This window comes from Pectobacterium nicotianae, assembly GCF_023272715.1.
In the GTDB taxonomy this organism is placed as follows: Bacteria; Pseudomonadota; Gammaproteobacteria; order Enterobacterales; family Enterobacteriaceae; genus Pectobacterium; species Pectobacterium brasiliense.
This window is the reverse complement of record NZ_CP096821.1, coordinates 1,211,104-2,133,849: the sequence shown is the minus strand read 5'-3', so window position 1 is coordinate 2,133,849 and position 922,746 is coordinate 1,211,104. Positions and strand designations below refer to the sequence as shown.

Genomic DNA, 922,746 nt, shown 5'->3' with positions numbered 1-922,746 from the left:
GCCAATCCGCAGAATCCGCTGGAGCTGCTCACGCCGCTGTCTGGCACCATTAGTGAAACCTACCTGCAACCCAATCTGGGCGGCGATATGGCCGCCGTGCGCGGCATGGTAAAAGCGATGCTGGAAACGCATCGCCAGCGCCTGTCCGCTGGGGAAGCGGGCTTATTCGATCAGGCTTTTCTGTCTACGCATACCCAACAGGTGGATGAGTACCTTGCGGTGGTTGATGCCACAAGCTGGCAGAAAATCGAACAGCAGTCCGGCCTGAGCGAAGCGCAGTTGCGCTATGTGGCAGCGATTTATCAGCAGTCGCCGCGCGTGATTTGCACCTGGGCGATGGGGATTACCCAGCACAAGCATTCCGTCGCCACCGTGCGGGAAATCGTGAATCTGCAACTGCTGTTCGGGCAGCTAGGGAAACCGGGCGCAGGGCTGTGTCCGGTACGCGGCCATAGCAATGTGCAGGGCAACCGCACCATGGGGATCGATGAGAAACCGACGGCTGCGTTTCTCGATCGTCTGGCCGCACATTATGACTTCACACCGCCTTACGCCGCAGGCCACAACACGGTAGAAGCGCTGGAAGCGATGCTACGCGATGAGATAAAAGTGCTGATCGCGCTGGGCGGTAACCTCGCCGCCGCCGCACCGGATTCGGCACGCACCGAAGAAGCACTCAGCCGCTGCGACCTGACGGTGCACATCAGCACCAAACTCAACCGCAGTCATCTGGTGACCGGCAAAGTCGATGCATTGATTCTGCCGACACTCGGCCGTACCGATCTCGATATGCAGGCCAGCGGCGCGCAGTTTATTACCGTCGAAGACTCTTTCAGCATGGTGCACGCGTCACAGGGTGTCGGGCAGCCGCTTTCGCCGTTGCAGCGTTCGGAAACCGCGATTGTTGCTGGGATTGCCAACGCGGTGCTCGGTCATGAAAAGCTCGACTGGCTGGCGCTGGCGGACGATTACTCACGTATCCGTGACCATATCGCCGCGACGATTCCCAACTTTACCGATTTTAATGCCAACTGCGACCTGCCGGGCGGATTCTATCTCGGTAACGCCGCGGCTGAACTGCACTTCAATACCCTCAACGGGAAAGCGCAATTCAGCTATGCCGCGCTGCCCGATACGCTGTTTCCGCAGCTACAAGGCAGCGATGTACCCTTTACGCTGCAAACCCTGCGCTCACACGATCAGTACAACACTACGATTTATGGTCTGGATGACCGCTATCGCGGCGTGTACGGGCAGCGAGAAGTGCTGTTCATGCATCCGGATGACATCAGCGCTTTGGGGCTGGAAGACGGCGATCTCGTCGATATCGAAACGCTGTGGAACGATGGTATTACCCGCGTCGTCAACGGCTTCAAGCTGGTGAGCTACGCGATTCCGCGTGGCAATCTGGCGGCCTATTACCCGGAAACCAACCCGCTGGTGCCGTTGTCCAGCTTTGGGGATGAGACGCATACGCCGACCTCTAAGTCTGTGCCGGTTGTCGTTCGTCGCAGTATGCAAGCGGAGTCTCTGTTGCGTATCGCCTAAGAACCTGCTCAGTAGGCTATTTTATTTGCCATTTTGAACCTGGGCAGTGCTCAAAATCCTCACGTACTACGTGTACGCTCCGGTTTTTCCGCGCTGTCCGAGTCCAAACTGGCTGCACCAATAACGCCTACTGAGATAGGTTCTACATCATAACTCGCATTGCAAAACCAATGGCATGCACGGCAGGTGGATACACTCCAATCAGCGTTGACTTTACTCGGATTTATCCGCGCTTCTGCTGCCGTTCGGCACCCACGCCACCCCCGATTATTCTTGCCGCCAGCACCCGATTCGAGTAAAACTGTGAGTTGCTAATTGAGCTACTCACAACCGTATTTCTGGACGCTATGTTTCAAGATAATCCGCTGCTTGCACAGCTAAAACAGCAACTTCACTCTCAGACACCGCGTGTTGAAGGTGTCGTCAAAGGCACCGATAAAGGATTTGGCTTTCTTGAAGCTGACGGACAAAAAAGCTATTTCATTCCCCCTCCGCACATGAAAAAAGTGATGCACGGTGACCGGATTACCGCCACCCTGCATACGGAAAAAGAGCGGGAAATTGTCGAGCCAGAAACGCTGATCGAACCCTTCCTTACCCGATTTGTTGGGCGCATCCATAAAAAAGACGACCGCTTATCCATTACGCCTGACCACCCGCTGCTGAAAGATGCCATCCCTTGCCGCGCCGCGCGCGATGTCACGCACGATTTTCAGGAAGGCGATTGGGCCGTAGCCGAAATGCGCCGTCACCCGTTGAAGGGCGACCGTGGATTTCATGCTGAACTGACGCAGTACATCACGACGGGCGATGACCCGCTGGTGCCGTGGTGGGTGACATTGTCACGTCATAATCTGGAGCGTACGGCTCCAGAGGTTGAAGCGACGGAGCGCCATGATGGCGAACTCGTCCGTGACGATCTCACCGCGCTGAGCTTTGTCACTATCGACAGCGCCAGCACTGAAGATATGGACGATGCACTATACGTGCAGGACAACGGCGATGGTTCGTTGCAATTAACCATCGCGATTGCCGATCCGACCGCGTATGTCGCGGCGGGTAGCGAACTGGACAACATTGCACGCCAGCGCGCCTTTACCAACTATCTGCCTGGCTTCAACATCCCGATGCTGCCGCGCCCGCTGTCGGACGATATCTGTTCCCTGCGCCCGGACGAGCGTCGCCCTGTCCTCGCCTGTCGCGTGACGATTGCCGCCGACGGTGCGCTGGGTGACGACATTCACTTCTTTGCCGCCTGGATCGAGTCCAAAGCTAAGTTAGCGTATGACAACGTCTCTGACTGGCTGGAAAATCAAGGCGAATGGCAGCCGCAAAACGACGCGATTGCTGAACAAATTCGTTTGCTGCACCGCCTCTGTCTGGCTCGTAGCGAATGGCGCACCACCCACGCGCTGGTGTTTAAAGATCGCCCGGATTACCGCTTCCTGCTGGGTGAGAAAGGCGATGTGTTGGATATCGTGGTTGAACATCGCCGCATCGCCAACCGTATCGTTGAAGAATCCATGATTACGGCCAACGTCTGTGCGGCCATTGTGCTGCGCGATAAGCTGGGCTTCGGCATCTATAACGTGCATAACGGCTTCGATCCTGCCTCGATCGAACAAGCAGTTGCCGTGCTGGATACCCACGGCGTTCAGGCCGATGCGCAAGCGCTGTTGACGCTGGAGGGCTTCTGTACGCTGCGCCGCGAGCTGGATGCCCAACCGACGCAGTTCCTGGACAGCCGCATTCGCCGCTTCCAGTCTTTCGCGGAAGTCAGCACCACGCCGGGGCCGCACTTTGGTCTGGGGCTGGAAGCTTACGCTACCTGGACATCGCCAATCCGTAAATACGGCGACATGGTAAACCACCGTTTGTTGAAAGCGGTTATCACCGGACAGGCTGCGGAAAAACCGCAGGACGACGTCACGGTACAACTGGCCGAACGCCGCCGCCTTAATCGTATGGCTGAGCGTGATGTTGGCGACTGGCTGTACGCTCGCTACCTCAGCGACAAAGCGGGTACCGACGTGCGCTTCAATGCGGAAATCATTGACGTCACACGCGGTGGCCTGCGCGTTCGCCTGCTGGATAACGGCGCAGTGGCGTTTATCCCGTCCTCCTTCATTCACGCCGTGCGCGATGAACTGGTGTGCAGTCAGGAAATGGGCACCCTCTCAGTGAAAGGCGACGTGGTTTATCGTCAGGGGGATACGCTGGACGTGGTCATCGCTGAAGTGCGTCTGGAAACCCGCAGCATCGTGGCAAAACCTGCCGCCTAAATGCCATGCCGCCGAGCCATCTCGGCGGACATGCAACCCTCATCACAGGAGTGTTCCCGATGAAGAAAATGACAATCGGTACATCCGCGATACAGGCTTCCAACATTGCGTTGGGCTGTATGCGAATGGCGAAGAAAAGCACGAGTGAAGCGGCTGACATCCTCAATGCTTCCGTCGAAGCAGGCATCGATTTCTTCGATCACGCCGATATCTATGGCTCAGGATTGTCAGAAGAGATTTTCGCCGCTGGTTTACAGAAGACCGCCATCCGCCGCGAATCCATTTTTCTGCAATCCAAATGCGGCATTCGTCAGGGCTTTTTTGACTTCTCTAAAGCGCACATCATCGCGTCCGTCGAAGGTAGTCTGAAACGCTTAAAAACGGACTATCTTGATACGCTCCTGCTGCACCGCCCGGACACGCTGTTCGAACCCGATGAAGTCGCGGCCGCTTTCGATGAGCTGGAAAGCAGCGGAAAAGTGCGCCATTTCGGCGTCAGCAATCAGAACCCGTTGCAGATTGAGCTGCTGAAGCAATCCGTACGTCAACCGCTGATCGCCAACCAGTTGCAGTTCAGCATCATGCACACGGGCATGATTGATGCTGGCTTTAACGTGAATATGACGAACCCGGCATCGGTGAATCACGATGGTGCGATTCTGGAATACAGCCGTCTGAATACCATGACGATTCAGGCCTGGTCGCCCTTCCAGTACGGCTTTTTTGACGGTGTTTTCCTCGATAACGAGAAATTCCCTAAGCTAAACGCCACCCTTGATCGCATCGCTGAGCAACATCGCGTCACCAATACCGCGATTGCCACCGCGTGGATCTTGCGTCACCCTGCCGCGATGCAGGTGATTATCGGCACCATGAGTCCAGAACGTATCCGTGACATCGCAGCGGCGTCTACCCTGTCGCTCAGCCGCGAAGAATGGTACGAAATTTACCGCGCCGCCGGAAACGTTCTGCCTTAAGAAAGATTTTGCCTTCAACACACGAGCCCTGCTTATCCCTTGCAGGGCTTCACATTTTTACCGCTCCAGCACGTTAGCCCTTGTTTGGCCTTTAATTTTCTTTACAAAAATTCACCTTCGCTCACATTTTCTCATCCATTCCCTTCTCTTCGCCATTAAACCCACTATTGTTAAATTGCATTAACACCCGCGCTATACCTTTTCTGAATAACGAAGGAGCCGTTGTTATGAGTAACGTAAAGAGCATTGTGATCTGGCTGCTAGTCGGCCTGGCGGGCGCCTTTTCGTTCGCCACGCTGGCGCTAAGCCGCGGTGAACACGTGAATGCCGTGTGGTTGGTTATCGCGGCGGTATCGTGTTACAGCATCGCCTATCGGTTTTACAGCCTGTTTATCGCCAAAAAAGTGTTTGAGCTCGACGATCGCCGGCTGACACCGGCGGAGCGTCATAACGACGGTCTGGATTACGTTCCCACCAATAAATGGGTCCTGTTCGGCCACCACTTCGCCGCCATCGCCGGAGCCGGGCCGCTGGTCGGGCCGATTCTCGCCGCACAGATGGGCTTCCTCCCCGGTACGATCTGGATTTTGGTCGGCGTCATGCTGGCGGGTGCCGTGCAGGATTTTCTGGTGCTATTTATTTCAACCCGCCGGGACGGTCGTTCTCTGGGGGAGATGGCAAAACAGGAGCTGGGCACGTTCGCGGGTATTATCACCATGCTTGGCGCGCTGGGCGTGATGATCATCATTCTCTCGGCGCTGGCGCTGGTTGTCGTTAAAGCGCTGGCAGAAAGCCCGTGGGGATTGTTCACCATTGCCGCCACCATCCCTATCGCGCTCTTCATGGGCGTTTACATGCGCTTTTTACGTCCGGGCAAAATCGCTGAAGTCTCTATCATCGGCTTTGTACTGATGATGCTAGCGATTGTGTATGGCGGTAACATCGCCGCACACCCCTACTGGGGGCCGTTCTTCACATTGAAAGGAACCTCGCTCACCTGGATTCTGGTGATTTACGGCTTCGTGGCCTCAGTCCTGCCCGTCTGGCTACTGCTGGCACCGCGTGATTATCTCTCTACGTTCCTGAAAATCGGGGTTATTGTCGGGTTGGCTTTCGGTATTGTGTTCGCCATGCCGGAAATGAAAATGCCTGCCGTTTCTCGTTTTATTGACGGCACCGGCCCGGTCTTCTCCGGTACGCTGTTCCCCTTCCTGTTTATCACCATCGCCTGCGGCGCGATTTCCGGCTTCCATGCGCTGGTTTCCAGCGGCACCACGCCGAAGCTGGTTGAACGGGAAAGCCATATCCGCTTCATCGGCTATGGCGCAATGTTGATGGAATCCTTCGTGGCGATTATGGCGCTGATTTGTGCCTCGGTTATCGAACCGGGTATCTACTTCGCCATGAACTCACCCGCTGCCTTGATCGGTACCACGGTTGAGAGCGCCTCGTTAGCCATCAATAACTGGGGATTTGTGATTACCCCACAGGAATTGAGCGCCATTGCCAATGACGTTGGCGAAGCCTCTATTCTTTCCCGCGCCGGCGGTGCGCCGACCTTCGCGGTGGGCATGGCCTACATCATCACCGAAATCTTTAACAGCCGGGCGATGATGGCATTCTGGTATCACTTCGCGATTCTGTTTGAAGCCCTGTTCATTCTGACTGCCGTTGACGCCGGGACGCGCGCCTGTCGTTTCATGGTGCAGGATCTGGTCGGTATTGCGATTCCAAGACTGGCGAACAGCCACTCCTGGCTGGGGAATTTGGCCGGTACAACCGTTGCCGTTTCCGGTTGGGGATTCTTCGTCTATCAGGGCGTGATCGATCCGCTAGGCGGCATCAACACGCTCTGGCCGCTGTTCGGTATCGGTAACCAGATGCTGGCTTCGATGGCGTTGATTCTCGGCACCGTGGTATTGTTTAAGATGAAGAAACAGCGCTATGCGTGGGTGACTATCGTGCCTACCGTCTGGCTGTTTATTACGTCGATGACGGCGGGTTGGCAGAAAATCTTCCATGAAAAACCGAGCATCGGCTTTCTGGCTCAGGCAAAACGCTTCGCGACGGGTATTGAACAGAACACGCTGATTGCACCAGCCAAATCAATTAAAGACATGGAAACCATCGTCTTCAGTAATCAGATCAACGCCGCACTGTGCGGGTTCTTCATGCTGGTGGCGGTGACAATGCTGATTTCAGCCTTCTTCGTCATTCGTCGTGCAATGAATAGCGATGTCCCAACGGCAAAAGAGAGCCCGATTGTCTTACGAGACGGCGCTCAGCCTTAAACGTCATCGGCGTAACCCCTTCGATCCCTCCCTCGCGGAGGGATTTTTTATGCCTAGCCCCCGTTAGGCTGGGGGAGCGTAAAGCTTTCAGCTATACATTAGGTTATAAAACCTCTTTCGATTTTTTTAAAATACCTTGCGTTCTAGCAAATGCAAAAGCTAAACAAAAAATTGAAAGAGGGTACCAATGGGGAACGAAAAGAGCTTGGCACTCACATGATGGAACTGTAAATATCACATAGTCGTTGCGCCGAAATACCGAAGGCAGGTGTAGAAGCACTTAGAATACGGATGCATTGTGGACATCTGGACGTCACTAGTACCCTTTAACGGATTGAGAGAAATCACATCAGGCAAACACTTCAAAGCGAAGTGCGCATACACCATCCTTTGTGCAATTTTCATGTAATCTAAGATCCAATGAAGTGTAATAATGTTTCCTCCATTAATCATAAAATATATCGCAAAAGAGTAGCGTAGAACATGAGTCGCTTGTCCCAGTGGTAATAAACCAACCAGTACGATGAATAAAGACAAATCTTGATAGTTTTTAATTAAACCGAATATTACTGCTGGGGTAATATTCGGTTTGTTAGTTATTTGAATTTTATTTTATCGATCATACAATTAAGAATATTATTGCTTTCAATTTTATTATGATAGTATTCTTTTATGTATTTATTAATGATGTGTACTGAGCTTGTGTAATTTTCATAAGCTTTTTCAAAAATGGCATCATAATCGTCAATGTATCTTTTTGTTGAAGATATTTCAATGATTACATTGAGTGAGCCCTTATTTATTAGTTTCTTATTTCGAGGATCATCTTTAGGCAATGGCTTGATAATTCCGTTGCGAACAAGTCTAGCAACTTTCCCCCCATTAACCATCATTATATTATGACCCAAGATATCTAAGGAATGTTCAAATCGTGTTGTCGAAATGTAAGTGGAAATTCTTTCTATTTCATGTATTTGCTTCCAAGGCCCTATACGTTGAGCAGCTAAGGAGAAGCACCCTATATTTTCTAAATCAATTTCTAATATCCATAACTCTAAATGATGAACGAAGTCTTTTTTTGGCAATGTTATTATCAAATTATCCTTGAGGCATTGTGCTTGATCTAATACCTCAAAAATATACAACTTTATAAATGAAAAACTATCAAGATAGCTTAACATCAGCATGAAACTACTACCTAATTGATATGATTCCATTTTACTGTAGTTATTGTAAATATTTTCCTTTGCAGAATCATCCATTGTAGAGACGCACTTCGCAGCAAAATACTCTTGAATTGATTTATGTATGTAAACATAATTATCATACCCATCCTTAACGAGAATGTTTGTCCCGCCTATAATATCGTCTGCAATATCCTCAGGCAATTTCTCAACTTTCAAAGCAGTCGCTGATTTCGCAAACAATTCATTTATTTCTGCTCGCGAGAAATCTCCTTTAGAATTCATGAGAGAGAAGAAACTAAATAGTGAGAAACATTTCTCTAATATTCTATCAGGCAAGTTTGATTTTTTTACTCTAGTAAGGTTTTTGATAAGGTCATGACGATGAAGTAAGGCTGTAAATAAACCATCGTAGTAATCACTGATTGAATTGGGATCCTCCCTTAATGCTGTTGAAGTGATGACGAAGATATCTAATAGAATTGGAGTTCTAATACTCTCCATTAGAAAATCTTTAGACTCCAATAAATTTATTATGAAGTCATGAGCATCAGCATCTGTAACTGTATTCTCAAGTATTGCAAGAATATCATCTCTATTAAGAAAATTAACGTGATAAGTATCATAACCTGCAGAACGTGTTATTTCAGTTTCTGGCCTAGTAGTTACAGTGACTGGGCATCTGTAGCACTCATATATTTTGTTGATCGTATCAAGAGCAAAAACTCTCTGACTAAATGGTATTTCATCAAAACCATCAAAGTAGAATGATATTTTCTTACTTTTACATAAGTAAATGACATCTTTAATTTCGCAGTCAATGCCATTTAAAATCAAATGTTTGTGCAACAACTCTTCACAAGAAAGAGATTCATAGTCTTTAACTTGGCGTAGGCTAATGAAAAAAGGCAGAGATTCTTTACGGATAAGTTCTTCTAAAAACAACTTTCTCATTACAGTTGTTTTTCCTTGTCCAGCAATACCTACAATGCAAACCGGGCTATGGGTAGGAAGTTTCGTTTTTTCTGTTACTTCAATGGAAAGATTACCATCGTTATGTTTCAGTTTTAATGGATAGTAAACTTCGTCTAGGTAAACGTTTTTGTCACCATGAATTAAAGTTCTGAAAACAAAAACTCTATTCACCGCATTTTGAGCATAGTGATCCAGTATTTTGTCATTTGTCAATGCTTGAAGGATTTTATTTGATTGCCATTTTATAGCCCCAACTCCTGCGTCGATTAGCTTTTTAGCGATTGATTTAACAGTAGTGGTGATTAAAATTTCACTGAGCATAAAGCAGCCCTTTTTTGGAATTGTGGTTTTGAGATTTAGAATCCGTTTATCGTGCATTTTTTCGCATGGATTTCATCATGTTTTTACATGGGTGTGAAGCTTGTCACGTCTTGTGAAGCTGGACTAACCCAGCAGAGTTCAAATCCACCTATCGAGCGAGCAGGCGAGGAGGGAATAACATTTATTTTTGTGTGCCATCATGCATCTTGCGGTGATGGTATCAGACGCACTTAGTGTGCTCTGAGAGGATGCTACCCAGCGGCATTCTTGCAAGAGGTTATTCAGATTCGAGGCTGTAATCCTAGGAGCGAATCGCATCCATTCCTAGCCAGCGTTTTACGGTGCTAGCACGGAGCTTGTGCCGTTCAGGAGCGAGGTCATCAAGCCCCACAAATAACAATAGCGCCGCATTGGCGGCGCTATTGGCTTAAGAGCATGAGGAAGGAACCGCTGCGGTTTATTGTCCGTAATACGCGTTCTTGCCGTGCTTGCGTAAGTAGTGTTTATCCAACAGCGTTTGCTGCATCTCACCCAATTGAGGTGTTAGCTGGCGTGAGAAAATCCCCATGTAGGCAAGCTCTTCCAGAACAACCGCGTTGTGCACTGCGTTGTCTGCATCTTTCCCCCACGCAAAGGGACCATGCGAGTTAACCAATACGGCAGGAACATCCACCGGCGAAATGCCACGCTGGCGGAAGGTTTCGACGATCACCCTGCCCGTTTCCCACTCATAGCGTCCGTTGATTTCCGCATCTGCCATCAGACGTGTACAGGGAATAGAACCATAAAAGTAGTCCGCGTGCGTCGTTCCCCAGGCGGGGATATCTTTGCCCGCTTGCGCCCAGATCGTGGCATGGCGGGAATGGGTATGCACAATACCGCCGATCTCGGCAAATTCCAGATACAGCACGCGGTGGGTATCGGTATCTGACGACGGTTTCTTCGTCCCCTCCACCACTTTGCCGCTTTCCAGCTCAACGACAACCATATCCTCCAGCGTCATGGCTGAGTATTCCACGCCGGAAGGTTTGATCACCATCAGGCCGCGCTGTCGATCGACCGCGCTGACATTTCCCCAAGTAAACGTCACCAGATTGTGCTGCGGCAAGGCCAGATTGGCTTCCAACACCTGTTTTTTTAGCGTTTCTAACATATCAGCCTCCCCTCTGCGCGATGACACCATTTTCGCGACCTGACGAGCTGGTCGCTATGGGCTAAATCGCTAAAGACCTAGCGGTGTTCTGCTATGGGAAAAAGAAAGAGACACCCCACAGAATTGGACAAAAAACAGCCAAATTTATCAATTATTGCTATCGTTAACATAACGCTGGGGAATTAAGAGTTTTTACCTGTTGCAGTTTTTTCCGATGATTATACTTGTCATCAAGCAGTAAAAGGCCGGTTTCTTTATTTAATACCGTAAAAAGCATATTGTTCGATATTTTCCTCACAAGAAACGTGAGACCAAGAGCAGAAAGGGGAATAAAATGAAATTAAACAAACGTTTTGCGACAGCCGCGCTGGCCATTACGCTTGCTGTAACGCTCGCGGGCTGTTCAAACATGTCCAAACGTGACCGTAATACCGCGATTGGTGCCGGTGCGGGCGCAGTCGGTGGGGCTATCTTAACGGATGGCGGAACATTAGGAACGCTGGGCGGTGCCGCTATCGGCGGGCTGATTGGCCGTCAGGTCGATAAATAACGAATTCGTGAGCAGCAGGTTCACGGGAGTAAACCTGCTGCTTTTATCTTTATATCCTTTAGCCACCAGCCAGCTTAACCTTCATGCCTTTCGCTTCCAGAAGCTGTTTTAGCAGGTCGCGTTTATCTCCCTGGATTTCGACCACGCCATCTTTCACTGAACCGCCGCAGCCACATTTCTTCTTCAATTCGGCCGCCAGCTTATCCAGTGCAGCATCGTCAAGATCGAGACCGCTAATCAGGCATACGCCTTTTCCTTTACGTCCACTGGTCTGACGCTGGATACGCACGATGCCATCACCTTTTGGCCGAACAACGCGTTCTTCTTCCGGCTTAATTCGTCCGGTTTCCGTGGAGTAAACCAGTTGGCTATTCTCGTCGCGACGCAGGCTCATAATGCCGCACCGTTTAACAATGAAGCGCGAATCTCACGCAGCGTCTGTGCCGGATCCGCCGATTGGGTGATCGGACGTCCAATCACCATATAATCGACGCCAGCCTGCTGTGCCTGAACTGGCGTCATGATGCGGCGCTGATCGCCAACGTCGCTGCCAGCGGGACGAATGCCCGGTGTGACCAGCTTAAATGCCTGTCCGCATACCTGCTTCAGCCGCTGCGCTTCATGCGCGGAACACACCACGCCATCCAGCCCGCTGTTGTGCGTTAACACCGCCAGTCGTTCCGCCTGCTCCGCCGGGCTGACGGTAATGCCGAGCCCGCGCAGATCGTCTTCGTCCATGCTGGTTAACACGGTCACGGCAATCAGCAACGGCGCATCGTTACCAAACGGCATCAGCGCTTCTTTCGCCGCTGTCATCATGCGTGAGCCACCGCTGGCGTGGACATTCACCATCCACACGCCGAGATCGGCGGCGGCCGCAACGGCGTGAGCGACAGTGTTCGGAATATCGTGGAATTTCAGATCGAGAAACACATCAAAGCCGCGCTGTTGTAGCGTCTGCACGAACTGTGGGCCAAATAAGGTAAACATCTCTTTGCCTACCTTCAAACGGCAATCCTGCGGATCGATACGGTCAACAAACGACAGCGCCGCCTGCTGACTGGCATAGTCCAGCGCGACCACAATCGGGGAGGATACCGTTTGATTCTCTTGCTGTAGATTCTCGTTTTTCATTCGTCACCCAGTCTCTTGCGAAGCCAAAATTCCCGCCGCATTCTACATGCCCCGCCCCTGAAATCCCAGCCGCCTGAAGACCAATGCGATTAAAGACGCTGGCTGGCACCGAAATCACATGTAGTTATTAGTATGTTGTAACTAAAATGCACTAAAACAACATCAGCTCGATATCGTGAAACGTTACTGGCCGTCGAGCCCACGGATCGGCTTGATGCTAGCCCAGGTGCGGCAGGAAGGACATTGCCAATAGAGCGATTGCGACGTGAAACCACATTTGCGGCAGCTATAGCGGGGCTTAGTGCGAATCTGTTCGCCGACCATGTCACGCAATCCCTGCAGATTCTCTTTTGTTCGTCCGTCTTCCGCTTCATGCAGGTGAAAATCCATCAGGCGATGGAACACGCGCATCGTGGGGTGGCGTTGAAGCTGGCGGTTAATATAAGCCTGTGCCACCTCGGCCCCCTCTTCTCTTTCGAGGATGTCGGCCAGCATCAATTCCACCGTCGCACCGGTATTTTCTTCTACGCAGCGTCTGAGGAAATTCGCCCAATCCAAAGGCTTATCTAAATGCTGATAGCACTCTTGCAGCATCGGCAGCGTTTCGCTAACCAGCTCTTTATCCTGCTCGAGAACCTGTCGCAAGGCTTCCACGGCGCGTGAATAATCCTGCTGCGCCATGTAGATGCGACCCATCATGATAGACGCACGGGCACACTGACTGTCCGCCGTCGCCCCTTTTTTCAGGAGCGTTAACGCCTTATCCAGATCGTCGCTGCCCATCGCCAACAGCGCCAATTCACAGTAAAAATGTGCGATGTCCACGCGAAGCTGGTCTTTTCCCATCTTGACCAGTTTTTCCGCCACATCAATCGCCGTCGGCCAATCGCTGGTCGCCTGATGGATCTGCAAGAGCTGCTGCAAGGCGCTGCGTCGAAAATCTTCTTCATCCACCAACTGGTTGAAACTTTCTTCGGCGCGGTCATACAGCCCTGCGGCCATATAGTCACGGCCCAACTGCTGCACCGCCAGCAGGCGCTGCTCAAAGGTTAACGATGCGCTTTCGGTCAACGCCTGATGGATGCGAATCGCACGGTCAACTTCGCCGCGCGAACGGAACAGGTTGCCGAGCGTGAGGTGGGCTTCAAAGGTGTTGCTGTCATCCTTGAGCATGTCGAGGAACAGCTCAACCGCCTTATCCTGCTGATTGGACAACAGGAAGTTAACCCCGGTGACATACTCTCGGGACAGGCGGTTGGATTCCTGCTCTTTGTCCTGCTGCGCACTTCTGCGACCCATGTACCAGCCGTACGCGGCGGCCACAGGCAGCAACAGAAACAGCAGTTCTAACATAGAGAGAATTCCTTAGTGGGTGACCGTCTGCACTGGCGCCACGTTCTCCTCGGTGGAGGTAGAAAGCTGTTGTTCCAGACGCTTGATTTTACGTTGTGCACGGCCAAGCGCAATGCGCTGACGCAGATAAAACAGACCACAGATAACCCAGCCAAGGGCAAAACCCAGGGCAAACAGCGTGGCAAGCAGTGTGGAGATACGATACTCCCCCTGTGCCAGCAGGTAGTTAAATGTCACAACCTGATCGTTGTGCGCACCCAGTGTGACAGAAATGATGAATATCGCCAGCACGAGTAAAAAAATCAGCAAATATTTCACATTGTCCTTCCTGTGATATCCAGTAACCGGATGAATTATGCCAAATTTTGGCGACAAACCCCATTAAATTACCATGTCCGGCGCGGACAGGGAAATCAAGAACCGTGCCCCTATGCCGTCTGCGCTTGTTATTTATTCTGTGCTGAATAAAAATGACAGCAGCAAGTCAGCAAGGGGAAAAGTCATGTCAAAGCAGGACGAACAGCGATTATTGGTCAAGATCGCTACGCTCTATTATAGCGAAGGGATGAAACAAGCAGAAATTGCCGCCTCACTCCATTTGTCACAGTCTTTTGTCTCCCGCGCTATCACGCGCTGTGTTAAAGAAGGTGTGGTCAAAATCAGCGTAATTCAACCCCCGAACATGTTCATGGGGCTGGAAGCGGCGATTCAAAAGCGCTACGGCATCGATCAGGCTATCGTGGTGGATGTCGCCGATAACGCCACGCTGGCGCAAATTAAGCAGGCGATTGGCTCTGCGGCCGCGCACTATGTCCAAACCAGTATCCGCCCTGACGACCTGGTTGGTATCTCGTCCTGGAGCAGCACGCTACGGGCGATGGTGGACAGCCTGCATCCGCAAAGCGTCAAGGCTCAGGGCGTCATCCAACTGTTAGGCGGCGTCGGGCCAAATGGCAATGTGCAGGCGACGATCCTGACGCAAACCTTAGCCAATCAGCTCAGTTGCCCCGCTTACCTTTTGCCCGCGCAGAGTATCGAACGCTCGGTGGAAGATCGCGCCCGTTTGGTGACCAGCGATGAGGTTTCCAGCGTGGTTGATAAATTCAGCGAGGTGAGTCTGGCACTTGTCGGTATTGGCGTGCTGGAGCCCTCACAACTGCTGAAAAATTCCGGTAACTACTATCACGAAGCGATGTTGCAGCAGTTGGCCGAACGCGGTGCCGTAGGCGATTTATGCCTGCATTATTACAACGCGGAAGGCGAACCGGTGTTGCAGGACGATGAAGATCCGGTGATTGGTATGGCGCTGCCACAGCTGCGTCAGTGTCCGCGCGTGGTGGCGTTAGCGGGCGGCGTCGAGAAAAGTGCCGCGATTCGCGGTGCCTTAACCGGGCACTACGTTGATGTATTGATTACCGATCGATTAACCGCTGAGACGTTGATCTAACGTACTCACCACTCGTGGTGAGCAATAAGAGTAAAGTCAGGCGCGGAATGCTTCCCCTGCTCCGTGCCTGACGAATCGTGGCGTGATTACTCGTTAACGTTAATGGATGACAGCAGCGCATCCTGCACAATCCGCTGCGCCTGTAACGGATTCTGCGCTTCCTGCGCCGCCTGAAGCGCTGGGATATCCAGCTTGTCCAGCGCGCGATAGATGTGTTTCAGGAAACGGATAGACAGCTGTGCCGCCTCAACGTGGTTCTCACGGAACGGGAACTGATCGAGCTGCCAGACCCCCTGCCAGTTGTTGATTTTCAGCACGTAGAAGAATTCGAAGATCTCGGTCATATGCACGGTGCCGACCACCAGATCGTCATCCCAGCCGCGCAGGTTGTCGTTCACATCCATGCCGAACAAGCGGCCGCGATCGATAATCAATTGGGCAGAGTCGGCCGGTGATTCGCCGCCATACAGCGCATGTCCGAAGTCCAGCAGCACGCCGACGTTATCCAGTCCGATATCTTCAATACCCAGCAGCGTTCGCGCGGCAGAATCCCAGGTCATTTTCACGCGCGGCTCACGCGGTTTGTACTCGATAGCGAATTTCACATCGGGGTTAGCCCCCGCCAGATCGCGCATGCCGTCCACCGCCAGCTTCCACAGGTTTTTATGGCTGACCTGGAACGGGTAATCCCAGCCATCCTGACCCGGCCAGACTTTGACATAATTCGCACCAAGTTCGCGCACAATGCCCGCAGATTCGTGCATTAATTCAAACGCCGCCGCTCGGGCCGCAGGATCGGGGTTGGTAAAAGCACCGCGCGACCACTTTTGCAGATAAATTTCCGGCGTGATACCAATCGCCTTCAGTCCCGCATCTTTCAGCGCATCTTTCACTTCGCTGAGCGTCACGCCCGGCGTGAAGGGATAAGGCAAGTCGACATAGGAAAGTTCGCCGACCTCTTTCGCTGCTTTGATCTGATCAATCGTGCTCAATGCTGGGCCGTAGCCATCTACCGCGTAGCGGTCGATATAATTCGCAAAATGCCACAAACCGGCACCAAATTTAGGGTAGTTATACGTTGCCATAAAAGTCACCTCATTGATTTCTGATGGTATTGAGCTGCTTATCTTTTCTTTCGTATCGGATAGGTTCGTACTGCTAACATTTCTTACTGCTAAAAATGCTTATGACTCGGGCCGCAGACGTGCACGTGCCACCGCCGTACGCCAGTGTTGATAGCCCTCCAAAATCCCGTGGTTGGTCGTCGACGGTTCGATGACCTCCACTTCTCTGGGCAGCGCGGCGATCTGTTCGTTGTGCTCCCACCACCCCAGCATTTTCCCGCCCAGATAAGCCGCTCCCAGCGCCGACACTTCCGCGTTATGGTTGCGAATCAACGGGCGCTGCAAGAGGTCGGCCTGAAACTGCATCAGCCAGCGGTTTTGTGTCGCGCCGCCGTCAACGCGTAGCGCGGGTAATGCGGCCTGCGATGCCTGTTCCATCGCAAAGAAGACGTCGGCAATCTGGTACGCGATGGCTTCCAGTCCCGCGCGGGCGATGATGGCGGGCGTGGTGGCATCGCATAATCCACACAGCAGGCCACGCGCTTGCACATCCCAATAGGGCGCGCCCAGCCCGGATAGCGCAGGAACAAAAAAGACGCCTTGATTAGACTCGGCACTAAGCGCCAGCTCAGTAAGTTGCGTAACAGAAGGGATGCCCAGCATCTGACCAATCCAGGCAAATCCCGACCCCGTGTGGGTAATGTTGCCTTCCAGCGCGTAGCGCAGTTCGCCATCGTGCCAGGCGATCGTGGTGCTAAGCCCTGCGGCCTGTTGATGCGGCGTGTTGATGGTAGTCATCAGCGACGAGCCGGTGCCGTACGTCGCCTTGATTTCACCGCTTTGAGTGATGCCCTGCCCGTACAGCGCCGCATGAGAATCGCCAATCAGTGCCATAATTGGTACGCCAGCGGCAAGGCCACTGATGCCCGTCACACCAGTGTGACCATGTAACGCCGAGGACGGCGTAACGGCAGGCAGGCACACGCTGGGAATCCCGAACAGCGCCAGTAGATCCTCATCCCAGCAGCCGCGGTGGATATTGAACAGTTGGGTTCTTGCCGCGTTGGAATAGTCGGTGGAATACGCTCGCCCACCGCTAAACTGCCAGTTAAGCCAGCAATCCACTGTTCCGATGCACAGCTCCCCCTGCATCGCCCGGGCGACACCGTCCGGCAGTTCCGCCAGCATGGCGTGCAGTTTGGCGGCGGGGAAAAGTGGATCGACCTGTAGCCCGGTACGGGATTCGATCAGACGCGCCTCTGCACTGCCCTGCAAGGCCTGACAGAATTTCTCGGCACGGCGATCCTGCCAGCTGACCAGCGGCGTCAGCGGCTTTCCGGTTCGCCTATCCCAAATCAGCACCGACTCACGCTGGTTACTGATCGCCACACCCACCACTTGAGCCCGATGTAATGACGACAGACAGGCTTCTGCCGCCTGACAAACCGCATGCCAGATCGCCATCGCGTCCTGCTCGGCTCTGCCCGGCTGCGGGTGCGTCACCTGCAAAGTGACTGCCGCTTTAGCCAGAATGCGCCCCCGCTCATCGACGGCAATCGCCTTGGCGTTCGTCGTCCCTTCATCGATTGCCAAAATAACCGGCGTAAACATCATCAGCCTCCCGGGCAAAGACGCAGTGCTGCGTTGACAATGCCCTTCGCGTCCAGCCCGTGATGCGCTCGCATCGCGCTCCGATCGGCGGCAATCGCGTATTGACCATCGGGAATTCCCAACCGCACAAGAGGAATTCCGCTGCCCGCTTCCGCCAGCACTTCCGCTACCAGACTGCCTGCACCGCCGTTGACGTTATGTTCCTCGACTGTGATGACTCGAGGTGTTTCACTCAGAATTTCAAGCAATTGCTGAGTATTGCACGGGCGGATAGAGGAAAGATTAACCACCGTAGCGGAAAGTCCTTTTTCTGCTAATAATTCAGCCGCCGTCACAATTTCATGCACGGTCGACCCCAGCCCGACCAGCGTGATATCGCGACCTTTGCGCAGCACATCGATCTGCCCCGGCACAAAGTGATACCGCTCATCGTGCAAGGCAGGCAGCGGTTTTCCATCAAGGCGGATATAGACCGGCCCCTGATGTTCAAACGCATAATCGATAATCTGACGGCACTCTTCCGGGCTGGACGGCGCATAGATCTCAATATTGCCAAACCCTCTCAGCACCGCGATGTCGTCAATACTGTGGTGCGTGCTGGCGAGCGGGCCATAGCTACAGCCCGCATTCAGCCCGAATAGCTTGACGTTGCTGTTGTTGTAACAGACGTCGACTTTGAGCTGCTCATTCGCACGGGAGATCAAAAACGGGGCTGCGTTACAGGTCACTGCAATCTTGCCGCCGATGGACAGCCCTACCGCCGTCCCCACCATGGTTTGTTCTGCGATTCCCACGTTGACGATACGGTCGGGGAAACGCTGTATGAACGGTGAAATCTTCGCCGTAGAGGTCGAATCCGCCAATACCGGAACTACATCAATCCCCTGTTCGACGGCCTTGATGAACTGCTCGACCATGACGGTTGCCAGATGCTCTGCGTTACTCATCTTTTAGTTCCTCCAGCGCCAGTGCAATTTCCTCGCCTTTCGGCACCCGGTGATGCCATTCAGCCCGCCCCTGAATAAACGACACGCCTGCGCCTTTTTCCGTATTCGCAATCACCACATTCGGTTTGCCGTTGCGCGGCAGGTTCTCCAGCGTTTCCACCACCGAGCGCATGTCATTACCCGCACATTCTGTGACCTGTAGGCCAAAAGCCTGCCACTTTTCCGCCAGCGGATCGGTGTTCATGATGGAGCAGGTCGTTCCCGCCAGTTGCAGCTTGTTCTTGTCGTTGATGATGATCAGGTTATCCAGTTGGTAATGCGCCGCCGCCAGCGCCGCTTCCCAGTTACTGCCTTCCGCCAGCTCACCATCCCCCGTCAGGACAAACACCCGACGCGGGCTGTTATCGCGCTTCGCCGCCAGCGCAATGCCGACGGCAACCGGCAACCCGTGCCCTAGCGCGCCGGTGTTCAGTTCAATCCCCGGCGTTTTGTGCTTGACCGGATGCCCCGGCAAATGCGAGTCGGGGTGCTGATAGGTCTCCAGCCACGCTTCTGGGAAATAGCCCGCTTCCGCCAGACAGCAGTAATAACCGCCGACCGCATGACCTTTTGACTGGATGTAAATATCCCGCAGCGGATCCTGAAGGCGATCCGGTGCACAGTTCAGAATGCGAAAATATAGCGCCGTCAGTATCTCAACCTGTGACAGATCGGCACCCGTGTGCCCGCCAGCCGGGCTATTGGCATTCAAATGAATAATGCGGCGACGAATGGCGCGGGCTTTGTGCGTCAGCGCCTCCACCGACAATGCGTACGGATTCATACTTCACCTCGCTTGAATTTTTACTCAAAAACGAATATTTATTCATGTCAAATCAAAAAAAATTGCGCTCAAATCGGGCCTCGGTATACCTACCGACATCGTTCTCGCCACAACTCAACGCCCCGTGCTCGTTACACTTAACCTGCTGCTATCTACGCTTAAACTATGCCCCTTCCGCCGCGGCCTTCTGTGACACAATGGCGGCCTTGTGCTGCATACGGTTTTGCATCTGGTCGATAATCACCGCCACAATGATGACGATGCCTTTAATCACCATCTGCCAGAATTCACTTACGCCCATCATCACCAGTCCATCGGCAAGAATCCCGATAACAAACGCGCCAATCAGCGTGCCCAGAATCGTGCCGCGCCCGCCTGCCAGCGACGTTCCACCAAGCACCACAGCAGCAATCGCGTTCATTTCAAAAGCAGTGCCGGTTGCCGGATGGCTGGCGACCAGTTGAGAGGACACCACGATGCCCGCGATAGCGGCGCAGAAGCCGGAAATGGTGTAAACCCAGACTTTGACCTGACGCACTTTGACGCCGGAAAGCTCAGCGGCACGTTCGTTGTCACCAATCGCATAGACATGACGGCCGAACGGCAGGCGGCGCGCCACGTAGGCAATCACCACGGCCAGCACCAGCATCAGCCAGATGGCCAGCGGTAATCCCAGGATCGTGGCGGAGCCAATCAGTTCAAAACCGGTGTTGCCCAACTGCGGGTTACCGCCCAAGCCGGGGAACGTTTCCCCACCGGAAATCAACATCGATGCCCCACGCACGATGTACATTGTTCCGAGTGTGCAGATAAAGGGCGCAACGTTATACCGCGTGATGATCCAGCCGTTGATGGCACCAATGAGCGCGCCAATCAGCAGCACAACAGGCACGATGACCCACACGCTGGGGAAAATCGCGACGCCGAACATGGGCAGCACAATTCCCTGAGTAATCATGTAGCCCGCCACCATGCCGCACAGCCCTAACGTGGCACCGATTGACAGGTCAATCCCGGCGGTGATGATGACAAACGTGATCCCCAGCGCCAGAAACGCATTGATGGCAATGTGCTTCACCATGATGATCAGGCTGCCTGTGGCCAAAAATCCGGGCACCGTGAAGGCAAAGAACCCCAGAATCAGGAACAGCGCGATAAACGTGCGCAGCCTGAGAATCAACAGCAGGATGCTCTCTCGTGAGCGTACAAACTTACCCGGTGATAGCGCGCCTGACGCCGCCGGAAGGTGAGTCGTTTTCATGTCAGAACCCTTGTGCACTTGCCGAAACCAATGCCGACTCGCTGGCCGACTGACGCACGATATTTGCCGTCAGCTTGCCATTCGACATCACCAAAATACGGTCCGATACCGCCATAATTTCTTTCAAATCCGAGGTGGAAAACAGCACGCCGATGCCCTGTTCCGACAGCCCGACCATCATTTCAAATACGTCGGCTTTGGCACCCACATCGATGCCTCGCGTGGGTTCATCCAGCAGCAGCACCTTGGGGCTGGTCAGCAGCGAGCGACCAATCACCACTTTTTGCTGATTGCCGCCGCTGAGCGCCTGAATTTCGACCTCGGGCGAAGAAACTTTGATCGCCAGTTGCCCAATCGTGCTGGCAACCACTTCCTGCTCTTGCCGCTGGAAGATCGCCATGCCGTATTTCAGCCGCCGCCACAGGCTGGCGATGGTGAGATTGGAAGCCACCGACGAGAGCGGAAAGATGCCGGTTTTCTTGCGATCTTCCGGCACCAGACTCATGCCCATACGAATGCGCTGCGCGGTAGAGAGCCGCGGATTAACCGGTTTGCTATCGAGATAAATCTTGCCCAGATAATCATTCTGAATACCCAGCAGACACTCGAAGAGTTCGGTACGACCCGCCCCCATCAGCCCATAAATGCCGACGATTTCCCCTTCACGCACCATCAGCGACACATCATTGACCACCTGATGCCCGGCATCATTGAGGCAGGTAAGGTGTTCCGCTTCCAACACGGGCGCTCCAAACGTTCTGCCCGGATGCAGAAAGCTGGTGACAGGGTCACCGCCGAGCATTTCCCGCACGATCCACGGCACGTCGATGTCGCTAACGGCCGCCTCTGCCTGAAAACACCCGTCGCGCAGGATGGTGATGTAGTCACCAATCGCCATCAGCTCTTCCAGCCGGTGTGAAATGTAGATAATCGACACATTCTGGCGAGTCAGCTCGCGGATCACGCGGAACAGAATCTCGACCTCGGTTTTGCTCAACGCGGAGGTGGGTTCGTCCAGAATCAGAATGTCGGCCTGATCCGCCAGCGCTTTGGCGATTTCCACCAGTTGCTGCTGACCGACTTTCAGGCTGGCAACCTCGGTACGCGGTGAAATATCCTGATCGAGACGCGCCATCAGCTCCGCCGCAATTCGCTCCTGCGCCAGATAGTCGATAGGCGCAACGCCCTTTTGCAGCTCCCGCCCCAGGAAGATGTTCTCCGCCACGCTCAGATTCTCGGACAGGTTGAGTTCCTGATGCACCATGCCGATGCCTTTTGCCGCCGCATCACGCGTATCCACGATGCGCACCGCTTCGCCATTCAGCAGAATCTGGCCGGACGTCGGCTGCTGCACGCCGGCCAGAATCTTCATCAGCGTCGATTTACCCGCCCCGTTCTCACCGATAATCACGTTGACCTTGCCGCGATACACGTTGTAATCGACGTTATCCAGCGCTTTGGTACCAGGAAATAGCATGGTGATGCCGCGGGTCGCCATCACGATATCGGGTCGGTTCACCGCGTTTGATTGCAGAGAAGTGTCTGGTTTTTCCATCATTGCAACCCTCCACCGCTCGTTTCGGTCAGGTTTAACGTCATCGGCACCGCTTCGCTGATACCCTGTTTGGTCACCACCAATGCCGCCAGTACGTTAACGGGCTTACCCTGTACACCCGCATCCAGCTCCGGCAATGACGCGAGCGCTTTGTTATTCAGCGCGCGAGCCAGTTGGGCAAACTGCACCTGATTTTTGAAGTCATCAAAGCGAATAAACCCAGCCGCATCGCGAATGGCATTGCCTTTAACGATGGGCCCAAGTTGAAGCGTGACGGCGTCACCTTGCACATCAAGCGTCAATTTTCCTTCGCGACTTTCCCGATCAATCCCGCTGACCGTGCCCTGAAGCCGTGCGTAGACAGCTTTACGCGCCGAACCCTCCAGCGTTGCCTGCGTTTTCTTCACGTCATCCCAGGACAGCGCCTGCTGCTGCGCAATTGGGAGCAACTTCGGCTGCCACAGCGCTGTCGCGATGTTCTCTGGCGTCATGGTGCTATAGCCCGGCGTAGCCGCTGGGTCGACCGGAATGATCGGTTTACCGTTTTCATCCAGATCGACCACCGTACAGGCCGACAGCAGCAAGGCGCAGAGCCCAATCCAACTGGCGCGGTATCGTTCATCGAACAGCATAACGACTCCTTTATCAGCAGGAGCTGACGCTCCTGCCGCCTTAATTACGGTTTCAACGCAAAGGTGTTGAGTTTGGTCGCGTTAGATTCGTCGATCAGAATGCAGTCCATCAGCTGTTTCTCTTCATGCTGTGCCTTGCCGTTCTTCAGGTAGTAATCCGCCTGTTCGACCGCCATCTGCGCCTGTTGCCAGCCGGGTTGCAGCACCGTGGCCTTAATATTGCCTTTATTGATGATGGAATCGCGCACGTAGTCGCTGCCGTCAAAGCCCACTACAATCACGTCGTGACGCCCCGCCGCTTTCAGCGCGGCTTCCGCCCCCAGCGCCATGGTGTCGTTGCCGGAAATGACGCCAGTGATATCCGGGTTTGCCTGCAAAATGGCTTCCATGCGGGTAAAGGCTTCCGTCTGGCTCCAGTTCGCCGTTTGTCTGGCGACACGCTTCATGTCGCTATATTGGTCGATCACATCGTGATAGCCCTGCGAACGGACGTGCGCATTGGTGTCTGACTCGCGGCCAATCAGCTCGACGTATTTGCCTTTGTGCCCCATCAGTTCGACGAATTTCTCCGCACCAAGCTGCGCGCCCTGATAGTTATTAGAAACGATCTGCGCTACGGCCACGCCGGTTTCATTGATTTCACGGTCGATCAGGAAAGCGGGAATACCGGCTGCTTTCGCTTTTTTCAACGGGCCAATGGTCGCATCAGCTCCAGCATTATCCAGAATGATGGCTTTCGCCTTGCGGGCAATGGCGGTTTCAATCAGCTGATTTTGCTTGCTGACGTCATCATCATGCGACGCCACCAGCGTGGTGTAGCCCAGTTCGATGGCTTTGGTTCTGGCACCTTCGGCTTCGGCTTTAAAGAACGGATTGTCGTGTGAAGGGGTAATTATGGCGATCAACCCGTTATCTGCGGCGAACGCACCGGCAGAGAAGGAAAACATGACGGCCAGCAGGGAGGATTTCAGACGGTAAGGTTTCATTGTTATTCTCCTGTTTGAATATATATTCAATATTGAATTAACATTCAGATGAAGTTTTACAACCAACCGAAAAATTGTCCAACAGCAAAAACAGGAATAGCGAAGCAGCTCACAAATTGTTTACATTTTGCGCGAGGCGATAGCGGTGAGAGTCGGGAAAAAACAGAGACAAGAGAGATAAAAAATTTCCGAGAGGAATTTTTAACGTTGCGTCAGCAACGGCACGCAGGGTGACGGACAAGGCGGCGTTATAAAAATGCGGATGACCGAGGTCATCCGCAGGGTACGCACTACAGGGGATTATCTATGGAGTACAACCTAAAACAGGAACGGCAACTCAAGGGCTACGAGGATTTATTTTCGGCGGCATCCTCCTCCGCCTGTTCTTTGATTTCTTCATACTGGAGCGATAGCGGGCCGCACCAGCGCTGCGCCAGCCAGCTGGCGACCACCACCAGCAACCAGCTAATTAACGTCGCCACCACCAAATCCTGCGGCCAATGCATGCCGAGTACCAGGCGGCTGCCCATAACGCCGCTGGCCCAGAGCATCAGGATCACCACCGTTTTATAATGCCGACGCGCCCACAGCAGCCCGACGCCCAGCAGCGCCCAGGTTGCAGCAAACATGGTGTGCCCGGAGGGGAAAGCAAAGCCGGTTTCAAACTGCCAGTGGCTGCGCAGCCATTGTGGAATCTGCGTTTGGTCCTGCAACTGCGTTTTCACCAGTTCCGAACGCTCCTTACGCGGCAGCGAATAGAAATAGCTGTCGTCCACCTGATGATTTTTCTCCAGCCAGACCACATAGGGCCGTGATTCCTGCACCCACTCTTTAATCGCCGATTTGATTCCCTGCCCAATCAGCACCGTAATCGCCATGATGACCAACAGGCCGAGCGCAGGTTTCAGGCGAAAACGCAGACACCAGAGAAACCAGATACTGAGGACGATGCTGGTCAGAATGCCCCACGGCGATGTCACCGTTTCTGTAATCCAGAAGAGTACGCGTAACCAGAGTCCGTCGTACTCCGGTTGCCACTGCCAACCGCTCATCCAGATAATCATTGGCATAATCAGTAATAGCGCTGCACCAATGGTTGTTCGTTTGGCAATTTCGTACATAATTTCTTCCCATAATTCAGCATGATGCTATGCAACAAAACTTTCACAATTCTATCAGAAAATCCGACACGAACTGTCAGTATGGCGTAAAATAGCGCTCAGTTCTGTCAACGAACCTGAAACCAGACGGCGGTCTGGACACGTTGTAATTCAATTTTTGTGACGTTCTTAGACAGGCTTTTTTGCTGGTCAAGCGCGATGGGTCGCAGTAGGATTCGCCCCAGCACTCTTGTTTTTTTGGAGGCAGTCTTTTGGACACAGCGTTTTTGGATACAGATTTTTGGAGAAAAATATGCAGCTAAAACGGGTGGCGGAAGCCAAGTTGCCCACCCCGTGGGGCGATTTCCTGATGGTAGGTTTCGAAGAGATCGCCACGGGTCACGATCACCTCGCTCTGGTTTATGGTGATATTTCCGGTTCAGTTCCCGTACTCGCCCGCGTGCACTCCGAGTGTCTGACGGGGGATGCCCTGTTTAGCCTGCGCTGCGACTGTGGTTTCCAGCTTGAAGCGGCACTGAGCCACATCGCCGAAGAAGGTCGCGGCGTGCTGCTATACCACCGTCAGGAAGGCCGTAATATTGGGCTGCTCAATAAAATCCGCGCTTATGCGTTGCAGGATCTGGGGGCTGATACGGTGGAAGCCAATCATCAACTTGGGTTCGCCGCCGACGAGCGTGATTTCACGCTGTGCGCCGATATGTTCAAGCTGCTCGACGTTGATGAAGTTCGCCTGCTGACCAATAACCCGCAGAAAGTGAAAATACTCAACGAAGCGGGCATCAATATCGTTGAGCGTGTGCCATTAATCGTCGGGCGCAACCCGAAGAATGAGAACTATCTGGCGACCAAAGCTGCCAAAATGGGGCACCTGCTGGATATGAAGTAACGATCCCGCTTCACGTCAGGATCGTTTCTTTCCATGCTGACAGCCGGTTTTTAACCGGCTGTTTTATTGGGATCAGTGCTTGAGGATGTACATGTCTTGCGTGTAATAATCGCCACGCACGTTGGGGGAAAAACCACCGATGTAGGTCTTAACCATCTGCGGCTGGACATAGTAGTAGATGGGCAACAAAGGGACGTTGCTATCTAAAATATCCGAAGCTTGTTGATAAATCGCCTCTTTCTCCTGCTTATCCTTCGCCGTCAGCGCCTTTTTCAACAGCGCATCATATTGTGCATGACTGAATTTACCATTGTTGTTGCTGTCATTCGTTTCCAGCGTATTCAAGAACGTACTGGCTTCGTTGTAATCCCCAGTCCAGGACTGCCTGACCACCTCAAAGTTACCGGTACGTACGGTATCCAGCATCGTTTTCCATTCCTGATTTTGCAACGTCACTTCCGACCCAAGATTCTTCTTCCACATTGAACTGGCGGCAATTGCCACGCGTAAATGCGACTCGGAGGTGTTGTAAAGCAGGTTGAATTTCAGCGGATGCTTGTCATCAAACCCAGCCTCTTTCAACAGTTTCTTCGCTTCGTCATTACGCTGCTGCTGCGTCCAGTTTGCCCACTCAGGATCCTTGCGCTGGAAGCCCCCTATATTTTTGGGAATCAGGCTGTAAGCAGGCGTCTGCCCCATACCTAGCACATTGTTTGCAATGATATTTTTATCCAAACTCAGATCCAGTGCGCGACGGACGCGGGGATCGTCAAAAGGGGCTTTTTGCGTATTGAAGCGATAAAAATAGGTTCCGATCTGTGGTGATACCTTCACCTCCTGCGGATACTCTTTTTTCAGCGATGCAAATTGAACGGGCGACAAAATGCCCGTGACATCAATTTCGCCGGATTTATAGCGATTCAGCTCCGCCGCCTGCGAGCTGATCGGCAGATACGTCACTTTGTTAATCACGGTATTCACGTTATCCCAATACTGGCTATTGCGCTTGCCGACGATACGTTCGTTAACCACCCATTCGCTCAGCGTATAGGGGCCGCTGCTGACGAAATTCCCGACCTGCGTCCAGTTATCAGGGTGTTTTTCGAGAACCGCTTTCGGCAGCGGGACCAGAATATGGTACGCCGACATTTCCAGGAAATACGACAGCGGGTGTTCTAACGTGACTTCAACCGTGTGGCTGTCCAAGGCTTTCACACCCAGCGAATCCGGCGTTTTTTTGCCCGCCAGAATATCCGCCGCGTTCTTCACATACATACTGGCGACGTAGGTGCCGTAAGGCGACAGCGTTTTAGGGTCACTAAGGCGTCGCCAGCTGTACACCACATCATCAGCGGTAATCGGTGAACCATCGGACCATTTGGCATCAGGCCGCAGGTGGAACGTCCACACCGTGTTGTCTTTATTCTCCCAGCGCTCGGCCAGTCGCGGCTGAATGGTGCCGTCATCGCCCACGCGTACCAGATTATCGAAGAAGTCGTTAATAATGTGGCCTTCTACATCGCTTTCCACCTTATGCGGATCCAACGACGCAGGCTCTGAACCGTTACCCCGCACCAGCTCTTGTTTATCCGCCAGTTCCACACCAGCAGGAACCTGAGCAGCAAAAGCCGATGTCATCGCGCCTGTTGCACACAGCGTGAGAAACAGCAGCGAGTGTTTAAAACGTTTTTTGATCAACTCATTCATATAACCTCCTGTTATATCCCCGGCATTCTTCAAGCGGCATTGGCGTCGTATTCGGGGCGTGGCTGGGCAATAGTTTTTACTTATTCCCCATGTAGTTAGCATCACAATAACCTAACCACAATTCACCAGAGGATTCGAGTCTTTCATGTGGGAAAACGTGCGCTGGTGCAGATGAAGAAGGTGCACCAGCGCAGTAGGTCTGAACAGGAGTGGCGTTACAGCATATTGCGGATAACGTAGTGCAGGATACCGTCGTTCTGGTAGTAGGTCAGTTCGTTACGGGTATCGATGCGACAGCGGGTACTGATGGTCTGCGTGTTACCGCTGCTATCCGTGATGTTGACCTCAACCGTCGCTCCCGGCGTCAGCTGATTTAGCCCCGTAATCGAAATTTGCTCGTCGCCGGTTAATTGCAGCGTTTTACGCGTCACACCGTCAGGAAACTCCAGCGGCAGAATCCCCATCCCGATCAGGTTAGAACGGTGAATACGTTCAAACGATTCGGCAATCACCACGCGGACGCCCAGCAAGCGCGGGCCTTTCGCGGCCCAGTCGCGGCTGGAACCGGAGCCATACTCTTTACCAGCAAACAGTGCCAGCGGGACATTTTCGTCCTTGTAGCGCATCGCCGCATCATAGATCGTCATCTCATTCTGCGACGGGATGTGGCGGGTATAGCCGCCCTCTTTACCGGGCACCATTTCATTGCGGATACGAATGTTGGCAAACGTCCCGCGCATCATCACTTCGTGGTTACCACGCCGTGAACCGTAAGAGTTGAACTCCGCAGTTTCGACGCCGCGCTCTAGCAAATATTTCCCTGCCGGGCTGTCGCGCTTGATGTTGCCTGCCGGAGAGATATGGTCGGTTGTCACCGAATCGCCCAGCATCGCCAGAATCCGCGCGTTGTGGATATCCTGAACCGGCTCAGGCTCTTTCCCCATATCCAGGAAGAAAGGCGTCTGGCGGATATAGGTCGATTCTTCCGGCCATTGATAGGTAGGATTGTTGTCGACCTCAATATCTTGCCACTCCTGCGTGCCTTCAAACACGGCGGCATACTGTTTGTGGAACATGCCTGCGCTGACGTTCAATACCGCGTCCGCCACCGCTTTCGTCGACGGCCAGATATCTTTCAGGTAGACGGCTTTTCCGTCACGATCTTCACCCAGCGGTTCTTGCGTCAGATCGACGTTCATATTCCCCGCCAGCGCGTACGCAACCACCAGCGGCGGCGATGCCAGCCAGTTCGTCTTCACCAACGGATGAATACGGCCTTCAAAGTTACGGTTGCCTGACAGTACTGCGCCGACCGTCAGATCGCCGGCTTTGATCGCGGCTTCAATCGCATCCGGCAGCGGGCCTGAGTTACCAATACAGGTGGTACAGCCGTAGCCCACCAGATTGAATCCCAGCTCGTCGAGGAACGGTGTCAATCCCGCTTTAGCATAGTAATCCGTTACGACCCGCGAGCCCGGTGCCAGCGAGGTCTTGACCCACGGCTTGGTTTTCAGACCGCGCTCTACGGCATTTTTTGCCAGCAGTCCGGCCGTCATCAGCACGCTCGGGTTAGAGGTATTGGTACAGGAGGTGATCGCGGCAATCACGACGGCCCCCTGCTGTAAACGGTGCGTTTCGCCTTCCAGCGTGAATTCTTCATAGTCAGAATGGTTCTTCACCGCACTGACTTCCAGTTCCCGACTGGCCTTAAAAGCTTCTGGCACGCCCGCTAAAGGCACGCGATCCTGTGGGCGTTTCGGCCCTGCCAGACTGGTTTCCACCGTCGACAAATCCAGCGCGAGCTGGCTCGTAAATACCGGCTCATCACCCGTATTGCGCCACAGCCCCTGCTGCTTGCTGTAGGCTTCCACCAGCGCGATCTGTTCTTCCGCGCGGTTGGTCAACCGCATGTAATCCAGCGTGATTTGATCGATAGGGAAAAAGCCGCAGGTCGCACCATATTCCGGTGCCATGTTGGCGATGGTTGCGCGATCCGCCAGCGGCAGCGAATCCAGTCCATCGCCGTAAAATTCCACAAATTTACCGACCACGCCGTGCTTACGCAGCATCTGCGTGACCGTCAGAACCAGATCGGTTGCCGTGATCCCTTCGCGCATCTTGCCGCTTAGCTTGACGCCGACCACGTCAGGGATCAGCATCGACACAGGCTGCCCCAGCATCGCTGCCTCGGCCTCTATCCCGCCGACGCCCCAGCCGAGCACACCTAAACCGTTAATCATTGTGGTATGCGAATCGGTTCCCACCAGCGTATCGGGATAGGCAAACTGTTTGTCGCCCTGCTTTTCGTACCAGATGGCCTTGGCGAGATACTCCAGATTCACCTGATGGCAAATTCCGGTTCCCGGCGGCACGACGCTGAAGTAACTAAAGGCATTTTGCCCCCAGCGCAAAAACTCATAACGCTCACGGTTACGCGCCATTTCCAACTGCGTGTTATCCACGAGTGCCTGACGATCGCCGAAGTGGTCAACCGTCACCGAGTGGTCAATCACCAGATCGACCGGCGACAGCGGGTTAACCTTATTCACATCGCCGCCCAGCCGTTTCACCGCCGCTCGCATTGCCGCCAGATCGACCACGGCAGGCACGCCGGTAAAGTCCTGCATCAATACACGCGCGGGACGATAGGCGATTTCCCGCTCAACATGGCCCGTCTTCAGCCAGTCTACGACCGCCTGAAGATCGTCCTGCTCTACCGTGTCGCCGTCCTGATGACGCAATAAATTCTCCAGCAGCACTTTGAGCGACTTCGGTAATTTATCGATATTCCCAAGCGTTTGCGCCGCCTTCGGCAGGCTGTAGTAATGGTAAATCTGCTTCTGTACCGTCAGTGTGTCCAGACAAGTGTCGCGAAGGTGTGATGACATGCTTCCTCCCAAATTAACTTGCTATACCCGTCATACTTCAAGTTGCATGTGCGTTGGCTGCGTTTAGTCACCCGAATCACTTACTTGAGTAAGCTCATCGGGATGCCTTCTCTTGCCGCCTTCCTGAAACTCGAATTATTTAGGGGATATTCGTTATTCTGCATCGGGCGATTAATCAATAACCAGCCTGAGCTTGCGGTCTTATTTAAAGATAACACAAACAAAAAATAACGTTTTTGCAACAATGCGATATGAACGCAGCGATAGCCGTTAGCTATTGAAAAGAAGCAAGTCAGAATAAACACCAATGGGAACGTGAAGAGGATGGAAAACGGTCACAGCCGCGTGCGGAGGAGAGCGAAGAGAAAAACGGCCCGAAGGCCGCTTGTCTCAGTGTATTAACCTGACGTTAATTTAGACATTCCCAGCAGCCATCACGGGTGCTTCTTCGTCGGCATGCTCATGATCGGGTTCTTCCAGATCGTGGTTTCGCTCGAGCTTGGCTACAACTGCGGTCGCCATGCCGTTACCAATCACATTGGTCGCCGTGCGGCCCATATCCAGGAACTGATCGATACCAATAATCAGCAAAATGCCCGCTTCGGGTAAGCTGAACATCGGCAAGGTGGCTGCTACTACCACAACCGCGGCGCGTGCCACGCCAGCCATGCCTTTACTGGTGATCATCAGCGTCAGCAGAATCAGGGTCTGCTCCGTAAAGCTTAAGTGGATATTGTAAGCCTGCGCGATGAACAGAATGGCAAAAGCCTGATAAATCATGGAACCGACAAGGTTAAAGGAATACCCCAACGGGAGTACAAAGCTGGTGATTTTTTTGGGAACGCCGAATTCGCTCAGCGCTTCCATCGTTTTCGGATAGGCCGCTTCGCTGCTGGCGGTGGCAAACGCCAGCATACTGGGTTCGCGCAGCAGTTTGATCAGACCCCAGGTTGCTTTCTTGCCGAGGAACAGTGCACCAGCCCCGAACATAAGCCCCCACAGCAGCGCCAGACCAAGGTAGAACTCACCAATGACTTTACCAAAATCGAGGAGCAGTCCCAGCCCTTCAGTCGTAATAGACGACGCCAGAGAGGAAAATACGGCCAGAGGCGCTAACCGCATGACATAGTCCGTCACCCGGAACATCACTTTCGCCAGTTCCTCAATCATCGATTCCATCGTGACGGCATGTCTATTCTGGCCTTTCACAAAAGCCAGCGCGGAACCGAAGAACATCGAGAACACCAGAATCTGCAATATTTCGTTATTCGCCATCGCTTCGACGATGCTGCGTGGAAATATATGGGCAATGAAACTTTTCAGTGTAAATCCACCGGTATTCACGCCGGTCTCTACCGCTATTGGCGTACTTGGAATAGCGAGATTCATTCCGACGCCAGGCTCAAAGATGTTTGCTAACATCATGCCAATAAAAAGAGAAACCACGGAAGAACAAATAAACCACACCATCGCCTTCAGCCCTATTCGGCCAACGGAAGAAGAGTTCCCCATGCTAGCAAGACCAGAAACCAATGTGGCGAAGACCAATGGCGCAATAATCATTTTTATCAGGCGCAGAAAAACATCGGTCACTAAGTTAAAATAGGATACGACCTCTTTGGCCTCCTGCTCCGTTAATAAAGAATGACAGGCGCCGCCGACAATAATCCCGAGAAGAATAGCCAAGGCTATAAAAAATAATAACCTGTTCTTTTTCATAGTAACCTCATGATAATGAATAGAATCAGACAATACGCACCATTAGCAAACATGAGCCACCTAACGCACAGGCGTAGGCAACCTACGGCTTATCCGAATTTTATCGGCGTATTCTCTGTGTCTTGATGTGGTGATAATGTGTTTTGATGTGATGATAATAGTTACTCGGGAAGCGTGTTTGCTTTTCCATCACTGATAGAAAAAATGTCGACGAGATGTAACGTATAATTGGAAACGTCGCTGCTCATTAATATTGCACGCGCGCTACGAAAACCATTGGTCATAACTACCCCTCCTTTATTACATGCGATAAATAAAGGGGTAGTTTAATCAACGTCGCTTTGAAATAGTTCCCCTTCATACCTTTTCCTATTTATGTTTTTGAATATCCATTAGACGCTCACCATGGGGAAATAACTTAAATCGACGGTATCATGAAAAATACGAAACTTGTCACTAATGAAATTTTTCTTATCAACAGATTTAGTAATGATTAATTAACCGCTATAAATCATGCGTCGAAAAACGCCGCCCAGATCTTCCCTTTCTTCCACCTGCCTATCGCGATCTTGCAAACCCAGAAGTCGCCCTCACAATCCGTAATGCTGCGGTTTCTGTCCCAGACAAAAGTGGCCTCTGTCACACACGATGTGGCTTTACCGATCGCCGCCGTTAGAACCCATAAGGTCGCCCTGGAATAACCTATTAAAATTTGATTTTGCACCGCCAAAATCGCCCAAATTTCACGCAAAAATCATACATAAGGAGTATTTTGCAAGAGGCCTCACACTCTCCCGTTACGTTTTGTTGTAAAAAAACGACATGTCGTTATTCAACAATCATCAGCGCATGTGTTGATGGAAAAATAATAATAGGAAGGGGTTTCCATGAAACTGTTTTACAAAGCTGAAAGCAGTTCTCTTTTTACACACATTGTTTTGATCGAATCCAAATTGGAATTCAAGCTGGAGAAGGTCAATCTGCGCACGAAAAAGACAGAGCGTGGCACCGACTATACGTTCATCAACCCGAAAGGGATGGTGCCAGCGCTAGAGCTGGATGACGGGTCTATCCTGACTGAAGGTGTCGCTATCGCCGTATACATCGCCGATCTGGTTCCGCACTGTAACCTTATCGCTCCCACCGGGAGTATTGCACGCTACCATACGGTCGAATGGCTGAACTACATTTCTGCTGAGCTACACAAAACGTTTACACCGATTTTTCGCCCCGGCACGCCGGAAACGTATAAAGATCTGCTGATGGAATATCTGCAGGTTAAGTTCCGTTATATCAATCTGGTGTTGAGTGAACAGAACTATCTGGTCGCCAACCGTTTCGGTATCGCCGATGCGTATCTGTTTACCGTGATGCGCTGGGCGCAGTCGCTAAAACTGGATATGTTCCGCTACCCTGCGCTGGCAGCTTACCTCGACCATATTGCCGAACGCCCTTCCGTCGTTACCGCGCTTAAGGTTGAAAGGTTGAAAGGTTGAAAGGTTGAAAGGCTAACATGCAATAACGCCCCGGTATTCGGGGCGTTATACGTTTTACGACAGGCGAATCGCCTGGAAGTGATGACGCGGATTGGCAATCCCATCCTGAGCCGCAACCAGCTGTAGCTCATACTCATTCATCTCTTTCGTCACCAGCATGACTTCATAGACTGCCGCCGTAGTGTGCTCTAGCGCTTTATCCAACGCCACGCCCTTCAGCAAATTCACCAGCAGTAATCCACTGGTTAAATCGCCCACGCCGACAGGTTGACGTTCAAACTCTACCAGCGGGCGGCTGATGTGCCAGGCATCCGTCGGCGTCACCAGCAGCATTTCAAAGCTGTCTTCACGCGTGGCTGCACGACTCAGGTGTTTTACCAGAACGATTTTTGGCCCTTTTGCACACAGGGCACGTGCGGTCTCTACAGCTTCGGCCACGTTATGCACGGTACGGCCACCCAGCAGTTCCAGTTCAGGCAGATTCGGCGCGATAATGTCGGCCGCGAGCAGCGACTGCTGGCAGTGGAAATCAGATACACCGGGCGCGACGATACAGCCTTTCTCCGGCGTCCCCATCACCGGATCGCAAAAGTACAGCGCATCAGGATTAGCCTCTTTCACCTGACGAACAATACCCAGAATATGTTCCCCTTGTTCGGCGGAGCCGATATAGCCGCTCAACACCGCATTACAGGTCTTCAGTTTGTCGATGTTCGCAATTCCCTGCACCACCTCGGTCAGGTGGCTGGCGGGCATCACACACCCCGTCCAATGACCGTATTGGGTATGATTGGAGAACTGCACCGTATTCAACGGCCAAACGTTTGCGCCCATCCGACGCATCGGAAACTCTGCCGCACTGTTACCGGCATGACCAAAAACGACATGTGACTGGATGGAAAGTATATTTTTCATTAGCTATGACTCAGATCCTTGCCAGCGCCTGTGCGCCTCAACTTACAAGAAGAAAGGGAGCTAACGCTCCCTTATCGGTAATGCTTATGCTTTCCAGCAGATCAGGCAGTAGTGCTTTTTGCCGCGACGCAGCAAGGTGTAGCGATCAAACAGACGGTCGGCATCGCTGAAGGTATATTCAGGGTCAGCCTGTTTTTCGCCGTTAATGGTGACCGCATTCGAAGAGATCATCGTACGAGCCTGACCGCGTGACGGCACGAGCTCAGCGCTGACCAACGCCTGTTGCAAATCCGCACCGTTTTCCAGTTCGATAATCGGCATACCATCCTGCGCCAGCTGCGCAAAGTCGTCCTGCGTCATATCCTGCAATGCGCCAGAGAACAGGCTTTGAGTAATGCGACGAGCCGCTTCCAGACCGGCTTCACCGTGAACCATACGCGTCACTTCTTCCGCCAGCACATACTGCGCGCGTGGAGCTTTGCCACTGTTTTTGTCTTCTTCTTCCAGCGCATCAATATCTTCGAGGCTCATGAACGTGAAGAATTTCAGGAAGCGGTACACGTCGGCATCCGCCGTGTTGATCCAGAACTGGTAGAATTTGTAAGGGCTGGTCTTGCTGGCATCCAGCCAGATCGCGCCGCCTTCCGTTTTACCGAATTTTGTCCCATCCGACTTGGTGATCAGCGGCACAGTCAAACCGTAGACCTGTTTCTGGTTCATGCGGCGCGTCAAATCGATACCTGACGTGATGTTGCCCCACTGGTCAGAACCACCGATTTGCAGCTCGACATCATGCTGCTTGTTCAGCGAGGCAAAATCGTATCCCTGCAACAGGTTGTAGGAAAACTCGGTGAACGAAATGCCGACGTCATCACGGTTTAAACGCTGTTTGACGGCTTCTTTGCTAATCATCTGATTAACGGAGAAGTGCTTGCCGATATCACGCAGGAAATCCAGCACGTTCATACTGCCGAACCAATCGTAATTATTAGCCGCAATAGCGCTGTTTTTGCCGCAGTCAAAATCCAGGAATGGGGAAACCTGACGACGAATCTTCTCTACCCACTCACCCACGGTTTCAGCCGTGTTTAACTTACGTTCTGTGGCTTTAAAGCTTGGGTCACCGATCAGCCCCGTGGCACCGCCAACCAGCGCCACCGGCTTGTGGCCAGACAGCTGGAAGCGTTTCAGGCAGAGCAGCGGCACCAGATGCCCCAAATGCAAGCTGTCGGCGGTGGGATCAAAGCCGCAATACAGTGCAATTGGCCCTTGCGCCAGCCGCTCTGCTAACGCTTCCTCATCCGTCACCTGGGCAATCAAGCCCCGCTCTTGCAATTGTTTAATCAGGTTACTACTCGCCATCGATAACTCCATTTTTATAAAAAACAGGCTGTTACGTTCCCGTTGGGTTTACGCACAACGCCGTGAGAGATGCGCAGCATACCTGCCTGCTGTCGCATGATGATTTCGCTGCTACATGACTTTATGCAACAGGCGATGAACGCCATATCGCCGCGCAATGCCCAGTCAGCGCGAAACTTCATAGGATAAAGTGCTGATGATAGGAGCGCCAGCGTTTAACACGGATATTTCGCGATTAGGGCGCTAAACGATCGATCTGCCAGCCCTCGTCCTGCCGCTGGTAGAAAAATCGGTCATGCAGACGGTGTTCACCGCCCTGCCAAAACTCGACAGAATCGATAACAACGCGGAAGCCACCCCAGAAGCTCGGCAAAGGCACCTCGCCATTCTGGAATTTTTGCTTCAATTCCAGAAATTTGCTTTCCAGCACGCCGCGCGCTGAAATCCGGCTGGACTGCTTTGATACCCACGCGCCAATCTGGCTGTCTTTCGGGCGACTGTGGAAATATTTCAGCACCTCAAGCGCCGGCAGTTTCTCTACGCGCCCCAGCACGATGACCTGCCGCTCCAACATATGCCAAGGGAACAGCAGGCTGATACGTGGATTGTTTTCCAGATGATGGGCTTTGCGGCTGCCCATATTGGTATAAAACACCATGCCTTTCTCATCATAGTGTTTCAGCAGAACGATACGCTGGTAAGGCTGCCCGTGCTCATCCACGGTCGCAACAGACATCGCGGTAGGATCGGCCAGTTTTGCGTCGCAGGCCTGCTTTAGCCAGCGTTCAAATAAATCCAGCGGGTTCGCGGGAAGATCGCTACGACGAAGCCCGCCACGCGTGTATTCACGGCGGATGTCAGCAATATCGGCGGGTTGAATAAGAGGAGAACCGTCAGAAGGGGAGCGTTCCTGAGTCATAATATCCTGCTGTCGCAATGTCGGGCCAGAAGCGGGCGAAAATCCCATTTTGCTCCCGTACCCGAAAAATCGCAATCAGCAGCGACATCACTAGCGTGCGGCGTCAGCTACATCGGTGCCAATACGCAGTCGTCTACGATAACCCGTTCACCCCGTTGGATAAATGCACGATCGCCTTTGCTCCAGAATGTGTAGGTGTCATTGCTGTATCTGACGCCAGAAGCAGACACCACTTGAGGGAGTGTGAGACGTTCACCATCCAGCAGGAAACTCACCTGCGGAGTCGCTTCACCGCCCTGCTGTAGCGTCACAGTTAGCGGCATTGTCCCGCATTGATAATGCAGCGTTTCCACCGTCTGTTTATGACCAAAATAACTGCATCCACTCAGCAGAATCAGCGCTGTCCCTGTCAGCAATCGTTTCATTCTTTTCTCCTGTCATTCTTGTCGATGGCGGCAACTGACGCTGCCGCTCGCTTAAGTTTAACAAGAGGATAGCGATGAACCTCTCGGCAAAATCTGATTAATCCGCGTTGACCGGATAAATCGCGCCTAACACCGTTTCCTGGCTCGCTCCCGTGACAGACGGCAGATTGCCCGGCAGCCCTGATAGCGTGCGTGACGCCAGCCAGGCAAATGCCAGCGCTTCCATATCATCGCCGCTCACGCCGCACTCATCCGTCGTGCTGACTTCGATACCCGGCAGCAGTGCCGAAAGACGCGCCATAATGAGCGGATTACGCGCGCCACCGCCACAAACCAGCAAGCGTTCACACCCACCGACCAACAGCACCTGTTCAGCGATGCTCACCGCCGTTAACTCAACCAGCGTCGCCTGAACATCCTGCGGCGCTATCGGCGGCAGGCCCGCCAGCATTCTTTCCAGCCAGCCCAGATTGAAATACTCACGCCCGGTGCTTTTGGGCGCTCGCAACGCAAAATAAGGATCGGTCAGCATCCGGCGTAACAATAGCGGATTCACCTGACCGCTCATCGCCCACGTGGCATCTTTATCATACGGCTGCGCGCAGTGCCGCCAGATCCAGGCATCCAACAGCATATTGCCGGGACCGGTGTCGTAGCCACGCACGGGCGCACCCGGCACCAACAGCGACAGGTTGGCGATGCCCCCAATATTGAGCACAATACGTCGTTCGACAGGATGCAACAGCAACGCATGGTGGAACGATGGCACCAGCGGAGCGCCCTGCCCGCCATAAGCCAAATCGCGGCGGCGAAAATCCCCTACGGTTGTGATGCCAGTCAAGGCGGCAACGCGGTTATTATCGCCGATCTGCAACGTACAAGGCGCATCGCCCGTGGGCTCATGCCAAACCGTTTGCCCGTGGCAGCCAATCGCGGTGATATCCTGCGCGCCCAACTCCGTCTCTTTAAGCAGCGTCAGCACAGCTTCGGCAAACAAAATGCCCAGACGGGTATCCAGCTGTCCCAGCGCCGACAGCGTCACCGCCTGCCCCTGACACATGCCCAGGATGGCCATTTTGATGTCCTGCGGTATCGGGTGACAGTAGCTGGCCTGCTGAGCAACCGTATGTTCGTCAATCGCGGCTAGCACAACATCCACACCATCAAGGCTGGTGCCGGACATTACGCCAATATATCTGCCTGATCTCATTATATAGCCTTTGCCCCTGTGGGATAAAAAGAGAACACCGATAACAACCGTTACGTTGAGAATAAAAGTAGCACGTTAACACGCTGAATTATTAAATTTTTTACGTTTTTGCCACACGGGTTAGGTTTTAACCAAATATCGGTTTTTGATAATATTTGCTACAAAAAATGCCCTTTCTCGTACTATTTATTCCTCTGTTTATACGCAATTTAAGCGCACTATTATATTCTGAAAAAAAGAGTAAAAAGAGTGGCATGCTACACTGAGCCAGACCATAATTTATTGGTATAACACTGCGTCGGCCGAGGCTGAGCCAGCCCGACATATTCGCTATTAAGGAGTTTGTATTATGATGAAGCGTTTGCTTGTGGTTACCCTTGCTGGTATCACGCTGGCTGGTTGTGCTAATACCAGTACGCTTTCAGGTGATGTTTACAGCGCATCCGAAGCTAAACAAGTGCAGACCGTGACCTACGGTACGATTGTTTCTATGCGTCCGGTTCAAATTCAGGCGGGAGAAGACTCTAACGTGATCGGCGCGCTGGGCGGCGCTGTGTTGGGTGGTTTCCTGGGCAACACTATCGGTGGCGGTTCCGGTCGTAGTCTGGCGACAGCAGCTGGCGCAGTAGCCGGTGGTGTAGCAGGTCAAGGCGCTACGGGTGCGCTGAACCGCACACAGGGCGTAGAATTGGAAATTCGTCGTGATGATGGCAGTACCATCATGGTGGTACAGAAACAAGGCGATACGAAATTCAGCGCAGGTCAACGCGTTGCCATGGCCAGCAATGGCCGCAGCATTACCGTTTCCCCACGCTAATGCTGTGTGACGATCGCCACGTTCTGCGGCGATCGTCACAACGAATAATCAACTCCCGGAATAAATAACCAATAATCGATACCGGTAATCTTGCCGGGATTTAATTCTCCCTCTGCGTAACCCAAATTTAGCTACGCTTGATTCTCATGTAATGCCAATATATTTTTCTCAAGACGCGAAACCAGCAACGCTAATTCATCAACCTGCTCCGGCGTAATACCAAATAAGACTTCACTACGTGTATGGCTAATTACACCATTGACTGCTTGTATGATTGGCTCTGCTGATTCGGTCAGCATAATACGTTTTGCCCGACGATCGTGCGCACAAACGTGGCGAGTGATTAACCCTTTTTCCTCAAGCTGATCCAGTGTTCGGACTAATGAGGGTTGCTCAATACCTATCGCTTTGGCGAGTTGAATCTGCGACTGCCCAGGGGGTAGATGGTATATGTTATGCAACGTGACCCAATGCGTCTGAGTCAGTTCAAGTGGTTTTAATCGATGATCGACCAGCGCACGCCATACGCGCACCAGACGGGCTAAATCAGATCCTAATGGCAATTCCATCACCTCTCCTTATTGTTAGCACGCTAAGTTATATCCCTGGATTGCAATCAACTCTGATTTATAAGAATAAAAAATGACTTTATTGTTGTAAAAATAGCTCCATATGAAATGGATTCTATCAAATAAAAGTCTTTTAAAAATGATCTCAGGCTTATTTTATTCAATCGAACGCTCCTGCGTTGCTTAAACAAAATTTCACGTAAATAGATCATCTAAGACAAGGTAACTTAGAACAGCGATGGCTGACGGGACTCTGCTGGTGTATCGGATTTCTCTGAACGCAGTGAACGTTTCATTCTCTGCCGACACAAACGCAGCACATCCTGTTTCTGCGCATCACTCATTTGGCCCCAACTAAAGCGCTCATTACGACTGCGAAAGCAACCGCGACAATATCCGCCTTCATCCGCCTGACAAATACCACGGCATGGATTAGGGACAACAAAGAGTTCAAGTTGCTCTGGCACAACACCTCCTGCTACAACTCTATTTATTGAAGCCCTGTTCTTTACCGCTGGCAAGCCCAAACGGACAGTCACAATGAAAATAATTAGGTAACCATTGTAATAACTGACGATTTTTTTACACGTCAGGCAGCCTAAAATTGCCCCAACGCGCTATTTACCCCTCCTGAGAGTACGTTTTAACACAAACCTCACTGTAGTGTCGCATTTTTAGCATCATCCCAACAGCTTGGACTCGGTAGCGCCACAACGCTATACTTCCCTCTTTGTTGCATTTTTTAACGAGGACACTATGCGCTTACTTCACACCATGCTGCGTGTTGGCGATTTACAACGTTCTATCGATTTCTATACCCAAATCCTGGGCATGCGCGTGCTGCGCACCAGCGAGAATACCGAATACAAATACACGTTGGCTTTCGTCGGTTATACCGAAGAGAGCGAAGGCGCGGTTATCGAACTGACCTACAACTGGGGCGTCGACAGCTATGATTTGGGCAACGCCTATGGTCATATCGCGCTGGGCGTTGACGATGTTGCCGCAACCTGCGAGCGTATCCGCAAAGCGGGTGGCAATGTAACGCGCGAGGCGGGCCCGGTCAAAGGCGGCACAACCGTGATCGCGTTCATCGAAGATCCGGACGGTTATAAAATCGAATTGATCGAAAACGCCCACGCCGGTAACGGCATCGGCCACTAATCTCCCGCATTCTACAGGTGCTGCATCAGCACCTGTTCTCCCCCCTCTTCTGCTATCTCCGCCGTTTGAAACAGCACGGGCATGCTGCATCTCCGGTCAAAATTTGCAATAATGCGCGCTGCGTTTTGCTAACAATTAAGAGAAAAATGGCTGATAAAAGTGATCTGAACGCCCTGAGCGGCCGTTTTCGTGGGTTTTACCCGGTAGTGATTGATGTTGAAACCGCCGGATTTAATGCGAAAACCGATGCCTTGCTGGAAGTTGCGGCGGTAACATTAAAAATGGATCAAGACGGTTGGTTACAGCCAGATGAAACGCTACATTTTCATGTCGAACCTTTTGAGGGCGCGATTCTGGAGCCCGCCGCACTGGCGTTTAACGGCATTGACCCCACCAACCCGCTGCGTGGTGCCGTGAGCGAATATGATGCGCTGCATGAAATTTTCAAAGTCGTGCGTAAAGGCATTAAAGACCAAGGCTGCAACCGCGCGATTATCGTGGCGCATAATGCCACATTCGATCATAGCTTTATGGCCGCAGCAGCCGAGCGCTGTAGCCTGAAACGTAATCCCTTCCACCCTTTTGCTACTTTCGATACCGCAGCACTCAGCGGGCTGGTGTTAGGCCAAACAGTCCTTGCTAAAGCCTGTATTACCGCCGGTATTGCGTTTGATTCCAGCCAGGCGCACTCCGCGCTGTATGACACCAACCAGACGGCATTACTGTTCTGTGAGTTGGTTAACCGCTGGAAACGTCTGGGCGGATGGCCGATTGCACTGGAAGAAAATTCGCTGGAAGACGCGTCAGCCGAAGACTGAAAAGGCTGAGATCAAAAAACGGGTGCCATAAAGGCACCCGTTGGCAGGACTTACGCTCGCAGCGTAACAACATTTGACATCGTCATCACGCCAGACGAAAGCATTACTCTTGATCAGCCTGCTGCGCTTTGTATTTGTCTGCAGTCTCTTTGATCAGCGGCTGCAGTTCACCGCGCTGAAACATTTCAACCACGATATCACAACCGCCAATCAGCTCACCATCAACCCACAGCTGTGGGAATGTCGGCCAGTTCGCGTATTTCGGCAGCTCAGCACGAATGTCTGGGTTCTGCAAAATATCAACATACGCAAAACGTTCGCCACAGGCAGACAACGCCTGAACAGTCTGTGCGGAAAAGCCGCAGCTTGGCAATTTCGGGGAGCCTTTCATGTACAGCAGAATCGGGTTTTCAGCAATTTGGCGCTGAATTTTTTCAATTGTCGGTGTCGTCATCTTCTTGCTTCCTTAATTCTATAGGATGGCTAACGTCCAAAACGCTAGCCATGAGCCGCCGTCAGAGGTGCTACGACAGCGACATTGACTCAGTGATATTGACTCAGTGATATTGTACCGATGCCACTAGCCACAAAAAAACGCCATTTTTTGTAGGGTTATTTTTCCCTGAAGGTATTCATCATTGATGAAATCAACGCCAGAAAACGCTGATAAATCAATCGAAAAAATAACTATTAACGTTTTTTCACTATTCTGTATGAATAAAGCGACCGTGCCCACTTTTTTATGACGCCGTTTTCAGGAATACTGTGCGGATTGAGCGAGTTAAGGATTATGTTCGGTCACTGTTATTATGCGCTTATTTATTACCCTTTTTATATTATTTTTCAGTAATCTATCCCTGAACGTGGTTCAGGCTGCGCCGCATACCCCGCATTCTGCCCCGAAGAAAAGCGCCGTGGTAGAAACGAATAAGAAAAGCCGCCAAACAAAGGGTAATGCTAAATCACCGACGCCGATCAAAAGCAAAAAACCAGAACCTACCGCAATCAGCAATAAAACCAAATCCCGCACCGCGAGCAAAGTGGCAGAAAAAAAGCCGTCACGGACGCAAAGCAGCACGCCCGCGCTCGTGAAAAAAAATCTTAAAAAGCTGAAGCCTGAAGAAGAGAAACAAACCACCGCACAAGCCAGAGTCAAAACCGGACTGAAGAAGGCCGCACTCAAGGGGAAAGCGGATAAAAATCCGGCGCCGACAGAAAAAGGAATGGCGCTAAGCGCAGCACATAAAAAACGCTATCAGCATGCCAAAACGACCGCAATGAATAAATTGATGAGCCAAATAGGTAAGCCTTACCACTGGGGCGGTTCCTCTCCCTTTACCGGATTTGACTGTAGCGGACTGGTTTATTACGCCTACAAAGATGTCGTTAAGATCCAAATTCCACGCACCGCAAACGAAATGTATCACCTGCGTGACGCCGCTCCGATTAAAAAGAGCGAGCTGGAAAGTGGCGATCTGGTCTTCTTCCGCATCAATAATCGTGGCGCAGCCGATCACGTCGGGGTTTATCTGGGTGAAGGGAAATTTATTCAGTCGCCGCGTACAGGCTCAGATATTCGTATCAGCAAGCTGAGTGAAGATTATTGGCAGGAACACTACGTTGGCGCACGTCGCGTGGTGACGCCGCAGACGATTCGTTAAGAGACAGGTGTACGTAGTAGAGAAAAGCGCTGTGAAGAGATGCGATTCAGACACGTTTTATGCATCATCAACGTGTCTGAATACCTAACCCGCCCAGAGGCACCGTTCGGTTAGTTCAGCACCGCAATAAAACTAAACGCGATGATCACAGCCAACGAGCCAACAGTTGTCAGCAAAGACATCTTCAGATCTGTATCCATGAATTACTCCTTATTAACGAACGAATTTTATCTGAAAGCTTCATCTGAAAAGACACCACCGTTCACAGCCAAACCCGTTTAGGTAGTAAAAGCCACAAATAATAGGGTTATTACGATTCTTTCATAATTGTAGCGAAAAATCTCGGACGAATGCATCACTAATAGTATAAATTAGCCCTTTCACTTTCATGATAAATCGGACACAATCCGCTGTTTATGAAAGCGCTGCGTATCAGTCGAAAAACGTCAACCCAGATCCCTTCGGTATAACATTCGGCATTCTCCTTCTGAAATCCTGTTTTTTAGCTTAGAAGAAGAACATTAAACGTAGGCAAACGATTAACAATATACTTACGTCTGTAACAGGTAAGTTCAGGAGTCATTTTTAGATGGCAACGATTAAAGATGTGGCAAAACGTGCTGGCGTTTCCACCACAACCGTATCGCACGTGATCAATAAAACACGTTTCGTCGCCGAAGAGACTAAGGCAGCCGTCAGGGCGGCAATCAAAGAATTGCACTATTCGCCCAGCGCCGTCGCCCGCAGCCTCAAAGTTAATCACACCAAATCTATCGGTTTGCTGGCCACATCCAGCGAAGCCCCCTATTTTGCCGAGATCATTGAAGCCGTTGAAAACAGCTGCTATGCCAAAGGCTACACGCTGGTGCTGTGTAATTCACATAACGACATCGGCAAACAGCGAGCCTATCTTTCCATGCTGGCGCAAAAACGCGTCGATGGCCTGTTGGTAATGTGCGCTGAATACCCACCAGAGCTGTTGTCGATGTTGGAAGATTATCGCAGCATTCCGATGGTCGTGATGGACTGGGGACAGATGCACAGCGATTTTACCGATACGATTATCGATAACGCCTTTGAAGGCGGTTATATGGCTGGTCGCTACCTGATTGAACGCGGCCATCGGGATATCGGCGCCATCCCCGGCACTCAAGAACGCAACACCGGCAGCGGGCGCTACCTCGGCTTTTTGAAAGCATTGAAGGAAGCCGACATCACCGTACGCGACGAATGGGTAGTTCGAGGCGATTTCGAACCGGAATCCGGCTATAAAGCCATGCATCAGATCCTCGCACAGAAACAGCGTCCAACGGCCGTATTCTGCGGCGGCGATATTATGGCGATGGGGGCTATCTGTGCGGCTGACGAATTGGGTCTGCGTGTGCCGCAGGATATTTCGGTGATCGGTTATGACAACGTGCGCCACGCGCGTTTCTTTACGCCTGCGCTGACGACCATCCACCAGCCAAAGGAGCGTCTGGGTCAGTCCGCTTTCGCAATGCTGCTGGATCGCATTACCAGTAAGCGGGAAGATGCACACGTCATTGAAGTGCACCCGACGTTGATTGAACGCCGCTCGGTTGCAGACGGCCCCTACCTCGACTATCGCCGCTAGCCGCAGCCATTCTGTACAGCCGATTTTCTTATTCCTGCTGCTTCCCCTCCCTGCTTCAGCCAATTCTCTTGTATGCTGGCTGAAGCAGTTTTCAATTTAACACCGTGTTTCATTTTCTCTGGTGACAGCCGAGATCTCGGCTGCGATAAGTGTTGTCCAGGTATGTTTTACGATACTTTTACATAAAGTTAAGGAGACATGATGGGTTTACCTTATACAGAAGAATGGGATCCTAATACCGCGCCCTGGTTCCACATCGTGCAAGACATGCTGGCCACCGCGGATATCACCATCAACGGCACTCGCCCTTTTGACATCCGCGTGACCAACCCCAATTTCTTTAAACGTATCCTGCGTGAGGGATCGCTGGGGCTGGGAGAAAGCTACATGGATGAGTGGTGGGAATGTGAACGGCTGGATATGTTTTCCCATCGCGTCCTGCGTGCGGGGTTAGAGGCCAGGCTGCCCCGCCGTCTGCACGACCTGACGCGCGTCGCCCTCTCCCGCGTCACGAATTTACAATCCCGCCGACGTGCTCAGGTTGTCGGTAAAGCGCATTACGATTTAGGTAACGACCTCTTTACCTTGATGCTGGATCCCTATATGCAATACTCCTGCGCCTATTGGAAACAGGCACAGACGCTGGAACAGGCGCAGGAAGATAAACTTGCCATGATCTGCGAAAAGCTCCAGTTAACATCAGGGATGACTCTGCTGGATATCGGCTGTGGCTGGGGCGGGTTGGCCGAATTCGCGGCACGCCACTACGGCGTCTCAGTGTACGGCATCACTATTTCCAGAGAGCAACAGGTGCTGGCACAGCGACGTTGTCAGAATCTGAACGTCACCATTGAATTACAGGATTACCGTGATCTCGATCGGCAATTCGATCGCGTGGTGTCAGTTGGCATGTTTGAACACGTCGGGCCACGCAACTATGACAATTATTTCCGCGTCGTGCGGCGTAATCTAAAACCCGATGGGCTGTTTCTGCTACATACCATCGGGGCCAATAAGACCAATCCGCACATCGATCCCTGGATTCATAAATACATCTTCCCCAACGGCTGTATTCCCTCCGTACAGCATATTGCGCAGGCAAGCGAGCCTTATTTGGTGATGGAAGACTGGCATAATTTCGGTGCTGATTACGATCGTACCTTAATGGCCTGGCACACTCGCTTTCAGCAGAACTGGCCACGGCTTTCCACACGCTACACCGCCCGCTTCCGCCGGATGTTCAGTTACTATCTTAACTTTTGTGCTGGGGCTTTCAGAGCAAGAGAACTTCAGCTCTGGCAGGTCTTGTTCAGCACGGATGGGGTCGACGGTGGATTGCGCGTTGCGCGCTGACAACATTGTGTGTTGACAGAAAGTCGTGTGCTGACTGAAAAGAGAAACCGGACGATATTACTCGTCCGGTTTACCAGAATGCGCAACGTAGGAATTACTCTTCCTTGCCGAGCTCGCTCGCGTGCTTGCTAGCCAACACGCGCTCGACCGTATCGACCACGGCCTGTGTCTGTGGGTCGATTTCTATATTAATGCGATTGCCCAGACGCTTCTGCCCCAGCGTGGTACGGTTCAGCGTTTCTGGAATTAAATGCACGCAGAAACGTCCACGGGTCACTTCTCCCACCGTCAGGCTGATACCGTCAATCCCAACGAAGCCTTTATGCAGCACGTATTTCATCAGCGCTTCATCTGCCAGACGGAACCAAATTTGATGGTTATTCTCTGAAACCTGAATCTTAACCACTTCCGCCGTACACATGATGTGGCCCGACATGACGTGCCCACCGATCTCATCACCGAATTTCGCGGCTCGCTCAATATTCACGACATCACCTTCATGAATATCGCCCAGATTCGTTAACCGCAGCGTTTCCTTCATGAGATCAAAACTGACACGATCGCCGTCAATAGCGGTTACCGTCAGGCAGCAGCCGTTGTGCGCCACCGAAGCGCCGGGCACAAGCCCTGGCAACAGGTCGGGCGGGAGCTGGACAACGTGCGTGCGAAAGTTGGATTTTTCTTCAATCGACACCACCGGCGCGGTGCCCTGAACAATACCGGTAAACATGCGGTTTGCCTCTTAAAAACAAAGAAATGACGTTGTGCAGTGTGCCCGATATTCCGCGGAAAACCAAACCGGAATACGGTACGTCAGACGTTATCGAAACCGCAGCGTAACAAAAAGAATATATTCTCTTTCAAGCTGGTTTACTTTTATTAAGTCGTTACAATAACGTTCTCGTTTTATTCTTGACGTTTTTCATATCCAGATTATTCATTCCGCTAGCAAAATTAAGTCATTCAAGGAAGGTATCCGTGCAACAGTATCTGACAGAAGCGCGTAAATTATCGGTGCTTGCTGTTCCTGTCATTATTGCGCAAGTGTCCCAAACGTCGATGGGTGTGGTTGACACCATCATGGCCGGTGCTTATAGCGCCACCGATATGGCCGCCGTCGCCGTGGGAACCTCTATCTGGCTACCCGCCATTCTTTTTGGCCATGGCCTGCTGTTGGCGCTGACGCCCGTTGTCGCACAGCTCAACGGTTCCGGCCGACGCGATCGTATCTCTCATCAGGTGCGACAGTCCTTCTTCCTCGCCGCCATCATTTCGGTGCTTACGATGCTGGTGCTGTATCAGGGGGAATACGCCATTAACCTGATGAGCGACGGTTCGCCCGAGCTGGCAGCGAAAGCCATCGGCTATCTGCATGCGCTACTGTGGGGCGTTCCCGGCTATCTGTTCTATCAGGTTTTACGCTGCCAGTGTGAAGGACTATCCAAAACCTACCCCGGCATGATGATTGGATTCATCGGGCTGTTAATCAACATCCCGATCAACTACATCTTTATCCACGGTAAATTTGGCATGCCCGAACTGGGCGGCGTTGGCTGCGGCGTGGCTACCGCCTCGGTTTACTGGATCATGATGTTATTGATGATGCTTTATACCCGACACGCTTCCTGGCTACGCGATATCCGCCTGCACCGTCCCGCATTCCGCCCGGACGTTGCCGTGCTGAAGCGCCTCTTTGGCCTCGGTTTACCTATCGCGCTGGCATTACTTTTTGAAGTGACACTGTTTGCCGTGGTGGCGCTGTTGGTGTTGCCGCTGGGCGTCGTCGATGTGGCGGGTCACCAGATTGCCCTGAACTTCAGCTCGCTGATGTTCGTTCTTCCGCTCTCGGTGGGGGTCGCCACGACCATTCGCGTCGGGCATCGCTTAGGAGAAGGCTCGGTTGAGAACGCCCGCATTGCCGCGCACACCGGTATCATGGCGGGTGTGGCCTTAGCCTGCTGCACAGCCATTTTCACCACGCTACTGCGTGAACCTATCGCCCTGCTCTACAATCAGGATCCGCTGGTTGTGGCGATGGCTTCTCAGCTCATGCTGCTGGCCGCCGTTTATCAAATTTCCGATGCCGTTCAGGTGATCGGCACTGGCGTTTTGCGCGGCTATAAAGATACCCGTTCAATTTTCTATATTACCTTTGTCGCCTATTGGGTATTGGGGTTACCGAGCGGCTACCTGCTGGCGTTGACGGATATTATCGTGCCGCGCATGGGGCCTGCGGGCTTCTGGTGTGGTTTCATCATTGGCCTGACGGCAGCGGCCGTGATGATGGTGACGCGGATTCGTTTTCTCCAGCGCCAACCCGCCGCACGGATTTTAGCGCGCGCCGCCCGCTAGATAACGTTTCACCCTGTCTTCTACCCTAAATAATTCAAGTTGCGTGACAAAACGTTAGCGTTTTGAACAACGCAAAGCGTTGGCCCTTTAGGGCAAGGCCCATTTATGAGCCTTGTAACGCGGCAATCGAGCGAATCCCCAGGAGCTTACACAAGTAAGTGACTGGGGTGAGTAAGGGCAGCCAACGCACAAGCAGCTTGAAGTATGACGGGTATCGTCGAAAAAAACAACGGAATGGACACAACCCCAGCAATCGCACTGGCAAGAGCACAAAATTGCATTTTTCCTCTTGCCAGTTTTCCCCTCGCTCGCTACTATTCGCCTCGCTGTCAGACAGGCAGTTCGGTATCTCAATGCGTTCATAGCTCAGTTGGTTAGAGCACCACCTTGACATGGTGGGGGTCGTTGGTTCGAGTCCAATTGAACGCACCATTACTTGTTTTCAAAATATTTTATTTCCACTATTCCCTACTGAAAGTAATCTGTTCAATCCTCTGTTGAATCTGCATTGATTATCTTCCCGTAATCTCAATTTCATTCCGTCTACATCCACGTTCGCTACATCTATTTGATCTGACTCAAAAGCAATGCACTGAATTTCCACCGGTTTATATAGACACCTCGGCGGTTATGATAGAATCCTTCCGCGAAAATGATATTGAAAGAGTAGATTGCAATGGATTGGTTACGTGATTACATACCGCTACTTCTCATTGGCGGTGGAATATGGGAAATTTTTCACGTCTATAACGGATTAAAGTCAGGCGTATTGGTTGAGAGAATTAATAGAAAAGACGTGACCTTTCATCGTGGTGAATTTTGTTTTAATTTTTGGATCGTCTTTCATATTATTTTTTCAATGGGAACGTTCGCCGTTAGCGTCTTCCTCATCAAAAAATATTTGCTCCTCCCTGACTGGCTGCACGTGTATGTCTCTCACTTTTATTCACTCTGACAACCCCTGCGTCAACAACGTCTCAATGTGACTTTGCATGGTGTCCACACTTACCACAGGTCATGTCACGCCAGATCGCTACTCTGGCGCAAAGGCAAGCGCTCCGCCACTCTTTCTACCCTGCTTAACCGTCTGGAAAAACAGGGCTCAACCCCACATGCCACTTGAAGTATGAAGGGGATATACGACAGAGCGCCGCCGTTATTCCGCTTGTGATTCGATCACCACCACGCACTGCCCCGCGCGAACGGATGCGCCGGGCTGACAGCGGATCTCCCGCACCGTGCCACGCTGCGGCGACACAATCGGGATTTCCATTTTCATGGATTCGAGAATCATCAGCGTTTCCCCCTCGGCTACCGTTTTGCCGATCTCCGTCGTCACCTGCCAGAGGTTACCGGAAATCGGGCTTTCTACGCCGACCTGTCCCGGCAGGATCGGTGCTTCGCTCGCCTCTTCAATCACCACGTCCACGCTATCCGTCACCGATTGACCGGCAATACGCCAGCGCTCGCGCTCTGCCTCAAACGCGGCCCGCTGACGCACGCGGAATGTTTCGATCGCTTCCGCTTCCCGCGACAGAAAATCCTGATAGGCGTTTAGCGCCAGTTCGCTTTGCTCGATCCGTAACGGGTAGCGCCCTAGCGGGAAATCCCGTCGGATCGATAACAACTCGTCGGCCGACACCGGATAGAAGCGAATTTGGTCAAAGAAGCGCAGCAGCCACGGCTTACCGTCAAATGCGCCAACGCCGCGATAGCGATCCCACATTTGCAGCGTGCGTCCGACAAACTGGTAGCCGCCCGGCCCTTCCATGCCATAAACGCACAGGTACGCGCCGCCGATGCCCACCGAGTTTTCCGCCGTCCAGGTACGCGCCGGATTATATTTGGTGGTGACCAAACGGTGGCGCGGATCCAGCGGCGTTGCCACCGGTGCACCGAGGTAAACATCGCCCAGCCCCATCACCAGATAACTGGCGTCAAAGACCGTTCGGTAAACCTCATCAAGATTATCCAATTCGTTAATACGTCGGATAAATTCAAGGTTGCTCGGGCACCAGGGCGCATCGCTGCGTACCGTGGTCATGTATTTTTGGATCGCCAACTGGCAGGCGGGATCGTCCCAGGACAGCGGCAGATAAACCACTCGTGATGGCACTGTCAGATTCTGCTGGGTGCAAACGTCCTGCCATAGCGTAGAAAGCACATCCAACAGGTGCTGTAACGAAAGCATTTCGGGGCGATAGTGCACCTGCAACGAGCGAATGCCCGGCGTCACGTCAATGATGCCATCGAGCGTCTGTTGCTCCAGCGCCAGCATCAGCGCATGGACGCGAAAACGCAGCGCGACATCCAGTTCCGCCGCCCCCACTTCCAGCAGCAAATGGGTATCGCCGGACAGCCGTGCAACCAGCCGTTTATCCTCCTCACCGGTATCCAACACCACCGGAGAAATAAGCGCAGCAGGCGACCACTCGATAGCGATCGGGGCAAGCTGTTCCACCTCTGCATGACGTGCCTGCGCCAATGCGCGCGCCGTCGGGAGATCGACAGGAATAAAGCGCACACGGTCGCCCGCATTCAGTTGCCCCAGCGCCCACAGGTCGGCTTCGATTATCGTCACCGGACAGACGAATCCACCCAAACTCGGGCCATCCGGCCCCAGAATAACCGGCATATCGCCAGTGAAATCCACCGCGCCGATGGCATACGGGTTATCGTGAATATTCGAAGGATGCAGTCCGGCCTCTCCGCCGCTGTCGCGCACCCACTCCGGCTTTGGCCCAATAAGACGGACGCCCGTCCGGCTGGAGTTAAAATGCACTTCCCACTCGGTGGTCAGGAACGTTTCCATATAGGCAGGCGTGAAATAGTCCGGTGCCGCATGCGGGCCGTAAATCACGCGCAGTTCACGCACCGTAGACAACGTGGTGCGCAATGCGTCCGGCAGGCTGTCTCCAATACGTCGGTCAGTCAGCGGCGCAAGGTGCAAGACGTCACCCGCCCGCAGCGCCCTGCCCGCATGACCGCCAAATTGCCCCAGCGTGAAGGTACTTTTACTACCGAGATAATCCGGCACATCAATACCGCCACGCAGGCAGAGATAGCTGCGAACCCCTTGCGCACTCGCCGCACCTAACCGCAGCGTGCCACCCGCCGGTATCGCAAATACGCGATCCATCGGCACAGGTTGACCGTCCAGCTCGATAGCGATAGCCGAACCGGTAACTGCCGCCACAGCGTCCGTATTAAAACGCAATGTCGGCCCGTTCATCGTGACTTCCAGCGCCGCCATTCCTGCCGGATTTCCCACCAGACGGTTGCCTAAACGCAGCGCGCGATCGTCCATCGGTCCCGATGGCGGTACGCCGACCGACCAGTAGCCGAGACGTCCGGGATAATCCTGTACGGTGGTCTGCGTACCGGCGCTTACCACTTCGCAGGTTGTCGCCTGGTAGACCAGCGCATCCAGACAGCGCGTCCACGGCTGACCGCTGGCAAACGGATCTGCCGCCAAAATCTGACGCAGATAGTCACGGTTGTGCTCCACACCGTAGAGTCGCGTGTCCGCCAGCGCCCGATCCAGCCCCGCCATCGCCTGTTCTCGGGTGGACGCACAGGCGATGATCTTAGCCAGCATCGGGTCGAAAAACGGGGGAATCTCGCACCCGGCCGTCACCCAGGTATCGATACGCAGGCTCTGTCCTTCTGCGGCGGGGAACGCAACTTCCGTCAATAATCCCGGCGACGGCTGGAACTGTTTGCCCGGATCTTCCGCGTACAGACGCGCCTGAATCGCATGCCCCTGCGGCTTCAATCCGGCAGACAGCTCGCGCAGCGGTGGTAAATCCCCTGCGGCCAGTGCGATCATCCAGCGCACCAGATCCACGCCCCAGACCTGTTCCGTTACGCCGTGTTCCACCTGTAAGCGCGTATTCACTTCAAGAAAGTAAAAACGGTCCGTCGCGCTGTCATAAACGAATTCCACCGTTCCGGCGCTGCGGTAATTTACCGCCTGTGCCAGACTGATCGCCGCCGCACACAGCGCATCGGCGACCCCGTCCGGCATATTGGGCGCGGGCGTTTCTTCAATCACTTTCTGGTTACGACGCTGTACCGAGCAGTCGCGTACCCCCAGCGCCAGCACGTCGCCCTGTCCATCGCCAAAAATCTGTACCTCCAGATGTCGGGCCCGTTCGATATACTTTTCGATGAATACGCCCGCATCGCTGAAGTTGTTCTGCCCCAGACGCTTTACTGTTTCAAACGCGTCGGACAGTTCCGTGGCGCTATAGCAGACGCGCATCCCGATCCCACCGCCTCCGGCCGTGCTTTTAAGCATGACCGGATAGCCGATTGCCGCCGCCGCACCGAGGGCCGCATCAATATTTTCCAGCAGCTCGGTGCCTTCCAGCAGCGGTACGTTGTGCTGCTTCGCCAGCGCGCGCGCCGTGTGCTTTAAACCAAATACCCGTAACTGCTGCGGCGTCGGCCCGACAAAGGCAATCTGCGCCGCTTCGCAGGCTTCGGCAAACGCCGCATTCTCGGACAGAAAACCATAGCCGGGATGAATGGCCTGCGCGCCGCTATGCCGAGCCGCAGAGAGAATTTTGTCTACATCCAGATAGGTGTGCGCCGCCGCGCCCTCTCCCAGGCTAATGGCTTCATCGGCATCCTGAATATGCAGGCTACTGATATCGGCATCAGAATAGACCGCGACGCCACGGACGTTCATCTCACGTAGCGAACGCAGAATACGGCACGCAATCGCGCCACGGTTGGCAATCAGAAGTTTGTCGAACATACGCTAGACTCATGCAAGGGCGGGTCGTCCCGCCAAAATGCGATCCGCATGATGGTCGTCCATCGCGGTAACAGTCAGGTCGTGCTGAAACAGATAATGCTGAAACGGGCTATCGCGCCGGAATCATAGGGTTTTATCCGACTGGGCACGATGCGGCAGGTAATAGCGATTCGCCCTTGCCTCCAGCGCGCTCACCAGCCACGCTTTCACCCGCTGCCAGCGCGTGCGTTTTTCACCACCGCGATCCGACGTCAGTTCCATATCAGCACCTCCGCTGGCGTTGGGTTCCAGCCGTTGCACGGGTTATTCAACTGCGGACAGTTAGAAATCAGCACGATGACGTCCGTTTCAGCGCGCAGCTCCACGTATTTCCCCGGTGCGGAGATGCCGTCTTCAAAGGTCAGCCCACCTTCTGCCGTCACCGGCACGTTCATGAAGAAGTTGATGTTCGCACCGATGTCCTTTTTGTTCAGGCGGCCATCGTGCAGACAGGCGCAGAGAAAATTATCGCGACAGCTATGCATGTAGCGTCGATCAAGCGCATAGCGCACGGTATTGCTCTCCTGCGCACAGGCTCCACCCAGCGTGTCATGGCGACCGCAGGTGTCAGCGACAATCGTCAGCAGCGGGTTGCCAAGATTGGAATACAGCACGCTGCCCGCCGTCAGGTAGACGCTATTCTGGCGGCGCAGAGTGCGTTGCGGATCGTAGCGTTCACGTGGGTCATCGACGCGATAGAACAGCGTATCCACCGCCTGATTGCCCTCCAAATCCAGCAGTCGCAGCGTCTGTCCCTGTTTCACCTCAAACAAATAAGGTTCACCGGCAGGGATTACATGGCGGAATACCGCGTCCTCGGGCGTTTTATTGCTGGCAATTAAGGTCATGTCCGGCCTCCTTACAGGTAAAAGCGTTCGGTATTGTGAAACGCACGCGCATTTTCCTCACGGAACGCACGGCAGTACGCAGCGACATCCTCGCCTTCCGCCCGGCTCCAGGTGAGTGCAATCGGGCGCGGCGCATACGCTGGGTTAGGATCCATCGGGTGTTGCAAGGCGGTCAGCACCACCAGCGTATCCATCGGCGCGTACAGCTCGATGTAGTCTCCCGCCTGAGAATGATTGGCGTGAAAGTGAAACTGGCCCTGCGCATCTACCGTGACTTTGCTGAACAGGTTGATCGTCATCAGCAGATCTTGCAGATTGAGGTTCCATTTCCCCATCTCGACCAGCAGGTTATCCATGCCGTTACGGAAAAAACCGTTGCGTAATTCCTGATAGCGCCCCTGCCCATATTTCTCCTGCACTTCCTGCGCATTGAGCACGCCACCAAAGCTGTCGTGCCAGCCGCACGTGTCGGCAACAATCGCCGCCAGTACGCGTCCCATATCGGAATAGAGGCAGTGCCCGACCGTCAGTCTGGCGGTATGTTGCCCTTTCAGGGTATCCGGCAGGTTCAGGCGTTCGCTGGCCTGGTGGGCGTTGAACAGCAGCAGGCCCACATTGCCGCCACCTTCCACATCTTCGATACGCAGAATCTGTCCACGCTTGAGGATGAAAGAGGTATGTCCTCCGCCCGGCACTATTTCTTCATCAAACGTCGTTCGGCCTGTCGATGTGTTTGTCGATGTCTGTATCGCTGTCATAACCGAAAGCTCCTTAAATAGAGGATGTCGCCACGCTGACTACAGGAGGTACCAGCGTAAGCGCACGCTGGCGTGTGGCAAGACGCTCCTGATTAAGCGGGATGTCATAGGTAATGCGTGCGCCATAGGCTTCCGGCGCATGCGGATCGATGCGCACTTTGTCGAACACCAGCAAGCGCGTGCCGAGGTGGAAACCTTCCGGCAAATCGTGGGTGACCATAAAGACCGTTAAGCGGGTTTCCCGCCACAGCTCCAGCAGCAGCGTGTGCATATCGCCGCGAATACCGGGATCCAGCGCCCCGAATGGTTCATCGAGCAGCAGGATGCGTGGCTGGACAATAAACGCCTGAGCAATGGCAAGCCGTTGCTGCATGCCGCCGGAAAGCTGGTTAGGGTATTTGTGCATGGCGTGTCCCAGCCCGACGCGCGCCAGCATCCGTGCGGCATCGTCTCGCGCCGCCTGCTTGCGTTGCCCAAACAGCCTGCCGAGCCAAGGGGAACGCGGTATCTCCAGCCCAATCACCACGTTTTCCAGCACGGTTAAATGTGGGAAAACCGAATAGCGTTGAAACACCACGCCGCGACTGGCATCCGGTTCGGCTGGCAGCGCTTTCCCTTCGAGCCGCACTTCGCCACGGCTGGGCGTTTCCTGCCCCAGCAGTAGACGCAGAAAGGTCGATTTACCGCAGCCGGATGCCCCGACCATCGTGCAGAATTCCCCTTCCTCAACGTTCAGGTTGAGCCGTTCCAACACAACGTGGTCGCCGTATTCCTGCCAGATGTTATCGATCTCAATAAAACTCATGCTTTGCTTTCCTCTGACCACGGGAACACGCGGCGATGTAGCCAGCGCAGCGCCATATCCATGAGCCATGCCAGCAGCGTGATCCACACGACGTAAGGCAGAATCACATCCATCGCCAGATAGCGGCGTACCAGAAAGATGCGGTAACCGAGCCCTGCCGTTGCCGAAATCGCTTCGGCAGAAATCAGGAATAGCCACGCCGCGCCCAGCAGCAGCCGCAGTGAAATCAGCAGTCGCGACAGCAGCTGTGGCAGGATGACGCGCAGCACCACGACCCAGCTGTTAGCTCCCAATGTCTGGGCTTTAATCAGCATTTCCTGCGGTATGTTGCGGGCGCGCTGTTCGAGATCGCGCGCCAGCATCGGCGTAACGCCAATCACGATCAGCATCACTTTCGAGAGTTCATCCAGCCCAAAGACGATGAAGAGAATGGGCAAAATCGCCAGCGGCGGGATCATCGACAGCACGGTCATCAGCGGCGAGAGCGGCGCGCGAAACAGCGGAAAAGCCCCAGCCGCAATCCCGAACAGCAGGCTCAACAGGCTGGCGATCCCCAGCCCCAGCGCGAGACGCACCAGACTGGCCTGCGTATCCAGCCAGAACAGGTAATCACCGCTGCGTTTATCCTCGGTGAATGCCATGCGCTGAATCGCCTCGGCCATTTGCCCAAGACTCGGCAAGAGTTTGTCATTGGGGTTAGCCTCCAGCCGCAGCACCGACCCGATGAGGTACAGCACCAGCAGCACGACAAACGGCAGCAGGACCAGCAACAGCCGTCCGCCCCGACTGGGGTAGCGATTGATCAAGCGCACTATAGTCTCTCCAGTTTGCGGGTCAGAGTTTGTTCTCTGCGGCCAGACGCACGAAGGTGTCGTCAAAGCGCAGTTTCACATTGGCGCTGTCGCCCAACGTGACCTGTCCGGGGAACGTCATACCGATAAAATCCGCGCTCTGTGCGCCAGTGCCGAGCAGCCCTTTATCGAAGGAGAAATCGGCCACTCGCTTCATGGTGTTAGGAAGATCCGAGTTGGTCAGAAACGCCAGATTGTCCTGCGCGGAATAAAACAGGTGGGTGGTTTTTAATTGCGCCTGATAGCCGGCTAAATCGGTACCGGAAGCGGCAGCCATGGACTCCAGCGCCGGTTTGTCGCCCGCTTTCATCAGCGCCATCATTTCAAACCAGGCACCGGCCAGCGCTTTGCCCAACGCCGGGTTGTCCTGTAGCGTTTGCGTGTTCACGACCATCATGTCGATCAGTTCGCCGGGGATCTGACCGGACTGGAAGACTTCCGTGGTGTCCGGCTGACTTTTGATTGCAGAGAGCTGAGGGTTCCAGGCAACGGCGGCCTGCACGCTGCGGGTGGCAAAGGCGGCGACAATATCGGCATCCGACGTGTTAACAACGGTGACATCCCGCTCCCGTAATCCGGCCGTTTCCAGACCGCGCACCAGCAGGTAATGGGAGACGGAGAGTTCAGGCAGGTTAACCTTCATCCCGCGCAAATCCTTCAGCGTTTTCCCTTTGCCTTTGAGCACGATGCCATCGTTGCCTGCGGAGAAACTGCCGAGCAGCAGCGCCGTGGTATCCACACCGCCCGCCGCCGGAATGGTCAGCGCATCCATGTTGGTCATCGTGCAGCCGTCAAACTGCCCAGCGGTGTATTGGTTGATCGATTCGACGTAGTCGTTAAGCTGGGTGACCTTAATCTTGATGCCGTACTTGTCGGCCCATTTATCGATAATGCCCTGCGTGCCGATGAAGCCCCACGGCATCCATCCGGCATAGATCGTCCAGCATACGTTGAATTGCGTTTTAGGCGCAGCCTGAGAAGGGAAACTCAGCAGCGCTGAGAGACTGAGGACGCAAACGCCCAGTAAACGAGATAGGTTCATGCCAGACCTCCGGTTGAGTAGGAAAAAAGCGGGAACAGCGCGACACCATGGGTGTTGCTGTCTCCCGGGCTTTTGTCCCGCCGTGTAACCTCAACTGGAGGTCGCCAGCTCTCGGACCAGACATCCATAGGATATGGATCGGAACCCTAGCCAGCTATTCAGGTTGTTCAGCGCCATGCGTGGTGCTGTCCCGAATAGAGAAAAGCAAAAGGCGTGCCAGCACCGAAAGTGCCAGTCCGGCTGTCGTTTATAGGGAGAATTATGCGGGGAAGCTCGCCGCTATCGCGCTATCTCGGTGCAGTAGCACAGCGAGTACGCTTCACGGTAGTGCAGCGGAAGTTGGCGGAAGCGGGGCTTAGTGTGCAGAACGGCTGGCCGCTATTTTTTCCAGCAGCGCACTAAACGTGGCTTGTTCTTCAGGGGATAGCGCCTGAAGCATCTGCGCCTCAATCTGCTTTTCCTGATGCAGAAAAACCTGCGTAAACGCGACGCCTTTATCGGACAAACTGAGCCACACGCTGCGGCCGTCATCCGGGTTATCGATCTTGCGGACATAATCGCGTTTGACCAACTCCGCGACCATGCGGGTGATCTGCGCTTTATCCCGACAGACCCTTTTCGCCAGCGACTGGGGCGTAATGCGCCCTTCCATCGCGATGATCTTACATAACCGGACGTGCACCACATCCAGACTAATGTCGTGCGCTTTCATCTGTTCCTGCATCTGCGCCTTATAGCTTTCCAGTAAGGCAAAAAGAGCTTTCATCATGCTTTATTGACTCGGTCAACCAATGATCATATAGTTGATTTTATCAACTATCCATCACGAGTTCAATTTACCGAGGCCACAATGGGAAACGTCTATCAGATTACGGTGGAAGAAAAAGCCGAGCAGCAGCGCACGCTGTCGTTTGAATGCTCAATCCACGATGATTTGTTCAAGATTCTGGAAAAAGTCGATGGCAAGATGGACATGACGCCGGAACAGACTCAGGCCTTTATTGTGGGTTTGAAACTATTTAGTGAAGTGATGATGCAGAATAGAAAGCACCCACTGTTTAAGGAATTCGCCGCCCCGTTCAGAGAATTCATGCTTAATCTCAAGAAGCAGTGATATAGAAGGCCGCGCAGCAAAAATGATGCTCCCCGCGCCGTGAAAACACCGGCGCGGGGAGCGTGACGCCTTACTCTGCCAGATCGAAGCGATCCGCATTCATCACTTTCACCCAGGCAGCAACAAAGTCATTCACAAACTTCTCTTTGCTGTCGTCCTGTGCGTAAACCTCGGCGTAGGCGCGCAGAATGGAATTGGAGCCAAAGACCAGATCCAGACGCGTCGCTGTCCATTTAACTTCACCCGTTTTACGGTCGCGGATTTCATACAGGTCTTTACGGTATGGCTTCCACGTGTATTTCATATCAGTCAGGTTGACGAAGAAATCATTCGTCAGTGCGCCTTCACGATTCGTAAATACGCCGTGTTTGGTGCCACCGTAGTTGGTCCCCAGCACACGCAGGCCGCCAACCAGCACCGTCATCTCTTTCGCCGTCAGCCCCATCAGCTGGGTGCGGTCAAGCATCAGCTCTTCCACGCTCACGGCATAGTCTTTCTTCAGCCAGTTACGGTAGCCATCGTGGATAGGTTCAAGGACGTCAAAAGACTCGGCGTCGGTCAGGGCATCGGTGGTGTCGCCACGTCCCGGAGCAAATGGCACAGTCACCTGTACGCCAGCCGCTTTCGCCGCTTTCTCAATCCCTACATTACCCGCCAGCACGATGGTATCAGCCACGCTGGCCCCCGTTGCAGCGGCAATACTTTCCAGCACGACTAACACACGCGCCAGACGCTCAGGTTCGTTCCCTACCCAGTCTTTCTGCGGGGCGAGACGAATACGCGCGCCGTTGGCACCGCCGCGCATATCGGAACCACGGAATGTGCGGGCGCTGTCCCAGGCGGTTGCGACCAGTTCACTGATGGAAAGGCTACTTTCTGCAATGCGTGCTTTGACAACATCAACATCATAGTCGGTACGCCCCGCCGGAACCGGATCCTGCCACAGTAAGTCTTCCTGCGGCACATCTGGCCCCACGTAGCGCGCTTTCGGCCCCATATCGCGGTGCGTCAGTTTGAACCATGCTCGGGCAAACACTTCGGAGAAGTACGCCTGATCCTGATAGAAACGCTCGGAAATCTTGCGATATTCCGGGTCAACTTTCAGCGCCATGTCGGCATCGGTCATCATCGGGTTGTAGCGGATAGACGGGTCTTCAACGTCAACCGGTTTGTCTTCTTCTTTAATGCTGACGGGCTCCCACTGCGATGCACCGGCCGGGCTCTTTCTCAGTTCCCATTCGTGATTCAACAGCATGTGGAAGAAGCCGTTATCCCATTTCGTCGGATGCGTTGTCCAGGCGCCTTCCAGCCCGCTGGTGACGGTATAGCGCCCCTTGCCCGATCCCGTCGGGTTATGCCAACCGAGACCTTGCTCCTCAACATCCGCACTTTCTGGTGCCGCACCCAGCAGGCTGGCATCGCCATTACCGTGGGTTTTACCCACCGTGTGCCCACCCGCCGTCAGGGCAACGGTTTCTTCATCATTCATCGCCATACGGGAGAACGTCACGCGCATATCCTGTGCGGTACGCAGCGGATCGGGATTGCCATCAACACCTTCTGGGTTAACGTAAATCAGCCCCATTTGTACGGCCGCCAGCGGGTTTTCCAGCGAGGTACGATCGTCGCTGCCATAGCGTCCGGTGCTCTTCGCCAGCCACTCTTTTTCCGAGCCCCAGTAGGTGTCTTTTTCCGGGTGCCAGATGTCTTCACGGCCAAAGGCGAAGCCAAATGTTTTCAGTCCCATGGATTCATACGCGATATTACCCGCCAGAATAATCAGGTCCGCCCAGCTAAGTTTATTGCCGTATTTTCTTTTGATGGGCCACAGTAAGCGGCGCGCTTTATCGAGGCTGACGTTATCCGGCCAGGAGTTAAGCGGTGCAAAGCGCTGGTTACCCGTTCCGCCGCCGCCGCGACCATCAGTCGTACGGTAGGAGCCCGCCGAGTGCCAGGCCATACGAATCATCAGGCCGCCGTAGTGACCCCAGTCCGCTGGCCACCACTCCTGGCTATCGGTCATCAGTGCATGCAGATCTTTTTTGAGGGCATCGACATCGAGGGTTTTGAGGGCGTCGCGGTAGCTGAAATCGCTGCCTAACGGGTTGGTCTTGGTATCATGCTGATGAAGAATGTCGAGATTGAGGGCATTTGGCCACCAGTCGGTGTTTGATGAGCCAGTAGAAGTGTTTCCGCCGTGCATAACCGGACATTTGCCGGCTGGTTTCGTTTTATTCTCGTCCATCGTTATCTCCCAGTATGTTGCATTGCCTTAATCGCTGCGCAAGAAGGTGGATCGTTCTCCGATAGCCTTGCCTTATGGCAACAGAGCGCTTCACCGATTCCTTCTTCTTGATGCAAGACAGTGCCAGAGTCTCCCTATAATTTATAATTGTATATGCTAACTTCTGCGATAGCTTAACCTGATGAAAAGCGGTTCAATCGCACATTTTTCCTATCTGCATCAATAATCTCGCCGATAGCACAACTTGCGATAATGAGTCCGCTTGTCATCGCGGCCTCTTTCAAGAAGCCGCGGGGTCTTTTGCTACCTTAAAAACTACAGCGACAAACTACAGCGACGGCGAACGGAGTATGAACTGAGTAATCTCGGCACGTTTCCCTAAGCGGATCGGAAAGCCGTTCCACAGACCCGCGCCATTGCTCACGTACAGATGCATGCCATCCACGTCATAGCTGCCGGACACATAGCCTTCATTCGCCATCTGCGTCACCCAATGCATGCCTAGCACCTGACCGCCGTGCGTATGGCCGGAGAGCTGTAAATCCGCTCCAGCACGCGCATTCTCTTTCGCTCCCGTTGGCCGATGGCTGAGCAAAACGACAGCGGTATCCGGCGCTATTCCGTTGAGCGCAGCGCCCGTATCTGGCAGCAGCTGTTGAAAATCAGCGGCGGTACGGTCGGTGATCCCTGCCAGCACAAACGCGGCATTATCGCGACCAATCGATACATTTTCATTAAGCAACAGGCGCAAACCCAGCGCATTCAGTCGCTGCACCCATTGCGTATATTCCACGTAATATTCATGGTTGCCCACAATGGCAAACACACCGTGTGGCGCGGTCAGGTTACGCAGCGGTTCCATGTCATCATGACGGGCATTCACAGTGCCGTCGGCCAGATCGCCCGTAATTACCGTCAGGTCGGGTTTAAGCGCGTTGGTTTTTGCCACTACGGCTTCCATCCAGGGGCGCTGTAACAGACGGCTGGCATGTAAATCCGTGAGCTGCACCAGCCGGAAGCCATCCAGCGCAGGCGGCAGTTGTTTCAACTCGACTTCGACCGTACGTACTTCAGGAACGCGCACCGCTTCCCAAACGCCTATCGCCGCCAGCCCCATCGCCACCACGGCAATGCCACCACGCAGCGTCATATTGTTCAGCAACACATTCCCAACCGAACGGGATAACAGACGCCCCACGACGCCGAACAGATCGATAGCCAACAGCAGGAATGCGGATATCAGCAGCGCGCCAAACGCCCATCCCAGAAGCATCAGGACAAATGCGGGCACTTCCGGCGACGCCATCGTGCCAAAAAAGGTGCGCGTAATCAGATGATGCTGCGAAGCCAGCAGCACTAACACCGCCAACATGCGCTTTACAGGCATACCGACACGCAAGCGCCAGACCAGACGCCAGATAACATAGAGGGCGATCAGCCCGGTAATGACATGAAACACGGCTATTTTTCTCTCTTTATCGGTGATGTCGGTATAGTAACGCGTAAATTTTACACCATGACTCACGCATTGCAGATCAACGCGGTAGAGGTGTTGTGTTGCCAGAAGGTGCAGATTAACATGGCGCAATTCCATGCTGTACACATCATTGACCAGAATGAAGCCTGCTCGCTGGCGGCAGGTTGTGCATCATTTTGATTAACCAAGGACATATATGTTCGATTACACCGACTTTCCCGAGCAACGGCAATCCAAAATCAGGCAGATCCTCAGCGAGGAAGGCAAAGTCGTCTGCGCCCAGCTCTCACGTGAATTGAACGTATCCGAACACACCATACGGCGTGACCTGAAAGAACTGGCGCAATCCGGTGCCTGCAAGCGCGTCTACGGCGGTGCGGTTAGTATGCCGCCAGAGGCCATCGATTTTGCCAGTCGAGCGAGTATTGACGCTGTTCAGAAAGACCGCATCGCTCAGGCCGTTATCCCGCTGATAAAGCCTAATGGCTGCGTCTTCTTTGACACCGGTACCACCAATCTGGCCGTGGCGAAGCAGCTCCCGCAGGGCCTGAAGTTTACCGCCGTGTGCAATTCGCCCATTATCGCAACAGAGCTGATGCAACATCAGGATGTAGAAGTGATCTTTCTTGGCGGAAGGATCCAGAGAGAGGTCGGCGGCGCGATTGGTATCGATACGCTCAGGCAGCTAGAGAAGATGTATTTCGATCAATGCCTGTTGGGAGGCTGTGCCTTTGACGCCAATGAAGGCCTGACCGTTTTTGAATATGACGATGCAGAGTTCAAAAAGTGCCTGGTCACCCGCAGCAGCGAAGTGATCGTCGCGCTGACCGCCAATAAGATCTCCGCTTTGGCTCGTTATAGCGTGGCTGCATGTGATGAAATCACCACGCTGGTGACCGATGATGAAATCTCACCTGCCTGCCAGAGCGCATTAAGCGAAAAAAATCTGGAGCTGATTGTTGCCCGATAATGCGACGGTAGCCCCAGCGGCTGCCGGTTTGCCTCATGCCGTTCACTTTATGAAAGCAGCAGCTTTATCGTTTTCAGTACCCCATCGTCATCATTGCTCTGGGCAATAAAATTCGCCGCCGCTTTGGTTTCCTCAAACGCATTGCGCATCGCAAAGCTGTAAGCCCCGCGGCTCATTAGTTCAATATCATTGAGCCCGTCGCCGAACACCATCGTTTCCTCTGGCGTAATCGCCAATTTCTCCTGAAGGATGTCTACGGTGTGCCCTTTGTGTACGCCGACATCAGCAATGTCGATCCAAGACGCTTCAGAGACCACGATATAGGCATGATCGTGAAACGCATCAAGATACTTCGCCGTCTCGTGGCAGTGTCCTTCTGGGTCATAAACCGTGATTTTCACAAAATCATCGGTCACGGCAGCAAAGCTGGAGATCAACGTCACATTGGTGTACGACTTTTTCACCTTTTCCAGTAAGGCAGGATCGATCGTTTCCTTCACCATCGCACCGTGTGGGGTACAACCGATGACTACGTGCCGATCGTCTACGCTTTCCAGCACGCCAATCAGGCTCAAGGCAAGACGGTTTTTAATAAGTGACTGGTAAACGTACTCTCCCTGATACTTGATGCGTGTCGCGCTGTCTCCCAGAATCCAGATGTCTTTCGCATCATCGCCAAAAAGCGCTTCGACCCGCTCACACTGCTTGCCTGTGCAGACAGCAAACCGCACGCCTTTCTCTTTCATTAGCGCATAAACGTCGGCAAACAAGGCTCTGTTGTAATCGCCATCGCTGTGAAGAAACGTGCCGTCCAGATCGGTAATTACCAACTTGATCATTCCACTCCCCTTTCAGATTGTACGTACACAGATAGCCGCGAGTCAGGCCGTAACCTGCCTGAACCAAGAGATATCGTTTTTGTGCGGTGTGTTAGATGACTGACGTGATGATTAATCGCCAATGCTCGATTTAGCTCGATAAAGCAAAAAACACACTAAAAAGAGCATGTAACGCGCAATAACAATCACTTTACGCCAAGTTCATTGAGATATTACGCAGAAATCAGCATAGCATTTATTGACAATAAGCAACAAGAAGCAAAATCAACCAATAATGAGCAGTAAGGGAGTGAGAATGAGAGGAAGTGGCAGAGTCAGGTGACGATGGCTCTGCCACACGCCAGATGATCAAATGAAGACGAACCTGACGTTCAGACGCAATGTGTTATTCAAAAACTATATATACCCTAAATAATTCGAGTTGCATGACAAAACGTTAGCGTTTTGAACAACGCAGAGCGTTGGCCCTTTAGGGCAAGGCCAATTTATAGCCTTGTAACGCGGCAACCGCGCGAGTCCCCAGGAGCTTACTCAGGTAAGTGACTGGGTTGAGTAAGGGCAGCCAACGCACAAGCAGCTTGAAGTATGACGGGTATATACGCTATGAGGACAGCTTCATCAGGATCAAGCCGCTGACGATCAACAGCGCAGCGATAATCCTCATCGCATTTGCGGGTTCATTGAGGAAGACCAATCCCACCACAAACGCCCCTACCGCGCCAATTCCTGTCCAGATGGTGTAGGCCGTGCCCAGAGGAAGAGATTTCATCGCCATGGATAACAGCGCAAAGCTGATAATCATGGCGACAATTGTGACAACCGATGCGCCTACTTTCGTGAAGCCATCAGACAGTTTCATGCTGTAAGACCAGACAATTTCAAACAAACCGGCAAGCGCTAATAGAAACCAGGCCATACCCTGCTCTCCTTAAACATCGAATAGGGGTCGTCCCGTGAATCCTTTTCGCGTCAGGGGTCGTCCCCTGTCAGGATGCTATGCCGCGATACGATAGCGTTGTGCTATCAGGGAGTAAAGCCAATATGTCCTTAACCGTCCCGGGTCTCGCGAGTTTTGCTTCAATTCAGTAAATAGTTAACCTCAGGACGCAAATCCGGCTAAACATTCGACACTTGGAAGAACATGATAAACAAAGCGCTTGCCACCAGCGCCGGAGCCGTCCATAATAGCGCCCACTCCAAACGCTGGAATGAAGAAAAGCATTCTAATCAAAACGTTACTGATTAAGATGTTATCTACTGTACGACCGTAGCTCAGTTGGTTAGAGCACCACCTTGACATGGTGGGGGTCGGTGGTTCGAGTCCACTCGGTCGTACCAATTCATGTTCTATAGATGTATGCTAATGTCTATAACACATTGAAAAGAAGAAAATTTCCATCTTCTCTTGTTCCAGTAAAATCTATCAAAATCTACTCATATCTAATGGTTTTAAGTACATTTTTAAGTCCATGTGAATACGGGTAACCTCACTTCCAGATTGTTACTGTTAAACAACACTACCGAGAACCAAAATCCAGCTCTGATCTTAATCAGGAGCGACGATCATGGTACTTTCTGCTATAGCGGTTCGCCATGCAAAAGCAATTGGCAAAGCCTATACACTCCCAGATGATAATGGCCTTTCTCTTTCCGTCTCACCAAACGGTGGGAAATCTTGGCATTTCCGCTATTACTGGCTAGGTAAACAAAAACGCCTATCTCTTGGCACCTACCCCAAAGTGTCACTGCAAGAAGCCAGAAACCTGCGAGATGAAACGAAAGCTTTGTTAGATGCGGGAATAAACCCTCAGTCTGCTCGTAAGCAAAAACGCTATGCTATACAGCTAGCTGTCGAAAATGATTTTGAATCCGTGTTCAAAAAATGGGCTGAATATAGATCTTTAGAACTCAAAGAGGATAAAAAAGGAACCCTTTCCCAAATTCAGCGCACATTTAATAACGACATCTTACCCCAAATTGGCAAGATGCCTATTTATGACATCCGTCGTATAGATCTATTAAAAATCTTATCCAAGATTGAACAGCGAAGAGCATTTACAACAGCAGAAAAAGCGCGCAGTTGGCTTGGGCAATTATTTCGCTATGCTGTGGTAAAAATAGATGGTCTTGATGTTAACCCTGCTATGGATCTGAAAGAAGTTGCGCTACCAAAACCGCCAGAAATTCACAATCCATTCTTACACATGTCAGAGTTACCGTCATTTTTAAGTAAATTGCGTAAATACTCAGGTAATGAAACTACACAACTTGGTATTCGCTTACTTTTTCTTACCGGGGTTCGCACTGGCGAATTACGTCTCGCTACACCAGAACAGTTCGATTTAGAGCGTGGTCTTTGGCTTATTCCTCCCGAAGAGGTGAAGCAACTACAAAAAAGCATGCGAAAAAATAGAAAACGGCCACAGGATATCCCTCCTTATATTGTTCCTTTATCTGCACAGGCAATTGAAGTAATCAGGTACTTGATAGATAAAGTTAAACCAGCCCAGCACTATTTATTGCCACATTACTATAACTTACAAGAGCGTATAAGTGAAAACACTCTCAATAATGCTCTGAAACGTATGGGATATAAAGATAAACTCACAGGCCATGGTATACGTGGCACAATTTCAACAGCACTGAACGAAATTGGTTACCCTAAAGTTTGGGTAGATGCCCAGCTTTCTCATGCTGATCCAAATAAAGTTAGCTCTGCATATAACCATGCTAGCTATGTAGAGCCACGTAGACGTATGATGCAAGATTGGGCTGACAGGCTCGATTTATTAGAGCAAGGATTTGTTGAATCAGCAATGAAGCATTTGACTATCTATATCGCTGGAATTCCCACTATGCTGGATACAGATAGTAATTTACCTATACCACCAGTAACAACAACTCCTCCAGCAGCCACTTCAACTTCTATAGTTGCAACAAATGATGAAAATAACAACAACCAAACATTCCAACGACTTTCACCTCTACCACCAAAATATAGTGGGAAAGACGCATCCGAAAAAATCATCACAGAAATACAAAAAAAACGCATAGACATGCTTAACATATATGAAGAACCGCACAATCTATCAGTATCCCAATTTGCTAAACTGGCTGGTAAATCTCGAGACCAAATTAACCGGGAGATAAAATCGAATAAATTACTAACAATAAACATCGGCAATCGTGGGCAACGAATTCCAGATTGGCAACTCGATCCTATAAAGAAAAAATTGATTCAGGCGGTACTTAAATCATCAGATAAAGCAGACTCATGGACATTTTATCAAGCTTTATCTAATAGAAATAAAACATTAGATAACCAATCTCCTATTGATGTAGTTAATTCCAAAAACCTAGACATGATAGTTACAATAATTAATAAAGTTACAAGCACTCACCTCTTTTAGAGGTGATATATCATAGAATTAACTGAGTTAAACATTTCATTAAAACCCGCAATGCCATGCGGGTTTTAATATTTCTGAAAAAATTCATCAGCGTGATTTATCATAAATCTATATTGCACGGCACTCGCACTATTGAAATTAACATCAGCAGTTCCGCAGGTGATTTATTAGAAAAAAGATCAACATCACACCCCCTATAATTGACGGTATCTTTACTTTTTCCTTCGCGTAATATTCACCTGAAATCTCATTGAGTTGCATCAGTGAAACCATCACAGAACAGGGAATGGATCATTAACATCAGATAACCAAAACAAGTTAGTCCTTCTGTTGTTTCAGAACCCCAAAGTTACTTGTAAAAAGGAGCAATAAAACATGAGGATCCGTCACTTACATTATTTTTTGGTTGTTGCAGAAGAACAGAGCTTCGCAAGAGCCGCCGCCAGAGTCCATATAGAACCATCACCACTATCCCGTGCGATTAAGGAACTGGAACAACAGCTTGGGGTTCAATTGCTGCACCGTAACAAAGGCCGTATTCGACTGACATGGCCTGGGGAGGTATTCCGCGAGGAAGCTCAACGTATTGTTAACTTTATCGAAAACGCCAAAACACGTGTACATGCTGCAGCGAAAGGTTACAGAGGCAGGCTCCGTATAGGCCTATGCGACAGCCTGGCTCAACCTCGGCTGACACAATTACTTGCCCGATGCCGAGAAGAAGAACCACGTACAGAAATACGTATCACCGAGATGTCCGTCAACGAAATGCTTCAGGCTCTGGCTCACGACCAAATAGATGCAGGGTTCACTATTGACGATATCAGCCTCTCTGGCTACACCAAACAACCAGTCTGGAGTGAACGTCCTGCTGTCGCCATTCCACGTAATCATCCCCTCCTTTCTCTAGAGTTTATTTCTGTCGCCGAAGCATTTCGCTATCCTCTAGTCCTCTGCCATCCAGAACGATGCGCAGGGGGATATAACGTCATCCGACGCTGGTTTAATGACGCATCATTATCACAACCTAATATTGCCGAGTACATTTCCGGCCACGAATCGATGCTCATGCTGGTAGCTGCAGGATACGGTATCGGCATAGGTCTTGAGTCACAACTCTCATTATATAACCATCCGAATGTAATTATACGGGCAACGTCTTACGATATCCCAGACTCATCGACCAACATCATCACGACGGAAAAATATTATTCACCAGAGCTAGAACGCTTTATCAACCGTGCGCTTGAAATTGGCGAATTGCAGTCTGCTCACATGTCGACAGTCCCTACAGAACTACATTCAGATGGGTAAGTTGCACCAGTTAATGTCTTACTTTATTTGTCTGCCGCATGACAGGCACAGTTAGTGTCTGTTACCTCCATTACCCCCTCAATTTTCTGATGCTCTCCATTCAATATCAACCAATCAAGCGAATAATAAGCAATCATATAATTTACATTGAGCCTGACATTTTCAGTCTGGTGAACGACATAATAGAGCCCATTGAACTGGGTTCTATTTCATGCGTAAAAACACCGACAACAGAAACACTGTACCGCCATTTATTCTTCATAAACATTGCCGGACGAAGAGCCGGATAAGCGCTGACGAATATACCCAGTAGTCTCTGTCTTTCAGTCAGCTAAAAAACCGTAACCAGCACATCCCTATTGTTTGATGAAACGGAATGATGAGGTCTTTTTAATAGTCATCACACCTCATGAACGCTACCAAACACCAAGGAGTGACAGTAATGAACGCTGAGAACACGACACCACTACCAGAGCACCGTATTTTGCGTCGCCCCGAAGTTGAGGCTAAAACCGGGTTCAAACGCGCCCATATCTATAACCTAATGAAAGAAGGTCGCTTTCCTAAGCCAATACGCCTCGGTGTACGAGCAGTAGGCTGGGATTCGGTCGAAATTGATCGGTGGATCACTGACCGTCTCAAAGAACGCATCTGACTGCTCTAGTCATACGATAAGGAGCAACTCATGCAAACATCAACAAAAGGTGGTATCAGCAAAGCCACCGTCCACTGTACCGGTTTAGCGGTCGCACTACCTGCATTTAGACTCATCTGGATGATGACCAGTAATTTATGGCATCCCGAATTCTACTACATTACCGGAAAAAACCATGGAGGGGCCTATCATGTCTCACCTCCATGAATTAGCTCGGGGCCACAAGCAACTACTACCGCTGATCGAATACGCACTGCAAGAAGGCTGGGAGGTTGTGCGTACCTCTGGTGGGCATTTGAAGTTCACCAAGCCCGGTATGCCACCGATCTTCACCAGTTCGACAGCTAGCGACTATCGTGCCGGGCGTAATGCGCGCGCCTTACTACGGCGAACACAACACCAGTTTGCTACTGACGAATCCTCTCCTGACAAGGGAGGCCACCATGCCTGATATTTCCGTACAAGACCTTGCCGGCAAACTTCTGAGCGAAGGCTTCACGAGCAAAGCACCCATTGCAGAGGTGTTGAGCGCACCTATTGCAGAAACGGCAATGGTTATCACGCTTGATGAGCTATCACCGTATGAGCTTGATCCACGACTAACGCGCAACCCGCTCTACGACGAGATCAAAGCCTCAATACGCGAGCGCGGACTCGACTCACCGCCCTCCATCACTCAGCGCCCAGGGGCAAAGGGCTATATCATTCGCAACGGAGGCAATACCAGACTCTCGATCCTGCGCGAACTCTGGACTGAGACCAGAGACGAACGCTTTTTCCGCATTCCATGCCTGTTCCGCCCATGGCCGGAACGCGGTGAAATCATCGCATTAACGGGGCATCTGGCTGAGAACGAGCTGCACGGTGGCCTGTCATTTATTGAACGTGCCCTGGGCGTCAATAAAGCACGGGAGCTTTATGAAGAAGAGACCGGGAAATCACTGTCACAGTCAGAGCTGGCCCGCCGACTCAAGGCCGATGGCTACCCTGTCCCCCAGCCCCATATCAGTCGCATGCAAGAGGCCATTCAATACTTGCTTCCGGCCATCCCTACTGTGCTTTATGCCGGGCTGGGAAGGCATCAGGTAGAGCAGTTGACCAGCCTGCGGCGTGCTGCTGAACGGGCCTGGTCCGCTCGCAGCACCAACACACACCACCACATCGACTTCACCACCTTGTTTCAGGATGTGTTGGTGATGTTCGACAGCACACCGGGCAATTTCAGTGTCCAGCGCGTACAGGATGAGTTGATTGGACAAATGGCCGATCTGCTGGAGATGGAATACGACACGCTGGCATTCGAGATCACCGACACCGATCGGCGTTGGCAGTTACTCAGCAATGAAGCACCATCGGCTGAGCCTGGGGCATCGACGCTGCAAGAGAAGACGCCATTACCCGTCACGCCGCCCGGCGTTACATCGGAATCCACGTCGCCCAGGAACATCGAGCCATCAACGACCAGCAAGGCGTCTACACAACCGGCACAGCCCCCTTCTGAACCTGTTGGCCGCGCCTCACAAGACAAATCTGCGACAGGAAACGACGAGCATGCCACGCTACTGCAACAGCATGTTGTTTCTCCTGCTGGCACAACCGAACGGCTGCAGTCGATTCAGCGGCTGGTCGCTGACCATACTGGCGAGACCCTGCCGGACTTCGAACGCAATATCTTGCAATCCATCCCTATCCAGGCCGATAGCCTGTATCCGATCACTGATATCTGGCACATTGAAGCATCACTGGATGAACCTTCTCGACTACGCACCCATATTGCGCAGTTTGCCGCAGAAATCGCCCATGAAGTCGGTGCACAAGATGCTATTGAGCCCTACGAAAATGGCATCGGATTCAGTTGCAAATGCGCCGATGACCGTGTCAACACAGATACGTCAGCATCCATGGTGCTGGCGCTGCTGCACGCTCTGAGCGCCCCCTATCTGCCCGCCACACATCCGTTTTCAGATACCACGTCTTCGATCCGGTTTGGGCTACTCGGGCATTTGTTGCAGGGGATACTGGACGCGAGCAATGACGCCAACGATGCACCACAGCGGCTCAATGACAGCGCACTGGTGAAGCTGTTCCGATTGCTACGGCTGACCCGCAGGCTGATCGACATTGAGAACGGCACACAGGATGACGGCGACGTCATTCCCGGATCATGAGGAGCACAGCCATGACCGGTCCACACCCTCTCAATCAGGCTGTCATCGCACAGGCACTGCATGATCTGCGCAATGGCCAATTGCGCAGAGCCAAGTCCATGGGATTCGATGACACCGACCTTGACGCACTGAAACATCCTGCCATGGCAAGTGTGCTGGCCAACGCTAACGTGTCCTGGTGCTCCGTCGTGGTCAATCGAGATGTACTGCGTCGCCTCCTGCATCAGGTCGACGATGTAACCGAGGAAGTCGCCAGAATCGACCGGCTTCTGCGCCTGGGTGCCAGTACCGAACTTATCAGCAAGTTCTTCGGGCTCACCCATCAGGAAATCGCGTTGCGCCGCAGCGTGATCGGATTGCCAAAAAGGAAAGGTCGCCATCCGGTTCTGACCGAAGAGCAGGATACCAATCTTTGGCACCGCTGGTCTGCCGCAGCCAAGTCACAAAAAGTGGCACTCAATGACGATATGGCTATGCTGGATATCGCAGCGGAGCTTGCCGAAGCCACGGATCTGCCGCTGTCCGTTATCTGGAGTGCCATACGCGGATGGATTGATGAAGGGCAGACCAGATGACGGGTGGCCAGCCACGCACAAACGGCCCCATCCGGCTGAATGAGTTGTTCGACCAGGCGTTCTCCCGTCTGCAACCGCAATCTGCGAAGCCGGTTCAATCCGCCTCATCGCCTGCGGCAACGGATGGTTTCCTCTTCAGCGGCAATCACCACGACAGTGTGCCACGGGCACTACTGATGGACGGGCGGCTCACACCGCTTGAACGCAACGGCTGGCAAGTTTTCCGGTTGATGCTCGCAGAAGATGGTATCACCGCGATGCCAACGTACGATCAGCTCGCCCCCTGGCTCGCTTCCATGCCGTGCGCGGCCAAAGCGTCTCACGAAACAGTCGCACGCACCCTGACGATGCTGCGCCTGACCCGATGGATCAGCCTGGTCAGGCGCAGACGTGATCCACGCACAGGCCGCATTCTGGGCAACCTCTATGTCCTGCATGATGAGCCACTCACGCCCTATGAGGCAATCCAGCTTGACGCCGACTACCTGGCGCTGGTCAGCCAGTCTCTGGTTCATGCCAGCAAATCTGTCCAGCGTGTCGGCATGTATACGCTACAGGAGATGTCCCAGGACTCGATGCTCAGCGGCCAGGTACTGCCAACCCGATTGCAGGTGCTGACGCAGCGTCTGGCCGCACAGGGCTGGCGCATGGATTCACGTTACCCACAGGATATGAACGATCACAATTCCGAAGAAGGGATAACGCCCCCTCTTCGGAATAATGGCGACCTGACTTCGGATTCCAAATCAGGCCTGAGCGCCAGCAAAATCAACCCACTTCGGAATCCGAAGAGCATAAGTACAGTACATATAAAAGAAAATAATAAAAAAATACTTACAGTACCGCGTGCGCAAGAGCTTGGAATGCTGAGTTTCCCGGAGCGTTTTATGGCACTCAAGGCTGAGCAGCAATCCGGTGCGCTGGCCGCATTACAGTCGGTTGAACCCGGTTTGCACCAATCCGTCCTTGACGAATGGGATGCCCGTTGCACGACAACCACCATTCGCAATCCTGCGGGCTATCTGTTTGGCATCATCCAGAAAGCCCTGCGTGGTGATTTCCGAGCCTGGGCTGGGCAGAAGGACAACACACAAATAACGCCTGCCACCAAACCACGTGAAGCGCCTCCTCCACCGCAGCCGCCTGCGGCAAACAGAGATGTCGCACTGGCCCATCTGGCACGGTTGCGCAAATTGCTGGATGCCCCCTGAATTCGACATGTCCACAATCATCCATAGTCGTCTATACCCTGGGTATAGCTGCATACATAGCCTTCCAGACGAGATGCACAGACTCACGCAGAAATAGCCATGCATCGTCCACTGACGTCCACAGTCGCCTATACCCTGGGTATAGCTGCACACAGCCTTCCCTCGCAGGCCGTCCGGCGCTTCGCAAAACAGGCTGACCAGCAGTGCGGTTTCATGACTGACGGCCTTCCCGTTGCAGCCGAAGCTGACGACTCGTTTCACTACAGAGAGTCATCACTATGGCCCACGAAAACAATGCCACTGAATCCTTGCAATTGAACCTGGGGTCATTGCGCAGTGCGATGTCACTGACCCTGCATACTCACCACGCATCGCGTATCTGGCACGGACGCGCAGCCGCAGAAGGCAAACCCAGCATCGTCGGCTTGAACGGATTTGTCTCCATCATGAACAAGCTCAAGCGCGGGGCCGAGCAGGACGATCCCTACTCCGACTGGTGGATGTTGCGCATCGAAGACAAGCTGGCGCTCACCAAAGAACAGCTCCAGAGCTTGCGCCAACAAGTGGATCAGGCACTGGCAGACGTACCGTCCGCGCTAAGCCTTGGAGAAAACATGAATGTGCAACCCGTCAAGCTGCCACTGTTCGTCTCCTCGCAACTGGGCTTTATGGCGGTCTATTTACTGGCAGACTACGACGATCTTGCCCGCCGCCTGATCCTGGCCCACCACACCGCATTGATCGACCGATCAACTCTCGAACGTTGGCTTAACGACGGTGCCCATGCCCTGCGCAGTCTCTTCAGTCTGGCACAGCAATACCGCTACTCCGGTACCCAGCGTGACGACTTTGCCGCCAACAATGCCGCAGCCCGTGCCGCAGTGGAAAAGTTCGGAGAACTGCCGCAGGACGTACTCGAAGGCGCGCGCCGTTCACGCTTCGCACCACCTTTGATCCGTCGTGGACAAACGCATATGGCGCACTCAGGCACCACGAATCAAACACCCTCACACGAGGACGAGCCTGCGGATGCCCCTGCCAGCGCCAGCGAAAAGCCAACCGAAGGTGCACAAAATAGCGAGGATGACCACGCATGAGCACATCGACACGTTTCACCATGCTGGAACAGACCGCCTTCCAGCAGTTGGAACATGCAGGCTACCTAAAAGGCCTTTTAAAACCTTTTAAAGGTAAAGGGGCACTCGAAGTCTGGGCCAGCCAATGCGAGGCACTGCGCGACGGCCTGATCGTGCTGGCGCAGCGGCAGGTTCTGGCGCAGGCACGCAGCCATCCCTTCAACCTGCTACCGACGCAACTGGCCCAGCAAACCACTGGCGCAGGCACCACTTTTCTGCGCTGGCGCAACCTCGACCGCAGCAGCATGGGCGTGGCCCTGTGGCAAGAAGTGATGGTCAACCCAGCCACGCCACCCGGACTCATCAGCGATTTACATGCAATGGAAGTCCAGCGAGCCGTGCTGAACATGCAGGTTAGCCTGTTGCACACACTCACACGCCAGGCCAGGGACTGCGCCAGCAAACTGGTTCATGCCGACGAAGTTTATCTGCGCCGGACAGGCCATCAGGCAGATCTGAGCCAGCCACATCCAGGTGAAGACCGCATGATATATCCGGCATCGGTACAACGCCGTTGACGGTTTCCGCCTGCATTGTCTTTCCAGTGCGGGCCTTTCACATCAAGCAGGAGTCATCAATATGAGTACACATTTCAGCGGCGAGGGAAATATCGGCTCTGCGCCAGAATTCCACGAATATCCCAACGGTAACGAAGAACCACGTCGGGTGCTGCGCCTGAACGTCTACTTCGACAACCCCGTCCCCGGCAAGAGCAGTGCCTTTGAAGATCGCGGCGGCTTCTGGCGGCCGGTTGACTGGTGGCATCGTGACGCGGAACAATTCGCCGAGCTGTTCCAGAAAGGCATGCGAGTCGTGGTCAGCGGACGTGTAGAGCGAGATGACTGGACCGATGAGAACAACAATCCGCGTACGACTTATCGAGTCAATGCACGCAGTGTTGGTATCCTCCCTTACCGGATCGAGGCTATCATCCTGAGCCCCAAGCCGGGGGCCGCAGATCCGGTGTCTCAGGCCGAGTAACACATTGCACTTCAGGACGATCACCGACAGCGGTCGTCCCCTATTCCACTGATGTCTATTGCGTTTCGCGCGCTCCAGCACAAGAAGTTGGCTGCGTAAACGAGCCGTGCCCAGTGTAGGCCTTTCTCGACACCTAAGCCGCCGCAGGCGCACTCTTGATACACCTTCAGCCTGGATGCGAATGGTGTGCCATTCACCGATGATTGGCATCAAACTCGAAAATCAAATACGTTGGCTCGCAATCCGCATTCTTTATCATTTTAAACGCTCCAACCGGGAATACTCGACGGCATGATTCACGTGCCGAGAGAATTCTATGAGGCTATTTCTGTGCGAGAAGCCCTCTCAGGGCAAAGATATCGGACGTGTACTGGGGGCCACCCAAAGAGGTAATGGCTGCCTCGCAGGTTCAGGTATCACCGTAACCTGGTGCATTGGTCATCTCGTTGAGGCCGCCCCCCCAGAAACCTATGGCGAACAGTACAAACGCTGGTCTATCGAGCAGTTGCCCATTATCCCTGAGCGCTGGCGTGTCGAAGTCAAATCAAAGACCGCTTCGCAATTCAACGTCGTCAAAGATCTGCTGAGCAAGGCAACCGAGCTGGTCATCGCGACGGATGCTGACCGGGAAGGCGAGTTGATCGCACGCGAGATCATCGAACTGTGCGGTTATCGCGGCCCTATCCAGAGGCTCTGGTTATCGGCACTCAATGACGCGTCGATCCGCAAAGCACTGGCAACGCTCAGGCCATCAAGCGAAACCCTGCCGATGTACTTCTCGGCCCTGGCCCGTTCCCGCGCAGACTGGCTGATCGGCATGAACCTCAGTCGCCTGTTCACCGTCATGGGGCGGCAGGCCGGTTACGACGGCGTACTCTCCGTTGGCCGGGTACAAACCCCAACGCTGAAACTGGTTGTCGATCGCGACCGCGAGATCGCTCGCTTTGTCTCAGTGCCGTTCTGGACAGTCGAGACCGTGCTATCAAGCGCAGGTCAATCTTTCACTGCAGGCTGGCTGGCACCAGATACAGCAACAGACGATGCGGGCCGTTGTCTGCAGGAGCCCATAGCCCGACAAGCGGCCGAACGCATGCGTATTGCTGGCAGCGCACAGGTCACGTCTGTCGAGACGGAACGCCTGCGTGAAGGCCCACCGTTACCCTTCGATCTGGGCACTCTGCAGGAAATCTGTTCCAAACAACTAGGCCTGGATGTGCAGGAAACCCTGGAAATCGCCCAGGCACTGTACGAGACTCACAAAGCCACGACGTACCCGCGCTCAGACTCCGGCTACCTGCCTGAAAGCATGTTCGCCGAAGTGCCTACAGTACTCGACAGTCTTCTCAAGACCGATCCAGGCCTGAGGCCGATCGTTGACCAGCTAGACCGCAATCAGCGATCACGTGCCTGGAACGACAGCAAAGTCACAGCGCACCACGGCATCATCCCCACACTCGAACCCGCTAATCTCACGGCGATGAGCGACAAAGAGCAGGCAGTCTATAAACTGATCCGTGCCCACTATCTGGCGCAGTTTCTGCCGCAACATGAATTCGACCGTACCACCGCGCGCCTGTCATGCACGGGCGAAACACTGCAAGCGGTCGGCAAGCAGATCGTCGTCATCGGGTGGCGACAGGTGCTCACTGAACCCAGGCCAGATGAGGATGGCGAGACCACACTACGCAGCCAGGTTCTGCCAGCGCTGCATGAAGGATTGTCCTGCCAGATAACTGGCATCGACTGTAAAGCACTCAAGACATCGCCGCCACGTCCTTATACCCAGGGCGAACTGGTCAAGGCGATGAAGGGGGTAGCCAAACTGGTCTCAGATCCGCGCCTCAAACAAAAGCTGAAGGACACCACGGGTATCGGTACTGAGGCGACTCGCGCCAATATCATCAAAGGGTTACTTGACCGTGGCTACCTGCTGAAGAAAAGCCGTTCAGTACGCGCCTCCGATGCGGCCTTTACACTCATCGACGCCGTTCCCGGTGCCATTGCCGACCCAGGCATGACTGCTATCTGGGAACAGGCGCTGGACATGATCGAAGCCGGTCAGCTCACACTCGATGTCTTTATCGACAAGCAGTCAGCCTGGATCACGCAATTGGTGCAGCAGTATCGAGGGGCATCTCTGTCTATCAAGGTGCCACAGGGACCCGCATGCCCCGAATGCGGCACCGCTATGCGTCAACGCACCGGCAAGAGCGGGCCATTCTGGTCTTGTCCTCGTTACCCCGACTGTAAAGGCTCTCAGCCTATCGACAGTGGTAAACACACACGCGCCATGCCGCGCAAGCGTAGCCGCAGCTCCCGGGAGCCCTGAGTCGCTCTGAACCCAAAGAGCCATGTCACGTCTTCTGTGATGACATGGCCTCTCCCCCCGCGCCCGTGCGGGAATCCCGGCGCGCCAGTCTTCTGCTAAACCGTGCGCACCTCGCCATGCTCCGGCGGCGAGGCAAGAAGGCAACTCATCCATGGACGCACCAGACGCGTTCCCCCTTCTCCGGTTCTTCCGCCCTCCATGAAGGGTTTCCTGATGCTTTGCTTGAGAGGCCAGGCATCAGGAAACCCTTCGGGGATGACGGTATTCATTGCCGCGCCCAACGGCGAAAAACTGGGTTCCCTTTGTGTGTGGATACATGCCAGAGGATTCCGGCCACAACCACGATAACGGCCGGGTGCGATTGCTGCGACAGCGAACGGTTTTGACGACGACTGCATCCTGAAACAGCCCACAGGTGGTTTCTTCCTACCGAGTCGGAGGCCAGCAGGTCCCCGACACTTTTTCTCCTGATTTACGGCATATCCGGTTGGGCCTGTGGCCTTGAACCAAACAAACAGGAGACACAATGAGCACACAACCCCTACCCCATGCACTGCAGTTCGGCAGTGTTTGCAGCGGTATTGAAGCCGTCAGCCTGGCCTGGGAACCACTCGGTATGAAAGCCGCCTGGTTCTCGGAAATCGATCCCTTTCCGTGTGCCCTACTCGCACACCGCTACCCCCATGTCCCCAATCTCGGCGACATGACGCGCATCGCCAACCAGGTACGCGTTGGTGAGGTCACCGCCCCGGACATTCTTGTTGGCGGAACGCCTTGCCAGGCATTCAGCATCGCCGGTGCGCGGCGGGGGCTGAAAGATCCTCGTGGTGCCTTAACCCTCAGCTACGTGGAGCTTGCCAATGTCATCGACCAAATCCGTCTCAAAAATCATCAGTCCCCCACCACGATCGTCTGGGAAAACGTCCCTGGCGTGCTCAGTGACCGCTCCAACGCCTTTGGCTGCCTGCTGGGCGCACTGGCCGGAGAAAGCCATGCGCTCAACCCGCCAGGGGAAAAATGGGCGCACGCAGGTCACGTGTCTGGACCCCGCCGTCGCCTCGCGTGGCGAGTACTCGACGCCCAACACTTCGGTGTCGCCCAGCGCCGCAAGCGTGTGTTTCTTGTGGCAAGTGGTCGAGACGACCTCGATCCCTGCGAAGTACTTTTTGAGCGCGACAGCGTGCGCGGGCATTCTTATGCGAGCAGCTCGCCGTGGCAAAAAGCTGCCCGCGCTGCTGGAGCAGGCCCTGCGACAGCAAGCGACTATGCCGGACTGAGCCCCTATGACAAGGTGGTCACGACATTCAGTTTCGCTGGCGGTACAGGGCCAGTCAACGTGGCGGCCTGCCTGATGGCAGCCGGTTCCAAACATGACATCTGCACCGAGAACTTCCTGGTGCAGTCGATGGCAGGCCCCCTCAGCCATACACTGAACCCGGCAACGCATGGCAAAGACTACAGGGAAGATGGTGCCAACAAAGGTATCCCGATGATGGCCTTTACCGCTCAGGACTATGGCGCGGATGCCGTAAAAGACGTCACCCCGACATTGCGGACCAGGGCCTGGCCTGCCATCGCCTTTGCACAGAACGGGCGTGGCGAACTGCGCTTGGAATCGGGTCACGGCCAGATCGCTGGCACGCTGCTCGCCAGCGGCGGAAAGCCCGGTCAGGGCATGCCAACCGTGTTCAGCGTCACCCCGCCTGACGCGCACTTCCATTACACGTCGCTTGAGCATGATGGAGAAAACTGGCAGCAATGGAGGGTCAGGCGGCTAATGCCCGTCGAATGCGAACGCTTGCAGGGCATGCCGGATGGCTGGACGCTGGTGCCATATCGCGGCGGCAAACCTGCTGCTGATACCCCCCGCTACAAAGCGATCGGCAATTCTATGGCCGTACCATGCGTAGCCTGGCTGGGTCAGCGTCTGCTCCAGGCATTGCAGACACCCGGGTGACATCGCGCTAACCAATACGTGCACTTCCTGATGCGTGTTGTTCCACACACACGCACCGTTGCCACGTCATGCTGAATACATGTTCGCCGGTGTAGCTGGCAACATCCCAGGCAGTCAAGGCCATCAAGACTGCGACACGCTGACGGTGTGTTGGCTTTCGTTATTTTCTCATTCCACCCATAGGGGCTTTCCTCCCTTGTGGCTGGGGAGCTCCTTTTTTTGGAGACTTTCCCATGGATCATCAAACCATTCGCAATCAGATGCAGTCATTGGTGCGTGACCACGTTCCTTCCAATGCCCGCAGTTTCAGGTTCAACATTTTTGACGGCCAGCCCAAGGTTTCGACACTGGGCTTTCACATTGATCCCAAGCCTTTTGAAGGAAAGATCATCGCCAGGACGGAGGATGCCATTGTCGTCAAGACGGGTCGAATCGAGTTCGCCGTGCTTGACCGGACGCTCGTGACCGACGATCCAGACGAAGGAGCCAAGGTGCAGGTCGAACCCTACGCACGGCATCGCTTCGACGGTCTTCGCGCAGACACCCCCGAAGAGCGCACCGAATACACCGCTGATGGCAAGCCCTACAAGCTCCAGACGTATGTCCTCGGCTCCGCCCCCGCCAAGCTTCCGATCCCGCAACCCCGCTGTCCGGAGTTACAGGAACTGATAAGGCAACTGGAGGAGCTGCCGGCACCGGATGGTTTTCGTCGGATTACGCACCTGCTGGTTGATGCGGGTGCGCGGGATTTCACCTGGATTGATCCACTGCCCAAGGACATCATCGCTACACCACCGGCTATCAGCTTCAACACAAGCACGGCGAAATTCAATGGCCGCGTCACTGTGCAATACGAACGCGCCGACGACCTCTATGCCGTAGTGCTGAGCCACGATGGAGAGTTGGTTGAACGGGTTGACGGTGTGTTCTTCGATACCCTCGGAGACGTACTGTTCAGGCTGATCGACGATGGCAGTTGGCGTCGCATACGTGTGCGCACCATTCAAAAGCCGCTGCGACGCAAGTCATGACGCTACAGACAACCCGTCTATACGGTGGGTTATCTGACCAGCATCGTTTACTTATCGCACCTCGACTGGGATACGCACCAATCCCCCGCCCCGGACAACACTTCTTCACTGTGTTGCCCGGCATACCATCCTCTCAGGAGTAACGTGTATGACTTTACGCTTCAAAGGAGCCGAATTGCGGCCCGTCATCGCAGAAGCTGTTGCCAATCAGTGCCGCATCATCCTGGTCAAGGATCAGGGTGTTTACTGGCTCGCCGAGCATGGTGAGCGCCATCCCGATGGGCGTCAAAAGCTGATCGCCTACGCAATTGGCTGCAACCCTGACGTTGCGCCCTTCGACGACTGGTGGGAGCGTTCACGCGCCGAGTTCGGTGGCGATGATTTTGGTGAGTTTTTCGAGCCTGGCGACAGGGTGTTTACCGGCATCCTGGATGGTGCTGGTGATCTCGAAGTGTCCGCTACCGCAACACAGATTTTCCTGCAAGTTGTCGCGACAAGCCCCGATAGCAACTGAGCCTCGTCCTCCATAGTCCCCTCATGGGGGCTTCTTTCCTCTCGCGCCAGCACCTCCACCGCTGACACGCATTCGTCTCAGCCCACTACAGGCCATTCCACCAGCGATACTCTGGAGACGCCCACATGCGCGACCCGTTCAAGATTGACTCCCCGACCTGCATCAGTTTTTCCGGTGGCCGCACCAGTGCCTATATGCTGTGCCGCGTTTTACAGGCCAACGGCGGCCTGCCTGCCGATACCGTAGTCTGCTTCGCCAACACGGGCAAAGAAGTAGAAGCTACCCTGCGCTTCGTGCGTGACTGCGCCACACATTGGAAAACCCCTATCCACTGGCTCGAATATCAGGACGCTGCACCAGGGTTCAAGCGGGCCGATTTCACGACTGGCAGCCGTCAGGGTGAGCCTTTCGAGGCGTTGATCCGTAAACGCCAATACCTGCCCAACCCTGTTGCTCGCGGCTGCACCACCAGCCTGAAAATTCGGCCGATGCATAAATACCTGCGCAGTCTCGGTTGGACAGAATGGGATCAATTCATTGGCATCCGCGCCGACGAGCAACGGCGTGTCGCCAAAATTCGGGCGCGCGGTCACTCTACGGAATCAAGCCATGAAATGATGTGCATGCCATTGGCCGATGCAAACATCAGCGTATACGAGGTCAGTGCGTTCTGGCAGGTGCAGCCTTTCGATCTGGAACTGTTGACCGTGAAAGGCCGCACACTCGAAGGCAACTGTGATTTGTGCTTCCTCAAGCCACAAGGACAGCGCCTGGCCCTCATCAAGGCCAGACCGGAAGCCGCCATATGGTGGATTCGTATGGAATCACTGAACCTGGCCAACAAGCCCAGTGGCACACGGTTTCGTGTTGATGGCCCCAGCTATGCCGATCTGGCACGATTTGCCGCAAACCAGGGTGATCTGTTCGACCCAACCGAAGAAGCGGTCGCCTGCTTTTGTGGCGATTAAACCGCGTCGCAGGAGAGATTTCACCTGATTGATTGCAGTCTGTTCTGATCAGGTGCCGCTTTGGATAACGGTCAAGACAGCAGTAACTGCTCCTGAGTTTTGCCCGCTGCAAGCGCCTCCTTGAACCAATTCGGCTGCTTGCCTCGACCACTCCAAGTCAGACTTGGGTTGTCGGGATGTGCATATTTGGGAGCCACAGGATTTTTTACCCGAGGACTCGGCTTTGAGTTCGGGAAGACCTGCTCCAGCTCCAGATTTTCACCTTCCAGCAACTGCAGAATTTTCTCGCGAACGGCCTTGACTCGTTCACGTTCTCCCTTGACCAGTTGATCCTGTGCGGATGCGATCAGGTCCTTCAATTCGGCTGCGGACAGCGCCTGCAAATCAATCGACATTATTTCTCCCTCCGTGGGTGATGCAGAAAGTCGTTAAGTACGCGTTTGTACCACGACAGCCATTTCCAGAGGAATGGCATCTCGAAAATAGGGAACGACTCCGGTTCATATTTCTCGTCGCGCCAGCATTGAGGCACGGGCAGTCTGTCGGCATGTTTTGCTGACGTTGTCAGCGACATGCCACGCAACCACGGTCTCCAAGGTTGCGGTGCGGCAAAAACCGCATGACCGAGCCAGTTCGCCCAGCATCCTCACGCGAACGACCACCGGTTTATACCGGTAGTGGATGCATCCGCCTTATAAACCCATCGCGGGGTGACACACCCTCGCCATCGGGCCTGGTGTGTCTCCGCTTCATTTTCAATGGAGATTTCACCATGAGCCATTCTACCTCAGGCGAAAAAGCCTATTTCGATCTGCACACCGAAGGTTACGGTCGTCTGCAGCGTGTGCGGGAAGTTCCCGTACGCGGTGGCCGACGTGCTCAGCCCTTTCTGGCTTGCACCATCGCCGCGTTGGTCGGCTCTGTCAAAGAACCGGTCACCCGCTATTTTGACGTCAAGGTCTCAGGTGCCGAGGCTAAAAAACTGGTCGAACACTACGTCGGCATGGATGATCCAAAGCAGCGCCCGATGGTCAAGTTCCGGCTGGGGGATCTGTGGAGTGATGCATTCATCCGCCCCAGCGGTGAACGCAAGGGTGAGCCAGCAGCCAGCCTCAAGGGGCGACTCCTGAAGGCTGAACTGATCGACCCTGCCACACTGGCGGCTATCGAACAGTACGAACTGATCACTCGGGGCATTGGCTACCTCAATCGGCCCAAAGACGTTACACCGAAGGAGGGTGACCCATTCCTCGCGTGCACCATTGGTGCTCTGGCCGGGCCTGTTGAAGAGCCGGAATACCGGTACATCAACACCATCGTGACCGCGCCGGAGGCTCAACATCTGGTACGCCGTTGCGTGCAGGCCATCGAGGCTGAGCGCAAGGTATTGGTGGCCTTTCGTCTCAACGACATGAAAGCCGATCCGTACCTTCGCACGAAGGGCGAGCATGCCGGCGAGCCGGCTGCGAGTCTGGAGTCCAAACTGATCCATATTGGTCTGATCAAGATCGATGGCCAATTGGTCTATCCCACTGCCAACCAGCCCCCCTCTTCTGGGCACGCTACGGTGGCATCCACTGCGTCAGAAAGTCCTGATAACAGCGCGGATATGCCTTCTACGACGTCTGGTACAGCCGGGCCTGAAGCGCAATCCTCGGTAGAAGAAGAGCCCGCTCTCGTCACTTCACTCTAAGCCGATCGGCAAGACCTCACATTGGGGTCTTGTCTCTTTTTCCAAGGTTATCGGTAGTACAACGCATCCCAGGAGATTATCCATGGCTACAGCAGCCGTTCAATCCGCTCCCCCTATCATCGTTCGCGGTCAACTCGCAATCCGCACAATATCCGGTCGTAACGGCCGGTTCACAGTCGGTCGTCTCACCACACACCTTGGGTTGTTCCATGTCAAAGATCCCGAACTGGAGCAGTATCCCGAGGGGAAGTATGAGGGTGAATTTGCGATTCGATATATTTATCCGAAAGCCTATCCTGTCGGCGACGGCATGCGATTCGAGATCCGGGCCAACCTGGATGGCATGACCTTGTCTGGTATCGACAAACTCAGCAAAGCAGAGGCTCGCGCCTTCGCCACGCAGGATGTCGATCCGCTTGATGAGGAATCGGGTACACAACCGGTGCCTACGCCAACCGCAATGCCCAAATCCAAGGCCAGGTCGGCCCCTGTGCAAGCTTCCAAGGACCCACTGGTCGACACCACGCCATTCGGCGTCGATGCGCCTTCCGCTACTGTGGCGGCCTCGGGCAATCTCGATAGTGACGACACCTTATTGTTCGGCATCCTCTGGCCGCTGGGTGAGTCGGTAAAGCTGGACTCGACCATTGACCGCCGTACCTTGCGCCTGCAAATCGGGCGGTTGAACCAGTTGGGCTATGCGTTCGACGCTACGGCCCAGCAGTGGAACCGCCAGTCTGAATCTCTGGCGACCTGATTCATACAGCTACCACTGCACGCTTTTCCAATCCTTCGGGGCAACTCTGCCCTTCGGGTGATGTTGCCCCTCAATCTCATAGAGGACACCACCATGCCCGAATCTTCATTACCGCAACCGTTGTTCCGTATCGACGAATGCACTGACCTGATGGTCGATGCCTGCGTCTGCCGCGAGAATGGCGATCTGGTCTTTGTCTCAATCTGGGCGCGGGATACTGCCGTCCAGCAATTTATCGCCCGTCTCACACTGGGTCGCGATGAGGATGGATTGAACCAGTTTCACCTCATCACAGAACACGGCGGCTCCGTGCCTGTGTTCATCCCCTCGGTCGAGCGCCTTGAAAAACGCCTGACCCGCAACTATCGCCGCACGCTGTTTGGATCGCTCACCAATCTGTGGCTGTTCGACCAACGCTGCATCTGCCCTGACAAGAGCACAGCCAGCGCACTGGCGCTACTACCGCGATCTGCCGCTGAACCCACTGTTCGCTTGTGGCAACTCGTCAAAGACACATGTCCGCTGCCACTGCTCGACCACTGGCAAATGCCGGTGCTGGAGTTGCTGCGCAGCCGCGACATGCTCCATGAGCTACCGGTCGCCCTCGGGCCGCTGCGGGGCTTTCGCCTTGGACTGGACGTGCCAGCACTCACCGACGCGCTGGGCGGGCTTATTCGTAACGGCGCTCTCACAGCCTATCCCTATCCGTCACAGATCTGCACCTCGCAAGCGGCGGTCTGACCATTCCACAGCAGGCGCACCTTACCAGGCACCTGCACTTTCTTTCATCACCGCCAGACAGGAGATTCCTATGGCACTCATGTTTCCCCGGCTCGCCAGAAATTTTGCCAAAAATGGCTATTACCCTACCGATGAGTCCACGCTTGAACGGACACTCGCCGCACTGGCACCCAGCGATGAGCCCATGTGCATTATTGATCCTTGTGCCGGCGAAGGCGTTGCGATTGCCGAAGCCGCCCATGCCCTCGGGCTTGCTCACACCCGGTCGTACGCTATCGAATACGATCAGGTGCGCGCCAGTCATGCACGGTTGTTGGTCGAACACTGTATCCATGCCGATTTGATGGACACCATCATTTCGCGTCAGGCATTCGGCTTGCTTTGGCTCAACCCACCGTACGGCGACTTATCCAGAGATGCCAACGGCAATATCGGCTACGACGGTAAAGGCCTGCCCCGACTGGAAAAGTTGTTCTACCAGCGGACGCTGCCCCTGCTGCAGTACCACGGCATTCTCGTTTTCATCATTCCGTCCTATGTACTCGACCAGGAAATGGTGGGCTGGCTCACGCGCCACTTCGCCGACCTGCGTGTCTTCCGTGCGGTAGATACACAGTTCAAACAAGTGGTGCTATTTGGTCGTCGCGCTCGCCAGCGCGATCTGGCGAGTGAAGACGTGAAGTCCACCCGCGCCCGATTGTTGCAAATCGGGCAGGGAGAACAGGAAGCAGCAGAATTGCCGTCCAAGTGGACATCGTTGCCGTATGTCGTTCCAAGCGCCCAGGCTGAACCCGAACATTTTTATCGCATCAGCATGGAGCCGATGCAGTTCGCCGAAGAGGTACAACGCCTGCGAGGTTTGTGGCCAGCGCTCGAGACTCACCTCGGTGCCGCGCAGCAGTCGCTGCGTGCGCCTGCGCGTGCGTTATCTGAATGGCACCTGGCATTAGCCCTGGCGGCGGGTGCTATCTCCGGTGTCGTGCAGTCCCCAAGCGGTCGCACGCTTGCAGTCAAGGGGGATACCTACAAGCAAAAAGCGACGAGCACCGAGTATTGCGAACGCGATGACGGCTCCATCGCCGAAACGCGCATCCTCACCGATAAGTTCGTGCCCGTCATCAGAGCATGGGACCTGTCTCCTGACTCAGCCACGCTGGGACAGATCCTTACCATCCATTAATCCCCGCAGGGGGAAGCAGCATCACCCACACACCGCTGGCCACTGAACCCGAGTTCAACGCCAGTCCATTTCACTCACCCACCGGGGTCATGACACCCCACTGGGCATGCCATGACCCCTTGTTTATTCAAGGAGCTATCTCATGGCAATCGAGGCACTTTTCTCAGCACTGTGACCAAACTGCGCTTTTCACCAGGGGCAATCATCATGACCTCCGGCATCACCAATCTGGTCGAACAAGGGCATCTCAATCCAGCCGCTTATCTGAACCGCCATCTCTGCGGCGACTGGGGAGAACTGGAGGAGAATGACCGACGGCAGAATGACCACGCGCTCGCGTCAGGCGAAGACCGTTTATTTTCCTCGTATCAGGTCAACCCTAATCTGAAAATCTGGATCATTACTGAGTGGGATCGCAGCGTTACTACGCTGTTGTTACCCAGCGAATACTGACCTTCCAAAAGGCGGCGCTACGGCGTCCACTTTTCTTCCCCCAGGGGCATACATCGCCCCTGGGGTGGTGCATGCCCCATTTTTTGGAGCATCTCCATGACCATGCAAATCGAAGCGGCATCTGCCGTCACTCACTCATCTGCAACAGACGATCTGTTCGACCCTGCGAACGACGAACTCTCCATCAGCATGCAGGATTTTGTCAGCGAGTTCGGGGATGAATTGCTCGATTCTCTCAATCGGGCTAATCCACCGGTCTACAACGGCGTGCCACGTGTAAACCGACAACGTATTCTGGCCAATCTCAAGCGACAGTTGTTCCCCGCCCAGGCTGAGGTCGTGCATGCAGCGGCCGAGTTGCTCGTCAATCAGGGCGAGCGTGCGGCTATCGTCAATGGTGATATGGGGACGGGAAAAACCACCGTCGGCATCGCGCTGGCGGCGGTGCTCAATGCGGAGGGCTATCGCCGCACTCTCGTCCTCAGCCCGCCACACCTGGTCTACAAATGGCGCAGGGAAATTCTCGAAACCGTCACAGGGGCCAAAGTCTGGGTGCTCAACGGCCCGGACACGCTGCTCAAACTGATCAAGCTGCGCGAGCAACTGAATGTGCCAGCCGATGGACAGGAATTTTTCATCATTGGCCGTGTGCGCATGCGCATGGGATTCCACTGGAAGCCCGCGTTCGTTCGCAAGCGCACCCGTCACGGCACAGTTGGGCTTTGTCCACACTGCGGCACCATGGTTCGCAATCTTGATGGCGAACCGGTCAACGCACTGGAACTCGACGCGGAGGAAGTACGTCGCAAGTGTAGTTTTTGCGAGAGTGCCCTCTGGACACTGATGCGACCACGTAGTTTGTCAGGCAGCGATCAATCCGCAGCGGTACTGCGGGCGCTGAAACGTATTCCAACCATAGGTGAAGCCACTGCGGCCAAACTGATGAAGACCTTCGGCGATTCATTCCTGGCATCGATGCTGGGGGATAACTTCCACCAGTTCATCAACCTGATGGACAACCGAGGGGAATTGGTCTTTTCAGACAGGCAGGCTCAGCGCATGGAACGCGCCATGTCGAGTATGGAGTTCGGCTTCGGTGAAGGCGGTTATCAACCCAGCGAATTTGTGAAGCGGTATCTGCCGCAAAGCACGTTCGATTTGCTCATCGCCGACGAAGCCCACGAGTACAAGACAGGCGGTTCCGCGCAAGGTCAGGCCATGGGTGTTATTGCGGCCAAAACCCGCAAAACGCTGCTGCTCACCGGCACGCTGATGGGAGGCTACGCTTCCGATTTGTTCTATCTGCTGTTCCGGGCGCTGCCCGGACGTATGATCGAAGACGGCTACCGACCAAGTGCCAGCGGCAGTATGAACGCTGCAGCCATGGCATTCATGCGGGAGCACGGCGTCCTCAAGGATATCTATTCCGAGAGCGATGGTCCGTCCCACAAGACCGCCAAAGGCTCGAAGGTTACCGTCAGGACAGTCAAAGCGCCGGGGTTCGGCCCCAAAGGTGTGCTTCGCTGCGTTCTGCCCTTCACGATTTTCCTCAAGCTCCGGGATATTGGTGGCGTACTGCCCCCGTATGACGAAGAGTTCAGGGAAGTCGAGATGGACGCTGAGCAAAGTGATACCTACAGCAAGCTCGCTGCCAGCCTGACGACTCAGCTCAAGGAAGCCCTGCGAAAGCGGGACACTACCTTGCTGGGCGTGGTGCTCAATGTGCTGCTGGCCTGGTCTGACTGCTGCTTTCGTACTGAAACCGTGCGCCATCCACGTACGCGAGAAGTACTGGCTTTCACCCCGGCCCAGTTCAATGAGCTGCAGGTGATGCCCAAGGAGCGGGAACTGATCAATATCTGCAAACAGGAGAAAGCAAAAGGTCGCAAGACTCTGATCTATTCCGTTTACACCGGTACGCGAGACACCACCAGCAGGCTGAAGATGTTGCTGGAGCAAGAGGGCTTCAAGGTGGCGGTACTGCGTGCGAGCGTAGATGCCAGCCGACGCGAAGACTGGATTGCCGAACAACTCGACAGAGGAATTGATGTCCTCATCACCAATCCCGAGCTGGTCAAGACGGGGCTGGATCTTCTGGAATTCCCAACGATTGTGTTCATGCAATCTGGGTACAACGTGTACACGCTGCAGCAGGCCGCACGTCGTTCCTGGCGTATCGGACAAAAGCAGCCTGTGAAGGTGATCTACCTGGGGTATACGGCCACGTCGCAGATGACCTGCCTGGCTCTGATGGCGAAGAAAATTCTGGTCTCTCAGAGCACGTCGGGAGACGTGCCTGAATCAGGACTGGATGTGCTTAATCAAGATGGTGACTCTATTGAAGTCGCTCTGGCCCGACAGCTTGTCGCGGCGTAGTTCACACGATAACGCCAGCATCCTCTTTGGATGTTGGCGTTTTTTTAACTGGTAGTAAACCATATTCGACATCTGTTCAATACCTACTGCCGTAAACCAGCCTCACGCATCCGCCCCTCCAGCTCATCCAGAAATGGGGAACGCCCCTGACGCATCGAGCCGTAGCGACCATCAACAAAACCAGAATACAGCATATGAACCTCATCCCGTGCTCGAGTTAGCCCCACATAGAAAAGGCGACGGCTCTCACGCAGCTTTTCTGGCGTCTCACCACGCCACGGCAGATTGCCCAGATCCAAGCCGACCATAATGACCACGTCGTATTCGCAGCCTTTGGCAGAGTGGAGCGTCAGCAGATTAAGGTGATCAGGTGAGCCATCACGCCCACCCAAACTCACAATATCCAACGCCGCCAACGCACCACCTTCGGCAAGCGCTGCAGACATGCGATTCAATTGCTCAGCCTGATCTGCAAGCACCAGCTCAGTGCCCAGCAACGAATCAACGATACCATTGCGCAGCGACGTGACAAAATCACGCGCAGGCTGTTGGTCGGCGCGTAGAGCCCAAAGCAGCGCGGTTAGCCTCTGCCCCTCACGTCGAGCTTGCGCATCATCCAATCTCGTCCGATGAAACGCGAGGTAGCGGTCTATTAGCCCACGCAATTGCGGACGACCAACACGCCAGCCACCGGCGCACCATGCGGCGCAATCTTCCACCCAGCTGGTCAAGGCAACCTTGCGATAAGGTGCTGCGTTATCCACACGGATATAATCAAAACCACCAGCGGTCACCGCATCAGCCACAATATCTCCGGCACGATAGTCTCTGTACAGAATGGCAATATCACCAAGCGTCCGTCCTGGTTTAGCAGCCAAAGCAGCAGGGATGATCTGTGCAATGGCATGAGTCGCTTGATCCGCCATCCCCTCAGGACACAACACAAACTCAATAGTCGTCTGACGGTTTGGATCATTCGCGCGATAACCACGAGCCTCACCCAGCGCCATCTCAGAAGCACTGACGATACCCGCACCTGAACGATAGTTTAATTGGAGCCTAACTGTTTCAACGCCTTCACTGCCTGCCAGCTCCATGAGCAACGCACCATTGGCCCCAGTAAAACCGTATATCGACTGGTCTGAATCACCCACAGCGAACAAGCGCACGCCCCCCTCAAAAACCAGACGCTTGACCATACGATGGAGCGCCACCCCCAAATCCTGATATTCATCCACCGCGAGGACCGGAAATTTCGCCTGAACTAAGGGCAAAACCCAATCATGCTCGACGATCAGACGCTGGCCGAATACCACCATGTCGTCGTAGTCGATTAGCCCATCCTGCCGTAATGCCGATTCGTAAGCCTCGGTCCAGGCAGCGAGTTCCTCCTCTGAACGCCAAGCAGTGCTGTTGCGGTCCAGCACTGAACGGCGATGCCGCCCGAGATCAATGGCCTTATGGGGATGACCTGAGCCAAAGAGCTGATCACCAGATTGTCGCAGTAACCGATCACTCACACGCTGAGAAGCCACCGACAGCGGAAATGAGATCGGCAGATCGGCCAATCGCCCATAAGGCATCAACAGATGACGCAAACAGAACCCATGAACGGTTCCGACAAAGAGATTCGGTGCCTCTCTGAGCCCCAGCGCTTCAAGACGACGTGTCAACTCACGCGCGCATTCCTGGCTATATGTGATGCATGCAGCACCACGCGGTGCCTGAACATCCTCGGCCAAGATACGGGCCAGTTTCAGTACAAGTGTCTTGGTCTTGCCACTTCCAGGCCCGGCAAGCACAACGCAATGCCCCAGGGAGTTATACGCGGCTAACTGACCAGGATTTCCAGCCAACTCGGAAGCCTGGGCTAGGTAGGCTGCACTTACACTACGCGACGGCATCGCGGATATGCTCCAGTGCTTCACGAATGTAATCCGGGCAAACATCCTCCGACACCGAGGAGGCCAGCGCATGAGCGAACCGCCCTTTGCCAATTCGCTCAATTAGCTTCAACAACCGACCTTGATCGACTTCACCATCGTCCAGCCATTGCTGCAATGTATTTAGAGTCTCTTGCTTCAGTTGTGGAAGTTCCTGTCGGATTACATCTATCATCTCCTCAGCCAGTCCGCTTTCGAACAGTTCAGTTTCAAGGGTATTCTCATTAACGAAATACCCGTAATCGTTGGCAAGTCCGATCACATCTTCAGCATCCATATTTTCGTAGTCGCGGTAGTGCTCATATTCAACCAATTCAAGGAGACTGATGAACCGTCTGCGAACACGTGGATGCCTGCCGTTCACTGGATCACGGTCTGTCAGAATCACATGAGGAATATCAAGCCCTTGTGGCCCTAGGAGTTTCACATACGGGGTGAAATTAGTTCCACCGACCGAACACACAGTGATCCCAAGCATGTCGAGCGGGATACCCAGTGCATCAGCGAAAGCTGGGACAAGGAAACGCTCAGCATCGCCCTCAACAAGGACAACACCTCGCGAAAAAAATATTTCGCCACGAGTGACATCAATATAGCGCTGTAGATCATCCTCATCCCGCTGCGTGAATGGTGCATTTACCGTTGAAAGAGCAATTGTCTCCTCTTCCTCCGGGTCATGACGCAGCAGAACGATGGATCTGATTGGCGTAACGCTGGCGATATGTGGGGAATGGGTGGTCAGAATCGTTGTCAGCGGAGTACTTTCATCACGATTATCTCCATCAGTGCCCAAGAAGTAACGATAGACAAGGCGCTGCACATGCGGATGTAGGTGTGCTTCTGGCTCCTCGACGACGAAAAACGTATGGTCTCGTTCTCCGTCATCAACAAGACGATCAAGCTCGAGGCTTTTCAGGGCAAGGAAAATCAGATTGGCCGTCCCAAGGCTGGCATCACCAATGCCACGGATACCATTGTCGAGCAACAAGCGTAAGCTGCGTAGCAGAGCATCAACGCGAGCCGGAGCAAGCCCCAGCGATACTGGAACGGCATGTTGATCACCCGCGATAGCTACCAACCGTTCGCTAATTCGTTCAGCTGTCGCCACTACGTCATCATGACCAGCCAGCTCCCGTTGAGCCTCGTCGATCTGAGTCTGAATTTCCTCACGAGCATCATCATCTAGCGACGCGGTGAGCTCCTCAATAAGTGGTCTCAATGGTGAATTGCGCCAGCTTGAAAGATCCTTCTCAGCATCACGCAACGCGCCCTGAACATCTATGGGTAACATACGGCGAAGCGCTCCGCCAATATGCATATCGGGATCAGTACCACCGAAGATCACATACTCATAGTCTTTTAGCGATTCAGGGGCACGATTTAACTCGGTTTTTGGCTGAAAGCGATAGGTAAGACGAGCCACCATGGGTGGTCCTGGATTAACAACACAATCATTCAGATGAGCCATCAATCGGGGATCGTCAGTAAAATCAGTAAGATCCACTGAAATTTCAATCGTCTCCCCCAATTTTTCTTCGCCTAATCCATCCCAAAAATGTTCAAAGCCCAGTTGCCGATCGCGCTCGGACAACCCAGGGTCAAGAATCAACTGCAAGCCGCGAATAAAATTGCTCTTACCTACTTTGTTCTCACCGACAATAACAATGCTTTCACCCGTTTCAACATCAACGTTGGAGAAGTTGGCGAAATTAATTAACCGGACTCGAGAAATCCGCATTGCTACCTCCCTATCTTTTTATTTATCTTCCAAAAAATAATAGTAGCACTCAAACTGTAAGATACTGCCTGGCGCTACCAAATCTGCGAAGTAGATACGGTTGAGATCAAAACGGCTCATGCTCATTGCGCATTCTTTGCTGATCAACCCCACGCCTCAGACGAAGGTAACAGCTCATCGCTATAGAGAGCTGAACCATGTCACCAACACATTCAATCCGGCGGCTGTTTGTCAGTCACCTGCTGATCATTGCAGCCTTGAGCAGCGGATGCACAACAACCACTGCCCAGCTCCCCTCTCCGCCCATCAAAGCGGTCACCTCGGTTCCCGACGCTACGCCGGACTTCATTCCCGTTGTACGTTACGGACGCTATACCCTGGTTGAACTGGCTCCCGATGCGGCGCAGCGTAATCTGTTGTTGCAGGTGATTGACGTATCAATACCCGAGCATTCCCGCGCTACCGTGGGTGACGGCCTGCGGCATGCGCTCAAGCGAAGTGGCTACCAGCTCTGCGAAACAGCCCAGTCTGTTATTGAACTCTATTCACTGCCACTGCCCGTTGCGCATCTGCACCTCGGCCCGATGACCTTGCAGGAGGCATTGCTTACCTTGGCCGGGCCGTTCTGGGCGCTGTATGTCGATAACCGTACGCGACAAGTGTGCTTCAAACGCTCCGATATCGACGCTGGCACTGACACAGCAAATGACGACACCCGAGTCGCCGGGGCGGTTAAGCCCCTCCCTCCTGCTGGAGGGCAACCATGAACAACACTGCCATCACGTTGAGGCACACCTCAACCATGATCATCCGACTCCTGGTCTGGGTGTGGCTGGGTGTACTGACTGCTCTTGCCGTCCTGAACTATCGCGCAACAGCCGATCTGGTCAAACGCGAACAGGCGGATGCCAGCCTGCAACAGATTCAGGTACTGGAAGGTCTGCTGACAGAGCTGGCCGACAGCATACAGGCCCTTGAAGCACGCCCGGACCCAGCCAGTGCAACAGCCTTACGAAGCATGCAACACAGTCTGGAAACGCGTATCGCTCAGATGGAGCAAACGCAGGAAAACTACGCCTCCACACAAGTCGTGCAAACGCTTCGTGATGAGCTGGCGCAACTCAAGTCTCAACAGAAAGCAGCCATTCAAAGCGCCCCAACCACCAGCCGCACCACCAATCCTGCTGTTACCACGCCCAAGAAAATGCCATTCCCGTTTCGCATCCTGGGTCTGGAGCTGCGCGCTGGACAACGCATGGTATCGATTGCGCCGGCCAGTGGAGAACCCGCACCTGAGCAAATCCAGCTTGTATTACCTGGTGAAGCCGTGAGCCAGTGGCGACTGGAAACCATCGATGGCGACACCGCAATTTTCAGCCGTGCCGGGCAGACACGACGCCTGACGATCCCCTGATGGAGAAGACAATGAAACGTCTGATGACGATCCTCCTCACTACCACACTGACCACTCTGACAATGTCCGCGATGGCACAGCCCTCCACCACGATGCAATCCCGTATCGTACCGACCCAGGTCGAACAGCTCCGGGACGAACGCCTGGCGCAGGACTGGGGCTTGAACGCTGACGAATGGTTACGCTATCGCGAACTCATGGAAGGGCCCCTTGGCACTTACTCACCCAACCTCGACCCACTATCCGCACTGGGTATTGAGGCCCGCAGTGACGACGAGCGACAACGCTATGCCGAACTACAAGTACAGGCAGAAGCACGTCGTGTTGAAAAACTTCTGGCCTATCAGCGAGCGTACGACGAAGCCTGGCAAAGACAGAATCCCGACCTGTTGCGGGTAAATTTGCCTGATGCCGGACTCAACAGAAACACAGTAACTGGAAACGGACGCACGGCGGTGTTCGTCAAGGAGAATTGCCAGCCATGCACCCAACTTGTGCAGCGCTTACAGGCCTCCAGCACGCCCTTCGACCTGTATATGGTCGGTTCACATCAGGACGACGTGCGCATCCGGAATTGGGCCAGACACGCACAGATTGACCCAGAGCTGGTACGCAATAGCACCATCACACTGAACCACGACGCAGGTCGCTGGTTGTCTCTTGGGCTGTCCGGAGACCTGCCCGCCAGTATCAGACAGGTAAATGGTCAATGGCAGCGTCAGCCCTGACATCCATGCAACGAAGTTGGACACTGCTGGTAAGCATACTGATGGCCAGTCTGGCTCAAGCCCAGGAGATCCCCCCACCGGCCTACCAGTTGGCGGCTCAACGCGCGGGTATTCCCTCTGTCGTCCTTTATGCGGTGGCGCTGCAGGAAAGTGGTGTGCGCCGTGCAGAACGTATCGTGCCGTGGCCGTGGTCGCTGAATGTGGCAGGCCAGTCTCGCCGATACACCAGCCAGGCGCAGGCCTGTGCAGGAATACACCAGGCTCTGCAAGACATACCACTTACCCGCATTGACGTAGGCCTGGGGCAGATCAATCTCGGTTGGCAAAAGCACCGCTACCGCCAGCCCTGCGACTTACTCGATCCGTACAACAACCTGACGATCGCGGCACAGATCCTCAAGGAGCAGCATATTCCCGGCGAGGACTGGCTGCTGGCAATGGGTCGCTACCACCGGCCTGCTGGCGGTGCGCCTGCGGCACGCTACCGGCGCAGTGTGTCGCAACACCTTCAACGCGTATTGGGGCCGCAGCAAACTGTCCCCACCATTCTCAGCAAGGAAACCACCCCATGATGATCCATATTAAGACGTCATACAGCCTGTTCCTGACACTGGCCACCGTATCGCCGTTGATTCACGCAGCACAGCCGCCGATCGTGGTGGAAGACCACGGCGGGGCATCTGCGCTGCCGTACTACGAGGCGCTCAACCTTCAGGTACGCTCACCCGATACCCCACGCCCTCCCATTGCCATGCCACCGATGCAGGTAAATCCAGCAACCGAAGCAGACATGCTGCCAGTACGCAGCCCGAAGCTCTCCCCTGGCACCGTAACACGCAGGGTCATCGATGCACCGGGCCTGCAACCGTTCTTTCTGGTCGGCGACGATGAGGCATCCTATGCATGGCTGCAGCGCCAAAGCGTATTACTTCACGAACGAGGTGCCATCGGCCTGGTGGTCAACGTCGAGACCAAAGACGGCCTGGCACGCCTGCGTGCTATCGCACCAAATTTGCAGTTCGCGCCAGTGGCGGCCGATGACCTGACTGAGCGACTTGGCCTGCGGCATTACCCCGTGCTCATCACCAGCACGGGAATTGAGCAATAACACAATGGCACAGTCTCAGCCAGTCGAGGTACTGCTGCGTCCACCCGTAGAACTCTATACCGTTGCGGTTTGTGCCGGAGCCGCATTGCTGTGCCTGACGGCACCATGGTCTCTCGCGTTGAGTCCGGACATAGGCATCGGCAGCGCACTGGCCTTCGGGATTTTTGGCACACTGCGCTGGCGCGATGCACAGGTGATCCTGCGCTACCGACGCAATATCCGTCGCCTGCCACGTTACGTGATGACCAGCCGCGACATGCCAGTCAGCCAACAACGCTTGTTCATTGGCAAAGGATTCCGTTGGGAGCAGAAACACACTCACCGGTTGATGCAAACCTACCGACCTGAGTTCAGGCGTTATGTCGAGCCGACATCCGCCTACCAGTTGGCCCGACGTCTGGAGGAGCGGCTGGAGTTCGCACCATTCCTATTATCGCAACTACCCCGTCTTACGACCTGGAATATGCCGCTCAATCCGGTACGGCCATTACCGCCCGTTGGCGGCTTACCGCGTCTGCATGGCATTGAGCCTGACGAGGTGGACGTCAGCCTGCCCCTAGGTGAGCGTGTCGGCCACTCCCTGGTACTGGGCACCACGCGCGTAGGCAAAACGCGGCTGGCTGAATTATTCATCACCCAGGATATTCGTCGAAAGAATCACCTGGGCGAGCACGAAGTGGTCATTGTTTTCGACCCTAAAGGCGACGCGGATCTACTCAAGAGAATGTTCGTCGAGGCCAGACGTGCAGGCAGAGAGAATGCGTTCTACGTGTTTCATCTGGGGTGGCCGGAGATCAGCGCTCGTTACAACGCGGTGGGACGTTTTGGTCGCATCAGCGAAGTCGCGACCCGCATCGCAGGGCAGCTTTCCGGAGAGGGTAACTCTGCTGCATTCAGAGAATTTGCCTGGAGATTCGTCAATGTGATTGCACGCGCATTGATCGAGCTGGGGCAACGACCGGACTACCTGCTGATCCAGCGCCATGTCATCAATATCGACGCGTTGTTCATCGAGTACGCCCAACACTACTTCGCCCGCACAGAACCGAAAGCCTGGGAGGTCATCGTCCAGATTGAAGCCAAGCTCAACGAGAAGAACATTCCCAGGAACATGATCGGTCGCGAAAAGCGCGTGGTCGCCCTTGAACAATACCTCAGTCAGGCCCGCAACTACGATCCCGTACTGGACGGACTGAGATCAGCGGTTCGCTACGACAAAACGTACTTTGACAAGATCGTCGCCAGCCTGCTGCCTCTGCTTGAAAAACTCACCAGCGGCAAAATCGCCCAGTTGCTGGCACCGAACTACTCGGATCTGAGCGATCCCAGGCCGATTTTCGACTGGATGCAGATCATCAGGAAACGCGCGGTCGTCTACGTCGGACTCGATGCGCTCTCCGATGCCGAAGTCGCCGCTGCGGTGGGCAACTCGATGTTCAGCGATATGGTCTCGATGGCCGGACACATCTATAAATTCGGCATCGACGATGGCCTGCCCGGTGCATCGGCTGACACCAAAGTACCAATCAATGTTCATGCCGATGAATTCAATGAACTGATGGGCGACGAATTCATCCCGATGATCAACAAAGGCGGCGGTGCCGGCATCCAGGTCACCGCTTACACTCAGACACTGAGCGATATTGAAGCCCGCATCGGCAATCGCGCCAAAGCCGGTCAAGTCGTCGGCAATTTCAACAACCTGTTCATGCTGCGCGTGCGCGAGACAGCCACCGCCGAACTGCTCACAAAACAGTTGCCCAAGGTGGAGGTCTACACGACGACCGTGGTCAGCGGCGCGACAGACAGCTCCGACATCCACGCCAAAACCGACTTCACCAGCAACACACAGGATCGCATCAGCATGTCGAGCGTGCCGATGATTGAGCCGTCCCATGTGGTTCAACTTCCGAAAGGGCAATGCTTTGCTCTGCTTCAAGGCGGCAACCTGTGGAAAGTCCGCATGCCCCTGCCCGCCCCCGATCCAGATGAAATCATGCCGACGGATCTTCAGCAATTGGCAGGTTACATGCGTCAAAGCTACACCGATACCGGTCAATGGTGGCAGAACCAAGGCTCGCCTACGCTACAGGAGCAAGCGCTACCGCCTGAACTGCTTGATGAGGATGCCGACCATATTATCGACGAGAGTAAAGCGCCATGAGCGATCCAGCGGCCACGGCACAACATCAGCAGACACGCCGGAAAAGCCTGCTGGCCAGTTTCATCACCTTGCCATTCAGGTTAGTGGGTGTGCTGATTGGCTCATTGCTGATTTCAATCATCGTGGAATGCGCTGGAATGCATCTTTTCTGGAAAGACCAGGGCTGGCAACACTCGCAGGCGATGCTGCAGTACGAATTGGGACACCTGTCGAATAACTTTATCCGCAGCGTCATCGTGCAGGAGCCGGGCCGCACGGCACACCAGATTGTCGATACCGGATATGAATGGATGTTCGTCAAAACCGGACTGCTTGAGCGCATGAAGCAGACCGCCGAGCGTGCGCGTGTTCCCAGCCAGATACCCAGACGCGACTTCCGCTACTTTGTGAGCCAAGTCTATGTATGGTCGGAAAACTATTTGATCGCCGCAGCCTTCACCACGCTGACGTTCATGGTGCGCTTGCTGGTGCTGGTACTGACATTGCCGCTCATTGTCATGGCTGTGTTTGTGGGCCTGGTTGATGGCCTGGTACGGCGTGATGTGCGCAGGTTTGGCGCGGGCCGGGAATCAGGCTTTGTTTACCACAGGGCAAAGGCCGCGTTACTGCCGCTGGCTGTGCTGCCCTGGGTAACCTATCTGGCACTGCCGGTATCGGTTCATCCGCTGATGATTCTGCTGCCCGGCGCTGCATTGCTGGGCGTTGCTGTGGCGCTGACAGCGAGTAGTTTCAAGAAATATTTGTGAGGACGGCAAAAGAACCAGTGCAGGTGCTATCGCAACGAAAAATACCTTATTCGTCTTAAATTAAGACTGCTCGATCAACCCTCGTTGCGAACGTGTAATAGGTCCTGCCCCTCAATAGACAAGCCCCTACGTCCAACCGGACAAACACGACACAGCAAACGGCAGAGCCAAGCCAGCCAAAAGGGTTTGGCTGGCAATTATTCCGGCCATAAGTGGGGCATCCCCTCCAAGTTGGCGCGCCATGATGTATGACGAAGAGGCAGTGGGTAGCGTCTGAAAGAGCAAGGCAGCCACAGCGGCCGGTCCTTGCAGGTCCAAGGCATAGCAAGCACCCAGAGTTGCCAATGGCATGAGAACAAACTTTGCCAGGGATGAAAGCAACACTGGACACACCCATTTTCGAACCGAGGAGAAGTCCAAGGCTGCCCCGACGCATAGCAAGCCCAGAGGCAGGGAAGCCTGCCCCAATGCTTTAAGAGCAGGTTCAATGCCACCCGGCAGCCCCCAGCCTGTTACCTGCAGGATGATACCAATGAGGCACGCTGCCACTAGGGGATTGCTCATGAGTTGCTGTATTATGCTTTTCACAGAAAAGAAACCACGATTGCAGTAGCGCGCAAAAACGAGCACACACAGAATATTGACCGTTGGCACAATCGCCGCATTGGCGACCGCTGCCAGCGCGATCCCCTGGGCTCCGAACAGCCCTGCTGCGACCGATACGCCCACATAGTTATTGAATCGCACTCCTCCTTGGAACACGGAAGTGAAAGCGGGGTCAGTCACTGGCAGCCACCGGCGAAAAATCACTATAAGACTTGCCACAGCCACGGTCGACAGCACCAGGGAGCTCACCATTGTCAGCACAGGCAATCCAGACAGGTCCGCCGTCGCCAATCCATGAAGAAAGAGTGAGGGTAATAAGATGTAGTAACCCAGTCGCTCTGCCTGCGGCCAAAACGTTTCCGCGATGAATTCATACCGCCGAACTCCTGCCCCAAGCGTAATCAGTAGGGCAATCGGTACCAAAGCCAGCAACATGGAGGCAATCATTTCATTTCCGATTCGTCAAGGAAACGCCCACTGCGGACAATGCGCCGCCGATCAGCATGGAAATGAGAATTGGCTCCTGAAGCAATCCAGCCGATAACAACACGCCGAAGGCAGGAACGAGATTGGTGAATACCGCAGCCCTTGATGGGCCTACCGCCTTGATTCCCTGGTAATACCAAATAAACGCGACCACCGTTCCCACTGCACCGAGGTAAAAAATAGAGGCCCAAACAGACCAACCTAGGGAAAGCCATTGAATCGAGCTCATTTCTTTTACTGAGGCCATAAGAAGGAAAAATAACCCCCACAAGGTGGCATAGGTTGTTGCGGCAACGGGCGAAAGAGACTCCATCGCCTTTCGTGAAATTAATGTATAGGCAGCCCAGCTTAGTACGGCACACGACATGAGCATTTCCCCGATCCCAAATGACCGACTGATGTCGTGTAAAGCGCCTAGAAAGTCGCCCCGCGTAATCACTATCATTGCCCCAGCCAAAGCTATACCGATACCAAGCCATCTCTTCGCACCAAGACGCTCTCTGAATATAAAACTGGCAGCAATAGCAGTCACAATTGGATTTAGGCTAACAAACAATGCGGTTCGCCCAGCGGGAATCTGTGCCAAGGCACCAAAGAAAAAAACGCTGTATAGAAATATTCCTGTCAACCCCAGCATCGCTGTCGTAAGCATTTGGGAACGATTCAGGCGGGGTAATCCACCTTCTAACTTTAATGACAGCAGAAGCAGCAGCACAGCGGCAACAAGGAAACGACAGAAAGCCGCAGTCATAAGAGGCATAGACAGGGCCAGCACCCGACCCGCTATGAAGGTCCCCCCCCAGAAAAATGCAACCAAGGTCAACTTGGCCCCCAACATGGGACTTAAGGAGGGCCGCTCTGCAGTCGGCGAAGTAGTGGCTGTTGAAGTAGTCATGGGAGAATCCGTAGTTTATTGTTTTGTCACTGGTCTCAAATGCTATTACTCATTTAATATAATAGTAAAATGAGCAATAACTCATGACAAAATAGGATTATTAATGACCTTCACTCAACTGGAAATATTTGCCCTTGTGGCGAAACTTGGCAGTTTCACGGCAGCCGCAGGGGAACTGGGTATAAGTCAGTCGGCGGTTTCCCATGCTGTCAAAAATTTGGAGAAAGAATGGGGTCTGACATTGCTTACACGAGGACAGGCAACTATCGAAGTCACCACCGTAGGCCAAGGTATTCTAGTCAGAGCACGGGAGATTCTTAGTATTTCAGAAGCCATGCACCAAGAGATATCCGCTATTCGAGGAGTCAATCAGGGCATACTAAGAATCGGCTCACTTGGCATATCATCATCATTGCAGTTACTTCCTAAAATTCTCCAAAAATTCAATGAAATTTACCCAGGAATTGACGTTCTGGTAGAAGAAGGAACAGATAGCGAAGTTAATCAATGGATAACCGAACGGCATGTGGACATAGGTTTTGTTGTTCTGCCCAGTGACCACTTTGATACTATTTCACTGGTGGAGGATCAGTTTGTGGCGTTGGTGCCTACTGATCATACGCTGGCTAAGCGCCAGGCCATTCACTTATCAGACCTGTGCAAAATACCATTTATCATGACCCTTGCCGGTAGTGGGAGATATGTCGAGGAAATTTTCTCCGCAGGAAACTTTCACCCAATGATCAAGCACAAATACTCCCAAATAATCACTATTGTAAAAATGGTGGAAAGTGGCGCGGGTGTTTCAATCGTTGCAGACCTTGCCGTTCCAGCTCAGATTATGGCCTTATGCCCTGGAGTAGTAAAACGGCCGCTAACCCCCAAAGCAAGAAGGTTTATTGGCTTGGCTGTTCCCAACAAAAATCAGGCCAGCCCAGCAGCAAATGCCTTTTTGAAAGTAGCAAAATCTATTTTGAGATAATAAAAAAGAAAACCAGCACTTCTACCTCCTATTTACTAAGGCAATTAATGCTGGTGCAGGAGCTACTCGATTGAGACGCTACACTACATTTATGTTTATAAAGATAACACTACCACCGCATTACTTAGCGCCCACTAGTGAGCATGGCAGAAATCTGTAGGGCCAGCCATGCGATCCACAATTGCAGTCCCACACAGAAGGTCGGATCATCATACGTGAGCCTCCTGCTGGTTGCTTCCTGACTTGCCCATCCCCTATTAAATCGCTAGTGATGACCGACACGGTACAGACGACGGGTTACCCGCACAGCGATGTTCTTGTCGATCATGTGCTTTAGAATAGCTCAGCCATCGTCTCTGACATGGCATTCCCTCCAGTTATGATCATGCCAAAAGATACGTGCATGTTACAGACAGAAATGTCTACATGAGATGGAAGAAATATCTACCTGCAGGTGAAAACTTGTGTGATCTGGAGTGTTACTGCTTTTTCCACCAATATGGACACTATTCAGTTCTCATTGTTTGCAGACCTGCCCCCCCTACATCGTCACGATCACTCCATTGTTGATCTAACGAGGATATAGCGCGATGGCACTGTCAATCCATCCCTGCTCTTTGCGCTGCGGCGCACCGTTGCTACTCGCTGCCCTACTAGTGAGTATCCCGCTGACAACTCAGGCCGACACACCAGCACAACGTCAGGAACTGGCTACTGCGCTAAGGCAACTCGACGCACTGGAACGCCTCGTCGTGCAGAGCGCATCCAGAACACCCGCAGAGCCAAGCGAACGCTATCACTTCGACTACCCAAGGCTACGCGATGACCTTGCTCGCATACGCATCGGTATCCAGGCTCATCTCACACCATCCCGCGCCCAGCCGCGCGACCCTACCGAGCTGAATGGTAACTACCGCCAGGAATCGACAGCAAAACACGGTGGCACCTTCCTGAAGGACCAGCCATGACTGCCGCACAAATCAACGCCTTCCAAGCCAATAGCGGTATTACACCTGCGGCAATGTCCGCCGTTTTCATCGGCGTCGTATTCGCAGTACTGCTGCTTTGGGGCGCGTGGGCCATCCGAACCGCCTACGTCGGCTGGGCAGAAAACCAGCTCAACCAGCGTCAGTTCCTTGGTGTCATCGTACGCTTTCTCGCGATGTACCTAGTGCTGACGTTTTTCCTGCTCTCGTAACCAGAAAGGGGCAACCCCATATGAAACACCTCCTCTCTCCCGCTCGTCTCGCACAACATGCAGTACTGGCCATGGATCTTGCTACCTTACCTGCGCTGTCTTTCGCCCAGGGGTTGCCGCAACTGGAAAACCCGTCTCGGGGCACAGGTGGCGGCATTATGGAAACCATTCGCAATTACGGCTACGACATCGTTCTGCTGGTGGCGTTGCTGGTGGTCGCAAGCATGTTCATCGGCGTGTGCTATCACGCCTACGGCACCTACGCCGAAATCCACAACGGCAAGAAAACCTGGGGCCAATTCGGCCTGACAGTCGCCGTTGGGGCAGTGCTGCTAGTGATCGGCATCTGGCTGCTCACCGAAGCCACCGGCATTTTGTAAGAGGTACTGGGCATGTCAGAGCCTCAACATGTCCGTACGGACGGCACCATCACGTTCCTGCCACATCGGCTTAATCGACATCCGGTGGTGGTACGCGGCCTGACGGCTGATGAGTTGTGGATCTGCTGCGGCCTGTCCGGTTGCACCGGGCTGATTATCGGCGTGCCGCTGTCCTGGTTACTTTCAACCATCGCTCTGGCACCGACCTGCATTGTGCTGGGCATCGCCTGCGGCGTGTTCATCGGTGGCGGCTTCCTGCGACGACAGAAACGCGGCCGGCCTGATACCTGGCTGTACCGTCAGTTGCAATGGCACATAACGACTCGCTACCCGCTGCTCACAGGCTGGGTTGGCGGACACCTGCTGATCACGCGTTCAGGCTCCTGGTCGAATAGAAGGACAACGCGATGAGCCGATTCAAGAACGAAGTCACGCATCTACAAGCGCACATCAAGACCCTTCGCATAGGTGCCAGCGCATTACTGCTGGTGGCACTGGTCATGGGTGCCGGTTGGTGGAACGCACCGCGCGATCTGACGATCCATGTCCCCCCTGATCTGCGTTCGGGGAGTTCCCGGGCCTGGTGGGAAGTGCCCCCCGAATCGGTCTATGCCTTCACCTTCTATGTGTTCCAGCAACTCAACCGCTGGCCGACTAACGGAGAAGAGGACTACACGCGCAACCTCCATGCACTATCACCGTATTTCACCCCGGCATGTCGCGCCTTTCTGCAGGCAGATTACGACTATCGCCGCAGCACGGGCGAACTGCGGCAACGTGTACGCGGCGTCTACGAAATTCCCGGTCGCGGCTATGGCGATAACCCTACAGCACGGGTACGCGTGGTCTCTGACCGCGATTGGGTCGTCACACTCGACCTCAGCGCCGACGAGTACCACGGCCCGGAGCAGGTCAAACGCGCTCTGGTGCGCTATCCAGTGAAAGTCACACGTGCAGATATCGATCCAGCCCGTAACCCGTTCGGTCTCATGCTCGACTGCTATGACGGTGCACCGCAGCGCATCGCAGCCCCGGCACAGGAAGCCCCCAGTCGTGGCGGCCTGGGCACACAAGGAGAAACCCCATGAAACATCGTCGTCTCTGTCTCATCTGGCTGGGGCTGATGGCCTTGGTACAGACTCCTGCGCTCCATGCCGTGGAAATCCTGCGCTGGGAGCGGCTGCCACTTGCCGTGCCACTTTATGTTGGGCAGGAACGCATTGTGTTCGTAGATCGCAATGTCCGTGTCGGCGTCCCGGCCAGCATCGGCGACCGTCTGCGTGTACAGAGCGCGGGTGGAGCCATCTACCTGCGTGCCAGCGAGCCTATCGAACCCACCCGATTGCAGTTGCAGGACGCCGACAGCGGTGCGCTGCTCCTGCTCGACATTGCGGCCACACCAGCCAAAGACGGCGAGCCAGCACTTGAGCCGATACGCATCGTTGAGGGTAATGCCACCCCACCCCACTATGGTCAGCCGCCAGACAACGCAACCCGCGCCCCCACGACAGACCATGCCAGGCCGGCGCAACGTGAAACACCTGTGGCCGTGGTACTCACACGTTACGCCGCACAAAGCCTGTACGCGCCATTACGCACCCTAGAGCCTGTGCCCGGCATAATGCGCATCAGCCTGCACCGCGACCTGCCACTGGATACGCTGCTGCCGACACTGCCTGTAGAGGCAAAAGCGCTGGCCTCATGGCGATTGGAAGATCAGTGGGTCACTGCCGTGCGACTGACACATACAGGCAATGGCTGGATTGAACTCGATCCACGCGCACTACAAGGTGATTTCCTCACCGCCACTTTCCAGCATACGGCGCTCGGCCCACGCGGCTCTCCCGAAGACACCACGGTACTGTATCTGGTTACCCGCAAGCATGGACTGCCGCAGTCGCTACTGCCTACCATCCAGCGCTTTGATCCTGCCATGCACTTGCCTACCACCACGCCCCCGACAACGGAGGTACACCATGCGCAGTAACGGTCTGTTGAAATGGCTGATGATCCCCGTCGCACTGCTGGTACTGTTCGTTGGCATCCGCCTGTTCTCTGGTGGCGGCACACAGTCCCCTGCCACGGCAGAAACGGGCAGCCAGCTCACCCCGGAGGAAATGAAGGCATTGGGCATCGAAGGTGACACCCCACGCGATACTGTCGCGACGCTGGTGGCCCAGGTTCGGCAACTGCGCACTGAGCTACAAACCGCCACCACCGACAACCGGGCACAACGAGAAGAAAACCAGCGTCTGCGTCAACGTGAAAGTGCCATTGACCAGCGTATCAGTACCACACTGGAATCCGAGCGGGCCAGCCTTCGCCGCGACCAGGAGCAACTCAACAACGAGCGCCAACAAACTGAGGGCCTGCTGGCAGATTTGCAACGGCGGCTGGACAGTATCGGCAACGCCGGTCACGGCGACCTGCCAGTCGGCCTTGGCCTGCGAGACGGGGATGTTGAAGGATTCAGCGACGAGACCACGATCCGCTGGGTAGAGCCTGACGATGCCAGACAAACTGATGGCCGTCATGGCAACACTGCGCTGAACTTTCCGACACGTTTCGGGCCCGCCCAGAAGACGCTGGACACCACGGTCGAAAGCGTCACCAGTACCCGTACAAACGCGACCGGAGCCAACCCCGCCAGGGCCGTCTACACCGTACCCACCAATTCAACACTGATGGGTTCAGTCGCGATGACAGCCTTGATTGGCCGCGTACCGATCGATGGCACCGTCAATGACCCCTACCCCTTCAAAGTCTTGGTCGGCCCCGACAATCTGACGGCCAACGGCATCGATATCCCCGATGTGGCTGGCGCTGTGTTCAGTGGCACCGCGTCCGGCGACTGGACGCTCTCATGCGTCAGGGGACAGGTACGCTCAATCACCTTCGTTTTCCACGACGGCACCATCCGCACAATTCCGGAAGACAGCGAACGCAGTAATCAGCAAAGCAATGACCAGAACGGTCTCGGGTGGATCAGTGACCCCTACGGTATCCCGTGCGTGTCCGGCGAGCGCCGCAGCAATGCCCAGCAGTATCTCGGTACACAGGCTTTGATCACCGCAGCAGGCGCAGGCGCGGCATCCCTCATCGATTCGGACAGCGGTCAGATGTCCTACGCCAGTGCCGACGGCTCCATCGGCACCGTGGGCATCAGCAGCAACGAGGCTGTGGGCCGCATTCTCGCCGGCGGCGTACGCGACATGTCGGACTGGGTCAACAAGCTCTATGGACAGGCCTTCGCAGCAGTCTATGTGAAGCCAGGCGCACACGTCGCCGTTCACCTCGAAAAACCGCTCGCCATTGACTACGACACCGAAGGCCGCAAGGTCGACCATCGTACAGGAGAAAGCCATGCGCTCGAACTGGACTAAACCGCTGACAATCATGCTATCCGTGACCGTATTGACCGGCTGCGCCACGAGCAAGGAAGACTTGTTACCCCATGGGGGGCGAACCATGCAGGACATCTGGCAGCAAGAGAGCGGCAATACGGGGCGAGTGGGACAGATGGTCTATCGCCAACTGCTCGATGCCCGTCAGAGCTTGCGCCGTCCACTCAGCCATGCGGATGGGCAAGCTGCTCCTGCAGAACAGGCACACTACACGCGTACCGCCGCCAATGAAGTACGCAGCCAGTTTCAGCGACTGCCCAACCCCGACCTGCTGATGTATGTGTTCCCGCATCTGGCGGGGACGGACCCGGTTCCTGTACCGGGTTACACCACCATCTTCCCCCTCTACCAGCGTGTGCAATACGCGATGCCGGGCGAACGTACGGAGGATTACTGATGGTCTGGTCGCTTCCCTGGCGCAAACCCACTGTGCCGACCAAAGGCGAACAGCCGGACGGCTGGCAGCGCCACATCGATACACTACAGCAGGCAGGCATTCCCGAACCCGGTACCAGCGTAAGGGGGAACCGCCCCGCCACCCAGGCCGATGAGCAGGCCTTGTACGAGGTTGCCCCGTCGTTTGTCGCGTTGCTGCCCTGGGTCGAATATTTGCCCGAATCACAAAGTATGCTGCTGGAGGATGGTGTCTCAGTCGCCGCCTTCTTTGAACTGACTCCACTGGGTACAGAAGGCCGTGAGCCGGTCTGGCTGGCTCAGGCACGGGATGCGCTGGAAAACGCGCTGCAGGACAGCTTCGACGAGCTCGACGACAATCCCTGGGTACTGCAACTCTACGCTCAGGACGAGACCAACTTTGATCAGTACCTGCAGACCCTCAAGGGCTACATCCAGCCACGTGCGCAGCGCTCACACTTTACCGAATTCTATCTGCATTCGATGGCCCATCACCTGCGCGCAGTAGCAAAGCCGGGAGGCCTGTTCGAGGATACGACGGTCACGCGTCTGCCCTGGCGAGGGCAAACTCGACGGGTACGCATGGTCGTCTATCGCCGCACCGCAGGCAGCACGACGCGACGTGGTCTGATGCCCGAACAGGCTTTGAATGTGGTTTGTGAACGCCTGAGCGGTGGTCTGGCCAACGCAGGTATCCGCGCACAGCGTCTGGACGCACCGCACATCCACAACTGGCTGCTGCGCTGGTTCAACCCACACCCCACGCTGCTGGGCCCCAGCGCCGAAGACCGCGAACGCTTCTACCAGTTGACCGCCTACCCGGACACCCACGACGTCAACGAAATCGAGCTGGCCTCTGGGTGCGATTTCAGCCAGAGACTGTTCTTCGGCCAGCCACGTTCAGATACGGCCCGGGGCGAGTGGTACTTTGACGGCATGCCGCATCGGGTGATGACGACCGACCGCCTGCGCACACCGCCCAGTGTGGGTCATATGACAGGCGAGAATCGTAAAGGCGACGCCATCAACACCTTGTTCGACCAGATGCCGGAAGACACGATGATGTGCCTGACTCTGGTTGCCACACCACAAGACGTACTCGAAGCACACCTGAATCATCTGGCAAAGAAAGCCGTTGGCGAAACGCTGGCCTCCGAACAAACCCTGGCGGATGTGCAAGAGGCGCGCTCACTGATCGGCAGTTCCCACAAACTATACCGTGCCAGCCTGGCCTTTTACCTGCGTGGCCGGCATGAAGAAGAACTCGACAGCCGGGGGCTGCAACTGGCCAACGTGATGCTGGGCGCAGGCCTGCAGCCGGTACGCGAAGAGGACGAGGTCGCGCCGCTCAACACCTATCTGCGCTGGCTGCCGTGTATGTACAACCCGGCGCAGGACCGCAAACAGTGGTACACACAACTGATGTTCGCCCAGCATGTGGCCAACCTCTCACCGACCTGGGGACGTAGCAGGGGTACAGGTCACCCGGGGATCACTGTCTTCAATCGTGGAGGCGGCTTGATCACGTTTGATCCCTTCAACCGCCTGGATCGGCAGATGAACGCGCACCTTTTCCTGTTCGGCCCTACCGGATCGGGCAAGAGCGCCACCCTCAACAACCTGCTCAATCAGGTCACCGCCATCTATCGTCCACGGATCTTCATTGTGGAGGCTGGCAATTCCTTCGGGCTGTTCTGCGAGTTCGCCCGGCGTTTGGGGCTGACTGTCAACCGTGTCAAGCTCGCTCCAGGTGCTGGCGTCAGTCTCGCACCGTTCGCCGATGCCCGCAGACTCATCGAAACCCCCAGTGATGTACAAACACTCGATGCTGATGAACTCGATGACGAGCCACAGCGCAAGGAAGCCGAGGCCGACGAACAACGCGATGTGCTGGGCGAACTGGAGATCACGGCACGCCTGATGATCACGGGGGGTGAAGACAAGGAAGAAGCCCGCATGACCCGCGCCGATCGCTCGTTGATCCGCCAATGCATTCTGGACGCCGCTCAGCGCTGCGTCGCTGCCAACCGTACCGTGCTGACCCGCGATGTGCGCGATGCGCTACGTGAACGGGGTCATGACACCACGTTGCCAGAAATCCGGCGTGCCCGTTTGCTGGAGATGGCCGACGCAATGGATATGTTCTGCCAGGGCAGCGATGGTGAAATGTTCGACCGCGACGGCACCCCCTGGCCCGAGGCCGACATCACCCTGGTCGACCTGGCAACCTATGCACGCGAAGGCTACAACGCACAACTGTCGATCGCCTATATCTCGCTGATCAATACCGTCAACAACATCGCCGAGCGCGACCAGTTCCTGGGCCGCCCTATCCTCAACGTGACGGACGAAGGTCATATCATCACCAAAAACCCCTTGCTCTCGCCCTACGTCGTGAAGGTCACGAAAATGTGGCGCAAACTTGGGGCATGGTTCTGGCTCGCAACGCAGAACATCGACGATCTGCCAAAGGCCGCAGAACCGATGCTCAACATGATCGAGTGGTGGATTTGCCTGTCGATGCCGCCCGACGAAGTCGAGAAAATCGCACGATTCAGGGAGCTGACACCCGCGCAGAAAGCGTTGATGCTGTCCGCACGCAAAGAATCCGGAAAATTCACCGAAGGCGTCATCCTCTCCAAGAGCCTGGAAGTGCTCTTCCGTGCCGTACCGCCCAGCCTCTATCTCGCCCTGGCGCAGACCGAGCCCGAGGAAAAAGCCGAACGCTACCAACTAATGCAGCAGTTCGGGATTGGCGAGCTGGATGCCGCGTTCAAAGTGGCCGAAATGATTGATCATGCGCGTGGTATCACGCCCCTTGTGCAGAGGTGATCAGCGGAGCACTCAGCATCGCCTGATAAAGGATTTCAACGGTTTCGGATTGTTGCTCTACTCAGCTACCTGTTCATGTTCAACTCAAGCATCAATATGCACAACATTCAGCCGGGAACTTCAATGAAAACAACATCTGCTATCCACACCACGAATACTTAACGCCCCCTGAATTGTCTGCTGGTGTCGCCAGCAACAAGCCCAGGTAGCCAACAGTCTTCGAGGCTACGGCACGACACCCGCCGTGCTGACTGTATCCCGTTCCGCTTCGCATCAATTACGCGGATATCCGCCAGCTTCAGGCGGAGGATGCACTTTCCATCACATTGGGGGAACCGTCCTCCAGGAACGGCACCTCCATTTGTTCAAGGAGGCAAATAATGTCTACATCTGTTGTTCTCAAAAACAGCGCCAGATTATTCAACATACTGGACGCTCAGCACGAAGACTGGATTATCGCCCGCGCTATGGAAATCGTGGAACGTAGGATGTTCCGTGGCGGCCAGACACTACAAAACTCGGCTGCCACTATGGATTTTCTTCGTACCAGACTGGCACAGGAGCCTAACGAGGTCTTCTCCGCACTGTTTATGGATAACCAAAACAGAGTCATCGCCTATGAAGAGTTGTTCAAGGGTACGGTAAACAGCACGTCAGTGTATCCCCGTGTCGTGTTATCCAGAGCACTGGCGCACAATGCCGCAGCTATCATCTTCGCACATAATCATCCATCAGGACTCACTGAACCCAGTAATGCAGACAAGTTCATTACTTCCCGCCTGAAAGGAGTACTGGACGCTGTTGACGTGCGCATGTTGGATCATGTCATTGTCGGTCAGGGGCGGCCCTTTTCCTTTGCTGAAATGGGGCTACTTTGACCATCCTGTTCTTCATGGCATCGAATGGTCCCTTTAGGACAACTCGATGCCTTTTTGCTTATTCTTCCCTAAAACCGGAGATCAGCTCTTCCCGATTGTTTGTCGTTTCCTGACGCAGATTGGAGTGGACTACCGCCATGATCAATTTCGTGGTGCTCCGATATGCTGTCTCCCGCTCTCACCTCTTCCCTCTGGCGGCATACGATTGCCGCTGGCTTTCTCATTGTGTTGCTGGCTTCACCAGCACAGGCCACAGAGGTTCTGGCCGTCACTGACACTCGACACCCGATGCAAAACCTGGGCAATACCCAGCTCATCGAGCTGGACCGCCCCTCCCGCATCGAAGCTGAGCTAGCAGCCAACCTCCCCCAAGACCCCGTCCGCGCTGCCATCATCGTGCAACAACGCCTGAAAGAAGGCGGCACAGCTCTGCAGCAACGCATCAACGAAGCCTATCAGGATGTTGTCAATGCCTGGAGCCTGGGCATTACCACCCTTCCGGCCGTCATTGTCGCTCAACGCTATGTGGTTTATGGCGAACCTGACGTCGCCAAAGCAGTGGCGCGTATCAACACATACAGGAAGGCTCAGCCATGAGACTCCCCCACCGTCTGCGCGTCAGCCTTGCCACCGTTTTGCTCACGGCAGCCAGTTCCTCGTTTTCCCTCAACACCGCTGCCATCATCTCCTCATCATTATCCCCTGATTGCCTGGAATACCGGGTCACCGGGATCTGCTACTGGCTGCTTTGTACCAAATTCGGATGTACGGTTCGTACCTCCGTCAAAGTCAGGCACTACGTCCCCGACGCCGTGGTGTCGAGCTACGGCAACACTGGCGAGAATCCATGGCTTGAAGTACGCGCCATGAGCCAAACCAACACCACGGCCCGGAGCGGTGGTGACGGCACCAGCAACCATGGCAGCGAGAACAACCTATCCAGGTTCCGTAACGCAGACGTGATCGGCCATCCCGGCGGCCAGGTGTTCAGTCAGTTTGCATCATCATCAGGCACCATCTGCGACGGTGCTGGCACCGCCTTCATGCCGTACCTGTTGAGCACACTCGATACCATCGCATGGCGCTACAACATCCCTGAATCGGTGTACCCCGAGGCACTGATCCCCGGTATGCGCGAGATCGGCGCACGCACCGCACTGAACCTGTGGGGCAACGTCTATCCGCGCGGCGGTTTCCTGCACCAGGTGGACAGCTACAAGGCCAGCGCCGTGGTCGCCCAGCGGGTAGGCGATATCGTGACCCGCCGAGGGCAACTGCACGTATACCAACCCCTGCTCGCCAATGCACGCGACGGTTACTGGCCGGCAGGCGCACTGATGGAAAGCGATGCTGCAACCGGCAAATGGCAAGAATTGGCCCCTCACCCCTCCTCTTCCTGCACGGTCTTCCCACACAACGGAACACGCACTCAGGCACAGCAAGACAACTACGCCTGGGCACTATGGCGACCCTATAGCTGCTGCCAGCGACGCGGCCAGACCTTTCTCGGCAGCGTGGATTTCAACTGAGGACATGATGATGAAACGTCTCGACCCGAAAGCGTTTTCAATTCTTGCACCGCGCCAGTGGCAACACACGCTATGGGTTGCTGCACTGACGCTGAGCAGTGGCCTGGCTCTGGCACAGGACGGAGGCTTCCAGAACAGCGGAGCCGTCATTGGTGATGAAGTGATGTACTCCATCGGCGGCGGTAACGCCGTATCAATGAGCGGTGCGGCCGGCATGCGCTCGATTGGTGTCGGTGTAGGCTGGAACAGCAACCTGATCTGCGGTGACATGAACATCAGTACCACCATCCAGAATCAGCTCAATGGGCTGACCAACGGCTTTCAGAACATCATGGGTAACGTGATCCAGAGCGCCACCAGCGCCGTCGCCTCGTTGCCCGCACTGATCATCCAGCGGGCCGATCCGGGCCTCTATAACCTGCTGACCAATGGCGTTCTGCAAGCCCGACTCGACTTTGATCGCTCCAAACTCACCTGCCGAGCGATGGCTGAAAAAATGGCAGACACCGCAGGCGGCCAGCTCGGCTGGAGCCAGATCGCCGAAGGCATGGCGCTGCGCCAGGCCGTCGCCAGCAGCGACGCTGTTTCAGCCATTGAACTGGCCGAAAAAAACCGGGGTAACGACGGCGTACCGTGGGTGGGTGGCAGCAATGCCGGCGGTACAGGTCAGCGCTCAATCAAGGTCGTCGGGGACGTAACCCGTGCAGGCTACAACCTGGTCAATGGCCGTGGGGTAACCGACACCGCCCCCATCGACCCGGCAAATTGCCAAAGCCTGTCCTGCCAGACGTGGGCATCCCCCCAGCAAGCCATCGACTTTGCCACGCGTGTGCTGGGCGAACAGGAACAACGCACCTGCGAAGGCTGCACCAAGACCGAGACCTTGCCTGGCGTCGGATTGACCCCGGTCATCCAGGACGAATACGACACCAAACTGGAAGCGCTGCAAGAGCTGGTCAGCGGAGCACGCAACACCACGTTCGAGAACCTTCGCAAGGCTGGCAGCACTTCACTGCCCATCACCCGTGGCGTGATCGAGGCACTGCGTGACGAACCTGATCAAGACATACTGGCCCGACGTCTGGCCTCCGAAGTCGCGCTGGCATCGGTACTGGAAAAAGCCCTGCTGCTGCAACGTACGCTACTGACCGGCAGGAAAGAGCCAAACGTCGCCGCCAACCAATTGGCAGTCGCCGCCGTCGATCAGGAAAGCAACACGCTTGACCGCGAGATCCTCAATCTCAAAACCGAGCTTGAACTACGCCGCGAACTCGCCAACAACTCGCCGATGGCCATCATCCAGCGCCACAGCGCACGCGCGGCAGGCTCACGCGGCATTTATGAAGGTGATCCCGTACCTAACCGTCTTGACCAGTTGCAACGCCCCAACCCCGGAGGCACGCCATGAGTCTTGCCTGGTTGCGATCACACCGTCTGTTCCGTTGGCGTACCGTCAGAGTCCTCCTGTGGACGGTGGCGTTGCTGATCATCACCGTCACAGCCAACGTCCTGGGCATCTACTTCGCTGGCAGCATCGCTGGCTGGGAACACTGGCTGGCCGATGCAGCCAGCTATTTTCTGTTGTGGCGTCTGTGCCTGTACGGGGCCACCGTTTATGGCTGGCTGTGGATGCGCCGCCGCCTGCTCCTGCGCGATACCCGCTCCGACGCCCGGCGCAGGCTCATTCGTGCCGAGATTTCCGGTATCGCCGCACTGCTGGTACTGGAATTCAGCCTGTTGGTACAGGACGTATAGGGGATATAACCATGACGCTTTTCACCACCGATTATCTGGAGTATTACCTGACCCTAGTGAGCTGGGTCGTCCACAACGGTATTTGGGCAGTATTGGTTTCCAGCGGTGTGTTCGTCCTCCCCTTCGTGGCCATCATCATCGACGAGTGGCTGAGATCCCGTACCGAGGGTGCCGACGAAGGCAACAAGGGCATTCTGTCTTCAATGCGCATTGAAAACCGGGTATGGGTGGCGATCGTGGTGGTGATGTTCGCCGGTATTCCGTTCATTGATGTTGACCTCAACACGATCAGGTACGATCAGGCGCGTTCGGCACAGTGCCAGATCAGCGTGCCACAGCCCGAAGACACGGGCTGGTCGCAATCCTTCAGCACCCTCAACAACCAGAGTGCAAAAGTGCCAGTATGGTGGGCCTTCATGCATGCGCTCTCACGCGCGATCACGGGTGCCTCGGTGTCGGCTATCCCATGCGGCACCGACCTGCGACAAATGCGGATGGAGATCAATGCCACCCGTATTGATGATCCCCTACTGGCTCAGGAAGTCGCAGACTTTACCCACGACTGCTACGGCCCTGCACGCGCCAAACTGTTCATGAGCCGTCCTGATCTTGATGAAGCACAAATGCACGACGTGACCTGGATCGGCTCGACCTATTTTGTCAGCACCGGCGGCTTCTATGACACCTACCGCGCCAAGACACCACGTGAGGGCTGGGCTTACGACAGCAATCGTGACGCTGGACTGGCTCAGGTGCCAAGCGGTGCGGGCTACCCAAGTTGCCGACAGTGGTGGAGTGATGGTGGCAACGGTTTACGCGCGCGCCTGCTGGCACAGGTCGATCCCAGTCTACTCAGTCGCATCGCCAACTGGGTGGGATTCATCAGCCGAGCAGAGGTAGATGACTCCGTCATCAGGGCGCTTGCTTCTCCCCGCCAGCAAAAACTCAACCAAGGCAATGTCTACACAGACTATGGCGGTCAAATCGACAAAACCTTACCGAATATCGTCACACGTGCTGCAGGAGACATCGGCATGACCATTGGAGGGATCGCCGCATTCCCGGCATTGGACGTCGTACGCCAGGCACTGCCGATGGTGCTTGCACTACTGAAGATGGCGCTGGTGATCTGTATCCCTCTGGTGCTCCTGGTCGGCACCTACGACCTGAAGACCGTTGTCACGCTCAGCATCGTGCAATTTGCGCTGTTCTTTGTGGATTTCTGGTTCCAGCTTGCACGCTGGCTCGACAGTACGATCCTCGATGCGCTTTACGGATGGGGATGGGGCTGGAATCGGCCGCATAACAATGTTGATCCGCTTGTAGGCATGCACAATACCTTCGGCGACATGTTGCTGAACTTCGTTATGGGCTCGATGTTCATTGTACTACCCACATTCTGGATCATGGCGTTGGCTTGGGCAGGCATCCGCGCCGGCAATGTTCTTCAAGGGCTTGCGGGAGCGACCAGTGATGTCAAAACAGCAGGAGGCAAAGGGGGTGGCATGGCACTTAAATCCGTATCGAAAAAATAAGCTCTTTTAATCGTCGTCAATATGCGGATCAATACGAAAGCCATCGTAGGTATACAGCCCGAATCCTGCAGGGCCGTTACGCCACTCTGGCTTTGGAGGCTCATCGCCGAACCCAGCAGCATTAGCCATCAGGGCAGCAGCGACAACAAAAATAAGCAAGAGAGCCAACCAGAATGCCACATAAAGCAATAGTCCCAGAAGAGCCAGTTTGATAATCCACAGCAGAGTAAACACACCCTTCGCAGACATTCCCTGATCGACAAGCCAGCATGATATCTGTTGCTCACAACGCACATAGCCACGCCAGCCTTTGCCAAGCCAACGGCCAAAGCGTTCTGCAATACTGTTATGGCTCGTGCTATTCATGGTCATCATTTGCCTGCATCACCTGTTTGTACCGAAAGCCCACCTTACAGCGATTGATACGCGATGTGGTTATAGAAATCGCCTTGTCTACTTAGCTTAGAGCAGAAATACCATACATCAAATATCTAGTTTTTCGGGGGGGAGAAAAACACTCGGCAGCGGGCAGTTTCAAGAATGGCTTTTGAATGGAATTACTCTGTCCAAGGAATACGCCAGGTACTGCCATCTCGTTCGTTTGTGTAGAGCTTCCCACCATGCCCACGCTCATCAGTCCGGAAACATTTTTTGTCGCCGTCGCACGTGGTCCATGTTAGACGGGAATTTTTGATCTGCTCATTAAGAGATGACAGTTCTGTTCGGCGTTGCTGAATCTCGTCTAACGAAGGCACCAAAAATAAAATAGATGCGATAAAAATCAGCATCATTACAATCTGTGGACCCAGAATATAAAGCCAGTTCTTAAATTTGAGATTTTCTGCCGCTTCCTGGTACTGCTCTGTTGCTATTTTAGCTGCATCATTTGCCTGCCGAAACTTGGCACTCAGTAGCTCCGCAGCCCGGGTTGCGGTTGTTTCCGCTGAATCAGCTATCTTGTGGGAAACACCTTTTTCCAAAGTTTGAAGGTGGATGCTCATACTTTTAACAAAAGATTCCAAAGTCGCCGTTGCTTCTCTGGCTTTCTCACCATCGCACTCCGCTGCCTCCCTCAACTTTTTAGCCGCGTCAAAGAACAACTGGACATCATGATCTGTCAGGCGTCTATCCATGTTATCTCCCATAGCTCCGTCCTAGCTCCTTTTGCAGCTCTTTTTTCTTAAGCCCCGTTTCCAATGCTTTTTCCATCTTCAATTCCTGATATTGCCTATACGCCATCCATTTTTGATAGGACATGTTCAGCGCCATCAAATCCTCCAGCGCAACAAATTCTATGCCACCACCAGAACCCACAATCACAATCAGCGCACCCGCACCGGTTTCCCCCGCGCCCTGAAACCAGCGCACAAGCTTCAGATAGTCTTTCTCCAATGCATCCCGCTCATCGTTCTTCGACGAAACCGCGTCATCCGCCACGGATTCAATGAACCTCTCCAGAGCAAATGGCTGTTTCGCAGGTTTTTCTGTCTCGAATACATCAAGATAAGGAGAAAAGAATGCTTCAACACCTTTCAGAGCAGAGGGTGCCGTTTCCACATACCAGTGAACTCTGCGAGAGATACTCAGCATTTCCGGCGAACCTTCTATAGCCGGTAACAGATTCTTGTACCGAGAGAGTTCTTTTTTAGAGTAGTTCCCCTGTGCTTTGAACTCGATAAGACGTAACGTGCCTGGAAAATCGAGCAGAACATCACCTAGCGCCTTATCTTCCGGAGTCTGCTGCAACAAACTGACAGCACTCGGAAGGTATCCGGATTTAAGACGTCCTCCTATGGAAACACCCAATCCATAAAGAAAATTACCAATCACCACGTTTTCATAAAGTTTCACGTTCGTCCTTCCACTGCTCAATAACCATGTAACATCCATTTCCCATACATCTTATCTGAAAATATCTTTTACCATGAAGCACTCTGCCTCATTACCCCATACATTATTTATTTTTATCAGAAGCATGATCGTTAGAGCCACGCGAAGCCCCATTGACACCTCTGAGACACAAGACCTTCATATAACCATCCATTTCCCAACACAAAAAGAATTCCCCCCTACCGCATTGATACTCGATGGCACAGACAAACAGCGCTATATCAAAAGGCTCCAACAAGGGCAAAACAGGTAATGGAATGGGTTAAGGGGAAAGGCTCTACCCAGAAAAGGAAAAGGCCCGTGACCCCGCACCTGAGGCACCACAATGTTTACTCTGTTCCAGCGAAAAAAGCCCACGCCAGCCCAGCCAGATCTTGTCATGCCAGAAAAAGGGCTACTCCAGCCAGAACCCGCTGCGTCCTTGCTGGACACGCCTCGTCGGCAAAAGCTGCTGGAACATATCTGGCAACGCACCTCACTCTCTCGCAAGCAATTCATCACACTTTACCGCAGACCTCTGGAGCGCTACGCAGAGTTGGTACAGTTGTTTCCCGCCTCGGAAACGCATCATCATGCTTACCATGGCGGCATGCTCGATCACGGACTTGAGATCGTCGCCTTTGCATTGAAACTGCGACAATCCCACCTGCTGCCGGCAGGCACACCTCCGGAAGATCAAGCCACGCAATCAGAAGCCTGGACAGCAGCCATCGCTTATGCAGCCCTGCTCCACGACATCGGCAAGATCGCCGTTGATCTGCACATTGAGCACGAGGATGGCAGCCTCTGGCACCCCTGGCATGGACCGCTGAAACAGCCCTACCGCTTTCGCTACCGGGATGACCGTGAATACCGCCTGCACGGAGCCGCCACTGGCTTGCTCTACCGGCAAATACTCGATGGCCACATCCTCGACTGGCTTAGCAGCTACCCTGTCCTCTGGACTTCGCTGCTGTATGTGCTCGCTGGCCAATACGAACACGCCGGCATGCTGGGCGAACTCGTCATCCAGGCCGATCGCGCTTCAGTGGCTCAGGAACTGGGCGGAAATCCCAACCGCGTCATCCTGGCGGCTCCCAAGCAGGCGCTACAGCGCAAGTTACTCGACGGGTTGCGTTACCTGCTCAAGGAAGAATTGAAAATCAACCAGCCCCAGGCTTCGGATGGCTGGCTGACAGAGGACACGCTTTGGCTGGTCAGCAAGACCGTCTCTGACAAATTGCGAGCTCATCTGCTGGCACAGGGGATCGAAGGCATTCCATCCAATAACACGGCTGTGTTCAACGTGTTGCAGGAGCATGGCGTACTGCAGCCAACCCTAGATGGCAAGGCAATCTGGAAAGCCACCATCAGCAGCGCATCCGGTTGGTCACACAGTTTCACTCTGTTGAAACTCTCTCCGGCATTGATCTGGGAAACATCCGAGCGCCCGGCCCCCTTCACAGGAACGGTGACGGTAGACATCAGCCCCGCCGATAGCAACGACTTAATACCTGACGTCACTGAACCAGCAGTATCTGCCTCGTCCACCACACTTGGCATTGCAGCAGCGCAGGCAGCAACAGCGCAACACGCTGTCATGGAAGACATGCTTGCCATGCTGATCCCAACCGAAGCACCTCACACCGCACCTCCAGACAGCAACGCATCAGATGCTGATGAGCTAGCCTCGACACAGCCCTTGAATACACAATTCAATCCTGAGCCTACCAAACAACCTTCCGCCGATCATTTCATGATCTGGCTGCGAGAAGGGGTTCAATCCCGTAAGATCATCATCAATGATGCAAAGGCCCTGATACATAGCGTGGACGATACGGCTTTTCTAGTCAGCCCTGGCGTTTTCCAGCGCTATGCGCAAGAACACCTGCAAGTCGGGGCGTTTGCAAAACAGGAGAAAATTCAGGACTGGCAGTGGATACAGAAACGCTTTGAACATCTGCAAATCCATCGTAAACAAACCAACGGCCTGAACATCTGGGCCTGCACAATCAGTGGACTACGCAAATCACACCGACTGAACGGCTACCTGTTATCCGATCCCGAGTTGATTTTTGACGAAGCGCTGCCAAACAACCCGTATCTCTCACTTATATCATCTGCATCAGGATCGTGATTTGATCGCGATATATTCCCTTTTTTCAGTCCTGGCGTAAAATAGAGCTTCGCCTTTCTTCTCTGTCAAAAAGGTTCGTGCACTTGAAAGTGGTGATATGAAAATGAGGAAATTAGCACCCAAAGATGAATGCAATGACTTTGCAACTGATTTATATTAACTGCAATTTAACATCTACTAAAAAGCAGAGACAGACAAGATATTTCCGTCCCTGCTTTGGAATAAAAACCAAAAAATATTACTAAAATAATCCTAGAGCATATCAACTATTTTTTATTTGCTTGACTGCATCCAGAACTTTAGTCGAATAAGTTAAAGCGGCACCAGCATTCATATTGATCGCCACGCCTAAAGCCTCAGCTATTTCTCCTTCAGACGCGCCTGCTTTAACCGCACTTTCTGAATGAACAGCAATACATCCTTCGCAGCGGGTGGTCACCGCACAAGCGATCGCAATAAGTTCTCGCGTCTTCTCATCAAGGTGCCCTGTTTTTGCACCAGCGCCAGCCAAAGTCATTACTCCTTTTAGCGTATCTGGTGAGAGTTTCCCAAGGTCTCCAACTCGCTCAAGTAACCCAGCGCGCATATCTTTCCAATCAGTTACAGCCATATTTAACTCCTAATTGTCGTCAGTGGATTTATTAGTTTCAAGAGAATATGATCATATCTTCTTGAGATTATCCTGATATATAGAGGTGCTTCTTAGTACTCGCGACACAATACTTGCGCCTTCAAATGTACCAATTATTAGCCAAGCAGCTTTAAGTGGTAAAATATTTGGTGCAAGCTCGCCAGTTCGCTTTGCTGCAAGTAAAATTTTATTCAACCAATTGAGTTGAATATTAAAATAATCTGCGGTTAGTTCCACAATATTTTCTGGCAGACTTCAAGTTCAGAAGACAGTGCACAACATAAAGAAAGCTGACCGGAACTCTGCCCTTCCCAAAAAATTGCCATATATGCTTTAATTCTTTGTGTGAGACTACATTGTTCCCTGAAAATGGACTTGAGACCAAGAGCCAACATTTGTAGCGATTGCCCCATAACCTCTTACTCCAGCATTTCTTCAGAGGGAAAGTGATGATGTATGCAGGCCTTACTTATTCCGATTTTTGTTGCAAAATCAGCATAACTAAAGGAGGAGTATCCTTTCTTCCTCATCAAGATCATCGATTCTTTTACCAAGGCCTGTTTTGTCAATTTTTTTCAGAAACCACAAAACTATCTACTAGTAGGTAGACTTTACAGCCTTAAAAAATTAATCGCAATGCCTTTTTAAAGTATTACCGCAGGCTATCAAATTTTGATTTCATGAAGCCATTTTTCAACAATTCTTGGTGAAAGACCAAGAAGGGTCTGAGCGCTTGTGTGCGTGTCGATGGCTAAATCACGAGTTTTGGCTTTGGCTTCACAAGCATCAGCGACTTCCCTGCCATTGCGAAATCCAGCAGTGAAAGAGGAATCGGTGCAGAGCCATGTTTTGATCCAAAAATAGAATGATTCAAGAGTAACAATTCCTCAAAATTAACTAAGGGCCGCATCAATATCGCAGTAATGGTGACTATTTCATTGATTAATTTTGAAGCTATAGGAGCGGTAGCCAGAGTGTCATAGCCCGTTGCTGTTATTATGGTGGAATCAGGAAATCTCGCCGTAAGGCAAAAGGTCAGTTTTCGATGAAATCGGGTCATTTATCGATAAAATGTAGATAAATTTCATCACGGATAGGACTACGATCTCATTATGAGAATTCACCGGAAAGGGCAACACTCACCTAAAATCGGTAAATACGGTTACCGGTTTGACACATGTCGTGAAGAAAACCAGAAATAAGCATAACTAAAACGGCATTGCCTATTCTGACAACGCCGGGAAACAACTGGCGACGCTCCTGTGATAGAGCGAACACCAGCAGGCTGGATGGTATGGAAGGATATAACGCTTGTCAGACGGAAAGGTATGCTTCTGTTGACTTCACGGGACCATATCCAAACTCAAATGCAGCCATCATCGCCGCATGCACATGAGCAGCGGGAACCGTTACGCCGCCGAAGGTGAGGTCAAGCGTGGCACAAGCGTCATGCAATACCGTAACTAGGTAGCCCATATCAGCGGATGCCCGCACACACGCATCTACACACATATGGCTCATCGCACCAACAATGACCACTTCCTCAACCCCATGCGTATCGAGTTGCTGTTTGAGATCTGTTTCACGAAATGCATTAATGTAATTTTTGACAATGACTGGCTCTCCAGCCACCGGAGCCACAGCAGGCTGAATCTCTACCCCTTCAGTGCCCGGCACAAACACAGGAACCTCTCCATTAGCAAATTCATGACGAATATGGAAAACAGGCATCCCCTTCTGTCGTGCATCGGCAATCACTCTTGCTGCATTTTCTGCGGCGGCCTCAATCCCTGAAAGAGGCAGTTTGCCGTCCGGTAGATACTCATTCTGAAGATCAATAACGATTAAACCACGTTGTTTCATGATGTTTTCCTGTTTGCGCTTTTAATGAACACTATTATGGCAATAGGGTAACAACCAAAACAGTGGCACTGTCGACATTAAAAGCGCCAAAAACGACAAAACGAATTTTCTCAAGGCTTTTGTTGAAACGGTAATACTGCAGATTGCTTATTAATGACTGTTAGTTACACACCAGTTTCTGTGTAATACAAATCTGCTGATCAACAACACTTAAATAACGACTAACCCCTTAGAAGGGCATATGACCACTCATCGCTTAATGAGAAATCCGCGGAGAGATCGTAAGTACCACAACTGGCGGGCATAAATTCGCTTATTCTTCACCAGAAGGGCACTCATCGATGTGGCTTTCCATATTAACCAGAATACCCCTGACATGATCATCATCAATTTCGTAAAAAATCTGTTTTGCCTTTCGTTCACCTCTGACCAGTCTTGCCCCTCTGAGCAATCGCAGATGATGGCTGACTAGTGCCTGAGAAATATCAAGCCCCTCGGCAATGTCCCCTACCGCTCTGGGACCTGACAGACAAAAGAAAAGAATCCTTAGTCGAGTGGTATCACCTAGCAGACGGAACGTCTCTGCCAGGATGGTAATATCATGTAATAACATAGATTTATGACGGTTCAAAACTGCCTCTTGTTTTCTTCAGTGCTGGTGTTGCCCATGGTGGTGATGTTCGTGGTGACCGCTGACAGAAGCAGGTATCTGGCTAAGACTGCACGATGAGACCTCATCAGTCCAGTCAACAGCAACCGTGACATGCTCAATATTGAATCGAGATTTGAGTGCATCTTCAACCAGTTGCGTCACTTCTGGAATGCTCGCATTCTGTTGTGGTCGGATATGCAGGGTTGCCGCCCTGCGACCAGAGGTGATCACCCAGACATGAATATGGCTAACGGAGGAGATCCCCGCAACAGAATCAGAGATAAATTTATCTATCGCTGCTGGAGTCGCATCTTCTGGGGTTCCCTCAAGAAGAATATGCAATGATTTCGTCAACAGTCTCCACGCACTACGTAAAACCAATAATGATACAAGCACAGACAGAATGGGGTCTATTGGCGTCCACCCCGTGAAATGGATAATAATTGCCGCCAGCACCGCCCCTACCGAACCCAGCAGATCCCCCATAACATGGAGCGATGCCCCTTTAATATTAACGTGTTCACTGTCGCCACGAGTCAGGATCCAGAACACAAGCACATTGATCCTACCCACGTAATGTGGACACAGCCTTAAGCGAGGTTCTTGTTTTCAAATTGTTCCGGGCTGAGACCACCACAAGCACTGTGGCGTCGCCACCGATTGTAATCACACTCGATATAATTAAACACCGTTGTTCGCATTATTTCCCGGCTGATAAAGCGTTCCCCGTGGATGCATTCCACTTTCAGTGAATGGAAAAAGCTTTCCACACAGGCATTATCGTAGCAACAACCCTTTGCACTCATGCTGCCATGCAGATTATGCCGTTTCAGCAGAGTCTGGTAATCCGCTGAACAGTACTGTCCGCCACGGTCGGTGTGGACAATAACGTTTTTCGGTCGCTTACGACGCCAGAGCGCCATCTGTAACGCATCGCAGGCCAGTTGTGCCGTCATTCGTGACGACATCGACCAGCCAATAACGGCTCGTGACCACAGGTCAATGACCACTGCGAGATACAGCCAGCCCTCGTCCGTGCGAAGATACGTGATGTCGCCTGCCCACTTCTGGTTCGGGCCGCTGGCGATGAAGTCCTGCTTCAGCAGGTTTTCCGATACCGGCAGACCATGTTCACGGTAGCTGACCGGACTGAATTTACGGCTGGCTTTCGCCCGCAACCCCTGACGGCGCAGGCTCGCAGCGATGGTTTTGATGTTGTACTCCGGCAACTCATCAGCAAGACGCGGTGCACCATAGCGCTGTTTTGCCCCAGCGAATGCCTTACGGACAGCCTCATCGCAAATGAGCCGGAAATGCTGGCGCGGGGTTATCTGACAACGACGCCTGTGCCAGACATACCAGCCGCTGCGGGCAACCTGAAGCACCCGACACAGGGTTTTGATGCTGAACTCTGCCTGATGCTTTTCGATAAAGACATACTTCATTTCAGGCGCTTCGCGAAGTATGTCGCGGCCTTTTGGAGAATAGCCAGTTCTTCATCGCGCTCCGCCAGTTGGCGCTTCAGGCGCGCATTTTCGGCAGCCAGTTCATTCTCTCGCTCTGATGAGTTCATCTGTTGCTGTTGTTTACTCCGCCAGTTGTAGAGCTGGGATTCATACAGGCTGAGTTCACGGGCAGCAGCAGCGATTCCAATACGCTCGGCCAGTTTAAGGGCTTCATCGCGAAATTCGGGCGTGTACTGTTTGCGGGGCGTTTTACTGGTTGGTACTGGTTTTGTCATGAGTAATCACCTCTGGTTGAGAGTTTACTCACTTAGTCGCGTGTCCACTATTGCTGGGTAGGATCACATTCACGATCAGCCCTGCAATGGCGACCCATAGCATGGGGCCAGCAAGAATTTCCTGAGGATCCTGAAAACGCCTCAAAGCTTCATAACAAATCCAAGCGACAATAAAAAACATAATTATGGCATTAAAGAATCCGGCAATAACTTCAATTCGCAGGAACCCATATGTTCGCTTTGGATCAGCCATGCGCCGTCCAAAACGGAATGCGGTATAAGACAGCGCAAGCGCTGCGGCATCGGTCAGCATATGTCCGGCATCAGCAATCAATGCCAGTGAACCCGACATAACACCACCAATAACCTCAATAATCATGAAAGAAAAAATAAAGAAGAAAGACAATAGTACCTTTCGCTCATTTGCACTACTGACGGTGGGTACATGCGAATGGTTGTGGTGCTCATTGGAATGAGAATGTGACATAAAAACCTCCAGCGTTTGATATTATCATATAAATACATGTTTATATGTTTATATGTTTATGTAAAATACTGGACAGTATCTTTTTTGGAAGGTTTATCTCATCGAGCGACATGTATAGATAATGCTAAAACGGCCCCCCGAACACTGACTAATAGGACAACTATCCATCAACAAGATAAGCACGGGCAAACTTCCGCCTGATGTGTTGATACCTTTCCTTCCTTTGTATTCAAAAGGTTTCCCTAGAGCCTGCGCTGAAACGACGCCGATATTCGCCGGGTGAAAGCCCCACAATCCGAGTAAATACCTTACGGAAAGCCCCAGGGTCGAGATAACCGACGTCCCATGAAACACGCTCAATGGATGCAGTCTCAAACTGCAACAATTCCCTAGCCCTACCGACCCGAAGGCGCTGACAATATTCCGTACTCGTCATCCCAGTCGCTTTCTGGAAGCGACGCAGAAATGTTCTCTCTTCAAGACCAGCATGTGCAGCGAGTATAGAGAGTCTGATATCTTTAGCCTGAGTCGCCTGCAACCAATGCTGCACTTTGAGAACAGCAGAATCACCGTGAGTCAGTATTGGAGAAAAAACACTGTAATACCGTTGCTCGCGGCCCGGAGGATCAACTAACAGCATCCGTGCAGTTTCGACCATAATCGTTGGTCCCAGAAGACGGTCAACGAGCCTAAGTCCCATGTCTGTCCATGACATCAGCCCACCCGCAGTGATGATATCCCCATCGTCAATGATCAGTTGATCTGCATCGACAAGCACTGATGGGAAACATTGTTTTAAGAGATCTGCATATACCCAGTGCGTGGTCATTCGGCGGCCGGCCATAAGGCCCGTTGCGGCCAGTAAAAATGCGCCTGCACACACAGACCCCAGAACCACTCCCTGGGTATGTTGGCTACGAAGCCAATTTGTCATTTCGTCAGCTACATTAACATTTACGGGATCAGTAAGTGTCGGTGGAATGACCATTGCAGAAATCACCGAGGTAGTTTCCTCGGAACCAGTATCAAAAACACGCACCGGCTCAGAGGAGATTTCTTTCTGTTGCCAGTGCGATACCCGCAAAATTTTCCCACTATTCTTCTTGCAGGTAGACGAAAACTGGTTTGCAACACAAAACAGATCCGTCAGACCAAGTACTGCCGCCTGCTGAACTCCAGGATAAAGCAACAACCCAATCTCTTCAGTGAACACATCATCCATTGTCGTTATTACCTGTAATTATGTCGATAATGACACTTGTCACCTTAGCATTTCAAGCAGAAGCTAGGTAGTGAAAACTATCACTGTATGAAAGAGGGAATAATAACAACGTTGACACTCGACTGGACGGGTTTAACTCAAGGTTCAGGTATTATCGAATCTGAGGAAATGAAACTTCCCGTAGCTATTCCACAGCACTTTGGCGGCACTGGAAAGGGAGCCAATCCTAAGGATCTGCTGGTAGCATCCGCTGCATCATGTTATTTAATGACTCTTGCAACCATGTTACAAGGCCACAACATTCCAGCATCCGGTATCACACTTCGTTCAGAATTAACTGGCACACAAAAAACGAACATGAAAATCGTGCATAATGTGGAAATTGCACTCAATGAAGAAACCACACAGTCGCAATTAAAAAGTGCGCAGGCACTGGTAGAGGACGCAGACAAATCATGCATGATTGGGAATCTACTGAAAGATGCTGGGGTACACATTGTAGTATCCGGTGATGCAGTATTAACTCAAAAAAACACCCAACCAATTGTAAATATTAAATTTTTTCATGTATGTTTAAGCAGGGGTATACTTATGGAATACAAAATACTTCTATCACATCTGAGTACACAGCTCTCAACTTTCACATCATATTTCGAAAAATTGTGCATTATGGCGTATAATAGAAAAAGGTAGATTGCTTAACCGATAACCTTTTTTCAACGAGTTACGGCATTACAATACACCAGCATCATAAAGCAGTCTGCCTTGACAACCGTTCTACACGGTGGTAAAAGCAAGCAAGTAAATCAATAGAGGATGAGTAATATGAAACTCTTAAATACCTACAATCCACAAGCTGAAGATGTAGATTTTTTCTAAAACGAATTTTATAAATGCAGGATGAGATCCTGCATTTTTTTGGGTAATTTTTAATGAATTTAATTGTATTAACTACTCAATCACTCTCATCGCATATTTCGTCTTCCGAATGGTTTCTTAAAAACCTACCAGCAGCAACTCCTGTGATTGCTTTTTCCGCTGCAATTATTGCATATTGTGGATATAGGCGACAAAGAAGATTACATCAAGAAAAATTATCTTATGATTTTGAGCATTTCTATCAAAATGATAAAGAGTTGAAGGCACATAGAGATAATCTAAATACTCTCTTTAAAAAACACCGAAGAGAAAATATGGATTTAACGGTTTTCGCTGGCTTAGACTCAGAGAATGATTATGGAAAGTCGATCATGTTTGTTCTCAATAATTGGGAAAAATGTGCTCATGCAATTAAAGAAGAACTTTTGGATGAAGAATATTTATATAATGTATTTCACATCGTAGCTTTGCGAGCATATAGCTTATTAGAAGGTTATATCGACCAAAGAAGGAAACTTCCAGGTAACAGTGATGCCTATCTAAATTTCAGATGGTTAGCTGAAAGATGGAAGTTAAAGCGATTAATTGAAAGTGAAACAAAAAACTCAAAAACGATTGAAAACTTAGTAATTAATGCATCCGATTTACATTTTAAAAATAAAAAAAATAAAGATTTAGGCTTGAATTGTGAAATCGGTGATTTGAAAAAAATGCATCTAACATTGACTTACCACAATAAGAAAAAAGGATTATTCAGATGGATAAAATATCAATTACGTCAAAAATTTTGAACATTTATAATAAAGAGCAGTATCCAACTGAGATAGAAATAATCGCTCTAATATCTGCTTTGGGTAATATAAAAAATGATGAAGCCGTAGAGATAATTTTAAAAACATACGAGCAATCTAATAAAACCAGCGGTATTAGAATAGCCACTATAACAGCTTTATCTCATTGCTGTGATTGACTTATTATAACCAAAGCAAGGGCTAACACAGAGAAGCTATGCTTCTCTGTGTTGCCTTGCTTTTCCGCTCTACGATTGAAAAGAGCATCAATGGAAATATGATTAAATAATAAAACACTCATTCTGAAAAAAATAATTCTTTCAAGAGACCTTAGAGCATCAAGATAATATTACTTATCTTTATTAGCTGTTCAATAAAGAAGGGGGGTTTATTAACCATATAAGTACAAATACTGCTATAGCCCCCGTTGCTCTTACAGAAAAACGTTGGAACCTTGTTTCAACATTCAGAAGCCCCGGTATGATTGCTGCGATGGCCGCAAGAGATATGGCAATCAGCCCCCTGAAAGTAAAAATCTGGAAAGGTGTTGGATTAGGGATAATTACAACAAGAGCTAAAATTATCAGCGAAAAAACCAATCCTACGCATAATCCTGTAACAAGCTGCCATCTTGGAGTTTCTTTCAAATCCTTTGCCCCTTCATATTTAAATCCTGAGGTGGGAAGATTGTTAATGGCAAAAAGCCCTTCTAATTTCTTCCAACTTTCATTTTGAAGATATTCTTTTGTCATCCTTTGCATATTTGCATAAGCATTTTCATCAGGTCTGTTAATACTTGTTCCCAAAACCTCAGAATGACTTCGCAGGAAATTATGATGAACAATGATAGCCATCAAAACGCTATGACAGTTTTCAGCAAAACCAGTAACCCATTTACCATTAACATGAGCTCCTAGCAAACCACTACTTCCAACAAATGACTCTACAAAATTAAAATAATCAGCACCTAATTGCTGACACTGAAGTAACTCTGATAGAGAGAGATCTGCTCCTTTGCTCTGCAGCCTAAGAACTATTGGGGTCATATGAGAAACATACTTTTGCTTCAAAAGTGCAATTTTAGCTTCTGCATCAATAACTGCTTGCTCATTTGTCATCATCTGAGTTCGTCTTGGTTGCAAGTAAAAGTAACGTAGTTAGATCAGAGTTATCAACTCCTTCTAAACCCGCAACATTTATAGACCCCAGGACTTCACAAACTAAGCTTTCGATGTTAGCTCGTGTAGGTTCCCCATCAAACTCTTTTAATCTTTTAGCAATCTCCTCCAACTGAGAATTTGTAGGAGACCAGTTTTTGATCCGCAGTGCTACTTCAATTTCTTTTTTAAAATTATCAAGACTCATTATAAATGTTCCTATTTTTTAGTTGCCAATTGTAATAGTGTAGTTAAATCTGAGTTATCAATTCCGCTATAGGAATACCTTCCAGTTCTAGGACAGTATCTCCTTACCACCTCAAACCAATCGTTAACTGTAGGCTCAAGACCTTTAGCTAACAATGCTCTAATGTCTTTTTTAATCAACTCAAGTTGATCAGGTGTTGGACAATCAGGTGCTGTGCCAAATTTAATTTTCAAACACTGAGCTAATTTTTTATCATTGGTATCCATGTCATTCCTTTTCGATCTTTAAAAATTAATGTCACTAAGAGAGAATACAACAAAAAACTAACATCCCGCAACATTCTTTAACCTTACTGACTTATTCCACGGTATTTCTTATTTTACTATTTATCATCTGAGATACACAAATCAGAATTTTCAATCAAAGTCATTAAAAACCAACAATTTCCACTAGCATATTTTCAATGCCTTAAGGTAAATTAAAGAGATTAAAACCATAAATCAACATAAAATAATAAATTTAGAGCAATACCTAGAACCATTCCGTCATATTTACTTTTAAAACCGATAGAATATAAACAATATATAGCATAAGGATTATGCGAAATATTTAAAACAAAGGAGTTTATATGGAATTAAACCCATCAATGACTTGCATTGTAAAAAGAATCCCCTCCGAAATAAAACAATCCTCAAACCTGATACCAGAGACACTCAAAACTCACTGTGTCAGTGTTCGTCTGAATAACGCAGAATTGAGAAAACTAAACACATTGAGAGGAGATTATGCAAAAGGCGAATGGTTACGAATGGCTTCGTTACAGAAGCTGCCAACGGTTGTGCCTCCTGTAAACATCGATACCTGGAAGACCCTAGGTGAGATCAATCAGAAGCTAAACCGTATTGCTCTTAAAATCTTTCTCCCCCTTTCGTCATTATCTTTTTAACTAAATATTCACTCTTCATTGTTACCCCATAATTTAATTTTTATTTATAGGTAACATAATTTTTTAGCAAGTTACAAATTTATTTTCCATTATTTTCAACAACCTTATTAATTGCGGCTCCAATAACGAATCGGCCATATATTCACCTTAGTTAGTAACTCATTGATATAAAATGGATAATAGAAAAGTGTAATTTATTTTGTAAAGCACGAATAAGAAATTAGCAAATATTTAAATGTACGGTGTACGGAAACTTAACCAACTATGTTAATGACAACTATATGATGATAAAATTACTCATCTAACGATCTATATTATATGAGTAATGTTTCATGGGACGAAAAACCTCTGCAATTTTAAAGATAATAGGAGTTATAGGTTCTTTATGTGGGATTATTGCGACAGCATTCACAATCTATGCGTACTACAACCCGGCCTCCCCTTCTACTCAGCGATATGACAGTATTGTAGGAAGCTGGCAATCTGATTACTCTTACACTGTAAAAGGTAATACCGTTAGGGTTAATGGCAAAACGACCTTCTTCTCTAATGGAAAATACAACTTTCATGGCAGTATCTCTATTGACTCTTATGCTCCAGGTGACCATATATTAATAGACTATCTTTCTGATGGTGCTGGTGATTGGGAACTATATGATAATGAGTTAATTACATCATTAAATAGCCTAAAAACAAAACCTATGAAGCTGGCTTTAAATAACGAAGATCTTGATCCATTGAAAATAGAGGTGATAAAAAATAAAAAGTTACCAACTATTGAGGAGAATATGGCAGATGGGAAAAACCAATCCTATAAAATAATAAAATCTTCAAAAAGCCAGTTAACATTGGAGGTTATTAACGAAATCGGAGGCAATTTCAATTTTACTATGCAAAAAACAAAATAAAAATGATGGCGATCTGAAATCGCCATCATTTTTCAACCTTGATAATCTTCAGCCTCGATACCACAATAAGTTATCATGTTTGTTATTAACGGTATTTCATTACAATTCTGCTTGAAAGACCTGCCATAACTATTGTTTCTTATTTTACAACGAGTCATTAATACTTCTTCAATGGCTCTTGAAAATGCCACAAAGACTGTTTTTTGATTTTCTATTTGCTCTTCTTCTTTACCAAAATAGGCACCAGGTTCAAGACCCACAACGATGACCTTCCTGAACTCTAACCCTTTACTTTTATGGATGGTCATAAGAGGTATCGTTTTATTGCCAAGTAATAAATCAACGGCTTCTGATGTGTTTTCTTTTACATCTAACTTATCGAGGTGGCGAGAAAGTAATTCTATGCTATATTCTAAACCATTCCCACTCATATACTGCGGAAAGTAAGACTTTATTTTATCGACACCAAATATACTTAATAATGAATACAAATAATCGAAAATTTCTTCTTTAATTACCCGATGAGATTTAATAAACTGGCTAAGTTCTTTTTCTAACCGTGTAACATCACCTCTTTTACTTACTCCTCTTATATTACATAGAAGCTCCATTGTAGTGGCCCAGCTTTCTATGGATTTCCTATTACAGACAAACATTAGCATTTGTAAAAGTAACTGTACTACAGCTTCATTTAACAGATCCTGATACTCGTTCTCAAGGCGACATTGTATTTTCAAATATTGCAATGCTGAAATGATATCGTCTGTATATTGTTTAGCCGGGTTTCTTAGCAGTATGCATATATCTCTTTCATTTACCCCTTCAGCAATCCATTGCTGGATACATAATGCTATATATGCCCCTTCAATACTACTTTCGTCAAATTGTAGTAACTTAGCTGAACCTTCATTTTTAATCAACATCATATCAGGCTTTATATCAGCATGATTCATGAAAGCTTCCATCATGCGTTGATAATTAATGAGGTTTTTTAATGATCTTCTATTGCTAACTAATTCATTAGGTTGTTCGATTCCAAAATCTTTTTTAAACACATCAAAAGCATTGTGCATTGCACCTGCCCAACCCATTATTCTTTGTTTTGTATCACCGACTGCCGTTATTTTTATTTTCTTACCCAAGAAAATGCTCTTAAAAATCTCATATTGCCTGTATGTTGTGTCCTGAAACTCATCGATAAAAGCATAGTCATATGTTGAATTTATAGCATTAGATAAATATCGATTCCTACTAATAATATAATTAGCAAGAAAATTAATCATCTTGAACGAGATCCTTGATTTTGGTTTTAATAAGTGTAACCACACAAAACGTCTTATCCTACCATCAACAGTATGTTCTATTGCTTTATCATAAGGGGTTACTATATAATTCTCTTCAAAGTTATAAGGTTGTAATTTATTCAATTCTTCAGATGTTAATCCTTCAAAGGCGACTGCTTCTCTTTTAACTTCTTCAACAAAATCTTTATTATTCGGAAATATTATTTCATAGTCATCTGATGGGCGATAAGCTTCCGGAATAGTGCTTTTAAACCGATCTACGATACTTTTACAAAATGCATCAAATGTGGTTGATTCAAATTTATTTCTATATTTTGAATCAAGCCGTGAGTTTACTCGATCTTGTAAGTTTTTTGCCGCATCTTTTTTGAAAGATAATGCGATAATTTTTTTCTTACTACATTTTCCTGTCTCAATTAAAAAACAGGCTTTCTGGGCTAATAATTCAGTTTTGCCTGCACCAGGACCAGCAAGAACGAGATTATGAGCTATACTGTTTTGTATCACCTTCATAGCCTCGTCTTCTACTTCTTTGATGTCCTTTAAAACCCAATCAACATCTTTAATTGTTGGCATTAAAGTAATCCTCTCACTGTTCCGATAAGCTCATTAAGTGTTTCAGGGCTATTATCTCTTAATCTGTCATCGTCCATTTTGGATAATACATAATTATGCGATAATGGTTTCCCTCTACCTAAAAACAAATAACGATACCAAAAATATTTTTCATAATCATCGAAGTCATCAACATTAATTTCGTTTTCTTCTTTTTTCAGAACAGCAGCAACTGCAGCTTTAATTTTCTTGTTATATTTAGGATCATCATCTTCAGGAATGTTTGGACCACCATTTGGAGGGATGAATGTCTTGTAATCATCAAAGAAAGCATTGAGCATGAGCCAATCTAAATCATATGGGTATGAAAAATATAGATTATATTCAACCAGTGATTCTATCCAAGCGAGTTCTTCCGTTCGCTCTTCATCCCAAGTGTGCATTTCTTTTAAATCTTGGTCAGACAATACTCCATCACTTAATGCAAGCAATTTATCCTTATCCACGCCAATGGAAATAAGTTGGTTTAATGCATATTTGATTCTTCCCCAACCACCGCCACCTCTTCTAAAATCATAATCAAGAAGAGTCACATGAGGAATTGAAAGGTGATTAAGCAGTTTCCAGAAGTGATTTACATACCGCCCCCCTAAAGGAGCAAAAGTTATCAATGAAGTATCAAGCTCTATTCCATTCACTTGAGCTATCTTAGGTATAACTATTTCTTCACTATCTCCTTCACCAAGAATGACAACTTTTGCAAAATAAATTTCTGGATATGCCTTCACTGCTTCCTTAACATATGTAAAGGTATCAATAGTATCAACACCATTTCCAACTTGACTCGGTAAAATGATCTCTTTGACAATTGTATTTTTATTTTCTTGCAATCTGAAATATCGAATATCTTCAGGTTCTACTCTATTCAATAAAGCTGGCGCATGTGTAGTCAATATTACCTGTGCTCGATCATTTTCTGATATCTCTTCACATAGCTTAACTATTCTTCCTAAGTATTGCGGTGAAAGGTGGTTTTCGGGTTCTTCTATTAATATTATCGTTAAATTTGGAGGATCTAATGCTTCTACTGATATCGATAATTTTTTGCCATCAGAATTTATTATCTCATCTTCAATATCAAATGCAGATTTAACTAAAGATAAATAAAATAATGATTTCATACCATCACTCAATCTTTCAGTTGGTAAAGGTTGAGTATCTGGGCTGGGTAAAAAGACAGTATCGATATGTTTTAATACATCTTCAATACCATTCACTACTGGCTTAATTTGGAGTTCTTCGAAGTAACCACCAGTGAAAAGGGATTTCCAATTTCTGCCTAATGAAGATGTTATTGTCTGGACTCCTACTTCTTCTTGGAACTGATTTCCGATTGAAACAGCAACCTCATCAACTGTTGCCCCCATTTGTTCAGACCATTCGACTGCATTTATCAAACGGTGCATGATGGTTCCGGCTGTTTGCTTCAGTTGTTGGGCAGGATCTCGGTAAGCAGGGACATAGTGGACATGAATTTTTGATCTTTCATATGCCGTTATATTTTTTTCAGACTCCCCTATTTCCCATACCAGATCGCTTTCTATATCGCCTTCAGCAAGATTAGTATTTGTCCATTTTGCTTTTAATTTTGCTATACAGAATGGGATCTCTCCTGCTTCACTTGAAATTAAATGCTTAAAGAAATCTGCAACCGAATCGTCCTCACCGTCTTTTAGGTCTGCAAATTCGAATTTTACACGAACTGATAATTCTCTTTCATCTTGAGTATCGATTTCATCTCCAGGAGGAACATAAAAATCATCAACTTGAATAATTCTATCGGAGCTTTTAACACCAAACATCCTTGTCAATGCGAGGAGAACAGCCGTTTTACCTGTTCCATTCCCTCCAATTAAGCTGGTAAATGAATTTATATTTATAGTTTGTCCTACATTATCAAAGCTCTTAAAGCCTTTGATCTCCATTTGTGTAATTTTCATTATCACCTCAATTGCTGTTTTAAAAAATTATAATCACTAATTACTTCTGCATTTGTAATGATTTCTTGTGAACACAGCTTAAAACATTCTAAAAATATATTTTTATTATCGTTATATCCCCAATGTTTTTTCAAAGCCTCTTCAATTGAAATCCAGATAACTTGCAAGTCGTTATTAGATATTTGGCTTGTTAAAACTGTTTCTTCCACACAGAGTATATGCCCTAAGATGACATCATCGTATATGTCAGTATCTGAATCTATAACTCCTAACCTTTTTATTTTCCTTTTTTGGATGATTTTATTTTTAACAATAAAAGGATGTTCTTCTATAAAATCGGTCAATGATGTAAAAGCCAAACCACGAACCTGAGCACCATGCATTGAACTACTTACTTTATGGATATCTCTCCAAACTCGCAGATCACCTAACACGTAGAGTACCCGCTGATTTCTCGCTTTCGTATCTTCTGCTTGGTACTGGATATAAGGTGGGCCTCCCCCATTTTGTCTATATCGGGCAAGGGTTTTGATGCTTATGCCAAGAAAGACAGAAGCAAGCTCACTATTTACAGTGGCAGAATCAGGCATTTGACCAAATAGTTTCCATACCTCTGAATACTCCCGCAAAACTTCCACCACACTCATCTTCACTCCCTCGTTTCAGGTAATGGAGGATACTTAGCCGAAGCAAGTAGTACATTGTATAATTTAGGAGCAGTCATTAGCATATGCAACTCAATCCTTTGTAATGCTTAAAAAATCCGTTCTTGATCAGGTTCTGCATACCTTTCGGTTGGATCTGTTGTATTTCTGTGATTGAGCAGTCTCTTAACGACGGCATATGAAACAAGTTCTTCAGCAACCCTACCAAATGTCCTTCGTAGATCATGCATACCAAGCTTCAGGATTCCCGCCTCTTGGCACAAGTATTCCCGCAAACTTTTACTGTCAGAGTAATGCCCGATTTTGCTTCTTTTAGAACGAGCAGGGAAAACCCACTTCAGTCTTTCTGGACGAGTTTCTGTTTCCTGAACAATGTCTCTTCGATCTTCCAAAATTCTTTTGACAGCATCACAAATCGGAAGCTCGTGATCGTTTCGATTCTTAGTGTCGTAAAAACGGATAGTTCTGTTACTCTGTAAGTATCCCCGCAAAACGGACCATTCACTTTTAGAGATCTTCCGACATACTGACTATGTCCTTTGAGGAGATCACCTGCGCAAAGCCCGATTCACCGAACACCAGATCATTGCCGTTCTGAAGTCCGTCGAAGCCGGACGTACCGTCAAAGATGTCTGTCGCGAAGCGGGAATATCCGAAGCCTCGTACTACAACTGGAAAGCGAAGTTTGGTGGGATGGAAGCCTCTGATATCAAAAAGATGAAAGACCTAGAGGACGAAAATCGCCGCCTGAAGCAGATGTTTGCCGACCTGAGTCTGGAATGCCGGGCGCTGAAAGATGTCATCGAAAAAAAGCTTTAAAACCAGCGATAAAACGTGAGCTCGTCAGCTATCTGACCGTGCAGTTTACGATGAGCATACGCCAGGCATGCAGGACGTTATCGCTGAGCAGGACGGTTTTTCGCTATCAACCGGACACGCGACGTGATGAACCGGTGATCCAGGCTTTGATTGAACTGGCTGAACGCTATCCCCGCTACGGCTTTAAGAAGCTTTTTCAGGTGCTTCGCAGGCAGGGGCATGTCTGGAATCACAAGCGGGTACACCGGATTTACCGCCTGTTGAAACTGAATTTTCGGCGTAAGGGTAAACAACGTCTGCCGGTGCGAAATCCGGCTCCGCTGGCCACGCCGGAAGCACTCAACCAGAGCTGGTCGATTGATTTTATGCACGATGCACTGACATGTGGGCGACGTTTTCGGACTCTCAACGTCGTGGATGATTTTAACCGCGAGGCTTTGGCGATAGAAATTGACCTGAATATCCCGGCTCAGCGGGTCGTTCGGGTACTGGACAGGATAGTAGCAAACCGTGGATATCCGCTGAAAATGCGGATGGATAACGGGCCAGAGCTAATATCACTGGCGCTGGCACAATGGGCTGAAGACCACGGTGTGACGCTGGAATTTATCAAGCCAGGTAAGCCAACGCAGAACGCCTTTATTGAACGGTTTAACCGGACGTACCGGACAGAAATCCTGGATTTTTACCTGTTCAGAACGTTGAACGAAGCACGGGAAATCACGGAACGCTGGGTGACGGAATACAACAGCGAGCGGCCTCATGAATCCCTGAATAACCTGACGCCGGAAGAATACCGGCTGATGGCCGAGAAACCGGAAATATCAAAAAGTGTGTGGAACTAAAACAGGTATGCTTACACCGCAACCTGAGACATCATAATTTCCGCCTGCTGCAGACCACCCAACTTATGCTTTAGTGCTTCTTTATAAGATAGAGGTACCTTGTTGTCTGCAATCCGAAAGCTGTGATGCCGGACAATAATCTTGTCCTTGTGCTCAAATGCTGCCAGTCCCTTTTCAAAACGTTTTTTAGCGATCCAGCACCATGGACAGACAAGATCGGACCAGACATCAATTTCAATAGTAGGGTGCAGCTCTTTCATAAATACCTCTGATTAATTGGTAGTACACTGGCTGAAAATTTCCTCTGTATTAACAGGAATAGAAAGTTTTAGAGATCACAAACCAGCTAATGGAATAACCAACAGCCAGATTATTTGTTATCTGCACATGCAGGCCGTATGACCAGCCCTATTCCAGAAAGTACAGCGATCATGGCTATGCTCATTCTCCAAGTAAGTGCCTCTCCTAGAAATAGAACACCTCCGAGCATGGCGATACAGGGCACACTCAGTTGAACTGCACTGGCAGTAACTGACTCTATTCGTGGCAACAGTGCGTACCAGAGGACATAGGCCCCGGCAGATGCGACAGCTCCAGACAAAATAGCCAGACCAGCACCAGTAAAGTCGGCACGGATAGAAACGCCAAAAAAATAGGCAATAAGAAGAGAAAACGGCACTGCAAGCATGAAGTTTTTGGCAGTGGCTTGTGCCGGGGAAACTGTTGAACGACCCCTGATTGAATAGGCTGCCCAGGCAAGGCCCGATACCCCCATTAAAACGGCGCTGGCAAGTGGCGGAGCGCTGCTTGCTCCGGGGAGTAAAAGCAAAGCCATACCGACAAGCGCCAGTGTCAATCCTACTGCCCTCGCAATAGTGAATTTCTCTCCCCGCAGGAGACCGTAAATCACCATGGTTAACTGCACCACACCAAAAAGCAGGAGAGCACCGGTTCCTGTATCCAACTGAATATAAGCAACGGAAAAAAAGACGGCATATATCATCAACAGAAAACTGTTAATTACATTCAAACGAGAATGAACATGACCTACTTTGCGCCGCAAGAAAGGAAGCAGCACAAGAGCGCCGCTAATGAGACGAAGATTACTGAAGCTGACAGGATCAATATGGCCTCCTTTCAGGGCAAGACGACATAATACTGAGTTGGCAGCAAATGATCCTACCCAGCAATAGTGGACACGCGACTAAGTGAGTAAACTCTCAACCAGAGGTGATTACTCATGACAAAACCAGTACCAACCAGTAAAACGCCCCGCAAACAGTACACGCCCGAATTTCGCGATGAAGCCCTTAAACTGGCCGAGCGTATTGGAATCGCTGCTGCTGCCCGTGAACTCAGCCTGTATGAATCCCAGCTCTACAACTGGCGGAGTAAACAACAGCAACAGATGAACTCATCAGAGCGAGAGAATGAACTGGCTGCCGAAAATGCGCGCCTGAAGCGCCAACTGGCGGAGCGCGATGAAGAACTGGCTATTCTCCAAAAGGCCGCGACATACTTCGCGAAGCGCCTGAAATGAAGTATGTCTTTATCGAAAAGCATCAGGCAGAGTTCAGCATCAAAACCCTGTGTCGGGTGCTTCAGGTTGCCCGCAGCGGCTGGTATGTCTGGCACAGGCGTCGTTGTCAGATAACCCCGCGCCAGCATTTCCGGCTCATTTGCGATGAGGCTGTCCGTAAGGCATTCGCTGGGGCAAAACAGCGCTATGGTGCACCGCGTCTTGCTGATGAGTTGCCGGAGTACAACATCAAAACCATCGCTGCGAGCCTGCGCCGTCAGGGGTTGCGGGCGAAAGCCAGCCGTAAATTCAGTCCGGTCAGCTACCGTGAACATGGTCTGCCGGTATCGGAAAACCTGCTGAAGCAGGACTTCATCGCCAGCGGCCCGAACCAGAAGTGGGCAGGCGACATCACGTATCTTCGCACGGACGAGGGCTGGCTGTATCTCGCAGTGGTCATTGACCTGTGGTCACGAGCCGTTATTGGCTGGTCGATGTCGTCACGAATGACGGCACAACTGGCCTGCGATGCGTTACAGATGGCGCTCTGGCGTCGTAAGCGACCGAAAAACGTTATTGTCCACACCGACCGTGGCGGACAGTACTGTTCAGCGGATTACCAGACTCTGCTGAAACGGCATAATCTGCATGGCAGCATGAGTGCAAAGGGTTGTTGCTACGATAATGCCTGTGTGGAAAGCTTTTTCCATTCACTGAAAGTGGAATGCATCCACGGGGAACGCTTTATCAGCCGGGAAATAATGCGAACAACGGTGTTTAATTATATCGAGTGTGATTACAATCGGTGGCGACGCCACAGTGCTTGTGGTGGTCTCAGCCCGGAACAATTTGAAAACAAGAACCTCGCTTAAGGCTGTGTCCACATTACGTGGGTAGGATCAAAACGCCGTCATGACAATTATCACCTGAAAAACCATCGAACGACTGGGCATTGAGCTAACTCCACATTGAAACACAAACCAAATATACCTACTAGATGGTAGCCTATCAATACAACAACGAAAATCGATAGCCCCACCTTTTATGATTCAGTAAGAATGTGATTGAAGTCGAATAGAAAAACTACAACGAAGATAATCTCCGTGAGGTTGACTGGAAAGTGGAAAGAAAGCGTAGACGTCGCTCGTTTTCATACCCTAAATACGCACCACTCGCGCCAGCGCGTGCATATTTAAGGAGTTTAGGCCGGTCTGGATGAGACTCTTAGCACCAAATACATCAGTACTGGTATATATCACCAGAGCTTTCAATTCGTTATGAAACCGGGGTCTGCCAACCCGCATCATGCATCCTGACGGGAACGTACTTAAACAAATTAATGCTGTGACAGGTTTTTCAGACTACCGTAATGCGTTTGAACAGGTCACTACGATACTCATTCCGGTCAAGCAGTGTAGGCTCCATTAGCTGTTAATATAAAAAGGATTTGCTCTAGGCTGTCCTCGAAAATATTCGCTTTGTGCGTAGCCCGAGCCACGACACTGGCCCCTTCACAGATATTCAGTATGATGAGTGCCGTTCTATCGGGATCAAGTGATTGTGATACTTCACCGGAGGTGATCCCCACAGAAATAATCCGAGTCAGCCAGTTAATCTGGAAATCGAAGTAGGAAGTCGCCTGTAACTTGATATTGTCAGGCAGATTAGCCAGATCGGCCGAGAGTGCACAGCACAGTGGTAACAGGTACGTGCGATAGCCTTCAGCAAAAATTTCCACATAGTCTGTCAGACGATCACGAACCGACGCAGACTTGCTCTCAATACTCGAAAACACCACGCTACTTTCTTCAATAGCCCTAGCTACCACGGCTTCACCAAGGATATCCTTGGTCGCGAAATGATGATGGATACTCGCTTTGGTAATACCGATTTTTTTGGACAAGTCGGCGTAACTAAAAGCCGAATAACCACGCATACGCATCAGCAGGTTGGCCTCGTTCAGAAGCCTGTCACGAGTCAACAGGGACATTTCAAAACCTCAATATCTATAAGTATGATAAATTTTACATTCCTACATCTCTCCCTACAAGCATTCTTAAAACATCGTCCAGAACGCATACATCCAGGTAGAAAATGTAGTGCTCAATAAAACTGGCCATGGTTTTAGCGTTCTTCCAGAACAATTGTTCTGATTCATTCGGCGTCAATCTGTCATTATACTGATGGGGATGGAGCTGACTGTAATAATCATTATTGAATTAATAACTATCAACACTAGGCATTGCTATTAACTAAGTAGTAATCTGAAGTCACAGTTAAATTCGATTAATCGCGAAGATGAAGCCAAATAGCAAAGAAAAACTATTATCATGATTATGGTAGACATAAGATGAATGGTATTGATAATACATAGACCAACGTCATCCTAGGCATGCTTATACATAACGCTCACAGGCGAACTAAATCAATGAGAAAAAAGCTGACCCAGAATGAAAAGCGAAGGCAATTATGGGCGTTAGAGCACATCAGGAAATAAATCGCTCACGTTCGCCAGAATAGACAAGTCCATAGCTCCCCTAACAATGATGTTACTTGTCAGCTCAAAAAACCAAATACATTTATTTTTATACGGGAAAATATAAATTTCGCATAATTTTTAAATGTAAATGGTGTGATTAAATCATCTAATCAAGAACCTTCTGCTTTTTAAATGGGCATACGTCTGTCAATTTTTTCTCCGCTATAGAGCCAGAGATATCGGGAAATTGCGATAAGTCTTCATCAGGAACCGAGTCTCCCCACTCTTTCATGGCTTCCAGAACAGTGTTCAATTTTTTTCCCATGTCAGTAAGCTCGTATATTACTCTTGGTGGTGTTTCAGCAAAAGCAGTGCGCGTAACTAGGTAATGCTTTTCAAATTTTTTTAAGCGATTGGTTAGTGTATGGGCACTGATACCGGGAAGTGCGTCACGTAGCTGGGTAAACCTCTTGGGCCCAGTAAGGAGCTCGCGGACGATGAGTGTTGCCCAAGGGCCGTCCAGCAATTCTAAAAAACGAGCAACACCACAGCATGGTTTTTTTTGATTTCCCACTTAAAAATCTCCATTAGTGCATTTGACGTAACTGATGCAATCATAGCACTATCATAAATTCCAAACACTACTGATAAGGTATGATTTATGAAATTTATCATTCATGGCGCAACAGGTGCTCAAGGTGCTCCGTTATATAATATGTTGATTGCAGAAGGGAAAAATGCGGTTGCTGCTGTACGTAACCCTGCAGATATCGCAAACGGGCAAGCGGTAGCAGTAGATATGTCATCCGTAGATTCTCTTGTTAAAGCGTACACAGGTGCTGATGGTGTGTTCGTTCATTTACCATTAGGGTCAGAAGACCAGCGTCTTCATTATGCACACACTATCGCCGAAGCTGTTGGTAAGGCGCGACCAAAACGAGTGGTTATTTCCACAAGTGGCTGGAAGCTGGAAAGCAGCAGCGATAATAGGGCTTTGCCTGCATTGGTAAGTGGGATTGAAAATACTGGCATTTCTTTAGCTATCGTTGCCCCCGTTCAATACCTTGAAAACTTATTGCTGCCGATTGTCACTGAAGCAGTAAAACAGGAACATAAACTACCTTATCCACTCAGGGATGACTTTCCTGTTTCATGGTGTTCCCATCTGGATATAGCAGATGTTGCAGCAGCCTTGCTGACTAATTTTTCATTAACAGGTGTTATCAGTGTAGGTATATTGCCAGCCGTCACTGGTACAGAATTAGCTTTGGCTTTTTCCAATCACTATGGTTATGAAGTTAAATATGAAAGCCAGACACCGGAAGAATTCGGTAAAAAGCTATCAGTATTATTTGGAGAAGCTGCTGCTGCTGAAGTCGCCGCTGCTTATGAAGCAAAAGCTAAAACAAAAAATGCTGCAATTGATCAAAAAACAAGTTCACAGGAACGACTAGGCTTACCAATTCGAACTGTTGAAAAATGGTTGAATGATATTGGAGCATAGACTATTAATGATAGTATCCTTATAAAAACTGAATGTATATTTATACTTATATGGCATATTCTTCAGCAAAAATATGTTATATAAAGAGGTATTGATTTAGTAGTGATATTTCTTATGATAATATCACTACCTATTCATACAATATCTATTAATAAAATACATCTTATGCATTAACACACCAGAAAATATGCCTTTCAGGTAGCCAAATAACTCACTCTTGATCAAATTTCGGGGATAGCATCATGTCTGCTGCTGCCTGACGATCGCCACCGAACTGCCGCTGCCATTCATAGACAATCGCGTTCTGCCTAGGCTTCGAACCTTGCAGGAATCCATTCTACATCAACTGGTGTTGAGCCTAACTGCTATAGCGTTTCGAGCAGCTTGGTCACCAACAGTGCTACATGACGGGAATCATCCAACGCTCTGTGGTACTGACCTTCCCAAGTGATTTCTAATGACTCCACGGCTTTCTTCAAATCCGGCGCCGGTGTATCGAAAACATTACTGTAGAACAAATCAACAGGCAGATGCTTGAGGCCATTGAGAGATGATTTAACACCGAGCCTTACGCAGTCACGTTTAATTTGGTCAGCATCGTAAGTGCCCCAAGAGCACCAAACCACACCCTCTATTAAAAACGGCTGCAGCAAAGTATCCACCATCTGGCTAACCTTCGAAAATGGTTGGGCACTATCTACATCATTCTGTTTGATCCCAGTGAGTGCCTTACAAAACGGTGTCAAATCAGGGTGAATAATTGGCTGGACAAACTGAGAGAAATTGGTCACTACCTGGTAATGCTGTCGTAAGTCCAGTGCAACAATCCCAATCTCAATAATTTCCATTTCCTCGGGAGTGACCAGTAATGAATGGCCTACTCTATCAGCAACACTCATGCTTTTTGGGTAGTCGTCACAAGTTGCCTCAACATCGAGACAGATCAGATAGCGCGATCCAGATAACTGATCTCGAAATATCTCAACTGCTTGTCGTTTCTTAAAGTTCATATCTAATCTCCGTTGGCTTGCCGCTGTCCTATCCAGAGTCCCCACACTACTTTGTCGTAGCCAAACAAAGCGTTGTTGAGCCGACTCCTTCCGTGATTTCCAGCGCAGGTTGAAATTTCATCGCTTGAATAGCGGAGATGCGCTGTTTACACTTAACAGCCAAATAGTATGTTCTTACAAGTCAAGTGCTCGATTTTTTTATATTTTGGTGCCTATATACCGCCACCTTATTATGGATGCAGAACTTGGGTTGTGGGCATGCCGATCTGCTAACACCCATAATACATAAGGATTTGAAAATTGAGCATCGCTGAAAAATTCCAGACGTTTCTGGAAAATATAAAAATTGATAACGGCGAACAGATAAGCGGAAAATACGGTGACATTACGTCTTGCCTAAATAAACGATTCAGGAACACAGATTCCTGCACTGCCAATAATCTGCAGGTAGGATCCTATGGCCGTTGGTCAGCCATACGCGGTATTTCAGACTTGGACATGATCTATATCATGCCTGCAAGCAAATGGGATGATTACAACATAGACGGTGGTCAATCAAAGCTGCTCACCGCTGTCAAAGACGCCTTGAAGGCTAGGTATCCCAGAACAGATATCTATGTGGATAGCCCTGTGGTAAGGGTGCTGTATACCAACTTCCATGTAGAGGTACAACCTGCATTTGAACAAGACGATGGAAGCTTCAAATTTCCTGATACGCGTAAAGGTGGAACTTGGAAGATAACCAAGCCTCGAGCCGAAATTAAGGCCATGGCGGACGCGAATGCCGAAAAGAACAGGAATCTGCGTAGATTATGCAAAATGGCAAGAGCCTGGAAAAATAAACACGGCGTGGCGATGGGTGGTCTGCTGATCGACACCCTGGCACACAACTTTTTGAATTCCACTACCGAATACGATTCCAGAAGTTACTTTTATTACGATTGGCTGAGCCGAGACTTCTTCAAATACTTGGCAGATGAACCAAAAAAAGAACGTTATGCAGCCTTAGGTAGCGGGCAGCATGTCAAGGTTAAGGAATCTTTCCAGACCGCTGCCAGCAAGGCTCACCAACTTTGCCTCGAGGCTATTGATGCCTCAGGAACCGACGGCGAAAACGCAAAATGGCAGAAAGTCTATGGCAACCGATTCCCAGCATCAGAGAAACAGATTGCTAAAGCATCGGCACGCTCCTTCCGCGAGACTGAAGAGTTTGTGGAAGATCGCTTCCCGATCGATATTCGCTATAAGCTTAAAATCGATTGTGAAGTCACTCAAGCAGGATTTCAACCGGGCAAGTTGCGCTCTATGCTGCGGAGAAACTTCAAACTGAGTCCTAAAAAGTCCCTAAAATTTGAAGCAATCGATAACACAGTACCGGGTAACAGCCAGATGTACTGGAAAGTTCTGAATCGTGGCGAGGAAGCCGAGCGCCGGGACTGTTTGCGCGGCCAAATCGTAAAGGATAGCGGCCACTCTACAATATCGGAGCACACCAATTTTGCTGGCGACCATATCGTGGAATGTTACGTCGTCCAAAATGGGGTCGTTGTGGCCAAAGACCGCATTCACGTTCCAATTGAGTAGGGCTGTATGAATAGAGAAGCATTTCTGAAATCTACTGCTGAAATCGGCTACAACGTTGGTATCGGTTGTAAAAAGCACTGGGCCACTCTGGATATCGTAGATAAAGTTCCGGGCTTTATCGGATTCATTTCAATGGCTGTTGGTATATTTGCATTAGTTATTGACGAGCTGAGTGCAAAAATTCCGTCTGCCATAATGCTGATATTCGGTATCTGTGCGATCTATATATCTTACTATGACCATAAGAAACCTGATTATGAAAAGGCTGCCCAGTATTTAACAAAAACTCTCGAAAAACTGCGTGACTTGTATAGAGAGGTGCAGAGCTCTAATAGCCCACCGACCACTGCTCAACTAAAACGACTAGATGATCTTCGTAACGAATACTATCAGCACTGCTTGAGCAAGCAGATCCTGTTCAGTGACTGGTACGCGCATTATAAATTCTTCTGGCAGCATCAGATCAGTTGGATGGATGAACAGCTGAAGTTTAGATTTTTCCGCGACAAGCTACCACTCTCGCTTATGGTTTGGTGCGTGATCGGGTGTATTGGCACCGTTTACTACCTGCAGGGAAAAACTATTCTTCTTGTCGATAAAGAAAACAGCTTATGTGCTATGCAACAGCACCAACCACCTGCTCTACCGAAAGATGTAGCTGAAAAAAGAAAGTTACCAGTCCTGACGATACCGACAGGCCACAAGAGCGTTCACGACCTACAATTTAGTGCACATGATGACAACCTTTGCCATCTTTTTCCACCATATTAACGGAGTTTCAGTAGTGGTGAACTAGACGGTATTCGGCGTAATTTAGAATGCACTTAATATGCTAACACTATAGATCCAGTTGCTCCCAGCCCTTATGTTCCCCCAGTCAACGTCGCGGTGGTGCCGTACCCCAGCTATATGGCCGCCGCCCAACAGGTATTCCTCATAGGTCCTGGCCACAGCGTTTAGCGATGATCCACCCTAACAAATCATAGTCGCTCAATCGGTATGTCTACCCCCTAAGCTGGTTACGTATTAAAAAGACAGATTTATTAAATAATTTTGACTATTCAAAAAATCTGCCATTTTTCATTTAATAATCACGATATTTACGAAATAATAAATTCTATGCCATTTGAATTTTACAGAAAACTCAATTCTTCGACATTTTATTCAAGTAAAAATCAAGGTATTTTTTAGGTCGTTCCTGAAAAGCTCTTTTCTTTCCGTAGCTATACGCATCATGAAAATGTTTATAAGCCATATCATATTCTTCTAACTCATAGCAAACCATCCCAAGATCAATTAACGGAGCCGTATCTATATCTGACCCTCTGGTTTGCAATGCAATTCCTGCCCATTTTTTAGCCTCATGAAAATCCTCCATGTCGAAATATGCACTATATATACACGCAGAAATCCAACTGGCAATTTCCCAATCTAGCTTTGGTTCAGGGAGTAATCGCCAAGCTTCATTATATTCTTCTAATGCCTGCCCATAAGATTTTTTATCATGAAGGTGATTACCCTTTTCGACTACAGATACTATTAATTCCTCTAGCTCTTGACTTACATCAGAAAGAATCTTCATTACGCACCTATTTAATCATAGAAAGTATTGCGAGATTTCCGCAGGCCCAATAAAATCACTTGGATTTCTATATCTATCAGGCAGGCTTGCACCCTGAGAACGGTTATGTCCAAAATACTCTAACTCATAGTTTTTGGGGTCCCGCATAAAGGCTCTGACTTCTTTAGACTTCGCCCCATAGTACCCACCCTTTTGATTCCAATATTTAACAGCATCAGTTAAATGAGCCATATCAGCATCCTGAATACGATACCACTTACTATCAGTTGAACTTTTAAATTGCATCCTATCACCAGAACCACGAATGCGACCTTCTCCACGCATTCGCTCAATAACAGCTCGCCCTGTTTTAGTCTTTTTACCTGGAGTTCTTCCCATATAAGTAAGACGGCAAGATGCCAACCCAAACGGATCAACCCAACAGGTCGGATTCTGGACGTAACCGTAGTTATTCTCTCCCCCCGCTATCCCTATCGGGTCTGGCGAGATATAACCACCACCACTTGGATCATAATAGCGGAACCTGTTATAGCATAAGCTACTTTCAGCGTCACGGTACTGCCCCGCAAAGGCCAGTCCCGGATCAAGACTTTCAGTATTATCTGTATAACGCTGGCCCCATAAGTTGGTGTACGGAGCCTGCCAGCGAAGCTCGCCTTGCGGGTTAAAGACTGCCTGCGGTTCACCATTATGGCCGCTGGTGACAAAATCCGTTTCCCAATTCCCCTCCACAGTTTGGCGCTGCTGCACCAACAACTCCCAGCCGTTATGCACCCAGTGACGGCGGCTGATAAGCTGATTGTCGCGATAGTGCCGTACTTCGGCAATCTGGTCGCCGTCCCACAGGTAGTGAATATCTTCAGCTTTCTGGTCACAGCGTTTGCCAATGCGCCGCCCGAACGCGTCGTAGTTGTAGAGCCAGCGTTCGCCGTTCGGTGTATCGACTCCCCGTAACTGATTACGGCTGTCCCAGCGGTAGTGCCATACCTGCGGCCGATAACCCGGCTGTACCACCTGTTTGCGTATCAGCCTTCCGGCCTTGTCGTACTGGTAGTGAGTGTTGTCCTGCTGAGTCAGTCGTCCGGCCTGCCATTCGGTCAGCCTTGTCGTGTCCTGTGGCAGCCCGTTACGGGTGTAGCGGTATTGTTCTTCGGTGTTAACAGTGCGACCCGCGCCACCGCTCAGTACAGACAGTACCCGCCCGCTGGCATCGAGTTGATAGCCTGCCGCCTCGCGGTTGCGCCGGGTGCCGGTCAGATTGCCCGCGCCGTCGTACAGGTATTCCCGGGTCTGTACCGGTTGCAACCGACCGTCAGCCATCTGGCCGCTCATTTCCCGCGTCAGCCAGCCCATGGCGTCGTATTCACGCTGCTGCGTAAAGCCGACCTTGCTGTGGCGGATAGATTCACGTCCAGCGGCATCATGCGCCAGTGTCAGCTCCGCCCCGTCCGGTAGCATGACCTGATGCAGTTCGCCTGTGGCGCGGTAATGGAAGGTGCTGGTGAGTGCCGCGCTGTCTTCTTCGCCTTTCCATGTCAGTGTCCGAGTCACAGTGTGTACAGTATCGTCAAACAGTCGGGTGATAACTGTGCCGTTCAGCCACTCCCGCACTACTCGGTCACGGAGGTCATATTCCAACTGGATATGGTTGGTCGCAGACGTCACGTCGATAAGCCTGCCTGCCGCATCGTAGCGGTAGTGCAGCATATCGTCTGGTGCCGTTTCTTTTATCAGTAATCCGCGCCCGTCGCACAGGAAGTGGCGGATTTCTCCTTCGCCATTGCGAACGGCGATGCAGTGGCCGTCTTCGTCATAGCCGTAGTGGGTCTCCGTACCCGCCATGTCCCGTTCGCGGATAACCCGCGCATCGGCATCCAGCCACCACTGCCACTGGTTACCGTCCGGTGCCGTGACACACACCAGTTGCTGACTTTCCTTGTCATACTCGTACTGCCAGGTGCGACCTGCCGCATCGGTACGTGACGTCAGCAAATCAAACGCGCCGTAGGTTTGTCGCCACACCGCACCGTTGCCGTCGGTATAGTTCAGCAGGTTGTTGTGTTTGTCATACTGGCGCTGCTCTTGTTTGTCATCCGGACGCAGCAATTGCTCCGGCAGCTTCCAGCTTGCACGACGATAACCCAGCCGATAGGTTGATCCATCCGGTCGTGTCCAGGTGGTCAGCCTGTCCTGCTGGTCATAACGCAGTTGCTGGGTACGGGACTCCGCATCCGTGGCACTCAGCAGGCGCTGACGGTGGTCGTAAAACAGGCTGGCCTGTACCTGATCGTTATGGTCGCTGACTTCAGTCAGCAGGCCGTAGCGATTCCAGGCAAAACGCACTTCGCTGTTGTCCGGTCCGGTCAGACTCTGCGGGTTGCCATTGCTGTCGTACTGCCATGCCCAGTGGCGCCCGAGTGGGTCAGTAATACCGATAAGCCGCTCATGGTCGTCGTAGGCGTACTGCCATTGGTGGCCGCTGCCGTCGGTGAAGGTGCTGACCAGTCCGGTATCCTCCAGATAGGCAAATTCCACCACCCGACCCGCCGGGGAGATTTCCCGCAGCAGGTTGCCCACATCGTCATACTCATAGCGGATGATATGGCCGAGCGGGGATGTCTCCCACGCCATCAGGTGCAGGTCATTGAAGCCATATTCACTGCGTTGGCCTAGCCCGTCAGTCATCACCACACGATCGGCCAGGTACTCAAACTTCGCCGTCAGGTAGCCGTCGGCACAGGTGGTGTAGATGCACCTGCCTTGATGGTCATACTCATAACGCGCCCAGGTTTTGTCGTTGTCGTGCCAGCGAGTCAGACGATGATGGTTGTCATACTCGTAGAACAGGTGATAAGCATGGGAGGCATCTGCCTCGACCAGTCGGCCTTGCTCATCCTGACGGTATTCGGCCAGCACCGTTTTCTGACCACCGTCAATGCGCTGCACCTGGCGCAGAAATTCCCCCTGCCATACCAGCAGCAGCTCGATGCCGTCGCTGTGCTGTATCTTGCGCAGGTAGCCTTTGGGGTCGCGGAGAAAGTCGATTCGGTTCTGGTGGTTGTCGGTAATGACCGACAACAGCAACTGGTCACCCTGTTTGACGGTAAAGGCACGCCAGGTCTGGCTGTCGCGGTGCCACAGGTGAAAACCGTTATGCCGTCGCAGCAGCTTGAATTCGGGGTATTCGGCGCAGTACACCACGGTAGTACCGAGCCCGAAGGTGAAATCAATGTCATAGCCCTGTGCCAGCGTGATAGTGACATGGATGCCGCCCTCATCCTGACTGACGGTAGCGACCTCGCTCCAGCTATCCTGCCAGCCACGGCCTACTAATCCGGCATGTAAAGAAGCGGTACGATAAGTACGTTCGAACACCAGCGGGATAGTCTGCCCCAACTCGATATCGGTGCGGCTTTCAATCACCTCACCGCTGGCGACATACACCGGGTCTTTCTTGAAGGCTTTGGCCGCTTGTGTCACCCGCGCCCGGCCCTTGTTCGCCTTAAATGCACGGGTGGCGCAACGTGTCTTTTGCCTGAGACGCTTACCTGCCCAAAGTGCACCAGCGCCCAGTCCTTTCATCACCGCTTTGGGGCCGCGAAAGAATAACTTCCCCAACCCGCGAAACAGGCCACGTGTCGGCGGCACCAGAAATTCCACCGCAATCAGCAGCGCTTTCTGCCAGCCGCTGAACTCGTCCTGTATCTCCAGTACGGTAGCCTGACCGGAGCCAAAGAACACCGTCGATGCCCCCTCCTTGATGGTGGCACCACACACGGTTTTATCACCAATCCGTGCAGCCGGATGACCGTTCACAAAGACGGTCTCGCTGCCCTGCGCAATCAGTTGCGGACCGTTGTGTTTGGTGCAGAGAACGACATCGACTTCAGCACGGGAAACCGGATTCCCTTCCACCGACACATTCGGTGAACCGCTGTCCACTTTCCCCGCAGGGGGGGAGGCGCTGTCCACCATAGCGGATACCCGACCACTGACCGCCGATATCAGGCTTCCCGCCCCCAGCACCGCCAGCCCACCGACCACGGCAATCGCCAGTCCACCGGTGACGCCCACCAGGGCAACGGCCACCGCCGCGACCGCAGCAGCGACCAGCGCCCCGGCAACGGCACCGAGCAGCGCCCCCAGAAAGCTGCTGTGCTTGATAGGCTTACCCGGCGAGGTAGGTGGTGAGCCGCTACCAGGTGTCGGTAAGTCGGGGGGCAGCGTGGGCCGATTGCCCGCGTGCATAGCGCCGACACGCGCAATGCGGGCCAGAATTTCATCACGCATCGCCGCTCTCCATCCCCTCCGATGCGGTAGGCTCAGCAGCGTTGAAGGTCTCGATCACCGCCAATAATGCTTTTTTACGTTCATCACTCAGCACGTCAGCGGCAGTAATGGTGAACGTCAGCAGTAGGTTGCCACGTACCTGCATCACCACCACCTGATGCATCTGGCCTTCCGGTGACTGCCAGGTGTATTCCAGCGCCGGGGCTGGTGCGCCCGACAGTGTCAGTTCCCACGATTGCACTTCTTTATAACCATTGAGATGGGTAGAGAACTGCTCCAGCGTTTTCTGATACACCACATCGGGTGTCTGACCGGGTTCGGTCGGGGTGCGGTTAACCACCAGGTTAGTGGTTTCATCCGGCAAGACAAAAACGTGCAGGGATTCATCGCGCCACTGCGCAGGAATGGCCAGGGTGCCTTCGTTCATCTGGTACATGTTCACGTGTCCTTGTTGTTCTTGTTATTCAGTTCAGGTCGATTTGCTGGCCGTTGATGACAATGTGGGTACCCTTGATATTGATGACCCCGTCAGCGCCGATACCAATAAACCCCTTGTCAGTGGCTATCAGTATGTCCCCCTTCTGCGACTGGATAGCGATGTTGTTTTTCACCTGAAGGCTGTCGTTGTCATCCACGACCGTGTTGCGGTTTTTGGTCACGGCGATACTCTGCTGCCCCTGGATTTCAGTGGACTGGTCTTTCACTACCGATACCGCCTGATTGCCACCGACGCTTTCGGTGTGGTCAGCGGTCACCGTCGTACTACGGTTATTCAACACCACGGTGTTCATGTCTTTCTGGGCATGGATAAACACCTCTTCCTGACCGGCCTGGTCTTCAAAACGCAGCTCATTGAAACCCGCGCCCTTGTGCGTTGACGTACGCAGCGAGGTACGTGTCTTGTTCGCTGGCAGTGGATACGGCGATGGATTGGTGGCGTGAAAGGTTCTGCCTGTCACGATAGGCTGGTCCGGGTCCCCTTCGAGGAAGCTGACAATGACCTCATGGCCGATGCGCGGGATGGCAATCAGGCCGTACTGACCACCGGCCCAGCCCTGACTGACGCGCACCCAGCAAGAGCTCTGGTCATCACTGGCGCCGTAGCGGTCCCACGGGAATTGCAATTTGATGCGACCGTATTCGTCGCAATAGATTTCCTCACCAGCGGGGCCCACCACGGTGGCAATCTGCGGACCATCCACCATCGGTTTGTATGGCAGGTCGGCACGCCAGGTACTTTTGGCACTCATCACCTCGAAGCTGTTGCTGTAGGTGGTCGGTTCACCGCCGCTTTCTTCTTCCAGCGCCTGCGGCTGCTGCCCGCTGTGGGTGATGGCAACCATTTGCCAGCCACTATTCAGCGTCGGATTAGGATGTTCGGTTAAGGTAAAACTGCTGCCCGGCATCAGCATCGCGGCATTGGATTCACCTGAGCCGGTCATGGCATTCGCGCGTAACGCATCCAGCCGATAGCTGGTAAAGGCCTTGCCGCTCGGGTCTTGTTTAAAACGCCCGGGATAATCGAAGTGCTGATAGCTTTCACGCTGGTTCGCCAATTCGCCGCTCATCTTGCTGTGCAGCAGGCCGTAGGCGGGGGTTTTGAAGCTGTAATCCTTGAGGGCGACTTCGGCGGTACTGACGGCTTCGGCGTAGCGGAAACGGCGGACATACTCGCCTTCGCTCAGTCCCTGCGTGGCGAGGTTGAAGAATAGCTCAGGGCCTTTGCTGAGCGCCCCGGCATCATCCGCAAAGACGACGCGGTGCTTGCCGTCTTCAAACTCATGGAAGAAGTACAGCCCTTCTTCCGCGGCCAGACGGGTGACAAACGCCAAATCACTTTCGCGATACTGTACGCAGTATTCGCGCGGGGCGTGGTCGTGACGCAGCGCAAAGGCATAATCGGTAATGCCAGACTCTTCCAGCAACGTACCGATAATGGCCTCCGGCTTTTGTGCCTGAAAGATACGAGCATTGGTACGCAGCCCCAGCCGCCACAGTGCTGGGCGAACCTCTGCCTGATAGCGTGTGCGGCGAAAGCCGGTGTCGCCCTGTGCGAAGGCACTGATAATCCCGCTGACGCGCCGTTTCAGTTCGCCTTCGTACCACACCAGCAGCTCACACGGCTGGTCGAGCACGGCGCCAAAGTCGATCCCCGGTAGGGCACTCGCCAGATTCAGCGACAGGGCAAATGGCTGGTTAAGGGCCTCGCTAAGCTGAAAATCCACCACGGCAAAGGTCGAGGCGGGCAATGCACCGACCTTTACCGTGAACTGTAATCCTGTACTGTTTGCCACGTTTATTCCCTCGCTTCCCGTGATGAACACCGTGTTGTCTGCACTCAGGTCTGGGAGAATCAGACCTCAGGGCAGTGCACGCAGAAAACCCGGGACAAGCCCGGGTAAAAAAACAGAAAGACTACGCTTCGACCGGTGTACGCCAGTCGTCAGAGCCGGAGGTACCGGCAACCGTGTGTTCCCAGTCAACCTTGCGGTAGGCCAGCGACACTTCGATTAACTGGGTGTAATCCAGTTTGGACGGGTCCTGGCAGTGCGGCATCTGGCAGTTGATGTCGACGATGGTGGCGTCGGTCAGCACAGTAGAGAAGAAGTGCTCCTGCTTCCCTTCAACCGACGTGCGGTACCACTTCAGGGTGACGGTCGGCAGCATTTCACCTGAGGCCAGGGCGTTGTACATCAGCGGAACCGCTTTGTTCAGCGCGACAGTGAACTTGAACGGCTTGTGTACGCGCTGGCCGGATGGCTGACCAGACTGTGGGTCGGTTGGTACGGTGACGATGTGTTTGAATTCCTGCACCAGCATTTCATCTTCGTGGCCTTCCACATAGATGTTGCCGACAGAATCAGACGTGAAAGCCCCTGCGGTGATGTTGCCCTGCGTTTTACCTTCGATGCTGATATAGCATGGAGTTGGCATAGTTTTGCTCCTTGTTGTTGAACGTGATGAGTAACTTCACGCTCTGCATAGCAATTCGCATGCCAACTTCTATCTCATTGTTTTTACTAAATAATCACTTAATCCAAATTTTCCCTAAGCAAAATTTGAGCAAGAAGTTGCGCAGACCTCGTGAAAAAACGGCATCCATTGCGCAAAAAGTGATTTACACCAGAAAGTGAGCAAGAAGTTGCGCAGAATGCGCAGTTATGCTGAAAGTTTGAATTAGGAATATGAGATGACCATCTCTTTGAAGAAAATGATCGATTAATTTCTGTCTATCGCCTTTATCAGGGCATTTATTGTCTGCATCCTCATTGAAACTTGCAGATACAGAACCAGCCAATTCATCCACTATTTGATTTGAGAATGCTGCAAATTTCACTTATCTTAGTTATGCCTTTGGCAAAATCCATTGGCGGGGATTTGCAGCCCCAAACCATGTTTCCCATCAGCGTTCACGCGCTGGTGTGCTTGAGTACGTCTGTTATGGCGGTTCAGGCAGGGGAGGATTCGTCCTCGCCGGAACTTGGAAACATGGCCGGTACTGCAAACCCTGTCTGAATCGCCACCAGCAGTAAGACTCAGGGTTAATTCTATGACGATGAATAAGCAGGACTGGCACAACGCCGATATCATTGCAGGCCTTCGTAAAAAACACACCACACTGGCTGCTCTATCCCGACAAGCAGGACTCAGTTCCTCTACCCTCGCTAACGCACTAACGCGATCCTGGCCAAAAGGTGAACGACTGATAGCAGATGCGCTCGGTGTGGAACCTGCTGAGATCTGGCCCAGCCGGTATTTCGATGACGATGGCAATAAACTGGAAAGAAAAACCAGAAATAGTTGATTGACTTGTACTCCACGCCAAGGAAGCAGTCACTCCGCATACCGTGGGGAGTGACTCTAAAGAAGTACCGCTAACACATACTTCATGAAAAATTAACCGGGACATAAAATTGAAAATCAGCCACTACCATACGAATATTTAAGATTGTATTAGGCCAAAAACTAAAGGACGAGACATGTTTAATATCCTGATCAGCGCAAATAAAACGGCTTGGGAAACCGAGTCTTGGATGCAAATCCTTAAAGAAAGATTTAAAGAATATAGTGGTTATGAATGTGAAGAAATTTCCTTGGACAACCCCAGCGATCTTAAATCATTGGAAAAACTGCAAACATTTCTTCTGTATGAGCATGGCATGGAAAACACATCAAAAAAGATCCGTGTAGGCCACATGAGGGACATAAAAATAAGAGAACCATACATATGCTTTCGTTTTTCAGAAAACGGTTATATTTCATCTGAAAGTTTTGAAGAATTAAAAAATGGGCTAAGAATATCCAGAAGTGAAATGGGACGTACTCACTGGGCAATTAAAGACGGAAGTGTCCCACAAAACATAATGGCAAAAATTCACCCCACTCCCAAGGCATACGATGTCGTACTCTCATTTGCAGGAGAGGATAGAGCATATGTCGCCCAAGTAGCTGATTACTTAGCAAGCAAGGGGGTAGATACTTTTTATGACGAATACGAAACCACAACACTCTGGGGCAAGGATCTAGTTGAGCATTTGGAAAGTGTTTACCGTCGACAAGGGCGGTTCTGCATAATGTTTATTTCAAAACATTATGCTAAGAAAATGTGGACCCGCCATGAAAGAAAATCAGCGCTATCTCGTGCAATTGAAGAACGGGCAGAGTACGTCCTCCCTGTCAGGTTTGATGACACAGAGATACCAGGATTACTCCCTACAATAGGGTATCTGGATTTACGTCAACGTTCACCTGAATATCTCGGGGAGAGAATTCTTGAGAAATTAGGCCGCTAATCAGGAATACTTACTTTATTCGGAGCAGAGTGCCACTCAACCATAGGCAATTTTATGGAGTGCATTCAGATTTAATGTTTAGCACCTGCACCGAAATCTATAACAAAGAACCCCATATAAAAACCCTTACCCCCATCTATCCTCTTGAAGGTAATAAAATTAGCAACTTGGATTTCGATCTTTAACAGCGATCATTAAATGAAGAAACACACTCCACCGTGTAAGGTTTACTTTCATACCGCACTGCTCTAATCTCATGAATGACAATTGAATCCCGCCGCAATGATAAAGCAGGGCTCAACAGGCGATACCCGTACCAATTTTCATCTCTATCCTTGAACAAGATGGCAGGGTGAAACCATTTCTGAGGACCATCTTCCTCATACTCCCACAGTGCAATCTCTGCAGTTTCGCCACTCTCCTCCGCGTCCGCGACCTCACTGGCCTTTCGGAACAACACGACGTTATCACCAACTGGTGGTTCATCTGGACGTGTACTTTGTGCTGAAGGGTAGATAATACCGTCAAGATTTAATCGGCAATGTGCTGCAAGATAATCAGCGACGACTTGTGTGACGAGGTAGTCTCGATCCTGCAGTTCAGGTACAACTGGTGCCGAGAGACGATGGCCCAATGTTCTTAGGAAGTCTCGCCGCTCCACCGCCGGACGTGTCGCAGCATCAAATAGGCTTGCCCCCGACTGTAGGTCTACAGCCATCAGCCTGCGGAGATCCAAGAGGCGTAATGGTCGAATGACATCAAAAGCAGCAAGTGCAATCCGACTCCCCACAGATGGACGCACCTCTGCAATGCAGAGCTCTGGCGCTGTAGCTCCATAAAACGCGGGCTGACCCTGCCCATTCATGCGACCAGCAGCGCCAATTCCTGCAATCGGAGAACCAAGAAATCGTTCTGGCCACTGGAGCGCAGCTGCCAAAGCCTCCTCCGTTTGAAACACCCGTCCCCGATATAGCGTATCCAATGATTTTCCTGGGCCAACCTCCACCACAACAGGCTGCCCATCCTTATCACGATCGCTGTTCAACTCACCGAAAATCCTGTCAAGCAGCTCAATTGCCTTGGGGTTGAAATAGCGGACGTCAGAACGCAAACTTTCTTCCATCTTCTGCCAAGCATAACCAAGCTGTTCAGCTATCGAAGACCTGAGCACAAACCAAGGGTCATCATCGCCATAACGAAACTCTTCCAAATCGTCGTCATACCAAAAACTGTTCAAATATTCTATAACGACATCAACAGCTTCTTTCGGCATCCTGGTCAAATTTGAAATTGTCGTATGAAGATCATATCCAGCAGGAGTACGGTCAAAGTGAATGACTGCCATGGTGTTGCTGGACAGTTCAAAAAATGTATCAATAATGTTTTCGCAGCGTTGCGCAACCATCCAAAGGTCTGAGGCTGGCTCGTCACTATTGCAGTACTCGCAGGTATTTTCGTGTGTTGCCGCATCTCGCACCAAACGCTGTAAATATTGCTCTCCCACACAATCCGCGCATATAAAACTCATAACTCCTCCTTTATAAAGACTCCGACCCGAATCATATCAACCGATAACACGCACTCAGCCATATTTTATTAACCAATATATTCTTTATAAGAAAAAATAAATTATTATCAAGACGAAAAATAAATACCTAAGATCCAATAACATTTCAAATAGAGCAAGTAATTAGGGAGTTAATAATGACAATAAAACAGGCTACAACTGAAGAAACAGAGGCTGATCTGGAGGCTCGTATCCATGCGGCAATCAATACGGCATTCCCATCTCTTCCCTGCGGCACAATCAAGCATCAGATAAAATTCAGCTTCAAATTCGGACGGCAGACACTGGTAGTGGATAACGGAAAATCCCGTGCTGAAGCCAAGCTTGATATCCTGCTCGAACACAATGGGACCCCTCTAGCTGTCATGGAACTAAAAAGACCTGGTGTCGTGCTGAGCACCGAAGATGGCGCTCAGGGTTTGTCTTACGCTAGATTGGTGCAGCCCCCTGCTCCACTCGTGGTAGTCACTAACGGTACAGAGGTTACATTTCTGGAAACTGCCACGGGAACTCCCTGGCAGCCGGAAACTCCAAGCGAGGAAAGCTTCAAAAAACTCATAACACAAGCCAGCCGTGTAGCCAAAGCTGACATTCGTCATGCAGTCAATACTCTGATGGGCACATCACCAGAAGTATGGATGCAAGCTGTCAGGCATGTTTCCTCTAGCTTAATCAATGAACTGACAGCATCTAAAGATGAGCCAGCCCGTCCGTTTAATAACGATTTTCTCATCCCACGCAGCGCCACCAATGAGTTATGGCTGAATCTGATCGCAGGGAAACGCTTACTTGTCCTTGAAGGGCCGCCCTTGTCTGGCAAGAGCAACGTGCTGCGAGAGCTGTGCCAGCGTACAGAGTACAACAACACCATCGCTACACTTTATGTTGAGGCAGGTAGCGGGCGCGGCGCATTGCAAACACTTGCCGATGCTATCTCACACTCTCTAGATTGGCCTGTGTCACCCACAGAGGCACGCGAATGGCTCATTCGGGTTTCGCAACATGAGGATACACGACTCGTTCTGGCATTTGATGGCATGCAGGCAACTGATGAGACAACAATACGAGAAATCGAAGACTTTTCGTCCGCCACCTTTGGGTCATCCTTGTCAGTGGTCATAGCGATGGATGAACCAGCAGCACAAAGCATTCTCGCATCGCCCAACCAGCGCTCACAATCACCTCTGGGCCGCCGAGCAAAAACAGTGTATGTAGGGTATTTGGGCGATAACGAGTTCAAACTTGCCCAATCGCTTCTTGGTAAACACCGCGTATACCTTATGAAAGGTGCCGATATGGCACCGGAGTACCGAGACGCCTGGGTACTAAGAGCAGTTTGGAATACTGCACAGACCCAGCTAGCAGATAAAGCAGAAAATCAGGCTCTATATTCACCGTCGCTATTGGGGCTACAACTATTTGAACTTGTGCGTGAGCGGTTCTTTGGCAATCATGAGTTGCGCCGGAGATTCAGAAGTCTGGCTCGCTCGATGCTGACAGATGCTCAGGACTCAACCCGCCCCTATGAGCTTGTGCTTCAGCAAATTGAAATGGGAATCATCCGCCGCGAGGCAGCCAACGCAGAACTGGGATCTGATGACCTACAGTGGCTAATCACACATGGCTATGTTCGCCCTGGCATGGACGAAGTAGCTGGCGCAACGATTCTGGTTCGACTTCCTGAGTTACTAGCAAGCGAGATGGCGTATGCACTTGCAGATGAACTGACCGCACATGTCAAAGTCGGCTTAGATGAAGCTGCAGCCTGGATTGCTGGCGCAGCAAGCAACCTGCCACTGGGTGAAGTAGTAGCGGCACAAGCCATCATTGATACCGCCAAACGCTCAACAGGGCTACCCATCGGTCTAATCAGTGCATTGTTGAAAACCCAACCAGAGAGAGAAACTCTTAGTGTCGGTAGCCGCTACACGATGATGCATCCCAATGGCATCATGATTGATGTAGAGATCAAGTCCAATACCAAGGGGATTATTGTTCTAGACGGCGAGCAGCATGAAATCGATCTTGATGACGAAGATCTCGTAACATACAAGAATATCTATCCTTGGCTAATCCTATCTCATATTGCATCCATACCCTTCGAGATTCAAGATGAACATGGATCAACACGAAAAGATCCGAATCTGCTGCTCCAAATTGGAACCTCCCCCTTACCACTGCGAGGAAATCGCGGGCCACAATCCCTCCGAATGATTCCAACCATTGACATGCCAGAAGGCGTGTCAGTTGTGGATTCCGATGCAGGCATCATTGAGCCCATTACGCTTGGCATCCTCAACTATCTATCCAGCACCGAAGCTCAAGCGGACGACTGGATCACAGCAGCCACCAGTCTCAACTCGATTTCCTTATTTTCTCGTGTAAGTACAGCGCTCTGGATACTAGCCGAGTTCGACACACACGAAAGAAGCGATTGGGCGAAAACCAAACTTCAAACAATCGTTCATCCAAAACTGAGAGAGGCCATATCCAATATATAAAAATATTCGCCACTGAGCTGCTCGTAATTAATCAGCATTTCTAGCAAAGTCCATAGCGCTGCTCAAAAATCAGGTCATAATCTGTAATAACTTTTGATTGAGGGCGGAATTGAAGAATCCGCCCTTCATCTAGATCAGGCTAGGAAGCTCTCTACATTGTCACTCTTCTAACCAATCGTCTAACACTTTCGCGAACAGAATTGGAAATATAAGGCAATGACACATTGCGCTCTGCATCCGTATATTGTTGCAGAAGCAAGGCCTGCACCACATTTCCCATATTAGCAGACGTAACGATGTCGATAGCAGACCTGTTTCCCCATTGATTAATACACCATAATACTTGAGAACATCGTTCTGCATAGGGCAACCTCTGGGTTGCTCTACCATCAACTTCCTGATGTACATATTCTCAACTAACTGAGTGATTCCCCTTCGCTTCAGCAATCACGGCCTTCTGTATTCGCGGAAAGCTATGAACATGCTATCTGACCGGAACCATTCTGGTAGAAACGCTTACTGCAACCTTGCTATAGCTTTAAAATAAGTCCACAATGAAGTCCACTAGTTGTACTAGTGATAGAATAAATTTTGTTAAATCAAAGAGTCAGATACTGGATGTTAGTCCACTCGGTCGTACCAATTCATGTTCTATAAATATTACCCTACGCCCGTAGGTTAATGAATGTGAATTGAAATTCTCCCTACTCGTATCTTGTTAATTTCATAATAACTAGTTTAATTTCAATTTTTCACATATTTTAAACATTCCTTAGCATGGGTAAAAACTACCACTTCTAAAAAATATTTATCTAAGCCAACAATAAAACCTCATAGAAATACAAACCATTTCTTGCTAATTCTTTATTTTATAACCTGTTACACATTTAATTCATCACCATTTCTAACACAACCGAGAAGAAATTTGTTGATTTGTCAAAAAATATTGGATAATGTTATTTTTTCAAAAAAATATAATTTATACTGTATGAAGATTAGATAGCTGGCAATAATCCCTAAAAAATCATTCGTCATAAAAAATTAATTTTTTCTTAGGTATAATTCCAGCCTAAATCGAAAATGAATTTAACAGATAAAATAAAGGATCTCTCTGAAATGAGGAGAAAATTTGGTGTCACAACTCTTGTTGCATTTATAATAACAGTACCCGGAATTATCACACCAATAATCTGGGATTATTACAATGGGAAAAAGGGCATCTCTTTAACTTTAGTTTCTTATAGTAAGATAATTTCTCCTATGACAGATGTTGACGGTTTGGAATTTATATACAAAAATAAGAAATTGAATGCTCTATCGAAGGCAACCTTCTTAATTGAGAATACTGGAAGTACTCCAGTACTTGAGTCTGATATTGTCACACCAATCAAGATTAAATTCCCATATGGAGGGAACATTCTTGATACAACAATCGACTCAATGATTCCAAGCAATCTTGATTTTTCCTTGATGAAGGACACTCAAGAAGTAATAATAAATTTCTCGTTATTAAACCCCGGAGATAAAGCATTTATCAGTTTGCTTACAGATTCAAAAGAAATTAATTTTGAAGCTTCAGCGAGAATAGTAGGTATAAATGAAATTAATATTAACTATGAGCCTCCTAAGACTTTAACTATCTGGGCTTTTTTTTGGATTCCTGTAGGTTTTTCATCTTTAGTTTTACTCTTAGCTTCATTAAATGGATTTTACCAATATCCGAAAGAATTTAGAATAAAGAAACTTTTAAGAAGAAATCAATTCTTAATCCCTAAATTTATTTCATATGAAGATGCCTATTTGTGGGTTGAAGAAAACTTTGACTTTGCAACAAGTGATGAAATAGCATCAATTATTCAATATTTGAAAGGGATAGAAGAGAATAACGGCGACATTAATAATAATTCTCTATTATCCGTCATACGTAAATCAGTTCTAAACAGCCTCAATAATCTAATAGTAGGTTTAATTGTTTTTTCCATCGGCCTCTTTGGGATTTATTATTCATTAATCTCAATGGGGTATTTATAAAATATCTAACCACATAGCAACAGAAAGGAAAATATCATGCCAATTAAGAAGCACGATTTGGATAAAATGAATGAAGCGATAAAAAATGGTAGCACAATATCCAATTTAGCAAAAAAATATCAAGAATATGACTATTGGGAAATCTACTGGGAAGTCAATGATGCAAGTTTTCTCGGTAAGAAACGTACGATAACAAACCGGATAAAAAAACTGATTACTACTAAAACAATAGCAGAAAGGGAAATCCTAGCTGAAGAGGCACAAGCGCTATTGGATGAGCTATACGATAATCTTAAAAACAATAGCAAAAAACTTATAGATATAGATCGCATCCTTAGAAAATAGAAAAAAATCCAGCCACGAAGATGGTTTTCTATTTTTAAATTACACATGAAGGAGATATGCAGTGAAATCTTCATTACGTCAAGGTCATGCCCATATCAATGTAGGGTACAATGACGGAGATTATTCAAATAACATTTCTGGAAAGAATTTTGAAATTGAACATGATTCATCCATTACTCGAATACACATAGATATTGAATCAAATATAAAAGTTAGAAATAAAAACAACAACTCTTACGAAGATACACAGGATCTTATCCTGAAGTCAGAAAAGGTAAAATCCGTTCAAATTAATGAGGAAAAAGTAATTAAGAATATATTAAATTATTATAAAAAGCATCCTAATAAATCTTGGGAACTTGAGCTACATACTGGACAAAATACATCATTAAAATATACAGTAAAATTATATTCTGAGCTAGAGAGTTTGTTTTTGGTGGTGATTGAAACATAACAGTTACAATCACCCCATCAAATAATACCAACCCAGATAAAGCATCTTGCCATCTTTCAGATAACAACACCGCGGCCTTACTGGCCGCGCGTTTCCAGATACAGCACCGTGGCGGCGACGCGGGAGCGTACGTTGAGTTTGCGCAGCATGTTGCGGATATGCACTTTTACCGTCTCTTCTGAGATATACAGTACACTCGCGATTTGCTTGTTGGATAGCCCAGAGGCCACTTCCTGCAACACATCCAGTTCGCGCTCCGTCAATACGGTAAAGGGCGACGGCGTGTCCTGTATGGCGATACGGTGGCGCAGCACCTCCCGCACCTGTTCGCTGAAAGCATCACCGTTACGAATGGCATCCAACAAATGTTCCGGTGCACTGTCTTTAAGCAGATAGCCATCGGCTCCCGCATCCATCAGCGCATAAATATCGCTGGGCGCATCGGAGACCGTCAGCACAATGACGCGGGCGCAGATCCCATCGCGCCGCAGCGCGTGAAGCGTATCCAACCCGCTCAATCCTTTCATGTTGAGATCGAGCAAGATGATATCGGGCGAATCCCGATTCGCGAGGCTCAGCGCCTCCATGCCATTACTGGCTTCCCCGATCACATCAAAAATGGCATCGGTTGCCAGTAGCTGACGGATTCCCCGGCGCATAAGCGGATGATCGTCGACGATCAACACACGATAAGATGGTTTTTCTGACATGCCCAGCCCCAATGTAATATGGATCTTATTATTTTTATTTATGATTTATCCCCTTCATACTTCAAGCAGCCTGCTTCCCACTCGACTTATTCAGGGTAGAGATTGTTCGTGTTGTCACGTTCACGCGCGGTCGTCGGCGTCGAAAAACAGACGCTAACCTGCGTCCCCCCTTCAGGATGAAGGCCGATAGATAACTTTCCGCCTAACCGTTCGGCGCGTTCCTGCATAATATTTAAGCCGTAATGTCCCGCAGGTTCCTCCTGATTGATAATGCCGCAGCCGTCATCACGAATATCAACACAGTGACGACCATCGGGCTGCGTACGGCAGTTGACGGTAATCGCCGTCGCCTGCGCATGTTTAATGGCGTTCAGCACCGCTTCACGGATGATTTGCAGCAGGTGAACCTGCTGTGATGCATCCAACGCCTGCGTAGGGATTCTACAGTCAATTGTAATGGTCGCCGGGGTCTGCGCACGCAGTGGCTCAATCATTTCCTGCATCGCCGCTGGCAAATCGGCCTGTTGCAGCGTCAGTCGGAATGTGCCCAGCAGTTCACGCAGCTGACGATACGCATCGCTGAGCGCCTGCTCGAAATCAGTGATGATCTGCCGGGCCTGCGCATTTTCTTCCGCTACCGAACGCTTTAATAGCGTCATCTGGATATTCAGATAAGAAAGCACCTGAGCCAGCGAATCATGCAGTTCACGCGCAATCGTGGCACGCTCTTCCATCAGTAACAGCTGCTGGTAGTGCTTCTGTGCCTGATTGAAATAGAGGCCGCGACCCAGCATATTCGCGACGCTTTCCATCAGCTGCGCCGACGGCTGCTGCGTTGATGACTGCCACCGTAGTTGCCCAAACTCAACGTCTTGCAAACAGATGGGCAAGGCCTGCCACGCCGTCTGTTCATCTGGCTGGCCTTCACATAACCGCCAGTTCTCCCCGACCCGCATTTCCAGACAGCCGACCGTTTCATAGCGGCGAACAATTTGCAGAATCTGCTGAAAACAATGTCTGTCGATCGTACTGACGTTCATCGCCTGAGAACAGTTGTACAGCACCTTCAGCATGCGGTTCACTTCCTGCAAGCGCAGCGTTTTCTGCCGAACTTTGTCTTCCAGAGAACGATAGAGCTTTTGCAGTTCGTCAGTCATGCTACTGAAGGTTTGCGCCAATAATCCCAATTCGTTAGGCAGATTGACGTCCAGCCGCGAATGGGTGAAACGCCCCTTCTCAATGGACGCACAGGCCGCCATCAGCTTATTCAACGGCACGACCACCTGACGACGAATGCGACGCAGCGTAAAGAAGATCAGTATATAGATAGTGATCGAGCCAATTATTGATGTCACAACGACTATCATCATCTTGCGTTCGGAATAATGCTGCAACGCTAGTACAAAGCGATCGATCTGCGTGACGTATCCGACAATATTGTCCTGATACCACACGCGATCCCCCGCGTTCAGACGCTCGTCCATTGTTTTCCAGCTCTGCAATAGCGCCGCATAACGATCGCGCACATCGCGTGGCACATACCAGCGATCCAGCAGATGAAAAACCGGGGAATCCAGCGTTTGCGCATAGAGGCGGCGATGCGATGCTAATTCTGCACGATCGCCCTGTAGGTCATACCCCATACGATAGCTTTGCATTCGCATGGAACCGGCAACGTTGATCGCTTCTGCATCGCGTAAACCGCTGGCTAACGTCAGTAGCGCAATGCCCGTCGTCAGAAATGAAAGCAGCGCGATATAAAAAAACGCGCGAGCCAGGCTGGTAGAAACAGGACGTTTAACCATCACGACGAATAATCCTCTTTGGCATCATACAGACTCTAATACCCTAAATAATTCGAGTTGCAGGAAGGCGGCAAGAGAATGAGTCCCGATGAGCTTACTCAGGTAAGTGATTCGGGTGAGTGAACGCAGCCAACGCACATGCAGCTTGAAGTATGACGGGTATTTACTATCACGATCCCCACACGCTCCCGCAAGCCAATGAGACGCGAATCCCACATAAGCTTGATCCGGCACCACCATTTACCTCTAAAGGGTGATTATCGCATACAGCCTAAGAGGAATAGTGTAACCCCTACAAAAACAGCGTGTTTTTTATTGGATATTTCATTGCGTGCCAGAGCGAAAAACTGCCATGACTAACCTTTCCCGGCGTTCCTTACTAACTGGTGGCCTACAGCGGGCAGATAACGCGTTGCGTCCGCCGTGGAGCGGTGCAGAAAGCCAGTTCCTGAGCCAGTGCACGCGCTGCAACGTCTGCGTAGATGCCTGCGGATCGGGGATTATCCAGCGTGGTTCGGGCGGTTTTCCCACCATCGATTTTCAGCGCGGCGAATGCACGTTCTGCTACGACTGCGCACGAGCCTGTCCACAAGCGCTATTCGCGGAGAGTCACACCACGCCGTGGGAATACCACCTGACGATTCAGGATGCCTGTTTATCACTGCATCAGGTGGAATGCCGCAGCTGTCAGGATGCATGTGAAACAGGCGCGATACGATTCCGGCCCACCATTGGGCGCGTTGCCGCACCGTCCATCGACAACGACGCCTGTACCACCTGTGGTGCATGCATTTCCGGGTGCCCTGTCGGTGCCATGTCGATGAAAAAAATCACCGCGGGATATCACACCGCGCCAGCGCGTCTCCCGACGCAACAGGAAAACCGATGAGCACAGTCTGGCATGTTTGCAGTGTAGTGGTTCACGTCAACACGGCGCAGATGGCAGCCGTTAGCGAGGCGTTAGCGACGCTGCCCAATGTAGAAGTGGGTGCCAGCGATAGCGATACCGGAAAAATGGTCGTGGTGCTGGAGTCAGATTCAGAAGACACGCTGTTAAAACAAATAGCGTCAATGCGCGAGCTTACAGGCGTACTGGCGGTTTCGCTGGTTTATCACCAGCTTGATGAACCGTCTTGTGATGAACAATCTTTTGCTTTCGATGAACAACCTCTTGATCAACAAGCTCAGGGTGAGGAAATACCATGAAACTCAGTCGACGACACTTTATGAAGGCGAACGCGGTCGCAGCGGCAGCCGCGGTCGCAGGCATCACCATACCCACCGCGGTTCGTGCCGTGACCGAACAGTCCGATGCTATCCACTGGGATAAAGCGCCTTGCCGCTTCTGTGGCGTAGGGTGCGGTGTGCTAGTGGGAACGCAAAACGGCCGCATCGTCGCCAGTCAGGGCGATCCCGAAGCGCCGGTTAACCGCGGATTAAACTGCATCAAGGGCTATTTCCTGCCAAAAATCATGTACGGGCAGGATCGCGTGACCCAGCCTTTACTGCGTATGCGTGACGGAAAATTCGATAAAGAAGGCGAATTTACTCCGATCTCCTGGGATCAGGCGTTTGACATCATGGCGGAGAAATTCAAAACCGCCCTGAAGGAAAAAGGCCCGAACGCGATAGGAATGTTTGGCTCTGGGCAATCGACAATTTGGGAAGGCTATGCGGCCGCCAAACTGTTCAAAGCGGGCTTCCGCTCCAACAATATTGACCCCAACGCACGCCACTGCATGGCATCAGCGGTCGTCGGCTTTATGCGTACCTTCGGTATGGATGAGCCGATGGGCTGCTACGACGACATCGAGCAGACCGATGCGTTTGTGCTGTGGGGCTCCAACATGGCGGAGATGCACCCGATTCTCTGGTCACGCATCACCGACCGCCGCCTGTCGAACAGCAATGTTACGGTCGCCGTGCTGTCCACTTATCAGCACCGCAGTTTTGAGCTGGCGGATAACGGCATGGTGTTTACGCCACAAACCGATCTGGCCATTCTCAATTATATCGCCAACTACATTATCCAAAACAATGCGGTGAACGAGGCCTTCTTTACCCGCCACGTGAACCTGCGCCGAGGCGTGACCGATATTGGCTACGGCCTGCGTCCGACACACCCGCTAGAAAAAGCGGCGAAAAATCCGGGTTCCGATGCGTCTGAGCCGATGAGTTTTGAAGAATACAAAGCCTTTGTCGCCGACTATACGCTGGAAAAAACGGTCGCGATCAGCGGCGTTCCCGCCGATCAGTTAGAAGCGCTGGCAAAACTCTACGCCGATCCGAAGAAGAAAGTGATCTCCTACTGGACGATGGGCTTTAACCAACACACGCGCGGCGTCTGGGCGAACAATCTGGTTTATAACATCCACCTGCTGACGGGCAAGATCTCTCAGCCGGGCTGCGGACCGTTCTCATTAACCGGTCAACCTTCTGCCTGCGGCACCGCGCGTGAAGTCGGCACTTTCGCCCACCGCCTGCCTGCGGACATGGTCGTCACTAACGAGAAACACCGCGCGATAGCGGAAAAACTGTGGCAGCTACCGACAGGCACAATTCCTGAAAAGATCGGCCTGCACGCCGTCGCACAAGATCGGGCGCTGAAAGACGGCACGCTGAATGCCTATTGGGTGATGTGTAACAACAACATGCAGGCCGGCCCGAACATCAATCAGGAGCGTATGCCGGGCTGGCGCGATCCGCGTAACTTTATCGTCGTATCCGACCCCTACCCGACGATCAGCGCATTGTCCGCTGACCTGATTTTGCCTACTGCGATGTGGGTGGAAAAAGAAGGTGCCTACGGCAACGCCGAGCGCCGGACGCAGTTCTGGCGTCAGCAGGTTAAAGCACCGGGCGAGTCAAAATCAGATCTGTGGCAGGTGGTGAGCTTTGCCAAGCGCTTCGCCGTAGAGGAAGTATGGTCGGAAGAACTTCTGGCGCAGAAACCCGCCTACCGTGGCAAAACGCTCTACGACGTGCTGTTTGCGAACGATGTCACCACGCGCTTCCCGCTCAGTGAATTAGCGGAAAATCAGCTGAACGACGAATCCCGTGACTTCGGTTTTTACCTGCAAAAAGGCCTGTTTGAAGAATACGCTGCGTTTGGCCGTGGGCACGGTCACGACCTGGCACCGTTCGATGACTACCACAAAGTGCGCGGGCTACGCTGGCCGGTGGTTAACGGTAAAGAAACGCAGTGGCGCTACAGCGAAGGGAACGATCCTTACGTCAAAGCGGGAGAAGCCTACCGTTTTTACGGTAAACCGGATGGCAAAGCGGTGATTTTCGCGCTGCCGTACGAGCCTGCCGCCGAAGCGCCGGACGAAGAATACGATCTCTGGCTCTCCACCGGTCGTGTTCTGGAGCACTGGCACACCGGCAGCATGACGCGTCGCGTACCGGAACTGCATCGCGCCTTCCCCGAAGCCGTGCTGTTTATGCACCCGCAGGATGCCAAAGCGCGCGATCTGCGTCGTGGTGAGAAAGTCCGCATTATCTCGCGCCGTGGTGAAGTCGTCTCGATTGTTGAGACACGTGGCCGCAATAAGCCACCGCGTGGGTTGGTGTATATGCCGTTCTTCGACGCTGCGCAGATGACTAACGTCCTGACGCTGGATGCGACCGATCCGCTGTCGAAAGAAACGGACTTTAAGAAATGTGCCGTCAAGCTGGCTAAGGTATAACGCGCATGGCACGCCCGGAGAATTCATCACCCGCTCGCCGTCGCTTTCTGCGTGACGCCGTCCGTGCCGTTGCTGGGTTATCAGCAGCGGTGACGGTTCTCGGCATTCAGCAGCGGCGCGCTCAGGCCGACGAACTCCGGCTGCGGCCACCGGGTGCGCTGTCTGAGGCGGCGTTTTCCGGTGCCTGCATACGCTGTGGCCAATGTGTTCAGGCCTGTCCGTACGACACGCTGAAGCTGGCAACGCTGGTCTCCGGTTCCGCAGCCGGTAGCCCTTACTTTGTCGCGCGCGATATCCCGTGCGAGATGTGTGAGGACATTCCCTGCGTGGTCGCCTGCCCCAGCGGAGCGTTACAGCCGCTGGAGGCTATTGATGACGCCCGCATGGGATTAGCGGTGCTGCTCGATCAGGAAAACTGCCTGAACTATCAGGGGCTGCGTTGCGATGTCTGCTATCGCGTCTGTCCTCTCATCGATAGCGCCATCACGCTGGAGCCAGAGCGCAATACCCGCACCGGAAAACATGCCCGTTTTCTGCCGACGGTGCATAGCGATGTCTGTACCGGCTGCGGCAAATGTGAAAAAGCCTGCGTGCTGGAACAGCCGGCGATCAAGGTCTTACCGCGCGCGCTGGCAAAAGGCGAACTCGGACATCACTACCGTTTCAGTTGGCTGGAGGCACGCGATGGCAAATCGTAAGCAGGACGCCGGACGAGAAGCCCGGGCGAAAAAAGGCTGGTGGCGCAGTCACCGCTGGCTGGTCTTACGCCGTCTGAGCCAGTCTCTGGTGCTGCTCATGTTCCTCAGCGGCCCGCTCTTTGGATTTTGGATCCTGCACGGCAACTACAGCGCCAGCCGCTTGCTCGACACCGTGCCGATCAGCGATCCGCTGATGGTGCTGCAAAGTCTGGCTAGCGGTCATCTGCCCGCCACGCTCGCGCTGGTCGGTGCGCTGATTATCGCGCTGAGCTATGCGCTGGCAGGCAAGCGCCTGTTCTGTAGCTGGGTCTGCCCGGTTAATCCGCTTACCGATTTAGCCGCCTGGCTACGTCGTCGTTTCGGCATCACTGCCTCGGCAACGATCCCCCGCAATCTGCGCTATCTGCTGCTGATCCTCATTCTGGCAGGAAGTGCGCTGACGGGCGGGCTGCTGTGGGAATGGGTCAACCCGGTTTCACTGATGGGTCGCGGGCTGATTTTCGGGTTTGGTGCAGGTATCTGGCTGCTGCTGGCGCTATTTCTGTTTGATTTGTGGGTCGTGGAACACGGCTGGTGCGGACACCTTTGTCCAACCGGCGCGCTGTATGGTGCGCTTGGCGGTAAAGGCGCGCTGGCTGTGGATGCCACTGAGCGTGAACGCTGTACGCGTTGTATGGACTGCTTTCATGTATGTCCAGAGCCACAGGTGCTACGCGCCCCCTTGCTTGATAAACACAGTCCGGCACAGGTTACTGACCGAGACTGCATAACATGCGGACGCTGTATTGATGTCTGCGCTGAAGACGTTTTTAAAATAACCCTTAGATGGAAATCGGGAGCAAAGTCATGAAAAGCCTGAGAATGGGATGGTTTCGCTGGATCACCGCCCTGGCGATAATGGGCAGTACAATAGTAGGTAGTGCAATCGCTACTGCACAGGTCGATTTAAGCCAATCGCCAGAAGTCGCCGCGACACAGCCGGGAAATAGCCGGATGCCGAAGCAGCAGGAGCGTATGGCGCTCAACTATGTCAACCAGCCACCGATGATCCCGCATAGCGTGGATGGCTATCAGGTCACCCCGACCTTTAACCGTTGCCTACAGTGTCACGGCGTGGAGAGCTATCGTTCCACCAGCGCCCCGCGCGTCAGCCCGACCCATTTTGTCGACAGAGACGGCAAGGTGCTGAGCAATGTCGCCCCTGCGCGCCATTTCTGTCTGCAGTGCCACGTGCCGCAGGCGGACAGCTCGCCGATTACCGGCAACACGTTCGCCCCTTCTAAAGGCTTTGGTCAGTGAGGTTTGCTATGAAACAACCAGGAAAAGTGGGACGGTTGTTGCGCCAGCTGTGGCAATGGTGGCGTCGCCCGAGTCGGCTGGCGCTGGGAACGTTGCTCATTATCGGCTTCGCGGGCGGTATTTTCTTTCTGGCAACATCCCAGAAAGGCATGGAAATGAGCAACAGCGAGGCGTTCTGCATCAGCTGTCATGAAATGCGCAATACCGTTTATCAGGAATATATGGAAACCGCGCACTACAGCAACCGCAGCGGCGTGCGCGCCACCTGCCCGGATTGTCACGTTCCGCATGAATTTGTGCCGAAAATGGTGCGTAAGATTCAGGCCAGTAAAGAGCTGTACGGCAAAATAATGGGCACGATTGATACGCCACAAAAATTTGAAGCTCATCGGCTGACAATGGCGCAAAGTGAATGGCGGCGCATGAAAAATAACAATTCTCAGGAATGCCGCAACTGTCACAACTTTGACTACATGGACTTCTCAGGGCAAAAAACCGTCGCGGCGGAGAAACACAGCGAAGCGATAAAACTCGGTCAAACCTGTATCGACTGCCACAAAGGCATCGCCCACAAACTGCCGGACATGCACGGCGTCAAAAGCGGGCTATAACCCGCCCCCTTCGTAACACTCGGGACGGCGTATGCCGTCCTATCGTTGCTGACAAAGTCCGGCGAGCGGGAGTAACGGATAGATCGTAAAGACGCTGTGAATACGTCCATGTACGCTCGGATTGCGCCATCCCTGGCGCAAACGCTTTACTCTTCTATTCCGTTACTCCCGTTTTCATTCTGCAAATAGAACGGTATAAGGACGGCATCCCCTTCAACATGAAGGCCGTCCACAGAAATCCTCCGTGCAGGCGGAGGAATCCCTTCACAAATAAAGATGTGCTAGGTTCAGTCTTTTGGTTTTATGGGGTTGGCTCGCGTAAAAAATCGCGCAGAGGTGTACATGACCGCCGGATGAGCGGCATGGACGCCGCGAAAGCCTGCGCCGCGTCTGGAGCGCGTCGCAGGCGGTCCGAACAGCGGGCGTGAACACCGAAGGCACCGCGAAGCGGCGCGATTTACCGCGAAAAGCCAGGGGTCGCGGGGCGACGGCAATTGAGCCGCCCCGCGTCGGGCGCGTGCTGCAACGGTTGCAGAAAAAACCGTAGGTAATGCGCACGAAACCTTCACACTACTGACAGAAACGACTGAGATTCCAAATCCATATCCGTGATAAACCATCCGAGTCTGAACGGAAACAACGAAGTTGGAAGAGATAAATTGTCGGATAACAAAAGGGCGATATATCGCCCCTCTGCTATTGATGATGAAGATAAAAAGAGGACTCACTTGCCGGTGGTTGCCTGCACCGACAGCGATGCTTTCGCCTGTCCGACGCTGCGCTCGATAACCGCACGGCGCGTGTCGTTTTGCGGGAGCAGTTTCAGCATCATTTGCCAGGCATCAATCGCATCCTGATAGCGCTGGGCTTCATAGGCATTGAAAGCCAGCAGGCTCAGCACGCGCACATTGGTCGAGCCGGAATTCATCAGTTCACGCAGCATCTCACCACCGCGCTGGCTATCACGCGGGTCGGTAGATCGCGACAGCAGATCGGCATAGTCCAGCGCCAGATCCGTATTTTTCGGATCGAGCTGGAACGCCTTGGCAAACGCCTGTACGGACATGTCGTAGTTATTCAGCAAGCCCGCAATGCGCCCCAGCATCCACCAGTCTTGTGGATTGTCCGACTGCGTCTCCAACTGGCTACGCAATCCCAGACCGAGACGCGCGACTTCTTCAATGGTCAGCGGTTCGGCGTCAGGATCCAGCGCTCGCTTCATCAGCTCCGGCGTTAACGCCACAACCTGCTGCAACTCCTGCACGCGATTAACCGCCGAGGTTTTCCAAAACACGCCAAGGCTGACAATGACCAACAGCAGCACGCCCGGCAGCAAAAACCAGCGGTTTAGCGGACGCTGTTGTGCCTTCGCGCCGCCGGGAATATCCTGCAATAGCGTATGCTGGAGTTCTTCAACCAGTTGAGCATGCTCCTGCTCATTGGCAACATCTCCATTAAGTTCACGCAGACGGTCGCGATACAGCGCCTGATTGATCGCATCGCGATCGTATTCGCCCCGTGACGACCACGGTGCAAGCAGGAGCGCAGAAAGCGCAATCAGCGATAGCACAATGACGGTTGTCAGTAACATCATTCCGATTTCTCCTCACGCCCTAACAGCGTCTGCAAGCGCTTTTTATCCTGTTCGCTCATCGGTTCTTTGGCGCTTCTGATGCGGCGTGCACGCCGGATAATCATCCACGCTCCTGCGGCCAGAAACAGCGCAGGCAGCAGCCATAATAGAATGGTAAACGGCGTGATCGGCGGTTCATACGTCACAAAATAACCGTAACGATCCACCATATAATCGACAACCTGCTCTTTCGTTTGCCCCTGCTGCATCAGCTCGTACACTTTTTGCCGCATATCCGACGCAATCATCGAATTGGAATCGGCAATACTGTTGTTCTGGCATTTCGGGCAGCGCAGCTGCATCGTCAACTCACGAAACTGCTGCTCCTGCGCGTCGTTGTCAAAACGCAAGACTTCGGATGACGCCAGCACGCTGAACGACAGCAGCAGCGCACCAAGGAAACTCAGCACTCTCATGCGCCGCCCTCCTTGCTGTATTTTTCCCACAGCGGTTGCAGCGTTTCTTGCCATACCTGCAGGTTGAGATCGCCCGCATGGCGATAGCGAATGATGCCTTTCCCGTCGATCAGGAAGGTTTCTGGCGCGCCGTACACGCCCAGATCCAGCCCCAGCATGCCGTCGCCATCAAATAAGCTCATTGCATAGGGGTTGCCCAGCGTCTTCAGCCATTCAACCGCTTTGGGGCGTTCATCTTTATAATTCATGCCCACGACGCGAATTCCCTGCGCCGCCAGCGTGTTGAGAAACTGGTGCTCCGCGCGGCACGTCGGGCACCAGGTCGCCCAGACGTTCAGCAGCAGCGGTTTGCCATCGCTCAGCTCAGATTGGCTATAAATCTTTCCCGGCTGATCCAGCGATTCCAGCCGAAACGCGGGAATCGGTTTACCGATCAGGGCCGACTCCAGCCGCATCGGATCATCACCGTCGCTGTTACGCACCAGTTGCCACAGCAAGGCAACGGCCAGCAGTAAAAATAGGGCGAGCGGGATTAACAAGATTTTGCGACTCATGATGCTGTCTCCCGAACGGCGCGACGCAGGCGATAGCGCGGGTCAAACATGCACAGGATGCCGCCTAACGCCATCAACCCCCCGCCGTACCAAATCCAGCGGATAAACGGTTTGTAATACAGCCGCACCGCCCAGCTACCGTCATCCAGCTTTTCACCCAAGGCCGCATAGAGATCGCGCGTCACGCCTGCATCAATCGCCGCTTCCGTCATGATCGCACCGCTGGTGTTGTAGAAGCGTTTTTCCGCCTTCAGCGTCGCTTCCGGTTTGCCGTTACGCGTGACCTCAATCGTCCCTTTCGCGCTTTGCCAGTTAGGCCCCACGACATCACGCACGCCTTGAAACGTAAAACGGTAATCGTGGATCGCAATGCTGTCGCCAGCCCGCATCCGCACATCCCGCTCAACGCTATAATTCTGGCTGAAGGCGATGCCTACCACCGTCACCGCCAGCCCAATATGACCGCACACCATGCCCCACTGGCTCAGTGAGAGCTTGGTCAAACCGCGCAGCAGACCATGACGACGGGTGGAACTGGTATGCAGCTCGTACATCGTTAAGAAGAACACCCACAGCGCCATCGACAGGCCAACCACCGTCATGGCAACAACGGCATCCTGTAACAGCCACGGCAGCAGCAGCGACAGCGCAGCAGTCACGGCCAGCGCAATCAGCAGCAGCTTACGCAGCTTTTGCGGTTCATCGCGCCGCCAGCGAACCAGAGGCCCCACACCCAGCAGTAGGGCAAACGGTGCCATTAACAGGGTGAACATGGTGTTGAAGAACGGTGCGCCAATCGAGATGCTGCCTAAGCCCAGCTGTTTATGCACCAGCGGCAGCAGCGTTCCCAGTAGCACGACGAGCGTCGCCGCCATCAGGATCAGGTTATTGCCGAGCAGGAACGTTTCACGTGACCAGATCGAGTTCGTGACCCGCGCCCGTACCCGGTTGCCTTTGATGGCGAACAGCAGCAACGAGCCACCGATGACAATGACCAGAAACGCAAGAATAAACATGCCGCGCGCCGGATCGGAGGCAAACGCGTGCACCGACACCAATACGCCGGAACGCACCAGAAACGTCCCCAGCAGGCAAAGCGAGAACGCGCCGATAGCCAGCAGTACCGTCCAGGCCTTGAAGCTGCCGCGCTTTTCTGTGACCGACAGCGAGTGCAGCAACGCCGTGCCCACCAGCCACGGCATCAATGACGCATTCTCCACCGGATCCCAGAACCACCAGCCGCCCCAGCCGAGCTCGTAATACGCCCAGCCCGAACCCAGCACGATACCCAACGTCAGGAATGACCACGCCGCCTGCGTCCACGGTCGGGACCAGCGAGCCCATGCGCTGTCCAGCCGTTCCGCCAGTAGCGAAGCGACCGCAAACGCAAACGCCACGGAGAACCCGACATAGCCCATGTAGAGCAATGGTGGGTGGAAGATTAACCCGACATCCTGCAACAGCGGATTGAGATCGCGCCCATCAATCGGGTAGTCCGGCAGCGTACGCGTAAAGGGATTCGACGTCAGAATGATGAACAGCAGGAAGCCGACATTAATCATCCCCATTACGGCCAGCACGCGGGCGACCGCATCCAGCGACATTCCACGGCTGAATACTGCCACCGCGAAGGTCCAGCCGCTCATCAGTAGCACCCAGAGCAGCAGCGAGCCTTCATGCGCACCCCACGCCGCCGCCACGCGATACCACACCGGCAGCGCGCGGTTCGAGTTGTTGGCTACATAAAGGACGGTGAAATCATTGATCACCAGCGCATGCACCAACACGAGGAAGGAAGCCAAAATGCATGCAAACAGTGCCCAGGCAAGAGGACGCGCCAGCGCCATCAGACGCGTATCCTGACGCGACGCGCCCCACAGCGGATACACGCTGAGCAACAGCGCGACGCCCAGCGCCAGACAGAGCAGATAATTGCCTACTTCAGGCATCATAACCGTTTACCCTCTGTGCCCGCTGCCGTTGCATGACCGTTTTGCCCTTCCATCGCCGCCTTAATTTCCGGTGGCGTGTAGTTTTCGTCATGTCGGGCAAGCACTTCTTTCGCCATGATGTGATCGTCGGTATCCAGAATGCCCTGCGCCACAACCCCTTGCCCCTCGCGGAACAAATCCGGCAGCATTCCGTTATAGGTCACATCCACGGAGCCCTGCGCATCATAAACGGTGAAGCGAACTTCCAGACTTTGGCTGTCGCGACGCACGCTGCCCGGCATCACCATGCCGCCGACGCGCAAACGCTGCCCGATCGCCGGCTTTTCCTGCGTTTCGTTCTTGCCGTAAAGAATTTCGCTGGGCGTATAAAAGAGATCGATATTTGAGCTCAGCGCATAGAGCGTCAGCGCTACCGTCAACACTGCGCCGCAGACGACGGCCAGAATGGCATAGAGGCGAGTTTTACGCGGGGCACTCATTGCGCCACCTCCATCGTTTCCGACTGGCGAGCCGTATTCTTGCGCTGCTCACGCGCCTGCTGGCGACGAATATCACTCAGCAATGCGCGACGATTCAAGAGGGTATGACCGACCAACGCACTCAGCGGTAACAGCGTTAGCACCACGGCCAGCCAGACGTAAAAGGCATAGCCGCCCATCGCAAAGAAATCCTGCCAACTCGTGAAAGCGATGTTCATCGGGCTATTCCTCCTTTATTAAGCAGCGCAGCCACCCAAGGGGCACGGCGCTGCTGTACCAGTATCAAGTTACGCAACCGCATAAGTGACAACGTCACGAACAAGCTCATAAATCCTAACATCATGATTCGCAGCGGGAGACGCATGGCGGGATCGATCGTTTTCTGCATTTTTGTCGATGCTTGATGCAGGGTATTCCACCACTCGACCGAGAAATGGATGATGGGTAAATTCACCACGCCCACCAGCACCAGAATCGCCGCCGCACGACCGGCAAGACGGCGATCGTCAAACGCGTTGTAGAGCGCGATGATGCCCACGTACAGAAACAGCAGAACGAGTTCCGACGTCAGACGCGCATCCCAAACCCACCAGGTTCCCCACATCGGTTTCCCCCAGGTGGCGCCCGTCGTTAACGCTATAAAGGTAAACACCGCGCCGACCGGTGCCATTGCTGCCACGGCAAGCTCCGCCGTTTTTGACTGTCGAATTATCCCGATCAGCGCAAATATCGCCATCACGGCATAGACGCCCATCGACCACACGGCCGCCGGCACGTGCAGGTACATGATGCGATACCCTTGCCCTTGCTGATAATCCGCGGGCGCAAATCCAAATCCCAGCAGGCAACCGCCGATCAACAGCGCCGCGCTAAGCAGGGCAAACCAGGGGATAAGCCTGCCGCAAAGGCCATAGAGGCGATCCGGCTGCGTAAGCTGATAGTTCTTTTTCAACATAACGTGTGCTCACTCTGCGTAAAACTCATCCCAGCGGGACGATGAAGGCGATCCTGAGATCGGAAAATTACTGTATGCTCACCCGCAACGCCGCCGCCGTGGCAAACGGGCTCAGGGTGGCGCTGCCCGCCAGAAAAGCACCGAGGATCGCCAGATACCCGCCCACCGGCAGTTGCATCATGGCGGCCTCGACCGCCGCCGTCGCAAAAATCAACAGCGGTATGGTGAGCGGCAAGACCAGCAGGCTTAACAACACGCCGCTGCGGCGCAGCCCGACCGTTAATCCCGCGCCAATGGCTCCCAGAAAACTGAGCGTTGGCGTGCAAAGCAACAGCGTGAGCGCCATTACCCGCCAGCCGTGGCTGTCCAGCCCAAACAACAGCGCCGCCAGCGGCGAAAGCAGTAACAGCGGCAGCCCACTGACCATCCAGTGCACCACCACTTTCGCCAGCACCACTAGCGGCAGCGGCAACGGCAGCAGCGTCAACTGTTCCAGTGAACCGTCCTGATAGTCATCGCGGAAAAGACGATCCATCCCCAACAGAGAAGCGAGCAACGCCGCCACCCACACCACGCCGGGGGCCACGCGCATCAATAGCTGCGGCTCTGGCCCAATAGCCAGAGGGAACAAAATGATGACGATCAGGAAGAACCACAGCGGGTTGAGAATTTCCGCGTTATTGCGCAACGCGACGCGCAATTCTCGGGCAATCAGACGCTGCATGATGGGGTTCCCTCACTTGGAGTCAGCGAGATACAGCGAATGCGCTGAGCGAACGGACGCAGCGGCTGATGGGTGGTTAAAATGATGATGCCGCCGCGCGCAGTATGATGTTCCATACGCTGCGTCAGCATGTCGACGCCCGCCACATCAAGCGCGGTCAGCGGCTCATCCAGAATCCACAGCGGGACGTCGGTGAGCCACAAACGCGCCAGCGCGACGCGACGCTGTTGCCCTGCCGAAAGACGCGCCACAGGCACGTCCTCATAACCTGCCAGCCCGACTGCGGCCAGCGCCTGCCAAAGTGCATTCTGCTGCTGGTGCGGATAGAAAAAGCGCAGGTTCTCTTCACCGGTCAGGGCGCTCTTGATGCCCGGCTGATGGCCTAACCACAGAAGCTGCTGATTAAACTGTTCGCGCATACGGTTGATGCGTTGCCCTTGCCAGCAGATTTCCCCTGATTCAGGCGTCGCCAGACCGCTTAACATGCGCAACAGCGACGTTTTTCCCACCCCGTTGGCACCGGCAATCTGCACCATTTCTCCCGCGCTGGCCGTAAACGACAACGCGCTGAACAGCACATGCTCATCGCGTATGCAAACCACATCGCGCGCTTCTAACATCAGGGGTGTACTCCTACTTTCTAATGCCATATACCCTAAATAATTCGAGTTGCAGGAAGGCGGCGACGCAGTGAATCCCCAGGAGCTTACATAAGTAAGTGACTGGGGTGAGCGAGAAAAGCCAACGCACATGCAGCTTGAAGTATGACGGGTATAGAATAACATGGTGCCCTTACTCCCCCTCTCGGGGACCCTAACCATAAAGAGTTAATCTGTTTTATTGAGATCAATAAAACCGGTGATTCCGGTTATTCTCGTCATTATGACGGTGCAAAAAGCTGCGCTTGTCCCTCTGATTCAAGGGGTATCGCGCACTATTTCTGGCTGTTCTTTAGCAGCGTTGCCGTGTTGATTGCTTCGATCAACTGAACGCGATTAACCCGCGGGCTGTATGTATCCAGCAAGCGCTGCCAAATCGTAATCGCGCGCGCATAGTCCGCTTTCAGGAACGCATCAGACGCCAGCAGCATCAGCGCCGTCACTTCATTGGCATCCAGCGCCAGCGCTTTATCGACCATCTCTTGCATAGGCGGCGTGACGACCTGACCCGCCTGGTAATACAGCACCGTTGCCAGCGCCGAATACAGCTCAGCACTGTCGCCCTTCAGCGCAATCGCCTGCCGATAAGCACGCAGCGCGTTGTCGTAGGCGTTACGGTAAAGATAATATTCACCCAGCTCAGCCCAGAGGACGCTGTTACCCGGTGTTTTACGAATGTTGTCCTGCAAGGTAGCAAGCTGTTTTTCCTGCTGCTGTGCGTCGCTAAAATCATGTAGCGGATCGGCCAACCGCTGGCGTTCCGCCTGAACCAGCACAGCACGCGGACTTAGCATGTAGAACGTCGCACTGCCCAACAGGATAGCGACGATCGCGGCCACAACGGCGATGACAGACATCGGGCGCGGTGCAGAAGAAGAGGATGACGTTAACGGCAGGTCGTGAGACAGTTCGCGCCCCAGCATCCTGGCTTCATGTTCAGAAAGGTACTTCCCTGCCTGCTCGCACTGAAAATGCCAGATGCGTTCGGCTAAACGCGGTAGCTTGTCATCCCCCTCCGGCTTGCGCAGGGGCAATAGCGGCCATAACAGTCCGACAGCCAGAACGACAACCGTGATGGCGACAAACACCATGCTTAATACGTTCAGGTCCAACAGGTTCACGCTTAACAGGCTCATAGGCGCGCCCCTCGGTTCTGCCGCCGCATCACCCGCCACGCGATAACCGCAATCGCTAATAGCAAAAGCAGCGGCGTAAGCCAGAGGATGCCGGTTTGCATTTTCATCGGTGGGTTGTACTGAACAAAATCGCCATAGCGCTGATTCATAAATGCCATAATGTTTGACTTGCTCTTGCCCTGCTCCACCATGGAAAAGACCTCATGGCGCATGCTGACCGCCACGGGCGAATTCGATTCCAGCAGACTTTGGTTCTGGCATTGAGGACAGCGTAACTCACCGGCAATCGCCATCGCTTCCTGCCGCTGTGCCTGACTGGAGAACGCCCAGGTATCGACTACCTGAGCCGGCACAGAAACAGCCAGCAACATGAAAAGGAGCGCCAGGTATTTAGTCATAGGCCCGTCTCCCTCTGAACCATCCCAGCAGTGCGCCCGCGATCATCAGTAAACCGCCACCCCACACCCAGCGAACGCCGGTTTGCACATAGAAACGCATCGCATAGCGGTTCTCGCCCGTTTTCTCTCCCATCACGGCATACCATTCTCTGATCGGCCCCCAGGCAATGCCCGGCTCAACCATCTGCTGTTTGCGTGCGTTGTAGTAACGGCGTTCCGGCATGACCTGAGCGATCGGTGAGTCGCCGCGATAAATCGCAATCACAGCCTGCTCTGCGGTGTAGTTCTGTGCCGCTACTAACTCCAGCTGTAAAAATCGGAAATGGTAGTCGCCCAGCGTGACCTGTTCTCCCTGACCGACATTGGCGCTGATTTCCTGCTTGCTGCCCGCAGAGAACACAATCCCCAGGGCAAATAGCGCCACACCCGTATGCGCCAGCAGCGCAGGAAGTTGCTGACCTATCGCCGACAGCGGCTGTAACCACTGCGCAGCCATAGCCCAACCGATCAGACCCGCAGCCAGTGCAACGGCGTACCCATACGGCCATAAGACCAGAGCAGTAATAACGCCGACGGCCAGCGTCATTCCTAAACGCCGGACGGGCCATCGAGTGCTACGTTTCCAGTAGCCTCCCGCCGCTACCCCGATGAGCAGCAGCATCAGACCACCGAAGGGCAAAAGCACGCGGTTAAAATAAGGCGCGCCTACGGAGATTTTCCCCCAGCCCGCCAGCCCATAGATCATCGGGTAAAGCGTGCCGAGCAGTACCACCAGCGCGACAGCGCTGAATAACAGCAGTACCAGCAGTATCGCCATTTCCCGCGACCAGCCGGAGAAACGGGCAGCAGAGCGGACAAGCTGAGCACGCCAGCCATAAACCGCCAGCGCCGCCATACTTAAGCAGGCAAACAGGATAAAGAGAGGCACTGCGCGATCATGTTCGAGGGCGAAAGCATGGACGGAAACCAGTATCCCGGATCGCACAATCAACGTGCCCAGCAGGCATAAAATGAACGTCAGCAGCGCCAATATCAGCGACCAATGGCGGAATATACCGCGCATGCGGGTGACAGACAGGCTGTGCAGTAATGCGCTGGCCGTAAGCCACGGAAGTAGCGAGGCGTTCTCTACCGGATCCCAGAACCACCATCCTCCCCAGCCCAGCTCGTTATAGGCCCACCACGACCCGAGGATGATCCCCAGCGTTAACAGGCTCCAGGCGGGCAGCGTCCAGCGCCAGCAAATCCAGGCGGCTGGCGCAGTAAACGCACCGTGAATCAGGGCGGCCAGCGCCAGCGCCGCACTCACGGTTAACCCGCCATAGCCCAGATAGAGCAGCGGTGGATGGAGGATGAGGCCAATGTGTTGCAACATGGGATTGAGATCCCTCCCCGCCACCGCTGGCGGGAAGAGACGCACAAAAGGATCGGAAAAGAACAGAATGAACACCAGCAGCGCGGTCGAAATCACGGCCAGCATCGCCAGCGTCAGTGGAAACAGATCGCTCGTCGCCTTGCGATAGCGGCAGGCAAGCATGGCACTCCAGCCAGTTAAACATAACAGCCACAGCAGCAGCGATCCTTCATGCCCGCCCCAGACCGCCGCAATTTTTAGCCCCAGCGGTAAATCACGATGGCTATGCTGGGCAACGTAGTTAACGGAGAAATCATCCTGCACCACGCTCAGCGTCAGCGCGATAAACGCGAACAGCACAAGGCCAAACAGTACTAACGTCCAGCACCGCGCCAGCCGGTAAGTGCCCGACCAGCGCAGGGAGTAGCCTGAAAATGTCAGCAACGCCGTCGCCACACCGACGCAAACCGCCAGCGACAGCGCGACATACCCAAATTCTGGCAATAACAACATCAACGGGCCTCTTGCTGGGAATTAGACAACGGTTAACTGCCCCGCATAGAGGATAAAGAAACGCAGTAGCAAAACGCCCACCAGACTCAGGCCGCACACCGCCAACACGCCATAAGGTGAATGCTGTCGGCTAGCCCATGACTTGAGCAGCAAGGGAATAACTAATCCAATCCCTACTACGCCCAGCCAGAACCACACGGCCCAGAATCCCCCGCCCACGGCGGCCACCAGCGCCCGCTGCTTCCCATCGTCCCCTAAAGCAAGGCCGATAAAGAACGCGAACAGTAAGAAGATCTCTAACCACACGACTGGCGTTTCGACACGATGGATAAAGTGCGCTTCTTCACTATGCGGATTGCGGCGATAGCGGCAGGCCATGGCGATCAGCGCCACGGCCGCACCGGAGGACACCCCTGAAAACAGGAATAAAGCCGGCAAGATCGGGTTATTCAGCAGCGGATAGGTTTTCAGCGCGGAGAGTAAAAATCCGGTGTAAGCCCCTAACATCACCGCCAGCAGCAACATCACGATATCCAGCGATTTCTGCAGCGGTGCCAGCCAGCCGAGCACCTTGGGAACGAGGGTCAGCTTCGGTAGCCAGCGCTGTTGCAGCACGATAACCTGCTCGCTGAAAATGTTGACCAGCCAGACCGCCAGCGCCGCCATATAGACCTGAAACAGCATGACCCCAACGGACATCACCGAGGTAAAGCTGTAATGGAACATCAGTTTCCAGAACGTCCAGGGGCGCGTCAGGTGGAAGATCAGAATCAGCAATCCAAAGATGATGGTGCACGGTGCAAGAATCAGCGTTGTGCGCATGAGCGTACTGTCGGCGGTTGCCTGCTCGGGGTGGTAGCGCCGCAGCAGGGCCGCCAGCGTCACCAGCCCCGCAGAAATGCCCACCAAAAACAGGTAAATCGCAATCGGCCAGTCCCAGACTAACGAATCAAAATGGAATGCGCTTGAAGACACGGGCGTCATTGATGAACCTCCCCGTATTTAAACGGTACGCGATAAACCTTAGGACGAGTGCCGAGCGCGATTTTGTAGCGATACGTCGGCTGTTGACGAAGCAGGCGGGAAATCTCGCTGTCAGGATCGTCAAGGTTGCCGAACGTCAGCGCGTTAGTCGGACAAGACAACACACAGGCGGGCAGTTTTCCGGCCTTCAGGTTGGTCTTGCGGCAAAAATCGCACTTATCCGCCGTTTTCGTCTTCGGATGGATAAAGCGCACTTGATAAGGACAGGCAGCAAGACAGTATTGGCACCCTACGCACAGGTCGGGATTCACATCTACAATGCCGCTCGCCGCATCACGGTATGACGCCCCAGTAGGACACACGTCAACACAAGGTGCATGATCGCAGTGCTGACAAGAGTGACGGAAAAAGCGATATTTCACGTCAGGAAACGTCCCGATTGGTTCGCTGCGAACGATCGTCAGGCGCGAGACGCCCTCCGGCACCTGATTGACTTCCCGGCAGGCATCCATGCACGCCGTACAGCCGATACAGAGCGATTCATCGTGGATCATGCCGTAGCGGACGCCGTTGATATTCAGCGTCTGTGCGACGACCTGCCCCGCCGTACTGGTGATGGCAATCAGCCCCCCCATACGGGCAAGAAATTGACGACGAGAGCAACTCATGGCTGCCTCTTATTACCCAGATGAACTGAGGCTGGGTTGAAGTCTGGGTTATTGCGCTGATCGCTATGGCAATCCACACACAGTTTGATGCGACTCTTGTCGTTCAGCGTCTGCATACTATCCTGCGTGGGGTGCAGTTGATGGCAGCTGGCACAGGCCACTTTCGCGACGTGCACATCGTGTGGCCAAAACGATTTCTGCAGCTGTTCCGGCGTATGGCATGACATACAGACGCTGTTTTGCTCTTCCACCTTGTACATCGGGAAGTTAAAGCGCATGACATCTCTAACGCCTTCGCGGTGCATCGGCGATGGCTTGCCGTGACAGTTGATGCAGGTCAGCTGTTTTTGATTATGCGGGTTGACGGCGGAGGCATGCTTGCCTTGCATGCCATCCTCTTCCGGTTTATGGCACTGTAGACAAGCCTCATCGGGATTGCGCTGCGGCATGACCTCCCAGCGCTCTCCTTTTTCCGCCTGAGGTGCGGGCTGCGTCAGCCCTGGCAATGCCCAAAGCATGCCTGATACCAGCACCCCGGCAGTCAATAACGAACGTAATACGCTCATATCCACTCCACTTTATGATCGCCCGCGTCCACGGGCGATGAGGGGTTATTAGTTCAGTCGTCCCGCTTTACGCGCTTGCTCATCCCACTGCGGCACTACCGTGTTCAGGAAATCCTGTTTTTCGGCGTTGATTTGCTGCATGTTGAGCCCAATTGCCTGCTGCGCTTTCTCTTTCGTCGAGATATCCGGCAGCTTGATTTCTCCTGTTATTCCTTTCTGGGCCAACAGGCGCACCAGCTTGGTTCTCGCCTCGGCGGATTTACTCAGCGAAGTGCCAAGCATCCGTAAGCCTTCATCCGGCGCATGCATGTGAATACCGTGAGAGGCAACCGCCAGATCCCAGCGCCATTGCGCATGGCGGATATCCATCAGAATCGGCTGCATTTCTGCTTCGGTTGCACCGGCATCCCAGGCCGCTTTCGCCTCAAAGTGCGCGTGAACCAGTTGCGCTTCTGCTTTCAGTTTTAAGTCCTGAATGGCCGTTTTACGTTCAGCAACAACCGCCTGCATCGCCGCTTTATCCTGCGTGTGGCAATTGGTACAGGTTTCGCCGTAATTGTCGAAAGGGTTACCTATCTTGTGATCGGTATACAATTTACCGTCCGCGTTTTTCACTTTCGGCATATGGCAGTCGATACAGGTCACGTTGTTTTTACCGTGAATACCAATGCTCCAGGTTTCATATTCTGGATGTTGGGCTTTCAGCATCGGTGCGCGGGAAAGGGAGTTGGTCCAATCGGAGAAGGAGATCGCGTCGTAGTATTTTTCCATGTCTTCGACTTTGGTGCCGTTATCCCATGGAAATTTCACCGCCTTGTCTTTACCGGAAAAATAATACTCAACGTGGCATTGTCCACAGACCATAGATTGCTGGCCAAACCGACTGGATTGATCAAATGGTTTACCAATCGCTTCCATTGCGCGCTCAGCGTAAGGACGGGACAGCGTCAGCGCCGGTTTTCCCTGAGCGAAATCCGGGGACGCGGTATCATGGCAGTCTGCACAGCCGAGATCGTTAGTAATCTCCGGCCCGCCTCGTGCCCATTTGCCTTTGAAGTAACCGTCCTCACCTTCCTGTTGAATCAAGCGGGCGACGTCCGGGCTTTTACAGCTCCAGCACGCCATCGGCAGAGGGCCATCTTCTGCCGTCTTTGGTGCGCCGGTACGCAGCGTTTCACGCACATCCGTTATGGCATAGGCGTGGCCGCGCGGCTTGTTATAGTCTCTGGAGAAGGGATAACCCGCCCAGAGGATCACCATCATGGGGTCTTCTGCCAGCGCATCGTGACGCTCAGATTGTTCACTGGTCGCTTTCCACGAGTTGAACTGATCGGGGTGTTGATTGGTGAATACGGAGTTTCGTGCTTCTATCGGGGCGGGAGGGGGTGACGCCGGAGCATCAGCGGAATAGGCTGGCATCATTAGAAAGAGACTGGCTACCATGCCCCACAGATAGGAGACTGACATGCTTATCCTGACCATGCGTTTGTGTCCAAATTAAGCCGCCTACTGGCGGTCATTTTAGTTATCCATTTGACAGAAACCACAACAACTGTCGTGACATTACTCACCCTATGAATAACAAAAAGATGCATTCAAAATATTGTTTTCGATCAAAGGTAAAGAAAAGTAATGAATCGTATCGAAAGTTATATGAGGCGTATCTCAGTCATGGAGAGTGGGCATCACCAGGTGAGATGAGGGACTTAAACGTTGATGGCTTTAAAATCAATCACTTAAAAAATGGGTATTTACGTATCAAAGTAGGTGGCGAAAACACTGGGATAACGTGTCCATATCGGCCGTTCATCCCAGTGTATTTGCTGATAAAGCGTGGCGTTTTGCCTGATAGAAAAAATTCAGGAGCTCAATAAGTGGGGCTTAAGTGAAAAATATTGCCCCAGAGTACGCACTTCTGGGATTTTTATTTCCCTTGGCCATAGACCAACGCCAGCTTGGCGTAGAAATCTTCCAGCGTGAAGCGGGCATCAACCGCGTTATACACCCGAATCTGACGCGCATTGTCCTGCGGTGCATAGGTCAGATCGTCGTTTAACTGCGGTGCGTTGACCAGCGTATAGTGGTATTCGTGGTCATCCAGCAGCAGCGAAACCGCGGGGTTATCACCCAAGACCCAGACTTCACTTTTCGGCCAGGGAACGTCTTTGATGGTTTCGGAAATCGCACGGTTAAACTCGATCAGCTGTTGCCATAGGTACTCCCCGACTTTCCCCTGCGGCTTAACGCGCACGGCAAGTTCAGACAGCGAGACGCGCACGGACATATAGACATTATGCGGAACCTGCCACAACGGCACCTGAGACTTGAATACGCTGTTCGCCGCAACCGGATCGTTGAACATATTATATTCCCAGCCGCCTTTCGGATAAGGCATGCCGCCAATCCACACCACCGTCATTTTGCTGGCGATCTTTGGTTCAGCCTGCAATGCAGCAGCGATATCCGTAATCGGCCCCATGACTAACACAAACAGCGGATGCGAGTCGTCTTTTAACGCTTCCTTGATCAGCATTTGCGCCCCTTCACTCAACGCAGGCGCACCACCGTCGGCTTTCAGGGCGTGTGTCGCACCGCGATAAACAGGAATGTCCGTTTTTCCCATCACGTTCATCAGGCGCTGAAGCTCGTGGTAGCTTTCCATCATGCTATTTTCGCCATCACGTTTCATCAACGGCGCGGTACGGGAGTAATGGGCAGCAATCAGCCCTTTCACCTGCATCGTCGGCGTCAGTACCGCATGAGCCACGGCAAAATCATCGTCAGCCTCGTTTTTAGCATCGGCGCTAATAATGACGCGAATCTGCTTATGGTCAGCAACGTCAAAAGGGGAATTTTGAGCCTGTGCGCTGAACGCACTGAGGAAAGGCAATGCCACGATCAACAGGGCAAAACGGGAAAAGTATCTGCGAATAGACATGATTATCCTTAACACTAACGGTGCTTGGCCGTCGTTGATATGGCAGCTCAGCGATTCGGGCTGCCATCAGAGAAGCGGGCATGCGACGACGCGGCCCGCAGCATGAAGACGCTATTTAAAAAGCTTCTGAACAAACTCACTGTAGGCTGGTCGCCAGACATCCATTTCATGGCCGAGATTCGGATAATGGCGGTAGTCAAACCGGATATTTTTCTGCTCCAGTGCCGTTTTCAGACCCGCAATATCCTTACCCGTGATGTTGTCAGTTTCGCCAATCACCACCGTGAAGTTATTCAGTTGCTGATTAATCTGCTCCGGCCGCTCAAGCTGTGCAGCAACGGCCGTGTTCGGCACCGTTTCGGTGGTCACGCCGCTGAACGTCGCCAGCCAGCCGAAATGATCTAAGTGACTCATGCCGGATACCAATGCCTGATAGCCGCCCTGCGACAACCCGGCCAGCGCCCTGCCGTTTGCATCCTGACGGACGTTAAAACGTTTGCCGATCTCGGGGATGATGTCATGAATGAGTTCCCTGTCCGCCGCTAATGCATTGCGCGGATAGAACACCTTGCGGCGCTCCTGCGGGGGATACTCTTCCGGGATAATGCCGGGAACGTCCGTTTCCGTATCAGGAATGACGACCAGCATCGGCTCAATCTTTTTCTCCGCCAGCAGGTTATCCATCATCTGCGGTATCCGCCCCTGCACCACGGCTGATGCGCCCGTATCGCCAAAGCCATGGTAGAAGTACAGCACCGGCAGCGGTTTTGACGATTCGCTATAGCCCGGCGGCGTCCAGACATACACCTGACGCTCTGATTTCAAGGCTTTCGAGTGGTAGGTCAGCGTTCTCAGCTCACCGTGTGGTGCCTGACGCACGTCCAGAATACTTCCCGGCACCAGAATCAGGCTGGTATTCACCTGACGCTGCGGTTTGGTAAACGCCGTGCCGGTATCAATGGTGCGAAAACCATCCACACTGAAGAAATATTCATACAGGTTCGGTGCCAACGCTGGCGTTTTGAACGACCATACGCCAGATTCATCTTTCGTCATCGCATGGGACACGATGCTATCGGGCGTCGAACCGGTAAAAACACTGACCTGCTTCGCCGTTGGCGCAAACAGGCGGAAAGTAATACTGCTATCCGCGTTCACCGCCGTGACGTATTCACTCACAGGGACAGTTGCCGCGGGCATAACAGGAAAATCGGCAGGGAGCGCAGAAGCGTTGACAGAAACACCCGTCAAGACACCCAGAGCTAATAATGATAAAGATATTTTCTTCATGTTCATTCGCATAATTCCATCCCGAATATCACGTTATCGAGTCTGTTTTTGCTAAATGTAGCGGCACCGCCGAAGCGATGCCGATGTGGTGACAGCGATTACCACCAAACTTCCGCTTGAACACCCACGGAGAATTGATCGCTCTTACTGTCGTTAAAGGTGGCTTTACTGATATCGTTATCTTCAATTTTCAGGTAAGAACCATAGAACCGAATCTCTGGACGAGAATTCAAGATACTCGTGTCAACTTTAAGCGCATGGTACAGCGTGGTTTTATAACCTGACTCGTGATAATTCACACCATTGGCCTTATTGGTTTGGTTAAAATATGCCAATTCGACCCCAGTCTGGTTAAATTTATCCCAAATATAAGCAGGACGTAATACCGCACGGATGCTGTTGAAATCGGTATGCGCTCCCGTGTCATAGCTGTATATGTCATTACCTTGTGAATAAACCAGCGCATTCGCCATAATGACATCATCACGCAGATACATTTCTCCTTGCGAGATCGCGCGGAAGGCATTACCTGAATGATTACCATAGTAGTCACCATTACGGCTATACGTCGGGTTAGCATCAGAGATATTAGCAAAACCGCTGGCAATAGAATTACTCGCACCTTGCACGGTGAATTCATTAAATCCACCGTTATATAATCCTTGACGTAAAATGACACCCGCGGTCCAGGCATCTTTCAATTTATACGATAAACCATCGATTTCATTATTATTCTGCACATTGCTCTTATTGGCTTTCGCATATTTACCAATCAGAGACAGTGTTGCATTATCCCACAGCGGAATGCCTTTATAACGGATATCAACCGCATTGGTATTGACCTGATTTTTATCTTTCTTCGGATCATTATATACAAATCGCCGCGCGTTAACGTCTTCACGGTTCAAAGAGACATCAAGTTTACCCACGCCCAGTTGCCAGTTCTCAATACCTACACCGCCCGCCGCTTCTGAACGGTGGCTTTTCCAGTCAAGCATCTGAATTTCATAGACTGGCAGGGTATTTTTACCTACCCAAAAATCAGCCTCTGGGGCGAATGGCAAGAACCCTTTTGTATTGACGTACATCTGGGAGAATTGCAGTTTATTTTCATTATCGGCGTCTTCGCCAAACCAGGCGCTGTTGTACTGCATACCCACGTTACCATCCAATTGGATGACGGCGTCGACACGTTTATTCCCTTCTGCATAAACTTTTTGGCTCAGTATGAGATCGAACCAACCACTGTGCTCATTACCAAAACGCCCTAATGAACCAATCGCATACGATTTTGGTGCGCCATGATCGGCCGTGGCCCATCCAGAACGGAAATACCCCGTATAGCTAAAGCCAATATCATCCTTAACGAACTTACTCACTTCAGCTAACGTTAATGGTTTCTGTTCTGCACTTGTCGCCGCATCAGTCGTATTTGTGGCGGGTTGGACAACAGGCGCAAGAACCACCTGATTAGCCGATGACGTGCCAGAAGATGCAACAACCAGTGGTTTATCTTTTGCCGCAGAGTTTGCAGCAAGACGTGCTTTATTTTCTGCGTTCGTCTTATATTCACGAAACTCTTTTTTCGTTGACTGCAATTCGGCTTTATTTGCCGCCAGTTCTTTCTCCAATAGCTCCAATCTTTCCTCTACGGTCAACTTCGCGGCCATAGCACCATTAGACAAAAACACTGACGACATCAGTAATACCATCATCTTTACAGGGAATTTTTTACGCATATTTATTATCCGAGTAGGGTACATTATTAGATTTAAAACGAAACCATTCCGACGCCAGCCGATGGCTCGTCTATTTATAAAAAGCTTTTTGAAAAATCCACATAACCGTTTATATAATTTAATGGCTAGTCCATTTCCTCCGCTTCATCTTATTTCCTCGCCATCTTTCCCATGGGTAGTAAAAAAAATAGAGTTCGCATTCATTCCAGAGTTTATTTTCCTGAGAATGAATGCGTAAATGATTCATCAATGCGGTGCTTTACTTCAACGTTTCGCCATTAGAGGAAATGACCTCTTTATACCAATAGAAACTTTTCTTACGCCGACGTTCTAACGAACCGTTCCCTTCATCGTCACGATCGACATAAATGAAGCCATAGCGTTTTGACATTTCGGCTTTTGATGCACTGACCAGATCGATAGGGCCCCAGCAGGTATAACCCATCACCTCAACGCCATCTTCCAGCGCTTCACCCACTTGATACAGGTGATCGTTCAGGTATTTGATGCGATAGTCATCGTTAATGCTGCCATCGCTTTCGAGTTTATCTTTGGCACCCAGACCATTTTCCACAATGAACAGCGGTTTTTGGTAACGGTCATACAGATAGTTCAGGATATAGCGCAGCCCTTCCGGGTCAATCTGCCAGCCCCACTCCGAGCTTTCCAGATGCGGGTTCGGCACCATATTCAGAATATTGCCGCGAGCTTTCTGGTTCACTTCTTCATCGGTGGTTACGCAGCCCGTCATGTAATAGCTGAAAGAAATGAAATCAATCGTTTCCTTCAGCGACTGGCGATCGTCTTCCGTTACCGTCAGCGTAATACCGTGCTGTGCAAAGAAGCGCTTCATGTACGCCGGGTAGTATCCTCGGGCTTGGACATCACCGAAGAACAGCCAATCACGGTTCTGCTGCATCGTTTCCATGACATCCGCGGGTTTGCAGGTTAATGGATAGAACATGGAACCCAGCATCATATTGCCGATTTTGGCATCAGGGATGATGTCATGACACGCCTTCACCGCTTTCGCACTCGCAACAAGCTGGTGATGAATCGCCTGATAAATATCCTGCTTACTACTCTCGGTAGGTAAACCAATCCCTGTAAACGGTGCGTGCAGCGCACAGTTAATTTCGTTGAACGTCAGCCAATATTTCACTTTGTCTTTATAGCGCTGGAATACCGTGCGAGCGTAACGTTCGAAGAACGTAATCGTTTCACGGCTTCCCCAGCCGCCGTAATTCTTCACCAGACCATACGGCATTTCATAGTGGGACAGCGTCACCAACGGCTGAATCCCGTACTTCGCCATTTCATCAAACAGGCGATCGTAAAATGCCAGCCCTGCCTCATTCGGCTGGGTTTCATCGCCCTGCGGGAAAATGCGCGTCCAGGCAATAGAGACTCTCAGGCATTTGAAGCCCATTTCAGCAAAGAGCGCGATATCTTCGGGGTAGCGGTGATAAAAATCGATCGCCGTGTCTTTGATTCCGCTGTCGCCCGGCGTACGCGTGACGATCTCGCCAAAAATACCCTGTGGCTGTAAGTCGGACGTTGATAACCCTTTACCGTCCGTTAAGTACGCACCTTCAACCTGATTGGCTGCGATCGCGCCGCCCCACAAGAACTCTTTCGGAAACTGATGGCTCATATTTTCTCCTCCCAATTGGGTCGTAAATTTCAATGTCAGCGAATTAACGTCAGCAACGCGCCCTGCTCTTGCACGGTGTCTCCGGCAGTAGGCAGAACATCAACGTAATCTTCGCTATTGGTGATAATGACGGGCGTTGTGGTGTCATAGCCGGCTTTCTCAATCGCCTGATAATCAAACTCCACCAGAAGATCACCCTGCTTCACGACATCGCCTGTCTTGATGTGTGCAGTGAAATACTGACCGTCCAATTTCACCGTATCGATACCAACGTGAATGAGCACCTCGGCTCCGTCTTCCGATTCGAGCCCAATGGCATGATTGGTTTTAAACAGCGAAGCAACCGTACCGTTCACCGGAGAAACCACGCGCCCGGCCAGCGGTTTAATCGCAATCCCTTTTCCCATTAAGCCACTGGCAAACGTTTCATCGCCGACTTGTTCAAGTGGCAGAACCATACCGTCGATCGGGCTGTTTATCTCTTGCTTGCGCATTGCATCATTCTGACGCTGTGTGGCTTGTGGTGCCGCCGCAGGTGCATTTGCGTCTGTCGCTTTTTCTTCCGCGGGAATCCCAAATGCCCAACTCGCGGCGGCAGCAAAGGTAAATGAAATCACCGTACCAATAATGGCGGCCCAGACCGTGTTATCGACACCGGTCGGCGGGATAACCTGAGTAAAGGTAAAGATGCTCGGGAAACCGAAGGAATAGATAGTGGTATGGAAGTACCCCAGAATGGCGGCGCCCATTGCGCCCCCCACACAACCAAAGATGAAAGGACGTTTCAGCGGCAGCGTGACGCCATACACAGCAGGTTCGGTAATACCAAAGATTGCCGCCGAGAACGCTGAACCAGAAATCCCTTTCAGCTTCATATCACGGGTACGCAGCAACACGCCCAGCACCGCCCCTGCCTGCCCTAACACCGCAGGAACTAGTAGCGGCATCATGGTGTCATGCCCCAGCACGCTGAGGTTATTGATCATCAGCGGCGTTAAGCCCCAGTGCAGACCAAAAATAACAAACACCTGCCACAGCGCCCCCATCAACGCGCCTGCAATCATGGAGTTCAGCCCGTAGATCAGTTGGTAACCGCTGGCCAGCATGTGCCCAAGCCAGGTTGCCGCCGGACCAATCAGCAAGAACGTGACGGGAACGGTAATGCAGAGGCACAGCAGCGGCGTGAAGAAATTGCGGATATTGATATGCAAAATAGCATTCAGCGGTTTTTCCAGACGTGAAGCAAGCCAGGCCGAGAAAATAATCGGAATAACAGAAGAGGCATAATTGATGAAGGTAATCGGAATACCCAGGAAATACAGTTGTTGGTAACCTGCATTTTGCATGGCACCAAATTCAGCAATCATGGAAGGATGCACTAGCGTGGCACCAATCACCATAGTAACAAATGGATTACCACCAAATTTCTTCCCTGCGGTATAGCCTAATACTACCGGGAAGAAAAAGAATAATGCATCGCTTGCTGCAAACAGAACTTTATAAGTTCCGCTGCTTTCAACCATCCAACCACAGGCCAGACTGAGTGCCAGAAAACCTTTTAAAATACCCGACGCCGCCATTACTCCAATTAGCGGCGTAAATATCCCAGAAATAATATCAATGAAGCGAGAGAAGATATTTCCTTTTTTCTCATCGCCGTCTTCATTACCTGATGCGTCAGCCTGATCCGTCAGTCCAGCAATATTCTGTAAACTGCCATAGACGTCACTGACATGATTGCCGACGACGACCTGAAATTGTCCGCCACTTTCAACCACCATGATCACGCCTGAATTATTTTTCAGCGCAGCGGCATCCGCTTTTTTGTTGTCTTTTAATTTAAAGCGTAATCGGGTTGCGCAATGCATCACGCTAATGATGTTGCCACGTCCGCCGACACCATCGAGTATCTCTGTTGCTAATGCTTTGTATTCCATCGTCTATCCTTAATACTAAACAGACTTAAATATCAATAATTTAAGATTGCCAGATCTGTTTGAGACAAAAAAAAACCTAAATCGCTTTTCCCAATAAGCATTGAGAAAACGATTTAGGTTTTGCCTGCCCGCCTAGACTAGCCTGACAGTAACAATCCTGCTTGTTTGTCGGCACAGTAGTCGTGCTGACAATAAAACCAACTTCATCTGATAATTTACTTTCCACATACTCTATGCTTTAACTTTCACCGTACGCAAGGACATTTATCTTGTCATGCTGTTATTTTGTGACGAAAAGCAAATTAACAGAAATTACTCTCCATCACCTGGTTCTATTTTATCCTGACCTTCTGTCCGTACGCGTTCGATATGAATCGTTAAGAACATCAACTCTTCTTTCGTTAACGTATACTGATACTTTTGAATAATATGAACCTGTATTTTCTCTGCACAGCGATAAGATAATTGATACCTTTCCTTCACGACATCATGTAATGATTCATCATCACTAAATACCGTGCTTTTTCCTATTAGCCGCTGCGCAAAAAATTTCAAATGCGTCACAAAACGATGATAACTTAACGCCTGTTCATTATAATCCAGACTCAGCTGATATTTTACAATGTTCAGTATTTCCTGCATGATTTTGGTAATCTGCAAGACTTCCGGCATTTCGCTGTCGAGCTGCGCATTCACCAAATGCAGTGCAATAAACCCCGCCTCATCTTCCGGTAACCGCACGGCCAAACGCTGCTCAATAATATCCAGCGCCTCCAGACCAACCGCGAATTCCTTTGGATACAGGCGTTTTATTTCCCATAACAGCACATTGCGGATATCCACCCCTTGCTTATGGCGCTCTATCGCAAAGTGACAGTGATCCGTTAAGGAGATGTAGACGCTGTTTTGCAGTTTTCCGGGCAAACGGTCTTTTGCCAGCAGAATGATCTTGTCTGCCGTCGTGATGACATCCATCGGAATCTCTGACAGCAACTCCTGTAGACGCGATGTCAGCTCGCCGGATTTCATCACAAACACACGTTCAATCAGCGTTTCGTCCAGCAGGTCGCCAGAGTGCTTTTTGAAGCCCAGCCCTCGTCCCATCACAACCGACTCATTATTGTTTTCGTCGATTACGGTGACGACATTATTGTTGAGTATTTTGGCAATCTTCATTTTTCAAACCCTGGAAACAAAAAAACCAGACACCCGTAGCAAGAACGAGCATCTGGTTTTGCCTGCTTACGCAGTAACAATCCGCAATGGCAGGTAAACTACCATTTGCATTCCTCTTCTCAAGGAGAATGACACAAAAACGTGATACGGATCGACAGAAAAACGTGCCGCTTACACGCGTTTTCTTTATTTATTGTGTGCCGTTACAAGAATCAACCACTTGCAGCCCGTTGCCGTCATACCGTATTGATACGGTGGGTTTCTTAGGCAGTTGCGCAACAAAGTTAGGTAAAAACACCAAATCGATCAGTTTTTTGCGTAAACACGACAAAATATTCAATTTCATCCCTTTTACCACCTTGTTTCTCGTCGCTTAATAACTATAATACGGAACGTCGTTTCAATTGAATGGTTTCAGCTAAACAACGTGCCACTATCAATAACATTATTATCAACGGCATCGCCAACGCGACTCCCGCAGATCTTATGCGACGAGCAGTTGCGCACTTCATCACCCATTCACGACGACCATCTATACTTACCTCCTATACTGTTTCCTCATACATTCTTTCCAGCGGCCTGTCTCGCCTCGCCACTGGATCACTCGTTTTTTAATCCATCACAACTTGTAGAAACTATCGTATGAAAAAGACAAAAATTGTTTGTACCATCGGGCCGAAAACAGAATCGGAAGAAATGCTTGGCAACCTGCTGTCTGCTGGCATGAATGTTATGCGCCTGAATTTCTCTCACGGGGATTACGCAGAACACGGTCAACGCATCAAGAATCTGCGTGCCGTCATGGAAAAAACCGGCAAGAAAGCCGCTATCCTGCTTGACACCAAAGGCCCAGAAATTCGTACCATGAAGCTGGAAAACGGCGCTGACGTCACGCTGACCGCTGGTCAAACGTTCACGTTCACCACCGATCAAAGCATCGTGGGTAACAAAGATCGCGTCGCAGTAACCTACGCTGGATTTACCGAAGACCTCAGCGTCGGCAACACCGTTCTGGTTGATGACGGCTTGATCGGTATGCAGGTTACCGCAATCAACGGTAACGACGTCGTTTGTAAAGTGCTGAACAATGGCGATCTGGGCGAGAATAAAGGTGTCAACCTGCCTGGCGTTTCCATCCAGTTACCTGCTCTGGCTGAAAAAGACAAACGTGACCTGATTTTCGGTTGCGAACAAGGCGTCGATTTCGTTGCGGCATCCTTTATTCGTAAACGTTCTGACGTTGAAGAGATTCGCGCTCACCTGAAAGCACACGGTGGCGAGCATATCCAGATCATCTCCAAAATCGAAAACCAGGAAGGTCTGAACAATTTCGACGAAATCCTGGAAGCGTCAGACGGCATCATGGTTGCTCGTGGCGACCTGGGCGTTGAAATCCCGGTTGAAGAAGTGATCTTCGCACAGAAAATGATGATCGAAAAATGTAACCTGGCACGCAAAGTGGTGATCACCGCGACGCAAATGCTGGATTCCATGATCAAAAACCCACGCCCTACCCGTGCTGAAGCTGGCGACGTGGCGAACGCCATCATCGACGGTACCGATGCCGTTATGCTGTCTGGCGAAAGTGCGAAAGGTAAATACCCGCTGGAATCCGTTACCATTATGGCGACGATCTGTCAGCGTACCGACTCCGTAATGAAAAGCCGTCTGGATACCATCAAGACGCCTCCGGTTCTGCGTATCACTGAAGCGGTCTGCCGTGGCGCAGTTGAAACTGCAGAGAAACTGGATGCACCACTGATTGTGGTTGCGACCAGCGGCGGTAAGTCTGCCAAGTCTATCCGTAAATACTTCCCGAACGCCCGTATTCTGGCACTGACGACGAACGACGTGACTGCACGTCAGCTGCTGCTGAGCAAAGGCATTGATACGCTGCTGGTGAAGGAAATCGCTTCTACTGATGATTTCTACCGTATTGGTAAAGAAGCGGCGCTGAACAGCGGTCATGCGCAAGCTGGCGATGTTGTGGTTATGGTATCTGGTGCACTGGTTTCCAGCGGCACAACCAACACCGCTTCCGTACACCGTCTCTAATCCCAACGATCAGATCGGTAAAAAGCGCCTTAATGGCGCTTTTTTTATATTCTGAAACGACTTTCTACAGTGCGATAACCTAATTAATGCGTCTGTGTAACACGTCATTTAATAGCCTAAAGCCTCAGAGTTATCCGATAAAAATAGCACTGTTTTCCTTACTTTTTTAATGAATATGTAAAACTCGCTGTTTCTTTGAGCGAACGATCAAAATTAAGCATGTTCTCATCAAAAATTTATTCTCATTAGAAAAAAGTTTGTGTAATACTTGTAACGCTACATGGAGATTAACTCAATCTAGAGGGTATTAATAATGAATCGTACTAAACTGGTACTGGGCGCGGTAATCCTGGGTTCTACTCTGCTTGCTGGTTGTTCAAGCAACGCTAAAATTGATCAGCTGTCTTCTGACGTTCAGACTCTGAACGCTAAAGTTGACCAACTGAGCAACGACGTGAACGCAATCCGCTCTGACGTACAAGCTGCTAAAGATGACGCAGCTCGTGCTAACCAGCGTCTGGACAACCAAGTTCGTACTTACAAAAAGTAATCGAACTGGTTAAGTAGTGAAAATGGCGCACACTGTGCGCCATTTTTTTGCCTGCGTTTTACCTTTTCTGCGTTCTCTTTCAATCCCTTTTTCGCTTTGTCAGGTATCTTCATCCTTCTGCCCTATCCCTGGGCCAGCACAGATGCGCCTAAACGCATCTGACCGATTTATTTCAGTATTACCGAGCGGTGGTACTGATCGCCGTGATCGGCGCAACCTGATGCGTTTGAGGCGCTTCTGGAGCAGACTCTACCGGTGGCTGGTAAGTATTGATGTCTTGCCCTACGCTAACCACGATTGGCATGCCTGAACGACGCACAATTGCATCAGCAACCGCTTTACTGTCCGTCTCCGCATCCTTAACAAACTTCTGCGTCTTCGCCGTCAGTGGAATCGGCATGGTTTGTGGGTCGTCCTTATCGGTTTTCGACAGAGGCTGATGCACTTCAACGTAGCGTTTGCCGTCTGGTTCAACGGACGTTTTAATCGCATCGTTAACAATCTGCACTCGCGTGCCGACTGGCACGTTGTCGAATAACGCCTTGATATCATCCGGACGCAGACGGATACAGCCGGAACTTACGCGCATACCGATACCGAAGTCCGCGTTCGTACCGTGCAGCAGATAAACGCCGCCGTGCGCTGACAGACGCAACGCGTGTAACCCCATCGGGTTATCTGGGCCAGCCGGAACGACGGCAGGCAGTTTAATGCCCTGCTCTTCAAGATAATGCTTACGGATGTTCGCCGTTGGCGTCCAGGTCGGATTTTCACGCTTCTCGCTAATGCTGGTCGTCATCAGTGGCGTATTGCGCCCCAACTGACCAATGCCGATCGGGTAAACGATGACGGTATTCTTCCCTTTCGGGTAGTAGTAGAGGCGCAGCTCCGCCAGATTGACCACAATGCCTTCACGCGGGGTATCCGGCAGCAGCATTTGCGTTGGGACCGTGAGCGTGGAACCCGCTGTCGGCAGGTAAGGATCCACCCCTGGATTCGCTTCCATCATGCCCAACAGACCAATCTTGAAATCCGCAGCGATAGCCTCCAGCGGACGACCATCATTGGGGACCGTATAAGCGATGTTTTCGCCAATAAGTCGGCTATTGGGTGGCGGTAGCAGGTATTCCGTCGCTTTAGCGGCGGTGCTGGCCAGATATGCCGCGAAGGCCATACCAAGTAAAGTTAACGCGCGTTTCATATTAGGTTCCCTACATCACAACTAACATAAGTAATTTATCAACAACATCCGGTTCTGTACCCAGAATGCAGTATCCGGCTGGCTATACCCTGTTTACCCCGCCATGCCTCAAGTTGCCTGCGCATTCGCGTTTCTGCAACCTGAATGGTTCGGGGATATCTGGTGTCAATGCGGCTATTGTTGCCCCTTTCCACCGAGCGTGGGTATATATTAGCATTGTTGTAACAAAAGAATATTTTATTTAAAAATCAAAGCATTGATATTCAATTCTTTACAAAGCAGAGCCAGCATAAAATTTAATGGGAAATAAATATACGGGACGAATTCTGAAATATCAGCGAGTTAATAAATCTGCCAAAAACAATAACGTGCTGTTGGTAAAAATCAGTAAATGAAAAAACAAAAAAGCGCTGGACGTTTTTTCCGTCACAGCGCTTTTTTATACTTCAGGAAAGCAGAAAACAGGGAAGAAAATTAAAGCAGTGCCGCAGCATGTGCGCGAATCGCGCGCAGCATCGCCTCAAGCCCCTGAGAGCGGGATGGCGTCAGGTGTTGATTCAACGCCAGCGATTCGAAGAATGGCCGCACATCCAGCTCAACAATCTCCTGCGCTGTCAGCCCCTGATACAGGCTGAAAACCACGGCAATCAGCCCTTTCACGATGGCGGCATCGCTGTCGCCGTGTAGGGTGATAATGCCCTGTTCATCGGGCTGTGTCACAATCCAAACCTGGCTTTGGCACCCCGAAATCAGATTCTCTGGATTACGCCATTCGTCGGGCAGAGGGTCAAGACGCTCCCCTAACTCGATGACATAAAGATATTTTTCTTCCCAGTCATTACAGCGCGCAAAATTGCGCGCCAGTTTCTGCGGTTCTGGCAGACTCGCCATGTTTTCCTCCCCGGACAGATCCGCGCGCGGCGCTTAGCTGCCCAGCAATCGATGGATACGTTGCAATCCGGCAACCAGCCGGTCAATTTCTTCGCGTGTAGTATAAACGGCCAGCGAGGCGCGGCACATACTAGGAACACCGTAGTGTTCCATCAGCGGCATCGCGCAATGGTGGCCGGTGCGAATCGCAATACCGTACCGATCGAGGAAACTTCCAACGTCATAGGCGTGGTGCTGCCCAAGATTAAACGCGATAACACCGTGGCGTTCAGCAGGCCCGTACAATGTCAGATCGGGCACCTGCGTGAGCGCTTCCAGCGCATACTGCATCAGAGAAGACTCATAACGTTGAATCTCTTCACGTCCCAGCGCCGTCACGTAGTCCAACGCAGCGCCTAAGCCCATGATACCGCCCGTGTTGGGCGAACCAGCCTCAAAGCACCACGGTGAATCGGCATAGGTGGTGCCCGTACGCAGGCTCACCTGACGAATCATCGCCCCACCGCCTTCCCACGGCGGCATGGCCTGAAGCAGATCACGTTTGCCGTACAGCACGCCAATACCCGAAGGGCCATAGATCTTATGTCCTGAAAAGACAAAGAAATCACAGTCCAGATCCTGCACATCGACCGTCTGATGCATAATCGACTGCGCACCATCGACCAACGTAACCGCGCCAGCGGCTTTTGCCTGTGCGATCATGGCCTTAACTGGGTTTAGGGCACCGAGTACGTTAGAGATTTGCGTTACTGCCAGCAGGCGAGTACGTTCGTCCAGCAAGCCGGGAAGCTGCGCAACATCCAGCGAGCCATCTTCGGCCAGCGGCAATACGCGAACCTCAACGCCACGCGCTTCCGCCAGCATTTGCCAGGGAACGATATTCGCGTGGTGTTCCATCTCGGTGATGATCAGGTTATCGCCCGGCTGGATAAAGGTGCGGCCATAGCTGTTAGCCACCAGATTGATGGCCTCCGTCGTCCCGCGAACAAAAACAATCTCTTCTACTGAGGCCGCATTGATAAAGGAGGCAACCTTCTCGCGCACGGCTTCCATCGCGCTGGTCGCCTGCGCGCTCAGCGTGTGAATGCCGCGATGCACAGCAGCATATTCATGGCGATAGAATTCGGCTTCGCGATCGATAACCGCGTGCGGTTTTTGCGCACTCGCGGCGCTATCAAGATAGGCTAACGGTTGACCGTTAACCTCACTTGCCAGCAGCGGGAAATCGGCACGAACCCGTTCAATAGGATAACTCATCATACCGCCTTGCCGGCATTTGCCAGCGCGTTTGGCAAACGCTGCGCGATACGTTCCAGAACCACATCTCGCAGAGACTCGTTTTCAATCGCTTCTGTGACTTCCGCCGCAAAGGCGAAGATGATCATCTGTTGTGCATCCTGCTGCGTAATACCACGAGAACGCAGATAGAACAGCTGTTCTTCGTCCATACGGCCAATCGTGGCGCCGTGACTGCATTTCACGTCGTCTGCGTAGATTTCCAACTGCGGCTTGGTATCAACCTCAGCCAGTCGACCCAGCAGCAGGTTGTTGTTAGTCATCTGCCCGTCAGTTTTCAGCGCATGTGGCGCAACTTTGATCATGCCGTTAAACACCGCTCTGGCGCGATCGTTGACGATGACTTTATGCAACTGGCGGCTTTCGCCATAACCCTGATTATGCTCCAGATAGGTTCGCGTATCGCACACTTCGCTGCCAACCGGCAGGATCAGGCTGTTCATGGACAGATTGGTGCCTTCGCCATTCAACTGGGCGCTGGTGTTATGACGCGTCAGACCCGCCCCCAGCAAGAAGCTGTGGCTACGAACCCGAGCATCACGCGCCAGAACCAGATCGTTATGCGCGAAGTGGTAGCCCGCCGCCGCTTCAAACGCCAGCTTATAATGGCTAACCTGGCTATTTTCTGCCGCATTCACCGTCAGACGTGCGCCAGTAAAGTGCGCATGCTCATCCAGACTGACGTAGTGCTCGATAATTTCCGCACTCGCGCCACGCTCAACGTTCAGGTGATGACGATGGTGAACCGTGTTCAACGCGGCTTCCTGGCTGCTGCTAATGTGCAACAGGTAAAGCGGTTTTTCCGCCTGCTGTCCGGCAGCCAGATGAATCAGCGTACTTGTGCTAGCCAGACTTTCGGTCAGGTGCAGGAACACTTCAGACTGGATGGCCGCAGGCAACACGCCATGCGCACGCGCCGCTTGTACGTCAACCTGATAAGGGCCCCAGGCGCTGTCGCTGAGTTCTGCGTTGAATACGCCATCGACAAACACCAGACGCCAGCTATCTACCGCTAAAGCCAGAGCGTCTACCGCTGCACGATCGAGAGACGATGCCTGTGGTGCGACAAATTCGTTGCTCAGCAAGCCATCCAGCGGCGTGTATTTCCAGTGCTCATGCTTACGGTGCGGTAAGCCAAGGCGCACCACGTCCTGCCAGTGCTGGTTCGCCCCTTCAGAACGGCGCGATGCATCGCGTTCAAACAGACCATGCCATTGCTGCAGCGCCTGCTCTTGTTTCTGTGCGATGCTGGTTTTACCCGCCGCGTTATCGCTCGTCACCTTATTGCTCGTCGGTAAGCCAGCCATAGCCTTGCTCCTCCAACTGTTTCACCAGCGAGAAATCACCGGATTTCACAATGCGCCCTTGATACAGAACGTGGACGTGATCCGGTTTGATGTAATCAAGAATACGCTGGTAGTGCGTGACGATGATGAACGAACGTTTGCCGTCGCGCAGGGAGTTAACGCCGTTAGAGACGATTTTCAGTGCATCGATGTCCAGGCCAGAGTCGGTTTCATCCAGAATGCACAGATCCGGCTCCAGCGCCGCCATCTGCAGAATATCGTTACGCTTTTTCTCACCGCCGGAGAAGCCCACGTTGACCGAACGGGTCAGCAAATCTTCCGGCATATTCAATAACTTGATCTTTTCTTCGATAAAGTCGGCGAAGTCAAAGCGATCCAGCGGTTCCTGCTCGCGGTATTTACGCACCGCGTTAACGGAGGTTTGCAGGAAGAACTGGTTGCTAACGCCGGGGATCTCGACAGGGTACTGAAACGCCATGAAGACGCCTTCGCCCGCACGATCTTCTGGAGACAATTCCAGCAGATCTTTCCCTTTGAAGTTCACCGCACCGTCGGTCACTTCATATTCTTCGCGTCCAGCCAGCGTCGCGGAGAGCGTACTTTTTCCTGAGCCATTCGGGCCCATAATCGCGTGAACTTCACCCGGCTTAATGGTGAGATTAAGCCCTTTGATGATCTCTTTGCCTTCTACGCTGACTTTTAAATTTTCGATGCTTAACATGCTTATTCCTTCCAACGCCCAATGTGGCGAGCGCTTAATGAATTCCGGGACCGATGATTCTCATTATTCTCTGTGAAAATCCCGGTAACCGCCGAATTAACCCACGCTGTGTTCCAGGCTAATCGCCAGTAACTTTTGTGCTTCTACCGCAAATTCCAACGGCAATTCAGAGAAGACGTCCTTACAGAATCCGTTCACGATCATCGAGATGGCATCATCTTCGCTGATACCGCGTTGCAGACAGTAGAACAGCTGGTCTTCGCCAATTTTCGAGGTCGTCGCTTCGTGTTCCAGTTGCGCGGTATTGTTGCGCACTTCCACATACGGGAAGGTGTGCGCGCCACATTCGCTGCCGATCAGCATGGAGTCACACTGGGTGAAGTTACGGGCGTTGGTCGCGCTCGGCATGATCTTCACCAGACCGCGGTAGGTGTTCTCACTGCGTCCGGCGGAAATCCCTTTAGAAATAATGGTCGAACGGGTGTTTTTACCGATGTGAATCATCTTAGTGCCGGTATCGGCCTGCTGACGACCATTGGTCAACGCGACAGAGAAGAATTCACCGACGGAGTAGTCACCGCGCAGAATGACGCTCGGGTATTTCCAGGTGATCGCGGAGCCGGTTTCTGACTGCGTCCAGGACATTTTCGAATGCTCGCCTGCACACAGCGCGCGCTTGGTCACGAAGTTCAGAATCCCGCCTTCGGCGTCATCTTTACCGGAGAACCAGTTCTGCACCGTGGAGTATTTCACTTCGGCATTCTTGTTGATGATGACTTCCACCACCGCAGCGTGCAGCTGGTAGGTGTCACGAACGGGCGCGGAGCAGCCTTCGATGTAGCTGACGTAGCTGTCATCATCGGCGATCAGGATCGTACGCTCGAACTGACCGGTTTTCGCCGCGTTGATGCGGAAATATGTCGACAGTTCCATCGGGCAGCGCACGCCTTTCGGGATGTACACAAAGGTGCCGTCGGAGGCGACCGCCGAGTTCAGCGCCGCAAAGAAGTTGTCATTCGCTGGGACGACTGTACCGAGATACTGGCGCACCAGATCGGGATGTTCCTGAATCGCCTCGCTGAATGAGCAGAAGATAATGCCTTTTTCAGCCAGCTCATGCCGATACGTGGTCGCAACAGAGACGGAGTCAAAAATCGCATCGACCGCCACTTTCTTGCCTTCACGGACAGGAACGCCCAGCTGATTAAACGCGTTCTCTACTTCGCTGGTCAGGTAATTATTCACGTCCGTAATCCCGGATTGCTGCTTGGCGCCGGGCTCAGAGCCGCAGCTGTCGTCGCAGTTACCGCAGGAAGGCGCGGAATAATAGCTATAGTCCTGATAGTCCAGTTTCTCGTAATGGGCTTTCAGCCAATGCGGTTCTTCCATCTCCAGCCACGCTTTGTAGGCGTTGAGACGGAATTCCAGCATCCACTCAGGTTCGTTACGCTTCGCCGAGATCGCCCGAACGACATCTTCGTTGATGCCGTGCGCCAACTCATCGGTTTCCAACTGCGTGAAGAAACCTTCTTTATAGCGTCCATCACCCATCCAGATCTGGACATCATCAGGTACATCTACCGTGCTACGTGCCATAATTTTTCATCACTTAAATGCCAAAGCTTTCGCCACATCCACAAGCATGCTGCGCTCTGGGATTATTAAACTTGAATATCTGATTCAGCCCTTCACGGACGAAATCAAGTTCTGTGCCGTCAATGAAAGGCATCGCTTTCAGTGGGACATACAGTTTTGCACCATCACGTTCGAATACCAGATCGTCGGTCTCGAACTCCTGTACCAGATCCAGCACATAGCCAAATCCCGCACAGCCTGATTGTTTAACGCCGAGCCGTAGTCCTTGCACGGCTTCATCCTGCTTCATCAGATTCTTAATCTGCTTCACGGCGCTGTCGGTCAGCGTCAATCCTTGCCAGACATTTTCATCCAGTGAAAACGTCCCTACATTTTCCGCTTGCATATGGAATACCTCATTGCGTGTGGTACCAGTTTTAGGCTGGTTTCCCCTAATGTTAGTGATAATGAAACTAGCTTCAACCTCTTGTTTCGCAGGGCTATTCGTAACATTTCGGTTTTTAGCGAGCCAATAGCGCTATTTTACACGTCTCTGACGCGCCAAACAATGCGGCAATAAATCAACTAACCAATTGATAATAAATGAATTAATAGCATCACCTCGGTCCCTTTTGGGAAGGCGAAAATTATCATCTCGTTATCATTATTATAACATTTATCGGCGATACCTATTTGTAAAACAGGGAAGGTATATGAAGATTTATGTGATTTCCGATCGGACTTTTGACGTTAAAGCACGTTTTGCCCATTGATCATGACCTTTTTTATCAATATGATAATGATTATCATTTCATGTTCAGGATCGATAACCATGCTTTCCGTGAATGCCTGGCTGCACCATCAAATTGACGAATATAAATTTCAGATTCGCGATGCCACCGTTGATTTCTATATGGCGGAAGCTCGCTTAAACCGTCCGGGAAGCAATATTGACCATTTACGTCGCTATCATAACGCCTGCATGGACATGGTTGAACTCTGTCTGAGAAATGGCGATGACGAGAGCTATCTGCATGCGCTGGTCAAGCTGCACAATCGGTTGATTAAAGAGATTAATAATGAAGGGCGTTGCCACCTGTTTCGCGTGCAAAGCTACTACTTTGCCCGTAACACGCTGAAATCGATTTGCCATCAGTTAAGCATGCAGGGCTCATGGGATAAAGCCACCGCGTTTCAGACCGACTTCGTTAAGCGCGTGCCGTTTCTCCCCTAAAGAACTATCGATTTACCAACAACGAAACCAGACCGGCCAGCAATCTGGTTTCGTGCTTCATGCTTACGGCGTAATGACCGATGTCGTCAGACGTGAAATGCAGCACAGGCGATTCTGATTATCAAAAATCTCAATCTGCCATACCTGACTACGGCGGCCAACGTGAAGCGCCCGGCATACGCCCCGCACTTCCCCTTCACGCACGGCTCGCAGATGGTTGGCATTGATTTCAAGCCCCACTACCTGCTGATCGTCTTCAGAACACAAATAGCCCGCGACGGAACCCAACGATTCCGCCAGCACAACGGAGGCACCGCCGTGCAATAAGCCAAATGGCTGACGCGTGCGAGAATCCACTGGCATCACCGCTTCCAGATAATCCTCCGCGATATGGGTATAGCGGATACCGACATGGCCCACCATACACGTTTGGCTCGGTTCGTTAAGCTGCTCAAGCGTAACCTGTCGTTTCCATAGCATCAGATAATCTCCAGCAAGGCCTGTAGCGGATGGCGCAATGCGCTGCCTTCCATGCGTTTCACCTGACTGCGACACGAATAGCCGGTAGTCAGGCAGCGTTTCTGCGGTAACTTCTGCAACACCTGCTGCCAGGACAGCGCATAGATTCCCTGCGAGTTGGCGAGGTTCTTGGTTTCATGTCCGTAGGTTCCCGCCATGCCACAGCAGCCGACGCTGACATTCTCCAGTTTGGCACCAAAGCGCGAGAAAATGTCGGACCACTGTTTCGTGCTGATCGGCAGCGCCGTGGTTTCCGTACAGTGCCCCAGCAGATACCAGGATTCGCCAGTGGCAGGCTGCGGCGTGCTGTCTGCCAATGCCGTCACCAGCCATTCATGCACCAGCTGCACCTGGAAATCGCCACGCTTCTCGCCCAAAATTTCACGATATTCGTCGCGATAGCACAGCACCAGCGCCGGATCGACGCCCACCATCGGCATCCCTAATTTAGCGACGCGGTTCAGGAAATCTGCCGTCTTCGACGCCGTTTTGGCAAAGCGTTGCAGGAAGCCTTTAATGTGCTGCGCCTTCCCGTTCGGCGAGAACGGCAACAGGACTGGCTTCAGCTTGAGTTTTTCGATCAGATGGACGAAATCAGCCACCACTTGCGCATCGTAATAGCTGGTAAACGGATCCTGCACGATGAGCACGTACTGCTGGCGCGCCGCTTCCGGCAACTGTTCCAGCTGTTCCAGCGTGGTGTTGACGCCGCTATGCTCGGCAAACTGCTGGCGCAGCGACGGCGATGACAGCAGAGGCAAATCGACCATGCCGATCTGGCTGCGGCTCAGGTTATTCAGCAGCGGCATTTTCAGGAAGAAGTTAAACGTCTTCGGGCTGCGCGCCATCAGCGGCGCATAGCTTTCGACACCAGCGACCAGATAGTCACGCACCGGACGCAGATAGCGCGTGTGATAAAGTTGCAGGAAGCGAGAGCGGAAACCGGGCACGTCAATCTTGATAGGACACTGCGTTGAGCACGCTTTACACGCCAGACAGCCCGACATCGCATCTTTGACTTCGTGCGAGAAATCGTAATCGCCTTGCTTCGCCTGCCAGGTATTACGGGTCTTCTGGATAAAGGCGCGCAGGCTCAGCTTCTGCTGCGGCAACGCGTTCTCCAGCGCGACGGGATCGACGCCCTGCTCCGCCAGCAGGCGTAACCATTCACGCACCAGCGTCGCACGGCCTTTCGGGGAATGAATACGGTTGCCGCTGATTTTCATCGACGGGCACATTGGGCTACGGGCATCAAAGTTAAAGCACAGACCATTGCCGTTACATTCCATCGCGCCACGGAACGCCGTGCGCACCGTCAGCGGGATCGTGCGATCGAACGTGCCGCGCTTGACCGCATCAACTTTCATCATCGGCGCATCCACGTCCAGCGGCGCACAAATCTTCCCGGGATTAAGTCGGTTATCAGGGTCGAACGCGGCCTTGATGCGGCGCAGCTCGGCATACAGTTCCGGCCCAAAGAATTCGGGGCTGTACTCAGCGCGGAAGCCTTTCCCGTGCTCTCCCCACAGCAGACCGCCATATTTGGCCGTCAGCGCGACAATCTGGTCGGAAAGCTGTTTCATCAGCATTTCCTGTTGCGGGTCGCACATATCCAGCGCCGGACGAACGTGCAGCACTCCTGCGTCAACGTGGCCGAACATGCCGTACGTCAGATTATGGCTGTCTAACAGCGCACGGAACTCTTCGATGTAATCGGCCAGATGCTGTGGTGGCACGCAGGTATCTTCCGCAAACGGAATGGGCTTCGCCTGCCCTTTGCTGTTGCCCAACAGCCCGACGGCTTTTTTCCGCATGGCATAAATACGCTCGATGCCGGCCAGGTCGTTACAGGTTTGATAACCAATTACTCCGCCTTCTCCGTTTGCCAGCAGCGTATCCAGCCGCTGACAGAGCGCGTCGACCTGCCCGTTAATCAGTGCTTCATCATCACCCGCGAATTCAACAATATTCAGACCAAGCATTTCCTGATTAGGCACATCGGTAATCAGTTCGCTAACGGAATGCCAGACGATATCTTCGCGAGCAAGGTTTAAGACTTTGGAATCCACGGTTTCAACGGACAACGCCTTCGCTTCCACCATGAACGGCGCATTGCGCAACGCGGAGTTGAAGGAGTCGTATTTGATATTGACCAGACGACGGCTCTTCGGCAGCGGCGTGATATCGAGCTTCGCTTCGGTGATAAACGCCAGCGTGCCTTCCGCCCCGGTCAGAATACGCGTAAGGTCAAAGGTCTGGAGATCGTCGCTGAACACATGACGCAGGTCATAACCCGTCAGAAAACGATTCAGCTTAGGGAACTTGTCGATAATCAACGCACGCTGTTCGCGACAGCGGTGCAGCACCGTATGGTAAATACGGCCGATAGCGGAATCTTCTAACGCCAGTTTCTCTGCCAGCTCTACCGGCATCGCCTGCGTATCCAGCATTTCGCCGCCCAGCAGAACCGCACGTAGCCCCAGCACATGGTCTGAGGTTTTGCCGTACACCAGCGAACCTTGCCCTGAGGCATCGGTATTGATCATGCCGCCCAGCGTCGCCCGGTTACTGGTCGAGAGCTCGGGTGCGAAGAAGTAACCATAAGGCTTCAGGTATTGATTAAGCTGATCTTTAATAACGCCCGCTTCGACACGCACCCAACCTTGCTCAGGATTGATCTCTAGAATGCGGTTCATATAACGCGACATATCGACCACGATGCCGCGATTCAGCGCCTGCCCGTTCGTTCCTGTCCCGCCACCGCGTGGAGTAAAGGTCAGCCCTGAAAAACGCTCCTCGCCCGCCAGCCGCGAGAGGATCGCGACATCGGCGGTTGAACGGGGGAAAACCACCGCATCCGGCAAAAGTTGATAGATGCTGTTATCCGTTGCCATCGTCAGACGATCGGCATAATTAGTCGCCGTATCGCCCGTGAATCCATTTTTCTTCAATGCTTCCAGAAAATTAAGCACCGGCTGGACCAGCCCGGGAGATTGCGTGATCTGTGGGATCATTATTTTTTGACCCTGTTCGTACATGATGTGTTTGCCAATATGTCGTGATATGCCTGTGAAGAGCCCGATATAGCCGTTCTGTCATCGGGGACATCACGTTTTATCACATTTCGCAATCGTGTGCGCTCCCGGATCGGCAAAAACATACAGCGTGTTGGCTAATGGCCGTTTCACCAACAAAATGTTCAATAGGCTGTCAAAACCCCCGGAAATATCTCATGATGACGGATGACTACATGGTTTCACCCAAGCGACCTCGCCTAAGCCCTTTCTTTTGCTATTGAGGAATGATTCATTGAGCAAATATTCCCAGCCACCACGATTTGATCTGGCCAGAATCCTGTTCAGTCTGGTGTTTATTACCATCATGATTATTGCCTGTTTTTGGGTGGTACAGCCTTTTATTCTGGGATTCGCCTGGGCGTGTATGGTGGTCATTGCCACCTGGCCGCTTCTGATTAAATTTCAGGCGTTATTATGGGGGAGACGTTCTCTGGCCGTGCTCGTGATGACGCTGCTGCTCATCCTGCTATTTATTGTCCCGATTGCCGTTCTTGTCAGCAGCGTGGTGGAGAACAGTTCGGCGCTAATGAGCTGGGGAGCCAGACAGGAAAACTTTTCGCCGCCAACGCTGGAGTGGCTAACGTCCATTCCTTTAGTCGGTGAGAAATTGTTCAACAGCTGGCAGGCGCTGTTACAAAGCGGCGGCAGCGGTTTGTTCGCCAAGGTGCAACCCTATTTTGGTAAAACCGCAACCTGGCTGGTTGCACAGGCGGCGCATGTTGGGCGTTTTCTGATGCACTGTTCCCTGATGCTTATTTTCAGCGCCCTGCTCTATTACAAGGGTGAAGCCGTCGCGAAGGCTGTGCGGCATTTCGCTATCCGGCTGGGACAGGAACGCGGCGATGCCGCGGTGATTCTGGCCGCGCAGTCAATTCGCGCCGTCGCGCTCGGCGTGGTGGTAACGGCCATCGTGCAATCGGTATTAGGCGGAGTGGGTCTGGGGCTGTCTGGGATTCCTTACACCACGCTATTAACCGTTCTGATGTTTCTGTGTTGTCTGGCACAGTTAGGGCCGCTTCCAGTATTGATTCCTGCCATTATCTGGCTGTATTGGACGGGCGATAACACCTGGGGCACCATTTTGCTGGTCTGGAGCTGCGTCGTTGGCACCATCGATAACGTTATCCGCCCGGTATTAATCAAAATGGGTGCCGATCTTCCTATGTTGCTAATTCTTTCCGGCGTGATTGGCGGCTTGCTGGCGTTTGGCATGATAGGGATATTTATTGGCCCGGTCGTCCTCGCCGTTTCCTATCGTTTGCTGTTTGCCTGGATGCGTGAAATCCCCGAACCGCAAAACATCCTCTCCGTTAATACATCTAACACGCCAGATAAAGAGTAAGACCGACAGTCACCGTTTTCTCTTCCCGTGGGCGGTACGCCGCCCACCGCATCCCTCTCTCGGCATCGCTTCTTCGGTATTATTTTTCGGCGCTATCATTCCCTTACTTTTTCAATAGGTAAAAATAGCTAATGATTAACCCTCTATTCTTAGGGATTAGTCCTAAAAATTTTGATATCATTTCTCTAATGCATCAATATTATTGACAATACAAAAACTCTGAGAGGCCAATCCTTAAAAGATAATTAACTATTAGGATGATTCTTAATGACTGAATAGGGCATAATCCATAGGATAAATACCGGAGCTAGTATTAACCTACTGTTTGTCAATGAGGTTTCCTCCTCGTCAGAGTTAGTAACGAATTGCTGTGTGTAGTCTTTGCCCATCCCCTGAGATGGGCCTTTTTTTTCCTTTCATTTGTCTTCCATTCAATTACGCTTCATCCCTTTTTTGTTACTCTCCTGTCTGCCTACCCTCAGTTCAGTTTTTCAGGAGTTTTTCATGATGCCTCTTGCCGCGAAGAGATTGCTACTCTGTGGTTTATTCAGCCTTCTGACAGCCTGCGATAATCCAACGCCGACGACACAGCGCCCTTTGTTGACCATTGAAGGCAAAACCATGGGGACGTTTTACAGCGTAAAAATTAGCGGCGACATCACCGAAGACAAACAGCAGTTGCAACGGGAAATCGATGTTCTGCTCGAGCAGGCCAATGACGAGATTTCCACCTACCGTGACGATTCAGTCCTGTCGCGTTTTAATCAATACCGAGGAACGGATCCCCAGCCCATCAGCAATGGCATGGCGGATATCATTCTGGCCGCGCTGCGTATCGGTAAAGCCACGAACGGTGCGATGGATATCACCGTCGGCCCGTTGGTTAATCTCTGGGGATTCGGCCCGCAGAAGCAGCCTACGCGGGTTCCCAGCCAGCAGCAGATCGATGTAGCGCGGCAAAATGTCGGGCTGCGTCACCTGAAGCTGATCGGTGACGAAAAAGGGGAATGGATTCAGAAAGATCTCCCGGATTTGTATGTCGATCTCTCCACGCTGGGCGAAGGGTACGGCGCAGACGTTCTCGCGCAGTTAATGACGCGTAAAGGGATCACCAATTATCTGGTTTCCGTCGGTGGCGCGGTTTCCAGCCGTGGGGTGAACGCTGAGGGAACGCCGTGGCGCGTGGCGATACAGAAACCCACTGACCAGGAAAATGCAGCACAGGCGGCGGTAAATTTGCAGGGGTATGCGATCAGTACTTCCGGCAGCTATCGGAATTATTTTGAAGAGGACAGCAAGCGCTATTCTCACGTTATCGATCCCGAGACGGGCAGACCCATTACTCATCAGCTAGTTTCTGCGACCGTGATTGCACCGACAGCGCTGGAAGCGGATGGCTGGGATACCGGTTTGATGGTGTTGGGAACAGAGAAGGCGTTAAAACTGGCAGAACAGCAGGGGCTAGCGGTTTATCTGATTACCAAAACGGATAAGGGCTTTAGCGCGGTAATGACGCCACAGTTTAAAGCCTTCCTGATTGCGGCACCGTAATATGAAAAATATGTTTTAGTACCGATTGCGATCAACTGCTGCCGAGCGGTGGTAATGGAATAGAAGAGTAAAGCGTTTGCGCCAAGGATGGCGCAATCCGAGCGTACAGGGATGTATTCACAGCGTCTTTACGATCTATCCATTACCACCGTTCTCATTTCGTAAATACGGTTTTAACAGTCTAAATGCCTGATGACTACACATCAGGCATTCACCGTACTAATTACTTGTGCTCAGCCAGATTCAGCCAGGTTTGCACCACGGTGTCCGGGTTGAGCGACAGGCTATCGATGCCCTGCTCCATCAGCCAGAGCGCGAAATCTTCGTGATCTGACGGGCCCTGACCGCAAATACCGACGTATTTACCCTGTTTCTTGGCGGCCTTGATCGCCATCGACAGCAGCGCCTTCACCGCATCGTTACGTTCGTCAAACAGTGACGATACCACGCCGGAGTCGCGATCCAGACCCAGCGCCAACTGCGTCATGTCGTTTGAACCGATAGAGAAACCATCAAAGTGTTGCAGGAATTCATCGGCTAACAGCGCGTTAGACGGAATCTCGCACATCATGATGATTTTCAGGCCGTCTTCGCCACGGCGCAGACCTTGATTCGCCAGTTCAGCCACCACCGCTTCCGCTTGTGCCACGGTACGAACGAACGGGATCATGATCTCGACGTTCTTCAGCCCCATCACGTTACGCACGCGTTTGACCGCTTCACATTCCAGCGCAAAACAGGCTTTGAAGTCCGGCGATACGTAACGACCCGCACCGCGGAAGCCCAGCATCGGGTTCTCTTCTTCCGGCTCATAACGCTCGCCACCGACCAGATTGGCGTACTCGTTGGATTTAAAATCGGACAGGCGGACAATAACGCGCTTCGGCGAGAATGCGGCTGCCAGCGTCGCGATTCCTTCCGTCAGACGACCGACGTAGAATTCCACCGGATCGTCGAAGCCCTGCATCAGCGTCTTGATCTCACGTTGCACCTCAGGGGCTTGCTGGTCGAATTCCAGCAACGCACGCGGGTGCACGCCAATCATGCGGTTGATGATGAATTCCAGACGCGCCAGACCGACGCCATCGTTTGGCAGGCAGGCAAAATCAAACGCGCGGTCAGGGTTGCCCACGTTCATCATGATTTTCAGCGGCAGTGCCGGCATTTCATCAATCTGTGAACTCTTCACGGAGAAGTCCAGAAGATCCTGATACACGTAGCCCGTGTCGCCTTCCGCACAGGAAACGGTCACTTTCTGCCCCTTGCGTAAACGCTCGGTTGCATCGCCGCAGCCTACGACGGCCGGAATGCCCAGTTCGCGGGCGATAATCGCCGCGTGACAGGTACGTCCGCCGCGATTGGTGACAATCGCCGCCGCTTTCTTCATGATCGGTTCCCAGTCTGGGTCGGTCATGTCGGTCACCAGCACATCGCCTGCGTTGATCAGGTGCATCTCGCTGATGTCCTGAATCACTTTCACTTCGCCCGCACCAATGCGGTGGCCGATCGCACGCCCTTCCACCAGCACCGTACCGCTGGCTGGCAGGTGGTAACGCTCCATCACCTGACCGTTGGAGCGAACCGTTTCCGGGCGCGCCTGCACAATATAAAGCTTGCCGGTGTGGCCATCTTTCGCCCACTCGATGTCCATCGGACGACCGTAGTGTTTCTCAATCAGCAGCGCCTGACGCGCCAGTGCCTGCACTTCATCATCCGTCAGGCTGAAACGCGTCGTTTGTTCTGTCGGCACATCTTCAATCCGCACCTGCTTGCCATGTTCCTGGCTCGCGGCATACACCATACGGATTTTTTTCGATCCCATATTACGGCGCACAATCGCAGGTTTGTTGTTCTGCAACGTTGGCTTGTGAACATAGAATTCGTCCGGGTTCACCGCGCCCTGTACCACCATTTCACCCAAACCGTAAGCCGACGTAATGAACACCACCTGATCAAAACCGGATTCGGTATCAATGGTAAACATCACGCCCGCAGAGGCCAGATCGGACCGCACCATGCGCTGCACGCCCGCCGACAGCGCCACGCCACGGTGGTCATACCCCTGATGTACGCGATAGGAGATCGCACGATCGTTAAACAGCGATGCAAATACGTGCTTCACAGCCACCATCACGGCATCAATGCCCTGCACGTTCAGGAAGGTTTCCTGCTGACCAGCAAAGGACGCATCCGGCATATCTTCTGCCGTAGCGGAAGAACGCACGGCAAACGAGGCCTCTTTCTCACCGTCGGCCAGTTGCTGGTAGGCGTCACTGATTGCCTTCTCCAGCTCCGGCTGGAATGGCGTATCAATAATCCACTGGCGGATCTGCGTACCGGCGCTCGCCAGTTGACTCAGATCGTCAATGTCGGTGCGATCGAGCAGCTCATAAATGCGCTGGTTAATCCCGCTTTGATTAAGAAAATCATTAAACGCCTGCGCCGTTGTCGCAAAGCCGTTGGGAACGGCTACGCCCAATTCTGAAAGGTTGGTGATCATTTCACCCAAAGAGGCATTCTTGCCTCCCACCCTTTCAACGTCGTGCATACCGAGCTGGTTATACCAAAGGACATTACGCAAATCAGGGCCGTTATTGGACATCGAAAATAATCCTTTCTGCATACAATTAGGGTATGGAAGAGTTCGGTTGAGAATCGCCTCAACGCAATCAGGTTAGCATAGCGTTTTGATGAACATGGACAGGTGAATCGATCAACCTATGAAAAAAAACTGATTTCACGGCGAATGATTGCTTAACGCAGTAAAAATCCAATATCGTAGAAGATTAGTATTCTTTATCATGAAGATAATGAAATAGCGTTTTAATAAAAGTATTCTTGAAACGCAATTTTTGACGAGGTTAACGTGTTCGAGCTATCGGAAATATCACGAGGGGGTTATGTGGAAAGAAGCGTATTTTATGTCTCGGACGGTACGGCCATTACGGCAGAAGTGCTGGGTCATGCGGTGCTGTCCCAGTTCCCTGTGAACACGGTTAGCTATACCTTACCTTTCGTAGAAAGTGAAGCGCGCGCCAAAGCGGTGTGCGAGCAAATTAATACGTTGTATCAGCAAACCGGTGTGCGTCCGCTGGTGTTTTACTCCATCGTCACACCGACCGTACGTAACATTATTACCAGCAGCGAAGGGTTTTGCCAGGACATCGTACAGGCGCTGGTTGCCCCCTTGCAGGAAGAATTGAACACGCCGCCGACACCGATTGCCAACCGCACTCACGGTTTGACGGCCAATAACCTGAGCAAATACGACGCCCGTATCGCCGCTATCGACTATACGCTGGCGCACGATGACGGCATCTCGCTGCGCAATCTCGATCAGGCACAGGTTATTCTGCTGGGCGTGTCGCGCTGTGGTAAAACGCCGACCAGCCTGTATCTGGCAATGCAATTCGGCATTCGCGCCGCCAACTATCCTTTTATTGCCGATGATATGGATAATCTGCGCCTACCCGACGCGTTGAAGCCTTTCCAGCACAAGCTATTCGGGCTCACCATTGATGCCGAACGGCTGGCGGCCATTCGGGAAGAGCGCCGGGGCAACAGTCGCTATGCGTCGTTACGCCAGTGCCGCATGGAACTCAGTGAAGTGGAAGCGCTATTTCGCAAACACCAGATTAAATATCTCAATACCACCAATTATTCCGTTGAGGAAATTTCCGCCAAAATCATCGACATTCTTGGCATGAGCCGAAGAATGTACTAGTACATGATAGATTTTTATCCTGATGCGGTTGTAATGTGCGCCAGTTCGTTTATTGTGTGCTCCATCACTTCCCGGCATTTCGCCGCTGCGAAGCAACCTTTTAGTCGGAAACATAGCCTGAAAACGCTGCCTGAACACACTGTTATGTCCATACATTTCAGTGACGGCAGGTTTTCGGCTTGACCGTATTCAGAGATAAAACATGCTGCAAACAGATGAACTGCGGAGCACGCGCATCGAGAGTCTGGTTACGCCTCAAACGTTACTCGCCAGACTCCCAATTACCCCTGCCGTCGCCGAAAATGTCACCTCGTCACGCCAAAAAATTGAAGCCATCCTAACCGGTCAAGATCCCCGCCTGCTCGTCGTGGTTGGCCCTTGTTCGATCCATGACACCGACAGCGCGTTAGATTATGCACGCCGTCTGGCTGCGCTACGCACGCAGTATCAGGATCGACTGGAAATCGTCATGCGCACCTATTTTGAAAAACCGCGCACGGTGGTGGGCTGGAAGGGACTCATTTCCGATCCCGCACTCAATGGAACGTTTCAGGTGAATGAAGGCCTGGAAATTGCGCGCCGCTTGCTGCTAGACGTCAATCAGCTTGGCTTGCCGACCGCGACAGAGTTCCTTGATATGGTCACCGGCCAGTATATCGCCGACTTGATTAGCTGGGGTGCGATTGGCGCGAGAACCACCGAAAGCCAGATCCACCGGGAAATGGCTTCTGCGCTGTCCTGCCCTGTCGGCTTCAAGAACGGGACAGACGGTAATACGCGTATCGCCGTCGATGCCATTCGTGCCGCTCGCGCCCAGCACATGTTTCTCTCGCCGGATAAGCAGGGCTTTATGTCGGTCTACAAAACGCAGGGCAACCCGTTCGGCCACATTATTATGCGTGGCGGGAAAAAACCGAACTACCACGCGGAAGATATCGCTGCGGCCTGCGCTCACCTGCGTGAATTCTCTCTGCCCGAACATCTGGTGATCGATTTCAGTCATGCCAATTGTCAGAAACAACATCGCCGCCAGCTCGACGTAGCCGATGATATCTGCCAGCAAATTCGCACCGGTTCACGCGCCATCGCGGGCATCATGGCGGAAAGTTTCTTAATCGAAGGCAACCAGCCGGCAATCAACCCTCTGGCATTGACGTATGGGCAATCCATTACCGATCCTTGCCTGAGCTGGCAGGACACCGAAACGCTGCTAGCTCGTCTGGCGGACGCCGTCGACAGTCGTTTTTAATTCGATATACGCTGGCACACTCACCTTCTCCGGTCGTGTGCCAGCTGTTTTCCCGCCGCTTATCCCACACTCTCGCAGCACGTAAATACCTCTTACAATTCCTCTTATTCCACTTATTAAGAAAACTTCACTTGAGGTTGCGTTTTTGTTACATGAAAATGATTCTCATTCATTGCTATAATTAATACGACAACGATTAAGGGAACGAACGAGATGCAGACGTCCATTTACCAACAATACCTTCAGGCGAAAGTTGAACATCCGCGTAAATACGCCCGCGATTTGGCTGCGCAACTCGGCATCAGCGAAGCGGAACTGACCCACGCTCGTGTCGGACACGATGCGCAGCGCCTGCAGGGTGATGCCAAAGTCTGGTTAAGCGCACTGGAGCAGGTTGGTAATACCAAGTCGATCACACGTAACGAATACGCCGTGCATGAGCATACTGGCTACTATCAGAACCAGACGCTTGATGGGCATGCCGGCCTTATCCTCAACCCGCGCGAGCTGGATCTGCGTTTGTTCCTTTCTCAATGGGCTTCCGCCTTTGCGCTGCGTGAAAATACCGCACGCGGTGAGCGCCAAAGCATTCAATTTTTCGATCATCAGGGTGATGCCATTCTGAAGGTCTACACGACCGACACCACGGACATGGCCGCCTGGCAGCTATTTGTTGAGAAATTTACCAGCAGCGAAAATCCAGCCTTGGCACTTCGTCCAGCAAACAGCGCGACAGTTGAGCAGATCGTTGCCCATAATCCTCAGTTTGAAGCAGACTGGCGCGCGATGACGGACGTGCATGATTTCTTCATTCTGCTGAGGCGCCATAACCTGACGCGTCAGCAGGCATTTAACTCGGTCGCTGACGATTTGGCCTACCGTGTAGAAAATGATGCACTGTCGCAGATTCTGTTTGCCGCGCGTGAAGATCAGAACGAGATCATGGTATTCGTCGGTAACCGTGGCTGTGTGCAAATCTTCACCGGTACGCTTGAGCGTGTAGAGCGTATGGAGCAACATGCAGAGTGGATTAACATCTTTAATAAAGATTTCACCCTGCATCTGATTGAAGGCGCGATCGCTGAAAGCTGGATCACGCGTAAACCGACGGCCGACGGCATTGTGACCAGCCTCGAACTCTATGCCGCAGACGGCTCTCAAATTGCACAACTCTTTGGGCAACGTACCGAAGGCACGCCGGAACAGCAGCAATGGCGCGACCAGATCGATGCCCTGAAACCGTACAAGGATCTCGCCGCATGAAAAACTGGCTATTCCCCCTGCTATTGACACTCCCGCTGGGGGTGTCTGCTGCCGAGCGTATCGTTTCTATCGGCGGCGACGTCACGGAAATCATCTATGCGCTGGGCGCGGAGAAAGATCTGGTTGCGCGTGATAGCACCAGTCTGCACCCGGAAGCCGTGAAGAAACTGCCTGACGTGGGCTACATGCGCCACCTCAATGCGGAAGGTATTCTGGCCATGAAACCGTCTCTGGTTCTCGCCAGCGATCTGTCCCAGCCATCGCTCATCCTGCAGCAGGTGGCGGACAGCGGCACAAAAGTGGTTCATGTAACCGCCGAGCCATCGCTGGATGCGGTGCCGAAGAAAATCGGGGCCATCGCTCAGACGCTAGGGAAAGACGCAGAAGGTAAAAAACTGACGGAAACCTATCAGCAGCAACTGGCGGCAGTCAAAACCTCACCGCTGCCGGTTAACGTGCTGTTCGTTCTCAGCCACGGCGGCATGACCGCGCTGGCTGCGGGTAAAAATAGCCCGCCAGACACGATTATCCGCAGTGCCGGATTAAAAAATGCCATGCAAAATGTTGAGCGCTACCAGCCATTGTCACAGGAAGGCGTGATTGCCAGTGCGCCGGATCTGATTCTGATTTCCAGTCAGGGGCTGAAAACGTTGGGTGGTGAAGCACAGGTCTGGAAATTACCCGGTTTAGCACTGACGCCTGCGGGTAAAAACAAGCGTCTGTTAGTGGTCGATGACATGGCGATGCTGGGCTTCACGCTCGAAACGCCAGCGCTGATGGCAACGCTGCGTCAGACAGCCGAAGCGATCAAATGACGTCACGCTTTCACCCGCGCACGTGGTTGATCGCATTGCTGTTACTGATGGTGGCACTGATGGTCGGTGCCGCCAACATGGGCGCGCTGACATTATCGCTCAAGATGTTATGGCAAACGCCGCTTGACGATCCAATCTGGCATATCTGGTTGAATATCCGCGTACCCCGTGTGCTGCTGGCAATCCTCGTCGGCGGCGCGTTGGCTTGCTCTGGCGCGATTATGCAGGGGTTATTTCGCAATCCACTCGCCGATCCCGGCCTGCTTGGGATCAGCAGCGGTGCCGCACTCTGCGTCGCACTAACCATTGTGCTGCCGCTTGGCCTTCCCCCGCTGCTGGCGCTTTACGGCCCGATGTTTGCCGCTTTCGCGGGCAGTCTGGCAATTACGGCGATTATTTTCATCCTCAGCCGCTCAGAACAGGGTGGATTAACGCGATTATTGCTGGCAGGCATCGCGCTCAATGCGCTGTGCCTTGCCCTCATCGGCGTGTTGACCTACATCAGCACCGATCAGCAGCTGCGCCAGTTCTCACTGTGGGGAATGGGGAGCCTCGGCCAGGCACAGTGGCCCATGCTGCTGGTTGCCAGCACGTTGGTTATCCCTGCCACGATCGCCACGTTATACTACGCGCACCGTCTGAACGTGTTGCAATTAGGGGACGAAGAGGCGCACTACCTTGGCGTCAACGTGAAACGCACCAAGTACACGCTACTGCTGCTCAGTTCGCTGTTGGTTGGCGTAGCAGTGGCGGTCAGCGGCGTAATCGGGTTTATCGGGCTTATCATTCCACACCTGATGCGCATGCATCTGGGTGCCGACCATCGCTGGCTCATTCCCGGTTCTATCCTCGGTGGTGCCTGTCTGCTGCTGTTTGCCGATACGCTGGCACGTACGCTGCTTTCTCCGGCAGAAATGCCCGTTGGGTTGTTAAGCAGCCTGATTGGCGGGCCGTATTTCTTATGGCTGATCGTTCAGCATAAAGGACGGGGGCAATGACTGACTCAGCACACGATCGGACGTTAGTCGCACGCCATCTGCGTTTTCAGGCCAACGGCCGTTATCTGACGGACGACGTTTCTCTGGAACTTCACAGTGGGGAAATCGTCGCAATCATCGGCCCCAACGGCGCAGGGAAATCCACCCTGCTCCGTTTGCTGACCGGTTATTTAACGCCAGATGAAGGCGAGTGCCTGTTAGCCGGACAGCCTTTCTCACACTGGCAACCCGGCGCGCTCGCCAAAACGCGTGCGGTGATGCGCCAGCATAGCGGCATGGCGTTTGCGTTTAGCGTGCGGGATGTTGTTGCGATGGGGCGTTCCCCTCACGGTCGCTACCCGAAAAACGATGACGTCATTCAGCAGGTCATGGCGCAAACGGGCTGTCTGGAACTAGCGACGCGCGACTATCGTCAGCTTTCCGGCGGGGAACAGCAGCGCGTGCAACTGGCCCGCGTGCTGGCACAGCTGTGGCATCCAGAACCGACGCCGGGCTGGTTGTTCCTTGATGAACCCACGTCGGCGCTGGATCTGTATCATCAGCAGCACCTCTTGCGGCTGCTCAAGCAGCTTACACGCGAACAGCCGTTATCCGTGTGCAGCGTCCTGCACGACCTGAATCTGGCAGCGCTGTATGCCGACCGCATCCTGCTGTTGCACGAAGGGAAGCTAGTTGCACAAGGCACGCCCGCGCAGGTATTACAGGCAGACACATTGACCCACTGGTATCGCGCCGATCTCAGCGTCGGTTCACACCCTGACTACACCATTCCGCAGGTTTATCTGCGGCAATAGCCAAGTCGCCCCCCTGCTCCGGCTCAGCTGGAGCAGGAAATTTCCAGATGTTTGCCCCACTCTGGTGGTAACGCCGCCAAATCGTTCTTCTCGGGCTGTTCGTCAAACGGCTGGCACAACGTCTGATGCAGACGCGCCAACACGCTGATGTCGTCGTTTTCCGCCCGTTCAATCGCCATTTGCGCCAGATAATTACGCAGAATATATTTCGGGTTCGTCGCATTCATCAGCCGACGACGTTCCTCATCGCCCTGTTCTTCCTGCATCAGCCTCTGGCGGTAGGTCGCAAACCAGCTATCAAACGCTGTCCTGTCGATGAACTCATCACGGAGCGGCGAATGCGATGCCTGCTTTTCGCTGTCTGCCAGCAGGCGGAACGTGCGAGTGTAATCGCTGCCTTCCTGCTGCATCAGACGCAACAGCCCGACCAGCACGTCATTATCTTCCGCGTTCGCGGTAAACAAGCCCAGCTTGGCGCGCATCAGCGTACCATAGTGCTGCATCAGCGCCGGTTCATAGCGGGCAAGCGCGCGCTCCAGCGTATCAGTGTCCATCAGCCCCGACAGCGCCTGCGCCAGACGATGTAGATTCCACAGTCCCACGGCGGGCTGATTGTCAAACGCGTAGCGCCCGCGATGGTCGGAGTGATTACAGATGAAGCCGGGCTGATAGGCATCTAAAAAGCCATAAGGGCCGTAGTCGATGGTCAGTCCCAGAATCGACATGTTGTCCGTATTCATTACGCCGTGCGCAAATCCGACGGCCTGCCAATGTGTAATCAGTCGAGCGGTACGTTCTACCACATCGCCGAACCACAGTTCATAGCGACGCTCGTCGTTCTCCCACTGCGGCCAGTGGCGAGCGATCACATACTCCGCCAGCTGACGTACTTTTTCCGGCTCACGGCGATAGTAGAAGTGCTCAAAATGACCAAAACGCACATGGCTTTCCGCCACGCGCAGCAGCATGGCGCCCTTTTCTTCCTGCTCACGCTGCACCGGATGTGTGCTGGTGACAATCGTCAGCGCCCGCGTGGTGGGAATCCCCAAATGGTGCATGGCTTCCGATGCCAGAAATTCGCGTATCGCCGAGCGCAGCACGGCGCGACCGTCACCCATGCGCGAATACGGCGTCAATCCCGCACCTTTGAGGTGCCAGTCCATAGTACGGCCATCCGGCAGCTGTTGTTCTCCCAGCAGGATGCCGCGCCCGTCACCCAGTTGACCAGCCCACATGCCAAACTGATGGCCGCTATAAACCTGCGCCAGCGGCTCCATTCCCGGCAGCAAACGTTCGCCGCTCCAGACAACATCCTGTTCTGGCGTAAACCAGTCGGAAGATAGCCCAAGCTCCGCGGCCAACCCCTCGCTGTGATAAAGCAGGCGAGCGCCATGCAGCGGCGTAGGCTGTAGCGCGGTGTAGAACCCCGGCAACTGGTGAAAATAGTGATTATTGAATAACGGTGTTTGCTGCATCCTGTCTCCCTAATACCACTCTGTTCAAGTGAAGAGAGCCACGCGCTCATCACACAACGACTCATGAGTAAGCAGAAAGTGTAGAGGGATGGTAATGAAATTAACACGGAGGAAACGCAGGGGTATTATTTCCATCACTCATATTCAGGAAAGAACCTTCCCTCCCGAAAGCAACAAGTCTATTGAATTAGCCGATAAGCCACGTGCGCTGCTCAAGCTGTTCGAAATGCACCGCAGGCCACATCTGTCCTTGAACAGCATCAACATTCAGTTGGCCAATTTTATTCAAAATCGCCACATTATTTATTTCCTTGGCGATAATACTGATATCCGAATAGCTGTTTTTAATCGTCCGTAATAACGGTTCCATCATCAGCGTATTGGTCGGCCGTGATAAAAGCTGCCCGATAAACTGACGATCCAGCTTCACACCGCGCACTAGCCCATCATGCAAAGGTTTCAACGTTGCCTTTCCAGAACCAAAATTATCTAACCACAAAGGAACGGATTGACTCAGGTTCAGTAGTGCAGCGTTTTCTTTTCCCTGTGATAGCTGCGGAAAAAATTCATTAATTTCCAACAAAACAAAATTGAGGTGTGTGATTTCACCACGCAGTACGTCGGATTTAATTAACATCTCTGTTATCTGGCGTCCTACCTTTAACACCAGTTGAATGTGATTATCGATAAACCATGCGGATTTTTCTTGGATGAAAAGAAACTGCTCATGAACAAAATCATATTGTTGCCGCGGGCTTAACTGCATGAGAAGAAGATCGGTGGGCATACTCAATTTACCCGCAAGACCGTTAAAATGGCTGATCATTTCAACAGCCAGCAACGACCCATCCAGCCTGAATATCGGCCAAAAAACGTAATCACTGGTGTAATCAACAGCAAGATGGATGCGCATGATCCTGTACTGCATAGCGAACTATAATAATCACATTACGTTATTATTATAGTTGAATCTACAGCGCTTATTCGCATAACGCACGAAAAGCGCTTTTCTGCCATGCGGTCAGTTTATCCAAAGTTCTACTTTACAATCTAGCGTAGGTTTTGCGCCAGCCAATCAGCCAGTTCATTGCTCCATTTCCTTTAAACTGTACCAGGCTAAACGAGACACCCAGTTTCTTACTTCTAAAATTTTTACGGTTGACACTCTTGTTCTTACCCAAGACTGGTGAGCAACGGATTTACCATAGCTGGACTGTTTGACAATCGCCAGATAATTGAGTATTAACTGTATTTTTTGCTGAAAAACTGTTTCTATTTTATTTATTTTTTCGCTACAACTAACTATTGAATAATGAAATTATTCCCAGAACAATACGACACCGAAACTACAAAAAACATGTTCATGAGTATATTAAAAATGCTTGAACCACATTGCGCAGAGTGTAAGTTAAATGACTAAAAAAGCTAATAATGTGCTAAAAGCTCTACAAAATCCCTGTTGCACCTATAGATTACAGTTAGTACTAGACGATTTAATATCAATACAGTTATGATTAAAAAAAGCAAGCATCGCGATGAATAACGAATAAAACTATATTAATATCAGTATAATTAATATAGTTTTATGTAAATGAAAAAAACCACCAACTTGTAGTTATTTAAAGGGTTTTTAATGAATAAATCAATTGAAATATATGAATGGGAAGAAATAAAGTGTTATTTCTCTGGTTTCATTCTTCTTGGAAATGGTGCAAGCATCAGCATAGATGAACGATTTAGATATAAATCATTATTTGATGAAGCATGTAAAGAAAATTTTTTATCTGATGAAAGTGTAGAGCTATTCGAAAAATTCAAAACATGCGACTTCGAATATATATTACGAATGCTATGGCATGCACAATTAGTAAACAAATCACTTAAAATACAAGAAAATAAAACCATAAGACATTATAACGAGATCAAACTTGCATTGATAAAAATTGTACGAAAGATTCATCCTTCCTATAAAGAAATTATGCCTTTTTTCAAAAACGCTGGTAATTTCTTGAAGAGATTCGATGTGGTATTTTCTCTAAACTATGATCTAATAGTATACTGGCTTATGCTTTATAATAATAATTGCGATAGGAGTCATGCATTTAAAGATTGTTTTAAAGATCATATTGATACCTGCTCGTTTACTGATAATTGGCGGAAATATCGAGTACCAATTAATCAACAAAGAAAGTCTACTTTAGTTTTCTATCCACATGGAAATTTAATTCTAGCACAGAAAAACGACGCAGAATACAAACTAAAAAACAGTATAGATGAAAATTTATTATTAGAAAGAATACTAGCAAAATGGATGTCTGACGGTTACATCCCACAATTTATTAGCGAGGGAACTTCGCAGCAAAAAATAAACGCAATAAATAGAAGTCATTATTTAAATACTGTATATTACGATATTTTTCAAACATGTCATGATAACCTAACAATATATGGATGTAGTTTCTCAGAAAACGATAATCATTTATTTTCAGTGTTAAAAAGCAAAAAGTTCAATATTGATAAAATAGCGGTATCAGTATATGGAGAAGATAACGAAATTCAGCAATATTGCAAACATGTAACTTCAGTGATACATCAATTATCTAACCGTCAGGATATTAAAATATATTTTTTTAAAAGTAATAGTGCTAATTGTTGGATTAATTGACATGGAATACTGGGATCATTTAGATCTCAGTATTTCTCCCTCAGCCTGCCAGAGCCGCACTGGTACGCAGTTTGTATAACTCAATGGCTTTATCGCGTGTCACACGTAACTTAGCATCTGACATGACGATCCCCAAAATTGTACCGTCTTGCTGCATATAGAAGCTCCGCATGGCTTCAAGGTATGAATCGCGGTACTTGATCCAGGCAACTTGTGACTTCCTCAAGTTGGCTTTGAATTCTTCTGATTGGTCAGCTAAGAGTAACTTATATTGCTTGTTTAACTCGGTATCCCATGCCTTCAGGCCGATGTTGAAGCAGTCATTTGTAGCTAACGTGTTTTCAGCCTTGTTAGTACAAGCCGTCAGTTGGTCATCTAAGCCCTTGATGAAACTATCATTGGCATAGGTTACCGATTGTTAATAACAACGCGGTAAGTAGTGTCTTCTTCAACGCATATCCCCTGATTCTAATAGCAGTGCTATTTATTCCTAAAAATACCGTTCTGCCGTATTAGCGCAGACTCTGCGCCAGCCAATCGGCCAGTTCCTGCAATTCGTTTTGCTGTTCGGGGAAAGCGCTAATCAGTGCCTGGCACGCTGCCGCCAAGGCTTCCGGGCGATATGCCGTTCCCTGCAATGCGGAGGCAAGTGCTTCTAACGGTGCGGGGTTCAGGCTATCGGTATAAATCTGCGCGCGGACGATCACGCCACGCTCCACATCGAAATGTAATTCAACCCCGCCCCAGGTAAAGCGGTTATCGAGTAAATGCGAGAAATCCGGAGCCTGACCGAAGTTCCATTCCCAACTACTTTGACGCGCAAACTGTTCGCTGAATCCCGGTAGGTCTGGGTAGGCGGAAGGCGAGATAATTTCCGGTTCGCACTGTTCGCCGAAATAATCAAAGAAGGCCTGCGTCACCGCCTGACTAATGACCTGATGATCGACAGAGGGCAGTAATTCCACCAGATTGGCGACGCGGGAACGTACGGACGTAATCCCTTTTGCCTGGAGCTTCTTAACATCCGGGTTCAAATAGTCCGCTAAGCGGCTGAGATCGGCGTTCAGCAGCAGCGTACCATGATGAAAGCCGCGATCTTTGGTTTCGCGATAGGCAGAACCGGATACCTTGCGCACGCCGTCCGCGGTTTCGACCACCAGATCGTTACGGCCCGAGGCGCTAGCTTTTAACCCCAGCGAACTAAGTGCATCCAGAACAATCTGCGTTGAAACGCTTTTATCGTATTCCGGCTTGCCCGCCATGAAGGTAAAGCAGGTGTTGCCGAGATCGTGAAAGACCGCCCCGCCGCCGCTGCTGCGCCGTGCCAGCTTGATGCCATCCTCTTCCATCCGCCGCGTATTGCACTCTTTCCACGGGTTCTGGGCACGGCCAATAACTACGGTTTCCGCATTGCGCCACAAAAATAGCACCCGCTGCGTGGTGGGCATCTGGCGGAAGATGCACTCCTCAACGGCCAGATTAAACCAGGGATCGTAAGAGTCAGAGATGAGTAAACGCAGAGAGGACATGAGCAGCTCCGTGCTGTAAGCATAATAAAAGAGGGGAAATTAGATGCGGCGGGCCTGCCAGTACGCCCGTTTCCAGTACACGTTATCCAGCGACGAGCGGATTACGCCCTGACTGGTGGAGGCATGAATAAACTGGTCGTCTTTATCATAAATTCCGACGTGCAGCCCACTGCTGCCGCTGCCGGTTTTGAAAAAGACCAAATCACCCGGTAACAGGTTTTCACGGTCAACGCGTTCACCCAGTTCGGTTTGTGCTTCCGTGGTGCGCGGCAACTGCATACCAAACCTATCGCGGAACGTCAGGTAGACGAAACCGGAACAATCGACACCGTTACGATCCAGTCCGCCGTAGCGATAAGGCGTTCTGTACCATTGCCCCAGTTGATCGTTTAGCTGCACCATCACCATAATTGAATCGCTCAGACGCGCATTCGGCGGCGGATTATTATGCCGACTACTGCTACAGCCGACCAAAATCAGGCTGGCGAGGATCAAACTATATCGTAGGATCGCTCTATATTGTAACGTCAACCCCTGTCGTAAACGTATCATGCGCGATTACCATAAAACCGCCGAGGCCATAGTCCTCTAGCGTTTGAAAATGCTAGGTATTGGATTAATTTAGCGTTTAATCGGGGTAGCTGGCAAGTAAAGGCGATTTTTCCTATTTTCTGACGACGCCATTTTCTCACAGCGCTAGGCACTGCGCGTGATGATCCAGTTTCTGCCATCAACCACGTGCCGCTGAAACTCGACACCAAATACAGGAGACAGCACCTCCGGCAGCATGACCTCCGCCGTCTCGCCCTGCGCCACCAACATCCCCGCCGACAGCAGCCACACGCGATCCGCATGATGGGCACTGTGGTTCAGATCGTGTGCGCAAACCACGACGGCGATACCCAAACGACAGAGTTCACTCAGTAACGCATCCAGTGCCACCTGCTGAGCCACATCGAGGCTATTGGTCGGTTCGTCCAGCAGCAGCAAACGCGCGTGCGGATTGAGGGTCGGCCAAATCTGCAACAGCGCCGCCACCAGCCGAACGCGCTGCCACTCGCCTCCCGACAGCTGAGTGAGCGGGCGCGCCAGCTTATCGGTTAACATCAGGCGTTCCGCCAGAAAATGCACCACCTTTTCGACCGCGTCTTCCTGAGCCAGCGGCGGTTGATGCCGTTGCCAATACTGGAATACCGGCATCAACGCGAGAGGCGGTTGCTGCTGTGCCAGATAGGCGCGGCGCACAGCCAGATCCGCTGCCGTGTACTGCGACAACGGCGTGCCAGCCAGATAGACCTCGCCTTCTCCCGCCAGCAAACCCGCGGCTCTTGCCAGCAACGTGCTCTTTCCGGCCCCGTTCGGGCCGATGATATGCAGCAACTCACCGCGACGGCACTCTGCACTCATCGGCGACAAACGCGGCGAGGCACCAGCCTGCCGCAGCTGCAATACCGGGGAAGTCTGCTGCGTCACTTATTTTGCCAGCGCTTCTTCGATCGCTTTCACGATGGTGTCATGGTCAGGTGCCATATCCGGCGCAAAACGATCAATCACGCGTCCTTCGCGATCCACCAGGAATTTTTCGAAATTCCACAGAATATCTTCCGGGTTTTTAGGCTTACGGCCTTTATTGACCAACCGCGCAAAAAAGTCACTTTTCCAGGTCCCGTTGGCTTCCGGCTGCTCGCGAATCAACACGTGGTACAGCGGGTGACGGTTCTCGCCATTGACTTCAATCTTGCTGAACATCGGGAACTGCACGCCAAACGTCCCACGGCAGAATTCCTGAATTTCTTCTTCCGAGCCCGGCTCCTGTCCTGCAAATTCATTGGAGGGGAATCCCAGCACGACCAGACCTTTGTCGCGATGAGTTTCGTAGAGCTTTTCCAGCGCGTCGTATTGTTTAGTCAGGCCGCACTGAGAGGCGACGTTAACGACTAAAGCCACCTGCCCTTTAAACGCCTCAAACGTTGTCGCTTTCCCATCAATGGTGGTCAGCGGAATAGCATAGATTTCAGTGCTCATCGTTTTGCTCCCTTCAGTGATAAAACAAGAATTGATAAACAAAAGTGGATAGAACAAGACATATCGCTACAGTCGATTACGTAACAGTAGCCAGATAAACCATGGCGATCCCAGCGTAGCGGTAACCACGCCTATCGGCAACTCGGCTGAACTCAGCGCAACACGCGCAACGGTATCCGCCAGCAGCAGAACACCGCCGCCGGCCAACGCACATCCCGTCAATAAATAGCGCTGATCGGTCAGCCCGCACAGCCGCAACATGTGTGGGATCACCAAACCAATAAACGCGATGATGCCGGCCAGCGCTACGCTCAACCCAACTTGTACGCCCATCACCAGCACGAGAATCGTGCGCCAGCGATAGACCGGAATGCCCAACTGACGCGCCTGAATCTCACCGAGCGTCAACCCGTTCAGTACCGCACCCTGACGACTCAGCCACAGCAGCAGCGGCAAAAGCGTCAGCATCAACCAGCCATGTCGCCAGTCAATGCCGCTGAAGCCGCCCATCATCCAATACATCAGTTGGCGTAAGTCGAGGCTGGTACTGAAGTAGACGGCCCAGGTCATCACCGCGCTACAGATAATCCCGAGCGCAATGCCGATGAGTAATAAGCGGGTGTTGGAAATATGACGACGGGCAAAATGGAGTAACAGAAAGGTAATCAGCAGCGCGCCAGCAATGGCGCTCAGACTTAACATCCAGACAGGCAGCAATCCCTGCCCCAGCAGTACCGTCAGCACTAAGGCCACGCCTGCGCCGTTGGCGACGCCCAGCAGCCCCGGTTCTGCCAGCGGATTATCAAAGACGGCCTGCATCACCGTGCCCGACATCGCCAAACTCGCCCCCACCAGCATCACGGCCAGCGTTCTGGGCAAACGTAGCTGCCAGACAAAGAGCTGCTGAGCGTCATCCAGCCAGCCCGTCGGCCAAATCCAGCGCTCACCGGCGCACAGGCTGACGACCAGCGTAAGCGCGAGAAACGCCAACAGCAGTATCAGACTCCGGCGATCGCGTCTGCACTGCTGTTGTTTTAGCTGGCTGTAATGGGGTAACTGCGTCGCATGCTTTAGCGGGATATCACCCGGCGATAATGGCTGCATTGTTCACCGTAACAAGGAATCCAGCGCGATAAAAAAGCGCAGTTAAGATAACGTATTGTCACGTATGTTAAACGATTTCGCCTGCCTTACACGCTTTTTCCTTGTTACCGCGACGCAATCAAAATGAATGCGGCCATTACTTAGTGCTGCATACCGCAATATAGTTAAGCTGGTTTCGATTGCGGCGGAAAGTATGAAACATGTTGAAGAACATGCTGCGATTTTCTTTTTTCAGCGCATTTTTTACGATGCGTGCCGCCCCCGCTACACCCTCATCATAAATCAGCCCTTGTGGCGTCAGCAGCGTCATTGCGCCGTTATCGTAGCTGACCTTGCTAAAACCACATTCCTGAAACAGCGTCACCCAGCGCTCACGCAGCATCGGTTGAGCATGCACGTTGATCGCTTTGTGCATCTGTTCCACCGCCTGCAAGGCCCCGGTATCCTTCTCGGAAAGCAGCATGATGTCATGGGTAATCAGGCGACCACCCGGTTTCAGCACGCGATAATATTCGGCAATAATGCGGCTCTTGGCCTTGTCGGCATACATCGTCAGCATGGCCTCATTAATCACCACGTCAAAGTGATTATCGGGAAACGGCAGCTCCAGCGCATTCGCCTGCATAATCGTGACCTGCGATGCCAAGCCGTTTGCTGCAACATTCTCCTGCGCTTTCTGTAGCGCCACTTTATCCATATCCGCGCCGATGACCTGACAGCCAAAACGACGCGCAATCTCCATCGCCGTGGTGCCCATATTGCAGGCGACTTCCAATACTACGCTGTCCTGCCGGAACCCAGCCTGACTGAGCAGCCATTCAGTTGCCTTTCTGCCGCCGGGGCGCAGACGTTTTTTCCCCAATCGGGCTAAAAATTTATGTCCTGCTTCATGATCGCTCATACTGTCACTCCTTAATTCGGTGTTATCGCGGTAGCCGTGTAGCGCTTAATGGAATAGCGCTTAGTCGGTTTTCAGCGTCTTCAACATGGTCAGCAACATGCGTGACGACTGCTGAGCATCCACGGCATGCGGGATATTGGCGGGCATACGCACCAGCGTGCCGGGCTGCGCGACGACGGGTTCGCCACCGATCGTCAGCAATAGTTCACCTTCAAGTACCATAACCAGTGCATCATAAGGGGCACTGTGTTCACTCAGTCCCTGCCCTTGGTCGAAGGCAAACAGCGTGACATTGCCGCCGTCGGTACGGGCCAACACGCGACTGGCGATACCGTGCTCGGTTGGGGTAATCAATTCATGGAGAACCAGCGCCTGTGCCGCAGGAAGGATATTTTCTTTCATGGAAACTCTCCGTTATTCTCGATTCAGCGTGCCGTGATTTTGCTTGCTGAATTCATGCAAGTGATTATTATTTTCATTTACTAGTTTGATGGTAATACCAGCCTCTGGGAGGGCAAATGACATTTGTCAAAAAAGCGCTATCGCCCGATGAATACGGTGACGTGCTGTTTCAGCATGACTGGATGCGCGGTGAACCCAGCGAAGTGGTGTGTGAACTATTGGCAAAAAGCGAGCGTCTGTTTTTCCAGCAGGATGACGTTCTGTTTCGCGAAGGCGACAAAATGCAGCACTGTTTGCTGGTTGAAGCAGGAAAGTTGCAGGCTTTTCGCCATACCTATGGCGGAGATGAAAAGATTTTCGGGCAGTTTGAACGCGGAGAATTTGTCGCCATCGCCGCGGTGTTTATGGATCATGGCCGCTTCCCGATGAATATCCGCGCGCAGAGCGATGGCCACACGCTGATGATCCCACGGCAGGATATTCATCAGTTTTGTTTGCAGCGCCCGGAACTGGCGCTGCGTTTGCTGAATTATCTGGGCAAAAAACTCTACTCGACGATCAACCAAATCGACTGGCTGACGTCCAGTTCCGCACCGCAGCGCCTGGCAGATTACCTGCTGCGCCAGCACCACATTCAGCAAACCCAGCAATTGACATTACCGGTGAGTCGAGGCCAACTCGCGACGTCATTAGGGATGCGCGGTGAAACATTGAGTCGATTGATGTCCGACTGGAAACGGCAAGGCCACATTACCTATCGGGGTCATCAAGTGGAATTGTGCGATCTGAATTACCTGAAAGCACTGGCTGCCGAAGCCAGACGGACATTCTGATCGTTCTAAGCCTTTGTCGATTCAGGCATGACGGGTGGATAGAACAATTTTGGATATACTTTTTGACAATTGTCATTCCCCCATCATCACATTATCAACTACGCTTAGCTTACATTGATGAGAATCACTCTCATTAACATAATTATCTCATGCCTATCGTGATGAGATACCGTGAGGGTAACGCTATGCTGGGCTTTTTCCGACGAACCTTATCTTTTCATGGAACACGGTCTCTTCATGGAGCTTCGTCACACCATGACAGCCAACAGCCGCCACATCCGCAGGCGGACGCGCCGACAGAAACTGCTGCGCATGCTCGCTGTAGCGAGAGTGAATATTGTTTCTTTAATCACGCCGCGATGTTGCCGTTCGATCAGCTTGACGAATGTTGCTGCGGCAACGACCGGAAAGAGAAAACGCCGTCCTCATACGATTCATGACGTTTTCTCTTTTTGCGGGCGTTTAATACTTTTTGCGGACGCTTAAAACTTGATGCTTTGACCGCGCGTCAGCCAGGCAGCGACAAACTCTGGCACTACGGTGCTGGCGGGGCCGTAAATTTTTTCATCAAACTGGCTTTCTACCTGGCTGGGTTCCAGATTCAGCTCCAGCGTGTAGGCACCGTGCGAATGGGCCTCATGCACAAAACCGGCAGCCGGATAAACATGGCCCGACGTGCCAATCGCAATAAAGTAATCGGCCTGCGACAGCGCATGGTAAATCTTGTCCATGTGTAGCGGCATTTCACCAAACCACACCACATGCGGGCGTAACGGCGCGGGAAATTGACAGCAGTGGCAGCGTTCGCCAGCGGCGAGATCGTCTGTCCATTCAACGATCTGTCCACTTTGGCTACAGCGTGCTTTCAGTAACTCACCGTGCATATGAATGATGCGCTTGCTGCCAGCACGTTCATGCAGGTTATCGATGTTTTGCGTAATCAGCAGGAAGTTATCTTCCAGCATCGCTTCCAGATTCGCTAATGCCAGATGCGCGGCATTCGGTACAATTTCCGGCTGCTGTAGCTGACGACGACGGGCGTTATAAAATTCCTGCACCAGCTCGGGATTACGCTGAAAGCCTTCGGGCGTCGCGACATCCTCGACGCGGTGCTCTTCCCACAGGCCATCGGCTGCACGAAAGGTACGAATGCCCGATTCCGCTGAAATACCTGCGCCCGTCAGTACTACCACGCGCGGTTTTTTCACTTCGCTTGCTGCCAGATAATCACGATGGAAAATACGCGCACGAAGACGCTGCTGCCGCATACGCTTTCCCTTATGAAACCGCCCTAATCGTTGACGCGTATACATACCTTCTCCAGCTAGTTATCCATTAAGTGTAGCAACGCCGCACCACGTACGCCGCCCGCATCGCCATGACGCGCTTTCTCTATACGTGGCAGTTTCGCAATCGGTAAAAGTCGTGGAGGAAGGCGCGTCGGCAGAATTTGATAAATCTCATCAAAATTCGACAGGCCGCCGCCCAACACCAGCAGGTGTGGATCGAACAGGGTCAGCAGATTGCCCAGACAGGCCGCCAGCAAATCCATAAAACGATCGACAAACTCCAGCGCTTTTTCTTCTCCGCCGCGATAGTGCCGGATGATGGTCACGGCAGGCAGCGCTTCGCCATACAGATGTTCGTACAGCCATTCAAAACCGCGACCAGAAATATAGTTCTCGATGCAGCCTGATTGACCGCAGCCGCACTTCACGCGGGGAATATCCACGCCGATGATATCCAGCGCGTCGGACGGCAGGCGAAGATGGCCGAACTCGCCTGCTATGCCATTGCGCCCGTCGACCGGACGTCCGTTAATCACCAGACCACCGCCCAGCCCCGTGCCTAAAATCATACCCAGCACGACAGGATAGGAACGAAATTCCGCGTCCCAGGCTTCCGACAGCACAAAGCAGTTAGCATCGTTGCTGATGCGAATCTCTCGCTGCAAACGCTGCGACAAATCCGTACGCAGCGGTTTTCTCATCGTCGCAGGCAGGTTAGCGGTGAAGAGCGCGCCGTCGTTCCCCGTCTCCATGCCCGGTACGCCGAGACCCACTTTCCCCTGCATGCCAACCTGCGCATCGGCTTCATGCACCAGATCGACCAGCGTCGTGAGCAGGTCATCATAATTAGTGCGCGGCGTCGGCACCCGCTTTTGCCACACTTTGTTCAACTCTGCGTCGAACACGCCCAACTCAATTTTCGTGCCGCCCATGTCAAAACCGTAGTACATGACTGCTCCTTAGGGTGTGATCGCTTTCCCACACGATAGGGATTATCCCCGTCATCTCTCAAGCCGCATGTGCGTTGGCTTGGCTTACTGTCCGCTCAACACGCGGGCAGGATCAATCCGGCTGGCGCGTCGCGCCGGATACCAGCTGGCAATCAGGCTCAGCACCAGTGATGTGCCTAGTACGATCAAGACATCCGTTACATGCAGTTCAGATGGCAGGAAATCGATGAAATAGATGTCGCCGGACAGCAGCTTATGGCCGATGAGGGATTCAATGCCGTGAATAATCGGCGTCAATTGCAAGGTCGCGATCACGCCAATCACAACGCCTATCACGCTACCCAGCAGCCCAGCCAATAGCCCGTACCAAATAAAGATAGCCCGAATCAGCCCGTCTGGGGCTCCCAGCGTACGCAAGACCGCGATGTCGCTACTTTTGTCTTTCACCGCCATCACCAGCGTTGAAACAATATTAAAACAGGCCACGCCAATCACCAGGATCATCGCCAGATACATGATGGTTCTCACCATCTGGATGTCCCGGTACATATAACCATAGGTGCCAATCCAACTGCGAATAGTGACATAAGCCTTCGTGACTTCGCCCGCATCGCGCACCAGTTTATTGGCGGAGAACACATCGTTAGCCTTGATGGCGATCCCCGTGACGCTCTGCCCCATGTCCAGATACTGCTGGGCATCCGCCAACGGAATCAGCGCTAAGCCATGATCGAGCTGGCCGCTCAGCTGTAAAATACCGCTGACGTGCAGCCGGATGCGTTTCGGCTGCATCAGCCTCATTTCCGGGTCGCTGTTCGGGATCATCACCGTGACCCAGTCGCCTTCCACCACATTCAGCGCCTTTGCCACGCCCTGACCAATGATGACCTGCTGTTCACCCGCGCGGAAGCGCTGCCAGGCATCATTCAGCACATAGTTGGGCAGCGCGCTAAGACGTTTCTCCTGCTGCGGATCGACGCCTTTTACCTGAACCGCCTGAAGCTTGGCGCCGTTCTCCAGCAGCCCGGTGAAATTGATATAAGGCGCCGCGGCCGCCACGCCAGGCACCTGTTCGATTTTCGGAAGAATGTCCTGCCAGCCGTCGAAAGGCTGATTGACCGGTGCGATCTCGCCGTGCGGAACCACGGCCAAAATGCGGTTGTTCAGCTCGCGCTCAAAGCCATTCATCGCGCTCAGGCCGAGAATCAACACCGCTACGCCGAGGGCAATCCCGAGCGTCGAAATGACCGAAATCAGCGAAACCATGCCGCCACGCCGACGGCCGCGACTAAAGCGCAGGCCAATCAGCAACGAGAGCGGAGGAAATCTCATTGCCGCGCTCCCATCAGGGTCAGTTCCTTCTGCAACTGACCGTCACGCATTTCCAGTTGACGGTTCAGTCGGCTAGCCAGTTGCAGGTCATGCGTCACCACCAGAAAGGCGGTGCCCTGCCGGACGTTCAGCTCTCCCAGCAGTTCAAAAATGGTGTCTGTCGTACGCTGATCGAGGTTACCGGTTGGCTCATCCGCCAGCACCAGCGACGGGCTGTTAACCAGCGCTCTGGCAATGGCGACACGCTGCCGTTCACCACCGGACAGCTCCGATGAACGGTGGTGGCTGCGTGCTTCCAGCCCAACAGCCGCCAGCATTTCACGGGCTTTATCCTGTGCCTGTGACGTCGGGACTTTGCCAATCAGCAACGGCATTGCGACGTTTTCCAACGCGGTAAAATCCGGCAGCAGATGGTGGAACTGATAAATAAAGCCCAGCTCGCGATTGCGTAAATCCGATTTTGCCGCCGCTGAGAGCGTATTCAGCGGCTGGCCTTTAAAGATAACCTCACCTGACGTCGGCGTATCCAACCCGCCCAGCACATGCAGCAACGTACTTTTGCCCGAACCCGAGCTTCCGACGATGGCCATCATCTCGCCGCTGTTCATTTCAAATGAGACATCGCGTAACACGTCGGTAGACAGCTTGCCGTCCTGATAGCGCTTCGACAGGTTAGTACACTGCAATAACGGTAAATCACTCATAACGTAAAGCCTCAGCGGGTTGAACGGCGGCAGCGCGCCATGACGGGTAAAGTGTTGATAAGAGGGCAATGACCATCGCAGAAATGGCGATCGTCACGACCTGCATGGGATCAATATCTACAGGCAACGCAGCTCCATCCAGCAATACGCCCAGTATCGGCATCAGCGTATTCAGTTGGCTGGCCAATAGCGTCCCCAGCACTGCCCCTAACAGCGCGCCAATAACGCCAGCGCTCCCCCCTTGCACCATAAACACCGCCATAATCTGACGTTGAGTCAGCCCCTGCGTTTGCAGAATGGCGACTTCTCCCTGTTTTTCCATCACCAGTAAACCCAGCGAGGTAATAATATTGAACGCGGCCACCGCGACGATCAGGCTGAGCAACAGCCCCATCATATTTTTTTCCATGCGTACGGCCTGAAACAGCTCACCTTTACGTTCACGCCAGTCTTTCCAGACCGTGCCTTCCGGCAGCGTTTGCGTGCTCAGCGTATCGACCGACAGCGGCTTTTCCAGCCACAAACGCCAGCCGGTAATGTTGTTCGCTGGGTAGCGCATCAAGCGAGAGGCATCCTGCTGGTTCACTAACAACTGGTAGCTATCGACTTCGCTGTTCGCAGCAAAGGTGCCGGCGACGGTAAAGATACGCTGGCTGGGGATACGCCCCATCGGCGTCAGCTGGCTGGCGCTCGTGACCATCATACGAATTTGATCGCCGGCTTTAACGCCCAGCTGTGCGGCCAGTGTCTCGCCCAAAATGGCCTGATACTGACCGGATTGCAGCTGCTGCTGTTTGACGTTAACCAAATAGCGTGACAGCGGCTCCTGTTCGTCAGGATCAATGCCTAACATCACGCCCACCGCGACGCTGCGGGCGCTTTGCAGCACCACATCGCCCGTCGTCAGCGGCGCAACGCGCGTTACGCCTTCCAGCGAGTTTAGGGTGGAAGCGGGAATCAACGCCGGGTTCAGCGAACCTTGCGGCGTGGAGATGACCGCCTGAGGCATCACGCCCAAAATATTGCCTTCCAGTTCGCGCTCGAAGCCATTCATCACGGAAAGCACGGTGACCAGCGCCATCACGCCCAGCGTGATGCCAATGGCGGATAACCAGGAGACAAACCGGCCGAAGCGGTCTGATGCACGCCCGCGCATGTAACGCAGGCCAATAAATAAAGCGACAGGTTGATACATGAAATCCGTCTGGATAAGGTTGCCAAAGCAAAGTGATCAAGGATAATAAAGGGTAGTACTGCTTTATGGAACCCTAACACCCTCACTCTACGGCTTTTTCTTATTCCTGGCCGGATGCAGGGAGGCGAGACCCGATAATCAGATGATGCCTGAAAATTACCGTTATTCGCTGCCGCCCAAAGCGGGTGAGCAGCGCCTGCTGGGCCAGTTAACCGGTGCTGCCTGCGCCGTTGAATGTGCAGAAATCATTGAACGCCACGCCGGGCTGGTGGTGCTTATCGCGCCGGATATGCAAAACGCTCTGCGATTGCGTGATGAGATTCAGCAATTTACCGACCAGCATGTCACCACCCTGCCTGACTGGGAAACGCTGCCCTACGATAGTTTTTCTCCGCATCAGGAAATTATTTCGACCCGCCTTTCCACGCTCTATCAATTGCCCAATATGACGCGCGGCGTCCTGATTCTGCCGGTCAACACGCTGATGCAGCGCGTTTGTCCGCACAGTTTCCTGCACGGCCATGCGCTGGTGTTGAAAAAAGGCCAGCGCCTCTCGCGTGATAAGCTGCGTTCGCAGTTGGAGCAGGCGGGCTACCGCAGCGTCGATCAGGTCATGGAACATGGTGAATATGCCACGCGCGGCGCGCTGCTGGATCTGTTCCCGATGGGGAGCGAAGAGCCCTACCGTATCGATTTCTTTGACGACGAGATCGACAGCCTGCGTCTATTCGATGTGGATACGCAGCGCACGCTGAACGAAGTACCGCATATTAATCTGCTGCCCGCCCACGAGTTCCCGACCGATAAAACCGCCATCGAACTTTTCCGCAGCCAGTGGCGCGAACAGTTTGAGGTACGACGCGATGCAGAGCACATTTACCAGCAGGTCAGCAAAGGTGTCTGGCCCGCCGGGATCGAATACTGGCAGCCGTTATTCTTCAGCGAACCACTGCCGTCGCTGTTCAGCTATTTCCCGAACAACACGTTGATCGTCAACACGGGCAATATCGAACAGAGCGCTGAGCGCTTCTGGCAGGATATTCAGCAGCGTTTTGAAAGCCGCCGTGTCGATCCGATGCGTCCACTGCTGCCATCAGATTCACTCTGGCTGCGTGTAGACGGTCTGTTCACGGAGCTGAAAGCGTGGCCGCGCGTGCAGTTGAGAACCGATACGCTGCCGGAAAAAGCCGCCAACGTGAATCTGGCCTATCTGCCGCTGCCGGAGCTGGCAATTCAGCATCAGCAGAAATCCCCGCTGGATGCGCTGCGTCGTTTTATCGAACAGTTTGAAGGCCAGATCATTTTCTCCGTCGAGAGCGAAGGCCGACGCGAAACGCTGCAAGAGCTGCTGGCGCGTATCAAACTGAACCCGACGCTCATCAGCACGCTGGAGCAGGCTCAAGATCGTGGCACTTACCTGATTATCGGTGCCAGCGAACACGGTTTTATCGACACGCTGCGTCAGCGCGCGTTGATCTGCGAAAGCGATTTGCTGGGTGAACGCGTCAGTCGCCGCCGTCAGGATAATCGCCGCACGATTAATACCGATACGCTGATCCGTAATCTGGCAGAACTGCGGCCGGGGCAGCCTGTCGTTCATCTCGAACACGGCGTGGGCCGCTATGCAGGGCTGACTACGCTAGAAGCAGGCGGCATCAAGGCCGAATACCTGATTTTGACTTATGCAGGCGAAGACAAGCTGTACGTTCCCGTTTCCTCGCTGCATTTGATCAGCCGCTATGCGGGCGGTGCCGATGAGAATGCGCCGCTGCATAAACTGGGTGGTGATGCCTGGTCACGCGCGCGACAAAAAGCGGCAGAAAGAGTGCGCGATGTCGCCGCCGAGCTGCTGGATATTTATGCCCAGCGTGCGGCGAAAAGCGGTTTTGCGTTTAAGCATGACAAAACGCAGTACCAGCTTTTCTGCGAAAGTTTCCCCTTCGAAACGACGCCCGATCAGGCGCAGGCCATCAACGCCGTGCTGAGCGACATGTGCCGACCGCTGGCGATGGATCGTCTGGTGTGCGGCGATGTCGGCTTTGGGAAAACCGAAGTGGCGATGCGCGCCGCGTTTTTGGCGGTTGAAAACCATAAGCAGGTTGCCGTTCTGGTACCAACAACGCTGTTGGCACAGCAGCATTTTGACAACTTCCGCGATCGCTTTGCCAACTGGCCGGTGAAGATCGAAATGATCTCCCGCTTCCGCAGCGCGCGTGAGCAAGCTCAGGTGCTGGAGGAAACGCAGGAAGGCAAAGTCGATATTCTGATCGGCACCCATAAGCTGTTGCAGAGCGACGTACGCTGGCGCGACTTAGGGCTGCTGATTGTGGACGAAGAACACCGCTTCGGCGTGCGCCATAAAGAGCGCATCAAAGCGATGCGGGCGGATGTCGATATCCTGACGCTGACCGCTACGCCGATTCCACGTACGCTCAACATGGCGATGAGTGGGATGCGCGATCTGTCGATCATCGCCACCCCACCTGCTCGCCGTCTGGCGGTAAAAACGTTCGTGCGCGAATATGACAATCTGGTGGTGCGCGAAGCGATTCTGCGTGAAATTCTGCGCGGCGGACAGGTGTATTACCTCTATAACGACGTCGAAAATATCGAGAAAGCCACCCAGCGGCTGGCAGAGCTGGTGCCGGAAGCGCGCATCGCGATCGGCCACGGCCAGATGCGCGAACGCGAACTGGAACGGGTCATGAACGACTTCCATCACCAGCGTTTTAACGTGCTGGTGTGTACCACGATCATCGAAACGGGGATCGATATTCCAAGCGCCAATACCATCATCATTGAGCGTGCTGATCACTTCGGGCTGGCACAGCTGCACCAGTTGCGTGGTCGCGTGGGGCGTTCACACCATCAGGCTTACGCTTACCTGCTGACGCCGAATCCTAAAGCGATGAGCACCGATGCGCAGAAGCGTCTGGAAGCTATCGCCTCATTGGAAGACCTCGGTGCCGGTTTTGCGCTGGCAACACACGATCTGGAAATCCGTGGCGCAGGTGAACTGCTCGGGGACGATCAGAGTGGACAGATGACCAGCGTCGGTTTCTCGCTGTATATGGAACTGTTGGAAAGCGCCGTTGATGCCTTGAAAGCAGGTCGGGAGCCATCGCTGGAGGATCTGATCAACAGTCAGACCGACGTCGAACTGCGTTTGCCCGCCCTGCTGCCCGATGATTTCATTCCCGACGTCAATACGCGCCTGTCGCTATACAAACGTATCGCCAGCGCGAAAACCACCGCCGAGCTGGATGAGCTGAAGGTCGAACTGATCGATCGCTTCGGCCTCCTTCCTGATGCAAGCCGTTATCTGTTGCAGATTGCTGCCCTGCGTCAGCAGGCACAGGCGCTGGGTATTCGCCGTATAGAAGGGAATGAGAAAGGGGGATTTATCGAATTCAGCGAGCAAAACCGTGTCGATCCGTCCCACCTTATCGGCCTGCTACAGCGCGATCCGGGCACCTACCGTCTTGATGGCCCAACTCGCCTGAAATTCATGAAGGATTTGAGCGACCGTCCGCAGCGCATCGAGTTTATCGGCTCACTGCTGGGGAACATGGCGCAGCATACGCTGGCGGCGTAACTTGCTTTCAACACAGTAAACGGGAACCTTCGGGTTCCCGTGAGGTTGCTAACAAAATCCGTAGAGCGGGAATAACGGATAGATCGTAAAGACGCTGCAAGTACGTCCATGTAAGCTCGGATTGCGCAGATATGAATCTCATCCCTGAGATTCACCCTTGCAGGGCCGTCGCTAGCGACGTTCAAAAACGTTCCTGACGTTTTTGTCCCTGGCGCAAACGCTTTACTCTTCTATTCCGTTACTCCCGTTTTCATTCGGTAAATAGGTTTGTCAACAGTCTGACAGGAATCTGCGGGTTCCAACCTCATCAGCAAACATGTTAACTTCATCCGCCTTTACAAGCACCATCGTAACGCAGTAAAGTCGCCACCTTTTTTTATGGCATGGGGCACGACGATGTTTATCGGTTTTGACTACGGTACAGCCAACTGTTCAGTGGCGGTTATGGATGAAGGTACGCCACGGCTCCTGTCGCTGGAAAATGGCTCGCCTTATCTTTCTTCCCTGCTGTGCGCGCCCGTGCGCGAAGCGGTTAGCGAGTGGTTATGGCGACACCATCAGGTCAATGCTGAGGGTGAAAATGCGCTGCTGCTGAAGCGCGCCATCAGCTACAACCGCGAGGAAGATATTCGCGTGCAGGCTGATAGCGTGAAATTCGGACGTGATGCGTTGCGCCACTATATGGATGACCCGGAAGAGACGTGGTTCGTTAAATCACCGAAGTCCTTCCTCGGTGCCGTCGGGCTGAAAGCCCAGCAGATTGCGCTGTTTGAAGATCTGGTCTGCTCCATGATGCTGCACATCCGCACGCAGGCAGAAAGTCAGCTTGACCAGCCTATTCGTCAGGCCGTCATCGGTCGCCCGATTAACTTTCAAAGCATCGGCGGCGAAGAAGCCAACCAGCAGGCGCAAGGCATTTTAGACCGTGCGGCACACCGTGCCGGGTTTGAAGATGTCGTTTTTCAGTTTGAACCCGTCGCCGCCGGGCTGGATTTCGAATCCACGCTGACGAAAGAAACGCGCGTGCTGGTCGTGGATATCGGCGGCGGCACCACCGACTGCTCCATGCTGCTGATGGGCCCAGAGTGGCATAAGCAGCAAGAACGTTCGCAAAGCCTGTTAGGACACAGCGGCTGCCGCGTTGGCGGTAACGATCTGGACATCATGCTCGCGTTCAAACAGCTGATGCCGCTGCTTGGTATGAATAGCGAGACAGAAAAAGGCATCGCCCTGCCGATCATGACCTGGTGGAATGCGGTCGCGATTAACGATATTCCGGCGCAAAAAGAGTTTCATAGCACCGCCAGCCGCGCGTTAATCAACGAAATGATCCGCGATGCCCGTCAGCCCGAGCTGGTGAAAAGACTGCTGACCGTCTGGCAACAGCGCCTGAGCTACCGTCTGATTCAATTAGCGGAAGAGAGCAAAATTGCGCTGTCCAATCAATCGGAAACGGCAGCTGATTTGCACTTTATCGAATCGGGTCTGGCAACGCGCATTCATGCTGATGAACTCAATACCGCCATCGATAATCCGCTCATGCGTATTCAGCAGCAGGTGACGCTGGCGCTAGAAACCAGTCAAACCCGGCCGGAAGTGATCTACCTGACTGGCGGTAGCGCACGTTCTCCCCTGCTGCGTCAGACTATTCAGCAACTGCTTCCTGATATTCCTATCGCCAGCGGCAACGATTTTGGCTCCGTTACCGCCGGACTGGCGCGCTGGGCAGAGATTATTTTCCGCCGTTAAGCCAAAGACGGGACACCAACCACGCGTCTCGTCAGGCTATTCTTTTGATCGCTACCGTGGCTCGACTAACAGCCCACGCAACAGCAATTCCAACGCGGCAACGCCTTGTGCCAGCCGCGCATTTCCATCCTCTCCGTCCGCTATCCAGAACGCCGCCTCGGCCAAACTGCCGTAGATTAACGATGCCAGCGCCTGTGGATCGGCGTCAGCGACCACGCCCTGTCGGATCAGATTGTCGATCAGCCGCTGCATCGACTCAACGCAATGGCGTTGTGAATCCGGCGACGCGCCCCCCAAAACCGCCCGCGCATCACGCAGCACGATACGCTGAATCTCCGGCTCCAGCGCCATTTCCAGATAAGCGCGGCAGCGATGCCGAAAACCGTCCCAGGCATCCTCCGCGGTGTCGGAGATGACCTGCAGCCGTTCATCCATCTCGGCGTCAATCTGCTCCACCACCGCCGCCAACAGCCCTTTTTTGTCACCGAAATGGTGATAAAGCGCCCCGCGGGTCAGGCTCGCCTGTGCGGTGAGATCGTCCATTGAGGTGTCGGCATAGCCGCGCTCGCTAAAGACCTTACGGGCAGTCGCCAGCAGCGTAGCGCGGGTTTCTTCCATTTCAGCACGGGTACGACGAACCATCGGCACATCCTTACATACACATCGTATGATTATTTACATTCACTCCGTATGAATATATGCTTTTATTCATACGCTCTGTATGTATTGTCGCTGTGCCGCCACGTGGTGGCAAGTGGATTCACTTTGGAGAATGAGATGGTTAACCCTTATCGAGAACTTTTCGCCGCGCCCGGCACCAGAGGCTTCGCGCTGGCTGGCGTGTTGGCGCGGATTCCACTGCCCATGACGGGCATTGGCATTATCACCATGCTGTCGCAACTGCGCGGCAGCTATGCGCTGGCGGGTGCCGTCTCCGCCACTTTTGTGTTGACCTACGCACTGCTGTCACCGCAGATTTCCCGTCTGGTCGATCGCCACGGGCAAGGCCGCGTGCTGCCGATAGCAACCACCGTCAGCGCGATCGGCATGCTGCTTCTGCTCGCCAGCACCTGGTGGCAAGCACCTGACTGGAACTTATTCATCGGTGCTTTGCTGGCTGGTTTTATGCCCAGCATGTCCGCGATGGTGAGAGCACGCTGGACGGCAATCTATCGCGGCCAGCCTCGCTTGCAGACCGCCTACTCACTGGAAACCGTGCTCGATGAAGTCACGTTTATCGCCGGGCCACCGCTGGCTGTCGGGCTGTCCGTCGCGGTGTTTCCTCAGGCTGGCCCGCTGGCCGCGGCGCTCTTGCTGATTATTGGCGTGTTTGCGCTGGTGACACAGCGCGGCACCGAACCACTAGTAGAAGTGCAGAATGTCCGTACAGACCGTTCGGGCTCGGTGATCAAACAGGTGAGCGTGCGTTTGCTGGCGCTGCTGATGGTCGCGATGGGCGTTATCGTCGGAACCGTGGATATCGTCAGCGTCGCCTTCGCTGAACAGCGTGGTCAGCCAGCCGCGGCCAGTCTGGTGTTGTCGGCTTATGCGGTCGGCTCTTGTCTGGCCGGGCTGGTGTTCGGCGCTCTCAAACTGCGAACCGCATTGCACCTGTTGTTATTGCTGGGCGGTTTAGCAACGGCTGCAACCACGTTGCCTCTGCTGCTGGTTGGCAGCATTCCCGGGCTGGCTGCGGCCGTGCTGATCGCCGGGTTGTTCTTCGCCCCCACCATGATCGTGGCAATGTCGCTGGTCGAACGTCTGGTGCCCGAGCACCGCCTGACCGAGGGCATGACCTGGCTGCTGGCGGGGCTAAATGTCGGCGTGGCGCTGGGCGCAGCGGTATCAGGCTACGTTGTTGACAACAGCGGTGCCCGAGCCGGATTCGCCGTTGCGCTATGCGCTGGCGTGTTAGTACTGCTGGTTGCGCTGTGGGGATACCAACGCCTACGGACGACGCCTTCTCCTCTTCCCCATAGCGTTTGACGGTTACACATCGCCTGCTTTCCCCTGTTAAGGACTGAACCATGAACACGTATTCCTCTATCCCTATAGGTGCTGCTGCACAGCATTCCTGGCTGGCCGTTGTCGCCGTCGGCCTTGCAACCTTCTCTGTCGTCACGACGGAAATGCTTCCGGTCGGCTTGCTAACACCGATTGCCGATACGCTACATACTTCTACCGGAACCGCCGGCCTGATGATTTCACTCCCCGCGCTACTGGCTGCGCTATTCGCCCCGCTGGTGGTGATCGCATCCGGCGGCATGGATAGACGCAGGATCCTATGCGGACTGCTCACGCTGCTGGTTATCGCCAACATTGCTTCGGCACTGGCACCGGACATCGGCTGGCTGCTGGCTGCGCGCGTGCTGGTCGGTTTCTGCATGGGCGGTATCTGGGCGATTGCCGGTGGTCTGGCGGCCCGACTCGTTCCCGAACACGCCATCGGCCTGGCAACATCCATCATTTTTGGTGGTGTCGCAGCGGCATCCGTGCTGGGTGTGCCGTTCGGCGCACTGATCGGCGATCTCGCCGGGTGGCGCTGGGCCTTCGGCTGCATGGCCGTGTTTAGCGGGCTGGTGCTAGTGCTTCACCTCGCGGTTATTCCTGCCTTGCCCGTTGCCCATTCCGTCACCGTGCGCCAGTTCGGTGAGCAGTTGAGCAACCGTAAGCTACAAATCGGGCTAATCCTGACGCTGTTGCTGGTGGCCGGACACTTCATGGCCTTTACCTTCGTGCGGCCGCTGCTGCTCTCGGTATCGGGATTCGATGCGCGATGGATAGGCGTACTGCTGTTCGCCTATGGCCTGGCAGGCATCGTCGGCAATTTTCTGGCGGGCATCATCGCCGCGCGACGCACGGCGTTCACCTTGATAGTCATCGCGCTGGGGCTATTGTTGACTCCGATACTGTTCCTGACCATCGGCGGTTCGCATTTCGGCGGCGGCGTGGCGCTGCTCGTCTGGGGACTGGCCTACGGCGGCGTGTCCGTCGGTTTGATGACATGGATGATGAAGGCCGCCCCGCGCGCCGTGGAGATCGCCTCCGCGCTGTATGTTGGCATTTTCAATGTTGGTATCGCACTCGGATCGTGGGTCGGTGGTCAAGCCGTCGATAGTTCAGGCCCGATCGCGACACTTTGGCTGGCGGGGGGATTCGCTGCGGCCGCCTTGCTGCTATCCCTTAGCATGAAGCTAACCGAAAGCAGGAAGAGCCTATAAGCAGAAAGAACAGAGAATGAAAAAACCACGAGCACCTTCTTCAGGTGTCTCGCGGTTTTTAGAGAGGTGTCAGCGCAAACCGTAGACGTTAGAGGTCAGTTAACTCTGCTGATTCAGGATTAATTGCCCGTTTCGGTCTACTGGAATTTGTGAACCAGGATCGCGATCCATGCGGATTTTACCCTGCTGGTCGCCGATTTTATAGGTGACATCATAACCCAGAACTTTTTGTGATTTGTCGTACACCGTCTGACAGCGCTGTTGCTGCGTCGTGTACGTATCATTTTCCTGCATACCGCTTTGTACACGGTTGCCGGCATAACCACCTGCCAACGCGCCCGCTACCGTCGCGATATCTTTACCGCGTCCGCCACCAATCTGGTGACCCAGAACACCACCCGCGACAGCACCCAGCACCGAGCCAGCAATCTGGTTTTCATCCTGTACCGGACGACGATGCGTCACGCTCACATTACGGCACTCCTGACGAGGCGTTTTGACCGTTTCTTTAATTGGTGTTGCTGTTAGCACCTGTGCAAACTGAGGTTTAGAGGAAAATACATCCATACTCGCCACCGCCGCCACACCCAATGCAGCAGCCACACCAATACCTACACCCGCTAACATTGATTTGTTCACAGGATACCTCCCGAATCTATTCTCACGCATTCCCCACCTGCAATCCTGCCGTAAATCTTGTTTTACGCCAGCTCGCGTTTAACGCGATGAATCCGGTGGTTCCTTCTGAATATCAGCATTCAGAATTTTCGGCGTGCGTGCTACGCCATCTGTAAACAGTGGAAAGTCTGCACAATGTTTCGCACTCTCGCAATAAGACTAATTGACCAAAAGTGTCAGATTCGTAACATAAAAGCGTCATTTGGGAATTATCTTAACTGGAATTGGTAATAGGACGATATTTTATACTGCCATATCAGCGAAGTAGCCTATCTGATTAGAAGTGAGATAAACAATTAAGAGAATCTGAGATAAATGGGATTTAGTGAGACCAGTGGGGATTTATCGGGATAGATTACAGTAATTACCTTTCACATACTGTAAAAGAGACAAGGGCAGAAAATTTAACTCTTCTGCCCTTAATTTTACTCTTCGCTGTCGAACAGATCCAGATTCGGTTGGCCGCCACACAGCGCGAACTGACGAAAATTGCTGTCACGCTCAATCAGACGGGCTTGAATCTTTCGTTTATTCATAGTGTTCCCGTTGGGCTATTGTGTACTCAATGTGTTTAATTGCACCTACGCAAAATGCGTATATCAAGGAATAGATCAACAAAATGAGTATGAGGTTGTCATATCTAGGTTAAAAGAGATTTACGGCACTCCTAGTGATAACGCGCTATGCATTCAAATTGGTGTGAGCCCTCAGACGCTTAGCAGTTGGAAATCAAGAAACAAAGTTACATACGCAAAATGCGTAGAAACCAGCAAAGAAAAAGGAATATCGCTAGATTGGTTATTGACAGGAACTGGCTCAATGCTGAGAGGCTCGGTGGATAGCCAAGAGTCAACTGTCAGTAGAAGTGATTTAACTTTGCTTGAACTTTTAAATCAGCTAGACCCAGATGTACGCAGGGACTTGCTGCGAGGCGCTGAGGAAAAACAGCGCTTGATTGATATGGAAAAGAAACTTCAAGAATTATCCGACGAGCTTGAACGGGTTAAAAAAACGGGCTAATTTGTTCTCATTAAGAACGTTTATACCTATAACTATTAGGGTTGTTGATGTTGAACTTTCCCCCTATGTTGCTAACAGCTCCATTTTCTCCTGCTATTACAAAAATTATGCAGGAAGATCGGCGTATGCGCATTCTTCAGATACTGATTGTTTCTCCAGCGCAGCTAACGAATGAAGATGTCCTCAAGAAAGCCTTACTAGCGGTTGGGCACGCTACTTCATCGGATTTATTACGTACTGAAATTATGTGGGGAACAGAGCAAGGTTTGTTGGAGGCATGGTCTGAAAATGAGCTGTACATCGTGAAACTTACCCAAAGAGGTGAGGATGTCGGACAAGGGGTAGCGAATGTTCCTGGCGTGGCACGAGTTTCGTGTGAAACATAACAATTAGATTTTATTTGGATTTATTAACACAGCAAGGAGTTGGAAATACGTTATCTCTGGGTGAGTACGATAGCTTTCGCATTATCAGGGTGTGCAGCCGTAACGGATATGTCGGCCACTGGTGGTAGCCGTGCTGACGGCATCGTTGAGATGTCTTATCAATATATGCCTTTCCAACAAATAAAGATCGATAAAACCAAGGCTCTCCAGCCAGCGACCAAGCGTTGTCAGTCATGGGGATATCAGTCTGCTGAATCGTTTGATGATGGCCTACAATCTTGCGTCGAACGAGACATGTTTAGCTGTAACCTTTATAGGGTAACAGTGCGGTATCAGTGCTTGAATGCTCAATGAGACAATTAAGGATATATTTAAAATGAATGATCATACGAAGCAAAACCCACCAAGTGGAAACAGCAGAAGTCGTACTGGCCAAGCTCGACCTGTGGGGGAAAGTACCAAAAGAGATAGAGGGGGAGTCAGTCTTGGTGATGGACTTGAACAACTAAAAGTATCAAATACATTTGCTCCACCAAACCCAATTGACAAGAAAGGGGATAGAAATGGAGATAACGGACAGTGAACTAACCCAAAAATGGAATAATTTGCTCTTTGATGTCCGCCGTTCAGTTCGGTACCACAACCGTCGCAGAGCTTTTTACGACCGATTAGATCAGATAAGTAATATGCTTACGGTGATGCTTGGTTCGACAGCGATTTATGGAATGCTTTCCGAGTCATCAAAGACAGTTGCTCTGATCGGTTTGGGGCTGGTTACGGGGTTATCAGCCATTAATCTAGTGCTAGCATCATCTCAACGAGCACGTATGCATTTTGACTTAGCTCGTCGATTTGTTGAGTTAGAAAAGCTGATGATAAAGGCGGCATCTAGTGAGGAAATGCTTGCTGAATTCATCGAAACAAGATTAACCATTGAAATGGATGAGCCACCGGTACTTCGGGTATTGGATGCTTTATGTTATAACGAGCAAGTTCGATCTATGGGGTATCCAGATTCACAATTGGCTAAAATCGGGTGGTTACAGCGTCAGTTGGCTCCTTTTGTGGATTGGAACAGTGATAAAATGAAACCACCTACACAATAGTCTCCTCAACAAAATTAGATATTCATGTGTATTAAGCCCAGATCAAATGATGCTGGGCTTTTTTCTGTCCGAGGGCAAATTACATCCCGCTCGTACCCGATCACAATGTCCCTGTTTGTTGTAATTTCTTTCAACACCAAGGAATCTCATCATGTTCATCATGTTCATCATTAATAAAATTTTTCCAAATCGTCTGCGTAGCTGGATCCTCCTATCCGTCTTGTTACTTATCGTTATTGCGCTGGTTTCGCCCGCCCAACTCAGCGTCACTATCTATAAATTGTCGCTGGTCTCGGTCGCTGTGGTGCTGGGTTATCACCTCGACCAGGCCTTGTTCCCTTATGCCAGCCCCGGAAGTTATCTGATTTACGATGTGTCGATAGATCACGTATCCTTGTCAAACATTAAGAACCAGGCGCTGTTTGCCAAAGATGTTCGCTTCTTGAGCGTTGATCGATTATTCGCTTCCTCTTCGGCTGGAAACCTAACAACAAACACTAACTTTGTTGAAATAACGCCAACTGTCACATGCCCCGAACTATCTCGCATCACCCTGACAGGGCAATATAATACTGGTGGCTTTGCGGGAGCTGTTTTGTGGAACAATACGGGCCCGATAAAGGCCCGTCGGTCAATGATGCGCTGCGTGGAGTTAGGATCAGGAAAACCAGCGTCACTCGATTGATATCAGAAGCCAAGGATGGTTTTTTGTAAAAGTCTTACATGTATAGAAAAAATTTCAAACTGAATTTATCTCGCTTTTTTGTTCTAATTTATCTCGCGGCGCATCACCTATCGCGCTACGGCACAGAAACAGGAGGTTGTGAGTAGATCGACGGAAAGCGAGGGTTACTGAGTAAGAATAAGATGGCCGCTGGCAGAAAAGAATACGGGCATGAAATTGCGTTCATGCCCGTATCAGAAAGAGGTCAGCAAAGATGAATTAATGCAGCTTCAGACGCGGGCGAATCACCCGGTTGATCCCACCGACCAGCATCATCAGGCCTGTTTTAACATAGCCATGCAGAGCAACCTGGTGCATGCGGTACAGGGAGATATACACGAAACGTGCAATCCGTCCTTCTACCATTACGGAGCCCCGCATCAGGTTCCCCATCAGGCTGCCAACCGTACTGAATTTAGACAGTGAAACCAGCGAACCGTGATCTTTATAGACGTAAGGCTTCAGCGTTTGCCCGTTCAGCAATGCGATGATATTGCTGTGGCAACGTGATGCCATCTGGTGAGCGGCCTGCGCGCGCGGTGGTACAAAACCGCCGCCTTCCTGCGGGCAGGAGGCGCAGTCGCCAATGGCGAAAATGTTGGGATCGCGCGTCGTCTGCAGCGTCGGCTCAACCACCAACTGGTTAATCCGGTTCGTTTCCAGACCCGCAATCTCTTTCATCGCATCCGGTGCCTTGATGCCCGCCGCCCAAACCATCAGGTCGGCTTCGATAAATTCACCGTCCTTGGTATTCAGACCGCCACTTTCTGCGCTGGTCACCATGGTTTTCGTCAGCACACGGACGCCAATATTGTTCAGTTCCTGATGTGCAGCCGCTGAAATACGTGGCGGCAGCGCAGGCAGAATACGTTCGCCCGCTTCCACCAGCGTCACATTCAGCGTTTGGTTATCCAGCCCGTCAAAGCCGTAGCTGTGCAGCTGTTTCACCGCGTTATGCAATTCCGCAGACAGTTCGACCCCTGTCGCGCCGCCGCCCACAATCGCGATATTCACGCGCTCTTTTTCTTCCTGATTTGCCGTAAATTTCAGGAACAAATTCAGCATTTCATTATGGAAACGACGGGCTTGTTTCGGATTATCCAGGAAAATACAGTGATCTTTCACGCCCGGCGTACCGAAGTCATTTGAGGTACTGCCTAATGCCACCACCAAAATGTCATACGGGATACGACGCGCGGCAACCAGCACATCGCCTTGCTCGTCACACACTTCAGCCAGTTGAATCTGCTGCTCTTCACGATCGATATCCGTCAGCATGCCCAGTTGGAACTGGAAATAGTGATTGCGGGCGTGCGCCAGATAGCTCAGCGCGTCCATATCGTCGTCCAGCGAGCCTGTCGCCACTTCATGCAGCAGCGGTTTCCACAGGTGGCTATGGTTACGATCCACCAGCGTAATCTCCGCTTTTTTCTTGCGTCCTAACTTGTGGCCCAAACTCGTTGCGAGTTCAAGTCCGCCAGCTCCCCCGCCGACAATGACAATTTTTTTGGTTGGTGATGTCAAAATGACCCCCTAAAATGTGAACCAATCGTTAATAAAGAGTAAAAAATAATATCCTTATATAACATAGGGTTCGCGTAAGTTAAGCCTGATATCTGCTGCAAGAATAGCACGCTAGGTTATTTGGTCATACCAAAATTGATATATATCAATTTATTTTGTCAGGCAGATTTTTAGCGAGAAAATTCCATCTTTATTTCAGTGAATTAGCAGAAATCCGCGCGAAGAGAAAATGCTGAATCGTGCGCATCTGCGCCGCTGGATGAACTAAGGAAAGTAAATAAATTGCGTCATTCCTCCTGTTCCCCCTCAAATAAGGGTATCAGAAGGAACGACAGCCGCGATGAACAGGTCCTCGCTAACGCAGGGTTAACCGAGCGTTTTGAAGGCTTTTATTCGCTGCAAATGGGGGGAGATGCTTTTGAATTTATGCGTCTGAATATCGTCCCAGACGATCTCGTAATACGTTCCCAACGTCTGCGCGCTACGCTGGCTGTCGAGCATTTCATCCTGACGGGAAAGCATCACCATGCAGCGATCGCGGTTCTTTTCGCGAAAGTTCGCCACGCACTTCGTGGCGATATCCAGATACTCTTCTGGGCGATCGATTTTCCCGCTCATATTTTCCTGGGGGAAAAGGTTAGGATTAACGATGACTTGTCGTATATCACACAGGAAACCGACGCGTTCGGCCCAGAAGCCCCCCAACCCCACGCCACAGATCAGCGGACGATCGTCATCAGACTGCTGAATCGTCTTATCTACCTGCTTTAGCAGATGTTGCATATCATGACGCGGATGCAACGTGCTGTAGCTAATCAATCGTACATCTTCATCAATAAACTGAAGCTGTAGGACCTTTTCATGGTTGCCGGGGCTGGTCGAGTCAAAACCGTGTAAATAGATAATCATCTTTCATCCTCACCGCAGACTAGGTTGCCTATTTCTCGCCATTTTTATGCGCCTGCCAGCGCTCGCTGAGCAATGTGAGCGCCTGATTCGCCTGCTTCCAGCGTGGCGAATCCAGCAGTTCCCGACGAGAAAACGAACCCTGATGATATAAGCGCGTCAGTTGATCCGCTTTGACCGGGGACAGGTTATCCAGCACGCTAACCGCCCCTTCGCGATGATTGCAAACCAGAATCATGTCACATCCCGCCTGCAACGCCGCCTGCGCCCGCTCGGGATAACTGCCCATCACAGCGGCACCTTCCATCGAGAGATCGTCGGAGAAAATGATGCCATCAAAACCCAGCTCTTCACGCAGCACCGTTTTGAGCCAATAGGGCGAACCACTGGCTGGATGCGGATCGGCCTCCGTATAAATCACGTGGGCAGGCATGATGGCATCCAGCTGTTGGCGCTGGATCAGTTCTTTAAAAATTAGCATGTCATGTGCGCGAATTTCTGCAAGCGGACGCGGATCGCGCGGGGTTTCTTTATGTGAATCAGCGCTGACCGCACCGTGGCCGGGGAAGTGTTTACCCGTAACCTTCATACCCGCGCTATGCATGCCGCGAATAAAGCTTTGCGCTACGGCCAGCGCCGTCTCTGGATTGGCATGGAATGAACGCTCGCCAATCGCCGCGCTCTGGTGGCCGATATCCAGCACTGGCGCGAAGCTAATATCGATATCCATGGCGATCATTTCTGCCGCCATCAGCCAGCCGCCCTCTTCCGCCAAACGCAGGGCTTCTGACTCGCTGTTTAATGCAGCGAACGCCTGCGCGGCAGGCAGACGAGTAAACCCGTCACGAAAACGCTGAACCCGTCCGCCTTCCTGATCCACGGACACCACAAGGCGCTCGCGCGACGCCGCGCGGATTTGACGCACTAACTCACGTAACTGCGCCGCATCATGAAAATTACGGGTAAACAGAATCACGCCGCCAACCAGCGGATGTTCCAGCACTTCACGATCTTCTGCATCCAGCTCATAGCTGGCAACGTCTAACATTACCGGACTCACAAAAACCTCATTCTTTAAAGTGTACTGCTTAATGAAACGATCTTTACCACACAAGCCATACCGTCAGCCTGGCTATAGCCGATAGCATGACTATAGCCAATGATATTGTTGTAGCCGATGATAGAGCGCGGGAATTTCCGCTAAAAATTCAGGGTTCTTCGTTTGCTGCCAGCGAACCTCAAACCACATCAATACCAGATAATCGACCCAGGGGAACCACTGCATCATCTGTTGCTGGAGGCGGTTCACGGAAAACCCTCGCCGATGTCGCTGGTAGCTCTGTAGAAAATGCGTTTGCGCCATGCTTTCCATCTGACTGGCTCGCACAATGAACGCCAGTTCAAAGGCAATATCACCATCTGAGGCATATTCCCAGTCAATCAGCATCGTTTCTTGTGGAGTAATCAGCAGGTTTTCAGCATGCACATCGAGGTGGAGAGGAGCTAGCGCCAAAGGCGTGGGTAGCGCCGCACGCTGAAAATAATGGTGGGCACGCAATAACGCGGGCGAACGGCGGCGCGGATCCATCAACTGCCAGTGCTGCGCGAAGAGCACTTTGAGATCGAGAGGATGACCGCTACGCGGCTGGCGATGAAGCTGAGACAACAGGCGAGCCACTTCGCCATTAGCCAGCATCATCAGGAACTCATCAGAGGTGGCAATGCGTCCCGGTACCCACTCGACGATCAGCCAGCCGTCACGCCACAGTCGCGGCCGTGGCGCAAGACCTATCGCCGACATCTGCCGCAGCAAGGCGAATTCGCGCTGGCGATCGACGCCCATTTTCCGCTCGGTTGGCGACTGCCGACGCGCAAGCCATTCGATGTCCGGCCCACGGATACGCCAGCTTTTACTACTCAGCCCACCCACCAGCTCAAAGCGAATATCCGCCATCTCCACAGCCGGGAAATGTTTCTGGATCGTCGCAGTCAGCTGCCGGATGCCTGCCTGCTTAATGCTGAACGGCGCCATTACCTGACCACACAATTTCACCGGTCTGCACCAGCATCAGTTGCATGTCGAGCTGCGGCGATTTCACATCACCACTGACATCGCTGTACAGCACATACTGCGCGCTGACATAACGCGCCAGACCAATCGCCTTGCTGCGCGATCCTAAGCTGTCATCAACCGACAGACCCAGCGTTTGTTTCGCCGCAGCCAACTGCTCACGTGGCACCAGTGTAAATGCTTTACCGGAGGATAACGCGCTGTACAACGCCCCTGTTGCTTTCGCTATCGGTAGTGAGCCGTTAGTGTTATTTTTCACGCTATCCACCAGCAGGATGCTACCCGGCGTGACACCATCGGCTTTCAGCATTTGCGCTACCAGCGGATTAATGCTGGCTTCCCAGTTCAACGTCTGGATTTTTGGCGGTTGCGGTACAGATTCACCCGGCGGCGGCGTTGGCGTAGTCGGCACTTGAGGCTCAACGGGCTCAATCGTCGCAGGCGGTTCGGTCGGTTCCGGCGGATGGCTGGGGCACCCTGTCAGTACCAATGTCGCCAGCATCACCCCTAGATACTTTTTCATATATTCTCTCTCTGCACACCATTACAAAAACAGATGAAGACGAACCTGACGCGCATTGGGACTGCTGCGCGTGGAAAAAACCGTCATTTCCGTCTGTGGCGGGATTTCAATGGACTGTACCTCTTCAAAAGGCAGCACATCCAGCCCGTTTTCATCATACCAATAGAAACGGTAATGCACGGTCACCGCGTGTGAAGCGTCGTTGCTGACGGCGGAAGACGCGCGCAGCCGGCCATTTTCTGAATCCAGCGACGGGTTCCCCGCGGTAATACCGGCCGATAGCACAGGTGCATCTAGTACCAGCGTTTGCCGTTCATTGATGGTCAGTACCTTTGGCGCGCTACAGCCCGCCAGCAGCCCAGCCATCAAACACGCGGACAGAAAAAGCATCGGGTTACGCATGATGTTCTCGCATGATGGTTTTCTCGCGCGATAGTCTAACCACGACTATCGAACCTGGTTCTATAGGGTCTAGTTTTATAAGATCTAGTTCGCCAGCAAAGGCCCTAATGCGCGACCACCCAGCAAATGCATATGGATGTGATAAACCTCCTGCCCGCCGTGTCGGTTGCAGTTAATGATCAGGCGATAGCCGTCTTCTGCAATACCTTCCTGCTGGGCAATTTTACCCGCGACCGTCACCATACGTCCCAGCGCCGCTTCATGCTCGGGAGCCGTGTCGTTAACGGTCGGGATCAAGACGTTCGGGATGATCAGAATATGGGTTGGCGTGCGAGGCGCGATGTCACGGAAGGCGGTGACCAGTTCATCCTGATACACGATATCGGCAGGAATTTCCCGGCGGATGATTTTACTAAAAATGGTTTCTTCAGCCATGATTGATTTCCTTGTTAAAGCTGGCGTTGAACGACGTCATGTAGGCAGTATGAGTGACATATTCCATTTCTTTCAACCTTCTTCGTCTATTTCTGGTGCGGGTGGTCAAAATACGACTCCCAGTAAAAACCAGAAATACGCCCGCCTTCTCCCGAAAACAGCGACGCTACCGCCCCTGCGGTCAGGATTTCGCATCATCCATCGAAAATTCGTGTGTGGGCTTTCTCATCAACTAAGAGACCGCTGCGTTCTCACCAGCATCAGCAACAGGATGCAAACCAGCAGCGCAGCAATCAGGTTGTAGAGCATTCCCGCCACAAAGGCTGCAACGTATTGGCCCGCTGGTAAAACCGTACCATCGCCTGTCGCCAGTGCAGTACCAAACAGGATGCCCACCACGGCCACACCCAGCGCCGCCCCAATCTGCTGAACCGTCGAGATCACGCCCGATGCCATACCCGCCTGAACCTCATCCACAAAGCCCAACACCAGATTCAACAGCGGCGTCATGATGAAGCCCTGACCTGCCCCGACCACCACCAGCACAGGGATCAGCCGAACGGCCGCCAGATCGGCCCCCGCGAGCTGCACCTGCATAATCAACAAGCCGATCGAGACAGCATAAACCAGCGCCCCCGCGACGATAGCAGCCGTGCCCCAGCGGGCAACCAGACGTGGTGCAGCCAGCGATGCCAGAACGAAGCCCACGCTGCACGGCGCGAAAATACTTCCTGCAAGGAAAGGATCAAGTCCCAGCCCTGTTTGTACCAGCAAAGCAAAACACAGGAAAAATGAGCTGGATGTGGAATACACCAGCAGCACCAATAACACACCCAGCAGGAAACGGCGCTGTACGAGCAGATGCATATCCACCAGCGGAAGATGCCCCGCTCGCTGTCGACGTTCCTGCTGACGGTAAAACATCGCTAACAAGAGCGTTGCTGTGGCCAACATCCACAGGCTCCATGCTGGCCACCCTTGTCCCGGCCCTTCAATCAGCGGCACCAGCAGCAGCGTCAGCCCAACGCTGACCAACGCCACACCCATCCAGTCCAGCGAAGGGCGCTGCGGCGTCCGGGACTCAGGGATAAATCGTGCAGCCGCGATAGCCAGCAGGCCAATGGGTACATTGATAAGAAAGATACTGCGCCAGCCCAGCCCGAATAGATTGGCATGCACCAGCCATCCCCCCAGTATCTGACCCGCGATAGCGGCGAGCCCTAGCGTCATACCCAACAGACCGAAGGCACGGCGACTGTCATTCCCATCGAAATTAACGCGGATAGAAGCATAAACCTGTGGAAACAGTAAAGCGGCCGCAAGTCCCTGCAAAATGCGAGCACCGATCAGAAACCCCGCACTGGGCGCTAAACCACACAGCGCAGAGGCGAGCGTAAACCCGGCCATGCCCACCACAAACAGGCGACGTCGACCAAATACATCTCCCAGCCGCCCTCCTGTAATCAGCAATACGCCGAAAGCCAGTTCATAACCCGCTACGATGAAACCAATTTGCGCGAAGCTAGCGCCCAGATCGGCCTGCATGCTGGGAATCGCGATATTGACCACGAACAGGTCGAAGATCGTGACAAAACCGGCCATCAGCAGCACAGAGAGGCCAAGCCATGGCGGGCTGTTGACGGCTGGCGCAGACAATGCCGACGCGCGATAGTTTGAGTTCATCTTGTGTCTCCTTGCATATCGAGAAGTTGCGTATCGAAAATAATGACGCCGCCATTCTCAAATCCTTTTTAAACAATTACAATTTAACCACTTATGCTATTACTAAAAGCAATGCGGTAAACGATGCGAACACTGGAAAGAACTCGCCACGATCTGGCTGCATTTTTGCGCGCGCGCCGTGAACGGGTGTCACCCGCCGACGTAGGCTTGCCTAGCGGAGGAAGACGGCGCACGCCGGGGTTAAGACGCGAAGAAGTGGCGGCATTGGCTGGCGTTGGCCTGACGTGGTACACCTGGCTCGAACAGGGACGCGATATCGGTGTGTCGGCGGCATTTCTGGACAGCCTGGCACGGGTGCTAAAACTCGATGCCGCTGAACGTCGCCATCTGTTCCTGCTGGCACATGAGCGGCCGCCTGCCGAACCGGGTAAAACGTGGTGCGTCGTGCCGCCGCTGGTACGGCGTCTAATGCACGATCTGGCTCCACATCCGGCCTATATCCTCAATCTGCGCTGGGATGTGCTGACCTTCAATGAATCGGCGAATCAGCTTTTCAGCTTCGACGCCCATCCTTCCGAAAGACGTAATCTGCTCTGGCTCTTGTTCACCGACCCGTTACTGCATGAGCGATTCATCGGCTGGGAGCAACAGGCTCCACAGATGCTGTCGAGTTTTCGCCGCGATTTCGCACGTGCGACGCAGGAAGCGGACATTCATGAACTGGTGGACGAGCTGGAACGGGTATCGCCAGATTTCAAAACGTGGTGGCGGCAGCATGAGGTACACGCCCCATGTAGCGGCGTACGGCAACTGATGATCGACGGCAAGGCTGAAGCTTTCGAACATACCTCGCTGACCATCGATGAAGATCGCCATCTGCGTCTGGTGGTTTACGCCCGTCAGTCTCAGGAAGAGGAATAAGGCGGTTCTGACCATAAAAAAAGGGGCTTTCGCCCCTTTTTACCACTCCCCAACAACACATCAGTGGTTACGGATGTAGTCGTCCATGTCGGTTTTCAGGTTATCGGATTTGGTACCGAAAATGGCCTGAACACCGGAACCTGCTACAACCACACCTGCTGCACCCAGTTTTTTCAGGCCAGCCTGATCAACTTTAGCCACATCGCCTACGCTAACACGCAGACGGGTGATGCACGCATCCAGATTAGTGATGTTTTCTTTACCACCAAACGCGCTAACCAATGCGGCAGCCATTTCAGTGCTGTCCTGTGAGGTTTGCTCAGAGGCGCTATCTTCACGGCCCGGCGTTTTCAGATTCAGTTTGGCAATCAGAACGCGGAAAATGGTGTAGTAAATCAGCGCATAGCACAGGCCCACAATCGGGAACAGCCACAGGTTGCTACCGTTGCCGCTCAGTACCACAAAGTCGATCAGACCGTGAGAGAAGCTTGTGCCATCACGCATACCCAACAGGATACAAATTGGGAATGCCAGACCCGCCAGAATCGCATGGATCACATACAGAATCGGCGCAACGAACATGAAGGAGAACTCAATTGGCTCAGTAATACCCGTCAGGAACGAGGTCAGCGCCGCAGAGATCATGATGCCGCCCACTTTCGCGCGGTTTTCTGGCTTCGCTGAATGCCAGATAGCAATAGCAGCAGCTGGCAAGCCGTACATTTTAAACAAGAAACCGCCGGACAGTTTACCCGCCGTCGGGTCACCCGCGATGTAACGTGGGATATCACCGTGGAAAACCTGACCCGCCGCATTGGTGAATTCACCCACCTGCATTTGGAAAGGTACGTTCCAGATATGGTGCAGACCAAACGGTACCAGAGAACGTTCAACGACCCCATAAATACCGAATGCCAACATCGGGTTCTCATTCGCAGCCCAATGTGAAAACGTTTGGATAGCGCTACCGACCGGTGGCCATATGAAAGACAGCACAGCACCAGTAACGATCGCCGTCAGGCCGGAAATAATCGGCACAAAACGTTTACCGGCAAAGAAGCCCAGATACTCAGGCAACTGAATGCGGTAGAAACGGTTAAACATATACGCGGCAATCGCACCGGCAATGATCCCGCCCAGAACACCGGTATCCGCCAGATGCTTCGCCGTAATCTCGGCAGCCGGTAGATTAAGAACCAGCGGTGCAATCGCGGCCATGGTTTTGACCATGATGCCATAAGCCACCACCGCCGCCAGTGCGGAAACACCGTCGTTATTAGTGAAGCCCAGGGCAACACCAATAGCAAAAATCAACGGCATGTTGGCAAACACCGAGTCACCGGCCTGTGCCATGACGCTGGAGACAATTTCAGGCAACCAGCTAAAATTGGCCGAACCGACACCCAGCAGGATACCTGCGATAGGGAGTACGGATACGGGCAGCATTAGCGACTTACCTACTTTTTGCAGGTTTGCGAATGCATTCTTGAACATAATTGAGTGTGCTCCTGAGTAATAGTGCTTTTACTTCTGATACTTCATATAAGCAAAGACGGGGAGGATGGCCTTTGCGAGTTGGGGTGTCTTAGCCCCCTTTAATTTTTACGCAGAGTAAAATAAATAGCGTTCACAATGTTTGATTGCTATCACGTTTCCACAAGCCAACAGGCTGAGGTCGAACAGATATTGCACTTTTCTGTGATATATCGCTAAAAAACACGTCCCCCTGAAGAGGAAAAACCTAATCAAGGGGATGATGAAGCGCTATTAATTACACGGATAAAAAAAACTCGGCTATTTTCAGCCACTATTGCGCGGCGGTCAACCGAGCCGGATCGATGTGAAACAGGCGGGAGAAGTTTTCTGTCGTGGCGGCAGCGAGGGTTTCCAACGATGTGCCTTTCAGTACAGCGAGATATTCTGCTACATCGCGTACGTATGCGGGCTGGTTTTCCTGACCTCGGTACGGAACCGGCGCGAGCCAAGGGGAATCCGTCTCAATCAGCATCCGATCCAGCGGCACGTAACGCGCGACGTCACGCAGTTCTTCTGCATTGCGGAACGTGACGATCCCAGAAAACGAGATATAGAAGCCCATGTCCAGCAGCGCTTTTGCCGTGATCAAATCTTCCGTAAAACAGTGCAGAACGCCGCTGCATTTCTCCGCCTGCTCGTCACGTAGAATTGCCAATGTATCTTCACGGGCAGCACGCGTATGCACGATGACCGGTTTGCTCAGGTCATTGCCTATACGAATGTGTTCGCGAAACGACGCTTGCTGCTGGGCTTTCGTCTCCTGCTGATAGAAATAGTCCAGACCCGTTTCCCCCATTGCCACCACACGGCTGTCGCTGGCTAGCTCACGCAGCTCGGCATAATCATAAGGGGCTTCCTGATTGAGCGGATGAACGCCGCAGGAAAAGGCCACGTTATCGCGCTCGCCGATTAACTCCACCATGGCACGATAGCCGGGCAGCGTTGTCGCCACCGCCAGAAGGAAACCGACATCACGGCTTTTCGCTTTATCCAGCACGTCGGAGACGTCTTTATGCAATGACTCATAATCCAAACCGTCAAGATGACAGTGGGAATCCACTAACAACATGATATTTACTCGATAGTAATTAAACAGAAAAAGGGGGGATGTCGCGCTTAACCGATGAAGCAAGCGTGCGCTCTCCATCAAGCAGGCGTTCCGTCAGCAGCAGTTCACGATTTACCCCCGTGACGGTCAGCAATTTTTGCCGACAAGCCAGCCACTGTTGCAGCTCATACTGCAAATGTGCGGAAGGTTCGCGCGCCAGACGCTCAACCAGTTCAATCTGATCCTGATTCACTAAATGCTCATTCGCGCCCTGCTGCCATTTCATGGCATCCAGCAGTAGCGCAGCCAACCAGTGAATACGAACATCCGCATCGTCATGATTTAGCTGTGATATCAATGAGAGCTGATCTCGCGAAGTTAGCGCAGCAGAAAACGCCTGACACAGCGCGCTACGCTGTTTCCAACGCTCTGGCTGCAATAACGCTTCGGCGGCTAGCGGCGCGCCCGATTGCAATCTCAATGCCGTGCGCAATGCCTTGCTGTCATGGCGATGGCGAGCATTCAGCCACAGCACGCTCTGCGTCTCATTTGGAACATCCAGATAATGATACAAACAACGGCTGCGCAAAGTAGCCAATAACCGGGCTGGTTCGCGGCAGCCAAATAAAAAGAAGGTATTCTGCGGCGGTTCTTCCAGCGTTTTCAGCAGCGCATTGGCGGCAGCCTCTGTCAGTTGCTCAGCGGCAGCCAGCCAGATCACTTTTGCTCCGCCCTGTCGGGAGTGTTGATACACTTTTTCCACGACGTCACGCACGGGATCGACGCCCAGGCTTTGCTTGCCTTTCTCTGGGCTCAACACATGCCAGTCTGGATGTGTTCCTGCGGTCATCAGGTTACAAGAGTGACACTGACCGCAGCTTTTCATTCCATCAGGCTGTTGGCAGATCAGCCAACGGCTCAGCGCATAAATCAGCGACTCATCGCCCATGCCCGGCAGCGCATGCAGCAATACCGCATGATGCCCCCTGCCAGCCTGATATTGGCCGATAAGCTGCCGATAGGATGCATTCAGCCACGGATACCAATCCATCAGCCCTGCCCCTGCGCAACAGGCTGCAACCCTTGTTGCTTCAACCACTGCTGTAACGTCGCCTGAATATCCGCACTAACGGCATCAATAGGCTGTGAGGCATCGATCGTCAGGATGCTGTCATCTTCCGCCGCCAGTTCCTGATAGCGGGAACGGGTACGATCAAAGAAAGCCAGCGACTCCTGCTCAATCCGATCCAGCTCGCCCCGCTGGCGCGCGCGCTGCAAGCCGATGGCTGGCGGCAAATCAAGATAGAGCGTCAGGTCAGGCCGAAAATCACCCAGCACGGTATCGCGCAGTGAGCGGAGAAGTTGCTGATCGATCCCACGTCCACCGCCCTGATAAGCTTGTGAAGAGAGATCGTGACGATCGCCGATGACCCAGTTTCCATTCGCCATCGCTGGTTTGATGACGTTGTCCACCAACTGTACTCTGGCCGCGTATAACATCAGGACTTCTGCTTTGTCAGTGACCTTCTCATCGGCTATACCTTGCTTGATAAGCTCACGCAGTTTCTCTGCCAGCGGCGTACCACCTGGCTCCCGCGTGAACACCACGTCTTTCACACCATGTGACCGCAACGTTTCCACGACGATATTGCGTGCAGTGGTCTTCCCTGCGCCTTCCAATCCTTCAATGACGATAAATTTACTGTTCATCCCGTTCCTTTAACGCTGAGCGGTATACCCTCACAGCACGATTATGGTCTGCAAGGTTAGTGGTAAAACTGTGTCCGCCTTTTCCATCTGCCACAAAATACAGGTATGACGTTTTGGCAGGATGCGCAGCCGCATCCAATGAGGCTTTCCCCGGCATCGCAATTGGCGTCGGCGGCAAGCCGGAGATGACATACGTATTGTAAGGCGTCGGCGTGTCTAATGCTTTACGGGTTATCACGCCTTTATAGTCATCACCCATGCCATAAATCACTGTGGGATCGGTTTGCAAGCGCATACCAAGCCGTAAGCGATTGACAAAAACGGAAGCGACCTGAGTACGTTCTTCATTGATCGCCGTTTCTTTTTCAATGATTGACGCCATCGTCAGTAATTCGTCCGGTGTCTTATACGGCAATCCTTCTTCGCGCCCTTTCCAGACCTCATCCACCGTTTTTTTCATGCGCTGATGTGCACGCTGCAACAGGGCGATATCGCTCGTACCTGCCGTGTATGAATACGTATCAGGATAAAACCAGCCTTCCGGATTCGACTTATCTTTGATTTCCAACTGATTGGCGACGTCTTGTTCGGTTTTATCGGCCAATGAATGCTTGATATAAGGTGCTTGTTGCAGCGTGGCCAGCCACTCTTTCAAACGTGAGCCTTCGACAAAACGGATGGAAAATTGCGCTTCTTTTCCGCTGGACAGCAGCGCCAGCATCTCGCGCACGGTCATGCCCGAAGTCAGGCGATACGTACCCGCCTTGAATTTTGCCAATTCAGGTTCAAAACGCAGCAGCCACGGAAAAAATGTGTCATCAGTAATAATTTTCTGATCGAGAAGCAGCGTTTCCAGCCCTTCTCTTCCCGTACCAGCCGGAAGCGTAAAGATAGTTTCCTTTTCGATAGCCAATGGAGAATCAGCAAAACGCTGCATTTTCTGCCATGCGACCAGTAATATCAGCACAACGGCAGTGATAATCAGCAAACCAATTTTCTTTTTCTTCATAAATCAACCATCTACTAGCAGTCAGGACTTAGAAATTGATAAAGCTCTCGGGAGTGATAACGCCAGATGTGCGCCTGATTTACAGGGACGATCGGCATTAATGCATTGCAAACCAGCACTTCGTCCGCATCTGACAGTGCAATCAAGGGTTCGCTGACGATCTGTAGCTCGAAATCAGAATCTGCCAGCAAGGCAATAATATGCTGTCGAGCAACGCCATCCACTCCGGACTCGGATAAATCCGGCGTATAGACCCGGTGCCCTTTACGCCAGAATAAATTCGCGGCACAGCATTCCACTAGCGTACCAGAGGTGTCAAGCACGAGGGTCTCATCAGCTGAGGTCTGGTCAAGATGCGCGCGGATCAGCACTTGTTCGAGCCGATTCAGATGCTTTATTCCCGCCAGTAGCGGATTTTTAGCTAATGCCACAGGGCTGAGATTCAGGCTAATACCCTGCTCACGCCAGCCGGCATAGTGCGCAGGATAGCTTACCTGCATGACGACCCGGGTTGGTTGCGTGCAGCCTTGGGCACTATAGCCACGCCCACCGACACCCCGCGTGAGCATCACTTTCACTACACCGTCCGCTCGTCCCAGTGCTGCCTGTTTCATTTCAGCGATCAGACTTTCCCAATCAAGCGTAGGAAATAATAAGCGCGTAGCGGCCTGTTGCAGACGCGCGACATGTCGATCAAGCCAGACAATCTCGCCATCGCATACTCTGGCCGTCGTAAAACAGCCGTCACCGTACTGTGTACCCCGATCGAGTACCGAAAGCTGTTCCTGTAACTGACCATTAATCCACAGCATAATAAGCTCCGCATCATTCATCGTCGTCAGCTTGCCAGCAAAGCGGCGTTGCAGACAAGCAGGCGTGTCTGATTTTACGCAGGCAAAAAAAAACCCGGAGACCGGGTTTTTTTAAAACGCTATCGCAATCAAACTTTACGGAAGATCAGAGAACCGTTGGTTCCACCGAAGCCGAAAGAGTTGCAGAGTACGTATTCCAGGTTGCTGACCTGACGCGCCTCATGCGGCACGAAATCCAGATCGCAGCCTTCATCTGGATTGTCCAGATTGAGCGTAGGCGGAACAGCCTGATCGCGCAGAGCAAGAATACTGAAAATAGACTCTACCGCGCCTGCCGCACCGAGCAAGTGACCCGTCATGGATTTTGTCGAGCTCACCAGCACACGGCTGGCGTCTGCACCAAATACGGATTTCACTGCCTGTGTTTCAGCTTTATCACCCGCAGGCGTAGAAGTACCATGCGCGTTGATATAACCGATCTGGCTCGTTGACAGACCCGCGTCACGGAGCGCATTTTCCATCGCCAGCGCAGCACCAGAACCGTTCTCCGGCGGAGACGTCATATGATACGCGTCGCTGCTCATGCCAAATCCAACAATTTCTGCATAGATTTTCGCACCGCGCTTTTTCGCGTGTTCATACTCTTCCAGCACCATGAGGCCAGCACCGTCACCCAGTACAAAACCGTCACGATCTTTATCCCACGGACGGCTTGCCGCCTGAGGATCGTCGTTGCGCGTAGACAACGCACGGGCGGCACCGAATCCACCGACGCCCAATGGCGTACTGGCTTTTTCTGCACCACCGGCCAACATCACATCCGCATCGTTGTAAGCAATAATGCGAGCGGCCTGACCAATATTGTGCACGCCAGACGTACAGGCCGTAGCAATAGAGATGCTCGGGCCACGCAGTCCGTACATAATAGTAAGATGCCCAGCCACCATATTGACGATGGTTGACGGCACGAAGAACGGGCTGATTTTACGCGGGCCACCGTTCACCAGCGCAGTATGGTTCTCTTCAATAAGACCCAGACCACCGATGCCGGAACCAATCGCCGCACCAATACGCGGAGCGTTCTCTTCCGTTACTTCCAAACCGGAATCCTGCATGGCCTGAACGCCAGCAGCAACACCGTATTGAATAAAGGCATCCATTTTGCGAGCTTCTTTACGCGAAATGAATTCCTCAGAATTAAAATCCTTTACTAAGCCAGCAAAACGCGTTGCGTAGGCACTAGTATCGAAATGGTCGATCAGGCTGATACCACTCTGACCGGCAAGAAGAGCACTCCAGGTAGACTCAACTGTATTGCCGACAGGAGATAACATGCCCAGTCCGGTCACAACTACTCGACGCTTAGACACGCTTATCCTCCAGGGAGGGAAAAAAGACACTGCGGGACAAAAAAACTTAGGCGGTCGAATGACCGCCTAGATATGTTCGCTTACTGCTGGTTAGCCTGAATGAAATCAATGGCTGCTTGAACAGTCGTGATTTTTTCAGCTTCTTCGTCTGGAATCTCAGTATCAAATTCTTCTTCCAGAGCCATTACCAGCTCAACAGTGTCAAGAGAATCAGCGCCGAGGTCGTCAACGAAAGAAGCATTGTTTACGACTTCTTCCTGCTTAACACCAAGCTGTTCAACGATGATTTTCTTAACGCGTTCTTCGATAGTGCTCATACTCTTAAATTTCCTATCAAAACTCGCTTTCGCGATGGTTTTCGTAGTGTATAAAATGTTTGAAAAGATGCAACAAAATCTCGGCTGGTCGAACCACGATTTTGTGCTATTTTGCGGTTATCACCGCAAATAATGCAAATAGTTTTCGAGCTTTTTAGATCATATACATGCCGCCATTGACATGCAATGTTTCGCCAGTAATGTAAGCAGCTTCATCAGAGGCTAAAAATACAACAGCACTGGCGATTTCTTTAGCATCACCGAGTCGGTTAGCTGGAACCGACGTCAAAATGCCTGCTCGCTGTTCTTCTGTCAATGCCTGAGTCATATCTGTTTCGATAAAACCAGGCGCGACAACGTTGACCGTAATACCACGAGAAGCCACTTCACGCGCGAGGGATTTACTGAATCCAATCAGTCCCGCCTTCGCTGCCGCGTAGTTAGCTTGTCCTGCATTGCCCATCGTTCCCACAACGGAACCGATGGTAATGATCCGGCCAAAACGTTTCTTCATCATGGCACGCATCACTGCTTTAGACATGCGGAATACCGACGTTAAATTGGTATCCAGAATATCGTGCCACTCATCATCTTTCATACGCATCAGCAGGTTATCACGGGTGATGCCCGCGTTATTGATAAGAATATCAATTTCCCCGAATTCTGCGCGAATTTCTGCTAATACGCTTTCTACTGATGCTGCATCAGCAACATTCAGCATATAACCTTTACCGTTCTCACCCAGCCAGCCGCTAATAGCTTCAGCACCTTTTTCGCTGGTTGCGGTACCAATGACTTTTGCCCCGCGGGCAACCAACGTCTCGGCGATGGCACGCCCAATACCACGGCTTGCACCGGTAACCAGTGCAATTTTCCCCTCAAAACTCATTGTCTTCTCCGTTCTTATTTCTCAATCGCCGCTGATAGAGAAGCAGGATCGTTCACCGCAGCTGCTGTCAGGGTATCGACGATTCGTTTGGTTAAGCCAGTCAATACTTTACCCGGCCCGACTTCTAACAGCGACTCAATGCCCTGAGAAGCCATAAATTCAACACAGTCAGTCCAGCGTACCGGGCAATGAAGCTGGCGCACCAACGCATCGCGAATGGCTTCCGGCGTGGTTTCGATGCGTGCATCAACATTATTGACAACGGGGATGGCCGGAGAATTAAACGTAACAGATTCCAGCGCAACAGCGAGTTTCTTCGCTGCTGGCTCCATCAGCGCACAGTGTGACGGTACGCTGACAGGCAGCGGCAGCGCACGCTTTGCCCCCGCCGCTTTACACGCAGCACCAGCACGCTCAACGGCGTCTTTATTGCCCGCAATCACCACCTGACCCGGTGAATTGAAGTTTACTGGAGATACCACCTGCCCCTGCGCGGATTCTTCACACGCCTTGGCAATGGCCTCGTTATCAAGCCCGATAATGGCATACATCGCACCCGTGCCTTCTGGCACGGCTTCCTGCATCAGTTTGCCACGCAGTTCAACCAGACGGACGGCCTGTTGGAAATCCAGCACACCCGCGCAAACCAATGCGGAATATTCACCGAGGCTATGACCAGACATCAGAGCAGGTGTTTTTCCTCCCTGTTGCTGCCAGACACGCCAGATAGCAACAGAAGCGGTCAGTAATGCAGGCTGCGTCTGCCAGGTTTTATTCAACTCTTCAGCCGGCCCTTGCTGGGTAAGCTGCCACAAGTCATAACCTAACGCTTCAGAAGCCTGAGCAAACGTTTCGGTGACGATCGGGTATTCTGCTGCAAGTTCAGCTAACATCCCTACCGTCTGCGATCCCTGACCGGGAAATACCATTGCAAATTGCGTCATATCACAATCCTGTTTAATTAAAAACGAACCAGCGCGGAACCCCAGGTAAAACCGCCACCGAAGGCTTCAAGCAGCACCAGTTGCCCTGGTTTAATGCGCCCATCACGCACCGCTTCATCAAGCGCTGAAGGCACAGAGGCCGCGGAGGTATTACCATGACGATCTAGCGTCACAACCACCTTGTCCATCCCCATACCCAGCTTTTTCGCCGTGGCGCTAATGATACGCAGGTTAGCCTGATGAGGCACCAGCCAGTCTAATTCACTTTTATCCAGTTGAGCCGCTTGCAGCGTTTCTTCAACGATATGTGCCAGTTCAGTCACTGCCACTTTAAAGACTTCATTACCCGCCATCGTCAGGTAAGCAGGCGTATCGGTATGATTACGATCCTGATGCGGCAGCGTCAGCAGTTCGCCATAACGGCCATCGGCATGCAGGTGGGTAGAAAGAATCCCCGGTTGCTCTGACGGCGTTAACAGCACGGCACCCGCACCATCACCGAACAGAATCAGCGTGCCGCGATCTTCAGGATCCAATGTACGCGACAACGTATCAGAACCGATCACCAGTGCATATTTCACCGCACCACTTTTAACATATTGATCGGCAACGCTCAGCGCGTAGGTAAAACCTGCACACGCAGCGGCCAGATCGAAGGCTATCGTATCTTTGATCCCTAGCAGTTGCTGAACCTGACAGGCGGAGCTAGGGAAAGCATGGCTTGATGATGTTGTAGCAACAATCAGAAGACCGACTTCAGAAGGATCGACATTCGCCATTTCCAGCGCTTTCTGCGCGGCACGGTATCCCATGGTTGCCACGTTTTCATCCGGCGCAGCAATACGGCGCTCACGGATTCCAGTACGTGTGACGATCCATTCGTCCGTCGTTTCCACCATCTTTTCTAAATCAGCGTTCGTCCTGATTTCTTCAGGCAGGTAGCTGCCCGTTCCGATTATTTTTGTATACATGTACGCTTAGTCACTCTTGGGTAATACCGCTTCTAGACGAGCGGCAATCCGCTCGGGAAGCTGCCGCCGTACCGTCTGCATTGCCTGTTCAATAGCAACCGCAAACGCTCTCTGGTTTGCTGCACCATGGCTTTTGATTACAGTCCCCCGTAATCCTAGCAGGCATGCGCCATTATATTGATCGGGATTCAAATGACCGAAACGCTTTGATAAGCGTTTTTGTAACAAACGCCCTAGCCATTTCAACCACCAGGATCGCTTTTGTTTTTGCCCGGGGCCTGAAGCTGGAGATTTCAGCAGTGACAGGAACATCCTTACCACGCCTTCCACCGTTTTCAGTGTGACATTCCCCACAAAGCCGTCACAGACCATCACATCCGTTTTCCCAGTCAGCAGATCGTTGCCTTCCAGATAACCGATGTAATTGATTGATGGTGCCTCTTTTAGCTGTGCCGCTGCTTCACGGATAGTGCTCAGCCCTTTGCTTTCTTCTTCACCGATATTCAACAACGCGACCCGAGGATTTGCCAGTTCCAGCACTTCTTCTGCCATCACTGAGCCCATCACGGCAAACTGAACCAGCATCGTGCTGTCACAGTCAACATTCGCCCCCAGATCCAACACAACTGTCTTTCCGTGTTGCTGGTGAGGTAATACTGACACTAACGCGGGTCGCTCAATTCCTTTCAGTGGCTTAATCAGGAGCTTGGCTAGTCCCATAAGCGCGCCCGTGTTGCCAGCGCTCACACAGGCCTGTGCCCTACCGTCTTTAATCAACTCAAGCGCTATACGCATTGAGGTACCACGGCTCGCACGAATAGCCTGCGATGGCCTCGCATCACTAGCAATAACCGACTCCGCCGGAACAATCTCTAAGCGGGAAAGTAAATCAGAATCGACTTTGGCAAGTAATGGCGTTATTGCAGCAGGATCGCCGACTAATAACAAATTGAGAGCTGGATTAGAAGCCAGTGCCTGCAATGCAGCAGGCACTGTTACGCAGGGACCAAAATCCCCGCCCATCGCATCTAACGCCAGAGTTAGGCGTGTCAAGGTATTGCCTTGCAAATAATTCGCAAGAATTACTTAGCAATGACCTTGCGACCGCGGTAGTAACCATCCGCAGTGATGTGGTGACGCAGGTGAGTTTCGCCAGAAACTTTATCTACGGATACAGAAGCGGTAGTCAGCGCATCATGTGAACGACGCATACCACGTTTGGAACGGCTAGGTTTGTTTTGTTGTACGGCCATGGACCTTACTCCTTAATTACTTACGCTTTAAACTGGCTAATACGGCAAACGGATTCGGTTTTTCCGCCTCTGCAGGCAGTTGACCAAATACCATATCCGCTTCGGACACTTCACAGTGTTCAGAATCATGCACCGGGGCGATAGGCAACATCAGAATTATTTCATCTTCAATCATTGCCAGCAGATCGACTTCGCCAAATTCATCAACGCCGATCGGTTCATACGCTTCCGGTAACGCTTCGGCCTGCTCATCATTGACGACCGGGCTGAAACAGAATGTCGCATGGACTTGATGTTCAAACGGCTTGCTGCAACGCTGACACATCAGTGTGACCGTAACGTCAGCGTTACCGTCAATCACCGCCAGACGCTGATTATCAATATTGAAAGATAAAGAGGCCTGAACATCACTATCCACACTCACCACTGATTCGGCAACACGCTCTACTTGTTCAGCTGAATAGATACCAACGTAATCTAAACGCTTCTGAGCAGTGCGGACCGCATCAAGGGTTAAGGGTAATTTTACCTTTTGCATAGGGCGCGCATATTAACGTCGTAACGACATAGAGTCAAAGAAAAAGGCAGTGATGCACCACCTTTCACCAATATTCGCTTCCAGAGCGGCGCACAGTTTAAAATGCCTTTCATCATTACGCTACGGTTTATCAAAAAATTATGCAGCAGATTATTCTCGCCTCAACCTCACCTTATCGCCGGGCCTTGTTGGAAAAGCTGGCGATCCCCTTTATTTGCGCATCGCCGGACATCGATGAAACTCCTTACCCCGGCGAAAACGCCGTTGATCTTGTGATCCGTCTTGCTGAAAGCAAAGCGCAAACACTGGCCGCGCACTACCCCAATCACCTGATTATCGGTTCCGATCAGGTTTGCGTTCTGGAGAACGCCATAACAGGAAAACCACATAATAAGGGTAACGCAACACGCCAGTTACAGCAGGCCAGCGGAAAGTGTGTTTCCTTCTTTACGGGTTTAGCGCTCTTCAATAGTGCAACTCAGGAAATGCAGAGCATTGCTGAGCCATTTGACGTGCATTTCCGTACGCTAACGGAAGCGGAAATTGACGGTTATCTGGAGAAAGAACAGCCGTGGAACTGCGCGGGCAGTTTCAAAAGCGAAGGATTGGGTATTGCCCTCTTTGAACGATTATCCGGGCGCGATCCTAATACGCTCATTGGATTACCATTGATCGCGCTAACGCAGATGCTACAAAAAGAAGGCGTGAATCCGCTGACGATGTAAATTGACGATGTAAAGTAAATCGGGATAGCCCGATGAAGCGGCTATCCCGACAGATAAAAGTATGTAGGTATATGTTGTTATGCTTTTGTCTTGCGCAACACCTGCAGACAGCGACGCAGTCCGCTATCCAATGGGGCTTCAACTCTCAGTGTCTCACCCGTGTTCGGGTGTTCAAAACGTAGCGATTGCGCATGCAGGAAGAGACGTTTTAAGCCCGTGTCAGCCAGTTGTTGATCGAATTCGCGATCGCCGTAACGGTCATCGAACGCTATCGGATGCCCAGCATGTTGGGCGTGTACACGAATTTGATGCGTACGTCCGGTAACAGGGCTCGCCCGCACCAGCGTCGCGTGTTCAAAACGTTCTTCTATTTTAAAACGCGTTTCTGACGGTTTACCGTCGCTGTTTACCCGTACGATGCGCTCACCGCTTTGCAGGATATTTTTCAACAGCGGTGCCTGAACAACCTTGCAATGAGACTGCCACTGGCCGCGAACCAACGCCAGATAGTCTTTTTGCATACCTTTCAGCCGCAACTGTTCGTGCAGAGAACGTAAGGCCGAGCGTTTTTTTGCGACCAGTAAAACGCCAGAGGTATCGCGATCGAGACGGTGTACTAACTCAAGAAAACGCGCTTCCGGGCGTAAAGCACGCAGCCCTTCAATCACGCCGAAACTTAGACCACTGCCGCCATGCACGGCAGTACCCGAGGGCTTATTTAGCACCAACAGGTAGTCGTCTTCATAAATAATGCACTCGGCCAACGCCGCCACTTTACCAAGACTGGCAGAAACAGGGGTTTCATCGCGTTCTGCCTGTCGAACGGGCGGAATACGGATGACATCACCATCGAGCAATTTATACTCAGGTTTGACCCGTTTCTTATTTATCCTTACCTCACCTTTTCGCAAGATACGGTAAACCATGCTTTTAGGCACACCCTTTAAGTGGGTATGCAAAAAATTATCGATGCGCTGCCCCGCTTCATCTGCGGAGATCGTCACAAATTGTACTGAAGGATTATCTGTTTTCATGATGCGCGATTCTAAATAGAGCAACCCGATAGCGCCACTTCTTTTTCTGTGCTTAACTGTGTGTCTGACTTATGAAGATATTGTTGCATTGTCGAGTAAGTGGACGGGTGAGTTGGGCTATAGCATCAAACCCTGTCCGTTTTGGTGATAACAACAGAACTATCTTTATACAGACAGGCAAAGTCACCTTGCTATAACGGTATCAGCAGTGGAATAATGCTTTTGCGTTTCCCACGCGGATTTCCGATAAAACAAGGGGAAATTGCGGAATTATTAAATTTGCCTGATGACGCACACACGCAGCAATGGCGTAAGACGTAATGTGAAATCAAGCAGTTAGCGGGCTGCGGATTGCAGCTTGGCCGGCAAATGGAATCAGATCTGGCGACATAATTCAGAAGCTGTTCCCTCAGTAAATGCGCTGTTTTCCATCAGGAAACACAGGCTACCGAAACATGCGTCTCTATGCAGGCGACAACCGGGAGGTTGACGTCCCTGCGATAAGCCACGAGACCATCGGTTCACTCCGGTCATGCGGTTCTTTTGTCCGCAGCTCTATCAATAATGCAAGTAAAAATAACGAGTAAGTTGAAGATGAAAAGAATGTTAATTAACGCAACTCAGCAGGAAGAGTTGCGTGTTGCCTTGGTTGATGGTCAACGGCTGTATGACTTGGATATCGAAAGTCCGGGTCATGAGCAGAAGAAAGCAAATATCTACAAAGGTAAAATCACTCGTATCGAACCTAGTCTTGAAGCGGCTTTTGTTGATTACGGCGCTGAAAGACACGGTTTCCTCCCTCTTAAAGAAATCGCCCGCGAATACTTCCCTAGCAACTATTCTTCCCACGGTCGTCCTAACATCAAAGACGTGTTACGTGAAGGTCAGGAAGTCATTGTTCAGGTAGACAAAGAAGAGCGTGGCAACAAAGGCGCTGCACTGACCACCTTTATCAGTCTGGCAGGCAGCTATCTGGTCTTAATGCCAAACAACCCTCGTGCAGGCGGTATTTCACGCCGTATCGAAGGTGACGATCGTACCGAGCTCAAAGAAGCGTTGGGATCGTTGCAATTGCCCGATGGCATGGGGCTCATTGTTCGTACCGCTGGTGTGGGCAAATCCGCTGAAGCGCTGCAATGGGATCTGGCTTTCCGTCTGAAACACTGGGACGCGATCAAAAAAGCCGCCGAAGGCCGCCCTGCACCGTTCCTGATCCATCAGGAAAGTAACGTGATCGTCCGCGCCTTCCGCGACTATCTGCGCCCAGACATTGGCGAAATCCTGATCGACAACCCAAAAATTCTCGATCTGGCGAAAGAACATATTTCTGCGCTGGGTCGCCCTGATTTCAGCAGCAAAATCAAATTGTACAGTGGTGAAATCCCACTTTTCAGCCACTATCAGATCGAATCGCAGATCGAATCGGCTTTCCAGCGTGAAGTTCGCCTGCCGTCCGGTGGTTCTATCGTTATTGATACGACCGAAGCGCTGACAGCAATCGATATCAACTCCGCCCGTGCGACGCGCGGTGGTGATATTGAAGAAACCGCGTTCAATACCAACCTTGAAGCCGCAGACGAAATTGCCCGCCAGTTGCGCCTGCGTGACCTCGGTGGCCTGATCGTTATCGACTTCATCGATATGACTCCGGTTCGTCACCAGCGTGAAGTTGAAAACCGCCTACGTGACTCTGTACGTCAGGATCGTGCACGTATTCAGATCGGCCGGATTTCCCGCTTTGGCCTGCTGGAAATGTCGCGTCAGCGTCTGAGTCCTTCACTGGGTGAATCCAGCCACCACGTCTGCCCACGCTGTAGCGGTACCGGTACGATTCGTGACAATGAATCACTTTCACTGTCTATTCTTCGTCTGATCGAAGAAGAAGCGCTGAAAGAAAACACCAAAGAAGTCCACGCGATTGTTCCAGTCCAGATTGCGTCTTATCTGCTGAACGAGAAGCGTGATGCCGTTAACGCCATTGAGAAACGTCAAGGCGGCGTGCGCGCGATCATCGTGCCACACGACGGTATGCAAACGCCGCACTACTCCGTTGTTCGCGTCCGTAAAGGCGAAGAAAAACCGACGCTCAGCTATTTGCTGCCTCAGCGTTTGGAAACGGAAACGCAGCAGTTGCAAGACGAACAGACTATCGAGCGTAAACAGCCTGAACAACCTGCGTTAGCAACGTTTAGCATGGCTGAAATGCCAGAGGAAACTGCACCATCGATTGCCAAAGCAGCGCCTGCGGCGGCGAAACCGGCGGAAGTCGCTCAGCCAGGCTTCGTTAGCCGCTTGTTCAGCGCCTTAAAAAGCGTCTTTGCTTCCGAGCCTGCGGTAAAAGCAGCGGATAGCGTTGACGATAAGAAGGCCGAAGAAGAGAAATCCACTGAAGGTCAGCGCCCTGAACGCCGGAACTCACGCCGTCAGGGTAATAATCGCCGCGATCGTGGCTCTCGTGACAATCGTGACAATCGTGACAATCGTGAACAGCGTGATGAGCAGCGCCGTAATAAGCGACAAAACGAGGAAGCGGTTACTGACACCCGCGCTGCGGAAAATGCGGAGAAGTCCAATTCGGAAGAGCAGCCGCGTCGTGAACCACGTGCTGAACGTCAGCGTCGTCGTCAAGACGATCGCCGTCAGGCTCCAGCTGAGGCAAAAGCACAGTCAGTTATTGATGATTCTGATGACAATGCCGAGCAGGATAAACCGACTCAGGTTATGCCGCGTCGCCAACGCCGTCAGTTGACGCAGAAAGTACGCGTTCAGTCCGATGCTCAACAAGATACCCTCTCCGATAGCACCGCACCTGTCGCTGCACCATCTGAGCAGGTTCAAGCTTACGTCAAGCCAAGTGATGCTGTAGTAGACAATAACGAGGTCGATAACGAGCAGAACGATGCAAATCGTGCCAATGGCGAGAATGGCGGTATGCCGCGTCGTTCACGTCGTTCTCCGCGTCACCTGCGTGTTAGCGGCCAGCGCCGTCGTCGCTATCGTGATGAGCGTTACCCGTCTCAGTCACCAATGCAGTTGGAGTTTGCCGCCGCATCACCGGAAATGGCATCAGGAAAAGTGTGGGTTAGCTATCCTCTTGCACAGCCACAGCAGGCTGAAAGCCAACAGCAGGACGAGAACGTTGCAGCAATTGAAACACCGCTGTTACCTGCCGTTGTCGAAGCCGCAGTGACTGCGCAAGCTGACACCGCGGAATCCAATACGGTTGAAAACGTTGCGATTACTGAAGCCGTGGTTCAGGAAGAAGCCGCTGTAACCGCTACAGCACAATCTGCCGACGTTATCCAAGATAGCAATGTAGTGGATGTCGAGGTGAGTACCGCAGGCGAAGAAACCGTCGTCGAGCCAGTTACTGAGAACACCGCTATCGATGATGCTATCGCTGCAGTTGCTGTGAATGCCGTTGAGGAAGCACAACCTGCTGATACTGCGGCAACTCAGGTTGCTGAAGAAACCGTTGACGCTGTTGCCTCTGAAAATACAGTGGCTGAAAACGTAGCTACCGAAGCGGTCGCAGAAGAGCCGCAAGCAGATAGCATCGCTGATTCAACTGAGAAAGCAGATCTGGCAGAACCGGTTTCTACCCCTGCGGTTTCCGCAGTACAGGAAGTCAGCCCGCCACAACGCATTCAGGATGAACCAGTATCTACTATCAGCGCACAACCGATTGTGGAAGCACCTGTATCGAGCGTAGCAAAAGCAGCAAACGTTGCTGAGCAACCTCGTTATAAGCTCCATGCGACAGCGCCAATGACTAAAGCGCCAGCGCCAGCATATCAGGCGGAGCCTGCTCGACACAGCGATTGGGTTCGTCCTGGCTATCCGTTCTCAGGAAAAGGTTCGGCAGGTGGTCATGCCGCAGTTAATCAGTCAACTGCGCCAGCAACCAAACCTACACCGGCCAGCGAGTAATTCTGGTTTCTATAGACAAAACCCGCCAATTGGCGGGTTTTTTTATGAATAGCACTTTGTTAGCCTAAAAGATTCAATAGCTTGATATCTACACTGTCCGTTTTGCCATCCAACTCCGCCAGCAGATTTTTGAAGTGATCGCTCTGCTCATGTGATGCCAGCGCATCTCGATCTTTCCAGCGTTCGAAAAACACAAACGAACCGGATTTATCCACGACTTCATGCAGATCATACTGCACATTACCTGCTTCCTGTCGGCTAGGTGCCACCACGCGTTTCAGCGTTGCGGTAACGTCTGCAACGAACTCTGCTTTTGCCTGAATGGTAGCGACAATACGAATTTCCATATACATCCCTTATTTATCAATGAAAAGATAATGCTATCAGATGCCAATCTACGGTTAATTTCAAGCATTCATCAACAAACGGATGCATTCAAATGGCTTTGCGCTTATCCTTATCCCCCGCCGTATCAGTCCCAAAACCAACCGAAAGATGCTGTTTTTCTACTGACCGCCGGAGCGCAATTCCATGACCGCACAGCCCACTATTCTTAAAATCCGTCGCCCTGACGATTGGCACATTCACCTGCGTGACGATCGGATGCTGGAAACCGTTCTCCCCTATACCAGTCGTTTCTTTGGCCGTGCGATTGTTATGCCTAACCTGACGCCGCCGATTACCAGCGTAGCCAGCGCGATAGCGTATCGTCAGCGCATTTTAGCCGCGGTCCCACAGGGTGATGATTTTCATCCGCTGATGACGTGCTACCTGACCGATGCACTTGATGTCAACGAAGTCGTGAGTGGTTTTGAGCAAGGCGTCTTTACCGCAGCCAAGCTCTATCCGGCCAATGCCACAACAAACTCCAGCCATGGGGTCACCAGCGTCGCCAATATCTCTGGCATTCTGGAACAAATGCAGAAGATTGGCATGCCGTTACTCATCCACGGCGAAGTGACCGACTCTGCCGTCGATATTTTCGATCGAGAAGCACGCTTCATCGAAACGGTGCTGGAACCATTGCGCCAACAGTTCCCTGAGCTGAAAGTCGTCCTCGAGCACATTACGACGAAAGAAGCCGCGCAGTATGTTGTTGAAGGTAATGATTATCTCGCCGCAACCATTACACCGCAGCATCTGATGTTTAACCGTAATCATATGCTGGTTGGTGGCGTTCGCCCTCACCTATATTGCCTGCCTATCTTAAAACGCAATACGCATCAGCAGGCGCTACGTGAAGCCGTCGCTAGCGGCTGTGACCGGCTTTTCCTCGGCACTGACTCCGCGCCGCATGCAAAACACAGAAAAGAGTCCAGCTGTGGCTGTGCCGGTGTATTCAATGCTCAGGCCGCATTGAGTACCTACGCCACCGTTTTTGAAGAAATGCACGCACTGGATAAACTTGAAGCATTCTGCTCCCTGAATGGCCCACGTTTTTATGGCCTGCCGGTGAACGACAGCTGGATTGAGCTTCATCGTGAAACCGTCACGTTCCCTGAAGAAATCGCTCTCGGCGACGAGTCGCTAATCCCCTTCCTGGCCGGACAAAGCCTCAACTGGTCAGTCCGTTAACCGACAAGCCCATCCGCATTGTGCCGATGGGCTAAATTTTATCGCCTGTCTTGTTCTCCACTTGCAATAACTGTATAAATAAACAGTTTAAAATTTGGAGGTCAGCATGCGCGTAGAAATCACTCTTGCAAAGACAACGCCTTTACCCGCCGGTGCAGTCGAAGCACTCAGGCATGAGCTGGAAAAGCGTATTCACAAAATTTATCCCGACACGCCCATTCAGGTGCGTTATGCGTCCGCAAATAACCTGACAGTCATGGGGGCTGGCAAAGAGGACAAAGATCGTATCTCTGAAATCTTGCAGGAAACGTGGGAAAGCGCCGACGACTGGTTTACCGTCGAGTAATCTAAAACTTGAAAAATAACGAAGATATAGGCTGTAATGGCAGCTTAAAGCGGCATTTCGCCATGTGCTATGACCGAGGGTATCTGTTATGACGGTAGAAAAACCAGAAGAGGCAATGACATTTGGGGAATTGCTGGAGCTGATTGGCGAGCAACAACGCAAGATCGACGCTCTGGAACTTGCCTTTTCGTCGCTGGCATTCTGCCTTGATGAGAAAGCAAACAAGCTGATGATTCACAATCTGGCACTCGAATCTCAAAATGAGAATCGGGATCCAGCGATGAAAAAATACCTTGCCCGACTTGCTGCCGCATTGGAGAAAAATGCAGGATTTGGCGTGGAATAATGCTCTGCCATCTCTGTTAACACACCTTCGGGATGAAAATCTATTCGTCCCGATATTTCATCTGACGCATCCCTTAGCCATACCTGCCTGTGTAATATTTTTTACGAAAAATTGAAAATATTTCCCATAAATTAAATAAGCAGCAGTATACTGATAATGTTCATTTAAAAAAAATGAACTACCTGAAGCCTCATTAGTCACTCATGTTAGTAACTAGTCAATAAGGGGTATTTATGGATAGAAAAAATGAAGTTATTCAGACACATCCTCTTGTAGGTTGGGACATCAGCACCGTTGACAGTTATGACGCCATGATGATCCGTTTGCACTACTTATCCACCTCGGACCAGGCACCAGATGAAGCACATGTCGACCGGACGCTTTGGCTAACAACCGATGTTGCAAGGCAACTGATACACATACTCGAAGCCGGTATTGCAAAAATCGAATCAACAGACTGTGACGCCAGTGATTATCGAAAACATTAGTAATTGATAACGTTATTAATATTATATTCAATACCCATTAAGTTTCTTAAATAGTAACAACACCGCCAATAGCGCGGTGTTGTTATTTTAGGGCTATTCTCATTTCTTTTTATATCCATCAATAAATGAAGCCGCGCCTATCTTTTTTATACTCTCACCGCCCTGATACTAATAATCACCCGCTATATCATTATTCAACTAATAGAGCCGCTTTCCAGTGCAATTAATTTATCTCACTGCCGTCTTTATTCATCTTTCGCCTGAAAACAGGCATTAGAAATATCTATTTCCAGTAAAGAACTTCCATAACCAAACTGAATAAATTATGAATTTAAATTCAAAAAAATTGTTCATGTTTATGATAATGTTACAATTTGAAAGTTTATATTGATTTTATGTTTCTTCCTGTTAAATTTCGCCGAATTGACTGCGTTACCGATCTGATAAGGAGTTATCACCATGCTTTGGCGTAATACCTCTTCTCGTTATGGCCATATCAGCATTCTTTTGCACTGGATTGCAGCGTTAACCGTTTATGGCATGTTCGCTTTAGGACTGTGGATGGTCACATTAGGGTACTACAATATTTGGTATCACCGTGCCCCAGAGATTCACAAAGCCATTGGCGTGCTGTTCTTTGCCATCTTAATCTTTCGCGTGGTATGGCGTTTTATCTCCCCACCGCCTCCGCCGTTGAAAAGCTACTCCACATTAACCCGCGTCAGTGCGACGCTGGCTCATATTGCGCTTTATGTCATTCTTTTCGCCATTCTCATTAGTGGATATCTCATTTCCACTGCCGAAGGGCATTCCATCTCAGTTTTTGGCTGGTTTTCTGTTCCGGCCATTGTCAGCGGCTTGACGGATCAGGCCGATATAGCAGGCGACGTGCATCTTTATCTTGCATGGGCGGTGGTTGCCTTATCAGCGCTGCACGGTTTAGCCGCATTAAAACACCACTTTATCGATGGTGATAACACGTTGAAACGGATGTTGGGTCGCAACGTTCCTTAACTTTCTGGATTTATGGAGAAATACCAATGCTGAAGAAAACACTACTGAGCCTGACCGCAGTATCCATGCTTGCCTCTGCCGGTTCTGCACTGGCGGCAGAATACAAGTTCGATAAAGAAGGCCAGCACGCGTTTATCGAATTCCGCATTAAACACCTCGGTTACAGCTGGCTTTACGGCAGCTTTAACGACTTCGATGGCGCCTTTACCTTTGATGAGAAAAACCCATCAGCGGATAAAGTGAATGTCACAATCAACACCAACAGCGTTGATACCAACCACGCTGAACGTGACAAGCACCTTCGCAGTGCAGAATTTTTAAACGTTACCAAGCATCCGCAAGCAACGTTTACGTCCACTGAAGTGAAGAAAGACGGCGAAGATTACGATATTACCGGCAACCTGACCTTAAATGGCGTCACCAAGCCCGTTAAGCTGGATGCCAAACTCATCGGTCAGGGTGATGACCCGTGGGGTAACTATCGTGCAGGGTTCCAAGCCGAAGGCACTATCAAGCTGAAAGACTTCAACATTACGACCGATTTGGGTCCAGCTTCACAGGATGTAGAACTGATTATCGCCGTTGAAGGCGTTCGCCAGAAATAAGGCAGCACCACGCATCAACACGACACAGCCCTTTCCGTTGGAAAGGGCTTTTTATTGCACGATGAGCCGTTCGCTATTCAGCCTTATCTTTCGCTGCAGGGGCAGGAATCTGCAACGTTGACTGCAATAGTCCTTTGGATTTATTGAAGATTTTCATTCCATTCTCACGCCCGCTGCGTATCGCCCTTTGTTCTTCCAGCGGCAGCTTCATCTCGTCCTGACACTGCGTACTGCAACAGCCTTCATATTTTGCGGCACAGCTAGGACATTGGATAAACAGAAGATGGCACCCTTCATTACGGCAGTTAGTGTGGCTATCACACGACGCTCCGCACTGATGGCAATGCGCGATGACGTCATCAGAGATACGCTCTCCCATCCGTTCATCGAACACGAAATTCTTACCGATAAACTTCAGCGGTAAGCCTTGGGCTTTGGCCTGACGCGTATACTCAATGATACCGCCCTCGACGTGATACACGTTCTTAAAGCCGTGATGCAGCATGTAGGCACTGGCCTTTTCGCAGCGAATACCGCCCGTGCAGTACATGACAATATTTTTATCACGCGCCTCGTCCAGCATTTCAACCGCCATCGGTAGCTGCTCACGAAAGGTATCCGACGGCACTTCCAGCGCATTCTCAAAATGTCCGACTTCGTATTCGTAATGATTACGCATATCGACAAATACGGTATCAGGATCGTCGGCCATCGCATTGACCTGATCGGCTTTCAGGTATTGCCCGACATTCGCAGGGTTAAAAGTAGGATCGTCAATGCCATCGGCGACAATCCGTTCGCGTACTTTCATACGCAACACCCAGAACGATTTCCCGTCATCTTCCAAAGCGATGTTTAATCGAATCTGATCGAGTACCGGATGTGCACTGAACAATGCGGTTTTAAAGGCATCGAACTGATTATTAGGTACGCTGATTTGGGCGTTAATCCCTTCAGTAGCAATATAGATGCGTCCGAAGACCTTATATTGCTCAAGCTGAATATACAGACGATCGCGAAAGGCTTTTGGATCGTCAATCGCAAAATATTTATAGAAGGAAACTGTGGTACGCGGCTCGGTTTCCGCAAGCATACGCGCCTTCAGTTCCTCATTAGAAATTCGGTTATGTAACACTGGCATGGTGTACGTTCCTATCTTCATTGAGGTTAGCGTGTGGCGTTCATCATCAAGCTATAGCTCGACATACTGAATCGCCCGGCATCATACCTGATAGCGCTGAAGCTGTCAGGGCATGAAATGAATAGCGTAACGAGAAAGAGTGATCTACCGTAAACCCACGACCTCTGGGATTCATTTTCGCTTTCATGAAGTATCATCATCGAAGGATCTGTCATTATGAGTCAGCTTTTCTCCCCGGTATCGCTGGGTAAACTCGAATTGCCCAACCGAATCATCATTGCCCCCATGTGTCAGTATTCAGCAGAGGATGGCAAGGCGACAGCCTGGCATACCATGCATTTAGGTAACCTGTCACATTCTGGCGCTGGGCTACTTATTATTGAGGCGACCGCAGTCTCACCAGAAGGGCGGATTTCCCCACACGACCTTGGTTTGTGGGATGACGCGACGGAGCAGGCTCTTGCTGGTGCGGTTCACGCAGTCAAAACCTATTCAGCCATGCCTCTCGGCATACAGCTCGGGCACGCGGGTCGCAAAGCATCAACAGGCGTGCCGTGGAGCGGGCGAGCATTTCTGCGCCCGGAACAGGGCGGTTGGCAGACTATTGCACCATCGGCTGTTCCTTATAATGACAGTGATGCGCCACCGCAGGCCATGTCAGAACCGCAAATCCGTGCGCTAATTGACTCGTTCGTTGACTCCGCTAAACGTGCGGATCGTCTGGGCTTTGATCTGATAGAGATTCATGCTGCCCACGGCTATTTATTGCACCAGTTCCTCTCACCACTGACAAACCAGCGCACGGACGGCTACGGCGGATCGCTTCAAAATCGGATGCGTCTGGTCATTGAAACTTATCGTGCGATACGCGACGTTTTCCCTGAACGTAAAGCCGTCGGCGTACGTATTTCTGCAACAGATGGTGTGGAAGGCGGTTGGGATCTGGAACAGTCCGTACAGCTCAGTAAAGCGCTGCACGAATTGGGCTGTGATTTCATCCATGTCTCCAGCGGCGGGCTATCGCCGTTACAACAGATTCATCCTGCGCCGAATTATCAGGTGCCCTATGCACAGCGGATTAAGCAAGAGGTGGGTATTACGACCATCGCCGTTGGATTGATAACCGAACCGGAACAGGCAGAAGCGATCGTTGCAACCGGTGAGGCAGACGCTATCGGGCTGGCTCGTGCGATACTCTTCGATCCTCGCTGGCCGTGGCATGCAGCCGCCAGACTGGGCGCACAGGTCTCCGCCCCTGCACAGTACTGGCGTAGTGAACCACGCTACGCCAGAGGTATTTTCAAGCAGTAACGATGAATACGATGTGTCAGGCGATCCTATCTGGGTCGCCGCTTCCCCCTCTCACCACGCGGTATGCCAACAAAGGTTAAAACTCATTCTCTGAAGATGGTACGATCAAATCCGCTTTTTGCATAAAAATCAGTCAATAACACAGCGGTAATTTGTTTTATTGGCAAAGCGCCGCAATAATCTATCTTGCAGTTGACCATTAACTCGTTTTTTAACGGTTCGCGTGCTGACCAGCACCAAAACATTGATACTGAGGCCATGACACAAATCCCTTCTTTTAATCGTTCATTGCTACATCCGCGCTACTGGCTCACCTGGTTGGGCATCGGCATCCTATACCTTATCGTTTTGCTTCCCTATCCCGTTATTTATCGTATCGGTACCGCACTTGGCTATCTGGCTATGCGTCTGCTGCCAAAGCGCGTCAAGATCGCCGCCCGCAACCTTGAACTGTGTTTCCCCGACATGCCACAGGCTGAACGTGATGTGTTAGTCAGGAAGAATTTCGAATCTGTCGGCATGGGCGTAGTTGAAACAGGCATGGCCTGGTTTTGGCCGAATTGGCGTATCGAGCGCTGGTTTACGGTGACAGGCGTTGAACACATCCTTCCTGAGAACGAACGGAAGCAAGGGGTACTGCTCATCGGGCTGCATTTTTTAACATTGGAACTCGGTGCGCGAGTTTTTGGCATGTACAATCCGGGGATCGGCGTCTATCGTCCGAATGATAACAAGCTGATTGACTGGTTACAGACGTGGGGAAGAATGCGGTCTAATAAATCCATGCTGGACCGAAAAGATCTGAAGGGCATGATTCGCGCTCTCAAGCAGGGCGACATTATCTGGTATGCCCCAGACCATGATTATGGCCCACGCAGCAGCGTATTCGTTCCTCTGTTTGCCGTAGATAAAGCAGCGACAACCCGCGGTAGCTACATGCTGATAAAAACGGCACGCCCGGCAGTCATCCCTTTTGTACCTCGCCGACTGCCTGACGGCAAAGGCTATGAACTACTGATCCAGCCAGCGGAACAGGATGCACCTGTAGATAATGAAACTGCGACTGCCGCTTGGATGAACAACGTGGTTGAACGGAACATTCTGCTCGCACTGGATCAATACATGTGGCTGCATCGCCGTTTTAAAACGCGCCCGGAAGGAGAACCGTCCCTTTATTAACGAATGCACTCCTGTAGTTTCGGAGCTGCGACACCTTATGACAGACGAAAAAAAAGCAACGGCATTGATTGCCGTTGCTTTATCTTTCACACCACTCATTTTCTACACTACAAGCAGTTAGCTTTTGATATGAGGTGCGGGAAGTTTCTGGTAAGACTCAACCCACTCAGCATACGTTTCCGGCTTTTGCCACACATGGTAGTGCAGGCGCGAGATCGTCACAGGATCGCTAAGCAACGCCAGGCGCTGATTATTGCTCACCTCTTCCGGCTTGCGATTCAAGGCATCACGCACATTCTGCTCACGTACGTCTTCAATCGCTCGGCTGAAGCGATGGCGCGCCGTCGCCATTGCACTGGCAAGGGCGTTAATTGACGGATCAAAGACAGCCTGCATAAACCCGTTATCGAGTCTACGCTGGTGGTTCAACCGGCAATATTCATCCGTAGCGACCAGTTCACGCGGCGGATTAAACTCTTCCGGTATCATCAACAGCTTGGCACGCTTACAACCCAGCCCCAATGACGCGCGGCTCGAATAAACCGAAACGAACGGCGACAAAATCAGCGAGAAGACAATCGGAGCCAGCCACCACAGGAAGCGCAGATCCAGCCATGCCATGCCAATCGCCCAGACCAGACCCAGAATCAACTGAGAGCCGTGGCGCACAAACGCCTCACTCCACGGGGTCGCATCGTCGTCACGCTGTGGAGAATTCCACTGTACCGACCAGCCGAGAAACGCACTGACAACAAATACCGTGTGGAACAGCATTCGAACCGGAGCCAGCAGAACCGAGAACAGCATTTCCAGCAGCAGAGAAAGGAATACCCGGACAGCGCCGCCGTACTCTTTTGCCCCTTTCGCCCACACTAGAATCACACTCAGCAGTTTTGGCAAGAACAGCAAGACCAATGTCGTCGAGAAGAGCGCGATAGCCAGTTCCGGCCGCCACTGTGGCCAGACGGGGAACAGCTGTCGAGGCTGCAAGAAGTACTGTGGTTCCATCAGCGTATGCACAACCTGTAACGCTGTAGAGAGCACCAGGAACATAAACCACAGTGGTGCAGACAGATAAGACATCACACCGGTAAGGAACACGGCACGGTGAACCGGATGCATACCTTTAACCAGGAACAACCGGAAATTCATCAGGTTACCATGGCACCAGCGGCGGTCACGTTTCAGTTCATCCAACAGGTTAGGCGGCAGCTCTTCATAGCTTCCCGGTAGGTCGTATGCAATCCATACGCCCCATCCAGCACGGCGCATAAGCGCAGCTTCAACGAAGTCGTGAGACAGAATCGCACCAGCGAATGACCCCTCACCCGGCAGCGGTGCCAAAGCACAGTGCTCGATGAACGGTTTAACGCGGATAATAGCGTTATGTCCCCAGTAGTGCGACTCACCCAGTTGCCAAAAATGCAGGCCCGCAGTGAACAGCGGCCCATAGACACGCGTTGCAAACTGCTGGCAGCGTGCATATAGCGTATCCATGCCCGATGCTTTCGGCGAGGACTGGATGATACCGGCGTTCGGATTTGCTTCCATCAGTCTGACCAGAGACGTCAGACATTCACCGCTCATCACGCTATCGGCATCCAGAATCACCATGTAGCTGTACTGATTACCCCAACGGCGGCAGAAATCATCGATATTACCGCTCTTACGTTTGACGCGACGGCGACGGCGACGATAGAAGATGCGCCCTGCTCCGCCAACATCACGGCACAGCTCCATCCAGGCTTTTTGCTCTGCTACGCAGATATCAGGATCGTTACTGTCGCTCAAGACGTAAATATCAAAATGCTCAAGGTTGCCCGTCGCTTCAACCGACTCATACGTCGCACGTAATCCTGCAAACACGCGTTCTACGTCTTCGTTACAAATCGGCATGATTAACGCCGTGCGATGCTCGGGATTCAGCGCCTCGTTACCCACTGTCGTGGAAGAGATACTGTATTTATCTCGACCAATCAGCAGTTGCAGGAACCCCATCAGCGCGGTCCAGAACCCGGCCGACACCCAACAGAACAGCACCGCGAACAGAACGAGTATGCCGCTTTGCAACACATAAGGCAGCAGTTGCATCACCGAGCGCGTCCACGGCTGACCCGCCATTTCAAACGGATCGATCAGCGCCCACCCCTGATAAGGGAGGATGGTTTTCATGTACCAAGTGGCGATCGCCGTCTGGAACAGCGTCAACACCAGCAGAATATAGCGGCGGATTGTGCCCACCAGACGCCAGCGGTTTTCGGAAATTTTCTCTTCCGGGCTGTAATGAGGACGAGGCGGCACGGTACGGCCCAGCAGACTTTCCCACCAGCGAATCAGTGGGTTCGTCCGCCAGACATCAGGGAACATCGAAGCGCGGGTAATAACAGGCATCGCTTTTAATGCCGTCCGCCCTTCCCTGTCTGTGCCGAGCTGCTTACCGTTGTCCAGACCATCAGCCCAGGCCATTTCAAGACGAGCCTGCACGGAATGCAGCGCAACATCGTCTTCTGCCTGAACATTGACCCGGCTGCCTTCAGACTGGCTACCTTCAGACAACGCCTGATGCAAAACGGCCTGATCGTTCCAGGCCGCTTGCGGTAATTTTTCGCGAAGAACCTCTGCCTGCGGAGCAGGCAGAGGTAGTTTCTCAATATAATCGAGAGAAGAAGTTGACTTATTCATTAGCAGGCAGCTGATTGCTCCAGGTTTCAGTCAATGTCGTCTCGCCATTAACCAACGCAGCTCTCATTTCAGTCGGCTGTTTCGCATCCTTCACACGCAAACGCAGCGTCAGACGCCAGCCATGAGTTACCGGGTTATAGCGAACATTATTTTCTACAATCTCGCCGTTGTCGCCAATGCTGACCTGAGAAGCGACCGGAGTGCTCTCATCCAACTCTTTTAAATTCGGTCCAACAAAATCCACAATGTAAGCGATCGTGCCGTCAGGCTGGCGGATCAGGTTAGATTGTTTAACATCACCGGCAGAACGGCGAGTCTGTTGAACATAGGCAATGTCCGGGGAATGCAGTTGATCTTCGTCGCGCGTAAAGTGCAGACGATATTTAATATCCAGCGGTTTGCCCGTTTCTGGCAACACATCCGGTGTCCAGAAGGCAACGATATTGTCGTTGGTTTCATCCGCGGTAGGGATTTCAACCAGCTCAACTTTTCCTTTGCCCCACTCGCCTTTTGGCTCAACCCAGCCACTTGGACGCAGATCGTAACGGTCATCAAGATCTTCGTAAGCGGCGAAATCACGGCCACGCTGCAGCAGACCAAACCCTTTCGGATTTTCCACCGCATAAGTGCTCACGGACAGGTGCTTAGGATTATTCAGCGGACGCCAAATCCATTCGCCATTGCCGGCATGAATTGACAGACCGTTAGAGTCGTTCAGCGCTGGACGGTAGTTCAGCGTTGGCGACGGCTGGTTCGGGCCAAACAGATACATACTGGTCAGCGGAGCGATACCCAGCTTGCCCACTTTGTCGCGCAGGAAGACTTTAGCCTGAACGTCTACGACGCTGTCACGCCCCGGATAAACGGTAAAACGGTAAGCCCCTGCAGCACGTGGCGAATCCAACAGCGCATAAATCACCAGATGTTTATCATTTGGTTTTGGACGTTCAATCCAGAACTCACGGAAACGCGGGAATTCTTCACCAGAAGGCAACGCCGTATCGATCGCCAAACCACGCGCAGATAAGCCATAAATCTGGCCTTTACCGACCACACGGAAATAGCTGGCACCCAGCATGCTGACAATTTCATCGTTCTTATCGGCTTTATTGATCGGATAGAGAACTTTAAAACCGGCAAAGCCGAGATTTTTAACCGTTTCAGGATCGTGATTGACGGAGCCAAAATCAAAATACTCAGGAGAGTATTTAATCTCATCAACCGTTGTCGCCGTCACTTCATTAATTTTCACCGGGGTATCGAAATACATGCCCTGATGGTAAAACTGGAGTTTGAAAGGCGTCTGTACATTATTCCAGTATGATTTGTCGTTATTGAAACGAATTTGCTGGTAGTCCGCAAATTTCATATCACGGAATTGCGCAGGAAGATTACTTTTCGGCGCTTCAAAACCCTTTTCAGCCAGCTTTTCGGCCTGCTGTGCTACATCATCAATAGAGAATGCCCAAGCTGGCACTGCGCTCACTGACAGCATAACGGCGGCGGACAGCCAGCGAAGGCTAGCAACCCGCTGTTTAAACCCAAATTTATTATCCAGCACAGCTCCCCCTGTTCGTGTGCTTCAATCAACTAAAATCCATATTAATGGATAAGTTAGCTTTCCGACAACTTGATAAAGATATTGTTCATCATAATAGGTCAGCGTTTAAACAACGAGAACGCTAAAGCATGATAAACCGGGTTGTCAAAATGGAAAACAGCCACGGACTATAGCGAATATCGCCCTGCGCGGGCGTAGGATTATTCCGTTTACGCCCGTGCAATTTCCTGACGTGTCATTGATAGAAATCGGAACGGATAGCAACAGCACTTCACATGTCACTGGCAGTATGCCGAGTATAAACATTTGTGTAACAATGCAGGGACAAGTAAAGTACACTCCTTGGCTGAACCCGGTATTGTTGAATTAAGACTGCTATGCTTTTGTCCGCACTACGACGGCGAAGTTTCCCAGCCTGGGTCGGCATCTTCGCTATTTTGACCATCTTCATTGCCCCAGTGATTTCACAAACACTGGTGCTTCATGGGGCCCATGCTCATGAAAATGGTACAAACACGCATAGCTCGACTGTACATACTAGTACTACTGCACATACGGCCGACGCGCATGATACCGCCGCGTCCACCGGCCACAGCGGCAGTATAGCCGAACCGCACCATAATCATACCGGACATCAGATATCCGGGCATCACGCGACGCAATCACACCATTCTCCCTCATCGCCATCCATGATGATGGACCATGCTGCTTGCGGTTACTGCGTACTCTTTTCGTATACGCCGGCGCTGTTCGCAACAGGCACTCCCAATCCCATACTGACTGCGTCTTTATCGGAAGCGCTGGTTATTCATTTTATTTCCCGCATTGTCCTTCCTGAGCGTTATGCTTCTCCTGTAGTCCGCGCCCCGCCTTTCTGAATCACGCATCATCATGCTCATGTGCATTTATAACGCATCGCGCTATACCCTTTCAGGTGTGGCGTTTGATCATTTTTTTGCTAAGTGATTTCAGAGGGGTCTATGTCACACCCTAATCAGGCATCAGCCACTGCCGCCGCCTCCGGCTCACGCCCAGCCGGAGAAAAGGCGTCGGATAAACACGCGATGGATAACGTATCGCCACGTGCTGCGATCGTTGCCCTGTTCATCCGGCTTCATTTCTATATCGGTATTTTTGTCGGTCCTTTTATTTTTGTCGCCGCTCTGACAGGAACGCTGTATGTCCTGACACCGCAGATTGAAAACCGGCTGTATTCACACCAGCTTTTCACCGAGAGTCAGGGCACGCCACATTCTCTGTCTGAGCAAATCCATGCGGCACAGGCGGGGCTCGCTCACCGTCAGGATGCAAAACTGCTTGCGATCCGCCCTGCACCAGTAGCCGGAGAAACTACCCGCGTCATGTTTGCCTTGCCGGAATTGGGGCCATCGGAAAGCCGCGCCGTTTTCATCGATCCGGTTTCGCTGGAAAATCGTGGCAGTGAGATTGTTTACGGCACCAGCGGCATTCTGCCATTCCGTACCTGGCTTGATTACCTGCACCGCGGGCTGCTGTTAGGCGACGTCGGGCGTAATTACAGCGAGCTGGCAGCATCCTGGCTGTGGGTTGCAGCACTGGGCGGCGTTGTTATCTGGTGGTCAACTCGACATCTGTCGTCAGCGACCAAGCGTCGGAAATTGAAGAACAGCCAGACGACAACAGCCAAGACGCAGCGTCTGCGCCACTGGCACGCCACGATGGGGCTGACTCTTGTGCTTGGTTTGCTCTTTTTCTCCGTAACGGGGTTAACCTGGTCGCAATGGGCGGGAAGCAATATTTCTGTCGCGCGTACCGCACTAGGGTGGCAGACCCCATCGGTGAACACGCAGTTGCCCACACCGATGTCTCATCACGACATGATGCACGGTCACGATATGGCGATGACTACGGATGAACATGCAGAGCATCATGCGTCGATGCCAATGGAGGATGTCGAAGCCGCTTCACCCGCGTTATTTGATGAGGTGCTGGCTGCCGCGCGCAATGCTGGGATTGATGCTAATAAAATCGAAATCCGCCCTGCCACCAAACCGCACCGTGCCTGGACCGTCAGTGAGATCGATCGTTCCTGGCCAACGCAGGTTGATGCCGTGTCGGTTAACCCAGATACGCTGGAGATTATAGACAAAACTGATTTCAACACCTTCCCGCTTGCCGCCAAGCTCACCCGCTGGGGAGTGGATGCACATATGGGCGTGTTATTCGGTTTACCAAACCAACTCATCCTCGCGGCATTTGGTCTTGGGCTCTGTACGATGATTGTATGGGGTTATCGGATGTGGTGGATACGTCGTCCAAAATCTCGCCATAACGCTAATCCGCTCAACACGCTGACGGCGGCATTGTTAAGGGTTCCACTCTTTCAGCGTGTGTTGATTGCGCTTATTACGCTGCTGCTGGCAGTGAGCTTGCCCGTCATGGGTATCAGCCTGCTCATCTTCCTGCTCATTGATGTTGTTCGATGGTATATGAATCATCCTAAGCAAACTATCGCTAAAAGCTGATTTCCGTCCTGTCATCATTGCCCGACACGGCAATAAAAAACCGCCATTGTGGTACACAACTCGTGCACACAATGGCGGTCAATCAGCAATACCGTTTAACGACAAAACGTTAGAACGTGGTCCAATCCGCTAACTCACCTTTGGCTGCTGTTTTTTCTGTACGACCATTTTTAGGGGCAGCCAGCGCGGGCGTTTCTGCTTTTCTATTTAATGTCGCACTTTTGTACGATGCACCAAGATTGAATACGCTGACCGTACGCGCGAGGCTATTGGCCTGATCCTGCAAAGAGAGCGCAGCGGCGGCAGATTCTTCAACCAGCGCGGCATTTTGCTGGGTTGTCGTATCAATCTGCCCAACGGCCAGGTTGATCTGGTTGATTCCATCACTTTGCTCACGGCTGGCCTGCGCAATTTCGCTGATGATTCCCGTTACGCCCTGCACATTCGTCACCAGTGAGTTCATCGTGATGCCAGTTTCTTCTACCAGCCCCATGCCGTCCTGCACTTTCTTGAACGAGTCATCAATAAGCTCTTTGATTTCTTTTGCCGCCGTAGCGCTTCGCTGAGCCAGCGCACGTACCTCACTGGCGACAACAGCAAATCCTCTGCCCTGTTCACCGGCACGTGCCGCTTCGACGGCCGCATTCAGCGCCAGAATGTTAGTTTGGAATGCAATGCCATCAATCACGCCGATAATTTCCGCCATACGCTGTGACGAATCACGAATACCACGCATTTCCTGCGTTACTGTTTCCATCATGGCACCGCTTTTTTTCACGGTTTCAGACGCGCTAGCCGCAAGATCTGTCGCCTGCGTCGTGTTATCGGCGGTATTTCTTATTGTCGACGTCAATTGTTCCATTGATGACGCCGTTTCTTCCAGCGAGCTTGCCTGTTCTTCCGTTCGGGCAGATAAGTCCTGGTTCCCCGCAGCGATTTGCGATGCGGCACTAGAGATCGTTTCTGCCCCATCGCGCACCTGGCTGACAATCTGCCTTAAGCTGCTGTTCATATTATTCAAGGCGGATAACAGCTGGCCGGTTTCATCTTTACGATCGGTATAAATTTCAGAGGTCAGATCGCCTTTCGCGACATTTTCGGCCACGCCCAGCGCTTCCTGTATGGGCTGAGTTACGCTACGGGTAATCAATGAAGCAATAATTAATCCAGCCAGCGCACTGATGATAATGATCGTAGCGAGGACCATCAGCGCATTTTTATAGCTTTCACCCACCTCTTGCGCTGAGGATGACATCTTATCATCCTGTATATCGATGAACTCGTTGACTTTGCTGGTATATTTCGCCTGAGTAACACGCGTTACGTTAAAGTATTCCTCTGCAGCCGCGTCGGTGTTCCCTGCTGAGACCAGTGCAGAGAGTTTGTTCGCTGAACCAAGGAAATCACGTCGGATATCGCTAATATCACGCAGCACCGCAACAGATTTATCATCATTTACCGACTGGTTCAGATACTCCATGAGTTCAGATATTTTCCCTGAACGCTCTTTGTTCAGCGCCAACTGTTTGTTAATTTCACTTTCTGATTTAAGGAGTAACAGCAATTGCTGATTATTGAGGTAACCGTTCAGCTCATCAATGAGCTTGTTACTTTTGACGGTGAGTGGATAGTTTTGCGAAACAATCTCATCCATTTTTTCGTGAAAATCACTTAGCTTTGAAATTGCAACGCTGCCAATTACCAAAAGCATTAATACCAGAAAAGAAAACCCCGCCCCTAATCGATATCCTATACGCCAGTTGGACAAACTCATTAACATCTCCTTAATTAATTTTCTCTATCTGTATAAAAATATATAATTAAAAAATTAATATTTATTTAATAAATACAGATAGCTCCAATACTCTTTTTCATAACAAAAAATACACATCTCTGGACAGATTATTTATATGCCCTGGTGAGAAACATAAACAATATGTAGATAGACATGCTCATCGAACCACATCCATCACAGTGCGGTCGAATGGGTCTAGCCAGATACGGCGCTCGGTACAAGACATCTGCACATACTGGCAGTGAAAAAAACGTCATCCTTTCCCCCTCATCTTTCACCGCACGCTCTCGTCCATAGCTGATTTTTTACATTCCCATATGCTCGATAAAACCCAGGAGCATTACCGCCACTAAAATTAGGGTTAAATAGCAGCGATAAGGGTGAATAAAAAACCAGAACACGCCTTCTTTACGCCGAAGGTGGTATCGGCCTTTTGTAGATAATCTTTATATTTTCTAACTTATGGCATTAATATCTATTAAATCGATCATTTTCTTATAATCTATCTATTTATAAGATATGTGTTTTTTCAGGGAGGATAAATATTGCATTTAGGATGTAACAACAAACTCAAAAACAAAAGGTAACAATTCATTATAAAATTAAATAAACACAATCTGAATTTATATTATGGCGATCGTGGAGAGTGGGTATATATGGGATTAGACGAATAAGTTGCAATAGTATACTTTCAAGTGATTTTCACTTTCTATACTAGCAGCATTACAGGCAGGATGCTTTGAGCAAAGAAACGCACCCAGAGGTCTTTTTATCAAGACCTCTGGGTGATTTAATTTTATTATTTACTTTTTGAATCAATCAGAGATTCAACGTCACATTTCAGTATTACTTTTTCTTGGAAGCCGCTTTGGATTTACCTTTCAGCAATTCCCGAACTTTCTTTAGCTCTTTCTGCGTTAACGGCGCTTCTGCTCCGACTTCTTCTGTACCCTGACTGTCCACTAATTCAGAAGACAACTCAGAGGTCTGGTGGCTTTCATCAAAGCTTCTCAGTAATCGGGCGCTGACTTCTGCACTGATAGATACTTCGTTTTCCAGGGCAGCCGCTTTGATTTTTTCTTTCAGCTCTGGGGAAATCTTCAGGGACAGACTAGATATCTCACTCATTTTATTACCTTTCTCATGGGGTAAAATAGTAAGCTATGACAGCCTGCAAGCAATGTCCATACTGAAATAAAAATTTAATATTTCTGTCACAGAAAAAGCGCAATCAGACTCTTAGCAAAGAGATTATTATTTCGCTATTTTTATTTCCCTGCCGAATACTATCTATTTCCGTTTTTCATTCTCCAATCGTCAATCATTTTCCGAGTCACTTCGTCTTTGTAACAGATGGGCGAATATCCTCCTGCCCGACTCCATGCGCTACGCTTACCGCACTTGCTGCCATTACGTGCTGAATTATAAGGGCAAGGACAATTACCAGAATAAGACGAAATCGATTCCTGAATGATCTGTTCTTTGATCTGCTCATCAGAAATTCGGACATTTTTCGCCATACTAGGCGTAGAAAGAGAAAACAGGGCCACAACACATACCATCGCAACAGCCAGCGTTGTTTTCATACCAAGGGTCTCATTTTAACCAGAGGATAATAACTGCTGTACAAGATACGTACCGCAGAACAATGTCACTCAACTACCCATTAAGAGTTAAAAAATTGATCGTAAAATATTAACAACATAAAATGCAGGTGCTGCGAGGATAAAAGGAAACAAACGTGCCACATCATTCCCCATGGGAACTCATTAAACTGACCTACATGATCGGCTTTGTCGTTTCCCTGATCGTGACGTTCTTGTTAAGTAAAGACAAATCCCTGCTCATCCGATTTTTTGCTTCGTTGATAGTCGGGCTAACCTGGCCGTTGAGCTTTCCCGTTGTCCTGCTGTTCTCCATTTTTTAAAGCGGCCTCACCGTAAGATTGCTGCCCCGTCACTAACCTCAGACGAGGCAGCAGCGTTATGCAAAAACTAGCGGACAACTAAGACTGACATTTTTGCATGGCGAACGATTGCTGCGGCATTTGAACCAAGTAGGTAGGTTTTCACATTCGGTCGCCGCGAACCAATGACAATTAAATCTGCATTAATCTCTTCCGCCAGCGCTAACACTTCGTCTCTGGCCGAACCAAAACTGACGCTACATGACAAACGCGAGGCAGGAAGGTCGATCGTTTTCATCAGTGATTTCAGCTTGTCATTCGCTTTCACCACTGCCTCATTCTCCAACTCTTTTATGCCAAAAGAATAAGCAGATAAAAACGCCGACGCATCTGGGAGGGAATGAAAGAGGTGGATTGCGGCACCCGACATTTTGGCCAACCTGACTGCATGCGTAAGCGCGTGTTTGGTGAGTTCATCTTCTTCTATATCTACTGGCACCAGAATGCTCGTGTACATAATCACCTCTCCCCTACGTGGATAACTGATTACCTGTCAGTCTGTAAGAAGCGTAGTCTGCCCCTCGTCAGCAAAATATGATCCCGTTCACTTTTACGCATGTTGCCTGCAACTTTTAACCCAATCGGCGCACAAAGTAAGCCGTTAGCTCACCTGTGGTTTTCCTTTAAAGCGATCGTGAATAGATACGTGACGATTCACCCCAGGGGTGATAGCCCATTCCGGTAAAGTGAAATCCATACCGTTCATAAAAACCGAGTAGCTCGGTGCATAAATGCAATGCAGAAAAACCAGCACGGCGAGCTTCCTGAGCAAGATGCTCAATCAACCGCCCCGCATAACCTTTGCCACGATAGTTCTCTTCAACGTAAAGCGCGCACAGCCAGGGATAAAGATCCATGCGGCTGATGAAATCATTGGTAATTAACCCTGCACCGCCAATAATTTGCCCATCCTTCTCCAGCAGATACCAATCTGGCAATGGGTTTTCCGCATCAATACAGTGACTGATACAGTCTTCGTAAAGCATCATCGTCTCATCTGATGCCCAGTGGCGTTGGAAGTACTGGATCGCCTGCTCTTTGTATTCGGGGCAATTTCTGACAGAAATAATATTCAGCATGGAACTAACGACTCATCTTCCATGAAGCAACGATGTGCTCCGTAGTTTCTACCGTAATCGTGTTGCCCGGAATAATAAAATTCCGCCACACGTCGTTGTAATGCGTGACGAGCTGTTCGGCTTTCAGTTCGCCGCGATTCGCCGTCGTGTGCGCATCGGCTGCAATCGTCAGCGCATAGCCTCGGCTGGCTGCATTCTTAATGGTTGCATCAACGCAATAGTCCGTCGCGCATCCGCAAATCGTTAGGTGGTTAACACCCAATTCAGCCAGCACATCGGCTAACGACGTGCGGTAAAATGCATCGCACGCCGTTTTGGTGATAAACAGACTTCCCTCTGGCTGATGCAGTTCAGGTAATAGCTGCCACCCATCGCTGCCAGACAACATGCCGTCTTCTTCATGCTGAATAAAAATCGTCCGATCTGCTGCATCTGAAAGCTGGTTTATCAATGCGACCGTCTGCGCTTGTCGCGCTCTTGGCGTTGAAAACACCGCATTTTGCATATCAATCACTATCAAAACCTGCATCTTTTTTTCCTTATTTCGATGCTTAACATCGGCACGGATTATCATTACGGATCAACGGCATGCCATCATCCCCACCAGTCAATTCCGACTAGATCATGTCCACTATACCATGAGGATAAAACTTGATTTCCCCTGAGCGCAGCAAATCAATATCAAACCAGCGGGTCACGATCGGAACACCGTTTGTCTCTATACCATGAATGATATCTTGTTGATAAAGAGACTCATCCTGAAATCTGGCCTCATAGACAAAGACAATCTCATGACCCGGCTTGCCATTGTAGGAGAAAATATTCTCTGAAACGCCCAACAGCGAAAAGTCCTTGGTCGCCGCACTGATTTCCTCCTGAACTTCCCTCTCCGCCGCGGCCTGCGACAGTTCGCCAAAATCGATGCCTCCACCGAGCGGCAACACATAGTGCTCATCTTTTATCGGGTCATGCCCTTCGGCTAACAGAATTTTGCCATTATTGCGGAAAAGACAAACTGCTTTTGCTCTGATCTTTTGCATGCCAACGCTCCAGGTAAACTACAGTTCTCTTTTGATAAAAAGACATTTTGATAAAGAGATACTTTTTGGGTAAACGGACAATTTTTGACAAAAAGACATTTATTGATAAACAGCATGTATCACAGATAAAATGTCATCTTCTTGTACAGATCAAAATCTTATAGGTCGTAATCAAAATGCATTAATAGTCTTTATGTTCAGTTAATGTTTTTCCCTGCCTCCTTTCCTCTCGTTATGTTTAACTTATTGAAGTTATGTATCTCGCATAATTATTTCAGACATAATATTGGTGGGAAACAAACAATTCATATTTATCCGCCTGACCATTGATCCCCGTCATCCTTTCACGTTTGGAAGCATTGCTGAGTAACGCTGTGTTTATTTATCTTATCGACTGGTTTTATGCGTATGATCGACTAAAGTTAAGTAACGATTTCTTCATGTCTGGCGGATAGCGCGTTCGTGCTGTCTGGCAAGACGTGCATTCACCCTGTCAGAAAGCGCTAAAGGGAGGAAAAGCAATGCATTCAGAGGTACCCCAAAACGAGCTCCCGATATCTGATGTTCTCAGTCTTGACTCTCAGATCAGCGATATGGAAATGCTTGGCAACATTGTGGAAGAGATCATTCAATCTGGTCATTCCGTCAGTAACAAGGCCATCATCGCTAAATTAGTCCACAAGATTGAAACAGAGGCCAATGCCGCTTTTCAGGAAAAATATCGCACATTGCTCGATCTGGTTGTTTATAAAACTCAGGATGATTTCCTGATTTAATCTGTAGTCAATACATCAATTTATCGTTTTCAGTCACATGCATGTTTTCCAGTTCAGTGCTTTATTTAATGTACGCAAGGCCGAACAGGAATAGGTAAGCAATAAATAACACCGGTATTTATATTGTTATTATTGAGCAATAATTATCGATTTATTAATAATAAATAACGCGATGCTTATTTATTTTTTACCAATCGTTAGTATTCATTTCTGAATGAATAGGTGATGGGAAAAACTCGCTTCGTGTCTTCACTACATGTTTCAACATGCTCAGCGCAGAAGTTGTTACGGACAATCGCCACATCAGCGCCATAAGGTAAAAAACGATTCTGGGATTTCATAGCACAAACGAAAACGGGCTAGCCTAAGCTAACCCGTTGAATTTTGTGGCGGAGGAGTAGAGATTCGAACTCTAGAACACTTTCGCGTCGCCGGTTTTCAAGACCGGTGCCTTCAACCACTCGGCCACTCCTCCGCAATGACGCGAACTATAAACAGTGTGTGAGATCTTGTAAAGCATCACAGCGCTCAATCGCCTGAAAAATAGCCTAACGCAGTGCAATTGGACGCAAAACCGTCACGCAGCAGATAAAATAGTGCAATTTATCTCCGATATCACACCACTTGCCGAACAAAACACAAGCGCTGGCAGAAAAATGAAAAATTTCAGCGTAAAGAAGGGTAAACCATCTTTAATAACGTCATGAAACTATTTACTCTTTGACATTGGATAATAGCACCCTGAAGAGAGAGTCGCTGATATGGATCGTATTGTTGTTTCTTCTACCCGTGAAAGCTCGCTACTCAGCACGCACAAAGTGCTGCGCAACACCTATTTCCTGCTGTCGCTGACACTGGGTTTTTCAGCCGTTACCGCCACGGCAAGCACCGTACTCAACCTGCCTGCCCCTGGCTTAATTCTGATGCTGGTTGGGTTTTATGGTCTGATGTTCCTGACGCACAAGCTGGCTAACAGCCCTGCAGGCATTCTGGCCGCGTTCGCACTGACCGGATTCATGGGCTATACGCTGGGCCCAATTTTAAGCTCGCTGATTTCCACCGGCGCAGGCGACATTGTCATGCTGGCGCTCGGCGGCACGGCGGTGGTGTTCTTCTGCTGTTCAGCTTATGTCTTAACGACACGTAAGGATATGTCCTTCCTGTCAGGCATGATGATGGCTGGATTTGTTGTCCTGGTTGTTGCCGTTATCGCCAATCTGTTCTTGCAGATTCCGGCTCTGCATCTGGCAATCAGCGCCCTGTTTATTCTGTTCTCTGCGGGTGCCATCCTGTGGGAGACCAGTAACATCATCCACGGTGGCGAAACCAACTACATCCGGGCGACAGTTAGCCTGTATGTCGCGATATACAATATCTTCGTTAGCCTGTTGAGCATTCTGGGCATCATGCGTAACGACTAAGCCCCATCTATCGCCGCACCAAGAAAGCCCCATCTGGGGCTTTTTTTATTCCGGTGCAGATAGAAAAATTTGGTAAACTGCGGGCTGAACTATCGCAGTCGGAGAGAAGATGTTGGAGTTTGAAGGGCGGACAATCGCAACTGACGCACAGGGTTACCTGATGGACAGCACCGCATGGAGTGAAACATTGGCTCCCGTGTTAGCTGAACAGGAAGGCATTGTGTTGACTGAACCGCATTGGGAAGTCGTCCGGTTTGTGCGGAATTTTTATCAGGAGTTCAATACGTCACCCGCGATACGCATGCTGGTTAAGGCAATGGCGCAAAAGTATGGTGAGGAGAAAGGAAATAGCCGCTACCTGTACAAACTGTTCCCGAAAGGGCCAGCCAAGCAGGCAACTAAAATCGCCGGCTTACCCAAACCGGTGAAATGCATCTAGTGTCACTCAGGTTCAATAGCGGATCGTAAACCCTTCATAGTCCGCCTTGCCATGTGGCTCAATAAGCACCTTATCCACTCTGGCGCTTCGTGGGCCTCCTTGCTTCAGCCACTCAATCAACGCTTCTACCGCATGAGGTTCACCGCTTGCTACCACCTCCACGCTGCCATCATCACAATTGCGTGCATATCCATTGAGCCCAAGCTGCCTAGCCTGATGCTGCGTGCTGTAACGAAATCCAACGCCCTGAACCACACCATAGACATAGGCGACCGTCGCTATCTTTGCCATCTTCTTCCCCCCCCTTTCCTACCCTGCAACCACACAACATTTCATTAGCAGACCTGTATCTTCTAAAAATTTACACCATACTGTTAATAATGTGTTCAGCCAGCGATTCATCAACGAGCACATGACTTGAAAAACGCTGTACGCTAAAAGGCGTTATCGGATGCGGTTATTTTTCCTTCACGCCATCCGCAACGAGTAGAAAGTGTAATCTATTTCCAGGGGGGTGATATGATCATCTGTAAATTTGGTATCGGACAACAGATTCGTCATAAACAACTGGGATTTCCGGGGGTTGTGATTGATATCGATCCCGAATACTCATTAGACACGCCCACCTGGGAAGAAATTAGCGGCAATGACACGCCGCGCTCCGAACCGTGGTACCACGTTGTGATGGAAGATGACGAAGGCCAACCGATTCATACTTATCTGGCAGAAGCGCAGCTGATGAAGGAAGAGATTTCTGAGCATGACCACCCTTCGCTAAACGAATTAGCCGAGGTCATTCAACGCCGCGCGCCACAGCTGCGCCATTAGTTTTTCACTAACAGCAGATGCAATCACCAAAGGCAGGCATTGGCGATGTTGTGATATTCAGCATCGCCTATCTGCAACTTATTTCTCCAACCCCAGCCGCGGGATTTCAATTTTCGGACAGCGATCCATTACGACTGTTAGCCCGGCATCGTGAGCCAAAATTGCAGCTTGCTCATTAATGACACCAATCTGTAGCCACAGAACGGTAGCGCCGATGGCGATGGCCTCTTTGGCAATCTCATAGGCCGCTTCCGGCTGGCGAAAAACATCGACCATATCAACTGGTTTAGGAATATCCTCTAAGCTGGCATACGCTTTTTGACCTAAAAGCGTCTGACCGGCCAGTTTGGGGCTAACAGGGATAACGTCGTAGCCCTGCTTAAGCAAATATGCCATCACGCCATAGCTCGGACGGGATGGATTATCGCTGGCCCCCACTACCGCAATGGTTTTTACCGTTTTCAGTACAGACTCAATCTCTCTGTCATTCATGCTATTCAACCTCTCTTGCGTGATTGATTACAGTGTATCGCACATTCTACGAATAGCATGAAATGGCTTAAGGCCACCTCCATCTGCGCCCTATAGCGCGAAAAATGCCATAACAGCCTGTTTCAAATTGAAACCTTTGACACATTCAGACAATTCCTCAACAATACTCGGATTACGTTCCATCTGGGAAAATTATGAAATTCGGCTTCATCACTGTCTGCCTTGTTATTGCAGGTTTAAATACCTCTGCAATGGCGGCAACAACGTTGAAATTAGATCAGAAAATCGATCTCCTTATGGTTGACGGGCAAAAGATGTCAGGCTCGTTGCTGAAAGGTGCCGATAGCCTCGAACTTGGCAGTGGTCAACACCAGATTCTGTTCAAAGTCGTCGATACTGTCGATGCCCAGACCGGTGCGCCAGCGACCTATTTCCCTTCAACCTTTATTGCGACCTTTAACACGGAAAAAGTGGCATCGGTGTCATTCAAGCTACCACCGTTGCAAACCCTTCAGGATCGCAAAAATTTTACCGCCCAGCCTCAATATCAATTGCTTGATGAAAAAAACCAGGCTATCCCCGTGCGTACAGATGCGTTTGTGATCGCAGACAATGAGCTACTCGATATAGAGCGAAAAATGTCAGAGTACAACGCGGCGGCGAACGGGGCTTCAGTTGCGGGCTTTGCTACCGCACTGAATGAATCCGTAAGCTGGTGATTTTACGCGCAGTCACATCTGATTTTTGATACCCGTTCGCCTTTTCCTGCTTTTATCGCTTTGCACTGAAACTCCGTTTCCGTAATCTGTCTGTACCCTAGCGTCAGCTTTACTACACCAGATTGAAGGACGTAACCATGGAGTTCACCACCCGTACCATCCCCGCGCAAAAACATATCGCGCTGGTCGCACACGACCACTGTAAACAATCTTTGCTGGATTGGGTTGGTACGAATAAACAACAGCTCACAGAGCACACGCTTTACGCTACCGGAACCACCGGCAACCTGATTCAGTTGAACACGGGCCTGCCCGTAAAAAGCATGCTAAGTGGACCGATGGGGGGTGACCAGCAAGTTGGCGCACTCATTTCCGAAGGGAAAATCGATTTAATGATCTTCTTTTGGGATCCGCTTAACGCCGTACCACACGATCCCGATGTGAAGGCGCTGCTGAGACTGGCTACAGTTTGGAACATTCCTGTTGCTACCAACCGGGCAACGGCGGATTTCCTGATTAACTCAGCGCTATTTAAAGAATCCGTTCAAATCGCCATTCCTGATTATCAGCGCTACTTGCAAGATCGTCTGAAATAATATCAGTGCATCACAATGGACCAGCGGCGTACTACGCTGTCGACGCTGGTCTCTTCTGTTCTACTTTTCTCTTTTCGTTATCCCGGCTTACGCTGCGTCGGTACACCTAAACGATGGAGATGTTCAATAAACACCGATGGATTCGCCACATCCTGTAGCAACCACACGCGATGTTTCGCCCTTGTCAACGCCACATAGAGCAAACGCCGCTCTTCCGCATCGGGGAAGTCCTCCGGTTCAGGTAACAGCACCGCCTCAATCACAGACTCTCTTGCCGGCGCCGGGAAGCCGTCCTTCCCTTCATGCATGCCTACGATAATGACATATTCCGCCTGCTGCCCTTTACTGGCATGCACCGTCATGAAATCAATGTGCAAATTCGGCCATTTGGTTGCCGCCTTCTCCAAAATCGCCGGGCGTAAATGGTGATAACGCGCAAGCACGAGAATGCGTTCATCAGCTTTCACAAAACCGCTCAGTTTATCCAGAAGTGGCTCAAGCTGCTCCTGAGGCAGAATAGTCACCGCTTTTTTATCTCCCTTACTCAGGCTATTAAGCGGTTTCTTCAACTGATACGGGTTTTGCTGTATGAACGTGTTGGCGATTTCACCAATGCGTTCATTAAAGCGATAGGTCGTATCCAGCGCGCATTGCTCGCCTACGCCGAAATGCTGTTCAAATGCCGTCGTCAACGCCAGCTCAGCACCGCTAAAACGGTAAATGGCCTGCCAGTCATCCCCGACGGCAAAAAGACAGGTACGGCTATTTTGTCGACGCAGAGCTGCAAGCAAGCTCGCACGCTGTGGCGAAATATCCTGAAATTCGTCCACCAGAATGTGCTTCCAAGGGCTTACAAAGCGACCTTTATCCAGCAAGTTCACGGCCTGATGGATAAGGCCAGAGAAGTCGACGGCGTTCTCGTCCTTAAGCGCTTTTTTCCAGGCTTTCAACAGCGGTGCCATCAGGCGAATGCGTTGCTGAAACTCCGCCCGAATGGATTCTGGTGCCTGCTCAACCATTTCACTCTGGCTGCCGCCGTGCATACGCATCAATCCCAACCAGCGCTCAAGTCGCCCGGCCAACCGCCCTGCCAGCTTCGGGTCGTTCCAGAAATCGCCTTCTGGTACATCCCATTCCAGCTCTTCCGTTAACCAGCGTCGCCACCCGTTAGCCTGCGTTTTTTTCTCTGCACACTGCTGCTGCCAATGAGAAACCAGCAGTTCGCGACGCTGTTTCGCATCACTTTCCAGTTGGCTTATCATCGGGGCCTTGCGGCTAGCCTGCTGAATAATGTGCAATGCCAGCGCATGGAACGTCTTAGCCTGAATCTCATCCGTATGAAGCCGCTCCCGAATGCGATCGTTCATCTCTTCTGCCGCTTTACGACCAAATGCCAGTAGCAAAATTTGATCGGGCGTGGCCTCCTGTCGGTGCATTAACCACGCCGCTCGGGCCACCAGCACGGAGGTTTTTCCGCTGCCTGCGCCCGCCAGTACCAGTACGCCTTCTTCGCCATTGATCACCGCTTTACTCTGCGACACATTTAATGGCGAACTCTCCACCGTTTCAAAGAAAGGCTGCTCTGCCGCCAGTGTGCGATCCATCCATGCCTGATTCACCGCAGTGCGCATCTCATCACCCTGCTCAAGCCAGCGTAAGCAGTGCCAGTAGTTATCACGGCAATTATCAAAAGTCTCAAGACGAGAAACAGGCAGGGGCAAAGCCCCCAGCGAATCGCGAATGGCATTCTGCAACGTAGTCAGAGCCTGACGGCTAAACCATTTGTCCTGCTGCGTCAGCGTGTGAATAGTGTCCGTTTGGCGCTGTAAAACTTCAGCGCTGATCAGACTCATCTCCTCACTCCAGTCGAGCCAGGATTTAAGAAGATGGCGGTAAAAAGCCTGCGTTTCCTGCCACTCTGTTCCATGCAGGCGCACCACTTTTCCGGCTGGCAATTCAAATTCCAGCTCTCCCCACACCAGGCCTCTTTTACAATGAATACTCAGTAACTGATTAAAGGGGATCAGGTATTGATGTTTATCGCCACTCACTTCGACACCGGCATTCAGTAACCGCACCCGATTGTAAGGATGCTGGGCCAGATGTTTACCTAACGAGGTAGATTTCAGTTCCATGATGTTCGCGCCATGACTATGTGAGAGGTTATTTGTCCATTTTTTGTCGTTTATCTGTTCCCTAGTTTACCCGTTATCGGACTTCACGCTCTAGCCTTAAAAACAGGTTAGGATATCCTGATGCTTAATGTGATAATTCTTTTACCATCAGCGAGTTTGGGACGTTATCTGGTTACCTTACAAGTACAGGAGAGACTATGCGTACTGTGTTGAATATCCTTAATTTCGTATTAGGTGGTTTTTTCACCACGTTAGCCTGGCTTCTGGCAACAGTCGTCAGCGTGCTGCTGATTTTTACTTTACCGCTAACGCGTTCATGCTGGGAAATCACCAAGCTGTCGCTCTTACCTTATGGCAATGAAGCGATCCATGTTGATGAGCTACGCCCAGATGAAAAGAGCGCAATTCTCAGCGCTGGCGGATCGCTACTGAATATCTTCTGGTTCATTTTCTTTGGCTGGTGGCTTTGCCTGTCGCACATCATTACAGGCATCGCACAGTGCATTACGATCATTGGCATTCCTGTTGGCATCGCCAATTTTAAAATTGCCGCCATCGCGCTGTGGCCAGTAGGGCGTCGCGTGGTTTCCGTCGAACTGGCGCAGGCAGCCAGGGAAAACAATGCCCGCCGCCACTTTCGCTAACGGCATCTAAGGATATTACGTTGCTCACCTTCGCCTCAGGAATTCGCCGCTATGTGTATAACAGCAGTTGGCTGTATACCATTCGCATCTTTATTGCACTGAGTGGTGCGGCGGCAGTTCCCTGGTGGCTGGGTCAGCCAACATCGACAATCCCCGTAACGCTTGGCGTCGTCGCGGCCGCCCTCACCGACCTTGACGATCGCCTCACCGGGCGTCTGCGTAATTTGTTCATTACGCTGGCCTGTTTTTTTGTCGCTTCCGTCTCGATCGAACTGCTTTTTCCCCACCCCTGGCTATTTGGTCTTGGTCTGGCGGTATCGACCTGCGGCTTTATTCTGCTCGGCGCATTAGGGCAACGCTATGCAACCATCGCATTCGGCGCATTGCTGATCGCGATTTACACCATGCTGGGCATATCCCTTTACGACAATTGGTATCAGCAGCCCATCATGCTGCTGATCGGGGCCTCGTGGTACAACCTGCTGACACTATTCGGCCATGTGATTTTCCCCATCCGCCCGTTGCAGGACAACCTCGCACAGTGTTATCAGCAGTTGGCACGCTATCTGGATGCCAAAGCCAACCTCTTCGATCCCGATATTGAGGAAGAAACTGACAAGCCCTTAATTGATGTCGCGATGGCAAACAGCCAACTGGTTGCGACACTCAATCAGACCAAGTCATCGCTGTTAACTCGCCTGCGGGGCGATCGCGGCCAGCGTGGAACGCGTCAAACGCTGCACTACTATTTCGTCGCACAGGATATTCACGAACGGGCCAGTTCATCGCATGTTTACTATCCGCAATTGCGTGAGAAACTGCGTTATAGCGACGTCCTATTTCGCTTTCAGCGCCTGCTGAGTAGGCAGGCCAAAGCCTGTCAGCAGCTATCGCAATCCATTCTGCTGCACCAAAAATATCAGCATGACGGCCGCATTGAGCGGGCTTTCGTACATCTTGAATCCGCTATTGCGCGTATCGCTGCCAACAACATGGCAGATGCCTCGCAAATTAAGGCACTCACTTATCTATTAAATAATTTACGCGCCATTGATGCCCAGCTAGCGACTATCGAATCCGAACAGGCCATTGAGCAAGAGAACAACCCGGAAAACACGCTGGCAGACGACAAAATCACGGGCTGGAGTGACATCCGCTTACGTATTAGCCGCCACCTGACGCCGCAGTCAGCACTGTTTCGTCATGCTATCCGTATGTCCGTGCTGCTCTGTAGCGGCTACGCATTAATTCAGATAACGGGCTTGCAACACGGTTACTGGATCCTGCTCACCAGCCTGTTTGTTTGTCAGCCCAACTATAATGCCACTCGGCGGCGACTGACGTTGAGAATCATCGGGACATTGACCGGTATTTTGCTCGGCTTACCCATCCTGTACTTCGTTCCTTCGCTGGAAGGACAGCTCACGTTGATCGTTATTAGCGGCGTACTATTTTTCGCTTTTCGCAACGTGCAGTACGCCCACGCGACCATGTTTATTACGCTGCTCGTCCTGCTCTGTTTCAACCTGTTGGGTGAAGGCTTTGACGTTGCGGTGCCACGCATCATTGATACGCTACTCGGGTGTGCCATCGCCTGGGCGGCGGTGAGTTTTATTTGGCCGGACTGGCGCTTTCGCGGTCTGCCAACCGTCATCAATAAGACACTGGACGCTAACTGCCGTTATCTTGATGCGATCATGGTTCAATATTATCAGGGGAAAGATAATAGCCTGCCTTATCGTATTGCCCGCCGCGATGCGCATAACTGCGATGCCGAACTGGCATCCGTTGTGTCGAATATGTCTTCAGAACCTCATGCGACCAGAAGCAAGCTGGACAGCGCATTCCGCTTTATGTGCCTGAATCATACGTTGCTAAGCTATATTTCGACGCTCGGCGCACACCGCGGGAAAATTACCTCAACGGAAACGCTGCAATTGCTGGATGATGCCGTTTGTCATGTTGATGGTGCGCTACACTGTAGCGAAGAGGAAAGTTTACGTATCAATCAGGGATTGAAAACCATTACCGCCAGTCTTCAATCCCTCTCACCCGAGTCAGACAGTAAAGAATCATTAATTATTCAGCAAATCGGCCTGTTGATCGGTCTCTTACCTGAACTCGTACAGCTAAAAAATGACATGATGACACAGTGAAACAGACGCATCCCTCAGTGCTTTGGCCCTTTGGAAACCGCATTGCTTTTATACCATTCCAACAGTTCATTGCGGATACCGCGAGGGAGTGCCGCCTGATGTGTGCCACAAATGGCGCCAGCAAGCGCCAATAGCACGTTAACACTCAGATTAGCGCGAACCTTCCGCAACTCGAGATAGCTGTTTTTGGCACCATAATGCTGTAATTCATCGACATTCTTGATCCCTGCTTTCCACAGCAGCCGTTCGATATCGTGGTTAAGATTCGGAAGATCCTTTAACCGCCCGTTGGTACTTCTGACTGCCTTATCATACTGCGCCCCTCCCAACGCCAGATGGGCGAAATACAATAGCTGCTCAGATTCTTGCCATAATGCTTCATCGACAAGAAAGTAATTCAACGGAACGGGCATACCGCGCTTGGTATAAATCAGATTAGGCATATCACGCTGCTGAAAATATTTTTCATCCTTCTTACTGGCGCGAAGATAAAGCTCCCCTTCCGACACCAGTCCAAAAATCGTTTTATTTGCTGCGATGCTGTAGCCACCAAATTGGGAACGTGAAGTGATGTCCCCCAAAGATGAAAAAGACTGCTGAGATTGCAAAATCCTTTTTTTGCATAATTGCTTCATTGCCATAATCCTTAGTATTGAAATGATCTCGTCCTGAACAATTAAAAATATCTGTAGCAGGAACAAATAATTAACCACAGCCCCGATGCGGCTTCAAACAGTAAATGTGTTTACTGTCTCTTGCATAAGGAATATGCGAAGCGCTTTCAAAAAATCAGGTTGATTTTCACGCACACAGCGGATACTGTATGTTCATACAGTAACACTATGGGTAGAACTCATTATGCGTACGCAATCAATCCGCTCTCACAACATCGAGCCGTCATCATTTTCTGCAAATCAACACGCTGCGGAGCCCTCGGTTGCCACAGGTGGAATTATCAGCGAAATCGTGTATAACGCCGATCAGCCCATAGTCACACACCTGTTATTACCGCTCTTACAGCAGCTAGGCACGCAGTCTCGTTGGCTGTTATGGCTTTCGCCGCAGCAAAAATTGAGCCGCCCTTGGGTCCAGCAATCTGGGCTGCCGTTGGATAAAATGGTGCAACTCCACCACATCAATCCGCTGTTTACCGTTGATGCCATGGAAAGAGCTTTGCTGACAGGGAATTACAGCGCTGTTTTATGCTGGTTACCGCACGAATTGACGGAAGAAGAGAAGGTTCGGTTACGGCACGCCGCACAGGCAGGAAATACGTATGGCTTTATTATGCGGCCAGAAAGTGCTGGCGCTGACGCCTATAGACTGTTTCCTAGCCTTAAAATTCATTCGACATTGTATCATTAAGTAAATTAAGAATTTTCTCAGCCCATTCAGGTTATATGTCTTATCGATCGCCGCAGAGCGGTATTCTGCGGGCTTTTTGGATATATTTGATACAGCTAAAAGGCGTAAGATCTGTCAAAAGCATCTACTATTTGTTAGCAAGTATGTATGAATCGTGCGATTTTCTTATGACGCAAATCACATCATACTTGTAACTTTCTCATCACGTTGTAGACTTTAACTCGCTGGAGTTGCTCTTTTATAACGTCAGTTGACTGACAGTGAGTCATAAATAAGGGCAAAGTCTCCGACCAAAGGATTTTAACCAAAGGTTTATTAGCCCTCCGGGTTAATTGCCGATTTGGATGATAATGAGGCGTAAAATGAAAAAAACAGCTATCGCAGTTGCAGTGGCACTGGCTAGCTTCGCGACCGTCGCGCAAGCAGCTCCTAAAGACAATACCTGGTACACCGGTGGTAAACTGGGTGTGTCTCAATTCCACGATACTGGTTTCTACGGCAATGGTTACACCGGTATCAATAACAACCCGATCAAAAGCAAGTTAGGCGCTGGTGCATTTGTTGGTTATCAAGCCAACCCGTACCTGGGCTTTGAACTGGGCTACGACTGGCTGGGCCGCATGAAGTATGCAGGTTCTACTGCTAACGCAGCAGACAGCGCGAGCTTCAAAGCACAGGGCATCCAACTGGCTGCTAAACTGAGCTACCCAGTTCTGCCTGATCTGGACGTTTATAGCCGTCTGGGTGGTATGGTATGGCGCGCAGACAGCCACGCGGCTATCGGCGGCGGCGACATCAACAACGACGACACTGGCGTTTCTCCGCTGGCTGCAGTTGGTGTTGAATACGCTATCGACAAAAACTGGGCTGCACGTGTTGACTACCAATGGGTAAGCAACATTGGTGATGCTGGTACCGTTGGTGCCCGTCCAGACAACCTGCTGATGAGCGTTGGCCTGTCTTACCGTTTCGGCCAAGATGACCGCGTAGCACCAGTTGTTGCTCCTGCTCCAACTCCAGCTCCGGCTCCAGTTGTTGAAACCAAGCGTTTCACGCTGAAATCTGACGTCCTGTTCAACTTCAACAAAGCAACGCTGAAAGCAGAAGGCCAGCAATCACTGGATCAACTGTACACCCAGCTGAGCTCTCTGGATCCGAAAGACGGTTCCGTTGTTGTTCTGGGCTTCACTGACCGTTTAGGTTCAGAGCAATACAACCAAGGCCTGTCCGAAAAACGCGCACAGAGCGTCGTTGATTACCTGGTTTCTAAAGGTATCCCTGCGAACAAAGTCTCTGCTCGTGGTCTGGGTAAATCTCAACCAGTTACCGGTTCTACCTGTGACAACGTGAAACCTCGTGCTGCGCTGATCGACTGCCTGGCACCGGATCGTCGCGTAGAGATCGAAGTTAAAGGCATCAAAGACGTTGTAACTCAGCCTCAGGCTTAAGTTATTAACGAAAAAAAACCTCGCTTCGGCGAGGTTTTTTTTATGAAGAACATCCTTGTCTGTCACCCTTCGGGCCGTTGGTACGCAACGTTGAAAAACGCTCCCTGCGTTTTTTATGCATGTTTGTCAGCGCGATAAATGACAAAAACACCGATCACGTCTCGTCTTTATTCAGAATGGCTTTAAGATCCTGTTTAAGCAGCGACATCTGGCTGGCATATTTTTCTTTGTGCTCAGCGTCTTCGATTAACTGTACAATCGTTTCTGATAAGGTCACCCCACGTCTCTGAGCCAGAGCCGCAAGGCGCTGCCAGACCAGGTATTCCAGATCGATAGATTTCTTGCGTGTATGCTGGTGCTCTGCGTTGAAATGACGTTTACGCCGTGCACGAATCGTTTGCTTCATCCGGTTTTCTAAAGAGGGATTCATACACTGTGCAATCCACTCCAGCACTTTCACCGGCTGATTTTCCATTTTAAGCAATGCCTGTACGGCGTCATCCGCAGCACTTTGCTCGAGAAAACGCGTAATCTCTTCTCCCTCCCGATGCTTCTTCACCAGGTATTTCCATTTCCACCCGCACTCAAGATTTTCTAGTTGTTGATATTTCATATTAAATTCTTCAGTGACCGCGTAACGTGACTTTCAGCATAACAGTTTTCCCTGATTTTGACCGCTTTCTGGCGGCTTTCTGACAGCTTTTAAGATGATTAGCCAAACCTGGTCTGAGCTTCAACGTATGAAAGATGACGGAGAGATGACTCTCCTTATGCGAAGTCTAGATTATTCTTGTATAATCACGCTTTTCCTTCAGACGATTACATTGATACTTTGACCAGTAACCGACTCTCATGGCAGCATTTACTGCCCAATAATACGCCTTATCAAACGCTATTCACTCAGGCAGCTCAGCTTGCTCCTGCTGAATTCTCCGCTATTCAGTCGCGTCTGGCAGACAGCCTGACGCTCTTTTGCCACCCTCGTTCCCCTTCCCGCTTTATGCTGTTGAAAGCGCAAGAGAATGATGAATATATGGCATTGATCGCCCGTGCGCTAAGCGCCATCAGGCCAGACTCCGGGGCGATACATGGCAGTAAATATATCATTGAGGGTCGTCATATCCGGGTCGAACCCGCCACACAGCCTGCAGATAATTTTGCCGCACAGCAGCTCTGTGGTTATCAGGAATGGATTGAACCTGAACAACTCTTCGGCTGCGTACGCAGTTTTCACGATGAAATCACGCTGCATCCAGGACTGATTCATCAGCTCAACGGCGGCACGTTGATCCTATCAGCCAGAACGCTGCTGGCTCAGCCATTGATGTGGCTGCGTCTGAAGCAGATTATGGCTGAAGGTATTTATCGTTGGCAGTCACCAGACGAGCGCAAGCCACTTCCTGTTGATGTGCCACCGATGCCGCTTGATATTCGCCTAATCATTCTCGGTGACCGTGAAAGTCTGGCAGATATTCATGATATGGAGCCGGAATTAGGCGAACACGCTATTTATGGCGAGTTCGAAGCACAATTGCAGTTGATTGAAACGGATGACATGGCGCGCTGGTGTTCCTACATCAACGCACTATGCAGCGAAAATCAACTACCGTTGCTGGACGCCGATGCCTGGCCGGCATTAGTGAACGTTGCGATACGCTACAGCGGCGATCAGGGTAATTTACCATTATGCCCACGCTGGCTAATCGGTCAGTTAAAATATGCGTCGCTATATGCCAGAGATGGCCAAATCACGGAGCAGGCGCTGGTTGACGCCGTTGCCGCTCGCCAATGGCGTGAAGGCTACCTTCGTGAACGTATGCAGGATGAAATAGAATTAGGCCAGATCCTGATCGAAACAGAAGGCGAAGTCGTCGGCCAGATTAATGGACTTTCAGTATTGGAATTCCCAGGCTACCCCGTTGCCTTTGGCGAGCCGACACGTATCAGCTGTGTGGTTCACGCTGGCGACGGTGAATTCACCGACGTTGAACGCAAAGCCGAACTTGCTGGCAATTTACACGCCAAGGGTATGATGATTATGCAGGCTTTCCTGATTACGGAACTGGAGCTTGATCAACAGCTGCCTTTCTCGGCTTCCATGGTCTTCGAGCAGTCGTACAGCGAAGTTGATGGCGACAGCGCCTCACTGGCAGAGCTGTGCGCGCTGGTTAGCGCCCTCTCCTTGCGGCCAATCAATCAGCAGTTCGCTGTGACCGGCTCCGTCGATCAATTTGGTAACGTGCAACCCATTGGCGGCGTGAATGAGAAAATTGAAGGTTTCTTTGAGGTCTGCCAGCGTCGTGGATTGACGGGAACACAGGGAGTGGTTTTACCTGCGGCTAATTTACGCCATCTCTGTTTACAGGAAGATGTCGTTGAAGCGGTACGCGAAGGGAAATTCCACCTTTTCCCGGTAGAAACTGCGCCGGAAGCGTTGTCATTATTGACCAATTGCGCTTATGACGATGAACAGCAGCCAAACCTGCTGTCCGCCATTCGTGAGCGAATTGGGCAACTGACACCGCAAGAACGTAGACGTTTCCCTTGGTTTTTCCGTTAAACCAACTGGTTCAACCAGACGCAACAGACTTGCCCAGCGTACAGGTGTACGCTAACCTGCGTGCTTCATTAAAACAAGGCTTACAGAGACCATGGTAGATAAACGCGAATCCTATACAAAAGAAGACCTCCTTGCCTCCAGTCGTGGCGAACTGTTCGGCCCGAACGGCCCTCAGTTGCCTGCCCCTAACATGCTCATGATGGACCGCGTCGTTAAAATGACGGAAGACGGCGGTAAGTATGGCAAAGGCTATGTGGAAGCCGAATTGGATATCACGCCTGACCTATGGTTCTTCGGTTGCCATTTCATCGGCGATCCGGTGATGCCAGGTTGCCTCGGTCTGGATGCCATGTGGCAGTTGGTCGGCTTCTATCTGGGCTGGCTGGGTGGCGAAGGCAAAGGCCGCGCGCTCGGCGTGGGTGAAGTTAAATTCACCGGACAAGTGCTGCCAACAGCGAAGAAAGTAACCTATCGCATTCACTTCAAACGCGTGATCAATCGCCGTTTGGTGATGGGGATTGCTGATGGCGAAGTACTGGTTGACGGTCAGCAGATCTATACCGCTGACGAACTGAAAGTCGGTCTGTTCAAAGACACCAGCGCTTTCTAAGCATCAGATAGCACTGCGGGCGAAAAACCTTTCGCCCGCATTACCCGTTTATTTCTCCGACATTATCTCACCATCGCTTAAACCACTCGCCCTACTATGATGGACTTTTCAGTTCATTGGTGATCGACTGCCGTACATCTTGCGGTATCTTCAATTCGGTCGCTAACGCATCCAGATAGCTTTTCTCCATGAAGTGATCAACATCAATGACCGCGCAGCTCAAGAAGTAGACCTCAAGCGCCTCTTCCTCATTTTTCACATCTTTCGCCAGCAAAATTGGATCAAGCGGTTGTTCTATGGCTTCCTGCACCCAGCGCTGCGCTTCACTGCCCAGTTGCAGCTGCTGAATATTTTCATCAATACGCTGTTTCTCAGTCGCATCAATATGGCCGTCACTTTTAGCAGCAAAAACCAGAGCCTGAATCAGACGACGGGCACGAATATTGTCACCCGAGGACTGAGTGCCAAACTGCGGATCGTCCTGATGCGTATCGCGAACACGTTTTTTGTACTGGTTCCACAACACCACGCCCGCCGCAGCACTGCCACCAATGATCAACGCATTTTTACCCAATGAACCCATGATTTTCCGCGTGGACTTATTCGATAACAATACGCCCGCCAAACCGCCCAGCGCAGCAGGCTTTAGCATATCGCCCAAATTGCCGTTTTTACCCCCTTGATGCTGATTCCCCTGCTTGCTACCGGAGCCCAATAAGCCCTGAATCTGTTGCAGCCAATTATTCATTTTCATTCCTCAAGGAAAAGTGACATCACTGATGGTGTTGTCACCCATAGTAATGGTGCGGAAGGCGTTTGTTTGTCAGATTGTGTATAGCAATGAAAAGTATGGACCGCGCTTTCTCTGCGGTCCATCTGGCTATGCAGGAAGCGTCACGAAACCGACTTCAGCGGCGCTTTTCTCACTGGGGTATTTCCGGAAACATAGTAGCGCGCTTTGCTGCGCGGAAGCGGCTGACGGCGGCGGATTCGGTCGGCAATTTTCTCGGCAATCATGATGGTTGTCGCGTTCAGATTACCGGTAATAATCTGCGGCATGATGGAAGCATCCACCACGCGTAGCCCTTCCATACCGTGAACCCGGCCTTGCCCATCGACCACCGCCATCTCATCCTCTCCCATCTTACAAGAACAGGAGGGGTGGAATGCTGTCTCAGCATGAGTGCGGATAAACTCGTCCAGTTCCTCATCAGTCTGAACCTCCAGCCCAGGGCTGATCTCTCGCCCACGGTATTTATCCAGTGCGGGCTGCGCCATGATTTCACGCGTAATGCGGATCGCATCGCGAAACTCCTGCCAATCCTGCTCCGTCGACATATAGTTGAACAAGATGCTAGGGTGCTCGCGGGCGTCTTTGGATCGCACTTGTACACGCCCCCGGCTGAGTGAACGCATGGAGCCGACGTGCGCCTGAAATCCGTGCTCTTTCACCGCATTACTGCCGTTGTAATTAATGGCGACGGGCAAGAAGTGGTATTGAATATTCGGCCAGGCGAACTCATCCCGACTGCGAATAAAGCCACCCGCTTCGAACTGGTTGCTAGCCCCAACACCAGTGCCATTGAACAACCATTCCGCGCCGATTTTAGGCTGGTTAAACCACTGCAGCGCTGGATACAGCGATACCGGTTCTTTGCAGGCATATTGCAAATACATTTCCAGATGGTCCTGCAGATTCTCGCCGACGCCGGGCAAATCGTGTACCACGGGAATATCGAGACGCTGGAGCAAGTCTTTCGGCCCCACGCCAGAACGTTGCAAGATTTGCGGCGAGGCGATTGCGCCCGCACACAGCAGCACCTCGCGGCGTGCCTTCGCCGTCTGCGCACTTTCCCCTTTAAAGTAAGCCACGCCAACGGCACGTTTTCCGTCAAAGAGAATCTTGTCAGTTAAGGCATGCGTCACGATGGTCAGATTTTTACGGCCTTTTGCCTGATCCAAATAGCCTCTCGCGGTACTGGCTCGACGCCCCTTCGGCGTGACGGTTCTATCCATCGGACCAAAACCTTCCTGCTGATAGCCGTTAAGATCGTCCGTACGCGGATATCCGGCCTGTACGCCCGCTTCAACCATCGCGTGAAACAGTTCGTTGTTTCCCATCTTCGGCGTCGTCACTGAAACAGGACCGCTCGCGCCATGGTAGTCATTCGACCCCACGTCTCGCGTTTCTGCTTTACGGAAATACGGCAGGCAGTCAAGGTAACTCCAGTCTTCCAGACCCGGCATGGTCGCCCAGTTATCAAAATCCATCGCATTGCCACGGATGTAGCACATACCGTTAATCAGCGAGGAACCACCCAGCCCTTTGCCGCGACCACATTCCATACGGCGATTATTCATGTGAGGTTCTGGGTCGGTTTCATAAGCCCAGTTATAGCGCTTCCCCTGCAATGGGAAAGCCAATGCGGCGGGCATTTGCGTGCGAAAATCCAAACGATAGTCCGGGCCGCCCGCTTCGAGCAGCAGAACGCTTACGTCGCTTTCTTCTGTGAGACGCGTTGCCAGCACGTTTCCTGCCGAACCGGCTCCGATAATGATGTAATCATATTCCATTAGGCTTTCTCCCCTTCGTTTAAAATACCGAGCGGAATTCACCCAGTTCAACCTGTACAGACTTGATTTGCGTATAGTGTTCCAATGTTGTTATGCCGTTTTCACGTCCGACACCTGAATGTTTGTAGCCGCCCACAGGCATTTCAGCCGGAGACTCACCCCAGGTGTTGATCCAGCAAATTCCGGCCTCAAGCTGATGAATCACCCGATGTGCCCGATTCAGATCGCGGGTCACGATGCCAGCCGCCAGCCCATACTCGCTCTCATTAGCGCGGCGGATAACCTCATCCTCATTCTGATACGTCAGAATACTCATGACCGGGCCAAAGATTTCCTCGCGCACAATCTTCATGTCGTCCCGGCAGTCCGTGAACACCGTTGGGGCAACAAATGCACCTTGCGCATACTTCTCGTCAGTCATCGGTTCGCCGCCCACCAGCACGCGGGCACCTTCACGCTTACCGCTTTCGATATAGCGCAGTACGGACTCTCTGTGCGGGAAGCTGACCAGCGGGCCAAAATTCACCAGCTCGTCAGTCGGGTCACCAATACGAATGCGCTGAACGCGCGCCAGAATTTTTTCCTCAAACTGTGCCTGCAATGCCTGCGGGATAAAGACGCGTGTACCGTTAGTACACACCTGTCCTGAGCTGAAGAAATTCGCCATCATGGCGATATCCGCTGCCTTATCCAAATCGGCATCATCAAAAATGATCAGCGGCGATTTTCCACCCAACTCCATCGTGACCTCTTTCAGGGTCGAACCTGCGGCATTGGCCATTACCGTTTTCCCGCTGGCAATCCCACCGGTGAAAGAGACTTTGGCAATCCCCGGATGCGTGGTTAGCGCCTGACCAACCGACTTTCCCGTCCCCGTCAGCACGTTGAATACGCCAGCCGGCAGCCCAGCCTCGGTATAGATTTCCGCCAGCTTCAGCGCGGTGAGCGACGTGACTTCACTGGGTTTGAAGATCATCGCATTGCCTGCCGCCAGCGCAGGGGCAGATTTCCACAATGCGATCTGAATGGGGTAGTTCCAGGCACCGATACCCACGACCACGCCAAGCGGTTCACGGCGGGTGTAGGCGAATGAGGTATCACGCAGAGGGATCTGCTGACCTTCCAGCATAGGAATCAGCCCTGCGTAGTACTCCAGAACATCCGCGCCGGTCACGATATCAACAGTGCGGGTTTCCGAGAGCGGCTTACCAGTATCGTGCGTTTCAAGCAAGGCGAGTTCATCATTGCGCTCACGCAGGATATCCACGGCGCGACGTAAAATGCGCGAGCGTTCCATCGCCGTCATCGCCGCCCATACTTTCTGCCCTGAGGTTGCTGCACTGACCGCCCGATCTACGTCAGCAGCAGTGGCCGACTGAATGTGGGCAATGATGTCGCCATTCGCGGGGTTAATCGCCTCAAACGTATCGTCACCCGTGCTATCGACATAAGTGCCGTTGATATAAAGCTGTTGTAAACCGTAGTGAGACATAAATTCTCCTGTCTGATGGCTGCCCGAACAAACGTTCAGGGCAGAAAAGGCAAAAATGATAAGGAAGGATTACGCGCGGACGAGCTGCTGTTCGATATAGTCGTAGGTAATGCTCAGCGCTTCTTCGCGGTTGAAGGCCTCATGGCTTAGCGCACCACGTAGCCACAGCCCATCAATCAACCCCGCCAACCCTTTTGCTGCAACACGCGCGCGATCCTTCGGCAAACAGTGGCTGAATTCGACACACAGGTTGGAGTAAAGTCGCCGATCGTTAACCTGCTGTAGCCGATGGAGCATGGGGGAATGCAGGCTACTGGCCCAGAACGCTAGCCAGGTTTTCATCGCTGCGCTATTCGTCTGGCTATCATCAAAATTCCCCTGAACAATCGCCCGCAAGCGTGCGCGAGGCGTATTTTCTGCCAGATTCAGCAACCTTGATTTCACCGCCAGCCCTAGATGACTAATCAGATAACGCATCGTCGCTTCCAGTAAGCCATTTTTATCGCGGAAGTAATGGCTGATGATTCCATTCGACACGCCCGCACGTCGGGCAATCTGTACGATTGAGGCATCATGCATCCCCACATCGTTAATCGCGGCCAGCGTCGCTTCGATGAGTTGCTGCCGTCTGATGGGCTGCATTCCGACTTTAGGCACCGCACTTCCCCTTCATTTTCTCCCCTTCATTTTTGCGTGATGAATCACGGTAAACGACGGTGATTCATGATCCGATTTGTCCCATTAAACTTTTTTTTGATTGAACGTTCAATAAAAAATGAATATCTTTTATTGCTGAAAGGTTAAAAATCTGTATCAATTATCATGAAAAATGGTGTGAGTTCAGACGATAACTCCACCTTAAAAAGAATAATTTCTTTTTTGTTCTGACGACCTTCTTCAACGGAAAGCGTACTCAGCGGATGTCCTGCGCCGTATTCTTGATATGCGCTAAGCGCGCTTCGTGGAGAGAGGAATCAGAGTATCTGTTCACGTCACGCAAGGGATAACCATGCCAGCATCAGAAACGACCACCCAACAGGATCGCCTGAATCCTGTCGTGTTCTACACATCCGCGGGATTAATCCTGACCTTCTCGCTGATGACCATGTTGTTTAACCAAGAAGCAAATGCCTGGATTACCCACGCGCTCAACTGGGTTTCTGCCACATTTGGTTGGTACTACCTGCTAGCCGCCACGCTCTACATCGTTTTCGTCATCTTCATTGCGTCATCTCGATTTGGATCGATCAAGCTCGGGCCAGAACAGTCGAAACCTGAATTTAGCCTGATGAGCTGGGCAGCGATGCTATTTGCGGCGGGGATCGGTATCGATTTAATGTTCTTTTCCGTTGCGGAACCGATCACGCAATATATGATGCCACCGGAAGGACAGGGCCAGACGATAGAAGCGGCACGGCAAGCCATGGTCTGGACGCTGTTTCACTACGGGTTAACCGGCTGGTCAATGTACGCGCTGATGGGCATTGCTCTGGGCTATTTCAGCTACCGGTATAATCTGCCGCTGACGATTCGCTCTGCCCTGTACCCTATCTTCGGTAAACGTATTAATGGCCCGATTGGCCATAGCGTTGATATCGCAGCCGTACTCGGAACCATCTTCGGTATCGCGACCACGCTGGGCATCGGCGTCGTTCAGCTTAACTACGGGCTGAAAGTCCTGTTCCAGATCCCAGAAAATCTCACCGTTCAGGCCTCGCTTATCCTGCTTTCCGTAGTCATGGCGACCGTTTCCGTGACGTCTGGGGTCAATCGCGGCATTCGCTTCCTCTCCGAGCTTAACGTCCTGCTCGCACTGGGCCTGATTCTTTTTCTGCTTTTCTGGGGTGATACTGAGTTTCTGCTAAACGCGCTCGTGCTTAATGTCGGGGATTACATCAATCGCTTTACCGGTATGACGCTCAACAGCTTTGCGTTCGATCGCCCAACTGAGTGGATGAATAGCTGGACGCTGTTCTTCTGGGCATGGTGGGTCGCATGGGCGCCGTTTGTTGGGCTATTTCTGGCACGTATCTCGCGCGGCAGAACGATTCGGCAGTTCGTTGTCGGCACGTTGATCATTCCGTTTGTCTTTACGCTGCTGTGGCTCTCCATTTTTGGCAACAGCGCGCTTTATCAGGTGCTCCACGGTAATCTGGATTTTGCCAATGAAGTCATGCAGCACCCGGAGCGCGGATTCTACAGTCTGCTAGCGCAGTACCCCGGCTTTAGCTTAAGCGCCTCTGTCGCGACCATTACCGGCTTGCTGTTTTATGTCACCTCTGCCGATTCCGGATCGCTGGTCCTGGGCAACTTTACCTCTCGCCTTGGCGACATCAATAATGATGCGCCAAACTGGCTGCGAATTTTCTGGTCAGTCGCCATTGGCCTGCTGACGTTGGGTATGCTGATGACAAACGGTGTGTCAGCCTTACAGAACACCACCGTCATTATGGGCTTACCGTTTAGCTTTGTGATGTTCTTTATTATGGCGGGATTGTACAAATCACTGCGGGTTGAGGATTACCGTAAAGCCAGCTCCTTACAAACCTCAGCCCCAATGCCAATCTCCGGCGACGATCGTCTGAACTGGAAGCAACGCATCTCACGCGTCATGAATTTCCCCGGCACAACACATACGCAAAAAATGCTGGATAACGTCTGTAAAGCCGCCATGGAAGATGTCGCGCGCGAACTGCGCCTGCGAGGTGCCAGCGTTGAAGTTAACGACTTGCCGCCTGTTGAAGATGAGCGCTTGAATCATCTCGAACTGTTGGTTGATTTGGGTGATGAACAGAACTTTCTTTACCAAATTTGGCCACAGCGCTATAGCGTCCCAGCGTTTACCTACCGGGCCCGTTCAGGTAAATCAGATTATTACCGCCTTGAAACCTTCCTGTTGGAAGGGAGCCAGGGGAATGACCTGATGGATTACAGCAAAGAACAGGTGATTAACGACATTTTGGATCAGTACGAACGACACCTGAATTTTCTTCATCTTAATCGAGAAGCGCCGGGCAATACGCTGACCTTCCCTGATGCCTAACCCCCTCCCCTATGGCGCTGAAATACAGCGCCATTTTCAATACGTTATGCTTTTATTCTCCCTTTTCCTTGTATCGTATTTTTCCTGAATCTATGGGCTGTGCCGCATTCTTTGCTTCCACGATTTGCGCTTTATTTTTGAAACGGTATACTGCACACATCAAATTGAAATACAGTTTTAAAAAATGTATTTGTCCGTCACAGAAAAGGAACGAACATGAAAATTGCACTGATTAACGAGAACAGCCAAGCTGCCAAAAACGCCATCATCGCCGAGTCTCTGACCAAAGCGGTTGCACCGTTGGGCCACACTGTACACAACTACGGTCAATACGCCGTTGAAGATGCAGCGCAGCTGACCTACATCCAGAACGGTATTCTGGCAGCTATCCTGCTGAACTCCGGCGCGGCTGATTTCGTTGTTACCGGTTGCGGTACTGGCCAGGGCGCAATGCTGGCTTGTAACTCTTTCCCAGGCGTAATTTGCGGTCTGGTTGTTGACCCATCTGATGCTTACCTATTCTCTCAGATCAACAACGGTAACGCGGTATCCGTTCCTTACGCTAAAGGCTTTGGCTGGGGCGCTGAACTGAACCTGGAAAACCTGTTTACCCAGCTGTTCAAAGAAGAAGGCGGCCGTGGCTATCCAAGCGATCGCGTTGCTCCTCAACAACGCAACAAGAAAATCCTGGATGCCGTAAAAGCAGTGACCTACAACGATCTGATCACCATCCTGAAAGGCCTCGATCAGGATCTGGTTAAAGGCGCGATTGCTGGTCCTAAATTCCAGGAATACTTCTTCGCTAACAGCAAAGACGAAGCACTGACCAGCTACATCAAAACGCTGCTGGCATAATCGTCAATAGCTGAAAAAGAGAACCACAGGCCATCGCGGTCTGTGGTTTTTTTATGCCCATTACCCGTTCATTTTGCCTACATTTTAATGACAGGGTTACGTGGACTATCCGTTACCGTTCAATGCTTAGCCATACGCACCGTTCGCACTAAATACTGCTTGACCGAAGCTAAGCGACTCCCTATAGTAGCGCCCCGTTGCCCCTTGTAGGCAACCCCCGGTGAGGTGTCCGAGAGGCTGAAGGAGCACGCCTGGAAAGTGTGTATACGTGAAAACGTATCAAGGGTTCGAATCCCTTCCTCACCGCCATATAAAAGAAAACGCCCTTAACGCAAGTTAAGGGCGTTTTTTTATGGTGAGTCATAGGAACGTTCATTCCCATGCCACACAAACATCAGCCGTAGGCATGGAGCGTACGCTGGCACAGCGCCGAGCGCACGCAGTCTTCTTTACCGAAAGAGACCACGCCAATCATGTCATCCTCAACGAAACGCTCCAGTGCGTCGCGCAGGCCGGATTTAACCCCAGATGGCAAATCACACTGCGTGACATCACCATTGACGATAACCGTGACATTTTCGCCTAAACGCGTCAGGAACATTTTCATTTGGTTCACTGTCACGTTTTGCGCCTCATCCAGAATCACAACTGCATTTTCAAATGTCCGCCCGCGCATATACGCAAAAGGCGCGATTTCGACTTTGGCGATTTCCGGCCGCAAGCAGTACTGCATGAAAGAGGCCCCCAGTCGACGCAAAAGTATGTCGTAAACTGGGCGGAAATAAGGCGCAAACTTCTCCGCAATATCTCCGGGTAAAAAGCCAAGATCCTCGTCGGCCTGCAATACTGGCCGCGTAACAATAATACGCTCAACCTCTTTATGGATTAGTGCCTCCGCCGCTTTCGCAGCGCTCAGATACGTTTTACCGCAGCCAGCTTCGCCTGTGGCAAAAATCAACTGTTTGTTTTCTATCGCAGACAAGTAATGTTCCTGGGCGACAGTGCGAGCTTGAATAACGGAATTATCACGATTTTCACGCGCCATTCCGATTGCTTCAATCCCGCCCATCTGTACCAGAGAAGTGACCGATTCTTCCTCACGCTGACGATGGCTACGCGACTCACGACGGATAACGCGTTTGGCTTCACGACGAGCTTTGATCACTGCTTTTTGTCTTCCCATAGTGGCACCTTACAGTTTGTTTCACTTACCGCACTGCTCTACAGTGCGTGACGTTTAACTCACTAACGAGGTTAGGCTTCCTTATTAAGCCAATAGCGGACAGAGAATACGCATTATTCATCCACGAACAGAGTGAAAAACGGGTCGAGTGCTCATGGATAGAAAAAGAAAATATACGGAGAGTTTGGGTAACAAGAGAATGGCGCAGTGTTGAAAATAAGTGGGAGGAAAATCCCTCGCATCGGCGAGTCAGCGTCGTAGAATCTTGGCATCGACTACAAAGTCCAGAAAAGGACATTACCATTCGCGTTCCTCACTGTGACAACGACTATTCCACTGAATAATGATTGATCGCATCGTAGAACTACTGCTAACCATTGCCTAAAAATTAGTGCCGAATGATTTCAGTAGTATGACAGTGCAATAATTTGCCTCTGCAATGCAAGCATTTTTTACACTGTCATAACATTTACGTATAGTCAGTATCCCATGGTTTGGCAATGTCAGCCTGAGAATGACGCATGATGTGCGTCAGAAATGCCGCTGCCAGTCCAGATATTGATCGTATTTTCGTAAGGCGCTGCGGTAAATATTTTGCTCAATACCGGGAAGGTAATCACATACGCGCTGCTGTACCCCATCGCGGTGCCGGGAAAAAGTTTCTGCGGGATAATTATTAGCGGCAAGCAGCTCATCCAGGCGCCGCAAGCGAATGACATACTCGCGCATTGTGCTATGGCGGACTTCAGTCTGCTCAATCAGATACTGTGTGAAAGCTTTAATATCGAAATAGCTAGCAGTGGTATTGCATAATATTTCGCTACAAAAGCGGCAAAGTGGGATTAATTCTTGTTGCAGACTGGACCAGATGTCGTCGTCAATAAGCCGGTCGATGCTGCCGATCGATTTTTTATTGATGAGCTGATTGCGAAATACCAGTGAAACGCGGTCGAGCTCTTTATCACACTGGGAACAGTTAGTTTGTCTGTGTTTGAAGTCTTTCAGATAACGGCTTAGGAGCTGTTTCTTCCGAATTGATGGGTGCATGAATCCATTCCATGACAATATATAACTTCAATGTGAAGCGATAGCATCGTTCATTACACCAGAGAGCCTGGTATGCTAAAAACAGGTGAGATGAATCATGCAAATACTGATGCAAGACACGCATCAATATTCAAACATGGTCATAGCCCTGCTACTTCAGTGACTGAAGATATACTTTGATAACAGTATTCCTACGCAGCGCAATTAAACATCATTCATTAATTTCACGCGCAGGCGCTTTATCGCCTGGCTATGCAACTGACTGACTCTCGACTCTCCGACTTCAAGAACGGCACCGATCTCTTTCAGGTTCAACTCTTCCTGATAGTAAAGCGTCAATACCAACTTCTCACGCTCTGGCAGGCTTTCAATCGCATCCATTACACGATGACGCAAATTGCCTTCCATCAGTTGATGCAATGGATTCGCATCTTCATTGCCTTCCAGTAACGCCTCTGCGCTGTCACCATGTTCTTCACGCCATTCATCGTAAGAGAAAAGCTGGCTGTTATTCGTATCCAGCAATATCTGACGATAATCCTCAAGCGTGATATTCAAGGTCTGCGCAACTTCCTGCTCCGTTGGAGTACGACCGAGCTGCTGTTCAGCCTGTTGCATTGCTTGTGCCACTTCCCGCGCATTACGCCGTACACTGCGTGGAGCCCAATCACGACTGCGTAATTCATCCAGCATCGAACCGCGAATTCGTTGGACGGCATAGGTGGTAAACGCCGTACCTTGTAACGAATCATAACGCTCAACTGCGCTTAGCAAGCCGATACCGCCAGCCTGTAGCAGATCGTCAAGCTCAACACTCGCGGGGAGACGAACCTGTAAACGCAAGGCTTCATGGCGCACTAGTGGTACATAGCGCTTCCAAAGGGAATTTTTATCCATTGTGCCTTCGGCGGTATACAAATCGCTCACAGTGACAAATACCTACGATGATAATGTTATCGACACTATTATGCTTTTAGGTAGGGTAGCCAATCGTCTGAATAGCGTCAAAAAAGGAGGGTTATTCATGCTATGCATGACAGGACTGAGTAAAGAGTCTGCGGAGAGAAACACAAACGGCATCTATAGATGGTGTAATGCGACAGAAAATCTGTGATGTATATCTCTTTCGGAGGGAGATGATTCTAGCGCAGACCTCTGGCAGAGGAAAGGCCGTTTTATGGAAAGGAAATGCTGCTTTGTGGCCAGTCTGAGTACAGCAATTACAAATTTTATTTTGCGCTTAGCTTAGTAGTATTGCCTGGCAATGCCAAAATCTTGTCACCATAAGCCAATGGCACTGATAACAATTTTAGACGGTCCTGATAAATGATACACAGCTTAACGTCTGCGAGCGGAACAACACTGTTGATCATTGCAGGAAACCAGAATTAATCAATAGGTTATTCCGCCTGCCAGAATCAGGCCACATTGAGGAGGTTAAGCGCTTTGTCTAAGTTTAAAGAGGGGATGCGTCATTCCTGTTTTATATTACTGAAATGACACAAGTATTCTGACAACTATTAATTGCTAGTATATTTATCAATAAGATACTTTTTATATGAAGAATATTTTCCTTCAACGTTTTTCATCGTTGTCACCACCCACATGAATGAATAATCGGTATGACTAATATCACAGACGAATGATGAATTAATCCTGAAGACAACACTTTTATCTTTTACATAATCAAGAGCAGCAGAAAGCGCAACTTGATCTAAAAACCACACATTATTGTTGCTCACCAAGTTAGTATGAATAAATGATGCAACTCTATTAATATAGTCCTTTGACGTACTCCCGCCACCTAAATAAACAAAACCTGCCGATACATTCTCCCAAAAAGGCGCATTTTCAGTAGTAGTCAATATCAAGTCAAACTCTTCTACATGAATTGATGACAGCCAATCTTTTCTTAACAAACAGTCAGCGTCTAGAAGTAAGACAGGTGTATCTAATGCATTTAAAGCGTAGTCAGCAAAAACAAAACGCCTTAATGTATATTGGATAATCATGCCTGAAGGGGTAGAAAAGCTTTCCGATGTGCAAGAAATATTTAATTCAGGAAGTTGTTCATTCTTTCTTTTAATATCGGCAGATGTTTCTTCATCAATATTGTAAACGTGAACATGAACATTAAAATTCTCCTTATTTGTTTCATATATTGAATACAATGCTGGAATAGTATGCTCATAGTAATATTTAACATCACAAGCTATAATGATAGTTGTTTTTTTGTTCTGATGGTTTTTTCTTATTATCCAATCATAGTTATCATCAGGAACAGAGAAAACTTTATTGTCTAAAAGCGAAGAAAAATTAATATAAGAGTCAGGATACCCGCCAAGCTTGTAAATTGCACAAACCACCATTAATAAAGTCATTAAATCTTCACCTATCAAATGCTGACTAGATGTCATTTCTCTTACTAAAGGCAATGCAAGTTCATAGTCTTCTTCAATGATACAAATCATCAACAATATTCTGAAGGCTGCGGGAGAATTTTTTAATGCAGAAAAGTTATTATTTATTAAAGCAACCGATGAATCAACATCACCAATCCTAAATAAAATTTGAATGGCTATGACAAGGTATTCTATATTTGGATTTAACTTCAATATCCCAACTAATGAATCGCGAATACCTGAAACATACTCATTAGGCAATTTTTTCTGATAGCCACCCCATTTTTCATCAAAGATGAAATTAGCCTGAGCAATTGTCACAAGTAGTTGTTTTAATGCATTATCACTATCTGGTGGCAGACCACTATCATATAAAATTAATTCTCTGGCAACAAACAAAACATCGCAATTAAATTCTTTAATCACACTATCAATGATTCTCAGGGGAATATTACCAGTATTGCCAAGCTCAAGTTCTCTTGTAAATACATCCCGATAAAATTGATGCGCAGCTTTTGCACGAATGTAGTTTTGCATAATGTCCTTCATTTCCATTAGCTACTTAACAAGTATAATTTTAAAAAAATATACAAATCAAATACTAATTACTTTCTCTCACACAGCAAAAATATACTCGAACAAAGATCAGGATATTGTTGACCAAGCTGATAGCAGCCTTCTAAATACTCATCTGATATAATATCAGTTTGCAATAATTTGTCCCATTGGAAATTAGCCAACGCTTTAAAGAAAATACCTGATCGATAGGCAACGTGTAACCCAGCATGGCTTGCATCGCGCTCAAGCGTGTCCAGTGCGTACGTACAACGGTGCCCATGCTCAAATTCTGCTTCAGTCACCGCTGAATTATGGGAAATAATTCCCATTTTTACTGCTATCTGACGGGAAGCTGCATTAGCATTAGGACAAACGAGGAATAAACGCCCACCCTCGGCTAACCATTCGTCGTTAATACGCTTAAGTAGAGCAACTGGATCGTCAATATGTTCAAGCACATGCGTCAGAATAATATTGTCATAACGACGAGGCAATTGAACATCTTCAAAACGTGAGTGGATATAGGTAATTCCGTCTTTTAACCGGCCTTGAGCATGTGAAATAGCCTCTGCAGAAGCTTCAACGCATGTGATATCGTTGAAATGTTCCTGTAGCCGTGAAGTGAAATCACCTTTGAAGCTCCCCAATTCCAGTAAATTTCCTGGCCGAAAGAAAGGGGTAAATGCACGTACCATAAAAGGATGCATCACATCAAAGTCAAAACTATAGGCGTATTTATGGCCTGCTGCATCCTTAATTTCCTGATCATAATTTCTGTTGATTGTCATGTTCTCGTCTCACAATGTCGGATCATTTGCAGGATATTGCCGCTCATTCCTGACTGAATAAAAGCGTGTTTTAGATAAAAGTATCTGGCGACCTGATTACTTTCTTCAACTTCCAAACGTATTTCTGTCGCACCTAAAGTTTGCATTTTCGCTATACACTGTTCCAACAGAATGCCGCCAGAACCTACGCCCTGAGCTTCCGCTAATACAGAAACATTAGTAATAAAGGCAATTCTTGTTTGTGCATTAAAATATGCAGCAACAAGGCCGACCAAGCGTTCGTCTCTCCATCCTTCAATGCAATGAGCAAGGCGAGCTATCTTATCGGCATAGGCTACTATTTCAACTCGTTGCTCCAGCGCACGGACAAATACATCATCACAGGCACGCAGATGTGATGCGATCTCCTCAGCTGTGGCGCTATTCTGACGTATAATCATTCGCTGCATGCGGTCAACTCAGCCAAACCGAAACCTTCTTTTCCGAATGCGTTGCCGTTATAGAGCAAATAAACCTTCTCATTGCATTGGAAAAGGTGAGGATAACATTGCATTTCACTATCCCACTCGCCTGATTCCGAAATGGCAGGCACCTGAGTATCATCTCTATGCCATGTAATAAGATCATCTGACCAGGCATAACCAAGACGATATCCACGCCCGGCACCTAAGCGGAAATCGAAGCACTCGCGATAACAAAAAATCATGTGATAGCGATTGCCCACTTTGATCACCGTAGGCAGCGCCTGGCATTCATCATCACCGAGCCGATCGGCAATAATAGGCTTACTCTCTCGCACCCAGTCGATGCCATCATCAGAAACAGCATGTGCAATTTTATAAATACGGTCTGGTGGGGAATCAGACTGTTGCTTTTTCCAACCCACACCGTAGATGTACCACATATGGAAGCGCCCTTCGATATGCAGAACAAAAGCGTCCCCGACCAAGTAAGGTTCGTGCAAAGAGGCTGACATCACAGGGCCAGTCGCATGTCGTTGAAACGTATTACCGCCATCACGGCTAATTGCCAAACCTATCGAAGTATCCACAGAAACAGAGACCCGGCGATTCCACCCTGTCGTCCAAGCCATCACCACATCATTGTGGCGCAAGACGTTAAAGGGGAAGATACCATGTTCATCAAACGTGCCTAATTCAGCGTGGGCAATGACAGGTGCCAGGCTGACTTTAAGGATTTCCTGCAGATTTTTATCCATATCTACATAGGCAACTCGGCTGATAAATTTATTATTTCTCTCATCTATTTCGCGAGTAGAAAAATAGATACGAACAAAGTCATCATATACTAAGGCCTGAGGGGATTGGGCATACCCTGCCCCACCAATCAAAGGTGGATGCGCCTGAGGTGAATAGATGAGCCCATGTTTACGCCATGTCAGCATTAGCGCAATTCTCCTTCTAACTGTGCCAAACCAAAACCATAGCGCCCAACTTGATCGCCTAAATATGCCATATAGACTTTGCCATCAAGCTCAAACACATGGGGATAGCTGATCATTTCCGAGTCCCATCCTGTTTCAGACACGTCAATTCCTGCCTTTTCATCATCACGGTGCCAGTCAATAAGATCGGAGCTCCATGCGTATCCAATACGGTACCCATGCTTTTTCCCTCGATAATGTTCGCTATAGCGGTAGCAAAAAAACATATGGTACTTACCGTTCGCATAAAACACATCCGGACTCGCCTGCGCTTCATCCTCTTCAATTCGACTGCTTATTAAATCTTTATTTAACTTCCGCCAATTTATGCCATCGCTCGATACCGCCATGCGGATTTTATAAACAGGCTCTGCGCGACCATCAACGAGTTTCCATCTACGACCGGCAATGTAGAATAGCTGCCATTCACCATTAAAGCGGCGAACTTTTGGCCCACTCATAACAAAGGGTTCTTCAGGGGAATAGCTAATAATTGGCCCTGGTCCAGCTTTGCGGAATACGTCCCCATCATCACTAGTAGCCATACCAATAGCAACATTGAAAGGTACTGATTCACATCGGGTCCATCCAGCATAATATGCGCGAAAAATATTTTCATCGCGAACGACGGACACGGGATAGGTACCAAATTCGTCAAACTCACCTGATTGCCCCAGCGGTAAAATAGGGTTTTCAGAAACACGTAATACTTTGAATAGGTTATTGCGATCTAGATCAACCCAGGCTGAATAACTAACATACATACCCTGTTCATCAGCAGGTGGGCGACAAGAGAAATAAACACGAACAAAATCATCAAAGACAAGCGTTGCAGGTGCTTGTGCAAATTCTTTAAGCCAAAGGCGATCATTAACATCTTGCGGGGTAAAAACCTTGCCTAGCTTTTTCCACTTAAACATACTTATATCAACTCATATTCATTAGTAATAAGGTGCAATACCTCATCACTGGAATTAAACATCATGACATCAATGATTGATAACCAAGCCACAAAAGGTTCATCAAATTGTTTATAAATAATATTATTTGGCTGGATAAAATTCAGAGTCATTCCGTGCAAAGAAAAGGCCTCTTGGGAGTACAGAGAAATACCACCTGGTGGATTGCTATACGATTTCGCACCAAGGGCATTCCCGAAGGCAAGAACTTTGTCTTGAGATTTTAGTGAGTGGTCGATGTTAATAGAAGATGATACTTTTATATCACATGTTAAACCAAGATATTCCTTAATACTCCCCAAGGAATATAATATATAATTAAACAAATTATCATCCCGATAATTTATTATATTTTCCAGCAATGGGAAAACATTTTTAAAGTAAGGTGCGCGCCGATAAGCCCCGCGAATCTTGTTGATTAAATCATCTCTATTAAATGTCTCTGATAACACTCTATCTTTAACATCTAAAAAATCAGAATCTTTCTTCAATGGTAAGCTAAATGTACTATCCTTCCCATTTAATAAAATGCGATTTCGATTTATCCATCCCTTTTTAGTATATTTTATATTATCGTAAACCACAAAAACGTCTACTTCGGCCATCAACTGAAAATAGCCAATGTAAGGAAAGAAATAAGGTTGCATTACCGCATATTTTATCAACGCTATCTCCTGATAAAACTAAAACACTAACTAAGATAGATTTCGCATTGTAAATTAAAAATTATATTTTACTGAAAATAATAACTCACTTTATTACTTCCTTCGGCCTAAAATACTTTTCAGTTTACACAGTCAGAAATACACCTAACAACATCCAATATACTTTCATCTGACAAATCAGGGTAGATTGGAAGACAGAGGACATTGTCGGCGATATGAGATGCTGTGGGTAGCCCACCTTCTTTAGCTGAGTCTAACCCTCGATACATAGGGAATGTGCTAATCAGAGGATAAAAGTATCGACGAGCATATATATTATTTTCCCTCAGGATATCGTAAATCTCGTCCCTTTTCTTAGGGAAAGTATCAGAGAAAAAAATAGGGAAATAGGCATAATTCCAGGTCACATCATCAGGAATACTCAACACCTTAATTCCTGATATGTTTTTCAAAAGATCACAATATCTTGAATAGATATTTTTACGCTGATTTAACGCTGAATCAATATGTTTTAATTGAAGTAATCCAAATGCGGCCTGGACCTCATTCATTTTTGCATTAATACCAGGAGCAACAACTGTCACTTCATCAACAAAGCCAAAGTTCTTAAGATAATCAATTCTTTTTTTCGTTTTTTCATCTTGAGAAATAATCGCACCACCTTCAATAGTGCTAAAAACTTTCGTTGCATGAAAGCTGAGGATAGAAAGATCCCCATGATTTAGTATGCTGACATCATCCTTTTTAACACCAAAAGCATGAGCCGCATCATAGATCACTTTTAAACCATATATATCAGCGATATTTTGAATTCGGTCAACATCCGCAGGCAATCCATAACAATGCACGGGTAAAATGGCAGATGTTGCTGGCGTAATAGCCTGTTCTAATTTCGAGGGATCAAGATTGCATGTCACGGGATCGATATCAACAAATACTGGTTTTAATCCATTCCATAGTAATGTATGCGATGTCGCCACAAACGAGTAAGGTGTAGTAATTACCTCACCGGTGATACGTAACGCTTGCAAAGCAGTGAGTAATGCCAGCGTGCCATTAGAAAACAAACTAAGATACGGAACGCCCAGATACTCAGCCAAAGCTTGCTCTAAACGCTGATGGAAGGTGCCATTATTCGTCAGCCACTTATTTTCCCATATTTCTTCAAGATAAGGAGTAAATTCATCCAAAGACGGTAATAACGGGCTTGTTACATACACTGGTTTTTTCATTTCACCATCTTCCGCTTATAGATTATTCGCAATCAACGCTACCGCCCTTGACTCGCAGCTACCAAAGCGCTGAAACTTCACCCATATTAATGATATAAAAAGAAAATGTTCAGGTTTGGCTTCGTGCTCCTGACAACAATAACAATGCTACATTCTCTTTCTATAATATCGCAGCCGACTTCCACTTATTCGGCAGTGCGTTTGAACATCAACTTTTAGAGATAATGGCATAAACATAAATGCCATTATCTTATCCATTTACCAATCAACCCGGTGACATTCATCTGTGACAAACTATCACTTACATGACATCAGTTAGTGGCCTATCGAATAACTTTTAGGCGGCTCACCAGCACAGTAGGCTTTCCATACCGTTCTTAACGCTTGTTGAAAATACGTTGAAGACGTTACGTCAGCAGTATCGATATCATGCTCCATTTTCTTGCGTAAACTATGGCGAATTTGATTCAGTTCATCCAACCGGTTATTCCAGGAAATGGCCTTGTCGATATAGTCTGCTTCTGAATCTGCAATAAACTCATTCAAACCAGCCTGACCAAGGTTTACCACCCCTTGGCGAGCAGCATAGGTTTCACCGGCCAGCGTCAGAGTCGGCACGCCCATCCACAAAGCGTAGTTCGTCGTGGTTCCCCCTGTATAGGGGAACGTATCCAACAACACATCGATTTCCTGGTGCATAGCGAGATAATTCATTATGTTGACGCGTTCACGGAAAATTAGCTGCTCGGGCTGAACGCCCTGTGCCTCTAGCTTTTTACGTATATGTTCCCTTGTCTGCATGCTAGGCAACGCACCAATAATCATCTTGCTTGTTGGCAACTGAACGAGGATCTTTCCCCATGCCGATAATACGGTATCGTTAATCTTCGTCGGCCTGTTAAAGCTAGCGAAAGTGAGATAACCGTTTGTCAGTGCGGGAAGATCGTTGACCTCAGGACCATTGACCACGGGCTCAAACTGTCGGTCAAATAGCACGTACAGTAATTTTTCAGTAAATTGATGAGCTAAAACCTCTGGGTATGGGGCATGGTTCATAACCAGATAGTAATCCATCGCCTTTAATCCAGTCGTTCCCGGATAACCAATCCAGCTAATTTGGATCGGTGCAGGCTTCATAGCAAACATCGATAAACGGTTGTCGCCAGTATGGCCGGAAAGATCGAAAAGAATATCTATCTCATCCCGTTTAATTAACTCGAATAATTCAGTATCGCTGCTACTCGCTACGTTACGCCATGCCGTTGAACTTTTTTCCAGCATGCGAGTGACATCATCATAATGATGTGATGTGGAATAGGCATAGAGGGAAAAATGCTGATGATCGATGTCATTCCATACAGGCGATAAGAATTTGCTGACTGGGTGTGAATATAAATCGCCAGACACAAAGCCAACGCGCAGCACTCTATCGGGATCTTTATTTTGCAGATAATGCACTGGAGCAAGTGCGCCATTTCGTTTTTCTACTACTTCACCATATAACAAGTGTTCAGCAAAAATCTCTGAAGCAGGAATCTTAGCATTATGCAGTAAAGCGAACAGAAGATTGCTGTATAAACTTAAATCTTCAGGAGCATTAGTAACGGCCTTGCGATAGTACTCAATTGCACTTTCGACATCAGATTTTTTATCCAACACCATCGCCATTGCATTTAATACCGCCGCATCGTTAGGTAGAAGTTTTATTGCTTTTTCTATGCATACTTCTGCACCGGCCATATTTTCAAATTTTAAATAAACGAGCGCCACCACATTCCAGGCAACAGCAACATTTCCATCGCAGCGAATAATCCTGTAGGCCAGGTTAATTGCTTCCCAGTAATGATATGTATTATGCAATAGGCTGGCCAACTCACTGTAGACCAACCATGCATTGCTATGCATAGAAATGACTTTTGCTAACGAGAAAATTGCCGCATCTTTATCGCCAGTGACGAAGTTGATTCTTTCTAGCGTGATCCAATTTTGCAGATTATTCGGTTGTTTTACCGTCAATTCTTCAGCCAGAGAGCGCGCTTCATCGTATTTCTGTTTCTGTAATAAATCATATAATTGACGCTTAACTTTCGCATCAATAGGATCGTTAACGAATTCTTTTCTACTTTTCTCAACTTTTATGACATCACTAGCCTTGAATAACCCCCCACCGCTCGCATTACTGGAATACATAATCAGCGGGTTTACATTGTGGATAACCTCGTTAACATCCTTGGCTAGTTCCATACGTTTTTGGAAATAACGCTGCCATGCCAACGCACTTCCAATCATCAAACCTTTATGGTGCAATTCATCTAACAGCGCTAATGAGCCCTCTTCCTGCTCATCCAGTAAGCCCATTGGGATTTTCAGCCCCTGAGCCGCTAATGGCAGCGTGAAAGACTCATACCAATAGTTAAATGCAGGATAAATATCCCCACAGTTCGGTAATACTCGCAGTGCGCTGAATTCACTTTTACGATAAGCACATTCACCGACGCAGAAATGAATGCTCGACATTCCCTGCTTTAATAAAGCATAAAGAGATTCACGCACATTGTTTTCATGTTCTTGCTCATCGTTTTCTCTTTCAGGAAAATGCGTATTGAATATCAGTTGCTTAAAGGAAACACTCGCTGGCCACGCATTACCTAAGACATCCAGAATTTGCTGTGTCAGTTCGTGATCGGTCGATATCTGTATACCGGTATTGGTAACATACGAGTTAGACGCCAACCCTTTATTCAACATTACACGGCGGAAGCTACCGGCCCAAGACAGTTTATCCAGTCGCGAGACATCAATTTCCGATTCCAGCTTTTCCGCGCGTTCAGCAGCGACCAGCAGACTAAATCGACGTTTGCGCCCGACGTTAAAATCTAGATACTGCTGTTTTAATATCTTATTGCCAGCTGGACAGATTGTGCGCAGTAAGTTATCTACCTGCTCACCATAGTGAGAGGCAATCTCCGTGTGAGGCTCAATTTCGCCAACATAAGCCAAGCCTTCTTGCGTAATCTGCGCATTAAAGTCGAGCAGATAGCAGGGTTGATTCAGGCCTTGTAAATAGTTGAGCGCGAGTGACACATCTCCCAGTTGTTCAGCTTCTTCAACCAGGGTCGCAATAGCGGTTCTCTGAGGATTACCTGCTGACATACCCAGCGCTAAGTAACTCAACATGGCTCTGGCGCTGGCTTGCTGTTGTTCCGGTGTTTCTGCCAGGCTAGCATGCAGATTTAAGGCATCCTGCAGGATTTCTTCTGTCTTCCCACCTGGATAAGTCGAATAGGAAAAACACACCACACCTTTTGCACTTAAGTGGCGTTGACAATATGCCAGCAACATCGAGCGCGCTTCGCCGCTGATCAGTCCAAAAACACCATGAACAATAATATAATCAAATTTGCCAAGATCGCTGTCCAAAAGCGATGCCAAATCCATTGCCTGAAGTTGCAGATTGGTTAGCCCGTACTGCTGTACCCACATCTGCCCTTGAGCAATTTTTTCCTCATCAAGATCGATACCAATAGCCTGTGCCTGCGGATATGCAGTGGCAAATGGCAGCAGATTCGCGCCACTCATGCATCCCAGTTCCAGTACTCGCGCCCTGTCAGGGTCCGCTGCCACAATGCCATGCAAGTATGCCACGGCTTGCAAATGCGTCGGTGAGGTATAAGGCAAAGGACAACGATCAGCCGCGCTCATTGTTGGATGGCTGGCAGCAGTATCTAAAGTCATCAGAAGGGAAAACCTTTCATGAGAGGAAAAATGAATTACTACTATCGTATCAACTATTAAGATACGCAATCTTATAAATAGAGGGAAATATTAGGCGTATAACATACGTTAGGGAGAGGTAGTACGGTTTCACAACAGCATTAACGCACAGAACGTTTGCCATAAAAAAACCAGTCCCGGAGGACTGGCTTATGATATAAGTTACAGCGTTTGTCTGGCTGGGGATTAACGCAGCAGAGACAGAACAGTCTGTGGAACCTGGTTTGCCTGGGACAGTACAGAAGTACCAGCCTGCTGCAGAATCTGGCTACGGCTCATGTTTGATACTTCAGTTGCGTAGTCAGCGTCTTCAATACGGCTACGAGCAGAAGACAGGTTGTTGATAGAGTTGTTCAGGTTAGTAATGGTAGATTCGAAACGGTTCTGAATCGCACCCAGGTTACTACGTGCAGCATCAACAGCTGACAGAGCAGTATCCAGAGAAGTGATCAGAGCCTGAGCTGCTGAGTTAGCAGAACTACCGGTAGCAACAGCGCCCAGAGAAGTGATTTTAGCTGCAACATCACTCATTGAACCAGTACCGCCAGTGGTGGCGTTGATCAGTGCGGTGCTGTCGATGGTAATAGTTTCAGTTGCACCAGTGTTAGCGCCAACCTGAATGATGATGCCAGCACTTGCAGAACCGTCCAGCAGTTTAGTACCGTTGAAAGAAGCGCTCTGAGCAACACGGTTAACTTCGTTAATGCGCTGAGTCATTTCCTTGACGATAGAGTCACGGTCAGTTTTACCGTTAGGATCGTTCGCTGCTTGCGTTGCCAGTTCACGGATACGTTGCAAGTTGTTGTTGATTTCGTTCAGGTTGCCTTCAGCAGTCTGAGTCAGGGAAATACCATCGTTGGCATTACGTGCTGCCTGAGTCATACCTTTAACCTGAGCGGTCATACGGTTAGCGATCGCTTGACCAGCTGCGTCATCTTTCGCGCTGTTGATACGCAGACCAGAAGACAGACGCTCAATAGCGGTACCCAGAGCAGACTGAGATTTGTTCAAGTTGTTCTGAGTAGTCAGAGACATGATGTTAGTATTAATTACTGCCATGATAGCGTTCCTTAATCAGTGGTTATCGGTTTCGGGTTAGACCCACGGGTTCATCCCCGTCGCTAACATTTATCGGAACGCTTTCCAGAAGCTTTAACTTTTTTTTTAGCCTAAATTCATTTTTATTGTTCAGAAGGCAATTTTAATAGCCCCCTCTTCTACAACACTAACTAGCAATAAAGATGACTATTCTTTACTGCTAAACTTATTTTCTATCCTGCCGATAATGGCTTCATAGCTCATCGAACTCTGAATAAAAGGATTCTATCATGGCAAGCGTTTCTTCATTAGGTGTAGGTTCAGGTCTGGGTTTAAACGAATTGCTCACGCAGCTTAGAACCGCTGAAAATCAAAGACTTGTACCAATAACAACTCAGCAATCCAGCTTCAAGTCACAGCTAAGCGGCATCAGTGCCCTCAAAGGCGCCCTTGATAAACTTAAAACAGCGAATGATGCTTTAGCCATCTCTGAATCTTTCGGCATCGTTAAGGGTTCGATTGATGGTATCACATCAACCAAAGTCACCAGCACGAATAAAGCGTTTACGACAACCACTGACAGTAAAGCCGTTGCCGGCACCTTCAGTATTGAAGTGAAACAATTGGCACAAGCACATTCCATAACGTCAACAGCCAAAACCAGTGCAACAGAGCCCTTAAGTGCAACAGATACAAAACTCGTTATTGCTCAGGATAATGGTAAATTCACCAAAGTGGGTGATGACTACTTAAAATATCTGGAAATAGACATTAAAGCGGGTGAAACCTCATTAAACGATGTTCGTGACGCGATCAACAAAGTTAATGGCACCGTGACGGCGAGCGTCGTCAAAGCGAAGGATAATGAGTACTACCTGATGCTAACCGCAAAGAACAGCGGTACTGAGAGTAAAATCTCCATTGGGGGAGACGACACAAACGTCTTTAATGGCGCGCCAACAGAAAAGGTAGCAGCCAAAAACGCGCAAATCACGGCGAATGGTATTGATATAGAAAGACAAAGTAATTCTATTTCTGATGCTTTTGAAGGTGTAACGATCAATCTTCTTACCCAAACTGAGGCAACCAAACCGGAAACCCTGACGATTGAGCAGGATATCACCGGAATGAAGGATACGATCAAAGCCTGGGTTGATGCTTACAATGCGTTGCAAGATACCATCGCAGCTCAAACAAAGTACACTGCGGTTGAGGCGGGCGAATCCCAATTAAGTAGCAATGGTGCGTTGCTGGGAGATTCTACTGTTCGTGGTATCCAGAATAAACTCAAGGCGCAGCTCACAACGGTACAAAGTGACAGCGATGAATTCCGTATTCTGGCGGATCTTGGTATTACACAAAACTTCAAAACCGGGAAGTTGGAAATCAGTGATACCAAGTTAGACAAAGCGTTGAAAGAAGAACCCGGCAAGGTTCGGGCGTTTTTTGTTGGTGATAACGACAAAACCGGATTTGCGACCCAAACACGTACATACCTGAAAGAAATCCTCGATACGAGTGAGGGTCTAATCAAAACCAAGGAAGATGGTATTAATAGTACGCTGAAAAAGTTGGATTCTCGGGCAACTCTCGTCAAAAATGGCATAGAAGATACCATTGCCCGTTATCAAAAACAGTTTGTTGAACTGGATAAAGCCATGAGTGAAATGAATAGCACCATGGGCCGTTTAACGAGCATGTTCTCTAAACTCTAAATTTTCGCTGAAAGAAAGATAGGTAACGTGATGTACAACATGAAAGGCAGCCAAGCCTATGCTCAAGTAGGCCTCGAAAGCAGTGTGATGAGCGCAAGCCCTCACCAGCTTATCGTCATGCTGTTTGATGGCGCGCGCAGTGCGATGGTGCGCGCGCGCATCCTCATGGAGCAAGGCGACATCCAGGGTAAAGGTATGGCGTTATCTAAAGCAATCAACATTATCAATAACGGACTAAAAACCGGATTGGATATGGAAGGAGGGGGCGAACTTGTTGAAAACCTGTCTGCCCTTTACGACTACATGTCTCAGCGTTTGTTGATCGCCAATTTACATAACGATCCCAAAGCGATAGAAGAAGTTGAAGTGTTGTTGGAAAATATCGCTGATGCCTGGCGGCAAATCGGCCCTAATTACAAACCAGAGCAGGAAGTACGTTAATGGCCTCCCCCCATCGGCTTCTAAAAGATTACCAACAGCTTTTGTCTCTGAGTCAAAAAATTCTCCATTTGGCCGTCAGCGGCCAGTGGGATACGTTGGTTGAGCAAGAGATTGTTTATGTTCAGTCCGTTGAAGGCTTAGTTAACACGCCAATTCCTGACGAAATTGACAGCGTGATGCGTTTGCATCTGCGACAGATTTTGCAGGAAGTGATGGATAATGAAGCGAAAGTAAAACAACTTCTGCAGAAGCGGATGGACGAGTTAAGTTCGTTAATGGGGCAATCACTGAAGCAAAAGTCAATTAATACGACTTATAGCGAATTTGCAGGACAGCGACTGCTACCAGGTGAACCCGCTCCCGGTGAGCCAGGTTCATAATTTCATTCTCGTTATATATGATACTCGCGCCCCTATCTTCACCTGATACGGGCGCGTTTTTTTACCCACAAGCGGTGCTTTTACTCTGCATGCTCAGACTATCAGTATAACGAAATGAGTACGCGTTAAGAATGTGAAGATTAGAGGGCGTGGAGACAAGGAATAGACACAATCGGGAAGTCGGGAAAAAATAAAGATTGTGCGTAATTTCATTGCATTAGCAGTGAGATTACGCACAATGGCTTTGCTAGTTGCAGGTTGATGTCATTAGACGACATCAAACAGACATATTCATCACTTCCTGGTACGCAGATACCAGTTTATTACGCACCTGAATGCCCATCTGCATTGAAATGGATGATTTCTGCAAATCCACCATCACATCATTCAATGCCACGCCCGGCACACCCAAGGTAAATTTTTCAGCCTGCGTACGAGCCGTCTGCTGCGTGTCGCTGATCTTATCGATCGCGGCCTTCAGCTCACTGGCAAAACCAGGTTCTACCGATGGTCTGGCTATTGGCGTGTCAGCAGCCTGCAGAGCTTTGACCTGCATTTGCTGTAAAACACCATCAATACCTTGAACTGACATAACACCTCACTACATCATACAGAGTAGACTACTTATGCATTTTCTATGACAGCATTACCCTATCACACAGCTTTTCAGATAAATCGCACAATTAGCGCGAAAAATGCCACCTTATCGACCCATCGATTTTTCTTTTACGGAAAATAATGACATGCCCACAAATGTAGGCGAAATGTTTTATTGATTGCGCAATCAGGGAGTTCTGTTTTGTCACGTCACAACGTTAAGTATATCGTTCAACAACCAAGCAGAGATAGAGTATGAACGCCTCATTCACCGGAACCGCTACCGGTAAAAATAGCTTTGGCGAAATACTCAACCGGTTACGCGCCAATCCGAAAATTCCGCTATTGATCGCAGCTGCTGCGACCATTGCAATCGTCGTTGCGTTGACGCTATGGGCCAAAGGTCCAGACTATCGAGTGCTTTATAGCAATATAAATGACCGTGACGGTGGTGCGATTGTCGGCGAATTAACGAAGCTGAATATCCCTTATCGCTTTGCAGAAAATGGCGGGGCGATCATGATTCCCGCAGCAAATGTCTATGAGACCCGACTCCGACTTGCTCAATTGGGGCTGCCAAAAGGCGGCGCAGTTGGCTTTGAATTGCTCGATCAGGAAAAGTTTGGCATCAGCCAATTCAGTGAGCAGATTAATTATCAGCGTGCACTGGAAGGTGAACTGTCCAGAACGATAGAAACACTCGGCCCCGTTCAGAATGCGCGAGTTCACCTTGCTATACCTAAGCCTTCACTGTTCGTTCGTGAACAAAAAGCCCCCTCTTCGTCCGTCACCCTGACATTACAGCCGGGTCGTGCATTAGATGAAGGGCAAATCAATTCCATCGTTTATATGGTTTCCAGCAGTGTTGCTGGCCTGCCACCAGATAATGTTACGGTCGTCGATCAGACCGGACGCCTGTTAACCCAGGCTGGCGGCAGCGGCCGCGACCTGAATGCTGCGCAACTGAAGTACAGCAACGAAGTCGAGGCAATGTACCAACGCCGCATAGAGTCAATTATCGCGCCGATGGTTGGTATGGGCAACGTACACGCCCAGGTCACCGCACAAATCGATTTCTCTGCTCGTGAACAAACTGATGAGCAGTATCAACCCAACCAACCGCCAGATAAAGCGGCAGTTCGCTCTCAGCAAACCAGCCAGAGTGAGCAAAGAGGAGGCCCGAACGTCGGTGGCGTTCCTGGTGCATTAACCAATCAACCCGCACCGGCTCCTACAGCGCCTATCGCAACGCCGCCAAATAATGCTAACGCTAATGCCAATGCGAACAATCAGGCTGGCCAGCAGAACCAAAACAATGCGGCAGGTGCGCAAGCTAATGCGGCAAATGCGAATACCGTTATTCAAACATCAAATGTTCGCAATGATGCAACAACCAACTATGAAGTCGACAAGACGATTTTACATACCAAACACAGCACGGGTGGTGTGAAACGCTTGTCTGCGGCCGTTATTGTTAACTACCAGCCTCCTGGTGAGGATGGCAAGCCGGTTGCACTCACGGAAGAGCAGATCAAACAGATTGAAACAGTAGCACGCGAAGCGATGGGCTTTTCTGCAGAACGCGGCGATACATTAAATGTCGTTAATACGCCATTTATGGACAGCACCGACGGTTCTGGCGAACTCCCGTTCTGGCAAAAACAGGCATTCTTCGATCTCCTGATGGAAGCTGGCCGCTGGCTGCTGGTTCTGATCGTTGCCTGGATTCTGTGGCGTAAGCTGGTTCGTCCGCAATTGCAAAGAAAAGCACAACAGCAAGAAGCGGCACTGGCGGCGGCTGCCCTGTCTCAAGGTGCAGACAGCGATGTTATGGTCAACCTGAGTAGCTCGGAAGTTGAACAGCAGAGGAAATCGCAGCAACGCGTCAATGCAGAAATGCAAAGTAATCGCATACGTGAAATGGCAGAGAACGATCCACGCGTTGTCGCTCTGGTAATTCGTCAATGGATGAGTACTGAACTATGAACCTGACAGGAACAGAAAAAAGCGCCATCTTATTGATGACCATTGGTGAAGACCGTGCGGCAGAAGTGTTTACTCATCTTTCGACGAAAGAAGTACAACACCTTAGTTCTGCAATGGCGAACATGCGACAGGTCTCACAACAGCAGTTGCTCGAAATCCTGAGAGAATTTGAGGCTGATTCAGAGCAATATGCCGCGCTCAGTGTGAATGCGGGTGACTACCTTCGCTCAGTGCTTGTCAAAGCCCTTGGTGAAGAGCGAGCGTCTAGCCTGTTGGAAGATATTCTGGAAAGCCGCGACTCTACGAGTGGAATGGAAACACTCAACTTCATGGAGCCGCAGATTGCCGCAGACCTTATTCGCGACGAACATCCACAGATTATCGCAACAATCCTGGTGCACCTGAAGCGAGCTCAAGCTGCCGATATCTTAGCCCTGTTTGACGAACGTCTTCGTCATGACGTTATGCTACGTATCGCGACCTTCGGCGGTGTTCAGCCTTCTGCACTGGCAGAATTGACAGACGTTCTGAATGGCTTGCTGGATGGTCAGAATCTCAAACGCAGCAAAATGGGTGGTGTTCGTACTGCAGCTGAAATTATCAACCTGATGAAAACCCAGCAGGAAGAAGCGGTTATCGATGCAGTACGCGAATTCGATGGCGAACTGGCACAGAAAATCATCGACGAAATGTTCTTGTTCGAAAACCTGGTGGACGTGGACGACCGCAGCATCCAGCGCCTTCTGCAAGAAGTCGAGTCCGAGTCTCTGCTGTTGGCATTGAAAGGTGCCGAAGAGCCTTTACGCGAGAAATTCCTGCGCAATATGTCTCAGCGTGCTGCGGAAATTCTTCGCGACGACCTCGCAACTCGCGGTCCAGTACGTATGTCGCAGGTCGAAAACGAACAGAAAGCCATTCTACTCATTGTCCGTCGACTGGCAGACAGCGGCGAGATGATTATCGGTGGCGGCGAGGATGCTTATGTCTAACGCCCCCAAAAACCTGGCCTGGCAGCCTTGGCAACTCAACGACCTGGCTGAACCCGTTTCAAAGCCCGCTCCGGCCTATCAGGTCAATAATGAGCCTGAATTGTCAGACACGGAGCGTTTTCCTGAGGAAAACGCCCTTTCTGCCGCAGAGGACGAGCTCGCATCTCTGCGTGAAAGCACGATGCAACAGGCGCGAGAAACGGGTTTTACGCAAGGCCATCAGCAAGGTTATGACGCCGGCTATCAGGAAGGTTTAGCCAAGGGGCAACAGCAGGGTTTGCAGAACGCCTTACAGCAGCAGCAACCGATTATTGAACAGATGCAACAAATGGTCACCGAATTCCAACAGACGCTGGATACACTCGACAGCGTGATCCCAGCTCGCCTGATGCAGTTGGCTTTGACCGCAGCCAAGCAGATTCTGGGGCAACCTCCGGTATGCGATGGTAATGCGCTGCTTGGTCAAATACAGCAATTGATTCAGCAAGAGCCTATGTTCTCAGGGAAAACGCAGCTGCGCGTTCACCCTTCAGACCTGGAACGTGTTGAGCAATATTTGGGTCCGACACTCAGCTTGCATGGTTGGAGATTGCTTGCCGATAGCCAACTTCACCCTGGTGGTTGTAAAGTCAGCGCAGAAGAAGGCGATCTGGATGCCAGCCTGGCGACACGCTGGCATGAGCTTTGCCGTTTAGCCGCACCGGGAGAGCTATAATGACTTCACGCCTCGGACGCTGGCTTTCTTCTCTCGATTCATTTGAGAAGCGCATTGATGACACGCCTTCGGTGCGTCGTTACGGCCGCTTAACCCGGGCGACAGGTTTGGTATTGGAAGCAACAGGGTTACATATGCCACTGGGCGCCACCTGTCTCATTGAACGGCAGAATGGTTCGCAGGTTGAAGAAATCGAAAGCGAAGTTGTCGGTTTCAACGGGCAAAAACTCTTTCTTATGCCGCTGGAAGAAGTTGAAGGTATTACCCCTGGAGCGCGTGTCTACGCCCGCGTCGGCCAGGACAGTAGCAGTCAAGGAAAGCAATTACCCTTAGGCCCTGAACTACTTGGGCGAGTGCTGGATGGTAGCGCAAAACCGCTGGATGGTTTACCTGCGCCAGATACAGGCTATCGCGCGCCCCTGATTACGCCGCCGTTCAACCCATTACAGAGAACGCCAATCGAAAGTGTTCTGGACGTGGGTGTTCGAGCCATCAATGCCTTGCTTACCGTAGGTCGGGGGCAGCGAATGGGCCTGTTTGCAGGTTCAGGGGTGGGTAAAAGTGTGCTGTTGGGGATGATGGCACGCTATACTCAGGCTGACGTCATCGTTGTTGGCCTTATCGGTGAACGTGGCCGGGAAGTGAAAGACTTTATCGAGAATATCCTGGGCACCGAAGGACGAGCACGCTCTGTCGTTATTGCCGCCCCTGCTGATGTTTCTCCTTTATTAAGGATGCAGGGTGCCGCGTATGCCACGCGTATTGCTGAAGATTTTCGCGATCGCGGGCATCACGTTCTGCTCATCATGGATTCGCTCACGCGCTATGCTATGGCGCAGCGTGAAATTGCGTTAGCCATTGGCGAACCGCCGGCGACCAAGGGTTATCCCCCTTCTGTCTTCGCTAAATTACCCGCGCTAGTAGAGCGCGCAGGTAATGGTATTCATGGAGGTGGTTCAGTCACCGCCTTCTATACTGTTCTAACAGAAGGTGACGATCAGCAGGATCCTATTGCTGACTCCGCTCGTGCCATCCTTGACGGACATATCGTGTTGTCACGTCAATTAGCTGAGTCTGGCCATTATCCGGCAATTGATATTGAAGCATCGATTAGTCGTGCGATGACAGCGCTGATCGATGAAGGGCATTATGCTTCTGTAAGGCAGTTTAAACAGTTACTATCCAGTTACCAACGTAACCGTGATTTAGTCAGTGTTGGTGCCTACGCCGCAGGCAGCGACCCTATGCTTGACAAAGCAATCCGGCTTTACCCGCATCTGGAAGCCTTTTTGCAGCAGGGTATGTTTGAACAAAGTAACTATGACGAGTCCTGCCAGGCGTTGCACACTATTTTCCCTCGTAACGAGTAGGAGAGCAGATGAAAACCCAGTCACCGCTGGTTACACTACGCGAACTGGCGCAGAAGGACGTTGAGAAAGCAGCAGGCCAGTTGGGGCAAGTGCGTCAGGCACATCAACAGGCCGAGCAGCAGCTCAATATGCTGTTAAACTATCAGGATGACTATCGTCAAAAATTGAACTCGACGATGTCCTCTGGTATGGCGAATAATAGCTGGCAAAATTATCAGCAGTTCATCCGAACGCTGGACAGTGCAATTGAGCAACATAGACAACAGCTCTCGCAGTGGACATCACGTTTAGATTTAGCAATGAAGACCTGGCAAGAAAAACAGCAGCGCTTGAACGCATTTGAAAAACTGCAGGATCGCGAACTGACAAGACAGCTTGCCAAAGAGAATAAAATAGAACAAAAACAAATGGATGAATTTGCCCAACGGGCCTCACAGAGGAAAACAGAATCATGAATCTGTCCGCATTACCTATAGCTACCACTGCCAGTGATACAAGCAGTTCTTCTGCTTCATTACTGACACAGGGTGAGCTGCCAAAAGATTTTGTTGATCTGTTGAGCAAACGCATATCACAAGTAGCCGATACTTCGGGTAAAAAAACGCTCGATAAAGTAGACGAAGAAGCCCTGTTAAGCGCATTAGGGAAAGATAATGCTTCGCTTAACCGTGACGATTTAAATGCCCTGCTTTCTTCTTTCAGTTCTCTTACGGGAGCAACGATTACAGCAGGTAAGCAAAACCCAGAAATTGTAGGGCAGGCGAAGTTTAAGAATCTGGATAAAGAAGAGAGTGGCAGCAAGACAGATGACGCTATCGCCATGCAGGCTCTGCTTGCCATGTTGCAGACAACGCCGCTTTCTACACAACCTGCCACTGATAATATTGCAGCGAACGCCGTAAACGCAGGGTTAACGATTCCAGGACTCATTGACGCTAAACGCCAGAATGAGGCATCCGCATCAGTACTAAACAATACGGGTGAAAGTGCTAAAGGCACACTGGCAAAATTGCTCGACGCTTCAGTGACCTCAGATAAAGATGCAGGCATATCACGCGATCTGCATCATGCAGCCAAGCAAACCTCATCAACAACAACCGAGTCTGCTGATGAGGCTGCAAAGTTTGCGCTAACGACGCCAAACTCCCTTGCGGGCGATCGCAATGTGTCTGAATCAGTCTCTGCATTGGGCAACGGCGCGTCTCAAACAACGCCACCGGTCGCACAGGCTATGCATATTCAGCCGGCATCAGTGGGAACGACCACGCCAGCCCCTCAGGCAGCGAGTGCTCAACTGAACGCACCATTTGGTTCACCGCAATGGCAAGACACATTGGGCCAGCAAATCATTATGTTCAGCCGTAATGGTCAACAGACCGCAGAATTACGTTTGAACCCACAGGAATTGGGTGCACTGCACATCAGTCTAAAAATCGATGATAACCAGGCTCAAATTCATCTGGCTTCAGCAAACAGTCAGGTTCGCTCAGCTTTGGAAGCTGCGCTGCCCCACCTGCGTAATGCGATGGCAGAGAGCGGAATTAACCTTGGCCAGAGCAGCGTAGGCAGTGATTCTTCTGCCTGGCAGCAGCAAATGGCGGGTAATAACAACGATGGCAATAACCGTGGCCCGTCTTACCAACAACAATTTGGCCATTCATCAGAAAGCACAAGTGAATTGTTAGACGTACCAGAACAGTTAAGATCAATGGCATCATCCGTCAACGGCGTTGATATCTTTGCCTGAAAGTGAAGTAAACGAATAAGTTAGCACGATTTTCCCTGCCTATTCTCTGTATTGAACATTGCAATAGGCAGGATAATCATCGACATTACGCATTTATTTATTGTTGGTTTAATCCGGCAGTAAATATCGATAAGTAACGGGAACTATCTTTGGCTATGTCTGATATGCAAGTTCGACCAGGACGTAAACGGTCTATTTGGCTAATACTACTGATTATCGTTGCTCTCGCTGCAACTGGTGCTGCGGGCGCCGCCTGGTGGCTATTAAATCAGAAAAACGCAGCAACGGCTGAGCAGGAAGCACCGCCACCGCCAGAGCCTGTTTTCATGCCACTGGATACCTTTACCGTTAATCTCGTCAATGCAGATAATGACCCTGACCGCGTGTTGTATGTGGGATTCACGTTGCGTTTACCAGATGAAGCCACGCGTACACGGTTTACTAATTATCTGCCAGAAGTTCGCAGCAGACTGTTATTACTGCTTTCTCGTCAGGACGCGATTGCGCTTGCCAATGAGCAAGGTAAACAGAAGCTGATAGAGCAAATTAAGCAAGTGCTAAGCCCACCATTAGTTCCTGGTCAACCTAACCAGGTCGTTACTGATGTTCTGTTCACGGCCTTTATACTGCGGTAACCATTATGGGCGATAGCATTCTTTCACAAGCAGAAATTGATGCATTATTAAATGGCGACAGCGGCGATAGCGACGCTGATGCGAATGCGTCGTCAAAAGCGGATGGGGGCGTCAAGCCCTATGATCCGAATACTCAACGACGTGTTATCCGCGAGCGTTTACAGGCATTAGAAATCATTAATGAGCGTTTTGCGCGTCAATTCCGTATGGGATTGTTTAACCTGTTACGCCGTAGTCCTGATATCACTGTCGGTGCGATCAAGATCCAACCTTATCATGAGTTTGCCAGGAACCTTCCCGTACCGACAAACCTGAATCTGATTCACTTAAAACCGCTACGTGGTACCGCATTATTTGTATTTTCACCAAGCCTGGTATTTATCGCCGTAGATAACCTATTCGGCGGTGATGGGCGCTTCCCGACAAAAGTTGAAGGGCGTGAATTTACCCATACAGAGCAGCGTGTCGTTAAGCGTATGTTGCGCCTTGCTCTGGAGGCTTATGGTGAAGCCTGGAATGCGATTTACAAACTTGACATCGAATACGTGCGTTCAGAAATGCAGGTCAAGTTTACCAACATCACGACGTCACCTAATGATATCGTCGTGACGACACCGTTTCATGTTGAGATCGGTTCGCTGACTGGTGAATTTAACATCTGTATTCCTTTTTCAATGATCGAACCACTGCGTGAATTGCTCGCGAATCCACCATTGGAAAACTCACGTCAGGAAGATCAGAGCTGGCGGGACACCTTAGCCAAGCAGGTACAGCATTCCGAATTGGAATTGGTTGCAAGCTTTGTTGATATTCCGCTGCGACTCTCCAAGATTCTGAAGCTACAGCCCGGTGATGTCCTACCGATCGACAAACCTGACAAAATCGTTGCTCATGTTGACGGCGTGCCCGTGCTGACCAGCCAATATGGCACATTAAACGGGCAATATGCCCTACGTGTTGAACATTTGATTAACCCTATATTGAATTCTCTGGATAACGAGGAACAGCCCCATGAGTGACACCAAGAAACCGTCCGACGACAAGGAATCAGTGGACGATCTGTGGGCTGATGCATTTAACGAGCAGCAGGCTGCAGAAAAACCGGCCGCGACAACGGAAGGCATTTTTAAGTCGCTAGACGGGCATGATCCGCTGGGTGCTCTGCAGGATATCGACCTGATTTTGGATATTCCTGTCAAACTCACCGTTGAGCTTGGCCGGACCAAAATGACGATCAAAGAGTTACTGCGGTTGACTCAGGGCTCCGTTGTTGCACTTGATGGCTTAGCAGGTGAACCGTTGGATATCCTGATCAATGGCTATCTGATCGCCCAAGGCGAGGTTGTTGTTGTATCTGACAAGTACGGTGTCCGTATTACAGATATCATTACGCCATCCGAACGTATGCGCCGCCTGAGTCGTTAATGGCAATAGCCTCGATATCATCTCCGGCCCCAGTAGCAAGTCAGCAGTCAACACTTGTTACTGAGCCACCACTTACCGGCAGCATGTTACTGACACAGGTTGGTAGCGTGCTAGCTGGTATTTTATTATTTATTCTGCTGATTGCCTGGCTGGCTCGCAAACTCGGTTTTGCTCCCCAAGCCAAGCAAAACAAGTTGTTAAAAGTCGTATCCAGTTGCCCTGTCGGGCAGCGTGAACGTGTCGTTATTGTAGAAGTTGATAATACCTGGTTGGTGTTAGGTGTTACGGCTCAGCAAATCACGCCGCTGCATACGCTTCCAGCACAACCAACCAACGACAGTTCCTCAACTGGTGACACCAAGCCGGTAGATTTCAATCAACTGTTAAAGAAAGTTTTAAAGCGTCCGGAAAAATCGGAATGAGTGCCTTGCCTAATTATTTTCGTATCACCGCCCTGCTTCGCACACTGCGTTACGGTTTAGCCATCGGTTTATTGTTCATGGCGCCATCGGTATGGGCACAGCTTCCCGGTATTGTGACGCAACCTCTGCCTAACGGTGGACAGAGCTGGACGTTATCCGTACAGACGCTGGTTTTACTCACGTCATTAACGTTTATTCCTGCTGCATTATTAATGATGACCAGCTTCACCCGAATCATCATTGTACTGAGCTTGTTACGTAACGCTCTGGGTACCCCAACCGCACCACCGAACCAGGTATTGCTAGGATTAACGCTTTTCCTGACATTTTTTGTCATGTCGCCCGTATTAAACCGCGTTTATGACGAAGCTTATCTTCCCTTCAGTCAGGATCAAATCAGTATGGAAGTCGCCATCGAACGTGGCGCGGAACCCGTGCGTGAGTTCATGTTGCGGCAAACCCGGGAAACCGATCTGGCGTTATTTACCCGACTGGCAGAAATCCCAGAGATTCAGGGACCTGAAGCGGTGCCCATGCGTGTACTTCTCCCCGCATTTGTGACAAGTGAGCTAAAAACTGCTTTCCAAATTGGTTTCACCGTGTTTATCCCTTTCCTCATCATTGACCTCGTTGTTGCCAGCGTATTGATGGCGCTAGGGATGATGATGGTTCCTCCGGCAACTATTTCATTGCCTTTTAAACTCATGCTTTTCGTATTAGTCGATGGCTGGCAGCTGCTACTCGGTTCATTAGCCCAGAGTTTTTATAGTTAGACGAATAGAGGAATGCGACTATGACACCAGAATCGGTGATGGCGCTTGGCTATGAGGCAATGAAGGTAGCATTGGCGTTGGCGGCGCCTCCGTTGATGGCAGCACTGCTCAGCGGGCTGCTTATTAGTCTCCTGCAGGCAGCCACTCAGATAAACGAAATGACGCTATCGTTTATCCCTAAAATCCTAACGGTCTTCTTCACCTTAGTGATCGCTGGCCCTTGGATGTTAAACCTCATGCTGGACTATATGCGTACGCTATTCGGCCAGTTACCTAACATTATTGGGTAAGCATGCTGACGTTTAACAGTTGGGACATGGTGAATTGGGTTAGCCAGTTTTTTTGGCCCTTTGTCAGAATTCTTGCGCTGATCAGTACCGCACCTGTCTTTAACGAAAGAGCGATTGGTAATCGGGTAAAGATCGGTCTGGGCGCGCTGATTACCCTACTCGTTGCGCCTTATTTACCGTTAAACACTACGCCTATTTTTTCCGTCGCAGGTGTATGGCTCTTAATACAGCAAATACTTATCGGCGTTACGCTCGGTCTGTCAATGCAGTTAGCATTTGCCGCTATTCGCCATGCTGGCGAACTCATTGGCTTACAAATGGGACTCGCTTTTGCGACCTTCTTTGATCCCACTGGCGGCCCGAATATGCAGGTAGTCGCCCGTTTCCTGAATATTCTCGCAATCCTACTGTTCTTAACCTTTGATGGGCACCTCTGGATGATTTCGCTATTAGCAGATAGTTTCTATACTCTGCCCATCAGCGCCAACCCTATCAACAGCCATGCATTTCTCGCTCTTGCGCGTGCCGGCGGGTTAATTTTTATTAATGGATTGATGCTGGCGCTGCCAATCATAACCCTATTGCTGACCATCAACCTGGCATTAGGTATGCTTAACCGCGTCGCCCCCCAACTCTCGGTATTTGTCGTTGGCTTTCCTATTACCCTTACGGTGGGAATCATGACGCTAGGTTTATTACTTCCACTGGTCCCCCCCTTCGCAGAGCATTTATTCAGCGAAGTATTCGATTTACTCGCTGATATTCTCACTCAGCTAGCAAGCTCTTAGCCGTTCCCTATATAAATCCGTAGTGGTCGAAGTGAGGCCAATACGATACCAGGCGCATATATTTATTCCCCATTTAACATCCTTACAGTTTGCTACTGTAGTTCGTCGTATGGCTATATGAAGCTGTAATTTTTGCCAGATCGCGCCAGGAAAGTGCATCAGGCTGCGATGTACTAAAACAGTCCATGCACTAAAACAATAGGTGTTATATAAAAGAGAATGTCAGAGGGAATTGAGGATGTTGGGGGAATAAAAAATGGCATGTCATCCATTCAATATAATGAAAGGAGTGACACGCCTAAAAAATACGCCCGGTTTAAGCGTATTCAAACCGTAAAGTAGTATAGAAAAATATCGTCTATGACTACTATCTCATCTGGAATAACGACATTCCTTGCATATTCTGGAAAGCCGTATAAGAGGCCTGCAAAGAAGACTGCTGCATGATGTAGGATGAAATCGCCTCATACCAGTCAGTATCTTGTAATTGCGACAGCGCTGTCTTATTCGCTACATCACGGTCTTTACCCACTGCATCGAGATTATCAATCTCATTGAGCTGGATACCCAACTCTGCACGAACGGCTGAAATATTATTAAATGAATTGTTTAAACCGCGGTTTGCAGTTTCTAACGCCGCTGCAACACTGGCTTTTGTTGTATCATTCGCACCATCGAGCGGGGTTTCAAGCGCTTTAATTGCAATGTCTAGTGTTTCAAATAAGTCGGACTGAATACTACCATCCGGCTCTTTCTTAGCATCGCCCGTCACGCCATTGAAGACCGTAGAGCCAACATGGCTAACCGTCATATCTCGAGCGGCATCGACACGCTGTGAAATGGCCTGATATCCGCCCTTATATTCAATACCTGCGGCACCTTCAACAAAGGGGACCTTATCCGTTTCATAGCCAGAAAAAATATAGTTACCATTACCATCAGTACTGTTAGCCATATTCAGCAATTCGGCTTTCATACCGCGAAGGGCAGTCGCGACCGATTTCCGGTCATCATCATTCAATACACCGCCACCTTTGATGACTTCGGTCAATGCGCTGCTAATGGTGTTAGTACTTTTACTCAGAATAGATTCTTCCAGAGACATACTTTGCTTGGCAAAGGTACGCGCCAGCGTGTACTGACCATTCTCCGACTGTGCCTGGCCAAGCATAATCGCACTGGCCGCGGCTATCGGATCATCTGATGGATTTACAACGCGTTTGCCGCTTGACAGCTGCTCACCCGTTTTTTGCCACGTGGCCTGACCATTAATAATGCCTTGCATATTCTGCTGGTACATCATGCTAGTACTTAAGCGCATGGTATCAATTCCTCTTTCTTAAATGGTCAAACTAGCTACGGGCCGCTAAAAGGGCATCAAATATGGATTGTGCTGTTTTGATGACCTGAGCATTTGCCATGTAGTATTGCTGATAACGCATCAGATCGCCGTATTCTTCATCCAGGTTCACACCGGATACGGACTGTTGTTCTGCTGTCAGTTGCTTAACAACGTTTTGCTGAGATGTATTATTTATCTTCAGGGTGCTGGTTTGGTTACCAATCGCACCGACCAGGCTGGCATATGCCCCGGAGACGCTGGCCTTTCCACCCACAATTTTCTCATTTTGTAGGGCAAGTAGAGCCTTGGCGTTGGTATTATCACTCACGCCGCCAAACACGGGATTACCACTTCCATCCAAAACTGGGGCACCATTTTCATCAAGCTTAACGGATGCCGCCGCAATTTTATTAGGATCGGAAACAGCTACTGCCATATCGATAATGACATCATTAACTGGCTTAAGCAGGAAGCTGTCATTCGTTGCAGGTGTGCCTGTGATAGCCATTTTGACGCCATCAAAGTTCAGGCTGTTATCTGAGGTATCCACCGCCGCCGTGAATTTTGAATTATCAGACAAGCGTGTTACTTGCCAATTAGCGCCATCGTATTTAATCGAATAATTAGTTGCCTGCACATCTTTAGTATCGGTGTAAGACGGAGTTAACACCGCGTTACCCGCATTTTTGCTGTCGTTCAGAACTACAGCCTTACCAAAGGAGAAGAAATCGCCGCCTTTAACACCATTACGATCATAACCTTGCTGATGCTGAGTATTAAACGCATCAGCAAATGCCAGCGCTAGCTGCCCTAACTGGCCACGAGCTTCATCTAGCGTTTCAGTACGGAAAGAAAGCAAGCCGCCTAATGAACCGCCAGTTAACGTACTCTCATTTAATGAGACCACATCGTTTGTCTGGTCTTTATATCCAATAGTCAGACGCGTTGGATCATTGCTTGAACCGATGGCTACAAGCTCATTGCTTGTTCCAGCCTGAACCAGATTGGTACCATTTTTCAATGCTACGTTATAGATGATTCCATCCTGAACGGTAACCTCAACGCCGACCAATTTGTTCAGCTGATCGACAAGAACATCACGTTGATCAAGCAAATCATTAGGCATTGTGCCGCTATTCGCGCCCATTAGCTTCGTGATTTCATTATTTAAAGACGCAATCTGATCGGTATACGTATTAACTTGACCGACAATACTTTGAATCTGAGTATTCAGCCCGCTGTCCATGTCACGCAAATATTTATCTGTGACTTTAAATTGGTTTACCAACCCTTCAGCTTTGCCCAGTACGGTCTGGCGAGTCGACGAGTCGCCCGCGTTGCTGGTAAGGTTTTGCAGGTTCGAAAAGAACCCCTGAATCGTTGATGACAGGCTCGTTGTGCTGCTAGCCAACAGGTTATCAATCTTGGAAATTTGCTCGTAGTAAGCAGAAACCGAGCTGCTTGTCGTTTGCGCCGCACGCAGCTGATTGGTAATGAATTCATTGTACTGGCGATTAATGCTAACAACATTGACACCGTTACCAATATACCCAGCAGATGTGCTGCTGCTAATAGCCTGCTCAAGTATCGCATTCTGCCGACTATAGCCAGTGACAGCCTGATTACTAATGTTGTTACTCACTGTACTCAGCGCAACCTGTGCACCTTTTAAGCCACTCATCGCGGTGTTAATTAAATTGGACATAGGGTGTTGTTCCTTTTACACAGGCTTTTTTCGCCCTGCGCGATTAACCAAATGCTGAAAGCAGCAAATACGCTACATAAGTTAATTACTTTATCGGTCAGGATGCGCAAATCTTGAATAAAAAATTAAAATAGCCGACTCAAATCGTGAGTGTAAGCTTTCGCCACTTTCTCACCAGAACTCTTCATTTGCTGGATCATACTAACCAGCTTCTGGGCATATTGTGGATCCGTTGCATAACCTGCCTTTTGTAAGGCATGAGCCGCTTGCTCAGCCGTTCCAGCGCTCATCACCGCAGAGTAGCGTGGGTTATTGGTGAGTAACTTCACATAGTCGCCAATAGCCTCAATATAGGAATCGTATACCCTGAAGCTGGCTTTTACTTTTTTGGCTACGCCTTGCTCATACTCTGTCGTCGTTATCTCCGTTGTCGGCCCATTCCAGCTACTGCCAGCTTTGATACCGAACAGATTATGACTTGGACGCCCGTCCTCGGTAGGGATTTCACGTTGGCCCCAGCCAGATTCAAGCGCTGCCTGAGCGATGATAAGGTGATGAGGTATACCGCTATGCTGGCTGGCAATCTGAGCAGGTAAGGAAATCTGAGACACAAAATTACTATTGGATAGCGGTAACGCTGAACCCGTAGTGGGCAATTTGGGCAGCGCTTTACGTACCATCTGTTCCACTGCAGCCGTTGGCATGCTTTTGAGCACATCACCATCGAATGTTAATGGAACAGAGGGAACAGCAGCTTTAGCCGCCGTAGCCTCTGGGGATTGTCGGGTCAATTGCTCAACCATAACATCCGCGAGCCCAAGCCCCTTGCCCTTAGTTGAGATCTCTTGAGCAATTTGCTGGTCATACATTGAGGTATACAGACGCGTCTGATCGCTGTTGAAGAGCCCGTCCTGCGGAATCGCAGAACGCATGCTTTTCATCATCAATTGTACAAACACGCCTTCCATTTGTTGCGCAACCGCTCTAATACCCTCTTTACTTTGAGGATTACCTGAAACCTCACGTTTCAGCGTGTTTAGAGACTGCGCATCATAGGCCGCATTATTCAGCGTCTGTATATCACTCATCAGATAATTTCCAGTTTGGCACGCAAGCAACCTGCGCTTTGCATCGCCTGCAGAATAGACATCAGCTCCATCGGTGTCGCGCCCAGAGAATTCAGTGCACGCACGACATTGTTGAGGTTGGCGCTGGAATTGACTCGTTGCAAAGCACCGCCTGCTTGCTGAACCGAGATCTCTGTCTGCGGTGTTACAACCGTCTGACCACCACCAAATGGGGTATTAGGTTGGCTGACGTTGGCCTGCTGATTGATTGTCACAGAAAGGTTACCCTGGGCGATAGCACAGCTATCCAGCGTAACATCGCGATTCATCACGACAGAGCCGGTACGAGAATTAATAATGACCTTGGCATCTTGAATACCGACGTTGACTTCAATATTTTGGATATCGGCCAAAAAACGAACCTGAGAGCTGTTGCCGTGTGGGGCAAGAACCTGAATAGTACGAGAATCAAGCGGGCTTGCGGTACCGCCGTACCCAGAGCGGTTGATCGCGTCACTCACCTTCTGCGCCATCGAAAAATCGTCGTTTTTCAACTGCAGCATTATCGTATTTGACGTACCAAACGTGCTAGGCAACTCTCTCTCGATGACGGCACCATTGCTGATTCTGCCGCCGGCAAGCTGGTTAACCTGAACACTGCTTCCACCGGCAGAAGCGCCAGCACCACCAACCAAAACGTTACCCTGAGCAAGGGCATAGACCTGGTTATCGACCCCTTTCAATGGGGTCATTAACAGCGTTCCGCCGCGCAGGCTCTTCGCGTTACCGAGTGATGACACCACGACATCAATATTTTGGCCTGTTCTGCCAAAAGGCGGAAGTTCCGCCGTTACCATCACCGCCGCCACATTCTTCAACTGCATGTTGGTTCCAGCAGGAACGGTAATTCCCAACTGGGAAAGCATGTTAGTTAAGCTTTGCGTCGTAAACGGCGTCTGCATGGTCTGGTCACCAGAACCATCGAGACCAACGACTAAACCATAACCAATTAACGCATTACCGCGTACGCCCTGGATATTCACCAGATCGCGAATTCTCTCTGCCGACGCAGGAGCAATATTCAGCGTCAGTAACGTCAGCAGTACAGTGAAAAATGATGCAATCCGCATGGCAGGCCTCTTAAGCTTAGAACGGAGAAACATTGAGGAAGAACCGCTGTAACCAGCCCATGTTTTGCGCTTCGTTAATATAGCCATTACCGACATATTCAATGCGCGCATCCGCAACCTGGGTTGATGGTACCGAGTTGTTACCGCTAATGGTTCTCGGATTAACTACCCCAGAGAAACGGATAAACTCTGTTCCCTGATTAATTGCAATTTGTTTTTCGCCAACGACCTGTAGATTGCCATTAGCTAATACCTGACCAACCGTAACGGTAATCGTACCACTGAAGGTGTTGTTCGCATTCGCACCACCTTGCCCAGTGAAGTCATTCGTTCCTGTCGCATTCAGCGACGCACGATTATTACCCAACGGCCCGTCAAGATAACGCGGTACCACGGTTGCACCGAACGTTGACGAACCATTACGAGCAGCATTGGCTGACGAGCTTTTACTGGCGCTCACATTTTCCTGCAGCACAATCGTCAATGTGTCGCCAATATTACGTGGGCGACGATCCTCAAACATCGGCTGGTAGCCATAATTCATCGGCTGTACAGTTTGGAAAATAGAGCCATTAGGACCCGCTAATACGGGCGATCCAGGCTGAGCAGTCGTAGGCCCAGTGACAACTTTATCATGCGGAATATAGGCGCAACCGTTAAGTGCTAACATCGCGATCAATGCCAACAGACGGTGTCGGCGGAGTGGTTTGATAACCGACTTTGCATTCATTATCACTGCGGATATCGCCTTAAATTAATCTATTTCACATATTCACGGGGTAAATCAAAACCATACTAGCCCACTCATCGGGTGCTTATGGTCATCATTACCCCGTTAAACACTGTCTACATTGCTACTATCAGGAGCCAGAACACCCGCTCCTGAAATTAGCGGGTTACCCATTACAGTTGGGTCAATTTCTGCAACATTTGGTCAGAAGAAGAAATTGCTTTACTGTTGATTTCGTAAGCACGCTGAGTCTGAATCATCGATACCAATTCCTCTGCCACGTTGACGTTGGAGGTTTCGACATATTTCTGATACAGCAGACCTGCGCCATTCAAACCTGGGTTCGTTTCATTTGGCGCACCAGAACTCGCCGTTTCCAGGTACAGGTTCTCACCAATGCTTTCAAGGCCGCTATCGTTAATAAAGGTTGTCAGCGTCAACTGGCCAATCTGGTTTGTTGCCGCCTGTCCCTGCACTTTAACGCTGACAATACCGTCACGGCCGATATTCAGTTCTGTTGCATTCGCCGGAACAGTAATAGCAGGCTGAACCTGATAACCGCTAGACGTTACTAACTGGCCGTTACCATCAAGCTGGAAGGCACCGTCACGCGTGTAAGCCGTTGTCCCATCAGGCAACTGGACCTGAAAGAATCCCTGACCTTTAATCGCAACGTCTTTAGAGTTGCCCGTTTCGGAAAAGGTCCCTTGAGTATGAATACGCTCTGTTGATACCGGACGAACACCCGTACCTAATTGCAAGCCGGACGGTAGCATGGTTTGCTCTGAAGATTGAGCTCCGGGTTGACGAATTGTTTGATACATCAAGTCTTCAAATACCGCACGCTGACGCTTGAAACCATTGGTGCTGACGTTTGCCAAGTTATTGGAAATAACGTCCATATTGGTTTGCTGAGCATTCAAGCCGGTTTTTGCAATCCACAAAGAACGGATCATTTATTCACTCCTGTGCGCACTCGGCGCTTAACCCATTGCTAATATCTGATTAGCGCGTTGTGCATTATCGTCGACGCTGCTAATGATTTTCATCTGCATTTCAAAGCGACGAGCATTGGCAATCATATCGACCATCGTATCGACCGTGTTCACATTACTGCCCTCGATCACACCCGGCATAATACGCACGGTAGGATCGTTTTGCAGAACATTACCACGTTGTTGCTGAGCCTGTTGCGTCAAGCGGAATAATCCGTCATCGGACCGCTCAACTTCTTGTCCGGTAGCCTTAACAAGCTTCAAACGCCCCAACTGGGCAATCGTATTCGGAGGATCCCCAGCATTAAGTGCAGAAATCGTACCATCAGGAGAAATGCTGATCTGAGCCTGCGGCGGCACATCAATCGGCCCGCCATCGCCCATCACAACACGCCCCTGAATAGTCAACTGCCCATCAGCGTTGATCTCCATATTACCATTACGGGTGTACGCTTCACCGCCATCAGCTGTTTGTACTGCCAGCCAACTCTCTTTCGGTAAAGCGACATCCATTGCACGGCCAGTATAATTCATCACGCCTTCAGTCATATCAGCGCCAGGCGTTGAAGCGACAACCAACGTTCGGGTAGGCAGTGTCAACCCATTTACCGGTACAGCACGCAGTGCGGAAAGCTGTGCCCGGAAACCCGGCGTTGAGGCGTTAGCCAAGTTGTTCGCAGTAATTGCCTGCTTTTCCAATGACTGACTCGCGCCACCCATTGCCGTATAAATCGCGTGATCCATGCAATGTCCCCGTTAGGATAATTAACGCAGGCTAACCAACGTTTGCAGAATGGAATCCTGCGTTTTGATAGTTTGTGCGTTTGACTGGTAGTTACGCTGCGCAACAATCATGCTGACCAGCTCTTTACTCAGGTCAACGTTTGAACTTTCGGTAGATTTGCCGATCAGTTTACCCAGACTTCCGGTACCTGCCAGACCAATGACAGCCTGACCAGAGCTCGCAGTTTCAGACCAGGCGTTATCCCCTTCAGGCGATAAACCTTCTGGGTTGGCAAAGCTAGCCAGCAGGATCTGACCCAGCGCCTGCTTCTGACCGTTACTGTAGTTACCTTCGATCGTGCCGTCGTCATTAATAGCAAAACCTGTCAGCGATCCTGGAGCGAAACCGTTCTGGGTTGGGCTCTTATAGCTGTATTCCGTGTTTTGCTGCACGCTACCAGTCAAATTGAGGGTGAATGTGCCTGTAGCAGCACCATTCGTCCCAACAAGGTTGATAGTAAAAGGCGTGTGGGCGGTCGCACCAGTAGAACTTAATGCACCGTTCGCTCCAAAATTCAACGTCCCCGCATTTTGATACGTGGCTGGAGTTATGGAGTCATCCTTAGCATACGTCTGCCATGTATTGTTTGCCGTTTTAACAAAATACAGGGTGAAGTTATGCACGTTACCCTGGCTATCATAGGTTGTTAGTGCAGTTTTACTGTTGTAGGTGCCTTCCGCACCAGGCGTTGTAGCCCAGGCGTTTGTGGGAATCGGGTCTGAAGATTTCAGGTTAGCCTTAATTGATGCAACTGTCGTTGCGCTCGCCAGCATGTCTCCATCAGGAACAGTCAATGGTACTGGATCGGCACCTGTTTGCACCGTTGGCGGCGTGCCAGCGACCGGATAACCCGTCAGTTGCATACCTTGTGCGTTGACGATATTACGACCGTTCAGCATGAACTGACCATTACGGCTGTAATAAGTCGAGCCATTGGTGTCTTGCAGACGGTAAAAACCACCGCCGCTAATCGCAATATCCAGGTCTCGTGAGGACGAAGTCACAGTACCGTTACCAAAATCCTGCAATACAGATGCAACCTTCACACCCATACCGACTTTAGAGCCCGCAAACATATCAGCAAATGTGACGGTCCCGGATTTAAAACCCACTGTCGCTGAGTTAGCGATGTTATTACCAATAACATCCAGGTTATTAGATGCCGCGTTTAAACCACTGACCGCCTGAGAAAAACCCATGTCGCTCTCCAGAGAATTGATTAAGTCATATTCCAGATAGTGAGTTTTACTGGAATAACATGAAATTTATACCGTTACAGAATCTGCCGGACATCGTCCATAGTGGCTCTGCCGCGCAGTCCTAAATCCAGCAATGCACCGTTCTCGCCGCGAACGACACTATTTACAACCGCATAGCTCAGTGGCTGAACAACTTGCTGTGCGCCGCCGGTACTGGCAGCAACAGTGAAGGTATAAGCCCCATCAGGCGCAACCGTGCCATCAGAAAGTTTACTATCCCAGTTGAATGAGTGAACCCCAGCTGAAAGCGTGCCCAGTTCGATCGTGCGAACAGCTTTACCTGTTGCATCGTTAACGGTGACGGTAACCGTCTCTGCTGCTTTTTCCAGTTCCACGCCAAAGGGGGTACTGGTTTCTTTACCAACAAGAATGTCTTTTCCAGGGATCATGACACTGTGACCAATCAGCGTTGTTGCCTGCATGGATTGGTTGTTATTGATCTGACCAGAGATAGAGCCCAATGTGGTATTTAACTTCTCAATACCGCTGACCGTATTAAGCTGAGCAAGTTGGCTGACCAACTGATCGTTGCTCATCGGATTTGTCGGATCCTGATTCTTCAACTGTGCAACCAGAAGTGTCAGAAACTGATTCTGTAGGTCAGCACCGCTGTTTTTCTCTACCGTCGTTGTCGGCGAAGTACTCGACGTGCTCTGTGTTCTCGTTGCCGAGGACGTATCATTAATTGTTACAGACACTATTTCGTCTCCCGATTATTGCCCGATCGTTAACGTCTTCAGCATCATCGATTTTGTCGTATTCAACACTTCGACGTTTGCCTGATAACTGCGCGATGCAGAAATGGTGTTTACCATCTCAGCCACTGGGTCAACATTCGGCATGCGAACGTATCCCTGCCCATCAGCCAGCGGATTGCCCGGTTCGTAAACCAGACGAGCAGGTGATGGATCTTCAATAACATTGGAAACGCGTACGCCACCTGTAGACTGCCCCGGAGCGGCATTCACTTCGAATACCACCTGTTTGGCGCGATAAGGCTCGCCATCAGGGCCCGTCACGCTGTCTGCGTTAGCCAGGTTACTGGCGCTCACATTCAGACGCTGAGATTGCGCAGAAAGCGCGGAGCCTGAGATTTCGAATATATTTAATAACGACATGAATCTTTACCTTCCTATCGCGCTACGATCACGAACCTGACTGCAGGACTGACATCATGCCTTTAATCTGTCCACCCAGAACGGTCAGGCTGGATTGATATTTCAGGCTATTATCGGCAAAATTAGTGCGTTCGCGGTCCATATCGACCGTATTGCCATCCAACGCAGGCTGATCGGGTACGCGATAAAGCAAATCAAGTTCCGGCGGCTGAAAATTCTGTGCCGGTATATGCCGTACAGATGTGGTCTTCAGCGCGATACCCGTACCGTTCACCCGCCCTTGCTCCATCGTTTTACTGAGCTGGCTGGCAAAATCGATATCCCTGGCCTGATAGCCTGGCGTATCCGCATTAGCAATATTCGCGGCCAGAATTTCCTGCCGCTGGGCACGCAAGTTCAACGCTTCCTGCTGAAACCGCAACGAGGCGTCTAATTTATCAAGCATGCTCCCTCCGCAAGTTAGAATTTGGAGTGAGTAGGATAATTCTCATGATGACTATGCCATCGAACGAATAGACACCAAATGCAGCGCTATTTATTGCCTTAACCTCACGCTGACATCGTTACACTTAATGCCCGATATAATCAGGATCAGGAGAGCCGAACAGGAATGAAAACAATACATTATTACTTCTATCTGGCGGCGTCCTGTTTTATCACCCTTTGTGCCCCTGTCAATGCGAACGACCTTCCTGCACAGATCAATCAATTTTTTGCCTCACGCTTTCAGGGAAGCACGAATACCGTAAACGTTGTGGTAAAATCGCCAGAATCGCAATGGCCACAGTGCGAAGCGCCGCAAATCACGCTGCCTGGAAATACAAAAATGTGGGGTAATGTGAGCCTGTCCGTGCGTTGCGGACAACAGCGTCGCTTCATTCAAACAGAGGTTCAGGTAACTGGGAATTATGTCACCAGTGCACGGCTTATAAATCGTGGAACCACGCTGACGGAAAAAGACATTCGTTTGACAAAAGGCAGGCTCGATTTATTACCGTTGCGCCCTATACTGACGTTACCAGGCGCAGAGGGCGCAGTCCTTTTGCGCGATCTTACACCCGGACAGGTTATTACCGCGTCTATGATCAGACGTGCCTGGGTCGTAAAGGCCGGTCAGTCAGTGCAAATTATCGCCCAAGGGGAAGGCTTCACAATTAATGGCGAAGGGAAAGCCATGAACAACGCGGCAGCCGGACAAGCGGTCAGAGTCAGAACGGCAAATGGACAAATAGTCAGCGGAATCACAAACGAAGATGGGATTATTCTGATCTCACAGTAATTAATTAAAGATTTGCTCATGTTTGCCGATGATAGTTACAGAGTCATTACTGATGACGTTTTAAAATTGAACACCGATGTGATGAACATTCTGTAACACATTGATGATTAACCATTTATCCTCAAATCAGAGGGATGTATTATGAGTATTGATCGCACCCAGTCACTGAAGCCGGTCAGTCAAGTTCAGCAACGCGAATCTGCCGATGTCGCTAAAGCTAAACGTAAACAAGCTGAAGCTCAGTCTGAAGTTAGCGCAACACAGGTAAAACTGAGCGACGCGCAGGCAAAATTGATGCAACCGGGTACGCAGGACATCGACATGAACCGCGTTGAAACCTTAAAGCAGGCAATTCGTGATGGCTCACTTAAAATTGATGCCGGAAAAATCGCAGATGCGCTGCTTAAAGAGACGCAGGATTTTTTAGCAGGTAATTAATAGTTATGGAAAATCTGCAAGCGATTTTAGATCAACTGCTGAGCAACCTACGTGAGCTCGATGTTGTTATGTCCGAAGAGCAAACCCTACTTTGCGCTGGCCATATTAATAGCATCGCGCTGCAACAGGTAACAGAGAAGAAAACGTCTTTGCTGGCGACGATGCAGCATTTGGAAACGCAGCGTCATGCAACTGAATCTACTCTTAAGCTACAAGCCCCTTATGACGGTATTGAAAAGCTGTCGACTTACTGGCAGCAAGTGCAAGAGTTAACCAGACGTTTGAATGACCAGAATCAGCACAATGGTCTTCTGCTTAGCCGGCATATTGCCTACACGAACGAAGCCATCAACATATTGAAGCCCCGTCATGGTCAGGGATTGTATGGCCCAGACGGTCAGTCGAAAGGTGTAACAGTTGGCGGTAGGAAAATAACATTCTAAAAGTCTCTGCGCTTTAGGCAGAGACTTTTGTTTATCTAAACAGCCACTTAGAAAACTACTTATAATTCACCGCAATATCGATCGTACGCACACTGAAAGTGTGATTAACACGGCCATTCCCTTCAATGTAGTATACAAAACGAAACTCATTATTAGCCGCTAATCCGTCAAATGCTTGAGTTTGCCCGTCACCACTTCCGTCTAAGTCAACACAGCGCTGCGGGGATTGTGAACACAATTTCACAACAAGCCCTACTGGTATCGCTGAATCAATCACTTGCCGCCAATATATTGTCGTAATCATTTCATCTGGATTAACGGCTATGTTAGGAACAAAAGCTGACGTCGTAACCATTTCGCCACGATGATCAAGTTTTATTCCCGGCATACTTCCGTTCCAACTACCTGGCGTCGCGATAGCACAGAGCGGGAATGCCAGCACGACTGCAGCCAGAGAATGCATCGTCTTCCTCACTTCTGAGCTTCCCCTATCACTGATGTCATACGAATCTGGCGATGATCGCTGATTTCTAAATTAGAAAGTACGGCCATGTTTGGCAGGCTACGGTGCAGGAATCGGGCAAGTAAAGCGCGCAAAGCATGGTTCACAAGCAGAACCGGTGGAGCACCCAACATTTCCTGCCGCTGTAGCGCTTGTTTCGCCTGTTCAAGCAAGCGATCGGCAAGACCCGGCTCGAGGCCACCGCCGCCTTGAAGCGCCTGTAACAGAAGGCGTTCCAATGAACCTTCCAAACCGATAACCTGAAGTTCACTGTCTCCTGGGAACCACTGCTGGGTAATCGCACGTCCCAGAGCAACCCTAACCACTGTAGTGAGTTCATAAGGATCTGGTTGCACCGGCGCATGTTCAGCCAATGTCTCCATGATGGTACGCATATCCCTAATCGAAACCCTCTCGCTAAGCAAATTCTGCAAGACCTTATGCAAGGTCGTTAACGTCACTACGCCCGGAATGAAATCTTCTGTCAGTTTTGGCATTTCCTGCGCAACGCGATCCATCAGCTGCTGAGCTTCCTGCCGTCCAAACAGTTCACTGGCATGCAATGCAATTAAGTGGTTCAGGTGCGTTGCTACTACGGTACTTGCCTCTACGACCGTGAACCCTTGAGCTTGAGCTTGATCTTTGAGAGCATTATCAATCCAGACCGCCGGCAGCCCAAACGCCGGATCCTGCGTGATATCTCCAGACAAAGAGCCAACCGCATTGCCTGGGTTGATCGCCATCCAACGACCAGGATGAGCCTCACCGCTACCCACCTCAACACCTTTCATCAATATGCGATAGCTGGCAGGCTGAAGTTCCAAATTATCCCGGATATGAACCACTGGCGGTAAGTATCCCATTTCCTGGGCAAACTTCTTCCTGATACTACGAATCCTGCCCAGCAACTCGCCATCTTGCTGCGCGTCAACCATTGGGATTAATCGATAGCCAACTTCCATACCCAGCGGATCTTCAAGCTGTACGTCAGACCAGCTGGCTTCAACAACCTGATGCTTCTCCATTGATGCTGGTATAGGTTGCATCACGGGTTCTTTCTGCTGTTCTCCACGCATCCACCAGGCAAGCCCTAACAAAGATGCTGTAAATAACAGAAAGACAAAATTGGGCATTCCAGGAACCAGACCAATAAGTCCAATAACCGCCGCACTCAGCACCATCACTCGTGGGTTATTGAATAGCTGGGTGACCATCTGCTGGCCAACGTCCTGATCGGTACTCACACGAGTAACAATGACACCCGCTGCGGTAGAAATAATCAGAGCAGGAATCTGGGCAACCAAACCATCACCGATAGTAAGCAGCGTATAGCTTTCTGCGGCCTGCCCTACCGGCATGTTGTGCTGGACAACACCGACGATTAATCCACCAACGATGTTGATGACCATGATAATCAGTCCGGCGACAGCGTCACCGCGCACGAATTTACTGGCACCGTCCATTGAGCCGTAGAAGTCTGACTCTTGGGTGACTTCAGCACGGCGCTTTTTCGCTTCTTCTTCACCAATGATCCCAGCATTAAGATCGGCATCGATCGCCATCTGTTTGCCTGGCATACCATCCAACACAAAGCGGGCACCGACTTCAGCAATACGTCCAGCACCTTTGGTGATAACCATGAAGTTGATTAAGACAAGGATGATAAAGACTACGATACCAATGGCAAAATTTCCGCCTACCAGAAAGTGACCAAATGCCTCAACAACTTTACCTGCGGCGGCCGTCCCCGTATGTCCTTCCAGCAAAATGATACGGGTAGAAGCAACGTTGAGCGAAAGACGCAATAACGTAGAAAACAGCAGAATCGTAGGAAACGCAGCAAACTCCAGCGTCCGCTGCGTAAACATTGCAACCAGCAATACCATGATGGACAGTGCAATGTTAAAGGTAAATAACAGATCCAGAATGAATGGCGGCAGCGGCAATACCATCATGGAAAGTATCAGCAGGATCAGTATTGGTCCGGCTAATATTTGCCATTGGGTACCTTTCATATTACTCGGTAAACGAAGCAAAGAGGCCAAATTAGCCATCAGTAGTATTCTCTTTAGCAAAATCCAGTGCATCCGGCACTGGTAGATGTTTCGGTTTTCTAGGAATTAATCCACCTTCCCGCTTCCAGCGTTTCAGTTGATAAACCCAGGCTAAGACTTCTGCAACGGCGGCATATAGCGCAGCCGGAATATGCTGTCCGACCTCTGAATGGCGAAATAGCGCTCGCGCCAACGGAGGAGCTTCTAAAATAGGAACGCGATGTTCGGTCCCCAACTCACGAATACGCAACGCGATCTCACCAGCCCCTTTAGCCAACACTTTCGGCGCATTCATTTTTTTCTCATCATAACGTAATGCTACCGCATAATGCGTCGGGTTAGTGACTATCACATCAGCCTTAGGCACATCAGCCATCATTCTACGCTGAGCAATGGCTCTCTGCTGCTGACGAATACGGCCTTTAACATGCGGGTCACCTTCGCTCTGTTTATGCTCATCACGAATTTCCTGCTTGCTCATTCGTAACTTTTTGATGTGGCTCCAAACTTGCCAAAACACATCAAAAGCGACCATAGGAATGAGCCCCATGATGATAAGAAAACCACACATCACGGCCAGTTCCAGCGCATCCCCCATCGCCGCAATCGGCGCTTCGGATACCAGATGCAATATCGTCGGCCAGTTATGAATCAAGAACAAGGTACTAATGATCCCGACCATGACTGACTTCAATATTGCTTTGAAGAGCTCAGCCAGCGATTGGGCAGAAAACAATCGTTTCAGCCCGGAAATAGGATCTAATTTTTTGAAGTCAACCTTTAATGATTTGGTGCTAAATAATATCCCACCAAGCAGTAAAGGCGCAGACAACGCAACCAACACAGCCCCTAGCATAATGGGTATCAGCGCCGATGCAGCCTGACGCAGTAATGAACCAACATGCCGTAACATTTGGGTATCATCGCCAATCGTTGCGTAATCAAAATTTAACGACTGCGAGACAATTCTGGCCAATCGACCGGCCATGACTTCGCCTCCCATCCACAGAATAGCCAGGCCTGCGACCATCATCAGAACAGAAGTCAGCTCTCGCGATCGCGGGATCTGCCCTTCTTCACGCGCCTTCTCCTCTTTTTGGGGAGTGGGGGCTTCTGTTTTTTCTAGATCGCTATCTTCAGCCACTATGGCGTTCCTGTTACGACTTTCGGGATAGGAATTTGCTGCCTAGCATGACAAATACGAGAAAGTTTTATGGCTGGAACAACGAGAAAAACCCATGCTTCTTTAACGCATAGTAAGAATTAAGGGGAAGGGAAAAGCGAATTTAGCTATTTATGGCCATAAACCCTGGCCATAAATAACCGAGTGATGGTGTTCGTCATCTTTTCAAGAAAGAGAGTAACGTCCTTTCTTGAAGAAAGAGTCATTAGAACCCAAGACTATCCAGAAGATCATCAACCTGATCCTGATTGGCAACAATACCTGCGGCACCTTTATCCAACTGAGGTCCATTAAGCAGACCATCATTTGCACGCTTAGGTGCATCTGGTTTTTCTGGAATATTTTCCAGCAATACCATCAGCAGTTGTTTTTCAATCTCCTGGACAACATCCATCATACGCTTGATTACCTGACCAGTAAGGTCCTGGAAATCCTGCGCCATCATAATTTCCAACAACTGAGCATTGGTAAACGAGGTATGCTGCGGGACATCCTCAAGATAGCTACGCGTATCCGTCACTAATTCACGCGCATCTGCCAGTTCAATTGGATTTTCAAACCATTCATCCCAACGGGTTTTCAGGGATTTAGCATCCGCTTCTAGTTGGTTTTGACGTGGTTGTGCAGCCTCTACACAGCTCAGAGCACGCTCTGCCGCTTGCGCAGTCATCTGGACAACATAGTCAAGACGATCGCGGGCATCAGGAATAGCCTCTGCTGCTTCAGCTATCGCATTATCCAGACCCAACTCTTTCAAACTGTCGCGCAGCATACGAGTCAATTGGCCGATACGCGAAATGATCTCGGTTGCTGAAGCTGTGTCGTTCACGGACGGCATATGTGGCGTCATAAGATCCCCTTACATACCCAGTTTTTCGAAAATCTTACTCAGTTTTTCTTCAAGGGTAGCTGCAGTAAATGGTTTAACTACATAGCCGCTAGCACCTGCTTGTGCCGCAGCGATAATGTTCTCTTTCTTCGCTTCTGCCGTTACCATCAGCACGGGAAGGCTGGAAAGCGCGCCGTCAGCACGAATAGTCTGTAATAGCTCCAGTCCATCCATGTTGGGCATATTCCAGTCAGAAATGACGAAATCAAAAGCACCGGCGCGCAGCTTGTTCAGTGCATCTGCGCCGTCTTCTGCCTCTTCTACGTTATTAAAGCCCAGTTCCTTCAGCAGGTTACGGACAATTCGGCGCATCGTCGAAAAATCATCCACTACTAGAAATCTGAGTTCTTTATCGGCCATACCTACTCCTAAAATATTTATTGCTCACCGAGAGCTGCTTATATACGTAATGCCTGTCCGGCAGAGATTTGTGCCAACATACGCTGGCTCACCTGGTGCAAATCCACCACTTCATCGACGCCACCCATCGCAATCGCTTCACGTGGCATCCCGAAAACCACACAACTTGCTTCATTTTGGGCCAGAGTATAAGCACCAGCCTGATGGAGTTCCAACATACCGGCAGCCCCATCATTCCCCATCCCAGTAAGGATTACCCCTACAGCATTTCGCCCGGCGTATTGCGCAACCGAACGGAATAACACATCGACTGATGGACGATGCCGATTGACGGGAGGTCCATCATTTAAGCGTACTTGATAGTTTGCCCCACTACGAGCCAGTTCAAGATGGCGTGCGCCTGGTGCAATGTATGCATGGCCAGGAAGAACACGTTCCCCATCTTCTGCTTCTTTCACCGTAATCTGACATAACTTGTTCAAACGCTCGGCGAAAGACTTCGTAAAGCCAGGTGGCATATGCTGCGTGATCAGTAATGCAGGGCTTGTCGGCGGCAGGGGCTGTAATACATGCCGTATCGCTTCCGTACCCCCCGTTGACGCACCAATCGCAATCAATTTCTCACTACTTAACAATGGCGTATGCTGAATAATTTTTGTCGGCTCTGCCCCAGCGCTACGTTGCGGCAGACGCGCCTTCGCGGCCATACGAATTTTTTCCGCAATCAGTTCGCTGTATGCCAGCATCCCTTCACGGATACCTAACTGAGGTTTGGTGACAAAATCAATCGCACCAAGCTCCAGCGCACGCAACGTAATTTCTGAGCCTTTTCCCGTCAGGGACGACACCATGACAACAGGCATCGGGCGCAAGCGCATAAGCTTCTCAAGAAAATCCAACCCATCCATACGAGGCATTTCAACATCCAGTGTTAATACCTGGGGATTGAATTTTTTAATCAAATCACGAGCAACTAATGGATCTGGCGCGGTTGCGACAACTTCCATATCAGAATGGCTATTAATTATTTCAGTCATGATCTGACGCATTAGGGCAGAATCATCAACACATAATACTCTTATCTTGCTCATTATCTTTCCTTAGCCAGCCCATATACAGTTTGCCCACGCAAATAGAACTCACGACTGATCTGGCTGAAATTCTCTGAATGCCCGGCAAATAACAATCCTCCCGGCTTAAGCATCGGGACGAATCGACGGAGAATACGCTCTTGAGTTTCTTTATCGAAATAAATCATTACATTACGACAAAAAATAGCATCAAATGGCGCGGGAACGGACCAATCAGGTGCGAGCAGATTTAATTGTTGAAAATGCACCATTGACGCAAGCTCAGGGCGAACACGGACCAAACCACTATGTGGCCCAGTACCGCGTAAAAAAAACCGCTGTAGTTGCTGTGGAGAAAGAGAGCGCAACTCTTCCTGACGATAGATGCCAGCCGTTGCCTTTTCTAATACCTGAGTATCAATATCGCTGGCCCATACCTGACAACCGCTCGCTTTATTACCTAAGACTTCTGCAAGTGTCATTGCCAGCGAATAAGGCTCTTCCCCTGTAGAGGCGGCCGTACTCCAGATGGTGTAGCCATTTGGACGTTTCCTGGCATGCTCAGCCAATATGGGAAAATGGTGAGCTTCACGGAAAAACGCTGTCAGGTTAGTGGTTAACGCATTAACAAAGGCTTGCCATTCTGCACTGTTAGGATCTGACTCTAACAATGCTAAGTACTGACCGAAATCATTGATTCCAAGCAAACGGAGACGTCTAACCAAACGGTTATAAACCATCTCACGTTTGTGATCGGCCAGAACAATGCCGGCACGCTGATATATTAGTTGACTGATCCGCCGGAAATGAGTGTCCGACAACGGCAATCTGTCAACCATCTGCGTCAGAATAGAGGCAGATTCAGGGCGATTTTGTGACGGTGTACTTTTCATATCAAACCGCTCGAATAGTGTTTTTTGCTATGGTTTTTTTCAATCTGAACTTTCCTTTACAGCTAACGCAGGTTTTTATTGTCATTCGTCAGTTACTCATCGCATTACGATTAAAACTGACACTGTATTGGTAATACACCCCGCAAGTTCTGCAAACTGAACAGGTCAGCGTGTTCGTTCTACCAAAGCCACATGCTGTCGGGTGGCGTTGTCCCTCTCATCACAGCTGTGCTACCTGCTTTATTATTTGGCTTTAATACCAAAACCAGCCTCACCCCATCATATCCATAACATAAGTTACAGATTGAACAATATCATGAATTACCCTGCTTCAAAGCACCAAGTGCTGTATTACTCACCAACCTTAAGTGTGCACTGATCAATTACTCGCATCTTCATTCTTCTAAATTATGGCGAGTCAACAATCACCCAACTGCCTACATATCAGCAGTTGGGGATTAGCTCAGTGTCCCTACAGCTTGGGTTACTTATAGCCTATATCACGATTCTGATCAGAACGTTTCCCAATTATCATTTGATGAACCTTCTTTTGCTTTCTTACCGCTATTCGCTGATGAAGCTAGCAATGCAGGTTTTTGGCCCGCTGTCGCCGGTGTCATCCTTCTAAACGAACCCGCATCTTCAGAGAGGCGGAATACGGCAACAGCCTGATTCAGCACTTTCACTTGTTCTTCCAATGCAACAGCCGCAGCGGCAGACTCTTCAACCAAGGAGGCGTTTTGCTGCGTAACCCGATCCATCTCAGTTACAGCCTGGCCGACCTGATCAATACCTTTGCTTTGCTCATCAGAAGCCGAGGCGATTTCACCCATAATATCCGTTACACGAGTGACAGCACTGACGATTTCTCCCATCGTCTCGCCCGCACTTTCAACCAGTACAGAACCTTCATCGACTCGGCTGACAGAATCTTCAATCAAACTTTTAATTTCTTTCGCAGCCTGAGCACTACGCTGTGCCAAATTACGAACTTCACCCGCAACAACCGCAAACCCACGGCCTTGTTCTCCTGCTCTGGCTGCTTCAACCGCCGCGTTCAGCGCAAGAATGTTGGTCTGGAAAGCAATACCATCAATCACACTAGTAATATCGGCAATTTTTTGCGAACTTCCAGCAATATTGTGCATGGTTTTGACGACATTATCGACGACCTTGCCCCCCTTCTGCGCCGTCTCTGAGGCACTCAGCGCCAACTGGCTGGCCTGACGAGCATTTTCCGCATTCTGTTTAACTGTTGCGGTCAACTGTTCCATGCTTGCTGCCGTTTCTTCTAATGAAGCAGCCTGTTGCTCGGTACGCGATGAAAGATCGTTATTACCAGCGCTAATTTCTGTAGCACCAGTATAAATGGCATCAGCACCTTGTCGAACCGCACTAACCGTTGAAACAAACTCACTTTGCATATGGCGAATACTGTCAGCCAAAATGCCCATTTCATTGCTGCTGTGAAAGTGAGTCGTTTTTGTCAGATCGCCTTTCGCAATATGACGAATATGTTCAACAATATTATTTAGCGGCCTTATTAATAGCTGTTGAATACCAACCCAGGAAATCAGCGCTAGCGCAAAAACCAACACGATAATGAAGCCAAGGATCCAGAGCGCCGAGTCATAAGCAGCATCATTTTTAGCTATACCAGCCTGATAAAGTTTATCGTTTTCTGCTTTGTAGACGTAATACGCTTTTTCAAAATTATCCTGAAAGCGCTGAGTTGGTTGCTCAATAAATTTCTTAAATTCCCCTGCATTCAAAAACTGAATCAGTTCAGTCAATGCAGCATTCAGAGCGACATAGTTTTCTTTTACACCACGAGAAATACTGTCATCCTGCCGTGCATCCTGAGGCATTTTTTCATATCGAATGAAATAATCATTTGCCACTGCGAGTTGCTTTTCAGCAGATGTAAGAAGCTCTTTACCGCCAACGCCGGCCCCCGTACCGCTTGCATCGAGTGCAAAACGTGTGCCCGCGCGGTTAAGCGTATTACGAGTCTGTAATAAATATGACCATGCTGAATCAAGCTCGGAACGCTTTTGGTTAATAATCTGCGTTGAACTGAAGATATCCTTATCATTTTTTAATGCACTAAAGAATAAACCACCAGAAATAAGCTGAAGTGCTCCAAACAGCACTAGTACAAGCATCAGACCTGTAACAACTTTGATACGGTTAAACATATAACGCCTTTTGAGTAGACCAACCACCGATGATATCGGCATTATTCTGGATATCTTTACGAATTTCTGAACTGACAAGGATATAACTAAGGAAGGTTTTCGGGGCCACTTTCGTAGCCCCTGGAGGCCGATAGATTAGACTTTCAATACGCTATCAACCAGCGCCATTTCTTCGCTACTCAACAGTTTCTCGATATCAACCAGAATCAGCATTCTCTCGCCCAGAGAGCCCAAACCAGTCAGGTACTCTGTTGACAGCGTTACAGCAAACTCCGGTGCGGGACGAATTTGGTCTGCGGTCAATGACAACACATCAGACACGCCATCTACAACAATCCCGACAACACGCTGACCAAGGTTGAGAACAATAACAACCGTGTTGTCATCGTATTCAACATCCTGCTTGGCGAATTTAATGCGCAAGTCAACGATAGGTACAATGACACCGCGTAGGTTGGTGACACCTTTAATGAAGGAAGGTGTGTTGGCAATACGCGTTACCTGGTCATAACCGCGAATTTCTTGTACTTTTAAAATATCAACGCCGTACTCTTCGTCACCCAGCGTAAAAATCAGGAATTCCTGTCCTACTGTTTCGCCAGTTAATTTCGTGACGCTTGCAAGTCCAGTCATGTTTTCCACCCTTTATTAACGATCTGTTTTATTAAGCAGCAGTTTCAACCGCACGCTTTTCACGATTAAGCGCTTGTAACGCTGAAACATCCACAATCAGCGCAACGCTGCCATCACCAAGGATAGTAGCGGCTGAAACGCCTGGCACCTTGCGATAATTACTTTCCAGGTTTTTGACAACGACCTGATGCTGCCCAATCAGCTGATCGACCAGCAAGGCATAACGTCGACCCGCACTTTGCAGAATAACGACAATACCCTGAGTAGCATCCGTCTTAGCGCCATCCACATCAAAGATATGGAACAGTTCAACGAGAGGTAAATATTCACCACGAACCTGCAATACCCTTTCTCCGCCAGCTAACGGATACAGGTCTTCCGACTGCGGCTGCAAGGATTCCATCACAGCGTTAAGCGGTAGAATAAAGACTTCGTTGTTAACTTTAACGGACATGCCATCAAGGATCGCAAGCGTTAATGGCAACAGGATTCTGATCGTCGTGCCTTTTCCAGCCTGGAAGTGGATTTCGACATGACCACCCATTTCCTGAATATTTCTCTTCACCACGTCCATGCCGACACCACGGCCAGAAACGTCCGTGACTTTCTCAGCGGTTGAAAAGCCTGGAGCAAAGATCAACATGCCCACTTCTTCATCAGACATCGAGTCATTCACAGCCAAACCTTGAGACAAGGCTTTAGCCAGAATTCTCTCGCGGTTGAGCCCTGCCCCATCGTCGATAACCTCAATACAGATGTTACCACCCTGATGTTCTGCAGAAAGCGTCAAGTTACCCACTGCAGACTTACCTGCAGCTACGCGTTTATCTGGAGATTCGATACCGTGATCGAGGCTGTTACGCACCAGGTGCGTCAGAGGATCGATAATACGTTCAATCAAACTCTTATCCAGCTCAGTCGAACTCCCCATCAGCGTTAGTTCAACCTGCTTATCCAATTTCGCAGCCAGGTCACGAACCAATCGAGGGAAACGGCTAAATACATATTCCATCGGCATCATACGGATGGACATAACCGATTCTTGCAGATCGCGGGCGTTACGTTCCAACTGCCCCATACTGTTGAGCAGATCGCCGTGTGCCACAGGGTCGAGTTCGCTTGAGCGCTGCGCCAACATGGACTGCGTAATCACTAACTCACCAACGAGGTTGATAAGCTGGTCAACCTTCTCAACTGCTACACGAATACTGGTATCACCGGTTTTTGCTTTATTTTTTCCATTTTCCGGTGCAGCTTGCGGTTTTGCAGCAACTGGCGCAGACGGGGCCACTGGAGCGGCGGCGACGGGTGCTTCAACTACAGCCAATGTCTCTACGACTTCTGCGACAACAGGTTGGCTGGCCACAGCAGATTTGAAGCTGATTTGCTCAGGTTCAAGTACAAAACACAGTACCGCGCTAATATCGTCTTCGCTTTCAGACGTGACCAATGTCACTTCTACGCTAGTGTCAGTCTGGTGAGGATCTTTAACCGTCCCAAGATTGCCAAGCTCTTCCAGCATCTGAGGTATTTCCTGAGACTTCAGGCCAGTTAATGCGATACGCATTTCACCTTTACCTACACCGTTAGATGCAGGGCTAGCAGAGGGCGGTGTTGCAACCGACGCATCAGGCTGTGCTGCATCACCATCGGCTTTAGACTCCAGAGCAAGCTGGCGCAAGGCCTGACAGATATACTCAAAGCTTTCAGCATTGGGTTCCTGTGCGGTTTTATAAGCGTCCAACTGATCCTGCATAATGTCTTTTGTTTCCAGAAACAGGTTGATGATATCAGTGCTAAGACGCATTTCGCCACGTCTTGCCCCATCGAGTAGGTTTTCTAACAGGTGCGTAGTTTCCTGCAATACTTTAAAACCGAATGTGCCAGCGCCTCCTTTTATGGAGTGGGCTGCACGGAAAATCGCATTCAATTGCTCGGTGTCGGGTTCTGACGGATCTAACAACAATAAGTGTTGTTCCATATCGGCCAGTAATTCATCTGCTTCATCAAAGAATGTTTGATAGAAAGCACTCATGTCCATGCTCACGTGGTCACCTCTGCTGTGAATCGCGGCTTATTGAGAAGGCGTCGCCTGGCTATCGGGCGCAGCAGGCAACGCGGTGGTTGGCTGCTGACGCTCTGGAGCAGGAACTCCATTAGTTGGTTGTGGCGATGCCCCACCACTTCCACTCGTATTGTTGTTATCACTATTTTCGGCAGCCGGAGTGGTAGGTTTAGGCTTATCCAACTCCATATTTTGTAAATTTTCCACCTTGTCTATATTTACAGCAGAGCTTTCTGCATTTTCTTCTTCAATATCCTTTTGAGCTTGTCTGCTCAATACCAGCAAACTGATGCGTCTGTTAATCGCATCGTTTCCACCTGTCGCCTGTTTGAGGTTCATTGTCGCAGCCATACCCACAACGCGCAAAACTTTTCCATCAGACAAGCCCCCAAAAATAAGCTCTCGACGTGATGCATTAGCACGATCTGCGGACAATTCCCAGTTACTATAGCCACGTTCCCCTGTCGTATACTGAACATCGTCGGTATGGCCTGAGATACTCAGCTTATTAGGGAAATCGTTCAGGATAGGGGCTATCGCACGCAGAATATCTCGCATATAGGGCTCAACCTGCGCGCTCCCGGTTTTAAACATGGGGCGATTTTGACTATCGATGATTTGGATGCGTAACCCTTCATCAATCATTTCAATTAACAGATGTGGACGAAGTGCGCGTAAGCGAGGATCGGCCTCAATTAACTGATCCAGACGTTCACGCAATCTATTGAGTCGAACCTCGTCCAGTTTCTTTTCTACATTATCTGTCTTGATGGCCTTTTTCACTTCACCATCTTGCTGAGTGGGATCATTCCCCCCGCCGGGAATCGGGCTGGAACTGTCGCTTGATTTAGAACCTGAAGTTAATGCAACCTTCAATGGAGTACGGAAGTACTCTGCGATTTGGGCTAGCTGCATTGGCGTAGATATTGCGATAAGCCACATTACAAGAAACAATGCCATCATTGCTGTCATGAAGTCAGCGTAGGCAATCTTCCAGGAGCCACCATGGTGGCCCCCATGTCCAGACTTACGCTTTTTGCGAATAATGGGATGCTGATGTTTCATGCGTTACTGTCCGACGCTTGCTGAGTCGGCGATTTCACACGACGAATGTGTTCTTCCAATTCAGTAAAGGAAGGACGCTCCGTTGAGTACAGCGTTTTACGACCAAATTCAACGGCAATTTGCGGAGCGTAGCCATTAAGGCTCGACAGTAAAGTGACTTTAATGCACTGCAATACTTTGATTTTTTCTGCATTTTTTTGACGCAGCAACGCGGCCAATGGGGAGACAAAGCCGTAAGCAAGTAAAATCCCCAGGAAGGTACCCACCATGGCGTGAGCGATCATCATTCCCAACTCAGCTGCAGGCCGGTCAACATAAGCCAGTGAGTGAACAACCCCCATCACGGCAGCGACGATACCAAATGCAGGAAGACCGTCACCCATCATCGTCAAGCTGGACGCTGGCACTTCACTTTCATGTTCAATAGTCTCGATCTCTTCATCCATCAGCGTTTCAATCTCAAACGCATTCATGTTGCCGCTGACCATCAAACGCAAATAATCGGTAATAAACTCAACAACGGTGTTGTCAGCAAGAATATTCGGATAGCTCGAGAAGATTTCACTCTCGCGAGGATTATCAATATCAAATTCCAGGGAAAGCATGCCTTGCTGGCGGGATTTGGCCATCACTCTAAAGAGTAAGGCCATGAGGTCCATATACAGTGCTTTATTGTACTTGGAACTTTTGACCAAAAGAGGTAGTGCACGTAGCGTTGCTTTTATCGCCTTTCCATTGTTACCAACGATGAAAGCACCTACCGCCGCACCACCGATGATCAGCAGCTCCGAAGGTTGATAAAGCGCACCCAAGGCCCCACCGACCATGAGATAACCGCCGAGTATCGAGGCCACAATTACGATATAACCCAATATAACCAGCACAAGAAATCCTTATAATAAAAAAGGTGGGCGGAAAGAGAGATAAAACTGCGGAGCCGTAGCCAGGACGTTCTAGAGGAAGAAATCTATCACCGCCTTCACAACCAACAGTGATAGATTCACAAATCGCTACAGGCTCAGACTGCGTGTTTTACCTGTTCATCCAGCAGTTGAGGTATTATATCGGCAAGATTTTGCGAAAGTTTACGCCTTTTTACCGCTCTGGAAGGGGGTTGGCACAAACTACAAACAAAACTGTTTTTAGGTTGATGAGCGTGAGTAATGAACATCCCTTTGCAGCAATTGCATGACGATAGTTGCAGCATACCGCTGTCAACAAAACGGACTAATGTCCAAGCCCGCGTCAATGCCAACAGTGGAGAATCGCTCTGAGGCGCACACTGTTCCAGGTAAAGTCGATAAGATTTAATAACCGCTTCAACACCGCTGCACTGCCCATTCTTGATTAAAAAACTGTAAGCGTTGTAGAACATTGATGAATGAATATTCTGTTCCCAGGTCATAAACCAATCCGTTGAAAAAGGTAGCATTCCCTTGGGCGGCGGACTTCCTCTAAGTTCTTTGTACAGTTTAATCAAACGTCCGCGACTTAACTGAGTTTCACTTTCCAGCATCTGTAAACGAGCACCGAGCGAAATGAGCTCCATCGCCAATTGGATGTCTTTCGCCTCCTGAACAATACTTTTCTCCGCCATTACTTATGCCCTTTTCTTAGGCAGGTTTTCTTCTTTCGAAGTTAACTGTTGTAATAAATGACTCGACAACAAAATCCCCGTATGGATTTGTTGTAAATCATCCACACGTGATTCCTGAGTCAAGACTTTGATTGTATTGTGATCGTTAAAACGAAAATGGCATATCAGTTGGTTAGTTTCTGCCAATTTCACCATCTGCGGTAAAGTCAGTTGCATCAAGATATCTGCCATCTCGTCATTGATTCCAAGACGAAACATCGCAGAAGCTTTTTCATCATTAATTAAGCGTTGCGCCAGTAACAAATAAGACAGATTAATGTCATAAATGTGTTTGAGTAATTCAGAGGTACCCATATTTCCCATCCCGACAGGCTATGTTTAAAACATAAGTTAGGTGATAGACCATATCGCCCAGTTCGAAAATCACTCTCCATTGATGGCATAAAAAACTATCGGTGCCAGATACTGCGAGTTACTACTTTATCATTTCTTATTCGGGCAATCGTTACTTGCCAACTTTGCGCATCACGCTGAGAATCCGTTCATCCGTTGCTTTTTAGTTCCACCCTGAAGACTCGCTTCAACCAAAGCATAGGATTAATCCTAAAACAGCGCAACTGTACCGCCTAATCCATAGCACATACAACGCGACGGAAGAATGATTTTGGCCATTATGTGACACAGATCACACAAATGAAAGCATTATGAGCTAAACCCTGTCTGGTCAGATCACTTTTATGCCTATTTTTCCGCCAAAATCGCACACTAAACGTTACAAAAAAGAGCATTGAAAATAATAAAAAAGAAACAATTTGCTTGCTATATAAATGATAGATATACAAAAAATCCCTTGAGCCCAGAACACACTCCGTTATGTAAGTTTATACCTTTCACGAAAAACTTACACTTTTTACCCAAAAAACTCTTAACCACATGTTATGAAGCAACATTTATCTATCCTCTGCCAGTACACAGTCGCAACGACGACAAAGCATACCGTTCTCGCCGCAAAAGGTGGTTAAACATTACTGTATTGATATTAAAGAAATTAGTGATTGTCTGGGATTCAGTACAAGCACTACAGCATGACGTTACTCGCGGCTTCAACGATCTCAAACATCACGCTACAGACAGTACCTTTAGGGGGATAGGTGAGCTGGGGCACAGAGGCATTTACCGATCGCTTTTAACAATTCGATTAACCAGCCAAATACCTGAGCATACCAGGACCAGTGCAAAGAAATATTTCCACTCCAGAATGCTTTCATTAAGAAACAGTGCTGACAACAGCGTACCAGAAACCGGGATAAGGAAATTAAATGGTGCGACCATACCGACCCGATTATATTTCAGCAATTGGCTCCATAATGAAAAAGCGACTGAAGAAAGCAAAATAAGGTAGCCTAGCATCAGTACAGCTTTCCAATCAGGTATGATGAGTGTCCCGCCAGTACAGTACCCTGATATCGTTAAAATGATCCCGCCAATAGCCAGTTGGTAACCGGTCATTACGGTTGGATCCATCGTTTGTGATATACGCTTACCATATATAGTAGATGCAGACAAAATAAATGCGGCAATAACAACGAACCCATCACCTAACAGCGTAAAACCAATATTCATTCCGTTGCTGTTGATATTAACAACCATTACACCGGCAAAACCTAATATACAACCAATTAGCTTGTTGATATTTAATTTATCATTTTGGTATAAATAATGAGCAAGCAGTACACTGAAAAAAGTACTGGTTGCATTCATGATCGAACCTTTAACGCCGGTGGTATAAGCCAAACCGATGTAGAAAAAAACATATTGTAACGATGTCTGGAATATTCCCAGTGTGGTCAACTGAACTAACTGCCCACGCTGAAACCGCCCGATGGAACGTCCGCTTAACACTGCGAGTACCAAAAGCAACAGCCCAGCGAACGCGAACCGGTAGCCTGCAAAAACGAGTTTCCCAGGAATATCATTATCTGCAATGTGAAACAGCTCATAGCCATTTTTAATTGCCGGATAAGCACTTCCCCAGAGCAAACAGCATAATGTGGCGATAAAAAAAACAACTTTTTTATCAGAAAAAAAATGCGTGCGCTTTTCCAAGAAAAATCCCTCCGAAGATAGATTCGCCATAATAGCGTTGAACCTCAAACAAATAAAGTTAGGAGGTAGACTCTTTATTTTTTATTATCAATCTGTATGATTTCGCATCACGTATTTCTCTTTTCTTTTTAAAGAGTTAAAAACGTGATCGGGATCGCATCGAATTTGATTAAGGTTTCTCAATATATGCCGATTATCTTTTACATTGGTTGTTTAGCTAATGAATTGTCATTAATGTAGACACTAAAACCTAAACGCCAATGCCGCAGCGAGTGGCATGGTAAATCATAAATTCCTGAGAATGAGCGAATGGATATGAAAATAACGTCAAGGTCTGAGCAGCACGCCGAGGCCGGCATGCTGAGCAATTTACGGCTAGTTCCCTTATTCATCATTATTCTGGGTGGTATCATGCTGTTATTTGCAGCATCTATCGGCACATCCAGCTATTTTCTACAAAGCAGCAATCAGTCATTAGACGACGTCACACAAGAAATCGATACCCGAATGGGGATCTCAAACAGTTCCAACCACCTTCGCACCGCACGTCTGCTGCTCATTCAGGCCGCAGCGGCTGCTCGTATTGGCGACTCTCAGGTCTTCAATGACAACCTGAAACAGGCTGAGCAGCGTCTGGAACAATCAAAAAAAGCCTTCCTTGTCTATGAACAACGCCCGGTTAAAACACCTCAGGATATGGCGTTGGACGGCGATCTGCGTAAATCCTATGACGCTTATGTCAATCAAGGCCTTATGCTGATGCTCACAGCAGCAAAAGAAGGGCTGTTTGAAGAGGTCATCACTCTCGAATCCGAAGAAACCCGGGTTTTAGATTTGGCCTATAACAAATTTTTGCTAGAGGCTGTCGCTTACCGCACGCAAAGAGCGAAAGAGTTAAACGAAACAGCGCATAAAAATGCACTGCTTGGATATTCGTTGATGGGCGGCAGCTTTGCGCTGGCCACCATTTTAACGCTTCTGACGTTCTTCCTGCTGCGCAGTATCCTCATCAAACCAATAAATCAATTGGTCCTGAGAATTCAGCGTATTGCGCAAGGCGATTTGACTCAAATATCGGACCGTTATGGCAGGAATGAAATTGGCACGCTAGCCAGCAACGTTCAACAAATGCAGTCTTCTCTGGTCACTACTGTCACTACCGTTCGGGAAAGTGCAGACTCTATTTATCAAGGTTCTACGGAGATTTCATCCGGTAACACCGACCTTTCCTCGCGAACCGAACAGCAAGCCGCAGCGCTTGAACAAACTGCGGCAAGCATGGAGCAATTAACCGCAACCGTGAAGCAAAACTCGGAAAATGCACACCATGCCAGCCAGCTCGCGGCAAATGCTTCAGGAAAGGCCAAACAAGGCGGTGAGATCGTTGCAAACGTTGTGAACACGATGAACAGTATTTCAGGTAGCTCAAAGAAAATATCTGAAATTACCAGCGTTATTAACAGCATTGCTTTCCAAACGAATATTCTCGCACTCAATGCGGCGGTTGAAGCAGCCAGAGCGGGAGAACAAGGTCGCGGTTTTGCCGTCGTAGCGAGTGAAGTTCGCAGCCTCGCACAGCGCAGTGCACAAGCCGCAAAAGAGATAGAAACGCTGATTTCTGAATCGGTAAATCTGGTCAACAGTGGCTCTGTTCTGGTTGATAACGCGGGTCAAACCATGAAAGAGATCGTCGATGCCGTCACTAACGTCACCGACATCATGGGGGAGATTGCTTCTGCTTCTGACGAACAAAGTCGGGGAATTACTCAGGTCGGTCAAGCGATATCCGAAATGGACAGCGTGACACAGCAGAATGCTTCGCTCGTGCAGGAAGCCAGTGCTGCAGCGGCATCGTTGGAAGAGCAAGCAGCATTGCTTACGCGTGCCGTTGCGACATTTAAGTTATCCAGCCATTTATCAAATAACCATTCAGCTCCTGTTCGGCCAAACGCTCTCGCCACTAAGGACCGTTCATCACTCGCCCTGCCCCGCCAGGCTAATACAGAAAACGGTAACTGGGAAACGTTCTAATACAGGGGAAAGCAGCAATCGAATGCCCCGGAAGCTTACTCAAGTAGGTGACCGGGGTGAGTAAGAGAAGCCAACGCACATGCAGCTTGAAGTATGACGGGTATAACAGCGAGCATTGTTCAGCGGGACAATGCTCGTATATCGGCATGTTTCCCTTTACTCTTTTTCTGGCAAGATCTTTGGCTCAACAAACGTCCCATCTTTGCTGTCAACCTCATTAAAAAACCAGATGCCAGCAGGGTAATCTTTTAATGCAACTAAATACATAATCCCTTCTTGAAACGTTTCTACAGCAAGAATCGTCCCTTCCCGGCGCGTCTTTCCATCAGTTTTAACCGTAACCAGATCATTAACTTTCATAAATTTATCTCAAAATAGCTTCTAACATCAAAAAAACAGCATTATCATTTACGACTACGGTAGGAATAGTACCTGCATGAAATGATTAATTTTATTTGTTTTTAACAACGCCATATTGACCCTCTCTGTCATTACATATCAATTATTCAGGCAAAAATTGATCGTTTCTATCCTAGTACATCCGACATATTCGCAAAAGAGATTAAAAGTTGAACGAACTATTGAACGTTAATGAACAGAGAGATAACGGTGAGTCAGACTACAATCAAGTCATAACATCAGAATGGATGCAATTGATAGCCACAACCTCACAAAAATCTTTTAATCTACTGCGAACCCTCGCCGATCAGAAAGCCTCCGACTTTGCTGACGCGTTCTACTCCTACATGCTCCAAGATCAAGATGCTTCCCTGTTTCTTTCCAGCCAGCAAGTCCACGATCGACTCCATGGTTCGATGAGCAAATGGATAGTGGATATTTTAACGAATACCGGAGATCGCCTGGCTGACCTGATTAATCATCAAAAGAAAATTGGCCAGATTCATGCGCGTATTGGTATTCCCGTCGATCTGGTTGAGCGCGGAGCCCGGCGTTTAAAATGGCACCTTTATGAAGACATCGCACAGGTGGCAGAGGATAAAACGCTATGCTTTGATGCCATGCGTTTTGCCTCTATCTCTATGGATATTGCCATTGAGATAATGAGCAAAACCTATTCACAGTCGCACGATCTGGCAGCCAAAAATGAAGAATCCTATCGGCTATTTTCTATTCTGGAAAATGCCAGCATGGAGAGAGAGCGTCAAAATGCATCGCTGCTAAATTGGGAAAATGCCTTTATTTTTAGTGTCGCCACTGGTACGCCTCTTTCCAGTATCCAGGACCTGAGTGATTCGGAGTTTGGCCTGTGGTTTAACCATAAGGGAAAATCCAGTTTCAGTAATATTCAGGGTATACGCACTATCGCCTCAATCATGACGGAAACGGATGACTACATTCGCGGCCATAGTACTACCACACTACTGACACAGCAGGATTACGCCCCGCTACTTAAAACGGTCAGAAGCAAAATTTATAAAATAAATATGCTGCTGGGATCGCTATTTGACGAAGTCCAAAAACTGGAAAGCGGTAAGGATACGTTGACCCTTCTGTTAAACCGTCGCTTCCTGCCAACCATTCTTAGACATGAAATATCGCTGGCAATGCACTCAAACACCTCGCTCAGCATCGCCATGATTGATATTGACCATTTTAAAACCGTGAATGACACATATGGCCATGCCGCTGGCGACAGTATCCTGAAAAGGATTGCAGAAGTGCTCTATGAGAGCACGAGGAACAGCGACTATGTTTTCCGTTACGGCGGCGAAGAATTCATGATCGTGCTTATTGAAACGCCTAAAGTCGCCGCCCACACCATCATCGAGCGGCTGAGGAAGAAAATCCAGGATCACCCTATTTATCTTCAAAACGGTGAAAGCGTTACAATGACCATAAGCGCAGGCATCGCTGTCTATAGCGGTCATCCCGATTATGAATGCTTGATAAAGGCAGCAGACGATGCGCTCTATCAGGCCAAGGCCAACGGCAGAAACAGGATCGAATACGCGCCGGAAGAATAATCATTTTATCTCGTTGCAAACCTGCGCTTCAGGCCATAGCTGAAAAGAATAGCCCGCTATTCATCATCGCAGGTTTGCACCATTCCCTCACCAAACAGATGAATTCCCCTTCATTGAACAAATTCACAGCATGAAAACGATAAACCAACGATTTTACTAACCAACTCACCAAAAATTTGATACATATTCAATAAATAAGCATGATCGTCGACAATATGTCATGCAGTGAATCTTTTTATAGTTTGATCTTATTTTGCACAAGGGAGGAACGAGCATTGCAGCGACAGCAGGTTTTATCGTCACGAATTTATTCCATTGGGTACGATCCAAAGACGCACAACCTTGAGATAGAATTTCATAATAAAGATATCTATCAATATGTTGGCGTGCCTGAGTCTATCTATAAAAAATTTATTTCTGACGCTGTCGTCTCTAAAGGCCGTTTCTTTGATGGCGTGATAAAAGATAAATTTTTGTGCCGTAAAATCAGATAGATAAGAAATAGCCAATAACAACGCTGGGATTTGTCGCCGTTCCTTAACGGCGATGTAAAACGTCGCTTTACGCCACATCGATTTGCTAGTTAATCTCTCGCCGCCTTCCCGTTCCACTATCACAACTAATCCGGTGAATTAAACATACATCCAGGTGGTATCTTTTCGATAACATCCCTTCAGACTATGTGAGTATCTATCCTGTCTAACTATGGAGAGTTCATATGATCACATCGGATATTCAGGGGGCGAATCTTTTATTTTCCCAGACCAGTAAGCACGCTATTGCGCCAAGTGAAGATACTTTCAAAATGGCACTTGAGAAAGCAAAGGATAGCGGGCAAATCTCCAGACACGAACCCAGCGCTAAAGTTGAGCCTCAACGCTCGAAAGCAGCACAGGAGTTTATGGACTGGGTCTCCATGTCTCATGAAGAAAGATTATTCTTCTCCGTACTCGCCTCCATGGGAATATCCAAGGAGCAATACGAGGCAATGCCAGTAGAAGAACGCATGGCATTGGATCTCAAAGTACAAGAACGTATAAAAGAAATGGCGGAACAAGGTCAACAGCTCGCGTAATGACAACAAACACGCCTGTTACAGAGATAGGGTTAGCCTCTTAGCACCATAAATCTAGCCGCTCGACAAGTCATTAAGCAAAAAATCCAGTAACGTACGTGTGCTGGTAGGTAAGTATTTGCGTGAACAATATAACGCATAGACCCCCAACTCAGGCAATGCGTAGTCTGTCAGAACGCGAACCAGTGCGCCGGTACGAAGGTAAGGGTCCGTCGTAAAAGCGGGTAAATGAACAATGCCCTCACCCGCGAGCGCGGCATGCAGAAGCACCATACTATCATTCGCTGCAAAGTTGCCCGTAACGCTCACGTCATCCATTACCAGATCTACACCGTCAGCCGATGGGGCTTGGAATCGCCAGACACGACCAAAACGCGTGTGGTACAAGCAGTTGTGTTGCCTGAGATCGTCTGGCCGTTGGGGCGTTCCGTTACGTGCCAGATAATCGGGCGCGGCGCAAACGACAGAAGCACAGCGGCTCAACTGGCGTGAAATTACCGTCGGATCGAGTTTGTCACCAACATGAATAGCCAGATCAATACGCTGTTCCACCAGATTCACTGACGCATCCTTTAACACCATCTCAATGGAAACTTTAGGATATTGGGCGGAGTAGCGCCTCAGCGCATCGGCCAGATAGGATTGGCCGAATGAAATATTACTAGCAACCCGGATCAAGCCATTAGGCTCTTGGCTTTTACTCTCAAGAGCAGCACCAATATCATCATTCAACGCTAAAATTTGTCGACAATAGGACAAAATCTCGCTTCCGGCACTCGTCAATCCCAAACTGCGACTGGAGCGATGCAATAGACGAACGCCGAATGCTTTCTCCAATGATGCGATATAGCGCGTAGCCATGGCACGCGAGATGTCCAGCTTGTTCGCTGCGGCAGTAAGGCTCCCTAACTCAACCACATCTACAAATACCTGCATGGCAACAAAGCGGTCCATAAATCCTCGTATTGTTCGAAATATGCAACGTTAGTTTGCATTAATTCGTATTTATTCGTCCGAATTTCGCAACTATAGTCTGGGCTTTACTATCTAGACAAGAGATAAAGAATGAAGAACCAACGTCTTACACCTCTGGCTACTTTCTTACTTTTATTCAATATGGCTGCTACGGCTCACTCGCTCCCTTCACCGGATGCAGAAATAAATAGCACCACCATCCCCACACTTACAGGATGCGGTCCATCATCAACCATCAACCAACTTTTCAGCCAATTTGGCAGCAGCGGCAAAATGCCTGCGGAACTTGGACGTTGGCTGAATGATACAAAGGCACAGACTGTCGAGCCCTACCAAGCCTTCGACAATGTTTATTATGTCGGCATTTGCTGGGTCTCAGCCTGGCTTATCAAAACCAGTGAGGGCCCGGTACTTATTGATACGCTGTATGGTGAATTTACGGATCAGCTAATCGATAATATTAAGAAAATCGGCGTCGACCCGGCAGAGATCAAAATGGTACTGCTGACACACGGGCATTTTGATCATGTAGGTGGCGTTTCTAAACTCAAGGCGCTAACCAATGCACGCTTTGTCATGTCTGAGGAAGGTTGGAAGGAAGCACTGCTGGATGCGAAAAATACACAGGGCAAACCTAACGCGTGGACGATACCTGCTCCTGCTGCCACAGATATTTTGGTGAAAGATGGTAGCGCGTTAACCATTGGTGATACGACATTTCACGCCTACATGACGCCCGGTCACACTTGGGGAACCACATCTTATGTATTCGATGTCAAAGAGGGAAATAACACTTACCGCGCTATTACCATTGGTGGATTAGGTCTAAACGCTATCGATAGTCCACAGCAGGTTGAAGCCTATATTCAAAGCATCGATCGCATCAAAGCAATGGTAAAAGACACCAAACGCCCCATTACAGTCCATCTCACCGCACATCCTTTCAGTAACGGTCAAATTGAAGTGCAAAATCAGCTAAAAGTACGTCAGCCTGGCCAGCCTCACCCTATGGTGGATGCAAACGGATTGCTCGAACAGCTCGCTACGCTCCGCGCTAATGCTGTAGAAAGACTCGCGGTTGAACAAGCTCAGATTAAAAAGTAAACGTTTAGAGGAAAGAAATAGCCCTTCTAGATAAGGGAGATGAGCCGAAAAAAGAAAAGATTAAACTCCTGACCATCAGCCAAGCGAGATAATACCTGCCGTCAAATTCCGATGATTGGTGGTCAGAATAAAAAGCCCAAATAGTGCATATCTAGCACTAATGCAAAAAACATATTAGGAAGAATATTAGGAAAGGGATTTTCAGGCACAAAAAAACCGCCTCTCGGCGGTCTACGACATTGCACATAAGTGCTTGTTTTAATTCTTTTTAAATCAATGGTGCCGGGGCGGGACTTGAAAAACATGCCATCAGCATTGTATTTAAAGGATTTACCTTAAAATATAACTAGCATGTACCCGCATTTGTACCCACAGCCTACATTGCTTCATTCCCTACCCTGCCGTTCGCTACGATACCTAGCAGTGACGCCAGTTGTTGAACTGCGACAGCATATTACAAAGACTGGCTATTGTCAGCCTATCTACCGACCCAGTTTTCTACGCGCAATCCTGGCACACGCTCAAACTCACGCACATTGTTCGTTACCAGTATCAAACCTGCTGACCGAGCATGACCCGCTAGCATGGCATCATACGGGCCAATGGGTGTTCCTTGTCTTGCCAGTTCCGCACGAATTTGCCCAGTATGCACGGCAGCGTCAAAACCGTAGTTTTGAACTTCGAGACGCGCAGAAAACCCTTCAATCACGGCAAGATTCTTTTCTGGATTTACCGATTTCTCCGCACCATAAATCAGTTCCATCAATGTGATAGAACTGATAGCAAACTGCCCGTAATGGCGGTAGAAAGCATCCCTGACTTCTTGCGGTTTGTTCTTGATAGTGTAAATACAGATATTGGTATCAAGTAGATATTTCAGCATCAAAAATCTTCCCTGACCTGCTCATCGGGTTGCTCTCTGGTGATCACGAAGTCAGGTGTTACGCTCTCCCCTTCAAACCAACTATCCCAGCTTTCGCCTGCCGGAGTAATGATACGTGTGCGACCAATCGCAACGATATCAACCTGCTTCACATCATCCGGCAGTGCAACAGCTTTAGGGAGTCGTACCGCCTGACTGCGATTGCTTTTAAATACTGTAGTTTTTTCCATGGCAGTCTCCTTGGAGAAATTTTGTGCTATCGATAGCATAGAATATTGATGGGATATGTCAATGGGATATACCTATGTGACATGATTGGTTAATCACCTCGCAGCCAACATCCCTGGATAATGTTTGGCGATAATGTCGTTCATCTGATCGATCAGGTCGGGGCGTTTAAAGGTGAGATGCCCCGTGCCTTTCTGAAAGTAACGCACACTGAAGAACTCATCCTCGTATTCCTGCTTGTGAGGATTATCGCGGATATGGTCCATCAGCCGGATGGTGACATCGCCTCGGTTGTCGGGGATCGGTTTGCCATCCAGCAGATACAGCATACGCTCTAGATCGGCCAGTTGATCGCGTCGCCAGCCCCAGTTCAGACCAAAGCCCCAACGGTTGTAGGTCACCAGATTGTTGATAATGATTCTCTTGCCGAAGTAACAAGGGTGATTGGTCTTGTAATCCCACGATAACCCTTTGAATACGTTAATCACACCTCGCTCAAATACCTCCTGCTTGCTCTGGTGAAGTTGCTCAAAGGTTCTGAGAATATTGGCTTCGCTGATAGTCGGTAGCTCCCCCTCATCCAGATTTTTGTGCCACTGGCTGCGGGCTTCGGCATCCATCAGCGACAGCATGCCGGATTTCAGCATCAGGTCGCGCCAGATATTGCGATCCAACGTGCGGGTGATGGCTGGCATCGCCTTGTTGGGTGCTTCTGTTAGCCAGCAGTCGTAGCGATGCCCCTGCTTTAACGCCCAGTCTTCAGCGGTGCCGCCACCAATAGTCGCTGTTAGTGTTGAAATAACCTGTAGCTGGTTGAGGAGCTGTTCTATCTGTTGCAGCGCGGTATCACGTCCGGTAACGATACGTTCGATATTGGTCGAGCAAATCAGCTCGGTGTGTTCGGTCAAAACCTCGGGTTCAGTTTGCATAGTTTGTGGTCCATACATAAAAGCAAATGCACCAGCCGATAAGGGCTGGCGCATTATGCATCGGGGAGAGGAATAAATAGATTTGGTGCGATGTGACTGGAAAGCCGCTCGCAATCTTTATGCCTTGAGCAAGCCGGTAGCACGTCTGGCACGGAGAACATCCACGGCGGTAAGAAACGGCGATTGCTCCTGCCAGTTAAAGCCGTTGCGATCGATACGCACCAGTTCGTATTTTTCCACCAGAAAATTGACGGCATTGACCAGCGTGACGCCAGCATCGATATGCGCCTGAATCACGTTCTCCTCGCCGAACGGTGTGTCATTCAGCGTGAGGCCGTAGTGCTTTTCCAGCAGGTAGGTCAGCAGTTGTTGCCAGACGGTTATAGGTGACGGACAGGGGTTATCCTCCCGTGGCGGGATTGCAGGTGTTGTTTGCATGTGAATACTCTCTTCAGGTTAAGTCGATAAAATCAGGGAAATGTTCAGAATGGGGAAAGAAACTGCGGGTTATTGTGTTGCCGCTGAAGAGGGATAAATAGCAATATACACGTAGCCAACACTGCCCAGCGTATCGGCTTCACAGATCCATTCGTTGCAATGCAGCGTGACGCAGTTCTGCTGACGAGGATTCAGTTCACCCGTGCGTAGTTTCCGCTCCAACTGCTTAATCTGCTCAGGGAAGACGTGTTCCAGATTACGGGCTTCTGCCTTGCTAAACGTACCGATAAAGCTGGCCCGGTCTGCCAGATAGTGCAGACGGTTACCTTCCTGCACCAGTCTGGCTCCGAATCGCGGCGTGACAGCACACTTTAATCCCCATTCCGAGGCCTCTATTGATGACATAATGTTTTCCTTATAAGAGTTCAGCGGTAAGAGTGATCATCACAACCAGCCACGTTCAGCAAACGACACAACTTCAGCGCCGCCGACAACCAGATGATCGAGGACTCTGACGTCGAGTTGTGACAGTGATCCCTTCAGCTTGTCGGTGATATGGCGGTCAGCCTGACTGGGCTCGGCACAGCAGGAAGGATGATTGTGTGCCAGTATCACGGCGGCGGCGTTATGACGCAGCGAGGCTTTGAGGATTTCACGCGGATGCACTTCGGTACTGTTGATGCCGCCCAGCGCGATAATTTCCTTTTCTATCAGACGGTGTTGGTTATCCAGGTACAGCACTATAAAGACTTCGCGCTCCAGACTGCTGAGTTCCAGCATCAACCAGCTTTTGGTGTCCTCAGAGGTTTTGAACTGTCGCGCATTTTTACGCACGCGTTTTTCCAGCAGGCACAACGCCATCTGGATGATGCGCTGCTCTCTGGACGCAACGCTGCCTGCCAATGAATTACATGACATGATGATTCCTTATCTAAACGATGGATGATGAAAAAGAAGGATGAAATGGATGACAAGAGCACAATAAATACAATGCCCCGCGCAGGCGCACGAGGCATCAGAACCGTGAATAAGGTCAGTCGTTATTCCACCTGGAATTCCCATATGCCCTGATCGGTCTCGACAATGATTTCAAGGACATTACAGGCGGCTCCCCAGTTTTTTGACTTAAACGTTGTTTCAAAAGTGCTGCCGAAGCGGAGTCGAACGGGCTTCCAGGATTCTTCGGAAAGGTGCTGGCAATTTCCCCGATTAACCGCAATGTCTTTGACGACGACAGAATCTGCCAATGCCGTCACGGATATCCTTGGATAATAGGGACCGGCATACCAGTTCCCTGAGGCAATACGGGTTTGCACTCTGACAGGCGCTTTTTCTGCAAAAACGCTTAGCGAACACAATCCCAGACAGAGCGCGACAAATGCTTTTTTCATGATATTTTCCTTTATTCGACAGGCTCGGAGCCTTCCGATGACCAGAGGCGGTACACTCAACGATGGCTGAATGTCAGCGTGTCCTTTTTGCCGTTGTAGTGAGTGAGGTTAAGCGTGGTGGTGTTGGCATCATGGGTACTGTCAACCTTCACTATTTCACTGCAATCCTTGAGGTCAATCGCCTTGATCTCAGGTGTGGGGTTCGTTTTATTGACGGCATACCAGTTCCCTGCCGGGCAGGCCATCCCGGCACTTTGCGCCAGAAAGGCGTAATACGGCGTATCGGTCAGACGGGTATAAAGGCTGGCGGTATCCGCGCCCTGAACCAGCACATCCTTACCGCTGTCACCGCAATTCCGGCAGAAAAGCTGGTCCTGCGTGTTTCTCAGTATATGTGCCTGATACGCCAGAACCTGGTTATTCATCTGGAAACGGTTTTTCTCTCCATTCTTCCAGGTGACAGTGAGCAGCGTGTTGTTTTTGTTTTCCGTCACAGACACCTTCGCTACAGCCGATAAATCAGAGCGGTCATCGTCAAACTCAATAAAGTGAACGGTGGGCGACACGGCATATTTATCGATGTAATAAAAATCGGGTGTCCGGTTAGCGGTGTAAGCAGGAATGGCATCATTCAGTAGGATGGTATAGCGCGTCATGTCCCATAACTTGCTGTACTGATCCGTTTTATTTTTATAGCCCTGTGGATAGTCAGAAATAAAGAAACTGTCTTTCCTGTCGGGTCCACAGAGATGGCAGACCATATGCCCTTCGCTGTCGGTGATAATTTGCGGTTCATTGTCAGCAGGCTTTGCCTGTACAGACAGAATGGGAAGAACCATCAGGGAGGCCAGCAGCATTCCACTGCATGGCAGTGCAGGTTGTGTTTTCATTGTGGTTTTCCTTCGGAAGGGCTCTCGGTTAAAAACCGGCCCATCCGCCAACGGTATTGATGATAAAAAGCAGGCAGGCCATAAAAATCACCAGCGTGATATACCAGCGCATAAAGCGGCCAAACAGCTTCAACAGCGTTCGCATATTATTTTTCTCTGCAAATCAGGTAATACAACAATCCGGCCAGTAACGGGTCGATGACCATACCCAAAATGAACCAGCCCCAGAATGAACGACCGCTGCTGGATGCCACGCATCCCAGCACGATTGCCAGCCCCACCCAAAGCAGTAACAACGGCATCATTGCCCTCCAGACGCATACGCGTTACATGAACATGTTATTGATTCATAAAAGTAAAAAAGTCTCAGAATGGAATGTCGATTTTATAGCGGGGAGAAATGGCGGTATAACAAATCAATTCGATCGGTTCGATCGACAAAATCGATCGGTGACGATAAAGAAAACTGATGGGAAGCAGCAAAAACGTTAGTCGAAGAAGAAAGACCACACGGCATTTGCCACTCTGGCAACGGAATGGGTGACGCCATGCAGCACCTGTTTTGCTACCTGAGGCAACGGCGCGTGGTCAATAACCCAATCCACCGCACTGACTACCGTGTCCGAAAATCCAGCCCGGGCCTGCTCTATCGCGCTTTCGCTTTTGTGCTCAGCACGTAAATGCGGAATGACCGGACTGCGAGCCTGCTTTGGGAGAAGGGTTATCATGGCCTCCACCATCTTTCCCAGTTGATAACGGCCTTTAACGGAAAGCGGTAAAATGTTCTCTGCCACGATACCGAGTTGTTGCCCGATAGCCACCCGCTTTTGTGCCATATGTTCCCGTTGCCTGGATGATGGCTGCGCAGAGGCCCAGTGCCATTCTTCACTCGGTTCAATCTTGTCGACCTGATTGAGCAGCCAGAGTATCGGCGTGTGCTCACCGTTCACGGAGCCGAACACATCCCGATAAAACTGCTCCTCGGCAGAATAGGCGCGGTCATCCGCCTTCAATACCCACAGCACCATATCCAGCTCCGGCAACAGGGATTGATACAGTGCGCAATATTCCTCATCCCGCTGCTGACTTTCACCGACACCCGGTAAATCAACCAGCGTAAGATAATGACGCCCAAAACGCAGACGAATGCGTTGTGGCTCACGGGTACAGGCTGCGACAGCATTCACTGCGCAGACTTCGCTGCGAAACAGCGCATTACATAAGCTCGATTTTCCGACGCCGGTTTTGCCCATAATGCCAATCACTGGTTCATAGGTGACCAGTTGGGTCAGCTCCTGCATAAGAGCGTGACGTAACGAACGGGGATAGCGCCGCAGATGGCGGCGGATCAGGGAATAACCTGACGATTTTTTCATATCAGCCTCAGAATGAAAAAGGCCATCCGGGATGGATGGCCTGATGAATTGAAATAGAGGTAATTCAATGAGGTGATATATAACTGAGATTTTTTTATTTTTTATCCTTTAACTGTGAATAGCCCCATGCCCTTACGCCAGGGATTGAATGCATACTCAATCTGAGTGACCCCAGATAGCTCAAGAACAACGTCGGATTGTCTGAATTAATTTTGAAGTTAGCTGTACCACCGCACAGGTCATTAAATATGAATGCAGCACTCTGGCTCCCGGTATAACCATCGAGAAGAGCGTGATTGCCTTTACAGAATTGCTGATTACCCAATTCAAGGTTGTAATTGAAGACAACCGGATAACCGGGCCATCCTTCTTTCAGGCTCGCTTTTTCCACCGAGCGGCTCCATAACTCCCCCAGACACTCCGCAATTTTATCGGCACTGGCGCTCTCAGCTATGTAAAACAACATGTAAATATAGGGCAGATTTGTGCGCTTTTCGTTGCACATCAGCCATGAATACCCGGCAACGCACTTCCCGTATTTAAGCACCCGCATGTGATTCAGAAACAGCTTCAGTGCAAAGTGAACCTTTCTGGCATGCTCAGGTCCTCTGTCGTCAGAATAAGCACTTTTCCCATCGAGAGGTGTTATCACAAACGAGAATTTCAGCGCTCTCACTGCCTCCCTGGCAGAGAGATTCCGGAATAACTCCCTAAACGATTTGTCTATGTTTTTCGCCTGACGAGCAGAGTAATAGCTGTTCATTTTTAAAACATACAAGTTATGTAAATAAACATACATTTTATAACAAAAACATTATAGGTCAATCAGTTACTAAAAATCCCTAATTGTGCGAAATTCATACAAAACCCCACTACCTACAGGCGTAGTACTACTTGTATTGAAACCTTAAACAGGGAACACTTTAGTGTTCTGAACGGTGTGTTTCTCAGAACGGCGAACATTTAATTAAGGTATTTAATGATATTTTATAGAGAAGAGATTTCGTAATTATCCACCGCCCTCCAGATCGATACCTCAGGCGGAGTGATCATTACAGTTCCACGAACTCGCCTTCATTTCAAAATTGATGCCCATGCCCATTCCCATGACGATTACACTCACATGGAGATTCAGACATGGCTTACCACGACATTACCGATATCAATCTTAACTACGTTCAGCACCGTACTCTGAAACGTAAGCTGCAACATCACCAGAACCAATTATTTGAGCGTTATTCCAAGTTGCTGATGCTGCGGGTGGACTTCTCCTACAAACGGGACAGTGATTCAAGGATTGAAGGCGATATTCATTCCACAGTGGCAGATATAACGCTATTGCTGCAAAGGTGCCAGGACATCAACGGGCTGGTGGGCTACGCATGGGTACTGGAGCATACCGAGCAGCATGGCTACCACATTCACGCTGCATTCTACTTGAATGGTCAGAAACGTCGCCGAGCTTGGGGAGTCTTTGAAGCGCTGAGAGATACCTGGAAGTACGTGACCTGGGAGGAAGGTTATTCATATCGTTGCGAGTCTAAGGAGCATTACAAAGTACGCGGAGAATGGGTGACGGCACATGACGATATTAAGGGACGTAAGGGCATGCAGTACATCCTGAACTATCTCAGCAAGCAGGATCAGAAAAGTCAGGGCGTTATTTGCCAGTTGAGTAGTATTCCTGCTGCACACGTATCTGGCAGGCGGCGAAAGACCAGTTAAAGCTCTCGGTTAAAAAATTACGCCAAGTCCTTATCGTTTGAAGGAGTTCGCCAATTTCCATTTTCCGGCTTCTTCTCCCATTTATTCAAGGAGAAAAAACGATGAGCACCACTACCGATTACCGCCTTCTTAACGACCGGTTCGTGGATATGACCTTTATCACCCAGTTGACCGGATTAACCGACAAATGGTTTTACAAGCTGATTCAACTGGGTGAATTTCCGAAGCCGATTAAGCTGGGTCGCAGTTCCCGCTGGCTGCAAAGTGAAGTCGAAACCTGGTTACAGCAACGTATCAATCAGTCTCGCCAGTAGCTACACGTTCTAAACACGACTCATATTCCCGCTAACAGCGTTGGGACAATCTCTTACGCTCAGCTCGTTATCGTCAGGAATGGAATCAATTTATGCGCTTTCTAAAATGCTATCTGGCTAACAATGCCAAAAATCGTTTTGTTAATGCAACTGAGGCTAGCCGCCAGCCCCAGGGTCACTGGACATGTACATCCTGTGGTTGCAGGTTAACTCTGCATAACGGATCGCAACATGAAGAAGCCTGGTTTGAGCATGATCGGTTCAGTATAGATTCAAGAAAACTGAAGGCATGTGCCTACCGGGACCCCGAAGAGAAAGAAGAAGAGAGGATTAAAAAACTACGGGAGAAAGTCTGTGCCAGCTACGTTCTTCCTAAACCGAACACCTGGTATTGCGTGTTGTGCCAAAACCACTATACAGGAAAGAAACTCTGCCCGGCGTGTAAAGACGGAATCTACAGTGTAGTCGTTGAAGATAATGGCTATGTACCTGAAGAAGAAGGTCATCGGAATAGTTAATTCAGGGCCGCTGCTCGTATCCCATCATTCCAGCCAGAAACAACACCTTTCAGTTCACTCTTCTTAATTAATTATTCCCTGAATAACAGACCGCTATCCGATTCCACGGAGGACACCGGCTGTCTGTTATTCAGCATGTTGGAGGCTTTCTAAATGACATGTAACACGACGCTATCCACGTTGCTGGATAAGTACCAAAGCCATCTTGACGACAGTGCTGCGCACGCCGTTCATCAGGGTATCAGTACGAGAAAAATTCATACTTTCCATCGGTTGAGATTGACGGCAGTTTCACTGCCAGACCAGCATAAGGCTCATCTGATTGTCCCCGCGAAACTAATGCAGACATCAAGAGTATCGCGTATTGAGGTTGCCAGCAGAGCCATTCTGCCAGTGGAAACCAGCCGCTACCTTCAACGGTATCCACTGCTGGGCGGTATTCTGATCAGTGAATGTGACCGGCTGCATCTGGATGAATTGGGTGACAGCCTTCAGCGGTTATTTGATCAGGAAAATGAACCCGGCATTCAGGAAACACTAACACTACTGTGCTGGTCTGAACTACTTAACGGCCTGTCTTATCATGAATGGACATCACTGGCTGATAAAACCGACAGACAGATTCAGGGGTGGATTAAGACCCGCCTACGCACTCAGCCAGCGCGTCGGGCAATGATTGACGAATACGTTTTCTTCGCCTGCTTTGGTTACTGGGCAGACTACCGATCTGCTTAATTTTCATACCGTTACGTGAACACTGATTCAGAGCGCTTTTGATCGGTAACGCCGATCGATATGATCGCATCGATCTATCAAAACGATTATCTTTTGATCGCCACCGTCGATAAGCTATTGCCGAGAATAACCATAACGTAATGTTTTATCTGTTTTTATTTCCATTATCGGGAAGGGCTGACTATTGCCTGTTATCCGGTAAATCAATAATCAGCAGATAAAATCCATCCCGTTGTTTTTGCCAAATCAGGACTGATGCGCAATGACCCCGATTACCTCTCTTCATTTAACGATACGGAATCAACAGGATAAATCGGCCACCCGATTGAGCCAGGCGATTGAACGGCTTTCATCAGGTCTGCGCATCAATGGCGCGAAGGATGATGCCGCCAGTCAGGCCATTGCCAACCGGATGACCGCCAATCTGAATGCCAACAGCGTCATCACTAACGGCATGAAAGACGGTCTCAGCCTGATGCAAACGGCCGAGAGCGGGCTAAGTGCCATCAATAACCTGATACAGCGCGGCAGACAGCTCGCGGTGCAGGCGGCAAACGGTACGCTGTCAGATAGCGACCAGACCAGCCTGAACGGTGAATATCAGCAGATTAGGGAAGAGATCGACCGTATCGCCTCATCGACTCAAATTTTTGGTCGTTATCCGCTGGCCCCCACTGAACCAGGCCCCCTGCCTGCCAAACTGGGCGACACGTTGCCACTGGCTGAAAAATTTCCTGTCCCCAATATCAATCATCAATTTCCTTCTGGGGTGATTTCGCTGGCTTACATTCCTGCTGGCGCAAAAAATATTACCATCACCATCGACTCATTAAGCGCCGATGACGATATCCAGCTCTTTGCGCGAGATGGCAGGCATCTGGCCGGTACGCCCGCAGAAGGCGCAGACGCCGATATTGTCTGGTCAGCAAACGGCGTAACGGATGAAAGCACCATGAATACCGCCGTGATTACGCAAGATAACGGCTTTTTACCCAATGCCACCTACTCGGCAGATTCGCTGCTGCAAGCCGGGGAATACAATATCAACACAGGGGCGCAGACCACTTATCAGGGTATGACCATCACCTACAGTGGTGATGGTGACCGCTTTGAAGATGCCAACACCGGGGGATTTAACGATGGGAATGTGGGGGCAGCAAACCGACTGGAAAAAATTCACATAGATGAGGGGACGGAAGATCTGATTATCATTGTGGTTGGCAGCGGCGTATTTAATAGCAGTGCAAGCTGGGATGAACTTCCCACACCGACAGAGCCTGCACCGCCACTGCCGCCCTCAGTGCCGATCAGCAAAGAAACGACGTTTGTCGTCGGGGCGAATTTTGGTGATGCATTGCAAACGGTCACCCTCACCCCAACGCCAGTAGATAGCCAATCGCTGGGACTTTCCTCTGTCATGCTGGGCACACCAGAGCAGGCCAGTGCGGCATTAATCACGTTCGATAATGCATTGAAAACGCTGGACGGTTACCGCAGTGAATACGGCAGCCAGATGAACCGCTTCGAATCCGTCACTACCGTGCTGTCACAGGAGAAAATTGCTACCACTGCCGCCCGCTCCCGCATATTGGATGCGGATTATGCCCTTGAGGTTTCCGCAATGACAAAAGCCCAGATCCTACAGCAGGCATCGATGGCCGTCTTGTCGCAAGCCAATCAGCAGTCGGGAAACGTATTAAAGCTGTTACAGGGATGATGCGTCGTCAGATATCACTTTGCTATTTTTCTACTGAACCACTATCGCCATGAGCATTGAAATATTCAGCCGCTGCCCTTTCACCACGGCGGCGTTTACCTGTCTGGGAAATAAGGATGGCGGTAATGTACCCATCACTGTTGTTGATATTGAACACGGTATCGACATGACGCTACTGACGCACATCATTACCGACCGTCAACGGGCATTCATTATTATTCTAAATAACCGTAAACATACACCCGTGATGGTGGCTAAAAAGGTATTGCTGTTATCAAAACACGCATCGATGAGTACGATTAAAAAAGTGATCTCTGCCCTGTCATCGTTCAGAGAAATAAAAGGCAAGACGATATCGTTATCACCGAATGAGAAAATATTTTTCGGCTATTGGCTGGACGGAATAGCAATAAAAACCATCGCAAAGAAAATGGCGATAACCCATAAAACCGCCAACAATATGAAAAATAATATCTACAGGAAATATGGCATAAAGGATCTGCTCACCTTTTTACTCATCGCCAGAATCTCACATATGCAAAGTATTACTGACGCCGAAAATCACAGGGTTATCTACGTTGATAAGGTGGCATGATACAAGGTTCTGAGAGCAACAAGACGCTTGAACCCCACTGATTTTGCGAGCATTATCGCAATATATTCCCTTTTAGTTTGTATTGCGTATGCCATCTGTCCAGGAACTTCAAACCGCAATTTCCAATATGTCTATATGGCGTAAAGGTGATCAACGTGCGCCTCATAAGCCATTGTTGCTGCTTTATGTTCTATCGGCCTACCAACAGGGACACCCGCGCCTGTTTCACTATGGCGACGAAATCCGTCCGCAGCTCTTGGCACTTTTGAACAGCTTTGGGCCACAGCGGCGTGCTCATTACCCTGAAATGCCTTTCTGGCGGTTGAAGGGAGATGGCTTTTGGCAGTTGCAGAACGACGAGCATTGTTCACCGCAGAAAGGGAGTAAAGAGCCGCCAAATCGTGAGCTGATTCAGCACGGTGTCATGGGGGGATTTGATGAAGTCAGCTATCAACTATTATGCAAACAACCTCAACTTATCGATAAACTCGCTCAGCAGATTTTAAGCGAGCATTTTCCTGAAAGTGTTCAGGAAGTCATTGCCAACCGTCTGGAACTATCGCTAGATGATGTACGCAAGTCTCGTGATCCTCATTTCCGTCAAACGGTACTACGTGCGTATCAATACCGCTGTGCGGTCTGCGGTTATGATTTACGGCACGATACAACGCCTGTCGGCCTCGAAGCGGCACACATCAAATGGAAACAATACGGTGGCCCTTGCACCGTGACCAACGGGCTTGCCTTATGCTCGGTACATCATTCTGCATTTGATATTGGCGTTATCGGTATTGATGACAGTATGAAGTTGATGGTTTCTGAAGGTGCGAATGGCAGCAAGATCGTCGAAAGGCTATTCTGGGATTTCGAGGGAAAATCGCTGTTTCTGCCTAAAAAGCGGGAGTATTACCCGCTTGAGCGGTTTGTGGAATGGCATCGGGGTCAGGTTTTTAAAGGTATCTGAGTTGTTTTAGAAAAGGAAATAGTACTGGCAAACCAAAATACTACAGCATCAAACCAGTCCATTTTGGGCTGCCTTGACATAAAAATATGTGTAGTATTCAAATTACCATTTATAAAAATATGTTACCTAAAACACGACATCTCTAATTTATTTTTTGGATAATAATTAAAGAGCTATGATGGCCGAAACTTCTCTCAGCAATGATATTCTCCGCGCTTGGCAGCGTATAGAGTTTTTCCAGCCTTATACACTGGAAGAAAGAAAGAATAGTTTGCAAATATCGTTTAAAGAGCTTAGCCAGAACAAAGATACGCAACTTCCTTGGCTTTCTGCTGATCTATGTAAACAGCATGAAATCCCACCGAAAGCGTCATACTGCATCCACATCGGACTGTTCGATAAAGGAATAGCCAATACTGTTAGCCAGAAGGTGTTTGGGCCAGATACCGAACTTAATACAGAAGAGCAAGAGCAAAGGTTAGATCAGGAAGGAACCACCTGTTTTGCTAAACTCCAGTTGGACCCAGAAGGTGTGCCTGTGCTGGATAAGTTATCTATAAGTTCTCTTCCATGGGCACTCGGACATTTGGAAAAAGAACGCTTTCAATTAATTAATTCTGAGTCTTTTGCTACGGGGTGCCAGCAACTTGCTAGTACGCTTAGAAACTTTAGCGCGACATTAAAACCGGTTCGTGAGAATGGCCCCGGAGTACTGCGGGCTGATGACATTTTCACGCTGCTCACGGCGCATTTAGTTGCATGGGCAGACTTTGAACCCAAATGGGAATATGTTTTACAAATCGACTGGTTTGAGAAAAAAGGTAACATATCCGAAGCACTGCAGGAAGAAGAGGATGAAACGGAAGAAGACGTTAGTGAAAACGATAAAAGCTTAGTACTACCGATCTTAAACAGCTTCTTCTTTGAAGACATTGAACTCGTCATCGCGGCTATAAAACGAAATGATGAGTGTAAAGCACTCAGAACTTACCTTGCAGACAATGCGCCGCGCAATGCCGATCTGTACTCACAAAATGGCCTCGCCTCGATCATTGATAAATTGCAACCAGCGAACATGCCTCATGGTCGCTGGCCCTCTCCTCCTGAACATGCTATGTCATTAATGCAGCAGTTTGCAATTAACACCGCAATAGAAGAGCTTGTTGATGGCGGCTTGCTTTCTGTCAACGGCCCTCCTGGGACGGGGAAAACAACTCTGCTACGCGACTTGATAGCACATAATGTGGTTGAAAGGGCAAAGAAACTATCTCGATTTAAAGACGTTGATGACACTCTAAATAGTGACGGTTTTATTGTACACGCACTCACCGGTTTTGAAATGGTTGTTGCCTCCTCGAATAATTCTGCGGTAGAAAATATATCGAAAGAGTTACCGCAGAAGAAATCTCTGGCCGAAGAATTTCGCTCGCTGAGCTATTTAGCGCCAACGGCAAACCAGATCGCGGCAAAGTATCGCCCCAAAAGTGAACATAAAAAAATCAAAGAAGGGCCGAGAAAAGGAAATTTTCATCATCTTTTCCAACCCCTTAAGGATGAAGCTCAATGCTGGGGAATCATCTCCGCTGCGCTCGGGAAAAAAGATAATCGAACTAAGTTCACTCAGCGTTTGTTTTTTGATGAGCATTTTGAACGCGGCACTCAGTCTGAAATATCACGTCCTAATAATGAGGATTTTCTCAGCCTATGGCGCTGGAAGCATTACCATGCCTCGATATCTTTTGCTGAAGCTAAAAAACAATTCATCAACTGTGTCAAACAAACAGAGGCATTACAACAACAGTTAATTACCTATGCCATTCTACTCAGCAAGCAACCTGACGATACTCTTGACACCTTATCTCTGAAATTGGCTGAAATTACAAAGTGTCATGAGGAACGTCTACGTGAGTTAGCGCTTACCGAAACACAACTGTATGCGGCAGATACACAGATTCAATGCCTAGAACAGCAGCAAAAAGACTTCGAAAGTAATAAACCGGGCTGGTTAACTCGCTTAATAAACCGCAAACGCTTTATTCATTACCAGAATTCACAACATGCGATAACACTTGACCTATTAAAGCAGCGAGAGATACAGGCCGGGTGTGTCCAGAAAGTAGCTGAACAGCTCAAGTGGTGTACTGACATTGAAAAAACAAAACGAGGTATTGAGCAAGATATTGCCAATATTGTCCAGCAACAGAGAAACGATCAGGAAACGTTGCTCTCATTGAAGGCACAATTTCCCGATATCGTGCTACCGGCCCACACTCAATCGATTGATGATGCTACTTTGCAACGCACAGCATTCTGGCAGAACGAGCAGATAAACCGTCAACGTTCAGCATTATTTGTTGCCGCAATGGAACTACATCAGGCCTGGCTTTACGAAGCATTGGGAATTAAGCGTTTTCGAAATAGAGTTTATAGTATTAAGGACTTTCTGGCCTCCCCCCACACGGAGACAACGCCCATACTCTGGTGGCAAACGCTATTTATGATAGTACCCGTCATTTCCACCACTTTTGCCTCAATTGGCCGCATGTTCCATGGTGTAAAAAACGAAGAACTCGGCTGGTTGATGATCGACGAAGCTGGACAAGCACCGCCACAGCAGGCAGTTGGTGCTATCTGGCGCGCTAAGCGCGTTTTGGTGGTTGGCGATCCATTGCAGATCGAACCTGTATTCACTACTCCGCAACCGTTGGTTGAACGCCTTTGTCTGGATGTACTTCAGGAACATGCTAAAGATTGGAATCCGGGCATGCTTTCAGTACAACAAGTTGCCGATCGTGTTAATTCATGGGGATGCGAGTTACATGTAATGAATAGGTCTATATGGATAGGTATTCCCTTATGGGTACATCGACGCTGTATTGAGCCGATGTTCAGCCTGTCTAATAAGATGGCCTATGATAACAGGATGATTCATGGGGTTGATACTGACAAAATTGTTAGCCAATCGATAAACAATGTAATTCACAATCATTGGCTGGCTTCTACTGGTGGTCAAGGAGAAAAACAGTATCGTGATAGCCACGGTAATGATTTCCTTATTCTTTTAGATCGCTTGCTGGCAGAGAACGTGCAGCTCAATTCTATCTATGTCATTACACCGTTCAAAGCAGTTAAAACGGGCATTTTACAACTGGTCGAACAGCGGAGTATAAAAGTTTGGAGACAGCATACTCCTCTGATAAAGCAGCAAGAAATCAATGATTGGAAGAGTAAATGTATCGGTACTGTCCATACATTTCAGGGTAAGGAAAATGATATTGTTATTTTTGTCCTAGGCTGCGACGAGAATAGTGACGGTGGCGCTAAATGGGCGGCAAGTAAGCCAAATCTGTTAAATGTGGCCCTTACGCGTGCTAAAAAAAATATCTTTGTAATCGGTAATCCAAATGTATGGCATGGATTACCTTGGTTTCAGGATCTAGCGAATAAACTACCAACCGAGTACTAAGATACTGAGTAAATACCATATCTAAGGGCATATTCTTTAAACGGGAGGACATATGAGGCTAGAGCTGGCAAAAAGTTTGGAGTTGAAAAGAGACATGACAGCAGTAGAGGCCGATAAATTATTTACGCAAGGCCTTGTCACATCCAAACACCTTTTTGAATGTCCAGAACCGAATTGTCATGCCCAAGTTACATGTGCCAATCTTGATCGGCCTAAGCGGCTGCGTAAGCGTGACCCCTATTTCAAATTTGTCTCTGAACATACTCGTGGATGCCGGCTGGAAGAACAAACTGACGATGAGTTTCGCCGGGTGCAGCACACGAAAGATGATCCCGAAGCCCTGCCCTTTATCCGTGATGATGTTGTTGAACTTGTTTTATCTGCGCCCAATAAGCGCATTACACATGACCTTACATCAACTGAGGATAACGAAGGCTCAATAAAACGTGCAAAGCGCATGGGGATAAACGAAGATGATGAAAATCAACAAAAACGACGCTCCCGAAAACGCTTGTCTGGATTAGCGGATGCCTTTATTGCTAAAGAAAATTTCTTCCTAGAAACGGCTGAAGGAAGAATTCATTTAAGAGATTTTTTTATTCGAGTTGATGATAGAAAAGATCTGAGCGAACATCCGGATGAACCGAGGATTTATTTTGGGAAAGCGTGGATAAATAAAAAAGATGACTATTATTTAGTTCGTTTTGCAAACGAGATGAGATCTGGTGATGTAAAGTGTAAACCAACTTTTTTCATTCCTGCTCGGCTCGTTGAACGCTCAGATTATCAAAGAACATCCAGAGAGGCTTTAGACAAAATAGCAATGAGCAATCCATCAAAGCCACTTTATTTATTCATTTTCAGCGAACTCCCACCAGTTAAAGATAATAATGCTAATTATATCAATTTTAAACTAGATGACCTTACGTATCTTTATTACCGTCTTTGGGGGAAAGGTAAAGCTTGATATGCTTATTGATTAAAAAACATACCACTCACTAAAAGTACGTAATGACTCTATAGACAGCCACACGATAAGTTATAAATCAGAAGTAAGACGATATGCCAGGAAAATACTGGCCGGGAATCCTCATTGGCGGAGGTACTAAAACCTGTGGGACTACAGCTCTATCACTACTAATTCAAGGCGGCCCATAACCACCAAAATAATATTTAACGAACTCTGGACTGACATCGCGGTTAACAGATAAAGTAATCCGCTTTTCACCGTTTATTTGGTTTACCGATATGGATTTGGTAATGTCCAATTTCTACGAACACCAAGATTTATATCACCCGTAGTCCGCTCTTTACGGATGAAATACGCATTATGCAATCAGTATTGATGAAAAAGACGTTCAACACGGATTTTATACTCGGACGGCAAAACATGCTAAAAGCCAACCGGTAGCTACACCACTCTAATGAGAGATAAAATGAATACCGCTGAGGACTTCAACCGGCTTTATGCCGATGTAGGGCGTAACATTGAGCAAACATTAGCTGATATTGCAGGGCTTCATGTCGAGAACGAAGATGGCAAAAAGCAGCTTAATGCGATGACGGCGCAACTACAGATTCTGCAGGATACTTTCAACCAGAAGTTGGCCTACCTGCAGCAACATGCCGAGTGGGATAAATTTACCCTCGCGTTTTTTGGCGAAACCAATGCGGGCAAAAGCACTATTATCGAATCTCTTCGGATAGTGTTTGATGAAACCTCCCGCCGACAATTGCTGCAAAACAATAAAAACGATTTACAAAAAGCCGAGCAAGCACTGCGCGATAATTTGACGCAATTACGAAGCGATTTAGGTCGAGTTTACAACGAAGTGGCCGATAAAATTAGTGCTATCAGTTTTTCTGCCATCCAACTGCGGCAAATCATTGCCAATGAAAGCGCCTTACGACTAAAAATGGAAGAAGAGGCGAATAAATCACGTCAGTTGCTAGAACAAAATGAAAGCCAGTCACGCCTGCAAATTTTGCAACAGCAAACAAGTAGTAAGGCGCGTGCAACCCTGTTTGTCACCGCAGTTGTGGGGATAATCGTTGGCGCTGGAGTGGTGGTGCTGACTAATCTGCTGGTGGGGCACTGGGGATGAGTGATGCACTGTATCTTACAGAAGATAGTTCTGAACAGCTGGTTGATGCAGGCCCCAGCGAACGTAAATCGGCGCTCAACATTCAGCAGTTGTTGGAGCAAAGTTTGTCTCGTCTTATCAAGTCAATCATTCATACGGAAAAATTAAAAAATACGGCAAAGCACGTCGATGGGTTGATTATTGGCACTGGTGAGTCGGATTTTACCAAAGGTAACACCCACTACACCTTACATATTGCCGAGCATTATGGTTTGAGTGCACTGCATTCGCTGGCAGAAAGTGCAGATCCATGGGCTCAGCTCTTCGCGCTTGCGGCAAGCCAGCGCAAAGGAGGCCAGTCGGATCTGATTCCCTACTGGATTTTTGAAGAAGGGACCTCTCGCGTCGAACGCCGGGTTCCCCTGCTACCGTACAGCAAAGAAAGTATCAAGTTTAAAAGCCTTAAACGGGATCTGGCACTCTACCGCATTGTCTTCGGTCAGCCGCGCCAGGAAGATTTGCTGTGCGGCCTGAAACACAGTGGCTATGAGTCTTTAACGGATATGGCGCAGTGGCTTATTTCTCTTGAACCACCAAAGGTATGATGCTCCTGAGCGTGAAAAACTTTACCCCATAACCTCATTCGTACTCTTGATACCATGGCAGTTAACCAGTCGGCATTGTAAGCGCACTAACTACGGGTCTTCATAGCAGACGAGTCAACAATACAATGGCTAGAACTCTTGTACTCATGAAAGTAAAATAAGATACCTATCTTCATACCGCCCTATCTGAATGGTATAAAAAATGTATTCAAGTCATCAACGTCACTATCTGGCGCACTGGTTAACGTTAAGCGGCAAAGCCGAAGACTCACTGACGCAGACCATCGCCAGCGCGCGGGTTGATATGAACCCCCATCAGGTAGAAGCGGCGATGTTTGCACTAGCATCTCCTCTGTCTAATGGCGTTATCCTTGCCGATGAGGTGGGACTAGGGAAAACCATTGAGGCCAGCCTGATTCTGGCGCAGAAATGGGCAGAACGACGTCGGAGACTATTACTTATTGCTCCTGCAACACTGCGTAAGCAGTGGAGTCAGGAACTGGAAGAGAAATTTTCATTACCTTCACGCATTATCGAAGCAAAAAGCTTCAATCAAATGATCAAAGAGGGATGTGGTAATCCATTTGACATTGAAAACGCGACTGGGGAGGCTGCGATATGTATTTGTTCATACGAATTCGCTTCCCGTAAAGAACATGAATTGGCACGTATCCCATGGGATCTGGTCGTCATGGATGAAGCCCATAAACTGCGAAATATCTACAAGAGCGATGGCGCGAAAACGGCCAAAAAACTCAGTAGTGCATTATCTGGCAGGAAAAAAATTCTGCTCTCCGCTACGCCGCTTCAAAACAGTATCCTTGAGCTTTATGGTCTGGTTTCCGTTATTGACCCACATTTCTTCGGCGATTTGGCCTCGTTTAAGGCCCGTTATTCTAGGCAGAATATTGACGATGCAGAATTAGCGTTATTAAGGGTACGTCTGAATAAGATCTGTAACCGCACGCTTCGCCGACAGGTTCAGCAGGAGGGGGGGATCAGTTTTACCCGCCGTCATTCAATAACCGAAGATTTTCGCCCGACGGATGAAGAAGAAGCTCTCTATAAACAGGTTTCCTCTTATTTGCAGCAAGACGATCTACTGGCAATCAAAAGTGGTGCACGTCATCTAGTAACATTAGTCATCCGCAAAATTCTGGCCTCATCGTCCACTGCGATTCAGGGAACGCTGGAGACTATGATTCATCGTCTAGAAAATAAAATGCCGGTCTTAGATGCCCTGACTGATTATGAAAATTATGATGATTACAGTGATGAAGAAGGTATCGAGGATGAAGATACCATCGATCCTCGGGCTCTACAGGCAGAAATCGATCAGTTAAAAAGTTATAAAACGTTAGCGGCATCTATAACTAAAAACGCCAAGGCGGAGGCATTGTTAAGCGTTCTTAGTCGGGCTTTCGAATTCACAGTAGAACTGGGTGGATTGCGTAAAGCGGTCATTTTTACCGAGTCCGTGCGCACCCAAACCTGGCTAGCGCAACTGCTTTCAGACAATGGGTATGAAGGCGAAGTCGTGTTGCTCAACGGCAGTAACAGCGATGCGGCGTCTAGAAAGATTTATAGCGACTGGTTGGAGAAGCATCAAAACTCTGGCCGGGTTTCCGGTTCGCGTACGGCGGACATGAAGGCGGCGCTGGTCGAAAAATTTAGGGACGAAGGCACTCTGATGATATGTACCGAGGCCGGTGCAGAAGGTATCAACCTTCAGTTCTGCTCTCTCTTAATCAATTATGACTTACCTTGGAACCCGCAGCGGGTTGAGCAACGTATCGGGCGTGTTCACCGTTACGGACAAAAGCACGATGTTGTAGTGGTCAATTTCATTAATAAAGGCAACCGGGCCGATCAGCGTGTGTTTGAACTATTGAGCCAGAAATTCCAGCTTTTTGAAGGCGTGTTTGGTGCATCCGATGATATCCTGGGATCGATAGAATCGGGCGTTGATATTGAACGGCGTATCCATGAGATTTACCAGCACTGCCGCTCCGACGAGCAAATAGAACAGGAGTTTAATCAGCTCCAGGATGAACTCAAAGACCAGTTGGAAAACCGGGAGAATGAAACCCGGCGTTCCTTATTTGAACATTTCGATGTAGATGTCGTCAGAAATCTAAAAACTCGACGCACAACGACCCTCGCACAGTTAAACGATTATCAGGAAAATCTGCTGCTGCTAGCGGAAATGTTTCTAAGTGACAATAGCGATTTCCAGCACTCTGAAACTGGTTTTCGTTCCTCGGGAAAGTATTATGACGTTAGCTGGCCTGTTGCGGATGAAAAGGATGCAGAATTTTTCCGACCTAATCAGGGATATGGAAAGCAACTGATTGATGTGGCCCTACATGAGGGAAAAGACCTTTCCACATTGCCAGTTTGTCAGAAACTCCATTTCATCTACCAACCCAAGGCGGGACAATTGGCTGATGTAAAATTGCTTTGCCAACGATCAGGGCAGTTGTTACTAGCAAAAGTCAGTATCGGGAATCAAGAACAACAACGAGAGCAGCTACTTGTCGCTGCCGTAACGGAAAATGGTGAGGTAGTGGCGGAAGAAACCGCATCCCGTCTGCTTCGCTTGCCGTTGTCAGAGGTAACATCAATCGAAGAACAGCCTTTGTTACCCACTTTAACCGCACAATGTGAGGTTTTACGGAATTCTTTTATCCAGCAGGTCGAACGTGATAACGAACTTTATTACAATGAAGAAGTAGAAAAACTTGAACGCTGGTCAGAAGATCGTCGCATCGCGCTGGACCTACGCATCAAACAGCTAGATGCAGAAATTAAAGAAGCGCGTAAAACCGCCCGCCAACTTCCTTCGCTGAAAGAGAAGATGGAAGCTAAACGCTCGCTAAAGGCACTAGAACGCGAGCGTGACAACATCATGTTGCAGTATCATGATGAAAAGAAAAAAATTGAGCAGGAAGAAGACCGCCTGCTGGAAGAGGTTGAACAAAAGCTGGCGACAGAGATAACGTCCAGCCAATTATTTGCGGTGAGCTGGACATTGAATTCACCTTCCGCATGAAGTGTTGTTGTTTCAGGAGTCAATAATGGCTAACGGTAAAGTATTAAGACAGCTGATAAAAGCGGGCGCGACGGGCGACACTGCTACGTTCCGTCGCGTTTCAGAAGCCATTATTGATGAGGAACGTCAGAAACAGCACCATCTTCTGGCTAACGATCTGGAGCATATTCTTTATGGCGATCACATTGTTCAGGCTTCGCGTTCACCTACGTTGCCTCCGGCACCGGTAGATAAAGAAAGGGGGCTGCCACTGTTGGACCTACAGCAACCGCAGCGCAGCCTCGATGAAATGATCCTTCCAGCTACCAGCGCTACAGTGATTGATGAGCTCCTTGAAGAGCACCGGCGTAGCGATGTATTGCATAGCTATGGGATGAAAGCAGCCAGTAAGATCATGTTTTTCGGGCCACCAGGCTGCGGTAAAACACTGGCGGCGGAGGTCATTGCCTTTGAGCTGGACATGCCGCTGGCAATTGTCCGCCTTGATGTACTGGTATCCTCGTTTCTGGGTGAAACAGCCGCCAATCTGCGTAAAATTTTTGATTTTATTGCCCAACATCCGCTGGTGGTCTTGTTCGATGAATTTGATGCAATAGGTAAAGAACGCGGCGACAGCGGAGAACACGGCGAATTACGCCGGGTTGTCAATGCTGTGCTGCAAATGATGGATGCTTATCAGGGCAAAAGTCTAATTCTGGCGGCCACCAACCATGAACATATTTTGGACAGCGCCATTTGGCGTCGTTTCGATGAAGTGATTGAGTTTCCTCTGCCAGATCAGACGCAGTTACGCGAGTTGCTGGCGTTAAAGCTACGTGGCATTCGCCGACAGTTTGAACTGGACGATAATGAGTTGTTATCCTTGCTTCATGGTAAAAGTGGTGCAGATATCGAACGCATTGTTCGCCGGGCCACCAAACACATGATCCTGCGTCATCAGGAATTCCTGACGCTGAAAGATTTAAAAAACGCGATGCAGCGAGAAAACGCCAGAACTCACCGATAAGGGACTGCCATGACGGCGAATTATCAGCATCTAAATATTTTCAAAGCCCCTCTTCAGAACGACCGACGGACCCGCAGAGTCAATATGCCTCGTATTCGCAGAGGCGATTTACGTCAGCATGGGCAAATGTTATTGAACCAGCTCCAGACTCTGCGCCCGATGCTGACGCAGGGACCAAGCAGCGCCGATGATGGTCGATATATACTCAAACTGAACTACAGCGGCACGATGAATTTTTCGGCATTGATACATCATGGCGTAGAGTTTGTCAGTCAGGAAAATAAACAAGTATGCGTAGTCTTTAGTGACGAGCAAGGGCTGGCTACATTTGCAGAACATCTGGCATCCCTCGGTCTAGATAATACAGAACTAACTTACAAACAGATCCTAGAGGCACTTGACGGTATTGAGGGCTGGTCGGCAGAAGATCGCAAAAGTTGGGCTCTCAAGCGTTATGGTCTCCCTGTAGCAGAACGCTTTAAACTGGATGTGGAGCTCTGGCCTATCGAAGTTGCACATCATCCCAAACGTATCGATCTGTATACACGTTTTGAGCACTGGTTACAGGTGCAGGGTATTTCCAGGCGGGATAAAGTCAATCTGGACAGCCTGTTGATGTACCGGGTCGAGGTTTCACTCGCGCAAGCGGAACACCTGTTAGCTCATCGGGACGTTAGGTTTATTGATTTGCCACCGTCTAGTGGCATTAGCTATCAACAAATTAACCGGGACATCAATACTCTTCCGGCTCGCCTGAGCTCGCCAGCGGAAAATGCGACCAGGATATGTATTCTGGATAGTGGTATTAATACCAACCATCCTTTATTAAGCACTGCCATTGCTGAAAGCGCCAGCTTTATTCCCGATCAGGATGCGTTTGATGAACATGGACATGGCACTGCCGTTGCCAGTATTGCGCTGTATGGTGATGTTGAGGCTTGTAACCAGAGCAATTTCTGGCAGCCTCAACTATGGCTGTATAATGGAAAAGTACTGAACGAGCAGGCTGAATTCAATGCCGAAACTATTGAAGCTACTCTTGCAACCGCGGTTGCGTATTTTGTCGATCTTGGTTGCCGCATTTTCAACCTGTCATTGGGAAATGCAAATGCGCCCTACGATGGCAAACATATCCGCGGTATTGCGTACTTATTAGATACATTGTCAAGGCAGTACAATGTGCTCTTTGTTGTTTCTGCAGGGAATTTTGCTGGTAGTGATGAACCTCCCGTACCGCAGAATAGCTGGCGGGATGAGTATCCTGATTACCTGTTGCATGAGGTAAGCGTTATCATCGATCCAGCTCCTGCACTAAATGTACTGACAGTGGGCAGCATCGCCAGACATAACGCTACGCAAGATGCGCAACGGAGGCGTGAGGATATTCAACACCTATGCCCAGCCACAGAAAACCAACCTTCGCCTTTTACCCGACATGGTCCATCAGTAAAAGGTGCGTTTAAACCCGACGTCGTGGCGCACGGTGGCAGTGTCGCTTCCAACGTTCGTCAAGGGCAATGGCAGGCGCATATGCGTGGTTTGGGCGTATTAAGCTGCCATCACCAGTTTCAGGGCACTACCCTATTTAAAGAACTCAGTGGTACTAGCTTTGCCGCACCGTATATCACGCATCTGGCAGGACGTCTGTTAAATGAATACCCGGATATGTCCGCCAGTATGCTACGGGCAATGCTGGTTAATCATGCATCTGTCTCTCAGGCGATGACGGAGGCTTTCCCGCTGGCGATGCGGGAAAGTTATAAAAACACGCCTGCTACGAGAAACCGGGAGATAGAGCGCGATGTAACGGGTTACGGCATTATTGATGAGGATGCGTTATACCGCTCTTCAGAATATGTTGTAGTCATGCAATGTGAAGAGCAGATAGAAAATAACGCCCATCAGTTTTTTGAACTGCCCTTCCCGGCTTCTTTTTTAAGATCGCAGCGATCAACCCGTGAAATTCGTGTCACGCTGGCTTACTCACCTGCTGTGCGTACAACCCGGATGGATTATACCGCCACGCGGATTAGTTTCCGGCTGGTTAAAGGCCGCTCGCTGGATGAAGTGCAGGCCAGTTTTAATCACCAGACACAGAGTGAAACGGAAACCCGCTCCGATGATGCCCAAACTAGCCGTGTTGTATCAGCACAGCAGCGGGAACGCGGTACAGTACAGTCGTCGGTATGGACTTTCCGCCAGCGTAACCCGAATGAAAAATGGTTTGTCGTTGTAACCCGTCAAGACAGAGATTGGGGCGAAGCATTCAGCAGCGAGCAGGAGCCTTACGCACTGGTAGTGACCGCGACCGATCGCGATAATGAACAGGCGCAGCTTTATACACAAATTCAGGCGCAGATCCGTGAACAGGAACGCGCGCGAGCACGTATTGGATAAAAATAGATTATGTCAATGAAGCAAAAATTAGAACTTAACTGGATTGGTAAACATAAGCGTCCTCGTCTGGAGCCGCGTATTCTGCTTGAAGACAAGGCGTTGTCTTATGGTGATGCGAATAATGAGAATCTGCTAATTCACGCGGATAATTTGTTAGCATTAAGATCATTGGAGCAACAATATGCGGGTAAGGTTAAGTGTATATATATTGACCCCCCTTACAATACTGGACAGGCTTTTGAACACTATGATGATGGATTAGAAGCTTCAATATGGCTATCATTAATGCGTGATAGATTAGTTCTTTTAAAGAACTTATTAAAACCAGATGGAGTCATTTTTGTACAAATTGATGATAATTATTTCTCTCATCTCAAAATCATTATGGATGAAATCTTAGGGCCCTCATCCTATATAAATACAATTGCAGTGAAAACTAAGAATAGCTCAGGGGCTAGTGGTGGTGGCGAGGACCGACGCCTGAAGAAAAACATCGAGTTTATATTAGCTTACGGCGGAAAGGATTTTGACAAATTTAATAATTACTATAATGAGATTGAATTATCTAAATATCTCGAGCTTATGAAAATAGAAGGGAAAAGCTTCAAATACACATCCGTACTATATAAGAAAGGTGAAAAAAAATACTATTCCACTATCAAGGATGGCTCTGGAAATGATATGCATTTATATAAAATTGAAGATTATGAAACAAGAAGCATATCTAGAATCGCAAAAGATGAAGGTATCTCTGAGGTAGATGCCATATATAAATATTATGATTTAGTGCATACTACTGAAAATGCCCAAACATCTATAAGATCAAGAGTTCAAGATGCTACCGATAATGGAAATAATTTATATTGCCTAGAATATAGACCGATCTCTGGGAGAAATAAAGGTCAATTAATAGAAATATTATTTATCGGCCCTCAAAAACGGCTTGTTAGTTGGTTCAAGAATGTAACTTGTTTAAAAGATACGAAAATATTAAAAAGAGAAAAACTAGGAACGTTCTGGGAAGAGGTAAACTGGAACAATGTAACGAGAGAGGGAGGAGTGCGATTTCCTAATGGACAAAAACCTGAAAAACTCGTTTCGATTTGCCTTGAACTAGCAACAAAACCAGGCGATCTAGTACTAGATTCATTTCTTGGTTCAGGAACTACCGCTGCAGTTGCGCATAAAATGAGAAGAAAGTGGATCGGTATTGAACTTGGAGAGCATTGCAGAACTCATTGCTTTGAAAGATTAAAATCTGTAGTTGATGGTAGCGATCAAAAGGGTATTACTAACGAATATAGTTGGCAAGCCGGTGGTGGTTTTCGTTATCTACGTTTGGCACCTTCACTCTTGAAAAAGGATCATTGGGGCAACTGGGTGATAAACAAAGACTATAATGCGGAAATGCTGGCAGAAGCCATGTGTAAACATATGAGCTTCACCTATGCACCTAGTCAGACTCAATACTGGAATCATGGATACAGTACCGAAACTGACTATATCTACGTCACTACCGGCTCTTTGGCTTACGAACAACTTAAAACACTGAGTGAGGAGGTGGGAAGCGAACGCACATTGCTGATCTGCTGCAAAGCCTTTATGACTGAAGGCGCAGATTTCCCTAATCTTACACTGGTAAAAATTCCACGCGCTATTCTGAGCAAATGTGAATGGGATCAGGATGACTACAGCTTCACATTAAACGTTCTCTCTGATTCAGAGCAGCCTGACGATATTGACTATGACGAGGAAAACGAAGGCGAAGAACAATTATGAGTCAGAATAACTCCGTTAAAATTGCTAATCGCATTAGTGCACGACTATCACTGCGTGATCCGCAGGAAGAATCGTTACGTATTTTGTGTGACGTGTTGGAACAGATGGATCTCAGTAAAGATCCCGATCTTAATCTCTGGATTGAATTACTGCGTCAACAGCATCCCACAGTAAAAGGATTTGAACGAGCCTTCCCTTCACTCTGCTTTGCACTGGCTACGGGTGTGGGTAAAACTCGCTTAATGGGGGCAATGATTGCCTGGTTATACTTAACCGGACGCAGTCGTCACTTCTTCGTACTAGCTCCGAACTTGACCATCTATGAAAAACTTAAGATGGATTTTTTACCCGGTTCGCCAAAGTATGTTTTTCAGGGCATTCCTGAACTGGCACAAACACCGCCGGTACTAATTACTGGTGATGACTATCAAGAAGGGCGAGGCGTTCGTCTGGATTATGCGATTGCCGAAAGCAAAACGGGTGATCTTTTTGGCAGCGAAACCGCTCCGCACATTAATATCTTCAATATTTCTAAAATCAACGCACTGGAAAATGCTAAAGGTGCGGCTAAATCCAAGGTCGCTAAAATTCGACGCATTCAGGAATACGTCGGGGAATCTTATTTTAGCTATCTTGCAAGCCTGCCCGATTTAGTTGTTTTGATGGATGAAGCCCACCGTTACTATGCCAGCGCGGGTGCGCAGGCACTTAACGATCTGAATCCAGTATTGGGTATTGAATTAACCGCCACGCCGAAAACCGTGGGCGCAAACCCGCGTGATTTTAAAAATATTATTTATCATTATCCTCTTTCGCGAGCATTAAAAGACGGATACGTCAAAATTCCAGCTGTTGCCACGCGCAAAGACTTCCGTGCCGCAAATTACTCTGAAGAACAGTTGGAAAAAATAAAGCTGGAAGATGGTATCCACCACCATGAATATGTGAAAACGGAACTGACCAGCTTTGCCAATAATACTAGCAACAAACTGGTTAAACCTTTTATGTTAGTCGTAGCGCAAGATACCGATCATGCAGACAGGCTAAAAGTACGCATTGAACACGACGATTTCTTCAATGGCGCATACAAAGGTAAAGCAATCACTGTTCACTCTAACCAGTCAGGTGAAGAATCAGAAGAAACTATGCAGCGACTTTTGGCCGTTGAACATGACAAAGACACTGAAATCGTCATTCATGTCAACAAGTTAAAAGAGGGATGGGACGTTACTAATCTGTACACTATCGTTCCATTACGTGCTTCTGCCTCTGAAATCCTGACTGAGCAGACCATAGGCCGAGGACTACGCCTGCCCTACGGCAAAAGAACCGGCGTCGAAGCCGTCGATCGCCTGACGATCATTGCCCATGACCGTTTTCAAGAGATTATTGATCGTGCCAATAACGATGACTCGATTATTAAGAAAGTTCTTTATATCGGGTTGGATGATGATGAGAATGGTATTCCAGAAGTAAAACCTCAGCAAATTATCGTACCATCAATGGCTGAATTTCTATTGGGAAATCAAGTCATTGATAATAGTAGTTTGCAGGTTTGTGAGCCTAGAGCAATATACCAAACAAATTCCACATCAAAGTCGGTACTCACCACTGAAACAGAACGTAAAGTTGCCGAACTTACGTTCAAAGTGGTGTCAGAAGAAGCTAAACGATTGACTAGCAGTCAACAACTCAGTGCACCAGAGGTGAAAGCAAGCGTAACTCGACGAGTTCAACAAGCCTTACGTGAATGGGAAGTAACTCAACATCAAATCTCATCCTCTACGGAGCAACTCGATCTGACGGAAATGATTGGAGATCAAGTTGAACAGCAAAGTTTCCTTACAATGGAGGATACGGAAGTTCAGGAGTTGGTCGGGACGATCACCGAAAAACTGATGGAGTATACTATTGATATTCCCCGGATCGTGGTTTTGCCAGAACGCGAAGTCAATTACGGATTTAACGATTTTGACCTTTCCGGGTTGGATCGCATCGCGCTCAAACCCGGTAGTAAAGAGCTCTTACTCACACATCTTGAGAATAACGAACAACGGACAATCAGTTGGCAGGAGGGGGGAGAAGAGGAAGAACGACTTGAAAATTATCTCATTCGTTATCTGCTCGACCACGATGAAATTGATTATGACGAACACGCCGATATGCTATATAAACTGGCCGGACAAATGGTAAGCCATTTGTGCAGTTATCAACCGCAGGAAGAAGCAGAATCCGTTCTGAAAAATGCTGGTCGGCAGTTGGCAGAGTTTATATGGGCGCAAATTAAACAAAATATGTGGACAACACCAACGGGCTATACCGGACGCATAACACAGGGTTTTGATGTAATACATCCAGCCACGTTTAATTTTGCCGGTAATGAAAAACCGAGGGATTTCCGCATTGCAATTCCCGCAGGTGAAAAAAACAAAGTCCGCCAAATGATTTTCACTGGTTTTACTAAATGCTGTTACCCTTATCAGAAATTTGACTCTGTAGATGGGGAGCTCCGCCTCGCACAAATACTGGAGAATGACGCTTCAGTGATTCGTTGGATGAAACCGCGCCCAGGTCAGTTTCGCATCGAATATGCTAATGGTAAAAACTATGAACCTGATTTTGTTGTTGAAATGGACACTGGCTATTGCCTCATCGAGCCGAAAAAAGCGACAGAAATCGACACGCCGGAAGTTCAGGCCAAAACACGAGCGGCTATACGGTGGTGTGAGTTTGCAAACCAAAATGCAGATAAACTTAAAGGTAAATTGTGGCAATATGCCATCATTCCCCATGATGAAATTGAGTTAAGTCGTTCAATTTCTGGACTGATGGCGGATTTTAGGATAAAAACCAATTTATCTGCATAATAAAAATCTTAGGACACATAATCAGGCCCCTTAGACGGTAAGGGTACCGTCGGGGGCTCCGGCATAAGTAAAGAGAGAAAATGAAGTCTGATAACAACATTCCCAAAAAGCAGAGTGTCTATAAAGGTATGTGGTATTTAATCACCAGCACCGAACGATTCGTATCAATCGCAGCCGAAAATTCAATGGCATTTGAACTTGAGAAAGAGGAGTATCAACGAAAGCTCGAGCAAGGAAATTACAGCCTTGATCCAAAAAATCATATTCACTCTCATACTCAGAGGCTAAAAGAATTACGAACTTTGTTACTCAAGACAACAGTCTATATTTTTAGCATCATTATATTAATAGCAGGCATTGGTTTTTATACAGGAGCATTAAACATAGCATCCCATCTATCATGGAAAAATAGTGCCAGTGCATTAGGTATTATTTTGATTTCATGGGCTACATTATTTCAATTAGGCTGGGGAAATGGTTCATGGAGTGGAACGTGTCTGGACGAATTGGTAAGACATTCTCTTTTTCGTCATTTTTTTAGCATTGGTGTATTTTTTAGTTTATTGCATTTCGTTTTTCCAGAATAACTATCCCAGCCTCTCCCTACCAAATCTGTGATTTATTCACAAGGAGCCAATAGTGTGTGCATTGCCCTAAAAGGCATAAATGATAGTTATCTCTACCAATAGCGGCACTTTTGGCTCAATACGGGCGACGTTTAATGCCGCCCCAATATAAAGCCATTCAAAAATTTGAATGATAATCACGTTTTATTATTGGTTTTCCCAAAATCAAACGGACTAACCGCCCTCTTCCGATTCGCATCAAGAAAATCTGCCCACCATTGCAGCATCAGTTTGCGCTCATCCAGATGTTCAGCTTTATGGATGTACGCCGCCCGGACACCATTACGCTCCTGATGACTCATCTGCCGCTCTACCGCATCCCTAGACCACAATCCTGACTCAATCAGTGAACTACAGGCCATGGTACGAAAGCCGTGACCGCATACTTCCGTTTTCGTGTCGTAGCCCATCGTTTGCAGCGCTTTGTTTACCGTGCCCTCACTAACGGGTTTTCGTGACGAATGATCGCCAATGAATACCAGCTCACAATGCCCGCTCACTTCTCTGATCTTTGTAAGGATCTCCAGTGCCTGACGGCTTAGTGGCACAAGGTGTGGTGTGTGCATTTTTGAACCGCGTTCGGAGAATTTCACTCCGGGGATTAGTTCACGTTCTGGGGGAATCGTCCACAACGCTCGCTCAAAGTCGATTTCCGGCCAGCGGGCAAAACGGAGTTCACTGGAGCGGATAAAAATTAGCAGGGAGAGATTAATAACCCACTTGGTAAACTCACGACCTTTATAGCCATCTATACGGCGAAGAAGCTCAGGCAAGCGTTCAAGCGCTAATGCCGGACGATGTTCAACTTTGCCAGGCATTATCGCCCCTGCCATATCCTGCGCCGGATTATAGTCAATCAGACCGTTTTGTACGGCATAGGTCATGATGGCAGTCACACGTTGTTTTAGACGCTTAGCCACTTCTAAGCGTCCAGAGCGTTCGACACTTTTAATCGGTGTCAGCAAATCGCGTGTTTTCAAATCTGCGATATGTGTGCTGCCAATAGCGGGGAAAATATTGTCGCTCAGACTTTTCAGAATACGTTCGGCATGGGATTCCGACCACTTCTTATTATCAGTATGCCAAGCACGAGCCACAGCCTCGAAGGTTTGCTCATCATCTTGTTGCTGAGTTTTGACTGCTTTTTTATGCTCGTTAGGATCAACGCCAGCAGCAATAAGTTTTCGCGCTTCATCGCGTTTCTGACGCGCTTCAGAAAGGGAAACCTCAGGGTAGACACCTAGCGCCAACGTCTTTTCTTTGCCATCCGAACGATAGCGTAAGCGCCAATATTTAGATCCATTGGTATGGACCAAAAGAAACATACCGTTTCCATCGGTAAGTTTATAAGGCTTCTCTTCCGGTTTTGCTGAACGTACCTTGATATCCGTGAGTGCCATAATGCTTTTCCTTCAATAAATGCGTTATTGAGGGTACAAGGATTTACCATACTGAAGTATACCCGCAATTGTACCCGCACAAGCAAGTTGATGTCAGTTGAATTGTGTTGACGTAGGAAGAGTATGGAATGAAGGAGAAGCCAGTAAAACCGTGGGTTTTAGGCAAAAAAATAGACGTCGGTTGACGTCTATTGATTTATCAATGGTGCCCGGGGCGGGACTTGAACCCGCACAGCGCGAACGCCGAGGGATTTTAAATCCCTTGTGTCTACCGATTTCACCACCCGGGCTTAAATATTGGAGGCGCGTTCCGGAGTCGAACCGGACTAGACGGATTTGCAATCCGCTACATAACCGCTTTGTTAACGCGCCAAAATATTCAGGTCTTAGTGACCAACATCCGCAATTGCCGATGTTTTAAATTGGAGCGGGAAACGAGACTCGAACTCGCGACCCCGACCTTGGCAAGGTCGTGCTCTACCAACTGAGCTATTCCCGCAACACAGAACTCACTGATTCTCTTAACTTCTTACAAACCAGCGTTGCTGTTGATGCGGTGCATTCTACTGACCTGACGCAATGAGTCAATAAAATTATCAAGCAACTGCGTTCGTTTGCTGATTTTTACGGCGCTTCGATCAAGGTTCAAGCAGATCGTGTCTCGCGGCGTTCAAATATTGAAACATGGACCAGAAAGTCAGTACAGCGGCGATGTACAACGCCACAACGCCAACGCCTTCAACAATGCGTTCTGGGCGCCACAGCAAAGCAAAAAGCGCCATCATCTGAGCCGTGGTTTTAACCTTCCCTATCCACGACACGGCAACGCTACTTCTCTTACCAATTTCAGCCATCCACTCGCGCAATGCTGAAATGATGATTTCCCGCGCGATCATTGTCGCGGCAGGCAGCGTAATCCACCAGGAGTGATAGTATTCCGCAACTAGCACCAACGCGACAGCCACCATCACTTTATCCGCAACAGGATCGAGGAAGGCACCAAAACGCGTGGTCTGTTTCCAGCGGCGGGCAAGGAAACCATCAAACCAGTCCGTAATGGCAGCAAACACGAAAATCAACGCGCAGAGCAGCGGTGCCCAGACGAATGGAAGATAAAACGCCAGCACAAAAAACGGAATAAGAGCAACACGAAACAGGGTAAGCAACGTCGGTATATTAAATTGCATAGCGCTTAGGTAACTATCTGGCTGGAGTGGATACTAAGAGTATGTTGCAACATTGTCCCTAGTGTTTCAATGCATGGAAGATTTTTTCTGCCAATGCATGCGAAATTCCTGGAACATTTGCAATCTCCTCAATACTGGCATTCATCAAAGGTTGCAGCCCTCCCATGTATTTCAACAGGGTTTGGCGCCGTTTAGGGCCGACACCTTCGATAAGCTCCAGCGTACTGGTATTTCTTACTTTTGCTCTCTTCTTACGATGTCCGCCAATTGCATGATCATGCGAATCATCGCGAATATGCTGGATAACGTGCAATGCGGGAGAATCAGGCGGTAGTGCCATGCCCTCGCCCGTCGACTCAAAAAACAGCGTTTCCAGCCCAGCTTTACGATCGCTGCCTTTCGCGACACCAAGTAGCAGAGGCTTGTTTTTATCCCACGATACCTGCAGCGAGTCAAACACGTCCTGAGCCTGGCCGAGCTGCCCTTTTCCGCCATCGATCACAATGACATCCGGTATTTTGCTGTCATCCAGCGCTTTACCATATCGACGTCGGAGGACTTGCGCCATGGCGGCATAATCATCGCCTGGCGTAATGCCACTGATATTATAGCGGCGATATTCCGAACGTAACGGACCATTGGCATCAAATACTACGCAGGATGCCACAGTCTGTTCGCCCATCGTATGACTGATATCAAAACACTCCATCCGATGGATTTCTGGCAACTGCAACACGTTAGCTAACGCCGCCAGTCGCTGGTGAATGGTGGACTGCTGAGACAGTTTTGTGACCAGCGCTGTGGCAGCATTTGTCCGCGCTAATTTTAAATAACGTGCCCGATCGCCGCGGGGTTTCGTTTGAATCTGTACTTTTCTTCCCGCAACTGCCGTTAGAGACTCCGTCAGCAAATCTTTATCGGGCAGAGTGAAGTCGAGCAGAATTTCTGTAGGAAGCGTTCGACCTAAGCTTCCCTGCAAATAGAATTGCCCGACAAAAGTCTGCACGACCTCCCCCAATTCCGTACCGCCAGGGACTTTGGGGAAATAGCTCCGGCTGCCAAGCACTTTTCCCTGTCGGATGAAAAGGACATAGACGCAAGCCATGCCAGCATCAAAGGCAACACTGATAACATCCAGATCTTCGCCGTCGCCGGAAACAAATTGTTTTTCCGTCACACGCCGAACCGCCTGGATCTGATCGCGTATCCGAGCTGCATCTTCAAAATGCAGATCGCGACTGGCCGCTTCCATCCGGGAGATGAGTTGATTCAGTACTTGCTGGTCTTTACCAGACAAAAACAGGCGAACATAGTCAACCTGCTGTTGATAATCTTCTTCGCTAACCAAACCGCTAACGCAAGGCCCGAGGCAGCGACCAATTTGATATTGCAGGCAAGGACGAGAGCGATTGCGATAGACGCTATTTTCACACTGGCGAACCGGAAACAGCTTTTGCAGCAATATTAGCGTTTCGCGCACGGCATTGCCGTTGGGAAACGGGCCGAAATATTCGCCCTTCGCATGCTTAGCGCCACGGTGAACAGCCAAACGTGGATGCGCATCACCGCTCAGGAAAATCATGGGATAGGATTTATCGTCGCGCAACAAGACGTTATAACGCGGCTGATAAAGCTTGATGTAGTTGTGTTCCAGCAGTAGGGCTTCAGTTTCCGTATGCGTGATCGTGACATCAATATGCTTGATGCTTTTGACTAATGCCTCGGTTTTACGGCTGGCGACATGACTGCGGAAATAGCTGGCAAGTCGTTTTTTTAAGTCTTTTGCCTTACCGACGTAGATGACCGTATTACCGGCGTCATACATCCGGTAGACGCCAGGCTGGCTCGTTACCGTTTTTAAAAATGCCGAAGCATCGAAACTCTCACTCACTACTTAACAATGTCTCCGCGGTAAAAAGCCCATGCTTGATAGCCAGATGAGTCAACTCTACATCGCCGTTGATATTCAGCTTGCTGAACATACGGTAGCGATAGCTGTTCACTGTTTTAGGGCTAAGATTAAGCTGATCTGAAATTTCAGTCACTTTCTGTCCCTTCGTTATCATTAGCATAATCTGTAATTCGCGTTCAGACAAACACTCAAGCGGCGCATCGGTCTGCGGCTCCAACTGGCTTAATGCCATCTGCTGAGCAATATCAGAAGCAATATACCGTTTACCAGCATGCACAGCGCGAATGGCGGAGATCACTTCCTGAGGAGCGGCAGCTTTACTCACATATCCCGCGGCACCGGCCTGCATCACTTTAGCAGGTAGCGGATTCTCAGTATAAATAGTGAGCATAATGACTTTTATATCTGGCGTAAAACGCAGGATCTTGCGCGTTGCTTCAAGCCCACCGATGCCCGGCATGCTCATGTCCATCAGGACAACATCTACATCATTGCTTCGGCACCATTTGACAGCATCTTCACCACAGCATGCCTCACCAACCACTTTCAGACCTTTGATATCGTCAAGAATGCGTCGTATCCCTGCCCGCACCAGTTCATGGTCATCAACAAGAAAAACGCTAATCAAAGAATAATTCTCCAAAAAAGGGAGTAACACTTACATAAAAAGTTGCTTGCAGGTGATACTACGTTGGTTTCAAAAAATAATGAACACAGATTTATATGAATATGTATTTTAAAATATACCGAGAAGGAATAAAGCACGTTCCCGATCATAACAATATATCGTTAACCTGATGGTGTATGTTGATCACATTCTTAACATTTCAAATACGCCACACAGTATAAACACGTCAGTGGCACAAAATGTATAAAAAACAATGCAAATCAAATGGCATGCAATTGGCTTTACATCTTGAATGTCAATAAAAAGTCACTATTGTAATCAGGATGTGGTTAGAAATTTTATCATCGTCTGCCACGATATTATACAAATAATATATTCAGTGAAAAACGTCCATAGTGAACATCATATGTATTAAACAAAACACATCTATAGCCTTTACCACCCAAAAACATCCAAAATATAGACGCTATTTAAATAAGTTAAATGCATAAAAAACAGTCACTAAAATGGCTTTATCCGCGAATAATATCAATCCACAATATGCTTTATGTTATACTCCCGTCCATCTGGTTCTGCCTGTCGCGTCAGCGGTAACGCCCGCAGCAGGCGAAGGAAAACATCTTTTTCTTGTTGAGGACAAAACATGAGCAACGCAGATTTTTCTACTACTGCATCCGCTGAAACACTGGCCCACGAGGTTACCTGCCTGAAGGCTATGGTTACGCTGTTATTAAAAGCAATCGGCCAGGCAGATGCCGGTAAAGTTATCATCAATATGGAAAGATATATTGCTCAATTGGAAGATGCCGAGCAAGCCGCTGTCTTTGATAACACGATTAAACAAATCAAAACCAGCTACCGTAAATAGCACTATTTGCTACACCGCCATCTTAATAATTTGATCTGGCGGTGTAGTAATATTTAGCATTGTCTTCCTGATTTAAAAAATAGAGACGCTCGTCTATTTATTCCCGATGCTGATGAGTTTCAAAAGCAGTGCCTCTTCTTTCTTTTTATAAAGCGTTAATTCCATCACCAACGCTTTATCCAGGAGCTGTTTTCTGGAAAGTGCTTTTCTTTCATCAACCAGCTCCCTCAACTCAGTGAAGCATTCATTTATTTTGTACTCTTTTGAACTTTCCGTACAAATTATCTCATGGATTGCCTGGCTCAGTTCAGACAATGAGATAACCGATTTTGGATCCTGGTGACTTTTTTCTATGACAGCCAGTAATTTTTCGAATCCCATATGAACCTCCGAAATCAAGCAGAAACTTGCTTATGGCTAACCAGGAAACTCCAGCTACCTCTAAACGCCGCCCCAGTGGATATGAACACAACCCTGTGCAAACAACTCGTCACATCATAAACGATCTGTCAACGATTCCATCTGTTAAGCATAGCACCTTCTCGCCACTCTTCAGGACGATTGAGGCACATTCTCGCCATCAAAAGTGATAACGTTCAGCGATATCATCAGACACCTTATGTATCCACCTGGCATGACAGCAGAATACCAATAAAACATGATCGAAAAGTCACGACTATTAAGCAAGGGGATTTGTTATGAAAGTGATAAAAATAGAATAAAACGGGGAAAACCAACGCAGAAAATACGGTTAGCGTTAAGAACGGATATAATTAAAAATAAATTAACCAAAGAAAACAAAAATAATAACAAACTGAAATTAATATCATAACTCATTGAAATTGTTGGTGGGTCGTGCAGGGTTCGAACCTGCGACCAATTGATTAAGAGTCAACTGCTCTACCAACTGAGCTAACGACCCAACGGCGAGGATTATTCTCCTCCCCAGCGTGCCTGTCAAATACTTCATATTAATTTTTTATGCCTAATAATAGGATTGTTAGCAATTGGTAATTTTGTTAACCTGCTCAGCCTATTTATCTCTAGCCTCTCATCATTTTATATCCTCTTCATTTTAGGGCGAAAAACATACAGCGTTATCTTACATCATTAACTGCCCTCTTTACGCCTGGCTATCTCAGACATCCGCTGTAATAAGTACTGCGGTTGCGCTATCTTATTCGTTTCGATTTTCGTAAACGAGAGCCGCCAAAGAGCTCAAAAAAACATCACAGACAGAAACAGGAAAGTGTACTTACATGGTCGAACAATCAAAAGAAGCCGCAGACCTTGCCTCTGAACAGGGAGAGGGACTGCAACGGAATCTGACTAATCGTCATATTCAGCTCATCGCCATCGGCGGAGCGATCGGTACTGGGCTATTTATGGGCTCGGGCAAAACAATCAGCATGGCGGGTCCTTCGATCATCTTCGTTTATATGATCATTGGTTTTATGCTGTTTTTTGTCATGCGCGCAATGGGAGAACTATTACTCTCCAACCTCAACTATAAGTCATTCAGCGATTTCGCTGCTGACCTCCTTGGGCCATGGGCAGGTTTCTTTACCGGCTGGACGTATTGGTTCTGCTGGGTCGTAACCGGGATCGCCGATGTCGTAGCCATTAGTGCCTACTCGCAGTTCTGGTTCCCTGATTTATCGCAGTGGGTCTCTTCCCTGCTTTGCGTTCTGCTATTACTGACGCTAAACCTGGCAACCGTGAAGCTGTTTGGCGAGATGGAGTTCTGGTTCGCGATGATCAAAATTGTCGCTATCGTTGCGTTAATCGTGGTCGGTGTCACGCTGGTGATGATGCAATTCTCTTCTCCATCAGGAAACGTCGCTTCCTTTACCAATCTTTGGAATGACGGTGGCATGTTCCCTAAAGGGATAAGCGGATTCTTTGCCGGATTCCAGATCGCCGTATTCGCATTTGTTGGTATCGAGCTGGTTGGTACAACGGCCGCTGAAACTAAAAATCCGAAAGTCGTGCTGCCCCGTGCAATTAACGCCATCCCGATTCGCATCATCATGTTTTATGTTTTTGCGTTAATTATGATTATGTCCGTCACCCCGTGGAGCGCAATTACTGCAGATCGCAGTCCTTTCGTGGAAATGTTCGTACTAGTTGGCCTACCTGCAGCCGCCAGCATGATCAACTTTGTCGTACTGACGTCGGCGGCATCCTCGGCGAATAGCGGCGTATTCTCCACCAGCCGTATGCTCTTTGGCCTGGCGAAACAAGGTGATGCACCGAAAAGTTTCGGCGTGCTCTCTAAACGCGCGGTTCCGTCGACTGGGTTGATGTTCTCCTGTATTTGTTTGCTTTCGGGCGTGGTGCTGATCTACCTGATTCCGAACGTGATGACGGTCTTTACACTGGTGACCACCGTCTCCGCGATTTTATTCATGTTCATCTGGAGCATCATCCTGTGCTCTTACCTGACATACCGTAAAAAACGCCCTCAGCTACATGCCGAGTCATCTTATAAAATGCCGTTGGGTATTTTCATGTGCTGGATATGTCTGGCCTTTTTCGCTTTTGTTATTGTACTGTTAACATTACAGCCAGATACACGGCAGGCGCTTATTGTCACGCCGCTGTGGTTTATTGTTCTGGCTATTGCTTATCAGTTTATTCGTCGGAAAAAGCAGGCTGTTGATGTGAAGTAAAAGGTATAAACGCAAGAAAGGCGCGGACAGACGTCGGCGCCTTCAATTTTTTTCAGCAAAATCACGCATAGCACAAGTATTCTCTATTATTGGATATAAACAATTCTCAATTGGATATACGAAAATTAATATGCGAACAATTAATGTCGTCACCATTGATATATAAGAAAGTTATTCCCGCAATGAAACGGTTGTGATTCGATTGATGTTTTTTGCCAATAGTTCGAGAGCTAAGTAATTATGTTCATCCTGCCGCTGTGAAGCATCAGCAACGACACCTTCTATCTTTCTATTTAACTCATTGATTTTATTGTCATCAAGTGTTGAAACAATAGCAGAAATCAGCATCTCTAACGATTCAATCTTCGCGTTAAGCGCTTTTTCTCCAACTTCTTTTTCTGCCAACTTTATTAAAAGATGAGAGAGGATATTATTCATTTGAACTCCTTAATCAAAAAAATAACCGTCATACACCCATAAGGCAACACCTGTTCTTGGTGCACAGGATTAGAGAAAACATAACGAAGATTAATGTAACACTGTGAATGGCCTGACCGCTAGTGTCTATTATCATTTTAAGGAAATCATAGTCACACGGCAGCAATAAAATGAAGTTGCAGATAAATAAACCAAATAAATAAAAAAACTAAAAACCCATTTTATTTTTAAGAGCAAAAATCCCTGCTTTGAGGAAGCTAGATAATGCTATGAGTTGTGATAGTCTTCACAAAAAAATAAGAAAGAGTGCCATTTTTATCGAACATCTGACACAAAAATCTGATGAGTAGCCAGCCATCGGGAAATGGCTGGCTCTATGGCTAACGCTTACGCACTCATTGATTGTCGTGCGCCACTCACCGCATCCTTTGCCTGTTCGCACTGTGACAATATCGTCTGTGCATGAGAATAAAGAATTTTCCCCGCCTCGGTGGGCGTCACACCACGCCGGCTCCGTACCAGCAGCTGTTTTTCGAGTTCACTCTCCAGCGTCGCGACCTGCTGGCTCAGCGCCGGTTGTGCAATATGCAACAACTCAGCAGCCTGTGTCAGGCTACCGATATCAACGATTTTCACAAAATACTTGAGCCGTCTAAGATTCATGTCTGCCTCCTGAGTAGTTACCCTAAAGAGGTAGCAAAAAGCGCGCCATATTATGTTTCTATGCCTAAGAAAAAGTGATACCTCATTGATAAGCCACAGGTAAAATAAGGAAAAGCAATGATTCTGCTAACCAAAACGCCTGATTCTGTTTGGGAAACCCGTCATCAAGCCCATACCAACCTGCACCATCTTAAAGCAACCCCTGCTATTTTAGGGTGCAAACCCGCCCGCGACTCAGCGTATTTCATTGCTTTCCAGTGCTCAACTTGAGCAATAATTTCAATATGTTGGTTATTAGTTCGGCAATCAAACGCACCAAGCGATAACAGCCTTTGACAACCCGAAACGCTCCCGCTATTATCCATCGCACTTAACCGATTCCTCTGTAGTTCAGTCGGTAGAACGGCGGACTGTTAATCCGTATGTCACTGGTTCGAGTCCAGTCAGAGGAGCCAAATTTAGAAAATCCCGCTTAAGGAAACTTAAGCGGGATTTTTGTTTTTATCATCTTATTCAATGTCTTCGCCTGCAAAAGTCTTTCCGGTACACACTCTGTTTTCCCTCTGCATCGGGAGAATCTGGTGGTCAGATTTGGGGTCTTTCCGGTTCGATGACGGAGTGACCCCCAAATGTCTCTTAACGACGCAAAAATCCGCAACTTAAAACCATCCGCAAAACCCTTCAAAGTTTCCGATTCACACGGTTCACCCCTTCTTTAAACCGCAGCTCAATAGACTTTCTGTTGCCATTGAGGCCGTAATGAATATCTGATATTCATCGACGCGCGTTGAACGAAAAAACCTCATCAAACACTTGCTAAGGTTAACAAAAATGCGCCATCACTCTATAGCCAGCTTCATCAGAGTAACCGTCATTACTGCATTGTTTTGTCTCTCCTTTTCTTCCATCGCCACACCAATAAATGCTTCACTAAAAAACCAGCAATTCGAAGGCCTAATCAGGGAACCACTTTCGTTGCAGGTCACACTGGATAATGGTAAACCCGCCGTACTCGATGCCTTCGTCACCCGACCAGTCAGCCAGACAAAGCTCCCTGTGGTGGTGATCACAAATGGCACCGTGGGTACTGCCGAATTTGATCGCTGGGACATGAATCCAAACCGCGAATCGTCAACGGCGCTTGCCTTTGCGCGCCACGGCTATGCCGCGGTGACCGTTTTACGGGAGGGGTACGGTTATTCAAGCGGTGGGGCTGAATATTCAGGTGGTTCCTGTAAGCAACCGCTGCATAAGCTGGCAGGTGAAAAAGACGCCCGAGATATGCTGGCCGCGCTTGAGGCTATAAGGCGCCAGCCCTGGGCCTCACCGGATAAAGCAGTGCTGGCAGGAATGTCCGCAGGCGGTTTTGCCGTGCTGGCAACCAGTGCGACCAACCCTCCCGGCGTTCAGGCTATCATCAATTTTGACGGAGGCAGAGGTTCCATAGACGGTAAATCACTTTGTGACAAAACAGGTTTGATTAACGCGTTCGCCACGTATGGCCTCACTGCACGCATCCCTTCCCTGTGGCTCTATTCCAGCAACGATCAATCTTTCACCCCGGAAATGGGCAGAGCATTTTATGACGCCTATCGCAACGGTGGTGGTAAAGCGGAATTTATCGAAATGCCCGCTTTTGAAAAAAATGGGCACGTCTTTATGGATACCGCACCAGAAAGTTTCTGGTGGAAAACCGTGGCGGGATTCCTTGCGCAGCAACACTTGCCAGTCGAGGAAGTCGTGACCTTACCGGTAACACATCTTACGCCCCCCGCAGACCTGAATAACCTTGCAGGCAAAAAGGCATTCAGACAATACGAAGCGGCACGACTTTACGAGAAAGCGTTTGCGACAAACAAGGACGGGGCCTGGGGTACGGCATACTGGGCGCGAACCGGCCATGAGGCGGCTGACATCGCCGTTAAAAACTGTGAAAAATTCCAGCACAAAAAGGCGGTGAGTTGCACGGTATATGCCATCAATGATGAGGTGGTAACAAAATAGATCTGCCATGGAATCGGAAACTCCTTCGGGGGTTTCCGTATCAGTTTAATCAAGCCTGCCGTCTTTCTACAGAATCACGTTTCTGAGCCTCTATTCAACCGCGCGCGTGCGTGACTGCAAAACAATACCAGTGCTATCAGACAGGCCGTCACCTGTATACCGCCCAGCGTGGTGACAGCGGGAAACGTCAGTACCGAGCCCAACCAGGTTGTTATCGCCGCCATTCCCATCGTCAAAAACCCAAGCAGCGCGGATGCCAAACCCGCTTCTTTCCCGAAAGGCCCCATCGTAATGGCCGTTCCCAGTGGATTGGCTAAGCCCATTCCCCAAAGGAAGACGATCATCGACAAGGTATACCCACTGAGGCTTGGCGCTTCCGGCCCAAGCAGTAGCAAACTCCCACCGGCTAACGCGGTAGCGAGCCCCACCGACGCCACTCTTCTCGAACCATAGCGGCGCGCCAGTCGCGGCGCAGCCATTCCCGCCCCGAAGACAACGAACACGGTGGAGGCGAAATAGAGTCCGGCCTGGAATGACGATAGGCCAATACCCTCCATCAGAATCGCCGGTGCGGCACCGAAAGAGGCAAACAGGCCGCTCATCAACAGACTCATCGACAGTGCCGGAAGGATAAACTTCCCATCAACAACCAGCTTGCCGTACGCCACGATGACGCTCGGAATGGAGTACGGTGCGCGACGCTCAGCGGGATGCGTTTCCCCCAGCCCGTGCGCATAGAAGACGGCGATGACAAAGGCGGCCAGCCCCACCAGGATAAAGATCGCGCGCCAGCCCAATGTCGTCGTCAGCACGCTTCCCACCAGCGGTGAAAATCCGGGGGCCGCCGCTGTCGCGATCATCGTCAGCGATAGCGCCCGCGCCAGCGTTTCACCGTCAAACAGATCGCGTGCAATTGCGCGGGCTAACACTGCCGCAGCGCAGATGCCCAGCGCCTGAATGACCCTTCCGACGATCAGCGTTTCAAGTGAACCAGCAAGGCCGCCGACAACGGTGCCAACGATGAAGATGGAAAGCCCTCCCAGAACGAGCGTCTTGCGTCCATAACGATCCGATAACGGGCCGACAACCAATTGGGCCAGCGCGAACGTGATGAAAAAACTGGATAGCGTCAGACCAAGTTCACGGGGGGATGCCCCAAGCTGCTCTCCGATATCGGGGAAAGCCGGAAGAATAATGTTTGTAGACAAGATGCTAATCGCCGAAAGGCCAGCCAATAACGCGACAATTTTTCCGGTCAATCGCGGGCTTTCGAAGGAATGCGTTTTCGCCATAATGACAGTGCTCATGGTGATTTTAATGACAATGACGACGTGGAAATATGGCCACGCAGCAGACTGGATAACGCTCGCCACCCTGTGTGACGAGCGTTTTCATATCAATGACGGCTTACACCGCGGCGGGTTTATCGACGTGCTTCTCATTCTCTGGACGTATCTTGAACCAGATAGCGTACATCGCAGGCAGAAACACCAGCGTGATGATGGTGCCGCCAAACGTCCCGCCAATCAGCGTGTATGCCAGCGTGCCCCAGAAAATAGAATGAGTGAGCGGGATGAACGCCAAAATGGCGGCCAGCGCGGTCAGCAACACAGGTCGGGCTCGCTGCACCGTCGCCTCCACCACCGCATCGAATGGCGAGAGTCCTTCCTGCTCGTTGTGATGGATCTGCCCTATAAGAATCAAAGTATTACGCATCAGGATACCGGATAGCGCAATCAACCCCACAAGCGCATTGATACCAAACGGCTGGTTGAAGAGCAGCAGCGTTGGCACCACGCCAATCAGCCCCAGCGGTGAAGTGAGAAACACCATCACCATTGCCGACATTGACCGCACCTGTAGGATGATGATCAGCAGCGTAATAGCAATCATGATAGGAAACAGCGGTGCCATCGCCTGAGTGGCTTTTCCTGATTCTTCAATCGGGCCAGCCTGCTCAATACGGTATCCGGCCGGAAGTGTATCGATGATGGGCTGTAGCTGTTTCAGGATCGCTATAGAGACATCCGGCGGCTGCAGGTTTTCGGCGATATCACCCCGTACAGTAATGATCGGTGTGCGATCGCGGCGGCGCAGGATAGGATCTTCCATCTTCACGTCGACTTCCCCTATCTGCGACAGAGGAATACGCTGACCGGCAGACCCCACGAGCGTGAAGCCCGCTATTTTTGCTGGATCAAGCCGGATATCCCCGGCAGCACGTCCCATGACCTGTACCGCGCGGATATCTTCACGCACCGACGTGATCGGAACCCCCGAGAGCAGGAACTGAAGTTGCTGCGCGACCGCATTCGATGTCAATCCCACCGCCTGCAAACGGTCCTGATCGAGCGTGAAATGCAGCGTCGGCACCTGCGGCCCCCAGTCGGTATTGACGGTCCTCATCATGGGATTTGCCAGCATCACCGTTTTCACCTTGTCTGCAATCTCACGCAGCGTGGTCGGATCCGGCCCCATAACACGGTAGGCCACCGGATAAGGTGAATTGGGTCCAAACACCAGCTGAGTCACCCGAACAAGCGCTTCCGGTGCCAGGCCATTGGCCGCCGCTTCACGAAGCCGAAACTTGAGCGCCTCACGCGCTTCCTGGCTGTCCGTCAACACGACAATTTTTGCAAACGACGGATCGGGCAGCTCTGGCGACATAGCCAGAAAAAAGCGCGGTGAACCTTGCCCAATGTAAGACGTAACAATTTTTGCCTCTTCCTGCTTCTTCAGCCAGTCCTCTACCTTCGCCGTTGCCACGCTGGTCTGCTCAATGGAAGTCCCATAGGGCATCTGCACTTCTACCAGCACTTCAGGACGATCGGAGGTCGGGAAGAATTGTTTTTTAACCAGCGCCATACCTAAGATCGCTACGGTAAAGGCAGCCACCACGGTACCTGCCACGATCCATTTCCGCGAGATAACACGCGTCAGTAAACGGCGAAATTGGTTGTAATGGCGGGTGTTGTAGATGGCGGCGTGTCCCCCCTCTACGGTTTTGATTTCCGGCAGCATTTTTACGCCCAAATAAGGCGTGAAGACCACCGCAACGACCCAGGAGGCAATCAGGGCAATACCGACGATCCAGAACATGTTGCTGGTGTACTCACCGGCGGTGGATTGCGCGAAACCGTTAGGCATAAAACCCACAGCGGTGACCAGCGTACCTGCCAGCATCGGGGCAGCCGTGTGGCTCCAGGCATAGGCGGAGGCTTTAACACGGCTATAGCCCTCCTCCATTTTCACCACCATCATCTCGATGGCGATAATCGCATCATCAACCAGCAAACCCAGCGCCAGAATGAGAGACCCCAACGTAATTCGGTCAAAGTTTTTACCGGACGCTTCCATCACCACAAAAACGATAGCCAGCGTCAACGGCACCGCGGCGGCAACGACAACCCCCACGCGCCAGCCCATGCTGATAAAGCAAACAACCAGCACGACAAGCAACGCGACGAAGAATTTGATCATGAATTCGTCAACAGACGAGCTGATATTCACCGACTGATCGGTGACTTTCGTTAACGTCATGCCAAGCGGCATGCCTTCATTGATTTTGGCCGTTTCGGCATCCAGTGCCTTCCCCAAATCCAGACCATTCCATCCTTCACGCATCACAATGCCCAGCAACAGCGCCGGTTCTCCCTGATTGCGAACCAGAAAGGTCGCAGGGTCTTCATAGCCACGCTCAACGGTTGCTACGTCTGAAAGCTGTAACGTCCTACCCTGTACAACAATCGGCGTTTTACGGATCTTGTCCAACTTATCAAAAGCGCCATCCAGACGAATAAAGACCTGCGGCCCGCTCGTATTAATCGAGCCGGCAGGCGTCAGTTCGTTCTGGCTATTCAGCGCGGAGAAAATGTCCTGAGGAGCAATACCCAGCGTCGCCAGCCGGTCATGCGAGAACGACACAAAAATACGTTCAGCCTGTTCCCCGATGATATTGACCTTCTTCACGCCCGGCACATGCAAGAGACGCTGACGCAGCGATTCGGCATCACGGACCAGTAAACGTTGCGGCTCGCCTTTCGCCTTCAGCGCAAAGAGCGCAAAGGTCACATCGGAGAATTCGTCATTAACCATCGGCCCAATCACGCCTGCCGGCAGGTTCCTGGCTTCATCGCCGAGCTTTTTACGCGCCTGATAGAACTCCTCCTGTACCTGTGAAGGCGGCGTACTGTCAAGCAGTGACAGCATGGTAAAAGCGAGTCCAGGACGCGTGTAAGTCTCACTGCGGTCATACCACTTGAGTTCCTGCATGCGCTTTTCCAGCGGTTCAGCCACCTGATCCTGCATTTCCTGAGCGGTCGCCCCCGGCCAGACAGAAACAATGGTCATCTGCTTGACCGTAAACGGTGGATCTTCTGCCCGCCCCAGTTCAAAGAACGAGAGAATGCCCGCGACGGTAATCAGGATGATGAGAAACAGCGTGATGGAGCGCTCACGGACAGCAAGCGCCGAAAGATTGAATCTTCCCTCGCTCATGGCTGGCTCCCGGCGACGCTGGCATCGCGCTGTTCAATCACTCGGACCGCCTCGCCGTCATGCAGCAAATGCGTCCCCAAGGCAACAACCTGCTCTCCCGGTTTGAGATTCCCGGTCACCTTTGCCCTATCGTCGCTAAGGCCAGACATCTGAACGGGTTGCCATGATACTTTGGCGGGATCGCCTGAAATACGCCAGACACCCGGCCCTTTCCCTGGATCATAGATTGCCGCTAAAGGCACCTGTAGCATCTGGCGGGATACGTCATCTTGCGCGATATGGAGCGTAACGGTGGATCCGAGCGGTGCACTCGCCAGCTCACCTTCAAGCACATACCTCGCTTCGAAGGTGCGCGTCAACGGATCGGCCGCATCGGAGAGCAACCGCAGTTTCGCTGGAACACGCTGTTCTCCTGCGCCATAGCGCATTGCCTGCGCTTCGCTTCCAACCGCGGGGCGTAGCGTTTCGGGCAGTTGTACGATGGCTTCCCGCTGCCCCGCGCGCGCCAGCCGAACAACAGCCTGCCCTGCACTCACCACTTGACCGGGTTCAGCCAGTGTATTCATTACCACGCCGTCGGCATCGGCCAGCAACACGGCATACTCCGTCGCATTGCGTGCTACATCAGCCTGAGCCTGTGCAGCGCTCAGTTCCGCTTTCGCCGTCTCGGCAGCCGCCTTTATTTGATCGTAAGCCGAAGCGGATACCGCACCTGCGGCAACCAGACCACGATAGCGAGCTTCGTCATCGGTCGCCTGTCTGGCACGGGCACGGGCCGCGGTAACGGCCTGCTGCTGGGCTTGTGCCTGTAAGTTGAGATCGATAGGGTCCAGACGCATCAAAGGCTGGCCGCGTTTCACGGTCTGGCCGGTATCAACCAGACGTTCAAGGATTTTGCCTTGCACCCGAAAACCCAAGTCGCTTTGAACTCGTGCGACAACCACACCGGTGAAGGCGCGAGAAGCGTCAACAGCACTCACCACGGTAGCCGCTCTCACCAGAGGAGGCTGATTGCGTGGATCGTCGACATCGGAAGCGTCGCCACACGCCACCAGGGCGAGAGGCAACAGGCAAACAGCAAGAGTGGTGGATTTTAGCCGAAGCATGGGTTCCCTTCTTAAATGAGCAGGACAGAAACCGCATTCTCCAACTAGTGACCAATATTGTCAATGGTCACTATTTTTAAGGTGCCAGGCTACGCAATATTAACGACGGTAATAACACCGCAGCGGACGCTGACGAATCCAGGTTGTATTGCAGTTGAATAGGGCAAGCATAAGGACGCATGACCAGATAGATGGCCTCTGCCGCCTCATCCAGCGGCGTCTTGCGCTCAAATTCCCCGGACTGTCGCCCCTCAAGAAGAATTTGCTGAACAAGCTGACGTAGTTTTTCTTCATAAGCAACGGCTGAAGGCCAGCGTTCGCGCGAGGATACCGCAGCGATCTCATAAAGCTTGCGATCGTGAAAAAATAAATCGCTGCCCGCTTCTATCAAGGCTTTATACAGGCGCCTCAGCTTTTCTGAAGCCGTTGGCGCATTCACCAGCTCCGCGTTGACAATATCCATAATCATTGCCAGTCGGTTAGTACAAATCATCTCACCGATGGCCTGTTTGGAATCAAAAAATTTGTAGATGTAGGCCTTAGAAAAACCAATCGCTTTGGCCAGATCGGACACGGTGGTCTTCTCATAGCCAAAGTGTCCGAAGTGCTCAGTCGCCGCTTCAACAACCTGATCTCGAACGCTGTGATCCGACGGCCCGCGTGGGGGATGTGTATTCATGTGTTTAGTCATTACTCAAGCTTAGCTCACCGAGCGCTGATTGACAACGAGTGACCAATACGTAATATGGTCACAACCTTTTTGACTCAAGGAATTCCTATGTTATCCCTCCGTACCCTTTCCTTGGTGGTGACCACGAGCTTAATGGCAGGTTGCGCCGTTGGGCCGGATTATCACCGTCCGGACGCGCCACTCGCGGATCGTTATCAGGCGAAATCCGTTATAAAACCGTCTGCAGAACAAGAAAGCGCAGCTCAGGCAGCCAACCTTGCGGTCTGGTGGGAAAGCTTTAATGATCCCTTACTGAGCCAGTTAGTTTCAAGGGCACTTGCACAGAATCTTGATTTAGCTCAGGCGTCCGCACGGATGAGTCAGGCGCGTGCCGGGCTTGGCGCAGCAACGGCGGCGCTGCTGCCCTCGGGCAACATCAGCGGACAAGGCACTCGCGCCTACCAGTCAATTGAAACGCCACAAGGTCAGCTACTCAACTCGGTTCCTGGCTATAGTCGCTACGGCAATGCTTATGAAGCCGATCTCAACGCCAGTTGGGAGCTTGATGTATTCGGAGGCCTGAGACGCGGTCGTCAGGCGGCACTGGCTGATTATCAGGCTTCCGAGGCGGGCGTCGCGGCCACACGTCTGGCCGTCGCCGCTCAGACTGCCGATATTTATATCACTCTGCGCGGGTTACAAACGCGTCTGGCGATCGCCAACAGTCAGGTCAAGACACAGTAAGAGCTGCTGGATAAGGTACAGCTGCTCCACAATAAAGAGCTCGCCGCAGAATATCAGGTTCGTCAGACGGAGGGCGCGCTTTCGCAGGTTCAGGCAACCGTGCCCGCTCTCCAGACCGGAATCGATGCCGCGATGAACGCATTGGACGTTATGCTCGGCACACCTCCCGGCACGCATCGGACCCAGTTGTCCAGCTCACAGGCCATTCCACAGCCTCCCACGCTCATAGCAACAGGGACACCCGCCGACCTGCTGCGCCGCAGACCCGATATTATCGTGGCCGAACGCCACCTCGCGGCGTCCAACGCACGCATCGGGGTAGCCATCAGCGAGTACTATCCTACATTCTCGCTCAGCGCCTTACTCGGTAGTGCAACGTCGGTGTCGAGCGGCAATCTGTTCTCCAGCGGTGCCAGCCAATCGGCGGGCGTATTAGGGCTGCGCTGGCGACTCTTCGACTTCGGCCGCATTAACGCCCAGATCGATCAAGCGAAGGGACAAGAAGCCGAAGCGCTGGCGGCTTACCGCCTGTCGGTACTCCGCGCGACCGAAGACGTTGAGAACGCCTTCTCGGCCCTGGTCAATCGCGAAACGCGGTCTGCAACGTTAACCGCCGGTGAGACCGCGTTAGCCAGCGCGCGGCAGTCGTCTTTCATCGCCTACCAGAAAGGAACAAGCAGCCTGATTGACGTTCTTCACGCCGATGAAACCCTGCTACAAACCTCCGATGCCAGGGCTCAGGCTCAAACCGAATCGGCACGCGCAGCCGTCGCCACATTCAAGGCGCTCGGTGGTGGCTGGCAGCCGCCAGAAACCACTGCGAAGGCACAATAAGATGCGCACGAACCTGAGATCATTCAAAAGGTGGACACCGCAACACTAAACGAGGTGTCGCGGCGGGGAGCAAAGCCTGCGGCAATACGCCGTTACGAAAACAGAAGTAATGCTTACGGATGAGTGTGGTTAGTGACACTTGTGTCGAGGGTTGTCTGTATATTCTGACGTGTTGCTGCATTATTACTCTAAGAGAGGTTGCACGATTTCATGGTGGTGCCCGACAACGATGATTCGGTTGTGATGTTACGGGCCTGCTTTCGATACGTCTCTATACCCTAAATCATTCGAGCTGCGGTGTGATGGGTATCTCTCTTATGGAACAGTCACATGGTCAATAACAGAACGCAGGCATCATCCATACTGGTGATGTCGAGAGTCATGGTGTTGATGATCGGTTCCGGTGTGTTGAGTTCATGCGCTCACACGCCTCGTGAATGCAAAGATATTAGCGGGTTACTACAATCGCACGGCGTCACTGACACGTCCACGGGTCTCCCCGTACCCGACAAAAGCATGGAGCAATGGAAAGCGGAGCTGCGCCAGGCGGCACTTTCTCAGGGAATCACGGCAGATACCTTTGATAACGCGTTGGCCGATCTGACGCCGGACACCGACGTGGTAGCCGCCACACAAAAACAGCCTGAGTTGGTCACCCCTGTGTGGACCTACCTTGAACAGCGGATCACGCCGGAAAATATTGCGCAGGGGAAAACGCTGCTTAAGCAATACGCGGACGTCTTGACGCGCATCAATCAGCGCTATCAGGTGGATCCGCCACTGCTGTTCGCCTTTCTCTCCATTGAAAGTCATTATGGTGCCAATACCGGCGACAAAGCGGTCATCCGCTCACTGGCCACGCTGGATTACTACAATTATCGTCGCGCGTTTAACCGGCAGAATCTGATTGCGGCGTTGCGTATGATTCAAAACGGCAATGCGCGGCCAGAGCAAATAAAAGGATCCTGGGCCGGAGCAATGGGGATGCCTCAGTTTATACCGACCTCTTACCTGCAATATGCCGTTGATTTTGATGGCGATCGTCACCCGGATATCTGGACCTCTTTCCCAGACACGCTGGCGTCGGTGGCAAACTATATGCAGCAGGCTAAATGGAAGGCGGGCGTCCCTTGGGGGTTTGAAGTGAATCTGCCCACCGGTTTTGATTATTCTCTTTCCGGTATGGATAACCAGAAAACCGTCGCTGACTGGCAGGCGCTCGGGATAAAAGCCGCGGTGCCCAGAGATCTGGCAGCGCTGTCTTCGGAGAAAGCCTCGATATTGCTGCCGACAGGGAAGAATGGCCCGGCGTTTCTGGTGATGGGTAATTTCCGCGCCATTCTGCGGTATAACAATGACGTTTCCTATGCACTTACTGTCGGCTTGCTGTCGGATAACTACCAGCACGATACGCCGGTACGCAAACCTTGGCCGCGGCAGGAAACGCCGTTAACACGCAAAGAACGCGAGGCGCTGCAAATTCTGTTACAGGAAAAACAGCTCTATCAGGGCGCGATTGACGGCAACATTGGCCGCGGCACCACGCAGGCGATCCGCACTTACCAGCAACAGGAAGGGTTACCGCCGGATGGCTACCCCGACCATGCCTTGCTTGACAGGCTGCGCTGCCAGTAAACACGGGCGCTCAATGTGAGCGGGTATCGCCGAGCGCATGGCACACGACTGGCGGCGGAATGCCGTCAATCGAGCAATCATTTTCGGGGAACCACCCACATCAGCATCATGACTTGCCGCCGCAAAATAAAACGCGCTATCATCGCGGCGGCTATTCACTTTTACATCTTTTGATTTTCATCTTCGCTGGATTTTTTCAGCGCGAATTTCTCTGTCTGTTCTCAACGTCACACGCGATACCGAGCCAGACATCATGATGTGAAAGGCCTTTTCTATGTGTACACCTCAAATTCGTAATTTCTGCATTATTGCCCATGTCGATCATGGCAAATCCACCCTCGCCGACCGCTTTATCGAACTGACTGCAACCGTCGCCCAACGTGACATGCGTGAACTGCTGCTGGATTCAATGGAGATAGAACGGGAACGCGGCATCACCATCAAATTGCAAACCGTGCGCATGAGTTATCGGGATGAGAAAGGTCAGCAGTATCAGTTCAATCTGGTGGATACGCCGGGGCACGTCGATTTTTCTGCAGAAGTCTCCCGCAGTCTCGCCGCCTGTGACGGTGCGATTCTTCTGATCGACGCCACACAGGGCGTTCAGGCACAGACAATCGCCAACCTCAATCTCGCACGACAGCAAGGGCTGACTATTCTGCCCGTCCTGAACAAAATCGACAGCCCACAGGCTAACGTACCGCAGGTGATGCAGCAGTTGGCGACGATTCCCTCGCTGGATATCAGCACCGTGCTGACGGTCTCTGCCAAAACCGGTGAGGGCGTGGCCGAGGTACTGGACGCAATTGCCCACCATTTCCCTGCACCAACAGGGTTCGCCGATGCCCCGCTGCGCGCGCTGGTGTTTGATTCACATTACGATCCCTATCAGGGGGCCATCATGCATGTACGCGTGGTGGATGGCAGTATTCAGGCTGGTGCAACGCTACGTTTCATGTCATCAGGAACACGTTTTGAGGTCACCGAAACCGGCGCTTTTTTCCCCCATCGTCAACCTTGTACCGCGTTAGAAAACGGTGAAGTCGGTTATCTCGCGGCGGGACTGAAAGACGCCGCCGCCATCCGGGTGGGCGATACGCTGACGTCAGCCGAACACCCCGCGACAGAGCCGGTTGCTCGCTATCAGGACATGAAGCCGATGGTGTTTTCTGGGCTCTATCCCGATGCGGACGACGATCTAAAAGGCTTGCGTAACGCCATGAATAAGCTGTCACTTAACGATGCGGCGTTGCACTGGATTCCCGATGTTTCCGCCTCACTGGGTGCCGGTTTCCGCTGTGGTTTTCTTGGGATGTTACATATGGATATTGTTCGTGAACGGCTCAGGCGCGAATACGGCATCTCCGTGATTGCCACCGCGCCCAGCGTGGAATACCGCGTCACGTTACATAACGGCCAATGCCTGACGATCGATAATCCGGCACATTTCCCCGGAGAGGACGTGTTGCACTTCGTCGAAGAACCCTATGTTATCTGCACAATTAACACACCGGACGCCTACGTCGGCACGTTGATGGAGTACTGCGCCTCGCGCCGTGGGGAGTTTATCGACATGCAATATCTCGATAACGGCAGCGTGACCTTACACTGGGAGCTGCCGCTCAACGAGATGATCTTCGGCTTTTTTGATGCCCTGAAATCGCTCACACAAGGCTATGCCACGCTGGATTATGAACCCGGTCGCTACCGGCGTTCCGATTTAGTACGCTGCGACATCTACCTCGATAGCCAGTTGATCGATGCTTTTTCCTTCATTATCGCCCGTCATAAGGCATGGGCGCGGGCAACCGAGATCGTGAAAGCGTTGAAGTACGTGATTCCGCGCAAGCTGTACCCCGTTCCTGCTCAGGCAAAAATCGGTAATCGCGTTATCGCGCGCGAAGATATTCCCCCGCTGCGCAAAAGCGCATTGGCGCAGGGTTTTCAGGGCAGCCTGTCGCAGAAACAGCGACTGATCCGTAAACAGCGGGAAAATAAAAAGCACAACGTTGGGTTCTCAAAACGAGACATTCCACGCGAAGCGTTTATGGCCATTCTGGCGATTGATTCCTAATTCCTGACGGAGAAAACACAACGAGCGGGCGGATAAGGCGACGCGTTAGCCGCCCCTTCGTTTTCCTACTGACTTTTCCTTGCCTGCCGATGACGGACAGTATCTTTTATACTGCCGATAATTTATCCTCTCCCGCCTTTCGTCATCGACCGATAAATAAGAAAAAGTAAGAGCCTGCACCTATGATCTCATCACCCGACGCAACGCCGACGTCAGCGCCCTCTGCCACGTCAACGCTTGCTGTATTACGCTCGCCCTCGCTGCTGATGCGCGAGGTTTTGGCGGGCACCATCACCGCACTGGCGCTTATCCCAGAGGTGATTTCCTTTTCCATCATTGCGGGGGTTGATCCCAAAGTCAGCCTGTTCGCCTCCATCGTATTGTGTTTCACCATGTCTTTTCTCGGTGGCAGACCGGCGATGGTTACGGCGGCGGCAGGTGCCGTAGCGCTGGTTATTGGCCCGATGGTACACGCACACGGCGTGGCCTATATTTTGCCTGCGGTGATCATGGCAGGGATCGTTCAGATTCTGTTTGGATTGGCAGGACTGGCGAGGATGATGCGCTATATCCCCCGTTCGGTAATGATCGGTTTCGTCAATGCGCTGGGCATCCTGATTTTTGCCGCGCAGGTGCCGCATATTTACGGGCAATCCTCGCTCGTCTGGCTGCTGTTTGCGCTGACGCTCGCGATTGTTCTGCTGCTGCCTTATGTGGTGAAAAGCATTCCCGCGCCGCTGGTTGCCATTGTGACGGTGACCGCGATTGCCATGTTTACCGGCATCACGGTGCCTAACGTCGGCGATGCTGGCCCCATGCAGCCCGGATTGCCGGGTTTCACCCAGTGGCTGGTGCCGTTCAATCTTGAAACGCTGCACATCATCTGGCCGACCGCGCTGAGTATTGCCTTTGTCGGGCTGATGGAATCGCTGTTAACCGCCAAACTGGTCGACGACATCACGGATACGCCGTCCAGCAAGCGTCGCGAATGCTGGGGGCTGGGCATTTCCAATCTCTTCGCTGGGTTTTATGGCGGCATTGCGGGGTGTGCGATGATCGGGCAGACCGTCGTCAACGTGGAGCTAGGCAAAGCGCGCACGCGCATTTCCACCCTCGCCGCCGCGCTGGTGCTGTTGCTGCTGGTGACCGGGCTGAGCGAAATCATGACGAAGATTCCGATGGTGGTGCTGGCGGGCATTATGATGATCGTCGCGCTGAAAACGATGAACTGGCACAGCCTGCACCCGACGACGCTGAAGCGTATGCCGCTGTCGGAAACGCTGGTGGTCATCGTGACGGTTGTCGCGACCGTCTCGACGGGGAACCTCGCTATCGGCGTGGCGGGCGGCGTGATCTTTGCCATCCTGCTGTTTGCCCGCCGCGTGGCGCACGTCATTCACGCAGAGCGTCAGGTGAGCGAAGACGGGCAGTCGGTGCACTACACCGTGCGCGGGCCGCTGTTCTTCGGCAGCAGCAACGATCTCTTCGAGCACTTTCTTTATGCGCAAGACCCGCAAAACGTCACCATCGATCTGACGCACGCCCAAATCTGGGATGCCTCCAGCGTGGCGGCACTTGACGCGATTGAAACCCGCTATCATCGCTACGATGCGAAGGTCACGATTATCGGGCTGGATACCCATAGCACCAAAATTCACCAGCGCCTGTCCGGGCATCTCTAATCACGTCCATTCCCTTGGCTACGGCCAAGGGAAAATGTCGGTATATCTCTTCTGTGGATATGAATACCAGGAATCAAACTAAAGCGTGACGGGCAGATGCTTTATCTTATTTCCTCATAGAAAGGAGGAAAGCATGCCTGCAACACTTATTCCGCAAGAAAGCTCCCACATATTAGCTAGCGCATCAGAGAATGGCGATGTCCGCTGATACACCGTCCACCCACTTCGTATTGATACACGGTGCCTGGCACGGCGGCTGGTGCTGGTCGCGAGTGACCGAACGGCTTAATGCTGCGGGTTTCGCCGCCACTGCCCCGACGCTGACGGGGCTGGCAGAACGCCGTGACGCGCTCTCACGCGGCATTAACCTCTCCACCCACATTAACGACATTATCGCCGCTATTCAGCAACAGGGCTGGCATAACGTCACACTGGTCGGCCACAGCTACGGCGGGTTTCCCACGACGGCTGCCGCGTACCACTTGCCTGACATCGTGAGTCACCTGATCCTGCTGGACGCATTTTTACCCGCGCCGGGTGAGAAGTTGCTGGACCACGCTCCCGATCTCATCGCAGCCTACCAGACGCAGGCGGCGCGCGATCCCACATGGCACATCCCTGCGCTTCCATCGCTGCTGTTTGGCGTGAATGAGGCGGATCGCGACTGGGTCGATGCCCGCCTGACGCCGCAGCCGGTGAATACCTATTTTGAACCGATAGCCTTACCGCCCGCGCCACCGACGCTTAAAAAGACCTACATCCGCTGCACTCGTGCGGCAGGCAACTATCTCACCACCTCGATACAGCGTGCCCAAACCGATCCAACCTGGCGTTTTCTCACGCTCGACAGCGACCACGATGCGATGATCGATGCGCCTGACGCGCTCACCACGCTACTGACATCATCGTTGACAACGCGCACGCCTCTGTGATTAGACTCAATCCTAAGCAGGCTAACTTAAGGAAAGGGTTGATGAAAATTACCGACGTGCGCGTGATTCTCGCGAATCGATATATGTTTGTTGAGGTCACCACTGACGAGGGGCTGACGGGCATTGGCGAATCCGGTGCCTGGGGATTTCTCGATGCCTCTAAAGGTGCCGTCGAGGCATTGCGCACGTATCTGATTGGGCAAGACCCGCTGCGTATTGAACATCACTGGCAGTATATGTACCGCTGCTGGCATTTCCGCGGTGCCGCCATCATGGGTGCGATTAGCGCCATCGATATCGCCCTGTGGGATATCGCAGGCAAGTATTACGATACGCCGGTTTATAACCTGCTGGGCGGACGCTGCCGCGACAAAGCCCGCGTTTATGCCCACGCGGGTGGTCGCACTACCGAAGAAACCATCGCCAACCTGAAACAGGCCAAAGCAGACGGCTTCACCGCGATTGGTCATTTGACGCCTTTTCTGGATGAATCGCGCGATACCCCCTATTTCACTACTCACGCCAAAGAGATCGGCGAAGCCATCGAGCGCATCGGCCTTTATCGGGAAGCGGTTGGTAACGATGTCGATCTGTGTATCGAAGTCCACCGTCGTCTGAAACCCGCCGATGCCGTGGTGTTCGCTCGCGGCATTGAACCGTTTTATCCCTATTTTATTGAAGACCCTATCGGCGCAGATAACTTCGATTCAATGGCGGAAGTGGCCGACAAAATCAATATTCCTATCGCCACCGGTGAACGCCTGAATAATCCACAAGAGTTCGCGATGCTGATTCGCCGCAACGCCGTCGCCTATGTGCGCCCTGACGTCTGCATGTGCGGCGGGATTACCGGTGCGAAAAAAGTGGCCGCGCTGGCAGAAGCCAACGATTTGATGGTGGTGCCGCATAACCCGCTTAGCCCAGTGTCTACCGCCGCCTGTTTGCAGATCGCCGTCAGCATTCCCAACTTCGCGCTGCTGGAATATCCGGGAGATGACCAACCGGCGCTGTCGGAAAAATTTGGTGCGACCGGTGTAGAGAACGGCGTGCGGAAGAAAGACGTGGTGAAGAACACCTTCAAATGCGTGGATGGCTTCATGGAGATCCCGACGCAGTCCGGCATCGGTATCGAGCTGGCAGACGATCTGGAGAATCGCTTCCCTTATCGCCGTCGCGGCCTGAAAACCCGACTGCACGTCGACGGTTCCGTCGTCGATCAATAACCGCGTTTCGGCAGGCCGTGGCGACCAGATATCGCGCCACGACCTCCCGTGTTGATCTTAAGGCGGTGTCTGATTTGCCATTTTCCGCCCTTCCCACTGCATAAGCAGACTCAGCGCCGCAGGCAGGGCAAGCAATGTCAGCAGCGTCGCCACCATCAGCCCGCCGATAATCGCGTACGCCATCGGCCCCCAAAACACCTGATGCGCAATCGGGATCATGCCGAGAATCGCCGCCAGCGCCGTCAGTATAATCGGACGTGAGCGATGGCTGGCCGCATTCACGATCGCCTCCGTCGCAGGCTGTCCGTTTTTCACGTTCAGATCGACCTCACCAATCAGAATCACCGCATTACGAATGATCATCCCCGCCAGCGCAATCGCCCCCAGCAGCGCCACAAACCCCATCGGCGTACCCGTCGGCAGCATGGCCGCGACAATACCAATCAGGCCAAACGGCGCGGTCAGGAATGCCAGCACCATGCGGGAAATACGCTGTAGCTGAATCATTAACAGCACCAGCATCACCAACAGCGTCACCGGCAGCACCGCGTACACGGAGTCATTGCCCTTGTCGGATTCCTCCGCAACGCCGCCTTCCGTGATGTGATAACCCTCCGGTAACGCGGCACGATAGCGTTCAATGTCGGGTGCCAGTTTTTCAGACAGCGCAGGTGCCCGCACACCCGGTGCGACATCCATTTGTACCGTAATAAACGGTTCGCGCTGACGCCGCCAGATAATCGGATCCTCAACGCCATACGCCACGGTAGCAATCTGCCCCAGCGGGACGGAGCGCCCCTCCGCAATCGGGATTTGCAGATTGGCGATCGTCGCAACGTCTCTACGCTCCTGCGGCGTGCCGCGAATCACCACGTCCACCAGCCGATTGCCATCGCGTACCGACGTCAGCGTCGAACCGGAAAATATCGCCGCCAGCATACTCGCCACATCCTGCGAACTGATGCCAACGGCGCGGGCTTCCGTCTGATTCAGCACCACGTTCACCGTGCGTTCAGGTTCACCCGCCGTCAGATTCACCTCACGAACGTCGGCTTGCTTCCCTACCAGACTGGCAAGCCCCTGCGCGATGTCGCGTACACGTTGACTATCCGGTCCCGCCACCCGGTATTTAAGCGGCCAGCCCACTGGCGGCCCGAGTTCCAGTGCCGATACCCGAGCGACGATGTTACTAAAATCCCGCTCCAGCACCTGATTCAACCGTGCTGACAGCGCATCCCGCGCCTCCAGATTTTTTGCCACCACCACCAGCTGCGCGATATTTTCGTGGCTCAGCAAGACATCCATCGGGAGATAAAACCGCACCGCGCCCGACCCCACATAGGTAGAAAAATGGTCAACATCGGGATCGTTTTTCAGCACGGCTTCCAGCCGTTTCGCCTGCGTTTCCGTCGCCTCCTGTGAGGCATTCGCCGGTAGCGTCAGGCTAACCAGCAGCTCCGGCCTGTCGGATGCAGGAAAAAACTCGCCCTCCAGTCGGGTAGCGCCAAACAGCGAAATAACCAGAAGAATGAGAGTGATAACCAGCGTCATTCCCCGGTTCGCCAACGCGTGCTGGAGCCACTGGCGATACATGCGTCCCAACCGTCCCGGCTCGTCATGATGGTGGCTAAACGTTTTTGGCAACAGCCAGACACCGAGCAGCGGCGAAAAGAGAATCGCGACAATCCAGGAACTCAGCAACGAAATCAAAACCACGACAAAGAGCGAAAAGCAGTATTCCCCCGCGCTGGATGCAGCAAACCCCACCGGAATAAATCCGGCGATCATCACCAGCGTCCCCGTCAGCATCGGAAATGCCGTGCTTTCATAGGCCCAGGCCGCCGCGCGTTTGCGATCCCAGCCCTGCTCCAGCCGTGACACCATCGCTTCCACCGTAATCATGGCATCATCCACCAGCAGCCCCAGCGCGATAATCAGCGCCCCCAGCGAAATGCGCTGTAGCCCGATACCGGTGATTTCCATACCAATAAAGGTCATTGCCAGCACAATCGGGATAGAGGCGGCCACCACGAGTCCGGCGCGGCTGCCGAGCGACACAAACGACACCGCCAGAACAATGGCAACGGCTTCCAGCAGCACTTTCACGAAGCCGCCGACCGCACCTTTCACCACCTCGGCCTGATCGGCCACACGCGTCATTTCGATCCCATGCGGTAGTTGCGCAGAGAGCGTATTCATTTTGTCGCGAATCGCCTGACCGAAAGTGAGCATGTTGCCGGTGGGAGCCATCGAGATCGCTAGCCCAATGGCCTTCTCGCCATTCACCCGAAACGTCGGCGACGGCGGCTCGGCCGTTTCACGGTTAATCGTGGCGATATCAACCAGCGGAACAAACTTGCTGCCGATGCGCAACGTAATCTGACGCAGGCTTTGCTCGGAGGTAAACGCCCCGCTGACGCGCACGGCGATCTTCTCATCGTCGGTGCGAATAATACCGGCAGGCGTGACCGCATTCTGCGCTTTCAGCGAATCGATAACCTGCTGTGCATCAATCCCTAATCCGGCGAGACGTCGGGGAGAAAACGTCACCACAATCTGCTCTTCTTCCACCCCCAGCATGTCGACCTTACCGACATCCGGTACGCTCAGTAACGCCGAACGAATATCCTCCACGCGATCGCGCAGCTCTCGCGGCGAGAATCCCTCGGCAGTGAAGCCATAAATCGTCCCAAACGTATCATCAAACTCGTCATTAACGGCGGGCGGACTGACCCCATCGGGAAGTGAGCTGGAAATGTCCGTCATTTTCTTACGCACCGTATACCAGATATTCGGCACGGCAGACGGCGGCGTGTCATCACGCAGGTTAACGAAAACGACCGACTCCCCGGCTCGGGTGTAGCTCTCGACATAATCGAGGTACGGCGTTTCCTGTAATTTTTTCTCCAGCTTATCGGTGACGAAATTGACCGTATCGCCCACCGTCGCGCCCGGCCAGGCGGCAGACACCACCGCGGACTTGATAGTAAACGCCGGATCTTCGTTGCGAGGCAAACGTTGATAGCTCATCACGCCCGCCGCCATAATCACCAGCATCATAAAGGCGACCAGTTGCTGATGCGCTAATGCCCAGGCGGACAGGTTAAAGCGTGCCGCCGATTGCGGTTCTTGTGCCATTAGCGACGCCCCTCTTCATCCAGCCGAATTTTTTCATCCGGCCGTAGCTTGCTGACGCCGGCGATCACGACGCGATCGCCCTGTTCCAGTCCCCCGGAAAGGAAGATCGCCGTGTCGCTATAGCGGGCAACGGTAACTGGCTGTAAACGTACCGTCTGAGTCGCAGAATTCACGACATAGACAGCAGGTTGATCGCCCTGCCGGGTGAGCGCAGAAGCTGGCAGCTCAATAACGGCCGCATCGGACTGCTGTATCGCGCCATTCACGCTGGCACCCAATACCATCGCAGCGGGCGGCGAGGTTAACGTGACTCTCACTCTGAACGTTCGCGTAACGGGATCGGCCTGCGGACTGATATCCCGCACGCGTCCCTCAGCCTGAACGTTCGGCTCAGACAGCAGCGAAACGCGGATAACGCGCGAGGCAAGTGACTGATTGACCAGACGCTCCGGTACGTCAAACACCGCGTCGCGTCCGCCCAGAGAGGCGAGCTTCACCACCTCTTGTCCGGCGCTCACTACCTGACCGGGATTGGCGCTGACCGTCGTGATGACGCCGTCCTGCGCGGCCGTGAGTTGCGTGTAGCCGAAGCGCTCCTGCGCACCTTTCACCGTCGCCTGCGCGCTTTCACGACGGGAAGCCGCTGCGTCCCAGTTTGCCTGCGCTTCATCAAGCTGTACCCGCGCAATCGCCCCGCCCGGCGCCAGCGCCTTCATGCGGGAAAAGTTGCTTTTCGCCAGCCGTTCCGCCGAGATGGCGCTGGCTAAATCCGCTTGCGCGCTGCGCAGCTGATTTTCACTGTCGCGCGCATCGAGCGTCGCAATCACATCACCCCGCTTCACCGACGCCCCCACATCCACCAGACGATTAAGGATGCGGCCATCCAGCCGGAAACCTAACGCCGTTTCTTCATGTGGGCGAACTTCCCCCGTTAACGTCACGGGTTCCCGGTTCATCGCAGGCATAACCACCAGCGTTTTCACCGGCCTGACGGGCGGCGACGCAGGTAAATCATCGGCGCTGTCGCAGCCGCTAAGCAGCAGCGCTGACAGCAGACAGAAGGCAAAACGACTGACCATCATCGCATCCTCTCACTCATCAGATAACATCAGAACGCATACAGAACGGCCAGCGTGGCGCTGGTATCATTCCGGCGTTCCACCACCTGACTATCGGCAACCTTGTCAGTGAGCCAGGTTGAGGTCACCCCGACGTTCGTTGACCAGGCGGGGCTAAATTGATGCGTCCAGTTCGCCCCCAGCGCATAGCCGTAAATGCCTTTTCCTGCATGATAGGCCGCGAACCCAGAGCGAAGACTCTGCTGCGGCGTCACGCCATAGTAGGTTTGATTAAAGCGGGCATCCCCCATCAGCACGTCCGCCGACAGCGCCAGCACATCGTCTTTTTCCACGGACTGCCATACCGTGCTCTTTGCTCCGACGCGGTACTGGTTTCCCCTTTTTGTCTCACTCAGCGCAAATTCGCCGCTCGCTTCCAGCGCCAGCCACGGCGCAAACTGATACCCCGCCGTTACGGTGGTCGTTACCGCGCCTTTCACCTTGCCCATTCCTTTCAGTCGGTTTGAGCCTGCGCGCCACTGGCTGTTTTTGTCATCCCTTCCCAGGTCGTAGCCAATCGCATGATCCAAATAGAAACCGGAAGGCGACTGGTATTGCCAGCCAATACCGCGTGTGGAATCGAAATAGAGTGGGCCGCGCTGAACGGTCAGCACAGGCAGCGCGGTGGTTTGACGATTTTTGCTCCCCATATAGCGCGGTGCATTCAGGACGGCGACACCCACGGTCACATCCGTGTGGTCACCCAAGAGCGAGGGCAATGATACTTCTGGCTCCGCGGCGAATGCCGTGCCAGATAGCGCGATAGCAGACAAGCTGGTGGATAAAATAATTTTTGTTATGTTCATACATCCCCTCTTTTACGCGGTAATCTTGCACCGTGACGTTTCCCGACAGGCGCAGCGTGATTGGTGTTGGCTTTTCAGCGTCGCGGCGGATTATGCTGACGTTTAGTCAAGAAACGCTTTGTGGTTTTTTAAGATTTCATCAAGAGGGTGCGATGGCAGAAAAACGGGTGTTAATTATTGAAGACGACATGGACGCCGCCAGCGTGCTCGAAGCTTATCTGCGACGCGATGGCTATCAGGTTTCTATCGCGTCTGATGGACAAAAAGGTCTGCACATGGCGCTGACCAGTAAACCCGATTTGATTTTGCTGGATGTGATGTTGCCGAAGATGAATGGCTCTGAGGTGCTGTCCGCCCTGCGGCAGCGCAGTAATATTCCAGTGATTATGGTCACCGCCATCGGTGACGAACCGGAAAGGATCGGCGCGCTGCGCTACGGCGCGGATGATTATGTCGTCAAGCCCTATAATCCGCAGGAAGTGGTGGCCCGCGTACAGGCCGTACTGCGACGCACTGGCTACGCCATTCGGGAAGAGGCGATCCTGACATTCGAAAATTTATCCGTTGACCCGACCTCTGTCACAGCAAGCATCGCGCTATCGCCATCCGAATCCGTGGTGCTCGATCTGACGCCGACCGAATTCAACATTCTGGTGACGCTGCTCAAAGCGCCAAACCGCGCCTTTACCCGTGGTGAACTGCTGGAAGCCAGCCTGCCGGAAAGCGACGCGCTGGAGCGTGTGGTGGATACCCACGTTCACAACCTCAGGAAGAAGCTCAATCAGTACGACATCATCAATGTGCTCGTCACCGTCCGCTCCGTCGGCTATCGATTCCGGTGAACCAGATGAAAAAATCGATCTTTCTGTCAGAAAAAATGTCGCTGTGGCGCTGGCTATGCTTTCGCATCATTTCTCTGCTGCTCGCAACCCTGCTCATCATCGCTACCCTGATGTGGCTGCGCTTCGCCGTCAACAATGTCTACGTCGAACAGCAGATGCCGGACGCTGTGCGGGCTGAGTTTCAACAGTTAAGCAAACAGGAAGATTACGGTAATCCTCGCTACCAGCAGATTATCAATCAGTATTACGGCCCGGATTTCTTTGTGCCGAATATTGCCAGCAGCGACTGGCTGGTGTTGGCAATTATGGTGCTGATCGCTCTACCCACCATGGTGGTCGTGGTGCTGTGGCGCGCGCGACCGCTGTCACAGCAATTTTCCAATATTGCCAGCGCCGCACGCGACGTCGCTCAAGGGAAATTCGATACCCGCACGCCGCTTGTCGAGCAGGCACCGATGGAGCTGGTAACGCTGGCGGACGACTTTAACAACATGACCGCACAGCTGGAGCGCTACGAACGGGAACTGCGCGAATCCAGCGCGGCGCTGGCCCATGAACTGCGTACGCCGTTAAATGCGGCGATGGGCCGCGTTCAGGGCATGCTTGATGACGTCTTCCCGCGTGATAAAACACAGCTGACGATGGTCATCAAACAGCTCGAACAGCTCAATCACGTCATTCAGGATCTGCACTTCCTGTCACTCGCCAGAGCCGGACAGTTGCAACTGGTCCAGACCCCTTTCTACTTCGACGAACTCATCACCGAGCGACTAACCTGGTATCGACCACAGCTAGAACAAGCTGGCTTCCAGACGCATACGCATATCGAACAAAGCGACTTTTGCCTTGCGGACCGCGAACGGTTAGGACAGGTGTTCTCGATTTTGATTGAGAATGCCTTAAGTTACGCCAGCGATGGCGGCTATCTGGCGGTTGATGTACGTGAAACGACGCTACGTGAAAACACGCCGTGCTGGCAGATTACCGTCTCCGATCGCGGGCCGGGCATTGAGCCAGAATCGCTGCCCCTGCTTTTTGACCGTTTCTGGCGCGCCGAGCATTCCCGCGGACGACACTCCGGCGGCAGCGGGCTGGGGCTATCCATCGCCTCAGCCATTATCACCGCACATGGCGGCACTATTTATGCAGAACACGGCAAGAACGGCGGACTTGTCATCATAATGACGCTGCCTCGTCGTACCTGAAAGAACAGTACCTGAAAGAACGGTGCATGATTAGTAATTGCCAATAGTTAAAAAGCATAGCGAAATTATTGCTATGCCCTGCCGCAGGGGGAAAGCAAGGAAAATAGCGGCCACATTCATCGACTACCTGATGAGATAAACAAGACAACCCCAGACGCCGCGCCCTACCGCGAGGCAGACCGTACGCCAGCGTGATTTTTCTCTCAATGAATCGTTATATTTATCTGGAATGAGATAAGGCGAAAAGAACTAATTTCGCTATAAGTATTTCGCTACTCTGCATGAGCGAAATATATCGCCTCGATTAAAACTCAATCACCAAGGTAATGATAATGAAACGTTCACTTCACCAGGTATTCATGGCGATCACGCTGATTAGCGCCTCCTTTTTCAGCCAGGCCGCCGACACACAAACCTCGACATGGCAACACATCAAACAGACCGGTGAGTTACGCATCGGCGTGGCACAGGGCGAACCCTGGTATTTTAAAAATCCATCAACCGGCGAATGGGATGGCATCGGCTATAACATCGGTAAAGAGCTGGCAAACGATCTGGGGGTCAAGCTGGTGACGGTGGAAACCACCTGGGGTAATGCCATCGCCGCCTTACAGACTGGTCAGATCGATACCATGCTGGTGCTCGACCCAACGGAAGAGCGGAAAAAAGCGGTCGATTTTCCTGAGCAACCCTTCTTTTGGTATGCGCAAGGCGTGTTGATTCGTGATGGCATTACGGTGACCAACTGGGACGACCTCAATCGGGAAGATGTTAAAATCGGCGTCACGCTGGGCTCCAGCCCGGACCTGATTCTGACCAAACGTCTGCCAAAAGCGCAGCTGGTGCGTTTCCCGAATATGGATGAAGGCGTGGCCGCGTTCTATGCGGGTCGGGTCGATGCGCTGTCCTATTTCCACCCTGCTCTGGCGCTGCAACAGGCTAAAGTCGGCAAGGGCAATCTGATTCTGCCGAAGCCGATTATTGAAGTCAGCACCAGCGGGGCAATCCGTAAAGAAGCCGATCAGACCTTCCATAACTTCCTGAATGACGAGTTTGCCAAGCTGTATCAATCCGGCAAGACGCAGCACTACTATGAGCAGGCGCTCAAACTGCGCGGCGTGGACGTCAGCAAAGTGCCGTCGGTCATTAAAGAAGACTGGAAATAAGTCGGAAACGGTTAAAGCGACAGCCCTGAACGGAGTCAGGGCATCTGCATTAGCGGGGTCAGCAGCGCGGCGACATCCTGACAGTGTTCCAGTTCGGATAACGCCGCCGTTGCCTCCGCAACCGTTGTTGGGGCAAGCCGGGACGAGAGATTCTCCGCAAATTTCGCCATGATGCGGCTTTCCGCCAGCGGGTGTTCTGCGCACCCCAGCGGAAACGCAATGCGCTCACCGCTCACCACCTTTCCCTGCGTGACAACGTCAACCTGCAGCACCGGCCGGCGCGCCTGCGCCATAAGCTGCTCGAGTTCGGGAGACACCTCAACGTCAACCTTATCGGCCAGTGCCAGAAGTTCCGGGTTAGTTAGGGTGTCGTCCGCACTCCAGCGATGGCGCGGAATCCGATAAGCCAGACAGGCCAAAGCAAACGGCAGACTGAACTGCGCATCTGTCGCATTTTTCGGTCGTGTATCCATGAAATCAGCGGCTAGCCTCTGGCTGCCTTTGACCCGAATCCGATCAATAGCCTGCGGCGACAGCGCCAGATCGTGCTGTACGCGTTCGAAGGATTCCAGTGCGGTATGTATCCAGCGGCAGGCCGGATACGCCTTAAAACTGGCGTGCTGGATCGCCCACGCCTCTCCCAAGCCAGCAATCAATGCCGCTTCATCAAAGCGATCAGATCCCATCATGCGCCAGAATCCCTGCTCGCCGGACAGCACATCTCTTGGGCCTATAATCCCGCCGCGATGTAGCTCGACACCACGGACGCCCGCTTCTGCGGCTGGCGCGTTGTAATCCTTAAAGGAAACCAGCGGTCGCTGCTGCCAGTTATATTTGTGCAAGCTGGGCAATGGCGTCAGCGACGCCGCCAGACCGATGGCATTCTCTAACCCTGCGGCATCACACCCTGCGAGTAATCCGTAGGCCACTGCCGCCCCGATAGATTCGTGCTGACACACGCCATAAACCTGCTGAAAACGCGCCGGACTCGGCTGCTGAGACTGAATGATCCGGCCATTAATCTCATACGCCGCAGCCAGCGCACAGATCAGCGTTTCGCCGTCGATCGGACGCGTACCGACTGCCGCCAATGCGGCGGCAACCAGCGAAGCGCCGGGGTGCCCCATGCCGCGTCCGGCAACCTCATAACCATCATCGTAATCCAGCGCATTGATCGCTGCCGCATTCAAAAACGCCGCGCCGATGGCCGCCAACGGCGCGCCGCCATCCAATACCGGGCAATTGCCCGCCGCATAGTGCAGGCGGGTGACACGCGCGCAATCCCGCACTACCTGGCTACTCGCACCGGCAATGCCGCAGCCCAGACTGTCGATAAAATGCAGCACGATTTTTCGTCTTAACGCGGCGGGAATGTCCTGAATCGTCAGTCGGTGGGCAAAGGTCGCGAGGCGCAACGTCAGAGGGAGTTCAGCAGCGTGAGGCATCGGCATTCCGCCATTCTTTTATAAATAAAAGGAATATTAGCACCACGTTTTATTATTTATTTATCATTTTTTCGACCTGCTAAGATGCATCGGTTCTAACAAAATAAGAAACGTATTTCCTAATTAGGTTGTTTCCAGGGGCGCTATTTTATGTCTTATCAGTGGGATTTTTCCGCCATCTGGCCCTATCACCAGCTGCTGCTGGAGGGGCTATGGGGAACGATAAAGATCGGTGCTACCAGCATCCTGATCGGGATGGTGGCAGGCATGGTGCTCGCCGCCATGAAAATGTCGGCCCGTCGGCTCTTGCGCCTGCCCGCCGCGATGTTGATTGGCTTTTATCGTAATACGCCCGCGCTGGTGCATTTTTTCTGGATTTACTACGCCCTGCCCGTCATTACGCCCTTAACGTTTTCGCCTTTTACCGCCGCTGTCATCGCGCTGTCCGCACAGTCCGGTGCCTTTTATGCCGAAGTTTACCGTGGCGCGATCTCTTCTATTCACGCGGGACAATGGGAAGGGGCAAAAGCACTGGGCATGTCGAAATCAACCGCGCTGCGTCGGGTTATTCTGCCGCAGGCGTTACGCCGGATGATCCCGCCCTTTATTGAGCGCTCGTTTGAACTCATCAAATCGACATCGCTGGCGTCCTCTCTGGCCTACAGCGAGCTGCTTTATCAGGCAATGCAGATAAACAGCCAAACCTACCGACCGCTGGAAGTCTACAGTCTGGTGGCTGTGATGTATTTCACCCTGCTGCTGCTGATTAGCCTGTTCAGTCAACATATTGAGAAACGGCTGTCGCTGGCAGACCGTCGGCTCGCGTAAGGAACATCATGCACTATCAATGGGATTTCTCGCTAGTCTGGGACAACCTTCCCGTGCTGCTGAAAGGCCTCGGCGTCACACTCGAACTCTGGCTGCTGGCCGGTGTGCTGGGAACCGTGCTGGGGCTGGTTTTCGGTCTTTTTCGCGTATTTGGCAAACGCTGGCTGTCGCTGCCCGCCAGATGCTTTGTCGAAATCTTCCGTAATACGCCCGTCCTGATCCAGCTGATCTGGTTTTATTACGCCTTTCCGGTTCTGGTCGGTGTGCAATTCAGTACCTTTGCCGCCGCCGCGCTGGCTCTGACGCTGTATAGCGCGGCGTACTGTACGGAAATTTTCCGCGCGGGGCTGCAATCCATCGACCACGGGCAGTGGGAAGGCGCGAAAGCGCTGGGCATGCGACAGGCGGTGATCCTGCGGCGCGTGGTTCTGCCACAGGTATTGCGCAACATGTTGCCCGCGCTCACCAACCGGATGATCGAGCTAGCCAAGGTGACCTCGCTGGCCTCCATACTGGCCGTCAACGAATTGATGTATCAGGGGCGGCTGCTGAGCAGTACCTATTATCGTCCGCTGGAAATCCTGACGGTGGTCGCACTGCTCTATTTCATTTTGATCTGGCCGGGGAGCTACCTTGCCGCACGACTTGAACGTCGTTTCCGTTCAACCCCCTAGCCCCAGCGCCACAGGATTGCTATGAGTGAAACTATTACCTTGAATGAAAACAGTACTTTGAATGACGATATCGTCCTGCGCATTCGCGGGCTCCAGAAACGCTTCGGTGCCGTTGAGGTCCTGAAGGGGATCGATCTGGATGTACGACGCGGCGAAAAAATTGCCATCATCGGCGGCAGCGGGTCAGGAAAAAGCACCCTGCTGCGCTGCCTGAATTTTATGGAGATCCCCAGCGCCGGTACCATCGAGCTCGATGGCGTGGTACTGGGAAAAACCAATGCACAAAGCCAGCGCGATTATCCCGAAAAGCAGCTGTGCGCCGTGCGGGAACGCGTAGGCATGGTGTTTCAGCAATTCAATCTGTTTCCCCATCTGACCGTGCTGGAAAACGTGCGTGAAGCGCTGGTGTCGGTGAAGAAAATGTCGCGACATGACGCCGATGTCATCGCCAAAGCGCAGTTGGAAAAAGTCGGACTGAGTAACAAGCAAGACGCGCGCCCCGGTAGCCTGTCCGGCGGTCAGCAGCAGCGGGTGGCAATTGCCCGTGCGCTGGCGATGTCACCGGAAGTCATGCTGTTCGATGAACCGACATCGTCACTGGATCCAGAACTGGTGGGCGAAGTACTGCACACCATCCACGCGCTCGCGGAGGAAGGCCGTACCCTGCTGCTGGTCACCCATGAACTGGGATTCGCCTATCACTTCGCCGACCGCGTTATCTTTATCGAAAATGGCGTGATCCACGAAATGGGCAGCGCCGAGCAGGTGCTCAAAAATCCGCAGCAACCCCGTACCCAAGCCTTCCTTGCTCGTTTTGCCGAGCGAGCGTTTTAACTCATCATTCAGGAACCGCACGATGCAACCCACCTTATCCAGCCAGAGCAGTCAGGCCTATTTGCAGGACCCACGTAACAACGACGTACAGGTATATGTGAATGGGGAATTTGTTCATCGCGACAACGCGGTGGTGTCGATTTTTGATTCCGGCTACGTGTGCGGCGACGGCGTATGGGAAGGCTTGCGTTTGGTTAACGGTCGCCTGATTGCGCTGGACGCACATCTGGATCGCCTGTTTGACGGTGCCGCCGCGATCCAACTGGATATAGGCCATAGCCGGGAAGAACTGACTGCTATTCTCTATCGAACGCTCACCATCAACGGCATGACCGATGGTGCGCATATTCGCCTGATGATTACCCGAGGGAAAAAGCATACGCCAAATCAGGATCCCCGCTTTATTATCGGCGGTGCGACGGTGGTGTGCGTGGCGGAGTATAAAGTCGTCGATACGGCGGCGAAAAAACGCGGGCTGACGCTGTTTACCTCCACCTACCGCACCAGTACGCCAGACGTCTTCGATCTGCGGCTAAATTCGCACAGTCGACTTAATCTCATTCAGGCGCTGCTACAGGCGTTGCAGGCGGGAGCGGATGAGGCGCTGATGCTGGATCCACACGGTTTTGTCGCCAGTTGCAACTCCACCAACTTTTTTATCGTCCGCCGCGGTGAACTATGGACGTCGTCGGGACGCTACTGCTTCAACGGCATTACCCGCCAGACCATTATCGATCTCGCGCAGGCCAACGGACTCACGGTCAAGGTGCAGGATTTTACGCTGGCAGAAGCCCTCACCGCTGATGAAGCCTTTGTCACCGGCACGCTGGCGGGCATCACCCCGGTAAAAGCGCTGGATGGCCGCCCGTTTAACGCCGAACATCGTCCGGTTACCGAACAGCTCAGCCGCTGGTATGAGGCGTATCTGCACGCGCAGTGATTGAGGCGCTACGTTCAATAACGAATTGATTCAACGAAATATTAACCGTCAGAAACATTTCATGTAACCTAAGCGCCACTTTTTCAAAAGAGCAGGTCAGGGAATGAAAGCCGTAAAGTTACTGTTTGGCATCCTACTACTGAATATGGTCATAGGGGTCAGCACGGCTATCGCCGCCCCGGACGATACCCCACACCCTTTTTACGCGGGTAAAACGCTGGCGCATCCGATTATTTCGGGCGCACGCGACAGCAGCGCCCTTCTGGTTTTCATTCAGGAAAACCAGGCGGTCAAAGGCTATTATTGCTTCTGTAGCGAAGAGGATCACAGTGTCGATCACCTTCCCCACCTGCTCGGTACCTTCCCCGATTCCACCATTGAATCCGTGTTTTATGCCGACATGGACCAGGCGGGTCAAATCACGCTGGTGTTGAGTAAAAGCCACGGCAAGTTCGCCCTGCGCGGTTGGCGTTACATCGAAGACGGCAGCTATATTCCGGTGCTGAGTTTACAGCCGGTTCTGGACAAGCTGGTTCACGAGAATAAGGATCTCAATGCAACGTCGATAAAACGCGCCCTCGCCAAGCTTCCACCTTATGACTACAGCGCGCAGTACCCGAAGTTCGATAATCACGATTTCGATAACATCGACTTTACTCAGGGCGACGTTGTCGGCTGGTATCTTGACGATGGCACACCTTCTCATGCTGCGAAGCAGCCAGCAGACAACGTCTACGCCTATAAAAAAACCTTCGCGGAAAAAGACGGTTTATTTCTTACCGTAACCTTCCGTCGCGTGGAAGACAGCGCAACACCCGGATTTCGCGCGACAGCCATCAGTTGGCAAGCTGACCCGGCTAAATTCAGCGGCAGCGAGAATGGGCCTTATGCCTATTACTCGCCGCAATATGGCTTAGTAAAAGGTTTTTTCCTACATGGCGTTCCTGACGGAAAATGGACCACCGTCGGCGAGAACTTCAGCAGTTCAGGTGGCTATGTCGCGGGACAACAGCAAGGCCAGTGGACCATCAGCGATGGGCAAGAAACGGCAACGGGGTTGATGAAAAACGATGAACGTGAAGGCCGCTGGGAGATCGCCGACGGCATGGATGGCAATACACCAGAGCTAAGTGGCTTCGATACTTACCTCAATGGCCAGCGTCATGGCCCCAGCGAGCGCCATCTGGCGGGCGTGCTGCGCTCGAAGGGCGATTATGTTGATGACCAGCCTGAAGGTATGTGGATCACCGAAAACGGCGAAGGTCCGTTTGTGAAAGGCGTGGCTAACGGGATGTGGAAACTCAAGACAGCTGACGGCGAGATCCAGCAGGTCGAACTGATCGCTGGCGTAAAGCAGGGAGAACTGCGCTGGAGTGATAAGCAAGGTCGCCTGACACAAATCATTAATTATAAAGACAATCTTCCTCACGGCTTGTACCAGAAGTTCAACGCTGCCGGAAAAATGGTTTATCAGGCTGACTATGTCATGGGCAAACTGGAGGGCCGTGAAATCGAATATTATGACGACGGCACCACTGTGCGCGCCGATCGCGGCTACCGAAATGGCGAACTCGACGGCCCGAATATCTATAATTTCCCCGACGGAAAACCGAAGTCCATATCAACCCTTGACCGCGGTTATGAAGTCGGACTGATGCAGGAATTTACCGCCACTGGCGTCAAAATTACCGAACGCAATTACTGCCCTCTATCGATGAGCGGTCGCGGCTACTGCGGTAAACAGCAAACCTTCAACCCTGACGGCACGCCCCTCACCGAAGCCGATTACCTGTTCAACCGCCAGCAAACCAATAATACCTGGTATGCGAACGGTCAGCGTCAGGATGAAACGCGTATCGGCACCGATGACAGCTACACCCAAATCAGCTATTACCCTAACGGCCAGATGCAATGCATTAGTCGCGCGCAGGGTTTCAAGCCGTTGGTGGTTGATGGCAAAGAGTACAAAGATTATCAGGGCGCGCTGCGTCAGGGTGAAAGCGCCTGTTATTACCCCGATGGCAAAGTCAAAAGCAGCGGAATCTGGAAAGACGGCAGACTGACCACAGGCTGTGAAACCCGTTTCGATGAGAACGGAAAACAGACCGCCCCCGGCCCTAAAGGCTGCGTGATTCCGAAATGGGAGTATGAACAATGAGATCCCACACAGGAGAAACGCTCAGTAATTGATGATTCTGCACGGGTGTGCGGGTAATTCATATCCTTTCGAAAGTGGCACCGCATTGAGTGAGGTTATATGGAGGCAACTGCTTTCCAATACTCACTCAATGGGATAACGATAAGCCCCGACGTCTGCTTGGGGCGAGGAGCGGACAGCAACGGTGAATGCTTGACGGATGTTTTACCTCGAAGCTATTAGCAAAAAATCTGCCAGCGAGTATGCGTCCGCTTTGACTGCGCTTGTTAGCTATTTATTCCATTGCCGATAATCAGTTGTAAATCCGTCGAATGAAGTATCTGGAAGATGAATGCGGCAATTAAGTTTTACTCCTGAATAGTTCTCCGTAAATGAAAACTGTGTAGTTGTTATTGCATCGTTTCTCATTATACGAGGATTTTTTGATCTATGATTTACTATAAAGGTCCTATCACGTATGCGTTCAAAGGCCCTGTGCAATCCGCTATCTGCGCCTAAATAAAAAGAAGCATTCATTAGTGCTTCAACTTGATTAAACGAATATGTTTGAACCGGATTATTCACAATGTACTCAATAGCAGCTTCTAACCTTGAAATACCTTCAGGAATTAGCTCCGCCTCTCTCATTAACTTTAGAGCGTAATTGCAACCTATTGACACTCCTTTTGCTTCATCATTATTTCTCATCATAAACTAGCGTGAATATTTCAAGCTCCCCAGTTTTTTTCTCGATGGCGTTATTTTCTTCATAAAGACCTATTGCCTCATCCCCTTGGTAGAGGACTTCAACTTTTACTTTCATAACGTTTTTCTCCGTAAACTATGTTTATAGAAAATGGCGGTGCATGGGAGCGAATAACTAATTAATTGATTGAGGGGTTTTAGCCGCAAATCAAAAATTTCCACGTCTTCGTTCACGATTTTATCTCAGACCAAACTAACGCCGAAGCACCTCTAATTCAACAGTTTTTTCTAAAATAAATAACCGTGGTACCGCCCAAATTCACACAGCAAGTACGCAAGTTATCCTTAATTTTCTCAAGAGAGATATCAGCTAAATTAACCTGTAGTCGGAGCAAATAAATAACAGAGGCTTATTGCTCTGATGGATGCCGCCCCTAGCACAAAGCAATCATTGCGAACGTGGTACGATCCGCTTTGAGCGGGAGCGGACATTCATAGCGCTGGCACGAGTGCTTCATAGAATAGTGGCAACCCAGTCTGCAAACGCGCGAACGGCCGGAGAAAGAAAACGCTGATGTGGGTAAAGTAATGTGACCGGAACTGATGGCGGCTGCCAGTCAGCCATAACCTCAACAAGTCTCCCTTCCTGAAGATTCTCAAAGACGATGCTTTCAGCAAGCTGTGCCAGCCCAAAACCGTCAAGACACATTTTAATATAGAGTCCCGTTTCGTTAACGGCTGCATTTCCCTTTACTGGCACGGACAACGTCTCAGTGCCACGCAGGAAATGCAGTTCATCCGCGCGCCTGGCAGAGCCGGAAAAGTAGTGAATGGCCCGATGCTGTGACAACGCTTCAGGGCTATCCGGAATACCATACTCCCTGAGATAGTCCGGTGAGGCGCAAGTGATCCACCGAAAACGGCCAAGCGGACGGGCCACAAGCGTAGAGTTATTCAGCTCCCCCGTCCTGATTACGCAGTCCACGCCCTCCTGAACGAGATTGACCTGTCGATCGCTTACTCCAATCATCAGGTAAATATCCGGATAAAGCCGGTAAAAGTCTTTCAGGTTTGGCATAACGATGAAATGCGCGATCCCACCCGGCATATCAACTCGCAGACGCCCCTGTGGTCGCCTGACGGAATCCTTCAGGCCGGATTCCGCATGTTCGATTAGTGAGAGAATTTCCCTGCACTCACTGAGATACTGAAAACCTTCCGGGGTAAGGCTGACCCGCCTCGTTGTCCGGTTAAGCAGGCGCACCTGCAGATATTTCTCAAGACTTTTAATCGTACTGGTAACCGTTGAAGCAGGCAGTGAAAGCGCTTCTGCCGCCCGCACGAAGCTTCCGGCTTCAGCTACCCGGATAAAGATCTGCATAGCCTGTATACGATCCATTTTTTCCTCTCCCCGGCAGTCAGTGAATCTTATTATTCGCAGATTATGAATTATGAAAACGGTTTGGACACCTTTTTAAGGTTAATTGGGTGACGTATCGTTTTCCTGATTTTCAGAAAAGAGGCTGTATAAATGACCGATTACATCAGAAACATTGTTAATAACCAGGTTGTAAACCCGCCTGTAACGCTGATTCGGGGTGCAACAATCCTGAGCATGGATGACAGCGTGGGTAACATTGAACGCGGCGACATTCTTATCAGTGGTTCAACCATTACCGCCGTAGGTCAGAACCTGAACGTACAGGATGCGCACGTAATAGATGCCACGAACATGATTGTCATGCCGGGGATGGTGGATTCTCATCGTCACGCATGGGAAGGTCAGTTGCGCCGCATCAACCCAAATGCCACCTGTCTAGACGACTACAGCAACGCCACGCACTTCTCTTTCGCCAAGTTCTACCGCCCTGCCGATATCTATGTCGGTAACCTGCTTACCGCTCTGGGGGCTATTGACGCGGGTATCACTACCGTCATTGATAATTCGCACAATAGCCGCACCGCTGCGCATTCGGACGCCGCCGTAGAGGCCCTGCTTGATTCGGGTATTCGCGCCATCCACGCCTCCGGTGCACCGATCTCGGGCGAATGGGACAGTGCGCACTGGCCGGGCAACTGGCAACGTCTGCAGGAGAAGTATTTCAAAAACAATCCCGAAGGGCTTGTTACTCTTGGCGTCATGGCACAGCTGGAGCCGGAGTTGTGGGCCGAGGCGCGCAGGCTGGGACTGCCAATCGTCACTGAATTCTTTGGCGCTGAAATGGCCTCTGAGCTTGAATCGCTGCATCAGCAGGGGCTTCTTGGACCGGACAATATTTTCAATCACTGCACGTCACTGCCTGACGAGGGATGGAAGATCCTGCGGGAAGCGGGTGTTCGCGTGAACGTCTGTCCCCGCTCTGATGCGCACTATGGCATCGAAGACGGTATGTATGCCATTGAGGCTGCGCATCACCACGGCATCAGCCCGGGACTCAGCGTTGATAACGAAACGTCCTACAGTACCGACATGTTTATGGAAATGCGCGTGGCATTTTACCTGCAAAGGGTTATGGGCATGCACCAGCAGCACTGCTGCGATCCCGCACATTCGCTCAAATCGCTTCCAGCAGCACAGCTCCTTAAAGCAGCGACCGTCGACGGTGCGGCCTGTGCAGGGTTGCAGGACAAAGTGGGCAGCCTGACGCCGGGCAAGCAGGCCGATCTGATCCTGATTAACGCCGGCGACATCAACCTCTACCCGTCGGGGAATGCCTTTGGCACGGTGGTACATGCGACGGAGCGCAGCAACATCGATACCGTCATGATCGGCGGACGCATCGTCAAGCAGAACGGCAAAGTCCTGGGCGTGGACAGCACGCGTCTTCGTGCAGCCATTGATGAATCGCGTGAGCATCTGTTTGCCGCCGCCGGATATGAGCCTGACATTTTTGCGGAAACCTTTCTGCCCCTGAAGCAAGCACACTGACAGGTAAACGCATGAGCATGATTTATTACACCATCGCTTTTGCAGCAGGTCTCGGGATCACTCTGCAGACCACCCTGAACAGCCAGCTGGCGCGAGGGCTCGGGGGCGATCCTGTCACCGCCGCGTTGTTTTCCTTCGCTGCCGGAGCGTTCAGCCTTGGGATTTATTCACTGCTGCGCGGAGGATTATTGACTTCGCTTGCGGCCATTCCGTCACAACCGTTGTGGAGTCTGGCGGGAGGCCTGATCGGGGCCTGTGCTCTGTTCAGCTATGTCGTACTCGCGCCAAAAATCGGATTTTCAGCCCTGCTCGGGTTGGCGATTGTCGGACAGTTACTTTCATCACAGATGATTGACCATTTTGGTCTGCTGGGTGCCATACGAAGGCCGGTTTCGTTGCTCAGACTGGGTGGAATGCTGGTCATGCTGGCCGGACTTGCCGTCATGCTCTTTGGCGATCGCCTGTCACAACGTTTTCTGAGCTGACAGAGAAAACGCATACGCCCGTGGCGTCAGAAACTAATCCACTTTACGGCAGGGAATCCCTGCCTCTCTAAGGTAATAAACAATGCTTACTATTGCAGCTTATGCCAGCAATGAACTGGGAGAATGTCCCCTCTGGTGCGAAAGGACACGTCGCCTGTACTGGACAGATATTGAGAGGAGTGAATTACTCGCTATCCAGGAAGACGGTGAAGAAATCAGCCGTTGGCCCTTACCGAAACGCCTCGGCTCATTTGCGCTGACAAATGAAGAACACATACTGCTGATGGGGTTTAAATCCTGCCTGGGCTATTACGATTTGCAGAGCAATACGTTTACCCTGGTTTCCTCCTCACCCGGTGCACCCGGTACGCGTATTAATGACGGCCGCTGCGATCGCGCAGGCAACTTCGTATTTAGCACGATGCACGACGGCTATCCGGTGGAGCCCATCGGTAAATTTCACAGGTTAAATTCTGTCAGTCTGGAAACGGAAACACTCGACCTGCCCGCTGTTGCCATTCCTAACAGCATCTGCTTCAGCCCGGATGGGGGCACGATGTATTACAGCGACTCCATGCAGGGACGAATCTTTTGCTGTGATTATCCTTCGCTCGACAATCAGCGAATCTTTACGGAAGTCGAAGGCGGCGGCGCGCCTGATGGTTCCTGCATTGATGCACAGGGTTATCTGTGGAACGCCGAATGGGGCGGCAGTCGGGTTGTTCGTTACAGCCCAGAGGGAGAAACGCACAGTATTCTGTCTGCTCCTGCCATCCAGACTACCTGCCCGGTGCTCGGCGGTTCGTCACTGAACACGCTTTTTTGCACCAGTGCTCGTGTTGGACTTACTGAGCCAACCACATATGACGGTGCACTGTTCAGTATCCGGTCACCATTTTTTGCCGGATTGCCAGAAAGCCGCTTTGGCTTAATCTCATCCAGGCGTTGCAGGCGGAAGCGGATGAGGCACTGATGCTGGATCCACAATGCGCGACTGATTTCTCAAGTAATAAGGAAAAGGACAACATTGTGTTTTCCTTCAGACGGAACTGTGGTGTGGAAAGTCAACCGTTACCATGAGCCCGCCTTCTGCAGACGTACTTAGGTATACGTTGCTGTTGTGTTGCTGCGCAACTGCTTTGACAATTGCCAGTCCCAGCCCGCTCCCGCTTTGCATCTGATTGGGATCGCGAAAAAATCTATCGAACACGCGCTCCCTCAATTCAACTGGAATACCGGGCCCTGCATCTGAGACACGTAACTGCGTGGATTTATCTAATGATCGTACCTCTACCTCAACCCGCCCGCCTTCAGGACTGTACTTCACGGCATTTTCAATGACGTTGTCAATCAGCGACATCAGGCGTTCCCTAACAGCGGTAATCCAGATTTCATCATGGGAGTAAAATTCAAGTTCAATCCTGCGCCCAGCCGCTAGCGGTGCCAACGCGGCCATTCGCTCTTGTATAAGCGTCGTCAGCGGCACAGGCTCCATAACCGTGTCAATGCGCGCTTCGCTGTGCATCAACAGCAGAAGTTGATTGACGAGACGAGCAGCACGGCTATTGCTGCGAATAATCCCTGCAAGCAACGCCTGTTGATTATCGCTGCTTATATAGGACTGCAAAGCCTCAACATTGATTCGCATCGCAGCCAGAGGGGTACGCAGCTCATGAGCGGCATCTGCAATGAAAACCCGTTCCCTTTCAGCACTTTCTCGCACCCTGGCAAGAAATATATTAATAGCGTCCACCATTTGGCGAAGCTCCCTGTGCTTTGGGACTTCTTTTAAGGGAGAGAGATCTTCTGGAGTGCGTAAGGCAATTTCATTTACCACCTTGTTCCAAGGTCGCATTGCAATGCGGATTGACAGCCACGCGGGAAAAAGAAGAAAAGGAATGCAGACCAGCAGCGGCAATATGTAGTATCCGCGCGAGTTCAGGTATATAAAGAAGTTCCAGCCTCCGGCTGGGGTGACCAGCGTGACCTCCGCGTCGGAGTTCCCGGACTTTAGCGTACGGCTAGTCCAGGTGCGGCCGTCGCTCTGAATGCTCTGAATTTTCCCATATCGGGTGTTTGTCACCCCTGCCGGCGCGCCATCAGATGAATAAATTACCTCTTTATTCTTCCGAACGATTAGGCTGATTGACAGCTCTGGATCTTCCCCCCCGCCATAACCTTCCTGCAACGCCTTGCTGAACTTTTCCAGCACATCGGTTAGATCCTGCGGACGATCCCCCATACGATCAACCAATGTAAGAATGGTTTCGTAAGTCTTGTTGCCCAATAGCATAGAGGGGCTACGCAAGTTCTCCCATAAAATGTAGGTCAGAAAAAGACACCAAAGCAGTGTAAGCAATAGCATTTGGGCGATCATAATTCTCCGCACGAGCGTTGGGATTTTTAGGTGGCACCAAAAATTACGCATCAACCTGCCCCCTTCTGAATCGGTACGGTATCAATGACATACCCTACGCCCCTCACCGTTCGCACATAGCCCTCGCCGATTTTGCGACGCAAATTGCCCATATGCACATCGAGAGGGTTGCTCATGTTTTCTTTTGCACCGAATATCTTTTCTTCCAGAAACCGTCGTGTAAGCACGCGGTCAGTGCGCAACATTAACGTTTCAAGCAGAGCATATTCACTTGCCGTCAAATCAACATTACGAGCCCCCACTGTCACGCGTCGCGTCGGCACATGGAGAGATAATCCTCGAATTTCTATCACCTCATTCTGAAAACCGTAACTGCGCCGCGCAAGTGCTCTCACTCTGGCCAACAATTCAGCGAGAACAAAAGGTTTGACGAGATAGTCGTCTGCACCGGCATCCAGCCCAGCCAGACGATCTTGCAGAGTGCCTCGGGCAGTCAGGATGATAACGGGGATTCCCTTGAACTGCTGACGCAGGCTCGCCATCAGGCTCATGCCATCACCGTCGGGCAGGCCGAGGTCGAGCAATACAAGTTCTGGCACGCAGAGATCGAGTTGATGCAGCGCATCCACTTTACGGCGCACCCATATAACATCTAATCCTTGATCTTCAAGGGCAATACGCACGCCATTGCCGAGATCGAGGTCGTCTTCAATTAGGAGAATGTTCACAATAGTTACTTTATCAACAGTGCATGAAGAACGTCTGAAGAAAAAACGGTATCAGGAAATCTATCAGATTTGCAGCCCGGTGCTTGCTTCAGTATTTCTTCATTTTTGGCTCATGAGAACTTCAGGGTGAGAATTCAAACTGGGCGTTCTGGTGTTTAAAACCGCTTGTATCGTAATCAGTTGAATCCACAAGGACTTCTTTAATGAGAAACATCGACCTGCATCATAAGTTCCTCCATTCGCTCTCGGGGCGTGCCCTGAAAAAACTATTGTCGGGCGCTGTCCTGGCATTACTGGCTACCCCGACGCTGGCAGCAGAACAGAAACAGGGCAACGAGTTGGCTCTGGGGGGAAGCGTGGATGTTGCGCCACGTTATTCGGGTTCGGATGAAAGCCGCGTCACGACTGCCCTGGTGATTGATTACTCTATGGTAAATGGTTTCTTCGTCAGCACCACGCGTGGTATCGGTTACGGTAACAGCATCGGCAAGTTGGATTACAGCGCTGCGCTGAGCTATCGCGCAGGCCGTAAGGATCGTGACGTGGACAGCGACTCGATCAGCTACGGTAGCGACCACTTGCGAGGTATGGGTGACGTCAAAGGATCGGCTGTCGGTGTGCTTGGTCTGGGGTATAAGGTGACGGACTGGCTTAATTTACAAGTGCAGGCTGAGGTGCCGGTTTCTCAACGAAGCAATGGTGGAGCCCTGCATTTTGGCATTATCAGCCCGCTCTATACGTCATCGAAAAATTCCGTCACGCTGGCGCTGACCAGCAGTTGGGGGACTAGCGAGTACATGCAGACTTACTACGGGGTAAATGCATCCCAGTCGACCGCATCGGGGTTTACCCAACATGATGTCGGATCTGGGATTTATGCCTATTCACTGAATGCTGACTGGACGCACAAGTTCAACCAAAACTGGAGCATGATTGCCGCAGCAGGCTTTACGCAGTTGACTGGTGATGCACGCAATAGCCCAATTGTTCAACGAAAAGCATCGCCTACCGGAAGCCTGAAGGTGACATATAGCTTCTGATCGTTGTTAGACGTGTGCTTTCAGGCAGATTGTGGCTATACACCGTCAATTAATACACATTCGAACCGCCCCAGTTCAGATGATGGGGCGGTACTCAGCTCACCCACTCGCCCTGCTTATGCCCTGTAACTCAGAGCATCTGCCTCATCTCAGGGTTCCCATCAAAATGATGGTTTTCTGAATAGATTCATCTGATGACCTGAAGTCACGCTTTCTGTCGGAAGTGTTAGTCTCCCGTCAAACCGCCCCATCCAGCTTTTGGCAAATCGGATCTTACTCACCGTGATGTTCACAGCGTCTGTTTTTGGCGCGAAGTGGCCAGACCGAGGGGCTGTCAGGTCTGCTTTGAGCGAGGAGCGGAAGTTGGTTTTCCGGAAGATCTCTAAAAGTGAATGGTCCGGTTAAGCGGGCTGTTTACAGCTGAGCTGTATAGAATTTTTTTCAATTCGCATTGATTTCGCTGAAAAAATTTTTATATTTCCCCTCACTACTTTTATCCAAGATAATGAGGTTCTCAATAGATCGCGTGATCGATGTATAGATAACCTCAGGAGTATCTTTGTCATCCATAATATAAAACACGGTTTTAGACTCCAGACCTTTAAAACTATGTATCGTGGATAGTTTGATCAATCCACTATTCAGATAAAAATGATTTTTCTTTGTCCTTCTTACCCGCTCAATATCAGATTTAATACCAGTATGTCGCTTAATAAAATCACGCAACTCCTCTTTTGTGAGCAATTTTAATCTATTGATATCGTAATACTTCTTTCCTTCCGGTAGGAGTTCAATTAGTTCTTCATATGTTTCAAACATACAGGTGGTATTTTCAAATTCAGTCAACCTTTCATTTAATCGACGAACAAGAAAAATATTAGACGACAGAATAACAATATCATTTGGATTGAAACTATAATTTCTGATGTAACTTTGAATTTTTTCAAAGCATTTATTTTCCCAGTCGGATGGAAAGAAATGATATTTGATAATATCAAAATTCATTTCTGACTGGATATTTTGTTGTTCAAATAAGTCTATATCTGCATGTTTTTCGACCAGATACTTCAATTGATAATCTTTAAAAATTCGATTCAAAGGCGAGTCACTGCTTGTACGATAGGAACGACTTAATTTCTTCCACTCACCAAATCCCTGCACGATGACGGCCGCTCTTTTGCTATCTCTTTCATAAATATTTTGTGATTCGTCACCAAACAGAATCATTTCACCCTCGTGATTGAGGAAGTTGTCACGAATAATTTTTACCCATTCATTTTCAAAGTCCTGAACTTCATCAATCAAAATTGTCCGATACTGACTAACAGAAAAACCGCTGAATAAATCACGGTTAAATAATTCATTAAATCCATATTTTTCAATTAATTCACTGACATCCTGTTCTGTCTCAATCAATTGAGACATGAAAAACTGATGATAATTTGTCACTGCGAAATGTTGATCGTCTCGATAACCAAGAACATCGCTGATTCGGTCTTTAATGAGGTTTTTTAGTGTAATATTGAAAGTCAGAATCAATACAATATCATCATGCCGATGAAATGCATTTACCGCTCGATTTGCAATGATAGTAGTTTTGCCACAGCCTGCTACACCCTTAATCTTTTCTTTTCCAGACACGCTTATTGCCAACTTACTCTGACGCTTATCTAAGAAGATTTTTTTCCCCTGTTTTAAAGTATGGTCGCTTGGCATCAAGCGTCTTTTAAAATCGTCATACACACGATCGTCGAACAGGACATGTGGCTTAAAGCTTTTAATTTTATTAACGAGTTCTTTTATTCGATCAGCGCCGTAAGCCATGGACTTATCTCTAGTTGACTTTCTTTTTAGTCGCGATATTTTGTCTGCCTGTTGATTGTATTGCTCTATAGAAATTTCTTTATTCCTGTATTGTTCATCAATATACCTAGATCGCTCCATCAATTCACTCTGGGCGTGGGAATATAACGAATCTATATTAGCTTTATTACCTTTGTGTAAGTAAACAAACGGCTGGGCAATGTTAAAAAAATTGCGATTTTTTAGATAAGACAGACCTAATACTGGTAAATGTAGATTATATAAATTTGACTTGTACCTGAAAGCTTGTGATTGAGGTGATGAAATCTTCGACACCCCTTTTTCAGAACTAACTTGCCATTTATTAAAAGCATCCACACTATAATTAACTAGGTTATAGTCCTTCACTTCAACAATAAAAATTGCCGTGTGTTTTTTAAGAATGATAAAATCAGGGCGATCCCCATCAATAAATGGATTAAAGAAAATTTCGTAGCTATCATCCAAGCTCTCCGTAAGGTGATTTAACAAGTGAAGCTCACCGGGAGTGGGTGCAACCTTTAAACGGAGTATGTTTTCCAAAGTTGGATGAAGGATAGACACGCTAACACTCTCTTTATAATGAATAACCATCTATAATTTACTACATGATCTAAAAGAAACAAGGATGACATAACAGATTGACCTATTCCCTTTAAATTTACACAGATAACAATATTGGCTACTTCCGCTCCTGGCAATGCTGCCATGCCAAAAAGAGAGCAGATCTCCTATGAGCGAAAACGAAAATTTTCGTCCCCAGTGAGTGAATCTATTCAGTAGAAACACTCAAAGCCAGATTAGAACTCGCTTGGGGTTGTCCCTATCACTGAACGAAATGCAGCAGAAAACGCGGCAGGACAGGAAAAGCCGAGCTGGTAAGCGATCTGTTTAACGGATACATCATTAGATAGAAGGTCTAATGATGCATATATTCTGGCTCTCTGTTTCCACATTCTGAAGCTGAAACCTGTGTCATGTAAAAAACGGCGGGAAAAAGTACGTTCCGACATATTCGCAATATCAGCCATGTCTATTAAGGTCGCCTCCCACCGATGGCTGAGCATCAGTTCTCTTGCGGCACGAAATAAACGTTCATCACGCGGCATAGGGAGTTCCGCAGTCACAGATGGTGCTTCACTAAGAATTTCCAGTAGTAAAAGCGCCATTTTTCGCTTAGCCGCACCGTGGTATTCATCAGTAAACAGACCCGCGATTAACGCCTTCAGCAGCACTGTCGCGTTAATGACATGAACCTGGCTGTTCTTCGTAAAATTTGTGCACTCCGCAATAAGGCTGCGACTGACATAGATAGCACGTAATTCTGTATGGGACAGAATGCTGTAAGAGTGAGTCATCAACGGTGGGATCCAAAGCGCACGCTGAGGAGGGATAACCCATCGCCTGTCTGCCGTTTCAACAAGCATAACCCCTTTAGTGGCAAACAAGAGTTGCCCTTCAAGATGGTAATGCGGGGGATCGACCTCTCCACGCTGATAAGATATGGCAGTCCCGGACCACCCCGTCGCCTCATCGTGTCTTGGCGCTTTATCTATGCAAACTGACATCTCAGATTGATCCCCTTTGTTTACCATGGTTCAGCTAACACTGCCCGGCTGATCATTTTTGGCAGGGTAAAGCGTACTGAATTAAGGTTGTAACAAGCATTACAGGAGCATACGCCAATGCGAGTACATTTTATTGTGCATGAAAGTTTCGAAGCGCCCGGCGCTTATGAAACCTGGGCCATGAGTCGTGGTCATGAAATAACGTTTTCCCGTGTTTATGCGGGCGAGAAACTGCCGCAAGATGCCCGGGACATCGATTTGTTGATCGTGATGGGCGGTCCACAGGATCCTGCCTTCACCCTAGATCAATGCGCCCATTTCGATTCAAAAGCTGAGCAAGCGCTGATCGCCTCTGCAGTGAGTTTCGATAAAGCCATCATTGGTGTCTGTCTGGGCTCTCAACTGATTGGCGAAGCGCTGGGGGCTCCGTTTGCTCACAGCCCAGAAAAAGAGATAGGCGTGTTCCCCATTTTTCTGACGGATACAGGCACCCAGAGCGAGCTGTTCTCTCACTTCGGAAGTCAGCTCAACGTAGGTCACTGGCATAACGATATGCCTGGCCTGACGCCTGAGGCTACAATTATCGCCTACAGCGAAGGATGCCCACGCCAGATAATTGCTTATTCCGAATTGGTTTACGGGTTTCAATGCCACATGGAACTCACGCCGGATGTCGTCGAATTATTAATTGCACACTCAGATAAGGATTTAAGTCAGGCCGCAAAATATCGTTTCATCAACACCCCAGAAGAACTACGGGCTCATGATTACAGTGAAATGAATAGGGTTTTATTCGCGTTCCTCGACAAACTGGAATCATGCTACTGTCGGTCAAAAGCGTAGCGAAAATAACCTCATCCGAATGACATCAGTAGTGCGATAAATAGATGCCGTCATTTTTAAGTTGAGAAAAAGCCCCCGGCTGAGACAGTCATCGGGGGCTTATCGGAAGAATATGTAGAACGTTACAGGCCCAGCTCCGACAGACCGGGATGATCATCCGGACGACGACCCAGTGGCCAGTGGAACTTGCGTTCACTCTCTTTAATAGGCATGTCGTTGATACAGGCGAAGCGGCGATGCATCAGGCCATCTACTTCAAATTCCCAGTTTTCGTTGCCATAAGAGCGGAACCAGTTACCCGAGTCATCATGCCACTCATAGGCGTACCGCACGGCGATGCGATTGTCAGTAAACGCCCACAACTCTTTAATCAGACGATACTCAAGTTCTTTTTTCCACTTCCGCGTGAGGAAACCTTTGGCTTCTTCACGATTGGTTGCAAACTCGGCGCGATTACGCCATTTGGTGTCCAGCGTGTAGGCCAGCGATACCTTTTCGGCATCTCGGCTGTTCCAGCCATCTTCAGCGAGTCGCACCTTCTCAATCGCCGTTTCGCGAGTGAAAGGAGGAAGTGGCGGGCGAATCTGTTTATCGGACATAGTAGAGCCTCCAACATTTGGATATATCAATAGAACGGGATTTTTTGAAACTCAGGCCTTAGTGAGAGGCCTGTTTCAACAACAGTTGCGCCACTTCTCTTGCGCTATCGGCGGCGCTGTAATCGCCCATCACGTGTGACATGGTGATAGCGCCCTCCATCAGAATCAGCAGCTGTCTGGCCAGGGCTGACGGTTGCTCGATGTTTAATTGCCCGGTGAGTTCCAGCGTGTAATCCAGCAATTTTTGTTTATGCAATTTTGCGATTTGGCGAACGGGATCGGCAGGGTCACCGACTTCTCCAGCCGTGTTAATAAAGGCACAACCACGAAAGCCCTCTGACTCAAACCAGCCTCTGAGTACAGTGAACATATTCAGGATGCGCTCCTGAGGGGTATCGCCTTTATCACATTCCGTTCTGAACCAGTGCATCCAGCGTTCATCACGTGCATTCAACGCGGCGGCCGCCACGTCATCCTTGGTCGCGAAATAGCGATAAATACTTTTCCTTGCTACGCCAGAGGTCTTGACCAGAAGGTCCATGCCGGTGGCATGAATGCCGTTCTGATAGATAAGTTGCTCGGCGGTCGCCAGGATTTTTTCTCGGGTGTCGTTTAGTTTTTTGTTCATGAATAAATGGTAGAACGATCGTTCTACCTAGTCAAGCGTTAGCCTGAAAAAATTTTTCAAAAAACGAAGAGTGCAGTCCGTTTGGGAGAGCGAGTCCCCCTCCCCTAAATCAATAGACCGAGACATAAGCACGCTCGTTTCTGGCACAACGTTGGGCAAATAAAGAAGGGTGAAGTCGGTTAAGCGAAAGGAGGCATGACGTTGCAGCCGCAACAGCCATGCCGAAGAAAATTCAGTTCAGTTGATTTCAGCGGGAAGCACGATCTCAATACAACTTCCCCCCAAGGCACTGTCTCTGCAACTTACCTGACCGCCATGCGCCCTTGCGATAGCATTCACTACGGCCAGCCCAAGCCCTGAGCCATCTGTTTTCGCCGAGCACACAGTATCAGCGCGATAAAACGCGTCGAATATCGCCGTCATATCCTGTGGCAGAATGCCCGGCCCTTCATCTTCTACCGTAATACGGATGTCGCTATTTACCCAATGACAGGTAATGAGAATTTTACCGGCAACAGAATATTTAATGGCATTACTCAGCAGCGCTGATAAAACCTGACTGATACGGATTTTGTCCACAAAACCAGTGAGTTGATCCGCCTCGATAGCGGGTGTCAGGCCTTTCTTCTCAAGTTCATCACGAAAGAGTTCGACGCTGGTTACGATCAACTGATCCATCTGTACGGTTTCACGATACAGGTAGAGCTGGCCGCTATCGGAAAGGCTTAACACCCTTAAATCATCGATAAGTCTCGATAAACCTTCAGTCTGGTTGAGCAACAGCAAAAATTGCCGGTCGTCTTTCTCAAATACGCCATCCAGAATGCCCTGAATCCTGCCTTGTAAAATGGTAACGGGTGTCCTCAATTCGTGAGCGATAGCGGCATTCCATTTCTTCATTTCACTGGACATCACTTCCAGTTTACTGGCCATCGCATTGAAATCATCGACCAGTAATGCCGCCTCCCGGATTTCCCGAGCGCTATGTGTTGCTCTTGCGCTAAGCCGGCCTTCCGCAATCTTGCGGGCGCTTTCGGCCACAGCATTCAATGGAATAATGATTTTTCGCGCAAAGGACCAGGCAAAACCCAACGCGACCACGGAAGATAACAAACCAGAAATCAACGTCAGAACCCAGTCATGGGTAGTGGGTATCCAGCTATATTCATCCCGCACATCAGCAAAAGTGATGATATAGATGCTGTAAACCAAGGACAGGAGGATGAGCGTACTGAGCGCCACTTTAGACGTCAGGATGAAGAGCTGATAACGAATGCCGGTTTTCACCATCTTAGTCTCCAAGCCGATAGCCAAAGCCACGAATGCTCTCAGGTACAGAGGATAACCCCGCCTGTTCAATTTTCTTCCTCAACTTGCTGATATGGCTGTCCACCGTTCGTTCACTGGCTTCGCCCTCCGGCAGGCAATACTCCAGGATCTCCTGACGTGAAAATACCCTTTTTGGATAGCGAATAAGATGGAGAAGAATTTTGAACTCCGTCGACGTGAGCTGGCTGCCAATATCGGTATGGGTATTTTTAATCACGACCGTGTGATGATTGACGTTCAGATCGATATGACGCGTGCTGAACGAGAGTGGGTTTTTATCGGTGCGGTGAAAAGACATGCGCCTTAAAATGACGTGAATCCTTGCGATTACCTCGGCAGGGTTGAAGGGTTTAACGATGTAATCGTCGGCTCCTGTCCGCAAAGCCTGAATCTTATCGATATCCGCATCCAGCGCGGTTAGCATCATGATCGGCACATCATTATCCCGCCTGATTTCACTCAGTACCTGCCAGCCATCCACATGCGGCATTCGAATATCCAGGATCACAAACGAGGGAGATTCAGCAAAAAAAAGTGAAATCGCTTCAAGGCCATCTTTCGCTCTCACCACAGTAAAACCTTCTTTCACCAGATAAGCGGTTAGAATTTCTGCAATTTCGTTTTCATCTTCTGCCAACAGGACTTTGATGTTTTTCATTTTTGCTCCAGATATCCGCTCATCTTTATTGCTCTCCACACCATCTCCACACAACCTACACTTAATGTAAACATATGAATTATATAATCATTCTAGCATGTGATATCTATTTTAAATATCAGGAAATGACGAGAATGATGCTTAACAGAACGACGAAAATAAGTGTGTTATCCCTCTTCTGGCTTTTATCAGCCTGTGATTCAGGTTCCGAAACCGCCACACAAACCGAAGAGATGCCGGCCATCGTGAACGTGGAGATACTCACCGCAGAACCGGTGTCTCGTGAGCAAACTTTTCCGGGACGGGTGGCCGCTTTTCGTATCGCACAAATTCGACCTCAGGTGAGCGGTATCGTCACTGAAATGCAGTTTAGCCAAGGAAGTGAATTAACACCGGGGCAGGCATTATTCCAGATCGATCCCGCACCGTTTAAAGCTGACGTAAACAGTGCGGCTGCCGCGTTGCAAAAAACGCAGGCCAGTTACAGACAGCTGCAAGCTAAAGCCAGCCGCCTTGCGAAGATAAGGCATTCAGGTGCAGTCAGCGACCAGGATTACGAAGAAGCGCTTTCCACTGCTGAGCAGGCAAAAGCGGCTATCTCGGAGGCGCGTGCCATTCTCGAACGCAAACAACTGGACCTCTCCTATTCAACGGTGAAATCCCCCATCGGTGGGCGGGTTGATCAAAATTTTATTACTGAAGGCGCGCTGGTCAGTGCCAGTGACAGTCAGGCTCTCGCAACGGTCCAGCAGATCGACAAAGTGTATGTTGATGTTCGACAGCCTGCCGCGCAAATGAACGCACTGCGCGCCGCCGCAGGCACAGGAGTCAGCGGTGAAAATGCGGCGTCCGCCGCCATTGTCTCTGCTGATGGAACGCCCTATAGCAACAAAGCACAAATCCTGTTTACCGGCGTCAGCGTTGATGCGGGTACGGGGGACGTGGTGATGCGTCTGCTGGTTGATAACCCGGACAGAACCCTTTTGCCGGGCATGTATGTTCAGGCAAAAGTCTCACACCTGCTGGACAAAGAAGGCCTGATGGTTCCACGTGAAGCTGTGGTACGTGAAGGCACTAAAACGCATGTCTGGCTCAATGATGAAGGTAAGGCGAAATCTGTCGAGGTTGAGCTGGGAGAGGCCGTTGGCGCTAAGTTCTCAATCACAAACGGCCTTAAGGCTGGCGACCAGTTAGTTATCAAGGGGATGGGTAGATTACAGGACGGAATGTCTCTGCAACTGGCACAAGGTACACACCCGTAACCCCACCCTCACTATTATTCAGGATTTCCTATGCCGCAGTTTTTTATTAATCGCCCTGTCTTTGCCTGGGTTATTGCCGTGTTTATTGTGCTGTTCGGGATGATCGCCATCCCCAAACTGCCTGTTGCTCGCTATCCTTCGGTGGCCCCACCCAGTGTCAATATCTACGCCACTTATCCGGGCTCTACGCCTGAGATGATGAACAACAACGTCGTGTCTTTAATCGAGCGTGAGCTGTCTTCGGTTAAAAACCTGCTCTACTTTGAATCGTCCAGTGATACCACGGGACAGGCAACCATTACCGTCACCTTTAAGCCCGGTACCGACCCCGAACTGGCTCAGGTTGACGTGCAAAACCGTATTAAAATCGTCGAGCCAAGATTGCCCCAGGTGGTACGACAGAATGGCCTCAATGTTGAAGCATCATCCTCAGGCTTTCTGATGATTATTGGGCTTTCCTCGAAGCAGGGACAGATGTCGGACAGCGATTTAAGCGATTATTTCTCCCGTAATATGCTTGAAGAATTACGTCGGGTTGAAGGTGTGGGGCGAGTCCAGCTGTTTGGGGCGGAAAAAGCCATGCGCGTGTGGATCGATCCGGTCAAACTCAATCAATATCGCCTGACAGTGAACGATATTAGTCAGGCGATCACCGCAGAGAATGCCCAGATATCCCCTGGCCGAACCGGCGATTCCCCTGCCGTGCCGGGCCAGCAGGTCACTTATCCTTTACTGGTGAAAGGCCAGCTCAGTTCGCCTGAAGAGTTTGGCAATATCACACTGAGATCGAATCGGGACGGCTCGCGGGTGGTACTTTCTGATGTTGCCCGTCTGGAGCTTGGGCCACAAAGTTATACCTTTTCAACCCGGGAAAATGGGCAGATTTCCACCGGTGCGGCAATTCAGCTTGCCCCGGGCGCGAATGCGGTCAGAACAGCAGACCAAATTAAGTTGCGCCTTGATGACCTGAGTAAAGCGATGCCGCCAGGCATGCAATACACCATTCCGTTTGATACCACTCCGTTCGTAAAAATTTCGATTGAGAAAGTGGTGCACACGTTCATTGAGGCAATGGTACTGGTGTTTCTGGTGATGTATCTGTTCTTGCAGAATGTCAGGTATACCTTTATCCCCGCCATTGTTGCCCCCATCGCGTTGCTGGGTACGTTCACAGTCATGCTGATGTCAGGCTTTTCCATTAACGTGTTGACCATGTTCGGCATGGTTCTGGCGATAGGCATCATCGTGGATGATGCCATCGTGGTCGTGGAAAACGTCGAGCGCATCATGGCCGAAGAAGGATTGGGCCCGAAAGAAGCGACGCAGAAAGCGATGAAAGAGATAACCGGGGCGGTTGTCGGCATCACGCTGGTGCTCAGTGCCGTGTTTATTCCCATGGCGATGGCTACGGGGTCGGTCGGGACCATATACCGACAGTTCACGCTGTCGATGGCCGTTTCGATACTGATTTCTGCTTTCCTTGCGCTTAGCCTGACGCCCGCGCTGTGCGCCACGCTCCTGAAACCGATTGATAAAAATGTCCATGAGAAACGCGGCTTTTTCGGCTGGTTTAATCGCAAGTTTTCGGCGATGACCGACCGCTACGAAAGCGGCGTTACCCGAATGCTGAAGCGAGTTGGACGGTCGCTGGCTGTCTATGCGGCGCTGTGCGTTGTCCTGTTCTTATCGATGAGGAGCGTTCCCTCCTCCTTCCTGCCAGAGGAAGATCAGGGATATTTCCTGACCTCAATTCAGCTGCCTTCGGATGCCACGGAGGAGCGAACCTTAGGCGTGGTGAAAACGTTTGAAGATACTGTGCTGGGCAGAGAAGGCATCGAAGCCAACCTTTCCATCATGGGATTCAGTTTCTCCGGTTCAGGGCCAAACTCGGCGATGGCCTTTACCACGCTAAAAGACTGGGATGAGCGTAATGGTGCGACCGCAGCGTCCGAGTCCGGCCATGTGTTAGAGGCTTTATATGGCCACCCTGAGGCTGAAATCTACAGTCTGATGCCTCCGGCGATTGATGAGCTTGGAAACTCTTCCGGCTTTGCCATGCGTCTTGAAGACCGGGCGGGTAAAGGGTTCGCCGCCCTCAAAGAAGCACAAAATAAACTTCTGGAGCTGGCAGCGGGCAGCAAGGTCGTTCAGGGCGTCTACGTTGACGGTTTGCCCGACGGGCAAGTGATTAACCTGCAAATCGACCGCCAGAAAGCCTTCGCATTAGGTGTGGCATTTGATGAAATTAGCCAGACGTTATCTGGAGCCGTGGGTTCTTTGTATGTCAATGATTTCCCTAACGCTGACCGTATGCAGCAAGTCATCATTCAGGCAGATGCCCCGTACCGTATGCAGCCAGAGGATATTCTCAAACTGTACGTACGTAATGGCAGTGGCGGGATGGTTCCGCTTTCCGAGTTTGTTCAGGCTAAATGGGAGAATTCGCCGCTGCAACTGGTGCGTTATAAAGGCTATCAGGCCATTAAGATTACCGGCAGTGCGGCGGCAGGCTATTCAAGCGGGGATGCCATAAAAGAGATGGAGCGACTGGCAGAACAGCTGCCAGAAGGGTTTGCCGTTGAGTGGACGGGTCTGTCATTGCAGGAGCAGCAGTCTGCCTCAGAAGCACCGATGCTGATGGTTCTGTCAATGCTGGTCGTGTTTCTGGTCCTGGCGGCGCTTTATGAAAGCTGGGCCGTTCCACTGTCCGTCCTGATGGTTGTGCCGTTGGGCCTGTTAGGCGCCGTGCTGGCTGTCATGATGAGAGATATGTCGAACGATGTCTTCTTTAAGGTCGGGATGATTACCATCATTGGCCTGTCGGCAAAGAACGCGATCCTCATCGTGGAGTTCGCCAAACAGATGCATGAGGGCGGCAAAGGTTTGCTCGAGTCCACGATTGAAGCCGCGCGGATGCGCTTGCGACCTATCCTGATGACTTCTCTGGCATTTACCCTGGGCGTAGTCCCCCTGATGATTGCCAGCGGAGCCAGCGCAGAAACCCAACATGCCATCGGTACGGGCGTATTTGGCGGTATGGTCAGCGGAACGATACTGGCAATATTCTTCGTCCCTGTCTTCTACTTCACAGTCATGAAAGTGGTCGAGAAATTTACCCGTAAGGCTTAATTTTTAGTGAGGGGCGTATCCTATGATGCGCCCTCGTTTATGGGGGGCACATGTCATCAATATATACTTACCATCAGGGCATTATTGATGAACTGATCCGTTGGATAGCGCAACAACACGACAACCCTGTCACAACCGCTATGGTTGCGGAACGCGCAGGTTTTTCTCGCTGGCATATGCAGAGAGTGTTTAAACAGCGGACAGGGATTACGCTGGGCAAATATATAAAAGATGTCAAACTTGGCAAGGCGGTGCTTGAGTTAATTAGAGGGAATGAACCGGTTATTATTACTGCGATTCAGAACGGTTATGAATCCCAACAAACCTTTACCCGTGCGATAAAAAATTATACGGGCCTCACTCCGGGGAAGATTAAGCGGTTGCCTGACGAGCAAAAGATGAACTTGCTTGAATGGGTACGACTAGCGGACGTAGCATCAATGCCACAAAGAAATTAATCAGCAACTACAGGCGGCAAAGGCCGCCTGTAATCGTGAGTCGTAATTAATAACGTTCCAGCCAGTGGGCGTAAGGCGTTGGCAGCGTCCACGAGGCGCGATCGATGCCCAGTTCGCGTGCAGCCTGATAGCTCCAGTGCGGGTTCGCCAAATGCGCTTTTCCTACCATCACCAGATCCAACTGACCCGATGCCACAGCCTGCTCGGCCAGCTCCGGCGTGCCGAAGCCCCAGGCAGAAGAGACAGGAAGATCGGCCTGCTCGCGTACCTGCTGCGCAATCGGTCCCATAAAGGCAGGTGCCCACGGAATGTTCGCCGTCGGCGTAGAGAAACCAATGCTAACGCTCAGCATATCCAGCCCAGCAGCTTTGAAGCGACGCGTAAGCTCAATCGATTCCTGCAACGTTTCTTCATCGCGACCATCAAATTCAATCACGCCGAAACGGGCGGTCAGCGGCAGATGCTGTGGCCACACATCGCGAACGGCAGCCAGCGTTTCGAGCAGAAAACGGCTACGGTTGTCGAAGCTACCACCGTACTGATCGTTGCGTTTGTTGGAGTGAACGGAGAAGAAACTCTGTGCCAGATAGCCGTGAGCAAAGTGCAGCTCCAGCCATTCAAACCCAGCGTCCAACGCGCGGCGAGCGGCAGCAACAAAATCATCACGCACGCGGGCGATATCTTCCAGCGTCATTTCCTGCGGCTGCTTGGGCAAATTCGCACCGAAAGCTTCTGCGGAAGGGGCAATAGTCTGCCAGCCGCGTGCATCCCCTTCTGGAATATGGTCATCGCCTTCCCAGGGAATGTTGGCGCTGGCTTTGCGTCCGGCGTGTGCAATCTGAATACCCGGCACGGAGCCTGCATCTTTAATGGATTTAGCAACCTTGGCAAACGCCTGCGCCTGCTCGTCATTCCAGATTCCGGTACAGTGCGGAGAAATGCGGCCCTCGGGGGAAACCGCTGTTGCTTCTACGATAACCAACCCGGCACCACCGCGCGCCAGAGAAGCGTAATGCACCTGATGCCAGTCATTGATCAGGCCATCATTCGCGGAATAGGTACACATCGGTGGAACGGCAATACGGTTGCGTAACGTGATGTCTTTCAGTTTGAAGGGTTGAAACAGTGCGGACATAATATTTTCTGCCTTGTCTGGTTACTTCGATATTTCGATATTATTCGAATAATAGATTTTAGACAACCCTGACGCTATAATTCGCTCATGAGACCTTTTAAGCACCCTACCCCCGAAGAATTTACTCTTGAGCGCGTCCTGTATGCCTTGAGCGATCCGGTACGCTTATCCATTGTGCGTTGTTTATCCGTACAAGAAGAAGCAACGTGTAGCGAGCTTGACGGCGGTCGGCCAAAATCCAGCGTATCCCACCATTTTCGCGTGTTGCGCGACTCGGGTCTGCTGCATACCACCAATATCGGCACTACGCACATCAACCGACTGCGCCGCAGTGATATGCAACAGCGTTTCCCCGGCCTGCTCGACGCTATTCTGGCCCAATCCGCCGAGTAAATTTTTAGCATTAATGGCGGTCGTTCCGCCATTACACACGCCCGTTCATTCCCCCTTTCCCGCTATTCCAACATTGCTGCTTTGCTTTGCATTTCTATGAATATAGCGGCCACCATTTTTCCATTACTCTGATGCTGATACGGGTTTTACGAGGCAGGGTCAGAACCACATGGATTACTACATTGGCATAGATATCGGGACCTCAAAGGTCAAATCGGTGCTATTCGATGCCGATTTCAATGAACTGCTGATTGCGTCAGCCAACACCGTGACCTATTCCCCGCAGCCCGGCTACGCCGAGCAAGAGATGTCTCAGGTGTGGGACGCCGTGCTGTCTACCCTGAAAACGCTGGCTACCTCGCCGCAGCGAGAACAGAGTCGCGTACGCGCCATCGGGCTGTCCGGACAGGGTGAAGGCGTCTGGCTGAGCGATCGCCACGGGCAACCGGTACGACAGGCCATTCTCTGGAGCGATACCCGAACAGCGGAACAGGTTCATCAGCTTAAACAGCGCCCGAATCTGGAAGCGACGCTCTTTCCCGAAACCGGTTCTCCCCTGCTCCCTTGTAACAGCGCGCAGCAGTTACGCTGGCTGACACAACATCAGCCGGATGCGCTGAACGATGCCGATTACTTCTTTTTTGCCAAAGACTGGGTTCGCTTTCGACTGACGGGACAGGCTAATCTGGAACTGACCGATGCCGGTACGTCGCTGCTGGATCTGCATAGCGAGACGCTGTCAAAAACCGTGCTGGATAAGCTGGACTTACAGGCGATTAGGCCGCTTTTTCCGCCGTTGCTTTATCCCGATGATATCGCCGGCACGCTCAGCGACGCCGTCGCCGCACAAACGGGTCTGCCAGCGGGAATCCCTGTCTGTGCAGGCGCACTGGATGTGTCTGCCGCCGCGCTGGGTATCGGCGCTATTCACGACGGCGACATTTTCACCATTCTCGGCACCACCTGCTGCACTGGCATTGTGTGCCGTGGTTTAACGCAGGTGAGCCTGCAAACCCGGTTTGTCGCACACGCCTGGCCGGGCCATTATCTCAATCTGTTCGCGATGCAGTCCGGCACGCCCAATATTGACTGGGCGCTGAGCACGCTGAGCACGCTGACCGACGATGCCGATTTTCAGACCATCAACGCACGCATTGCCCGCGTGCCGCCTGGCAGCGGCGGCGTTTTCTATCAGCCTTACCTCAATGGCGAGCGCGCACCGTTTTACAGCACCTCGGCACGAGCGGGATTTTTTGGTATCGAGCAGTCCACAACCAACGCGCATTTACTGCGCGCGGTCTTTGAGGGGCTCGCGTATGCGATTACCGATTCGCTCAGTGGCTACCCTACTCACGGCGATCTCTACATCGCTGGTGGCGGTGCCGCCTCAGCGATTTGGCTGCAAATCATCGCGGACTGCACCGGACGGCGGGTGATCGCCAGTTCGGTCAAAGAGCTGAGCGCATGCGGTGCCGCACGCCTTGCCGCCCTGTCCATCGGAGAAAGTGCCAACATCGTTCCCGCCGTCAACGCACAGGCGTCAACGTTTCTCCCTGATGCCGACGCCCATCGGCAGTATCAGACACTGTTTCCGGTTTTTCGCCAACTGCGCGACCAGCTACAGCCGCTCTGGCAGGCTCGGGCTCTGGCACTTAATGCACTCGACAATCACAACGCGGCGCGTTCGCACACGGCTCCTACCTCACAGGAAAGTCTTGCCTCATGAAGATCGTATTTACCGCCGAATATGGCGGCAGCCTTGATGCCTTTCAGGCACTGGGGGAATTGGTGGTAGACGGCTGGGCCATCGGCCAGCCCAAACTAAGCGAAGCGGCGCTGATTCGACTGGCGGAGAACGCCGACGTCATCGTCACCAGCTATGACGATATTACCGCCCGCGTCATTGAGGCTTGCCCCCACCTGCGGCTTATCGCCTGTACTCGCGCCAACCCGGTCAACATCGATATCGATGCCGCACGCCGCCGAGGTATTCCGGTGCTTTACACACCCGGACGCAATGCCGATGCCGCCGCAGAATTAACGCTGGCGCTGATGCTGAATGCCACCCGCCACATCCCTCAGGCCCATAGCGCCCTAAAGCGCGGCGAATTCACGCGTGAAACCGACACCGCGTTACAAACGCAGGACGGGCTACGACAGGATGTGGTGTGGGACGTAGACAAACACAGCCCGTATGAGATTTTCAAAGGTGGCGAACTGCGTAATAAGACGCTCGGCATCATCGGCTATGGCAGCATTGGTCATCGGGTCGGGAAACTGGCGCGCGCCTTTGGGATGCAGTTGCTGATTGCGGATCCGTATGTCGCCGCCGAAGAGATCGACGAACCGGGCATTCGCAAGACTACGCTGGACACGCTGTTTTCGCAGTCCGATTTCGTCAGCCTGCACCTGAACAGCACGCCGCAAACCAAAGGGCTGGTCAACCTCGACAGACTCAGAACCATGCGCCCCTCAGCCTATCTGATCAACACCTCGCGCGCTGCCGTTATTGTCGAAGCCGATCTGATCGCGGCGCTACGCGAAAAGTGGCTGGCGGGTGCCGCACTTGACGTTTACGACAGCGAGCCGCTCTGGCGTCATCACCCGTTCATTACCGAATTTGATAACGTGGTACTCACGCCGCACATTGCCGGCGCGACGCGGGAAACGCTGGTGAAACATACCGCGATGATCGCCGCCGACCTTCAGCGGTTTATTCGCGGCGAACCGCTGCTTTACGAATGGAAATAGACGCGGCACTGATCTTTACTCTAAATAATTCGAGTTGCAGGACAAAACGTTAGCGTTTTGAACAACGCAAAGCGTTGGCCCACAGGGCGAGGCTCATTTATGCGCCTCGTAATGCGGCAAGAGAAGGAGTCCCGATGAGCTTACTCAAGTAAGTGATTCGGGTGACTGAACGCAGCCAACGCACATGCAGCTTGAAGTATGACGAGTATAATAGGTAGGCGCTTCTGCCATAAACTTCAGCGTATGCTCCCAGTCAATCACACCCGCATCGGACCCCAGACCGGTGGCGACCAGCCCTGAAACGGCCGAACCGAGCTGGCAGGCTTGCTCCAGATCCCAGCCTTTTGCCAGACCGGCAATAAAGCCACCGCAGTAGCTGTCGCCACAACCGGTCGTGTCCGATACCGCCACACGATAGGCGGGAATGTGCAGCGTGACATCCTGACCGAACACGTAAGACCCGCTCGCACCGGCCTTGAAAATGCAGGTGCCGACGCCGCGATCGAGGAAGAAAGCCGCAATCTCCTCTGGTGTAGTCAGGCCGGAGATAAACGCGGCTTCGTCCAGCGATGGCATAAAGTAGTCGACATCCGGCAGCAGCGGCGTCAGCAGCGACAGCGTCTCCGCATTTGGCGCAATCAGATCGAAGCTGGTCGTCAACCCCTTCGCTTTGGCATGTCGAAGCAGACGCGCGCTCTGTCCCTGATCCATTTTCGCCAGCAATCCCGTGCCGCCGTGGTGTAAAAAGCGGGCATTGCACACGGCATCAAAGTCCTGTTCATCGATGAACAGGTGATCTGACGCCCCGCGATAGTGCAGAGCCGGACGCTCGCCGTCCGGCCGAATGGTCAAAATGGTCGCGGAGGTCGATGCCGCCGTCGTTCGCTGTATCAGAGAACAGTCGATGCCTAACTTGCGATAGGCTGCCAGAATAAAATCGGCTTTCTCATCTTCACCGAGGCAAGCTGCCGTCGCGGTGCGGATACCGAGTTTGGCGGCATTCATCGCCGCACCGCTGGCTGTACCGGCGGGATTAAGGCGAATTTCATCGATAAAATGGACGCCGCCGCCTTCAGGCAAGCCGGTTACCGGCCGACCGGCAACATCCAGAATGGTTAATCCAACAAAAACCGCATCAAATTGGCTCACGCTCGCTCCTTCTTCACATTCTGTTTTTTTTATTCGTGGTCGATTCATTATTGCCGCTGACGCAGTCGTCCTTGCAGGAAAGAGAGCGCCAGCGCCAGCACTAAAATCACGCCGCTCAGCGCATCTTTGACGATGAAGTTCAGCCCCATCAGGTTCAAGCCGTTGGCGATCATACCGAGAAACAGCACGCCAATTAGCGTCCCCGCCACGTTGGGTCGCCCCTGCGCGTGGAACGCGGTGCCGATGAACACCGCGGCAATCGCGTCCATCAGGTAAGCCTGTCCGGCCAGCGGCGTAAACTGCCGCAGATTGGCGGATAACACCACGCCACCGATAGCGCATGTCACCGACGTGACAATCAGCAGCCAGAACATCGTGCGCCGCACGTTAACGCCGGCAATCAGCGCCGCTGGCGCATTCAACCCCATCGCATGAATACGTTTACCAGCAATCGTCCGTTCAAAAAACAGGTAATAGGCAAGCCACAGCACCGCCACAATCACGATCGGCACCGGAATACCCCACAGATCGCCAACGGCCAAATCATGATACTGCGGTGCCATCCGACGGTAAGCAATCGGTCCGCCGCCCTCGGTGTAAATGCGTTCGATGCTGCTACCGATAAACCACGTCCCGAGCGTTGCCAAAAACGGCTTAATGCGGCAGTGAATAATCAGCACCGCGTTAAGCAAACCAATCAGTGCGCCTCCCGCTAATGCCGTCAACACCGCTGCCTGCCACGGCAGGCCATAGACTTTGAGTGCCACCAGCGCGAAGGCGGCACCAAAATCCAGCGCAACGCCCACGGACAGATCGATTCCGCCTGCTGTCACCACCAGCGTCATTGCCAGCGCCACAATCAACAGCACCGCACTGCCCTGCAGCAGATTCCCCCAGTTACCTAACGTCAAAAATATCGGGTTTTGCAGCGAGAAAAACACCAGAAAAGCCAGCAGAATGACCAGAAAACCATAACGAATAAAGAACGACAGCCCCAGTCTGCCGCCCGGCAGCGCAGGCTGCACCGCCAAAGAAGAAGGTTTCACGCGTGACTCCTTTGCCTGCGTAGCGAGGCGGCGGCGAGCACCACCAGAATCAGCACGCCCTTAATCGCACCAACCCAGAAGATATCAACTCGCAGCAGCGCCAGACCGTTCGACAGGGCGTTCACCAGTAGCGTACCCAGCAATGCCCCCCAGATGGTGACCACCCGACGGCGTGAAAACGCCGCGCCGAGAAACGTCGCCAATACCATCTCCAGCAACAGCGGCTCTGCCGTGCCGGGAGAACTACCCGATCCTTGCGCCACCAGCGTCAGCGAGGCCAGCGCCGCCGCCAGCGCCCCTAGCAAATACGAACCGATAACCAGCGGCGTATGGGAAATGCCTGACAGCTGCGCCGCTTCGCGGTTTCCGCCCGCGGCCTGCAAATGCTGCCCCCAGCGGCTATGGTGAACGAGAAATTGAAACAAGAGGAAGACCAGCAGCATGAACCAGACCGCCAGCGGCAACCCAAGCAGGCTGCTATCACGAAACGCCACAATTACTGGATCGCTCACGCTGATGCGCCGCTGCTGAGTCAGCAAATTGGTGAGCCCGATAACCGCCACGGAACAGGCTAATGTCGCTAGTAGCGGCGGTAGTCGAATCGCCACCACCAGCACGGCATTCACCGTACCCGCCAATAGCGCAGCCCCCACCACCAACGCAATCAACCACGGATAGCTGAACCCTGCGTTCGTCAAACCGTCGCTGATTATCGCCACGGCAAGTACCGCAATCGCAGGCAGCGAGAGATCGATACCGCCGGAGACAACATCGTCACCGCCGCCCGTAATGACGCAGACCAGCCCGAAGCACAGGATCGCTAGCGGCGCACTTTGGCGTAAAATAATGGTGATATTTTGCCAACTGAGAAAATAAGGTGCGCTCAGGCAGAGGAACAGCAGCAGCGCCGCAAACAGTACTAAGGGAATGTGATTGAAAAAACCGGCTAAACGCGGCGTTGCTCGGAGGGATTGTAAGGCACGAGTCATACCGCCTCCTGCATGCGACCGCTGCTGGTCAACGCCAGCAGGCTATCCAGCGAGAGGTGTTCCGTCGGTACATCAGCGATAAGTTCACCACGCCACATCACCAGAATGCGATCGCACAGCCCCAGAAGTTCACCATCATCGCTGGAAGAAACGATAACGGCCCGCCCTTCTGCCGCGAGCTGCCGGGTAAGCTGATAGATTTCTGCTTTCGCGCCAATATCAACCCCCAGCGTCGGTTCATCAAGAATAAGCAGCCGGGTATCGGTCTTTAGCCAGCGCGCCAGTATCACCTTCTGCTGGTTACCGCCGCTTAAATTGCGCACGGGCACGCTGACATCGCGCGGCCGGATATCCAGCGTCTGCGCCAGATGGTTCGCCTGTGCTACAGCTTGCTTACGCCGCAGCCAGCCGCGCCAGGCGACAGCGGGCAAGGAAGCCAAATTGATATTGTCCGCCACGGATAGCGGTAAAATCAGCCCATCGTGACGACGATCGCGCGGCACCAGCGCCATCCGCTGCGCGATGGCCTGCACTGGAGAACGCGGGCGCAGCGTCTGACCCTCGATCGTAATATGTCCTTCACGGGCGGGCGTGATGCCATAGAGCGCATCAATCAGCGCCTCACGTCCCGATCCTAACAGCCCCGCAATGCCAACGATTTCTCCCGCCGCCACCTGAAAACGGATCGGTTGGAAATGCTGCCGATCTGTGAGCTGTTCAACCTGTAGCAGCGGCGTACCGCTTTTCTCTGCCTTGCGTTTCCCGTCAAACAGGCTGGCAATCTCTCGCCCCACCATCAGACGAATCATTCCATCGATATCCTTCGTCTCAGGATCGTCCAGCGTCGTCACACCCTTACCATTACGTAACACGGTGACGCGATCGCAAATATCCGCAATTTCATTGAGATAGTGAGAGACATAGATAATCGCAATACCGCGCTGTTTCAGCGTCTGGAGCGTATGCAGTAGCTGCGTAGCTTCCCGTGCTTCCAGCGGTGCCGTCGGTTCATCAAACACCACCAGCCGTGCCTTGCCGTCGATCAGCGCTCGTGCGACCTGCACCAGTTTGCGTTCCGCCAGACTTAACTCCCGGATGAGCCGATTGGCGTCTATCGATAAATTGAATGTGTGCTGAAAAAACTGTTCCGTTTCACGCCGCATCGCCCGACGATCGACGCCTCGCCAGCGGTTCACTCGTTCCTGACCGAGAAACACCGATTCCGCTACGGTAAAATGGGGAATCAGATGCAGTTCCTGATGGATAAAACGAATGCCGTGCGCGTGGATAACCGCGGGCGTCACAGCGCCCAACCGTTGCCCATCGACAGCGATCTCGCCGCCGTCTACGGCATAAACGCCAGCCAGTACCTTGATTAAGGTCGATTTCCCCGCGCCGTTTTCCCCGATCAGGCCGAGAATTTCTCCCGGCCTAACCGTTAGCGAGACGTTGTCCAGCGCAGGAACCCCTGCAAACTGCTTGCTGATGTGCGTCATTGCCAGACCGCCGCCGGACGGCGACGGGGCTGAGTGATATCCCACCATAGGTTATTTCAGTTCGCCATAGCCAAGCTGTTTATAGACCGCCTTGGCTTCCGCCTCCCCTTTGACAGGCAAGACGGGTACAAACGTCTGCGGCAGCAGTGTGGCACCCGCGAAATAACGCGCGACGTTTTTCGCCGATGTGGTGCCAATCAGACGCGGCTGCTGCGCTACGTTGGCAACAAACGGACTGCCTTTCTCCGCCATAATTTCCAGCGTTTCTGGCCCGGCATCAATCGCCGTGACCTTCACGTCCTTATCGCGCCCGGTTTCTTCCAATGCCTGCACCACGCCGATGGCTGGCTGATCCCAGCAGGCAACGTGGATTGCATCCAACGTGCCTTTCGGGTACTGGCTCAGCAGCTCAAGGGTTTTCTTACGCGCATCTTCCGGCGAGTTGGAATATTGTTCGGCCAGCTCAGGCTGAATGATTTTGATCCCCGGATAATCCTGCAAAACGTATTTCCACAGGTCATAGCGAATACCGCAGATGCGCAGCGCGTTAGAGAAGGCGTTGAAAACCGCGATGTTCCCTTTTCCGCCCAGCGCATCCGCCGTATAGCGCCCGATCGTCGAGCCAATCGCGTAGTTATCTGACGTCGTGTTATTGATGGAGTAAGACGAGACATGATCGACGGTAAAAACCGGAATCTTTGCCTCACGCAGCGCTTTAAACTTCGGCTCTACCGCGCTGTCGCCAAGAATACTGATCACGGCATCGACCTTGCGCGCCAGCAGAATATCGTGATTATTGGCATGAACCTGATTATCACGCCCTCCATCCACGCCCACGACTTGCCCACCAAGTTTCTCAATTTCTTCGGTCGCCCCTTTGTAGGCCTCACGGTCCCAAAAGTGCTGTGTTCCCACTACGGCAACGCCAATGGTTTTTCCCTTCAATGACAGTGTCTCATCCGCTGCCTGAACAGAGGTCATTACCCCTGTAGCGAGCACGCACGCAGCGAGACGAGAAAAGCGAGTTTTCATCATTTTTATCCCGATTTTTATAAAATTATTAGCAGGGAAAGAGATTAGCAACGGGAAAAGTTAAATCGAAATAACAAAAATGATAATGGCTAGTGATTAAATAGAAATAGCATTGATAAACAGATGTAGCGATTTTTACTTATTGAATTTACAGGAATAAGTTATAAAAAATGCATCTTGTTTTTTGTCCCTATAAAGGGAATGGTTAAGGTTCTTCTATACCCAAGGGAAAAGCAGACATGACAACGCTAGCGATTTACCACCGTCCACAGATCACGCAACCCGTCCAACAACTCACCACGTTTACTGACATCGCTTCCCTGCTCGCCAGTGCCGGGATCCAGCTAGAGCACTGGCAGACCGATGCACCACCGTTAGACGCCAGCAACGAAACCATTTTGGCTCAGTACCAGGCCGACATTGAACGTCTCAAGCAGCAGGAGGGCTACACCTCTGCCGACGTGATCAGCCTGACACCGGATCATGCTGAGAGACTGGCACTGCGGGAAAAATTTCTTCAGGAACATACCCATAGTGAAGATGAAGTGCGCTTCTTCGTGCGTGGCAGCGGAAGCTTTTTTGTGCCGATTGGCGAGCAGGTTTTCCAGCTTACCTGTGAGGCAGGCGACCTCTTACGCGTTCCCGCCAACACGCCGCACTGGTTTGACTGCGGCGAATTCCCTGATTTTGTCGCGATCCGCATTTTTACCAATCCAGAAGGCTGGGTTGGACACTTTACCGGACGGGAGACGTTTCACTAATTCCACGATCGTTTCTGCATTTCTCCGCCGTTCCCTTTATACTGTGCGTTTTGTACCAAGACGAACGGCGAGACCCCTTCCGTAATGATGAATAACGATGTCCTGCGCAGCGTGCGCTATATGCTGAATTTGAATAATGACCACCTGCTGAAGATCCTGGCACTGGTGGAGATGACCGTCCCTCCCCAGCAGTTGGCGAGCTACGTCAAAAAGGAAGGGGAAGAAGGTTATCAACCTTGCCCAGACATCGTGATGAGTTATTTCCTGAACGGGCTGATTCTGCAAAAACGTGGACAAGATGAAAACCAGCCTGCGCCGCAGTTTGAGCGCAAGATGACCAACAATATTATTCTGAAAAAGCTGCGTGTCGCGTTTTCATTAAAAACGGATGATATTCAGGCGATCCTGCTGGAACAGAATTTCCGCATCTCAGTACCGGAAGTCACCGCGATGATGCGCGCGCCCGATCATAAAAACTATCGCACCTGCGGCGATCAGGTTATCCGCTACTTCCTGAAAGGGCTAACGGCGCGAGTACGCAAAGGCTAAAAGCGCCGTTAACGAAAGACGTGAGCGTTGCCTGACTGACCTTTTCTTATAAAGGCATCAGCAACGCTCGGTTTTGAGTACGGCATCTTTTAATACGGTATTGTTTAATACAGTATCAATGCTGTGTGTCATGCAGGATAGCGGTGACCAGCTGCTCCAGCTCTTCGTTTTCAAGTCGGGTAATTTGCCGCACTTTTTCCTTATCCATACCTGTTAACAACAACTCTCGGGCAATTTGTCTGGCACTACTTTTCATCCCTTGTTCAATGCCCTGCTCCAATCCTTGCTGAATACCGCGTTGGATCCCTTCCTCGAATCCCATTTTTTTCAATTGTTCTGCAATCGTCATAATGTCCTCCTGACCGGTTGATAGCGGTGCTGCCAGTGCGTCAATGAAATCTGCGGGTTTGGATGTGTTTCCCGCTTGTGCAATATAAAATAACAGCGCCCGACGTTGCGTCAGCGGCACCGACCAGCGTTCAAATAGTAACCCAATCTCACGCGCCAGCTCCAGCATATCACGGGTACGAATATGCTTCTGTACCAGTTCCAGTAACGCCATACGTCGATGCGTGCGAATCTCATCATCCGAAATAGCAGTTAAATCCACCAGTGGGAAAGGCTGTTCATACAGCGCTTGTGCCAGTAAGGGATCGGCGAAGCTGTCCAACCAGCGGAGGCTGTAAGGATAAGGACGCACTCTGCCATGGTAAAACAACAGCGGCACCACCAACGGTAAACGATCGTGTCCCTGATCCAGATGTTGCTGCATAGCAGCCAGACAATAGCGTAGCAGCCGGAAAGCCATCTGTTTTTCCGGGCGGCTTTGATGTTCAATCACACAGTAAATATACCCTTTGCCTGCGGTGGTATGCAGTGAGTACAGCACGTCCGATATCCGCGCGCGCAGCTTTTCATCAATAAACGACGCGGATTCCAATTGCAGCGTGCTGAAATCACAGCGTTTGCGGATTTCATCCGGCAGATGAATCATCAGAAAATCCCGTGCGACCGCGATATCGCTTAAAAACTGTTTGAAGATCGCATCATGCGATGGCATCTCATCCTCTTCCCTGTAGACCATGACTGAAAATTCAGTAGGGAGGGTAACGGGGACACGACAATAAAGCAGAAAACCGCGTAGAAAGTGGAAAGCGCCTCGAAGAAAAACCGGTTTATGTCGAGGCACTGGCTGTAAGCAGAGAGCCGTTGCCGTCAGGCGGCTTCATGCTTTTCCATCATCAAGCGTGCAGGAGCAGCGTCAACGTGCAGCGCAGGATGACGGCAGAAGCGGACGACGTCACCGACCACCAGCAGGCTAGGCGACTGTGGCTGATAGCGCGCCAGCAGTGCCGGTAAGGTCGCCAGTGTTGCAGTTAATAACCGCTGATCCGGCTGGGTGCCGCGTTCGATAATCGCGACGGGCGTCTGCGCGGACAGCCCGTGCTCGATCAAGCGCTGACACAGCCGGCTGCTGTGGCTCAGCCCCATATAGAACACCAACGTTTGCTGGCTGTCCGCCAGCGTCGGCCAGTCCAATTGCGGTTCGCCATCGCGCGAATGACCGGTCACGAAGCGCACCGACTGCGCACAAGCCCGGTGCGTCAGCGGTAGCCCCACTGCTGCCGCACAGCCTGTCGCGGCGGTAATACCGGGTACGACGTGGCAGACAATTCCGGCCTGCTGGGCATAATCCATCTCTTCGCCACCGCGACCAAAAATAAACGGGTCACCGCCTTTCAGACGAATCACCCGCTGTCCGGCCTGCGCCAGTTCAACTAACAGCTGATTGATTTTTTCCTGTGACAAACGGTGACAGCCGCGCGTTTTCCCGACGTCGATGCACAACGCCTGCTCCGGCACCAAATCCATAATCTCCGCCGACACCAGCCGATCGTAGACCACCACATCCGCCTGCTGGATTGCCCGCAGCGCCTTCAGCGTCAGCAATTCTGCATCACCCGGCCCTGCACCTACCAGCCAGATTTCACCGCCGAGTACAGGCTGACGCCGTTGGCCCTGCGCCAATATTGATTGTGTTGTCATCATGTCACACCTCATTACGCCGTGGCGCTCAACCAGCTTTTTTCAATTCATTGACCGCTATCGGCACATGCTGGCTCAATAACGCTTTCAGTTCGGGGATACAGGAACCGCAGTTGGTCCCACATTTCAGCGAGCCGCCTAACGCTGCTACGCTGTGACAGCCTTTACGAATCGCGCCGACGATGATCGCTTCACCGACGCTATAGCAACTGCAAATCGTCGCCCCTTGCGTCACCTGCCCCTGCGGTGCCTGCCCCGCCAGCAGCGCATGGCGCTCGTGCGGTCGCTGAGGTGGAGTGACAAACGCCTGACGCACCGCATCGCTGTCGATACGCAGCGCCTGTGCACTGACATAGCAGGCCAGTACCACGCGGCCATCACGCCAGCCAATCAGGTGAAATACGCCGTTACCCTGTGCAATCTGACACTGCATGTTTTCCAACCCATAATGCTCGGTCAGCCATGCCTGCCAATCGTCTACCGGCACGCGGTCGGCAAACAGATACTGCGTCACGCCCTCATGAGGCACTTTGCTCCAGTAGGTGGCGGGCGGCGGCAGAACGTCATGCTCTGCGGGTAACGTTAATGGCGCGGTAGGTGGCTCGTCAGCAAAAAACAGCGTTGCCTGCCAGGCGGTATGCCAAGGTTGGATACGCACCCGGCTGTGCTTGCTTTCCGGCTGGCCGGAATACGGATCGGTAATCGGCGCCACTAAACTGTCAGCCCGCGCCTGAGCGCTGAACTGCTGATTCCAATGCATCGGCACAAACACGCTACCGCGTACCTGTCCGGCGTCAATCCGCGCCCGCGCCAGCATCCAGCCGTGCACCGACGACAGACGCACTAAATCGCCCGCCTGAATATCATGCGTCTGCGCATCCTGTGGATGCAGCTCGCAGTATGGTTCGCTGATATGACGCATCAGCCGAGCCGCTTTGCCCGTACGCGTCATGGTGTGCCACTGATCGCGAATACGCCCGGTGTTCAGTACCAGCGGATACGCCGCGCTCCACGGGCTTTGCGGCAGCGACGGCGTGACCGCCACCAGACGCGCTTTGCCATCGGCATGCCAGAATCGGCCATCGTCACCCAGTCGGGCGCGCCCGTGTGGGTATGTCGCATTCACCGGCCACTGTATCGGCTCCAGTTGCTGCCACTGCTGATTGCTGAGCGTCGCCAGCCCGCTGATATCAAACGCGCGGCTGCCGTTATTCTCAAATCCGGACAGCGCCGCATGTTCACGAAAGATCTCCGCCGGATGCTGATAAGCAAATGCCTCAGCAAACCCCATACGCTGCGCCACCTGACTCAACATCCACCAGTCGGCTTTGGCTTCCCCCGGCGCAGGCAGAAAGGCTCGCTGACGAGACACCCGACGTTCGGAATTGGTTACCGTGCCGTCTTTTTCTCCCCAGCCCAACGCAGGCAGTAAGATATCAGCGGTTTCTGCGGTATCGGTGTGGCGCATCACTTCGGAGACGATCACCAGCGGGCAGCGTTCCAGCGCCTGTTTCACCCGGTCAGCATCCGGCATCGACACCACCGGATTGGTGCCCATAATCCACACCGCTTTAATATCGCCGCGTTCAACCGCGCGAAACAGCTCCACCGCATTCAGGCCGGGCTGCGTCGCCACATTATCGCTCTGCCAGAAGCGCCCCACGCGCTCGATATCCTGCGGCGTAAAGCCCATATGGCTGGCAAGCTGATTGGCCAGCCCGCCAACTTCCCGCCCACCCATCGCATTTGGCTGTCCGGTTATCGAAAAGGGGCCGGAACCCGACACGCCGATTTTGCCGCTCAGCAGGTGAGCATTGATGATCGCGTTACATTTATCACTGCCCGAGGACGATTGATTAACACCCTGCGAATAGAGCGTGACCACTTTGTCGCTCATGCTAAACAGGTGATAAAAACGTGCGATATCGGCTTCATCTAACTGACAAAACTCCGCCACCTGCGCCACCGACCACGCCTGTGCTGACTGTAATGTCTCTTCTACACCGGAAAAACGCTCGGCCAATTCGGCGCGATCGATACGTGGATCTTGTGCAATCCACTGCAGCAGGCCGTTGAACAGCCCGGCATCGCTACCGGGTTGCAGCGGTAAATGCAGATCGGCAATGTCACAGGTTGCGGTACGTCGAGGATCGATCACCACCACCTGCATCTGTGGTCGCTGCTGCTTCGCCTGCACCAGCCGCTGATACACCACCGGGTGCGCCCAGGCCGTGTTAGAACCGACCAGCACCACCACATCCGCCAGTTCGATATCTTCATAGTTGCAGGGAACGGCGTCTGCCCCCAGCCCGCGCTTGTAGCCGATCACCGCAGACGCCATGCACAGCCGCGAATTGGTATCCATATTGGCGACGCCAATAAAGCCCTTCATCAGCTTGTTGGCGACGTAGTAATCTTCCGTCAACAGCTGACCTGAACCATAAAACGCCACCGACTGCGGGCCGTGCTGCTGCATCGTCGCCAGCAGCCGTTCGGCTACCGTATCGAGAGCCTGATCCCAGCTAACGCGACGCCCTTCCACGAGCGGCCACAATAGCCGGCCTTTCAAATCCAGCGTCTCTCCCAGCGCGGAGCCTTTGACGCACAGCCGACCCAAATTCGCCGGATGGGCGGGATCCCCGCTAATCTTTACCGCACCTTGCCCATCGTATTCTGCCAGCACGCCACAGCCGACGCCACAATAGGGGCAGGTTGTCCGACAGACGCGCGCGTTCATGATGCTTTCGCCATGGCAGTGTCTGCCAGCACGACGCCTTCAGGCACGGCTAACGGTTGACGGCATACCCAAATCTCGTCGTCTTCCACGCGTACCGGCCAGGCACGTACGTACAGCGCGCTGTCATCCGGGCTCACACCATCCCGCAGCTTGAAGCGTTTCTTGTACAGCGGTGAAATCACCACCGGTTCACCCGCCACGTCACCGATCAACCCACGCGACAGCACATTCGCTCCACTGCCCGGCTCGTGGTTTTCCAACGCGTACACCTGCTGCTCACTACCCGGCAGGTGGAACAGCGCGATCTGCTGCTGTCCGAGGCGCGCCGCCATGCCGGCATGGCGCGGAATATCGCCCAGCGTCGCCACCTGTACCCACTCCGCCTCATGCGCGGCGGGTTTCAGAGCAACCGGTTCTGGCGAGACCGCTTTTTCATGATCCTGCGCCGGACGAATCTGTCCGCGCTCCGGCACCATCACCACCGCTTCATCCGGGCTATCGCTGTTCAGGAAACCGCGGAATAGCGCCAGACGTTCCGGACTTTCCAGCGTGGTTTGCCATTCACACTGGTAGGCATCTACCACGCGCTGCATCTCTTTATCTAACTCTTCACCGATATTCAGGCTGTCTTCCAAAATCACCTGACGCAGATAGTCGATACCGCCTTCCAGATTATCCATCCAGGTGCTGGTACGCTGGAGACGATCGCCGGTGCGGATATAGAACATCAAGACCCGATCGATGGTGCGCAGCAGAGTTTCCGTATCCAGATCGCTGGCGAAGAGATCGGCATGGCGCGGTTTCATCCCGCCGTTGCCGCACACATACAGATTCCAGCCTTTATCTGTGGCAATCACACCGATATCTTTGCTTTGCGCCTCAGCACATTCACGGGTACAGCCGGAAACCGCCATTTTGACTTTATGCGGCGAACGCAGCCCCTTGTAACGGTGCTCCAGTTGGATCGCCAACCCGGTGGAATCCTGCACGCCATAGCGGCACCAGGTCGATCCCACACAAGATTTCACGGTACGCAGCGATTTACCGTAGGCATGGCCGGTTTCAAATCCGGCATCGATCAGCTCGCGCCAGATCTCTGGAAGCTGCTCCAGGCGCGCACCGAATAAATCCACGCGCTGACCGCCGGTGATCTTGGTGTACAGGTTATAGCGCTGTGCCACCTGACCGATCGCGATCAGCCCTTCCGGCGTGATCTCCCCTGCCGGCACGCGCGGCACGACGGAATACGTACCGTCTTTTTGGATGTTGGCAAAGAAACGATCGTTGGTATCCTGCAATGGCAGGTGCTGCGGTTGCAGCAGATAATCATTCCAGCAGGACGCCAGCATCGACCCCACCAGCGGCTTACACACTTCGCAGCCTAAACCGTGGCCGTAACGCTCAAGGAGGCTATCGAACGAACGGATCTCATGCACGCGAATCAGGTGGTACAGCTCCTGACGCGAATAGGCGAAGTGCTCACAAATGTCCTTCTTCACTTCAACACCCAACTGCGTCAGTTCATACTCCATCACCTGTTTCAGCAGCGGCACACAGCCGCCGCAGCCCGTTCCCGCTTTGGTGCAGGTTTTCAGCGCGCCCAGTTCGCCGCAGCCGCCTGCCACCGCCGCCGAGATATCGCTTTTGCTAACGTTATGACAGGAGCAAATCTGTGCGCTAGCCGGTAATGCCGCCACGCCCAATCCTTTCGGCGCATCGCCAGAACGCGCAGGCAAAATCAATCCTTCCGGCTGTTTAGGCAACGGCATATCGTTGAGCATCATTTGCAGCAGCGTACTGTAATCGCTGCTGTCGCCGATCAATACCGCCCCCAGTAAACGCTTGCCGTCGGCAGAGACGACAATTTTCTTGTAGACCTCGTTCGGGCCGTCCGTCCACTGGTAGCTTTGGCTCCCCGCCGTGCGCCCATGTGCATCGCCAATCGAGGCGACTTCAACGCCCAGCAGCTTCAGCTTGGTGCTCATGTCCGCGCCGGTAAATGGCGTATCGCGCTGTGCCAGCGTATCCGCCACGCTGCGTGCCATCTGGTAGCCCGGTGCCACCAGCCCAAAAATTTGGCCTTTCCACAGCGCACACTCGCCAATAGCAAAAATTGCGTCATCGGAGGTCTGGCAGCGGTCGTCAATCACGATGCCACCGCGCGGCCCTTTCTCTAAATCGCAGCTATCTGCCAGCTTGTCACGCGGGCGAATCCCGGCAGAAAACAGCACCAGATCGGTTTCCAATACGCTGCCGTCAGCAAAGCAAAGGCGATGCAACGCCTGCTCGCCGTCGGTGATCTCGCGCGTTTCTTTACTGAGATGAATCTGTACGCCCAGCGCCTCAATTTTGCGCCGCAGCATCGTAGCTCCGCCGTCATCCAGCTGCACCGCCATCAGACGCGGTGCAAACTCCACCACATGGGTGTCCAGCCCCAACTGGCGCAGGGCGTTTGCCGCTTCCAGCCCCAGCAGGCCACCGCCAATCACCACGCCAGACTTGGCCTTTTTCGCCTGTGCGGCAATCGCATCCAGATCGTCCAGCGTGCGATAAACCAGACAGCCGGGGCGCGTATTGCCGGGAATCGGCGGAACAAACGCATAAGAGCCGGTCGCCAGTACCAGCTTGTCGTAGGCGGTTTCCCTGCCCTGCGCGTCGCACACGCATTGACGTTCACGGTCGATCGCCACGATCTCACTGGCGCTGCGCAGCTCAATGCCGCTCTCGGCAAAAAAGCCGTCTTTTACCAGTGACAAAGAGGCGGCGCTGCGGCCGGAAAAATACTCGGAAAGGTGAACGCGGTCATAGGCTTCATGACGTTCTTCACCAAATACGACAATGTGGTAATGCTGATGCAGGTCGCGTTCAACCAGCTGTTCAAGAAAATAGTGGCCGACCATACCGTGGCCGACGACCACCAAAATAGGTTTGCTCATGACAGGAATCCTTACAGCTTCAGGCTGTGGGTCAGAATCAGGGGAAGAAAGGCCGAAAAGCAGCGAGGCAGGCGGAATCATCTCGCCCGCTGTCGTGCTCTCCATCGCGGCCAGCAGGCGCTGGCTGTCGTCAGTGTCGCCATACAGCAGGACACCGCTCAGCCGCCCGTCGCGCAGTAGCAGACGGCGGTAGTGCTGCGTCTGCGGATCAAAAAGGGTGTACACCTCATCATCCGGTGCCACGTTAATATCGCCGCCGCTGACCACGCCAATTCCTGTGACTTTCAGCCGCGTTGCCGCCTGTTCACGCTGATAGTCTTTCGGTGTGTGCCCGGCAAGGCGCTGTGCCACCAGCGCGGCATGGGTGAAACACGGGGCAACCAGCCCGAAGGTTTCGCCATTGAGTTCACAACATTCGCCGATTGCGCTGATATACGGGTCGGCAGTTTGCAACTGTCCGTCCACCAGCACGCCGCGGTTACAGGGTAAGCCGCAGTCGCGCGCCAGCTGGCTCGCGGGAATCACCCCCGCCGTTACCACCACCAGCCCGGCCGGAATCGTACGGCCATCTGCCAACGCAACAGCCGTTACGCCTTTTTCATCGCCATGCAGCGCCACCACCTGCACATCCGTCTCACAGGCAATACCACGAGCACGCAGGCTGTCGCACAGCAGGTCACTCGCCGTGGCGTCCAGTTGGCGCTCCATCAGAACCGGAACGCGATGCAGCAACGTGACGTCAGCCCCGCGCAGTTGCAGCGCCGCGGCGGCTTCAATACCGAGCAAACCGCCGCCAATCACCACCGCAGGAACGGAGCGGCGAATCGTCGCCAACATCAGCTCGACATCATCCAGCGTGCGGAAGCCGCACACGCCAGCCAGATCGATACCGGGCATCGGCGGCATAAACGGCGTGGAACCGGTCGCCAACACCAGATGATCGTAATGCAGCTGCCGTTGCGTCGTTGTCACCTCACGCTGCTGGCGATCGATGTGCGTGACCCGCTCACCCAGGAGATAATTCACCGGCAGCGCCGCATCGTCGTCGATAGCCGCAGGCGTCAGCAGCGTATCCGTAAACGCTTTCTCGCCACTCAATACTGGCGACAGCAGGATGCGGTTATAGCTGGCGCGCGGTTCATCACCAATCACGGTAATGCGGTAGCGCGTTGCGGCCAGTTGGCGTAGCACATCGACGAATCGCGCACTCGCCATCCCGTTACCAATCACAATCAGATGCGGTTTCATCATCGTTCCGGCCTCGCTGTCAGGCTGCTTTAGGCTGTTTTTCATATAAGAAATGCAGCACCTGCTGACGGTAGTGGTGGTAGCGTGGATCGTCAGCCAGCGTGACGCGCGAACGTGGACGTTCCAGCTCGACTTTCATGATTTCACCGACCGTCGCCGCGGGACCATTGGTCATCATCAGCACGCGATCCGACAGCAGCACCGCTTCGTCAACGTCGTGCGTAATCAGCACAATCGTGGTTTGCAACCGCTGCTGAATCTCCATCACCGCATCCTGAAGATGTGCGCGGGTCAGCGCATCCAGCGCGCCGAACGGTTCATCCATCAGCAGTACTTTCGGCTTCATTGCCAGCGCGCGGGCAATCCCTACACGCTGCTTCATCCCGCCGGAGATCTCATTCGGCCGCTTATTCAGCGCGTGCTCCATATGCACCAGTTCAAGATTGTGGGTAATCCATTCGTGCATTTCGCGTTTGCTCATCTGACCGCGAAACACCTGGCGTACCGCCAGCGCGACGTTTTCGTAGGTGGTCAGCCACGGCAGCAGCGAGTGGTTCTGAAAGACCACGCCGCGCTCCGGCCCCGGGCCGTCGATTTCACGGTTGTCACACAGCAGGCCGCCGCTGCTCGGCAGCGTCAGACCGGCAATCAGGTTCAATAACGTGGACTTGCCGCAGCCGGAATGGCCGATCAGGCTGATCGTCTCACCCGTGTGAATATCAAAACTCACCTGATCCAGCGCCAGAAACTCACCGCTGGCGGTATTGAAACGCTGGCTCACCTGCTGCACTTGAATAATCGGTGTTGTACGCATCGTCGGCTCCTTAGCGGTTGTCATAGCTGAAACGGTTAGCAATCCACACCAGTCCCTGCTCAAGCAGCAGACCGATAACGCCAATCACCACGATGGCGATGATGATGTTTTCTACATTCAAGTTGTTCCACTCATTCCAAATCCAGAAGCCGATACCCACGCCGCCGGTCAGCATCTCCGCCGCCACAATCACCAGCCAGGCGACGCCAATCGACAGGCGCACGCCGGTCAACACGTTAGGCAGCACCGCAGGCAGCAGAATCTTGCGCATGATGGTGAATTCGGAGAGTTTCAGGACGCGCGCCACGTTCAGGTAATCCTGCGGAATACGGCGCACGCCTTCGGCGGTATTGAGGATCATCGGCCAGATGGAGCAGATAAAAATGGTCCAACTGGATGCCGGTTCGGCGCGCTGGAACAACAGCAGGCCAATCGGTAACCACGCCAGCGGGCTGACCGGGCGCAGCAGCGAAATGATCGGATTAAGCATGTTAGCCAGAAAGGTAAAACGACCAATCAGGAAGCCAGCGGGAATGCCGACCAGTGCTGCCAGCCCGAAGCCGATACCCACGCGTTGCAGCGAGGCCAATACATTCCAGCCGATGCCCTGATCGTTCGGCCCCGCGATGTAAAACGGGTCGGCAAAGAGGCTGAGCGCCGCAAGCCAGGTCGTCCACGGCGTCGGGAAGTTTTCGCTGTTGAGCGCGGCAATCTGCCAGACCGCAACCAGCAGCCCCAGTCCGAGAACCGCAGGGAAAAGTTGCTGAAACAGCTTACGCAGCAGCAAGCGGTAGGCAAAAGCAGGAGCTGCCGGCGCTTTTGCGGGCGTTACGGGTTTAGTTGGCAGCGGCGTAATATCGGCGCTGCGTACGGTTTCCGGGGCGTTATCCGCGGTAATTGGAATGACTTGGGCCTGGTTTTTCATCATCAACCTCACTTATTTCTTCACGCTAAAACTGTTGGCATAACCCGCTGGATCGCTACCATCCCAGCGACGGCCATCGATGAGCACGCTGCTGCGCATGTCGCTACCAGGCAATGGCACGTTCCCCACGGCATCGGCCGCCTGCTTGTAGATATCAACGCGGTTAACCTGCTTCGCGACGGCCAGATAGTCCGGCTCTTCGGTGAGCAAGCCCCAGCGTTTGTGCTGAGTGAGGAACCACATGCCGTCGGACAGGTACGGGTAGTTCACTGAACCGTCGTGGTAGAAACGCATCGCGTGTTCGTCTTTCCAGCTTTTCCCCAGTCCGTTTTCGTACTGGCCCAGCATGCGTCCGACGATGGTTTCTTCTTTGGCATTGATGTACGCGCGTCCGGCAACGACGCCTGCCGTTTCGCGGCGGTTGTCGTCCGAGGCATCGATCCAGCGCGAGGCATCGAGAATCGCGGCGGTCAGCGCGCGGGCGCTATGCGGGTTGGCGTTTACCCAGTCAGCACGGGTACCCAACACTTTTTCCGGGTGATCCGGCCAAATGTCTTGCGAGGTGGCGGCGGTAAAACCGATTTTTTCGCTGATGGCACGCTGGTTCCACGGCTCGCCGACGCAGTAGCCGACCATGTTGCCAATCTTCATGTTCATCACCATCTGCGGCGGCGGCACCACCACGGTGCGCACATCGTTCAGTGGATGAATTCCGGCGGAAGCCAGCCAGTAATAGAGCCACATGGCGTGCGTACCGGTTGGGAAGGTTTGCGCGAAGGTATAAGTGCCCGCCGGACTGGCGGCGATATATTTTTGCAGCGCGGCGAGATCCGTGACGTTGGCTTCACGCAGCTGGTTTGCCAGCGTGATCCCTTGTCCGTTCTGGTTGAGCGTCATCAGCGCTGCCATGTTGCTCTGCGCCCCGGACAGCCCCATTTGCAGACCGTACAGTTGGCCGTACAGAATGTGGGCCGCATCCAGCTCGCCCGACACCAGCTTGTCGCGTACTGCTGCCCAACTGGCTTCTTTGCTGGGAACGATTGTGATGCCGTATTTCTTATCGAAGCCTTTCACTGCGGCCATCACGACCGAGGCGCAGTCCGTCAACGGAATAAACCCGACCCGAATTTCCTTTTTCTCCGGCGCGTCGGAACCCGCGGCCCAGGCGCTATTCATCAACCCCGGCAGCATCAGGCTGCCGCCCAGTGCAGCACTCCCCAACAGAAACTGGCGGCGAGAGACGGTCATGCTTTTGGTTTTGGAATCACTCATCAACGACACCCTTGCGCAAAACACCTTTTCAGGCGGTAAAAACAAAAACGGCGTCCACAAGCCCATGCAGAATCTGCACGCTTATGGACGCCGTTGTCCGATTAACACCTTCCGCACCGCCGTTGGCCCGAAACGCATTATGAATGTTTGGTTGTTGCTAATGAGTTAAAGCAAGGTTTGTGCCAGTTATCACAGTTTTACATATTGCCGAGGGGGATGGATTAACCAAGAGGTGAATTGAAATTTCGATAACAATATGTAATTTAAGGTTATTATTTCGTGCGCCAGAATATTGCCATTTCTATGCTACGTCGTAGCACGCGCCCGACACGGGGCGCTCAGTCGCCGCCGCCCCGTGACCCGCGGCTTTCCGCGAGAAATAACGTCGCTACGCGATACCTTCAAAAAAAACAGCCTCTTAACGGACCGCCGTTGACGCGTTCCCGACGCGGCAACGGCTTTCGCGGCTTCCCTGCCGCTCATCCTAAGCCTGTTTTTCCTTCAGCGTTATTTACGCTCATCACAACACAACGACAGCGAGAACCCGCTACGCACGAAACCACTTCACCCCCTCAGTTACTCCGCTATTGACGCCACGATTTCCCACTCACAAGACGGCGTCTTGCACCGCGAGCAAGCAGAACACGCACAGTTCATGTGCATATACCTCTTAAGGGGTATCTCCGAATACATCTGCCACCGCGAGCATCGCCGTCGCGATGTCAATCAGCTTTTTATTCTGACTCATCGCCATGCGACGCAGGGTTTTGTAGGCCTCTTCTTCGCTTAATCCACGGTGCTGCATCAGCAAACCTTTCGCGCGATCGATCTGCTTTCTTTCATTCAACGTGGCTCGTAGCGCAGCCAGTTCATGATCCTGCGCCTGTAAGCGCCGCGATTGTTGCTGCACCAGCGATAACAGCGATCGTCCCAGCTGTGGACTGACACCATCGCTATTCAGCCAGCCGGGAGGGACGCTCTGCCCTTCCACGTCATGACCAGCGATAAATATCGAATAACCGGGATCGTCATGCTCCTGCTGCACCATCAGCGCGTCGAGATCCGCGCGCTGATCGCTGCACGCCTTCTCCGCTGCCGCAATACGGGTACGGCAGCGCTGCATCAGCGTCTGCTCCAGCTCATCTTCCATCTGCTTCATTTCGTCGATGCGCCGCGTGGCAATCGAAAACCAGTGCAGACTATCCGCTTCCGACAGCTTTTCTATCGGGCTGCGGGTGCACACAATGCGACGCAGGCGCTCAAATTCGCTGTCTAATGCAATAGCACGCCAGCGCTGCTGGTTTTCTTCATCACTAAAATTCAGAAAGGTATCGAAACAACGCTCCTGCCGCTCGATCAAATCCAGCAGCTTTTGCCGGGTTTCCTCATCGACGCTGCCCGCCGCATAGGCCGCGGCGCCGATCGCCCGCTCCTGCCCCGCCAGCTCTTTCCCCTGCATAAAGCTGAACATGGCAATCAGCGCGCGGGAAATTCCCGGATCGGCAGCCGTATCCGAGACCTCAAAAACCAGCGCCAGCAGATTACGGATAATGTCGTTGAAAAACGTCATCGCCTGCGGCTGAGGCAGCAAACGCTGGCGAATCTGCTGACGCAGCGCGGGCAATAGACTTAGCGCATAAACCACGCTGGCAACGCGGCTGAATAAACGGCTCGCCTGCGGTAACTCCGCCGTCATTTTTTCCAACCCGGCCAGATGCGTCATCAAATGCGTCTGCGCCACCTGCACATCTTTCTCACGTAGCGCCAGCTCGTCAGCGAACAGTCGGCCATCGGAGCACAGAAACAGGTTGGCTGTTCCCCGTTCGCGCTGCAATAGATGGACGAGCTGGCTAATTTTGCCCACCAGCTCACCGCTTTGCAGCAGGTAGCGCAGGCTGTTCAGCTCACACTGGCGCGAGGCAAGTAAAAATCGAATTGTCGTTGAAGGCTCCGCCACCATTGCACTCTCTCCTGAAAAGACCACAATCAGGACTATGCAATTAGCGCGCCATTTGCATCAGCTCACAGTTATCAGGAAGCAAGGACATCACATCCGTACGGTGACTGCCGCTTCCGCACACGTTTCACCTCAATTTTTAAACTCCGTTGCTAAACCCTCGCCATCTCAGAAGGTACGCTCTGCATCGTTACTAACACTGTTTTATAGCCTCAGGAGCGCATGAGCGTGGCGAATTTATCTGAACAAGAAAACTGGGTTGATGGGATTTATCAGCTTGAAGTAGCGGATCGCGTTATCGCAGGTCCAGGGGGAATTTCCAACCGTCAGGCAGAACAGTTAGCCAGCCGCACGGCTTATCTGAAAAAAATGCAGGAAGCGACTGGCGATAGTTTGCAAACCCATCTCGCCGCCAGCGATCCGCATTCACAATATGCCCCAAAAAATAGCCCGGCGCTGACAGGAACGCCCACAGCGCCAACGGCTGCATCCGGCTCTAATGACACACAATTGGCGACAACGGCCTTTGTGAAAGCCGCCATAGCCGCATTGGTTAATGGTTCTCCGGCGGCACTGGATACGCTGCAAGAGCTGGCGAATGCATTAGGTAATGACCCTAACTTCAGCACAACCGTATTGAATGCGATTGCTGATGTGAAAACTGACGCGGCCAGTAAGCTGAATGCTCATACTTCCATCCTCGATGCGCACCCTCAATATGCCCCCAAAGCGAGTCCGGCATTAACAGGAACACCAACCGCACCGACTGCTGCATCCGGTTCTAATGACACACAATTGGCGACAACGGCCTTTGTGAAATCCGTCGTAGCAGCATTGGTTAATGGTTCTCCTGCGGCGCTCGATACGCTGCAAGAATTGGCGAACGCATTAGGTAATGATCCGAACTTCAGCACCACGGTGTTGAATGCACTAGCGGGTAAGCTGGCAAAAGATCAGAACGGTGCAGATATTCCGAATGCTGCATTGTTCCGCAAGAATATCGGCATAATTGAATCGGCATGGGGCAGCAAAGCCGTGCAAATAAGCCGCGTCAATATTCTTGATTATTTTAAGAGCAATACGGCATCAAATTTATATCAAGCCGATCCGAACAATGTCACGGGGCTACCTGTTGGTTTTGGCCCAAGCATCATGGAATGGAAATCATCGACGGATGGGTTTGGTGTACTGAGCGTCGTCGATGTCACTAACCCATCAAAATCAGCATGGGTGGTATTGAAAGGTGGCAGTTGGCAAGGGTGGGTAACGCCCATTTTTTCTCATGCACACGTCACGCGTATCCCATCCAGAATTATAGAAATCCATGATCCTGATTCATACGATGATTATGTGATTGAATACGGTTCTGTTAATGGAAATCCATCGCATTGTTATATTGACTTTCATACCGATGGAAAAAGCGATACAGATTATAACTCACGTCTGGCGGTCATCCCGCCCGCGCCCGGCGAGACGTTGTCAGATGTTATTTTCCTGTCGAAAAAGTTACAGCACAACTATCACGACGTGTGGACGACAGGGAACCTGACGCCATCCGCGATTGGCGCTGTGCACACATCTGAGCTGGCAGGCATGCCGCAACTATTCCCCGGCGCCGTCGCGCCAGAAGGCTGGTTGAAATGCAATGGCCAGGCATTTGATAAATCACTGTATCCGATTTTAGCGTCCCGCTATCCGTCATCTTTCCTGCCAGACCTGCGCGGCGAGTTCGTGCGCGGCTGGGATGACGGTCGTGGGGTTGATGCTGGGCGTGCGTTGATGTCAGCACAGGGCGATGCAATTCGAAACATAACGGGCAGCTTATTTTATGGTTATGACGCGGATGGAAAAATAAAAACAAACTCGTCAGCAGGTGCGTTGTATTACGACGAGAGTGAAAAACTACGCGATACTGATATCTATCTGAGTGTAGTGAATAGCAGCGATGCAAACGCTTGGTATCGCTCAAAATTAGACGCATCACGCGTCGTCCCAACAGCAAACGAAAACCGTCCCCGCAATATCGCCTTTAACTACATCGTGAGAGCCGCATAATGAGCAATTATTCAACACAAATTAAAAACGCAGAACTGAACGAGCACGGCTTAGCCATCAATACAGGCTGGATTACGGTTTATCACGTGAACCCGGCTACGCGGGAATATCAGAGCGCCAGCTATGAATATGTGATGCAAGGTGTTGGTCTGCCCGCCGACAGCTACGCCGACGAACCGCAATTGCCGCCTGCCGGCCAGGCCTTGCGCCGTAGTGCAGACGGTAAGGCATGGGAACAGGTGCCAGACTATCGCGGTCAGACGGTTTACAGCACAGAAACCCGCCAGCCACAGACGGTTATGCAATTCGGCGAACTGCCTGAAAATATGACCTTTCTGGCTCCATCAACCGAGTTTGATCAATGGGATGGTGCGGCATGGGTGACAAATCAGGAGGCGCAACAACTTGCCGTAACCAAAAACCTACAGCAGGAGCTGGCGGCACGGCGCGCGACAGCAACTACCCAAATTGCCGAGCTGAGCTACGCAGTGGACTTGGCTATTGCCACGGATGAAGAGCAAGAACGGCTAACCCAATGGAAAATTTATCTGGTTACGTTGAACCGTATTGACCTCACGGCTGCATCCGTCGTGTGGCCAGTAGCGCCTTCCGTGTAATCGGTGTAACCCGCATCCCATTACATCAATAATGGTGTGCCGTATTTTAGCGTACGGCACACACATCTCATCTCCCTCTCTTTGAGCAGGATATTCTGATAATTCCTAATTATTTTTATCGCCAAATGTAAAATTAAATAAAAAATGAAACTGTTATATTTATGCATCTCAAATCTGTACTATTTTAATTAGTTTCAAATCTCAGCACCGATAAAACTTAAGAATAATAAGCTGATAATTACATTTTAATAAAATTAAAAACCAAAAAATAAAGTCAAATTAAAATATAAAAACAAAATAGTGGTATTAGCGATAAAAAATCAAATCAACAAACTGTACTATTTATCCTTCCATTTTTGCACGCTATAATCCCTGCACGTTTTACCCACTACTTATTCTTATCTCACTTCAATCAGTGAAGTTAATTTCGGACGGATGCAAATACCGTCGGCGGTAATTTATTTTCGTTTTATTCGTCACGATTTATTCCGGCAAGCATCGGAATAACAATATGGCGTGCATTTTCCTGCCTGAAGCTAGGAGCCTAACATGTTTGATGTCGTTGAGCTGTCGCGGCTGCAATTTGCCCTGACTGCCATGTATCACTTTCTTTTTGTCCCACTGACGCTGGGATTATCTTTCCTGCTCGCCATTATGAACACCACGTATGTGTTAACCGGCAAGCAAATTTATAAGGATATGACCAAATTCTGGGGCAAGCTGTTCGCCATCAACTTTGCGCTGGGCGTGGCAACCGGTCTGACGCTGGAATTCCAGTTCGGCACCAACTGGTCTTACTATTCTCACTACGTGGGCGATATTTTTGGCGCGCCGCTGGCGATGGAAGGACTCATGGCGTTCTTCCTCGAATCTACACTCATCGGCCTGTTCTTTTTCGGCTGGGATCGCCTGACCAAAGTCCAGCATATGCTGGTGACCTGGTTCGTCGCGCTGGGCTCCAACTTTTCCGCCCTGTGGATTCTGGTCGCCAACGGCTGGATGCAAAACCCGATTGCCGCTGAGTTCAATTACGAAACCATGCGCATGGAAATGCTGAGCTTCGCCGAACTGGTGCTGAACCCGGTCGCGCAGGTGAAGTTCGTCCACACCGTGGCAGCGGGCTACACCGCTGGCGCGATGTTCGTCCTCGGGATCAGTTCTTACTATCTGCTGAGAGGCCGCGATATCGCCTTTGCCAAGCGCTCATTCGCCATTGCCGCCAGTTTCGGTCTGGCCTCGGTGCTGTCCGTGATCGTACTGGGTGATGAATCCGGCTATGTCATGGGCGATGTGCAGAAAACCAAGCTGGCGGCGATCGAAGCCGAATGGGAAACACAGCCCGCCCCCGCGTCTTTCACGCTGTTCGCCATCCCCAATCAGGAAACGATGCAGAACGATTATGCGATCCACGTTCCCTACCTGCTGGGGCTCATCGCTACGCGTTCACTCGACAAACCCGTCGTCGGCATTAAAGACCTGATGGAGCAACATGAGATTCGCATTCGTAACGGCATGACGGCCTATGGTCTGCTGGAGGAACTGCGCTCAGGTAATACCGACCCCGCCGTTCGTGCCCAATTTGAGGCTGCCAAGCGCGATCTTGGCTACGGCCTTCTGCTTAAGCGCTATACCGATGATGTCGCCAACGCCAGCGAAAACCAGATTCAGCAGGCAACCAAAGACTCAATCCCGCGCGTCGCGCCGCTGTATGTCGCTTTCCGTCTGATGGTTGGCTGTGGCGTGCTGATGCTCGGCATTTTTGCGCTGTCGTTCTGGAGCGTGATACGCGGCCGCATGGGCCAGCGTAAATGGCTACACCGCGCAGCGCTGTACGGGATTCCCCTGCCCTGGATCGCGATTGAATCCGGCTGGTTCGTCGCCGAGTACGGTCGTCAGCCGTGGGCAGTCGGTGAGGTCCTGCCTACCGCGATCGCCAATTCGTCTCTGGAAGCACACGACATCCTGCTGTCGATGGGGTTGATTTGCGGACTGTATACGCTGTTTCTGGTCGCGGAAATGTATCTGATGTTCAAGTTTGCCCGACTGGGGCCAAGCAGCCTGAAAACCGGCCGCTACCACTTTGAACAACCGACGACACAACCCCTTGCGACACCTGCAAAACCATAACGGGAGCCATAATAATGCTGGATTATGAAACATTACGCCTGATTTGGTGGGGATTGATTGGCCTGTTGTTCATCGGCTTTGCCATCACCGACGGCTTTGACATGGGCGTGGGCATTCTGCTGCGCCTGCTGGGCAAGAACGATACTGAAAGGCGGGTCATGATTAACGTGATAGCCCCGCACTGGGACGGCAATCAGGTCTGGCTGATCACCGCGGCGGGCGCACTGTTCGCTGCCTGGCCGATGGTTTATGCCGCCGCGTTTTCCGGTTTCTACTTCGCCATGATTCTGGTGCTCGCCGCTCTGTTTTTCCGCCCGGTTGGCTTTGATTATCGCTCCAAGCTGGAAAACCAGCGCTGGCGCAATATGTGGGACTGGGGCATTTTCATCGGCAGTTTCGTCCCCACGCTGGTGTTCGGCATCGCATTAGGCAACCTGTTGCAGGGCGTGCCGCTGAGCGTCGATATGTATTTGCGCCTCACCTACCACGGCGGGTTCTTTGGCCTGTTGAATCCGTTCGGGCTACTGGCAGGCGTCGTGAGTGTCGCTATGATCGTCACACACGGTGCAATTTACCTGCAAATGCGCACCACAGAGGCGCTTCAGCGTCGCGCGCAAAAAACCGTCCTGATCGCCAGCGCGCTGATGAGCCTCACCTTCTTACTGGCTGGCTTTTGGGTGCTAACAGGAATCGACGGCTACGTGATTACCTCCACGCTGGATAAAGCCGCCCCGTCTAACCCGCTGAATAAAGAGGTGGTCCAACAGGCCGGGGCGTGGTTAACCAACTTTACGGCACACCCTACGCTGTGGGCGATCCCCGCATTAGGTGTGGTTCTGCCGTGGTTCACCTGCCTCTTCTCTCGCGTAAACCGCTGCGGCTGGGGTTTCCTAACCTCATCACTGACGATTGTCTGCGTGATTCTGACGGCAGGAATTACGCTGTTCCCCTTCGTGATGCCTTCCAGCTTCGATCCCAACGTCAGTCTGACCATCTGGGATGCCACGTCCAGCCAGCTTACGCTTCAGGTGATGACCATTCTGGCCTGTATTTTTGTCCCCACCATCCTGCTTTATACCAGCTGGTGTTATTACAAAATGTTTGGCCGGATTGATGCCCGCTACATCGAAGCCAATAAGCATTCCGTTTACTAACAACTTGAGGAGAAAGAGCATGTGGTATTTCGCCTGGATACTCGGCACGTTGCTGGCCTGCGCGTTCGCGCTGGTCACCGCGCTGGCAGTAGAGAACCATGAAGCGGGCAAAGACGCTTCCTGAGAAAACGAAGCGCCTCACCGGGCGCTTCATCATTCTTTACTGAGACAGCATCGCTGAAACAATTGTCGCTGATGCCGTCATCAGGGCAGACGAAACCCGCCAAGGGCGCTAGAATGCAGACGCTGCGCCCAATCAGATGCCCTCTTTAACCTGAAATCAGACGACAACATGACAACACCCAGACAGGACAAAACACCGTGGTGGAGTCAGGGGAAAACCCCGGACTACCGTTTTTCATTAGCGAATGAGCGCACCTTTCTGGCGTGGATTCGCACCGCGCTGGCGTTTCTTGCCGGCGCGGTGGGTATCGATCAATTTACCGTGCACATCGATCCGCTGTTGCGTCAAGGGCTGTCGCTGTTGCTGGTCGTTAGCGCGGCACTGCTCGGTGCGTTGGCGTATCGTCGCTGGGTGAGTAATGAGAAAGCGATGCGTCAGGAAAGCGACATGCCGTATACGCCAATGCTGCTGATCGTGACGCTGTTCATCACCCTCATTGCCATCGCGCTTGCCGCGATGATTCTGTTCGGGTAGCGCATGGACACGACTCGCGATCCGGGGTTACAGCCACAGCGAACCGGCATGGCCTGGTCACGTACGCTGTTTGTGATGCTGATCAACAGCCTGCTGTGTTTTCGTCTGAGCATGGTAAATGACAGCCGAGTAGTGTTTGCCTGCGCCATTCTGCTCTTGTGCGTTTCTGCGTTGATGTCGGTGCTGGCGATTCTGCGCTACCGCTTTAACGCCTATTGCCAACCGGTGCTATCACGCGCCAGCCACGGGCTGATCGTGCTCACGTCAGCGTCAATTGTGCTCACCGCGCTGGTCTTGCTGCTGCATTTCAGCGGCGTGTGGTAAGCCCCGATTTTCTGTCATTTTTTCTGAAAAGAAAGGTTTTCTGAAAAGAAAGACGGTGAAGCCCAAACGCGCTTCACCGATTAGACGGATTATTCGATCGAACTTTCCGGGAACAGGAACGGGTTGATGCTACTGCGAGAAAAACCTTCTTCCTCCATTTTCACATCCAGCACCAGCGAAGCCAAATCGTCGGCGACGGCTTCCACTCGGTGGTCTTTTTCCTGATATAGCAGCTTCAGATACGTGCCACAGTGGCCACAGCTTTCCGCTTTGATGGCGGAGTTTTCGCTATCCAGCGACCAGTAATTCAGTTCGCTCGATTCTTCACAGTTGCTGCATTTCACCCGCACCATGTGCCATTCGCTTTCGCACAGATTACAGTGCAGATAACGCAGCCCGCTGGACGTACCTAACTGCACCACGCCCGAGACCGGAATACTGCCGCACACGGGGCAAAACTGGCGATGTTCGCCGGGTACGGCACGCGCTTTACCGGGCAGTTGGCTTGCCATCTGCGCCCAAAACAGCGACAGCGCCGCCCAGATGAACGGGGCTTTATCATTGCTCTCGGCACGAAATTCGTGTTGCAGCAGCGCCGTTGCCTGTTCTTCCAGCTCCTGCTCTGAGGCTTTTTCCAGATTCTCCAGCGTGGATAACACCTGCCCGCTGGCATCCGGCTTTAATTCTTCGATCAGCGCACGCAGCAGCGTGTGCCAGTGCGCATCACGCGGGAACACCGTGATATCAAGCGGCGGACGTTCACCAGACTGTTTCAGCACGTCACTCAGGTCAAGCTTCAACGGATGATCGTGCAATACCTTCTGCTGGGCTTCCACCACGCCTGCGGCGAAAGTGAGATAGTCCCCCAGCGGGTGATCTTCAGCTAACTGACGCAGACGCTCCGCGCGACTGCTGTACAGGCTTTTCAGATTGGCAAAAAGCAACGGAGGAATATTCCCTTCCGGCATCGATTTTTCGTTCTGTTCTAACTGTTCCTGAGGAACAATGCGAATACTCATCAGGGGAATTTTTCCTGTTGTTTACGTTGTCTATCCGATAGATTTCGGGGTGCAGGAAGGCCGCCAGCGCGGTCCGAAAGATAGCGGGTATAGCTCACCTTTAGTCGGCATTATACGCATCGTGACTAGCGACTTTCTGATTTCCGGCAAGGTTATGGCTGTTTTTCGCCATCCATTCAGTCACCTTCCGCTATGACGGAAACAGTAGCAGAAAAGCGGCAAACATCTCCACACCTCTAAAGGGGTGATCGCGCCAGACGCTCGCTTATCTGCGATCGAATCAGCGCTGCCAATACGATCACGCTTTGTTCGCAGCGCTCATCCCATTCATAGGAGGCGTTGAAGCGAAAATAGCGATCGTATTTGTCGCCGGTCGTGAACATTTTCCCCGGTGCAATACTGACGCCCCGCTCCAGCGCGCGGCGGTATAGCTCCGTGCTACTGACGCCCTCAGGCAATTCCAGCCAGAGAAAATAGCCACCTTGCGAATGATTAATGAGGACGTCGCCCGGGAAATGCCGGCGTAGCGACTGTAATGCCGCGTGTTTACGCTGTTCCAACGCTCGGCGCAGGCGGCGCAGGTGGCTGTCATAGCTGCTGGTCGCCAGATAATCCGCAATCGCCAACTGCATGGGTGCGCTGGTTGATAAGGTACTCATCAGTTGTAAACGCTGAATGCTGCCCGCATAGCTTCCGGCCGCCACCCAGCCGATGCGGAACCCTGCTACCAGATTTTTAGAAAACGAGGAGCAGTGCAGAATCGTGCCTTTTTTATCCAACGCTTTTGCGGGCAACGGACGCTGCAGGCCCGTATAAAGCTCGCTGTAGACATCATCCTCTACCAGCCCGACGCCGTGCTTTTCCAGCATCGCCACCAGCCGCTGTTTCTTCTCCCAGGACAGCGTGCAACCGAGCGGATTATGAAAATTGGTCATCAGCCAGCAGGCTTTTATCGGATAGTCGTTCAGCGCCTGCTGCAATGCATCAAGATCGATGCCCTGCTGCGGATCGGTTGCAATCGCAATCGCTTTGAGTTTGAGGCGTTCGATCGCCTGTAGCGCGCCATAAAAAGCGGGAGATTCGATCACCACATAATCGCCCGGTTCCGTCAGCGCCTGAAGGCTGAGATTAAGGGACTCCATCGCGCCCGCCGTAATCACAATCTCATCGGGCGAGACGGCAATCCCCTGCAACGCATAGCGCTGAGCGATGTTCTTCCTCAGGCTTTCATTACCCGGCGGCAAGTTATCCAGCGCGCTGTGTGGCTGCATATGACGCGCCACCGAGGCCAACGAGCGCGTCAACTGACGCTGTGGGAAGAGCTGTGGATCGGGAAACGCCGATCCGAACGGCATGACCGCCGGATCTTTGCTGGCCTGAAGCACATCAAAAATGAACGCGTTGACATCCACGTCTTCGGTCAGTTGAACGCGCTCCTGCCCCACGGGCGAATGCAGGCTGTCTGCTGGTAGCGTGGACAGCTTTGGTGCCGCGTAATAACCCGACTGTGGACGCGACACAATCAGCCCCTGACTTTCCAGCAGCTGATAGGCGTGCAGCACGGTCATCAGGCTCATACCCGAATGCAGTGATTTTTCCCGCAGCGAGGGCAGTTTGTCGCCCGGCTGCCAGATCCCTTCCTGAAGCTGCTCACGGATCTGGTGAGCGAGCTGTTCAAACTTTGCCATAGCGCTACGGTTTCGGTGGGTGAGTCTGTCATTATTTTTAGCTCGATCACCACCGACAGGTCATGATCGAGAAGGATGCTTTATCGAGAACAACGCGCTGTTCGAGGACTATGTGCGAGGACTATTTCGCCGCGTAGCGTTGTACAAAATCCAGCAGAATCTTGCGCGCCCAGACGGGTTCCTGCGGAATATCCATCATCCGATCGACATCCCAGCCGCCCTGTCGTAGCGCCGCTTCATTATGACGCAGGCACGTCAGCATGATGTCCGCGCTGAATTCCGGGTGAAATTGCACGGTCAGGACTTTATCGCTGTAGCGGATAATCTGGCAGCCATCCATCTCTGAACTTGCCAGCACCTGTGCACCTTCCGGCGGTTCCAGCACGGATTGCTGATGGGTCAGATAAGCGCCGAACTGCGGCGGATAATCACGCAGCAAGATGTCTTGCGCCGCGGCTTCATGGGTTGTCACAACCTGAACGCCCACTTCCTTGCCGTTCGGGTTATCTCCTACTTTACCGCCCAGCGCATCGGCGAGCAGTTGGTGCCCATAGCACACGCCCAGCAGCGGAACATCCGCGTAATACGCTTCACGCAGCCAGCCTGCGGTGTATTCGCTCCAGTCCAGTCGATCGGTGACCATCGACCACGAACCGGAGATCACCACCGCCGCCAGCGTATCAAACGACGGCAGTCGCTCTCCGAGATCGGGACGGACCACCTGCACCGGCTGCATGTTCCCCTGCACCGCATCGGTAAACCACTTCCCCTGTTGCCCAACCTGAGACGCAATGCCTTCCGGCGGTTGGCCCAACTGAATCACCAGCAATACCTTTTCGCTCATCGTCCTGTTCTGCCCGTATTTGAAAATCACAAATTTGAAAAACCATTCGGTTGAAAAACTACAAGCCTATAACGCCCTGTGTCTTCAATGAACGTAGCACTAACGTAATACGATTCCTACCCATGTCATGCGCTAGATATGTACATATGCTGGATATGTGTATGCGCTGGATAGTAAAAGGCCACCTTAACAACAGGCGGCCTTTTATCAACGCTTATCGCTTCAGAAGCAACACATTATGCCTCGATCACGGAAGCCGATAGGCAACAACATAATCTCCGCGATCCGGTGAGTTACGCGCGCCGCCTGCCGAAATAACGACATACTGCTTACCATCAACCGGAGACTTGTAGCTGATGGGCGTGCTCTGGCTTCCCACTGGCAGTCGCGCTTTCCATACCTCTTTACCCGTCGAGCTATCAAAGGCACGCAGATAGTAATCCTGTGTGGAGGCGATAAATACCAGACCGCCCTGAGTGGCCAGCGTGCCGCCAATCGTTGGCATACCAATCGGAATTGGCAGTCCCATCTTAATACCGAACGGTCCCGTATCTTCTACCGTTCCCACCGGAATCTGCCAGGCGATTTTCTGCGTTTTTAAATCCACCGCCGTCAGCGTGCCAAATGGCGGTTTCTGGCAAGGAATCTCAATAGGTGACATGAAACGCACTTTCGCATTAACCGAATACGGCGTGCCATCCAGCGGTACCGGACGATCAATGCTGGCCGCTTCGTTACCATCACTTTTCTTACCTTTATCCTCAGCCGAGGTCGGTACAAGCTGAACCTCAAGCCCCACTCTCATATCGTTGACAAACAGGTAGTTATTCACCGGATCCGTAGAGAGACCGCCCCAGTTCATGCCACCTAAAGAGCCTGGCAGGTTGAGTGACGGATCGTGTCCCGGCGGGGTAAACAGCCCATTGTAACGTTTAGATTTGAAGTGGACGCGGCAGAGCAACTGGTCGAACGGCGTAGCTCCCCACATATCGGACTCTTTGAGAACATCCGCGCCAATCTGCGGCATACCGACGGAAACAGGCTGAGTCGGCGAATACACTTCACTCGGAATGTCACCCTGCTCGACGTTCCTCTCTTCGACTTTCGTCAACGGTTTTCCCGTCATCCGGTCAAGAACGAAGAGCTGGCCTGCTTTGGTGCCAAACACCAGTGCGGGTACGCTTTTGCCATTTTCGCCTGGGAAATCGACGAAGGAAGGCTGCATCGGCACATCAAAGTCCCACAAATCATCATGGACAGTCTGGTAGACCCATTTGACCTGTCCCGTAGAAGCATCAACAGCCACCATTGACGCGCCAAATTTACGATCCAGATCGCTACGCTTAACGCCCCACAGGTCAATCGCGGCACTCCCCGTCGGCATGAATACCGTATTTGACTGCGGATCGTAGGACATTGGTGCCCAGACATTCGGTGTCGAACGCGTATAATCCTGACCTTGTGCTGGTTCTGTCGTCTCTTGCGGATTGCCGGGATCAAATGCCCAACGCAGTTTGCCAGTAATGACATCAAACCCGCGAACGACGCCGCCGGGCATATCGATACTGACGTTATCCGCGACCCTGCCGCCAATAACGATAGTCGTCCCTGCCAATGTGGGCGCTGACGTCGGATAATATTGCCCCTTATCGCTGCCCTTACCCATGTGATCGCTGAGATCAACCCGGCCATTGGTGCCAAAATCCGGACAAAATGCCCCGGTATCTGCATCCACGGCGATCAGCTCTGGCGTTACGCTATTCATCAGAATACGACGCTGACAGACTGCACCAGCAGGCACAGAAACCTGCGCCACTGGCGTAGATCCCGGAACGACAGGCTGCGCTAGCGGCTGTGTAGCATCAAAATAGGCCAGGCCACGACAGCGCATCCACTTTTTCTGGTGCGCGCCGATTTCCGTTTTCCACAACTGTTCACCGCTTGTGGCATCCACAGCAATGATGTTGTTATGCGGGGTACACAGGAATAACCGGTTACCGACTTGCAGCGGAGTCTGCTGATCTTCAGCGCCACCGCCACCCGGACTTTGTGGCACATCACCCGTGCGATATGTCCAGGCAACCTGGAGATCTTTTACGTTATCACGCGTGACCTGATCCAACGCGACAAAACGCGACGCACCAGAAGTGTTACCGTAATTGCTCCAGTTTTGCTGTTCTTCACCGGGCTTAACAGGAACGAGCGGCAGTTGATCACCGGAAGAAGGCACCGGCGCATGGGGAACGAACATCCCGGCGACGGTGGCAACAAAGGCCAGCGCCAGTACGCCAGCAGAAAGTCCAGCAACACGCCAAGCAGGTTGCTTACCCGCGGAGTTACGCAAGAGAGGTAATGACAGCGCAACCAGAATGGCAATCCCTGTCAGCGTGAGCAAACGCGATACCAACGGCCAGAAATCCAGCCCCACGTCCCACAATGCCCAAATAACGGTTCCCAACAAAACGGCACCGTATAAATAAGCACCGAAGACGTTTTTACGCCAGAGCAGTACGCCGGAAATCAGCAGTACCAAACCGGATACCAGAAAATAAGGGCTCCCCCCCAAACCAATCAGTTTGGCACCATAATAGGCAAAAAAAGCACCTATCGCCGTTACGATTAACCCCAAGATTAGCAGCCAGATACCCTGCAACCTGGACACAAGTGGTTTTGCCATAGAAAATTCCATCAATATGAGCAAACCTTGTCTTCACATCATTTCATTTGCCCCACATCTAACACAATGATGAAGAAAGGAATGCATTACGTTAGTGTTTTAGAAAAGCGAGAACGAGGATCGAGAACCGCATAAATATGCTGGATATATCGTTTCCGCCCCACTTACATAGCGTAGATGTTTTTTAAAGGGTCACAATCATATTGCATTTTCTTAATAAGAAAATAAAATTTCTATAACATTTTATTTAATAAGGATTTACCTTGGTCGGATGAGATATCCGCAAGGAAAATAGAATAATAAAAGTTTCTTATTGTGATGATATATAGAGGGAATATAAACGACCGTTATTTTATACCCGTCATACTTCAAGTTTCATGTGCGTTGGCTACGTCCAGTCACCCGAATCACTTACCTGAGTAAGCTCATCGGGATTCCTTTCCTTGCCGCCTTCCTGAAACTCGAATTATTTAGGGTATATAAGGCAGGCTGTTTTATATCGTTCAGGCAGAAGGTTGCTTGCGGTAGGCTAGCGAGAAAACATCGTAGAAATCAACGTCACCTTTCGTACGTCGAATTTGCTCTATCCCTGCTTTCACGGCTGATGGCACCTGCTCGTTGCGTAGCAGCTTATCCTGCGTGTCCTGTGATACATGGCGGACCGTAAACCACTCGCCGTTATAACAAACACGGAGATCCAGCGTATCAATGTCTTCAAAGCGATAGGTCGGGTTGATATCTACCGAGAGCGCCAGCGTCATCACCAGCAGGAAAACCGTGAAACCGATCAGATACGGTAAACCAAAATAAGGGGCATAAAAGAGGATGATCGCGACCGGCACGTAGCTCACCAGCATCGCAGCAAACAGATAGGGGTGTGACTGCATGAATTTACGGCTAAAACGTATTTTATTGTCGCGTTTTTCTTCCCGATTAATACGTTCGATCTCTTCGGTCAGAAGGCGTTTTACTTCATCCATCGTCATCACCATCGCGCTTGAGGAATACAACACTGCTGGCATCGATTAGAACATAGCCCCATGAGAGATAACAGATACAGTTTTCGACAGATTAACTATAACAGTTTGCCTGTTGCCGGGATGAATTACCCCGGCAACTTCGGTGACAAAATAGTGGAGATTACGGAATGGCGGGCATCGTGAGATCGGGATCGATCAGATTGTAGATGTGATTGCCAAACACGGGTTGCTGCAACAGCTGATCAACCGCCAGCGCGACATCCCAACGTGACACCAATCCCAGCGTAGCAGCACCCTGCGTCAGTTTTGCATTGTGCGTCGCAACCACGTCCAGCAGACCGCCGGGACGAACAATACAGTGATCCAACGTACTGCTTTGCAGCCAGCTTTCTGCCAGCGATTTCTCACGCACCGCGAAGCCAAACGCGGCTCTGGCGCGTGGCGACAACAGCGGCCAGCTATCGCCGCAGCCCAGTGATGTCACCAGCAACATACGTTTAAGACCTGCCTGTTCAGCACCATCGATCACCGTGCGATGCCCCTGATAATTTACCGTGCCGCCGCCCATTGTCGATACCACAATGGCAGAAGGCCCCGCCACACGACAGGCTTCCGCGACCGTTTCCGGGTCGCAGGCATCGCCTTCTACTACCGTCATTCCCTGCTCACGCCAGTGTTTGGCCTGTTCAGGATTACGTAATACGAGTACGACCGCCTGCTCGCACTCAATAGCGCGCTGTAATAAGCAGGCGCCGACTCCATTGCCTGCGCCGAAAAGTAACCACGTCATACCTGCTCCGGTTGTAATTCACTCGCCAGCGCACGGAACGCCTCAACCTGAGCGCTCAGCAACTGGCGGTGGCTGTCTCGTCCAAGGAAAATTTTAAACATCGCCGCACCGCTGGCATTAAAGAACACCACGGACGCCGTGTCCATCCCCATGAATTTACGTTCAATAAACGCAATGTGCTGACAGCTCGTTGCGCGGATATGTCCGCTCAGGCCATTTTTGCCGCGCAGGTTAAAGTAACCGTGGCGATGCGTACCGGTTGGCAGCTCGCTCTTGAATTCCAGAATCGCGTCCGCCGTGTGGCTGATTAGCGTCACTTCACCCCAAGTCGCAATCGTGTCCCAAATGTGATCGAAACGATCGCCCGTCGCCAGCGTACGCTGCGCCGCAGGCAAGGCCTCTACGACAGCAAACAACGAGGTATTATATTTTCCGGCAATCTCTTCCAGCGTGCCATCAGGGTTGGTTGCCAGTAATTCATTCAGTGTCATAGTCATGGTTGCGTCTCCGGTTAGTGCGCATGCTCTTCGGCATTAAGCTGGGGGATAATTTGTTGTAATGCCTGCATCAGGTTGTTCGCCCAGAAGCGGCCATCGTTGGTCAGGCGCAGGCAGGTGGAATCGTCACAGGTCAACCCGGCCTGATGCCACTGGCTAAGCAACGGCTGAAGTTCACGGGCATGTCGGGTCAGTTGAGGCAACTTGATACGACCGACCTCAATACCTGCCTGAAGCTGATGCTGCCACGGCCCGGTCGGACTGGCTGGCGTCATCATCATGATCGGTTTTTGCCCTTGATCGATCTGCTGGTAGTAGCGCTCCAGGCTGCGTTCCATCATGTAGGCTTGCCCGTTTATATTGCCGCCCGCGCCGCTGCCCATTGCCAGACAGTCCGCGCCTTGTTTAATCAGCAGGTTATACAGGTTACGTTCACGCGTAGTGCGCGCCCAGTGGCTATTGCTAAGCTGGTGCCAGCCAGCATCGGCCAGAAATGCCGCGCCAGTCCGGTAAAAATCACGACGGGCAACCACATCAGGCAGCGCCACACGCTGGTTTTCAGCCGCTTTCGCCAGCGGCGTGGTTGGTAACAGATTCAGCGCATACAGATCGACGCCATCTAACGGTAAATCGCTGACGATGGCCAAATCTTCGCGCCAGATTTCCGGCGTTTGCTCCGGTAGACCGAACATCAGATCGCACACTACGGCGGCTCGGTCGCGCTCACACAGACGCTCAAGGAAGCGAATTGACTGCTGCTTATCCGACGTACGCGCCATACGCTGACGAATACGGGTATCGAACGTCTGAATCCCGATAGAGAAGCGGTTCGCTCCGGCATCCAGACAGGCATCGATCCGCTCATCGTCAAAATCCATCGCCCGCCCTTCTACTGTGATTTCACAGTCCGGTGCCAGCGGCAGAGACGTACGGATCGCGCGAATGATCTGCGACAGCTCATCGGCCGCCAGCGCCGTTGGTGTACCCCCACCAAAGTACACCGCATGAATCGGCGCAGACTGATGCAGCGGGCTGTCCGCTTCCATCGCCAATTCCTGTAACAGATAACGGGTATAGGTCGCCGTGCTGTCATCACGCAGTTTGTTTTGATAAAAACCGCAGAACGTGCAGTGCGTGGCGCAGAAAGGAATGTGCAGGTAGAGCAGGCGCTTACGCGCAGGCACTGTCTGCTGCTTCAACGTCTGCCAACCGGCAGGAATCTGTTCTGGTGAAAGCGGCACATGGTTGCGCCAAGGCATTGCCATACGTCGGGCGCCAAAAGGCTGCTCACCGGGCTCGGCATAATACGGCGTCAAATCGATGTTCATTAACGGCCCCCAAATAATCAATAAAATAAATTAAATGATAATTATTTTTATTTGGCAACCTGCCCAGCAGGCAGAAAGGAGGCGGGTTATTCTTTTCGCGTCATTTTCTCTTTAAATTAACCGATTTGCTTATTTTGGTTAAAATTGCAGATATAAATAAATACGGTTATTTCTCATTACTTTCATAGTATTAATCCACTACACCCACTTTAAATGTTAAATAAATGAAAACAAAAATCACTACATTAAAATTCGTTAATTTAACAACCAATAAAATATTGCAAGTCCTTATTTAATAATAAATGAGATTGCAGTCACATTTTTTAATATTCATTCAAATTTAATTATCGCCGTTCTCGCCCAAATGATAACGTTAATGATAATCATTAACTTTTCAGAGAAAAAGCCATGAATAAAAAGGCCACACACTGGGCTCTCTTTATGCTGCCTGCTATTTATAGCGGCGCAATTAATGCAGCTCCAAACGATTCATCTACAAATCATTCGACCACAAACAGCGATGAAATAACCGTTATTAGTGCAGGGAGAACGGAACAGAATTTATGGGAAAGCCCGGTTACGATGCAGGTTATCGATAATGAAAAGCTGAATAAATATACGGGTGATTCTATTGCTGAAGCACTGCGTGATATTCCCGGCGTCGATATTACCGATACCGCATTGGCCGGTCGGAAACAAATACGTATTCGCGGCGAAGAAGCCTCACGCGTATTAGTGCTAATTGACGGACAGGAAGTCACCTATCAACGCGCGGGCCCCAATTACAGCCTCGGATTATTAATCGATCCTTCTTATATTGAACGCATTGAAGTCGTGAAAGGCCCGCATTCGGTATTATATGGCTCGCAGGCTATCGGCGGCGTGATCAACTTTATTACCCGCAAAGGCGGAGATAAACCGCTGAGCGGCAAAATCAAAGCCGTTTATGACAGCGCGACCGCAGGCTGGCAGGAATCGGGTTTAGCCTACGGCTCCATCGGTAATTTTGACTATCGCCTCAGCGGCAGCTATAGCGATCAGGGCAACCGCAGCACGCCGGATGGCCGTCTGCCGGATACCCACTTCCGCAACAGCGGGCAGTCCGCCTGGCTCGGGTATCGTCTTGGCGATCATAAATTCGGCCTGTCGCTGGACAGCTTCAAGCTCAGCACGCAGACCTACACCGACTCGGATGAATACGACAGCTTCAGCGTGCGCATTCCTGAACTGGAAAGAAAGAAGGTCGGCCTATTTTATGACTGGCAGATCGGCGGCGATGTGCTGAAAAACCTGCATCTGGATGCCTATCAGCAAAATATCAAACGCGAATTCCGTAACGATCTGTCGCAGAGCGGTAACCCACTTCGCTATAACGGCATGGCGCTTTATCAAGGCAAAATGGCGATGAGTACAGGAACCGGCGACAAACAGACCAGTCGGGGATTGACCTTACAAGCGGATATCACGCCATTAGCCGGACACTCGCTGATCGCTGGGGGACAATGGCTCTCCGATGTCGTGAAGCAAAATGCCTTCTCCGATGTCCGGGTAACGGGATCGTTATCGCCCATGGGAATGCCTTCTCTGTCGGTTAACCCAAGCTCAATATCCAATAACCACTGGCGACAGAATAGCTGGGCGCTGTTCGCACAGGATGAATGGAAAATAACACCGGACTGGACGTGGACACTGGGCGCACGCCAATACTGGGTTGAATCACTCTCCTACGGTGGCCAGAAGACAGGCACCGTGAGAATGAACGGTATGGTGATGCCGAACAACAGTACGTCCGCCGCCGCGAAGGAAAGTGACAGTACATTAGTCACCGCCAGCAGCCTGCGCTATTCCGGCTTTGATAATATCCAGTTGCGCGCCTCCTTTGCGCAAGGTTATGTCTACCCTACCCTGACGCATAAGTTTTACGACACGGCGGCCGGCGGGAGCACCACTTACGGCAACGCCAATCTGAAAGCGGAAAAGTCGGATAACTATGAAGTCGGCATGCGCTATAAAGACGATAGCTGGCTGCTGGACAGCGCGATCTACCATTCACGCGCCAAAGACTACATCACCACGCTGAACTGCGCCGGTAACGCCGTCTGTTCCGGCAGTACGGACAGCAGCAGCCGCTACTACGCCAACGCCAACCGTGCGACTACGTACGGGATGGAAATGTATGCGGAATACCTCGGCTGGACGCTGTCTCCTTACGTTAACGGCAACATCATCCGCCGTGAGCTGGAATTGCCGACTCGCAGCACCTATCGCACGGGTGAACCCACCTTTACTGGCCGCGTCGGGGTCAAAAACATCATGCTGTTCGAACGTATGGAGCTGGAGTCTGATCTCTACCTCCGAGCGGCCTCACGTGCGAAGGATGAAACGGCAGATACCGCCGTCCAGCACAGCGGTTGGGCAACGGCTAATCTGGAATTTACCAGTACCTTCGGTAGCGAGAATCAATACCAGGTCACCCTGGCGCTGAATAACCTGCTGGATAAGCGCTATACCACCGCGCATGAAAGCATTCCTGCATCCGGCTTCAGCACCGCGATTGGCGCGGCGTTCTCATTCTAAGCATCATGATGATGAAGGCGATAATCGCGTTAATGCTCTTCGGGCTGTCTTCCTTCACCTGCGCGGCTGAGCCGCGCGTGGTGATTGCCGGTGGCTCGCTGGTGGAAATCGTTTATGCGCTCGGCGCAGGCGATACGGTGGTCGGTGTGGATCAGACCACCACCTATCCGCCACAAACAGCAACGCTGCCAAAGGTCAGCAACTGGCAACAGTTGACGAGCGAAGGCATTTTGTCACTGCACCCAACGCTGTTGATGACCTGGCAGGATGCCAACCCGCCACAGGTGCTTAATCAGCTTGAGCAAGCAGGTGTAACGGTGGCGCGTTTCACCCGCACGCCCAGTACGCCAGCGCAGTTGCTTAGCAATATTCGTCAGGCTGGTGCGCTGCTCAATCGCACGGAAGCTGCCGAGCAGTTGGTCACTCGCCTTTCTCAGCAACTGAGCGCGGTATCAGAACGGCTGGCAACGCGAAAAGATCGCGTCAGCGTCGTGTTTCTGCTGAGTGTCGGCAGCAGTGCGGCGCAGGTCGCGGGGAAAAACACCGTGGTGGATAGCCTGATCGCGCTGGCAGGCGGAAAGAATATTGCCACGCATAACCAGTATCGTATTTATGGCGGCGAAGCGATGATTGCGGCGAATCCTGAGGTGGTAGTGGTGACGACGCAAAGTGTGGAAAACGGCGTGGAGGCGCTGGCGGCAGTGCCGGGTTTAACGCAAACCGCAGCCTGGAAAAACCAGCGTATTATCGCGCTCGATCAGGCGATTTTACTGGGAATGGGGCCGCGCGTTGCCGAGGCCGTGGAAGCGCTGAATCGCGGATTTTATCCTTAACAAAACGAATACATCCCCAAAATAATACGGCCTCATGATTGAGGCCGTATCACACACTTACTGAATACCCTGACTGCGCAGGTAATCTTCATAGTTGCCGGTGAAATCGATCACTTTATTTGGCGTAATTTCCAGAATACGGGTCGCCAACGAGCTGACAAATTCACGGTCATGAGAGACGAACAGCAGCGTCCCTTCATACATTTCCAGCGCCATATTCAGCGATTCAATGGATTCCATATCAAGGTGGTTGGTTGGTTCATCCATCACCAGAATATTCGGACGCTGCATCATCAGTTTACCGAACAGCATGCGGCCTTTTTCACCACCGGATAACACCTTCACTTTCTTCTTGATATCATCCTGGCTGAACAGTAAACGGCCGAGTATGCTACGCACGGCTTGCTCGTCGTCTTTTTCCTGTTTCCACTGGCTCATCCAGTCAAAAACGGTCAGCGTCTCATCGAATTCGTATTCATGATCCTGCGCGTAGTAGCCAATTTTTGAGTTTTCAGACCATTTCACCGTACCGCTATCCGGCTCCAAATCACCGACCAGCGTTTTCAGCAATGTCGATTTACCGATACCGTTGGCACCCAGAATAGCGACTTTCTCACCCACTTCGACCATCAGACCCAGCTTGCTAAACAGCGGGCCATTGTCAAAACCTTTGCTCAACGCTTCAACTTCCAGCGCATTACGGAACAGTTTCTTATCCTGATCAAAACGAATAAACGGGTTTTGACGGCTGGACGCTTTCACTTCATCCAACTGGATTTTATCGATCTGGCGTGCGCGTGATGTTGCCTGCTTGGATTTAGAGGCGTTGGCGCTAAAGCGGCTGACGAACGATTGCAGTTCGGAAATCTGCGCTTTCTTCTTGGCATTATCGGCCAGCAAACGCTCACGAGCCTGCGTCGCTGCTGTCATGTACTCATCATAGTTGCCAGGGTAAATACGCAGTTCGCCGTAGTCCAGATCCGCCATGTGCGTACAAACCATGTTCAGGAAGTGACGGTCATGCGAGATGATGATCATGGTGCTGTTACGCTCGTTCAGCACCTGCTCCAACCAACGGATCGTATCGATATCCAGGTTGTTGGTCGGTTCGTCGAGCAGCAGGATATCGGGATCGGCAAACAGCGCCTGCGCCAACAGGACACGCAGTTTCCAGCCGGGAGCAATCTCACTCATCAAGCCATAGTGCTGCTCAACGGGAATTCCCACGCCCAGCAACAGTTCGCCCGCACGCGATTCTGCGCTGTAGCCATCCATCTCACCATACTGCACTTCCAGATCGGCAACTTTGTAGCCGTCGGCTTCGCTCATTTCAGCCAATGAATAGATACGGTCGCGCTCTTCTTTTACCGCCCACAGCTCACCGTGGCCCATGATGACGGTATCCAGCACGCTGTATTTTTCAAAAGCGAACTGATCCTGACGCAGTTTACCCAGACGTTCATTAGGATCGAGGAAGACGTTACCGCCACTCGGCACCAGATCGCCGCCGAGAATCTTCATGAATGTAGATTTGCCGCAGCCATTTGCGCCAATCAAACCGTAACGGTTGCCGCCGCCAAATTTAACGGAAATGTTTTCAAACAACGGCTTGCTGCCGAACTGCATGGTGATATTGTTGGTACTTAACACAGCACTTATACTCGAGTCGGAATGTGATTTGGCGCGCATTATGCCACAAGCGCGCGATAGGATCGCGGTTAGTTTTGAGTAATATTTAAGCGATAGCGCATACAGGAGAGAAATGCGATGCCGATAGTACGTCGTTTCAAACAGGTCGACGTTTTCACCCAGCAGTCTTTCAAGGGCAATCCGCTTGCCGTCATTATGGAGGCGAAGGGATTAACCGATGCGCAAATGCAGGAGATCGCTCGCTGGACAAACCTGTCAGAAACCACGTTTGTCCTGCCAGCCACCGATCCTTTAGCGGATTACCATGTTCGTATTTTTACGCCAGAATCGGAAATGCCGTTTGCCGGACACCCGACGCTAGGCACCGCACATGCCGTGCTGGAAGACGGATTGCGCCCTAAATCCCCAGGTCAGTTAGTGCAACAGTGCGGCGTTGGCTTAGTGCCCATTAATATTAATGATGACGGCAGTCTGGCTTTTCACGCGCCGCAGGCCACCATGGTTCCGTTTGGTGATGAGTATGCGCCACTGCTGGAAAAAACGCTGGGTATTACTGGTTTGGGTAGTGCTGCTATCGATAACCGCTACCCGCCCACCGCGGTACACATGGGCATTCGCTGGCTTGTGATTCGCGTCGACAGCGCCGACACCTGTCTGAACATCACACCCGATGCAGACGCGCTCTCAGCCGTGCAAGGCCTCAGCCAGACTAACGGCATCGCCATCTATGGCCCGCACGATAATGCGACGCCAGCCGATTATGAAGTTCGTGCGCTCTACATTGAACGCGGTCATCTCAAAGAAGATCCGGTTACTGGTAGTGCCAACGCCTGTCTGGCAGCGCTGCTTCGCCAACAGCATTCTATCAATAACGTCACCGCGCCACTCAGCTACCTTGCGCGACAGGGCACCATGCTGCAACGCGATGGCCGCATTACTGTCACTTACCTGAACGATGAACCGTGGATCGGCGGGCACAGCGTCACGATCATTGACGGTACGTTGCAGCGGTAAAGGGAGCGATTTTATGGAAGCGCCATTTGTCGATACGTCATTTACAGATGCACTGTATGAATTGCGTCATCAGCCCCACCTGCGCCTAGCGATCCAGGAAGAACGCGATGCCGATGCGCTCTTTACTCTGATTCAGCAGGAAAAAGCGCGCTTACGGCGTACTTTACCCTGGCCGGATTCCGTCAAGAGCGTCGATGACACGCGTGACACCATTCGCGCCAACCGAAAGGCCTTCTTCGACAAAACGGCCGCCGTGTACATGATCCGCTGGGACGACGCGCCGGCTGGCATTGTCTCCTTCAATACGATTCAGGATAAAGAAGGCACCATCGGCTATTGGATCGCCGAAGCCTTTGAAGGCAAAGGCATCGTTTCTCAGGCTGTCAGTACACTGATAGCCGCCTATACCGATGCCAACCTCGTTGAGCGCTGCGTCATAAGAGCCTCAACCGCCAACACGCGTAGCAACGCTGTCGCTCAACGGCTTGGCTTCCGCTTTCACCACATGGAGAAAGATGCCGAGCGGATTGGCGAGCAGTGGTTCGATCACAATATTTATCACTATCCCGCCTGATATTACCTCGCATGCTTTCCACCACCTGATGCACTGGCCTTCCGGCTGCGCATCAGGTTCTTTCGTTCCACGATGTGTTTCATTTATCGTGTCGTTATATTTTTGTGACTAACATCACAAAAATGTTGAAATCCGATCTCATCTTCGCTACCATTAAAAACGTGATGAGCATCACACTTAACTAACCCGTTAGAGGAGTCTGATAATGAAAACTTTTCGTAAAATCAGCAAATTCTTTAAAAGAATGGGAGATGTTTATGTCAGTTACTGTGAACGTATTGGGTCAATCATCAGCCCGTTCTGATTGTGATATAAACAATCTCTAAAGCCGCCTCCTACAGGCGGCTTTTGTTTTTTCAGCCTTTCTAGCACCCTGGTCATCCCCCTTTCCTTTTTGTCTACCCACACGTCGCAGATTTGTGCAGCACGCCGCATGCCTGAACATTCTCTTTTAAAAACAGCTCAATGCATTTTCCTTTCACAGCAAAACCATCGTTAACAGACTATGCTTTTCTCTAGCTGTACTTGCTTCGCGTCCCCGACGTCTGCGCTAAAAGATAAAAAGGACATGACTATGAGTAAAGTTAAACAACAGGATATTGACCGTCTGATCGAACTGGTCGGCGGACGTGAGAACATCGCGGCGGTAACGCACTGCATCACTCGTCTCCGCTTCGTCTTGCACGACTCGTCCAAAGCCCATCCCAAGAACATCGAAGAGCTGCGTATTGTTAAAGGGTGTTTTACCAACGCCGGACAATTTCAGGTCGTGATCGGCACCAATGTGGATGAATATTACAAGGCACTGCTCGCCACCACGGGAAAAGGCGAGATGAATAAGGAAGAAACCAAAGTCGCCGCTCGCCAGAACATGAGCTGGTTTGAACGTAGCATTTCACATTTTGCCGAGATCTTTTTTCCGCTGCTTCCCGCGCTCATCAGCGGGGGCTTGATCCTCGGGGCACGTAACGTCATTGGCGATATCCCGATGCGCGACGGGCAAACGCTGGTACAGCTCTACCCAACCTGGCAAACCATCTACGATTTCCTCTGGCTGTTGGGTGAAGCCATCTTCTTCTATCTCCCCGTTGCGGTCTGCTGGTCAACCGTACGCAAAATGGGCGGCACGCCCATCCTCGGCATCGTGCTGGGCATCACGCTGGTATCGCCGCAGCTCATGAACGCCTACCTCATCGGCCAACAAACGCCTGAAGTGTGGAATTTCGGCTGGTTCACGATTGAGAAGATAGGCTATCAAGCACAGGTCATTCCGTCCGTCCTGGCCGGGATGGCGCTGGCGATAATCGAGACACGGCTGAAAAAAATCGTGCCGGATTACCTCTATCTGGTGGTCGTGCCCGTAACCTCACTTATTCTGGCCGTGTTCCTGGCACACACGTTGATTGGCCCGTTTGGTCGTATGATTGGTGACGGTGTCGCCTGGGCCGTTAAAGCAGTAATGACTGGCAGCTTCGCCCCTGTTGGCGCAGCGCTGTTTGGGTTCCTGTATGCGCCGCTGGTCATCACAGGCGTGCACCAAACGACGTTAGCGATTGATATGCAGATGATTCAAAGTATGGGCGGCACACCCGTTTGGCCGCTTATCGCGCTGTCCAACATTGCACAGGCGGCTGCCGTCGTCGGGGTGATTCTCGTCAGCCGGAAAGCCAACGAACGCGAAATTTCGGTTCCCGCGGCGATTTCCGCTTTTCTTGGCGTGACCGAACCGGCGATGTACGGTATCAACCTGAAATACCGTTTTCCGATGCTGTGTGCCATGATCGGCTCCGCCGCTGCCGCGCTCATTTGCGGCCTGTACGGCGTAACGGCAAATGGCATCGGCGTAGGTGGATTACCGGGCATTCTCTCCATCAAGCCACAGTTTTGGGGAATCTTCGCTATCGCCACGCTGGTTGCCACCGTCATTCCGATTGTGCTGACGTCGCTGGTCTATAAGCGTAAAAGTCGCAATGGTTCACTCGACCCTGCATAGCAGTGACATATAATTATTATCTCAACTCAGGCCGTGTAAACACGGCCCACTGTAATAAAGGAGCGACCTCATGACGATGAACGCCTCGCTTCCCTGGTGGCAAAACGGCGTGATTTATCAAATCTATCCGAAGAGCTTTCAGGACAGTACCGGAAATGGTATTGGCGACATCGCTGGCGTCACCGCCCGACTCGATTACCTGCAGCAGTTGGGTGTCGATGCGATCTGGCTGACGCCGGTTTATCTTTCTCCCCAGGTTGATAACGGCTATGACGTCGCCGACTACTGCGCCATCGACCCAACCTATGGCACGATGGCCGATATGGAAATGTTGATTGCGGAAGCGCATCAGCGCCGTATCCGTGTCGTCATGGACATGGTGTTCAACCACACCTCGACGCAGCATCACTGGTTCCTGAACGCGCAGGATCGCCGCAGCCCATATCGTCATTTTTATATCTGGCGTGATGGTAATGACGGTGCGCTGCCCAATAACTGGCGGTCAAAATTTGGTGGGCCAGCCTGGCAGTGGCACGCGGAAAGCAAACAGTATTATCTGCACCTTTTTGCCACCGAACAGGCCGATCTGAATTGGGAACACCCACGCGTACGGGATGAATTAAAACAGGTCTGTGAATTTTGGGCGCATAAAGGCGTGGACGGGCTGCGGCTGGACGTCATCAATCTGGTCTCCAAGCAGCAGGACTTCCCGTCTGATACTCAGGGCGATGGACGTCGTTTCTATACCGATGGCCCCCTGATTCATGATTACTTGCAGGAATTCAGTCAGGATGTTTTTCAGCCCCGCGGCTTGATGACCGTCGGTGAAATGTCATCTACCTCGCTGGAGCACTGCCGCCGCTATGCCGCGCTGGACGGCAGCGAACTCTCCATGACGTTCAATTTCCATCATCTGAAAGTCGATTATCCCAATGGGGAAAAATGGACGCTGGCGGAACCTGACTTTGTCCAGCTCAAGCAGATCTTTAATCACTGGCAGCAGGGAATGCACAACCACGCCTGGAATGCGCTGTTCTGGTGTAATCACGATCAGCCGCGCATCGTGTCGCGTTTTGGGGATGAGGGCGAATTCCGTGTACAGTCCGCCAAGATGCTGGCAATGGTGCTTCACGGTATGCAGGGAACGCCCTATATCTATCAGGGCGAGGAACTGGGTATGACCAATCCCGGCTATACGCAGATTGAACAATACCGCGACATTGAAAGCCTGAATCAATTTGCTGAACAGCGCGATCGCGGCCAGCCAGAGTCACAAACCTTAGCAATCCTCGCCAGTAAGTCGCGCGATAACGGTCGCACGCCGATGCAATGGGATACCAGCAAACATGCTGGATTTACGAGTGGTACACCGTGGATAACATCATGCCAGAATTTCACTCACATTAACGCGGAACAGGCGCTGGCGGATAAAGAGTCCGTCTTCTACACCTACCAACAGCTTATCGCTATGCGTAAAGCGCTTCCGCTGCTGACGCACGGAGACTATCAGGATCTGTTGCCAGACCATCCTACCGTCTGGTGCTATCAGCGTATCTGGGAAGGACAGCAGCTTCTGGTTCTGGCAAACCTCAGCAAGCAGCCCCTGCTCTGGCAGCCTCCCATTGATACTCATGACCGCCGCTGGCGACTATTACTCAGCAATTACCCTGACGCCCAGCCTCAGCCCGCAATCCTGGAGCTACGCCCGTTTGAAGCCATCTATTGGGTACAAGGAATGCCGGAGAAAGAGGATAAGATTCAGGACTAGAGGATATCGAGAGATGTAGCGGGTAACCCCGCTACATTATTCCCAGAAACTACATTACCAGAAATTAGATTGACAGAAACTAGCGCTTAGCCAGCAGTAATCCTAACACCAGCCCCACGGTGGCACCGATACCGATACCGTGCCAAGGTTTGTCATGCACATAGACGTCGGCTTTGTCGGCCACCTGCTTGGCGCGTGCATAATAGCTGTCAGTTACGCCAATACGGGCTTTGACTTCCAGCAGCGCTTTTTCAGCGCCCTTCTTCAAATCAAGGTAGGCTTGGTCTGCCTGATCGCCCGTATAGCGCAATACCTCATCCAGCGTTTCAGACAGAAGTTTTAAATCATCATCGACACGAATTTCTTCAGGCTGTTTTTTGGTCGCTGCCATAAAGTGCTCCCTTCTGTTATGAAAAGTCATTAGTTATAAATCGTTGCCTGATTAACTATAGACAATTTTGCGTCGTTCCTACGGCTTCAACAGACCAGATCATTCCTAAAACGTATTTTGCTTCCATAAAAAAACGCACGTCGCTTGCGACGGCCCAAAGGGTGGCGAGCAGGAAGCTCGCCATAAAAAAACGCCGTTGATTCTCATCAACGGCGCTTCATTACTCAAGCAGACTCTCGTCAGTGGTTACATCATTGGCTGCGCCAATTGCACCAGAGAGATAAGCGGCTGCGGATACAAACCAAAGAACAGTACTGCGATGGAGGAGATCAATACGACTACACCACCAGCAGTTAAAGCCCAGTTGTTTGGCGTATCACGCTGCAACACCTGCGGCGCATTCAGGAACAAGCTGACCATCACGCGCAGATAGTAGTACAGGCCAATGGCGCTACCTAGCACGACCGCACCAGTCAGCCACCACAGCTCAGCGTTAACACCGACAGCCAGCACGTAGAATTTACCAAAGAAGCCCAGCGTCATCGGGATACCTGCCAGAGACAGCATCATCACCGTCATCACCGCAGACAGGATCGGTTTATGCCAGAACAAACCACGGTAAGAGAACAGTGAATCAGCATCCGGACCACGGTACGGGCTGGACATCAGGCTAACCACACCAAACGCGCCCAGGCTGCTGAACAGGTAACCCACCAGATACACGCCTACGGTTTCCAGCGCCAGTTGATGGCTCTGAACCGCAATCAGGGCAACCAGCAAATAGCCCAAATGCGCGATGGAAGAGTAGCCGAGCAGACGTTTGATGTTGGTTTGCGATACCGCCATCACGTTACCGAACAGGATCGAGGCGAATGCGATGACGCCCAGCACGATTCTGACAGACTCGCTGTCAGCCATCGGCGCATACAGGAACAAACGCATAACTGCACCGAAAACGGCAATTTTACCGGCCGTCGCCAGAAACGTAGACACAGGTGCAGGCGCGCCCTGATACACATCAGGCGTCCACAGCTGGAACGGAACCAGAGACAGTTTGAAGCCCAGACCGACAATCATCATCCCCAAGCCTGCCAGCAACAGCGGCTCATGGATTTGGTGATCGCTCAGGCTCTTACCGAGGCTGGCAAAGCTCATATCGCCTGATTCAGCATAAATCAGCGCCATACCAAACAGCAGGAAGGAAGACGCCGCCGCCGACAGCAGCATGTATTTAATACTGGCTTCCAGCGAACGTTTTAGACGGAAGGCATAGCCGACCAGACCAAACAGCGGGAGAGAAAGCAGTTCAATCCCGATGAACAGCGATGCCAGATGGTTAGCGCTCGCCAGCAGGATCCCACCTAACGCAGCAATCAGAACCAGCAGGTAGAATTCATCACGGTTGTCCGGGTAGCCTTGCAGCCACGGATAAGCAAACGTGCTGGTTGCCAGACTGGCAAGCAGAACCAGTCCGGTATAGAACATCGAGAAGCCATCAACACGCAGCAGCGGCGTCACGTCCGTTGGGCCAACCTGACCGACAAAGTACAGTGACAGCAACGCAATATTCAGGCCGATAACCGTCATGGTTGCGTTGACAAAATGGTTGCGTCGCCACGCAATGCACAGCATCACAACCACTACCGTCAATCCGACGATCAACAGCGGCGATAGCGCAATTAGTTGTTGAAGAGTTATTGTCATGGCGAATTACGGCCTTGTTGTTGAAATAATTGAATCTGGAGCAGACGACATAAACCACTGCTGGATATTTGACATCGCGGCACTGGAGGTATCCAGAATCGGTTGCGGGTAAACCCCTAACAACACCAGTAATACCACCAACAGCATCACGATAGACAATTCGCGGAGCGACATACTCTTCAATGGCTCATCAGATTTAGGCGCGCCGTAGTAAGCACGCTGCATCATGATCAGTGAGTAGACTGACGCGAATACCAGACCGAAGGTTGAGATCACCGTAATCACCGGCACAACCTGATAGCTGCCGAACAGAATCATGAATTCGCCGACAAAGTTACCCGTGCCCGGCATACCCAAGGTTGCCACAGCAAAGAACAGAGACAGCGCAGGCAGGAACTTCAGACGCGACCACAGGCCACCCATTTCACGCATGTCACGGGTATGCAGACGCTCATACAGCTGACCACACAGAATGAACAGACCGGCAGCGGACAAGCCGTGTGCAATCATCTGAATCACCGCGCCCTGATAAGCCAGTTGATTACCGGAATAGATGGCAATCATCACGAAGCCCATGTGAGACACAGAGGTATAAGCAATCAGACGCTTGATATCCGTCTGTTTAAACGCCAGCCAGGCACCGTAGAAGATACCAATCACACCCAGCCACATAGCAATTGGAGCAAAGGCATGGGAAGCGTTCGGGAACAGCGGCAGGCTGAAACGCAGCAGACCATAGGCCGCCGTTTTCAACAGGATCCCTGCAAGGTCAACAGAACCCGCCGTTGGTGCCTGACTGTGTGCATCCGGCAACCAACCGTGCAACGGCACAACAGGCATTTTTACAGCAAACGCGATGAAGAAGCCCAGCATCAGCAGATATTCAACACCATATGACATCGGCGTCTTCAGCAGGTCTTCATAGTTGAACGTCCAGACACCGGTGGCATTGTGATGCACAAAGACCAGCGCCAGAATCGCGATCAACATGATCAGGCCACTTGCCTGGGTATAAATGAAGAACTTGGTTGCCGCCGTAATTCTGGTTTTACCGTCGGAGCCTTTATGCCCCCACAGTGCAATCAGGAAGTACATCGGTACCAGCATCATCTCCCAGAAGAAGAAGAACAGGAACATGTCGATGGCAAGGAACACACCGATAACGCCGCCCAGAATCCACAGCAGGTTCAGGTGGAAGAAGCCCTGATAGCGCTGAATTTCATTCCAGGAACAGAGGATTGCCAACACGCCCAGCAGCCCCGTCAGCACGACCATCAGCAGCGACAGGCCATCCAGCGCAAGATGGATGCCGATGCCGAAGCGTGGGATCCATGGCACATAAAACTCGGATTGCCATTGTGGCACGCCTGTCGGCGCCGTCAGAGAGTAACCGCCTTGCAACCACAGTTGCAGAGACAGTGCGAGTGTCAGCCCCATTGCAATCAACGCTATCCAGCGCGGTACTTTCGTACCAAAACGCTCTAACTGCCAGCACAGCAGACCGCCGATAAAGGGGAGAAGAATTAGCCAAGGTAGTAGCATGGCGTTTTGTGTCCCTAAATTAAAGAAATCTGAAAACTTGCCGTGGCGGGCATCCCTATCTGCAGAATGCCCTACCTTTTATACGTTACCGGATACTGCCTTAGACCAGCAGTAACAAGGCCAGCACCAGCACGGCACCAAAGCCCATAGAAGCAACGTACCAGCGCAACTGACCATTCGCACTGAGCGCCAGCCCACGGTTACCCCAACGGGTAATCGTAGCCGGAAGCGTCATCAATGCATTTAACGGATCACGCTGCAACAGCTTCGCGATAGCCAGATACGGTTTCACAAAGACATGGTCGTACAACCAGTCGAAGCCCCACGCGTGGAACCACCAGGTCGAGAAGAAACGACCTGGAGCACTCTTCGCGATGCTGCTCACCGCCTGACGTTTACCCAGCCACAGCACAGCAGCAAGCAGAATACCGGCAATCGCCACCACGCCAGAGGTAATTTCCAGCGTCATCAACTGGCCATGTTCAAGCTCTGTCGTCGCTGGCAGTACACCGTGCAACGGCGGAACAATCATCGCACCAATAAAGGTGGACAGAATCATCAGCACAACCAGCGGTAAGTGGTGAGAAATGCCTTTTCCTGCATGCGCTTTGGTTTTCTCTTCACCGTGGAACACGATGAAAATCATACGGAACGTATACAGCGAGGTCATGAAGGCACCGGCCAATCCAGCCACCATCAGATTGACGTGACCATTTGCCCATGCGCCAGCCAGAATCTCGTCTTTACTGAAGAAGCCTGCGGTAACCAGCGGCAGTGCAGCCAGCGCCGCGCCCCCAACCAGGAAGCAAACATAAACCAGCGGAATCGTTTTACGCAGGCCGCCCATCTTGAAGATGTTCTGCTCGTGGTGGCAGGCCAGAATCACCGAACCAGAAGAGAGGAACAGCAGCGCTTTAAAGAACGCATGCGTCATCAGGTGGAAAATCGCGGCATCCCATGCCTGAACGCCCAGCGCCAGGAACATGTAACCAATCTGGCTCATGGTAGAGTAAGCCAAGACGCGCTTGATGTCGGTTTGAACCAGAGCGGCAAAACCCGCCAGTACCAGCGTTACTGCACCCACAATCCCTACCAGATGCAGAACATCCGGTGCCATCAGGAAGAGGCCGTTTGTACGCGCAATCAGGTAAACGCCCGCGGTAACCATCGTCGCGGCGTGGATCAGTGCAGATACCGGAGTTGGACCGGCCATTGCGTCCGCCAGCCAGGTTTGCAGCGGCAGCTGTGCCGATTTACCGACCGCACCACCCAGCAACATCAGCGTAGCCCAGGTGATTTCCGGTGAACCTTCAGCCAGTTTCTGCGGTGCCAATACCATCAGCTCGCGGAAGTTAAGCGTACCCAGTTCTTTGTAAAGGATGAACAGGGCAAAGGCGAGGAAGACGTCACCCACACGCGTAACGATGAAAGCTTTCATCGCCGCCGCGCCGTTCTTCGGATTGGTGTAGTAGAAACCGATCAGCAGGTAACTGCACAGCCCCACCCCTTCCCAACCGAGGTACATCAACAACAGGTTGTCCGCCAGTACCAGAATGACCATACTCGCGATGAACAGGTTGGTGTAGGCGAAGAAGCGGGAATATCCCTCTTCCCCACGCATGTACCAGGAGGCAAACAGGTGGATAAAGAAACCAACGCCCGTTACAACGGACAGCATCGTCACTGAAAGGCCATCGAGCGTCAGCGTTACGCTGATGTCGAAGTTGCCAACGGCCATCCATGTCCACAAATGCTGATTAAAGAAAGTCACGCCACCGTGCTGCTGGCCCATGAAATCGACCACAATCCAAGCGGTAACCAACGCTGCCAGACCAATCGAGCCAACACCGACAGTCGCGGACGTATTTTCCGACCAGCGACCGCGAGAAAATGCCAGCAACAGAAAGCCGAGCAGCGGGAAGAGTATTGTTAAATAGAGTAAGTTCATCCGCGCATCTCACTGACTGTATCAATATTCAGGGTCTGACGACGACGATACATTTGTAGCAACAGAGCCAGACCAATACTGGCCTCAGCCGCTGCCAGCGTAATCGCCAGAATGTACATCACCTGACCATCCGGCTGCTGCCAGTAACTGCCAGCGACGACAAAAGCCAGCGCGGCAGCATTGATCATAATTTCGAGACTGATCAACATAAACAGCAGGTTACGGCGAATCAACAGACCAGTCAGCCCCAGAACAAACAGGATAGCGGCTAAAATTAACCCATGTTGTAACGGAATCATGCGCGTTCCCCCGTTATTTTCTTCTCAACGTCCTGGTTCGCGCCTTCTTTACTGACAACGTCACCACGTTTATCTTCACGACCAATGTGGAAAGCGACAACCAATCCCGCCAGCAGCAGCATTGATGCCAATTCAACGGCCAGAACATAAGGACCAAACAGGCTGATACCCACGGCTTTCGCCTCAACTGGTGTACCCGTGATGCCCTGCTCTTTCAGGCTAAGGATGGCATTGACAACAATGACCAGTAATGCCAGTGAAAGGATACTCGGACCGATCCAGACGCTAGGCTTCAGCCAATTCCGCTCTTGTTCTTCTACGGAATTACCGAGGTTGAGCATCATGACCACGAACACAAACAGCACCATGATGGCACCTGCATACACGATGATGCTCAGCGCGCCGGCAAAATTAGCCCCCAGCGAGAAAAATACGCCCGCAATCGCCATAAGCGAGGTGACCATATACAACAATGCATGCACAGGATTGGTATGCGTAATGACGCGCAATGTCGCCAGTATCGCAATCAAGCCTGTGGTATAAAAAGCGAATTCCATGCTAGCTCCTTAGGGCAACAGGCCTTTGACATCAATGGGTTTGGCTTCGTTTTCAGCTTCGCCTTTGTCTTTCCCATCGATTGCCATACCAGCCATCCGGTAGAAATTGTATTCCGGATATTTACCCGGCCCCGATATCAGCAAATCTTCTTTCTCGTACACCAGATCCTGACGTTTGTAGTCGCCCATCTCGAAATCCGGCGTCAGCTGGATAGCGGTTGTCGGGCAGGCTTCTTCACAGAAGCCACAGAAAATGCAGCGCGAGAAGTTGACGCGGAAGAACTCCGGATACCAGCGACCATCTTTGGTTTCCGCTTTCTGCAATGAGATACAGCCGACCGGACAGGCCACCGCACACAGGTTGCAGGCAACGCAACGCTCTTCACCATCAGGATCGCGCGTCAGCACGATACGACCACGGTAGCGCGGCGGTGGATTCACAGGCTCTTCTGGATACATTCTGGTTTCGCGCTTCTTAAAAGCATTCGATCCCACCATACAGATACTGCGTATCTGGGTGCCGAAACCAACCACTAACTCTTTCAATGTCATGGTTTATTCACCCCTTCTTAAGCGTTGTACAAAATGACGGCCGCTGTCGCCAGCAGATTCAAAAGCGTTATCGGCAGACAGACTTTCCAACCGAAAGACATCACCTGGTCATAACGCGGACGGGGTAACGAAGCACGAATCAGGATGAACATCATCATGAAAAAGCCTGTTTTCAGCGCAAACCAGACAAACGGAGGCAGGATTGGACCATGCCAGCCACCGAAGAATAAGGTCACCATCAGCGCGGAAACAGTCACGATCCCGATATATTCCCCGACAAAGAACAGACCGAATTTCATACCGGAGTATTCAATGTGGTAACCATCTGCCAGTTCCTGTTCAGCTTCAGGCTGGTCAAACGGGTGACGGTGACACACCGCCACGCCTGCGATGGCAAACGTAATAAAGCCGAAGAACTGCGGGATCACGTTCCACAGGTGTTCCTGAGAATCGACGATGTCACGCATGTTGAACGAGCCCGCTTGCGCGACAACCCCCATCAACGACAGGCCGATGAACACTTCGTAGCTTACGGTCTGAGCAGAAGCACGTACCGCACCCAGCAGCGAGTATTTGTTGTTACTTGCCCAGCCAGCAAACAGCACGGCGTAAACGGCCAAACCTGCCATCATCAGGAAGAACAGGATACCGATGTTCAGATCGGCGACACCCCAGGTTGGCGTGATCGGCACAATCGCAAAGGCAATCAGCATTGACGTAAACGCGATCATTGGTGCCAGCGTGAAGATCACCTTATCGGTGAAATTCGGCACCCAGTCTTCTTTGAAGAACATTTTGATCATGTCAGCGACAAGCTGCAATGAACCGCCCCAACCTACCCGGTTCGGTCCATAACGTCCCTGGAAGAGGCCGAGTAGTCGACGTTCACCCATACTCATGAATGCGCCACAGGTCACCACAACCAGCAGAATCACGATCGCTTTTCCGACGGAGATCAGAATCTCGATTAATTCCGGCGTTAACCAACTCATTGTGCGGCCTCCCGCAGATTTTCAACGGTTGCACCCGCCAGCACCGGTGCAATACCCGGTAAGCCCAGCGGTAAACCAACCTGTCCCTGACTCAATGCCGCACTTAAGCGCAGTGGCAGACGTAACGTTTGTCCTGCACAGGTCAACTCCAGCAACGCACCGGCGTTCACGCCCAGCGTTGCCGCATCAGCCGGGTTCACCATCACGTAAGGCTCTGGCATACGCTGCTGAATCACGTCAGAACGCTGTGACATTTCATCACTACCAAACAGGTGATAATACGGCGCAACGCGCCATTGACCCGCTTGTGGGACGAAAGCCGCAGGAATGTTATCGAAATACGCCAGCGAACCTTCTCCGGCTTCGATCATACGCACACCCGGATCGCCATGACGCAAATGTCCGCCCACTTCGTCCTGGAATTTGTTCCAGGCTTGCGGTGAGTTCCAGCCTGGTGCCCAGGCAAACGGAATTTGCTGACGATTAGCTGTCGGGCTGTTGTTCCCTTCCATTGAGAAGGCAAACATGGTGTCTTTATCAACCGGCTGACGCGGTTCATGCACGCTGATATTGGCACGCATCGCAGTACGGCCACTGGAGCGAATCGGTGAACGCGACAGTTTCTGGCCACGAATACGGAACGAGGCGTCAGGCGCGGCATCTTTAATTGCAGCCAGCTGCGGCAATTCAGCAACACACGCATCAATCACGTTATCCAGTTGCGTCCAGTCAACCTGACGGCTGTTATAGGTGATATACAGCGAGTGCAGCCAGCGCCAGCTTTCCAGCATCACAATTTTGTCGTTGTAGTACGTTGGGTCATAAACCTGGAAGAAACGCTGAGCGCGGCCTTCCTGATTCACCAACGTACCGTCGCTTTCAGCAAAGCTGGCGGCAGACAGAATGATGCTGGCCTTATCCATGATGCGAGTACGCTGATGGTCAACCACAATCAGGTTTTCCGCTTTTTCCAGCGCCGCGTCAACGCGAGCGATTGGAGCATGACGGTAGAGATCGTTCTCCAGAACCACTACGCTATCAGCGTCGCCGTTTTCCAACTGCGCCAGCGCGTCATCCAGCGAACCGCCCCCCATGATTGACAACCCGATGCTGTTAGCAGCAGGAGCAACAAAGGTGATGCCGACGTCAGAACCGCGATTTTTCAGCGCCTTGGCAACGTTTGCTGCCGCAGAGATCACTTCCTCGCTACCTGAATTGGTACCGGAGATGATGAGTGGTTTTTTCGCACCGGCCAGCGCCTGTACGATGATATCGACTTTCTGGTCGAGGCCGGCAGCCAGATCGGTAACTGCTGGTGCGCTGCTATCCAGACCGTGTGCAATGGCAAAACCAAGACGAGCCTGATCGGCAACCGGCGCACGGTAGTTCCATGCGGCGATGTCGTCCAGACGGGTGTTGTCGACGTTGGTGACAAACAGCGGGTGCTTAGCATGCTGACCGATGTTCATGATCGCCGCAATCTGCCAGTCAGCCACTTTCTGTGCGGCTGCCATTTCGCGAGCTTTACCTTTAACAGCCTGACGAACAGCCAGTGCGATACGCGCACCCGTCTGCGTCAAATCTTCACCCAGAATCAGAACCGCATCGTAGCCTTCGATCTCACGCAGCGCCGGTGTTCTCACACCGCTTTCGCGCAGCACTTTCAGGATCAGTTGCAGACGATTTTGTTCTTCCTGTGCGATACCCGTATAGAAGTTTTCTGCACCCACCAGCTCACGCAAGGCGAAGTTGCTTTCAATGCTGGCACGCGGTGAACCGATACCGATCGTTTTCTTCGCCTGACGCAGCACATCCGCCGCACCTTGCAATGCCTGATCGGCATTCAGCGCGATCCAGTCATCACCACGACGTTGCAGTGGCTGGTTCGGACGGTCTTTCTGGTTGACATAGCCGTAACCAAAACGGCCGCGGTCACACAGGAAATAGTGGTTTACGCTACCGTTGAAACGGTTTTCGATACGACGCAGTTCGCCATAGCGTTCACCGGGGCTGGTATTACAGCCGATGCTGCACTGTTGGCAGACGCTCGGTGCAAACTGCATATCCCATTTACGGTTATAACGCTCGGAGTGCGTTTTATCGGTGAAGACACCGGTAGGACACACTTCAACCAGGTTGCCGGAGAACTCGCTTTCCAGCGTGCCATCTTCCGGGCGACCGAAGTAGACGTTGTCGTGTGCGCCGTAAACACCGAGATCTTTTCCATCAGCGTAATCTTTGTAGTAACGCACGCAGCGATAGCACGCGATACAGCGGTTCATCTCATGAGAAATGAACGGCCCGAGATCCTGATTGCGGTGGGTACGTTTGGTGAAGCGATAGCGACGGAAGTTCTGTCCCGTCATCACCGTCATATCCTGCAAATGACAGTTACCGCCTTCCTCACACACCGGACAATCGTGCGGGTGGTTGGTCATCAGAAACTCAACTATCGTCTTACGGAATAGCTTCGCTTCTTCATCTTCAATCGCGATGAACGTTCCTTCGGTTGCCGGTGTCATACAAGACATCACCAGACGACCACGGGTGTCTTCCGCGTTTTGGTACTGTTTTACCGCACAGAGGCGGCAGGATCCGACGCTCCCGAGCGCGGGGTGCCAGCAAAAGTAAGGAATATCAAGTCCCAGAGTCAGGCAAGCTTCCAGAAGATTGTCTGCTCCGTTTACTTCATACTCTTTGCCGTCTACATGAATAGTAGCCATAGTCAGCATGCTTCCATAATGGCCCGTGTTACCACGAGCGCTAATCAAAAATTCTGTATACCCTCACTTTCAAATCGCAAATGCGTTGGCTACCTGCGCCTTGAAATCTATTGGGTTTATGAGGGTGGCTTATTTGCGCCACCCTGCGGATACATTCACTGCATCTCGCACGTGTTGAGCGATAGCTTACCAGCGCTCTTTCAACAGGTTAGGCTGAATACCGCCAATCGCTTTGACATTGCCTAAATACTGTTTAGAGATACCCGCTTCGAATTCTTCCCGGAAATACTTGATGGCACTTTGCAGCGGCTCGACCGCACCCGGCGCATGCGCACAGAAGGTGTTACCCGGTCCGAGGAAACGGCAAAGTTGCTCCAGCGTTTCGATATCGCCTGGCTGGCCTTCGCCCTTCTCCAGCGCACGCAGAATCTTCACGCTCCAAGGCAGACCATCGCGGCACGGCGTACACCAGCCACAGGATTCACGAGAGAAGAATTCTTCGAGATTGCGCGTCAGCGAAACCATATTGATTTCGTGATCGACGGCCATCGCCAGCGCGGTCCCCATACGGCTACCCGCTTTCGCAATGTGCTCAAAATCCATCGGCAGATCAAGATGGCTTTCCGTCAGGAAATCCGTACCAGCACCACCCGGTTGCCAGGCTTTCAGCTTCAGACCATCGCGCATACCGCCGGCGTAGTCTTCCAGAATTTCACGCGCAGTCGTACCGAACGGCAGTTCCCACAGGCCCGGATTCTTGACGCGGCCGGAGAAGCCCATCAGTTTCGTGCCTGCATCTTTACTTTTACCCGCAGACAGCCCCTGATACCACGCCGCACCGTGCTCGATAATCGCCGGTACGTTACACAGCGTTTCCACGTTGTTAACGCAGGTCGGTTTGCCCCACACACCCGCAGACGCCGGGAACGGCGGCTTAGAGCGAGGGTTAGCACGACGGCCTTCCAGTGAGTTAATCAGTGCTGTTTCTTCACCGCAGATATAACGCCCAGCGCCCGTATGCACGAACAGCTCGAAATCAAACCCGCTGCCCAGAATATTTTTACCCAGCAGGCCAGCCGCTTTCGCTTCTTCGATTGCGCGACGCAGGTGAACGGCAGCTTCGATGTATTCACCGCGCAGGAAGATGTAGCCACGGTAGGCTTTCAGCGCAAAGGCGCTGATCAGCATGCCTTCAACCAGCAGATGAGGCTCTTGCTCCATCAGCAGGCGGTCTTTATAAGTACCGGGCTCCATCTCATCCGCGTTACACAGCAGGTAGCGGATATTCATGCTTTCGTCTTTCGGCATCAGGCTCCACTTCAAGCCCGTCGAAAAGCCCGCGCCGCCACGCCCTTTCAGGCCAGCGTCTTTAACCAGTGAGACCACTTCATCCTGCGCCATGCCGGTTAACGCTTTTTGCGCGGCGGCATAGCCGTTTTTGCTGCGATACTCATCCAGCCACACCGGCTGTTTGTCTGCACGTAAACGCCAGGTCAGAGGATGCTGCTCAGCAGTCAGAACAATGTCTTTACTCATTGATACTGCTCCAATAACGATTCAATTCCTTCCGGCGTCACATGGGTATGGGTATCTTCGTCAATCATCATTGACGGCCCCTTGTCACAGTTCCCCAGGCAGCAGGTCGGCAACAGCGTGAAACGTCCATCGAACGTTGTCTGTCCCGGTTTGATGCTGAGCTTACGCTCAAGCGCGGCCTGAACGCCCTGATAGCCATTGATGTGGCACACGACGCTGTCGCAATAGCGAATAACATGACGCCCGACAGGCTGACGGAAAATCTGGCTGTAGAACGTTGCCACGCCTTCCACGTCACTAGCAGGGATACCCAGCAGTTCGGCAATCGCGTGGATAGCCCCATCCGGTACCCAGCCGCGTGCTTTCTGCACAATTTTCAGTGCTTCGATTGACGCGGCGCGTGCATCTTCGTAGTGATGTTTTTCGTGCTCAATGGCGTCACGTTCGGCGTCACTCAATACAAAAGCATTGTCTTTTGTCAGCGAATCGGCAGCAGGTTGTCCCTGAGCGTCAATATGATCGTGATTGTTATGATCATGCATAATTAGCGGTCCACATCTGACATTACGAAATCAATACTGCCGAGGTAAACGATCAGGTCGGATACCAGACACCCACGAATGACAGAAGGAATCTGTTGCAGGTGCGCATAGCTCGGCGTGCGAATACGGGTACGGTAGCTCATCGTGCCGCCGTCGCTGGTCAGGTAATAGCTGTTGATACCTTTCGTTGCCTCAACCATCTGGAATGATTCATTGGCAGGCATCACCGGTCCCCAGGAAACCTGAAGGAAGTGGTTGATCAGCGTATCGATATGCTGCAACGTGCGCTCTTTTGGCGGCGGCGTCGTCAGCGGGTGATCCGCTTTGAACGGGCCTTCCGGCATGTTCTTGAGGCACTGATCCAGAATACGTAAGCTCTGACGCAGTTCTTCGACTTTCAGCATAACGCGGCTATAGCAATCGCTGATGCCGTCGCCTACTGGCACTTCAAAGTCAAAGTTTTCATAACCGGAATACGGACGCCATTTACGCACGTCAAAACCAATACCAGTGGCACGTAGACCCGCACCCGTTACGCCCCAATCCAACGCTTCTTTCGCATTGTAGGCGGCGACGCCCTGGGTACGGCCTTTCAGAATGGTGTTCTGCAGCGCGGATTTGACATAGGTGTCCAAACGAGCCGGCATCCAATCAAGGAATTCACGCAGCAGACGTTCCCAGCCGCGTGGCAGATCGTGCGCCACACCGCCAATACGGAACCACGCCGGGTGCATACGGAAGCCGGTAATCGCTTCAACCAAATCGTAAATTTTCTGGCGGTCAGTAAACGCAAAGAACACCGGTGTCATCGCACCGACGTCCTGAATATAAGTACTGATATACAGCAGATGGCTATTTATACGGAACAGCTCAGACAGCATTACGCGAATCGTCTTGACGCGATCCGGCACCTCAATACCTGCCAGTTTTTCAACGGCCAGTACGTACGGCATTTCGTTAACGCAGCCGCCGAGGTATTCAATACGGTCGGTATAAGGAATGTAGCTGTGCCAGGATTGGCGCTCGCCCATTTTCTCCGCACCGCGATGGTGGTAACCCACATCTGGCACGCAGTCGACGATTTCTTCGCCGTCCAATTGCAGGATAATACGGAAAGCACCGTGTGAAGACGGGTGGTTCGGACCGAGGTTGAGGAACATGAAGTCCTCATTTTCAGTACCGCGCTTCATTCCCCACTCTTCCGGTTTGAACGTCAGCGATTCCATCTCCAGATCTTCTTTCTGCTTGGTCAGCTCGAAAGGATCGAATTCGGTCGCACGCGCCGGATAATCTTTACGCAACGGATGCCCTTCCCACGTCTGCGGCATCATGATGCGCGTCAGGTGCGGGTGACCATTGAACGTAATACCAAACATTTCCCACGTTTCACGCTCATACCAGTTGGCGTTCGGGAACAGTTTGGTCACGGTCGGTACATGCAGATCGCTCTCGGATAACGCGACTTTCAGCATGATGTCGCGGTTACGCTCGATGGAAATGATGTGATAAAAGACGGAGTAGTCGGCAGCAGGTAAACCTTCACGATGGGTGCGCAGGCGCTCATCCATACCGTGCAGGTCAAACAGCATCACATAAGGCTTCGGCTGTTTTTTCAGGAATGCGACAACATCCAGTAATTGCTCACGTTTGACCCACACAACAGGGATACCTGTGCGGGTTGCCTGTACAGTAAATGCATCTGGTCCAAAACGGTTACACAGTTCGCCAACGACCGGATCGTTAAGGTGATCGCGGGTTTGCCAGCCTGGCTGAGCGAGATCGTGTGTCGTTAAATCTGTCATAAATATGTCACCACATTAAATGTGCTATTTCTGTAGCTGATAATGACCGCACACTATTATCGAGGTATTACACGGTCACCGGGTTTATCATCTACAGGTCAAATCTCATCAGGCGAACGCAGGTTAGTCACAGCGATTCGTTCGCCGCGTTTGCGCTCACGCTCAGATTGCATGTTGGCGCGGTAAACGCCCTGTTCACCCACCACCCATGACAGAGGGCGGCGTTCTTTACCGATGGATTCTTTCAGCAGCAACAGCGCTTGCATGTAGGCTTCAGGACGCGGCGGGCAGCCCGGAATGTACACATCAACAGGCAGGAATTTATCTACGCCCTGAACAACGGAATAGATATCGTACATACCGCCGGAGTTAGCACATGCACCCATGGAGATAACCCATTTAGGCTCCAGCATTTGCTCGTACAGGCGCTGAATAACGGGGGCCATTTTGGTAAAACAGGTTCCCGCTACTACCATGAAGTCGGCCTGACGTGGCGACGCACGCAGAACTTCAGCACCAAAACGCGCCACGTCATGAACGGCGGTAAATGACGTCACCATTTCTACGTAGCAACAAGACAGGCCGAAGTTGTACGGCCACAGGGAGTTCTGACGCCCCCAGTTCACCGTATCGTGTAATGCATGTTCCAGTTTGCCCATATAGACACTGCGGTGAACATGTTGCTCCAGAGGGTCGGAAACGATCTCCTGACGTTGCAGGGGATAACGGTCATTCTCACCGTCCGGCTCTATGCGGGTGAGCGTATAGTCCATCTTAAAATGCCTCGCTGTTACTGCGGATGATTGTTGGTAGTGTTGATGATGTCTGATTTAACGACTTGTCTCTTGGAACGTACCGGGGTCCAGTCAAGTGCCCCAACGCGTACCAGATAAATCAAACCAGCCAACAGCACCAAAATGAAAATGGTTGCTTCAATGAAGCCAATCCAGCCGCTTTCTTTGATAGACACAGCCCAAGCGTAGAGATAGAGGGCTTCAACGTCGAAGATTACGAAGAACATAGCGACAAGATAAAATTTAGCAGACAGGCGTAACCGCGCTGAACCTACGGAGTCGATACCGGATTCATAAGGTACGTTTTTGGCCCTGCCTTTTGCTCTCCCCCCCAGCAAGAATCCACCGGTCAGCATGAAGACACAAAGGCCTACGGCAATGATAAGGAATAGCCCAAATGCCCAATGATGGGCGAGGATTTCAGTAGTTGTTGACATTCTCTTTGCTTACTCATCAAAAGTGGCGGGTAACATCCCTGCTCTATTATCGGCAGTTAATGCGCCACATCGATTAAAAGGAAGGATTAATAACCACAAAAAAGCATGGAAACGTATCAGGTAAGCCTTGCTTGGTATGGTTGAGCCCCTAAATTTGTAACCTTTTTTTCAACCTTACTAAAAATAACAGTACATTACTTTACATGCACGCTGTTTTGTTAACATTTTGTGTTCTCACCCGCAGCTAAATCGAGTCAGTACTTTTATCAGTTAACCAGGTTGCAGCAGCACAGGAAGCAAGTTCACCGCGTCACTATACCATTTTCACAGAAAATGCCTGTTCCCCCATGTGGTTATTAGGGGTATTTTTTGATCCAGCACACATTTTTACCAATTTAGTTAGTAAAAAAATCAAGATGATGCTGGATAAGATTTGATGTCATTTTCCATAACATTATTTTAAAAAAATAGAACCGACGTTTTATAAATTGGAAGAAATCATTAATCTCGCCACGCCTAGCCTATTGATGTGAAATGGAAAACGCAAAGTGGGATCGGCGGGAGGAAATCAGGCCAGGAAGGCGCTGCCGATGCGGGTTTAACACCTTAGTCATAAATCATCATCATTCGGGGTGCGTCCCTACCCTCCCCGAATGATAGTTAACTACCCATTACGATTAGATCGCATCCTTCAGCGACGGGTCGGAAGACAATGTTTCATTCGTGCTGTTTGCTAACATGCTGACAGGCATAATGTGAGAGGGCTTCCCTGATTCAATCACATTGAAAATTGCCGTTGCCAGCTCATTCTCCTGATTAGGATTCTGGCAGAGGAAATAACGTGTTTCAGGCAATCTCGGCAACCCTTCCTCTTCGCCCAACACCCGTAATTCCGGGCTCATCATTTCCACTGACCGCACGGTAATCCCCATGCCAGCCTTCACCGCAGCGCGCACAGCAGAAAGTGTTGAAGCCACATACGCAATTCTCCAGGGGATCCCAGCGGCCGTCAGCTGTTGTGTAGCCAACGTCCGGAAAGGACTCGGCTCATCCAGAACAACCAGAGGGACAGGTTCTTGCGATCGGAACTGATAATCCGCCGCGCAATACCATAACGTTGGAGAACTGCGTAATAACACATGAGGAAACACCACACCGTTCATTGTGGTAATAACCAGATCTATTTTCCCCTGATTCAACATTTCCATCATTTCAGCGCTGCGTTTTACGCTGACATTGACGGAGAGTTTAGGAAATACGGATGTCACCCGATGCAAAATATAAGGAAGGATGGTGTCTGCGGTATCGTCAGACGCCCCGATGGTTAGCGTACCCTGAATATCGCTGTACATTAATGAAATACAAGCTTCATCATTGAATTGTAATATTTTTCTGGCATAACCCAAAAACTGGATACCATGTTCGGTCAGCAATTTATTACGCCCGTGCCGGGCAAAAAGCTCCTTTCCGATGAGTTGCTCCAGCCGCTGCATCTGCTGGCTGACAGCCGATTGGGTTCGATTGACTGCGGTTGCCGCTGCTGCAAATGTATTTAAATCTGCAACGGCAACAAACGTCCTCAGTAAATCAAGATCGAGATTAAGTACTGGTCGATTTGCACTGGTCATACGATTTTTCACTTATCTATTTTAATTTTAACAAAATATTCCTGGTGTTTTATTACATGTACAGGTAATGACCGATACATTTAAAGACACTATCGCAGACGCACGATAAGGGCAAAAAAATACTTATATTTCGTTACCACTATCGCCTTTCCATTGGTAAGACATCATGTAATTAAATGACTCACCAGCCTTAATCCTTAATTCAATAACAACGGCACCTTCCCTTTATTTCAACTTGCGAAATAAATACGCTCCACACTTAAATAAACACGATCTCCCTGTCACCCTATTCTGGCGCTAAAAAAGTGCGGCATGAACAGTTGTCCGCCCCCTACCATATCGCACCATCCAACGAGTACACAACCATATAGTGCAGATGCGCAACCATTTGCAGCAAAAGCGATAATCATTCTTCAAAAGGTACTGCAGGAAGAGTACATTAAGCAGGTTATGCTATTCCGTCTGGGAATATGCGCTCTCTGCAGAAGGCTCGTACTATTTATGTCTCCGATTGAAAAATCCAAGAAACTGGAGAACGTATGCTATGACATCCGTGGCCCAGTCTTAAAGGAAGCCAAGCGGCTTGAAGAAGAAGGTAATAAAGTCCTTAAACTGAACATCGGCAACCCTGCCCCTTTCGGCTTCGAGGCACCGGACGAAATTCTGGTTGATGTCATCCGTAACCTGCCGACCGCACAGGGCTACTGTGATTCCAAAGGCCTCTATTCCGCCCGTAAAGCCATCGTTCAGCACTATCAGGCGCGGGATATGCGCGATATTACAGTTGAAGACGTCTATATTGGTAACGGTGTTTCCGAACTCATCGTGCAATCCATGCAGGCGCTGCTGAATCCGGGCGATGAAATGCTGGTTCCTGCGCCGGACTACCCGCTTTGGACCGCCGCGGTTTCCCTGTCTAACGGCAACGCCGTTCACTATCTCTGCGATGAATCCTCCGATTGGTTCCCCGATCTGGATGATATCCGCAAAAAGATCACGTCCAATACTCGCGGTATTGTCATCATTAACCCGAATAACCCAACGGGTGCGGTCTACAGCAAAGAGTTGCTGTTGGATATCGTGGCGATTGCGCGCGAACATAACCTGATCATTTTTGCCGACGAAATTTACGACAAAATTCTGTATGACGATGCGCAGCATCACTCGATTGCCGCACTCGCGCCGGACCTGCTGACAGTCACGTTCAACGGACTTTCCAAGACTTACCGCGTGGCGGGTTTCCGTCAAGGCTGGATGGTACTCAATGGCCCGAAAAAACACGCCAAAGGGTACATTGAAGGGCTGGAAATGCTGGCCTCTATGCGCTTGTGCGCGAATGTGCCGATGCAGCATGCGATTCAGACCGCGCTGGGCGGCTATCAGAGCATCAGCGAATTTATTCAGCCCGGCGGACGCCTGTACGAGCAGCGCAACCGTTCCTGGGAACTGATCAATCAGATCCCCGGCGTATCGTGCGTAAAACCACGCGGCGCGCTCTATATGTTCCCACGCATTGACGCCAAGCGCTTTAATATCCACGACGACCAAAAACTGGTATTGGACCTCCTGTTGCAGGAAAAAGTGTTGCTGGTTCAGGGAACCGCATTTAACTGGCCTTACCCAGACCACGTACGCATCGTCACGCTGCCGCGTATTGATGAGCTGGACATGGCAATCCACAAATTAGGGCGTTTCCTGGGGCACTATCACCAATAACCCAGCAGTCATCGAGCCTATCCTCGCCGGGCAATCACCGCCCGGCGAATACCTCACCTCCGTTTGCATAATCTCCGGCATGTGCCCACAATAGATGCCCACGATATTGCTATTTCACCGCGCTGTTGTCTGAGAGATCGCCATGAATCAGAGCCACTTTTTCGCCCATTTATCTCGTCTAAAACTCATCAGCCGTTGGCCGCTCATGCGCAACGTGCGCACGGAAAACGTCTCCGAACACAGCCTTCAGGTCGCCTTTGTCGCCCACGCGCTGGCAGTCATCAAAAACCGTAAATTCGACGGTAACCTGAACGCAGAACGCATCGCGCTGCTGGCGATGTACCATGATGCCAGCGAGGTGCTGACTGGTGATATGCCGACGCCAATCAAGTACTACAACGCGCAGATCGCACATGAGTACAAGAAGATTGAGAAGATTGCACAGCAGAAACTGGTTGAGATGTTGCCGGAAGAACTCCAGCAGGATTATCGAATGCTGCTGGATGATAACTACACCAGCGAAGAAGAACGCGCTATCGTTAAACAGGCAGACGCCCTATGCGCCTACCTGAAATGTCTGGAAGAATTATCCGCCGGCAATGCGGAATTCACACTTGCCAAAGCACGACTGGAAAAAACATTGCAGCTGCGCCACAGCCCGGAAATGGATTATTTCATGACGGTCTTCGTGCCCAGCTTTAGCCTGTCGCTTGACGAAATCAGTCAGGATTCTCCGTTATAACGAGTGTCCGCTATAACGGAAAGACACCGTCAGAACGGATACAGCCACGGTACCATCACTACGCTGACCAACATCACCAGCACGGTAAAGGGGACGCCAATGCGCACAAAGTCCCCGAATTTATAACCGCCCGGCCCCAGTACCAACGTATTCACCGGTGACGACACCGGGGTCATAAAGGCGGCAGAGGCTGCAATCGCGATGATCATCGCAAAAGGATAAGGCGACACGCCCATTTGCTTCGCGGCAGCAATCGCAATGGGTGCCATCAGCACCGCCGTCGCCGTGTTGGAAATAAACAGACCGATCACGGCACACAGTACGAACAAGCACACCAGCATCACATGCGGCCCGGCGTTCCCGGCAACATCCATCAGCCCCTTAACGATCAGCGCCACACCACCGGTTTGCTGCAACGCTAGCGCAAACGGCATCATCCCGACGATAAGAATAATGCTCGGCCAGTGAATAGCTCGATAAGCACTTTCCATGTCGATACAGCGGAATTTACCCATCAACAAACAGGCGATCAACGCAGCGACCGCATTCGGTATTTCATCCGTCAGCATCATCGCCACCATCAGCGCCAGACAAAACAGCGCGTGAGGTGCCTGACTTACCGCGGGCGCAACGTCATCCACTTCAGCAGGGAGATTAAGTAAAAGGAAGTCGTTTTTCTGCGTGTGTAGCTGTCGAATCATGCGCCAGTCCCCCATCACCAGCAGAATATCACCGAGCTGGAGCGGCTCATCGGCGAGGATACCTTCCATCGCTTCACCTGACCGGCGAATCCCCACGACACTCAGGCCGTAGCGGCTACGAAATCCGACGTCGTACAGCGTTTTCCCCAGCAGCTCGGAATCGGGAATCAACGAGACTTCCGCCATTCCCACATCACGCGCCTGCTCGGAGAAATACTCACCGCGCAGCACCATCGGTTCAAGCCGCTGCGCGGTGCAAAATTCACGTAAATCCACCTCAGAGGCCGACATGTCGATCAGTAAAACATCATTCAGGCGAAGTTCGGTATTTCCCGCCACGCTGATCATCACACGGCGAAACTTACGCCAGCGCTCAATCCCGACCACGTTCGCCCCAAAACGCTGACGCAGGCGTAAATCATCAAGACGGTGACCGATAAAAGGCGATCCTGGGCGAATCGCCAACCGACGCGCCCTACCCGTCAGCCGGTAATCACGAATTAGATCGCGAAACGTTCTTCTCTTCCACATCTCTTTTGCTGTTGCCGTCTCGGCGTCGCCAAGCCAGTAACGCGCGACCATCATATACGCCACGCCCAGCAGCAAGACCACCATCCCTATCGGCGTCACGCTGAAAAACCCAAAACCCGCAACACCTTCGCGCATCAGTTCGCTGCTCACCACCATATTTGGCGGCGTCGCTACCAGCGTCATCATGCCGCTAATCAACCCGGCAAAACTCAGCGGCATCATCAGCCTTCCGGGGGAAATTTTCATCCGTGCGGAGACACTCAGCACCACGGGAATAAAAATCGCGACAACGCCAGTGGAGCTCATGAAAGCCCCCAGCAACGCAACAGTGACCATCAGTAAGATCAACATCTTCATCTCACTGCTGCCCGCCACGCGAACCAGCCAATCACCGACCTGATAAGCCACGCCGGTACGAACCAACCCCTCACCAATCACAAACAGAGCAGCAATCAATATCACGTTAGGATCGCTGAACCCCACCAACGCTTCAGATAGCGTCAGCGTGCCGCTCAGTACAAACGCGATAATGACCAACAGCGCTACGACGTCCATGCGTAATTTATTGGTGGTAAACAACACAATGGCGATCAGCAACAGGGATAAAACCCAGAGAAGTTCGCTATTCAAAACGGTTCCCCTGACGGAAAAATGCATATTGAGAGGTGGAGGTTCAGCATGCCATAAAAAATGCAGGCGCATTTTTCAACACCGCACAGCGGTGGCCCAAAGGGTGGCAGACAGGGATAGTCTGCCATAAAAAAACCTCGCGGATGCGAGGTTTGATCATATTTAGTCACAGTTTTGTCATTATGTTACAGACGACCTACTGACGCAGAAGTACCTTCGCGCCGTTCGGTAATTGTTCTATTTCTATCTGCTCCAGCGAATCAAGAATCAGATCGACCTGATCCAGCTTTGGCGTATCCGCAGGAGCCTTCACCGCAATCACCTTGCAGCCGGCCGCCAGACCCGATAGTACGCCCGCGGGCGCATCTTCCACGACGACACACTCTTCCGGCTTTAACCCTAGCTGCTGTGCGCCAAGGAGATAAGCATCAGGAGCAGGTTTGCCTTTGGCAACCTGCTCCGCGGTAATAAAGACACGAGGAGCAGGCAGCTCTCCACGGTGATGACGTGCGCTGGCAATCGGCACCGTACCGGATGTCACAATCGCCCAGGGGATATCCAGTGCATCCAAACGTTCCAACAGCGCCTTCGCCCCAGGCATGGCAACAATGCCCTGCGTATCAGACGCTTCAGTTTTCTCCAGCGCATCAAACTCTTGTTGAATCGTTTCTTCGCTTTGCCCTTGAAGAAAGTGACGCAGGGATGTGATTGCCTGCTTGCCATGAATAAAATCCAGCACTTCCTGTGGTTCAATATCGTGATCCTTTGCCCAGTTAATCCACGCACGTTCTACAGCAGGCAGTGAATCAACCAGCGTACCATCGAGGTCGAACAGAAAACCTTTACACTCCACAGAAAGCCCCTTTTTCATTAATCAGGCGTTGATGATCTGTGCGATCTCAACCGCACTCAAGTGATACTGGCGTGGGCAGGATTGCCAGACAGCCAGCATTCTGTTGTATTTGTCCCACATTTTTGTCTGAGCGTTAAACCCATGCGTGCCCGCATCAAAATGGGGGTAGCGACCTTCGACATGTACCATAAAGCGAACAAAGCCGAGGTAGCGCGCTTCCGTTGCGGCATCAAAGCCCAGGAAGGTCAGGCGGCGTTCATCCAAATCCTGCTTATCTTTCAGATTGGTCCACGACACCTGCAAGGCATGATGCATTTCCATGATGTTAATAATGGTGCGGCAAACCTCTTCGGTCAGCTCACCAAACTCACGGTCCAGTTCGCGCATCTGCAAACCATAACCACGCTCGATAATCGTTTGTAACCGGCGATAGCGCTCGGCGTTGTCGGGATCGAGCATCGTCATCATTTTATATTGATTTGAAAGGATCAATCTCTGGGCATTTGTCATTTCCATGTTGCTCTCCTGAACCCTTTTTGGGGTAAGCCAATATCGCTAAATAGGTATTGGCCTCAGAATCGCATACTGAATCGTGTCACGGTAGCGGTAGCCACCGCTTCTTTGATTTGAAACAGGGGAAAGAACAAAATAGCCATCAACCCGCACACAGCCTGACGCCGATCACAAATCATCCAGGAAGGTTTTATCAAGCTGGTTAAACGCGCGCTTCAGCACATCCGCCAACGTTTGGTAAGTTGGCGCTTCTTCCAGGGGGGCTAATGCCTGTCCTGACTCCAATAGCTTATGGCGAATCTCATGGAACCACTGTGCCAGCGTCGGCGGTAAAGGCGTCACAGAACGGCGACCAAGCCACCAGAGCCCCTGCAACGGCAGGCTACAAGCAAACAGCGCGGTGGCGATGGCCGGGCCAAGCTGACCACCGAGCGCAATCTGCCACGTTAAAGTAAACACCGCCAGCGGTGGCATGATGCGGATACCGAACCGCGTCGCTTGCGCCACGCGGTTTTCAGGAAACACGGGTGCCAGCCGCTTTTCTGCTGGCCACGTTTTCATGTAATGCTGCCCACGTTGGAGTAGCTGTAGCCAACTGATTCTACTGTCTGGTTTCGTCGCCATAGCCACACCTCAACTTTACAGATAAAAAATAAAACTTTTGCACAAATCAACAACTCAAGTTGATAAGGTTAAAATATATTTTGTGTTTAGCCTACGCTATCGGTATCCTAGATCGGCCTTTTGGCCGCTGTATACCTAAAGTAGTATGACTACACGCAAGGAGTATAATTCCCTTCGCGACATAAGCGCAGCCAACGGCCATAACGCGGTTATCCATCGCTTTAAAAGCTGCGGTTTACATCAGGTCGATGTCACGTTGTTGTATCGATTATCCGATATAACCTACGTCATAGTATCGACCCTATTTCACCATTGTGTCTGGTGTATCACACCAAGGTATGATGTTAATCATAAATGCCAGCGGCGGCATGCGATACGCTATGCCCTGTATGACATTTTTTTAACCATGTATAACAAGTAGGTACTTCCATGTCGAGTAAGTTAGTACTGGTTCTTAACTGCGGTAGTTCATCCCTGAAATTCGCGATCATCGATGCGATTAACGGAGAAGAGTACCTGTCTGGTTTAGCCGAATGTTTCAACCTGCCTGAAGCCCGCATCAAATGGAAAATGGACGGCGGTAAACACGACGCCGAACTGGGTGCCGGTGCAGCTCACAGCGAAGCGCTGAACTTCATCGTCAATACCATTCTGTCTCAGAAACCAGAGCTGTCAGCTCAACTGGTTGCTATTGGTCACCGTATCGTTCACGGCGGTGAGAAGTTCACCCAATCCGCGATCATCACTGATGATGTTCTTCAGGGTATCAAAGATTCCGTACCTTTTGCACCTCTGCACAACCCGGCGCACCTGATCGGCATCGACGAAGCACTGAAATCTTTCCCGCACCTGGCTGATAAGAACGTCGCTGTTTTCGACACCGCGTTCCACCAGACCATGCCGGAAGAATCCTACCTTTATGCACTGCCGTACAAACTGTATAAAGAAAACCACATCCGTCGCTACGGCTTCCACGGCACCAGCCACTACTTTGTTTCTCGTGAAGCCGCTAAAGTGCTGAACAAACCAGTAGAAGAGCTGAACGTTATCACTTGCCATCTGGGCAACGGTGGTTCCGTTACTGCAATCCGTAATGGCGAATGCGTTGACACCTCTATGGGTCTGACGCCGCTGGAAGGTCTGGTGATGGGTACGCGCTGCGGCGATATCGACCCGGCTGTGATTTTCCACCTGCACGACGCACTGGGCATGGATATCGATCGCATCAACACCCTGATGACCAAAGAATCTGGCCTGCTGGGTCTGACTGAAGTGACCAGCGACTGCCGCTACGTTGAAGATAACTACGAGACGAAAGCAGATGCTAAACGTGCAATGGACGTTTACTGCCACCGTCTGGCGAAATACATCGGTTCTTACGCTGCACTGATGGAAGGCCGTCTGGATGCCGTCATCTTCACCGGTGGTATCGGTGAAAACGCCGCAATGGTTCGTGAACTGTCGCTGAAAAAACTGGGCCTGCTGGGCTTTGACGTCGATCACGAACGCAACCTGGCTGCGCGCTTCGGTAAAGCAGGCAACATCGCTAAAGATGGCACCCGCCCTGCGCTGGTTATCCCGACCAATGAAGAGTTGGTCATCGCCGAAGACGCTTACCGTCTGACCGCGTAAAACACGTAACTCCCAACACCGTCAGCCAAGGCTGACGGTGTTGTTTTTGACTAACGAGCAACCGTAAAGAGGTTCGGCCGTGTCCCGTATAATCATGTTGATCCCAACTGGCACCAGCGTTGGTCTGACAAGCGTCAGCCTGGGTGTCATCCGCTCCATGGAACAGAAAGGCGTTCGCCTGAGCGTGTTCAAACCTATCGCCCAGCCGCGCAGTGGCGACAATACGCCAGATCAAACGACCACCATTATTCGTGCTAATTCCGCCATCAGCGCCGCCGAGCCGCTGGCGATGAGCCGCGTTGAAGCTCTGCTGAGCTCCAACCAGCAAGACGTGCTGATGGAAGAAATCATCGCGCGCTATCACGAAAATACTAAAGACGCTGAAGTCGTTCTGGTTGAAGGTCTGGTTCCTACCCGTAAGCACCAGTTTGCTAACGCATTGAACTACGAAATCGCCAAAACACTGAACGCAGAAATCGTCTTCGTACTGGCGCTGGGTAACGATTCCCCGGCACAGCTGAAAGACCGCATCGAACTGGCGCGCTCCAGCTTCGGCGGCAGCAAAAACAAAAACATCACTGGCGTGATCATCAACAAACTGAATGCGCCGGTAGACGAACAGGGACGTACTCGCCCTGACCTGTCTGAAATCTTTGATGACTCCACGAAAGCCAGCGTTGCCAACATCGATCCGAAGCAGCTGTTTGCTAACAGCCCGCTGCCGGTATTGGGCTGCATCCCATGGAGCTTTGACCTGATCGCAACGCGCGCCATCGATATGGCGAAGCACCTGAATGCGCGTATCGTCAACGAAGGTGATATTCAGACGCGTCGCGTTAAGTCTGTAACCTTCTGCGCACGCAGCATTCCTCATATGCTGGAACATTTCCGTCCGGGTTCACTGCTGGTGACCTCCGCTGACCGTCCTGATGTTCTGGTTGCCGCCTGTCTGGCTGCCATGAATGGCGTGGAAATCGGTGCCCTGCTGCTGACTGGCGGCTACGAAATGGATCCAAGCATTGCCAAGCTGTGCGAGCGCGCCTTCCAGACTGGCCTGCCTGTATTTATGGTCAACACCAACACCTGGCAGACCTCACTCAGCCTGCAAAGCTTCAACCTTGAAGTACCGGCTGATGACCGTCAACGTGTTGAGAAAGTGCAGGAATACGTTGCACGCCACATCGATACCCAGTGGATCGATTCCCTGAGCGCAGAGTCTGAGCGTTCACGTCGTCTGTCTCCACCAGCATTCCGCTATCAGCTTACCGAGCTGGCGCGTAAAGCAGGCAAACGCATCGTTCTGCCAGAAGGTGATGAACCACGTACCGTTAAAGCCGCGTCTATCTGTGCTGAACGTGGTATTGCTCACTGTGTGCTGATCGGTAACCCAGAAGAAATTCAGCGTGTTGCTGCCGCTCAGGGCGTAGAACTGGGCAAAGGCATCGAAATCGTCGATCCGATTGTCGTACGTGAGCGCTATGTTGCGCGTCTGGTTGAGCTACGTAAGAGCAAGGGCATGACCGAAGTGGTTGCGCGTGAACAGCTCGAAGACAACGTGGTGCTGGGTACGCTGATGCTGGAACAGGGTGAAGTTGACGGTCTGGTTTCTGGTGCCGTTCATACAACAGCTAACACCATCCGTCCGCCGTTGCAGCTGATCAAAACTGCTCCGGGCAGCTCGCTGGTGTCTTCTGTGTTCTTCATGCTGCTGCCTGAGCAGGTTCTGGTTTACGGCGACTGCGCCATCAACCCAGATCCAACGGCAGAGCAATTGGCTGAAATCGCTATCCAGTCTGCTGATTCCGCTACCGCCTTCGGTATCGACCCACGCGTTGCGATGATCTCTTACTCTACCGGTAACTCCGGTGCGGGTAGCGATGTTGAGAAAGTGCGTGAAGCGACTCGTCTGGCACAGGAAAAACGCCCTGATCTGGTTATCGATGGTCCGCTGCAGTACGACGCCGCAATCATGGCTGACGTGGCACAGTCCAAAGCGCCGAACTCGCCAGTTGCGGGTAAAGCCACCGTGTTCATCTTCCCTGACCTGAACACCGGTAACACAACGTACAAAGCGGTACAGCGTTCTGCCGACCTGATCTCCATCGGGCCAATGCTGCAAGGCATGCGCAAACCGGTTAACGACCTGTCTCGTGGCGCACTGGTAGACGACATCGTTTACACCGTTGCCCTGACCGCCATTCAGGCTACACAGCTCTAATCTATATCCTAAATAATTCGAGTTGCTTGAAGGCGGCAACTGCGCGAATCCCCAGGAGCTTACTCAAGTAAGTGACTGGGGTGAGTAAAGGCAGCCAACGCACAATCAGCTTGAAGTATGACGGATATATTCAGATTAATTCTGTTATCTTCTATGCCAGCCTCAGCGCTGGCATTTTTTATTGCTCTCCGCACAAAAAACCACACCGCGCAGGCTCAAGAATAACCATAAACAGGGTCTATGGATGACGGTAATACGACTATTGGATCAACACTTTCAGCAGCAGTTGGAAAAAGGGATTACGCCTTCATCACCAAAAGGGTTAACCCGTTTTTTGATTGAATTTCTCTATTTCGGTGTCAAAGAAGCCCGCGCCTGTCTCTTCGTTGGCCTGTTCTTTCTTGCCGTGTTTAGCGTGCCGAAAGCTGGCTGGTTTTCTATCCCACGCTATGATTTGTTGCTGATATTCGCCATTCTGATTCAGGGATGGATGGTTGCCAGCAAATTAGAAACCTGGGATGAGTTAAAAGCCGTCACGCTGTTTCACCTTGTGGGTTTTGCGCTTGAGGTGTTTAAAACCTCATCGGGTATTCGTTCCTGGTCGTACCCTGATTTCGCCTACACCAAGGTACTGGGTGTGCCGCTGTTCGCCGGATTCATGTACGCCTCTGTCGGTAGCTATATCATTCAGTCCTGGCGGCTATTCGATCTTAAAATTCGCCATCACCCGCCCTACTGGCTGGCAACGCTGGTCGCGCTGCTCATTTATGCCAATTTCTTCACCCACCACTACATCGGCGACTACCGCTGGTACATTGCTGCACTGGCCGTCGGGCTCTATGCACGCACCACCGTCATCTTCACGCCTTACGATCGAGAACGACGAATGCCGCTGTCATTGGCCTTTATTCTGATCGGCTTTTTCATCTGGCTGGCTGAAAACATCAGTACGTTTTTCAGTATCTGGAGCTATCCGGAACAGCTCGGAGCCTGGTCGATGGTTCACGTAGGGAAATGGAGTTCGTGGGCTTTGCTGGTGATCATGACGTTCACCATCGTGATTTACCTGAAGGACATCAAGAAGAGTATTCATGTTCCCGAGTGATGAATTGCGGGCCATCATTCGGAAAAAATAGACGCCGCTGCGGGAAAAGCAGCGGCGAGATAGGTGCGGTATTATTTCTGTGAATCAGCGTCTGATGAGGTGACAACGCTGCTGTCGTTTTCATCATGACTGTTTTTATCATTAACAGCAGATGTTGCAGCGGCTTCGACTGCCTCGTTCAGCTTACGTGAAATCGGCTTGCCATATTCCTGATCGCTATGGCGCGTCAGCCACAGCGACAGGGCTTTCAGCGAATCTGGCGTAAACTCATCGCAGCGTGCGGTGATCTCTTGCGGCGTCAGCCAGCTGACCTCATCAACCTCTTCTTCCTGTAGCGCAAACGGCCCGTGGGTGACGCAGCTAAACAGCCCGCCCCAAACCCGGCAATTCTCGCCTTCGTAATAGAACAAGCCGTGTTCTGCAAACGGCACGCCCGCAATGCCAAGCTCCTCTTCCGCTTCACGACGTGCGGATTCCAGCATTTGCTCACTGCTTTGCACTACGCCGCCGGCGGTCGCATCCAGCCAGCCTGGATAGAAATCTTTGATTTTCGTCCGGCGCTGCACCAGAATTTTACCCATTCCATCATGCACAACAATGTAAGTAGCACGATGACGAAGACTCTGCGCACGCATCTGCTGACGACTTGACTGAGCAATTACCTCGTTGTTTTCATTGACGATATCAACCCACTCTGTGCCTGCTGCCTGACTTTGTTCCGCCATCCTCTGAAACCCTTTAGTATTGGCACGTTGCTACGCGCGTCTGTTTTAAATGATCGAACTTTGCTGTGAATCTTCCCTGCTGCCTTGCCGTTATTCAAGGTCAAAAACAGGGTATACGCTAAATTAGTGCCTAATCGCGACCTGTGCAATAGGTTCGCCGCCGTGTAACGGCAGAACCCGCAGCTCGCCTTGTTCAAGTAAACCGTAGCTCGCGGAGTATCCCCCTTTCGGCAAGCTCACTGAACCGGGATTGAAAAAATAATATTCACCGCGTTGCTCAGCAACCGGGATATGGGTATGACCATATACCAATACATCCCCCGCGTGTAGCGGCGGCATATTCTCTGGATGATAAAGATGACCGTGCGTCAGGAAAAGGCGATTCTGCGGCAATAGCACATGTTGCCAGGGTGCCGTTATCGGAAAGGTCAACAGCATCTGATCCACCTCGCTGTCGCAGTTCCCTCGCACGGCAATGATGCGTGATGCATAGGCGTTCAATCGGGCAGCCACTTCCGCAGGCTGATATTTTTCCGGCAGCGGATTGCGCGGGCCATGATTGAGAAAATCGCCCAGCAAGATAAGCCAGTCGGCATGACTCTGCTCAAAGATCTCCAGCACGCGATCCGTCGCGCTGAGAGAACCGTGTATATCGGACGCAAACATCAACTTCATCGTTATCTCCACAGCGTTTATATCAACCATGCTACACCTACAACACCCGCATCCTTTATCGGACGTAGTCTACCAAAGTTGGCAACGTGCTTCCGGTAAAGATCGCTCAACGGCGTGCGTCATCGCTTATTTTTCACGCGCAGAAGTGGTAGGGTAAGAGCCCGTTCCTCAATTCGCTATTCTGACAGCGCGTCGCTCTCTGAAGCGATCACCTGCCATACAGTCCATGATGTTTTTCTGAATTAAAACGGAGACTTGATTCATGATTGACCTGTATTACGCACCAACCCCTAACGGGCACAAGATCACCCTGTTTCTGGAAGAAGCTAATCTCCCCTACCAGCTCCACCGCGTGAATATCAGCAAAGGCGAACAGTTCCGACCGGAGTTTCTGGCTATCTCGCCTAATAATAAAATTCCCGCAATTGTCGATACGCAGCCTGCGGAAGGTGACACGCCGATTAGCCTGTTTGAGTCCGGCGCTATCCTGCTCTATCTGGCGGAAAAACACGGCGTGCTGCTGAGCACCTCATTACGTGAGCGTACAGCCACGCTGCAATGGCTATTCTGGCAGGTTGCTGGTTTCGGACCGATGCTGGGGCAGAATCATCATTTTAACCACTACGCGCCTCAACCAGTGCCTTACGCCATTGAACGCTATCAGCAGGAGACGCAACGCCTGTACCGCGTGCTGGATAAACATCTGCAAGACAGCACTTGGCTAGCAGGAGAAAATTACAGCATCGCCGATATCGCGACCTACCCGTGGGTGGTTTCTTATGCTCGCCAGCGCGTCGACCTTGATGACTACCCAGCGGTGAAGGCATGGTATACGCGTATCAGTGAGCGTCCGGCAACGCAACGGGCTTACCAGCTCGCCGAGCAATAAAATTCTGGCATCATCTCATTCGGCCTTTGGGTATCTTCTGCTATGGTAATCAACATATTGTCGTTAACGATACCCCCTGACGCTGCGGTTTAGTCGCAGTAACAGAAGCAACCGAGGGCCGAGCAATGCCACATCACTATTCTGACGCCATTATTCGTATAAAAAATCTGCGGCTGCGCACCTTCATCGGTATCAAAGATGAAGAAATCACGAATAAGCAGGATGTGATCATCAACGTTGTGATTCACTACCCAGCAGAACAGGCACGCAACAGCGAGAATATCGCTGATGCGCTGAACTACCGCACCATCACCAAAAGCATTATTCGCCACGTGGAAGATAACCGCTTCGCTTTGCTGGAAAAATTAACGCAGGATGTGCTCAACATCGCCAGCGATCACGAATGGATCACCTATGCTGAAGTAGAAGTCGATAAACCGTTTGCCCTGCGATACGCCGATTCGGTTTCCATGACCCTGCGTTATCACAAGGCATAAATAATATACTCTAAATAATTCGAGTTTCAGGAAGGCGGCAAGGGAAGGAGTCCCGATGAGCTTACTCAAGTAAGTGATTCGGGTGAGTGAGCGAAGCCAACGCACATGAAACTTGAAGTATGACGAGTATAAAGGGAGGGGGGAGATGCAACTACTTATAACCGGCGGAACCGGCCTTATTGGTCGCCATCTTATCCAACAATTACAGCAGCTTTCCCATCACATTACGGTACTGACACGCGATCCGGAGCGCGCTCGAGGCGTTCTCGGCAATCAGGTGGAATATTGGTCCACGTTGAGTAATATCACCTCACTGAACGGCTTTGACGGCGTCATCAATCTGGCGGGTGAACCTATCGCCGACAAACGGTGGACGCCACAGCAAAAGCAGCGTCTGGCAAAAAGCCGCTGGAATATCACCGAGCAACTTACCACGCTGATAAAAGCCAGCAGTGAGCCACCGGCCGTTTTTATCTCGGGTTCCGCTGTCGGATATTATGGCGATCAGGGGGAAGCGCTGGTCACGGAAGATGAATCCCCGGTCGATGAATTCACCCATCATCTGTGCGCCCGCTGGGAAGCGCTGGCACAGTCCGCCGAAAGCGATAAAACCCGCGTCTGCCTGCTGCGCACTGGCATTGTTCTTTCAGCACAAGGGGGCGCGCTGGCAAAAATGCTGCCGATCTTCCGCCTCGGGCTTGGCGGACCGATGGGTTCCGGCAAGCAATATATGCCATGGATTCATATTGATGACATGGTGAACGGCATTATTTATCTGCTGAACCAGCCGATACTGAGCGGCCCCTTCAACATGGTTTCGCCCTACCCGGTTCATAATGAACAATTTTCCGCTACGCTGGCACACGTATTAGATCGCCCCGGTTTTCTGCGAGCACCCGCTTTTGCGATCAAACTACTGATGGGAGAAGCTTCGACGCTGGTACTGGGCGGACAGCGCGCCATTCCACAGCGGTTAGAGGCCGCAGGCTTTAATTTCCGCTTCCTTGAGCTGGAAGAAGCCTTACAAGACGTCATCAAAAAACCGAGCTGACTCAGTGCTGAGAGAAACGTATGGGGCTGATAGCCATCAGCCCCAAAACCTACTTCAATGCCCCTGACAAAAACTGCTGCAAACGTGCACTTTTCGGGCTCCCGAACAGCTGATCCGGCGGCCCTTCTTCTTCAATTACGCCCTGATGCAGGAAAATAACGTGGCTGGAAACATGACGGGCAAACTCCATTTCATGCGTCACCACCACCATCGTTTTCCCTTCCTCCGCAAGCTGCTGCATGATGCGTAACACCTCGCCGACCAGTTCGGGATCGAGCGCTGACGTAGGCTCATCAAACAACAAGACTTCCGGCTCCATCGCCAGCGCCCGTGCAATGGAAACGCGCTGCTGTTGGCCACCGGAGAGGTCCGACGGATATTTCTGTTGGGCAGAATCGGTGATTCCGACCTTGTTCAGGTAGAACACCGCCCGCTCACGCGCTTCCGCTTTACTGAGTCCTAACACTTGAACCGGCGCTTCCATCACGTTTTCCAACGCCGTCATGAAGCTCCACAGGTTAAAGTGCTGAAACACCATCGTCAGACGCGTCCGCAGCATCTGAAGCTGCTTTTTATCAAAAACTTTCAGCTGTCCGTCAGTATCACGCACCATGCGAATTTCCTGATCGCTGACGTAAATCGCCCCTTCACAGGGTTTTTCCAGAAAATTAATACAGCGCAGTAAGGTACTTTTTCCCGAACCGGACGATCCAATAATTGAAATAACGTCACCCGCTTTCGCCTGTAATGAGATCCCTTTCAGTACCTCATGCTGGCCATAGCGTTTACGCAGTTCCGTCACCATCAGTTTGTTATTCGACATGCTCTTTTTCCTGCGTTTAATGAGATGAACGGGTATAAAGATGACGTAACCAGCGCCGTTCCGCCCTTCTGAACAGCCCGATTAACACAAACGAAATCGCCAGATAGATAACCGCCGCGATGCCAAATGCATAAAACGGCTGGTAGGTTGCCGCGTTGATATCACGGGCAATCTTCAGAATATCCGGCACCGTTACGGTAAAGGCCAACGCCGTTGAATGCAGCATCAGAATCACTTCGTTGCTATACGCGGGCAGCGCAATACGCAGTGCACTTGGCAAAATAATGCAGCGATACTGCTTAAAGCGGGAGAAGCCGTAGGCTCTGGCCGCTTCAATTTCCCCATGAGGTACTGAGCGGATTGCTCCCGCGAAAATCTCTGTCGTGTACGCACAGGTATTCAGCGCCAGCGCCAAAATGGCGCAGTTTAGCCCGCTGCGAAAAAAGGCATTCAGCATGTCGGTGCCGCGCACAATCTCCAGGCTATACACGCCAGAATAGAACACCAGAAGCTGTACGTAGAGCGGCGTGCCGCGGAACACATAGGTGAATAGCCAAACCGGAAAGCTGAACCGGCGTCGCGGCGACACACGGGCGATCGCCAGCGGCAGCGCCATCAGCCCGCCGATAACCACCGAAGAAATGAGCAGCCAGAGCGTCATCGCCAGCCCGGTCAGGCGGTAACCATCGCTCCACAATAGCGGCTGCCAATATTGTTGCAGGATCTCACTCATAGTTTACTTTTTTGACTCCCTGCGAATAGTGCCTTTCCAGCCACCACAACACGCCGTTAGAAACGGTGGTAAAAATCAGGTACATCGCCCCAGCAACCAGCGCAAAATAAAACGGTTCGTGTGTGCCCTTACCGGCCAGTTGCGTCGCCTTAATGACATCGTTCAGGCCAAGCAATGACACCAGCGCCGTCGCTTTCAAGATCACCTGCCAGTTATTGCCGATACCCGGCAGCGCGAAACGCATCATGGAAGGAAACAGAATACGGCGGAACACCTTCATCGGAGAGAAGCCGAACGCGACGGCAGCTTCGATTTGCCCGCGCGGCACGGCAAGATAGGCTCCACGAAAGGTTTCCGTGAAATACGCGCCGTAAATAAAGCCCAGAGTAATAATCCCCGCGGTCAGAGGATCGATATCAATCTGATCCAGACCGATCGATTCCGTCACGCCGTTTAAGACTATTTGCAGACCATAGAAAATCAGCAGCATCAGCACCAGATCGGGAATGCCACGAATCAGCGTGGTATAGCAGGAAAAGCACCCCGCCAGCAGACGGTTGGAAGACAGTTTCGCCGACGCGCCAATCAGGCCAATAGCCAGTGCCAGCAGTAACGAACTTGCTGCCAGCTCCAGCGTCATGATGGCACCATCCAGAATTAGCTGGGAATAGCCATAGAGCATCAATGATATCCGTTGAAATAGCGGTTAATGGCACGCTGCGTCATCAGTCAGGAACACGACACGGGAGGAACGATCCCGTGCCGCATGCCCTACGATCCCGCTACACATGTGATAAAGAAATGAGCGTCACCTTGGCGACATTAGCCGCCGTAGACGTCAAAATCGAAGTATTTTTTCGCGAAGGTATCGTAGGTACCATCTTTACGCATTTCTTCAAAGGCTTTATCCAGCGCGGCTTTCAGCTCGGTATCCGCTTTGCGCAAGCCCATACCCGTACCTACACCGAAGAATTTGTCATCTTTTACCGCCGGGCCGGCAAACTCATAGTCTTTACCTGCGTCCAACTTCAGGAAACCTTCACTTGCTGCAACTTCATCCTGAAAGGCTGCATCAATACGGCCTGCGGCCAGATCGGCATAAATCAGATCCTGATTTTGGTAAGCGACAACGTCAACGCCTTTAGGCTGCCAGTTAGCATTAGCAAAGGCCTCCTGTGTTGATGCCTGCAATACGCCAACACGCTTTCCGCCCAGAGAAGCCAACGTAGGTTCAATGCTCGTCCCTTTCTTCGCAATCAGGCGTGAATTGGCCGCATACAGCTTCTCGGTGAAAGCAATTTCCTGCTGGCGTTTTTCGGTGATAGACAGAGAAGAGATGATGGCATCGATTTTTTTCGCTTTCAGGGACGGAATTAACGCATCAAAGTCACTTTCGACAAACGTGCAGTTAGTCTGAATACGCTTGCACAGTTCTTTCGCCAGATCGATATCAAACCCAACCAGTTCGCCGCTGGCGTTTTTGGATTCAAAGGGAGCATAGGTAGGATCGGTACCAATTTTAATATTCTTAGGAATCTCCGCCATCGCGCTACCCGCAGCCAGAATGAGTGCCAATGGCAAGACTTTGATCAGTTTCTTCATATTGCTACCCTTATCATGAGTGATTGATGTCATGTGTCGTCAATGTCGGAATTATTTAGAGTGAATCACTTTAAAAATGAACGATGTGAGTGCTATTTGTTTGCTGCGCCGACTATTACCGTTTTTGTAGCAGTTTTCATGCCACAATGAACGTAGGGATGTCGTAAAAACCCCATGAACGAAGCGCGCAGAAAATAAGGGTTAACCATTTGATTCTGCAATATTTTCAAAGGGAATTTTTTGGCGCGTAACAATAAGGATAGATAACATTGGCATGAATACAAAAACTCAAACGCACCATTTTGGTGCTTTTGCGCACAAAATTAGTGCAATGTGATAAAAAGGCACAAAAAAAGGGCAGTAAAAGTTTACCGCCCCGAGAGAAAAAAATAGCGTGTCTGGGTCTCTATCCTGCTAGGACGCACCTTGCCAGCGGATAAAGAGATCTTTTGGCAGGTCGATGTCAAACTGGTCCAGAATACGATTCACCGTCTGATCGACAATATCCTGCACACTTTCTGGGCGATGATAAAACGCAGGCACCGGCGGCATGATTATCGCCCCCAGCTCAACGGCGGTGGTCATCAGCCGTAAATGCCCTAAATGCAGCGGCGTTTCACGCACTCCCAGCACCAGAGGACGACGCTCCTTCAGCACCACATCAGCCGCACGGGTCAATAGATTGTCGCTGTAGCTGTGCACAATGCCGGAAAGGGTTTTTATCGAACAGGGTAAAATCACCATCCCCGCCGTTTTAAACGACCCCGAAGAGACGCTGGCGGCAATATCACGCGTGTCGTGTACCACATCGGCCAGCGCCTGCACGTCACGCAGGCTAAAATCCGTTTCTAACGCCAGCGTCTGCCGGGCGGCCTGACTCATGATCAGATGCGTTTCGATACCTTCCAGCGTCTGTAAAACCTGTAGCAGCCGGATGCCGTAAATGACGCCGCTGGCACCGGAAATTCCTACAATGAGTCGCTTCATTCATACTGCCTCTGGCTGGCCGCGTAAGCAGAAACGCGGAAAAATCATCTGCGCAAACTTTGCCGCATTGATTAGCGATAAGCAAGAATAAGCACCGAAACCCTGTTTTCTCTATGCAATTTTTCTCTACATACAAAATTTTTCGCTACATACAATAAGGGGGAGGACACTTTCGCGTCCTCCCCCTTCAATACAGCCTTAATGTGCGACTAGCTGTTAACCTTCGTTGTGCAATTCCAGATCTTCAACTTCATTCTGGCTACGCAGCGCTTTGGCATCGTCATTGCGCAAGACTTCCAGATAATCCAGATAACCTTGATCGACATCCTTCGTCACGTAAATCCCGTTGAACACCGAGCATTCAAACTGAGCGATATCCGGGTTATCTTCACGTGCAGCTTCAATCAGATCGTCGAGATCCTGGAATATCAGCTCATCGGCACCAATAATCTTACAGATTTCATCCACTTCACGACCGTGGGCAATCAGCTCATTGACGCTTGGCATATCGATGCCGTACACGTTAGGGAAGCGGATTTCCGGTGCCGCTGAGGCCAGATAAACACGCTTGGCTCCTGCTTCACGCGCCATCTCTACAATCTGCTCTGACGTTGTACCACGCACGATGGAGTCATCCACCAGCAGCACGTTCTTGTCACGGAACTCAGCACGGTTAGCGTTCAGCTTACGGCGTACCGATTTCTTACGTGCCTGCTGCCCCGGCATGATAAACGTGCGGCCAACATAGCGGTTTTTCACAAATCCCTGACGATACGGCTTGTTGATGATGCGTGCGATTTCCAGCGCGATATCACAAGAGGTTTCAGGAATCGGGATCACGACATCAATATCGAGATCTTCCCACTGGCGCGCAATTTTCTCACCGAGCTTCTGGCCCATGCGAACGCGTGCGCTGTAGACCGAGATTTTATCAATGAAGGAATCCGGGCGAGCGAAGTAGACATATTCGAACAGGCACGGATTGCTCTTTGGATTCTCTGCGCACTGGCGGGTAAACAGCTGCCCTTTTTCCGTAATGTAGATCGCTTCTCCCGGCGCCACATCGCGTAAAAATTCAAAGCCCAGCGTATCCAGCGCGACACTTTCTGACGCCACCATATACTCGCTGCGGCCATCTTCCAGATCGCGCTTACCAATCACCAGAGGACGAATCCCATTAGGATCGCGGAAAGCGACCATACCGTGACCGATAATCATGCCAACACAGGCATAGGCACCGCGAATTTGCTGGTGCGTTGCGGCAACAGCCGCAAAAATATTATCGGCTTCCAGCGGATAGTGTTGGAAACGGTCCAGCTCTCTGGCGAAAATATTCAGCAGAATTTCAGAATCAGACGTGGTGTTAACGTGGCGACGCTCCTGCTCGAACAGCTTTTTACGCAGTTCGTGGGCGTTAGTCAGGTTACCGTTGTGAGCCAGCGTGATACCGAACGGAGAGTTCACATAGAAAGGCTGTGCTTCCGAGGCGCTGGAACTACCTGCGGTCGGATAACGCACATGACCAAGCCCCATGTTGCCCTGTAGGCGCTGCATGTGCCGCGCTTCAAACACATCTTTCACCAGGCCATTGGCCTTACGCAGGCGAAAACAATTAAAGGCATCGATGGTCACAATACCCGCAGCATCCTGCCCACGGTGTTGCAACACCGTTAACGCGTCATAAATCGACTGGTTGACCGGTGTAAAACCGGCGATACCGACAATACCGCACATGGTGTCTTTTCCTCATCAGCGCTACCGCAGCGGTAAATGCTGCGGCAAGAAACTTGACGTGCTTTGCAGGTAGTCAAAAAACCACCTGATAATATAACTGAACTGCGGGATTAACTGGGACTGCTTCCAGTCATCACTTTGTGAAAAACCGGTGAACGTATCCAGAAAGAATAGCAGTGCGGAAACGATCAGCACCCCGCGCAGCGCACCAAAACAGATGCCCAGAACGCGATCGGTGCCGGATAATCCGGTACGTTCAACCAGTGAACTAATCACATAGTTGACGATAGCTCCCACAATCAACGTTGCAATAAACAGAATGGCAATCGCAATGCCGTTACGCACCAGCTCATCATCAAAACGGGTGAAGTAGACCGCGAGGTAAGCGTAGTAATGGCTGGCAACAAAAAAAGCACATCCCCAGGTTACTAACGACAGCGCTTCGCGAACAAACCCCCGGATCAGGCTAACCAAAGCCGAAAATCCGATGATGCCAATAATGACGTAATCAACCCAAACCATGAACTATCCTAATAATGAACGATGCTACCGATAAGCCGCTACGTCATCCTGTTCGCGGCGCATTCTAACAGAAAAAGAAAACGTTTGCGTAGCGTATTTCCGCCGATTTCATCGATAGATAATCAGGCGAAAAAACCGACAATACGTCATGCCTGATTCTATTCACTCTCGGCATCTCAAAACTCACAGCAGGCATCTTAAAACAGATGCGGGGCGGAGTATCACTGATGTGAACCTCATCCCCGCTGCCTGCTTTTGCTTATTTACGTAACCGGCTGCGAGCCAGCCATCACGTCATCATCACGCTCGACGACCTTAACGAACGGAATGTGCTCGCACCTGCCCGCTTAGCCCGCTGAGCTGTTTCAGCTCACCCAGTGAAGACTCTAGCTTCTGCTTCGACGCATCCGGCCCCACGTAAATGCGGGTGATTTCGCCTGAAACCGGCGTTGATGGCACGGTATACGCGCGGTAACCAGAAAGACGAAGCTTGGCGACAATCTCGTTCACCTTATCCGCGTTTTTCAGCGCACCAAGCTGCACAATATAAGCTTGTCCGACAGGCGCTTGCTGCGTCGGCTGCGTTTCAGGCTTCACTTCCGGTTTGGGTTCCGGTTTAGGCTCTGGCTTCGGTTTCACTTCTGGCTTCACCTCAGGCTTTGGCTGAGGTTTCGGCGTCACTGGTGCTGGCGTCTGAACCGGCGGACGCTCAACCACCACTGGCGGTACCGTCATGGCTGGCGTATTCGTGCCAGAATGGGACGATGGCGGCGTCTGCGTCGTGGTGTCAGGTGCTGTAGATGATGCAGACGATCTCGCTTCAGCGGCTTCGGCTTCCGCGCTGTTTTGCATCGCCGCTTCCGCCCCTTCCGGCGGTTGACTCGGCAGCGACGGGTTCAGCGCAGGCAGCGCTTCCATCTCATTGCTGTCACCCGGTTTAGGGATCAGCGGAATCGACGCAAACTCGTCTTCGTAGTGCTTTTTCTTGCCGTCCAGCAGGCCGGGTAAGACGATCACGCCCAGCGCGACCAGAATAACCGTGCCGACCAGTCGATTCTGAAATTTACTCGCCATTCGCCTTCTCCTCATCCAGCGCTTCCATCACATGCGCTACCGTATGAAAAGATCCACACACAATGACGATATCCTGCTCCGTCGCCTCGGACATGGCTTGCTTCCAGGCGGCAACGACATCGGGGAACGATTGGCTGCGCGTCAGGTGCTCGGCAATCTGTTGCGCCGTGGCACCACGCGGCCCTTCCAGCGGTGCGCAATACCACGCATCCACCAACGGCGTTAAGTGAGCCAGCGTACCGGCAATGTCTTTATCCGACAGCATGCCGATGACGGCTCGCACTTTTCCGGTTTTCGGCAACTCAGCCAAACGGTTTGCCAGATATGCCGCCGCGTGAGGATTGTGTGCAACATCAAGAATCAAACGCGGTGACGCCTGCACGGTCTGAAAACGGCCGGGTAATGCGGCGTGCTGCAAACCTTGTCGAATCGCCTCTTCACTCACGTTCAGTGAAGAATAGTGCAATGCAGCCAGTGCCGTGGCGGCATTAGCTAACGGGACGTTGGGTAACGGCAGCCGTGACAGCTCGCGCTGTTTATCCTGCCAGCTCCACGTCTCACGCTGCATTGAATACTCCCAGTCGCGACCACGGCGGTGCAGCTGCGCGCCTTTCTCAGCGGCAACGTCGGCAATCGTTCCCGGCATATCCGGTTCACCAACAACGGCTGGTCTACCCTGTCGGAATATCCCGGCTTTCTCGCGGCCAATGCTTTCCCGATCGTTACCTAACCAATCGGTATGGTCGATAGCAATGCTGGTGACCACGGATACATCCGCATCCACAATATTGGTGGCATCCAGACGCCCGCCTAGTCCTACTTCAAGAATGACGACATCCAGATTCGCCTGCTTAAAGAGTTGCAGCGCCGACAGCGTACCGAATTCAAAATAGGTGAGCGATACCGCCCCTCTCCCTACCTCGATATCCGCAAACGCCTGCGTATGCAGCGCTTCAGGCAATTCTTTGCCCTGAATACGCACCCGCTCGGTATAGCGCACAAGATGGGGAGAACTGTACACGCCCACCCGCAGCCCGGCGGCTAACAGAATGGATTCCAGCGTACAGCAGGTCGTTCCCTTGCCGTTCGTCCCCGCGACGGTGAAAACCGTTGGGGCAGGCTGGAGCAGTTGGAGATGTTCAGCAACCTGCTTAACGCGCTCCAGGCCTAAATCAATGGCCTGAGCGTGCAGGTGCTCAAGATAATGAAGCCACGTGACCAAAGGTGACGTGGCTTGAGGTGTTTGAAGTGTATCCATGAGTCCCGTTCACTGGCTTACGGTTCATTGCGGGCAGAGCGTGCATTACGCACTCGGTCGAGTACCACACGCCCTGCCCATCATGTCAATTATGCGTCATCCTGTGATGATTCAGACGGCGCATCGCTGCGGATTTCCACGTCATCGTTGCCCGGTTCTGGATGGTTCGTCAGTTTGGCAAGAATAGTGGCCAGCTTGTAGCGCATTTCCGGACGACGAACGATCATATCGATCGCCCCTTTCTCAATCAGGAATTCACTGCGCTGGAAGCCCGGCGGCAGTTTTTCACGCACGGTTTGTTCGATAACGCGTGGGCCGGCAAAACCGATCAGCGCTTTCGGCTCGGCAATGTTCAGGTCGCCCAGCATCGCCAGACTCGCGGAAACACCACCCATGGTTGGATCAGTCAGCACAGAAATGTAAGGCAAACCGCGATCGCGCATTTTTGCCAATGCCGCACTGGTTTTCGCCATTTGCATCAGCGACATCAGCGCTTCCTGCATACGCGCACCGCCACTGGCAGAGAAGCACACCAGCGGACAACCGTCTTCCAATGACTGCTCAACGGCACGCACAAAGCGCGCACCCACAACAGACGCCATTGAACCGCCCATGAAAGAGAATTCGAAGGACGCGACGACAATCGGCATGCCGTACAGCGTGCCTTTCATCACGACCAGCGCGTCTTTCTCATCGGACTGTTTCTGTGCAGAAACCAGACGATCTTTATATTTTTTGGAGTCCCGGAATTTCAGGACATCCTTCGGTTCCAGTTCGCTTCCCAACTCGACAGTGTTTTCTTTATCCAGAAAAGCCTGTAGACGGGCGCGCGCGGAAAGGCGCATATGGTGATCGCACTTCGGGCAGACACCCAGATTGCGCTCCAACTCAGCACGATAAAGAACCTGACCGCAGCTATCACATTTTGTCCAGACCCCTTCAGGGATGTTCGCTTTACGGGTCGGTGTAATATTGCTTTTGTTAAGAATTCGTTCAATCCAGCTCATTGATAACCTTTCTGCTTGAACCTGGCAAATGCCAGTCCGCTGTTCATGTTATTCCCTGACAACATTGCCAATCAAAAAATGCCTGAGACGCACGACAATCGCGGTACAAAGGCATCGGCACCAAGGGTGTTCCCAAGAACAGACCATAAATGCTGCCCATTAAACCATAACGTTCCGGTACTGTGGATAAAAAACTGGTCAAACCGGATGTTAAAATACTTCACTTATTTCACATTGCCGCGCGAGGCCGCTCTACGATGACGGGCAATCTCAATAATGCCCGGCAGGATAGAGAGGAAAATAATCGCAACAATCAGTAATTTCAGATTTTCCTGCACCACCGGCAAATCGCCAAACAGGTAGCCCGCATAGGTGAATGACAACACCCACAGCAGCGCACCAATGACATTATAGGCCGCAAAATGCCGATAGCTCATGTGCCCCATCCCAGCGACAAACGGCGCAAATGTTCTCACAATCGGGACAAAGCGCGCCAGAATTATCGTCTTGCCACCGTGACGCGCGTAAAACGCATGCGTTTTATCCAGATAGCTGCGGCGGAAAATCTTTGAGTTCGGGTTGCTAAACAGCTTCTCACCGAACAGTCGTCCAATCGTGTAGTTCACTGCATCGCCCGTAATCGCGGCCACGATCATCAGGAACACCATCGTGTGCACATTCAGATCGTTCGACGGCAACGCCGCCAGCGCCCCTGCGACAAACAGCAGCGAATCCCCCGGCAGAAACGGCGTTACCACCAGCCCGGTCTCACAGAACAGAATCAGGAACAAAATGGCATAAACCCAGACACCATATTGCGCCACCAGTTCCGCCAGATGAACGTCAATGTGCAGAATAAAATCAATAATAAACTGTATAAATTCCATCACAACTTCTTCTCCCAAAATGTCTATCGAACGCACGCGGTCGATATACGCAAGGCAGCCGCACTAGCCGTGTTGCCTTGCGTATAGCACGCTGAATAGCCTCGTCCTTAATACGCATCGCACCCTGCCTTTTGGCCTACGACCATCTGGCAGCGTGCAACAGGTAAAAGACGCACTCGTTATAATCAAAAACGTCAATCTGCTAAAAAGAGCGGCCCCATCGTAGGCTGCGGCAAAGCAAAACGCGCGGGATAATCTACCTTCACCAAATACAGCCCTTCGGCTCGGGCTGTTGCGCCAGCCAGCGTACGATCTTTGGCTGCCAGCAGCTCGGCAATCCACGATTCTGGACGATTGCCACAGCCGACCTCCATCAGGCTGCCAACGATATTACGCACCATATGATGCACGAACGCATTGGCCTTAATATCTACCACGATATAGTCACCGTGACGTGTAACCTTTAAATGATTTACATAGCGCCACGGCGTGCGCGACTGGCACTGCACTGCACGAAAAGAGGTGAAATCATTCTCCCCCAACAGGCATTGCCCGGCTCGCTCCATGCGTTCCACGTCTAACGGGTGATAAAAGTGCGTCATACCGCGCGAAAGCACCGCAGGACGATAGCGGTGATTGTAGATGACATAACGGTAGCGTCGTGCCGTAGCGCTGAAGCGCGCATGGAAATCCTCATCCACCGTTTTCACCCAGCGCACCGCGATATCCGGCGGTAAATTTGCATTCACGCCCATCGTCCAGGCGGCGTCTTTTCGGATCGCGTGTGTGGTGAAATGCACAACCTGCCCGGTTCCGTGAACGCCAGCATCGGTTCGCCCGGCGCAAAACACCTCTATCGGCTCATCCGCCACTTTGCTCAGCGCCTTTTCAAGACAGGCCTGCACGCTAGCGACATCACTCTGACGCTGCCAGCCATAATAGAGGCTACCGTCGTACTCAATGCCTAGCGCGATTTTCAGCGGGGCGCGTTCGTTTTCCGCAGCGGCATCGGCCTGAGTAGCCTCCGCCTGAGTGGTTTCCGACATTACCCGAGATACTCCTGCACCAGACATTCTGCCGTTTCCACCGCCATCAGCGCGCCGCCAAAGCGAGCGTTATCGGCGACCGACCAGAATTGCAGCAGTTCAGGAATGCCGTAATCATTACGCAGACAGCCGACGCTCAGTTGCCCATTACCGGACGCATCACCCACCTGCGTCGGGTAATCCTGCTCGTCGCTTACCTCAATATTCCCCGCATTGAGCAGTTCATCGCGTGCTTCTTCCGCAGACAGCGGACGCAGTGATTCAAGATGAACAACCTGCGCGTGACCATAGAACACAGGGGACTGAATGCAGGTCACTGAAATCGGTAATCCGTCGTCCTGCAAGACTTTACGCACCTGATCGACCAAACCGCGCTCTTCGCGCACGCTGCCCGCATCATCGGGCAGTAAAGGCAACAGATTGAATGCCAGCTGTTTCGGGAAAAGCCCGGCCTCAGGCGGAACACCATTCAGCAGACGGGCACTTTGCCCCGCCAGATCGTCTATCGCCGCTTTACCGAGTGCGGAAACGGACAACATATTGACGACATGCAGGCGCGAGAGCCCAGCCGCATCGGTCAACGGCTTAATCGCCGTCAGCAGTTGGCTGGTCAGGCTGTCGGCCACCGCGACAATATTACGGTTACGATAATCTGCCAGCGTATGCGTATTCACGCCGGGCACCACCAGCGGGACATCCGGCTCCAGCGCAAACAGACCGCTGCTGTCGATAACCAGACAGCCCGCGTCCCCCGCCTCTTCCGCATAGCGGGCGCTGACATCCTGACCGGCGACAAAAAACGCCAGCTGTGCCTGTGACCAGTCAAAATCCGCCACATCGGTGACCAGGCAAGATTTGCCGTTAAAACGTATGGTTTCACCCGCGCTACGTTCACTGGCCAGCGGATAAAATTCACCCACCGGGAATTCGCGTTCCTGCAATAATTCCAGTAACGCCGTGCCTACTGCGCCCGTTGCGCCCAGCAGAGCAATATTCCAGCCGTCAGACATTTGGTTCTCTCCCAAATTTTGAATGAAACACAAATCATGAATGGAACCGACAGACGATAGCGACACCGTCTGTCAGTTCATGAATAAAAAAGTGATGCTCGCGCGAAACGCCGTTAGCGTGCGTCCCGCACTGACGCCGTGAATCCCAGCGCGTTCAGGCAATCTGCGCTGTCAGCATCGGCGCAGATAACATGGAGTGACGACCATTCGCGTCGTTCCTGATAATGTTTGCGCAGACGATCGAACTCGCCTTCCTGATGCGCAACGTGGCGCAACAGTGCATCATCCCGGCGCACATCATACACCAGATGCACCAGACGTTTTAGCAACGCCTCATCCAGCGGCGCGGTCAATGTGACTTCGGCATACTCTGGTGCAGGCAAAAGCGACGAAAGCGCGACCTGCTGCGGGGTTCCGATAAACTCACTCCACGCCTCAAATACCTGCGTGGTGCCGCGCGCTTTCCCTTCCAGCGTATAGCCAGCGATATGCGCCGTGCCAATGTCTACTCGAGCCAGCAGATCGGTCGATAAAGCAGGTTCTGGTTCCCAGACGTCAAGAATGACGCTGAGTTTTTTACCCTGTTGCAGCGCCTCAAGCAGTGCGGCATTGTCCACCACCGGGCCACGGCAGGCGTTAATCAGAATACGTCCGTCCGCAAACGCGTTCAGTACGGCGGCATCAACCAGATGATGAGTACGGTACGGGCCGTCGAGATACAGCGGCGTATGCAACGTCAGAATGTCGGCATCACGCACCAGCGTTTCGAGCGGCAGGAAATCACCCGCCTCACCGCGATCGGCACGCGGCGGATCGCACAGCAGCGTGTTAACGCCCCAGGCTTTCAGACGCGCATCCAGACGCCTGCCAACATTGCCCACGCCGACAATCCCGACGGTTTTATCACGCAGTTGGAAGCCATCACGTTCGGCCAGCATCAGCAATGAAGAAAAGACGTACTCCACTACCGCAATGGCATTGCAGCCGGGGGCAGCAGAAAACGCGATCCTGTTCGCGCTAAGCCAGGTGTCATCGACATGGTCGGTGCCTGCTGTCGCGCTGCCGACAAATTTTACCGCCGAACCAGACAGCAGATCCGCGTTCACCTTCGTGACCGAGCGCACCATCAACGCATCCGCGTCGGCCAGCAGCTCGCGCGGCAAAGGACGTCCCGGCACGGCCTGAACCTCACCCAGACGGCTAAATAGCTCGCGGGCATACGGCATATTCTCATCAACCAGAATCTTCATTGTCTTCTCCGACATCGGTAGCCAGCCAAAAAAAGCGGGGAGATATTTTGCCACCGAATGGTGCAGAAACCCAAGGCAATTACGACGCGATATCTTTCCGTTACCGGTTCCCGCCGATGAGGATCATACTAGATGGTCGTCATAGAAAGCCGACGCCATACAAGGTTGATCGTCGTCACATGGCTCTGTTATGTTGTTTGCCATTGCCGCACTTGCCCCATTTTTATCGACCAGACTGGTAATTGGTGCGTTTTTAGTCTGGTCTGTTATGAGAAACCCAACGTTGAACGCCCTCTTTCCCACTATTGCCGTCCTGATCTGGTCAATTAACGTCATCGTCAACAAGCTCTCTGCAAGCGTTATTGACCCAGCCGCTATCTCGTTTTATCGCTGGCTGCTGGCGTTCCTCGTCATGACGCCGTTCATGCTGCCAACGCTTCGTCAGCACGCAGCGACCATTCGTCAACACGCCTGGAAACTGCTCGTGCTGGGTCTGCTTGGCATGGTGCTGTATCAAAGTCTGGCCTATTACGCGGCGCACTCGATCAGCGCCGTGATGATGGGGATCATGGGGTCACTTGTACCGCTACTGACCGTCCTGCTCAGCATTCCGCTGCTGCGCCTGGCTCCCACGCTGGGCGTGCTGCTCGGTAGCCTGCTGTCGCTGGTCGGAATTGTCTGGCTGATCGGTGAGGGTCATCCCGAACAGATTCTGGCGCAGGGCATCGGCCCCGGTGAACTCATGATGTTTTGTGCGTCGCTGTCCTATGCGCTCTATGGCGTGCTGACCAAACGCTGGAGCATCCCGTTGCCCAACTGGGTGTCGCTCTATGTGCAAATTGCCTTTGGCGTAGTCGTGCTGATTCCAAATTTCCTGCTGACGGACAATGTGCAACTCAATGCCGACAATCTGCCGCTGGTGATTTTCGCTGGCATCATGGCCTCAATCCTTGCGCCTTTTCTGTGGATTCAGGGGGTTATGCGCCTCGGGGCCAGCAAAGCCTCCATCTTTATGAACCTGACACCGATCTTTACGGCGATGATCGCAATTGGCTTTTTGCACGAGCCGTTACATCATTATCATCTGGTTGGCGGGGGCATCACGCTACTCGGCGTGATCCTCGCACAGCGCCTGCGCATCCCACTAGGACGTCGCTCATAAGCCACCCCATAAGATTCGTGCCGTTTTAAGTGACGTCTGACTATCGGCCGTCACGGGAGATTGCTATGATTCATCTCAATCATGACGGCAGTGAGGATAACCGATATGCAACCTGTAAGCGGCCCTGGTGCCCCGCTGCCCGGCGAACGTTCGGTGACGCCGACCGCCACATCGTCAACCTCTACCTCATCCGCTAACGCTGCGGGTTCCTCCGCCAACGGCGATCGACCACTGACGCTGGCGCAGCGCACGACGCTGGAAAATCTGGTGCTTAAAGTTGCCGCACTGACAACGTCAAAGGCGGCGGAAGTCTGGACAACGGTAAAACAGGGATTAGGGCTGGCAGAAAATAATGAACTGCTGTCCCGCCATTATCAGCCTGCCGAGCAGATACTCCAGACGCGTTTAACGCAGGCGCAAGATAGCGGTGGACGTCAGCAGCTGCTTCAGCGCCTGACAGATATGCTGTCTCAGGGAAATAACCGTCAGGCGGTCAGCAATTTCATCCAGCAACAGTTCGGTAGCACCACGCTAAGCGCGCTGACTAAAACACAGCTACAGCAGGTGGTTACGCTGCTGCAAAACGGGCAAATTCCGCAGTCAACGGCATCAGCCACAGCATCGCAAACCGCTCAGGCCGCCAACTCGCCCGATCGTCCGCTCTCTCCTGCTGAACAGCGCGGTTTGAATCAGTTAGTCACCCGATTAGCGACCATGACCGGGGAACAGCCTGCAAGAGTGCTGAACAATCTGATGATGATGCAGAATCTTAGCCCGGGTGACGCCATCCCGTTAAAACATCTGCCGCTGATCACGCAGTTCCTGCAAGCACAGGTTGAGCTGCAACAGACACAAACGCTACTGCGCGCCACCCCGTCAGCGCAGCAGGGAGCACCGACCAATACAGGCACGACAGGCGCAGCGTCAGAACCGCTGGTAGCCAACACAACCAATACGACTAACGCGAATTCGTCATCCGCTACGAATCTGTCATCACAGCCGCTACCGACACAGAACGCGCTGCTCTCCCCGAATCTCGCCCCGTTACAGGCTTTGCTACAACAGCCCATGACCGCGCAGGAACAGCACTTATTGATGGATTACACGCAGAATCGCTTCAATATCGGATTACAAACGCCACTGACGCCGATGCAGGTCAGCGATCTGCTGACGTTCCTGTTTACGCAGCGCATTCAGCGCTCACAGGAAACGGACTGGACCACGACCTCACAGCTGCTGCATCCGCTGTTTAACCCGCTGATTGCTTCGCTACCGCTCAGTTGGCAATCCCTGTTCCATAAACCAATGTTTTTGGTGATTGTCAGCACCTGCGTGGCTGCATTTCTGCTGTGGGTATTAATCTAGCGTCAATACCGCTCATAACCATTATCAACCAAACCCGCACAAACAAAAAACCCCGCGGCTTGCGCCAGCGGGGTTTTTGTTTCTTTGAATGATAATGTCTGTGTAAGAAACCGATTATTTATCGAGTTTTCTCATTACCAGCGTCGCATTCGTACCACCGAAGCCGAAGCTGTTAGACATCACCGTGGTCAGTTTACGTTCCGTCGATTCAGTCACGATGTTCAGGCCAGCAGCCTGCTCGTCCAGATTTTCCACGTTGATACTCGGTGCAACGAAACTGTGCTCCAGCATCAGCAGTGAGTAAATCGCTTCCTGAACGCCAGCCGCGCCCAGAGAGTGACCGGTCATCGCTTTGGTCGCAGAAATAGCTGGTGAGTTGTCGCCAAACACTTCACGAATCGCACCCAGTTCCTTCACATCGCCAACTGGCGTAGAAGTACCGTGAGAGTTCAGGTAATCGATCGGCGTATCCACACCGTTCATCGCCATCTTCATACAACGGACAGCACCTTCACCTGATGGAGCAACCATATCCGCGCCGTCAGACGTCGCGCCGTAGCCGACCACTTCCGCGTAGATATGTGCGCCACGCGCCAGTGCGTGTTCCAGTTCTTCTACAACGACCATACCGCCACCGCCTGCAATGACGAAACCATCGCGACCGGCGTCATAGGTACGGGACGCTTTTTCTGGAGTCTCATTGTATTTGGTTGACAGTGCGCCCATCGCGTCAAATTCACAGGCCAGTTCCCAGCACAGCTCTTCCGCGCCACCAGCGAACACGATGTCCTGTTTGCCCATCTGAATTTGCTCAACCGCGTTACCGATACAGTGTGCAGAGGTCGCACAGGCGGAGCTGATGGAGTAGTTCACGCCGTGGATTTTGAATGGCGTTGCCAGACACGCGGATACCGCAGAACCCATGGATTTGGTTACCACATAAGGGCCAACGGCTTTCAGGCCGCGCGGGCTACGCATCGCGTCAGCACCGAACACCTGATAGCGCGCAGAGCCGCCGGAACCGGCGATCAGGCCAACGCGTGGGTTATTCTGATAAACCTCATCAGACAGCCCGGAATCTTGAATCGCCTGCTCCATGGATAAGTAGGCATAAATCGATGCATCACTCATAAAACGCACAATTTTGCGATCGATGAGGCCAGTGGTGTCCAGTTTGACATTCCCCCAGACGTGACTACGCATGCCGGAATCTTTCAGCTCTTGAGAGAAAGTAATGCCCGAGCGGCCTTCCCGCAATGATGCCAGAACTTCCTGCTGGTTATTACCGATGCTTGATACGATCCCCAGGCCAGTAATCACTGCACGTTTCATTTAATACCTCTTCTTCCACTTATAGAGTTTGGGATTTCGCTTCGCACTTTAGCGTACAGTTGTAAGCTGAACAAGTCCGATCAGCCAAACTATCGCGAAATCATTGCTAAATTTGCGCCACAATATTCAGCCCGATAGAATCTCATCATCACTTGAATAATGAGCTTTTTGTCGTGACCAACCTCCCCATCCAACACGCGTCGTTAAGTTGGAACGCTCAGGGTACACCTGTATCGCAACAGTTTGATGACGTCTATTTTTCGAATCAGGATGGGTTGGCAGAAACCCGTTATGTGTTTTTAAAGGGCAATCAGTTTCCTGAGCGTTTCGCCACGCACCCGCGCGCAGCCTGCGTGATAGCAGAAACCGGCTTTGGTACGGGTCTGAATTTTCTGACGCTGTGGCAGGCGTTTGCCGACTTTCGTCAACAGCAGCCACAGGCGACATTGCGACACCTGCATTTCATCAGCTTCGAGAAATTTCCCCTGCGTCGGCATGATTTGGCTGCGGCACACGCCCAGTGGCCGGAGCTGGCCGCCTTCGCGGATGAACTGCGAGAGCAATGGCCGCTACCGCTGCCGGGCTGCCATCGTCTGATTCTGGCGCAAGGCACTATTACGCTCGATCTGTGGTTCGGTGACGTTAACGTCTTACTGCCTGAGCTGGATGATACTCAGAATCATCAGGTCGACGCCTGGTTTCTGGACGGCTTCGCGCCTGCCAAAAACCCAGATATGTGGACGGATAATCTGTTTCAGGCAATGGCTCGTCTGTGCCGAAAAGAAGGGACGTTCGCCACCTTTACCGCAGCAGGCTTTGTGCGTCGCGGTTTGCAACAGGCGGGGTTTAAGGTCAGTAAAATTAAAGGATTTGGTCAGAAACGGGAAATGCTGAGCGGCATGCTTCCTGATGCGCTTCCCGTCACCTCGCCAACGCCGTGGTATGCTCGCCCTGCCGCCAGCACGACTGACGATATTGCGATTATCGGCGGTGGCATTGCCAGCGTGCTCACCGCACTGGCGCTGCAACGGCGCAGTGCAAACGTCACGTTCTACTGCGCGGAAGCACAGCCTGCCACGGGCGCATCCGGCAATCGTCAGGGGGCGCTGTATCCTCTGTTGAATAACCGGCACGATGCGGTATCCCGCTTTTTCTCCCTCGCCTTTGACTTTGCCCACCGCAGCTATACCGCGCTGGCGCAGCAGGGTCTGGAGTTTGAGCACCAATGGTGTGGCGTCAGCCAGCTCGCCTGGGATGAAAAAAGTGCGCGTAAGATCGAACAGATTCTGCAAGGCGAATGGCCGGAAGAGCTGGTCGTTAGCGTGGATGCGCAGCAACTGGAAACGCAAAGCGGCCTGAATATCGGCGTAAATGGCATCACTTATCCTGACGGCGGCTGGCTGTGCCCGGCAGAACTGACGGCTTCTGCGCTGAAACTGGCACAACAAAACGGTCTGTCGGTGCAGATGAGTACCGCCGTTTCCGCATTGGAGAAAACGGACGACGGCTGGTCACTCACCTTGAGCACCGGCCAGCGGGTAAATCATGCCGTCGTGGTGCTGGCAAATGGTCATCACATTACCGACTGGCCACAGACATCCCATTTACCCGCTTACGCCGTGCGCGGGCAGGTCAGCCATGTTCCGACCAACCCGGTGCTAGGTCAGCTCAAACAGGTGTTGTGCTACGACGGCTATCTGACGCCGGTGAGTCCGCAGCATCAGACGCACTGCATCGGGGCAAGCTATTTACGGGGGGAAACACACTGTGTTTATCGGGAAAACGAGCAGCAAGAAAACCGCCAACGGCTGCTGAATTGTTTGCCTGACGCAGACTGGGCGAAAACGATCGATGTCAGCGATGCGCAGGCACGTCAAGGCGTCCGCTGTGCGCTACGCGATCATCTGCCGCTATTAGGCGCGGTACCGGACTATGAACAAACGCTGGCCGAGTATGAAGATCGGTTGCACCCTCAACACCGCGCCGACGCGGTACCAAGCGCACCCTATTGGCAGGATCTGTTTATTATCGGTGCATTGGGCTCACGCGGGCTCTGCTCCGCCCCACTCGCGGCAGAAATTCTGGCCTCACAGATGTATGGCGAACCGCTACCGCTGGACCACGATACGCTCGCCGCACTCAACCCAAATCGTTTCTGGATAAGGAAACTGCTGAAAGGCAAACCTGTAGCTCAGGATTAACTGAGAATAGCGAAGGATTAATCGGGAAGAAAACGTGCTGGCTTGACTGAGCCAGCACTGACAGAGTGGCGATTAGCCCACAAGGAAATCAGTGGGTGCTATTCCGCGCCTGCTGGAACAGACGTTCCCACATCCCGTTAACCAGTACCTGATCCGGCGGTGACAGTTCACCGTTTTTGATGGCGTTATTGATGCTGTCGCTAACGCGCAGATGCAGTGCTTCAAGCGTGTGTTCTCCATGCTCTTCCGCTTCTGCCACCGACACCGTCAGATGACCACGCAAATAGCCGCCGGCAAACAGTTCATCGTCGCTGGCATGCTCTACCATGTCATCAATCAGCGCCAGAATGCGCGTTTCAAATTCTGCGATCATTTCTTATCCTCAAATTTTTGCGGTTCCCGTGCATCACAGATCGGCTGGATACGGGAAGCTCGCCGCCGTCAGCGGTGGCGTATTGTAAAACGATTGTAATGCACGAATAAAGCTGGCAGGACGCGCTGGAATCCCCTCTTCCAGATATTGCATCACTTGCGCATGCACGCGTCGCTGGAAATCAATGCGGTCCGGCTCGCAATCGCCGTTCAGGTTGTCGCAGCTGACGTTAAACGGAAAGCCCGCGGCGGCACAGAACAGCCAGTCGAAGGCCTGCGGTTTGATTTCCACCACCTCAAACTGACTTTGCGTCGAGGCATCGCGGCCATCCGGGCAGTACCAGTAGCCAAAATCGACCTGCAAGCGTCGCTGGGCACCGGCAATGCACCAGTGAGAAATCTCGTGTAGCGCGCTGGCATAAAAACCATGGGCAAACACAATCCGGTGATACGGAATGTCATCATCCGCTGGCAGATAAATCGGCTCATCATCGCCTTTTACCAGACGGGTATTGTATTCATCGCCAAAGCAATCATTAAAAATATCAATCAGCTGTTGATAGTGGTGCGTCGTAGTCATGTTATCTGTTGTTATCATAATTTGTTGTCATAGAAACTGTCCCAGCCAAACGGCAATCTCATGCCCGTGGCTGTCATAAATCAGCTTGCCACTCATGATGGCGGAAACCAACACCAGCATAGGACGAATCAGCTTTTGCCCTTTCGTCATCACCATTTTGGCTCCCAGCCGCGCACCGAGGATCTGCCCGATCAGCATAACGCCGCCGACCACCCAGACAACCTGACCGCCCAGAATGAAAAACAGTAGCCCGCCGAAGTTGGAGGTAAAGTTCAGGATCTTGGCATGCGCCGTCGCTTTTGCCAGATTGAAGCCATACAGGGTGACAAACGCCAGTGCGTAAAACGATCCGGCACCGGGGCCGAAGAAGCCGTCATAAAAACCGACACAACAGCCTGCCACAATCGCAAACGGAAGTGGCGACAGGCGACGCTGCCGATCTTCATCACCGATTTTGGGCGTTAATAAAAAATAGAGGCCAATGCCAATGATCAGCACCGGCAGCAGTTGGCGTAGAAAATCGGCGTGAATTTGCTGGATCAGCCAGGCACCAAAGGTCGAACCGACAAAGGTCAGCGCAATCGCCAGCTTCTGCTCGCCCAGATTCACCGCGCGGCGGCGGATGAAATACAGGCTGGCGGAAAAAGATCCGCCAACGGCTTGAAGTTTATTCGTTGCCAGCGCCTGCGCCGGGGATAAACCCGCCGCTAGCAAAGCAGGGATCGTCAATAAACCGCCCCCGCCCGCAATCGAATCAATAAATCCAGCCAACGCCCCGACAAAAAACAGCACGGCCAGCATATCTGGCCCAAGAACTAACCAGTCCATAATTATTTTTTATCTCGCGACATAGTTATTCGTTATCTCGCGGCAAAATGTCTGTCGAGCAGTGCCTGACAAGACGGAGGCAACGGCGGCGGCGTGGTTTTTTCCGGGGCTTCGGTACTCGGCTGTTTTGGCTGGAACCAGCTGGTTAACTCGGCACCGCATCCGTCACCGACAGGGGGTTCGTTCTGATCCTGACACTCAAGACTGTCCGCCGGGCAGCGCAGGCGCACATGCATATGCGCGCGGTGTGCAAACCAAGGGCGAACTTTGCGCAGCCAGTCACGATCGTGGCCTGCTTCAGCACACAGCTGTTTTTTAATCGCCGGATTAACGAAGATGCGCGTTACGTCGCTATCCAACGCAGCGGTTTTGATCAGGGTGGTGATTTCCGGTCGCCAAACACGTGGGTTAACGTTCAGCCCACTGGCGTTAACCAAATCGATAGGCTGCGGTTTCAGCAATTGCTGCTCGCTCCAACGCTGTCTGGGCAATTGCAGCCAGATGTCGACATCCAGCCCGGATTGGTGACTGGCGTGGCCGCTGCTGAAACGTCCCCCAACAGGCATGCCCATATCCCCCACCAGCACATTACCGGAGGTCGTACGCTTAACCTCGTTGCTCAGGCGGTGAATAAACGCCAGAAGATCGGGGTGACCGAAATAGCGGCGCTGATCGATGCGCATCACCTGATAATCCAGCGACTGCAATGGCAGCGGCTGGGCACCAATGATACAGCCATTGGAAAAACTACCAATTGACTGCGGCGTACCCGCAACCGGATGCGCGATCTCCTGCCAGGGCGTTTTCGCCCACGCGGCGTTCGATAACAGCGGCGCGCTCAGTGCCAGCGCGAGAACCCCGATTAACCCTTGTTTCATTATTTTTTACCAGCGAGGAACCTGACTGTTCACATCCCCACACTGTGCGCGTTGGCGCAGCAGGTGATCCATTAACACAATTGCCATCATGGCTTCGGCAATCGGCACCGCACGGATGCCCACACACGGGTCGTGACGCCCGCGCGTCACCATTTCAGTCGCTTCGCCCTGACGGTTGATCGTTTTCCCCGGCACCATAATGCTGGAGGTCGGCTTCAACGCCAGATGTGCAACGATGTTCTGACCGCTGCTGATCCCGCCCAAAATGCCGCCAGCGTGATTGCTTTGGAAACCGTCCGGCGTGATTTCGTCTCGGTTTTCACTGCCACGTTTGGTGACAACCGCAAAGCCATCGCCAATTTCGACGCCTTTCACGGCGTTGATGCTCATCAGTGCGTGAGCCAAGTCAGCATCCAGACGATCAAAAACCGGCTCGCCTAATCCGACAGGCACCGATTCCGCCACGACGCTGACCTTCGCGCCAATCGAGTCGCCCTCTTTTTTCAGCGCCCGCATCAGTTCATCCAGGGCTTCCAGTTTGTCGATATCCGGGCAGAAGAACGGGTTTTGCTCAACCTGTTCCCAATCTTTCAGCTCGCAGGTGACATCGCCAATCTGCGACAGATAGCCACGTACCTTCACACCATGTTGCTGTTGCAGGTATTTCTTCGCAATCGCGCCAGCGGCAACGCGCATTGCGGTTTCACGCGCGGAAGAGCGGCCACCGCCACGGTAATCGCGCAGGCCATATTTTTGCTCATAGGTGTAATCGGCGTGGCCCGGGCGAAAGACGTCTTTAATCGCACCGTAATCCTGAGAACGCTGATCGGTGTTTTCAATCAACAGACCAATGCTGGTTCCTGTTGTTACGCCTTCAAAAACGCCGGACAGAATCTTGACCTGATCGGGTTCACGGCGCTGCGTCGTATAGCGGGAGGTCCCCGGACGGCGGCGATCCAAATCGTGTTGCAGATCCGCTTCCGTTAGCGGGATCCCCGGCGGTACGCCGTCAACAATACATCCCAGGGCAATACCGTGGGATTCACCAAATGTAGTGACGCGGAAAAATTGCCCAATACTGTTGCCTGCCATCACAACTCCTTCGCATGTGTTCTGTTTCTGCCTTACCGTCTACACGGTAAGGCGAATATATATCGTTATGACCGCTTAATCACGGCTGCTGACAGAGGTCGTTGAGCGGTAGTAACGGATAGATCGTAAAGACGCTGCAAGTACATCCTGTAAGCTCGGATTGCGCCATCCCTGGCGCAAACGCTTTACTCTTCTATTCCGTTACTCCCGCCCTCACTTCGCAAATAGGTTTATCAGCTATCCGAATCACGGTAAGCGCTGAAATGCGCTTTGCAATCGACCAGTTGTGATTGCGTTAGCATAAACACGCCGTCACCGCCGTTATCAAACTCCAGCCAGGTGAACGGGATGTCTGGGTATTGATCGATCAGGTGCACCATGCTGTTGCCCACTTCGCAAATCAGCACGCCGTCGTCGCTCAGATAGTCTGGCGCACAGGCCAGAATACGACGCACCAGATCCAGACCGTCGTTACCCGCCGCCAGCCCCAGTTCAGGCTCAAAACGGAATTCCTGTGGCAGATCGGACATATCTTCTTCATCCACATACGGTGGATTAGTCACGATCAAATCATAGCGAATCGCAGGTAAATCGCGGAACAGATCAGAGCGAATCGGCGTCACGCGGTATTCCAGACCGTGCTGCTGAATATTCTGTTCGGTTACCGCCAACGCATCACTGGAGATATCCACGGCGTCAACTTCCGCTTCAGGGAATGCCTGAGCGCAAGCTATTGCAATACAACCGCTGCCCGTGCACAGATCCAGAATATGGTTTGGCGTTTTTGGTAGTTGCTCATCAAAATAGTTATTGATCAGCTCACCGATGGGAGAGCGCGGCACCAGCACGCGTTCGTCCACGTAGAATTCCAGGCCGCAGAACCAGGCCTTGTTGGTCAGATAGGCAACCGGGATACGCTCATTGACGCGGCGGATCACGCGTTCAACAATGCGTTGCCGTTCGCTGGTGATCAGACGCGACGTGTACATATCTTCAGGAATATCGAGCGGCAGATACAGGCTAGGCAATACCAGCTGTATGGCTTCATCCCAGGGATTATCCGTCCCGTGACCGTAATAGACGTTAGCTGCGTTAAACCGGCTGACAGCCCAGCGCAACATATCCTGAATGGTATGAAGTTCACTGACGGCCTCATCGACGAAAATTTTGTCCAAGGGTGTCCTCCGCAGACTGTTCTGAATGGGAAATTGGCGCTTAGTTTGCCATGAAGCCCGCGACAAATCAGCAGATATAACCGACTGAACGCGCCTCGATACAGACTTTTATTTAGCGACAGCGGGGAGACAAGGTAAACTGATCGAATGTTGACGCAAGATGAATGAAACATGAGTAATAAATATTCGCTGAATGACGACGAATTACAGCTTTTTCGCACGTCAATCACTGGCACAAAAAAGTTGCGTCAGGATACCTATACCCACAAACCGCTGCGCAAAAAAACGGGTGAATTACCCGCCAAACGGGCATTGCAGGAGCAGGTTGATGCCAGTTTCTATTTTTCGGATGAATTTCAGCCACAGCTGGATGCAGAAGGCCCGACACGCTATGTCCGCCCGGGTGCCAGCCACTATGAATTGAAGAAGCTTCGACGGGGAGATTATTCACCGGAGCTGTTTCTGGATTTGCATGGCCTGACGCAGCTTCAGGCGAAGCAGGAACTGGGCGCGCTGCTAGCGGCCTGTCGGCGGGAGCACGTTTACTGCGCCTGCGTGATGCACGGGCACGGCAAACACATACTTAAGCAACAAACGCCGCTCTGGCTGGCACAGCACCCTGACGTGCTGGCTTTTCATCAGGCTCCGAAAGAATTTGGTGGGAATGCCGCGTTACTGGTGTTGGTGGCGCTAGAGGCGCCTTCGCTTGAATAAGCTCGCTCTTCTTCAAAAAACGATGAGGCATGTAAATTCATTACATGCCTCATCGCGTATGAATTCAGGAGTTTGATGAGTCGTATCAGGATTTCGCGTTCAACTGGGCCGGGCTGACTTGCCAGTGCAGAGCGCCATGACCAGACTCCGCTTCCACCTTCACGCAGGCAATAGCGGATGTGGCGAACATCGGCGCAGTTTCATTCTGGCATAATTCGGCAACCAGATAGCCCACCAGTGGCAGATGCGACACAACCAGAACCGCACCCACGCCTTCTCTTGCCAGCGTTTGCAGATAATAGCTAACAAGCTGGGCATCCCCGCCGGGCGTCAGCTCATTCAGGCAATCCGCTTCTTCCGGCAGCGGCAACGCTTTTTTCACCACCTCGAGCGTTTGCTGGGCGCGCAAATAAGGGCTCACCAGAACGCGCTCAATATCGATATTTTGCTCATTCAACCAACACGCCATCTGACGAGATTCATCACGACCAGCGTCGCTCAATGGCCGAACAGCATCACTCGCTGCATCAAGTACCGCATCACCATGACGCATTATCAACACTTGCATATTACACCGCTATGTTAATGAAATATATGATATATCCTCATACTTAATGCTGTATGAGCATTGGCTTTGCTGCCGCTTTGGCATACCTGCAATGTAGCCATATATAAGGTAGATACCCCAAATCATTCAAGTATGACGGGTATAACCGCTTTGTTATTGTAGGTTACCTGAATTGCTGTAGGTTACCTGAGTTTCTCGCTATGTAAACTCACCTGAGGTCAGGTTTAGGTAGAAAAGTTATCATGCCGGCTTCCCAGCCACAGGCTACCCACTGAGATCTGCCGTGAAGGCGGCCCAATACTGTTATAACATTAACCATTCTCAAAACGCGTTTTTAGCGTTCCGTCACCAACGAGTCAATAATCGTAATGTGTCAGCAACGTCACCAGGCTCGTCCGCTCTTATTTTACATTGTTAATCACATGATAAATAAAAACTTTATAGACACACGACAGAATCTACCCACTCGAAACACATAACCATATCTTTATAATGGTCATTATAATCGCTTACAGTAAAATCAAAAAATAAGAGACAGAATTCAAAAAACAACAAAAAATCAGCATAAAATACTGATAAAATCAAAAATGTCGATTTCTTGCACTTTTTTAACGCATATCAATTTTTGCGACATTGTTAAACAAGCACTCTGGTTCTATCTTTATCTTAAATAGCACTTTTCTTTACTATTCATGTTTTATAAACAAGGTAATTACACAGAATATAACGTCATATAATAAAAATAGATTGCTCTTCTATTTATGGACGAATATGCAATTCAGGATAAATCCCGAAGAACGTCTCTGTTATTTATATGCCCGCCATTATTCACACCACGGAAGATAAAATTAGTTATACGTTTTCTTTATAGCGTCATCTTCACCATACGGAACGTACTGAAAGTAGTAGCGATATATTTCAGTAATGCGACATTTTAGTGTCAATGGTTCTGCCAATCAGGAAAGAGAATAAACCCTCTGTATTTTCCCGGTCGGTTAATCTATGCCATATAAATATCCGTACTGATTAAAACGACTCGTTATGATTACTTTTGTAATAGTCATTCTTGACGAGCTGTTTTCACGAAAACCGATGTACTTTCGTGAAGACATTTTCGATGAAAATAAGTAAGAGGCATATAAAGGAATCGTTATGAATTCTAAACGTATAGCATTATCTATTCTGGCCACACTATTCACCACATTCGGCCTATCCCCCACCGCCAACAGCGTGACGATTAATGGTCAAATCCCCGTTTCTCTGACCATTAGTGCGGCCTGTACGGTCAACAACGGAGGAGGCGCAGGCACCACATGGGGAACAATCAACTTTGGCCCCCATAATGACCTAACGCAGAGTATTGATGCCCAGGTTACCAGCATCGGGGGCAACGGGATTACCGTCAGTTGCTCTGTTGGCACACCGGCGGCGTTGTATATCGGTGCAGGTGCAAACGCCACCGCCTCGCTACGCCGGTTAGCGCCAGGCACGGGAACCTACAACGTTCCTTACCGTTTATACAGCGATTCAACCCGCACGACCGAAATCCCACTCAGTAGTGCAACTGGCATTGCCATTGTTGCAACGGGTAACCCACAGCTGGTTCCAGTGTATGCCCGTATCCTGCCATCAGATCAGACCGTGCTATCACCCACCGCTGGGGCTTATACCGACACCGTCACTGCTACGATCGAATGGTAATTTTTTACAGGCTGGCATGTTCGCATGCCAGCCTTTTTAGGGTCATTGATCCACAAGAAGTTGATCCACAAGAAAAGGAGCCGTTATGTCACCACATCTCATACGCGATTTCGCGTTTGCTGCCTGCGCCCTGCCTTCCCCTCTGGCTTTGGGCGTTTCCCGTGCCGACATTCAGGCTCGATAGCCGCGGGTATTGCGATGCGTTTTCCATCGGCATTGATTTTGTCACTTTTGCTGTCTGGCTCCATCGTCCCCACGGTGGCGATGGCGCTCACCGTAAGTAGCACATTCGATGTCACGGCAACGATACAAAAAGGCTGTGTTTTTGGCACCAACACGGCAAGCAGCCAGCCCAACATGGGCACGCTGAATTTTGGGACGCGCAGCGCCACGGCAACCAACGTGGATATCGCCAGCACCAGCGGCGGAGGGTCGATTGTCGCGACCTGTACGCCAGGCATTAGCGCCGTTATTGAACTGAGCTATGGCACTAATGGCGGTAACAGCACACAGCGTTATCTGAAAAATGCAGCAGGAACGCGCCTGTTGGCTTACCAGCTTTACCGCGATGCGGCACGCACACAGGTATGGGGAACGGGAGGTCTGGCACTCAACATCGCCTCCTTTCCCGCCACATCCCAGACCTACACCGTTTACGCCCGCTATTTTGGCGGCACACCGCTGCCTCCCGCAGGGGTTTATACCGATAACGTAACCGTCAGCCTGACTTATTAAAAACAAAACAGGGTGAATACAAAATGAAAAGGAAAATAACGTTTTTTATTCGGGCAATGGTCTTTTTATTAAGTGGTTTTGGCTCATATTGCTTTGCTGCCAGTTCTATTCTCGTTTGGCCGATTTATCAGGTTATTGAGTCCGATGAGAACAGCTCTGCGCTATGGCTGGAAAATAAAGGTACGGCGCCCGTCGGTTTGCAAATCCGTATCATGTCCTGGAAGCAAATCGATTTTCAGGATCGTTATGCCGAACAAAGCAACGTGATTGCTACCCCCCCGTTCATGACGCTGGAGCCGGGTAAGCGCAATATGGTGCGTCTGATTCGCGTCAACCCAACACCCGCCAATACTGAGATGGCTTACCGCATCATTGTTGATGAAATTGCCGCGCCCTATCAACAAGATGCCCCGCAAATGGGGCTGCAATTCCAGATGCGCTATCTGCTGCCGCTGTTCCTTGATGGTGCCGGCGTCTGGACGCATATGCGCCCGGAAAAACGACGTGCCAACGCCGAGCCTACGCTGCCTGCGCTCAGTTGGCGAGTCAGCGCGGTTGGGGGGAAAAACTATCTTTATGTCCGCAATCGTGGCGTGGTCCATGCCCGCCTGAGTAACATCTACTGGTCAGCCGACCAAAATGGAAAAGGGAGCCGCCGAACAACGATCACCGACGGCTTTTTAGGCTATGTACTACCGGGACAAGAGATGCGTTGGCCGCTGCCCGCGGGCGTATCCACACCGGGTGCAGGCATGCAGCTCTTCACTCACCTGATCGATATCCACGATCCTATCTTGATTAAACGCGAATGATGGCTCGGTTAGCCGCAGAAGCGTGTTTATTGACCGCGTGAGCATGGTGAGGTCAGGCATGAAGAGCAAAACAGGCGTGCTTCCCCTGCTCATCTGTACTCCATTTGCGCTGTTGTATTCTGCGACGATTTTCGCGGAAGATTATACCGATCTTCCCGCGCCCCCCAGCGCCATGCCCTCACTCAGCGAGTCCGTTTATTATTTAACGATCTCCGTCAACGGGCTGAGCGATAATCTGGTCGTGCCCGTCACGTATCGTGCGGGGAATTATTATGTGGATGCAGCAACACTGCGTTCTAATCACGTCCGTCTGCCGGACCAAAGTGTGGGGCTGGTGAATGTCAATGCCCTGCCAGAGGTCACCACCGATTACGATCAGGCCATACAGCAGCTAAAAATCACCGTGCCTACACTCTGGCTACCCGAGCAATCGGTTGAAGGCGGCGGGCAGGACCTGACGCGTTTCCCCGCCCGCAGCAGTCCCGGCTTATTGTTCAACTATAACCTTTATTACACCTCGCCCCGTGCCAATTCAGATTCGCTCAGCAGTTGGATGGAACAGCGTTTTTTTAGCCCTTACGGAACCTTATCCAATACGGGGATCTACTATTTCACCTCGGGCAGCAATACCGCGCAGCAAGATGGCTATCAGCGTTTCGATACCTATTGGCGCTATAACGATAACGACCGCATGATCACCTATCAGGTTGGTGACCTGATTAGCAATTCTCTGACGTGGAGCAACTCGGTGCGTATGGGCGGCCTGCGTGTCGCCCGCAATTTCGGTCTTCGCCCGGATATCGTCACGTATCCGATGTTGCAATATACCGGTACAGCCGCCGTACCCAGCACGCTGGATCTGTTTATCAACGGGTATAAAGCGAACAGCACCAGCCTGAATGCTGGGCCCTTCACCCTCACGAATACGCCTTACCTGAACGGCGCGGGGGAAGCCACCGTCATTACCACTGACGCCCAGGGGCGGCAGATTTCTACCACGATCCCGTTTTATGTCTCCAACGCCTTGTTAAGAGAGGGATTAAGCGATTTCGATCTATCCGTTGGCGTGTTACGTCAGGACTATGGCATAAAGAATAATGCCTACACTGACGATCCCGCTGTCAGCGGCATCTATCGCTATGGGTTGACCAATAAGTTGACCGTGTCAGCGCATGGCGAAGCCGTACAGGGTCTCTATCTGCTCGGTGCGGGAGCCGATTTTACCATCGGCCGCTGGGGTACGCTGAGTTCGTCCTACAGTCAGAGCGAAAAAGAAGCCACCGGACACCAGTACACCACGGGCTACTCTTATTACACTTCCGCGTTTGGCCTGAATGTTCAACATGCCAAACGCAGTAAGGAATACCGCGATTTAACCGCCGTACTCACGGAAGGCCGACTCAGCCAAGAAAGCTATCAGGCAACGCTCAGCAGCCAGCTGTTCGGCGAAGGCAACGGTTCATTCGGCGTGGGGTATTTCGATATCCGCGCGTACGATTCAACCCGGACTCGCCTGCTGAACTTGTCTTTCAGCCGCCAAATCTGGCAAGACAGCTCTATTTATCTCGCCTTTAACAAAGCGCTGGGAGAAAACGGCTACAGCGCCCAGATCCAGTTCGTGATGCCTTTTGGTACAAACGGCAGCATCAATGCCGGCGTTCAACGCGACAGCAATGGCGATTATTCACCGCGTGTCGGGGTGAACCGTACCGCGCCGATAGACGGAGGATTAGGCTGGAACGCCGCGTATGGCGCAGGAAAAAATCCTTATCACCAGGGCTCGCTGAACTGGCGCGGTCCTTATGCCACGCTTGCTGGCGGAACCTATGGCAATGAGGGAAACACTACGCAATGGGGGGAACTGAGCGGCTCGCTGATCTATATGAACGGAGGGGTTTTCGCCAGTAACCGCATCAACGACGCCTTTATTGTGGTCGATACCGAAGGATACCCTGACGTCCCGGTAAAATATGAAAACCAGATAGTAGGGAAAACCAACAAACGCGGCCACTTGCTCGTGCCGTGGGTCGTGTCTAATTACCCCGCGAAAGTGGAAATCGACACACTACAACTGCCAGCCAACGTCACCACGCCACAGGTGGAATCGCGCGTGTCGGTCAAAGAAGGCAGCGGCACTGTCGTCACATTCCCCGTTCATGCCATGCGATCCGCCAACATTAAGCTGCGCAATACGGATGGCAACTCGCTCACCATTGGCACCTGGATAACAAACGAGGTCAGCGGCGACACCACGATCAGCGGCTACGATGGCCTGGTCTATTTCACCAATCTGGGAACCTCGAACCGCTTACGCTTTAAACAAGAAGACGGGCAACTTTGCCGGGTGGAATTTTCACTACCGGAATCACAGACCATGATGGCGACCATCGGCCCGCTTACCTGCCAGACTGACTCAAAAGGATAAAACGATGCTGACCCCGATACTGAAAATCCAGCACCTCTTCTCCGCCAACCGGCGAGTTGCCCGTTCGCTGCGTCTGGCCTTCCTGCTGATGACGATGTATTACGCGCCTTATAGCTATGCCGACTGCACTATTGCTTCGCCAAGTAACACCACATTGGGCCCTTATGCCTCTTCCGTGGTCGGAGTTAACGGTACGCCACAGGTTGTGGCATCGGGAAGTGGGTTTCGCTGTACGGGAAGCATATTAAGCCTAAACAGTACCAATACCATTACCGCCACAATACAAAGTGACAGTAACCCCAGCGGCACCACAATGAGAATGCGCAGAGGGACAAGCACAGACTACGTTCCTTACAACCTGTGTATGGATTCAGGCTGCGGTACGCTCTATAACATCAACTCGACCTATACCTGGTCGCAAACCACCTTTCTGGGAGTATTAGGTTTATTCAACTCCGCTGACGGCTCGATGCCGATCTATATCCGTACCAGTATCGGCAACAACGTGGCAGCAGGCACCTATACCGATGTAGTGACCATTAAATGGGATTATCGGCTTTGCTCACTAGGGGTGACGGTATTAGGGGTGACAGTCTGTGTATACGAAGAGGGGACAAGGATTTCAACCCTCAATATCACCATGAACATTACCAACGATTGCCAGATCACCAGTGCGCCGAATATCAGTTTTGGCGTTGCGGCCTTCCCCGCCGATTTCGCGGCGGTCAATAACAGCCTCGGCGTTCGCTGTACGCTGTTGGGGGCGTATACCGTCAAGCTGGTCAGCCCCCATCCCGACGACGCTAACTGGCGCAGAATGACCGCCACCGTCGGCGGCACGCCTTACTATTTGCAATATCAGCTTTATCGCACCGGGAACGTCGCCTGGACTGAAACGAACGATTACAGCGGGACGGGTACGGGGATTACGCAGAGTATCCCGTACACCGCCCGCATTAACGCCAGTCAGGCTAGCAAGCCAGAGGGGGCGTATAAAGACACCGTCACGATTAACGTCACGATCAACTAGCGCTCTGATCTTCAGAGGTTGGCGGATAAAACGTCCGTCGACCTTCCCGCATCGCGAGCAGACGTTCACAGGGTGCGAACCGATCGCCATACTGCTGTTGCAGCACCAGCAGCGTTTTCACGACCGTTTCCACGCCCAGACGATCCATATAGTGGAACGGCCCGCCGAGGAAAGGTGGGAAACCAATGCCAAATACCGCGCCAATATCACCATCGCGGGCGCACTGGATCACGCCTTCATCCAGACAACGCGCTGCCTCATTCAGCATCATCATCACGGCACGCTGGCTGATGAGCGCGGGGTCGATATGGGCTTTCGCCGTCACATCCAGCAGCGGATAAACCGAGCTATCCACCTCTCTGCCCGCCTGCCAGAAACGGCGCGTTTTATTGTATCGATAGAATCCTTTCCCATTCTTGCGCCCTTTGCGTCCATCTTTCAGGATCGCATCAAACGCGGGTGGAGAGGTGAAGCGCTTGCCCAGTTCTTCACTCAGCACCGGTACAATTTTGGTCGCGACATCAATACCGACCTCATCAAGCAACGCCAGCGGGCCAACGGGGAAGCCAAAGCGCACCAGCGCATAATCGATCGATTCGATCGGCTCCCCTTCCAGCAGGCAATAAGCCGCTTCGTTGATATAAGGCGCTAATATGCGGTTCACATAAAAACCAGCGCTGTCGCCTACGACGATCGCGGTTTTCCCCTGCTTTCTCGCCAGCGCCACCGTCGTCGCCACCGTCTCTGCGCTGGTGTGTGCGTGAGGAATCACCTCAACCAGCGGCATTTTGTCCACCGGGCTAAAGTAGTGCAGACCCACAACCTGTTGCGGACGGCGCGCGCCCTCTGCAATCTGATGGATCGGCAGCGAGGAAGTATTCGATGCAAAAATCGTGTGCGGCGCAGCGTGCTCTTCAATCTCCGCCACCATCTGCCGCTTCAGCGCCAGATCTTCAAAAACGGCCTCAATGACGATATCCGCATGTTCAAAACCGCGATAGTCCGTACTACCGGAAATCAACGTCATCAACCGCTGGCGCTCCGTCGGCTTCATCCGCTTACTCTGAACGCGTTTAGTCAGCAACTGCCAGTTGTACTTCAGCGCATGGTTAATGCCCTGTTCATTGATATCTTTAATACGCACCGGTAACTGCCCGCGCGTCGCTGTCACGCTGGCGATCCCACCACCCATCAGCCCACCACCGAGAATACCGACGCGGTGGATCGGCTTCGCTTCAGAGTCCGCACCGGCGGTTTTCTTTAATGCATTGGAGGCAAAGAACAGATGGCGTAGCGCGGCCGATTCCGGCGTCATCACCAGTTTGCCAAACGCTCGCGCCTCGTGCCGATACCCTTCCTCACGACCTTTTTCTATGCCCCGACGCACCACCTGAATGATTTTTTCCGTGGCCGGATAGTTGCCGTGTGTTTTCGCTCGCGTTTTGCGTTTCACTATTTTGAACAATACATCGCGAATACCTGGGCTACTCAGCAAACGCGAACGCCAGCCCAGCGGCACGGCTTTGCGTTTTCCTTTTTTGAGAATTTCGACCGCCGTCTCCAGCAGGATATCGTGCGGGACGGCCTCATCAACCAGCCCTTGTCGTAACGCCTGACTCGCACGGAGGTGGCGGCCGGTCAGAATGAGATCCAGCGCGCTATCCAGACCAATCAGCCGTGGCAAACGCTGCGTTCCGCCTGAACCGGGAAGCAGGCCAAGCTGTACTTCCGGTAGCCCCAGTACCGTTTTTTCATCCAGCGAGCAGACGCGATAGTCGCAGGCCAATGCCAACTCCAGCCCACCGCCCAAACAGGCACCGTGGATCGCAGCCACTACGGGGAACGGCAGCGCGGCTACCTGATCGAACGTTTCCTGCCCTTGTTTCGCCAGATTTTCTGCCTGTTCGGCACTGCTGCACTGGTTCAACATGGTGATATCCGCACCGGCGATAAACGAATCAGGCTTGGCGGAAATAAAAATCAGCCCCCTGAGTGTCGCATGCTGCCGCGCCTGCTCGAAGACCGAAAGAATCTGTTCTGCAAATTCGCTCTTTAGCGTGTTCACCTTCTCGCCGGGAACATCAATGCAAATAACACCGATATTGTCCGGCCGAATCGTTAGGGAAAAGGCAGAGGGGCTTGCCGTCACAGACGATGTTGTTTCCATTGCAGACGATGTTGTCACGGAGAAAGGCTGTTGATCGTTCATGGCGTCACCTCCAGTACCATTGCCGCACCCAGCCCGCCAGCCGCGCAGGCGGTGGTTAACCCCAGCCCGCCGCCACGACGGCGCAGTTCATTCAGCGTTTGGGTAATCATCCTCGCGCCAGTGGCAGCAAAGGGATGTCCATAGGCAATGGATCCCCCCAGCACATTGAACTTGGCGCGATCGACCTCGCCCAGTGCGGCATTTCTACCCAGTTGATTCCGGGCAAACTCATCGCTGGCAAACAGTTTGAGATTTGCCAACGTCTGGGCGGCAAAGGCTTCGTGCATATCAATGAGCGTCAGATCGGCCAGCGTCACGCCAGCCCTTGCCAACGCCAGCGGGGAGGCATAAGCCGGCCCCAGCAACATATCACGCTGTACGCCGATAGCGCTGAATGCATAGCTGCGCAGGTAGCCTAGCGGCGTGATCCCCAGACTTTTCGCCTTGGATTCACTCATCATCAACACCGCTGCCGCACCATCCGTGAGCGGCGTACTGTTCGCCGCCGTGACCGTACCGTGTCGGCGATCGAACGCCGGGCGTAAGCGGGAATACTGCTCCAGCGCGGAATCATGGCGCACGTTGTTATCTTCACTCAGCGCCTTGTCATAAGGTGGGACGTAAGCCGTCATCACTTCATCGCGCAGCACGCCGGATTCCCAGGCCTGAGCCGCCAGCTTGTGCGAACGGTGCGCCAGCTCATCCTGCTCTTCACGCGTGATGCCGTAGGTTTTTGCCATTTGTTCGGCGGTATCACCCATGCGCAGCCCGGTGGAATACTCCGCCACGGCGGGCGCAACCGGCAGTAGATCTTTCGGACGCAGGCCGCTTAACAGTTTCAACTTCTGGCTCAGCGTCCGGGCCTTGTTCATATCCACCAGCGTTCTGGCCAACGCTTTGCTGACGCCAATAGGCAGCACGGAAGAGGAATCCGCCCCACCGGCAATGCCGACATCCACCATACCCGCCATAATGCTTTCCGCCACGTTGGCGACCGCCTGAAAGCTGGTGGCGCAGGCGCGCGACACGCTGTAGGCATCGGTATGCACGCTCATGCCCGTGCCGAGCACGATCTCTCTGGCGATATTCGGCGCTTCGGGCATTTGGACCACCTGCCCAAAGACCAATAGCTCGATCAACTCAGGATCGATCCCAGTGCGGACCAGTAATTCGCTGGTGACGAGCTTCCCTAATTCGATGGCAGGTACGCCATGATAGGCCGTTGCCTGCCGGGCAAATGGGGTGCGTAATCCGCTCACGAACGCAATGCGATCGCCACGGCGGGTTATCAGAGGTAATACCTCGCTCATAAACGCTCCTGTTAACCAAAAATAAAGTACGCACACAACAGGTCAGACCTGATTTCATTGTTAACCAGATAGTTACATTACGCAAAGCTGCGCAACACAAAAGTGTGAAGAACATGCCGTTGTCAGCCCCGATACCATTAACATTATTTACGCAAAGGTATTTGCCAACAAAATACATTAGCGCTAATGTATTTATTCCAACTAGGGAGGAAATATTGAAAATTAAACCTGGATTGGGCGAACTGCTGAGGTATACCGCCGAGCTGGTTGATAAAGGTTCGGAGGCAAACTACCGCGCCCTGTCACTCAATTATCGTCCACGATATACCCCTATCCTGCGTGCAATGGCCGCAGGCGCTCAGACCGTGCAAGACATCACTGAGTCCACGCACCTGACACAAGGGGCGATCAGCCAGTCGGTCGCGTTAATGGAGCAGGACGGCATTCTTGTACGCGAACAGCTCAGTGATGGGCGCAAATTTGCCCTCAGGCTGACGCCAGCCGGCATTCAACTTGTTGCTCAGCTCGAAACCTGCTGGGAAGCCATTTTCCTCGCCATTGAACAGCTTGAAAAAGATGCCGGTTGGCCGCTGATGAAAGGGCTGGAGGAGCTGGCGTCTGCGTTGGAACAGCAGGACTTCGAGAAACGTATACAGATAGCGCGTGCAGAGTTACACGCCTCAGGTGATAAAGATGACTAACACAACCGAAGAAAACAGAAACTGGTTTTCCTCAGGTGGGGAGAACTATGCTCGCTACCGACCGCACTATCCACCTGAACTGGCAGAATACCTTTCCAGTCTCGCCCCCAATACCCAAAACGCGCTGGATGTAGGGTGCGGAACTGGGCAGCTTACGCGACAGCTGGCTGAACATTTCGACGCTGTAAAAGGTATCGATCCCAGCGTGAGTCAGCTAGGCAACGCCGTTGCACATCATCGTATCGACTACGCGTGCTCCCCCGCAGAAATACTGCCCGAACAGCCACTCACGTACAGTTTGATTACCGCAGCGCAGGCCGCGCACTGGTTCAAGTTGGATGCGTTTTATCAGGAAGTCCGCAGAGTGGCAGTCCCTCAGGGAATACTGGCCCTCATCAGCTATGGCGTTATGCAGCTTGATGACGATCTGAACGACAGATTTCGTCAGTTTTATTACGAAGAGATTGGTCCGTTTTGGCCTGCCGAACGTCAGCTGGTTGATAACGGATATCGGGATATCCCCTTCCCTTTTGATGAGATCGCCGCACCGCCTCTTAACATCCGGCTTGAATGGCCGTTAGACGCCCTTATTGGTTATATTTCGACCTGGTCTGCCGTCGCCAGCGCCCGAGAAGCAGGACGAGAGGAAATGCTGTGCCGTTTTTATGACGACATCGCGACGCTCTGGGGAACGCCAACAACATGCCGACCGGTTCTATGGCCGATTAACATGCGAATAGGAAGAGTTGAAAAGTGACGACACCACCGACAGTGGTGGATAGAAACAACGAAGGGAAATAAAGCGAGTCAGGCAGGCGATGCGATAACGCAATGCCTGCCAAAGGAAGATTTAACGCAGGCCGAGCTGGAAAATCATCGTTTCAGCCTGGCAGCTGAACGTGAAATCGATGTCCAGTTTAATGCCGCCGTCTACCTCTTCCAGCGTGCTGGCGATTTCGCAAGGTTCAGACTCTACCGCACGCGCTTTTTTCGTCAGAGCGGCCAGTGCCGCTTCCGCCTCAGCACGATCGCCGAAAACGTTGCTGTAAGACGCCGTGCAATCCGTGTTATCCATAATTGTGCCAACATCGACACAGCAGCAGGCTGCGGTTTCTTCAGCACTGCATTTGTTGATTACGTTCGTCATGCTACTTTCCTCTTGAGGCTTAGACGCGGGAGATTTGATCCAGTTCAAATATTTTTATCTTCCTTATATTTTACTCCCTCATCCCAAAACAGTGCCAGCACTTCATGCTGACCAGTAATTTTAGTGATATCAATCACATTACGGTGTTATACAGCAGTAAAGACCGCGTAATATCTCTTCACACAAATTAACCAAAACGTTAAGCAGATCTAAATTTTGCATCATTTTAGAAATATTTTTAATACACAGACGCAACATTGTCGTATTCCCAACTTATACTTTGGCAACTGGTCTGATTTGTCAGGCTGAGTGCGCCCCCTACAATGCGCGTCCCTTGTTACCCCGTGTAACAACGTTAAATAACAAGCATATAAAGAGGTTTTGGTCATGAACCAGAAAAACCTGTTCAAACAATCCACAATTGCTGTTGCGGTGGCCCTGTTTTCAGCAAATGTGTCAGCAGCTGGTTTCCAGCTAAATGAATACTCGTCATCGGGTCTGGGACGTGCGTTTTCTGGTGAAGGTGCTGTAGCCGACAACGCGACTTCCGGTAGCCGTAACCCAGCGACCATGACCATGTTTGACCGCCCGTCCTTCTCCGGTGGTGTCACCTATATCAACCCGGATATCGATGTTCAGGGGAAAAATTCCCTGGCAGGGCAAAATACCAGCGCCAAAAACATCGCACCGCACGCCTGGGTGCCGAACCTGCATTTCATTATGCCGCTGAATGAGCAATGGGCAGTTGGTGCTTCTGCCACCACCAACTATGGCTTAGCAACGGAATTCAATGATAACTATGCGGCAGGTTCTATCGGCGGAAAAACCGACCTGTTGACATCAAACCTGAACCTGAGCGCCGCTTATCGTCTGAACCAGCATTTCAGCTTCGGTTTAGGGGTTAACGCCGTCTATGCCGATGCGAAAATCGAGCGTCGTGCTGGTGAACTGGCTGCAGGTGGCTTACAGCCGTCTTCTGAGTTAGTACACATGGAAGGCAAAGAATGGGGCTACGGCTGGAACGCAGGTCTGCTGTATGAAGTCGACGAAAACAACCGCTTCGGCTTTACCTACCGTTCAAAAGTTAAAATCGACTTTGATGGCGATTATCATAGTGCCAGACCGGCTATCGCCCCAGGTCTACCTGTTGGGACAAATGGCGCAACGATCCCTGGCAAGTTGACGCTGAATCTGCCGGAAATGTGGGAAGCCTCTGCCTACCACCGCGTGGCACCGAAGTGGGCTGTTCACTACAGTCTGACCTATACCAGCTGGAGCCAGTTCCAGGAACTGAAAGCAACAGGCAACAACGGCCAGACTCTGTTCCATAAAGATGAAAGCTTCCGTGATGCTTACCGTATCGCACTCGGCACCACCTACTATCACGACGATAACTGGACGTTCCGTGGCGGTATCGCGTTTGATGACAGCCCGGTACCGGCTGACAAACGTTCGATCTCCATCCCCGATCAGGATCGTTTCTGGTTAAGCGCAGGCACCACCTACGCCTTTAATAAAGACGCGTCTGTGGATGTTGGCGTGTCCTACATGCACGGCAAACAAGTCGATATCAGCGAACCGATCTCTGATGTCGCTGGTTCACCACGTTACAACTTTACCTCTAAAGGTAAGGCCTGGCTGTACGGCGTGAACTTTAACTATGCGTTCTAAATAAAGAATGGCGTTCTAAATAAAACACGCGTTCTCATTGCTATCGGTCAGAACGTGATAAAGCAGGTAAGGCAACTTACCTGCTTTTTTATTGCTCATCACAAAGCACTTGCCTCTGTCTTACTGGCGTAGTGATTAGCTAATGATGAACAATTTACGAACATCGTAATGTCGGATCAGTCGTTCAAGAGACGCCCGCCATCCACGACGATCTCACTACCGATGGTCCATCGGGACTCATCTGAAGCCAGATACAACACCGCCTTGGCAATCTCCTCCGCCGTGCCGAAACGGCCTGAAGGGATGCTCTTGACGATCTCCTCATTGACTTGTTTGCGATAGCTATCGGGAATGCCAAGTTTGTCATACAGCGGGGTATCTATAGGACCTGGGCTGACCGCGTTGATGCGAATACCACGCGCCATCAGTTCACTCGACAGCGTCTTTGACAGGCTAAGAAAAGCCGCTTTGGTCGCCGAATAAACGGAGGAGCGGCTCGATCCTACATGCGTACTAATCGACGTGTTGAGCACGACTGAAGCGGGATTGGCGAACACCGGCAATAGCGACTGGATCAGAAAATACGGACCCTTGACGTTAATGTCGAAGGAGCGATCAAACATGTCCTCTGTCCATTCTTCGATCGGTTGCCAAACGGAAACACCCGCGTTAAGGAAAACGACGTCAACCTTTCCATAATGCGCCTCCACGGCCTGCGCCAGTTCATTCTGTGCACTCACGCTGGCCGAGTCGGCACGCAGCACCAGCACTTCGCTACCAAGTTCGGCTTTTGCCGCGGCAATAGAATCGGGGTTGACCCCAGTAACGATGACGCGAGCTCCTTCCGCGAGGAACTGCTTTGCGGTTTCCAGCCCAATGCCGGAGGTGCCTCCGGTAATAAGGGTACGTTTGTTGTGTAAGCGAGACATAGGGAACTCCTGATAATCATAGCGGGATGCAGCAATGTGCTGCCGGGGACAGCGCTAATCATATGGGTATGCATAAATGATGATAAGATCCCTATTTCGCATATAATTTATTCCATTACTGCATTAATTGAGGCACCTTTACGTGGATCGTTTTCTGCTCATGACCTGTTTTAAACGGACTGTCGAAACAGGCAGTTTTTCTGCGGCAGCACGCGACCTGAATATGGGGCAACCCAACGTAAGTCGATACGTTGCTGCTTTAGAAGAACATCTGGGCGTCAGACTACTTCAGCGGACAACACGCCAGCTTGTGCTGACACCTGAGGGCGAGCGGTACTACGCAGATGTCAGCCGAATTCTCGATGCGGTTGCAGAATCGGAGTCATCCTTGAGCGATGAGACGGAACCCACTGGACTCCTGCGAGTGGCCTGCCCAACCGCCATGGCCCATACCTTCCTGATACCACAGATCCCTGCTTTTCTCGCCCGCTACCCTGGGTTGTCGCTGGATTTGCAACTAAGCGATCGTTTCGTCGATCTGGTGGAAGAAGGTGCCGAGTTAGCTATCCGAATCGGTCATCCTTCCGACAGTGCACTACGTGCGCGCCGAATTGGCCTTTTCAGACGCGTGTATGTAGCTTCGGTAGACTATCTGAGTCGTCGTGGCATACCGCAAACACCAGAAGATCTGCGCGATCATGACTGTATTCTGTACTCGCTGTTAAACACGGGTAGTACGTGGCATTTTCGAGATACCGAGATCAACGTTTCGGGGCGATTCCGAGTCAACTCACCCCAGGCCGTACAGGAAGCCGTCATCGCCGGCCTTGGTATCGCCAGCGGCCCCAAATGGTTATACGAGGATGGATTACAGAGCGGCAGGCTGTGTCAGGTACTTTGCGACTACGAAGCACCGCCGGTGCCAATCCAGTTTCTCTATGTCGCCAATCGCCTGCTACCGAAGCGAGCCATTGTATTCATGGACTTCATTGCAGAAGCATTTTCCAGGATCCCTGGACTCAATACCGACAATCGCTAGTTCGCACTGGGCTTGAAGGCACAAAAAAGGCCGCTTTCGCGGCCTGACATCGTGACTTCCAGCTAACCCCGATTACTCAGGCTTAACCTCAATATAGTCCAGGTCCAGCGTGCTGCTGGTGTAGCTGCGGATTTTATTGGTCATTTCAATATTACCGTCCAGCTTCTGACCATAAGAGGGAATGATCTCTTTCAGCTTACCCTGCCATTCTGGCGTAGCGACTTTATCTTTAAACACTTTTTCCAGCAGGCTCAGCATAATCGGCGCGGCGGTAGATGCGCCCGGAGAGGCACCCAACAGCGCGGCAATCGAACCATCCTGAGAGCTGACGATTTCCGTACCCAGTTTCAGCACGCCGCCTTTGTCATCGTCTTTCTTGATAACCTGAACGCGCTGGCCAGCAATCGCCAGTCTCCAGTCTTCTTTCTTCGCGTTAGGGAAGTATTCCTGCAGCGAGGCGAAACGATCGTCGTCATCCATCATGACCTGACCAACCAGATACTTCACCAGATCGAAGTTATCCAGACCGACGTGCGTCATCGGCATCACGTTGGAGAAGGTTACGGAACCGATCAGATCCCACAGCGAACCATTTTTCAGGAATTTGCTGGAGAAGGTGGCAAACGGCCCGAACAGCAGAACGGGTTTACCGTCAAAAATACGCGTATCCAGATGAGGAACCGACATCGGTGGCGCACCGACGGAGGCTTTACCGTAAACTTTCGCCATGTGGCGCTTCACGATTTCCGGGTTTTCTGTCACCAGGAATTCGCCACCAACCGGGAAGCCACCGTACAGATCGGCCTCAGGAATGCCGGATTTCTGCAACAGCGGCAGCGCCGCCCCGCCCGCACCGATAAAGACAAACTTCGCCTTAATCACGCTTTCTTTCTCGCCGTTCTTCAGATCGGCGTAAGTTACGCTCCAGGTGTTATCCGCATTACGCTTGATATCACGCACTTCTGAATTCAGGTGCAGCGCAAAATTAGGTTTGGTTTTCATCGCGCCAACCAGCTGACGCGTGATTTCACCGTAGTTCACGTCGGTACCGATAGGCATGCGAGTCGCCGCAATCTTCTGCGCCGGATCGCGACCTTCCATTACCAGCGGCGCCCACTCTTTGATCGTATTGGGATCGTCAGAGAACTCCATGCCACGGTACAGCGTACTGTGCTGCATCGCGTCATAACGATGTTTCAGGAAAGCGGTGTTCTCATCGCCCCAGACAAAAGCGATGTGCGGCACGCTATTGATGAAAGAGTGCGGATTATTCAGCACGCCATTTTTCACCTGATAGGACCAGAACTGGCGCGAGACTTCAAACGCTTCAGTGATTTCCAGCGCTTTGCTGATGTTGATGGGGCCGTCGGGATTATCCGGCGTGTAGTTGAGTTCCATGAAAGCCGAGTGACCCGTACCGGCATTATTCCAGCCGTTCGAGCTCTCTTCCGCCACATTATCCATCCGCTCAACCATGTCGATAGACCAGTCTGGTTGCAGCTCCTGTAAATACACGCCCAGCGTAGAGCTCATAATGCCCCCGCCGATCAGTACCACATCCGTTGTCTTCTCTGTCGTTTTAGCCTCTTCAGCCATCGCCAGTGGGGCGCTAACCACCACGCTCAGGCAGAAGAACATAGCAAGTAGTTTTTTCATGCTTATATCTCTATTTTTTATAAGTGCAGGTAAATAGAATTCTGGGCATTCATTAACACACGACCACGCCATCATCCGTAAAAGGCATCATTCTTATGACCTTTTTGTTAATCACCTTGCTAACAAAAAAATCAGCGTGCAGACACATTTCAACCAGGATGGGCAGCGGTAGCGGTTAACGACGTAGCATTATTGTTATCTGACGAAAGGAAATAAATTTTAGTAAGTAAATAAATGGACAACAAAGTAATAACTTTTAAGAAACAAACCACAGAATCATCATGGTAAAAGTAAGTTTAGCAGTGTTTTATAAAAGCAAAAGGCACCCGCAGGTGCCTGTGAAATGAGCGATGTGACGCGACACTATTTCGCTGAATCGATCTCGTCGAGCGAGTCTTCAATCGCTGCCGCATTCGGGTTCTTCTGCGGGGTAAGTTGTCCATCACTGGCAAGGAAATCATGCCGCTGGAAGTAGGCTTCACGCATCATCAGGTAAGGATCGGAAGAGTTACGCAGCAGACCGTCGGAATCCAACAGCTGTGCTCGCGTTTCCAGCCCTTCGATAGCCCATTTACCCGCGGACATCCAGAACGTCAGATAGCTCAGCATCGGATACAACGTATCCACTACGCCACCGCCGTCTTCACGAGGTGTCACGCTGCCGTAGCCGGGTACCACCAGATAAGGCCCGTAGCCCACGTCATAATGACCCAATGTGCTACCAAAGCGACGAGACTCTTCTTTCGCCAGTTTCGGGTTCGCCATTGAGGCCACGTCAATCAGGCCGCCCATCCCGAGCAAGGTATTCAGGAAGAAGCGGTTAAAGTGAATCATCGCTTTATACGGCTTACCTTCAACGAAGTAGTTCACCATCGTTGCAGGCTCTTCCAGGTTGCTGAAGAAGTTCCCTAGTCCGTTACGCGCGGGCGTCGGCACATAATCGCGCCAGGCCACAGCCGCAGGACGCACCAGATAAGGATCCAGAACGTCATAGTTAAAGCTGAACATGGTACGGTTAAAGCCTTCAAGCGGATCAGAACGTCCTTCTTGAGCTCGATCCCCGGAACTGGCGCAGCCGATCAGTAACACGCTGGCAAACACCACCCCACTCAGGCGGTAATTCATATCTGTTCTCCCTGATTTATAGTGTGCTATACCCGCGACCGAAAATGGGTATTCCCAGTATCAGCCCCAGCCTATCAGGCTGAGCGACAAGGACGGGATATCGGCCAACAGTGTAACATTTTATCGCTCCATCGCTACGTTGGCTTACGTATTACTGCATTTTCAGAGGTTTGCCATTTTTCTTATGGGGACAATACGCGGCATCGTTGCGACACACGCTCCAGCGTGGGCGACAGTACGGTATTCCCTTGTTCCCCTCACAGCATAGCACCGCCAGCCTAAACCAGTGAGTCGCGCCGCGCCATCCCATGTTGTAAAAACTAACTACGCTTATCATCGGGGTTGTCGGTGATTGCCCCTCAACGTCAGTACCGTTAGCCAGACAACAACCAGCCCACTCGTCGAGAGAATCACTATGAATCCACCTTCAGAATCCAGACAAATCCGGTAAGAGAAAGACAAGGACGTGGCGGTAGAGAGTGAGGAAAGCACGCAGGGAAAAGCGATCGATGTAGATGAAGATCGCTTGCCTTCCCCCGCCGCGGCGATCCATGAAGAGATTCGTCAGGAAGGGCAAAAGGAGCTGGAACGTGATGCAATGGCGTTACTGTGGTCGGCGATTGCAGCAGGGATCTCCATGGGAACCTCATTCATGGCGGTCGGTATGCTCCACAACCATCTGGTTGGCGTACCCGGCGGCTTTCTGCTGGAGTGCTTCGGTTACACCATCGGCTTTGTGATTGTCATCATGGCACGCCAGCAGCTGTTCACCGAAAACACCGTCACGGCCGTACTTCCCATCATGCATAAGCCCACGCGCAGCAATGTCTACCTGCTCGGTCGATTATGGTTTGTCGTGCTGGCTGGCAACCTGATCGGCACAGCCTTGGCCGCCCTCGCCTTTACCTACATGCCCGTTTTTGATGGCGAAACGCGGGAAGCGTTAGTCGACATCGCCATGAAAGTCATGAAGCACTCACCAACGGAGATGTTCGCCAACGCCGTCGTCTCTGGCTGGATTATTGCCACTATGGTTTGGATGCTGCCGCGCGCCTACTCCGCCAAGCTGTGGATTATCATCATCATGACCTGGATGATTGCCTTCAGTAACCTCACCCACATCGTGGCCGGTGCCTCAGAGATTTTCTATCTGGTGTTTATTGGCCACATACCGTGGCATGACTTCATCTGGCCGTTTGCTCTGCCCACGCTGGCGGGGAATATCATCGGCGGTACCTTTATTTTCGCACTCATCAGCCACGCACAAATCCGCAACGACATGAGTCGTTCATCGCACGGTAAACGTCAAAAGGCGCATGAGAATGAGGGAAAAGAGCATCGGCAGAAACGCTGATTGCCGACACTTTGAGCAAACGCGCCGTTAAGTGCTTATTCTCAGAGCGAAAATGCGTATAATAGCGGGGCTTCATGTCTCCATAGTTAAATGGATATAACGAGCCCCTCCTAAGGGCTAGTTGCAGGTTCGATTCCTGCTGGGGACACCATTCACATGTCTCGAAGCGCCTAGAGAATCCAACTTTTCCTTATAAAATCATAAAATTAAATCATTCACACTGTTAGCTACAAACGACGATGTCGTACCAACATCTGCGCATATTTGTTGGTACAGCACCGAGCCAACAGGAAATAGTGATGTGAGCAACAGCGGCAGGAAGTGAAGCGATGGGCGATATGCAGGCATTTGAGGGTTGCCTGCATAAGAATGCAGCTTATCGTCGGGTTGGGCCGGGAAAGTTATCGACGAGTCTAATTTCGAAATCAGGGTGAACGTCGACAATTTTAATCTTAAAATCAGGAAAATTATCAACAATTTCCCATTTCCCCGGGCGGTTAGCGAATGCGGTGACTTCCTGCACTCTTAGGTGCTCGCGCGAGTCGACAATCCGCACTCTATAGTCTTCGTTATAATCAACAATTTGAATTCTGCCATAAACTGTAGACACATCGACGGCAAGGGAAAATGGCGAGAAAATAACCGCGCAACAAACCAGCGTTAAACCTAAATACCTCATACTTATTTCCTTGATTTATATGTATTCCTGAAGATTATTTGATGGTACTTACCTGATTTTGTCAATATAGAGGGGAATACTCACACAACATTCATCTCACGATACGGAGGCTATATGGAATGGCGCAATATCACGCTTCGTCCAGCTACGCCGGAAGATGAACAGTTCCTGTTCAAACTTCGTCGTGCAACGATGGACGAGCACCTTCACAGGGCCGGCGTTATTGCTGATGATTCGGCGCACTGGCAGCGAATCAAATATCATTATAACGACGCGTATATTGTGCTGATGGGATCTGAACGTATGGGGTTATTCAAACGGTACAAAGGCGCTAACGAATGGACCATTATACAAATCCAGATTTTGCCAGCCTATCAGGGACAAGGTATCGCGGCGTGGCTATTACACACATTCCTGCGGCAGGCGGACGAAGCCAACGTCCCCGTGACGCTGAGTGTTTTGAACGGCAATAGAGCAATAACCCTCTACCAACGCGTAGGTTTTAAGATCGTTGATAACGATGATATTGCATTAAAAATGAAACGCCGCCCCGTAAAGCGCCAACAACCGTTTGAATAACAAACAATATATACTTACAACCATGAATAACCTTATAATATCAAGAGGATTTATTCACTATTTGTAAGGAATGCGTGTTTATTATGAAACGGAGTTATATAAAAAGCGTCATTTTACCTTTTCTTTTCCTTCCTCTCGCCAGCGGAGCATATGCGCAAGATTTCCCCATTTTTGTGACAGATTTCACCAATGTGTTGCAAAAAAGTAAATTATCACAAAAAGACTATAACCAATTTATTGAACTCACTAATTCCTATTTTATTCCCGCTAGCTATGGTGTAAGCATAGCGAAAAAAGATAAAGTCAGTTATAAAAACAACGAAATAATGCCAAAAATGGAATCTGACGCCAGCTTTATCTTCAATGGTTCAAATGGAAAAGCGGCTTTTATTTCATTTCTGCAAGAAATAAAAAACCTACCGCCGTCAGAAAAATATTTTGAAAAATCCTACACGGATGCAGGATCGGTCTTCGTCATGAATTATTATATGTTGTCATCAGGCATCATTAATATACAGATGGACATCGTTTCTCCTCCTGGCCTCAAAGGGCTAGTCACAAAACTCATTAACCAAGAGACACCAGACCTTGAACAAGAAGCAGGTGAGCGAACCTATATCTATCAATTCTCAAATATAAATGGCGGCTATAAGATGGTCAGTGCCAACGCCTACTCATCTTCAGATAAACGAATCTGCGCGTCCTGCTGACATGATTTCAATGGAATTGAAAATGATAAAAATCATAATAAAATCGCTATTGTTGATAATACTTTCATCACACTATGTTAACGCAAATAATCTTGTGTGTCGTAGTCCACTTGTTATTCAGTCGTTAATCAAAGAAGATCAAGAGAAAGCACAACCCATCAGCGATCGCGTATCTTTAGAGACAATTAAAAGAATTGAATTTGAATATGACATCATTATCACAAAGCTTAAAACAAAAAATAACTTAAGCTGCTTTGGCAAAGCCAAGATAAAAATCCCATCCGACGTGTTAATTTTTTTAAAATATTATCCTATTCTGGAAAATGGAGATCCTAAAGCAAAGAGCATTTACCTTCTTAACATCCCCCCACACAAAAAAGGCGATGAATACATCGCATTAGACCGTGTTTATTATAATGTTCATATTGCTGATAATCAGCAAGAAACCAATATTATGTATCCACACGATGAGTCAGTCTCACGCACACTTTATGGCTTGGCCTGGTTACAAGAAAATGCCGCAAGACTGGAAGAACAATCACCACGTTTTAAATATATTAAAGCCATTGTCGAATTCAGAGAGGCTGATAGTGCGCTAAATGCTTACTGGAGTAACCTGCCTGATTATATTAAGGGGCAGTTGAAAGAAGATGCACGGCAGTGGATAAAAAACAAAAATAAAAAATGCGGTGCAATAGAAACTGTCGCGAATAACAACCGTTCATTGAAAGATCAAGCAACAATTTATACCTGCCAACAGCAGATGACCAGGGAAAGGCTGGTACAGCTTGGGTTGACTGAAAACAAGGACAAGAAATGAAAAAGCTCATCTATGTCATGATTGGAATTATCCTTACTTGTACGTCAGCGTATGCAAAGGACGACTTTCAATGCAGCGATCCCAACGCGGTTGAAGCCGTTAAAAAAACGTTTGCCGATCGTGCAAAAGAAATGTTCTATAAGTCCCCTTCTCAATCTGTTGATACGGTGAACGTGATTTATTCTAAAATATCAACTCAGCCACGCTGGGGAAAAGCATTCTCGTGTAGCCTGCGGGTTGAAATTCCCGTAAGTCAGGAGATCATCGACATCATTCTTAATGAAGACGATCTTTTGTACACAAAGGTTGAAATGGATAAAATTAGCAATAACCTTTTTACTAAAACAGGGGAAAGCAAAGGTAATAGGCTCAGCGATGACAAGATCGTCATTCCGTCCTTTGCCTACGATATCAGTATTCTCGAGCATGAAAAGGAAATAAAAGTAGAAAAAAAATCCTATGATGCCCTATCCAGAGCGATTTATGCCGTTGCCTGGCTCAGTGAAAATGCCGAAAAAATCACAAAAACCGCACAAGAGAAAACGCTTGAAAGTGAAAAGGAACAATATCTTTTCTTTTTCACCGACGTCTATGGAATATTAGAAGACGCACCTGAAGACATAAAGAGTAAATTCCACGCATCTCAAGCAACATGGGTTAAGGAAAGAAATAAAAAATGCGGCAATGCCGAATCCTTAGAGACGAATAATCTTTCACTTAAAGAACAGATTCATACTTATCGCTGCCATAATGCAACGATGAGTGAACAAATATCCAGTTTAGATCCAAGTGAGGGGTGATAGTCACACCGATATTGCTTCAGGCTATTGACTACTGTTTTAGCAATGGCCTGACTATAAACCTCTCGCTCAGTTTACCCGACGTGACCCAGCCAAATCGTCAGCGAATCAGCTATCACTTGGCTGTACAGGGCGCTCAAGATAGGTAGACAGCACAATATACGAACGCGTTGAGCTCACGCCCGGCACCGCGTAAAGCTGAAACAGGAGCTTTTCCAGCGACTGCGCGTCTTCCGTGCGGATCTTGAGGATCAGTGCCGCATCGCCAGCAACCGAATGCACCTCTTCAACATCAGAATTGCGCGTTATCTCCATCAGTTCTGATGAAACGCCCCAGCCGCTGGTGTCAACGTGCACAAATGCCAGAAGATTCTTTTTTATCGCGACAGGATCGAGCAACGCGACTGTTTTTCGTATCACGCCGTCGCGCCGAAGCCGCTTGACCCGTTCATGCGCAGCGGGCGCTGAAAGCGCAACCTTTTCCCCCAGTTCGGCATAGCTCAACGTGGCATCATCAACCAATTCCCTTAATAATCTTCGGTCAGTTGCATCAATATCCCGTGTAGGAATGACTTTTTGCTTAATGTCATCTTTATTTATTTTCATTCTCTCATTCCTTGTTTAAAACGAATTTTGTTTGGTTAATAGTATTTTCCCCGAATCATATTAAGCAAAAAGTGAAATTTCAATGTCACAACATCAACATGCCGAATGTCATGCCAACTCGCGTACGCTTCGTGTCCCTGGTGCGGCTTATGTCCTGACGTTTTGTATCGGCGTGATTGGATCCAATTCGTTACTCCTGGGCCCCATCGCTCCCGAGATAGCCACATCGTTCAAGAGCACCGCACAATCAGTCATGCTGGCGTCGGCCGCATTTGGTCTGGGAACGGCGCTAAGCGCCCTGTTTCTGGCACGATATATCGATCGATTCGGCGCTTTTAGGATGTTAAAGAACGCGATGCTCCTGCTGGTCGTTGCCTTGCTTTCCAGCGCGAGTGTTTCTTCCGTCGAATGGCTGATAGCCAGCCAGCTCATTGCCGGTATTGCATCCGGCGTGGCGATTCCGGCGATTTACACCACCGCCGCGGCTATCGCTCCCAGAGGGTTGGAAAGTAAAACAACGGGCGTCGTTCTTACCGGTTGGACATTAAGCCTTGTCGCTGGCGTTTCACTCGCGTCGATTCTGGCAGAACAGTTTCACTGGCGTGTCGTTTATCTGGGGATCGGCGCACTTGCCGTTTTGGCTATCGTCATCCTTTCCCGTCTGAGTAACCAAGATGAAAATATCACGCGGGTCTCATTATCGCCGCTTGTAGCTCTGGGCGTGCCCGGCGTGAAACCGTTATTGGCTGCGTGCAGCGGGTTCATGACCGCCTTCTATGGGGTTTACGGCTATCTAGGGGATTATCTCTATAATGAACTGCATCAGCCGCTCAGTGCTAACGGCCTGATTGCACTTTGCTACGGTATCGGTTTTGGCTCAGCGGCTTTTCTGGATGCGATGATAAGCAAAGTGAATCCCAAAGTGGCTATGCCAGCCTCATTCCTTACGGTAGCCTCGGTGTACCTGGCTTTCGCTCTGTCAGGAAATAGCCTGCCCGTTATCTGCATCCTGATGCTTTTTCTTGGCACCGCTAACCACCTCTGTGTCAATTTACTGATCACCGGATTAAACACAACCGATACGTCGAAACGCGGTGCAATCATGGGGCTTAACAGTGCGGTTACCTATTTAGCCGTCTTTATCGGGAATACGCTTTTTGGTGCACTCTACCTACATTGGGGTTATGCAACCGTGTTATACGCGGCGGTCGGTTTCGTGGTGGTTTCCATCCTGTTCACAGTACAAATTCGAATAACCAGCAAACGCTGAATAGCATTAACACATTTCCATCTTTTATCCTGCAGGATATTTTTTGTAGCGGCACACTGAATGTGTGCCGCCAGATAAGGTCAGTCAGCCCCCGGTACGACTTCCACGATACTAATATCGCATGGATTGACACTCAGCTTGCCCACCTTGATAAACCTTCTATTCGCTGCACCTACAACTGCGCTCAATATCCGCATGGACGTTGGGAAATATCTTAATACTATACCGATTCGATGAGCGTCCAAAAGAACGGCGAAAATACACGCCTAGTTTATTTGGGGAAACAAACATCAAGTAATGCCAAGCAGTAACTGCATGATAGAATAGCTAAACTGGCATCTAGGGTCGTTCCAAAAGCCGATACCTCGTCGGTTGGCGCCAGTTGAAAAATAGGGGGGAAGGTAACGGGGAACACCTTTGTCAAAGTTGAACAATTTACGGAAATGGCTCAGTCTCGACGAGTCAGCGAAATACCTCGAAAGAAAAATTAATGAGCAAGTGGCCATAACAGATATTTTACGATTTGCTCTGGATGGGCATCTGATTTTATCAGTAAACCTACAGTCACCTAAGATCGCCAAAAAGGTTGAAATAAAAAGAGTAAAAATGGCTGAAACTGCTACGAATGTGGAAGTGTATGTGCGTGAAAACTGGGGGGTGTATATCGGTGAATCATTCTCCCCAGATCGTGAAATAGACTTTGCTATCGCAACAAGCAATGAGATAACAAGCCTGAGTGGGGTCCAAGACACGCCACTGTTAGGTATTGAGCGCTTATTTGCTGAAGAACAATACTGTAAGAGCCTTGGGCTTCCCAAGCCATCAAGAAAGCAGAACCTCATTCGAGGTGTAACCATCTCTGCTGGCCCATCAGGTCTTTACCAGCTCCAGCATTTTATCGATGTTGACGATGAAATTGAGGAGCTTTACCGAGCCGCGGAAGCCGCCGGGGATGCCAATCATCCAGCCTTCAATAGCATTATCGACATATTCAAAAAACTCAGCACGATTAGCATGTGGGATGCAGAGGCCCACATGAGATATATCCCCGCGCCATCCGTGCCAGATGATATCTATTTTGTTGCACGAACGGCCAACCTGGATAAGTTAGTTGAGGTGCTCAATGCGACTCCAGTGACAAAAACACCAAAACAGTCAAAGAAAACTGAGAATGCTCAAGCCAAGTTTATTAAAAATCTCCTCACGGTGATGTATGGCGTGGATGTCGCTGAAAATCCAAGAAAACATATCGATGGAAAGATGGCACAAATTAGAATCGATCTGGAGGCAAAAAGCCTTTACTGTCCTAGCGGAGTCACCATCGAAAACTGGCTGTCCGAAATAGAATAAATCGTAATATTGCATTTTCTCTTTGTAAGATTACCCCACCAGCGACTTAGCATTGACACAATTCTCCTGTAGACCGCAACCCCCTACAGGAGATAGTAAATGACTCACCCCTCTATAGTTCTTTCCTCTCAACTCACCGCGCCTATCGGTATCGTCAGCGATATCCATGTTGAAGCCCGCGAATCGTTGGAACAGGAGGCAGGTAAGTGAAGAAAGGGATCGAAGTAAAACTGACCATGCTCCGTGGAATTATTGATCTAATGACCAGTTGCGATGATTCAACCGAACTTGAAACCCTCCGCAATGTTGCACTAACAGCACTGGTGATCGTGGACGACATCAATGATGAATATTGCCATGAACAGTTCGACGAGAAGCGAACAAAAAGCTAAACGCATCACCGTATAAAAATGCCCATATCACCGGAATAAAAAGGTGAACCTTATATTTTCCTGAATGGATGATGCACGCTGAATGTCCTAATATAAAAGATAGTGTAATGAGGTTGGCATCATTCCAAGGACAAGTAGAGAGAGGTATATATGACTATACCTCTCTTATGATAATTATTTCGACGCGGTTAGACTGGCAGCCGTAAATTCTGGATAACCGGCCGGTCGGCCATTATTCAGGTTAGTCAGGAAATTACTGTCTTTAAGCGGAATCGAGGCAGAACCGTAGTCAAACGCATTTAATCGGTTACGCAGCTCTTCGTTACTGATACCGTCACCCGACATCGCATACCAGCTGACAATATCCGGCGTCACAAAGTTGCCGTAAGGGTTTTCTGCTTGTTCATTCGTTTTGGCAAATCGGAAAGCATGCGTCAACGCTCCGTCTTTATGGTACACGAATTTCAGGCGGCCGCCTTGCTTATCGATATTCGCTGCGGCTTCTGTCGTCAGTTTGCCGTGCGCACTGAAGCTACCGTGTGTTACCGCCCCGTTTTTAGTCCAGATGGCAACATGCTCCCAGTCATGACGATGGCCGGTTTTCAAACCACCCAACACCTGATCTTTTAAGAAATAGAGCGCATAGAAGCTACCACAATAGCGAGCACCACCGGAATCAACACAGGCATATCGGTGTAATGTATTTGACGACTCGAGAAAGTTACCCCATCGGCACCCACCCGTCAGGCTTCCTGTCGGCTTCAAGCCACCGTTTTGTACCCCACCTCGGCTAAACCCGGCACTGGGCAAACAACCATCACTGTCGAAATCAAATACCGGCGCAATCGCAAGCGCATTAATACCTGACGGTAGCGCTTGATCCAACTTAGAGAAATTATCCGCATGCGCAGAAAAAGCGACACATAATATGGATATCGCCATGATCGTTTTCTTTCCTGAAAGCATTTTCACTCCTTTAGCAGAAAATAGCCCTTTTATGGACTCGTACCCTTGCAGTTACAATGAAGATAAAAAACAATATTGATAAAAAAATGAAGGCGGGATTATTTTTAACAAGAAAGGAGTGGAAATAAAAATCATTTATTTCCAACAATGAACACCAATATATTTAGCCTGCAAAATAATGCAGAGAATTTATATATTAAAAATCGCTAACGATCCTAATCCGTTAGAATTTTTACTCGCCGACTACATCATAACGCTGGCTTGCCGCATCAAAACGGTATTCCAGCAGAATATCGCCTCCGCCATGGGAATAGCAGTTCAGCATGATGCTGCGATTATCTCCGCCATTTTCAATATTCATATAAACCGGAGTCATGAAAAAGCCAAACTGGCATTGTTGAAAATCAGGCTGGAGAAGCTGATCGACATTGCCGCTCTTCTTGTTAATCGCCTTGATACCCTCAACAACCATGCCTGTATCACTGTTTTGATACACGCCGACAAAACTGTGAGTCGCCGTTTGCCCCCAGAATGGAATATCGACCTGCCCTTCGACTTTGGCGGGCTGCTCGCTATCGTCAAAGGATGCCACGCGCCGCAGGCTAACATCATAACGCGCCTTTCCGTTTGACCACTCGCCGCGGAGTTCGTCCCCCACCTCAGTCAATTTAAACGGGCAGTGCGTCATATCGATGTCGGACTTAACGCCCTGAACGATATATTTATCATAGTCCTGCGGGGTATGGATTTCGCAGATTTCAAGCGACGTTTCCGAGAGCCTTCCATACAGAGGGATCGGCGCTCTGTATTTATCGTAAAAGTAGCTCCCAAGCAGATTCTTATCCTGGTCAATACTGTATTTCTGCAATGAAAAATGCACCGGATAAGGTCCAATGTGACCTTCGTAATTGCTCACGACATACCAGCCGGCTTGCACTCCCCATGCTGCCGTCCATAGTCCACAGGCTATTAAGGTTGATACCGCTGCTCTCATACATTCACCTTGTCTACCCGTCATACGTCAGGTTGCTTATGCGTTGGTTTGTCTGCAACTCACGTTGTGTTTTTAGCGTGTCAATCATGAAGTCGAATCATTCAAAAAACGGCTTAGCATATCAGGCTAATCATGGTGGCAGCAGGGACAGATTTCCACCTCTGACACCGCCATGGCTGTTGTACCTTCGCAATCCCATTCGACACGCACGGCCTGCGCTTCTCGCCCTGAGTGGTGTAAATACTTCTCGACAGGGCTTTCCGTCATCCCGGTAATCACCTCGGTGGCAATGAGCTCATCACCAACAAAAACGCGGGCTGTTGCCTGTGAGGCTTCGCGCGTTTCACCGGATTGCCGATACAAATAGTTAACCGTCAGTTTAATACTGGGCATAACGCTTCTTAACAGAGGAAAAGACAGGGAAAACAGTGTATCGCGTTCCCCCGCACTTGTAAGCACATATGGGCTAAGGGTCATCACTGCCTCACGCTAATACCCTGATAGTTTTCTGTTTTTTAAAAATGGAGAGATTTGGTCACATAAGTTCGCACGATTGGTAATCAAAAAGTTAAATCTTATGCCTTTTGGATATTAATGAAGCAGAAAAAACAGCCGATACCTTTTGCGATAGGGTGTTTTTTAATGCAATTGCATTTTGCATAAATAGTGTTTGGCATAAATACTGTTTTACATTAACCGTGTTCTCACTGAACCATTTCGTTAACGCCATATTGTTGAATAATAGGAAGTTATCCCCAGCAGATTGATCCGTCTTCCCAGGAAGATAATTATCCTGCTTGTGTTGGTGACCTCAATTTCAACGATTGCGGTATTAACGTATGTGGTTTTAACACACTGAAGTAACTCACTGGTAAAACCATTACCAGCATTAAGTAGATATAAGAAGGAGTTATACTGTGGTGATTCCAGATATTCAACTCGTGAATGCGACAACCCCGGCAACCATGCCTTCTATTGGCGCGGCGGCTAACCCGACTGTGGTTGCCGCTATCAGCCCGGGGAATAAAACCGACACGTCAACAAACTCAGATTCTCAAAATATGCCGGGCTCGAGCGAGAGCACCAAAGTCACGCTATCTTCCCAAAAGAAACGTGCAGCTGCAGAAAACGATACCCAACCGTCTGAACAAGTCAAAGCACAGCAGAAAGCCGCAGCCGAATACTCGCTGGCGACGACGGGCATTCCTCTATACAACGGCAAGCTCATTTCCGTGATTAAGTACCCGGATGGAAATTCTGAAATGTTTGATGCCTTTACCGGACAGCGCATCACGCAAGAAGATCTGGCATTAATAAGCGCACTTCATGGTTCAGATGGAGAACAGGTATTACATTTCGAGAGCAAAACGTCATATAGCAATTTGTCTGCCGCCGAAGTTTATCAGCAGATTCAGGAAATGCTGCATGGTTCAGGCGATCAGGAAGAGCTGGCTTAATAAAAAATAGATGCCAAGACAACGCTATTCATTGCCCTGGCATTAAAGAGAAATATAACGTTATCTTAATATTGTAATATGACTATTTGATGGAAACTGGCCGATTAACGATTAGCAACGAGTGCTTCCGAAAACTCAGTTAATCTTGTCAGGCCATATTCCCAGGGACCAAATCCCGCTTCTGCATTAATATGCCCCGCCTCACCGACATCAACCAGTTCACTGTTCCACGCATGCGCCCAGTATTGGGCGCGAGTGAAACTCATCAGCGGATCGTTATGACTGGCAAATGTCAGCGATGGAACCGACAGAGATACAGCCTGAATGCGATCGTCAATCTCAAAGCGCATCGGCTCAGCAGGAGCCACCAGCATCACACCAGCGATCCCTTCCTGACCCTGCTGCACCACGTGACAGGAAGCCAGCGCGCCAAAGCTGTGGCCGATCAGAATCACGGGCTGAGTACAGACGCTAAGCTCACGGCGGATCGCCAACACCCAACGATCCAGATCGGCCTGATACCATTCCCGCTGGCGTATACGATGCCAGTGAGGGAAACGCCGTTCCCAATGGCTTTGCCAGTGTTCGTCATCGCTGTCCCGCAATCCCGGCACCAGCACCATCGTTAGCTTCTGGCTCACTTCCGTTAGCCGCTGCTCGATTTCTGTTATCTGCATCCGCCCTTAACACCCCTGTCAGTTACCCGAGCCCCTTCTGTCTGGTATATCAGCCATCGATTATTTTAACAATCTGGCCTTGCAGCTTTTTCCTTTGATTTTGCCTTTCTGGAGCTGCTGCAACGCGCGCTTAGCGCTAGCTTTACGGATAGCGACATAAGCATGCATCGGAAACATATCAATTTTCCCGACTTCCGCTGCCGTTAGTCCTGCATCACCGGTTAACGCCCCGAGGATATCGCCGGGACGAATTTTGGCTTTTCTGCCACCATCAATGCACAGCGTCATCATCTCTGGTTCGAGCGCAACCTCACCACTGCGACTAATTTCATCCGCCGATGTCCATTTAATGCGCATACCGAGATAGTCTTCAATCAGGTTAGCGCGGTTCATTTCCTGTGGTGTACACAGGCTGACAGCAAGACCTTTCGTACCCGCGCGACCCGTTCTGCCAATGCGGTGAACGTGGACTTCAGGGTCGAAAGCCAGCTCAAAATTCACCACCAGCTCCAGCTCTTTGATATCGAGGCCGCGAGCGGCAACGTCGGTTGCTACCAGCACACGGCAGCTGCGGTTAGCAAAACGCACCAGAACCTGATCGCGATCGCGCTGTTCCAGATCGCCATGCAGCGCGGATACGCTAATCCCGCGCATGTCCAGCGCGTCAAATACGCTCTGGCAGTCACGCTTGGTATTACAAAACACCACGCAGGACGCAGGCTGATAATGGCCCAAAATGGCAATCAACAGCGGCAGACGCTGATCTTTCGTCGTCTCATAGAAACGTTGTTCAATAGCCGGCTCTTCCACACCATCTGCAATCTCAAAACGTTGCGGCTCACGCTGAACGCGCGAGCTGATCTGTTCGATCTCTTCTGGATATGTAGCGGAAAATAACAGAGTTTGGCGATCGGACGGCGTATAGGAAATAACATCATCAATGGCGTCAGTGAAGCCCATGTCCAGCATGCGATCCGCTTCATCCAGCACCAGCACTTTCAGGCTATCCAGAGACAGCGACTGCTTGCGCAAATGGTCCTGAATACGTCCCGGTGTCCCGACAACAATATGCGGAGCGTGAACCAGCGAATCGAGCTGTTGCCCCATCGGCTGACCACCGCACAGTGTCAGAATCTTAATGTTTTGTGCAAAACGAGCCAGACGGCGCAGCTCTTTGCTGACCTGATCGGCCAGCTCACGCGTCGGGCACAGCACCAGCGCCTGCGTGGTAAAGTCGCTCACGACAATACGATCCAGCAACCCAATGCCGAATGCCGCCGTTTTACCGCTACCGGTTTTCGCCTTGGCCCGCACGTCTGCGCCGCTCAGAACGGCCGGCAGCGTCGCCGCCTGAACGGGCGTCATGTCGGTATAGCCCAGTTCATTAAGATTGGATAACTGCTCTGCGGGCAGCGCGAGGGAAGAAAAAGAGGTTGTACTCACAGTGATTACTCTACCAAGGACGAGATAACGAAAGGTGACGCCGCGCTAAAAAGCGGCGCAGATATGCCGCAATCATAGCAGAGTTCGCCATCGTTGACCGATTTACCTCCCGTTCTGCAACGAAAACCGCGAGGCAAATCCTTTGCTCACCAGAAAGCCTTGTCCTTCCGGTGATAAAAGGTAGTTTGCCAGCAGCCGCGCCTCACGTCGGGCAGGCTTCATGACAGCCAGCATGTACTCGGCATCAATGCGATAGGGATCGGGTAAATGAACCACATGTAGATCCGGTTGATTGAGCAATAACGGCAGATAGCTGACATAGCCAATGTGCATATCGCTCTGCCCAGTCCGAATCAGGTAACTTCCCGCCGTCATGCCAGCCGGAATGGCATGTTCGAGCCCGCCGCCCACCAGCGGTTTCGCTTTGTCGCGCAACTGATTTCCCCAGCCTCGATGCAGACGTTCGATGCGATCAAAGAGCTCAAACGCATAATCCCCACCAGGATCGCTGCCAGGCGTCGAAGTTGAAAGCACAAAACGTGGGTCAAGGAGCGCCATCAGCCACGATTGCGTGGTGAGTTCCGGCACATTACGCATCACAATACAAAGGTGGTTGCGCGTAAACACGCGGGTTTCTTCCGCCAGCCCCAGTGCTTTCAAGCGTAAAGGGTGCGCGCAGTTTGCCGAGGCGAAAATATCCACCGCGTCACCGTGCATCACTTTTTCACTCAGTAGCCCAGCCGGGCCAAACGTCGGTATCACGTCCACCGCATAACGTTCGCTGAACGTCGCCAACAGCGGAGCAAATGCAAGACGCAGGCTGCCCGCAGCATACAGGCGAAGGGGATCGGTCATGGTGGCTCCGTCATGGTCAATATCGGTATCAGCGCATAATAGGGTTGTGCCACGGCTTCCACGCACACCTGCCGCATCGGAATACCATACAGCTGCGACAGGTTATCCTCCGTCACAACCTCATCACTGCGGCCATAAAGATAGTGTTGATGATCCATCAGCAGCAGCGCCCGATCGGCAATGGCCAGCGCATGCGAAGGATCGTGCGTAGTGAGCAGGATGCTCAAGCGCTGCGTTTTAGCCAGATGCGTCAATAACCGCAGCACCTGCGCCTGATTTTGCACATCAAGCGCCGCCGTCGGCTCGTCCAGAATCAGCGTCTGGCACTCCGAAGCTAACGCTCGCGCGATTAAGACGAGCTGCCGCTGCCCGCCGGACAACGCGCTAAACTCACAATCGGCAAGGGGTGCAATTCCCAGCATAGTTAGCGCGTTCCGGGCAACGGTAATGTCATGTGCAGAAGGCATGGCAAACAGCCGAACACGTGCCGCACGCCCCATCAGTACCATATCCAGAACGCTATAAGAAAACGGCGGTGTGAATATCTGCGGCACAAAACCAATGTGTCCATCGCGCTGGATCGTCCCAGAAAGCGGCGATAAATGCCCCATCAGCGTATTCAGCAGCGTCGTTTTCCCCCTGCCGTTCGCGCCCAGAATCGCCGTAATTTCCCCTTCCTGACAGCGCAAATTCAGCGGTGAAAAAAAGCCCTGCCCCCGTTGGTAGCCATATACCAATTCTTCCGTCGATAGCCTGATGGTCGGCATGCTAGCGTCCTCTACTCTGCCGCTGTGTTTTATACAGCAGCACGGCAAAAAGTGGTGCGCCAAGTAGCGCCGTCAGAATACCCAGCGGAATTTCCGCTTCACTGAGATTGCGCGCCAGATCGTCCACCAGCACCATAAATCCGCCTCCCAGCCACAGCGACACCGGCAGCAGACGACGATGATCGGCACCCACCAGCATGCGTGCAACATGGGGAATCACCAGTCCAATCCAGCCAATACTGCCGCTGACCGCCACCTGCGCGGCGACTATCGCGGCACACAAGCTCAAAATCAGCCAGCGCAAGGGCTGCACAGCGACACCCAGTGCACGCGCGTCCTGCTCGCCCATCGACAACACATTGATGTGCCAACGCAGCCGCAGCAGCAGTCCGCCCGCAAGGGCTAACGGCACCGCCATGGTCATCAGCGAGTTCCAGTGTGCGGTAGCAAAGCTGCCCAGCAGCCAGAAAACGATGCTCGGCAACTTCTCTTCGGTATCCGCCAGATATTGCATCAGACTGACCAGTGCGCCAAAGAAGCCGCTGAGGATGACGCCTGCCAGAATCAGGATCAGCACGTTCTGTTTGCCAAATGCGGCGGCCATCATGAAAATCAGCAAGAGCGCGAGCATGCCGAACGTAAACGCAGACAGCAGCAAAAGCAGCGGCGTCCAGCTTAATAGAATCGCCAGCGTGCCGCCGAAGGCCGCGCCAGCGGACACGCCGATAATATGCGGATCGACCAGTGAATTACGGAAAACACCTTGCAGCGTGGCCCCGCTCAGCGCTAGCGCCGCGCCGGCACACCAGGCTAATAACACGCGGGGTAAACGCACGCTCCACACCACTTGTCGTTCGATATCCCCAAGAATCGGGTTGTTGCCAGACAGCGGCTCGACAAGGATCTGGACAATGCGCCACGGGGATAAGCTAAAACGCCCTATCCCCAGTGAGCACACGGCAATCAACAGCGTGGACACCACCACCGTTAGCAGCGTGACCCGGTAGGTGCGATAACTCATTGCGCCGCAGAGGCGTCCGCACGGTAGTCCATACGGTAGAAACGTTGGTAATACGCATCAGCGGCTTTTTGCATATCGATATCGGCAAAGCGTTCAGGGTACAGCTTTTTCGCCATCCACAGTTCGCCAATCGCTAATGCTTCCGGCATCGGGTAACCCCAGGCTTTGGCGTATTCCGGCATCAGATACACTCGATGCTGTTTCACCGCCTCAATCGCCTGCCAGGCCGGATCGTTAACGATCTGTTTCACGACATCCGGATAGCGATCCTGCACGAAAATTACCTCTGGATTCCAGGCCAGCACATTTTCAATCGACACCTGTTTGAAGCCTTTTATCGATGCCGCCGCCACATTCAGCGCCCCTGCGTGTGACATCATCAGGCCGGTATATTTTCCTGAACCGTAGGTTGTCAGATCAGGGTTAGCCATATACACGCGGATTCGTTTCTCTTCTGGAATAGACGCCAGACGTGCACTCACGTTTTGCCGCTGCGTAAACGTATAGTCGATCAGCGCTTCCGCCTGTTTCTGCTGCTCAACGACGTCACCAATCAGCCGGATCCCTGCCTTAAGCCCTTCGTTATACGCCGTGTTTTCATCACCCATCGTAGGATTGATTTTGTCGGCTTCTCCCGGCTGATCCTGACGCAGCGAGATCGCCACAACGGGAATACCCGTCCGCTCAATCTGCGCAATCATTTCCGGCGGCGCATAGTTAGCGACAAAAACCACCTGCGGCGACAGCTTCAGCAGGCTTTCAATATTGACCTGCGTGAGATCGCCCGGCATTGGCAAATCCGCCAGACGCGGAGCCAGCCGCATATAATGCTCGCCCAGCTGTTTCTTCCAACTGGAAAGAACACCCACGATGTTCTCTTGTGCATCCAACTGCACCAGAAGGTTTAAGGTTTGATGTTGCAACACCACCACGCGATTAACGTGGTCGGGAATCGTTACAGTGCGCCCGAGTTGGTCGGTCACCTGACGCGCCGCCCAGGCGTTAGAAAACACCAAAAACAGCCCGGCAACCCACAGCGTGTAGCCAAATTTCTTTATCATGTTGGTATCCTGATTTTCGCTATATATAAAATGATACAGCGATAGCGACAAAGAAAATACTGATCTCGCTCATAATAATATTTAGATACCAATTTTGGGGTAGATCAACCCGGATTGGGTTTTCTGCTAAATAACCAGCGGCGATTTATTCTTCAAAACATTAGTCAGATAAACTGAATTATTACGTTAAAAAAATGATATTTATTCTCACTATTAATCGCGTAGAGTGCTTCTATTAGTGATCTATATACCCTTGCTGTGCAGGACGAATAGGCTAAATATTTGTCTGAATATAAGGATAAGTACCCTATGAAAAAGATTGGCTTTTTATCATTCGGCCACTGGGCTCCGTCGCCGCAGTCTGGTACACGTTCCGCGGCTGATGCACTACTACAATCTATCGACCTTGCCGTTGCCGCTGAAGAGTTGGGGGCTGACGGCGCCTATTTCAGGGTGCACCATTTTGCCCGCCAGCTAGGTTCACCTTTCCCACTGCTGTCCGCGATTGGGGCGAAAACCAAAAGCATTGAGATTGGCACCGGCGTCATCGATATGCGCTACGAAAACCCGCTGTACATGGCCGAAAACGCCAGCGCCGCCGATCTGATCTCTGGCGGACGCTTGCAGCTCGGCATCAGCCGTGGCTCGCCAGAACAGGTGATCGATGGCTGGCGCTATTTTGGCTATCAGCCGACAGAAGGCGAATCGGAAGCGGATATGGCACGGCGTCATACCGAGGTGCTGTTGGATGTGCTGCGTGGCGAGGGGTTTGCAAAACCGAATCCGCAGCCCATGTTCCCGAATCCACCCGGCCTTTTGCGTCTGGAGCCTTATTCTGATGGGTTACGTGAACGAATCTGGTGGGGTGCCGGATCGAATGCCACAGCAGTATGGGCAGCGAAGCTAGGCATGAACCTGCAAAGCTCCACGCTGAAGGATGATGAAACAGGTGAGCCTTTTCATATCCAGCAGGCACAGCAAATTCGTGCCTATCGAGCCGCCTGGGCTGAGGCTGGGCATACACGCACGCCACGCGTCTCCGTCAGCCGGAGCATTTTTGCCCTGATGGATCACCGCGATCGCGCCTATTTCGGCGGAAGCAGTAACGATAGCGACAAGGTGGGTTTTCTGGATGAAAACACGCGCGCGATTTTCGGCCGCAGCTATGCCGCCGAGCCGGACGCACTCATCCAACAGTTAAAACAGGATGAAGCGATCGCCGAAGCGGATACGCTATTGCTAACAGTGCCGAATCAGTTGGGCGTGGATTACAATGCGCATGTGATCGAATCGATCCTGAAATATGTTGCCCCTGCGATGGGGTGGCGAGCGTAGTCCTGTAACCTAACGCATTCAAGCCTATCCAATAGGTGCCAAACCAACGATAGCACCATCAAAAATCGGGAAGATTTAAGGGCTATTTTCACTCGAATCCTCCCGGTTTTCCCAGCCTCTGAAACGGTTCAACGCTTTTTAATGCTATTTTGAAAATATAGTTTCTGGACCTCTTGAATTCCCCCCCTCACTCGGCGTAGATTTAGCGCCGATCCCGTCATAACTGGTGTGACTCTGGTGATGACAACGGGAAAGATTACCCTTCGGTGATATCACCGGCAGCGTAATTATTTCCTTCCATAATAAAACGCACAATCGGGATCGTTGCTGGCGTGGTTTCTGCTGGAGAATAAATCGGTGAAGTATTTTTTTATGGGTATCTCATTCTGTTTAGTCGTTTGGGTGAGTACCTTTATGCTGATGGTAGAATAACCTGTCATTTGCCCGGCAAAGATTTATTCATTGAAGGGCACACACAGATAAAGATAAAAAAGGCTGATGGTATTTATACCCTCAGCCTATTTTTATGCCTGCCGATCTATGTTCAGCCGATGACTATTCAGTCGATGATTCGTATTACCTTTGTCATTTTCTACAGATTCAATCCGTTCATTATCACGCCAAATACCCCGCCCATTGCCAGCCAGGGGCCAAAGGCCAGCGGTTTAGCCGTATCCTCTTTACGCAATCCGCGCCAGACGAGAGTCACGACCAACCCGCTCAGCGCCGCCACCAGAACCAGATTCGGCAATGCCTGCCAGCCCAGCCAGGCACCCAGCGCAGCCAGCAACTTAAAATCACCGTACCCCAGCGCCTCTTTGCCCGTTACGTATTTGAATACCCAATAAAGCAGCCACAGAGATAAATAACCGGCCATCGCGCCGACGACGGCATCATTCAATGGGACAAATGTCTCCGACAGATTAAACAGCAGCCCTATCCACAGAAGCGACAGCGTAAGCACATCCGGCAGCAGCAGCGTTTTTATATCAATAACGGTCAGCACCAACAGGAATGACAGCAGAATCAACGCCCCCCACAGCGCCATACCGGGTAGCCAGAGTAAACCTGCCGTCAGAAAAGCCAGCATGGTGATGACTTCCACTAACGGATATTGCACAGATACTGATTGATGACAGCAGCGGGAGCGGCCACGCAACCACAGCCAACTGAATAGCGGGATGTTATCCTTCACCGCAATAGCCTGCTGGCAGTGTGGGCACGACGAAGGCGGCCACCACAGGTTGTAGCGCTTATCAGGATCGGAATCGGCCATGCCCGTTTCAAGCTCGATGTCCTGCCGCCAGCGACGCTCCAGCATAATCGGCAAGCGGTAAATCACCACGTTCAAAAAACTGCCAACAATCAATCCCAGCACGCCCAGCGATCCAAACCACCATGCCGGAAACAGCTGTGCAAATTCCCTTAAATCGTCCACGTTAGTCCCTGATTGTTGATAAAGAAATGGTATGAATGAGCGGTTTATTTTTGCAATTGACGACACAGCAATGACAACGAACGTTTTTTCTTACAACGATCATGTCTATTACAGCAAGCGCCCTTGAAAATTCAGCGTTCTGGCACCCTGTTCATCGGCTTTACCGGTGGTTGCCAGCAGCTTTTTCATCGTCGCGGGTAAGTCATTTCCGCTACTCAACCGCCCCGTGAAACGATATTCGCCTTTCGGGGTGACGCTGCCTTTGCCAGACAATTGCAGATGTGAGGAGGTCTGCTGCAGGCTCGCTTCTAGCGCGCCTTGCTGGCAGCGTAACGTGGCCTGAGGCGTAGCGAGCACCAGCCCGCCCAGCGGCGTTTTCACCCGCGCCCCCGGCCAGGTTATATTGGCATCCAGCGACTGGCAGCCTGAGCGGTCTATCGTCGCCTCTTGCAGATTGAGCTGCACGTTTCCTTCTGCGCCGATTGGCACGATAAAACGCAGGTGGCTGAATAAATAGCCCGCCGGCACAGAAAGCTGCCATTGATAAAACTGCGGCTGATGCCAGCCGCGAATGATCCCACGACCTGCAATGCCTTCCGGGTTTTTAAACGCGATTTCCAGCGCGGGCATAAAATCCGAGAAGGTGATATTCCAGTGCACATCGTCCAGCGTTAACGTGCGCCAGCTAAACCGCTGCAGGTTCCCCTGCCATAGCGTTCCGCTGGCCTCTGCAACCACCATTCCAGTTGGCAGCGGCACGGCGGTGAGCAAGCGGGCAGGCGCATAGCTCGCCAGGAACAGCCCGTAGGCCAGAACCATAGCGATACCTGCGCCAATGCCGGATTTAAACTTCATCCGCCCGTTCCAGCATCAGTCTGGTAACATCCACCATTCCGGGGCTTTGCTCGACGGCATTCACATCCAGCGACATCACTTTTACGCCATTTTTCTGTTCCAGTTCGCCAAGCCAACGCAGCAGACTATTAAAATCACTCTGCCCCAGCGTCACCGATGCCTGACTGCCCTGCGGCTGCAAACGTACAACGCTGAGTCCATAACGCTTGGTGCTTTGTGAAATCAAAATCGGCAGACTGACGTCGCGCTGACTATTGTCCCCCTGCGCCTGATTGCCCTGCGGAATCGATGAGGCCTGTTTCTGCATCCAGTTAACGGTCTGCTGCTCGCGGGAAATCGTACGCTCCCACAGATCTTCCCGCGCCTGCCAAGGCTGGATAATAGCGTAATACACCAGACAGAGCAGAAGCAGCGCCGCGCACACGACCATAAGCTGACGCTCGCGCGGGCTCATCGCCTGCCAGCGTTGCCGTAATTCATTCATTGCTGGCTCCTTAACGTTAAGCGGCCTTCAACCCGATCGTTTTCCTGCCGCATCTCTCCCGCCTGTACCTGATAATAAGCGGCAGCCTGCTGCTGAAATTGCTCGAGCTCCTGATATGACGTGCCCTGCAACGCCAGCCGGAATTCACCCGCAGCGCCGTCGTAAGATAGCGACTGAATTTTGATCGCGCTATTCTGTGTCATGAGCTGCTGTAAGGGATTCAATTGATCCAGCAGCGCTTTCCCTGCGCCTCCGGCTGTCGTACGTTGCAGGTGCTGCTGCATCTGCGCGCGCGGGTTAACGACATTCGTCTCGGAAGGGAAAATCTGCCGATAGACGCGCACGCTTTCCTGTCGCCAATGTTCAGACTGTTGATAAAGCTGGTAATGCGCCCAGCCAGCATCCGCCACAACCAACAGCAGGTAACAGGCAAACGCGATCCCAACGCCGCGCCACGGCAGCAGGGTGTTTTGCCAGGCTTTCTCCGGCGCATAGTCACCTTGTCGCAGATCGACCGAGGCAGGTAAGTGCGCCGTTGCCGCCAGAGTGAAGAGATCCGTTTCCGGCTGCGCTTTCCATTCGCCCTCTTCCTGCCATTCATACTGCGCAAGCTCACCGCCGACCGATGCGGCGCTGTAACTGTATATCGCAGGCAGCGGCATAGACGCTTTCAGCAGATCACTGCACCAGGAGGACTCCGCCGCCATCGCATGGCCCGTCGGCTGGCGAAACAGCCACATGTCATCATGCTGCAACGCGCTCCAGCCATCCTGATGTTTCGGCAATACGCGGGCGTCAGGCAATAACGTATCAACGCTGAGGCCCAGCGCATCACACTGTGCCAGCCAGCGCTGCATCCGGTTTTTTTCCACCACGGCAACCGTGCCATCATCGCCATGAATTTCCAGCACGGCAAAATGCAGCTTTTCAATTTCCGTCGCTAGCTGATCTTCCAGCATAAACGGCACGACCTGCGTCAGCTGACGCCGAGCCTGCCGGGGCAGCGTCAGGGTATAAAACGTCACGTCAGTGGCCGGAACCAGAACACGGGTAAATGCCACGGACGGATAGGCCGCTAGCGATTGACGAACCTGTTCGACGCTACCGCGTCCCTGACTCAGTAAATTTTCCCCATTAGATGAACGCACCTGCCATTCGATCTCTCCCAGCTCTTCTACAGGAAGACGAACAATGAGGCACGGATGTCGAGCGACCGTTCCTCGATTTAATGGGGCTTTTGCGGCTTTTCGCTTCCATTTTCCCGCTATTTTCATGGATTCACCGTCCTATATCCTCCATATTGCCGCTGCACGACCTGTACCTTTTGTCCACTCAGATGAAGCAAGCTACGTTGATGAAAGTCGCTGTCGCCGACACGCACCTGAAGTTTTACAAAGAACCATTCACTTTTTACTGCCAGTACTCGCTGCGCGGTATTTTTGCTATTCGGGGGCAATAACCCGGTTTGTTGCAGAACCTCCATACTTGCCCACCCCATACGTGGCCGCTGCTGTACCAGCGCTTTTGCCTGCGACATCGTCATTTCGTTCAGGAACACGGCAGATAACAGCGGGGCATCAAATTCGGTTAGCGTGTTGATATTAATGGACATCGCATCCACAGGCAGCGCACAGACATAGGGCAGTAACCGACGATAGAGATCGCTATCAATGCCATACACTGAACGTAATTCACTGATTTCACTCATTCTCTGATTCGCGGTACGATAAGGCACTGGCAACGCAGCATAGACTTCATCTTCTGCGCCGTTCGCCGATGGATAGTTATCCGCATCAATCCAGTCACGCACCGCTGCGGTAATTTTTTCTGCACGATCCGTTTCTTCACCCAGATTTTTCAACAGCAACCGAAAAACCTGTGCCGGATAAGGCGTCTTCACCAGCGTGCTTTCGTTATCCACGCCTTGGTTGATCGCATTTACGTTAAAGCAGGTACGCGCATCAGTAATCTGGCCAGTGATTTCGCCACCGTCCACGGGGAAACGCAGCCCCGACTGCGACCAGTTCTGTCCGGCAAACGTGCGCCCCGGCATATTCCGCGCATCGCGCTGTAATATCTGTCCGCTTAGCGTTTCCGCCCCTAATGCGTACCATTTCGCCTGCTGACGGCTCAAATGACTTTCGGTGCGCAAAAACGCTTTGCCTGTGCGTTCCGTAATCACCGCGGCAATCGTCACCATTAATGCCAGAATCAGGAGCACTACCAGCAGTGCCGCGCCGCGCTGACGCGACCTCATTTAACCGGCCCGGTGGTAATCAAGAACATGCGCGACATTTCTCCGTAATCCCTTAAGGTCAGCACCACTTCGATTCCTTGTGGCAATTGCGTAGTGTTGTCCCAGCGATCGCGCCAGGTTTTATTGCTGAAAAAGCGCAGGCGGAAACCATCGACCTCGGTGAGAAGCGGTTTTACGCCGGGATCGAGCCCTTCAATCGGGTCGGGAGTCACATGCGTTAACCGTTCCAGCGTGTGTTCCCGCAGTCGATAGGCCACAGGCTGAAGTTCAGAGCGCGGCAGAATGCCAAACGGGTTCTGCCACCCATTGCGCATAAAACTGACGCCCCAGTCATCACTTTTTAACTGATCGCGACCGGCGTAAAACATCGAGGTACTTCCTCTGCTGCCGCGAGCGATCATCTGAGAAAAATCGTTGTCCATTTGTGAAAATGCGCGCTGTATTTCAGCCAGACGCTCGGCTTTACGCTGCGAAATCTCATCATTACGCATCACGCCGTTCAGCACCTGAAACGCGCTGAGGCTCAGCGCCGCAAAAATAGCGATCGCCAGAATCATCTCCAGCAGCGTAAACCCCTGCTGGCGTTTCTGTCGCGCGGGCTCTCGTACCCTTTTTGTTTGGCTGCACATCCTTGTCTTACTAAACATTATTGCTTCACCACATAAGTGCGCAGGGAAGCATCGGCGGCAAAGGCATCTTTATTACGTCGCACTTCCACATCCAGCGCTTTGGTCTGAGGGTCACCGGTCTCTACGCCCTGCCAGCGCCAATGCCAGCGCAGGCCAGCGAACTGCGTCTCGCCTCTCACCCACGACGCTTCCGGCCAGCGTTGTTCCAGTCGCAGTTGAACCTGCTGGTTTTCCGCCACCCAGCCTGCAAACGTCTTCTCTTCCAGTCGGCTCAGGCTGCTTGCCTGTCTGGCTGTCGTTTGCAAAACAGCAATGCCTGCCAGCGCAAAAACACTCAGCGCGACCAGCACCTCCACCAGCGTCATCCCTTTCTGTCGTCTCATCGTTTCTTACCCTGACTCATCGACGTCACAAATCGTCCGGTGTTATCCACCTGGAGCCAATTCGAGAGCGCTTTGTTTTCAGATTTAACGAGGAGACGGAAAGGCGTAATTTCGCCACCGGGCAAAATCAGGATATCGGGATCGTCACCACTCTGCGTTTTATCCACTTTTTTCCCATCGGCCTGCAGTAGCTCAAGCCGTAATGCCTCGGGCAGCGTCGCCGAGGCGCTCACCCGATGCGGTTGCCACGGCTGCCACTTGTAGCCCTGCCAGCGATCGCCGCTCGGGATCGGTATCCCTTCTGATGCAGCGGGTCGCTGGAGTTGATAAAACTGCCAGCGATCGGGATGAATACGCACACCCAGCATGTATTCATTAACCTGACTGCTTTCAGCGGCAAATTCTAACTGCGCCTGAAAACGAGCCAACTGCCAGGCGCTGTCATTCTGGCGCTCGGGAGGAAACGCCATAACCACCATGCCAGCGGCAATGCCAGCCAGTAACACGACCAGCATCATTTCCAGCAGGGTAAACCCCTGCTGCTTCCTCGTTGACCGCTTCATTGCGCTTTTGCCGTCCTTTTCCCGCTGCCATTGATAGCAACTACCCACAACAGTCATCCACAGCCGTCATCAATAAAGACAGGCAGAGCACCGCATGCCTTTATTTCTTATCAAGATTCCAGTTGCCGATGTCATCTTCCGTTCCCGGCATGCCATCAGGCCCCAGAGAGAAGATATCGAGCTTGCCGTGCTGGCCAGGGTTCAGCAGTTGATAGTCCGTGCCCCACGGATCCTGCGGCAGGCGGCGAATATAGCCATCGGCTGGGTAGTTACGCGGTTCAGGCTGTACCGTCGGCTTCGTTACCAGCGCCTTCAGCCCCTGCTCGGTGGACGGGTAACGGTTGTTATCCAGCTTGTACATGTCGAGTGCGCTTTCCAGAGACACGATATCGCTGACGGCTTTTTGTCGATCCGCCTTTTCCTTATTCCCCATCAGATTGGGCACCACCAGACTCGCCAGTACGCCGAGAATGACGATGACCACCATAATCTCCAACAGGGTAAAACCACGCTGACGATTACCGCTCTGACCATAACTATTTTGTCCACAACCACGCTGAGACTGTTGCATCCTTACTTTTCCTCATTCAATTGTTGGTTCTCTTACGAACTCATTAACGTATTCAGTTGCAGAATCGGTTGTAAAATCGCGAGTACGATAAACAACACCACCGCCGCCATGCTGACCACCAGCAGAGGCTCAAATAGCCCCAGCGCCAGCGTCATCTGCGAACTGAATTCCCGATCCTGATTATCCGCCGCCCGCTCCAGCATGCTGTCCAGCTCGCCGCTGCGTTCACCGCTGGCGATCATATGGCGCATCATTGGGGGAAAGAGCGCCGTCTGTTCCAGCGCTTTGTGCAGGCTGACGCCCTCTCGTACCGCATCCGTCGCCAGCGAGAGCCGATGGCGGGCATAGTCATTACTCATGACATCGCCGCTAATGCGCATCGCCTGTAGCAACGGCACCGCACTGGCGTTAAGAATACTGAGCGTCCGCGCGTAGCGTGCCGTATTTAAGCCACGCGCTATACGGCCGATCAGCGGTAAATGCAGCAGACGGCGATGAAAACTGATGCGCCGCTTTTCCTGCCGCAGCATCACGCGGAACGCCATAAACCCAGCCAGCAATGCCAGCAACATCCACGGCCCAAACGTACGCACGGCATCGCTCATCCCCATCAACACTCGGGTTGAAAGCGGCAGCGCCTGCTTCATATGAATAAATTGCTCGACGACTTTCGGCACCACGACGGACAGCAAAATGCTGACCACGGCAATCGCGACCACGGTTAATACGCACGGGTAAATCATCGCCTGCTGAATGCGGCTACGCATCTGTTGGCGCTGTTCGGTGTAGTCCGCTAATCGGTTCAAAACGGCATCAAGGTGACCGGACGTCTCGCCTGCGGCGACCATCGCGCAATACAGCCGTTCGAAGCTGCTGGGGAAGCATTTCATGGCATCGGCCAGCGAGTGACCTTCCATGACCTTGCTGCGCACCGCCGCCATCAACTGGCTCAGCTGTGGCTTTTCACTCTGTTTTGCCACCGCATCCAGCGCTTCCTCCAGCGGCAACGACGCCGCCACCAGCGTGGCCAACTGGCGAGTCAGCAGCGCCAAATCTGAGGTGCTGATCCGAATTTTGCGACGTAGAGAGAATCCTGTAGAACCGGATTTCTGCTGGTCACCTCGGTTTTCATCAACCGACAACGGCACCAGACCGCGCTCCCGCAATAGCTGACGCGCCTGTCTGGCAGAGTCGGCCTCCTGAGCGCCACGGCATTTTTTCCCCTGCGCATCCAGCGCCTGATAGTGGTACTGTGCCATATCATTCCTCTTTGGTTACGCGGATCACTTCTTCCCAGGTCGTGAGCCCCGCCAGTACCTTATCCAACCCGTCCTGACGGATGGTGGTTCGACTCCCGCCCAGAATCTGCGCAATCGCCATTTCACCGTCACTGCGGTGGATCGCGGCACGGACGTCGTCATTAATCAGCACCAGCTCATGAATGCCGATACGTCCCCGGTAGCCGGTAAAGCTACACTGCGGACAACCAACGGGATTATGCAGCAGCGTACCGGGCGCGATCCCCATCTGTTCAGCCTGAACCGGATCGACCGGCTGCGGCTGGCTACAGTCAGAACACAGCGTCCTGACCAGACGCTGCGCGAGAACGCCCAGCAAAGAGGTTGATAGCAGGAATGGTTCGACGCCCATATCCTGCAAACGAGACAGCGCGCCCAGCGCACTATTGGTATGCAGTGTGGATAACACAAGGTGGCCGGTCAGTGAGGCCTGCACGGCAATCTGCGCCGTTTCACCATCACGAATTTCCCCCACCAGCACGACGTCCGGGTCCTGACGCAGAATGGCACGCAGCCCGCGGGCAAACGTCATATCAACCTTGGCATTGACCTGCGTTTGCCCGATGCCTTCCAGTTCATACTCGATGGGATCTTCCACCGTCATGATGTTACGTTCTGACGCATTCAGGCGGCTGAGCGCGGCGTAAAGCGTGGTACTTTTCCCCGAGCCTGTCGGGCCGGTGACCAGAATAATACCATGGGGACGGTGAATCAGGCTGTCCAGCAGTTGCCGATTGCGTTCCGACATACCCAACAGTTCAAGATCGAGCTTAACGCTGTTTTTATCCAGCAAGCGCAGCACGACGCGCTCACCGTAGTTCGACGGCAGCGTGGAAACACGAACGTCAATCGCTCGTCCCCCCACTCGCAGCGCCATACGTCCATCCTGCGGAATACGTTTTTCCGCAATATCCAGCTTTGCCATGACCTTGATACGCGACACCAGCAGCGACGCCAGCTTACGCTGTGGACGCAAAATTTCACGCAGTACGCCGTCAACGCGGAAGCGGATCAGCAAATAGCGCTCATACGTTTCGATATGAATATCCGACGCTTTATTCTTAATCGCTTCGGTCAACATGGCATTGATGAGGCGGATAATCGGCGCGTCGTCGTCGGCATCGAGCAAATCGTCGCTGTCTGGCAATTCCTCCACCAGCGTATAAAAGTCCATTTCATTGCCGATGTCTTCCATCAGACGGCGAGCCTCTTCCGAGTCGCGCTGATAGCTAATGACTAATTGCCGTTCAAATTCGTCTTCCGTAACGCGTTCAATCCTGAGCGAACAGCCCGCAATCCGACGCGCTTCCAGCAAGGCAGAGGGTGGCGTTTGCGCGACGCAAATCGTCTGTAGGCTCGCATCATTTTCCCGCTGCAACAGCAGAATTTGCTGCGATCGTGCATAGGCAAAAGGCAATATCGGGCGTAGCTCTATCATCTGGGAGGCAACGTCACTCATTTCCCGCCCGCCGGATAAAACGCCACAATAGAGGACTGAACCTGACGGAACGTGTAGGCATTTCCACCTTCCGGCAAGCGCAGCAACTCGTTATTCAAGAGCCCCCCTTCGCTGCCGTTCACGTCTCGCTGCTTCTCCTCTTCCGCATTGAACGAGTGATACTTACTGGCAGAGGCGCTCTGGTATTGGCTGCGATCGCGAATAATGGAAGGACGGATAAACAGCATCAGGTTACGCTTTTTCGTTTCCGTGCTGTTGGAACGGAACAAATGTCCCAACACGGGAATATCGCCCAACAGAGGCACTTTACTCGCAGACTCATTGGTACTTTTATCCAGCAAGCCGCCAACAACGACGGTTTCACCGCTGCTGACCAGCACCGCGTTATTAACGGTACGCGTATTGAACGTTGCCCCCAGATCGGTGCTGCTGCTGGAGGCCGCATCTGCCACGCTGGAGACTTCCTGTTCGATTTCCAGCAGAACGGAGTCGCCTTCGTTAATTTGGGGTTTCACCTTCAGTTTGATACCGACCGTTTTACGTTCCACCGTTTGGAAAACGTTGTCGCCGGATGTCGTCTGCGAACCGGCCAATACCGGCACTTCCTGACCGACGTTAAACGTCGCTTCCATATTGTCCAGCGTCACGATACTGGGCGTCGCCAGAATATCGTTCTTACTGTTTTTGGACAGCGCCGTCAGCAACATGCTCCAGTTGCCCTGATAAAAACCGGCGGCAATCCCGTTGAAACCGCCAAGCGCCGTTGTCGCTGCCGTGCCAAGCGTTCCATCACGTCGGAACTGATCCGCCCCCGCCATCATTGTCGTGATCGGTAATCCCGTATTCGTGAATTGCGTTACGCCGGCATTTTTATTCGCCCATTGAACGCCCAGATTCATGCCATCGGCATCCTGGACTTCCGCGATGATCGCTTCGACCAAGACCTGCGGACGACGGATATCCAACTGCACAATCACCTGTTCCAGATCGCGCATGATGTCCGGTGCGGCATTCACAATCAGCGAGTTGGTTTGTTCGTGTGCCTTAATCGAAATGTCTTTGCGTAGCGCAGGCAGCGCATTTTGCTGATCGGTTTGGATGCTGTCGCCAACGCCGGTGAGCACTTCGACCAGATCGGTAGCCTTGGCGTATTTGAGGTAGATAACTTTGGTGTTGCCCTGTACCGCCTGTTGGCGATCGAGCTGCTTGACCATATCAATCACGCGCTGGCGTGAATTCGGCTCGCCGCGCACCAGCACTGAGTTGGTTCGCTCGTCCGCCACCACATTGGCGGTCAACATGCCGGGCAAGGCGGATTTCTCATCCATCTTGTTCAGCTCATTCACCATCTTCACCACTTCCGTTGAGGAAGCGTAAGACAGCGGTATGCTGGTCACATTCCGATCGCCGGTCTGATCAACCCGTTCGACAATCGTCATCAGCCGCTGGATCACCCCCGCGCGGCCGGTCATCAGCAGCACGTTCGACGGTTCGTAATGCACCACGCTCCCGGCACCGGCGTTGTCATTCAACTGGCGCAGCAGCGGTGCCAAATCACGCGCGGCAACGTTGTTGACGGGCACGACGCGCGTCACAACCTCATCACCAACGCCCGGCTGTGCATCCGTGGCCAACGGCATAGACGTCGATTTCGCATCCTTCGAGCGAATGATTTTCAGGACGTTATTATCCATCGGAATCACGGTGAATCCATAGACATCCAGCACGCTCAGGAAGAACTGGTAATACTGTTCTTCATTCATCATGTCATAGCTGCGTACGGTAATCGTTCCGCTGACCGACGGATCGATAATGACCGTCTTATTCAGATTCTTACTGACGGTATTAATAAACTCCTGAATATCGGTGCCTTTAAAACTGGCGGAGAATTCGGCGCTCCACGCCAATGATGAGGCCATCAGCAAAACGCTCCCGCTGAGCAATAACATGCTCTTACGGCGTACATGACCAAGCCACTGGTTTTTATTCTTCGAAAAAACCTGACGCTTAAAAAATCCCTGTCCCTTGCTAAACAAATTAGTGGTCTCCATCCAGTGCCAGATATATATCCTGCTGTTGACCATCACGTTCGACGGTCAAATTAAATTTGCTCATCCCGGCTAGCTGCGCCATCGCCTGCTGTGCCTGATCCGCATCGCGTAAATCCATGCCGTTTAATGACACAGCGAGATCGTTATCCTGCAAGCCTGCGCGGTAGAAAAGATCGGGATTTTTGCCGGGATTTAACTGATATCCTTTCAGTACTTCTTCTTCCGTGACGGGAGAAATGCTCAGGTAGTCCTGCGCCGAGAAGGGATCTTTTTGTATGCTCTCTTTCACCTGACTAAACGCGCCAGAAGATGGCGGTGCGTCAGCAGTGCTGTCCTCCTGATACAAATGCAGCGCTTCATAGCGCCCTTGGTACTGGAGCACGACACGATCGGCAGAGATAGTCACAATTTTGGCTTCATAGCCCGGAATGGCATCGCCGACGCTGCGACTGTATTGCTGACTATCTTTAGCGATAATGGCAATCGAACGCTTGGCATCTCCACTCGCCAACACCCCAGTCAGACTGATATTTAACGAGGTCAGAGGAATATCGCCGGATAATGCGGCGTCGTTAACCGCAGACGCATCTGCAGCGGGGGCATGGCCGAATAAGGTAAAATCACCCGGCGTTGCGGGCTTTTCTTTCGCCTGGGCAGGCGTGACCGACACGCCAACAATGCGTGAGTCTTCAGGGAGGAGAAAGCGCCAGGTCAATACGGCCAACTGCTGACAAATCAGCAGCAAAATCAGCCCCAACACAATACGTCGGATCAGTGGAGCGGGCAGTGACCGAAAAGTGGCAACCAACGAATTAAAAGACGGATCTTTGAAAGCTTGCAATCGTGCCATAGGTAATCATCCATAATACTCCCCACGCCGAGTAGCGTGGGGAAAATGCCTTATTCCGTTGCGGCTTCCCGGGTGATGGTCTCATCACCACTGGTCGTCAGCGCGGCATCATTATTTACACGGTCTTCGAGCCTGATATTTTCAATATGACCGAAATTCCAGGCTCCCGGTACATTCTCAAAAATGACATTTTTAAATTCACTGTTCTTCAGGAATGTGATGTCAGTAGCTTTTACATTTTTGAATTTTACATTCTCAAAATGTAAGCCTTGATGATAAGCATCACGTCCAAAAGAGAACTTATACGCATCAGCCATTTCAGCCACGGTCATCCCATCGACCATGATGCTGTTTTTCTTCGCTGTACCATCAACCGTGACGTTGGAAACGGTCACATCACGGAACTGTGCGGGCTCAGCAGCAGGCTGGGTATCGTTCACGTCCGCTTTATATTTAATCGTGAACACAAACGGCTCGTTGACAATATCACGCATCGCGTTATTACGGAATACCACGTCACGCGAGCCGCCCCCATAATAGGGTCGACTCTTCATGCGCAGGCCCACATCCGTCTTATTCATTACGTTATCTTCAGCAACAATTTTTTCAATCCAGGCACCGGTATGGCTACCCGTAACCACCGCACCATGCCCACGGCGGAAGTAGTTATTGAAGATCCAGGCACCGCTCTGCGCTTTTTGCCCCAGCGTTGCCACTTCGGCACCGTATCCCGCCGCAAAGTTTACGCTGTCATCACCCGTGTCAAAAAAGTTATTGAATACCATGACGTTCTGGCTGTTTCCGAATTCAATGCCATCCGCATTATTCGCGTCATACGTTGTGTGTACCAACGCATTCATCGCCACATTTTCGGATTCCAGCACCATCACACCATGGTATGCCGGGTTCAGAATCGTCAGCCCTTCCAGATACATATTGCTCACACCGCGCAGCGTCATCAGGCTGGAACGTCGGTTTTTGTACGCTTCATCCAGTAGCATTCCTTCAGCAACGGCTTTTGCCGTTTGGTCTTTTGCCAGAATACCGTCACTGCTGACATTGGTGGCTTTACTCGCACGATAGAGCGGTAAGGTGTTATTTAACTCATCAGTTTCAGTAATGTTTGTGTCGCTGGCTTTAATGCCGCGCAGCCAGCCATTGCCATCAATGGTGCCCTGCCCGACGATACGAATATTTTTAAAGGTGCCTGCATGGCTGCTGCCCTGATCGTCCGCTTCCAGTACGTTAATCAAAGAAGGCGGACGCTTCGGCAATTTAGGTGAACTATAAGGGTAGAGATAGTAGCCTCGGGCAAGCGGGTAATCATCACCGTTTGCCGATCCCAGCAATGTGGCACCTTTCGCGACTTCAAACGTCATATCGCTGTGCAGGAACAGCGCCCCCGTTTTAAACGTTCCCCCTTCAACCACGACCTTACATCCTTTCGGATACGCGGCTGGCGTACAGTCATCAATCGCTTTCTGAATCGCCACCGTGTCGTTGGTTAAGCCATCCCCTTTCGCACCATAGTTGGTCACATTCAGTGAAGCTGGCGTCGCCGTCGTTTTCTGCACGACGGTTTCACTATCAACAGATTCTTTGCCGTCGTCATAAAGCGCGCGCACCGTGAAGCGGTATTCCGTTTCAGGCGACAGATTATCGACCTTGAAATTGTGGAAGCTGACGCGGACATGCCAGTTATCGGTATCAATCGAATTGTAGAAATTATCGATATAGGGCTTGGCCGGCGAATGGGTGTTCTGGTTATCAATGGTTCCGCCCAGCAAGGTTCCATTCATATAGACACGGTAATCCTTAATGCCAGCGGCAGGTTTGGTCGGTTTTTCCCAGGCAAGTACCACGCTGCGGTCATCATAAGCCAACGTCGGCACTTTAAGATTTTGTGGCGCAGCGGAACGATCAACACCGACATCCGGCGTTGAGTCGCTATCGCTGCATCCGGCAATCAGGCCGCTCAGGACCAATGTTGCGCAGAGCGTAAGACGGGTTCGAGGTAAAAAGTCAGTCATAGCATTTCCTGTATTTTTACTATTATTTTGCCCGATGTATTTCGCCCTACGGCAGGGTAGTTGCCACAGAGCGAAACCTATCGGCAGAGGGTTTACAGATAAAAATCAAATAAAAGAATAATGGGTTGAATCAGGCAATTCACGGCAGAGAAATATCCAGTTTCCCTGCTCCGGCATTGTCCAGGACGTATTTCTCAACGGCGGCAATGGATTTCCCGGCGCTATACGCATAAGGCGGGCTCCATTCCAATTCATTGGTGCAGGTTTCCAGCGCCCATGCGGGTACCGCTTTGCCAGAATTCGTAGCGGCAGCCTTCTCGGCTTCTTGCAATGTGCTGCATTTGCCTAATGCGATTTGATTCAAATTGCTTGCCGGATTGCCATTGAACCAGGAGCCGTTGTCTTTAAATTTGCTTCCTTTGTAGGCACCGATGATCAGATTTTCATCCGCGCCGCCGCCCTGGAAATTAAACACGTTACTTTCGGAAAGAATGGATGAATCGAAGCCCATCCCAATGGCATACAGAATGGGGTAATTTGTATCCGTTGCCCCGCGATGGTAGTTATTCAGCAAATGCACCTGACCAAAGCGCACACGCGGTGAACGCTGCACGCTGTTGTCCCATAAATTGCCTTCAAAAGTGATTCGGTATTCCCCTTTATCACCATCGCCGGAGCCAATTAATACCGTTTTGTCATGCTCGGCAAAAATGTTGTAGGAAATCGTCAGGTAGTCGGCACCGTCTTCGATATCCAGCAAGCCGTCGTGGCGTTGGATATGTTTGCCAAATAGCACCGGTTCCTGATAGTCAGGATGTTCACCGTCTGTAAAGGTACAGTGATCGACCCAGACATTTTTGCTGGCGTTAATCGACACGGAATCATAGCGCGCATTCCAGTTGCCTTTATCACCGTCGCCCGCATCCCAGGCTGGGGCGAAGTCACGCGGTGCCTGAAACGTAACATTACGGATAATGATGTTGCTGTTATCGGTTTTGCCAAACGTGTGACTTAAGGTATTGAGGGATAAATAGCCCTCTACCAGTTTCGCTTCGCTACCCACACCTAAAATCGTGGTATTCGGCGGTACCTGAAATTGAATCTGCGCCTTCTGGTTGTTGGCATACTGCGAGCGTTGACCATTTTGCTTTTTAAGCAGGCTAAGTTCAGCGCTAGCCGCCGCCGCATCGCTGCCGCCCGCATCCGCCGTCGCTTTCAACTGCGCCATATAATCCTGGTCGAACGCTTTGACGTATAAGTCAAAATCAAACGTCGTTTTATTCGGCTTGGTTTTATAATACTCAGCATCCGCATAGCGTCCATTGCCTAAATCATCGCCGCGGACCGTGCCTTGCCAGTAGATAATTTTGGGTTCTAACTTCGCCTTCAATTCCGCATCAGCATCACCGGCGATATAACGGGGGCTGCGGATGTTATTTAATGCGTCTTTTAATTCCTGGCGGCTGGTGACGACATAAATACTATTTTCATGTGCGCCCTCGCCCCCCGTCGTTGCATAAAATTTACCATCCGTATTCTGATATTGCGCAGCCCAGCCAAACGGTGCCGTTTTCACCTGCAAATCTGGCGGAGCTGCTTCTGCCACTGGCTGCTGACTATTATCACACCCGGAAAGCACGAGCCCGGAAAGGGCAATAGCTACCGCACAGGTACGTAAACGACCAGTTCCAATAACCGCTCTAAACATTTTATCCCTCAGTATTTTTTAATTATTAAAATAGAAAAATAAATCCGCACAAAACCCTGCGATATTAATCGCATACTTTAAAAGTACTTTTATTCTTAATGTCGTGGCAGATTGGCACGTCCCTTATTGATAAAAAAGCAGCACACTATCTGTAGTAAAAAACCACATAATAATACTGCCCATTTACCACTCGGGACTGTTAATTAAATGATGATGGCACCACCCCACGCTGATTGATTATCGAACATCAAAAAGAAACGTTATACCTACAATGGTAAAACATGGTTTCATTAAAGCAAATTCACACGTTTTTTTTGCGACCCGCATCAAGATTCCATCTGTGATTATTATGACTGTAATAGTTTTTAATCAAAATGGAGGAACTGTCACATAACCGAGAGATTCAGTTTTCTGGCTCTTTCTATTTTTTGCAAAATAAGGCAGACGGCACCATCCTACTCACCCGACTTTGGTTTATGATGTGGTGCTACACGACCTAAATACCCCCTAAAACACTTAAGGATAAGCGCGTGGATAACGCACCGGACGCAACGACACACTCACAGCCAGCACTGCTTGCCAGATACCCGATGCCCGGTTATCTGATGGTTATTTATGCTCTGCTTTTTACCGCACTCGGCTGGTTCAGCCACCAGCGCTGGGGGAGCCCTGCTTCTCCGACGACCGCTTTAGCGGTTCAAGCGACTACCTTGCCTGCGGCAGAAGAACAAACGCCAGCAGCACTCGCCGCTACACCTCATCAGGAAGAGGCACATATCGATACACCCGCCTCATCAGAGAAAAAGACCACGCTGCCGTTACCCGCCATCAGCAACGGTGAGATTCCGCCGCTGGCCTACAGCGCACATGTTTACACGTCGGATGATACCAAGCGCAGCATCACGCTCAACGGCCTGCAATTCCGCGAAGGGGATTCGCCAATAGAAGGGCTGACCATAGAACAGATCCAGCAGGATATGACCATTTTCAGCGTAGAGGGTGAGGTGTTTATTCTTGAAGCATTGGAAGATTGGCCGGGCGGAAAATTCAACGAAAATGAACGTTCCGCCGACAATCAAAGTGGAAGTGCTACGCCTTAGCTTTGGCTGCGAATGGCCTCAATAAACGGCGCCAATGTACGGTTAAATTCCGAACACTGCGCCTCTTTTGGCGTACTGTCTTTCAATAACCCTTGATACAGGCTTTCACTGCGCTGCGGTAAAGCCTGATAGCTCGCAACATTCCAGCCTCGTTGTTTCGCTACAGCCAACGCGACATTGGCAATCGTCGCATCATCAGGCAGATCGCTGCGGTTACACTTCGATTTGAGATAGCGGGTAGCCGCAACCAGCGACGCCAGTTGATTCAGTTGATCGTTAGGAGAAACCGTTACCGCAGAAGACTGGCCTGCCGCCGTTCCTTTTTGGGCAGACGTTCCTGTTTGCTGGCACCCGGCCAGCGTAACGCAAAGCAGCGTTAACGCAGAAATTTTAGACAGAGATAATGACATGACAAACTCATCCTGATTGAGATTAACGGTAGGCATTCTAGCAAATGATAAGCCGCTGTCACGGCATGTTTATGTGCTCCCAGTCAGTCGACTGGGAGCCGCAGCTATCAGGAAATGACTATCAGGCAGTCGTGCCCTTGCCGGGTAAGGATTTGGTAGTTGGCAGAAGACCGTCGGCGCGGAACATGGCCTTAATACCGCGCACCGCCTGCCGAATTCGATCCTGATTCTCAATTAAGGCGAATCGAACATGGGTATCGCCATAATCGCCAAAGCCAATGCCGGGGGAGACGCAAACCTTCGCTTCCGACAGCAGCCGTTTGGCAAACTCCAGCGACCCCAGATGCGCATAGGCTTCAGGAATTTTCGCCCAGACGTACATTGACGCTTTCGGCTCATCAACCATCCAGCCGGCCTCGTGCAGACCACGCACCAACACGTTACGGCGCTGGCGATACTGTTCGGCAATATCCCGCACACATTGCTGATCGCCTTCCAACGCAGCAATCGCCGCCACCTGCAACGGCGTGAACGTGCCGTAATCGTGGTAGCTCTTAATCCGCGCCAGCGCGCTGACCAGCTCTGGGTTGCCAACCATAAAGCCGATACGCCAGCCCGCCATGTTGTAGCTTTTCGACAGCGTGAAGAACTCTACCGCGATGTCCTTCGCGCCGGGAACCTGCATGATCGACGGCGCTTTCCAGCCGTCGTACACGATATCGGCATAGGCCAGATCGTGGATCACCAACACGCCGTACTGTTTTGCCAACGCCACAACGCGTTCAAAGAAATCCAGCTCAACACACTGTGCAGTCGGGTTCGACGGAAAACCGAGAATCATCATTTTCGGCTTCGGAATACTCTCGCGGATCGCGCGCTCTAATTCGTTGAAGAAATCGACGCCGTCCACCAGCGGCACAGAACGCACCTGCGCCCCGGCAATCACTGCACCATAAATGTGAATCGGGTAGCTGGGGTTCGGCACCAGCACCGTATCGCCATGATCTAACGTTGCCAGCATCAGGTGCGCCAGCCCCTCTTTGGAGCCAATCGTGACGATAGCTTCACTTTCAGGATCGATATCAACCTCATAACGATCGGCGTACCAGCGGGAGATCGCACGGCGTAAGCGCGGAATGCCTCGGGAGGTCGAATATCCGTGAGTATCTTCGCGTTGTGCGACTGTACAGAGTTTTTCCACGATATGAGGAGGGGTCGGGCCGTCAGGGTTACCCATGCTGAAATCAATAATATCTTCGCCGCGACGACGCGCAGCCATTTTCAATTCAGCAGTAATATTAAATACATACGGGGGAAGACGATCGATGCGCGTAAAACGGCGCGGAGAAGTAGAATCAGCCATAACATCCTCAGATTAACGTGAGCGCCCGGACCGTCCGAGCGACGCAGTGCCTGTAAAGGCACTCTACTCAACATCATTCAAATCGCAGTAAACCCGTTTTCGTTGACGACAGCTTTCGTTAACTACAACTTTCGTTAACCACAGGGGTACAGGCGACCTGAAGTGTGATGAGCTTATTCAAGCTATCTCAGATAATTCGCCCTGTCGATACTGTGCTCGTAAATTTTTCCAGCCTGGAATTAAGCGTCATCAATTTCTGGCTAAGATCGCGAAAAATGGAGAATACGCACCGAAAGAAGCATTACACTTGATGACCCGCTCAGGCCTTGTAAATAAGGCGCTTATCCCCCCTGAGGCACAGGATGGTTAACCCGAGAGTAAGCTTATGACTGAGATGCGATATTTCACCGAGAGTTGGCCAATAGAAGGCGCATTTACCATTTCACGCGGCAGCAAGCGTCAGGCGGATGTCGTTGTGGTGGCGATCCAGTCTGGCAACGTGACAGGCTACGGCGAATGCGTCCCTTATTCGCGCTACGGCGAGTCCCTCGACAGCGTCACGGCACAAATTGCCTCACTGCACGGCGACATCCGTAACGGTTTAGATCGGGAGAGGCTGCAAACCATCCTGCCCGCAGGCGCGGCGCGCAATGCGCTCGATTGTGCATTCTGGGATCTGGAGTGCAAACAGCACCAACAGCGCATTTGGCAGCGTTTGAATCTCCCTTCGCCTACGGCGTTGGAGACGGCCTATACGCTATCGCTGGATACACCAGACCGTATGCGCCACGCCGCAATACATCATGCTAACCGCCCTCTTCTCAAACTAAAGCTGGCCGATGCAGACGATCTGGCCAGAGTTGCCGCCGTGCGCGAAGGCGCACCATCGGCTCGTCTGATTGTGGACGCGAATGAAGGATGGGATACCGAACGTTATCTGACGCTGGTTCCTGAACTCGCGGCACTTGGCGTAACGATGATCGAACAACCTTTCCCAGCAGGCAAAGATGATGTGCTGGCAGACTTGCCCCGCCCGATTCCCGTCTGTGCCGATGAATCCTGTCATGACAGTCAGTCGCTGTCCGCTCTGGTCGGCCGCTATGACATGATCAACATCAAGCTGGATAAAACCGGCGGTCTAACGGAAGCCCTGCGTCTGCGACAATATGCGCAGGAGCAAGGTTTAAAAATTATGGTCGGCTGCATGGTGAGTACATCGCTCTCGATGGCTCCCGCATTTGTCGTGGCACAAGGTGCCGCCGTGGTCGATTTGGATGGCCCACTGCTCTTGCAGCGCGATCGTACTAACGGGTTGCACTATAACGGTAGCGAAATATTACCGCCCGACGCATTATTGTGGGGATAACGCGCGTTAACCTGCATTGAGCAACTATTAAGGAGTGTTGTGATGCAACGTCTTGTTTATGTTGATGGACAGTATGTAGAAGAAAATGAAGCAAAAATTTCTGTATTTGACCGTGGTTTCCTGTTTGCCGATGCCGTCTATGAAGTGACGGCGGTCATCGATGGCAAGCTGGTTGATTTCGCCGATCATATCACTCGCCTGCAACGCTCCTGCCGCGAGCTGTCGCTCACGTTGCCTGTCACTCCTGAGGCACTCAAAGAGATTCACGATGAGCTGATCAATAAAAACGATCTGAAAGAAGGCGCGATCTATTTACAGCTTAGCCGTGGCAATGCCGGCGATCGTGATTTCTATTTCCCTTCTGCTGACGTCAAATCCACGTTGGTGTTATTCACTCAGGCACGTTCGTTGGTCGGTAACCCGAAAGCCACAACGGGCCTGCACGTTGTCACCACCGAGGATATTCGCTGGCAGCGTCGGGACATCAAAACCGTCAGCCTGCTCGCCGCCAGCCTGGCAAAAGAGTATGCCCATGCCAATCAGGCCGACGACGCTTTCTTTGTTGAAGACGGTTTCATTACCGAAGGCAGTTCCTGCAATTGCTACATCGTCCTGCATGACAACACGGTTGTGACCCGCCCACTCAGCAACGCTATTCTGCACGGTATTACGCGTCAGTCGCTGCTCAAGCTGGCAGAAAAAGAGGGCATTACGCTGGAAGAACGCTTTTTTACGCCGGAAGAGGCGTATCACGCTAAAGAGATTTTTGTCAGTTCAGCCACCATGCTCGTTCTCCCCGTCGTAATGCTGGATGGAAAAACGATCGGCGACGGTAAGCCCGGAAAAATAACTCAGCGGTTGCGTGAAATCTATCTCGATATGATTAAACAGCAGGAAAAATAGCCGCGCTTCACATCCTGTAAGCACGGCTTCGATGTTCATCCGTTACCCGTTCACTGCCGGATAACGGATGGCTGAGCACATTATTTATCCTCACCCGACATGCCGTCAGTCAGCGCAAGCCCTGAGTTTTCCAGCACCATCTTCTGCGGTACGGCCAGTGGAATATTAGATTCCCGCAGTCGCTTGATAATCGCAAACAACAGATCGCTCTTCGCTTCCGATACCATTCTCGGGCTGCTGACATAGCCCGTGACGCTCAGCACCATGCCCGTTGGGTTCAACTGGCTGAATTTCACTGACGGTGCAGGGGTTTCCAGAATCGCCTCATGACTGATGTAAGCATCCAATAACAGTGTCCGGACTTCTTCAGGATCGATATCCAGCGGGAACGTCAGTGCCAGCGTGGCAACCCCAAACGGATTCCCCATCGTAATATTGCGCACATTCTGCGAAATAAATTGGGAGTTCGGCACGATCACCGTCGAACGGTCGCCAAGCTGAATTTCCGTCGCACGCACGTTAATCCGCCGGATATCACCTTCAACGCCGCTGATACTGACCGAATCGCCAACTTTCACCGGGCGCTCTGTCAACAAAATCAGGCCGGAGATAAAGTTCTTCACGATCTCCTGTAAGCCAAAACCGATGCCCACCGACAGCGCGCTGACAATCCATGCCAGCTTGTTCCATTCAATCCCCAATGTCGCCAACGTCAGCAGGATAATCAGGATGTAGCCGATGTTGCTGAACAGCGTCACCAGCGACGCACGGATACCGCGTTCTAACGTCGTTTTAGGAAGGAATTCATCTTCCAGCCAGCGTTTTGAGGAGCGTAAAACATAAACCCCCACCACCAGAAAGAGCACGGCATTGACCAGATGTGCAGGCACGATGCTGAGCGTTTCCAGCCCTTTTCCGCCCCAGATTTCAACGGCTTTTTGCACCAGCTCAAGCGGCGTAGTGGTGCCAAACGTCCCGTTCAGTAAAGCGACGGCCGCCATCAAGATTAAAAAGACTTTACCGGCAGCCGACAGGAGCAAGGTAGCCTGAGCCAGATGCCGATCGTCCAGATTGAGCGAATTTTTCATTCGCTTGCCGCTGGCGTTGTTGGGAGAAAAGAGGCTTTCGCAGATATCGGTAATAAACGTTGAGAACAAATACAGGCAGGAGAACACCATGCCAATCCACACCAGCTCGAACGCCAGGAAACGAGCCAGTGAGATATAGCCGATGACCAGCGACACCAGAATAGAGAACGATGTTGCCAATACGGCAAGATGAATAATGCCGGATAATGTCGAACGCGCTTCCGGCTGTTCCCCTGAATGCACCATCTGCCGACGAATCTGATCACTTTTTAGCGTAATGGTCCCCGCCGTAAAGGCCAGGAACAGTGCAGATAAGCCGTTCACCATAATGGTTGCCGCGACCGATGTTCCCACCGTCGCCGTCACTTGTTCAATAAAACCGAAGATCAGAATAATGCCCGCGGCAACCACAGGGAACGGCTTCATGGCTTTTGCGACAGGGTTAGCAATCGCAGGCAAACGCCATGAAGGGCGCTGATTCGAAAGGAACGCACGCCCCAATCCAGCGATCATCGAACAGAAAATGGCCTGTCTCACCAACGCATCAAGGAATGACACGACGCGTTCTGAAGCTTCACCGTGGCGCGTAAACGTAAAGTCGATCAGATTTACCGCAATACCGATCGTGACCACGGTTGAAATAACCGACGCCGTGGCTAAAAAGCTCCGCCGCAGACGCCCTTCCGGCAGCCAGTTAATTCCCGCCCAGGCCAGACATTTCTCCATATACCGACGCCCCGCCGAACTCATAGCCATGGCGATCAAAATCAGGAGTGCGGAGCCGTAACGCCAGTCTGGCTCCCAGGCCACCGTAAAAGCGTCACTTAATTGATCCTGAAAGGTGCTCAGGCGGCGTACATCCTCCGCCTGCGGAGCCACAATCGGTGCCCAGAAGCGCCCGCCCAGAATGCTACCGGAATTCAATGCCAGCTGCGTTTTCAACGCATTACGGCGCAGAGTCACGATTTGCGCGGACAGATTGGTCGCTCCGGTGCGTAAAGCCTGAATCTGCTCGATCTGCGCATCCATTTTTGCTTTTTGCGTATTCAGACTGTTTCGCTTACGCGTCACTTCGCTGGTTTCACTAATGCTGGATCCGGGCTCTGGCGCTGGTCCTAAGACATCCAGCTGAGCCTGAATTTGAGCGCGCTGCGGTGCTACTGCATTAGCAAGCTCATTGGCGCTATTCACCAGTTCCTGCGTTGTGTCATTCAACGCACCAAATTTGCTGTCGCTATTGGTGCCTGAAACCTGCTGCTTGATGTTATCTAACTGTTTTTGCAGCTTGATCAACTCGGCATCGACATTGATTTTTACGGGCGCATCGGTCTGCGCAGGCTGTGGGTCAGGATCAGAATCCGCACTCGCCGCCGATGCATATCCAACAGGCAGCATCAACATTGCCAGCAGACAAACGCGCAAGAATGCGGATGAAAGAATGTTCATAAATCAAAAGGTTCCAAAGTTCGACAAAATAGCGGATCCACAAATAGCCGAGCGGCAAACCCGGCACGTGAAAGCAGCCCACACTCATCCAAAACCCACGAATGCGGGCATAGTGTACCAACAGCGCAGAACGCAGAATACGTCCGTTCATAACTTGAAAAGAATTACTGAACGCATCTAGCAGATAAAACTGAAATTTTCATTGCTATGTGTAGTGCATGTGGACAAGGCTCGCAATTGTGCAAAAAAGTCACACCTGAGAAAGCGACATTCACCAAAGTTGTACAGGGATTCACCGTATAGCGTAAATCCAGCGCCAACCCGTTGACTCACTGGGACGTGTGGGTATAATCCAGCCCACTGTTGTAACACGCAACAGCCATTTCTTTTTGAAATGCGCCCTTAGCTCAGTTGGATAGAGCAACGGCCTTCTAAGCCGTAGGTCACAGGTTCGAGCCCTGTAGGGCGTACCATTTTAAGTTCTCCCAGACTCTACCGAATTCAACAAAACCCCTTTATATTCATTGATATCATTAGGATTTTCTGCCGCTGAGCTCCACCGAGGTCAACCCAGCATACCGGAAATCAAGTCGATGTTGGGGGCCTCTATGAGGGCTCTTCTTGTTCAATGACTATTAGGAGCTCCCCACGATGCCACTTACATGCTCGACAGATAGAAACCGCCAAGCCACAAAACAAAGAATACAAACTCACTGACGGCGCAAGCCTTTCTCTTCTGATAAAGCCGAATGGAGCCAAATACTGGCGTTTGAATACCGCGTTGCAGGGAAAGAGAAAAAATTATCTATCGGTGTCTATCCTGATATCTTGCTGGCAGAGGCGAGACTAAAACGGGAAGAGGCTCGAAAAATTGTCGCTTCTGGTGGCGATCCTAGTGACCGGTAAACCCATCCCTGACAACCGTGGCAATATCTCTACGCGATTGATGGAACATACCCGGGAGAATCCGGCTAAGGAAACTTACGAAGATGAATTCTTCAGTATTCGTTACTTCAGAAGGGAACCGCGCATTTGACCTTCAAACACCAGGAGTTGGTTGAACGTATGAACGACATCATAGCTAAACACTATCCAAAAATACTATCGAGTAAGAAAACCAAGGTACGTATACTTAGTAAGAACATGACAATAACGTAAACATCAGATGAATGGATTTCTATGAATAATATTAATAATGCTAAACGGATTTTAGATGAGAACACCAAAGTGCTTTATGGCATCTTTGGTGTCATTAGTTCTTCTGGCTATTTCCCAACTTTGCCCTTTCTGAATGAATTCTTTCTGGTTGGCAGTGATCCATGTGATCAAGATGGAAGAATGGGTTGTTGGCGTCCATTCACCCTTATACCCTCGGAATATGAAGTGGTAAAGGAATGGTGGTTTGCATCTCATCCGGGTACAGTTGAGTCACGACTTGGTTGTGAATGTTGGGGGGATTGGGTTCAAGAGATCCTCGAAATGTAAGTGTAAGCCCCCCAATAAACCGAACCATTCACTTTAGACGGCTCAGTGCAGTCTCACTGAGCCGGCAACGTTTATGCTATTGAACTCGCCAGTCGCTAAAGTAATGACCGATCGCGGAAGGTTGGTCGAGAGGAGCGGTGGCGGCTATATAGCCATCTGGCCGAACTAACAGATATTGCTCGGAATAGGGGCTACTTCCCGTTTCAACGTGCAGGACATTGACGACATCAGGCAGTGATGCAGGGACAGTCGCCGCACCGATGATGAGCAAACTGTAATTGCGATAATTTAAATGTGAGTAAATTCTGCCTGACTGACTAGATTGAGAATCACGCCACATAAAATCATGCAGCCTTTCGCCAACACGCCCGTCGGTTCCATAGCGAACGCCCATCCCCGTGATGTAACCCGCCCGTTTTTCGACAATCTTGACGTAGTCATCGGCATGGGTGCCTGTCTCTGAGGTTTTGGTTGAACGCACGAGTTCCGCTGACGTTTTTACGACTTCCAGCGCGACCGCTTTTCGCTCCGTTTCGTAACTTTGTAATAGCGTTTGAGGCGCATGATGATGGGTAATCATCGCGATTTTCCAGATGAGGTTAAATGCATCGGCCAATCCGGTATTTAGCCCTTGCCCACCATTTACCGAGTGAATATGGCTCGCATCGCCAGCGATAAATAATTTATTTTCAAGGATATAGTGTTCTGCTACAGACTCTTTAACCGAGAATTGTGAGTACCACTCAATCGACTTGAATTGCAGGCGGTGTGGTTGCAGAGCATGGTTAATTTTATCTATCGCCTGCTGTTGCGTGAAGTCCTCACTCTCCATCTGGATATAGAAACGATCAATCTTACCTTCACGTGGTATCCAGGCGACATCGGCGGTTTCTGCTTGGAAAACAATAATTTCCGGTACTTTTGGGAAATCAGTTTCTATTTCGCCATCAATCACTGCCCAGGTAATCTGTGGTCGAGTAATCTCAAACGGGATAGCAAAGTGTTGGCGCACAAACGATCGTGAACCATCTGCACCAATCAAATACCGGGAACGCACGGTCTCACCGCTGGTGAGCGTGGTGAGACAGCCGTCGTCCTCCAGCACAATATCTTCCACAGAAGTATTACGGCGCACGGCACTCTTTAGCTCGGTGAGCTTATTATCGAGCGCTTGTTCCACATAAGCTTGACCAATCATTAAAAAATGCTTGTGGAAACAGCCTTCTAAAGCATCCCACCAGGTAGACTGGCGTGAAATAAATTTACCTTTTGACCAGACTGAGCTGGTATTGCAGGTTTTGCCCAAGGGATAAAGCTCGTCGAATAAACCGATAATTTCAAACAGCTGTAAGCTACGGGCGTTTAGCGCATCAGCGCGGCCTACCGTTAGCGGCCCTGATGATTTATCGATAATGACGGTACTTAAACCTGACAGCTGAGCAAGATAGGCACAGGCCAGGCCGACAGGCCCGGCGCCGATAATCATGAGATCAACATGCTGTGGTTTCATGACGGCTGCACCAAATGTGGGTTATTCAGCGGCTGTTTAGCATGGATATGCACTCGGCGCAGATGACGGCCACTCTGGCTGGCATAAGATTCACGACCATGTAATAACGAGTAGTTATCTGCTATGACAATGTCGCCGCTTTGCCATTGGTGAGCATACTGAACCCGTGGATCATATAAGGCATGCTGCAAGCTGCTGAGTAATTGTTCTTGCTCTTCAGGTTCAATACCGGAGAAGTGATAAGTGGATGGGTTCAAGAATTCTTTATCACCAGCAATCGGCGGCTCACAAAAACGAATGACGGGATGAGTGCGGTAAGGATGTTGCTCGATAATAGGGGCCTGCGCGGTGCTGCTGTATAGCTCGACGGCGCGCTGATACTGACCTGTGGCACGCTGCCACAGCGCTTTGGTTTCGGGTGACGCCAGACGTAACGCCGTGGTGGTACTCGAAAACGTGGTTCGCCCCCCCTGCCCTTCGCCAACGGCTGAGACGCATTGAAAGACTTGTAGTTCCGGCACGGTTTTAAGGTACATGCCGTCCCAGTGTAAGGGAACATAGTTATTAGCAAAGATATGGTCGGTCGCATCGGGTTGTTCAACCAGCTCCAACACGGCACCAAATGGCCATTGCATAATGTCACCGATGGCTGCGCAGTATGTTGTTAAATTTTCTGCACTCGTAAAGCTATCAAAGCCCCTCAGTACCACTAATTGTTCGTTCTCTACTAATGTACGCAGCCAGGTAGGTGATAATTCACCAATATGCACGCCTGACTGTTTAGGCTCAATACGCACACCAAAATGACAGGTTTCACCTTGGGAATGAGTTAAAGGCTGATAATCAAAGCGATCTTCTAAAGTGAATGAGTCCATTTTACTTCTCCGTGTATTATCCATTGTTGAAAGATCTTTTCAGATAATATCGGCAACAAATATTCAACACCACGGATACAATTTTAATAATTAGGAGGGTTTGAATAGAGAATCACTGCCCTCCTCTTTTCACTAAAATCTAATGATGTAATGGACCTTGATACTCCCCCCAATTAAAAAACCCCAGATAAACCTATCCAGGGTCTTTAAATAACGAGAAAAAACCGTCGCCGTTTCAGGCTTAGCCGCGGTTCTCTTCGATGTAGCGGGCCAAATCCGCTGGGGTTTTCAGAACGGTGGCGACTTCGGTTGGCGGGATCACGCAGCCGTAAACGTCCTGTACTTCCAGCACCAAGTCGACCGCCAGAATAGAGTCGAGAATATCGGACTCAATCAGCTCATCGTTAAAGCCCACTTTACGGGATAAGATCTTTTCAAACAGCGCGAGTATTTCTTGTTCCATCATTTTTTCCTGAGTCATTAGATCGTGCGGGCATGGCTGTCCAGCAGTTTACGGTCAATTTTGCCGTTAGGATTAAGCGGCAACGCATCTTTGATAATAATTTGGGAAGGCACCATGTAAGGCGGAATCACCTTCGAGAGCGACGTTTTAATCGCTTCTGGCGCTAAGTTCGTTACGCAGAACGCCGCGATGCGCAGAACGCCACCGCCCGATTTCATCAACGGCAGAACCACCGCTTCGCTGATGTCGGATATCGCCAGCAGACGATTTTCAATCTCATTGATTTCAATGCGGTAGCCATTCAGTTTGATCTGGCTATCGTTGCGGCCCTGACAGTACAGCAGCCCGTCCTCGTAGCCCAGGTCGCCGGTTCTGTAGCCCCGGAATGCTTCGCTCTCCCGATGCAGCAATTTCTCCGCATTCTCTTTCGCCAGCCCAAGGTAACCGCGCATCACATTTTTGCCCCAAATGATCAGTTCGCCCTCAGACGTAATTTCCATTCTGGAGTCCGGCATCATCGCACCCACCGGCAGCAGATCGTTTTCACTGTGCAGGATTTCATCGGTGATTTCGATGACGGTGGTTGCGATGGTCGCTTCCGTTGGGCCATAGGAGTTGAGAATTTTGGCATGCGGGAAACGACGGCGTAACTGTTTTACCAGCGCTTTGTTAAGCACTTCGCCAATGAACACGAAGACGTTAAGTTCAGGTAAATATTCACTGTTGAACTGGGGGGAAAGCAGCCTCTGGTAGGCGAAAGAGGGCGTTGACACCCAGACGGAAACGCCGTTGTCTTTCAGGCGATCGAGCCAGTTTTCTGCCGCGATATCCTCTTTCGCATTCAGGACGATGTGCCCTCCCGTTGCCAGATTCGCCAGCAGCGGGATCAACGAGAGATCGAAACTGAACACTGCATGATTCATCAGCACCGGCACGTCTGGCAGCGAAAAGTCCTGACGCACCCACTTCATAAAGTGCCACAGACTTTCACGCCCGATCTGCACCCCTTTCGGCTTTCCGGTACTGCCGGAGGTAAACATAATATAGGCGAGATCCTGCTCGACCAGCGCCTGCCCTGCCTCACCGGTAGCAATAAACTGTCTGGTCACCACATCGTAATAATAAGGGGCGCTCGCCAGATGGCAAATCTCGTTAAGCCGCTCCTGAGGATAGATGCAGTCCACCGGAATATACGGGATGTTATGCAGCAGACAGCTATAGATCGCCACGGCAAACTCCGCCTGCTGATGCCCATATAACACCACTGGCGCTCCCGCAGGCTGCCGACATTGCTGATAGCGATGCGACCAGTCTGTCACGGCGACGGAGAGCTGCTGCCAGGTCATCGCGTCATCGCTACCGGTAATCGCCAACTGATCTGGGTTCGCGGGGTCGAGTAATGCCGCACGGAGGAAGTCTTGTAGTTCCTGAAGTTCAGAGTTAAGGATCATAGTGGGGACATTCCGCTAAAGATGTAGAGGGAGGCCGCGGCGCTTGCCAGCGTCAGAATTCGACCGATGAACGCAATAACCGGATGATGCAGACAATTGCTCAGCGCCGGACTGCGTTTGGCTGACCACTGCAGCATGTTGTGGGCAACGGAAATGGCGCCAAACAGTGCGCCGCTGATGACATAGTGTCGTTCAAGCCCGTTCCATGCCCCCATACAAAACAGGGTGCAGAAGATGCCAATATTCTGTGCCAACGTTTTGTTCTGTCGGAAAAAATCGAGCTTCATCAGATTCATATAAATCGGCATAAAGACCACATCTCGCAGCCATTCAGACAGGCTGATGTGGAAACGCCGCCAGAAGTCCTGCGGGTTTTTCGCCAGAATAGGCATATTGAAGTTCGCCGGAATATTCAGGCCAAATAAGCGCCCCGCCCCGATAGCCATATTGCTGTAGCCAGCAAAATCAAAATAAAGGTAGGCGCTGTAGGCGAGCGACATCACGACACCCACGCTTAACGTAAACGGGCGCTGGCTCCACGACTCAATCACCAGATTATTGATCAGCATGGCGAATAAGAACTTCTGAATAATGCCGGTAAAAATCTGCTCCATCGCCACTAAAAACTGTTCACGGGTCAGCGTGAAGACCGGTTTATTAATGTCATTAACCCATGTCCGCCAGCGATACATCGGACCAGCCAGAATAATAAAAGGCATAAAGAGGTAGCAGAAGTAGTGCAGGAAATTCTGGCCATCTTTCTTACTGCGATAAAGCAGGACATCAATGGCGCGGAAGGTCATAAAGGACAGGCCGATCATGCCCCAGTGGTTATTAAGGTGTAATTTCACCAAAAACAGCGGCAACAGCGTCAGGCTGACCGCCTGCCAGGTTTTTAACCACCCTTTCTCTTTTAAGGTGACGAGAAGATAAAAGCTCAGGAACACCGCCACGGGAACAACGTAGTCCCCCTGGAAAATATATCCCCAGCCGAATACCGCCAATACGGAGAAGGCAGATAAATACGTCAGCCGATAACGGAATACGCGATTAACCAGCGCAAACAGTAACGCGGATGAAAACAGAAAGAAAAAAAATGCCCCGGAACTATACATCATTCATCCTTCAGAATTTTTGATATTCGAAATGCACTTTTAAACTCATGCTTTCATCAACAGACGTCCACGCGACGATGGTGACTGCCAGAAAGAGATAAAGGAAAAAAAGGCGAATGGCAGTTTTCATCATTTAAAACTCTCTGCAATAAATTGATCCATCGCGCCCCATGCCGGATCGGTTGGGTGCAGGCGATCCCAATTCCAGCCGTTCTGATAAGGTTGCGCATACATATCAAAATAGCGGACCTGATTTGCGTCCAGCATCGATCTGATCTGGCTATCGACTGGCTGGAATTTCTCGGAATTCTTAATCGCCCACGGATTAATCGGATCGACAATGACCACAAACTGGGCGTTACTCGCTTTCAGCAGTTTGATCGTCGCTCGTAATGCCTCCATCTGCGCCGGAACAATCGGCGCGTCATCCCACTCTTCCCGCGTTGGATCGTCGGCAAAAACAGACTTATCCATCCACAGAGTGTCTGCGCTTTGCTGACGGGACTGGTTCAGCACGCGAGCCTGATCTAACTCGCGACTCCAGTCTGGCGTCATGTTGGCGGTTGGCTGATACGGCCACGGTTGTGTCGACTGAGGGATAATACGCAGCATCGACAGCCAATAGTTTTTTATCAGCTCGCAGAAATTAGCAAATTGATAACTCACTTCCTGCCAGATAAGTTGTGGATCCCAGCCATAGACCTTCATTTGGCCGAACGTTAAATGGCTTATCTCTTCTTTATCGATATGTTGTAAGTAATTGACCAAAAAGGGACGCGTCTGGTTATCCTGCATCAGGGGATCAAAAATAGATGCGGGAAAATTGTTGGCAAAAATGGCCGGCGGAATACCGTCTGAATAAAAGCTATCGGGTGCCAGCAGCAAAACAACTTTACTGTTCGCGTTAAGTTCATTTTTAAAACGTGAGAGCAGTAAAAAGTGCGTGACGCTATCCACATAGCTATCGCCATAGGCCACAACCGGACGGTGTAACTGGTTATTAAAATAATTATAGATAGCGTAATGTTCATCTTCCGATGTAGAGACCTCGGAAGCGCCAAGAAAGAAAATCGCATTTCCCTGTAATGCATGGGAAATGGTGGCTATCTTTTCCTTTTGTTCTTTTTCCGTCCCTTCCATCGTGTTAATCAGCGGCTGGAATGTCAGCACCGGATCAACGCTCTTCACCAACGGGGGAACGCTAAGAAACAGGATGGCAAGGGTAGCCATCAGGATATGTAGGCAGAGAGTATTTTTGATTTTCATTATAAAGTAAGGCTACATGATATTTATTGTTTGAAAGTTGTGAATTTTTATCTTCACAGTAAATCGTCCCCTGTATTTTTGGATTATATACCAGGCTTATCGCCGATGATGAGCGTTGCTGTGTAACGGTATGTACAGTGTTTATGTCCGTCACAGAATAAGGCTGACGAGCCACGCGCGATCGAGGCAGGAGAAGGGCTCTCCTGCATCCATTATCACTTACGTGGTTTGAATATGCGGTAGTAAAGAGCGGTGACGGACCCCGTGCGTTCAGGTTTGTTAGGGGTTTTAGGGATGATGATGTTCAAGAATCCTTGGTGCGATGAATAAGTACGAATAGCGTCATCCCGGCTTTCCTTTTTATTTCATCTGACAAACCATTCTCTTAATGTTAACTTAATGTATTCGCAATATTACGGATTCGCTCGGTATTCCTCATCACGTTTTACAGGGCTATACGTAATTGCAAAAACTAAAAGGAGAATCGATGAAAAATTATCAGGCCACTCTCCCACGGTTATTAATCATCTCAATAACCCTGTTTGTTATCGCCTGCTCATCCAGCACGAAAAAATCCCCTACTGATGAAACGCCAGCGTGTATGAAATATCGTTCTATGATGACGGCACCCTTGCCACCAGCGGAAATGATGAGGCTAAAAAATCAGTGCGAGCAATCAAGACATTAATGCGGTGGTATGTTCATCAGAGCCAGCATCGATCCGATGTATTTTACAAAACATACGAACGCCTTCGAATAAATCCACTCCCCCTCAAGGTAACGCTAGCCAAATAGCGGTCATTATTAAAAATGGCCGCTATTCACTTCAATTCGCGGCCCGTTCTAGATCGCCATAAAATGAATATGGATAGCCATTCTCCAGCCATTCAGCATCGTCAATAACGCAAACATCATCTTCTACATAAATATCTGATGCCATTATTTTTATTGCGAAACCATTAGTTTTGTATTCCGAGCGATAATTATCATAGGTAATTTCGCCTCTGCCGAAATAGTCTTTGAGTTCTTCCCGCCATAATAGCTCGATCTCTGCACTAAACGGGCCGCTCCCCATTTTCCCTTTCAAACTGGCAATAATCTTTTTCTTCTCAACAAAACTCCATCGCACGGCATCCAACGTCCAGGCATCGTCGCTAACGCTAAACTCACCAGAAAAAATCGCTAAAAGCGCGTCATTATTATCAGAACACATTTCATTTCCTTGAATATTCAAAATTTGTCGGTGGAACCGATTATCTCAACCGCTTTTTAATCGCCTGACTTACTACCCAATAACCCAATCCTAACGCGGGTAGCGCAGCGCTTCCACAAACAGTGAGAAGGCAGTGGTGTGCTGTTTGCGGCTGGGATAATACAGGTAGTAGCCGGGGAACGGTGGACACCATTCCGTTAGCACCCGCATCAGACGCCCGCTGGCAATATCATCTCTCACCGAATCTTCCGGTACATAGGCCAGACCGAGCCCGATGAGTGCCGCGTCGATCCGCTGGCGCAGGCTATTCATGGTCAGCTGTCCCTCAACGCGGACCTTGATTTCCCGACCGTTTTTTTCAAATTCCCATGCATAGATGCCGCCCATCGTCGGTAGACGCAGGTTAATACAGCGGTGATGCTGCAAATCCTGTGGCATCGCGGGGGCAGGATTGCGAGCGAAATAGTTCGGGGAACCGACCACTGCCATGCTCATTTCCGGTGCGACACGCACAGCAATCATGTCTTTTTCCACCTGTTCTCCCAGGCGAATGCCCGCATCAAAGCGGCCGAGAACAATATCGGCTAAGGCATTATCCACCGTGATGTCGACGTTAATATCGGGATAATTCGCCAAAAATGGCTTTAACACCGGCCATAATATTGAATCAACCGCATGCTCCCCCGCCGTGATACGAATATTTCCCGCAGGCCGTTCGCGCATGTCGCCCAGCGCCACCAGCTCGCTTTCAATATCCGCGAAATGCGGGCCGAGGCTATGCGCCAGCTTCTCTCCCGCTTCCGTCGGTGCGACGCTGCGCGTGGTTCGGGTTAGCAAACGCACGCCAAGCCGCTCTTCAAGGCCGCGAATCGAATGGCTTAGTGCCGACTGGGACAGCCCGAGCTTCGCCGCCGCTTTAGTAAAACTACGTTCTCTTGCCACCACAAGGAACGAAATGAGGTCATTAAAATTTTCTTTTAACATCAGAGTGTCCGAAGAGTGGTGTCATGGATGATGTCCATGTGAAACGGTCAATCACGAATTAAGCCACGCTGAAAATCAGCAACGGGACATAACATCCCCGCATTGCACGGCGTAATTAATGAATATAATTCATAGCCGCTTGCTGGTTTTGTCCTCTGGTGCTTCTCCGTAAATCGCAGTAACGTTTTTCACAGCCGCTGTCTTTCATCTTTCAGCAACCCTGAATGGTTCAATCACAGCGAATCGTTCAATCACTACAAATTCTTCAATAACAGCTACGCTTTCCATGAGATGACTTACCGCCTCTGTCGTGATGTTATCCATGTTAGCTTCGGCTGCGATTGCCGGAACGGAGGAAAAATTGAAAATTACCCGCAGTGGTTCACACCCGTCCCAACCTGGCTCGGAAAGCTATTTTTCCGGCAACGTACGTATCGACGCGCCCTTTCAGGGCACCGCCCCGGCTCGGGTTGGTGGCGCGACGGTCACCTTTGAACCCAGTGCCCGCACAGCATGGCATACCCATCCACTCGGTCAGACGCTGATCGTCACACAGGGTCGGGGCTGGCTTCAGGAATGGGGCGGCGAGATTCAGGAAATCAATCAGGGCGATATCGTCTGGATACCCGAAGGCGTAAAACACTGGCACGGTGCGACGGCACAAACCGCGATGACGCACATTGCCATTGCCAAATCGCTTAACGGCAGCCCGGTTGAATGGCTGGAAAAAGTCAGCGACGAGCAGTACGGAAACGGGAAATAGCATAAGGAAAACGTCGCTATAAGAAAAAATAGCGACGGGTAGAAACAGCAAAGCCACTCAGCGTGGAACTGAATGGCTTCTTCCTTTGCTCCGCGATGCGGCTAGCGCATGTGGAGATTGACGCCAGAGACCTCTTTTCTGAGTTCAATAATCTCTTCAGCCAGCTCACGGCACAGCATCGCATTCATCAGATGATCCTGCGCGTGCACCACGATAAGTTCGATATTGGCTTTTTCCTTACTCTGGTTGCCAATAAATCCGGTCTGGATCAACTGCGCCCGGTTCAGCGCCACCGCCGCCATTTTTAATAATTCATCGACGTGATCCCACTCCCCTCGACGAGCGGATCTCAGTGCTTCCATTGCGCAGGAACGTGTTTCGCCAGATTTAACGATAAGCTCAATCATCCGCGTTTCTACATCCATTTTTCCATCCCCCGAATATCAGTTGCTGTGTCACCTTTTTGTCGGTCAATTAACCCCAAATTGCAGACAAGCGCACGTGACACCGAAGCAAGTACGGTGCATTTGTTGTATCGCTACTCACAGCCTGCAGAGTAAATATAGATGATCAATCAGGATTTGTTTCTGTAAATCATGACGTTATGTCTCATTTCCGATGAAATAAATTTCACAGAGACGTCAGCCTGTTTTTTAGACGATAGATTTATACAAATTCATACCGCGACACACCCTGAAATAAAGTGATGACCGAAAGATCACACCCACCGGAACCTTAATTTAACCTTAAGAAAGCGAAATAATAATAACTATCATTATTATTATCAATATGTAGAATCCATCGTCGACTGCCGCTACATATCGGCCTGTGTCGCTAAAATAGCGTAGCTATCGTGAGTGATGCAGGGCTTCCCATGTAAGCCAGCCATACGCAAACACGACAGGTATTAATAAGGGTAAATACTATGAAGCTTAGTTTTGGATTGCTGAGTTCTGCCGTTTTATTCGCTTCCGGTTTGGCTCTCAGCGCATCGGCAACCGCAGCAGAAAACGATGAAGGGATTGTGATTTACAATGCCCAACATGAAAACCTCGTGAAATCCTGGGTTGACGGTTTTACCAAAGAAACTGGCATCAAGGTGACGTTGCGCAATGGCAGCGACACCGAATTGGGCAACCAACTGGTGCAGGAAGGAAAATCCTCCCCTGCCGATGTGTTCCTGACTGAGAATTCACCGTCAATGGTGCTGGTCGATAACGCCAATCTCTTTGCTCCGCTGGATAACACTACCCTTGCTCAGGTGCCGTCTGACTATCGTCCATCCCACGGCCGCTGGATCGGGATTGCCGCACGCTCCACCGTCTTTGTTTACAATCCGACCAAATTTACCGACGCTCAACTGCCGAAATCCTTAGCCGATCTGGCGAAGCCAGAATGGAAAGGCCGCTGGGCCGCGTCTCCATCCGGTGCAGATTTTCAGGCCATCGTCAGCGCTTATCTGGAGCTGAAGGGTGAGCAAGCCACACAGGCGTGGCTGAAAGGCATGAAAGAGAACTTCACCGCCTACAAAGGTAACAGCACGGTGATGAAAGCCGTGAACGCAGGCCAGATTGATAGCGGTGTGATCTATCACTATTACCGTTTTGTCGATCAGGCTAAAACCGGCGAAAACAGTAACAACACGAAGTTGTACTACTTCAAGCATAAAGATCCAGGTGCGTTTGTCAGCATTTCCGGCGGCGGCGTACTGGCATCCAGCAAACATGCGAAAAACGCACAGGCCTTCATTAAGTGGATTACCGGCAAATCCGGTCAGGAGGTCTTGCGCACCAACGATGCCTTTGAGTACGCCGTTGGCGTCAACGCGGCCTCAAATGACAAACTGGTTCCGCTGAAAGATCTGGATGCGCCGAAAGTCGATGCCGCCAAGCTCAACAGCAAAAAAGTCGTGGATCTGATGACGCAAGCTGGCTTGCTGTAAGGCACAGGTTTTAATGCATAGTTTTTAACGCACAGATTATTGCGTATGGGTTATAGCACATTGATGTCATAGCCCCCTTTCATCAGGGCGTTCGCGCCCTGATGAATCCTTACCCGAATGCCCGCTCAGCGTGGCTTCACCGTCTTAAAATATCGTCCTGACGAGGCAGCTACAGGCCGTATGACAAACGTTAGCTACAGCGAAACCACCCCGTTCACCGCCCCCTCTCCGCCATTACGCAAGCCAGCCGCGTTGCTGACGATCGTCGCCCTGACGCTATCCCTGCTGGGGTTTATTCCGCTGGGCTTTGTGATTGGCGTGAGCATTGATACCGGTTGGGAAACGGCGCGTGCGCTGCTCTTACGCCCTCGCGTCGGCGAACTGCTGACCAACACGGTGCTGCTGGTTGTTCTGACGCTGCCGATTTGCACGGTGCTCGGCGTGCTGTTGGCCTGGCTGACGGAACGTACTACCCTGCCCGCCCGACGCCTGTGGTCCCTGCTGCTCACCGCGCCGCTGGCAATACCCGCATTTGTACAAAGCTATGCCTGGATCACCACCGCACCCGGCCTGCATGGTCTGCCAGCTGGCGTGTTTTTATCCGTCGTCGCTTATTTGCCGTTTGTGTATTTACCCTGTGCCGCGACGCTGCGACGGCTTAATCCTGCGCTGGAAGATGTCGCGGCTACGCTGGGCGTGCCTCCCATTACCGTATTTTTCCGCGTGGTGCTGCCGCAGCTAAAGCTGGCTATCGGCGGCGGGCTGCTGCTGATTGCGCTGCATCTGCTGGCGGAATATGGCCTGTTTGCCATGATCCGCTTCGATACCTTTACCACCGCGATTTTCGATCAGTTTCAGTCAACGTTTAACGGTCCGGCGGCTAACATGCTGGCTGGTGTGCTGGCGCTGCTGTGCCTGTTTCTGCTGTGTGCGGATGCCCGCGTGCGCGGCGTCACGCGCTATGCGCATGTCGGTTCCGGCGCGCCGCAGGCTGTCACGCTGGTACGCCTGTCGCTGATTCCGCTGTTACTGGCTCTGCTGCTACTGGCAACGCTGGTGCTGCTGACGCTCGGCGTGCCTTTCATTACGCTGTCTCGCTGGCTGTGGTTTGGCGGCTGGGAGGTGTGGCAGCGCCGCGAACTGCTGGATGCCTTTCGCCAGACCATGATGCTGGCGCTAAGCGGTGCCGCACTGACAACGCTGGCAGCGATCCCGATGGCCTGGCTAACGATTCGCCACCCCAGCCGCCTGTATCGGTTTCTGGAAGGGTGCAATTACATTACCAGCTCTCTGCCGGGTATCGTCGTCGCGCTGGCGCTGGTGACCACCACGATTCACATCGTCAGGCCGCTCTACCAGACTGAATTCACCGTGCTACTGGCTTACCTGTTGATGTTTATGCCACGGGCGCTGGTTAACCTACGCGCCGGTATCGCACAGGCTCCGGTGGAGCTGGAGCAGGTCGCCGCCAGTCTGGGGCGTTCGCCGTTGCAGACGTTAATGACCGTGACCGTTCGGCTGGCCGCGCCCGGCGTTGCTACCGGGGCAACGCTCGTCTTTCTGGCAATCGTTAACGAGCTGACCGCCACGCTGCTGCTGGCTCCCAACGGCACCCGCACGCTGGCGACTGGCTTTTGGGCGCTCACCAGCGAGATCGATTATCCGGCGGCGGCACCCTACGCGCTGATTCTGGTCCTACTGTCGCTGCCGTGGACCTGGTTTCTCTACACGCAATCACAAAAAATGGCGGGGCTGTAATCATGTTGGAACTTCATCGCGTCAGTAAAAGCTTTAACGAGCGCACTGTGCTGTCTGACATTCATCTGACGTTAGAAAACAGCCGCCGCACGGCGATTGTCGGCCCGTCCGGTTCGGGGAAAACCACGCTACTGCGCCTGATTGCCGGGTTTGAAAAACCAGATAGCGGCGTCATCACGCTGAACGGGCAGACGCTCTGCGATAACGGGCTTTCCGTTCCTGCCCACCAGCGCAGAATCGGCTACGTACCGCAGGACGGCGCGCTATTCCCGCATCTTTGTATCGCGGACAACATCGCATTTGGGCTCAAAGGCTCGAAGGCAGAAAAACAAAAGCGCGTGGATGAGTTGATGGCGCTGGTGTCCCTTCCGGCGCATTTGCAGAAGCACTCGCCGCATGAGATTTCCGGTGGTCAGCAGCAGCGTGTTGCACTGGCTCGCGCGCTGGCGCAGCGCCCTGCATTAATGCTGCTGGATGAACCTTTTTCCGCGCTGGATACCGGCCTGCGTGCCGCCACCCGTAAAGCGGTGATGGACGTATTGCAGCAGGCTAATGTGGCATCGATTCTGGTGACTCACGATCAGGGAGAGGCGCTGTCCTTTGCTGACCATGTTGTCGTCATGCGCGACGGCCAGCTATCGCAATCCGGTTCGCCGTGGGCGCTTTACCACCAGCCCGCCAATGAGGACATCGCGACCTTCCTCGGCGAAACGCTAATTCTCGATGCACAAATCGACGGCGGTCAGGCTGACTGTCTGCTTGGGCGCATCGCGGTAGATCGCCCAACCGCAAGCGGGAAGGCAAGAATCATGCTCAGACCGGAGCAAATCGCGATTCTGGATGCTGGGGTTAATAACGATAAGGTTGATAGTAATGAGGCAAATAGCACAGCAACCGTTCGCGCAACTATCCGTAAAGTTGATTTTTCCGGCTTCGTCTCGACGCTGACGCTGCACGTCCACCACGCAACAGCCGACATCATTGAACTGAAAACCGTCAGCCACGCTGCTTTTGCCGTCGGCCAGCAGGTCAGCCTGAGCGTGAACGGTGCGGCACACGTTTTCAGTCAATAACTCTCTATCGCTAGCAGTACGCGCAGGCGGCTTATCGCGCCGTCTGCGCGTTACGACTCACCAGCCAGACGCCCAGCAGAATAATCAGGACGCCGAGATTTTTCCGCAGGCTCATCGGTTCGTTCAGCCACGGCAGGAAAACCGCCGCCAGATAAACCACCGCGTAGCTCAGGCTAATCAGCGGATAGGCGCGGCTTAGCGGCAGGTAGCGTAGCACCATGAACCAGCACACCATCGATAGCCCGTAGCAGAGCATCCCGATTAGCACCGCAACCGCAGGCCAACCGGCCAGCAACGTGCTGAGCGACGGCCAGTGCGCGAGGGAAATGCTCGGCAGCGCCAGCATCCCGCTTTTCATTAACACCTGCGCGGTGCTGGCAAGCACAATGCTGCCAAGCGCCCAGACATAGCCCATTTTCGCCATCATCCCCCCTGCATCAGATAGATACCGGTGACAATCAGCGCAATGCCCCACCAGTGATGTTTGTCCACACGTTCGCCAAACCCGTAGTGCGCCAGCAGCGTGACCAACACAAAATTGATGCTCAGCAGCGGGTACGCCACGCCGAGCGGGATATGCTGCAACACCACAAGCCACAGCAGCAGCCCGATGCCGAGCAGCAAAGCCGCCAACATCAGCCACCCCAGCGTCACGCGTCGACGCCGATCTGCGGGTAAACGCCGCCAGCACTCCGCCGCCCGTTTCTGGCACAGCTGCCCCAGGCTGGTCAGCAGGCAGACGATAGCCACCAGTAGATAACTCATAGCGCTATCTGCTTATAAAACAGCAGCACGTAACGGTGCGATTTTTTCAGCTGATCGGGGACAGGCAGACTGCGGTATTCCTCATCGGTATCCCTATCGACTTTCAGTACCAGCGCAACATTTCCGCTACGCCGTTTCTCCGCAAGCCAGGCCGGGAAAGCGCCCTCATCCACAAAGCGGTCAGTGGAATCGGCGTAGTCCAGCCCGTAGTTCAATTCGCCCCGCGCCTTGAATAAGGTGATATCACTGCGTTTGAGTTCCCACGCCAGTCCGGCCGCTAGCCCAACCTCATCGCTCAGCACATAGCGGCTCTCCTCCAGCAACGGCTGATGGCTACGAATAAAGGTTTGAGGGTTCTTTGAATCGACCACGCTAGCCGGAATACTCCCGCCAACGAGCAGCGCCAGAAATAGCGGACAGCCTGCCACCAGATAGCCCCGCGTTCGCGGTTTCCTGAGGCTGACAGCCGCAAAGGCAACCCAGCCGATAAAGCAGACGACGCCCGAGACGATGGTCAGCCCTTCTCCCGGTTGATAGAAATGCGGCACGATGATGCCGAGGCCCAGCGCGGCAACGGCGAGCGCCAGTACGCTGCCGAAGGCGATGTTGAGCCAGCTATTGATGCGCAATACACGTTCACGTACCGCTGGGGCCAGCCCGGAAATCCACGCCGCCATCAGCAGCGCCAGCGGCGCAAAGCACGGCAGAATGTAGGTCAGCAGCTTGCCTTTAGCGATGCTGAAAAACAGCAGCGGCATCACCATCCAGCACAGCAGGAGGAACCGATCCGGATTCGCTTTTCGTTCGCTCCAGCCGCTGCGCAACGCGCCCGGCAGCAGCGCCAGCCAGGGGAATGCGCCGATCATCAGCACCGGCAGGTAATACCAGAACGGCGCTTTATGCTGCGCATCGTCTTCTGCAAAACGCTGGATATGCTCAATCCAAAAGAAGTAATGCCAGTAATCGGCTTCTCGCGCATGCACCGCCAGCGCCCACGGCGCACTCAGTAATACCGCGACGACAATCGCCAGCGGCCCGAACAGTAGCAGCTCCTTAATGCGCTTTTGCGCCAGCGCTACCGGCAGCACACTGATGACCGGCAAGGCCAGCGCCAGAAAGCCTTTGGTCATGAATCCCATGCCGCAGGCCAGCCCCATCAGCCCCCAGGCCACGAGCCGTTCGCGCGTCAGCGTGGCACGCTGAATCAGCACGTGGCTGAACAGCGCCGCCGTCATCCAGAGCGTCACCATCGGATCGAGCACGCTGTAGGTGCCGATGCCATACACCAGCAGCGAGGTCAGATAGATCGTCGCCGCCAGCAGCGCGGTACGTTGGTTTTTCCACAACAGCATCGCCAGCCAAAACACCAGCAGCGCGCTCAACCCGGTAGACAACACCGAAGCAAAGCGCACGGCAAAATTGGTATGACCTAATAGCCACTGGCTGATGTTATTCAGCCAGTAGCCTGCGACGGGTTTCTCAAAATAGCGAATACCCAGCAAATGCGGCACGATCCAATCGCCGCGCTGAAGCATCTCGCGGCTGATTTCCGCATAGCGCGTTTCGTCCGGTGACCACAGCCAGCGGCCGTTAAGCGGCAACAGGTAGAGCAAAGCAAATAACACCAGTATCACGGTGCTTTTCAGCTTTATCATGCCTTTTTCCATGCTATCTCCTGCTTTATTTATTCTTCCGTTTGCACACCAAGCCAGCCTTCCCGTCCGGGAAACGGCGCACGTTCAATCCGCCCGACGGGCAGCGTGGCGGGGTCATCAGGCAGTAAGGCGGAAAGCGGACAAAATTCGATGTGCTGCTGGCGGGCGCGAAGCAGCAGCTGACGGAACTGCGCCAGCTTCGCGCCACCTTCCACCTCCGCATGGATGGTGTAGACCGGCACGCCGCGATCCTGCTGGATCGCCTCAAGAATAAAGTCGTTAAATTCGCCGTCGCTCACGCGCTCGCCGATGACTTCATCGTAGGTCGGCAAGGTGACTGGGATCTGCACGGTGCCCAACTCACCATTTTCCAGGCGCGGTCGAAAAGGTCGGGTGCCGCGACAGTCGCTGTTATAGTCCAGATTCCAGCGCTGCTTCATCTCTACAACGCGCAAATCGGCTCGCCAGCCTGCTACGGCGGAACAGCGCACTGGCGATGGCAGAATCTGTGTCAGCGCGTCCATGCCTTCACGGAACTGCGCGGCCAACTGAGCATCCGACCAGCGGGCGACATTCGCCTGCCAGCCGTGATGATCCCAGGCATGTAGCCCGACTTCATGGCCTACGTCATGCGTCTGGCGGATTAACGAGCCAAACCGTGCGCCGATACGACGCCCCGGCCATGCCGTGCCAGCCAGCAAGATATCCCAGCCGTAGAGCGAGGCCGCGTTGGAGCGCAGCATCTTCCATAAAAAACGTGGCCGCAACAGACGCCACAGGTGACGCCCCATGTTGTCCGGCCCGACGCTAAAAAAGAAGCTCGCCTGAATATCGAACTCTGCCAGCACATTTAGCAGCGCGGGCACGCCGTCCCGCGTACCGCGCCAGGTATCGACATCTATCCGCAGGCCAACACGCGTCATCCCTGCGCATCCTTGGCGTCAGCGGTGTGCAGGGGATCAACGGTACGCAGAAAATAGTCCAGCGTTTCCGCGACGGTTTGATCCATCTTCACCGTCGGCTCCCATGCCAGCAGGCGTTTGGCATTGCGAATGCTCGGCGTACGGTGCTCCACATCCTGATAGCCTTTGCCGTAATAGCTGCTACTTTCCACGTCAATAAACCCGGCGAACGGCGGGAAACGGTCACGCAGCGGATGCGCATTAAAGCTGGTCAGCAACATTTCGCCTAATTCGCGGATACTGGCTTCATTATGCGGATTACCGATATTGATGATCTGCCCGTCACACTGGCCGTTGCGGTTTTCAATAATGCGGAACAGCGCTTCAATGCCGTCATGGATGTCGGTAAAGCAGCGCTTCTGCGCTCCGCCATCCACCAGCTTGATCGGCGATCCTTCCACCAGATTGAGGATCAGTTGGGTAATCGCCCGGGAGCTGCCGATGCGTGCCGCGTCCAGCGTATCCAGACGCGGTCCCATCCAGTTAAACGGACGGAACAGCGTAAAGCGCAGGCCGTTTTTCGCACCGTACGCCCAGATCACCCGATCCAGCAGTTGCTTGGACACGGAGTAGATCCAGCGCTGCTTATTGATCGGCCCGACAATCAGGCGCGAGGTATCTTCATCAAACTCTTTGTCATCACACATGCCGTACACTTCAGAGGTGGACGGGAAGACAATGCGTTTGTTGTAGCGTACGCAGTCGCGTACGATTTTCAGGTTTTCTTCAAAGTCCAGTTCAAACACGCGCAGTGGGTTACGGGTGTATTCGATAGGCGTGGCAATCGCCACCAGCGGCAGAATGACATCGCATTTCTTGATGTGGTATTCGATCCATTCGTTATGAATGCTGATATCGCCTTCCACAAAATGAAAACGCGGATCGCCAAGAAAACGGGCGATGGCATCCGAGCTGATATCCAGCCCGTAGATCTCATAGCGATCGTCCCGCAGCAGGCGTTCGGTCAGGTGGTTACCGATAAAACCATTCACGCCGAGGATCAGCACGCGCGTGCGGCGTCGTTGTACACGGCTGGCGAGGTTACCCAGTTTCGCCTGTGGCACCATGCCCATTTCCGCCGCCAGCCGGCTGCCTGACATATACAGCCCGGCTTCACTCTGCCCGCTGACGATCTCAAGCGCATCCTCACCGCAAGACACCACCAGCGGCGACGTCGAGATGATCGCGCCCGGTTCCTGCTTCACCCCATTGGCTCTCACATCGTTGCTTTTAACGCGATTAACCTTCACTACACGAGCGCGCCAGATAATCACTTTACGCTCACCGAGGAACGTAAACGCGCCCGGATACGGTTCCGTCACCGCGCGGATCAGGTTGTTAATCTCACGGGCGCTCTTTTGCCAGTCGATCAGCCCGTCTGCCGCCGTGCGACGTCCGAAATAGCTGGCCCGGCTGTCATCCTGCTGCGTCAGCGTAATCTCACGTGAGCGAATCAGCGGCAGTTGCTGCGCCAGCAGCGCGGCAGCGGCGGTACGACATTTGCCATGCAGCGTCAGCGCGGTGTCTTCCTCATCAATCGCCACTACGGACTGGGCGACGATATCACCGGCATCAGCGCGAGACACCATCTTGTGCAGCGTCACGCCCGTCTGTGTTTCGCCGTTCACCAACACCCAATTCACCGGCGCACGTCCCCGATAGCGCGGCAGCAGTGAACCGTGCAGATTAAATGCGCCAAACGACGGTAGCTGGAGAATGTCATCGCTTAATAGCGTGCGGTAATAGAAGGAAAAAATAACATCCGGTGCCAGTTCCCGAATGCGGTTCACCCAGAGCGGATGGTTAACGTCTTCCGGCGCAAACACCGGCACGTCCATCTCGGCAGCCGCTTTCGCCACTGAAGCGTAGAAGTGGTTCTCACCCGGCGCATCGCTGTGCGTGAACACCGCCTGAATCTCATAGCCCGCGAGCTTTAACGCCTCAAGGCCGACACAGCCGATATCATGGTAGGCAAATACGATCGCTTTCATTCTTCTTCATCCCGTAAAGTGGTAGCCAGTGGCGTTGCCGCACTCACTGTTTTTTGCACAAAATAGCGTGGCCGGGCACGGACATCGGTATAGATACGGCCGATGTATTCCCCTAAGAGTCCCATTCCGACGAACTGTGCACCAATAAACATGAACAGCACGGCAAACAGCGTGAACACGCCCTCTGCTGCCCATTCCGCACCGAAGAACAGACGCAGGCCGATCAACAGCAGCGCCAGCAGGAAGCCCGACAGCGCAACGACGCTGCCAATCAGGCTGAGTATGCGCAGTGGCGTCGTCGTCAGGCAGGTCAGCAGGTCGTACATCAGGTTAATCAGCTTCAGAAAGCTGTATTTGGACGTGCCGAATTCGCGCTCGGCGTGCAGCACGTCGATCTCGATGGTTTTCCGGGCGAAGGTGTTGGCAAGGATGGGAATAAAGGTGCTGCGTTCGTGACAGCGCAGCATCGCGCTGACAATGTGGCGACGATACGCGCGCAGCATGCAGCCGTAATCCGCCATGGATTTCCCGGTTGAACGCCGGATCATCATGTTGATGGTTTTCGAGGCTAGTTTGCGAAACAGCGAATCCTTCCGGTTTGCCCGCACCGTGCCGACCACGTCATATCCCTGCGCGGCATACTCCACCAGCCGTGGGATTTCTTCCGGCGGGTTCTGCAAATCGGCATCCAGCGTGATGACCACATCGCCCACCGCCTGCTGAAACCCAGCCATAATGGCCGAGTGCTGGCCATAGTTACGGTTCAGCAGCACGGCGATAATATGCTTTTCCGGGTCGCTCGCCGCTTCGGTCAGCAGATCCGCCGAACGATCGCTGCTGCCGTCATCGACCAGAATAATTTCCCAGGGTTTACCGATCTTCTGACAGGCCGCCAGCGTGCGTTCGATCAGCACAGGCAAACTCTCTTCTTCGTTATAAACGGGAATCACAACGGAAACATTTTTGATGTCATCAATCACGAACAGACTCCAGAATCGAGGTTAGCGCCGCGACGACGCGATCAACATCGCTGTCCTGCATATCGGGGAACAGCGGCAGCGTCATCAGCGACGCCGAATTCCACTCCGTTGCCGGCAGGTGCAAGTGGGGATAGCGCTCACGGTAATATTTCTGTGTATGCACCGCTCTGAAATGCAGCCCGGTGCCAATACCGCGTGCCTGCAGTGCCGCCATCAAATCATCGCGTGATATGCCGCACTGCGTTTCATCCACGCGCACCATAAACAGATGCCAGGCGTGCAAATGGGGGTAGTCAGGAACGGCCAGCGGTTGGAGCGGCAGCGAACGCAGTTGGGTGAGATAGCGCGCCGCAAGCTGCTGACGGCGGGCGTTGATCGCCGGGAGTTTATCCAGCTGCACCAGCGCAATCGCCGCATTGATGTCCGCCAGATTGTATTTAAACCCCGGCGTCACCACTTCGGCCTGCGGCTTGCGCCCCTGCAACTGCCTGTCGAACGCATCTACACCCAGCCCGTGAAACTTCAGGCTGCGTATGCGCTCGGCGAGCGCTTCGTCGTCCGTCACCACCATGCCGCCTTCCGCACAGGTGATGTTCTTAATCGCGTGAAACGAGAAAATGGCGGTTCCGCGCGCGCCGATCCATTCATCACGATATTGCGTACCGACGGCGTGCGCCGCATCCTCAATCAGCGGGATGCCGTAGCGCTCGCTGAGCGCACGAAGCGCCGCCAGATCGGCCGGAGCGCCAGCATAGTGCACGGGAATAATCGCTTTGGTCTTCGGTGTGATAGCCGCCTCAATATCCTGCGGTCGCACCATCAGCGTATGCCGATCCACGTCAACCATCACCGGTTCCGCGCCCAATAGCGTGATGATATTGATGGTTGAAACCCAGGTCTGAGACGGCGTAATCACCTCGTCGCCGGGGCCAATACCGAGCGCCATCAGCGTGACGTGCATGCCGCCCGTCGCCGAACTGACCGCAATCGCCTGTCGACACCCGATTCGCTGGCAAAACGCCTGCTCTAATTGCTGACATTTCGGCCCCGTGGTTATCCAGCCGGATCGTAATACTTCCGCCACGGCAGCAATTTCCTCTTCGCCCATGTTCGGGCGGGAAAAAGGCAAAAAATCCGTCATAACGTATTCCCAAAATAAATAACGGCGAGAAATCATCATTCCGCAGTCTAAATAATGAAGCCTTAAGCCAACCTTAATTTATTGCGATAATCATAAAACCACAGATAAACGGCACGACATGATAAAACGGCCAAAAGACATAATTAATTACAATGCAAAAATGAACTTTTCGCGAATAACCGAATAACAAAATTTCGTTTTATTGATTTACAGCAAGAAATCAATCTTCGCCAAATAAGTCTCGCGTATAGACTTTGCCCCTCACATCGTTTAATTCATCGGCATAACGATTGGTAATAATAATGTCACACTGTTGTTTGAAACTGTCGAGTTGATGAATGACAGGGAAATCTAAAAAATCATCATCATCAATCCCAGGTTCATAAATTACCACCTTGATTCCTTTCGCTTTTATTCTCTTCATAATCCCCTGAATGGAAGAGAAGCGAAAATTATCCGACCCCGCCTTCATGATGAGGCGGTGGACGCCGACGGTTTTCGGATGGCGACGGATAATCGTGTCAGCAATGAAGTCTTTTCGCGTATGGTTAGCGTCCACGATAGCCTTGATCAGGTTATTCGGCACGGTACGATAATTCGCCAAAAGCTGCCGGGTATCCTTCGGTAAGCAGTAGCCGCCATAGCCGAACGACGGATTATTGTAGTAATCGCCAATACGCGGATCGAGGCATACCCCTTCAATAATCTGCCGGGTATTCAGCCCCAGCGATTCAGCATAGCTGTCCAACTCGTTAAAGTAGGCCACGCGCATCGCCAGAAAGGTATTTGCAAACAATTTTATCGCTTCAGCTTCAGTTGGATCGGTAAACAGCACGCGAATATCTTTTTTTAATGCGCATTCCATCAATAAGTTAGCGAAGAATCTTGCCCTTTCTGACCGCTCGCCCACCACAATTCGCGACGGATAAAGATTGTCGTGTAGCGCCTTGCCTTCACGCAAAAACTCGGGCGAAAAAATGACGTTATCCGTATCCAACTGCTGGCTGATTTTCTCGGTGAAACCCACGGGCACCGTCGATTTAATCACCATAATGGCCTGCGGATTAATCGCCAGCACGTCGCGAATGACTGCCTCTACCGACGACGTGTTGAAATAGTTGGTTTGCGGATCATAATCTGTCGGTGTAGCGATGATCACGAACTGCGCATCGGTATACGCCTCATGCTTATCCAGCGTCGCGGAAAAATTCAGCGTTTCATGTTGTAAAAAACGCTCAATCTCGGCGTCATTAATCGGCGATTTTCGTTGATTCAACAGCGCCACTTTTTCCGCCACAATATCCAACGCCACAACCTGATGCTGCTGCGCTAATAATAATCCATTCGATAAACCGACATATCCCGTTCCGCTAATCGCTATTTTCATGAAGGGCTCTTTATTTCATTACTGGCTAAAAAAATCTATTTCGCCGCAGTATCTTTCTTCTGTTTTCATCTGAATAGAGGGGTAACATGTCAATTTATTTCCTGTTCCTCTCCCGCGATGCATCGCTACCATTCACAAATACACTGTTACTTTATCCGTCGATAACGTCGGAAGCACAGCATCCTTATCATTAGCAATTCCAGTTAAACGCCAATTAAACATAGCGTATTTAATGATAAATAAAGATCTTCTTACACCTTGTGACTTTTTTAAATCATTAGCGTGAAAACAAATTTTCATGAATTTATGTAACACGACGTCATTTATCTTAGATGATATTGGCGAATAAACATGATGATACCGGTTTATTTTCAAGTTTTTATCAACGCTACATGGAGATACTGTGTAGAGACGTTACTTTATTATCAAAGCGGTTTATTGTTCGATAAAATCGACAAAAAAATCATAAGCCTGTCTCATCAATTGCCAGCGCAACGGTCAGAAACGTCTACACTTATCATCAGTCATCTCTCTGGCTAAGGATGGGAAGGGCAATGAAGGTGAGCACGCGCGACAAGGCAAGCCAGTATCAAATGCCGCTCCAAAAATTGATGATCGTCTTTATGCTCTTCATCATCACCACGGTAGTGGCGCTGAACGGATGGGCCGTCTTCAATTCTCACCAACAGCTTATCGATTCCACAGAGCGAAACGCCAAAAACCTGTCGCTGTCGCTCGCCCGCCATGCCGAAGATACGTTTTTACAAGTCGATATATTGCTACAGGATTTACAAGAGCGCATCGAGCAGGATGGCCAATCGCCTGCGCAATTGAACCGCCTGGGCGATATTCTAAAGAGTCGTAAAGCGACGCTGCCGCAGTTGCATGGCATCTTCATTTACGACGACAAAGGTGAATGGCTGGTGAACTCCGGTATAGCAAAACCCGCCAATGCCAATAACGCGGACAGAGAGTATTTCAAGTATCACCAGAACAACGTCGGCCAGACCATGCACATCGGCAGCGTGATTCAGAGCCGTTCTACGGGCGATCTGATCATCCCCGTTTCTATGCGCATCAATAAGCCAGACGGCAGTTTTGACGGCGTGCTGCTCGCCACCCTCTCGCTGAACTACTTCAAACAGTATTATGGCTACTACTCTTTGGGGAACATGGATGTACTCGCCATTCTGTTGTCCGATGGCCGGATTCTGTACGGCCGCCCTTACGACGATTCCTACGTCAACCGCAATGTGTCTAACGGTCCGCTCTTTTCAGAGCATCTGAAACAGTCAGAAAGCGGCACAGCGACGATCGTCTCCACGCTCGATCACATCGAACGGATTTATGGTTATACCAAATTAAAGCGTTACCCCATCGTCATCGCAGCGGGGTTCGATCTTGGTCTAGTGCTCAACAAGTGGCGATCGGACAGTTTGGTCTACGGTGCCATTACCTTAATTCTGCTGTTCACCATCACCCTACTCGGCCTGATCGTGCTGAGACAGATTCGTATGAATGTGAAAAATCAGATCGATTTAACCATCGTGCGCGATGAACTTACGTCGGTTAACCACACGCTGCAAACGCTGGCGCTGTTCGATGGCCTGACGGGCTTAGCCAACCGCCGCCAGTTCGATATTTTCCTGCAACAAACCCTATTGCAGGCCGCAGAGAAGCGGCAGTGTATCGCGCTGATCATGATCGACGTCGACGCCTTCAAAAAATATAACGACCACTATGGGCATGTGGCAGGCGATGAGTGTCTGCGCAAGATCGGTAACCTCCTGAGCAATATGCTGCGACGTAACGAGGATTTGGTCGCCCGCTATGGCGGTGAAGAGTTCGCCATCATTATCACCGACACGGATAAACAAAGCGCCGCCGCGCTGGCTCAACGAGCGCTGGATTTGGTGCGCGAGGAAAAGATCCCGCATGAAACCACGCTATTCCCGGAAAAAATCGTCACCATTAGCGCCGGTGTCTACGTGTTCTGCGCCGATAGCCCACCACCCGCGGCATCGTCCGTTATTGATATTGCTGATGCCGCGCTGTATCGCGCCAAAAACGGCGGTAAAAACCGGTTCGAGGTGAGTGAATAGCGCAGCCAACGCCCATACAACTTAGTATGACGGGTGTAGAAACAATTAATATTGATGCAATGCCTGACAGCACGCGCAGCTTCTGACAAAATAGCGGCCATCTCCCCCCCTATTTCAAATTGATGGGTCTCTTCTCAGATGGCAGCAAAGATTATTGATGGTAAAACGATTGCGCAGCAGGTCAAAGACGAAGTTGCCGCACGAGTCACACAGCGTTTAGCAGAAGGAAAACGCGCGCCGGGTCTGGCTGTTGTGCTGGTCGGCGAGAATCCAGCGTCACAGATTTATGTCGCCAGCAAGCGCAAGGTGTGTGAAGAAGTCGGCTTTATTTCCCGCTCTTATGATTTACCCATCACCACAACGGAATCTGAGCTGTTGGCACTTATCGACCAGCTCAACGCCGACCAGACGATTGACGGTATTCTGGTTCAACTTCCGCTGCCGGAAGGCATCGATAACACCAAGGTGATTGAACGCATCGCACCAAGTAAAGATGTGGATGGCTTCCATCCTTACAACGTGGGTCGTCTGTGCCAGCGCGCGCCAATGCTGCGCGCCTGTACGCCACGCGGCATCATCACGCTGCTGGAGCGTTATAATATCGACACCTTCGGGCTGAATGCCGTTGTGGTCGGCGCGTCTAATATCGTGGGTCGCCCGATGAGTCTGGAACTGCTGCTGGCTGGCTGTACGACTACCGTCACGCACCGTTTCACCAAAAATCTACGCCACCATATTGAAAACGCCGATCTGCTGGTTGTCGCGGTGGGTAAACCGGGTTTCATTCCCGGCGAATGGATTAAACCGGGCGCGATTGTGCTGGACGTGGGTATCAACCGTCTGGAAAGCGGTAAAGTGGTCGGCGATGTGGAATTTGAAACGGCGCAGGAAAGAGCGTCTTACATCAGCCCCGTACCGGGCGGCGTCGGCCCAATGACCGTTGCCACACTGATTCAAAACACGCTACAGGCGTGCGAAGAGTATCATGACCACGCCGAATAATTGGCGAGTCAAACACGGATAAGCAGGAATTTATGGCAACCTTTAATCTTGAAAAGCATCCGCACGTTGAACTGTGCGATCTCTTGAAACTGCTGGGCTGGAGCGAAAGTGGCGCAGCAGCCAAACTGTCTATCGCCGCAGGCGACGTGACCGTTGACGGCCAGACGGAAACGCGCAAGCGCTGCAAAATCGTTGCCGGACAAACCGTTCAGTTCAATGGCGAGACGGTAAACGTTACCGAGTAACCCTCACAGCGTCGATGATGGCGAAAAAAAGCCCGCAATTTCATTTTTGCGGGCTTTTTATTTACGAAAAGCGTATGACAGGAAGAAAGCGTTACTTACGGCGCCAGATCGTTCCCTGCGGGCCATCTTCCAGCACGATCCCCATTTCATTCAAGCGATCGCGAGCCTGATCCGCTAGCGCCCAATCTTTCGCCGCACGCGCATCTTTACGCTGTTGGATTAACGCTTCGATTTCCTTCACTTCCTCGTCATCCACCTGCGCGCCATTTTGCAGAAACTGCTCAGGATCCTGTTCCAGCAGGCCGAGCACGCCGGACAGTTTGCGCAGTGCCGATGCCAGTTGGTTCGCCGCTTGTACATCTTCCGTTTTCAGGCGGTTAACTTCACGCGCCATATCAAACAGTACCGAATAGGCTTCCGGCGTGTTGAAATCATCGTCCATCGCTTCGCGGAAACGGGCTTCAAACTCGTCACCGCCGTGCGCCGCAACACTAGCATCCGTTCCACGCAGCGCCGTATACAGACGATCCAGCGCCGCACGCGCCTGTTTCAGGTTATCTTCGCTGTAGTTCAGCTGGCTACGGTAGTGGCCTGACATCAGGAAGTAACGCACGGTTTCCGGATCGTAATACGCCAGCACGTCGCGTACGGTGAAGAAATTGTTGAGCGACTTTGACATCTTCTCGCGGTCAACCATCACCATGCCGGAGTGCATCCAGTAATTCACATACGAGCCGTCGTGTGCACAGCTGGACTGCGCGATCTCGTTTTCGTGATGCGGGAACATCAAATCGGAACCGCCGCCGTGAATATCAAAATGCGTACCCAGCTGTTTGCAGTTCATGGCAGAACATTCGATGTGCCAGCCAGGGCGCCCTTCTCCCCACGGAGAGGACCAGTGAGGCTCACCCGGCTTGGACATCTTCCACAGCACGAAATCCATCGGGTTACGCTTCACTTCGGTAATTTCAACGCGCGCGCCAGCCTGCAACTGATCCAGATCCTGACGAGACAGCACACCGTAGCCCGGCGCGGTATCAACGGAGAACATCACATCGCCATTACTCGCAACATAGGCGTGGCGACGGGCAATCAGCGTTTCCACCATTTCGATGATGTCGGCAATATGGTGCGTCGCACGCGGCTCGGCATCCGGACGCAGAATATTCAACGCATCAAAATCGGCGTGCATCTCTGCGATCATGCGGGTCGTCAGTTGGTCACTGGTTTCCCCATTCTCGATCGCACGTTTAATAATTTTGTCGTCAATATCGGTGACATTACGCACATATTTCAGTGAATATCCCAGATACCGCAAATACCGCGCCACCACATCAAACGCCACGAAAGTACGCCCGTGACCGATATGACACAGGTCATAAACGGTGATGCCACACACATACATTCCCACCTGACCGGCGTGGATGGGTTTAAATTCCTCTTTTTGGCGACTCAGCGTATTAAAAATCTTTAGCATCAGGGCGTTCCAGTGTTTTTATAAAAAATGGTTTTCACAAAAAAATGGTTTCAAAGAAATGGTTTTCACAGCCGCAGTTAGCGTCAGTAACATCAATGCATTCAGGGTTGACACCCAACGGCGTATTGAAACCTGAACCCTACTGTATTGCAAGGTTAATAAGAAGAGGGAATCAGCGAGAAAGGATAAAAATGAAATGGCCCGGAAAATCCGGGCCATTTCACATCACTGGCGGTGACTGACAAAAGCAATCCGCCGACAAAAAACCATTAACGCCAGCGCGGATTGGACATCACAGAGTATTTTCCGCTACCGAGCAGGGCAATCGCGATACCTGCAAAGAAGAATACCGCCGTACCTTCAACACCCCAGGCACCGGTTTTGGCCAGCGTGATGAAACCGTCAGGGTGAACCAGTAAGGTTGCGACGACCATGGTGAAGGAGAAGATCAGCGCAGAAGGACGTGTAAGAATCCCGAGAATCATCAGAATCGGGGTGATGACTTCTCCGACATAGACACCATAACCAACAAAAGCAGGGAGTCCTGCCGAGGTCAGCATGCCTTCAATGGCACCGATGCCGCCATGTACTTTGTGCCAGCCATGAAACAGCATCAAAACGCTGAAAGATACGCGCAAAAACAGTTTGCCAAAATCCGGTTTGTCTAATAAACGATTAACACTATCCAGAATACCCAGCATAGTTCACCTATCTCTTTAGAGTTATTTATGAAGAATAAGAATTACTCTCAGATTAATCTGAGCCGCAAAAAAAGAACACGTTGATTACGCAAAACATTGATCTGGGGCAACAAAAATCTCATTCAAATTAATTAACTGTAATTTAAAATTTTGATCAATTTATTTGTTTTTAAAAGTCCCTATTACCTGATTAACACCTCATTGCGCACTATTATTAAGCGCACATATTATTTGAGACCTACCAAAATCAGAGTAGTAAACCTTTTTATACGATTTTCTCATCCATCCAACCGCCAACAGCGGTGCAGTAAGCGCGAAGTACTGACTCAATCGACCAGTTATGCTATAACAGCGCTCTTGTTGTTCACCGCCTTTTGTGGACAGCACTCTTAATCACTAAGGCTATCTAGGGTTCATTATTATGATTACGCTTCATACCAACCACGGCGATATCGTTATTAATACGTTTGCAGACAAAGCGCCGGTTACCGTAGAAAACTTCCTGAACTACTGTCGCAGCGGTTTTTATGACAACACGATTTTTCACCGCGTGATTAATGGTTTTATGATTCAGGGCGGCGGCTTCGCTCCCGGCATGGATCAGAAAGAAACCAATGCGACAATCAAAAATGAAGCCAACAACGGCCTGAAAAATACCCGTGGCACGCTGGCGATGGCACGTACCAACGATCCGCACTCTGCAACTGCACAGTTCTTTATCAACCTCGTTGATAACGACTTCCTGAACTTCCGTTCAGAGCGTGCCGATGGCTGGGGCTACTGCGTATTCGCTGAAGTCACCGAAGGCATGGACGTCGTTGATAAAATCAAAGGCGTGGCTACCGGCCGCAGCGGCATGCACCAGGACGTACCGAAAGAAGACGTGGTGATTACCCACGTAACAGTCAGCGAATAACCCGACCTGCATGGCAACGCTGTTCATTGCCGATCTGCATTTAAGCGTTCATGAACCGGCGATTACCGCCGGTTTTCTGCGTTTTTTACGCCATGATGCGATGCATGCCGATGCGCTGTACATTCTTGGCGATCTGTTCGATGCCTGGATTGGTGACGACGATCCCCAGCCATTGCATGCGACTGTTGCCGAGGAACTGTATGCCTTACATCAGCGCGGTATTCCCTGCTATTTCGTGCACGGTAACCGTGATTTCCTGATCGGTAAGCGTTTCGCCAAACAAAGCGGAATGACGCTGTTGCCAACGGAAACGGTGCTCGACCTCTACGGCCAGAAAATCCTCATTCTGCATGGCGATACGCTGTGCACAGACGATCAGCATTACCAGCAATTCCGCCGCCGGGTACACAACCCGTTCATTCAGCGACTCTTCCTGCTATTACCGCTGTCATTACGGATGAACATTGCGGCGAAGATGCGGGCAGCCAGCCAGCACGAAAACCAGAAAAAGTCGCAGCAGATTATGGATGTCAATCACGACGCCGTACTTGAACGTTTACGGCATTATCAGGTGAAGACGATGATCCACGGCCATACGCACCGCCCGGCTATTCATCAGGTCGATCTCGGCGAATCTGCTGGTCGTCGTGCCGTTCTGGGTGCCTGGCATGAAGAAGGGTCGATGATTAAGGTCACACCACAGAATATCGAGCTGATTTCCTTCCCGTTTTAATGCGTTTCCTGACATTGACTTAACGGCCTCTCGCCTTATTCCCCCAGTATTTCCGCATACGCAACCGTTTTCCTCGCCATAATGGCGTGATATGCTCTACGCCCTCAACGCCAGACCTTCCCTGTCTGGCCGACGCGAACGCGTCACGAACACGTACAATCACAGGAGCGTTACAGGCATGTCATCCAACGTTGCCCCGGCTAAAATTGCCATCGTCATGGGTTCAAAGAGTGACTGGGCCACCATGCAGTTTGCTGCGGAAATCCTCACCACGCTGAACATTCCTTTTCATACCGAAGTCGTTTCCGCACACCGGACGCCGGATAAACTGTTCAGCTTTGCTGAGCAAGCGGCACAGAACGGTTTTGATGTGATTATCGCGGGCGCAGGCGGCGCAGCACACCTGCCGGGTATGCTGGCAGCGAAAACGCTGGTTCCCGTGCTTGGCGTGCCGGTACAAAGCTCAACGCTGAGCGGTGTAGACAGCCTGTATTCCATCGTCCAAATGCCTCGCGGTATTCCGGTCGGCACGTTGGCCATTGGCAAAGCGGGCGCAGCGAATGCGGCTCTGCTGGCCGCACAAATTCTCGCCCTGCATGACAATGGTATCGCCACCCGACTGGCAGACTGGCGTCAGGCGCAAACCGATGATGTGCTCTCTCATCCCGATCCGCGGGAGGAGGCATGAAACCGGTCTGCGTATTAGGCAATGGTCAGTTGGGCAGAATGCTGCGTCAGGCTGGTGAACCGCTAGGTATTGCGGTTTACCCAGTGGGTCTGGATGCAGAGCCGGAGTCGGTTCCATTTCATAACAGTGTCATTACCGCCGAGATCGAACGCTGGCCGGAAACCGCCCTCACCCGCGAGTTAGCCGAGCACACGGCGTTTGCAAACCGCGATATTTTCCCGCGTCTGGCCGATCGCCTGACGCAAAAGCAGCTGCTGGACTCGTTGAATCTGGCAACCGCCCCGTGGCAACTGCTGGCGAGCGCCGATGAATGGCCACACGTCTTCGCCTCATTGGGTGAATTAGCGATCGTTAAACGTCGCGTCGGCGGTTACGACGGTCGTGGACAGTGGCGCTTGCGCGATGGCGAACAGCAAACGCTGCCCGCTGACTGCTACGGCGAATGCATCGTTGAGCAAGGCATTAACTTTTCTGGCGAAGTCTCGCTGGTGGGTGCCCGCAATACGCACGGCAAATGCGTATTCTACCCGCTCACTCATAACCTGCATCAGGATGGTATTCTGCGCACCAGCGTGGCTTTCCCTCAACCCGATCCGCAGTTGCAGCAGCAGGCTGAACAGATGCTGTCCGCAATAATGAATGCGCTGGGTTATGTGGGCGTGATGGCGATGGAATGCTTTATCGTCGGCGACCATCTGCTCATTAACGAGCTGGCTCCACGCGTGCACAATAGCGGACACTGGACGCAAAATGGTGCGTCCATCAGCCAGTTTGAGCTGCATCTGCGCGCCATTCTGGATCTGCCGCTGCCGGTACCGGTTGTCGAAACACCGTCGGTGATGGTCAACCTGATCGGCACTGATGTGAATATCGACTGGCTGTCGCTACCGCTGGTACATCTGCACTGGTACGAGAAAGAGGTTCGTCCTGGCCGCAAAGTTGGACACCTCAATCTACCGTCGTCGGACACTGCACAGTTGCAACGCTCGTTGCAATCGCTGGCACCTCTATTACCAGAGGAATACCACAGCGGTCTGGCGTGGGCAGAAGAAAAACTCACCGCCTGACAGATCGGTGACCGTTATCCGGCAGGTTGCAATCTGCCGGATAGCTCTCATCTGATGTGATGCAACAGCAGGAACCGCATTATCGATACGTCCTCAAAAGAGAAAAAACATCATTACGCGTGACATCAGCAAAATTGCGTTTATTATTTCATCTGCCCTTTATTTTATTTATTGTTCATTTTTCATCATTCGGCAATTAAATAAAGTATCAATAACGAGCCGTTAAAAATATTTAAAATAAAGTATCAAGATTGATATTTTAATTTGCGCGGAAATTTATTAAAATATTTCCCGTCAATTCATTTCTGTGATCGCCTCAATATTATTCGCTGACCACCACGATATAGAATGCCGCCACAAAACAGTATTGACCTACTGACATAATTAGCAACATGTCTCGTTCGTTTTTTAAACTCCGTAACGGCAACTTGCCGATACTGTAATTTTTATAATCCACATCATGTGGCAATACTCTTGTAACAGAGTATTAATATGTTCACCGAGGAGAGATCAGTATATGAGCACCATTCAAGATAGCAGCCAGGTGTTAGAACAGGCTTCAGGATGGCGTAAAAGCGACACTGTCTGGATGCTGGGCCTCTATGGCACGGCCATCGGCGCTGGCGTGTTATTCTTACCTATCAATGCCGGTATTGGTGGGTTAATTCCGTTAATTATCATGGCACTGATTGCCTTCCCGATGACATATTATTCTCACCGCGCCTTATGCCGCTTTGTATTATCCGGCAAGAAAGGTGGCGAAGATATTACCGAAGTCGTTGAAGAACATTTCGGCGTTGGTGCAGGTAAATTAATCACTTTGCTTTATTTTTTCGCTATTTATCCGATCCTATTAGTTTATAGCGTCGCCATCACCAATACGGTAGATAGCTTTATTACTCACCAATTGCATTTGCCTTCTCCGCCGCGTGCACTGCTGTCATTAATATTGATCCTCGGATTAATGTTTATTGTCCGCTTCGGTGAAGCGATGATCGTTAAGGCAATGAGTATTCTGGTTTACCCATTTGTTGCCGTGCTGATGTTGCTGGCGCTGTATTTAATTCCAAACTGGAACACCTCTGTTTTTGAAAACATTTCTTTGAGTTCCAGCGTCACGGGCAACGGTCTGTTGGCGACATTATGGCTGGCTATTCCGGTGATGGTTTTCTCCTTCAACCACTCACCAATCATCTCCTCTTTCGCCGTTGCCAAACGTAAAGAATATGGCGATGACGCCGAGCAAAAATGCTCACGCATTCTGTCTTACAGCCACATCATGATGGTGCTGACCGTGATGTTCTTCGTTTTCAGCTGTGTACTAAGCCTTTCTCCGGCTGAGCTGATGGAAGCGAAAGCACAGAATATTTCTATTCTGTCCTATCTGGCTAACCACTTTAACAACCCGGTAATCGGTTATCTGGCGCCGGTTATTGCCACCATCGCGATCTCTAAATCGTTCCTGGGTCACTATCTGGGTGCGGGCGAAGGTTTTAACGGCATGATCGTGAAATCCCTGCGCAGCAGAGGTAAAACCATTTCCAACACCAAATTGAACCGCATCACTGCGCTGTTCATGCTGATCACGACCTGGATTGTTGCGACGCTGAACCCAAGCATTCTGGGCATGATCGAAACGTTGGGCGGCCCGATTATCGCGTGCCTGCTGTTCCTGATGCCGATGTACGCTATCCAGAAAGTCCCAGCCATGAAGAAATACAGCGGCCAGATCAGCAACGTCTTTGTCACCCTGATGGGACTGATCGCTATTTCCGCCATTGTTTACAGCCTGCGCGATCTGCTGTAAGCCCCCCACCCTAATTTAACGCCGATACGTTATTTGCTAGTCATACCCTAAATAATTCGAGCTGCAGGAAGGCGGCAACCACACGAATCCCCAGGAGCTTACACAAGTAAGTGACTGGGGTGAGTGAGGGAAGCCAACGCACATGCGGCTTGAAGTATGACGGGTATGCGGCGTTTTTTTCAAGGAAATCGCTATGGTCAGCGTATTTGATATCTTCAAAATCGGCATCGGCCCGTCCAGTTCTCATACTGTCGGCCCAATGAAAGCGGGTAAAATGTTCACCGACGATCTGGTGAACCGCGCGCTTATCTCATCGGTGACACGTATTGTCGTTGATATTTACGGCTCGCTTTCCCTGACGGGGAAAGGGCACCATACCGATATCGCTATCATTATGGGGCTCGCGGGTAATCTGCCGGATAGCGTAAATATCGATAGTATTCCGGCGTTTATTCAACAGGTGAAAGACACCCAGCGTCTGCCGATGCTCAACGGTCAGTATGAGGTCAGCTTCCCGCTGGAATCCTCCCTGCGTTTCCAGCCGGAAAACCTGCCGCTGCATGAAAACGGCATGACCATTCGCGCCTATAACCAGCAAGAGTTGGTCTATAGCAAAACGTATTACTCCATCGGGGGCGGATTCGTCGTCGATCAGGAAAACTTCGGCAAACCCAATCTGGCTGAGGAAAGCGCGCCCTACCCGTTCTTTTCTGCCCAGAAACTGCTGCAACACTGCCACGATCACTGCCTGTCTTTATCCGCCATCGTCCTGAAAAACGAGATTGCGATGCATGGTCGGGAAGCACTTGAGCACTATTTTGCCGACGTATGGAAAACCATGCAGGACTGCATGCATCGCGGCATGAATACGGAAGGCGTGTTACCCGGCCCATTACGCGTACCCCGTCGGGCATCAGCGCTGCATCGCCTGCTGTTCATCAACGATCGTTTTTCTAACGACCCGATGGACGCGATGGACTGGGTGAACATGTTTGCGATGGCCGTGTCGGAAGAAAATGCGGCTGGCGGACGCGTCGTCACCGCACCGACTAACGGCGCATGCGGCATTATTCCTGCCGTGCTGGCTTATTACGATCGTTACGTTCAACCGGTCACCCCGGAATCTTACCTGCGTTACTTCCTGGCATCCGGCGCTATCGGCATGCTCTACAAAATGAACGCCTCTATTTCCGGTGCGGAAGTGGGCTGTCAGGGAGAAGTCGGCGTGGCCTGTTCGATGGCGGCAGCCGGTCTGGCTGAGCTACTCGGCGCGAACCCTGAACAGGTGTGCATCGCCGCGGAAATCGGCATGGAGCATAATCTGGGGCTGACGTGCGATCCGGTAGCGGGTCAGGTTCAGGTGCCATGCATTGAACGCAACGCTATCGCCTCAGTGAAGGCAATCAACGCCGCCAGAATGGCAATGCGCCGTACCAGCGAACCACGCGTATCGTTGGATAAGGTCATTGAAACCATGTATGAAACAGGCAAAGACATGAACGCCAAGTACCGTGAAACGTCTCGCGGCGGTTTGGCGATTAAAGTCGTGCTGTGCGAATGATAAAACTGGCCTTGTCGCGTTAAATGCTCGGCAAATTAACCCGACAATCAGGGTTTATGTGTAGGAGTTCATACATAACCTTTCAGACCGTTGACAAACCTGTTTATCGAACGAGAACGGGAGTAACGGAATAGAAGAGTAAAGCGTTTGCGCCATGGATGGCGCAATCCGAGCGTACAGGGATGTATTTACAGCGTCTTTACGATCTATCCGTTACTACCGCCATACGGATTTTGTCAGCAACCTCATTAGCCCTTTATTTTTTATCGCTTTCAGGCAGCGACCAGACAATGTTGTTTTCAGCCGCCGCGATATACCAATCTACCGTGCTGTTAGCGGGTTTCTTAATATTTTCATGATTGGTGAGCGCTTTGGCAGGAAAGGTCGCGGCTTTCTTTCTGATACGCAGTGGCGTCTGTTTTTTCTCACCGCTGATCTGCGCATGGAAGGATTCCACTTCGGCATCGAAGAGCACACCTTCAATCTGATGCAGACGATTTAATCCGCGCAGAATGGAGAGCAGGCTGCTGAGCGTAATGGACTCGCCCATTTCCGCACGCTTGATCGTTGCGATTCCCAGCCCTGCCCGTTCAGCAAGATCGACCTGCGATAAACGTTGCTGAATTCTGGAGTCTTTTATTCTCCGGCACAGTTCGGTAATAATTTCGCCTTCGTTCATGGTACTGAATTTCATCTTACCCGCCACTTGCCAGAGTCAAAAAATTTGCGCGCATTTTATCATCAATTTTTCAAATGGCACGGACAATTGATGAACGGTATCCATAATTTTTTTAGGTCATTTAAACGCGGCGGTCTGATGAAATTTCACCCAAAGCGCCCGGTAATATAATCCTCCGTACGCCGCTGCGTCGGAGAGGTAAACAGATCGTCAGTACGGTTGTATTCGATCAGTTTGCCCTGATTGATAAACGCGGTGTAATCCGACACGCGAGCGGCCTGCTGCATGTTGTGCGTCACCAGCACCAGCGTGAAATGCTGCTTTAGCGTTCCCATCAGTTCCTCGACAACCAGCGTCGAAATGGGATCGAGCGCGGAGGTCGGTTCGTCCAGCAGCAACACTTCCGGTTCAATGGCGATCGCCCGGGCGATCACCAAACGCTGCTGTTGCCCGCTGGATAGCGTTAGCGCATTATCGCTCAGACGATCCTTTACCTCATGCCACAGTGCCGCCGCACGTAGCGCACGCTCAACGGCATCATCCAGAAAGCGGCGATCGCGTAGCCCCTGCAATCTCAGGCCATAAATCACATTTTCATAGATCGACTTGGGAAACGGATTCGGTCGTTGAAAAACCATACCGACCCGACGGCGCAACGTGGCAACATCCAGCTGTGGGTCATTGACAGGCATACCGTTCAGCCAGATATTGCCTTCAGTGCGGCAGTCATCCACCAGATCGTTCATGCGGTTAAAGCAGCGTAACAGCGTGGATTTACCACAGCCCGACGGCCCAATCAGCGCCGTCACCTGATTCTTCGGAATGCGAATCGAAATATCGTTCAGTGCCTGCTTGTCGCCATAGTAAAGATTCAGATGTTCCACGGTTAACGTCGTCTGCTCATCACTCAGTTGATGAACATCAGGCAGCGGTGCCATCTCCTTTTGTGTCATAAATCCCATAACTTCATCCTACTTTCAGAGTGATAACGAACGATATTTCTCACGCAGAACATGGCGAATCCCAATCGCTGCAAGGTTCAACCCAACAACAATCAACACCAGCAGCAGTGCGGTGATGTACACCAGCGGCCTTGCCGCTTCGACGTCCGGGCTTTGGAACGCCAGATCGTAGATTTGGAATCCCAGATGCATAAATTTTCGCTCAAGATGCAAATAAGGGAAAATGTCATCAATCGGTAACACCGGCACCGACTTCACCACGCCGACCAACATCAGCGGCGCGGTTTCCCCTGCGGCACGTGCCACGGCGAGGATCAAGCCCGTCATCATCGCAGGAACCGCCATCGGCAGCACGACGTGCCACAGCGTTTCGGCTTTGGTGGCCCCTAACGCCAGTGAACCATGGCGCACAGACATCGGAATGCGCGACAGCCCTTCTTCCGTCGCCACAATCACCACCGGCAGCGTCAGCAGAGCCAGCGTCAACGACGCCCACAGCAGCCCCGGCGTACCAAACGTCGGATTCGGCAGCGCCTCGGAATAGAACAGCTGATCCAACGTGCCACCGATGAGATAAACAAAAAAGCCTAACCCGAACACGCCGTACACAATGGAAGGGACCCCAGCCAGATTGACCACGGCAATCCGCACCCAGCGCGTTAAGCTATTTTTCCCCGCGTATTCATGCAGATAAACCGCGGCGATCACCCCCAACGGCATCACCACGATGGACATCAGCACCACCATCAGCACGGTGCCAAAAATGGCAGGGAAAAGGTGGCCCGCGCTGTTGCTGTCCGGCGAATAGTGCACCAGCATGTATTTCGCCTGAGCGCCCCAGTGGCTGGCTTTTTCCCACAGGCTCATCGCGTTAGGGTACCAGGCCTGTTCAATGTCCCTGAGCGGAATAAGATGGATGCTGCCGTTCGCGTCCCGCAATTGCACAGTATCGCGATTAATGTCCAGATTGAGTGAGGTTAGCTGGCGCGACAGCTCATCAAAGCGGCGTTGCAGTTCGATACGTTCAGCCTGAAGGCGGGCTAACGCCTGATTATCCAGCGTCTTGGCCTGCTGCCGCTTTTTCTCTTCCAGCCGCAGCGTCTCAAACTGCTGGTTGATCTTCGCCATCTCCCCCATACGGATGGCCTGCGTCTTCGCAAGCAATCCCTGCACCTGCTCAACGCGATGCTCTAAGGTGGCGGGGAGATCCGTTGCCACCAGCGGCTGCTCGCCCTCCAGCATGCCAGCCAGATAACCATAGGCAGTGCCATTGTTCGTCCGCTTCAACACCAGAATGTCGGCGGGTTTATCAAAGCGGACAATGTCGCGTGACAGCAGCGTGCGAAAGCTCTGCCCATGAATTTCGCGCTGGCCAATTTTGATCAAATAGCGTGTTTCAGCGTCCTCAGGCGAAGAAGACAAACCAGCCTGTTCCAGTTGTTGGCGCGACAGCGTCTGCTCGGCATAAATTTCCCCTATCAGCGCACGTTGCGTACCCTGTTCCGGCTGTAACGTCAGCAGCCAGACGGGCTGTGGCCACAGGTAGCGCATGCCCTGCCCGGCCAGCAGTACGATAATTGCCAACATCGCCAGCAGGCTAATGGAAATTGACGATGCGGTCAGCCACACCCAGGGCCTTCCCGAACGGAACCAGCGCTTCACGCGTTTTCTCCTTCATCACGGTAGCGTTGGCGTAAGCGCTGCCGGATAGTTTCAGCCAGCGTATTCACGATGAACGTGAAAACAAACAGCGTTAATGCCGTTAAGAACAGCACCCGATAGTGGCCGCTGTTCGTCACCGCTTCCGGCATTTCAATAGCGATATTTGCCGCCAGCGAACGCAGCCCCTGGAGCAGACCTTCATCCATAATCGGTGTGTTGCCCGTCGCCATGAGCACAATCATGGTTTCCCCCACGGCGCGGCCAAAACTCAGCATCAGCGCAGCGAAAATCCCGGCACTGGCAGACGGCAGCACGACGCGCCACAGGGTTTGCCACGCCGTCGCCCCCAGCGCCAGCGATCCCTGACTTAAACGAGCCGGTACGCTGAACAAAGCATCCTCCGCTAGCGAAAAAATCAGCGGGATCAGCGCGAAGCCAAGAGCAACACCCGCCACCAGCGTATTGCGTTGCACAAAATCATCACCCAGCCACTGGTACAGCGGTTGCCCCAGTACCCAAATCTCCATTCGCGGCGCAAGCCAACAGCCGACCACAAATGTCAGCAAGATCGTGGGAATGAGGAATAGCACGTCCCAGCCCGCAGGGAAACGGGCGCGCCAGCGCGTCGGCAGGCATTCAATCAGCCAGCCGCAGCCGAGCACGGCCAGCATCCATAAAATCGGCATGACCAAAATCGCGGACAGATAGGTCGCAAAATGCGGAGCCAGCCAGATAGCCGCAATCAAACCGACAACCACCGTCGGCAGCGCACCCATGATTTCCAGCGTGGGTTTAATCCAGCGTCGCAGCGTTGGCGACATAAAGCAGGCGGTATAAATCGCAGCGGACAGCGCCAGCGGCGTGGCAAACAGCATGGCGTAAATCGCGGCCTTCATCGTGCCCAGCATCAGTGGCATCATGCTGAATTTGGCCTGATAGCTGTCGTCCGCAGACGTGGATTGCCAGATATAGGCAGGCTCCGGATAGTTCTCGTACCACAACTTTTGCCACAGCCCGCGCCAGCCAATATCAGGATACGGGTTATCAACCTGATAGCGATGCCAGCCCTGTGCCGTTTCAACCAGCAAAGCTGAACCGCGCGGCGAAAACGCCAGCTTTTGTGCATGAGCCGCTAGTGTCTGCGTCAGCAACGCATGCGACTGCTTGCTGGCAAACAGCGACAGCTCACCCTGTGCGCTCAATGTGGCAAAGACGCGCCGCTGCATTTCCGTTGCCAACAACACCGACTCGCCCGTAACGTGCGGAAACTGACGAGTCTCTGTCAGCGTCGCGCCCTTTTCGCCCGGAACGTCAAACCATTGACTAATCCGCCCGTCAGCAGCCTGCACCAGCAGCGATCGTCCACCGGACAACAGCGCCAGATGCAGCGGTTCCGCCAGCTGCAACTGGCGCTCTTCCCGCAGCGTCAGCGCGTTCGCCCCCACCTGCCATAGCGTTAATGTCTTACCGCTGAGCAAATACACCTGCTGCCCGTCTGGCGTCAGCAGCAGTTGATTAATCGTACCCGCCGGAAGCGTAATCTGTGCCCGTTGCCGCACACCGCTTTGATCAATATCAGCGATGATCAACGCATTTTCCTGCCCGATCGCCGCCACAACAACCTGCTTTTCACCTACTGCCGCCACGGCCAGATGACGCAGCGGCTGCGCAGGTAAACCCAGCGAATAGACCTGCTCACCCAGCGGATAATCCCAGACAGGGGAACGGTTTTCCGTACGCGATAACATACGTGACAATATAGGCTGCACGAAAACCAAACGGCCATCAGGCTGACTCAGGGCATAAACCTGTCGCTCACCCTGACTCTGCGCCAGTAAGCTCAGCGCGGGAACCAGTTGAATACGCGACATGGGCTGATTTTCCGCAAACGGAATAAACTCGCCATAGCCCTGACTGTCAATGCGAAACCCGATTTGCCCGTTGTCGCTAAGCCCCAGCGCCAGCGACGGTTCTGCACCGTGGCGTGGCACCGTTTTTTGGCCATTAACGGTGGGCGAAAGGAACAGTGGCGTCACCACATACAGGAGATAGAAGAAAATTAACAACAGCATAGCCAGCACCAGCAGCCCACTGCCCGCAACAATGCGGTGAACCAAGCGATCGATCCACGCTCGCCGACGATCCCGATACTGTGATGTGTTGCCTGTGTTTACCATTATTCTCGCCGTCAGAGTGAAGCCGCCAGAGTCGTGTTGCTAACGTATTGCGGGTAGCATATGTTGCCTTTACGCCCATAATATGACAATGGTAAGTCTGTCTATGAATTAGATTTTATCGTCATCAACACGCCATAATGTTGTTGTACCCTATCTCCACAACGGAAGGGTATGAATATTGGATGAACCTTCAGTACATGAGTTGAGCGGAGTGACAATGGGTCAGGACAAACTCTACATAGAGAAAGAATTAAGTTGGTTATCCTTTAATGAACGAGTACTTCAGGAAGCAGCAGATAAAAGCAATCCGTTAATCGAACGCATGCGCTTTCTGGGCATTTACTCCAGCAACCTTGATGAATTTTATAAAGTCCGTTTTGCCGATTTGAAAAGACGCATTCTGATTAATGAAGAACAAGGTCTGGACGGCAATCTGCGACACCTGTTAGGCAAAATTCAGGCGCGTGTTCTCAAAACCGATCAAATCTTCGATAGCCTGTACAACGAACTGCTGCTGGAGATGGCGCGTAACCAGATTTTTCTGGTCAACGAACGTCAGGTTTCCCCGAATCAGCAAGAGTGGCTGAGAGATTATTTCCGGCAATATCTGCGCCCGCATATCACGCCAATACTGATCTTTGACGAAACCGATCTGGTGGAGTTCCTGAAGGATAACTATACCTACCTTGCCGTCGAGATTATTCGTGGCGATGAGATCAATTATGCTCTGCTGGAAATTCCTTCGGATAAAATACCACGCTTCGTCAACCTGCCAGCGGAAGCGCCGCGCCGTCGTAAGACCATGATTCTAATCGATAACATTCTGCGTTACTGTCTGGATGATATCTTCAAGGGCTTCTTTGATTATGATGCGCTGAACGCGTATTCCATGAAGATGACGCGCGATGCAGAATACGATCTGGTGACGGAAATGGAATCCAGTCTGCTGGAGCTGATGTCTTCCAGCCTGAAGCAGCGCCTGACCGCCGAACCGGTACGATTCGTTTATCAGCGCGACATGCCGGACGCGATGGTCGCCATGCTGCTTGATAAACTGGGCATCTCTTCCTATGACTCCGTCATACCCGGCGGGCGTTACCATAATTTCAAAGACTTTATTTCTTTCCCGAACGTCGGACGCGCCAATCTGGTCAACAAACCGTTGCCCCGTCTGCGGCACACTGGTTTTAACCAGTTCCGCAATGGGTTTGATGCGATCCGTGAGCGCGATGTGCTGCTCTATTACCCGTATCACACCTTCGAGCACGTATTGGAACTGCTGCGACAAGCCTCTTTCGACCCTAACGTGCTGTCCATCAAAATCAATATTTATCGCGTCGCCAAAGACTCGCGCATCATTAATTCGATGATTCATGCGGCGCACAACGGCAAGAAAGTGACGGTCGTGGTCGAGCTACAGGCGCGCTTCGACGAAGAGGCGAATATCCACTGGGCCAAGCGCCTGACGGAAGCTGGTGTACACGTTATTTTCTCGGTGCCAGGGCTGAAGATTCACGCCAAGCTGTTCCTGATTTCCCGCCGCGAAGGGGAAAACATCGTGCGTTACGCGCACATCGGCACCGGTAACTTCAACGAAAAAACCGCCCGTCTGTATACCGACTATTCGCTGCTGACTGCCGACGAACGCATTACCAACGAAGTCCGCCGCGTCTTCAACTTCATTGAAAACCCCTACCGTCCGGTCAGCTTCGAGCACCTGCTGGTGTCACCGCAAAACTCCCGCGACAAGCTCTACCAATTGATCGATACCGAGATCGAAAATGCGCTGGCGAATCGTGATGCAGGCATTACGCTTAAGGTAAATAATCTGGTGGATAAAGGGCTGGCAGAAAAGCTGTATCAGGCTTCCTCTGCGGGCGTAAAAATCAATCTACTGGTACGTGGCATGTGTTCACTTATCCCTAATTTACCGGGGATCAGTGAAAATATTCAGGTCATCAGTATTCTTGACCGCTATCTGGAACACGATCGGGTGTATGTCTTCAACAACGGCGGGGACAAGAAAGTCTACCTCTCTTCCGCAGACTGGATGACACGCAACATTGATTATCGCATTGAAGTCGCAGTGGAAATCCTGGATCCCATTTTGAAAAACCGCGTGCTGGAAACGCTGGATATTCTGTTCAGCGATACGGTGAAAGCCCGTGTCATTGATAAAGAGTCCAGCAACCGCTATGTCTCACGCGGCAACAAGCGTAAAGTACGCGCGCAAAATGCCATTTACGACTACATCAAGGCGTTGGAGCAACCTGGAGATAAGCCTGAATAATGCCGTTAACGAACAATGAAAAAACCGAGATAAAGCCGCAAGAATTCGCGGCTATCGACCTGGGCTCCAATAGTTTTCACATGGTGATCGCACGCGTGGTAAACGGAGCGCTTCAGGTATTGGGACGTTTAAAACAGCGGGTCCATCTGGCCGATGGGCTGGACAGCAAAAATGTGCTCAGCGAAGAAGCCATTCAGCGCGGTCTGAGCTGCCTGGCGCTGTTTGCTGAACGCCTGCAAGGCTTCCCGGCAATGAACGTTTCTATCGTCGGCACGCACGCGCTGCGTCAGGCGGTCAACGCGCAGGAGTTTCTGCGCCGCGCGGCGGATATCATTCCCTATCCGATAGAGATCATTTCCGGCCATGAAGAAGCCCGCCTGATTTTTATGGGCGTGGAGCATACGCAGCCGGAAAAAGGCCGCAAGCTGGTCATCGATATCGGTGGCGGTTCTACAGAGCTGGTCATCGGTGAAGATTTCGAGCCGATGCTGGTGGAAAGCCGTCGAATGGGGTGCGTCAGCTTCGCACAGCAGTTTTTCCCGAATGGTGAAATTAGCGAAGCCAACTTCAAGCGCGCTCGGCTGGCTGCGGCACAAAAGCTGGAGACGCTGTCCTGGGAATACCGTATATACGGGTGGAAATTCGCCCTCGGCGCGTCTGGAACGATCAAGGCCACGCATGAAATTCTGGTGGAGATGGGAGAGAAAGACGGCCTGATTACTCCCGAACGACTGGAAATGCTACGCACGCAGATCTTGCAGTTTAAGCACTTCAAAGCGCTGAGCCTGCCGGGCCTGTCCGAAGACCGTCAGTCGGTGCTGGTGCCCGGTCTGGCTATCCTGTGCGGTATTTTCGACGCGCTGGCGATCAAAGAACTACGCCTGTCCGATGGCGCGCTGCGTGAAGGCGTGCTGTACGAAATGGAAGGACGTTTCCGCCATCAGGATATTCGCATCCGTACCGCGCAGAGTCTGGCGACCCATTACAATATTGACCGTGAGCAGGCGCGACGCGTGCGGGAAACCACGCAGCAGCTTTATGCACAATGGGCAGAACAAAATCCTAATCTGGTGCATCCACAGCTTGAGGCTATCTTGAACTGGGCTTCCATGCTGCATGAGGTTGGATTGGGCATTAACCATAGCGGTATGCACCGTCATTCCGCCTACATTCTGCAAAACACTAACCTGCCCGGCTTCAATCAGGAACAGCAGCTTGTGCTGTCCATGATCGTGCGATTGCACCGTAAAGCGATCAAGCTGGAAGAATTGCCGCGGTTAAACCTGTTCAAAAAGAAACAGTATTTGCCCATGGTGCAGCTCCTGCGCCTTGCCACGCTGTTGAATAACCAGCGTCAGGCAACGACAACGCCGGAATCGCTACGGCTGCATACCGATGACAACTACTGGACGCTGACGTTCCCACGCGACTTCTTTACCAATAACACGCTGGTACAGCTGGATTTGGAACGGGAACAGGAATACTGGCAGGACGTCACCGGCTGGAAGCTGATGATTGAGGAAGAGAAAACCTGATTGGTGAAAACGTTACGTGGAAACCCGAGCCTACGCCGAACAGTACCGTGGCGAAAAATTGTGCAACTGTGCTGGCCGGTGAAGCCCGGTTAACGTAAAGTTTACAGGGATAGGGCCGATACCAAAATGATGGCTGGCGAGAATTTTCACCAACATCATGCGACCTCGGCGGAAAGATACGCTTCCTTTCATGCCGGATATGGATCCACTCAGTGTTAAGGAGAGTAAAATGGATGTATCACAGATTTCATCATTTGCTACCGACCTCAGTACTATGCGTACCAGCAGTGAGGCCAGTGCGCTTATGGTGAAAAAAGCGATTGATAATCAAGAAGCTGTCGTCTCCGGCATTTTGAAGGCATTACCACCTCTGCCAGCAAATCCGGCGATTGGGCGTAACGTCAATACCACGGCGTAATCCCTTGCACCACACAACCCGCTTATCCATTTTTGAGCGGGTTTTTGGTGGCCCTTCCCGTCCCCTTATTCTTCCCCCTTCACGCTTCCCTTTATGCTTATACCGAACGTGCGAAAACCGAAATCGGTCATCATATTTTTCACATCAGCAGATTGACCTCGCCTACCGCTTGTGCCTAAATAAACAACAGCGAATGTTCGCTTTCACAGAGGATTAACCGGTAATGTCCACGCTTACCCATAAACGACGATTATCGATACGCCCGCGACGAAGTGGCTCTCGGATCGCCCGTGCCGTTTTACTCATCAGCTTTATTATTCTTTTAGGTCGCTTTGCTTACTCCACCATCACCGCGTTTGGTCATCACCAAGACAAACAGCAGCAGTGTGCCGAACAATTACTGCTTCCTGCCAACGTACTCGTCAACCAGAAAGAGTAGCGCTTAACCAACCGGTCTCTTTTTTCTTATATTCTATTTTTCTTCATCAGGCTTACTGCCTTAGTTTTCTCGTGCCCGCTATTTTACGCCCGTACTCGTTACCTATTCAGACGAGATGTCTGTCATAAAAAAACGTCGGGAACGTTTTTCAACGTTGCGTAGCAACGGCCCGAAGGGTGACGGATGAGGATATCCGCCATAAAAAAACGGCAGTGCGAATCTTCGCAGCCACCGTTTTTATCAATCAATCGAGTTCCTCGATCAATCATGTACTGACTTCAAGCCGGACTTAGACGATAGTCAGGGTCACATCGATGTTGCCGCGCGTTGCATTGGAGTATGGGCAAACGATATGCGCTTTCTGCACCAAATCTTCAGCCACCGCGCGATCCAGGCCAGGCAGGGAAATTTTCAGTTCGACTTCAATACCAAATCCTGTCGGGATAGCACCGATGCCTACGCTACCGTTTACCGTGGTATCAGCAGGGACAGCGATTTTCTCACGCGCACCGACAAACTTCATCGCGCCAAGGAAACAGGCAGAATAGCCCGCAGCAAACAGCTGCTCTGGGTTCGTCCCTTCACCGCCTGCACCACCCAGTTCACGTGGGGTCGTCAATTTAATATCAACCGCTTTATCGGAAGACACCGCACGACCATCACGACCACCGGTAGCTTGAGCATGGGCAACGTATAATACTTTTTCAATAGACATAATGTGACTCCAGATAGTTAGGGAATGGCCTAAGGCAATATAGATTCTGCTCAGGCTTTAATTACATAGTGAAAAATTAAATAGCGAACTACTTATTTGCATAAAGAAAACCACGTAAAAACAGACTACTTAACAAATATAACGCTGTCTGACGGGCTGCGGATGCACAAGGCAACCGCCAGCATTTTCAAAGATGCCCAATCAGATTCTTACGCAGCGTCTCTAAATCTTTTTTGATCGTCTGTAACTGGTCAAGATGGCATTCCGTCGCGCAAAACACGCTTTCAGGAATCGCTTTCGCCTGTTGCTGAAGTGCTCGCCCTGCTTCGGTTAAACCAACCAGCACCTGACGCTCATCTTCTGTTCCCCGGTTACGCACGACTAAGCCTGCGCTTTGTAACCGCTTGAGCAACGGCGTTAGCGTGGCGGAATCGAGATACAGACGCTCGCCCAGTTCAGACACCGTCAAACCATCGCGCTCCCACAACACCAGCATGACCAGATATTGGGGATAGGTCAGATTCAGCTCAGACAGCAAACGACGATACAGTTTATTCATCGCCAGATTGGCTGAATACAGTGCGAAGCACAGTTGTCCATCCAGTTTGTAAGCGTTGTCGTTCATCGTCTCTGCCATCGGTATCGGTTACGTTTCTGGAATTGACTATATATCGCCAAAAACTAAATAGCAAGCGATTTAATAATTCATTAGATAAAAAGCTGCATCAAAAACACATTTGGGCACTATCGCACACCTTTCAGACTGCGATTCGCCAGTAATCCTATTCTTAATCTACTGATTTTGCGCTACGTTTAATAAAACACGGATAAAAAACAGATCGAGCATAAAACATTATGTCGAGTGTAAAAAAACTTACCGACCTCCGTCGCCGCATCTCCCTTCTACTGTTGGAAAACAAAGAACTGGTTGAAGACATTATCAACCGGCAACCGCGCGTTACGGAACGCGATGACGCCACGTTGGGCGACAGCGCTGCATTAAATAACAAAATCAGACTGCGTGAAAAAAGCATCCTGCTCGATCAAACCGCAGAAATCAGCGAGCTTATCATCGGGCTGCATGCCGCTGACCTTGCCGACATGCTGGAATCTTTACCACAGGATGAACGACTGGCGCTCTGGCGGCTTATTCCTGTAGAGAAGCGCGGCCGCGTGTTGATTGAGGCCTCTGACAGCATTTCTGACGATCTGATCGGCGACATGCAGGACAAGGAAATCCTGAGAGCGGTTAGGATTCTGGATGTTGATGAGCAGGCTCAGCTGTCTCGCCTCGTCCCCCGCCACCTGCTGGGCAGAATACTGACCTCGCTTGAGCCGAAGCAGCGCGCGCAGCTACGTGCCGCCATCAATTATGATGAAGACTGCCTCGGCCACATGATGGATTTCAAGCTCATCACCGTGCGCGCCGATGTCACACTCGCGACCGTACAGCGCTATCTGCGCTACCGTAAAACCATCCCCAATTCCACCGACAAACTGTTCGTTACCGATCGCAAAAATACGCTGATCGGCGAGCTGTCGCTGGCCAGCATTCTGCTCCACTCGCCTCAGGCTCTGGTTAATGACGTTATGGACGATCAGCCGTTGAGGTTCCAGCCCGAAGATAAAGTCGAAGAAGCCGCAGGGGCTTTTGAGCGTTACGATTTAATTTCCAGCGCCGTGGTCGATAGCAAAGGGAAACTCATGGGACGTCTGACGATTGAGGATATCCTCGACGTCGTGAACCGAGAAAGCGACAGCAGCCTGCGGCGTTCAGGGGGGTTAACGCCTTCTGAAGACGTCTACGCGCCCGTGTATAAATCATTCCGCAATCGCTGGGCATGGCTGGCCATCAATCTGTGTACGGCGCTCATCGCCTCGCGGGTTATCGGCCTGTTTGAGCACACGTTATCCCATTTGGTAGCGCTGGCGACACTCATGCCGATTGTCGCCGGAATTGGCGGGAATACGGGTAACCAGACGATCACCATGATCGTGCGTGCACTGGCGTTGCATCAGCTGGAACACGGCAAAAAATCATACCTGCTGCTTAAAGAATTAGGCGTTGCGCTGGTAAACGGGGTGATATGGGGCACGATTATGGGTGTGGTGACCTTCCTGCTCTATGGCAGCGCCGCGATGGGGGGCGTGATGATGCTGGCGATTCTGTTGAACTTGCTGCTCGCCGCGCTGATGGGCGTCGCTATCCCACTGATCATGATGAAACTCGGCCGCGATCCGGCCGTCGGCTCCAGCGTAATGATTACGGCCATTACCGATACTGGCGGTTTCTTTATCTTCCTCGGGTTGGCAACGCTGTTCCTGCTGCCTTAAACATATGCCATGTAAAACACATGAAATGTAAAAAGGGCTTTAATCAAAGCCCTTTTCGCTCACCTTTCTCAATCTGGACTTAACTTACGCGACCCGCGCCGCCGGATGCCTGACACAGATAGATGGACGGCTGAAGGCCGGTGCGCGCCGGATATTCCCGTTCAATCACCTGTTTGACTTCATCCGTCAGCGCCGAGGGGATAAGGGCGACAATACAGCCACCGAAACCGCCGCCGGTCATACGCACACCGCCCCGCTCACCGACATACTCCTGAATCAGATCCACCAGCGCATCGATTGGCGGCACGGTAATTTCAAAATCGTCACGCATGGAGACATGCGATTCTGCCATCAGCGTAAACAAACGGTGTGCATCCTGACGCGCCAGCGCATCAGCCGCTTCCAGCGTACGGCGGTTCTCGGTAATAACGTGTCGCGCACGGCGTACCGCTACTGGATCCAGCCCCTCGATTCCCGCTTCAAACTGTGCCAGTGAAACATCACGCAGCGCCTTGACGTTAAAGTGACGCGCCGCCGCTTCACACTGCTGGCGTCGCGTGTTGTATTCGCTGTCCACCAGCCCACGGCGCACGTTAGAATTCACGATCAGGACGTCAACGCCGTCGAGCATACGCACAGCGCGCCCTTCCAGAGAACGGCAGTCGATCAACAGCGCCTGACCAACACGCCCTTGAGCGGAAATAAACTGATCCATAATGCCGCAGCTACAGCCGACAAAATCGTTTTCCGCCTGCTGGCCGTTCAACGCCACATCCAACTGGCTGATATCCAGATTATTCAACTCTTTGAACGTCTGCCCTATCGCCACTTCCAGCGAGGCCGAAGAACTTAGCCCTGCACCAGAAGGCACATTACCGGAGACCACCATATCCATGCCGGTAAGCGGCAGGCCACGCGCCTGCAAAAACTTCACCGTTCCACGGATATAGTTCGCCCAGGTGTAGTCCGGGTGAGGCACGATCGCTTTGGCAAGATCGAATTCATCCCGCTGGTTGTCAAAGTCCACCGCGACCACCCGCACAATGCCATCCTGACGTACTGCCGCGCTGACTACCGTCTGGTAATCAATAGCACAAGGCAAGACAAAGCCATCGTTATAGTCGGTATGCTCACCAATCAGGTTGACCCGACCGGGAGCCTGAATAGCCGCGTGCGGCGCATAGCCAAATAATCGGACAAAAACAGACTCGGTTAACTGACGTAGAGAATCAATACGGCTCATAAAATGACCTCAAATTTGCTCACGAAAATGGATATCACTCACGCTGCGTAAACGTTCAGCGGCCTGCTCTGCCGTCAGATCACGCTGTGTCTCAGCCAGCATTTCATAGCCGACCATAAATTTGCGCACGCTGGCGGAACGTAATAACGGGGGATAAAAATGGGCATGCAGCTGCCAGTGTGCGATGTCATCGCCCTTAAACGGCGCACCATGCCACCCCATCGAATAGGGGAAGGAACACTGGAACAGGTTGTCATAACGGCTGGTTAGCTTTTTCAGGATCAGCGCCAGATCGTCACGCTGAACGTCATTGAGCTGTGGTAATCGCTGCACAGCGAACTTGGGCAGAACCAGCGTTTCAAACGGCCACGCCGCCCAGTAAGGGACAACCGCGAGCCAGTGCTCCGTTTCCACCACAATGCGCGATCCGTCGGCCTGCTCGCGGCGAGCGTAGTCCAGCAGTAGCGGCGAACCGTGGCGGGAGAAATAATCGCGTTGCTGCTCATCCTCACGCTGTACTTCGTTCGGCAGAAAATCGTTAGCCCAAACCTGCCCGTGCGGATGGGGATTGGAGCACCCCATCATCGTCCCTTTATTCTCAAAAACTTGAACCCACGGATACCGTTTGCCCAGTTCTTCAGTCTGATCGCTCCACGTATCGATCACCGCTTTCAGCGCTGGCAGCGAAAGCTGTGGCAGACTTTTACTGTGATCGGGAGAAAAACAGATGACACGGCTAACGCCACGGGCTTGCTGCACGCGAAAAAGCTCGTCGTCGCCCGATGGTGCATCCGGCGTGTCCTCCATCAGAGCCGAAAAGTCATTCGTAAAAACAAAGGTGCCCTGATAGTGCGGGTTGATATCGCCAGTAATGCGTTTATTGCCCGCACACAGATAGCAGGTCGGATCGTAAGGCGGTGGCGTGGCGCGATCGGGTTCATCCTGCTGCCCCTGCCAGGGGCGCTTGGCACGATGCGGAGAAACAAGAATCCATTCGCCTTTCAGCGGGTTAAAACGGCGATGCGGATGTTCAGTCGGCTCAAACTGCATAAGCTATTCCTCAATACAAAACACAAATTCGGTACAACCGCGGCACCATCCGCAACCCATTGTATGGCGCTAACAGTCCGTCAGAGATCTGGGAGAGGCATCAGGTCAGTCTGTAAACTCAGCCAGAAAAACCCCTTAATGTAATCAGTTTCACTATATGGCATGGATAAAACAGCTGTAGTAATGCTGAATAACGATAGTCAGCTATCGTTTAACTGCCATATAAGTGTAATCGGTTACCCTAAATTTAAACCTCAGCATGGTATTTTGGAAGAGAGAAATGACCGATGATTGTTGATAGCGATCACATAAGTACGGTCTGGATCAAAAAGGCAAGGTGGTCGGATAGGTAACATCCCCCAAAAACCTGTACATTTATAAATATAAGTAATCGATTTTTTCTTTTAACTTGCGAGTTGGGCTGCGTTCCGCCTCACCACGCATTTGACCGCTCAGGAATGCCAATGGCCACAATAAAGGATGTTGCTCGTCTATCAGGTGTATCAGTCGCTACGGTTTCGCGCGTGATTAATAACTCACCCAAAGCCAGTACCGCCTCAAGGGAAGCCGTACACAAGGCCATGGCGGAGCTGCAATATCATCCGAACGCCAATGCCAGAGCGCTCGCGCACCAAAGTGCGGAGACCATGGGGCTGGTTGTCGCGGATGTGTCCGATCCCTTTTTCGGGACAATGGTGAAATCTGTCGAACAAATTGCCCAGGCAACCGGCAACTTTTTGCTCATTGGTAACGGCTATCACAATGCCGAGCAGGAAAAGAAAGCCATTGAGCAGCTAATTCGCCACCGCTGCGCGGGGCTGATCGTGCATGCAAAAATGCTTTCAGATGAGGAACTGGCGGCGCTAATGAGCCACATTCCTGACATGGTGCTCATCAACCGTACGTTACCCGGTTATGAAAACCGCTGCGTTGCACTCGACGATCGCTATGGCTCCTGGCTGGCAACGCGCCATTTAATTCAGGAAGGGCATCAGCGAATCGGCTTTCTCTGTTCTAATCACCAAATTTCTGACTCCGCCGACCGCCTGCAAGGCTATGTGGATGCGCTGCAAGAGCACGGCATCGCACGGGATGAACGCCTCATTGCCCGCGCCTCACCGGACGAAGTGGGCGGTGAATCCGCCATGATGGAATTGCTGAGTCGGGGCGGCAACATGACGGCGGTGGTGTGTTACAACGATTCCATGGCCGCAGGTGCCCTTTCTGTCCTGAGCGATAACAGCATCAGCGTACCGCAAGATATGTCGGTAGTTGGGTTTGATGACGTATTGATCGCCCGCTACCTTCGTCCTCGCCTGACGACCGTGCACTATCCAGTTTCCGCCATGGCAATTCAGGCGGCAGAATTAGCCATCGCGTTATCCCACGGCAAACAGCTCAGTGAAACCACGAACATGTTTAGCCCGACGCTGGTACGCCGCCATTCTGTCAGCCCCCCAGCCCGTAAGAAATAACCGCCTTTTATCATTCAGCTTGCCCGATACGTTGCTCTTTCGCATCAGGCAAGCACGACATCATTGTCCCTTTCCGCACTTACACGCCCTGTTCTGTATTTCTCTTCCGCAGACTCTCTTTCACTATTTTTCTGAAATGTTTCCTACTCGGCATCGCATCATGCCTTTTATGTAACGTCACCGATTCTGACATAAAAAATTTTTATGCTGCATTTTAACCGTACAGGCAAAACGTGTAACCAGTTACACATCATTACACAGCAAATAACACCTAGATAGTTCTGATAAATAATCAAAATACCCTCTGTAATATCGTTACATCAGTGTAAATATCGGTGTAACTATTTTGTATTTTGTGAGAACAATCATGTCACGCACCATTTTATTCCCCCATAATCCTTCGCCATGAGTGGAAGCGTTTTACCTCCGTTCACGTCATGTTATTTGGAACATCCACATTCTTACCCGAATAAGCGAAAGGTATATTATGAAAAGAAAACTGCTGACAACATCCATTGCGCTGAGTTTGGCAATGCTGGCAAGCCCTTCTTATTCTGTTGATTTTTCAGGGTACTTCCGTTCTGGCGTGGGGGCTTCAAACCACGGGAAACAACAGGCAGCCGATAAAAACTATGTAGGAAGATTAGGTAACGAAGATGACACCTACGGTGAAATCCAATTAGGGCAGCAGCTGTATAACGAAAATGGGAAAACGTTTTACTTTGATAGCATGATTTCCATGTTCTCTAACGGCTCGAACGATAATGAAACGACAAAAAATGACGATGCCGAGTTTGGTTTGCGCCAGTTGAACCTTCAGGCAAAAGGCTTTGTGCCTGGCCTGCCGGATGCCACAGTATGGGCGGGGAAACGCTACTATCAGCGTCATGACTTGCACATCATCGATACCAAATACTGGAATATCTCCGGTGCGGGTGCCGGGATCGAAAACGTCAAAGCCGGTGAAGGTGCATTCTCGTTTGCCTGGATCCGTGCCGATGCTGAAAACATGAACGTCGACTGTGGCAACAGCATTAACAGTCAGGAATGTCAAACCAGAACAGATACCTACGACGATCTGAATATCAACTATCTGGACGCACGCTATGCGGGCTGGAAGCCGTGGGACGGTGCGTGGACGGAGTTCGGTATCTCCTACGCGATGCCAAATGAAGCGGACACACAGAAAAATATCTTCCTCGCGGAAGGGCAAAAATTCGATCCTAAAAACTCGATGATGATCACGGGTGAGCTCAGCCACTACTTCTCTGGCCTCAAATCCAACCAGAAACTGGTGCTGCAATATGCAGACAAAGGGCTGGCACACAACATGGTCGATCAGGGTGGCGGCTGGTATGACGTCTGGAGCATTAACGACAGTGCTAAAGGCTACCGCGTCATTCAGGCCGGTGATCTACCGATCACGGATAATATTTCTCTTAGCCATGTTCTGACGTACGGTAAAGCGGATGAAATCAGCCGCTGGCGCGACAGCACAGAATTATTGTCTGCGGTAGGTCGCGGCCAATACGCCTGGACCAAGAACCAAAAAACCTATCTGGAAGTGGGTGCGTATCAGAAAAAGGATAGCTGGAAAGCGGGTACAGAAACCAAGTACAGTGGTGAGAAATATACGCTGGCACACGCCTTCAGCGCTGATATTCCCATGATGACACGCCCGGAACTGCGCTTCTTCGTGTCTTACCAAAACCGTGGAAATGAAAACCGCAACACCTTCAACGACGCTCGCAGCAATGCCGTGAACTTCGGTATTCAGGCAGAAGCCTGGTGGTAATACCGCACTAACCCTCAGCTCGACGGGCCCATCATTCCCGTCGGGTATTTCCCAAAAGGCCTTCTACCGAAGGCCTTTTTCTATTGCGGATATATCCGCTATAACATTCTCACTGCTTTATGTTTGATAGTATGAAAGTTTCGTGCGTGTTAACTACCGAGCAAATCTGTGCTGTCATCACACGCCCGACAAGGCGCGCTCAATCGCCGCAGCGCCTTGACCACTGGCTTCTCGGCGCTAATTGCGTCGCTACGCGATACCTTCGGCGTGCGTGACCGCTATTCGGACCGTCTGCGACGCGTTTACTCGCCCCATTAATGGGACTCGCCCTTCGGGCCAGCACAAGTGCTGTTCAAAAACGTCTCTGACGTTTTTGTCAGACGCGGCACTGCCTTTCGCGGCGTCCATGCCGCTCACCCGGCGGCCACGCCCACCTCAGCGCAATTTTTTACGCATGGAACACACAGAGCAGCGACATATTTCGTAATAGAGGATTTATAAATGTCAGAATTAGCGCCCGATAAGGGCGCTGTTTATGTTTAGAAGGGATTTGGACTATTGATATTCAGCGATGCAGCCACTCAGCTACGCGCTAATTCGCAGGCCATCGGCGTTAAACACCAGACAGTTATTGGGTGAGAAGAAAACCTCAATGTGTTCATACGGCTTGAAGGCGCTGTCGCCTGCCAGCAGAAGCTTGAAGTTATCAATGCCACAGCATTGGCCGAACAGGTAGGTGCTGTTGCCTAAGCGCTCGACAACCTCGCAGCCGAATGACAGGCGAATTCCCTCACCTTCCGGCGACACGTGTTCCGGCCGCAGCCCCAGCGTGACCGTACTGCCAACGCTCAGTTCACCGGTGCGGATCGGCAGCTCAAGCTGTAGCTGATCGGCGATATTCACCGTCAGGCTATCCGGCGTCCAATCGATAACCTGCGCAGGCAGGAAATTCATTTTTGGCGAACCGATAAAGCCCGCGACAAACTGGTTAACCGGATGATAATAAAGCTCCATCGGCGATCCCACCTGCTCGACTTTACCGTAATTCATGACCACGATTTTATCGGCCAGCGTCATGGCTTCGACCTGATCGTGCGTCACGTAGATCATCGTCGTTTTCAATTCCTGATGCAGTTTGGCGATGTGCAACCGCATATCCACGCGCAGTTCCGCATCCAGGTTCGACAGCGGTTCGTCAAACAGGAACACTTTCGGGTTACGCACGATGGCGCGCCCTATCGCCACACGCTGGCGCTGACCACCGGATAGCTCTTTCGGTTTGCGCTCCAGCAGGTGAGACAGTTGCAGCGTCTTCGCCACCATCTCGATCTGGTGCTTAATCTGGTCTTTCGGGACACCATTCACGCGCAGGCCGTAGCCCATATTCTCAGCGACGGTCATGTGTGGATACAGCGCATAAGACTGGAACACCATCGCCACGCCACGGTGAGCAGGGGCAACATCATTCACCACTGCCTCATCAATCATGATTTCACCGCCTGTGACATCTTCCAGCCCGGCAATCATTCTCAGCAACGTCGACTTACCACAGCCAGACGGCCCAACAAAAACGGCGAACTCTCCATCGGCAATCGTCAGATTCACATCGTGAAGCGTAATCGTTTTGCCAAAATGCTTACTCACTCTATCCAACTGGATCGACGCCATAACGGTAACCTCTTGATAATTTTGCTTTTCAGGATATAAGCGCTGAGTCACAACGGCCCGGTGGTCGTCTACTCAAAATGGCTCGGTAGCCCTTCCAGACGCATTAGCATCCAGCCAGGTTTACCTGCACGCTGGTCATAATTGCAATATAACAGCATGGTGTAACCGTTTGCACAAACAGGGGGTTACTTTTGTGCATAAGATCACAGCCTTTACATGTTTCGCTGGCAGACGTGGCGCACTCTGCTTAATGTAATCGCCATTGGTGTAACCGTTATCCTAGTTTGTGGAGAACGCGTAATAAAGCCTCAAGCGCCACACAGCGACGATCGCCAAACAACGTGTACTGTTAGATGCCTCATTCCCTGCGGTGTACTGCCGTGTGATGTAACGTTACACAACATCGCACAGAGACAGCAAAAACGGCGAAAGCGGAAAGTACGCGACGATTTCCTACCATGATGGGCCCACCAGGGCTTTGAGGACTAATGATGAAAATGAAAACACTGACCACCGTCATTATGATTTCACTGGGTATCACCGGTGTACTCAGCAAATCAGCGCTGGCAGCCGACAAAGAACTTCTGGTATGGGAAGATATCAAGAAATCCGACGGCATCGCCGACGCGATCAAAGCCTTTGAAAAACAGAATAATGTCAAAATCAAAGTGCTAGAAACGCCCTACGCACAGCAGATTGAGAAACTCCGTCTGGATGGCCCGGCAGGAATCGGCCCAGATGTGATCGTGATGCCACACGATCAGGTCGGGACTGCCGTGGTTCAGGGATTGATTAGCGAACTGAAGCTGGATCAGACATTCCTGTCGAGTTTCACCAAGCCAGCACTGGAAGCCCAGACCTATAACGGTAAGCTGTACGGCGTGCCGAAAGCCGTTGAAACCACCGTGCTGGTGTACAACAAAGATCTGATGCCACAGCCGCCAGAAAAATTCGACGACCTGTTCACCTTTTCCAAGCAGCAACGTGCGGAAGGCCGTTACGGCCTGCTGGCGAAATTTGACGAGATTTATTACGCCTATGGCGTCATCGCTGGAATGGGTGGCTACATTTTCGGGCAGAACAGCAACGGTTCACCGAACGTAAAAGACATCGGTCTGGATAAACAAGCCACCATCGATGCCGTCAACTACATCAAGAAATTCTACGCCGATGGCCTGTTCCCGCCGGGTATCGTCGGTGAAACCGGTGCTAACGCCATCGACTCCCTGTTTACCGAGAAAAAAGCCGCGGCCGTCATTACTGGCCCGTGGGCATTCCAGCCGTACAAAAACGCGGGCGTAAACTATGGCGTCGCGCCACTACCGCTGCTGCCAAACGGCGAGCATCCACGTTCGCTGCTGGGCGTGAAAGGCTACAGCATCTCCACCTACTCCAAAAACAAAGAACTGGCGCAGAAATTCATTGAGTTCATCAATCAGCCTGAGTACGCAAAAGTCCGCTTCCAGTTAACCGGTGAAATCCCACCGATTGCTGCGCTGGTTGACGATCCGCTGATTAAGGACGATGAAAAATCCCGTGCTGTCGCAATCCAGTCTGGCTATGCCGTTCCTATGCCGAGCGTACCGGAAATGCAGGAAGTCTGGACGCCAGCAAACAGCGCGCTACAGCTGAGCGTGACCGGTAAGCAGGACACCAAAGCGGCGCTGGAATCTGCCGTGAAGATTATCAAAATGCAGATCGAAGCTAACCACAGTAACCAGTAATCCCCCGCACCACCGTGGGTCAACATGGGATCCCTTGTCATCCCCAATCGATTTCGGGATGCGAGGGAGCCTCATGTTTTTAAGAAAATGGAGGTAGATGTGACCGTCAACGCCAGCGGCCTTACGCCACAAGAAAGAGGATGTCGCCACGCCAGAACGGCTGTATTGCTGGCGCTCGTCCCCGGACTCGGACAGATTTATAATCGCCAGTTCGTCAAAGGCGCGCTTTTCTTTATCGTCATGGCCTGCTTCATCGGCATATTCCATGATTTCCTGCGAAACGGTGCCTGGGGGCTCATCACGCTGGGCACCGAGCTGCCGCGCGATCACTCTATTTTTCTGCTGGCAAAAGGCATTATCAGCGTGATCGTCGCCGCTTTTGGCGTCGGCGTTTACTATCTCAGCCTGCGCGATGCTTACGTGTGCGGAGCCAGACGCGATAAAGGTCTGCCGTTGAACAGCGTGAAGAAGCAATATCAGATGCTGCTGAGCGAAGGCTTCCCTTATCTGATGATCACGCCCGGCTTCATCCTGCTGGTCTTTGTCGTGGTTTTCCCGATTATTTTCGGCTTTTCCATCGCCTTTACCAATTACAACCTCTATCACACGCCGCCCGCCAAGCTGGTCGACTGGGTAGGGATGACGAATTTTATCAACATCTTCCGGCTCGATCTCTGGCGTTCGACGTTCTTTGACGTGCTGCAATGGACGGTGATTTGGACGCTGATTGCGACCACACTTCAGTGCGCCGTAGGCATCCTGCTGGCGATTTTGGTGAACCAGAAAGGCCTGCGCTTTAAGCCGCTGATCCGCACCATCCTGATTCTGCCGTGGGCGGTGCCGGGTTTCGTCACTATTCTGGTTTTCGCAGGGATGTTTAACGAAACGTTTGGCGTGATTAATAACGGCATTCTGGCTGCATTGGGGATTGAGCCTAAAGCGTGGATGACCGATCCGTTCTGGACCAAGACCGCGCTGATTCTGATGCAAACCTGGTTAGGCTTCCCGTTTGTGTTCGCCATGACGACGGGAGTATTGCAGGCGATTCCTGACGATTTGTACGAAGCCGCGACGATTGACGGAGCCAGCAGCTGGTACAAGCTCACCACCATCACGCTGCCGCTGGTGCTCTACTCCATTGCACCCATCATCATCACGCAGTACACGTTCAACTTTAATAATTTCAACATCATCTATCTGTTCAACAACGGTGGACCAGCGGTGATCGGCTCCAACGCGGGCGGGACGGATATTCTGGTGTCCTGGATTTATAAGCTGACCATGTCTTCTTCCCAATATGCGATCGCAGCCAGCATCACCATTCTGCTGTCGATTTTTGTCGTGGGCGTCGCGCTGTGGCAGTTCCGCGCCACCAATTCCTTCAAACAAGACAACATGGCATAGGAAAACGCGCAGATGAAAAAACACAGCGTTAAACGCCAGAATTTTATCAAACTCGGCCTGACCTACCTGTTGCTGACGATCGTGGCGATCATCATTATTTATCCGCTGATCTGGACGGTAGGCGCGTCGCTGAACCCCGGCAACAGCCTGCTCAACACCTCGATCATCCCGGATAACTTCTCCTTCATTCACTATGAGGAGCTGTTTAACGGCCAGATTGACTACGCTGCGTGGTACTGGAATTCGATGAAAATCAGCTTCCTGACCATGATTCTGACGCTCATCAGCGTCAGTTTCACCGCGTATTCCTTCTCTCGCTTCCGCTTTCGCGGCCGCCAGAACGGGCTGATGCTGTTTCTGCTGTTGCAGATGATTCCGCAGTTCTCTGCCCTGATCGCCATTTTCGTACTGGCGCAAATGCTGGGACTGGTGAACAGCCATATCGCTCTGGTGCTGGTTTACGTCGGCGGCATGATCCCGATGAATACCTATCTGATGAAAGGCTATCTGGACGCTATTCCAAAAGATTTGGATGAGTCCGCGCGTATGGACGGCGCGGGTAACTTCCGCATCTTTATCGAGATCATTATGCCGCTGTCCAAGCCGATCATCGCGGTAATCGCCCTGTTCTCGTTTACCGGTCCGCTGGGTGATTTCATTCTCTCCAGCACCATCCTGCGCACGCCGGATCAGTACACGCTGCCCATCGGGCTGTACAACCTGGTCTCGCAGAAGATGGGCGCCAGCTACACCACTTACGCCGCGGGTGCCGTGCTGATCGCGGTGCCGGTCGCCATTCTTTATCTTTCATTGCAAAAGTACTTTGTCTCCGGCCTGACCTCAGGCGGAACCAAAGGGTAATTACTCCACATCTGTACAAATTCCAGGAACGTAAAATGAAAATGAAAAAACGCGTACTGATGGCCGCCATGCTCGCAACTGGCCTGCTGACCGTCTCCCTGCCGCAAACCCTGTATGCCGCAGAAAATGTGACGATCAAAAAATTGACGAACGTCCCTGCCGACTTCATTAAAGGCGCGGACATTTCCATGCTGAACGAGGTGGAAAAGCACGGCGGAAAATTTTATGACGAGAACGGCAAGCAGAAAGACGCCATGCTGATCCTGAAAGAAAACGGCATTAACTATATTCGTCTGCGCATCTGGAACGATCCGAAAGATGCGGCGGGCAATGGTTACGGCGGCGGTAACAACGATCTGGCGACCACGCTGGCGCTGGCTAAACGCGCCAAAGCGAACGGCATGAAAGTGCTGCTGGATTTCCACTACAGCGATTTCTGGACCGACCCGGCCCACCAAAACAAGCCCAAAGCCTGGTCTGGCCTCAACGTAGCGCAGCTCACGACTGCCGTACATGACTACACCAAGGCCACGATTAGCGAATTCCAGAAAGCGGGCGTCATGCCGGATATGGTGCAGATCGGTAACGAACTGAACGGCGGAATGCTGTGGCCGGAAGGAAAAAGCTGGGGTCAGGGCGGCGGCGAATTCGATCGCCTCGCGGCGCTGCTGAAAGCCGGTATTCAGGGCGTGAAGGACGTACAGGGCGCGAGTAACGTCAAGATCATGCTACATCTGGCAGAAGGCACCAAAAACGACACCTTTATCTGGTGGTTCGATGAAATCGTCAAACGCAATGTCCCGTTTGATGTGATTGGTGCCTCGTTCTACACCTACTGGAACGGCCCTATCAGCGCGTTGCAGTACAATATGAACGACGTCACCAAACGCTACAATAAAGACATCATTGTGGTTGAAGCCGCCTATGCCTACACGCTCGAAAACTGCGATAACGCGGAAAACAGCTTCCAGCAGAAAGAGCTGGATGCGGGCGGCTACCCGGCTTCCGTTCAGGGTCAGGCCAATTACCTGCACGATTTGATGCAAAGCGTCATCAACGTCCCCAATCAGCGTGGCAAAGGCGTCTTCTATTGGGAGCCAATCTGGCTGCCCACTCCCGGCGCAACCTGGGCTACGAAAGCGGGCATGAAATACAACAACGACGAATGGAAGGAAGGCAACGCGCGGGAAAATCAGGCGCTGTTCGATTGCAAAGGCAACGTACTGCCTTCCATCAAAGCGTTTAAGTAAGCCGCAAACCGTATTCAACGCGTTGACAACCCGTTTAGGAGAGAACGATGTTCAAATTCCCCCCATTAAGCAGCAAGGTGCCTGTTCTGCTGCACGGCGCAGACTATAACCCTGACCAATGGCTGGACGATCCAGAGGTGCTGGAAAAAGACATTGAGATGATGAAGCAGACCCAGTGCAACGTCATGTCCGTGGGCATTTTTAGCTGGTCCGGGCTTGAACCGGAAGAAGGTCGCTACGAATTTGGCTGGCTGGACGGCATCCTCGACACGCTGTATGCCAACGGTATCTTCGTTTTTCTGGCAACACCGAGCGGCGCACGCCCGGCCTGGTTATCGCAGAAATACCCAGACGTGTTGCGCGTGGGCAGCAACCGCGTGCGGGCGCTGCACGGCGGTCGCCATAACCACTGCCTGAGCTCGCCGAATTATCGCGAAAAAGTAAAACAAATGAATACCCAGTTGGCAAAACGCTACTCGCACCATCCTGCGGTGATCGGCTGGCATATTTCCAACGAATACGGTGGAGAGTGCCATTGCGATACCTGCCGCAGCACCTTCCAGAACTGGCTGAAAGCCCGCTACGGCACGATAGACGCGCTGAATAAAGCGTGGTGGAGCACTTTCTGGAGCCACACCTACACCGACTGGTCGCAGTTAGAGCCCCCGTCACCCATCGGTGAAATGTCGATTCACGGCCTGAATCTGGACTGGAAACGCTTTAACACCTCACAGGTTAGCGATTTCTGTGCCGCCGAAATTGCGCCTCTCAAAGCTGAAAACCCGTCTCTGCCAACCACGACGAACTTCATGGAATACTTCTATGATTATGACTACTGGCAGTTAGCGAAGGTCATCGACTTCATCTCCTGGGACAGCTACCCGCTGTGGCATAACGCGGAAGATGACTGCACGCTGGGTGCCTACACCGCGATGTATCATGACCTGATGCGCACGCTAAAAGGTGGGAAGCCTTTCTACCTGATGGAGTCAACGCCGAGCCTGACCAACTGGCAGCCGATCAGCAAACTGAAAAAGCCGGGAATGCATATCCTGTCTTCACTTCAGGCTGTCGCACACGGGTCAGACTCAGTGCAGTATTTCCAGTGGCGTAAGAGCCGCGGCTCCGTTGAGAAATTCCACGGTGCCGTCGTCGATCATGTCGGACATATCGACACCCGCGTCGGGCGTGAAGTGCAGGAATTGGGCGACATACTCAACAAACTCGCACCGGTGGCAGGCAGTCGGGTTGACGCCAACGTCGCCATCATTTTCGACTGGGAAAGCCGTTGGGCGATGGACAACGCTCAAGGGCCACGTAATGCGGGGCTGTTCTACGAAAAAACCGTCACTGAGCATTACCGTACGTTCTGGGAACAGGGCGTGGCGGTAGATATCATCAACGCCGATGTCGACCTCAGCGGCTATCAGCTCGTCATCGCCCCGATGCTCTACATGGTGCGTAATGGCTTTGCCGAACGCGTCGATGCCTTCGTCAAACAGGGCGGCCGCTTCGTCACCACCTACTGGTCTGGCGTCGTCAACGAAACCGATCTCTGCCACCAAAACGGCTTCCCCGGTCCGCTGCGTCCGATCATGGGAATCTGGGCGGAAGAAATCGACGGGCTGTACGATCATGAAAGCAACAGCATCAGCGGTCTGGACGGTAACGAGCAACGTCTGGTCGGCCCGTATCAGGTCACCCACCTGTGCGAGCTGATTCATCTCGAAGGCGCGCGGGCGCTGGCAACCTATGACAGCGATTTCTACGCTGGACGTCCGGCCGTTACGGTCAATGATTACGGCAAGGGTCAAGCCTATTACATCGCGTCGCGCAACGATCTCGCCTTCCAGCGTGATTTCTTCACCACGCTGATACAGACGCTGGATCTACCGCGTGCGCTGCCGACCGAACTGCCTTACGGCATTGTGGCTCATCGCCGTGATGACGGGGAAAGTGAGTTTATCTTCGTACAGAATTACACGGCAACGCCGCAGCAGATCACGCTGCCTGCCGTTTACGAAGAAATGACTACGGGCAGCACGCTTTCAGGGGCGCTCGACCTGTCAGGCTACGGCTGCCGGATCCTACGTCGCGCATTGCAGTAAGGCTCAGGCTTATTGATTAAGCCTTACGATACCGGGCGAACACGGTGCAGAGGTTCCTACGAAACATCATCACCGTGTGTCGCCTAACAGTAATGTTACGTGAACGGCATTATCATACGCACGCTGATAAACAAACGAAGAGGTGACTACGATGGGCAAGATTCACAATTTTCGGAAATTGTTCGCATCAATGTTGGGTAAGCAAATTACCGAGATTGAAATCGCTTCACCGCTAGACAAAGAAAACTTGCAGCAGTTGGTAACCGCCTTTGGTGGCAAAGAAAATATCGTCAGTCTGGATGCCTGCATCACCCGCCTGCGGGTCGAGGTTCACAGCCTGCGGTTGGTTAACAGCGACAGCCTGCAAAAACTGGGGGCTATCGGCGTGATTATTGTCGGCCATCAGGTACAGGCCATCTTCGGCACCCAGTCGGATAACCTGCGCCGCGAACTAGCCGCCTGGTTTGAGGATGATGGCGCAGACAAAGAAGTACGCTAACAGTTTTACGACTCCCAATGCGTTTTGCCGTTACCCGGCGTAAAAAATTATGCTGAGGAGATAGCAGGCTTAGGATGAGCCGCATGGACGCGGCGAGAGCTTGCGCCACGTCGGGAGCGTGTCGCAAGCGGTCCTCTAAGCCTGATACCGACGAAGGCACCGCTTTAGCGGCATAATTCCCGCCAAAAAGCCGGGGTTCATAGGGGGCTGGCGTAGCCCCCTATGTCGGGCGCGTGCTACGACGTAGCATGAAAATGGCGGCATTATGGCGCACGAAACCATCTTCACGTCCGCATAAATATAAAAGTGTGCCGAAGCTAGCCGCGTCCTAATAACGACTCGCACGATCCAGCAACTCAATATCTTCGGCCGGCAGTACCAGCCGCGTCGCGCCTGCGAGTTCAGCAACCTGCTCCAGCGATGTTGCACTGGCGATCGGGGCGGTGATACTCGGACGGGCGATCAACCAGGCCAGCGCAACCTGCGACGGCGTCGTCTGATGCGCATTCGCCACGCTATCCAATGCTTCCAAAATGGTGCGGCCGCGCTCATTCAGGTATTTCTCCACCACGCCCTGTCCGCGGGCACTTTTCGACGCGTCTTTTGGCTGGCGATACTTGCCCGACAGAAACCCGCTAGCCAGCGAATAGTAGCTAATGACCCCAATCCCCTGCTCACGCACCAGCGGTTCCAGCGCAGCTTCATAGCCCTGTCGATCATACAAATTGTATTCCGGTTGCAGCGTTTCATACCGCGCCAGATGGTTAGCTTTACTGACTTTCAGCGCCTCAGCCAGACGCGCTGCGCTGTAGTTAGACGCCCCAATCGCGCGGACTTTCCCCTCTTTAATCAGCGCATCAAACGTAGCCAGCGTTTCTTCCAGCGGCGTGTCTTTATCGTCTGCATGAGCCTGATAAAGATCGATATAGTCAGTTTGCAAACGCTGTAATGAAGCCTCGACCGCCTGACGAATATAGCGAGGAGACAGCCCTTTCTTGCCATCGCCCAAATCCATCCCCACTTTGGTCGCGAGAATTACCTTGTCGCGCTGACCGTTTTTTTTCAGCCAATTGCCGATGATGGTTTCAGATTCACCGCCCTGATTACCGGGTGCCCAACGCGAATAAACATCAGCGGTATCAATGAAATTCAACCCGTGCGCCAGCAGCGCATCCAGCAGGCTGAACGATGTCGACTGATCGACCGTCCAGCCAAAGACATTACCGCCGAACGAGAACGGCGGCACCACGATTCCTGAACGTCCAAGCTCACGTGTGGTATTTGATACTGACATCATCACTCTCCTTTTGAATCATGCAGAAAACATCATAAAAAACCTCGCCAACCTGCAACGCAAAACACGGCAGTTCGTTTTCTATACCCTAAATAATTCAAGTTTCAGGAAGGCGGCAAGAGAAGGAATCCCGATGAGCTTACTCAGGTAAGTGATTCGGGTGACTGAACGCTGCCAACGCCCATGCAACTTGAAGTATGACGGGTATGTGTGGAATAAGAATAATGAATGAACAGAAAGACGCAAATAACGAGACGTAGCATTTAGTTTAGATAAAATCCCAAGGTATAATTGTTTTTTTGCGTCCTTCCTCTCATTTTTAATGCACGCGTTACATAAAATGACGTGGAAAATTAGGCCTGCCTCATATTTGGAGCACACATGTCCCTGTCCCATATCGCGCAATTTATTCTGGCGCTGGTTGTTGTTGCGGCGCTGGCGCTACTCGTCTGCCGCGATCGTAAAAGTATTCGTATTCGTTTTATTATTCAGTTACTCGTCATCGAAATTCTGCTCGCGTATTTCTTCTTGTACTCGGACATTGGATTAGGCGCAGTCAAAGGGGTCGCCGCGCTGTTCGACAAACTACTCGGATTTGCAGGTCAAGGGACGGACTTCGTATTCGGTGACATGGTTAACAGCGAGAAAAACCTGATTTCCTTCTTCTTTAAAGTGCTCTGCCCTATCGTCTTCATTTCCGCGCTGATCGGTATCCTGCAACACATTAAAGTGCTGCCGATCATCATCCGCGCGATTGGTACGGTCCTGTCCAAAGTGAACGGCATGGGTAAACTGGAATCCTTTAACGCAGTCAGTTCCCTGATTCTCGGCCAGTCCGAAAACTTCATTGCCTACAAAGACATTCTGGGTAAGATGTCCGAAAAACGCATGTACACCATGTCCGCGACCGCTATGTCGACCGTTTCGATGTCTATCGTCGGTGCGTACATGTCGATGCTGGATGCCAAATTCGTGGTTGCCGCGCTGATTCTGAACATGTTCAGCACCTTCATCGTGCTGTCGCTGATTAACCCTTACAAAGTCGGTGAAGAGCCGGAATTGCAGTTGGGTGCGCTGCATGAAAATCAGAGCTTCTTTGAAATGCTGGGTGAATACATTCTGGCAGGCTTCAAAGTGGCCGTTATCGTTGCAGCGATGCTGATCGGCTTCATTGCACTGATTGCCGCGGTCAACGCCGTTTTCAGCGCCATTTTTGGCATCAGCTTCCAGGAAGTCCTCGGCTACGCGTTCTATCCGTTCGCCTGGATCATGGGTATTCCGTCTCACGAAGCCCTGCAGGTTGGTAGCATCATGGCAACCAAACTGGTTTCTAACGAATTTGTGGCGATGCTGGAACTGCAAAAAGTGGCTGGCGAACTGTCTCCACGTAGCGTGGGCATCCTGTCTGTGTTCCTGGTGTCCTTCGCCAACTTCTCGTCTATCGGTATTATTGCCGGCGCGATTAAAGGCCTGAACGAACAACAGGGCAACGTGGTTTCCCGTTTCGGCCTGAAGCTGGTTTACGGTTCTACGCTGGTGAGCATCCTTTCCGCTGCTATCGCGGGTCTGGTGCTGTAATCCTTCATCGCGTTATAAAATTTTCATTGCTATCCGGCGGCCTTGTGCTGCCGGATTTTTTTCCTACAAACCCTGACATATCTTCCATAATTCCTTCATTTTTGTCCGGCATCCCTTGTTTAAACTAGTAAAATAAGGCCATTGGTCTACTAACGTGCTGGGTATGACAGCCAACGCACATGCAGCGTGAAGTATGCGGCTACGCCGTGCTTCCCGCGCAACCTGGAGAGAGTAATCCATCACTATGAATGCCAAACGTATCCGAGGCCTGCTGGTACTTGCCGCCGTTATCGCTATTGCCGTGCTGATCTGGCGCCATTTTACCCAGACGTCGCCTGCCACTTCTGGTGCAGGTGAGCAGCACGCCGCCCGTACGTCACATTCGGCAAGCAGCAACAGTGGCGGTGGACGCCGTGCCGCTATGCGCACGCTGGCCCCCGTGCAGGCAGCGCTGACGCAGTCCGCTTCCGTGCCCTATTATCTGTCCGGTTTAGGCACCGTGACGGCGGCCAATACCGTGACGCTACGCAGTCGGGTGAACGGTCAGTTGATGGCGTTGCACTTTCAGGAAGGGCAACAGGTTAAGGCTGGTGACCTGCTGGCAGAAATCGACCCTCGTCCTTTTCAGGTTGAGCTGACGCAGGCACAGGGACAGTTGGCAAAAGATCAGGCCGCACTGGCTAATGCCCGACAAGATTTAGCGCGCTATCAGCAGTTGGTGAAAACCAACCTGATCTCCCGTCAGGAGTTAGATTCGCAGACCGCCGCTGTACGTCAGGCGGAAGGGACGCTAAAAGCCGATGAAGGTGCCGTAGCCAGCGCACAGCTCCAGTTGGATTACAGCAAAATTACCGCCCCGATCGGCGGTCGAATCGGTTTAAAGCAGGTCGATGTGGGGAATTACATCACCAGCGGCGACACCAATGGTATTGTCGTGATTACACAGACCTACCCTATCGATGTTGTCTTTACCGTGCCAGAAGCGGAAATCTCCACGATTCTGAGTGCGCAGAAGTCCGGTCAGCCGCCCGTGGTGGAAGCCTGGGATCGCGCCAACCAAACGAAACTCTCACAGGGCATCCTGCTGAGCATGGACAACCAGATCGACGCCACCACGGGCACAATCAAGCTCAAGGCGCGTTTTGACAATCTGGATGATGCCCTGTTCCCGAACCAGTTCGTGAATATCCGCATGAAGGTCGACACGCTGAAAAACGCCGTCGTCGCGCCGTCCGCCGCCGTACAAATGGGCAATGAAGGCCGCTTCGTCTGGATTCTGAATGATAAAAATGAAGTGAGTAAGCGTCAGGTTACCACCAGCATTCAGTACGGCCAGCTGGTTGTGGTAACTGCGGGACTGGACGCCGATGTGAAGGTCGTAACTGACGGTATTGACCGCCTGACCGAAGGCGCGAAAGTGGAAGTCGTGCCCTCAGCGCTGACGGAGAAAACGCCCGCCATCGCAGGGGAGAAATCCTGATGCAGGATACCGTTCCAGCCAGCGGCGGTGGGCCGTCACGCCTGTTTATTCTGCGTCCGGTTGCCACGACGCTGCTGATGATCGCTATTTTGCTGGCCGGTATTATCGGCTATCGCGCGCTGCCAGTTTCCGCCCTGCCCGAAGTCGATTACCCAACGATACAGGTTATTACCCTCTATCCTGGTGCCAGCCCCGATGTGGTGACCTCGGCGATTACCGCGCCGCTGGAGCGACAGTTCGGCCAGATGTCCGGGCTGAAACAGATGTCGACGCAGAGCGCAGGCGGCGCATCCGTCATCACGCTGCAATTCCAGCTTGAGCTATCGCTGGACGTCGCCGAACAGGACGTGCAGGCCGCCATCAATGCGGCCAGCAACCTGCTGCCTAACGATCTGCCCTACCCGCCAACCTACAGCAAAGTGAATCCGGCGGATCCGCCGATTATGACGCTGGCCGTCACCTCCAGCGCCATGTCGATGACACAAGTGCAGGACATGGTAGACAACCGCATCGCGCAGAAAATCTCGCAGGTGGCAGGCGTCGGGCTGGTGTCGTTAGCCGGTGGGCAACGTCCGGCGGTACGGGTAAGGCTGAACGCGCCAGCGCTGGCAGCGTACGGCTTGACCAGCGAGACGATCCGCACTGCGATTACCGCTGCCAACGTGAATTCCGCCAAGGGGAGTCTGGACGGCCCAACGCGCTCGGTCACGCTCTCCGCCAACGATCAGATGAAAACCGTTGATGATTACCGCAAGCTGATTGTTGCATGGAAGAATGGCGCGCCGGTGCGGCTTCAGGATGTCGCAACGATTGAGCAGGCCGCCGAGAACATTCATCTCGGTGCCTGGGCGAATCGGCAGCAGGCGATCATTATCAACGTTCAGCGCCAGCCGGGTGCCAACGTCATCACAACCACGGACAGCATTAGTAAGATGCTGCCCGCGTTGAAAGCCAGCCTGCCTAACTCCGTCGAGGTCACCACGCTGACCGACCGCACCACCAGCATTCGCGCCTCGGTGAAAGACGTCCAGTTCGAGCTGCTGTTAGCTATCGCGCTGGTCGTGATGGTGATTTACCTGTTCTTGCGTAACGCCGTTGCCACGCTGATCCCCAGCATCGCCGTGCCGCTGTCGCTGATTGGCACCTTTGCCGCGATGTATTTTCTCGGCTTCTCCATCAACAACCTGACGCTCATGGCGCTGACCATCGCCACTGGTTTCGTGGTGGATGATGCCATCGTGGTGATTGAAAACATCGCCCGCTATATCGAAAAAGGGGAAAAGCCGCTTAACGCGGCGCTGAAAGGCGCGGGGGAAATCGGCTTCACCATTATCTCCCTGACCTTCTCGCTCATCGCCGTGCTGATCCCGCTGCTGTTTATGGGCGATATCGTTGGACGCCTGTTCCGCGAATTTGCCGTCACGCTGGCGGTGTCTATCCTGATTTCCGCCGTCGTGTCGCTCACGCTAACGCCGATGATGTGCGCTCGAATGCTGAGTCATCAGTCGCTGCGTAAACAGAACCGTTTTACCCGCGCCAGCGAACGTTTCTTCACTCGCCTGATTGATGCCTACGGTGTCTGGCTGCGCAAGGTACTGAATCACCCGTGGCTGACGCTTAGCGTCGCGCTCGGTACGCTGCTGCTGACAGTTTTGCTCTATATCTGGATCCCGAAAGGTTTCTTCCCGATACAGGATAACGGCATCATTCAGGGCACCGTGCAGGCACCGCAGACGGTCTCGTTCAGCAATATGGCCGACCGCCAGCAGCGCGTTGCATCCATCATCATGAAAGATCCGGCGGTGGAGAGCGTGTCCTCGTTCATCGGCGTTGACGGCACCAATGCCGCGCTAAACAGCGGCCGACTGCAAATCAACCTGAAACCGCTCAGTGAGCGCAGCGAACGTATTCCAGAGATCATCAGCCGCCTGCAACAGCAAACGGCACAAATTCCCGGCATCCAGCTGTATCTCCAACCGGTGCAGGATCTCACCATCGACACCCAGATTAGCCGCACGCAGTACCAGTTTACCTTGCAGGCGATGTCGCTGGACGAGCTGAGCCAGTGGGTACCGAAGCTGATGACCGAGCTGAAAAAGCTGCCGCAGCTAGAAGATGTCAGCAGCGACTGGCAAGACGGTGCAGCGGTCGCCTACGTTAACGTGAACCGCGACAGCGCCAGCCGTCTGGGCATCACGATGTCGCAGGTTGACAGCGCACTGTACAACGCCTTTGGTCAGCGACTGGTTTCCACCATCTATACGCAGGCCAGCCAGTATCGCGTGGTGCTGGAGCACGATACGACGAATAACACTGGTCTGGACGCGCTGAACGACGTACGCCTCATCAGCAGCGACGGCGGGACCATTCCACTCAGCAGCATTGCCACCGTTGAAGAGCGTCAGGGGCCGCTGGCGATCAACCATATCGACCAGTTCCCATCGACAACGATCTCCTTCAACGTCGCTAAAGGCTATGCGCTGGGCGAAGCGGTGGATGCCATCACGCAGGCCGAGCAGCAGATGAACCTGCCGGCGGATATCACCACTCGCTTTCAGGGCAGTACGCTGGCGTTCCAGTCGGCGCTGAGCAGCACCGTCTGGCTGATCGTGGCGGCGATTGTCGCGATGTACATTGTGCTCGGCGTGTTGTACGAAAGCTTTATTCATCCGATCACCATCTTGTCTACGCTGCCAACGGCGGGCGTCGGCGCGCTGCTGGCGCTAATGATGGCGGGGAATGAGCTGGATGTGATCGCCATTATCGGGATCATATTGCTCATCGGGATCGTGAAGAAAAACGCCATCATGATGATCGACTTCGCGCTGGCGGCAGAGCGAGAACAGGGCATGAAACCGTATGACGCGATTTATCAGGCCTGTCTGTTGCGTTTCCGGCCGATTCTGATGACTACCATGGCGGCGCTGCTCAGTGCGCTGCCGCTGATGCTGAGTACCGGCGTCGGCGCGGAACTGCGCCAGCCGCTGGGGATCTGTATGGTCGGCGGCCTGATCATGAGCCAAATCCTGACGCTGTTTACTACACCGGTGATCTACCTGCTGTTTGATCGTCTGGCGACACGTTTCCGCCGTGCGCCGCGTCAGGAGGAAGAAACCGAGTGAAGTTCTTCGCCCTGTTCATCCACCGCCCCGTCGCCACCCTGCTGCTGACGCTGGCCATCGCACTCTGTGGCGTATTGGGTTTCCGCCTGCTGCCGGTGTCACCGCTGCCACAGGTGGATTTCCCGGTGATCTCGGTCAGCGCCTCGCTGCCCGGTGCCTCGCCGGAAACCATGGCGTCTGCCGTCGCCACCCCGTTGGAACGCGCACTCGGCAGGATCGCAGGCGTTAACGAAATGACGTCGACCAGCTCGCTCGGCAGCACGCGCGTCATTCTGGTGTTTAACCTCGATCGCGATATCAACGGCGCAGCGCGTGATGTGCAGGCGGCCATTAACGCCGCACAGAATCTGCTGCCATCCGGTATGTCCAGCCGTCCGACCTACCGTAAAGTCAATCCGTCCGACGCCCCCGTCATGATTCTGACGCTGACCTCGGATACCTACAGTCAGGGGCAGCTGTACGACTTTGCGTCTACCCAGCTGTCGCAGAAAATCTCGCAGATGGAAGGCGTCGGCGATGTCTCTATCGGCGGGAGTTCCCTCCCCGCCGTGCGCGTCGCACTGAATCCGGTGGCGCTGTTTAATCAGGGCATTTCGCTTGATGAGGTACGACAGGCCATCGCGCAGGCAAACGTGCGTCAGCCGCTGGGGAATGTGGAAAACAGCCAGAAAAGCTGGCAGATACAAACCAACGATGAGCTCAAAACCGCCGATGCCTATGCGCCGCTGATTATCCACTATAACAACGGCGCTGCCGTCCGCCTGAGCGACGTCGCCACAGTAGAGGATTCGGTGCAGAACGCCCGTAACGCGGGGATGGCAAACTCGAAGCCTGCGATTCTGGTGATGATTCGCCGCGCACCGGATGCCAATATTATTACCACGGTAGACAATATCCGCGCCGAGATGCCGGAACTGCGTGCCAGCCTGCCCGCAGAAATACAGCTGGATGTCGCGCAGGATCGTTCGCCCACCATTCGTGCGTCGCTAGCAGAAGTTGAGCAATCGCTGATTATCGCCGTCGCGCTGGTTATTTTGGTCGTCTTCCTGTTTCTGCGTTCCGGTCGCGCAACCGCTATTCCGGCATTAGCCGTCCCTGTGTCGCTGATCGGCACCTTTGCGGCGATGTACCTGTGCGGTTTCAGCCTGAATAACCTGTCGCTGATGGCGCTCACCATCGCCACCGGCTTCGTGGTGGATGACGCCATCGTGGTGCTGGAGAATATTTCCCGCCACATCGAAGCGGGCATGAAACCGCTACAGGCGTCGCTTCAGGGCGTGCGTGAAGTGGGGTTCACCGTCTTATCCATGAGTCTGTCGCTGGTGGCGGTGTTCATCCCACTCCTGCTGATGGACGGCTTGCCCGGGCGGCTATTCCGTGAATTTGCCGTCACGCTGTCGGTGGCGATCATGATTTCGCTGCTGATCTCACTCACGCTCACGCCGATGCTGTGCGCACGACTGCTGCGTGCCGTGCCCAAACGCAGCCAGCCGCGCAAGCGCGGTTTTAACCGTGTCCTGCTGGCGATGCAACAAGGCTACGGGCGCTCGCTGAAATGGGTGCTCAACCATGCACGTTGGGTGTTACTGCTCCTGCTGGGCACCATCGCGCTCAACGTCTGGCTGTATATCAGCATTCCGAAAACCTTCTTCCCGGAGCAGGATACGGGCCGGCTGATGGGCTTCATTCAAGCCGACCAGAGCATTTCTTTTCAGGCCATGACGGTGAAACTCCAGAACTTCATGACCATTGTCAGCAGCGACCCGGCGGTGGATAACGTGAACGGGTTTACTGGCGGATCGCGCACCAACAGCGGGTCGATGTTCATCTCGCTTAAGCCGCTGTCCGAGCGCGATGTGTCGGCACAACAGGTGATCAGCCGCCTGCGCGTCAAGCTGGCAAAAGAGCCTGGAGCCAACCTGTTTTTAATGCCAGTGCAGGATATTCGCATCGGCGGGCGGGAAGCGAACGCCGGGTATCAGTACACGCTGCTGTCTGACGATTTGAGCGAGCTGCGCATCTGGGAACCCAAGATTCGTGCGGCTTTCAGTAAACTGCCTGAGTTGGCCGACGTGAACTCCGATCAGCAGGATAAAGGGGCGGAAATGGCGCTCACCTACGATCGCGATGCGATGGCGCAACTGGGCATCAGCGTCTCTGCCGCTAACGCGTTGCTCAATAACGCCTTCGGACAGCGTCAGATTTCGACCATTTACCAGCCGCTAAACCAATATAAGGTGGTGATGGAAGTGGACGACGCCTACACGCAGGACGTCAGTTCACTGGATAAAATGTTCGTGATCAATAACGAAGGTAAGCCTATTCCGCTCTCTTACTTCGCCAGTTGGAAGCCGATCAACGCCCCGCTGTCGGTGAATCATCAGGGGCTGTCCGCCGCCTCGACGATCTCTTTTAACCTGCCGGAAGGCACCGATCTCTCCAGCGCGACGGCGGCAATAGAAAGAACCATGACGTCGCTGGGCGTGCCGTCAGCGGTACGCGGCCAGTTCTCCGGTACGGCGCAGGCTTTCCAGCAGTCACAGTCTTCCCAACTGTTGCTGATTCTGGCGGCGATTATCACCGTGTATATCGTGCTCGGCGTGCTGTATGAGAGCTACGTGCATCCGCTGACGATTCTCTCCACCCTCCCTTCCGCGGGCGTGGGCGCACTGCTGGCGCTGGAGTGGTTCGGTGCGCCGTTTAGTCTGGTGGCGCTGATTGGCATCATGCTGTTGATTGGGATCGTGAAGAAAAACGCGATCATGATGGTGGATTTCGCGCTGGTGGCACAGCGCAGCGGTGGGTTGAGCGCGCAAGACGCCATTTTTCAGGCCTGCCTGCTGCGTTTCCGCCCGATAATGATGACCACGTTAGCCGCGCTGTTTGGCGCACTACCGCTGGTGCTGACCAGCGGCGACGGTGCGGAGCTACGGCAGCCGCTCGGCATCACGATTGTCGGCGGGCTGGTGATGAGCCAAATCCTCACGCTGTATACCACCCCGGTGGTGTATCTGTTTTTCGACAAGCTGAGGAATATTCGGCGCAAAGCCCCGGAGAGGGATGTGTCACTGTCGTGACGGAACATGAGTACCAGTAAAATGCTAATTTAGGAGAAGTTTCGTGCGCTTAACGTTCGCTGTTTTTCTGGTAGCGCCCCGAACGCGCCCGACCAAGGGCGGCTCAATTGCCGTCGCCCTTGGAACCCTGGCTTTTTTGGCGGGAAATTATGCCGCTGTGCGGTGCCTTCGGGAAAAGCATCCTCTTTGCGGACCGCCGCTGACGCGTTCCCGACGCGGCATCGCCTTGCGCGGCATCCATGCCGCTTATCATCCGAGAGTCTGCCTTTCCCTCAGCATAATTTACGCCAAGGAAAATACTCAGCGCACGAAACCTCGCCAAAAGAACAAGTTACACAATCGGGTGTCGGCATATGTATTCACCAGCTGTCCATTTATCACTTAATCAGGGGGAATCTGAAACATGATGAATTCCGCCTCTGTCCGCTGGCAGCTCTGGATTGTTGCCTTTGGCTTTTTTATGCAGACGCTGGATACCACCATCGTGAATACCGCGCTGCCGTCAATGGCCGCGAGTCTGAATGAAAGCCCGCTGCATATGCATTCGGTGATTGTTTCCTATGTGCTGACCGTCGCGGTGATGCTGCCCGCCAGCGGATGGCTGGCAGATCGTATCGGTGTGAAGAACATCTTTTTCACCGCGATTCTGCTGTTTACGCTCGGATCGCTGCTGTGCGCCCGTTCAGAGACGCTGAATGAGCTGCTGGCCTCGCGCGTTATTCAAGGGATCGGCGGTGCGATGATGGTGCCGGTCGGCCGGCTGACGGTGATGAAAATCGTCCCGCGCGATCAGTATATGGCAGCGATGACCTTCGTGACGCTACCCGGCCAGATTGGCCCACTAATGGGACCGGCACTCGGCGGTTTTCTGGTGGAATACGCCAGTTGGCACTGGATCTTCCTCATCAACCTGCCCGTTGGCATTATCGGCGCGCTGGCCACCTGGTTCCTGATGCCCAATTACACCATGCGGACGCAGCGCTTTGACATCAGCGGCTTCCTCTGGCTTGCCGTCGGTATGGCCACGCTGACATTGGCGCTGGACGGCAACCGCAGCCTGGGCATTCCGCCGCTTGCCATTTTTGCATTAATCGCCGTTGGTCTGATCGCGCTATTAAGCTATTGGCTGCACGCCCGTCACAACAAGCGGGCGCTGTTTAATCTGCATCTGTTCGACACGCCGACCTTCTCTATCGGCCTGAGCGGTGGGCTATTGGCGCGCATCGGCAGCGGTATGTTACCGTTTATGACGCCGCTGTTTTTACAGTTGGGAATGGGCTTTTCTCCATTCCACGCCGGGCTGATGATGGTGCCAATGGTGCTAGGCAGCATGGGTATGAAGCGGATCGTGGTGCAGGTCGTTAACCGACTCGGCTACCGCCGCGTGCTGATTATCTCCACGCTGCTGCTGGCGCTGGTCACGGCGCTGTTCGCTCTGGTCGCGCTGATGAAATGGATCTGGATGATCCCGATTGTGCTGTTCTTCCTCGGCACGGTGAACGCCGTTCGCTTCTCCACCATGAACACGCTAACCCTGAAGGATCTGCCGGATACGCTCGCCAGCGGCGGGAATAGCCTGCTGTCGATGACTATGCAGCTGTCCACCAGCCTCGGCGTCAGCATCGCAGGCATTCTGCTGGGCATGTTTTCCCAGCCGCACATGGCGGCGGGAAGTGGAGAAACGCACATGGTGTTTATTTATACCTATCTCAGCATGATCGTCATCATCGCCCTGCCCGTGTTGATTTTTAACCGCGTCCCGGCGGACAGCGTCAAGCAGTCAACGCTGCCGCGTAAATCGTGAGGTCGTCATGAAATTCGGAATCACCGCCAAACTGTTCCTCGCGATTTTCGCCACCTGCATGCTGGTGCTGATTACTATGCACTGGGGCGTGCGCGCCAGCTTCGAGCGCGGCTTTATCGACTATATTAAACGCGGCAACGAGCAGCGGGTCATGCAGCTACGCGATGCGCTGGCGGAGCAATATCAGCTGCACGGTGACTGGTCATTCCTGCGCAACAATGAGCGTCTGGTGTTCAAGATGCTGCACTCGCTGGACCAGAACAACGACACCGACAACAGTATGCAGGGGCTGCGGGTGCGCCTGTGGGTGCTGGATACCGGCAAACGTAAGCTGTTCGGCTCTCCGGCACCGATCCCCAATGAAGGCACCTGGCAGCCGATTCAGGTACAAAACCAGACGGTCGGCTGGATTGTGGCTTCGCCCGTCGAGCGCCTGACCCGCAACGCCGACATCAGCTTCGACAGGCAGCAGCAGCGCACCAGTTGGCTGATTGTCGCGCTCTCGACGCTGCTCGCCGCCATCGCCACCTGGCTGACCGCGCGTGGCCTTCTGGCACCCGTCAAGCGGCTGGTTAACGGTATGCACAGTTTGGCCTCGGGCGATTTCAGCACCCGTGTAACCGCCAGCTCGCACGATGAACTGGGCAGACTGGGACAGGATTTCAATCAGCTTGCCAACACGCTGGAAAAAAACGAACAGTCCCGCCGCGCGTTTATGGCCGATGTCTCCCACGAATTGCGCACGCCGCTGGCGGTGCTGCGTGGCGAACTGGAAGCCTTGCAGGATGGCGTGCGCAAGCCCGATTCGCATTCTCTGCATTCGCTCCAGTCTGAGGTCACAACGCTCACCAAACTGGTGGACGACCTGCATCAACTCACCCTGTCCGATCGTGGGGCGCTGGCCTACCGCAAGGCGTCTGTAGACGTGGTGCAAATTCTGCATATTGCTATCGCCGCGTTTCATGAACGCTTCCAGAAAAAGCAGATTACGCTCACTACCGATTTACCCGCGCAGGCGGGCGTCTTTGGCGATCCAGACCGGCTAAGTCAGCTGTTTAACAATTTTCTGGAAAACAGCCTGCGCTACACTGATGAGCAGGGTCAGTTGACCATTACGGTTATTCAGCAGCATAAACGCTGGGCGATTATCTGGCAGGACAGCGCCCCCGGCGTGACCGACGAGCAGCTCACGATGATTTTCGAACGTTTTTACCGTGCGGAAAGTTCGCGTAACCGCGCCAGCGGCGGCTCCGGGCTGGGGCTGGCAATCTGCAATAATATCGTTGAGGCACATAGCGGACGGCTGTATGCTGAACATTCGCCATTAGGGGGCGTGATGATTACCATCGAGCTTCCCTTGCACGAACCTGATTAAGATTCACATCTAAATAAGCAGAGCTATGACAACCGTACCCGATTTCGCTATGGCGTCACCGATTCTCATCGTCGAAGACGAGCCCAAATTGGGGCAACTGCTGGTGGATTACCTTCAGGCAGCGGACTATGCCACGCACTGGCTGCCCAACGGCAATGATGTCGTCGAGTGGGTGCGGCAGCATTCCCCTTCCCTCATTTTGCTGGATTTAATGCTGCCGGGCTGCGACGGCCTGACGCTCTGCCGCACCATCCGCCAATTTTCCAACGTGCCAATTATCATGGTCACCGCCCGCAGCGAAGAGATCGATCGCCTGCTGGGGCTGGAAATTGGGGCCGATGACTATATTTGTAAGCCCTTCAGCCCGCGCGAAGTGGTCGTGCGCGTCAGGACGCTGTTGCGCCGCTGCGGCTGGCAGAATGACGGCGTGAAATCCGCAGAGAAAACCGAAACGGCCCTGTTGATTGATAAAAGCGGTTTTCAGGCCAGCTATCTGGGGCAGAACCTTGACCTGACGCCAGCGGAGTTTCGCCTGCTCAAGACGCTTTCCGCCGAGCCGGGTAAGGTGTTTTCCCGCGAGGCGCTGCTGGATAAACTTTACGACGATTACCGCGTCGTGACCGACCGCACCATCGATAGTCACATCAAAAATCTGCGTCGCAAGCTGGAACAGCTGGACGAAGAGACCTCATTTATCCGCACGGTATACGGCATCGGCTATCGCTGGGAAGCCGCGCCCTGTAATGAGGTGTAACACCCAGCGCCTTATGATGTTATGGAGACCATTTTGAACGGACCAGACCCTGATAACCGCTACCCCATGGCCGGTTTCCCCCAAGTGTGTTTCATCAAGAATATTGTCACCAACCCGAATATTGAAATTGGCGACTACTCCTATTATGACGATCCCGATGGCGCGGAAAATTTCGAGCAAAATGTGCTCTATCACTATCCGTTTCTCGGCGATAAATTAATCATCGGTAAGTTTTGCGCTATCGCACGTGGCGCAAAATTTATCATGAACGGGGCCAACCATCGGCTTTCCGGCTTGTCGACTTACCCGTTTCAGATTTTTGGCAACGGCTGGGAAAAAGTGACGCCCAAGCCCGGCGATCTGCCTTACAAAGGTGACACGCACATCGGCAATGATGTCTGGATTGGCTATGACGCGCTGATCATGCCCGGCATCCGCATTGGAAATGGCGCCATCATTGCGTCACGCGCCGTGGTCACCACCGATGTGCCCGCTTATACGATCGTTGGCGGCAATCCGGCCAAAATCCTTAAAGCCCGTTTTGCGCCGGACGTCATCGAGGCACTGGAAACGCTGAGCTGGTGGGACTGGCCGATAGAAAAAATCACCCGTCATCTGGAAATCATCGCAGCGGGCGATATTGCGGCACTGCAAGCTGGCCATCTGTCCGAATAACCGTCGTCCATTCCATACGAATTCATTCCACACGAAAAAGAGGCTTTCACGATAATGACTGCGCTATTTTCCGAAACCACCAAAATCGAGACTCCTCGCCTGCTGCTGCGCCCGCTTTATCGTGATGATGCGCCAGCGCTGTTCGCCTTTATGTCCGATCCGGTTGTGATGCGCTTTTGGAACCATCCGCCCTGGCAGCGCATCGAGCAGGCGCACGACGCGATTGACGAATACTGGAGCGCGCTGTGCGCCGGGCAACACATGAAGCTGGGTCTGGAAGTTAAAGAAAGCGGCGAACTGATCGGCACCTGCGTGCTGTTCAACCTTGAGATTGAGTCTAAACGCGCCGAAATCGGCTACTGTCTGGCGGCGAGCGCGCAAGGCAAAGGCTATATGGCGGAAGCGCTCTCTGCGCTGCGGGATTTTGCCTTTGAAACGGCGGGACTTAGCCGACTGGAAGCCGAAATCGATCCCCGCAATGTGGCGTCAGCCCGCGCGCTGGAACGACTGGGATTCACGCAGGAAGGGCTATTGAAACAGCGTTGGATCGTCGACGGCGAGGTGTCCGACTCTGCGCTATACGGCCTGCTGGCGGCTAAACGTTAGCCCCCCTTCCCAGTCTGGTCAAAAATACTGTCTGACTTAATGAAAATTTTGTCATTTTCTCTTTTCCCAAGGCTGTTACTCTTTTAAGCCTACAATAATAACGGGTATCACCCCGCACGGCGTGCGGGACTTGGGTCACCTGCAACAGAACAGATGAGGGGAAAAACGATGTCAGGCTTAGTGAATGGCAAATGGGTTAACGGCGATGTCGCGGCGGAAGAGATCAAAAACGGGGCGTTCCACCGTGAAGAAACCAAATTTCGGCAAACCGAGCTGGTACCAGAAGCCGGTCGTTACCAGCTTTTTGTCTCCTATCTCTGCCCGTGGGCGTCGCGCACGCTGATTTTCCGCAAACTGAAAGGGCTGGAGAACATCATTTCGCTCTCCGTTGCCAACCCGCGCATCGCGGATAACGGCTGGGAATTTGCTACCCCGCAGGATGCCGGCGAGCACGTGGGTGAGATTAACTACCTGCACCAGCTCTACACCGCCAGCGTGCCCGACTATACCGGAAAGGTGTCGGTACCTGTGCTGTGGGATCGGGTGGAAGGCCGCATCGTGAACAACGAATCGGCGGACATCATCCGCATGCTGAACAGCGAATTTAACGATCTGACCAGCAACCACCTCGATTTCTACCCGTCGGAACTGCGCGCTGAGATCGACAGCTGGAACGAAACCGTGTACCACAACGTCAACAACGGCGTGTATAAGACCGGGTTCGCCAAAACGCAGGAACACTATAACGATGCCGTCACCACGCTCTTCGCCACGTTGGGCGAACTGGACGAGCATCTTGACAGCCACCGTTATATGCTCGGCGACACGCTGACCGAGGCCGACTGGCGTCTGTTTGTCACGCTGGTGCGTTTTGACGTGGCCTACCACGGCGCGTTCAAATGTAACCTGAAGCGCATTGCCGACTACCCGAACCTGTCGAACTACCTGCGCGAACTGTACCAGTGGCCGGGCGTTGCGGAGACGGTCAATATCGACCACATCAAAGCAGGCTATTACGGTATTGCCTGGCTGAACCCGACGCAGATTGTGCCGGTTGGCCCACAGGTCGATTTATATCAGCTCCACAACCGCGAAACGTTCGGAAAATCCCGTATCGCGACGCGTTAATCCTGCTTTATCCGGCCTGCTCTATTAATGGCAGGCCATTCTTTATTTAGGTCAAAAAATTGATTTAAGTCAAACAATTGATTTACGTCAAACAATAGGCCTACGTTTCGTGTGTCGTCTACTGCAATTTCCCCCTATTAGCGCTAGAATCCTCCGCCTTTACTGTTCCCGCCGTGGAGCAGCCTGACTTGTGATCAGAATCGAGAGATACCATGTTTAAACCGGAACTGCTTTCTCCGGCCGGTACGCTGAAAAATATGCGCTACGCCTTTGCCTATGGCGCGGACGCGATTTATGCCGGTCAACCTCGCTACAGCCTGCGCGTGCGCAATAACGAATTCAACCATCAGACGCTGGCGCAAGCCATTAACGAAGCGCATGAACTGGGCAAGAAATTCTACGTCGTCGTTAACATCGCACCGCACAATGCCAAACTGAAAACCTTCCTGCGTGACCTGCAACCCGTGATCGAAATGGGGCCAGATGCGCTGATCATGTCCGATCCGGGCCTGATTATGCTGGTGCGGGAAAACTTCCCACAGATGGATATTCACCTTTCCGTTCAGGCCAACGCGGTCAACTGGGCGACGGTGAAATTCTGGCAGCAAATGGGGCTGACGCGTGTGATTCTGTCCCGCGAACTGTCGCTGGAAGAGATTGCAGAAATCCGCCAGAACGTCCCGGATATGGAACTGGAGATCTTCGTTCACGGCGCGCTGTGCATGGCGTATTCCGGTCGCTGCCTGCTGTCCGGTTACATCAACAAACGCGATCCGAATCAGGGCACCTGCACCAACGCCTGCCGCTGGGAATATAAGGTTCAGGAAGGCAAAGAGGACGAGGTCGGGAATATCGTCCATCAGCACGAACCTATCGCGGTGAAAAACGTTGAACCCGCACTGGGCATCGGCGAACCGACCGACAAAGTCTTTATGCTGGAAGAAAACATGCGTCCCGGCGAGTACATGAGCGCATTTGAAGATGAGCACGGCACCTACATCATGAACTCCCGCGATCTGCGTGCCATTCAGCACGTTGAACGCCTGACGCAAATGCAGGTTCATTCGCTGAAAATCGAAGGCCGCACCAAGTCATTCTATTATTGCGCCCGTACCGCACAGGTTTATCGTCGCGCCATTGACGACGCCGTCGCAGGGAAACCGTTCGATTCGACGCTGCTGGAAACGCTGGAAGGTCTGGCACACCGTGGCTATACCGAAGGCTTCCTGCGTCGCCACGTGCATGAAGATTACCAGAACTACGACTACGGCTATTCCATTTCCGATCGTCAGCAGTTTGTCGGTGAATTCACCGGCGTACGCCGCGATGGGCTGGCAGAAGTCAATGTGAAGAACAAATTTTCCTGCGGCGACAGCGTGGAGATGATGACGCCGAACGGCAATATTCAATTCACCATCGACACTATGCAGAATGCCAAAGGGCAGCCGACCGATGTCGCACCGGGTAACGGCCATATCGTCTATCTGCCCGTGCCGGATGATGTCTCGCTGGATTATGCGCTACTGCTGCGCAATCTGCCGGGCACCACCACACGCAATCCTAACGTGGAATAAACCGGTAATATAGCCGGATGTCCCAACCATCCGGCTATCCTCTTCGTAAGCCCTTCTTTCCTTATGATATGCCCCCCTATTATCACTTTTCCCTGCCGCGAATAACGGCGTCAGTTGCCCGAAGGTATCGTTACAAAGCTCAGGGTTTTTTACGAATATTAGAAACAGATCACATCAATTAGCCGGTCTTGTGGTTAGTATTGCGTCGCTGAGAAAACATAGAACGAAAAATAAGCGTAGTGATACTACTAGGAACCACCTCCTTGGCCAGCTCAATCTCCCTTGAGCTGGCTTTTCTTTTTCTTCCGCCCACGCATTTTCCCAACGCACATGCAACTTGAAGTATGACGGGTATATTCACCGACTCTTCTGATATCTGCCTACCAATTTAGTGTCTATGATTAACTGCAACGTTTCTGTATTAACAACATCGCAGCCAGAGAAATAAGACATGGAAAAAAATCCAATCACACTGCTGATTTTGAATGGAAAAAGTGCGGGTAATGAAGAACTTCGCGAAGCCATTGATGAGCGACGCAAGGACGGCTATACGCTGCATGTCCGCGTAACCTGGGAATACGGCGATGCCAAACGCTATGTAGAAGAGGCGATTCAGCTCAACGCGGATAACGTGATCGCCGCCGGTGGTGACGGTACCGTCAATGAAGTCGCCGCCGCATTAGCGGTGCAGCCGGAAGCGGTGCGTCCGTGTCTGGGAATTGTGCCGCTGGGCACCGCCAACGATTTTGCCACCAGCTGTCAGATTCCGATGGAGATGCACAACGCGCTAACGCTGGCGATCAAAGGCCGCGCTACCGCCATTGATGTCGCCAAAGTGAACGACGAACACTATTTCATCAATATGGCGACGGGCGGTTTCGCCACGCGCATTACTACCGAGACACCAGCCAAAATGAAGGCCGCGTTGGGGAGTGCGTCTTACGTGCTACATGCGCTCTTTCGCATGGACATGCTGCAAGCCGAACGCTGTGAGATTCGCGGGCCAGATTTTCACTGGTCAGGCGATACGCTGGTTATCGCGGTGGGGAATGGCCGTCAGGCTGGCGGCGGACAGCAGCTTTGCCCAGAGGCGCTGATCAACGATGGGCTACTGGAACTAAGCGTGCTGTCGGCAACCGAGCTGCTGCCGAATATGCTGCAGGCCTGGTTCACCGGCAGTGAAAACCAGAACATGATTTCCGCTACCCTGCCGTGGCTGGAGATCACCGCCCCGGACGATATGACGTTTAATCTGGACGGCGAGCCGCTCAGCGCCAAACGCTTCCATATCGAGGTGCTTCCCGCAGCGATTCACTGTCGGCTGCCACCGCAATGCTCGCTGCTGGAATAGCGGCGCGTTTCGACTATTCCTGTTTCTACTATTCCCGCTTCAGGCGATTACTGTTTGCCAGGTACAGCGTCACCACCAGCAGCAGGATCGCCGCGGAATAGACCAGCGTATCCGACGGGCTTTTGTGATCGACAATAATCAGGCGAATGATGGCCGTGATGCCGATGTAGATAAAGTAGCGCAGCGGGAAGTGATAGCCGGACTGGAAATACTTCACGATCAGCGCAATAAACTCAAAATACAGGAAATAGATCACAATGCCTTCTATCAGCTGATAGGAGGAATCTTTCTCGTTGGAGATCAACAGCACTTTCGCCAGATGGAACGTTTCCTTGACTAAAAAAATCACCAAAATGATCGCCAGCACCAGCAGGCCGATATTGAGTATCGTCTGAAGCGCCTTGGCAGCCATCGCACTGCGAGCAGAACCTGCCATATGTTATCCCCACACCCTATTTCACATTAACGCCAAGATTTCACAGCAAAGTAACCGGACGACCGTGCACTGTCTACGCCGAATACGCTTAATTTACTTTGAAATTACTGGCAAATGTGTCACGCAAAGTACAAGTCAATTTACTTATACCCGCCATACGCCATACGCCATACGCCAAACGGCAGGAAGGCGGCAGCGCGAAGGATTGAGGGCATATCATATTTACCACCAACGGTGGAAGTGATGAACGGGGCCGATACCGTGCCCAACCTCCAGCGTGTCGGCCTGCTGTAGTGCCTGCTGTAAATAGTCCTTCGCTGCCTTGACCGTTTCCGCCCAGCTATCGTGACGTGGTCGCAGCGCCGACAGCGCGGCGGACAGCGTGCAGCCAGTGCCGTGTGTATGGCGTGTATTCACACGCGGAGAGCTAAAGCGCTGCGGTTCAGCCTGTCGACTGAACAGCCAGTCCGGGCTCTCCGCTTCGCTGAGGTGGCCGCCTTTCATCAGTACAGCCTGGCAGCCCATCGCCAGCAGCGCTTTCCCCTGTTCACGCATTTCCCGTTCGTTAGCGGCGGGTGACGTATTCAGCAGCGCGGCGGCTTCCGGTAGATTGGGCGTAATCAGGGACACCAGCGGCAGTAAATCACGACGGATCGACTCCACCGCCTCCGGCGCGAGTAGCGGATCGCCACTTTTCGCCAGCATCACGGTGTCCAGCACCACAAAAGGCACAGCGTAACGACACAGGCGCTCGGCAACGGTTTCAACAATATCGGTCTGCGCCAGCATCCCAATCTTGGCGCTGTCGATACGCACATCGCTCAGCACGGAATCCAGCTGTGCTGCGACAAAATCCGGTTCAATCCGGTAGACGGACTGCACGCCGCGCGTATTTTGCGCCACCAGCGCGGTAATGACCGAGGTGCCGTAAGCGCCCAAGGCTGAAAACGCTTTTAAATCCGCCTGAATACCCGCACCGCCGCTCGGATCGGTACCCGCAATCGTCAACGCATTGATACGCTTCATGCCAGATCCTCCGCGCGCAGGGTATAGAGTCTATCGAGGAAATGGGGGATAAAACTGCCCGTTCCTTGCGCTACCGAGGCCGCCTGCTGACCCGCTAACGCCATGACATAGCACGCTGCCGCCACATGGGATAATCGGTCACCCTCCAGAGCACAGAAGCCCGCGACGACCGCCGATAGCGCACAGCCCGTACCGACCACGCGCGTCATCATGCTATCGCCGCCGGATACCGCGATGTCTCGCTCACCGTCCGTGACATAATCCACCACGCCGGTCACCGCAACAATGGTCCCCACTTGCAGAGCCAGCTCGCGTGCAGCAGGGAGCGCCGCCAGAGAATCATCGGCGCTATCCACGCCCCGCCCCTGTGCGGATAACCCCGCCAGCGCCATGATTTCAGACGCATTACCGCGAATCGCCGCGGGTTTCCCTGCTAGCAATTCACGACAGAATTCAGTACGAAAGGTCAAACCGCCTACCGCAACCGGGTCAAGCACCCACGGTGTATTCGCTTGGTGGGCGCTGTTTACCGCCGCCCGCATCGCCTCAGCACGCGTACGTTCCAGTGTTCCGACGTTAATCAGCAGCGCATCCGCTACTGTGCTGAACTGCGCGGCTTCTTCAGGATCGACCACCATCGCAGGCGACGCATTCAGCGCCAGCAGCACATTAGCAGTAAAAGATTGCACCACATCGTTGGTCAGACAGTGCACCAGCGGCGCGGCAGAACGGAATTGGGTCAGTGATGTTGCTGCCTGAGCGGCAGAAAAGTCGGTGGGTCGCGTGTTCATAAGTCTCCCAACCGGCGTGGAAGAAGGCGGCAACCGGTGGGGCATACCGTGACTTCCCTACGCTGGCATTATCCAGATCAGGTGGTACGGGTATTTCTCAGCCTTCACAAAGAAGGGCACCCCGAGTCATTTAAAATCAAAATGTTGCGATTAATTTTTTATTAATCGTTGATCAGGATAATGCCAGTGGGAGGTATTGTAAATGGACATCCAATCCTGCTAGTGTCCAACGGATATTGACCTTATCCACAAGCAGTGGACTAAACAAGGTTCTGGTTTCCAAACAGTACCTGGCTGATACCACCACAGGTACTCTGAAGAATCAGCAAGTTATATCCTTTCGTCAAAGAAATCTTCATTCGATCAAATTTTTATTTTTTTGTGAATTATTGACATTGTCGTAAGCCTTGCCAGACAAGGGTTGCGCGTTTCTTAACCTTTCGCAATCTAAATTTAACCTCAAAATCAAGCCTTGCACTCAAAAGAATCTCAACTAAAATACCCAGCATGTAGTGCCTTACTGAAATTAATACACTACATATAGATAACTAATTAATGACAGGCATAAAAAAACCGGATTCACAAATTGTGAATCCGGCTTATGAAGCATGACCACCATGAGTTTGCAGACTCATAACGTTTGTTAGCCTCACTTTCATTTCTACAGTTTGATTGTGCCGAGCTTGGATGGTCATGTAAATACCAATTAGTGCTCATAAGGAGCTACACATGACAATCTGTAATAAGTCTCATCGATACAATACGACTTTCATTAACCTGCCAGATGACCAAGGCGGTGAGGGGCGGCATAAATGTTGTGGCTGCGCCTACGATCAAGGCTACCAATCAGGTTTATCTCGAACGGAACAAGCCTGGGTAAATTTGCATGTTTTACCTGATAGCCAAGCGGGCACTGTGCGCCATAAAAGCCCTCAGGCAGCATTTGCTGAAGGTTATCGCGATGGTATGCGTGATTCCTATAGCCACGCTGGTTAAGTTAAATGAAGGGGCTTAATGCCCCTTCATCTTTTAAGGGAAAGAAATGGATAAACGCTATCAGGTCTTCGTAAGTTCAACTTTTACGGATTTGGAAGAAGAACGGAAACACGTTATACAGACGCTAATGGAAATGGATTGCATCCCTGCAGGAATGGAGTTATTCCCAGCAATTGATGAAGGGCAATGGGAATTCATAAAAAAAGTCATAGATGATTGCGATTATTACCTGCTAATTATTGGTGGACGTTACGGTTCTGTAGCCGAAGATGGGCTTAGCTACACAGAAAAAGAATTCGATTATGCTGTTTCTAAGGGCTTACGTGTTGTTGTTTTAGTGCATGAGAATCCGGAAAGCCTCCCTTTAGCCAAATCTGAAAAAGATTCTGAACTCAGAGAAAAGCTCAGTGCGTTCATAGAAAAGGCATCCTCTAACCGTCTTCGTAAAACTTGGGCAACAGCAAAAGATTTGCCTGGATTGGTTGCCTTGAGCATGAGTAAAACGATGAAAACTTATCCGGCAATCGGATGGGTGAGGGCTAATTTAACGTCTTCTGAAAATGATTTACGTGTAATAGTAGATTTACAAAAAGAAAACGAACGGTTAAAAAGCGAACTAGTAAAAGCAACTTCTACCCACAAACAAACTCTTGACTTAAATCTAGCGGATTTCGATGATGTTTTCGATTTTGATTGCCAATCTACTTTTCCTAGAGGGCCATACACAACTGGCGGGATTAAAATTTGGTCTGTAGGCATGAAATGGAAGGACATATTTCATACAATATCACCATACCTCACTCGGTATTATTCTGAATCAAATGTCTCGTCCGTTATTGCCGAAACAGCGAAAAGAGTTGCTGACAAAGGAGGGACATCCGCTAAAGTCTCCTCGCAGGATCTTAAGACTATAGGTGTGCAATTGCGTGCATACGGTTTAATTAAAATCGAATCTTTAGCTACGACTGATGGTAGTATGAATACATTCTGGTCATTAACAGAACCCGGACAAATTGAGATGCTCAAAACCAGAACGATAAAAAAGCAAAGTTAAATTACAACAGAATAAACTATCTTCATTTCGTCTCAAAGATCTGGGGGAAATCTTGTACCTAAAATGGATATTTACAATATTTTCCCCCTCAGGTAAGTAAACACCATTTATTTCCACCCCAGGCCATCAATTACATAGCAAATCGTGGATAACGGAAACGTATGCAGATAGCGGATAGTGATCCCTGATCCACTTCAGCCAACCGTCAGGCTGCTACCCCACATGACACAAAATGAAAAACCACAGGCACGTTGTGACATAGAGAAAAACGCCATAACCCTTTAGACTGGTTAATCAAACCCATACTGAGGAGATTGTGATGACGATGATAAAGAGTTATGCCGCACCGGAAGCAGGCGCAGCGCTGGAGTTGTATGAGTTTGATGCGGGTGAACTGCAGGCGGAAGACGTAGAAGTCACGGTTGATTACTGCGGCGTATGCCACTCCGATCTCTCGATGATCGATAACGAATGGGGCATGTCGAGCTATCCGCTGGTTGCCGGGCATGAAGTGATTGGTCGCGTGCACGCACTGGGTGACGCGGCGAAAAGCAAAGGATTGAAGGTGGGTCAGCGCGTCGGTATTGGCTGGACGGCACGCAGCTGTGGGCACTGCGATGCCTGTATCAGCGGTAGCCAAACCAACTGCCAGCAAGGCAGCGTGCCGACAATTCTGAATAAAGGCGGTTTTGCCAATAAGATTCGCGCGAACTGGCAGTGGGCTATCCCGCTTCCCGATTCCATTGATATCGAATCTGCAGGCCCGTTGCTGTGCGGCGGCATCACCGTGTTCAAACCGCTGTTAATGCACCATATCACTGCAACCAGCCGCGTCGGCGTGATCGGTATCGGCGGCCTGGGACACATCGCGATTAAACTTCTGCACGCGATGGGCTGTGAAGTCACAGCGTTCAGCTCAAACCCGGCTAAAGAGCAGGAAGTGCGGGCGATGGGTGCCGATAAAGTCGTCAACAGCCGCGATCCGCAGGCGCTGACCGCACTGGCAGGCCAGTTCGATCTCATTATCAACACCGTGAGCGTCGATCTGGAATGGCAGCCCTACTTCAACGCGCTCGCCTATAACGGGAAATTCCATACCGTCGGCGCGGTAATGAAGCCGTTCAGCGTTCCAGCCTTCACGCTTATTGCGGGTGACCGCAGCGTTTCCGGCTCTTCTACCGGTTCACCGCATGAGCTGCGTTCTCTGATGAAGCTCGCCGCGCGCGCCAACGTGAAGCCACAGACGGAACTGTTCCCAATGTCGAAAATCAACGATGCCATCCAGCACGTACGTGACGGCAAAGCTCGCTACCGTGTTGTACTGAAAGCTGATTTTTAATCGGTAAAGACGCCTGAGCGATCGGGCGTCTACTTTTTGCACATCACGTCATTCTCTGGGTTACACCGCTCGATACCACGATGCTGAATGTATTAAATGAGTTTCATGGTAGGATTGAAAGGTGATGCAAGAGGAGATCCGCAATGCCTTTTAAAGAGTATGACCACGACTTTATTGATAGAAATAAAAAAGCCTCCTCGTCTGTCAGGCTCGCCCTGTTGTTGTCTACGTTGGTCATTATATTCAACCTCGTATTCTTCAAACACCGCGACTTTCAGGAGCAACTGCATAATAATCCGGGTTCTTATACCGACTCGATTGCACTGGTTTTTCTTTTGTTCATCTTGTCCTGCACCAGTAAAATCTCACTTAACCATACCTCAGCCTTATCCATTCGCCTCGGGCTACACGTCTGGATATGCTCAGCCACGTTTGACTTGATGGATGAATTTATCTATCAGCCCAAGCTGGTTGGATATTATGTTGAGGATCTGCTGAGAATTATTGGTATGTTTGGCGTCGGGTTTGGTGTCTACAACCTGATATATAAAATCAATGATAAGTACGTCGAAGCCAAAATACAGTCATTCAGCGATGAACTTACACAACTCCCTAATCGCCGATTTTTTATTAATGAATTAAAAAAACTCGAAGCGAAATCACCCTATTTATTTATTATCGACATCGATAATTTCAAAGTCATCAACGATAAATATGGACACATAAAAGGCGACGAAGTATTAAGTAAATTCGGCCATATCCTTTCCCGCTTTGATAACAGTGAGGTGGTGGCGACCCGAATCGGGGGCGAAGAGTTCGCGATTATTCTGTATGCCGGAACACAGGCTCGGGCAGAGAAGTTGGCAAGAGAAGTACTAAAAAATGCGAACAAAATCATTATCAAGAATATGCACCACCTTTCTGTCAGTATTGGCGCAGGTAAAAAACAGCCGCAGGAGCCCACCGAGCACTTTATGAAACGCGTGGACATCGCGCTTTACCAGGCTAAAAATACCGGTAAAGGCAAAGTGGAATGGGCTCTGGAGCCGAGGGAAAAAACGCAGTAGATCATCTCCCGCCATACCAATAACACGGCCGCACGGACGCGCCGTCCGCTAAAAAACATCAACGCTATTTTCGCTGAAATAAAAAACGAAAAAATAACAGGCCGTATGGTAATTGTTCTGTCGCTGTAAGCGATACTTTGTATATAAACGGGATAGCGTTATCCCGTTTATTTCTTTATAGCTTAACTAAGCGCTTGGGTATTCCCGGGACACACGAGCTGTTTACTTTTAATATGGTAAACTTCGACGTCAGGACGCGTGAAGAAGGCAATTTCCCACGGGTTTTTAGTGACGAATTCATGGCGCACTTTTTCATATAGCGGATTATCACGCGCGATAATAAACGCTTCCCCTTCAATAATGGTGTAGTTCCATTCAATCGCCCGCTCGAAGGTATAATGACTGCGCTCATCCATCGCAAAAAAGCAGTGCGGATTACGTTTGAGCAACTGAGATTTAAAGGTCTCCGGGAACGTAATCAGGAAGATATCGTTATCCACGGACGACAGGAACGCCAGCACCGTAGTATGCGGCTGCTCGGCGGCCATGGTAATGAGTACGCCAACCTTATTGGAGAAATCCTGCTTTTCCGTCGGTGGAAAATCGACCATCGGCGTCAAAGGCACTGGCTTTGACGGACGGTTGTCTTGCGGAAACTGATAGCCCGGTTCACGGATGTCCAACACAGGCGTGAAACCGTGCAAAAGCTGGCACTCTCGCGGTTCCAGCACGACCCAATCGCCTTCGCTTGCTATCACGCGTCCTTTGTAAGAGGTACGATAGACCTGAATATTGGCATCAAATTCATCAACCCCGGAGCGGTTATCAAGGTGAATCGTTGCCAAATCGCCAACGGTAAACTCATGACCGTGTGGGAAAAAAACGCGCAGACTGTTATCCGCATTGGGATAGACGCCACAAATATGGATGACCACGCCATCCTGCTTATAACCCGCCAGTACACCGAGAGTTTGCTTTCCTAGATAGCTCACGAGACTCATACATCACGCCTTATTCAGATTGGGCTTCAGAGAGGACGCCGACCCTGATTCATTCGGGCCGTTCCAGCTGCGGTCAGGACGCTGATAAATCATTCACGCTAACCGCATCACTTCCTACTTATCAACGGAGAAAGCGCTGAAAACTTTAAGCTGAATACCTGTCTATTTAAAGAAATAAGTATGTGTTAACAGTGAACCTGCGTGTTCACCGCATTATTTCAGCACCAGCATAGTCACTCCCACGCCGATCAGCATCAGGCAAAACGCGGCCCGCAGGTAGGCAACCGGTAATTTATGGGCAACCGCAACCCCCCAGGACACGCTGACAATTCCTCCCAACGCCAGTGGTAAACCGATACTCCAGTCAACGTTACCCGCTTGCGAATAAGATAACAGCGCCGCCAAAGCGCCCGGCACCACGAGTATCAGCGCCATGCCCTGCGCCTGCGTTTGCGCAAAGGCGAAAAACGTAACCAGAACGGGCACGACGACCAGCCCGCCACCGACGGTAAAAATGCCCGACATAAACCCGCTCGCCACGCCGAGCAGCGGCAGGTATTTGGTCGACAGTACAATCTCCGACGTTTGACTGCGTTTTTTGTTATACCACTGCCACATGTAGTACGCCGCCAGCACCAGCAGGAAAGTGGCAAAGGCACGCTGAAGGTTGTGAACATCAATTGATGAAGCGATGTGAGCGGCAAGGTAGGCAGACCCCGTAGCAAACGCACACATGGTCAACGCCACCCGCGTATCGATGCGGTTGCGCTGGCGATAGCGTAGAAAACCAATCAGTACGTTAGGTGTAATCATCACCAGCGCGGTTCCCTGCGCCATATGCTGATCCATCCCGAAGAGCACGCCCAGAATCGGAATCGCGATAAGCCCACCGCCAATCCCTAGCATTCCTCCGCAAAACCCCAGTCCGACGCCCAAAAGCAAACACAACAAAATATCGCTGAACATCATTAAGCTAAACATAACGCAACCAGATAACCCATCGGGCAAAAATAGAGAGAGGACAACACCATCCTAGGAGCAACGCGGCCTTTTGATAATCCCTGAATACTCAATGACCCTTTCCTGATAGGAAAACCGCCTGCTGTGATAGAGTAAGCGTGCCATAAGAAAAGTGACAACACGCTGCTCTGCATCAACACACTGGTCACTGACGTGTTTTTCAGACCACCGAGGAAGCTCGATAAACCATGATTAACCCGACGCACTTTGACCTCCAGTCGCTCCGCATCTTTTTACAAGTTGCCCAGACCGGCAGCCTGACCAAGGCCGCAGAAAAGTTCCACATCACGCTTTCTGCCCTGAGCAAACGTATCGCCGAACTGGAGCGTACCGTGGACTGCGCGTTATTTATCCGAATGCCGCGCGGCCTGACGCTAACCCCGGCAGGCAAGGAATTGGTGAATCACGCGCGCAACGTGTTAAGCAACGTGGAACGCATGGCGAGTGAAATGAACGACTACGCCGTTGGCGTGCGCGGCCACGTACACATGTGGGCAAATACCTCGGCGATTATTCAGTTTCTTCCACAGGATTTGGCGTCATTCCTTCTGGCCCGACCGCTCATTCGTATTAACCTGGAGGAAAAGCTCAGTAAGACCGTAGTAACGGCGCTGGCGATGGGTGAAGCCGATATCGGCATCTTCGCTGACAATGTCGGCTCACAGGGAGTAGAGAAGATTCCTTATCGTCAGGATAAGCTTGTCGTACTCGTTCCGCCCCAGCACCCGCTTTCCGCGCGGCCAGAAGTCAGCTTTAACGAGACACTGGGTTACGACTATGTCGGCCTCAATAACGGCAGTTCGTTGCTGAAACAGCTGAAAGATGCCTCGGATGAACTGGGGAGAGTGCTGCGCCTGCGGGTGCAGGTCAGCAGCTTTGACGGCATTTGTCGCATGATCGAAGCCGGGCTAGGGATCAGCGTCTTGCCAGAGGGCGCGATTCGCCCAGGCGTGCTCGGCACCGGATTACGCGCCATCAATCTCACCGACGAATGGGCTTCACGTCAGCTCTGGCTAGGCGTGAAATCCGGCGCGACATTACAACCCGAAGTCGCCAATCTGCTGACACACCTGCGACAATGCGGTGCGTAAAGGTGAAGCGCTACCCTCAGCCTTCTTCACTGCCCGTTTTTTCATAACCGAGACGGCCAACAAAGGGTAAGCGCAGCGCGGGCGGGTTCATATCCACGCCCATGTTCAGTCCCAGAATGTTGGCCTCGATCCCCTCTTCAAGACCCATCGTGATACCCAACACGCCTAGCAGCGAAATCTGCACACCGCTTCCCGACGGCGACAGCCCAACCGGTCGCGTGATCGGGCGGTAATCTTTGCCAATGGCATTAGCGGGCATGTCCAGCTTGAGCGCGGGCACTTCGCGGCCAATGTGCGCCAGAAATGTATTGCTGTTCGGCCCCGGCCAGGCGTGGTAGGTATTCGGCCACGGATAGCTTTTGATCGCAGCCTCAATCTGCGGGATCATGGCTTCCGCCTTGTCGCCACGGTGCTCCACCAGCAGCTTCGGTTTCGCGCCATACCAATACGCATCCGCCACCGAACGGTTAAGACGGACGACGTTATCGCTCCCCCAGCTCACGACTTCATAGCGGCGATATTGAGTTTCCCCCGCTTTCTTGAAAATGATCCACGGATGTACCGCCACCAACCCGCGCCAGCCATAAGTCGGCGCAGCATAAACCTGCACGATGGCAGTCTGGCGAAATTGCACAGGGTTCGGCGCTAAGCCGGAAGAATCACGTTTGGCAGACCACCAGCTTTGCCCATTAAACGTTTCGCCATTACGCGTTGACTGCGCCCAGCTTTGCCAAAAAGACAACAACAGCACACAAATAAACCCAATCCCCAAGAATTTGAGGTACGTCATAGGCCAGATAGCTCACTGAAAAAGGTGGAACAGAATCGATACGCCTGCGGGCGAGCCCCACAGTGAAAATCGGTCAAAAAATCATGCGGCCAGTTTACTGCCAGTTGGCGGTAAGGTTAAAGCATTGGGTGAAATGTTGACCTATTTTTACGTTGTGTGGGTACGACGACAACTTACTCAGGGCGTATTCATTCAACGTTCGTTACAGTGCGAGCTTGATTGAAAATCAACATAAAATAAACGAACCATCAAAAAACACATTCCCATTGAATAATAATAAATAAACTAATCAGCATGCATCGTCATATTTATTTTTAGATCCACCACCTCCCATAAATGAATCACTGACTATAATCAGCGGTAATATTATTAAATTACCCCTCTGAGAATAAAAATGGAGAAATTAAATGATAAGAAATAATAAGCGCCTTAAGTCTACGGTATGCGCACTGTCATTAGCAGCATTAACGCTAGGCTCAGCGGTTTCACTCGCCTGTACGCGATTCGTTTATAAGGACGTACAGAACCCTGATTACCCTATTACGGCCCGTTCAATGGACTGGGCCGAGGATACCGAGACCAACCTCTGGATTTTCCCACGAGAATTAAAGCGTTCTGGTGCCGCAGGTGAGCATTCTCTGGAGTGGACATCAAAATACGGCAGTGTCATTGCCTCTGCTTTCGACAGTAACCCAAATATGGCCTCCACAACCGATGGCGTGAATGAAAAAGGGTTGGCGGCCAACGTACTCTGGCTGGCGGAATCTAAATATCCTAAAACCGCACCGACGGCACAAAAACCAGGCTTGAGCGTCGCTGCGTGGGCACAATATGTACTGGATAATTTTGCTACCGTCGATGAAGCGGTGAAGGCGCTGAAAGAGGGAAAATTTATACTGGTCACAAAAGACTTACCGCATCAGGATAGAAAGGCAACGCTTCACCTCTCCTTATCTGATTCATCCGGCGACAGCGCAATTATTGAATATATCGACGGCAAACAGGTCATTCACCATAACAAGGACTATCAGGTGATGACCAATTCTCCGACGTTCGATCAGCAGTTAACGCTGAATGCTTATTGGGATCAGATAGGTGGCAATGTAATGCTGCCGGGAACGAACCGCGCCGCCGATCGCTTTGTCCGCGCCTCATTCTATGTGAATAATGTTGCCCCCAATAAACTCATTCCAGGGGTAGCGGAAAAAAGTAAAATAGAAAAAGATAAAGCGGACTTAGCCGCCGCATTCAGTATTATACGTAATGCATCTGTTCCCTATGGCTATTCCTTGCCAGATATGCCGAATATTGCCTCAACGCGCTGGCGCACCGTTGTCGACCATAAATCGCTACAGTACTTTTTTGAATCTGCCGTATCGCCTAATATCTTTTGGGTTGATTTGAAAAAAATCGACTTTTCGCCGCGTGGAAATAACGCCAGCAAGTTAGATTTAGGGCCAAACCAAAGCACCATTTATTCTGGTCAGGCTTCCGAGAACTTTAAACCCGCTGCACCGTTTAAATTCGCTGGGCTATAAATCGGGAAGCTATTTTTCGATACGCTGCTTATTCCACGATGATATTAAAGCGCCATGATCCCATGGCGCTTTTGCGTTATCCCCCCAAACGCTCACAGATTGAACATGCCAATAAACTATTTAGTAAACCGCTTTAAAATACCCCATTCATTAAATAAAGGATAATTATCACGAAATTAACCAACGGGGTAATAAAATCCATGAAAAACTTCAATATCGAAATTAACGTGTGTGACAGTACCGGAAAATCAACCTGTACCGTTCATCCACCAATCAACGTTGATCACCACACGTGTTGCAATACAAACAGCCAGTGCGAACCGAATCCAAACCTTTCTGGCGTTTCCTCCGTATTCGGGCGTACGGGTGTCGTAACAGCACAACCAGGCGATTACACAGCAGATGAGATCACAGAGACGGCAACAAGAAAGTTTGTCACACCTGATGAAAAGTCCGTCTGGAATGCAAAGCAATCTGCATTAATTTCTGGCACGAATATTCGGACGCTTTTTGGACAATCTTTGCTCGGTAGCGGAGATTTTTCACCGACTCCCGCTCAAATGGGTGCAGCGGCTGCAGTACATACCCATACAACATCAGATATCACGGACTATACGCAGAAAACCAAACAGCTGATTGCTGACTCACTTGAAGCTGGAAGTGGCGTAACGTTAAACCACAATGCCTCTAATGGCAAAACGGTAATCAGCGCGACGGCCAGCAGCGGTTCAGGTAACGGAGGGTATACCGTTGTTAATAAAGCGGGCGCAGCAGCAGGTGAAAATCATTTATTCAACATTAGCTCTCAGACATCCTACGCGTATGACGCATATGCACTGAAAGAAGAAAAAGGCACAAGCAATCAAACCTATCTGGTAGATGACTTCGATAGCGCCAGCAAACTTAACTATAACAGTACGAGCGCAGTAAAATTTAACGGCTCTGTGACCCCCTTTACTGGTGATACGTACGAGTTACAACAAGATGGAAGTTTCCACAGCGCTGAAATACAAGCTGATGGGGAATTTCTTTCGATCGCCCCAGAGACCAGCACGTCTATTATTCCGGCCATGACATCGGACACAGCGCCTACCGGTTATATCGCAAGCGCCTCCAATTTTGCGGTCTCTACCGCAGCCTTTCACCCTTATGTCGCTTTCGATGGAAAAGACAATATCGGAGAATGGCCAGACTGCTGGAGTACCGATAATCAGTGGCTCCCGTCTGTGGCGAACCCGCACTGGTTGCGGATCGATCTTCCAGAAGAAAAATCGGTTCTCAGCTATCAGATGGTTAACCGTTCAAGAAATGAATTAGGCAACCCCAAATCCTGGAAATTTCAGGGAAGCAATGACAACGGCGGAACATGGGATACCCTACACGAGGTTACAGACAGCGCAGACAATAATCCCGGAAGTAAAAGAAGCTATAAGCTTGGCACAACCGTCACCTATAAAAGCTATCGGTTGCTGATTACGGCCAAAAATGGAAGCCAGCCATTTACTACGCTGGCCGAGCTAAATTTATTTTCCCCGATTGGTCGGTTTGTGATTCACTCAAACAGTAAATATTACGGGGTAACCAACGGTGTATTATCAGAAATCCCAGGTGAATTAACCAAAGAAAAAATTGATCAGTATGGTGTTTTCAACCTGGATAAATTCCCGACGTCCGGGACAGCGCTGACCGCGCCGGTCAAAATCGTTTCAAATGAAAAACTGAAGGTAAAAACGACATATATTCCTTTCCCACAAATCGTGTTACCCAAAGAACTGATGTCTGCCAGCGCATGGGCGAAAATTAATTCTGCAACATTAACGGCGGTACAAACTAATGCAGGCAAAGTTCGCGTCGCAGTCTCACGCGATCTGAACGATTGGTTCACATGGGATGGTGCAGCATGGCTATCTATTGGCTCGCTCTCTGCCGATACGACGGGTGCAACTGCATTAATTCAGAGTGGCATGATGCCAGCCGCTTTAAATGCAGTAACAGCGGCACAATGGGGACAACTTTTTGCTTCAACAAATAATGTACCAGACCGTATCGCCTTTGCCTTTGCATTGGATGTCACCGATCCAGCAGTCGATGTTTCTTCCATCGATAAACTGACATTAAATGTCGATAATGCTTCATCCTGGAAATTGCAAACGCCAGCCGAAGTAGAAATTCGTTGGAATAGTAATAGCATCATATTCCGCACAGTGACCGCTGGGAATTACAAACTCGCTTATCAACACCCATAATCATTCAGTTATATTTTTAAGCCGCTATTTCAGCGGCTTTTTTATTAGATTTACATTAGAATAATTCCGAATAACTGCCATTAGATCCATCGTATTTTAGTACAGGAGTAAAATAGCCAGATTCCATTATAATTCTAACACTATATTACAGCACCTTAGCATGCCCGGCCCATTCGCTATAGAAATGGCTCGAACAGATTCCTGGTTCGATTGCCTTTATCTCTGTTTTAACTAATCCTAGATTGATAAACGGATCGTCAGCCAGAATGTCTTCCATATCCGAAAGATCTAACCCGTAGGCTAAAATAAATCCACCCGTGCCATCTTCCAGCGGGCCGGCAAAAATAACATTTCCCTTTTTAATATTATCAGCCAGCCATTTTTTGTGTGCGTCAATACTCTTTTCAAGTTCATCTTTCGGGCTGGTGTAATACAGCGTAATGGCATAGAGCATGATTGCTACCTCAATGATTATTGATCGGCTATATATTGTTTACGCTATGGATGTAATCACAGAATGGATAGAGGACTTCGCATTTTGTATTTCACGATTTTTGATTTCATCCCCTTTTGAAGCCCCTTCCGCACGGACGAAATGAATATCGGTAATACCAAGAAACCGGAAAAAACCCTGAAGATAGCGCTCCTGAAAATCCATATCTAAAAAAGGCGGTGTGGTATAGAAACCACCACGGGAAGAAACCACAATAACCGTTCTTCCCCCAGATAAACCTACCGGGCCTTTTTCCGTATATTTAAAGGTCTTGCCAGCCTGCGCAAGCCGATCCAGCCACGATTTCAGTTGGCTCGAGACGGAAAAGTTATACATCGGCGCGCCGATGACAATCACGTCATTCTCCAGAAATTCCGCGACCAATGAATCAGACAAGTGGTGTTCACGCAGCGTGGCATCATCTACCGAGGAGGATGCAATTTGGCGAAACCCTGCGGCAATGGGCCCGGTTAGGTGACGAATTTCATCCTTAACCACATCCCGGTAAGAGACGACGGCATCAGGATGTTGTTTGACTAACTCATTCACCACGTCAGCAGAAACCTGTCGGGAAACGGAACCGTTCTCAAGAATACTGGAGTCTATATGTAAAATTTTCACAATGACCTCTCCTACATTTGAGTTTCAAAGCTCACTTATTTAACTGCTTTAGCCGCGCTATCAATAAAATCCGCAACAGCTTCCGGGTGTGACACCAGAGACATATGGCTGGAGGCAATAGAGCGTGTCTTTGCGCCGATATGGCTCGCGATTTCTTTCTGAATAGATGGATTTAATGCCTTGTCATTCTCCGTCAGCAAATACCAGGTCGGTTTAGCTTTCCACGCTGCTTTCTGAACGCGATCGCCAAATGCTTTTGCCGCAATCGGCTGCTGCGCCGCAGCCAACTCCTGCGCTTTCTTCAGTGGCACATCGCCCGCCATAACCTCACGATATTGCTCAGGGTTATCCAGCCAAACCAGGCCATTAGCATCCGGTGACATGCCTTCCATCGGCGCTTTCAGGCGCTGCAATAAATCAGAAACAGATTCCCCGCTGTCTGGGACCAGGGCAGATAAGTAGACGATGCCGCGAACCTTAGGATCATTGCCGGCCTGCGTCACAACAGCCCCCGCCCATGAATGCCCGACCAGCAGCACATCACCCTGCTGCCTTTGCAGCACGCGATCCGTCGCTTCAACGTCATCCGCTAAAGAGGTAAGCGGGTTTTGCACCGCAGTTACGTGGTATCCCATTTCCTGTAGTCGGGTCGTGACGGCAGACCAGCTGGAACCATCGGCAAAGGCACCGTGGACTAAAACGATATTGTTAATTTTTGCTGCCTCCGCAACGTTGTGAACGCTGGCAGACAGCACCAGACCTAACGCGATAGCCAGGTGCCCAAGCCATTTCATACGATAATGCGCCATACGTTCTCCTTAAACAGGTTGATACCATCGCCAGTTTCCCCGACGCGACACATCGCTTCTGGGGGCGAATGGTTGAATTTTAATCGTGGTTGATGCTTGTGGTAAGGTGGCAAACTTGACATAGTTCATGCAAAACTCGCCAAATGCTATTTAACAGGACAGGCCACTATGCACATCTCTATTCTGGCGCTGCCGGGCAGTATGCAGTCGGCCATATCCGGGCTTTCCGATATATTCTGGATGGTCAATCAGACGCTGATTACGCAGCCGGACAGCGCCTCCCCTTCCGCGTCGTCGCTCTCTTTTGAAACGTCCATTGTCAGTATAGATGGGAAGCCAGTGCGCGATGCTCAGGGCAGACTGATTCACGTAGATAGCTCGTTTGACGCAGTGGGCAAATCGGATGTCGTACTGGCGACCGGAATGATGCTCGGGCCCGATAAATTACCACTGTCGATGTCATCCGTTAATGAATCCGCCATTTGGCTCAGAGAGCAATATCGTCAGGGCTCGCTGATAGGCGGTGCCTGTGCAGGGGGCTTTATTCTGGCCGAAGCCGGGCTGCTGGATGGCCGGTTTTGCACCACGACCTGGTGGCTCTACCACACCTTCAAGCAGAAATACCCGAAGGCAAAACCGGTCTGGGGCAAAGCGCTGGAAGAGCAAGATGGCATCATTACCACCGGCGGGCCATTATCCTGGGTCGAGCTTGCTCTGCATATTATTCGCCGCAGCGGCGGGCCTAAGATCGCAAAATTGGCGGCAGATATCGCCGTGGCGGATAGCCAACCTCTTTCTCAACGTATTTACGCTCCGCAGGGGTTCATTAATACCGTACACCCCTTGCTGCTGCGCGCTGAACAGCTCATCCGCTACGAAAACCCGTCAATCACCGCAGAAGAATTAGCCAGCGCCCTGAATTTCAGCGACCGAACGCTGCACCGCAAACTCAAAGAACTCACGGCGGAAAGCCCGAAAAACTTTATTACCCGCGTCAGGATCGAAATGGCCTGCCTGCTGCTTGAAAACCCGATGACCAATATCAAGCAGGTTGCCGCCGAATGCGGTTACAGTGAAGACACCGCGTTCAGACGCGCCTTTTCCCAGCAGATGGAGATGACACCGACCCAGTTCAGAAAATGGGCGCTGTTGAGGAATAATAAACCGAGCGCGTTGGGTAATGAGGAGGGTGATTAAGGTGATGGCATTTGCCAACATCGGTTATACCAACCAACATGACGAGATACCGGACTAAACTGGGCACGCGATATACAGATCGTTGTAGGGAAGCCGCGCCGCACACCGGGTAGCGTTAAAGTCGTGTTTGCATGATTTCATTGCACGATAGGACTTACGACTTACATGAAAAAGCGCCATCGATGAATGGCGCTTTCTCGCTTATTTCCCCTACTCCCTGCCCTCATTTCACGCCTGAATAACGCGACGGCCAAATCTCTTCCGGCCTTTTCCCCATCGCTTCGGCAATTAGTCGTTCGCCTTTCGGCCAGTGCCTGGTGAGCGCATTCGCCAGCGTGGATGATGCCAGCCCCGCCGCTCTGGAAACCGCCGCCAGCGTTGTCCCTTTCTTCCGTAATCCCGCGATGATATCCGCCGGGTGCCAGTCAGTGTGATTCATTCCATTGCTCCTCATGTTGACTATAAGTCACAATAGTAGCACAAAATCTAACGAATGTGACTAATAGTCCGTGGACTGATAAACATCAAAATTCAATGCTAGTCACATGAAAACATCAGACTCAGTGAAAGTCCTGCTAGGACAACGTGTAAAGACGCTCAGATTGCAAGCGGGTCTGTCTCAAGAAGCTTTTGCTGAAAAATGTGGTCTGGATCGTACCTACATCAGCGGTATCGAGCGAGGCATCAGGAACCCCACTCTGGAAATTCTCCACATCATCGCTAACGGATTGCACACCACTCTGAAGCACCTATTCGCTTTCAACGATCCTAACTAACATCACGATTTTGTTGGTTATACAATCAATTGTGACTCATCGTCCGTGGTCGGATAAGCAACAAAAGATAATGCTTATCCGCATGGAAAGATCAAAAGACATCACAGTCCGCTTCGGACAACGAGTAAAAACACTCCGCTTACAAGCAGGACTTTCACAAGAAGCCTTCGCAGATAAGTGCGGATTAGATCGCACCTATATCAGCGGCATTGAGCGTGGCGTGAGAAATCCGACGCTGGAAGTGATTGGGGTTATTGCTGATGGATTGGGAATAGAATTGAGAATTCTTTTCGATATTTAGTATATACGATAAAGCATCTCATGAGGGAAATATGGATAACGTCACATTTACGGCTTTATCAACTGGATTACTAGTTGCAGTAGGGTCGGCCCAAGTAGCTATATTAATAGGACAAAGACAGCAACAGCGTCTAGATTGGGTAGAAGAATATAGAAAAAGATGGTCAGACAAAGAAAATGACTGGGCGAATCTTGTATATCTAGGAAGGTCATTAGATAGTTATTATCAAGTAGCGAACTCAAAAAAAATAAAAAAACTTAACAAATTAACCTTAGAATATGAAGCTCACTCTCCAACTATATGGGCATTAAATTCAGTTAGAAATACTTGTGGAACTATAAGCGATGTGTGTTTAAAAATACTACAGGGTCAGCTAAAGGTTCAAGAAATCTACCCTATTTTCGGAACTGAATTCTTACGACACAGTGTTGCATTACGTTCTTTACTAGATAGAGTAGACATATTATCTAATTATGGAAGAATAGGTCCTGACCATATAAGAACATGCCATAATAATATCAGAAATGAAGTCCAAACATGGCTTATTTGTCACGATGGAATCCGACGAAGATGTTTAATATTCATAGATTTACTTTGGGCAGAGGCTGCACGCCTTGAAGATTTACCGCCTGACGATCTAAAAAGCGCTGCAAATGCGAAGATAAACTCTGGCTCAAATAACAGAAAAAGATTAATAAAGGAATTTCTCCGCTTAAATAGCTCCACATCTATAATTAGAGGTTTATTTCTGATGCATTTTCTTATGCATGCAGAATATCGAAGACGTGTTTTACGAATTGGAATCAACCCTAAAAGACTTGATGAACTAACTCAAGAGTGGACAAGAAGGTATATTAATAAAAAGTAAAATTATTATACCAAAGAAAAAATTAACATTTTACCACCGATTGAAATTAAATATGGAAATCACGTTACTGACTTAATTTATAATAAATCCGCCATTCTATTTTTTCATAAAAAATCCCAATGAAAGGTGATGAAATGTCTCTAGAAGAAATAAAAGTTAGATTACTTTCAGCTACTGAAACAACAGAAGATCTACTAGCTCAGGTCAATGATATATATTTTCAAGAAGTTAGCTCAGAAGATAATTTCTTAGAGGAGGCACTAAAACAACTTCACAATTCAGGGGAGATTCAATTTGTTGAACTAGTAAAAAACGTTGATAAGAATTCTTGTAGGTATGATTTTTTTATCATACTTAGAGCCTTTGAAAATGTGTTACCATCACTAGAGGCAAGTGTTGAAGATGTTATACATTGCTTAGTTCACCTGACGCAACTGTGTGGAAGAGATTTTGCTATCGGTGGACTCTATAGTGCCTATGAGCGCTTTTGTAGCCGAGAAATAAGCCGATCCAAAGGTAGCATTGAAATTATCCTTGGCCAAAGTGAGTTAAATACATACGCATCATTTATTGCTAGCTCAATCCTTGCGTACCACTCAGATCATATGGCTGAAGCTATACAGATAGCGGAAAGTTTTATTGATCATAAAAATGACATTGTCAGAAGACAGGCCTATTTTACTTTGGGTAGTCTTAAGGTGAATGAAAGTCAGGCTAATACCATTTGGAAACTTCTCATCGGAAGTATCTATAGAGAGCACGACAGTGATTGTTGCATTACAATCCTAAAAACAGCACTTAACTTTGGAAAAAAATTCCCGTCTTACTGGCAGCAGATTGAAGAATTATTAAATATACTCATTGAAAATGCCTCTCCAAATGTACAGGATGAAATATCAAGAATTATTGCCTTTCAAGTAATAGAACTTCCTGAAAATGTTATAAAACTTTTGGTAAAAAAGTTAAAAAACGTATCTCCAGAGAATAAATTAATAATTGATAATATTGATCATGTACTAGTTAAGCTGCTTGATAAATACTCACATTCGATTGCGATAGAGTTATTAGAATCAGTTTTGTCTGTAGGTGTAAGCTTCCAAAACTTAGACTATTTCGCCGCAGAACTATTGAAAAAAAATAAAGAATTTATTAATAATATTAGTACAAAATGGTTTATTTCTGGAGAGCCATCGCTTTGTCGTAGTGTTTTAGATATTCTGAATAATGCAACGGACGAAGAAATCGAGCTAAAAGCTGAGATGGCATTACTCGATGATGAGATTAAGCAAGTTTTTGCTATTCATAAAGCTGTCGGTTGGTTATTTACACGCCCTATTTCAGCTGCAAGTTTCATTTTATCCATTTATGAAACAGCTTCGATGACTACACGCAAAGAAATTGAGCGTATTTTGTACGACCCCTTGCTTTTAAGTTACCCAGGAGAGCTTAACAGATTCTTCTTATCATGCATTGAAAGAGGTAATCAAGAACAGCTTTGTGAGCATTTAATTAGAAAGCTTAATATTTATCATGCTGACCTCGAGAAGGTATCTGGATTAAAAGAGTTAATGCCTCCCAGCGAAAATGTAAGTGCGTATTGGAAAAACTTCGACAAAAGTATGCAGGAAGCTTATGAAGAAGCACCAAAATCACCGTTGATGAGCCTATTTACTACACAGAGGTTATTGTACGGCAATACTTCAATTTACTATGTACATCAAGGAAATGGGGAACAGATACGACAAGAGATGGAGATGCAGTCTTTCTCTCACTCTACTGAAATGCCGAGACTTAACATTTTAGATCCAGAGTCATTAGATCACATTTTACGAGTATATCGTATTGAGAGAATGAAAAATGAAGTTAATTCTTAAACAATATTTAGCCTCATTGAAAGAGCGAAGCGAATTAGATGCCATTTTACCAGATTTGCTGAGTAGTATGGGAATGAATGTGTTCATCTCACCAACACGTGGCGTTAAAGAATATGGCGTTGATATAGCTGCTGCAGGACGAATAAATGGAGAAGAAGGAAAAGTTTATCTGTTCTCCGTTAAATCAGGAAACCTTACTCGTGAAACTTGGAATGGGAGTGCAGACCAAACTCTCAGGCCGTCTTTAGATGAGATATTGGACTCATTTATTCCTAGTCGCTTACCTCCCGAGCATAGAGATAAGCCAATAGTCATTTGTTTATGCTTTGGGGGAGATGTTAGCTCAGGAATTAGGCAGGAAGTTTCTGGCTATGAGCAACGGAATACGCGGAACAATATTTCTTTTGAAGAATGGAATGGCGATAAGCTATCAGAGCTTATTCAACAGCATTTATTAAAAGAAGAGTTACTGCCTAGTTCCAGTCAAGCTTTGCTAAGAAAATCTCTAGCTCTATTAGAAGAGCCAGAGAGTTCAAGTAAGCACTTTTCATTATTGATTTATGAGATTCTATCTAACTCTACTGATGCAAGTTCAGTTACATCGGCTATAACACGGTTAAACGTTTGCTTATGGGTCCTATTTTCATGGTGTCGTGATGGTGGTAATTTAGAAACAGCATATCTTTCATCAGAACGAGCATTACTATTGTGTTGGGATAAAGTTAAAAACCATTACACAGGAAGAAATAAATCCTCAAAAGCGTTTGATAGCATTTTAGATACATATCAACAAATTACTGATTGTTACATTGATCAGTGTTTAATTCCGTATGTTGAATATAAATATGCTCTCTCCCATGCAGTCCACTCTCCTTGTTCTATTAATGTAAATACTAAGCTCTTTGATGTGCTAGGGCGTTTATCAGTCAAAGGGCACTGGATTTTAGACTTACTATCAAAAAGCTACGAATCAATTCCGCCAATAGATGGAGAGAGTGAAGAACAAGAAATATTACGATTACGTCTCAGAGCAGTAACTAAATCAATTAACCTGTTGGTTATTAATAATCCTATACTGTTGCAACCTTATAAAGACTCGCAAGCAATTGATATTGGCCTAGCGCTAAGTTTGCTCTCAAATAACTCAGATCTCGACAACTTTGTTAAGAGTTGGCTTTCTGAAATAGTTGAAAGATGCATGTTCTCTTTTGTCACCAATGGCATGTATCCGATAATACATAACTCTTACGAAAAATTGCTTGAGCATAGACATAAAGACAAGGCAGATAATACTTATAAGAATAAGGTTACAGAGGGGAGTATTTTATATCCCTTGTTAACGGTGTTCTGCTCTCTATATAGGTTAGATTCAGAGAGCCAAGAGTTGGAAAAATTTGCTAAAGATAAGTTAGTACACACCACGTTACAATATTGGTATCCAAATCAACACAGTGAACATAGTATGTACTCAAACTCAGATATCCATGGTTCCGCATCAACTAACTTCCCAATGAATGGAAGCTTAGCATTGGAGCATGTCCTGCAAGAGTGTCGCAATGCTAACTCATTCAATCAAATGTCAGCAGTTAATAAAGGGAAGGCTCCATTAATACTAACAGCTTGCCGTTGCTACCGATATCCAATCCCTTTCCATTACCTTGAGGATTGGCTTTCTACACCCGAATAAATACTGAGCAAATGATAAAGTCTGAGATATATAGATTCTCTTTATGATGGTGTAAGCGTCCTTCTAGACCGAACCATAAATAACTAGCCAAAAAAAGTCCGCATGATGCGGACTTAGGTATGGTTTAATCCATATTAGTGCCAGACACTATTGATTAGAAACTTATTCCCACTCAATTAAATACAGCAAACATAACCTATTGATTTAATGATATTGATTGCATTATCAATAAAATCAATACCGTCAATAATACCGTCAGCGGTTTGAAGTGCTCATCGTCAGCGAGTCATACGCTCGCTCACAGGTTAGCCCCCTGATTCGAGATCGGTCAAGGGCTTCTGCCAGTTCTCCCGCTCGTTCGTCAGCGCGCCTGAACAACTCGGCGAGCACAATAGCCCCGCCGGTTCCTGTCTGGCTTCCACTGGTAGTTCCGGTATTGCGGGCGCGTTCACTTTCTGCCAGTCGCTTGGCGAGCCTTTCGGCTTTGGCGTGCAGGCTATCAGCAGCAGCGCGGGCATTATCAGCATCAGCTTTAGCGGCTGCCAGTTTATTCTGTGCGTCGTTACGATTTTCATTTGCGATCCTCTGTCTGCGTTGTTCCTCGTCGCGCGCCTCAGTGATGCGCAATGCAAGCTCGTTAGCGTCTGATGTATCGCGCTTGGCCCACTTCTCAGACCATTCATTATCTGCTTGCCGATAGCCTGCGTTATGCCCAGCATAAAAAACCATACATAAACCGGCGGCTACCATCAGGAAGGCAATCAGCGGCTGCCAGTAGCGTTTTAGGACTGCAGTGATGATGGTCATAGAAGCACCTTCCGCGCCAGTTCGAAGCGTTTCCGGCGATCGTCAATGCCATTGCTGCCACCATTGATAATGCGCGTTACGCGGGAAACGTCAGAACCATACTGCCCGCACCGATTGACATACCAGAACCACGCAGCCGAGCGCATGGCGTTACTGTCTTGCTCCAGTAATTCAGGCGAAGTGACTAAGTCCATTTTCAGTCCAGTGCCGCACGCCCGGTAGTTGTCCAGCCCGGTAACCTGAATCAATCCCCGCCCGCGATACTTCCAACCATCTCCGCGCACCTTGTTTCCGAGCCGATCGGCATAAACCAGATTAGCGATCGCCTCCTGGTTGGCCGCGTGTTTTGCTGTGCGTCCGAGCATATCAGCCTGGTATTGAGTAACGCGCCTGCCGAATGTTGCCACCAGCGCAGAAGGCGTATAGTTCAGCGACTCAACGATGCGAGAGAATCCGCCAGACTCATGGCCTACTTGCGCAATAAACATGGCCTGCTCTGTTGCTGTTTTGATATTGAATTCATCAAAAGCAGCGATCAGATGCGGGTGCCAGCGAGAGGCCAGCGCCGGGGAAACCCCTGCCGCGTTTCGGAATTGCTCAATATTCATAATGACCTCGACACTTTGAAGATCTGCACCACGTTGCCGCGCGTCTTAATCACGGCCGCCAGCAGGAAAGCGCGCAATGCGATGTCGTACCATTCGACTGACACATGCGCGCCGTATAGTGTTTTGATAGCGATCCATCCGGTGACGACAATCACCGCATAGGCCACCCAATTACCCCAAAGACGGTGCCGCGCACCGTTCCGTTGAAATGTCATCACCCTGAGCGCGATAGCGGCGCACATCAGGGCATTAGCGATAAGCAAAGCGTCATGAATGGTCATCGTCTCTGCCTCCCTGTAAGAAGCTCCCCGGCCTGTCTGCCCTGCGGTAAATCACCTGGCCCAGCTTCACAGCAACGATGGCAACCACGAAAGCGCCTGCGGCATCGACGCTGCCACGCTCGAATGATTCCATCGTTATGCCGGGTATTGCGTTCGCTACGCCCATCAGGACGGTAGCCGCTGGCTTATAGGCGATCAGGCCGGCAAGAAAGCTGATGAGTGAGAAGAAACAGCGACGGCGTATTGGGTATTCTGTGGCAGAGGTGACGAAGATCACCGCGCCAGCAAAAGCCCCCAGCACCACCTCTGCGGGCAGGCCTGCAAGAAAGGCGGCAACCGCCGTCCCCGCTAGCGCCTGAGTTACACCGGAACTACTTGTTACCGGTTCTGGCATCATGGTTTACCTCGTTTGTAGCGATTCATTGCTGCGTTTAAAAGGTTACCAAAAATACACATAAGCATTATTGGTAATCATTGATGCAAAAAAATATAGGCCTTATCTTCCCCCCAAAACCGTAGCCCTGAATGATGTTGGGTTGATTAGTGCGCCTGCTGCGTTATAAAACTGGATGCGGAACGAGCTTTCTGCTTTGAATATCACGCGGTGGTGAATAAGCGCGGCGTCTTCAGTGTACTCAACTTCGACGCGATAATTTTCAGGCACAAGATTACTGATTGCTACGTCAAAAACTCCAGTGGCCTCTGACGTGCACGCGTTTACAAAACCGGTCATTGTACTTGCGACACCTCGCCTGAATAAAGTCCCGGAAACTCCGCCGTACACGTCGTTGTTTTTAACATTTGACCAGCTATCAAAAACAACCCCTTCCACCGCAGCAACGCCAGCATTCTGACCGACGGCGAACGTCAGCATATGCCAGCCGCGCGTAGTAAAGTGCATGTAGCAGCCATTCACACGCTGAACTGTGTATTTTTCAGTCGCGCGATTTTTTGGTGCTGATCCGCTAATAGATCGACCGGATACGATATATTGTCGGTCACGAAGAACAGGAATGATTTCAACGTCAGACGGATAGTCAGGCTGTGTAGCGCCGTCGTCACCGATAACATCGATAAAGAACAGCGTCCCATTTGAATTTATTGACGGGAATGCAACAACGTTATCTTTATCAATGTAAATTGCGAACGTTACACTGCCGCCAATATCGTCATTCGGCAACATCACGCCGATCGATTCAGGATTGTCTGTGCCGCCGCCAAGCGGCGGGGATGAACCATTAGTAAATGAGCTGTGATTTATTGTTCGATTCGATGAGATAGGATTCTGAAAAAACCCGGGTATAAACACATCCCCAGAGGAAACTTTGCGGGGTTTTTTATAGTCCTGCTGCATGAATACGCACGCAAAGCGCTTGCCGATAATAGGCAGGAAATCTTCACGAAGGTGGATGCCGTCATGACAGCTTTCACTGATTCCGAACTGTTGAATGACATCGCGCATTGTGTCTACAAACATACAACCAAACTCACTAGCTACCGCGTTAGCGGCGGAGTCGTATGTCTGTGATAGATAACATTCGGTCATGTTGCTCATGGGTGATGAATTCGCACCACTCACCCACTGCGTCGTCCCGAGGATGACGACGCAGCGACCGCGTAACAGTTCGCGTGCAATAAATTTTCGCATCACTACAGCATAACTTTTGACGCCGTATAGCGTATCGCCTTCGATATCGTCGGGGTTATTCCCGTTGTCCGTTGCTGCCTTAATGTCATTAACGCCAAGCATGATCGTAGAAATATGCCCCGCAGTGCCGTCATTGATATTTCGCACGTAGTTTGTCAGCGCGCGATCGCCGGGTGAAGCCATGTTTTGCGCGGACCACGCGCACTGTGTGCGGCTAGACATGGTTTGCGCGATCTGAACGGGGTAATTTAGCGGATACTGTCCGCCGTCCGGACGTTGTCCCCATGTGATACTGTCGCCGTAAGCCACCATCCCGATTGATTTATTTGTGCGCAGGCGCGACAGGTATTTAGCGTAGTTTTGCGACTCAATGCTGCTCAGTTTGTCGTAATCGTCAAACTCAAGCATGCCGCCGCTGGCGACCAGCTTATGCAGTTCGTCGTCAGTTGCGATCGCTGATGCGGGCTGCCCAGGAATGATGTTGCGGTCAGCATTGAATTTAAACAGGTAGCCGAGATCGGTGATGAATACGCGCTGATTCACTGCGTATGCAGGAAATGATTTTGCTTGAGCCAGTGTCATTCTGAACACATGCGATCCGCCGACATTTTTGAAACCGTCATATTGTGATAACTGGATCAGGACATCAGCAGCAGAACCTGATGCGGGTATCATCACAAGCGGGTTGCCGGAACTGTCGAATGCTGGAACTTTGTTTGCGCGCTCAGCGGCGTTGGGAAGCGGCGTTATCGGGCCATCAAGAACACGCAACGCCCTGTTATCTATCCCGCTTGCAACGCTATCAACATAATTCTTGTTTGTCGCATCCTGTCCTGAGATTGGAGATCCGACGTTAGATATTTGGTAGCCCTGCGCATCGTAGTGATTAGATATCCAAGACGGGCGGCGCAATGCCAGATTAAATCGGCTGAATACTTTCTGTATCAGCATGGTCATGTAGTCGAACGCATCTTCATGAACTTCCGGCAGGAATGTCCCCTGGTTGCGTAGGTCGGTTCCCTGTAGTAGAGGCATGTCTCGCTCAAGCAAAATGCGCCAGCCGCTGGGCAATGCATTGGTCAAAATTACGTTGCCGCCGGAATAAGCCTTGACCCCGGTAAGTGTGTAATCGGTATTTAAAACCAGCGTGGCTTCATTGCCGTCAAGGTCGGCAGTTTTAACCAGCATGAAAGATGAGTTAGTGATTCGGAATCGGTACGGGAAGGTGGTTGTAACGCCGTTGCCTGTGTACTCTTCGCGCGATATTTCGGTCGAAACGGTCATGATGAATGCTCCGGTATGGTATACAAACACACATTACCAAAAATACACCATATAAGCATAGAAAACGGTAATCACCATATAGGCAAAAACAGACTATTGATATAATTTCAAAGCGTGATACTGTATAAATAAACAGTATTAAGGGTAAGCAATTATGACAAAGACCAGGAAAAGGAAACAGTTTAGCTACCCCGTAAGCGAAAGTTACAGCAGCGACGTACACACAGATGAGGGAGTTGGTCGGCTTGTTGTTGACTGCTTTCTTGAACGGCTATTAACGGAACTGGAGGGGGAAGGGATCGACGTCAGCGGCCCTCGCGCGGAACTCACCGCCATCAAGAATTTTGTGACGCACAGCAGGAAATTTAAGAGTGATGTAAGAAATCACGTATTATTTTTATTAAATCGCTGCGAATGATTACCTGAGCAACATATTGTAATTAATAATATTACGTTAAATATGGTAATCATTGTGTTGCTAAATTGCATAATGATTACCCGCGTGGTAATTTGACACCCGAATCGCACCGCGCCATAGTGAGCACGCACCTGCAAAATCAGGTGCCGGGATTGAGACCCCGCTGATACTACAAAGGCGCACGACCGCGCTATGCGGTTTTTTTATGTGCGCAGCACAGCTACACCTCAATGGTGGAGCGTGCAGGGCAGCCGAAAGGCTGGCCGGGTTCCTTTGTAGCCGGTAGTCTCAACCCTGTACGCTTCACCACCAGCGAGATTGAGACCTCCGGTGGTGATTAACCTCTCTACAAAGGTGATCACTATGAATACCAAGCCTTCTATATTCTCTTTCGAATCCTCCGTACAAGTTCGCGTCATTATGGTTAGCGATGATCCGTGGTTCGTTGCTAAGGATGTATGCGCAGCATTGCAATTAACAAACTCACGCATGTCATTACAAGCTCTTGATGATGATGAGAAGGGTGTAAGTTCAACTGACACCCTTGGTGGAAAGCAGCGCGTATCAATCATTTCCGAGTCCGGCCTATACACTCTGATCTTGCGCTGCCGTGATGCGGTAACACCTGGAACCATCCCCTACCGCTTTCGCAAATGGGTAACTGGTGAAGTGCTGCCAGCGATCCGAAAAACCGGAAAGTATGAGATTGCACCTGTAAAAGCCAAACCGCGATCCCTGCCCAAGCCACGGGCAAAGGATGATATCGCTCGGCTGCCTTTCATTAATCACAGTTCAGATACACCAAATTGGGCGATCCCTGCTGTCGGCGGTTACTTCCGTGGCTATGAAGTTGGCGAGGCTATGGCGTTCCTGTTCCTCAAGTTCCTGAATGAAAATAAAGTGCCAGCCGAAGTTGGTCACAGTTATTACACTTTCATTATGTTCGACATGTTCCACCGGTACGAACTGGAGGGCGGCCACGCTGCGGAGGTTTCGCACTCCGAAGCTGAGGCTTTCAAGAGCATACGCGGCCAGCTGTCCGGGTTCTTGAACACCACCTCAAAGTGGCTGATCGGTGCAGCTTGCGGAATGGATGCAGAGGCGAATCGGTTTACTGAGGCGCAGTTGCTATCGAAAGCGAACGCAGCTTTAGGAAGTGGCGTAAAAGCGTTACAGTTTCGAGGGTAGGATTTCAAAGGCCTGAATTCAGGCCTTTGTTTTCATGAGCACTCATTTCATAAAGAGCTTTCATATAGAAGTTTTTCGTTGTGGTTGAATATGGGTGTTGAAGTTTGCTCAAATTTGAGCAAGAATTACTCTTACCAGTAAGGTAAAAGCTTTAAAGAAAGATTTAAGAGGAGGTCGTAATGAACGCACCAAAATTTACGCGCCCCTATACAATCAAAGTCACCCATGACCGCGAAGAAGATCTGTGGGTTGGCGTCTGTGACGAGATTGGTCTTGTAACAGAGGCACCAACATACAATGATTTAATATTTCGTGCGCGGCAAATCGCTCCAGAACTGCATGAATTGAATAGCATTACCTAAAATATCTCAATGGAATAAAATTATGCCACTGCAACTACTGAACCCAGCAAAGGTTACTGAGATTTTCGCTCATCTTAGCGAAACTCCAGATAACCGCGCGCTCTATTCTGAGTTGGTAAACGGCAATGATGTCACCACTGAGGTCAAAGGCGTTTCTCTGGCCCCTGGATACAGGATTGTGAGGGTGGATGATCGAAGTAAAGAAAAGATCACACAGTCTCACTTCGAGCTGGCTTTGATTAACGACCTGACAGAAGAGGTTGTGTATTACAATCGAGTTATTATTCAGCCAGATAGTTACCTGAAATGCAGGCCAGTTACGCAAATACTGGTGTGGAGAACTCAGAAACCCAAGCACCGTGCAGTGCTTCATGATTTCGCTGGGGCGATCTTCATGAATTACCTGTTAGAACGTTATGACATCATCGTTTCTGACAGGAACCAGACGCACGAAGGCATGTCATTCTGGCAAGCAAGGATGTATGACGCCCTTGCGCTTGGTCTGAATTTATATGCCTACGACATGCTAACCTGCGAGATTCGGGAAATGACAAATGAAACCGAGCTTGAGCAAGGTGAAGCATGGCTTTGGGGTCAATTAGATCACTTCCAAAACCGACTAGCTATTATCTCTAAACTCAAGCTGCCGATGACAGAATAACTAAAGCCCCCCCAAAGGGGCTTTTTTTATAAGGCCAGAGGGCCTTATTTGTTGAAGCGTTCTGCTATCAGCGACATGCCGCCAAAAACAAAGGTGATGATTAGGCCACCAAAAAATAAAGCCCCAGCCTGCCACCACTCCCAACCCCATGCATCTACAGCACCTACCATTCCGACGATTGATCCAAGTAATGGGATATAAGCAATGATGAATGCAACTGGCCCTGCGATTGCCCAATGCAAACCCCACCATGATTCAAGCCCCGCCATTGTAGCAAGAAGTTGAACAAGGCCAATTGCGATATAAACCAAGAATCCTATAGCTTGCATATGATTATCCTTATTTTGTTAATTCCTTTATTCTTTTCTCTTCCTCAAGGCGCTTTCTTTTAATCCATAGTGATATTATATTTTTACTTCCATCTGTGTCGCTTTCGTTTTTACTGCTCTTAATTATAACGATAATATTTAGTATCGTTGATGCTACTGAGAAGCATAAAAGAATAGATAGCTCTTCTCTGCTCATACCCCTTGCTCCATCAACTATTGCTATAAAGCAGAAGAATAAAAGAATAATTGAAGCAAAAATAGATAACGCCTTGATATTAAACATTCTATCTCCCCAGCATAAATTGTGATGGTGGTATTAAAAATTCATTCCCCTGCTCGCGTTCAACTCTGCGCTGATAGCGCTCCAGAGATCCGGGGTCTAGGCCGTCTTGTATGCGATTAAGGATTAATCCATTCATCGCCGTGCGTAACCAGAATATGTTCAGGAATGGCGTATTGTCCAGCGCGGTTCGATACCAGTCGCCGAGATCTGAATCACCGCGCGTCGTTTCTTGGAAAAGAGAAACTATCTTATCAGCGTTTGATGCGGCAGGCCCCATGAGTGATGTTACCGCACCTGCACCCATGCGGCTAACTTCGCCGAACATGAAATCACCCATAATACCAAGACCTCCCCCCTGTGCCGCTGCTGCAAGGAACGTCTTTGCGTCTGCGGGTCTTGGCGTCTGCCCCTTGAGCATCAATTTTGTTTGCATGGAGACATACCCGAAAAGCGTAGCCCATACGAAAAGATTGGCCGCCCCTATGAATGCGCCCTGCCCATTTCTCAATAGCGCATTAGTGAGGGAGGCGGTTTTAGATTCACCAAGCCCCGCTGGAGTATAGCCGCGCCCAAACACCTCGCGCCCCAGCACATTCTGCATGAAGCTGGCTGTGAAAGATTTGTACTGTCCAGCAAAGCGAATTGCCTCACCGGGTATGGTTCCTGGTACTGTGCCCATTTTCATCAGTGCCTGAGTGCGCTCGCCTGGCTCTGACATGGCAATATTTAGGCGATCGAGGATGTATCCGCGCAACTGCCCTTCCAGCGTATCGCGCGCTTCTGCAATGGCTCGCTCCGTTGGCTTCATGCCCTTGCTTTCCACATACCCAGCGATCACATCTTCCGGCACTCCGCGTATTCCGCTGGTGGTCATAAACTTGCGGCCTTCGCTGTCGGCCATGTCCATGTTGCGGAATATCTCCCACTCACGATCACCAATGCCGTGCAGGTCGAGGACGCGCCGTAAATCTTCAGGTAGTGCTGCATGGTTTATTTCTGAGTTTTTCGCCAGCCAATTAGTGATCATCATGGCGTTGGAGTTTCGGCCTGATTCTGTCCAGAAATTCATCAAATTGTACTTAAAGAAAGTCTGTTGTGCTCGGCCCATCTTGCCATTCAGCGTGTCATCACCGGATACGCGCCTGATAATCTCCTGTGTCATCGTGTCGGAGTACACTCCGATTGATGACAGGATCTCTTTTTGCTCGTCGCTGGTGTAACGGGTAAATCGGCCTTTCAGCGCACCCAGGGTGGCATCCATGAAGTTCTGGCCCTGATAACGCATTTCCGTTGCAGAGATTGGCACGTCATTGAATGAAGAGATCACCGCTCCACCCAACTGAGACATGCGCAGCCAGCCGCGAACGATTGCCGACGCATTAGCCCCCATCACGCTGCCAGGGATGTTTACCGAACCGTCAACCTGCGGCATTGTGACGCGGTTCAATCTGAGAACCTTGGTAGAAAAATCAGCTCGGGCTGCTGGCGTTCCAAACCTCTTAAGATCATCCTCTATTGTGTCCGTCAGGTGCTTGAACATATTCTGCGGGTTGGTGCCGAGAACGCGCATCATCCCCGTTGTTCGCGCCGCGTTGTTTAGTCCGCCGAATACGGCTTCACGCAGGCTGCCAGTGCCGAATTGCTGGTTATAATCATGCCATGAAACGCCATCCTTGAAATGCAACACGCGCTCTTCACTGGCCTTTTTCGCCGTGTTCTGTGAACCACGAAAGCCAGTCATCCAGTCCGGTTTTTCGGTGGTGAGGTGCACGCCAGATGCGAGCCCCTGATAAACGTTATCAAGGAATTTCTCACGGTCTGCTACACCATCAAAAGTCACTTCATCAAGACGCGGTAGAATAGCGTTGCGCCATGCCTCATAACCGGCAGAACGTATTTTCATAATGTCGTGCGATTGTCGCGTGATGTAGCCAGGCATTTTACGGATCCACGCACCAGCTCGATTCTCGTCAATGCGGGCTGACTCCTGCCACTTCGAGATGATCTGTGCTGCAGCTACTGAGTGACGCGTCATGCCGTCGGTTTTCTCTCCGCGCCCGATACGCCACATTGCATCAGCGATTTCCCTGTCGTTACTCCCGCTGGAGATAAATTTGACCAGGTTAGCCTGGTCGAAATCGTAGTTTATGCCCGCGTGATACTTACCGCGCAACTGCGCAACCTCAGAAGCGACCGAGCGGCGAGAACCGGTGCGGGCATCGTTACGGCCAACCAATATTGCCTCAAGGCCAATATCAGGGCGATCCTTCCAGGTTGTGCGCAACTCACCCAAGCGCTGCGCGGCAATACGGGTATTGATTGCCTTGTTACGTGCTTCGATAACCTTTGCCAACTTATCGGAGTTTGATAACTGCTCTGCGGCGCGCATGGCGGCCTCTTCCAGAGAAAGCGCCTCATTGCCAGCCAGAATGCGACTGGTAGTATCGTTCATGTCACGAACAAGTGACGCCATTTCATCTTCTGTTAGATTGCGCCCGGCTGCCGCGTTTACAGTACGCTCACATTGAGTAAGGAATTCGTTTGCCATTACATCCCCCGATTAATCATGCAGGAAGCAAAAGCGCGGAATGCTTTGCTCATAGTATCGTCGTTTGCCTCTGCGCGGATAGCGGCGATATTCTCGCGCATTGTGGCCGCAAGTTCAGGGTTATCAGTGGCAATGTCATTCATTAGGCCATCACTGATATTGAACTCGTTTTCGAGGTCTGCTGTTGCTGAGTTAACATCATGATCAGCGTTTTGCACGTCACGCCAAACCTGATCAGCGCGTTCACTTACTGGGCGCGCCGCCTGGTCGAATACCGGATCAGGGTTTTGAATGCGCTGTATTGCGCGCTCACGCAACGCTGGCACTTGTAGGTCATAAAACGCTTCAACATCCGGCGCGCGCCCATCCATCATGTGCGCCAACGCCGCCCGGTAAGCTTGCTGGTTAACGCTCCAGTCTGCATCACGAACGGCAGTGGCAGCGCTGCGCACGGCGCCAGCAACGGGCGACATATTCATTCCCTGTTTGATTTGCTGAGCTCGCTCGTTAATCAACACTGATAAATCATCAGGGATTTCACCACGACCGATCAGTGACTCTCTTCCTCGCGCTTGTTCTCCCGCTGCGTTCCTCTGTAGTGTCTCGTTTATCTCTTCATTTCGCGCACTTATGGCGTTCTTCTCCGTTTGGATGTCACGCTTTGCCCGCGCTTGCGCTTCCTTAAATTTCATCCGTTGGCTTTGATAATCTGATGTGCGCTGCTGTAACGTGGCATCTAATGCGTCGCTTTGGCGAGTGTTTGCTGCAAGCTCGGAGCGCAGATCAGCCACATTGTCAACGCGACCGATCTGCATTTCCTGTTGGCGCGCTAAGTAATCAGGCACCACGTCATTGTATGCGCGGCTATACGCGTAGCTGTCAGCTTCTCTGGCTATCGCCGTGGCGAGATCAGCGGTAACTCCACTATCAGGAATATTCACCCCTTGCGCCAATGTATCAGGCGTTACCGTTGGAACTGGCTGCGCATCTATTGGCGGCGCTGCTGATTCGTCTATTGCTGGCGTAACCCTGCGCGATCGAATTGCATCGGCAATAAGCCCACCACCAGCATGCATCAATCCACCCGCCAGCGTGTTGAAGAAAGTGCTTTCCATCGCGTTACCGTAGGTGAAGTCCTCACCTGATGCCGCCGCTGCCTGCGCGGTAAGAGGTACAGTAGCTGCTGCCTGGACTCCGCCAACTTTTGCGCCCGTAACAAAGCGTTCGCCAAATCTACCGAGCGCACTGGCTGCTTTCGCTTCTCCAGCAAATGGCACAAACGCAAGCGCCACGTTACCAGGGTCAGCCATTGAACCAGCAAGGCCAGCGGTGAAGTTTAGCGGTGTGGCTATCCATCCCGTAGGCGCTGCCATCGCGATCTGCTGCTTTGCCAGAAACTGCTTGCGCTCATCAATGACGTGATCGAGGAATGACTGAGTTACGCCAGAGGCAGGAACGTTGATGCTTTTAACGCCATATTCAGTAAGGCGTGCGTCTGCATCCTGTTTGCTAACGATTGATGACGTGGGATCGTTAGCCAGCATGTCAGCCTGAGCAAAGCGAACGCCGGACATCACCGGCCCCTCTTCGAATCCCTGCTTAAGAGACGAAAGCAGAGACTCACCGAGACCGGAAGGTGCGTTACTGATTGGCTGGTTTATCCCCTCACCGGGGTCTGCTGTGTAAATTGGCATATTACCTTCCCGTCTGCTGGCCGCTCTGGATAATGTCTACCAGTCGATCACGCTGGCTTTCAGCGGAATATCCCTGCGACTGCCCCGGCGTGTACTGCGTCGGCGTACCGAAGAATTTAGTAACGCTATTCCATGATGATCGGTTTGCTGATCCGAGTTTAACCAGGTCAGGGAATGTGACAGTAATTGGCCCGCCATCAGCACCATTAACCAGCAAGCCATTCATCATCAGTGTAAGCCCGGTTTCATCACTATTTGTCACCCACTGCGCCTTATCCTTGATTCGTGAAATACTCTGCTCACGATTAACAGATTCAGGCAGTCGAGGATCGCCAATCAGCGGCATGACCTGATTGCCTGTCAGCGTCTTGAGGTATTGGCTAGCGCCATCAGCAACGTCACGCACATCAAGAGCAAGGCGTGTCGGGACGCGCCAAGTGCCATTAGTTTGATATTGAGAGCCGAGGATGTCTTGATAGGCTTGCTTTGCAGCATCGGATGCTGACATTCCACGTTGCATGTTGATGTAGGTAAGGCGTTTACCCTGATCGTTAAAGTTTCCCCACACAGCAGTGCCACCAGGCTGCACAACCATTGTGCCAGCAAAATCTTTTGCCTGGTCATTCCATGACGAATCAGCCTTATCCGCCTCCGGCTTCTCAAAGCTTCCGCGCAAATCTGGCGTTTTAACGCTACGGTTCTGCCACAACGCATTAGCAGCGCGCGGGTTTTCGGTCGCCATGATGACCTGCAATTCAGGATAGGCATTTTTCTGCACCTGCATCATGACCTGATCGGAATACTTGCCGAACTGCTGGCCGATAGACTGAATAGCGGTAACGCTTGATTCTTTGTTATTGTCAATCTGAGTAAGAATATTGCTCACCATCGCATCAGGTATCACCTTCTTACTCTTTATCCCCAATCGGGATTTTTCCGCCTCCAGTCTAGAAACTAAATATTCACCTGACACCTGATTGCTTTGGTATGCCTGAAATGCTGACTGCGCGACTGGAGAGTATTTTTGCAACCAGGTTCCGGGGTCATCTTCGCGCGCCTTGAGCGTTTGGTTTAGTTTGGTTTGCGCTGTGGCATATAACCCTTTTTTAAATTTAAAGTCTGGGTCAGATTCTTTTGGATCAATAGCCTGAACAGCTGCCGAGCCCTGCTGCGGAGTACCTTGCATAATGGCTTGGTAGACAGGCTGTAATGTCATAGCCTGCTGGTATTGCTGGAATGTTTTTTCCAGTTGCATGCGTTCTGCCGGGCTCGCCATCAATGGCATTACTGCTAACCACTCCTTATCAGTCACAGGCGTTACTGTGTTACCCGCTTCAAGGCTAGCCATGTCATCCTGCATCTTGCTTTGCAGTGCAACACGCCCAGCACTGGCTTGCATGTCATAAAGACCAGCGATCTTACTCATGGCCTGAGCTTTACCAGTTGGACTCATCGCGCTGAAAAACGGCTGGCTGTTGAGATTACTCATGGTCGCCTCTTCGGGTATTGCCCCAGCAGATCCAACAACATTAGCGACATAGTTCCGTGTTTCATCAAAGGGAATGCTGGCGGCGAACTGCGCGTTTGATATCTGTCCAGTGCGAGGATCGCCAATCTGCTTAAGCCACCCATCAACAGCGCCAGGGCCAGCGTTGTAAGCAGCAACAGCCAACACAGGATTATTATATTTTTTCATCTGTGCGCCGAAGTAAGCCTGACCGATTTGTGCGTTATATTGAGGGTCATTTAGCCAGCGATCACGATCCCACGGCACACCAGCTAATCGCGCCGCCTCTGGCCCGGTAGATTCCATCACCTGAGCCACACCAACTGCGCCTTTTGATGATGTGAGGGGGCTTCCGTCTTTCGCAAACTGATTGCCGCCGCTTTCCTGCCTAATCATCGCGGAAAATATCTGCGCTTCGCTTGGCGTATCTGTAACCTGAATCTTGCCGTTTGGCCCCATCATTCCCTGATAAATGGAGGCATACCGGGTATTAAATGCATCATCAGCAGAGGAACGTTGCCATTTCAACCAATTGGCGTTGATTTCCTCGTCACTTTGTCCGCGTGATGCGCCGTACATAATGATACTTTGGCGAGCCAGTGGCGCCAGAGTAGAGAACATCTGAGGAGTGCTGGCGATCTGATTTTGCCAGCCGTTTAATAACCCCTGCTGCCGACTATCCTCAAAAGCCCGAATCTGCCCTGTTTCGTAACCGATAGCCTGGCGGCGGTATTGCAAACCAAGATCAGCAGACTGACGAATAAAGGTTTCCCGTGACCGGCCCTCTGGTAGTGTCGCCGCCAACTCTTCACCTATTGAGCGGATATTACCTACCGTCGCTTCCCCCTGCCCTATGGCGTTTTTACCCTGCAATTTTTGCAACTTGGCATACTGGTCATCAGCACCAGCCTGAAACTGCAATAAAGCGTCCTGCGCCAGTGCCAAATCTGCCTTTCCTTTTGCCTCCGCAAAAACATTAATAGCCTGCTGCCCGGCCTGAGCAACACCAGCGCCGAAATCATTCGGCGTGAATTGTAAGGAATTGGTCGCAGCATGGATGCCACGACTGCTAACCTCTGGCCCGCGAACTACCGGTACTGTAGGCATGGTCAACCACCATAGAACGAGTTAATGTTTCCAGAAACAGACGTGAATGCGCTATTGGTCTTAAATAAATTACCGACCGCTCCGCCGCCACCCGCCAATTGATATGCCCCATACGCCTGCAACGGCGCAGTAAGCAGCGTGGTGAATGCCCCCATAGCCCCCTGCTTTCTCGACTGCTGAGCCTGAGCGTCATAGTTTGCCGCCTGCATTCTGTAACCATATGCTTCACGATCTGCGTTATTCAGCGTGGTCATAGCATCAAGTTCACCCGTTGCCGCCGTATCACCGAGGATGTCCAGAGATGTGCCGGCAGACAGATCACCCCCGCCAGCGGCGATTGTGGCCGCCTGTGTTCCCGCCATCTGGCGGTAGCGATTACGCACTCGATCTGCATCAGCATTGCCACGGTTCATAGTGTCATTTGCCGCGGTTCGCATCAGTTCCGCGTTTTGTTCTGCTACCTTCGCGTTCTCTCTGCCAGACTGATAGCCGCTGAATGCACTGATTCCAGACGTAGCCAGAGAGCCAACAACGAGAGCGGTTGTTATATCGCACATGGTTTTTTCTCCATCGTGAAGCGGTGGAACGGGTAGTTCAGCGCGCCGATCGGCTTTGGTTCTTCCAGGGTGAATCCCAGCCAGTGCAACCAGGCTTTCGCGGCCACGTTGCGCACATCAACGTAATTCACAAGGTGCGGATAGACATCCAGCATTGCGGAAACAAAAGGACGGCAGCGGCGCAGGAATGTTTTCTGATAGCGCTCAAGCATGTCAGCGCCAACCAGCCACGGAACGCCGTCACCGCCCAGCATTGACGCTGGAGCAATGCCGAATATGGCAACAACTTGATCATCAAAGATGGCTGACCATGAGAGCGTAGAAACGCGGATGCCCTGCGTTAGAACCTGCTCAGGTGTACTGAGTGATGCGGCATAGAATTCATCAATGTCAGCCTGGCGCACATGCGGTAATAGCGCCTGTACGTGCTCTATTTCTGCGGGAATTATCTCAACCCTCGCCATCAGAAACCCCCTGCCGTAACGCGCGGTATGATGGCCAGTATCGATAACGGTAGCGGGTCTGTTTGCTGCACTACAATCCTCGAACCTCTATCCCATGTAGCATCAAGATTGACGCTCACAACGCCGGTAGCGTTATCAACCGGGTCATCGTAAAACTCAAATTCACGTTGCGGATATTCGTATAGTTTGCCGCCAGAGGTTCCCGCCCATATCCCGCGACTGGCGCTGACGATAAGGCTTGCCGTCGTGATCAGTTTCTTCTTGTCGAGGATGGTTTCACTACCCTGAATATTCAAATCCAGCGTTTCAAGCTCCGCCTTGATCGGCAGGCCGATATGCACCACTGTGCCGGGTTTCTCCAGTGTCACGGCACCAGCGGTTACCACCTTCTGCGGCTCGACATTCGCATCAGACAGGATGTTGACCGTTTTACCTTCCAGGTGGGCGATACCAAAAAATCGCGCCTTTGCCATGCTCCAGCCAGAAACAGGCGTGTTACGCAGTGATTCAGGGATATCACGGTTAGCCATTACAGTGACCGTATTGCCGTCGGTAAACTCGGTGATATCCAGACGCAAAACCTCACCCCCATCAGTTCCTAAATAAGGGATGTGAATCTGGTCATCGATATTATCGACGGTGAAGAACGCCGCGCCTGAGATCGTTAAGGTCACCGGTTCGCGATAGTCCCAATCACCAGAGCCACCGGATAACGTGACAGTCACGGCGCTATCTTTGTTGCGCCCGTCGTAGCTCAGACCGCTATCGACAAAGAATGCATCCACATCATCGTAGCGGCTTTCCAGTCGCTCGATGTAGCGCCGGGTGACACCATCAATAGTGCGCTGAACAGCGAAGTAAACCGCGTCCTCTGTTCCCTCGCTGATGCTACACGTAGATTCAAACAGGCCATCACTCGGCTGTGGCGCCCACGCATAGACCTGCTGATCGCGCAGGTAGGTCATCGTCATTAGCATGCCATCATCGCGGCAGCACCAGGCGCAGGAGTACGGCACCAGCGTAAACGCCCAATCGACTATCTGGCGGCGGTTAAACAGGTGGTTCGCCATGATGGTTAGATCGCTGCCCTGATACCCGTCAACATCAAACGAGTAGGCGATATCGCGCACCTGCGCACCCTTCTCTTGGATGAAAAGCGCAATGTTGCTTACGGCGATCGGCGGCACAGTGCTGGATCCATCCGAACCCTGAGAGCTAAACGAGAACGTGGACGGCGTCAGCACGCTGTTTTCATTGCCGTTTATCTTGAACTGCCCGCCGGATGTGAGGGCAATCAGTGAACCAATATCGATCAGGTGGCGAATCTCGTTAACCTGACGCCCTGCATAGGTGAAAGAAATACGGTCATCGTCCTGAATCGGGTTATTGCGCCCGAAGTCTTTGTAATCACCGGTGCGGCTGGCCCATATGGTCTGCGGGTACGCAGTGGACGCAGCAAAGAACAGGCGTTGCTGGTAGTAAACCACAGTGCCGGGATAGCCCAGCGTAGTATTCCAGGCATAGTGCGCCCACTTGTATGATGCATTTTCACTATCTACGGCATCGATCGGCAGACGTGAAATCACTGTCGCTGTGGCGCTTAAGCCATCAGCAGCAACGGCGGTGATGCGAGCAATGCCAAAACCTGAATGCAGGTATTCCCACTGCACGCCGGAAGTTGGCCCCAATCCATCCCACTCCATGCCCTCGGTGTGTGACGGTCGAAGCGATCCGGTTGTGCCTGCTGTGTTGGCGCGATAGTAGTTGTCACCGGCGCGGCAGCGATCATCAATGGCAATGGTCTTGCTCACCTCCCATACGCCCACGGAATCAATGGCGCGCTGCTGGAGATAGAACAGCTTGCCGACGTGCTGACCCTGGAATAATGCAGTGTTGGCCGTCAGCGTAATCGTTCCAGTTTCGGCGCTGGCGTAAACGGTTTTGGCCTCGTCTACATTGATATCTTCAAACGGGCCGTTTTTGGTCACCACCGCTACGATCTGCCAATTGTCATGATCGTAGCGCTGCAATTCCATCGGCGGGTAATACGGGTGGCAGATGGTCATTACGTCTGCTGATTGCGTAAAATTGAGGCGGAATAAATCAGCCTCGGCGTAAGGCGTGGCCAGCTCGTAAACATCACCAGCATCAGGCCCAGCAGCGATAAGAACCTGACCGCCATCTTTGAACACTCGCATGTAGCCAGCGCCAAATTCTAAGGCGTAGGTCTGCTCCATGTTGAACTGAAACGGGATTAGGCGGCACTTCTTATCAGCGTATTTAGCCGCGGCAATGAAGCGGGTGCCGGGGCGATTCTCCACCCCACCATACTGCCGCACAATGAAGTTACGGCACTTGCGCAGCGACACGGCATACTTGGCAATGTCGATACGTCCGTAAAGGGTTGGCGACACTTCACCGCCTGCAAAAGATGGTTGAATCAGGCTGAATGTGTTGGTTATGCTCGCCATTATGACAGCCTCGCAGCGGTGAAGGGATCTATAGGCGGCTGCGCCTCCTGGCTCTCTTCCATCGATCGAGATGCAGAACTCATCAGCACCTGGCCGTACATCTGCATAGCGAATTGTCCGAGGTTGGCATTCCCGCCTAACTGCATCGCCATTTCACCAGCCATTCGCCACGCCAGAGCATCGCGGAATATTGCATCAAACATGTTGGTGTCTATCACCTTCCCTACATATTTCAGCCATGCGTTAGGCTCGTCGGTGTAGATCAGTTTTCCGGTACCGTCGGCATCTGAACCGGTTGCATATTCGATGCGCTGGCATGCCGTAGGCGTGCGCGTTCCCGGCGTCATGATCTCAATCACGCGCATGCAGTCAGTCGGATAGCGGTAGGCGTATTGCCAATCAGATGGTGCAGAATTGAGATCTGCCAGCGCCACACGCTTGGTTGCAAAGCTCCAAGGGAAGTCACTCAGTACGGCATCGCGCGCCGGTTCATAATGCAGGCTGCATGCCCCCGCCTCTTTGCTCTGTTCCGTCAGTGAATTGATAGAGCGACTGATACCGAGGCGACTTAGAGCAATATTGCAGATCTCGATTTCTGAGGCCATCTATTCGCCCTCTTTACCATACAAGACCATTGCGGCAGACGGCTTTTCACCTTCTGAACCAATGCCGATATCTGTGATTTGTAACTCAACTGTGCTCTTGCTCTCGTCACCATCTTCGCGCGTGCTGGTCGATAGCACCTTTGCCTTGGCGGTTACCATCAATTCATCACCGACCTTCGGCACTGTCATACCCAACTTCTTGATAACGTCATCATTGAGCGTGATGTGAAGCCCCCACGGATATTCATCACGGGTTTTAACTTCGCCGTCGCTGTTTTCGTAGGTGTCGGTGCCTTGCTTGAGATTAACCATTTTCATAATGACGCTCTCATAGAAGAAAGGGGCCGAAGCCCCTTATTGCTTTCGGTTATACGCCGAGGCGGATGCGTTCCTCTGCGATCTTCTCGCGGAGTGTGTCAGCCTTTGACGCCGGGTGAGGTTTCTTATTGAACAGCTCTTCATACTGACGCTGAAGCTCTGCCAGATCGCTATCCACCTCTTCGCCTGGCTTCTTGTCTTCCAGACCAGCACCACCGCTAGCAGCATTCAAAACCTGAACATTGGCGGCAGTCTTGGCAGCAATAGCGGCATCGTTCAGCGGCTCAAGAGCACTGCCCGGCTTGCCGTCGTATTCCACCTCTTCGCCTGGTTCCCACAACTTGTTATGGATGTGAGACAAGCGCAGGACGCGGTATTTTGCTTTCTCTGACATCTATCCCCCCTTAACCCGTGATCTTCGAACGAATCGAATAGTGGCTGTTTGCATCCACATCCAGATTGATACCAGCAGTGAACGCGCCAGCAGTAAGCGGGCCAGTGGCAACTGCATAGCTCACACGCAGATAACGCAAAACCCCCTGCGGAACCTTTAGCGACACTACACGCTTCCCGACCGTCAGCGCGGATAGAGCCAGAGCGCCACTATCGGACAAGGTTACCCACGTCGAGTTATCAGCACTGGTTTGCAACTGGATATTGACCGTCGCCGCACCTGCTGCCGTGGCAGTGGTATTGACGTTAACGAAAAATTCCAGCGGCTCACCCACACCAATATCTCGGCGGTTTCCGTCAATCGGGCCAAGATCGATAATGTCAGTTGAAACAGTTGACGCCGTGATTGCTTGCGCCTCGGAGAACATCAATAACTTATCGAGGATCATAATTCTTTCTCCATTTATGGGCCGATTAAGGCCCATAGGTTAATGACAGGCGTTAAACCACGCGCGCTTCTGTTTCCAGAATTGCGTCAGTTTCACGGATCGGAATGCCACGGAACGCAGTCCACCATTCACCCTCAGTCTCTTTCACTGACAGGGCCAGGGAGGTCTTATCCAGAGATTGCAGATCGAGTGCTTGCGCCACGGTGCGATTCATGTAGAACACGGGTTTACCCATGCCACGGTTCGGGATACGGTGCAGGGCTTTCACCATCTGCGTAACGATGTTGGCAGCACTTACAGTTCCGAGGTCGCTCACGTCAATGTTTGCGATACGCACGACATAGCGCCAGTCACGGAGAGTCAGTCCATTGTCCCACTTGTAGTGAGTGCGATAGCCTTCATACTTGCCGCCATTCGCATCGGTAAGTGTTTCCTGCCCCTTATCTTCGAACTGCAAACCGGCCTTTTGTCCTTTCGGGAAGATACCGTGACAGGTGTTTTCACCCCACACGATTAGCCAGATAGAGGTGTTATCTGTGCCGGTGGCACCGGCATCGATAATGTTCTGACCGTTACCTGCCGATTTGCTCGAATAGCGAGAAGACAACCCCATGAATCGCTCAGGGTTGATGGTGGTGTCGCCATAGAACAACGTTTGCGCCATCTGCTGGTTCATCGCTTCAATGAACGCGCGATCTTCCGATAGACGGAATTCAGCGGTATTGCCGTTCAGGTCAGCCAGTGATTTATCGACTTCCGCATAGGCTTCCAGCATGCCGATAGCATCAGTGATTTGGACAGTGGTTGACTTGCTGGGCTGCACGCCGTAGTTCAGCAATCGCCAGGTCGCCGCCGGTAAACCAGAACGAACGGTAGTGCGGTGGCCGGTAGGCAAGTTGCCTTCAACAATAAGCATGTCTTGCAAGATCGGGTTGGTTTGGGCAAGCAGTTCGATGATTTTATCGATCTTGCCATTCGGATCTACGCGCTTACCCCAATCTACCAAGGTCAGCGCGGTTAAGCCTTTAACTGCCATAGTGTGTTACCTCACTTTTTGCCATTGCCATACAGAACTTGAGCCGCGCTAAGCTGCTCACCATCACTTCCACCGCCCAGCATTTTGTCTTCGGACATTGCATGCCCGATTTTTACGAACGCCTTCACCAGCGCCGGATGATTGCCGAGCCCGGTTTCTTCCAGAGCCTGTTTCAACTCATCGCCGCCGAACTGCATCATGGCCTGCTGTGCTTTGCCGATGTTTGCCGTCAGCTTGTCGCCGCCGATCTCTTTGTCGGCCTTGACTGTTTCAGCCCAGCCCTCGACAGTTTTTTGCCAGTTGGCTAATTGCTGCTGCTGGATTTGCGGGAGGATCTTGCTGGCGTAAGCGTCAACGACTTTTTGCGCATTCTCCTGCGACAAGCCAAGCTCCTTTGCCAGAGGTTCAAATACCGCCAGCGCGTCAGCGTCGAGAGTTTGCCCCTCTGCCGCCGTAAATTCGTACTTCTCTGGTGCGCCCTGTTCCGGCTTCTTTTCCTTCTCTGCTTTTTCTGCGGCCTCCTTCTCGGCTGCCAGCTCTGCTTCGGTTTTTTCGGTGCCGGTTCCTTTATCGTCACTTTCTCCAGCTCCGAGATCAGTGTCTTTGCCTGATTCTGTTCCGGTGGCCGCTGCCTGCTGTTGTTCGCCACCAACAGCGCTTTCCGTGCCAGCGCCGCCAGCGACTTCACCTTCTCCAGCCTCAGCCAGCAGAACACCACCAAACAATTTGCGGAATAATGAGTTACCCATGATTCACCCTTAAACTACGGTTATGCCGGTGATCACCCCGTTGGCTACGGTAATGGTCACAGAGCGGTTAACGGTGCCAATCGCAAGAATTGCGTTATTGGTTACTGGCAGGCTGGAAAGCACGGTGCCGTTGGCTATCGGTGCGATGTTTGCAGCCAGCTTGATGTTTGAAATAGCCCCCGCTGCCACTGTAGCGGCATGCGTTCCAGCTATGGCGGTGCCCGCTGAGTTCTGCACGGTTACCGCTGCTGAGTTATCGATCATTGCAGTGGTTGCTGGCAGGTTGATGCCGGTCAATGAGCCGGAAGAAGAGACAACGGCGGTACCTGATTTAGCATTTGCACCTGCGCTATTACGCACGGATACAGTGTCGCCGTTAGAAATCGTCGTTACTGATGCAGGCAATTGCTGGCGCAGCAGCACACCGTTCACGATCACCGCGTTGACCGTTACGCCTTGTGACGCAGTGCCGTCAGCGGCATAAAGTTGCGAGGTGTTGCCGTTGGCAATGATGACCTGATTAGCCGGCAGCGAATTGGCCGCGCCCTTTGTCATAACCTGAGTGAAGTCCCAGCCATCAGCGGAGCGCTCGATAACAACCTGATCAAATGGCTGCCACCCGGCAGCGATTAATGCAGGCATCATTTGTTCTAACTCGCCTAGGCTGGACGCATGGAAATATCGAATAGCTTCGATCACTTGCTTACCTCCTCTTCCTTGGCCTCGTTAGCCATCGTGAGATAGAGATCAGGGCATGCGCTCATAACCATACTGAACAGGCGCAAACCAGCGTTGCGATTTCCCTCGTTGAATGCTGTTACGTGGGGATCGGTGGAGAAAGTTGATGAAAAGACGTGGCACAGCGTCAGTTGCGACCATACGATACGGCGGCCCTGCTTGCTGGACATGACGTGATAGATATCCGCCTCGGCTTGCTGTTCGCGCAGCTCTGCGGCTTTGCGGAGTTCTTCCGCTCTCAATTCTTCATCGTTCACTGTTGCATCCCTCCGACAATGGCAGATAACGCGCTAGGGTCTGCGGTCTGCGTTTCGCTGAGGGTCTTAGCGCCCTGTGCTGCCGCCATACCCATTTCCATAGCTTGCTGCTGTTGTTGCTGCTGGGCGCGCTGCTCACGCACGGCTTGCACTTCGTCATCAGAAACAACGATGGTCGGAGATACGCCGATCATGTCAGCGTAGGAATCGATAGCTTTATCGATGTTCAACTTGTCGAGTGCTGACGGATCGGCGGCGGCCACGTTGCCAACAAAGCCAACGAAGCGCTCAATGCTGGCAACGCCGATAGATTTCTGAGCCTGCGCCATGACGCTGATGTATTCGACTTTCAGCGGCATTCCTTGCATCACATCAGGCGGCGGCGGGATCATGTTCTTGCGAACCATGATTGCGAAAGCTCGGTCAATCAGCGGGTCTAAACCTTCATCGTCCAGGCGCTCAAGCACAGGACCAAGCATCAGCAATTTCTCTTCACGCAACTCGTTGACGGCTTCAACTGGCATTGAGCGCGTATTGATGGTTTGCAGCATCATGAAAAGGTCTTTGAAATACGCGCTGTCGATACTTGCGCGCACATCTTGAATGTCAGCCAGCAGGCCGTTGTAGTCAGGTTGCACTTGATAAACGGGACGTAGGCCATCCTGTTGAGTCATCTGATCGACGTAGGTGATATCTCCGGGAAGCATCGAAACACGCTGGTTTTTCAGCGTTGACGGCCCGACCAGCGCAGGGTTTGTCTGCTTGTCCAGCAGTTGCCCTTTGCGCTTCTGCATCAGTTGCAGTGCTTTAACAGAGCCAAGCGCCATCATGCCTGGGCAAGATGAGCCGTAAACATCCTCGCCGTTCACATCCCAGCGCATAGCAAGAATGGGAAACTCATCATAGCCAGACTCTCGCAGCACTTTGTTGTTTTCGCCAGCCGCCTCGAAATAGACCGATGAATAGCGCTTATTCTTGCTGTCCATGCGCCCGGTATCGCGGTTCAGGTTCGGGTAAACAGCTTGTGTGACATCAACCCACTGCTCGTATGAGCCATTACTCCACATCCCTTTCACTTGAAAGCTGACGTTATCCAGCCCGAATTCCATGACAAGCTGGCGCACAGTCATGCGGAATTCACGAAAGAAGGTATCAACCACTCCGCGATCGGAGTTAGCGAGGTAGTAGCTGCCGATCGGGAAGGGGCGAGTGCGGATTACGCTTTCGTCATCTTCGAGAACAGCGATAGCAGCCGTGGCGTATGTGCCAAGCTGCGAGTAAATAACGGGCAGAGACTGGTACAAGTTAGACTTGTTGAACATGCTGTACATGCTGTTCTGGACAATCTCGCACCACTGCTTGACCGGGCCATAAGTCATCATGTCAGGGTCAGGCGTAGCTAGGCGAAACCACGGTCGCGCCGGTGATGTGATACCGCTCATCATGCCGGATGCCAGCACGCGCTCTGCCATCGTTGCAGTAGGGTCGATAATGCGGGTATTGCGGCGCTCGTTGCGGTTTGCGTCGGTGACGAGGAAGCGGCTTGTGCGCGGATTGATATAGTCGGACAGATCGCGCCAGTGCGACTCGAAAGACTGGCGGTCATTCTTCAATTGCGCCAGTTGTTTACCCAGCTTTTCACGCAAGCTCTCGTCAGCCATGTTACTGCCCCAACAGGGTTTTGCTGCCAGTACTGGCTGAGCCGGTAACGCCTTGCGCACCAGTCAACAACGTAGAGCTACGACCAGCAGCGGCACGACGGCGGCGTGTTTCATCGTCACGCGCAGAAACCACGGCGGCATCTTGCTCTTGCGGTGCAGCTTGGACTGATTGGACAACAGGCGCGGCAGGCTTTGAACCGATTAAATTCGATACGCACATTTCGGCTTCTCCCGTGGGTAATTATTACCAAAATACCATATAGGGGTAAAAATTACCTAATTCTTGACATTAATTACCAAACATATTACCTTTTTGGTAATCCTAGTGATTACACAACAGGTAAGGGCGTTGTATGTTGGCTGACTGGTCTAATCGAACCTATCAACGCCAAGATAAAAAATAATGCAGCGCCCTTTCCGTTGTGATGAATCCAAATGCTAGTTGGTGTGGTTGTGGCTCACCAAGGCGACGAAGGATTTGAAATCACAAACCCACCACAATGAAGGGTTTCATGTACCGAATGAACACATGATGACGCGGGGAAAGAACCGTGACAGGAGGGAAGTAGACCCCGCGAATACCACAACCAATCCCACCCAGGGGCCGTCAGTACCGCTGCAACATTTCGCCCTCTTCGGAGGGCATTTTTTTAATGAGAGGAAGATATGAGCAAAGATATCGAGCAACAGATTATCGCTAAAGGCAAGACCGCGCCACGCGTTACGCCTCAGCACATCCAACAACTTATCGTTGCAGAGAACTACTTCACCGCTGCCGAAGGTGTGTTGGGTGCATACAAAGCCAACGGCGATGTGCATGTCGGGACACAACCCAACATTCACACGGCAAACTCTCACCCATTACTGACTTTCTGCGTTCTGGTGCTTAAAAACGGCTTTACCGTGACCGGTGAAAGTGCCTGCGCCAGCCCTGAGAACTTCGACGCGGAGATCGGACGCGAGATTGCACGTGAGAATGCGGTGAATAAAATCTGGTTGCTGGAAGGTTATTTGCTGAAAGAAAAGCTGTGGCTTGATGATGCTGGTGTATAAATAACGCCGTGACATGTCACGAAATTAGCCAGCTTTAGCGCTGGCTTTTTCATGCATACGGATCATAGTCACTGACTGTTTTCCCGGCCTGCGCCCCGTGCGCATAGTGCAACTTTTTGGTGACCGGGAAGGCGAATGTGAGGATGAGTGAATCACCCTTACCCGGAGAGCGCCCGATGCGCTTTTTAATCTCCGATTTATCTTCCAGCACTATTTTTCCATCAAGCCTAACCTTGAATTCAGGCGTAGCCAAATCATCAGCCGTTTCCTGATCGTCAAGTGAACCGCCCATCTTTAGCCACTTCTGCCCGCTGTTGTACATCTCGCCGCGCTTGTTGAGCATCTGCGGATCACTGGATGCACCGCCGAACGGGACGAGTATCCACGTCCTGCCCCAACTATCACCTATCGACTTGATGCCGGTGCCGTATCCGAAATCGATAAACACGGCGTCAGCCTGGTATTTATCCTCAAAATCAGCGACACGCTTTGCTGATATCAGGTCATCAGTGGTGTGCGGGTACGTGCCAAGGTGTTTTGCGTGCAGCCCCTGCCGCAAATATATCTCGAACGTATCAGAGCCAGAGTAAGCGGGGTCAACGCCGATGATGACAGGAGCATGTGCCACATCATTGGCGGTGTAAACGCGCTTCATTGCGGCATCAGTCAGCGCGGTGGAAATAAACTGCGTATCTGATGTGTCAGGGAATATCCCCCGCACACGCACTTTCACAAAGTCGCTATCTTCGCCGTAGTCCTGCACCCACTTATCGATCTGCTCTTTGTTCGTCCCCTCGACCGTGCGGCTGTCAATCTGCTTGCACTTCCAGCGGTGGCGATACTTGCGGAAGCATTCGCGGAAACGGCCAGTGTTTCGCGTCGGGTTCCCGAATGCCACCCATATGATTTCGGTGTTTTCGTCGGTAAGCGCACCCTCCGCTACTTCCCAAACCAGATCGGCAATGTTGGATGCCTCATCGAACACCACAATGATACGCTTGCGCTCGTTGTGCAGCCCCGCGAATGCCTCTGTGTTGTGCTCAGACCACGGAATTGCATCAGCTCGCCAGCGTTTATCATGCCCCGGATCATTGCTGTACATCGCGGTGGCGGTGGTGGTGAACCAGTCTTTCGTGATAGCCAGATTCGACCACTTGATGACCTCGGGCCACGTCTTGGTTCGCAACTGGTTTTCAGTGTTGGCGGTCACAACAACCTTGCAATCTTCGCAGGTTGCCATGCCCCAATTGATGAGCATTGAAATGAATGCAGATTTTCCGATACCGTGACCTGACGCGCGAGCAAGCATCAACGGCTGGTGACGTGTCTCGGGGTTTTGTAGGTGTTCAGCGATATCTTTAAACGCCTCTGCCTGCCACTGACGCGGCCCGGTGTGGCGTTCCAACTCCGTGCCCTCTTCACCCCAAGGGAAAGCGTACAGAGCGAAGCTGTACGGGTCATGAGTGAAGCTGGCGATATCCTCGATGAGTTGTTCTTGCTCGGTCATTTTTCGCCGCCATTAACACGCTTACGGGCTTTAGCCATGCGGTCGGATATCACGTTGATATTCACTTCGTGGGTTTCTTTGAATGCGTTGACGGTGACGTGGGAACCAACAAGGCGAAGTGCGGCCGCCGCCCCTTTGGAGTCGAATACGTAAAGCGGGTTGCCTTTATCGTCGTGAATGTGCTCACCCTTTTTATCAGTGAACGGCACGACTTCCTGCATGCAGCGCTCATGCAGCTTTACAGCTTGCTTAAGCACGTAGTCGGCATTGATTTCAACGCGCTCATTGCGCTCCGCTGTCAGTTCAGCAATGCGGGCAGCAATTTCAGGTTTCGTCAGGTTCTCCTGCCCTATGCTTCCCGCTGTCCTTGCGCTATACCCTGCCCTTATCGCCGCCTGAGTTGCATTTAAATCAACGAGGTATTCACGGCAGAAAGCCTCCTGTTTGTCTTTCAGTGCCATAACCGCCTCCGGTAATTATTTGGGTAATCATCGCAATGAATCATACCAAACATTACCGGCACGGTAATCATTTAGGCCAAAAGAAACTTTTTCCACCCATTCGTAACCCAGCACGCCGAGTCACCCTGCATGCAGCAACTATCAACAGGCATCACGTCACCACACTTGCCACACTGCTGATTGCTAATCGCCTTAATGCGCAATTTAACCCGCGCATCGTCCTGCCAGTACCCTTTAACTTCGTGCATTTCGATGGTTCCGCTGGCGGTCATAACAGCGAAGTCAGGCGTGTAAAACGTGTTATCCGCCAACCTCAGCTTGACCCCTTCGAACCGATACCAGAGCACTTCCCCTGCCCGCTTCAAAATTTCCAGATGCTGCGAGTAGGCGGCTTCTGTCTTGTTCATTTGTCCGACCTTGAGACGCCCCAACGCGAACGAACTATTGGCCTTTCTCATTGCACCCTCATTCAGTGATTTCATTCATGCGCCCGTCAGCTTCACGGGCGCAGGGTGACGTCACTTGTTTTTGCGTTCCCACATCCAGTCACTTACTTCTGACCAGATAGTGAATCCGATACAAATTGTGAAGGTGGTTACCAAGCCGCCGAGTATTGGGTTTGTCATGATTTCTAACATTGCTGATTCCTCATTCAGTGAATTAATTACCAATATGGTAATAACATTACCTAACAGGTAATCTTTTGCAAGAAAAAAATGCGATTCTTCTCGAAATCGCCCTATGCTGCTAAAACGCTATCAATCGAATTGTGAGACGTTTTCTTTCCCGTTAACCCGTTTGTACGTCTTGGTGTTTGTTGTCGTCGCTGTGGTTCGGTTTTATTCATCTTTGACGGTTATACCGGCTGCGCGGAGGCATTCGATAACATCTCGCTTGTCGTACACGTCAACTCCACACGACCAATATCGCGTTGTTGGTAGTTTCACGACCGGATCGCGGGTCAACAATTCTTCGAGTTCATTCATGAACTTATTTTGCACGAGATATCCGACTATCTCCCCATCCTCTCCGACCTGCTGATTACTGATTTCCGCAAAAATCCGCTTACCTCTCTCCTGCTCTGTGCTCATAAACCACCCATATTTGATTACTTAACGTAGATAATCCCGGCCATCATTTGCTGTGCTGGGGTCATTGATCCGCCTCTCCCGCCTGCCGTATTTGACAGCGCTTTACGCACCGGAGGCACCGGAATACCTTTCTGACTGCGCTTTACCCAATAATCCAGCTTCTCAGCCGCCAGGCTGCGTAACTCCTTTTCGTTCAGGTTCCGCTCGGAGCCCTGCCGCCGGATCTCGATGCAAATGTGATAGACAACGTTATGCGGCCAAGGGTACTGCTCGGCGCTGTCGTACTTGAAAACCTTTTTCCGCCAGTCCCAGTAAGTACCCATGACATCATCGACGCTGACACCAAAGACATTAGCGCCGGATTCGGCAACCAGGCTGATAAACTCAGCCAGATCAGGAGGCCATGTATTGCCAGCAGCACAGCGATCGATGCATGCCCGCACCACTTCACCGATCTGCGTTTCCGTCAGTTGGCCTATCGCCGCTATCCACGGTGATGATGGTTCCGTGCCGTTCTTCGCTATCCATCGATCCGTGTACAGCTCGATCATCGCCTCCCACAAGTTGTCCAGCATCAGCTCCGTAGCGCTGGGCTTTGGCCTCACGGAATTTCTGCATTGCGCGAGATTCACCACTGCTGGTGACCTGTTGTGTTCCTGCATTTGAACCTCCAGTTTTCTGTTTGACGGCTGCCGATCGAACCTGCTGGATATGCCGAGCAAATTTCTGCTCCCATTGCATTTGATAAAATGCTTTGCCTTCCGGCTGCCAGTACATGACAAAACCCGCTAACTCAGTTGGCTGGTAGTCCTCATCAAGAATTACCCCCGCCAGTGCAACTCTTTGTCGAAAATCAAACGACGGTCTCCAGTCTGAGAACATTGGGAATTTACCGATCGGCTCATCAACACCTGGCACGTACTCAGGCAGTCCATTTTTTTTATCAGGAGGTAAATTTTCCTCACGCGCTATGTGTGGGGTTTCTTCCTTTCCATTCCCTGATCCCTGATCCATTCCTACCGGTACTCCTACCGTATCAATACCGTACTCATACGGTATCAAATCCATTTCTTTGATTTTGCTATCTTTTTTCTTGTTTACCACCTGGTGCTTTGCGAAATTATTTATCAATCCAAAATGCCTGCCATCCGGTGTGGAAAACATGGATAAATAACCATGGTTGGAAAGCTCCCGTAGCATTACGGTAATAGGAACGGACGGTTCCCGTATCGGGAAAACGGCTGCTTTTATCAGCTTTGTATTTGCGTTGAAGTACCCGTCATCATCGGCATAATTCAATAAGCCGATCGCCAACAGGCACGCGCATTCTGATACTTCAGCCATGTCCTCATCAGTCCAAAATTCCGGCTTTATCGTGCGGATGCGAGCCACTAATCACCCCCTTGTGCAGCCTTCATAAGCCCGCTTATCTCTTTTCTCTTCTGCTCAACACGATCAATATTGCATTGCACACAGCCGCCATTGAGCGTCCAGCGCTCACTTAAATGCCCGTGTTTGCAAGGCTTACCCGTATAGAATTTATTCATCCCACCTTTTGCCGCCTCCAGGCGGGTAACTATTTTCACGTATCACCTCTCATTTCCTGTTTCTGTTCCTGCCAATCTTGCACCAAACAGAAAAAATATCAACCATATTTGCATAATTGGTAATGCTTGATTTTTGGTGAGTGACAGGCAACAAAAAAGGCCGCCATAGGGCGGCCTTTACGCAGTGTTATTCACTGTTATTCAGCGTTATAAAACCACGCTGCAAGCTGGCTTTCAGTGACAACAACACCATTACAATTCATTGAACTTGATAGTTTTTTGAAGAATGACACTTTTGGAAGCCTGCTTCTTTGTATGACGTGAGTCATCATGTAGTGCGGCGTAGTCCCTGATTCAGAAGCAATCTTTTGCCGCATTGATTTAGGCAAGCCAAGCCATGTCTTTTTTAAGTCAAAACTCTCCATAAACAACTCCAGACCATAAAAATGATTACCAAACAATAACACTTCATAACAATGTTTACCAGAGCGGTAAGTTTACCATTCAGGTAATGAGTGGTTTAATTCCAAACCGGAACAATGTTGTTCAGGTAAATGTTTTATGGATGAAAAACAATGAAGGACTTACACGTTATTCGTAGGGAAAATCTGGTAAAGCTGATGGACAAGCACTACGGCGGGCAGCAGGCATCTATAGCTCGCGCTATTGGCGTTCCTGCTAATCTCGTTAGCCGTTGGATATCAGGCAAAAATATTGGCGACAAGTCGGCGCGAAAAATAGAAGACGTAACACGACAAACACGAAACTGGCTCGATATAGATCATGATAACATGCTGATTCCAGATGCTCCTGTTGATGAGATCGGTGATATTGGTGTCGTAGCGGCCAGTAACCTGCGGTCATGGATGGATCACAATCCACCAATGCGTAATCAGAGCAGGATTTCTCGCGCCAGCGGTGTAGGTCAATCAACAATCGCACGCTTTCTTGACTCAAAGTCGAGTATCAGCATCAGCACCCTGGAAGCCATCGCGAACGCTTTCGAGCGGCACGGTTACGAGCTGCTAATTTCACCGTCAGACCCCGAGATCATTAACTATGACAAGCGCGGCTATGCGAAGCTGAGCGCAGACGACAAAAAGACCATAGAAGAATTCATACAGTTCATGATCGACAAGAGCACCAACGCCTAGCCCACCTCTTCCGTGCAATCCCCTTCGCCATAAACATTACCAAATTGGTAATTTTTTCGTTATTACCCATTGACAACGGGTAATTAATGGCAATAATTGAGCATAAAGATTACCAGAGCGGTAATCATGCTCTTTAACAATAAGCAGGCACGCACAAACCAAAATCCCATGTGCCGGGGATGTCTGCGATAACCCGTTAGAACCGGAACGCCAGATTGGAACGTGAAGATCTAAAGGCTGAAAGGCCGTTTTTTTTACGCCTAAATAATTACCAAATAGGTAATCTTTTTACTCTAGGGGTAATCATGAAATATACCTATCACGACGGTAAGTACACATTCACAGCCTGTGGCACCGGAAAGATGCGCGATTTCACTGACTTTAGCGCCGGAGTGCATTGGGCTTTCACAACTAAACACGCGGCGCATGTCGCGGCAGAAATGGGTAAGTAGTTATGAGAAAACAAACGGGTGGTCCAGCTTTTCCGGTTGAGCGTCACGTAGCACACGCTTTAGCCCTGAAAAATGTTGGTTCAGAGGACGAAAAAAAATACATCGCCGAAGTTAACAAACTGTGTGGAGGCATGACACTGCGTGATTATTTTGCGGCAAAAGCGATGCTGGGAGACTGGTCTGCGCAAGACGAGAATACGGGCTATTGGGAAGAACCTGACTCGACAGCCCTTGAGCTTCGCGCAACGGTTTACTACAGGATGGCCGACGCCATGCTGAAAGCGCGGGAGAGTTAGCCATGAGCAGCTACCAGCAAATGATCGAGGATTTGGTGGAGGCGTATGAATCGCGTCTTGCGGCATCTCAGGACGAGCAGGATTGGGTTGAAAACGAAGTGCTCACACGACTGAAAACCAAATCGCGGGGCATTAAGTTTAACGATCTACGCGGCGCTCTAACCGATGCTATCCGTCGCGCATTTAGTGATGAAGTGCCATGTCGTGTTGATGGCAGTAACCCGCTGAATGCATACGCTGATTCTGATGCATTTGAGCAGTATCTGTCCGGTGTTCAGTACGATCTGATGCGCCACTGCGTCATTCTGGAACGTGCGCTGGAGCTATCTGCTGCGGCGAATCCGACATATGAGCGGTTGTCTGCGGGGGAATGGGTATCATGACTCCTGGGATCTACTACGACATACCAAACGAAACCTACCACGCCGCGGACGGCGTGAGTAAGTCCCAGCTTGATATGGTTGCTCAGTCTCCGGCGCTGTTGAAATGGCAGCGCACCGCACCGGTGGACGAAGAAAAGTTGCGGGCACTGGATATGGGTAGCGCCCTGCACTGCCTGCTACTTGAGCCGGACGAGTTCAAAAACCGGTTTATCGTCGCCCCACCATTTAACCGCCGCACCACGGCAGGCAAGGAAGCCGAAGCCAAGTTTCTGGCAGATTGCGCCAGCACAGGTAAAACCGTTATGGATAACGAGGACGGTAGAAAGCTGGAACTGATGCGGGGGAGCGCCTTTGCACATCCCGCCGCACGCTGGCTGCTTGAATCTGACGGTTACAACGAGGCTTCAATCTATTGGCAGGATGAGGAAACAGAAGAACTCTGCCGCGTTCGCCCTGACCGTTATCTCAAAGATCGCCCCGTAATTGTTGATGTGAAAAAAGTCGCCGATATGGAACGGTTCGCCCGACACATCGAAGAGTTTCGCTATCACGTTCAGGATGCGATGTATAGCGACGGCTTTTATCAGCACTTCAACGAGCACCCCACATTCGTTTTTATCGCTGTCAGCGAAACGATTGATTGCGGGCGATATCCGGTACGCGTCTTTGAGTTGGAGGACGACGACAAAGCAACGGGCCACGAACTTTATCGCCGCGATCTGGCGGCATATCACAACGCGCGCACCAGTAGGAATTGGGGCGGCATCGAAAAAATCACACGTCCAGCATGGGCGAAGCGTAAGGAACGGAATTATGAGTAATCAAGTAGCAAATATTGATCAGCAAGCACCAGCAATTCGCGGTACGGCTGAAATGATTTTCAACCCAGGCGTGATTGATGGCCTTGTTAAGTTTGCAAATCTCATGGCGGACGGTGGGATCATGTTGCCTAAGCACTTGCAGGATAAGCCAGCGGCGTGCATGGCAATCACGATGCAGGCGGCGCAATGGGGCATGAACCCGTTTGTGGTGGCGCAAAAAACCCATGATGTAAATGGAGTGCTGGGTTATGAAGCGCAACTGGTTAATGCAGTGGTTAAAAACTCAGGATCTATTGCTGGGCGATTTCATTATAAATATGAAGGCGACTGGTCAAAATGCACCAAAAGCAAAGAGGTTACGCGGGATAAGACAGGTAAAAATGGAAAGTACACCGTCACTGAGCGCGTTCGTGATTGGACTGATGCTGATGAAATTGGCTTAAGCATTACCGTTGGCGCAGTGCTTACTGGTGAAAGCGAAATCACTTGGGGCGAGCCGATATTTTTATCCAGTATCGCGATCAGAAACTCGCCTTTATGGGCCACCAATCCAAAGCAACAAATTGCTTACCTTGGCGTTAAGTATTGGTCTCGCCTTTATTGCCCTGAGGCGATACTTGGGGTTTACACCATTGATGAACTTGAAGCCGCACCGCCACGCACTGAGCGCGATATCACCCCACCAGCGGGCAATAATAGCGCAGAGTTGAATGCTGCAATCAATGGGCAGGTTGAAGTAGAGCCAACGCAGCAGCCGAAGCCGGAACGCACTCAGGACGACATTCTAGCCAGCTTCACCGAAGCGGCCAGCAATGCGAAAAGCATCGAAGAGTTGAATTTGGTATTCAACGGCGGCACGCATCCAGATGGAAAAAAGCGCCCCGGGGCAAAGGATGTGCTAACAGATCGCTGGCTGGAAATGGCCGAGGATGTTTATCAAATCCGCCACGAAGAAATCAACGACATTCCAATGTGACATGTCACGACAACGATAGCCGCCGAAAGGCGGTTTTCTTTTTGGACTTATACGGAAAAAGTAAAGATGACAAAGAAAGAGAAGCAATTTATCGACGATATGATTCGTTGTCGCGGTATTGATTTTGCCCGTATCGGAATGATGGTTGAAGTATACGGCGATATCGGAACCATCACGGGAATGAATGGCAGCGCTAATTTAGACGTGGTTTTTACCAACCAGCTTAAATACGGAAAGCATGCACATAATTGCCACCCTACTGACAGAGTAAAGTATTTCGACGCTGACGGGAAAGTTATAGCCGATTACACCATCAAAAACACAGCCGCCTAGAGCGGCTTTTTTATTCCCGAGGTCTTTATGAATCACATCGAGTTTATAGAGAAAAACGTCAGGGATGCATTGCTAAGGGACGGCTACCCCCCCCCCGCTAGCAAATATAGGGGCGAGAAAGGCGATCGAGTTCTATAAACGCTCATCGCAAGCCAGCAGGAAAGGACGCATTTACGACGACTGCCTTCGCGAAGGAAAGCTATGGGCTGACAAAAACAAATCAGCAATAGGAGAACCGAAGAAAGCGCGCGGTAAGGGGCGCAATGGTTCGCTGTTGTGATGATTGGGGTAATAAAGTGAAAACCAAAGATCTGATTCTCAATTACCTAAAAACACACGCCTTAGCTAATTACACTCAGTTGCGCGTGATGGGTGAAGTTCACGGAAAAACGGAAGGTGCCATTCAGTGCGCCATTTATGATCTGGTGGGGCTTGGTCACATAAGGCGAACAGGAATGCCAAAGAAATTCGTTTTCTCGATCATCTCCAGAGAGGAAGTGAAGCTGGAGGGATTCGATACGACCGAGCACGATCCCACCATGCTGATGCTAAACCAGCAGCTAAAGCAGGTAAGGGGGCCAATTTGGAACCGTCTGTAAATGAATACGTCGCCAACCTCGCCGCGTACAAAGAATCCGCATCGCATGAGTTAAAGAGTGTCGGCGATCAGTGGCGCACTCCCGATCCGTTGTTTTGGGGCATCAATGCCACGTTTGGGCCGCTGGTGCTGGATTTGTTTACCGACGGCGAAAACTCGAAGTGCGAAGCCTATTACACGGCAGAAGATAATGCGCTGGCGCAAGACTGGTCCGCACGGCTGGTTGATCTTAACGGCGCAGCATTCGCCAACCCACCGTATTCGCGCGCCAGCCAGCACGAAGGGCAATACATCACAGGGATGCGCTACATCATGGATTACGCAGCGAAGATGCGTGAATGCGGCGGACGTTATGTATTTCTCATCAAGGCAGCAACGTCAGAGGTGTGGTGGCCAGAGCAAGCCGATCACATCGCCTTTATCCGTGGACGTGTTGGCTTCGACTTGCCAATGTGGTTCAAGCCGAAGGATGAAAAACAGGTTGCCAGTTCTGCCGGATTCGCGGCCGCTATCGCTGTTTTTGATAAAACATGGCGCGGCCCGTCAATCGCCTACGTAGAGCGCTCTCAACTTCTTGCCCAAGGTGATGCATTTCTATCACAAATACGCAGAGAGGCTGATCGACTACTCAGGAGTAAAGAAGCATGAAACGCCTATCAACAGCATCATGGTTATTCGTGGCCGCTAACGTAGCGGCCTTTTTATTTTCCATTTTCGTGTTAAGTGAGGCGCTATGAGTCAGCTACAGCTTTACGAAATCCGCGCTTATGCGCAGTCAGCAGAGGGTCAACTCAGCCGTGAGTTCTACGTTAAGGCCACCAGCCGAGAAGATGCACAGCGGCAGGCTGATCTTTTCAAGTTCTCTGCGTTCCATGCGACGGGGAAGGTTATTCATGATGGGGATCGGGAGGTGAAGCAGTGAAAGGGGATAGATTTTACATGCTATGCACTAGAGACACTGTCGGAACCAATGCAGCGTTTCACTGCAAGGGCGGATGCGGATACGCAAGCGATATCGATAGGGCTCGTGTTTATACGCAGGAAGAGGCCCAAGCCGCATGGAATTCAGGTAGAGATATCGATCAGCCCGTCAGCGCTGATTGTGTTGATACCCTTGCTGTTTACCATGTTGACTGTCAGCTTATTCCGAGCAGCACAAATCTTGTCGATGGTTGCACATCTTATGTTGGGTATCTGAAAGGCAAATATGATGGGAATGATGTCTATTGGATAACCACGCTTTGCCCAGAAACAAACTTCTCTTTTGCGAAGCAATTCGCAGAACCAATTCTTACTGCTGAAAATATCGTATGGCTACCTTTTGAACTGGTTGAATCAAAGAAGCGTAGAACCTTCCCTATATCACAGTTCAGTGCCAGATCAATGGTGCAGGCCTACGGACTAAAACAACCCGATTGGCTTAAGCGACAACGCCGCCGCAAGGGAAGTAGTGGCAAGACCAGATGGAACTGCCCGTGCTGCGGGAAAATAAGCTGGCAGCACAACCCATACGATTATGACGGGTGCTTAGACTGGAAGTGTGAGGAGTACCGATCGTGACCATAGACGCTCACTATGCTGCATGGCTATTCGTCTACGCGCTGATTGCTGGCTATATATTTTGCAGCATTGAAGGCAAGAACCTGCGCGGCGAATGCATAAATCTACTGATCGCCCTGTTTTGGCTGCCGATCATCGCGTTAATCGTATCAACCTACGTCGCCGCTAAAGTGCTGGGTGATGAAGGCAATCCATCAGATTAGGAATAACCGCATGAAACAAGCATATGGAAAGAAAAAACTGGTTGAGATAGTCCCGCTATCGATCGCCACTATTGAACAGCTTGAGCGGGAAGGACAATTCCCGAAACGCTTTTACATCACCGACCGCCGAGCGGCATGGAACGCCGACGAGGTGGAAGCGTGGCTGGATGAACGTCAGGCTAACGGGCCAAAGACGCTACAAACATTCATCCCGCCATCACCGAAGAAACGCGGCCGCCCGCCCAAGCACGTACCAGCGTGACCGCATCACCCCGCCTTAACCCACTCATCTATCATGTTAGCCCAATCTTGAAGCATCTCGCGCCGCTGCTGCGCGTATTCCGCTTTGTTGTAAACGGCACGGACGCCCCTTTGTTCGTGGGCCAAGCACTTCTCTATCCAGTCGCTGTTATATCCCTCCTCATGCAGAATTGTGCTGGCAGTTCGGCGAAGATCATGCACTGTAAAGTGCTCAATCTTCTCGCCGTTCTGCTGCGCTTTCTGCACCGTATCCGTAATCACTTTGTTTAGCGCAGATGCTGAGATGTGTTTCTGCATGTCATATCGACCAGGCAACAAGTACGGGCTGCCACCGGCGCACATTTTCAATGCGATCATGATGTCTATCGCCTGAAGCGATAGGTATACAACATGCTTCCTGCGCGCCTTCATTCGCTCCTCTGGAACAGTCCATGTTGCATTATTGAAATCCACCTCTTCCCATTTCGCCTTTGTCAGTTCTGTTTTTCTCGCCAGCGTAATCAGCATTAACTTAACCGCCATGCGCAGCGATCCCTGCGATGTCATCGTGTCCAGAGTGCGGAAGAAAATCCCTATTTCCTCCGGTGATAATGCACGTTCTCTCGGTTCAAATGTGGCTATCGATGACGCCTTGATATTATCTGCAGGGTTTGTGACCTCAAGGCCGCGATCAATTGCATAGCTGAAAACGCTACCGACTATTTCACGCACCTGTAGTGCTGTGGCCCTCGCTCCGCGATCCAGTATCTTTTCGCATAGTGCGCGCAGCGCTGCCGGTGTTATCTCGTGCATCAGGCGATTGCCAAGCGTCGGTGTGATATCGCGATCGATAACTGATTGCTTCATGGCTCGCGTGCTGTCTGCCAGCCTGACATGTTTCATATATGCGACGGTATAGCCGGAGAATTTTGGTGCGCCGCTGATAGATTTTTTACCGTCTCGCTTTGCGGCAGCCGGTGATACACCTGCGTTTAGTTGCTTTTTGACGGTAATGAGCGCATCCCTCGCCTCGGCAAGAGTAATGCCGTCATCACCGTACCGACCGAGCGTAACGGTTTCCCTACGTCCATTGATACGGTAGTCATAGCGAAAAGACACGGTTCCGGCAGGAGAAACAGCAACATACAGTCCGTCACGGTCAGCAACTTTATAGATCTTATCTCTCGGTTTTAGGCTTTTTATTTTCGTATCAGTGAGCATGATGTCATCCAGTAAAATACCGCCAGAACTAATCCCAGCGGTAACGGTATTTTTACCTGAACGCTATCACTCGACACTCAATGCCGTCAATAATACCGACAATAATTAGACGCTCTATTGCTTCGTTAATTAATCGTAGATAATAAAAAACCCGCCAAAATCAGCGGGTTGAATTTTAAATCATATCGTTATAAATGGTAGATAAATACCTGCCAATCATTCCCACTCAATCGTCGCCGGTGGCTTACCCGATACGTCATAAACGACGCGGGAGATGCCGTCGACTTCGTTGATGATGCGGTTGGAGACACGGCCAAGGAAATCGTATGGCAGGTGTGCCCAGTGCGCGGTCATAAAGTCGATGGTTTCTACCGCGCGCAGCGCTACAACCCAATCGTATTTACGGCCATCGCCCATCACGCCCACGGAACGAACCGGCAGGAAGACGGTGAAGGCCTGACTGACTTTGTTGTACAGGTCGGCTTTGTGCAGCTCTTCAATGAAGATCGCATCCGCACGACGCAGCAGGTCACAGTATTCTTTCTTCACTTCGCCCAGCACGCGCACGCCCAGACCTGGGCCCGGGAACGGATGGCGGAACAGCATGTTGTACGGCAGACCCAGTTCCAGACCGATCTTACGCACTTCGTCTTTGAACAGCTCTTTCAGCGGCTCAACCAGACCCAGCTTCATCTCTTTCGGCAGGCCACCCACGTTGTGGTGTGACTTGATCACGTGCGCTTTGCCGGTCGCAGAAGCCGCAGATTCGATCACGTCTGGGTAGATGGTGCCTTGCGCCAGCCATTTCACGTCGGCTTGCTTGCTGGCTTCTTCATCGAACACTTCAACGAACACGCGACCGATGATTTTACGCTTAGCTTCCGGTTCATCTTCACCCGCCAGCTCGCTCAGGAAGCGATCTTCCGCTGCAACGTGAACAATGTTAAGACCGAAATGATCGCCGAACATTTCCAGCACCTGATCGGCTTCGTTCAGGCGCAGCAGGCCGTTATCGACAAACACGCAGGTCAGACGATCGCCAATCGCACGGTGCAACAGCATCGCGGTAACGGAAGAATCCACGCCGCCAGACAGACCCAGAATCACGTGATCGTTGCCTACCTGCTCACGAATACGGTTCACCGCATCGTCGATGATCTTGGCTGGCGTCCACAGTGCTTCACACTGGCAGATATCAAGAACAAAACGCTCCAGCATGCGCTGACCCTGGCGGGTGTGCGTCACTTCCGGGTGGAACTGCACGCCGTAAAAACGCTTCTCTTCGTTCGCCATGATGGCAAACGGACAGGTATCGGTGCTGGCAACGGTCTCAAACCCTTCTGGGATGGCCGTCACTTTGTCGCCGTGGCTCATCCAGACATCCAGCAGCGGTGCGCCTGAGGCGCTCAACGCATCCTGAATATCACGCACCAGCGCGCTATCCGTTTTCACTTCTACCTGCGCATAACCAAACTCACGCTCGTTGGAACCTTCAACGTGGCCACCCAGTTGCATCGCCATCGTCTGCATGCCATAGCACACGCCCAATACCGGTACGCCAGCATTGAAAACGTATTCTGGCGCACGTGGGCTGCCAAACTCGGTGGTGCTTTCCGGGCCGCCGGACAGGATGATCCCGTTCGGATTAAACCCGCGAATCTGTGCTTCCGTGACATCCCATGCCCACAGTTCACAGTAAACGCCCAGTTCACGCACGCGACGTGCAACCAGTTGCGTGTACTGTGAGCCGAAATCCAGAATAAGAATGCGGTGTTGATGAATGTTTTGAGTCATGAGGAGCATGTTCCAAAAAGCAAAAGACAAAAGCGAAAAGTAAACCCAGCTAACCGCTCGGCCTTATGCAAAGGCAGAGCGGCGCGAAATAGTACAGGGTTTATTGCGTTAAATCACCTTATGAACCCATACGGTAGTTCGGTGACTCTTTAGTAATGGTAACGTCGTGAACGTGGCTTTCCTGAATGCCCGCGCCGCTGATGCGTACAAACTCAGCCTGCGTACGCAGTGCATCGATAGTCGCGCAACCGGTCAGACCCATACAGGAGCGCAAGCCGCCCATCTGCTGGTGAACGATCTCTTTCAGGCGGCCTTTATAGGCTACGCGGCCTTCGATACCTTCCGGCACCAGTTTATCGGCGGCGTTATCGGTCTGGAAGTAACGGTCTGATGAGCCTTTGGACATTGCGCCCAGTGAACCCATGCCGCGATAAGATTTGAATGAACGACCTTGATACAGTTCGATTTCACCAGGGGATTCTTCCGTACCCGCCAGCATGGAACCGACCATGACACACGCCGCGCCTGCTGCGATGGCTTTAGCGATGTCGCCGGAGAAGCGGATACCGCCATCGGCGATGACGGGAATGCCCGTGCCTTCCAGCGCTTCAACCGCATCAGAGATAGCCGTAATCTGCGGTACACCCACGCCAGTTACGATACGAGTCGTACAGATAGAGCCAGGGCCGATACCCACTTTCACGGCGCTAACGCCCGCTTCAACCAGCGCTTTTGCACCTGCGCCCGTCGCCACGTTGCCGCCGATGATTTCGAGGTTCGGGTATTTAGCACGTGTTTCACGAATGCGCTGCAATACGCCTTCGGAATGGCCGTGTGAGGAGTCGATCAGCAGGACGTCAACGCCTGCGGCAACCAGCGCATCAACACGCTCTTCATTGCCTGCACCTGCGCCAACCGCTGCGCCTACGCGCAGGCGACCGTGTTCGTCTTTACACGCGTTAGGTTTACGTTCTGCTTTCTGGAAGTCTTTTACCGTGATCATGCCGATCAGGTGGAATTGGTCGTCAATCACCAGCGCTTTTTCGACGCGTTTTTCGTGCATTTTTTGCAGCACGACCTCACGCGCTTCACCTTCTTTGACAGTGACCAGACGTTCTTTTGGCGTCATGAACGCGCTAACCGGTTTTTCCAAATCGGTAACAAAACGCACGTCACGACCGGTGATGATACCGACCAGTTCGTTGTCTTTTGCCACGACAGGGTAGCCCGCGAAGCCGTTGCGCTCGGTCAGCTCTTTCATTTCACGCAGCGTCGTTTCTGGCGTCACGGTTTGTGGATCAACCACAACGCCACTTTCGTGTTTTTTCACGCGGCTAACTTCTTCAGCCTGACGCTCAATGGACATATTTTTGTGAATAAAGCCCAGACCGCCTTCCTGCGCCAGCGCAATGGCCAGACCGGATTCGGTAACGGTATCCATCGCTGCGGACAGCATAGGAATATTTAGGCGAATGTTTTTCGTCAACTGCGTGGACAGATCGGCAGTGTTAGGCAGAACAGTAGAATGAGCGGGAACCAGGAGGACGTCATCAAACGTCAGTGCTTCTTTAGCGATACGTAGCATGGGCAATATCTCACCAAGGTGGATGTAAGAATAGATAAAATATTGCCGTGGCATTATACAGAGCGTAATCGGTTGCCTCCAGCATTATTTTACTAAAATGCTTGATTACCTTTTTCAGGTAGGTAGTATCGATCAATTAAGTGACTGTTTTAAAATTTGATCTGGCTCACAATGTCTCAATTTCCCTCCTCTGCAATTTTTACCGTTAGCCGCCTGAATCAGACGGTTAGACAACTGTTGGAAATGGAAATGGGCCAGATTTGGCTCTCCGGCGAAATCTCCAACCTCTCTCAGCCCTCATCCGGCCACTGGTATTTCACGCTAAAGGACGAACGTGCGCAGGTGCGCTGTGCGATGTTCCGCACCAGCAACCGCAAAGTGACGTTCCGCCCGCAAAACGGTCAGCAAGTGCTGATTCGGGCGAGTATCACGCTATATGAACCTCGCGGCGACTATCAGCTACTGGCGGAAAGCATGCAGCCCGCTGGTGATGGCCTGCTACAGCAGCAGTTTGAACAGCTCAAACAGCGCCTCGCTGCCGAAGGGCTGTTCGATCAGCAGTTTAAGCAGGTTCTGCCCTCTCCCGCCAAACAAGTCGGCGTGATTACGTCAGCCAGCGGTGCCGCCCTGCACGATATTTTGCAGGTGTTGCAGCGCCGCGATCCATCGCTGCCGGTGATCGTGTACCCCACGTCGGTGCAAGGCGCGGAAGCACCGCTACAGATTGTTCGCGCTATTGAGCTGGCTAACCAGCGGGATGAGTGTGACGTATTAATCGTCGGGCGCGGTGGTGGTTCACTGGAAGATCTGTGGAGCTTTAATGACGAACGGGTCGCCCGCGCTATCTTCGCCAGCCGCATTCCTATCGTCAGCGCCGTCGGCCATGAGACCGATGTCACTATCGCTGATTTTGTCGGCGACCTGCGCGCACCCACGCCGTCGGCTGCTGCCGAGTTAGTGAGTCGTAACCAACTTGAGCTATTGCGCCAGATACAGTCCCAGCGCCAGCGTCTGGAAATGGCGATGGATTATTACCTTGCCCAGCGCAATCGGGAATTTACCCGTCTGCACCACCGTTTACAGCAACAGCATCCGCAGCTGCGGCTGGCGCGTCAGCAGGCACAGCTGGTTAAACTGCGTCAGCGGCTGGATGACGCCATGCAGCAGCAGCTTCGGCAGACCTCGCGCCGAAGTGAACGCTTACAACAACGTCTGATGCAACAACAGCCGCAAACCCGTATTCATCGTGCACAGCAGCGTTTGCAGCAGCTTAGCTATCAGATGCAAAGCGCAGTAGAACGCCAGTTGAATCAGAACAAGCAAAAGCTAGGCATCGCCTGTTCGCGACTGGAAGGCGTTAGCCCGCTGGCGACGCTGGCGCGTGGCTATAACGTCACCACCGCCCCGGACGGTAAAGTGCTGAAAAACGTCGCGCAAATTTCCCCCGGCGAAACGCTGAAAACCCGTTTGCAGGACGGCTGGGTAGAAAGTCAGGTCACGACACTGGCTCCGAATAAAAATTCCGCGAAAAAGCGGCGAAAACCCTCATCTCCGACGCAAAAATAACGCGATCGGCATAAAATTCGTGAGTGGGGATTTGTCCGAAAACAACGGCGATCCCCCATTCTTACCCCCAGTATCTGAACTATACTCATTCCCTGCTCACTAATTTATATTCACCGTTTTCACCGCACGGGTTATCAGCCTCTGCGCGGTGACGCGGATAGGATAAAAAGACAGTGAGCTTTGTTGATCGTCTGTGTTACCCCTGATGAGCGTTTTCAAGGAGATGAGGTATGAAGTCCAGACCGATTTGTAGTGTGATCCCCCCTTACATTTTGCATCGTATTATCGCAAACGGCACAGACGAGCAGCGCCACTGTGCGCAACAAACGCTGATGCACGTTCAGTCATTAATGGTCAGCCACAATCCACGCCCGGAACCCCATGAGAAATTAGCTGCGGGGCAGGCAAACCGCAACATTCATGATGCCGAGCAGCAACAACAGTTGCCCGGCAAGCTGGTCCGAGCTGAAGGCCAACCCAGCAACGGTGATATCGCCGTCGATGAGGCCTATAACTATCTGGGCGTCACTTACGATTTCTTCTGGAAAATTTTCCAACGTAACTCGCTGGATGCCGAGGGGCTGCCGCTGGCTGGCACCGTACATTACGGTCAGGATTACCAGAATGCTTTCTGGAACGGGCAACAGATGGTGTTCGGAGATGGCGACGGCAAAATCTTTAATCGCTTCACGATTGCGCTTGACGTGGTCGCGCATGAACTCACGCACGGCATCACCGAAAACGAAGCGGGACTGATCTATTTCCGCCAGTCCGGTGCGCTAAATGAATCGCTGTCCGATGTTTTTGGCTCCATGGTCAAGCAGTATCATTTGGGGCAAACCGCCGAGCAGGCCGATTGGCTTATCGGTGACGAGCTTCTGGCCGATGGTATTCACGGCATGGGGCTGCGGTCAATGTCTAATCCGGGCACCGCGTATGACGATGAGTTGTTAGGTATCGACCCCCAACCCTCTCACATGAGTGAGTATGTGAACACGCGTGAAGACAATGGCGGCGTGCACCTGAATTCAGGCATTCCCAACCGGGCATTCTATCTAACAGCCATCGCACTGGGCGGCCATTCATGGGAAAAAGCGGGTCGCATCTGGTACGACACGCTGTGTGATAAAACGCTGCCCCAAAATGCGGATTTCGAAATTTTCGCACGCCACACCATTCAACATGCCGCTCAACGTTTTAACCATACCGTTGCCGATATCGTCATGCAGTCGTGGGAAACGGTGGGTGTGGAGGTACGGCAGGAGTTCTTATGAAAACGCTGCCGGAGCTCAACAACGATGCCATCATTGAGCTAGCGCGTGAGGGGGGATTCGCCTTTATCCCCAAGCTGGCGGGGCCGCGACGCTTCGCGCTCGCCAGCGTACCGCCATCCGAACGGGAGCGAATTTGTAACGCGATCCGTAATGCTGCTCCTCAGGCTCGCGAACCCGGCGAACCCGATGGCCCAGGGCGCGGCGACCAGTTTTATTACCGCATCCATATCAGCTACTGCCAACCGCAGCAGAACCAATACACCGATGTCATTCTGCTGATCCCCGAAGACCGCGCGCCACCGGAGCTGACCGAGCTGTGGCGCAACGGCATACAGGAGTAACTATTGATTGAGTAATAATGGATTTAATCGGCAGGCGCGTAGCTGAACACGACTTGCCATTTGGAAATCATCCCGTGCTGCTGGCAGAAGTAATCCACCGCACCGCAGGCTTTCAGTTCCTGAAGCGAGTGCTTACATTCAGGGCACGCAGCCTCACGCAGATAATCCTGCTGGCAGGCAGTACACTGAAACCGCGCACCGCTTTTCCAGGCCAGAGGATGATCACAGCTCGGACAATTTGCTTCCATGTTTATCCTCTCGTTTCACCACGTTCAGGCAGCACATTTCTGTCCAATTCCGGCAGCATAACCACACTTTCCTGATCGTTGGCATCAGTACGGGAAATCACCAACACGGCGACATCGTCACTGGGATTATAGGGCAAATGCGGGACGTTCTCAGGAATATAGAGGAAATTGCCTTCGGGTAATTCAATCCAGTTTTCAAGCTGCTCCCCGTAATACATGCAGGAAATGCCGCTTAGCGCGTAAATTGCCGTTTCGTGATGTTCGTGCTTATGCGCCTTTCCCTGCGAACGCGGTGGAATCCACGCTAACTGCATATGAAGATGTTGAGCCCCCACCGTCTCGCGTGAAATCCCAACCGAATAAACCAAGCCTTGTTTGCCCTGATACTGGGCCTGCGGGGCAATCCGCTGGCAATATACGTCCCGCTCAGAATGCTTTGTTTTCATCACTGCGCCTCAGGAAGAAGACTGTCCAAGAGTACGCTATCAAATTCCTGTTCTGTCAGCCAAAAGACAAGACGTAAGACTCTGTCACTTACTGCAACAGGAGCCACCAGCGCTGAAACACATCAGGAAACATGATGAAACCCGCTGACTTTGGCTTGATTACCGAAGACTTTTGCTTGATTACAGAAGGTCGTCACCATGAATACTCTCGAACAAGCCGCTCTCCACGCCCGCGCTAAATCACGCCCAGTGAACGTAAAAAGTAGAGCCCCAGCGCAATCATAAAGAAGGCCCCTACCGTTGTCAGCCCAATGATATTAGCCGCAAGCGTCGCGTTTCCCCCCATCGCCCGCGTCATCGCATAGCTACCTGCTGCGGTTGGCGTTGAAGAAAATAGAAAAATGATTCCCAGCTCAACACCGCGGAAACCAACAAGCCATCCGCCCAGCGTGAGTAACCCAGGCACAACGAATACCTTCGCCACAGAAGAAAGCACGGCAACATTGGACGAACGGAACATACTACGCCACTCCAGACTGGCACCCGCACAGAGTAATGCCAGCGGCAGCGCCATGGAGGAAATAAAACCGCCCGTTTGTTTAATCACACCCGGCATCGGCAGTTGGCTTTGCCCATAGGCAGCCCCCAGAAGTAGGCCAATAATCAGCGGGTTGGTCACAATACCCCGCAGCAGTTGGCTTACCGGAATCTTCTGTTCGGGCGATTGTCGCTGCAAGCTGCGCGTCAGCGTAATGACAGACAGCGCGTTAAACATAATGACCGTCACCATCAAATACAGCGAGCCAACAGCAATGCCTTCATCGCCATAGGCACTCATGGCAAAAGCAAGCCCCATCACGCCAGTATTCGACCGGAACCCGCCTTGTACGAAGATGCCGCGTTCCTTCGGATCCTTAACTAGCCTCGTCGCCGCAAACTCCAGAAGCAGAAATGTTGCCAATGTTCCGACTGTGCCATAAACCACCAGCGGCCACTGGCTTACAAAAGACTGTTGATTACTGGCAACACTGAAAAACAGCAGACAGGGAAGAGAAACGTTGAACACCACCCGCATTGCCGTATCACAAAACGCATCATTTAGCAGATTGAGTTTGCGCAACGCGATACCCATAAACAACATCAATAAATTGGGCATCGTGACGTTGAACGCAAAACTCCAGGTTTCCCAGGACATGACTTTCCTTGATGACTACTTGTTTTGTTAAAATGGTCGTTTTATTAAAAATGGTTTGTTTTGTTAACGACGCTCGTTTCGTCTCTAACAAAACGGGGCGAATATCGCTATTCGCCCCGTAAATAAATCACTTACTTTTTTTAAGATGCGACATCAAACGCTTACGCTTGCGTAGCTGGTTTGGTGTCAGCGTGTTGCGCTTGTCCGCAAAGGGGTTTTCCCCTTCTTTAAACTGAATACGAATCGGCGTACCCATCACTTCCAGCGAACGGCGATAGTAGTTCATCAGGTAGCGCTTGTAGGAATCTGGCAGGTCTTTCACCTGATTCCCGTGGATCACCACGATCGGCGGGTTATAACCGCCGGCGTGCGCATATTTCAGCTTCACGCGGCGACCGCGCACCAGCGGCGGCTGGTGATCGTCTGATGCCATTTGCATGATACGGGTCAACATAGCCGTACTGACGCGACGAGTGGCGCAAGAATAGGCTTCGGTTACCGACTCAAACAGGTTGCCCACGCCGCTACCGTGTAGCGCAGAAATAAAGTGAATACGGGCGAAATCGATAAAGCCGAGACGCAGATCCAGCGTCTCCTTCACCTGCTCACGCACTTCCTGCGACAGGCCATCCCACTTGTTCACCACGATCACCAGTGAGCGCCCACTATTGAGGATAAAGCCCAACAGCGAGAGATCCTGATCGGAAATACCTTCGCGCGCATCAATAACCAGCAGGACTACGTTGGCATCTTCAATCGCCTGCAATGTCTTGATGACAGAGAATTTTTCTACCGTTTCCGTTACTTTGCCGCGCTTACGCACCCCGGCGGTATCAATCAGAACGTATTCACGTTCGTCGCGCACCATAGGGATGTAGATACTGTCACGCGTCGTGCCGGGCATGTCGAACACCACCACGCGCTCTTCACCCAGAATACGGTTCGTCAGCGTGGATTTACCCACGTTCGGACGCCCAACAATCGCCAGTTTGATCGGCAAATCTTCAGGATTGAAATCGTCTTCTGCTTCTTCTTCGCTGGCCTGCTCTTCTGCTTCTAACGCTGCCCAATAAGCCGCGTTCTCTTCTTCTTCGGTTAGCTCGATCGGCTCTTCTATTTCATCCTGTACAAACGGCAGCAGAACCGTTTCCAGCAGCGACGTTACGCCACGGCCGTGAGACGCCGCGATCGCGTACACTTCGCCCATTCCGAGCGAGTAGAAATCCGCTGTGACCATGTCCGGGTCAAGGCCATCGGTTTTGTTAGCGACCAGCACGGTCGTCTTTTCGCGGCTGCGCAGATGCTTGGCAATGCCTTCATCCGCAGGCATCAACCCTGCGCGTGCATCCACCATGAACAGCACGATATCCGCTTCTTCAATCGCGACCAGCGATTGGCCCGCCATGCGCGTTTCCACGCCGTCTTCGGTGCCATCGATACCACCGGTATCGACGATAATAAATTCATGCCCTTCCACTTCTGCACGACCATACTTGCGGTCACGAGTCAGCCCAGGGAAATCCGCCACTAATGCATCACGAGTGCGCGTTAAGCGGTTAAATAGCGTGGATTTCCCCACATTCGGGCGCCCGACCAGCGCGACGACAGGTATCATTGTTACAACCTCATTACTTATATTTCAATACGTTACAGCGAAATACTCGCTGACGATAAAAAGACGAAACGGCCCCTGATAATGTCAGGAGCCGTTATACGAGCACACCCAAAACGCTGTGCTCCAAATTGATACGGGTTACTTAGCGAGTGAACGCGTAGACATCACCGTTTTTCGCCTGAATCAGCAGCTTATCGCTGGCAACCACAGGCTTGCTCAGGAAGCCGGAGCTATCCACTTTTTGCTGCGCCACGAAGCGACCATCCGCCGTATTCAGCCAGTGCAGATACCCTTCTGTATCGCCGACAACCAGATAACCATTATACAGCGCCGGAGCCGTTAAGTTACGGTGCAGCAGATCGCTTTGACGCCACAGGCTCACGCCGCCGTTGGTATTCAATGCAACAACGCGATCGTCCTGATCGACCAGATAGATGCGGTCGCCGTCAATAATGAAATCATGTACTGAACCCAGTTCACGCTTCCACAGAACCTGACCAGAACGCAGATCCAGCGCGGTCATGTTGCCATTGTAACCCAGCGCATAAACCACTTCGCCCGCGACCACTGGCGTGGTGTCGACATCGTTCAGACGATCGATTTCAGTTGCGCCACTCGGCTGTGAAATACGCTGTTGCCAAATGAGCTGACCCTGATTGATCATCACGGCGTTCACACGACCGTTATCACCACCCACAATCGCCGCACCAAATGCGGTTGTCGGGGCAGACTCACCGCGCAGAGACAGCGTCGGCATATCCAGATTGACGCTCCACTTAATTGCGCCATCGGCTTCATTCAATGCCTGCAGCATACCGTTGCTGGTGTGAATCAGCACCACGCCGTCGCTGACGACAGGGCGAGACAGCGCTTCACCAGCCACTTTGGTCTGCCATACTGGCGTACCATCTTCCGCATTCAGCGCATAGACCTGCGCCCTTTCGCTGCCGACATAGACATGGTTACCAGAAACCGTTACGCCGCCGGACAGCAGCGCTGGATTATTGCGGGAGAAGAAATTAGTCTTCTCTGACAGATCCGCGCGCCAAATCTCTTTGCCATCACTCAGATCCATCGCTTTCACGGTGCCACGACGATCGGCCGCAAAAACGCGATTATCCTGCCATGCGGGGTGAAGATTGGAGTAAAACTCACCAATCCCGCTCCCAACCGAGCTGTTCCACACCTTAGTTGGCGTGAACTGGTTTTCCACCTGCGGCAGTGGAGACATAGTGACAACATCTTCTTCGCTGTTAAACAGCGAGCATCCGCTCAGCAGGGCAACAGAAACCAGTCCTACCAAAAGTGTTTTACGCAATTGCATGGAATTCCTCTTAGCTGGACAGGTTATTCAGTTTCATACGCAGTAACGCTTGCTGTGCCTGCGATGGATTGGAAGACAACCCTTTGTTGTAGGCATCACGCGCAGCCTGATTATCCCCTTTGCTCACCAGAATATCACCACGCACTTCCGCAGCCTGTGATGCCCAGCCTTCCAGCTTGATGGCATCCAACGTTTTCAGCGCGTCATCCGCTTTATTTTCCTGCAGCTGCACCCGCGCCAGACGCAGATTCACCACGGCCAGCAGGTCGGCATCTTTAGTCTGAGACTGCGCCTGTACCAGCTGCTGCGCTGCTTTAGCAAAATCTTTCTGATCAACGTAATGACGAGCCAGTTCCAGAGAAGCCAGCGCGCCATAGGTATTCTTATTCTCAGCTGTAAATTTCTCGGTTGCCGTAATCGCGTCGGCTTTACCTTCGGCCAATTGCTCCGTCACCTGCTGATAAGATGAAGATGCCGCCATTACGCTGTCATTTTGGTGGCTTTGCCAGAAACGCCAGCCAACCAGTGCGCCGACGCCTAGCACAACACCGACAACTAACGCCTTTCCGTTCTCCGCGAGGAAACGACGTAGTGCATCAACCTGTTCATTCTCTGTGGTATAGACTTCCACGGTGTCTCTCTCCTCAATCCAGTAACGTTGCCAGCCGCGATGCGACGTCGGCCTGTGCCAATGTATCCTGCTCGCCATTGCTCAGGTTTTTAACCACAACCTGACCGGCCGCCACTTCATTTTCGCCTAATACCAATGCGACGCGTGCGCCCCATTTATCAGCACGAGCGAACTGCTTCTTAAAGTTGCCACCACCGTAGTTGGTCATCAGTTTCAACTGCGGCAGCGCGTCACGTAATTTCTCCGCCAGCTGCATTGCCGCAACCTGCGTTCCCGTACCGGAAGAAATCAGATAAGCATCCACGCTCGGCTGTGCTTTGAAATCCGGGTTCACAGACTGCACTAGCAGCACCAGACGCTCCAGACCCATTGCAAAACCAACCGCCGGCGTCGCGTGTCCGCCCAACTGTTCAACCATACCATCATAACGCCCACCGGCACAGACCGTGCCCTGTGCGCCCAGACTGGTCGTCACCCACTCAAATACGGTGCGGTTATAGTAATCCAAACCACGAACCAGACGCGGATTAACGGTATATGGGATGCCGGACTGCGTTAAAAGTTCACCCAGTGCCTCAAAGTGTGCACGTGATTCGTCATCCAGATAGTCCGTCAGCACTGGCGCATCGTTCAGCAGTTCCTGAATCTGCGGATTCTTCGTATCCAGAACGCGCAGCGGATTGGTGTACATCCGACGCAGGCAGTCTTCATCCAACTGATCTTTATGCTGTTCGAGGAACGCCACCAGCGCTTCGCGATAGCGCGCACGCGCGTCTAACGAACCAATCGAGTTCAGTTCCAGCTTCACATGATCTGCGATGCCCAGCACACGCCACCAGCGGGCTGTCATCAGGATCAGTTCGGCATCAATATCCGGCCCTTGCAGACCAAACACTTCACAGCCCAACTGATGGAACTGGCGATAGCGCCCTTTCTGCGGACGCTCGTAGCGGAACATCGGGCCGACATACCACAGTCGCTGTTCCTGATTATAGAGAATACCGTGCTCAATACCGGCGCGGACGCAGCCAGCCGTCCCTTCCGGGCGCAGAGTCAGGCTATCGCCGTTGCGATCGTCAAAGGTATACATCTCTTTTTCGACGACATCGGTCACTTCACCGATAGCGCGCTTAAACAGCGGCGTTTGCTCAACAATCGGCAAACGAATTTCATTATAGCCGTAGCCGCTGAGCACCTGTTTCAGGCTGTTTTCAATACGCTGCCACAATGCCGTTTCGGCTGGCAGGTAATCGTTCATGCCACGGATGGCTTGAATATTTTTTGCCACGTCAGTTCTCTATGCGTTTTTCAAAAAATAAACCCGATTATAGAGGGATTGTCGTCGCATCTTCAATGCGGGGCATCCCCATCGGGTTCAGGAATCGTGAATTAGGCGGGTGACGGCAGACCGTCACGCCGTCAGAGTTACTTATCTACCAGATTGACGGTAATACGCTGATTTTCGTCCATCATGGAGGCTTTCGCGCGGATCTTGGCTTCTAACTGATCGATCATCTGTTCGTTATCAAAGCGCTCTCTCTGCCGCACGCCGTCTTCATAGAAGCCGCTCTTGTTGTGCCCACCCGTTACACCAATGGTGGACACCAGCGCTTCGCCCGGACCATTTACCACACAGCCGATAATCGAGACATCCATCGGCGTGATGAGATCTTCCAGTCTTTGTTCCAGCGCGTTCACCGTACCGATCACGTCAAATTCCTGACGGGAACAGGTTGGGCAAGCAATGAAGTTGATTCCGCGCGCACGAATGCGCAGTGATTTCAGGATATCGAAGCCAACTTTCACTTCTTCAACCGGATCGGCCGCCAGCGAGATACGCAATGTGTCGCCAATACCTTCAGACAGCAGCAGACCGAGGCCAATAGCCGATTTTACCGCGCCGCTACGTGCGCCACCGGCCTCGGTGATACCGAGGTGCAGAGGCTGATCGATACGCGCTGCCAGCAGGCGATAGGATTGCACGGCCAGAAAAACATCCGAGGCTTTAACGCTGACTTTAAACTGATCGAAGTTCAGGCGGTCGAGAATATCGACATGGCGCATCGCTGATTCCAGTAGCGCTTCCGGCGTTGGCTCACCGTATTTTTCCTGCAAATCTTTTTCCAGCGAACCGCCGTTAACGCCAATGCGGATCGGGATATTGTTGTAACGTGCGCAGTCGACAACCGAGCGGATACGCTCTTCGTTACCAATATTACCGGGGTTGATACGCAGACAGTCGACGCCGTACTCCGCGACTTTCAGCGCGATGCGGTAGTCAAAGTGGATGTCAGCGACGAGCGGGACATTCACCTGCTGTTTGATAAGCTTAAAAGCTTCCGCCGCGTCCATGGTTGGTACGGAAACGCGGACAATATCGACGCCAACACGTTCCAGCGCTCTGATTTGGTTGACGGTTGCTTCAACGTCGGTGGTTCGGGTGTTGGTCATGGATTGCACAGCAATCGGCGCACCATCACCAACAGGCACCTTGCCGACGTAAATTCGTGTTGATTTTCGACGGGTTATGGGTGCAGCGTTATGCATTACTTCATCTCCAACATTGCAGTCTTACCTGAACAACACGTTATTCTGCGGTCAGCGTCAGGCGTGCAACCTGATTGCTGCGCACAAAGCGGCTTAAATCAACCGGCTTGCCTTGAAATTGAATCTGTACCGCAGCAGGTGCACCGATTTTCAGTTTATAGGGTGACTGACCATCCAGATTCAGTGTGCCACCATTACGCTGCATGCCGCTGAACAGTTTTTTACCGCTGGCATCGGTGACTTCCAGCCAGCAATCGGCCGTGAACGTCATCACTAATGCATGAGCAGCAGGGGCTGGATTGGTTTCCGCTACCGTGCCCGCAGCGGGAGCTACAGCTCCAGCACCTAATAATGCATTACCCGCAGCCTGCGGCTGTGTGGCGTTCGCGTGTGAAGGTGACTGGCTGGAAGGTGCAGCAGACGGTGTAGAGGCAGAAGAAGGCGTTGACGGTGTCTCCGTTCCAGTGGCTGAAAGGTCGACTGGTGTAGAAACCGGTGCCGTAGCAGAATCCGGCGTTGCCGTTTCCTGCGGTGCGCTATTGTCCATTAGCGGAACGGACTGCCCTTCCGTTTGTGCCTGCATCGAACTAGCGTGATCGACCATGCTGTTGATTTCCGCCTGCTGAGCCTGATGGTTTTGCCACCACCATGCCCCCGTTAGCCCCAGAACAACCAGCACGACCAGCCAGGTGATTGTCATCAACCAGCCATCACGCTTTTTGCGGCTTTTTTTCAGCGAAAAACTCTGCATCGGCGAAACAGAGATCGTTTTAGGTATGGCCTGTTTATCCACAGAGGGAAGCAGTTCATCTTCGGGTAAATGAACCAGCTTGGCATAAGAACGGATATAACCGCGCAGAAAAGTCGGCGCTAAATCGGCAGGCGTCGTACCGTCTTCAATATCACGAACGGTGGTGATTTTAAGGCACAAACGCTCAGCAATAGTTTGCTGAGTTAGCCCAAGGCGTTCACGCGCCTCACGCAGACGTTCGCCGGGTAGTTTTGCTTCTGTTGTATCTTGGGTGGCTTCAGTATTCATTAGCTAAGAAATGCTGGTACTGTTTAGATTGTGGAAAACTTCGCGCCAGCACGTTGCCATAACGTTCTTTATCGCCATCATGGCCCGCTAACGCGGCGAAACGAATCTGTAACCATAAGCTTTCGGCACTGGCCGGAAGACTATGCTGATAAACATCAAGCAGCAGCCGCGCCTGCTCATTTTTCCCGGAAGCAAACTGTTTGTTTGCTTCCGCCAGCAAGGCACTGCCTTTCGTCGGGTCATACTTCAGCGCCCGACTTAATAAATTGCGCGCGTCTTCAGTCTGTCCAGCATTGAAAAAGCAGTATCCCGCATTTTCCAACGCATCAGCAACCTGACTGTAATCAGGAAGTTGTGCAGCCGCACTAAACTGTCGCTGAGCCGCTACATACTGCCCTAAACTACACAGAAACGCACCGTAATTATTCATGACGCTGCCATTTTCCGGCGCCATGTTTAACACATGTTGATAACGTTGTTCAGCCAGACGATTTTCACCTATCCGCTGCTCGTAAAGCGCCATCCCCAATTGTGTTCGATAATCCTGCGGAGCAATCGCAACCGCCTTCTCAAGATTCTGCCGAGCCGAATCCAGATTATTGTGCGCCAGATAGGTCAACCCTAACTGCAAGCGAGTTTGGGCAACCGCTGGATTGGTCGTCTCCTGAGGCGATTTCACACACCCCGCCAGCAACAGCACCGCGAACAGGCCACTCAGCCAATGCTTTCCCTGTGATAAAGACATTCTCTGCCATAAAGAAAGTCTCTGTGATAGTGGCTTTGCCATCCCTGCACCCTCGCCTTGTCGTCTTTGCCAGACATCCTGACCAGCGAGGTTACCTGAATATGAACAGAGTGGCAGTCGGACCTTACAACAACGCGGCACGCCTCGCAATTTGCTCACTTTTGCCCTGCAAATTACCTCAGCGGACGACGTCGGGTTAGCGCTTCACGTTAACCCACGCCCATTTGTTATCAGACCGCTTTCACCGCGATAGGTTCGCCGGCCAATTTCTTCTTCAGCGTACGTTTGGTTCTGTCTACGACTTCACCCGCTAGCTGACCGCAGGCGGCATCAATATCATCCCCACGGGTTTTACGTACGATCGTCGTGAAGCCATACTCCATCAATACCTTGGAGAAACGGTCAACGCGGCTGTTTGAGCTGCGGCCATACGGCGCGCCCGGGAACGGGTTCCACGGAATCAGGTTGATCTTGCACGGCGTATTTTTCAGGCATTCAGCCAGTTGATGCGCGTGTTCGGTGCCATCATTGATATGATCCAGCATCACATACTCAACGGTAACACGTCCCTGATTCGCATTGGATTTCTCCAGATAGCGACGTACCGCGCTCAGAAACGTCTCGATGTTGTACTTTTTGTTGATCGGCATGATTTCGTTGCGGATGTCGTCGGTCGGTGCATGCAGAGAAATCGCCAGCGCAACATCGATCATATCGCCCAGTTTATCCAACGCAGGCACCACGCCTGACGTGGACAGCGTCACACGGCGCTTGGATAAACCAAAGCCGAAGTCATCCAACATGATTTCCATCGCCGGCACGACGTTAGTCAGGTTCAGCAGCGGTTCGCCCATGCCCATCATCACGACGTTGGTGATTGGACGCTGACCGGTAACTTTAAACGCACCGATAATCTTCGCCGCACGCCACACCTGACCGATGATTTCCGATACGCGCAGGTTACGGTTAAAGCCCTGCTGCGCCGTTGAACAGAATTTGCATTCCAGCGCACAGCCTACCTGAGACGACACACACAGCGTGGCGCGATCTTCTTCTGGAATATAAACCGTTTCAACCCGCTGACCGCCCACCAGAATCGCCCACTTGATGGTGCCATCGGAAGAGCGCTGTTCATCCACCACTTCAGGGGCGCGAATTTCAGCGATCTCCTGCAATTTGCTGCGGAAGACTTTGTTAATATCCGTCATCTGGTTGAAGTCATCACAGCAATAGTGATAAATCCACTTCATGACCTGATCGGCGCGGAACGGTTTCTCTCCCATCGACATGAAGAGGTCACGCATTTGCTGGCGGTTAAGATCCAACAGGTTGATTTTTTCCGCACTGGCTTTAACGGATTGAGAGGCATCAGCAGACGCCGGAGAGAATTCGGACACGGTTTGCTCGGATACGGTAGTGTTAGATACTGTGGTGTTAGATGCCGTCGTTTCAGACACGACGGTTTCAGACGCGATTTGCTTAGACATTGTCAATCCTGGCCTCGTTATTACACGTTATGGCGCTAAAAAGAAGGTTGAATTCGATGGTTATGACCAAAGAAACGCCCCAGATAAGAGCAGGCTCATCCGGGGCGCAGCATTGTACAAAGTTTAAAACAGGTAAGCTACCATCACCGCTTTTTTTCTGTGTCATTACGTCGACACGGCGCATTAACGCAACGAAAAAGAAGCAACATCACACGCGCTAACCTGTTTATCACGCGCAATATTACGCGCGTGCGCAGATTTCGTCATCGCTGAAGAAATAAGCGATTTCACGCTGAGCGGATTCGATAGAATCAGAACCGTGTACCGCGTTCGCCGTGAAACTGTCCGCGTAATCAGCACGCAGCGTGCCCGCCAGTGCGTTTGCTGGGTTAGTCGCACCCATGATGTCACGGTTACGTTGGACGGCATTTTCACTTTCCAGCACCTGCACCATGATCGGGCCAGACATCATGAATTCGACCAGGCCATCAAAGAACGGCTTGCCTTTATGCTCAGCGTAGAAACCTTCCGCTTGTTCACGGCTCAAACGCAGCATTTTAGCCGCAACAATGGTAAAACCTGCGCTTTCAAAGCGTGCGTAAATCGCACCGATGGCATTTTTAGCAACCGCATTAGGTTTTACGATGGAGAAGGTACGTTCTATCGTCATATTGACCTCATTAACTAAACTGTCAGATTACAGCCGGATTATAAGAATTGTATACCCGGCCAGTGAAAGTGGCGCAAATTATAGGGGTAGCGGCCTTTGTTGCCTACCAAGTAGATAACATTTTATTAAAAAAATATTACCTCTCGTTTTCCCTTCATTAACGATTACGCCTCGTACGTTTTCGTTTCCCACCGCCCCCATACTGAATGTAACAAATCATCGGCGATCACAGTTCTGAAGGTTACTTGTAACGTTATAGGTTATTTGTTTTTAAAACAACAAGATAACTGGAATTTCTTTGTCATTCACTGCTAGCCTGCTGCTGTACCCACCATAATGGCCAGTAAGAGGGCTGATAATGAAAAGAGCGGTCAATGCATTGCAAAATTTCGGCAAGTCCCTATATGGGCCGGTGCTGATACTCCCGATTGTCGGGTTATTCATCGCATTTGGGAATGTGTTCGGTAACGGCAATCTAGCGGGTTATGTCCCTTTACTTAACCACCCTTTGATTCAGGATTTTGGTCAACTGGTTTCCAAATCTGCCGTGGCGATTCTGGCTAATTTGGCGCTGGTGTTCGCCGTAGGGATCCCGATCGGGCTGGCGAAACGCGATAAGGGCTACGCTGCGCTGATTGGTCTGGTGATGTTTATCATCTTTATTAACGCCATGAATATCACGCTGCAATTACAGGGCAAACTCGTACCAGCCGCAGAGATGCGCGCCGCAGGGCAAGGTATGGTGCTGGGCGTTCAAGTACTGGAAATGGGGGTTTTCGCCGGTATCCTGATCGGCGGATTCGCAGGCTATCTGTATAACCGTTATTCCAGTAAACAATTTAACGGCGTGATGGCGATCTATTCCGGCCACTGCTTCGTCGCCATTCTGGTTATTCCGCTGGCGATAGCGCTGGGCTTTGCGATGAGCGCCCTGTGGCCGTTTGCTCAACACGGCATTACCTGGCTCGCCTTCGCTATCAAAGGTGCGGGCCCTGTTGGCATCGCGATTTATGGCTTTCTGGAACGCGTACTGATCCCCACCGGGCTACATCATCTGGTCTATACCCCGTTCCTGTACACCGAACTGGGTGGCACCGCAGAAGTGTGCGGCAAGCTCTATCAGGGCGCACGTAACATCTATTTTGCTGAAATGGCCTGTCAGGACGTCAAACAGCTGAGTTCCACCGTAGTCTGGGACGCGCGCGGTATCAGTAAAATGTTTGGTCTGACGGCCGCTGCGCTGGCGATGTATGTGACAGCGAAACCCGAAAAACGGCTGGCCGCCAAAGCTATTCTGATTCCGGCTGCATTTACTTCTTTCTTACTGGGCGTCACCGAACCACTGGAGTTCTCGTTCCTGTTCGTCGCCCCGATGCTGTTTGCCGTCCACGCCGTACTGACCGGCATAGGGATGATGCTGTTCTCCATTATGGGCGTGCATGCGATTGGTGCCAACGGCGTCATTGACTTCCTGCTTTATAACCTGCCGCTGGGCATCGAGAAATCCAACTGGCCGATGTACATCGCGGTCGGGCTGACTATGTCAGTGATTTACTTCTTCGTCTTCCGCTTCCTGATTCTGTATTTCGACATGCCAACCCCCGGGCGTGAAACCGATGAGGAAGAGACGCGACTGTATTCCAAAACCGAATATCAGGCCAAGGCCGAGAATCCGGCAAAAACACAGGACTCGGTGAAAGGCGATGCCCAACTTGTGGGTGCCACCATCATCGCCGGGCTGGGTGGCAAACCCAATATCGAGGTGGTGGATAACTGCTACACCCGCCTACGGGTCACGCTCATCGACCCGGCGTTGGTAGACGAACAACAGCTTAAGAACACCGGTGCGAAAGCCGTTATCCGACAGGGTAACAACGTACAGGTGGTTTACGGACTTCACGTCAAAACGATACGCGAAGCAGTTGAAAACGCGCTTTAACAGGAGACTGACCATGACGACCCCCCCATTCATTCTGACCATTGCCGGCGGCGGCAGCACCTATACCCCAGGCATCGTAAAGAGTCTGATGGTACGTCTCGCGGATTTCCCGCTGGCGGAGATTCGTTTGTATGACATCGACGGCCCGCGGCAGGATATCATCGCGCCGGTGGTGGAAAAGGTGATTCGCGACCACAGTGACAGCATTGTCTTTACCGTCACAACCGACGCGGAGACCGCGTTTAGCGGTGCCCACTTTGTCTTTGCCCAGATGCGCGTCGGCCAGTACAAGATGCGCGAACAGGACGAGAAAATCCCACTACGCCACGGCGTCGTCGGGCAGGAAACCTGTGGCCCCGGCGGGCTGGCCTACGGCCTACGCACCATTCTGCCGATGGCTGAGCTGATCGATCTGGTTGAACGCTACGCGCACAAAGAGGCATGGATCGTCAATTACTCCAACCCGGCCGCGATTGTTGCCGAAGGCGTGCGCCGCCTGCGTCCTAACGCCCGCGTGCTGAATATCTGCGACATGCCGGTTGCCGCGATGCGTAACATCGCTGCCGTGCTGGGCGTCGATCGTCACGACATCACGGTGGACTATTTTGGGCTGAATCACTTTGGCTGGTTTACCCGCGTGCTGGTCGACGGCGTCGATCGTATGCCAGAGCTGCGCGAGCACATCGCCCGCTATGGCCTGTTGACTGCCGATGCCGCCGATACCGATCCGCAGCACGCCGATCCGTCGTGGGTGAAAACCTGGCGCAACATCAAACCCGTCATGGATCATTTCCCAGAGTTCGTGCCGAATCCGTATTTGCAGTACTACCTGATGCCGAATCAGATCGTGGAGCATCAGGATCCTGACTATACGCGCGCCAATGAAGTGATGGACGGGCGTGAGAAAAAGCTGTTTGCGGCCGCCGCCAGCTACAAGGAAACGGGGATTCTGTCGGACGCGTTCCACGTTGGCGTGCACGGCTCCTTCATCGTTGATGTCGCCTGTTCATTGGCGTTCGATCTGCGCCAGCGTCATCTGGTGATCGTCGAGAATAAAGGTGCCATCGCCAATCTGCCTTACGATGCGATGGTGGAAGTGCCCGCTTATATCACCGCGCAAGGTCCAGAACCGGTGCGGATGGGGAATGTCCCGCAGTTCCATCGTGCCTTGCTGGAACAGCAGTTGGCGTCTGAACAGCTGCTGGTGGAAGCCACGCTGGAAGGCAGCTACGAGAAGGCCTTGCAGGCATTTACTCTGAACCGAACCGTGCCGACAATGCAGCACGCCAAAGCCATTCTGGACGAGATGATTGAAGCCAATCAGGATTACTGGCCGCAATTAAAACAAGCATATAGAGACGGTATTGCCCAATAATCTGCGACTTGTCGGATGAGGGAAAATCGCTGACAATGAATCTATCATTGCACATCAATGATAGATTCGGGGTCGAATTCGTCGGCCTCAACGTGGAGGATCTATGTCAGCATCGTCTTCTGATTTGCCCGTTTCTCATGAGCGGTTTGTTTCCGCAGACTGGCTTGCCAGCCACCTGAATGACAGCAGCATCACGCTCATCGACGCCCGGATGCTACCGCCGGGCAACAGCACCCGTGATATTCATGCCGAATACCGCGCCGGTCATCTGCCTGGCGCGGTTTTTTTTGATATTGAAACGCTGTCCGATCACAGCACCGATTTGCCACATATGATGCCGACTCGCGAAGACTTCGCACGCGCGATGGGCGAATTGGGGATCGATAACCAGCAGCATCTGGTGATTTACGACGAAGGCAATCTCTTCTCCGCACCGCGTGCGTGGTGGATGCTGCACACCTTCGGTGCGACATCACTTTCGATCCTGAGCGGCGGTCTGGCGGGCTGGACAGCACAGAATTTGCCATTGGAACAGGGTGATGTAACACCTAAACCGACCACATTCCACGCCACGCTGGATGAAAATGCCATTCGCTCACGCGATGACATGCTTTCCATCAGCCGGGATAAATCAGAACAGATTGTCGATGCCCGCCCCGCTCCCCGTTTTAACGCCGAGGTGGATGAACCGCGTCCCGGCCTGCATCGCGGTCGCATTCCCGGTAGCCTGAACGTGCCGTGGACTGATTTGGTAAGTAACGGTGCGCTGAAGCCTAATGCCGAACTGGCGACCATTCTGCATAAACACGGGGTCGATTTTACTCGTCCCATCGTCGCCAGCTGCGGCTCCGGCGTAACGGCCTCTGTCGTCGTGCTGGCGCTGACGCAGTTAAATGTCCCGAATGTGACGCTGTACGACGGATCATGGAGCGATTGGGGGAGCCGCGATGATGTCCCAATTGAGCGTGATTAGTTCCGTTCCGTGTTTTATTGCCGTCAATCAGGGGTAGCAGGTGGATAATCGGCTGGCGTCTTTAATGCAGCACGGTCAGGTGCTGACGCGCGCGGAATACCGCGTGCTGGCTTTTATCGCCGACCATTCATCGCTGATAGGCAAAATCACGGTGCGGGAGCTGGCGCAGAAAACCTATGTTTCCACGGCGACTATCATGCGGCTGTGCCAGAAAATCGGCTTTAGCGGCTACAGTGAATTCATTTATCACTGCAAAACGCTGCTCACGGAGCATCCACGTCTGGCTCCCTCGCCTGTCGTTACGCCCAATGACGCTTCGCTTCCCGATGCTTTCCAGCATTTTGTCGACAATTATCAGCGCACGTTTGCCTACATTAGCCATCAGGATAGAGCCGCTTTCAGCGCTATCCTGCGACAGGAAAGCCATTTTTTCCTGTACGGCGCAGGGTTTTCCCATCTGTTTGCTGAATATTTGGCGAAGAAACTACAGGTGCTGGGGAAAGATGCCTTCTCTTCCGGATTAGGAGACAGCCGAGGCATTTTTCTCAATAATGCGCCAAAGTATCAGGTGTTTATCGCCATCTCCCGCAGTGGGGAAACCGAGCAGGTGTTGGATAAGGCGCGTATCGCCAAAAACATTGGCATGAAGGTGATCGCGTTTACCCGTGCGTCGTTGAATTCATTAGGCGAGTTAGCCGATTTGCACTTCCGGCTCTACGATGATGCGGTTCACTATGCGGCGGAAGCCGGTGAGATTAGCTCATTTGAATCGAATCTGGTGATGTTGATCGATCTACTGCTATTGCAGGCAACAGCGGAAAGATCGTAATCCGCCGTTGCCTGTATCAAATTTATACACCCGGTATCAGGCGTTACCGCTTCCCTTAAACTCCCTCAGGAAACTCCCCCACTTGCGCTCGTAGAACGGCGTGGTGTGCTTAATCATATAATGACTGATACCCGATTCGCCTTCCTTTACCAGACACAGATCGACAGGACGCTCGTCCGGTAAAGTGTCGCTGGCGACGCTGCCCGCTTCACGGATGATGACTTCCTCGTCCTGATCGGCATCAATCCCAATCAGCAGGTGCGGCTGCTCTTCGCCCGGTTCCTGAATCTGTGCCAAAAACGCCCGTTTTACATGGCGATGTTTGGTAAACAGCTGCGTCAGGGAATCAATCATCTGCGCTGGCATCTCGGCTGGCTGGCTCAGTACGACCTGCATCTCTTCTTCAACAACGCGCTGCTGAACAAAACCGTTACCTTCGCCAGACAGAATATGTTCAATTTCCTGTGGCAAAAACTCTTTGCCATACGGCAGCTTAGGGTTGAGGAACAGCGTGACACCCTGCGTCATTTCAAACAGCGAACGTGTCGGCAGGGCCAGAAAAGCGGCTTCTTCCTCAATCACGCTCTGCAATGCTTCCAGAGAAGAGAAGAAAGGAATGGCGGATGAACCATCGTCTTTTTCCCAGTGCTGAATGTTCACATTACTGCCCGCATGCAATACCACCTCACCGGATTCATCCCCGTCATCGGTACTGCCCAGCACAAACACCGTGGCTTCCATCAGTTCACTGAAAAATTCAGGACGATGCGCTGGCTCTGTTGCAGCCAGAATCAGCACTTCTTCCAGTTTATTACGTGGCGAAAACTCCATACTTTCCTCAACATGATTACGTTAAAAACCGACGCTTTAAGACCTGAACCGACTACTTGGCGTTGCTCAGCAGGAGATTCGCCAGCGTGCGTACGCCGAGTCCCGTTGCGCCCGTCGCCCACTGATCTACCGCGCCTTTACGGTACGTCGCGGAACAGTCAATGTGCAGCCAGCCTTGCTGGTAATTTTTCACAAAGTGCGACAGGAAAGCCGCTGCCGTGCTGGCACCGGCGGTGTGTGCGCCGCTGGCAATGTTGTTCAGATCCGCAAAGCTGGACGGCAGATGGCTGCGGTGGAATTCTTCCAGCGGCAAACGCCAGAACGGCTCGTTTTCTTCTGTCGCGCTTTCCTGCAATGCCGCCACCAGCTCATCATCGAAGCTGAACAGCGCGTGATAGTCGTTACCCAGCGCCATTTTTGCCGCACCCGTCAGCGTTGCGCAGTCGATAATCCACTGTGGATTTTGCTCGGAGGCATCGATCAGGCCATCCGCCAGCACCAGACGCCCTTCCGCATCGGTGTTCATGACTTCAACCGTTTTACCGTTGCGGTAGCGAATGATGTCACCCAGTCGGAATGCATTACCGCTCACCATGTTGTCTGCACAGCACAGGTACAGCTTCACACGCTGTTGCAAACCGCGAGCCGCCGCCAGCGCGAGCGCGCCCGTCAGCGTGGCTGCACCGCCCATGTCTGATTTCATGGAATCCATGGAACTGCTAGGCTTCAGGCTGTAGCCGCCGGTATCAAACGTAATCCCTTTACCTACCAGACAGGCGAACACGGGCGCATCCGCGTTACCCGTCGGGTTATAGTCCAGCGCCAGCAGCACTGGTTGACGCTCAGAACCGCGGCCCACCGTGTGCAGACCAGCATAATTCTGCTCACGCAGATCTTCACCTTTGGTGATGCGGTAGCTGACAGCATCACAGGCAACGTCACACAGCAGGTCGACTGCGCGGGTCGCCAGTTGCTCTGGCCCCAGATCTTCAGCAGGCAGGTTGATGGTGTCACGCACCCAGTCCACGATCTTCAGGCGATCGTTCAGCTCTTTCTTGTCAGCGTCGTTCAGTTCCGCCCATTCAACCGTTCTTTGCCCTTTCGGCCCGCGATACCCCTGCCAGAATGCCCAGCTGTTTGCCAGATCCCAGCCTTCACCGGCTAACTGAACGTGTTTAATCCCCTGCCCATCAATTTTGCGGGCAGCACGTTGGATCACCGCCAGTGCAGCTTTGCCATTCAGGGACGCCCCTACATGAATGGTAAAACCCTGCTCATTCACACTCAGCGTCGCTTTTTCTCCCCAGCGCGCGTCAGCAGGTTGAGTGGAGAGTGAAATCAGCATGGTATTGTTCGTCATAGTGCTTCTCCGATAATAGGTATTCCTGCCACGTTTCATGTTTGCAGGTGATGTTCATATTTACAGACGTTCTGCTTCTCAATACGTGTTTATAAACGCTCTCGCTTATAAATACTCGGTTTGCAGATAAATAAACGGTGCATCATGACATGCAAATGTTACGAATTTTGGCACGAGAATAAAACGGGCCACCCAAGGCAGCCCCGTCATCGTGCTATTCAGCTTCATCTAACCAGACCAGCAGGATCGCTTCCAGAATTTTTTCATTGGAGGCATCAGGCCGATCGTCAAACTCATCCAGTTCACAGATCCACTGGTGCATATCCGTGAAACGGACGGTTTTCGGATCGAGATCGGGAAACTGGTCGTAAAGCGCTTCGCCGATAGCCCGGCTGTCTGTCCATTTTAATCCCATAACGGTTGCTCCCTCTGCAGATTAATGCTCGCGCGCGTGGTTGATCGTATAGCGCGGGATCTCGACGACCAGGTCGTCCCCGGCGATACGCGCCTGGCAGCCCAGACGACTTTCCGGCTCCAGCCCCCAGGCCTTATCCAGCATGTCGTCTTCTTCTTCTGTACTTTCTGCCAGCGAGTCGAAGCCTTCGCGCACGATGCAGTGGCAGGTGGTGCAGGCACAGGATTTCTCGCAGGCGTGCTCAACGTCAATACCGTTACGCAGGGCGACTTCCAAAATGCTTTCACCGCGTTCCGCTTCCAAAACCGCCCCTTCAGGACACAGATCCTGATGCGGTAAAAAGACTATTTTAGGCATGTTACACCTCATCCACAGAATGGCCTGCCAGCGCGCGACGGATAGAGGCATCCATGCGACGGGCGGCGAATTCCTGGGTTTGTTGATCGACTGTTTTAATCGCGGCTTCAATCGCCACGGGATCGCTTCCCTGCATCATCGTATGCAGATGTTCGGATGCCGCGACAATGATGCCTTTTTCATCATTGCTCAATAACTCGGCGTCAGCCACCAGCGCGCTTTGCAAGCTTTCCAGCACGCGTGCCGCCTCCACTTTTTGTTCTGCCAGACGACGTGCCCCGACATCTTCCTTCGCATTCAGCATCGAATCGGTGATCATCGTGGCGATTTCCGTATCGCTCAAACCGTATGACGGTTTCACCTGAATGGAAGCCTCGACGCCCGTCGATTTTTCCATCGCCGTGACGCTCAGCAGGCCATCTGCATCAACCTGAAAGGTCACGCGAATATGTGCCCCGCCGGCAGGCAGCGGTGGCAAGCCGCGCAGTGAGAAGCGCGCAAGCGAGCGGCAATCCGCCACCATTTCGCGCTCGCCCTGCAAGACGTGGATCATCATGCCGCTCTGGCCGTCTTTGAAGGTGGTGAACTCCTGTGCGCGGGCAACCGGGATCGTGGTATTGCGCGGAATGATTTTTTCCACCAGCCCGCCCATCGTCTCCAACCCCAGCGACAAGGGGATCACGTCCAGCAGTAACATTTCGCTGTCTGGCTTGTTGCCCACCAGAATATCCGCCTGGATCGCCGCGCCGATAGCGACAACCTTGTCTGGATCGATCGACGTCAGCGGTGTACGACCAAAAAACGTTCCGACTTGTTCGCGCACCAGTGGAACGCGCGTCGATCCGCCCACCATCACCACTTCCAGCACGTCTTCTGGCGTCAGCCCCGCGTCTTTCAGCGTGCGACGGCACGACAGCAGCGTACGTTTCACCAGCGCAGCAATCAGCGAATCAAACTGCTCGCGGGTGATCTCACCCTGCCAGCCTGCAACATCCACACGCACCGACTCGGCGCTGCTGAGTGCAACTTTAGCCTTCACCGCCGCGTGGCGAAAAGCATGATCTAACTGACGATCGTCACGATCGTGAATGCCCGCTTGCTCACGCAGCCACTCCGCCAGCAGATGATCGAAATCATCACCGCCCAGCGCAGAATCGCCGCCCGTTGCCAGCACCTCAAAAACGCCGCGGCTCAGGCGCAGAATGGAAATATCAAAGGTACCACCGCCCAGATCGTAAATGGCGATCACGCCCTCTTTACCGGAATCCAGCCCGTAGGCAATCGCGGCCGCGGTTGGTTCATTGAGCAGGCGCAAGACGTGCAGCCCGGCAAGACGCGCCGCGTCTTTGGTGCCCTGACGCTGTGCATCATCGAAATAGGCGGGAACGGTAATCACTACACCATCCGGCACGCCGCCTAACGCCGCTTCCGCACGCGCAGCCAGCGCGGACAAAATATCCGCCGAGACTTGTACAGGATTGAGATTGCCAGCCGAGGTCTGAATCAGCGGCAGGCCGTTATCGCTGGCATGAAAGCGATACGGTAAATGCGGATAGCGCTGCTGAATGTCGTCCAGAGAACGCCCCATCAGGCGTTTGACTGAGCTGACGGTATTTTCCAGATCGTGGGCAGCATTGTCGCGTGCATCCCAGCCGACGCTGTGACCATCGTGACGATAGTGAACAACCGAGGGCAGCAGGTCGCGCCCATCGCTATCCGCTAGCGTCTGAGCTTCACCGCTGCGTACGGTGGCAACAAGAGAATGGGTGGTGCCTAAATCAATACCGACAGCCAGACGACGCTGGTGCGGTGCGGCGCTAAGGCCAGGCTCACTAATTTGTAATAAGGCCATATTGAGCTTCCATCAATTGGCTGGCGAAAAAAACCGTATGGCAATCACCATCGGGTTACCCGCCGGATTAACCAGTTATCTGTCCAGCAATTGTTCTTCGAGTTCTTCAACCTGTTGCTGGAGCTTGTCTAAAAAGCGTAGCTTGCGCACGGTATCTGCGGCGTCTGTCCACGTCTCATTATCGAGTTCATCACGCATATGCGAACGGCGCTTAACGATCGTTGCCTGCAATCGCTCGGCAAAGGCCGTCAGCGCCTCATCGGCATCCGATCGCTGCGAGATCGCGTCCAATTCTTCACGCAGTTCCAGCTGTTCCATCAGGAATGCTGTGTCCTTCATCGTGTGCTGTTCGTTGTTCACATCAAAACCGTGCAGCGACAGCATGTACTCCGCGCGCCTTAGCGGATGCTTGAGCGCCTGATAGGCGTTATTGATCGTCGCCGCCTGCTGCACCGCCAGCATGCGCTCACGCTCTGGGCTGGCAGCATAACGGTCAGGATGGAACTGCCGTTGCAAATCCTGAAAACGGGATGCAAGCAGGCCGCCATCCACATCATAGCGAATCGGCAGCCCGAATAACGTAAAGTAATCCATAGTGGTACTCTGGGAGTTCTGGGTAGCAACGCCTGCCATTAACCGATTGCACGCTCACTACCCAAGAGAGGTCAGACGTTGAAACTTTCGCCGCAACCACATTCGCCGGAAATGTTCGGATTATTGAACTTAAAGCCTTCGTTCAGCCCTTCTTTGACGAAATCCAACTCGGTTCCGTCAAGATAGACCAGACTTTTGCCGTCCACGATGACCTTTACGCCTTTGTCTTCAAAGACCGTATCACCGTCGTTCAAATCATCAACAAACTCCAGCACATACGCCATACCGGAACAGCCGGATGTTCGTACGCCAAGACGCAGTCCAAGGCCTTTACCCCGGTTTGCGATGAAAGCGTTCACGCGTTGTGCCGCACTTTCGCTCAGAGAAATCGACATACTGTTACCTCGATCGTTCGCCACCTCGACGGGAACAGGCACCGCAAGAAACGGTGCCTCGCCGAGTTCAGCCGCAGAGATTACTGCGCGTCGCGTTTACTTTTGTAATCCGCAATCGCTGCCTTGATAGCGTCTTCCGCCAGAATGGAGCAGTGAATCTTCACTGGCGGTAGCTCAAGCTCTTCGGCAATCTGCGTGTTCTTAATCGCTTCAGCTTCATTCAGCGATTTGCCTTTTACCCACTCTGTAACCAGCGAGCTGGAGGCAATGGCAGAACCACAACCGTACGTCTTGAAGCGGGCATCTTCGATGATACCCTCATTGTTGACTTTTATCTGCAACTTCATCACATCGCCGCACGCTGGCGCGCCGACCATGCCGCTGCCGATAGAAGGATCGGCGTTATCAAATGAACCCACGTTGCGTGGATTTTCATAGTGATCAATTACTTTTTCGCTGTAAGCCATGATAGTCGTCCCCGAACTGGTGAATTAATGATGCGCCCACTCGATGCTGCTGATATCCACGCCCTGTTTGAACATTTCCCACAGCGGAGAAAGATCGCGCAGACGACCGATGGATTTACGTACCAGCTCGATGGTGTAGTCGATCTCTTCTTCGGTGGTAAAACGCCCCAGCGAGAAACGGATCGAGCTATGTGCCAGCTCATCATTCATGCCCAGCGCACGTAACACGTAGGAGGGCTCCAGACTGGCCGACGTACAGGCAGAACCGGACGATACCGCCAGATCCTTGAGCGCCATAATCAGCGATTCACCTTCAACATAGTTGAAGCTGACGTTCAGGATCGTGGACACGCCCTGCTCGATATCACCATTCAGGTAGACTTCTTCAATATCATTAATACCGTTCCACAGACGGTCGCGCAGCGCACGCAGGCGATCCATTTCTGCGGTCATCTCTTCTTTCGCAATCCGGTAGGCTTCACCCATGCCGACAATCTGGTGCACAGGCAAGGTGCCAGAACGCATGCCGCGCTCATGGCCGCCGCCGTGCATCTGCGCTTCGAGACGAATACGGGGTTTACGACGAACATACAGTGCTCCGATCCCTTTCGGCCCATAGATTTTATGGCCGGAGAAAGACATCAGATCCACTTTTAACTGGTTCAGATCGATAGGCAGTTTGCCTACGCTCTGTGTAGCATCAACATGGAACACAATACCGCGGCTACGGCACATGTCACCGATGGCAGCGATATCCTGCACAACGCCAATTTCATTATTGACGTGCATGATGGAAACCAGAATGGTGTCCTCACGCATTGCGGCTTCGAGTTCAGCCAGATCGATAATGCCATTACGCTTCGGGGCCAGATAAGTCACCTCGAAGCCTTCGCGTTCAAGCTGACGACAGGTATCCAGCACGGCTTTGTGCTCGGTCTTACTGGTGATGATGTGCTTACCTTTCTTCTGATAGAAGTTGGCAACACCTTTAATCGCGAGGTTATCGGCTTCGGTCGCGCCTGACGTGAAGACGATCTCACGTGGGTCAGCACCGACCAGTTCAGCAATTTGGTTACGGGCGATATCAACCGCCTCTTCCGCTTGCCAGCCAAAACGGTGGGAACGGGAAGCCGGGTTACCGAACGTACCGTCCAACGTCAAACACTGCATCATTTTCTCAGCGACGCGCGGGTCAACCGGCGTGGTGGCTGAGTAGTCGAGATAGATAGGTAACTTCATTGCTCATAAACTCCGTACATCACTTCAAAACGTACAATGCGTTTTGTTTTATTGACAGGTTGTTTATACCCGCAACCTCTCGGGCCAATGCAAAAGATCTGGCGATGTTATCGTGGAACAATTTGTCGTCAGAACACGCCATGACAGTCGGACTAACGCCAACACCACATTGAGTAATGTGGTCAGGATTATGCGGCTATCAGAAAGGCAAAACGTGACGAGTAAGAGTTGCTCGTCACGTTGAAGATATATCAGGCGCGCAGGTTAACGTTGATCGTTTCCTGGATACGTCCGTTAGCAGTGCGGCGCGTGTCAGCATCCTGACGATCCGCCACATCCAGCACTTCCTTATTATTCACCAGCTCATCGAGCGTGATGTTATTCAGGAAGTCGGTAATACGGTCGCTCAGATCGCGCCACAGCGTGTGCGTCAGGCAGCGATCGCCACCCTGGCAGCCTTCGCGGCCTTGGCAACGCGTTGCATCAACAGATTCATCGACGGCCGAAATGACCATACCCACAGCGATTTCATTCGCGTTTTTACCCAGCAGGTAACCGCCGCCCGGGCCACGAACGCTGGCAACCAGTCCGTTCTTACGCAGACGCGAAAACAGCTGCTCCAGGTAAGACAGTGAAATACCCTGGCGTTCAGAAATATCCGCCAATGGAACGGGTCCTTCCTGGGAGTGCAGAGCCACATCGAGCATGGCGGTAACGGCGTAACGGCCTTTGGATGTCAGTCTCATGATAGTGGTACCTGTAGATAAAACATGTATTATGAAAACATGTATTGGCAGAACATACCGCGAGTCTGACATTCCTGAGTGTTTTAGTCAACTATTTAACCAAGTAAAACACTCAAGTATTATTCGTCGTGTGTTTTCTGTACCGAGCTCAGTATTCCACGCAGGATGTTAAGCTCCTGACTTTCAGGCCTGGCGCGGGTAAACAGACGACGCAGCTTGTTCATCACCTGCCCTTGATGTGCCGGTCGGATAAACCCGGTTTGCAGTAATGTCTGTTCAAGATGCTGATAAAACCGCTCCAGATCGTCGACCAGCGGGTACGGCGATTCTTCATGTTGCGGCTGTCCGGCCTGTAAGCGATCCAAATGCGCAATGCGCACTTCATAAGCAATGATCTGCACCGCCATCGCCAGATTGAGCGAGCTGTATTCCGGGTTCGCGGGAATCGCGACGTGATAATGGCATTTCTGAAGCTCTTCATTCGTCAGCCCCACGCGTTCACGCCCAAACACCAGCGCCACCGGCGCGTGTTCCGCTTCCTGCGCGCTGCGAACGCCGCATTCACGCGGTTCCAGCATCGGCCAGGGTAAGGTTCGGGAACGTGCGCTGGTGCCAACGACCAGACCACAGCCTTCGAGCGCCTGATCGAACGAATCCACAATAGTGGCATTGCCGATAACATCGCTGGCGCCTGCCGCCAACGCAATGGCCTGCGAATCAGGCTTCACCAATGGGTTGACCAAATACAGTTTACTTAACCCCATGGTTTTCATCGCCCTGGCCACTGATCCCATATTGCCAGTGTGCGACGTTTCAACCAGAACAATGCGAATATTGTCTAACATATGAACTCTGTTATGCGATAGATAGAAGGAAGTCGTGTGAAAAGGAAATCGCCATACCTTAACACAAACTTAGCTATTTTACTTTTCTACTGCTATACTCTGCGCCGCTTTCCGTTCTTTAACATTCCAGTGGACCGATACCATGCATCCGATGCTCAACATCGCTATACGCGCTGCGCGTAAAGCCGGTAATTTAATTGCCAAGAACTATGAAACGCCAGACGCCGTCGAAGCTAGCCAGAAAGGCAGCAACGATTTTGTGACCAACGTCGATCGGGATGCAGAACGTCTGATCGTTGAAGTCATCCGTAAGTCTTACCCACAGCACACCATTATTGGTGAAGAGTGTGGCGAGCTGGTTGGCGAAGATCCGGCAGTACAATGGGTTATCGATCCTCTGGATGGCACCACCAACTTCATCAAACGTTTACCTCACTTCGCTGTTTCTATCGCGGTCCGCATTAAAGGCCGTACCGAAGTTGCCGTTGTTTACGATCCTATGCGTAATGAACTGTTTACCGCGACCCGTGGTCAAGGTGCACAGCTGAACGGTTACCGCCTGCGCAGCAGCACTGCACGCGATCTGGAAGGCACCGTACTGGCAACAGGCTTCCCCTTCAAATTAAAACAACACAGCAAAAGCTACATCAATGCCATCGGCGCACTGTTCACCCACTGTGCGGATTTCCGCCGTACGGGTTCTGCTGCACTGGATCTGGCCTATGTGGCCGCGGGTCGCGTTGACGGTTTCTTTGAAATCGGCCTGAAGCCATGGGATTTTGCCGGTGGCGAGCTGCTGGTACGTGAAGCGGGCGGGATCGTGACCGATTTCGTTGGCGGCCATAACTATCTTGCGTCCGGCAATCTGGTTGCAGGTAACCCGCGTGTGGTGAAATCCATTCTGGGCACCATCCGTGAAGAACTGAGCGACGCGCTGAAACGCTAATTCAGACCCACTCCGGCTCACCTCCATAAAAAAGAAATTGGGCCGGAGTTGTTATTTTTCTTTACATATGAATCCTGTATACGCATTGTTTATCATTATACGATAATAATTATCAAACTCATTACACTGATAACTTCATCACATTGATAAATTGTGAATTAGGATCGCCACCATGTTAAGAAAATCAGTAAGATCACTCTTTCTGACCGCACTCCTCACCACCCCGCTTTTCAGCTACGCCACCCAATACCCTCTTACCGTCACCGATTTCGACGGAAGAAGTGTCACCATTAAACAAGAGCCACAGCGCATCATCCTGCAAGATGGGCGCGATATTATGACGATGGCATTGCTTGACCGCGATAACCCCTTTCAGCGTCTGGTCGCCTGGAACAATCTGGCGAAAAAGCAGGACACCGCAACCTGGGATATGCTGAAAGGGAAATGGCCTGAGTCCGTTGGCATTCTGGATATGGGCTTCAGTGACAAAGGTAACGTCGATCTGGAAAGCGTGCTGTCAAAACAGCCGGACCTGATGATTGCCCAGCTGCGTGCCAAGGCAGCACTGAAGGAAAGCGGTGTGATCGACAAGCTCAGCGCGCTGAATATTCCGGTACTGTTCGTCGATTATGAAGTGAATCCGGCTAAAGATACCGCCCCCAGCATCGACCTGTTGGGTAAAGTGCTGAACCGGGAAGCCAATGCCAAAGCGTATACCGATTTCTATCGTCAACACTTCGATGCTATTCAGCAGAAAACCGCCGCAATCACCCCGAAACCTAGCGTCTTTGTTGAACCGATTGCCGGTAACTCGGACTCCTGCTGCTTCACACACAGCAACAGCGGCTGGGGCGGATTGGTCGAAGCGGTCGGTGCGAAAAATATAGGGTCGGATTTGCTGCCGGGTGCATCAGGCTTTGTCTCGCTGGAAAAAATTATCAGCATGAAGCCCGATGCCTACATCATGACGGGCTCTAAACGTGGCAACAGCCAGGTCCTGCCGTTAGGCTACGGCGCCAGCGTAGAAGACGTTCGTAATCAGGCCGCTACGCTGCTAAATCGCACGGGTATCAGTCAGATTCCAGCGGTTCAGGCGAAACACGTTTACGGCGTTTACCACCATTTCTACAACCATCCCTACAACATTGTCGGTATGGAATATCTGGCCAAGGATATTTATCCTCAGGCCTTTACCAGCCTGAATCCTGACGATACGTATCGTTATATCATTCAGAATTTTACCTCGCTGCCTGACAGTGACTTTATCTTTGCCTGGAAACAAGGTGAGTAATTTTTAATGAGTACAACCACTGAACCGGGTATCCGCAATGCTGCCGCGGATGCCAACACCATTATGGACAACTATCGCGGCATCATTCGACGCCGTGTGGGTGTTATGGCGATACTGCTGTTGATCATCATCGGCTCGTTGTTGCTGGATTTCACGATGGGGCCTTCAGGGCTGACGCTTGATGTGCTTTGGCAGACGCTGACCGATCCGGCCAGCGCCGATGCGGGTACGCGCGTGATCGTCTGGGATATTCGTCTGCCTTACGCGCTGATGGCCATTATCGTCGGGCTAGCGCTTGGTCTGGCCGGTGCAGAAATGCAGACGATCCTGAACAACCCATTGGCCAGCCCGTTTACGCTCGGCGTTTCTTCCGCTGCTGCGTTCGGTGCTGCGCTGGCTATCGTCCTCGGTATCGGCATCCCCGGTATTCCGGCTCAGTGGTTTATCTCCGCAAACGCCTTTATCTTTGCGCTGCTGGCAGCGTTGCTGCTTGATGGCATTACGCGCTGGACGCAGGTCGCTACCTCCGGCGTCGTGCTGTTCGGTATCGCGCTGGTGTTCACCTTCAACGCGCTGGTTTCCATGCTCCAGTTCATCGCCAACGAAGACACGCTGCAAGGCCTGGTGTTCTGGACGATGGGTAGTCTGGCCCGCGCCTCGTGGGAAAAATTGGGAATTCTGCTGCTGGTGCTCGTCATCGTGATGCCAATTTCACTGATGAGCTCATGGAAACTGACCGCGCTACGGTTGGGTGAAGATCGCGCCGTGAGTTTTGGCATTAACGTCCGCCGCCTGCGTTTGGCGACGCTGCTGCGCATCAGTATTTTATCCGCCATTTCCGTCGCGTTTGTCGGTCCAATCGGCTTTATCGGTCTGGTTGCTCCGCATATCGCACGCATGATTTTCGGTGAAGATCACCGCTTCTATCTGCCTGCCAGTGCGTTAACTGGCGCGCTGGTGCTGTCGATGGCGTCCGTTGCCTCGAAAAATCTCATCCCCGGCGTCATTATCCCAGTCGGGATCGTCACCTCACTGGTTGGCGTTCCCTTCTTCCTGAGTATTATCCTGCGCCACAGAGGAAACGTATGAACCAGCAAACCACTTCTGGATTACGCCTTTCCCACTTTCGCGCGGGTTACCCCAAGCGTCAGGTGATTCGCGATCTGTCCGTACCACAGCTGCCGCGCGGAAAAATTACCGTGTTGCTCGGCCCTAACGGCAGCGGTAAATCAACGCTGTTGCGTGCAATGGCTGGCCTGAACGCGTCCGAAGGCGAACTGTGGTTGGATGACACCAACCTGATGACGTTGCCATTCGCTCAGCGGGCGGAAAAAGTCGTTTATCTGCCGCAGTCCCTGCCCGCAGGGGTTCATCTGCACGTACTGGAATCGATTATCGTCGCACAGCGCGCGTCCGGCGGTATGCACAACGCCGAAAAGCAGGATGAAGTGATGAGTCTGCTGCGTCAGTTGGGCATTGAACATCTGGCGTTGAGCTATCTCGATCAGCTCTCCGGCGGACAGAAACAGCTGGTGGGGTTAGCGCAATCGCTGATCCGTCAACCCTCGCTGCTCCTGCTGGACGAACCGCTCAGCGCGCTGGATCTGAACTATCAGTTCCACGTGATGGATTTGGTACGCAAGGAGACGCGTAAGCGCAACATCATCACCGTCGTGGTAGTGCATGACATCAATATCGCGCTGCGCCACGGCGACCACGTACTGATGCTGCAAAACGGTAATTTGATTGCCAATGGCGCACCAGCCGAGGTGATTAGCCCGGAAAGCCTGTCAGCGGTCTATGGCGTACGCGGGCGCATTGAGCGCTGTTCGCAGGGCGTGCCGCAGGTGATTATCGACGGGCTGGTCAGCGAACCGACCATCTAAGCTTTTCTCTGCACGAATAGACGGTGAGTTCCCTCACCGTCTTCCTTACCTTATCAAACGCGACGATGCTGATTCACCGCACCAGAACCATTTTCACACCGTACGCGCTATACCTCACGTTGCCGCTATTCAACACAAACGCGCAGAGGCAAGCCCATCGCGCATGTTCGTCAGCATGTTCTCAAACAGACGCAATGCCAAACCCACGCTGTTGACGTTGTAGTAGAGCGCAGCATCATAATGCTTCAGATAATGTTCAAACTCTGGTTTATCGAGCAGTTTATAGATTGCTGTAAATCGCAAAATAAGGTGGCTGCAATTATTGAGATAGAGATCAAGCGTGCGGTAATCGCTTTTCATTAGCTGAGTAAGCAAGGCGGTCATATGCTCGAATTCTGTCAGTAGAGACGCATAATCCCCCAGATTTTCCGCACTGTGCTCAATCGATTCCATACCGTCATCTCCCTTGGCTTTCGCCGCTGGTCAATCGAATCTATAGCCGCATACCGCCTTACTGCGCAGCATACGGCGCGATAGGTTAGAAACGCTGCCAGTCCGCTTCATCCGGCGCAATGACACCTTTTTTCTTCACGGGAGAAAGGCGCGGCGCGGACACTCCTGGTAGCGCGGGTGCCGAAGCGGAGGCCAGCGCCAGAGGGGTAACCTGCCCCACAATGAACTGCCCAACCAGTTGGCTCAACGTACTTGCCTGTTCCTGCAACGACTGCGACGCCGCAGACGCCTCTTCCACCAGTGAGGCATTTTGCTGAGTCACATCATCCATTTGGTTAACAGCCTGATGCACCTGGCTGATACCCTGGCTTTGCTCCTCAGTCGCCGCCGCGATTTCATTGACTAAATCCGTCACCTGCTGGATCGCATCCTTCATCGCCGACATGTTTTTCCCTACATCGCTGGCTTGATCCACGCCCGCCGACACCAGCGAGTTTGAGGCATCAATCAGGTCCTTGATTTCACGTGCCGCCGTAGATGACCGCTGTGCCAGCGTGCGCACCTCTCCCGCAACCACCGCAAAACCGCGCCCCTGCTCACCAGCACGCGCGGCTTCTACCGCCGCATTCAGGGCGAGGATATTGGTCTGAAACGCGATGCCCTCGATAAGCGCAATGATCTCGGTGATCTTGCCTGAGCTGGTGCGAATGTGTTCCATCGTATTCAGCATCGTATTGACGGAATCCGCGCTATTGATGGAGATCTTGCTGGCATTCCCCGCCAGCAGGCTCGCCTGTTGCGTGTTCTCCGCGTTCTGGCGCACCGTCTCACTGATTTCCGTCATACTGGCCGCCGTTTGTTCCAGCGAAGCAGCCTGCTCTTCCGTGCGGGATGACAGATCTTCATTCCCCGCCGCAATCTGCGTCGCCGCACTGCTCACCGACTGCGATGACGCACTCACCGAAGCCAGCGCTGAGGATACCCGCTGCATCAGGCTATTAAAGGCGCGAGCGGTATTTCCCACTTCATCCTTGCGTCGATCGTCCGCTTGAATCGTCAGGTCGAGATGGGTGCTAACGCTTTCCATCGTCTGACTCATGTTATTCAAACTTTTTCTAATGCCCAGAATGGTTCTCACCGCGAAAAATCCGATCAGCAACACGATCAATAACGTACCGGACAACAGGCCGAACCACGTTTGGTCATAAATCCGTTTATTCACCTGACGCAACTCGTCGCCCATTTCAACATTGAGATCGAATTGCTTACGGTAATTGGTGAGTAGCTCACGTACCGCTTCTCCAGGCCCCCCTGCTCCCTGCAACAGGCCTAGAGCAGTTTCGTTTTGGTTCGCCTTTGACGCGTTAAGAAAGACGGGTAGCGACGCCTGTAATTTTTTGGTCAGGTCAATCGCCGTATGGGTCAGTTGGCGATCCTCCTCGCTGGAAGCATCATTGATCAGGTAATACTCATTGAGCTTCTTTATTTCCTCGATGGTTCTATTAATATCTTGCTCGATCGCAGGCAGCTTACGATCGTCATCCGTGGTCTGATGACGATACAAAAAAAGCACCAGCGAATTACTTTTATCCACCAAACTATTTAAATCTTTAATGCTCGGAATCGCATTATCCTGAACATATTCAAAACGAGACTGGAACCCTGATAACAATGATAAAGTAACAATAACTAATGAAATAAGTGCCAGCGACATCAGTGAAAACGTCAACAGCAGGCGTTGCGTGATATTCATAACCGCTCCATTTTTTGAATTTTTATACCGTATTTTTTCCTGATTCCGGTATGTCGAATAAATCGAATGTCCCTCCATACGTGGCGTTTGCATAAAAATCAGACATACCTTCACCACGTTCAATTATCGCCACAGAAGCGAACAGCTTGATAGCATCGATCATTAAAAACATTTAATAATCTCAAAACAATAGCCAAAAGCTATCAAAGTAAGATAATCGATCGTCATAAACATCCATCGATCCTGCAACAAATTAACTGGAAGAGAATGGCTTACGGAAAATCCTTCATCAGCCATATTGCGATGAACGGCAGATATATTTTTCGATTATTTGTCAGGCGATAAAATCGGTGAAAAAAGCACAAAAAAAAAGCACTGACCGATGAGGTTCAGTGCTTTTTTATTATCTGGCCCGCTACCTGATATATCCTAAATAATTCGAGTTTCAGGCAGGCGGCAAGTGAGGGAGTCCCGATGAGCTTACTCAAGTAAGTGATTCGGGTGACTGAACGCTGCCAACGCACATGCAACTTGAAGTATGACGGATATAGCGTTATTTCTTCGCTGGCAGCGTGACCCAGTAGCCTGGCTGATATGGCAGAGGCAGGAACTTCTCATGGAAGGTACGGAATGTTGCATCAGGATCGATATCCTTAAACAGTTCCGGGTGCATCCATTTTGCTAATACCTGAATCGCCACAAACTGATACGGGCTATCATAGAACTGATGCCAGATTGCATGGGCGTTGCCATCGGTTGCTACCGGCAGCGTTTTGAATGCTGAACGTTCCATCAGCTTTTGCAGGCGTTGCAGCGCTTCTTTCTGATCGGCTCCTGGTCCAACGCCAACCCAGCCATTTGCCGTGTTGTAGTTTTTCCAGTTAGCTCCAGTCACCACCACCACATCCGGGCGAGAGCTGATAATCTGCTCTGGGTTCAGCGTACCAAACGTGCCGGGGATGATGTTCTTGGCAATGTTGTCACCGCCAGCAACCTCAACCATGCGGCCGAAGTTTTCATCACCGAATGACATGCAGCACTCTTCATCATAGCCGCCCGCGCGGTCGATCATCACTTTCGGACGTGGGCCCTGATAGTTCTTTAACCGATCGGTGACGAGCTCAATCTGCTCACGACGGAATTTAATAATCTCTTCCGCACGCTGTGGTTTGCCAACCAACTGGCCCATGATGTGAATACTTTTCTCAGCGTTCTCAAACGGCTTCTCACGGAAATCGATAAACACCACTGGAATCCCCAGCGAATTAAGTTTCTCGATCAATTTGCCTTCATCCGTTGCCGCTTTTGACTCCAGATTCATCAGCACCAAATCCGGTTTCAGCGTCAATGCCTGCTCAACGTTGAAGGTACCGTCTTTCGCTCCGCCAAAGGTCGGCAGCTTTTTGATTTCCGGGTATTGTTTTTCATAAGCCATGTAGCCGTCGTAATCCGCTTTTGGCAGATCGTCACGCCAGCCAACCACGCGCTGGAACGGTGCCTCGGTATCAAAAGCAGCCAGCAGATAAATCTGTCGACCTTCCCCGAGGATAATCCGCTTCACTTCGGATTTGATTTCTACTTTCCTGCCACTAACGTCTTCAATAACAATCGGGTTAGCGCTGGCGACAACGCTCGCACTCAACCCCAACAGAACAACGACTGAAAACAGCCATTTCTTCATTATTATTCCCTTCTGAGATTATGGTTATAAATGATAATAGTTATCATTATTGAAATGATATCCTGCCGTGATTATCGGAAGCAATGGGTTTTTAGCGCGGCGTTAATAAAAGGTAAAATTAGCCGGAGAATGGCCGAATGCCGCCCATCATTGCGGGCTGTGCACTGAGGTAAAGCAGGACGCCGGAGCCAACCAAAATCAGCCCGCCAGCAAACGCCAGAAGAGAAAACGTCGCACGCTGCCACACGGGCGAAGCACGGTTTGCACCTAAGCGCTCAACCACGCGACGGCAGTAAAAAACCAACACGGCCAGTGCCGAGATCGTGATCGCCGTTCCGGCAGCCATTACCAGCGCAGAGGCAACGCCCCACCAATACACGCCGATCACTTTAGAGAAAAGCAGCACCAGAATAGCGCCCGAACACGGGCGCATGCCCATCGCCAGCACAATCATCAGACGTGTGCGCCAACTGCTATCGCGCTCAAGTTCCTCATTGCTGGGGAGATGGCGGTGTCCGCAGCCGCAGTCGGCATCGTGCTGATGAGAAGAAGAGGAAAGCGCAGGCGTCGGGCGAAGCACCATACGTCTATCGGTTGATACGTTAAACTGGGTTACGTGAGAAGGCGTTACGTGCAAAGGCGTTACGCGCAAAATTGTCGCCGGTTTAGGCTGCCGCACGACGGCGATATACAGCTGTTTCAACGCACGGAAACAGAGCAGCAGCCCCAGCCCCGCCACCAGCACGAAGCTCCCCTTTTCCATCCAGAAACTGCTGTTATGCAACGTTCGACTAGACAGCTGCAAGATCCCTAATACCACGGTCACCAGTGCCACCGCCATCAGCCCCTGAACCAGCGACGCGGCAAGCGTCAACTTCAGGCTGCTTTTCAGCTTCGACGGATGTGTCGCCAGATAAGTCATAATGACAACTTTACCGTGCCCCGGCCCGACGGCATGAAGCACGCCATAGACCAGACTGAACATCATCAGACTCAGCCCCGCCTGATGCGGCTGCTGTTCCACCATCTGCAATAGGTGCGACATCTGCTGATGCAGCGATTTCTGCCAGATCGCGCTTTGCAGCACGATTTGCGGCCAGTATCCCACGATGTAATGCAACGCCGAGGCCAGCAGCGCCAAGAACAGCCACAGCGGCCACAGATCGCGCAGTCGGCTCAACAGCGGGCGCTGACGCGCCAGTGAGCCGAGGTTCACTGACATTGCAACGTCACCCGCTGTGCAAACTGTTTCCCCAGCTCCATGTCTTCATCCGGCGCATCGTTCTTATCCAGCGACAGCGCATAGGATTGCAGTTCAGCGTTAGGTTCCGGCGTGACGAGCGAGGTTTTACAACGTGAAGCCAGCGCAGGCGCCAGCGTAACGGCCTTATCGTTCTGGTAGGACATATCGACAAAGTAGGTAGGATCGTAAGTAGAAATCAGCAAAGGCTTGCCAGCCAGCGGCTGTGGATGCGCCAGCGGCAGCACAAACTCCAGTACCGCCTGATTGCCTTTGCGAGAAAGGTGATATTCGGTTGGCATCGGCGCATATTTCACGGGCTGACCATCACGATAAATATCGGTGAAATAATGCTGTCCTAACACATTCGCCATGACTTCCGCCGCCAGCTTTTTCCAGACTTCAGAGTCCTTATTCGCCTTCCCGGCGTCATACAACAGGTCAGCAGACGTGATGGGATCCATCGTCCACAGCATACGTAAACCGGTGATGTTGTCGTTCTGACTCTCAACTGTCGTCTGCATATCAATAAAACTGTGTGGGTGAGCGAAAACGGGCTGGCCGAACGCCAGACCTGTCATCAGCAACGTTATCTGTCCGCACCACCGTTTCAAAGCGTTATAATGTAACATTATTTTTACCACACTACGTTATCTTGACAATACGCGCCATGACTTAAGCCTTTTCGACCACCGTATGGTGACGGACAGAAGGCCGAATAAACAGGGCCGGAACCGCCAACAGCGCCATCACCCAGAACGTGCCGCCCTGCAGGTGTTCAAACAGGAAACCGGACACCATCGTCATCACCGCGATACTTCCGCCCATCGCCAGCGCGGAATACACCGCCTGTAACCGCAGAATGTCACCACCGGTACGTGCGGCGATAAAACGCATGGCAGCCAGATGGCAGACGGTGAAGGTGCCACAGTGCAATATCTGTATCACAATCAGCCACGGCAGAGCCACCGTCGCCCCCATCAAGCCCCAGCGCACCACGCCGCATACGGCAGAGAGCAGCAAAAGCTGTCTGGCACTCCAGCGTCGAAACAGGCGTTGACTGAAGGTAAAGATAACAATCTCCGCGACCACACCTAACGACCAGAGATAGCCAATAATCGAGGCGGAATAGCCCGAATCCTGCCAATAAATGACGCTGAAACCATAGTACGCCGCGTGTGCACCTTGCAGCAGCGACACGCAAAGCAGGAAACGCCATACCGCGGGTTCGGTTAGCAATCGTTTCCACGGCGTGACGCTAACCGACTGCGCAGTCGATGTTGCGGCTTGCGGCATCACGCTGGGGCGAAGCAGCATACCTAATAGCATCACAACCAGCCCCGCGCTGAGAATGGCCAGAATCGCGGGGTGCCCCCAGATTGCGACCAGTTCGCCCGTTGCGGCAGAAGCGATAACAAACGCGATCGAGCCCCAGACGCGTACCTTGCCGTAATCCATCACAACCTGCCGCTGCCACGTCGCCGCTAATGCATCCGTCAGCGGTACCAGCGGCGCAAAAAACAGGTTAAACCCGATCATCACGATCATCAGCCACAGCCAGGCATTCCCCAGCCAGAAACCAACAGCCAGCGCCAATGACAGCAACGCCAGCCCACGTAACACCGTAATCAATTTGGACGGATCTTTCACGCTGGGCGTGATGACCAGACTGCCGACGAAGCGCGCCACCAGCCCCGCGCCCAGCAGCATGCCGATCGACTCAGCGGACAGCCCCTCGCCTTTCAGCCACCCGCCCCAGAACGGCAGGAAAACGCCATAGCAAAAAAAGTAGGTGAAATAGCTCAGCGCCAACCAGCGCGTCGATTGCAAAACCATGATTCCTCCCTTTCGATGACGAACTCCCCTAGCTTCGGCACTTTTTTGCTCGCTACTCTTTTTTGCCGGTTACTGTGTCAGAGTGCACACGACGGTGCAACGCGTTATTCACCATTAAACGTGAACGGAGATAGTGCCCTGATCGACAGGCATAAAAAATTTCCGGGAGAAATTTTCAACGTCGCTTGCGACGGCCCGTAGGGTGGCGGCCAAGGATGGCACGCCATAAAAAAACGTAGGGAACGTTTTTCAACGTCGCTTGCGACGGCCCGCAGGGTGGTGGCCAGGGATGGCCGCCATAAAAAACGCCAGCACTCAGGCTGGCGTTTAGGAAGTGTTCCGACAGTGATGTCAGAGAAAATGCCGAATTATGCGTAAACCGGGAAGCGGGCACAGATCTCCAGAACTTTCTGTTTCACACGTTCAATGGTCGCTTCGTCGTTGATGTTGTCCAACACATCACAGATCCAGCCAGCCAGTTCACGCACTTCCGCTTCTTTAAAGCCGCGACGGGTTGCCGCTGGGGTCCCGATACGGATACCAGAAGTCACAAACGGGCTCTTCGGATCGTTAGGCACGCTGTTTTTGTTCACGGTGATGTTTGCACGGCCCAGCGCAGCATCAGCTTCTTTACCGGTCAGGTTTTTGCTCACCAGATCCAGCAGGAACAAGTGGTTGCTGGTTCCACCAGACACCACGTTGAAACCACGTGACAGGAAGACTTCAACCATTGCTTTGGCGTTTTTCGCGACTTGCTGCTGATAAACCTTGAATTCAGGCTCCATCGCTTCTTTCAGCGCAACCGCTTTACCCGCGATAACGTGCATCAATGGACCGCCCTGACCACCAGGGAATACCGCAGAGTTTAGTTTTTTGTACAGCTCTTCGTCGCCGCCTTTCGCCAGAATCAGGCCACCGCGTGGGCCAGCCAGCGTTTTGTGCGTGGTGGTGGTCACGATGTGGGCATGAGGAACCGGGTTAGGGTAAACATCCGCGGCGATCAGACCGGCAACGTGCGCCATATCGACAAACAGGTAAGCACCGATGCTGTCAGCGATTTCACGCATCTTCGCCCAGTCAACCACGCCAGAGTAAGCAGAGAAACCGCCGACGATCATTTTTGGCTTGTGCGTACGCGCCAGTTCAGCCATTTCGTCGTAGTCGATCTTGCCGCTTTCGTCGATGCCGTAAGGAATAACGTTATACAGTTTACCTGACAGGTTAACCGGAGAACCGTGCGTCAGGTGACCACCGTGCGCCAGGTTCATACCCAGAATGGTGTCGCCCGGCTGCAGCAGCGCGGTGTAAACGGCAAAGTTAGCCTGAGAGCCGGAGTGCGGCTGAACGTTGGCATAATCTGCACCGAACAGCGCTTTCGCACGATCGATAGCCAGTTGCTCAACGATGTCCACATACTCACAGCCGCCGTAGTAACGTTTGCCCGGATAACCTTCAGCATACTTGTTCGTCAGCTGAGACCCTTGAGCCTGCATAACGCGTGGGCTGGTGTAGTTTTCTGACGCAATCAGTTCAATGTGCTCTTCCTGACGCACCACTTCTTGCTCCATTGCTTGCCACAGGTCGGCATCATAATCGGCAATGTTCATTTCACGCTTTAACATCCGGATCTCCTGACTCAGCTAACATAAATATACTGGGAATTAATGGCCCATTTGGGAATTGGGCTACCCTTTTGGGGAATGGCGTATAGTGTAAACCGTTTTTCCCTAATGAAGATAGGTCTTGACAGAGGTTTTTACGCAAACGATTAGCTACAGGCAGCGCAAGGCTTCAGCAAATATCTGCTGCGCAGTGGTAAACGGATTTTTCTTCATTCTCAACCTGCTATTTCTTCATGTTATTCCCTTTGGCTCTGCCTAAAAACCCCTACCACCAAAAAGGTAATTTACAGCGGCGGACAAACCCAATAAGATGCATATAAAATACAACTTATAAGTCATGCCAATAAAAAGGAGTCACCATGCTGGATAACCAAACTATCGCCATCGTTAAATCAACCATTCCTCTGCTGGCGGAAACGGGCCCGAAACTAACCGCGCATTTTTACGATCGCATGTTTACGCATAACCCTGAGCTCAAAGATATTTTTAACATGAGCAACCAGCGCAATGGCGATCAGCGTGAAGCGTTGTTCAATGCCATCTGTGCTTATGCAACGAATATTGAAAACCTGGCTGCGCTGCTGCCTGCGGTTGAGCGTATCGCCCAGAAGCATGCCAGCTTTAACATTCAGGCCGATCAGTATCAGATCGTCGGTAATCATTTATTGGCAACGCTGGATGAACTGTTTAGCCCAGGGCAAGAAGTCCTGGATGCCTGGGGTAAAGCCTATGGCGTGCTGGCGAATGTCTTCATTCAGCGTGAAGGCGATATCTACCGCAGTACCGAAGCGCAAAACGGCGGCTGGAGCGGCGTGCGGCCTTTCCGTATTGTGAACAAACAGCCACAAAGCTCGGTGATTACCAGCTTCACGTTGGAACCCACCGACGGCCAGCCTATTGCGGATTTTCAACCGGGCCAGTATCTGGCGGTTTACATCAAGCATGACAGCTTTGCCAACCAAGAGATTCGCCAATACTCTCTGACTCACGCGCCAAATGGAAAATCCTACCGGATTGCGGTGAAACGTGAAGCTCAAGGCACTGTTTCCGGCTATCTGCATGATACCGCGCGTGAAAGCGACATCATTCATCTGGCGGCACCGCACGGCGATTTCTTCCTGGATATCCCCGCTTCTACACCGGTTGCCCTGATTTCTGGCGGCGTGGGGCAAACCCCGATGCTGGGCATGTTGCATACGCTCAAGCAACAGAATCATCAGGCGAAGGTGCTATGGCTACATGCAGCAGAAAATGGCACAGCGCATGCGTTTGCGGATGAAATCAAACAAACAGGACAGTCTCTGCCGCAGTTCCAGCATCACATCTGGTATCGGGAACCGCAGCAGGTCGATCGCCCAGGCGAAGATTATCATCATCGCGGGCTGATGCAGTTGGCCTCGTTAAAAGATGAATTAACCACGCCAGATATGCACTATTACCTGTGCGGCCCTGTGGTTTTCATGCAGTTTATCGCGCAGCAGTTGCTGGCTATGGGCATCCCCGCTGAGCAACTGCATTACGAATGTTTTGGTCCACATAAAGTCGTCTAACCCTCATTGGTGACGGATCAAACCCAAAGGCCGCTTCTGCGGCCTTTTTTCATCTTTCAGACCGCCCCCCTTCCCAAAATACTTTATCGATCACACTTTTATGCGCTGATACACAAGCGCTCCACTAAAAAAGAGGTGGGTCACAAAAAACAATACCTTATTAAAATAATATTTCATTTTTAATGAATAGTTATTTCACCAAAGGAGCTGTGTTTATAGCCTAAATAATTCGAGTTGCAAGAAGGCGGCAAGCGAGGGAGTCCCGATGAGCTTACTCGGGTAAGTGATTCGGGTGAGCGAACGCAGCTAACGCACATGCAACTTGAAGAATGACGGATATAGGCATCGCCCTTGAATCGGCTTGGGTGCACAATAAAAGCCCGACGTTCTCGCTAAAGGCCGTGACAAGAGCGATAAAAAACAGCGACCTTCCTTTGATAACGCCTGGGTTCATTAACCGTTTTCGACTAACCAACAAGGGATATGTCTGACCATGGCAAAACGTTTTTCAGAAAGTATAGCTTTAGCTCTGATACTTTCCGCCCCTTTCACACTGGTACACGCTAAAACGCCCGCCGCGGCACACCAGACCGCCGCACCGGACAGCGTTAACTTACTGTCAGGTTCAACACTAGGTGAAAAAACCGGCTTATCCGGTAACGTTACCGTTCGGGATATTCATCTGCCTGCCACCATTATTATAAGAGACCAGCAAGGTCAGAAGCGGCAGACACAGACCGATGAGCAAGGAAAATATCACCTCGATGTCTCTGGCCTTACACCGCCGTTGCGCCTTTTAGCCATCGAATCCGGCGGCAATAACTGCCTGCTGAATAATATTTCCCGTGCAATCTGCCTGTCTGCTGTCGCCCCATCATTGCATGACGGTAAAGAGAATATTGCCAATATCAACCCGCTGACTGACCGCATTACCTCAGATATTGCGGTGGCAGCAGGCTACATTGGTCCACAGCAGCTAACGGACGACACGGCATCACCGAAACTGGACGCCGCAGCATGGAAAAAAGCCTACGCCGATTTTCATGCAGGCTTTAATGACGCGTTAAAACAGGTAGGCGTCAGCGCGCCCAAGAGTTTCGATCCTCTGACTTACCCTGCGGCCCAGCAGGATGCGGTCACCAAAATCGTCAATGTCATTAACCATACCCGCAATTATCACAACGACACCGGCTATTCTGGCCATACGGTGCTGACCGACAGCGCGTTCCATCCCATCGTCGGTCTGAATAATAAAGGCGATTATGAACCGCTGGATTACCGTTCTGCCCGCCAGAGTCTGGACGCGATCCAGAAAGCACAAACCCGCATTTTCATCGTCGGCGACTCAACCGCGGCAACCTATGAAAAAATGCGCTTCCCGCGTATGGGATGGGGTCAGGTTTTTGAACAGCAGTTCAGTAAAAATAGCAGTGTGAAAGTCGTCAATGGCGCACGTGCAGGCCGTAGCTCACGCGACTATTTCTACGAAGGCTGGTTCCGCCAGATGCAGCCGCTGATGAAAGAGGGTGATTTCCTGTTTATTCAAATGGGACACAACGATCAAAACTGCAACAGTGCAAAAGCGGTACGTGGCCCGGCGGATGTCGCTAACCTCTGTACTTACCCGAACGATGCGGCAGGGAAAAAGCAGGCCCCGCAGGGGAAAGCTGATATGTCATTCCAGACATCGCTGGAGCGCTACATCACTTTCGCCCGTCAGCACAAACTCACACCGGTTCTGTTGACCCCGACGACCCGAGTAAAAACGGCTGACGGGAAAAACGGCACGCCAGCGGTACACAGTCACTTCACCAAGCAAAACGCGGAAAATGGCTATGCTTTCGTCGGCGATTACAGCCAGACCATCAAGAATACGGCTGCGGATAACAAGGTCATTTTGCTGGACGTTGAGCCTGCCACTATTGCGTTGGCAAACCAGGGCAACAGCGACCATTGGAAACAATACTGGCTGGTAATCGATCCTAAGCAATACCCTTACTATCGCGATCAGGCGGGTAGCCTGAGCAAACCGGATACCACCCATTTTCAGAAAAAAGGCGCTACCGCCGTGGCAGGGATTGTCGCTGATGCCATTCGGCAAGAGCCAGCTCTGGCAGCATTAGCAGAGAAAACCATCAAACAACACCAGTAGTCATTCGTCAGGAAAATAATAAGACAGAGCCACACGCGGCGTAATAATACCGCCGCGTCGTATATAACTCATTAAAGGACTATGGATATGATAAACACTGCACATCTTCGCAAAACTCTGACCTTAGCCATGTTAATTTCCTCGCCCTGGTCGCTAGCGCAGGCTGCCGACTACAATGCGCTGGTTTCTGCCAATGCAACGGGTGCCAACGCCTACAAAACCATCGCTGAAGCCATCGCCAGCGCACCAGCAGACAGCTCGCCATTTGTTATCTATCTGAAAAATGGCGTGTATCACGAGCGATTGGTCATTACGCGCCCTAACATTCACCTACAAGGTGAAAGCCGTGACGGCACCGTGATCACCGCGACCACCGCCGCTGGGATGCTCAAACCCGATGGCAGCAAATGGGGAACCTCCGGCAGTTATACCGTGAGAATCAATGCGCCGGATTTCAGCGCCCGCTCGCTGACCATCGGCAATGGTTTTGATTTCCCTGCCAATCAGGCCAAAGCCAATGACGATCCGACCAAAATCAAAGATACGCAGGCCGTTGCGTTACTGGTTGATGACAAAGGCGATCGTGTCTGGTTCCACGATGTTAGCCTGACGGGCTATCAAGACACGCTCTATGTCAAAGGTGGACGCAGTTACTTCTCCAAATGCCGAATCAGCGGCACCGTTGATTTCATCTTTGGTAATGGTACCGCGCTGTTTGACAATTGCGACATTGTCGCGCGTAACCGTACCGACGTGAAAAATCAGCAGATGGGCTACCTCACCGCCCCCAGCACCAATATTAAACAAAAATATGGTTTGGTCATTATCAATAGCCGTGTGATTAAAGAGAAAGGCGTTCCCGCGAAAAGCTATGGTCTGGGTCGCCCCTGGCATCCAACGACCACGTTTGACGATGGCCGCTATGCCGATCCTAACGCCATCGGTCAGACGGTCTTCCTGAACACCAGTATGGACGACCATATCTATGGCTGGGACAAAATGTCCGGTAAAGATAAACAAGGTAATACAATCTGGTTCCATCCGCAGGACTCACGCTTTTTCGAGTATAAATCCAGCGGTAAAGGAGCAGAGAAAAACGCTCAGCGCCGTCAGTTAAGCGATGCGGAAGCAGCAGAATACACCGTAAACAAGGTGCTGGCAGGTTGGGTTCCTACTGCACCTAAAGGGAAGTAAATGTGACGAAGCCAGCCTGATAGGCTGGCTTCTATACTCGTCATACTTCAAGTTGCATGTGCGTTGGCTTCGTTAGCTCACCCGAATCACTTACTTGAGTAAGCTCATCGGGACGCCCTCACTTGCCGCCTTCCTGAAACTCGAATTATTTAGAGTATACATGGTATTGACGAGGCGATTAAATCGCTTCTTCGTCCTCTTCACCGGTACGAATACGGACAACGCGGGCCACATCAAAGACGAAGATTTTACCGTCGCCAATTTTACCCGTTTGCGCAGTCTGCGTGATGGTTTCCACACAGGTATCGACGATGTCATCTGACACGACAATTTCGATTTTTACTTTTGGCAGAAAATCGACCATGTATTCTGCACCGCGATACAGCTCGGTGTGGCCTTTCTGACGACCAAAGCCTTTAACTTCTGTTACCGTCATCCCTGTGATGCCCACTTCAGCTAACGCTTCACGCACATCGTCCAGTTTGAACGGCTTAATAATCGCATCAATTTTCTTCATGGAGGAACCTTTGTGTTATCTATGTTGCGGCCAAAGCCGAGCATCAGCAAGTGGACAGCATGTCAGAACTCAGGCGGACAATCTACACCCGCACGGCTCTCTCAGCGCTAGTCTTTAAAATCGTTGGCATCCAGCTCGTGGCGGCCCAACAGTTTATAAAATTCCGTTCGGTTACGCCCGGCCATTCGCGCGGCCTGCGTCACGTTACCTTTTGCGATCTGTAATAGTTTTCGCAAATAGTTAAGCTCAAACTGATGACGTGCTTCAACAAACGTTGGCAGGGCGGTATTTTCACCTTCCAGCGCTTGTTCAACCAGCGCATCGCTGATCACCGGTGCGCTGGTCAGCGCGACACACTGTTCGATGACATTCACCAGTTGACGCACGTTACCCGGCCAGCTTGCCGTCATCAAGCGCTTCATCGCATCGGTTGAGAAGGTGCGCACAAAAGGCTTGTGGCGATTAGCAGATTCACGCAGCAGATGGTTTGCCAGCATCGGGATATCTTCAGCACGCTCATGCAGCGCTGGCAGCTTCATATTCACCACGTTGAGCCGATAATAGAGATCCTCGCGAAATTCGTTCTTCTCCATCGCCTTCGGCAAATCACGGTGCGTGGCGGAAATAATCCGCACGTCAATGTCCAAATCGCGGTTGCTACCCAGCGGGCGGACTTTTCGCTCCTGCAGAACGCGCAGCAGCTTAACCTGTAAGGACAGCGGCATATCGCCGATTTCATCTAAAAACAGCGTGCCGCCTTCCGCCGCCTGAAAAAGCCCTTCACGGCTGCTGACCGCGCCGGTAAAAGCCCCTTTCGCATGGCCGAACAGCTCCGATTCCAGCAATGGCTCCGGCAGCGCACCGCAGTTAATTGCAATGAAGGCTTTCTTCGCACGCGGGCTCGCCGCATGAATCGCCTGAGCCAGCACCTCTTTCCCGGTGCCGCTCTGACCGTTAATCAGCACGCTGACGTCCGACTGCGCGACCATTCTGGCCTGCTCCAGCAGACGCAGCATAATCGGGCTGCGCGTCACGATGGTTTCACGCCAGCTTTCATCCCCCGCTGGGGCGGACAATGCCAGTGCTTCGTCTATCGCTTTGTAGAGCGCATCACGGTCAACGGGCTTCGTCAGGAAGCTGAACACCCCCTGCTGGGTAGCCGCAACCGCATCGGGAATGGAACCATGAGCGGTTAAAATGATCACCGGCATCCCCGGCTGATAGCGCTGAATTTCGGCAAACAGCGCCATACCATCCATTTCATCCATACGAAGATCGCTGATCACCAGATCGAACGTCTCGCGCGTTAACAGCCGCAGCGCCTCTTGGCCGCTCTCCGCGGTCATCACGCTAAATCCTTCGCTGGTCAGCCGCATGCCCAACAGTTTCAGCAGGCTGGGGTCATCATCCACGAGCAACAAACTCGCCGTTTTTCGGGCTGTCATTGTCTTGTTGACTCCTTCTTCGTCGTCGCGTTGTCCGTATGTGATTCCATCGGCGGCGTATAGGTGTCATCCGCATCAACTGGCTCATTTCTGGATTTCGTTGCCGAATTGCGCGAAGCGTCTTTATTTGTACTACTGCTATTCGCACCGGAACTACCACGACGATCGCCGTCGTTATCTGGCATTTCCCCCGACAGCTGTTTACGAGACGACAGTTGACGCTCAATATCCGTCAGATTTTCCAGTTTCTGCGTGGTGGTTTCTAACTGATATTGCAGGTGACTTTGCTGTACACGCAGGGCGTCTAGCTGCTTGTCGCTGGACTCCTGCAAACGCTTATAGCGCAGACGCTCATCCGATAGCGCCAAGAACAATGTTTGCCTGTCACGCCAGGTTTGCATCAGCGGGCGCAGCGCCGCCGGGAAAGCCAGACGATATAAATTGATCTGTTCCAGCACCTGGCGGCGTTCAACCTGAGTAATACCGGCATTATCCAGCAGGATGCCCTGCTTAAACACGCTATCCCAGCTATCACCCGCAACTTGCCCGGCTTCCTCACGTGCCTGGAACTGTGTTAAACGCCCGGCACAGTCCATCGCCCGCAACCAGTAAAGCGCGTTGTTCATGGATTCACGATCGTCGATCTGCCACAGATGCTCGCATTGCGCGATACGGAAATCGGCAACCTGCTCTTTCGGCGGTGTAGCTTCGGTCTCCAGCAGTGCAATGCCATTGTGCACGTTGCTGTTACACGCAGCTAAAATGAGTGGCGATGACATAAGCGTCGCCTTCAACAGACGGGAAAATCCTCTACTCGCCAGCCATCCCTTCATAAATCCTACATTCATTCTCTATTCATTCTCGGATTATTCGTTATCGGACTATTCGTTATCAGACAATAAGGGCAGCTCGATGCGGAAACACACATCAGCATAGTCCACGGTAATCAGGCTAAGCTCACCACGCATACGACGGATGCAATCACGCGCGATGCTCAACCCCAGCCCGCTTCCTTTTACTGCACCACGGCGCTGATGGCTGCCCTGATAAAAGGGCTCAAAAATCATGCTCCGTTCTGCATCGGGAATAGGCGTACCATTGTTGGCGACATCAATCTGAACGCGATTGCCAATCTGACGGCTATGAATCCAAATGTTACCGGATTCCTTACCGTAGTGCACCGCATTGGAATAGAGATTATCGATCACTCGCATCAATAGCGTCGTCTCCGCCCAACAGTGATCAACGGCCAGCGTCACATCGGTATGAATCATTTTGGCGCGGGCAGGCAAGCTATGAGAGGCCACGACAATATCGACGATTTCTTCGATTTCCACCCGCTCCAGCTCGGTCGGCGTATCCGCCAGCTTACGATTGTAGTCCAGCAGTTGATCGATCAGCTGTAGCAGGTGGCGACTGCTGCTATCAAGAATAGCAACCACCTCTTTCTGATCGGCAGTCAGCGGACCAACCACCTCATCAGCCAGCAATTCAGTGCCTTCCCGCAGGCTAGCCAGCGGTGTTTTCAATTCGTGGGAGATATGGCGTAAAAACTCATGTCGCTGTGATTCGAGCCAGGACAGACGCTCGCTCAACCAGATAATGCGCTGCGCCAGCGTCCGAATTTCACGCGGCCCTTTAAAGGTGCTAGTGTTGCCCAGCGAGCGCCCTTCCCCAAGGCGGTTAATCATTCGCTCGACGCCATTAACTGGGCCGATAATCATCCGAGTAAAGAGAACCACCAGCAGCACACTGACCAGAAACAAGAGCAGCGCCTGCCAGCCAAAGAACTGACCACGTTCGGAAATAGCCTGCTGAAGCTGCTGCCCACGGGAGAAAACGACGTCACGCGTCACCTGCACCATCTGCCCGTTCGCGCGGGAGAACCCTTCCAGCAGGCTGGATGCCGTTTGTTCCGGGCCGCTGTTATGGCAGCGTATTTCACCGAGCTGAGTAAGGAGTTGACGTAGCGTCTGGTAATAACGGGGATCGGGCAGGACCTGTGCGTGAGAATCCAGCATTTGCAAATACTGTTTACGCTGGTTCTGATAGAGCGTCGCCAGCGTCTGATCGTCCAATACGCAGTATTGCCGGTAGCTACGCTCCATCGCCAGCGCAACGCTGGTCATTGCCTCACTGCGTCGAGCATCCGTCAACGTTGTCCGGTTAATATCCGCAGCCTGTTCGCTCAGCATGTTCAGGCTTTGATAAGCCTGATAGGCCAGCACCAACAGCGGCAGCAAAACCAGCAAGAACGCCATAATTACTAATTGCCGCAGGGAACGCGGGAATAAACGCCATCGTTTCAAAGAAATCATCTCGTTACCTATCGAATCCGCTCTGATGCTAACTGAGTCTTATAAAAGTTCAACGTTTTCCCTTACGACATGCGCAACGCTTCGCAATGTGGCATGAATACCACGGTAAGGACGGCAAAAGTAACGCCGTAAAAACAATCAGGGGGGATTCTCTGGGGAGAAGTGGCGGGGTTAAAACGTCACGCGGCCAGAAGAATCGCTCCCTCTGGCCGCGTAACTGAATAGGCGGTGCCTCACTCAACGTGTCGCCCGATGCTTGATAACGTTCGTTTTCACGCCCGATTATCGGTCTGGTGGACGATAGGCACCCTTTCTTTTGGCATCATTCCAGATGTTATGAGCGAAAATGTTTGCCAGTTAGCAACGCAATCATAACCAGTTGAATGAGCAACTCTACTTAAAATGCACTTATCATGCCAAGCTTGAGTGATTAATTTTAACTAACTGATTATTAATAAATTTAATTTAAAACATCGCCGATAAATACATAACCCGGAATACAAATAACGAAAATACGCGCAAAAGAGACGATTTATGTCGCTAAAAACAGACAGCTTTATGATGCCATCACACCGCTCATATAAATCAAATAGTTAAATGTCACCAATTAGAGACAGTAAAAAGCCTGTCCGTCGCAAAAAAACGACAAGCTGAGAAAACAGACGTAAAAAAGGGGCCGAAGCCCCTTTCTCTGACTGACCTAAACTTAGCCCAGCTGTCTACGCGCATTGCGGAACATACGCATCCACGGGCCATCCTCGCCCCACTCTTCCGGGTGCCAGGAGTTACTGACGGTACGGAACACGCGCTCAGGGTGCGGCATCATGACCGTTGCCCGACCGCTAGTGCTGGTGACTGCCGTAATACCGTTTGGCGAGCCATTCGGGTTAGCCGGATAGTTCTCAGTGACCTGACCATAGTGGTTGATATAACGCAGCGCTACCAGACCGTGTTCTTCAATCGCCGCCAGATGGGCATCGTCGCGAACTTCAACCTGACCTTCTCCGTGTGAAACGGCAATCGGCATGCGCGATCCGGCCATATCATTCATGAACAACGACGGGCTTTTCTCCACTTCGACCAGGCTGAAGCGCGCTTCAAAGCGATCGGATTTATTGCGGACAAAACGCGGCCAGAGATCGGCGCCCGGAATCAGCTCACGCAGGTTGGACATCATCTGGCAACCGTTACATACGCCTAGCGCCAGCGTATGTGGACGCAGGAAGAATTCAGCGAATTCATCGCGTACGCGAGAGTTGAACAGAATGGATTTAGCCCAGCCTTCACCCGCACCCAACACGTCACCATAAGAAAAGCCGCCACACGCAACCAGCGCCTGGAAATCCTGCAAGTTACGGCGATTCGCCAGCAGGTCGCTCATATGGATGTCGATGGCATCAAAGCCCGCACGGTGGAACGCCGCCGCCATTTCTACATGAGAGTTCACACCCTGCTCACGCAGGACAGCCACTTTAGGGCGGACATTCTTAGCGATATAAGGTGCAGCAATATCTTGCTGCGGATCGAAGGTCAGCGACACGTTCAGGCCGGGATCGTTATCATCCTGTCTGGCGATGTGTTCCTGATCGGCACACTGCGGGTTATCACGCAGGCGCTGCATCTGCCAGCTGGTTTCAGCCCACCAGCGACGCAGCGTTGAACGGCTTTCCTGATAGATCGCTTCTGCACCCTGATTGATGGTGAAACGCGTGCCTTCTTCAGCATGACCGAGATAATGCACACAATCTGCCAGACCATGCAGTGCCAGAACCGCTTCCACTTCCGCACGACGTGCCGCAGGGATCTGGATTACTGCGCCAAGCTCTTCGTTAAACAGCGTCGCCAGCGTATCTTCGCCCTGAGACGCGATATCGACAGTCACGCCGCAATGGCCAGCAAACGCCATCTCCGCCAGCGTAACCAGCAGGCCGCCGTCTGAACGGTCGTGATAGGCCAGAAGCGCTTTATCCGCGACCAGTTGCTGTATGGCATTAAAGAAGCCAGCCAGTTGCTCAGGGCTATGCACATCTGCCGTCTTACGACCCAGTTGGCGATAAACCTGTGCCAACGCCGTCGCACCCAGCGCTTTATTGCCTGCACCCAAATCGATGAGCAGCAGCGCATTATCCTGTCCGGTACGCAGCTGTGGCGTTACCGTGTTACGCACGTCTTCCACACGGGCAAACGCAGAGATCACCAGCGACATCGGCGAAGTGACCGCACGATCTTCTCCCTCTTCCTGCCAGCGGGTTTTCATCGACATGGAGTCTTTACCCACCGGAATCGTCAGACCCAGCGCAGGGCACAGTTCCTCACCCACGGCTTTCACCGCATCGTACAGTCCGGCATCTTCGCCCGGATGCCCTGCGGCTGCCATCCAGTTCGCAGACAGCTTCACGCGAGTCAGCGGGCCGATATGCGTGGCCGCAATGTTCGTCAGCGCCTCACCCACCGCCAAACGCGCGGAGGCCGCGAAGTTACGCAACGCGACTGGCGCACGTTCACCGATAGACATGGCCTCGCCGTAATAGCTATCAAGGCTGGCACTGGTCACCGCACAGTCAGCCACTGGCACCTGCCACGGACCGACCATCTGATCGCGGGCTACCATACCGGTAACAGAGCGGTCACCGATGGTGATCAGGAAGGTTTTTTCCGCGACAACAGGTAAGTGCAGCACGCGCTCGACCGCTTCTGCCAGATAGATTTCATCACGCTGTAGCGGCGTGCCTTCTACCTGCTTGCGCTCAACGTCACGCAGCATCTTCGGCGTTTTGCCCAGCAGCACATCCAGCGGTAAGTCGATAGGCTGGTTGTTGAAGTGACGATCGTTCATCGTCAGATGCAATTCTTCCGTCGCCTCACCAATCACCGCATAAGGTGCGCGTTCACGGCGGCAAATCTCATCAAACTGTGCCAGCTGTTCTGGCGCAACGGCCAGAACGTAGCGCTCCTGCGATTCGTTACACCAGACTTCCAGCGGGCTCATGCCCGGCTCGTCGTTCAGAATATCGCGCAGTTCAAAGCGACCACCGCGACCACCGTCGCTCACCAGTTCCGGCATCGCGTTAGACAGACCGCCCGCGCCGACATCGTGGATGAACAGAATCGGGTTGGCTTCACCCAATTGCCAGCAGCGGTCGATCACTTCCTGACAGCGGCGCTCCATTTCTGGGTTATCGCGCTGTACAGAAGCAAAATCCAGATCCGCATCAGACTGACCCGATGCCATAGAAGAGGCTGCACCGCCGCCCAGACCGATATTCATGGACGGTCCGCCCAGTACAATCAGTTTGGCACCGACGATAATTTCGCCTTTTTTGACATGATCGGCACGGATGTTACCAATGCCACCCGCCAGCATGATCGGTTTATGGTAGCCGCGCAGCTCTGTGCCATTGTGGCTATCAACACGCTCTTCATACGTACGGAAATAGCCCGTCAGTGCAGGACGACCGAATTCGTTATTGAATGCCGCACCGCCCAATGGGCCTTCGGTCATGATATCCAGCGCGCTGACAATACGCTCTGGCTTGCCGAACTCTTCTTCTTCCCACGGCTGGACAAAGCCAGGAATGCGCAGGTTCGATACGGAGAAGCCCACCAGACCCGCTTTTGGCTTGGAGCCACGGCCTGTCGCGCCTTCGTCACGGATTTCACCACCGGATCCCGTTGCTGCGCCCGGCCACGGTGAAATGGCGGTTGGGTGGTTATGCGTTTCAACTTTCATCAGGATATGGGCGTCTTCCTGATGGTAAGTATATTGCCCGTTAGGATCGGTGTAGAAACGGCCGACGGCGGAACCTTCCATGACGGCGGCGTTGTCTTTATAGGCAGAGAGAACGTGATCGGGAGTGTGTTCAAAGGTGTTTTTGATCATTTTGAACAGTGACTTCGGCTGAGTAACGCCGTCGATCACCCAATCAGCGTTGAAAATCTTGTGGCGACAGTGCTCAGAGTTCGCCTGGGCGAACATATACAGTTCGATATCGTTAGGATTGCGGCCCAGTTTGGTGAAGGCTTCCAGCAGATAGTCAATTTCATCTTCTGCCAATGCCAGTCCCAGACGGACGTTCGCCTCTTCCAGTGCCTGACGTCCTTCCAGCAGAATTTCGATACGCTTGAAAGGGGCAGGTTGATGATGAGAGAACAGCGCTTCGGCCTGTTTCAGGTCGCTAAATACGCTTTCCATCATTCGGTCATGCAGCAGTGCCCCCAGTTGCTGCCACTGTTCATCGCTCAGCGTAGGCGCATGAATATAGAAAGCCAGACCACGCTCCAGACGCAGTACTTTGCTTAACCCACAGTTATGGGCGATATCCGTTGCTTTGGAAGACCACGGCGAAATGGTACCGGGACGCGGCGTGACCAGTAACAGATGGCCTTGCGGCTCGTGCTCCGCGAGAGAAGGACCATACTTCAGCAAACGTGTCAGTTTGGCCTGTTCATCGTTGTTCAACGGGGCGCTGACATCGGCGAAATGTACGTATTCAGCATAGATATCACTGACCGGCAAAACGTGCTCTTTGCAGCGGACCAGCAATTTATTAATACGAAAAGCCGATAAAGCAGGTGAACCACGCAGTATTTCCATAATCTAAAGTTCTCTCGTCTTCGATGCACTGGCTGCGATACAGCCATGGGGCACAACAGGGGGGAAACGCGCATATTATAGAGAATCCTTCCCTCGGACGAAACCGTTTGCGTGGCGATAATTTCACTTCGCGTCCGACGAATGATTAATCGGTGACCAAATCAATAAAAGTTGCACACTGGCGGTTTGTTAAGCAAAATGCCCCCACTCTGGGAAATGACGTATAAAAAAACTGCCGTTACAGACAGCCTGGCCACACGGCCGCCGAGAGATAACTATTTGAAGCCTTTAAAATTAAATTATTTTTTCATCGGGATTATCACGTTACTGCTGGCGTTAGCGCTATGGCCTAGTATTCCCTGGCGCAGTAGTCAGGATGTACAGCTCAGGCAGATCCTCTCACGCGGTGAGTTGCGTATCAGCACGGTCAACTCACCGCTGACCTATGCAATGAGCAACGGATCCCCGACAGGTCTGGACTATGAACTGGCAAAACGGTTCGCCGATTACCTCGGCGTCAAGCTGGTAGTATCGTCACGCAAGAATCTTGACGAGCTGTTCGACGATTTAGACGGTGACGATGCCGATCTGCTGGCTGCCGGGCTGATCTACAACCATGAGCGTCTGGAACGCTTCCGCGCCGGCCCAACCTACTATTCCATTTCACAACAGATGGTGTACCGCCTCGGTTCACCCCGTCCAAAAACGCTGGATAAACTGCAAGGCCGCCTCGTTGTCACATCCGGTTCCGCACACGCCGCTACCCTGCGCGATCTAAAAGCGGAGAAATACCCGCAGCTAAGCTGGGAATCGGCCTCCGATCAGAGCACGCAGGAATTATTGAAGCAGGTTGCCGACGGCAAACTGGACTATACGCTGGGTGATTCGGTCACCATCGGCCTGATGCAGCGAATTCATCCGCAGCTTGCCGTCGCCTTCGATCTCAGCGACGAAGAGCCGGTTACCTGGTATATGCGCCGTTCACACGATGACAGCCTGTCCGCCGCGCTGCTGGATTTCTTCAGCCAGATTGTCGAAGACGGCACGCTCGCGCGTCTGGAGGAGAAGTATCTCGGCCATGTTGGCGAATTTGACTATGTCGATACCACCACATTCCTGAGCGCGATTGATGAAACGCTGCCGGATCTGCGACCGCTGTTTGAAAAATACGCCACCGATATCGACTGGAAGCTGCTGGCCGCCATCTCCTATCAGGAGTCACACTGGAACCCGCTGGCGACCTCCCCTACCGGCGTGCGCGGACTGATGATGCTCACGCGCAACACGGCAGAAAGCCTGAACGTCACCGATCGAGTCGACCCTGAGCAAAGTATTCGCGGCGGTGCGCAATATATGTCGCACATGATGCAGAAAATGCCGGACACCATCCCAGAAGATGAAAAAATCTGGTTTGCGCTGGCGTCTTACAATATGGGATACGCCCATCTGCTTGATGCACGTAAATTGACCGAAAAACAGAAGGGTAACCCCGACAGCTGGGTCGATGTGAAGATGCGCCTGCCGATGCTGAGCCAGAAGCGCTATTACACGCAAACCACCTACGGCTACGCGCGCGGACACGAAGCCTATAACTACGTGGAAAACATTCGGCGTTATATGGTGAGTCTGGAAGGTTACCTGATCGAGAAAGAAGCTAAAGCGCAACAACAAACCCAGATCGCGCAAGGCTATCCGGCCGTGCCTCTCAGCAAGGTACCGGAATAAAAAGAACCGGAATAGAGCCGTATGGAAGGGAAAACGCCCCGCTACTCCTGCGCGGCGTTTTTCTCGGCAGCACGACGGGCTTTATGCTGTTCACGACGCAGGCGAAAGAACGAACTGAGCGTTGCAGAACATTCATCAGCCAGAATGCCGGATTCAATCACGATCTGATGATTCATACCGGGATGACGCAGAATATCCACCAGCGACCCCGCCGCACCCGTTTTCTCATCTGACGCGCCATAAACCAGGCGGCCAATACGGCTGTGTATCATCGCACCCGCACACATGATGCACGGCTCCAGCGTGACGTACAGCGTTGTCTCTAGCAGGCGGTAATTCTGCAACACCTGCCCTCCCTGCCGTAACGCCATAATCTCAGCGTGCGCGGTAGGATCGTGATGCCCAATCGGCCGGTTCCACCCTTCGCCGATGGCTTCATTATCCAGCACCAGCACCGCACCAACCGGCACTTCGCCTTCATCCTGAGCGCGCTGAGCCAGCATTAATGCATGGCGCATCCAGTATTCATCGTTACGCAGGTTAACCACGTTTCCTCACTTAGAACCTATCCCATTAGGGCTATTTCACTTGCCATTTTGAACCTGGGCAGTGCTCAAAATCCTCACGTACTACGTGTACGCTCCGGTTTTTCCGCGCTGTCCGAGTCCAAACTGGCTGCGCCAATAAACGCCTACTGGAATAGGCCCTTATTATTCATATTTTGGCGGCGCATTATACCTATATGAAGAGATGAAAAATCAGATGAAAGGATGAAAAAATCATTCCAGCTGTTGCAGGCTACCTTCGGGGGTGACTCGCCAGCGGTGTTCGCAAAAATAGAGCAGCGGGTTGTCCTGTTTGCTGTCGCTGTAACCACTGTAGAGCTTGAGCGGTGCGCCAAGACGCTGCTCCATCTGTGCCACTTTTTCATGTCCGAGACAGCGCAGCGTTAATACCCAGCCGCCGTAGCGGCGCGTAATCTGGCTTCCCATCAGACGAACACCGGGCAGAAAAGGCGAATCATGATAGACCTGTTCCACCAGCCGCTGCGGCGATCCCGTCACCAGCCAGACCTGTGCATCACTGTCTTCAAGATAGGTTTTCAGCCGCTGCTGAACCTGCGGAAATGGAATGACATCATGACGAAACGCGCCGACAAACTGCTTTTCCAGTTGAACCAGCTCGTCTTCATCACGCCCAAACGTAATCGCCCACAGCAGCCAGCTCATCGGCCACCGGGCCGCACGACCGCGAATCAGTAGCCCCAGCCCGATAAGAGGTAATAGCGGGATCACCAGAACGAGATTTAACGGCAGCCGACGAAGTAAAAAACGCAAAAAGCTGCCAAACATGTCCTGCTGATGCAACGTGCCATCCAGATCAAAAAAAACAATGCGTTGCTCTCGCTTATCACTCAAAACATTTCTCCCGACTTACACCAAGATAATTTTATCCGCCAATCAGCGCCTCACGCAGATAACCGTTGTGTTGTTTCAGGCGCTCACGCGCCGCTGTCACGTCAATATTAGCCAGAAGCATCAGAATTGCAGGCTTAACCTCATTATCTGCCTGCACCAGCGCCTGCCGCGCCTTTTCCCGCTCGGCACCCGTCGCTTCAACCACAATACGGCAAGCCCGGTCCAACAGCTTCACGTTGGTTGCCTTCACATCGACCATCAAATTCTGGTACACCTTTCCCAGCTTAACCATTGCGCCGGTAGAAATCATATTCAGGACGAGTTTTTGCGCCGTTCCCGACTTCAAGCGCGTCGACCCCGTTAACGCTTCCGGGCCAACCACCGGAGAAATCGCTACCTGCGCTTCCAGTGCGATGGGTGAATGCGGATTACAGGAGATCGCCGCTGTCCGGCAGCCAACGTCACGCGCATAGCGCAATGCGCCAATCACATACGGCGTCCGGCCTGATGCCGCAAGGCCGACAACCATATCCGCCGCGGTGACATCCAGCGCTTTTAAATCCGCCTCACCGAGTGCAGGGTCGTCTTCCGCACCTTCAACTGCCTTAAGCAACGCACCCGGCCCACCGGCGATCAACCCGATAACCAGCCCGTGTGGCACGCCAAACGTCGGCGGACACTCTGAGGCATCCAGTACGCCCAAACGGCCGCTGGTCCCCGCGCCCAGATAGATTAGCCGCCCACCCTCCTGCAACGAGGCCGTTGCCAGATCGACAGCCTCGGCAATCGCAGGTAAAACCTGCGCAATGGCTTCAGGCACTTTCCGATCTTCCTGATTAAACGCGTGCATCATCTCCAGCGTAGAGAGCTGATCCAGCGCCATCGTCGCCGGATTCCGAGTTTCGGAAACCAACTTCCCTAAATTAAGATTCTCTCCATCCATCACATCTGAACGCATTCTGCTACCTCATGCTTTATGCCAGCGTTTTGCACGCTTATGACAAACAATCATTTTCACCACTATACCCGTCATACTTCAAGTTGCATGTGCGTTGGCTGCGCTACTCGGCCCACTCACGTGGACCTCGCCCCGTTGGGGCCGCTGCAAGCAGCGTTCAAATCTGCCTCTGGCAAATTTGTCAGTCACCCGAATCACTTACCTCAGTAAGCTCATCGAGATTCCTTCTCTTGCCGCCTTCCTGAAACTCGAATTATTTGGGGTATATATGCTTTTGAGAGCTGTGAAAGTACGCTATTCTGCATCGAATTAACCCTCCACATTCATCTCGCAAGGTAAACAGAGAAACCTCAGTGCGACTCTCCAGGTTCAGACTCTCCAGTTACACGCTTTTCTTTATTAGCTGTCTGCTGTTTCTGCTGGCGGGTTCCCTACGTGCGGACTGGGATTTTATTACCATTAATCAGCGAACCGAGCAGCTTTATGGCCCGGCAACGCCCGATGCTCGCCGCCGAATAGATGAATGGCAGACGCTCTTGGCCAATTCCCTCAACAAAGAGGAAAAGGCTCTGCTGAGTAGCGTGAACCAATTTTTCAATGACCGTATGCTGTTTCGCGATGATATTGTCGTCTGGAATCAGGAAGATTACTGGGCTACGCCGATTGAAGCGCTGCGTAAAGGTGCCGGAGACTGCGAAGATTATGCGCTTGCCAAGTATTTTACTCTGCGCCATTTAGGCGTCCCGGCGGACAAATTACGTATTACCTATGTTAAAGCCCTGCGTCTGAATAAGGCGCATATGGTGGTCACCTATTATCCCACGCCAACCTCGATTCCGCTGGTGCTGGATAATCTGACCGACAAGATCCAACCCGCGACAGAGCGCACTGATTTAATTCCGGTGTACGCCTTTAATGGCGGAGGCCTCTGGCTGCCCGGTGCCAGCGGCAGCAACAAACGCGTAGGTGACAGTAAACGACTTTCACGCTGGCAGGATGTATTAACCAAAATGCGTGCCGAAGGGTTTTCAATTGAGGAGTAAGGGTAGGCTATGTCTCTATACAAACAATTACTGATAGCCATCTGCCTGTTTGTGCTAATTATTTTCAGCGGGAGTTTTTTCGTCAGCCTGGAAAATTCGCGTGAACAGTACAATAACCAGCTTCACTCTCACGCGCAGGATGCCGCTACCGCACTGGGTCTTTCCCTGACGCCGAATATCGATGACCCGGCCATGGTGGAACTGATGGTCAGCTCGATTTTCGACAGCGGCTACTTTTCCAGTATCCGCGTGCGGGATTTAAAAACCGGCAGCGTCACGCTGGAACGCACTGCATCGCCGGATATCCCTGACGTACCGCGCTGGTTTGTTCAGTTAGTGAACCTGCAACCCGGTGCGGGCGAAGCCATCGTGATGCGCGGCTGGGAACAGGCGGCAAAAGTCGAAGTCGTCAGCCATCCGATGTTCGCGGTGACGCGGCTGTGGCGCAGCAGTACGGCCTCTTTCCTGTGGCTGCTCGGCTGCGGCACGCTGGGCGTGTTACTCGGCGCGCTGTTCCTGCGCCGCCAGCTACGTCCGCTGGATTATATTGTCGATCAGTCGCTGGCAATTACCCGTCGTGAATTCCTTAGCCAGCCGGATTTGCCCAATACACCCGAGTTTCGCCGCGTCGCACAGGCGATGAACCTGATGGTTAGCAAGCTCAAAACGCTGTTTGAAGAAGAGGCGGAACGGAGCGAACGCTTACGTCAAGAAGCCTATCAGGACCCTCAAACCGGATTGAATAACCGTCGCGCGTTTGACATGCAGTTCAACGACAAGCTGGCCGACGAAGAAACCGCCCCCGGCTTCCTTATTATGATTCGCGTTCAGGATCTGGCGGGGATGAATCAGCGGCTGGGCGGGCAGCGCACCGATGCGCTATTAGCTTCCGTCGGGCATATTCTACGTAACACGCAAAAGCAGCATACCAATGCAGAAAGTCTTCTGGCACGTATCCGCGGCGGGGAGTTTGCACTGTTCTGCCCGGGGTTGGTCGATAAAGAAGCCTATGCGCTGATTGGCGAGCTGACGCGCAACATCGAAACGTTGCATCTGACAGGCGAAACCGACATTTCCCCTGTCGCCCAATTCGGCATGGTGCCTTTCCGCCCCGGCGACACCGCGCAATCCCTGTTTATTCAAGGCGATCAGGCGCTCACGCGAGCCGAAAGTAATACCGATACCACCGCACCTCACGAGATTCCAGCCATCAGTGCCGAACAGGTCGAAACCGATCGCCATATGTGGTTTAACCTGCTCGATCCCATTTTGGAACAGGAACGCTTGCAGCTTTTCCTACAACCGGTCGTCGCCTGTGACGATCCCAGTCAGGTGCTGCATCACAAAGTACTGGCACGTATTCAGGATGAGCAAGGGAACAGCATCGCGGCAGGCCGCTTCCTGCCGTGGATCCAACGCTTTGGTTGGGATACCCGTCTGGATCAGACTATGCTGCGCGAAGTGCTGGACTATCTTCGTCAGCACGACGGCAATCTAGCGCTGAGCCTGTCCGGCACCACGGTTCTGAATCTTCACCTGCTTGCCGATCTGCTTGCCCCGTTGAAGCATCAGCCTAACGTCGCCAGACGGCTGATTCTGGAGCTGGATGAGAACCAATTGCCAGACAGTGCCCAACTGGAAGCCTTAATCAAGCTGCTGAATGAACATGGCTGTGCGCTGGGGCTACAGCATTTTGGCGGGCGCTTTAATATGATCGGCAACCTGTCGCAATGGGGGCTGGCTTACCTGAAAGTCGATGGCAGCTACATCCGCAATATCGATCAGGAAGACGATAAACAAATGTTTATCGAAGCGCTGTATCGCGCCACCAACAGTATTGCCCTGCCGCTTATCGCTGAACGTGTTGAAACCGCAGGTGAGCTGAAAGTGCTTCAGGAGATGGGATTACAGGGCGCGATGGGACGGCTGCTGGGTGAACCGGTGCCAGCGGTGAGAATCTGATACCACATCATTTTGGCTAACGACGTTTAACGACCCCGGCTTCTCACTACGATAGTGAGAAGCCGGAAACAGCTGAACGGCATGTTAAGGGATGATTTCTTCTTTAAAGCATTATGTTTTTAAAGCGTTATGTTTTTAAAACAGTAAGCCTTTAAAACAGTACGTTTTTAAAACATGGTCTCTTCATCGTCGCCAATCAGCTTGTTCAACCCGCCATTCAGCGCTTCACGTGCCTGCGCACGGTTGATCAACTTCAGCTGCGCCGCCTGAGGGAAATCGGTAATGCTGACCACGCCTTTCTGAATCAAAACCTGAATTAAATCCTCCAGCACACGCACCATTTCCAGATCGCTTTGCCGCAGTTGCTGGAGACTGGACATCGCTGCCTGATGACTACGGAACCAGGCCTGCGCCTCACGCGAATCATCGGACAGTTCACCGTTCATTTCAGGAAAAGGACTCTTTTCTACCTTCATCAGGTGGCCATCACTGTCGCGCTGGATATAAAACATTTTCGGAGACCTTCTAAGTTTTTGATAAAGAAAGGAGTCGAGCAGACTCCCCCTTTTCGTCAGCTAGACGGTTCTGGCTTGCTGACCAGACTTTCAAGCGACGGCAATGCACCGTTATAGTGTTCCAACGTAATCGACACTGCAACCGTTCCGCCTTTATCCGCCGTAAAGTTCCCCGCGGTGCTCACTTCAATCGTCGGTGAACCATGATTATCGGTGATGCGAATATAGCGGCTGATATCGGTACCTTCCTCCAGTTCGCCAACCAGATCGCTTAAATCAATCCGGTCACCTTCTTTGGCATTGAAGTCTTTGATCACATCGTTGCCGATATCGCCAGCCTGCCACTTAAAGGTATCCGCACCCGCGCCGCCGATGAGCGTATCGCCCCCCGCGCCACCAATCAGGATGTCGTCTCCGCTGCCGCCATAGAGCAGGTCATTCCCCGCCCCACCATAGAGGGTGTCATTTCCTCTCTGGCCGAAGAGAATATCATCTCCGTCGCCGCCATTGAGTATGTCATTCCCCCCCTTCGACGACGACAGATCAAACTCTGAACTGTGCGCAGCAATATAGTTATGCATGTCCTTCGTCGTCGGAACGCCCGTTTGCATGCCTAACTGTTTGCCAATGTAGTTCTGCAAAGCCGCAATGCCGTTACCGTCGATATTAGGGAACGACACGACATCGCCAAACAGCACATCATCATTATAGGTGCCGGACATCGTGTCATTGCCCGCCGCACCGACACTCAGCCCATACTGTTCAGCACCTTCCGCCGAATAGCCGGTTGCCGTATCGTGGTTGCCCATTTCTGTCGATGTCGCCTGCGCCACGACATTCAATTTACCCGCGTCGGCGGGCACCTCAAGCGTGATTTTTCCGGCCAGCGTCTGGGCGTTGTGCGCATTTTGAATCAGGTATGAACCATCAGCACCGACGGTATACTTCACGTTATTAATCTGGTCGGTCAACACCGTTCCCGTTGGGATCCCCGTCAACCTAATCCCCGACAGCGTTTCGCTACCGTCGCGGTCTGTCAATGCTGCTGAAACATCGAGCGTATAGGTCTGTTTTCCCGCCTGACCGGGGACTTTTTCCACCGACGCGCTATTGGTACCGGGGGTATACGTCGATCCATCGCTGTAGATCACGCCTTCGATATTGTTGCTAACCTGCCTCGTAAACGAGCCTGACTTGCCACTGCTATCGGTATAATTAACCTTCAGTCCATCCAGCGTGTTGACCGACGTATTCGCGTTGTTGTTCGTGCTATAGGTCGCGTTATAGGTGTAGCCCGTTTCCTTGATGACGAAAACATAGTCAGAATGCGCGTTGTTGCCGTTATTGGTCCGGTTACCGTTGAATGAATCCAGATCGCGGTGATCCTTACGATCGGCCGCCCAGTCGCTCTGACGATAAAAATAGCCGCTGTTGGAGTGCACAACGAAGATATCGCTGTAATTGCCATCCCCGCTGGTATTGCCCTGACTGTAGTACGCCACCTTCCCGTTGCCGACTACGGTAGGGACAGAATCCCCCTCGGTCAGCCAGACGCGGACGCCGTTGCCCACCGCGACGATTTTTCCGTTCTGCACGTCAAAACCACCGTTCGCGCTTCCGCCATTCACCTTAATGACTTCCGCAGAAGCTGGCGTCGTGGTCACGCTGGAGGTGCTCAGGCTTACGACTGGCGCATCGGCGACTGGCGTAATACCAATGTGCAGCGCGGCTTTATCGCCCGTGTTTCCTGCGCTATCGACAGGGCGGTAAGCAATGTCCCCCAGCGCGGCGCCAGAGACATTACTCGCTGGTGTAAAGCGTAGATCGGTGTTGCCCGCCGTAAAGGATTGTCCAACGGTGACGGCTTTCCAACTCCCGTTATCATTAAAATAAAGCGTGCCAGCGGCAGCAGGCGGCAGAGACGAAATCACGATGCTTGTGGTATCGCTCGATACACCTAGATCGCTCCAGCCAATGTGCAGCGGCGTGTCTTCCGTACCAGACACCGTGTTGTTGTGTGCGGCTGGCGGCGTAATATCCATGATAGCCTGACTGTTATCATGCGCCTGATTACCTGCCGCATCGGTTGCCGTCGCTCCTGCGGTAATCTTGCCTTCCGCTAACGTGCCCAGATCGACATTCGTCTGCCATTTTCCGTTCGTCACGGGCACATCATGCAGCGTAACCGACTTACCATTCACGTCGGTAAAGACCAGATCGACCTTCTTCTCGTTGCTCGTGCCGCTGACCAGAGTGTTTTTCGACTCACTTTGGCTAACGTAGCCATCGTTACCCGCGAAATTCGTAATATCAATTTCTGGTGCGGTCGTATCCACGCTGTACGCATGATGGGTATTCGCCGTGGTGGCGTTCCCCGCCGCATCACGCGTGGTCACGCTGGCGCTAATGTCACTGTTAGCCGCCAGTACCGAACCGGGAACATTGACACTCCAGGTTTTACCGTCGTTATTCACCGTCGTCTGGTAGGTTTCGGTGCCGACTTTCACCGTGACGCTATCGCCTGCCCTAACCTCATTGCCGACTTTTCCGGTAACAGGGATCGTTTGTCTGGATTCATTAGCGTTAATCACGTTATCGGACGTGACATTGTCGATAGATATCGATGCGACTGGTGCAACGGTATCAACACCATAAGTGTGATTCGTGTTCGCGGTCGTGACGTTGCCTGCGGTATCGCGTGTCGTGACGGTCGCACTGACATCACCATTCGCAGCCAGCACCGAGCCCGGCACATTCACGCTCCAGGTTTTTCCATCGGTATTCACCGTCGTCTGGTACGTTTCGGTGCCGACTTTCACCGTAACCGCATCGCCCGCTTTGACTTCATTACCAACTTTACCGGTTACCGCAATCGTCTGACCCGATTCACTGGCGTTAATCACGTTATCGGACGTGACGTTATCGATAGAGATCGACGCCGTCGGTGCAACAGTATCCACGCTGTAAGCGTGAGTCGTATTCGCGCTGGTGACATTACCTGCGGTATCGCGGGTGGTGACGCTGGCGGAGATATCCCCGTTAGCCGCGAGTACAGAACCGGGAACATTCACGCTCCAGGTTTTACCATCGGTATTCACTGTCGTCTGATAGGTTTCCGTGCCGACTTTAACCGTAATGGCATCGCCCGCTTTGACTTCATTACCGACCTGACCGGTGATCGCAATCGTCTGACCGGATTCGGTCGCATTAATCACGTTGTCAGACGTGACGTTATCAATTGAGATTGACGCGATTGGCGCAACGGTATCCACACCGTAAGTGTGACTGCTGTTCGCAGTGGTGACGTTGCCTGCGGTATCACGGGTAGTCACGGTGGCGGAGATATCGCCATTCGCTGCCAGCATCGACCCCGGTACGTTGACGCTCCAGGTCTTGCCATCGGTATTGACGGTGGTCTGGTAGGTCTCGGTGCCGACTTTGACGGTAACCGCATCGCCCGCTTTGACGTCGTTATCGACTTTACCCGTCACCGCAATGGTCTGACCCGATTCGGTCGCGTTAATCACGTTATCCGAGGTGACATTGTCAATAGTAATGGAAGCAGTTGGCGCGACGGTATCAACACCGTAAGCATGACTGGTATTAGCAATGGTGGCATTACCTGCCGTATCACGGGTGGTGACCGACGCAGAGATATCGCTGTTTACAGCAAGAACAGTTCCCGGAACATTCACACTCCAGGTTTTACCGTCAGCATTTACCGTGGTTTGGTAGATCTCGGTGCCGACTTTAACCGTAACCGTATCACCGGCTTTGACGTCGTTATCGACTTTACCCGTCACCGCTATCGTCTGCCCGGATTCGCTGGCATTGATGACGTTATCAGACGTCACATCGTCGATAGTAATCGACGCCGTTGGTGCAACGGTATCCACGCCGTAAGCGTGAGTCGTATTCGCGGTGGTGACATTGCCTGCGGCGTCACGCGTGGTCACGCTAGCGGAGATATCGCCATTAACGGCCAGTACGGAACCGGGAACATTCACGCTCCAGGTTTTGCCGTCGGTATTGACGGTGGTCTGATAGGTCTCGGTACCGACTTTAACGGTAACCGCGTCACCCGCTTTGACTTCGTTGCCAACCTGACCCGTCACCGCAATCGTCTGACCCGATTCGCTGGCGTTAATCACGTTATCCGAGGTGACATTGTCGACAGAGATCGACGCGACTGGCGCAACGGTATCGACACCGTAAGTGTGACTGGTATTCGCCGTAGTGACGTTACCCGCGGTATCACGGGTAGTCACGGTGGCGGAGATATCGCCATTGGCCGCCAGCACGGATCCCGGCACATTGACGCTCCAGGTTTTGCCGTCGGTATTCACCGTCGTCTGGTACGTCTCGGTACCGACTTTAACGGTAACCGCATCACCCGCTTTGACTTCGTTGCCAACTTTCCCCGTCACCGCAATCGTCTGGCCCGATTCGGCAGAGTTAATCACGTTATCGGACGTGACATTATCGATAGATATCGATGCGGTTGGTGCAACCGTATCGACGCCGTAAGTGTGAGAGGTATTCGCGGTGGTAGCGTTGCCCGCGGTATCACGCGTGGTGACCGTCGCGCTCACATCGCCGTTAGCAGCCAGTACAGCACCGGGAACGTTGACGCTCCAGGTTTTGCCGTCGGCATTGACGGTTGTCTGGTAGGTCTCGTTACCGACTTTAACGGTAACCGCATCACCCGCTTTCACTTCATTACCGACTTTACCCGTCACCGCAATCGTCTGACCGGACTCGGTCGCGTTAATCACGTTATCCGACGTGACGTTATCAATAGCGATCGACGCCACCGGTGCAACCGTATCCACACCGTAAGTGTGGCTGGTGTTCGCGGTCGTGACGTTGCCAGCAGTATCGCGTGTCGTGACGGTCGCACTGACATCACCATTCGCAGCCAGTACAGAACCGGGAACATTCACGCTCCAGGTCTTGCCATCCGTATTCACGGTCGTCTGGTACGTCTCGGTGCCGACTTTTACGGTAACCGCATCGCCCGCTTTGACTTCATTACCGACTTTACCCGTCACCGCAATCGTCTGACCGGATTCGCTGGCGTTAATCACGTTATCGCTGGTGACATCATCAATTGAAATTGAAGCGACTGGTGCAACGGTATCGACACCGTAAGCATGACTGGTGTTCGCCGTGGTGACATTGCCTGCGGTATCGCGTGTGGTGACCGTGGCACTCACATCACTATTCGCTGCCAGCACTGACCCCGGAACATTCACGCTCCAGGTTTTGCCATCGGTATTCACGGTTGTCTGGTAGGTCTCGGTACCGACTTTAACCGTAACCGCGTCACCCGCTTTGACTTCATTGCCGACCTGACCGGTGACGGCGATCGTCTGGCCGGACTCGGAAGCATTGATCACGTTATCGGACGTGACATTATCGATAGTAATGGAAGCCGTTGGCGCAACGGTATCGACACCGTAAGTGTGGCTGGTATTGGCAGTCGTGACATTGCCTGCGCTATCGCGCGTAGTGACACTGGCGGAGATATCACCGTTAGCAGCCAGTACCGATCCCGGAACATTCACGCTCCAGGTCTTACCGTCGGTATTGACGGTCGTCTGGTAGGTCTCGGTACCGACTTTAACCGTGATCGCATCACCGGCTTTGACTTCATTACCGACCTGCCCCGTGACGGCGATCGTCTGGCCTGACTCATTGGCGTTGATGACGTTATCCGACGTCACATCGTCAATAGAGATCGACGCCGTCGGTGCGACGGTGTCTACACCGTAAGCGTGGCTGGTATTCGCGGTGGTGACATTGCCAGCCGTATCGCGGGTGGTGACGGTCGCACTCACATCACCGTTCGCTGCCAGTACAGAACCGGGAACGTTGACGCTCCAGGTTTTGCCGTCGGTATTCACGGTGGTCTGGTACGTCTCGGTACCGACTTTAACGGTAACCGCATCACCGGCTTTGACGTCGTTATCAACTTTACCGGTCACCGCAATGTTCTGCCCTGACTCACTGGCATTAATCACGTTATCTGACGTGACATTATCAATAGAGATCGATGCGGTTGGCGCAACCGTATCCACACCGTAAGCGTGGCTGGTATTGGCTGTGGTGACATTGCCGGCGGTATCACGCGTGGTGACCGAAGCAGAGATATCGCCGTTAGCAGCAAGTACAGAACCGGGAACATTCACGCTCCAGGTTTTACCGTCGGTATTCACCGTGGTCTGGTAGGTTTCGGTACCGACTTTAACCGTAATGGCATCGCCCGCTTTCACGTCGTTATCGACTTTACCGGTCACAGCAATGGTCTGTCCTGACTCACTGGCATTAATCACGTTATCCGACGTGACATTATCAATAGAGATCGATGCGGTTGGCGCAATGGTATCCACACCGTAAGTGTGGCTGGTATTCGCGGTAGTCACGTTACCTGCGGTATCGCGCGTGGTGACCGAAGCTGAGATATCACCGTTCGCCGCTAAAACAGAGCCAGGAACGTTCACGCTCCAGGTTTTGCCATCGGTATTGACAGTGGTCTGGTAGGTCTCGGTACCGACTTTAACCGTAACCGCGTCACCCGCTTTGACTTCATTACCGACCTGACCGGTGACGGAAATCGTCTGACCGGATTCGGAAGCATTGATGACATTGTCGGAAGTGACATTATCAATTGAAATTGAAGCAACCGGCGCGACGGTATCCACGCCGTAAGTGTGACTGGTATTGGCAGTCGTGACATTGCCTGCGGTATCGCGGGTGGTGACGGTCGCCGAGATATCGCCATTCGCGGCCAGCACCGAACCCGGTACGTTCACACTCCAGGTCTTGCCGTCGGTATTCACCGTGGTCTGGTACGTTTCCGTGCCGACTTTGATCGTGACTGCATCCCCGGCTTTCACTTCGTTGCCGACCTGCCCCGTCACGGCAATCGTCTGGCCGGACTCGCTGGCATTGATGACGTTATCCGACGTCACATCGTCAATAGAGATCGACGCCGTCGGTGCAACGGTATCCACACCGTAAGTGTGGCTGGTATTGGCGGTAGTAGCGTTACCTGCGGTATCGCGTGTCGTGACGGTCGCACTCACATCACCATTCGCAGCCAGCACCGAACCCGGTACGTTGACGCTCCAGGTTTTACCATCCGCATTGACGGTGGTCTGGTAGGTCTCAGTACCGACTTTAACGGTAACCGCATCGCCCGCTTTGACTTCGTTGCCGACCTGCCCCGTCACGGCAATCGTCTGGCCGGACTCGCTGGCGTTAATCACGTTATCGCTGGTGACGTTATCGACAGAGATTAACGCCACAGGTGCAACCGTATCGACACCGTAAGTGTGGCTGGTATTCGCGGTCGTGACGTTGCCTGCGGTATCGCGTGTCGTGACGGTCGCACTGACATCACCATTCGCGGCCAGTACCGATCCCGGAACATTCACGCTCCAGGTTTTACCGTCGGTATTCACGGTCGTCTGATAGGTTTCGGTACCGACTTTGACGGTAACCGCATCACCCGCTTTCACTTCATTACCGACCTGACCGGTGACCGCAATCGTCTGACCCGATTCGGTGGCGTTAATCACGTTATCCGACGTGACGTTATCAATAGAGATCGACGCTACCGGCGCAACCGTATCCACGCCGTAAGCGTGGCTGGTATTGGCGGTAGTAGCGTTGCCTGCGGTATCACGGGTAGTGACCGAAGCAGAAATATCACCATTGGCGGCCAGCACGGAGCCCGGAACATTGATGCTCCAGGTCTTGCCGTCGGTATTGACGGTGGTCTGGTAGGTTTCCGTGCCAACGGTAACGGTGATCGCATCGCCCGCTTTCACTTCATTGCCGACCTGACCGGTCACCGCAATCGTCTGACCCGATTCGGTGGTGTTAATCACGTTATCCGACGTGACGTTATCAATAGAGATCGACGCTACCGGCGCAACCGTATCGACACCGTAAGCGTGCGAGGTATTGGCAGTCGTGACGTTACCGGCGGTATCACGCGTGGTGACCGTCGCAGAGATATCGCCGTTAGCAGCCAGTACAGAACCGGGAACATTCACACTCCAGGTCTTGCCATCGGTATTCACGGTCGTCTGGTACGTCTCGGTACCGATTTTAACGGTAACCGCATCGCCTGCTTTGACGTCGTTATCAACTTTACCGGTCACGGCTATGGTCTGGCCGGATTCAGTCGCGTTAATAACGTTATCTGACGTGACATTGTCGATAACGATCGAGGCAATTGGCGCAACGGTATCGACACCGTAAGTGTGGCTGGTGTTCGCTGTGGTAGCGTTGCCTGCGGTATCACGCGTGGTAACAGTCGCTGAGATATCACCGTTAGCAGCAAGTACCGATCCCGGAACATTCACGCTCCAGGTTTTGCCATCAATATTGACCGTTGTCTGGTACGTCTCGGTACCGACTTTGACGGTAACCGCGTCACCCGCTTTGACGTCGTTATCGACTTTACCGGTGACGGCTATGGTCTGGCCGGATTCGCTGGCGTTAATCACGTTATCTGACGTGACATTATCGATAGCAATCGACGCGACTGGTGCCACCGTATCCACGCCGTAAGCGTGGCTGGTATTGGCGGTGGTGACATTGCCTGCCGTATCGCTTGTGATGACCGCGGCACTCACATCACCGTTCGCTGCCAGCACAGAACCGGGAACGTTCACGCTCCAGGTTTTACCATCGGTATTGACGGTCGTCTGATAGGTTTCTGTGCCGACTTTAACGGTAACCGCATCGCCTGCTTTGACGTCGTTATCGACTTTACCGGTGACGGCTATGGTCTGGCCGGATTCAGAAGCATTGATGACATTGTCGGAAGTGACATCATCAATTGAAATTGAAGCAACCGGAGCAACCGTATCCACGCCGTAAGTGTGGCTGGTATTGGCAGTGGTGACGTTACCTGCGGTATCGCGCGTGGTGACCGAAGCAGAGATATCACCGTTAGCTGCCAGTACAGCACCGGGAATATTCACGCTCCAGCTCTTGCCATCGGTATTCACCGTCGTCTGGTAGGTCTCGGTGCCGACTTTAACGGTAACCGCATCACCCGCTTTCACTTCATTACCGACCTGACCAGTCACGGCGATGGTCTGGCCGGACTCGGTCGCGTTGATCACGTTATCGGACGTGACGTTATCAATAGAGATTGAAGCAACCGGCGCAACCGTATCCACACCGTAAGCGTGGCTGGTGTTCGCTGTGGTGACATTGCCTGCCGTATCACGCGTAGTGACGCTGGCGGAGATATCACCGTTAGCAGCAAGTACAGAACCGGGAATATTGACGCTCCAAGTTTTACCATCGGCATTCACCGTCGTCTGGTACGTTTCCGTGCCCACTTTAACCGTAACCGCATCGCCCACTTTGACGTCGTTATCGACTTTACCCGTCACGGCAATGGTCTGGCCGGATTCACTGGCATTAATCACGTTATCGGCAGTGACGTTATCGATGGTAATCGATGCGGTTGGTGCCACCGTATCCACGCTGTATGTGTGGCTGGTGTTCGCAGTCGTGACGTTACCGGCGGTATCACGCGTGGTGACCGAGACTGAGACATCACCGTTCGCTGCCAGCACAGAACCGGGAACATTCACACTCCAGGTTTTGCCGTCCGCATTGACGGTGGTCTGGTAAGTCTCGGTACCGACTTTTACGGTAACCGCATCACCCGCTTTGACTTCATTGCCAACCTGACCGGTGACCGCAATGGTCTGGCCGGACTCGGTCGCATTGATCACGTTATCGCTGGTGACGTTATCGATAGCGATAGACGCAACCGGCGCAACCGTATCCACACCATAAGTGTGACTGGTGTTCGCGGTAGTGGCATTACCTGCGGTATCACGTGTGGTGACCGAAGCTGAGATATCACCATTGGCTGCCAGCACGGATCCTGGGACGTTGACACTCCAGGTTTTGCCATCGGCATTCACGGTGGTCTGGTAGGTTTCTGTGCCGACTTTGACGGTAACCGCATCGCCCGCTTTCACGTCGTTATCGACTTTACCGGTGACCGCAATGGTCTGACCCGATTCGCTGGCGTTAATCACGTTATCGCTGGTGACATTGTCGATAGATATCGATGCGGTTGGCGCGACGGTATCCACGCTGTAAGCGTGAGTCGTATTCGCGGTGGTGACATTGCCTGCGGCGTCACGCGTGGTCACGCTGGCGGAGATATCGCCATTGGCGACCAGTACAGCACCGGGAACATTGACGCTCCAGGTTTTGCCATCGGTATTGACGGTGGTCTGGTACGTCTCGCTGCCGACTTTGACGGTAACCGCGTCGCCCGCCTTCACTTCATTGCCGACTTTACCCGTCACCGCTATCGTCTGGCCGGACTCGGTCGCGTTAATCACGTTATCGCTGGTGACATCATCAATTGAAATTGAAGCGACAGGTGCCACCGTATCGACGCCGTAAGCATGACTGGTATTCGCCGTAGTCACGTTGCCCGCGGTATCACGGGTGGTGACCGAAGCTGAGATATCGCCATTAGCCGCCAGTACAGAACCGGGAACGTCCACGCTCCAGGTTTTGCCGTCGGCATTCACCGTGGTCTGGTACGTTTCCATGCCCACTTTAACCGTGATCGCATCGCCCGCTTTCACGTCGTTATCGACTTTACCGGTGACGGCAATGGTCTGGCCGGATTCGGTCGCGTTAATCACGTTATCGGACGTGACGTTATCAATAGAGATCGACGCCACCGGCGCAACAGTATCCACACCGTAAGTGTGGCTGGTATTGGCGGTAGTAGCGTTACCTGCGGTATCGCGTGTCGTGACCGTCGCACTCACATCACCATTCGCTGCCAGTACCGACCCCGGTACGTTGACACTCCAAGTTTTACCATCCGCATTGACGGTGGTCTGGTAGGTCTCGGTACCGACTTTAACGGTAACCACATCGCCCGCTTTGACTTCATTGCCGACCTGACCGGTGACGGAAATTGTCTGTCCGGATTCGGTAGCGTTAATTACGTTATCGCTGGTGATGTTGTCGATAGCAATCGATGCGGTTGGTGCAACAGTATCAACACCATAAGTGTGATTCGTGTTCGCAGTCGTGACGTTGCCTGCCGTATCACGCGTGGTGACCGTCGCACTCACATCACCGTTAGCAGCCAGTACAGCACCGGGAACATTCACGCTCCAGGTTTTACCGTCGGTATTCACCGTCGTCTGGTAGGTCTCGGTGCCGACTTTAACCGTAACCGCATCGCCCGCTTTGACGTCGTTATCGACTTTACCGGTCACAGCAATGGTCTGGCCGGATTCGATCGCATTGATCACGTTATCGGACGTGACGTTATCGACAGAGATCGACGCCACCGGCGCAACCGTATCGACACCGTAAGTGTGACTGGTGTTCACGGTCGTGACGTTGCCCGCCGTATCACGCGTGGTCACTGTCGCGCTCACATCACTGTTCGCTGCCAACACCGAACCCGGTACGTTGACGCTCCAGGTCTTGCCATCGGTATTGACGGTGGTCTGGTAGGTTTCTGTGCCGACTTTTACGGTAACCGCATCACCCGCTTTTACATCGCTATCGACTTTACCGGTCACCGCAATCGTCTGGCCAGATTCACTGGCGTTAATCACGTTATCGGACGTGACGTTATCAATAGAGATCGATGCCACTGGCGCGACGGTATCGACGCCATAAGCGTGGCTGGTATTGGCGGTGGTGACATTGCCTGCGGTATCGCGTGTGGTCACGGTAGCAGAGATATCGCCATTCGCTGCCAGCACAGCGCCCGGCACATTGACGCTCCAGGTTTTGCCATCGGCATTCACGGTCGTCTGGTACGTCTCGGTACCGACTTTAACGGTAACGGCGTCACCCGCCTTCACTTCATTACCGACTTTACCCGTCACTGCAATCGTCTGACCCGATTCACTGGCGTTAATCACGTTATCGGACGTGACGTTATCAATAGAGATCGACGCCGTCGGTGCAACGGTATCCACGCTGTAAGCGTGAGTCGTATTCGCGCTGGTGACATTATCTGCGGTATCGCGGGTGGTGACGCTGGCGGAGATATCCCCGTTAGCCGCGAGTACAGAACCGGGAACATTCACGCTCCAGGTTTTACCATCCGCATTGACGGTAGTCTGGTAAGTCTCGGTACCGACTTTAACGGTGATGGCGTCACCCGCCTTCACTTCATTGCCGACTTTACCGGTGACCGCAATCGTCTGACCGGATTCGCTGGCGTTAATCACATTATCGCTGGTGACATCATCAATTGAAATTGAGGCAACCGGTGCAACGGTATCGACACCGTATGCATGACTGGTGTTGGCGGTGGTGGCATTGCCTGCCGTATCACGGGTAGTCACGGTGGCGGAGATATCACCGTTAGCAGCAAGAACTGTTCCCGGAACGTTCACACTCCAGGTTTTACCGTCAGCATTTACCGTGGTTTGGTAGATCTCGGTGCCGACTTTAACCGTAACCGTATCACCGGCTTTGACGTCGTTATCGACTTTACCCGTCACCGCTATGGTCTGACCGGACTCGGTCGCATTAATCACGTTGTCGGACGTGACGTTATCAATTGAAATTGAGGCGACAGGTGCCACCGTATCGACGCCGTAAGCGTGACTGGTGTTCACAGTCGTGACATTGCCTGCGGTATCACGTGTGGTGACCGACGCAGAGATATCACCGTTAGCAGCAAGAACAGTTCCTGGAACGTTGACGCTCCAGGTTTTGCCATCGGTATTGACAGTGGTCTGGAAAGTCTCGGTACCGACTTTAACGGTAACCACATCGCCCGCTTTGACGTCGTTATCGACTTTACCGGTGACCGCAATCGTCTGACCCGATTCGCTGGCGTTAATCACGTTATCGCTGGTGACATTGTCGATAGATATCGATGCGGTTGGTGCAACCGTATCGACACCGTAAGTGTGACTGGTATTCGCGGTAGTAGCGTTGCCTGCGGTATCACGCGTGGTGACCGTCGCAGAGATATCGCCATTCGCGGCCAGTACCGACCCCGGCACATTCACGCTCCAGGTTTTACCATCCGCATTGACGGTGGTCTGGTACGTCTCGGTGCCGACGTTGACGGTAACCGCGTCCCCGGCTTTCACTTCGTTGCCGACCTGACCGGTGACCGCAATCGTCTGGCCGGACTCGGTCACGTTAATAACGTTATCTGACGTGACATTGTCGATAGCGATCGAGGCAATTGGCGCAACGGTATCGACACCGTAAGCGTGCGAGGTATTGGCAGTAGTCACGTTACCTGCGGTATCGCGCGTGGTGACCGAAGCTGAGACATCACCGTTCGCAGCCAGTACAGCACCGGGAACATTGACGCTCCAGGTCTTGCCGTCAGTATTCACCGTCGTCTGGTACGTCTCGGTACCGACTTTAACGGTAACCGCATCACCTGCTTTAACGTCGTTGTCGACTTTACCGGTGACCGCAATCGTCTGACCCGATTCGCTGGCGTTAATCACGTTATCGGATGTGACGTTATCAATAGAGATCGACGCGACTGGCGCCACGGTATCCACGCCGTAAGCGTGGCTGGTGTTCGCGGTCGTGACATTGCCTGCGCTATCACGCGTAGTGACGCTGGCAGAGATATCACCGTTAGCAGCAAGTACAGCACCGGGAACATTCACACTCCAGGTTTTACCGTCGGTATTCACCGTCGTCTGGTACGTTTCCGTGCCGACGGTAACGGTGATCGCATCGCCCGCTTTGACTTCATTACCAACCTGACCGGTGACGGCGATCGTCTGGCCTGACTCACTAACGTTGATGACATTATCTGACGTGACATTATCAATAGAGATTGAGGCGACAGGGGGCAAAGTATCGACCGTTATCGCTTCACTTCCCCCCGTACCAGGAATGCCCGCAGCATCGGTGTAACTGCCGTCAGGAACACTGACGCGGACTTCTCCCTCAAAATTGGAGGCTGGCGTCAATGTCGCCGTCCAGCGAGTCGGATCGTTAGGATCCTGCACCAGATTCGTTACTGCGCCGTTTGTTACGGTGATATCACTGAGGTCAAAACCAACGATCGGTTTTGTGAAGACGAAACTTACTGTGCCATCACTGTTTATGACAATGGTGACAGAAGGTGGGGTGGTATCGGTGGTATCCGTTGCCGCAGGCAGCAACGTAGATGAATCTACGCCATCCAGAACGGACGAGGCTCGGTCAGTAAACGATGAGCCAGCGGTGTCATAGCCAATCGGAGTGGTCACGACCTCGGCCGTCAAATTCAGAACTACCGTTGGGTTGAAATGTCCACCGCCGCCGTCACCAGCTTCTCCGGTGTCGTCATTACCCGCGGCAGTCGCTTCTAATACTTGTGTTGGGTCGGCACCCTGAGCGATAGCATCTTGTATAGCCGCGACATCATCGGCGACATCCGCATTGGCCTGAGAGGACGCATTGCTAACATCGCTCCAGCGGCTATCACGCCCCAGATCCAATGTTTTGCCGTCCGGTAATGTGATTGAAACCGCGCCGTTAGCGCCAGTTACCACTTCTTCACCGCTGTAAACCCGATCGCCAGCAACCAGCAATCTCTGGCTTCCATCAAGCGCGACGATAAAAACTTGTCCAATAACGAATTTAATGACGCCAATCACACTATTCAAAATGCTTTCTCCTTGATATCTATAATTATTTTTATAATGTGGCGATATTGCGGCTATAGATTTTTGCTATCATCCTGATAAGGTTGATTTGCTGTGTGTCGTCCTGACATTTTATGAAAAAAAGCGTTACGATAGTGTTGTCGTTATGCGTCAAACGCTTGACTCAATGACCGATATAATAAAAAATTCGGAATATTCTTTCCAGAACTTTACTCATTTAGAGTAAGCCTTATTTTTTCTTGTGCAGGGAGTTTCAGGGAAAGGAATTAACATATTGATATAAATGGAATAAAAGCAAATCAATTCGTTAAGCGTTTATATAACACTCAAACACTTTAATAGGAATAATCACAAATAAAGTTTTTGTGAAGGAAAACTGCTGATGATGCGTAGATACCATTTTGCTTTATTACCTTTTATTACCCTTTTTTCCACAGCAACGCATGCCGAGACGATTCAGGAAGCAATAAAAAGCACGCTCTATACACATCCTGAAGTAAGCGCCGCGATTAATAGCCGTTTTTCTGCCGAACATGATTTACGCGCGGCCAAAGGCGGATATCTCCCCTCCATCACGCTGAGTGCAGGCGTCGGACGCGAAGAGACCGATAGCCCCTCAACACGCGCCAGCACCAATAAGCGCGTTGAGCTCAGTCGTCAGGAATCCAGTATCAATCTAAGCCAAACGGTATTTGATGGTTTCGCCACCTCCAGCGAAGTAGGCAGACAACGCGCCACGGTAAATTCACGTGCCTATAAAGTATTAAATACCAGTGAGGCAACAGCATTAGATACCGTTCAGGTCTATCTCAGCGTGCTGCAACGTCAGGAATTTGTCCGTCTGGCGGAAGCCAACCTTGCAAGCCATGAGCGCATTTACGATCAAATCAGGCTGCGCAGCGAACAAGGCGTGGGGCGACTGGCCGATTTGGATCAGGCCGAAGCACGTCTTGCGCAGGCACGTAACAACGTACTGACAGAACAAACCAATCTGGACGATGCCAAAATCAACTACATGAGCATTGTGGGTAAGGTACCAGAGAATTTGGTGATGCCCGATGCTTCTGCGATAAAACTCCCCGCTTCGCTGGATGAAGCGCTACGCACCATGCTGGCTAACAGCCCGGCGCTGAAATCCGCAGAGTCAGATATTGAAGCCACCCAGCAGCAGTATGAGACCTCAAAATCAACATTTTATCCGCGCCTCAACGTTGAGCTCTCTCGCACGATGGATAACAACGTTGACGGAACGCGCGGTCAAAATAATGAATGGCAGGCGATGCTGCGGATGCGCTACAACCTGTATGAAGGTGGTAGCAGCAAAGCCAACATGGAATCAAAAGCCTATCAGGTAAAAGAAGCACAGGATGTCCGAAATAATGCCCTGCGCCTGCTTAGCGAAGAACTCAAGTTAGCCTGGTCTGCGTTAAATAACTCGCGTCAACAGTTGCCGATTGCCGCCGAATACGCCGACCGCAGTATGAAAGTGCGTACTGCCTATCAGAAGCAATTTGGTCTGGGAGAAAGGACGTTGCTGGACCTGCTGGACAGCGAGAACGAGCTATTTACCGCACAGCGCCGCCTGGTCGAGGTTCGTTTCACCTCCCTCTATACCGAATACCGGATTGCCTCCCGCATGGGAGAGCTATTAAACCGTTTAGCGATCCCAGCGCCTGATGCGGGTACCAGCTTGACAAACGTCACCACCCAAGCCGAGTTGCCGAGCCTTAATTAATATATTTCATTGGTCAGACGGCGATAAATTATGGTTTATATGCGGGGAATTACGTTGCGTAAGGGAACGTTGAGTTAAATGAAGTTGCATTCAGTACAAGAGACGAATGGTTCTGATAAATCAGCTACCGGGGAGTCTATCGTCCAAGAGCCTGTTGTCCATGAGTCGACTATTGCTCATGAACCGCAGAACGTTCATGAAAATAGTGACCCTCGCAGCCGTCATGACGATCCCTTATTGGATAGTTTGCTGATCCTCTGCACCTTGCAGGGGAAATCCGTCAGTCGTACGACACTCACCGCGGGGCTCCCTTTAGCCAATCAACGGTTATCGGTAAAATTGCTCCCAAGAGCCGCTGCACGCGCGGGGTTGCAAGGACGCGTTCTCAAACGTTCTCTGAATAAAATTTCCGACATGTCGCTCCCCGCGATGTTGCTGTTACGGGAAGGACGAGCAGCGATTCTGTTAGGCTGGAACGCTGACGGCAGCGCGCGTCTGATGCCCAGTGAAACAGAAGGCGGAGAAATTTCCGTTGAGCACAATACACTGCAACAGAATTACCTCGGTCTGGTGATGTTTGCCCAACCTCGTCATCAGTTCGATCTGCAAAATCCGTCACTGATCCCCCGAACCAAATCCTGGTTCAAAGATACGCTGAAGCTTTCACGCTCACTCTATCTCGATGCCGTCCTTGCCAGTTTGCTGGTGAACATTATCGCGCTTGCCACGCCGCTGTTCGTGATGAATGTCTACGACCGCGTTGTGCCCAATCAGGCAACGGCGACATTATGGGTGCTGGCTATCGGCGTTACCGGCGCGTTTATTTTCGATTTGATACTCAAAACCCTGCGCGGCATTTGCCTCGATATGGCGGGTAAAAAAACCGACCTGATTATTTCCGCCACGTTATTTGAACGCATTACCGGTATGTCGATGAAAGCCCGACCACCGAGGGTCGGTAGCTTTGCGCAGAATATTCATGAATTTCAGTCACTCAGAGATTTCCTTTCGTCACTGACGCTGACGACGCTGATCGATTTTCCTTTTACGCTGCTTCTGCTGCTGGTTATCGGCATCATCGGTGGCCCACTGGTCTGGGTTTCCATACTCGCCTACCCTATCGCCCTGTTGGCGAGCTGGGCGATGCAAAAGCCGCTGTCCGCCACCATTGAAAAAACGATGCACCTTGCCAGTGAACGGCAGGCTACGCTGATTGAAACCTTGAGCTGTCTGGACGCGATCAAGGTCAATAATGCGGAAAGTGAACGGCAGCACCAGTGGGAACAGACCATTGGCAGCCTGAGCAAGCTGGAAATGCGGGCCAAGGCACTGTCTTCACTGGCGGTAAACCTGACGCAGTGGTTCCAACAATTTGCCGGTGTTGCCATGATTGTCGTCGGCGTCTATATGCTGATTAACGGCAAACTCAGTATGGGTGGGCTGATCGCCTGTTACATGCTGAACGGCAGAGCGCTCATGCCGTTGGGCCAGCTGTCTGGGCTGGTTAGCCGTTACCAGCAGGCACGTTTGACGATGCAAACCACCGAACAGATGATGCAGTTGCCGCAAGAACGTAGCGATAACGAACGCCCGCTGAAGCGCGAGAGCATCCGGGGTGGCATCGAATTTCGCGATGTGACGTTTAATTATCCAGAACAAAAAACCAGTTCGCTGCAAGGCATTAGCCTGACCATCGCGCCCGGCGAGAAAGTGGGCGTCATCGGCCGCAGCGGTTCAGGCAAAAGCTCGCTGCAAAAACTGATCGTAAACCTCTATCAGCCTAATACGGGCAATATTCTGATCGACGGCGTCGATGCCCGTCAGTTGGATGTCAGCGATTTACGCCACAATATCGGCTATGTTCCTCAGGATATTCAGCTATTTAGTGGCTCGCTGCGCAATAACCTGATTAGCGGTGCACGCTATGTCGAAGACGAAGCCATGTTGCGAGCCGCAGAAATTTCAGGGGTGAACGAGTTTGCTCGCCTGCACCCGGATGGCTATAACCTTCAGGTTGGTGAACGCGGCCAACAGCTTTCCGGCGGGCAGCGTCAGGCTGTCGCAATAGCCAGGGCGCTGCTGCTCGATCCACCAATTCTGGTGCTGGATGAACCCACCAGCTCGATGGATAACACCAGCGAAGATCGATTAAAACAAGCCCTGGCCCCCGTGATTGCAGAGAAAACGCTCTTACTGGTCACCCATCGGGTTTCCATGCTGGCACTGGTCGATCGTTTAGTGATTGTCGACAGAGGTAAAATCATTGCTGATGGGCCAAAAGCAATCGTGATGGATGCGTTGAAGAAGGGGCAGATCAATGCGTCTCGGTAAATATATCAAACGAATCAAACGGTATTTTGTCGGCGGAGATGAAGAGAGCCTGCAAACGATGCCAGAAGTCAGCCGAGCAATGGCCGAGGATTCGCCACGTTCTATTCGCTTCACGCTGTGGGCTATCGGTGCTTTTTTCCTGTTTTTCATCCTGTGGGCCGGGCTCGCAAATATCGATGAAGTCACTCGCGGCGATGGTAAAGCGATCCCATCTTCCCGGCTGCAAAAAATCCAAAACTTGGAAGGCGGCATTATTACGGAAGTGTTCATTCGTGAGGGACAGGTCGTCAATGCAGGCGATCCTTTGCTGCGCCTTGACGATACGCGCTTTGCCTCTAACGTCGGTGAAACCGAAGCCGACCGGCTTGCGCTGCTGTCACGAATTGAACGCCTGAACGCTGAAATCAACGGCCAAGAACTGGTGCTTTCCGAAGAAATCACGACGCAAGCGCCTAAAATCGCGGCAGGAGAAAAAGAGCTTTATAACAGCCGCCGCCAGCAGCTGCATAATGAGATATCCGGTCTGGAAGAGCAGTTAATCCAGCGCCAGCAGGAACTGCGGGATTTCTCAGCCAAGGAGATTCAGTTCCGCAACAGTCTTGGCCTGCTCCAGCAAGAAATCAAAATGTCAGAACCGCTAATCGCAGAAGGCGCGATTTCTAAAGTAGAAGTTCTACGCCTGCGCCGTGCTGAAGTTGAAACCCGTGGTCAGCTTGATTCCATCAAACTCTCCATTCCGCGGGCGGAGTCTGCGATTAAAGAGAGTGAGAATAAAATAGAAGAAACGCGCAGCCGCTATAAAAGCGAGGCGTTATCTCAGCTGAGTGAAGCACAAACCAGCCTGAACAAAATTGAAGCCACAGGTAAAGCGCTTGAAGATCGGGTAAACCGAACGCTGGTCGTCTCCCCGGTTCGCGGTATCGTGCAGCAGGTTCTGGTGAATACCATCGGGGGAGTAATTCAACCGGGTAGCGATCTGGTAGAAATTGTTCCGCTAGATGACAAACTGTTGGTAGAGGCTAAAATTCGCCCTCAGGATATTGCGTTTTTACACCCAGGTCAGGACGCTATCATAAAATTAACGGCCTACGACTACACCATCTATGGTGGCCTAAAAGGTCAATTGGAACAAATCAGCCCGGACACCGTCACTGATAAAGAAGGGAACAGCTTTTATATTATTCGCCTACGGACTGATAAGAATTATTTAGGTTCAGCCGATAAACCACTTCTCATCATTCCAGGCATGGTAGCCTCCGTGGATATAATCACGGGCAAGAAAACTATCCTCAGCTATTTGTTAAAGCCGATTATTCGGGCAAAAGCAGAAGCTCTACGAGAAAGATAATAAAAAAGGCGCTCTGTTGAGCGCCTTTTTTATTTCATTTATTAATGATCGTTCATATTGTGATAAATCTGAGTTTGACTGCGCCCCATGGCTTTAGCTTGATACATGGCGGAATCGGCATTAATTGCCAGCGTCAGAGAATCGGTGCCGTGTTCTGGATACAACGCAATACCGATACTGCACGATATATCCAGCTTTTTCCCGTTGATCTCAAAAGGTTTATTCAATGCATTATGGATTTTATCTGCAACATAGAGTGTATTATCGATTTCCTTAATACCCTGAAGCAGAATAATGAATTCATCACCACTACGGCGATAGACCGTATCCGAATCCCGAACCGCACCACGCATACGCGCAGCCGCTTCTTTTAATAGCAAATCGCCAACAGCATGCCCAAACGAGTCGTTTATCTGTTTAAATTTATCGAGATCCAGGAACATCAGCGCGATTTTTCTACCCGTTTGTTTGGATAGCAGAATCGCTTGTTCCATTTGTTCGGCAAACGTCAGGCCATTAGCCAGTGACGTTAATGAGTCATAGTGCGCTAGTTGCCGATAGTGTTCCTCGCTCCGCCTCAGCATATCAATGGCATGATATCGCTCTATGGCGATCGCAATCAGCTGCGCCGACTTCTCGATGGAGAAAATTTCCTCTTCAGTCGGGACATACACTTTACGATGATAAACGCTTAAAACCCCTAATATTTCTTTGTTCTGACCAATGATAGGTTCAGACCAGCAGGAACGCAGCCCGGCATATAATGCGAGCCCTTTATATAAAGACCAATGCGGATGCACGGAAATATCATCAGCGATTACGCGTTTTCCGGTATGGGCTGCCGTACCAAAAGAAGCCACACCATCGGCAATTTTCACGTTGTGAATGGCATTTTTATAAAAACCCGGCAAGCTCGGTGCCGATCCAAGCGTCAAACATTTCTTTTCTTTATCGACGAGCAATACAGAACAAACGATACGGCCTGGGTTTTTTTCCTCAACGCTGAAAATGATCGCATCCAGGATATCCTTCAGCGGCGCGCCGCTTGATAACAGCTCCAACGCACGATTGTATGAATTATCATGATGTTCCTGCGATTTACGCTCTGTAATATCTAACTTAATGCCGACGTACTGGGTCGTGTTACTCGCCTTATTATATATTTTAACGATATTGGCCTTTTCCCAATACAACTGCCCATCTTTACGCCGGTTAACAAACTCACCGCTCCAAACATTACCTTTATTTATGGTAGCCCACAGATCTTCATAGACGCTGGCGTTGGTCATGCCAGAGTTTAATATATTCGTTTTCTTGCCGATAACTTCATCCGGCATATAGCCAGACATGGTAATAAACTGGCGATTGACGTAAATAATTTCACAATTTTCATCTGCGATCATAATTGAGGCAGGGCTATATTCCATCGCAAAAAAAGTCATGTTGAGGAAGTCTTGTTTTTTCTGCTCAGTTTTAAACTTTTGTTTAATTTTTCTATTTTTTACAGAAGAAAACAATAACAATAGCAACAGTAGGGTTATTATAATTTCATACACAATAACACTCTCCTCAGGCCCGAGTGGTCCTGATCGTACAAATCACAACGCTGATGACGAAAAATCCCGGTAACAAGCCCCTACCCCGTAGATTTTCAGGATGAGTGCATTTCCGGAGAGCAGAAAGGATGAAAGAAAAAACGCTCCATGAAGCAGGAGTGTTTAGAAACATAGCAACGTAAGCATAAAGCCCTCGCATATGACTGTGCGCAGATAAAAACAACAAATTCAAAAGAGTATCTTAATTTAATAGGAGTAATTGTTCGGGTTATAAGCTTCTCTAATGGAATAAAAGAATATTCCTAAGGGTACATGGCGATATATTCTGAACATCAAATTTTTGTAAGCAAATCAATTATACCAATAAGTATCATTGTTTTAATCAACAAAATCTATCACAAAGTGATTTTTGATCGTTAACAGTAAACATTATATTTTTTTACCATTAAAAATCAAATAATTAAAAGAAAAAAATAAAATCATTAACGCAAGCGTCTGATTATATATGTCATAATTTGATGCAAAATCCGTAGTCCTCCTCTCTCTTGTTTTGTTGAAATTAAACACTGACATAACAAATAAAACAAGAATTAAATAACAAAAATAAAACAAAACACAGCATTATACCTTGCAAATCAGAGGGGAAAGATAGTCCGTCAGATAGGCGATATTTTGCACAACAATGAAATATTAGGAAATATAATGAATTAATATGAAGGAAAAACATGGATGGGCATACAGCGGTACTCTACTGTGTAAAGTGATAGCCTAAACAACAGGTTATCACCTAAAGTTCAAGCTTCAACGTCTCAAAATTCTCAAACGGCTGAGGGCGCGAGAGGTAGTATCCTTGGGCTGCATAAGCATGCGATGCCTGAACGATTGCCCACTCTTCCTTTGTTTCGATTCCCTCAATGACCACATAATTGCAAAAACGCGATAGCAAAGCGATTAGCGCAGGAAAAACGGTTTTCCCTTCACCACTTTGTTGCAGGAGAATGAAGAGTTCACGTGCCACTTTGATGCAATCATACTGAGCCAGCATGAGTGATGAAAAATTCGCCATGCCGCAGCCGAAATCATCCAGCCACAGTGTTTGCGCTTCCGGGAGCTTGGTTAAGATTTCTTTTGGTAGCCCTCCCTGATTTTCGACCATTTCAAAACGAATCCAGGGCATTGCCGCGATCAGACGTTTGGCTTCCAGACTATTTTGCAGCGCCAGTAGCGTCATACCATCAATATTGACAGAGGCAAAAAGATCGTCGCGAGTAAATCGAAAGCTCCACTGAGATAAAAGTTGCAGTTGTTCTACAATAATTAACAAGCGGGTTTCAACATCGATATTCGCGAAGTATTTTTCAGGAGAGATGAACTTTTGCGGCAGGGTAGGAGAAAAAACGGAAGTCAGTAACTCAATAGCCATTAATTTACCTGATGTTCGGTAAATGGGCTGAAAAGTATACCGCCGTTGGCATTGGTGCCAGTAATCAGCGCCTAATGGCTCTGCGTCTCCCTGTTGGAAAAATCCTGCCCCAACCTGATTAAGATGACCTTCCTGCTGCACTATGAGTTCCGCCATTAAACTGACACTATTAGTTATAAAATTATATCATACGGACATGCACCGTCATCGACTCTCCAGATGCAAACTTCATCGGCAACACCGATTAAATCAATGTCCATGATATTACAAAAATAAGTGGTTCAATATCACAACTAAATTTATTTAAATTGTAAATCAATAAATTAAAACCCAAGAAACACAGTCGCACTGGCTGATTCATACAGTTTAAAGGATAGGTATAAAACCAATTTAACGAACAGATGGTAATTTTACCCTGTAACCTCACTATTTATGCTGCCAATAGGTTGCATGCAGAAGGCCTCCGAAAACGCGCGAAATCGGCAGTAAACGGCCAGATAAGAAAGGGACATTGAAGGCAGGAGAAACCGATTTACCAGTATATTCGTCATCAATGACAGTTACGCGTGTTTAAACGAGCATCAACGGGTATAATCTGCGCCCTGTTTGTAAGGTAGAAGAACATCATGGCGTTACTCATCACCCATAAATGCATCAACTGTGACATGTGTGAGCCCGAGTGTCCTAATCAGGCGATTTCCATGGGCATGGACATTTATGAAATTGACACCACCCTCTGTACCGAGTGCGTAGGCCACTACGACACCCCTACGTGTCAGAAAGTCTGTCCGATCGACAACACGATCATCAAAGATCCAAACCACGTTGAAGGCAATGAGCAACTGTGGGAAAAATACGTTCTTATGCACCATGCCGACAGGATTTAAACAGCCGCTTACGGACGATCAGCTTTCGATAATCACCGTCGCACAGGCATAGCGTCTTTCGTCAGCCAGCGTCACATGGACGTGTCTGACGCCCATCTGTTCAGCCAGCTCTGCCGCTTTAGCAAAAAACCGCAGGCAAGGTTTACCCAGTTCGTCATTAAAAACTTCAAACTGGTTGAACGCGAGCCCGTTACGGATTCCGGTACCAAAGGCTTTTGCTGCCGCTTCTTTCACGGCAAAGCGCTTGGCGAGGAAACGAACAGGCTGCTGATGCTGCTGATAATGCGCCCATTCAGCATCCGTCAGAATGCGGCGAGCCAATCGCTCGCCTGAACGTTCAATCACCGCGTCAATACGGGCGATCTCGACAATATCTGTTCCGAGCCCAAGAATCGCCATCAGCGGCGCGCTTCTCGCATCAGATTCTTCATTTCGGCAACGGCATCCTTCAGACCGCTCATCACCGCACGCCCGATAATCGCATGCCCAATATTCAATTCGTGCATTTCTGGCAAGGCAGCAATCGGCAGAACGTTGTGGTACGTCAGACCGTGTCCGGCATTGACTTTAAGCCCCTTCGCCGCAGCGTAAGTCGCCGCATCACGAATGCGCTCGAACTCATGCTGGCGTGCTTCGTCATCTGGCGCATCGGCATACGCCCCGGTATGGATTTCGATATAGGGTGCACCGCTGGCTACGGCGGCATCGATTTGCCGCTTATCCGCATCAATGAAGAGTGAAACCAAGATATTAGCCTGGCTAAGTCTGGCTACTGCGTTATCGATCTTTTCCTGCTGCCCCGCGACATCCAGCCCGCCTTCGGTTGTCACTTCCTGGCGTTTTTCCGGTACCAGACAGCAAAAATGCGGCTTCACTTCACAGGCAATGTTCAGCATTTCTTCCGTAACCGCCATTTCCAGATTCATACGGGTTTGGAGCGTTTCTCTGAGGATCCGCACATCACGATCCGTGATATGGCGACGATCTTCACGCAAATGCACGGTGATGCCATCCGCCCCCGCCTGCTCAGCGACAAAAGCCGCCTGAACGGGATCGGGATACGCCGTTCCACGCGCATTACGCAGCGTTGCAATGTGATCGATGTTAACGCCAAGCAGCAGTTCAGCCATGATAAATCCTCGGTAAAGTCATGCACGATACGTGGCAGTTTACACCGATGTCACAGCGTCAGGGTACTGAGGAGGCGGGATTATTTATCAGAAGATGCGGGTTTGGACAAATTAGCAGCAGGTACAAACTGGCGAAACAGTTCACGACTTTTCAGCGGTTTTCCCCCCAGATACGGCTTTAACGCAATGCGGGTGAAACGCTTTGCCGCCTTCAGCGTGCCGACATCAGGAAACTCACGCGACGCCAGCGAGCGTAATTCATGCCCGGTAAAACTTTTATTATCAACCACCAGGCTGGCAATAAATCCCCTTTCCTCTCGATACTGATAAGTCATGGTATCGGCCACGGGCTCACCGCTACCAGCACAATGCAGGAAATCAACGCCGTATCCCAGATAGCCCAATAACGCTAATTCAAAGCGTCTCAATGCTGGCTCGGGAGAGGCATCCTGTGCAGCAAGATGTTGTAAACAGTGGAGATAATCGAAGAAAAGAGCGGAGTAATTGGTTTCATGTTCCAGCACGCGGGACAGCAGTTCGTTAACGTATAAACCGCTATAAAGCATCGAGCCAGTCAGTGGCAGCGCGAGCGAGACAGGCTCGGCGCTGCGTAATGTTTTCACTTCTCCCCGGCCACTCCAGCGCACCAGCAGCGGAGTGAAAGGCTGTAAACAGCCTTTCAGGCTAGAGCGTCGGGCACGTGCGCCTTTGGCAAGCACACGAACTCGACCATCGCTTTCGCTAAACAGATCCAGCAATAAGCTGGTTTCGCTATAAGGTCGCCCATGCAAGACAAATGCGCGCTGCCAGCCTTCCATCGGCGTGAACCTTACAGGTCTTCGCTATAACCCAGGCTGCGCAGGGCACGTTCGTCATCTGCCCAACCGGATTTCACTTTAACCCACAGCTCAAGGTGCACCTTGGCTTCGAACATCTCTTCCATATCCTGACGAGATTCGATACCAATGGTTTTAATTTTGGTACCTTTGTTGCCAATAACCATTTTCTTCTGGCCTTCACGCTCAACCAGAATCAGGCCGTTGATGTCATAACCGCCGCGCTCGTTCGTCACGAAACGCTCGATTTCAACCGTTACGGAATACGGCAATTCTTCACCCAGGAAGCGCATCAGTTTTTCACGGATAATTTCCGACGCCATAAAGCGCTGTGAGCGATCGGTGATGTAATCTTCCGGGAAGTGATGGATTGCCTGCGGTAAGTGTTTACGCACAATGCTGGCAATCGTATCGACATTCGTCCCCTTCTCAGCCGAGATTGGAACAACATCAAGGAAGTCCATCTGTTGGCTGAGGAACTGGATATGCGGCAGTAGCTTGGTTTTATCCGTGACGTTATCGACTTTATTGATCGCCAATAGCACAGGGAGTTTCTGATCGCGCAGCTTATTCAATACCATTTCGTCGTCGTCGTTCCAGTGTGTACCTTCAACAACGAAAATGATCAGCTCAACATCACCAATTGAGCTGCTGGCAGCACGGTTCATCAGGCGGTTAATCGCCCGTTTTTCTTCAATGTGCAATCCCGGCGTATCCACATAAATAGCCTGATAAGGCCCTTCCGTGTGAATACCCATGATGCGGTGCCGCGTCGTCTGGGGCTTACGTGACGTAATAGAAATCTTCTGCCCCAGTAATTGATTCAGTAACGTCGATTTACCGACGTTTGGTCGACCAACAATCGCGACAAAACCGCAGTGTGTCTGTACTTCGCTCATTCAAGCTCCAGTTTTTTCAACGCTTGTTCAGCCGCAGCCTGTTCGGCTTTACGACGGCTCGATCCTGTACCAATGACCGACTCACTAAAGCCGCTCACCTGACAGTGGATAGTAAATTCCTGATCGTGTGCTTCCCCACGAACCTGCACCACCAGATAGGTCGGTAGAGGTAAGTGGCGCCCTTGCAGAAATTCCTGCAACCGCGTTTTCGGATCTTTTTGCTTATCGCCGGGACTGATTTCATCCAGACGCGTCTGATACCAGTTCAGGATCAAACGTTCGATGGTCTGAATATCGCTGTCGAGGAAAATGCCGCCAATCAGCGCTTCGACCGTATCAGCCAGGATCGATTCTCGACGGAAACCACCGCTTTTTAATTCACCGGGACCGAGGCGTAAGCACTCCCCCAGTTCGAATTCACGCGCGATTTCCGCCAGCGTGTTTCCTCGCACCAGCGTCGCTCGCATCCGACTCATGTCCCCTTCATCAACCTTGGGAAAACGATGATACAGTGCATTAGCGATCACAAAACTCAGGATGGAGTCACCCAGGAATTCGAGTCTTTCATTATGTTTGCTGCTGGCACTACGGTGCGTCAGCGCCTGTAACAAAAGCTCGTACTGCTGAAAAGTATAGCCCAGCTTTCTTTGTAAACGATTTATCAGGATGGGATTCATGTGTTACCAATAGATCAACGATGCGTCAAAAACAGCAGCATACGGAACAGCCCTGCTTACCAATTCGGTCAAAACTGTTTCGTTTGCATTGGCTCCCCTAAGGGAGCCTGCCTTTCTGCCCGTCATACTTCGCGTTGCCTGTGTTAGCGTGGTTAAAACGCTAACGTGTTGTCCCGCAACTCGTACTACTTAGGGCATGTTCTTTCAAAAAGAGCGTTACTGAAAATATTCTACAACGGACAGCATCAGAATGCTGCCTGTATCTCATTTCGGTTAATGCTTACTTTGATTAATGCTTATTTTTGGTTAATGAATGCCACCGATGCGACTCAAACGAACGCCGGTAGGCCATTCACCTTCCTGCTTCTCAAAGCTCATCCAGATAGCAGTGGCTTTACCGACCAGATTTCTCTCTGGTACAAAGCCCCAATAGCGGCTATCCAGACTGTTGTCGCGGTTATCGCCCATCATGAAGTAGTGCCCTGCTGGGACAACCCATGTCGCAAGCTGCTGCTGCGATTGCTGGTAATAACCACCAAGCTGATCCTGCTGGCCCGGTACCAGGAGAATATTATGCGTGACATTGCCCAGTGACTCTTTACGCGTGCCCATGCGGACGCCATCCACGCTGTTGTCATTGACAGGCACTTCATAAAAACCGCTACGCGACTCCAGTCCTAGCTGGTTGAAGGTCTGAACAAAATCGCTAGGCTGTACGTTACTGTATGTGACCGCCAAGGCGGTATCACACGCCTGCTGCCCCTGACAGGATGGACGAATCGTCACCTGCTTGGTTATCGGGTTATAGCTCACGCGATCGCCCGGTACGCCAACCACGCGTTTGATGAAGTCTACTTTAGGATCGGACGGATATTTAAATACCACCACGTCGCCACGCTTCGGATGACCAGTTTCGATCAGCGTTTTTTGCGTGAAGGGTTCTTTAATACCGTAGGCAAACTTCTCCACCAGAATAAAATCACCGATCAACAGCGTCGGCATCATCGAACCCGATGGAATTTGAAACGGCTCATAAATGAAGGAGCGCACAACCAATACCAAAGCCACGACCGGGAAGACAGACGCTATCGTCTCAATCCAACCTGGTTGCTGAATCGCTTTCGATGAAACTGCGCCATCAGCCAGATCGGCGCCGCTCATCGCAGCAAATTTCTTCCGGCGAGCGGGTGCCCAGACGAAACGTTCTAAACACCAGACAATCCCCGTGACCAGCGTCACCACTGCCAGAATTACGGCAAACATATTGGCCATGCCAACTCCTCAGAATTTATTTACTGTCTTTGCCGACGTGCAGAATTGCCAGAAACGCTTCTTGCGGCAGTTCGACGTTACCGACCTGCTTCATACGTTTCTTACCGTCTTTCTGTTTCTGCAACAGTTTCTTCTTACGGCTGACGTCGCCACCATAACACTTGGCCAGTACGTTTTTACGCAATTGCTTAACCGTAGAGCGCGCAATAATGTGGTTACCAATTGCGGCCTGAATCGCGATATCAAATTGCTGACGCGGAATCAGTTCTTTCATTTTTTCGACGAACTCACGGCCACGGTATTGTGAATTATCACGGTGAGTAATCAGGGCCAATGCGTCGACACGCTCGTTGTTGATTAATACATCAACGCGCACCATGTCTGATGCCTGGAAACGCTTGAAGCCATAATCCAGCGAGGCATAACCACGAGACGTTGATTTCAGGCGATCGAAGAAATCGAGTACCACTTCGGCCATCGGGATCTCATACGTCAACGCAACCTGATTACCGTGGTACACCATGTTCGTCTGCACGCCACGCTTCTCAATACAAAGCGTAATCACGTTACCCAAATATTCCTGAGGCATCAGCATGTGACACTCGGCAATCGGCTCGCGCAGTTCCTGAATATTGTTCAGCGGCGGCAGTTTAGACGGGCTATCAACATAAATAGTTTCTTTAGCCGTCGTTTCTACTTCATACACTACCGTCGGTGCCGTAGTGATCAGTTCCAGATCGTACTCACGCTCCAGACGTTCCTGAATGATCTCCATGTGCAGCAGGCCCAGGAAGCCACAGCGGAAACCAAAGCCCAGCGCAGTAGAGCTTTCTGGCTCATAGAACAGAGAGGCATCATTGAGGCTCAGCTTGCCTAACGCGTCGCGGAATGCTTCATAGTCGTCGGAGCTAATCGGGAACAGGCCAGCGTAGACCTGCGGTTTGACTTTCTTGAAGCCCGGTAACGCTTTTTCAGCCGGATGACGCGCCAGAGTCAGCGTATCCCCTACTGGGGCACCCAAAATATCTTTGATGGCGCACACCAACCAGCCTACTTCGCCGCAGTTCAATACATCGCGGTCGATCTGCTTCGGCGTAAAAATACCGAGACGGTCGGCGTTATAAACCTGACCCGTGCTCATCACCTTAATTTTGTCGCCTTTGCGCATCGTGCCGTTTTTGATACGTACCAGTGACACAACGCCAAGGTAGTTATCAAACCAGGAGTCGATAATCAGCGCCTGCAACGGTTCATCAGGGCCGCCTTCCGGCGGCGGAATATCACGCACCAGACGCTCCAGAACATCCGGCACGCCAATCCCCGTTTTTGCAGAGCAGCGCACGGCGTCGGTGGCATCAATACCGACGATGTCTTCAATTTCCTGAGCAACACGATCCGGATCGGCAGCAGGCAGGTCGATCTTATTCAGAACCGGCACCACTTCCAGATTCATATCCAGCGCGGTATAGCAGTTAGCCAGCGTTTGAGCTTCAACACCCTGCCCAGCGTCAACGACAAGCAGCGCGCCTTCACAGGCGGCGAGCGAACGGGAAACCTCATAAGAGAAGTCAACGTGCCCAGGTGTATCGATGAAGTTTAACTGGTAGGTTTGGCCGTCCTGCGCTTTATAATCCAGCGTGACGCTTTGCGCTTTAATCGTTATTCCGCGTTCACGTTCCAGATCCATGGAATCCAGAACCTGCGCCGCCATTTCACGCTCGGTTAAACCGCCGCAAATCTGGATAATACGGTCAGATAACGTTGATTTACCGTGGTCGATATGGGCAATAATGGAGAAATTTCGTATATGCTTCATTATAAAAATTTTTCTACCTTGATATTCCTGAAATTCTTGCCGATGGGCATGCGCATAGGTGAAAACAGCAGCGATGTTATTCCACCTGAATCGCAGTATTCTACATGCGAGAGGCGTGAAAACCTAGTCATGTCCGGTGCATTCCCCTTGATTATGACGGTTTTATTTGGAATAGCAGAACAACAAGAGGAAAGCAGGAAGTAAAGTGTCATTACGTGGCAAACATCGTGTCGAAAGATAACAAATAAGTCAGCAATGTTTCCGCACCACGCGCCGTTTACGCTCCGGTAAACAGGTCAATTTTGTAAGAGCGTGCCCGGCAGTGCGATTTGCAGGATAACGGGCTCATAACGCTTATTCTTACCCAACTGCTTCGCCCAGCGCTTCACGCCAATAAACGCCATGCCACCGCCCAGCAGCGCGCCAATAACAGCAGCCAGATCTGTGCCGAATAACGTTTGGCAAATCGCCGCGCCGAGCAGCAGCCCAACCAGCGGAACGAAATAAACCAAAGCCGCGGAAAACAGCAGCCGCCCCTCAGAAATGCCCAATTCCACTTTTTGTCCCACTTCTAAAGGCCGATCGTAAGGAACGAACAGCGTGTTTTCAGCAGAAAGCCCAAGCTGACTTAATAAACCCGTTCCACACGACGAGCGGGACTTACAGGTGCCGCAGCCCGAACTTGGCTCACACCGCAGCTCTGCGATGCCATCCTGCCATGACACTACCGTTGCCCACTCTTTAATCACGGTTGCGCCTTCAAAATAATGCTGTCAGCCACGCGTTTAGCCGTAGAAGGAGGAATATCGCCGACGACGGTAATCTCTCGGTTGCCTTTCATGACAGTGTGAATAGAGCGTCGCCCCGTGAGCACAGATTGTTCCTCGCTCACGTCAGAAGACGGGCTAATGTTAATCGAAAAGCTGAATAAACCATCGCTATACAGACGTGTTTCAATCGGAATGGACGAACCTGGCAACACCTTTTTGTTGTGCGACAGCTCTCTCATCCCGGCAGGTAGCCATTCCGGCACCCAGGTAAAATCACCTTTTTCCGCAGCAGGCGTGGGTAGCGCAGGAGGAAGTTTGATACCTTCCAGCGGACGCATCACGCTCACCACATCATCGTCAACAATCAGGGATGTCGTTAAGAATTGCTCCAGCCGTTTGTCGCCATTGCGATCCTGTAAATCAATGCGCAGTGGAAGTTTCGAGTCCGCATCAATCCACACCGTATAGCTGTAGCGTGTGCCATCGCGTGAGATGACCCGAATGCCTGATGCCAGACGATCGGCAATGCGCACCCGCCCATCAGCAGGAACAAAATCATAATAGGGCGAGAGTTTCTGGAAATCAGCGAATACCAGAGCAGGGAGAGAGTCAACGATATGGTCGCTAGTGAGCGTAAATGGCTCAAAACCAGGATCGAAATAGCTGACTTCATTACCACGCTGCACGATCTCGCGTCGCGGCCCGTCCATAAACAGCAACTGTGCTAAGGCACGGTCATTCACCACAGCATGGCGATACCGTACCGACTCGAACCCTTGCAGGGTAATGTTAATAAAGGAAATTTCGTAATTCAGAGAACGAATAGCGCCATTCATCTGTTGCAGCAACGCGCCCGGCTCAACATTCTGAGCCGGGGCGAAAGTAGAATAAAACAGACTGCCAATCAGAAAACAGGCGGCGGACCAAACACGCTTCATTACCGGGGCTGTGTTCCTAATGATTGAGTACCGGGAACCTGAATTGCCGCTTGCTGATCGTCCTGCGGCAGAGCGTGCTCGGCATGCAGCCGGCGCTGTAATTCGTAGTCCTGCAAAATGGCGTTAAGGCGATTGCGCTGCATATCGGATTTCTGTTGACCGCTGTTAGGGGCAACATTTTCTGACGGCACGCCCAGACTCACTGGAGAGGCAGTGCCCATAGCGGGTAAGGTGCTGAACACGCCGGATTCCACAACCTGTTCGGCAGCATTACCCTGCTGGTAATTTTGTACGCCGACAATCACCGCTAAAGAGACGCAGGCGGCCACACCGACTTGTGTCAGCTGGCTGCCCCACGGGCGGATTTTGTGCCAGAAAGGCATCTTCGTCCACTCGACAGGTTGTGGCTGAGATTCAGGCTGCGCTTGTGGAACCAGACGAACAGGTTCTTTTTCGATTGCAGCGGCAACACGAGAAGCGATGTCTAGGTGAATCACGTTTTCACTCACATCACCACGCATCACATCACGAATCAGATGATAACTTTGCCAACTTTGCTGCAACGCGTCATCCCGTGACAATGCGCCTAACAGTTCGGAATCAACTGCTTCGCCATCCATTAAAGCGGAAAGTTTCTCTTTCTGCATACCGACACCCTTACCTTGTCAAATCCATCATTAGTCATGCGGATAGCTGAAAACGCTCGCTAGCGCTGAATAAGCGGTTGTACTTTATTATCAATCGCTTCCCGCGCCCGGAAAATACGAGAACGAACAGTGCCGACGGGACAATCCATAATCACGGCGATCTCTTCGTAGCTTAAACCGTCCAACTCACGCAGCGTAATCGCTAAACGTAAATCTTCCGGTAAAGACTCAATAGTTCGGAAAACGATGCTTCGTAATTCCTCTGACAACATTAAATTCTCAGGGTTCGATATTTCTTTCAGTGCACCCGCATTTTCATAGTTTTCCGCATCATTGGCATCAATGTCGCTGGAAGGCGGGCGGCGTCCCTGAGCTACCAGATAATTCTTGGCCGTATTCACTGCGATACGATACAGCCACGTATAGAACGCGCTATCGCCGCGGAATGACTCTAACGCGCGATAGGCTTTAATAAACGATTCCTGTACCACGTCCGGCACGTCCCCTTGGGGAACATACCGTGATACCAGGCTCGCTACCTTATGCTGATAACGAACGACCAACAAGTTAAACGATTTTTGATCGCCTTTTTGGACTCGCTCGACCAGAACCTGATCTGCCAGTTGCTCGCTCATCCGAGGTAATCTCTACTCAAACCGTTCTCCACACGTAAAATAGTACTGCCAGCTATATAAGTCATATTTAGAGCAAGCTCCTCATTAGAACCAAGACATCCAATAAAGTTCCGAGTCATCATTTTTCTTTTGCTTAGCGCCGTTACTCGTCTTTGCGATGCGTATCATCACACATTTTCTTCATCAAAAATGGTCTTCATCTGAGGCTCTACGCTTCTCCGAGGATGATACGATAAATCTGGGGTATGCGCACGATTCAGCACGCCCTACTCTTCGCTTATTTATAGCGTAGAAATGGGGCTAAAAACCAATGCAGCAATCAACCATTGGGTGCTACCATCGGATTTCCTCTTCTTTTTGCACCCACGACACGACCATGCAAACGACCACTGAATACGTCTGTGATGTTTTAATCATTGGCAGCGGTGCTGCCGGGCTTTCACTGGCGCTGCGTCTGGCTTCACAAGCCAACGTGACGGTATTAAGCAAAGGCCCACTCAACGAAGGCGCAACGTTTTATGCTCAGGGCGGTATCGCCGCCGTTTTCGATGAAACGGACACGATTGACTCCCATATCGAAGATACCCTGATCGCTGGCGATGGCCTGTGTGAACGGGAAGCCGTTGAGTTTATCGCCAGCAATGCCAAACACTGCGTTCAATGGCTGATCGAACAAGGCGTGCTGTTCGATACCGAAACCAGCACTAGCGGCGAAGAACGTTACCATCTCACGCGTGAAGGCGGGCACAGCCATCGTCGAATTCTGCATGCCGCGGATGCAACGGGCAAAGAAGTGGAAAACACGCTGGTGCAGAAAGCGCTATCTCATCCGAATATTCGGATTATGGAACGCTGCAACGCCGTCGATTTAATTACCTCGAATAAGCTGGGTCTGCCCGGCACACGCCGCATTGTCGGTGCTTATATATGGAACCGTGAACGGGAACGCGTAGAATCCTGCCGAGCGAAAACGGTGGTTCTGGCGACCGGCGGCGCATCCAAAGTGTATCAATACACCACGAACCCCGATATTTCCTCTGGTGATGGCATCGCCATGGCCTGGCGTGCGGGTTGCCGCGTGGCAAATCTGGAGTTCAATCAGTTTCACCCGACCTGTCTGTTCCACCCGCAGGCACGAAATTTCCTGCTAACGGAAGCGCTGCGCGGTGAAGGCGCGTACCTTAAACGTCCTGACGGCACACGCTTTATGCCCGATTTCGATGCCAGAGGCGAACTGGCACCGCGCGACGTCGTCGCCCGGGCGATTGACCATGAGATGAAACGGCTTGGCGCAGACTGCATGTATCTGGATATTAGCCACAAGCCCGAAGCATTCATCAAACAGCACTTCCCCACTATCGATGAAAAACTACAGTCTCTTGGCATCGATCTGACGCGTGAGCCGATACCGATCGTGCCCGCAGCACACTACACGTGCGGCGGCGTGCTGGTCGATCAGCATGGTCGCACCGATCTTGACGGCCTGTATGCGATTGGCGAAGTCAGCTACACCGGATTGCATGGCGCAAACCGCATGGCATCCAACTCATTACTTGAGTGTCTGGTTTACGGCTGGTCAGCCGCTGAGGATATTTTGCAGCGCTTACCGCAAATCAAAGCAGTGAAAAAGTTACCAGATTGGGATGAAAGCCAGGTCGACAACTCCGACGAACAAGTGGTGATCCAGCATAACTGGCACGAGCTGCGCCTTTTTATGTGGGACTACGTAGGGATCGTGCGGACGACTAAACGACTGGAGCGGGCACAACGTCGCATCCAACTGCTTCAGCAGGAAATCAATGAGTACTACGCCCACTTCCGTATCTCCAACAATTTGCTGGAACTGCGTAATCTGGTGCAGGTTGCCGAACTCATCGTCCGCTGTGCGCTGGAAAGAAAAGAAAGCCGCGGACTACATTACACACTGGACTACCCAGAGCAGTTCGACACCCCAACCCCCACCATTCTGGTGCCGTAACGCATAGAGAAATCGTTCGCTCAGAAAAGGCAGACGCCGCTACAAGGCGTCTGCCATCTACATAAAGAGATAAAAATCTTTTGTCAGCCGTTGGAAATCCGTCGAGTAGCGCCTTTCTGCATCACGAATGACCAGTGAGGAATTCGCACATTCTCTTTCCTGACGAGACAGCGCCAGCAAAACGCGATGCGTAGGTTTCTCTTCCTGCTCCGATACGTGAAGCTGCTGGTGAACGTGCCAATTGTGCTGCTGCGCCAGCGAAATAAAATGCTCAGCCACCTGAACCGGCAGCACCACGCAGAAAAGCCCTTCAGGCATCAGCAGTTGATGAGCACAGCGCAACAGCGCTTCGTGGGTTAACAACGTGGTATAGCGAGCCAGATCGCGCTGAGCCGACCCGCACGCGATCCCCGGCGGAAAATAAGGCGGGTTACTGATAATCAACGAATAGGTGGCGGCTCGCGTCTCAGCAAAACTGACGATATCCTCAGCATACACAGTGATTCTGTCAGCCCATGGCGAGGCAGCAACGTTTTCTTTCGCCTGATCGCTGGCGGCGCTATCCAGTTCGACGGCATCAATCGGAACATGGGGTTCAGAACGTTGCGCCAGCATCAGCGCGAGAAGGCCGGATCCGCTGCCAATATCCAGAATCCGTGTGGCTGAAGACACCGGCGTCCAGGCACCCAGCAAAATGCCGTCGGTTCCCACCTTCATGGCACAACGATCGTGCGCCACAAAGAATTGCTTGAAGGTAAATCCATCCCGACGCAGTGTCAGTTTATTATCAGCCTGATGACTCATGAAAATAAGATTCCAAACGCAAACCGCAGTAGCATAGGTGAAACATCAGTACAGGAAAAGTGCCGATGTCTGCTTAAACAGGTGAAGAAACCGGCCAATCCGTCTATAATCGGCGCCCCAAATAGAGGTAGACCATGACTGTAACCAATTTTTCCGAGCTTGATCTTGATGAAAGCCTGTTAGACGCCCTGCGCGACATGGGCTACGAGCGCCCGACCGTGATTCAAGCTGAGGCGATCCCTCCGGCGATGGAAGGCCGCGACGTACTGGGCTCCGCGCCAACAGGAACAGGTAAAACCGCCGCCTATCTGCTGCCGGTTTTGCAGCATCTTATCGATTTCCCTCGTAAAAAATCGGGTCCACCTCGTATTCTGATCCTCACGCCAACCCGTGAACTCGCCATGCAGGTAGCCGATCAGGCGCGAGCGTTTGCAGCGCATACGCACCTGGATATCGCCACGATCACCGGCGGCGTGGCCTACATGAACCACGCAGAAGTCTTCAGTGAAAATCAGGATATCGTCGTCGCGACGACGGGCCGTCTGCTGCAATACATTAAAGAAGAAAACTTCGATTGCCGCGCGGTAGAAACACTGATTCTGGATGAAGCAGACAGAATGCTGGATATGGGCTTCGCTCAGGATATTGAACACATCGCCGGAGAAACCCGCTGGCGCAAGCAAACAATGCTGTTTTCTGCGACGCTGGAAGGGGACGCGATCAAAGATTTCGCCGAGCGCTTGCTCAACGAACCTGTTGAAATCGAATCCGACCCATCGCGTCGGGAACGTAAAAAAATTCTGCAATGGTATTACCGCGCTGACGATCTCAAACACAAAACGGCGCTGCTCTGCCACCAGTTAAAACAGCCGGATGTGACGCGTTCTATCGTTTTTGTACGCAAGCGTGAGCGTGTGCATGAGCTGGTTGCCTGGCTACGTGAAGCGGGCATTAACTCCTGCTATCTCGAAGGCGAAATGGTGCAGGCCAAACGTAATGAGGCGATCAAACGTCTGAGCGACGGGCGTGTCAACGTGCTGGTGGCAACCGATATCGCCGCGCGCGGTATTGATATTGACGATGTCAGCCACGTATTTAACTTTGACTTGCCGCGCACAGCTGATACTTACCTTCACCGTATCGGCCGTACTGGCCGCGCCGGTCGTAAAGGCTGTGCTATCTCTTTTGTCGAAGCGCACGATCACCTGCTGCTGGGAAAAATCAGCCGCTACCTGAATGAGCCGCTAAAACCACGCGTCATTGAGGAACTTCGCCCGGCGACTAAAGCGCCAAGCGCCAAAACGACGGGCAAACCGTCGAAAAAAGTGCTCGCCAAGCGGAAAGAGAAAAAAGAGAAGGAAAAAGAAAAAGTTAAAGTGAAGGTTCGCGATCGCGACAGTAAAAATGTTGGTAAGCGTCGTCAACCAACGCAGAAAACCGACGAATCCTCTGCCGAGTAAAATCTCGATAAAATAGAGACATAAAAAAAGGGAGCTTCGGCTCCCTTTTTGTTAAGGCTTGAGTAACAACTTACAGGCTTGCGGTAAAAGTACGAGCGATAACGTCGCGCTGCTGCTCTGGCGTCAGTGAGTTGAAACGCACAGCGTAGCCAGATACGCGGATAGTCAGCTGCGGATAGTTTTCCGGATGCTTAACGGCATCTTCCAGCGTCTCACGGCGCAGAACGTTTACGTTCAGGTGCTGACCGCCTTCCACACGCACTTCAGGTTTGATTTCCAGCGGAATTTCACGATACTCGATCTGACCCAGATCGCTCACCGGAACGATTTGATCTTCGCTATAACCCGATTTAGCACACACGCAACGCGCCTGTGATTTTTCTTCATCCAGCAACCAGAAAGAATTGATCAGCGCGCTGTCGTTAGCCTTGGTGATTTGAATACCAGTAACCATAATTGCCTCCGTAAAACGGCGTGTTATTGTCTTAGTTAAAAACGAACGTAGTTAAAAACTGACTTAGTTAAAACTGACTGAGTTAAAAACGGTTTTAGTTAAAAACGGCCAGATTTCGTAACGATCGTATAAAACTGTCTGTATCTACCCCCTTATATACCAGCCTGATAACGGGACATCCTTGACTTAAATCAATTTTAAAACCCCACCACTTAACTACACGAAGGCAATTTATTGTTTTATATCAATATTACCAAGACACCAAATTGCAAATATTTTTGTAAATTTTCAATTTTTTTTCAAAAAAAGGCGTTTTCATTGCGACAACAACGGTTACGGTTTTACCTCAGCACGATAGATCGGTAAGCTACCCGCAACACCATTCAACCTGTAAAAAAAGAGTGCATGATGGCGACCTCTCTCACCTGGCATGACGTGCTGGCACAAGAAAAGCAGCAGCCTTACTTCATTAACACCCTTGAATTCGTTGGGAAAGAACGTGCAGCGGGTAAAACTATCTATCCTCCGCAGAAGGATATTTTCAACGCGTTCCGCTTTACCGAACTGCATCAGGTCAAAGTCGTCATTCTGGGACAAGATCCCTATCACGGCCCAAATCAGGCACACGGACTGTCGTTCTCGGTACGTCCTGGCGTACCCGCTCCGCCTTCTCTGGGCAATATTTATAAAGAATTAGCGAGCGACATCCCTGGATTTGAAATTCCACGGCATGGTTTTCTACAAAGCTGGGCGGAGCAAGGCGTTTTACTACTCAACACGGTATTAACCGTTGAAGCCGGACAGGCGCACTCGCATGCTAACTTGGGCTGGGAAACGTTTACTGACCGCGTCATCGCGGCATTGAATGAGCAGCGGGAAGGTCTGGTCTTTCTGCTATGGGGCTCGCATGCACAGAAAAAAGGCAACATCATCGATCAGCAGCGTCACCATATTCTGAAATCACCGCACCCTTCCCCCCTATCTGCCCACCGCGGTTTCTTGGGCTGTAAGCATTTTTCGCAGGCTAATCAGCTTTTGGAACAACAAGGGCTGTCGCCAATAGACTGGACGCCAAGGCTCCCGGAAGAGGCTTAAGCGATAACGGTTTGGTTGTCTTCAAAAAATGAAGGCAGCCAACTGTCGTTTACAAAGAATGATTTACAAAGAATCGCTGACAAACGTATTAAGCAAATGAAAAACGTTAATTGAATAGGGAGAAATTGAAAAAACGGAATGAAATAAGAAGTGATGCGATGATTTGGTGGAGCTAAGCGGGATCGAACCGCTGACCTCTTGCATGCCATGCAAGCGCTCTCCCAGCTGAGCTATAGCCCCACAACGTGTGGAATGTTCGTGATAATCAACCAAACAGAGGGAGTGTTTGGTGGAGCTAAGCGGGATCGAACCGCTGACCTCTTGCATGCCATGCAAGCGCTCTCCCAGCTGAGCTATAGCCCCGTATCTTACAGCATCACCGTGAAAGCAAGTACTGTGCGAACGCGTCGCATAATATGAAACCCGATTCGCAGTGTCAACGGCTAAATCCGGTTATCCGATTAACCGCTGAAAAAGACGCCAAAGGTAAGAAAAAACAGGCGGCCATTTCGATGTCATCTCATCATAAGCACAATAAAAAGCTGCTAACGATAACGCGATTTATTATCATCACTTCACGTTACGCTTCTGCCTCCTATATAAGCCCCATCACATGCGCTATTTTCCTATGATTGTATTTTCTATGATGGTATCTGCCTCTGGCATGTTGCCTGTTCGTGCACAGCCCACCATTCCCGATATGACCGAACAAGCGAAAGCTCAATTTGAGATCAGGCAAATTGAGATGAAAAGCGATGCGCAGCATGCCTATCGGCTTTTTATCGCACTTCCCCGCCAACCGGCACCTGAAGGGGGTTATCCGGTTCTGTATATGCTGGACGGCAATGCTCAGTTTCCCGTTGCCGTAAATAGCTATAATGCAAAAAATGGCGCTGCACCGCTGATTGTCGCCGTGGGTTATCCGATCGATAAGCCTTACGATGTCCCCGCCAGAACGCGTGACTACACGCCACCGACAACGCTCACCGACCCAGATTTTGCCGCAGGCGGCGAAGCTGAGGCGTTTTATCAATTCCTGCAATCCACGGTAAAACCCTGGGTTGAAGCGAACTACGCCGTGAATAAGCAAAAACAAACGCTGGCCGGACACTCTTTCGGCGGTCTGTTTACGCTCTATACGCTTTTTAACCACACCGAATCTTTCCAGCGTTATGTTGCCGCAAGCCCGTCTATCTGGTGGGGAAATGGCGTTGTGATTCCGACAAGAACGCCGCTGCTCGCGACACCGCCACAATCCATTACCGTCACGGCAGGGGCAAATGAAGATGAGCCAGCCAAAACGCAGGCGGGTAAACCTGTTGATGAAAAGCGGGCAGAGCGTCTCAGCCAAAGAAAAATGGTGGAAAGAGCAACAGCGCTGGTCGCACAGCTTAACGAACAAGGCACAAAAGCCGACTTTATTCTGTTCCCCGGTAAAGGGCATGGCGACGTGATCCCCGATGCCATCGGTAAAGCGGTTGCTATCGCCGGTCAATAATGCGCTAAGTCATAAATAAAAAGCCCCAGCATTTGGCCGGGGCTTCTTGTCTATTCATGCTGTAGGGCTTATTGCTGCGCTTCACGCTCAGCAATGAACGCCAACGCTTTATCAATACGCGCCAGCGAACGCTGTTGACCAATCGCATGCACAGTCACGTCAACGCCCGGAGACTGACCCGCGCCGGTTACCGCAACGCGCAGTGGCATACCGACTTTACCCATGCCCTGACCCAGCTCGTCCGCCGTGCCCTGAATGGCATGATGGATATTCTCCGGCGTCCAGCTCGTTATCGCGGCCAGCTTCTCGCGTACCAGCTCAAGCGCCTGACGGGCAACCGGGCGCAGGTGTTTCTTCGCAGCATCGGCATCAAACTCAGCAAAATCTTCATAGAAATAACGGCAAGATTCCGCCATTTCTTTCAATGTTTTGCAGCGTTCGCCCAGCAAACCGACCAGTTCGCTCAGCTGCGGCCCAGTGCGGGTATCAATTCCAGCCTGCTCAATATGCCATGACAGATGCGTCGCCACATATTCTGCGGGTAAATGGTTAATATAGTGATGGTTCAGCCATTGCAGCTTCTCAGTATTGAAAGCGCTCGCCGATTTGTTGACGGCATCCAGCGAGAACAGCGATTTCATCTCATCTATAGAGAAGATTTCCTGATCGCCAGACGACCAGCCTAAACGCACCAGATAGTTCAGCAGTGCTTCCGGCAGATAGCCGTCATCGCGGTATTGCATTACACCCACAGCGCCGTGACGCTTGGACAATTTCTTACCGTCGTCGCCCAGGATCATCGACACATGCGCATATTCCGGCACTGGTGCGCCCAGCGCTTTCAGGATGTTGATCTGACGCGGCGTGTTGTTGATATGGTCTTCACCACGGATAACGTGCGTGATTTCCATATCCCAGTCATCGATAACGACACAGAAATTGTAGGTCGGTGAACCGTCAGTACGACGGATAATCAGGTCATCGAGCTCCTGATTGCTGAATTCGATCGGCCCGCGAATGCGGTCATTGAAGATGACCGAGCCTTCCTGCGGATTGAGAAAACGCACGACGTGCGGCTCATTATCAGCATGATGTTCGTGAGAGCCACGGCAACAGCCGTCGTAACGCGGCTTTTCGCCGTTTTCCATCTGCTTTTCACGCAGCGCTTCCAGACGTTCTTTAGAGCAATAGCATTTATATGCCGTACCGTTTTCCAGCATCTGATCGATGACTGCGTTGTAACGGTCAAAACGTTTAGTCTGGTAGTACGGGCCTTCATCCCAGTTCAGGCTCAGCCAGTTCATACCATCCATAATGGCATCAATCGCGTCCTGAGTTGAACGCTCCAGATCGGTATCTTCAATACGCAGCACGAACTCGCCGTCATGATGACGAGCAAACAGCCAAGAATACAGTGCGGTACGAGCGCCGCCGACGTGAAGATAGCCAGTAGGACTAGGGGCGAAACGGGTTTTGATTTTCATTTGGGATTACAGCCTTATTACGCAACGGCTGTCGGCACAGACCGACATAAGCTCAGAGAACAAAAGTGGGCAACATTCTATCACTCTGCTTCGATTCCTCAACGCCGTAACATGCCGCACATGCTTTTATTCTGCTAGCGATAGCAAGATAACAGGCTGAATTGCGCAAGGATGCAGCACCAACGGCGATAAATACGACGTCTTGACTAATTTTGCAACGAACAATCATTTTAGTTTTAAAAAGCGTTGACTCACATTCAAGGATCCCTATAATGCGACTCCACACAGCGGGGGTGATTAGCTCAGCTGGGAGAGCACCTCCCTTACAAGGAGGGGGTCGGCGGTTCGATCCCGTCATCACCCACCACTCTTTTGAGTTTTAAATAAGAGTAGCTCGCTGTGTAAAGTAAGAAGATTTGAGATTGGGTGATTAGCTCAGCTGGGAGAGCACCTCCCTTACAAGGAGGGGGTCGGCGGTTCGATCCCGTCATCACCCACCAATCTCATACCAGCTGGTCTTCTTATTAAAAGTTGAAGTAAATGTAGTTCAGAAGTGGGTGATTAGCTCAGCTGGGAGAGCACCTCCCTTACAAGGAGGGGGTCGGCGGTTCGATCCCGTCATCACCCACCACTTCTGCGGGTCGTTAGCTCAGTCGGTAGAGCAGTTGACTTTTAATCAATTGGTCGCAGGTTCGAATCCTGCACGACCCACCACTTCCGCAAAGTGAATCCTTCCTGAAGTAAATCTACCCAATGCTGTATATTACACGTGTCGTGTAGGTGAGAACCTGCGCTCAGGTTTGAGCCGAGCGAAGCGAGACAGCAACGCGCTAGCGTTGACCCCGAAGGGGCGAGGCCAAAGGCCGAGTCATCCTGCACGACCCACCACTTCCGCAAAGTGAATCCTTCCTGAAGTAAATCTACCCAATGCTGTATATTACACGTGTCGTGTAGATAAAATTCTACTCAATTTTTCCGCATAGCTTTTTCCCAATATTCAATAAAGTACCGCAACCTTACTCGGCTACGGCACCTAAACATCACGCCAGTACGGCTAAATCCGCTGCATCAAAACCGCGTAATTTATCAGTCTGCCCAGAACGCACTTTTTGCACCCATTGCGCATCAGAAAGCAGAACTCGACCTACTGCGATCAGATCAAACTCTTCTCGCTCCATCCGCGTATATAGGTTGTCCAGTGCCGCCGTGCCAGAACCCTCACCGCCAAACGCGGCAAAGAAATCCGAGGTCAATCCCACCGAGCCAACGCTGATTGTCGCCGCACCCGTCAGTTTTTTCGCCCAACCAGCGAAGTTCAACCCTTCCGTCCCATCAACCTCCGGGAATTCAGGCTCCCAGAAACGACGCTGGGAACAGTGAAGAATATCCACACCCGCCTCAACCAGCGGCGCTAACCAGTCCGTCATCTCCTGTGGAGAACTCGCCAGCCGCGCACTATAGTCCTGCTGCTTCCACTGACTCACACGCAGGATCAGCGGGAAATCCTCACCAACAGCGGCCCGGACAGCACGAATTACCTCAGCGGCAAAGCGAGAGCGTTCGCGGATCGTTGCGCCACCAAAGGCATCTTCACGCTTATTCGTGCCCGACCAAAAGAATTGGTCGATCAGGTAACCATGTGCACCATGCAGTTCCAGCGTGTCAAAACCCAATCGTTTTGCATCCGCCGCTGCACGAGCGAAAGCTGCCACGGTATCAGCGATATCTTCTTCGGTCATCACCACACCGCGAGGCTCATCTGGACCGACGATTCCCGAGGGGCTTTCAACAGGCGCATCAGGCTCCCAGCCACGTCCGTGGGTTGAACCTGTATGCCAAATTTGCGGCCCAATACGACCACCAGCGGCATGAACCGCTTTCGCTACCGCATCCCAACCGGCTAACGCGGCTTCGCTGTGAAAGAGCGGGATTCCAGGCATATTACGCGAAGCGGGACGATCGACTACCGTTCCCTCTGTCAGAATCAGCCCGACTCCCCCTTCGGCACGGCGGCGATAATATTCCGCCTGCGCTGGGCCAGGAATGCCGTTTTCAGCCATACCTCGCGTCATCGGTGCCATGACAATGCGGTTAGGAAGAGTTAACCCTTTCAACGTGAAGGGACTAAACAGAACATCATCAGACATAAATATTTCCTTTTATGGTTTAACGTCATAGCGGCGTTGAATGTCGATTAGAAACGCAATTCATACAGTTAAGCAACCTCCGTGAGCATCGCCTCCCGTAAAGAGAATGCCACCCTGCTTGCACTTATAGATGATGTATGACATATATAATAGATGTCAATCGACATTTAAAAATAGAGGCACGGTATGAAATACACAACGTTTGGACGTAATACGGGCTTACGCGTTTCCGAACTTGCTCTCGGAACAGGAAATTTTGGCACCGGTTGGGGCTATGGTTCTGAAAAAGAACAGGCTAAACAGGTATTTGATCGTTATGCCAACGCGGGCGGCAACTTCATCGATACAGCGGATGCTTACCAGTTAGGCCAATCTGAGCAGATGGTCGGAGAATTCATAGCCGCAGATCGCGACCATTTTGTCGTTGCGACGAAGTACACCTTAAGTGCCATGCCGGATGCCGGAATTTCCCAAACCGGCAATAGCCGTAAGAATATGATCTCATCAGTCGAAAACAGCTTGAAACGGTTAAACACCGATCGTATCGATTTACTGTGGGCACACTTTGATGACCAATTAACGCCACTGGAAGAGATTGTTCGCGCTTTCGACGATCTCATTCGGGCAGGAAAAATCCAGTACGCAGGCCTCTCTAATTTCCCCGCCTGGCGCATTGCCCGAGCGGACACCATCGCGGAACTGCGCGGCTGGTCGCGAATTGCCGGTATTCAGGTGGAATACAGTCTGGTGCAGCGCACCGCAGAACGAGAACTACTGCCGATGGCTGAAGCAATGGGGCTCGCAGCAACGCTTTGGTCTCCACTGGGTGGCGGCCTGCTGACGGGAAAATATCGTCAAAGTAAAGAAGGCCGTCTGATCGGTTTTGGCGGAAGATTAGTGCACACCGAGCAAGACACGACCTTGCTGGATGAGGTTTTTCGCGTTGCAAACGACTTGAACGCCATGCCAATACACATTGCCATCGCCTGGTTGCGGCATAAATCAGCCCGCGCCAGCACCAGCCTGATCCCTATTCTGGGTTCCCGCACGCTGGCGCAGTTGGATGATACGCTGCTCGCATTAAATGTGACGCTAAGCGATGAGCAGGTCGCGCGACTGGATGAAGTCAGTGCTATTTCGCTGGGGACGCCGCACGATCAGATCGCAGGGACATTGCCTCGGGCTCAGGGAGGCGACAGCGCTCATATTATTACACCGTGGCCGCCACGGGCCTGATCCAGCTATTGATGAAAGGCATCATCTATTGAGTCTGACTTTTTCATACCCTAAGATGATGCCTGACAGAAAAAGGAGAACAACATGGCCCGAGTATCAAAACAGCAGATGGAGCGTAACCGAGAAGAAATCATCCAGGTTTCTTCACAGCTCTTTCGTGAACGGGGCCTGAACGGCGTTAGCGTGAACGATCTGATGGCTGCGGCAGGCTTAACCCACGGTGGTTTCTATGGTCATTTTGCCTCTAAAGATGAACTCGCCGCCATCGCCAGCCGAAAAGCGCTTGAGGATTCCGGTACTCGCTGGCAGGAAATGAGCCAGCGCGCAGATAAACATAACCTGCAAACACTGGTGGAACACTATCTTTCCCCCGCCCATCGCGACGGCGCTAAGGATGGCTGTGCCCTCACGGCACTAGCCAATGACATAGCCAGAGAAAGTGAAGACAAACCGGTACGTGAAGTTTATCTCAGCGGTGTCAAAGCCATGCTGGACAGGCTGGAGTCCCTCTCCACGATAGAGGATAAAGAGCAGCGCAAACAGCATGCTCTGGCGCAATTCGCCCTGTTATCCGGCGCGCTGGCGCTGGCACGCGCAACAGCTGGCGACACTTTGTCGGACGACTTTCTCAACGCAGCCAAAAAGGCACTACTTGGTGAAGCATAAACAGGTTATGGAAAAGGGGCCTGTCGCATCCAGGATAGGTTCCAAACTGCATCCACTCTTAAAGCGATTCCCTCCATTCCTCTGACCTTCAGCCATTCAGACTACGCTCCTTTTTCATAACATCTTGTTATTGCATTATTCCCATCCATCATTAGACCGCCGCAATTGCGGTGCTATGCTTGTCTGCGTTTACGATGTTCACATAATTTTTTGACAGAAAATATCAAATTTATTGGTTTTCTATTCAGTCCCTAAATCGACGACACTGCCGCACTATACAAAGCATTGCCAACAAGCACTTTTTGCTCACTTATGAGGTTGTCTATTATGATTTCTCAGTTGAATCAGTGGTTCACGCGTTTAACCGATCATCCTGATGCAGGTAAACTTTTACTGCGTTTAACCGTGGGTATTCTGCTGCTGTTTCACGGCGTAGCAAAAATTGAGCACGGTGTAGGCTGGATCGTACAGATGCTGCAAGGTGCAGGATTGCCTGGTTTTATCGCTTATGGCGTTTATATCGGCGAGGTTGTTGCCCCGATTCTGATTATTCTTGGCGTATTTACCCGCATTTCCGGCCTGATTGCCGCGCTGACGCTGGTTGTAGCGACGCTGATGGTGGGAACGGGTAAATTCTTCACCCTGACTAACGTTGGCGCCTGGGCGCTGGAGTTGGAAGCACTCTATTTCTTCGCTGGCATTATTATCATGCTGGTCGGTAGCGGTCGCTATTCTGTTGCCTCTAACCCTGCTTATCGCTAATCCTTGCGACCCGGCAGGTATTCACGACAAAAGCAAAAAACCCGCGGATTCGCGGGTTTTTTATTTCGACGATCTGTCGATCAGATTTCCCAATCGTGACTATAACGTTTGGGTTTGAACTGAATCACATCGCCTTTCTGTAGCCCGTGCAGGCTTACATCGTCTTTTGCGACTTCCGCTTCAATCAGTTCAGACTGCTCGCCCAGCTTCAACGACAGGCGCGTCAAAGCGCCGAGTGGGCGAATATCTCGCACTGTCACTGCCTGATAGCCTTCCTGCGCCTGAACGGATAACGACACTTCATGCGGACGGAACAGAATCGTCTCTTCCGTCTGCGCCACTTTCAACCGGTTACTGTCGCCAAGGAAATGGTAAACAAACTCGCTGGCCGGGTTGTTATACACCTCCGCTGGCGTGCCGATTTGTTCAATCACGCCTTTGTTCATCAGCACGATACGGTCGGCGACTTCCATCGCTTCTTCCTGATCGTGTGTCACAAATACCGACGTCAGATCGATATCTTCATGCAACTGAGACAGCCAGCGGCGCAGCTCTTTACGTACCTTGGCATCCAGTGCGCCAAAAGGTTCATCCAGCAGCAGGATGCTCGGCTCGACGATCAGCGCACGCGCCAGTGCAATACGCTGGCGTTGGCCACCGGAAAGCTGTTCAGGATAGCGATCCCCCAGCCAATCCAGCTGTACCAAATTCAGCAATTCATGCACTTTCTTTTCGATGTCACTCTTTGATGGCCGGATATTTTTCGGCTTCATTCGCAGCCCAAACGCCACGTTATCGAACACCGTCATGTGGCGGAACAGCGCGTAGTGCTGGAATACGAACCCCACGTTGCGTTTACGCACATCGTGAACGGACACATCCTGGCCGTGAAAGATAATGCTGCCGCTATCCGGCTGTTCCAGCCCGGCGATAATACGCAGCAGTGTTGTTTTACCGCAGCCCGATGGCCCCAACAACGCCACCAGTTCGCCGCTGTGGATCGACAAATTAATCTCGTTCAGCGCCCGGAACTGACCAAATTGTTTATTAATATTGCGAATCTCAATGCTCATTTTTGGCCAACTCCTGTTGTTTCTCTATTTGCTTCGTCAATCGGCTTTCACTCCACTGGCGCAGCAGCAGCACTACCAGTGACATAATTAGCAGAAGGATCGCCACGCTGAAAGCCGCAACGATGTTGTACTCGTTATAAAGAATTTCAATATGCAACGGCAGCGTGTTCGTCAGACCGCGAATATGGCCGGAAATGACGGAAACCGCGCCAAATTCCCCCATCGCACGCGCGGTACACAGCACCACGCCGTAGATCAATGCCCACTTCACATTCGGCAGCGTGATGTGCCAGAACATTTGCCAGCCATTCGCCCCCAGCAACCGTGCCGCTTCTTCCTCCTGCGAACCCTGCTCTTCCATCAGCGGAATCAGCTCACGGGCAACATAAGGCAGCGTAACGAAAATTGTCGCCAGCACGATGCCCGGTACGGCGTAAACAATTTGCAGATCGTGTTCGAGCAGGAAGGGATAGATCTTGCTTTGCGCCCCAAACAGCAGCACATACACCAGCCCCGCAACCACAGGGGAAACGGAAAATGGCAAATCGATCAGCGCCAGTAGAAAGCTCTTGCCACGAAATTCGAATTTCGTCACACACCACGCCGTCGCCAGCCCGAACACTACGTTTAGCGGTACAGAAATGACGGTCGCAAGCAGCGTCAGCTTAAGTGCAGAAATCGCATCCGGCTCGGTAATCGCGTCCCAAAATGCGCCGACGCCTTTATCCAGTCCCTGAGTGACGACCATCATCAGCGGCAGCACCAGAATCAGGAAAAAGACGACCCACGCGAGTGAAACCAGAATGTAATAGGCGGCGGGCTGTTTTTTTCTTTTAGCCGCGTTGGCCTGAGTGGAAATAACCTGTTCCATGAAGACCGGCCCTTACAGTTTCGGTTGAATGCGGCGCTGCAACACGTTAATCAGCAGCAGCATAATGAAAGAAACCAGCAGCATGAATACACCGATCCCGGTTGCTCCCTTGTAGTCATACTGATCCAGCTTGGAGACGATCAGCAGCGGCAGAATTTCGGTTTTAAACGGAATATTCCCCGCGATAAACACCACGGAACCGTATTCGCCAACGCCGCGGGCAAAGGCCAGCGCAAAGCCCGTCAACCACGCAGGTAACAGCGCAGGAAGCAAGACATGGCGGAAAACCTGAAGCGGACGCGCGCCAAGGCAGGCGGCGGCTTCTTCCACTTCTTTCGGAATATCAGCCAGCACCGGTTGCAGCGTTCTGACCACGAAAGGCAGCGTGACAAAAATGAGCGCCAGCGTGATACCGATGCCGGTGTAGGCAATTTTGAACGGAAACAGTGAGCCAATCAGGCCATTCGGCGCATACAACGCCGTCAGCGCAATCCCTGCCACAGCAGTTGGCAGCGCAAAGGGCATATCGATCATGGCATCGATCACTTTACGGCCGGGAAAGGTATAACGCACGAGCACCCAGGCCAGCAGCGTCCCGAGAATGCCGTTAATAAATGCCGCAGCCAGCGCCGTACCAAACGAAAGCCGCAGGGAGAAAAGCACCTGACGGCTGGTGATCAGATCCCAAAACTGACCAAACGTTAGTTGGCTGGCATACAAAAACATCCCCGCCAACGGAATGAGGACAATTAATCCTAAATAGCTCAGGCTAAACCCTAACGTTAGCCCGAAACCGGGAATCACTGAGGAAGAACGTTGTGACATACCGTGCCTTTAATTTTCATACTCACTACCCAGCCAACAACTGCTTGCCGACGCGCGCTACCTGACAGAAAGGTTAAGGCGGCAGGTCCTCTGCCTTCTTAACCTGAAAAAAGCCGCTAGGGTGATAGCGGCCTTAATCCATCAGACATTAAAAACTTACTTATTAATCTCTTTAAAGATGGCGTCGAACACACCGCCGTCGTTAAAGAATTTGTCCTGTGCCGCTTTCCAGCCGCCGAAATCTTTATCAATCGTCACCAGATTCACCGGTGCAAACTGATCTTTAAACTCTTCAGCGATCTTGGCATTACGTGGACGGTAGAAATTTTTACCGATGATGCGCTGCGCTTCATCGCTGTAGAGGTATTGCAGATAGGCTTCGGCCTGCTTCTGCGTTCCCTTACGCTCAACGACTTTGTCGACAACGGCAACCGGTGGTTCAGCCAGAATCGACAGAGACGGTGTCACGATCTCAAGCTGATCGCCGCCCTGTTCTTGCAGAGACAGGTAGGCTTCGTTTTCCCATGCCAGCAGCACATCGCCTAGTTGACGTTGCACAAAGCTGATCGTTGCCCCACGCGCACCGGTATCCAGTACGGGTGCATGGCGATACAGTTCAGTGACAAATTTCAGTGCGGTTTCATCATTGCCACCCGGTTGTGCTTTGGCATACGCCCACGCCGCCAGGAAGTTCCAACGCGCACCGCCAGAGGTTTTCGGGTTTGGCGTGATCACTTCAACGCCCGGCTTCACCAGATCGTTCCAGTCTTTGATTTGCTTCGGATTACCTTTGCGCACCAGAAAAACGATGGTGGAGGTGTAAGGCGTGCTGTTGTCAGGCAGACGTGCCTGCCATTTAGGATCGATCAGCTGTTGATTCAGGTTTAATGCGTCAATGTCACCCGCCAGCGCCAGCGTCACCACATCGGCCTGCAAGCCGTCAATCACCGAACGCGCCTGCTTTCCAGAACCGCCGTGCGAGTTTTTGATAGTGATATCTTCACCGGTGGTCGCTTTCCAATGCTTAATAAACGCCGCATTGTATTGCTGATACAACTCACGCGTCGGATCGTAAGACACGTTTAATAATTCGGTAGCCGCCGAGGCCACACCGGAAAACAACAGTGCTGCCGTAGCAACAGATAACCCCAGACGACGTATTGACATTCTTATCACTCCCTAATGCTCGAAAGTATCAGATAAAATCATGACGGATGTGACTGATTAATAAATTAAATAATTCGGTTCGCAGGAAAAAACGTTATCGTTTTAAACCGCGCACATGCCGCTTGAAATAGGACGGATATATCAGGCTGGCAACATGGAAGTGACAATAGTGGATATAAGGAAGGGGCAAAAATATTGTTTCGCGATAATTTATGCTATCGCGTTATATTGTTAATGATTATGTAATAGTTTTCAGTCTAAGCAATTTTGTTGCAGCGGTAATATTTTACGACGGGATATGAGGTAACCCTGATGCCGTGCGGCATCAGGTCAATACGGTGCAAGGTAAGCTTGAATCACAGTAGGCGTAAAACGACGTGTCTTTCTGCCCTACTCTTCTTCGTCCAGTTGCAAAGCTACGTACAGCAGCAGACGATCGTCGAAATTCCCCAGATCTAACCCCGTTAGTTCTGAGATGCGGTTAAGGCGATATTCCAGCGTATTGCGGTGGATAAACAGCGCTTTCGCCGTCGCACCGGGTTGAACGTTGTTACGGAACCAGGCACCCAACGTCCGACGTAGCAGACCATTGCCGTCCATTGCTTTAAGCTTCGAAAGCGGACGCACCAGCTCATTTGCCTGCCAGCCGCCGCGCAGGCTGTCCAGCAGCACGGGTAACATTAAATCCTGATAGTAATAACAGCGCTGGGCGGGCATACGCTGTTTACCTACGCTCATGGTCGTTCGTGCCGTGCGGTAGGAGCGTGCGATACTGCCGGGGCCAGAAAAATAGTTCCCCAGCGCCAACCGTACCCGTAGCCGACTGCTTTCCGCCATACGCGACATCAGCGTATCCACGCGACGCCGGTGTTCCTCTGCATCCCAGCGCCCGTGGCTGTTCAGCGCCGGTTTTAGCACCACCATTTCCGTCAGAGAAACGATAGCGATCAGGTTGTCGCGTTCCGGCGTGGTCAGCAACGTCTGCAACTGCTGTAGTTCTGCCATGGCAGAGTCAACACCGAGCTGCCCGCTATCGACTTCGATCACCGCTGCAACGCGAGGCTTATTCAGATCGATGCCTAAACGCTGCGCCCACTCCATGAGAGCGGGAGACAGATCGTCGGTACGAATCAGGTTCAGTACCAGCTCTTCACGCAGGCGGCTATCCTGCGCCAGCATATGCAGCAGCCTCGCCTGCTCCAGCATCATTTCCGCCGTCATACAGACAAGCTCGCCGTATTGCCGTAGCTGGCTGGGATTCCCGGTCAGGCCGATGACGCCAACGATTTCACCGTCGATGCGCAAAGGTAAATTGATGCCCGGACGCACGCCGTGCAGGTGACGCGCCACGGCATCATCAATATCGACGACTCGCCCCTGCGAAAGCGCCAGCAGCGCGCCTTCGTGCAGTTCCCCCAATCGTTCCTGATCGCCACTGCCGATAATCTTACCGCGAGCATCCATCACGTTGATATTGCTATCAATGATCTGCATGGTCCGCGCGACAATATCCTGTGCCATCTTGGCATTGAGATGATACGACGCCATTTTTACCTCTGAGAGGAACATTGACAATTGCACCAGCATACCGCCACACGGTGCGCCACACATTGTGCAAATTAACAAAGAAACGGGAATTAGATTAAATCTGTGGAAGAACTCACAAAAGCACGTTGATAGAGAAGGAAGAAGTGGCCGAGTACCTGAGTACCCGGCCAGATAAGCTACGTAACAAATTGTCTTAAAAGGTAATTATTAACGTAGACGCTGAACAGATCGATTACTGAGCCAGCAGATAAATCGTGGCATCACCGCGACGAACGTTCAAAGCCAATACGGCTGGTTTGCTGTCCAGAATTTTACGCAACTCACCAATATTCTGTACCGGCTGTTGGTTAACCCCCAGAATAATGTCGTCCTTCTTCAGGCCAATTTTAGCCGCCGCGGAACCGGGTTTGACGTTATCCACCTTGACGCCTTTTTTGTCGTCCACCTGAGTATTGCTCAGCTCGGCACCTTCAATGCCAGAGTAGAGATTACCGGAAGCCACCTGAGCCTGATTACTCTGTTGCAGCGTCACCTCAACCGTCAGCGGTTTACCCTCACGCAGCAATCCCAGCGCGACTTTGCTGCCCACCGGCAGCGATCCAACCTGCGCACGCAGCGCAGAGAAGCTGCTGACCGCCTTACCATTTAGCGTGACGATCACATCACCCGCCTTGATGCCCGCTTCATCTGCCGCCGACTTCGGCCTCACCTGACTCACAAACGCCCCGCGCTGTGCATCAACTTTCATCGCCTGCGCCAGTTCGGAGTTCAGCTCCGTCCCGGTGATGCCCAGCTCGCCGCGCTTCACTTCGCCAAATTCGACAATCTGTGCCACGACGCTTTTCACCATATTGCTGGGGATAGCGAAACCAATCCCGATATTGCCGCCATCTGGAGCAAGAATCGCGGTATTCAGCCCAACCAGCTCCCCGTTCAGATTAACCAGCGCACCACCGGAATTCCCCCGGTTTATCGCCGCATCGGTCTGAATAAAGTTCTCGTAATTTTCAATATTTAACCCGCTACGCCCCAGCGCGGACACTATACCCGATGTCGCTGTTTCGCCCAGACCATACGGGTTACCAATCGCGACGGTGTAATCACCGACCCGCAGTTGGTCAGAATCTGCGATCTTAATCGCCGTCAGGTTTTTAAAGTCTTTCAACTGCACCAGCGCGATATCTGAACGCGGATCTTTGCCTAACACTTTACCGTCATACTTGCGGCCATCGCTGAGTCGAACCTGAATCTTATCGGCGTTATCCACCACATGGCTGTTGGTAACCACATAGCCTTTTTCTGCATTAATCACGACGCCCGCGCCCAGCGCCTGGAAATTTTCCTGCTGCGGCGGCTGACCGTCGTCGTCACCGTCTCCCTGACACATCGGCGATGACTGGAACGGCGATCCTTCCTGACAGAAAGGCGAGTTTTCACCAAAAAACGGCTGAAGCTGTGGTGGGATACCTTCTTTTCCCGCATTGCCCGCATGGGTGGTATGCCCTTCAACATAGATGCTCACCACGGAAGGCATGACGTTTTCCAG

The 922,746-nt window shown here is 51.5% G+C and carries 834 protein-coding genes, 17 tRNA genes, 2 other RNA genes, 9 pseudogenes and 2 riboswitches (2 of these 864 cut by a window edge); of the genes and pseudogenes, 370 read left to right on the top strand and 492 right to left on the bottom strand.

Features of this window, described 5'->3' with window-relative positions:
• From MYB54_RS09655 to MYB54_RS09635, 5 genes and pseudogenes are all read left to right on the top strand, one after another.
• Window positions 1-1,548 carry the 3' portion of an FdhF/YdeP family oxidoreductase gene (locus MYB54_RS09655; protein WP_248721840.1) on the top strand. The gene continues 765 nt to the left of window position 1, outside the view, so only the last 1,548 of its 2,313 coding nucleotides appear in the window; its start codon lies off the left edge, out of view; the stop codon is at window positions 1,546-1,548.
• Between the two features lie 347 nt (window positions 1,549-1,895).
• On the top strand, window positions 1,896-3,830 hold the full coding sequence (locus MYB54_RS09650; protein WP_039288967.1) for an exoribonuclease II: 1,935 nt from the start codon (window positions 1,896-1,898) through the stop codon (window positions 3,828-3,830).
• A gap of 59 nt (window positions 3,831-3,889) precedes the next feature.
• Complete coding sequence (locus tag MYB54_RS09645) at window positions 3,890-4,807, top strand: aldo/keto reductase (RefSeq protein ID WP_014915709.1); 918 nt, start codon at window positions 3,890-3,892, stop codon at window positions 4,805-4,807.
• A 227-nt stretch (window positions 4,808-5,034) separates the two neighbouring features.
• Window positions 5,035-7,098, top strand: a complete 2,064-nt coding sequence (locus MYB54_RS09640; RefSeq protein WP_205557675.1) for a carbon starvation CstA family protein — start codon at window positions 5,035-5,037, stop codon at window positions 7,096-7,098.
• A 187-nt stretch (window positions 7,099-7,285) separates the two neighbouring features.
• Window positions 7,286-7,369: pseudogene (locus tag MYB54_RS09635) on the top strand (IS200/IS605 family transposase); the annotation flags it as partial.
• On the opposite strand, the pseudogene MYB54_RS09630 reads toward MYB54_RS09635, so the two are convergent.
• The 3 genes and pseudogenes from MYB54_RS09630 to araD form a co-directional block, all read right to left on the bottom strand.
• Window positions 7,333-7,605: pseudogene (locus MYB54_RS09630) on the bottom strand (hypothetical protein); the annotation flags it as partial. The pseudogenes MYB54_RS09635 and MYB54_RS09630 sit on opposite strands and share 37 nt — an antisense overlap.
• Window positions 7,606-7,694: 89 nt before the next feature.
• Entirely contained in the window at window positions 7,695-9,578 is a 1,884-nt protein-coding gene (locus MYB54_RS09625) for an NACHT domain-containing protein (protein ID WP_187290678.1), read from the bottom strand.
• Between the two features lie 457 nt (window positions 9,579-10,035).
• Entirely contained in the window at window positions 10,036-10,731 is a 696-nt protein-coding gene (gene araD / locus MYB54_RS09620; RefSeq protein WP_014915712.1) for an L-ribulose-5-phosphate 4-epimerase, read from the bottom strand.
• Window positions 10,732-11,065: 334 nt separating this feature from the next.
• On the opposite strand from araD, the gene osmB reads away from it, so the two are divergent.
• Window positions 11,066-11,281: an osmotically-inducible lipoprotein OsmB gene (osmB, locus tag MYB54_RS09615; protein ID WP_010276685.1), complete on the top strand. Its 216-nt coding sequence runs from the start codon at window positions 11,066-11,068 to the stop codon at window positions 11,279-11,281.
• Window positions 11,282-11,339: 58 nt separating this feature from the next.
• On the opposite strand, the gene yciH is transcribed toward osmB, so the two are convergent.
• The 4 genes from yciH to MYB54_RS09595 form a co-directional block, all read right to left on the bottom strand.
• Window positions 11,340-11,675, bottom strand: a complete 336-nt coding sequence (gene yciH, locus MYB54_RS09610) for a stress response translation initiation inhibitor YciH (protein ID WP_014915713.1) — start codon at window positions 11,673-11,675, stop codon at window positions 11,340-11,342.
• Window positions 11,672-12,415, bottom strand: coding sequence for an orotidine-5'-phosphate decarboxylase (gene pyrF / locus MYB54_RS09605; RefSeq protein ID WP_014915714.1), 744 nt, complete (start codon window positions 12,413-12,415; stop codon window positions 11,672-11,674). Before pyrF ends, yciH begins: the two co-directional genes overlap by 4 nt.
• Before the next feature lie 183 nt (window positions 12,416-12,598).
• A complete protein-coding gene (lapB, locus tag MYB54_RS09600) occupies window positions 12,599-13,768 on the bottom strand; it encodes a lipopolysaccharide assembly protein LapB (protein ID WP_248721839.1) in 1,170 nt (389 codons plus the stop codon).
• Between the two features lie 12 nt (window positions 13,769-13,780).
• Window positions 13,781-14,086 carry a LapA family protein gene (locus MYB54_RS09595; protein ID WP_010276674.1) on the bottom strand — a complete coding sequence of 102 codons (306 nt, stop codon included), beginning with the start codon at window positions 14,084-14,086 and terminating at the stop codon, window positions 13,781-13,783.
• A gap of 184 nt (window positions 14,087-14,270) precedes the next feature.
• On the opposite strand from MYB54_RS09595, the gene MYB54_RS09590 reads away from it, so the two are divergent.
• The gene (locus MYB54_RS09590; RefSeq protein ID WP_014915716.1) at window positions 14,271-15,215 is read left to right on the top strand and encodes a sugar-binding transcriptional regulator; all 945 of its coding nucleotides are present in this window, start codon (window positions 14,271-14,273) and stop codon (window positions 15,213-15,215) included.
• 86 nt (window positions 15,216-15,301) lie between these two features.
• Here the strand turns inward: MYB54_RS09590 and MYB54_RS09585 are convergent, their stop codons facing one another.
• The 9 genes from MYB54_RS09585 to pgpB form a co-directional block, all read right to left on the bottom strand.
• A complete protein-coding gene (locus MYB54_RS09585; RefSeq protein ID WP_010276669.1) occupies window positions 15,302-16,300 on the bottom strand; it encodes a sugar phosphate isomerase/epimerase family protein in 999 nt (332 codons plus the stop codon).
• A gap of 99 nt (window positions 16,301-16,399) precedes the next feature.
• Window positions 16,400-17,890 carry an FGGY-family carbohydrate kinase gene (locus MYB54_RS09580; RefSeq protein WP_248721962.1) on the bottom strand — a complete coding sequence of 497 codons (1,491 nt, stop codon included), beginning with the start codon at window positions 17,888-17,890 and terminating at the stop codon, window positions 16,400-16,402.
• Between the two features lie 2 nt (window positions 17,891-17,892).
• Window positions 17,893-18,837 carry a transketolase family protein gene (locus MYB54_RS09575; RefSeq protein ID WP_248721838.1) on the bottom strand — a complete coding sequence of 315 codons (945 nt, stop codon included), beginning with the start codon at window positions 18,835-18,837 and terminating at the stop codon, window positions 17,893-17,895.
• Window positions 18,830-19,660, bottom strand: a complete 831-nt coding sequence (locus MYB54_RS09570; RefSeq protein ID WP_014915719.1) for a transketolase — start codon at window positions 19,658-19,660, stop codon at window positions 18,830-18,832. Before MYB54_RS09570 ends, MYB54_RS09575 begins: the two co-directional genes overlap by 8 nt.
• A gap of 163 nt (window positions 19,661-19,823) precedes the next feature.
• On the bottom strand, window positions 19,824-20,921 hold the full coding sequence (locus tag MYB54_RS09565; protein ID WP_014915720.1) for an ABC transporter permease: 1,098 nt from the start codon (window positions 20,919-20,921) through the stop codon (window positions 19,824-19,826).
• A 1-nt stretch (window position 20,922) separates the two neighbouring features.
• On the bottom strand, window positions 20,923-22,476 hold the full coding sequence (locus MYB54_RS09560) for a sugar ABC transporter ATP-binding protein (protein WP_039557327.1): 1,554 nt from the start codon (window positions 22,474-22,476) through the stop codon (window positions 20,923-20,925).
• The gene (locus MYB54_RS09555) at window positions 22,476-23,108 is read right to left on the bottom strand and encodes a DUF2291 family protein (protein WP_119870919.1); all 633 of its coding nucleotides are present in this window, start codon (window positions 23,106-23,108) and stop codon (window positions 22,476-22,478) included. Before MYB54_RS09555 ends, MYB54_RS09560 begins: the two co-directional genes overlap by 1 nt.
• Window positions 23,109-23,152: 44 nt before the next feature.
• Complete coding sequence (locus tag MYB54_RS09550) at window positions 23,153-24,094, bottom strand: D-ribose ABC transporter substrate-binding protein (protein WP_014915723.1); 942 nt, start codon at window positions 24,092-24,094, stop codon at window positions 23,153-23,155.
• Between the two features lie 344 nt (window positions 24,095-24,438).
• Window positions 24,439-25,215: a phosphatidylglycerophosphatase B gene (pgpB, locus tag MYB54_RS09545; protein ID WP_014915724.1), complete on the bottom strand. Its 777-nt coding sequence runs from the start codon at window positions 25,213-25,215 to the stop codon at window positions 24,439-24,441.
• Between the two features lie 292 nt (window positions 25,216-25,507).
• Between pgpB and ribA the strand changes: the two genes are divergently transcribed.
• Entirely contained in the window at window positions 25,508-26,101 is a 594-nt protein-coding gene (ribA, locus tag MYB54_RS09540) for a GTP cyclohydrolase II (protein ID WP_010276651.1), read from the top strand.
• Window positions 26,102-26,173: 72 nt separating this feature from the next.
• Here the strand turns inward: ribA and MYB54_RS09535 are convergent, their stop codons facing one another.
• The 3 genes from MYB54_RS09535 to MYB54_RS09525 form a co-directional block, all read right to left on the bottom strand.
• Entirely contained in the window at window positions 26,174-27,808 is a 1,635-nt protein-coding gene (locus MYB54_RS09535; protein ID WP_248721837.1) for an ABC transporter substrate-binding protein, read from the bottom strand.
• A gap of 215 nt (window positions 27,809-28,023) precedes the next feature.
• A complete protein-coding gene (acnA, locus tag MYB54_RS09530) occupies window positions 28,024-30,696 on the bottom strand; it encodes an aconitate hydratase AcnA (RefSeq protein ID WP_248721836.1) in 2,673 nt (890 codons plus the stop codon).
• Between the two features lie 414 nt (window positions 30,697-31,110).
• Complete coding sequence (locus MYB54_RS09525) at window positions 31,111-32,415, bottom strand: dicarboxylate/amino acid:cation symporter (RefSeq protein WP_039509669.1); 1,305 nt, start codon at window positions 32,413-32,415, stop codon at window positions 31,111-31,113.
• 887 nt (window positions 32,416-33,302) lie between these two features.
• Between MYB54_RS09525 and gstA the strand changes: the two genes are divergently transcribed.
• The gene (gene gstA / locus MYB54_RS09520; protein ID WP_014915730.1) at window positions 33,303-33,911 is read left to right on the top strand and encodes a glutathione transferase GstA; all 609 of its coding nucleotides are present in this window, start codon (window positions 33,303-33,305) and stop codon (window positions 33,909-33,911) included.
• A 54-nt stretch (window positions 33,912-33,965) separates the two neighbouring features.
• On the opposite strand, the gene pdxY is transcribed toward gstA, so the two are convergent.
• The 5 genes from pdxY to anmK all read right to left on the bottom strand — a co-directional run bounded on the left by pdxY (window position 33,966) and on the right by anmK (window position 38,742).
• Entirely contained in the window at window positions 33,966-34,826 is an 861-nt protein-coding gene (gene pdxY / locus MYB54_RS09515) for a pyridoxal kinase PdxY (RefSeq protein WP_014915731.1), read from the bottom strand.
• A gap of 84 nt (window positions 34,827-34,910) precedes the next feature.
• Entirely contained in the window at window positions 34,911-36,188 is a 1,278-nt protein-coding gene (gene tyrS / locus MYB54_RS09510; RefSeq protein WP_014915732.1) for a tyrosine--tRNA ligase, read from the bottom strand.
• Between the two features lie 235 nt (window positions 36,189-36,423).
• Window positions 36,424-37,107 (bottom strand): pyridoxamine 5'-phosphate oxidase, encoded by a 684-nt coding sequence (pdxH, locus tag MYB54_RS09505; protein WP_039471966.1) that lies wholly within the window; start codon window positions 37,105-37,107, stop codon window positions 36,424-36,426.
• A 107-nt stretch (window positions 37,108-37,214) separates the two neighbouring features.
• Window positions 37,215-37,532, bottom strand: a complete 318-nt coding sequence (locus MYB54_RS09500; RefSeq protein ID WP_039359311.1) for an MliC family protein — start codon at window positions 37,530-37,532, stop codon at window positions 37,215-37,217.
• A gap of 97 nt (window positions 37,533-37,629) precedes the next feature.
• Window positions 37,630-38,742 carry an anhydro-N-acetylmuramic acid kinase gene (gene anmK / locus MYB54_RS09495; RefSeq protein WP_040031607.1) on the bottom strand — a complete coding sequence of 371 codons (1,113 nt, stop codon included), beginning with the start codon at window positions 38,740-38,742 and terminating at the stop codon, window positions 37,630-37,632.
• 349 nt (window positions 38,743-39,091) lie between these two features.
• On the opposite strand from anmK, the gene MYB54_RS09490 reads away from it, so the two are divergent.
• Window positions 39,092-39,559: an outer membrane lipoprotein gene (locus tag MYB54_RS09490; RefSeq protein ID WP_095699707.1), complete on the top strand. Its 468-nt coding sequence runs from the start codon at window positions 39,092-39,094 to the stop codon at window positions 39,557-39,559.
• A gap of 131 nt (window positions 39,560-39,690) precedes the next feature.
• Here the strand turns inward: MYB54_RS09490 and slyA are convergent, their stop codons facing one another.
• Together slyA and MYB54_RS09480 are read right to left on the bottom strand one after the other, a co-directional pair.
• Window positions 39,691-40,128 carry a transcriptional regulator SlyA gene (slyA, locus tag MYB54_RS09485; RefSeq protein ID WP_010276609.1) on the bottom strand — a complete coding sequence of 146 codons (438 nt, stop codon included), beginning with the start codon at window positions 40,126-40,128 and terminating at the stop codon, window positions 39,691-39,693.
• Between the two features lie 227 nt (window positions 40,129-40,355).
• Window positions 40,356-40,595, bottom strand: a complete 240-nt coding sequence (locus tag MYB54_RS09480) for a DUF1289 domain-containing protein (protein WP_071822592.1) — start codon at window positions 40,593-40,595, stop codon at window positions 40,356-40,358.
• Window positions 40,596-40,884: 289 nt separating this feature from the next.
• Here MYB54_RS09480 and gloA point away from each other — a divergent pair, with 289 nt between their 5' ends.
• Window positions 40,885-41,292, top strand: a complete 408-nt coding sequence (gene gloA, locus MYB54_RS09475) for a lactoylglutathione lyase (protein ID WP_010276601.1) — start codon at window positions 40,885-40,887, stop codon at window positions 41,290-41,292.
• 146 nt (window positions 41,293-41,438) lie between these two features.
• Window positions 41,439-42,110, top strand: a complete 672-nt coding sequence (gene rnt / locus MYB54_RS09470) for a ribonuclease T (protein WP_039279581.1) — start codon at window positions 41,439-41,441, stop codon at window positions 42,108-42,110.
• Window positions 42,111-42,213: 103 nt separating this feature from the next.
• On the opposite strand, the gene MYB54_RS09465 is transcribed toward rnt, so the two are convergent.
• Window positions 42,214-42,564 (bottom strand): Grx4 family monothiol glutaredoxin, encoded by a 351-nt coding sequence (locus tag MYB54_RS09465; RefSeq protein ID WP_010276591.1) that lies wholly within the window; start codon window positions 42,562-42,564, stop codon window positions 42,214-42,216.
• A 355-nt stretch (window positions 42,565-42,919) separates the two neighbouring features.
• Between MYB54_RS09465 and MYB54_RS09460 the strand changes: the two genes are divergently transcribed.
• Entirely contained in the window at window positions 42,920-43,771 is an 852-nt protein-coding gene (locus MYB54_RS09460) for a C40 family peptidase (protein WP_119870912.1), read from the top strand.
• 110 nt (window positions 43,772-43,881) lie between these two features.
• On the opposite strand, the gene cydH is transcribed toward MYB54_RS09460, so the two are convergent.
• Entirely contained in the window at window positions 43,882-43,971 is a 90-nt protein-coding gene (gene cydH, locus MYB54_RS09455) for a cytochrome bd-I oxidase subunit CydH (RefSeq protein WP_014915740.1), read from the bottom strand.
• Between the two features lie 389 nt (window positions 43,972-44,360).
• On the opposite strand from cydH, the gene purR reads away from it, so the two are divergent.
• Both purR and cfa read left to right on the top strand, forming a co-directional pair.
• Window positions 44,361-45,386, top strand: coding sequence for an HTH-type transcriptional repressor PurR (gene purR, locus MYB54_RS09450; RefSeq protein WP_010276588.1), 1,026 nt, complete (start codon window positions 44,361-44,363; stop codon window positions 45,384-45,386).
• A gap of 201 nt (window positions 45,387-45,587) precedes the next feature.
• Window positions 45,588-46,739, top strand: a complete 1,152-nt coding sequence (gene cfa / locus MYB54_RS09445) for a cyclopropane fatty acyl phospholipid synthase (RefSeq protein WP_119870911.1) — start codon at window positions 45,588-45,590, stop codon at window positions 46,737-46,739.
• Between the two features lie 94 nt (window positions 46,740-46,833).
• Here cfa and MYB54_RS09440 read toward each other — a convergent pair whose 3' ends face one another.
• Window positions 46,834-47,469, bottom strand: a complete 636-nt coding sequence (locus MYB54_RS09440; RefSeq protein WP_248721835.1) for a riboflavin synthase subunit alpha — start codon at window positions 47,467-47,469, stop codon at window positions 46,834-46,836.
• Window positions 47,470-47,717: 248 nt separating this feature from the next.
• On the opposite strand from MYB54_RS09440, the gene MYB54_RS09435 reads away from it, so the two are divergent.
• Window positions 47,718-49,091 (top strand): MATE family efflux transporter, encoded by a 1,374-nt coding sequence (locus MYB54_RS09435; RefSeq protein WP_248721834.1) that lies wholly within the window; start codon window positions 47,718-47,720, stop codon window positions 49,089-49,091.
• Window positions 49,092-49,446: 355 nt separating this feature from the next.
• Window positions 49,447-49,523, top strand: a tRNA-Val gene (locus MYB54_RS09430).
• 724 nt (window positions 49,524-50,247) lie between these two features.
• On the opposite strand, the gene uca is transcribed toward MYB54_RS09430, so the two are convergent.
• The 8 genes from uca to MYB54_RS09390 all read right to left on the bottom strand — a co-directional run bounded on the left by uca (window position 50,248) and on the right by MYB54_RS09390 (window position 58,965).
• Complete coding sequence (gene uca / locus MYB54_RS09425; protein WP_248721833.1) at window positions 50,248-53,853, bottom strand: urea carboxylase; 3,606 nt, start codon at window positions 53,851-53,853, stop codon at window positions 50,248-50,250.
• 123 nt (window positions 53,854-53,976) lie between these two features.
• Window positions 53,977-54,114, bottom strand: a complete 138-nt coding sequence (locus tag MYB54_RS09420) for a hypothetical protein (RefSeq protein ID WP_205594100.1) — start codon at window positions 54,112-54,114, stop codon at window positions 53,977-53,979.
• Window positions 54,105-54,740 (bottom strand): urea amidolyase associated protein UAAP2, encoded by a 636-nt coding sequence (locus MYB54_RS09415; RefSeq protein WP_248721832.1) that lies wholly within the window; start codon window positions 54,738-54,740, stop codon window positions 54,105-54,107. Before MYB54_RS09415 ends, MYB54_RS09420 begins: the two co-directional genes overlap by 10 nt.
• An 11-nt stretch (window positions 54,741-54,751) precedes the next feature.
• Window positions 54,752-55,498, bottom strand: a complete 747-nt coding sequence (locus MYB54_RS09410) for an urea amidolyase associated protein UAAP1 (RefSeq protein ID WP_248721831.1) — start codon at window positions 55,496-55,498, stop codon at window positions 54,752-54,754.
• A gap of 13 nt (window positions 55,499-55,511) precedes the next feature.
• Entirely contained in the window at window positions 55,512-56,303 is a 792-nt protein-coding gene (locus MYB54_RS09405; RefSeq protein ID WP_248721830.1) for an ABC transporter ATP-binding protein, read from the bottom strand.
• Entirely contained in the window at window positions 56,300-57,115 is an 816-nt protein-coding gene (locus MYB54_RS09400) for an ABC transporter permease (RefSeq protein ID WP_248721829.1), read from the bottom strand. Before MYB54_RS09400 ends, MYB54_RS09405 begins: the two co-directional genes overlap by 4 nt.
• Window positions 57,116-57,137: 22 nt before the next feature.
• Entirely contained in the window at window positions 57,138-58,196 is a 1,059-nt protein-coding gene (locus MYB54_RS09395; RefSeq protein ID WP_248721828.1) for a putative urea ABC transporter substrate-binding protein, read from the bottom strand.
• A 59-nt stretch (window positions 58,197-58,255) separates the two neighbouring features.
• A riboswitch (guanidine-I (ykkC/yxkD leader) is annotated at window positions 58,256-58,357 on the bottom strand.
• Window positions 58,358-58,551: 194 nt separating this feature from the next.
• Window positions 58,552-58,965 carry a MarR family winged helix-turn-helix transcriptional regulator gene (locus tag MYB54_RS09390; RefSeq protein ID WP_014915753.1) on the bottom strand — a complete coding sequence of 138 codons (414 nt, stop codon included), beginning with the start codon at window positions 58,963-58,965 and terminating at the stop codon, window positions 58,552-58,554.
• An 81-nt stretch (window positions 58,966-59,046) separates the two neighbouring features.
• On the opposite strand from MYB54_RS09390, the gene MYB54_RS09385 reads away from it, so the two are divergent.
• Window positions 59,047-59,310: a DUF3861 domain-containing protein gene (locus MYB54_RS09385; RefSeq protein WP_010276554.1), complete on the top strand. Its 264-nt coding sequence runs from the start codon at window positions 59,047-59,049 to the stop codon at window positions 59,308-59,310.
• Window positions 59,311-59,380: 70 nt separating this feature from the next.
• Here the strand turns inward: MYB54_RS09385 and katG are convergent, their stop codons facing one another.
• The gene (gene katG / locus MYB54_RS09380) at window positions 59,381-61,555 is read right to left on the bottom strand and encodes a catalase/peroxidase HPI (RefSeq protein WP_039553727.1); all 2,175 of its coding nucleotides are present in this window, start codon (window positions 61,553-61,555) and stop codon (window positions 59,381-59,383) included.
• A gap of 328 nt (window positions 61,556-61,883) precedes the next feature.
• Window positions 61,884-63,149, bottom strand: a complete 1,266-nt coding sequence (locus tag MYB54_RS09375; RefSeq protein WP_014915755.1) for a metallophosphoesterase — start codon at window positions 63,147-63,149, stop codon at window positions 61,884-61,886.
• Window positions 63,150-63,228: 79 nt separating this feature from the next.
• Between MYB54_RS09375 and MYB54_RS09370 the strand changes: the two genes are divergently transcribed.
• On the top strand, window positions 63,229-64,002 hold the full coding sequence (locus tag MYB54_RS09370) for a DeoR/GlpR family DNA-binding transcription regulator (protein ID WP_014915756.1): 774 nt from the start codon (window positions 63,229-63,231) through the stop codon (window positions 64,000-64,002).
• 47 nt (window positions 64,003-64,049) lie between these two features.
• Here MYB54_RS09370 and MYB54_RS09365 read toward each other — a convergent pair whose 3' ends face one another.
• Both MYB54_RS09365 and MYB54_RS09360 read right to left on the bottom strand, forming a co-directional pair.
• A complete protein-coding gene (locus MYB54_RS09365; protein WP_014915757.1) occupies window positions 64,050-64,841 on the bottom strand; it encodes an HAD-IIB family hydrolase in 792 nt (263 codons plus the stop codon).
• A gap of 601 nt (window positions 64,842-65,442) precedes the next feature.
• Window positions 65,443-65,757, bottom strand: a complete 315-nt coding sequence (locus MYB54_RS09360; protein ID WP_010276539.1) for a DMT family transporter — start codon at window positions 65,755-65,757, stop codon at window positions 65,443-65,445.
• A gap of 345 nt (window positions 65,758-66,102) precedes the next feature.
• Between MYB54_RS09360 and MYB54_RS09355 the strand changes: the two genes are divergently transcribed.
• The 17 genes from MYB54_RS09355 (at window position 66,103) to MYB54_RS09275 (ending at window position 83,090) form a co-directional block, all read left to right on the top strand.
• Window positions 66,103-66,179 (top strand) — tRNA-Val (locus tag MYB54_RS09355).
• 227 nt (window positions 66,180-66,406) lie between these two features.
• Window positions 66,407-68,251 (top strand): tyrosine-type recombinase/integrase, encoded by a 1,845-nt coding sequence (locus MYB54_RS09350; protein ID WP_052439313.1) that lies wholly within the window; start codon window positions 66,407-66,409, stop codon window positions 68,249-68,251.
• A 375-nt stretch (window positions 68,252-68,626) separates the two neighbouring features.
• The gene (locus MYB54_RS09345) at window positions 68,627-69,565 is read left to right on the top strand and encodes a LysR family transcriptional regulator (RefSeq protein ID WP_005966918.1); all 939 of its coding nucleotides are present in this window, start codon (window positions 68,627-68,629) and stop codon (window positions 69,563-69,565) included.
• A gap of 442 nt (window positions 69,566-70,007) precedes the next feature.
• Window positions 70,008-70,220 (top strand): AlpA family transcriptional regulator, encoded by a 213-nt coding sequence (locus MYB54_RS09340; RefSeq protein WP_005966919.1) that lies wholly within the window; start codon window positions 70,008-70,010, stop codon window positions 70,218-70,220.
• A 30-nt stretch (window positions 70,221-70,250) separates the two neighbouring features.
• Complete coding sequence (locus MYB54_RS09335) at window positions 70,251-70,427, top strand: hypothetical protein (RefSeq protein WP_005966920.1); 177 nt, start codon at window positions 70,251-70,253, stop codon at window positions 70,425-70,427.
• On the top strand, window positions 70,411-70,671 hold the full coding sequence (locus MYB54_RS09330) for a type II toxin-antitoxin system HicA family toxin (RefSeq protein WP_005966921.1): 261 nt from the start codon (window positions 70,411-70,413) through the stop codon (window positions 70,669-70,671). Before MYB54_RS09335 ends, MYB54_RS09330 begins: the two co-directional genes overlap by 17 nt.
• On the top strand, window positions 70,664-72,388 hold the full coding sequence (locus tag MYB54_RS09325) for a ParB family protein (protein WP_005966923.1): 1,725 nt from the start codon (window positions 70,664-70,666) through the stop codon (window positions 72,386-72,388). Before MYB54_RS09330 ends, MYB54_RS09325 begins: the two co-directional genes overlap by 8 nt.
• Window positions 72,385-72,963 carry a DUF2857 domain-containing protein gene (locus MYB54_RS09320; protein ID WP_461480414.1) on the top strand — a complete coding sequence of 193 codons (579 nt, stop codon included), beginning with the start codon at window positions 72,385-72,387 and terminating at the stop codon, window positions 72,961-72,963. Before MYB54_RS09325 ends, MYB54_RS09320 begins: the two co-directional genes overlap by 4 nt.
• On the top strand, window positions 72,960-74,174 hold the full coding sequence (locus MYB54_RS09315) for an STY4528 family pathogenicity island replication protein (RefSeq protein ID WP_005966926.1): 1,215 nt from the start codon (window positions 72,960-72,962) through the stop codon (window positions 74,172-74,174). Before MYB54_RS09320 ends, MYB54_RS09315 begins: the two co-directional genes overlap by 4 nt.
• Window positions 74,175-74,452: 278 nt before the next feature.
• The gene (locus tag MYB54_RS09310; RefSeq protein WP_005966927.1) at window positions 74,453-75,271 is read left to right on the top strand and encodes a PFL_4669 family integrating conjugative element protein; all 819 of its coding nucleotides are present in this window, start codon (window positions 74,453-74,455) and stop codon (window positions 75,269-75,271) included.
• The gene (locus MYB54_RS09305) at window positions 75,268-75,828 is read left to right on the top strand and encodes a DUF3158 family protein (protein ID WP_005966928.1); all 561 of its coding nucleotides are present in this window, start codon (window positions 75,268-75,270) and stop codon (window positions 75,826-75,828) included. Before MYB54_RS09310 ends, MYB54_RS09305 begins: the two co-directional genes overlap by 4 nt.
• A gap of 61 nt (window positions 75,829-75,889) precedes the next feature.
• Window positions 75,890-76,291, top strand: coding sequence for a single-stranded DNA-binding protein (locus MYB54_RS09300; RefSeq protein ID WP_005966929.1), 402 nt, complete (start codon window positions 75,890-75,892; stop codon window positions 76,289-76,291).
• Between the two features lie 316 nt (window positions 76,292-76,607).
• A complete protein-coding gene (locus tag MYB54_RS09295; protein WP_005966930.1) occupies window positions 76,608-78,620 on the top strand; it encodes a DNA topoisomerase III in 2,013 nt (670 codons plus the stop codon).
• 526 nt (window positions 78,621-79,146) lie between these two features.
• A complete protein-coding gene (locus tag MYB54_RS09290) occupies window positions 79,147-80,577 on the top strand; it encodes a DNA cytosine methyltransferase (protein ID WP_005966932.1) in 1,431 nt (476 codons plus the stop codon).
• A gap of 233 nt (window positions 80,578-80,810) precedes the next feature.
• Window positions 80,811-81,608 (top strand): hypothetical protein, encoded by a 798-nt coding sequence (locus tag MYB54_RS09285; protein WP_005966933.1) that lies wholly within the window; start codon window positions 80,811-80,813, stop codon window positions 81,606-81,608.
• A gap of 148 nt (window positions 81,609-81,756) precedes the next feature.
• On the top strand, window positions 81,757-82,122 hold the full coding sequence (locus MYB54_RS09280; protein ID WP_005966940.1) for a DUF3085 domain-containing protein: 366 nt from the start codon (window positions 81,757-81,759) through the stop codon (window positions 82,120-82,122).
• Between the two features lie 125 nt (window positions 82,123-82,247).
• Entirely contained in the window at window positions 82,248-83,090 is an 843-nt protein-coding gene (locus MYB54_RS09275; RefSeq protein WP_226292785.1) for a phosphoadenosine phosphosulfate reductase domain-containing protein, read from the top strand.
• Window positions 83,091-83,161: 71 nt separating this feature from the next.
• Here the strand turns inward: MYB54_RS09275 and MYB54_RS09270 are convergent, their stop codons facing one another.
• Window positions 83,162-83,485, bottom strand: a complete 324-nt coding sequence (locus MYB54_RS09270) for an H-NS histone family protein (protein ID WP_005966944.1) — start codon at window positions 83,483-83,485, stop codon at window positions 83,162-83,164.
• Window positions 83,486-83,862: 377 nt separating this feature from the next.
• Between MYB54_RS09270 and MYB54_RS09265 the strand changes: the two genes are divergently transcribed.
• From MYB54_RS09265 to MYB54_RS09240, 6 genes are all read left to right on the top strand, one after another.
• The gene (locus MYB54_RS09265; RefSeq protein WP_226292784.1) at window positions 83,863-84,783 is read left to right on the top strand and encodes a DUF3577 domain-containing protein; all 921 of its coding nucleotides are present in this window, start codon (window positions 83,863-83,865) and stop codon (window positions 84,781-84,783) included.
• 82 nt (window positions 84,784-84,865) lie between these two features.
• A complete protein-coding gene (locus tag MYB54_RS09260; RefSeq protein WP_005966948.1) occupies window positions 84,866-85,540 on the top strand; it encodes a DUF3275 family protein in 675 nt (224 codons plus the stop codon).
• 93 nt (window positions 85,541-85,633) lie between these two features.
• Window positions 85,634-86,281 (top strand): hypothetical protein, encoded by a 648-nt coding sequence (locus tag MYB54_RS09255; RefSeq protein WP_005966950.1) that lies wholly within the window; start codon window positions 85,634-85,636, stop codon window positions 86,279-86,281.
• 70 nt (window positions 86,282-86,351) lie between these two features.
• The gene (locus tag MYB54_RS09250) at window positions 86,352-87,461 is read left to right on the top strand and encodes a DUF6094 domain-containing protein (protein ID WP_005966952.1); all 1,110 of its coding nucleotides are present in this window, start codon (window positions 86,352-86,354) and stop codon (window positions 87,459-87,461) included.
• A gap of 207 nt (window positions 87,462-87,668) precedes the next feature.
• Window positions 87,669-87,914, top strand: a complete 246-nt coding sequence (locus MYB54_RS09245) for a hypothetical protein (RefSeq protein ID WP_005966954.1) — start codon at window positions 87,669-87,671, stop codon at window positions 87,912-87,914.
• A 96-nt stretch (window positions 87,915-88,010) separates the two neighbouring features.
• Window positions 88,011-90,290: a helicase-related protein gene (locus MYB54_RS09240; protein WP_005966956.1), complete on the top strand. Its 2,280-nt coding sequence runs from the start codon at window positions 88,011-88,013 to the stop codon at window positions 90,288-90,290.
• A gap of 83 nt (window positions 90,291-90,373) precedes the next feature.
• Here MYB54_RS09240 and MYB54_RS09235 read toward each other — a convergent pair whose 3' ends face one another.
• Window positions 90,374-92,194, bottom strand: a complete 1,821-nt coding sequence (locus MYB54_RS09235; protein WP_005966958.1) for an ATP-dependent helicase — start codon at window positions 92,192-92,194, stop codon at window positions 90,374-90,376.
• A complete protein-coding gene (locus tag MYB54_RS09230; RefSeq protein WP_005966959.1) occupies window positions 92,181-93,971 on the bottom strand; it encodes an ATP-dependent nuclease in 1,791 nt (596 codons plus the stop codon). Before MYB54_RS09230 ends, MYB54_RS09235 begins: the two co-directional genes overlap by 14 nt.
• A 197-nt stretch (window positions 93,972-94,168) precedes the next feature.
• Here MYB54_RS09230 and pilL2 point away from each other — a divergent pair, with 197 nt between their 5' ends.
• From pilL2 to MYB54_RS09195, 7 genes are read left to right on the top strand one after another with little or no spacing between them, the layout of a single operon-like run.
• Window positions 94,169-94,738: a PFGI-1 class ICE element type IV pilus protein PilL2 gene (gene pilL2, locus MYB54_RS09225; RefSeq protein WP_005966960.1), complete on the top strand. Its 570-nt coding sequence runs from the start codon at window positions 94,169-94,171 to the stop codon at window positions 94,736-94,738.
• Window positions 94,735-95,385, top strand: a complete 651-nt coding sequence (locus tag MYB54_RS09220; RefSeq protein WP_005966961.1) for a hypothetical protein — start codon at window positions 94,735-94,737, stop codon at window positions 95,383-95,385. Before pilL2 ends, MYB54_RS09220 begins: the two co-directional genes overlap by 4 nt.
• Before the next feature lie 11 nt (window positions 95,386-95,396).
• Window positions 95,397-96,113 (top strand): TIGR03759 family integrating conjugative element protein, encoded by a 717-nt coding sequence (locus MYB54_RS09215; RefSeq protein WP_005966962.1) that lies wholly within the window; start codon window positions 95,397-95,399, stop codon window positions 96,111-96,113.
• Complete coding sequence (locus MYB54_RS09210) at window positions 96,095-96,685, top strand: transglycosylase SLT domain-containing protein (RefSeq protein ID WP_005966963.1); 591 nt, start codon at window positions 96,095-96,097, stop codon at window positions 96,683-96,685. Before MYB54_RS09215 ends, MYB54_RS09210 begins: the two co-directional genes overlap by 19 nt.
• On the top strand, window positions 96,685-97,221 hold the full coding sequence (locus MYB54_RS09205) for an integrating conjugative element protein (RefSeq protein ID WP_457770613.1): 537 nt from the start codon (window positions 96,685-96,687) through the stop codon (window positions 97,219-97,221). The genes MYB54_RS09210 and MYB54_RS09205 overlap by 1 nt, the downstream gene beginning before the upstream one ends.
• 4 nt (window positions 97,222-97,225) lie before the next feature.
• Window positions 97,226-99,385, top strand: coding sequence for a type IV conjugative transfer system coupling protein TraD (gene traD, locus MYB54_RS09200; protein ID WP_005966966.1), 2,160 nt, complete (start codon window positions 97,226-97,228; stop codon window positions 99,383-99,385).
• Window positions 99,382-100,131, top strand: coding sequence for a TIGR03747 family integrating conjugative element membrane protein (locus tag MYB54_RS09195; RefSeq protein ID WP_005966968.1), 750 nt, complete (start codon window positions 99,382-99,384; stop codon window positions 100,129-100,131). Before traD ends, MYB54_RS09195 begins: the two co-directional genes overlap by 4 nt.
• 126 nt (window positions 100,132-100,257) lie before the next feature.
• On the opposite strand, the gene MYB54_RS09190 is transcribed toward MYB54_RS09195, so the two are convergent.
• Window positions 100,258-101,184 (bottom strand): AEC family transporter, encoded by a 927-nt coding sequence (locus tag MYB54_RS09190; RefSeq protein WP_005966970.1) that lies wholly within the window; start codon window positions 101,182-101,184, stop codon window positions 100,258-100,260.
• A gap of 1 nt (window position 101,185) precedes the next feature.
• Complete coding sequence (locus tag MYB54_RS09185) at window positions 101,186-102,118, bottom strand: DMT family transporter (protein ID WP_005966972.1); 933 nt, start codon at window positions 102,116-102,118, stop codon at window positions 101,186-101,188.
• A gap of 103 nt (window positions 102,119-102,221) precedes the next feature.
• Here MYB54_RS09185 and MYB54_RS09180 point away from each other — a divergent pair, with 103 nt between their 5' ends.
• The 16 genes from MYB54_RS09180 (at window position 102,222) to MYB54_RS09105 (ending at window position 117,025) form a co-directional block, all read left to right on the top strand.
• On the top strand, window positions 102,222-103,100 hold the full coding sequence (locus MYB54_RS09180; RefSeq protein ID WP_005966974.1) for a LysR family transcriptional regulator: 879 nt from the start codon (window positions 102,222-102,224) through the stop codon (window positions 103,098-103,100).
• Window positions 103,101-103,690: 590 nt separating this feature from the next.
• Window positions 103,691-104,068 (top strand): integrative conjugative element protein, RAQPRD family, encoded by a 378-nt coding sequence (locus tag MYB54_RS09175; RefSeq protein WP_005966976.1) that lies wholly within the window; start codon window positions 103,691-103,693, stop codon window positions 104,066-104,068.
• The gene (locus MYB54_RS09170) at window positions 104,065-104,298 is read left to right on the top strand and encodes a TIGR03758 family integrating conjugative element protein (protein ID WP_005966978.1); all 234 of its coding nucleotides are present in this window, start codon (window positions 104,065-104,067) and stop codon (window positions 104,296-104,298) included. The genes MYB54_RS09175 and MYB54_RS09170 overlap by 4 nt, the downstream gene beginning before the upstream one ends.
• A 20-nt stretch (window positions 104,299-104,318) precedes the next feature.
• Window positions 104,319-104,678 carry a TIGR03745 family integrating conjugative element membrane protein gene (locus MYB54_RS09165; protein WP_005966979.1) on the top strand — a complete coding sequence of 120 codons (360 nt, stop codon included), beginning with the start codon at window positions 104,319-104,321 and terminating at the stop codon, window positions 104,676-104,678.
• Window positions 104,679-104,690: 12 nt separating this feature from the next.
• Entirely contained in the window at window positions 104,691-105,089 is a 399-nt protein-coding gene (locus MYB54_RS09160) for a TIGR03750 family conjugal transfer protein (protein ID WP_005966980.1), read from the top strand.
• On the top strand, window positions 105,086-105,766 hold the full coding sequence (locus MYB54_RS09155; protein ID WP_005966982.1) for a PFL_4703 family integrating conjugative element protein: 681 nt from the start codon (window positions 105,086-105,088) through the stop codon (window positions 105,764-105,766). The genes MYB54_RS09160 and MYB54_RS09155 overlap by 4 nt, the downstream gene beginning before the upstream one ends.
• Entirely contained in the window at window positions 105,763-106,665 is a 903-nt protein-coding gene (locus tag MYB54_RS09150; protein WP_005966984.1) for a TIGR03749 family integrating conjugative element protein, read from the top strand. Before MYB54_RS09155 ends, MYB54_RS09150 begins: the two co-directional genes overlap by 4 nt.
• Window positions 106,655-108,061 (top strand): TIGR03752 family integrating conjugative element protein, encoded by a 1,407-nt coding sequence (locus tag MYB54_RS09145; RefSeq protein ID WP_005966986.1) that lies wholly within the window; start codon window positions 106,655-106,657, stop codon window positions 108,059-108,061. The genes MYB54_RS09150 and MYB54_RS09145 overlap by 11 nt, the downstream gene beginning before the upstream one ends.
• On the top strand, window positions 108,042-108,479 hold the full coding sequence (locus tag MYB54_RS09140) for a TIGR03751 family conjugal transfer lipoprotein (RefSeq protein WP_005966989.1): 438 nt from the start codon (window positions 108,042-108,044) through the stop codon (window positions 108,477-108,479). Before MYB54_RS09145 ends, MYB54_RS09140 begins: the two co-directional genes overlap by 20 nt.
• Complete coding sequence (locus MYB54_RS09135) at window positions 108,479-111,328, top strand: conjugative transfer ATPase (protein ID WP_226292782.1); 2,850 nt, start codon at window positions 108,479-108,481, stop codon at window positions 111,326-111,328. The genes MYB54_RS09140 and MYB54_RS09135 overlap by 1 nt, the downstream gene beginning before the upstream one ends.
• A 380-nt stretch (window positions 111,329-111,708) precedes the next feature.
• Entirely contained in the window at window positions 111,709-112,206 is a 498-nt protein-coding gene (gene radC, locus MYB54_RS09130) for a RadC family protein (protein ID WP_005966994.1), read from the top strand.
• 162 nt (window positions 112,207-112,368) lie between these two features.
• A complete protein-coding gene (locus tag MYB54_RS09125; RefSeq protein ID WP_005966996.1) occupies window positions 112,369-112,803 on the top strand; it encodes a TIGR03757 family integrating conjugative element protein in 435 nt (144 codons plus the stop codon).
• On the top strand, window positions 112,800-113,735 hold the full coding sequence (locus MYB54_RS09120) for a TIGR03756 family integrating conjugative element protein (protein WP_226292781.1): 936 nt from the start codon (window positions 112,800-112,802) through the stop codon (window positions 113,733-113,735). Before MYB54_RS09125 ends, MYB54_RS09120 begins: the two co-directional genes overlap by 4 nt.
• 4 nt (window positions 113,736-113,739) lie before the next feature.
• On the top strand, window positions 113,740-115,143 hold the full coding sequence (locus tag MYB54_RS09115) for an integrating conjugative element protein (RefSeq protein WP_456107099.1): 1,404 nt from the start codon (window positions 113,740-113,742) through the stop codon (window positions 115,141-115,143).
• Window positions 115,140-115,490 carry a hypothetical protein gene (locus MYB54_RS09110; protein WP_005967002.1) on the top strand — a complete coding sequence of 117 codons (351 nt, stop codon included), beginning with the start codon at window positions 115,140-115,142 and terminating at the stop codon, window positions 115,488-115,490. Before MYB54_RS09115 ends, MYB54_RS09110 begins: the two co-directional genes overlap by 4 nt.
• 11 nt (window positions 115,491-115,501) lie before the next feature.
• Window positions 115,502-117,025, top strand: coding sequence for a conjugal transfer protein TraG N-terminal domain-containing protein (locus MYB54_RS09105; protein WP_005967004.1), 1,524 nt, complete (start codon window positions 115,502-115,504; stop codon window positions 117,023-117,025).
• Window positions 117,026-117,031: 6 nt separating this feature from the next.
• Here the strand turns inward: MYB54_RS09105 and MYB54_RS09100 are convergent, their stop codons facing one another.
• The 3 genes from MYB54_RS09100 to MYB54_RS09090 form a co-directional block, all read right to left on the bottom strand.
• The gene (locus tag MYB54_RS09100) at window positions 117,032-117,400 is read right to left on the bottom strand and encodes a DUF3742 family protein (RefSeq protein ID WP_456107100.1); all 369 of its coding nucleotides are present in this window, start codon (window positions 117,398-117,400) and stop codon (window positions 117,032-117,034) included.
• 182 nt (window positions 117,401-117,582) lie between these two features.
• Window positions 117,583-118,158 (bottom strand): hypothetical protein, encoded by a 576-nt coding sequence (locus MYB54_RS09095; protein ID WP_226292780.1) that lies wholly within the window; start codon window positions 118,156-118,158, stop codon window positions 117,583-117,585.
• A gap of 1 nt (window position 118,159) precedes the next feature.
• On the bottom strand, window positions 118,160-118,876 hold the full coding sequence (locus MYB54_RS09090; protein WP_005967010.1) for a hypothetical protein: 717 nt from the start codon (window positions 118,874-118,876) through the stop codon (window positions 118,160-118,162).
• A 364-nt stretch (window positions 118,877-119,240) separates the two neighbouring features.
• On the opposite strand from MYB54_RS09090, the gene mobH reads away from it, so the two are divergent.
• Entirely contained in the window at window positions 119,241-121,031 is a 1,791-nt protein-coding gene (gene mobH, locus MYB54_RS09085) for a MobH family relaxase (protein WP_005967014.1), read from the top strand.
• A 262-nt stretch (window positions 121,032-121,293) separates the two neighbouring features.
• Here the strand turns inward: mobH and MYB54_RS09080 are convergent, their stop codons facing one another.
• The 9 genes from MYB54_RS09080 to MYB54_RS09045 form a co-directional block, all read right to left on the bottom strand.
• Window positions 121,294-121,641 carry a carboxymuconolactone decarboxylase family protein gene (locus tag MYB54_RS09080; protein WP_005967016.1) on the bottom strand — a complete coding sequence of 116 codons (348 nt, stop codon included), beginning with the start codon at window positions 121,639-121,641 and terminating at the stop codon, window positions 121,294-121,296.
• Between the two features lie 51 nt (window positions 121,642-121,692).
• Entirely contained in the window at window positions 121,693-121,899 is a 207-nt protein-coding gene (locus MYB54_RS09075; RefSeq protein ID WP_226292779.1) for a hypothetical protein, read from the bottom strand.
• A 182-nt stretch (window positions 121,900-122,081) separates the two neighbouring features.
• The gene (locus tag MYB54_RS22055) at window positions 122,082-122,192 is read right to left on the bottom strand and encodes a TetR/AcrR family transcriptional regulator (RefSeq protein WP_226292866.1); all 111 of its coding nucleotides are present in this window, start codon (window positions 122,190-122,192) and stop codon (window positions 122,082-122,084) included.
• A 784-nt stretch (window positions 122,193-122,976) separates the two neighbouring features.
• Entirely contained in the window at window positions 122,977-123,525 is a 549-nt protein-coding gene (locus MYB54_RS09070) for a cysteine hydrolase family protein (protein WP_226292778.1), read from the bottom strand.
• A 313-nt stretch (window positions 123,526-123,838) separates the two neighbouring features.
• Window positions 123,839-124,156 (bottom strand): ArsR/SmtB family transcription factor, encoded by a 318-nt coding sequence (locus MYB54_RS09065; RefSeq protein ID WP_425353149.1) that lies wholly within the window; start codon window positions 124,154-124,156, stop codon window positions 123,839-123,841.
• 18 nt (window positions 124,157-124,174) lie between these two features.
• Entirely contained in the window at window positions 124,175-124,729 is a 555-nt protein-coding gene (locus tag MYB54_RS09060; protein WP_248721827.1) for a cation diffusion facilitator family transporter, read from the bottom strand.
• A gap of 38 nt (window positions 124,730-124,767) precedes the next feature.
• Window positions 124,768-125,918 (bottom strand): IS3 family transposase gene (locus MYB54_RS09055; protein ID WP_226294051.1). Its coding sequence is split into 2 segments (ribosomal slippage): window positions 124,768-125,660 and window positions 125,660-125,918, totalling 1,152 coding nucleotides; the frame shifts between segments, so codons are not numbered across the junction.
• Window positions 125,919-125,946: 28 nt separating this feature from the next.
• Window positions 125,947-126,405, bottom strand: coding sequence for a cation diffusion facilitator family transporter (locus MYB54_RS09050; RefSeq protein ID WP_457770645.1), 459 nt, complete (start codon window positions 126,403-126,405; stop codon window positions 125,947-125,949).
• A gap of 229 nt (window positions 126,406-126,634) precedes the next feature.
• A complete protein-coding gene (locus MYB54_RS09045) occupies window positions 126,635-127,627 on the bottom strand; it encodes a GlxA family transcriptional regulator (protein WP_226293994.1) in 993 nt (330 codons plus the stop codon).
• A gap of 87 nt (window positions 127,628-127,714) precedes the next feature.
• Between MYB54_RS09045 and MYB54_RS09040 the strand changes: the two genes are divergently transcribed.
• The 3 genes from MYB54_RS09040 to MYB54_RS09030 all read left to right on the top strand — a co-directional run bounded on the left by MYB54_RS09040 (window position 127,715) and on the right by MYB54_RS09030 (window position 129,476).
• A complete protein-coding gene (locus MYB54_RS09040; protein WP_226293992.1) occupies window positions 127,715-128,320 on the top strand; it encodes an OsmC family protein in 606 nt (201 codons plus the stop codon).
• 239 nt (window positions 128,321-128,559) lie between these two features.
• A complete protein-coding gene (locus MYB54_RS09035) occupies window positions 128,560-129,297 on the top strand; it encodes a DUF4760 domain-containing protein (RefSeq protein ID WP_226293991.1) in 738 nt (245 codons plus the stop codon).
• A complete protein-coding gene (locus MYB54_RS09030; protein WP_226293989.1) occupies window positions 129,264-129,476 on the top strand; it encodes a hypothetical protein in 213 nt (70 codons plus the stop codon). Before MYB54_RS09035 ends, MYB54_RS09030 begins: the two co-directional genes overlap by 34 nt.
• 183 nt (window positions 129,477-129,659) lie before the next feature.
• Here the strand turns inward: MYB54_RS09030 and MYB54_RS09025 are convergent, their stop codons facing one another.
• The 3 genes from MYB54_RS09025 to MYB54_RS09015 are packed head-to-tail and all read right to left on the bottom strand — an operon-like array spanning window position 129,660 to window position 130,928.
• Window positions 129,660-130,418, bottom strand: coding sequence for a hypothetical protein (locus MYB54_RS09025; protein WP_226293987.1), 759 nt, complete (start codon window positions 130,416-130,418; stop codon window positions 129,660-129,662).
• Complete coding sequence (locus MYB54_RS09020; RefSeq protein ID WP_137380063.1) at window positions 130,405-130,662, bottom strand: hypothetical protein; 258 nt, start codon at window positions 130,660-130,662, stop codon at window positions 130,405-130,407. Before MYB54_RS09020 ends, MYB54_RS09025 begins: the two co-directional genes overlap by 14 nt.
• A gap of 11 nt (window positions 130,663-130,673) precedes the next feature.
• Window positions 130,674-130,928 carry a hypothetical protein gene (locus MYB54_RS09015; RefSeq protein ID WP_137380064.1) on the bottom strand — a complete coding sequence of 85 codons (255 nt, stop codon included), beginning with the start codon at window positions 130,926-130,928 and terminating at the stop codon, window positions 130,674-130,676.
• A 380-nt stretch (window positions 130,929-131,308) separates the two neighbouring features.
• Between MYB54_RS09015 and MYB54_RS09010 the strand changes: the two are divergent.
• Together MYB54_RS09010 and MYB54_RS09005 are read left to right on the top strand one after the other, a co-directional pair.
• Window positions 131,309-131,578 (top strand): annotated as a pseudogene (locus MYB54_RS09010) (hypothetical protein); the annotation flags it as partial.
• Window positions 131,579-131,940: 362 nt separating this feature from the next.
• Window positions 131,941-132,516: a hypothetical protein gene (locus tag MYB54_RS09005; protein ID WP_226293985.1), complete on the top strand. Its 576-nt coding sequence runs from the start codon at window positions 131,941-131,943 to the stop codon at window positions 132,514-132,516.
• A gap of 32 nt (window positions 132,517-132,548) precedes the next feature.
• Here the strand turns inward: MYB54_RS09005 and MYB54_RS09000 are convergent, their stop codons facing one another.
• The 4 genes and pseudogenes from MYB54_RS09000 to MYB54_RS08985 form a co-directional block, all read right to left on the bottom strand.
• Window positions 132,549-134,396 carry a UvrD-helicase domain-containing protein gene (locus tag MYB54_RS09000; RefSeq protein ID WP_226293983.1) on the bottom strand — a complete coding sequence of 616 codons (1,848 nt, stop codon included), beginning with the start codon at window positions 134,394-134,396 and terminating at the stop codon, window positions 132,549-132,551.
• The gene (locus MYB54_RS08995; RefSeq protein WP_226293980.1) at window positions 134,396-136,375 is read right to left on the bottom strand and encodes an ATP-dependent nuclease; all 1,980 of its coding nucleotides are present in this window, start codon (window positions 136,373-136,375) and stop codon (window positions 134,396-134,398) included. Before MYB54_RS08995 ends, MYB54_RS09000 begins: the two co-directional genes overlap by 1 nt.
• A 2-nt stretch (window positions 136,376-136,377) precedes the next feature.
• Window positions 136,378-137,022 (bottom strand): hypothetical protein, encoded by a 645-nt coding sequence (locus MYB54_RS08990; protein ID WP_226293979.1) that lies wholly within the window; start codon window positions 137,020-137,022, stop codon window positions 136,378-136,380.
• Between the two features lie 2 nt (window positions 137,023-137,024).
• Window positions 137,025-137,513, bottom strand: a pseudogene (locus MYB54_RS08985) (tyrosine-type recombinase/integrase); the annotation flags it as partial.
• Window positions 137,514-137,592: 79 nt separating this feature from the next.
• On the opposite strand from MYB54_RS08985, the gene MYB54_RS08980 reads away from it, so the two are divergent.
• A protein-coding gene (locus tag MYB54_RS08980; protein WP_226293998.1) for an IS3 family transposase occupies window positions 137,593-138,704 on the top strand; the annotation gives its coding sequence in 2 pieces (ribosomal slippage) (window positions 137,593-137,854 and window positions 137,854-138,704; 1,113 coding nt in all).
• Between the two features lie 11 nt (window positions 138,705-138,715).
• Here the strand turns inward: MYB54_RS08980 and MYB54_RS08975 are convergent.
• Complete coding sequence (locus MYB54_RS08975; RefSeq protein ID WP_226293977.1) at window positions 138,716-138,964, bottom strand: DsbA family protein; 249 nt, start codon at window positions 138,962-138,964, stop codon at window positions 138,716-138,718.
• 110 nt (window positions 138,965-139,074) lie between these two features.
• Window positions 139,075-139,845 (bottom strand): DMT family transporter, encoded by a 771-nt coding sequence (locus MYB54_RS08970; RefSeq protein WP_248721961.1) that lies wholly within the window; start codon window positions 139,843-139,845, stop codon window positions 139,075-139,077.
• A 99-nt stretch (window positions 139,846-139,944) separates the two neighbouring features.
• On the opposite strand from MYB54_RS08970, the gene MYB54_RS08965 reads away from it, so the two are divergent.
• A protein-coding gene (locus MYB54_RS08965) for an IS3 family transposase (protein ID WP_226294051.1) occupies window positions 139,945-141,095 on the top strand; the annotation gives its coding sequence in 2 pieces (ribosomal slippage) (window positions 139,945-140,203 and window positions 140,203-141,095; 1,152 coding nt in all).
• A 533-nt stretch (window positions 141,096-141,628) separates the two neighbouring features.
• On the opposite strand, the gene MYB54_RS08960 is transcribed toward MYB54_RS08965, so the two are convergent.
• Entirely contained in the window at window positions 141,629-142,213 is a 585-nt protein-coding gene (locus MYB54_RS08960) for a TetR/AcrR family transcriptional regulator (RefSeq protein WP_248721826.1), read from the bottom strand.
• Between the two features lie 655 nt (window positions 142,214-142,868).
• On the bottom strand, window positions 142,869-143,276 hold the full coding sequence (locus tag MYB54_RS08955; RefSeq protein WP_226293116.1) for a winged helix-turn-helix transcriptional regulator: 408 nt from the start codon (window positions 143,274-143,276) through the stop codon (window positions 142,869-142,871).
• A gap of 87 nt (window positions 143,277-143,363) precedes the next feature.
• On the opposite strand from MYB54_RS08955, the gene MYB54_RS08950 reads away from it, so the two are divergent.
• Complete coding sequence (locus MYB54_RS08950; protein WP_039503410.1) at window positions 143,364-144,206, top strand: SDR family oxidoreductase; 843 nt, start codon at window positions 143,364-143,366, stop codon at window positions 144,204-144,206.
• 365 nt (window positions 144,207-144,571) lie between these two features.
• Here the strand turns inward: MYB54_RS08950 and MYB54_RS08945 are convergent, their stop codons facing one another.
• Window positions 144,572-145,216: a 3'-5' exonuclease gene (locus MYB54_RS08945; protein ID WP_226293115.1), complete on the bottom strand. Its 645-nt coding sequence runs from the start codon at window positions 145,214-145,216 to the stop codon at window positions 144,572-144,574.
• Window positions 145,217-145,516: 300 nt separating this feature from the next.
• Here MYB54_RS08945 and MYB54_RS08940 point away from each other — a divergent pair, with 300 nt between their 5' ends.
• Window positions 145,517-146,800, top strand: coding sequence for a nucleotide-binding domain-containing protein (locus MYB54_RS08940; RefSeq protein ID WP_226293114.1), 1,284 nt, complete (start codon window positions 145,517-145,519; stop codon window positions 146,798-146,800).
• 6 nt (window positions 146,801-146,806) lie between these two features.
• Window positions 146,807-147,571 (top strand): SLATT domain-containing protein, encoded by a 765-nt coding sequence (locus tag MYB54_RS08935; RefSeq protein ID WP_226293113.1) that lies wholly within the window; start codon window positions 146,807-146,809, stop codon window positions 147,569-147,571.
• Between the two features lie 373 nt (window positions 147,572-147,944).
• Here the strand turns inward: MYB54_RS08935 and MYB54_RS08930 are convergent, their stop codons facing one another.
• The 5 genes from MYB54_RS08930 to MYB54_RS08910 all read right to left on the bottom strand — a co-directional run bounded on the left by MYB54_RS08930 (window position 147,945) and on the right by MYB54_RS08910 (window position 155,606).
• Complete coding sequence (locus tag MYB54_RS08930) at window positions 147,945-148,382, bottom strand: hypothetical protein (RefSeq protein ID WP_005967067.1); 438 nt, start codon at window positions 148,380-148,382, stop codon at window positions 147,945-147,947.
• 15 nt (window positions 148,383-148,397) lie between these two features.
• The gene (locus MYB54_RS08925; protein ID WP_226293112.1) at window positions 148,398-152,672 is read right to left on the bottom strand and encodes an RHS repeat-associated core domain-containing protein; all 4,275 of its coding nucleotides are present in this window, start codon (window positions 152,670-152,672) and stop codon (window positions 148,398-148,400) included.
• Window positions 152,665-153,108 (bottom strand): DUF1795 domain-containing protein, encoded by a 444-nt coding sequence (locus MYB54_RS08920; RefSeq protein ID WP_048257607.1) that lies wholly within the window; start codon window positions 153,106-153,108, stop codon window positions 152,665-152,667. Before MYB54_RS08920 ends, MYB54_RS08925 begins: the two co-directional genes overlap by 8 nt.
• A gap of 28 nt (window positions 153,109-153,136) precedes the next feature.
• The gene (locus MYB54_RS08915) at window positions 153,137-154,966 is read right to left on the bottom strand and encodes a type VI secretion system Vgr family protein (RefSeq protein WP_226293111.1); all 1,830 of its coding nucleotides are present in this window, start codon (window positions 154,964-154,966) and stop codon (window positions 153,137-153,139) included.
• Between the two features lie 121 nt (window positions 154,967-155,087).
• Window positions 155,088-155,606: an Hcp family type VI secretion system effector gene (locus MYB54_RS08910; protein ID WP_039503428.1), complete on the bottom strand. Its 519-nt coding sequence runs from the start codon at window positions 155,604-155,606 to the stop codon at window positions 155,088-155,090.
• 622 nt (window positions 155,607-156,228) lie between these two features.
• Here MYB54_RS08910 and MYB54_RS08905 point away from each other — a divergent pair.
• Both MYB54_RS08905 and MYB54_RS08900 read left to right on the top strand, forming a co-directional pair.
• On the top strand, window positions 156,229-156,477 hold the full coding sequence (locus MYB54_RS08905) for a helix-turn-helix domain-containing protein (protein WP_226293120.1): 249 nt from the start codon (window positions 156,229-156,231) through the stop codon (window positions 156,475-156,477).
• Window positions 156,478-156,652: 175 nt separating this feature from the next.
• Window positions 156,653-157,465: a toll/interleukin-1 receptor domain-containing protein gene (locus tag MYB54_RS08900; RefSeq protein WP_053221229.1), complete on the top strand. Its 813-nt coding sequence runs from the start codon at window positions 156,653-156,655 to the stop codon at window positions 157,463-157,465.
• Between the two features lie 181 nt (window positions 157,466-157,646).
• On the opposite strand, the gene MYB54_RS08895 is transcribed toward MYB54_RS08900, so the two are convergent.
• A complete protein-coding gene (locus MYB54_RS08895; protein WP_053221228.1) occupies window positions 157,647-158,993 on the bottom strand; it encodes an RES family NAD+ phosphorylase in 1,347 nt (448 codons plus the stop codon).
• Between the two features lie 176 nt (window positions 158,994-159,169).
• Between MYB54_RS08895 and MYB54_RS08890 the strand changes: the two genes are divergently transcribed.
• The 4 genes from MYB54_RS08890 (at window position 159,170) to MYB54_RS08875 (ending at window position 164,363) form a co-directional block, all read left to right on the top strand.
• The gene (locus tag MYB54_RS08890; RefSeq protein WP_248721825.1) at window positions 159,170-161,533 is read left to right on the top strand and encodes a type I restriction endonuclease; all 2,364 of its coding nucleotides are present in this window, start codon (window positions 159,170-159,172) and stop codon (window positions 161,531-161,533) included.
• A gap of 1,116 nt (window positions 161,534-162,649) precedes the next feature.
• On the top strand, window positions 162,650-163,564 hold the full coding sequence (locus tag MYB54_RS08885) for a hypothetical protein (protein WP_248721824.1): 915 nt from the start codon (window positions 162,650-162,652) through the stop codon (window positions 163,562-163,564).
• Window positions 163,565-163,600: 36 nt separating this feature from the next.
• Window positions 163,601-163,909 (top strand): hypothetical protein, encoded by a 309-nt coding sequence (locus MYB54_RS08880; RefSeq protein WP_205594110.1) that lies wholly within the window; start codon window positions 163,601-163,603, stop codon window positions 163,907-163,909.
• A gap of 61 nt (window positions 163,910-163,970) precedes the next feature.
• On the top strand, window positions 163,971-164,363 hold the full coding sequence (locus MYB54_RS08875) for a hypothetical protein (RefSeq protein ID WP_014915759.1): 393 nt from the start codon (window positions 163,971-163,973) through the stop codon (window positions 164,361-164,363).
• A 77-nt stretch (window positions 164,364-164,440) separates the two neighbouring features.
• On the opposite strand, the gene narP is transcribed toward MYB54_RS08875, so the two are convergent.
• Both narP and narQ read right to left on the bottom strand, forming a co-directional pair.
• On the bottom strand, window positions 164,441-165,073 hold the full coding sequence (narP, locus tag MYB54_RS08870) for a nitrate/nitrite response regulator protein NarP (RefSeq protein ID WP_014915760.1): 633 nt from the start codon (window positions 165,071-165,073) through the stop codon (window positions 164,441-164,443).
• 86 nt (window positions 165,074-165,159) lie between these two features.
• The gene (gene narQ, locus MYB54_RS08865; RefSeq protein ID WP_248721823.1) at window positions 165,160-166,878 is read right to left on the bottom strand and encodes a nitrate/nitrite two-component system sensor histidine kinase NarQ; all 1,719 of its coding nucleotides are present in this window, start codon (window positions 166,876-166,878) and stop codon (window positions 165,160-165,162) included.
• 352 nt (window positions 166,879-167,230) lie between these two features.
• On the opposite strand from narQ, the gene napF reads away from it, so the two are divergent.
• Genes napF through napC form a run of 7 tightly spaced genes read left to right on the top strand, consistent with a single transcriptional unit; the run spans window position 167,231 to window position 173,175 of the window.
• Window positions 167,231-167,767 carry a ferredoxin-type protein NapF gene (napF, locus tag MYB54_RS08860; RefSeq protein ID WP_094433515.1) on the top strand — a complete coding sequence of 179 codons (537 nt, stop codon included), beginning with the start codon at window positions 167,231-167,233 and terminating at the stop codon, window positions 167,765-167,767.
• A complete protein-coding gene (napD, locus tag MYB54_RS08855; protein WP_205594112.1) occupies window positions 167,764-168,084 on the top strand; it encodes a chaperone NapD in 321 nt (106 codons plus the stop codon). The genes napF and napD overlap by 4 nt, the downstream gene beginning before the upstream one ends.
• Window positions 168,081-170,567: a nitrate reductase catalytic subunit NapA gene (napA, locus tag MYB54_RS08850; RefSeq protein WP_206556020.1), complete on the top strand. Its 2,487-nt coding sequence runs from the start codon at window positions 168,081-168,083 to the stop codon at window positions 170,565-170,567. The genes napD and napA overlap by 4 nt, the downstream gene beginning before the upstream one ends.
• Window positions 170,564-171,265: a ferredoxin-type protein NapG gene (gene napG, locus MYB54_RS08845; RefSeq protein WP_206556026.1), complete on the top strand. Its 702-nt coding sequence runs from the start codon at window positions 170,564-170,566 to the stop codon at window positions 171,263-171,265. Before napA ends, napG begins: the two co-directional genes overlap by 4 nt.
• A complete protein-coding gene (napH, locus tag MYB54_RS08840; RefSeq protein WP_248721822.1) occupies window positions 171,252-172,115 on the top strand; it encodes a quinol dehydrogenase ferredoxin subunit NapH in 864 nt (287 codons plus the stop codon). The genes napG and napH overlap by 14 nt, the downstream gene beginning before the upstream one ends.
• Entirely contained in the window at window positions 172,112-172,564 is a 453-nt protein-coding gene (gene napB / locus MYB54_RS08835) for a nitrate reductase cytochrome c-type subunit (RefSeq protein WP_039289043.1), read from the top strand. The genes napH and napB overlap by 4 nt, the downstream gene beginning before the upstream one ends.
• Before the next feature lie 8 nt (window positions 172,565-172,572).
• A complete protein-coding gene (napC, locus tag MYB54_RS08830; RefSeq protein WP_010276503.1) occupies window positions 172,573-173,175 on the top strand; it encodes a cytochrome c-type protein NapC in 603 nt (200 codons plus the stop codon).
• Between the two features lie 724 nt (window positions 173,176-173,899).
• Here the strand turns inward: napC and ccmI are convergent.
• From ccmI to licT, 22 genes are all read right to left on the bottom strand, one after another.
• Window positions 173,900-174,769: a c-type cytochrome biogenesis protein CcmI gene (gene ccmI, locus MYB54_RS08825; RefSeq protein WP_014915768.1), complete on the bottom strand. Its 870-nt coding sequence runs from the start codon at window positions 174,767-174,769 to the stop codon at window positions 173,900-173,902.
• Window positions 174,766-175,224 carry a cytochrome c-type biogenesis protein gene (locus MYB54_RS08820; RefSeq protein WP_014915769.1) on the bottom strand — a complete coding sequence of 153 codons (459 nt, stop codon included), beginning with the start codon at window positions 175,222-175,224 and terminating at the stop codon, window positions 174,766-174,768. The genes ccmI and MYB54_RS08820 overlap by 4 nt, the downstream gene beginning before the upstream one ends.
• A complete protein-coding gene (locus MYB54_RS08815) occupies window positions 175,221-175,778 on the bottom strand; it encodes a DsbE family thiol:disulfide interchange protein (protein WP_014915770.1) in 558 nt (185 codons plus the stop codon). Before MYB54_RS08815 ends, MYB54_RS08820 begins: the two co-directional genes overlap by 4 nt.
• Window positions 175,775-177,730: a heme lyase CcmF/NrfE family subunit gene (locus MYB54_RS08810; protein ID WP_248721821.1), complete on the bottom strand. Its 1,956-nt coding sequence runs from the start codon at window positions 177,728-177,730 to the stop codon at window positions 175,775-175,777. Before MYB54_RS08810 ends, MYB54_RS08815 begins: the two co-directional genes overlap by 4 nt.
• Entirely contained in the window at window positions 177,727-178,209 is a 483-nt protein-coding gene (gene ccmE, locus MYB54_RS08805) for a cytochrome c maturation protein CcmE (protein WP_039314390.1), read from the bottom strand. Before ccmE ends, MYB54_RS08810 begins: the two co-directional genes overlap by 4 nt.
• On the bottom strand, window positions 178,206-178,427 hold the full coding sequence (gene ccmD, locus MYB54_RS08800; RefSeq protein ID WP_010276482.1) for a heme exporter protein CcmD: 222 nt from the start codon (window positions 178,425-178,427) through the stop codon (window positions 178,206-178,208). The genes ccmE and ccmD overlap by 4 nt, the downstream gene beginning before the upstream one ends.
• Window positions 178,424-179,164, bottom strand: coding sequence for a heme ABC transporter permease (locus MYB54_RS08795; RefSeq protein WP_010276478.1), 741 nt, complete (start codon window positions 179,162-179,164; stop codon window positions 178,424-178,426). The genes ccmD and MYB54_RS08795 overlap by 4 nt, the downstream gene beginning before the upstream one ends.
• Before the next feature lie 67 nt (window positions 179,165-179,231).
• Complete coding sequence (gene ccmB / locus MYB54_RS08790) at window positions 179,232-179,888, bottom strand: heme exporter protein CcmB (RefSeq protein WP_014915774.1); 657 nt, start codon at window positions 179,886-179,888, stop codon at window positions 179,232-179,234.
• Complete coding sequence (ccmA, locus tag MYB54_RS08785; RefSeq protein ID WP_248721820.1) at window positions 179,876-180,508, bottom strand: cytochrome c biogenesis heme-transporting ATPase CcmA; 633 nt, start codon at window positions 180,506-180,508, stop codon at window positions 179,876-179,878. The genes ccmB and ccmA overlap by 13 nt, the downstream gene beginning before the upstream one ends.
• A 314-nt stretch (window positions 180,509-180,822) precedes the next feature.
• Window positions 180,823-181,683 (bottom strand): heme lyase NrfEFG subunit NrfG, encoded by an 861-nt coding sequence (nrfG, locus tag MYB54_RS08780; RefSeq protein ID WP_248721819.1) that lies wholly within the window; start codon window positions 181,681-181,683, stop codon window positions 180,823-180,825.
• Entirely contained in the window at window positions 181,680-182,081 is a 402-nt protein-coding gene (gene nrfF / locus MYB54_RS08775; protein ID WP_248721818.1) for a heme lyase NrfEFG subunit NrfF, read from the bottom strand. Before nrfF ends, nrfG begins: the two co-directional genes overlap by 4 nt.
• Entirely contained in the window at window positions 182,074-183,948 is a 1,875-nt protein-coding gene (locus MYB54_RS08770; protein WP_248721817.1) for a heme lyase CcmF/NrfE family subunit, read from the bottom strand. The genes nrfF and MYB54_RS08770 overlap by 8 nt, the downstream gene beginning before the upstream one ends.
• A 21-nt stretch (window positions 183,949-183,969) precedes the next feature.
• A complete protein-coding gene (gene nrfD, locus MYB54_RS08765) occupies window positions 183,970-184,932 on the bottom strand; it encodes a cytochrome c nitrite reductase subunit NrfD (RefSeq protein ID WP_039314371.1) in 963 nt (320 codons plus the stop codon).
• Window positions 184,929-185,600, bottom strand: coding sequence for a cytochrome c nitrite reductase Fe-S protein (nrfC, locus tag MYB54_RS08760; RefSeq protein ID WP_039481162.1), 672 nt, complete (start codon window positions 185,598-185,600; stop codon window positions 184,929-184,931). The genes nrfD and nrfC overlap by 4 nt, the downstream gene beginning before the upstream one ends.
• Window positions 185,597-186,166: a cytochrome c nitrite reductase pentaheme subunit gene (gene nrfB / locus MYB54_RS08755; protein ID WP_248721816.1), complete on the bottom strand. Its 570-nt coding sequence runs from the start codon at window positions 186,164-186,166 to the stop codon at window positions 185,597-185,599. Before nrfB ends, nrfC begins: the two co-directional genes overlap by 4 nt.
• A 48-nt stretch (window positions 186,167-186,214) precedes the next feature.
• Complete coding sequence (gene nrfA / locus MYB54_RS08750; RefSeq protein ID WP_234405982.1) at window positions 186,215-187,588, bottom strand: ammonia-forming nitrite reductase cytochrome c552 subunit; 1,374 nt, start codon at window positions 187,586-187,588, stop codon at window positions 186,215-186,217.
• Window positions 187,589-188,090: 502 nt separating this feature from the next.
• Window positions 188,091-189,104, bottom strand: a complete 1,014-nt coding sequence (locus MYB54_RS08745; RefSeq protein ID WP_248721815.1) for a nucleoside hydrolase — start codon at window positions 189,102-189,104, stop codon at window positions 188,091-188,093.
• A 111-nt stretch (window positions 189,105-189,215) separates the two neighbouring features.
• Entirely contained in the window at window positions 189,216-190,400 is a 1,185-nt protein-coding gene (locus tag MYB54_RS08740; RefSeq protein ID WP_248721814.1) for an alpha/beta hydrolase, read from the bottom strand.
• A gap of 92 nt (window positions 190,401-190,492) precedes the next feature.
• Window positions 190,493-192,133: a carbohydrate porin gene (locus tag MYB54_RS08735; RefSeq protein WP_039314361.1), complete on the bottom strand. Its 1,641-nt coding sequence runs from the start codon at window positions 192,131-192,133 to the stop codon at window positions 190,493-190,495.
• A gap of 259 nt (window positions 192,134-192,392) precedes the next feature.
• On the bottom strand, window positions 192,393-193,787 hold the full coding sequence (locus MYB54_RS08730) for a glycoside hydrolase family 1 protein (RefSeq protein ID WP_248721813.1): 1,395 nt from the start codon (window positions 193,785-193,787) through the stop codon (window positions 192,393-192,395).
• Window positions 193,788-193,822: 35 nt separating this feature from the next.
• Entirely contained in the window at window positions 193,823-195,724 is a 1,902-nt protein-coding gene (bglF, locus tag MYB54_RS08725) for a PTS beta-glucoside transporter subunit IIABC (RefSeq protein ID WP_248721812.1), read from the bottom strand.
• Window positions 195,725-196,036: 312 nt separating this feature from the next.
• Window positions 196,037-196,900 (bottom strand): BglG family transcription antiterminator LicT, encoded by an 864-nt coding sequence (gene licT, locus MYB54_RS08720; protein ID WP_010276421.1) that lies wholly within the window; start codon window positions 196,898-196,900, stop codon window positions 196,037-196,039.
• A gap of 642 nt (window positions 196,901-197,542) precedes the next feature.
• On the opposite strand from licT, the gene pykF reads away from it, so the two are divergent.
• Both pykF and MYB54_RS08710 read left to right on the top strand, forming a co-directional pair.
• Window positions 197,543-198,955, top strand: coding sequence for a pyruvate kinase PykF (gene pykF / locus MYB54_RS08715; protein ID WP_014915791.1), 1,413 nt, complete (start codon window positions 197,543-197,545; stop codon window positions 198,953-198,955).
• Window positions 198,956-199,268: 313 nt separating this feature from the next.
• A complete protein-coding gene (locus MYB54_RS08710; protein ID WP_005970385.1) occupies window positions 199,269-199,505 on the top strand; it encodes a major outer membrane lipoprotein in 237 nt (78 codons plus the stop codon).
• Window positions 199,506-199,683: 178 nt separating this feature from the next.
• Here MYB54_RS08710 and MYB54_RS08705 read toward each other — a convergent pair whose 3' ends face one another.
• From MYB54_RS08705 to sufA, 7 genes are all read right to left on the bottom strand, one after another.
• Window positions 199,684-200,706 carry a L,D-transpeptidase family protein gene (locus MYB54_RS08705; RefSeq protein WP_248721811.1) on the bottom strand — a complete coding sequence of 341 codons (1,023 nt, stop codon included), beginning with the start codon at window positions 200,704-200,706 and terminating at the stop codon, window positions 199,684-199,686.
• A 474-nt stretch (window positions 200,707-201,180) separates the two neighbouring features.
• Entirely contained in the window at window positions 201,181-201,597 is a 417-nt protein-coding gene (gene sufE / locus MYB54_RS08700) for a cysteine desulfuration protein SufE (protein WP_010276404.1), read from the bottom strand.
• A 33-nt stretch (window positions 201,598-201,630) separates the two neighbouring features.
• Window positions 201,631-202,854, bottom strand: a complete 1,224-nt coding sequence (gene sufS / locus MYB54_RS08695) for a cysteine desulfurase SufS (protein WP_248721810.1) — start codon at window positions 202,852-202,854, stop codon at window positions 201,631-201,633.
• Window positions 202,854-204,200 (bottom strand): Fe-S cluster assembly protein SufD, encoded by a 1,347-nt coding sequence (sufD, locus tag MYB54_RS08690; RefSeq protein ID WP_248721809.1) that lies wholly within the window; start codon window positions 204,198-204,200, stop codon window positions 202,854-202,856. The genes sufS and sufD overlap by 1 nt, the downstream gene beginning before the upstream one ends.
• Entirely contained in the window at window positions 204,175-204,921 is a 747-nt protein-coding gene (gene sufC / locus MYB54_RS08685; protein WP_039276516.1) for a Fe-S cluster assembly ATPase SufC, read from the bottom strand. Before sufC ends, sufD begins: the two co-directional genes overlap by 26 nt.
• Window positions 204,922-205,017: 96 nt before the next feature.
• Entirely contained in the window at window positions 205,018-206,517 is a 1,500-nt protein-coding gene (gene sufB / locus MYB54_RS08680; protein WP_010297791.1) for a Fe-S cluster assembly protein SufB, read from the bottom strand.
• A 13-nt stretch (window positions 206,518-206,530) separates the two neighbouring features.
• A complete protein-coding gene (sufA, locus tag MYB54_RS08675; RefSeq protein WP_005970398.1) occupies window positions 206,531-206,902 on the bottom strand; it encodes a Fe-S cluster assembly scaffold SufA in 372 nt (123 codons plus the stop codon).
• A 426-nt stretch (window positions 206,903-207,328) separates the two neighbouring features.
• On the opposite strand from sufA, the gene MYB54_RS08670 reads away from it, so the two are divergent.
• The gene (locus tag MYB54_RS08670) at window positions 207,329-207,730 is read left to right on the top strand and encodes a hypothetical protein (protein ID WP_039286032.1); all 402 of its coding nucleotides are present in this window, start codon (window positions 207,329-207,331) and stop codon (window positions 207,728-207,730) included.
• 63 nt (window positions 207,731-207,793) lie between these two features.
• Here the strand turns inward: MYB54_RS08670 and MYB54_RS08665 are convergent, their stop codons facing one another.
• Window positions 207,794-208,210: a hotdog fold thioesterase gene (locus MYB54_RS08665; RefSeq protein WP_205537498.1), complete on the bottom strand. Its 417-nt coding sequence runs from the start codon at window positions 208,208-208,210 to the stop codon at window positions 207,794-207,796.
• Window positions 208,210-211,263 carry a D-2-hydroxyglutarate dehydrogenase YdiJ gene (gene ydiJ, locus MYB54_RS08660; RefSeq protein WP_248721808.1) on the bottom strand — a complete coding sequence of 1,018 codons (3,054 nt, stop codon included), beginning with the start codon at window positions 211,261-211,263 and terminating at the stop codon, window positions 208,210-208,212. Before ydiJ ends, MYB54_RS08665 begins: the two co-directional genes overlap by 1 nt.
• A gap of 295 nt (window positions 211,264-211,558) precedes the next feature.
• On the opposite strand from ydiJ, the gene ydiK reads away from it, so the two are divergent.
• The 3 genes from ydiK (at window position 211,559) to apbE (ending at window position 214,219) form a co-directional block, all read left to right on the top strand.
• Window positions 211,559-212,668 (top strand): AI-2E family transporter YdiK, encoded by a 1,110-nt coding sequence (gene ydiK, locus MYB54_RS08655; RefSeq protein WP_014915800.1) that lies wholly within the window; start codon window positions 211,559-211,561, stop codon window positions 212,666-212,668.
• 301 nt (window positions 212,669-212,969) lie between these two features.
• An RNA gene (gene rprA / locus MYB54_RS08650) (antisense sRNA RprA) lies at window positions 212,970-213,081 on the top strand.
• A gap of 91 nt (window positions 213,082-213,172) precedes the next feature.
• Window positions 213,173-214,219, top strand: a complete 1,047-nt coding sequence (gene apbE / locus MYB54_RS08645) for an FAD:protein FMN transferase ApbE (RefSeq protein WP_248721807.1) — start codon at window positions 213,173-213,175, stop codon at window positions 214,217-214,219.
• A gap of 223 nt (window positions 214,220-214,442) precedes the next feature.
• Here apbE and ppsA read toward each other — a convergent pair whose 3' ends face one another.
• On the bottom strand, window positions 214,443-216,821 hold the full coding sequence (gene ppsA / locus MYB54_RS08640; RefSeq protein ID WP_248721806.1) for a phosphoenolpyruvate synthase: 2,379 nt from the start codon (window positions 216,819-216,821) through the stop codon (window positions 214,443-214,445).
• Window positions 216,822-217,121: 300 nt separating this feature from the next.
• Here ppsA and ppsR point away from each other — a divergent pair, with 300 nt between their 5' ends.
• The 6 genes from ppsR to MYB54_RS08610 all read left to right on the top strand — a co-directional run bounded on the left by ppsR (window position 217,122) and on the right by MYB54_RS08610 (window position 223,062).
• Window positions 217,122-217,943: a posphoenolpyruvate synthetase regulatory kinase/phosphorylase PpsR gene (gene ppsR / locus MYB54_RS08635; RefSeq protein ID WP_010276338.1), complete on the top strand. Its 822-nt coding sequence runs from the start codon at window positions 217,122-217,124 to the stop codon at window positions 217,941-217,943.
• A 202-nt stretch (window positions 217,944-218,145) separates the two neighbouring features.
• Complete coding sequence (locus tag MYB54_RS08630; RefSeq protein WP_048257573.1) at window positions 218,146-219,192, top strand: 3-deoxy-7-phosphoheptulonate synthase; 1,047 nt, start codon at window positions 218,146-218,148, stop codon at window positions 219,190-219,192.
• A gap of 213 nt (window positions 219,193-219,405) precedes the next feature.
• Window positions 219,406-220,455, top strand: a complete 1,050-nt coding sequence (locus MYB54_RS08625; RefSeq protein ID WP_248721805.1) for a hemin-degrading factor — start codon at window positions 219,406-219,408, stop codon at window positions 220,453-220,455.
• The gene (locus tag MYB54_RS08620; RefSeq protein WP_010276318.1) at window positions 220,452-221,270 is read left to right on the top strand and encodes a heme/hemin ABC transporter substrate-binding protein; all 819 of its coding nucleotides are present in this window, start codon (window positions 220,452-220,454) and stop codon (window positions 221,268-221,270) included. Before MYB54_RS08625 ends, MYB54_RS08620 begins: the two co-directional genes overlap by 4 nt.
• Window positions 221,267-222,268: a FecCD family ABC transporter permease gene (locus tag MYB54_RS08615; RefSeq protein WP_248721804.1), complete on the top strand. Its 1,002-nt coding sequence runs from the start codon at window positions 221,267-221,269 to the stop codon at window positions 222,266-222,268. The genes MYB54_RS08620 and MYB54_RS08615 overlap by 4 nt, the downstream gene beginning before the upstream one ends.
• Window positions 222,265-223,062, top strand: coding sequence for a heme ABC transporter ATP-binding protein (locus tag MYB54_RS08610; protein WP_248721803.1), 798 nt, complete (start codon window positions 222,265-222,267; stop codon window positions 223,060-223,062). The genes MYB54_RS08615 and MYB54_RS08610 overlap by 4 nt, the downstream gene beginning before the upstream one ends.
• 23 nt (window positions 223,063-223,085) lie before the next feature.
• Here MYB54_RS08610 and MYB54_RS08605 read toward each other — a convergent pair whose 3' ends face one another.
• Both MYB54_RS08605 and MYB54_RS08600 read right to left on the bottom strand, forming a co-directional pair.
• Window positions 223,086-224,537, bottom strand: coding sequence for a protein adenylyltransferase SelO (locus MYB54_RS08605; RefSeq protein WP_248721802.1), 1,452 nt, complete (start codon window positions 224,535-224,537; stop codon window positions 223,086-223,088).
• A 187-nt stretch (window positions 224,538-224,724) separates the two neighbouring features.
• Window positions 224,725-225,450 carry an EAL domain-containing protein gene (locus MYB54_RS08600; protein ID WP_014915808.1) on the bottom strand — a complete coding sequence of 242 codons (726 nt, stop codon included), beginning with the start codon at window positions 225,448-225,450 and terminating at the stop codon, window positions 224,725-224,727.
• Window positions 225,451-226,170: 720 nt separating this feature from the next.
• Here MYB54_RS08600 and MYB54_RS08595 point away from each other — a divergent pair.
• A complete protein-coding gene (locus tag MYB54_RS08595; protein WP_014915809.1) occupies window positions 226,171-227,202 on the top strand; it encodes a DUF4917 family protein in 1,032 nt (343 codons plus the stop codon).
• Window positions 227,203-227,242: 40 nt separating this feature from the next.
• Here MYB54_RS08595 and MYB54_RS22050 read toward each other — a convergent pair whose 3' ends face one another.
• The 8 genes from MYB54_RS22050 to MYB54_RS08560 form a co-directional block, all read right to left on the bottom strand.
• Window positions 227,243-227,506, bottom strand: a complete 264-nt coding sequence (locus MYB54_RS22050; protein WP_371928290.1) for a lysozyme inhibitor LprI family protein — start codon at window positions 227,504-227,506, stop codon at window positions 227,243-227,245.
• Window positions 227,507-227,714: 208 nt separating this feature from the next.
• Window positions 227,715-228,731 (bottom strand): lipoate--protein ligase, encoded by a 1,017-nt coding sequence (lplA, locus tag MYB54_RS08590; RefSeq protein ID WP_014915811.1) that lies wholly within the window; start codon window positions 228,729-228,731, stop codon window positions 227,715-227,717.
• A 39-nt stretch (window positions 228,732-228,770) separates the two neighbouring features.
• Window positions 228,771-229,283, bottom strand: coding sequence for a C40 family peptidase (locus MYB54_RS08585; protein ID WP_043901879.1), 513 nt, complete (start codon window positions 229,281-229,283; stop codon window positions 228,771-228,773).
• A gap of 144 nt (window positions 229,284-229,427) precedes the next feature.
• Window positions 229,428-230,204, bottom strand: coding sequence for a vitamin B12 ABC transporter ATP-binding protein BtuD (btuD, locus tag MYB54_RS08580; protein ID WP_205594141.1), 777 nt, complete (start codon window positions 230,202-230,204; stop codon window positions 229,428-229,430).
• Window positions 230,205-230,756 (bottom strand): glutathione peroxidase, encoded by a 552-nt coding sequence (locus tag MYB54_RS08575; protein WP_014915813.1) that lies wholly within the window; start codon window positions 230,754-230,756, stop codon window positions 230,205-230,207.
• 66 nt (window positions 230,757-230,822) lie between these two features.
• Entirely contained in the window at window positions 230,823-231,860 is a 1,038-nt protein-coding gene (gene btuC / locus MYB54_RS08570; protein WP_180791452.1) for a vitamin B12 ABC transporter permease BtuC, read from the bottom strand.
• Between the two features lie 136 nt (window positions 231,861-231,996).
• On the bottom strand, window positions 231,997-232,761 hold the full coding sequence (locus MYB54_RS08565; protein ID WP_010276290.1) for a class I SAM-dependent methyltransferase: 765 nt from the start codon (window positions 232,759-232,761) through the stop codon (window positions 231,997-231,999).
• Between the two features lie 60 nt (window positions 232,762-232,821).
• Window positions 232,822-233,163, bottom strand: a complete 342-nt coding sequence (locus tag MYB54_RS08560; RefSeq protein WP_205591514.1) for a cupin domain-containing protein — start codon at window positions 233,161-233,163, stop codon at window positions 232,822-232,824.
• A gap of 116 nt (window positions 233,164-233,279) precedes the next feature.
• On the opposite strand from MYB54_RS08560, the gene MYB54_RS08555 reads away from it, so the two are divergent.
• A complete protein-coding gene (locus MYB54_RS08555) occupies window positions 233,280-233,996 on the top strand; it encodes a Crp/Fnr family transcriptional regulator (RefSeq protein ID WP_248721801.1) in 717 nt (238 codons plus the stop codon).
• 482 nt (window positions 233,997-234,478) lie between these two features.
• Here the strand turns inward: MYB54_RS08555 and cobB are convergent, their stop codons facing one another.
• From cobB to lolC, 5 genes are all read right to left on the bottom strand, one after another.
• The gene (gene cobB / locus MYB54_RS08550; protein ID WP_039504839.1) at window positions 234,479-235,309 is read right to left on the bottom strand and encodes a Sir2 family NAD+-dependent deacetylase; all 831 of its coding nucleotides are present in this window, start codon (window positions 235,307-235,309) and stop codon (window positions 234,479-234,481) included.
• Between the two features lie 11 nt (window positions 235,310-235,320).
• A complete protein-coding gene (gene nagK, locus MYB54_RS08545) occupies window positions 235,321-236,235 on the bottom strand; it encodes an N-acetylglucosamine kinase (protein WP_039551971.1) in 915 nt (304 codons plus the stop codon).
• Between the two features lie 84 nt (window positions 236,236-236,319).
• A complete protein-coding gene (gene lolE / locus MYB54_RS08540; protein WP_248721800.1) occupies window positions 236,320-237,567 on the bottom strand; it encodes a lipoprotein-releasing ABC transporter permease subunit LolE in 1,248 nt (415 codons plus the stop codon).
• Window positions 237,564-238,271: a lipoprotein-releasing ABC transporter ATP-binding protein LolD gene (gene lolD / locus MYB54_RS08535; RefSeq protein WP_014915821.1), complete on the bottom strand. Its 708-nt coding sequence runs from the start codon at window positions 238,269-238,271 to the stop codon at window positions 237,564-237,566. The genes lolE and lolD overlap by 4 nt, the downstream gene beginning before the upstream one ends.
• The gene (gene lolC, locus MYB54_RS08530; RefSeq protein ID WP_039285980.1) at window positions 238,264-239,466 is read right to left on the bottom strand and encodes a lipoprotein-releasing ABC transporter permease subunit LolC; all 1,203 of its coding nucleotides are present in this window, start codon (window positions 239,464-239,466) and stop codon (window positions 238,264-238,266) included. Before lolC ends, lolD begins: the two co-directional genes overlap by 8 nt.
• Before the next feature lie 142 nt (window positions 239,467-239,608).
• On the opposite strand from lolC, the gene mfd reads away from it, so the two are divergent.
• Complete coding sequence (gene mfd, locus MYB54_RS08525; protein ID WP_014915823.1) at window positions 239,609-243,061, top strand: transcription-repair coupling factor; 3,453 nt, start codon at window positions 239,609-239,611, stop codon at window positions 243,059-243,061.
• 396 nt (window positions 243,062-243,457) lie between these two features.
• Window positions 243,458-244,810: a molecular chaperone gene (yegD, locus tag MYB54_RS08520; protein ID WP_014915824.1), complete on the top strand. Its 1,353-nt coding sequence runs from the start codon at window positions 243,458-243,460 to the stop codon at window positions 244,808-244,810.
• 51 nt (window positions 244,811-244,861) lie between these two features.
• On the opposite strand, the gene MYB54_RS08515 is transcribed toward yegD, so the two are convergent.
• A complete protein-coding gene (locus tag MYB54_RS08515; RefSeq protein WP_014915825.1) occupies window positions 244,862-245,452 on the bottom strand; it encodes a TetR/AcrR family transcriptional regulator in 591 nt (196 codons plus the stop codon).
• Window positions 245,453-245,587: 135 nt separating this feature from the next.
• Between MYB54_RS08515 and MYB54_RS08510 the strand changes: the two genes are divergently transcribed.
• A complete protein-coding gene (locus tag MYB54_RS08510) occupies window positions 245,588-246,796 on the top strand; it encodes an MFS transporter (protein ID WP_248721799.1) in 1,209 nt (402 codons plus the stop codon).
• A 41-nt stretch (window positions 246,797-246,837) separates the two neighbouring features.
• Window positions 246,838-248,031 carry an MFS transporter gene (locus MYB54_RS08505; protein WP_248721798.1) on the top strand — a complete coding sequence of 398 codons (1,194 nt, stop codon included), beginning with the start codon at window positions 246,838-246,840 and terminating at the stop codon, window positions 248,029-248,031.
• A 99-nt stretch (window positions 248,032-248,130) separates the two neighbouring features.
• Here MYB54_RS08505 and MYB54_RS08500 read toward each other — a convergent pair whose 3' ends face one another.
• Window positions 248,131-248,670: a glycine zipper 2TM domain-containing protein gene (locus MYB54_RS08500; RefSeq protein WP_014915828.1), complete on the bottom strand. Its 540-nt coding sequence runs from the start codon at window positions 248,668-248,670 to the stop codon at window positions 248,131-248,133.
• 606 nt (window positions 248,671-249,276) lie between these two features.
• Here MYB54_RS08500 and MYB54_RS08495 point away from each other — a divergent pair.
• From MYB54_RS08495 to MYB54_RS22040, 5 genes are all read left to right on the top strand, one after another.
• On the top strand, window positions 249,277-249,729 hold the full coding sequence (locus tag MYB54_RS08495; protein ID WP_248721797.1) for a helix-turn-helix domain-containing protein: 453 nt from the start codon (window positions 249,277-249,279) through the stop codon (window positions 249,727-249,729).
• 47 nt (window positions 249,730-249,776) lie between these two features.
• Window positions 249,777-250,115, top strand: a complete 339-nt coding sequence (locus MYB54_RS08490; protein ID WP_248721796.1) for a VpaChn25_0724 family phage protein — start codon at window positions 249,777-249,779, stop codon at window positions 250,113-250,115.
• A gap of 108 nt (window positions 250,116-250,223) precedes the next feature.
• On the top strand, window positions 250,224-250,469 hold the full coding sequence (gene yecR / locus MYB54_RS22045) for a YecR family lipoprotein (protein ID WP_353194997.1): 246 nt from the start codon (window positions 250,224-250,226) through the stop codon (window positions 250,467-250,469).
• A gap of 209 nt (window positions 250,470-250,678) precedes the next feature.
• Window positions 250,679-251,221 (top strand): hypothetical protein, encoded by a 543-nt coding sequence (locus MYB54_RS08485; RefSeq protein ID WP_248721795.1) that lies wholly within the window; start codon window positions 250,679-250,681, stop codon window positions 251,219-251,221.
• Between the two features lie 151 nt (window positions 251,222-251,372).
• Window positions 251,373-251,906, top strand: a complete 534-nt coding sequence (locus MYB54_RS22040) for a putative holin (protein ID WP_371928281.1) — start codon at window positions 251,373-251,375, stop codon at window positions 251,904-251,906.
• 258 nt (window positions 251,907-252,164) lie between these two features.
• Here MYB54_RS22040 and MYB54_RS08475 read toward each other — a convergent pair whose 3' ends face one another.
• The 8 genes from MYB54_RS08475 to MYB54_RS08440 all read right to left on the bottom strand — a co-directional run bounded on the left by MYB54_RS08475 (window position 252,165) and on the right by MYB54_RS08440 (window position 259,489).
• A complete protein-coding gene (locus tag MYB54_RS08475) occupies window positions 252,165-253,469 on the bottom strand; it encodes an NAD(P)/FAD-dependent oxidoreductase (protein WP_014915829.1) in 1,305 nt (434 codons plus the stop codon).
• Window positions 253,470-253,835: 366 nt separating this feature from the next.
• Complete coding sequence (ycfP, locus tag MYB54_RS08470; RefSeq protein WP_010297273.1) at window positions 253,836-254,378, bottom strand: alpha/beta hydrolase YcfP; 543 nt, start codon at window positions 254,376-254,378, stop codon at window positions 253,836-253,838.
• Window positions 254,379-254,406: 28 nt separating this feature from the next.
• Window positions 254,407-255,435 (bottom strand): beta-N-acetylhexosaminidase, encoded by a 1,029-nt coding sequence (nagZ, locus tag MYB54_RS08465; protein ID WP_248721794.1) that lies wholly within the window; start codon window positions 255,433-255,435, stop codon window positions 254,407-254,409.
• 90 nt (window positions 255,436-255,525) lie between these two features.
• A complete protein-coding gene (gene thiK, locus MYB54_RS08460; protein WP_014915831.1) occupies window positions 255,526-256,407 on the bottom strand; it encodes a thiamine kinase in 882 nt (293 codons plus the stop codon).
• Entirely contained in the window at window positions 256,388-256,969 is a 582-nt protein-coding gene (gene lpoB, locus MYB54_RS08455) for a penicillin-binding protein activator LpoB (RefSeq protein ID WP_014915832.1), read from the bottom strand. Before lpoB ends, thiK begins: the two co-directional genes overlap by 20 nt.
• Before the next feature lie 21 nt (window positions 256,970-256,990).
• Window positions 256,991-257,371, bottom strand: coding sequence for a YcfL family putative periplasmic lipoprotein (locus MYB54_RS08450; RefSeq protein ID WP_014915833.1), 381 nt, complete (start codon window positions 257,369-257,371; stop codon window positions 256,991-256,993).
• Between the two features lie 84 nt (window positions 257,372-257,455).
• On the bottom strand, window positions 257,456-257,806 hold the full coding sequence (gene hinT, locus MYB54_RS08445; RefSeq protein ID WP_010276226.1) for a purine nucleoside phosphoramidase: 351 nt from the start codon (window positions 257,804-257,806) through the stop codon (window positions 257,456-257,458).
• Window positions 257,807-258,034: 228 nt separating this feature from the next.
• A complete protein-coding gene (locus MYB54_RS08440) occupies window positions 258,035-259,489 on the bottom strand; it encodes an MFS transporter (RefSeq protein ID WP_014915834.1) in 1,455 nt (484 codons plus the stop codon).
• Window positions 259,490-259,612: 123 nt separating this feature from the next.
• Between MYB54_RS08440 and MYB54_RS08435 the strand changes: the two genes are divergently transcribed.
• On the top strand, window positions 259,613-260,410 hold the full coding sequence (locus MYB54_RS08435) for a helix-turn-helix transcriptional regulator (RefSeq protein WP_039285946.1): 798 nt from the start codon (window positions 259,613-259,615) through the stop codon (window positions 260,408-260,410).
• 60 nt (window positions 260,411-260,470) lie between these two features.
• Here MYB54_RS08435 and ptsG read toward each other — a convergent pair whose 3' ends face one another.
• The 14 genes from ptsG to yceD form a co-directional block, all read right to left on the bottom strand.
• Window positions 260,471-261,904: a PTS glucose transporter subunit IIBC gene (gene ptsG / locus MYB54_RS08430; protein WP_010276217.1), complete on the bottom strand. Its 1,434-nt coding sequence runs from the start codon at window positions 261,902-261,904 to the stop codon at window positions 260,471-260,473.
• Between the two features lie 313 nt (window positions 261,905-262,217).
• Window positions 262,218-263,015, bottom strand: a complete 798-nt coding sequence (locus MYB54_RS08425; protein ID WP_206555092.1) for a metal-dependent hydrolase — start codon at window positions 263,013-263,015, stop codon at window positions 262,218-262,220.
• Between the two features lie 19 nt (window positions 263,016-263,034).
• Window positions 263,035-264,045, bottom strand: coding sequence for a DNA polymerase III subunit delta' (holB, locus tag MYB54_RS08420; protein ID WP_039515926.1), 1,011 nt, complete (start codon window positions 264,043-264,045; stop codon window positions 263,035-263,037).
• The gene (tmk, locus tag MYB54_RS08415; RefSeq protein ID WP_014915838.1) at window positions 264,045-264,704 is read right to left on the bottom strand and encodes a dTMP kinase; all 660 of its coding nucleotides are present in this window, start codon (window positions 264,702-264,704) and stop codon (window positions 264,045-264,047) included. The genes holB and tmk overlap by 1 nt, the downstream gene beginning before the upstream one ends.
• Window positions 264,694-265,713 carry an endolytic transglycosylase MltG gene (gene mltG / locus MYB54_RS08410; protein ID WP_014915839.1) on the bottom strand — a complete coding sequence of 340 codons (1,020 nt, stop codon included), beginning with the start codon at window positions 265,711-265,713 and terminating at the stop codon, window positions 264,694-264,696. The genes tmk and mltG overlap by 11 nt, the downstream gene beginning before the upstream one ends.
• Window positions 265,714-265,727: 14 nt before the next feature.
• Window positions 265,728-266,525 (bottom strand): aminodeoxychorismate lyase, encoded by a 798-nt coding sequence (pabC, locus tag MYB54_RS08405; protein WP_039286149.1) that lies wholly within the window; start codon window positions 266,523-266,525, stop codon window positions 265,728-265,730.
• A 128-nt stretch (window positions 266,526-266,653) separates the two neighbouring features.
• On the bottom strand, window positions 266,654-267,895 hold the full coding sequence (gene fabF, locus MYB54_RS08400) for a beta-ketoacyl-ACP synthase II (RefSeq protein ID WP_039511819.1): 1,242 nt from the start codon (window positions 267,893-267,895) through the stop codon (window positions 266,654-266,656).
• An 80-nt stretch (window positions 267,896-267,975) separates the two neighbouring features.
• Window positions 267,976-268,212, bottom strand: coding sequence for an acyl carrier protein (gene acpP / locus MYB54_RS08395; RefSeq protein ID WP_005970506.1), 237 nt, complete (start codon window positions 268,210-268,212; stop codon window positions 267,976-267,978).
• A gap of 154 nt (window positions 268,213-268,366) precedes the next feature.
• The gene (gene fabG / locus MYB54_RS08390) at window positions 268,367-269,101 is read right to left on the bottom strand and encodes a 3-oxoacyl-ACP reductase FabG (RefSeq protein WP_010276180.1); all 735 of its coding nucleotides are present in this window, start codon (window positions 269,099-269,101) and stop codon (window positions 268,367-268,369) included.
• Window positions 269,102-269,115: 14 nt separating this feature from the next.
• Window positions 269,116-270,045 carry an ACP S-malonyltransferase gene (gene fabD, locus MYB54_RS08385; RefSeq protein ID WP_039467996.1) on the bottom strand — a complete coding sequence of 310 codons (930 nt, stop codon included), beginning with the start codon at window positions 270,043-270,045 and terminating at the stop codon, window positions 269,116-269,118.
• Between the two features lie 17 nt (window positions 270,046-270,062).
• Window positions 270,063-271,016 (bottom strand): beta-ketoacyl-ACP synthase III, encoded by a 954-nt coding sequence (locus MYB54_RS08380; protein ID WP_010276174.1) that lies wholly within the window; start codon window positions 271,014-271,016, stop codon window positions 270,063-270,065.
• A 6-nt stretch (window positions 271,017-271,022) separates the two neighbouring features.
• On the bottom strand, window positions 271,023-272,069 hold the full coding sequence (gene plsX, locus MYB54_RS08375) for a phosphate acyltransferase PlsX (RefSeq protein ID WP_248721793.1): 1,047 nt from the start codon (window positions 272,067-272,069) through the stop codon (window positions 271,023-271,025).
• Window positions 272,070-272,098: 29 nt separating this feature from the next.
• Entirely contained in the window at window positions 272,099-272,269 is a 171-nt protein-coding gene (gene rpmF / locus MYB54_RS08370; protein WP_005970518.1) for a 50S ribosomal protein L32, read from the bottom strand.
• A gap of 16 nt (window positions 272,270-272,285) precedes the next feature.
• A complete protein-coding gene (yceD, locus tag MYB54_RS08365) occupies window positions 272,286-272,807 on the bottom strand; it encodes a 23S rRNA accumulation protein YceD (protein ID WP_039275632.1) in 522 nt (173 codons plus the stop codon).
• A 140-nt stretch (window positions 272,808-272,947) separates the two neighbouring features.
• Between yceD and MYB54_RS08360 the strand changes: the two genes are divergently transcribed.
• Window positions 272,948-273,532 (top strand): Maf family protein, encoded by a 585-nt coding sequence (locus MYB54_RS08360; RefSeq protein WP_248721792.1) that lies wholly within the window; start codon window positions 272,948-272,950, stop codon window positions 273,530-273,532.
• 77 nt (window positions 273,533-273,609) lie between these two features.
• On the opposite strand, the gene rluC is transcribed toward MYB54_RS08360, so the two are convergent.
• Window positions 273,610-274,566, bottom strand: a complete 957-nt coding sequence (gene rluC / locus MYB54_RS08355; RefSeq protein ID WP_104213185.1) for a 23S rRNA pseudouridine(955/2504/2580) synthase RluC — start codon at window positions 274,564-274,566, stop codon at window positions 273,610-273,612.
• Between the two features lie 594 nt (window positions 274,567-275,160).
• On the opposite strand from rluC, the gene rne reads away from it, so the two are divergent.
• Window positions 275,161-278,496: a ribonuclease E gene (gene rne, locus MYB54_RS08350; RefSeq protein WP_248721791.1), complete on the top strand. Its 3,336-nt coding sequence runs from the start codon at window positions 275,161-275,163 to the stop codon at window positions 278,494-278,496.
• Window positions 278,497-278,555: 59 nt separating this feature from the next.
• On the opposite strand, the gene MYB54_RS08345 is transcribed toward rne, so the two are convergent.
• Window positions 278,556-278,843: a putative quinol monooxygenase gene (locus MYB54_RS08345; protein ID WP_039528612.1), complete on the bottom strand. Its 288-nt coding sequence runs from the start codon at window positions 278,841-278,843 to the stop codon at window positions 278,556-278,558.
• A gap of 184 nt (window positions 278,844-279,027) precedes the next feature.
• On the opposite strand from MYB54_RS08345, the gene pyrC reads away from it, so the two are divergent.
• The 6 genes from pyrC (at window position 279,028) to MYB54_RS08315 (ending at window position 282,870) form a co-directional block, all read left to right on the top strand.
• Window positions 279,028-280,071 carry a dihydroorotase gene (gene pyrC / locus MYB54_RS08340; RefSeq protein WP_039528617.1) on the top strand — a complete coding sequence of 348 codons (1,044 nt, stop codon included), beginning with the start codon at window positions 279,028-279,030 and terminating at the stop codon, window positions 280,069-280,071.
• 106 nt (window positions 280,072-280,177) lie between these two features.
• Entirely contained in the window at window positions 280,178-280,417 is a 240-nt protein-coding gene (gene dinI / locus MYB54_RS08335) for a DNA damage-inducible protein I (protein ID WP_014915848.1), read from the top strand.
• Between the two features lie 88 nt (window positions 280,418-280,505).
• Window positions 280,506-280,763: a hypothetical protein gene (locus tag MYB54_RS08330; RefSeq protein WP_010297192.1), complete on the top strand. Its 258-nt coding sequence runs from the start codon at window positions 280,506-280,508 to the stop codon at window positions 280,761-280,763.
• Between the two features lie 233 nt (window positions 280,764-280,996).
• Window positions 280,997-281,251 (top strand): biofilm formation regulator BssS, encoded by a 255-nt coding sequence (bssS, locus tag MYB54_RS08325; protein ID WP_010276127.1) that lies wholly within the window; start codon window positions 280,997-280,999, stop codon window positions 281,249-281,251.
• Window positions 281,252-281,710: 459 nt separating this feature from the next.
• A complete protein-coding gene (locus MYB54_RS08320; protein ID WP_010276123.1) occupies window positions 281,711-282,265 on the top strand; it encodes a cytochrome b in 555 nt (184 codons plus the stop codon).
• A 29-nt stretch (window positions 282,266-282,294) separates the two neighbouring features.
• A complete protein-coding gene (locus MYB54_RS08315; RefSeq protein ID WP_161503050.1) occupies window positions 282,295-282,870 on the top strand; it encodes a YceI family protein in 576 nt (191 codons plus the stop codon).
• A gap of 73 nt (window positions 282,871-282,943) precedes the next feature.
• Here MYB54_RS08315 and trhO read toward each other — a convergent pair whose 3' ends face one another.
• Window positions 282,944-284,011, bottom strand: coding sequence for an oxygen-dependent tRNA uridine(34) hydroxylase TrhO (trhO, locus tag MYB54_RS08310; RefSeq protein WP_248721790.1), 1,068 nt, complete (start codon window positions 284,009-284,011; stop codon window positions 282,944-282,946).
• 216 nt (window positions 284,012-284,227) lie between these two features.
• On the opposite strand from trhO, the gene MYB54_RS08305 reads away from it, so the two are divergent.
• Both MYB54_RS08305 and MYB54_RS08300 read left to right on the top strand, forming a co-directional pair.
• Window positions 284,228-285,322, top strand: a complete 1,095-nt coding sequence (locus MYB54_RS08305; protein WP_014915850.1) for an NADH:flavin oxidoreductase/NADH oxidase — start codon at window positions 284,228-284,230, stop codon at window positions 285,320-285,322.
• Between the two features lie 258 nt (window positions 285,323-285,580).
• A complete protein-coding gene (locus tag MYB54_RS08300) occupies window positions 285,581-286,501 on the top strand; it encodes a Kdo(2)-lipid IV(A) acyltransferase (RefSeq protein WP_043902023.1) in 921 nt (306 codons plus the stop codon).
• A gap of 117 nt (window positions 286,502-286,618) precedes the next feature.
• Here the strand turns inward: MYB54_RS08300 and mdoH are convergent, their stop codons facing one another.
• A complete protein-coding gene (gene mdoH, locus MYB54_RS08295; RefSeq protein ID WP_014915852.1) occupies window positions 286,619-289,183 on the bottom strand; it encodes a glucans biosynthesis glucosyltransferase MdoH in 2,565 nt (854 codons plus the stop codon).
• Window positions 289,176-290,678, bottom strand: coding sequence for a glucan biosynthesis protein G (locus MYB54_RS08290; protein ID WP_148276436.1), 1,503 nt, complete (start codon window positions 290,676-290,678; stop codon window positions 289,176-289,178). Before MYB54_RS08290 ends, mdoH begins: the two co-directional genes overlap by 8 nt.
• A 443-nt stretch (window positions 290,679-291,121) precedes the next feature.
• Between MYB54_RS08290 and MYB54_RS08285 the strand changes: the two genes are divergently transcribed.
• Window positions 291,122-291,622, top strand: coding sequence for a DUF2946 domain-containing protein (locus tag MYB54_RS08285; RefSeq protein ID WP_248721789.1), 501 nt, complete (start codon window positions 291,122-291,124; stop codon window positions 291,620-291,622).
• A gap of 102 nt (window positions 291,623-291,724) precedes the next feature.
• Window positions 291,725-293,248 carry a PepSY-associated TM helix domain-containing protein gene (locus MYB54_RS08280; protein WP_248721788.1) on the top strand — a complete coding sequence of 508 codons (1,524 nt, stop codon included), beginning with the start codon at window positions 291,725-291,727 and terminating at the stop codon, window positions 293,246-293,248.
• Between the two features lie 109 nt (window positions 293,249-293,357).
• Here the strand turns inward: MYB54_RS08280 and MYB54_RS08275 are convergent, their stop codons facing one another.
• The 3 genes from MYB54_RS08275 to MYB54_RS08265 all read right to left on the bottom strand — a co-directional run bounded on the left by MYB54_RS08275 (window position 293,358) and on the right by MYB54_RS08265 (window position 296,629).
• Window positions 293,358-295,022 (bottom strand): methyl-accepting chemotaxis protein, encoded by a 1,665-nt coding sequence (locus MYB54_RS08275; protein WP_039464697.1) that lies wholly within the window; start codon window positions 295,020-295,022, stop codon window positions 293,358-293,360.
• An 867-nt stretch (window positions 295,023-295,889) separates the two neighbouring features.
• Window positions 295,890-296,171 (bottom strand): hypothetical protein, encoded by a 282-nt coding sequence (locus MYB54_RS08270; RefSeq protein ID WP_014915856.1) that lies wholly within the window; start codon window positions 296,169-296,171, stop codon window positions 295,890-295,892.
• A 158-nt stretch (window positions 296,172-296,329) separates the two neighbouring features.
• Window positions 296,330-296,629, bottom strand: coding sequence for a hypothetical protein (locus MYB54_RS08265; protein WP_071822597.1), 300 nt, complete (start codon window positions 296,627-296,629; stop codon window positions 296,330-296,332).
• A gap of 155 nt (window positions 296,630-296,784) precedes the next feature.
• Here MYB54_RS08265 and MYB54_RS08260 point away from each other — a divergent pair, with 155 nt between their 5' ends.
• A complete protein-coding gene (locus tag MYB54_RS08260) occupies window positions 296,785-296,970 on the top strand; it encodes a GhoT/OrtT family toxin (RefSeq protein WP_039275654.1) in 186 nt (61 codons plus the stop codon).
• 67 nt (window positions 296,971-297,037) lie between these two features.
• On the opposite strand, the gene MYB54_RS08255 is transcribed toward MYB54_RS08260, so the two are convergent.
• The 4 genes from MYB54_RS08255 to MYB54_RS08240 all read right to left on the bottom strand — a co-directional run bounded on the left by MYB54_RS08255 (window position 297,038) and on the right by MYB54_RS08240 (window position 299,128).
• Entirely contained in the window at window positions 297,038-297,466 is a 429-nt protein-coding gene (locus tag MYB54_RS08255; protein ID WP_014915858.1) for a universal stress protein, read from the bottom strand.
• 166 nt (window positions 297,467-297,632) lie between these two features.
• Window positions 297,633-298,088 carry a GNAT family N-acetyltransferase gene (locus MYB54_RS08250; RefSeq protein ID WP_014915859.1) on the bottom strand — a complete coding sequence of 152 codons (456 nt, stop codon included), beginning with the start codon at window positions 298,086-298,088 and terminating at the stop codon, window positions 297,633-297,635.
• A 4-nt stretch (window positions 298,089-298,092) separates the two neighbouring features.
• A complete protein-coding gene (locus MYB54_RS08245) occupies window positions 298,093-298,617 on the bottom strand; it encodes an isochorismatase family protein (RefSeq protein WP_014915860.1) in 525 nt (174 codons plus the stop codon).
• A gap of 88 nt (window positions 298,618-298,705) precedes the next feature.
• Complete coding sequence (locus tag MYB54_RS08240; RefSeq protein WP_014915861.1) at window positions 298,706-299,128, bottom strand: NUDIX hydrolase; 423 nt, start codon at window positions 299,126-299,128, stop codon at window positions 298,706-298,708.
• Between the two features lie 521 nt (window positions 299,129-299,649).
• Here MYB54_RS08240 and MYB54_RS08235 point away from each other — a divergent pair.
• Window positions 299,650-299,904, top strand: coding sequence for a biofilm/acid-resistance regulator YmgB/AriR (locus MYB54_RS08235; protein ID WP_014915862.1), 255 nt, complete (start codon window positions 299,650-299,652; stop codon window positions 299,902-299,904).
• Window positions 299,905-300,291: 387 nt separating this feature from the next.
• Here MYB54_RS08235 and MYB54_RS08230 read toward each other — a convergent pair.
• A tRNA-Ser gene (locus tag MYB54_RS08230) sits at window positions 300,292-300,379 on the bottom strand.
• A gap of 286 nt (window positions 300,380-300,665) precedes the next feature.
• Here MYB54_RS08230 and yccA point away from each other — a divergent pair.
• A complete protein-coding gene (gene yccA, locus MYB54_RS08225; RefSeq protein ID WP_010276064.1) occupies window positions 300,666-301,325 on the top strand; it encodes an FtsH protease modulator YccA in 660 nt (219 codons plus the stop codon).
• A 109-nt stretch (window positions 301,326-301,434) separates the two neighbouring features.
• A complete protein-coding gene (tusE, locus tag MYB54_RS08220) occupies window positions 301,435-301,764 on the top strand; it encodes a sulfurtransferase TusE (protein WP_014915863.1) in 330 nt (109 codons plus the stop codon).
• 12 nt (window positions 301,765-301,776) lie between these two features.
• On the opposite strand, the gene yccX is transcribed toward tusE, so the two are convergent.
• Window positions 301,777-302,055 (bottom strand): acylphosphatase, encoded by a 279-nt coding sequence (yccX, locus tag MYB54_RS08215; protein WP_014915864.1) that lies wholly within the window; start codon window positions 302,053-302,055, stop codon window positions 301,777-301,779.
• Between the two features lie 228 nt (window positions 302,056-302,283).
• Here yccX and hspQ point away from each other — a divergent pair, with 228 nt between their 5' ends.
• A complete protein-coding gene (hspQ, locus tag MYB54_RS08210; RefSeq protein WP_014915865.1) occupies window positions 302,284-302,592 on the top strand; it encodes a heat shock protein HspQ in 309 nt (102 codons plus the stop codon).
• Between the two features lie 78 nt (window positions 302,593-302,670).
• Here the strand turns inward: hspQ and MYB54_RS08205 are convergent, their stop codons facing one another.
• Complete coding sequence (locus MYB54_RS08205) at window positions 302,671-303,084, bottom strand: CoA-binding protein (protein ID WP_014915866.1); 414 nt, start codon at window positions 303,082-303,084, stop codon at window positions 302,671-302,673.
• Window positions 303,085-303,278: 194 nt separating this feature from the next.
• On the opposite strand from MYB54_RS08205, the gene MYB54_RS08200 reads away from it, so the two are divergent.
• Together MYB54_RS08200 and MYB54_RS08195 are read left to right on the top strand one after the other, a co-directional pair.
• Window positions 303,279-303,803: a DUF2057 family protein gene (locus tag MYB54_RS08200; protein ID WP_014915867.1), complete on the top strand. Its 525-nt coding sequence runs from the start codon at window positions 303,279-303,281 to the stop codon at window positions 303,801-303,803.
• Between the two features lie 137 nt (window positions 303,804-303,940).
• Window positions 303,941-304,399 carry a methylglyoxal synthase gene (locus MYB54_RS08195; RefSeq protein ID WP_014915868.1) on the top strand — a complete coding sequence of 153 codons (459 nt, stop codon included), beginning with the start codon at window positions 303,941-303,943 and terminating at the stop codon, window positions 304,397-304,399.
• A 77-nt stretch (window positions 304,400-304,476) separates the two neighbouring features.
• Here MYB54_RS08195 and helD read toward each other — a convergent pair whose 3' ends face one another.
• The gene (gene helD / locus MYB54_RS08190) at window positions 304,477-306,534 is read right to left on the bottom strand and encodes a DNA helicase IV (RefSeq protein WP_014915869.1); all 2,058 of its coding nucleotides are present in this window, start codon (window positions 306,532-306,534) and stop codon (window positions 304,477-304,479) included.
• A 197-nt stretch (window positions 306,535-306,731) separates the two neighbouring features.
• On the opposite strand from helD, the gene MYB54_RS08185 reads away from it, so the two are divergent.
• Window positions 306,732-307,178 (top strand): YccF domain-containing protein, encoded by a 447-nt coding sequence (locus tag MYB54_RS08185; protein ID WP_010276031.1) that lies wholly within the window; start codon window positions 306,732-306,734, stop codon window positions 307,176-307,178.
• 20 nt (window positions 307,179-307,198) lie between these two features.
• Window positions 307,199-309,334, top strand: a complete 2,136-nt coding sequence (yccS, locus tag MYB54_RS08180; protein WP_040043588.1) for a YccS family putative transporter — start codon at window positions 307,199-307,201, stop codon at window positions 309,332-309,334.
• A 14-nt stretch (window positions 309,335-309,348) separates the two neighbouring features.
• Here yccS and MYB54_RS08175 read toward each other — a convergent pair whose 3' ends face one another.
• On the bottom strand, window positions 309,349-309,969 hold the full coding sequence (locus MYB54_RS08175; RefSeq protein WP_039285861.1) for a TfoX/Sxy family DNA transformation protein: 621 nt from the start codon (window positions 309,967-309,969) through the stop codon (window positions 309,349-309,351).
• A 223-nt stretch (window positions 309,970-310,192) separates the two neighbouring features.
• On the opposite strand from MYB54_RS08175, the gene sulA reads away from it, so the two are divergent.
• Complete coding sequence (sulA, locus tag MYB54_RS08170; protein ID WP_010276016.1) at window positions 310,193-310,699, top strand: SOS-induced cell division inhibitor SulA; 507 nt, start codon at window positions 310,193-310,195, stop codon at window positions 310,697-310,699.
• 362 nt (window positions 310,700-311,061) lie between these two features.
• Window positions 311,062-312,147 (top strand): porin OmpA, encoded by a 1,086-nt coding sequence (ompA, locus tag MYB54_RS08165; RefSeq protein ID WP_014915872.1) that lies wholly within the window; start codon window positions 311,062-311,064, stop codon window positions 312,145-312,147.
• A gap of 154 nt (window positions 312,148-312,301) precedes the next feature.
• On the opposite strand, the gene matP is transcribed toward ompA, so the two are convergent.
• Window positions 312,302-312,760: a macrodomain Ter protein MatP gene (gene matP / locus MYB54_RS08160; RefSeq protein ID WP_014915873.1), complete on the bottom strand. Its 459-nt coding sequence runs from the start codon at window positions 312,758-312,760 to the stop codon at window positions 312,302-312,304.
• 177 nt (window positions 312,761-312,937) lie between these two features.
• Here matP and MYB54_RS08155 point away from each other — a divergent pair, with 177 nt between their 5' ends.
• Both MYB54_RS08155 and fabA read left to right on the top strand, forming a co-directional pair.
• Window positions 312,938-314,707, top strand: coding sequence for an AAA family ATPase (locus MYB54_RS08155; protein ID WP_039509337.1), 1,770 nt, complete (start codon window positions 312,938-312,940; stop codon window positions 314,705-314,707).
• Between the two features lie 91 nt (window positions 314,708-314,798).
• Window positions 314,799-315,317: a bifunctional 3-hydroxydecanoyl-ACP dehydratase/trans-2-decenoyl-ACP isomerase gene (gene fabA / locus MYB54_RS08150; protein WP_014915875.1), complete on the top strand. Its 519-nt coding sequence runs from the start codon at window positions 314,799-314,801 to the stop codon at window positions 315,315-315,317.
• A gap of 94 nt (window positions 315,318-315,411) precedes the next feature.
• On the opposite strand, the gene MYB54_RS08145 is transcribed toward fabA, so the two are convergent.
• From MYB54_RS08145 to betI, 4 genes are all read right to left on the bottom strand, one after another.
• Entirely contained in the window at window positions 315,412-316,065 is a 654-nt protein-coding gene (locus MYB54_RS08145; RefSeq protein WP_010275999.1) for a tellurite resistance TerB family protein, read from the bottom strand.
• Between the two features lie 146 nt (window positions 316,066-316,211).
• Complete coding sequence (gene betA / locus MYB54_RS08140) at window positions 316,212-317,891, bottom strand: choline dehydrogenase (protein WP_014915876.1); 1,680 nt, start codon at window positions 317,889-317,891, stop codon at window positions 316,212-316,214.
• Window positions 317,892-317,910: 19 nt separating this feature from the next.
• Window positions 317,911-319,383: a betaine-aldehyde dehydrogenase gene (gene betB, locus MYB54_RS08135; RefSeq protein ID WP_248721787.1), complete on the bottom strand. Its 1,473-nt coding sequence runs from the start codon at window positions 319,381-319,383 to the stop codon at window positions 317,911-317,913.
• A 69-nt stretch (window positions 319,384-319,452) separates the two neighbouring features.
• Window positions 319,453-320,040 carry a transcriptional regulator BetI gene (gene betI, locus MYB54_RS08130; RefSeq protein WP_039275685.1) on the bottom strand — a complete coding sequence of 196 codons (588 nt, stop codon included), beginning with the start codon at window positions 320,038-320,040 and terminating at the stop codon, window positions 319,453-319,455.
• Window positions 320,041-320,392: 352 nt separating this feature from the next.
• Between betI and MYB54_RS08125 the strand changes: the two genes are divergently transcribed.
• The 3 genes from MYB54_RS08125 to MYB54_RS08115 all read left to right on the top strand — a co-directional run bounded on the left by MYB54_RS08125 (window position 320,393) and on the right by MYB54_RS08115 (window position 323,590).
• Window positions 320,393-322,426 (top strand): choline transporter, encoded by a 2,034-nt coding sequence (locus MYB54_RS08125; RefSeq protein ID WP_039548645.1) that lies wholly within the window; start codon window positions 320,393-320,395, stop codon window positions 322,424-322,426.
• A gap of 216 nt (window positions 322,427-322,642) precedes the next feature.
• Window positions 322,643-323,281, top strand: a complete 639-nt coding sequence (locus tag MYB54_RS08120) for an RpiB/LacA/LacB family sugar-phosphate isomerase (RefSeq protein ID WP_010287191.1) — start codon at window positions 322,643-322,645, stop codon at window positions 323,279-323,281.
• Between the two features lie 219 nt (window positions 323,282-323,500).
• Window positions 323,501-323,590, top strand: a tRNA-Ser gene (locus tag MYB54_RS08115).
• Window positions 323,591-323,675: 85 nt separating this feature from the next.
• On the opposite strand, the gene phoH is transcribed toward MYB54_RS08115, so the two are convergent.
• The 12 genes from phoH to MYB54_RS08055 all read right to left on the bottom strand — a co-directional run bounded on the left by phoH (window position 323,676) and on the right by MYB54_RS08055 (window position 338,392).
• Window positions 323,676-324,464 (bottom strand): phosphate starvation-inducible protein PhoH, encoded by a 789-nt coding sequence (gene phoH, locus MYB54_RS08110; RefSeq protein ID WP_010279663.1) that lies wholly within the window; start codon window positions 324,462-324,464, stop codon window positions 323,676-323,678.
• A gap of 531 nt (window positions 324,465-324,995) precedes the next feature.
• Window positions 324,996-325,511: a flagella biosynthesis regulatory protein FliZ gene (fliZ, locus tag MYB54_RS08105; RefSeq protein WP_014915880.1), complete on the bottom strand. Its 516-nt coding sequence runs from the start codon at window positions 325,509-325,511 to the stop codon at window positions 324,996-324,998.
• 204 nt (window positions 325,512-325,715) lie between these two features.
• Complete coding sequence (locus MYB54_RS08100) at window positions 325,716-326,438, bottom strand: RNA polymerase sigma factor FliA (RefSeq protein WP_014915881.1); 723 nt, start codon at window positions 326,436-326,438, stop codon at window positions 325,716-325,718.
• Window positions 326,439-327,031: 593 nt separating this feature from the next.
• Window positions 327,032-328,450: a hypothetical protein gene (locus tag MYB54_RS08095; protein ID WP_248721786.1), complete on the bottom strand. Its 1,419-nt coding sequence runs from the start codon at window positions 328,448-328,450 to the stop codon at window positions 327,032-327,034.
• A gap of 68 nt (window positions 328,451-328,518) precedes the next feature.
• Window positions 328,519-329,259: a class I SAM-dependent methyltransferase gene (locus MYB54_RS08090; protein WP_100016643.1), complete on the bottom strand. Its 741-nt coding sequence runs from the start codon at window positions 329,257-329,259 to the stop codon at window positions 328,519-328,521.
• Window positions 329,256-329,708 (bottom strand): GNAT family N-acetyltransferase, encoded by a 453-nt coding sequence (locus tag MYB54_RS08085; RefSeq protein ID WP_039464749.1) that lies wholly within the window; start codon window positions 329,706-329,708, stop codon window positions 329,256-329,258. Before MYB54_RS08085 ends, MYB54_RS08090 begins: the two co-directional genes overlap by 4 nt.
• Window positions 329,696-330,664, bottom strand: coding sequence for a glycoside hydrolase family protein (locus MYB54_RS08080; RefSeq protein ID WP_248721785.1), 969 nt, complete (start codon window positions 330,662-330,664; stop codon window positions 329,696-329,698). The genes MYB54_RS08085 and MYB54_RS08080 overlap by 13 nt, the downstream gene beginning before the upstream one ends.
• Window positions 330,664-331,623: a glycoside hydrolase family protein gene (locus MYB54_RS08075; protein WP_039553861.1), complete on the bottom strand. Its 960-nt coding sequence runs from the start codon at window positions 331,621-331,623 to the stop codon at window positions 330,664-330,666. The genes MYB54_RS08080 and MYB54_RS08075 overlap by 1 nt, the downstream gene beginning before the upstream one ends.
• Before the next feature lie 2 nt (window positions 331,624-331,625).
• Complete coding sequence (locus MYB54_RS08070) at window positions 331,626-332,327, bottom strand: WbqC family protein (protein ID WP_040043596.1); 702 nt, start codon at window positions 332,325-332,327, stop codon at window positions 331,626-331,628.
• A 119-nt stretch (window positions 332,328-332,446) separates the two neighbouring features.
• Entirely contained in the window at window positions 332,447-333,559 is a 1,113-nt protein-coding gene (locus tag MYB54_RS08065) for a DegT/DnrJ/EryC1/StrS family aminotransferase (protein WP_248721784.1), read from the bottom strand.
• Between the two features lie 315 nt (window positions 333,560-333,874).
• Window positions 333,875-337,294 (bottom strand): O-linked N-acetylglucosamine transferase family protein, encoded by a 3,420-nt coding sequence (locus MYB54_RS08060; protein ID WP_248721783.1) that lies wholly within the window; start codon window positions 337,292-337,294, stop codon window positions 333,875-333,877.
• 225 nt (window positions 337,295-337,519) lie between these two features.
• Window positions 337,520-338,392: a flagellin N-terminal helical domain-containing protein gene (locus MYB54_RS08055; protein WP_010279647.1), complete on the bottom strand. Its 873-nt coding sequence runs from the start codon at window positions 338,390-338,392 to the stop codon at window positions 337,520-337,522.
• Between the two features lie 269 nt (window positions 338,393-338,661).
• Here MYB54_RS08055 and fliD point away from each other — a divergent pair, with 269 nt between their 5' ends.
• The 3 genes from fliD to fliT are packed head-to-tail and all read left to right on the top strand — an operon-like array spanning window position 338,662 to window position 340,907.
• Window positions 338,662-340,086, top strand: coding sequence for a flagellar filament capping protein FliD (gene fliD, locus MYB54_RS08050; RefSeq protein ID WP_014915890.1), 1,425 nt, complete (start codon window positions 338,662-338,664; stop codon window positions 340,084-340,086).
• A 30-nt stretch (window positions 340,087-340,116) separates the two neighbouring features.
• Complete coding sequence (gene fliS, locus MYB54_RS08045) at window positions 340,117-340,527, top strand: flagellar export chaperone FliS (protein ID WP_014915891.1); 411 nt, start codon at window positions 340,117-340,119, stop codon at window positions 340,525-340,527.
• Window positions 340,527-340,907, top strand: a complete 381-nt coding sequence (fliT, locus tag MYB54_RS08040; RefSeq protein ID WP_039464764.1) for a flagella biosynthesis regulatory protein FliT — start codon at window positions 340,527-340,529, stop codon at window positions 340,905-340,907. The genes fliS and fliT overlap by 1 nt, the downstream gene beginning before the upstream one ends.
• Before the next feature lie 277 nt (window positions 340,908-341,184).
• On the opposite strand, the gene fliE is transcribed toward fliT, so the two are convergent.
• Window positions 341,185-341,499, bottom strand: a complete 315-nt coding sequence (fliE, locus tag MYB54_RS08035; protein WP_010279635.1) for a flagellar hook-basal body complex protein FliE — start codon at window positions 341,497-341,499, stop codon at window positions 341,185-341,187.
• A 260-nt stretch (window positions 341,500-341,759) separates the two neighbouring features.
• On the opposite strand from fliE, the gene fliF reads away from it, so the two are divergent.
• From fliF to fliR, 13 genes are all read left to right on the top strand, one after another.
• On the top strand, window positions 341,760-343,490 hold the full coding sequence (gene fliF / locus MYB54_RS08030) for a flagellar basal-body MS-ring/collar protein FliF (RefSeq protein WP_248721782.1): 1,731 nt from the start codon (window positions 341,760-341,762) through the stop codon (window positions 343,488-343,490).
• On the top strand, window positions 343,487-344,479 hold the full coding sequence (gene fliG / locus MYB54_RS08025; protein WP_014915894.1) for a flagellar motor switch protein FliG: 993 nt from the start codon (window positions 343,487-343,489) through the stop codon (window positions 344,477-344,479). Before fliF ends, fliG begins: the two co-directional genes overlap by 4 nt.
• Complete coding sequence (gene fliH / locus MYB54_RS08020) at window positions 344,472-345,194, top strand: flagellar assembly protein FliH (RefSeq protein WP_039273467.1); 723 nt, start codon at window positions 344,472-344,474, stop codon at window positions 345,192-345,194. Before fliG ends, fliH begins: the two co-directional genes overlap by 8 nt.
• Window positions 345,194-346,564 (top strand): flagellar protein export ATPase FliI, encoded by a 1,371-nt coding sequence (fliI, locus tag MYB54_RS08015; protein ID WP_005970656.1) that lies wholly within the window; start codon window positions 345,194-345,196, stop codon window positions 346,562-346,564. The genes fliH and fliI overlap by 1 nt, the downstream gene beginning before the upstream one ends.
• Window positions 346,565-346,572: 8 nt before the next feature.
• Complete coding sequence (gene fliJ / locus MYB54_RS08010; protein ID WP_014915897.1) at window positions 346,573-347,019, top strand: flagellar export protein FliJ; 447 nt, start codon at window positions 346,573-346,575, stop codon at window positions 347,017-347,019.
• A complete protein-coding gene (locus MYB54_RS08005) occupies window positions 347,016-348,311 on the top strand; it encodes a flagellar hook-length control protein FliK (protein WP_100016636.1) in 1,296 nt (431 codons plus the stop codon). Before fliJ ends, MYB54_RS08005 begins: the two co-directional genes overlap by 4 nt.
• A gap of 155 nt (window positions 348,312-348,466) precedes the next feature.
• Window positions 348,467-348,946: a flagellar basal body-associated protein FliL gene (gene fliL / locus MYB54_RS08000; RefSeq protein WP_010279620.1), complete on the top strand. Its 480-nt coding sequence runs from the start codon at window positions 348,467-348,469 to the stop codon at window positions 348,944-348,946.
• Between the two features lie 5 nt (window positions 348,947-348,951).
• A complete protein-coding gene (gene fliM / locus MYB54_RS07995) occupies window positions 348,952-349,965 on the top strand; it encodes a flagellar motor switch protein FliM (RefSeq protein WP_010301682.1) in 1,014 nt (337 codons plus the stop codon).
• Window positions 349,958-350,371, top strand: coding sequence for a flagellar motor switch protein FliN (gene fliN, locus MYB54_RS07990; RefSeq protein ID WP_010279616.1), 414 nt, complete (start codon window positions 349,958-349,960; stop codon window positions 350,369-350,371). The genes fliM and fliN overlap by 8 nt, the downstream gene beginning before the upstream one ends.
• Complete coding sequence (gene fliO, locus MYB54_RS07985; RefSeq protein WP_014915900.1) at window positions 350,371-350,793, top strand: flagellar biosynthetic protein FliO; 423 nt, start codon at window positions 350,371-350,373, stop codon at window positions 350,791-350,793. Before fliN ends, fliO begins: the two co-directional genes overlap by 1 nt.
• Window positions 350,790-351,566 carry a flagellar type III secretion system pore protein FliP gene (fliP, locus tag MYB54_RS07980; protein WP_010279611.1) on the top strand — a complete coding sequence of 259 codons (777 nt, stop codon included), beginning with the start codon at window positions 350,790-350,792 and terminating at the stop codon, window positions 351,564-351,566. The genes fliO and fliP overlap by 4 nt, the downstream gene beginning before the upstream one ends.
• 20 nt (window positions 351,567-351,586) lie before the next feature.
• Window positions 351,587-351,856: a flagellar biosynthesis protein FliQ gene (fliQ, locus tag MYB54_RS07975; RefSeq protein ID WP_010279609.1), complete on the top strand. Its 270-nt coding sequence runs from the start codon at window positions 351,587-351,589 to the stop codon at window positions 351,854-351,856.
• Between the two features lie 2 nt (window positions 351,857-351,858).
• The gene (fliR, locus tag MYB54_RS07970; RefSeq protein ID WP_010279590.1) at window positions 351,859-352,644 is read left to right on the top strand and encodes a flagellar biosynthetic protein FliR; all 786 of its coding nucleotides are present in this window, start codon (window positions 351,859-351,861) and stop codon (window positions 352,642-352,644) included.
• A 367-nt stretch (window positions 352,645-353,011) separates the two neighbouring features.
• Here the strand turns inward: fliR and flgL are convergent, their stop codons facing one another.
• The 11 genes from flgL to flgB form a co-directional block, all read right to left on the bottom strand.
• Window positions 353,012-353,965 (bottom strand): flagellar hook-associated protein FlgL, encoded by a 954-nt coding sequence (flgL, locus tag MYB54_RS07965; protein WP_014915902.1) that lies wholly within the window; start codon window positions 353,963-353,965, stop codon window positions 353,012-353,014.
• A gap of 31 nt (window positions 353,966-353,996) precedes the next feature.
• Window positions 353,997-355,691 carry a flagellar hook-associated protein FlgK gene (gene flgK / locus MYB54_RS07960; protein ID WP_039273444.1) on the bottom strand — a complete coding sequence of 565 codons (1,695 nt, stop codon included), beginning with the start codon at window positions 355,689-355,691 and terminating at the stop codon, window positions 353,997-353,999.
• A gap of 125 nt (window positions 355,692-355,816) precedes the next feature.
• Window positions 355,817-356,779, bottom strand: coding sequence for a flagellar assembly peptidoglycan hydrolase FlgJ (gene flgJ / locus MYB54_RS07955; RefSeq protein ID WP_010279581.1), 963 nt, complete (start codon window positions 356,777-356,779; stop codon window positions 355,817-355,819).
• Entirely contained in the window at window positions 356,779-357,888 is a 1,110-nt protein-coding gene (locus MYB54_RS07950) for a flagellar basal body P-ring protein FlgI (protein ID WP_039273442.1), read from the bottom strand. Before MYB54_RS07950 ends, flgJ begins: the two co-directional genes overlap by 1 nt.
• Before the next feature lie 16 nt (window positions 357,889-357,904).
• Entirely contained in the window at window positions 357,905-358,618 is a 714-nt protein-coding gene (flgH, locus tag MYB54_RS07945) for a flagellar basal body L-ring protein FlgH (RefSeq protein ID WP_014915904.1), read from the bottom strand.
• Between the two features lie 173 nt (window positions 358,619-358,791).
• On the bottom strand, window positions 358,792-359,574 hold the full coding sequence (gene flgG, locus MYB54_RS07940; protein ID WP_014915905.1) for a flagellar basal-body rod protein FlgG: 783 nt from the start codon (window positions 359,572-359,574) through the stop codon (window positions 358,792-358,794).
• A 27-nt stretch (window positions 359,575-359,601) separates the two neighbouring features.
• Window positions 359,602-360,357 carry a flagellar basal-body rod protein FlgF gene (locus MYB54_RS07935; RefSeq protein WP_014915906.1) on the bottom strand — a complete coding sequence of 252 codons (756 nt, stop codon included), beginning with the start codon at window positions 360,355-360,357 and terminating at the stop codon, window positions 359,602-359,604.
• 21 nt (window positions 360,358-360,378) lie between these two features.
• A complete protein-coding gene (gene flgE / locus MYB54_RS07930) occupies window positions 360,379-361,596 on the bottom strand; it encodes a flagellar hook protein FlgE (RefSeq protein WP_014915907.1) in 1,218 nt (405 codons plus the stop codon).
• 74 nt (window positions 361,597-361,670) lie between these two features.
• Window positions 361,671-362,354, bottom strand: a complete 684-nt coding sequence (gene flgD / locus MYB54_RS07925) for a flagellar hook assembly protein FlgD (protein ID WP_180788272.1) — start codon at window positions 362,352-362,354, stop codon at window positions 361,671-361,673.
• A gap of 15 nt (window positions 362,355-362,369) precedes the next feature.
• On the bottom strand, window positions 362,370-362,774 hold the full coding sequence (gene flgC, locus MYB54_RS07920; protein WP_010279553.1) for a flagellar basal body rod protein FlgC: 405 nt from the start codon (window positions 362,772-362,774) through the stop codon (window positions 362,370-362,372).
• 28 nt (window positions 362,775-362,802) lie between these two features.
• Window positions 362,803-363,219 (bottom strand): flagellar basal body rod protein FlgB, encoded by a 417-nt coding sequence (flgB, locus tag MYB54_RS07915; RefSeq protein ID WP_010279550.1) that lies wholly within the window; start codon window positions 363,217-363,219, stop codon window positions 362,803-362,805.
• A gap of 165 nt (window positions 363,220-363,384) precedes the next feature.
• Here flgB and flgA point away from each other — a divergent pair, with 165 nt between their 5' ends.
• From flgA to MYB54_RS07900, 3 genes are all read left to right on the top strand, one after another.
• Window positions 363,385-364,053: a flagellar basal body P-ring formation chaperone FlgA gene (gene flgA / locus MYB54_RS07910; RefSeq protein WP_039273432.1), complete on the top strand. Its 669-nt coding sequence runs from the start codon at window positions 363,385-363,387 to the stop codon at window positions 364,051-364,053.
• A gap of 141 nt (window positions 364,054-364,194) precedes the next feature.
• Window positions 364,195-364,491: a flagellar biosynthesis anti-sigma factor FlgM gene (gene flgM, locus MYB54_RS07905; protein WP_014915911.1), complete on the top strand. Its 297-nt coding sequence runs from the start codon at window positions 364,195-364,197 to the stop codon at window positions 364,489-364,491.
• 5 nt (window positions 364,492-364,496) lie between these two features.
• Complete coding sequence (locus tag MYB54_RS07900) at window positions 364,497-364,934, top strand: flagellar protein FlgN (protein WP_039285777.1); 438 nt, start codon at window positions 364,497-364,499, stop codon at window positions 364,932-364,934.
• 55 nt (window positions 364,935-364,989) lie between these two features.
• On the opposite strand, the gene MYB54_RS07895 is transcribed toward MYB54_RS07900, so the two are convergent.
• From MYB54_RS07895 to MYB54_RS07825, 15 genes are all read right to left on the bottom strand, one after another.
• Window positions 364,990-365,397, bottom strand: a complete 408-nt coding sequence (locus tag MYB54_RS07895; RefSeq protein WP_219606189.1) for a flagellar protein FlhE — start codon at window positions 365,395-365,397, stop codon at window positions 364,990-364,992.
• Window positions 365,398-365,405: 8 nt separating this feature from the next.
• Window positions 365,406-367,490 (bottom strand): flagellar biosynthesis protein FlhA, encoded by a 2,085-nt coding sequence (gene flhA / locus MYB54_RS07890; protein ID WP_039285772.1) that lies wholly within the window; start codon window positions 367,488-367,490, stop codon window positions 365,406-365,408.
• Entirely contained in the window at window positions 367,483-368,634 is a 1,152-nt protein-coding gene (gene flhB / locus MYB54_RS07885) for a flagellar biosynthesis protein FlhB (protein WP_248721781.1), read from the bottom strand. The genes flhA and flhB overlap by 8 nt, the downstream gene beginning before the upstream one ends.
• Window positions 368,635-368,878: 244 nt before the next feature.
• The gene (gene cheZ, locus MYB54_RS07880; RefSeq protein ID WP_014915916.1) at window positions 368,879-369,523 is read right to left on the bottom strand and encodes a protein phosphatase CheZ; all 645 of its coding nucleotides are present in this window, start codon (window positions 369,521-369,523) and stop codon (window positions 368,879-368,881) included.
• Window positions 369,524-369,532: 9 nt separating this feature from the next.
• The gene (gene cheY / locus MYB54_RS07875; RefSeq protein WP_010279519.1) at window positions 369,533-369,922 is read right to left on the bottom strand and encodes a chemotaxis response regulator CheY; all 390 of its coding nucleotides are present in this window, start codon (window positions 369,920-369,922) and stop codon (window positions 369,533-369,535) included.
• Window positions 369,923-369,960: 38 nt separating this feature from the next.
• Window positions 369,961-371,013, bottom strand: coding sequence for a protein-glutamate methylesterase/protein-glutamine glutaminase (locus tag MYB54_RS07870; RefSeq protein WP_039273419.1), 1,053 nt, complete (start codon window positions 371,011-371,013; stop codon window positions 369,961-369,963).
• Complete coding sequence (cheR, locus tag MYB54_RS07865; RefSeq protein ID WP_014915918.1) at window positions 371,013-371,885, bottom strand: protein-glutamate O-methyltransferase CheR; 873 nt, start codon at window positions 371,883-371,885, stop codon at window positions 371,013-371,015. Before cheR ends, MYB54_RS07870 begins: the two co-directional genes overlap by 1 nt.
• 512 nt (window positions 371,886-372,397) lie before the next feature.
• Window positions 372,398-374,083 carry a methyl-accepting chemotaxis protein gene (locus MYB54_RS07860; RefSeq protein ID WP_248721780.1) on the bottom strand — a complete coding sequence of 562 codons (1,686 nt, stop codon included), beginning with the start codon at window positions 374,081-374,083 and terminating at the stop codon, window positions 372,398-372,400.
• A gap of 135 nt (window positions 374,084-374,218) precedes the next feature.
• Window positions 374,219-374,716 (bottom strand): chemotaxis protein CheW, encoded by a 498-nt coding sequence (gene cheW, locus MYB54_RS07855; RefSeq protein WP_010279509.1) that lies wholly within the window; start codon window positions 374,714-374,716, stop codon window positions 374,219-374,221.
• A gap of 31 nt (window positions 374,717-374,747) precedes the next feature.
• Window positions 374,748-376,751, bottom strand: a complete 2,004-nt coding sequence (cheA, locus tag MYB54_RS07850) for a chemotaxis protein CheA (RefSeq protein WP_205542181.1) — start codon at window positions 376,749-376,751, stop codon at window positions 374,748-374,750.
• A gap of 39 nt (window positions 376,752-376,790) precedes the next feature.
• Window positions 376,791-377,846 carry a flagellar motor protein MotB gene (gene motB, locus MYB54_RS07845; RefSeq protein WP_014915922.1) on the bottom strand — a complete coding sequence of 352 codons (1,056 nt, stop codon included), beginning with the start codon at window positions 377,844-377,846 and terminating at the stop codon, window positions 376,791-376,793.
• A complete protein-coding gene (gene motA / locus MYB54_RS07840) occupies window positions 377,843-378,730 on the bottom strand; it encodes a flagellar motor stator protein MotA (protein WP_014915923.1) in 888 nt (295 codons plus the stop codon). Before motA ends, motB begins: the two co-directional genes overlap by 4 nt.
• A gap of 134 nt (window positions 378,731-378,864) precedes the next feature.
• On the bottom strand, window positions 378,865-379,443 hold the full coding sequence (flhC, locus tag MYB54_RS07835; protein WP_005970730.1) for a flagellar transcriptional regulator FlhC: 579 nt from the start codon (window positions 379,441-379,443) through the stop codon (window positions 378,865-378,867).
• Between the two features lie 3 nt (window positions 379,444-379,446).
• Complete coding sequence (gene flhD / locus MYB54_RS07830) at window positions 379,447-379,797, bottom strand: flagellar transcriptional regulator FlhD (RefSeq protein ID WP_014915924.1); 351 nt, start codon at window positions 379,795-379,797, stop codon at window positions 379,447-379,449.
• A gap of 819 nt (window positions 379,798-380,616) precedes the next feature.
• Window positions 380,617-381,549, bottom strand: a complete 933-nt coding sequence (locus MYB54_RS07825; protein WP_039520120.1) for a DMT family transporter — start codon at window positions 381,547-381,549, stop codon at window positions 380,617-380,619.
• A 309-nt stretch (window positions 381,550-381,858) separates the two neighbouring features.
• On the opposite strand from MYB54_RS07825, the gene MYB54_RS07820 reads away from it, so the two are divergent.
• A complete protein-coding gene (locus MYB54_RS07820; protein ID WP_248721779.1) occupies window positions 381,859-383,580 on the top strand; it encodes a methyl-accepting chemotaxis protein in 1,722 nt (573 codons plus the stop codon).
• 156 nt (window positions 383,581-383,736) lie between these two features.
• Here the strand turns inward: MYB54_RS07820 and dsrB are convergent, their stop codons facing one another.
• Window positions 383,737-383,940, bottom strand: coding sequence for a protein DsrB (gene dsrB / locus MYB54_RS07815; protein ID WP_014915927.1), 204 nt, complete (start codon window positions 383,938-383,940; stop codon window positions 383,737-383,739).
• A gap of 209 nt (window positions 383,941-384,149) precedes the next feature.
• On the opposite strand from dsrB, the gene MYB54_RS07810 reads away from it, so the two are divergent.
• The 3 genes from MYB54_RS07810 (at window position 384,150) to MYB54_RS07800 (ending at window position 386,640) form a co-directional block, all read left to right on the top strand.
• Entirely contained in the window at window positions 384,150-385,565 is a 1,416-nt protein-coding gene (locus tag MYB54_RS07810) for a diguanylate cyclase (RefSeq protein ID WP_040033970.1), read from the top strand.
• A 275-nt stretch (window positions 385,566-385,840) separates the two neighbouring features.
• Window positions 385,841-386,059, top strand: a complete 219-nt coding sequence (locus tag MYB54_RS07805) for a KTSC domain-containing protein (RefSeq protein ID WP_010279476.1) — start codon at window positions 385,841-385,843, stop codon at window positions 386,057-386,059.
• A gap of 224 nt (window positions 386,060-386,283) precedes the next feature.
• The gene (locus tag MYB54_RS07800) at window positions 386,284-386,640 is read left to right on the top strand and encodes a hypothetical protein (protein WP_052235227.1); all 357 of its coding nucleotides are present in this window, start codon (window positions 386,284-386,286) and stop codon (window positions 386,638-386,640) included.
• 54 nt (window positions 386,641-386,694) lie between these two features.
• Here MYB54_RS07800 and MYB54_RS07795 read toward each other — a convergent pair whose 3' ends face one another.
• The gene (locus MYB54_RS07795; protein WP_205563835.1) at window positions 386,695-387,594 is read right to left on the bottom strand and encodes a LysR family transcriptional regulator; all 900 of its coding nucleotides are present in this window, start codon (window positions 387,592-387,594) and stop codon (window positions 386,695-386,697) included.
• A gap of 111 nt (window positions 387,595-387,705) precedes the next feature.
• Here MYB54_RS07795 and blaCAR point away from each other — a divergent pair, with 111 nt between their 5' ends.
• Complete coding sequence (gene blaCAR, locus MYB54_RS07790; protein ID WP_248721778.1) at window positions 387,706-388,719, top strand: CAR family subclass B3 metallo-beta-lactamase; 1,014 nt, start codon at window positions 387,706-387,708, stop codon at window positions 388,717-388,719.
• Window positions 388,720-389,197: 478 nt separating this feature from the next.
• Here the strand turns inward: blaCAR and vapC are convergent, their stop codons facing one another.
• The 11 genes from vapC to MYB54_RS07735 all read right to left on the bottom strand — a co-directional run bounded on the left by vapC (window position 389,198) and on the right by MYB54_RS07735 (window position 395,617).
• Complete coding sequence (vapC, locus tag MYB54_RS07785) at window positions 389,198-389,602, bottom strand: type II toxin-antitoxin system tRNA(fMet)-specific endonuclease VapC (RefSeq protein WP_198339801.1); 405 nt, start codon at window positions 389,600-389,602, stop codon at window positions 389,198-389,200.
• Window positions 389,602-389,832, bottom strand: coding sequence for a type II toxin-antitoxin system VapB family antitoxin (gene vapB / locus MYB54_RS07780; RefSeq protein WP_248721777.1), 231 nt, complete (start codon window positions 389,830-389,832; stop codon window positions 389,602-389,604). The genes vapC and vapB overlap by 1 nt, the downstream gene beginning before the upstream one ends.
• Before the next feature lie 93 nt (window positions 389,833-389,925).
• Window positions 389,926-390,759 (bottom strand): DUF4942 domain-containing protein, encoded by an 834-nt coding sequence (locus tag MYB54_RS07775; protein ID WP_248721776.1) that lies wholly within the window; start codon window positions 390,757-390,759, stop codon window positions 389,926-389,928.
• A gap of 117 nt (window positions 390,760-390,876) precedes the next feature.
• Window positions 390,877-391,197: a TA system toxin CbtA family protein gene (locus tag MYB54_RS07770; RefSeq protein ID WP_039311757.1), complete on the bottom strand. Its 321-nt coding sequence runs from the start codon at window positions 391,195-391,197 to the stop codon at window positions 390,877-390,879.
• A 69-nt stretch (window positions 391,198-391,266) separates the two neighbouring features.
• On the bottom strand, window positions 391,267-391,602 hold the full coding sequence (locus tag MYB54_RS07765) for a type IV toxin-antitoxin system YeeU family antitoxin (protein WP_248721775.1): 336 nt from the start codon (window positions 391,600-391,602) through the stop codon (window positions 391,267-391,269).
• Between the two features lie 39 nt (window positions 391,603-391,641).
• On the bottom strand, window positions 391,642-392,115 hold the full coding sequence (gene radC, locus MYB54_RS07760) for a RadC family protein (protein WP_248721774.1): 474 nt from the start codon (window positions 392,113-392,115) through the stop codon (window positions 391,642-391,644).
• A gap of 122 nt (window positions 392,116-392,237) precedes the next feature.
• On the bottom strand, window positions 392,238-392,588 hold the full coding sequence (locus MYB54_RS07755; RefSeq protein ID WP_116238250.1) for a hypothetical protein: 351 nt from the start codon (window positions 392,586-392,588) through the stop codon (window positions 392,238-392,240).
• 56 nt (window positions 392,589-392,644) lie between these two features.
• Window positions 392,645-393,478 carry a hypothetical protein gene (locus MYB54_RS07750; RefSeq protein ID WP_248721773.1) on the bottom strand — a complete coding sequence of 278 codons (834 nt, stop codon included), beginning with the start codon at window positions 393,476-393,478 and terminating at the stop codon, window positions 392,645-392,647.
• Window positions 393,479-393,624: 146 nt separating this feature from the next.
• Window positions 393,625-393,783 carry a hypothetical protein gene (locus MYB54_RS07745; protein ID WP_155242703.1) on the bottom strand — a complete coding sequence of 53 codons (159 nt, stop codon included), beginning with the start codon at window positions 393,781-393,783 and terminating at the stop codon, window positions 393,625-393,627.
• 183 nt (window positions 393,784-393,966) lie between these two features.
• Window positions 393,967-394,854 (bottom strand): GTPase family protein, encoded by an 888-nt coding sequence (locus MYB54_RS07740; protein WP_248721772.1) that lies wholly within the window; start codon window positions 394,852-394,854, stop codon window positions 393,967-393,969.
• 94 nt (window positions 394,855-394,948) lie between these two features.
• Window positions 394,949-395,617, bottom strand: a complete 669-nt coding sequence (locus MYB54_RS07735; RefSeq protein ID WP_248721771.1) for a hypothetical protein — start codon at window positions 395,615-395,617, stop codon at window positions 394,949-394,951.
• A gap of 374 nt (window positions 395,618-395,991) precedes the next feature.
• Between MYB54_RS07735 and MYB54_RS07730 the strand changes: the two genes are divergently transcribed.
• The 17 genes from MYB54_RS07730 to MYB54_RS07645 all read left to right on the top strand — a co-directional run bounded on the left by MYB54_RS07730 (window position 395,992) and on the right by MYB54_RS07645 (window position 419,265).
• A complete protein-coding gene (locus tag MYB54_RS07730) occupies window positions 395,992-396,579 on the top strand; it encodes a YagK/YfjJ domain-containing protein (protein WP_248721770.1) in 588 nt (195 codons plus the stop codon).
• Window positions 396,580-396,680: 101 nt separating this feature from the next.
• Entirely contained in the window at window positions 396,681-396,893 is a 213-nt protein-coding gene (locus tag MYB54_RS07725; protein ID WP_248721769.1) for a helix-turn-helix transcriptional regulator, read from the top strand.
• 92 nt (window positions 396,894-396,985) lie between these two features.
• Window positions 396,986-397,411 carry a putative zinc ribbon protein gene (locus tag MYB54_RS07720; protein WP_248721768.1) on the top strand — a complete coding sequence of 142 codons (426 nt, stop codon included), beginning with the start codon at window positions 396,986-396,988 and terminating at the stop codon, window positions 397,409-397,411.
• A 153-nt stretch (window positions 397,412-397,564) separates the two neighbouring features.
• Window positions 397,565-398,146, top strand: a complete 582-nt coding sequence (locus MYB54_RS07715; RefSeq protein ID WP_248721767.1) for a hypothetical protein — start codon at window positions 397,565-397,567, stop codon at window positions 398,144-398,146.
• Between the two features lie 262 nt (window positions 398,147-398,408).
• Complete coding sequence (locus MYB54_RS21970; RefSeq protein ID WP_305883904.1) at window positions 398,409-399,863, top strand: flagellin N-terminal helical domain-containing protein; 1,455 nt, start codon at window positions 398,409-398,411, stop codon at window positions 399,861-399,863.
• Between the two features lie 49 nt (window positions 399,864-399,912).
• On the top strand, window positions 399,913-400,458 hold the full coding sequence (locus MYB54_RS07700) for a helix-turn-helix transcriptional regulator (RefSeq protein WP_248721766.1): 546 nt from the start codon (window positions 399,913-399,915) through the stop codon (window positions 400,456-400,458).
• 88 nt (window positions 400,459-400,546) lie between these two features.
• Window positions 400,547-401,422, top strand: a complete 876-nt coding sequence (locus tag MYB54_RS07695; RefSeq protein WP_248721959.1) for a phosphorothioated DNA-binding restriction endonuclease — start codon at window positions 400,547-400,549, stop codon at window positions 401,420-401,422.
• Between the two features lie 178 nt (window positions 401,423-401,600).
• Window positions 401,601-404,888 (top strand): DEAD/DEAH box helicase, encoded by a 3,288-nt coding sequence (locus MYB54_RS07690; RefSeq protein ID WP_248721765.1) that lies wholly within the window; start codon window positions 401,601-401,603, stop codon window positions 404,886-404,888.
• Window positions 404,889-404,940: 52 nt separating this feature from the next.
• The gene (locus MYB54_RS07685) at window positions 404,941-405,855 is read left to right on the top strand and encodes a hypothetical protein (RefSeq protein ID WP_248721764.1); all 915 of its coding nucleotides are present in this window, start codon (window positions 404,941-404,943) and stop codon (window positions 405,853-405,855) included.
• Between the two features lie 469 nt (window positions 405,856-406,324).
• On the top strand, window positions 406,325-406,993 hold the full coding sequence (locus tag MYB54_RS07680) for a hypothetical protein (RefSeq protein WP_248721763.1): 669 nt from the start codon (window positions 406,325-406,327) through the stop codon (window positions 406,991-406,993).
• Entirely contained in the window at window positions 406,990-407,577 is a 588-nt protein-coding gene (locus MYB54_RS07675; protein ID WP_248721762.1) for a hypothetical protein, read from the top strand. The genes MYB54_RS07680 and MYB54_RS07675 overlap by 4 nt, the downstream gene beginning before the upstream one ends.
• Before the next feature lie 202 nt (window positions 407,578-407,779).
• Window positions 407,780-410,629, top strand: coding sequence for an SNF2-related protein (locus tag MYB54_RS07670; protein ID WP_248721761.1), 2,850 nt, complete (start codon window positions 407,780-407,782; stop codon window positions 410,627-410,629).
• A 25-nt stretch (window positions 410,630-410,654) separates the two neighbouring features.
• On the top strand, window positions 410,655-411,635 hold the full coding sequence (locus MYB54_RS07665; RefSeq protein ID WP_248721760.1) for an AAA family ATPase: 981 nt from the start codon (window positions 410,655-410,657) through the stop codon (window positions 411,633-411,635).
• Window positions 411,636-411,644: 9 nt separating this feature from the next.
• Window positions 411,645-414,032 carry a S8 family peptidase gene (locus MYB54_RS07660; RefSeq protein WP_248721759.1) on the top strand — a complete coding sequence of 796 codons (2,388 nt, stop codon included), beginning with the start codon at window positions 411,645-411,647 and terminating at the stop codon, window positions 414,030-414,032.
• 15 nt (window positions 414,033-414,047) lie between these two features.
• Window positions 414,048-415,811 carry a site-specific DNA-methyltransferase gene (locus MYB54_RS07655; protein WP_371928279.1) on the top strand — a complete coding sequence of 588 codons (1,764 nt, stop codon included), beginning with the start codon at window positions 414,048-414,050 and terminating at the stop codon, window positions 415,809-415,811.
• Complete coding sequence (locus MYB54_RS07650) at window positions 415,808-418,678, top strand: DEAD/DEAH box helicase (protein WP_248721757.1); 2,871 nt, start codon at window positions 415,808-415,810, stop codon at window positions 418,676-418,678. Before MYB54_RS07655 ends, MYB54_RS07650 begins: the two co-directional genes overlap by 4 nt.
• Window positions 418,679-418,758: 80 nt before the next feature.
• Complete coding sequence (locus MYB54_RS07645; protein WP_248721756.1) at window positions 418,759-419,265, top strand: hypothetical protein; 507 nt, start codon at window positions 418,759-418,761, stop codon at window positions 419,263-419,265.
• A gap of 176 nt (window positions 419,266-419,441) precedes the next feature.
• Here the strand turns inward: MYB54_RS07645 and MYB54_RS07640 are convergent, their stop codons facing one another.
• The 7 genes from MYB54_RS07640 to uvrY all read right to left on the bottom strand — a co-directional run bounded on the left by MYB54_RS07640 (window position 419,442) and on the right by uvrY (window position 424,431).
• The gene (locus MYB54_RS07640; RefSeq protein ID WP_248721755.1) at window positions 419,442-420,704 is read right to left on the bottom strand and encodes a tyrosine-type recombinase/integrase; all 1,263 of its coding nucleotides are present in this window, start codon (window positions 420,702-420,704) and stop codon (window positions 419,442-419,444) included.
• A gap of 203 nt (window positions 420,705-420,907) precedes the next feature.
• Window positions 420,908-420,994 (bottom strand) — tRNA-Leu (locus MYB54_RS07635).
• Between the two features lie 8 nt (window positions 420,995-421,002).
• Window positions 421,003-421,076: transfer RNA gene (locus MYB54_RS07630), tRNA-Cys, on the bottom strand.
• 51 nt (window positions 421,077-421,127) lie between these two features.
• A tRNA-Gly gene (locus tag MYB54_RS07625) sits at window positions 421,128-421,203 on the bottom strand.
• Window positions 421,204-421,342: 139 nt separating this feature from the next.
• Window positions 421,343-421,891 carry a CDP-diacylglycerol--glycerol-3-phosphate 3-phosphatidyltransferase gene (pgsA, locus tag MYB54_RS07620; protein WP_039285745.1) on the bottom strand — a complete coding sequence of 183 codons (549 nt, stop codon included), beginning with the start codon at window positions 421,889-421,891 and terminating at the stop codon, window positions 421,343-421,345.
• Between the two features lie 58 nt (window positions 421,892-421,949).
• Entirely contained in the window at window positions 421,950-423,782 is a 1,833-nt protein-coding gene (gene uvrC, locus MYB54_RS07615) for an excinuclease ABC subunit UvrC (protein ID WP_010279371.1), read from the bottom strand.
• The gene (uvrY, locus tag MYB54_RS07610) at window positions 423,775-424,431 is read right to left on the bottom strand and encodes a UvrY/SirA/GacA family response regulator transcription factor (RefSeq protein WP_010279369.1); all 657 of its coding nucleotides are present in this window, start codon (window positions 424,429-424,431) and stop codon (window positions 423,775-423,777) included. Before uvrY ends, uvrC begins: the two co-directional genes overlap by 8 nt.
• A gap of 643 nt (window positions 424,432-425,074) precedes the next feature.
• On the opposite strand from uvrY, the gene MYB54_RS07605 reads away from it, so the two are divergent.
• The gene (locus MYB54_RS07605; protein WP_014915936.1) at window positions 425,075-425,299 is read left to right on the top strand and encodes a DUF2594 family protein; all 225 of its coding nucleotides are present in this window, start codon (window positions 425,075-425,077) and stop codon (window positions 425,297-425,299) included.
• Between the two features lie 93 nt (window positions 425,300-425,392).
• Here the strand turns inward: MYB54_RS07605 and MYB54_RS07600 are convergent, their stop codons facing one another.
• Window positions 425,393-425,680: a basic helix-loop-helix domain-containing protein gene (locus MYB54_RS07600; RefSeq protein WP_039516033.1), complete on the bottom strand. Its 288-nt coding sequence runs from the start codon at window positions 425,678-425,680 to the stop codon at window positions 425,393-425,395.
• A 465-nt stretch (window positions 425,681-426,145) separates the two neighbouring features.
• Window positions 426,146-426,221 (bottom strand) — tRNA-Lys (locus MYB54_RS07595).
• A gap of 337 nt (window positions 426,222-426,558) precedes the next feature.
• Here MYB54_RS07595 and cycA point away from each other — a divergent pair.
• On the top strand, window positions 426,559-427,971 hold the full coding sequence (gene cycA, locus MYB54_RS07590) for a D-serine/D-alanine/glycine transporter (protein ID WP_180788264.1): 1,413 nt from the start codon (window positions 426,559-426,561) through the stop codon (window positions 427,969-427,971).
• A gap of 171 nt (window positions 427,972-428,142) precedes the next feature.
• On the opposite strand, the gene iraP is transcribed toward cycA, so the two are convergent.
• Together iraP and MYB54_RS07580 are read right to left on the bottom strand one after the other, a co-directional pair.
• Window positions 428,143-428,409: an anti-adapter protein IraP gene (gene iraP, locus MYB54_RS07585; RefSeq protein ID WP_248721754.1), complete on the bottom strand. Its 267-nt coding sequence runs from the start codon at window positions 428,407-428,409 to the stop codon at window positions 428,143-428,145.
• 393 nt (window positions 428,410-428,802) lie between these two features.
• Window positions 428,803-429,072: pseudogene (locus MYB54_RS07580) on the bottom strand (LysR family transcriptional regulator); the annotation flags it as partial.
• 379 nt (window positions 429,073-429,451) lie between these two features.
• Here MYB54_RS07580 and MYB54_RS07575 point away from each other — a divergent pair.
• Both MYB54_RS07575 and MYB54_RS07570 read left to right on the top strand, forming a co-directional pair.
• Window positions 429,452-429,527 (top strand) — tRNA-Asn (locus MYB54_RS07575).
• Between the two features lie 376 nt (window positions 429,528-429,903).
• The gene (locus MYB54_RS07570; protein ID WP_248721753.1) at window positions 429,904-431,076 is read left to right on the top strand and encodes a dienelactone hydrolase family protein; all 1,173 of its coding nucleotides are present in this window, start codon (window positions 429,904-429,906) and stop codon (window positions 431,074-431,076) included.
• 74 nt (window positions 431,077-431,150) lie between these two features.
• Here MYB54_RS07570 and MYB54_RS07565 read toward each other — a convergent pair whose 3' ends face one another.
• From MYB54_RS07565 to MYB54_RS07550, 4 genes are all read right to left on the bottom strand, one after another.
• Window positions 431,151-432,368 (bottom strand): multidrug effflux MFS transporter, encoded by a 1,218-nt coding sequence (locus MYB54_RS07565; protein ID WP_205534835.1) that lies wholly within the window; start codon window positions 432,366-432,368, stop codon window positions 431,151-431,153.
• A gap of 115 nt (window positions 432,369-432,483) precedes the next feature.
• On the bottom strand, window positions 432,484-435,573 hold the full coding sequence (locus MYB54_RS07560; protein WP_248721752.1) for an efflux RND transporter permease subunit: 3,090 nt from the start codon (window positions 435,571-435,573) through the stop codon (window positions 432,484-432,486).
• A complete protein-coding gene (locus tag MYB54_RS07555; protein ID WP_039509364.1) occupies window positions 435,570-436,679 on the bottom strand; it encodes an efflux RND transporter periplasmic adaptor subunit in 1,110 nt (369 codons plus the stop codon). Before MYB54_RS07555 ends, MYB54_RS07560 begins: the two co-directional genes overlap by 4 nt.
• A 76-nt stretch (window positions 436,680-436,755) precedes the next feature.
• Window positions 436,756-437,370: a TetR/AcrR family transcriptional regulator gene (locus tag MYB54_RS07550; RefSeq protein ID WP_248721751.1), complete on the bottom strand. Its 615-nt coding sequence runs from the start codon at window positions 437,368-437,370 to the stop codon at window positions 436,756-436,758.
• Window positions 437,371-437,457: 87 nt separating this feature from the next.
• Between MYB54_RS07550 and MYB54_RS07545 the strand changes: the two are divergent.
• The 6 genes and pseudogenes from MYB54_RS07545 to MYB54_RS07520 all read left to right on the top strand — a co-directional run bounded on the left by MYB54_RS07545 (window position 437,458) and on the right by MYB54_RS07520 (window position 446,473).
• Window positions 437,458-438,927, top strand: a pseudogene (locus MYB54_RS07545) (efflux transporter outer membrane subunit).
• A 330-nt stretch (window positions 438,928-439,257) separates the two neighbouring features.
• Entirely contained in the window at window positions 439,258-440,562 is a 1,305-nt protein-coding gene (locus MYB54_RS07540) for a lytic murein transglycosylase (protein ID WP_248721750.1), read from the top strand.
• Between the two features lie 274 nt (window positions 440,563-440,836).
• Complete coding sequence (gene lepA, locus MYB54_RS07535; RefSeq protein ID WP_248721749.1) at window positions 440,837-442,636, top strand: translation elongation factor 4; 1,800 nt, start codon at window positions 440,837-440,839, stop codon at window positions 442,634-442,636.
• A 182-nt stretch (window positions 442,637-442,818) separates the two neighbouring features.
• Window positions 442,819-444,318, top strand: coding sequence for a SulP family inorganic anion transporter (locus MYB54_RS07530; protein ID WP_039275435.1), 1,500 nt, complete (start codon window positions 442,819-442,821; stop codon window positions 444,316-444,318).
• A 197-nt stretch (window positions 444,319-444,515) separates the two neighbouring features.
• The gene (locus MYB54_RS07525; protein ID WP_014915949.1) at window positions 444,516-445,250 is read left to right on the top strand and encodes an alpha/beta fold hydrolase; all 735 of its coding nucleotides are present in this window, start codon (window positions 444,516-444,518) and stop codon (window positions 445,248-445,250) included.
• Between the two features lie 41 nt (window positions 445,251-445,291).
• Complete coding sequence (locus tag MYB54_RS07520; RefSeq protein WP_039285604.1) at window positions 445,292-446,473, top strand: mandelate racemase/muconate lactonizing enzyme family protein; 1,182 nt, start codon at window positions 445,292-445,294, stop codon at window positions 446,471-446,473.
• A gap of 57 nt (window positions 446,474-446,530) precedes the next feature.
• On the opposite strand, the gene MYB54_RS07515 is transcribed toward MYB54_RS07520, so the two are convergent.
• Genes MYB54_RS07515 through MYB54_RS07505 form a run of 3 tightly spaced genes read right to left on the bottom strand, consistent with a single transcriptional unit; the run spans window position 446,531 to window position 451,535 of the window.
• Complete coding sequence (locus MYB54_RS07515; protein ID WP_248721748.1) at window positions 446,531-449,611, bottom strand: efflux RND transporter permease subunit; 3,081 nt, start codon at window positions 449,609-449,611, stop codon at window positions 446,531-446,533.
• Window positions 449,611-450,693, bottom strand: coding sequence for an efflux RND transporter periplasmic adaptor subunit (locus MYB54_RS07510; protein WP_039515300.1), 1,083 nt, complete (start codon window positions 450,691-450,693; stop codon window positions 449,611-449,613). Before MYB54_RS07510 ends, MYB54_RS07515 begins: the two co-directional genes overlap by 1 nt.
• A gap of 26 nt (window positions 450,694-450,719) precedes the next feature.
• Entirely contained in the window at window positions 450,720-451,535 is an 816-nt protein-coding gene (locus MYB54_RS07505) for a MipA/OmpV family protein (RefSeq protein ID WP_248721747.1), read from the bottom strand.
• Window positions 451,536-451,687: 152 nt separating this feature from the next.
• On the opposite strand from MYB54_RS07505, the gene MYB54_RS07500 reads away from it, so the two are divergent.
• The 3 genes from MYB54_RS07500 to MYB54_RS07490 all read left to right on the top strand — a co-directional run bounded on the left by MYB54_RS07500 (window position 451,688) and on the right by MYB54_RS07490 (window position 454,748).
• On the top strand, window positions 451,688-452,377 hold the full coding sequence (locus MYB54_RS07500) for a response regulator transcription factor (protein ID WP_040043613.1): 690 nt from the start codon (window positions 451,688-451,690) through the stop codon (window positions 452,375-452,377).
• A gap of 5 nt (window positions 452,378-452,382) precedes the next feature.
• Entirely contained in the window at window positions 452,383-453,582 is a 1,200-nt protein-coding gene (locus MYB54_RS07495) for a sensor histidine kinase (RefSeq protein ID WP_205593568.1), read from the top strand.
• A 332-nt stretch (window positions 453,583-453,914) separates the two neighbouring features.
• Window positions 453,915-454,748 carry a transporter substrate-binding domain-containing protein gene (locus tag MYB54_RS07490; RefSeq protein WP_014915956.1) on the top strand — a complete coding sequence of 278 codons (834 nt, stop codon included), beginning with the start codon at window positions 453,915-453,917 and terminating at the stop codon, window positions 454,746-454,748.
• A 35-nt stretch (window positions 454,749-454,783) separates the two neighbouring features.
• Here MYB54_RS07490 and MYB54_RS07485 read toward each other — a convergent pair whose 3' ends face one another.
• On the bottom strand, window positions 454,784-456,193 hold the full coding sequence (locus MYB54_RS07485; RefSeq protein WP_248721958.1) for an MmgE/PrpD family protein: 1,410 nt from the start codon (window positions 456,191-456,193) through the stop codon (window positions 454,784-454,786).
• A 150-nt stretch (window positions 456,194-456,343) separates the two neighbouring features.
• Here MYB54_RS07485 and MYB54_RS07480 point away from each other — a divergent pair, with 150 nt between their 5' ends.
• From MYB54_RS07480 to MYB54_RS07460, 5 genes are all read left to right on the top strand, one after another.
• Window positions 456,344-457,021 (top strand): amino acid ABC transporter permease, encoded by a 678-nt coding sequence (locus tag MYB54_RS07480; RefSeq protein WP_248721746.1) that lies wholly within the window; start codon window positions 456,344-456,346, stop codon window positions 457,019-457,021.
• Between the two features lie 8 nt (window positions 457,022-457,029).
• Window positions 457,030-457,695, top strand: a complete 666-nt coding sequence (locus MYB54_RS07475) for an amino acid ABC transporter permease (RefSeq protein ID WP_248721745.1) — start codon at window positions 457,030-457,032, stop codon at window positions 457,693-457,695.
• Between the two features lie 21 nt (window positions 457,696-457,716).
• Complete coding sequence (locus MYB54_RS07470) at window positions 457,717-458,529, top strand: amino acid ABC transporter ATP-binding protein (protein WP_248721744.1); 813 nt, start codon at window positions 457,717-457,719, stop codon at window positions 458,527-458,529.
• A 22-nt stretch (window positions 458,530-458,551) separates the two neighbouring features.
• A complete protein-coding gene (locus MYB54_RS07465) occupies window positions 458,552-459,469 on the top strand; it encodes an aminotransferase class IV (RefSeq protein WP_248721743.1) in 918 nt (305 codons plus the stop codon).
• 103 nt (window positions 459,470-459,572) lie between these two features.
• A complete protein-coding gene (locus tag MYB54_RS07460; RefSeq protein ID WP_248721742.1) occupies window positions 459,573-461,627 on the top strand; it encodes a toxin-antitoxin system YwqK family antitoxin in 2,055 nt (684 codons plus the stop codon).
• A 270-nt stretch (window positions 461,628-461,897) separates the two neighbouring features.
• Here MYB54_RS07460 and MYB54_RS07455 read toward each other — a convergent pair whose 3' ends face one another.
• The 3 genes from MYB54_RS07455 to MYB54_RS07450 form a co-directional block, all read right to left on the bottom strand.
• Window positions 461,898-462,317, bottom strand: a complete 420-nt coding sequence (locus tag MYB54_RS07455) for a hypothetical protein (protein ID WP_205531548.1) — start codon at window positions 462,315-462,317, stop codon at window positions 461,898-461,900.
• Window positions 462,304-462,429 (bottom strand): hypothetical protein, encoded by a 126-nt coding sequence (locus tag MYB54_RS21950; RefSeq protein WP_256468942.1) that lies wholly within the window; start codon window positions 462,427-462,429, stop codon window positions 462,304-462,306. Before MYB54_RS21950 ends, MYB54_RS07455 begins: the two co-directional genes overlap by 14 nt.
• A gap of 396 nt (window positions 462,430-462,825) precedes the next feature.
• Window positions 462,826-463,710, bottom strand: coding sequence for a LysR family transcriptional regulator (locus MYB54_RS07450; protein ID WP_248721741.1), 885 nt, complete (start codon window positions 463,708-463,710; stop codon window positions 462,826-462,828).
• Between the two features lie 132 nt (window positions 463,711-463,842).
• Between MYB54_RS07450 and MYB54_RS07445 the strand changes: the two genes are divergently transcribed.
• The 3 genes from MYB54_RS07445 (at window position 463,843) to MYB54_RS07435 (ending at window position 466,698) form a co-directional block, all read left to right on the top strand.
• On the top strand, window positions 463,843-465,240 hold the full coding sequence (locus MYB54_RS07445) for an amidohydrolase family protein (protein WP_248721740.1): 1,398 nt from the start codon (window positions 463,843-463,845) through the stop codon (window positions 465,238-465,240).
• Window positions 465,241-465,251: 11 nt separating this feature from the next.
• Window positions 465,252-465,725, top strand: a complete 474-nt coding sequence (locus tag MYB54_RS07440) for a DMT family transporter (RefSeq protein ID WP_039503666.1) — start codon at window positions 465,252-465,254, stop codon at window positions 465,723-465,725.
• Window positions 465,726-465,807: 82 nt separating this feature from the next.
• The gene (locus MYB54_RS07435) at window positions 465,808-466,698 is read left to right on the top strand and encodes an SMP-30/gluconolactonase/LRE family protein (RefSeq protein ID WP_248721739.1); all 891 of its coding nucleotides are present in this window, start codon (window positions 465,808-465,810) and stop codon (window positions 466,696-466,698) included.
• A gap of 66 nt (window positions 466,699-466,764) precedes the next feature.
• Here the strand turns inward: MYB54_RS07435 and MYB54_RS07430 are convergent, their stop codons facing one another.
• On the bottom strand, window positions 466,765-468,153 hold the full coding sequence (locus MYB54_RS07430) for a sensor histidine kinase (protein ID WP_248721738.1): 1,389 nt from the start codon (window positions 468,151-468,153) through the stop codon (window positions 466,765-466,767).
• Entirely contained in the window at window positions 468,153-468,830 is a 678-nt protein-coding gene (locus MYB54_RS07425; RefSeq protein ID WP_014915965.1) for a response regulator, read from the bottom strand. Before MYB54_RS07425 ends, MYB54_RS07430 begins: the two co-directional genes overlap by 1 nt.
• Window positions 468,831-469,033: 203 nt before the next feature.
• Between MYB54_RS07425 and MYB54_RS07420 the strand changes: the two genes are divergently transcribed.
• A complete protein-coding gene (locus tag MYB54_RS07420; protein ID WP_248721737.1) occupies window positions 469,034-469,870 on the top strand; it encodes a MipA/OmpV family protein in 837 nt (278 codons plus the stop codon).
• Between the two features lie 441 nt (window positions 469,871-470,311).
• Here MYB54_RS07420 and MYB54_RS07415 read toward each other — a convergent pair whose 3' ends face one another.
• Together MYB54_RS07415 and MYB54_RS07410 are read right to left on the bottom strand one after the other, a co-directional pair.
• A complete protein-coding gene (locus MYB54_RS07415; protein WP_248721736.1) occupies window positions 470,312-472,276 on the bottom strand; it encodes a nuclease-related domain-containing DEAD/DEAH box helicase in 1,965 nt (654 codons plus the stop codon).
• A gap of 236 nt (window positions 472,277-472,512) precedes the next feature.
• Entirely contained in the window at window positions 472,513-473,280 is a 768-nt protein-coding gene (locus tag MYB54_RS07410; RefSeq protein WP_248721735.1) for an AraC family transcriptional regulator, read from the bottom strand.
• Window positions 473,281-473,397: 117 nt separating this feature from the next.
• Here MYB54_RS07410 and MYB54_RS07405 point away from each other — a divergent pair, with 117 nt between their 5' ends.
• The gene (locus MYB54_RS07405; RefSeq protein WP_248721734.1) at window positions 473,398-474,123 is read left to right on the top strand and encodes a type 1 glutamine amidotransferase; all 726 of its coding nucleotides are present in this window, start codon (window positions 473,398-473,400) and stop codon (window positions 474,121-474,123) included.
• Between the two features lie 122 nt (window positions 474,124-474,245).
• Here the strand turns inward: MYB54_RS07405 and MYB54_RS07400 are convergent, their stop codons facing one another.
• From MYB54_RS07400 to MYB54_RS07385, 4 genes are all read right to left on the bottom strand, one after another.
• Window positions 474,246-474,722 (bottom strand): nuclear transport factor 2 family protein, encoded by a 477-nt coding sequence (locus MYB54_RS07400; RefSeq protein ID WP_248721733.1) that lies wholly within the window; start codon window positions 474,720-474,722, stop codon window positions 474,246-474,248.
• A 58-nt stretch (window positions 474,723-474,780) separates the two neighbouring features.
• Window positions 474,781-475,350, bottom strand: a complete 570-nt coding sequence (locus MYB54_RS07395) for a TetR/AcrR family transcriptional regulator (RefSeq protein ID WP_248721732.1) — start codon at window positions 475,348-475,350, stop codon at window positions 474,781-474,783.
• A 237-nt stretch (window positions 475,351-475,587) separates the two neighbouring features.
• Complete coding sequence (locus tag MYB54_RS07390; protein WP_248721731.1) at window positions 475,588-476,640, bottom strand: ATP-binding protein; 1,053 nt, start codon at window positions 476,638-476,640, stop codon at window positions 475,588-475,590.
• 1 nt (window position 476,641) lies between these two features.
• Window positions 476,642-477,376 (bottom strand): response regulator, encoded by a 735-nt coding sequence (locus MYB54_RS07385; protein ID WP_371928278.1) that lies wholly within the window; start codon window positions 477,374-477,376, stop codon window positions 476,642-476,644.
• Between the two features lie 95 nt (window positions 477,377-477,471).
• On the opposite strand from MYB54_RS07385, the gene MYB54_RS07380 reads away from it, so the two are divergent.
• Genes MYB54_RS07380 through MYB54_RS07370 form a run of 3 tightly spaced genes read left to right on the top strand, consistent with a single transcriptional unit; the run spans window position 477,472 to window position 482,186 of the window.
• Window positions 477,472-478,599, top strand: a complete 1,128-nt coding sequence (locus MYB54_RS07380; protein ID WP_248721730.1) for an efflux RND transporter periplasmic adaptor subunit — start codon at window positions 477,472-477,474, stop codon at window positions 478,597-478,599.
• A gap of 30 nt (window positions 478,600-478,629) precedes the next feature.
• Window positions 478,630-481,728, top strand: a complete 3,099-nt coding sequence (locus tag MYB54_RS07375; protein WP_248721729.1) for a multidrug efflux RND transporter permease subunit — start codon at window positions 478,630-478,632, stop codon at window positions 481,726-481,728.
• A 50-nt stretch (window positions 481,729-481,778) separates the two neighbouring features.
• Complete coding sequence (locus MYB54_RS07370; RefSeq protein ID WP_205568118.1) at window positions 481,779-482,186, top strand: helix-turn-helix domain-containing protein; 408 nt, start codon at window positions 481,779-481,781, stop codon at window positions 482,184-482,186.
• Window positions 482,187-482,232: 46 nt separating this feature from the next.
• On the opposite strand, the gene MYB54_RS07365 is transcribed toward MYB54_RS07370, so the two are convergent.
• Window positions 482,233-483,321: an NADH:flavin oxidoreductase/NADH oxidase gene (locus MYB54_RS07365; protein ID WP_039464904.1), complete on the bottom strand. Its 1,089-nt coding sequence runs from the start codon at window positions 483,319-483,321 to the stop codon at window positions 482,233-482,235.
• An 87-nt stretch (window positions 483,322-483,408) separates the two neighbouring features.
• Between MYB54_RS07365 and MYB54_RS07360 the strand changes: the two genes are divergently transcribed.
• The 3 genes from MYB54_RS07360 to MYB54_RS07350 all read left to right on the top strand — a co-directional run bounded on the left by MYB54_RS07360 (window position 483,409) and on the right by MYB54_RS07350 (window position 486,465).
• On the top strand, window positions 483,409-483,714 hold the full coding sequence (locus MYB54_RS07360) for an ArsR/SmtB family transcription factor (protein WP_010278714.1): 306 nt from the start codon (window positions 483,409-483,411) through the stop codon (window positions 483,712-483,714).
• A 169-nt stretch (window positions 483,715-483,883) separates the two neighbouring features.
• A complete protein-coding gene (locus MYB54_RS07355; protein WP_248721728.1) occupies window positions 483,884-485,440 on the top strand; it encodes an FGGY-family carbohydrate kinase in 1,557 nt (518 codons plus the stop codon).
• Entirely contained in the window at window positions 485,437-486,465 is a 1,029-nt protein-coding gene (locus MYB54_RS07350) for a 2-hydroxyacid dehydrogenase (protein WP_248721727.1), read from the top strand. The genes MYB54_RS07355 and MYB54_RS07350 overlap by 4 nt, the downstream gene beginning before the upstream one ends.
• A gap of 225 nt (window positions 486,466-486,690) precedes the next feature.
• On the opposite strand, the pseudogene MYB54_RS07345 reads toward MYB54_RS07350, so the two are convergent.
• From MYB54_RS07345 to MYB54_RS07325, 5 genes and pseudogenes are all read right to left on the bottom strand, one after another.
• Window positions 486,691-487,614 (bottom strand): annotated as a pseudogene (locus tag MYB54_RS07345) (carbohydrate kinase family protein); the annotation flags it as partial.
• Between the two features lie 47 nt (window positions 487,615-487,661).
• A complete protein-coding gene (locus MYB54_RS07340) occupies window positions 487,662-488,660 on the bottom strand; it encodes an ABC transporter permease (protein ID WP_248721726.1) in 999 nt (332 codons plus the stop codon).
• Complete coding sequence (locus tag MYB54_RS07335) at window positions 488,657-489,649, bottom strand: ABC transporter permease (protein ID WP_205563919.1); 993 nt, start codon at window positions 489,647-489,649, stop codon at window positions 488,657-488,659. Before MYB54_RS07335 ends, MYB54_RS07340 begins: the two co-directional genes overlap by 4 nt.
• Window positions 489,646-491,193, bottom strand: coding sequence for a sugar ABC transporter ATP-binding protein (locus MYB54_RS07330; RefSeq protein WP_205563920.1), 1,548 nt, complete (start codon window positions 491,191-491,193; stop codon window positions 489,646-489,648). Before MYB54_RS07330 ends, MYB54_RS07335 begins: the two co-directional genes overlap by 4 nt.
• A 3-nt stretch (window positions 491,194-491,196) precedes the next feature.
• Window positions 491,197-492,177 (bottom strand): sugar ABC transporter substrate-binding protein, encoded by a 981-nt coding sequence (locus MYB54_RS07325; RefSeq protein WP_043901888.1) that lies wholly within the window; start codon window positions 492,175-492,177, stop codon window positions 491,197-491,199.
• A gap of 239 nt (window positions 492,178-492,416) precedes the next feature.
• Here MYB54_RS07325 and MYB54_RS07320 point away from each other — a divergent pair, with 239 nt between their 5' ends.
• Together MYB54_RS07320 and MYB54_RS07315 are read left to right on the top strand one after the other, a co-directional pair.
• Entirely contained in the window at window positions 492,417-492,938 is a 522-nt protein-coding gene (locus MYB54_RS07320) for a 1,2-dihydroxy-3-keto-5-methylthiopentene dioxygenase (protein WP_100016593.1), read from the top strand.
• Window positions 492,939-493,022: 84 nt separating this feature from the next.
• Window positions 493,023-493,487 carry a YehS family protein gene (locus tag MYB54_RS07315; protein WP_014915992.1) on the top strand — a complete coding sequence of 155 codons (465 nt, stop codon included), beginning with the start codon at window positions 493,023-493,025 and terminating at the stop codon, window positions 493,485-493,487.
• Between the two features lie 115 nt (window positions 493,488-493,602).
• Here MYB54_RS07315 and MYB54_RS07310 read toward each other — a convergent pair whose 3' ends face one another.
• From MYB54_RS07310 to MYB54_RS07275, 8 genes are all read right to left on the bottom strand, one after another.
• Window positions 493,603-494,547: an Rpn family recombination-promoting nuclease/putative transposase gene (locus MYB54_RS07310; protein ID WP_248721725.1), complete on the bottom strand. Its 945-nt coding sequence runs from the start codon at window positions 494,545-494,547 to the stop codon at window positions 493,603-493,605.
• Window positions 494,548-494,702: 155 nt separating this feature from the next.
• Window positions 494,703-495,536, bottom strand: coding sequence for a uroporphyrinogen-III C-methyltransferase (gene cobA / locus MYB54_RS07305; RefSeq protein ID WP_039520305.1), 834 nt, complete (start codon window positions 495,534-495,536; stop codon window positions 494,703-494,705).
• A gap of 25 nt (window positions 495,537-495,561) precedes the next feature.
• Window positions 495,562-498,270 (bottom strand): nitrate reductase, encoded by a 2,709-nt coding sequence (locus tag MYB54_RS07300; protein ID WP_248721724.1) that lies wholly within the window; start codon window positions 498,268-498,270, stop codon window positions 495,562-495,564.
• Window positions 498,267-502,454, bottom strand: coding sequence for a nitrite reductase large subunit NirB (gene nirB / locus MYB54_RS07295; RefSeq protein WP_248721957.1), 4,188 nt, complete (start codon window positions 502,452-502,454; stop codon window positions 498,267-498,269). Before nirB ends, MYB54_RS07300 begins: the two co-directional genes overlap by 4 nt.
• A 19-nt stretch (window positions 502,455-502,473) precedes the next feature.
• Complete coding sequence (locus tag MYB54_RS07290; protein ID WP_039281768.1) at window positions 502,474-503,268, bottom strand: ABC transporter ATP-binding protein; 795 nt, start codon at window positions 503,266-503,268, stop codon at window positions 502,474-502,476.
• Between the two features lie 10 nt (window positions 503,269-503,278).
• Window positions 503,279-504,193 carry a nitrate ABC transporter permease gene (gene ntrB, locus MYB54_RS07285; protein WP_039281771.1) on the bottom strand — a complete coding sequence of 305 codons (915 nt, stop codon included), beginning with the start codon at window positions 504,191-504,193 and terminating at the stop codon, window positions 503,279-503,281.
• Between the two features lie 12 nt (window positions 504,194-504,205).
• Window positions 504,206-505,465 (bottom strand): CmpA/NrtA family ABC transporter substrate-binding protein, encoded by a 1,260-nt coding sequence (locus tag MYB54_RS07280; RefSeq protein ID WP_039316156.1) that lies wholly within the window; start codon window positions 505,463-505,465, stop codon window positions 504,206-504,208.
• A 670-nt stretch (window positions 505,466-506,135) separates the two neighbouring features.
• Window positions 506,136-507,425 (bottom strand): nitrate regulatory protein, encoded by a 1,290-nt coding sequence (locus tag MYB54_RS07275; RefSeq protein WP_206555016.1) that lies wholly within the window; start codon window positions 507,423-507,425, stop codon window positions 506,136-506,138.
• A 219-nt stretch (window positions 507,426-507,644) separates the two neighbouring features.
• Here MYB54_RS07275 and MYB54_RS07270 point away from each other — a divergent pair, with 219 nt between their 5' ends.
• The 7 genes from MYB54_RS07270 (at window position 507,645) to MYB54_RS07240 (ending at window position 514,357) form a co-directional block, all read left to right on the top strand.
• Window positions 507,645-509,477, top strand: a complete 1,833-nt coding sequence (locus tag MYB54_RS07270) for a phage tail protein (protein ID WP_241262316.1) — start codon at window positions 507,645-507,647, stop codon at window positions 509,475-509,477.
• Complete coding sequence (locus MYB54_RS07265; protein WP_248721722.1) at window positions 509,477-510,094, top strand: tail fiber assembly protein; 618 nt, start codon at window positions 509,477-509,479, stop codon at window positions 510,092-510,094. The genes MYB54_RS07270 and MYB54_RS07265 overlap by 1 nt, the downstream gene beginning before the upstream one ends.
• 549 nt (window positions 510,095-510,643) lie before the next feature.
• Entirely contained in the window at window positions 510,644-512,221 is a 1,578-nt protein-coding gene (gene cydA, locus MYB54_RS07260; protein ID WP_205543601.1) for a cytochrome ubiquinol oxidase subunit I, read from the top strand.
• 14 nt (window positions 512,222-512,235) lie between these two features.
• The gene (gene cydB / locus MYB54_RS07255) at window positions 512,236-513,375 is read left to right on the top strand and encodes a cytochrome d ubiquinol oxidase subunit II (protein ID WP_014916005.1); all 1,140 of its coding nucleotides are present in this window, start codon (window positions 512,236-512,238) and stop codon (window positions 513,373-513,375) included.
• A 19-nt stretch (window positions 513,376-513,394) separates the two neighbouring features.
• On the top strand, window positions 513,395-513,499 hold the full coding sequence (gene cydX, locus MYB54_RS07250) for a cytochrome bd-I oxidase subunit CydX (protein ID WP_010278781.1): 105 nt from the start codon (window positions 513,395-513,397) through the stop codon (window positions 513,497-513,499).
• Window positions 513,500-513,667: 168 nt separating this feature from the next.
• Complete coding sequence (locus MYB54_RS07245) at window positions 513,668-514,033, top strand: YidH family protein (protein WP_014916006.1); 366 nt, start codon at window positions 513,668-513,670, stop codon at window positions 514,031-514,033.
• A 3-nt stretch (window positions 514,034-514,036) separates the two neighbouring features.
• The gene (locus tag MYB54_RS07240) at window positions 514,037-514,357 is read left to right on the top strand and encodes a DUF202 domain-containing protein (RefSeq protein WP_014916007.1); all 321 of its coding nucleotides are present in this window, start codon (window positions 514,037-514,039) and stop codon (window positions 514,355-514,357) included.
• A gap of 89 nt (window positions 514,358-514,446) precedes the next feature.
• Here MYB54_RS07240 and fdhE read toward each other — a convergent pair whose 3' ends face one another.
• The 8 genes from fdhE to hutW form a co-directional block, all read right to left on the bottom strand.
• Window positions 514,447-515,376 (bottom strand): formate dehydrogenase accessory protein FdhE, encoded by a 930-nt coding sequence (fdhE, locus tag MYB54_RS07235; protein WP_014916008.1) that lies wholly within the window; start codon window positions 515,374-515,376, stop codon window positions 514,447-514,449.
• A gap of 236 nt (window positions 515,377-515,612) precedes the next feature.
• Window positions 515,613-517,064, bottom strand: a complete 1,452-nt coding sequence (locus tag MYB54_RS07230) for an aminotransferase-like domain-containing protein (RefSeq protein ID WP_039548921.1) — start codon at window positions 517,062-517,064, stop codon at window positions 515,613-515,615.
• A gap of 121 nt (window positions 517,065-517,185) precedes the next feature.
• Window positions 517,186-517,908: a glutamine amidotransferase gene (locus MYB54_RS07225; protein ID WP_014916010.1), complete on the bottom strand. Its 723-nt coding sequence runs from the start codon at window positions 517,906-517,908 to the stop codon at window positions 517,186-517,188.
• A 247-nt stretch (window positions 517,909-518,155) separates the two neighbouring features.
• Window positions 518,156-520,585, bottom strand: a complete 2,430-nt coding sequence (locus MYB54_RS07220; protein ID WP_248721721.1) for a membrane-bound PQQ-dependent dehydrogenase, glucose/quinate/shikimate family — start codon at window positions 520,583-520,585, stop codon at window positions 518,156-518,158.
• Window positions 520,586-521,088: 503 nt separating this feature from the next.
• Window positions 521,089-521,565 (bottom strand): YlaC family protein, encoded by a 477-nt coding sequence (locus tag MYB54_RS07215; protein WP_039281801.1) that lies wholly within the window; start codon window positions 521,563-521,565, stop codon window positions 521,089-521,091.
• 160 nt (window positions 521,566-521,725) lie between these two features.
• On the bottom strand, window positions 521,726-522,355 hold the full coding sequence (locus MYB54_RS07210; RefSeq protein ID WP_039497494.1) for an NAD(P)H-binding protein: 630 nt from the start codon (window positions 522,353-522,355) through the stop codon (window positions 521,726-521,728).
• Entirely contained in the window at window positions 522,352-522,852 is a 501-nt protein-coding gene (gene hutX, locus MYB54_RS07205; RefSeq protein WP_248721720.1) for a heme utilization cystosolic carrier protein HutX, read from the bottom strand. The genes MYB54_RS07210 and hutX overlap by 4 nt, the downstream gene beginning before the upstream one ends.
• Before the next feature lie 14 nt (window positions 522,853-522,866).
• Window positions 522,867-524,180 carry a heme anaerobic degradation radical SAM methyltransferase ChuW/HutW gene (gene hutW / locus MYB54_RS07200; RefSeq protein WP_010295340.1) on the bottom strand — a complete coding sequence of 438 codons (1,314 nt, stop codon included), beginning with the start codon at window positions 524,178-524,180 and terminating at the stop codon, window positions 522,867-522,869.
• 408 nt (window positions 524,181-524,588) lie between these two features.
• Between hutW and MYB54_RS07195 the strand changes: the two genes are divergently transcribed.
• Both MYB54_RS07195 and MYB54_RS07190 read left to right on the top strand, forming a co-directional pair.
• The gene (locus tag MYB54_RS07195) at window positions 524,589-526,757 is read left to right on the top strand and encodes a TonB-dependent receptor plug domain-containing protein (protein WP_371928277.1); all 2,169 of its coding nucleotides are present in this window, start codon (window positions 524,589-524,591) and stop codon (window positions 526,755-526,757) included.
• Between the two features lie 11 nt (window positions 526,758-526,768).
• Entirely contained in the window at window positions 526,769-527,590 is an 822-nt protein-coding gene (locus MYB54_RS07190) for a heme/hemin ABC transporter substrate-binding protein (protein ID WP_205593527.1), read from the top strand.
• A 57-nt stretch (window positions 527,591-527,647) separates the two neighbouring features.
• On the opposite strand, the gene MYB54_RS07185 is transcribed toward MYB54_RS07190, so the two are convergent.
• Window positions 527,648-529,240 carry an ABC-F family ATPase gene (locus MYB54_RS07185; protein ID WP_014916018.1) on the bottom strand — a complete coding sequence of 531 codons (1,593 nt, stop codon included), beginning with the start codon at window positions 529,238-529,240 and terminating at the stop codon, window positions 527,648-527,650.
• A 117-nt stretch (window positions 529,241-529,357) separates the two neighbouring features.
• Between MYB54_RS07185 and MYB54_RS07180 the strand changes: the two genes are divergently transcribed.
• The 4 genes from MYB54_RS07180 (at window position 529,358) to treC (ending at window position 534,589) form a co-directional block, all read left to right on the top strand.
• Entirely contained in the window at window positions 529,358-530,254 is an 897-nt protein-coding gene (locus tag MYB54_RS07180; RefSeq protein ID WP_014916019.1) for a PhzF family protein, read from the top strand.
• Window positions 530,255-530,267: 13 nt separating this feature from the next.
• Window positions 530,268-530,828 carry a GNAT family N-acetyltransferase gene (locus MYB54_RS07175; protein WP_248721718.1) on the top strand — a complete coding sequence of 187 codons (561 nt, stop codon included), beginning with the start codon at window positions 530,268-530,270 and terminating at the stop codon, window positions 530,826-530,828.
• 574 nt (window positions 530,829-531,402) lie between these two features.
• The gene (gene treB / locus MYB54_RS07170) at window positions 531,403-532,821 is read left to right on the top strand and encodes a PTS trehalose transporter subunit IIBC (RefSeq protein WP_248721717.1); all 1,419 of its coding nucleotides are present in this window, start codon (window positions 531,403-531,405) and stop codon (window positions 532,819-532,821) included.
• Window positions 532,822-532,897: 76 nt separating this feature from the next.
• A complete protein-coding gene (gene treC, locus MYB54_RS07165) occupies window positions 532,898-534,589 on the top strand; it encodes an alpha,alpha-phosphotrehalase (protein WP_248721956.1) in 1,692 nt (563 codons plus the stop codon).
• A gap of 79 nt (window positions 534,590-534,668) precedes the next feature.
• Here the strand turns inward: treC and elaB are convergent, their stop codons facing one another.
• The 15 genes from elaB to lrhA all read right to left on the bottom strand — a co-directional run bounded on the left by elaB (window position 534,669) and on the right by lrhA (window position 552,036).
• Complete coding sequence (gene elaB, locus MYB54_RS07160) at window positions 534,669-534,980, bottom strand: stress response protein ElaB (protein WP_010295366.1); 312 nt, start codon at window positions 534,978-534,980, stop codon at window positions 534,669-534,671.
• Between the two features lie 246 nt (window positions 534,981-535,226).
• Window positions 535,227-536,684, bottom strand: a complete 1,458-nt coding sequence (gene nuoN / locus MYB54_RS07155) for an NADH-quinone oxidoreductase subunit NuoN (RefSeq protein WP_039280199.1) — start codon at window positions 536,682-536,684, stop codon at window positions 535,227-535,229.
• Window positions 536,685-536,690: 6 nt separating this feature from the next.
• Entirely contained in the window at window positions 536,691-538,226 is a 1,536-nt protein-coding gene (gene nuoM, locus MYB54_RS07150) for an NADH-quinone oxidoreductase subunit M (RefSeq protein ID WP_014916024.1), read from the bottom strand.
• Window positions 538,227-538,326: 100 nt separating this feature from the next.
• On the bottom strand, window positions 538,327-540,174 hold the full coding sequence (gene nuoL, locus MYB54_RS07145) for an NADH-quinone oxidoreductase subunit L (RefSeq protein ID WP_248721716.1): 1,848 nt from the start codon (window positions 540,172-540,174) through the stop codon (window positions 538,327-538,329).
• Complete coding sequence (gene nuoK / locus MYB54_RS07140; RefSeq protein ID WP_005969835.1) at window positions 540,171-540,473, bottom strand: NADH-quinone oxidoreductase subunit NuoK; 303 nt, start codon at window positions 540,471-540,473, stop codon at window positions 540,171-540,173. The genes nuoL and nuoK overlap by 4 nt, the downstream gene beginning before the upstream one ends.
• The gene (gene nuoJ, locus MYB54_RS07135; RefSeq protein WP_010278881.1) at window positions 540,470-541,030 is read right to left on the bottom strand and encodes an NADH-quinone oxidoreductase subunit J; all 561 of its coding nucleotides are present in this window, start codon (window positions 541,028-541,030) and stop codon (window positions 540,470-540,472) included. The genes nuoK and nuoJ overlap by 4 nt, the downstream gene beginning before the upstream one ends.
• Window positions 541,031-541,039: 9 nt before the next feature.
• Window positions 541,040-541,582: an NADH-quinone oxidoreductase subunit NuoI gene (gene nuoI / locus MYB54_RS07130; RefSeq protein WP_010278884.1), complete on the bottom strand. Its 543-nt coding sequence runs from the start codon at window positions 541,580-541,582 to the stop codon at window positions 541,040-541,042.
• A gap of 17 nt (window positions 541,583-541,599) precedes the next feature.
• Window positions 541,600-542,574 carry an NADH-quinone oxidoreductase subunit NuoH gene (gene nuoH, locus MYB54_RS07125; protein WP_010278889.1) on the bottom strand — a complete coding sequence of 325 codons (975 nt, stop codon included), beginning with the start codon at window positions 542,572-542,574 and terminating at the stop codon, window positions 541,600-541,602.
• Window positions 542,571-545,297 carry an NADH-quinone oxidoreductase subunit NuoG gene (nuoG, locus tag MYB54_RS07120; protein ID WP_039280206.1) on the bottom strand — a complete coding sequence of 909 codons (2,727 nt, stop codon included), beginning with the start codon at window positions 545,295-545,297 and terminating at the stop codon, window positions 542,571-542,573. Before nuoG ends, nuoH begins: the two co-directional genes overlap by 4 nt.
• A gap of 186 nt (window positions 545,298-545,483) precedes the next feature.
• Entirely contained in the window at window positions 545,484-546,833 is a 1,350-nt protein-coding gene (gene nuoF, locus MYB54_RS07115) for an NADH-quinone oxidoreductase subunit NuoF (RefSeq protein ID WP_010278895.1), read from the bottom strand.
• The gene (nuoE, locus tag MYB54_RS07110; RefSeq protein WP_051902878.1) at window positions 546,830-547,375 is read right to left on the bottom strand and encodes an NADH-quinone oxidoreductase subunit NuoE; all 546 of its coding nucleotides are present in this window, start codon (window positions 547,373-547,375) and stop codon (window positions 546,830-546,832) included. The genes nuoF and nuoE overlap by 4 nt, the downstream gene beginning before the upstream one ends.
• Window positions 547,376-547,377: 2 nt before the next feature.
• Complete coding sequence (nuoC, locus tag MYB54_RS07105; protein WP_205568548.1) at window positions 547,378-549,177, bottom strand: NADH-quinone oxidoreductase subunit C/D; 1,800 nt, start codon at window positions 549,175-549,177, stop codon at window positions 547,378-547,380.
• 98 nt (window positions 549,178-549,275) lie between these two features.
• On the bottom strand, window positions 549,276-549,950 hold the full coding sequence (locus MYB54_RS07100; protein WP_005969846.1) for a NuoB/complex I 20 kDa subunit family protein: 675 nt from the start codon (window positions 549,948-549,950) through the stop codon (window positions 549,276-549,278).
• A gap of 17 nt (window positions 549,951-549,967) precedes the next feature.
• Window positions 549,968-550,408, bottom strand: coding sequence for an NADH-quinone oxidoreductase subunit A (locus MYB54_RS07095; RefSeq protein ID WP_010278904.1), 441 nt, complete (start codon window positions 550,406-550,408; stop codon window positions 549,968-549,970).
• Between the two features lie 677 nt (window positions 550,409-551,085).
• Window positions 551,086-552,036, bottom strand: a complete 951-nt coding sequence (gene lrhA / locus MYB54_RS07090) for a transcriptional regulator LrhA (RefSeq protein WP_014916028.1) — start codon at window positions 552,034-552,036, stop codon at window positions 551,086-551,088.
• 501 nt (window positions 552,037-552,537) lie between these two features.
• On the opposite strand from lrhA, the gene MYB54_RS07085 reads away from it, so the two are divergent.
• The gene (locus tag MYB54_RS07085; protein WP_014916029.1) at window positions 552,538-553,752 is read left to right on the top strand and encodes a pyridoxal phosphate-dependent aminotransferase; all 1,215 of its coding nucleotides are present in this window, start codon (window positions 552,538-552,540) and stop codon (window positions 553,750-553,752) included.
• Between the two features lie 142 nt (window positions 553,753-553,894).
• A complete protein-coding gene (yfbR, locus tag MYB54_RS07080) occupies window positions 553,895-554,494 on the top strand; it encodes a 5'-deoxynucleotidase (protein WP_014916030.1) in 600 nt (199 codons plus the stop codon).
• A 29-nt stretch (window positions 554,495-554,523) separates the two neighbouring features.
• On the opposite strand, the gene MYB54_RS07075 is transcribed toward yfbR, so the two are convergent.
• The 4 genes from MYB54_RS07075 to yfbV all read right to left on the bottom strand — a co-directional run bounded on the left by MYB54_RS07075 (window position 554,524) and on the right by yfbV (window position 558,346).
• Complete coding sequence (locus tag MYB54_RS07075; protein WP_010278915.1) at window positions 554,524-556,356, bottom strand: SLC13 family permease; 1,833 nt, start codon at window positions 556,354-556,356, stop codon at window positions 554,524-554,526.
• A 196-nt stretch (window positions 556,357-556,552) separates the two neighbouring features.
• Window positions 556,553-557,209, bottom strand: coding sequence for a sugar phosphatase (locus MYB54_RS07070; protein ID WP_075278221.1), 657 nt, complete (start codon window positions 557,207-557,209; stop codon window positions 556,553-556,555).
• A 21-nt stretch (window positions 557,210-557,230) separates the two neighbouring features.
• Window positions 557,231-557,725 carry a YfbU family protein gene (locus MYB54_RS07065; protein WP_014916031.1) on the bottom strand — a complete coding sequence of 165 codons (495 nt, stop codon included), beginning with the start codon at window positions 557,723-557,725 and terminating at the stop codon, window positions 557,231-557,233.
• A 165-nt stretch (window positions 557,726-557,890) separates the two neighbouring features.
• Window positions 557,891-558,346, bottom strand: a complete 456-nt coding sequence (gene yfbV / locus MYB54_RS07060) for a terminus macrodomain insulation protein YfbV (RefSeq protein ID WP_039280211.1) — start codon at window positions 558,344-558,346, stop codon at window positions 557,891-557,893.
• 429 nt (window positions 558,347-558,775) lie between these two features.
• Between yfbV and ackA the strand changes: the two genes are divergently transcribed.
• From ackA to MYB54_RS07045, 3 genes are all read left to right on the top strand, one after another.
• Window positions 558,776-559,978: an acetate kinase gene (gene ackA / locus MYB54_RS07055; RefSeq protein WP_010278931.1), complete on the top strand. Its 1,203-nt coding sequence runs from the start codon at window positions 558,776-558,778 to the stop codon at window positions 559,976-559,978.
• Between the two features lie 79 nt (window positions 559,979-560,057).
• Complete coding sequence (pta, locus tag MYB54_RS07050) at window positions 560,058-562,196, top strand: phosphate acetyltransferase (protein ID WP_014916033.1); 2,139 nt, start codon at window positions 560,058-560,060, stop codon at window positions 562,194-562,196.
• A gap of 244 nt (window positions 562,197-562,440) precedes the next feature.
• The gene (locus MYB54_RS07045; RefSeq protein WP_043901890.1) at window positions 562,441-563,301 is read left to right on the top strand and encodes a DUF817 domain-containing protein; all 861 of its coding nucleotides are present in this window, start codon (window positions 562,441-562,443) and stop codon (window positions 563,299-563,301) included.
• Between the two features lie 71 nt (window positions 563,302-563,372).
• Here MYB54_RS07045 and yfcD read toward each other — a convergent pair whose 3' ends face one another.
• On the bottom strand, window positions 563,373-564,026 hold the full coding sequence (yfcD, locus tag MYB54_RS07040; RefSeq protein ID WP_248721715.1) for an NUDIX hydrolase YfcD: 654 nt from the start codon (window positions 564,024-564,026) through the stop codon (window positions 563,373-563,375).
• 123 nt (window positions 564,027-564,149) lie between these two features.
• The gene (gene yfcE, locus MYB54_RS07035; RefSeq protein ID WP_248721714.1) at window positions 564,150-564,701 is read right to left on the bottom strand and encodes a phosphodiesterase; all 552 of its coding nucleotides are present in this window, start codon (window positions 564,699-564,701) and stop codon (window positions 564,150-564,152) included.
• Between the two features lie 262 nt (window positions 564,702-564,963).
• Between yfcE and yfcG the strand changes: the two genes are divergently transcribed.
• The 3 genes from yfcG to MYB54_RS07020 all read left to right on the top strand — a co-directional run bounded on the left by yfcG (window position 564,964) and on the right by MYB54_RS07020 (window position 567,138).
• Entirely contained in the window at window positions 564,964-565,590 is a 627-nt protein-coding gene (gene yfcG, locus MYB54_RS07030) for a GSH-dependent disulfide bond oxidoreductase (protein WP_248721713.1), read from the top strand.
• A gap of 125 nt (window positions 565,591-565,715) precedes the next feature.
• Window positions 565,716-566,087, top strand: a complete 372-nt coding sequence (gene folX / locus MYB54_RS07025; RefSeq protein ID WP_010278945.1) for a dihydroneopterin triphosphate 2'-epimerase — start codon at window positions 565,716-565,718, stop codon at window positions 566,085-566,087.
• Window positions 566,088-566,232: 145 nt separating this feature from the next.
• Window positions 566,233-567,138 carry a TIGR01777 family oxidoreductase gene (locus tag MYB54_RS07020; RefSeq protein WP_040032343.1) on the top strand — a complete coding sequence of 302 codons (906 nt, stop codon included), beginning with the start codon at window positions 566,233-566,235 and terminating at the stop codon, window positions 567,136-567,138.
• 49 nt (window positions 567,139-567,187) lie between these two features.
• On the opposite strand, the gene hisP is transcribed toward MYB54_RS07020, so the two are convergent.
• The 14 genes from hisP to pdxB all read right to left on the bottom strand — a co-directional run bounded on the left by hisP (window position 567,188) and on the right by pdxB (window position 581,071).
• A complete protein-coding gene (gene hisP, locus MYB54_RS07015; RefSeq protein ID WP_014916040.1) occupies window positions 567,188-567,961 on the bottom strand; it encodes a histidine ABC transporter ATP-binding protein HisP in 774 nt (257 codons plus the stop codon).
• A gap of 16 nt (window positions 567,962-567,977) precedes the next feature.
• Window positions 567,978-568,694 (bottom strand): ABC transporter permease, encoded by a 717-nt coding sequence (locus tag MYB54_RS07010; protein ID WP_014916041.1) that lies wholly within the window; start codon window positions 568,692-568,694, stop codon window positions 567,978-567,980.
• Window positions 568,687-569,376: a histidine ABC transporter permease HisQ gene (locus MYB54_RS07005; protein WP_010285036.1), complete on the bottom strand. Its 690-nt coding sequence runs from the start codon at window positions 569,374-569,376 to the stop codon at window positions 568,687-568,689. The genes MYB54_RS07010 and MYB54_RS07005 overlap by 8 nt, the downstream gene beginning before the upstream one ends.
• A gap of 140 nt (window positions 569,377-569,516) precedes the next feature.
• Window positions 569,517-570,296, bottom strand: a complete 780-nt coding sequence (locus MYB54_RS07000) for a lysine/arginine/ornithine ABC transporter substrate-binding protein (protein ID WP_014916042.1) — start codon at window positions 570,294-570,296, stop codon at window positions 569,517-569,519.
• A 414-nt stretch (window positions 570,297-570,710) separates the two neighbouring features.
• Window positions 570,711-571,283, bottom strand: coding sequence for a UbiX family flavin prenyltransferase (locus MYB54_RS06995; protein ID WP_010285043.1), 573 nt, complete (start codon window positions 571,281-571,283; stop codon window positions 570,711-570,713).
• A 216-nt stretch (window positions 571,284-571,499) separates the two neighbouring features.
• Window positions 571,500-573,017 carry an amidophosphoribosyltransferase gene (gene purF, locus MYB54_RS06990; protein WP_010285044.1) on the bottom strand — a complete coding sequence of 506 codons (1,518 nt, stop codon included), beginning with the start codon at window positions 573,015-573,017 and terminating at the stop codon, window positions 571,500-571,502.
• Window positions 573,018-573,038: 21 nt separating this feature from the next.
• Window positions 573,039-573,539 carry a colicin V production protein gene (gene cvpA / locus MYB54_RS06985; protein ID WP_010298532.1) on the bottom strand — a complete coding sequence of 167 codons (501 nt, stop codon included), beginning with the start codon at window positions 573,537-573,539 and terminating at the stop codon, window positions 573,039-573,041.
• 315 nt (window positions 573,540-573,854) lie between these two features.
• The gene (gene dedD / locus MYB54_RS06980; RefSeq protein WP_205563940.1) at window positions 573,855-574,613 is read right to left on the bottom strand and encodes a cell division protein DedD; all 759 of its coding nucleotides are present in this window, start codon (window positions 574,611-574,613) and stop codon (window positions 573,855-573,857) included.
• The gene (gene folC, locus MYB54_RS06975) at window positions 574,603-575,871 is read right to left on the bottom strand and encodes a bifunctional tetrahydrofolate synthase/dihydrofolate synthase (protein ID WP_014916045.1); all 1,269 of its coding nucleotides are present in this window, start codon (window positions 575,869-575,871) and stop codon (window positions 574,603-574,605) included. The genes dedD and folC overlap by 11 nt, the downstream gene beginning before the upstream one ends.
• A gap of 89 nt (window positions 575,872-575,960) precedes the next feature.
• Window positions 575,961-576,878, bottom strand: coding sequence for an acetyl-CoA carboxylase, carboxyltransferase subunit beta (accD, locus tag MYB54_RS06970; RefSeq protein ID WP_039471294.1), 918 nt, complete (start codon window positions 576,876-576,878; stop codon window positions 575,961-575,963).
• Between the two features lie 224 nt (window positions 576,879-577,102).
• On the bottom strand, window positions 577,103-577,765 hold the full coding sequence (locus MYB54_RS06965; RefSeq protein ID WP_010285058.1) for a DedA family protein: 663 nt from the start codon (window positions 577,763-577,765) through the stop codon (window positions 577,103-577,105).
• Window positions 577,766-577,959: 194 nt separating this feature from the next.
• On the bottom strand, window positions 577,960-578,811 hold the full coding sequence (gene truA / locus MYB54_RS06960; RefSeq protein ID WP_039284846.1) for a tRNA pseudouridine(38-40) synthase TruA: 852 nt from the start codon (window positions 578,809-578,811) through the stop codon (window positions 577,960-577,962).
• The gene (locus tag MYB54_RS06955) at window positions 578,811-579,821 is read right to left on the bottom strand and encodes an aspartate-semialdehyde dehydrogenase (protein ID WP_014916047.1); all 1,011 of its coding nucleotides are present in this window, start codon (window positions 579,819-579,821) and stop codon (window positions 578,811-578,813) included. Before MYB54_RS06955 ends, truA begins: the two co-directional genes overlap by 1 nt.
• Before the next feature lie 113 nt (window positions 579,822-579,934).
• A complete protein-coding gene (pdxB, locus tag MYB54_RS06950; RefSeq protein WP_248721712.1) occupies window positions 579,935-581,071 on the bottom strand; it encodes a 4-phosphoerythronate dehydrogenase PdxB in 1,137 nt (378 codons plus the stop codon).
• Between the two features lie 190 nt (window positions 581,072-581,261).
• On the opposite strand from pdxB, the gene MYB54_RS06945 reads away from it, so the two are divergent.
• Together MYB54_RS06945 and flk are read left to right on the top strand one after the other, a co-directional pair.
• Window positions 581,262-582,233: a DMT family transporter gene (locus MYB54_RS06945; RefSeq protein WP_014916049.1), complete on the top strand. Its 972-nt coding sequence runs from the start codon at window positions 581,262-581,264 to the stop codon at window positions 582,231-582,233.
• A 105-nt stretch (window positions 582,234-582,338) separates the two neighbouring features.
• Entirely contained in the window at window positions 582,339-583,598 is a 1,260-nt protein-coding gene (flk, locus tag MYB54_RS06940; protein WP_205594211.1) for a flagella biosynthesis regulator Flk, read from the top strand.
• A 114-nt stretch (window positions 583,599-583,712) separates the two neighbouring features.
• Here the strand turns inward: flk and fabB are convergent, their stop codons facing one another.
• Window positions 583,713-584,930 carry a beta-ketoacyl-ACP synthase I gene (fabB, locus tag MYB54_RS06935; protein WP_014916051.1) on the bottom strand — a complete coding sequence of 406 codons (1,218 nt, stop codon included), beginning with the start codon at window positions 584,928-584,930 and terminating at the stop codon, window positions 583,713-583,715.
• 173 nt (window positions 584,931-585,103) lie between these two features.
• Between fabB and mnmC the strand changes: the two genes are divergently transcribed.
• Window positions 585,104-587,131, top strand: a complete 2,028-nt coding sequence (gene mnmC / locus MYB54_RS06930) for a bifunctional tRNA (5-methylaminomethyl-2-thiouridine)(34)-methyltransferase MnmC2/FAD-dependent 5-carboxymethylaminomethyl-2-thiouridine(34) oxidoreductase MnmC1 (RefSeq protein ID WP_205594212.1) — start codon at window positions 585,104-585,106, stop codon at window positions 587,129-587,131.
• Between the two features lie 88 nt (window positions 587,132-587,219).
• Here the strand turns inward: mnmC and MYB54_RS06925 are convergent, their stop codons facing one another.
• The 6 genes from MYB54_RS06925 to prmB form a co-directional block, all read right to left on the bottom strand.
• Window positions 587,220-587,504: a YfcL family protein gene (locus MYB54_RS06925; RefSeq protein ID WP_119871926.1), complete on the bottom strand. Its 285-nt coding sequence runs from the start codon at window positions 587,502-587,504 to the stop codon at window positions 587,220-587,222.
• A gap of 33 nt (window positions 587,505-587,537) precedes the next feature.
• A complete protein-coding gene (locus MYB54_RS06920) occupies window positions 587,538-588,083 on the bottom strand; it encodes an elongation factor P hydroxylase (protein ID WP_039497676.1) in 546 nt (181 codons plus the stop codon).
• A 27-nt stretch (window positions 588,084-588,110) separates the two neighbouring features.
• A complete protein-coding gene (locus tag MYB54_RS06915; protein WP_039465019.1) occupies window positions 588,111-588,911 on the bottom strand; it encodes a sulfite exporter TauE/SafE family protein in 801 nt (266 codons plus the stop codon).
• 32 nt (window positions 588,912-588,943) lie between these two features.
• Window positions 588,944-589,789 carry a penicillin-insensitive murein endopeptidase gene (mepA, locus tag MYB54_RS06910; protein ID WP_104212445.1) on the bottom strand — a complete coding sequence of 282 codons (846 nt, stop codon included), beginning with the start codon at window positions 589,787-589,789 and terminating at the stop codon, window positions 588,944-588,946.
• A 6-nt stretch (window positions 589,790-589,795) separates the two neighbouring features.
• Complete coding sequence (gene aroC, locus MYB54_RS06905) at window positions 589,796-590,881, bottom strand: chorismate synthase (protein ID WP_039280246.1); 1,086 nt, start codon at window positions 590,879-590,881, stop codon at window positions 589,796-589,798.
• 233 nt (window positions 590,882-591,114) lie between these two features.
• Complete coding sequence (gene prmB / locus MYB54_RS06900) at window positions 591,115-592,056, bottom strand: 50S ribosomal protein L3 N(5)-glutamine methyltransferase (protein ID WP_203449267.1); 942 nt, start codon at window positions 592,054-592,056, stop codon at window positions 591,115-591,117.
• A gap of 171 nt (window positions 592,057-592,227) precedes the next feature.
• Between prmB and smrB the strand changes: the two genes are divergently transcribed.
• Window positions 592,228-592,770, top strand: a complete 543-nt coding sequence (gene smrB, locus MYB54_RS06895) for an endonuclease SmrB (protein WP_039520376.1) — start codon at window positions 592,228-592,230, stop codon at window positions 592,768-592,770.
• Window positions 592,771-592,855: 85 nt separating this feature from the next.
• Here smrB and sixA read toward each other — a convergent pair whose 3' ends face one another.
• Window positions 592,856-593,338 carry a phosphohistidine phosphatase SixA gene (sixA, locus tag MYB54_RS06890; protein ID WP_039280251.1) on the bottom strand — a complete coding sequence of 161 codons (483 nt, stop codon included), beginning with the start codon at window positions 593,336-593,338 and terminating at the stop codon, window positions 592,856-592,858.
• A gap of 1,152 nt (window positions 593,339-594,490) precedes the next feature.
• Between sixA and MYB54_RS06885 the strand changes: the two genes are divergently transcribed.
• The 5 genes from MYB54_RS06885 to MYB54_RS06865 all read left to right on the top strand — a co-directional run bounded on the left by MYB54_RS06885 (window position 594,491) and on the right by MYB54_RS06865 (window position 600,041).
• A complete protein-coding gene (locus MYB54_RS06885) occupies window positions 594,491-595,039 on the top strand; it encodes a Csu type fimbrial protein (RefSeq protein ID WP_040043666.1) in 549 nt (182 codons plus the stop codon).
• A 198-nt stretch (window positions 595,040-595,237) separates the two neighbouring features.
• Window positions 595,238-595,774 carry a Csu type fimbrial protein gene (locus MYB54_RS06880; RefSeq protein WP_014916058.1) on the top strand — a complete coding sequence of 179 codons (537 nt, stop codon included), beginning with the start codon at window positions 595,238-595,240 and terminating at the stop codon, window positions 595,772-595,774.
• Window positions 595,775-595,797: 23 nt separating this feature from the next.
• Window positions 595,798-596,586, top strand: coding sequence for a fimbrial biogenesis chaperone (locus tag MYB54_RS06875; protein WP_248721711.1), 789 nt, complete (start codon window positions 595,798-595,800; stop codon window positions 596,584-596,586).
• Between the two features lie 58 nt (window positions 596,587-596,644).
• Window positions 596,645-599,011 (top strand): fimbria/pilus outer membrane usher protein, encoded by a 2,367-nt coding sequence (locus MYB54_RS06870; RefSeq protein WP_248721710.1) that lies wholly within the window; start codon window positions 596,645-596,647, stop codon window positions 599,009-599,011.
• Window positions 599,012-599,015: 4 nt separating this feature from the next.
• The gene (locus tag MYB54_RS06865) at window positions 599,016-600,041 is read left to right on the top strand and encodes a Csu type fimbrial protein (RefSeq protein WP_039503777.1); all 1,026 of its coding nucleotides are present in this window, start codon (window positions 599,016-599,018) and stop codon (window positions 600,039-600,041) included.
• On the opposite strand, the gene fadJ is transcribed toward MYB54_RS06865, so the two are convergent.
• A complete protein-coding gene (fadJ, locus tag MYB54_RS06860; protein ID WP_371928276.1) occupies window positions 600,034-602,250 on the bottom strand; it encodes a fatty acid oxidation complex subunit alpha FadJ in 2,217 nt (738 codons plus the stop codon). The two genes, MYB54_RS06865 and fadJ, sit on opposite strands and share 8 nt — an antisense overlap.
• On the bottom strand, window positions 602,247-603,560 hold the full coding sequence (fadI, locus tag MYB54_RS06855; RefSeq protein ID WP_039509441.1) for an acetyl-CoA C-acyltransferase FadI: 1,314 nt from the start codon (window positions 603,558-603,560) through the stop codon (window positions 602,247-602,249). The genes fadJ and fadI overlap by 4 nt, the downstream gene beginning before the upstream one ends.
• 215 nt (window positions 603,561-603,775) lie before the next feature.
• Here fadI and MYB54_RS06850 point away from each other — a divergent pair, with 215 nt between their 5' ends.
• Both MYB54_RS06850 and MYB54_RS06845 read left to right on the top strand, forming a co-directional pair.
• Window positions 603,776-604,261: a MarR family winged helix-turn-helix transcriptional regulator gene (locus MYB54_RS06850; protein WP_239458461.1), complete on the top strand. Its 486-nt coding sequence runs from the start codon at window positions 603,776-603,778 to the stop codon at window positions 604,259-604,261.
• The gene (locus MYB54_RS06845; RefSeq protein WP_205537654.1) at window positions 604,254-605,018 is read left to right on the top strand and encodes a class I SAM-dependent methyltransferase; all 765 of its coding nucleotides are present in this window, start codon (window positions 604,254-604,256) and stop codon (window positions 605,016-605,018) included. The genes MYB54_RS06850 and MYB54_RS06845 overlap by 8 nt, the downstream gene beginning before the upstream one ends.
• A 93-nt stretch (window positions 605,019-605,111) precedes the next feature.
• Here the strand turns inward: MYB54_RS06845 and MYB54_RS06840 are convergent, their stop codons facing one another.
• Complete coding sequence (locus tag MYB54_RS06840) at window positions 605,112-605,408, bottom strand: YfcZ/YiiS family protein (protein WP_080762764.1); 297 nt, start codon at window positions 605,406-605,408, stop codon at window positions 605,112-605,114.
• Window positions 605,409-605,795: 387 nt separating this feature from the next.
• Here MYB54_RS06840 and fadL point away from each other — a divergent pair, with 387 nt between their 5' ends.
• Window positions 605,796-607,079: a long-chain fatty acid transporter FadL gene (gene fadL / locus MYB54_RS06835; RefSeq protein WP_039549003.1), complete on the top strand. Its 1,284-nt coding sequence runs from the start codon at window positions 605,796-605,798 to the stop codon at window positions 607,077-607,079.
• Window positions 607,080-607,255: 176 nt separating this feature from the next.
• On the opposite strand, the gene MYB54_RS06830 is transcribed toward fadL, so the two are convergent.
• Window positions 607,256-608,008 carry an SDR family oxidoreductase gene (locus MYB54_RS06830; RefSeq protein ID WP_039284797.1) on the bottom strand — a complete coding sequence of 251 codons (753 nt, stop codon included), beginning with the start codon at window positions 608,006-608,008 and terminating at the stop codon, window positions 607,256-607,258.
• A gap of 142 nt (window positions 608,009-608,150) precedes the next feature.
• Here MYB54_RS06830 and MYB54_RS06825 point away from each other — a divergent pair, with 142 nt between their 5' ends.
• Entirely contained in the window at window positions 608,151-609,047 is an 897-nt protein-coding gene (locus MYB54_RS06825; RefSeq protein ID WP_014916068.1) for a LysR family transcriptional regulator, read from the top strand.
• A 72-nt stretch (window positions 609,048-609,119) separates the two neighbouring features.
• Here MYB54_RS06825 and mqo read toward each other — a convergent pair whose 3' ends face one another.
• Both mqo and mlaA read right to left on the bottom strand, forming a co-directional pair.
• Window positions 609,120-610,703 (bottom strand): malate dehydrogenase (quinone), encoded by a 1,584-nt coding sequence (gene mqo, locus MYB54_RS06820; RefSeq protein WP_014916069.1) that lies wholly within the window; start codon window positions 610,701-610,703, stop codon window positions 609,120-609,122.
• Window positions 610,704-611,066: 363 nt separating this feature from the next.
• Window positions 611,067-611,828: a phospholipid-binding lipoprotein MlaA gene (mlaA, locus tag MYB54_RS06815; RefSeq protein WP_014916070.1), complete on the bottom strand. Its 762-nt coding sequence runs from the start codon at window positions 611,826-611,828 to the stop codon at window positions 611,067-611,069.
• Window positions 611,829-612,294: 466 nt separating this feature from the next.
• On the opposite strand from mlaA, the gene MYB54_RS06810 reads away from it, so the two are divergent.
• Window positions 612,295-613,182, top strand: a complete 888-nt coding sequence (locus MYB54_RS06810) for a formate/nitrite transporter family protein (RefSeq protein ID WP_248721709.1) — start codon at window positions 612,295-612,297, stop codon at window positions 613,180-613,182.
• 76 nt (window positions 613,183-613,258) lie between these two features.
• A tRNA-Arg gene (locus MYB54_RS06805) sits at window positions 613,259-613,333 on the top strand.
• Window positions 613,334-613,558: 225 nt separating this feature from the next.
• Here the strand turns inward: MYB54_RS06805 and MYB54_RS06800 are convergent.
• The gene (locus tag MYB54_RS06800; RefSeq protein WP_104212439.1) at window positions 613,559-613,861 is read right to left on the bottom strand and encodes a 7(1) septoil knot domain-containing protein; all 303 of its coding nucleotides are present in this window, start codon (window positions 613,859-613,861) and stop codon (window positions 613,559-613,561) included.
• A gap of 114 nt (window positions 613,862-613,975) precedes the next feature.
• On the opposite strand from MYB54_RS06800, the gene MYB54_RS06795 reads away from it, so the two are divergent.
• The 4 genes from MYB54_RS06795 (at window position 613,976) to MYB54_RS06780 (ending at window position 616,770) form a co-directional block, all read left to right on the top strand.
• Window positions 613,976-614,440 carry a GNAT family N-acetyltransferase gene (locus MYB54_RS06795; protein WP_104212438.1) on the top strand — a complete coding sequence of 155 codons (465 nt, stop codon included), beginning with the start codon at window positions 613,976-613,978 and terminating at the stop codon, window positions 614,438-614,440.
• An 83-nt stretch (window positions 614,441-614,523) separates the two neighbouring features.
• A complete protein-coding gene (locus tag MYB54_RS06790; protein WP_014916074.1) occupies window positions 614,524-615,150 on the top strand; it encodes a hypothetical protein in 627 nt (208 codons plus the stop codon).
• A 22-nt stretch (window positions 615,151-615,172) separates the two neighbouring features.
• On the top strand, window positions 615,173-615,970 hold the full coding sequence (locus MYB54_RS06785; RefSeq protein ID WP_248721708.1) for a lysozyme inhibitor LprI family protein: 798 nt from the start codon (window positions 615,173-615,175) through the stop codon (window positions 615,968-615,970).
• On the top strand, window positions 615,967-616,770 hold the full coding sequence (locus tag MYB54_RS06780; protein ID WP_248721707.1) for a hypothetical protein: 804 nt from the start codon (window positions 615,967-615,969) through the stop codon (window positions 616,768-616,770). The genes MYB54_RS06785 and MYB54_RS06780 overlap by 4 nt, the downstream gene beginning before the upstream one ends.
• A gap of 108 nt (window positions 616,771-616,878) precedes the next feature.
• Here the strand turns inward: MYB54_RS06780 and MYB54_RS06775 are convergent, their stop codons facing one another.
• Window positions 616,879-617,376 (bottom strand): Lrp/AsnC family transcriptional regulator, encoded by a 498-nt coding sequence (locus tag MYB54_RS06775; RefSeq protein ID WP_248721706.1) that lies wholly within the window; start codon window positions 617,374-617,376, stop codon window positions 616,879-616,881.
• Window positions 617,377-617,458: 82 nt separating this feature from the next.
• Here MYB54_RS06775 and MYB54_RS06770 point away from each other — a divergent pair, with 82 nt between their 5' ends.
• The 3 genes from MYB54_RS06770 to MYB54_RS06755 all read left to right on the top strand — a co-directional run bounded on the left by MYB54_RS06770 (window position 617,459) and on the right by MYB54_RS06755 (window position 620,388).
• Window positions 617,459-618,646 (top strand): MFS transporter, encoded by a 1,188-nt coding sequence (locus MYB54_RS06770; protein ID WP_248721705.1) that lies wholly within the window; start codon window positions 617,459-617,461, stop codon window positions 618,644-618,646.
• A gap of 417 nt (window positions 618,647-619,063) precedes the next feature.
• On the top strand, window positions 619,064-619,996 hold the full coding sequence (locus tag MYB54_RS06760; protein ID WP_248721704.1) for a hypothetical protein: 933 nt from the start codon (window positions 619,064-619,066) through the stop codon (window positions 619,994-619,996).
• Between the two features lie 206 nt (window positions 619,997-620,202).
• Window positions 620,203-620,388 (top strand): hypothetical protein, encoded by a 186-nt coding sequence (locus MYB54_RS06755; RefSeq protein WP_039502988.1) that lies wholly within the window; start codon window positions 620,203-620,205, stop codon window positions 620,386-620,388.
• A 174-nt stretch (window positions 620,389-620,562) separates the two neighbouring features.
• Here the strand turns inward: MYB54_RS06755 and MYB54_RS06750 are convergent, their stop codons facing one another.
• From MYB54_RS06750 to MYB54_RS06740, 3 genes are all read right to left on the bottom strand, one after another.
• Window positions 620,563-621,354, bottom strand: a complete 792-nt coding sequence (locus tag MYB54_RS06750; RefSeq protein WP_014916081.1) for an NPP1 family protein — start codon at window positions 621,352-621,354, stop codon at window positions 620,563-620,565.
• A 232-nt stretch (window positions 621,355-621,586) separates the two neighbouring features.
• On the bottom strand, window positions 621,587-622,348 hold the full coding sequence (locus MYB54_RS06745) for a hypothetical protein (protein WP_205543626.1): 762 nt from the start codon (window positions 622,346-622,348) through the stop codon (window positions 621,587-621,589).
• Window positions 622,349-622,474: 126 nt separating this feature from the next.
• Window positions 622,475-622,741 carry a hypothetical protein gene (locus tag MYB54_RS06740; RefSeq protein WP_014916083.1) on the bottom strand — a complete coding sequence of 89 codons (267 nt, stop codon included), beginning with the start codon at window positions 622,739-622,741 and terminating at the stop codon, window positions 622,475-622,477.
• A gap of 524 nt (window positions 622,742-623,265) precedes the next feature.
• On the opposite strand from MYB54_RS06740, the gene MYB54_RS06735 reads away from it, so the two are divergent.
• Window positions 623,266-623,805 (top strand): hypothetical protein, encoded by a 540-nt coding sequence (locus tag MYB54_RS06735; protein ID WP_014916084.1) that lies wholly within the window; start codon window positions 623,266-623,268, stop codon window positions 623,803-623,805.
• Window positions 623,806-623,909: 104 nt separating this feature from the next.
• Here the strand turns inward: MYB54_RS06735 and MYB54_RS06730 are convergent, their stop codons facing one another.
• The 6 genes from MYB54_RS06730 to MYB54_RS06705 all read right to left on the bottom strand — a co-directional run bounded on the left by MYB54_RS06730 (window position 623,910) and on the right by MYB54_RS06705 (window position 629,629).
• Entirely contained in the window at window positions 623,910-624,482 is a 573-nt protein-coding gene (locus MYB54_RS06730) for an alpha/beta hydrolase (RefSeq protein WP_014916085.1), read from the bottom strand.
• A gap of 60 nt (window positions 624,483-624,542) precedes the next feature.
• The gene (dbpA, locus tag MYB54_RS06725; protein ID WP_014916086.1) at window positions 624,543-625,925 is read right to left on the bottom strand and encodes an ATP-dependent RNA helicase DbpA; all 1,383 of its coding nucleotides are present in this window, start codon (window positions 625,923-625,925) and stop codon (window positions 624,543-624,545) included.
• Between the two features lie 102 nt (window positions 625,926-626,027).
• Window positions 626,028-626,780 carry a molybdate ABC transporter substrate-binding protein gene (locus MYB54_RS06720; RefSeq protein WP_014916087.1) on the bottom strand — a complete coding sequence of 251 codons (753 nt, stop codon included), beginning with the start codon at window positions 626,778-626,780 and terminating at the stop codon, window positions 626,028-626,030.
• A complete protein-coding gene (locus MYB54_RS06715) occupies window positions 626,777-627,547 on the bottom strand; it encodes an ABC transporter ATP-binding protein (protein ID WP_014916088.1) in 771 nt (256 codons plus the stop codon). Before MYB54_RS06715 ends, MYB54_RS06720 begins: the two co-directional genes overlap by 4 nt.
• 1 nt (window position 627,548) lies before the next feature.
• Window positions 627,549-628,568 (bottom strand): FecCD family ABC transporter permease, encoded by a 1,020-nt coding sequence (locus tag MYB54_RS06710; RefSeq protein WP_014916089.1) that lies wholly within the window; start codon window positions 628,566-628,568, stop codon window positions 627,549-627,551.
• Complete coding sequence (locus tag MYB54_RS06705; protein ID WP_014916090.1) at window positions 628,565-629,629, bottom strand: ABC transporter substrate-binding protein; 1,065 nt, start codon at window positions 629,627-629,629, stop codon at window positions 628,565-628,567. Before MYB54_RS06705 ends, MYB54_RS06710 begins: the two co-directional genes overlap by 4 nt.
• A gap of 309 nt (window positions 629,630-629,938) precedes the next feature.
• On the opposite strand from MYB54_RS06705, the gene MYB54_RS06700 reads away from it, so the two are divergent.
• Entirely contained in the window at window positions 629,939-630,964 is a 1,026-nt protein-coding gene (locus MYB54_RS06700) for an LLM class flavin-dependent oxidoreductase (protein WP_014916091.1), read from the top strand.
• Window positions 630,965-631,321: 357 nt separating this feature from the next.
• Window positions 631,322-631,396: a membrane protein YpdK gene (ypdK, locus tag MYB54_RS06695; protein ID WP_099606229.1), complete on the top strand. Its 75-nt coding sequence runs from the start codon at window positions 631,322-631,324 to the stop codon at window positions 631,394-631,396.
• Window positions 631,397-631,556: 160 nt separating this feature from the next.
• Here ypdK and MYB54_RS06690 read toward each other — a convergent pair whose 3' ends face one another.
• From MYB54_RS06690 to MYB54_RS06620, 15 genes are all read right to left on the bottom strand, one after another.
• Window positions 631,557-632,402 carry a prepilin peptidase gene (locus tag MYB54_RS06690; protein ID WP_119871904.1) on the bottom strand — a complete coding sequence of 282 codons (846 nt, stop codon included), beginning with the start codon at window positions 632,400-632,402 and terminating at the stop codon, window positions 631,557-631,559.
• Window positions 632,403-632,510: 108 nt separating this feature from the next.
• The gene (locus MYB54_RS06685) at window positions 632,511-633,257 is read right to left on the bottom strand and encodes a type II secretion system protein N (protein ID WP_119871903.1); all 747 of its coding nucleotides are present in this window, start codon (window positions 633,255-633,257) and stop codon (window positions 632,511-632,513) included.
• Window positions 633,247-633,741, bottom strand: a complete 495-nt coding sequence (locus MYB54_RS06680; protein WP_248721703.1) for a type II secretion system protein M — start codon at window positions 633,739-633,741, stop codon at window positions 633,247-633,249. The genes MYB54_RS06685 and MYB54_RS06680 overlap by 11 nt, the downstream gene beginning before the upstream one ends.
• The gene (gene gspL, locus MYB54_RS06675; protein WP_248721702.1) at window positions 633,738-635,015 is read right to left on the bottom strand and encodes a type II secretion system protein GspL; all 1,278 of its coding nucleotides are present in this window, start codon (window positions 635,013-635,015) and stop codon (window positions 633,738-633,740) included. Before gspL ends, MYB54_RS06680 begins: the two co-directional genes overlap by 4 nt.
• Window positions 635,012-635,998: a type II secretion system minor pseudopilin GspK gene (gene gspK, locus MYB54_RS06670; protein WP_039509462.1), complete on the bottom strand. Its 987-nt coding sequence runs from the start codon at window positions 635,996-635,998 to the stop codon at window positions 635,012-635,014. Before gspK ends, gspL begins: the two co-directional genes overlap by 4 nt.
• Window positions 635,995-636,645 (bottom strand): type II secretion system minor pseudopilin GspJ, encoded by a 651-nt coding sequence (gspJ, locus tag MYB54_RS06665; RefSeq protein WP_072010021.1) that lies wholly within the window; start codon window positions 636,643-636,645, stop codon window positions 635,995-635,997. The genes gspK and gspJ overlap by 4 nt, the downstream gene beginning before the upstream one ends.
• Window positions 636,645-637,010 (bottom strand): type II secretion system minor pseudopilin GspI, encoded by a 366-nt coding sequence (gspI, locus tag MYB54_RS06660; RefSeq protein ID WP_039284733.1) that lies wholly within the window; start codon window positions 637,008-637,010, stop codon window positions 636,645-636,647. Before gspI ends, gspJ begins: the two co-directional genes overlap by 1 nt.
• Complete coding sequence (gspH, locus tag MYB54_RS06655) at window positions 637,007-637,573, bottom strand: type II secretion system minor pseudopilin GspH (RefSeq protein ID WP_040034103.1); 567 nt, start codon at window positions 637,571-637,573, stop codon at window positions 637,007-637,009. Before gspH ends, gspI begins: the two co-directional genes overlap by 4 nt.
• 100 nt (window positions 637,574-637,673) lie before the next feature.
• Window positions 637,674-638,144 (bottom strand): type II secretion system major pseudopilin GspG, encoded by a 471-nt coding sequence (gene gspG / locus MYB54_RS06650; protein ID WP_051906083.1) that lies wholly within the window; start codon window positions 638,142-638,144, stop codon window positions 637,674-637,676.
• Window positions 638,145-638,176: 32 nt separating this feature from the next.
• Window positions 638,177-639,403 (bottom strand): type II secretion system inner membrane protein GspF, encoded by a 1,227-nt coding sequence (gene gspF, locus MYB54_RS06645; RefSeq protein ID WP_039284723.1) that lies wholly within the window; start codon window positions 639,401-639,403, stop codon window positions 638,177-638,179.
• A gap of 1 nt (window position 639,404) precedes the next feature.
• Window positions 639,405-640,901, bottom strand: coding sequence for a type II secretion system ATPase GspE (gspE, locus tag MYB54_RS06640; protein ID WP_014916101.1), 1,497 nt, complete (start codon window positions 640,899-640,901; stop codon window positions 639,405-639,407).
• Complete coding sequence (gene gspD / locus MYB54_RS06635) at window positions 640,898-642,850, bottom strand: type II secretion system secretin GspD (protein WP_248721954.1); 1,953 nt, start codon at window positions 642,848-642,850, stop codon at window positions 640,898-640,900. Before gspD ends, gspE begins: the two co-directional genes overlap by 4 nt.
• An 88-nt stretch (window positions 642,851-642,938) precedes the next feature.
• Window positions 642,939-643,802: a type II secretion system protein GspC gene (gene gspC, locus MYB54_RS06630; RefSeq protein WP_248721701.1), complete on the bottom strand. Its 864-nt coding sequence runs from the start codon at window positions 643,800-643,802 to the stop codon at window positions 642,939-642,941.
• 50 nt (window positions 643,803-643,852) lie between these two features.
• Window positions 643,853-645,832 carry a glycosyl hydrolase family 28 protein gene (locus MYB54_RS06625; protein WP_014916104.1) on the bottom strand — a complete coding sequence of 660 codons (1,980 nt, stop codon included), beginning with the start codon at window positions 645,830-645,832 and terminating at the stop codon, window positions 643,853-643,855.
• 139 nt (window positions 645,833-645,971) lie between these two features.
• The gene (locus tag MYB54_RS06620; RefSeq protein ID WP_248721700.1) at window positions 645,972-647,540 is read right to left on the bottom strand and encodes a pectate lyase family protein; all 1,569 of its coding nucleotides are present in this window, start codon (window positions 647,538-647,540) and stop codon (window positions 645,972-645,974) included.
• A gap of 530 nt (window positions 647,541-648,070) precedes the next feature.
• On the opposite strand from MYB54_RS06620, the gene gspB reads away from it, so the two are divergent.
• On the top strand, window positions 648,071-648,640 hold the full coding sequence (gspB, locus tag MYB54_RS06615; protein WP_014916106.1) for a type II secretion system assembly factor GspB: 570 nt from the start codon (window positions 648,071-648,073) through the stop codon (window positions 648,638-648,640).
• Here gspB and gspS read toward each other — a convergent pair.
• Both gspS and alaC read right to left on the bottom strand, forming a co-directional pair.
• On the bottom strand, window positions 648,637-649,050 hold the full coding sequence (gene gspS / locus MYB54_RS06610) for a type II secretion system pilot lipoprotein GspS (protein ID WP_014916107.1): 414 nt from the start codon (window positions 649,048-649,050) through the stop codon (window positions 648,637-648,639). The genes gspB and gspS overlap by 4 nt on opposite strands.
• A gap of 121 nt (window positions 649,051-649,171) precedes the next feature.
• Window positions 649,172-650,413: an alanine transaminase gene (alaC, locus tag MYB54_RS06605; RefSeq protein ID WP_014916108.1), complete on the bottom strand. Its 1,242-nt coding sequence runs from the start codon at window positions 650,411-650,413 to the stop codon at window positions 649,172-649,174.
• Between the two features lie 385 nt (window positions 650,414-650,798).
• On the opposite strand from alaC, the gene dgcA reads away from it, so the two are divergent.
• Both dgcA and MYB54_RS06595 read left to right on the top strand, forming a co-directional pair.
• Window positions 650,799-651,779, top strand: coding sequence for an N-acetyl-D-Glu racemase DgcA (dgcA, locus tag MYB54_RS06600; RefSeq protein ID WP_014916109.1), 981 nt, complete (start codon window positions 650,799-650,801; stop codon window positions 651,777-651,779).
• A gap of 42 nt (window positions 651,780-651,821) precedes the next feature.
• Entirely contained in the window at window positions 651,822-652,682 is an 861-nt protein-coding gene (locus MYB54_RS06595; RefSeq protein ID WP_039526304.1) for a D-amino-acid transaminase, read from the top strand.
• A gap of 80 nt (window positions 652,683-652,762) precedes the next feature.
• On the opposite strand, the gene MYB54_RS06590 is transcribed toward MYB54_RS06595, so the two are convergent.
• Complete coding sequence (locus tag MYB54_RS06590) at window positions 652,763-655,216, bottom strand: DUF3772 domain-containing protein (RefSeq protein ID WP_014916111.1); 2,454 nt, start codon at window positions 655,214-655,216, stop codon at window positions 652,763-652,765.
• Window positions 655,217-655,612: 396 nt separating this feature from the next.
• Between MYB54_RS06590 and MYB54_RS06585 the strand changes: the two genes are divergently transcribed.
• The 4 genes and pseudogenes from MYB54_RS06585 (at window position 655,613) to MYB54_RS06570 (ending at window position 656,701) form a co-directional block, all read left to right on the top strand.
• A tRNA-Arg gene (locus tag MYB54_RS06585) sits at window positions 655,613-655,689 on the top strand.
• A gap of 155 nt (window positions 655,690-655,844) precedes the next feature.
• Window positions 655,845-656,122 (top strand): annotated as a pseudogene (locus MYB54_RS06580) (Arm DNA-binding domain-containing protein).
• A pseudogene (locus tag MYB54_RS06575) lies at window positions 656,109-656,374 on the top strand (DUF4942 domain-containing protein); the annotation flags it as partial. The pseudogenes MYB54_RS06580 and MYB54_RS06575, both read left to right, overlap by 14 nt.
• 21 nt (window positions 656,375-656,395) lie before the next feature.
• A complete protein-coding gene (locus MYB54_RS06570) occupies window positions 656,396-656,701 on the top strand; it encodes a hypothetical protein (protein ID WP_205593493.1) in 306 nt (101 codons plus the stop codon).
• A gap of 76 nt (window positions 656,702-656,777) precedes the next feature.
• Here MYB54_RS06570 and MYB54_RS06565 read toward each other — a convergent pair whose 3' ends face one another.
• The 6 genes from MYB54_RS06565 to MYB54_RS06540 all read right to left on the bottom strand — a co-directional run bounded on the left by MYB54_RS06565 (window position 656,778) and on the right by MYB54_RS06540 (window position 663,381).
• Window positions 656,778-658,211: an FAD-binding protein gene (locus tag MYB54_RS06565; RefSeq protein ID WP_248721699.1), complete on the bottom strand. Its 1,434-nt coding sequence runs from the start codon at window positions 658,209-658,211 to the stop codon at window positions 656,778-656,780.
• On the bottom strand, window positions 658,208-659,086 hold the full coding sequence (locus MYB54_RS06560; protein ID WP_104209542.1) for a TauD/TfdA family dioxygenase: 879 nt from the start codon (window positions 659,084-659,086) through the stop codon (window positions 658,208-658,210). The genes MYB54_RS06565 and MYB54_RS06560 overlap by 4 nt, the downstream gene beginning before the upstream one ends.
• A gap of 241 nt (window positions 659,087-659,327) precedes the next feature.
• On the bottom strand, window positions 659,328-659,549 hold the full coding sequence (locus MYB54_RS06555) for an acyl carrier protein (RefSeq protein WP_010300175.1): 222 nt from the start codon (window positions 659,547-659,549) through the stop codon (window positions 659,328-659,330).
• A 17-nt stretch (window positions 659,550-659,566) separates the two neighbouring features.
• The gene (locus MYB54_RS06550; RefSeq protein ID WP_205593490.1) at window positions 659,567-661,000 is read right to left on the bottom strand and encodes an AMP-binding protein; all 1,434 of its coding nucleotides are present in this window, start codon (window positions 660,998-661,000) and stop codon (window positions 659,567-659,569) included.
• A complete protein-coding gene (locus MYB54_RS06545) occupies window positions 660,997-662,115 on the bottom strand; it encodes a membrane-bound O-acyltransferase family protein (RefSeq protein ID WP_039520449.1) in 1,119 nt (372 codons plus the stop codon). The genes MYB54_RS06550 and MYB54_RS06545 overlap by 4 nt, the downstream gene beginning before the upstream one ends.
• A gap of 129 nt (window positions 662,116-662,244) precedes the next feature.
• Window positions 662,245-663,381, bottom strand: coding sequence for a D-alanyl-lipoteichoic acid biosynthesis protein DltD (locus MYB54_RS06540; RefSeq protein WP_248721698.1), 1,137 nt, complete (start codon window positions 663,379-663,381; stop codon window positions 662,245-662,247).
• Between the two features lie 487 nt (window positions 663,382-663,868).
• Here MYB54_RS06540 and MYB54_RS06535 point away from each other — a divergent pair, with 487 nt between their 5' ends.
• Window positions 663,869-664,069 (top strand): hypothetical protein, encoded by a 201-nt coding sequence (locus tag MYB54_RS06535; RefSeq protein WP_071822601.1) that lies wholly within the window; start codon window positions 663,869-663,871, stop codon window positions 664,067-664,069.
• Window positions 664,070-664,207: 138 nt separating this feature from the next.
• Here the strand turns inward: MYB54_RS06535 and MYB54_RS06530 are convergent, their stop codons facing one another.
• Both MYB54_RS06530 and MYB54_RS06525 read right to left on the bottom strand, forming a co-directional pair.
• Window positions 664,208-664,594 carry a hypothetical protein gene (locus tag MYB54_RS06530; RefSeq protein WP_248721697.1) on the bottom strand — a complete coding sequence of 129 codons (387 nt, stop codon included), beginning with the start codon at window positions 664,592-664,594 and terminating at the stop codon, window positions 664,208-664,210.
• Between the two features lie 90 nt (window positions 664,595-664,684).
• The gene (locus MYB54_RS06525; protein ID WP_039503092.1) at window positions 664,685-665,578 is read right to left on the bottom strand and encodes a LysR family transcriptional regulator; all 894 of its coding nucleotides are present in this window, start codon (window positions 665,576-665,578) and stop codon (window positions 664,685-664,687) included.
• Window positions 665,579-665,900: 322 nt separating this feature from the next.
• Here MYB54_RS06525 and MYB54_RS06520 point away from each other — a divergent pair, with 322 nt between their 5' ends.
• Window positions 665,901-666,341 (top strand): (R)-mandelonitrile lyase, encoded by a 441-nt coding sequence (locus MYB54_RS06520; RefSeq protein ID WP_248721696.1) that lies wholly within the window; start codon window positions 665,901-665,903, stop codon window positions 666,339-666,341.
• A gap of 101 nt (window positions 666,342-666,442) precedes the next feature.
• On the opposite strand, the gene MYB54_RS06515 is transcribed toward MYB54_RS06520, so the two are convergent.
• Window positions 666,443-666,766 (bottom strand): PTS sugar transporter subunit IIA, encoded by a 324-nt coding sequence (locus MYB54_RS06515; protein WP_010280285.1) that lies wholly within the window; start codon window positions 666,764-666,766, stop codon window positions 666,443-666,445.
• Window positions 666,767-667,266: 500 nt separating this feature from the next.
• Here MYB54_RS06515 and MYB54_RS06510 point away from each other — a divergent pair, with 500 nt between their 5' ends.
• The 3 genes from MYB54_RS06510 to MYB54_RS06500 all read left to right on the top strand — a co-directional run bounded on the left by MYB54_RS06510 (window position 667,267) and on the right by MYB54_RS06500 (window position 671,114).
• Window positions 667,267-668,283, top strand: coding sequence for an iron ABC transporter substrate-binding protein (locus tag MYB54_RS06510; protein ID WP_248721695.1), 1,017 nt, complete (start codon window positions 667,267-667,269; stop codon window positions 668,281-668,283).
• Window positions 668,284-668,463: 180 nt separating this feature from the next.
• Complete coding sequence (locus MYB54_RS06505) at window positions 668,464-670,041, top strand: ABC transporter permease (RefSeq protein ID WP_205558781.1); 1,578 nt, start codon at window positions 668,464-668,466, stop codon at window positions 670,039-670,041.
• A 2-nt stretch (window positions 670,042-670,043) separates the two neighbouring features.
• Window positions 670,044-671,114: an ABC transporter ATP-binding protein gene (locus MYB54_RS06500; protein WP_248721694.1), complete on the top strand. Its 1,071-nt coding sequence runs from the start codon at window positions 670,044-670,046 to the stop codon at window positions 671,112-671,114.
• Window positions 671,115-671,145: 31 nt separating this feature from the next.
• Here MYB54_RS06500 and arnF read toward each other — a convergent pair whose 3' ends face one another.
• From arnF to MYB54_RS06460, 8 genes are all read right to left on the bottom strand, one after another.
• The gene (arnF, locus tag MYB54_RS06495) at window positions 671,146-671,538 is read right to left on the bottom strand and encodes a 4-amino-4-deoxy-L-arabinose-phosphoundecaprenol flippase subunit ArnF (RefSeq protein ID WP_110162136.1); all 393 of its coding nucleotides are present in this window, start codon (window positions 671,536-671,538) and stop codon (window positions 671,146-671,148) included.
• Complete coding sequence (gene arnE / locus MYB54_RS06490) at window positions 671,538-671,879, bottom strand: 4-amino-4-deoxy-L-arabinose-phosphoundecaprenol flippase subunit ArnE (RefSeq protein WP_052901827.1); 342 nt, start codon at window positions 671,877-671,879, stop codon at window positions 671,538-671,540. The genes arnF and arnE overlap by 1 nt, the downstream gene beginning before the upstream one ends.
• Entirely contained in the window at window positions 671,876-673,546 is a 1,671-nt protein-coding gene (arnT, locus tag MYB54_RS06485; protein ID WP_248721693.1) for a lipid IV(A) 4-amino-4-deoxy-L-arabinosyltransferase, read from the bottom strand. The genes arnE and arnT overlap by 4 nt, the downstream gene beginning before the upstream one ends.
• A gap of 17 nt (window positions 673,547-673,563) precedes the next feature.
• Window positions 673,564-674,457 (bottom strand): 4-deoxy-4-formamido-L-arabinose-phosphoundecaprenol deformylase, encoded by an 894-nt coding sequence (gene arnD / locus MYB54_RS06480; protein ID WP_205591685.1) that lies wholly within the window; start codon window positions 674,455-674,457, stop codon window positions 673,564-673,566.
• Entirely contained in the window at window positions 674,454-676,487 is a 2,034-nt protein-coding gene (gene arnA, locus MYB54_RS06475; RefSeq protein ID WP_014916130.1) for a bifunctional UDP-4-amino-4-deoxy-L-arabinose formyltransferase/UDP-glucuronic acid oxidase ArnA, read from the bottom strand. Before arnA ends, arnD begins: the two co-directional genes overlap by 4 nt.
• Window positions 676,484-677,467, bottom strand: a complete 984-nt coding sequence (gene arnC / locus MYB54_RS06470) for an undecaprenyl-phosphate 4-deoxy-4-formamido-L-arabinose transferase (RefSeq protein WP_014916131.1) — start codon at window positions 677,465-677,467, stop codon at window positions 676,484-676,486. Before arnC ends, arnA begins: the two co-directional genes overlap by 4 nt.
• Window positions 677,460-678,608: a UDP-4-amino-4-deoxy-L-arabinose aminotransferase gene (gene arnB, locus MYB54_RS06465; protein WP_104209561.1), complete on the bottom strand. Its 1,149-nt coding sequence runs from the start codon at window positions 678,606-678,608 to the stop codon at window positions 677,460-677,462. Before arnB ends, arnC begins: the two co-directional genes overlap by 8 nt.
• Before the next feature lie 220 nt (window positions 678,609-678,828).
• A complete protein-coding gene (locus tag MYB54_RS06460) occupies window positions 678,829-679,995 on the bottom strand; it encodes a nucleotide sugar dehydrogenase (protein ID WP_039284663.1) in 1,167 nt (388 codons plus the stop codon).
• Between the two features lie 554 nt (window positions 679,996-680,549).
• Here MYB54_RS06460 and MYB54_RS06455 point away from each other — a divergent pair.
• From MYB54_RS06455 to ybcJ, 3 genes are all read left to right on the top strand, one after another.
• The gene (locus tag MYB54_RS06455; protein ID WP_248721692.1) at window positions 680,550-682,097 is read left to right on the top strand and encodes a sensor domain-containing diguanylate cyclase; all 1,548 of its coding nucleotides are present in this window, start codon (window positions 680,550-680,552) and stop codon (window positions 682,095-682,097) included.
• 138 nt (window positions 682,098-682,235) lie between these two features.
• Window positions 682,236-683,099, top strand: a complete 864-nt coding sequence (folD, locus tag MYB54_RS06450; protein WP_010307420.1) for a bifunctional methylenetetrahydrofolate dehydrogenase/methenyltetrahydrofolate cyclohydrolase FolD — start codon at window positions 682,236-682,238, stop codon at window positions 683,097-683,099.
• Between the two features lie 32 nt (window positions 683,100-683,131).
• Window positions 683,132-683,344, top strand: a complete 213-nt coding sequence (ybcJ, locus tag MYB54_RS06445) for a ribosome-associated protein YbcJ (protein ID WP_010280314.1) — start codon at window positions 683,132-683,134, stop codon at window positions 683,342-683,344.
• A gap of 91 nt (window positions 683,345-683,435) precedes the next feature.
• Here ybcJ and cysS read toward each other — a convergent pair whose 3' ends face one another.
• Together cysS and MYB54_RS06435 are read right to left on the bottom strand one after the other, a co-directional pair.
• Window positions 683,436-684,821, bottom strand: coding sequence for a cysteine--tRNA ligase (gene cysS, locus MYB54_RS06440; RefSeq protein ID WP_010307425.1), 1,386 nt, complete (start codon window positions 684,819-684,821; stop codon window positions 683,436-683,438).
• Window positions 684,822-685,090: 269 nt separating this feature from the next.
• Window positions 685,091-685,522: a DoxX family protein gene (locus tag MYB54_RS06435; RefSeq protein ID WP_014916136.1), complete on the bottom strand. Its 432-nt coding sequence runs from the start codon at window positions 685,520-685,522 to the stop codon at window positions 685,091-685,093.
• Between the two features lie 421 nt (window positions 685,523-685,943).
• Between MYB54_RS06435 and ppiB the strand changes: the two genes are divergently transcribed.
• From ppiB to MYB54_RS06405, 6 genes are all read left to right on the top strand, one after another.
• Window positions 685,944-686,438: a peptidylprolyl isomerase B gene (gene ppiB / locus MYB54_RS06430; protein WP_010280320.1), complete on the top strand. Its 495-nt coding sequence runs from the start codon at window positions 685,944-685,946 to the stop codon at window positions 686,436-686,438.
• Between the two features lie 10 nt (window positions 686,439-686,448).
• Entirely contained in the window at window positions 686,449-687,171 is a 723-nt protein-coding gene (gene lpxH / locus MYB54_RS06425) for a UDP-2,3-diacylglucosamine diphosphatase (protein ID WP_248721691.1), read from the top strand.
• A 178-nt stretch (window positions 687,172-687,349) separates the two neighbouring features.
• Window positions 687,350-687,859, top strand: coding sequence for a 5-(carboxyamino)imidazole ribonucleotide mutase (purE, locus tag MYB54_RS06420; protein WP_014916138.1), 510 nt, complete (start codon window positions 687,350-687,352; stop codon window positions 687,857-687,859).
• A complete protein-coding gene (gene purK / locus MYB54_RS06415) occupies window positions 687,856-688,926 on the top strand; it encodes a 5-(carboxyamino)imidazole ribonucleotide synthase (protein WP_014916139.1) in 1,071 nt (356 codons plus the stop codon). Before purE ends, purK begins: the two co-directional genes overlap by 4 nt.
• A 517-nt stretch (window positions 688,927-689,443) precedes the next feature.
• Window positions 689,444-690,733, top strand: coding sequence for an HAAAP family serine/threonine permease (locus MYB54_RS06410; RefSeq protein ID WP_014916140.1), 1,290 nt, complete (start codon window positions 689,444-689,446; stop codon window positions 690,731-690,733).
• A 193-nt stretch (window positions 690,734-690,926) separates the two neighbouring features.
• The gene (locus MYB54_RS06405) at window positions 690,927-692,294 is read left to right on the top strand and encodes an L-serine ammonia-lyase (RefSeq protein ID WP_010280332.1); all 1,368 of its coding nucleotides are present in this window, start codon (window positions 690,927-690,929) and stop codon (window positions 692,292-692,294) included.
• Between the two features lie 256 nt (window positions 692,295-692,550).
• Here MYB54_RS06405 and MYB54_RS06400 read toward each other — a convergent pair whose 3' ends face one another.
• The 4 genes from MYB54_RS06400 to MYB54_RS06385 form a co-directional block, all read right to left on the bottom strand.
• On the bottom strand, window positions 692,551-692,988 hold the full coding sequence (locus tag MYB54_RS06400) for a helix-turn-helix domain-containing protein (protein WP_014916141.1): 438 nt from the start codon (window positions 692,986-692,988) through the stop codon (window positions 692,551-692,553).
• Between the two features lie 131 nt (window positions 692,989-693,119).
• The gene (pstB, locus tag MYB54_RS06395) at window positions 693,120-693,935 is read right to left on the bottom strand and encodes a phosphate ABC transporter ATP-binding protein PstB (RefSeq protein ID WP_039284638.1); all 816 of its coding nucleotides are present in this window, start codon (window positions 693,933-693,935) and stop codon (window positions 693,120-693,122) included.
• 15 nt (window positions 693,936-693,950) lie between these two features.
• The gene (pstA, locus tag MYB54_RS06390; RefSeq protein WP_205593475.1) at window positions 693,951-695,597 is read right to left on the bottom strand and encodes a phosphate ABC transporter permease PstA; all 1,647 of its coding nucleotides are present in this window, start codon (window positions 695,595-695,597) and stop codon (window positions 693,951-693,953) included.
• Entirely contained in the window at window positions 695,594-697,774 is a 2,181-nt protein-coding gene (locus MYB54_RS06385; RefSeq protein ID WP_248721690.1) for an ABC transporter permease subunit, read from the bottom strand. Before MYB54_RS06385 ends, pstA begins: the two co-directional genes overlap by 4 nt.
• Window positions 697,775-697,991: 217 nt before the next feature.
• Between MYB54_RS06385 and ppk1 the strand changes: the two genes are divergently transcribed.
• The 4 genes from ppk1 to MYB54_RS06365 all read left to right on the top strand — a co-directional run bounded on the left by ppk1 (window position 697,992) and on the right by MYB54_RS06365 (window position 702,456).
• The gene (ppk1, locus tag MYB54_RS06380) at window positions 697,992-700,064 is read left to right on the top strand and encodes a polyphosphate kinase 1 (protein WP_248721689.1); all 2,073 of its coding nucleotides are present in this window, start codon (window positions 697,992-697,994) and stop codon (window positions 700,062-700,064) included.
• Window positions 700,064-701,599 (top strand): exopolyphosphatase, encoded by a 1,536-nt coding sequence (gene ppx / locus MYB54_RS06375; protein WP_119871875.1) that lies wholly within the window; start codon window positions 700,064-700,066, stop codon window positions 701,597-701,599. Before ppk1 ends, ppx begins: the two co-directional genes overlap by 1 nt.
• 229 nt (window positions 701,600-701,828) lie before the next feature.
• A complete protein-coding gene (locus tag MYB54_RS06370) occupies window positions 701,829-702,017 on the top strand; it encodes a YjfB family protein (protein ID WP_014916146.1) in 189 nt (62 codons plus the stop codon).
• Between the two features lie 223 nt (window positions 702,018-702,240).
• Entirely contained in the window at window positions 702,241-702,456 is a 216-nt protein-coding gene (locus tag MYB54_RS06365; RefSeq protein WP_248721688.1) for a YfgG family protein, read from the top strand.
• Window positions 702,457-702,745: 289 nt separating this feature from the next.
• Here MYB54_RS06365 and MYB54_RS06360 read toward each other — a convergent pair whose 3' ends face one another.
• Complete coding sequence (locus MYB54_RS06360; protein ID WP_010285606.1) at window positions 702,746-703,171, bottom strand: organic hydroperoxide resistance protein; 426 nt, start codon at window positions 703,169-703,171, stop codon at window positions 702,746-702,748.
• 187 nt (window positions 703,172-703,358) lie between these two features.
• A complete protein-coding gene (locus MYB54_RS06355; RefSeq protein ID WP_014916149.1) occupies window positions 703,359-703,808 on the bottom strand; it encodes a MarR family winged helix-turn-helix transcriptional regulator in 450 nt (149 codons plus the stop codon).
• Between the two features lie 218 nt (window positions 703,809-704,026).
• On the opposite strand from MYB54_RS06355, the gene mgtE reads away from it, so the two are divergent.
• Window positions 704,027-705,505 carry a magnesium transporter gene (mgtE, locus tag MYB54_RS06350; protein ID WP_014916150.1) on the top strand — a complete coding sequence of 493 codons (1,479 nt, stop codon included), beginning with the start codon at window positions 704,027-704,029 and terminating at the stop codon, window positions 705,503-705,505.
• Window positions 705,506-705,584: 79 nt separating this feature from the next.
• Here the strand turns inward: mgtE and galK are convergent, their stop codons facing one another.
• Both galK and galT read right to left on the bottom strand, forming a co-directional pair.
• Window positions 705,585-706,748 carry a galactokinase gene (gene galK / locus MYB54_RS06345; RefSeq protein WP_248721687.1) on the bottom strand — a complete coding sequence of 388 codons (1,164 nt, stop codon included), beginning with the start codon at window positions 706,746-706,748 and terminating at the stop codon, window positions 705,585-705,587.
• A 9-nt stretch (window positions 706,749-706,757) separates the two neighbouring features.
• On the bottom strand, window positions 706,758-707,798 hold the full coding sequence (gene galT, locus MYB54_RS06340; RefSeq protein ID WP_248721686.1) for a galactose-1-phosphate uridylyltransferase: 1,041 nt from the start codon (window positions 707,796-707,798) through the stop codon (window positions 706,758-706,760).
• A gap of 464 nt (window positions 707,799-708,262) precedes the next feature.
• On the opposite strand from galT, the gene galR reads away from it, so the two are divergent.
• The 3 genes from galR to MYB54_RS06325 all read left to right on the top strand — a co-directional run bounded on the left by galR (window position 708,263) and on the right by MYB54_RS06325 (window position 711,386).
• Window positions 708,263-709,273, top strand: a complete 1,011-nt coding sequence (gene galR, locus MYB54_RS06335) for an HTH-type transcriptional regulator GalR (RefSeq protein ID WP_039274381.1) — start codon at window positions 708,263-708,265, stop codon at window positions 709,271-709,273.
• Between the two features lie 487 nt (window positions 709,274-709,760).
• Window positions 709,761-711,068 carry a maltoporin gene (locus MYB54_RS06330; protein WP_010285616.1) on the top strand — a complete coding sequence of 436 codons (1,308 nt, stop codon included), beginning with the start codon at window positions 709,761-709,763 and terminating at the stop codon, window positions 711,066-711,068.
• A 168-nt stretch (window positions 711,069-711,236) separates the two neighbouring features.
• Window positions 711,237-711,386, top strand: a complete 150-nt coding sequence (locus MYB54_RS06325) for a hypothetical protein (protein WP_161797834.1) — start codon at window positions 711,237-711,239, stop codon at window positions 711,384-711,386.
• 267 nt (window positions 711,387-711,653) lie between these two features.
• Here the strand turns inward: MYB54_RS06325 and MYB54_RS06320 are convergent, their stop codons facing one another.
• Window positions 711,654-712,736, bottom strand: coding sequence for an ABC transporter ATP-binding protein (locus MYB54_RS06320; protein ID WP_039284607.1), 1,083 nt, complete (start codon window positions 712,734-712,736; stop codon window positions 711,654-711,656).
• Window positions 712,737-713,227: 491 nt separating this feature from the next.
• Between MYB54_RS06320 and MYB54_RS06315 the strand changes: the two genes are divergently transcribed.
• The 6 genes from MYB54_RS06315 to MYB54_RS06290 all read left to right on the top strand — a co-directional run bounded on the left by MYB54_RS06315 (window position 713,228) and on the right by MYB54_RS06290 (window position 720,582).
• Window positions 713,228-714,460 (top strand): extracellular solute-binding protein, encoded by a 1,233-nt coding sequence (locus tag MYB54_RS06315; protein WP_039284604.1) that lies wholly within the window; start codon window positions 713,228-713,230, stop codon window positions 714,458-714,460.
• A gap of 87 nt (window positions 714,461-714,547) precedes the next feature.
• Entirely contained in the window at window positions 714,548-715,864 is a 1,317-nt protein-coding gene (locus MYB54_RS06310; protein ID WP_010300993.1) for a sugar ABC transporter permease, read from the top strand.
• A gap of 12 nt (window positions 715,865-715,876) precedes the next feature.
• On the top strand, window positions 715,877-716,725 hold the full coding sequence (locus MYB54_RS06305; protein WP_014916158.1) for a sugar ABC transporter permease: 849 nt from the start codon (window positions 715,877-715,879) through the stop codon (window positions 716,723-716,725).
• 35 nt (window positions 716,726-716,760) lie between these two features.
• A complete protein-coding gene (locus MYB54_RS06300; protein WP_371928275.1) occupies window positions 716,761-717,975 on the top strand; it encodes a glycoside hydrolase family 53 protein in 1,215 nt (404 codons plus the stop codon).
• A 47-nt stretch (window positions 717,976-718,022) separates the two neighbouring features.
• Window positions 718,023-720,083 carry a beta-galactosidase gene (locus tag MYB54_RS06295; RefSeq protein ID WP_248721685.1) on the top strand — a complete coding sequence of 687 codons (2,061 nt, stop codon included), beginning with the start codon at window positions 718,023-718,025 and terminating at the stop codon, window positions 720,081-720,083.
• A 151-nt stretch (window positions 720,084-720,234) separates the two neighbouring features.
• Complete coding sequence (locus MYB54_RS06290; RefSeq protein ID WP_014916161.1) at window positions 720,235-720,582, top strand: glucose PTS transporter subunit EIIB; 348 nt, start codon at window positions 720,235-720,237, stop codon at window positions 720,580-720,582.
• A gap of 328 nt (window positions 720,583-720,910) precedes the next feature.
• On the opposite strand, the gene MYB54_RS06285 is transcribed toward MYB54_RS06290, so the two are convergent.
• Window positions 720,911-721,876, bottom strand: coding sequence for an aldo/keto reductase (locus tag MYB54_RS06285; protein WP_205556137.1), 966 nt, complete (start codon window positions 721,874-721,876; stop codon window positions 720,911-720,913).
• Between the two features lie 387 nt (window positions 721,877-722,263).
• On the opposite strand from MYB54_RS06285, the gene MYB54_RS06280 reads away from it, so the two are divergent.
• The 12 genes from MYB54_RS06280 to yegS all read left to right on the top strand — a co-directional run bounded on the left by MYB54_RS06280 (window position 722,264) and on the right by yegS (window position 740,400).
• The gene (locus tag MYB54_RS06280; protein ID WP_104212513.1) at window positions 722,264-723,454 is read left to right on the top strand and encodes a NupC/NupG family nucleoside CNT transporter; all 1,191 of its coding nucleotides are present in this window, start codon (window positions 722,264-722,266) and stop codon (window positions 723,452-723,454) included.
• Window positions 723,455-723,698: 244 nt separating this feature from the next.
• Complete coding sequence (locus tag MYB54_RS06275; protein ID WP_248721684.1) at window positions 723,699-724,934, top strand: MdtA/MuxA family multidrug efflux RND transporter periplasmic adaptor subunit; 1,236 nt, start codon at window positions 723,699-723,701, stop codon at window positions 724,932-724,934.
• Window positions 724,934-728,056 (top strand): MdtB/MuxB family multidrug efflux RND transporter permease subunit, encoded by a 3,123-nt coding sequence (locus MYB54_RS06270; protein WP_248721683.1) that lies wholly within the window; start codon window positions 724,934-724,936, stop codon window positions 728,054-728,056. Before MYB54_RS06275 ends, MYB54_RS06270 begins: the two co-directional genes overlap by 1 nt.
• On the top strand, window positions 728,053-731,133 hold the full coding sequence (gene mdtC, locus MYB54_RS06265; RefSeq protein ID WP_248721682.1) for a multidrug efflux RND transporter permease subunit MdtC: 3,081 nt from the start codon (window positions 728,053-728,055) through the stop codon (window positions 731,131-731,133). Before MYB54_RS06270 ends, mdtC begins: the two co-directional genes overlap by 4 nt.
• 403 nt (window positions 731,134-731,536) lie before the next feature.
• Window positions 731,537-732,937, top strand: coding sequence for an MFS transporter (locus MYB54_RS06260; RefSeq protein WP_119870714.1), 1,401 nt, complete (start codon window positions 731,537-731,539; stop codon window positions 732,935-732,937).
• Between the two features lie 7 nt (window positions 732,938-732,944).
• Entirely contained in the window at window positions 732,945-734,312 is a 1,368-nt protein-coding gene (gene baeS / locus MYB54_RS06255) for an envelope stress sensor histidine kinase BaeS (protein WP_248721681.1), read from the top strand.
• Window positions 734,313-734,337: 25 nt separating this feature from the next.
• Window positions 734,338-735,066: an envelope stress response regulator BaeR gene (baeR, locus tag MYB54_RS06250; RefSeq protein WP_014916169.1), complete on the top strand. Its 729-nt coding sequence runs from the start codon at window positions 734,338-734,340 to the stop codon at window positions 735,064-735,066.
• Between the two features lie 21 nt (window positions 735,067-735,087).
• Entirely contained in the window at window positions 735,088-735,741 is a 654-nt protein-coding gene (locus MYB54_RS06245; protein WP_248721680.1) for a Vat family streptogramin A O-acetyltransferase, read from the top strand.
• A gap of 54 nt (window positions 735,742-735,795) precedes the next feature.
• Window positions 735,796-736,347, top strand: a complete 552-nt coding sequence (locus MYB54_RS06240; RefSeq protein WP_039316437.1) for a GNAT family N-acetyltransferase — start codon at window positions 735,796-735,798, stop codon at window positions 736,345-736,347.
• Between the two features lie 168 nt (window positions 736,348-736,515).
• On the top strand, window positions 736,516-737,475 hold the full coding sequence (locus tag MYB54_RS06235; RefSeq protein ID WP_248721679.1) for a glutathione S-transferase family protein: 960 nt from the start codon (window positions 736,516-736,518) through the stop codon (window positions 737,473-737,475).
• A gap of 212 nt (window positions 737,476-737,687) precedes the next feature.
• A complete protein-coding gene (gene trhP / locus MYB54_RS06230; protein WP_248721678.1) occupies window positions 737,688-739,049 on the top strand; it encodes a prephenate-dependent tRNA uridine(34) hydroxylase TrhP in 1,362 nt (453 codons plus the stop codon).
• Between the two features lie 451 nt (window positions 739,050-739,500).
• Window positions 739,501-740,400 (top strand): lipid kinase YegS, encoded by a 900-nt coding sequence (gene yegS, locus MYB54_RS06225; protein ID WP_039520519.1) that lies wholly within the window; start codon window positions 739,501-739,503, stop codon window positions 740,398-740,400.
• A gap of 28 nt (window positions 740,401-740,428) precedes the next feature.
• Here the strand turns inward: yegS and psiE are convergent, their stop codons facing one another.
• From psiE to thiM, 3 genes are all read right to left on the bottom strand, one after another.
• The gene (gene psiE / locus MYB54_RS06220) at window positions 740,429-740,836 is read right to left on the bottom strand and encodes a phosphate-starvation-inducible protein PsiE (protein ID WP_010279946.1); all 408 of its coding nucleotides are present in this window, start codon (window positions 740,834-740,836) and stop codon (window positions 740,429-740,431) included.
• A 222-nt stretch (window positions 740,837-741,058) separates the two neighbouring features.
• The gene (thiD, locus tag MYB54_RS06215; RefSeq protein WP_248721677.1) at window positions 741,059-741,862 is read right to left on the bottom strand and encodes a bifunctional hydroxymethylpyrimidine kinase/phosphomethylpyrimidine kinase; all 804 of its coding nucleotides are present in this window, start codon (window positions 741,860-741,862) and stop codon (window positions 741,059-741,061) included.
• Complete coding sequence (gene thiM / locus MYB54_RS06210) at window positions 741,859-742,653, bottom strand: hydroxyethylthiazole kinase (protein WP_248721676.1); 795 nt, start codon at window positions 742,651-742,653, stop codon at window positions 741,859-741,861. The genes thiD and thiM overlap by 4 nt, the downstream gene beginning before the upstream one ends.
• A gap of 37 nt (window positions 742,654-742,690) precedes the next feature.
• Window positions 742,691-742,787: riboswitch (TPP riboswitch) on the bottom strand.
• 595 nt (window positions 742,788-743,382) lie between these two features.
• On the opposite strand from thiM, the gene MYB54_RS06205 reads away from it, so the two are divergent.
• From MYB54_RS06205 to MYB54_RS06190, 4 genes are all read left to right on the top strand, one after another.
• On the top strand, window positions 743,383-743,649 hold the full coding sequence (locus MYB54_RS06205) for a hypothetical protein (RefSeq protein WP_248721675.1): 267 nt from the start codon (window positions 743,383-743,385) through the stop codon (window positions 743,647-743,649).
• Between the two features lie 46 nt (window positions 743,650-743,695).
• Entirely contained in the window at window positions 743,696-744,703 is a 1,008-nt protein-coding gene (locus MYB54_RS06200) for a DUF4062 domain-containing protein (protein WP_248721674.1), read from the top strand.
• 319 nt (window positions 744,704-745,022) lie between these two features.
• On the top strand, window positions 745,023-746,042 hold the full coding sequence (ahr, locus tag MYB54_RS06195) for an NADPH-dependent aldehyde reductase Ahr (RefSeq protein WP_039526430.1): 1,020 nt from the start codon (window positions 745,023-745,025) through the stop codon (window positions 746,040-746,042).
• 143 nt (window positions 746,043-746,185) lie between these two features.
• The gene (locus MYB54_RS06190) at window positions 746,186-747,109 is read left to right on the top strand and encodes a GGDEF domain-containing protein (RefSeq protein ID WP_206554934.1); all 924 of its coding nucleotides are present in this window, start codon (window positions 746,186-746,188) and stop codon (window positions 747,107-747,109) included.
• 182 nt (window positions 747,110-747,291) lie between these two features.
• Here MYB54_RS06190 and MYB54_RS06185 read toward each other — a convergent pair whose 3' ends face one another.
• Both MYB54_RS06185 and MYB54_RS06180 read right to left on the bottom strand, forming a co-directional pair.
• Window positions 747,292-748,110 (bottom strand): hypothetical protein, encoded by an 819-nt coding sequence (locus tag MYB54_RS06185; RefSeq protein WP_039509502.1) that lies wholly within the window; start codon window positions 748,108-748,110, stop codon window positions 747,292-747,294.
• A 213-nt stretch (window positions 748,111-748,323) separates the two neighbouring features.
• Complete coding sequence (locus MYB54_RS06180) at window positions 748,324-749,091, bottom strand: sulfite exporter TauE/SafE family protein (RefSeq protein ID WP_039284564.1); 768 nt, start codon at window positions 749,089-749,091, stop codon at window positions 748,324-748,326.
• A 227-nt stretch (window positions 749,092-749,318) separates the two neighbouring features.
• Here MYB54_RS06180 and MYB54_RS06175 point away from each other — a divergent pair, with 227 nt between their 5' ends.
• Window positions 749,319-750,221, top strand: coding sequence for a LysR family transcriptional regulator (locus MYB54_RS06175; protein WP_014916184.1), 903 nt, complete (start codon window positions 749,319-749,321; stop codon window positions 750,219-750,221).
• A gap of 16 nt (window positions 750,222-750,237) precedes the next feature.
• Here MYB54_RS06175 and MYB54_RS06170 read toward each other — a convergent pair whose 3' ends face one another.
• Window positions 750,238-751,011: a DUF3750 domain-containing protein gene (locus MYB54_RS06170; RefSeq protein WP_039515516.1), complete on the bottom strand. Its 774-nt coding sequence runs from the start codon at window positions 751,009-751,011 to the stop codon at window positions 750,238-750,240.
• Window positions 751,012-751,418: 407 nt separating this feature from the next.
• Between MYB54_RS06170 and MYB54_RS06165 the strand changes: the two genes are divergently transcribed.
• Window positions 751,419-752,549 (top strand): linear amide C-N hydrolase, encoded by a 1,131-nt coding sequence (locus MYB54_RS06165; RefSeq protein WP_205594264.1) that lies wholly within the window; start codon window positions 751,419-751,421, stop codon window positions 752,547-752,549.
• 200 nt (window positions 752,550-752,749) lie between these two features.
• Window positions 752,750-754,795, top strand: a complete 2,046-nt coding sequence (locus tag MYB54_RS06160; protein ID WP_248721673.1) for a discoidin domain-containing protein — start codon at window positions 752,750-752,752, stop codon at window positions 754,793-754,795.
• A gap of 145 nt (window positions 754,796-754,940) precedes the next feature.
• Here the strand turns inward: MYB54_RS06160 and MYB54_RS06155 are convergent, their stop codons facing one another.
• The 3 genes from MYB54_RS06155 to MYB54_RS06145 are packed head-to-tail and all read right to left on the bottom strand — an operon-like array spanning window position 754,941 to window position 756,718.
• Window positions 754,941-755,249, bottom strand: coding sequence for a YciI family protein (locus MYB54_RS06155; protein WP_205594265.1), 309 nt, complete (start codon window positions 755,247-755,249; stop codon window positions 754,941-754,943).
• Window positions 755,250-755,288: 39 nt separating this feature from the next.
• Complete coding sequence (locus MYB54_RS06150) at window positions 755,289-755,909, bottom strand: FMN-dependent NADH-azoreductase (protein ID WP_205594266.1); 621 nt, start codon at window positions 755,907-755,909, stop codon at window positions 755,289-755,291.
• 35 nt (window positions 755,910-755,944) lie between these two features.
• Window positions 755,945-756,718: an alpha/beta fold hydrolase gene (locus MYB54_RS06145; RefSeq protein ID WP_205594267.1), complete on the bottom strand. Its 774-nt coding sequence runs from the start codon at window positions 756,716-756,718 to the stop codon at window positions 755,945-755,947.
• A gap of 168 nt (window positions 756,719-756,886) precedes the next feature.
• On the opposite strand from MYB54_RS06145, the gene MYB54_RS06140 reads away from it, so the two are divergent.
• Entirely contained in the window at window positions 756,887-757,915 is a 1,029-nt protein-coding gene (locus MYB54_RS06140) for a GlxA family transcriptional regulator (protein WP_248721672.1), read from the top strand.
• Window positions 757,916-758,138: 223 nt separating this feature from the next.
• Here MYB54_RS06140 and MYB54_RS06135 read toward each other — a convergent pair whose 3' ends face one another.
• Complete coding sequence (locus MYB54_RS06135) at window positions 758,139-758,354, bottom strand: helix-turn-helix domain-containing protein (RefSeq protein ID WP_010279992.1); 216 nt, start codon at window positions 758,352-758,354, stop codon at window positions 758,139-758,141.
• 106 nt (window positions 758,355-758,460) lie between these two features.
• Between MYB54_RS06135 and MYB54_RS06130 the strand changes: the two genes are divergently transcribed.
• From MYB54_RS06130 to MYB54_RS06110, 5 genes are all read left to right on the top strand, one after another.
• Entirely contained in the window at window positions 758,461-758,691 is a 231-nt protein-coding gene (locus tag MYB54_RS06130) for a helix-turn-helix domain-containing protein (protein ID WP_205533248.1), read from the top strand.
• 82 nt (window positions 758,692-758,773) lie between these two features.
• Complete coding sequence (locus tag MYB54_RS06125; protein WP_039551504.1) at window positions 758,774-758,992, top strand: helix-turn-helix domain-containing protein; 219 nt, start codon at window positions 758,774-758,776, stop codon at window positions 758,990-758,992.
• Between the two features lie 31 nt (window positions 758,993-759,023).
• Window positions 759,024-759,860: a hypothetical protein gene (locus MYB54_RS06120; protein WP_248721671.1), complete on the top strand. Its 837-nt coding sequence runs from the start codon at window positions 759,024-759,026 to the stop codon at window positions 759,858-759,860.
• A gap of 134 nt (window positions 759,861-759,994) precedes the next feature.
• Window positions 759,995-761,734: a hypothetical protein gene (locus tag MYB54_RS06115; protein ID WP_248721670.1), complete on the top strand. Its 1,740-nt coding sequence runs from the start codon at window positions 759,995-759,997 to the stop codon at window positions 761,732-761,734.
• Complete coding sequence (locus MYB54_RS06110) at window positions 761,718-763,421, top strand: hypothetical protein (RefSeq protein WP_248721669.1); 1,704 nt, start codon at window positions 761,718-761,720, stop codon at window positions 763,419-763,421. The genes MYB54_RS06115 and MYB54_RS06110 overlap by 17 nt, the downstream gene beginning before the upstream one ends.
• A gap of 255 nt (window positions 763,422-763,676) precedes the next feature.
• On the opposite strand, the gene MYB54_RS06105 is transcribed toward MYB54_RS06110, so the two are convergent.
• The 5 genes from MYB54_RS06105 to MYB54_RS06085 form a co-directional block, all read right to left on the bottom strand.
• On the bottom strand, window positions 763,677-764,228 hold the full coding sequence (locus MYB54_RS06105) for a DUF2514 domain-containing protein (protein ID WP_248721668.1): 552 nt from the start codon (window positions 764,226-764,228) through the stop codon (window positions 763,677-763,679).
• Complete coding sequence (locus tag MYB54_RS06100; RefSeq protein ID WP_248721667.1) at window positions 764,225-764,836, bottom strand: glycoside hydrolase family 19 protein; 612 nt, start codon at window positions 764,834-764,836, stop codon at window positions 764,225-764,227. The genes MYB54_RS06105 and MYB54_RS06100 overlap by 4 nt, the downstream gene beginning before the upstream one ends.
• A complete protein-coding gene (locus tag MYB54_RS06095; protein WP_248721666.1) occupies window positions 764,833-765,117 on the bottom strand; it encodes a phage holin family protein in 285 nt (94 codons plus the stop codon). Before MYB54_RS06095 ends, MYB54_RS06100 begins: the two co-directional genes overlap by 4 nt.
• Window positions 765,104-765,514, bottom strand: a complete 411-nt coding sequence (locus MYB54_RS06090) for a putative holin (RefSeq protein WP_371928274.1) — start codon at window positions 765,512-765,514, stop codon at window positions 765,104-765,106. The genes MYB54_RS06095 and MYB54_RS06090 overlap by 14 nt, the downstream gene beginning before the upstream one ends.
• 99 nt (window positions 765,515-765,613) lie before the next feature.
• Window positions 765,614-768,049 carry an SGNH/GDSL hydrolase family protein gene (locus tag MYB54_RS06085; protein ID WP_248721665.1) on the bottom strand — a complete coding sequence of 812 codons (2,436 nt, stop codon included), beginning with the start codon at window positions 768,047-768,049 and terminating at the stop codon, window positions 765,614-765,616.
• Window positions 768,050-768,697: 648 nt separating this feature from the next.
• On the opposite strand from MYB54_RS06085, the gene MYB54_RS06080 reads away from it, so the two are divergent.
• The 4 genes from MYB54_RS06080 (at window position 768,698) to MYB54_RS06065 (ending at window position 770,678) form a co-directional block, all read left to right on the top strand.
• A complete protein-coding gene (locus MYB54_RS06080; protein WP_225182175.1) occupies window positions 768,698-768,808 on the top strand; it encodes an ash family protein in 111 nt (36 codons plus the stop codon).
• Between the two features lie 22 nt (window positions 768,809-768,830).
• On the top strand, window positions 768,831-769,655 hold the full coding sequence (locus tag MYB54_RS06075; RefSeq protein WP_248721664.1) for a BRO-N domain-containing protein: 825 nt from the start codon (window positions 768,831-768,833) through the stop codon (window positions 769,653-769,655).
• Window positions 769,656-769,834: 179 nt separating this feature from the next.
• Window positions 769,835-770,017: a DUF1902 domain-containing protein gene (locus tag MYB54_RS06070; RefSeq protein WP_248721663.1), complete on the top strand. Its 183-nt coding sequence runs from the start codon at window positions 769,835-769,837 to the stop codon at window positions 770,015-770,017.
• A gap of 22 nt (window positions 770,018-770,039) precedes the next feature.
• Complete coding sequence (locus MYB54_RS06065) at window positions 770,040-770,678, top strand: hypothetical protein (protein WP_248721662.1); 639 nt, start codon at window positions 770,040-770,042, stop codon at window positions 770,676-770,678.
• A 44-nt stretch (window positions 770,679-770,722) separates the two neighbouring features.
• Here the strand turns inward: MYB54_RS06065 and MYB54_RS06060 are convergent, their stop codons facing one another.
• Genes MYB54_RS06060 through MYB54_RS05975 form a run of 18 tightly spaced genes read right to left on the bottom strand, consistent with a single transcriptional unit; the run spans window position 770,723 to window position 788,064 of the window.
• Window positions 770,723-771,007, bottom strand: a complete 285-nt coding sequence (locus tag MYB54_RS06060; RefSeq protein ID WP_248721661.1) for a hypothetical protein — start codon at window positions 771,005-771,007, stop codon at window positions 770,723-770,725.
• A gap of 10 nt (window positions 771,008-771,017) precedes the next feature.
• A complete protein-coding gene (locus MYB54_RS06055; RefSeq protein WP_248721660.1) occupies window positions 771,018-771,290 on the bottom strand; it encodes a hypothetical protein in 273 nt (90 codons plus the stop codon).
• 1 nt (window position 771,291) lies between these two features.
• The gene (locus MYB54_RS06050) at window positions 771,292-773,838 is read right to left on the bottom strand and encodes a hypothetical protein (protein ID WP_248721659.1); all 2,547 of its coding nucleotides are present in this window, start codon (window positions 773,836-773,838) and stop codon (window positions 771,292-771,294) included.
• Window positions 773,838-775,532 carry a hypothetical protein gene (locus tag MYB54_RS06045; protein WP_248721658.1) on the bottom strand — a complete coding sequence of 565 codons (1,695 nt, stop codon included), beginning with the start codon at window positions 775,530-775,532 and terminating at the stop codon, window positions 773,838-773,840. Before MYB54_RS06045 ends, MYB54_RS06050 begins: the two co-directional genes overlap by 1 nt.
• Before the next feature lies 1 nt (window position 775,533).
• On the bottom strand, window positions 775,534-778,146 hold the full coding sequence (locus MYB54_RS06040; RefSeq protein WP_248721657.1) for a transglycosylase SLT domain-containing protein: 2,613 nt from the start codon (window positions 778,144-778,146) through the stop codon (window positions 775,534-775,536).
• 2 nt (window positions 778,147-778,148) lie between these two features.
• Window positions 778,149-778,703 (bottom strand): hypothetical protein, encoded by a 555-nt coding sequence (locus tag MYB54_RS06035; protein WP_225182167.1) that lies wholly within the window; start codon window positions 778,701-778,703, stop codon window positions 778,149-778,151.
• Entirely contained in the window at window positions 778,691-779,167 is a 477-nt protein-coding gene (locus tag MYB54_RS06030) for a hypothetical protein (RefSeq protein WP_225182166.1), read from the bottom strand. The genes MYB54_RS06035 and MYB54_RS06030 overlap by 13 nt, the downstream gene beginning before the upstream one ends.
• Window positions 779,167-781,638 (bottom strand): phage tail protein, encoded by a 2,472-nt coding sequence (locus tag MYB54_RS06025; RefSeq protein WP_248721656.1) that lies wholly within the window; start codon window positions 781,636-781,638, stop codon window positions 779,167-779,169. The genes MYB54_RS06030 and MYB54_RS06025 overlap by 1 nt, the downstream gene beginning before the upstream one ends.
• Window positions 781,638-782,243, bottom strand: a complete 606-nt coding sequence (locus MYB54_RS06020) for a phage connector family protein (RefSeq protein ID WP_225182164.1) — start codon at window positions 782,241-782,243, stop codon at window positions 781,638-781,640. The genes MYB54_RS06025 and MYB54_RS06020 overlap by 1 nt, the downstream gene beginning before the upstream one ends.
• Window positions 782,244-782,561, bottom strand: a complete 318-nt coding sequence (gp10, locus tag MYB54_RS06015) for a capsid staple protein (protein ID WP_248721655.1) — start codon at window positions 782,559-782,561, stop codon at window positions 782,244-782,246.
• A gap of 49 nt (window positions 782,562-782,610) precedes the next feature.
• Entirely contained in the window at window positions 782,611-782,955 is a 345-nt protein-coding gene (locus MYB54_RS06010; protein ID WP_248721654.1) for a hypothetical protein, read from the bottom strand.
• 10 nt (window positions 782,956-782,965) lie between these two features.
• Window positions 782,966-783,403, bottom strand: coding sequence for a Bbp16 family capsid cement protein (locus MYB54_RS06005; protein ID WP_225182161.1), 438 nt, complete (start codon window positions 783,401-783,403; stop codon window positions 782,966-782,968).
• 52 nt (window positions 783,404-783,455) lie between these two features.
• On the bottom strand, window positions 783,456-784,439 hold the full coding sequence (locus tag MYB54_RS06000; RefSeq protein WP_248721653.1) for a major capsid protein: 984 nt from the start codon (window positions 784,437-784,439) through the stop codon (window positions 783,456-783,458).
• A gap of 11 nt (window positions 784,440-784,450) precedes the next feature.
• Window positions 784,451-785,188, bottom strand: coding sequence for a peptidase (locus MYB54_RS05995; protein WP_248721652.1), 738 nt, complete (start codon window positions 785,186-785,188; stop codon window positions 784,451-784,453).
• A 9-nt stretch (window positions 785,189-785,197) separates the two neighbouring features.
• Window positions 785,198-785,887 (bottom strand): hypothetical protein, encoded by a 690-nt coding sequence (locus tag MYB54_RS05990; RefSeq protein WP_248721651.1) that lies wholly within the window; start codon window positions 785,885-785,887, stop codon window positions 785,198-785,200.
• Complete coding sequence (locus MYB54_RS05985; RefSeq protein WP_248721650.1) at window positions 785,884-786,183, bottom strand: Bbp19 family protein; 300 nt, start codon at window positions 786,181-786,183, stop codon at window positions 785,884-785,886. The genes MYB54_RS05990 and MYB54_RS05985 overlap by 4 nt, the downstream gene beginning before the upstream one ends.
• Window positions 786,180-787,844, bottom strand: a complete 1,665-nt coding sequence (locus tag MYB54_RS05980) for a portal protein (protein ID WP_248721649.1) — start codon at window positions 787,842-787,844, stop codon at window positions 786,180-786,182. Before MYB54_RS05980 ends, MYB54_RS05985 begins: the two co-directional genes overlap by 4 nt.
• A 1-nt stretch (window position 787,845) precedes the next feature.
• Window positions 787,846-788,064: a hypothetical protein gene (locus tag MYB54_RS05975; RefSeq protein WP_248721648.1), complete on the bottom strand. Its 219-nt coding sequence runs from the start codon at window positions 788,062-788,064 to the stop codon at window positions 787,846-787,848.
• Between the two features lie 446 nt (window positions 788,065-788,510).
• Between MYB54_RS05975 and MYB54_RS05970 the strand changes: the two genes are divergently transcribed.
• Window positions 788,511-788,897, top strand: a complete 387-nt coding sequence (locus tag MYB54_RS05970; protein WP_248721647.1) for a Gp49 family protein — start codon at window positions 788,511-788,513, stop codon at window positions 788,895-788,897.
• A gap of 49 nt (window positions 788,898-788,946) precedes the next feature.
• On the opposite strand, the gene MYB54_RS05965 is transcribed toward MYB54_RS05970, so the two are convergent.
• From MYB54_RS05965 to MYB54_RS05930, 8 genes are all read right to left on the bottom strand, one after another.
• Window positions 788,947-790,404: a terminase gene (locus MYB54_RS05965; protein ID WP_248721646.1), complete on the bottom strand. Its 1,458-nt coding sequence runs from the start codon at window positions 790,402-790,404 to the stop codon at window positions 788,947-788,949.
• Entirely contained in the window at window positions 790,401-790,865 is a 465-nt protein-coding gene (locus tag MYB54_RS05960; RefSeq protein WP_248721645.1) for a terminase small subunit, read from the bottom strand. The genes MYB54_RS05965 and MYB54_RS05960 overlap by 4 nt, the downstream gene beginning before the upstream one ends.
• Window positions 790,866-790,936: 71 nt before the next feature.
• The gene (locus MYB54_RS05955; protein ID WP_248721644.1) at window positions 790,937-791,347 is read right to left on the bottom strand and encodes a DUF1064 domain-containing protein; all 411 of its coding nucleotides are present in this window, start codon (window positions 791,345-791,347) and stop codon (window positions 790,937-790,939) included.
• A gap of 357 nt (window positions 791,348-791,704) precedes the next feature.
• On the bottom strand, window positions 791,705-791,956 hold the full coding sequence (locus MYB54_RS05950; RefSeq protein ID WP_248721643.1) for a hypothetical protein: 252 nt from the start codon (window positions 791,954-791,956) through the stop codon (window positions 791,705-791,707).
• A gap of 17 nt (window positions 791,957-791,973) precedes the next feature.
• Complete coding sequence (locus tag MYB54_RS05945) at window positions 791,974-792,507, bottom strand: replication protein P (protein ID WP_248721642.1); 534 nt, start codon at window positions 792,505-792,507, stop codon at window positions 791,974-791,976.
• On the bottom strand, window positions 792,404-793,348 hold the full coding sequence (locus MYB54_RS05940) for a DnaT-like ssDNA-binding domain-containing protein (protein WP_248721641.1): 945 nt from the start codon (window positions 793,346-793,348) through the stop codon (window positions 792,404-792,406). The genes MYB54_RS05945 and MYB54_RS05940 overlap by 104 nt, the downstream gene beginning before the upstream one ends.
• Entirely contained in the window at window positions 793,348-793,542 is a 195-nt protein-coding gene (locus MYB54_RS05935) for a hypothetical protein (protein ID WP_225182140.1), read from the bottom strand. The genes MYB54_RS05940 and MYB54_RS05935 overlap by 1 nt, the downstream gene beginning before the upstream one ends.
• Window positions 793,543-793,700: 158 nt before the next feature.
• Entirely contained in the window at window positions 793,701-793,928 is a 228-nt protein-coding gene (locus tag MYB54_RS05930) for a hypothetical protein (protein WP_248721640.1), read from the bottom strand.
• Between the two features lie 150 nt (window positions 793,929-794,078).
• On the opposite strand from MYB54_RS05930, the gene MYB54_RS05925 reads away from it, so the two are divergent.
• From MYB54_RS05925 to MYB54_RS05870, 12 genes are all read left to right on the top strand, one after another.
• Complete coding sequence (locus MYB54_RS05925) at window positions 794,079-794,657, top strand: helix-turn-helix domain-containing protein (RefSeq protein ID WP_248721639.1); 579 nt, start codon at window positions 794,079-794,081, stop codon at window positions 794,655-794,657.
• A gap of 454 nt (window positions 794,658-795,111) precedes the next feature.
• Entirely contained in the window at window positions 795,112-795,405 is a 294-nt protein-coding gene (locus MYB54_RS05920) for a hypothetical protein (protein WP_248721638.1), read from the top strand.
• A gap of 2 nt (window positions 795,406-795,407) precedes the next feature.
• A complete protein-coding gene (locus MYB54_RS05915) occupies window positions 795,408-795,788 on the top strand; it encodes a hypothetical protein (RefSeq protein WP_248721637.1) in 381 nt (126 codons plus the stop codon).
• Window positions 795,785-796,609, top strand: a complete 825-nt coding sequence (locus tag MYB54_RS05910) for a PD-(D/E)XK nuclease-like domain-containing protein (protein WP_248721636.1) — start codon at window positions 795,785-795,787, stop codon at window positions 796,607-796,609. The genes MYB54_RS05915 and MYB54_RS05910 overlap by 4 nt, the downstream gene beginning before the upstream one ends.
• Window positions 796,602-797,585, top strand: coding sequence for a RecT family recombinase (locus MYB54_RS05905; protein ID WP_371928272.1), 984 nt, complete (start codon window positions 796,602-796,604; stop codon window positions 797,583-797,585). Before MYB54_RS05910 ends, MYB54_RS05905 begins: the two co-directional genes overlap by 8 nt.
• A 66-nt stretch (window positions 797,586-797,651) precedes the next feature.
• Window positions 797,652-797,918, top strand: coding sequence for a hypothetical protein (locus MYB54_RS05900; RefSeq protein WP_248721635.1), 267 nt, complete (start codon window positions 797,652-797,654; stop codon window positions 797,916-797,918).
• A gap of 296 nt (window positions 797,919-798,214) precedes the next feature.
• Window positions 798,215-798,517 carry a hypothetical protein gene (locus MYB54_RS05895; protein WP_248721634.1) on the top strand — a complete coding sequence of 101 codons (303 nt, stop codon included), beginning with the start codon at window positions 798,215-798,217 and terminating at the stop codon, window positions 798,515-798,517.
• Window positions 798,502-799,164 carry a phage N-6-adenine-methyltransferase gene (locus MYB54_RS05890; protein WP_248721633.1) on the top strand — a complete coding sequence of 221 codons (663 nt, stop codon included), beginning with the start codon at window positions 798,502-798,504 and terminating at the stop codon, window positions 799,162-799,164. The genes MYB54_RS05895 and MYB54_RS05890 overlap by 16 nt, the downstream gene beginning before the upstream one ends.
• A gap of 85 nt (window positions 799,165-799,249) precedes the next feature.
• Window positions 799,250-799,438, top strand: a complete 189-nt coding sequence (locus tag MYB54_RS05885; RefSeq protein ID WP_248721632.1) for a hypothetical protein — start codon at window positions 799,250-799,252, stop codon at window positions 799,436-799,438.
• A 17-nt stretch (window positions 799,439-799,455) separates the two neighbouring features.
• Window positions 799,456-800,076: a hypothetical protein gene (locus MYB54_RS05880; protein ID WP_248721950.1), complete on the top strand. Its 621-nt coding sequence runs from the start codon at window positions 799,456-799,458 to the stop codon at window positions 800,074-800,076.
• The gene (locus MYB54_RS05875) at window positions 800,073-800,279 is read left to right on the top strand and encodes a hypothetical protein (protein WP_248721631.1); all 207 of its coding nucleotides are present in this window, start codon (window positions 800,073-800,075) and stop codon (window positions 800,277-800,279) included. The genes MYB54_RS05880 and MYB54_RS05875 overlap by 4 nt, the downstream gene beginning before the upstream one ends.
• 10 nt (window positions 800,280-800,289) lie before the next feature.
• Window positions 800,290-800,541 (top strand): helix-turn-helix transcriptional regulator, encoded by a 252-nt coding sequence (locus MYB54_RS05870; RefSeq protein WP_248721630.1) that lies wholly within the window; start codon window positions 800,290-800,292, stop codon window positions 800,539-800,541.
• A gap of 5 nt (window positions 800,542-800,546) precedes the next feature.
• Here the strand turns inward: MYB54_RS05870 and MYB54_RS05865 are convergent, their stop codons facing one another.
• The 3 genes from MYB54_RS05865 to guaB form a co-directional block, all read right to left on the bottom strand.
• A complete protein-coding gene (locus MYB54_RS05865) occupies window positions 800,547-801,740 on the bottom strand; it encodes a tyrosine-type recombinase/integrase (protein WP_248721629.1) in 1,194 nt (397 codons plus the stop codon).
• 216 nt (window positions 801,741-801,956) lie between these two features.
• Window positions 801,957-803,534, bottom strand: a complete 1,578-nt coding sequence (gene guaA, locus MYB54_RS05860; protein ID WP_206554928.1) for a glutamine-hydrolyzing GMP synthase — start codon at window positions 803,532-803,534, stop codon at window positions 801,957-801,959.
• Between the two features lie 118 nt (window positions 803,535-803,652).
• Window positions 803,653-805,119: an IMP dehydrogenase gene (guaB, locus tag MYB54_RS05855; RefSeq protein ID WP_010280020.1), complete on the bottom strand. Its 1,467-nt coding sequence runs from the start codon at window positions 805,117-805,119 to the stop codon at window positions 803,653-803,655.
• A 171-nt stretch (window positions 805,120-805,290) separates the two neighbouring features.
• Here guaB and xseA point away from each other — a divergent pair, with 171 nt between their 5' ends.
• From xseA to MYB54_RS05840, 3 genes are all read left to right on the top strand, one after another.
• The gene (gene xseA, locus MYB54_RS05850) at window positions 805,291-806,685 is read left to right on the top strand and encodes an exodeoxyribonuclease VII large subunit (protein ID WP_248721628.1); all 1,395 of its coding nucleotides are present in this window, start codon (window positions 805,291-805,293) and stop codon (window positions 806,683-806,685) included.
• Window positions 806,686-806,915: 230 nt separating this feature from the next.
• The gene (locus MYB54_RS05845; RefSeq protein ID WP_248721627.1) at window positions 806,916-807,959 is read left to right on the top strand and encodes a M4 family metallopeptidase; all 1,044 of its coding nucleotides are present in this window, start codon (window positions 806,916-806,918) and stop codon (window positions 807,957-807,959) included.
• The gene (locus tag MYB54_RS05840; RefSeq protein WP_039515533.1) at window positions 807,956-808,300 is read left to right on the top strand and encodes a protealysin inhibitor emfourin; all 345 of its coding nucleotides are present in this window, start codon (window positions 807,956-807,958) and stop codon (window positions 808,298-808,300) included. The genes MYB54_RS05845 and MYB54_RS05840 overlap by 4 nt, the downstream gene beginning before the upstream one ends.
• A 23-nt stretch (window positions 808,301-808,323) precedes the next feature.
• Here the strand turns inward: MYB54_RS05840 and MYB54_RS05835 are convergent, their stop codons facing one another.
• The 12 genes from MYB54_RS05835 to ndk all read right to left on the bottom strand — a co-directional run bounded on the left by MYB54_RS05835 (window position 808,324) and on the right by ndk (window position 820,247).
• On the bottom strand, window positions 808,324-808,548 hold the full coding sequence (locus MYB54_RS05835) for a zinc ribbon domain-containing protein (protein WP_248721626.1): 225 nt from the start codon (window positions 808,546-808,548) through the stop codon (window positions 808,324-808,326).
• A 2-nt stretch (window positions 808,549-808,550) separates the two neighbouring features.
• Window positions 808,551-808,994, bottom strand: a complete 444-nt coding sequence (locus tag MYB54_RS05830) for a cupin domain-containing protein (protein WP_014916202.1) — start codon at window positions 808,992-808,994, stop codon at window positions 808,551-808,553.
• Between the two features lie 235 nt (window positions 808,995-809,229).
• Entirely contained in the window at window positions 809,230-810,189 is a 960-nt protein-coding gene (locus MYB54_RS05825; RefSeq protein WP_119870734.1) for an AEC family transporter, read from the bottom strand.
• 127 nt (window positions 810,190-810,316) lie between these two features.
• Window positions 810,317-811,804, bottom strand: a complete 1,488-nt coding sequence (gene der / locus MYB54_RS05820) for a ribosome biogenesis GTPase Der (protein WP_119870735.1) — start codon at window positions 811,802-811,804, stop codon at window positions 810,317-810,319.
• A 142-nt stretch (window positions 811,805-811,946) separates the two neighbouring features.
• Entirely contained in the window at window positions 811,947-813,128 is a 1,182-nt protein-coding gene (gene bamB, locus MYB54_RS05815; protein ID WP_010280044.1) for an outer membrane protein assembly factor BamB, read from the bottom strand.
• Window positions 813,129-813,138: 10 nt separating this feature from the next.
• Window positions 813,139-813,759 (bottom strand): YfgM family protein, encoded by a 621-nt coding sequence (locus MYB54_RS05810; RefSeq protein ID WP_010280046.1) that lies wholly within the window; start codon window positions 813,757-813,759, stop codon window positions 813,139-813,141.
• A gap of 13 nt (window positions 813,760-813,772) precedes the next feature.
• Window positions 813,773-815,047 (bottom strand): histidine--tRNA ligase, encoded by a 1,275-nt coding sequence (hisS, locus tag MYB54_RS05805; RefSeq protein ID WP_010280049.1) that lies wholly within the window; start codon window positions 815,045-815,047, stop codon window positions 813,773-813,775.
• Between the two features lie 137 nt (window positions 815,048-815,184).
• Window positions 815,185-816,306, bottom strand: coding sequence for a flavodoxin-dependent (E)-4-hydroxy-3-methylbut-2-enyl-diphosphate synthase (ispG, locus tag MYB54_RS05800; protein ID WP_039274788.1), 1,122 nt, complete (start codon window positions 816,304-816,306; stop codon window positions 815,185-815,187).
• A gap of 40 nt (window positions 816,307-816,346) precedes the next feature.
• Complete coding sequence (gene rodZ / locus MYB54_RS05795; RefSeq protein WP_248721625.1) at window positions 816,347-817,345, bottom strand: cytoskeleton protein RodZ; 999 nt, start codon at window positions 817,343-817,345, stop codon at window positions 816,347-816,349.
• Window positions 817,335-818,090: a type IV pilus biogenesis/stability protein PilW gene (pilW, locus tag MYB54_RS05790; protein ID WP_010280058.1), complete on the bottom strand. Its 756-nt coding sequence runs from the start codon at window positions 818,088-818,090 to the stop codon at window positions 817,335-817,337. Before pilW ends, rodZ begins: the two co-directional genes overlap by 11 nt.
• A 230-nt stretch (window positions 818,091-818,320) precedes the next feature.
• Window positions 818,321-819,577, bottom strand: coding sequence for a dual-specificity RNA methyltransferase RlmN (gene rlmN, locus MYB54_RS05785; protein ID WP_248721624.1), 1,257 nt, complete (start codon window positions 819,575-819,577; stop codon window positions 818,321-818,323).
• 241 nt (window positions 819,578-819,818) lie between these two features.
• Entirely contained in the window at window positions 819,819-820,247 is a 429-nt protein-coding gene (ndk, locus tag MYB54_RS05780) for a nucleoside-diphosphate kinase (protein ID WP_010280064.1), read from the bottom strand.
• A 358-nt stretch (window positions 820,248-820,605) separates the two neighbouring features.
• On the opposite strand from ndk, the gene MYB54_RS05775 reads away from it, so the two are divergent.
• The 4 genes from MYB54_RS05775 to MYB54_RS05760 all read left to right on the top strand — a co-directional run bounded on the left by MYB54_RS05775 (window position 820,606) and on the right by MYB54_RS05760 (window position 825,363).
• Entirely contained in the window at window positions 820,606-822,186 is a 1,581-nt protein-coding gene (locus tag MYB54_RS05775) for a PTS transporter subunit EIIC (protein ID WP_048257353.1), read from the top strand.
• Between the two features lie 13 nt (window positions 822,187-822,199).
• Window positions 822,200-823,561 (top strand): 6-phospho-alpha-glucosidase, encoded by a 1,362-nt coding sequence (locus tag MYB54_RS05770; protein WP_039515544.1) that lies wholly within the window; start codon window positions 822,200-822,202, stop codon window positions 823,559-823,561.
• Window positions 823,562-823,664: 103 nt separating this feature from the next.
• Complete coding sequence (gene sseA, locus MYB54_RS05765; protein WP_248721623.1) at window positions 823,665-824,534, top strand: 3-mercaptopyruvate sulfurtransferase; 870 nt, start codon at window positions 823,665-823,667, stop codon at window positions 824,532-824,534.
• Window positions 824,535-824,574: 40 nt separating this feature from the next.
• Window positions 824,575-825,363: a MurR/RpiR family transcriptional regulator gene (locus tag MYB54_RS05760; RefSeq protein ID WP_248721622.1), complete on the top strand. Its 789-nt coding sequence runs from the start codon at window positions 824,575-824,577 to the stop codon at window positions 825,361-825,363.
• A gap of 36 nt (window positions 825,364-825,399) precedes the next feature.
• On the opposite strand, the gene sseB is transcribed toward MYB54_RS05760, so the two are convergent.
• From sseB to trmJ, 11 genes are all read right to left on the bottom strand, one after another.
• On the bottom strand, window positions 825,400-826,194 hold the full coding sequence (gene sseB, locus MYB54_RS05755; RefSeq protein ID WP_119870739.1) for an enhanced serine sensitivity protein SseB: 795 nt from the start codon (window positions 826,192-826,194) through the stop codon (window positions 825,400-825,402).
• 52 nt (window positions 826,195-826,246) lie between these two features.
• Window positions 826,247-827,554 (bottom strand): aminopeptidase PepB, encoded by a 1,308-nt coding sequence (gene pepB / locus MYB54_RS05750; protein ID WP_104209512.1) that lies wholly within the window; start codon window positions 827,552-827,554, stop codon window positions 826,247-826,249.
• 214 nt (window positions 827,555-827,768) lie between these two features.
• A complete protein-coding gene (gene iscX / locus MYB54_RS05745; RefSeq protein ID WP_010280073.1) occupies window positions 827,769-827,969 on the bottom strand; it encodes a Fe-S cluster assembly protein IscX in 201 nt (66 codons plus the stop codon).
• 21 nt (window positions 827,970-827,990) lie between these two features.
• A complete protein-coding gene (fdx, locus tag MYB54_RS05740; protein WP_005970171.1) occupies window positions 827,991-828,326 on the bottom strand; it encodes an ISC system 2Fe-2S type ferredoxin in 336 nt (111 codons plus the stop codon).
• Between the two features lies 1 nt (window position 828,327).
• Window positions 828,328-830,178: a Fe-S protein assembly chaperone HscA gene (hscA, locus tag MYB54_RS05735; RefSeq protein ID WP_180773753.1), complete on the bottom strand. Its 1,851-nt coding sequence runs from the start codon at window positions 830,176-830,178 to the stop codon at window positions 828,328-828,330.
• Between the two features lie 75 nt (window positions 830,179-830,253).
• Entirely contained in the window at window positions 830,254-830,772 is a 519-nt protein-coding gene (gene hscB, locus MYB54_RS05730; protein ID WP_010280080.1) for a co-chaperone HscB, read from the bottom strand.
• Window positions 830,773-830,843: 71 nt separating this feature from the next.
• The gene (gene iscA / locus MYB54_RS05725; protein ID WP_014916217.1) at window positions 830,844-831,167 is read right to left on the bottom strand and encodes an iron-sulfur cluster assembly protein IscA; all 324 of its coding nucleotides are present in this window, start codon (window positions 831,165-831,167) and stop codon (window positions 830,844-830,846) included.
• Window positions 831,168-831,247: 80 nt separating this feature from the next.
• A complete protein-coding gene (gene iscU / locus MYB54_RS05720) occupies window positions 831,248-831,634 on the bottom strand; it encodes a Fe-S cluster assembly scaffold IscU (RefSeq protein WP_005970177.1) in 387 nt (128 codons plus the stop codon).
• Between the two features lie 24 nt (window positions 831,635-831,658).
• Window positions 831,659-832,873, bottom strand: a complete 1,215-nt coding sequence (locus MYB54_RS05715) for an IscS subfamily cysteine desulfurase (protein ID WP_119870743.1) — start codon at window positions 832,871-832,873, stop codon at window positions 831,659-831,661.
• A gap of 251 nt (window positions 832,874-833,124) precedes the next feature.
• On the bottom strand, window positions 833,125-833,619 hold the full coding sequence (iscR, locus tag MYB54_RS05710) for a Fe-S cluster assembly transcriptional regulator IscR (protein WP_010280087.1): 495 nt from the start codon (window positions 833,617-833,619) through the stop codon (window positions 833,125-833,127).
• A gap of 119 nt (window positions 833,620-833,738) precedes the next feature.
• Window positions 833,739-834,464: a tRNA (cytosine(32)/uridine(32)-2'-O)-methyltransferase TrmJ gene (gene trmJ, locus MYB54_RS05705; protein WP_010280090.1), complete on the bottom strand. Its 726-nt coding sequence runs from the start codon at window positions 834,462-834,464 to the stop codon at window positions 833,739-833,741.
• Window positions 834,465-834,606: 142 nt separating this feature from the next.
• Here trmJ and suhB point away from each other — a divergent pair, with 142 nt between their 5' ends.
• The 4 genes from suhB (at window position 834,607) to MYB54_RS05685 (ending at window position 838,587) form a co-directional block, all read left to right on the top strand.
• Window positions 834,607-835,410 (top strand): inositol-1-monophosphatase, encoded by an 804-nt coding sequence (gene suhB, locus MYB54_RS05700; RefSeq protein WP_014916219.1) that lies wholly within the window; start codon window positions 834,607-834,609, stop codon window positions 835,408-835,410.
• Window positions 835,411-835,582: 172 nt separating this feature from the next.
• Window positions 835,583-836,701: an ABC transporter substrate-binding protein gene (locus MYB54_RS05695; protein WP_180773755.1), complete on the top strand. Its 1,119-nt coding sequence runs from the start codon at window positions 835,583-835,585 to the stop codon at window positions 836,699-836,701.
• A 6-nt stretch (window positions 836,702-836,707) separates the two neighbouring features.
• Entirely contained in the window at window positions 836,708-837,790 is a 1,083-nt protein-coding gene (locus MYB54_RS05690; RefSeq protein ID WP_039463825.1) for a FecCD family ABC transporter permease, read from the top strand.
• Window positions 837,787-838,587, top strand: coding sequence for an ABC transporter ATP-binding protein (locus MYB54_RS05685; RefSeq protein WP_039503221.1), 801 nt, complete (start codon window positions 837,787-837,789; stop codon window positions 838,585-838,587). The genes MYB54_RS05690 and MYB54_RS05685 overlap by 4 nt, the downstream gene beginning before the upstream one ends.
• Before the next feature lie 129 nt (window positions 838,588-838,716).
• On the opposite strand, the gene MYB54_RS05680 is transcribed toward MYB54_RS05685, so the two are convergent.
• From MYB54_RS05680 to glyA, 7 genes are all read right to left on the bottom strand, one after another.
• Complete coding sequence (locus tag MYB54_RS05680) at window positions 838,717-839,040, bottom strand: hypothetical protein (protein WP_010280096.1); 324 nt, start codon at window positions 839,038-839,040, stop codon at window positions 838,717-838,719.
• An 85-nt stretch (window positions 839,041-839,125) separates the two neighbouring features.
• On the bottom strand, window positions 839,126-840,793 hold the full coding sequence (locus tag MYB54_RS05675; protein ID WP_248721621.1) for a methyl-accepting chemotaxis protein: 1,668 nt from the start codon (window positions 840,791-840,793) through the stop codon (window positions 839,126-839,128).
• Between the two features lie 553 nt (window positions 840,794-841,346).
• A complete protein-coding gene (locus MYB54_RS05670) occupies window positions 841,347-842,474 on the bottom strand; it encodes an ABC transporter substrate-binding protein (protein WP_010280100.1) in 1,128 nt (375 codons plus the stop codon).
• Between the two features lie 118 nt (window positions 842,475-842,592).
• Window positions 842,593-843,696 carry a nickel/cobalt transporter gene (locus MYB54_RS05665; RefSeq protein WP_014916226.1) on the bottom strand — a complete coding sequence of 368 codons (1,104 nt, stop codon included), beginning with the start codon at window positions 843,694-843,696 and terminating at the stop codon, window positions 842,593-842,595.
• Window positions 843,687-844,346 (bottom strand): DUF1007 family protein, encoded by a 660-nt coding sequence (locus tag MYB54_RS05660; protein ID WP_014916227.1) that lies wholly within the window; start codon window positions 844,344-844,346, stop codon window positions 843,687-843,689. Before MYB54_RS05660 ends, MYB54_RS05665 begins: the two co-directional genes overlap by 10 nt.
• A 43-nt stretch (window positions 844,347-844,389) precedes the next feature.
• Entirely contained in the window at window positions 844,390-845,550 is a 1,161-nt protein-coding gene (locus MYB54_RS05655) for a 3-phenylpropionate MFS transporter (RefSeq protein ID WP_014916228.1), read from the bottom strand.
• A 368-nt stretch (window positions 845,551-845,918) separates the two neighbouring features.
• A complete protein-coding gene (gene glyA / locus MYB54_RS05650; RefSeq protein WP_014916229.1) occupies window positions 845,919-847,172 on the bottom strand; it encodes a serine hydroxymethyltransferase in 1,254 nt (417 codons plus the stop codon).
• A 359-nt stretch (window positions 847,173-847,531) separates the two neighbouring features.
• On the opposite strand from glyA, the gene hmpA reads away from it, so the two are divergent.
• From hmpA to pemA, 3 genes are all read left to right on the top strand, one after another.
• Entirely contained in the window at window positions 847,532-848,722 is a 1,191-nt protein-coding gene (gene hmpA, locus MYB54_RS05645; RefSeq protein ID WP_014916230.1) for an NO-inducible flavohemoprotein, read from the top strand.
• 493 nt (window positions 848,723-849,215) lie between these two features.
• Window positions 849,216-850,874: a pectin acetylesterase PaeY gene (paeY, locus tag MYB54_RS05640; protein WP_248721620.1), complete on the top strand. Its 1,659-nt coding sequence runs from the start codon at window positions 849,216-849,218 to the stop codon at window positions 850,872-850,874.
• Between the two features lie 87 nt (window positions 850,875-850,961).
• Window positions 850,962-852,068: a pectinesterase PemA gene (gene pemA / locus MYB54_RS05635; RefSeq protein WP_014916232.1), complete on the top strand. Its 1,107-nt coding sequence runs from the start codon at window positions 850,962-850,964 to the stop codon at window positions 852,066-852,068.
• Between the two features lie 178 nt (window positions 852,069-852,246).
• On the opposite strand, the gene glnB is transcribed toward pemA, so the two are convergent.
• The 5 genes from glnB to purL all read right to left on the bottom strand — a co-directional run bounded on the left by glnB (window position 852,247) and on the right by purL (window position 860,942).
• Window positions 852,247-852,585: a nitrogen regulatory protein P-II gene (glnB, locus tag MYB54_RS05630; protein WP_005970202.1), complete on the bottom strand. Its 339-nt coding sequence runs from the start codon at window positions 852,583-852,585 to the stop codon at window positions 852,247-852,249.
• 107 nt (window positions 852,586-852,692) lie between these two features.
• A complete protein-coding gene (gene glrR, locus MYB54_RS05625; protein ID WP_010280116.1) occupies window positions 852,693-854,030 on the bottom strand; it encodes a two-component system response regulator GlrR in 1,338 nt (445 codons plus the stop codon).
• Entirely contained in the window at window positions 854,027-854,878 is an 852-nt protein-coding gene (gene qseG / locus MYB54_RS05620) for a two-component system QseEF-associated lipoprotein QseG (RefSeq protein ID WP_371928271.1), read from the bottom strand. Before qseG ends, glrR begins: the two co-directional genes overlap by 4 nt.
• 33 nt (window positions 854,879-854,911) lie before the next feature.
• On the bottom strand, window positions 854,912-856,348 hold the full coding sequence (locus tag MYB54_RS05615) for a sensor histidine kinase (protein ID WP_039463803.1): 1,437 nt from the start codon (window positions 856,346-856,348) through the stop codon (window positions 854,912-854,914).
• A 706-nt stretch (window positions 856,349-857,054) separates the two neighbouring features.
• On the bottom strand, window positions 857,055-860,942 hold the full coding sequence (gene purL / locus MYB54_RS05610) for a phosphoribosylformylglycinamidine synthase (RefSeq protein WP_119870752.1): 3,888 nt from the start codon (window positions 860,940-860,942) through the stop codon (window positions 857,055-857,057).
• A 216-nt stretch (window positions 860,943-861,158) separates the two neighbouring features.
• Here purL and mltF point away from each other — a divergent pair, with 216 nt between their 5' ends.
• Window positions 861,159-862,667, top strand: coding sequence for a membrane-bound lytic murein transglycosylase MltF (gene mltF, locus MYB54_RS05605; protein WP_039498557.1), 1,509 nt, complete (start codon window positions 861,159-861,161; stop codon window positions 862,665-862,667).
• A gap of 41 nt (window positions 862,668-862,708) precedes the next feature.
• Here mltF and tadA read toward each other — a convergent pair whose 3' ends face one another.
• The 3 genes from tadA to murQ all read right to left on the bottom strand — a co-directional run bounded on the left by tadA (window position 862,709) and on the right by murQ (window position 865,043).
• Window positions 862,709-863,185: a tRNA adenosine(34) deaminase TadA gene (tadA, locus tag MYB54_RS05600; protein ID WP_014916236.1), complete on the bottom strand. Its 477-nt coding sequence runs from the start codon at window positions 863,183-863,185 to the stop codon at window positions 862,709-862,711.
• Between the two features lie 261 nt (window positions 863,186-863,446).
• On the bottom strand, window positions 863,447-864,085 hold the full coding sequence (gene yfhb, locus MYB54_RS05595; protein ID WP_010280128.1) for a phosphatidylglycerophosphatase C: 639 nt from the start codon (window positions 864,083-864,085) through the stop codon (window positions 863,447-863,449).
• A 31-nt stretch (window positions 864,086-864,116) separates the two neighbouring features.
• A complete protein-coding gene (murQ, locus tag MYB54_RS05590; RefSeq protein WP_039498559.1) occupies window positions 864,117-865,043 on the bottom strand; it encodes an N-acetylmuramic acid 6-phosphate etherase in 927 nt (308 codons plus the stop codon).
• Between the two features lie 353 nt (window positions 865,044-865,396).
• Between murQ and lapG the strand changes: the two genes are divergently transcribed.
• Both lapG and lapD read left to right on the top strand, forming a co-directional pair.
• The gene (lapG, locus tag MYB54_RS05585; RefSeq protein WP_119870754.1) at window positions 865,397-866,086 is read left to right on the top strand and encodes a cysteine protease LapG; all 690 of its coding nucleotides are present in this window, start codon (window positions 865,397-865,399) and stop codon (window positions 866,084-866,086) included.
• 9 nt (window positions 866,087-866,095) lie between these two features.
• Window positions 866,096-868,048, top strand: coding sequence for a cyclic di-GMP receptor LapD (gene lapD, locus MYB54_RS05580; RefSeq protein ID WP_119870755.1), 1,953 nt, complete (start codon window positions 866,096-866,098; stop codon window positions 868,046-868,048).
• Between the two features lie 167 nt (window positions 868,049-868,215).
• On the opposite strand, the gene MYB54_RS05575 is transcribed toward lapD, so the two are convergent.
• Entirely contained in the window at window positions 868,216-868,560 is a 345-nt protein-coding gene (locus tag MYB54_RS05575; RefSeq protein WP_014916239.1) for a hypothetical protein, read from the bottom strand.
• A gap of 59 nt (window positions 868,561-868,619) precedes the next feature.
• A complete protein-coding gene (locus tag MYB54_RS05570; RefSeq protein ID WP_371928270.1) occupies window positions 868,620-883,232 on the bottom strand; it encodes an Ig-like domain-containing protein in 14,613 nt (4,870 codons plus the stop codon).
• A gap of 382 nt (window positions 883,233-883,614) precedes the next feature.
• On the opposite strand from MYB54_RS05570, the gene MYB54_RS05565 reads away from it, so the two are divergent.
• The 3 genes from MYB54_RS05565 to MYB54_RS05555 all read left to right on the top strand — a co-directional run bounded on the left by MYB54_RS05565 (window position 883,615) and on the right by MYB54_RS05555 (window position 888,646).
• The gene (locus tag MYB54_RS05565) at window positions 883,615-884,967 is read left to right on the top strand and encodes a TolC family outer membrane protein (protein WP_014916241.1); all 1,353 of its coding nucleotides are present in this window, start codon (window positions 883,615-883,617) and stop codon (window positions 884,965-884,967) included.
• A gap of 78 nt (window positions 884,968-885,045) precedes the next feature.
• Window positions 885,046-887,298 (top strand): type I secretion system permease/ATPase, encoded by a 2,253-nt coding sequence (locus MYB54_RS05560; protein ID WP_248721619.1) that lies wholly within the window; start codon window positions 885,046-885,048, stop codon window positions 887,296-887,298.
• Complete coding sequence (locus MYB54_RS05555) at window positions 887,285-888,646, top strand: HlyD family type I secretion periplasmic adaptor subunit (RefSeq protein WP_014916243.1); 1,362 nt, start codon at window positions 887,285-887,287, stop codon at window positions 888,644-888,646. Before MYB54_RS05560 ends, MYB54_RS05555 begins: the two co-directional genes overlap by 14 nt.
• A gap of 41 nt (window positions 888,647-888,687) precedes the next feature.
• On the opposite strand, the gene MYB54_RS05550 is transcribed toward MYB54_RS05555, so the two are convergent.
• Both MYB54_RS05550 and pdeH read right to left on the bottom strand, forming a co-directional pair.
• Entirely contained in the window at window positions 888,688-890,202 is a 1,515-nt protein-coding gene (locus MYB54_RS05550; RefSeq protein ID WP_014916244.1) for a sensor domain-containing protein, read from the bottom strand.
• A 787-nt stretch (window positions 890,203-890,989) separates the two neighbouring features.
• Window positions 890,990-891,781: a cyclic-guanylate-specific phosphodiesterase gene (gene pdeH, locus MYB54_RS05545; RefSeq protein ID WP_139294560.1), complete on the bottom strand. Its 792-nt coding sequence runs from the start codon at window positions 891,779-891,781 to the stop codon at window positions 890,990-890,992.
• A gap of 470 nt (window positions 891,782-892,251) precedes the next feature.
• On the opposite strand from pdeH, the gene MYB54_RS05540 reads away from it, so the two are divergent.
• The gene (locus MYB54_RS05540; RefSeq protein ID WP_010280453.1) at window positions 892,252-892,512 is read left to right on the top strand and encodes a YfhL family 4Fe-4S dicluster ferredoxin; all 261 of its coding nucleotides are present in this window, start codon (window positions 892,252-892,254) and stop codon (window positions 892,510-892,512) included.
• A gap of 18 nt (window positions 892,513-892,530) precedes the next feature.
• On the opposite strand, the gene acpS is transcribed toward MYB54_RS05540, so the two are convergent.
• The 7 genes from acpS to lepA (MYB54_RS05505) form a co-directional block, all read right to left on the bottom strand.
• A complete protein-coding gene (gene acpS, locus MYB54_RS05535) occupies window positions 892,531-892,911 on the bottom strand; it encodes a holo-ACP synthase (protein ID WP_014916247.1) in 381 nt (126 codons plus the stop codon).
• Window positions 892,911-893,642, bottom strand: coding sequence for a pyridoxine 5'-phosphate synthase (gene pdxJ / locus MYB54_RS05530; protein WP_014916248.1), 732 nt, complete (start codon window positions 893,640-893,642; stop codon window positions 892,911-892,913). Before pdxJ ends, acpS begins: the two co-directional genes overlap by 1 nt.
• Window positions 893,643-893,722: 80 nt before the next feature.
• Window positions 893,723-894,460: a DNA repair protein RecO gene (recO, locus tag MYB54_RS05525; RefSeq protein WP_010280459.1), complete on the bottom strand. Its 738-nt coding sequence runs from the start codon at window positions 894,458-894,460 to the stop codon at window positions 893,723-893,725.
• 11 nt (window positions 894,461-894,471) lie between these two features.
• Window positions 894,472-895,377: a GTPase Era gene (gene era, locus MYB54_RS05520; protein WP_248721618.1), complete on the bottom strand. Its 906-nt coding sequence runs from the start codon at window positions 895,375-895,377 to the stop codon at window positions 894,472-894,474.
• Window positions 895,374-896,054, bottom strand: coding sequence for a ribonuclease III (gene rnc, locus MYB54_RS05515; protein WP_010280465.1), 681 nt, complete (start codon window positions 896,052-896,054; stop codon window positions 895,374-895,376). The genes era and rnc overlap by 4 nt, the downstream gene beginning before the upstream one ends.
• Window positions 896,055-896,360: 306 nt before the next feature.
• Window positions 896,361-897,326 carry a signal peptidase I gene (gene lepB / locus MYB54_RS05510; RefSeq protein ID WP_248721617.1) on the bottom strand — a complete coding sequence of 322 codons (966 nt, stop codon included), beginning with the start codon at window positions 897,324-897,326 and terminating at the stop codon, window positions 896,361-896,363.
• A 16-nt stretch (window positions 897,327-897,342) separates the two neighbouring features.
• Window positions 897,343-899,142 (bottom strand): translation elongation factor 4, encoded by a 1,800-nt coding sequence (gene lepA, locus MYB54_RS05505; RefSeq protein ID WP_039511729.1) that lies wholly within the window; start codon window positions 899,140-899,142, stop codon window positions 897,343-897,345.
• Here lepA (MYB54_RS05505) and MYB54_RS05500 point away from each other — a divergent pair.
• Window positions 899,134-899,346, top strand: a complete 213-nt coding sequence (locus tag MYB54_RS05500) for a hypothetical protein (protein ID WP_248721616.1) — start codon at window positions 899,134-899,136, stop codon at window positions 899,344-899,346. The two genes, lepA (MYB54_RS05505) and MYB54_RS05500, sit on opposite strands and share 9 nt — an antisense overlap.
• A gap of 92 nt (window positions 899,347-899,438) precedes the next feature.
• Here MYB54_RS05500 and rseC read toward each other — a convergent pair whose 3' ends face one another.
• From rseC to rpoE, 4 genes are read right to left on the bottom strand one after another with little or no spacing between them, the layout of a single operon-like run.
• Window positions 899,439-899,891 carry a SoxR-reducing system protein RseC gene (gene rseC / locus MYB54_RS05495; protein WP_248721615.1) on the bottom strand — a complete coding sequence of 151 codons (453 nt, stop codon included), beginning with the start codon at window positions 899,889-899,891 and terminating at the stop codon, window positions 899,439-899,441.
• On the bottom strand, window positions 899,888-900,850 hold the full coding sequence (rseB, locus tag MYB54_RS05490) for a sigma-E factor regulatory protein RseB (RefSeq protein ID WP_205544703.1): 963 nt from the start codon (window positions 900,848-900,850) through the stop codon (window positions 899,888-899,890). Before rseB ends, rseC begins: the two co-directional genes overlap by 4 nt.
• A complete protein-coding gene (gene rseA, locus MYB54_RS05485) occupies window positions 900,850-901,497 on the bottom strand; it encodes an anti-sigma-E factor RseA (protein ID WP_039463620.1) in 648 nt (215 codons plus the stop codon). The genes rseB and rseA overlap by 1 nt, the downstream gene beginning before the upstream one ends.
• Before the next feature lie 59 nt (window positions 901,498-901,556).
• The gene (rpoE, locus tag MYB54_RS05480; RefSeq protein ID WP_005973561.1) at window positions 901,557-902,132 is read right to left on the bottom strand and encodes an RNA polymerase sigma factor RpoE; all 576 of its coding nucleotides are present in this window, start codon (window positions 902,130-902,132) and stop codon (window positions 901,557-901,559) included.
• Window positions 902,133-902,508: 376 nt separating this feature from the next.
• Between rpoE and nadB the strand changes: the two genes are divergently transcribed.
• Window positions 902,509-904,110 (top strand): L-aspartate oxidase, encoded by a 1,602-nt coding sequence (gene nadB, locus MYB54_RS05475; protein ID WP_014916253.1) that lies wholly within the window; start codon window positions 902,509-902,511, stop codon window positions 904,108-904,110.
• Window positions 904,111-904,167: 57 nt separating this feature from the next.
• On the opposite strand, the gene trmN is transcribed toward nadB, so the two are convergent.
• Window positions 904,168-904,914, bottom strand: coding sequence for a tRNA(1)(Val) (adenine(37)-N(6))-methyltransferase TrmN (gene trmN, locus MYB54_RS05470; RefSeq protein ID WP_248721614.1), 747 nt, complete (start codon window positions 904,912-904,914; stop codon window positions 904,168-904,170).
• Window positions 904,915-905,048: 134 nt separating this feature from the next.
• On the opposite strand from trmN, the gene srmB reads away from it, so the two are divergent.
• Window positions 905,049-906,374 carry an ATP-dependent RNA helicase SrmB gene (gene srmB / locus MYB54_RS05465; RefSeq protein WP_248721613.1) on the top strand — a complete coding sequence of 442 codons (1,326 nt, stop codon included), beginning with the start codon at window positions 905,049-905,051 and terminating at the stop codon, window positions 906,372-906,374.
• A 70-nt stretch (window positions 906,375-906,444) separates the two neighbouring features.
• Here the strand turns inward: srmB and grcA are convergent, their stop codons facing one another.
• Complete coding sequence (grcA, locus tag MYB54_RS05460; RefSeq protein WP_005973551.1) at window positions 906,445-906,828, bottom strand: autonomous glycyl radical cofactor GrcA; 384 nt, start codon at window positions 906,826-906,828, stop codon at window positions 906,445-906,447.
• A gap of 408 nt (window positions 906,829-907,236) precedes the next feature.
• Here grcA and ung point away from each other — a divergent pair, with 408 nt between their 5' ends.
• Window positions 907,237-907,923 (top strand): uracil-DNA glycosylase, encoded by a 687-nt coding sequence (gene ung / locus MYB54_RS05455; protein WP_205559357.1) that lies wholly within the window; start codon window positions 907,237-907,239, stop codon window positions 907,921-907,923.
• A gap of 164 nt (window positions 907,924-908,087) precedes the next feature.
• Here ung and MYB54_RS05450 read toward each other — a convergent pair.
• Both MYB54_RS05450 and MYB54_RS05445 read right to left on the bottom strand, forming a co-directional pair.
• Window positions 908,088-908,163 (bottom strand) — tRNA-Ala (locus MYB54_RS05450).
• Window positions 908,164-908,210: 47 nt separating this feature from the next.
• Window positions 908,211-908,286, bottom strand: a tRNA-Ala gene (locus MYB54_RS05445).
• A 280-nt stretch (window positions 908,287-908,566) separates the two neighbouring features.
• On the opposite strand from MYB54_RS05445, the gene MYB54_RS05440 reads away from it, so the two are divergent.
• Complete coding sequence (locus MYB54_RS05440) at window positions 908,567-909,421, top strand: alpha/beta hydrolase (protein WP_248721612.1); 855 nt, start codon at window positions 908,567-908,569, stop codon at window positions 909,419-909,421.
• Window positions 909,422-909,489: 68 nt separating this feature from the next.
• Here MYB54_RS05440 and gltX read toward each other — a convergent pair whose 3' ends face one another.
• On the bottom strand, window positions 909,490-910,905 hold the full coding sequence (gene gltX, locus MYB54_RS05435; RefSeq protein ID WP_248721611.1) for a glutamate--tRNA ligase: 1,416 nt from the start codon (window positions 910,903-910,905) through the stop codon (window positions 909,490-909,492).
• 291 nt (window positions 910,906-911,196) lie between these two features.
• On the opposite strand from gltX, the gene MYB54_RS05430 reads away from it, so the two are divergent.
• The 5 genes from MYB54_RS05430 to MYB54_RS05410 all read left to right on the top strand — a co-directional run bounded on the left by MYB54_RS05430 (window position 911,197) and on the right by MYB54_RS05410 (window position 911,793).
• Window positions 911,197-911,272: transfer RNA gene (locus MYB54_RS05430), tRNA-Val, on the top strand.
• Between the two features lie 57 nt (window positions 911,273-911,329).
• Window positions 911,330-911,405 (top strand) — tRNA-Val (locus tag MYB54_RS05425).
• A 55-nt stretch (window positions 911,406-911,460) separates the two neighbouring features.
• Window positions 911,461-911,536: transfer RNA gene (locus MYB54_RS05420), tRNA-Val, on the top strand.
• 7 nt (window positions 911,537-911,543) lie between these two features.
• Window positions 911,544-911,619 (top strand) — tRNA-Lys (locus tag MYB54_RS05415).
• A 46-nt stretch (window positions 911,620-911,665) separates the two neighbouring features.
• A non-coding RNA gene (locus tag MYB54_RS05410) (RtT sRNA) lies at window positions 911,666-911,793 on the top strand.
• 152 nt (window positions 911,794-911,945) lie between these two features.
• Here the strand turns inward: MYB54_RS05410 and MYB54_RS05405 are convergent.
• A complete protein-coding gene (locus MYB54_RS05405) occupies window positions 911,946-913,052 on the bottom strand; it encodes an NADH:flavin oxidoreductase (RefSeq protein ID WP_248721610.1) in 1,107 nt (368 codons plus the stop codon).
• Window positions 913,053-913,238: 186 nt separating this feature from the next.
• Here MYB54_RS05405 and MYB54_RS05400 point away from each other — a divergent pair, with 186 nt between their 5' ends.
• From MYB54_RS05400 to MYB54_RS05390, 3 genes are all read left to right on the top strand, one after another.
• Window positions 913,239-914,288, top strand: coding sequence for an aldo/keto reductase (locus MYB54_RS05400; RefSeq protein WP_248721609.1), 1,050 nt, complete (start codon window positions 913,239-913,241; stop codon window positions 914,286-914,288).
• An 84-nt stretch (window positions 914,289-914,372) separates the two neighbouring features.
• Window positions 914,373-914,954: a TetR/AcrR family transcriptional regulator gene (locus tag MYB54_RS05395; RefSeq protein WP_248721608.1), complete on the top strand. Its 582-nt coding sequence runs from the start codon at window positions 914,373-914,375 to the stop codon at window positions 914,952-914,954.
• Window positions 914,955-915,281: 327 nt separating this feature from the next.
• A complete protein-coding gene (locus tag MYB54_RS05390; RefSeq protein ID WP_014916261.1) occupies window positions 915,282-915,716 on the top strand; it encodes a DoxX family protein in 435 nt (144 codons plus the stop codon).
• A gap of 80 nt (window positions 915,717-915,796) precedes the next feature.
• On the opposite strand, the gene MYB54_RS05385 is transcribed toward MYB54_RS05390, so the two are convergent.
• The 6 genes from MYB54_RS05385 to degP form a co-directional block, all read right to left on the bottom strand.
• Window positions 915,797-916,789 (bottom strand): sulfate/molybdate ABC transporter ATP-binding protein, encoded by a 993-nt coding sequence (locus MYB54_RS05385; RefSeq protein WP_010280499.1) that lies wholly within the window; start codon window positions 916,787-916,789, stop codon window positions 915,797-915,799.
• On the bottom strand, window positions 916,779-917,660 hold the full coding sequence (gene cysW, locus MYB54_RS05380) for a sulfate ABC transporter permease subunit CysW (protein ID WP_010280501.1): 882 nt from the start codon (window positions 917,658-917,660) through the stop codon (window positions 916,779-916,781). Before cysW ends, MYB54_RS05385 begins: the two co-directional genes overlap by 11 nt.
• A gap of 12 nt (window positions 917,661-917,672) precedes the next feature.
• Entirely contained in the window at window positions 917,673-918,485 is an 813-nt protein-coding gene (cysT, locus tag MYB54_RS05375; RefSeq protein ID WP_010280704.1) for a sulfate ABC transporter permease subunit CysT, read from the bottom strand.
• A 156-nt stretch (window positions 918,486-918,641) separates the two neighbouring features.
• Window positions 918,642-919,646 carry a sulfate ABC transporter substrate-binding protein gene (locus tag MYB54_RS05370; protein ID WP_369987577.1) on the bottom strand — a complete coding sequence of 335 codons (1,005 nt, stop codon included), beginning with the start codon at window positions 919,644-919,646 and terminating at the stop codon, window positions 918,642-918,644.
• A gap of 396 nt (window positions 919,647-920,042) precedes the next feature.
• Window positions 920,043-921,200, bottom strand: a complete 1,158-nt coding sequence (locus MYB54_RS05365; RefSeq protein ID WP_010280713.1) for a CdaR family transcriptional regulator — start codon at window positions 921,198-921,200, stop codon at window positions 920,043-920,045.
• Between the two features lie 232 nt (window positions 921,201-921,432).
• Window positions 921,433-922,746: the 3' portion of a serine endoprotease DegP gene (degP, locus tag MYB54_RS05360; RefSeq protein WP_039499531.1), read on the bottom strand. The gene runs 135 nt beyond the window's last position; only the last 1,314 of its 1,449 coding nucleotides appear in the window; the start codon falls outside the window, past its right edge; its stop codon occupies window positions 921,433-921,435.

Bases quoted from the DNA above. Each gene is read 5' to 3' on its own strand.
- MYB54_RS09650 (WP_039288967.1), top strand. From the start codon at position 1,896: ATGTTTCAAGATAATCCGCTGCTTGCACAGCTAAAACAGCAACTTCAC.
- MYB54_RS09645 (WP_014915709.1), top strand. From the start codon at position 3,890: ATGAAGAAAATGACAATCGGTACATCCGCGATACAGGCTTCCAACATT.
- MYB54_RS09640 (WP_205557675.1), top strand. From the start codon at position 5,035: ATGAGTAACGTAAAGAGCATTGTGATCTGGCTGCTAGTCGGCCTGGCG.
- MYB54_RS09625 (WP_187290678.1), bottom strand. From the start codon at position 9,578: ATGCTCAGTGAAATTTTAATCACCACTACTGTTAAATCAATCGCTAAA.
- araD (WP_014915712.1), bottom strand. From the start codon at position 10,731: ATGTTAGAAACGCTAAAAAAACAGGTGTTGGAAGCCAATCTGGCCTTG.
- osmB (WP_010276685.1), top strand. From the start codon at position 11,066: ATGAAATTAAACAAACGTTTTGCGACAGCCGCGCTGGCCATTACGCTT.
- yciH (WP_014915713.1), bottom strand. From the start codon at position 11,675: ATGAGCCTGCGTCGCGACGAGAATAGCCAACTGGTTTACTCCACGGAA.
- pyrF (WP_014915714.1), bottom strand. From the start codon at position 12,415: ATGAAAAACGAGAATCTACAGCAAGAGAATCAAACGGTATCCTCCCCG.
- lapB (WP_248721839.1), bottom strand. From the start codon at position 13,768: ATGTTAGAACTGCTGTTTCTGTTGCTGCCTGTGGCCGCCGCGTACGGC.
- MYB54_RS09590 (WP_014915716.1), top strand. From the start codon at position 14,271: ATGTCAAAGCAGGACGAACAGCGATTATTGGTCAAGATCGCTACGCTC.
- MYB54_RS09585 (WP_010276669.1), bottom strand. From the start codon at position 16,300: ATGGCAACGTATAACTACCCTAAATTTGGTGCCGGTTTGTGGCATTTT.
- MYB54_RS09580 (WP_248721962.1), bottom strand. From the start codon at position 17,890: ATGTTTACGCCGGTTATTTTGGCAATCGATGAAGGGACGACGAACGCC.
- MYB54_RS09575 (WP_248721838.1), bottom strand. From the start codon at position 18,837: ATGAGTAACGCAGAGCATCTGGCAACCGTCATGGTCGAGCAGTTCATC.
- MYB54_RS09570 (WP_014915719.1), bottom strand. From the start codon at position 19,660: ATGAATCCGTACGCATTGTCGGTGGAGGCGCTGACGCACAAAGCCCGC.
- MYB54_RS09565 (WP_014915720.1), bottom strand. From the start codon at position 20,921: ATGAAAACGACTCACCTTCCGGCGGCGTCAGGCGCGCTATCACCGGGT.
- MYB54_RS09560 (WP_039557327.1), bottom strand. From the start codon at position 22,476: ATGGAAAAACCAGACACTTCTCTGCAATCAAACGCGGTGAACCGACCC.
- MYB54_RS09555 (WP_119870919.1), bottom strand. From the start codon at position 23,108: ATGCTGTTCGATGAACGATACCGCGCCAGTTGGATTGGGCTCTGCGCC.
- MYB54_RS09550 (WP_014915723.1), bottom strand. From the start codon at position 24,094: ATGAAACCTTACCGTCTGAAATCCTCCCTGCTGGCCGTCATGTTTTCC.
- pgpB (WP_014915724.1), bottom strand. From the start codon at position 25,215: ATGTACGAAATTGCCAAACGAACAACCATTGGTGCAGCGCTATTACTG.
- ribA (WP_010276651.1), top strand. From the start codon at position 25,508: ATGCAGCTAAAACGGGTGGCGGAAGCCAAGTTGCCCACCCCGTGGGGC.
- MYB54_RS09535 (WP_248721837.1), bottom strand. From the start codon at position 27,808: ATGAATGAGTTGATCAAAAAACGTTTTAAACACTCGCTGCTGTTTCTC.
- acnA (WP_248721836.1), bottom strand. From the start codon at position 30,696: ATGTCATCACACCTTCGCGACACTTGTCTGGACACACTGACGGTACAG.
- MYB54_RS09525 (WP_039509669.1), bottom strand. From the start codon at position 32,415: ATGAAAAAGAACAGGTTATTATTTTTTATAGCCTTGGCTATTCTTCTC.
- gstA (WP_014915730.1), top strand. From the start codon at position 33,303: ATGAAACTGTTTTACAAAGCTGAAAGCAGTTCTCTTTTTACACACATT.
- pdxY (WP_014915731.1), bottom strand. From the start codon at position 34,826: ATGAAAAATATACTTTCCATCCAGTCACATGTCGTTTTTGGTCATGCC.
- tyrS (WP_014915732.1), bottom strand. From the start codon at position 36,188: ATGGCGAGTAGTAACCTGATTAAACAATTGCAAGAGCGGGGCTTGATT.
- pdxH (WP_039471966.1), bottom strand. From the start codon at position 37,107: ATGACTCAGGAACGCTCCCCTTCTGACGGTTCTCCTCTTATTCAACCC.
- MYB54_RS09500 (WP_039359311.1), bottom strand. From the start codon at position 37,532: ATGAAACGATTGCTGACAGGGACAGCGCTGATTCTGCTGAGTGGATGC.
- anmK (WP_040031607.1), bottom strand. From the start codon at position 38,742: ATGAGATCAGGCAGATATATTGGCGTAATGTCCGGCACCAGCCTTGAT.
- MYB54_RS09490 (WP_095699707.1), top strand. From the start codon at position 39,092: ATGATGAAGCGTTTGCTTGTGGTTACCCTTGCTGGTATCACGCTGGCT.
- slyA (WP_010276609.1), bottom strand. From the start codon at position 40,128: ATGGAATTGCCATTAGGATCTGATTTAGCCCGTCTGGTGCGCGTATGG.
- gloA (WP_010276601.1), top strand. From the start codon at position 40,885: ATGCGCTTACTTCACACCATGCTGCGTGTTGGCGATTTACAACGTTCT.
- rnt (WP_039279581.1), top strand. From the start codon at position 41,439: ATGGCTGATAAAAGTGATCTGAACGCCCTGAGCGGCCGTTTTCGTGGG.
- MYB54_RS09465 (WP_010276591.1), bottom strand. From the start codon at position 42,564: ATGACGACACCGACAATTGAAAAAATTCAGCGCCAAATTGCTGAAAAC.
- MYB54_RS09460 (WP_119870912.1), top strand. From the start codon at position 42,920: ATGCGCTTATTTATTACCCTTTTTATATTATTTTTCAGTAATCTATCC.
- cydH (WP_014915740.1), bottom strand. From the start codon at position 43,971: ATGGATACAGATCTGAAGATGTCTTTGCTGACAACTGTTGGCTCGTTG.
- purR (WP_010276588.1), top strand. From the start codon at position 44,361: ATGGCAACGATTAAAGATGTGGCAAAACGTGCTGGCGTTTCCACCACA.
- cfa (WP_119870911.1), top strand. From the start codon at position 45,588: ATGGGTTTACCTTATACAGAAGAATGGGATCCTAATACCGCGCCCTGG.
- MYB54_RS09440 (WP_248721835.1), bottom strand. From the start codon at position 47,469: ATGTTTACCGGTATTGTTCAGGGCACCGCGCCGGTGGTGTCGATTGAA.
- uca (WP_248721833.1), bottom strand. From the start codon at position 53,853: ATGTTCGACAAACTTCTGATTGCCAACCGTGGCGCGATTGCGTGCCGT.
- MYB54_RS09420 (WP_205594100.1), bottom strand. From the start codon at position 54,114: ATGGAACTGACGTCGGATCGCGGTGGTGAAAAACGCACGCGCTGGCAG.
- MYB54_RS09415 (WP_248721832.1), bottom strand. From the start codon at position 54,740: ATGACCTTAATTGCCAGCAATAAAACGCCCGAGGACGCGGTATTCCGC.
- MYB54_RS09410 (WP_248721831.1), bottom strand. From the start codon at position 55,498: ATGACAGCGATACAGACATCGACAAACACATCGACAGGCCGAACGACG.
- MYB54_RS09405 (WP_248721830.1), bottom strand. From the start codon at position 56,303: ATGAGTTTTATTGAGATCGATAACATCTGGCAGGAATACGGCGACCAC.
- MYB54_RS09395 (WP_248721828.1), bottom strand. From the start codon at position 58,196: ATGAACCTATCTCGTTTACTGGGCGTTTGCGTCCTCAGTCTCTCAGCG.
- MYB54_RS09390 (WP_014915753.1), bottom strand. From the start codon at position 58,965: ATGATGAAAGCTCTTTTTGCCTTACTGGAAAGCTATAAGGCGCAGATG.
- MYB54_RS09385 (WP_010276554.1), top strand. From the start codon at position 59,047: ATGGGAAACGTCTATCAGATTACGGTGGAAGAAAAAGCCGAGCAGCAG.
- katG (WP_039553727.1), bottom strand. From the start codon at position 61,555: ATGGACGAGAATAAAACGAAACCAGCCGGCAAATGTCCGGTTATGCAC.
- MYB54_RS09375 (WP_014915755.1), bottom strand. From the start codon at position 63,149: ATGGAATTGCGCCATGTTAATCTGCACCTTCTGGCAACACAACACCTC.
- MYB54_RS09370 (WP_014915756.1), top strand. From the start codon at position 63,229: ATGTTCGATTACACCGACTTTCCCGAGCAACGGCAATCCAAAATCAGG.
- MYB54_RS09365 (WP_014915757.1), bottom strand. From the start codon at position 64,841: ATGATCAAGTTGGTAATTACCGATCTGGACGGCACGTTTCTTCACAGC.
- MYB54_RS09360 (WP_010276539.1), bottom strand. From the start codon at position 65,757: ATGGCCTGGTTTCTATTAGCGCTTGCCGGTTTGTTTGAAATTGTCTGG.
- MYB54_RS09350 (WP_052439313.1), top strand. From the start codon at position 66,407: ATGGTACTTTCTGCTATAGCGGTTCGCCATGCAAAAGCAATTGGCAAA.
- MYB54_RS09345 (WP_005966918.1), top strand. From the start codon at position 68,627: ATGAGGATCCGTCACTTACATTATTTTTTGGTTGTTGCAGAAGAACAG.
- MYB54_RS09340 (WP_005966919.1), top strand. From the start codon at position 70,008: ATGAACGCTGAGAACACGACACCACTACCAGAGCACCGTATTTTGCGT.
- MYB54_RS09335 (WP_005966920.1), top strand. From the start codon at position 70,251: ATGCAAACATCAACAAAAGGTGGTATCAGCAAAGCCACCGTCCACTGT.
- MYB54_RS09330 (WP_005966921.1), top strand. From the start codon at position 70,411: ATGTCTCACCTCCATGAATTAGCTCGGGGCCACAAGCAACTACTACCG.
- MYB54_RS09325 (WP_005966923.1), top strand. From the start codon at position 70,664: ATGCCTGATATTTCCGTACAAGACCTTGCCGGCAAACTTCTGAGCGAA.
- MYB54_RS09320 (WP_461480414.1), top strand. From the start codon at position 72,385: ATGAGGAGCACAGCCATGACCGGTCCACACCCTCTCAATCAGGCTGTC.
- MYB54_RS09315 (WP_005966926.1), top strand. From the start codon at position 72,960: ATGACGGGTGGCCAGCCACGCACAAACGGCCCCATCCGGCTGAATGAG.
- MYB54_RS09310 (WP_005966927.1), top strand. From the start codon at position 74,453: ATGGCCCACGAAAACAATGCCACTGAATCCTTGCAATTGAACCTGGGG.
- MYB54_RS09305 (WP_005966928.1), top strand. From the start codon at position 75,268: ATGAGCACATCGACACGTTTCACCATGCTGGAACAGACCGCCTTCCAG.
- MYB54_RS09300 (WP_005966929.1), top strand. From the start codon at position 75,890: ATGAGTACACATTTCAGCGGCGAGGGAAATATCGGCTCTGCGCCAGAA.
- MYB54_RS09295 (WP_005966930.1), top strand. From the start codon at position 76,608: ATGAGGCTATTTCTGTGCGAGAAGCCCTCTCAGGGCAAAGATATCGGA.
- MYB54_RS09290 (WP_005966932.1), top strand. From the start codon at position 79,147: ATGAGCACACAACCCCTACCCCATGCACTGCAGTTCGGCAGTGTTTGC.
- MYB54_RS09285 (WP_005966933.1), top strand. From the start codon at position 80,811: ATGGATCATCAAACCATTCGCAATCAGATGCAGTCATTGGTGCGTGAC.
- MYB54_RS09280 (WP_005966940.1), top strand. From the start codon at position 81,757: ATGACTTTACGCTTCAAAGGAGCCGAATTGCGGCCCGTCATCGCAGAA.
- MYB54_RS09275 (WP_226292785.1), top strand. From the start codon at position 82,248: ATGCGCGACCCGTTCAAGATTGACTCCCCGACCTGCATCAGTTTTTCC.
- MYB54_RS09270 (WP_005966944.1), bottom strand. From the start codon at position 83,485: ATGTCGATTGATTTGCAGGCGCTGTCCGCAGCCGAATTGAAGGACCTG.
- MYB54_RS09265 (WP_226292784.1), top strand. From the start codon at position 83,863: ATGAGCCATTCTACCTCAGGCGAAAAAGCCTATTTCGATCTGCACACC.
- MYB54_RS09260 (WP_005966948.1), top strand. From the start codon at position 84,866: ATGGCTACAGCAGCCGTTCAATCCGCTCCCCCTATCATCGTTCGCGGT.
- MYB54_RS09255 (WP_005966950.1), top strand. From the start codon at position 85,634: ATGCCCGAATCTTCATTACCGCAACCGTTGTTCCGTATCGACGAATGC.
- MYB54_RS09250 (WP_005966952.1), top strand. From the start codon at position 86,352: ATGGCACTCATGTTTCCCCGGCTCGCCAGAAATTTTGCCAAAAATGGC.
- MYB54_RS09245 (WP_005966954.1), top strand. From the start codon at position 87,669: ATGACCTCCGGCATCACCAATCTGGTCGAACAAGGGCATCTCAATCCA.
- MYB54_RS09240 (WP_005966956.1), top strand. From the start codon at position 88,011: ATGACCATGCAAATCGAAGCGGCATCTGCCGTCACTCACTCATCTGCA.
- MYB54_RS09235 (WP_005966958.1), bottom strand. From the start codon at position 92,194: ATGCCGTCGCGTAGTGTAAGTGCAGCCTACCTAGCCCAGGCTTCCGAG.
- MYB54_RS09230 (WP_005966959.1), bottom strand. From the start codon at position 93,971: ATGCGGATTTCTCGAGTCCGGTTAATTAATTTCGCCAACTTCTCCAAC.
- pilL2 (WP_005966960.1), top strand. From the start codon at position 94,169: ATGTCACCAACACATTCAATCCGGCGGCTGTTTGTCAGTCACCTGCTG.
- MYB54_RS09220 (WP_005966961.1), top strand. From the start codon at position 94,735: ATGAACAACACTGCCATCACGTTGAGGCACACCTCAACCATGATCATC.
- MYB54_RS09215 (WP_005966962.1), top strand. From the start codon at position 95,397: ATGAAACGTCTGATGACGATCCTCCTCACTACCACACTGACCACTCTG.
- MYB54_RS09210 (WP_005966963.1), top strand. From the start codon at position 96,095: ATGGCAGCGTCAGCCCTGACATCCATGCAACGAAGTTGGACACTGCTG.
- MYB54_RS09205 (WP_457770613.1), top strand. From the start codon at position 96,685: ATGATCCATATTAAGACGTCATACAGCCTGTTCCTGACACTGGCCACC.
- traD (WP_005966966.1), top strand. From the start codon at position 97,226: ATGGCACAGTCTCAGCCAGTCGAGGTACTGCTGCGTCCACCCGTAGAA.
- MYB54_RS09195 (WP_005966968.1), top strand. From the start codon at position 99,382: ATGAGCGATCCAGCGGCCACGGCACAACATCAGCAGACACGCCGGAAA.
- MYB54_RS09190 (WP_005966970.1), bottom strand. From the start codon at position 101,184: ATGATTGCCTCCATGTTGCTGGCTTTGGTACCGATTGCCCTACTGATT.
- MYB54_RS09185 (WP_005966972.1), bottom strand. From the start codon at position 102,118: ATGACTACTTCAACAGCCACTACTTCGCCGACTGCAGAGCGGCCCTCC.
- MYB54_RS09180 (WP_005966974.1), top strand. From the start codon at position 102,222: ATGACCTTCACTCAACTGGAAATATTTGCCCTTGTGGCGAAACTTGGC.
- MYB54_RS09175 (WP_005966976.1), top strand. From the start codon at position 103,691: ATGGCACTGTCAATCCATCCCTGCTCTTTGCGCTGCGGCGCACCGTTG.
- MYB54_RS09170 (WP_005966978.1), top strand. From the start codon at position 104,065: ATGACTGCCGCACAAATCAACGCCTTCCAAGCCAATAGCGGTATTACA.
- MYB54_RS09165 (WP_005966979.1), top strand. From the start codon at position 104,319: ATGAAACACCTCCTCTCTCCCGCTCGTCTCGCACAACATGCAGTACTG.
- MYB54_RS09160 (WP_005966980.1), top strand. From the start codon at position 104,691: ATGTCAGAGCCTCAACATGTCCGTACGGACGGCACCATCACGTTCCTG.
- MYB54_RS09155 (WP_005966982.1), top strand. From the start codon at position 105,086: ATGAGCCGATTCAAGAACGAAGTCACGCATCTACAAGCGCACATCAAG.
- MYB54_RS09150 (WP_005966984.1), top strand. From the start codon at position 105,763: ATGAAACATCGTCGTCTCTGTCTCATCTGGCTGGGGCTGATGGCCTTG.
- MYB54_RS09145 (WP_005966986.1), top strand. From the start codon at position 106,655: ATGCGCAGTAACGGTCTGTTGAAATGGCTGATGATCCCCGTCGCACTG.
- MYB54_RS09140 (WP_005966989.1), top strand. From the start codon at position 108,042: ATGCGCTCGAACTGGACTAAACCGCTGACAATCATGCTATCCGTGACC.
- MYB54_RS09135 (WP_226292782.1), top strand. From the start codon at position 108,479: ATGGTCTGGTCGCTTCCCTGGCGCAAACCCACTGTGCCGACCAAAGGC.
- radC (WP_005966994.1), top strand. From the start codon at position 111,709: ATGTCTACATCTGTTGTTCTCAAAAACAGCGCCAGATTATTCAACATA.
- MYB54_RS09125 (WP_005966996.1), top strand. From the start codon at position 112,369: ATGCTGTCTCCCGCTCTCACCTCTTCCCTCTGGCGGCATACGATTGCC.
- MYB54_RS09120 (WP_226292781.1), top strand. From the start codon at position 112,800: ATGAGACTCCCCCACCGTCTGCGCGTCAGCCTTGCCACCGTTTTGCTC.
- MYB54_RS09115 (WP_456107099.1), top strand. From the start codon at position 113,740: ATGATGATGAAACGTCTCGACCCGAAAGCGTTTTCAATTCTTGCACCG.
- MYB54_RS09110 (WP_005967002.1), top strand. From the start codon at position 115,140: ATGAGTCTTGCCTGGTTGCGATCACACCGTCTGTTCCGTTGGCGTACC.
- MYB54_RS09105 (WP_005967004.1), top strand. From the start codon at position 115,502: ATGACGCTTTTCACCACCGATTATCTGGAGTATTACCTGACCCTAGTG.
- MYB54_RS09100 (WP_456107100.1), bottom strand. From the start codon at position 117,400: ATGATGACCATGAATAGCACGAGCCATAACAGTATTGCAGAACGCTTT.
- MYB54_RS09095 (WP_226292780.1), bottom strand. From the start codon at position 118,158: ATGGATAGACGCCTGACAGATCATGATGTCCAGTTGTTCTTTGACGCG.
- mobH (WP_005967014.1), top strand. From the start codon at position 119,241: ATGTTTACTCTGTTCCAGCGAAAAAAGCCCACGCCAGCCCAGCCAGAT.
- MYB54_RS09080 (WP_005967016.1), bottom strand. From the start codon at position 121,641: ATGGCTGTAACTGATTGGAAAGATATGCGCGCTGGGTTACTTGAGCGA.
- MYB54_RS22055 (WP_226292866.1), bottom strand. From the start codon at position 122,192: ATGAGGAAGAAAGGATACTCCTCCTTTAGTTATGCTGATTTTGCAACA.
- MYB54_RS09070 (WP_226292778.1), bottom strand. From the start codon at position 123,525: ATGAAACAACGTGGTTTAATCGTTATTGATCTTCAGAATGAGTATCTA.
- MYB54_RS09050 (WP_457770645.1), bottom strand. From the start codon at position 126,405: ATGTCACATTCTCATTCCAATGAGCACCACAACCATTCGCATGTACCC.
- MYB54_RS09045 (WP_226293994.1), bottom strand. From the start codon at position 127,627: ATGGATGATGTGTTCACTGAAGAGATTGGGTTGTTGCTTTATCCTGGA.
- MYB54_RS09040 (WP_226293992.1), top strand. From the start codon at position 127,715: ATGAAAGAGGGAATAATAACAACGTTGACACTCGACTGGACGGGTTTA.
- MYB54_RS09035 (WP_226293991.1), top strand. From the start codon at position 128,560: ATGAATTTAATTGTATTAACTACTCAATCACTCTCATCGCATATTTCG.
- MYB54_RS09030 (WP_226293989.1), top strand. From the start codon at position 129,264: ATGGATAAAATATCAATTACGTCAAAAATTTTGAACATTTATAATAAA.
- MYB54_RS09025 (WP_226293987.1), bottom strand. From the start codon at position 130,418: ATGATGACAAATGAGCAAGCAGTTATTGATGCAGAAGCTAAAATTGCA.
- MYB54_RS09020 (WP_137380063.1), bottom strand. From the start codon at position 130,662: ATGAGTCTTGATAATTTTAAAAAAGAAATTGAAGTAGCACTGCGGATC.
- MYB54_RS09015 (WP_137380064.1), bottom strand. From the start codon at position 130,928: ATGGATACCAATGATAAAAAATTAGCTCAGTGTTTGAAAATTAAATTT.
- MYB54_RS09005 (WP_226293985.1), top strand. From the start codon at position 131,941: ATGGGACGAAAAACCTCTGCAATTTTAAAGATAATAGGAGTTATAGGT.
- MYB54_RS09000 (WP_226293983.1), bottom strand. From the start codon at position 134,396: ATGCCAACAATTAAAGATGTTGATTGGGTTTTAAAGGACATCAAAGAA.
- MYB54_RS08995 (WP_226293980.1), bottom strand. From the start codon at position 136,375: ATGAAAATTACACAAATGGAGATCAAAGGCTTTAAGAGCTTTGATAAT.
- MYB54_RS08990 (WP_226293979.1), bottom strand. From the start codon at position 137,022: ATGAGTGTGGTGGAAGTTTTGCGGGAGTATTCAGAGGTATGGAAACTA.
- MYB54_RS08975 (WP_226293977.1), bottom strand. From the start codon at position 138,964: ATGAAAGAGCTGCACCCTACTATTGAAATTGATGTCTGGTCCGATCTT.
- MYB54_RS08960 (WP_248721826.1), bottom strand. From the start codon at position 142,213: ATGTCCCTGTTGACTCGTGACAGGCTTCTGAACGAGGCCAACCTGCTG.
- MYB54_RS08950 (WP_039503410.1), top strand. From the start codon at position 143,364: ATGAAATTTATCATTCATGGCGCAACAGGTGCTCAAGGTGCTCCGTTA.
- MYB54_RS08945 (WP_226293115.1), bottom strand. From the start codon at position 145,216: ATGAACTTTAAGAAACGACAAGCAGTTGAGATATTTCGAGATCAGTTA.
- MYB54_RS08935 (WP_226293113.1), top strand. From the start codon at position 146,807: ATGAATAGAGAAGCATTTCTGAAATCTACTGCTGAAATCGGCTACAAC.
- MYB54_RS08930 (WP_005967067.1), bottom strand. From the start codon at position 148,382: ATGAAGATTCTTTCTGATGTAAGTCAAGAGCTAGAGGAATTAATAGTA.
- MYB54_RS08925 (WP_226293112.1), bottom strand. From the start codon at position 152,672: ATGCGTGATGAAATTCTGGCCCGCATTGCGCGTGTCGGCGCTATGCAC.
- MYB54_RS08920 (WP_048257607.1), bottom strand. From the start codon at position 153,108: ATGTACCAGATGAACGAAGGCACCCTGGCCATTCCTGCGCAGTGGCGC.
- MYB54_RS08910 (WP_039503428.1), bottom strand. From the start codon at position 155,606: ATGCCAACTCCATGCTATATCAGCATCGAAGGTAAAACGCAGGGCAAC.
- MYB54_RS08905 (WP_226293120.1), top strand. From the start codon at position 156,229: ATGAATAAGCAGGACTGGCACAACGCCGATATCATTGCAGGCCTTCGT.
- MYB54_RS08900 (WP_053221229.1), top strand. From the start codon at position 156,653: ATGTTTAATATCCTGATCAGCGCAAATAAAACGGCTTGGGAAACCGAG.
- MYB54_RS08895 (WP_053221228.1), bottom strand. From the start codon at position 158,993: ATGAGTTTTATATGCGCGGATTGTGTGGGAGAGCAATATTTACAGCGT.
- MYB54_RS08890 (WP_248721825.1), top strand. From the start codon at position 159,170: ATGACAATAAAACAGGCTACAACTGAAGAAACAGAGGCTGATCTGGAG.
- MYB54_RS08885 (WP_248721824.1), top strand. From the start codon at position 162,650: ATGAGGAGAAAATTTGGTGTCACAACTCTTGTTGCATTTATAATAACA.
- MYB54_RS08880 (WP_205594110.1), top strand. From the start codon at position 163,601: ATGCCAATTAAGAAGCACGATTTGGATAAAATGAATGAAGCGATAAAA.
- narP (WP_014915760.1), bottom strand. From the start codon at position 165,073: ATGTCAGAAAAACCATCTTATCGTGTGTTGATCGTCGACGATCATCCG.
- narQ (WP_248721823.1), bottom strand. From the start codon at position 166,878: ATGGTTAAACGTCCTGTTTCTACCAGCCTGGCTCGCGCGTTTTTTTAT.
- napF (WP_094433515.1), top strand. From the start codon at position 167,231: ATGACTAACCTTTCCCGGCGTTCCTTACTAACTGGTGGCCTACAGCGG.
- napD (WP_205594112.1), top strand. From the start codon at position 167,764: ATGAGCACAGTCTGGCATGTTTGCAGTGTAGTGGTTCACGTCAACACG.
- napA (WP_206556020.1), top strand. From the start codon at position 168,081: ATGAAACTCAGTCGACGACACTTTATGAAGGCGAACGCGGTCGCAGCG.
- napH (WP_248721822.1), top strand. From the start codon at position 171,252: ATGGCAAATCGTAAGCAGGACGCCGGACGAGAAGCCCGGGCGAAAAAA.
- napB (WP_039289043.1), top strand. From the start codon at position 172,112: ATGAAAAGCCTGAGAATGGGATGGTTTCGCTGGATCACCGCCCTGGCG.
- napC (WP_010276503.1), top strand. From the start codon at position 172,573: ATGAAACAACCAGGAAAAGTGGGACGGTTGTTGCGCCAGCTGTGGCAA.
- ccmI (WP_014915768.1), bottom strand. From the start codon at position 174,769: ATGATGTTACTGACAACCGTCATTGTGCTATCGCTGATTGCGCTTTCT.
- MYB54_RS08820 (WP_014915769.1), bottom strand. From the start codon at position 175,224: ATGAGAGTGCTGAGTTTCCTTGGTGCGCTGCTGCTGTCGTTCAGCGTG.
- MYB54_RS08815 (WP_014915770.1), bottom strand. From the start codon at position 175,778: ATGAGTCGCAAAATCTTGTTAATCCCGCTCGCCCTATTTTTACTGCTG.
- MYB54_RS08810 (WP_248721821.1), bottom strand. From the start codon at position 177,730: ATGATGCCTGAAGTAGGCAATTATCTGCTCTGTCTGGCGCTGGGCGTC.
- ccmE (WP_039314390.1), bottom strand. From the start codon at position 178,209: ATGAGTGCCCCGCGTAAAACTCGCCTCTATGCCATTCTGGCCGTCGTC.
- ccmD (WP_010276482.1), bottom strand. From the start codon at position 178,427: ATGAACATCGCTTTCACGAGTTGGCAGGATTTCTTTGCGATGGGCGGC.
- MYB54_RS08795 (WP_010276478.1), bottom strand. From the start codon at position 179,164: ATGTTGAAAAAGAACTATCAGCTTACGCAGCCGGATCGCCTCTATGGC.
- ccmB (WP_014915774.1), bottom strand. From the start codon at position 179,888: ATGCAGCGTCTGATTGCCCGAGAATTGCGCGTCGCGTTGCGCAATAAC.
- ccmA (WP_248721820.1), bottom strand. From the start codon at position 180,508: ATGTTAGAAGCGCGCGATGTGGTTTGCATACGCGATGAGCATGTGCTG.
- nrfG (WP_248721819.1), bottom strand. From the start codon at position 181,683: ATGAGCCTGTTAAGCGTGAACCTGTTGGACCTGAACGTATTAAGCATG.
- nrfF (WP_248721818.1), bottom strand. From the start codon at position 182,081: ATGACTAAATACCTGGCGCTCCTTTTCATGTTGCTGGCTGTTTCTGTG.
- MYB54_RS08770 (WP_248721817.1), bottom strand. From the start codon at position 183,948: ATGTTGTTATTGCCAGAATTTGGGTATGTCGCGCTGTCGCTGGCGGTT.
- nrfD (WP_039314371.1), bottom strand. From the start codon at position 184,932: ATGACGCCCGTGTCTTCAAGCGCATTCCATTTTGATTCGTTAGTCTGG.
- nrfC (WP_039481162.1), bottom strand. From the start codon at position 185,600: ATGAGTTGCTCTCGTCGTCAATTTCTTGCCCGTATGGGGGGGCTGATT.
- nrfB (WP_248721816.1), bottom strand. From the start codon at position 186,166: ATGAGCGTATTACGTTCGTTATTGACTGCCGGGGTGCTGGTATCAGGC.
- nrfA (WP_234405982.1), bottom strand. From the start codon at position 187,588: ATGATGCCAGCCTATTCCGCTGATGCTCCGGCGTCACCCCCTCCCGCC.
- MYB54_RS08745 (WP_248721815.1), bottom strand. From the start codon at position 189,104: ATGTCTATTCGCAGATACTTTTCCCGTTTTGCCCTGTTGATCGTGGCA.
- MYB54_RS08740 (WP_248721814.1), bottom strand. From the start codon at position 190,400: ATGAACATGAAGAAAATATCTTTATCATTATTAGCTCTGGGTGTCTTG.
- MYB54_RS08735 (WP_039314361.1), bottom strand. From the start codon at position 192,133: ATGCGTAAAAAATTCCCTGTAAAGATGATGGTATTACTGATGTCGTCA.
- MYB54_RS08730 (WP_248721813.1), bottom strand. From the start codon at position 193,787: ATGAGCCATCAGTTTCCGAAAGAGTTCTTGTGGGGCGGCGCGATCGCA.
- bglF (WP_248721812.1), bottom strand. From the start codon at position 195,724: ATGGAATACAAAGCATTAGCAACAGAGATACTCGATGGTGTCGGCGGA.
- licT (WP_010276421.1), bottom strand. From the start codon at position 196,900: ATGAAGATTGCCAAAATACTCAACAATAATGTCGTCACCGTAATCGAC.
- pykF (WP_014915791.1), top strand. From the start codon at position 197,543: ATGAAAAAGACAAAAATTGTTTGTACCATCGGGCCGAAAACAGAATCG.
- MYB54_RS08710 (WP_005970385.1), top strand. From the start codon at position 199,269: ATGAATCGTACTAAACTGGTACTGGGCGCGGTAATCCTGGGTTCTACT.
- MYB54_RS08705 (WP_248721811.1), bottom strand. From the start codon at position 200,706: ATGAAACGCGCGTTAACTTTACTTGGTATGGCCTTCGCGGCATATCTG.
- sufE (WP_010276404.1), bottom strand. From the start codon at position 201,597: ATGGCGAGTCTGCCAGAACCGCAGAAACTGGCGCGCAATTTTGCGCGC.
- sufS (WP_248721810.1), bottom strand. From the start codon at position 202,854: ATGAGTTATCCTATTGAACGGGTTCGTGCCGATTTCCCGCTGCTGGCA.
- sufD (WP_248721809.1), bottom strand. From the start codon at position 204,200: ATGGCTGGCTTACCGACGAGCAATAAGGTGACGAGCGATAACGCGGCG.
- sufC (WP_039276516.1), bottom strand. From the start codon at position 204,921: ATGTTAAGCATCGAAAATTTAAAAGTCAGCGTAGAAGGCAAAGAGATC.
- sufB (WP_010297791.1), bottom strand. From the start codon at position 206,517: ATGGCACGTAGCACGGTAGATGTACCTGATGATGTCCAGATCTGGATG.
- sufA (WP_005970398.1), bottom strand. From the start codon at position 206,902: ATGCAAGCGGAAAATGTAGGGACGTTTTCACTGGATGAAAATGTCTGG.
- MYB54_RS08670 (WP_039286032.1), top strand. From the start codon at position 207,329: ATGCTTTCCGTGAATGCCTGGCTGCACCATCAAATTGACGAATATAAA.
- MYB54_RS08665 (WP_205537498.1), bottom strand. From the start codon at position 208,210: ATGCTATGGAAACGACAGGTTACGCTTGAGCAGCTTAACGAACCGAGC.
- ydiJ (WP_248721808.1), bottom strand. From the start codon at position 211,263: ATGATCCCACAGATCACGCAATCTCCCGGGCTGGTCCAGCCGGTGCTT.
- apbE (WP_248721807.1), top strand. From the start codon at position 213,173: ATGATGCCTCTTGCCGCGAAGAGATTGCTACTCTGTGGTTTATTCAGC.
- ppsA (WP_248721806.1), bottom strand. From the start codon at position 216,821: ATGTCCAATAACGGCCCTGATTTGCGTAATGTCCTTTGGTATAACCAG.
- MYB54_RS08630 (WP_048257573.1), top strand. From the start codon at position 218,146: ATGCTGCAAACAGATGAACTGCGGAGCACGCGCATCGAGAGTCTGGTT.
- MYB54_RS08625 (WP_248721805.1), top strand. From the start codon at position 219,406: ATGCAGACGTCCATTTACCAACAATACCTTCAGGCGAAAGTTGAACAT.
- MYB54_RS08620 (WP_010276318.1), top strand. From the start codon at position 220,452: ATGAAAAACTGGCTATTCCCCCTGCTATTGACACTCCCGCTGGGGGTG.
- MYB54_RS08615 (WP_248721804.1), top strand. From the start codon at position 221,267: ATGACGTCACGCTTTCACCCGCGCACGTGGTTGATCGCATTGCTGTTA.
- MYB54_RS08610 (WP_248721803.1), top strand. From the start codon at position 222,265: ATGACTGACTCAGCACACGATCGGACGTTAGTCGCACGCCATCTGCGT.
- MYB54_RS08605 (WP_248721802.1), bottom strand. From the start codon at position 224,537: ATGCAGCAAACACCGTTATTCAATAATCACTATTTTCACCAGTTGCCG.
- MYB54_RS08600 (WP_014915808.1), bottom strand. From the start codon at position 225,450: ATGCGCATCCATCTTGCTGTTGATTACACCAGTGATTACGTTTTTTGG.
- MYB54_RS08595 (WP_014915809.1), top strand. From the start codon at position 226,171: ATGAATAAATCAATTGAAATATATGAATGGGAAGAAATAAAGTGTTAT.
- lplA (WP_014915811.1), bottom strand. From the start codon at position 228,731: ATGTCCTCTCTGCGTTTACTCATCTCTGACTCTTACGATCCCTGGTTT.
- MYB54_RS08585 (WP_043901879.1), bottom strand. From the start codon at position 229,283: ATGATACGTTTACGACAGGGGTTGACGTTACAATATAGAGCGATCCTA.
- MYB54_RS08575 (WP_014915813.1), bottom strand. From the start codon at position 230,756: ATGAGCACTGAAATCTATGCTATTCCGCTGACCACCATTGATGGGAAA.
- btuC (WP_180791452.1), bottom strand. From the start codon at position 231,860: ATGCAGCCATTATCGCCGGGTGATATCCCGCTAAAGCATGCGACGCAG.
- MYB54_RS08565 (WP_010276290.1), bottom strand. From the start codon at position 232,761: ATGAGCGATCATGAAGCAGGACATAAATTTTTAGCCCGATTGGGGAAA.
- MYB54_RS08560 (WP_205591514.1), bottom strand. From the start codon at position 233,163: ATGAAAGAAAATATCCTTCCTGCGGCACAGGCGCTGGTTCTCCATGAA.
- MYB54_RS08555 (WP_248721801.1), top strand. From the start codon at position 233,280: ATGACATTTGTCAAAAAAGCGCTATCGCCCGATGAATACGGTGACGTG.
- cobB (WP_039504839.1), bottom strand. From the start codon at position 235,309: ATGTATACGCGTCAACGATTAGGGCGGTTTCATAAGGGAAAGCGTATG.
- nagK (WP_039551971.1), bottom strand. From the start codon at position 236,235: ATGTACTACGGTTTTGACATGGGCGGCACGAAAATTGAGTTGGGCGTG.
- lolE (WP_248721800.1), bottom strand. From the start codon at position 237,567: ATGAGATTTCCTCCGCTCTCGTTGCTGATTGGCCTGCGCTTTAGTCGC.
- lolD (WP_014915821.1), bottom strand. From the start codon at position 238,271: ATGAGTGATTTACCGTTATTGCAGTGTACTAACCTGTCGAAGCGCTAT.
- lolC (WP_039285980.1), bottom strand. From the start codon at position 239,466: ATGTATCAACCTGTCGCTTTATTTATTGGCCTGCGTTACATGCGCGGG.
- mfd (WP_014915823.1), top strand. From the start codon at position 239,609: ATGATGCCTGAAAATTACCGTTATTCGCTGCCGCCCAAAGCGGGTGAG.
- yegD (WP_014915824.1), top strand. From the start codon at position 243,458: ATGTTTATCGGTTTTGACTACGGTACAGCCAACTGTTCAGTGGCGGTT.
- MYB54_RS08515 (WP_014915825.1), bottom strand. From the start codon at position 245,452: ATGGTTCGTCGTACCCGTGCTGAAATGGAAGAAACCCGCGCTACGCTG.
- MYB54_RS08510 (WP_248721799.1), top strand. From the start codon at position 245,588: ATGGTTAACCCTTATCGAGAACTTTTCGCCGCGCCCGGCACCAGAGGC.
- MYB54_RS08505 (WP_248721798.1), top strand. From the start codon at position 246,838: ATGAACACGTATTCCTCTATCCCTATAGGTGCTGCTGCACAGCATTCC.
- MYB54_RS08490 (WP_248721796.1), top strand. From the start codon at position 249,777: ATGTTGAACTTTCCCCCTATGTTGCTAACAGCTCCATTTTCTCCTGCT.
- yecR (WP_353194997.1), top strand. From the start codon at position 250,224: ATGTCGGCCACTGGTGGTAGCCGTGCTGACGGCATCGTTGAGATGTCT.
- MYB54_RS08485 (WP_248721795.1), top strand. From the start codon at position 250,679: ATGGAGATAACGGACAGTGAACTAACCCAAAAATGGAATAATTTGCTC.
- MYB54_RS22040 (WP_371928281.1), top strand. From the start codon at position 251,373: ATGTTCATCATGTTCATCATTAATAAAATTTTTCCAAATCGTCTGCGT.
- ycfP (WP_010297273.1), bottom strand. From the start codon at position 254,378: ATGATTATCTATTTACACGGTTTTGACTCGACCAGCCCCGGCAACCAT.
- thiK (WP_014915831.1), bottom strand. From the start codon at position 256,407: ATGGCGCCGTTCAGCATTAAGCAGGCAGGCATCCGGCAGCTGACTGCG.
- lpoB (WP_014915832.1), bottom strand. From the start codon at position 256,969: ATGAAAAAGTATCTAGGGGTGATGCTGGCGACATTGGTACTGACAGGG.
- MYB54_RS08450 (WP_014915833.1), bottom strand. From the start codon at position 257,371: ATGCGTAACCCGATGCTTTTTCTGTCCGCGTGTTTGATGGCTGGGCTG.
- hinT (WP_010276226.1), bottom strand. From the start codon at position 257,806: ATGGCTGAAGAAACCATTTTTAGTAAAATCATCCGCCGGGAAATTCCT.
- MYB54_RS08440 (WP_014915834.1), bottom strand. From the start codon at position 259,489: ATGAACTCAAACTATCGCGCGTCGGCATTGTCTGCGCCAGCCGTCAAC.
- MYB54_RS08435 (WP_039285946.1), top strand. From the start codon at position 259,613: ATGCGAACACTGGAAAGAACTCGCCACGATCTGGCTGCATTTTTGCGC.
- ptsG (WP_010276217.1), bottom strand. From the start codon at position 261,904: ATGTTCAAGAATGCATTCGCAAACCTGCAAAAAGTAGGTAAGTCGCTA.
- MYB54_RS08425 (WP_206555092.1), bottom strand. From the start codon at position 263,015: ATGTTGTTAGTGGATTCCCACTGTCATCTTGACGGTTTGGATTATGAG.
- holB (WP_039515926.1), bottom strand. From the start codon at position 264,045: ATGGATTGGTATCCGTGGCTGAATGCATCCTATCGGCAGCTTATCGGC.
- tmk (WP_014915838.1), bottom strand. From the start codon at position 264,704: ATGAACAGTAAATTTATCGTCATTGAAGGATTGGAAGGCGCAGGGAAG.
- mltG (WP_014915839.1), bottom strand. From the start codon at position 265,713: ATGAAGAAAAAGAAAATTGGTTTGCTGATTATCACTGCCGTTGTGCTG.
- pabC (WP_039286149.1), bottom strand. From the start codon at position 266,525: ATGCTGTGGATTAATGGTCAGTTACAGGAACAGCTTTCGGTACTCGAT.
- acpP (WP_005970506.1), bottom strand. From the start codon at position 268,212: ATGAGCACTATCGAAGAACGCGTTAAGAAAATCATCGTTGAACAGCTT.
- fabG (WP_010276180.1), bottom strand. From the start codon at position 269,101: ATGAGTTTTGAGGGGAAAATTGCACTGGTTACCGGTGCAAGCCGTGGT.
- fabD (WP_039467996.1), bottom strand. From the start codon at position 270,045: ATGACGCAATTTGCAATGGTATTTCCCGGTCAGGGATCGCAGACGGTA.
- MYB54_RS08380 (WP_010276174.1), bottom strand. From the start codon at position 271,016: ATGTATACAAAAATAATCGGAACGGGCAGCTACCTGCCTGAAGAAATC.
- rpmF (WP_005970518.1), bottom strand. From the start codon at position 272,269: ATGGCCGTACAACAAAACAAACCTAGCCGTTCCAAACGTGGTATGCGT.
- yceD (WP_039275632.1), bottom strand. From the start codon at position 272,807: ATGCAAAAGGTAAAATTACCCTTAACCCTTGATGCGGTCCGCACTGCT.
- MYB54_RS08360 (WP_248721792.1), top strand. From the start codon at position 272,948: ATGCAGCAGATTATTCTCGCCTCAACCTCACCTTATCGCCGGGCCTTG.
- rluC (WP_104213185.1), bottom strand. From the start codon at position 274,566: ATGAAAACAGATAATCCTTCAGTACAATTTGTGACGATCTCCGCAGAT.
- rne (WP_248721791.1), top strand. From the start codon at position 275,161: ATGAAAAGAATGTTAATTAACGCAACTCAGCAGGAAGAGTTGCGTGTT.
- MYB54_RS08345 (WP_039528612.1), bottom strand. From the start codon at position 278,843: ATGGAAATTCGTATTGTCGCTACCATTCAGGCAAAAGCAGAGTTCGTT.
- pyrC (WP_039528617.1), top strand. From the start codon at position 279,028: ATGACCGCACAGCCCACTATTCTTAAAATCCGTCGCCCTGACGATTGG.
- dinI (WP_014915848.1), top strand. From the start codon at position 280,178: ATGCGCGTAGAAATCACTCTTGCAAAGACAACGCCTTTACCCGCCGGT.
- MYB54_RS08330 (WP_010297192.1), top strand. From the start codon at position 280,506: ATGACGGTAGAAAAACCAGAAGAGGCAATGACATTTGGGGAATTGCTG.
- bssS (WP_010276127.1), top strand. From the start codon at position 280,997: ATGGATAGAAAAAATGAAGTTATTCAGACACATCCTCTTGTAGGTTGG.
- MYB54_RS08320 (WP_010276123.1), top strand. From the start codon at position 281,711: ATGCTTTGGCGTAATACCTCTTCTCGTTATGGCCATATCAGCATTCTT.
- trhO (WP_248721790.1), bottom strand. From the start codon at position 284,011: ATGCCAGTGTTACATAACCGAATTTCTAATGAGGAACTGAAGGCGCGT.
- MYB54_RS08305 (WP_014915850.1), top strand. From the start codon at position 284,228: ATGAGTCAGCTTTTCTCCCCGGTATCGCTGGGTAAACTCGAATTGCCC.
- MYB54_RS08300 (WP_043902023.1), top strand. From the start codon at position 285,581: ATGACACAAATCCCTTCTTTTAATCGTTCATTGCTACATCCGCGCTAC.
- mdoH (WP_014915852.1), bottom strand. From the start codon at position 289,183: ATGAATAAGTCAACTTCTTCTCTCGATTATATTGAGAAACTACCTCTG.
- MYB54_RS08290 (WP_148276436.1), bottom strand. From the start codon at position 290,678: ATGCTGTCAGTGAGCGCAGTGCCAGCTTGGGCATTCTCTATTGATGAT.
- MYB54_RS08285 (WP_248721789.1), top strand. From the start codon at position 291,122: ATGCTTTTGTCCGCACTACGACGGCGAAGTTTCCCAGCCTGGGTCGGC.
- MYB54_RS08280 (WP_248721788.1), top strand. From the start codon at position 291,725: ATGTCACACCCTAATCAGGCATCAGCCACTGCCGCCGCCTCCGGCTCA.
- MYB54_RS08275 (WP_039464697.1), bottom strand. From the start codon at position 295,022: ATGAGTTTGTCCAACTGGCGTATAGGATATCGATTAGGGGCGGGGTTT.
- MYB54_RS08270 (WP_014915856.1), bottom strand. From the start codon at position 296,171: ATGAGTGAGATATCTAGTCTGTCCCTGAAGATTTCCCCAGAGCTGAAA.
- MYB54_RS08265 (WP_071822597.1), bottom strand. From the start codon at position 296,629: ATGAAAACAACGCTGGCTGTTGCGATGGTATGTGTTGTGGCCCTGTTT.
- MYB54_RS08255 (WP_014915858.1), bottom strand. From the start codon at position 297,466: ATGTACACGAGCATTCTGGTGCCAGTAGATATAGAAGAAGATGAACTC.
- MYB54_RS08250 (WP_014915859.1), bottom strand. From the start codon at position 298,088: ATGCTGAATATTATTTCTGTCAGAAATTGCCCCGAATACAAAGAGCAG.
- MYB54_RS08245 (WP_014915860.1), bottom strand. From the start codon at position 298,617: ATGCAGGTTTTGATAGTGATTGATATGCAAAATGCGGTGTTTTCAACG.
- MYB54_RS08240 (WP_014915861.1), bottom strand. From the start codon at position 299,128: ATGCAAAAGATCAGAGCAAAAGCAGTTTGTCTTTTCCGCAATAATGGC.
- MYB54_RS08235 (WP_014915862.1), top strand. From the start codon at position 299,650: ATGCATTCAGAGGTACCCCAAAACGAGCTCCCGATATCTGATGTTCTC.
- yccA (WP_010276064.1), top strand. From the start codon at position 300,666: ATGGATCGTATTGTTGTTTCTTCTACCCGTGAAAGCTCGCTACTCAGC.
- tusE (WP_014915863.1), top strand. From the start codon at position 301,435: ATGTTGGAGTTTGAAGGGCGGACAATCGCAACTGACGCACAGGGTTAC.
- yccX (WP_014915864.1), bottom strand. From the start codon at position 302,055: ATGGCAAAGATAGCGACGGTCGCCTATGTCTATGGTGTGGTTCAGGGC.
- hspQ (WP_014915865.1), top strand. From the start codon at position 302,284: ATGATCATCTGTAAATTTGGTATCGGACAACAGATTCGTCATAAACAA.
- MYB54_RS08205 (WP_014915866.1), bottom strand. From the start codon at position 303,084: ATGAATGACAGAGAGATTGAGTCTGTACTGAAAACGGTAAAAACCATT.
- MYB54_RS08200 (WP_014915867.1), top strand. From the start codon at position 303,279: ATGAAATTCGGCTTCATCACTGTCTGCCTTGTTATTGCAGGTTTAAAT.
- MYB54_RS08195 (WP_014915868.1), top strand. From the start codon at position 303,941: ATGGAGTTCACCACCCGTACCATCCCCGCGCAAAAACATATCGCGCTG.
- helD (WP_014915869.1), bottom strand. From the start codon at position 306,534: ATGGAACTGAAATCTACCTCGTTAGGTAAACATCTGGCCCAGCATCCT.
- MYB54_RS08185 (WP_010276031.1), top strand. From the start codon at position 306,732: ATGCGTACTGTGTTGAATATCCTTAATTTCGTATTAGGTGGTTTTTTC.
- MYB54_RS08175 (WP_039285861.1), bottom strand. From the start codon at position 309,969: ATGAAGCAATTATGCAAAAAAAGGATTTTGCAATCTCAGCAGTCTTTT.
- sulA (WP_010276016.1), top strand. From the start codon at position 310,193: ATGCGTACGCAATCAATCCGCTCTCACAACATCGAGCCGTCATCATTT.
- ompA (WP_014915872.1), top strand. From the start codon at position 311,062: ATGAAAAAAACAGCTATCGCAGTTGCAGTGGCACTGGCTAGCTTCGCG.
- matP (WP_014915873.1), bottom strand. From the start codon at position 312,760: ATGAAATATCAACAACTAGAAAATCTTGAGTGCGGGTGGAAATGGAAA.
- fabA (WP_014915875.1), top strand. From the start codon at position 314,799: ATGGTAGATAAACGCGAATCCTATACAAAAGAAGACCTCCTTGCCTCC.
- MYB54_RS08145 (WP_010275999.1), bottom strand. From the start codon at position 316,065: ATGAATAATTGGCTGCAACAGATTCAGGGCTTATTGGGCTCCGGTAGC.
- betA (WP_014915876.1), bottom strand. From the start codon at position 317,891: ATGGAATATGATTACATCATTATCGGAGCCGGTTCGGCAGGAAACGTG.
- betB (WP_248721787.1), bottom strand. From the start codon at position 319,383: ATGTCTCACTACGGTTTACAACAGCTTTATATCAACGGCACTTATGTC.
- MYB54_RS08125 (WP_039548645.1), top strand. From the start codon at position 320,393: ATGCCAGCATCAGAAACGACCACCCAACAGGATCGCCTGAATCCTGTC.
- MYB54_RS08120 (WP_010287191.1), top strand. From the start codon at position 322,643: ATGAAAATTGCACTGATTAACGAGAACAGCCAAGCTGCCAAAAACGCC.
- phoH (WP_010279663.1), bottom strand. From the start codon at position 324,464: ATGGGAAGACAAAAAGCAGTGATCAAAGCTCGTCGTGAAGCCAAACGC.
- fliZ (WP_014915880.1), bottom strand. From the start codon at position 325,511: ATGCACCCATCAATTCGGAAGAAACAGCTCCTAAGCCGTTATCTGAAA.
- MYB54_RS08095 (WP_248721786.1), bottom strand. From the start codon at position 328,450: ATGCAAAACTACATTCGTGCAAAAGCTGCGCATCAATTTTATCGGGAT.
- MYB54_RS08090 (WP_100016643.1), bottom strand. From the start codon at position 329,259: ATGACAATCAACAGAAATTATGATCAGGAAATTAAGGATGCAGCAGGC.
- MYB54_RS08085 (WP_039464749.1), bottom strand. From the start codon at position 329,708: ATGCAGCGAATGATTATACGTCAGAATAGCGCCACAGCTGAGGAGATC.
- MYB54_RS08080 (WP_248721785.1), bottom strand. From the start codon at position 330,664: ATGCTGACATGGCGTAAACATGGGCTCATCTATTCACCTCAGGCGCAT.
- MYB54_RS08075 (WP_039553861.1), bottom strand. From the start codon at position 331,623: ATGTTTAAGTGGAAAAAGCTAGGCAAGGTTTTTACCCCGCAAGATGTT.
- MYB54_RS08065 (WP_248721784.1), bottom strand. From the start codon at position 333,559: ATGAAAAAACCAGTGTATGTAACAAGCCCGTTATTACCGTCTTTGGAT.
- MYB54_RS08060 (WP_248721783.1), bottom strand. From the start codon at position 337,294: ATGACTTTAGATACTGCTGCCAGCCATCCAACAATGAGCGCGGCTGAT.
- MYB54_RS08055 (WP_010279647.1), bottom strand. From the start codon at position 338,392: ATGGCAGTAATTAATACTAACATCATGTCTCTGACTACTCAGAACAAC.
- fliD (WP_014915890.1), top strand. From the start codon at position 338,662: ATGGCAAGCGTTTCTTCATTAGGTGTAGGTTCAGGTCTGGGTTTAAAC.
- fliS (WP_014915891.1), top strand. From the start codon at position 340,117: ATGTACAACATGAAAGGCAGCCAAGCCTATGCTCAAGTAGGCCTCGAA.
- fliT (WP_039464764.1), top strand. From the start codon at position 340,527: ATGGCCTCCCCCCATCGGCTTCTAAAAGATTACCAACAGCTTTTGTCT.
- fliE (WP_010279635.1), bottom strand. From the start codon at position 341,499: ATGTCAGTTCAAGGTATTGATGGTGTTTTACAGCAAATGCAGGTCAAA.
- fliF (WP_248721782.1), top strand. From the start codon at position 341,760: ATGAACGCCTCATTCACCGGAACCGCTACCGGTAAAAATAGCTTTGGC.
- fliG (WP_014915894.1), top strand. From the start codon at position 343,487: ATGAACCTGACAGGAACAGAAAAAAGCGCCATCTTATTGATGACCATT.
- fliH (WP_039273467.1), top strand. From the start codon at position 344,472: ATGTCTAACGCCCCCAAAAACCTGGCCTGGCAGCCTTGGCAACTCAAC.
- fliI (WP_005970656.1), top strand. From the start codon at position 345,194: ATGACTTCACGCCTCGGACGCTGGCTTTCTTCTCTCGATTCATTTGAG.
- fliJ (WP_014915897.1), top strand. From the start codon at position 346,573: ATGAAAACCCAGTCACCGCTGGTTACACTACGCGAACTGGCGCAGAAG.
- MYB54_RS08005 (WP_100016636.1), top strand. From the start codon at position 347,016: ATGAATCTGTCCGCATTACCTATAGCTACCACTGCCAGTGATACAAGC.
- fliL (WP_010279620.1), top strand. From the start codon at position 348,467: ATGTCTGATATGCAAGTTCGACCAGGACGTAAACGGTCTATTTGGCTA.
- fliM (WP_010301682.1), top strand. From the start codon at position 348,952: ATGGGCGATAGCATTCTTTCACAAGCAGAAATTGATGCATTATTAAAT.
- fliN (WP_010279616.1), top strand. From the start codon at position 349,958: ATGAGTGACACCAAGAAACCGTCCGACGACAAGGAATCAGTGGACGAT.
- fliO (WP_014915900.1), top strand. From the start codon at position 350,371: ATGGCAATAGCCTCGATATCATCTCCGGCCCCAGTAGCAAGTCAGCAG.
- fliP (WP_010279611.1), top strand. From the start codon at position 350,790: ATGAGTGCCTTGCCTAATTATTTTCGTATCACCGCCCTGCTTCGCACA.
- fliQ (WP_010279609.1), top strand. From the start codon at position 351,587: ATGACACCAGAATCGGTGATGGCGCTTGGCTATGAGGCAATGAAGGTA.
- fliR (WP_010279590.1), top strand. From the start codon at position 351,859: ATGCTGACGTTTAACAGTTGGGACATGGTGAATTGGGTTAGCCAGTTT.
- flgL (WP_014915902.1), bottom strand. From the start codon at position 353,965: ATGCGCTTAAGTACTAGCATGATGTACCAGCAGAATATGCAAGGCATT.
- flgK (WP_039273444.1), bottom strand. From the start codon at position 355,691: ATGTCCAATTTAATTAACACCGCGATGAGTGGCTTAAAAGGTGCACAG.
- flgJ (WP_010279581.1), bottom strand. From the start codon at position 356,779: ATGAGTGATATACAGACGCTGAATAATGCGGCCTATGATGCGCAGTCT.
- MYB54_RS07950 (WP_039273442.1), bottom strand. From the start codon at position 357,888: ATGCGGATTGCATCATTTTTCACTGTACTGCTGACGTTACTGACGCTG.
- flgH (WP_014915904.1), bottom strand. From the start codon at position 358,618: ATGAATGCAAAGTCGGTTATCAAACCACTCCGCCGACACCGTCTGTTG.
- flgG (WP_014915905.1), bottom strand. From the start codon at position 359,574: ATGATCCGTTCTTTGTGGATTGCAAAAACCGGCTTGAATGCTCAGCAA.
- MYB54_RS07935 (WP_014915906.1), bottom strand. From the start codon at position 360,357: ATGGATCACGCGATTTATACGGCAATGGGTGGCGCGAGTCAGTCATTG.
- flgE (WP_014915907.1), bottom strand. From the start codon at position 361,596: ATGGGTTTTTCTCAGGCGGTCAGTGGTTTAAACGCGGCATCTAATAAC.
- flgC (WP_010279553.1), bottom strand. From the start codon at position 362,774: ATGTCGTTATTAAATATATTCGAAATCTCAGGCTCCGCGCTTTCTGCG.
- flgB (WP_010279550.1), bottom strand. From the start codon at position 363,219: ATGCTTGATAAATTAGACGCCTCGTTGCGGTTTCAGCAGGAAGCGTTG.
- flgA (WP_039273432.1), top strand. From the start codon at position 363,385: ATGAAAACAATACATTATTACTTCTATCTGGCGGCGTCCTGTTTTATC.
- flgM (WP_014915911.1), top strand. From the start codon at position 364,195: ATGAGTATTGATCGCACCCAGTCACTGAAGCCGGTCAGTCAAGTTCAG.
- MYB54_RS07900 (WP_039285777.1), top strand. From the start codon at position 364,497: ATGGAAAATCTGCAAGCGATTTTAGATCAACTGCTGAGCAACCTACGT.
- MYB54_RS07895 (WP_219606189.1), bottom strand. From the start codon at position 365,397: ATGCATTCTCTGGCTGCAGTCGTGCTGGCATTCCCGCTCTGTGCTATC.
- flhA (WP_039285772.1), bottom strand. From the start codon at position 367,490: ATGGCTAATTTGGCCTCTTTGCTTCGTTTACCGAGTAATATGAAAGGT.
- cheZ (WP_014915916.1), bottom strand. From the start codon at position 369,523: ATGACGCCACATATGCCGTCCGTGAACGACACAGCTTCAGCAACCGAG.
- cheY (WP_010279519.1), bottom strand. From the start codon at position 369,922: ATGGCCGATAAAGAACTCAGATTTCTAGTAGTGGATGATTTTTCGACG.
- MYB54_RS07870 (WP_039273419.1), bottom strand. From the start codon at position 371,013: ATGAGCAAGATAAGAGTATTATGTGTTGATGATTCTGCCCTAATGCGT.
- cheR (WP_014915918.1), bottom strand. From the start codon at position 371,885: ATGAAAAGTACACCGTCACAAAATCGCCCTGAATCTGCCTCTATTCTG.
- MYB54_RS07860 (WP_248721780.1), bottom strand. From the start codon at position 374,083: ATGTTTAACCGTATCAAAGTTGTTACAGGTCTGATGCTTGTACTAGTG.
- cheW (WP_010279509.1), bottom strand. From the start codon at position 374,716: ATGACTGGACTTGCAAGCGTCACGAAATTAACTGGCGAAACAGTAGGA.
- cheA (WP_205542181.1), bottom strand. From the start codon at position 376,751: ATGAGTGCTTTCTATCAAACATTCTTTGATGAAGCAGATGAATTACTG.
- motB (WP_014915922.1), bottom strand. From the start codon at position 377,846: ATGAAACATCAGCATCCCATTATTCGCAAAAAGCGTAAGTCTGGACAT.
- flhC (WP_005970730.1), bottom strand. From the start codon at position 379,443: ATGGCGGAGAAAAGTATTGTTCAGGAGGCGAAAGACATCCAATTGGCG.
- flhD (WP_014915924.1), bottom strand. From the start codon at position 379,797: ATGGGTACCTCTGAATTACTCAAACACATTTATGACATTAATCTGTCT.
- MYB54_RS07820 (WP_248721779.1), top strand. From the start codon at position 381,859: ATGGATATGAAAATAACGTCAAGGTCTGAGCAGCACGCCGAGGCCGGC.
- dsrB (WP_014915927.1), bottom strand. From the start codon at position 383,940: ATGAAAGTTAATGATCTGGTTACGGTTAAAACTGATGGAAAGACGCGC.
- MYB54_RS07800 (WP_052235227.1), top strand. From the start codon at position 386,284: ATGATCACATCGGATATTCAGGGGGCGAATCTTTTATTTTCCCAGACC.
- MYB54_RS07795 (WP_205563835.1), bottom strand. From the start codon at position 387,594: ATGGACCGCTTTGTTGCCATGCAGGTATTTGTAGATGTGGTTGAGTTA.
- blaCAR (WP_248721778.1), top strand. From the start codon at position 387,706: ATGAAGAACCAACGTCTTACACCTCTGGCTACTTTCTTACTTTTATTC.
- vapC (WP_198339801.1), bottom strand. From the start codon at position 389,602: ATGCTGAAATATCTACTTGATACCAATATCTGTATTTACACTATCAAG.
- vapB (WP_248721777.1), bottom strand. From the start codon at position 389,832: ATGGAAAAAACTACAGTATTTAAAAGCAATCGCAGTCAGGCGGTACGA.
- MYB54_RS07775 (WP_248721776.1), bottom strand. From the start codon at position 390,759: ATGCAAACTGAACCCGAGGTTTTGACCGAACACACCGAGCTGATTTGC.
- MYB54_RS07770 (WP_039311757.1), bottom strand. From the start codon at position 391,197: ATGCAAACAACACCTGCAATCCCGCCACGGGAGGATAACCCCTGTCCG.
- MYB54_RS07765 (WP_248721775.1), bottom strand. From the start codon at position 391,602: ATGTCATCAATAGAGGCCTCGGAATGGGGATTAAAGTGTGCTGTCACG.
- radC (WP_248721774.1), bottom strand. From the start codon at position 392,115: ATGTCATGTAATTCATTGGCAGGCAGCGTTGCGTCCAGAGAGCAGCGC.
- MYB54_RS07755 (WP_116238250.1), bottom strand. From the start codon at position 392,588: ATGAAAAAAGCATTTGTCGCGCTCTGTCTGGGATTGTGTTCGCTAAGC.
- MYB54_RS07750 (WP_248721773.1), bottom strand. From the start codon at position 393,478: ATGAAAACACAACCTGCACTGCCATGCAGTGGAATGCTGCTGGCCTCC.
- MYB54_RS07745 (WP_155242703.1), bottom strand. From the start codon at position 393,783: ATGATGCCGTTGTTACTGCTTTGGGTGGGGCTGGCAATCGTGCTGGGA.
- MYB54_RS07740 (WP_248721772.1), bottom strand. From the start codon at position 394,854: ATGAAAAAATCGTCAGGTTATTCCCTGATCCGCCGCCATCTGCGGCGC.
- MYB54_RS07735 (WP_248721771.1), bottom strand. From the start codon at position 395,617: ATGAACAGCTATTACTCTGCTCGTCAGGCGAAAAACATAGACAAATCG.
- MYB54_RS07730 (WP_248721770.1), top strand. From the start codon at position 395,992: ATGGCTTACCACGACATTACCGATATCAATCTTAACTACGTTCAGCAC.
- MYB54_RS07725 (WP_248721769.1), top strand. From the start codon at position 396,681: ATGAGCACCACTACCGATTACCGCCTTCTTAACGACCGGTTCGTGGAT.
- MYB54_RS07720 (WP_248721768.1), top strand. From the start codon at position 396,986: ATGCGCTTTCTAAAATGCTATCTGGCTAACAATGCCAAAAATCGTTTT.
- MYB54_RS07715 (WP_248721767.1), top strand. From the start codon at position 397,565: ATGACATGTAACACGACGCTATCCACGTTGCTGGATAAGTACCAAAGC.
- MYB54_RS21970 (WP_305883904.1), top strand. From the start codon at position 398,409: ATGACCCCGATTACCTCTCTTCATTTAACGATACGGAATCAACAGGAT.
- MYB54_RS07700 (WP_248721766.1), top strand. From the start codon at position 399,913: ATGAGCATTGAAATATTCAGCCGCTGCCCTTTCACCACGGCGGCGTTT.
- MYB54_RS07695 (WP_248721959.1), top strand. From the start codon at position 400,547: ATGCCATCTGTCCAGGAACTTCAAACCGCAATTTCCAATATGTCTATA.
- MYB54_RS07690 (WP_248721765.1), top strand. From the start codon at position 401,601: ATGGCCGAAACTTCTCTCAGCAATGATATTCTCCGCGCTTGGCAGCGT.
- MYB54_RS07685 (WP_248721764.1), top strand. From the start codon at position 404,941: ATGAGGCTAGAGCTGGCAAAAAGTTTGGAGTTGAAAAGAGACATGACA.
- MYB54_RS07680 (WP_248721763.1), top strand. From the start codon at position 406,325: ATGAATACCGCTGAGGACTTCAACCGGCTTTATGCCGATGTAGGGCGT.
- MYB54_RS07675 (WP_248721762.1), top strand. From the start codon at position 406,990: ATGAGTGATGCACTGTATCTTACAGAAGATAGTTCTGAACAGCTGGTT.
- MYB54_RS07670 (WP_248721761.1), top strand. From the start codon at position 407,780: ATGTATTCAAGTCATCAACGTCACTATCTGGCGCACTGGTTAACGTTA.
- MYB54_RS07665 (WP_248721760.1), top strand. From the start codon at position 410,655: ATGGCTAACGGTAAAGTATTAAGACAGCTGATAAAAGCGGGCGCGACG.
- MYB54_RS07660 (WP_248721759.1), top strand. From the start codon at position 411,645: ATGACGGCGAATTATCAGCATCTAAATATTTTCAAAGCCCCTCTTCAG.
- MYB54_RS07655 (WP_371928279.1), top strand. From the start codon at position 414,048: ATGAAGCAAAAATTAGAACTTAACTGGATTGGTAAACATAAGCGTCCT.
- MYB54_RS07650 (WP_248721757.1), top strand. From the start codon at position 415,808: ATGAGTCAGAATAACTCCGTTAAAATTGCTAATCGCATTAGTGCACGA.
- MYB54_RS07645 (WP_248721756.1), top strand. From the start codon at position 418,759: ATGAAGTCTGATAACAACATTCCCAAAAAGCAGAGTGTCTATAAAGGT.
- MYB54_RS07640 (WP_248721755.1), bottom strand. From the start codon at position 420,704: ATGGCACTCACGGATATCAAGGTACGTTCAGCAAAACCGGAAGAGAAG.
- pgsA (WP_039285745.1), bottom strand. From the start codon at position 421,891: ATGCAATTTAATATACCGACGTTGCTTACCCTGTTTCGTGTTGCTCTT.
- MYB54_RS07605 (WP_014915936.1), top strand. From the start codon at position 425,075: ATGAGCAACGCAGATTTTTCTACTACTGCATCCGCTGAAACACTGGCC.
- MYB54_RS07600 (WP_039516033.1), bottom strand. From the start codon at position 425,680: ATGGGATTCGAAAAATTACTGGCTGTCATAGAAAAAAGTCACCAGGAT.
- cycA (WP_180788264.1), top strand. From the start codon at position 426,559: ATGGTCGAACAATCAAAAGAAGCCGCAGACCTTGCCTCTGAACAGGGA.
- iraP (WP_248721754.1), bottom strand. From the start codon at position 428,409: ATGAATAATATCCTCTCTCATCTTTTAATAAAGTTGGCAGAAAAAGAA.
- MYB54_RS07570 (WP_248721753.1), top strand. From the start codon at position 429,904: ATGCGCCATCACTCTATAGCCAGCTTCATCAGAGTAACCGTCATTACT.
- MYB54_RS07565 (WP_205534835.1), bottom strand. From the start codon at position 432,368: ATGGCGAAAACGCATTCCTTCGAAAGCCCGCGATTGACCGGAAAAATT.
- MYB54_RS07560 (WP_248721752.1), bottom strand. From the start codon at position 435,573: ATGAGCGAGGGAAGATTCAATCTTTCGGCGCTTGCTGTCCGTGAGCGC.
- MYB54_RS07555 (WP_039509364.1), bottom strand. From the start codon at position 436,679: ATGCTTCGGCTAAAATCCACCACTCTTGCTGTTTGCCTGTTGCCTCTC.
- MYB54_RS07550 (WP_248721751.1), bottom strand. From the start codon at position 437,370: ATGACTAAACACATGAATACACATCCCCCACGCGGGCCGTCGGATCAC.
- MYB54_RS07540 (WP_248721750.1), top strand. From the start codon at position 439,258: ATGGTCAATAACAGAACGCAGGCATCATCCATACTGGTGATGTCGAGA.
- lepA (WP_248721749.1), top strand. From the start codon at position 440,837: ATGTGTACACCTCAAATTCGTAATTTCTGCATTATTGCCCATGTCGAT.
- MYB54_RS07530 (WP_039275435.1), top strand. From the start codon at position 442,819: ATGATCTCATCACCCGACGCAACGCCGACGTCAGCGCCCTCTGCCACG.
- MYB54_RS07525 (WP_014915949.1), top strand. From the start codon at position 444,516: ATGTCCGCTGATACACCGTCCACCCACTTCGTATTGATACACGGTGCC.
- MYB54_RS07520 (WP_039285604.1), top strand. From the start codon at position 445,292: ATGAAAATTACCGACGTGCGCGTGATTCTCGCGAATCGATATATGTTT.
- MYB54_RS07515 (WP_248721748.1), bottom strand. From the start codon at position 449,611: ATGGCACAAGAACCGCAATCGGCGGCACGCTTTAACCTGTCCGCCTGG.
- MYB54_RS07510 (WP_039515300.1), bottom strand. From the start codon at position 450,693: ATGATGGTCAGTCGTTTTGCCTTCTGTCTGCTGTCAGCGCTGCTGCTT.
- MYB54_RS07505 (WP_248721747.1), bottom strand. From the start codon at position 451,535: ATGAACATAACAAAAATTATTTTATCCACCAGCTTGTCTGCTATCGCG.
- MYB54_RS07500 (WP_040043613.1), top strand. From the start codon at position 451,688: ATGGCAGAAAAACGGGTGTTAATTATTGAAGACGACATGGACGCCGCC.
- MYB54_RS07495 (WP_205593568.1), top strand. From the start codon at position 452,383: ATGAAAAAATCGATCTTTCTGTCAGAAAAAATGTCGCTGTGGCGCTGG.
- MYB54_RS07490 (WP_014915956.1), top strand. From the start codon at position 453,915: ATGAAACGTTCACTTCACCAGGTATTCATGGCGATCACGCTGATTAGC.
- MYB54_RS07485 (WP_248721958.1), bottom strand. From the start codon at position 456,193: ATGCCTCACGCTGCTGAACTCCCTCTGACGTTGCGCCTCGCGACCTTT.
- MYB54_RS07480 (WP_248721746.1), top strand. From the start codon at position 456,344: ATGTCTTATCAGTGGGATTTTTCCGCCATCTGGCCCTATCACCAGCTG.
- MYB54_RS07475 (WP_248721745.1), top strand. From the start codon at position 457,030: ATGCACTATCAATGGGATTTCTCGCTAGTCTGGGACAACCTTCCCGTG.
- MYB54_RS07470 (WP_248721744.1), top strand. From the start codon at position 457,717: ATGAGTGAAACTATTACCTTGAATGAAAACAGTACTTTGAATGACGAT.
- MYB54_RS07465 (WP_248721743.1), top strand. From the start codon at position 458,552: ATGCAACCCACCTTATCCAGCCAGAGCAGTCAGGCCTATTTGCAGGAC.
- MYB54_RS07460 (WP_248721742.1), top strand. From the start codon at position 459,573: ATGAAAGCCGTAAAGTTACTGTTTGGCATCCTACTACTGAATATGGTC.
- MYB54_RS07455 (WP_205531548.1), bottom strand. From the start codon at position 462,317: ATGATGAGAAATAATGATGAAGCAAAAGGAGTGTCAATAGGTTGCAAT.
- MYB54_RS21950 (WP_256468942.1), bottom strand. From the start codon at position 462,429: ATGAAAGTAAAAGTTGAAGTCCTCTACCAAGGGGATGAGGCAATAGGT.
- MYB54_RS07450 (WP_248721741.1), bottom strand. From the start codon at position 463,710: ATGGATCGTATACAGGCTATGCAGATCTTTATCCGGGTAGCTGAAGCC.
- MYB54_RS07445 (WP_248721740.1), top strand. From the start codon at position 463,843: ATGACCGATTACATCAGAAACATTGTTAATAACCAGGTTGTAAACCCG.
- MYB54_RS07440 (WP_039503666.1), top strand. From the start codon at position 465,252: ATGAGCATGATTTATTACACCATCGCTTTTGCAGCAGGTCTCGGGATC.
- MYB54_RS07435 (WP_248721739.1), top strand. From the start codon at position 465,808: ATGCTTACTATTGCAGCTTATGCCAGCAATGAACTGGGAGAATGTCCC.
- MYB54_RS07430 (WP_248721738.1), bottom strand. From the start codon at position 468,153: ATGCGTAATTTTTGGTGCCACCTAAAAATCCCAACGCTCGTGCGGAGA.
- MYB54_RS07420 (WP_248721737.1), top strand. From the start codon at position 469,034: ATGAGAAACATCGACCTGCATCATAAGTTCCTCCATTCGCTCTCGGGG.
- MYB54_RS07410 (WP_248721735.1), bottom strand. From the start codon at position 473,280: ATGTCAGTTTGCATAGATAAAGCGCCAAGACACGATGAGGCGACGGGG.
- MYB54_RS07405 (WP_248721734.1), top strand. From the start codon at position 473,398: ATGCGAGTACATTTTATTGTGCATGAAAGTTTCGAAGCGCCCGGCGCT.
- MYB54_RS07400 (WP_248721733.1), bottom strand. From the start codon at position 474,722: ATGTCCGATAAACAGATTCGCCCGCCACTTCCTCCTTTCACTCGCGAA.
- MYB54_RS07395 (WP_248721732.1), bottom strand. From the start codon at position 475,350: ATGAACAAAAAACTAAACGACACCCGAGAAAAAATCCTGGCGACCGCC.
- MYB54_RS07390 (WP_248721731.1), bottom strand. From the start codon at position 476,640: ATGGTGAAAACCGGCATTCGTTATCAGCTCTTCATCCTGACGTCTAAA.
- MYB54_RS07380 (WP_248721730.1), top strand. From the start codon at position 477,472: ATGATGCTTAACAGAACGACGAAAATAAGTGTGTTATCCCTCTTCTGG.
- MYB54_RS07375 (WP_248721729.1), top strand. From the start codon at position 478,630: ATGCCGCAGTTTTTTATTAATCGCCCTGTCTTTGCCTGGGTTATTGCC.
- MYB54_RS07370 (WP_205568118.1), top strand. From the start codon at position 481,779: ATGTCATCAATATATACTTACCATCAGGGCATTATTGATGAACTGATC.
- MYB54_RS07365 (WP_039464904.1), bottom strand. From the start codon at position 483,321: ATGTCCGCACTGTTTCAACCCTTCAAACTGAAAGACATCACGTTACGC.
- MYB54_RS07360 (WP_010278714.1), top strand. From the start codon at position 483,409: ATGAGACCTTTTAAGCACCCTACCCCCGAAGAATTTACTCTTGAGCGC.
- MYB54_RS07355 (WP_248721728.1), top strand. From the start codon at position 483,884: ATGGATTACTACATTGGCATAGATATCGGGACCTCAAAGGTCAAATCG.
- MYB54_RS07350 (WP_248721727.1), top strand. From the start codon at position 485,437: ATGAAGATCGTATTTACCGCCGAATATGGCGGCAGCCTTGATGCCTTT.
- MYB54_RS07335 (WP_205563919.1), bottom strand. From the start codon at position 489,649: ATGACTCGTGCCTTACAATCCCTCCGAGCAACGCCGCGTTTAGCCGGT.
- MYB54_RS07330 (WP_205563920.1), bottom strand. From the start codon at position 491,193: ATGGTGGGATATCACTCAGCCCCGTCGCCGTCCGGCGGCGGTCTGGCA.
- MYB54_RS07325 (WP_043901888.1), bottom strand. From the start codon at position 492,177: ATGAAAACTCGCTTTTCTCGTCTCGCTGCGTGCGTGCTCGCTACAGGG.
- MYB54_RS07320 (WP_100016593.1), top strand. From the start codon at position 492,417: ATGACAACGCTAGCGATTTACCACCGTCCACAGATCACGCAACCCGTC.
- MYB54_RS07315 (WP_014915992.1), top strand. From the start codon at position 493,023: ATGATGAATAACGATGTCCTGCGCAGCGTGCGCTATATGCTGAATTTG.
- MYB54_RS07310 (WP_248721725.1), bottom strand. From the start codon at position 494,547: ATGCCATCGCATGATGCGATCTTCAAACAGTTTTTAAGCGATATCGCG.
- cobA (WP_039520305.1), bottom strand. From the start codon at position 495,536: ATGATGACAACACAATCAATATTGGCGCAGGGCCAACGGCGTCAGCCT.
- MYB54_RS07300 (WP_248721724.1), bottom strand. From the start codon at position 498,270: ATGAACGCGCGCGTCTGTCGGACAACCTGCCCCTATTGTGGCGTCGGC.
- nirB (WP_248721957.1), bottom strand. From the start codon at position 502,454: ATGAAACCGCATCTGATTGTGATTGGTAACGGGATGGCGAGTGCGCGA.
- MYB54_RS07290 (WP_039281768.1), bottom strand. From the start codon at position 503,268: ATGCGTACAACACCGATTATTCAAGTGCAGCAGGTGAGCCAGCGTTTC.
- ntrB (WP_039281771.1), bottom strand. From the start codon at position 504,193: ATGAAAAACCAGGCCCAAGTCATTCCAATTACCGCGGATAACGCCCCG.
- MYB54_RS07280 (WP_039316156.1), bottom strand. From the start codon at position 505,465: ATGAGTGATTCCAAAACCAAAAGCATGACCGTCTCTCGCCGCCAGTTT.
- MYB54_RS07275 (WP_206555016.1), bottom strand. From the start codon at position 507,425: ATGGTGGCGGAGCCTTCAACGACAATTCGATTTTTACTTGCCTCGCGC.
- MYB54_RS07270 (WP_241262316.1), top strand. From the start codon at position 507,645: ATGAGCGTGGCGAATTTATCTGAACAAGAAAACTGGGTTGATGGGATT.
- MYB54_RS07265 (WP_248721722.1), top strand. From the start codon at position 509,477: ATGAGCAATTATTCAACACAAATTAAAAACGCAGAACTGAACGAGCAC.
- cydA (WP_205543601.1), top strand. From the start codon at position 510,644: ATGTTTGATGTCGTTGAGCTGTCGCGGCTGCAATTTGCCCTGACTGCC.
- cydB (WP_014916005.1), top strand. From the start codon at position 512,236: ATGCTGGATTATGAAACATTACGCCTGATTTGGTGGGGATTGATTGGC.
- cydX (WP_010278781.1), top strand. From the start codon at position 513,395: ATGTGGTATTTCGCCTGGATACTCGGCACGTTGCTGGCCTGCGCGTTC.
- MYB54_RS07245 (WP_014916006.1), top strand. From the start codon at position 513,668: ATGACAACACCCAGACAGGACAAAACACCGTGGTGGAGTCAGGGGAAA.
- MYB54_RS07240 (WP_014916007.1), top strand. From the start codon at position 514,037: ATGGACACGACTCGCGATCCGGGGTTACAGCCACAGCGAACCGGCATG.
- fdhE (WP_014916008.1), bottom strand. From the start codon at position 515,376: ATGAGTATTCGCATTGTTCCTCAGGAACAGTTAGAACAGAACGAAAAA.
- MYB54_RS07230 (WP_039548921.1), bottom strand. From the start codon at position 517,064: ATGGCAAAGTTTGAACAGCTCGCTCACCAGATCCGTGAGCAGCTTCAG.
- MYB54_RS07225 (WP_014916010.1), bottom strand. From the start codon at position 517,908: ATGAGCGAAAAGGTATTGCTGGTGATTCAGTTGGGCCAACCGCCGGAA.
- MYB54_RS07220 (WP_248721721.1), bottom strand. From the start codon at position 520,585: ATGGCAAAACCACTTGTGTCCAGGTTGCAGGGTATCTGGCTGCTAATC.
- MYB54_RS07215 (WP_039281801.1), bottom strand. From the start codon at position 521,565: ATGGATGAAGTAAAACGCCTTCTGACCGAAGAGATCGAACGTATTAAT.
- MYB54_RS07210 (WP_039497494.1), bottom strand. From the start codon at position 522,355: ATGACGTGGTTACTTTTCGGCGCAGGCAATGGAGTCGGCGCCTGCTTA.
- hutX (WP_248721720.1), bottom strand. From the start codon at position 522,852: ATGACTATGACACTGAATGAATTACTGGCAACCAACCCTGATGGCACG.
- hutW (WP_010295340.1), bottom strand. From the start codon at position 524,180: ATGAACATCGATTTGACGCCGTATTATGCCGAGCCCGGTGAGCAGCCT.
- MYB54_RS07195 (WP_371928277.1), top strand. From the start codon at position 524,589: ATGAATAAAAAGGCCACACACTGGGCTCTCTTTATGCTGCCTGCTATT.
- MYB54_RS07190 (WP_205593527.1), top strand. From the start codon at position 526,769: ATGAAGGCGATAATCGCGTTAATGCTCTTCGGGCTGTCTTCCTTCACC.
- MYB54_RS07180 (WP_014916019.1), top strand. From the start codon at position 529,358: ATGCCGATAGTACGTCGTTTCAAACAGGTCGACGTTTTCACCCAGCAG.
- MYB54_RS07175 (WP_248721718.1), top strand. From the start codon at position 530,268: ATGGAAGCGCCATTTGTCGATACGTCATTTACAGATGCACTGTATGAA.
- treB (WP_248721717.1), top strand. From the start codon at position 531,403: ATGAGTAAAGTTAAACAACAGGATATTGACCGTCTGATCGAACTGGTC.
- treC (WP_248721956.1), top strand. From the start codon at position 532,898: ATGAACGCCTCGCTTCCCTGGTGGCAAAACGGCGTGATTTATCAAATC.
- elaB (WP_010295366.1), bottom strand. From the start codon at position 534,980: ATGGCAGCGACCAAAAAACAGCCTGAAGAAATTCGTGTCGATGATGAT.
- nuoN (WP_039280199.1), bottom strand. From the start codon at position 536,684: ATGACAATAACTCTTCAACAACTAATTGCGCTATCGCCGCTGTTGATC.
- nuoM (WP_014916024.1), bottom strand. From the start codon at position 538,226: ATGCTACTACCTTGGCTAATTCTTCTCCCCTTTATCGGCGGTCTGCTG.
- nuoL (WP_248721716.1), bottom strand. From the start codon at position 540,174: ATGAACTTACTCTATTTAACAATACTCTTCCCGCTGCTCGGCTTTCTG.
- nuoK (WP_005969835.1), bottom strand. From the start codon at position 540,473: ATGATTCCGTTACAACATGGGTTAATTTTAGCCGCTATCCTGTTTGTT.
- nuoJ (WP_010278881.1), bottom strand. From the start codon at position 541,030: ATGGAATTCGCTTTTTATACCACAGGCTTGATTGCGATACTGGCGACA.
- nuoI (WP_010278884.1), bottom strand. From the start codon at position 541,582: ATGACATTGAAAGAGTTAGTGGTTGGTTTCGGCACCCAGATACGCAGT.
- nuoH (WP_010278889.1), bottom strand. From the start codon at position 542,574: ATGAGTTGGTTAACGCCGGAATTAATCGAGATTCTGATCTCCGTCGGA.
- nuoG (WP_039280206.1), bottom strand. From the start codon at position 545,297: ATGGCTACTATTCATGTAGACGGCAAAGAGTATGAAGTAAACGGAGCA.
- nuoF (WP_010278895.1), bottom strand. From the start codon at position 546,833: ATGAGTAAAGACATTGTTCTGACTGCTGAGCAGCATCCTCTGACCTGG.
- nuoE (WP_051902878.1), bottom strand. From the start codon at position 547,375: ATGCATGATCATAACAATCACGATCATATTGACGCTCAGGGACAACCT.
- nuoC (WP_205568548.1), bottom strand. From the start codon at position 549,177: ATGACAGATTTAACGACACACGATCTCGCTCAGCCAGGCTGGCAAACC.
- MYB54_RS07100 (WP_005969846.1), bottom strand. From the start codon at position 549,950: ATGGACTATACGCTCACCCGCATAGAGCCGGACGGTGAGAATGACCGT.
- MYB54_RS07095 (WP_010278904.1), bottom strand. From the start codon at position 550,408: ATGTCAACAACTACTGAAATCCTCGCCCATCATTGGGCATTTGGGCTA.
- lrhA (WP_014916028.1), bottom strand. From the start codon at position 552,036: ATGACCAGTGCAAATCGACCAGTACTTAATCTCGATCTTGATTTACTG.
- MYB54_RS07085 (WP_014916029.1), top strand. From the start codon at position 552,538: ATGTCTCCGATTGAAAAATCCAAGAAACTGGAGAACGTATGCTATGAC.
- yfbR (WP_014916030.1), top strand. From the start codon at position 553,895: ATGAATCAGAGCCACTTTTTCGCCCATTTATCTCGTCTAAAACTCATC.
- MYB54_RS07065 (WP_014916031.1), bottom strand. From the start codon at position 557,725: ATGGAAATGACAAATGCCCAGAGATTGATCCTTTCAAATCAATATAAA.
- yfbV (WP_039280211.1), bottom strand. From the start codon at position 558,346: ATGGCGACGAAACCAGACAGTAGAATCAGTTGGCTACAGCTACTCCAA.
- ackA (WP_010278931.1), top strand. From the start codon at position 558,776: ATGTCGAGTAAGTTAGTACTGGTTCTTAACTGCGGTAGTTCATCCCTG.
- MYB54_RS07045 (WP_043901890.1), top strand. From the start codon at position 562,441: ATGACGGTAATACGACTATTGGATCAACACTTTCAGCAGCAGTTGGAA.
- yfcD (WP_248721715.1), bottom strand. From the start codon at position 564,026: ATGGCGGAACAAAGTCAGGCAGCAGGCACAGAGTGGGTTGATATCGTC.
- yfcE (WP_248721714.1), bottom strand. From the start codon at position 564,701: ATGAAGTTGATGTTTGCGTCCGATATACACGGTTCTCTCAGCGCGACG.
- yfcG (WP_248721713.1), top strand. From the start codon at position 564,964: ATGATTGACCTGTATTACGCACCAACCCCTAACGGGCACAAGATCACC.
- folX (WP_010278945.1), top strand. From the start codon at position 565,716: ATGCCACATCACTATTCTGACGCCATTATTCGTATAAAAAATCTGCGG.
- MYB54_RS07020 (WP_040032343.1), top strand. From the start codon at position 566,233: ATGCAACTACTTATAACCGGCGGAACCGGCCTTATTGGTCGCCATCTT.
- hisP (WP_014916040.1), bottom strand. From the start codon at position 567,961: ATGTCGAATAACAAACTGATGGTGACGGAACTGCGTAAACGCTATGGC.
- MYB54_RS07010 (WP_014916041.1), bottom strand. From the start codon at position 568,694: ATGAGTGAGATCCTGCAACAATATTGGCAGCCGCTATTGTGGAGCGAT.
- MYB54_RS07005 (WP_010285036.1), bottom strand. From the start codon at position 569,376: ATGCTCTATGGCTATTCCCAGCTAATTCTGGATGGTGCCATCATGACG.
- MYB54_RS07000 (WP_014916042.1), bottom strand. From the start codon at position 570,296: ATGAAGAAACTGATCAAAGTCTTGCCATTGGCACTCATTCTGGCTGCG.
- MYB54_RS06995 (WP_010285043.1), bottom strand. From the start codon at position 571,283: ATGAAGCGACTCATTGTAGGAATTTCCGGTGCCAGCGGCGTCATTTAC.
- purF (WP_010285044.1), bottom strand. From the start codon at position 573,017: ATGTGCGGTATTGTCGGTATCGCCGGTTTTACACCGGTCAACCAGTCG.
- cvpA (WP_010298532.1), bottom strand. From the start codon at position 573,539: ATGGTTTGGGTTGATTACGTCATTATTGGCATCATCGGATTTTCGGCT.
- dedD (WP_205563940.1), bottom strand. From the start codon at position 574,613: ATGGCGAGTAAATTTCAGAATCGACTGGTCGGCACGGTTATTCTGGTC.
- folC (WP_014916045.1), bottom strand. From the start codon at position 575,871: ATGGATACACTTCAAACACCTCAAGCCACGTCACCTTTGGTCACGTGG.
- accD (WP_039471294.1), bottom strand. From the start codon at position 576,878: ATGAGCTGGATTGAACGAATTCTTAACAAAAGCAATATTACACCGACC.
- MYB54_RS06965 (WP_010285058.1), bottom strand. From the start codon at position 577,765: ATGGAATTTATACAGTTTATTATTGATTTTATTCTGCACATTGACGTT.
- truA (WP_039284846.1), bottom strand. From the start codon at position 578,811: ATGTCGGAAACCACTCAGGCGGAGGCTACTCAGGCCGATGCCGCTGCG.
- MYB54_RS06955 (WP_014916047.1), bottom strand. From the start codon at position 579,821: ATGTCTGACGGCTGGAATATTGCTCTGCTGGGCGCAACGGGCGCAGTA.
- pdxB (WP_248721712.1), bottom strand. From the start codon at position 581,071: ATGAAGATTCTGGTTGATGAGAATATGCCGTATGCCCGCGAGCTATTT.
- MYB54_RS06945 (WP_014916049.1), top strand. From the start codon at position 581,262: ATGTTGTTTGCCATTGCCGCACTTGCCCCATTTTTATCGACCAGACTG.
- flk (WP_205594211.1), top strand. From the start codon at position 582,339: ATGCAACCTGTAAGCGGCCCTGGTGCCCCGCTGCCCGGCGAACGTTCG.
- fabB (WP_014916051.1), bottom strand. From the start codon at position 584,930: ATGAAACGTGCAGTGATTACTGGCCTGGGGATCGTATCAAGCATCGGT.
- MYB54_RS06925 (WP_119871926.1), bottom strand. From the start codon at position 587,504: ATGATCGCAGAATTTGAAACGCGCATTCTGGCGCTGATTGATGACATG.
- MYB54_RS06920 (WP_039497676.1), bottom strand. From the start codon at position 588,083: ATGACTACGACGCACCACTATCAACAGCTGATTGATATTTTTAATGAT.
- MYB54_RS06915 (WP_039465019.1), bottom strand. From the start codon at position 588,911: ATGGACTGGTTAGTTCTTGGGCCAGATATGCTGGCCGTGCTGTTTTTT.
- mepA (WP_104212445.1), bottom strand. From the start codon at position 589,789: ATGAAACAAGGGTTAATCGGGGTTCTCGCGCTGGCACTGAGCGCGCCG.
- aroC (WP_039280246.1), bottom strand. From the start codon at position 590,881: ATGGCAGGCAACAGTATTGGGCAATTTTTCCGCGTCACTACATTTGGT.
- smrB (WP_039520376.1), top strand. From the start codon at position 592,228: ATGAGTAATAAATATTCGCTGAATGACGACGAATTACAGCTTTTTCGC.
- sixA (WP_039280251.1), bottom strand. From the start codon at position 593,338: ATGCAAGTGTTGATAATGCGTCATGGTGATGCGGTACTTGATGCAGCG.
- MYB54_RS06885 (WP_040043666.1), top strand. From the start codon at position 594,491: ATGAATTCTAAACGTATAGCATTATCTATTCTGGCCACACTATTCACC.
- MYB54_RS06880 (WP_014916058.1), top strand. From the start codon at position 595,238: ATGCGTTTTCCATCGGCATTGATTTTGTCACTTTTGCTGTCTGGCTCC.
- MYB54_RS06875 (WP_248721711.1), top strand. From the start codon at position 595,798: ATGAAAAGGAAAATAACGTTTTTTATTCGGGCAATGGTCTTTTTATTA.
- MYB54_RS06870 (WP_248721710.1), top strand. From the start codon at position 596,645: ATGAAGAGCAAAACAGGCGTGCTTCCCCTGCTCATCTGTACTCCATTT.
- MYB54_RS06865 (WP_039503777.1), top strand. From the start codon at position 599,016: ATGCTGACCCCGATACTGAAAATCCAGCACCTCTTCTCCGCCAACCGG.
- fadJ (WP_371928276.1), bottom strand. From the start codon at position 602,250: ATGAACGATCAACAGCCTTTCTCCGTGACAACATCGTCTGCAATGGAA.
- fadI (WP_039509441.1), bottom strand. From the start codon at position 603,560: ATGAGCGAGGTATTACCTCTGATAACCCGCCGTGGCGATCGCATTGCG.
- MYB54_RS06845 (WP_205537654.1), top strand. From the start codon at position 604,254: ATGACTAACACAACCGAAGAAAACAGAAACTGGTTTTCCTCAGGTGGG.
- MYB54_RS06840 (WP_080762764.1), bottom strand. From the start codon at position 605,408: ATGACGAACGTAATCAACAAATGCAGTGCTGAAGAAACCGCAGCCTGC.
- fadL (WP_039549003.1), top strand. From the start codon at position 605,796: ATGAACCAGAAAAACCTGTTCAAACAATCCACAATTGCTGTTGCGGTG.
- MYB54_RS06830 (WP_039284797.1), bottom strand. From the start codon at position 608,008: ATGTCTCGCTTACACAACAAACGTACCCTTATTACCGGAGGCACCTCC.
- mqo (WP_014916069.1), bottom strand. From the start codon at position 610,703: ATGAAAAAACTACTTGCTATGTTCTTCTGCCTGAGCGTGGTGGTTAGC.
- mlaA (WP_014916070.1), bottom strand. From the start codon at position 611,828: ATGAATTACCGCCTGAGTGGGGTGGTGTTTGCCAGCGTGTTACTGATC.
- MYB54_RS06800 (WP_104212439.1), bottom strand. From the start codon at position 613,861: ATGAGGTATTTAGGTTTAACGCTGGTTTGTTGCGCGGTTATTTTCTCG.
- MYB54_RS06795 (WP_104212438.1), top strand. From the start codon at position 613,976: ATGGAATGGCGCAATATCACGCTTCGTCCAGCTACGCCGGAAGATGAA.
- MYB54_RS06790 (WP_014916074.1), top strand. From the start codon at position 614,524: ATGAAACGGAGTTATATAAAAAGCGTCATTTTACCTTTTCTTTTCCTT.
- MYB54_RS06785 (WP_248721708.1), top strand. From the start codon at position 615,173: ATGATAAAAATCATAATAAAATCGCTATTGTTGATAATACTTTCATCA.
- MYB54_RS06780 (WP_248721707.1), top strand. From the start codon at position 615,967: ATGAAAAAGCTCATCTATGTCATGATTGGAATTATCCTTACTTGTACG.
- MYB54_RS06775 (WP_248721706.1), bottom strand. From the start codon at position 617,376: ATGAAAATAAATAAAGATGACATTAAGCAAAAAGTCATTCCTACACGG.
- MYB54_RS06770 (WP_248721705.1), top strand. From the start codon at position 617,459: ATGTCACAACATCAACATGCCGAATGTCATGCCAACTCGCGTACGCTT.
- MYB54_RS06750 (WP_014916081.1), bottom strand. From the start codon at position 621,354: ATGCTTTCAGGAAAGAAAACGATCATGGCGATATCCATATTATGTGTC.
- MYB54_RS06745 (WP_205543626.1), bottom strand. From the start codon at position 622,348: ATGAGAGCAGCGGTATCAACCTTAATAGCCTGTGGACTATGGACGGCA.
- MYB54_RS06740 (WP_014916083.1), bottom strand. From the start codon at position 622,741: ATGCCCAGTATTAAACTGACGGTTAACTATTTGTATCGGCAATCCGGT.
- MYB54_RS06730 (WP_014916085.1), bottom strand. From the start codon at position 624,482: ATGCAGATAACAGAAATCGAGCAGCGGCTAACGGAAGTGAGCCAGAAG.
- MYB54_RS06720 (WP_014916087.1), bottom strand. From the start codon at position 626,780: ATGACCGATCCCCTTCGCCTGTATGCTGCGGGCAGCCTGCGTCTTGCA.
- MYB54_RS06715 (WP_014916088.1), bottom strand. From the start codon at position 627,547: ATGCCGACCATCAGGCTATCGACGGAAGAATTGGTATATGGCTACCAA.
- MYB54_RS06710 (WP_014916089.1), bottom strand. From the start codon at position 628,568: ATGAGTTATCGCACCTACCGGGTCACGCTGCTAACGGTGGTGGTGTCC.
- MYB54_RS06705 (WP_014916090.1), bottom strand. From the start codon at position 629,629: ATGATAAAGAAATTTGGCTACACGCTGTGGGTTGCCGGGCTGTTTTTG.
- MYB54_RS06700 (WP_014916091.1), top strand. From the start codon at position 629,939: ATGAAAAAGATTGGCTTTTTATCATTCGGCCACTGGGCTCCGTCGCCG.
- MYB54_RS06685 (WP_119871903.1), bottom strand. From the start codon at position 633,257: ATGAAGTTTAAATCCGGCATTGGCGCAGGTATCGCTATGGTTCTGGCC.
- MYB54_RS06680 (WP_248721703.1), bottom strand. From the start codon at position 633,741: ATGAATGAATTACGGCAACGCTGGCAGGCGATGAGCCCGCGCGAGCGT.
- gspL (WP_248721702.1), bottom strand. From the start codon at position 635,015: ATGAAAATAGCGGGAAAATGGAAGCGAAAAGCCGCAAAAGCCCCATTA.
- gspK (WP_039509462.1), bottom strand. From the start codon at position 635,998: ATGAGGTCGCGTCAGCGCGGCGCGGCACTGCTGGTAGTGCTCCTGATT.
- gspJ (WP_072010021.1), bottom strand. From the start codon at position 636,645: ATGTTTAGTAAGACAAGGATGTGCAGCCAAACAAAAAGGGTACGAGAG.
- gspI (WP_039284733.1), bottom strand. From the start codon at position 637,010: ATGAGACGACAGAAAGGGATGACGCTGGTGGAGGTGCTGGTCGCGCTG.
- gspH (WP_040034103.1), bottom strand. From the start codon at position 637,573: ATGAAGCGGTCAACGAGGAAGCAGCAGGGGTTTACCCTGCTGGAAATG.
- gspG (WP_051906083.1), bottom strand. From the start codon at position 638,144: ATGCAACAGTCTCAGCGTGGTTGTGGACAAAATAGTTATGGTCAGAGC.
- gspF (WP_039284723.1), bottom strand. From the start codon at position 639,403: ATGGCACAGTACCACTATCAGGCGCTGGATGCGCAGGGGAAAAAATGC.
- gspE (WP_014916101.1), bottom strand. From the start codon at position 640,901: ATGAGTGACGTTGCCTCCCAGATGATAGAGCTACGCCCGATATTGCCT.
- gspD (WP_248721954.1), bottom strand. From the start codon at position 642,850: ATGTTATTGCTCAGCGGGAGCGTTTTGCTGATGGCCTCATCATTGGCG.
- gspC (WP_248721701.1), bottom strand. From the start codon at position 643,802: ATGGCACGATTGCAAGCTTTCAAAGATCCGTCTTTTAATTCGTTGGTT.
- MYB54_RS06625 (WP_014916104.1), bottom strand. From the start codon at position 645,832: ATGACTGACTTTTTACCTCGAACCCGTCTTACGCTCTGCGCAACATTG.
- MYB54_RS06620 (WP_248721700.1), bottom strand. From the start codon at position 647,540: ATGTTTAGAGCGGTTATTGGAACTGGTCGTTTACGTACCTGTGCGGTA.
- gspS (WP_014916107.1), bottom strand. From the start codon at position 649,050: ATGTCATTATCTCTGTCTAAAATTTCTGCGTTAACGCTGCTTTGCGTT.
- alaC (WP_014916108.1), bottom strand. From the start codon at position 650,413: ATGGCTGATTCTACTTCTCCGCGCCGTTTTACGCGCATCGATCGTCTT.
- dgcA (WP_014916109.1), top strand. From the start codon at position 650,799: ATGACTGAGATGCGATATTTCACCGAGAGTTGGCCAATAGAAGGCGCA.
- MYB54_RS06595 (WP_039526304.1), top strand. From the start codon at position 651,822: ATGCAACGTCTTGTTTATGTTGATGGACAGTATGTAGAAGAAAATGAA.
- MYB54_RS06590 (WP_014916111.1), bottom strand. From the start codon at position 655,216: ATGAACATTCTTTCATCCGCATTCTTGCGCGTTTGTCTGCTGGCAATG.
- MYB54_RS06570 (WP_205593493.1), top strand. From the start codon at position 656,396: ATGAATAATATTAATAATGCTAAACGGATTTTAGATGAGAACACCAAA.
- MYB54_RS06565 (WP_248721699.1), bottom strand. From the start codon at position 658,211: ATGAAACCACAGCATGTTGATCTCATGATTATCGGCGCCGGGCCTGTC.
- MYB54_RS06560 (WP_104209542.1), bottom strand. From the start codon at position 659,086: ATGGACTCATTCACTTTAGAAGATCGCTTTGATTATCAGCCTTTAACT.
- MYB54_RS06555 (WP_010300175.1), bottom strand. From the start codon at position 659,549: ATGGAACAAGAAATACTCGCGCTGTTTGAAAAGATCTTATCCCGTAAA.
- MYB54_RS06550 (WP_205593490.1), bottom strand. From the start codon at position 661,000: ATGATCCTTAACTCTGAACTTCAGGAACTACAAGACTTCCTCCGTGCG.
- MYB54_RS06545 (WP_039520449.1), bottom strand. From the start codon at position 662,115: ATGTATAGTTCCGGGGCATTTTTTTTCTTTCTGTTTTCATCCGCGTTA.
- MYB54_RS06540 (WP_248721698.1), bottom strand. From the start codon at position 663,381: ATGAAAATCAAAAATACTCTCTGCCTACATATCCTGATGGCTACCCTT.
- MYB54_RS06535 (WP_071822601.1), top strand. From the start codon at position 663,869: ATGAAAAATTATCAGGCCACTCTCCCACGGTTATTAATCATCTCAATA.
- MYB54_RS06530 (WP_248721697.1), bottom strand. From the start codon at position 664,594: ATGTGTTCTGATAATAATGACGCGCTTTTAGCGATTTTTTCTGGTGAG.
- MYB54_RS06525 (WP_039503092.1), bottom strand. From the start codon at position 665,578: ATGTTAAAAGAAAATTTTAATGACCTCATTTCGTTCCTTGTGGTGGCA.
- MYB54_RS06520 (WP_248721696.1), top strand. From the start codon at position 665,901: ATGTTAGCTTCGGCTGCGATTGCCGGAACGGAGGAAAAATTGAAAATT.
- MYB54_RS06515 (WP_010280285.1), bottom strand. From the start codon at position 666,766: ATGGATGTAGAAACGCGGATGATTGAGCTTATCGTTAAATCTGGCGAA.
- MYB54_RS06510 (WP_248721695.1), top strand. From the start codon at position 667,267: ATGAAGCTTAGTTTTGGATTGCTGAGTTCTGCCGTTTTATTCGCTTCC.
- MYB54_RS06505 (WP_205558781.1), top strand. From the start codon at position 668,464: ATGACAAACGTTAGCTACAGCGAAACCACCCCGTTCACCGCCCCCTCT.
- MYB54_RS06500 (WP_248721694.1), top strand. From the start codon at position 670,044: ATGTTGGAACTTCATCGCGTCAGTAAAAGCTTTAACGAGCGCACTGTG.
- arnF (WP_110162136.1), bottom strand. From the start codon at position 671,538: ATGGCGAAAATGGGCTATGTCTGGGCGCTTGGCAGCATTGTGCTTGCC.
- arnE (WP_052901827.1), bottom strand. From the start codon at position 671,879: ATGAGTTATCTACTGGTGGCTATCGTCTGCCTGCTGACCAGCCTGGGG.
- arnT (WP_248721693.1), bottom strand. From the start codon at position 673,546: ATGGAAAAAGGCATGATAAAGCTGAAAAGCACCGTGATACTGGTGTTA.
- arnD (WP_205591685.1), bottom strand. From the start codon at position 674,457: ATGACGCGTGTTGGCCTGCGGATAGATGTCGATACCTGGCGCGGTACG.
- arnA (WP_014916130.1), bottom strand. From the start codon at position 676,487: ATGAAAGCGATCGTATTTGCCTACCATGATATCGGCTGTGTCGGCCTT.
- arnB (WP_104209561.1), bottom strand. From the start codon at position 678,608: ATGACGGATTTTTTGCCTTTTTCCCGCCCGAACATGGGCGAAGAGGAA.
- MYB54_RS06460 (WP_039284663.1), bottom strand. From the start codon at position 679,995: ATGAAAATAGCGATTAGCGGAACGGGATATGTCGGTTTATCGAATGGA.
- MYB54_RS06455 (WP_248721692.1), top strand. From the start codon at position 680,550: ATGAAGGTGAGCACGCGCGACAAGGCAAGCCAGTATCAAATGCCGCTC.
- folD (WP_010307420.1), top strand. From the start codon at position 682,236: ATGGCAGCAAAGATTATTGATGGTAAAACGATTGCGCAGCAGGTCAAA.
- ybcJ (WP_010280314.1), top strand. From the start codon at position 683,132: ATGGCAACCTTTAATCTTGAAAAGCATCCGCACGTTGAACTGTGCGAT.
- cysS (WP_010307425.1), bottom strand. From the start codon at position 684,821: ATGCTAAAGATTTTTAATACGCTGAGTCGCCAAAAAGAGGAATTTAAA.
- MYB54_RS06435 (WP_014916136.1), bottom strand. From the start codon at position 685,522: ATGCTGGGTATTCTGGATAGTGTTAATCGTTTATTAGACAAACCGGAT.
- ppiB (WP_010280320.1), top strand. From the start codon at position 685,944: ATGATTACGCTTCATACCAACCACGGCGATATCGTTATTAATACGTTT.
- lpxH (WP_248721691.1), top strand. From the start codon at position 686,449: ATGGCAACGCTGTTCATTGCCGATCTGCATTTAAGCGTTCATGAACCG.
- purE (WP_014916138.1), top strand. From the start codon at position 687,350: ATGTCATCCAACGTTGCCCCGGCTAAAATTGCCATCGTCATGGGTTCA.
- purK (WP_014916139.1), top strand. From the start codon at position 687,856: ATGAAACCGGTCTGCGTATTAGGCAATGGTCAGTTGGGCAGAATGCTG.
- MYB54_RS06410 (WP_014916140.1), top strand. From the start codon at position 689,444: ATGAGCACCATTCAAGATAGCAGCCAGGTGTTAGAACAGGCTTCAGGA.
- MYB54_RS06405 (WP_010280332.1), top strand. From the start codon at position 690,927: ATGGTCAGCGTATTTGATATCTTCAAAATCGGCATCGGCCCGTCCAGT.
- MYB54_RS06400 (WP_014916141.1), bottom strand. From the start codon at position 692,988: ATGAAATTCAGTACCATGAACGAAGGCGAAATTATTACCGAACTGTGC.
- pstB (WP_039284638.1), bottom strand. From the start codon at position 693,935: ATGGGATTTATGACACAAAAGGAGATGGCACCGCTGCCTGATGTTCAT.
- MYB54_RS06385 (WP_248721690.1), bottom strand. From the start codon at position 697,774: ATGGTAAACACAGGCAACACATCACAGTATCGGGATCGTCGGCGAGCG.
- ppk1 (WP_248721689.1), top strand. From the start codon at position 697,992: ATGGGTCAGGACAAACTCTACATAGAGAAAGAATTAAGTTGGTTATCC.
- ppx (WP_119871875.1), top strand. From the start codon at position 700,064: ATGCCGTTAACGAACAATGAAAAAACCGAGATAAAGCCGCAAGAATTC.
- MYB54_RS06370 (WP_014916146.1), top strand. From the start codon at position 701,829: ATGGATGTATCACAGATTTCATCATTTGCTACCGACCTCAGTACTATG.
- MYB54_RS06365 (WP_248721688.1), top strand. From the start codon at position 702,241: ATGTCCACGCTTACCCATAAACGACGATTATCGATACGCCCGCGACGA.
- MYB54_RS06360 (WP_010285606.1), bottom strand. From the start codon at position 703,171: ATGTCTATTGAAAAAGTATTATACGTTGCCCATGCTCAAGCTACCGGT.
- MYB54_RS06355 (WP_014916149.1), bottom strand. From the start codon at position 703,808: ATGGCAGAGACGATGAACGACAACGCTTACAAACTGGATGGACAACTG.
- mgtE (WP_014916150.1), top strand. From the start codon at position 704,027: ATGTCGAGTGTAAAAAAACTTACCGACCTCCGTCGCCGCATCTCCCTT.
- galK (WP_248721687.1), bottom strand. From the start codon at position 706,748: ATGAGCCGTATTGATTCTCTACGTCAGTTAACCGAGTCTGTTTTTGTC.
- galT (WP_248721686.1), bottom strand. From the start codon at position 707,798: ATGCAGTTTGAGCCGACTGAACATCCGCATCGCCGTTTTAACCCGCTG.
- galR (WP_039274381.1), top strand. From the start codon at position 708,263: ATGGCCACAATAAAGGATGTTGCTCGTCTATCAGGTGTATCAGTCGCT.
- MYB54_RS06330 (WP_010285616.1), top strand. From the start codon at position 709,761: ATGAAAAGAAAACTGCTGACAACATCCATTGCGCTGAGTTTGGCAATG.
- MYB54_RS06320 (WP_039284607.1), bottom strand. From the start codon at position 712,736: ATGGCGTCGATCCAGTTGGATAGAGTGAGTAAGCATTTTGGCAAAACG.
- MYB54_RS06315 (WP_039284604.1), top strand. From the start codon at position 713,228: ATGAAAATGAAAACACTGACCACCGTCATTATGATTTCACTGGGTATC.
- MYB54_RS06310 (WP_010300993.1), top strand. From the start codon at position 714,548: ATGGAGGTAGATGTGACCGTCAACGCCAGCGGCCTTACGCCACAAGAA.
- MYB54_RS06305 (WP_014916158.1), top strand. From the start codon at position 715,877: ATGAAAAAACACAGCGTTAAACGCCAGAATTTTATCAAACTCGGCCTG.
- MYB54_RS06300 (WP_371928275.1), top strand. From the start codon at position 716,761: ATGAAAATGAAAAAACGCGTACTGATGGCCGCCATGCTCGCAACTGGC.
- MYB54_RS06295 (WP_248721685.1), top strand. From the start codon at position 718,023: ATGTTCAAATTCCCCCCATTAAGCAGCAAGGTGCCTGTTCTGCTGCAC.
- MYB54_RS06290 (WP_014916161.1), top strand. From the start codon at position 720,235: ATGGGCAAGATTCACAATTTTCGGAAATTGTTCGCATCAATGTTGGGT.
- MYB54_RS06285 (WP_205556137.1), bottom strand. From the start codon at position 721,876: ATGTCAGTATCAAATACCACACGTGAGCTTGGACGTTCAGGAATCGTG.
- MYB54_RS06275 (WP_248721684.1), top strand. From the start codon at position 723,699: ATGAATGCCAAACGTATCCGAGGCCTGCTGGTACTTGCCGCCGTTATC.
- MYB54_RS06270 (WP_248721683.1), top strand. From the start codon at position 724,934: ATGCAGGATACCGTTCCAGCCAGCGGCGGTGGGCCGTCACGCCTGTTT.
- MYB54_RS06260 (WP_119870714.1), top strand. From the start codon at position 731,537: ATGATGAATTCCGCCTCTGTCCGCTGGCAGCTCTGGATTGTTGCCTTT.
- baeS (WP_248721681.1), top strand. From the start codon at position 732,945: ATGAAATTCGGAATCACCGCCAAACTGTTCCTCGCGATTTTCGCCACC.
- baeR (WP_014916169.1), top strand. From the start codon at position 734,338: ATGACAACCGTACCCGATTTCGCTATGGCGTCACCGATTCTCATCGTC.
- MYB54_RS06245 (WP_248721680.1), top strand. From the start codon at position 735,088: ATGGAGACCATTTTGAACGGACCAGACCCTGATAACCGCTACCCCATG.
- MYB54_RS06240 (WP_039316437.1), top strand. From the start codon at position 735,796: ATGACTGCGCTATTTTCCGAAACCACCAAAATCGAGACTCCTCGCCTG.
- MYB54_RS06235 (WP_248721679.1), top strand. From the start codon at position 736,516: ATGTCAGGCTTAGTGAATGGCAAATGGGTTAACGGCGATGTCGCGGCG.
- trhP (WP_248721678.1), top strand. From the start codon at position 737,688: ATGTTTAAACCGGAACTGCTTTCTCCGGCCGGTACGCTGAAAAATATG.
- yegS (WP_039520519.1), top strand. From the start codon at position 739,501: ATGGAAAAAAATCCAATCACACTGCTGATTTTGAATGGAAAAAGTGCG.
- psiE (WP_010279946.1), bottom strand. From the start codon at position 740,836: ATGGCAGGTTCTGCTCGCAGTGCGATGGCTGCCAAGGCGCTTCAGACG.
- thiD (WP_248721677.1), bottom strand. From the start codon at position 741,862: ATGAAGCGTATCAATGCGTTGACGATTGCGGGTACCGATCCGAGCGGC.
- thiM (WP_248721676.1), bottom strand. From the start codon at position 742,653: ATGAACACGCGACCCACCGACTTTTCTGCCGCTCAGGCAGCAACATCA.
- MYB54_RS06205 (WP_248721675.1), top strand. From the start codon at position 743,383: ATGACAATCTGTAATAAGTCTCATCGATACAATACGACTTTCATTAAC.
- MYB54_RS06200 (WP_248721674.1), top strand. From the start codon at position 743,696: ATGGATAAACGCTATCAGGTCTTCGTAAGTTCAACTTTTACGGATTTG.
- ahr (WP_039526430.1), top strand. From the start codon at position 745,023: ATGACGATGATAAAGAGTTATGCCGCACCGGAAGCAGGCGCAGCGCTG.
- MYB54_RS06190 (WP_206554934.1), top strand. From the start codon at position 746,186: ATGCCTTTTAAAGAGTATGACCACGACTTTATTGATAGAAATAAAAAA.
- MYB54_RS06185 (WP_039509502.1), bottom strand. From the start codon at position 748,110: ATGAGTCTCGTGAGCTATCTAGGAAAGCAAACTCTCGGTGTACTGGCG.
- MYB54_RS06180 (WP_039284564.1), bottom strand. From the start codon at position 749,091: ATGTTTAGCTTAATGATGTTCAGCGATATTTTGTTGTGTTTGCTTTTG.
- MYB54_RS06175 (WP_014916184.1), top strand. From the start codon at position 749,319: ATGATTAACCCGACGCACTTTGACCTCCAGTCGCTCCGCATCTTTTTA.
- MYB54_RS06170 (WP_039515516.1), bottom strand. From the start codon at position 751,011: ATGACGTACCTCAAATTCTTGGGGATTGGGTTTATTTGTGTGCTGTTG.
- MYB54_RS06165 (WP_205594264.1), top strand. From the start codon at position 751,419: ATGATAAGAAATAATAAGCGCCTTAAGTCTACGGTATGCGCACTGTCA.
- MYB54_RS06160 (WP_248721673.1), top strand. From the start codon at position 752,750: ATGAAAAACTTCAATATCGAAATTAACGTGTGTGACAGTACCGGAAAA.
- MYB54_RS06155 (WP_205594265.1), bottom strand. From the start codon at position 755,249: ATGCTCTATGCCATTACGCTGTATTACACCAGCCCGAAAGATGAACTT.
- MYB54_RS06145 (WP_205594267.1), bottom strand. From the start codon at position 756,718: ATGGCGCATTATCGTATGAAATGGCTTGGGCACCTGGCTATCGCGTTA.
- MYB54_RS06140 (WP_248721672.1), top strand. From the start codon at position 756,887: ATGCACATCTCTATTCTGGCGCTGCCGGGCAGTATGCAGTCGGCCATA.
- MYB54_RS06135 (WP_010279992.1), bottom strand. From the start codon at position 758,354: ATGAATCACACTGACTGGCACCCGGCGGATATCATCGCGGGATTACGG.
- MYB54_RS06130 (WP_205533248.1), top strand. From the start codon at position 758,461: ATGAAAACATCAGACTCAGTGAAAGTCCTGCTAGGACAACGTGTAAAG.
- MYB54_RS06125 (WP_039551504.1), top strand. From the start codon at position 758,774: ATGGAAAGATCAAAAGACATCACAGTCCGCTTCGGACAACGAGTAAAA.
- MYB54_RS06120 (WP_248721671.1), top strand. From the start codon at position 759,024: ATGGATAACGTCACATTTACGGCTTTATCAACTGGATTACTAGTTGCA.
- MYB54_RS06115 (WP_248721670.1), top strand. From the start codon at position 759,995: ATGTCTCTAGAAGAAATAAAAGTTAGATTACTTTCAGCTACTGAAACA.
- MYB54_RS06110 (WP_248721669.1), top strand. From the start codon at position 761,718: ATGAAGTTAATTCTTAAACAATATTTAGCCTCATTGAAAGAGCGAAGC.
- MYB54_RS06105 (WP_248721668.1), bottom strand. From the start codon at position 764,228: ATGACCATCATCACTGCAGTCCTAAAACGCTACTGGCAGCCGCTGATT.
- MYB54_RS06100 (WP_248721667.1), bottom strand. From the start codon at position 764,836: ATGAATATTGAGCAATTCCGAAACGCGGCAGGGGTTTCCCCGGCGCTG.
- MYB54_RS06095 (WP_248721666.1), bottom strand. From the start codon at position 765,117: ATGACCATTCATGACGCTTTGCTTATCGCTAATGCCCTGATGTGCGCC.
- MYB54_RS06090 (WP_371928274.1), bottom strand. From the start codon at position 765,514: ATGATGCCAGAACCGGTAACAAGTAGTTCCGGTGTAACTCAGGCGCTA.
- MYB54_RS06085 (WP_248721665.1), bottom strand. From the start codon at position 768,049: ATGACCGTTTCGACCGAAATATCGCGCGAAGAGTACACAGGCAACGGC.
- MYB54_RS06080 (WP_225182175.1), top strand. From the start codon at position 768,698: ATGGTGGAGCGTGCAGGGCAGCCGAAAGGCTGGCCGGGTTCCTTTGTA.
- MYB54_RS06075 (WP_248721664.1), top strand. From the start codon at position 768,831: ATGAATACCAAGCCTTCTATATTCTCTTTCGAATCCTCCGTACAAGTT.
- MYB54_RS06070 (WP_248721663.1), top strand. From the start codon at position 769,835: ATGAACGCACCAAAATTTACGCGCCCCTATACAATCAAAGTCACCCAT.
- MYB54_RS06065 (WP_248721662.1), top strand. From the start codon at position 770,040: ATGCCACTGCAACTACTGAACCCAGCAAAGGTTACTGAGATTTTCGCT.
- MYB54_RS06060 (WP_248721661.1), bottom strand. From the start codon at position 771,007: ATGCAAGCTATAGGATTCTTGGTTTATATCGCAATTGGCCTTGTTCAA.
- MYB54_RS06055 (WP_248721660.1), bottom strand. From the start codon at position 771,290: ATGTTTAATATCAAGGCGTTATCTATTTTTGCTTCAATTATTCTTTTA.
- MYB54_RS06050 (WP_248721659.1), bottom strand. From the start codon at position 773,838: ATGGCAAACGAATTCCTTACTCAATGTGAGCGTACTGTAAACGCGGCA.
- MYB54_RS06045 (WP_248721658.1), bottom strand. From the start codon at position 775,532: ATGCCAATTTACACAGCAGACCCCGGTGAGGGGATAAACCAGCCAATC.
- MYB54_RS06040 (WP_248721657.1), bottom strand. From the start codon at position 778,146: ATGCCTACAGTACCGGTAGTTCGCGGGCCAGAGGTTAGCAGTCGTGGC.
- MYB54_RS06035 (WP_225182167.1), bottom strand. From the start codon at position 778,703: ATGTGCGATATAACAACCGCTCTCGTTGTTGGCTCTCTGGCTACGTCT.
- MYB54_RS06030 (WP_225182166.1), bottom strand. From the start codon at position 779,167: ATGGCGAGGGTTGAGATAATTCCCGCAGAAATAGAGCACGTACAGGCG.
- MYB54_RS06025 (WP_248721656.1), bottom strand. From the start codon at position 781,638: ATGGCGAGCATAACCAACACATTCAGCCTGATTCAACCATCTTTTGCA.
- MYB54_RS06020 (WP_225182164.1), bottom strand. From the start codon at position 782,243: ATGGCCTCAGAAATCGAGATCTGCAATATTGCTCTAAGTCGCCTCGGT.
- gp10 (WP_248721655.1), bottom strand. From the start codon at position 782,561: ATGAAAATGGTTAATCTCAAGCAAGGCACCGACACCTACGAAAACAGC.
- MYB54_RS06010 (WP_248721654.1), bottom strand. From the start codon at position 782,955: ATGTCAGAGAAAGCAAAATACCGCGTCCTGCGCTTGTCTCACATCCAT.
- MYB54_RS06005 (WP_225182161.1), bottom strand. From the start codon at position 783,403: ATGATCCTCGATAAGTTATTGATGTTCTCCGAGGCGCAAGCAATCACG.
- MYB54_RS06000 (WP_248721653.1), bottom strand. From the start codon at position 784,439: ATGGCAGTTAAAGGCTTAACCGCGCTGACCTTGGTAGATTGGGGTAAG.
- MYB54_RS05995 (WP_248721652.1), bottom strand. From the start codon at position 785,188: ATGGGTAACTCATTATTCCGCAAATTGTTTGGTGGTGTTCTGCTGGCT.
- MYB54_RS05980 (WP_248721649.1), bottom strand. From the start codon at position 787,844: ATGGCTGACGAGAGCTTGCGTGAAAAGCTGGGTAAACAACTGGCGCAA.
- MYB54_RS05975 (WP_248721648.1), bottom strand. From the start codon at position 788,064: ATGTGCGTATCGAATTTAATCGGTTCAAAGCCTGCCGCGCCTGTTGTC.
- MYB54_RS05970 (WP_248721647.1), top strand. From the start codon at position 788,511: ATGAGCAAAGATATCGAGCAACAGATTATCGCTAAAGGCAAGACCGCG.
- MYB54_RS05965 (WP_248721646.1), bottom strand. From the start codon at position 790,404: ATGACCGAGCAAGAACAACTCATCGAGGATATCGCCAGCTTCACTCAT.
- MYB54_RS05960 (WP_248721645.1), bottom strand. From the start codon at position 790,865: ATGGCACTGAAAGACAAACAGGAGGCTTTCTGCCGTGAATACCTCGTT.
- MYB54_RS05955 (WP_248721644.1), bottom strand. From the start codon at position 791,347: ATGAAATCACTGAATGAGGGTGCAATGAGAAAGGCCAATAGTTCGTTC.
- MYB54_RS05950 (WP_248721643.1), bottom strand. From the start codon at position 791,956: ATGAGCACAGAGCAGGAGAGAGGTAAGCGGATTTTTGCGGAAATCAGT.
- MYB54_RS05945 (WP_248721642.1), bottom strand. From the start codon at position 792,507: ATGATCGAGCTGTACACGGATCGATGGATAGCGAAGAACGGCACGGAA.
- MYB54_RS05930 (WP_248721640.1), bottom strand. From the start codon at position 793,928: ATGGAGAGTTTTGACTTAAAAAAGACATGGCTTGGCTTGCCTAAATCA.
- MYB54_RS05925 (WP_248721639.1), top strand. From the start codon at position 794,079: ATGAAGGACTTACACGTTATTCGTAGGGAAAATCTGGTAAAGCTGATG.
- MYB54_RS05920 (WP_248721638.1), top strand. From the start codon at position 795,112: ATGAGAAAACAAACGGGTGGTCCAGCTTTTCCGGTTGAGCGTCACGTA.
- MYB54_RS05915 (WP_248721637.1), top strand. From the start codon at position 795,408: ATGAGCAGCTACCAGCAAATGATCGAGGATTTGGTGGAGGCGTATGAA.
- MYB54_RS05910 (WP_248721636.1), top strand. From the start codon at position 795,785: ATGACTCCTGGGATCTACTACGACATACCAAACGAAACCTACCACGCC.
- MYB54_RS05905 (WP_371928272.1), top strand. From the start codon at position 796,602: ATGAGTAATCAAGTAGCAAATATTGATCAGCAAGCACCAGCAATTCGC.
- MYB54_RS05900 (WP_248721635.1), top strand. From the start codon at position 797,652: ATGACAAAGAAAGAGAAGCAATTTATCGACGATATGATTCGTTGTCGC.
- MYB54_RS05885 (WP_248721632.1), top strand. From the start codon at position 799,250: ATGAGTCAGCTACAGCTTTACGAAATCCGCGCTTATGCGCAGTCAGCA.
- MYB54_RS05880 (WP_248721950.1), top strand. From the start codon at position 799,456: ATGCTATGCACTAGAGACACTGTCGGAACCAATGCAGCGTTTCACTGC.
- MYB54_RS05870 (WP_248721630.1), top strand. From the start codon at position 800,290: ATGAAACAAGCATATGGAAAGAAAAAACTGGTTGAGATAGTCCCGCTA.
- MYB54_RS05865 (WP_248721629.1), bottom strand. From the start codon at position 801,740: ATGCTCACTGATACGAAAATAAAAAGCCTAAAACCGAGAGATAAGATC.
- guaA (WP_206554928.1), bottom strand. From the start codon at position 803,534: ATGACTCAAAACATTCATCAACACCGCATTCTTATTCTGGATTTCGGC.
- guaB (WP_010280020.1), bottom strand. From the start codon at position 805,119: ATGCTACGTATCGCTAAAGAAGCACTGACGTTTGATGACGTCCTCCTG.
- xseA (WP_248721628.1), top strand. From the start codon at position 805,291: ATGTCTCAATTTCCCTCCTCTGCAATTTTTACCGTTAGCCGCCTGAAT.
- MYB54_RS05845 (WP_248721627.1), top strand. From the start codon at position 806,916: ATGAAGTCCAGACCGATTTGTAGTGTGATCCCCCCTTACATTTTGCAT.
- MYB54_RS05840 (WP_039515533.1), top strand. From the start codon at position 807,956: ATGAAAACGCTGCCGGAGCTCAACAACGATGCCATCATTGAGCTAGCG.
- MYB54_RS05835 (WP_248721626.1), bottom strand. From the start codon at position 808,548: ATGGAAGCAAATTGTCCGAGCTGTGATCATCCTCTGGCCTGGAAAAGC.
- MYB54_RS05830 (WP_014916202.1), bottom strand. From the start codon at position 808,994: ATGAAAACAAAGCATTCTGAGCGGGACGTATATTGCCAGCGGATTGCC.
- MYB54_RS05825 (WP_119870734.1), bottom strand. From the start codon at position 810,189: ATGTCCTGGGAAACCTGGAGTTTTGCGTTCAACGTCACGATGCCCAAT.
- der (WP_119870735.1), bottom strand. From the start codon at position 811,804: ATGATACCTGTCGTCGCGCTGGTCGGGCGCCCGAATGTGGGGAAATCC.
- bamB (WP_010280044.1), bottom strand. From the start codon at position 813,128: ATGCAATTGCGTAAAACACTTTTGGTAGGACTGGTTTCTGTTGCCCTG.
- ispG (WP_039274788.1), bottom strand. From the start codon at position 816,306: ATGCATAACGCTGCACCCATAACCCGTCGAAAATCAACACGAATTTAC.
- rodZ (WP_248721625.1), bottom strand. From the start codon at position 817,345: ATGAATACTGAAGCCACCCAAGATACAACAGAAGCAAAACTACCCGGC.
- pilW (WP_010280058.1), bottom strand. From the start codon at position 818,090: ATGTCTTTATCACAGGGAAAGCATTGGCTGAGTGGCCTGTTCGCGGTG.
- rlmN (WP_248721624.1), bottom strand. From the start codon at position 819,577: ATGTCTAAGCAAATCGCGTCTGAAACCGTCGTGTCTGAAACGACGGCA.
- ndk (WP_010280064.1), bottom strand. From the start codon at position 820,247: ATGACGATAGAACGTACCTTCTCCATCGTAAAACCTAATGCGGTTGCT.
- MYB54_RS05775 (WP_048257353.1), top strand. From the start codon at position 820,606: ATGAAAAGAGCGGTCAATGCATTGCAAAATTTCGGCAAGTCCCTATAT.
- MYB54_RS05770 (WP_039515544.1), top strand. From the start codon at position 822,200: ATGACGACCCCCCCATTCATTCTGACCATTGCCGGCGGCGGCAGCACC.
- sseA (WP_248721623.1), top strand. From the start codon at position 823,665: ATGTCAGCATCGTCTTCTGATTTGCCCGTTTCTCATGAGCGGTTTGTT.
- sseB (WP_119870739.1), bottom strand. From the start codon at position 826,194: ATGGAGTTTTCGCCACGTAATAAACTGGAAGAAGTGCTGATTCTGGCT.
- pepB (WP_104209512.1), bottom strand. From the start codon at position 827,554: ATGACGAACAATACCATGCTGATTTCACTCTCCACTCAACCTGCTGAC.
- iscX (WP_010280073.1), bottom strand. From the start codon at position 827,969: ATGGGATTAAAATGGACAGACAGCCGGGCTATCGGCGAAGCGCTTTAC.
- fdx (WP_005970171.1), bottom strand. From the start codon at position 828,326: ATGCCTAAAATAGTCTTTTTACCGCATCAGGATCTGTGTCCTGAAGGG.
- hscA (WP_180773753.1), bottom strand. From the start codon at position 830,178: ATGGCCTTATTACAAATTAGTGAGCCTGGCCTTAGCGCCGCACCGCAC.
- hscB (WP_010280080.1), bottom strand. From the start codon at position 830,772: ATGGATTACTTTACGTTATTCGGGCTGCCGATTCGCTATGATGTGGAT.
- iscA (WP_014916217.1), bottom strand. From the start codon at position 831,167: ATGTCGATTTCTCTGAGCGAAAGTGCGGCACAACGCGTGAACGCTTTC.
- iscU (WP_005970177.1), bottom strand. From the start codon at position 831,634: ATGGCTTACAGCGAAAAAGTAATTGATCACTATGAAAATCCACGCAAC.
- MYB54_RS05715 (WP_119870743.1), bottom strand. From the start codon at position 832,873: ATGAAGTTACCTATCTATCTCGACTACTCAGCCACCACGCCGGTTGAC.
- iscR (WP_010280087.1), bottom strand. From the start codon at position 833,619: ATGAGACTGACATCCAAAGGCCGTTACGCCGTTACCGCCATGCTCGAT.
- trmJ (WP_010280090.1), bottom strand. From the start codon at position 834,464: ATGTTAGACAATATTCGCATTGTTCTGGTTGAAACGTCGCACACTGGC.
- suhB (WP_014916219.1), top strand. From the start codon at position 834,607: ATGCATCCGATGCTCAACATCGCTATACGCGCTGCGCGTAAAGCCGGT.
- MYB54_RS05695 (WP_180773755.1), top strand. From the start codon at position 835,583: ATGTTAAGAAAATCAGTAAGATCACTCTTTCTGACCGCACTCCTCACC.
- MYB54_RS05690 (WP_039463825.1), top strand. From the start codon at position 836,708: ATGAGTACAACCACTGAACCGGGTATCCGCAATGCTGCCGCGGATGCC.
- MYB54_RS05685 (WP_039503221.1), top strand. From the start codon at position 837,787: ATGAACCAGCAAACCACTTCTGGATTACGCCTTTCCCACTTTCGCGCG.
- MYB54_RS05680 (WP_010280096.1), bottom strand. From the start codon at position 839,040: ATGGAATCGATTGAGCACAGTGCGGAAAATCTGGGGGATTATGCGTCT.
- MYB54_RS05675 (WP_248721621.1), bottom strand. From the start codon at position 840,793: ATGAATATCACGCAACGCCTGCTGTTGACGTTTTCACTGATGTCGCTG.
- MYB54_RS05670 (WP_010280100.1), bottom strand. From the start codon at position 842,474: ATGAAGAAATGGCTGTTTTCAGTCGTTGTTCTGTTGGGGTTGAGTGCG.
- MYB54_RS05665 (WP_014916226.1), bottom strand. From the start codon at position 843,696: ATGTCAGTGAACCTCGGCTCACTGGCGCGTCAGCGCCCGCTGTTGAGC.
- MYB54_RS05660 (WP_014916227.1), bottom strand. From the start codon at position 844,346: ATGTTACATTATAACGCTTTGAAACGGTGGTGCGGACAGATAACGTTG.
- MYB54_RS05655 (WP_014916228.1), bottom strand. From the start codon at position 845,550: ATGGTTTTGCAATCGACGCGCTGGTTGGCGCTGAGCTATTTCACCTAC.
- glyA (WP_014916229.1), bottom strand. From the start codon at position 847,172: ATGTTAAAGCGTGAAATGAACATTGCCGATTATGATGCCGACCTGTGG.
- hmpA (WP_014916230.1), top strand. From the start codon at position 847,532: ATGCTGGATAACCAAACTATCGCCATCGTTAAATCAACCATTCCTCTG.
- paeY (WP_248721620.1), top strand. From the start codon at position 849,216: ATGGCAAAACGTTTTTCAGAAAGTATAGCTTTAGCTCTGATACTTTCC.
- pemA (WP_014916232.1), top strand. From the start codon at position 850,962: ATGATAAACACTGCACATCTTCGCAAAACTCTGACCTTAGCCATGTTA.
- glnB (WP_005970202.1), bottom strand. From the start codon at position 852,585: ATGAAGAAAATTGATGCGATTATTAAGCCGTTCAAACTGGACGATGTG.
- glrR (WP_010280116.1), bottom strand. From the start codon at position 854,030: ATGACAGCCCGAAAAACGGCGAGTTTGTTGCTCGTGGATGATGACCCC.
- qseG (WP_371928271.1), bottom strand. From the start codon at position 854,878: ATGAATGTAGGATTTATGAAGGGATGGCTGGCGAGTAGAGGATTTTCC.
- MYB54_RS05615 (WP_039463803.1), bottom strand. From the start codon at position 856,348: ATGATTTCTTTGAAACGATGGCGTTTATTCCCGCGTTCCCTGCGGCAA.
- purL (WP_119870752.1), bottom strand. From the start codon at position 860,942: ATGGAAATACTGCGTGGTTCACCTGCTTTATCGGCTTTTCGTATTAAT.
- mltF (WP_039498557.1), top strand. From the start codon at position 861,159: ATGACGTATAAAAAAACTGCCGTTACAGACAGCCTGGCCACACGGCCG.
- tadA (WP_014916236.1), bottom strand. From the start codon at position 863,185: ATGCGCCATGCATTAATGCTGGCTCAGCGCGCTCAGGATGAAGGCGAA.
- murQ (WP_039498559.1), bottom strand. From the start codon at position 865,043: ATGCGTTCAGATGTGATGGATGGAGAGAATCTTAATTTAGGGAAGTTG.
- lapD (WP_119870755.1), top strand. From the start codon at position 866,096: ATGTCTCTATACAAACAATTACTGATAGCCATCTGCCTGTTTGTGCTA.
- MYB54_RS05575 (WP_014916239.1), bottom strand. From the start codon at position 868,560: ATGTTTTATATCCAGCGCGACAGTGATGGCCACCTGATGAAGGTAGAA.
- MYB54_RS05565 (WP_014916241.1), top strand. From the start codon at position 883,615: ATGATGCGTAGATACCATTTTGCTTTATTACCTTTTATTACCCTTTTT.
- MYB54_RS05560 (WP_248721619.1), top strand. From the start codon at position 885,046: ATGAAGTTGCATTCAGTACAAGAGACGAATGGTTCTGATAAATCAGCT.
- MYB54_RS05555 (WP_014916243.1), top strand. From the start codon at position 887,285: ATGCGTCTCGGTAAATATATCAAACGAATCAAACGGTATTTTGTCGGC.
- pdeH (WP_139294560.1), bottom strand. From the start codon at position 891,781: ATGGCGGAACTCATAGTGCAGCAGGAAGGTCATCTTAATCAGGTTGGG.
- MYB54_RS05540 (WP_010280453.1), top strand. From the start codon at position 892,252: ATGGCGTTACTCATCACCCATAAATGCATCAACTGTGACATGTGTGAG.
- acpS (WP_014916247.1), bottom strand. From the start codon at position 892,911: ATGGCGATTCTTGGGCTCGGAACAGATATTGTCGAGATCGCCCGTATT.
- pdxJ (WP_014916248.1), bottom strand. From the start codon at position 893,642: ATGGCTGAACTGCTGCTTGGCGTTAACATCGATCACATTGCAACGCTG.
- recO (WP_010280459.1), bottom strand. From the start codon at position 894,460: ATGGAAGGCTGGCAGCGCGCATTTGTCTTGCATGGGCGACCTTATAGC.
- era (WP_248721618.1), bottom strand. From the start codon at position 895,377: ATGAGCGAAGTACAGACACACTGCGGTTTTGTCGCGATTGTTGGTCGA.
- rnc (WP_010280465.1), bottom strand. From the start codon at position 896,054: ATGAATCCCATCCTGATAAATCGTTTACAAAGAAAGCTGGGCTATACT.
- lepB (WP_248721617.1), bottom strand. From the start codon at position 897,326: ATGGCCAATATGTTTGCCGTAATTCTGGCAGTGGTGACGCTGGTCACG.
- MYB54_RS05500 (WP_248721616.1), top strand. From the start codon at position 899,134: ATGCTTCATTATAAAAATTTTTCTACCTTGATATTCCTGAAATTCTTG.
- lepA (WP_039511729.1), bottom strand. From the start codon at position 899,142: ATGAAGCATATACGAAATTTCTCCATTATTGCCCATATCGACCACGGT.
- rseB (WP_205544703.1), bottom strand. From the start codon at position 900,850: ATGAAGCGTGTTTGGTCCGCCGCCTGTTTTCTGATTGGCAGTCTGTTT.
- rseA (WP_039463620.1), bottom strand. From the start codon at position 901,497: ATGCAGAAAGAGAAACTTTCCGCTTTAATGGATGGCGAAGCAGTTGAT.
- rpoE (WP_005973561.1), bottom strand. From the start codon at position 902,132: ATGAGCGAGCAACTGGCAGATCAGGTTCTGGTCGAGCGAGTCCAAAAA.
- nadB (WP_014916253.1), top strand. From the start codon at position 902,509: ATGCAAACGACCACTGAATACGTCTGTGATGTTTTAATCATTGGCAGC.
- trmN (WP_248721614.1), bottom strand. From the start codon at position 904,914: ATGAGTCATCAGGCTGATAATAAACTGACACTGCGTCGGGATGGATTT.
- srmB (WP_248721613.1), top strand. From the start codon at position 905,049: ATGACTGTAACCAATTTTTCCGAGCTTGATCTTGATGAAAGCCTGTTA.
- grcA (WP_005973551.1), bottom strand. From the start codon at position 906,828: ATGGTTACTGGTATTCAAATCACCAAGGCTAACGACAGCGCGCTGATC.
- ung (WP_205559357.1), top strand. From the start codon at position 907,237: ATGGCGACCTCTCTCACCTGGCATGACGTGCTGGCACAAGAAAAGCAG.
- MYB54_RS05440 (WP_248721612.1), top strand. From the start codon at position 908,567: ATGATGGTATCTGCCTCTGGCATGTTGCCTGTTCGTGCACAGCCCACC.
- gltX (WP_248721611.1), bottom strand. From the start codon at position 910,905: ATGAAAATCAAAACCCGTTTCGCCCCTAGTCCTACTGGCTATCTTCAC.
- MYB54_RS05405 (WP_248721610.1), bottom strand. From the start codon at position 913,052: ATGTCTGATGATGTTCTGTTTAGTCCCTTCACGTTGAAAGGGTTAACT.
- MYB54_RS05400 (WP_248721609.1), top strand. From the start codon at position 913,239: ATGAAATACACAACGTTTGGACGTAATACGGGCTTACGCGTTTCCGAA.
- MYB54_RS05395 (WP_248721608.1), top strand. From the start codon at position 914,373: ATGGCCCGAGTATCAAAACAGCAGATGGAGCGTAACCGAGAAGAAATC.
- MYB54_RS05390 (WP_014916261.1), top strand. From the start codon at position 915,282: ATGATTTCTCAGTTGAATCAGTGGTTCACGCGTTTAACCGATCATCCT.
- MYB54_RS05385 (WP_010280499.1), bottom strand. From the start codon at position 916,789: ATGAGCATTGAGATTCGCAATATTAATAAACAATTTGGTCAGTTCCGG.
- cysW (WP_010280501.1), bottom strand. From the start codon at position 917,660: ATGGAACAGGTTATTTCCACTCAGGCCAACGCGGCTAAAAGAAAAAAA.
- cysT (WP_010280704.1), bottom strand. From the start codon at position 918,485: ATGTCACAACGTTCTTCCTCAGTGATTCCCGGTTTCGGGCTAACGTTA.
- MYB54_RS05365 (WP_010280713.1), bottom strand. From the start codon at position 921,200: ATGGCGTCGTATCATCTCAATGCCAAGATGGCACAGGATATTGTCGCG.